This window comes from Zhongshania aliphaticivorans (genome assembly GCF_902705855.1).
Lineage (GTDB): Bacteria > Pseudomonadota > Gammaproteobacteria > Pseudomonadales > Spongiibacteraceae > Spongiibacter > Spongiibacter aliphaticivorans_B.
Genome location: NZ_CACSIJ010000001.1, coordinates 1 through 720,741, shown reverse-complemented (window position 1 = coordinate 720,741; position 720,741 = coordinate 1). Strand labels below are relative to the sequence as shown.

Annotated in this window: 644 protein-coding genes, 15 tRNA genes and 1 pseudogene; 470 read left to right on the top strand and 190 right to left on the bottom strand. The window is 48.5% G+C overall.

All coding sequences use genetic code 11. The features are described 5' to 3' along the window. From GVJ32_RS03285 to GVJ32_RS03260, 6 genes are all read left to right on the top strand, one after another. The coding region (locus tag GVJ32_RS03285) for a transposase (RefSeq protein WP_200841315.1) at window positions 1-253 on the top strand (253 nt) is incomplete at its 5' end. Between the two features lie 20 nt (window positions 254-273). After that, on the top strand, window positions 274-498 hold the full coding sequence (locus tag GVJ32_RS03280; RefSeq protein ID WP_159238587.1) for a hypothetical protein: 225 nt from the start codon (window positions 274-276) through the stop codon (window positions 496-498). A gap of 36 nt (window positions 499-534) precedes the next feature. Beyond that, on the top strand, window positions 535-1,839 hold the full coding sequence (locus GVJ32_RS03275) for a spinster family MFS transporter (protein WP_159238586.1): 1,305 nt from the start codon (window positions 535-537) through the stop codon (window positions 1,837-1,839). 143 nt (window positions 1,840-1,982) lie between these two features. After that, window positions 1,983-3,740 (top strand): vWA domain-containing protein, encoded by a 1,758-nt coding sequence (locus GVJ32_RS03270; RefSeq protein ID WP_159238585.1) that lies wholly within the window; start codon window positions 1,983-1,985, stop codon window positions 3,738-3,740. Next, window positions 3,740-4,540, top strand: coding sequence for a hypothetical protein (locus GVJ32_RS03265; RefSeq protein ID WP_159238584.1), 801 nt, complete (start codon window positions 3,740-3,742; stop codon window positions 4,538-4,540). Before GVJ32_RS03270 ends, GVJ32_RS03265 begins: the two co-directional genes overlap by 1 nt. Beyond that, window positions 4,533-5,093, top strand: a complete 561-nt coding sequence (locus GVJ32_RS03260; protein ID WP_159238583.1) for an RNA polymerase sigma factor — start codon at window positions 4,533-4,535, stop codon at window positions 5,091-5,093. The genes GVJ32_RS03265 and GVJ32_RS03260 overlap by 8 nt, the downstream gene beginning before the upstream one ends. A 120-nt stretch (window positions 5,094-5,213) precedes the next feature. On the opposite strand, the gene GVJ32_RS03255 is transcribed toward GVJ32_RS03260, so the two are convergent. Next, window positions 5,214-6,182 carry an NAD(P)H-dependent flavin oxidoreductase gene (locus tag GVJ32_RS03255; RefSeq protein ID WP_159238582.1) on the bottom strand — a complete coding sequence of 323 codons (969 nt, stop codon included), beginning with the start codon at window positions 6,180-6,182 and terminating at the stop codon, window positions 5,214-5,216. Window positions 6,183-6,214: 32 nt separating this feature from the next. Continuing rightward, window positions 6,215-7,351, bottom strand: a complete 1,137-nt coding sequence (locus tag GVJ32_RS03250; protein ID WP_159238581.1) for an acyl-CoA dehydrogenase family protein — start codon at window positions 7,349-7,351, stop codon at window positions 6,215-6,217. A gap of 148 nt (window positions 7,352-7,499) precedes the next feature. Here GVJ32_RS03250 and GVJ32_RS03245 point away from each other — a divergent pair, with 148 nt between their 5' ends. Further along, the gene (locus tag GVJ32_RS03245) at window positions 7,500-8,414 is read left to right on the top strand and encodes a LysR family transcriptional regulator (protein ID WP_159238580.1); all 915 of its coding nucleotides are present in this window, start codon (window positions 7,500-7,502) and stop codon (window positions 8,412-8,414) included. Here GVJ32_RS03245 and GVJ32_RS03240 read toward each other — a convergent pair. The 8 genes from GVJ32_RS03240 to GVJ32_RS03205 form a co-directional block, all read right to left on the bottom strand. Further along, window positions 8,411-8,779, bottom strand: a complete 369-nt coding sequence (locus GVJ32_RS03240) for a DUF2834 domain-containing protein (RefSeq protein ID WP_159238579.1) — start codon at window positions 8,777-8,779, stop codon at window positions 8,411-8,413. The two genes, GVJ32_RS03245 and GVJ32_RS03240, sit on opposite strands and share 4 nt — an antisense overlap. 45 nt (window positions 8,780-8,824) lie before the next feature. Continuing rightward, a complete protein-coding gene (locus tag GVJ32_RS03235; protein WP_159238578.1) occupies window positions 8,825-9,679 on the bottom strand; it encodes a MaoC/PaaZ C-terminal domain-containing protein in 855 nt (284 codons plus the stop codon). Between the two features lie 14 nt (window positions 9,680-9,693). Beyond that, the gene (locus tag GVJ32_RS03230; protein ID WP_235035020.1) at window positions 9,694-10,605 is read right to left on the bottom strand and encodes an SDR family NAD(P)-dependent oxidoreductase; all 912 of its coding nucleotides are present in this window, start codon (window positions 10,603-10,605) and stop codon (window positions 9,694-9,696) included. A gap of 2 nt (window positions 10,606-10,607) precedes the next feature. After that, complete coding sequence (locus GVJ32_RS03225; RefSeq protein WP_159238577.1) at window positions 10,608-11,774, bottom strand: acyl-CoA dehydrogenase family protein; 1,167 nt, start codon at window positions 11,772-11,774, stop codon at window positions 10,608-10,610. Window positions 11,775-11,835: 61 nt separating this feature from the next. Continuing rightward, window positions 11,836-12,723, bottom strand: coding sequence for an HpcH/HpaI aldolase/citrate lyase family protein (locus tag GVJ32_RS03220; RefSeq protein ID WP_159238576.1), 888 nt, complete (start codon window positions 12,721-12,723; stop codon window positions 11,836-11,838). 14 nt (window positions 12,724-12,737) lie between these two features. Beyond that, complete coding sequence (locus GVJ32_RS03215) at window positions 12,738-13,193, bottom strand: MaoC family dehydratase (protein ID WP_159238575.1); 456 nt, start codon at window positions 13,191-13,193, stop codon at window positions 12,738-12,740. 32 nt (window positions 13,194-13,225) lie between these two features. Beyond that, window positions 13,226-14,425: an acetyl-CoA acetyltransferase gene (locus GVJ32_RS03210; RefSeq protein ID WP_159238574.1), complete on the bottom strand. Its 1,200-nt coding sequence runs from the start codon at window positions 14,423-14,425 to the stop codon at window positions 13,226-13,228. After that, window positions 14,425-15,858, bottom strand: coding sequence for a 3-oxoacyl-[acyl-carrier-protein] synthase III C-terminal domain-containing protein (locus GVJ32_RS03205; RefSeq protein WP_159238573.1), 1,434 nt, complete (start codon window positions 15,856-15,858; stop codon window positions 14,425-14,427). Before GVJ32_RS03205 ends, GVJ32_RS03210 begins: the two co-directional genes overlap by 1 nt. Before the next feature lie 199 nt (window positions 15,859-16,057). Here GVJ32_RS03205 and GVJ32_RS03200 point away from each other — a divergent pair, with 199 nt between their 5' ends. From GVJ32_RS03200 to GVJ32_RS03190, 3 genes are all read left to right on the top strand, one after another. Then, on the top strand, window positions 16,058-17,788 hold the full coding sequence (locus GVJ32_RS03200; RefSeq protein WP_159238572.1) for an enoyl-CoA hydratase-related protein: 1,731 nt from the start codon (window positions 16,058-16,060) through the stop codon (window positions 17,786-17,788). A gap of 96 nt (window positions 17,789-17,884) precedes the next feature. Next, window positions 17,885-19,042 (top strand): acyl-CoA dehydrogenase family protein, encoded by a 1,158-nt coding sequence (locus GVJ32_RS03195; protein ID WP_159238571.1) that lies wholly within the window; start codon window positions 17,885-17,887, stop codon window positions 19,040-19,042. 270 nt (window positions 19,043-19,312) lie between these two features. Next, window positions 19,313-20,458: a phosphotransferase gene (locus GVJ32_RS03190; protein WP_159238570.1), complete on the top strand. Its 1,146-nt coding sequence runs from the start codon at window positions 19,313-19,315 to the stop codon at window positions 20,456-20,458. 103 nt (window positions 20,459-20,561) lie between these two features. On the opposite strand, the gene GVJ32_RS03185 is transcribed toward GVJ32_RS03190, so the two are convergent. The 5 genes from GVJ32_RS03185 to GVJ32_RS03165 all read right to left on the bottom strand — a co-directional run bounded on the left by GVJ32_RS03185 (window position 20,562) and on the right by GVJ32_RS03165 (window position 26,434). After that, window positions 20,562-21,341: a helix-turn-helix transcriptional regulator gene (locus tag GVJ32_RS03185; protein WP_159238569.1), complete on the bottom strand. Its 780-nt coding sequence runs from the start codon at window positions 21,339-21,341 to the stop codon at window positions 20,562-20,564. A gap of 125 nt (window positions 21,342-21,466) precedes the next feature. Next, window positions 21,467-22,255 carry an enoyl-CoA hydratase-related protein gene (locus tag GVJ32_RS03180; RefSeq protein ID WP_159238568.1) on the bottom strand — a complete coding sequence of 263 codons (789 nt, stop codon included), beginning with the start codon at window positions 22,253-22,255 and terminating at the stop codon, window positions 21,467-21,469. A 38-nt stretch (window positions 22,256-22,293) separates the two neighbouring features. Further along, the gene (locus GVJ32_RS03175) at window positions 22,294-23,058 is read right to left on the bottom strand and encodes an SDR family oxidoreductase (protein WP_159238567.1); all 765 of its coding nucleotides are present in this window, start codon (window positions 23,056-23,058) and stop codon (window positions 22,294-22,296) included. A gap of 161 nt (window positions 23,059-23,219) precedes the next feature. Continuing rightward, window positions 23,220-24,461, bottom strand: coding sequence for an acetyl-CoA hydrolase/transferase family protein (locus GVJ32_RS03170; protein WP_159238566.1), 1,242 nt, complete (start codon window positions 24,459-24,461; stop codon window positions 23,220-23,222). Between the two features lie 17 nt (window positions 24,462-24,478). Continuing rightward, a complete protein-coding gene (locus GVJ32_RS03165) occupies window positions 24,479-26,434 on the bottom strand; it encodes an acetoacetate--CoA ligase (RefSeq protein ID WP_159238565.1) in 1,956 nt (651 codons plus the stop codon). A 489-nt stretch (window positions 26,435-26,923) separates the two neighbouring features. Here GVJ32_RS03165 and GVJ32_RS03160 point away from each other — a divergent pair, with 489 nt between their 5' ends. Then, complete coding sequence (locus GVJ32_RS03160; RefSeq protein ID WP_159238564.1) at window positions 26,924-27,430, top strand: MarR family winged helix-turn-helix transcriptional regulator; 507 nt, start codon at window positions 26,924-26,926, stop codon at window positions 27,428-27,430. A gap of 77 nt (window positions 27,431-27,507) precedes the next feature. On the opposite strand, the gene GVJ32_RS03155 is transcribed toward GVJ32_RS03160, so the two are convergent. The 4 genes from GVJ32_RS03155 to GVJ32_RS03140 are packed head-to-tail and all read right to left on the bottom strand — an operon-like array spanning window position 27,508 to window position 31,840. Then, on the bottom strand, window positions 27,508-29,076 hold the full coding sequence (locus GVJ32_RS03155; protein WP_159238563.1) for a long-chain-fatty-acid--CoA ligase: 1,569 nt from the start codon (window positions 29,074-29,076) through the stop codon (window positions 27,508-27,510). Between the two features lie 20 nt (window positions 29,077-29,096). Continuing rightward, window positions 29,097-29,885 carry an enoyl-CoA hydratase/isomerase family protein gene (locus GVJ32_RS03150; protein WP_159238562.1) on the bottom strand — a complete coding sequence of 263 codons (789 nt, stop codon included), beginning with the start codon at window positions 29,883-29,885 and terminating at the stop codon, window positions 29,097-29,099. A 30-nt stretch (window positions 29,886-29,915) separates the two neighbouring features. Beyond that, window positions 29,916-30,797, bottom strand: a complete 882-nt coding sequence (locus GVJ32_RS03145; protein ID WP_159238561.1) for an SDR family oxidoreductase — start codon at window positions 30,795-30,797, stop codon at window positions 29,916-29,918. 29 nt (window positions 30,798-30,826) lie between these two features. Beyond that, a complete protein-coding gene (locus GVJ32_RS03140) occupies window positions 30,827-31,840 on the bottom strand; it encodes an NADP-dependent oxidoreductase (protein ID WP_159238560.1) in 1,014 nt (337 codons plus the stop codon). Between the two features lie 355 nt (window positions 31,841-32,195). Here GVJ32_RS03140 and GVJ32_RS03135 point away from each other — a divergent pair, with 355 nt between their 5' ends. The 6 genes from GVJ32_RS03135 (at window position 32,196) to GVJ32_RS03110 (ending at window position 41,369) form a co-directional block, all read left to right on the top strand. After that, the gene (locus tag GVJ32_RS03135; protein WP_159238559.1) at window positions 32,196-33,263 is read left to right on the top strand and encodes a 2Fe-2S iron-sulfur cluster-binding protein; all 1,068 of its coding nucleotides are present in this window, start codon (window positions 32,196-32,198) and stop codon (window positions 33,261-33,263) included. A gap of 100 nt (window positions 33,264-33,363) precedes the next feature. Beyond that, entirely contained in the window at window positions 33,364-34,833 is a 1,470-nt protein-coding gene (locus GVJ32_RS03130) for an aldehyde dehydrogenase family protein (RefSeq protein WP_200841314.1), read from the top strand. Window positions 34,834-34,947: 114 nt separating this feature from the next. After that, a complete protein-coding gene (locus GVJ32_RS03125; RefSeq protein WP_159238558.1) occupies window positions 34,948-36,051 on the top strand; it encodes an NAD(P)-dependent alcohol dehydrogenase in 1,104 nt (367 codons plus the stop codon). A 188-nt stretch (window positions 36,052-36,239) separates the two neighbouring features. Beyond that, window positions 36,240-36,992: a helix-turn-helix transcriptional regulator gene (locus tag GVJ32_RS03120; RefSeq protein WP_159238557.1), complete on the top strand. Its 753-nt coding sequence runs from the start codon at window positions 36,240-36,242 to the stop codon at window positions 36,990-36,992. A 524-nt stretch (window positions 36,993-37,516) separates the two neighbouring features. After that, the gene (gene secD / locus GVJ32_RS03115) at window positions 37,517-40,033 is read left to right on the top strand and encodes a protein translocase subunit SecD (protein WP_159238556.1); all 2,517 of its coding nucleotides are present in this window, start codon (window positions 37,517-37,519) and stop codon (window positions 40,031-40,033) included. A gap of 364 nt (window positions 40,034-40,397) precedes the next feature. Continuing rightward, complete coding sequence (locus GVJ32_RS03110) at window positions 40,398-41,369, top strand: calcium/sodium antiporter (RefSeq protein ID WP_159238555.1); 972 nt, start codon at window positions 40,398-40,400, stop codon at window positions 41,367-41,369. Window positions 41,370-42,577: 1,208 nt separating this feature from the next. On the opposite strand, the gene GVJ32_RS18385 is transcribed toward GVJ32_RS03110, so the two are convergent. After that, window positions 42,578-42,706 carry a hypothetical protein gene (locus GVJ32_RS18385; protein WP_286187507.1) on the bottom strand — a complete coding sequence of 43 codons (129 nt, stop codon included), beginning with the start codon at window positions 42,704-42,706 and terminating at the stop codon, window positions 42,578-42,580. A gap of 52 nt (window positions 42,707-42,758) precedes the next feature. Between GVJ32_RS18385 and GVJ32_RS03105 the strand changes: the two genes are divergently transcribed. From GVJ32_RS03105 to GVJ32_RS02985, 26 genes are all read left to right on the top strand, one after another. Further along, a complete protein-coding gene (locus GVJ32_RS03105) occupies window positions 42,759-43,223 on the top strand; it encodes a hypothetical protein (protein ID WP_062383255.1) in 465 nt (154 codons plus the stop codon). A gap of 89 nt (window positions 43,224-43,312) precedes the next feature. Then, window positions 43,313-43,906 carry a class I SAM-dependent methyltransferase gene (locus GVJ32_RS03100; protein WP_159238554.1) on the top strand — a complete coding sequence of 198 codons (594 nt, stop codon included), beginning with the start codon at window positions 43,313-43,315 and terminating at the stop codon, window positions 43,904-43,906. A gap of 201 nt (window positions 43,907-44,107) precedes the next feature. Beyond that, the gene (locus GVJ32_RS03095; RefSeq protein WP_159238553.1) at window positions 44,108-44,761 is read left to right on the top strand and encodes a cold-shock protein; all 654 of its coding nucleotides are present in this window, start codon (window positions 44,108-44,110) and stop codon (window positions 44,759-44,761) included. A gap of 223 nt (window positions 44,762-44,984) precedes the next feature. Further along, window positions 44,985-45,191, top strand: coding sequence for an AbrB/MazE/SpoVT family DNA-binding domain-containing protein (locus GVJ32_RS03090; protein WP_103685330.1), 207 nt, complete (start codon window positions 44,985-44,987; stop codon window positions 45,189-45,191). Beyond that, entirely contained in the window at window positions 45,188-45,568 is a 381-nt protein-coding gene (locus tag GVJ32_RS03085; RefSeq protein WP_159238552.1) for a type II toxin-antitoxin system VapC family toxin, read from the top strand. The genes GVJ32_RS03090 and GVJ32_RS03085 overlap by 4 nt, the downstream gene beginning before the upstream one ends. Before the next feature lie 182 nt (window positions 45,569-45,750). Then, entirely contained in the window at window positions 45,751-46,194 is a 444-nt protein-coding gene (locus tag GVJ32_RS03080) for a thiamine biosynthesis protein ThiC (protein ID WP_235035019.1), read from the top strand. Continuing rightward, window positions 46,182-46,373 carry a hypothetical protein gene (locus GVJ32_RS18280; protein WP_235035018.1) on the top strand — a complete coding sequence of 64 codons (192 nt, stop codon included), beginning with the start codon at window positions 46,182-46,184 and terminating at the stop codon, window positions 46,371-46,373. Before GVJ32_RS03080 ends, GVJ32_RS18280 begins: the two co-directional genes overlap by 13 nt. A gap of 224 nt (window positions 46,374-46,597) precedes the next feature. Beyond that, a complete protein-coding gene (locus GVJ32_RS03075; protein ID WP_159238551.1) occupies window positions 46,598-47,527 on the top strand; it encodes a DUF7064 domain-containing protein in 930 nt (309 codons plus the stop codon). 12 nt (window positions 47,528-47,539) lie between these two features. Next, on the top strand, window positions 47,540-48,691 hold the full coding sequence (locus GVJ32_RS03070) for a phosphotransferase family protein (RefSeq protein WP_159238550.1): 1,152 nt from the start codon (window positions 47,540-47,542) through the stop codon (window positions 48,689-48,691). A 1-nt stretch (window position 48,692) separates the two neighbouring features. Next, window positions 48,693-49,178, top strand: coding sequence for a hypothetical protein (locus tag GVJ32_RS03065; RefSeq protein WP_159238549.1), 486 nt, complete (start codon window positions 48,693-48,695; stop codon window positions 49,176-49,178). 308 nt (window positions 49,179-49,486) lie between these two features. Next, window positions 49,487-50,413, top strand: a complete 927-nt coding sequence (locus GVJ32_RS03060) for a VOC family protein (RefSeq protein WP_159238548.1) — start codon at window positions 49,487-49,489, stop codon at window positions 50,411-50,413. Continuing rightward, a complete protein-coding gene (locus GVJ32_RS03055) occupies window positions 50,406-51,173 on the top strand; it encodes an SDR family oxidoreductase (RefSeq protein WP_235035017.1) in 768 nt (255 codons plus the stop codon). The genes GVJ32_RS03060 and GVJ32_RS03055 overlap by 8 nt, the downstream gene beginning before the upstream one ends. A gap of 23 nt (window positions 51,174-51,196) precedes the next feature. After that, window positions 51,197-51,559, top strand: coding sequence for a non-heme iron oxygenase ferredoxin subunit (locus GVJ32_RS03050; protein ID WP_159238547.1), 363 nt, complete (start codon window positions 51,197-51,199; stop codon window positions 51,557-51,559). Window positions 51,560-51,601: 42 nt separating this feature from the next. After that, complete coding sequence (locus tag GVJ32_RS03045) at window positions 51,602-52,435, top strand: alpha/beta fold hydrolase (protein WP_159238546.1); 834 nt, start codon at window positions 51,602-51,604, stop codon at window positions 52,433-52,435. A 42-nt stretch (window positions 52,436-52,477) separates the two neighbouring features. Further along, on the top strand, window positions 52,478-53,380 hold the full coding sequence (locus GVJ32_RS03040) for an acetaldehyde dehydrogenase (acetylating) (RefSeq protein WP_159238545.1): 903 nt from the start codon (window positions 52,478-52,480) through the stop codon (window positions 53,378-53,380). Window positions 53,381-53,429: 49 nt separating this feature from the next. Next, on the top strand, window positions 53,430-54,473 hold the full coding sequence (gene dmpG / locus GVJ32_RS03035; RefSeq protein ID WP_159238544.1) for a 4-hydroxy-2-oxovalerate aldolase: 1,044 nt from the start codon (window positions 53,430-53,432) through the stop codon (window positions 54,471-54,473). 81 nt (window positions 54,474-54,554) lie between these two features. Then, window positions 54,555-55,286 (top strand): class II aldolase/adducin family protein, encoded by a 732-nt coding sequence (locus GVJ32_RS03030; RefSeq protein WP_200841313.1) that lies wholly within the window; start codon window positions 54,555-54,557, stop codon window positions 55,284-55,286. An 88-nt stretch (window positions 55,287-55,374) separates the two neighbouring features. Continuing rightward, complete coding sequence (locus tag GVJ32_RS03025) at window positions 55,375-56,634, top strand: aromatic ring-hydroxylating oxygenase subunit alpha (protein WP_159238543.1); 1,260 nt, start codon at window positions 55,375-55,377, stop codon at window positions 56,632-56,634. Window positions 56,635-56,637: 3 nt separating this feature from the next. Beyond that, on the top strand, window positions 56,638-57,150 hold the full coding sequence (locus GVJ32_RS03020; RefSeq protein ID WP_159238542.1) for an aromatic-ring-hydroxylating dioxygenase subunit beta: 513 nt from the start codon (window positions 56,638-56,640) through the stop codon (window positions 57,148-57,150). 47 nt (window positions 57,151-57,197) lie between these two features. After that, the gene (locus GVJ32_RS03015) at window positions 57,198-57,977 is read left to right on the top strand and encodes a fumarylacetoacetate hydrolase family protein (protein WP_159238541.1); all 780 of its coding nucleotides are present in this window, start codon (window positions 57,198-57,200) and stop codon (window positions 57,975-57,977) included. A gap of 36 nt (window positions 57,978-58,013) precedes the next feature. Further along, the gene (locus GVJ32_RS03010; protein ID WP_159238540.1) at window positions 58,014-59,867 is read left to right on the top strand and encodes a propionyl-CoA synthetase; all 1,854 of its coding nucleotides are present in this window, start codon (window positions 58,014-58,016) and stop codon (window positions 59,865-59,867) included. A 109-nt stretch (window positions 59,868-59,976) separates the two neighbouring features. Further along, a complete protein-coding gene (locus GVJ32_RS03005; RefSeq protein WP_435808059.1) occupies window positions 59,977-62,505 on the top strand; it encodes a TonB-dependent receptor in 2,529 nt (842 codons plus the stop codon). A 116-nt stretch (window positions 62,506-62,621) separates the two neighbouring features. Continuing rightward, window positions 62,622-62,984 carry a hypothetical protein gene (locus GVJ32_RS03000; protein WP_159238538.1) on the top strand — a complete coding sequence of 121 codons (363 nt, stop codon included), beginning with the start codon at window positions 62,622-62,624 and terminating at the stop codon, window positions 62,982-62,984. A 9-nt stretch (window positions 62,985-62,993) separates the two neighbouring features. Next, window positions 62,994-64,064 (top strand): 2Fe-2S iron-sulfur cluster-binding protein, encoded by a 1,071-nt coding sequence (locus tag GVJ32_RS02995; RefSeq protein WP_159238537.1) that lies wholly within the window; start codon window positions 62,994-62,996, stop codon window positions 64,062-64,064. A gap of 84 nt (window positions 64,065-64,148) precedes the next feature. Further along, the gene (locus tag GVJ32_RS02990; protein WP_200841312.1) at window positions 64,149-65,621 is read left to right on the top strand and encodes an aldehyde dehydrogenase family protein; all 1,473 of its coding nucleotides are present in this window, start codon (window positions 64,149-64,151) and stop codon (window positions 65,619-65,621) included. Between the two features lie 82 nt (window positions 65,622-65,703). Further along, the gene (locus tag GVJ32_RS02985; protein WP_159238536.1) at window positions 65,704-66,813 is read left to right on the top strand and encodes an NAD(P)-dependent alcohol dehydrogenase; all 1,110 of its coding nucleotides are present in this window, start codon (window positions 65,704-65,706) and stop codon (window positions 66,811-66,813) included. A 384-nt stretch (window positions 66,814-67,197) separates the two neighbouring features. Here the strand turns inward: GVJ32_RS02985 and GVJ32_RS02980 are convergent, their stop codons facing one another. Next, window positions 67,198-67,815: a TetR/AcrR family transcriptional regulator gene (locus GVJ32_RS02980; protein WP_159238535.1), complete on the bottom strand. Its 618-nt coding sequence runs from the start codon at window positions 67,813-67,815 to the stop codon at window positions 67,198-67,200. A gap of 545 nt (window positions 67,816-68,360) precedes the next feature. On the opposite strand from GVJ32_RS02980, the gene GVJ32_RS02975 reads away from it, so the two are divergent. After that, a complete protein-coding gene (locus GVJ32_RS02975) occupies window positions 68,361-70,547 on the top strand; it encodes an FdhF/YdeP family oxidoreductase (protein ID WP_159238534.1) in 2,187 nt (728 codons plus the stop codon). Between the two features lie 549 nt (window positions 70,548-71,096). On the opposite strand, the gene GVJ32_RS18425 is transcribed toward GVJ32_RS02975, so the two are convergent. The 17 genes and pseudogenes from GVJ32_RS18425 to map all read right to left on the bottom strand — a co-directional run bounded on the left by GVJ32_RS18425 (window position 71,097) and on the right by map (window position 85,382). Continuing rightward, window positions 71,097-71,285, bottom strand: a complete 189-nt coding sequence (locus GVJ32_RS18425; RefSeq protein ID WP_200841311.1) for an SDR family NAD(P)-dependent oxidoreductase — start codon at window positions 71,283-71,285, stop codon at window positions 71,097-71,099. Beyond that, window positions 71,267-71,398, bottom strand: a pseudogene (locus tag GVJ32_RS18275) (IS6 family transposase); the annotation flags it as partial. The pseudogene GVJ32_RS18275 and the gene GVJ32_RS18425, both read right to left, overlap by 19 nt. 352 nt (window positions 71,399-71,750) lie before the next feature. Next, window positions 71,751-72,710 (bottom strand): PstS family phosphate ABC transporter substrate-binding protein, encoded by a 960-nt coding sequence (locus tag GVJ32_RS02965; RefSeq protein WP_159238533.1) that lies wholly within the window; start codon window positions 72,708-72,710, stop codon window positions 71,751-71,753. Then, window positions 72,707-72,925, bottom strand: a complete 219-nt coding sequence (locus GVJ32_RS02960; protein ID WP_159238532.1) for a hypothetical protein — start codon at window positions 72,923-72,925, stop codon at window positions 72,707-72,709. Before GVJ32_RS02960 ends, GVJ32_RS02965 begins: the two co-directional genes overlap by 4 nt. 11 nt (window positions 72,926-72,936) lie before the next feature. After that, window positions 72,937-74,097, bottom strand: coding sequence for a Na/Pi symporter (locus GVJ32_RS02955; protein ID WP_159238531.1), 1,161 nt, complete (start codon window positions 74,095-74,097; stop codon window positions 72,937-72,939). A gap of 139 nt (window positions 74,098-74,236) precedes the next feature. Next, window positions 74,237-74,773 (bottom strand): YaeQ family protein, encoded by a 537-nt coding sequence (locus GVJ32_RS02950; protein WP_159238530.1) that lies wholly within the window; start codon window positions 74,771-74,773, stop codon window positions 74,237-74,239. A gap of 56 nt (window positions 74,774-74,829) precedes the next feature. After that, a complete protein-coding gene (locus GVJ32_RS02945; RefSeq protein ID WP_159238529.1) occupies window positions 74,830-75,255 on the bottom strand; it encodes a YqaA family protein in 426 nt (141 codons plus the stop codon). Next, complete coding sequence (locus GVJ32_RS02940) at window positions 75,252-75,917, bottom strand: gamma-glutamyl-gamma-aminobutyrate hydrolase family protein (protein ID WP_200841310.1); 666 nt, start codon at window positions 75,915-75,917, stop codon at window positions 75,252-75,254. The genes GVJ32_RS02945 and GVJ32_RS02940 overlap by 4 nt, the downstream gene beginning before the upstream one ends. Continuing rightward, a complete protein-coding gene (locus GVJ32_RS02935; RefSeq protein WP_159238528.1) occupies window positions 75,914-76,930 on the bottom strand; it encodes an amidoligase family protein in 1,017 nt (338 codons plus the stop codon). Before GVJ32_RS02935 ends, GVJ32_RS02940 begins: the two co-directional genes overlap by 4 nt. Beyond that, entirely contained in the window at window positions 76,923-77,996 is a 1,074-nt protein-coding gene (locus GVJ32_RS02930) for an AI-2E family transporter (protein WP_159238527.1), read from the bottom strand. The genes GVJ32_RS02935 and GVJ32_RS02930 overlap by 8 nt, the downstream gene beginning before the upstream one ends. A gap of 214 nt (window positions 77,997-78,210) precedes the next feature. Then, window positions 78,211-78,396: a PLDc N-terminal domain-containing protein gene (locus GVJ32_RS02925; protein WP_159238526.1), complete on the bottom strand. Its 186-nt coding sequence runs from the start codon at window positions 78,394-78,396 to the stop codon at window positions 78,211-78,213. A 150-nt stretch (window positions 78,397-78,546) separates the two neighbouring features. Continuing rightward, complete coding sequence (gene dapD, locus GVJ32_RS02920; protein WP_159238525.1) at window positions 78,547-79,581, bottom strand: 2,3,4,5-tetrahydropyridine-2,6-dicarboxylate N-succinyltransferase; 1,035 nt, start codon at window positions 79,579-79,581, stop codon at window positions 78,547-78,549. A 21-nt stretch (window positions 79,582-79,602) separates the two neighbouring features. Beyond that, window positions 79,603-79,962: an ArsC family reductase gene (locus GVJ32_RS02915; RefSeq protein WP_159238524.1), complete on the bottom strand. Its 360-nt coding sequence runs from the start codon at window positions 79,960-79,962 to the stop codon at window positions 79,603-79,605. 102 nt (window positions 79,963-80,064) lie between these two features. After that, entirely contained in the window at window positions 80,065-80,718 is a 654-nt protein-coding gene (gene nth, locus GVJ32_RS02910; RefSeq protein WP_159238523.1) for an endonuclease III, read from the bottom strand. After that, window positions 80,719-81,936 (bottom strand): succinyldiaminopimelate transaminase, encoded by a 1,218-nt coding sequence (dapC, locus tag GVJ32_RS02905; protein WP_159238522.1) that lies wholly within the window; start codon window positions 81,934-81,936, stop codon window positions 80,719-80,721. Then, window positions 81,933-84,587 (bottom strand): [protein-PII] uridylyltransferase, encoded by a 2,655-nt coding sequence (gene glnD, locus GVJ32_RS02900; protein WP_159238521.1) that lies wholly within the window; start codon window positions 84,585-84,587, stop codon window positions 81,933-81,935. Before glnD ends, dapC begins: the two co-directional genes overlap by 4 nt. Next, complete coding sequence (gene map / locus GVJ32_RS02895; protein WP_159238520.1) at window positions 84,588-85,382, bottom strand: type I methionyl aminopeptidase; 795 nt, start codon at window positions 85,380-85,382, stop codon at window positions 84,588-84,590. It abuts the gene before it with no gap. Between the two features lie 286 nt (window positions 85,383-85,668). Here map and rpsB point away from each other — a divergent pair, with 286 nt between their 5' ends. From rpsB to GVJ32_RS02690, 41 genes are all read left to right on the top strand, one after another. Next, complete coding sequence (gene rpsB, locus GVJ32_RS02890) at window positions 85,669-86,415, top strand: 30S ribosomal protein S2 (protein ID WP_159238519.1); 747 nt, start codon at window positions 85,669-85,671, stop codon at window positions 86,413-86,415. A gap of 271 nt (window positions 86,416-86,686) precedes the next feature. Continuing rightward, on the top strand, window positions 86,687-87,550 hold the full coding sequence (gene tsf, locus GVJ32_RS02885; RefSeq protein ID WP_159238518.1) for a translation elongation factor Ts: 864 nt from the start codon (window positions 86,687-86,689) through the stop codon (window positions 87,548-87,550). Window positions 87,551-87,642: 92 nt separating this feature from the next. After that, window positions 87,643-88,404 carry a UMP kinase gene (gene pyrH / locus GVJ32_RS02880; protein ID WP_159238517.1) on the top strand — a complete coding sequence of 254 codons (762 nt, stop codon included), beginning with the start codon at window positions 87,643-87,645 and terminating at the stop codon, window positions 88,402-88,404. Beyond that, window positions 88,394-88,951 (top strand): ribosome recycling factor, encoded by a 558-nt coding sequence (gene frr, locus GVJ32_RS02875; RefSeq protein WP_159238516.1) that lies wholly within the window; start codon window positions 88,394-88,396, stop codon window positions 88,949-88,951. Before pyrH ends, frr begins: the two co-directional genes overlap by 11 nt. Before the next feature lie 20 nt (window positions 88,952-88,971). Beyond that, window positions 88,972-89,730, top strand: a complete 759-nt coding sequence (gene uppS / locus GVJ32_RS02870; RefSeq protein ID WP_159238515.1) for a polyprenyl diphosphate synthase — start codon at window positions 88,972-88,974, stop codon at window positions 89,728-89,730. A gap of 12 nt (window positions 89,731-89,742) precedes the next feature. Then, on the top strand, window positions 89,743-90,591 hold the full coding sequence (locus GVJ32_RS02865; protein ID WP_159238514.1) for a phosphatidate cytidylyltransferase: 849 nt from the start codon (window positions 89,743-89,745) through the stop codon (window positions 90,589-90,591). Continuing rightward, window positions 90,591-91,784 carry a 1-deoxy-D-xylulose-5-phosphate reductoisomerase gene (ispC, locus tag GVJ32_RS02860; RefSeq protein ID WP_435808058.1) on the top strand — a complete coding sequence of 398 codons (1,194 nt, stop codon included), beginning with the start codon at window positions 90,591-90,593 and terminating at the stop codon, window positions 91,782-91,784. The genes GVJ32_RS02865 and ispC overlap by 1 nt, the downstream gene beginning before the upstream one ends. 76 nt (window positions 91,785-91,860) lie before the next feature. Then, entirely contained in the window at window positions 91,861-93,210 is a 1,350-nt protein-coding gene (rseP, locus tag GVJ32_RS02855; protein WP_200841309.1) for an RIP metalloprotease RseP, read from the top strand. A gap of 90 nt (window positions 93,211-93,300) precedes the next feature. Further along, complete coding sequence (gene bamA, locus GVJ32_RS02850) at window positions 93,301-95,889, top strand: outer membrane protein assembly factor BamA (protein WP_159238511.1); 2,589 nt, start codon at window positions 93,301-93,303, stop codon at window positions 95,887-95,889. 44 nt (window positions 95,890-95,933) lie between these two features. Beyond that, a complete protein-coding gene (locus GVJ32_RS02845) occupies window positions 95,934-96,443 on the top strand; it encodes an OmpH family outer membrane protein (protein ID WP_159238510.1) in 510 nt (169 codons plus the stop codon). Next, window positions 96,443-97,486, top strand: a complete 1,044-nt coding sequence (gene lpxD, locus GVJ32_RS02840; protein ID WP_159238509.1) for a UDP-3-O-(3-hydroxymyristoyl)glucosamine N-acyltransferase — start codon at window positions 96,443-96,445, stop codon at window positions 97,484-97,486. The genes GVJ32_RS02845 and lpxD overlap by 1 nt, the downstream gene beginning before the upstream one ends. Window positions 97,487-97,492: 6 nt before the next feature. Beyond that, window positions 97,493-97,930 carry a 3-hydroxyacyl-ACP dehydratase FabZ gene (gene fabZ / locus GVJ32_RS02835; RefSeq protein WP_159238631.1) on the top strand — a complete coding sequence of 146 codons (438 nt, stop codon included), beginning with the start codon at window positions 97,493-97,495 and terminating at the stop codon, window positions 97,928-97,930. A gap of 29 nt (window positions 97,931-97,959) precedes the next feature. Next, window positions 97,960-98,730 (top strand): acyl-ACP--UDP-N-acetylglucosamine O-acyltransferase, encoded by a 771-nt coding sequence (lpxA, locus tag GVJ32_RS02830; RefSeq protein WP_159238630.1) that lies wholly within the window; start codon window positions 97,960-97,962, stop codon window positions 98,728-98,730. 34 nt (window positions 98,731-98,764) lie between these two features. Beyond that, window positions 98,765-99,916, top strand: a complete 1,152-nt coding sequence (lpxB, locus tag GVJ32_RS02825; RefSeq protein WP_159238508.1) for a lipid-A-disaccharide synthase — start codon at window positions 98,765-98,767, stop codon at window positions 99,914-99,916. Further along, window positions 99,909-100,520, top strand: coding sequence for a ribonuclease HII (gene rnhB / locus GVJ32_RS02820; RefSeq protein WP_159238507.1), 612 nt, complete (start codon window positions 99,909-99,911; stop codon window positions 100,518-100,520). Before lpxB ends, rnhB begins: the two co-directional genes overlap by 8 nt. Further along, a complete protein-coding gene (dnaE, locus tag GVJ32_RS02815) occupies window positions 100,517-103,999 on the top strand; it encodes a DNA polymerase III subunit alpha (RefSeq protein WP_200841308.1) in 3,483 nt (1,160 codons plus the stop codon). Before rnhB ends, dnaE begins: the two co-directional genes overlap by 4 nt. Before the next feature lie 85 nt (window positions 104,000-104,084). Beyond that, complete coding sequence (locus tag GVJ32_RS02810) at window positions 104,085-105,035, top strand: acetyl-CoA carboxylase carboxyltransferase subunit alpha (protein ID WP_159238506.1); 951 nt, start codon at window positions 104,085-104,087, stop codon at window positions 105,033-105,035. Window positions 105,036-105,086: 51 nt separating this feature from the next. Next, entirely contained in the window at window positions 105,087-106,415 is a 1,329-nt protein-coding gene (gene tilS / locus GVJ32_RS02805; protein WP_159238505.1) for a tRNA lysidine(34) synthetase TilS, read from the top strand. Between the two features lie 52 nt (window positions 106,416-106,467). After that, entirely contained in the window at window positions 106,468-107,280 is an 813-nt protein-coding gene (gene trmJ / locus GVJ32_RS02800) for a tRNA (cytosine(32)/uridine(32)-2'-O)-methyltransferase TrmJ (RefSeq protein WP_159238504.1), read from the top strand. 106 nt (window positions 107,281-107,386) lie between these two features. Beyond that, complete coding sequence (gene iscR / locus GVJ32_RS02795) at window positions 107,387-107,863, top strand: Fe-S cluster assembly transcriptional regulator IscR (RefSeq protein WP_159238503.1); 477 nt, start codon at window positions 107,387-107,389, stop codon at window positions 107,861-107,863. A 40-nt stretch (window positions 107,864-107,903) separates the two neighbouring features. Beyond that, window positions 107,904-109,118: an IscS subfamily cysteine desulfurase gene (locus GVJ32_RS02790; protein ID WP_159238502.1), complete on the top strand. Its 1,215-nt coding sequence runs from the start codon at window positions 107,904-107,906 to the stop codon at window positions 109,116-109,118. 26 nt (window positions 109,119-109,144) lie between these two features. After that, window positions 109,145-109,531 carry a Fe-S cluster assembly scaffold IscU gene (gene iscU, locus GVJ32_RS02785; protein ID WP_103685448.1) on the top strand — a complete coding sequence of 129 codons (387 nt, stop codon included), beginning with the start codon at window positions 109,145-109,147 and terminating at the stop codon, window positions 109,529-109,531. Window positions 109,532-109,552: 21 nt separating this feature from the next. Further along, window positions 109,553-109,876, top strand: a complete 324-nt coding sequence (gene iscA / locus GVJ32_RS02780; RefSeq protein WP_159238501.1) for an iron-sulfur cluster assembly protein IscA — start codon at window positions 109,553-109,555, stop codon at window positions 109,874-109,876. Window positions 109,877-109,902: 26 nt separating this feature from the next. Further along, the gene (hscB, locus tag GVJ32_RS02775) at window positions 109,903-110,442 is read left to right on the top strand and encodes a Fe-S protein assembly co-chaperone HscB (protein ID WP_159238500.1); all 540 of its coding nucleotides are present in this window, start codon (window positions 109,903-109,905) and stop codon (window positions 110,440-110,442) included. Between the two features lie 38 nt (window positions 110,443-110,480). After that, complete coding sequence (hscA, locus tag GVJ32_RS02770; RefSeq protein WP_159238499.1) at window positions 110,481-112,337, top strand: Fe-S protein assembly chaperone HscA; 1,857 nt, start codon at window positions 110,481-110,483, stop codon at window positions 112,335-112,337. A gap of 10 nt (window positions 112,338-112,347) precedes the next feature. Further along, window positions 112,348-112,686, top strand: a complete 339-nt coding sequence (gene fdx / locus GVJ32_RS02765) for an ISC system 2Fe-2S type ferredoxin (protein WP_159238498.1) — start codon at window positions 112,348-112,350, stop codon at window positions 112,684-112,686. Window positions 112,687-112,719: 33 nt separating this feature from the next. Beyond that, a complete protein-coding gene (gene iscX, locus GVJ32_RS02760; RefSeq protein WP_159238497.1) occupies window positions 112,720-112,920 on the top strand; it encodes a Fe-S cluster assembly protein IscX in 201 nt (66 codons plus the stop codon). A gap of 209 nt (window positions 112,921-113,129) precedes the next feature. Further along, the gene (gene ndk / locus GVJ32_RS02755; RefSeq protein ID WP_159238496.1) at window positions 113,130-113,558 is read left to right on the top strand and encodes a nucleoside-diphosphate kinase; all 429 of its coding nucleotides are present in this window, start codon (window positions 113,130-113,132) and stop codon (window positions 113,556-113,558) included. 30 nt (window positions 113,559-113,588) lie between these two features. Next, the gene (rlmN, locus tag GVJ32_RS02750) at window positions 113,589-114,734 is read left to right on the top strand and encodes a 23S rRNA (adenine(2503)-C(2))-methyltransferase RlmN (RefSeq protein WP_159238495.1); all 1,146 of its coding nucleotides are present in this window, start codon (window positions 113,589-113,591) and stop codon (window positions 114,732-114,734) included. 19 nt (window positions 114,735-114,753) lie between these two features. Next, complete coding sequence (gene pilW, locus GVJ32_RS02745; RefSeq protein WP_159238494.1) at window positions 114,754-115,557, top strand: type IV pilus biogenesis/stability protein PilW; 804 nt, start codon at window positions 114,754-114,756, stop codon at window positions 115,555-115,557. A gap of 9 nt (window positions 115,558-115,566) precedes the next feature. Next, window positions 115,567-116,349 carry a helix-turn-helix domain-containing protein gene (locus tag GVJ32_RS02740; protein ID WP_159238493.1) on the top strand — a complete coding sequence of 261 codons (783 nt, stop codon included), beginning with the start codon at window positions 115,567-115,569 and terminating at the stop codon, window positions 116,347-116,349. Then, window positions 116,346-117,458: a flavodoxin-dependent (E)-4-hydroxy-3-methylbut-2-enyl-diphosphate synthase gene (ispG, locus tag GVJ32_RS02735; protein WP_159238492.1), complete on the top strand. Its 1,113-nt coding sequence runs from the start codon at window positions 116,346-116,348 to the stop codon at window positions 117,456-117,458. The genes GVJ32_RS02740 and ispG overlap by 4 nt, the downstream gene beginning before the upstream one ends. Before the next feature lie 46 nt (window positions 117,459-117,504). After that, a complete protein-coding gene (hisS, locus tag GVJ32_RS02730) occupies window positions 117,505-118,782 on the top strand; it encodes a histidine--tRNA ligase (protein WP_159238491.1) in 1,278 nt (425 codons plus the stop codon). Between the two features lie 31 nt (window positions 118,783-118,813). Next, window positions 118,814-119,491, top strand: coding sequence for a YfgM family protein (locus GVJ32_RS02725; RefSeq protein ID WP_159238490.1), 678 nt, complete (start codon window positions 118,814-118,816; stop codon window positions 119,489-119,491). Further along, entirely contained in the window at window positions 119,491-120,642 is a 1,152-nt protein-coding gene (bamB, locus tag GVJ32_RS02720; RefSeq protein ID WP_159238489.1) for an outer membrane protein assembly factor BamB, read from the top strand. The genes GVJ32_RS02725 and bamB overlap by 1 nt, the downstream gene beginning before the upstream one ends. 52 nt (window positions 120,643-120,694) lie before the next feature. Further along, window positions 120,695-122,104: a ribosome biogenesis GTPase Der gene (gene der / locus GVJ32_RS02715; protein WP_159238488.1), complete on the top strand. Its 1,410-nt coding sequence runs from the start codon at window positions 120,695-120,697 to the stop codon at window positions 122,102-122,104. 69 nt (window positions 122,105-122,173) lie between these two features. Continuing rightward, the gene (locus GVJ32_RS02710) at window positions 122,174-122,569 is read left to right on the top strand and encodes a group III truncated hemoglobin (protein ID WP_159238487.1); all 396 of its coding nucleotides are present in this window, start codon (window positions 122,174-122,176) and stop codon (window positions 122,567-122,569) included. A gap of 302 nt (window positions 122,570-122,871) precedes the next feature. Continuing rightward, the gene (locus GVJ32_RS02705) at window positions 122,872-125,028 is read left to right on the top strand and encodes a TonB-dependent receptor (RefSeq protein ID WP_159238486.1); all 2,157 of its coding nucleotides are present in this window, start codon (window positions 122,872-122,874) and stop codon (window positions 125,026-125,028) included. Window positions 125,029-125,540: 512 nt separating this feature from the next. Further along, window positions 125,541-127,673 carry a TonB-dependent receptor gene (locus GVJ32_RS02700; protein ID WP_159238485.1) on the top strand — a complete coding sequence of 711 codons (2,133 nt, stop codon included), beginning with the start codon at window positions 125,541-125,543 and terminating at the stop codon, window positions 127,671-127,673. After that, window positions 127,673-128,341, top strand: a complete 669-nt coding sequence (locus GVJ32_RS02695) for an START domain-containing protein (RefSeq protein ID WP_159238484.1) — start codon at window positions 127,673-127,675, stop codon at window positions 128,339-128,341. The genes GVJ32_RS02700 and GVJ32_RS02695 overlap by 1 nt, the downstream gene beginning before the upstream one ends. A 126-nt stretch (window positions 128,342-128,467) precedes the next feature. Beyond that, window positions 128,468-129,256 carry an SDR family oxidoreductase gene (locus GVJ32_RS02690; RefSeq protein WP_159238483.1) on the top strand — a complete coding sequence of 263 codons (789 nt, stop codon included), beginning with the start codon at window positions 128,468-128,470 and terminating at the stop codon, window positions 129,254-129,256. Between the two features lie 226 nt (window positions 129,257-129,482). Here the strand turns inward: GVJ32_RS02690 and GVJ32_RS18180 are convergent, their stop codons facing one another. After that, window positions 129,483-130,091: a hypothetical protein gene (locus tag GVJ32_RS18180; RefSeq protein WP_200841307.1), complete on the bottom strand. Its 609-nt coding sequence runs from the start codon at window positions 130,089-130,091 to the stop codon at window positions 129,483-129,485. A gap of 57 nt (window positions 130,092-130,148) precedes the next feature. Here GVJ32_RS18180 and GVJ32_RS02680 point away from each other — a divergent pair, with 57 nt between their 5' ends. Beyond that, window positions 130,149-130,445: a DUF1244 domain-containing protein gene (locus GVJ32_RS02680; protein ID WP_159238482.1), complete on the top strand. Its 297-nt coding sequence runs from the start codon at window positions 130,149-130,151 to the stop codon at window positions 130,443-130,445. Window positions 130,446-130,473: 28 nt separating this feature from the next. Here GVJ32_RS02680 and GVJ32_RS02675 read toward each other — a convergent pair whose 3' ends face one another. Further along, entirely contained in the window at window positions 130,474-130,875 is a 402-nt protein-coding gene (locus GVJ32_RS02675; RefSeq protein ID WP_159238481.1) for a hypothetical protein, read from the bottom strand. 72 nt (window positions 130,876-130,947) lie between these two features. On the opposite strand from GVJ32_RS02675, the gene dinB reads away from it, so the two are divergent. After that, window positions 130,948-132,096 (top strand): DNA polymerase IV, encoded by a 1,149-nt coding sequence (gene dinB, locus GVJ32_RS02670; RefSeq protein WP_435808057.1) that lies wholly within the window; start codon window positions 130,948-130,950, stop codon window positions 132,094-132,096. Between the two features lie 74 nt (window positions 132,097-132,170). Here dinB and GVJ32_RS02665 read toward each other — a convergent pair whose 3' ends face one another. The 3 genes from GVJ32_RS02665 to gcvP form a co-directional block, all read right to left on the bottom strand. Beyond that, window positions 132,171-133,484 carry an OmpA family protein gene (locus GVJ32_RS02665; protein WP_159238479.1) on the bottom strand — a complete coding sequence of 438 codons (1,314 nt, stop codon included), beginning with the start codon at window positions 133,482-133,484 and terminating at the stop codon, window positions 132,171-132,173. Window positions 133,485-133,550: 66 nt separating this feature from the next. Further along, window positions 133,551-136,307: a hypothetical protein gene (locus GVJ32_RS02660; RefSeq protein ID WP_159238478.1), complete on the bottom strand. Its 2,757-nt coding sequence runs from the start codon at window positions 136,305-136,307 to the stop codon at window positions 133,551-133,553. A gap of 239 nt (window positions 136,308-136,546) precedes the next feature. Beyond that, window positions 136,547-139,423: an aminomethyl-transferring glycine dehydrogenase gene (gene gcvP / locus GVJ32_RS02655; RefSeq protein WP_159238477.1), complete on the bottom strand. Its 2,877-nt coding sequence runs from the start codon at window positions 139,421-139,423 to the stop codon at window positions 136,547-136,549. A 390-nt stretch (window positions 139,424-139,813) separates the two neighbouring features. Here gcvP and GVJ32_RS02650 point away from each other — a divergent pair, with 390 nt between their 5' ends. The 4 genes from GVJ32_RS02650 to GVJ32_RS02635 are packed head-to-tail and all read left to right on the top strand — an operon-like array spanning window position 139,814 to window position 142,787. Then, a complete protein-coding gene (locus GVJ32_RS02650) occupies window positions 139,814-140,878 on the top strand; it encodes a peptidoglycan-binding domain-containing protein (protein ID WP_159238476.1) in 1,065 nt (354 codons plus the stop codon). Between the two features lie 54 nt (window positions 140,879-140,932). Next, on the top strand, window positions 140,933-141,535 hold the full coding sequence (locus tag GVJ32_RS02645; protein WP_353652892.1) for a uracil-DNA glycosylase family protein: 603 nt from the start codon (window positions 140,933-140,935) through the stop codon (window positions 141,533-141,535). Continuing rightward, complete coding sequence (locus GVJ32_RS02640) at window positions 141,532-142,131, top strand: NUDIX domain-containing protein (protein ID WP_159238475.1); 600 nt, start codon at window positions 141,532-141,534, stop codon at window positions 142,129-142,131. Before GVJ32_RS02645 ends, GVJ32_RS02640 begins: the two co-directional genes overlap by 4 nt. A gap of 59 nt (window positions 142,132-142,190) precedes the next feature. Then, on the top strand, window positions 142,191-142,787 hold the full coding sequence (locus GVJ32_RS02635) for a DUF1134 domain-containing protein (protein ID WP_200841306.1): 597 nt from the start codon (window positions 142,191-142,193) through the stop codon (window positions 142,785-142,787). Window positions 142,788-142,849: 62 nt separating this feature from the next. On the opposite strand, the gene GVJ32_RS02630 is transcribed toward GVJ32_RS02635, so the two are convergent. Both GVJ32_RS02630 and greB read right to left on the bottom strand, forming a co-directional pair. Continuing rightward, a complete protein-coding gene (locus GVJ32_RS02630) occupies window positions 142,850-143,857 on the bottom strand; it encodes an alpha/beta hydrolase fold domain-containing protein (protein WP_435808062.1) in 1,008 nt (335 codons plus the stop codon). A 386-nt stretch (window positions 143,858-144,243) separates the two neighbouring features. After that, window positions 144,244-144,744 carry a transcription elongation factor GreB gene (gene greB, locus GVJ32_RS02625; RefSeq protein ID WP_159238473.1) on the bottom strand — a complete coding sequence of 167 codons (501 nt, stop codon included), beginning with the start codon at window positions 144,742-144,744 and terminating at the stop codon, window positions 144,244-144,246. Between the two features lie 220 nt (window positions 144,745-144,964). On the opposite strand from greB, the gene GVJ32_RS02620 reads away from it, so the two are divergent. The 12 genes from GVJ32_RS02620 (at window position 144,965) to GVJ32_RS02565 (ending at window position 158,476) form a co-directional block, all read left to right on the top strand. After that, window positions 144,965-145,783, top strand: a complete 819-nt coding sequence (locus GVJ32_RS02620; RefSeq protein WP_200841305.1) for a M23 family metallopeptidase — start codon at window positions 144,965-144,967, stop codon at window positions 145,781-145,783. 79 nt (window positions 145,784-145,862) lie between these two features. Next, entirely contained in the window at window positions 145,863-146,048 is a 186-nt protein-coding gene (locus GVJ32_RS02615; RefSeq protein ID WP_159238472.1) for a Trm112 family protein, read from the top strand. 182 nt (window positions 146,049-146,230) lie between these two features. Then, the gene (alaS, locus tag GVJ32_RS02610) at window positions 146,231-148,852 is read left to right on the top strand and encodes an alanine--tRNA ligase (RefSeq protein ID WP_159238471.1); all 2,622 of its coding nucleotides are present in this window, start codon (window positions 146,231-146,233) and stop codon (window positions 148,850-148,852) included. A 112-nt stretch (window positions 148,853-148,964) separates the two neighbouring features. Beyond that, window positions 148,965-150,194, top strand: a complete 1,230-nt coding sequence (locus GVJ32_RS02605; RefSeq protein WP_159238470.1) for an aspartate kinase — start codon at window positions 148,965-148,967, stop codon at window positions 150,192-150,194. A gap of 76 nt (window positions 150,195-150,270) precedes the next feature. Beyond that, window positions 150,271-150,450: a carbon storage regulator CsrA gene (csrA, locus tag GVJ32_RS02600; RefSeq protein ID WP_103685796.1), complete on the top strand. Its 180-nt coding sequence runs from the start codon at window positions 150,271-150,273 to the stop codon at window positions 150,448-150,450. A 147-nt stretch (window positions 150,451-150,597) separates the two neighbouring features. Further along, window positions 150,598-150,689, top strand: a tRNA-Ser gene (locus tag GVJ32_RS02595). A 258-nt stretch (window positions 150,690-150,947) separates the two neighbouring features. Continuing rightward, window positions 150,948-151,772, top strand: a complete 825-nt coding sequence (locus GVJ32_RS02590; RefSeq protein WP_159238469.1) for a hypothetical protein — start codon at window positions 150,948-150,950, stop codon at window positions 151,770-151,772. 79 nt (window positions 151,773-151,851) lie between these two features. Next, the gene (locus GVJ32_RS02585) at window positions 151,852-152,154 is read left to right on the top strand and encodes a hypothetical protein (RefSeq protein ID WP_159238468.1); all 303 of its coding nucleotides are present in this window, start codon (window positions 151,852-151,854) and stop codon (window positions 152,152-152,154) included. Between the two features lie 489 nt (window positions 152,155-152,643). Continuing rightward, the gene (locus GVJ32_RS02580) at window positions 152,644-153,804 is read left to right on the top strand and encodes an efflux RND transporter periplasmic adaptor subunit (protein ID WP_235035016.1); all 1,161 of its coding nucleotides are present in this window, start codon (window positions 152,644-152,646) and stop codon (window positions 153,802-153,804) included. Between the two features lie 80 nt (window positions 153,805-153,884). Continuing rightward, window positions 153,885-156,992 (top strand): efflux RND transporter permease subunit, encoded by a 3,108-nt coding sequence (locus GVJ32_RS02575; RefSeq protein WP_159238467.1) that lies wholly within the window; start codon window positions 153,885-153,887, stop codon window positions 156,990-156,992. Between the two features lie 81 nt (window positions 156,993-157,073). Continuing rightward, window positions 157,074-157,355, top strand: coding sequence for a pyrimidine/purine nucleoside phosphorylase (locus tag GVJ32_RS02570; protein WP_159238466.1), 282 nt, complete (start codon window positions 157,074-157,076; stop codon window positions 157,353-157,355). A gap of 275 nt (window positions 157,356-157,630) precedes the next feature. After that, window positions 157,631-158,476: an OmpA family protein gene (locus tag GVJ32_RS02565; RefSeq protein WP_159238465.1), complete on the top strand. Its 846-nt coding sequence runs from the start codon at window positions 157,631-157,633 to the stop codon at window positions 158,474-158,476. A gap of 134 nt (window positions 158,477-158,610) precedes the next feature. On the opposite strand, the gene GVJ32_RS02560 is transcribed toward GVJ32_RS02565, so the two are convergent. Together GVJ32_RS02560 and GVJ32_RS02555 are read right to left on the bottom strand one after the other, a co-directional pair. Next, on the bottom strand, window positions 158,611-159,921 hold the full coding sequence (locus tag GVJ32_RS02560; protein ID WP_159238464.1) for a flavohemoglobin expression-modulating QEGLA motif protein: 1,311 nt from the start codon (window positions 159,919-159,921) through the stop codon (window positions 158,611-158,613). A gap of 10 nt (window positions 159,922-159,931) precedes the next feature. Further along, complete coding sequence (locus tag GVJ32_RS02555; RefSeq protein WP_159238463.1) at window positions 159,932-161,041, bottom strand: GNAT family N-acetyltransferase/peptidase C39 family protein; 1,110 nt, start codon at window positions 161,039-161,041, stop codon at window positions 159,932-159,934. 233 nt (window positions 161,042-161,274) lie between these two features. Between GVJ32_RS02555 and GVJ32_RS02550 the strand changes: the two genes are divergently transcribed. After that, window positions 161,275-162,741 carry a RimK family protein gene (locus tag GVJ32_RS02550; RefSeq protein WP_159238462.1) on the top strand — a complete coding sequence of 489 codons (1,467 nt, stop codon included), beginning with the start codon at window positions 161,275-161,277 and terminating at the stop codon, window positions 162,739-162,741. Window positions 162,742-162,756: 15 nt separating this feature from the next. Here GVJ32_RS02550 and GVJ32_RS02545 read toward each other — a convergent pair whose 3' ends face one another. Together GVJ32_RS02545 and GVJ32_RS02540 are read right to left on the bottom strand one after the other, a co-directional pair. Beyond that, on the bottom strand, window positions 162,757-163,854 hold the full coding sequence (locus tag GVJ32_RS02545; protein ID WP_159238461.1) for a DUF3080 family protein: 1,098 nt from the start codon (window positions 163,852-163,854) through the stop codon (window positions 162,757-162,759). Window positions 163,855-163,857: 3 nt separating this feature from the next. Beyond that, window positions 163,858-164,421 carry a glutathione peroxidase gene (locus GVJ32_RS02540; protein ID WP_159238460.1) on the bottom strand — a complete coding sequence of 188 codons (564 nt, stop codon included), beginning with the start codon at window positions 164,419-164,421 and terminating at the stop codon, window positions 163,858-163,860. Between the two features lie 242 nt (window positions 164,422-164,663). On the opposite strand from GVJ32_RS02540, the gene GVJ32_RS02535 reads away from it, so the two are divergent. From GVJ32_RS02535 to GVJ32_RS02525, 3 genes are all read left to right on the top strand, one after another. After that, window positions 164,664-166,139: an exonuclease domain-containing protein gene (locus tag GVJ32_RS02535; protein ID WP_159238459.1), complete on the top strand. Its 1,476-nt coding sequence runs from the start codon at window positions 164,664-164,666 to the stop codon at window positions 166,137-166,139. A 138-nt stretch (window positions 166,140-166,277) separates the two neighbouring features. Continuing rightward, window positions 166,278-167,456, top strand: coding sequence for a pyridoxal-phosphate-dependent aminotransferase family protein (locus GVJ32_RS02530; RefSeq protein WP_159238458.1), 1,179 nt, complete (start codon window positions 166,278-166,280; stop codon window positions 167,454-167,456). A gap of 121 nt (window positions 167,457-167,577) precedes the next feature. After that, window positions 167,578-168,444 (top strand): HDOD domain-containing protein, encoded by an 867-nt coding sequence (locus tag GVJ32_RS02525; RefSeq protein ID WP_235035015.1) that lies wholly within the window; start codon window positions 167,578-167,580, stop codon window positions 168,442-168,444. A 131-nt stretch (window positions 168,445-168,575) separates the two neighbouring features. Here the strand turns inward: GVJ32_RS02525 and GVJ32_RS02520 are convergent, their stop codons facing one another. The 4 genes from GVJ32_RS02520 to GVJ32_RS02505 are packed head-to-tail and all read right to left on the bottom strand — an operon-like array spanning window position 168,576 to window position 172,079. Further along, window positions 168,576-169,337, bottom strand: a complete 762-nt coding sequence (locus GVJ32_RS02520; protein WP_159238457.1) for a YciK family oxidoreductase — start codon at window positions 169,335-169,337, stop codon at window positions 168,576-168,578. Between the two features lie 15 nt (window positions 169,338-169,352). Next, entirely contained in the window at window positions 169,353-170,018 is a 666-nt protein-coding gene (locus tag GVJ32_RS02515; protein WP_159238456.1) for an HAD-IA family hydrolase, read from the bottom strand. Continuing rightward, entirely contained in the window at window positions 170,018-170,749 is a 732-nt protein-coding gene (gene ubiG / locus GVJ32_RS02510) for a bifunctional 2-polyprenyl-6-hydroxyphenol methylase/3-demethylubiquinol 3-O-methyltransferase UbiG (protein ID WP_159238455.1), read from the bottom strand. Before ubiG ends, GVJ32_RS02515 begins: the two co-directional genes overlap by 1 nt. Window position 170,750: 1 nt before the next feature. Continuing rightward, window positions 170,751-172,079, bottom strand: coding sequence for a TRZ/ATZ family hydrolase (locus GVJ32_RS02505; protein ID WP_159238454.1), 1,329 nt, complete (start codon window positions 172,077-172,079; stop codon window positions 170,751-170,753). Window positions 172,080-172,352: 273 nt separating this feature from the next. On the opposite strand from GVJ32_RS02505, the gene gyrA reads away from it, so the two are divergent. The 14 genes from gyrA to GVJ32_RS02440 all read left to right on the top strand — a co-directional run bounded on the left by gyrA (window position 172,353) and on the right by GVJ32_RS02440 (window position 188,877). After that, window positions 172,353-175,004 carry a DNA gyrase subunit A gene (gene gyrA, locus GVJ32_RS02500; protein ID WP_159238453.1) on the top strand — a complete coding sequence of 884 codons (2,652 nt, stop codon included), beginning with the start codon at window positions 172,353-172,355 and terminating at the stop codon, window positions 175,002-175,004. A gap of 109 nt (window positions 175,005-175,113) precedes the next feature. Further along, the gene (gene serC / locus GVJ32_RS02495; protein ID WP_159238452.1) at window positions 175,114-176,193 is read left to right on the top strand and encodes a 3-phosphoserine/phosphohydroxythreonine transaminase; all 1,080 of its coding nucleotides are present in this window, start codon (window positions 175,114-175,116) and stop codon (window positions 176,191-176,193) included. Between the two features lie 4 nt (window positions 176,194-176,197). Beyond that, complete coding sequence (pheA, locus tag GVJ32_RS02490; RefSeq protein ID WP_159238451.1) at window positions 176,198-177,343, top strand: prephenate dehydratase; 1,146 nt, start codon at window positions 176,198-176,200, stop codon at window positions 177,341-177,343. A gap of 36 nt (window positions 177,344-177,379) precedes the next feature. Further along, complete coding sequence (gene hisC / locus GVJ32_RS02485; RefSeq protein WP_159238450.1) at window positions 177,380-178,498, top strand: histidinol-phosphate transaminase; 1,119 nt, start codon at window positions 177,380-177,382, stop codon at window positions 178,496-178,498. Continuing rightward, the gene (locus GVJ32_RS18270; RefSeq protein ID WP_435808056.1) at window positions 178,488-179,384 is read left to right on the top strand and encodes a prephenate dehydrogenase/arogenate dehydrogenase family protein; all 897 of its coding nucleotides are present in this window, start codon (window positions 178,488-178,490) and stop codon (window positions 179,382-179,384) included. Before hisC ends, GVJ32_RS18270 begins: the two co-directional genes overlap by 11 nt. A 39-nt stretch (window positions 179,385-179,423) precedes the next feature. After that, a complete protein-coding gene (gene aroA, locus GVJ32_RS18265) occupies window positions 179,424-180,725 on the top strand; it encodes a 3-phosphoshikimate 1-carboxyvinyltransferase (RefSeq protein ID WP_235035013.1) in 1,302 nt (433 codons plus the stop codon). Window positions 180,726-180,727: 2 nt separating this feature from the next. Next, the gene (cmk, locus tag GVJ32_RS02475) at window positions 180,728-181,426 is read left to right on the top strand and encodes a (d)CMP kinase (protein WP_159238449.1); all 699 of its coding nucleotides are present in this window, start codon (window positions 180,728-180,730) and stop codon (window positions 181,424-181,426) included. A 279-nt stretch (window positions 181,427-181,705) separates the two neighbouring features. After that, window positions 181,706-183,385, top strand: a complete 1,680-nt coding sequence (rpsA, locus tag GVJ32_RS02470) for a 30S ribosomal protein S1 (protein WP_159238448.1) — start codon at window positions 181,706-181,708, stop codon at window positions 183,383-183,385. A 121-nt stretch (window positions 183,386-183,506) separates the two neighbouring features. Beyond that, complete coding sequence (gene ihfB, locus GVJ32_RS02465; protein ID WP_103685775.1) at window positions 183,507-183,803, top strand: integration host factor subunit beta; 297 nt, start codon at window positions 183,507-183,509, stop codon at window positions 183,801-183,803. A gap of 77 nt (window positions 183,804-183,880) precedes the next feature. Continuing rightward, on the top strand, window positions 183,881-184,174 hold the full coding sequence (locus GVJ32_RS02460; protein ID WP_159238447.1) for a lipopolysaccharide assembly protein LapA domain-containing protein: 294 nt from the start codon (window positions 183,881-183,883) through the stop codon (window positions 184,172-184,174). Between the two features lie 6 nt (window positions 184,175-184,180). Continuing rightward, entirely contained in the window at window positions 184,181-185,383 is a 1,203-nt protein-coding gene (locus GVJ32_RS02455; protein WP_159238446.1) for a lipopolysaccharide assembly protein LapB, read from the top strand. A gap of 8 nt (window positions 185,384-185,391) precedes the next feature. Continuing rightward, window positions 185,392-186,093 carry an orotidine-5'-phosphate decarboxylase gene (pyrF, locus tag GVJ32_RS02450; RefSeq protein ID WP_159238445.1) on the top strand — a complete coding sequence of 234 codons (702 nt, stop codon included), beginning with the start codon at window positions 185,392-185,394 and terminating at the stop codon, window positions 186,091-186,093. Window positions 186,094-186,131: 38 nt separating this feature from the next. After that, entirely contained in the window at window positions 186,132-187,103 is a 972-nt protein-coding gene (locus GVJ32_RS02445) for a DHHA1 domain-containing protein (protein WP_159238444.1), read from the top strand. 1 nt (window position 187,104) lies between these two features. Beyond that, on the top strand, window positions 187,105-188,877 hold the full coding sequence (locus tag GVJ32_RS02440) for an SLC13 family permease (protein ID WP_159238443.1): 1,773 nt from the start codon (window positions 187,105-187,107) through the stop codon (window positions 188,875-188,877). Between the two features lies 1 nt (window position 188,878). Here GVJ32_RS02440 and GVJ32_RS02435 read toward each other — a convergent pair whose 3' ends face one another. Both GVJ32_RS02435 and GVJ32_RS02430 read right to left on the bottom strand, forming a co-directional pair. Next, window positions 188,879-189,223: a hypothetical protein gene (locus GVJ32_RS02435; protein WP_159238442.1), complete on the bottom strand. Its 345-nt coding sequence runs from the start codon at window positions 189,221-189,223 to the stop codon at window positions 188,879-188,881. A gap of 149 nt (window positions 189,224-189,372) precedes the next feature. Further along, window positions 189,373-189,448, bottom strand: a tRNA-Asn gene (locus tag GVJ32_RS02430). Between the two features lie 190 nt (window positions 189,449-189,638). Between GVJ32_RS02430 and uvrB the strand changes: the two genes are divergently transcribed. The 16 genes from uvrB to GVJ32_RS02350 all read left to right on the top strand — a co-directional run bounded on the left by uvrB (window position 189,639) and on the right by GVJ32_RS02350 (window position 204,449). Beyond that, window positions 189,639-191,663 carry an excinuclease ABC subunit UvrB gene (gene uvrB, locus GVJ32_RS02425; RefSeq protein ID WP_159238623.1) on the top strand — a complete coding sequence of 675 codons (2,025 nt, stop codon included), beginning with the start codon at window positions 189,639-189,641 and terminating at the stop codon, window positions 191,661-191,663. Between the two features lie 163 nt (window positions 191,664-191,826). Beyond that, window positions 191,827-191,903 (top strand) — tRNA-Val (locus GVJ32_RS02420). Window positions 191,904-192,207: 304 nt separating this feature from the next. Next, entirely contained in the window at window positions 192,208-192,591 is a 384-nt protein-coding gene (locus tag GVJ32_RS02415) for a thermonuclease family protein (RefSeq protein ID WP_159238441.1), read from the top strand. Between the two features lie 46 nt (window positions 192,592-192,637). Further along, window positions 192,638-192,916 carry a DUF1488 family protein gene (locus tag GVJ32_RS02410; RefSeq protein ID WP_159238440.1) on the top strand — a complete coding sequence of 93 codons (279 nt, stop codon included), beginning with the start codon at window positions 192,638-192,640 and terminating at the stop codon, window positions 192,914-192,916. Window positions 192,917-193,054: 138 nt separating this feature from the next. Further along, a complete protein-coding gene (thrS, locus tag GVJ32_RS02405) occupies window positions 193,055-194,980 on the top strand; it encodes a threonine--tRNA ligase (protein ID WP_159238439.1) in 1,926 nt (641 codons plus the stop codon). 2 nt (window positions 194,981-194,982) lie between these two features. Then, window positions 194,983-195,519 carry a translation initiation factor IF-3 gene (gene infC / locus GVJ32_RS02400; RefSeq protein WP_159238622.1) on the top strand — a complete coding sequence of 179 codons (537 nt, stop codon included), beginning with the start codon at window positions 194,983-194,985 and terminating at the stop codon, window positions 195,517-195,519. Between the two features lie 56 nt (window positions 195,520-195,575). Next, window positions 195,576-195,770 carry a 50S ribosomal protein L35 gene (rpmI, locus tag GVJ32_RS02395; protein ID WP_008247190.1) on the top strand — a complete coding sequence of 65 codons (195 nt, stop codon included), beginning with the start codon at window positions 195,576-195,578 and terminating at the stop codon, window positions 195,768-195,770. A gap of 31 nt (window positions 195,771-195,801) precedes the next feature. Next, window positions 195,802-196,158 (top strand): 50S ribosomal protein L20, encoded by a 357-nt coding sequence (gene rplT / locus GVJ32_RS02390; RefSeq protein ID WP_159238438.1) that lies wholly within the window; start codon window positions 195,802-195,804, stop codon window positions 196,156-196,158. 165 nt (window positions 196,159-196,323) lie between these two features. After that, on the top strand, window positions 196,324-197,340 hold the full coding sequence (pheS, locus tag GVJ32_RS02385; RefSeq protein ID WP_159238437.1) for a phenylalanine--tRNA ligase subunit alpha: 1,017 nt from the start codon (window positions 196,324-196,326) through the stop codon (window positions 197,338-197,340). 65 nt (window positions 197,341-197,405) lie between these two features. Continuing rightward, window positions 197,406-199,769 (top strand): phenylalanine--tRNA ligase subunit beta, encoded by a 2,364-nt coding sequence (gene pheT, locus GVJ32_RS02380; RefSeq protein WP_159238436.1) that lies wholly within the window; start codon window positions 197,406-197,408, stop codon window positions 199,767-199,769. Between the two features lie 4 nt (window positions 199,770-199,773). Further along, window positions 199,774-200,076, top strand: coding sequence for an integration host factor subunit alpha (gene ihfA / locus GVJ32_RS02375; protein ID WP_103685879.1), 303 nt, complete (start codon window positions 199,774-199,776; stop codon window positions 200,074-200,076). After that, window positions 200,057-200,413 (top strand): MerR family transcriptional regulator, encoded by a 357-nt coding sequence (locus tag GVJ32_RS02370; protein WP_159238435.1) that lies wholly within the window; start codon window positions 200,057-200,059, stop codon window positions 200,411-200,413. Before ihfA ends, GVJ32_RS02370 begins: the two co-directional genes overlap by 20 nt. Window positions 200,414-200,456: 43 nt before the next feature. Next, window positions 200,457-200,533: transfer RNA gene (locus GVJ32_RS02365), tRNA-Pro, on the top strand. 381 nt (window positions 200,534-200,914) lie between these two features. Further along, window positions 200,915-202,663 (top strand): ATP-binding protein, encoded by a 1,749-nt coding sequence (locus GVJ32_RS02360; protein WP_159238434.1) that lies wholly within the window; start codon window positions 200,915-200,917, stop codon window positions 202,661-202,663. Between the two features lie 3 nt (window positions 202,664-202,666). Then, window positions 202,667-203,626: a response regulator gene (locus GVJ32_RS02355; RefSeq protein WP_159238433.1), complete on the top strand. Its 960-nt coding sequence runs from the start codon at window positions 202,667-202,669 to the stop codon at window positions 203,624-203,626. Window positions 203,627-203,651: 25 nt separating this feature from the next. After that, the gene (locus GVJ32_RS02350; protein ID WP_159238432.1) at window positions 203,652-204,449 is read left to right on the top strand and encodes an energy transducer TonB; all 798 of its coding nucleotides are present in this window, start codon (window positions 203,652-203,654) and stop codon (window positions 204,447-204,449) included. A gap of 22 nt (window positions 204,450-204,471) precedes the next feature. Here GVJ32_RS02350 and GVJ32_RS02345 read toward each other — a convergent pair whose 3' ends face one another. Together GVJ32_RS02345 and GVJ32_RS02340 are read right to left on the bottom strand one after the other, a co-directional pair. Then, window positions 204,472-204,744: an EscU/YscU/HrcU family type III secretion system export apparatus switch protein gene (locus tag GVJ32_RS02345; RefSeq protein WP_159238431.1), complete on the bottom strand. Its 273-nt coding sequence runs from the start codon at window positions 204,742-204,744 to the stop codon at window positions 204,472-204,474. After that, window positions 204,741-206,057 (bottom strand): flagellar hook-length control protein FliK, encoded by a 1,317-nt coding sequence (locus tag GVJ32_RS02340; RefSeq protein ID WP_159238430.1) that lies wholly within the window; start codon window positions 206,055-206,057, stop codon window positions 204,741-204,743. The genes GVJ32_RS02345 and GVJ32_RS02340 overlap by 4 nt, the downstream gene beginning before the upstream one ends. Before the next feature lie 180 nt (window positions 206,058-206,237). On the opposite strand from GVJ32_RS02340, the gene GVJ32_RS02335 reads away from it, so the two are divergent. Then, window positions 206,238-206,720: a glutathione peroxidase gene (locus GVJ32_RS02335; RefSeq protein WP_159238429.1), complete on the top strand. Its 483-nt coding sequence runs from the start codon at window positions 206,238-206,240 to the stop codon at window positions 206,718-206,720. Beyond that, complete coding sequence (locus GVJ32_RS02330; protein WP_200841304.1) at window positions 206,717-207,184, top strand: MarR family winged helix-turn-helix transcriptional regulator; 468 nt, start codon at window positions 206,717-206,719, stop codon at window positions 207,182-207,184. The genes GVJ32_RS02335 and GVJ32_RS02330 overlap by 4 nt, the downstream gene beginning before the upstream one ends. Before the next feature lie 64 nt (window positions 207,185-207,248). Here GVJ32_RS02330 and GVJ32_RS02325 read toward each other — a convergent pair whose 3' ends face one another. Genes GVJ32_RS02325 through GVJ32_RS02315 form a run of 3 tightly spaced genes read right to left on the bottom strand, consistent with a single transcriptional unit; the run spans window position 207,249 to window position 210,058 of the window. After that, entirely contained in the window at window positions 207,249-208,625 is a 1,377-nt protein-coding gene (locus GVJ32_RS02325) for an NAD(P)(+) transhydrogenase (Re/Si-specific) subunit beta (protein ID WP_159238428.1), read from the bottom strand. Continuing rightward, entirely contained in the window at window positions 208,625-208,915 is a 291-nt protein-coding gene (locus GVJ32_RS02320; protein ID WP_159238427.1) for an NAD(P) transhydrogenase subunit alpha, read from the bottom strand. The genes GVJ32_RS02325 and GVJ32_RS02320 overlap by 1 nt, the downstream gene beginning before the upstream one ends. A 9-nt stretch (window positions 208,916-208,924) precedes the next feature. Next, window positions 208,925-210,058: an NAD(P) transhydrogenase subunit alpha gene (locus GVJ32_RS02315; RefSeq protein ID WP_159238426.1), complete on the bottom strand. Its 1,134-nt coding sequence runs from the start codon at window positions 210,056-210,058 to the stop codon at window positions 208,925-208,927. A gap of 340 nt (window positions 210,059-210,398) precedes the next feature. Between GVJ32_RS02315 and GVJ32_RS02310 the strand changes: the two genes are divergently transcribed. After that, a complete protein-coding gene (locus GVJ32_RS02310; RefSeq protein ID WP_159238425.1) occupies window positions 210,399-212,786 on the top strand; it encodes a CHASE domain-containing protein in 2,388 nt (795 codons plus the stop codon). An 11-nt stretch (window positions 212,787-212,797) separates the two neighbouring features. Here the strand turns inward: GVJ32_RS02310 and GVJ32_RS02305 are convergent, their stop codons facing one another. After that, on the bottom strand, window positions 212,798-213,427 hold the full coding sequence (locus tag GVJ32_RS02305) for a TetR family transcriptional regulator (protein ID WP_159238424.1): 630 nt from the start codon (window positions 213,425-213,427) through the stop codon (window positions 212,798-212,800). A gap of 117 nt (window positions 213,428-213,544) precedes the next feature. Here GVJ32_RS02305 and GVJ32_RS02300 point away from each other — a divergent pair, with 117 nt between their 5' ends. Both GVJ32_RS02300 and GVJ32_RS02295 read left to right on the top strand, forming a co-directional pair. After that, a complete protein-coding gene (locus GVJ32_RS02300; protein WP_159238423.1) occupies window positions 213,545-214,771 on the top strand; it encodes an efflux RND transporter periplasmic adaptor subunit in 1,227 nt (408 codons plus the stop codon). Next, window positions 214,768-217,884: an efflux RND transporter permease subunit gene (locus tag GVJ32_RS02295; RefSeq protein WP_159238422.1), complete on the top strand. Its 3,117-nt coding sequence runs from the start codon at window positions 214,768-214,770 to the stop codon at window positions 217,882-217,884. The genes GVJ32_RS02300 and GVJ32_RS02295 overlap by 4 nt, the downstream gene beginning before the upstream one ends. 28 nt (window positions 217,885-217,912) lie before the next feature. Here GVJ32_RS02295 and GVJ32_RS02290 read toward each other — a convergent pair whose 3' ends face one another. The 4 genes from GVJ32_RS02290 to GVJ32_RS02275 form a co-directional block, all read right to left on the bottom strand. Next, window positions 217,913-218,329 carry a pyridoxamine 5'-phosphate oxidase family protein gene (locus GVJ32_RS02290; RefSeq protein ID WP_159238421.1) on the bottom strand — a complete coding sequence of 139 codons (417 nt, stop codon included), beginning with the start codon at window positions 218,327-218,329 and terminating at the stop codon, window positions 217,913-217,915. A gap of 47 nt (window positions 218,330-218,376) precedes the next feature. Next, a complete protein-coding gene (locus GVJ32_RS02285; RefSeq protein WP_159238420.1) occupies window positions 218,377-219,210 on the bottom strand; it encodes a CvfB family protein in 834 nt (277 codons plus the stop codon). A 138-nt stretch (window positions 219,211-219,348) separates the two neighbouring features. Next, a complete protein-coding gene (locus tag GVJ32_RS02280; RefSeq protein ID WP_159238419.1) occupies window positions 219,349-220,527 on the bottom strand; it encodes a thiolase family protein in 1,179 nt (392 codons plus the stop codon). A 154-nt stretch (window positions 220,528-220,681) separates the two neighbouring features. Next, a complete protein-coding gene (locus GVJ32_RS02275; RefSeq protein ID WP_159238418.1) occupies window positions 220,682-221,671 on the bottom strand; it encodes a GlxA family transcriptional regulator in 990 nt (329 codons plus the stop codon). Between the two features lie 106 nt (window positions 221,672-221,777). Between GVJ32_RS02275 and GVJ32_RS02270 the strand changes: the two genes are divergently transcribed. The 7 genes from GVJ32_RS02270 (at window position 221,778) to GVJ32_RS02240 (ending at window position 229,160) form a co-directional block, all read left to right on the top strand. After that, window positions 221,778-223,655: a beta-ketoacyl synthase gene (locus tag GVJ32_RS02270; RefSeq protein ID WP_159238417.1), complete on the top strand. Its 1,878-nt coding sequence runs from the start codon at window positions 221,778-221,780 to the stop codon at window positions 223,653-223,655. A 126-nt stretch (window positions 223,656-223,781) separates the two neighbouring features. Further along, window positions 223,782-224,198, top strand: coding sequence for a PilZ domain-containing protein (locus tag GVJ32_RS02265; protein WP_159238416.1), 417 nt, complete (start codon window positions 223,782-223,784; stop codon window positions 224,196-224,198). Window positions 224,199-224,318: 120 nt separating this feature from the next. Then, the gene (locus tag GVJ32_RS02260) at window positions 224,319-224,837 is read left to right on the top strand and encodes an SRPBCC family protein (RefSeq protein WP_159238415.1); all 519 of its coding nucleotides are present in this window, start codon (window positions 224,319-224,321) and stop codon (window positions 224,835-224,837) included. Further along, complete coding sequence (locus GVJ32_RS02255; protein WP_159238620.1) at window positions 224,837-225,394, top strand: nitroreductase family protein; 558 nt, start codon at window positions 224,837-224,839, stop codon at window positions 225,392-225,394. Before GVJ32_RS02260 ends, GVJ32_RS02255 begins: the two co-directional genes overlap by 1 nt. Before the next feature lie 2 nt (window positions 225,395-225,396). Next, a complete protein-coding gene (locus GVJ32_RS02250) occupies window positions 225,397-226,227 on the top strand; it encodes a crotonase/enoyl-CoA hydratase family protein (protein ID WP_159238414.1) in 831 nt (276 codons plus the stop codon). A gap of 129 nt (window positions 226,228-226,356) precedes the next feature. Continuing rightward, window positions 226,357-226,938, top strand: coding sequence for a lysophospholipid acyltransferase family protein (locus GVJ32_RS02245; RefSeq protein ID WP_159238413.1), 582 nt, complete (start codon window positions 226,357-226,359; stop codon window positions 226,936-226,938). Window positions 226,939-226,988: 50 nt separating this feature from the next. After that, a complete protein-coding gene (locus tag GVJ32_RS02240) occupies window positions 226,989-229,160 on the top strand; it encodes a PQQ-dependent dehydrogenase, methanol/ethanol family (RefSeq protein WP_235035011.1) in 2,172 nt (723 codons plus the stop codon). On the opposite strand, the gene GVJ32_RS02235 is transcribed toward GVJ32_RS02240, so the two are convergent. Then, on the bottom strand, window positions 229,157-230,098 hold the full coding sequence (locus GVJ32_RS02235) for a hydrogen peroxide-inducible genes activator (RefSeq protein ID WP_235035009.1): 942 nt from the start codon (window positions 230,096-230,098) through the stop codon (window positions 229,157-229,159). The genes GVJ32_RS02240 and GVJ32_RS02235 overlap by 4 nt on opposite strands. Before the next feature lie 120 nt (window positions 230,099-230,218). Here GVJ32_RS02235 and GVJ32_RS02230 point away from each other — a divergent pair, with 120 nt between their 5' ends. Both GVJ32_RS02230 and GVJ32_RS02225 read left to right on the top strand, forming a co-directional pair. Then, complete coding sequence (locus GVJ32_RS02230; protein WP_159238412.1) at window positions 230,219-230,872, top strand: carbonic anhydrase; 654 nt, start codon at window positions 230,219-230,221, stop codon at window positions 230,870-230,872. Further along, window positions 230,869-232,512 (top strand): SulP family inorganic anion transporter, encoded by a 1,644-nt coding sequence (locus GVJ32_RS02225; protein WP_159238411.1) that lies wholly within the window; start codon window positions 230,869-230,871, stop codon window positions 232,510-232,512. The genes GVJ32_RS02230 and GVJ32_RS02225 overlap by 4 nt, the downstream gene beginning before the upstream one ends. A 98-nt stretch (window positions 232,513-232,610) precedes the next feature. Here the strand turns inward: GVJ32_RS02225 and GVJ32_RS02220 are convergent, their stop codons facing one another. Beyond that, complete coding sequence (locus GVJ32_RS02220; protein WP_159238410.1) at window positions 232,611-234,065, bottom strand: OprO/OprP family phosphate-selective porin; 1,455 nt, start codon at window positions 234,063-234,065, stop codon at window positions 232,611-232,613. Window positions 234,066-234,654: 589 nt separating this feature from the next. Next, window positions 234,655-235,011, bottom strand: coding sequence for a 6-carboxytetrahydropterin synthase QueD (gene queD / locus GVJ32_RS02215; RefSeq protein ID WP_159238409.1), 357 nt, complete (start codon window positions 235,009-235,011; stop codon window positions 234,655-234,657). Between the two features lie 261 nt (window positions 235,012-235,272). Here queD and GVJ32_RS02210 point away from each other — a divergent pair. From GVJ32_RS02210 to GVJ32_RS02190, 5 genes are all read left to right on the top strand, one after another. Continuing rightward, a tRNA-Val gene (locus GVJ32_RS02210) sits at window positions 235,273-235,348 on the top strand. 19 nt (window positions 235,349-235,367) lie between these two features. After that, window positions 235,368-235,444 (top strand) — tRNA-Asp (locus GVJ32_RS02205). Between the two features lie 78 nt (window positions 235,445-235,522). Then, window positions 235,523-235,599: transfer RNA gene (locus GVJ32_RS02200), tRNA-Asp, on the top strand. Window positions 235,600-235,779: 180 nt separating this feature from the next. Further along, entirely contained in the window at window positions 235,780-237,117 is a 1,338-nt protein-coding gene (locus GVJ32_RS02195) for a hypothetical protein (protein ID WP_159238408.1), read from the top strand. A gap of 27 nt (window positions 237,118-237,144) precedes the next feature. Then, a complete protein-coding gene (locus tag GVJ32_RS02190) occupies window positions 237,145-238,014 on the top strand; it encodes a 1-aminocyclopropane-1-carboxylate deaminase/D-cysteine desulfhydrase (RefSeq protein ID WP_159238407.1) in 870 nt (289 codons plus the stop codon). A gap of 6 nt (window positions 238,015-238,020) precedes the next feature. Here GVJ32_RS02190 and GVJ32_RS02185 read toward each other — a convergent pair whose 3' ends face one another. Beyond that, on the bottom strand, window positions 238,021-238,923 hold the full coding sequence (locus tag GVJ32_RS02185) for a DUF1853 family protein (RefSeq protein ID WP_159238406.1): 903 nt from the start codon (window positions 238,921-238,923) through the stop codon (window positions 238,021-238,023). A gap of 129 nt (window positions 238,924-239,052) precedes the next feature. On the opposite strand from GVJ32_RS02185, the gene GVJ32_RS02180 reads away from it, so the two are divergent. The 8 genes from GVJ32_RS02180 (at window position 239,053) to GVJ32_RS02145 (ending at window position 247,311) form a co-directional block, all read left to right on the top strand. Next, window positions 239,053-239,946 (top strand): NAD(+) kinase, encoded by an 894-nt coding sequence (locus GVJ32_RS02180; protein ID WP_159238405.1) that lies wholly within the window; start codon window positions 239,053-239,055, stop codon window positions 239,944-239,946. Continuing rightward, entirely contained in the window at window positions 239,939-240,790 is an 852-nt protein-coding gene (locus GVJ32_RS02175; RefSeq protein ID WP_159238404.1) for a rhomboid family intramembrane serine protease, read from the top strand. Before GVJ32_RS02180 ends, GVJ32_RS02175 begins: the two co-directional genes overlap by 8 nt. 63 nt (window positions 240,791-240,853) lie before the next feature. Then, entirely contained in the window at window positions 240,854-241,132 is a 279-nt protein-coding gene (locus tag GVJ32_RS02170) for a YeaC family protein (RefSeq protein ID WP_159238403.1), read from the top strand. 3 nt (window positions 241,133-241,135) lie between these two features. Continuing rightward, a complete protein-coding gene (locus GVJ32_RS02165; RefSeq protein ID WP_200841303.1) occupies window positions 241,136-241,978 on the top strand; it encodes a DUF2797 domain-containing protein in 843 nt (280 codons plus the stop codon). 15 nt (window positions 241,979-241,993) lie between these two features. Next, the gene (gene pepN, locus GVJ32_RS02160) at window positions 241,994-244,657 is read left to right on the top strand and encodes an aminopeptidase N (RefSeq protein WP_159238402.1); all 2,664 of its coding nucleotides are present in this window, start codon (window positions 241,994-241,996) and stop codon (window positions 244,655-244,657) included. Window positions 244,658-244,901: 244 nt separating this feature from the next. After that, window positions 244,902-245,534, top strand: a complete 633-nt coding sequence (locus GVJ32_RS02155; RefSeq protein WP_159238401.1) for a phosphoadenosine phosphosulfate reductase family protein — start codon at window positions 244,902-244,904, stop codon at window positions 245,532-245,534. Between the two features lie 89 nt (window positions 245,535-245,623). Then, entirely contained in the window at window positions 245,624-246,649 is a 1,026-nt protein-coding gene (locus GVJ32_RS02150; protein WP_159238400.1) for a quinone-dependent dihydroorotate dehydrogenase, read from the top strand. Further along, window positions 246,649-247,311: a MarC family protein gene (locus GVJ32_RS02145; RefSeq protein WP_159238399.1), complete on the top strand. Its 663-nt coding sequence runs from the start codon at window positions 246,649-246,651 to the stop codon at window positions 247,309-247,311. The genes GVJ32_RS02150 and GVJ32_RS02145 overlap by 1 nt, the downstream gene beginning before the upstream one ends. A 14-nt stretch (window positions 247,312-247,325) precedes the next feature. Here GVJ32_RS02145 and GVJ32_RS02140 read toward each other — a convergent pair whose 3' ends face one another. After that, a complete protein-coding gene (locus tag GVJ32_RS02140; RefSeq protein ID WP_159238398.1) occupies window positions 247,326-248,168 on the bottom strand; it encodes an acetoacetate decarboxylase family protein in 843 nt (280 codons plus the stop codon). A gap of 229 nt (window positions 248,169-248,397) precedes the next feature. Between GVJ32_RS02140 and GVJ32_RS02135 the strand changes: the two genes are divergently transcribed. From GVJ32_RS02135 to GVJ32_RS02115, 5 genes are all read left to right on the top strand, one after another. Further along, window positions 248,398-249,765: an ABC1 kinase family protein gene (locus GVJ32_RS02135; RefSeq protein WP_159238397.1), complete on the top strand. Its 1,368-nt coding sequence runs from the start codon at window positions 248,398-248,400 to the stop codon at window positions 249,763-249,765. 342 nt (window positions 249,766-250,107) lie between these two features. Then, on the top strand, window positions 250,108-251,523 hold the full coding sequence (locus GVJ32_RS02130) for a sensor histidine kinase (RefSeq protein WP_435808061.1): 1,416 nt from the start codon (window positions 250,108-250,110) through the stop codon (window positions 251,521-251,523). After that, window positions 251,516-252,499: a DUF3369 domain-containing protein gene (locus GVJ32_RS02125; RefSeq protein WP_159238395.1), complete on the top strand. Its 984-nt coding sequence runs from the start codon at window positions 251,516-251,518 to the stop codon at window positions 252,497-252,499. Before GVJ32_RS02130 ends, GVJ32_RS02125 begins: the two co-directional genes overlap by 8 nt. Continuing rightward, window positions 252,499-253,722 (top strand): sensor histidine kinase, encoded by a 1,224-nt coding sequence (locus GVJ32_RS02120; protein ID WP_435808055.1) that lies wholly within the window; start codon window positions 252,499-252,501, stop codon window positions 253,720-253,722. The genes GVJ32_RS02125 and GVJ32_RS02120 overlap by 1 nt, the downstream gene beginning before the upstream one ends. 8 nt (window positions 253,723-253,730) lie before the next feature. Next, on the top strand, window positions 253,731-255,404 hold the full coding sequence (locus GVJ32_RS02115) for a sensor domain-containing protein (RefSeq protein WP_159238393.1): 1,674 nt from the start codon (window positions 253,731-253,733) through the stop codon (window positions 255,402-255,404). A 119-nt stretch (window positions 255,405-255,523) separates the two neighbouring features. Here the strand turns inward: GVJ32_RS02115 and GVJ32_RS02110 are convergent, their stop codons facing one another. Continuing rightward, window positions 255,524-258,127 carry an ATP-binding protein gene (locus GVJ32_RS02110; RefSeq protein ID WP_159238392.1) on the bottom strand — a complete coding sequence of 868 codons (2,604 nt, stop codon included), beginning with the start codon at window positions 258,125-258,127 and terminating at the stop codon, window positions 255,524-255,526. A gap of 213 nt (window positions 258,128-258,340) precedes the next feature. On the opposite strand from GVJ32_RS02110, the gene cysM reads away from it, so the two are divergent. Genes cysM through mazG form a run of 3 tightly spaced genes read left to right on the top strand, consistent with a single transcriptional unit; the run spans window position 258,341 to window position 262,337 of the window. Beyond that, complete coding sequence (gene cysM / locus GVJ32_RS02105) at window positions 258,341-259,234, top strand: cysteine synthase CysM (protein WP_159238391.1); 894 nt, start codon at window positions 258,341-258,343, stop codon at window positions 259,232-259,234. Between the two features lie 56 nt (window positions 259,235-259,290). Further along, on the top strand, window positions 259,291-261,525 hold the full coding sequence (relA, locus tag GVJ32_RS02100) for a GTP diphosphokinase (RefSeq protein WP_159238390.1): 2,235 nt from the start codon (window positions 259,291-259,293) through the stop codon (window positions 261,523-261,525). Window positions 261,526-261,527: 2 nt separating this feature from the next. After that, on the top strand, window positions 261,528-262,337 hold the full coding sequence (gene mazG / locus GVJ32_RS02095; RefSeq protein WP_159238389.1) for a nucleoside triphosphate pyrophosphohydrolase: 810 nt from the start codon (window positions 261,528-261,530) through the stop codon (window positions 262,335-262,337). 36 nt (window positions 262,338-262,373) lie between these two features. Here mazG and GVJ32_RS02090 read toward each other — a convergent pair whose 3' ends face one another. Continuing rightward, complete coding sequence (locus tag GVJ32_RS02090) at window positions 262,374-262,709, bottom strand: type 1 pili tip component (protein ID WP_159238388.1); 336 nt, start codon at window positions 262,707-262,709, stop codon at window positions 262,374-262,376. Window positions 262,710-263,115: 406 nt separating this feature from the next. On the opposite strand from GVJ32_RS02090, the gene adk reads away from it, so the two are divergent. The 3 genes from adk (at window position 263,116) to GVJ32_RS18175 (ending at window position 265,845) form a co-directional block, all read left to right on the top strand. Further along, window positions 263,116-263,763 carry an adenylate kinase gene (gene adk / locus GVJ32_RS02085; RefSeq protein WP_159238387.1) on the top strand — a complete coding sequence of 216 codons (648 nt, stop codon included), beginning with the start codon at window positions 263,116-263,118 and terminating at the stop codon, window positions 263,761-263,763. Between the two features lie 104 nt (window positions 263,764-263,867). Continuing rightward, window positions 263,868-264,866: a ferrochelatase gene (gene hemH, locus GVJ32_RS02080; protein ID WP_159238386.1), complete on the top strand. Its 999-nt coding sequence runs from the start codon at window positions 263,868-263,870 to the stop codon at window positions 264,864-264,866. A gap of 376 nt (window positions 264,867-265,242) precedes the next feature. Beyond that, a complete protein-coding gene (locus tag GVJ32_RS18175) occupies window positions 265,243-265,845 on the top strand; it encodes a hypothetical protein (protein WP_200841302.1) in 603 nt (200 codons plus the stop codon). Between the two features lie 57 nt (window positions 265,846-265,902). Here the strand turns inward: GVJ32_RS18175 and mobA are convergent, their stop codons facing one another. Next, window positions 265,903-266,493 (bottom strand): molybdenum cofactor guanylyltransferase MobA, encoded by a 591-nt coding sequence (mobA, locus tag GVJ32_RS02070; RefSeq protein ID WP_159238385.1) that lies wholly within the window; start codon window positions 266,491-266,493, stop codon window positions 265,903-265,905. Between the two features lie 113 nt (window positions 266,494-266,606). Here mobA and tsaB point away from each other — a divergent pair, with 113 nt between their 5' ends. Genes tsaB through GVJ32_RS02050 form a run of 4 tightly spaced genes read left to right on the top strand, consistent with a single transcriptional unit; the run spans window position 266,607 to window position 270,330 of the window. Continuing rightward, window positions 266,607-267,290 (top strand): tRNA (adenosine(37)-N6)-threonylcarbamoyltransferase complex dimerization subunit type 1 TsaB, encoded by a 684-nt coding sequence (tsaB, locus tag GVJ32_RS02065; RefSeq protein ID WP_159238384.1) that lies wholly within the window; start codon window positions 266,607-266,609, stop codon window positions 267,288-267,290. Window positions 267,291-267,314: 24 nt separating this feature from the next. Beyond that, window positions 267,315-268,115, top strand: coding sequence for an undecaprenyl-diphosphate phosphatase (locus tag GVJ32_RS02060; protein ID WP_159238383.1), 801 nt, complete (start codon window positions 267,315-267,317; stop codon window positions 268,113-268,115). Window positions 268,116-268,127: 12 nt separating this feature from the next. Then, on the top strand, window positions 268,128-269,030 hold the full coding sequence (locus tag GVJ32_RS02055) for an NAD(P)-dependent oxidoreductase (protein ID WP_159238382.1): 903 nt from the start codon (window positions 268,128-268,130) through the stop codon (window positions 269,028-269,030). Next, entirely contained in the window at window positions 269,023-270,330 is a 1,308-nt protein-coding gene (locus GVJ32_RS02050) for a M18 family aminopeptidase (protein ID WP_159238381.1), read from the top strand. The genes GVJ32_RS02055 and GVJ32_RS02050 overlap by 8 nt, the downstream gene beginning before the upstream one ends. 36 nt (window positions 270,331-270,366) lie before the next feature. Here the strand turns inward: GVJ32_RS02050 and GVJ32_RS02045 are convergent, their stop codons facing one another. Next, entirely contained in the window at window positions 270,367-271,161 is a 795-nt protein-coding gene (locus tag GVJ32_RS02045; RefSeq protein ID WP_159238380.1) for an enoyl-CoA hydratase/isomerase family protein, read from the bottom strand. A gap of 104 nt (window positions 271,162-271,265) precedes the next feature. Here GVJ32_RS02045 and GVJ32_RS02040 point away from each other — a divergent pair, with 104 nt between their 5' ends. Further along, window positions 271,266-272,360 carry a tRNA-queuosine alpha-mannosyltransferase domain-containing protein gene (locus tag GVJ32_RS02040; RefSeq protein WP_159238617.1) on the top strand — a complete coding sequence of 365 codons (1,095 nt, stop codon included), beginning with the start codon at window positions 271,266-271,268 and terminating at the stop codon, window positions 272,358-272,360. A gap of 115 nt (window positions 272,361-272,475) precedes the next feature. Next, on the top strand, window positions 272,476-273,480 hold the full coding sequence (locus tag GVJ32_RS02035) for a tryptophan--tRNA ligase (RefSeq protein ID WP_159238379.1): 1,005 nt from the start codon (window positions 272,476-272,478) through the stop codon (window positions 273,478-273,480). Window positions 273,481-273,485: 5 nt separating this feature from the next. Here GVJ32_RS02035 and GVJ32_RS02030 read toward each other — a convergent pair whose 3' ends face one another. The 4 genes from GVJ32_RS02030 to GVJ32_RS02015 form a co-directional block, all read right to left on the bottom strand. After that, window positions 273,486-273,770, bottom strand: coding sequence for a hypothetical protein (locus GVJ32_RS02030; protein ID WP_159238378.1), 285 nt, complete (start codon window positions 273,768-273,770; stop codon window positions 273,486-273,488). A 136-nt stretch (window positions 273,771-273,906) separates the two neighbouring features. Further along, the gene (locus GVJ32_RS02025; protein WP_159238377.1) at window positions 273,907-275,952 is read right to left on the bottom strand and encodes a TonB-dependent receptor; all 2,046 of its coding nucleotides are present in this window, start codon (window positions 275,950-275,952) and stop codon (window positions 273,907-273,909) included. 14 nt (window positions 275,953-275,966) lie between these two features. Next, a complete protein-coding gene (locus GVJ32_RS02020) occupies window positions 275,967-276,575 on the bottom strand; it encodes a PaaI family thioesterase (protein ID WP_159238376.1) in 609 nt (202 codons plus the stop codon). A gap of 180 nt (window positions 276,576-276,755) precedes the next feature. Next, a tRNA-Leu gene (locus tag GVJ32_RS02015) sits at window positions 276,756-276,840 on the bottom strand. A gap of 162 nt (window positions 276,841-277,002) precedes the next feature. On the opposite strand from GVJ32_RS02015, the gene queA reads away from it, so the two are divergent. From queA to GVJ32_RS01990, 5 genes are read left to right on the top strand one after another with little or no spacing between them, the layout of a single operon-like run. After that, window positions 277,003-278,049, top strand: a complete 1,047-nt coding sequence (queA, locus tag GVJ32_RS02010) for a tRNA preQ1(34) S-adenosylmethionine ribosyltransferase-isomerase QueA (protein WP_159238375.1) — start codon at window positions 277,003-277,005, stop codon at window positions 278,047-278,049. A 33-nt stretch (window positions 278,050-278,082) separates the two neighbouring features. Next, the gene (gene tgt / locus GVJ32_RS02005; protein WP_435808060.1) at window positions 278,083-279,192 is read left to right on the top strand and encodes a tRNA guanosine(34) transglycosylase Tgt; all 1,110 of its coding nucleotides are present in this window, start codon (window positions 278,083-278,085) and stop codon (window positions 279,190-279,192) included. Next, entirely contained in the window at window positions 279,185-279,496 is a 312-nt protein-coding gene (locus GVJ32_RS02000; RefSeq protein WP_159238373.1) for an NGG1p interacting factor NIF3, read from the top strand. The genes tgt and GVJ32_RS02000 overlap by 8 nt, the downstream gene beginning before the upstream one ends. Before the next feature lie 39 nt (window positions 279,497-279,535). After that, window positions 279,536-280,066 carry a gamma carbonic anhydrase family protein gene (locus GVJ32_RS01995; protein WP_159238372.1) on the top strand — a complete coding sequence of 177 codons (531 nt, stop codon included), beginning with the start codon at window positions 279,536-279,538 and terminating at the stop codon, window positions 280,064-280,066. Then, entirely contained in the window at window positions 280,063-280,260 is a 198-nt protein-coding gene (locus GVJ32_RS01990; protein ID WP_159238371.1) for a DUF1289 domain-containing protein, read from the top strand. Before GVJ32_RS01995 ends, GVJ32_RS01990 begins: the two co-directional genes overlap by 4 nt. Window positions 280,261-280,278: 18 nt before the next feature. Here the strand turns inward: GVJ32_RS01990 and GVJ32_RS01985 are convergent, their stop codons facing one another. Together GVJ32_RS01985 and GVJ32_RS01980 are read right to left on the bottom strand one after the other, a co-directional pair. Beyond that, the gene (locus GVJ32_RS01985) at window positions 280,279-281,547 is read right to left on the bottom strand and encodes an HlyC/CorC family transporter (protein WP_159238370.1); all 1,269 of its coding nucleotides are present in this window, start codon (window positions 281,545-281,547) and stop codon (window positions 280,279-280,281) included. A gap of 74 nt (window positions 281,548-281,621) precedes the next feature. Next, window positions 281,622-282,419: a cytochrome C assembly family protein gene (locus tag GVJ32_RS01980; protein WP_159238369.1), complete on the bottom strand. Its 798-nt coding sequence runs from the start codon at window positions 282,417-282,419 to the stop codon at window positions 281,622-281,624. Between the two features lie 202 nt (window positions 282,420-282,621). On the opposite strand from GVJ32_RS01980, the gene ffh reads away from it, so the two are divergent. The 18 genes from ffh (at window position 282,622) to GVJ32_RS01890 (ending at window position 302,088) form a co-directional block, all read left to right on the top strand. Next, entirely contained in the window at window positions 282,622-283,995 is a 1,374-nt protein-coding gene (gene ffh, locus GVJ32_RS01975) for a signal recognition particle protein (RefSeq protein WP_159238368.1), read from the top strand. Between the two features lie 307 nt (window positions 283,996-284,302). Beyond that, window positions 284,303-284,554 carry a 30S ribosomal protein S16 gene (gene rpsP / locus GVJ32_RS01970; RefSeq protein ID WP_159238367.1) on the top strand — a complete coding sequence of 84 codons (252 nt, stop codon included), beginning with the start codon at window positions 284,303-284,305 and terminating at the stop codon, window positions 284,552-284,554. Then, window positions 284,555-285,100 carry a ribosome maturation factor RimM gene (gene rimM, locus GVJ32_RS01965; protein ID WP_159238366.1) on the top strand — a complete coding sequence of 182 codons (546 nt, stop codon included), beginning with the start codon at window positions 284,555-284,557 and terminating at the stop codon, window positions 285,098-285,100. Window positions 285,101-285,125: 25 nt separating this feature from the next. Then, a complete protein-coding gene (trmD, locus tag GVJ32_RS01960) occupies window positions 285,126-285,866 on the top strand; it encodes a tRNA (guanosine(37)-N1)-methyltransferase TrmD (RefSeq protein ID WP_159238365.1) in 741 nt (246 codons plus the stop codon). A 48-nt stretch (window positions 285,867-285,914) separates the two neighbouring features. After that, window positions 285,915-286,277: a 50S ribosomal protein L19 gene (gene rplS, locus GVJ32_RS01955; RefSeq protein ID WP_159238364.1), complete on the top strand. Its 363-nt coding sequence runs from the start codon at window positions 285,915-285,917 to the stop codon at window positions 286,275-286,277. A 313-nt stretch (window positions 286,278-286,590) separates the two neighbouring features. Continuing rightward, on the top strand, window positions 286,591-287,355 hold the full coding sequence (locus GVJ32_RS01950) for a DsbC family protein (RefSeq protein WP_159238363.1): 765 nt from the start codon (window positions 286,591-286,593) through the stop codon (window positions 287,353-287,355). A 267-nt stretch (window positions 287,356-287,622) separates the two neighbouring features. Further along, window positions 287,623-288,768, top strand: coding sequence for an acyl-CoA dehydrogenase family protein (locus GVJ32_RS01945; protein WP_159238362.1), 1,146 nt, complete (start codon window positions 287,623-287,625; stop codon window positions 288,766-288,768). Between the two features lie 41 nt (window positions 288,769-288,809). Further along, window positions 288,810-289,583 (top strand): SDR family NAD(P)-dependent oxidoreductase, encoded by a 774-nt coding sequence (locus GVJ32_RS01940; protein ID WP_159238361.1) that lies wholly within the window; start codon window positions 288,810-288,812, stop codon window positions 289,581-289,583. A gap of 69 nt (window positions 289,584-289,652) precedes the next feature. Then, a complete protein-coding gene (locus GVJ32_RS01935) occupies window positions 289,653-290,435 on the top strand; it encodes an enoyl-CoA hydratase/isomerase family protein (protein WP_159238360.1) in 783 nt (260 codons plus the stop codon). A 57-nt stretch (window positions 290,436-290,492) separates the two neighbouring features. Further along, complete coding sequence (locus GVJ32_RS01930) at window positions 290,493-291,257, top strand: crotonase/enoyl-CoA hydratase family protein (RefSeq protein WP_159238359.1); 765 nt, start codon at window positions 290,493-290,495, stop codon at window positions 291,255-291,257. Window positions 291,258-291,288: 31 nt separating this feature from the next. Then, entirely contained in the window at window positions 291,289-292,524 is a 1,236-nt protein-coding gene (locus tag GVJ32_RS01925; protein WP_159238358.1) for an acetyl-CoA C-acetyltransferase, read from the top strand. Window positions 292,525-292,551: 27 nt separating this feature from the next. After that, window positions 292,552-293,535 (top strand): NAD(P)H-dependent flavin oxidoreductase, encoded by a 984-nt coding sequence (locus tag GVJ32_RS01920; RefSeq protein ID WP_159238357.1) that lies wholly within the window; start codon window positions 292,552-292,554, stop codon window positions 293,533-293,535. Between the two features lie 265 nt (window positions 293,536-293,800). Beyond that, window positions 293,801-295,108, top strand: coding sequence for a homoserine dehydrogenase (locus tag GVJ32_RS01915; protein ID WP_159238356.1), 1,308 nt, complete (start codon window positions 293,801-293,803; stop codon window positions 295,106-295,108). 143 nt (window positions 295,109-295,251) lie between these two features. Beyond that, complete coding sequence (gene thrC / locus GVJ32_RS01910; protein WP_159238355.1) at window positions 295,252-296,649, top strand: threonine synthase; 1,398 nt, start codon at window positions 295,252-295,254, stop codon at window positions 296,647-296,649. A 3-nt stretch (window positions 296,650-296,652) separates the two neighbouring features. Then, window positions 296,653-298,398, top strand: coding sequence for a single-stranded-DNA-specific exonuclease RecJ (gene recJ / locus GVJ32_RS01905; RefSeq protein WP_200841300.1), 1,746 nt, complete (start codon window positions 296,653-296,655; stop codon window positions 298,396-298,398). A 120-nt stretch (window positions 298,399-298,518) separates the two neighbouring features. Continuing rightward, window positions 298,519-299,617, top strand: a protein-coding gene (gene prfB / locus GVJ32_RS01900; protein WP_159238354.1) for a peptide chain release factor 2 whose coding sequence is annotated in 2 segments (ribosomal slippage) — window positions 298,519-298,593 and window positions 298,595-299,617 — 1,098 coding nt in all. Because the reading frame shifts where the segments join, the coding sequence is not laid out codon by codon here. A 163-nt stretch (window positions 299,618-299,780) separates the two neighbouring features. Further along, window positions 299,781-301,277: a lysine--tRNA ligase gene (lysS, locus tag GVJ32_RS01895; protein ID WP_159238353.1), complete on the top strand. Its 1,497-nt coding sequence runs from the start codon at window positions 299,781-299,783 to the stop codon at window positions 301,275-301,277. Between the two features lie 157 nt (window positions 301,278-301,434). Beyond that, entirely contained in the window at window positions 301,435-302,088 is a 654-nt protein-coding gene (locus GVJ32_RS01890) for a Crp/Fnr family transcriptional regulator (protein WP_159238352.1), read from the top strand. A 90-nt stretch (window positions 302,089-302,178) separates the two neighbouring features. On the opposite strand, the gene GVJ32_RS01885 is transcribed toward GVJ32_RS01890, so the two are convergent. Further along, on the bottom strand, window positions 302,179-303,477 hold the full coding sequence (locus GVJ32_RS01885; protein ID WP_159238351.1) for an OmpP1/FadL family transporter: 1,299 nt from the start codon (window positions 303,475-303,477) through the stop codon (window positions 302,179-302,181). A 437-nt stretch (window positions 303,478-303,914) separates the two neighbouring features. Further along, on the bottom strand, window positions 303,915-305,258 hold the full coding sequence (gene xseA / locus GVJ32_RS01880; RefSeq protein WP_159238350.1) for an exodeoxyribonuclease VII large subunit: 1,344 nt from the start codon (window positions 305,256-305,258) through the stop codon (window positions 303,915-303,917). A 109-nt stretch (window positions 305,259-305,367) separates the two neighbouring features. On the opposite strand from xseA, the gene guaB reads away from it, so the two are divergent. The 3 genes from guaB to GVJ32_RS01865 all read left to right on the top strand — a co-directional run bounded on the left by guaB (window position 305,368) and on the right by GVJ32_RS01865 (window position 309,634). Continuing rightward, entirely contained in the window at window positions 305,368-306,834 is a 1,467-nt protein-coding gene (guaB, locus tag GVJ32_RS01875; protein WP_159238349.1) for an IMP dehydrogenase, read from the top strand. Window positions 306,835-306,939: 105 nt separating this feature from the next. Next, window positions 306,940-308,523, top strand: coding sequence for a glutamine-hydrolyzing GMP synthase (gene guaA / locus GVJ32_RS01870; RefSeq protein ID WP_200841299.1), 1,584 nt, complete (start codon window positions 306,940-306,942; stop codon window positions 308,521-308,523). 382 nt (window positions 308,524-308,905) lie between these two features. Next, on the top strand, window positions 308,906-309,634 hold the full coding sequence (locus tag GVJ32_RS01865) for a methyltransferase domain-containing protein (RefSeq protein WP_159238347.1): 729 nt from the start codon (window positions 308,906-308,908) through the stop codon (window positions 309,632-309,634). Between the two features lie 305 nt (window positions 309,635-309,939). Here GVJ32_RS01865 and GVJ32_RS01860 read toward each other — a convergent pair whose 3' ends face one another. Beyond that, the gene (locus GVJ32_RS01860) at window positions 309,940-310,587 is read right to left on the bottom strand and encodes a response regulator (protein ID WP_159238346.1); all 648 of its coding nucleotides are present in this window, start codon (window positions 310,585-310,587) and stop codon (window positions 309,940-309,942) included. Window positions 310,588-310,601: 14 nt separating this feature from the next. Continuing rightward, entirely contained in the window at window positions 310,602-312,785 is a 2,184-nt protein-coding gene (locus GVJ32_RS01855; RefSeq protein ID WP_235035007.1) for an ATP-binding protein, read from the bottom strand. 353 nt (window positions 312,786-313,138) lie between these two features. On the opposite strand from GVJ32_RS01855, the gene GVJ32_RS01850 reads away from it, so the two are divergent. The 3 genes from GVJ32_RS01850 to GVJ32_RS01840 all read left to right on the top strand — a co-directional run bounded on the left by GVJ32_RS01850 (window position 313,139) and on the right by GVJ32_RS01840 (window position 315,974). After that, window positions 313,139-313,504 carry a hypothetical protein gene (locus GVJ32_RS01850; RefSeq protein WP_159238344.1) on the top strand — a complete coding sequence of 122 codons (366 nt, stop codon included), beginning with the start codon at window positions 313,139-313,141 and terminating at the stop codon, window positions 313,502-313,504. A gap of 286 nt (window positions 313,505-313,790) precedes the next feature. Then, window positions 313,791-314,129: a hypothetical protein gene (locus tag GVJ32_RS01845; protein WP_159238343.1), complete on the top strand. Its 339-nt coding sequence runs from the start codon at window positions 313,791-313,793 to the stop codon at window positions 314,127-314,129. 315 nt (window positions 314,130-314,444) lie between these two features. Next, window positions 314,445-315,974: an acetyl-CoA acetyltransferase gene (locus tag GVJ32_RS01840; RefSeq protein WP_159238342.1), complete on the top strand. Its 1,530-nt coding sequence runs from the start codon at window positions 314,445-314,447 to the stop codon at window positions 315,972-315,974. Between the two features lie 35 nt (window positions 315,975-316,009). Here the strand turns inward: GVJ32_RS01840 and GVJ32_RS01835 are convergent, their stop codons facing one another. From GVJ32_RS01835 to gpt, 3 genes are all read right to left on the bottom strand, one after another. Continuing rightward, complete coding sequence (locus GVJ32_RS01835) at window positions 316,010-317,029, bottom strand: AraC family transcriptional regulator (RefSeq protein ID WP_235035006.1); 1,020 nt, start codon at window positions 317,027-317,029, stop codon at window positions 316,010-316,012. 78 nt (window positions 317,030-317,107) lie between these two features. After that, window positions 317,108-317,184, bottom strand: a tRNA-Arg gene (locus GVJ32_RS01830). 71 nt (window positions 317,185-317,255) lie between these two features. Beyond that, window positions 317,256-317,720: a xanthine phosphoribosyltransferase gene (gene gpt / locus GVJ32_RS01825; protein ID WP_159238341.1), complete on the bottom strand. Its 465-nt coding sequence runs from the start codon at window positions 317,718-317,720 to the stop codon at window positions 317,256-317,258. Between the two features lie 267 nt (window positions 317,721-317,987). On the opposite strand from gpt, the gene GVJ32_RS01820 reads away from it, so the two are divergent. Next, a complete protein-coding gene (locus GVJ32_RS01820) occupies window positions 317,988-319,271 on the top strand; it encodes a sigma-54 interaction domain-containing protein (RefSeq protein WP_286187489.1) in 1,284 nt (427 codons plus the stop codon). A gap of 8 nt (window positions 319,272-319,279) precedes the next feature. Here the strand turns inward: GVJ32_RS01820 and GVJ32_RS01815 are convergent, their stop codons facing one another. Then, window positions 319,280-319,681 carry a VOC family protein gene (locus tag GVJ32_RS01815; protein ID WP_159238340.1) on the bottom strand — a complete coding sequence of 134 codons (402 nt, stop codon included), beginning with the start codon at window positions 319,679-319,681 and terminating at the stop codon, window positions 319,280-319,282. Window positions 319,682-319,794: 113 nt separating this feature from the next. Further along, window positions 319,795-320,142, bottom strand: coding sequence for a stress response translation initiation inhibitor YciH (locus tag GVJ32_RS01810; protein WP_159238339.1), 348 nt, complete (start codon window positions 320,140-320,142; stop codon window positions 319,795-319,797). An 87-nt stretch (window positions 320,143-320,229) separates the two neighbouring features. Between GVJ32_RS01810 and GVJ32_RS01805 the strand changes: the two genes are divergently transcribed. Next, window positions 320,230-320,448, top strand: a complete 219-nt coding sequence (locus tag GVJ32_RS01805) for a SlyX family protein (RefSeq protein WP_159238338.1) — start codon at window positions 320,230-320,232, stop codon at window positions 320,446-320,448. 84 nt (window positions 320,449-320,532) lie between these two features. Here GVJ32_RS01805 and GVJ32_RS01800 read toward each other — a convergent pair whose 3' ends face one another. Beyond that, window positions 320,533-320,793, bottom strand: coding sequence for a cold-shock protein (locus GVJ32_RS01800; RefSeq protein WP_159238613.1), 261 nt, complete (start codon window positions 320,791-320,793; stop codon window positions 320,533-320,535). Window positions 320,794-321,220: 427 nt separating this feature from the next. Between GVJ32_RS01800 and GVJ32_RS01795 the strand changes: the two genes are divergently transcribed. After that, window positions 321,221-323,830 carry a PAS domain-containing hybrid sensor histidine kinase/response regulator gene (locus tag GVJ32_RS01795; RefSeq protein WP_159238337.1) on the top strand — a complete coding sequence of 870 codons (2,610 nt, stop codon included), beginning with the start codon at window positions 321,221-321,223 and terminating at the stop codon, window positions 323,828-323,830. Window positions 323,831-323,862: 32 nt separating this feature from the next. On the opposite strand, the gene GVJ32_RS01790 is transcribed toward GVJ32_RS01795, so the two are convergent. The 5 genes from GVJ32_RS01790 to GVJ32_RS01770 form a co-directional block, all read right to left on the bottom strand. Next, window positions 323,863-324,072, bottom strand: coding sequence for a cold-shock protein (locus tag GVJ32_RS01790; protein WP_159238336.1), 210 nt, complete (start codon window positions 324,070-324,072; stop codon window positions 323,863-323,865). Between the two features lie 293 nt (window positions 324,073-324,365). Then, the gene (locus tag GVJ32_RS01785) at window positions 324,366-327,233 is read right to left on the bottom strand and encodes a valine--tRNA ligase (RefSeq protein ID WP_159238335.1); all 2,868 of its coding nucleotides are present in this window, start codon (window positions 327,231-327,233) and stop codon (window positions 324,366-324,368) included. A gap of 170 nt (window positions 327,234-327,403) precedes the next feature. After that, window positions 327,404-327,829: a hypothetical protein gene (locus GVJ32_RS01780; RefSeq protein ID WP_159238334.1), complete on the bottom strand. Its 426-nt coding sequence runs from the start codon at window positions 327,827-327,829 to the stop codon at window positions 327,404-327,406. Between the two features lie 6 nt (window positions 327,830-327,835). Then, on the bottom strand, window positions 327,836-328,258 hold the full coding sequence (locus GVJ32_RS01775; RefSeq protein WP_159238333.1) for a DNA polymerase III subunit chi: 423 nt from the start codon (window positions 328,256-328,258) through the stop codon (window positions 327,836-327,838). Window positions 328,259-328,262: 4 nt separating this feature from the next. Continuing rightward, the gene (locus GVJ32_RS01770; protein WP_159238332.1) at window positions 328,263-329,744 is read right to left on the bottom strand and encodes a leucyl aminopeptidase; all 1,482 of its coding nucleotides are present in this window, start codon (window positions 329,742-329,744) and stop codon (window positions 328,263-328,265) included. A gap of 362 nt (window positions 329,745-330,106) precedes the next feature. Between GVJ32_RS01770 and lptF the strand changes: the two genes are divergently transcribed. Both lptF and lptG read left to right on the top strand, forming a co-directional pair. Continuing rightward, entirely contained in the window at window positions 330,107-331,219 is a 1,113-nt protein-coding gene (gene lptF, locus GVJ32_RS01765; RefSeq protein WP_159238331.1) for an LPS export ABC transporter permease LptF, read from the top strand. Beyond that, window positions 331,212-332,273: an LPS export ABC transporter permease LptG gene (gene lptG / locus GVJ32_RS01760; protein WP_159238330.1), complete on the top strand. Its 1,062-nt coding sequence runs from the start codon at window positions 331,212-331,214 to the stop codon at window positions 332,271-332,273. Before lptF ends, lptG begins: the two co-directional genes overlap by 8 nt. Before the next feature lie 8 nt (window positions 332,274-332,281). Here lptG and GVJ32_RS01755 read toward each other — a convergent pair whose 3' ends face one another. Both GVJ32_RS01755 and GVJ32_RS01750 read right to left on the bottom strand, forming a co-directional pair. Further along, a complete protein-coding gene (locus tag GVJ32_RS01755; RefSeq protein WP_159238329.1) occupies window positions 332,282-332,821 on the bottom strand; it encodes an RDD family protein in 540 nt (179 codons plus the stop codon). 76 nt (window positions 332,822-332,897) lie between these two features. Beyond that, window positions 332,898-333,386, bottom strand: a complete 489-nt coding sequence (locus GVJ32_RS01750; RefSeq protein ID WP_159238328.1) for a hypothetical protein — start codon at window positions 333,384-333,386, stop codon at window positions 332,898-332,900. 175 nt (window positions 333,387-333,561) lie between these two features. Here GVJ32_RS01750 and GVJ32_RS01745 point away from each other — a divergent pair, with 175 nt between their 5' ends. Both GVJ32_RS01745 and GVJ32_RS01740 read left to right on the top strand, forming a co-directional pair. Continuing rightward, window positions 333,562-334,239 carry a response regulator transcription factor gene (locus tag GVJ32_RS01745; RefSeq protein ID WP_159238327.1) on the top strand — a complete coding sequence of 226 codons (678 nt, stop codon included), beginning with the start codon at window positions 333,562-333,564 and terminating at the stop codon, window positions 334,237-334,239. Continuing rightward, on the top strand, window positions 334,226-335,605 hold the full coding sequence (locus tag GVJ32_RS01740; protein WP_159238326.1) for a sensor histidine kinase: 1,380 nt from the start codon (window positions 334,226-334,228) through the stop codon (window positions 335,603-335,605). Before GVJ32_RS01745 ends, GVJ32_RS01740 begins: the two co-directional genes overlap by 14 nt. 3 nt (window positions 335,606-335,608) lie before the next feature. Here the strand turns inward: GVJ32_RS01740 and GVJ32_RS01735 are convergent, their stop codons facing one another. Further along, window positions 335,609-336,244 (bottom strand): hypothetical protein, encoded by a 636-nt coding sequence (locus GVJ32_RS01735; protein WP_159238325.1) that lies wholly within the window; start codon window positions 336,242-336,244, stop codon window positions 335,609-335,611. A gap of 125 nt (window positions 336,245-336,369) precedes the next feature. On the opposite strand from GVJ32_RS01735, the gene GVJ32_RS01730 reads away from it, so the two are divergent. From GVJ32_RS01730 to GVJ32_RS01705, 6 genes are all read left to right on the top strand, one after another. After that, window positions 336,370-337,410, top strand: coding sequence for an AraC family transcriptional regulator (locus tag GVJ32_RS01730; RefSeq protein ID WP_235035005.1), 1,041 nt, complete (start codon window positions 336,370-336,372; stop codon window positions 337,408-337,410). 315 nt (window positions 337,411-337,725) lie between these two features. Beyond that, window positions 337,726-338,112 carry a tautomerase family protein gene (locus GVJ32_RS01725; protein WP_159238324.1) on the top strand — a complete coding sequence of 129 codons (387 nt, stop codon included), beginning with the start codon at window positions 337,726-337,728 and terminating at the stop codon, window positions 338,110-338,112. A gap of 336 nt (window positions 338,113-338,448) precedes the next feature. Continuing rightward, window positions 338,449-339,648 (top strand): acetyl-CoA C-acetyltransferase, encoded by a 1,200-nt coding sequence (locus GVJ32_RS01720; RefSeq protein ID WP_159238323.1) that lies wholly within the window; start codon window positions 338,449-338,451, stop codon window positions 339,646-339,648. A 118-nt stretch (window positions 339,649-339,766) separates the two neighbouring features. Beyond that, the gene (locus GVJ32_RS01715; protein WP_159238322.1) at window positions 339,767-341,929 is read left to right on the top strand and encodes a 3-hydroxyacyl-CoA dehydrogenase NAD-binding domain-containing protein; all 2,163 of its coding nucleotides are present in this window, start codon (window positions 339,767-339,769) and stop codon (window positions 341,927-341,929) included. A gap of 157 nt (window positions 341,930-342,086) precedes the next feature. Then, the gene (locus GVJ32_RS01710; protein ID WP_159238321.1) at window positions 342,087-343,289 is read left to right on the top strand and encodes an EAL domain-containing protein; all 1,203 of its coding nucleotides are present in this window, start codon (window positions 342,087-342,089) and stop codon (window positions 343,287-343,289) included. Then, entirely contained in the window at window positions 343,264-343,677 is a 414-nt protein-coding gene (locus GVJ32_RS01705) for a gamma-glutamylcyclotransferase family protein (RefSeq protein ID WP_159238320.1), read from the top strand. Before GVJ32_RS01710 ends, GVJ32_RS01705 begins: the two co-directional genes overlap by 26 nt. Here GVJ32_RS01705 and GVJ32_RS01700 read toward each other — a convergent pair. Both GVJ32_RS01700 and rlmC read right to left on the bottom strand, forming a co-directional pair. Continuing rightward, the gene (locus GVJ32_RS01700; RefSeq protein ID WP_159238319.1) at window positions 343,669-344,610 is read right to left on the bottom strand and encodes a 2Fe-2S iron-sulfur cluster-binding protein; all 942 of its coding nucleotides are present in this window, start codon (window positions 344,608-344,610) and stop codon (window positions 343,669-343,671) included. The genes GVJ32_RS01705 and GVJ32_RS01700 overlap by 9 nt on opposite strands. A gap of 39 nt (window positions 344,611-344,649) precedes the next feature. Then, the gene (gene rlmC, locus GVJ32_RS01695; protein WP_159238611.1) at window positions 344,650-345,795 is read right to left on the bottom strand and encodes a 23S rRNA (uracil(747)-C(5))-methyltransferase RlmC; all 1,146 of its coding nucleotides are present in this window, start codon (window positions 345,793-345,795) and stop codon (window positions 344,650-344,652) included. 119 nt (window positions 345,796-345,914) lie between these two features. On the opposite strand from rlmC, the gene GVJ32_RS01690 reads away from it, so the two are divergent. Next, complete coding sequence (locus tag GVJ32_RS01690) at window positions 345,915-346,628, top strand: class I SAM-dependent methyltransferase (protein ID WP_159238318.1); 714 nt, start codon at window positions 345,915-345,917, stop codon at window positions 346,626-346,628. 77 nt (window positions 346,629-346,705) lie between these two features. Next, window positions 346,706-347,101: a TM2 domain-containing protein gene (locus GVJ32_RS01685; protein WP_159238317.1), complete on the top strand. Its 396-nt coding sequence runs from the start codon at window positions 346,706-346,708 to the stop codon at window positions 347,099-347,101. Between the two features lie 310 nt (window positions 347,102-347,411). Here GVJ32_RS01685 and bcsG (GVJ32_RS01680) read toward each other — a convergent pair whose 3' ends face one another. The 3 genes from bcsG (GVJ32_RS01680) to GVJ32_RS01670 form a co-directional block, all read right to left on the bottom strand. Further along, window positions 347,412-349,004, bottom strand: coding sequence for a cellulose biosynthesis protein BcsG (gene bcsG / locus GVJ32_RS01680; RefSeq protein WP_159238316.1), 1,593 nt, complete (start codon window positions 349,002-349,004; stop codon window positions 347,412-347,414). Between the two features lie 42 nt (window positions 349,005-349,046). Next, window positions 349,047-350,651: a cellulose biosynthesis protein BcsG gene (gene bcsG / locus GVJ32_RS01675; RefSeq protein ID WP_159238315.1), complete on the bottom strand. Its 1,605-nt coding sequence runs from the start codon at window positions 350,649-350,651 to the stop codon at window positions 349,047-349,049. 247 nt (window positions 350,652-350,898) lie between these two features. Then, the gene (locus tag GVJ32_RS01670) at window positions 350,899-352,503 is read right to left on the bottom strand and encodes a BcsE family c-di-GMP-binding protein (RefSeq protein WP_159238314.1); all 1,605 of its coding nucleotides are present in this window, start codon (window positions 352,501-352,503) and stop codon (window positions 350,899-350,901) included. A 211-nt stretch (window positions 352,504-352,714) separates the two neighbouring features. Between GVJ32_RS01670 and bcsR the strand changes: the two genes are divergently transcribed. From bcsR to GVJ32_RS01605, 13 genes are all read left to right on the top strand, one after another. Then, the gene (gene bcsR / locus GVJ32_RS18420) at window positions 352,715-352,927 is read left to right on the top strand and encodes a BcsR/BcsP family cellulose biosynthesis protein (RefSeq protein WP_353652891.1); all 213 of its coding nucleotides are present in this window, start codon (window positions 352,715-352,717) and stop codon (window positions 352,925-352,927) included. Next, window positions 352,928-353,689, top strand: a complete 762-nt coding sequence (gene bcsQ, locus GVJ32_RS01660) for a cellulose biosynthesis protein BcsQ (protein WP_159238312.1) — start codon at window positions 352,928-352,930, stop codon at window positions 353,687-353,689. Between the two features lie 8 nt (window positions 353,690-353,697). Beyond that, complete coding sequence (bcsA, locus tag GVJ32_RS01655; protein ID WP_200841298.1) at window positions 353,698-356,355, top strand: UDP-forming cellulose synthase catalytic subunit; 2,658 nt, start codon at window positions 353,698-353,700, stop codon at window positions 356,353-356,355. Window positions 356,356-356,491: 136 nt separating this feature from the next. Beyond that, complete coding sequence (gene bcsB, locus GVJ32_RS01650; protein ID WP_159238311.1) at window positions 356,492-358,618, top strand: cellulose biosynthesis cyclic di-GMP-binding regulatory protein BcsB; 2,127 nt, start codon at window positions 356,492-356,494, stop codon at window positions 358,616-358,618. Beyond that, window positions 358,615-359,757, top strand: a complete 1,143-nt coding sequence (gene bcsZ, locus GVJ32_RS01645; protein ID WP_159238310.1) for a cellulose synthase complex periplasmic endoglucanase BcsZ — start codon at window positions 358,615-358,617, stop codon at window positions 359,755-359,757. Before bcsB ends, bcsZ begins: the two co-directional genes overlap by 4 nt. Next, window positions 359,748-363,485, top strand: a complete 3,738-nt coding sequence (locus tag GVJ32_RS01640; RefSeq protein WP_159238309.1) for a cellulose synthase subunit BcsC-related outer membrane protein — start codon at window positions 359,748-359,750, stop codon at window positions 363,483-363,485. Before bcsZ ends, GVJ32_RS01640 begins: the two co-directional genes overlap by 10 nt. Window positions 363,486-363,598: 113 nt before the next feature. Beyond that, the gene (locus GVJ32_RS01635; protein ID WP_200841297.1) at window positions 363,599-364,873 is read left to right on the top strand and encodes a glycosyltransferase family 4 protein; all 1,275 of its coding nucleotides are present in this window, start codon (window positions 363,599-363,601) and stop codon (window positions 364,871-364,873) included. Between the two features lie 119 nt (window positions 364,874-364,992). Continuing rightward, window positions 364,993-365,748, top strand: a complete 756-nt coding sequence (locus GVJ32_RS01630) for an amidohydrolase family protein (RefSeq protein WP_159238307.1) — start codon at window positions 364,993-364,995, stop codon at window positions 365,746-365,748. A 245-nt stretch (window positions 365,749-365,993) separates the two neighbouring features. Further along, the gene (cbiB, locus tag GVJ32_RS01625; protein ID WP_200841296.1) at window positions 365,994-366,932 is read left to right on the top strand and encodes an adenosylcobinamide-phosphate synthase CbiB; all 939 of its coding nucleotides are present in this window, start codon (window positions 365,994-365,996) and stop codon (window positions 366,930-366,932) included. Then, on the top strand, window positions 366,929-367,972 hold the full coding sequence (locus GVJ32_RS01620) for an aminotransferase class I/II-fold pyridoxal phosphate-dependent enzyme (protein ID WP_159238306.1): 1,044 nt from the start codon (window positions 366,929-366,931) through the stop codon (window positions 367,970-367,972). Before cbiB ends, GVJ32_RS01620 begins: the two co-directional genes overlap by 4 nt. Before the next feature lie 11 nt (window positions 367,973-367,983). Beyond that, entirely contained in the window at window positions 367,984-368,346 is a 363-nt protein-coding gene (locus GVJ32_RS01615; protein WP_159238305.1) for a TfoX/Sxy family protein, read from the top strand. 33 nt (window positions 368,347-368,379) lie between these two features. Next, on the top strand, window positions 368,380-368,706 hold the full coding sequence (locus GVJ32_RS01610; RefSeq protein WP_159238304.1) for a BolA family protein: 327 nt from the start codon (window positions 368,380-368,382) through the stop codon (window positions 368,704-368,706). 5 nt (window positions 368,707-368,711) lie between these two features. Further along, a complete protein-coding gene (locus GVJ32_RS01605; RefSeq protein WP_159238303.1) occupies window positions 368,712-369,665 on the top strand; it encodes a rhodanese-related sulfurtransferase in 954 nt (317 codons plus the stop codon). Window positions 369,666-369,822: 157 nt separating this feature from the next. Here GVJ32_RS01605 and GVJ32_RS01600 read toward each other — a convergent pair whose 3' ends face one another. Continuing rightward, on the bottom strand, window positions 369,823-370,953 hold the full coding sequence (locus tag GVJ32_RS01600) for a hypothetical protein (RefSeq protein ID WP_159238302.1): 1,131 nt from the start codon (window positions 370,951-370,953) through the stop codon (window positions 369,823-369,825). 168 nt (window positions 370,954-371,121) lie between these two features. On the opposite strand from GVJ32_RS01600, the gene GVJ32_RS01595 reads away from it, so the two are divergent. From GVJ32_RS01595 to GVJ32_RS01585, 3 genes are all read left to right on the top strand, one after another. Next, window positions 371,122-372,873 carry a WS/DGAT/MGAT family O-acyltransferase gene (locus GVJ32_RS01595; RefSeq protein ID WP_435808054.1) on the top strand — a complete coding sequence of 584 codons (1,752 nt, stop codon included), beginning with the start codon at window positions 371,122-371,124 and terminating at the stop codon, window positions 372,871-372,873. Between the two features lie 502 nt (window positions 372,874-373,375). Next, window positions 373,376-374,422, top strand: a complete 1,047-nt coding sequence (locus tag GVJ32_RS01590) for a DUF4917 family protein (RefSeq protein WP_159238300.1) — start codon at window positions 373,376-373,378, stop codon at window positions 374,420-374,422. 72 nt (window positions 374,423-374,494) lie between these two features. Beyond that, the gene (locus GVJ32_RS01585; protein WP_159238299.1) at window positions 374,495-374,695 is read left to right on the top strand and encodes a transposase; all 201 of its coding nucleotides are present in this window, start codon (window positions 374,495-374,497) and stop codon (window positions 374,693-374,695) included. A gap of 169 nt (window positions 374,696-374,864) precedes the next feature. Here GVJ32_RS01585 and GVJ32_RS01580 read toward each other — a convergent pair whose 3' ends face one another. From GVJ32_RS01580 to GVJ32_RS01560, 5 genes are read right to left on the bottom strand one after another with little or no spacing between them, the layout of a single operon-like run. Beyond that, window positions 374,865-376,253: a multicopper oxidase family protein gene (locus tag GVJ32_RS01580; RefSeq protein ID WP_159238298.1), complete on the bottom strand. Its 1,389-nt coding sequence runs from the start codon at window positions 376,251-376,253 to the stop codon at window positions 374,865-374,867. A gap of 26 nt (window positions 376,254-376,279) precedes the next feature. Next, on the bottom strand, window positions 376,280-377,389 hold the full coding sequence (locus tag GVJ32_RS01575) for a DUF1513 domain-containing protein (RefSeq protein ID WP_159238297.1): 1,110 nt from the start codon (window positions 377,387-377,389) through the stop codon (window positions 376,280-376,282). Window positions 377,390-377,408: 19 nt separating this feature from the next. Beyond that, a complete protein-coding gene (locus GVJ32_RS01570) occupies window positions 377,409-378,569 on the bottom strand; it encodes an imelysin family protein (RefSeq protein ID WP_159238296.1) in 1,161 nt (386 codons plus the stop codon). Beyond that, window positions 378,569-379,975 carry a di-heme oxidoredictase family protein gene (locus tag GVJ32_RS01565; RefSeq protein WP_235035026.1) on the bottom strand — a complete coding sequence of 469 codons (1,407 nt, stop codon included), beginning with the start codon at window positions 379,973-379,975 and terminating at the stop codon, window positions 378,569-378,571. The genes GVJ32_RS01570 and GVJ32_RS01565 overlap by 1 nt, the downstream gene beginning before the upstream one ends. A 12-nt stretch (window positions 379,976-379,987) precedes the next feature. Beyond that, window positions 379,988-381,253, bottom strand: coding sequence for an imelysin family protein (locus tag GVJ32_RS01560; protein ID WP_159238294.1), 1,266 nt, complete (start codon window positions 381,251-381,253; stop codon window positions 379,988-379,990). A gap of 180 nt (window positions 381,254-381,433) precedes the next feature. Between GVJ32_RS01560 and GVJ32_RS01555 the strand changes: the two genes are divergently transcribed. Then, window positions 381,434-382,306 carry an HpcH/HpaI aldolase/citrate lyase family protein gene (locus tag GVJ32_RS01555; protein WP_159238293.1) on the top strand — a complete coding sequence of 291 codons (873 nt, stop codon included), beginning with the start codon at window positions 381,434-381,436 and terminating at the stop codon, window positions 382,304-382,306. A 238-nt stretch (window positions 382,307-382,544) separates the two neighbouring features. Here GVJ32_RS01555 and GVJ32_RS01550 read toward each other — a convergent pair whose 3' ends face one another. Continuing rightward, on the bottom strand, window positions 382,545-383,558 hold the full coding sequence (locus GVJ32_RS01550) for a YheT family hydrolase (protein WP_159238292.1): 1,014 nt from the start codon (window positions 383,556-383,558) through the stop codon (window positions 382,545-382,547). A gap of 220 nt (window positions 383,559-383,778) precedes the next feature. On the opposite strand from GVJ32_RS01550, the gene GVJ32_RS01545 reads away from it, so the two are divergent. From GVJ32_RS01545 to GVJ32_RS01530, 4 genes are all read left to right on the top strand, one after another. After that, window positions 383,779-385,929 carry a TonB-dependent receptor gene (locus GVJ32_RS01545; RefSeq protein ID WP_159238291.1) on the top strand — a complete coding sequence of 717 codons (2,151 nt, stop codon included), beginning with the start codon at window positions 383,779-383,781 and terminating at the stop codon, window positions 385,927-385,929. Between the two features lie 115 nt (window positions 385,930-386,044). Next, on the top strand, window positions 386,045-386,449 hold the full coding sequence (locus tag GVJ32_RS01540; protein ID WP_159238290.1) for a nuclear transport factor 2 family protein: 405 nt from the start codon (window positions 386,045-386,047) through the stop codon (window positions 386,447-386,449). A gap of 334 nt (window positions 386,450-386,783) precedes the next feature. Next, window positions 386,784-387,752, top strand: a complete 969-nt coding sequence (locus GVJ32_RS01535) for an OmpA family protein (RefSeq protein ID WP_235035002.1) — start codon at window positions 386,784-386,786, stop codon at window positions 387,750-387,752. Window positions 387,753-387,788: 36 nt separating this feature from the next. Then, a complete protein-coding gene (locus GVJ32_RS01530) occupies window positions 387,789-389,510 on the top strand; it encodes a hypothetical protein (protein WP_159238288.1) in 1,722 nt (573 codons plus the stop codon). Window positions 389,511-389,671: 161 nt separating this feature from the next. Here the strand turns inward: GVJ32_RS01530 and GVJ32_RS01525 are convergent, their stop codons facing one another. Next, entirely contained in the window at window positions 389,672-390,820 is a 1,149-nt protein-coding gene (locus tag GVJ32_RS01525; protein WP_159238287.1) for an acyl-CoA dehydrogenase family protein, read from the bottom strand. 154 nt (window positions 390,821-390,974) lie between these two features. Between GVJ32_RS01525 and GVJ32_RS01520 the strand changes: the two genes are divergently transcribed. From GVJ32_RS01520 to GVJ32_RS01500, 5 genes are all read left to right on the top strand, one after another. Then, complete coding sequence (locus GVJ32_RS01520; protein ID WP_159238286.1) at window positions 390,975-391,397, top strand: hotdog fold thioesterase; 423 nt, start codon at window positions 390,975-390,977, stop codon at window positions 391,395-391,397. A gap of 76 nt (window positions 391,398-391,473) precedes the next feature. Beyond that, entirely contained in the window at window positions 391,474-392,175 is a 702-nt protein-coding gene (gene trmH, locus GVJ32_RS01515) for a tRNA (guanosine(18)-2'-O)-methyltransferase TrmH (RefSeq protein WP_159238285.1), read from the top strand. Between the two features lie 103 nt (window positions 392,176-392,278). After that, complete coding sequence (locus GVJ32_RS01510; protein WP_159238284.1) at window positions 392,279-393,400, top strand: DUF1214 domain-containing protein; 1,122 nt, start codon at window positions 392,279-392,281, stop codon at window positions 393,398-393,400. 15 nt (window positions 393,401-393,415) lie between these two features. Continuing rightward, window positions 393,416-394,609 (top strand): sulfotransferase family protein, encoded by a 1,194-nt coding sequence (locus tag GVJ32_RS01505; RefSeq protein ID WP_159238283.1) that lies wholly within the window; start codon window positions 393,416-393,418, stop codon window positions 394,607-394,609. Between the two features lie 59 nt (window positions 394,610-394,668). Then, window positions 394,669-395,649, top strand: a complete 981-nt coding sequence (locus tag GVJ32_RS01500; protein ID WP_159238282.1) for a DNA-3-methyladenine glycosylase family protein — start codon at window positions 394,669-394,671, stop codon at window positions 395,647-395,649. 86 nt (window positions 395,650-395,735) lie between these two features. On the opposite strand, the gene GVJ32_RS01495 is transcribed toward GVJ32_RS01500, so the two are convergent. Continuing rightward, on the bottom strand, window positions 395,736-397,097 hold the full coding sequence (locus GVJ32_RS01495; RefSeq protein WP_159238281.1) for a cytochrome P450: 1,362 nt from the start codon (window positions 397,095-397,097) through the stop codon (window positions 395,736-395,738). A 15-nt stretch (window positions 397,098-397,112) separates the two neighbouring features. Continuing rightward, entirely contained in the window at window positions 397,113-397,766 is a 654-nt protein-coding gene (locus tag GVJ32_RS01490; RefSeq protein ID WP_159238280.1) for a TetR/AcrR family transcriptional regulator, read from the bottom strand. Between the two features lie 272 nt (window positions 397,767-398,038). On the opposite strand from GVJ32_RS01490, the gene GVJ32_RS01485 reads away from it, so the two are divergent. The 5 genes from GVJ32_RS01485 to GVJ32_RS01465 all read left to right on the top strand — a co-directional run bounded on the left by GVJ32_RS01485 (window position 398,039) and on the right by GVJ32_RS01465 (window position 402,636). Continuing rightward, window positions 398,039-399,334: a serine hydrolase domain-containing protein gene (locus tag GVJ32_RS01485; RefSeq protein WP_159238279.1), complete on the top strand. Its 1,296-nt coding sequence runs from the start codon at window positions 398,039-398,041 to the stop codon at window positions 399,332-399,334. A gap of 143 nt (window positions 399,335-399,477) precedes the next feature. Next, window positions 399,478-400,968 (top strand): DUF3336 domain-containing protein, encoded by a 1,491-nt coding sequence (locus GVJ32_RS01480; protein WP_159238278.1) that lies wholly within the window; start codon window positions 399,478-399,480, stop codon window positions 400,966-400,968. Window positions 400,969-401,209: 241 nt separating this feature from the next. Then, window positions 401,210-401,650, top strand: coding sequence for a YeeE/YedE family protein (locus tag GVJ32_RS01475; protein ID WP_159238277.1), 441 nt, complete (start codon window positions 401,210-401,212; stop codon window positions 401,648-401,650). Beyond that, the gene (locus GVJ32_RS01470; protein WP_159238276.1) at window positions 401,647-402,057 is read left to right on the top strand and encodes a DUF6691 family protein; all 411 of its coding nucleotides are present in this window, start codon (window positions 401,647-401,649) and stop codon (window positions 402,055-402,057) included. The genes GVJ32_RS01475 and GVJ32_RS01470 overlap by 4 nt, the downstream gene beginning before the upstream one ends. A 105-nt stretch (window positions 402,058-402,162) precedes the next feature. After that, window positions 402,163-402,636 (top strand): DUF2505 domain-containing protein, encoded by a 474-nt coding sequence (locus tag GVJ32_RS01465; RefSeq protein ID WP_159238275.1) that lies wholly within the window; start codon window positions 402,163-402,165, stop codon window positions 402,634-402,636. Window positions 402,637-402,660: 24 nt separating this feature from the next. Here GVJ32_RS01465 and GVJ32_RS01460 read toward each other — a convergent pair whose 3' ends face one another. Next, window positions 402,661-403,632 carry a tRNA-dihydrouridine synthase gene (locus tag GVJ32_RS01460; RefSeq protein WP_159238274.1) on the bottom strand — a complete coding sequence of 324 codons (972 nt, stop codon included), beginning with the start codon at window positions 403,630-403,632 and terminating at the stop codon, window positions 402,661-402,663. A gap of 148 nt (window positions 403,633-403,780) precedes the next feature. Between GVJ32_RS01460 and GVJ32_RS01455 the strand changes: the two genes are divergently transcribed. The 15 genes from GVJ32_RS01455 to gspN all read left to right on the top strand — a co-directional run bounded on the left by GVJ32_RS01455 (window position 403,781) and on the right by gspN (window position 416,307). Then, the gene (locus GVJ32_RS01455) at window positions 403,781-404,536 is read left to right on the top strand and encodes a hypothetical protein (RefSeq protein WP_159238273.1); all 756 of its coding nucleotides are present in this window, start codon (window positions 403,781-403,783) and stop codon (window positions 404,534-404,536) included. Between the two features lie 128 nt (window positions 404,537-404,664). After that, window positions 404,665-404,838: a rubredoxin gene (locus GVJ32_RS01450; RefSeq protein ID WP_103684774.1), complete on the top strand. Its 174-nt coding sequence runs from the start codon at window positions 404,665-404,667 to the stop codon at window positions 404,836-404,838. Window positions 404,839-404,962: 124 nt separating this feature from the next. Further along, a complete protein-coding gene (locus tag GVJ32_RS01445) occupies window positions 404,963-405,133 on the top strand; it encodes a DUF3012 domain-containing protein (RefSeq protein ID WP_235035000.1) in 171 nt (56 codons plus the stop codon). A 169-nt stretch (window positions 405,134-405,302) separates the two neighbouring features. Then, complete coding sequence (locus GVJ32_RS01440) at window positions 405,303-406,193, top strand: type II secretion system protein N (RefSeq protein WP_159238272.1); 891 nt, start codon at window positions 405,303-405,305, stop codon at window positions 406,191-406,193. After that, a complete protein-coding gene (gspD, locus tag GVJ32_RS01435; protein WP_159238271.1) occupies window positions 406,190-408,235 on the top strand; it encodes a type II secretion system secretin GspD in 2,046 nt (681 codons plus the stop codon). The genes GVJ32_RS01440 and gspD overlap by 4 nt, the downstream gene beginning before the upstream one ends. 1 nt (window position 408,236) lies before the next feature. Further along, entirely contained in the window at window positions 408,237-409,721 is a 1,485-nt protein-coding gene (gene gspE / locus GVJ32_RS01430; RefSeq protein ID WP_159238270.1) for a type II secretion system ATPase GspE, read from the top strand. Further along, on the top strand, window positions 409,708-410,928 hold the full coding sequence (gene gspF, locus GVJ32_RS01425; RefSeq protein ID WP_159238269.1) for a type II secretion system inner membrane protein GspF: 1,221 nt from the start codon (window positions 409,708-409,710) through the stop codon (window positions 410,926-410,928). Before gspE ends, gspF begins: the two co-directional genes overlap by 14 nt. Before the next feature lie 14 nt (window positions 410,929-410,942). Beyond that, window positions 410,943-411,425, top strand: a complete 483-nt coding sequence (gspG, locus tag GVJ32_RS01420; protein ID WP_159238268.1) for a type II secretion system major pseudopilin GspG — start codon at window positions 410,943-410,945, stop codon at window positions 411,423-411,425. Next, on the top strand, window positions 411,385-411,924 hold the full coding sequence (gene gspH, locus GVJ32_RS01415; protein WP_159238267.1) for a type II secretion system minor pseudopilin GspH: 540 nt from the start codon (window positions 411,385-411,387) through the stop codon (window positions 411,922-411,924). Before gspG ends, gspH begins: the two co-directional genes overlap by 41 nt. Before the next feature lie 2 nt (window positions 411,925-411,926). After that, on the top strand, window positions 411,927-412,313 hold the full coding sequence (gene gspI / locus GVJ32_RS01410) for a type II secretion system minor pseudopilin GspI (RefSeq protein WP_159238266.1): 387 nt from the start codon (window positions 411,927-411,929) through the stop codon (window positions 412,311-412,313). Further along, window positions 412,310-412,936 (top strand): type II secretion system minor pseudopilin GspJ, encoded by a 627-nt coding sequence (gene gspJ / locus GVJ32_RS01405; protein WP_159238265.1) that lies wholly within the window; start codon window positions 412,310-412,312, stop codon window positions 412,934-412,936. Before gspI ends, gspJ begins: the two co-directional genes overlap by 4 nt. Continuing rightward, window positions 412,933-413,916 (top strand): type II secretion system minor pseudopilin GspK, encoded by a 984-nt coding sequence (gspK, locus tag GVJ32_RS01400; RefSeq protein ID WP_159238264.1) that lies wholly within the window; start codon window positions 412,933-412,935, stop codon window positions 413,914-413,916. The genes gspJ and gspK overlap by 4 nt, the downstream gene beginning before the upstream one ends. Next, window positions 413,913-415,109 carry a type II secretion system protein GspL gene (gene gspL, locus GVJ32_RS01395; protein ID WP_159238263.1) on the top strand — a complete coding sequence of 399 codons (1,197 nt, stop codon included), beginning with the start codon at window positions 413,913-413,915 and terminating at the stop codon, window positions 415,107-415,109. Before gspK ends, gspL begins: the two co-directional genes overlap by 4 nt. Then, window positions 415,106-415,588 carry a type II secretion system protein GspM gene (gspM, locus tag GVJ32_RS01390; RefSeq protein ID WP_159238262.1) on the top strand — a complete coding sequence of 161 codons (483 nt, stop codon included), beginning with the start codon at window positions 415,106-415,108 and terminating at the stop codon, window positions 415,586-415,588. Before gspL ends, gspM begins: the two co-directional genes overlap by 4 nt. Further along, window positions 415,585-416,307, top strand: a complete 723-nt coding sequence (gene gspN / locus GVJ32_RS01385) for a type II secretion system protein N (RefSeq protein WP_159238261.1) — start codon at window positions 415,585-415,587, stop codon at window positions 416,305-416,307. The genes gspM and gspN overlap by 4 nt, the downstream gene beginning before the upstream one ends. An 81-nt stretch (window positions 416,308-416,388) precedes the next feature. Here the strand turns inward: gspN and GVJ32_RS01380 are convergent, their stop codons facing one another. After that, entirely contained in the window at window positions 416,389-417,510 is a 1,122-nt protein-coding gene (locus GVJ32_RS01380; protein WP_159238260.1) for an acyl-CoA dehydrogenase family protein, read from the bottom strand. A gap of 44 nt (window positions 417,511-417,554) precedes the next feature. Further along, on the bottom strand, window positions 417,555-418,745 hold the full coding sequence (locus tag GVJ32_RS01375; RefSeq protein ID WP_159238259.1) for an acyl-CoA dehydrogenase family protein: 1,191 nt from the start codon (window positions 418,743-418,745) through the stop codon (window positions 417,555-417,557). A 295-nt stretch (window positions 418,746-419,040) separates the two neighbouring features. Here GVJ32_RS01375 and GVJ32_RS01370 point away from each other — a divergent pair, with 295 nt between their 5' ends. Together GVJ32_RS01370 and glpK are read left to right on the top strand one after the other, a co-directional pair. After that, on the top strand, window positions 419,041-419,790 hold the full coding sequence (locus GVJ32_RS01370; protein ID WP_159238258.1) for an SDR family NAD(P)-dependent oxidoreductase: 750 nt from the start codon (window positions 419,041-419,043) through the stop codon (window positions 419,788-419,790). A gap of 99 nt (window positions 419,791-419,889) precedes the next feature. After that, the gene (gene glpK, locus GVJ32_RS01365; RefSeq protein ID WP_159238257.1) at window positions 419,890-421,380 is read left to right on the top strand and encodes a glycerol kinase GlpK; all 1,491 of its coding nucleotides are present in this window, start codon (window positions 419,890-419,892) and stop codon (window positions 421,378-421,380) included. 42 nt (window positions 421,381-421,422) lie between these two features. Here glpK and GVJ32_RS01360 read toward each other — a convergent pair whose 3' ends face one another. Together GVJ32_RS01360 and GVJ32_RS01355 are read right to left on the bottom strand one after the other, a co-directional pair. Further along, window positions 421,423-424,209, bottom strand: coding sequence for a putative bifunctional diguanylate cyclase/phosphodiesterase (locus GVJ32_RS01360; RefSeq protein ID WP_159238256.1), 2,787 nt, complete (start codon window positions 424,207-424,209; stop codon window positions 421,423-421,425). A gap of 240 nt (window positions 424,210-424,449) precedes the next feature. Next, window positions 424,450-425,148, bottom strand: a complete 699-nt coding sequence (locus tag GVJ32_RS01355) for a DUF1499 domain-containing protein (protein WP_159238255.1) — start codon at window positions 425,146-425,148, stop codon at window positions 424,450-424,452. A 169-nt stretch (window positions 425,149-425,317) separates the two neighbouring features. On the opposite strand from GVJ32_RS01355, the gene GVJ32_RS01350 reads away from it, so the two are divergent. From GVJ32_RS01350 to ung, 3 genes are all read left to right on the top strand, one after another. After that, window positions 425,318-426,094, top strand: a complete 777-nt coding sequence (locus GVJ32_RS01350; RefSeq protein WP_159238254.1) for a glucose 1-dehydrogenase — start codon at window positions 425,318-425,320, stop codon at window positions 426,092-426,094. Between the two features lie 21 nt (window positions 426,095-426,115). Further along, on the top strand, window positions 426,116-426,808 hold the full coding sequence (locus GVJ32_RS01345; protein WP_159238253.1) for an EthD domain-containing protein: 693 nt from the start codon (window positions 426,116-426,118) through the stop codon (window positions 426,806-426,808). 68 nt (window positions 426,809-426,876) lie between these two features. After that, window positions 426,877-427,548, top strand: a complete 672-nt coding sequence (gene ung / locus GVJ32_RS01340; RefSeq protein ID WP_159238252.1) for a uracil-DNA glycosylase — start codon at window positions 426,877-426,879, stop codon at window positions 427,546-427,548. Between the two features lie 11 nt (window positions 427,549-427,559). Here the strand turns inward: ung and GVJ32_RS01335 are convergent, their stop codons facing one another. Further along, the gene (locus GVJ32_RS01335) at window positions 427,560-428,405 is read right to left on the bottom strand and encodes a MerR family transcriptional regulator (protein ID WP_235035025.1); all 846 of its coding nucleotides are present in this window, start codon (window positions 428,403-428,405) and stop codon (window positions 427,560-427,562) included. Between the two features lie 257 nt (window positions 428,406-428,662). On the opposite strand from GVJ32_RS01335, the gene GVJ32_RS01330 reads away from it, so the two are divergent. From GVJ32_RS01330 to GVJ32_RS01305, 6 genes are all read left to right on the top strand, one after another. Next, window positions 428,663-431,137, top strand: coding sequence for a TonB-dependent receptor (locus tag GVJ32_RS01330; protein WP_159238250.1), 2,475 nt, complete (start codon window positions 428,663-428,665; stop codon window positions 431,135-431,137). A 100-nt stretch (window positions 431,138-431,237) separates the two neighbouring features. Then, window positions 431,238-431,903 carry a hypothetical protein gene (locus GVJ32_RS01325; RefSeq protein ID WP_159238249.1) on the top strand — a complete coding sequence of 222 codons (666 nt, stop codon included), beginning with the start codon at window positions 431,238-431,240 and terminating at the stop codon, window positions 431,901-431,903. A gap of 200 nt (window positions 431,904-432,103) precedes the next feature. Beyond that, entirely contained in the window at window positions 432,104-432,961 is an 858-nt protein-coding gene (locus GVJ32_RS01320; protein WP_159238248.1) for a metal-dependent hydrolase, read from the top strand. Next, window positions 432,958-433,959: an alpha/beta fold hydrolase gene (locus GVJ32_RS01315; protein WP_159238247.1), complete on the top strand. Its 1,002-nt coding sequence runs from the start codon at window positions 432,958-432,960 to the stop codon at window positions 433,957-433,959. The genes GVJ32_RS01320 and GVJ32_RS01315 overlap by 4 nt, the downstream gene beginning before the upstream one ends. A 3-nt stretch (window positions 433,960-433,962) precedes the next feature. Next, window positions 433,963-435,498, top strand: a complete 1,536-nt coding sequence (locus GVJ32_RS01310; RefSeq protein ID WP_159238246.1) for a flavin-containing monooxygenase — start codon at window positions 433,963-433,965, stop codon at window positions 435,496-435,498. Between the two features lie 14 nt (window positions 435,499-435,512). Next, the gene (locus tag GVJ32_RS01305) at window positions 435,513-436,352 is read left to right on the top strand and encodes an SDR family NAD(P)-dependent oxidoreductase (protein WP_159238245.1); all 840 of its coding nucleotides are present in this window, start codon (window positions 435,513-435,515) and stop codon (window positions 436,350-436,352) included. 52 nt (window positions 436,353-436,404) lie between these two features. Here GVJ32_RS01305 and ygfZ read toward each other — a convergent pair whose 3' ends face one another. After that, window positions 436,405-437,448: a CAF17-like 4Fe-4S cluster assembly/insertion protein YgfZ gene (ygfZ, locus tag GVJ32_RS01300; protein WP_159238244.1), complete on the bottom strand. Its 1,044-nt coding sequence runs from the start codon at window positions 437,446-437,448 to the stop codon at window positions 436,405-436,407. Window positions 437,449-437,569: 121 nt separating this feature from the next. On the opposite strand from ygfZ, the gene GVJ32_RS01295 reads away from it, so the two are divergent. Together GVJ32_RS01295 and GVJ32_RS01290 are read left to right on the top strand one after the other, a co-directional pair. Next, on the top strand, window positions 437,570-437,845 hold the full coding sequence (locus GVJ32_RS01295) for a succinate dehydrogenase assembly factor 2 (RefSeq protein WP_235034999.1): 276 nt from the start codon (window positions 437,570-437,572) through the stop codon (window positions 437,843-437,845). Beyond that, window positions 437,817-438,260 (top strand): protein YgfX, encoded by a 444-nt coding sequence (locus tag GVJ32_RS01290; protein WP_235034998.1) that lies wholly within the window; start codon window positions 437,817-437,819, stop codon window positions 438,258-438,260. The genes GVJ32_RS01295 and GVJ32_RS01290 overlap by 29 nt, the downstream gene beginning before the upstream one ends. Here GVJ32_RS01290 and nadB read toward each other — a convergent pair. Continuing rightward, complete coding sequence (nadB, locus tag GVJ32_RS01285) at window positions 438,257-439,852, bottom strand: L-aspartate oxidase (RefSeq protein ID WP_159238242.1); 1,596 nt, start codon at window positions 439,850-439,852, stop codon at window positions 438,257-438,259. The two genes, GVJ32_RS01290 and nadB, sit on opposite strands and share 4 nt — an antisense overlap. Window positions 439,853-440,068: 216 nt before the next feature. Here nadB and rpoE point away from each other — a divergent pair, with 216 nt between their 5' ends. The 10 genes from rpoE (at window position 440,069) to recO (ending at window position 448,342) form a co-directional block, all read left to right on the top strand. After that, window positions 440,069-440,665: an RNA polymerase sigma factor RpoE gene (gene rpoE / locus GVJ32_RS01280; RefSeq protein ID WP_159238241.1), complete on the top strand. Its 597-nt coding sequence runs from the start codon at window positions 440,069-440,071 to the stop codon at window positions 440,663-440,665. Next, window positions 440,662-441,243 (top strand): sigma-E factor negative regulatory protein, encoded by a 582-nt coding sequence (locus tag GVJ32_RS01275; RefSeq protein WP_159238240.1) that lies wholly within the window; start codon window positions 440,662-440,664, stop codon window positions 441,241-441,243. Before rpoE ends, GVJ32_RS01275 begins: the two co-directional genes overlap by 4 nt. Window position 441,244: 1 nt before the next feature. Next, window positions 441,245-442,162 carry a MucB/RseB C-terminal domain-containing protein gene (locus tag GVJ32_RS01270; protein ID WP_159238239.1) on the top strand — a complete coding sequence of 306 codons (918 nt, stop codon included), beginning with the start codon at window positions 441,245-441,247 and terminating at the stop codon, window positions 442,160-442,162. Beyond that, on the top strand, window positions 442,159-442,650 hold the full coding sequence (locus tag GVJ32_RS01265; RefSeq protein ID WP_159238238.1) for a SoxR reducing system RseC family protein: 492 nt from the start codon (window positions 442,159-442,161) through the stop codon (window positions 442,648-442,650). Before GVJ32_RS01270 ends, GVJ32_RS01265 begins: the two co-directional genes overlap by 4 nt. Before the next feature lie 88 nt (window positions 442,651-442,738). After that, the gene (gene lepA, locus GVJ32_RS01260) at window positions 442,739-444,538 is read left to right on the top strand and encodes a translation elongation factor 4 (protein ID WP_159238237.1); all 1,800 of its coding nucleotides are present in this window, start codon (window positions 442,739-442,741) and stop codon (window positions 444,536-444,538) included. 15 nt (window positions 444,539-444,553) lie between these two features. Continuing rightward, complete coding sequence (lepB, locus tag GVJ32_RS01255) at window positions 444,554-445,609, top strand: signal peptidase I (RefSeq protein WP_159238236.1); 1,056 nt, start codon at window positions 444,554-444,556, stop codon at window positions 445,607-445,609. A gap of 15 nt (window positions 445,610-445,624) precedes the next feature. Next, window positions 445,625-445,996, top strand: coding sequence for a DUF4845 domain-containing protein (locus tag GVJ32_RS01250; RefSeq protein ID WP_159238235.1), 372 nt, complete (start codon window positions 445,625-445,627; stop codon window positions 445,994-445,996). A gap of 2 nt (window positions 445,997-445,998) precedes the next feature. After that, on the top strand, window positions 445,999-446,676 hold the full coding sequence (gene rnc, locus GVJ32_RS01245; protein WP_159238234.1) for a ribonuclease III: 678 nt from the start codon (window positions 445,999-446,001) through the stop codon (window positions 446,674-446,676). Next, entirely contained in the window at window positions 446,673-447,593 is a 921-nt protein-coding gene (gene era / locus GVJ32_RS01240) for a GTPase Era (RefSeq protein WP_235034997.1), read from the top strand. Before rnc ends, era begins: the two co-directional genes overlap by 4 nt. Before the next feature lie 2 nt (window positions 447,594-447,595). Further along, window positions 447,596-448,342, top strand: a complete 747-nt coding sequence (recO, locus tag GVJ32_RS01235) for a DNA repair protein RecO (protein WP_159238233.1) — start codon at window positions 447,596-447,598, stop codon at window positions 448,340-448,342. A 103-nt stretch (window positions 448,343-448,445) separates the two neighbouring features. Here recO and GVJ32_RS01230 read toward each other — a convergent pair whose 3' ends face one another. Next, the gene (locus tag GVJ32_RS01230) at window positions 448,446-448,577 is read right to left on the bottom strand and encodes a DUF2986 domain-containing protein (RefSeq protein ID WP_159238232.1); all 132 of its coding nucleotides are present in this window, start codon (window positions 448,575-448,577) and stop codon (window positions 448,446-448,448) included. A 191-nt stretch (window positions 448,578-448,768) separates the two neighbouring features. Here GVJ32_RS01230 and GVJ32_RS01225 point away from each other — a divergent pair, with 191 nt between their 5' ends. The 3 genes from GVJ32_RS01225 to GVJ32_RS01215 all read left to right on the top strand — a co-directional run bounded on the left by GVJ32_RS01225 (window position 448,769) and on the right by GVJ32_RS01215 (window position 450,392). Continuing rightward, window positions 448,769-449,305 (top strand): YdeI/OmpD-associated family protein, encoded by a 537-nt coding sequence (locus GVJ32_RS01225; RefSeq protein ID WP_159238231.1) that lies wholly within the window; start codon window positions 448,769-448,771, stop codon window positions 449,303-449,305. A 98-nt stretch (window positions 449,306-449,403) separates the two neighbouring features. Next, window positions 449,404-449,751: a DUF2200 domain-containing protein gene (locus GVJ32_RS01220; protein ID WP_159238230.1), complete on the top strand. Its 348-nt coding sequence runs from the start codon at window positions 449,404-449,406 to the stop codon at window positions 449,749-449,751. Window positions 449,752-449,933: 182 nt separating this feature from the next. Next, window positions 449,934-450,392 carry an SRPBCC family protein gene (locus GVJ32_RS01215; protein WP_159238229.1) on the top strand — a complete coding sequence of 153 codons (459 nt, stop codon included), beginning with the start codon at window positions 449,934-449,936 and terminating at the stop codon, window positions 450,390-450,392. A gap of 50 nt (window positions 450,393-450,442) precedes the next feature. On the opposite strand, the gene GVJ32_RS01210 is transcribed toward GVJ32_RS01215, so the two are convergent. Next, window positions 450,443-452,815 (bottom strand): TonB-dependent receptor, encoded by a 2,373-nt coding sequence (locus tag GVJ32_RS01210; protein WP_159238228.1) that lies wholly within the window; start codon window positions 452,813-452,815, stop codon window positions 450,443-450,445. Window positions 452,816-453,082: 267 nt separating this feature from the next. Between GVJ32_RS01210 and GVJ32_RS01205 the strand changes: the two genes are divergently transcribed. Further along, window positions 453,083-453,709, top strand: coding sequence for a TetR/AcrR family transcriptional regulator (locus tag GVJ32_RS01205; protein WP_159238227.1), 627 nt, complete (start codon window positions 453,083-453,085; stop codon window positions 453,707-453,709). A 40-nt stretch (window positions 453,710-453,749) separates the two neighbouring features. On the opposite strand, the gene GVJ32_RS01200 is transcribed toward GVJ32_RS01205, so the two are convergent. After that, complete coding sequence (locus GVJ32_RS01200) at window positions 453,750-454,202, bottom strand: YbaN family protein (protein WP_159238226.1); 453 nt, start codon at window positions 454,200-454,202, stop codon at window positions 453,750-453,752. 411 nt (window positions 454,203-454,613) lie between these two features. On the opposite strand from GVJ32_RS01200, the gene GVJ32_RS18260 reads away from it, so the two are divergent. The 8 genes from GVJ32_RS18260 (at window position 454,614) to GVJ32_RS01160 (ending at window position 463,228) form a co-directional block, all read left to right on the top strand. Then, window positions 454,614-455,591 (top strand): Zn-ribbon domain-containing OB-fold protein, encoded by a 978-nt coding sequence (locus GVJ32_RS18260; RefSeq protein ID WP_159238225.1) that lies wholly within the window; start codon window positions 454,614-454,616, stop codon window positions 455,589-455,591. After that, window positions 455,578-456,651, top strand: coding sequence for a thiolase domain-containing protein (locus GVJ32_RS01190; protein ID WP_235034996.1), 1,074 nt, complete (start codon window positions 455,578-455,580; stop codon window positions 456,649-456,651). Before GVJ32_RS18260 ends, GVJ32_RS01190 begins: the two co-directional genes overlap by 14 nt. Beyond that, entirely contained in the window at window positions 456,651-457,814 is a 1,164-nt protein-coding gene (locus tag GVJ32_RS01185; protein ID WP_159238224.1) for a thiolase domain-containing protein, read from the top strand. Before GVJ32_RS01190 ends, GVJ32_RS01185 begins: the two co-directional genes overlap by 1 nt. 189 nt (window positions 457,815-458,003) lie before the next feature. Further along, window positions 458,004-459,635, top strand: coding sequence for an acyl-CoA synthetase (locus GVJ32_RS01180; protein ID WP_235034995.1), 1,632 nt, complete (start codon window positions 458,004-458,006; stop codon window positions 459,633-459,635). Between the two features lie 24 nt (window positions 459,636-459,659). Continuing rightward, window positions 459,660-460,481, top strand: coding sequence for a crotonase/enoyl-CoA hydratase family protein (locus GVJ32_RS01175; protein WP_159238223.1), 822 nt, complete (start codon window positions 459,660-459,662; stop codon window positions 460,479-460,481). Window positions 460,482-460,574: 93 nt separating this feature from the next. Next, a complete protein-coding gene (locus GVJ32_RS01170; RefSeq protein WP_159238222.1) occupies window positions 460,575-461,738 on the top strand; it encodes a CaiB/BaiF CoA transferase family protein in 1,164 nt (387 codons plus the stop codon). After that, window positions 461,731-462,405 carry a nitroreductase gene (locus tag GVJ32_RS01165; protein ID WP_159238221.1) on the top strand — a complete coding sequence of 225 codons (675 nt, stop codon included), beginning with the start codon at window positions 461,731-461,733 and terminating at the stop codon, window positions 462,403-462,405. The genes GVJ32_RS01170 and GVJ32_RS01165 overlap by 8 nt, the downstream gene beginning before the upstream one ends. A gap of 55 nt (window positions 462,406-462,460) precedes the next feature. After that, window positions 462,461-463,228, top strand: a complete 768-nt coding sequence (locus GVJ32_RS01160) for an enoyl-CoA hydratase-related protein (protein WP_159238220.1) — start codon at window positions 462,461-462,463, stop codon at window positions 463,226-463,228. Window positions 463,229-463,315: 87 nt separating this feature from the next. On the opposite strand, the gene GVJ32_RS01155 is transcribed toward GVJ32_RS01160, so the two are convergent. The 3 genes from GVJ32_RS01155 to GVJ32_RS01145 are packed head-to-tail and all read right to left on the bottom strand — an operon-like array spanning window position 463,316 to window position 465,802. Beyond that, window positions 463,316-464,182, bottom strand: coding sequence for an acyl-CoA thioesterase (locus tag GVJ32_RS01155; RefSeq protein WP_159238219.1), 867 nt, complete (start codon window positions 464,180-464,182; stop codon window positions 463,316-463,318). Between the two features lie 28 nt (window positions 464,183-464,210). Continuing rightward, complete coding sequence (locus GVJ32_RS01150) at window positions 464,211-464,654, bottom strand: acyl-CoA thioesterase (RefSeq protein ID WP_159238218.1); 444 nt, start codon at window positions 464,652-464,654, stop codon at window positions 464,211-464,213. Then, a complete protein-coding gene (locus GVJ32_RS01145) occupies window positions 464,651-465,802 on the bottom strand; it encodes an iron-containing alcohol dehydrogenase (RefSeq protein WP_159238217.1) in 1,152 nt (383 codons plus the stop codon). Before GVJ32_RS01145 ends, GVJ32_RS01150 begins: the two co-directional genes overlap by 4 nt. Before the next feature lie 190 nt (window positions 465,803-465,992). Between GVJ32_RS01145 and GVJ32_RS01140 the strand changes: the two genes are divergently transcribed. From GVJ32_RS01140 to GVJ32_RS01120, 5 genes are all read left to right on the top strand, one after another. Further along, window positions 465,993-467,045 carry an AraC family transcriptional regulator gene (locus GVJ32_RS01140; protein WP_159238216.1) on the top strand — a complete coding sequence of 351 codons (1,053 nt, stop codon included), beginning with the start codon at window positions 465,993-465,995 and terminating at the stop codon, window positions 467,043-467,045. Window positions 467,046-467,153: 108 nt separating this feature from the next. Further along, window positions 467,154-468,329 carry an acyl-CoA dehydrogenase family protein gene (locus GVJ32_RS01135; protein WP_159238215.1) on the top strand — a complete coding sequence of 392 codons (1,176 nt, stop codon included), beginning with the start codon at window positions 467,154-467,156 and terminating at the stop codon, window positions 468,327-468,329. 11 nt (window positions 468,330-468,340) lie between these two features. Beyond that, window positions 468,341-469,021: a glutathione S-transferase family protein gene (locus GVJ32_RS01130; protein WP_159238214.1), complete on the top strand. Its 681-nt coding sequence runs from the start codon at window positions 468,341-468,343 to the stop codon at window positions 469,019-469,021. 36 nt (window positions 469,022-469,057) lie between these two features. Beyond that, a complete protein-coding gene (locus GVJ32_RS01125) occupies window positions 469,058-470,215 on the top strand; it encodes an acyl-CoA dehydrogenase family protein (RefSeq protein WP_159238213.1) in 1,158 nt (385 codons plus the stop codon). 52 nt (window positions 470,216-470,267) lie between these two features. Then, entirely contained in the window at window positions 470,268-471,062 is a 795-nt protein-coding gene (locus GVJ32_RS01120; protein ID WP_159238212.1) for an SDR family oxidoreductase, read from the top strand. 89 nt (window positions 471,063-471,151) lie between these two features. Here the strand turns inward: GVJ32_RS01120 and GVJ32_RS01115 are convergent, their stop codons facing one another. Genes GVJ32_RS01115 through GVJ32_RS01105 form a run of 3 tightly spaced genes read right to left on the bottom strand, consistent with a single transcriptional unit; the run spans window position 471,152 to window position 474,545 of the window. Beyond that, window positions 471,152-472,522, bottom strand: coding sequence for a sigma 54-interacting transcriptional regulator (locus tag GVJ32_RS01115; RefSeq protein ID WP_159238211.1), 1,371 nt, complete (start codon window positions 472,520-472,522; stop codon window positions 471,152-471,154). Further along, window positions 472,519-473,052: a hypothetical protein gene (locus tag GVJ32_RS01110; protein WP_159238210.1), complete on the bottom strand. Its 534-nt coding sequence runs from the start codon at window positions 473,050-473,052 to the stop codon at window positions 472,519-472,521. Before GVJ32_RS01110 ends, GVJ32_RS01115 begins: the two co-directional genes overlap by 4 nt. A gap of 8 nt (window positions 473,053-473,060) precedes the next feature. Beyond that, window positions 473,061-474,545: a sensor histidine kinase gene (locus tag GVJ32_RS01105; RefSeq protein WP_159238209.1), complete on the bottom strand. Its 1,485-nt coding sequence runs from the start codon at window positions 474,543-474,545 to the stop codon at window positions 473,061-473,063. 329 nt (window positions 474,546-474,874) lie between these two features. Between GVJ32_RS01105 and GVJ32_RS01100 the strand changes: the two genes are divergently transcribed. Together GVJ32_RS01100 and GVJ32_RS01095 are read left to right on the top strand one after the other, a co-directional pair. After that, window positions 474,875-475,276: an EF-hand domain-containing protein gene (locus GVJ32_RS01100; RefSeq protein WP_159238603.1), complete on the top strand. Its 402-nt coding sequence runs from the start codon at window positions 474,875-474,877 to the stop codon at window positions 475,274-475,276. Window positions 475,277-475,350: 74 nt separating this feature from the next. Next, on the top strand, window positions 475,351-475,926 hold the full coding sequence (locus GVJ32_RS01095) for an outer membrane beta-barrel protein (protein ID WP_159238208.1): 576 nt from the start codon (window positions 475,351-475,353) through the stop codon (window positions 475,924-475,926). A gap of 162 nt (window positions 475,927-476,088) precedes the next feature. Here GVJ32_RS01095 and GVJ32_RS01090 read toward each other — a convergent pair whose 3' ends face one another. Next, window positions 476,089-476,910, bottom strand: a complete 822-nt coding sequence (locus GVJ32_RS01090) for an ion transporter (RefSeq protein ID WP_159238207.1) — start codon at window positions 476,908-476,910, stop codon at window positions 476,089-476,091. Between the two features lie 6 nt (window positions 476,911-476,916). After that, window positions 476,917-478,218, bottom strand: a complete 1,302-nt coding sequence (gene bioA, locus GVJ32_RS01085) for an adenosylmethionine--8-amino-7-oxononanoate transaminase (RefSeq protein ID WP_159238206.1) — start codon at window positions 478,216-478,218, stop codon at window positions 476,917-476,919. A gap of 202 nt (window positions 478,219-478,420) precedes the next feature. Here bioA and GVJ32_RS01080 point away from each other — a divergent pair, with 202 nt between their 5' ends. Continuing rightward, the gene (locus GVJ32_RS01080; protein WP_159238205.1) at window positions 478,421-479,785 is read left to right on the top strand and encodes a class II fumarate hydratase; all 1,365 of its coding nucleotides are present in this window, start codon (window positions 478,421-478,423) and stop codon (window positions 479,783-479,785) included. A 17-nt stretch (window positions 479,786-479,802) separates the two neighbouring features. On the opposite strand, the gene GVJ32_RS01075 is transcribed toward GVJ32_RS01080, so the two are convergent. Continuing rightward, the gene (locus tag GVJ32_RS01075) at window positions 479,803-480,261 is read right to left on the bottom strand and encodes a thiol-disulfide oxidoreductase DCC family protein (RefSeq protein ID WP_159238204.1); all 459 of its coding nucleotides are present in this window, start codon (window positions 480,259-480,261) and stop codon (window positions 479,803-479,805) included. 34 nt (window positions 480,262-480,295) lie between these two features. Next, entirely contained in the window at window positions 480,296-480,946 is a 651-nt protein-coding gene (locus tag GVJ32_RS01070; protein WP_159238203.1) for an arylesterase, read from the bottom strand. 1 nt (window position 480,947) lies between these two features. Here GVJ32_RS01070 and GVJ32_RS01065 point away from each other — a divergent pair, with 1 nt between their 5' ends. Beyond that, window positions 480,948-481,634, top strand: a complete 687-nt coding sequence (locus GVJ32_RS01065; RefSeq protein WP_159238202.1) for an ABC transporter ATP-binding protein — start codon at window positions 480,948-480,950, stop codon at window positions 481,632-481,634. After that, a complete protein-coding gene (locus GVJ32_RS01060) occupies window positions 481,631-484,126 on the top strand; it encodes an ABC transporter permease (protein ID WP_159238201.1) in 2,496 nt (831 codons plus the stop codon). The genes GVJ32_RS01065 and GVJ32_RS01060 overlap by 4 nt, the downstream gene beginning before the upstream one ends. Here the strand turns inward: GVJ32_RS01060 and GVJ32_RS01055 are convergent. Beyond that, window positions 484,123-484,794 (bottom strand): TetR/AcrR family transcriptional regulator, encoded by a 672-nt coding sequence (locus GVJ32_RS01055; RefSeq protein WP_159238200.1) that lies wholly within the window; start codon window positions 484,792-484,794, stop codon window positions 484,123-484,125. The genes GVJ32_RS01060 and GVJ32_RS01055 overlap by 4 nt on opposite strands. A 295-nt stretch (window positions 484,795-485,089) precedes the next feature. Here GVJ32_RS01055 and GVJ32_RS01050 point away from each other — a divergent pair, with 295 nt between their 5' ends. Next, window positions 485,090-485,881 (top strand): SDR family oxidoreductase, encoded by a 792-nt coding sequence (locus GVJ32_RS01050; RefSeq protein ID WP_159238199.1) that lies wholly within the window; start codon window positions 485,090-485,092, stop codon window positions 485,879-485,881. Window positions 485,882-485,916: 35 nt separating this feature from the next. Here GVJ32_RS01050 and GVJ32_RS01045 read toward each other — a convergent pair whose 3' ends face one another. Both GVJ32_RS01045 and GVJ32_RS01040 read right to left on the bottom strand, forming a co-directional pair. Beyond that, complete coding sequence (locus tag GVJ32_RS01045; protein WP_159238198.1) at window positions 485,917-489,564, bottom strand: translocation/assembly module TamB domain-containing protein; 3,648 nt, start codon at window positions 489,562-489,564, stop codon at window positions 485,917-485,919. After that, on the bottom strand, window positions 489,561-491,363 hold the full coding sequence (locus tag GVJ32_RS01040; RefSeq protein WP_159238197.1) for an autotransporter assembly complex protein TamA: 1,803 nt from the start codon (window positions 491,361-491,363) through the stop codon (window positions 489,561-489,563). The genes GVJ32_RS01045 and GVJ32_RS01040 overlap by 4 nt, the downstream gene beginning before the upstream one ends. A gap of 212 nt (window positions 491,364-491,575) precedes the next feature. Between GVJ32_RS01040 and GVJ32_RS01035 the strand changes: the two genes are divergently transcribed. Further along, the gene (locus GVJ32_RS01035; protein WP_159238196.1) at window positions 491,576-492,892 is read left to right on the top strand and encodes an MFS transporter; all 1,317 of its coding nucleotides are present in this window, start codon (window positions 491,576-491,578) and stop codon (window positions 492,890-492,892) included. Between the two features lie 226 nt (window positions 492,893-493,118). Here GVJ32_RS01035 and GVJ32_RS01030 read toward each other — a convergent pair whose 3' ends face one another. Then, window positions 493,119-493,784: a nitroreductase gene (locus tag GVJ32_RS01030; RefSeq protein WP_159238195.1), complete on the bottom strand. Its 666-nt coding sequence runs from the start codon at window positions 493,782-493,784 to the stop codon at window positions 493,119-493,121. A gap of 161 nt (window positions 493,785-493,945) precedes the next feature. Next, window positions 493,946-494,926 (bottom strand): malate dehydrogenase, encoded by a 981-nt coding sequence (locus GVJ32_RS01025; RefSeq protein ID WP_159238194.1) that lies wholly within the window; start codon window positions 494,924-494,926, stop codon window positions 493,946-493,948. 286 nt (window positions 494,927-495,212) lie between these two features. Between GVJ32_RS01025 and ttcA the strand changes: the two genes are divergently transcribed. The 23 genes from ttcA to GVJ32_RS00910 all read left to right on the top strand — a co-directional run bounded on the left by ttcA (window position 495,213) and on the right by GVJ32_RS00910 (window position 517,857). Next, window positions 495,213-496,115 carry a tRNA 2-thiocytidine(32) synthetase TtcA gene (gene ttcA, locus GVJ32_RS01020; protein WP_159238193.1) on the top strand — a complete coding sequence of 301 codons (903 nt, stop codon included), beginning with the start codon at window positions 495,213-495,215 and terminating at the stop codon, window positions 496,113-496,115. A gap of 280 nt (window positions 496,116-496,395) precedes the next feature. Continuing rightward, on the top strand, window positions 496,396-497,094 hold the full coding sequence (locus tag GVJ32_RS01015) for a hypothetical protein (protein ID WP_159238192.1): 699 nt from the start codon (window positions 496,396-496,398) through the stop codon (window positions 497,092-497,094). Then, window positions 497,094-498,089 carry a flagellar motor switch protein FliG gene (locus GVJ32_RS01010; protein ID WP_159238191.1) on the top strand — a complete coding sequence of 332 codons (996 nt, stop codon included), beginning with the start codon at window positions 497,094-497,096 and terminating at the stop codon, window positions 498,087-498,089. The genes GVJ32_RS01015 and GVJ32_RS01010 overlap by 1 nt, the downstream gene beginning before the upstream one ends. Before the next feature lie 121 nt (window positions 498,090-498,210). Then, window positions 498,211-498,555: an Hpt domain-containing protein gene (locus GVJ32_RS01005; protein WP_159238190.1), complete on the top strand. Its 345-nt coding sequence runs from the start codon at window positions 498,211-498,213 to the stop codon at window positions 498,553-498,555. Window positions 498,556-498,671: 116 nt separating this feature from the next. Further along, a complete protein-coding gene (gene fliM, locus GVJ32_RS01000; RefSeq protein ID WP_159238189.1) occupies window positions 498,672-499,625 on the top strand; it encodes a flagellar motor switch protein FliM in 954 nt (317 codons plus the stop codon). Window positions 499,626-499,711: 86 nt separating this feature from the next. Further along, window positions 499,712-500,131 carry a flagellar motor switch protein FliN gene (fliN, locus tag GVJ32_RS00995; RefSeq protein ID WP_159238188.1) on the top strand — a complete coding sequence of 140 codons (420 nt, stop codon included), beginning with the start codon at window positions 499,712-499,714 and terminating at the stop codon, window positions 500,129-500,131. Window positions 500,132-500,171: 40 nt separating this feature from the next. Beyond that, window positions 500,172-500,738, top strand: a complete 567-nt coding sequence (locus GVJ32_RS00990; protein WP_159238187.1) for a hypothetical protein — start codon at window positions 500,172-500,174, stop codon at window positions 500,736-500,738. Further along, a complete protein-coding gene (locus GVJ32_RS00985) occupies window positions 500,735-501,580 on the top strand; it encodes a MinD/ParA family protein (RefSeq protein WP_159238186.1) in 846 nt (281 codons plus the stop codon). Before GVJ32_RS00990 ends, GVJ32_RS00985 begins: the two co-directional genes overlap by 4 nt. 98 nt (window positions 501,581-501,678) lie before the next feature. Beyond that, on the top strand, window positions 501,679-502,050 hold the full coding sequence (locus tag GVJ32_RS00980) for a response regulator (protein ID WP_159238602.1): 372 nt from the start codon (window positions 501,679-501,681) through the stop codon (window positions 502,048-502,050). 217 nt (window positions 502,051-502,267) lie between these two features. Next, on the top strand, window positions 502,268-503,143 hold the full coding sequence (locus GVJ32_RS00975) for an Hpt domain-containing protein (RefSeq protein WP_159238185.1): 876 nt from the start codon (window positions 502,268-502,270) through the stop codon (window positions 503,141-503,143). 129 nt (window positions 503,144-503,272) lie between these two features. Continuing rightward, window positions 503,273-503,941 (top strand): cytochrome c biogenesis heme-transporting ATPase CcmA, encoded by a 669-nt coding sequence (gene ccmA / locus GVJ32_RS00970; protein ID WP_235034994.1) that lies wholly within the window; start codon window positions 503,273-503,275, stop codon window positions 503,939-503,941. Further along, window positions 503,934-504,620 carry a heme exporter protein CcmB gene (gene ccmB / locus GVJ32_RS00965; RefSeq protein ID WP_159238184.1) on the top strand — a complete coding sequence of 229 codons (687 nt, stop codon included), beginning with the start codon at window positions 503,934-503,936 and terminating at the stop codon, window positions 504,618-504,620. The genes ccmA and ccmB overlap by 8 nt, the downstream gene beginning before the upstream one ends. A 149-nt stretch (window positions 504,621-504,769) precedes the next feature. Then, complete coding sequence (locus GVJ32_RS00960; protein ID WP_235034993.1) at window positions 504,770-505,546, top strand: heme ABC transporter permease; 777 nt, start codon at window positions 504,770-504,772, stop codon at window positions 505,544-505,546. Next, the gene (ccmD, locus tag GVJ32_RS00955; RefSeq protein ID WP_159238183.1) at window positions 505,546-505,743 is read left to right on the top strand and encodes a heme exporter protein CcmD; all 198 of its coding nucleotides are present in this window, start codon (window positions 505,546-505,548) and stop codon (window positions 505,741-505,743) included. Before GVJ32_RS00960 ends, ccmD begins: the two co-directional genes overlap by 1 nt. Before the next feature lie 15 nt (window positions 505,744-505,758). Then, window positions 505,759-506,220 (top strand): cytochrome c maturation protein CcmE, encoded by a 462-nt coding sequence (ccmE, locus tag GVJ32_RS00950; RefSeq protein WP_159238599.1) that lies wholly within the window; start codon window positions 505,759-505,761, stop codon window positions 506,218-506,220. Then, complete coding sequence (locus GVJ32_RS00945) at window positions 506,217-508,199, top strand: heme lyase CcmF/NrfE family subunit (protein WP_159238182.1); 1,983 nt, start codon at window positions 506,217-506,219, stop codon at window positions 508,197-508,199. The genes ccmE and GVJ32_RS00945 overlap by 4 nt, the downstream gene beginning before the upstream one ends. Beyond that, on the top strand, window positions 508,186-508,743 hold the full coding sequence (locus GVJ32_RS00940) for a DsbE family thiol:disulfide interchange protein (protein ID WP_159238181.1): 558 nt from the start codon (window positions 508,186-508,188) through the stop codon (window positions 508,741-508,743). The genes GVJ32_RS00945 and GVJ32_RS00940 overlap by 14 nt, the downstream gene beginning before the upstream one ends. Next, entirely contained in the window at window positions 508,740-509,231 is a 492-nt protein-coding gene (locus GVJ32_RS00935) for a cytochrome c-type biogenesis protein (protein ID WP_159238180.1), read from the top strand. The genes GVJ32_RS00940 and GVJ32_RS00935 overlap by 4 nt, the downstream gene beginning before the upstream one ends. Further along, window positions 509,228-510,436 (top strand): c-type cytochrome biogenesis protein CcmI, encoded by a 1,209-nt coding sequence (ccmI, locus tag GVJ32_RS00930; protein ID WP_159238179.1) that lies wholly within the window; start codon window positions 509,228-509,230, stop codon window positions 510,434-510,436. The genes GVJ32_RS00935 and ccmI overlap by 4 nt, the downstream gene beginning before the upstream one ends. 154 nt (window positions 510,437-510,590) lie before the next feature. After that, entirely contained in the window at window positions 510,591-514,088 is a 3,498-nt protein-coding gene (gene smc, locus GVJ32_RS00925; RefSeq protein ID WP_159238178.1) for a chromosome segregation protein SMC, read from the top strand. A gap of 125 nt (window positions 514,089-514,213) precedes the next feature. After that, entirely contained in the window at window positions 514,214-515,197 is a 984-nt protein-coding gene (zipA, locus tag GVJ32_RS00920; RefSeq protein ID WP_159238177.1) for a cell division protein ZipA, read from the top strand. Window positions 515,198-515,227: 30 nt separating this feature from the next. Continuing rightward, window positions 515,228-517,255 (top strand): NAD-dependent DNA ligase LigA, encoded by a 2,028-nt coding sequence (gene ligA, locus GVJ32_RS00915; RefSeq protein ID WP_159238176.1) that lies wholly within the window; start codon window positions 515,228-515,230, stop codon window positions 517,253-517,255. Next, window positions 517,252-517,857 carry a transglycosylase SLT domain-containing protein gene (locus GVJ32_RS00910; protein WP_159238175.1) on the top strand — a complete coding sequence of 202 codons (606 nt, stop codon included), beginning with the start codon at window positions 517,252-517,254 and terminating at the stop codon, window positions 517,855-517,857. Before ligA ends, GVJ32_RS00910 begins: the two co-directional genes overlap by 4 nt. A 1,968-nt stretch (window positions 517,858-519,825) precedes the next feature. On the opposite strand, the gene gloA is transcribed toward GVJ32_RS00910, so the two are convergent. Beyond that, window positions 519,826-520,266, bottom strand: coding sequence for a lactoylglutathione lyase (gene gloA / locus GVJ32_RS00900; protein ID WP_159238173.1), 441 nt, complete (start codon window positions 520,264-520,266; stop codon window positions 519,826-519,828). Between the two features lie 111 nt (window positions 520,267-520,377). Between gloA and GVJ32_RS00895 the strand changes: the two genes are divergently transcribed. From GVJ32_RS00895 to GVJ32_RS00875, 5 genes are all read left to right on the top strand, one after another. Then, window positions 520,378-520,851 (top strand): flavodoxin family protein, encoded by a 474-nt coding sequence (locus GVJ32_RS00895; RefSeq protein ID WP_159238172.1) that lies wholly within the window; start codon window positions 520,378-520,380, stop codon window positions 520,849-520,851. Between the two features lie 232 nt (window positions 520,852-521,083). Then, on the top strand, window positions 521,084-523,498 hold the full coding sequence (locus GVJ32_RS00890; protein WP_159238171.1) for a TonB-dependent receptor: 2,415 nt from the start codon (window positions 521,084-521,086) through the stop codon (window positions 523,496-523,498). A 274-nt stretch (window positions 523,499-523,772) separates the two neighbouring features. Next, complete coding sequence (locus GVJ32_RS00885; protein WP_159238170.1) at window positions 523,773-526,262, top strand: TonB-dependent receptor; 2,490 nt, start codon at window positions 523,773-523,775, stop codon at window positions 526,260-526,262. Between the two features lie 80 nt (window positions 526,263-526,342). Then, window positions 526,343-527,320, top strand: a complete 978-nt coding sequence (locus GVJ32_RS00880) for an XdhC family protein (RefSeq protein ID WP_235034991.1) — start codon at window positions 526,343-526,345, stop codon at window positions 527,318-527,320. Window positions 527,321-527,324: 4 nt separating this feature from the next. Then, window positions 527,325-527,921, top strand: coding sequence for a nucleotidyltransferase family protein (locus GVJ32_RS00875; RefSeq protein ID WP_159238169.1), 597 nt, complete (start codon window positions 527,325-527,327; stop codon window positions 527,919-527,921). Here GVJ32_RS00875 and GVJ32_RS00870 read toward each other — a convergent pair. Next, window positions 527,918-528,802 carry a LysR family transcriptional regulator gene (locus GVJ32_RS00870; protein WP_159238598.1) on the bottom strand — a complete coding sequence of 295 codons (885 nt, stop codon included), beginning with the start codon at window positions 528,800-528,802 and terminating at the stop codon, window positions 527,918-527,920. The two genes, GVJ32_RS00875 and GVJ32_RS00870, sit on opposite strands and share 4 nt — an antisense overlap. Before the next feature lie 178 nt (window positions 528,803-528,980). Here GVJ32_RS00870 and leuC point away from each other — a divergent pair, with 178 nt between their 5' ends. The 20 genes from leuC to GVJ32_RS00770 all read left to right on the top strand — a co-directional run bounded on the left by leuC (window position 528,981) and on the right by GVJ32_RS00770 (window position 552,317). Next, window positions 528,981-530,402, top strand: coding sequence for a 3-isopropylmalate dehydratase large subunit (leuC, locus tag GVJ32_RS00865; RefSeq protein ID WP_159238168.1), 1,422 nt, complete (start codon window positions 528,981-528,983; stop codon window positions 530,400-530,402). A gap of 10 nt (window positions 530,403-530,412) precedes the next feature. Then, window positions 530,413-531,063, top strand: coding sequence for a 3-isopropylmalate dehydratase small subunit (gene leuD / locus GVJ32_RS00860; RefSeq protein ID WP_159238167.1), 651 nt, complete (start codon window positions 530,413-530,415; stop codon window positions 531,061-531,063). A 49-nt stretch (window positions 531,064-531,112) separates the two neighbouring features. Beyond that, window positions 531,113-532,210 carry a 3-isopropylmalate dehydrogenase gene (gene leuB / locus GVJ32_RS00855; RefSeq protein WP_286187463.1) on the top strand — a complete coding sequence of 366 codons (1,098 nt, stop codon included), beginning with the start codon at window positions 531,113-531,115 and terminating at the stop codon, window positions 532,208-532,210. A 29-nt stretch (window positions 532,211-532,239) separates the two neighbouring features. Next, entirely contained in the window at window positions 532,240-533,358 is a 1,119-nt protein-coding gene (gene asd, locus GVJ32_RS00850) for an aspartate-semialdehyde dehydrogenase (RefSeq protein ID WP_159238166.1), read from the top strand. Beyond that, complete coding sequence (locus GVJ32_RS00845; protein ID WP_159238165.1) at window positions 533,358-534,332, top strand: Asd/ArgC dimerization domain-containing protein; 975 nt, start codon at window positions 533,358-533,360, stop codon at window positions 534,330-534,332. Before asd ends, GVJ32_RS00845 begins: the two co-directional genes overlap by 1 nt. Window positions 534,333-534,469: 137 nt before the next feature. Next, the gene (locus GVJ32_RS00840; RefSeq protein ID WP_159238164.1) at window positions 534,470-537,883 is read left to right on the top strand and encodes a FimV/HubP family polar landmark protein; all 3,414 of its coding nucleotides are present in this window, start codon (window positions 534,470-534,472) and stop codon (window positions 537,881-537,883) included. Window positions 537,884-537,900: 17 nt separating this feature from the next. After that, window positions 537,901-538,749, top strand: coding sequence for a tRNA pseudouridine(38-40) synthase TruA (truA, locus tag GVJ32_RS00835; RefSeq protein WP_353652890.1), 849 nt, complete (start codon window positions 537,901-537,903; stop codon window positions 538,747-538,749). 75 nt (window positions 538,750-538,824) lie between these two features. Then, on the top strand, window positions 538,825-539,460 hold the full coding sequence (locus GVJ32_RS00830; protein WP_159238163.1) for a phosphoribosylanthranilate isomerase: 636 nt from the start codon (window positions 538,825-538,827) through the stop codon (window positions 539,458-539,460). After that, window positions 539,461-540,684, top strand: coding sequence for a tryptophan synthase subunit beta (gene trpB / locus GVJ32_RS00825; protein ID WP_159238162.1), 1,224 nt, complete (start codon window positions 539,461-539,463; stop codon window positions 540,682-540,684). Between the two features lie 12 nt (window positions 540,685-540,696). Continuing rightward, the gene (gene trpA / locus GVJ32_RS00820; protein WP_159238161.1) at window positions 540,697-541,506 is read left to right on the top strand and encodes a tryptophan synthase subunit alpha; all 810 of its coding nucleotides are present in this window, start codon (window positions 540,697-540,699) and stop codon (window positions 541,504-541,506) included. Window positions 541,507-541,635: 129 nt separating this feature from the next. Further along, entirely contained in the window at window positions 541,636-542,508 is an 873-nt protein-coding gene (gene accD / locus GVJ32_RS00815; protein WP_159238160.1) for an acetyl-CoA carboxylase, carboxyltransferase subunit beta, read from the top strand. Between the two features lie 9 nt (window positions 542,509-542,517). Beyond that, entirely contained in the window at window positions 542,518-543,780 is a 1,263-nt protein-coding gene (gene folC / locus GVJ32_RS00810; protein ID WP_159238159.1) for a bifunctional tetrahydrofolate synthase/dihydrofolate synthase, read from the top strand. A 36-nt stretch (window positions 543,781-543,816) separates the two neighbouring features. Next, window positions 543,817-544,461 carry an SPOR domain-containing protein gene (locus tag GVJ32_RS00805; RefSeq protein WP_159238158.1) on the top strand — a complete coding sequence of 215 codons (645 nt, stop codon included), beginning with the start codon at window positions 543,817-543,819 and terminating at the stop codon, window positions 544,459-544,461. 86 nt (window positions 544,462-544,547) lie between these two features. Next, window positions 544,548-545,072, top strand: coding sequence for a CvpA family protein (locus GVJ32_RS00800; RefSeq protein ID WP_159238157.1), 525 nt, complete (start codon window positions 544,548-544,550; stop codon window positions 545,070-545,072). A 36-nt stretch (window positions 545,073-545,108) separates the two neighbouring features. Continuing rightward, window positions 545,109-546,629, top strand: coding sequence for an amidophosphoribosyltransferase (gene purF, locus GVJ32_RS00795; protein ID WP_159238156.1), 1,521 nt, complete (start codon window positions 545,109-545,111; stop codon window positions 546,627-546,629). Window positions 546,630-546,674: 45 nt separating this feature from the next. Next, complete coding sequence (locus GVJ32_RS00790) at window positions 546,675-547,886, top strand: O-succinylhomoserine sulfhydrylase (RefSeq protein ID WP_159238155.1); 1,212 nt, start codon at window positions 546,675-546,677, stop codon at window positions 547,884-547,886. Window positions 547,887-547,889: 3 nt separating this feature from the next. Next, window positions 547,890-548,804, top strand: a complete 915-nt coding sequence (locus GVJ32_RS00785; RefSeq protein WP_159238154.1) for an AAA family ATPase — start codon at window positions 547,890-547,892, stop codon at window positions 548,802-548,804. Between the two features lie 2 nt (window positions 548,805-548,806). After that, window positions 548,807-549,763 (top strand): DUF58 domain-containing protein, encoded by a 957-nt coding sequence (locus GVJ32_RS00780; protein ID WP_159238153.1) that lies wholly within the window; start codon window positions 548,807-548,809, stop codon window positions 549,761-549,763. Further along, window positions 549,760-551,748: a transglutaminaseTgpA domain-containing protein gene (locus GVJ32_RS00775; protein WP_159238152.1), complete on the top strand. Its 1,989-nt coding sequence runs from the start codon at window positions 549,760-549,762 to the stop codon at window positions 551,746-551,748. The genes GVJ32_RS00780 and GVJ32_RS00775 overlap by 4 nt, the downstream gene beginning before the upstream one ends. Beyond that, window positions 551,745-552,317: a mechanosensitive ion channel family protein gene (locus GVJ32_RS00770; protein ID WP_235034990.1), complete on the top strand. Its 573-nt coding sequence runs from the start codon at window positions 551,745-551,747 to the stop codon at window positions 552,315-552,317. Before GVJ32_RS00775 ends, GVJ32_RS00770 begins: the two co-directional genes overlap by 4 nt. 4 nt (window positions 552,318-552,321) lie before the next feature. Here the strand turns inward: GVJ32_RS00770 and GVJ32_RS00765 are convergent, their stop codons facing one another. Further along, window positions 552,322-552,996 (bottom strand): TetR/AcrR family transcriptional regulator, encoded by a 675-nt coding sequence (locus GVJ32_RS00765; protein ID WP_159238151.1) that lies wholly within the window; start codon window positions 552,994-552,996, stop codon window positions 552,322-552,324. Between the two features lie 73 nt (window positions 552,997-553,069). Here GVJ32_RS00765 and GVJ32_RS00760 point away from each other — a divergent pair, with 73 nt between their 5' ends. From GVJ32_RS00760 to GVJ32_RS00745, 4 genes are all read left to right on the top strand, one after another. Further along, window positions 553,070-554,134, top strand: a complete 1,065-nt coding sequence (locus GVJ32_RS00760; protein WP_159238150.1) for an efflux RND transporter periplasmic adaptor subunit — start codon at window positions 553,070-553,072, stop codon at window positions 554,132-554,134. Window positions 554,135-554,152: 18 nt separating this feature from the next. After that, window positions 554,153-557,212, top strand: a complete 3,060-nt coding sequence (locus GVJ32_RS00755) for an efflux RND transporter permease subunit (RefSeq protein ID WP_235034989.1) — start codon at window positions 554,153-554,155, stop codon at window positions 557,210-557,212. A 193-nt stretch (window positions 557,213-557,405) separates the two neighbouring features. Next, the gene (locus tag GVJ32_RS00750) at window positions 557,406-557,762 is read left to right on the top strand and encodes a YibL family ribosome-associated protein (protein WP_159238148.1); all 357 of its coding nucleotides are present in this window, start codon (window positions 557,406-557,408) and stop codon (window positions 557,760-557,762) included. A gap of 90 nt (window positions 557,763-557,852) precedes the next feature. Further along, on the top strand, window positions 557,853-558,806 hold the full coding sequence (locus GVJ32_RS00745; RefSeq protein ID WP_159238147.1) for a pirin family protein: 954 nt from the start codon (window positions 557,853-557,855) through the stop codon (window positions 558,804-558,806). 132 nt (window positions 558,807-558,938) lie between these two features. Here the strand turns inward: GVJ32_RS00745 and acnB are convergent, their stop codons facing one another. Then, window positions 558,939-561,566 carry a bifunctional aconitate hydratase 2/2-methylisocitrate dehydratase gene (acnB, locus tag GVJ32_RS00740; protein ID WP_159238146.1) on the bottom strand — a complete coding sequence of 876 codons (2,628 nt, stop codon included), beginning with the start codon at window positions 561,564-561,566 and terminating at the stop codon, window positions 558,939-558,941. 216 nt (window positions 561,567-561,782) lie between these two features. Here acnB and GVJ32_RS00735 point away from each other — a divergent pair, with 216 nt between their 5' ends. Further along, window positions 561,783-562,241 carry a DUF1289 domain-containing protein gene (locus GVJ32_RS00735; protein ID WP_235035023.1) on the top strand — a complete coding sequence of 153 codons (459 nt, stop codon included), beginning with the start codon at window positions 561,783-561,785 and terminating at the stop codon, window positions 562,239-562,241. A gap of 101 nt (window positions 562,242-562,342) precedes the next feature. Continuing rightward, window positions 562,343-562,951, top strand: coding sequence for a tRNA-(ms[2]io[6]A)-hydroxylase (locus tag GVJ32_RS00730; protein WP_159238144.1), 609 nt, complete (start codon window positions 562,343-562,345; stop codon window positions 562,949-562,951). Window positions 562,952-562,968: 17 nt separating this feature from the next. Here the strand turns inward: GVJ32_RS00730 and GVJ32_RS00725 are convergent, their stop codons facing one another. From GVJ32_RS00725 to GVJ32_RS00710, 4 genes are all read right to left on the bottom strand, one after another. Next, window positions 562,969-563,538, bottom strand: a complete 570-nt coding sequence (locus tag GVJ32_RS00725) for an ANTAR domain-containing response regulator (RefSeq protein ID WP_159238143.1) — start codon at window positions 563,536-563,538, stop codon at window positions 562,969-562,971. A gap of 8 nt (window positions 563,539-563,546) precedes the next feature. Further along, on the bottom strand, window positions 563,547-564,845 hold the full coding sequence (locus tag GVJ32_RS00720) for a CmpA/NrtA family ABC transporter substrate-binding protein (RefSeq protein WP_159238142.1): 1,299 nt from the start codon (window positions 564,843-564,845) through the stop codon (window positions 563,547-563,549). A gap of 735 nt (window positions 564,846-565,580) precedes the next feature. Further along, window positions 565,581-566,303, bottom strand: a complete 723-nt coding sequence (locus tag GVJ32_RS00715; RefSeq protein WP_159238141.1) for a UDP-2,3-diacylglucosamine diphosphatase — start codon at window positions 566,301-566,303, stop codon at window positions 565,581-565,583. 7 nt (window positions 566,304-566,310) lie between these two features. After that, a complete protein-coding gene (locus tag GVJ32_RS00710) occupies window positions 566,311-566,805 on the bottom strand; it encodes a peptidylprolyl isomerase (protein WP_159238140.1) in 495 nt (164 codons plus the stop codon). Window positions 566,806-566,965: 160 nt separating this feature from the next. On the opposite strand from GVJ32_RS00710, the gene GVJ32_RS00705 reads away from it, so the two are divergent. Together GVJ32_RS00705 and cysS are read left to right on the top strand one after the other, a co-directional pair. Beyond that, entirely contained in the window at window positions 566,966-568,645 is a 1,680-nt protein-coding gene (locus tag GVJ32_RS00705; RefSeq protein ID WP_159238139.1) for a glutamine--tRNA ligase/YqeY domain fusion protein, read from the top strand. Window positions 568,646-568,829: 184 nt separating this feature from the next. Beyond that, window positions 568,830-570,233: a cysteine--tRNA ligase gene (gene cysS, locus GVJ32_RS00700; RefSeq protein ID WP_159238138.1), complete on the top strand. Its 1,404-nt coding sequence runs from the start codon at window positions 568,830-568,832 to the stop codon at window positions 570,231-570,233. A gap of 13 nt (window positions 570,234-570,246) precedes the next feature. Here the strand turns inward: cysS and GVJ32_RS00695 are convergent, their stop codons facing one another. The 3 genes from GVJ32_RS00695 to folD are packed head-to-tail and all read right to left on the bottom strand — an operon-like array spanning window position 570,247 to window position 572,137. Beyond that, window positions 570,247-570,627, bottom strand: a complete 381-nt coding sequence (locus tag GVJ32_RS00695) for a VanZ family protein (RefSeq protein ID WP_159238137.1) — start codon at window positions 570,625-570,627, stop codon at window positions 570,247-570,249. Continuing rightward, a complete protein-coding gene (locus GVJ32_RS00690) occupies window positions 570,624-571,277 on the bottom strand; it encodes a lysophospholipid acyltransferase family protein (RefSeq protein ID WP_159238136.1) in 654 nt (217 codons plus the stop codon). Before GVJ32_RS00690 ends, GVJ32_RS00695 begins: the two co-directional genes overlap by 4 nt. A gap of 14 nt (window positions 571,278-571,291) precedes the next feature. Continuing rightward, window positions 571,292-572,137 (bottom strand): bifunctional methylenetetrahydrofolate dehydrogenase/methenyltetrahydrofolate cyclohydrolase FolD, encoded by an 846-nt coding sequence (gene folD, locus GVJ32_RS00685; RefSeq protein WP_159238135.1) that lies wholly within the window; start codon window positions 572,135-572,137, stop codon window positions 571,292-571,294. A 170-nt stretch (window positions 572,138-572,307) separates the two neighbouring features. Between folD and GVJ32_RS00680 the strand changes: the two genes are divergently transcribed. From GVJ32_RS00680 to GVJ32_RS00660, 5 genes are all read left to right on the top strand, one after another. After that, window positions 572,308-572,384: transfer RNA gene (locus GVJ32_RS00680), tRNA-Pro, on the top strand. A 28-nt stretch (window positions 572,385-572,412) separates the two neighbouring features. Then, window positions 572,413-572,489 (top strand) — tRNA-Arg (locus GVJ32_RS00675). A 25-nt stretch (window positions 572,490-572,514) separates the two neighbouring features. Continuing rightward, a tRNA-His gene (locus GVJ32_RS00670) sits at window positions 572,515-572,590 on the top strand. Between the two features lie 642 nt (window positions 572,591-573,232). Next, window positions 573,233-574,867, top strand: coding sequence for an OmpA family protein (locus GVJ32_RS00665; RefSeq protein WP_159238134.1), 1,635 nt, complete (start codon window positions 573,233-573,235; stop codon window positions 574,865-574,867). A 93-nt stretch (window positions 574,868-574,960) separates the two neighbouring features. After that, window positions 574,961-576,640 (top strand): ShlB/FhaC/HecB family hemolysin secretion/activation protein, encoded by a 1,680-nt coding sequence (locus GVJ32_RS00660; protein WP_159238133.1) that lies wholly within the window; start codon window positions 574,961-574,963, stop codon window positions 576,638-576,640. A 99-nt stretch (window positions 576,641-576,739) separates the two neighbouring features. Here the strand turns inward: GVJ32_RS00660 and GVJ32_RS00655 are convergent, their stop codons facing one another. The 5 genes from GVJ32_RS00655 to GVJ32_RS00635 form a co-directional block, all read right to left on the bottom strand. Next, window positions 576,740-577,498, bottom strand: a complete 759-nt coding sequence (locus tag GVJ32_RS00655) for a pyridoxine 5'-phosphate synthase (protein WP_159238132.1) — start codon at window positions 577,496-577,498, stop codon at window positions 576,740-576,742. 31 nt (window positions 577,499-577,529) lie between these two features. Next, the gene (locus tag GVJ32_RS00650; protein WP_159238131.1) at window positions 577,530-578,099 is read right to left on the bottom strand and encodes a peptidylprolyl isomerase; all 570 of its coding nucleotides are present in this window, start codon (window positions 578,097-578,099) and stop codon (window positions 577,530-577,532) included. Window positions 578,100-578,101: 2 nt separating this feature from the next. Then, the gene (locus tag GVJ32_RS00645) at window positions 578,102-578,773 is read right to left on the bottom strand and encodes a TIGR04211 family SH3 domain-containing protein (RefSeq protein WP_159238130.1); all 672 of its coding nucleotides are present in this window, start codon (window positions 578,771-578,773) and stop codon (window positions 578,102-578,104) included. A gap of 84 nt (window positions 578,774-578,857) precedes the next feature. After that, window positions 578,858-579,157: a YciI family protein gene (locus GVJ32_RS00640; RefSeq protein ID WP_159238129.1), complete on the bottom strand. Its 300-nt coding sequence runs from the start codon at window positions 579,155-579,157 to the stop codon at window positions 578,858-578,860. An 8-nt stretch (window positions 579,158-579,165) separates the two neighbouring features. Then, window positions 579,166-579,867 (bottom strand): VC0807 family protein, encoded by a 702-nt coding sequence (locus tag GVJ32_RS00635; RefSeq protein ID WP_159238128.1) that lies wholly within the window; start codon window positions 579,865-579,867, stop codon window positions 579,166-579,168. 90 nt (window positions 579,868-579,957) lie between these two features. Here GVJ32_RS00635 and GVJ32_RS00630 point away from each other — a divergent pair, with 90 nt between their 5' ends. The 5 genes from GVJ32_RS00630 (at window position 579,958) to rluB (ending at window position 583,969) form a co-directional block, all read left to right on the top strand. Beyond that, window positions 579,958-580,797, top strand: coding sequence for a PHP domain-containing protein (locus GVJ32_RS00630; protein WP_159238127.1), 840 nt, complete (start codon window positions 579,958-579,960; stop codon window positions 580,795-580,797). An 18-nt stretch (window positions 580,798-580,815) separates the two neighbouring features. Further along, a complete protein-coding gene (locus tag GVJ32_RS00625) occupies window positions 580,816-581,445 on the top strand; it encodes an L-threonylcarbamoyladenylate synthase (RefSeq protein ID WP_159238126.1) in 630 nt (209 codons plus the stop codon). A gap of 132 nt (window positions 581,446-581,577) precedes the next feature. Then, window positions 581,578-582,462 carry a segregation and condensation protein A gene (locus tag GVJ32_RS00620; protein WP_159238125.1) on the top strand — a complete coding sequence of 295 codons (885 nt, stop codon included), beginning with the start codon at window positions 581,578-581,580 and terminating at the stop codon, window positions 582,460-582,462. Then, entirely contained in the window at window positions 582,459-583,178 is a 720-nt protein-coding gene (scpB, locus tag GVJ32_RS00615) for an SMC-Scp complex subunit ScpB (RefSeq protein WP_159238124.1), read from the top strand. Before GVJ32_RS00620 ends, scpB begins: the two co-directional genes overlap by 4 nt. Further along, a complete protein-coding gene (rluB, locus tag GVJ32_RS00610) occupies window positions 583,178-583,969 on the top strand; it encodes a 23S rRNA pseudouridine(2605) synthase RluB (RefSeq protein ID WP_159238123.1) in 792 nt (263 codons plus the stop codon). The genes scpB and rluB overlap by 1 nt, the downstream gene beginning before the upstream one ends. A 75-nt stretch (window positions 583,970-584,044) precedes the next feature. On the opposite strand, the gene rmf is transcribed toward rluB, so the two are convergent. Continuing rightward, entirely contained in the window at window positions 584,045-584,248 is a 204-nt protein-coding gene (gene rmf / locus GVJ32_RS00605) for a ribosome modulation factor (RefSeq protein ID WP_159238122.1), read from the bottom strand. Window positions 584,249-584,498: 250 nt separating this feature from the next. Between rmf and rlmKL the strand changes: the two genes are divergently transcribed. Beyond that, the gene (rlmKL, locus tag GVJ32_RS00600) at window positions 584,499-586,676 is read left to right on the top strand and encodes a bifunctional 23S rRNA (guanine(2069)-N(7))-methyltransferase RlmK/23S rRNA (guanine(2445)-N(2))-methyltransferase RlmL (RefSeq protein ID WP_159238121.1); all 2,178 of its coding nucleotides are present in this window, start codon (window positions 584,499-584,501) and stop codon (window positions 586,674-586,676) included. A 67-nt stretch (window positions 586,677-586,743) separates the two neighbouring features. Here rlmKL and GVJ32_RS00595 read toward each other — a convergent pair whose 3' ends face one another. Beyond that, window positions 586,744-586,950: a cold-shock protein gene (locus GVJ32_RS00595; RefSeq protein ID WP_103684599.1), complete on the bottom strand. Its 207-nt coding sequence runs from the start codon at window positions 586,948-586,950 to the stop codon at window positions 586,744-586,746. A gap of 201 nt (window positions 586,951-587,151) precedes the next feature. Continuing rightward, on the bottom strand, window positions 587,152-589,299 hold the full coding sequence (locus GVJ32_RS00590) for a YgiQ family radical SAM protein (protein ID WP_159238594.1): 2,148 nt from the start codon (window positions 589,297-589,299) through the stop codon (window positions 587,152-587,154). A 173-nt stretch (window positions 589,300-589,472) separates the two neighbouring features. Between GVJ32_RS00590 and GVJ32_RS00585 the strand changes: the two genes are divergently transcribed. From GVJ32_RS00585 to phoU, 10 genes are all read left to right on the top strand, one after another. Beyond that, on the top strand, window positions 589,473-589,946 hold the full coding sequence (locus GVJ32_RS00585) for an NfeD family protein (protein ID WP_159238120.1): 474 nt from the start codon (window positions 589,473-589,475) through the stop codon (window positions 589,944-589,946). 43 nt (window positions 589,947-589,989) lie between these two features. After that, a complete protein-coding gene (locus GVJ32_RS00580; protein WP_159238119.1) occupies window positions 589,990-590,835 on the top strand; it encodes an SPFH domain-containing protein in 846 nt (281 codons plus the stop codon). A gap of 51 nt (window positions 590,836-590,886) precedes the next feature. Continuing rightward, window positions 590,887-591,741: a formyltetrahydrofolate deformylase gene (gene purU, locus GVJ32_RS00575; RefSeq protein WP_159238118.1), complete on the top strand. Its 855-nt coding sequence runs from the start codon at window positions 590,887-590,889 to the stop codon at window positions 591,739-591,741. Window positions 591,742-591,826: 85 nt separating this feature from the next. Next, on the top strand, window positions 591,827-592,534 hold the full coding sequence (phoB, locus tag GVJ32_RS00570) for a phosphate regulon transcriptional regulator PhoB (RefSeq protein WP_159238117.1): 708 nt from the start codon (window positions 591,827-591,829) through the stop codon (window positions 592,532-592,534). Window positions 592,535-592,547: 13 nt separating this feature from the next. Then, complete coding sequence (gene phoR / locus GVJ32_RS00565; RefSeq protein ID WP_159238116.1) at window positions 592,548-593,849, top strand: phosphate regulon sensor histidine kinase PhoR; 1,302 nt, start codon at window positions 592,548-592,550, stop codon at window positions 593,847-593,849. A gap of 94 nt (window positions 593,850-593,943) precedes the next feature. Then, window positions 593,944-594,912, top strand: a complete 969-nt coding sequence (locus GVJ32_RS00560; RefSeq protein ID WP_159238115.1) for a PstS family phosphate ABC transporter substrate-binding protein — start codon at window positions 593,944-593,946, stop codon at window positions 594,910-594,912. 128 nt (window positions 594,913-595,040) lie between these two features. Beyond that, window positions 595,041-597,272 carry an ABC transporter permease subunit gene (locus tag GVJ32_RS00555; RefSeq protein WP_159238114.1) on the top strand — a complete coding sequence of 744 codons (2,232 nt, stop codon included), beginning with the start codon at window positions 595,041-595,043 and terminating at the stop codon, window positions 597,270-597,272. A 56-nt stretch (window positions 597,273-597,328) separates the two neighbouring features. Then, the gene (pstA, locus tag GVJ32_RS00550) at window positions 597,329-599,029 is read left to right on the top strand and encodes a phosphate ABC transporter permease PstA (protein ID WP_159238113.1); all 1,701 of its coding nucleotides are present in this window, start codon (window positions 597,329-597,331) and stop codon (window positions 599,027-599,029) included. A 77-nt stretch (window positions 599,030-599,106) separates the two neighbouring features. Then, entirely contained in the window at window positions 599,107-599,907 is an 801-nt protein-coding gene (pstB, locus tag GVJ32_RS00545) for a phosphate ABC transporter ATP-binding protein PstB (protein WP_235035022.1), read from the top strand. A gap of 69 nt (window positions 599,908-599,976) precedes the next feature. Continuing rightward, on the top strand, window positions 599,977-600,693 hold the full coding sequence (gene phoU / locus GVJ32_RS00540) for a phosphate signaling complex protein PhoU (protein ID WP_159238111.1): 717 nt from the start codon (window positions 599,977-599,979) through the stop codon (window positions 600,691-600,693). A gap of 21 nt (window positions 600,694-600,714) precedes the next feature. On the opposite strand, the gene GVJ32_RS00535 is transcribed toward phoU, so the two are convergent. Further along, on the bottom strand, window positions 600,715-602,229 hold the full coding sequence (locus tag GVJ32_RS00535; RefSeq protein ID WP_159238110.1) for an AbgT family transporter: 1,515 nt from the start codon (window positions 602,227-602,229) through the stop codon (window positions 600,715-600,717). Window positions 602,230-602,315: 86 nt separating this feature from the next. After that, window positions 602,316-603,353 (bottom strand): AraC family transcriptional regulator, encoded by a 1,038-nt coding sequence (locus GVJ32_RS00530; protein WP_159238109.1) that lies wholly within the window; start codon window positions 603,351-603,353, stop codon window positions 602,316-602,318. Between the two features lie 178 nt (window positions 603,354-603,531). Between GVJ32_RS00530 and GVJ32_RS00525 the strand changes: the two genes are divergently transcribed. From GVJ32_RS00525 to GVJ32_RS00495, 7 genes are all read left to right on the top strand, one after another. Further along, on the top strand, window positions 603,532-604,638 hold the full coding sequence (locus GVJ32_RS00525) for an alkane 1-monooxygenase (RefSeq protein WP_159238108.1): 1,107 nt from the start codon (window positions 603,532-603,534) through the stop codon (window positions 604,636-604,638). Window positions 604,639-604,977: 339 nt separating this feature from the next. Then, window positions 604,978-606,237, top strand: a complete 1,260-nt coding sequence (locus GVJ32_RS00520) for an MFS transporter (protein WP_159238107.1) — start codon at window positions 604,978-604,980, stop codon at window positions 606,235-606,237. 554 nt (window positions 606,238-606,791) lie between these two features. After that, entirely contained in the window at window positions 606,792-607,496 is a 705-nt protein-coding gene (locus tag GVJ32_RS00515) for a pseudouridine synthase (RefSeq protein ID WP_159238106.1), read from the top strand. 56 nt (window positions 607,497-607,552) lie between these two features. After that, on the top strand, window positions 607,553-607,864 hold the full coding sequence (locus GVJ32_RS00510; protein ID WP_235034988.1) for a DUF2288 domain-containing protein: 312 nt from the start codon (window positions 607,553-607,555) through the stop codon (window positions 607,862-607,864). Further along, complete coding sequence (locus GVJ32_RS00505; protein ID WP_159238105.1) at window positions 607,861-608,160, top strand: hypothetical protein; 300 nt, start codon at window positions 607,861-607,863, stop codon at window positions 608,158-608,160. The genes GVJ32_RS00510 and GVJ32_RS00505 overlap by 4 nt, the downstream gene beginning before the upstream one ends. A 25-nt stretch (window positions 608,161-608,185) precedes the next feature. Next, window positions 608,186-610,264, top strand: a complete 2,079-nt coding sequence (locus GVJ32_RS00500; RefSeq protein ID WP_159238104.1) for a GNAT family N-acetyltransferase — start codon at window positions 608,186-608,188, stop codon at window positions 610,262-610,264. Further along, on the top strand, window positions 610,264-610,656 hold the full coding sequence (locus tag GVJ32_RS00495) for an HIT family protein (RefSeq protein ID WP_159238103.1): 393 nt from the start codon (window positions 610,264-610,266) through the stop codon (window positions 610,654-610,656). Before GVJ32_RS00500 ends, GVJ32_RS00495 begins: the two co-directional genes overlap by 1 nt. 12 nt (window positions 610,657-610,668) lie before the next feature. Here GVJ32_RS00495 and GVJ32_RS00490 read toward each other — a convergent pair whose 3' ends face one another. After that, window positions 610,669-612,594 (bottom strand): B12-binding domain-containing radical SAM protein, encoded by a 1,926-nt coding sequence (locus GVJ32_RS00490; RefSeq protein WP_159238102.1) that lies wholly within the window; start codon window positions 612,592-612,594, stop codon window positions 610,669-610,671. 308 nt (window positions 612,595-612,902) lie between these two features. On the opposite strand from GVJ32_RS00490, the gene GVJ32_RS00485 reads away from it, so the two are divergent. Next, window positions 612,903-613,331 carry an SRPBCC family protein gene (locus tag GVJ32_RS00485; protein WP_159238101.1) on the top strand — a complete coding sequence of 143 codons (429 nt, stop codon included), beginning with the start codon at window positions 612,903-612,905 and terminating at the stop codon, window positions 613,329-613,331. Window positions 613,332-613,350: 19 nt separating this feature from the next. Here the strand turns inward: GVJ32_RS00485 and GVJ32_RS00480 are convergent, their stop codons facing one another. After that, window positions 613,351-614,619, bottom strand: a complete 1,269-nt coding sequence (locus GVJ32_RS00480) for a CinA family nicotinamide mononucleotide deamidase-related protein (protein ID WP_159238100.1) — start codon at window positions 614,617-614,619, stop codon at window positions 613,351-613,353. 148 nt (window positions 614,620-614,767) lie between these two features. On the opposite strand from GVJ32_RS00480, the gene GVJ32_RS00475 reads away from it, so the two are divergent. After that, window positions 614,768-615,136, top strand: coding sequence for a hypothetical protein (locus tag GVJ32_RS00475; RefSeq protein WP_159238099.1), 369 nt, complete (start codon window positions 614,768-614,770; stop codon window positions 615,134-615,136). A 15-nt stretch (window positions 615,137-615,151) separates the two neighbouring features. Then, entirely contained in the window at window positions 615,152-615,361 is a 210-nt protein-coding gene (locus GVJ32_RS00470; RefSeq protein WP_159238098.1) for a type II citrate synthase, read from the top strand. A 28-nt stretch (window positions 615,362-615,389) separates the two neighbouring features. Here the strand turns inward: GVJ32_RS00470 and GVJ32_RS00465 are convergent, their stop codons facing one another. After that, a complete protein-coding gene (locus tag GVJ32_RS00465) occupies window positions 615,390-615,623 on the bottom strand; it encodes a DUF2789 domain-containing protein (RefSeq protein WP_159238097.1) in 234 nt (77 codons plus the stop codon). Window positions 615,624-615,722: 99 nt separating this feature from the next. Further along, complete coding sequence (locus GVJ32_RS00460) at window positions 615,723-616,496, bottom strand: glucose 1-dehydrogenase (RefSeq protein ID WP_159238096.1); 774 nt, start codon at window positions 616,494-616,496, stop codon at window positions 615,723-615,725. A gap of 123 nt (window positions 616,497-616,619) precedes the next feature. Here GVJ32_RS00460 and GVJ32_RS00455 point away from each other — a divergent pair, with 123 nt between their 5' ends. Then, window positions 616,620-617,057: a hypothetical protein gene (locus GVJ32_RS00455; RefSeq protein ID WP_159238095.1), complete on the top strand. Its 438-nt coding sequence runs from the start codon at window positions 616,620-616,622 to the stop codon at window positions 617,055-617,057. 74 nt (window positions 617,058-617,131) lie between these two features. On the opposite strand, the gene gltA is transcribed toward GVJ32_RS00455, so the two are convergent. After that, complete coding sequence (gltA, locus tag GVJ32_RS00450; protein ID WP_159238094.1) at window positions 617,132-618,415, bottom strand: citrate synthase; 1,284 nt, start codon at window positions 618,413-618,415, stop codon at window positions 617,132-617,134. A 528-nt stretch (window positions 618,416-618,943) separates the two neighbouring features. Between gltA and sdhC the strand changes: the two genes are divergently transcribed. The 15 genes from sdhC (at window position 618,944) to GVJ32_RS00375 (ending at window position 637,170) form a co-directional block, all read left to right on the top strand. Beyond that, window positions 618,944-619,318 carry a succinate dehydrogenase, cytochrome b556 subunit gene (sdhC, locus tag GVJ32_RS00445; RefSeq protein WP_159238093.1) on the top strand — a complete coding sequence of 125 codons (375 nt, stop codon included), beginning with the start codon at window positions 618,944-618,946 and terminating at the stop codon, window positions 619,316-619,318. Next, complete coding sequence (sdhD, locus tag GVJ32_RS00440) at window positions 619,312-619,680, top strand: succinate dehydrogenase, hydrophobic membrane anchor protein (RefSeq protein ID WP_159238092.1); 369 nt, start codon at window positions 619,312-619,314, stop codon at window positions 619,678-619,680. Before sdhC ends, sdhD begins: the two co-directional genes overlap by 7 nt. 3 nt (window positions 619,681-619,683) lie before the next feature. Then, window positions 619,684-621,456 (top strand): succinate dehydrogenase flavoprotein subunit, encoded by a 1,773-nt coding sequence (gene sdhA, locus GVJ32_RS00435; RefSeq protein ID WP_159238091.1) that lies wholly within the window; start codon window positions 619,684-619,686, stop codon window positions 621,454-621,456. Window positions 621,457-621,473: 17 nt separating this feature from the next. Next, the gene (locus GVJ32_RS00430) at window positions 621,474-622,190 is read left to right on the top strand and encodes a succinate dehydrogenase iron-sulfur subunit (RefSeq protein ID WP_103684628.1); all 717 of its coding nucleotides are present in this window, start codon (window positions 621,474-621,476) and stop codon (window positions 622,188-622,190) included. A 266-nt stretch (window positions 622,191-622,456) separates the two neighbouring features. Then, complete coding sequence (locus GVJ32_RS00425) at window positions 622,457-625,291, top strand: 2-oxoglutarate dehydrogenase E1 component (RefSeq protein ID WP_159238090.1); 2,835 nt, start codon at window positions 622,457-622,459, stop codon at window positions 625,289-625,291. 59 nt (window positions 625,292-625,350) lie between these two features. After that, on the top strand, window positions 625,351-626,541 hold the full coding sequence (gene odhB / locus GVJ32_RS00420; protein WP_159238089.1) for a 2-oxoglutarate dehydrogenase complex dihydrolipoyllysine-residue succinyltransferase: 1,191 nt from the start codon (window positions 625,351-625,353) through the stop codon (window positions 626,539-626,541). A gap of 107 nt (window positions 626,542-626,648) precedes the next feature. Beyond that, the gene (lpdA, locus tag GVJ32_RS00415; protein ID WP_159238088.1) at window positions 626,649-628,085 is read left to right on the top strand and encodes a dihydrolipoyl dehydrogenase; all 1,437 of its coding nucleotides are present in this window, start codon (window positions 626,649-626,651) and stop codon (window positions 628,083-628,085) included. A gap of 140 nt (window positions 628,086-628,225) precedes the next feature. Next, complete coding sequence (gene sucC / locus GVJ32_RS00410) at window positions 628,226-629,392, top strand: ADP-forming succinate--CoA ligase subunit beta (protein WP_159238087.1); 1,167 nt, start codon at window positions 628,226-628,228, stop codon at window positions 629,390-629,392. Then, entirely contained in the window at window positions 629,392-630,264 is an 873-nt protein-coding gene (gene sucD, locus GVJ32_RS00405; protein ID WP_159238086.1) for a succinate--CoA ligase subunit alpha, read from the top strand. The genes sucC and sucD overlap by 1 nt, the downstream gene beginning before the upstream one ends. A gap of 133 nt (window positions 630,265-630,397) precedes the next feature. Further along, window positions 630,398-631,003, top strand: a complete 606-nt coding sequence (locus GVJ32_RS00400) for a TetR/AcrR family transcriptional regulator (RefSeq protein ID WP_159238085.1) — start codon at window positions 630,398-630,400, stop codon at window positions 631,001-631,003. Between the two features lie 24 nt (window positions 631,004-631,027). Further along, window positions 631,028-632,701, top strand: a complete 1,674-nt coding sequence (locus tag GVJ32_RS00395) for an acyl-CoA dehydrogenase family protein (protein WP_159238084.1) — start codon at window positions 631,028-631,030, stop codon at window positions 632,699-632,701. 96 nt (window positions 632,702-632,797) lie between these two features. Continuing rightward, on the top strand, window positions 632,798-634,702 hold the full coding sequence (gene htpG, locus GVJ32_RS00390; RefSeq protein ID WP_159238083.1) for a molecular chaperone HtpG: 1,905 nt from the start codon (window positions 632,798-632,800) through the stop codon (window positions 634,700-634,702). Between the two features lie 95 nt (window positions 634,703-634,797). After that, the gene (locus GVJ32_RS00385) at window positions 634,798-635,814 is read left to right on the top strand and encodes an NAD(P)H-dependent glycerol-3-phosphate dehydrogenase (RefSeq protein ID WP_159238082.1); all 1,017 of its coding nucleotides are present in this window, start codon (window positions 634,798-634,800) and stop codon (window positions 635,812-635,814) included. Between the two features lie 13 nt (window positions 635,815-635,827). Beyond that, complete coding sequence (locus tag GVJ32_RS00380) at window positions 635,828-636,307, top strand: SixA phosphatase family protein (protein WP_159238081.1); 480 nt, start codon at window positions 635,828-635,830, stop codon at window positions 636,305-636,307. Beyond that, on the top strand, window positions 636,304-637,170 hold the full coding sequence (locus GVJ32_RS00375; RefSeq protein WP_159238080.1) for an alpha/beta fold hydrolase: 867 nt from the start codon (window positions 636,304-636,306) through the stop codon (window positions 637,168-637,170). Before GVJ32_RS00380 ends, GVJ32_RS00375 begins: the two co-directional genes overlap by 4 nt. A gap of 48 nt (window positions 637,171-637,218) precedes the next feature. Here GVJ32_RS00375 and folE read toward each other — a convergent pair whose 3' ends face one another. Then, the gene (folE, locus tag GVJ32_RS00370) at window positions 637,219-637,761 is read right to left on the bottom strand and encodes a GTP cyclohydrolase I FolE (RefSeq protein ID WP_159238079.1); all 543 of its coding nucleotides are present in this window, start codon (window positions 637,759-637,761) and stop codon (window positions 637,219-637,221) included. A gap of 177 nt (window positions 637,762-637,938) precedes the next feature. Between folE and prmB the strand changes: the two genes are divergently transcribed. The 5 genes from prmB (at window position 637,939) to GVJ32_RS00345 (ending at window position 641,969) form a co-directional block, all read left to right on the top strand. Further along, window positions 637,939-638,856 (top strand): 50S ribosomal protein L3 N(5)-glutamine methyltransferase, encoded by a 918-nt coding sequence (prmB, locus tag GVJ32_RS00365; RefSeq protein WP_159238078.1) that lies wholly within the window; start codon window positions 637,939-637,941, stop codon window positions 638,854-638,856. 77 nt (window positions 638,857-638,933) lie between these two features. After that, a complete protein-coding gene (aroC, locus tag GVJ32_RS00360; RefSeq protein WP_159238077.1) occupies window positions 638,934-640,034 on the top strand; it encodes a chorismate synthase in 1,101 nt (366 codons plus the stop codon). A 6-nt stretch (window positions 640,035-640,040) separates the two neighbouring features. After that, entirely contained in the window at window positions 640,041-641,201 is a 1,161-nt protein-coding gene (locus tag GVJ32_RS00355) for an MFS transporter (protein ID WP_159238076.1), read from the top strand. A 79-nt stretch (window positions 641,202-641,280) separates the two neighbouring features. Then, on the top strand, window positions 641,281-641,712 hold the full coding sequence (locus GVJ32_RS00350; protein ID WP_159238075.1) for a hypothetical protein: 432 nt from the start codon (window positions 641,281-641,283) through the stop codon (window positions 641,710-641,712). 44 nt (window positions 641,713-641,756) lie between these two features. After that, window positions 641,757-641,969: a hypothetical protein gene (locus GVJ32_RS00345; RefSeq protein WP_159238074.1), complete on the top strand. Its 213-nt coding sequence runs from the start codon at window positions 641,757-641,759 to the stop codon at window positions 641,967-641,969. Between the two features lie 11 nt (window positions 641,970-641,980). Here the strand turns inward: GVJ32_RS00345 and GVJ32_RS00340 are convergent, their stop codons facing one another. Then, window positions 641,981-642,496, bottom strand: a complete 516-nt coding sequence (locus GVJ32_RS00340) for a glycine cleavage system protein R (RefSeq protein ID WP_159238073.1) — start codon at window positions 642,494-642,496, stop codon at window positions 641,981-641,983. Between the two features lie 89 nt (window positions 642,497-642,585). Here GVJ32_RS00340 and GVJ32_RS00335 point away from each other — a divergent pair, with 89 nt between their 5' ends. Genes GVJ32_RS00335 through tusA form a run of 4 tightly spaced genes read left to right on the top strand, consistent with a single transcriptional unit; the run spans window position 642,586 to window position 644,255 of the window. Further along, window positions 642,586-642,897: an MTH1187 family thiamine-binding protein gene (locus GVJ32_RS00335; RefSeq protein ID WP_159238072.1), complete on the top strand. Its 312-nt coding sequence runs from the start codon at window positions 642,586-642,588 to the stop codon at window positions 642,895-642,897. Window positions 642,898-642,926: 29 nt separating this feature from the next. Next, a complete protein-coding gene (locus tag GVJ32_RS00330; protein ID WP_159238071.1) occupies window positions 642,927-643,751 on the top strand; it encodes a class I SAM-dependent methyltransferase in 825 nt (274 codons plus the stop codon). Then, window positions 643,744-643,962: a YheU family protein gene (locus tag GVJ32_RS00325; RefSeq protein WP_103684648.1), complete on the top strand. Its 219-nt coding sequence runs from the start codon at window positions 643,744-643,746 to the stop codon at window positions 643,960-643,962. The genes GVJ32_RS00330 and GVJ32_RS00325 overlap by 8 nt, the downstream gene beginning before the upstream one ends. 59 nt (window positions 643,963-644,021) lie before the next feature. After that, a complete protein-coding gene (gene tusA / locus GVJ32_RS00320; protein ID WP_233208802.1) occupies window positions 644,022-644,255 on the top strand; it encodes a sulfurtransferase TusA in 234 nt (77 codons plus the stop codon). A 13-nt stretch (window positions 644,256-644,268) separates the two neighbouring features. On the opposite strand, the gene GVJ32_RS00315 is transcribed toward tusA, so the two are convergent. Further along, a complete protein-coding gene (locus tag GVJ32_RS00315) occupies window positions 644,269-644,946 on the bottom strand; it encodes a hypothetical protein (RefSeq protein ID WP_148042101.1) in 678 nt (225 codons plus the stop codon). 176 nt (window positions 644,947-645,122) lie between these two features. On the opposite strand from GVJ32_RS00315, the gene GVJ32_RS00310 reads away from it, so the two are divergent. From GVJ32_RS00310 to GVJ32_RS00290, 5 genes are all read left to right on the top strand, one after another. After that, the gene (locus tag GVJ32_RS00310; protein WP_159238070.1) at window positions 645,123-645,617 is read left to right on the top strand and encodes a gamma-glutamylcyclotransferase family protein; all 495 of its coding nucleotides are present in this window, start codon (window positions 645,123-645,125) and stop codon (window positions 645,615-645,617) included. Further along, window positions 645,610-646,185: an elongation factor P hydroxylase gene (locus tag GVJ32_RS00305; protein ID WP_159238069.1), complete on the top strand. Its 576-nt coding sequence runs from the start codon at window positions 645,610-645,612 to the stop codon at window positions 646,183-646,185. Before GVJ32_RS00310 ends, GVJ32_RS00305 begins: the two co-directional genes overlap by 8 nt. A 64-nt stretch (window positions 646,186-646,249) precedes the next feature. Beyond that, entirely contained in the window at window positions 646,250-647,365 is a 1,116-nt protein-coding gene (locus GVJ32_RS00300; protein ID WP_159238067.1) for a 4-phosphoerythronate dehydrogenase, read from the top strand. Window positions 647,366-647,418: 53 nt separating this feature from the next. After that, a complete protein-coding gene (locus tag GVJ32_RS00295) occupies window positions 647,419-648,558 on the top strand; it encodes an ATP-NAD kinase family protein (RefSeq protein WP_159238065.1) in 1,140 nt (379 codons plus the stop codon). Next, on the top strand, window positions 648,551-649,471 hold the full coding sequence (locus tag GVJ32_RS00290) for a class I SAM-dependent methyltransferase (RefSeq protein WP_159238063.1): 921 nt from the start codon (window positions 648,551-648,553) through the stop codon (window positions 649,469-649,471). The genes GVJ32_RS00295 and GVJ32_RS00290 overlap by 8 nt, the downstream gene beginning before the upstream one ends. 47 nt (window positions 649,472-649,518) lie before the next feature. Here the strand turns inward: GVJ32_RS00290 and GVJ32_RS00285 are convergent, their stop codons facing one another. Continuing rightward, window positions 649,519-650,757 (bottom strand): pyridoxal phosphate-dependent aminotransferase, encoded by a 1,239-nt coding sequence (locus tag GVJ32_RS00285; protein WP_159238061.1) that lies wholly within the window; start codon window positions 650,755-650,757, stop codon window positions 649,519-649,521. 183 nt (window positions 650,758-650,940) lie between these two features. Here GVJ32_RS00285 and msrB point away from each other — a divergent pair, with 183 nt between their 5' ends. The 4 genes from msrB (at window position 650,941) to GVJ32_RS00265 (ending at window position 652,068) form a co-directional block, all read left to right on the top strand. Then, complete coding sequence (msrB, locus tag GVJ32_RS00280; RefSeq protein ID WP_159238059.1) at window positions 650,941-651,339, top strand: peptide-methionine (R)-S-oxide reductase MsrB; 399 nt, start codon at window positions 650,941-650,943, stop codon at window positions 651,337-651,339. A gap of 156 nt (window positions 651,340-651,495) precedes the next feature. Further along, window positions 651,496-651,571 (top strand) — tRNA-Glu (locus GVJ32_RS00275). Between the two features lie 175 nt (window positions 651,572-651,746). Continuing rightward, window positions 651,747-651,822: transfer RNA gene (locus tag GVJ32_RS00270), tRNA-Glu, on the top strand. A gap of 170 nt (window positions 651,823-651,992) precedes the next feature. Next, window positions 651,993-652,068: transfer RNA gene (locus GVJ32_RS00265), tRNA-Gly, on the top strand. Window positions 652,069-652,158: 90 nt separating this feature from the next. On the opposite strand, the gene GVJ32_RS00260 is transcribed toward GVJ32_RS00265, so the two are convergent. Further along, entirely contained in the window at window positions 652,159-652,551 is a 393-nt protein-coding gene (locus GVJ32_RS00260; protein ID WP_159238057.1) for a PA2817 family protein, read from the bottom strand. Window positions 652,552-652,805: 254 nt separating this feature from the next. Here GVJ32_RS00260 and GVJ32_RS00255 point away from each other — a divergent pair, with 254 nt between their 5' ends. The 6 genes from GVJ32_RS00255 to GVJ32_RS00230 all read left to right on the top strand — a co-directional run bounded on the left by GVJ32_RS00255 (window position 652,806) and on the right by GVJ32_RS00230 (window position 656,720). Then, entirely contained in the window at window positions 652,806-653,720 is a 915-nt protein-coding gene (locus GVJ32_RS00255) for an ABC transporter ATP-binding protein (RefSeq protein WP_159238055.1), read from the top strand. A gap of 61 nt (window positions 653,721-653,781) precedes the next feature. Continuing rightward, window positions 653,782-654,555 (top strand): ABC transporter permease, encoded by a 774-nt coding sequence (locus GVJ32_RS00250; protein WP_159238053.1) that lies wholly within the window; start codon window positions 653,782-653,784, stop codon window positions 654,553-654,555. Window positions 654,556-654,570: 15 nt separating this feature from the next. Continuing rightward, window positions 654,571-655,407 carry an NADPH-dependent 7-cyano-7-deazaguanine reductase QueF gene (gene queF, locus GVJ32_RS00245; RefSeq protein WP_159238051.1) on the top strand — a complete coding sequence of 279 codons (837 nt, stop codon included), beginning with the start codon at window positions 654,571-654,573 and terminating at the stop codon, window positions 655,405-655,407. 85 nt (window positions 655,408-655,492) lie between these two features. Next, window positions 655,493-655,840, top strand: coding sequence for a hypothetical protein (locus GVJ32_RS00240; protein ID WP_159238049.1), 348 nt, complete (start codon window positions 655,493-655,495; stop codon window positions 655,838-655,840). Next, a complete protein-coding gene (locus tag GVJ32_RS00235; protein WP_159238047.1) occupies window positions 655,840-656,073 on the top strand; it encodes a hypothetical protein in 234 nt (77 codons plus the stop codon). Before GVJ32_RS00240 ends, GVJ32_RS00235 begins: the two co-directional genes overlap by 1 nt. 107 nt (window positions 656,074-656,180) lie before the next feature. Further along, complete coding sequence (locus GVJ32_RS00230; RefSeq protein ID WP_235034987.1) at window positions 656,181-656,720, top strand: dUTP diphosphatase; 540 nt, start codon at window positions 656,181-656,183, stop codon at window positions 656,718-656,720. A gap of 308 nt (window positions 656,721-657,028) precedes the next feature. Here GVJ32_RS00230 and GVJ32_RS00225 read toward each other — a convergent pair whose 3' ends face one another. Beyond that, window positions 657,029-658,453 (bottom strand): DEAD/DEAH box helicase, encoded by a 1,425-nt coding sequence (locus GVJ32_RS00225; protein ID WP_200841294.1) that lies wholly within the window; start codon window positions 658,451-658,453, stop codon window positions 657,029-657,031. A gap of 4 nt (window positions 658,454-658,457) precedes the next feature. Continuing rightward, window positions 658,458-658,997 carry a hypothetical protein gene (locus GVJ32_RS00220; protein WP_159238043.1) on the bottom strand — a complete coding sequence of 180 codons (540 nt, stop codon included), beginning with the start codon at window positions 658,995-658,997 and terminating at the stop codon, window positions 658,458-658,460. Between GVJ32_RS00220 and GVJ32_RS00215 the strand changes: the two genes are divergently transcribed. After that, window positions 658,996-659,322: a helix-turn-helix domain-containing protein gene (locus tag GVJ32_RS00215; protein WP_159238041.1), complete on the top strand. Its 327-nt coding sequence runs from the start codon at window positions 658,996-658,998 to the stop codon at window positions 659,320-659,322. The two genes, GVJ32_RS00220 and GVJ32_RS00215, sit on opposite strands and share 2 nt — an antisense overlap. 20 nt (window positions 659,323-659,342) lie before the next feature. On the opposite strand, the gene GVJ32_RS00210 is transcribed toward GVJ32_RS00215, so the two are convergent. Then, window positions 659,343-660,290, bottom strand: coding sequence for a site-specific integrase (locus GVJ32_RS00210; RefSeq protein WP_159238039.1), 948 nt, complete (start codon window positions 660,288-660,290; stop codon window positions 659,343-659,345). A gap of 263 nt (window positions 660,291-660,553) precedes the next feature. Between GVJ32_RS00210 and GVJ32_RS00205 the strand changes: the two genes are divergently transcribed. Further along, window positions 660,554-661,588, top strand: a complete 1,035-nt coding sequence (locus tag GVJ32_RS00205; protein ID WP_159238037.1) for a DNA-binding protein — start codon at window positions 660,554-660,556, stop codon at window positions 661,586-661,588. A gap of 106 nt (window positions 661,589-661,694) precedes the next feature. Here the strand turns inward: GVJ32_RS00205 and GVJ32_RS00200 are convergent, their stop codons facing one another. From GVJ32_RS00200 to GVJ32_RS00175, 6 genes are all read right to left on the bottom strand, one after another. Continuing rightward, window positions 661,695-662,015 carry a P-II family nitrogen regulator gene (locus tag GVJ32_RS00200; RefSeq protein ID WP_008250279.1) on the bottom strand — a complete coding sequence of 107 codons (321 nt, stop codon included), beginning with the start codon at window positions 662,013-662,015 and terminating at the stop codon, window positions 661,695-661,697. Window positions 662,016-662,108: 93 nt separating this feature from the next. Further along, entirely contained in the window at window positions 662,109-665,252 is a 3,144-nt protein-coding gene (locus GVJ32_RS00195) for an efflux RND transporter permease subunit (RefSeq protein WP_159238034.1), read from the bottom strand. 89 nt (window positions 665,253-665,341) lie between these two features. Beyond that, window positions 665,342-666,277 carry an efflux RND transporter periplasmic adaptor subunit gene (locus GVJ32_RS00190; RefSeq protein WP_159238032.1) on the bottom strand — a complete coding sequence of 312 codons (936 nt, stop codon included), beginning with the start codon at window positions 666,275-666,277 and terminating at the stop codon, window positions 665,342-665,344. Next, window positions 666,274-667,614: a TolC family protein gene (locus GVJ32_RS00185; protein ID WP_159238030.1), complete on the bottom strand. Its 1,341-nt coding sequence runs from the start codon at window positions 667,612-667,614 to the stop codon at window positions 666,274-666,276. Before GVJ32_RS00185 ends, GVJ32_RS00190 begins: the two co-directional genes overlap by 4 nt. Window positions 667,615-667,697: 83 nt before the next feature. Next, the gene (locus GVJ32_RS00180) at window positions 667,698-668,036 is read right to left on the bottom strand and encodes a hypothetical protein (protein ID WP_159238028.1); all 339 of its coding nucleotides are present in this window, start codon (window positions 668,034-668,036) and stop codon (window positions 667,698-667,700) included. Between the two features lie 59 nt (window positions 668,037-668,095). After that, on the bottom strand, window positions 668,096-668,986 hold the full coding sequence (locus GVJ32_RS00175; protein ID WP_159238026.1) for a cation transporter: 891 nt from the start codon (window positions 668,984-668,986) through the stop codon (window positions 668,096-668,098). Window positions 668,987-669,065: 79 nt separating this feature from the next. Here GVJ32_RS00175 and cadR point away from each other — a divergent pair, with 79 nt between their 5' ends. The 9 genes from cadR (at window position 669,066) to GVJ32_RS00130 (ending at window position 678,426) form a co-directional block, all read left to right on the top strand. Next, window positions 669,066-669,464 (top strand): Cd(II)/Pb(II)-responsive transcriptional regulator, encoded by a 399-nt coding sequence (cadR, locus tag GVJ32_RS00170; protein WP_159238024.1) that lies wholly within the window; start codon window positions 669,066-669,068, stop codon window positions 669,462-669,464. 349 nt (window positions 669,465-669,813) lie between these two features. Continuing rightward, window positions 669,814-670,194, top strand: a complete 381-nt coding sequence (locus GVJ32_RS00165; RefSeq protein WP_159238022.1) for a BlaI/MecI/CopY family transcriptional regulator — start codon at window positions 669,814-669,816, stop codon at window positions 670,192-670,194. Window positions 670,195-670,196: 2 nt separating this feature from the next. Beyond that, the gene (locus GVJ32_RS00160; RefSeq protein WP_159238020.1) at window positions 670,197-671,150 is read left to right on the top strand and encodes a M56 family metallopeptidase; all 954 of its coding nucleotides are present in this window, start codon (window positions 670,197-670,199) and stop codon (window positions 671,148-671,150) included. Between the two features lie 9 nt (window positions 671,151-671,159). Next, window positions 671,160-672,467 (top strand): TolC family protein, encoded by a 1,308-nt coding sequence (locus GVJ32_RS00155; RefSeq protein WP_235034986.1) that lies wholly within the window; start codon window positions 671,160-671,162, stop codon window positions 672,465-672,467. After that, on the top strand, window positions 672,464-673,696 hold the full coding sequence (locus tag GVJ32_RS00150; protein ID WP_159238016.1) for an efflux RND transporter periplasmic adaptor subunit: 1,233 nt from the start codon (window positions 672,464-672,466) through the stop codon (window positions 673,694-673,696). Before GVJ32_RS00155 ends, GVJ32_RS00150 begins: the two co-directional genes overlap by 4 nt. 10 nt (window positions 673,697-673,706) lie before the next feature. Next, window positions 673,707-676,814 carry an efflux RND transporter permease subunit gene (locus tag GVJ32_RS00145; protein ID WP_159238014.1) on the top strand — a complete coding sequence of 1,036 codons (3,108 nt, stop codon included), beginning with the start codon at window positions 673,707-673,709 and terminating at the stop codon, window positions 676,812-676,814. Between the two features lies 1 nt (window position 676,815). After that, window positions 676,816-677,706: a HupE/UreJ family protein gene (locus GVJ32_RS00140; protein ID WP_235034984.1), complete on the top strand. Its 891-nt coding sequence runs from the start codon at window positions 676,816-676,818 to the stop codon at window positions 677,704-677,706. Between the two features lie 14 nt (window positions 677,707-677,720). Continuing rightward, the gene (locus GVJ32_RS00135) at window positions 677,721-678,068 is read left to right on the top strand and encodes a DUF6488 family protein (RefSeq protein WP_159238012.1); all 348 of its coding nucleotides are present in this window, start codon (window positions 677,721-677,723) and stop codon (window positions 678,066-678,068) included. A 10-nt stretch (window positions 678,069-678,078) separates the two neighbouring features. Continuing rightward, on the top strand, window positions 678,079-678,426 hold the full coding sequence (locus tag GVJ32_RS00130) for a hypothetical protein (RefSeq protein ID WP_159238010.1): 348 nt from the start codon (window positions 678,079-678,081) through the stop codon (window positions 678,424-678,426). A 26-nt stretch (window positions 678,427-678,452) separates the two neighbouring features. Here GVJ32_RS00130 and GVJ32_RS00125 read toward each other — a convergent pair whose 3' ends face one another. From GVJ32_RS00125 to GVJ32_RS00110, 4 genes are all read right to left on the bottom strand, one after another. Then, window positions 678,453-679,034: a c-type cytochrome gene (locus GVJ32_RS00125; RefSeq protein ID WP_200841293.1), complete on the bottom strand. Its 582-nt coding sequence runs from the start codon at window positions 679,032-679,034 to the stop codon at window positions 678,453-678,455. Between the two features lie 61 nt (window positions 679,035-679,095). Then, on the bottom strand, window positions 679,096-679,398 hold the full coding sequence (locus GVJ32_RS00120) for a hypothetical protein (protein ID WP_200841292.1): 303 nt from the start codon (window positions 679,396-679,398) through the stop codon (window positions 679,096-679,098). A gap of 51 nt (window positions 679,399-679,449) precedes the next feature. After that, the gene (locus GVJ32_RS00115; protein WP_159238009.1) at window positions 679,450-680,289 is read right to left on the bottom strand and encodes a copper resistance protein B; all 840 of its coding nucleotides are present in this window, start codon (window positions 680,287-680,289) and stop codon (window positions 679,450-679,452) included. Then, window positions 680,286-682,136 (bottom strand): copper resistance system multicopper oxidase, encoded by a 1,851-nt coding sequence (locus GVJ32_RS00110; protein ID WP_159238007.1) that lies wholly within the window; start codon window positions 682,134-682,136, stop codon window positions 680,286-680,288. Before GVJ32_RS00110 ends, GVJ32_RS00115 begins: the two co-directional genes overlap by 4 nt. Window positions 682,137-682,311: 175 nt before the next feature. Here GVJ32_RS00110 and GVJ32_RS00105 point away from each other — a divergent pair, with 175 nt between their 5' ends. The 3 genes from GVJ32_RS00105 to GVJ32_RS00095 all read left to right on the top strand — a co-directional run bounded on the left by GVJ32_RS00105 (window position 682,312) and on the right by GVJ32_RS00095 (window position 687,054). Continuing rightward, window positions 682,312-683,004 carry a heavy metal response regulator transcription factor gene (locus tag GVJ32_RS00105; protein WP_008250303.1) on the top strand — a complete coding sequence of 231 codons (693 nt, stop codon included), beginning with the start codon at window positions 682,312-682,314 and terminating at the stop codon, window positions 683,002-683,004. Further along, on the top strand, window positions 682,991-684,412 hold the full coding sequence (locus GVJ32_RS00100; protein ID WP_159238004.1) for a heavy metal sensor histidine kinase: 1,422 nt from the start codon (window positions 682,991-682,993) through the stop codon (window positions 684,410-684,412). Before GVJ32_RS00105 ends, GVJ32_RS00100 begins: the two co-directional genes overlap by 14 nt. Before the next feature lie 467 nt (window positions 684,413-684,879). Continuing rightward, window positions 684,880-687,054 carry a TonB-dependent receptor family protein gene (locus GVJ32_RS00095; RefSeq protein ID WP_235034982.1) on the top strand — a complete coding sequence of 725 codons (2,175 nt, stop codon included), beginning with the start codon at window positions 684,880-684,882 and terminating at the stop codon, window positions 687,052-687,054. A 130-nt stretch (window positions 687,055-687,184) separates the two neighbouring features. Here the strand turns inward: GVJ32_RS00095 and GVJ32_RS00090 are convergent, their stop codons facing one another. The 6 genes from GVJ32_RS00090 to GVJ32_RS00065 form a co-directional block, all read right to left on the bottom strand. After that, window positions 687,185-688,042, bottom strand: a complete 858-nt coding sequence (locus GVJ32_RS00090; protein ID WP_159238002.1) for a sterol desaturase family protein — start codon at window positions 688,040-688,042, stop codon at window positions 687,185-687,187. A 71-nt stretch (window positions 688,043-688,113) separates the two neighbouring features. Next, window positions 688,114-688,869 carry a helix-turn-helix domain-containing protein gene (locus GVJ32_RS00085; RefSeq protein WP_159238000.1) on the bottom strand — a complete coding sequence of 252 codons (756 nt, stop codon included), beginning with the start codon at window positions 688,867-688,869 and terminating at the stop codon, window positions 688,114-688,116. Between the two features lie 306 nt (window positions 688,870-689,175). Next, on the bottom strand, window positions 689,176-692,361 hold the full coding sequence (locus GVJ32_RS00080) for an efflux RND transporter permease subunit (RefSeq protein WP_159237998.1): 3,186 nt from the start codon (window positions 692,359-692,361) through the stop codon (window positions 689,176-689,178). Next, complete coding sequence (locus GVJ32_RS00075; protein ID WP_159237996.1) at window positions 692,355-694,370, bottom strand: efflux RND transporter periplasmic adaptor subunit; 2,016 nt, start codon at window positions 694,368-694,370, stop codon at window positions 692,355-692,357. The genes GVJ32_RS00080 and GVJ32_RS00075 overlap by 7 nt, the downstream gene beginning before the upstream one ends. Beyond that, complete coding sequence (locus GVJ32_RS00070; protein WP_159237994.1) at window positions 694,367-695,788, bottom strand: TolC family protein; 1,422 nt, start codon at window positions 695,786-695,788, stop codon at window positions 694,367-694,369. Before GVJ32_RS00070 ends, GVJ32_RS00075 begins: the two co-directional genes overlap by 4 nt. An 81-nt stretch (window positions 695,789-695,869) precedes the next feature. After that, window positions 695,870-696,238 carry a hypothetical protein gene (locus GVJ32_RS00065; protein ID WP_159237992.1) on the bottom strand — a complete coding sequence of 123 codons (369 nt, stop codon included), beginning with the start codon at window positions 696,236-696,238 and terminating at the stop codon, window positions 695,870-695,872. 508 nt (window positions 696,239-696,746) lie between these two features. Between GVJ32_RS00065 and GVJ32_RS00060 the strand changes: the two genes are divergently transcribed. From GVJ32_RS00060 to GVJ32_RS00010, 11 genes are all read left to right on the top strand, one after another. After that, window positions 696,747-697,613 (top strand): WYL domain-containing protein, encoded by an 867-nt coding sequence (locus GVJ32_RS00060; protein ID WP_235034980.1) that lies wholly within the window; start codon window positions 696,747-696,749, stop codon window positions 697,611-697,613. 16 nt (window positions 697,614-697,629) lie between these two features. Further along, window positions 697,630-702,939 (top strand): DEAD/DEAH box helicase, encoded by a 5,310-nt coding sequence (locus GVJ32_RS00055; protein WP_159237990.1) that lies wholly within the window; start codon window positions 697,630-697,632, stop codon window positions 702,937-702,939. Continuing rightward, window positions 702,936-705,707 carry a helicase-related protein gene (locus GVJ32_RS00050; protein ID WP_159237988.1) on the top strand — a complete coding sequence of 924 codons (2,772 nt, stop codon included), beginning with the start codon at window positions 702,936-702,938 and terminating at the stop codon, window positions 705,705-705,707. Before GVJ32_RS00055 ends, GVJ32_RS00050 begins: the two co-directional genes overlap by 4 nt. Before the next feature lie 9 nt (window positions 705,708-705,716). Continuing rightward, window positions 705,717-710,297 carry an Eco57I restriction-modification methylase domain-containing protein gene (locus GVJ32_RS00045; protein WP_159237986.1) on the top strand — a complete coding sequence of 1,527 codons (4,581 nt, stop codon included), beginning with the start codon at window positions 705,717-705,719 and terminating at the stop codon, window positions 710,295-710,297. A gap of 4 nt (window positions 710,298-710,301) precedes the next feature. Beyond that, window positions 710,302-712,239, top strand: coding sequence for a chromosome partitioning protein ParA (locus tag GVJ32_RS00040; RefSeq protein ID WP_159237984.1), 1,938 nt, complete (start codon window positions 710,302-710,304; stop codon window positions 712,237-712,239). A gap of 35 nt (window positions 712,240-712,274) precedes the next feature. Next, window positions 712,275-712,454 (top strand): hypothetical protein, encoded by a 180-nt coding sequence (locus GVJ32_RS00035; RefSeq protein WP_159237982.1) that lies wholly within the window; start codon window positions 712,275-712,277, stop codon window positions 712,452-712,454. Window positions 712,455-712,509: 55 nt separating this feature from the next. Continuing rightward, complete coding sequence (locus tag GVJ32_RS00030) at window positions 712,510-713,694, top strand: hypothetical protein (RefSeq protein ID WP_159237980.1); 1,185 nt, start codon at window positions 712,510-712,512, stop codon at window positions 713,692-713,694. Then, the gene (locus tag GVJ32_RS00025; RefSeq protein WP_159237978.1) at window positions 713,691-715,868 is read left to right on the top strand and encodes a hypothetical protein; all 2,178 of its coding nucleotides are present in this window, start codon (window positions 713,691-713,693) and stop codon (window positions 715,866-715,868) included. The genes GVJ32_RS00030 and GVJ32_RS00025 overlap by 4 nt, the downstream gene beginning before the upstream one ends. A 56-nt stretch (window positions 715,869-715,924) precedes the next feature. Beyond that, window positions 715,925-718,597, top strand: coding sequence for an ATP-binding domain-containing protein (locus tag GVJ32_RS00020; protein WP_159237976.1), 2,673 nt, complete (start codon window positions 715,925-715,927; stop codon window positions 718,595-718,597). Next, window positions 718,533-719,360: an HNH endonuclease gene (locus tag GVJ32_RS00015; protein WP_200841291.1), complete on the top strand. Its 828-nt coding sequence runs from the start codon at window positions 718,533-718,535 to the stop codon at window positions 719,358-719,360. The genes GVJ32_RS00020 and GVJ32_RS00015 overlap by 65 nt, the downstream gene beginning before the upstream one ends. A gap of 252 nt (window positions 719,361-719,612) precedes the next feature. Then, window positions 719,613-720,299: a dUTP diphosphatase gene (locus GVJ32_RS00010; protein WP_159237974.1), complete on the top strand. Its 687-nt coding sequence runs from the start codon at window positions 719,613-719,615 to the stop codon at window positions 720,297-720,299. Window positions 720,300-720,401: 102 nt separating this feature from the next. Here the strand turns inward: GVJ32_RS00010 and GVJ32_RS00005 are convergent, their stop codons facing one another. Further along, window positions 720,402-720,680 carry a hypothetical protein gene (locus tag GVJ32_RS00005; RefSeq protein WP_159237972.1) on the bottom strand — a complete coding sequence of 93 codons (279 nt, stop codon included), beginning with the start codon at window positions 720,678-720,680 and terminating at the stop codon, window positions 720,402-720,404. Between the last annotated feature and the right edge of the window lie 61 nt (window positions 720,681-720,741).

Sequence of the window (720,741 nt, the reverse complement as noted above, 5' to 3'; positions counted from 1 at the left end):
AAAGGTAATGGCGCATATTGATTCTTTGGAGGGAATGATCGAAATCGTTTTTCTTCCTGCCTATGCGCCTGATTTAAACCCAGATGAACTGGTTTGGAACCAGATGAGAAATATGGGTACATCGAAAAAGCCTCTTAAGAAAGGCGAGTCGCTTAAAAATCGAGCGATAGTGGATTTAGAGAAAATTCGACGAAACAAGAAGCTCGTAAAATCCTTTTTTAAAGAAGCGACTGTATCCTTTGCTGCCGCCTAGGTAGTACTTATCTTGCCGATATGCAGTTAGTGCCGCTGGAAGATCAAATTAGTAGTAATAATTTCCATTTTCCCACTAAAAATCTTGATATTGATTTTATTGCGCCGGTGCCCAAGGGCGCCTGGATAGAAATTGAGGCAGATTTAGTTAGGGAAACCAAGGGTACCTTGTATTCCCACGCCGTAATGAAAGTGGATGGCCGTATCGTGGTTCGCACCACGGCCTGTTATCACATTGCGAAATAATTAAAGCAGAAAATAAAGATAATTTGTGGAGTTGTGATGAGCCTAGAAAGCGCTAATGTAAGATCTGATGGCTATAGTAATAGTCGCTACCGTTATTACGCCTTAGCGCTGCTGACGACTTCCTATATGTTTAATTTCGTAGATCGGCAAATACTGTCGATCTTGCAAGAACCGATCAAGGCCGATTTGGGCTTGTCAGATACCCAGCTCGGCTTATTGACGGGCTTTGCCTTTGCGGTTTTTTATATTGTGATGGGCCTGCCTATTGCGCGCTGGGCAGATAGAGGAAATCGCAGAAACATCGTCGCTTATTCCGTTGGGCTGTGGAGCATGATGACCGCCGCTTGCGGCTTGGCGCAAAATTATTGGCAATTGCTGCTGGCGAGAATTGGTGTAGGCGTGGGCGAGGCAGGTTGCAGTCCGCCAAGCCACTCAATGATCTCAGATATCTTCCCCATGAAAGAGCGGGCAACCGCCATTGCTACCTACAATAGTGGCGTCAATATCGGCATGCTAGTCGGCTTTTTAATGGGCGGCTGGATTCAGGAATATTTCGGCTGGCGCATAGCCTTAATGGCGGTGGGTATTCCCGGTATTCTACTGGCCTTGGTCATTAAATTTACGGTTAAAGAACCCCAGCGGCAGGTGGCTAAAGCACTTGAAAATCAAGCCGCAGAAGCTCACCCGACACTGCTGGAAACCATCACACTATTGTGGTCAAAGAAAACGTTTCGCTACATGGTCTTTGCTGGCGCACTCGCTTCATTTAGCGCTTACAGCTTGTATAGCTGGACGCCATCATTCCTGATTCGCAGCTTTGGTATGAGCACCGGTACCGTCGGTAATTGGCTGGCGCTAACCATTGGCGTGGGCGGCGCTCTTGGCACATTTTCCATGGGCTATGTGGCCGACCGCTTGGGCTTAAAAGATCGCCGCTGGTATCCCGGCACTATCGCACTGGCCTATGGCTTACCGCTGCCGCTAGTGGCGGCAATGTTACTGAGTAGCGACGGAACGACATCGTTGTTATTTTTTATTATTCCCGCGGCCTTGCAGGCGACTTACCTTGCGCCATTGATTACAGTCACCCACAGCTTGGTTAAACCGAGTATGCGCGCGGTGTCCTCGGCGGTGGTGTTATTAATGGTCAATTTAATCGGTTTGGGTTTTGGCCCAGTATTGGTTGGTGGTTTAAGTGATTATTTAGAGCCGACTTACGGCAATGAAAGTCTACGCTATTCGCTGCTGTTTTGGGTGAGTGCTGCAACGATAGCGTGCTTAGTTTTGTGTGCACTGACGGCAAAGCATATTCGTAAAGATATGCCGGAGCAGACTAATTAAATAGATGGTCGTCGAGGTTTTATGTATGCACAATTAAGTGGCTTAACAATATGGATGAAAAAATAGTTTACAAGCTACCCTGACAATCCCTTCTCCGTTGCGTTTATACAAATGACAGCAGCATAAATCAACGGAGAACGACCATGCGCTATATCATCACACTGTGTTTGTTTTTAGTCGTCGCAGGCACATTCTTTGTGTTTCAGACGTCAAATGATCCTATTTTGTCAGATGTTCCTAAATCCACATTGCCGCTAAGGCATAGCATTAATGAGATTGACGATTCGCAACATCCTGCGGTGGTCTACCAAGAGCAAGTTGACCAGCAAATTATTGCGGTGAAACCGGCGCCGGCACATCTAGCCAATAATATGAGTTCTGCGGTAGAGGCTGAGCCACGCCGGGCCCATGAATACTCAAAACTCGCGGCAGATATGGCGTCGCCAATGCTAATTACCCGTAGTCCGGTGGGGCAAGTATTGCCGCTGGATCGCGAAAATTATGCCGCTAGGAACGAGAATCGATTTTTATCAGTAGCTCTTTCGCCTTTATCCACCTTTGGTTTAGACGTCGATTCTGCGAGCTATTCCAATGTGCGCCGGCAAATCAATCAAGGCTCGGTGCCGATTCCATCTAGTGTGCGTTTAGAAGAGATGGTGAATTATTTTGACTATCACTTTCCTGCACCGACTGATGGGCATCCGCTAGCGATTATGTCTGATTACGCCGTAGCGCCGTGGAATCCCAATCATCGATTGGCGATGATCGGTGTTAAAGCGATAGATCAGAGCAGCACGAGTGATAAGGGCGCTCGCATTACCTTTTTGCTAGATACCTCTGGCTCGATGAACAGTACAGATAAACTGCCGTTACTGATTCGTAGTTTTCAAACTTTGTTGTCCAATTTAAAACCACAAGATCAAGTTGCTATTGTGACCTACGCGGGGAGTGCGGGTTTGGTGCTAGCACCGACGCCAGTTACCGAAAGCGATCGTATTTATCAGGCATTGTCTAATCTTACTGCGGGTGGCTCTACTGCCGGTGGTGCTGGTATTCAGCTTGCTTACGATGTTGCGCGTAAACAGTATGATGAAAACGCTACTAATTTGGTGATATTGGCGACTGACGGTGATTTTAATGTTGGTGTGAGCGGAGATGGTGAGCTGAAATCGATGATTGAAAAACAACGTGAAAGTGGCGTTTTTCTGTCGATAATTGGTATGGGTACTGGGAACTACCAAGATGCCAAGATGCAGATTCTCGCGGAAGCTGGTAATGGTGTCGCGCATTATTTAGACTCTGACTCAGAAACACAGCGTCTTTTTGGTTCTGAACTCATGCGTACGCTTCATATAGCCGCTAAAGATGTAAAAATTCAGGTCGAATTTAATCCCGCTGCGGTTGCTCAGTACCGCCTTCTTGGATACGAGTCACGGGTAATGAATACTGAAGATTTCCGCGACGATAAGAAGGACTCCGGTGAAATCGGCGTAGGCCATTCCGTTGTCGCGCTCTATGAAATTATTCCTAGCGGCATTGGCGCCACACCTGATATCGAGCGGCGTTACCAGAGCACTCGCACGGCAGGTAGCGAGGCTATGGAGCTGGCTTATGTGAAAGTGCGTTACAAACAGCCTAGTGGCGACAAGGGTATTGAGTTCGCTCACGCCATGACCACTAAAGCCAAGTCTATCGAGACTGCTACAGCTGATTTGCAGTGGGCATCTGCGGTGGCAGAATTGAGCCTGCTATTGTCAGAATCCGATCACGCTGGGTCTGCCAGCCTTCACGCCGTTTTAGCTCGCGCCAAAGGGATAAGTGCCAAGGTAAATGATGCTAAACGTAGCGAATTTGTTAAGCTGCTTGAACAAATCAGCCCAAGGCTATTAGCGCAAGAGTAATGACTGAACATATCGATGATTGGCTTAAGCGGCTGGCTGACCCCGCCGCATGCGAAACCGAGAAGGAACGGGCTGTCATGAATGCAGTTCGTTCTGGCTTGCGTGCCGCAGAGCCTGCTACACAAATAGATCAACTTGCTTTGCAACGGTTGCATAAGCGTCTTGCTAGCGAGGGAGTGTACGACGCTGCCATTGCGCGATCTCGACGTTTTCACGTGTTTGGCTACGCTGCTGTGCTGTTATTAGGCGTGAGTATTATTTTGAATTATGCCGTTACGGATAAGCCGCTTCACGAAGCGGCTCTGCAGCTCTCTGAAGAAAGCGCGACTAAACGTGAGTCCTATTCAAAGCAAATACAGGCAGCGAATGATGAGTTGGCAGTTGACGAGCGGGAAATGACTCAATTTTCTGACTCTAGTATTGTCGATGAAGCGGTCGCGCAAATGGCCTCCCGTGCGAAGCAGGAAATGTCAGTATCTGCATCGCCAGAGCAATATGGGCGCGCCGATAGCGGTAGCGAATTCGACGCTGATAGTGTTGCCTCGAAGCCAAGAACGCTTAAATATTTAAATTCGCCAATAGAATTGCGCCTTACCGCGACGCAGTGGCAGGCCTTATCTGAACTAAATCACGAAGGAATTTCTCTTTCTGAATCCGAAGCAGAGGGAGTATGGGTACTTATTCTTAATAGCGAGTCCAGTAAGGCGCGTTGGATAAATGCCCTTCCAAAACCCTATAAAATGGAGAGCTGGCCTCTCAATACAGAAATTGAAATACAGCTTGTTAGCGCCGATGACTAGTCTTAGCAACACAGATGTTGATCGTCTAATTACCGAGCTACAGCTCGGTGGAGAATGTCGTAAACTCGCGGTTACTCAGCTATACATGGCGTTTGCTGAAAAAATAATTCGATTTTTAAAAATTCGCGGTATTGCTGACGTCGAAGCGGAAGACGTTCTGCATGATATTTTTATCGCCTTTATTGATCGTGCGACTAGTTTTACGCCAATAGGGCAGGGGCGGGGCTGGGTTTGGACGGTTGTGAGATCAAAGCTCGCTGATCGCTATCGCAGCACAGAGAAAGCCACGTCATACGTGGATGGGGATGACTGGCTTTTTGATGAAGAAAGTTATGATGAAGATCGTTTAAAAGCCTGCATAGAGGGGCAGATGTCGGTATTCACTCGCGACAATCCCGAAGGAGCGCAAGCATTGTCTTGGGTGATGGATGATGAGTTGGATCTGCGCACAGTAGCCGATTTGCTAGGCAGGAGTTATGGCGCCACGCGAGAATTTATGAGCCAGATTAAACATAAATTAAGGACATATATTGATATTTGTCTTGCGAGTTAAGCTCCGCTGAGTTGGTTGTGTTGTTTAATCATTGGATGAAAAACAGCTAAGTTATATTTTAATTACGTGGTTTTGTATTGCGGGCGCGACCAGCCAATAGGGCGTGATCGCGCGCTAGAACTATGACATGCGTTTGATAAAATCCGCTTTTGCGGCCTTATATTCGAGTGTCATACGCTCTACCAACTCGGCGGTGGGGACGATTTTCTTTACGGCTGAAATGCCTTGTCCGCAGCCCCAAATGTCTTTCCAGGTATTAAAGCTCTGGCTGCTTTCGCTTACGTCTATGGCTTTCTCGGGGTCGCGTTTTAGTTTTTCTGGGTCTAGGCCTGCACGTTTGATTGAGCCAACTAAAAAGTTAGCCGGTACGCCGCTAAACGCATCTGAGGTCAGAATGTCTTGAGCGGTGCTTTCAACGATCATGTTTTTGTAATCTTCCACCGCGTTGGCTTCGGTGGTCGCAATAAATGGCGAGCCGATGTAGGCCAAGTCAGCGCCCGTTGCCAGTGCCGCTAATACATTTTGGCCAGTGGCGATGCAGCCAGACAGTGCGAGGGGGCCGTCCCACCATTCACGGATTTCTGAAATTAGCGCAAAGGGAGAGGTGCTGCCGGTGTGGCCGCCCGCGCCGGCTGCGACTGCGATAAGACCGTCGACACCGCCCTCGACTGATTTTTTGGCTTGGCGATTAGAAATAATATCGTTGAAAACAATACCGCCATAAGAGTGCACAACCTCACAAATTTTCGGTGCAACATAGAGGCTGACAATAACGATAGGCACTTTGTATTTTGCGATAATGTCTAGGTCGCCCATCAGTCTGTCATTGCTCGGATGAGAAATCTGATTAATCGCAAAGGGGGCCGAAGGCTTGTCTGGGTTCGCCGCATCGTACTCGGCCAGTGCGGTTTGGATTTGTACTATCCAATCTTCTAGCTGGCTTTGGGGTCTAGCGTTCAGTGCCGGCAGTGAGCCGATCATACCGGCTTTGCATTGTTCGATAACTAGTTCGGGGGTAGACGCAATAAACATCGGCGCGGCCATGGCGGGCAGGCGCAGATTTTTTGTCATAAATTCGGGTAGTGACATGGTTATTTCCTCGTCGGAATTTTTTTCGCTATTTAAATAGAGCGGCTAATTAAATCTTTCATGATTTCAGAGGTGCCGCCGTAAATGCGCATGACTCGCGCGTCGCGCCACAATCTTGCAATTTCGTATTCTTCAATGTAGCCGTAGCCACCAAACATCTGCAGACAGTTGTCGACGATTTCACAGCGTAACTCGCTATGCCAAAGTTTGGCCGCAGCGGCTTCGGTGGTGGTAAGTTCTTTGTCTACTAGTGCTTGTATACAGGCGTCTAAGTGCGCCCAGCCTACCTGGAGCTTAGCTTTCATGTCGGCTAAAACAAAGCGAGTATTTTGGAAGTCGATGACCGCTTTGCCAAAGGCTTTGCGTTCTTTGACGTAATCTACTGCGAGATCATAGGCATGCTGGGCAGCGGCTTGGCAGGATATGGCGATGGAGAGTCGTTCCTGAGGAAGCTCTTTCATCATATAGATAAAGCCAGCGCCTTGTTCGCCCAGCATATTTTCTACAGGTATGAATAAGTCTTCGAAAAATATTTCGGCGGTATCAGAGGATCTATTCCCGACCTTGTTAAGTTTATTGCCTTTAATAAAGCCTTTTTGATCACAGCCAATTACAAATAATGAAATGGCCTTGGCGCCACTGTCGTCGCCGACGCGTGCCGCTATAACCGCAACATCGGCGTTAATGCCGTTGGTGATAAAGGTTTTTGAGCCGTTGAGAATAAAACCGCCCTCGACCGGCATGGCTTTGCTGCGCACGGCTTTTAAATCGCTGCCGGTGCTAGGCTCGCTCATACAGATGGCGCCAATCGCCTCGCCAGTTGCCATTTTTGGCAGCCAGTGTTTCTTAACAGACTCACTGCCGTAGTTATGAATGTAATGGGCGACGATGTCGTTGTGTACGCCAAAGGCGGGGCCAGTGGTGCCCGCTAATGCCGTCTCTTCAAGCAGAATGGCGTTAAATTTAAAGTCTAATCCGCCACCGCCGTATTCCTCTGGGATATCTGGTAAGAGCATGCCGTTGTCACCACAGGCTGTCCAAAACGCTCTGCTGACTAGGCCTTTGGTTTCCCATTCCTCTACAAAGGGCACCAACTCCTTGGCATACATTTTTTTAACACTTTCTCGAAAGAGTTGGTGGTCTTCGTTGTATAGCGTGCGCTTAGGCATGGGGTTTCCTCGTTATTTCATGTGGGCTTAGCACTGAATTACTTCTGTAGTGCTTTGGCTTGGTAAATCTATGAGATAGAGATTCGCAAAAGACAGACATTCCGTCTAATGATATTATTTCTACATTATTCATTTTTGGAATACCTCTGTGAATCCGACAAAATTAAAGCACGTGGTGGCGGTGGATCGCTGTGGCTCTTTTACTGCGGCTGCGAAAGCGGTGCATATTACCCAGTCAGCCTTAACCAAGAGCGTGGCTGAAATAGAGGGTGAGGCGGGTTTTGCCTTGTTTGAGCGCCATGCCAAGGGGGTGTATGCCACAGCGCAGGGCAGGGCGTTTATAGACCGCGCTGCGCGTATTGTTGCTGACTTAGAGCAGCTGAGCGCAGACACCAAGGCTGGGCGGCAATTAAGTGGCTCTCGGCTTAGGGTAGGGGTGTGTCCTCCGTCGCTAGTGTCCTTGCTAAATACTGCCTTGCCTAAAATGTTAAGCCAATACCCCGATGTTCGGATTGAGCAGACGGCGGGTTGGATTGAGCAGAGTATTCAGCATTTAAAGAACAGGGATATCGACTTGCTGGTGGGGCCGGCACCGGCGATACGCCAGCAAAGCCAATTTACAGTACATACGCTGGAGCCGTTTGGCATATGTTTCTTTGTGCGTAAAGGGCATCCGTTATGCGATCAATCAGTGGCAAAAATTGCTGATCTTAATCGCTACCCCATGGCGCTTGCCGATAAAAGTGTGGCCACCCCAGAGTTGATGCAAGAGCTATTTGGGCAACCGGAAATTCCAGCAAGCCAGCAATTACATATCATTGGTCACTTTGCGTCTGCCTGTAAAATTGTTCAGGCAACGAATACGATTGGTACAGTTGGGGCTAACTATAGAAAGAACACGCTGTTCTTAGAGAATTTTACTATTTTAGATGTGGCAACCGCGCCAATACCACTCGCCATTGCCTATCATTCTAAATGGCTACCAAGCCCGCCGATGACTGCCTTGGTGGATATATTAGAGTCTGAGCCGCATTGGGCTGATACGGCTCAGGAATGGCATTAAGCTGCGTTGTTTGGCTCAGTGCGATGCTTGTCTATATAGCGCTCGCGAACAATCAAGTACACGGGGAAGGTGAACGACACACCGATGTAAGAGAGTGCGACAAAAAACCAGCCCCACTTCATGCCCATGCCAATGCGGTGGGTATCAAACACTACCCATATCATGAACACCGCCCAGGCAATCATCATATCGATGCTTAGGAAGGCTGCGGTTCCACCTGCGGCGATAGCGTCGCCGAAAAAGGCGACGGGGTTGAGAATGTTGCCGCCGTTAGCCATCCAATCGAAGGCGTGTGGCCAAGTTAGCAGCATGGCGACAATACCGAGTAATAAAAATACTGCGTGTTTAATATTTTGTGCTGTCATGGTTACGTCCATTTTTGATTATTGTTACGTTGAATTTTAAAACAATTAACTACTAAACCGCGCCTTACATTTATTCAGAACAAGTCGACCGTTAGAGCTGGCTCGGAATAGCCAATCATTGTCGTCTTGTTGCCAGAATTCAAATTCAATTTTGTCACCTGGAATAACCGGAAAGGTGAACTGAGCGCTTAGCTCTTTTAGCGCAGGCGCCGGTTTGCCTAACGCTTGGCATACCGCCCAGCCAGCAATGGCGTAGCTGCAGTAGCCGTGCAATATAGGTTTTGAAAAGCCAGCTTGGGTCGCCACGTCGGGATCGACATGCAAAGGGTTCCAGTCACCAGATAAGCGATAAAGGATAGCTTGTCCTGGCGTGGTTTCTTGCACAGATGTCAAATCTGCAGCGCGCTCAGGAATGACCGATTGATTACCTTTGGGCATTGCTGGGCCGTCAAAACCGCCGTCGGCGCGGAGCATTAAAGTCTGTTCCAGCGTGCAGTAGCAGACCTCGGTTTCCGCGTCATAGATAGATCGTTTTACAACAATCACGGCACCTTTTTCAGCGCCGCGATCGTAAACTTCACTGATCTCCGCTTTGCCGATGACCTTGCCCGCCGGAGGTAAAGCTTGGTGGAAAACCGCATTTTGGCCGCTGTGAACAAGTTTGTTCCAAGTAATGCCGGTAGCGGGGTTTTTCACCCACATACCCAACGTTGCCATGGTGACGGCCATGGTGGGTAAGGTTTTTAAGTCTTGCTCATAAACATAGTTAAGCTCGTCGCGATTTAAGGGATCGCGACCAAGACCAACACCTAGCGCGTAGAGAATGCTGTCGCGTTCATTATAACTATGCTCAACATCGTCAAAGTGCCAATTGCGCAGGGTGTTGTAATCTATTGCCATGTTATATGTAGCTCTTAAACTGGATCCCAAGTGAAGACATCACCGGATTTATGCAATGGATAGAAATCGTTTTCAAACATCGGTAATACCCGATCGATAACGGTTTCTGGTGTCCAGCCGTCGCCGCTGTGTGCGGTGCGGATAGGGCGGCTTTGCGAGAACAAATAAATTTCATTGTTACGCACGCCAAATACTTGTCCGCTTACGTGTTTGGCTTGGTCAGAACACATGGCCACGGCAAAAGGGGCCAAGCGCTCAGGTACTAATTTCATTAGGCCTTCGACACGTTTTTTCTGTTCAGGTGTTTCGTTGGGAATAGAGCTTACCATCCGCGTCCACGCGAACGGTGCAACGGCATTAGAGCGTACACCAAAACGCTGCATATCTAGTGCAATGGCTTTAGACATACCAACAATACCGAGCTTGGCGGCGCAGTAGTTTGCCTGTCCAAAGTTACCCACTAAACCTGAGGTCGAGGTCATATGTAAAAAGGCGCCGCCAGCCTGTTCTTTAAAGTAGGGTGCTGCGGCACGGCTCATATTGAACGTGCCCTTAAGGTGCACATTAATAACGGCGTCGAAATCATCTTCTGTCATTTTATGAAAAATAACATCGCGTAAATTGCCCGCGTTGTTAATGACTGCGTCGATGCTGCCGAAGGTTTTCACTGTGGTTTCGATCATGCTGTGGGCAGCATCCCAATTACCGACGCTGTCGGTAAGCGCGATTGCTTTGCCGCCCATAGCTTCAATTTCTTTTACTACTTCATGGGCTGGGCTATCGCCGGTGCTGTCACCCTGTAGCGATACGCCTAAATCGTTAACGGCAACATTGGCGCCAGCTTCTGCTGCGGCAAGTGCGATGGCGCGGCCAACACCACGACCACCACCCGTTACTAAAACGGTTTTTCCGGAAAGCATGCTCATAATTAATAACTCTTTGGCAGGCCGAGAACTTTCTCAGCAATAAAGCAGCTAATAAGCTGTTCGGTGATAGGTGCGATGCGGGTTACGGTAACTTCACGCAGCAAGCGCTCTACATGGTATTCCTTGGCGTAACCCATGCCACCGTGAGTTAGCACGGCTTGCAAACATGCGTCGTAGCCTGCGCGTGCGCCGAGGAATTTCGCGGAGTTTGCTTCAGCACCGCAGGGCTGGTTGTTGTCATATAACCACGCCGCTTTCATGGCGGTGTTAAACGCGGCTTCTAAGTACATCCAGTTTTCAGCCAAAGGATGCTGAATACTTTGGTTTTTACCAATTGGACGACCAAATACTTCACGCTCTTTTGCATATTGGGTGGCGCGACGCAGGGCGTCTTGACCAATACCAATCGCTTCAACGGCAATTAGAATACGCTCTGGGTTTAGGCTGTGGAGTATGTAAGAAAAGCCTTTGCCTTCTTCGCCGATGAGATCTTCGTCAGGTACAAATAGGCCGTCGATAAACGTCGAATTTGAATCAACACATTTGCGGCCCATTTTAGGGATGCGTGTGACTTCAATTTTGCTGCGATCCATATCGGTATAGAAAATAGAGATACCGTCGGTAGGTTTTTTGCAGTCTTCAATTTTGGTGGTGCGCGCTAGCAACATAATTTTGTTGGCGACTTGACCGGTAGAGGTCCACACCTTTTGGCCGTTAACGATATAACCGCCTTCAACCTTTTGTGCAAAGGTGGTGATCTGGGTAGTGTTTAAACCGGCATTGGGTTCGGTGAAGCCAAAGCAGCACTGGTCTTCGCCAGAGACTAGGCGTGGAATCCAGCGTTGTTTTTGCTCGTGGGTCGCTTTAACAACGATAGGGTGTGGTCCAAATAAATTGATATGCACAGCAGATGTTGCTGCCATACCACCGCCGTGGCTGGCGATTTCGTGCATCATGATTGCCGCTTCAGTTACACCTAGGCCTGAGCCGCCGTATTCTTCTGGCATGGTAATGCCAAGCCAGCCAGCGTCTGCCATGGCGCGGTGGTAATCCCGTGGGAATTCACCATCTTCGTCGCGCTCTAGCCAGTAGTCGGCATCGAATTTTTTCATTACCGACGCAACGCCTTCGCGTAAGGCTTGGTGGTCTTCTGACATTGAAAAATCCATGTGTATTACCTCTGCTTTGACTGCTCGGTGCGCATCTTGTGTGCACCGAATATTTTGATGATTACTGAATATTAAATGCTTCTGCCAGTGACAAAACTCGCTCAGCTTGAACCTGATGTGGACGGTCTAGCATTTTACCGTTTAGACCAACTGTGCCTTTGCCGGGGTTTTCTGCAAACGCAGCAATAACTGCTTTGGCATGGGCAATATCGTCAGGCGACGGACTAAAGCATTCGTTAATAATGTCGACTTGATTGGGGTGAATCGCGATCTTGCCAAGAAAGCCTTCCCGACGTGCGGCGAGTGAATTAGCGCGCAGGCCGTCAGGGTTTTTAAAGTCGGTGTAGACAGTGTCTATGGCTTGAATCTCACCGGCACTAGCAGCCGCTAAACACAATGACCTTGCCATTTGATAGGTGAATGACAGCGCGCCATCTTCGTCGGTATTGGCAGAGGCGCCCAGTGCTGCAGACAAATCTTCTGCGCCCCACAATACGCCACTTAAGCGTGGGCGGTCAGCGTTGCCGTAGCTAGCGGCGTTAAGGAAGCCTTTACCGGTTTCGGTCATAACAGACAGTATTTTTATACTGCCCGCAGTCAAACCTTCACGGCGTTCTAGGGCGGCAAGATAATAACTAACTGTGTCGATGTCAGCTGCGCTATCGGGTTTTGGCACCATCACGCCAGCTAAGCCATCGCAGGTAATGGCGGCAAGATCAGACAGACAGTCGTCGGTGCATACTGGGTTGATGCGTACCCATAAGCGGCCGGGCATAGTAGGGCCCGTCGCTTGTAATACATCACGCACTTGGGTGCGTGCCATGGGTCTGTTTTCAGCAACAACGGCGTCTTCTAAATCTAGAATGATGGCGTCGGCATTACTCGCAATCGCTTTTTCAATCTTGCGATCAGAGTCGCCCGGTGCAAATAAAAATGAACGGTAAATCATCTGTAGGTCCAGTCTTAGTTAACAGGCTTTTTCATCATAAGCGCTTTGCGAATAGCAACGCACACCGCTACGCCGTCCTGATTAATACCCTTATGTTCAAAGGCGACAATCCCTTGGGTGGGGCGGGATTTACTTTCGCGTATTTCTAAAACCGTGGTTTCGCAGCGAATGGTATCGCCAGCAAATACCGGCGCAGGGTAGGTGACTTCGCCAAAACCCAGATTGCCGATGGTAGTTCCCACCGTAGTGTCTTGTACGCTCAGGCCAATAATTAAACCTAAGGTGAATACACTGTTCATCAGCGGTTTGCCGAATTCAGTTTTCGACGCGTAGTCGTGATCAATATGAATGGGCGCCGAGTTATAGGTTAGCGACGAAAACAGCATATTGTCGGACTCTAAAACAGTGCGACGAATTTCGTGCTTAAACACTTGCCCAATTGAAAACTCTTCTAAATATAAACCAGCCATTGCTGCCTCATTACCTTGTTGTAGATGAAAAATTAATCGAGTAAACCAAACAGACCTACTGCAGACACGCTATTGCTGGGTGAGCCACCTAAATTGTGAGTCAAGCCTAGTCTTACATTGTCACGTTGGCGATCGCCGGCACGGCCCTGAAGCTGTAGATACATTTCGTACACCATGCGTAAGCCAGTGGCGCCAACCGGGTGGCCAAAGCACTTTAAGCCGCCATCGATTTGAACTGGGATTTTGCCGTCTGCATCAAACTTGCCGTCGAGAATGTCGGTAATTGCACAGCCGTCTTTCGATAAACCCAAGTCTTCCATGGTGACTAATTCGGTCACAGAGAAGCAGTCGTGTACTTCGGCAAGGCTGATTTCTTGCTCGGGGTTTTTAACCCCAGCTTCAGCGTAAGCGCGCTTCGCGGCTTCGCGGGTGTTGACGACATAGCTGCCGTCCCAACCGTCGGCGCTGCTTTCCCAGCCATTGCTGGCGGAGATTTGAATGGATTTCACGACAACCGGATTATTTTTACCCAGTGTTGCTGCAATTTCGGGGGTGGTCACAATGGCGCAGGCGGCACCGTCACTCACGCCACAGCAGTCGAACAGGCCTAGCGGGTCAGAGATCATCGGCGCATTCAAAATAGTGTCGATGTCTACCGCTTTGCGCAAATGCGCTTTTTCATTGCGGGCACCATTTTGATGGCTTTTCCACGACACATGGGCCATGGCGCGTTTTAGGTCGTCTTTGCTAACGCCATAGCGTGCGCGATAGGCGCCGGCTAATTGGGCAAAGCCGCCCGGTGCGGAACCGTAGGGCATCCACAAGTCGTTGAATGTGCCTTTGGTACGTAACGGCAGGCCACCGTAACCAGTGTCTTTTAGTTTCTCAACGCCGACAGCAACGGCGATGTCAACGGCACCAGAGGCAACAGCGTAAGTAGCGGCGCGGAGTGCTTCTGTACCGGTGGCGCACATATTTTCTACCCGTGAAACGGGAATGCGTGGCAGGCGAAGGCCAAAGGCCAACGGTAGTGCAGAGTTACCGATATTGACGTCGTCTAGGGCGCTACCTAACCACGCGGCGCCAAGATCTTCTTTGGTGATGCCGGCATCGCTAAGTGCTTCGCTAAATGCTTCGGTCATTAATTCTTCGGCGCCTACATTCCAGCGTTCGCCAAATGTACTGCAGCCCATGCCAATGATGGCGACCTTATCTTTAATTCCGCTAGCCATCAGTTTTGCTCTCCGGTGGTGGTGTTTATGGGAGCAGCTTTCCAGAAGTAATGCCTGTATCCCCGTTCGCGGTCAATATGTTTAATTCTGAAGCGCATTTCTAATTCATCGCCAACATCTAAGCCCTCGCTGGGCACATCGACATATTCCATTGCCACGCGAGCACCGTTACCAAACTGAACCAAGCCGAAGCAGAACGGCGGTTGTGGCGTATACGTTAAATAGTCGGCGGTGTAAGACACTACGCTTGCGCGCTCGCTAGCAAGACAAACATCGATATATTGCGCGGGTGTTGTCGCCGCTTGATCCAGTGCAACGGGGCTTTTCGGAAACTGGACCGCGCCGCCGCCAGTAATTTTTCCGCCGGTAAAGCTAGTGATGTCGCGCTGATAGCGTGCATGTACGCTGAATGAGGTTTTATCTATGCGCTCGGCGCGTGGGCCGCAGTCGATGTCGAATAAGCCGCGTGAATTAATAAACGGCATATAGCTGCCTGCGCTACCACCTTGTAATTGTGCGTCTGTACTAGATGATTTTGTGGCCAAGGATTCAACCTTAAAGACCAAGGCATCGCAGCCATTGCCAAAGCTGGCAATCAAAATGGTGTCACCGACTTTGGCGCGCTCTAGCGCAAGTGCTAAACCAAAAATCGGGTGAGCACTACCTAGGTCGCCAGCATTGGCGACAATTTCTTGGGTGAGCAGGGTGGCGCTTAAACCCAGCTCTTTGGCTAAGGTTTTTTCACAGGCCGGTGAAGGGTCTGGTAATACCGCCCAGGTAATGTCGGCAGCTTTCAGGCCCGCTTTGTCGATTGCAGCACGAATCGTTGGTGCGGCAATACCACTAACTAGTTGTTCCTTTATCCAGCGTTCTTCGCCTTGATAAGGGTGGAAGCCAGTAGCGGTATAAAAATCTGGACTGTCTTCGTTACGGCTCTGCCAACCAATGCAGGTGGCCTGCGGTGCTGCATCTGAAACTAATACGGCGGCGCCCGCGTCGCCCCAAACAATTTCTGCCCAGCTACCCGGTCTGGCAATACGTTTTTCGCCGCTGAGGAGTAGGGTATTGCCGTTGCAGCGCAATGCTTGAATGAGTGCGCTGGTGGCGGCGCGACGGCTGGTGGCGGCGTCCGTGGTAATGACATCATTTGGCAGGCCTAAGGCCGCCGCGGCGATGGTGGCGGAGCTGCGATCAACAAAAGGGTGTGATGTAGAGGCAAACACACATTGATCTATTTGCACGCCGCTATTTAATAGGCCGCGTGAAGATTCCACCGCCATAGTAATCGCGTCTTCATCCCATGCTGCAGCACTGCGCTGGCCCTTGGATTTACCTTTTAAGGCGCTGATTGCCCAAGCGTGTGCTTTGGCGATTTCTGAGCGCGCTATACGGGCTTGGGGAAGATATGTACCAGCTACCGTTATTCCGTTCATATATGTACGTATTTTGCCTAGTGATTTTGATAAAAGGATAGCATGCGTACTTTACTGTTGCAAACATGTATGTATACTTACGTTCTAATTGATAGGCCTTTTTTGTAGCTGTATAAAACTTGTTCGAAATGCAGGTGGGCAGGTAAAAAATAGGATTTATACGAATTTTTTATTTTGATATATAGGTAGCTTTGATCGGATGGAAAACATACAGCTTGAGATCGACAGTCGCGGTATCGCCTTGGCAACATTGGATATGCCGGGGCGGCCCTTTAACGTTTTCTCTGAAGCGATGATGGCAGATCTGAGTAGCTTGATTGATACGGTTGACGCAAGCGATGGCAAGATCAAAGGGTTGGTGATCACCTCTGGAAAAAGTGCCTTCGTTGCCGGTGCAGATTTGGCGATGATTCAGGATTTCGGCACCATGCGTTTCAGTGCAACGAAAACCGAAATGCGTGAGCGTTATAGCTATTTGGGTTCTTTGTTTCGGCGTTTAGAGCGTTTACCGGTGCCGGTTGTTGCAGCTGTTAATGGCTTGGCGCTAGGCGGCGGGCTTGAAATTGCCATGGCCTGCCATGCGCGAGTGTGTGTTGAGTCCACTGCGCCTATCTTAGGCTTGCCAGAAATTTTACTAGGCTTGTTGCCGGGTGCCGGTGGCACCCAGCGGTTACCAAGATATATCGGGATTAAAGAATCGATAAAAATGTTACTGGACGGCGGCGCGATTAGCCCCGTTAAAGCATTCGAATTGGGATTGGTTGATGAGCTGAGTGAAGCGGATTCTCTGGTGGCTCGCGCACAAGACCTCGCTGCTAATATGGCCGCGGGTGCGAAGTGGGATAAGCCCAAGTTTGCGGTATCGGCAGAAGACCGTGCTTTTGTAGAGGCGCTAGGTGCTGAGCATGAAATGTTGGCGTTAACAGCTTGGAATAAGCAGCGCGCAGATTTATATCCAGCGGTTGGCGCGATAGTAAGTTGCGTTAAAGAAGGGTTCTTGCTGGATATTGATGCAGGTAGCGATGTTGAGTGGGACATCTTTGTTGATCTGATGAGTGATCCCATCGCTTCGAATATGGTGACCAGCTGCTTCTTGAATAAAACAGCCGCATCAAAACACGCTAAGCGTAGATTGGGCGTGGCAGGTGAATTGCCAGCATCAGTTGCTTGGCAGTCGGCGGTATCTGCGCCTACTCGTCTTCAAAAGCGCGTTGCCTTAGTCGATGAGGCAGCGGCAGACTTAGTCGTTTCTGATCAGATAACAGGGTTTGCAGATAAAACCGTCATTTTGCGGGATGTAGCCAAGGACGAATTTACTGTTGGCGGTGGTGCAGAAATTCATTTTTGCGGCGAGCTATCAGAATTTGTTGAGCTAGTCGGCCCTGCTGCTGATAAGACTAAGGCGGCAGCTGTTAGCCTATTGGCGACGCTGGGCATCTCTGCGGTAGTTGTTGATGGTGAGAGCGGTTCTTTGCGAACCATGGCGTCTGCATTGTCTGCTTATGTTAGCGAGACTGGCTTAAATGCAGAACAGCTTAGTCGGGCGGCGAGCTCGGTGGAGTTGGGTGCTGCCTTAACGGCGATGGGAATTGACGTTGATAGCCACACCAGTAGCACTGGCGTGGAAGATCGCAGCCACGGTTTGAATATGTTGGTAGTCGTTGCCTTGGCGGCATTGAATTCTTTAGAGGCGAGGTTCGCTGGCTCGCTAGCAAGCAATGTTGATGCTATCGAAGGTGTGGATTTACTCGCGATTTATGCGCTGAACTATCCGAAGTGGACCGGTGGGCCGCTGTCGTTACTTGCGATGTTGCAGCGAAAAGAGATAGATCCCGAATTATTAAATGACGAGTTGCAAACTGCCGTTGCGGCAGTGCAGTGGCGTTTAAAGGATGAGCGCGGTTATTGCGCAGTCGCTATAACTAAATAGTTAGGCGGCATTAGGTTTACAAGGGCTGGCGCAATGGGTTTTATGAATATTGTGACCAAGCGTATTTTGTGTTTAAGTAATAAATGGTGGTGCCTAATGATTGAAAGAACGCTTTTTAGCGAAGAACATGAGATTTTCCGTGAGTCGGTAAAGAAGTTTATCGAGAAGGAAATAGCTCCCTATCATGAACAGTGGGAAAAGGACGGTATTGTTCCGCGTGAGCTGTGGCTTAAGGCCGGTGAAGCGGGCATTTTGTGCTGTACTATTCCTGAAGAATACGGCGGTTATGGCGCTGACTACCTCTACGACGCTATCGTGTTCGAAGAGCTGTTCCGCTCAGGTTATTCCGGCCCCGGTTTCTTAATTCACGCGGATCTTGTCGCGACGTATATCCACAAGTTCGGCACCGAAGAACAAAAGAAACGTATTCTTCCCAAGATGGTATCTGGCGAATGGATAGGCTCATTGGGTATGACCGAGCCCCATGCGGGCAGCGATCTTAAAAATATTCGTACCAAAGCGGTTAAAGACGGTGACGACTACGTTATCAATGGCCAAAAAGTATTTATCTCAAATGGTCAGATGTGTGACATCTTGGTTTTGGCCACGAAAACGGACCAAGAAGCGGGCGCTAATGGCGTAACGCTGTTTATTGTTGAAGGTGATAGAGACGGCTTTATACGTGGTCAAAACCTCGATAAATTGGGCATGAAGGCACAGGATACCTCTGAGTTATTCTTCCAAGATGTTCGTATTCCAGCAACCAATATGTTGGGCGAAGAGGGTAAGGGCTTCAAGATCATGATGCACCAATTGGCCCAAGAGCGATTGGCGCAAACTATCCGTAGTGCAACAGTAACCGAAACGGTTATTGAGTGGACCGCTGAATACGTATCTCAGCGCGAAGCCTTTGGTCAAACCATTGCAGATTTCCAAAACACCCAATTTAAACTGGCTGAGCTTAAAGCTGAGGCTGTTGTGGGTCGTGTATTTACCGATAAATGCATCGAGTTGTTTATGGAAGGTAAATTGGACTCCGTAACGGCGGCGATCGCTAAAATGCAGCTGAGCAATCTTCACTGCAAAGCAGTTGATGAATGTCTACAGCTATTTGGTGGTTGGGGCTATATGTGGGAATACCCAATATGCCGAGCTTATGCCGATGCGCGTATTGTGAAAATAGCGGGCGGATCTATAGAGGTTATGAAGACCATCATCGCTAAAGATATTTTCAAAAAATACAAGAAAATATAATGCGGTAAGCCACAAACTCAGCGGGTATATCTACTCGCTGAGTTTGTGCTCTAAGAAATATACCTACCCACTAATAAAGTGTACTCCGTTGTTTGAATGGCGGGGATTGCTTTATGTCGCTATGCTTTTATTTCCATTCCACGTTATATCGTCTTTTTGACTTGATGTTGCCGAATAGACGGGAATCCGTCTATCGAGTGTATGGTCAATGCTTGTTAGTATCTCTGTAACGCTTATCGACTAAATATAATTACGCAGGTGTTCAGTGCAATGAAATTATCATTTGAAGAAATAAAATCCCGTTTTGATGCAGAGAGTGCAGCGCGCAGCGTTGTGACCAGCGCGGACCAAATTCCGATGGCCTACGAATTACTCAGTAATGAGTGGTTCACAGATGTGCTCTGCAAGAAGCAGCCAGGTACAAAGGTAAGCAATTGGCGTTTAGGCGATGAAGACGAGGGTACCTCGAGCCGCCGCAGAATATTTCTCGAATACAATAAGGCCGATTCTGGCCTACCAGAGAGTGTGTTTTGTAAATCCACATTTACCCTGGCAAGCCGCTGTTTGCTGGGTATGAATGGCGCGATTGAGGGCGAGGTGAATTTTTATAACATCATTCGTTCACAGTTAGATTTAGAGGCACCAAAGGGCTTGTTCTCAAACTTTAATCCAGAAACATTGAACTCCATTGTTATGCTGGAAGATATGAGTAATGACGTTACCTTCTGTGATCACCGTACCGTGGTCACAGAGAAAATGGCGCTTGAGCAGGTTTCCTTACTCGCAAAATTGCATGGCAAATATTACGAAAGTGACGCCTTTAAAGGTGAGTTGTCCTACCTGAATACCTGGGAAGATTTCTTCACTATTACTGCTAATGAAGCAGGGTTTGGGCCACAGGCAGATATCGGGTTTAAAGAGGCGAGGGAGGTGATTCCAGAGCGCCTCTTTAAGCAGGCAGAGAAAGTATGGCCCGCAACCCTGCAAAGCGTAGCGCGTCATGCGCAGCTTCCGCACACTCTTGTTCACTCAGATGTACATTTAAAAAACTGGTATATCACCGCCGATAATCATATGGGCTTGAGTGATTGGCAGTGTATGTGTGTTGGGCATTGGAGTCGTGATATTGCCTATGCACTTTCTACTGGCTTAGCGACTGCTGACCGCCGAGCATGGGAAAAAGATTTAATTATCCATTACTTGGCAGAGCTAAAAGCCAATGGCGGCCCAGAGACGCCGTTTGACGAGGCATGGACCCAGTATCGCCAGCAGCTGTTTGGTGCCTTGGCGTGGTGGACACCAGTATTAAGCCCAAATCCTGATGTGCCAGACATGCAGCCTAGAGATACCTCTTTAGAATTTATTAGTCGGATGACTCATGCGATTGACGACTTGGATTCTTTGAATAGTTTTTAAGGTCGAGCAATGAGTTCGCCCATGCTGAAAAAAGCATTGGCGATTCATGTTCCTTAAGTCGCTGGCAGCGTGATGTTCCCCCTAGCTGTCGGCACTTACGGGTTTATCTGGCGGTATGCGCCAATACCGCGATTAACTCTGTGCGACTATGGACATTAAATTTTTTGTAAATCTTTCGTAAATAATTTTCAACCGTGTATTCAGACAACGTTAAAGCGGCGCTGATCTGCTTATTGCTCTTGCCTTTGATTAGCTCGCCAACCACATCGGCCTCGCGCTGACTTAAGCCAAAATCACCTCGGTTTATTGCCGTTTCATTGAACCCATTTTGGGGCTGTGGAAGCTTAGTGCTGTTGTGATAAAGGTGGTGGCGAATGGATGAATCAATGAGATTGTCTGCGCAAACGCTGAGCCATTCTTCGGTAAGTTGGCTGGCGGCATCTAGCTGCAAATGGCGGCCATTACGAGCTTTGTTAGAGAGTAATAAGCCGACCACTAAATGTAAGTTGCTGCTAACGCGGTGGCTAAATGCCGCTGTTTCCCTATAGCCGGCATGGGCGAGAACGTCTTGATATAAAGTGTCGGAGTACGTGGTATCTGTGAGTTGAACCGATTTTTTTCTAGTCGTAATTTCGGTGCGACGTATGGCATCGCTGTTCGATGTACCTGCGTGAGGGAGTAGCGGATCATGCTGGCAAACACGTTTTGTATAGTTGTCTGCTAGCAGCTCAGAGATGCCATCATTAAATAAAAAACTAATAGGTTGCTGCGGGGTGTTGCGGTCGTAAAGGAGTAGCGCGATATGGCTGGCTTGGCTTAGCCGCATTATATCGTGGGAAAATTGCTTGTCTGTGCTGTTAAATTGGGTGTTATAGCTATTCATTTACTACCCCATTTATAGTTTTATCTGGAGTGTTTTAGCTTTTCTGGCACTTTGCCGAGTGACCTTCTTAATATTTAATTTTGATGAGGTAGCAGCCGTGCACTGTTGTACGGCTGCTTGGTCAATCAGAATTGACGGAAGTTAGGCTTACGTTTTTCGTTAAACGCATTTACGCCTTCTTGCGACTCTTCAGTATCGTAGTACATTTTAACGGCGTTTAGGCCCATCATGCTGATACCGCGAATAGATTCTGAATCGCAGTTGAATGAACGCTTAGCCAGCGCCATTGCAGTCGGGCTATGCTCCATAATGGTGTCACACCAGCTAGTCACTTCAGCTACTAGCTCGGCAGCGGGAACAACTTTGTTTACCAAGCCCATATCCATCATTTCTTGTGCAGTGTAACGCTTACACATATACCAAATTTCGCGTGCTTTCTTCTCGCCCACGATACGAGCCAAATATGCAGTGCCCCAGCCAGCGTCAACCGAACCCACTTTAGGTCCTACTTGGCCCATTTTTGCGGTGTCGGCAGCAATCGTCATGTCGCAGATAGTGGCAAGTACGTGTCCGCCACCAATCGCAAAACCATTTACAGCGGCAATGACTGGTTTTGGAATATCGCGAATTGCAGATTGCAATTCGTCAATGGGCAGGCCCACAACGCCACGACCATCGTAGTCGCCGTCGTGATTAGATTGATCACCACCAGTACAGAACGCTTTGTCGCCTGAGCCAGTTAATACCACTACACCTACGCTTTTGTCGCTAGCAGCGGTCAAAAATGCATGAATAAGCTCTTCAATTGTTTTGCCGCGAAATGCGTTGTAAACCTTGGGGCGGTTAATGGTGATCCACGCTGCGCCATTGCGGTTTTCGTAAGTGATGTCTTCATAAGGTGTGGTTGCAAACATAATAATTAACCTCTTTAAAACGGTATTTGAACGGGGGATTAGCCGTGCATTGTTAGTCCGCCGGAAACAGAAATTGTCTGTCCGGTGATGTAGTCAGCGTCGTCGCTGCCGAGAAACGCAATAATGCCTGCGTAGTCATCTGCTTGGCCCATGCGACGCAATGGAATGCCTCTAGCCATAGACTCTTTCCATTTTTGCGCTTCTTCACCTGTACCTGCCACGGCTGCCATTGCAGGGGTGTCAGTGGGGCCGGGGCAAACAGAGTTAACTAAAACATTGTTGCGGGCTAATTCGCGGGCAATAGATTTACCGAAAGCGATAGTGCCGCCTTTACAGGCTGAGTATACGGCTTCATGGCTTGTGCCAACGCGACCAGCATCAGAGGCAACATTGATAACACGACCAGCGTTGCGGGCAGCCATACGTTTACATACTGCCGCATGCATATGAATTGGGCCGTAAAGGTTTAGGTTGATAATTTTTTGCCACAATTCCGGCGTGGTTTTAAGGAAAGGAAGCACTTGATCCCAGCCCGCGTTGTTAACCAGCATCCAGACTGGACCTAGTGTTTCTTCAACTTGCGCCACTGCAGCTTCGACGGCATCCATATTGGTGATGTCGGCAATGAAGGGAGTGACGCTGCCCGCAGAGCTGGCTTTGGCGGCAACTTGCTCTGCCGCTGCGCCATTGATGTCGAATAATGCGACTTTGCAGCCTTCTTCGGCTAGGCGTAAAACTATTGCTTCACCAATACCGCTGCCACCACCGGTGACAATTGCAACTTTCCCATTTAAGCCTTTCATGTGTTGATAAACTCCTACTCTTTGAACGATTAAGAGGGCAAGACCTGTTTAAGGAAGACGCGCCCAGACTGTAAACTGTAATGATATCTATACTACATTAACTGTTCGCATGATTACAATATGCAAACACTTATCTTGACTTGTGCCGGCGTTTACATAGTTCATCCAGCGGCGTTTGTTTTTAGTTGCTCGCGGTGATCTGGGTGAGCGATGGCAATGATGCGTTCATGCCGTTCGCTTGGCGTGGCGCCGCGTAAATACGCCGCGCCGAACTCCGTTACCACGTAGTCAACATCAAACTGCGGAACACTAACCGGCGTGCCACTGCGGAATTTGGCAGTAATACGTGAGTGTTTACCGCTGGGGTCGGTCGAGGGTAGGGCAACAATCGACAGACCGTCTTGCTGGCGGCTTGCTGCCGCTGCAAAGTCGGGTAATCCACCTGGCGCGCTAACATATTTGTTGTTTAGCGTTTCAGCATTTACTTGGCCCAATATATCGACTTCTAATGCGGAATTAATGGAGTGCAACTTAGGTATATTGACCAAGACTGCGGGATCGTGGGTGAATTCCGCGCCGGCAATATTGAGTGAATTTAGGGTGGGTAATTGCTGGTATAAATTTTCGGAGCCGACAAATACTGCGGTTGTTAATGCATTTTCTTTGCGCAATGAACCGTTGCTTGCCATTGGCAATACTGAATCAGAGAGCATGCCGGTGTGAAAGCCAAGCTCGCGGTGTTCGCTCAAAGCGGCTAGCAACTGCGAGGGTATTTTACCTAGACCGATTTGCAGCGTAGCGCCGTTGGGGATAAGTGCGGCGATATGTTTGGCGATGGCTTCGGAAATTTCATTACTGCTACCAGCGTCATAGCTTTCTAAAGCGGCGCTGGATGTCGCGGTTGCAGTGAAACGCTCAAGAGGAATACTGGGTGCACTCGGAACGTTTGGTGTATTGGCGTTAATAACCCCGAGAACTTTACAGTCTCGTGCGAGTAGGCTCGGTAGAAACTCGGCATGTGGTCCAAGTGAGCATTGGCCGTCGATAGGCGCGGCTACTTGCGCAACAATCCAGTCGATGCGGGTGTTGTCCGCAGTTAAATACTGCTGTATTTGTTTAAAGCTTATGGGGCGAAATTTTATGGCACCTTTTTCGTAATCACTACGAAATTGGCCTTGCATAAAAAACACCGCCATTTTTCGATCAGTCTCAGCATTGCAGAGATTGCGCGTATTAATGCCCGGTACAAAGCTAGTAATAAATGTGACGCCAGGTGCTAGCTCAGCTTGGTTTACTAGTATTTCCGTTAGCTCGCTGGGTTCGCCAGCGCTGCCTGGAATAAAAACGGTGTCGCCAGGTTTAAAGTGGGCAATAAGTTGTTCAATTCCAGATACAGTGCTCATTTTTTTTACGCCTTAAATTATTTGGCTAGCTCAGGTCTATTGCGGAAGTTATCTAGAGACTCTGGGTTTGCTAGTGCATGTACCTGCGATGGCTCGCGGCCATTGATAAGTGCAGATACGGCGGTTTCAGCATTTTTGCCGCTGCGTGTTTTGGGTATATCGTTTACGGCAATGATAAATTTCGGCACGTGACGCGGTGAGGCATTTTCGCGAAGTAGCTGGCGTATTTCAGCGCATAATTCGTCGCTCAGGTTTTGACCTTCGGCTAAGACCACGAATAATACAACGCGCACGTCATTGTCGTATTGCTGCCCTGCGACCACGCAATTTTCAATACTCTCAATTTTTTGAACTTGGCGATAAATTTCTGCGGTGCCAATGCGGACGCCGCCGGGGTTAAGAACTGAATCTGAGCGGCCATGAATAACAAAGCCGCCATTAATAGTTTCTTCTGCAAAGTCGCCGTGGGTCCATACATCTGGGAAGCCGTCAAAGTAAGACTTGGTAAAGCGCTTATTGCCAGGGTCGTTGGCGAAGCGTACTGGCATGCTGGGAGCAGGCGCGCAGCAGACCAGTTCGCCGCGTTCACCAATAACCTGCTTACCGTCTTCATTAAAAATTTGCACATCCATACCTAGGGCTGGGCCTTGCATTTCGCCAGCGTAAACCGATTGCCATTTATTGCCCAGCATAAAACACGAGACGATATCTGTACCACCAGAGCCGGTAGTGAGGTGTACTTTTGGTGAAATGTGCTCGTATACGTATTCAAAGCCTTCAGGGGAGAGCACCGAACCACCAGCAAAAATTAATTTTAAATCTTTGAGTGGTACCTGAGCTTTCACATCTATTTGCTTTTGTCCGCAGCGTTCAATAAACGCGCTGGGTAAACCTAGGGTGTTGACGCGTAGCTGCTCGGATAGACGGAAAATAGACAGCTCATCCGGCGCGATGACTGAGCCATCATAAAGAATAACGGTAGCACCACTTGCCAATGCGGTAATGCTCCAGTTCCACATCATCCAGCCAAGCGTCGACGGGAAGATAACCCGCTGCTGGGCGCTGATGTCACAGTGCAGTTGGTGCTCTTTGGTAAGTTGGATCAGTGTGCCGCCATGACCGTGCACAATGCACTTGGGTGCGCCGGTGGTGCCGGATGTGAACAGTACAAATAGCGGGTGGTGAAAGGGCAGTCTAACAAAGTCAGGTTGCTGGGTGTTGTCGGCTGGCAGGGCATCTTCTAGAGTTATGCCAGCACTGTCTTCGGGCCAGCCACCGCCGATTTTTACGAAACGTTTTAGGCTTGGTAAGTCAGCGGCTATTTTGCTGATGTTGTTTGCAACATTGTAAGTTTTGCCGTTAAAGCGATATTCCGCGACTGAGTATAAAACACTGGGCTGAACCTGCCCGAGGCGGTCTAAGGCGGCGGCAATACCAAAATCAGGAGAGACTGACGCCCAGCTGGCGCCAATGCTGGCAGCGGCGAGCATGATGGCAACGGCTTCGCCAATATTGGGTAAAACGCCGGCGACGCAATCGCCGGCACTGACGCCTAGTTCGCGCAGCGCGCGTTGGTGTTGGGACACTCGGCAGCGCAATTCTGAAAAGCTCCAGTGGCGGCCTTCGCCTTCTTCGCCGGCTTCAATCAATGCGGTCCAGTGGCCGGGCCAACGCAACATGTTTTCTGCATAGTTGAGATTTAACTGAGGGAACCAGCGGGCAAATGGCGCTTGATCGGTAGTGATTCGGGCTGGATTGATATCGCCGTCATACACTAGGCCAAATGCAGTGAGGCATTCGGTCCAGAAGGCGTCTGGATTTTGAATAGACCATTGGTGTAGTGCGCGGAAGTCTGATTTAAAGCTAATGTTATGTGTAGATTCTAAGCCTTTGGCAAAGGTGCTCAAGTTCGCGAGTTCAATGTCTTCTTTGGATGGTGACCAAAGTGCTTGGGCGGAGGCGGCAGTCGTCATAAATTGGATCCTAATATGGTCTTGCTATGCTTAGATATTAAGCATATTGTAAGCTAGCTATCTAAGTTCGTCCATAGGCAGGCCCTCGCCGGTGTTAATGGCGCTAATCAAAGCTTAGATTTCCAAACGTTATATGACCTAGCGTATCGTTTGCTTTATTACTAATATTGTGCAAGCATAAGCTAATACTGATGCTTCCGGGTTGCGGCTATTGAATATAAAATTTTACTTAATTGTGGTTGCTTCTCTAAAATTACTTACTTCCAGGTGAGTGTATCTTTGGCCGCTTTATAGCGGCCTTTTTTTTAATTTCGATAGGTGTCTCTGCGTTAGTAGGTGGCTTCTAGCGCGGCAGGTAGTGGCGATAATGGTTGCCTGCCGTATTGTAATATTACAGATTCATTAATCTTATTTGTGCTATGTCTATATAGTGTATGATTAGCATAGTTATAGTTAATATTTTGATATATACACGATATGAGGTCGGTGATGGCTGCAAAAGGGAAGTCGCTAGGGTATGACGCTGCACTATCAAATGACTTTCTCGAGTCTGAGGAAGATTTGGTTTTGCGTTTGGGATTTATTATTCATGACGCCGCTCGGCTTCGTCGTATCGTCATTGACGATTTATTTAAACCCTTAAAGGTTACTCGGTCACAGGCGTGGGCAATGGCTTATCTGTCGCGTCGTGATGGTGTGCCCCAGTCTGATCTGGCTGATGAGATGGGTTTGGGTAAGGTTACTTTGGGTGGCTTGATTGACCGCTTACAAGATGTGGGTATGGTTGAGCGTCGTGCAGATGCAAATGATCGCCGGATTAAGCGCATACATCTTACGCCAGAAGGGCGCCGTGTTATTAAAGAAATGCGTGTGCTAACGGTTCAGGCGAACGAAGATATGCTACAAGGTATATCGGTAGATGAAGTTCGTGGCTGCGTTGAGATGTTAAGAAAGTTGAATAAAAATTTAGACAAGATGAAGGGTAAGATTGGTTAGCCTTTCTGTTCTAAGTAGTAAGAAAAATGCCCGCAACTCTTAGAGTTGGCGGGCATTTTTTTTGCCTACATGTTTACTTACACGGAACGTTCTTGGCCTTCCCAGTAGGGTGCGCGAAGATCTTTTTTAGAGACTTTGCCGGCACCAGTGCGAGGGAAGTCGCTGACAAACTCAATACTCTTTGGACATTTGTAGCCGGCTAGGCTGGCTTTACAATGTGCAATTAGTTCTGCATCAGTGGTGGATTGCCCAGGCTTTAACATGATGAATGCTTTTACTTCCTCACCCCATTTTTCGCTGGGTACACCAATGATGGCTGCAGCAGCAACGGCGCCGTGCAGCGATAAGCAGTTTTCGACTTCCGAGCAATAGATATTTTCGCCACCGCTGACGATCATGTCTTTAGCTCGGTCGATCAAATAAAAATAGCCGTTATCATCGTAGTAGCCAACGTCGCCGGTTTTATACCAGCCATTTTCGTACACGTCCTTCCATGCTTCGGGCTTATTCCAATAGCCTTTAGTGATGGATGGCGCGCGAATCACCATTTCTCCAGGAGCATTGGCGGGCAGTGAATTACCTTCGGCATCGATAATTTTCATATCAATTAACGGAAGCGGCTTACCGCAGGACGTTAAAATACTATCATTGTCTAAATCGTGGTCGTCTGGTCGTAGCAGGGTGATGGCACCGCCAGACTCGGTCGCGCCGTAAAACTGCATGAATTTGCAGGGAATGGCTTCGATTGCACGCTTGAGTAGCCCTTTGGAAATGGGGGAACCTGCATACAGAATCTCGCGTATTCCACTGAAGTCAGTGGTCGCGGCACTAGGGTGGTCCAGCAGGAACTGGATCATTACCGGCGCCAAGCCCATTAGTGTTGGTTTGTGGGTATTTATAAGTGTCAGAACTTTTTCGGGGTCAAATTGCGGCGCTATTAAGACGCAGGCGCCGTTGTACATGGCCTGCATGGACAGCCCGAGTCCGAGAAGGTGAAAGCTGGGGACGCAAAATAGGTAGCGATCAGTTTCTCCCCAAGTGTAGGCAGGCTCAAAATGCTCACACAGGCGCATATTCATTATGCCGGCGTGAGTTAGTTCTACGCCTTTGGGTGCACCGGTGGTGCCGGAAGTGTAAATCTGCCACGCCGTGCTGTCACCTTCACAAACATAGTTTGGATCAGTGCTTTCAAAATTTGATGCCCATTGCCAAAATGGATTATTGGCCTTTTTGGCAGGATCAATGTAAATCGTTTTGATAGCTTGCGGGAGCTTGCTTTGAACTTCGTCCCAGGTGTCTTTGTAAATTAGGTCTACTAGGGCTATTTTGGGCGCGCTATCTTCAACGATGGCGGCAATTTCTGCTACGCATAAACGCCAGTTAAGCGGAATAAAAGCTGCGCCAATTTTTGCAGATGCGTAGATTGTTAAAAAGTAATCGTCTGCATTGCCTGCAAAATAAAGCACACGATCCTTTGCGTCGACGTTCTCTGCACGGAAGCCATTAGCCATGCGGTTTGAGAGTTCGTCAATGTCTGCCCAGCTCAGCGTGTGATCGCAAAATATGGTGCCGGGTTTGTCGCTATAATTCTTAGCGTTGTAACGAACGATATCCGCAACGTTTTTAATCTCGGGATAGGGCCACATGATATTTGGTCTCTTGTTATTTAGTTGTAATTAAAAATGGGTTTTTGCTTTTTCGCAACAGAGTTGACGGCATTCCAAGTATCGTCGCGTCGGGTGCAGTCAGCGAGGGCGCGGGCTTCCTGCTCGAGCTGTGCCTCTAGAGTGTTTTCTTGGCTGGAGTGGAATAAGTTTTTAATTTTCCCATATGTATAGGTTGGGCCTTGTGCCAGTTCTTCTGCCAGTGCAAGTGCTTGTTCGGCGAGTTGCGCGCTTGGAATGATCTCGCTAGCTAGGCCGTATTCTAGGCATTGTTCCGCAGACCATTTTTGATTTCTAAGATAAAAATCGAAGGCTTTGCGTTGGCCCACGCGGCGCGGCATAAAATATGAGGAGCCGCTGTCGCAAGAAAAGCCGATACCGCTAAATGCGGCGTAAACGCTCGCCTTTTCGCTTAGCAGAGCATAATCTGCTGCGGCAACGAGTGCGACTGCACCGCCAGCAGCAAGCGTGTCGCATGCCAGTATTACCGGTGCATCACCACGAGCTAGGCGCGATACACCCGAGTGGAGGTCGCTGGTGGCAGACTTAATAAATCTTGGTAATCCATCGCGATTACCAAGAAAGGTTTTGAGATCGCCGCCAACACTGAAATACGGTCCATTTGAGTTAATGAGTACGGCGCGAACTTCGGGGTTCTCGTCGCACTCGTTAGCAATTTCTTTAAACTCTCGGCAGAACCTTGCGTCAAACGGATTGCCGCGGTCTGGCTGATTTAAGGTGATGTGCCCGACGTTATTGCGAATCTCAAATAAAAAGGATTCCAGTTCCATTATTTTTTTCTCCAAATAAAGGTGTGTAGCTTAACCAACGCTACGCTGAGATTTTTCTTTTTCAGCGGAGGACTTAATTGAATCGCGAACAGACGACCAATCTTCGTCGGACCAGCTGCCTAAGCTTGCGAAGGTGCTCGGTGCGGCAAGATGGTGGCCGCCGTCGATACCAATGGTTTGACCGGTGATGTAGTCACAGCCGTCAGCTTGTAAGAAGGTCATCAGGTTGGCGAGTTCTTGCATTTCGCCGTAGCGGCCCATCGGTACAGTGCTTGCGTCAGTGGCGCCGGTTGATGTGCCGGTGGGGTTGAGTTTGTCCCATGCGCCTTCGGTTGGGAATGGGCCGGGTGCAACGGCGTTAACGCGAATGCCGTAGCGTCCCCATTCAACAGCGAGTGATTTAGTCATTGAGTCTATGGCGGTTTTGGCCATGGCTGACGGTACGACATAGGCTGAGCCGGTCCACACCCAGGTTACCAAGTTGCTAACGATAGAGCCTTTAATGCCTTCTTTTATCCAGCGCTTACCGATAGCGAGCACGGTGTAAAACGCGCCGTCCATAACGGTAGAGCGAATGGCTTGATAACCGCGTGGCGATAGATCTTTAGTGGGGGAAATAAAGTTAGCGGCGGCATTATTGATCAGGCCGGTTAGGGGGCCTTCTTCCCAAATAGAGGCAACCATTGCTTCAATCGCGTCGGGGTCGCGAATGTCAGTTACGCGGTATTGAATTTTGCCTGAGCCAATTTTTGAAAGCTCAGCGACGGTCTCTTGTAATACAGATTCTCGGCGACCACAGATATAGACTTCTGCGCCGTAGCTTAAAAGGCCTTTCGCGATTTCTTTGCCGAGGCCGGTGCCGCCGCCAGTGATGAGTACGCGTTTGCTAGCTAGTGTTGAGTCTTTAAACATGATGTTATCTCTCTGTGTTGACGATGATATTAGTCAGCTAATTTAATCAGGCGTTTGCCAAGGTTGTCGCCACGATACAGCGCGGCAATTGAATCTGGGGCTTCTTCGATGCCGTGTTTAATTTCTTCTCTGTAGTGTAGTCGACCTTCGAGTATCCACTCGCTAAGTTGACTGACACCTTCGTGATAGCGGTCGGCGTAATCAAAAATAACGAAACCTTCCATGCGCGCACGCTTGACGAGCATGTGGCGTTCGACGCGTGGGCCGTGTGGGATCGGGTCCCATTGAGATATAGATGCGGTGCCGCAAATAACGACACGTGCGCGTTGATTGAGCAGTGTTAATGCGGCATCGCTAATGCGGCCGGAGGTGTTGTCAAAATACACGTCTACGCCGTCAGTGCAGGCGCTGGCGAGATCTTCGGCAAAGCTAGGCGAGTTGTAATTGACGGCCTTGTCGTAGCCAAACTCATTAATGCAAAGCTCAACCTTTTCGGGGCTACTGGTAATGCCAATGGTTTTGCAGCCCTTAATTTTGGCAATTTGCGCAACACAGGAGCCTACCGAGCCGGCTGCGGTGGACACCAGTACGGTGTCGCCAGCCTTGGGTAGGCCAACCTCAAGTAATGCAAAGTAAGCCGCCAAACCGTTAATGCCCAAAATGCCGAGTGCGGTAGACATGGGTAATTTGCTGGTGTCGATAACGCGGTCTATACCGGATGCAGGTATGGTGGCATAGTCTTGCCAACCAAACATACCCAACACATGCTGGCCGACTTTATAGGCAGGGTCTTTAGATTCGACGATTTCGCCAACCGCAAGCGAGCGCATGACAGTATTGATGCCGACGGGCTCTGAATAGTTGCCGGCGTCACAGATCCAGCCCCGCATGGCTGGCTCTACTGAAAGGTAGCGATTGCGTATAAGCACTTCGCCATCTTGCGGCGCAACGACAGGACTGGTGGCTATGGTGAAATTCTCAGCCTGAGGTATACCCTTAGGGCGTGAGTTTAATAAAACCTGCGAGTTGATCAGTTGGCTCATACTGGGTCCTAGGTTGCGCGTATTACAAGGGCTTAGCATTGATAAGGAATGCTGTGGCGCTGAATTGTAATGCCCGAATTGTCTTGGTTTGAATTTTATACGCTAGCTTATAGTATGCATAAATATATGTTGGCTGGCAACTCGCCAAAGTGCATTTTGACGGGGCGTTACGACATACCGCTACTTTATTAAGAAGGGTAATTTCGCTGCAGGGTGGCTGTGTTGGACTATATTGAATTTACGTCAGTTCGTGTTGACATAAAAAGTACGCTTACTTATATTAACCCTATAAACCTAATTATTAATGAGCAGATCAGTAGTGGCTTATTTTTGCGCTGATGGTCAGGAGTAAGGTGTGGCACTTTTTGATTTTCTAAAACCCTCCCCTAGGACGGTCACAATATTACCGGCAGGCGTGAGCTTCGAGGTAAAGCCTGGCCAATCAGTGCTAGAAGCGGGGCTTTCCCATGGCTATGCCATGCCGCACAGCTGCACGGTTGGGACCTGCGGTAGCTGCAAGTGCAAGTTGGCCGAAGGTAAAATCAAAGAATTAACTGATTTTGCGTATGTTTTGGAAGCCGATGAATTGCAGAGCGGCATTATATTAACGTGTCAAAGTGCACTGAAAAGCGATGTCACCCTCAATATTCCAAATTTCGAGTTAAAGCAGCTGCACCCGCCGGAAGATTATGACGGCAAGATCATTAAGACTGAAAATCTCACCCACGACACTAAGAAAGTGACCATTTTGCTGGATAGGCCAATTTGGTTTGATGCGGGTCAATATGTGCAATTAGAGGTCGATGAAGGCCTTGCCGCACGCTCTTATTCTTTCGCCTTGCCACCAGCTGAAGACGGTTGCCGAGAAATTGAGCTATTTATTCGACAAGTGCCAGGCGGTGAGTTTACGGGCATGTTGTTTGACGGGAAGCTCGACAGTAAGAACGTGAAAGTCCATGGGCCCTCGGGTAACTTCTGGTTGCGCGATGGCAAGGCCCCCATTATTTGTGTGGGTGGTGGTAGTGGTTTGGCGCCTATTGTAAGTTTACTCGAACAGGCGGCTAAATCGCCCTTGGGTCGCCCGTGCATTATGCTGTTTGGGGCTCGTACCCAAGAAGACTTGTACTGTTTAGAGCGTATTGAGGAAATTGCCGCTAAATGGGACGGCGCGTTTACGTTTGTGCCGGTACTGTCAAATGAGCCAGAGGACAGCGGCTGGACCGGCCACACTGGGTTTGTGAACATGGCTATCGAGCAAGTTGCCGCTCAGTATTTGTCTAATGAAACGCAAGTTTACTTGTGTGGGCCGCCGCCAATGATCGATGCCGTGACAGACACGGTATTAAAGCTGGGTATTACCCCAGAGAATATTCATGCTGATAAGTTTTTGGATGCAAGCCACGGTCTTTCGCGACAAAACTAAAGTTGGGTGCGGCTTGGCGCTGATCGCTTAATACTGGTAAGCACTCAGCCTAAGCTATTTACAGTTTTAATAACTCATTAAATAAGAACAGGAACGGATTATGAATACTATTGAAGATGCAGTGATTCCTTCAGGCAAAATGCTGATTGGTTCAGACTGGAAGTTTGCGCAAAGTGGTCAAACCCTAGAAGTAATTAACCCAGCGACGGGGCGTTCCTTTACTAATATTGCTGCCGGTGGTGCAGAAGAAGTTGATGCTGCTGTCAAAGCGGCACGCGCGGCCTTTGAATCTCCGGGCTGGGCCAAAATGCGTCCTATTGATCGCAGCAAATTATTAGAACGCGTTGCTCAAACCATCGAAGATCACGCTGAAGAGCTGGCGCTATTAGAGAGCTTAGACAACGGCAAGCCCAAGCATTTAGCAATGATGGTAGATATTCCTTCTTCTGTTGAAGTGTTCCGTTACATGGCAGGCTGGTGTACTAAAATTTACGGTAAAACCCTGCCGGTATCTGGCGATGGTCGCCAATATCATGCCTACACATTGCGTCAGCCCATTGGTGTCGTCGGCGCGATTGTGCCGTGGAACTACCCTTTAGCAATGGCATCTTGGAAAATCGCCTCTGCATTGGCAGCGGGTTGCACCATGGTGTTAAAGCCATCTGAAGTGACCTCCTTGACCGCATTGCGTCTGGGCGAACTGATGTTAGAAGCCGGTGTACCACCGGGCGTGCTCAACATCGTTACCGGTAATGGCCAAGAAGCGGGCGAGGCGCTGATTACTCATCCCGGTGTCGACAAAATTGCCTTCACTGGCTCTACGCCGGTTGGTAAACACATTATGCGCACTGCGGCGAATGATATGCGTCGAGTAAGTTTAGAGCTCGGCGGTAAGTCACCAACCATCATCATGCCAGATGCCGATCTAGAGCGTGCTATTCCCGATGCGGCAATGGCGATCTTCTTTAACTCTGGGCAAACCTGCTTTGCTGGTTCACGTCTACTGTGCCATGAATCTATTTATGACACGGTCATTGCAGGGATTGCAGAAGTTGCTAAGGCGCTGCCTATCGGTCACGGCCAAGATCCAACTACCATGATTGGCCCCGTTATCAATCAAAAGCAGCAAGAGCGTATCCAAAGCTACATCGATATCGGCCAACAAGAGGGCGCAGAGGCAATCTCAGCTGGCAGAACCTTGCCTAGCGAAGGTTACTTTATCGAGCCAACTATTTTGTCGAATGCGACGTCTGAATCGCGCGTATTCAATGAAGAGATTTTTGGACCCGTATTGGCAGCGACTAAATTTAAAGACATGGACGAAGCTATTTCATTGGCGAATAAAACGCGTTTTGGTCTGGGGGCTAATATCTACAGCAAAGACATGAATACCTGCCATAAAATGGCAGCGGGCATTCATGCTGGCACTATCTGGTTGAATACCTACTTTGTTGTCGACGCTGCTATGCCGTTTGGTGGCTTTAAAGAATCAGGTGTTGGTCGCGAAGTGGGTGACGAAGGTGTATTGATGTACACCGAATCAAAATCTGTTTGCGCATTGTTAGACTAGGTTTTAAAACCCCTCTAAGTGTTACTTCCTGCGGCGCAAGCTCTGCAGGAAGTAAATAATAAAATCCTGCGCGGAATGCCGAGCATTTAACGCAAATATTATCAGGACAAAAATATGAAAATTACTGCTGCCGTGACCCGTGAATCTGGCGCTGATTTTGCAATTGAAGAGATTGAATTAGAAGATCCCCGTGATAACGAAGTCTTAGTTCGCATTGTCGGCGTAGGTGTATGTCATACCGATATTGCTGCGCGAGACCAAGAGCTGCCAACGCAGTTGCCCGCCGTACTTGGCCATGAAGGCTCTGGTGTGGTCGAAAAAGTCGGCAGCAAAGTGACGTCGGTAAAGCCGGGTGACCACGTTGTATTGTCCTACACGTATTGTGAGCAGTGTAAGCCCTGCGGTCATCAACACATCAATTATTGCCAAAGCTTTGCACCGCTGAATATGGTCGGGATGCGTGCTGACGGCAGTAGTGCATTAAGCAAAGATGGTGAGCGGGTTTCTGGTCACTTTTTTGGGCAGTCTTCTTTTGCAAACTACGCGATTGCTTACGAAAATAATGTCGTTAAAGTTCGCAACGACGCGCCGCTTGAGCTGCTTGGGCCCTTGGGCTGCGGTATTCAAACCGGTGCGGGCACCATGATGCGCTCATTTGCCTGCGAAGCGGGTTCCGCTGTGGCTGTTATTGGTGGCGGTGCAGTGGGTTTGAGTGCCGTACTTGGTGCGGTAGTACAAGGTTGTAATCCGATTGTAGTCATTGAGCCACACGCGAATCGTCGTGAATTAGCGCTGTCGCTAGGTGCAACTCACGTTATCGATCCAATGAATGGCGAAGACGTAACGGAAAAGCTGCGTGAAATAAGCCCGAATGGCATTGATTACGCCTTGGATACCACTGCGCTGCAGTCTGCGATCACCGCCGTATATAATGCGATGGCGGCGGCGGGCACTATTGGTCTGGTCGGCGTACCAAAACCAGATAAACCAAATTTAGAGTTTGGTGTTTTGAATATGCTGCTGTGTGGTGTACAAATTAAAGGAATTTGTGAAGGTGATGCGATCCCGTCTGAATTCATTCCGGTCATGGTTGATCTGTTTATGGAAGGTAAATTCCCCTTCGATAAACTATGCCAAACCTTCGATTTTAACGACATCAATGCGGCCGTATCAGCACAGCACAGCGGTAGCTGCATTAAGGCGGTATTGAAGATTTAATAGTCTTGTAGAGTCGCGACAAGGAATTCGCGATTGGGCGCTATGGAGTGTTTACTGCATAGCGCCTTTTTTGTTTAAGTACATATAAATATAAGAAGGTTTTCAGATTCATTCTCGCGATTATTCACCAGCACAATAAATAAAGTATGTGCGTGTATTACCGGTGGTGAGTGCGTTCAGGAGGTGACATGGAGCTAGGTTCAGAGGTTAGTGGATTAGCATCAGAGGTCTTAGCACGGTCAAAGGTGAGTAATCTTTGTGTATTTTTGTATGACACCAATCCCGCTCAGCGTGCGGTTAGTTTTTTGTATAACCACGGTATGTCAAAGCGCGTGCACAGCGAGTACAGCAGTCATTTGTGGTCTTATGATCCTTTTCTGCGCAACATCAATGATTGTGACGATGAGAACTCTGGCTCAAGGGCGAGAATCTTGGAGCGTCGGGAGTTAGAGGTCTCTGACCAGCAGCGACGCTGTGAGCCTTACTGGCAGTATATGGATTTAATTGGCTATCAAGAGATTGTTGCAGCCACCCATTGTATTGCGCCTGGCCTGCATATGATTGCCGGAGTAATGCGCCAGAGCTGTGTTCGCGGGGTACATATCACGGCAAATCAAGTATCTGCAGACCTCGAAGATTTACTCCAGCAGTCTTCAAATGATTACATTGGCCAGTTAGTGCGACGTCAAATGCATATTGATCAGGCCGTCGTCGCAGTGCAGTCAAAAGCACATGATCCAGCATTTTCAGATGGCATGCTTACCGCCAGAGAGCGTCAGGTTGTGGATGGAGTTCGTAGTGGGCACGGTAATAAACAAATAGCGGCGGCGCTGGAGCTGTCTGAATACACCATAGAAAATCACTTAAAGCGTATTTATCGTAAGTTTCGTGTTCACAGCCGCACCTCATTGTTAGCTATTCTTGACTCACCGCGAATGTAAAATTTAAGACTCGGTAATTTATCGCTAGAAACTGCGCTTGATTAAAGAATGATTCGCCCCAATAATCCGCTAACTCTAGATACTGTATTTAGGCATCATGTTTAGCCCACCTATTAAGATAAAATTGCACAAGCACTCGGCTTCTTCCCTGCGTGCTTGGCTATTTGCATTTATCGGTATGTTAGCCGCAGGGGTTAATTTACAGGCAGGTGAGTTAGATACAGACAAGAGTTTTAATAGGGCCGATTCGGCTCAAGTCTTCGTTTTTTCAAGTGTTAGTGGTTCGGCTCTGGTACTTGAACGTGATGAGAGTGATCAGCGCCTCTATACCCCATTATCGAACGGCTTCCTCAATCTCAAACTTAATTGGCGCTTTGTTGGCCTAGTAAAATCAGCAGGTAGTTGGGCTCCCGCACTACAAACGCTAGTTCATCTGCGACCACGGCTGCGCGCACCCCCGTTTAAATAATCCTCCTCAATTTTTGTACTTCGATTTTTATTTCATTAATTTGAAAGGATTATTTATGCAGTTCTTTAATACACGGGTGGTGGTTTATCTACTGCTCATACTGCTTGGTTTGGGCAGCGCGGCCCCAAACTTTTTAAATACCAAGGCGCAGCAAAACTTACCGGCGTGGTTTACGCACAACACCTTAAAACTGGGTTTAGATTTGCAGGGCGGCTCACACCTGCTTATGAGCGCTGATACCACCCCACTCATTAACGGCGCGGTAGAGCGCGCTGCCGAGCAGCTATTGGCCCAGCTGCGAGAGAACAAGATCGCCTATGCAAAGCCACAGACCGACGGCACACATTGGCAGCTAAGCTTGCGCAATGCTGCAAACTTAGAAAAAGCCAAGGCACTGGCCACTGAGCATAATAGGACCCCTGCCGGCGTGCGAATGTTTAAAGTCGCGGGGCAAGAAAGCACCCTGAGCATCACGCTGACGGAAGAATATATTGCGCAAATCAGAAAAGACGCCCTAGACCGCAGCCTAGAAGTGGTTCGACGGCGGCTCAATGAAACCGGTTTGGTTGAACCTAGTATTAGCCGGCAAGGAGATGATGGCGTACTGATTCAAATGCCCGGTGTTAGTGACCCTAGCTATATTCGGCAACTGCTGGGCACGACGGCACAAATGTCATTTCACTGGGTAGCGCGCCCGCAAAGCACAGTGCCAACAATGACCGTGCTAAGCAGTCAAGACCAGCAAGCCTATACCTTAGAAAAACAAGTTGCCATGAAAGGCGAGCATATTAGTGACGCGAGTTTAGGCTTTCATCAAAACACCGGCGAGCCAATAGTCACCTTTGCACTCGACCATGTCGGCGCCAAGCTCTTTGGCGAAATGACCCGCAAAAACATCGGTAGGCCGCTGGCAATTGTTCTCGATAACAAGGTGATTACAGCACCGGTAATACAAGGCGTTATTGGTGGCGGTCGCGGTGAAATAACCGGTAATTTTACATCCAGTGAAGCGAGTGATCTTGCTCTGCTGCTTCGCGCAGGCGCTTTGCCAGCACCCTTGTCAGTTATTGAAGAGCGCACTGTTGGCCCAGACCTTGGCAGCGATGCCATTCAAATGGGTTTGTTTACCGGCGTATTCGGTGCTGCTTTGGTCTTACTATTTATGACAGTCATCTACCGAGGCTGGGGCTTAATTGCCTGCTCGAGCCTGACCATTAATATTGGCCTAATCTTCGGCATATTAAGCCTGCTAAACGCCACGCTTACCCTGCCAGGCATCGCCGGTATTATTCTAACCATCGGCATGGCCGTTGACGCCAATATTCTAATTAACGAGCGCATCCGCGAGGAATCGGCACGTGGCAAGCGCGCAATGGCGGCCGTCAACGCCGGTTTTGATAAAGCCTATGCAACGATTATCGATGCCAACGTCACCACCCTTATCGCGGTGAGCCTGCTATTTATGTTTGGCAATGGCCCTGTTCGTGGTTTTGCGGTGACAATTGCCATTGGCTTAGTCACATCGATGTTTACCTCTATCGCGGTGACACGCCTATTAATTAAATGGTATATCCGCAAGCGGCAAGGAGATGTGCTGTCTTTCTCTGGCTTTGCCATGCTGGACCGGCTTAGCAAGCGCAATACTAACTTCCTAGGCGGGCGATTTATGGGCTTGGCCTTGTCCGCAATATTGTCGCTGGGCTCGGTGGCGCTATTTTTTGGCGCAGGCCTAAATTATGGCGTCGACTTCACCGGCGGAACCTTAGTGAATGTGAAAGCCGAGCATCTCTCTGTGCAGGGTTTACGCAGCAATCTGCTAAGTAATGACCTTGAGCGCGCAACGATTCAAGAATTTGGCGATGCAGGCGAGTTTCTGGTGCGGCTACCCGCTAACAATAGCGATAAGCAGTCAAACGCCAACGAGATAGATGCGCTAAAAGCAGCCATCCTCAGCGAAGATCCTGCGGCGACGTTTCCGCGCGTGGATATGGTTGGCCCTAAAATCAGTGGCGGCTTTGCCGACGCCTCCATACTTGCCGTGCTATTGGCCGCCGCTGGAATGCTAGTGTATTTGTGGATTAGATACGAATCGCATTTCGCCACCGCGGCCATCGCTACCATTGGTTTAGACATCACCAAAACCATTGGCTTTTTTGCCTTAACTGGGCTGGAGTTCAACTTAACCGCCGTCGCGGCGCTACTCGCGCTTATTGGCTATTCCATAAACGACAAAGTGGTTGTATTTGACCGCGTGCGTGAAGGGTTGCGCGCCGATCCTGAGGCGCCGCTGATTCGCGTTCTAAACGACAGTATTTCCTCGACACTAACGCGAACGCTATTTACATCGGCAACCACCTTATTGGCGATATTACCGATGGCCGTGGCAGGCGGCGATGCAGTGTCGAGCTTTGCCAAGCCTATGCTATTCGGCATTATTGTTGGCACCAGCTCGTCAATCTTTATTGCCTCGCCAATCCTATATTTTCTTGGTGTATGGCGAGAGCAAAAAGGCCTTAAACAACTCAGGCCAAGCGCCGCAGAAGTGAGGGAATCCTTAGCGCATATTCCTTAATTACTTTGCATGCCGCGTTGGTAAATTCCGCGCGGCATATTCGCGCTAATTAAAATTTTGAAGCGATAATCGGGCTTGAATAAAGAGACCTTTGCACGATAGTTATTTTGACCTCTGCCGGCGTCAAAATCGTACTCAATCGGTCATTTATGAGTATAAACTCCCTCATTCCGTGCGATTTTTCCTTGCCAAAGAACAAAATTCCGGCTCGTGCAAAGGTCTCATAAAGTTTTTAATTTAGATGGATTTCAACTCAATCTGCATGAGATGCTGCCGGCGCGTCTAAGCAGGCATACTTTAGCTTCCCGCCTGCACAGCCACGCCAATTAACTTAACCGTATTCATTCATAGGTAGTACAAAGACATGACACTTGCACTAATGGCCATTCTTGGTGGATTCGTGCTGTTAATTTGGAGCGCGGACCGCTTTGTTGAAGGCGCCGCCGCGACGGCGAAACATTTGGGCATGCCGAGCTTATTGATTGGCATGGTGGTTGTCGGCTTTGGTACTTCGGCTCCCGAGATGGTGGTTTCGGCAATGGCGTCGTTCGACGGCAACCCAGACCTCGCGCTGGGCAATGCGATTGGGTCAAACATAGTTAATATTGGCCTGATTCTCGGTATTACCGCATTAATATCGCCGATCAGCGTTCACTCAAATATCGTGCGCAAAGAACTGCCACTACTGACACTCATTGGTGGCTTAGTCGGCTTTATATTGTGGGATGGCGCACTCACTCGCTTTGAATCATTTTTGTTGCTAGCGGGGTTTATTGGGCTTGTTAGCTGGACAATATTTGTGGCGCTGCGCACCCGAGGCGACAACTTAGAAACTGAAACGGATGAGTTGCTAATCGCGCAAGCGATGCCGATAAAAAAAGCGCTGTTTTGGCTGGTGATGGGCTTAGTCGCACTGATCATCAGTTCACGTATTTTAGTATGGGGTGCAGTTACCGTAGCTCACGCACTTGGAGTAAGTGATTTAATTATTGGCCTGACCATTGTGGCCTTTGGCACCTCACTCCCCGAGCTAGCGGCGTCGATCATTGCCGTTCGTCGCGGTGAGCACGATATCGCCATTGGCAATGTGGTGGGTTCCAATATGTTCAATCTGCTGGCTGTCATCGGCATTGCTGGTGTAATAAACCCAATGAGTTCATTTCCTGCCGACATTATCAGCCGCGACTGGGCAGCAATGATGCTGATGACGGTTGGCTTATTAGTGATGACCTTCGGTTTACGCGAAGCGACGCAGCTTAATCGACTTAAAGGCGGCATTCTGTTGATTTCATTTGTGATATACAACGCGTGGTTACTAGTCACGGTCATGAGCTAGCTAAGGTTGAGTCACTCATAAATTGGTCAAGCATTTGAATCATATATTGGTCAAAATGATGACTATAGGTCTTGTGTTGTCGTTTCCGGCGAGCGCATTACCTTGAGCTTGACCACCTTTTCATTATTGATATGCGTGAGTGGTCAGGTTAGTGGTCAGTCGCTGAAGTTCTGATCACAATTTAAACCATTCAAGTAAATCGCTTATCCCCATCATCAATACGGCTATCTTGGTGCAAAAGTCAGTGCATAAATATCTCGTATATTCGCTGGCTTCACGCGATAAATCTTCGTGAACAGTAGAGCCATTCCCACTATCTACCTGACGAATTAGTTAACTCATTGAATTTTATAAAAAACGCGATATGATCAAGGGAAAGGAATGTTTGGCAGAAATAAAGGGAAGTAGTCTTAGTTTGACCGGCGCTCGTTAATGGCGATGCCGCCAACTAATTGAATTCCCTATAAATTTTCAATCAACGTTAAAGCCCGTTCCGTGATAAGGGGGCCAAAGTGATATATGGCCTGGTTCGTTATAACAACTGTTAAAGGTCTTTCATGTTTCAGTGTCCACACTGTAAGGCAAAAGGAATAGGAGTTTGGGCCAAGTTTTGGTGCGGCTCTGATATGCCCGCCAGATGTAGTAACTGTGGTGAACTAAGCTATGTTCATTCTAAGTACCGTTTTGGCTTCCAGTCAGCGTGGCCATTCTTAGTTTCGTGGCTGGCCATCGCGCTGTGCGTTTATATATTCTTTGTCAGTAACAATATTTATGTACTGCTGTTGGCGCCAATTTTGTGGCTCTCAGGTCGTTTTGGAGAACTTGCTTCTCTCCCAATGCAGCCAATCACTGAGCAGGAGTCAGTTGTTAACCGTAAGTTTGGAAACTGGTTTATTTTAGGTTTAGCAATTTTAGTGATAGTAGGTATTACAGTTGGCAACCTTTAACAAGCGGCGGTTGTTGCCCCTGCGGGGCTGGGACAGCCAAAAACGCTGCGCTTATTTTGCCTGCCCCAACGCCGAGCGTTATTGGGAATCTAAATGAAGTTCGGTCTAATACTGTTGCTGGCGTGGCCTCTGATAGCACTAGGTAAGCGTTTTGGTATTACTCATTTGCCATGTGGATTAGTTTCTGGATTGCTTGCCAGTTTAATTGTAAATGCAGTTTTCTATTCTCTAGGTGAGCCGGGAACGAGTGTTGTTCTGGCATTAGTATTCTTTACGCCAATCAGCATTTTGGCGGGATTTTTCGTAAGTCGGAGAGTTTATGGCTTGGGCCCCATATTCAAAGACTCCCAATAACAAGGCGGTGTTATCGCCTTCGGCTGGGACTGCCATTCCGCTGGCGCTCCATGTCAGCCCCAAACCGCGGCGTTAGAAGTATTGAGATATGAGTGAAATTGAATTTTTGTGTTTTAATCAAGTGAATCCAGAAGACTTCATGGCAGTCGTCAATGAGGATTCTCTGAGAACACATTTAATCGATCATCCATATTTTGATGCAGCCAGCCTTCAAGAGTGGATGGGAGATAAAATTAAAGTGGATGCGATAGAGGGTTGTCGTATTCGGGCAGTTTATATAGGTGGGGTTTTAGCTGGTTGGTGTGGAATTCAGCCAGATGATAATGGTTTTGAATTAGCTGTTGTTATCTCACAAAAATTCTGGGGTTTTGGCATTCCAATTTTTAAAGTGCTCATGTGTTGGGCTAATGAGTTAGGGCATAAAGAAATACTATTTCATTTACTCGAAAGTAGGCCTGAGTACAAGGCACTAAATAAAATGGCCACTAAAGTTCATAAAACAGAACAATTAGGTCGGTATTTTACAACTTACCATATTCCAGTAGGTAAATAATGAGCGAAAAAACTTCTAACAAGTGCGTGCACGGGATGTCAAAAAGCTGCGCTTTTCGCCACCCGTGACGCAGGCGTTAAGGCTCTCGTATGAAACCTCTCGAACTAGGAAAGAAGTATGACAAGATAGCCCGATGGTGGCATGAACAACATCGAGAATCGTCATATGGAGTAAAGCAACTCGAACGGGCTTTATGCTTTCTTTCCTCAGGCAAAAAAGCTCTAGATGTTGGATGTGGCTCGGGTGGTAGGTTCATCCGAATACTGGAGAGCAAGGGGTTTTTAGTCACTGGCCTTGATGCATCGGAAGAGATGGTTGCCTTGGCAAAAGGCAATCACCCCAAGCATAATTTTCTACATCAAGATATATGTTCATGGGAGCCAGGCGATAAGTACGATTTCGTGTTTGCTTGGGATAGTATTTTTCATTTGCCTCTAGCCATGCACAAGCCCATCGTGGCCAGGTTGTGCGAAGTCTTGGAAAAAGGCGGAGTTCTCATGTACACATTTGGCAATGAATGTGGCGAGCACACGAGCCACTGGCACAATGACACTTTTTACTATAGCTCCGTTGGTATTAACGAAAATTTGCAGTTGCTCATAAACAATGGCTTGTCCGTTCTTCATCTAGAACTAGACCAATATCCGGAAAAGCATGTATACGTCATCGCAACCAAGCCTTAACAAGCGCAGGCAATCGGATCGCCAAAAGCCTGTGGCTTTTGTCTCCCGTTGCTACGGGCGTCAAAGCTAGACCTGTACTAAAGGTAGGAAATTAGTGTGAAAGCATTTCGGGTAACAGCAGAGATTACTGACGAAGGTGCCAAGAAGAATTTTAAAAATATTGAAAGAAAATTATAATTTCTCAATAGGGGAGCGAGTGTTATGCCAAGGGGGCAAGTCAAATCCTTTAGTGCCCAGAAGGGCTATGGTTTTATTGCCGACGGTAACGAATCTTATTTTTTTCATGTCAAAGGTTTACCTAAAGACCTCAATCCTAACGAGGTAAAGCGGGGCGTTATGTTCGGGTTCGATGACGTTCCCGGCCCGAAAGGTATGCAAGCTAAAAAGCTTGTCAAAATTGAACAAGAGACCGTGCTTCAGCCGTGCAATGGCCATATAGTGAGGCGGGAGTCCACCCCTAAGCATGGTGAAATTATCTTAAAGATTTCCGCCAAGAGTCCTTTCTACAAAGATCCACAGGAATGCCGTGATGCGTTAATTAATGGCGCAAAGAAGGCCGGATGCAACGCAGTACTCTCGCTGACGGTTAAGCGGCAAACTTGGTCGAGAGGCAACTACCGACATACTATGCACTGGGCGGATGGTGATCTCTGTTTGGTGGCAGAACCCCAGCCCTGCAAGGCAAGTGACAAGGCGATGTTGACTGCTAAGTTGGAGCAATCAGTTGCTGAAATTGAGAAATCTACAAAAGCCTTAGTTGATAAGTACAACTCCAAACGATTTTGGCAAAAATTCCCGTGGGGATTGATCATTTTCATGTTCATCGTAGTTGGGTTTGTGGTCGTTTCTAGTTGATGAATAAGTTCTTAATTGTGGCTGAATGCATTTCAGGCTTAATCGAAGAGCATGCAGAATTGACGCCCAACAAAACATTGCAGGGACGTTTGACCCGCGCCCATTTTTGCTTTCGCAAAGACAGGTGCCGCCTCAAGCGCCACTGAATTAAGGCGCTATGCATCTTGACCACCCTGATCGATAACGGTATCGTAATACCAAACCCTTATCGATAGGTGCCGCCATGACCTCAGTAACTGTTTCTCCCAAGTATCAGATTGTTATTCCTAAAGAAATTCGTGAATCCATGGGGATTGTGTCTGGGCAAAAGGTCCAAATTACATCGTACCAGGGGCGAATTGAGGTGATTCCTCTCAAGCCGATGAAGGAGATGAGAGGCTTTCTGGAAGGAATTGATACTACGGTTCTTCGGGAAGAAGACCGGGCATGAATGTCGTAGATTCGTCAGCTTGGTTGTCGTATTTTGCCGGCGATGGTAATTCTGCGGTTTTCGCGGAACCCATTGAAAAGCTATCAGAGCTGCTGGTGCCAAGCATCACAATCACTGAGGTTTTTAAGAACGTATTGCGCCAACGAGGAGAAGAAGCTGCGCTGATTGTCACTGCTCATATGGAGCAGGGTAAGGTAGTTCCGCTGGGTTCGGAGCTTGCCAAGGATGCAGCTAAATTTGGCGTTCTCCATAAGTTACCGCTAGCTGATAGTATTATTTTTGCCACTGCTCACAAGTTCTCCGCGGAAATCTGGACTCAAGATGGCGATTTCGAAGGGCTGGCGAATGTCAAATATATTTCCAAGAAACGCACATAACTATCACGGGTATGCGACGCCAAAAAGGCGGCGCGCCAGCTATAGGCGTGACGCGCAATTTGACGAGTTGTACCACCTTCCGTCTGCTAATAAGCTCAAGCGCACTGTGTTGTAGTTGAGTTCAGTTATCACAGCTGCGTTATGAGCAAGTGTCATAAATAGAAATACCAAAGGGTGCAAGCATGGAATTTACTAATAAGCGAACTGTTCAAATCACATCATATTTGCTGTTGGCGTTGGCAGCTACGCAGGTATTTTATACCGTTCTTCACCTCGCTCAGCTTAGCGTTCCACGGCAATTATTATGGGGGCTGGAGGGTTTTCTTTTCACCATTCTAACGGCGTTTGCCGGCGCCGCGATGGTGCAGGCCAAAAACTATCAGGTGGGATGGTCTGCCATTGCGTTCAGTGCGGTACTCAACGTTGTGCAAGTTAGTATTGGTCTTACTATGTTCGGGCCATTTCGTGAAGCGGCGAGTCAACTCGAGGCACTTGGTCCTTTGGCTGGGGGAGTCGTAGCCTTGTCCTTTATGATCTATTACGCAGCAAAGCTCTTGCTAGGCTTTGCTGCACTCATTTTTGGTCTTGCAAAGATGGCTGGGGGGCCAAGGCCTTGGGAGGCTTGACTGCGCTGGTTGGCGTTGTTGCTATGTTCGCCAATGCGATTTTGATTGTGTTTGGGCGCGATGCGTTTCTACCCTCTGGCGTCGCTGGGGGATCGGGGGTTTTCGCGACCTTGCTTTTGGCGGTCTGCTTGATCAGTGTTGTTCGCGAAGATCCAGAGGCGCTCAAGAAGAGTTCGTGACACAAGCGCACACCTTGTTTGAGCAAGGTGTTGAGTTTGGTGACTAGTCATGGTCGCAAGACCACATTAGGCCTATGTGTAAGCTCATTCCTTTGAGCGGGCTGTGCATGCCGCTGTTGCTTAGCTGAAATCAGTCCATTGTTGTTAATTCTCCTGTTGGTATTCTGGACCTAAGTCATCGTCGTCGACGATGTGATCAGAATAATTGATTTAGGGAAAGGCTAATGACAAGAACGCTAACCACCGATATTCGCGCTTTAGACCCCATACACGATAATCGCCATAAACTCGGAACAGGGCCGCTGGCCCGTGAGTCGATGGCGTATATGATTCAAATCCCCGAAGAGCAAATTGGCGGGTTTATTTATACTTGGATTAATGGCGAAGGCCTTGCGGGTAGCGCGGTCACGCTTTATGGCCCCGGTATTGGGCCAGAGCCGTTACTGGAAAAATTTGACGGCATTGCGATGTCGCCGGATGCCGACTTCTTTGATTGGCGGGTTAAGAATCTGCATTTCCGTCTGGGTGAGTTATTAGAAACCGCCTCGATCAGCTACAAATCTGAGCTATTCGATATTGAATATAATTTCACTGCCACTCAGCCTGCTTACGCTTACAGCAGCCATAAAGACGGTTGCCCGCAGTGGATAGCGCATGACCGCTTTGAGCAGCATGGTCTGGTGTCTGGCTACGTTAAAGTGGGCGGTCGTGAAATAACCTTGCAAGGCTATGCGCAGCGCGACCACTCTTGGGGTGTTCGTGACTGGGGTTTGAATCAGCATTGGAAGTGGGTTCACGCTCAAGCTGGGCCAGAGCTGGGTGTCCATTTTTGGAAGTTAGAGTCGATGGGTAAAACCCTGATTCGCGGCTTTGTCGACAAAGACCAACACATTGCACAAGTGGTTGATGTCGATATTGATTTAGAAATAAATGACGATTTAAAAACTCGCACCGTGCACGCCACTATTTACGACTCTGCAGGCCGAACCACTACCTTTCAAGGCGTTGCCTACGCAACCTTCCCGCTTTGCCCAGACCCGATGATTACCTTGTTTGAATCACCCATTGTTGCGCATATCGATGGCGTGAAAGGCGGTGGTTGTTGCGAAGTGCTGTGGATGAACAGCCTTATCGAATACGTAAATAATAAATAGGTGGTGACGAAAATGAAGTTAAGTGTAGCGACGGCGCTAGCATCGGGGGTGGATATTGAACCCAGTATCCAAGCCATGTTGCAGAATAATTTTAGCGCGAGAGAAAAGGGTGTATACGAGCCACGAAGCCCGGAGCAAATGGCGCCAATCCTGCTGGGATTTTTAGCGGAAGAGGGCGTTGTTGCCCCCCGACTTGAGGGCTTTAAGCGGATGGGTGGCGGGGCCTCGAAGGAGCAGTTTGTCTTCGATCTCTATTCCGACGATACCTTCGTTAGAAAATGCGTGCTCCGTATGGACCCATTGGAAAGTGCGGTGGTAACCGATCGCGCTAAAGAGTTTGGCGTGATGCGTGCGGTGGCAGACAAATTACCTGTGCCACCGGTGCTGTGGGCAGATTTAACGGGGGAGCGTTTGGGGCGGCCCGCCTTGATCACTGGCTTCATCGGTGGTGTGACGAAGCCCAGCGATAACGCGGGTAATGTCTCGGGCTTGGGCACGCTAATCAGTGAGCCCTTTCGCGAAGGTTTGGCGAAGGAGTTTTTGAAATACCTGCAGATAATGCACGAAATAAGTCCCGACTTTGATGATGGTCAGGTATTTCAGACCCCGGATCAGGACAGGTTTCAGGCGGCGAGATGGCAGCTGAATTGGTGGGCCAGCGCATGGCAAGACGACGCTATTGAAGGTGTGCCGATTATGGGGTTGGCGGAGCGCTGGATGCGCGACAATCTGCCAGAGACCTCGGAGCTAGTGATTGTGCATGCGGATTATCGAACCGGTAATTACCTGTTCGATGAACAAAGCCAAAAGATCACCACCATTCTCGACTGGGAGCTTGCCCATATTGGCGACTATCACGAAGACCTTGGCTGGATTGCATGTCATCAAGGCAAAACCAGCAGTGGTGAGGTGCTTGCCTCTGGCTTAATGCCGCTAAGTGAATTGTGCGCGCGGTATACCGAGATGACGGGGCGTGCGGTGGATCAAAAAGCACTGCATTTTTATCAAGTACTAAGCGTTTATAAATGCGTAGTGATCTGTTTGGCGACATCGGCGCGCACCGCCGGCAATAAACATAGCCACCAAGATATATTGTTGAGCTGGTTAACGGCGGCGGGCTATGCCTTTGTGGATCAACTTATCTGCTTACTTGAGGAGGCATAATATGAATCCATCATCCCAGTTGCGCTTAAGTACCATGATGCGTGCGATGACAGATATTATTTTACCGGCGATTCCCGCTAGCGAGTCTATGGCGCAGGAGCAAAGCCAGTTATTGATTGGTCATATTGCGGCCCTGATGGCGCAGGATGGTCGTGAGCGTGAGCTTGTCGATTATAACGCTCGCCATTTAATAGCATGCGCTACGCGCTTGCTTGACTTGGCTGAGTCGGAGTCGCTAAATGATGGAAAGCTAATAGACCTTCGCGCTGCGATGGCAGCAAATGACACTGCTAAGGTGGCCTTTGCATTAGAGCGCTTGATGGCGCAATGCGATGTGAGTGACGGCTTTAAACGTGAATCCTCGGTATTGCTAATACAATATGCTCGTCAACACAGCGTGACGGGGCGTAGCTGGTTTAGCCCCATGGGTTTTGATAGCAAGCCAAGTGAGTTGATTGACGTGGCGAATTTATTAGCTGCAGGCTAAGCGCTAGATTTTTTTACTGTGTGACTTCAGTTCCAAGCTTGTCTAAGAGAGCCTTTCTCGATTATGTAGTATGCGTAAAGTGTGCTACATTCTTAACCGTAAATACGTCTAAAACTACACGATAATTCGGGCCTATTTAAAGTGACATAATATTTGTTGGTTAATGTTGACCTTATCCTTTATTTAACTTACGATGCGTTTACACGGTTTGTTTGTTGGTCGAAATATACAGGCGCGATGGTGCACCACATATTGCTATCGAAACGCTTCTCGGACCTTAACGATAAGAAAATGAGCAGGGCAGAATTATGAGCATCCCATTACAAAGCCTTCCCTTTATGTATAAGCGCCTTGCGTATGTGGCGTTAAATGTAAGGGATATAACAAAATCAATTGGCTTTTATAGCGGATTACTCGGCTTAAATGTGCATGTTGAACAACAGGGTGAGAAGGTCGGTTTGCGCTGTGATCAGTACGCGATGAGTCTGGTGCTTTATCAGAGCGAAACGGCGGGGCTGCGTAGAGTCTGTTTTCAGGTCGCGTCCTCGGCGGACTTAGATTTGGCGAAAGCGCACTTTCAGTCGCGGGCTTATGAGTGCTGGGATATTCCTGCTACAGAAACTGGATTCTTGAATATTGCTCGGGGCTTCCGAGTATTCGAGCCAGTCACAGGTGTTACATTCGAGTACATCGACAACATGATTGAGCCGCCGCAAGCGCTAGATCAATCATTGGCAAAAATTCAACGTTTGGGTCATGTCGTTATCCGTACTGACAAGCTAGATGAGGCTTGGGCGGTAATGAACAAGGATTTCGGTTTGCTGCCGTCAGACTTTGTTGTTGATAAAGCAGTATGGGCACGTTGCTACCCCAATCCCTTTCATCATAGCTTTGCGATGGTGAAAAGCGACACCCCAGGTTTGCACCACGTTAACTTTATGGTCAGTGAAATTGATGATGTGGGCCGTGCTAGAAATAGACTAACTAATGCGGGGGTGGATATTGTTTTCGGCCCCGGTCGTCACATGCCATCTGGCAGTGTGTTTCTTTATTTCTTAGATCCAGATGGTATGACTGCCGAATTCAGTTTTGGCATGGAAGAGTTCCCAGAAGAAGATCCCCGTGAGGCACGTATGTTAGAAAACAGCGCGCAAACCATGGATTTGTGGGGCGGCATGCCAAAGCCCGAATTTTGTAAGCGCGGTGAAATAGCGGGGCCAGATGTTAATGAGTGATATGAAAGACATTACGGCCAGCAAGGTCGCCATTGTAACTGGTGCTTGCAGTGATATCGGTAAGGCCATTGCCATCGCACTTGCGGATACCGGTGTGGCGCTAGTGCTCAGCGATTTATCGCAGGAGAAATTATCAGACCTAAGTGCTGAAATGAGCGCGCTTAACTATACGGTATCGGCTTATGCCACCGATTTGTCGGCGCAGGCCGGTGCAGAAGCGCTGTTAGATTTTGCCCTGACGACATACCAACGGGTAGATATTCTGGTGAATAACGCGGGCGGCGGAATTATTCGTCCCTTTCTTGAACACACGCCAGAAACCCTGATGCAAACGGTAGACAGGAACCTGTGGACTGCCCTTTGGTGTAGTTGGTGTGTGCTACCCAAAATGAAAGAACAGGGTTTTGGTCGGGTCATCAATATTGGTGCAGATTCTGTGCGCAATGGCTTGTGGGCGCATGCAGCCTATAACGCCGCCAAAGGCGGTGTTCACGGCATGACTACTGGTTTGGCAAGAGAATTTGCCGCTGACAATATTACTGTTAACACGGTAGCACCTTGTGCGGTACAAACTGCTGTGCTTGCTAATTTTGTAGAAAATGATCCGCAGGCAGCAGAAGAATTTCTTCGTGTGATTCCTGTCGGCCGAGCTGCAAAAGTGGAAGAAGTTGCGTCTATGGTGGCGTATTTAGCAAGCGATGCAGCCGCATTTGTAACCGGTCAGGTTATTAGTGTTAACGGCGGCAGTACGATGCTGTAAATAATAAGAGTGTGGAAGGAATAATGAACGACGTAATTGCAAGTAGCGATGACTGGGCCTTTCTCTGCAAAGCAGACGAAGTGCCGGTTGGCGAAATAGGCACCGCAAAGCATCCCGGTGGGATGGATCTCGCTATTTTTAATGTCGAGGGCGAATTTTTTGTTGCGGTAGATCGCTGCACCCATGGCGCGGCATCGTTTTATGACGAAGGCGAATTGAGCGGCCATATTCTTGAATGCGCTTGGCATAACGGCACATTTGATGTGCGCACAGGGGCAGCATTGACTATGCCGTGTCGGGTGCCACTAAGAAGCTTTGAAACACAGCTGATCGACGGAGACCTCTACATTAATCCGCGTGTTAAGCGGTTTCAAAAACCAGATTAATAGAAAATTAAATTTAGCTAATTCATAACAGTGGGGTGATATGTGAGTACGCAGAATCCGGAAATGGGCAAACGAGTTGAATTGGCAGACGGCTACGAAGCGAACTATTTAGAGTCGGGTGACCGCAGTAATCCCACCGTAATTTTATTACATGGTTCAGGCCCAGGCGTAACGGCTTACGCTAATTGGCGTTTGCTTATTCCAGCTTTAGAAAATGATTTTCACGTGATTGCACCGGACGTCATTGGCTTTGGGTACACCGACAACCCAGACGGCTTTGAATACAATTTAGATAACTGGTTGCGGTTTATGTGCCAGTTCATGGACGCGATAAAGGTTGATGAAGCGCATTTTGTGGGTAACTCCTTTGGTGGTGCAATTAGTCTTGCCATGGCCGCACGCCACGGCGAGCGTGTTGACCGATTCGTAATGATGGGCGCTGCGGGTATTCATTTCAATATCACCGATGGTTTGCGTGAAATTTGGGGTTACAAACCCTCGGTCGATGCAATGCGCAGCCTGATGTCAATCTTCGCTTATCGCCAAGATTTGGTCAGTGAAGACATTATTAAATCGCGCTACGAGGCCAGCATTCGCCCTGGCTATCAAGAGGCTTACGAAAAATTATTCCCTGAGCCAATGCAAGAAAAATTAAATGGGCTGTGTATTCCAGAATCTGAAATAGCACAGATTCAACATAAAGCCCTGATGGTCCACGGTCGTGAAGACATTATTGTGCCTATGGAAAATTCCATCAAAGCACACCGCTTAATGAAAAATTCGCAACTGCATATTTTTGGTGAGTGCGGACATTGGACGCAGGTAGAAAAGCCTATTGAGTTCGCAACGCTAGTGAAAAATTTTTTAATTCTTTAAATATCAACTAGACAGCATTTAAGAATTGACAGCAGGTGAGTTATGAGTAAGAAATTGAGGGCCGTCATTATTGGGCCGGGCAATATCGGCACTGATTTATTGATGAAAATGCTACGTTCAGAGTGGGTTGAGCCGGTGTGGATGGTAGGTATAGATCCTGAGTCTGACGGTTTGAAGCGCGCTGCGGAAATGGGTATTAAAGTCTGTGCAGAGGGTGTCGATGGTGTGCTGCCATTTATTAAAGCGGACGATATTACTATCGCCTTTGATGCGACCTCGGCCTATGTTCATGCTGAAAACAGCCGCAAATTGAATGAGCTTGGGGTGACGATGATCGATCTCACACCTGCAGCCATTGGCCCTTATTGTATTCCTCCCGTTAATTTGGATGCCTTAAGTCAAAGCGATATTCAAAACGTCAATATGGTGACCTGCGGTGGTCAGGCGACTATTCCGATGGTGGCGGCGGTGTCGCGGGTGCAAGCGGTTAGTTACGGCGAGATTATAGCCACGGTATCTTCGCGCTCAATTGGCCCAGGTACTCGCGCCAATATTGATGAATTTACCCGTACTACCGCTAGCGCGGTGGAGAAGGTAGGCGGCGCGAAACAGGGTAAGGCGATCATCGTGATTAACCCTGCTGAGCCACCACTCATTATGCGCGACACCATTCACTGCTTGGTTGAAGGCGAGGCGGATCAAGCCGCCATTACCGCATCGGTGCATGACATGGTAGGTGAAGTTCAGCGCTATGTGCCGGGCTATCGCTTGGTGAACGGGCCGGTGTTTGATGGCCAGCGTGTCTCTATGTATATGGAAGTTGAGGGCCTCGGTGATTATTTGCCCAAATATGCGGGTAACCTCGATATCATGACGGCGGCAGCATTGCGCACAGCAGAAATGATTGCCCAAAAGCTCGCGGAAGCGAGTGCTATTACGGCGTAATAATTTACGCCGCTAACTTGTAATAGCCGACCAGTGAAAGGTGCAGAGTATGAAAAATAAATTTGTAAAATTGCATGATATGAGCCTGCGTGATGGCATGCATTCAAAACGCCATCAGATTTCCATTGAGGAAATGGTTGCGGTATCAACGGCATTAGACGCTGCGGGTATGCCGCTAATAGAAGTCACTCACGGTGACGGCTTGGGTGGCGCGTCGGTTAACTATGGTTTTCCGGCGCACAGCGACGAAGAATACCTCAATGCGGTTATCCCCAAAATGACACAGGCAAAAGTGTCGGCCCTGCTATTGCCGGGAATTGGTACGGTTGACCACATTCGCATGGCGCAGGCCTGTGGCGTAAGTACCTTAAGAGTCGCAACTCATTGCACAGAAGCTGATGTATCTCAGCAACATATCGCCTACTCAGCAAAGCTGGGTTTAGACACTGTTGGCTTTTTGATGATGGCGCATATGATTTCTGCAGACGCCTTATTAGAACAAGCAAAGCTAATGGTGAGCTACGGCGCTAACTGTCTTTACTGCACAGACTCGGCGGGCTTTATGTTGCCAGAAGAAGTCACCGAGAAGATATCCACATTGAGAAACGGCTTGCCAGACAATGTAGAGATTGGTTTTCACGGTCATCACAATCTCGCAATGGGCGTGGCTAATTCGGTTGCCGCCATTAACGCGGGCGCGGCGCGCATTGATGGTTCAGTAGCTGGGCTTGGCGCTGGGGCCGGCAACACCCCGCTAGAGGTTTTGGTAGCGGTATTGAATCGTATGGGCATGAAGACCGGCATAGATCTCTACAAGATTATGGATGTGGCGGAAGACCTCATCGTACCCATGATGGATAGTCCAATACGTATTGATCGCGACGCGCTAACCCTCGGTTATGCCGGTGTTTATAGTTCCTTCTTACTATTTGCTAAGCGCGCGGAACAGCGTTACGGCGTGTCAGCAAGAGATATTTTGGTTGAGCTGGGGCGTCGCGGTACCGTGGGTGGTCAAGAGGACATGATTGAAGACCTGGCCTTAACAATGGCAAAGGAAAATGCGACGGCCGAGACTGTGAGTGCGACGGGTTAATAACACGTTTCGCAGCTTAGCTTAAGGCTACGATTAGGCAATTCCCGCGAGTAAATAATAAATAACTGACACGTGGAAAACATGACGCAAACAGCAATAAACACGCAACACATCAAGCTGCGTATGGGGGCCAGAGCATTGGGTCGCGCTGGCTTGGTACACGCCTTTGGTCACTGCAGTGTAAGAGTGGATGACGAGCAGTTTTTGGTGTGCGCTCCCCAGCCGATGGGCACCATTGCCGCGGGAGAAGCGAATACCCCGGTTTCGGTAAGGGGGCCTTTGCCCGATGGCGTGCTGGGCGAGGTGAGAATTCATCAAGCGATTTACCAGCGTCGCCCAGAAATTAAAGCCGTGTGCCGCATTATGTCGCCAGCGGTAATGGCGCTATCTACGCAGGGTTTAACACCAACTTGCCGGCATGGTTTGAGCGCGTACTTTGCCAACAATATTCCCCTGTGGGCTGATCCGCGATTGTTGCGTGACGATGAACGCGCGCAATCCCTCGCCGATATGATGGGGTCGGCAACGGCCTTGGTTATGCGGGGCAATGGCGCAGTAGTGGTTGGTGAATCAATAGAAGAGGCGGTGTCTTACGCTTGGTTTTTAGAGGACTCTGCGCGGCTAGAGTTAAGTGTACGCAGTGCCAATTTTAAGCCTGAAGAGGGTGTACTGTCGCTTGATGAGATTCGAGACAGACAAGTTAAAGTCGGCGTGTTTGAACGCATGTGGCGGTATTTAACCTACGACGATATAGAAAGTGATATTGCTCATTCTGTACAGGTAGTTGTAAAGGATGGCGGTAGTAAATTTTGACTATGATAGTACTGAGATAGAGTCCTATTATTATTTAGTACGACAATAAAAATTAATTCCTTAAATCCAAAAGCGTGAGGTGGTTGACGTGGAAACTCCTTATATTATCGATGATCGGGACGGCGGGCGCTTTAAAGTAGCGCGCGAAACGTTTACCAGTCAGGAAGTGTTCGAGAAAGAACGCGATTTAATATTTAAAAATTGCTGGCTGTACTTGGGGCATGAATCTGAGCTGAAGGAAGCCAGTGCGTTTGTGGCGCGCACGGTGGCAGATCAGAATATTTTATTTGTTCGCGGCCGCGACAATGTGATTCGCGCCTTGTTTAACGTCTGTCCGCATCGCGGCTCTACTGTGTGTAGAGAGAAACGCGGCAAGGCCAAAACCTTTCAGTGTATGTATCACGGCTGGGTGTTTAAAAATACCGGTGAATTAGCGCATCTCTCCGGTGAGAATGCTTATAGCAAAGACTTTAAAGAAGGCGACGAATCAAATTTGCGGCCTGTGCCAAGATTGGAACAGTACGCCGGATTTTACTTCATTTGCTTTAATAAAGACGTGGAGCCTCTTGAGGATTATTTGGCGGGTTCTAAAGAATATTTGGATGTGATTGCCGCTCAGTCTGCGCAAGGTATGGAAATTATCGGTGGCACCCAAGAATACTCCATTCAGGCCAATTGGAAGCTATTGGTCGAAAACAGTGTTGACGGTTATCACGCAGAATCCACCCACGCTACTTACTTAGATTATTTAATGAATACCAATGGGAGCTTAACGGCAACTCGCCTTGCTGGCAAAGGTTATGATCTAGGGAATGGGCACGCTGTTATTGAGTACAGCGCGCCGTGGGGGCGTCCGGTAGCGCAGTGGATACCTATGTGGGGAGAAGACGGAAAGAAAGAAATCGATCAGGTTTACGATGAGTTGGTGGGGCGTGTCGGCGCAGAAACCGCTGAAAAGATTGCAACTAAAAACCGCAATATGATTATTTTTCCCAACTTGGTCGTTAATGACATCATGGCGATTACGGTGCGTACCTTCTACCCAACATCACCAAACTCAATGATGGTGAATGGATTTGCAATGGGCGTGGTGGGTGAAAGTGATTGGCGCCGTGAATATCGCCTATCTAACTTCCTAGAATTTATTGGCCCTGGCGGTTTTGCAACGCCTGATGATGTCGAGGCTTTAGAACAGTGCCAGAACGGATTTAAGTCTGCTGCTAATGCGCCGTGGAATGATATTTCTAAGGGAATGAAGGCGGCAGTTCCCTCATTTGATGACGAGTTACAAATGCGCGCATTTTGGCGTGAATGGAATCGTCGTGTCAGCGAATTTGAGGAGAAGTAGGCGATGGCTAGCGAGTCTGATTTGCAAGAAATGTTTCAATATTTTCGTATCCAAAAATTGCTGAATGAAGAAGCTAAATGTTTGGACGACTGGCGCTTGCAAGACTGGTTGTCTTTATATACCGAGGATGCAAGTTATTATGTGCCACCGACGGACATAGCTGCTGCGGAGGCAGACCCTACAAAGCATCTTTACTATATTGCAGATAATCGTGGTCGTATGGAGGAGCGGGTAACTCGACTTGAGAAAAAGACCTGCCATGCCGAGTTTCCGCGTTCAAAGGTTCAGCATGTAGTTAGTAATATTGTGGTGAATGATAGTCTTGAAAATGGCCGACTTTCTGTGAGTGCGTCGTTTGTAATTTACCGTTCAAAAAATGGTAGCACAGACATGTTTATGGGTAGCTATTTGTATGAGTTGGCCGACATAGAAGGTCAATTGCGAATTTGTAAAAAAGCGTGCTCTTTGGCGCTTGATGGTTTGCGGCCACAGGCAAAGATCAGCATTATTTTGTAAGTTATTTTTTTACATACATTTCATAACGAGTAATTGGAATAGCAAGTATGAATCAGCAGCAATTGCAGGATATTAGTACCGAGTTATATCGCTCTTTGCGCGAGGCCAAGGCGGTGTCGCCTCTAACTACGCGCTATCCTGATATCAGTATTGATGACGCCTATCGCGTATCGTTGAATATGTTGGCGATGCGCGAGGCTGATGGTGAGAAACTGATCGGCAAAAAAATTGGTGTTACCAGCAATGCTGTGCAGTCTATGCTCAATGTGCGACAGCCGGATTTTGGTTTTTTGACCGATAAAATGATCTGCGACGGTGAGCTGTCTCTAAGTAATATGATTGCACCGCGCGCCGAAGGTGAAATTGCCTTTCTATTGAATAGTGACCTCAAGGGGCCGGGCGTTACCGAGGCGGACGTATTAGCGGCAACAGAGGCGGTAATGCCGTGCTTTGAAATTGTTGATTCTCGTATCGCTGACTGGAAAATTAAAATCCAAGACACCGTGGCCGACAATGCCTCCTGCGGTTATTTTGCGATTAACTCTGCCGCCGCGATAGACCCCAAACAAGTAGATTTAATTAATTGCGAAATGCAGGTGTGGAAAAACGGTGAAAAGCTCAGTTTTGGCACCGGCGCAGAGGCCTTGGGTAATCCACTCACCTGTGTGGCGTGGTTGGCTAATACCCTTGGTGAATATGGTATCAGCTTAAGCAAAGGCGATATCATTTTATCCGGCTCTCTCGTGCCACTAGAGTATGTAAAACCCGGAGACAAAATGTCCTTAGACATATCTGGAATTGGTAGCTTGGCGCTCGATTTCATATAGTGTTTTGACTGCTACGTATTTGGCTGGGAGATAATAATGAATCACGATGAGAATATTGGCCTGTGGGCAAAGGCTGCCGAGGGTATAGACTGGTTTAGCAAGCCCGAGCTTACCTTAGATGATAGCAAAGTTCCTTTGTATAGATGGTTCAGCGATGGTGTGTGCAACACCTGCTTTAATAGTTTGGATCGCCACGTGGCCGCTGGCCGAGGCGAACAGAGTGCGATTATTTATGATAGTCCCGTTACTGACACGGTAGAGCACTGGTCTTACCAAGCCTTGCTTGATCGAGTGTCGCGCTTTGCCGGAGCCCTGCGTTCTATGGGCGTTGAGAAGGGCGATAGGGTTGTAATATATATGCCCATGGTGCCGGAAGCTGCTATCGCGATGCAGGCTTGTGCGCGCATTGGCGCCGTTCACTCGGTGGTGTTCGGTGGTTTTGCAGCGGCAGAATTAGCGTCACGTATTGATGACTGCAAACCCAAGGTCGTGATTTCTGCTTCCTGCGGCATAGAGCCCGGCCGCTTGGTGGCCTATAAGCCTTTGCTCGATGAGGCCATTGAGCGGGCACAGAACAAACCGCTTAAATGTGTAATCTTACAGCGCCCGCAATTGCTTGCCGCGATGCAGGAAGGTCGGGATTTAGATTGGGTGGAAACTGAGGCGGGTGGCGAAGCCGTTGACTGTGTTCCCTTAGCGGCAACTGATCCGCTATATATTATTTACACCTCTGGCACCACGGGGAATCCTAAAGGCGTCATTCGCGACAACGGCGGCCACATGGTGGCAATGAATTGGAGCCTAGAAAATATCTACGGCATCAATCCCGGTGATGTGTTTTGGGCCGCCTCAGATATTGGTTGGGTGGTAGGGCATTCCTATATTGTTTACGGCCCCCTTATTCGCGGCGCGACGGCAATTATGTTTGAGGGCAAGCCCGTCGGCACACCGGATGCCCTATCGTACTGGCGTTTAATTGAGCGCCATAAAGTAAAGGCCATGTTCACCGCCCCGACTGCAATTAGGGCTATTAAACAGCAAGATCCTAATGGACTTGGCCCTAGGGATTTTGATCTCTCCAGCTTGCAGCAATTATTTTTGGCTGGCGAGCGGGCAGATCCCGATACTATTCAGTGGGCTGAGCGCCAATTAAATATTCCGGTGATAGATCACTGGTGGCAAACAGAATTGGGTTGGCCTGCGGTGGCAAACTGCGCAGGTTTAGGTTTGTTTCCGGTTAAATATGGTTCCTCTGGCAAGGCCGTGCCGGGCTTCGATGTGGTCGTGCTAGATGAAGCGGGACATACGGTAGAAGCTGGCACAATGGGCGCTTTGGCGGTTCGTTTACCGCTGCCGCCGGGCACATTGCCAAGTTTGTGGAATAACGATCAGGGCTTTATTGATAAATATCTTTCTGAGTACCCCGGTTACTACAATGCCGGCGATGCGGGTTTTATCGACAGTGAAGACTATGTCCACATCATGAGCCGCACCGATGACGTGATAAACGTGGCGGGGCATCGTTTATCTACAGGGCAGATGGAAGAGGTGCTTAGCGCGCACAAAGACGTAGCTGAATGCGCGGTGTTTGGTATTAACGATGAGATGAAAGGGCAGATTCCGATTGGCTTATTGGTGCTGAATGCCGGTGTGGAACGCAGCGAAGAAATCATCGTTCAAGAAGTGATTGCCTTAGTTCGCGAGCAAATTGGGCCGGTGGCATTTTTTAAACAGGCGCGGGTGGTTAAGCGTTTACCTAAAACGCGATCCGGTAAAATTTTGCGCGCTACGCTTCAGAAAATCGCTAATGGTGATGAGTATAAGGTCCCAGCTACCATAGATGACCCTGCAATCTTGGAAGAAATTAGCTCAATTCTAACAATGGAATAGAGCGGCTACATTTATTATGAGAAGAGAAACTTGTTAATTCTCTTCTCATTTTGATGAGAGTTCTTGACTAAAAAATTTCCATAACTTACGATGCGTTTACACGGTTTGTATGATGGTTGTTTTTTTGAGCCATACAAAGCGCATTAAAGTAACAATAATTAGCTTTAACAAATTTGAAGAGATAATTATGAAACGACAAATTCTTTCGGCGGCCGTTGCTGTCGCCTTCTCTAATACCGCTTTAGCAGATCAGTTGCAAGAAGATGCGAAGTCGCGTGCGTCGAACCGCTTGCTTGAAGAGGTTACGGTTACTGCGCAAAAGCGTGAGGAGAATGCACAAGATATTCCCATTACGATTCAAGCTTTCTCCAGTGAAAAGCTGGACGCGTTCAATATTGAAGATACCGCTGATCTTCAAAAAATCACGCCCGGACTGACCTTTACTTATACTTATGGATACACATTGATCTACCTCCGGGGTGTAGGTAGTGAAGGTTTTTTGCCGAATGCGGATCCAAGTGTGGCGACCTATATCGACGGAATTAATATCCCTGCCAGTCAGGGTAAGCAAGATTCCCTAGGCCCAGTAAAGCGCGTAGAGGTGTTGAAGGGGCCGCAAGGCACGCTTTTTGGTCGTAACGCGACTGCGGGTGCGATCAATATTACAACCGAAGATCCGCCGATTGATGAGTTTGTGGGGAATCTAAAATATGTACAAGGCAACTACGATACTGCGGAATACCAGGCGTTTATCGGCGTAGATGTGCCCGGTGTTGAGGGTTTGGGATTTACGCTTTCTGGGTTTAAAGATACTCACGAAAATTATGGTCAAAACTTTAGTAACGGCGAGAAGCGAACCTGGCGAGAAGATTTCTCTGAAGGTGGGCGTGCTAAAATTAAGTGGGACTTCCTAGAAGATTTTAGCGTGACGTTGATTGGTTCTTATGTGAATCAGTTCAATGGTAATTCGTTGGTACAGGAAAATACCCGTCCTTCTCTTGTGTTTGGTGCGGGCGCTGAAGTTGACGAGCCTGATCGCGATACCCATACCAACTATGAAGGTGGTAACGCCACAATTAACACCATGTATGGCGCGGTCTTTGAGTGGCGTCCCGGTCCTGTAGATATCAAATTTATCTACTCTGATCAGTTGGCAGACGTTGACTGGGGGCAGTTTGACTACGATTCAACTGATGAGGATCGTTCCGCTTTCTTCGTCTATGACCAGTATAATGATCAGGAGACCATTGAACTTCAGATCCTCTCGAATTCAGAGACGCCAATGTCTGACAAGCTGGAATGGGTGGCGGGGTACTATGGTCTTAAGGCCGAAGGCGGGTTTGGACGATTGGCCTTTATACTGAATAATGGGCTTGCTACTGGGTTACTGCCCACTGGCGTACTGGGGTCGCTTACTGAGCCGTTACTGGGTTTGAATCTCGGTAATACCTTGTCGGATGCTGCTCGTATCACTTTAGAGTCAGCTGGTATTTTNAGCACCGACTCTGATGCTTTGTACGCCCAAGGAACGTGGCGTTTTAATGAGGCGTGGGCTTTGACACTTGGTGCTCGTTATCAGGAAGAAACGCGCTCAATCGGTAGTACCTACCTCGATTTTGTCGATACCTTTACACCGGGTTTCGACGAGGAGGCCTACTTCGGCAGCAGTGATTATTCCCGTAATATACGGATATCAACATTCACCGCACCACCGTTAGAAGAATCTACTTTCTCTCCAAAAATTTCTCTGCAGTGGTTCCCCTCAGATGTTATGCAGGTGTATGCCTCTCTTCAGCGTGGCTATAAGAGTCCAACTTATAACATCGTAAATTTCTTCGGTAACCCCGATGCTGTTTTAGGTGAGGAAACAACAGCTGCTGAATTAGGTATTAAATCCGAGTGGCTGGATGGTGCATTGAAATTGAATGGTGCGCTGTTCGCTTCGCAAACCAAAAATCAGTTGACTGGATTGGTATCTTTTACTTCTGGTGCCATTGTTCGTTATGGCAATGCCGACGAAGCAGAAGTTGAAGGCGCCGAGATCGATTTCCAGTGGCAGCCGATGCCGAGCTGGAACCCAGGGCTGGTAATAACGGGGGGAGCAACATATGTTGAATCCATCTTTACCAAGTTCGAAGATGGCGAAGGCTTTGATGACACGACTGGTTTGTATTTTGGGCCGGGTGCACTAGAAGACCTTGCCTTAGAACTAATAGGTCTTGGCGGAGTATTGCCTGTTAGTTCGACAGCGCTGGTAAATGGTCCGCGTGACTTCAGTGGTAATAGTGTTCCCAGATCACCAGAATTAACCTCAGTGGTTTCACTGAACCAATATCTGGACTTCGATAAGTTTGGCGCGGTGGAGTTCGGTGTCGATTACTCGTACAAGAGTGAGTATTTTACGACGGCGCAGAATTCTCCACACTATGTGCAGGATCAGTATGAGCTATGGTCTGCTCGGGCAAGTTGGTTCTACTATCCTTGGGGACTCCAGTTGACGGCGTTTGTCGATAACGCCAAGGACAAAGACTACTTCTCTTCAATTCTGCAGTCAGACTTTGGTCGTACGGTAACGTTGGCGCCGCCGAGACTGTACGGCTTTAAAGTGAAGTGGGACTTTGATGCTTTTGTAAACTGACCTCGAAAGGGGGGAACCTAAATGTCCCTTGTCCTCCCCCCGCCCCTTGATGCCGCCGATACAGGCGGCTTTTTTGACGAATCCTTCGAAGCGTTATCAAACTAAATGGAGTTTTTATGAAAATCTATAATAAAGTTGCTTGTTCGTTAATCTTCTCCTTTATGGCAGCGGTCGCCAATGCTCAGATGATGGTGGTATCGGAGTTGTTAGCGGTTACCACTCCGGTGCTGGGGACGGTAGTTCCGCCATTAACTGCCCCCCTTGCAGGGAATGACGCGTTTCAGCAGGGTTGGCTGCAAGTGGCGGGTGGTCTTAACCCTGTCATCAACAGCTTGTTGGTGCAGGGAGGGAGTTTTGCTACTCAGCTACTTGGTTCTGTGACTGCCCTTGATACGCTGACCTTACCGGGTCTGGAATCATTAGATGCGTCACTTCTCGATCTTGAGCCGGTGATCGCGATTCTGCCTTTGACGCACTGAGGTGGGGTTGTGTCTATATTTTCCTTTCTAAAGCCCTCGCCGAAGACGGTGACGATAGAGCCTGCGGGTATCAGCTTTGAGGTGAAGCCTGGGCAGTCGATACTGGAAGCGGGACTGGCTCATGGCTATGCCATGCCGCACAGTTGTACGGTGGGGACGTGTGGCAGCTGTAAATGTAAGTTAACCTCTGGCGGTAAGGTCCGGGAGTTGACGGACTTTGCCTACGTGCTGGAAGCGGAAGAGCTCCAGGATAATATGATTCTGACCTGCCAGAGTGCACTGAAGTTGGATGTGACGGTTCATATTCCGAACTTTGAACTCAAGCAGCTGCACCCGCCGGAAGATTATGATGGCGAGATTATCGCTACAGAGGATTTAACCCACGATGTTAAAAAAGTCACCCTGCGCCTAGATCGGCCAATGTGGTTCGATGCTGGCCAGTATGTGCAGTTACACATCGATGAGTTTTTTGGCGGTCGCTCCTACTCTTTTGCTTTGCCCCCCTCGGAAGAAGGCCTGCGGGAGGTTGACTTGTTTATCCGCCATGTCCCAGGCGGAGAGTTCACCGGTTTGTTGTTTGAGGGCAAACTGGATCAAACGAAGCTTAAGGTGCACGGCCCCTCAGGTAACTTCTGGCTGCGTGACGGTCGCGGCCCGATTATTTGTGTGGGAGGCGGCAGTGGTCTTGCGCCGATTGTCAGTCTGTTGGAGCAGGCCGCGAAGGCCCCCCACGGCCGCCCCTGTGTGATGTTCTTCGGCGCTCGGACCCAGGCTGACCTGTACTGTCTGGATCGCATCGCCAAAATCGGCGAAGCCTGGGACGGTGCCTTCCAGTTTGTGCCGGTGCTTTCAGATGAACCTGAAAACAGCGACTGGACCGGGCTGCGGGGCTTTGTAAACACCGCGATTGAAAGTGCGGCGGGACAATACCTGTCTGCAGATACGCAGGTCTACCTGTGTGGTCCCCCACCCATGATCGATGCGGTGACCGAGACGGTACTGTCTTTGGGGGTTGATGAAAAGAATGTCCATGCGGACAAGTTTCTCGATGCTAGTCATGGCATCTCACGGCAAAACTGATGAAATAAAGCGCTTGGCCTGAGGTGTACCTTGGGTCGATTAAATTTAATTGCGTTGATATAAATCGATAAAGGGATCCGTACCATGAACAGTTTGAATGACCTTGTCCTCCCCTCGGGAAAAATGCTGGTCGGTGGCGATTGGCGCGACGCGCTAAGCGGCGAAACCATTCCAGTGGAAAACCCTGCCAATGGCGAGATCTTTGCGCAGCTAGCCGCCGGTGGTGCGGAAGATATCGATTTGGCGGTTAAGGCAGCTCGAGCTGCGTTTGAATCGCCCGGTTGGTCGAAAATGCGTCCAATCGATCGCAGCCGTTTGCTGGAGCAGGTGGCTCTGAAGCTCGAAGCCCACGCCGAAGAGTTGGCCTTGATTGACAGCTTTGATAATGGCAAGCCTAAACACCTTGCGATGATGGTAGATGTGCCCTCTGCAGTAGAGGTTTTCCGCTATATGGCGGGCTGGTGTACTAAGATTTATGGCAAGACCCTGTCGGTCTCAGGTGACGGCCGTCAATATCATGCCTACACCCTACGCCAGCCTGTGGGTGTTGTCGGGCAGATTGTGCCTTGGAACTATCCGCTACCGATGGCGGCTTGGAAAGTGGCTTCGGCTTTGGCGGCCGGTTGTACTGTCGTGCTCAAGCCTTCGGAAGTGGCCTCGCTTAGCACCTTGCGCATGGCTGAGTTAATCCTCGAAGCTGGTGTTCCACCAGGTGTGGTAAATGTCGTTACAGGTTATGGCGAGACGGTAGGGGAAGCGCTGATCACCCACCCAGATATCGACAAAATCGCCTTTACCGGTTCCACCAATGTGGGTAAGCATATTCTGCGCAGCTCTGCCAACGACCTGCGCCGGGTTAGCTTGGAGCTAGGAGGGAAGTCCCCCACCATTATTATGCCGGATGCGGATTTGGAAAAAGCCATTCCCGATGCCGCCATGGCGATCTTCTTCAATTCTGGGCAAACCTGCTTTGCCGGTTCGCGGCTGCTGTGTCATGAATCTATCTATGACACCGTAATCGCTGGGATCAATGAGGTCGCCAAAAACTTGCCTATTGGCCCAGGCCAGGATCCGGCGACCATGATTGGTCCGGTGGTCAACAAGAAACAACGTGACCGTATCCAGAGTTATATCGAAATCGGCCGGCAAGAAGGGGCTGAGGTGATCTCTCCCAATGTTCCCTTGCCAGAGCAGGGCTACTATGTGCGTCCCACCATCCTCTCCGGCGTCACTGCCGAGAGCCGGGTGTTTAACGAAGAAATCTTCGGTCCGGTGCTGGCCGCCACCAAATTCAGTACCGAGGAAGAAGCTATCAAGCTGGCTAACAGCAGTTGCTATGGTTTGGGGGCCAATCTTTACTGTAAGGACATGAAAACCAGCCACCGTATGGCGGCGGCTCTGCAGGCGGGTACAGTGTGGATCAACACTTACTTCGTGGTGGATGCGGCCATGCCCTTTGGTGGCTTTAAAGAATCCGGTATTGGTCGGGAAGTGGGCGATGAAGGTGTACTGATGTACACCGAATCCAAGTCTGTTTGTGCCCTGCTGGATGACTGAAGTCGCCATTAAACATACACGGGGACTGGAGTACAGAATCAGTCTTTGAAAGAGAATAGCCAATAATTATAGGGGATTTACTATGCAAGTTACAGCCGCAGTCAGCCGTAGCGCTGGAGCCGATTTTCAGCTGGAACAACTGGAGCTCGAGGCTCCTCGGGAAAAAGAAGTGTTGGTTAAAATTGTCGGTGTAGGTATTTGTCATACCGATATCGCCGCTCGAGATCAGGCGTTGCCGACCCAGCTTCCTGCGGTATTGGGTCATGAAGGCTCTGGTATTGTTGAGAAGGTGGGTGAGGGTGTCACCTCGGTTAAGCCGGGAGATCACGTGGTATTATCGTACACCTCGTGTGATACCTGTTCTCCCTGTGGCCACAACCATCGTAATTACTGTAATAGCTTCCTGCCGCTGAATTTCGCTGGCCTGCGTGCCGATGGCTCCAAGGCCTTTAACAAAGATGGGGAGAGCATCTCCAGTCACTTCTTTGGTCAGTCCTCTTTCTCAAGCTATGCGCTAGCGAGCGAAAACTGTGTAGTAAAGGTGCGCGACGATGCGCCGTTGGAGCTATTAGGTCCCCTAGGTTGTGGCATCCAGACTGGCGCCGGAACCTTTATGCGCGGCTTTGCCTGTGAACCGAGCTCGGTCGTCGGCATTAGTGGTGGTGGGGCTGTGGGGCTGTCTGCAGTGATGGGGGCAGTGGCTCAGCAGTGTGGCACCATTATTGTGGTAGAGCCTCATGAAAGCCGCAGAAAGTTGGCCTTAGAACTTGGCGCTACCCACGTGATCGACCCGATGGCAGGTGATATGGCTGAGCAGATTCGGGCCATTGCTCCAAGTGGTTTAGAATATGCGTTGGACACTACTGGCAAGAAAGTGGTGATTAAAGGCCTGATTGGTGCGATGGCGGCAGCTGGCACGCTGGGCTTTTTAGGTGTGCCGGGAACGCCAGAAGATGCAGTATTAGACATAGATGTGATTACCATGCTGGCTACGGGTATTAAACTGAAGGGGATCTGTGAGGGTGATGCTGATCCAGCTGAGTTTGTACCAGTGATGGTTGATCTTTATATGGAAGGGAAATTCCCTTTCGATAAGCTGTGCCAGTTTTACGACTTCGAGAGCATTAATGAAGCTGTTGAGGCTCAACATCGGGGAGAATGTGTGAAGGCAATTCTCCGTCTGGAGGCGTAATGCAGTACGTTATGAGGTAATTTGGCTAAGTCTGCAATTTTCTAAATTTATTCTTGAAGGGTTAGTCTTTTTTGGGGCTGATAGTAAATTGTTTGGTGCTTGTATTGAGTTCGACTTGCTGCTGTCTCATCAGGGTCTAAATGCAACCGTTGGCAGTTTTATGGGTGGCGTCGGTTCTAATGGTCGGCATAGGTGTACACAGGAGCCGTGTTTGCAAAAAACGGCCAATGGCGAAGAGCTTAAAAGCCTGCGACAATTGATGATCCGACTATTTTAGAAGAAATACGGCCTTTGCTAACAGACGTTAGCGTCTAAACAAAATCGCCCCTGCTGATTGCATCAGCAGGGGCGACTTGGATTGAATAAAAAAAGCAGAAATATTATTTAGCGGTTCGCCTTAAGCAGTGCGACCATACTTTTCCATTGTGTCATCATCGGCGATAAATCACTGAGGCTGTGGCTAATCAGCAGTTTGATGGCGAAGCCCCTAACTAGACAAAAAGTCATGCTGAGAATCATTTCAGCGTCGTCTTTTTGCCAGCCCAGTTCAATTAGTTTTTTTACCCAGCTTTCTTCAACAGATGCGCGGCTTGCCACAGCAAGTCGGACTTGCTCATCTCTGAGTTCGGTGTTCTTACCGCCGGCCATTAATATATCTAATGCGACCATAAAATGGTCTGACATAAAAAAATCTTCGGCGTCTTGAATTACCGCATCTAAAGGATCGTCGCTAGCAGAAAACCCACTGATATTTTTTAAAAAATTGCCATGGGCACGCTCGTAGGCGTATTCCATTGCGGCGGTGGTGAGCGAGTCTTTGGTCGGGAAGTGATGGAGCTGCGCACCCTGAGAAACACCGGCGGCTTTAGAAACCGCAGATGTACGGAAGTTGGCGTAGCCGACTTCTTTAATCACTTCAAATGCAGCCTCAGAGAGTCGCTGGCGCATAGTGGCGGTGCGCTCTGCCTGTGGCGTTCGCGTTTTTACCGATTTCTGAGTCAAACTTAGAACCTCAAAACAATTAGATAGAATCGTAACGGACTCTATTTTAGCAGCATCGGAGCGGTAAGTGCCTAATCATCTTGGCGAATATTTATTGGTATGCGCAGTTGTGAAATATTACAGTCGCATTGGGGGTTGCCAGATTAATATGCCAATTCTGATATATGAGGCGGCCAGTTATATTACTCGCTTGTTTTTACCTAGAGACCTTTGCAAAATAGTTATTATGCCCTCTGTCGACATAGCTTAAAGGCGCTTACTTTTGGCGAAATCGTACCCAAAGAACTAGCTCCGCTCGCGCACCCACAGGGCATAAAGGGCAAGCTCTACTCAATCGGTCATTTCTGTTTATAGACTTCCTCATTTATCCTTCCCGCTGATCACTCGCACAAAGTGCGTGATATCCGCTGCGCTGCGGTTTTTCATTGCCAGAGAACAATATTCCGGCTCGTGCAAAGATCCCGCCTAGTTATTATTTTAAGTCCGAAGAAAGGCGTAGTATGGTTGGCGGTGTATATTTGTAAATAACGAGCGCGAGCGCATATATGAAAGTGATTGGCGGTGGGCCTAAAAAAGTTCTTTATACCCTTAATACCGCACGTAAAATTGGCTTGCTTAATTCAGCCAAAGCGTTGAACGCAAAAAATGCCTGTAAAGCCTGTGGATTGGGCATGGGTGGGCAGCGTGGTGGTATGACCAATGAGCTGGATGAATTTCCGTCGGTTTGCAATAAGAGTATTCAGGCGCAATCAACAGATATTCAAGCGCCCATTCCTGCCGCCGTATTTTCTCATACCTTAGAGGAATTCCGTTCGCTTTCTGCGCGAGAGCTAGAAACCCTTGGACGGCTTGGTCAGCCAGTATACAAAGCTGCGGGTGAAAACCGTTATGCAGTGGTTGATTGGGATTGGGCAATTAATCATGCCGCCGAGGGTTTGGCTAAGGTAAGTCCAGATCGCAGTTTTTTTTATAGCTCCGGGCGCTCTTCCAACGAAGCGGGTTTTCTTTTGCAGTTAATGGCCCGTCTTTATGGCACCAACAATATCAGCAACTGCTCCTATTATTGCCACCAGGCTACTGGTGAGGCCTTGGGTAATACCGTAGGCACTGGCACAGCCACTGTTGAATTAGATGATATCGCGCACTGCGATCTGTTCTTTTTAATTGGTGCAAATCCTGCTTCAAACCATCCGCGATTGCTGCATAAACTCATTGGCTTACGCCGTAGAGGTGGAACTGTAGTGGTGATAAATCCGCTGCGGGAGGCGGGCTTGGTTCAGTTTGCTGCACCGAAGATGATTAGCTCCATCATGAAAGGCGGTGACGAAGTCGCGAGTATTTATTTACAACCTAAAATCGGCAGTGATATTGCGCTGTTTACAGCGATTGCTAAAGCGGTGATCGAGAAGGAGGGGACGGCACAGCAATTTATTCTTGAACATGCCAGCGGCTATACTGAATTTGAATGCTATGTGCAGGCGCAGTCTTGGCAAGATTTACTCGACAGTTGCGGTATTGAAAAGGACGATGTACAGCGTGTTGCTGATGTTTATATCCAATCACAAAATACTATTTTTGCTTGGGGCATGGGCATGACCCATCATCAGCACGGTGTCGATAATATTGAATGGATTAGCAATCTGGCATTAATGCGCGGCATGGTGGGTAAAGTTAATGCTGGATTATTGCCACTGCGGGGCCATAGCAATGTGCAGGGTATTGGTACTATTGGTGTTAAGCCCGTACTACCTAGCGAAGTGTTTAGCCGCATTGAGCAAACTTTTGGTGTGAAGCTACCAAAAGGCAAGGGTATGCATACCTTAGAGTCTTTAGAGTGGGCTTACGACGGTGGTATCGACGCGGCCTTAATCATGGGCGGAAATCTTTATGAAGCCAGTCCAGACAGTAAGTGGGCGGCTAAAGCCTTGGATAATATTGGCCTTAAAATATTTTTAACCACCACTCTGAATCGTGGTCATGTCACCGGTGTTGATGTTGGCGAGTCTTTGATTTTTCCGGTGTGCGCGCGTGACGAAGAACCAGAGCCGACCACACAGGAATCTATGTTTAACTACGTTCGTTTAAGTGACGGTGGTATTGAGCGTATTGCCTCGGTGCGTTCGGAAGTGGCTATTCTGGCGGATATTGCCAGTAAATTAGTGCTCGATTGCCCCATTAATTTCACTGAGTTTAAACGCCATCAAAAAGTGCGACAGGCAATTGCCAAGGTCGTGCCGGGAATGGAAGAGTTAGCGGATATTGACGTAGCAAAGCAGGAGTTTTACGTTAGTGGTCGCCTTAAGCACCAGCCAGAATTTAATACTCCAGATGGTCGGGCACGGTTTGTTATTCCACTCAGTGCGGGTACTGTTGGCGAATCGATGCGGCCATATACCATGATGACTATTCGCAGCGAAGGTCAATTTAATTCTATTATTTATGAAGAGAGCGATAGCTATCGTGGCGTGAATAATCGCTGGACGGTATTGCTGAATCAGCAAGATGCTTTAGAGCTCGGCGTGAGTGAAGGTGCTACCGTCGACATCTGCTCTGACTATGGAGAGATGCGCGGCGTTGAGGTGAAACTATTTAATTTACCTAAGGGCTGTGTGGCGGCGTATTACCCAGAGGCGAATGTGCTTAGCTCAAGACGAACTGATCCACGCTCGCATACGCCGCAGTTTAAGTCGATAGCCGTTTCGCTGTCATCGGTTAATGTTGCGCGGCATTAAAAATGTCGATCTCTAGTTTTACTCAGATATTCATCTAACTACGTGATCAATGCGCTCTACCAGCATCGACGACGGCATGCTTGTCATGAATGGGTTTGGTGCTCCAAATAGCAAAGATCAACACCAGGAATATCATGGATAAAAAGATGTCGTTGGCGCCCAATGTGCTAGCTTGTACCGATAGTGTCCACTCGAACAAAAGATTGGCTTGATCACTATTAAGACCCAATTGCTGATGTTTTCCATGTTATCGGTATAGATGGGGTTGTAAGCGTTGGCATGCTCCATTAATTGGCTGTGATGAAAGGCCGAGCGGTTATCCCAAAAGGTGGTGGCAGCGGATGATCCGAAGCTACCACAAAGTACTCTGACAAAATTACTTAAGCCACTGGCTGTAGATATTTGTTCTGGCTTTAAGGTCGACAATATCAATGCCTTCAAAGTCAGTAAAGTTTAGCTTAAGCCTCTCAGTGGCAATAACGCACCATAAATGGCTGAGGCGTCATCTGAGGCTAAAAAAATTATTTTGGCTAATTTTTCAGGTAATACTCAATTACTTGGGGTGGCATCAGGCATGCCGACCTGATTTACTGGGGTGTCAATTACTGCGTTTACATTAATACCATTGAACTTTAATTCGTTAGAAAGGCTTTCGGTTAGACGTATGACGGTGTTTTTGGAGGCGCAATATGTGCTTAGACTGCATTGGCCAATTTTGATGCATAGTAAACAACCCATCGATTCAATGTCCTATGGTCAACTTCAATGCCGCGCTCCGCTATCATTTCCTCAATGTTACGGTAACTTAGTGAATAGGCATAGTACCGTCGGACGGATTGGCGGATAATGGATTAGGGAGTGTACCGATCTTTGAAAGTGATCATACATAGCTCATATGGATAATTTAGAATTCCAATTCTAGAAAATATGACGCGGATTTTGATTTATGCGACAGAACCTTTAAATCTAGAGTGCCGATGCCTCGGTCTATATATAATTTCATGACAGACGAAAATAATAAAAGTACTCGCTGCGTTTATTTAATAACCCGATTTGGGCCGCCACGTCTTGTTATTCTCAATTTAATTGAGGTGCGTATACCTTGGTTTATGGCAAGTCCTACATGTAAGTGATACAGGTGTACTCTAAAATACCCGACGTTTATCGGGTGTTTTAGAGACGAGCTAAACCGGATGCCAATCGTTATTTGTTTAGCAGGTTTAGGTTTTTCTGATACTGGGTATCTTCTAAAGGCATATAGCCGGTGAAGTGAATCCAGTTTGGCAGTCGTTCAATATAATCTTTTAAAAATGGATGTAGATCTTTCTTTTCAGTCAAGGCCTTGGTATTTACATAAAGATAGAGTGGTCGCGTTAGCGGGGTATAGCTGCCGCCTTTAACGGTTTCTAAACTAGGGTAAACAGCATCGCCGTTACTATTTTTAATGGCGAGCAATTTCAGTTCGTCCCAGTGGCGGTGGTAGGCGCCGATGCCGAAAAATCCTATCGCATTTACATCGCTAGCGATGCCCTTGGCGAGAAATTCCTCGTCTTCACTGGCGGTGTAATCGCTGCGGCTGCTGCGAGTGGCACCGACAATTTCTTGGGTGAAATAGTCGTAGGTGCCGGAGTCTTTACCTCGGCCGAATAGGGCGATGTTTTGGTCTGGCCAGTTAGGGCGAAGGTCTTTCCAAGTTTTAATATTGGATTCAGCTGCAGGGCGCCATAAGGTTTTAAGCTCTGTAAGGCTTATGTCTTTGGCCCAGTTGTTTTTGGGATTCACAACCAGCGCGATGGCGTCCATTGCGATAGGAATTTCGATATAGCTTATTTGCTTGCCCTTACAGGCGGCTATTTCTTCTGCGTTTATTGGCCGCGAGGCATTATTGATCTCACTTTTTCCTGCGCAAAACATTTTGAAGCCAGCCGTGGTGCCAGAAAAACTAACGCGAATATCTACGTTATTTTGTTTTTGTGTGTAGCGCCGTGCGGCTTCTTTGCTTAAGGGAAAGACGGTGCTGGAGCCGTCGGCAATAATACTTTCTGATGTGAGTTCCGCCGTGACGTGCTGCTGCCCGTCGCAGGCGGCAATACTCGTTGCACAGACTATGATCGCTAATGCGCGGGAGCCGGGAAATACACGGCGCGGATGTGTTGTGTTCATAGTGATGCCCACTCTCGCTTAAGTTCGCTCCAGAACAATTTAAGGCTGCTGACCTTGGTGTCGACGGCGTTGATATATTCGTCGAGGTGGTCCAAGGTTTCGTGCTGGGCATTTTCTGCTTTTCTGGTGTCCAGTAGCTGTTGTTCCAATTCGTCTATGGACTGACGCAATTCACGGATACGATTTTCGGTTTCACGATGTTTGTTTACGGGCATGGTCAGTTTCCTTATAGCTGTGTTATGCCAATCATAAGTAGCGGCAAGGCAAAAAATACGCCTCCCATATACGCTACCACGTAGAGCTTATTACGCTGTGCGAGTTCGGCTAGTTTGGTGGCAATGGCAGGCGGTATGCCACGTAAAAATGGCAGGATATAAATAATGGCAATACCGAAAATATTAAAGAATAAATGTACCAGGGCGATCTGCATGGCGAGAATCGCAGTAGGGCCACTTATCGCGGTTGCCGCTAATAATGCCGTGATACAAGTGCCGATATTGGTGCCAAGAGTAAAGGGGTAGACCTGCTTTAAACTAAACACGCCAGTGCCTGCCAGCGGCACAATCAATGAGGTGGTGGTAGACGACGATTGTACTAATACAGTAATGGCCGCACCTGATGCCATACCCGATATGGGGCCGCGACCAATGCTGCGATGCATGATGTCTTTGGCTTTACCCACCATAACGGTACGCAATACTTTACCGATGGCAGATACCACAAATAAAATCATCGCAATGCCAATAATAATCAGCGCAACGCCCATCCATATTTTCCCCGGCATCCAGCTCACCGCACCGTTTAGTACGTCTGATGCGGGAGACAGCACCATTTTCATGATGTTTATGCTCTTCATGTCTACGCCGGTATCGCTAGCGACAAAGCCTGCTAAGGCTTCTGCGGTGTGTCGCAGTGGGCTGAAGGCAAGTTCTAACGGTAGTAATATGGCGACGGCGACAATGTTAAATGCATCGTGGACGGTGGCAGCCGAAAATGCGCGGCGAAATTCTTCACCATTTCTGACGTGGCCGAGGCTGACAATCGTGCTGGTTAGCGAGGTGCCGATATTCGCGCCCATGATTAAAGGAATGGCGATGGTGATGGGTAAACCACCGGCGACCATACCGACAATGATTGAGGTGACGGTGCTAGAGCTTTGAATGAGTGCGGTGGCGGCTAAGCCGATCATTAAGCCAACAAAGGGGTTGGTGGCAAAGGCAAAGAGTTCTTTGGCGTTATTGCCGGTAGCCATTTTAAAGCCATCACCAATAGCGCCTACTGCAGCAAGTAATAGATAAATGAGTGTAATGACCAGCGCCCAAGATAACCATGGGGAGGTGGCGGGCTTTTCTGCATCGGCCGGTAAGCTGGTAGCGTGGGAACTCATGCCTGTTATCCTCTAGAGAATTGAGGATTAAATACTATGGCGTTATTGTGACAGCGGTATGTCAGTACCGCTGATTGGCATTTGTGTTACGCAAGAAATATCGCTGTGTAGCGATGTATATTGCTAAAGGGAGTAGGCTTTAGCAGTGTTCGGTTAACGTGATTTCAATATTGTTTTCACTGTCTGAAATCCACACCGAGTCTTCATCAATGGTGCATTGTATTCGCATGGTACGTTGGGCGATATCCGCGAGAGCGGTGGAGAGCTCGCTGCTGATTTCGAAGATTTTGACGTTACCGTGTTGTTTGATTTTATTGCGGTTCTCTTCCCACCACATTTGCGCGGTGCGACCACCGTAAATGAAAATAATCACTTGCTTGGCGATGGCGCGGGCTTTGCGAATACGTTTTTCACTGGGTAGGCCCATTTCGAGCCAGAGATCGATTTCGCCAGTGAGGGATTTTTGCCATAAATCTGGCTCGTCGTCGGTACTTAGACCTTTGGTGAACTCTAGGTGTTCGTCAGCGTAGAGCGCAAAGGCGAGAATGCGCAGCATCATCCTTTCATCAGTTTCTGACGGGTGCCGAGCGACAGTGAACTGATGGCGTTGATAGTAGTGGCGACGCAGATCACTGATGTCGAGAGTGGTTTTAAAAAGCGTTGCGTTTAATGCCATGTTCAAATTCGCTTGCGGTCAGGGAGCGTCATTGTACGCGCAAATGGTCTTTGAATTCATAATGCATTAACGCCGGCAATAACGAGGGCGTAGCGAATACCTTTACCGATGGCAACGAGGATAAAAAACGAGCTGGCGGGAATGCGCATAATGCCGCCAACGACGGTGAGTGCGTCGCCGCCTATGGGCATCCACGACATCAGCAGCGTCCATTTTCCGTAGCGTTTAAACCAGTTTTGAGCACGTATCAGATCGGCCTTGCGAGCGGGGAACCAGCGCCGATCTGAATATTGGCTGAGCTTCATGCCCATCCACCAATTTATACCTGCGCCTAAGGTGTTACCGGTGGTGGCGGCGAACCATAGCCAGCCCGGATGCAAGCCTTCTCTGAGTTGCGCGACTAATAATATCTCGGAATAAAATGGTAATAGGGTAGCCGCGCCAAAAGCGGCGCCAAACATCAGTAGATATTGGCTGATCATTGTGCGGCGCTCGCGACGAGGTGTTTAAAAATATGTAGCTGACGCGCTTGAAAGGGTAGGTATTCTGGGTGCCATTGCACGCCGATTCGGCAGCGATGATTGGGGGTTTCAACTGCTTGAATAATATTGTCGGCGTCTCGTCCAGAAATGTGTAAACCGTCGCCCAATTTGTGAATGGCCTGGTGATGCAGGCTGTTGATATGGCAGTGTTCGCTGCCGAGTATTTTGTACAAGGAACTTTGGGTCTCGACCGTTAGGGTTTTACGCGGTATGAGCATACGCTTGTTGGAGGTAAGGCGACGGTGCTCTCGTAAATCAGTATAAAGCGTGCCGCCAAGGACAATATTAAACAGCTGCGCACCGCGGCAAATACCAAGAATAGGGAGGTCTTTGGCGAGGCTATGTTCCAGCGCCATCATTTCGAAACGGTCGCGCTCACGATTGATGGGCGCGGTATCGGGGGCGTCGGGCATATATAAGCGCTGATCGATATCGTCGCCGCCGCTGATAATAATGCCGTCGAGTTGGTCTGGGATCTCACAGCGCTGCGGCGTAAGTCGATAGGCTACCGCGCCGCAGCGCCAAAGCGCCCAGTGAATAAACCACCACGCCAGTGGTAGATTGGTGTCGTCGCCGGTAACGCCAATTAAGGGTTTGTTCACAACAGCTCCGGAATCAACCAGCGGCTTACGCTGTTTGCCCAGTTGGTGAAGAGATTGGCGGTGGGGTTGTCGAGGTATTTGCGATAGCCTCGGCACACCATGTCTAGGCGGCGTTTATCCATCGCTAAATTGTCGACTTGTAGCCAGTCGCGATAGGGATGAACAAGTCCCCACTGGGGATCGTCAATAAGACTATTCGGCAGCCGATAATGGAGGGTGGGTCGCGGCTTTACGCGGTCGTCTTGCACTGTGTGACGCAGCCTCTCGTCGTCGATGTGTGAGAACAGCGGCAGCATATCAAGGGCGCGATTTCGAGTCGGATTGTATTCAAGGTAGTCGTCGATCAATTGATTGATGTCGGGTTCGTAGTCGCTTCGCAATAAGAGTCGAACATAGTCTTTGCCAAAGGGATCAACATAAGACGTTAGGCGACGACTGAAGTCGACATCGCAGCGCATTTTTAACCAGTCGTATAGGCATAAGAAGGCGCGGAGGTAGTCGCGAATGGTGTCTGCACTACAGTCGGGCATCTCAGGATTTAGCTGTAAGCCAAAGGCGTTTTTGGCCGAGGCGTGGGTGCCTTGTGCATCTGAATCACGCAGTTTTTGAAATAGGGTTTCTAGCTGCCACAACTCGTCCATCGCAATTGGTGGCGCCACCACTTCAAAGGGCACTAGTTGCTTGGCAATGGCGCCAACAATGGCTTCGGCCAGTTCTTCTAAATCATTATTGTCTGCAGATTCGTGACGTTCGCGGCTGATACGTTTGATGTAAGAAAAATCGAGTTCTACGCCGAAGGTACCAAGAGACGAGTCGACCACATTAATTTCGTAATCCGAAACGGGCTCCGCTTTGCCGCCATACAGCGAGATAATGATGTCGACGATGGCGTTGATTTCCATGCCCGTAAATTCTATTTCCACGCCTAGGCGTCGCATATTGCCGTCGCTGGTTTGGAGTTGCTGCGGCAGTGGCCATATAGATTTGCGATACGCGTCTAAGGATTTATTCATTGCTATCTCCGATGATGTGAGCAACAGGTAATAGGCGCTCGGTGTGTTGGCAAACCACTTGAAACAGTGTCAGCAAAGGCACGGCAAGTAGCACGCCTGGTGCGCCCCATAACCAACCCCAGAAAAATATCCATAAAAATACCACGATAGGATTCAGGCTAAATCGCATACCGTGGACGAAAGGATCAATAAACTGGCCGGTAAAGGCGGTGAATAGACCGTATGAAAGCGGCGTGGCAATAATGGCGACTGGGTTGTTATACGTTACGGCGCTGACAATAGTAAATAGAATAAGAGTGATACTCACACCAAGATAGGGAATGTAGCGCAGCAATGCCGCGACGGCGCCCCACAGTGCGGGATCAGGAAAGTCCGCTAGCCAAAGTCCGACGGCGGTTACTGCGCCCACTGAAATATTGACTGCGGTAATAGTCAGTAGGTAGCGGGACATTTGTGTTTGCGCCAGCTCGGCAATACGTGTCACTACCGCCTTGTCGCGCTGGGTGGGCAGGCTGTGGATGAAGCGCTTCATTAGCGCCTCGCCAGAGGTTAATAAGAAAAATAGCAGAATAATGCTGAGCGTACCGTACACGCCAAAGTTCTTGGCAATTTCTCCTAATTCCGAGCGCCAGCCAGCGTCGGCAATGACTACCTGCGTTAATTGTGGATCACTGGGGCTGGCACTGAATTCTCTAGCAAGGGAATCGATACTGCGGCTGGCTGCGTCGACATTATCGTTGTCGGGGTTGACGTCGCTCATCTGGTCTCGCAACACGTCAACCGCCTCGGGCACCCGTTGCAGCCATTCGCTGGCGGGTGAGGCCAATGCGTACACGCCGCCAGTGATGACGCTTAAGCCTACTGTCATAATGAAGATCGCGCCGACGCTGCGGGGTAGGCCGATGCGTTGTAAGCGGCTAACTGCGGGTGCGAGTAGCAGTGCGAATATGAGCGCCAGCGTAATAGGGAGCATCACGTCTCGTGCAACTTGCAGAGTGTAAAGCACGGCAAGTATGGCAATAATTTTAATGGCCCAGTCGGACTTGTTAGGTAGATTTGTATCCATTGTATTGTCTTTTTTTTGAGCGTGAGCACCGTGTTTTGTGTGAAATCAAACCGACGGCTGAGTGTGTTAAGTGTAGCGGCAGTTTATTGCTTATTGCTTACGTCTATCTCGCGGATTTGGTTTTGTGTGCTCGCGGGTGATGTTATTCAAGCCGTATTCACATTAACAACGCCGGCTTATGAATTAGTGTGCTGGCGTGCAAATAAGAAGGGGCTTAAGGCCGTTCGCGGGGGCCGGTAAACCACCAAATGACTAGACCAATAAAGGGGAGGAATAAAATGAGTACTATCCAAAGTAGCTTGGAAGTTGAGGTTTCGCGACTTTGCACAATATTGAGAATGGCCCAAATATCGGCAATAAAAATTAAAAAACCTAAGACGCCGCTAATGTGAAACTCCATATCACGCTCCTGAATAATTTGTTTCTTAGTCGTAAAAACAAGCTAAGGCGAGTTAATTGATTCAGTTTATAGAGTAGTAGAGGCGCGAGGAGTTCACCAGAAATGGCATTCCGCCCCGCGAAAACAGGGCAGAATCCGAGCAACAATGGCTTAGTTGTGGGCGTGTAGCATCTCGTTTAGCGCGATAGCGGATTTATTGGTTAATACCTCAATTGCACCGTTTTTAGAGTTGCGACGGAATAATAAATCAGATTGACCGGATAGTTCGCGGGCCTTGGTGGTGCCTGCCACGGCGCCATCAGCGTCGATCATACTTAGTACTGAGCCCGCGGTAATATACAAGCCCGCTTCGATGGTGCAGCGATCACCCAGCGGAATACCAACACCGGCGTTGGCGCCGATTAGGCACTCCTTGCCGACTGAAATAATAATGTTGTTGCCGCCAGACAGTGTGCCCATGGTAGAACAGCCACCACCAAGGTCAGAGCCGGAGCCAACCATGACGCCCGCAGAAATACGGCCTTCGATCATGCCAGGGCCTTCGGTGCCGGCGTTAAAGTTCACAAAACCCTCATGCATAATCGTGGTGCCTTCGCCGAGGTAAGCGCCTAGGCGTACCCGCGCGGTGTGAGCAATACGAACACCAGTAGGAACCACGTAGTTAGTCATTTTTGGGAATTTATCTACCGACATCACTTCTAGCATTTCGCCTTTTAGGCGGGCTTGTAGCTGGCGTTCAGCGAGCTCGCTGATATCAACAGCGCCTTGGTTTGTCCACGCGACGTTTGGCAGCGCGCCGAACAAGCCGCTTAAGTTGATACTGTGGGGTTTAACTAGGCGGTGAGAGAGCAGGTGAAGTTTTAAATATCCTTCAGGCACCGAGCCGGGTGCGTCGTCGCTGCTTAATAGGGTGACGACTAGGGCTTGGTTGCCGCTGGCGAGTTGCGCTGCAACTGTGGCTTGCGCGGTGTCAGTAGCCGAGATTGCGTCGGCAATTTGAGCCATTTGCTCATTGCTTACGGCAACGGCGGTATTCCCTTGTAGTGGGGCGATTACTGCTTGTACGGCGCTAAGCAGCTCGGCTGTTGGGTTTAGCAGCGGGCTTGGGTAGAAGGTGTCTAGCCATTCGCCTTTGCTGTTTTGAGTGCCAAGACCAAGACCGAATGCGAAAGATGTGTGAGTCATTGTTACGTCTCTTTAGATGATTTAAAGGGTGTGATGCGCGAATAGCGCTTGATAGTCGGCAGCTTTAAACCCGAGGTGCAGGGTGCTGCCAGTGTCGAGTAGGGGGCGCTTCATTAGCGTTGGGTGTTCTAGAAGTAGCGCGATAGCGCTTTCTGCGTTTAATGAATTGCGTTGTTCTATAGATAGTTGTTTCCACGTGGTACTGCGCTTATTGACTACGGCGTCGAGGCCGAGTTGATCCAGCCAATTTGTTAGCTGCTGGGCGCTGAGTGGGGTGTCGCGGACATCGTGGAATGCAAAATCAATGGTATGTTCTTCCAGCCAGCGTCTGGCGGCGCGAACGGTGTCGCAATTTTTAATGCCGTAGAGTGTTGTGCTCATGGGATTTCTCTTATTGCTAAAAATACTGCTGCTGGTACGGGCGAAAATTTAGCCGCTAAGGATAACAAATTCTCTGGCGTGGATCACGGCGTGGGGTAATGCTTAAGGTTTGAGAACCAATTTAGGCTTTCTTCTGCGGGGGTAGCAGGTGGTACAGATTTCACAAACCCGGCCATCGCAGCCTCTGGCGCTGCAGTACTCACGGCCATAAAAAATGATTTGCAGGTGCAGTGCGTTCCAATTTTCCTTGGGAAAAAGAGACTTTAGGTCTTTTTCGGTTTGCACCACATTCTTGCCGTTGGTTAATCCCCAGCGCTGGGCTAAGCGATGGATGTGGGTGTCTACTGGAAAAGCCGGCACGCCAAAGGCCTGCGCCATAACCACGCTGGCAGTTTTATGGCCAACGCCTGGAAGAGTTTCCAGTGCGGCCATATTTTGTGGAACGACGCCCTGATATTTTTCTACCAAAATTTCTGAAAGGCGTTTAATCGCGCTGGATTTTTGCGGCGACAAGCCGCAGGGCCGAATGATGGCGCGGATAATTTCGACGTTCTGCTTGGCCATGTCAAAGGGATTGTCGGCCAGTTCAAATAGCGCGGGGGTAATTTGATTAACCCGTACATCGGTGCATTGGGCGGAAAGTAATACCGCCACTAGTAAGGTGTAAGGATCTTTGTGATCCAGTGGTATCAGTTGTTCTGGGTATAGCTCCTGCAGGCGCTGAGCAATGTAGGCCGCACGTTCTTTCTTTAGCATTTAATGGCCTTGCTTGTTTGTTGAATGTGCGTTCAGGCTTTTTACATAGGCTTTAATGCGCCGTGCGCCTTCTGCGCACTGCTCGGGTTCTGCAACCAGTGCCATGCGCACATAATTTGCACCGGGGTTAAAGCCGTCGACTTCGCGGGATAAATAGCTGCCGGGTAGCACGGTGACGTGTTGCTGGGCAAATAAGCCGCGTGCAAATTCAGTGTCGGCAATTGGGGTTTTTGCCCATAAATAAAATGACGCATCCGGTTGGCTAACGTCGAGGCAGCCGTCGAGAATGCTTAGCACCTCGCTGAATTTTTCCCTGTAAAGGTCTCTATTCGCAATTACGTGGGCTTCGTCACTCCACGCCGCAATGCTGGCTAATTGATGCTGTATTGGCATGGCGCAGCCGTGGTAAGTGCGGTAGAGCAGAAAGTCTTTGAGAATTGCTGCATCGCCGGCGACAAAGCCAGAGCGTAAACCAGGAAGATTTGAGCGTTTCGATAAACTATGAAACACCACGCAGCGGTGGTAGTCATTGCGGCCGATTTCGGCGCAGGCCTGCAGCAATCCGAGCGGTGGATTGCTTTCGTCAAAATAAAGTTCTGAATAGCACTCGTCACTGGCAATGACAAAATCATACTGGTCGGCGAGGGTGATTAATTTCTGCAGTTGCGAGCGGGTTATGACTGCGCCGCTGGGGTTGCCCGGCGTACAAATGAACAGCAACTGACAGCGCTGCCATATCTCGCTACTCACGGTGTCAAAGTCGGGAATAAACCCATTTTCAGAACGACACGCTAAGAATTCGGGCTGCGCGCCAGCGAGCAGGGCGGCCCCTTCGTAAATTTGGTAAAACGGATTGGGGCTGCAGACTAGCGCGTTGGGGCTGGCGTTGATCACGGTTTGTGCAAAGGCAAATAAGGCTTCCCGTGTGCCGTTGACGGGGAGAACTTGAGTTTCGGCATCTAGCCCATTTAGCTGAAAACGTCGGCAAGCCCACTCTGAAATTGCCTGCCGCAGTTGGGGGATTCCCTTGGTGGTGGGGTAGTTGCTTAATTTGTCTAAGTTTTGCGTAATTGCGGCGCTCACAAACTCGGGGGATTGGTGTTTGGGTTCGCCGATGGATAGCGCAATGGGTGCAAGTGCCGGTGCAGTAATGCCTTTAAATAAAGCGTTTAACTTTTCGAAGGGGTAGGCTTGCAGTGAATTTAAGTGTTGATTCATAGGGCTATACTATTTGCTTTTTCATCGAGTTCGCGGCAGATCGCCTGTTGTATTTCTTCGCAAAGCTTGGCGTCGTCTATCGGGCGTTGATTTTCGTCAGTAATGAAAAACACATCCTCTACCCGTTCGCCGAGGGTGGCGATTTTGGCGTTCTGAAGTTGTATATGGTACTGGTTGAAAATACGCGCTAAACGCGCCAACAAGCCTGGGCGGTCTGGGGTGATTACTTCGAGTACGGTTTGCGCCTTGTTTAAATCTGTGGTCATGCTGGTTCGGGTTGGCGTTGAGAATAAACGCATTTGACGGGGAGTGCGGCGACTGACCGCTGAGAAGCGTTCAGGATGCTCAAGATGCTCGCGCATAAACTCGATAATATGGGCAATGCGGCTGGGGTTGTCGCCAATGGATTCACCGTCGGCACCTAATACGTAGAATGTGTCTAGGGTGTAGCCAGTGCCGCTATTGTAAATACGGGCGTCTTGAATACTCAGGTCGAGTTGCTCCATTGCCTCTGCGAGCAAGGCAAACAAGCCCACGCGAGCGCGGGTGTGCACGAAGATTTGGCTTACGCCTGCGTGGTCAAGCAGGCCGCCTTCTTTTACCAGTACAACGGTGGCATTGGCCTTGACGCGATTGGCGATGGCACGGGTGTGCCAAACGATGTCGTCAATTTGCTCGCGGATAAAATAGTCTTCGCCAGTGTCGGCCCAGAGCGCGCGAATTTCTGTCTCGGTGAAGCCGTAGTCTTCTAGCTTTTCTATGGCGCCGAGTTGGGTTTCGGCAATCCATTCTTGCTTGTCGATGGGGTTTTCTAAGCCACGGCGAAGAGCTCGGCGAGTTTCTGCGTAGAGTTGGCGCATTAAGGATGCGCGCCATGACGTCCACAGGGTGGGGTTGGTGGCGTTGATGTCTGCAACCGTAAGGCAGAATAGGTAGTCGAGGTGTTGGATGTCGCCCATGGTGAGGGCAAAGTCTCGAATAACCTCAGGGTCTTGGATGTCTTTGCGCTGGGATACCGATGACATTTCAAGGTGTTTTTCAACCAGCCATGCAACCAGATTGCCGTCGCGCTTGTTCAGACCTAGTTGTTCGCAAAACTCCCGCGCGTCTACGGCGCCCAAGCTTGAATGGTCGCCTCCGCGGCCCTTGGCAATGTCGTGGAATAAACCGGCCAAGTACAATAACTCTGGTTTGGGTAGGCGCTGCATAATTCTGCACGCCATAGGGTATTTTTCAACCATACTTGGATAGCGGAAGCGACTGATGTTTTTAATGAGTTCTAGGGTGTGTGCGTCGACCGAATAAATATGGAATAAGTCGTGCTGCATTTGGCCGACAATTCCCGCAAAGGCTGGAATGAATTTGTCGAGGATGCCAAAGCGTTTCATGCGCCGAAGATTAAGCGCTACCCGCTGTGGCGAGCGCAGAAGCTCCATAAAGTAACGCTTATTTTTAGGGTCAGCTCGGAAGCGGTTGTCAATTAAATGGTGAGATTTGCGGATGAGTCGAATCGTACTGGCGCGGACGCCATCAATGGCGTTATTGCTCGCCATTAGTACAAAAATCTCCATCAGCGCCGACGGTGTTTTATCGAACACTTTGGCGTTGCACACTTCTATATGGCCGTTGCGTACTCGGAAGCGGTTGTTAATTTCGAAGACGGTTTCTGCCTCGCAGGCGCGCAGAATAGTTTCGTCAAAATGCTGCATTAACACGTCGTTAAGTTCGCCAAGGTGCATAACCCAGCGGTAGTACTGCTGCATAAATTGCTCAACGGCGAGCTTGCCGTCGCCGTCGGTAAAGCCAAACTGCTCTGCTAGCGTGCGCTGATGGTCAAAGAGCAGGCGGTCTTCCTCGCGGCCTGCTAATAAGTGCAGTGCGAAACGCATTTTCCATAAAAAATCTTGGCCTTCTTTTAATGTGTCCAGTTCTTCTTTGCTAAGGAATTGGCGTTCGGCTAACTCGTCAATAGATTGGGCGCCAAAATGGCGCTTAACCACCCAGCCAATCATTTGAATGTCGCGCAGGCCGCCGGGCGAGCTCTTAACATTGGGCTCTAGATTGTATTCAGAGTTGGCGAATTTGCGGTGGCGAGATATTTGCTCGTCCCACTTTGCACGGAAAAAGTCGCTGCTTGGCCAAATGTTCTCAGGGCCAACCTTGGTCATTAACTCGCTGTGTAAGGTGGGGTTGCCCGCCAAGGTGCGGGATTCCATTAAATTGGTGGCAACGGTAATGTCGTCTGCGGCGGTTTGAGTGCACTCGCTAAGGCTGCGAACACTGTGACCGATTTCTAAATTGATATCCCAGAGCAGGGTAATTAGGTTTTCGATATTTTCCCGGTAGTCGTGGCCGTTATCGCTGGTCAAAATTAGTAGGTCGATATCTGAGTAGGGGTGTAATTCCCCTCGGCCGTAGCCACCAACGGCGATTAAGGCGATATCGTCGCCCCATTGATAGCTTTGCCAAATGCCCTGTAATAATTCGTCGATGCGTTTTGAGCGCAATGTGACCAAGGTGTGAATATCTTCGTCGGCTTCAAAGCGCGCCTTTAGATCAGACGCCAGCGTTTTGAGGTAGTTTTTGTAGGTCTTTATCGACTGCCCGGGCTGGGGCAGCGCATGGATATCCGGTAATGCAGCTTGACTCATTTATAGCTCTCGGTAAAAAGGTTCGTCTGGGCGAGCAGTGAGAACTTCGACGCCGTCTGCGGTTACCGCCATGGTGTGTTCCCATTGTGCGGACAGGCGGCGGTCGCGGGTGGTGACCGTCCAGCCATCTTTGGTGTTGAGCTTGGTTTGCTTTTTACCGGCGTTGATCATGGGTTCTATTGTGAAGGTCATGCCTTCTTTTAATACCAAATCGTTACGACGGTTATAACCTTCTCCATAGTGAAGAACCTGAGGGTCTTCGTGGAAAACTAGGCCGATGCCATGACCACAGTATTCTTCTACGACACTGTAGTGTTTGCCTCGAGCGTGTTTGGCGATTACTGTGCCAATTTCGCTTAGCGTACAACCCGGTTTAACCAGTGCGATGGCCTGATATAAGCATTCTTGGGTAACTTCACATAGGCGTTTGGCGTGCTCAGGGACATTGCCAACGTAATACATGCGGTTGGTGTCGCCGTGCCAGCCATCTTTTATGACGGTCACATCGATATTTAGAATGTCGCCATCTTTCAGTATCTTCTTGTCAGACGGAATGCCGTGGCAAATTACCTCATTAACGGAGGTGCAAACCGACTTTGGGAAGCCGTTGTAGTTTAGCGGCGCGGGGATGGCGTTTTGCACGTCTACTATATAGTCATGACAAATCTTATCTAGCTCGCCTGTGCTGATGCCTGGCTTTACATACGGGGTGATCATCTCAAGAACGTCGGCGGCGAGTCGGCCGGCGATGCGCATGGCGGCAATTTGTTCTGGTGTTTTAATACTTACATTCATAGGGCTATACCGGTGTGCGGCTTCGTCTGGCGATTCAAAGCCGACTATTGTAAACCATCGCTTTATGGGTAGCGAAGGCATCGCAGAATTTTAGCGTCAAAAGTCGTTTCTACTTTATGTGATTAGGGCACTGTGGTATAAATACGCGCCCCAATAATGGCTCGAGCTATTATTGGATTAATGACGCGCAGGAATCGGCACGTAATCCCGGGTGCTTCAACGAGAGTTGGGGTTGGGTTATGGGGTCTCTGCAAGTTTGTAACCCGATGTTTATTAAGGAAATATCATGTCTCATATCAGTATGCGTGAAATGCTGCAAGCCGGCGTTCACTTTGGTCACCAGACTCGTTACTGGAATCCAAAAATGGCTCCTTTCATTTTTGGTGCGCGTAACAAGATCCACATTATTAACCTCGAGCACACTGTTCCAGCAATGAACAATGCGCTTGACGCCATTGCTAAAATGGCAGCAAACAAGAACAAAATCTTGTTTGTTGGCACTAAGCGTGCTGCAAGCAAGATTATTGGCGAGCAAGCTGCCCGTGCCGGTATGCCTTTTGTAAGCCATCGTTGGTTGGGCGGCATGCTCACTAACTACAAAACTATTCGTCAATCAGTGCGTCGTCTGCGTGAACTTGAAGCGCAAAGCCTAGACGGTACATTTGATAAGTTAACTAAAAAAGAAGCGCTGATGCGTCGTCGCGATATGGAGAAGCTAGAGCGCTCTATTGGCGGTATTAAAGACATGTCTGGCCTGCCTGATGCGTTGTTTGTTATCGACGTAGATCATGAGCGTATTGCTATTCAAGAAGCCAATAAACTGGGTATTCCAGTATTCGGTATTGTTGATACCAACAGCAACCCAGATGGCGTAGATTTTGTTATTCCAGGTAACGATGATGCGATTCGTGCAATTAAATTGTATGTAACTGCCGTTGCCGATGTTGCTATTAACGCTGCGGCAAACGATGTTGTTGCTAAAGATGAGTTTGTTGAAGTAGCTGCACCAGAAGGCGAAAGCGCCGCCGAGTAATTTGGCCGCCAAGCAGTCTGCGAAAGGGGGCACGGCCCCCTTTTTTTGGATATTGACTGAGCAGATGCATTATTTTCGTGTCTGATCTCAAACTTGAATTAACACACTTAAGGAGGCTATGGATAAGTAGGGTATTTCTACTCTGATCACATGGTGTCGCGCAAGAATTGCAGTTAACGTTTAGTAGCTAGGGTTCGCGCACGAAGCTGTGGTAAAAGGGGAAATAGACACTTGTGCAGAAGCGCCTTGATGTAATTAAGAGGATTTTAGGATGGCTGTAACAGCATCAATGGTTAAAGAACTACGTGATCGTACTGGCCTTGGCATGATGGAGTGCAAAAAAGCACTGAACGATGCAAACGGCGACATCGATTTGGCAATTGAAGAAATGCGTAAGTCTAGCGGCATGAAGGCGGCTAAAAAAGCAGGCCGTACTGCTGCTGATGGCGTTGTTAGCACTAAAGTTGCCGAAGACGGTAGCTACGGTGTGGTTGTTGAGGTGAATAGCGAGACTGACTTCGCTGCGCGCGAGCCTGGTTTCCTTGCCTTTGCGGCATTGGTAACTGACAAAGTTTTTGCCAGCAAAGAAACTGATATTGCTGTGTTAATGGCTGGCGAGTTGGAAGCTGCGCGTGAGGCGCTGGTTCAGAAAATTGGCGAGAACATCGGTGTACGTCGTGCGCTGGTAGTCACGGCTGAAGGCGGCGTGATTGATAGCTATGTGCATTCTAATAACCGCATTGCGGTATTGGTTGCGCTAAAAGGCGGTGACGCTGAGTTGGCTCGTGATGTTGCGATGCACGTTGCGGCAACTAATCCACGTGTTGCTAAATCTGCAGATATGCCTGAAGAAGAGATCGTAAAAGAGCGTGAAATCTTCACTGCCCAAGCGGCAGAAAGCGGCAAACCAGCTGAAATCATCGAGAAAATGATTGATGGTCGGATTCGCAAGTTCCTGTCAGAGAACTCGCTGGTTGATCAGGCGTTTGTTAAAGACCCTGAGCTGACTGTGGGTAAATTGCTGAAAAACGGCAATGCCGATATTCAAGAGTTTATCCGCTTTGAAGTGGGTGAAGGTATCGAGAAAGAAGAAGTAGACTTTGCCGCCGAGGTGGCTGCTCAGCTGAAAGGCTAAGCCACTAAGTTAGCGGGGCCTGAGGGCCCCGCTTTACTTTAGGCGATATGCAGGTGTCTTTAAAATATCGTGTAATGTGGTGAGGTAAGAGAATGTCTAGCCAAAGTCGGGATAAGAAATACAAGCGTATACTGCTTAAGTTAAGTGGTGAGGCTTTGATGGGAAGCCTAGGATTTGGTATAGATCCTAAGGTGCTGGACCGCATGGCGCTTGAGGTCGGTCAGTTGGTTGGCATTGGCGTGCAGGTTGGTTTGGTTGTTGGCGGCGGTAATTTATTCCGTGGCGCAGCATTGCAAACAGCAGGCTTAGATCGCGTTACTGGCGATCATATGGGCATGTTGGCGACTGTGATGAATGCCTTGGCGCTTCGTGATGCGCTAGAGCGTAGTAATATAAAATCTTCAGTGATGTCTGCAATTCCCATGAGTGGCGTTGTTGATCACTATGATCGCCGGAAGGCGATTCGTTTGTTGTCACGTGGTGAGGTCGTTATTTTTGCTGCGGGCACAGGCAATCCGTTTTTTACAACCGACTCTGCGGCGTGTTTACGCGGTATTGAGGTTGACGCGGACTTGGTATTAAAAGCAACGAAGGTAGATGGTGTTTACAGTGCAGATCCGATGCGCGATCCCGGTGCCGTTAAGTACGATTATCTCAGCTATGATGAAGTACTAGATAAAAAGCTCGAAGTTATGGATTTGACGGCGATCTGTTTGTGCCGCGATCACAATATGCCGCTGCGGGTGTTTGCAATGGAGCAGCAGGGCGCTTTGTTAAATATTGTAGTGGGTGGCGAAGAGGGCACTTTAATTGGCGCCGCTGCCGCACGTGAGGAGAAGCACCGTGATAAATGATTTAAAGGAAGACGCTAAGCAGCGTATGGCTAAGACCATTGAGGCTTTAGGCACTAATTTCAATAAAATTCGTACCGGTCGTGCTCACCCTAGCTTGCTAGATGGCTTGCGGGTGTCTTATTACGGTACTGACACGCCGTTGTCGCAATTGGCGAATATTGGTGTTGAAGATGCAAGAACGCTGACGGTAACGCCTTGGGAAAAGAATATTGTTCCCGATGTGGAAAAAGCCATCATGAAGTCTGATTTGGGTCTTAATCCTAGCTCTGCAGGCAGCGTAATTCGCATTCCGATGCCTATGCTGACGGAAGAAACACGCAAGGGCTATATCAAACAAGCTCGGCAAGAAGCGGAAAGTGCGCGGGTATCAATTCGTAATGCACGTCGTGATGTACTGTCTGATTTGAAAGATTTGTTGAAAGAGAAAGAGATCAGCGAAGACGAAGAGCGGCGCGCGCAGGACGAGGTGCAAAAGATCACCGATCAGTATATTGCTGAAGTTGATAAATCGCTGGTGACGAAAGAAGCCGACCTGATGGAAATTTGACGGCGAGCTGACGAGCTTCAATGGCAGTAACAACGCGGGAGTCCGCGCCTAATAGTGTTCCTCGGCATGTTGCCATCATTATGGATGGCAACAATCGCTGGGCTAGGCAGCAAGGTTTAAAATCCTCCGCTGGCCACCGTGCTGGCGTTGAAGTTATACGTCCTCTGTTAAAGCAAACTCGAGAGCGTGGCGTTGAAATTGTCACCCTATTCGCGTTTTCCAGCGAAAATTGGCAGCGCCCGACACTCGAAGTTCAAGCCCTCATGCGGTTATTTTCGAGCTATCTTGATAGTGAAACCAAGCAATTGCACGCTGATGGTGTGCGTATGCGCTTTATTGGTGAGCGTAGCCAGTTTTCGTCTGCCCTGCGTAAGCAAATGGACTATAGCGAGCAATTGACACGATTTAACCGCGATACCCAGTTAGTTATTGCGGTTGATTATGGCGGGCAGTGGGATATTGTTAGTGCAGCGAGGGTGCTCGCAGAAAAAGTTAAGGCGGGGGAGCTAAGCAGCGACGAGTTCACGGTGGAGTTGTTTGATAGTCACCTTGCCCTTGCTGATGTCCCTAAGCCTGATCTTTGTATACGTACAGCAGGGGAGCAGCGGATTAGTAATTTCTTGTTGTGGCAACTCGCCTATAGTGAATTGTATTTTACAGATTGTTTCTGGCCGGATTTTAATGGCCAAGAGTTAGATAAGGCGCTCGACGCCTATGCGCATCGAGATCGCCGGTTTGGCGGCAGAGAAAATGATAATAATGGCGAAGCGCCAGATTAGGGGAGTCAGTTTATGTTGAAGCAGCGAATCATCACTGCGGTGGTGATTGTTTTGGCCCTATTGGCTGCGCTTGCCTACCTATCTATGCCTGTTTTGTCGGTGGTATTTGGTTTTATTGTCTTACTAGGCGCCTGGGAGTGGTCAGACCTTAGTGGCTTTTCTAGCAAAGTCTCACGCTTTACCTATGTGCTGGTGTGCGCAGCATTAATGGTGGCAGCGGCCTGGAAAACAAATCTGTTTGTCGATGTTGATCAGTCTGAAGTGAAAGAAATTGTGATAGCGGCGAGTCTCTGGTGGGCTATTGCCTTGCTGTGGGTTAAGTCCTATCCCCTGAGTGCTGGGCTTTGGGGGTCGCTGTGGATGCGGGGATTAATCGGTTTGTTGGTGTTGGTGCCAGCGTGGTTGGCGCTATGTTATTTGCGCAGCTTGGACGGTGGTGTTTGGTTTATTTTGTCGGTTATTGCCCTTGTTGCTTCGGCAGACATCGGTGCATATTTTGTTGGCCGTGCTTTTGGTAAGGCCAAGCTTGCTCCAGCGGTAAGTCCTGGAAAGTCGTGGGCCGGATTTTGGGGTGGTTTGACGACGACGGTTTTGCTGTCGGCGTTGTTGTGGGTTTTATTAGCAAAGATGTCGCCTGACGCGATTCCGACCGGTTTAGTGCCATTACTTTGTCTTGTCACGGTTACGGTGTTGGCCTCGGTGCTGGGAGATTTATTGGAAAGCATGGTTAAGCGTCATCGCGGTATTAAAGACAGTGGGCAACTTCTACCTGGGCATGGCGGTATTATGGATCGTATAGATAGCATTACTGCTGCGGCGCCGGTATTTGCGTTAGGTTTGATGGCAACAGGATGGGTGTAATGCAGTCGGTAACTGTGTTGGGCTCTACTGGCTCGGTTGGCGCTAGTACCTTGGATGTATTGGCTCGTCACCCTGACCGATATAGTGTTTATGCCTTGACTGCAAATCACAGTGTGGATGTTTTATTTGCGCAAGTTGAAATGTTTTCACCACGGTACGCGGTATTAGCAGACGCCACACTTACGCAAGCGTTCGCTGCTCGGCTCGCTGGCGCCGGCCTTAGCACTGAGGTCTTGAGTGGCGAAGCAGGCTTGTGTGCGGTTGCGCGCGAGGCAGATGTCACTATGGCGGCGATTGTTGGTGCTGCTGGTTTGGTGCCGACAATGGCGGCGGTTGAGGCAGGTAAAAAAGTCCTGTTAGCCAATAAAGAAGCCTTGGTTATGGCGGGGCCACTATTTATGGATGCTGTCGAGCGTCATGGCGCGACGTTATTGCCGATAGACAGCGAGCATAATGCGATATTTCAATGCCTGCCAAGCCGAAGTCAGACTGATGGGCGAGCGGAAAATCCATTTTCTAATGGTGTTCAGCGTATTTTGTTAACCGGCTCGGGTGGGCCTTTTCGAACAACGCCACTGGAAGATTTACGCAGTGTGAGTCCTGATCAGGCTTGCGCGCACCCCAATTGGTCTATGGGGCGTAAAATTTCGGTCGATTCAGCGACCATGATGAACAAGGGTTTGGAGCTAATTGAAGCTTGCTGGCTTTTTCATACCGACGCATCAAAAATTGATATTATTGTTCATCCGCAGAGTGTTATTCACTCTATGGTTGAGTATATTGACGGCTCAGTATTGGCGCAGCTTGGTAATCCCGACATGCGTACGCCTATCGCCCATGCTTTGGCTTGGCCGGAGCGTATAGCCTCAGGTGTTGGTGGTTTGGATATTATTACTCAGGCGCGCTTGGATTTTGAGGCGCCAGACGAGCAGCGTTTCCCCTGTTTACGGCTTGCGCGCGAGGCGGCGATCAGAGGTGGGACAGCGCCAGCGGTATTGAACGCCGCAAATGAGTTGGCGGTAGAGGCATTTTTAGACGGTCGCTTGAGCTTTATCCATATAGCGGTGGTGATCGAAGAAGTAATGCTCAAGGTGGCGATAGTTGAACCGCAATCGTTAGCGGATGTCCAACATGCGGATAATAAATCTCGACGTTGCGCGATGGAAATAATTTCCCATAAAACATCGACTTAATGAATTTTAAAAGGCTTTTGAGTGGTCGCTATTTACTAGACTGCTTGGCGCGATAGGGCAAACAAACGTGCTAGATATGTTGCAAACAATTGTGGTGACACTGCTAACCCTCGCTATTTTGGTGGCGGTGCATGAATTCGGCCATTTTTGGGTTGCGAGGCGTTGTGGCGTCAAGGTTTTGCGTTTTTCGATTGGCTTCGGCAAGCCCTTGCTGTCGTGGTCTGATCGCAGTGGAACTGAGTACGTCGTAGCCGGAATCCCCTTGGGTGGCTACGTTAAAATGCTAGACGAGCGTGAAGGCCCTGTTCCTGATGAGTTAGTTGAGCAGACATTTAACCGCGCATCACCTCGTTCGCGCATTGCCATTGCGGCGGCTGGGCCGTTGGCAAATATCGTTTTGGCGGTGTTTGTTTATTGGTTGGTTTTTCTGAATGGCGTCAGCGGTGTTGCTCCTGTTGTTTCGAAGGTTGAGGTTGGGTCTTTGGCCGAGCAGGCTGGTATCAGCGCCGGGCAAGAGTTTCTCTCGGTCGATGGTGAGCCTACACCAACGTGGGAAGCCTTACAGATGCAGCTTTTAGAGCGTATAGGCGAAAATGGTGAAGTCCATTTCGCGATGCGTTCCGCGGATTCTGACATTGTTACAGAAAATATCGTGACCTTGAGCGATTGGATGCATGATATTGAGGAGCCGAATCCGGTTCGTGAGCTAGGTGTTACCTTGTTTGTGCCTGAAGTGGTGCCAAAAATAGAAACAGTGGTAGTCGACAGTCCTGCGGAACACGGTGGTATGCGGGCCGGAGACTTAGTCGTAGCGGCCGATGGTCAGTCTATGATCACGTGGCAGGGGTGGGTGGAATATGTTCGCCAGCGGCCGGAAGAATCGGTGTCAGTGACGGTCGAACGCGATAATCGGCAGCTTATTTTAAACATTACTCCTGAGCGTAAGTTAGACGATGAATCGCATGCTTATGGCTATGTTGGAGTGGGTGTTGCTATGCCGGCATGGCCTGAGGCAATGCAGCGAACCATGCAATATGGTGTGGTTGGTGCAGCCGTCGCCGCAGTTGACAAAACGTGGAAAATGAGCGCCTTCACCTTATCCTCAATTAAAAAGATGTTGATGGGCTTGTTATCACCGAAAAACTTGAGTGGGCCGATAACCATTGCTAAAGTGGCGAGCTCTTCGGTGCAGTACGGATTTTTTGCTTGGCTGACGTTTTTGGCATTGTTGAGTATCAGCTTAGCGGTTTTGAACTTATTACCGATTCCAGTATTAGACGGCGGGCATATTGTCTACGCTCTGGTAGAGTGGGTGACCGGTAAGCCTGTGGCAGAACAGGTGCAAGTCTGGGCTAATCAGCTGGGCTTGGTGTTAGTAGTATTTGTGATGATTTTTGCTTTATATAACGATGTGTTGCGCCTTTAGTCTTTAAGATAATGCAATGCTTTTAATCTTACACAGTGGCAACGTCGGTTTAATTTGGCGTCGGCCCAGAGCCTTGGTTTTTAGCTGTTGATGAAACGCTTTTTAGCTCTTAGTTTTTTTCTGTTGTCGTTGAGCATGCACGCTCTCGGCCAAAATTCACTGCCGATCTCAGATGTTCGCGTAGAAGGTTTGCAGCGTATATCGTCTGAAACGGTGTTTTCTGCACTGCCGATAAGTATTGGTGACCCCGTGAGTAGTCGCTCTGTGGCCAATGCATCTAAGGCTTTGTTTGGCACAGGCAACTTTGACGACATTCAAATTGGTATGGATGGCGACGTTCTTGTCGTACGTGTGGTTGAGCGACCCGCAATTAGTGCTATCAATCTGGAAGGCAATAAGGCCTTGGCGACAGAAGCACTGCTTGATGGTTTGAAAAATGCCGGCTTGGCCGAAGGGCAGGTGTTTAAGCGCTCGACCCTTGATGGCATGAAGATGGAGCTGACTCGACAATACGTGTCGCAGGGCCGTTATGACGCGAGTATTGAAACAGATGTTGTGGCAGAGCCTCGCAACCGCGTGTCAATTAGCATCAATATTGACGAAGGCAGTAACGCGACGATTGAGCACATCAATATTGTAGGTAATACCGTCTACGACGACGACACACTGCTGGATTTGTTCGAGCTAAAAACCGGCGGATTCTTTTCTTTCTTTAGCAGCAGTAATAAATATTCGCGAGAAAAGCTAAAGGGCGATCTCGAAAAACTAAATTCCTACTACCTTGATCGCGGTTATCTTCTGTTTAACGCCGACTCTGTTCAGGTTGCGATTAGTCCAAATCGCCAATCGGTTTACATTACGGTGAACGTCATTGAAGGTGATAAATACACCGTGAGTAATGCTGAGTTGTCAGGCGATTTAGTATTGCCAGAAGATGACTTAAAGCGCTTTGTATTGGTACAGAAAGGGCAGGTGTTTTCTCAGGCATTGGTAACCAGCACGGAAGAGTTTCTTACTAAGCGATTAGGCAACGAAGGTTACAACTTCGCGAAAGTCCGTGGAATTCCAGAGCGTAATGAAGAAGATAAAACAGTAGACCTAAAATTCTTTATTGATCCGGGCAAGCGTACTTACGTGCGTCGTATAGACTTTGAAGGCAATGCACGGACGTCGGACGAAGTGCTACGTCGTGAAATGCGCCAGATTGAAAGTGCGCCAGCGTCTGCGGATAAAATTGAATTATCTCGAATTCGTTTAGAGCGCCTAGGCTTTTTTAAAGAGGCTAAGGTCGATACCTTAGAGGTGCCCGGCACTGACGACCTTATTGACTTACGCTACTCAGTTGAAGAACAAAGCTCAGGTAGTTTAGGCGCCAGCGTAGGTTTCTCGCAGGATAGCGGTTTATTATTAAGCGCTAATATTCAGCAGAACAACTTTTTTGGTACGGGTAAGCAGGTTGGCTTTGGTGTGTCGCGCAGCGATTTTGCAACCAGTGCTAATTTCAGTTACCTAGATCCTTATTTTACTGAAGATGGTGTAAGCAGAGGCTTTTCTGTTTTTTATCGCACCACTGACTACGAAGAAATTAACGTCGCTAGTTATACTTCTGATACCTATGGTACAAGTGTCAACTTTGGGTACCCAATATCAGAAACAGAGCGATTGGGTTTCGATCTTGGTTTTAACAGAACGACCATCGACGCTGGCGTTAGTGCGGTAAAAGAAATCAAAAGTAGCCCGCGGATATTAGATGCCATTGATAACTATTTTATTAGTCGCATTGACCCAGCAACGGGTGCTTATACTGCGGCAGAAGTGCTAGAAGATATCAGCAATTTACCCACAACGGCTTTGGTGGATAGTGGCGAAGAAGGCTTTTTAGATAAATACGGCGAAGAGTTTAATAACTTTACAGCGGGTATTTCGTGGCGCCAATCTACGTTAAACAGAGGTTTATTGGCTACGCGTGGTGCTTCTCAGTCGCTATCGTTAGAGGTTGCTGTTCCTGGCTCAGACCTTGAGTACTATAAATTAGGTTATGAAGGGCAGGTTTATATTCCCATCAGCAATAGCTTTACGCTAAGAGTTAGAACAGAGCTTGGGTATGGCGACGGTTATGGTGAGCTTGAAAACTTACCCTTCTACGAAAACTTTTATGCTGGTGGTTTTGGGTCGGTGCGGGGGTATAAGAGTAATACCTTAGGTCCGCGCAGTTCTAATGCAGATATTTATCGGATTAGTCAGGCTGCGACTGCAATAGATGCATCGGGTAATGCCTTGGCATTATCAGCACAAGGAGCTTACGTTTTAGATCCAGTGACTGGTCAGCTGGTGGTTGATAGCGCCAATTCCTTTAGTCGTGATCCTGATCCATTTGGCGGCAACGTATTAGTCGAAGGAAGTATAGAATTATTATTCCCATTACCCTTTGTTAAAGATCAGCGCTCAGTGCGTAGTGGTTTCTTTTTTGATGCAGGTAATGTGTTCAGCACGGAGTGTGGCGCTACGCAGATTAACTGCTCTACTCCAGAGTTTTCTAATTTACGCCTATCCGTTGGCGTTGGTGCGACATGGATTACTGGTTTTGGGCCGTTAACGTTTAGCCTCGGTCGAGCGTTGAATGATGAAAAGGTGGATGAAACCGAGATTTTCCAATTCTCATTAGGACGTAGTTTCTAATTTAATATTTAATTTAGTGGCACAATAATCAGCAGGAGTTGTATATGAAGTTTTCCAAGTTAGTCGCGGCAACAGTAATGGTGTTTTGGGCTTGCGGCGCTATGGCCGAAGGTCGTATAGCAGTGTTCGATGTAGAAGCCGCGGTGTTGAATACGGATGTAGCAAAAAAGCGTTTGACTACTATGCGTAATCAATCTGAGTACAAAAAGAATGTTGCTGAGCTTGAAACATTAAAGAAAAATTACGACAAGCAAGTTGAGCAGTTTCAGCGCGATTTTGACATTTTGAGTGCGGAGCAGCGCCAGGCAACGAAAAATAAAATTGATTCTGCTCGTGAAGACGGTGAGCATTTGGCACGTAAAATTGAAGCGGCTAATCAGCAAGAAGCACAATCAATCCTTCAAGAGCTTGGTCCAAAATTACAAAAGATTTTACCTGACCTAATTAAGGCAGAAAACATTGGTTTACTGTTGCCACGTAAACAGGTTCTTCACGCCGATGCCAATTTTGATATTACTGCAAAAGTGGCAGATAAGTTGAATCAAGCGAAGTAATGTCTGGGCAGAAAACTTTCAGCCTTGCTGAAGTTGCGGCCGCTCTAGGACTGGAGTTCAAAGGGCGGCCCGATACGTTTTTAGCTGGGATGGCTCCTCTCAGCTCAGCAGGGCCGGAGCATTTAAGTTTTTTGTCTACGGTAAAGCTCAAATCTACTCTCCAAAGTACTTTAGCTGGGGCAGTAATTCTTCACCATGACATGGCGGCGGATTATGGTGGGAACTGTTTATTAACAGATCAGCCGTATTTAATGTACGCCCGAGCTAGTGCTTTGTTTGACCCCTTTGTTAAACCTCGTGTGGGTGTGCACCCAAGTGCCGTTGTGGTGGCTGAAAATATTCATAGCTCTGTATCGATCGGTGCGAATTGTGTTATTGAGGAAGGTGTAGAAATAGCTGAGGGAACGGTTGTCGCACCTGGTGTCGTAATTGGCCGTGACAGTCGTATTGGTAAAGATTGTTATATCCACGCGAACGTAACGATTTACCACGGTGTGAGCATTGGGAACGAGTGTATCGTACATTCTGGTGTGGTAGTTGGTGGGGATGGCTTTGGGTTCGCGCAGGGGCCTAGCGGTTGGGAGAAAATTCACCAGCTAGGTGGTGTGCAAATTGGAAACAAGGTCGAGATCGGTGCCAATTCCTGTATTGATCGCGGGGCATTAAATAATACCGTCATTGGGAATGATGTGATTCTCGATGATCAAACGATGATCGCCCACAATGTCATTATAGGTGATGGCACCGCAATGGCGGGTTGTTGCCAAGTTGCTGGAAGTACGGTTATTGGTAAAAATTGTACTCTGGCGGGTAACGTCGGGGTGGTAGGGCATATTACAATCACCGACAATGTGCATATTACAGCGCGATGCTTGGTAAGTAAGTCAATTTTGCAGCCGGGATCATACTCTGGCACGTTTGGAGTCGCTGAATCTACTGAATGGCGAAAAAACGCTGCGCGATTTAGCAAGCTCGATGAGCTTTACCGACGTGTGGCATTCTTAGAAAAGCAATTAAAGATTAAAAATGAGGGTGAAGGCTGAGACATGCTGATGGACATAAATGAAATAAAGGAATACCTGCCGCAACGCTATCCATTTTTATTAGTTGATCGCGTATTAGAATTGACGCTCGGTGAATCGATTGTCGCGGTGAAAAATGTCACAGGAAATGAAAATCATTTTAATGGTCATTTCCCTGGCTTACCGATAATGCCAGGCGTGTTAATTATTGAGGCGATGGCGCAAGCGGCGGGTATTTTGGGTTTCAAAACCCTAGATAAAAAGCCCTCTGAAGGTTCGATTTATATGTTTGCAGGTGTCGATAGAGCCCGCTTTAAGCGTCAAGTTGTGCCCGGTGATCAGTTGATCTTAAAGGCGCAGTACGTGTCAGACAAAAAAGGTTTGTGGAAATTTGATTGCCAAGCCTTTGTTGAAGATAAGTTGGCATGCTCGGCAACAATTTTGTGTATTGATCGGCAGCGTTGATAGTGACAGATAATATTCATCCTTCGGCAATGATAGATCCGCGTGCGATTATAGATCCCAGCGCGGTAATTGGCGCTGATGTAAAAGTTGGTCCTTGGACTATGGTTGGCGCGAATGTCGAAATCGGAGACGGTTCTGATATTCGCTCCCATGTAGTGATAATGGGGCCAACAAAAATTGGTAAAAATAATCGTATTTATCAGTTTTCGACAGTTGGTGATGATACCCCTGATCTAAAATACAAGGGTGAACCGACAGAGCTCATTATTGGCGATGACAATGTTATTCGCGAAGGTGTAACAATACATCGCGGCACCGTTCAAGATCGTGGTAAAACAGTTATTGGTGATAAGAATTTATTGATGGCCTATGTTCATGTCGGTCATGACTCGGTCATTGGTAGCAATTGTATACTGGTGAATAACGCGTCGTTGGCTGGACATGTTATTGTCGGTGACTGGGCTATTTTGAGCGGTTTCACTTTGGTACATCAGTTTTGCCATATTGGTGCTCATAGTTTCGCTGGTTTTGGCTGCGGTATTAGTAAAGATGTTCCCGCTTATGTCACTGTGAGTGGTATGCCGGCTGAAGCAAAAACCATTAATGTTGAAGGTCTTAAACGCCGTGGTTTTAGTGCAGAAAGCATCGCCGCTATTCGCCGCGGCTATAAAATTATTTATCGTCAGAATAATACGGTAGAAGAGGCCTTGGTGGCTTTGGCGCCAATCGCGACTGAATTTCCTGCGGTACAGTTATTAGTGGATTCATTGACACAATCTCAACGCGGTATTGTGCGTTAATTCGCGCCTTTCGGCCGCGACAAATGGCAATTTTATGACTGCAATGCGAATCGGTATTATCGCCGGAGAAGCCTCCGGTGATATTTTGGGCGCTGATTTAATTCGCGCCATTAAGCAACGTTATCCTGATGCCGTATTCGAAGGTGTTGGTGGCCCCTTGATGATAGAGCAGGGCTGTCGAAGCCTATGTGATATGGACCGCTTATCGGTTATGGGGATTGTTGAACCCCTGAAGCGTCTGCCAGAGTTATTGCGTTTGCGACGCCTATTAAAATCCCATTTTTTAAGTTGGCAGCCCGCTATTGTTATCGGTATCGACTCGCCGGATTTCAATTTAAATATTGAGCTGTATTTGCGTGAGCGTGGAATTAAAACCCTTCATTATGTGAGCCCCTCCGTGTGGGCGTGGCGACAGGGACGAGTGAAAAAGATCGCAAAAGCGGTTGATCACATGCTGACTTTATTTCCCTTTGAAGAACATTTTTATCAAGAACACGGTGTTCCCGTTACCTGCGTCGGCCACCCCTTGGCCGATCAGATTTCACTGGTGGACCAACGTGCGACGGCTAGGGCAGAGCTTGATGTTGAGGACGGCCACCCGGTGTTGGCAATCTTGCCCGGTAGTCGGGGCGGCGAAGTTGCCCAACTTATTGAGCCTTTTTTAAATACCGCGCAGTGGTTGCGGCGTGCACAACCCAACATCGAATTTTTAATTCCTGCGGCTAATACTGAACGCAAGCAACAAATTTTGCAGGCTGTAGCGGCATTATCACGGGATTTGCCGGTAAGAGTGGTGCTCGGCAAGTCGCGCACTGTGATGGCGGCATCGGATGTTGTTTTAATGGCTTCCGGAACCACCAGTTTAGAAGCGCTGTTACTTCAGCGGCCGATGGTCGTTGCGTATCGCTTTGGTAAATGGTCGTACAAGTTATTTTCCCGTCTAGTGAAAACGCCGTTCTTCTCGTTACCTAATTTGTTGGCGCAACGGGCATTGGTGCCAGAGTTACTACAAGACGAAGTGTGTGCAGAGGTTATTGGGCCACTGTTATTAGAGCAGTTAAATAACGCTAATCACCGCGAAACCTTAATCGCCGAATTCCAGATTATTCATCGTCAGCTCGCCCGTGGAGCTAGCGAACGAGCTGCCGACGTTGTATTACAGTGTGCCGGAGTGCCGAATGTCTAAGATCGACGACCTATTTGCCGAGTTTGATGTTCCCGTTTTAACGGCCGGTGTTGATGAGGTGGGGCGTGGCCCCCTATGTGGGGATGTGGTAACAGCGGCGGTTATTCTTGATCCGGATAAGCCCATTGTTGGTTTAAACGATTCTAAAAAGCTGAGCGAAAAGCGCCGCGAAGCACTGTATATTGAAATTAAAGAAAAGGCCTTGAGTTTTTGTATTGCAAGAGCATCGGTTGAAGAAATTGACGAAATAAATATCTTACAGGCAAGTTTGTTAGCGATGCATCGTGCTGTGGCTGGCTTAGGGGTGCAGCCTGAGTTTGTGTTGGTGGACGGTAATAAAGTGCCGAACTGGCCTTATCGTGCGCAAGCTGTCGTTAAAGGCGATAGCCGAGTGCCGGCGATCGCTGCGGCATCGATTTTAGCCAAGGTTACTCGTGATCGTGAAATGGCCGAAATGGACGCGACCTATCCCGGCTACGGTATGGCCGGTCATAAAGGTTACCCAACCAAGGTGCATCTAGAGGCTTTAAAGGTGCTGGGTGTTACGCCAATTCATCGGCGTAGTTATGCTCCCGTTCGGGCGATTCTAGAGGCGGAGCAATGATTTCAGATCAATTTGTTCATTTGCGTGTGCACTCCGAGTATTCGATTGTCGATGGCTTGGTGCGTGTAAAGGCATTAGCAAAGCGCGTTGCCGGCCTGAATATGCCAGCGGTAGCACTAACGGATCTTAATAATTTTTACGCCTTAATTAAATTTCAAAAAGCGGCAACGGGCGCCGGCATTAAGCCGATTTTTGGTAGTGATTTATTGGTTCGCGATGACGACGATCCTGATCAAACCAGTGTTCTATGTTTGTTGGCGCAAAACCAAACTGGTTATCGCAATCTTACCGAGTTGATGTCCCGCGCCTATTTGGAAGGTCAGTATTTGGGCCGAGCCTATGTTAAACGCAGCTGGGTGGAAGAGGCCAGCGAGGGGCTTATTGCGCTGTCTGGTGGGCGTGAAGGTGACGTGGGTCAATTGCTTTTGGGTGGTAAAGCCGATGTCGCTGCGACAAGTCTCGCCCGTTGGCTTAGTGTTTTTCCTGATCGATTTTATATTGAGTTGCAACGTACCGGTCGCCAATACGAAGATGAATACTTGCATGCTGCTGTTGCATTAGCGGAGCAAGCGGATTGCCCGGTTGTGGCAACTAATGATGTCCGGTTTTTAGATTCTGATGAGTTTGATGCCCACGAAGCGCGGGTTTGTATTCGCGACGGTCGCGTGCTCGATGATCCGCGGCGGCCGCGAAATTATAGCGAGCAACAGTATCTGCGCAGCGCAGAAGAAATGCAGGCGCTGTTTGCCGATATTCCTGAAGCGTTACAGAATAGTGTTGAAATCGCCAAGCGTTGTAATTTAACGATACAGCTCGGCACCTATTATCTTCCCGAATATCCAATTCCAGAGGGTTTAACCCAAGAGAACTTTTTTCGTGAGCTCTGCCACACAGGCTTGGATGAACGTTTAGATTTTCTTTTTGATAGTAATGCGCCGGAATTTGCAGATCACCAAAAAGAATATCGAGACCGCTTAGATTTTGAGCTAAACGTTATTTTGCAAATGGGGTTTCCCGGTTACTTCTTGATCGTGATGGACTTCATTCAGTGGGCCAAAGATCATGATATTCCCGTTGGTCCCGGGCGGGGTTCGGGTGCGGGATCGCTAGTTGCCTACGCGTTAAAAATTACCGATCTTGATCCTATTCAATACGACTTGCTGTTCGAGCGATTTTTGAACCCAGAGCGGGTGTCGATGCCCGATTTCGATGTCGACTTTTGTATGGATGGTCGTGACCGCGTTATTAACTACGTCGCCGACAATTACGGTCGCGACGCGGTGAGCCAAATTATTACCTTTGGCACCATGGCGGCTAAAGCGGTGGTTCGGGATGTTGCCCGCGTACAGGGCAAGGCCTACGGTCTTGCCGATAAACTTTCAAAAATGATTCCCTTTGAAGTGGGGATGACGCTAGCCAAGGCCCATGAGCAAGAAGAAGTGCTGCGTGAATTTTTGGTGAATGACGAAGCTGCCCAAGAAATTTGGGACATGGCCGTACAGTTAGAAGGCGTGGTGCGCGGTGTAGGTAAGCACGCGGGGGGTGTGGTTATCGCGCCTTCAAAATTAACAGATTTTGCGCCGCTTTATTGTGATGACACTGGCGGTGGACTGGTAACCCAGTTTGATAAGAGTGATGTCGAAGACGCGGGCCTTGTTAAATTCGACTTTTTGGGGCTGCGCACCTTAACGATCATTGATTGGGCGCTTAAAATTGTCAATGCACAGCGCGCCAAAATAGGCGAAGACCCCCTAGATATCATGGCTATTCCTCTGCAGGATCGGCCGACCTTTGATTTACTTCAACGAGCTGAGACAACGGCGGTGTTCCAGTTGGAATCCCGCGGCATGAAGGACCTTATCAAGCGCCTTGAGCCGGACTGTTTTGAAGATATTATTGCTTTGGTGGCCTTGTTTCGACCCGGCCCGCTGCAGTCGGGCATGGTTGATGATTTTATTAACCGTAAACATGGTCGCGCAGAGCTGGCCTATCCGCATCCTCAGTATCAAGCCGATTGCTTAAAGCCTGTTCTAAGGCCGACCTACGGTATTATTTTGTACCAAGAACAGGTAATGCAGATCGCGCAGGAAATGGGCGGTTACACTCTTGGCGGCGCTGATTTATTACGTCGCGCCATGGGTAAGAAAAAGCCCGAAGAAATGGAGAAGCAGCGGGTCTTATTTCAAGCCGGTGCGGTAGAAAAGGGTTTTACCGAAGTTCTCGCCTCCAATATTTTTGACTTGATGGAAAAATTTGCGGGTTACGGGTTTAACAAATCTCACTCAGCGGCTTACGCATTAGTTTCCTACCAAACAGCTTGGCTAAAAACCCATTATCCGGCGCCTTTTATGGCGGCGGTAATGAGTTCGGAATTGGATAATACCGACAAAATCGTTATCTTCATTGAAGAATGTCGGGACATGAAGCTGGACTATAAATTGCCTTCGGTAAACGAAGGGGAGTATATGTTCACTGTAAATGATCGCGGTCAGATCGTTTACGGCTTGGGCGCCATAAAAGGGTTGGGCGAAGGCCCTGTAGAGAATATTATTGCTGCGCGTAACGCGGGTGGCCCATTTGTAAACTTATTTGAATTTTGCGAACGTACCGACCCGCGAAAAGTGAATAAGCGCGCGATAGAGGCGCTCATTCGCTCTGGCGCCTTCGATGACTTAGGTGAAGATCGCGCTATTTTAATGGCGGCAATGCCGGAGGCGGTAAAGGCGGCGGAGCAATCGGCCAAGAATACTGAAAGCGGAATGACAGACTTGTTCGGTGAGACCTTGGCGGTTGTCAGTCGCGATGTGTACGCGCCGTTTCAAAATGTACGCCGCTGGACGAGTAAGGAGCGCTTGCTTGGCGAGAAGGAAACCTTAGGCTTATATGTTACTGGACATCCCATCGATGATTACGAAGCGGAACTGCGCCGCTTTGTGCCTAAAAAGATTGTTGATCTGAACCCAGAAAAACACCCGCAAACCATTGCTGGTCTAGTAATGAGTATGCGCACTATGAAGAATAAGCGCGGCGATACTATGGCCTTTGTGTTGCTGGACGACCGCAGTGCTCGCATTGAAGTTGCCTTGTTTAGTGATGCCTATGACGAGTGCCGCGAGAAGCTGATTAAAGATACTGTGATTGTTGTTGAAGGCATTTGCAGCAATGATGAGTATAGCGGCGGCAAAAAAATGCGGGTTAAATCGGTGCGAAGTATTGCTGAGGCGCGGGACCAGAGTGCAAAAGAATTACAGATTACAGTGACGGCTAACATCCTCGAAAATGATGGCTTAGATCGTCTGAAAGGCGCACTACACGTGGCTAAAGGTGGGCGTTGTCCGGTGGTGATTGACTACCAGAGGCCCGAAGGTAAAGGCAGAATCCGTTTGGGTGAAAATTGGCGAATCCTGCCAAACGATGAGGTATTACTGCGATTGCGTGACGAGTGTGGCGCAAATAACGTGGTGATCAATTACGATTAACGTATAATCAACATCATGAATGGGCCCATTTATTTGCGTAAAAAGTGGGTGTTTCCGGAATTTAACGAGCGAATAATACAGAGCAATGAATCCGAATTATCTTGATTTTGAACAACCTATTGCCGAGCTGGAAGCCAAAATCGAAGAGCTGCAGCTAGTCGGGAGTGACAACGACCTCAATATAAATGAGGAAATCACCAAGCTGCGCGAGAAAAGCAGCAAGCTGACAGAGAAGATATTTTCTAATTTAACGCCATGGAATGTCGTGAAAATAGCTCGGCATCCAATGCGGCCTTATACATTGGATTATATTCGCCGTATTTTCACTGACTTTGATGAATTACACGGTGACCGTCATTTTGGTGATGATGCAGCGATTGTGGCGGGTATCGGAAAACTAAATGGCATGCCAGTAATGGTTATTGGCCAAGAGAAAGGCCGTGGTGTTACTGAAAAGGTAAAGCGTAATTTTGGTATGCCCAAACCTGAAGGCTATCGTAAAGCACTGCGTTTGATGGAAATGGCAGAGCGCTACAATCTGCCAATCGTTACCTTGATCGATACCCCTGGTGCTTATCCAGGGATTGATAGTGAGGAGCGCGGTATCAGTGAGGCCATAGCACAAAATCTTGCGGTTATGTCACGCTTAAAAACCCCCATTGTCTGTGTTGTGATTGGCGAGGGTAGCTCTGGTGGCGCGTTGGGTATTGGTGTTGGTGACCATATTGCGATGCTGCAATACTCGACTTACTTTGTTATTTCTCCTGAAGGCTGCGCCAATATTATTTGGAAAAGCTCCGAGTTCGCACCAGACGCAGCTGAGGCGATGGGCTTGACCTCAACAGTGCTAGAAGAGTTAGGGATAGTCGATGCGACTATTCCGGAGCCGCAAGGCGGCGCTCATCGCGATATCGACTTAAGCGCGGCACGGGTTCGTGATCATATTGCAGCGCAAATTACACGCTTGCAGGGCTTGTCGGAGCAGGAGCTGCTTGACACACGCTACGACCGTTTAATGTCTTACGGTGTTAGTTAGCCCTGTTGGTTTAAGTCCCGCCATTTAGCTATTTGGGGCGCGGAGCTTTCTATGACCGAACTGCTGTCCCATATTTCAGACGCGCTGGCCCCTTACTTAGGGCGCCGGCGCTGGTATGTCGCCTATAGCGGCGGCCTTGATTCTCACGTTTTACTTCATCTTGTTTGGCGTATGCGTCAGTGTGCTTTTGATGCTGGCGAGCCATTCCCCGACTTGTGTGCCCTTCATGTAAACCATCAGTTACAAGCCGACTCGGATGCTTGGGCAGTTCGGTGTCAGGCCGTCTGCAGTGATTATGAAATACCCATTCAACGTTATGCGGTGAGCGTGCAAGGCAGTCGGCAGGGGGTTGAAAGTCTCGCTAGGAACGCGAGGTATGAGGTATTTGAAACAGTTGTTGATCAGGATAGTGTGATGTTGCTGGCGCACCATCAAGATGATCAGGCTGAAACATTTTTCCTGCGCTTGATGCGTGGGGCGGGGGTTGCTGGCTTAGCTGCCATGCCGGTGAAGCGTGCATTGGGGCGGGGTGAATTATTCCGGCCAATGCTGAGTCAAACTCGCGTGCAGCTTGAGGCTTACGCTGCGGAGCATGATCTTGAGTGGATAGAAGACCCTAGTAATCGCAATTCTCGGTATAGCCGCAATTTTCTTCGTCACCAAGTGATGCCGATGTTGGCGGAAAAGTGGCCAAATTATCGAAATAGTATTGCCGGCGCAGCTGAGCTACAGGCTGAGGCCGCGAGCTTGCTTGATTCATACCTCAGTGCTGAGATCAGAAATATGACTGACGATGACGGCACTCTTGATCTCAATGCCTTGATGGGCTTGGAGCCTGTTCGCCAGCGCGCGGTGTTTCGTCATTATATATTTACACGGTTTGGACGGCGCTTAGATAAGGCGCAAACCCGGGAGCTTGTTGAGCAATTCTTGTCTTCTAATAGTGATCGTCAGCCGATGTTTTCTTTGGGTGGGGGTGTAACTTTACGAGAATTTAGGGGCCGTTTATACGCTGACGAAAGTCTTGTGCAGAGCGAATTTGATTCTCAATTGGTCCTATATTGGGACGGTCAACGAGAATGCGCTGTCGATGGCGTTGGGCGGCTTAGTGTGCAGGCTGGTGGTAGCTTTGCTCCGCGTGGAAAAATGTCTGTGCGCTTTCGACGCGGGGGGGAACGGTGTCGGCTGGCAGGGCATGCGCACAGCAAATCGCTAAAAAAATTGTTGCAGGAGTGGGGGGTGCCGCAGTGGAAGCGTGATCGTCTCCCATTGGTTTATTGTGACGAAGAGATCGCTGCGATTGCAGATATTGCCATTTGTGAAGGATTTCAAGTGCCAGAGGAAAGCGGTTTGCAATTGCGGTGGGTTTGGAGCCGCTGACCTAGCCCAAGGCTTCTGTTAGAATGCGCGGCTCCTAAAAAGAGCCGTGACTATGAGTTCGCAGAATTTGAACCCGCAAGATACTCCCGCTAATCCCTTAGGCAATGTTCGTATTGTGTTGGTAAATACTTCGCACCCCGGAAATATCGGTGCGGTGGCGCGGGCCATGAAGAATATGTGTCTGTCGCAGTTGTATTTGGTGGAGCCTAAAAAATATCCCCATGACGAAGCCACATGGCGCGCCGCGAGTGCTGGCGACGTTTTAGATTCGGCTATTGTATGTGGAACACTCGCTGATGCCATAGCGGGGTGCCAATTGGTAATTGGTACAAGTGCCCGTGAGCGGACGGTACCGTGGCCTTTACTAGATCCACGTCATTGCATGGAGCGAGCGTACAAAGAAGCTGAAGCAAATCACACAGTGGCTTTGGTGTTTGGCCGCGAGGATCGCGGCTTAACCAATGAAGAGTTGCAGCGCTGTAATTTGCACGTGCATATTCCGGCTAATCCTGACTACAGCTCTTTGAATATTGCGATGGCGGTACAGGTATTAAGTTACGAGCTGCGAATGGCTCACTTGAGCGATGAACTGAGCAGTAATGACATGGCAGATTGGGATGTGCCAGTCGCGGGCGCCGACGATCTAGAGCGTTATTTGGTACACCTTGAAGAAACCTTACGAGACATTAATTTTTTGCGGCCAGAGGCGCCGAAAAAGCTGATGACTCGCTTACGTCGCCTTTACCAGCGGACACGCTTGGACGAAATGGAGGTGAATATTTTGCGTGGAATTCTTACCTCTACCCAGTATTGGGTGCGTAAAGCTAAGTTGAAGGATGGCGATAGTGGCGGCGAGTCTCTATAATTCGTCGCCGCTGCTAGCTTAAATCCTACTAAAAGCGTCGGGTATAAAGTTGACTGTTTTGCTAGGTTATTGCATAATTGAACCGTAGAAAAACGTAGGTGAGCTTATGCGACTAACGACAAAAGGCCGTTACGCAGTGACAGCCATGTTGGATTTGGCGCTGTACGGCGACCGTGGGCCCATCAGTTTAGCCGATGTGTCTGGGCGGCAAGATATTTCGCTGTCTTATTTAGAGCAGCTGTTTGCTAAGCTACGGCGCAAAGATTTGGTGTGCAGTATTCGTGGTCCAGGTGGTGGTTATCGTCTTAGTAGGCCGGTCGAAACTATTTTTGTGGCAGAAATTATTGACGCAGTTGATGAGCGGGTAGATGCCACCGGCTGCGCAGGTAAAAGCGACTGTCAGGACGGCCAAACCTGTCTGACTCATAATTTATGGTCTGATCTGAGTGATCAGATTCACCATTTTTTAAGTGATATCAGTTTGGCTAGCTTGGTTGAACGGCGCGATGTTCAGAATGTATCTGCGCGTCAGTTACAGCGGGCGCGCAATACGCAGTCGATTATTTTGACTGCGGTAGATTAGTGTATTTCTCAGCTGCGGCTGGGAACTTGGAGATCAGTTTATGCAATTGCCAATTTATTTGGATTACTCCGCAACGACGCCGGTTGATCCGCGTGTTGCAGAGAAAATGATGGCCTGTCTGACCACCGAAGGTGTGTTTGGTAATCCGGCATCGCGCTCTCATTTGTTTGGTTGGAAAGCTGAAGAGGCGGTAGAAAATGCCCGTCGTCAAGTCGCTGACTTACTGAACGCTGATCCTCGCGAAATTGTGTGGACGTCTGGTGCTACAGAGTCGAACAACCTTGCTATCAAGGGTGCTGCGCACTTTTATAGTAAAAAAGGTAAGCACGTTATTACCTCGAAGATTGAACATAAAGCGGTGTTAGATACCTGTCGTCAGCTTGAGCGCGAAGGCTTTGAAGTAACGTATCTTGATCCGACCGAGAAGGGGCTTATTACTCCTGAAGCGATAGCCACTGCTCTGCGTGAAGACACTGTTGTAGTGAGCATCATGCACGCCAATAACGAGATCGGTACCATTAACGATATCGCCGGTATTGGGGAAGTGTGTCGTGCTAACGGCGTTGTTTTTCATGTTGATGCTGCGCAAACTGCCGGTAAAGTAACGATAGACATGGAGGCAATGAAAGTTGACTTGCTATCTATGTCAGCGCACAAAATGTATGGCCCAAAAGGGGTTGGTGCTTTATATGTGCGCCGTAAACCGCGTATCCGCTTAGAGGCGCAAATGCACGGTGGTGGTCATGAGCGCGGTATGCGCTCAGGTACATTACCAACTCACCAGATTGTGGGCATGGGGGCGGCTTGTGAAATTGCGCGTGAAGAAATGGCAAAGGATGCAGCGCATTCATTGGCTTTGCGCAATCAGTTTTGGGATGGTTTAAAAGACATCGAACAGGTTCACGTGAATGGCGATTTTGAACAGCGTTTGCCAGGCAACCTAAATGTAAGTTTGGCCTATGTTGAAGGCGAATCGTTGATTATGTCTTTAAAGGATTTGGCTGTGTCGTCTGGCTCTGCTTGTACGTCGGCCAGCTTAGAGCCGTCTTACGTACTGCGTGCCCTTGGTCTTAATGATGAGTTAGCACATAGCTCGCTGCGTTTTTCTTTTGGGCGCTTTACAACCCCTGAAGAAGTGGATTATGCGATTAAGCAAGTTCGTGGCGCAGTGGATAAATTACGAGAATTGTCACCGTTGTGGGATATGTACAAAGACGGTGTAGATTTAGACAGTATTGAATGGGCTGCTCATTAAGTAGCTCAGCGCGAGAGGACGATATCATGGCATATAGCGAAAAAGTACTTGATCACTACGAGAATCCGCGCAACGTCGGTAAGTTTGACGACAGCGCAGATGAAATCGGCACGGGTATGGTTGGTGCGCCGGCTTGCGGCGACGTCATGCGCCTACAAATCAAGGTGAATGAACAGGGCATTATTGAAGATGCCAAGTTCAAAACCTATGGCTGCGGTTCTGCTATTGCCTCTAGCTCGCTATTAACTGAGTGGGTTAAAGGCAAGACGCTGGAAGAAGCTGAGCACATTAAAAACACCGAGATTGCGCAAGAATTGGCTCTGCCACCAGTGAAAATTCACTGCTCTGTATTGGCTGAAGACGCGATCAAAGCGGCGGTATCCGATTACCGCAAGAAAAAAGCTGCGTCCTGAATCGCAGCGGGAGAGGAATAGATGCCAATTTCAGTTAGCAGTGCAGCGGCAGGCCATATTAAGCGGCAGATGGAAGGTCGTGGTCGTGGCTTGGGCATTCGTATTGGGGTGCGTACATCAGGCTGTTCCGGAATGGCTTATGTGCTGGAGTTTGTCGACGAGCCGCAAGCTGAAGATCAGGTTTTTGAGCGTGATGGCGCATCGGTCTATATCGATCCTAAGAGCATGGTGTACCTAGACGGTACTGAGCTAGACTTCGTTAAAGAAGGTTTAAACGAAGGTCTAAAATTCAATAATCCCAATGTGTCGGCTGAATGTGGCTGCGGTGAGAGTTTTACCGTCTAGCGGCCCTGCCGGCCGGCCAGAATGCTATGTCAGAATTTAATCCTCGGGAAAACTACTTCGCTCTGCTGGCTGTACCGCAGAGCTATGAAGTAAGCCAATCTGATTTAACCCGCCGTTACCGAGAGCTGCAACAAGGCGCTCATCCAGATCGTTTTGCTGGTGGCAGCGAGCGTGAGCGTTTAAATGCAGTTCAATATTCGTCGCAAATCAACGAAGCCTATGAAACTCTTGTTTCACCGACGCGTCGCGCGGCGTATTTATTGAAATTAGCTGGCGTAGACAGCGACATGTCGTCTACGACATTCCAAGATCCTGAGTTTTTGATGCAGCAGATGCAGCTTCGTGAGGAGCTTTCTGAGTTGCAGGATGCTAGCGATCCTGAGTCGGCATTAGATAGCTTTTATCAGGATCTAAATGCAGCAGCGAATCAGCAGAAATCGATATTTTCCAATGCCTACGCGCAGCAACAATTTGACGAGGCATTGGCGAGTTACGCTAAGTTGCAGTTTTTGGAAAAACTGCGTAGCGAAGCTGAATTAAAAGAAAGTGAATTACTCGATTATTAAAAAGACGATTGCTATCGTCGGGAGCCCGAACACCGCTTATGTTGATGCAAATTTCAGAGCCAGGACAAACCCCCGAGCCGCACCAGCGCAAACTGGCGGTAGGAATTGACCTGGGCACCACCAACTCACTGGTTGCAACTGTCCGTAACGGCAGTGCGCAAACTTTGGCGGATATTGACGGTAATCATCTTTTACCGTCGGTGGTGTATTACGGTGAAAATGCGCGTATTGACGTCGGCGAGCAGGCCTTGACGCAGGCAAGTGGCGATCCTCGTAATACCCTGCTATCCGTTAAGCGTTTGATGGGGCGATCCTATACTGACGTTGCTGGGGAAGAAAGTGTCATCAAATCGCCTTATGAACTGCTTGATTTAGGGCAGGATATGGTCAAAGTTCGTACCCGAGCGGGCGATCTTTCTCCGGTGCAGGTGTCGTCTGAGATATTAAAATCTCTTGGCCAGCGCGCAGAGGAAAGCCTCGGTGGTGAATTGACCGGTGTGGTGATTACTGTTCCGGCTTACTTTGATGATGCTCAGCGGCAGGCGACAAAAGACGCTGCGAAAATTGCGGGTTTAAATGTGCTGCGTTTGTTAAATGAGCCTACTGCCGCAGCCGTTGCCTACGGACTTGATCAGCAGGATGAGGTCGCGATTGCAGTTTTTGACTTGGGCGGCGGTACGTTTGATGTTTCTGTACTTCAGCTTACCAAGGGTGTGTTCGAGGTGCTTTCTACCGGTGGTGATTCTGCCTTAGGTGGTGATGATTTTGATCATGCTCTCGCGCAGTGGTTCGTCGCAGAAAACAAGATTGTCAGCTTGGATATGTTTCAGCAGCGCAACTTGCTAACAGCGGCTCGTCAGGCTAAGGAGGCGCTGTCGAGTGAGGCTGAGGTCCAGATTGGTTTAGGTGATGTGAGCTTAACCCTGAGTAGGCACCAGTTTAATGACTTAGTGGATCCCTTGATTGATAAGGCAATTAGAGCCTGTAAACGGGCTTTGCGCGACGCAAAATTACGTAATGATGATATTCATAATGTCGTTATGGTTGGCGGTTCAACCCGAGTGCCTCGTGTTCGTGAGCGGGTGGCAGAGTGGTTTGGTCGTGAACCTTTGGTGGATTTAGACCCTGATAAAGTTGTTGCACTAGGTGCGGCCCTGCAGGCAGATCAGTTAGTGGGAAATCGCAGCGGCGACGAAATGCTGTTGTTGGATGTGATCCCCTTGTCGCTGGGCCTTGAAACCATGGGCGGTTTGACGGAAAAGGTTATACATCGCAACACCACTATTCCTGTGGCAATGGCGCAGGAATTTACTACCTTTAAAGACGGTCAAACTGGCATGACGATACATGTTGTGCAGGGCGAGCGTGAGTTAGTTGAAGATTGCCGTTCCTTGGCGCGTTTTGAGTTACAAGGTATTCCGCCAATGGTTGCGGGAGCTGCACGGATTAAAGTGACATTTCAAGTCGATGCCGATGGTCTTTTACGGGTTAGGGCCCGTGAAGAGAGTACTGGATCAGAGAGTCGTATTGAGGTTAAACCAGCCTACGGCCTGAGCGATACCGATATCGCCGATATGCTTCAACAGTCATGGGCCTCAGCGCTTGATGATAAAGAGGCGAGAGCTCTGCGTGAACAACAAGTAGAGGCTGAAGCCTTGCTGCAGGCCTTGTCGGCGGCGATGCTTAAAGATGGTGAAGCAATGCTCAGCGAAAGTGAACAGGCTGAATTGCTGGCGAAAATGGAGGCCCTTCATCATGAGCGGGAGCAGGGCACCGCGGCAAGCATTGCTAGACATATAGAAATCGTGGGTAAAGGCAGTGAAGTCTTTGCCGAGCGTCGGATGGACGCCAGTATTAATCAAGCACTCGCCGGCCGGCGAGTTGATGAAATTTAAGGAAGCCGGAATGCCACGCATTGTAGTATTACCCCATGAAGCGCTTTGCCCAGAGGGCGAGGTGTTAGACGCAGCGTCAGGTGAAACGGTATGTGATGTCATGCTGGCAAATGGCATTGACATAGAGCATGCCTGCGAGAAATCCTGTGCCTGCACCACCTGTCATATCATCGTTCGCGAAGGCTTCTTGTCTTTGGAAGAGGCCGATGAGTTAGAAGAAGATATGCTGGATAAGGCGTGGGGACTTGAGCCCGATTCGCGTTTGAGCTGCCAAGCCGTTGTTGGTGATGCGGACTTGGTTGTGGAAGTGCCACGTTACACTATTAATATGGTATCTGAGCGTCATTAATCGCTAGGTTTTGAACGAATAAGGTGTTTTGAGATGGGGCTGAAATGGACAGATGTATTGGATATCGGCATTGAACTTGCTGATAAATTTCCTGAAGTAGATCCAATACATATTAATTTTGTGGATTTGCGCGACAAGGTCATGGGTTTAGATGATTTTGACGACGATCCAAAGCGCTGCGGTGAAAAGATCCTCGAGGCAATACAGGCTGCGTGGATAGAAGAGCAGGATTAAATTAGTAACAAGTGGTGTTTTCATTCTATAGAATCTCTGTTCTTGCAATGAAAAGTGTAGATTTACCGAAACACCGGCTATAACTCGCTGTCATANACTGTCTCGCGTACCTATTTGCTGGTAATGCGCGTATAATTCGACGATTTTTCGTGACGGGCAGATTCGTTTGCTCGGATTGTTCTTGTTTTACTTTTTTTGGAGAAAAACCGATGGGCGTTCAACGCACCCTTTCTATTGCCAAACCAGACGCTGTTAGTAAAAACGTTGTTGGTGAAATTTACAGTCGTTTTGAAAAGGCCGGTCTGCGCATTATTGCTGCAAAAATGCTGCGCTTGAGCCGTGAACAAGCAGAAGGATTTTATGCTGAGCATAAAGGCCGTCCGTTTTTTCCCGCGTTGGTTGACTTCATGACTTCTGGCCCCGTTACTGTACAAGTACTGGAAGGCGAAGGCGCTGTATTGCAAAACCGCGAGCTGATGGGCGCAACTAACCCAAAAGAAGCGGCTGCCGGTACTATTCGTGCAGACTTTGCTGAATCAATCGACGCTAATGCGGTTCATGGTTCAGACTCAGAAGAATCAGCGGCGCGTGAAATTGCGTTCTTCTTCTCTACCAGTGAGCTGTGTGAACGCGTTTAATCACGTTTACGCTCATTGCGGGGCATAAAAATGGAAACACCAACAGCGGTAGTTCAGCAAATGAAAGTGAATTTGCTCGGCATGTCGCGCAAAAAAATGGAAGAATACCTCACTTCTATTGGTGAAAAGCCTTTTCGTGCCCAACAGATCCTCAAGTGGATTCACCACTCGGGGATCGATAATTTTGATGAGATGACCAATCTCGGCAAGCCCTTGCGCGCTAAGCTTCAGGAACTTGCCGAGATTCGTCCTCCAAATGTGGTTAAGCAGCTAGATTCCATCGACGGAACCCGTAAATGGGCGGTAGAAGTGGGTGGCAATAATCTAGTCGAAACCGTATTAATTCCAGACGGTCAGCGTGGTACTTTGTGTGTGTCATCGCAGGTTGGTTGCAGCTTAGATTGCAGCTTTTGCGCGACGGGAAAACAAGGTTTTATGCGTGATTTGACCGCGTCTGAAATCATCGGTCAGGTTTGGTTAGCCATTAAGTCGTACGATGGTTTTAATTCAGGCAACAAACGTATCGTTACCAACGTCGTCATGATGGGCATGGGTGAGCCACTGCTTAATTTTGATAATGTCGTTGAAGCGATGAGCTTGATGTTGGATGACTTTGGCTATGGTTTGTCAAAGCGGCGAGTGACTTTGAGTACCTCCGGTGTTGTGCCGATGCTGGACAAGCTAGGTGATGTTTCTACGGTGTCGCTGGCCATCTCGCTACACGCGCCGAATGATGCGTTGCGAAGCGAATTGGTGCCTATCAATAAGAAATACCCCATCGCTGAGCTGCTTGCAGCCTGCCAGCGTTATTTGGACAAGCAAGAAGACACCCATCGCGTAGTGACTATTGAATACACGTTGATCGCCGGCGTGAATGATAGTCTTGAGCATGCGAAGGAATTAGCGGAAGTCCTGCGTAATTTACCCTGCAAAATTAATTTGATTCCATTCAATCCTTTTTCATTATCAAATTATGCACGGCCTAGTAAAAATGCTATCAATCGGTTTTGGCTAGCGCTGACTGAAGCTGGCTATGTCACTACTGTGCGAACGCCGCGCGGTGATGACATTGATGCGGCCTGCGGACAGTTGGCTGGACAAGTACAAGACCGGACCAAGCGTAGTGAGCGCCATCGACAACGGGCAGAGTTAGAGCAGCCTATTCGTTTGGTATAGATTTTCGGGAGCATACTGCATGTCGTGGTTAAGAATAAAAGGCATCAAGGTATTACCCCTTATTTTGGTAATGCTGTTTTCTACTCTCATATTGTCTGGGTGTGTGACGACAAAAAGTGGCGGTTTTGCATCGAAAGCAGATGACAAAAAGGCGTTTGAAACCTCTTTGCAATTGGCCCGCAGTTATATTGCGCAGGGTAATTGGGATCAAGCAAAACGGCATTTGCAATATGTTGAGGCAGAAGACAAAAACAACCCAGAAACATTAGAGGCCTTGGCGTTGGTGTTTCAAAATACCGGTGAGCTTGAATTAGCTGAGCGGTATTATTTGCGTTCAATTAGTTTGGCTCCTAATGCCTCACGGGTGCGGAATAATTACGCAGCTTTTTTATATGCCCGTGGCCGCTATGAAGAAGCGGCAACGCAATTAGAAGTGGTCGTTCAAGAGTTATTGTACGAGCGTCGTGTTGAGGCATTTGTAAATCTCGGACGTTGCTATCTGCAATTAAACCAATTAACAAAAGCGGAGGATGCGTTTAAACGCGCCTTCCTTATGCAAGGCGATGACGCTGCGGTATTAATGTCGTTGGCAGAAGTGTATTTTCGCATGGCGCGTTTTGCGGATTCACAGCGTTTTTATGATGCCTACCTCAGCAAGGATCCATCGCAAAATGCGGCGGCTTTATGGCTGGGTATACGTTTAGCAGATAAGTTTGATGATAAAAACTCCCATGCTAGTTTTGCGTTGGCCTTGAAAAACTTATATCCAAAATCGGAAGAATACCTGCTTTACAAAGCGTATATGCAGCAGGGTGATCGTTAGGAAATCATTATGCCGGGAACGAAACAGCTTTACCCCGGACCGCCGGGATCTGTATTGCACGACGCGCGTATCAGCGCGGGTAAAACAGTGCTGGAAACTGCCGAAGCGCTGAATTTGTTAAATAGTTATGTAGAAGCGCTTGAAGAAAACGACTACTCCCGTTTTAACTCACCGCTATTTGCACGCGGTTATATTAAAAGTTATGCCCGTTTTTTAGGGCTAGACGAAGTGCCCTTACTCAACGATTGTGATCGTATTTGCAAGCGTGAAGAGCAAGGCACTCAGCGGCGTCAGGCCCACATTCGGGGTAAAGTGCAAGCCCCAGGTCACGCTGGCTTTATATTGGCATTGTTTACTGCCTTAGTTGTGTGGTCGTTGTCTTGTTGGGTGTTTGGCGGCAGTGAACCCAAAGAATTATCGGTCGTTGTATTAAATGAGCAATTCCCTGAATTGGCTACGCTCAAAAAGGCGCCGTCCTTAGGCGAGAGTTTGCTGTCAGGTGGTCTTGTAAAGGTTCAGTCTGAAGACTTGTCTGAGCAGGTGCTGGAGTCCGCCGAACTTGAATTTATTGTAAGCGAAGATGTCTGGCTGGAAGTCCGTGATGGCCACAATAATGTGGCTGTAAGCGGTGTGCAAAGTAAGGGGGAAGCACTGAATTTAAGTGTGGATGGGCCTGTTACGGTGAGCACATCTTACTGGCCCGTGCTTGCCATATATTACAATGGTCGGCTGGTTGAGATTAAAGAATTGGCAAGTAGCAATGTAGTGCGTGTACAAGTAGGTGAATTATGAAAATGGCATCTCCGATAAAACGTCGTGTATCTCGGCAAATTCATATCGGTAATGTTGCTGTTGGTGGTGATGCACCAATATCAGTTCAAAGTATGACCAATACTGAAACCTGTGATGTAGCAGCGACGGTGGCGCAGATTAAACGTTTGGAAGCTGCGTGCGCGGACATCGTTCGGGTTTCTGTGCCGAGCATGGAAGCTGCAGAAGCGTTTAGAGAAATCCGCAAACAGGTGTCGGTTCCCTTGGTTGCAGATATTCATTTTGATCACAAAATTGCTTTAAAAGTAGCTGAATACGGTGTTGATTGCCTACGCATTAACCCAGGTAATATTGGCCGAGAAGATCGCGTTCGCGCAGTAATTGATGCGGCTAAATATCATAATATTCCGATCCGCATTGGTGTTAACGCGGGTTCGTTAGAGAAAGAGCTACAGCGTAAATACGGTGAGCCAACACCCGAGGCGTTGGTTGAGTCAGCCATGCGTCACATCGATATTCTCGATAAGTTGGATTTTCAGGATTTTAAGTTAAGTGTTAAAGCGTCTGACGTGTTTATGGCCGTGGCGGCATATCGCCAAATTGCCAGTCAGATAGATCAGCCTCTGCATCTTGGTATTACCGAAGCCGGCGGCTTGCGCGGTGGTACGGTAAAATCGGCAGTGGGATTGGGGCTGCTATTGATGGATGGTATTGGTGATACCATTCGCGTTTCTTTGGCGGCAGACCCCGTTGAAGAAGTGAAGGTCGGCTACGAGATTTTGAAGAGCCTTAAGCTGCGCACCAAAGGCATAAACTTCATTGCCTGCCCAAGCTGTTCTCGACAGAATTTTGACGTGATCAGTACCATGAATGAGCTAGAGGCGCGCCTTGATGACGTGACCACTCCGCTCGATGTTGCAGTTATCGGTTGTATCGTTAACGGCCCCGGCGAAGCAAAAGAAGCTGAGATTGGGTTAACGGGCGGTACGCCAAATAATTTAGTGTATGTGGCTGGTAAACCAGATCACAAAGTGAAGAACGAAGGCTTAGTCGATCATCTCGAAAAATTAATTCGTGAAAAGATCGCTCTTAAACAAGAACAAGATAAAGACCTTATTGCACGTAACTGAGTCGTTTTGCTCGGTTAGTACAAAGCTTGGTCGATAGGAATTAGTTTTGGCACGTATTCAATCAATTCGCGGCATGAATGATATTCTGCCATCAGAGACGCCGGTGTGGCAGTATCTTGAAGGCCGCGTGCGCGATGTACTTAGTCGTTATGGTTACAGTGAGATCCGCTTTCCCATCGTTGAACATACAGAACTTTTTAAACGCTCTATTGGTGAAGTTACCGATATTGTTGAAAAAGAAATGTATACCTTCGAGGATCGCAACGGTGACAGCCTAACGCTGCGCCCAGAAGGTACGGCAAGCTGTGTTCGCGCCTGTGATCAAAATGGCTTATTGCATAACCAGATACAGCGTCTGTGGTATACCGGCCCTATGTTTCGCCATGAGCGGCCACAAAAAGGTCGCCTGCGCCAGTTTCATCAAATTGGTGTAGAAACCTTTGGCATGGTCGGCCCAGACATTGATGCGGAGTTAATCTTATTAACCGCGCGACTTTGGCGGGAGCTGGGTATTAGCGACGCATTAACTCTTGAGTTAAACAGCATTGGCAATGCCGAGTCTCGCGCGAATTATCGCCAGGCTCTTGTTGAGTATTTGACGGGTTTTAAAGATCAGTTAGATGAGGACAGCAAACGCCGCTTAGAAACTAACCCATTACGGGTTCTAGACAGTAAAGACCCTAAAACGAGAGAGCTATTAGTAGCGGCGCCGGTATTAAGTGACTACCTTGATGAGGTTTCACGCAAGCATTTTGAAGGTTTGTGTGCCAGATTAGATGCAGTTGGCGTTGCTTATAAATTGAACCCGCAATTGGTGCGAGGCCTGGATTACTACGGTCTAACAGTGTTTGAATGGACGACCGATAAGCTGGGCGCTCAAGGTACTGTTTGTGCTGGTGGTCGCTACGACGGATTGGTTGAGCAGTTAGGCGGTAAGGCCACGCCAGCTGTTGGTTTTGCAATGGGTATTGAGCGTTTAGTGTTGATGTTGGAAACACTGGGCGTTACACCGCAAGAGCACACGCAAGCTGATATATTTATTGTGTCGGTTGGTGAGCAGGCTGATATTGAGGCCTTAAGTATCGCTGAGAAATTACGCGAGGCGATGCCTTCTGTGAAGGTGCTAATAAATTGTGGCGGTGGTAGTTTTAAAAGCCAATTTAAAAAGGCTGACAAGTCAGGCGCGTCGCTGGCAATTGTTTTAGGTGAAGACGAATTACAGCGGGCCGAGGCCGCGCTGAAACCGCTGCGCGCTGGTCAGGGCGAACAGCAGATGGTCGCCTTAGCTGATTTGGTAAATACTATTTCTAAGAATTATTTTTAAACGCGACGAGACAAGTCGGAGAGGAAGTTTAGTGGAAACGTATCGCACAGAAGAAGAACAAATCGAAGCTATCAAAAGATGGTGGCAAGAAAATGGCAAATCCACCGTATTTGGTATCGCACTTGCGTTGGCCATTGTATTCGGCTGGAGGGGGTGGCAGGGACATCAGCAAAATCAGGCCGCCGAAGCCTCGGCGATTTTTGATAATTTATTAGTTGCAGACGCGGCGGTACAGCGCGACGGCAGCAGTCTCAGCACGGCTAAGCATTTGGCCGACACTCTTAAAGACCAATTTGCTGGCTTGAGTTACGGCCAGTTCGCTGCGTTATACAAAGCAAAATATGCTGTTAAAACTGGTGATTACGCTGCGGCAAGAGCAGAGCTTGAATGGGTTTTAGATCAGCGTCCTAGTGTGCAAATTAAAGCACAGGCTGAAATGCGCTTGGCGCAGATTTTGTATTCAGAACAAGAGTATGACCAAGCTGTGAAATATTTGGCAGGGCTTGCGGAAACCGGCTATGCAGTTGAAGTTGCTGAATTGCAAGGCGACATCGCCTTTGCTCAAGATGATAAAGCAGCTGCCTTGGCAGCATATCAGCGCGCTCGTTCATTAGCGCGGGAGCAGGAGGCACCGGTGAACAATACGATGCTGGAAATGAAAATTAATGACTTATCTGCGGCAGCTACTGCTGTAGAAGGGGCTAAGTAATGAAGTTGATTTCTGCGGTTACTGTGCTGCTAGCAAGCGCAATGATGGTGGCCTGTGCCTCTGATCCAACCAGTCGCGATCCCGCGAAGTTGACAGATTTTCAGGCAGAGAAAAAGCTAAAAGAAGCGTGGTCATATTCTTTAGGTGATGGCCAGGCAGAAGCCTACCATCGCATTGTGCCAGTTATCGATGGCGATGAAATTTTTATCGCGTCATCTAACGGCAAAGTGGCAGCGTTGAAAAAAAGTAATGGTAAAAAGATTTGGAAAGAATCTTATGATTTACGGATTTCTGGCGGTGTAGGTGTTTCGGGTACATTGCTATTTGTTGGCACCTCTGACGGTGAAATTGTCGCCATTGATCGCCTATCTGGCGATATCGTTTGGAGAACGCCCGTGAGCAGTGAGGTGCTATCTGCACCGCAAAGCAATGGCTCTGTTGTCGTTGCACAGACCTATAGCGGTGATGTGCAGGGCTTTAATTTTGAAGACGGAAAATTGCTGTGGACATACTCGTCACAAGTGCCGCGTTTGACCTTACGTGGCACTAGTACGCCAAAAGTAGTTGGCAGCATAGTGATGATTGGCTTCGCTAACGGCCGCGTGATGGCTTTTGATATTGATAACGGCACCCAGCTTTGGGAACAGCGTATTTCTGTGCCTCAAGGGAGTACTGAAATTGAGCGCTTGGTTGATGTTGATGGTCGTTTGCTAGTGATGGAAGACGGCCAGACTGTGGTAGCAACAGGGTATCAAGGTCAGGTAATGGCTATTGATATTCGCAGTGGTCGCCCGCTTTGGGTAAAAGAGACCTCTAGCTACGTTGGTGCGGCAGATAATTTTGGTAATGTGTTTGTGGTTGCCGCTGATGGTAGTGTGAATGCAATTGCTGACAATGGTCAGGGCGCACTTTGGACGCAAACTGTATTGGCGCGCAGAGAGCTAACTGAACCCGCTGTATTTGACGGGGCGGTAGCCGTGGGTGACTTCGAAGGCTATTTACACATGTTGGCTAAAGACGATGGGCGCTTGCTTGCCCGTACCCGAGCGGACAGTGACGGCTTGAGAGCGCCGATGATTGCCGATGGTAAATTATTGTATGTTTATGGCAATAGCGGTGAATTGATAGCGTATAAGTTACAAGACCGTTAAGTTTTAATACCTTGTTTTTTTTGCCGTGCGTTGATCAGAGTTAAATAGAATTATGGTTCCTGTTATTGCCTTGGTAGGCCGACCTAATGTCGGTAAATCAACTCTGTTCAATCGGCTTACTAAAAGTCGCGATGCGCTAGTTGCTAATTTTCCGGGTTTAACCCGTGATCGTAAATACGGTGAAGCCAGCCACAGTAATCGTCGTTATATCGTTATAGATACTGGCGGTGTTAATGGTGACGAGGTGGGGATAGACGGCCCAATGGCGCAGCAATCTATGCAGGCCATTGACGAAGCGGATGCCGTATTGCTGATGCTAGACGCGCGAGCGGGTCTAATGCCTGCCGACGAGGGTTTAATTAAGCATCTTCGCAGTTGTTCTAAACCAGTATTTTTTGTCGCTAATAAAGTAGATGGCACTGATGCCGAAGTGGCAAAAGCTNAATTCTATAGAACAGGCGCGGCAAAAATTTATCCATTAACCGCAACCCAGGGTAAAGGTGTGCGGGTGTTGATGGACGACGTGTTAGCAGAGTTTCCCCAAGAGGCGGAAGATAAACAAGCCTCGCTGGCAACCGGGAAAAAAATTGCAGTTGTAGGGCGGCCTAATGTGGGTAAATCTACCCTTGTTAACCGTATGCTTGGTGAAGATCGTGTGGTGGTTTACGACGAACCAGGCACAACCCGAGATAGTGTCTATATAAATTATGAACGTGAAGGTGAAGCCTACACCTTGATTGACACTGCCGGTATTCGCAAGCGCAAACACATTTCTGAAGCGGTAGAAAAATTCTCAATTGTTAAAACTCTGAAAGCAATTGAAGACGCTAATGTTGTTATTCTGGTCATGGATGGTCGGGAGAGCATAGTAGACCAGGATTTGCATTTGCTGGGTCAAGTTGTTGACTCAGGTCGCGCAGTGGTTGTAGCCATAAATAAGTGGGATGGCCTGACGGCCGAGCAGAAAGATCATATTAAAAAGGAACTCGATAGGCGCTTACAGTTTATCGATTTTGCTGAAATACATTTTATCTCTGCCTTACATGGCACTGGTGTAGGTCATCTCTACGAATCCGTTGAAAAGGCTTATGAGTCGGCGACCCGTCAACTTCAAACCCGAATGTTGACGACTATTCTTGAGGGCGCAGTGCACGACCATTCTCCGCCGATGATTAATGGGCGGCGCATAAAACTTCGTTACGCCCATCCTGGCGGTCAGAACCCTCCGATTATTGTTATTCACGGTAATCAAACGGAGAAAGTTCCTAGCAGTTACACCCGCTACTTAGAGAAAGTATTTAGACGTGAATTAAAGATGATGGGCACGCCCATAAAAATTGAATTCAAAACCTCTGAAAACCCCTTTGAAGGTAAGAAGAACGAACTTACCAAACGTCAAGTTGAACGCAAGCAAAGAGTAATGCGTTTTGCCAAAGCAAAGTCTGCCAGACGGAAAAAATGACAACATTCTGTGGGCAATAGTAATTTTATGACTATTGCCCCATTCTTAATGACATACCTTATTTAATCTATGTCTTCTGTTCTTAAAAATAAGCCGGATCTAGATAGCTCAGAACATATTGCCGAGTTCGTCGCGGCTTTTTATGCCTGTCTTTTAAATGATCATCGATTGGCGCCGATCTTTACCGAGGTTGCGGGCATCGATATTCATGAGCATTTCCCCCGAATTCAAGCCTACTGGGAAAAGCTTTTACTGGGACAGAATAACTACCATCGCCATACTATGAATATCCATCGCCAATTGGACGCTAAGCAACGCTTGCTCCCCGGTGATTTTGATCAATGGTTAATGTATTTTATTCAAACGGCAGATCAAGGCTTTAAAGGCGATAAAACCGAGCGAGCTAAGCGCATTGCCGCTACTATCGCGGTCAATATGCGTACAGCTTTAGCTGCGCATGACTAGATTTTGTCTATGTGCTTTGTTTATTCCCCCAATTAGATAGCATTCCAATTCTCTACTCCTGCCAGTAGTCTCAATATAGCCATGGTTAAATACTTTACATTCGTAAAGCTTCGCGAGGACTCATACCGATTTCAAGGCGCATTGATTAGCTGACATAGCCTGATCAAGATAACTAATACGATTATTTTTATTTTGAATATCATACGTTTGCGAAAAATATGCTTATGGTATAAATTTGAGGCGTCACAGAAGTCATTTCTGATGTCGTAATAGATTTATTGCCTGCAATGCGGAGAATAATAATGAATAAAAATTTAAATAGACGTTCAAGATTTAGTTCAATCGGGGCGACAATTCTCGGCGGTTCAATTTTGCTGCCAATGGCTGCGTATGCGCAGCTAGAGGAGGTCGTTGTAACCGCTCAGAAGCGTGAGGAGAGTGTGCAGACGGTTCCTATCGCGATGACTGCGGTATCGGCGAATGGCTTGGAAAAGGCTGGTATTTCTGGAACAGATGAATTGTCGATGGTTATTCCTAATCTTCAGTACAGTCGTCAAATTTCATCTGCAACCCCGTTTATTCGTGGTGTTGGGACCAAGAACTCGTCGGCTGGCGAAGAAAGTAGTGTGTCGACATATGTAGACGGTGTTTACTATTCGTCGATGGTAGCTTCCGTTATGGAGTTTAATAATATAGAGCGTGTTGAAGTTTTACGTGGCCCACAGGGCACGTTGTTTGGTCGCAACGCGACCGGTGGCTTAATCCATGTCATTACTAAAAACCCTGCGTTTGAGCCTTCTGCAAAAATATCTGTTGGGGCAGGTAGTTATGACTCATTTAATACTGGATTTTATGGAACCGTAGGTTTGTCGGAGCGAATTGCTGCGGACGTCTCGTTATTAGTTAAGAAGCGCGACGAAGGTTACGGTACTAATCGCTTTAATGGTCGTGATCGTGTCGGAGAAGAAGACCGCTCGCTACGGAGTAAATTGTTGTTCGATGTTGACGACAAAACATCGATTGTCATGTCGGCACTCTATGCAGATCGTGAAAGCGATGTCGGGATTGCCCGCCAGCCAGCTAAGGGTACCGTCGCTACTGGCGGTGGCGTATATACCGGTGATTTTCAGGATATTAATTCCGACTGGGAGCCCATTGTTGACAGTGCGCAGCGGGTAGCAACCTTTCAGCTTACCCACGCTTTTGAGTCCGTCGAGCTAATTGCAACCAGCGCATATTCGGAACTGGATGCGTTTACCTTACTTGATCAAGACTCTGGGCCAAGTCATGTCGTTAACTTTGTGGTTAACGAGCGGAGTAAGCAGCTGTCTCAGGAATTTCAGTTCAATTCAACTGGTGACGGCGCATTAAAATGGACAGCGGGCTTATTTTTTATGTCGGCTGAGTCGAAAAATGCACCGACCCAAACTACGTCGGCGAATCCAGCGTTTAATATCAACATGGATACTGCGCAGGAGACGACTTCTTACGCTGCGTATGCTCAGGGCACTTACGACCTTAGCGACGCAACAGCGCTAACTTTAGGCCTCCGTTGGACGATGGATGAGCGCGAGTTTAGCGGTAAAACTACCAGTATCGCGAGTGGCGCGCCGATTAACCCTGCGCTCCCCGTGTTAAAAGATGATGAGTCGTGGGAAGAGCCAACGTGGCGTTTGGCAATAGATCATCAGCTCAATGAAGAAATGTTAGTTTTTGCGTCATATAGTCGTGGATTTAAGAGCGGGGTTTATAACACTTTACCAGTATTTGGTGCGTTGCCAGAACCTGTGGATCCTGAAATTCTAGACTCCTACGAAGTCGGTTTTAAAGGCGACTTTTTGGATAACAGCTTACGGGTTAATGGGTCGGTATTTTATTATGAGTTCGACAATTTACAAATGCAGCAGATTTTGGGAGGTGCTATTTTTCTCTTTAATGTCGGTGATTCAGAAATGCAAGGCGCTGAGATCGAAAGCACTTATTTTGTGACAAGCAATTTGGATGTCAATGTGTCGGCATCTTATTTAGACACGGAATACACAGATTTTCAAAATGGTCCGGTAATCTCGCCAGATACCTCGGATAATATTGGGAATATGGTAACTACTAATAGCGACTTGTCCGGCTATGAACTCACCCGGGCACCTAAGTACACTTATAGTGTAAGCACTAATTACCGTCACGATGTAGGCATAGGAGAGTTGAGTTTAAATTTAGCGTATTACTATAATGATGGCTTTTTTTGGGAGCCAGATAATCGTACTAAGCAAGATTCTTACGACGTGTTAAATGCAGAAGTTGCATTAACTGAGCATGAGGATAAATGGAAGGTTCGAGTATTTGCCCGCAATCTACTAGATACGGAATATTCCTACTATTCTCAGCAAAGTAGCTTCGGAGATTTTGTTTCTGCGGCGCCCCCTAAGACGTTTGGTATTTCTGCGGAGTATTCATTCTAATAAACATTAAAGTACTTTCACTAGAATCGGTGAGTGATGTAGATGTTGTCTTGATATAAGTTAATCTTAGTTAGTAAATCATGTTTGAAACTTGGGAGCGTAAGCTCCCTTTTTTTTATTATGTATGGAGGGGTAATTAATCTAAAGAAATTAGAAATGATCGTTTGATCATATTGTGCTTGCGAAGCAGAGATCCTGAGTCTAGTCTCTAATTGTTGATTGCCGAGTACTCATGTTATGCAGCGTGAGAAATATGAGTAACATTGGCCATTAATTGCGCTCATCTTATTAAGAGCGAATTTTTGAGATTCGAGCAGTGGAACACTCATAATAAAAATATTGATTTACTTCCCAAGGAGATGGGTATGGCCAGGCTTACATGGTTTTCGTCGAGAATAATTTTTGTTATATGTGTGTGTTGTCCGCTTCAATCTTTTGCAGTAGAGCCAGTTAGTGGTGAGACCGTGAAAAGCGGAAAATCGGTGCTACGCTCACGCGTTTTGGAGGAGGTCGTGGTTACAGCCACGAAGCGAGAAGCGGATTTGCGAGACGTACCTCTGAGTATCGATGCTTTTAGTGGTGAGGCCCTGCGAGAAATTGGTGTTGAAAATGTCGAAGGCATCGCGCGATTTTCTCCCGGCGTATCGGTAAGCCCAGGCTTGGATCCTGAAGCTGCGCAGATCATTATTCGCGGTGTATCCACTGACACATTCTTTACGTTCTTTACCCGAACTTTCGGGATGTTTTACGAAGATATTTCACTTGTTAATCCTTCTATATTGGGTCCGCAGCCAAATATAGATCCTTTTGACCTACAGTCAGTTGAAATTCTTAAAGGTCCGCAGGGCACCTTATTTGGCGGCTCAGCTTTGTCTGGTGCGGTGCGCTATGTTCCTAATCGTCCCGATTATGAGGGCGCCTACGGTAAGATCGCTGCGAATATTGGTACATTAGATAAGAGTTCTGGAAATTCGCACCGCTATGATGTGATGTGGAATCAACCCTTTGGTGAGAATTTAGCTGCGCGGGTTGTTGCCAGCAAAGGTGACCGCCCTGGATATGTGAAAGATATTCGTTCTGGTCGGGACGATATAAATTCCACAGATTCAGAGCAGTTTCGGGCGCTGCTAAGTTGGCGGGCGACTGAGAAGTTAGAGTTTCGCTTGAACGCGTTGCGACGGGAAACCCATCAAGACGATGGCTCTTTTGCTGATAACGATCAAGATCCGACCCACTCCAATCGATTTTTTGCTGATGTCTTAGACTCGCGTACTGACATTGTTATTTTAACAACAGAGTACGGTTTCGAATCAGCAGACCTGAGCTTGGTAGTGAGTAAATTAGATAAGGACTATCCGCAGCGTTTAGACTATTCGCAGTTTTTTGGCACGTCACCGCTAGGGGTGGGGCTGTATGGTGATACTACAATTTATTCCTCGCAACCGAGTGCAGAGTTGCGATTGGTGTCGGCAAGTCCAACCGAGTCGAATTGGTGGGTGTTCAGAGATTGGGATTATGTAGTCGGCTTGTTTTATATAGAGAGTGAGCAGTTCTTAAGCCTGGAGTTGGGTACTGAGTTAACGGGTAATATTCTGCAATTAAAAGGTGACGTTTATGCCGAGGAGTTAGCGCTGTTCTTTGATGTAAAGCGCAAATTTGGCGATCGCTGGGAGTTTGGTTTCGGCGGACGTTATTTTGAACAGTCTACTGTTGCAGATATTTCTACTATCGCTGATCCCGTGAGTGGCTTAAGCGCCACAAATCCCTTGCTGGGTTTACTTACACCAATTATAGATGCCTTGCCCCTCGATAGCACCGGTGTGAATTTGGGGCGTGATCAAGGAACGATTAGTGAAACAGTTTTTAATCCAAAGTTTACCCTGCAATGGAGCTATAGCGATGAGCTCTCTGTGTTTACCTCCGCAGTAAAAGGCTTCCGCTATGCGGGGGCGAACCAGAATCCAAGCCGTGACCCTAATGTGCCTTTATTTTTTGAGTCCGATGAAATTTGGAACTATGAGTTGGGTATTCGTACAGAGTGGTTTGATGGCGCGTTGCAGGTCGATGCGACGGTTTTCCAATTGGAATGGACTGATATGCAAGTGCAGCAGCGTGATTACACCGGTGCATTTGCGTATTCTGACAATGTTGGTGGCGCGCGCAACAGGGGATTCGAGGTCGGTGTAAATATGTTATTGCCGGCAGGTTTTTATTTAAAGCTAAATGGTTCTTATGTGGATGCGCAAACCACCGAATTTTTTGACGATTTCCAAGGGCCGGCCCCGGCGGGTACTGAATTACCCGGTTCTTCACCGGTTTCGGGTTCGGCATTATTACTCTGGGCTTACCCGCTGGCAGACGGTCAATTTAGTGCTACTTTGTCGTACACCTATCAGAACCGTAATTATAATAATCTGGCGCATACGTATGAGCATCCGCCGCTTGAGTTGTTCGGTGCGTCCGCAAATTTGAGTATGCCGAATTGGCCTGGTGCACCAGTATTTAGTTTAATTGGTACTAACCTGACTAATGAGTTTAAGCCAGCCGTTGTATTCGATACGCCAAATACCGGCGGTATACTCACTATTTTTAATCCGCCGCGCTCTTTTCGCTTAGGTGTTGAGTTCACAATTGGAGATATTTGATGTCTAGTCGGTGTGAAGCATGGCGCGCTACCTTAACGCGTTTTACGGGTTTTTATGTGATTCCTTTGGGCGTGGTTGTGCTTTTACTCCAAGTGCCAGCGAGTTATGGCCTTAGCGATGATTGGCGCTTAGAAAAAGTTGATCACGGAGTCAAGGTTTACAGTCGCGCCGTCTCACACTCACCGATTCGGGCTGTGAAGGGCGAGGTTATTATTAATACAGATATTGAAAGCGCAGTAGATTTTTTGGCAAACGTTGAGCTTCGTCCGAGTTGGGACGAGATGTGTGTTGAGGCCTATTTAGTGGCTAGCCCAGCAGCTGATGTGGAACAGATTTACGTTCACCATGACCTTCCGTGGCCAGTAAAAGATCGCGATATGATAATGGAAGTCAAATGGCATCGAGATACCGACACCGGAGTCGCTACCATGCATGGTAAAGCAATTGCGAGTGGGGTACCGGAGTACGGTGATCGAGTAAGGGTGCGTGACTCAGTAAATAGCTGGGTGATTACGCCATTGGCACAGGGCGGGATTAGCTTGGAAGCAGAGATGCACGCTGATCCAGCCGGGCCGATTCCCGCGTGGTTACTTAATTGGCTATCAGTGGAGGCACCTATTACAACTTTGCAGAAAATAAAGGCTATTTTAGAGGCGCAAACGTCGTAGGAAATCTAGTCGTACAACGTCCCCATTTTGCAGATCAACCCCGTCCGAATGGGTGGTGTTGAATTTCTCTGGCTCCGTTAAGCTGGTTACTGTCATTACAATAATTTTTAATAACAGGATCAGATTATGCTTTTACAAGGCAAGGTAGTCATTGTGTCTGGAATTGGCCCTGGGCTTGGGCAGGAATTAGCTGTCGAAGCAGCGAAGCAGGGCGCCTCGGTTGCAATGTGCGCTCGTACACACAGCAAACTCGATGACGCTGAAGCTGAGATCGCCGCGCTAGGTTTAGGCACTCAAGTATTGAAAATTGCGACCGACATTCGCGATCGAGGGCAATGTGCGAACCTGGTCGCGCAAACTATTTCCCACTTTGGCCGTATCGATGTGCTTTTTAATAGTGCTTATAATCCGGGTGAGTTTGGCCCGATAGAGAGTGCGAATCTCGATAGTTGGCGCGCTGCTATGGACGTGAACTTGTTTGGCACGATGGCGCTAACATTAGAAACCATACCGCAAATGAAAAAGCAGGGCGGTGGTGCTATTGTTATGATTAACACGATGGTTACCCGCAAGCCTCTTCATACCCAAGGTGGATATGGTGCATCTAAAGCCGCACTGGCGAGTGCAACCTCGCATTTAGCGTTGGAGTTAGGTGCATATAATATTCGGGTTAATTCTGCGTATATGGGATGGATGTGGGGGCCGGCGGTGGAAGGTTATCTGCAAATGAATGCTGACGCAGGTGGCCCGACTGTTGAGCAGCAGGTTGCTGCGGTATCGAAAAATATTCCCCTTGGCCATATTCCTGACGATGCCGATTGTGCAAAAGCTGCGATATTTTTGGGTTCTGACTACGCTTGCGCAGTTACCGGCGCCGCGCTTGACGTGAATGGTGGAGAATATCTACCCCACTGATGGTACTTCTATTGTTGGGTGACGAAGGATTAACTTATATTATTGTTAATAAATAAACGTAGGTTTGTCGTGGTTAACTCCTCAATACGCAGTTTTCGCTTATTAGGAGTATTAATAAATACTGACTGGCTCAGAAATCTTGGTAGGTAGCGGTGAGAATAGGGTTGTAAAGCGTGTGTTGGCTGCTTTACAACCCTTGTTGCTAGCGATGTTTCTGGGGTCGTAGCTACTTTTTAGGGGCCGCTTTTTTGGCGACAGCCTTTTTCGGAGCGGCTTTCTTCGCCGGTGCTTTTTTAACCGCAGCCTTTTTCGCCGGTGCTTTTTTGGCTACAGCTTTCTTTGCCGCTGCTTTTTGGGGTGCAGCTTTGGTTTTGCTGTCAAAGCTTTTCGCGGCATCTTGGGCGGCTTTGGCTAGTGCCTTAGCCCGTTGATAATCACCTTTAAGTTCGGCCAGTTGGTTTTTTGCCATAATCATAACGGCTCTAGCATCAAGCTCTAACTCTTTGGCGCTCTCGACAGCAGAGTGGGCGCGATCGACTTGTGTTTGAATCCGGCTGTCCATTTTAGCTTTGGCTTTTTTCTGTAATTCGCCAAGCTTAGCTTGTTCTGTTTTTAATTTTTCACGGGCGCGTTCTGCTTGTGCTTTTGCTTTATCAATTGCCTTATTGGCATCAGTCATTAAGCGATCACGCAGTTGTTCAACTTTTGCTTCAAGTGATTCAATTTCTTTGCGGATCAGTGCAACGGGATCCATTTTCTTATTTGTCATATCAGCGAGCCTCGGTAAACGTTTATTTTGTATTAATCGACGAACTTCACTACTTGCAACAGCCATAACATAGCAAACTTTGCGATAATGCACAGTGAAACTTTAATTTATTAGGACGAAACAATGGATAAAACGCAAATTGATGCTATTGAGGCGGCGGTATTTCGTCGCTTATTAGCCCATTTAGACGAACGTAAAGATGTTCAGAATATCGACTTAATGAATTTGGCGGGGTTTTGTCGTAACTGCTTGTCTAAATGGTATATGGCGGCAGCGGAGAATGAGAATTTGAGCGTCGATTACGATGCGGCGCGAGAGCGCGTTTATGGTATGCCGTATTCACAATGGAAGGCAGAATTTCAACGTGAAGCCAGTGCCGAACAATTGGCTGGCTTCGACAAAAATAATCCAAAAAAGTGAGATATTTATTGGTGTGGCACTAAATATGTTAAAGGCCACCGTTTGGAATGAAACGGTTGTCGGTGTTATTGCGAATCCATAAAAGCATTTCGCGATCCAGTTTTTCGCCGCGTTTACGCAGTGCTTTATTAAGCCATATAGCGGGAGATTCTTTGCCAGCGTCCCAGCCGCTAATGAGTTTTTCCGCACGGGTGAAAAAGCGGATTAAGGCAATAATGTCGTCGTTGCTGAGTTCCTCGGCAGCGGTTTGCCAGTGCTCTTGTGATACGCGCATAAAGACGCTGTAGTTTTGTTGTTCATCACTCGTAAATGGTGCTGGCAGCTCTTCTAACTGATCGTCGTTGCTAATTGCAATACAGCGTTGCAGCCACCGCGAATCTATTGAGAGCGCGTCTTTTTCTTTTTCAGGGGTCCAGCTACCAATTGCCATTTCTTAATTGCTCGCATTACTTACAATGTCACTAGTATAGCGCACATTCATTAGTGACTTGCGGGATGGTATTTGTTATTTTGCTGGCTATTTATACAGTTGTTTGGGCGGGTTGGTGAGTGGTGCTTTTTGCGTAAGATAATTCACTGCGACTGCGATTGCTTTTATGCCTCAGTGGAGCTGCGGGATGACCCAAGTTTAAAGGGGCGTCCCGTCGCCGTGGGGGGGGCTGCGGATCGTAGGGGGGTTGTCGCAACCTGTAATTACGAGGCCCGTGCATTTGGCATACATTCGGCTATGCCTACAGCGAGTGCTATGCGGCGTTGTCCAGAGCTTATTGTTTTAACTCCCCGTATGGATAAATATCGCGATGCTGCTTTGTTGATACGAGATATTTTCAGTCGCTATACCACGGAAATAGAGCCTCTGTCCTTGGATGAGGCTTATCTAGATGTAACTAACTGCACTGAGTTTCAAGGTAGTGCTACGCGTATTGCGCAGGCGATACGTCAACAGGTGAAAGATGAGGTTGGGATCACTATTTCTGCTGGTGTGGCGCCGAATAAGTTCTTGGCAAAAGTGGCAAGTGATTGGGATAAGCCTGACGGCTTAACGGTGATTACGCCCGCTAAAGTTGATGAGTTTGTGTTAGACCTACCGGTAAAGAAGATTCATGGCGTGGGTAAAGTGATGGCGGCGCGAATGGCTGAACACGGAATTTTTTCCTGTGCAGATTTGCGAGTACGCTCATTGGATGAGTTACTAATTCTGTTTGGCAAGTTTGGCCATCAATTGTACGACTATGCTAGGGGTATTGATGGGCGCCTAGTTAAGCCACATCGAGAGCGGAAATCATTGAGTGTAGAGACGACCTTTGCGCAGGACCTTGTCGGTGTTGATATCGCTAAATCTGCGGTGTCNGGTTTGTTCACTGAGCTTGAAAAGCGCTTGCTTGGTGTTGGTGAAAAGCGGTTTTCTGGTGCTTTTGTAAAATTGAAGTCTGCAGATTTTAGACAAACTACGATTGACCGACGCTATGACGGTGAGCTGAACTTGGCGCTTTTCGAAGGCTTGCTGGAGGAGGCCTGGCCACGAATGGCTTCAGCACTGCGTTTGATTGGTATTGGTGTGCGTTTTTCTGTAAAAGAAGAACAAAATAAAAAGAGCATATTGCCGCATTTGCATGAGGAGCAACTGGATCTGTTTTCTGATCTTGATTGATTTTAGTCGTAGTCACAAAACGCTGGGCAATAAAAAAGGGCGGTAAAACCGCCCTTATTCAGTATTAACCAACCTTATCTGTTCGGGCTGATAACCTGTAATTCAACACGGCGATTGCGCTCACGGCCTTCGTCAGTGTTGTTGTCTGCGACTGGTTTGCTTTCGCCGTAACCTTTCGCTTGTTGGCGTGAACGGCTAATGCCTTTGGTTGTTAAGTAATTAACTACCGACTGCGCACGTGACTGAGACAGCGTTTGGTTATAAGAGTCACTGCCGACAGAGTCGGTGTGGCCCATAATGATGATGCTAACGTCAGGCTCGTTTGACAGCGACTCGGCCACTTTATCTAGAATGGTTTGTGAGTCGAGCATTAAGCGCGATTTATTGAACTCAAAGTGTACGCCTGTGAGCTCAACGGTTTGTGAGATAACACAGCCGCGTGAGTTAACTTTCAAGCCGGGTAGAGTGCCAGGACATTGGTCAATCTTGTCAGGTACGCCGTCGCCGTCGCTATCAAGTGGGCAGCCTTGCGCATTCACAGGTACGCCGCGTGGTGTATTTGGACATTGGTCAATGTCATTTGGTACGCCATCGCCGTCGTCATCAATTGAGCAACCGTGTACGTTAACCCGTGCACCTGGGGGTGTGTTGGGACACTGATCACGGAAGTTTGGAATGCCGTCATTGTCGCTATCCAATGGGCAGCCAGTAGAATCAACTGGTGTACCGCGAGGGGTGTTTGGGCATTTATCTAAGCGGTCTGGTACACCGTCACCGTCTGAGTCGTAGTTATATGGCAGTGGCTTTTCACCGAAGGGAACAGAAATACCAATTAAGACAGCATAAGTGTAGAAGTTTTCATCGCTTGGAAATAATGGTGTTTGACGTTTGATGCTATCAATTTGATAGCGGACTTCGCCACGTATCGCGACAGTATCAAGTTCATAGGTAAAACCGCCGATAAGATCGCTACCATAGTCAGATTGAGTGGCAGTGATTGTACCTGCATCATATTCTACTTCGTGGTAAGTCAGGCCTACACCGATGTATGGTTGAACTGGGTCGGCATCTAGCATGAATGCGCCGCGTGGGAAGTATAAAAAGTCTAAGCCACCCGCAGTACGGCTGTAGGTGTCATCTTTAGAGTTTTTGAATTCACCATAATTAAGGTGGGTATCGACCATAACGTAGGCGCTAATTGGCTTACCTAGGCCGATTTTGCCTTCATTGCCTGAATCAAAATCGCTTTTATCGGCAATCGTGGTGCCGATTATGCCGTGCATGCGCCAGCGATTATCAATTACTGTTTCTTCATCGTCTGCCGCAAAAGCAGAAAAAGCGCTGCACCCTACAGCTAGAGCAAGCGTTATATTACGCATTTGACTCATTAACATATTCTCCATGTTCAAGCACATATTAAAACGCGACCTTGCGGCCGCGCTTATTCGTTATTACTAAGGTGTTGGCAGGCCAGGAATGCTTGGCAAGCCCGGTGCGCCGCCTGGGAGCGTGGGAATAGAGAAGTTCCCAAATACGTCTTGGCAATCATCAAAACTGATGCCAGTTAATTCGCTAAATGCACCTGGATTGAGGCCCAGTAAGGCATCTAGCAAAGTGCCTACTACTGTTGTTAGCGGATCTACGACACATGCATCAAGCGCAGTAATGACTGGGCTTAATGGAGAGCCGTCTCCAAGTAATCCATTAGTTACTTGGCCTAGGCCGCCAATCGGACTATCAGGTAAATTCTCATTAATTGTAGAGAAATTACCGGTGATCAGTGCGTTAACAATTTCTTCGCCGGGAATTGCGCCGCCGTCATCGTTGGTGGCAAGGGCTGTGAGAATCGGATCTGCAATTGTACTGATGGTGTACACCAGTGGAAGTACAATGCCTGGACCTTCTAAGCCTGGGAAGTTTCCGCCCAAGGTCAATACCGGCTCAAGTGTTTCACATAGCTCGTTAGAGAAGATCAGTAAGTCATCGTCAGCGGCAGGTAAAATCAGAACCGTAGAGCCTTCTTGAGTGACAATATCACCCTCGGTAAAGCCATCGTCATCGCTGTCGATAAAGGCCTGCACACATACTGTGCTTAGGCGCAGTAGGCCGCGTGATTCAAGTGAGCCTTTAGTTTGACCGCTAAAGCTTGCAGCAGGTGTGCTAGATGTTTCTGGCAGACCAGGAATTTGATCTAGGCCAGGAAGTTGGTCAAAACCAGGTAGTTGATCTAGGCCGGGAAGTGAGTCCGTACCAGGAAGGCTCGGTGCAGCACTTGATACACAGCTCGGTGAAGCACTTGCGTTGCCTGACCAGTATCCTGAGAGGGCTGAGAATATAAGGCGCTCGCGGTCAGTTACATCGACCAGTGGAGAGTCGTCTGCTTTTGGATTGGCTAAAAATGCGTCGCTCATGTCATCTGCGCCGCTTTCAAATAGTGCGAAAGCGTAGAAGCGCTGGTTACCGCGAAGGTAGTTTTCACCATCAGCTACAGTGCCCACTAGGTCTGTACGGCCAACGCAGGAGAACTCGTCAATAGAAACATCGTCAGGCGAGTTGGCGTTTGATGCTTGGTAAAGATGAAGTTCAACAACCTCATCATCAATAGCATTTATCGTACGGGTTGCTTCTACGTCAGAAATCCCATCGGTATATCTAGCTCGCAACAATACGATGCTGTCACCGGCAACCGCATCATCTTTAGGGTTAACGGTAGTTGTGTTGCTATTTTCTTTGGGGTTAACGCTAAGGCGGTCAGTGTTGTTAAGCTCCCAGTCCACAAACGCCTCTGGGCAGGCAATGGTATCGGTACTGTCAAAGTCTTTGAAGGTACACATCGCAATGTAATCAATGCCGTCGTTAAATACGTTTAGGAAAATAGTGTCGGCATTGTTTGGAGGTGTTTCACCGTCAGCGCGAACAATGGTAATTGCAGTTACTTCAGCGTCAACCAGTTGTAGGTCTAGAGAATCGGAAATAATCGACCCTGTGTTACTGTTGGTATAGGTTCCCTTGACTGTGTTGACGCGGTCTTCTATAGCAAGCGCATCGTATTCGTTTTGACCAATTAATGACGCATCGCCATCGTCTTCATCTGGACCTTCTGCGAAAATCGTAGTTGGCACAGGGGAGGCAGACCAGGCCAGTATGTCTGGGCTAGAGCATTGGTATGCTGTAATGGGGGCTTGATTTGGGTTTTGTGGATTGGTGTAAGTGAGTTCAGCCACTAACTGCAGGCGCTGTGCCGCAGGTACTTTTATGGTGGTTTCGTTCAAACCTTTGCAATCATTTAAGTAATTTGTTGCGTTGAAGAATATTTGACTTGAATCGCAAGCATCTGCCGCTGGATTGGTGACTGCACAAATGGCCACTTTACTTACGACTGCTGGGACTAGCTCTATTATCAGAGAAGCGATTTCGACCTCACTCGGGTCGTTGCAGGGAACTCCTTTCTCTATAGCTTTAATCCTGACGGAGACTTGTGATTGGTTGCTAGGAGTAAAGGGATTGCTAATTGTGGCAGGTGCAAATGCTTCACCGCTGGCATCGGTGCTGGTAGTGCCAAATGTAAAGATAGTGTTTTTGTCGGAGCAGAATGTTGCATTTGCTGTTGAATTTTCAGTTACACCGGGTAAACCTTGTAATTTTTGTAAAAGTTTGTAGCTGGCGTTTACTTTGGCCGCAGGGTTAGACGGGTTAAAAGCAATAACCGTTTGGCCGCTAATGTACTTCGGCCCACTAACCAGTGGTGGAACTACTGTGAATGGTTCAGTAATGGTGTAGGTGGTGCCTTTAAGCGGATATTTGCCGGTAATTGTAAGGTTTTTCAAGGTGTCTGTGCTGGCAAGTCTAACGGTACTAATAATATCTAATACGTCGCGAAGTTGCCCCGCGTCTCTCACCGCATCCGCAAGCTTGGCTATGGCAGGGCTGCCAATGCTTCCACCTAAAGTCCATTGGGTTCCAGCTGTAACGTTAAGCTCGGGCCCTAGGTTATTCTCTACGCCATCAGTTTGTAGCGCTAACATTCTCGCTTGAATGCTGTTGGTGCCGGTTCCAGCAAGTTGATTTCCATTAGGGAAATCAATACGGAGGGAGCTTGGGTCTAAGCCAGGGCTTGGACGGTCAGGGCTGCGGGCATCACCGCCACCACCACAGGCAACAAGCAAGCTCGCCGCCAATGTTAACGATAAGGCTAAGGTATTCGTTTTCATTTATTCCCCTCCGGGAGAGACTAGCTGAAACAGATTCATGCGGATATTAAAATTTTAAGTATACGTAGTTTCACGGATGTTATATGTAAAAACAACACTCCGTGCGTCTAAGTTCCCATGTTAGAGCTAAAAATGTGAAAATTTCTGTGAAGTAGTCTTAAAAAACGACTTTTGCCCTAAAAAAATGCAGTGATATTCGACGCTTAGGCGAATTTATGCCCTCGTTAGAGGGCATGATTTTAGTCTTGGAGATACATTTCAATGGGGGGGCAAGAGCATATTAAATTTCTGTCTCCAAAAACATTGTCAATTCTGTTGACGGTTGGCCAATATTTGCTGTCGCGTAGTTGTGCCACAGGGAAGCTCGCCTCTTCGCGGGAATAAGGGCGATCCCAGTCGGCGACGATATCGGCAAGGGTGTGGGGCGCATTGACGAGGGGGTTGTTGTCAGCGGGCAATTGCCCACTTTCTACGCGTCCTGCTTCGCGACGAATATGAATCATGGCTTCACAGAAGCGGTCTAATTCGATCTTCGATTCGCTTTCGGTCGGCTCTATCATCAAAGTGCCGGGCACGGGGAAGGACATAGTCGGTGCGTGGAAGCCATAATCCATTAAGCGTTTGGCGATGTCTTCTTCACTGATTCCGGTGCTCTCTTTGAGTGGGCGTAAGTCAATAATACATTCATGGGCAACGCGGTCATTGCGGCCGGTATATAGCACGGGGTAATGTTCTTTAAGCCTTGTGGCAATGTAGTTGGCGTTGAGAATGGCGACTTGGGTTGCTTTCTTTAAGCCGGCGGCACCCATTAATGAAATATACGTCCAAGAGATGGGCAGTATGCCTGCGCTGCCGTAGCTTGCCGCAGACACCGTGTCGTTGTGTGCTTCAAGTCCTTCCACGGGGAATACGGGGTGGTTGGGTAAGAATGGGGCTAGGTGCGCTTTAACACCGATTGGGCCCATGCCTGGTCCACCGCCACCGTGGGGTATGCAGAATGTTTTGTGCAAATTGAGGTGGGATACATCGGCACCGAATTCGCCTGGGGCAGCTAAGCCAACAAGGGCATTCATATTGGCGCCATCGACGTAAACCTGTCCGCCGTGTTGATGGGTGATGTTACAGATTTCGCGGATACCCTCTTCAAATACTCCGTGGGTAGAGGGGTAGGTAACCATCAGCGTAGAGAGTTGTTCTGCGTGGCGTTCGGCTTTGTTGCGAAGATCGTCAATATCGACATTGCCAAGTTCGTCGCAGGCTACGATAACAACTCGCATGCCGGCCATTGCTGCAGAGGCGGGGTTGGTGCCGTGGGCTGAGCTTGGTATTAGGCAGATGTCGCGAGCAAAATCACCACGGCTTTCGTGGTAGCGTTTTATTGCAAGTAAGCCGGCGTATTCACCCTGCGATCCGGCGTTCGGTTGCATTGAGAATTTGTCGTAGCCGGTGCAGGCGATTAACTGCTGCTCTAATTCGTCTATTAATTGAAGATAGCCAGCGACTTGGCTGCGCGGCGCGAATGGGTGCATATTGCCGAATTCTGGCCACGTAATTGGAATCATCTCAGTGGTGGCGTTGAGCTTCATGGTGCAGGAGCCCAATGCAATCATTGAATGATTTAGGGCGATGTCTTTGCGCTCTAGTCGATTCATATAGCGCAGCATTTCTGTTTCTGAGCGATGCTGATGGAATACAGGGTGGCTAAGAAAACTGCTTTGGCGGCGCAGATTTGCTGGAATACCGGGTAATTCGGCAAGGCTTTCATCTAGTGTTTGTATAGACGGAAGTGCTTTGTCGCCGGCGAAAATCTGCCATAGCTTCTCGATATCGTCGGTGCTTGTTGTTTCATCAAAGCTGATACTGACGCTGTTGTCGCCGCGTCGGATATTAAGTAACTCGGCTTCGGCCTTGTCGGCTAGCGGCGTGCTGGCGCTTCCCGTGTTAACCGTAATGGTGTCGAAAAACGCATTGTTGGTGCTATAACCAAGTTGCGCCAGGCCGGCAGCAAAAATCCCTGTCATGCGATTGATGCGCTGCGCGATGGTTTTTAAACCGTCGGGGCCGTGATATATCGCATAGAACACTGCCATGATCGCTAGTAGCGCCTGAGAGGTGCATATATTCGAGGTCGCTTTTTCGCGGCGAATATGCTGCTCGCGGGTTTGCATCGCCATCCGCAGCGCTTTATTGCCACGGCTGTCGATAGATACCCCAATTATGCGGCCAGGGATTGAGCGTTTAAAGCTGTCGCGGGTTGCAAAGAAGGCGGCGTGGGGGCCGCCAAACCCCATGGGTACGCCGAAGCGTTGTGCGCTTCCAACTACGATGTCTGCTCCTTGCTCACCAGGTGGTGTTAGGAGGATTAAGCTCATGATATCGGCGGCGACAACAGTCATTGCGTCTTGGGCTTTGGCCTGACTGGCAATGCTCGACAGTTCAGAGATGCTGCCATCAGTAGCCGGGTACTGCAGTAGTACGCCAAAGCAGGGAGTGGTGGCGAGTTCGGTTTCGGCATCGCCAACAACAATCTCTAAGCCTAAAGGCAACGCGCGGGTTTTTAGAACCGCAATAGTTTGCGGGTGACAGCGGTGATCGACAAAAAATACATCGCTTTTGTTTTTACGTGCAGAACGTTTACACATGGCCATCGCTTCGGCGGCGGCGGTGGCCTCGTCGAGTAGCGAGGCATTGGCAAGCTCTAGGCCTGTTAGATCTATCACCATTTGTTGGAAGTTTAGTAGTGCTTCCAAGCGACCTTGGGCAATTTCTGGCTGGTAGGGGGTGTAGGCGGTATACCAGCCGGGATTTTCTAAGACGTTGCGCAAAATAACCGGTGGCGTAATCGTGCCGTAGTAACCCGTGCCGATAAACGAGCGAGCAACTTGGTTTTTTGCGGCAATAGTGCGTAGACGAGCGAGGGTTGCAGATTCACTTTGTGGTGCTGGTAGTGGCATGTCGCCACGCAAGATTGATGCGGGCACGGTTTGTTGTATTAACTCGTCTAGCGAGTTTGCGCCAACGGTTTGGAGCATGGCTGCAGTTTGATCTTCGTTTGGGCCAATGTGGCGGCTCAAAAAATCGTCACTTTGTGAAAGGGAGGTAAGAGTATAGGTCATTCTGCGAGTTGCCTGCGTCGTCGGATTTGCGGCGCTCATTAAATCATATTTGAGCGTCTTTTTCTTTGGCAATTTTCCGCGACGGGCATGTCTATTGATCGTTGATATCAAGGTATTCACCGTGCAAATTTGCGCATTCAATGGGCTTATGAGTAGCGCTGATTTCGCGAGCTAATACACATTATGTTTTTGCGGCTACTAGCGTAAGGCACACGTGGTCTGAATGTGTATTAGTTGTTGAAAATACTGGTTTTTTATCGCTTTTGAGCTCGATATACGAGCTGCAGACGTTATAAGATATTGCTATCTAACATCTTGATTAAGAGGTTTGCCTTGGTTTTGGCTACACTGAAGAATACTTGTCGAAAATGGTGTGAGCTAGGTCCGCGAATGTCTGGGATGTTTGGCTTGCTGGTTTTTGCCGCCTGCGCGCCGCTTCCATCATCCACAAGCACACAACTTGCCTTGGAGCCGAGTCCCAAAGAAGAGCGTATTTCGACGCTGGAGGTTGCACTCGCCGACGCATTGATCGAAATCGAAAAAATGAAGGCGAGGGAACCTATGGCCTCTGGTGCGGATGCGCTCCCAGCAATTCCGCCCAATGCCGAGACAGGGCGTTGCTATGCCAAATTGCTAGCGCCGCCAAATTATATAGATCGTATAGAGCGCCGGATTGTTAAGGAGGCTAGTGAACGCCGCGAAACGCTTCCGGCGCGTCTTGAGTGGTTTGATGAGCAAGTGCTGGTTAGCGAAGCACACGTTCGCCTTACGGTCGTGCCTGCTACTTATAAATGGCAGGAAGAGAGAACGCAGGTTGTGCCATCAAAGAGTCGCCAGATGTTGGTGACGCCAGCACGCTATAACACCGTGGTAGAGGAAGTCACTGAGTCGCCGGAGGAGTGGGTGTGGCGACCAGGGCGAGGAGATATTGAGAAAATCGACGAGGAGAGTGGCGAAATTGTACATCAAGTGTATATTCCCACCCGCTATCGACAAATTAAAAAGCAGATCTTAGTCGAGCCTGCCAAATACAGAAAAGTAGTCGAGCCAGCGGTGTATGAAACGGTGCGCAAGAAAGTGGTTGACGTTCCGGAGCACACTATAGAAGAGCGAATTCCCGCAAAGTACAAATCTGTTAAAGCGCAGCGTGTAATAGAGCCTGAGCGTGAAGTGACTCACTATATTGCGCCGGTATATAAAGAGTTCAGCTATCGCGAAAAAGTGACCGATGCCAAATTAGCTTGGCGCATGGTGCCCTGTGAGCGAGATCTAAATAAGGAGCTGGTTTACAAGATCCAGCGCGCTTTGCGTAAGCTCGGTTACGATACTGGAGGAGTTGATGGGGTCTTGGGAAAATATACCCTCATAGCCATTCATGACTTTCAAAAGCAGAAGGGCTTGGCAACTGGACGTTTGTCTTCTGAGTCGATTCAAGCGCTCGGCCTAGAGTTTTAGTAGTTTTCGCTTGTTGCGCTATTTTTAATACCTAGGTGCTTGCCGCCAGTAAATGTGGCAGCGCACAATGACGGTATGGAAACTTTAGCCACCTTGTTAACCGCCGTTCATGATTGCAATTTATGTGCGGCGAATTTACCGCTTGGCCCACGGCCAGTAGTGCATGTAGATGCATCTGCGCGAATACTCATTATTGGGCAAGCCCCAGGGACACGTGTTCACGAGAGTGGTATTCCGTGGAATGACCCTTCTGGCGATCGCCTGCGACAGTGGTTGAATATTGACCGAGCCCAGTTTTATTCTGATGAGCGTTTAGCCATTATGCCGATGGGGTTTTGCTATCCTGGCAAGGGGCGTTCGGGGGATTTGCCTCCTCGTAAAGAGTGTGCGCCGCATTGGCATGAGCGACTGCTAGCGCAGATGCCGTCGATAGACTTGGTGTTGCTGATTGGCCAGTACGCGCAGAACTATTATTTAAACGATGAATTTAAGACCCTAACCGAGCGGGTCGAAAACCACCCTGCCGACTCTTATTTTTTCCCTTTACCGCATCCTTCTCCTCGAAATCAGCTTTGGTTGAAGCGTAACCCTTGGTTCGAAACTAGGGTATTGCCTCGGCTCCGCCGGCGAGTGAGTTCAATTTTGGAGATGTCATGAGCAAAGTGTTTGGCCCTTGGCGGCAGCTTAGTGTTCAGAAAGTATACGAGAACCCCTGGCTACGTCTTGAGCATCACGAAGTTAAAACCCCAGCAGGCACCGATGGAATTTATGGCAAAATTTGTTTTCAGAATATAGCGGTTGGCATTATTCCAATTGATGAAGAGGGTTATACCTATTTGGTGAAGCAATACCGCTACACCTTGGAAGCGGAGAGTTGGGAAATTCCAGAGGGCGGCTGTCCATTAGGAAGTTCACCACTAGCGACAGCGCAGCGTGAACTGCTAGAAGAGACTGGCTTGAGGGCCGCTCAATGGGTCAAGCTGATGGATTTGCGCACCTCAAATTCGGTGTCGGATGAACGTGGTGAAGTGTTTTTAGCGAAAAACTTACTTCAGGGCGAGGCGGATTTAGAGGCGACCGAAGATATTGTCGTTCGTCGTTTGCCTTTGGAAGAGGCGATAGAAATGGCGATGGATGGTCGAATTACTGACGCGATCAGTGTTGCCGCTTTATTTAAAGTAAAGATACTGTTGCTGAGTTTAAATGGGGATGTACAGCAGATGTTTTTTGCATTGCCCGACGCAATGCTGTAAAGGTTTATATCAGTAATGATAAAAATGACTAGTAAAATAAATGGTGATTGGAGAAGTATATGAGAAATGTAAATAGACAATTTCAATACCTAATGAGTACCCTGTTAATTCTGATGTTGGGGGCGGCGATTCCCGCCTTTGCAGAGAATGTGGCTGAGAAACCCAAGGTATCTGAGGGGTTTACTAAGGAGCAAGTATTAGAAAAAGCAGATTCTTTTTTTGGTGAAACCACTGCTGGTTTGGCGAAGGCAATAGAGAAAGTTTTTGCCGAGCAGGGCAGCCCAAATGCAATCATTGCGGGTGAAGAAGTTTCTGCCGCATTAGGTGTTGGTGTGCGCTACGGACAGGGTGAGGTGCAGCGCTATAGTGGCGAAGTGCTGCCAATATTTTGGCAGGGGCCATCAGTTGGTTTTGACATGGGGGCAAATGCATCAAAAGTATTTACCTTAGTTTATCATCTTGATGATATGGACCAACTAATGCAGCGTATTCCCGGCGTTGACGGTAGCTTTTACGTTGTGGCTGGTGTGGGTGTGAATTACCAGCAGAATGGTGATTTAATTTTAGCGCCGATTAGAACGGGTGTTGGCTTGCGTGCTGGCGCGAGTGTCGGTTATGTTCATTACAGCGATAAAAAATCGTGGATACCGTTTTGATTTGTTTTTTATAAAACTAGGGGGAGCAATGCTCCCCCTAGTTTTATAATCTAAGAATACTTTCAGTCTTCAATTTGCTCCGCTTCGGGTAATTCTTCTAGGACTTCTTTAGCAAGATCAGACGCTAAATGACGGCGGTAAAGTTCGTTTAAATACACTGTTAAATGATTCACTACAATTTGAGTGCGTAGCGAAATTGCGATTTCAAAGGCGTGCTGTGCGTCTGGTAACTCGGCGTAACTAACAGCCTGATTAGACACCTCTTTTAGCGCATCATAAAGTACCCTCGACTCTTGAACGGGCACCAAGGTGTCGGCTTCGCCGTNAATAATTAAAAATGGCGGAGCATCTTTATGTACCCAGTATAGCGGTGATGCCTGACGCCATAATTCGGGTGATTCGGCGCGGGTTTTTTTAAGTACTTTGGCAGATACCCACTGACTCAGGGATTCGCTGTTGCGCTGGCCTTGGCTGTTAAGAAAATCGTAAACGCCGTAGAAAGGTATACAGGCCTGAACAGTGGTATCTGCAGCTTCAAAGCCGGGCTGGAATTCTGGCGCGTTAGCACTTAGGGCTAATAAACAGGATAAATGCCCGCCTGCCGAACCACCTGTCGCCGCGATAAAGTCAGGGTTGCCGCCATATTTGCCGATATTTTCTTTGATCCAGTGCAGGGCGCGTTTGCAGTCGATGATATGGTCTGGAAACGTAGAGCTGGGGCTTAGCCGATATTCTACTGCAACGCAGACCCAGCCGTTTGCCGCCATTTGGTACATGAGGGGCAGCGCCTGTTCATTTTTACTACCAAGGTTTTCTAACCATGCGCCGCCGTGCATTTGGAACAAGACGGGCGCGTTTTGGGGTAGATCATCGCGATGATAAATATCTACCCGCAATGAGCGGCCATCGACGCGGGAGTATTCGATGTTTTTAACACGGCGCACATTGGGTAGTTTGTAAGCAAAAGGCTTTGCTAGCCGCTTTGCGTCGGGCTCAATCAATGTGGCGTTTTCGGTGTTTAGCACTTGCTCAGGCGTCAATTGCAGAGCGTAGCGAACAGCTTGCGCCATGATGGGGTCGGCGCGTTGTGCTCTAAAGTAGAAAATTGCGATGGCGATCCAGCTACAAAGTGCTATCGCGAGTCCTAGCGCATCGCCAAGGCCACTTAACTCACCAAATATTATGATGAGCAGCGTAAGGCCAAACTCCACCGCGATGACGTGCAGCGCCAGCTCGCCAGTGATAAAACCAAAAATAAAGCTGAATACCCCCAGTATTTCTGGTGCAGATTTATGAGGCCGATAGACGTTCCATGCCGTCCAAGCCCAGATCAGTGATAGCAGCAGCATAGTGCATTCTCTCGTTAGTGGCGTAATCGTGTTTGGCGCCAATGATAGGCTATGTGTATGACGATCTCTACCGGCCCTCAGATCGCTATACGGGGTTTGATCGATGATCAGTTACCGTAGCGGATACCGATAATGTAGTAGCTTTGCGTGCCTTTGGGGGTTGCCACAATGACTTCGTCGTCCAATCGCTTGCCAAGCATGGCCTTGGCGAGGGGGGAGTCCATTGAAAGTTTATATTGGCTTAGATCAAATTCATCGGGGCCGACGATACGGTATTCACATTGCTCTTCGTCATCATTTTCGACTGTGACCCAAGCGCCGAAGTAGACTTTGCTTTGCTCTTTGGGTGTTTCTGCCACTACGATAAGTTCGTCTAGACGCTTGGTCAGAAACCGAACTCGGCTATCTATTTCTCTCAGTCGGCGTTTGCCATAGATATAATCGCCGTTCTCTGAGCGATCGCCGTTTTTTGCGGCTTCATGCACGGTGGCGGTAACCTGTGGACGTTCAATTTTCCAAAGTTGACGGAGTTCCTCTCGGAGGGCTTTTTCTCCCTCTGGAGTAATGTAGCAAGAGCCTTTGGGGCGAGGTGGGCGGTAGCGAGTCATGGTATGGGTGTCAGATTGTATTTATAGAGTTCAGCATAAAGGTAGCGCCTTGCCAACACAGCGCTAAGAAGATGCGTAAAATGCGTGCTAATTACGGCAAACGCAGCAGCTGCCACCGCCACTGCTTTGCCTTGGTGTTACTCGCGTCGTTCTCTTAATTTCACTGTTTGGAACGACAGCCGGGTATGGTAGCGTAGCGTTTGTAATTAGAGGATAGCAAATGATGAAAAAATGGTTTGTAAGCTGTGTTGCTACGCTGGGGTTTACTGCAGGGGTTTATGCTGATATTGAATTGCAGGGCAGCTTACAACAAGGCGGTTTGATCTGGGCGACGGTAGCGCCAAGTAGTACCGTCAGCTTGGATGGCAAATCGATACACATTGCCGACAATGGCTTATTTGTGGCCGGCTTTGATCGCGATGCAGGGCCAGTGTCGGCCTTAAAAATTTGCAGTTCGACAGGTGAGTGTGTCGGGCAGCGGCTCGATATCACACAGCGCAGCTATGACGTTCAGCGTGTAAACGGTGTGCCACAAAAGACCGTTACTCCCCCCGCCAGCGTGCTTGAGCGCATTCGTCGGGAGGGCGCATTAGTTAGCAAGGCGCGCAGTGAGTTTTCCGCTAGGCAAGATTTTATCAAAGAGTTTAAATGGCCTTTGCTGGGGCCGATCACGGGTGTATTCGGCAGCCAGCGTGTCTATAATGGCAGCCCTGGTCGGCCACATTACGGTTTGGATATTGCCGCACCTACCGGCACACTGGTTGCTGCGCCCATTGATGGGGTGGTGACCTTAGCCTACCCCGATATGTTTTATTCCGGTGGCACCCTGATTATTGATCATGGTCTAGGTGTGTCCTCGACCTTTATTCATCTTAGTCGGATATTGGTGGAAGAGGGGCAGCTTGTTAGGCAGGGTGACCCCATAGCCGAGGTTGGGGCGACGGGACGCGCGACAGGGCCGCATTTGGACTGGCGTATTAATTGGGCTGATCGACGTCTTGACCCTGCCTTAATAATTGGGCCGATGCCTGAGCATTAAGTATTAGTGCATTGGCAAGAGTGGGCCGCAGTGGCGCCTAAGGCGTTAAAAACAATGATTTTTGAGTGCATAAAAACTAATGATAGATAAAAAACTACTAGAAATACTGGTTTGCCCTGTTAGCAAGGCACCATTAGATTATGATGAGCAGCGCAGTGAATTAGTGTGCCGCGCCAGCGGTCTTGCCTACCCAATTCGCGATGGTATTCCGGTGATGCTGGAGTCAGAAGCACGTGTTCTGACGACGGATGAAAAACTTGGTTAGAGCCAACTTCCTGTTGGCGTAGATTTCTTGCGTCGCATAGCGTCGTAAACAGTTCAAGTCAGATACAAGTTCCCGCAATTTCGATATACTTGGCGTTTTTTCGCCACGGCTTAGGCTGTGGCGAGTGGCTGTTTAGCATCTTATCAGCCACCGACAAGAGCCCACGGAGTGAGAGAGTTTCAATGAAAAGCGCCGCCATTCGCGAAGCCTTTATTCAGTATTTTGAAGGTAAAGGACATACCCATGTAGCTAGCAGTTCGCTGGTGCCGGGTAATGACCCCACTTTGTTGTTTACGAACGCGGGAATGGTGCAATTTAAAGACGCCTTCCTGGGTCGAGAAAAACGTAACTATGTTCGTGCGGTTAGCTCGCAGCGCTGTGTGCGTGCCGGCGGGAAGCATAACGATTTAGAAAATGTGGGTTATACCGCCCGCCACCATACTTTTTTTGAAATGCTGGGTAATTTCAGTTTTGGCGATTACTTCAAGCGTGACGCAATCACATTTGCATGGGAGTTTTTGACCTCTCCTGAATGGATGGGCATTCCCGCCGAAAAGTTGTGGGTGACGGTGTATGCCGACGACGACGAGGCGTATCAGATTTGGAACGAGGAAGTGGGTGTTCCTGCTGAGCGCATGGTGCGCATTGGCGACAATAAAGGCGGTAAATACGCTTCAGATAATTTTTGGTCTATGGGCGATACTGGCCCGTGCGGCCCTTGCACTGAAATTTTTTACGACCACGGCGAAGACGTGTTTGGTGGTCCGCCAGGTAGCCCAGATGAAGATGGCGACCGCTATATTGAAATTTGGAACAACGTGTTCATGCAGTTTAACCGTGATGCCGACGGCACCATGGCGCCGCTTCCTGCACCGTCAGTAGATACCGGTATGGGGCTGGAACGCATATCTGCGGTAATGCAGCATGTGCATAGCAATTATGAAATTGATTTGTTTCAAAACCTGATTGCCGCAACCGCCGGCGTATTGAATGTCAGCGATCTGGAACACACCTCCTTACGGGTTATTGCTGACCATATTCGCTCTTGTGCATTTTTGGTGTCAGATGGGGTTATGCCATCTAATGAAGGTCGAGGCTATGTGCTGCGTCGGATCATTCGCCGCGCGGCTAGACATGGTAATAAACTCGGCGCAAATGCCGCGTTTTTCCATAAACTAGTAGCGCCGCTTGCTACAGAAATGGGTGAGGCTTACCCAGAGCTACTGGCTCGGCAGGCGCAAATCGAGAAAGTCTTGCTGCAAGAGGAAGAGCAGTTCGCCAAGACCCTTGAGCAGGGCATGAAAATTCTCGAGCAAGATTTAGAAAATTTAAGTGCGAGCCAGATTCCAGGTGATACCGTTTTTCGGCTTTATGATACCTATGGCTTTCCGGTTGACCTCACCGCAGATATTGCCAGAGAAAAGGGCCTGAGTTTAGATCTGGACGGCTTTGAATCAGCAATGGAAGCGCAGCGTACTCGTGCTCGTTCAGCCTCTAATTTCAAAGTTGATTTAAGCGATGAGCTGGCTTTAGACGGTGAAACCAGCTTTTCTGGATATCAAAGTCTGACTGAGTTGGCCTCGGTGAAGGCAATTTTACGAGATGGTCAGCGGGTTAGCTCTCTAAAAGAAGGTGATGCCGGCATTATCATCTTAGGTAGCACGCCATTTTATGGCGAGTCCGGCGGCCAAGCAGGAGACAGCGGCTACCTAAGCGCGGAAGGTGTGCGCTTCGAAGTCCGTGAGACCCAAAAGTCAGGCGGTCATCACTTGCACCATGGTGTGCTACTAAGCGGCGTTGTTGCGGAGGGTGAAACCCTATTTGCAGAAGTGGATAATACCGTTCGCCAAGCAACGGCTTTAAATCACTCCGCTACCCATTTGTTGCATGCTGCCCTGCGTCAGGTGTTGGGGGAGCATGTTGGTCAGAAGGGTTCCTTGGTTGATTCCCAGCGCCTTCGATTCGATTTCTCGCATTTTGAAGCGCTTAGTAAGCAAGAGCTCTCGGCAATAGAAGCCTTGGTAAACCAACAAATCCGCTTAAATACGCCTGTTCAAACCGAAATTATGGATATGGACGGTGCTGCCAAGCGTGGCGCAATGATGTTGTTTGGTGAGAAATACGGCGATAGTGTTCGGGTTTTAAGCATGGGTGGTGACTTTTCCATAGAGCTTTGTGGTGGTACCCACGTACAGCGTACAGGTGACATTGGTTTAATGCGTATTACCGCTGAATCTGGTATTGCTGCTGGCGTTCGTCGTATAGAGGCCGTTACCGGCGCAGCCGCACTGACGGCGTTTGACAATGCAGAGAATGAGTTAAGTAATTTGGCCGGTTTGCTTAAAACGGGCCGAGAAAAAATCGGTGATAAAGTACAGCAACTCCTTATTCAGCAAAAGCAGTTAGAAAAAGAACTGAGTGCGTTGAAGGGTAAATTGGCAAGTTCAGCGGGTAATGACTTGATGTCTCAAGTTGAAGAAATTAACGGTGTAAAGGTGTTGGTGACCAAGCTGGATGGTGCCGACGCGAAATCACTGCGTGACACCGCCGACCAACTCAAAAATAAACTGGGTTCGGGCGTGCTGTTACTTGCTGCCGATGAGGGTGAGAAAGTGTCGTTAGTTGCCGGCGTTACCAAGGATCTCATCGATCGCTTTAAAGCGGGCGATATTATGAAATTGGCCGCTGAAGCGGTCGGCGGCAAGGGTGGCGGGCGTCCCGATATGGCCCAAGGTGGTGGGACGGATAGTGCCGCTATTCCAGCCGCTCTGCAGGCTGCTCGGGATTACTGTCGTTCAAAATAAGTGCGATATTAGGTAAATCACGTATAGCGTGCATTGAGTCATTTCCTTTAAATTTGATCTGGTGTTTAATGAGCGCCCTCTGCGATGGGCGTTTATTAAGTAGAAGCGAATCATGAGTCTTATAGTTCAAAAATTTGGTGGTACCTCGGTAGGGACTGTCGAGCGAATCAAGGCCGTAGCCAAGAAGGTAGCTGGCTTTCGTGAGCAGGGACACGACATTATTGTTGTTGTGTCGGCAATGAGCGGCGAGACTAATCGTTTAATCGATTTGGCTAAAGCCATGCAAGCTGTGCCAACCCCGCGCGAGATGGATGTGCTGGTGTCTACTGGCGAGCAGGTCACTATATCGCTGCTGTGTATGGCATTGCATGATCTAGGGCAAGGGGCTAAGTCGTATACTGGAACGCAGGTACGGATATTAACTGATGAGGCGCATACTAAAGCGCGGATCAGAGATATCGACGATGCAAAGATCCGAGAAGATTTAGCTGCTGGCAATGTGGTTGTGGTTGCAGGTTTTCAGGGAGTGGATGAAAACGGCAATATTACTACCTTAGGCCGCGGTGGTTCAGATACTACCGGCGTAGCACTAGCCGCTGCTTTAAAGGCAGATGAGTGTCAAATTTACACCGATGTGGATGGCGTATATACCACGGATCCACGGGTTGTGAGTAAGGCGCGCAGGTTGGATCGTATTACCTTTGAAGAAATGCTGGAAATGGCCAGCTTGGGGTCAAAGGTTTTACAAATTCGCTCGGTGGAGTTTGCTGGAAAGTACAATGTACCTTTAAGGGTACTACACGCCTTTCAAGACGGCCCAGGCACATTGATTAGCTTAGAGGAACAATCGGATATGGAAAACCCGGCGATTTCGGGTATTGCTTTCACCCGTGATGAAGCAAAGATAACAGTTTTAGGCGTACCTGATACCCCAGGTTTGGCTTACCAAATTCTTGGGCCGGTGAGCGACGCCAATATAGAAGTTGACGTGATTGTTCAAAACGTCGCAGAAGACAACACCACTGATCTTACTTTTACGGTGAGTCGTGGCGATATGGCAAAGACTGAAGCCATTGTGCGTAATCTGGTGAAACAAACGGGCGCGCGAGAAGTCAAAACTGATGACAAAATTGCCAAAGTATCTTTGGTCGGCGTAGGAATGCGCTCCCATGCTGGTATTGCCAGCAAAATGTTTAAAACTCTGGCGGAGGAGTCGATCAACATTCAATTGATTACGACATCGGAAATTAAAATTTCGGTGGTAATTGATGAGAAATATTTGGAGCTAGCCGTTCGTTCGCTGCACACAGCGTTTGATTTGGATTCGGAGCCTAGTATTTAATTTATACGCTATTTGCGCTGCTGCACATGGATTGGCACTGGGGTATGGCGGTGGGCTCTTACAAGGAGATGCCATAATGTTAATTTTAACTCGTCGTATTGGTGAGACTTTGATGGTCGGTGATGAAGTGACTGTTACCGTGCTTGGAGTGAAGGGCAATCAAGTTCGTTTGGGTGTTAATGCACCGAAAGATATCGCCGTTCACCGAGAGGAAATATACGATCGTATCCAAACAGAGAAGGACGGCAACAAGTAATACACTGAAAAAGACGCTCTAGGTCTTTGCTTATTTTCTCAGTGTGTTATCATGCCGCCCGATTCGTTAAACAGCGCTATGTGTTGATTAACGCTCTACTTTTTGTGTATTCCCGTACAGGGAAAACCTAAATAGAAGAGACATCCCGGAGAGGTGGCCGAGTGGCTGAAGGCGCTCCCCTGCTAAGGGAGTATGCGGTTAATCCTGCATCGAGGGTTCGAATCCCTCCTTCTCCGCCATATATAAAAATAACCCGCTGATTTAGCGGGTTTTTTTTCGTCTGGATTTTGTGTGCGTACAAAACTGTGCACAAAAATTAATCAAATCTATGAATAATGACGTTGATGGTTGTTACGGTTAAAAACATCTTCCAGTTGTTCGTCGGGGATGCTGTGTGCTTCAATCGGCACCTATTGTTGAAGTTTTGAGTAAAAAATTTCTTAAATAAATGGGCGAAGAAGGAAATAGTTCGCCAGTATAAAAGAAAGGAGGGTGCCATGAGAAAAGTACATGTCTGGGCTGTAATTATTTTGTCGACGTTCCTTGTAGCATGTGGAGGTGGTGGCGGTAATAATGGCGGTAACTTGTCAGACGAAGTCGATGTGATAGACACATTTATTTTAGCTCAGGAAAATCTTGAAGGGGTTTATTCTGTTTATGGTGCAGGTAGTCAGTCGGCATCAAATGACTATCGAATCAATGGTTGTTACGAATACGGGGTGGTCGATAGAGCAGAAATTCTTGATGTGCTTTATGAGCAACAAGATACCTACTTCTGTTATGACTTTGATCAAGAGCCGTATTGCATATATCCAACGGCACGCTCTTATAGAGATTCTTATCAGGGCGAATCACCTAATTACGATAACGTTGCTATTGATATTGGAAGTCATGGTGTAGTGGAGTTTGAGGCGATTTCTAATAGCAGCGCTTATGATTACAGTTTGGTCGTCGGGCAAATGGATAGCTGTGACCCAAATAGTGATGAAGCCTATGCTGAGCCGCAGTTTTCTCCTGAAGATATAAATAATAACTGGGTCACGAAGGTATATCGAGTTAATAGTACTGGGGTTCCAGTATTGGAAAAATCTGGGGGGCTGAGCTGCTTAGATGATGTGTGCTTCGGTATTGTCGATGTTACAAATGGTTCTTATGATGACTTAACTCAGTCGTGGTCTGGGTTGTTAGAATATCAAGGTAATCAGTTTGAAGCCTTGGCTGTCCTTTCTCCAGCTAAGAATTATGGTGCTATCGTAGGCTGTCCTTTTGGAATAGATGTTGAAAATTTCGTGGTAAGCTGCTTAATGATTACTCTTGAATAAAAAGATGCTGGATGTAAGGGAGTGTATTTTTGCTTATTTTATGTCAGTGCTTTATTTGGATTTTACTCAAGGGATATATATGGACAAGGCCAAATTCATCTCCGTAGTTGAGAAGCGATTAACGCTCATCTTTAAATCAGCCAAAAGTGGCCACAAACCTTCGTCAACTGAAAAGCATCGGCTTGAGGGTTTTATTCAGGCAGGAGTGTTTATGGGGCTAGTTAGTCAGAGCGAAATGGTTGAGTTGATGGAGCAAACTCACTTGCTTGTTTTCAACAAGACTATTGCTGAGCGTAAGGCCGATAAATTAAGTACTTGGCAAAGTGGTGAGCTGGACTACAGCCAGTTTGATAGTCCGACGTTTGAGAGAAGCCCCGGTTGATTTCTTTCACACATTTTCTCTAGTAGAAATATATCAACTGTAAGGCTCTATGTTAGCGTTTCGGGTATTTGGGGTTCAGCGTTTCGGCATTTCTAGAAGATTTAGTGATCACGCGCGCAGGTGTGTGACCCTTACCATCATTTTTTTAGATATCAGTCACCTTGTTGCGATGGGGTTTTAACTCGTCGATTCATATTTGTTGGGTGCTAATTTTTAGGGCGAAATTAATGTTTTAAAAAGAGTGCGCAGATCGTGTTAAGCGCAAGGACGCGGCTGTAAGTTACTGTGTATTAACGATTACGCTAACGTAATATTAGCCAGCAATGCTCGACCTTTGCGTGGGACAATGCTACTTTTTCGGCCAGTTATAGGATGCCGAGTTGGGCGTTTTAAGTGGTTAATTATTTGATGAATTATGCTGACATACTGCGATTTTTGTGTGCAGCAGCGATGGCATATTTCAATACTTGGATTGCATAGGGACGTATTATGAGCAGGCGGATGGTTATTATGCTGCTGCTAAGCGCAGTGTTGTTTGGCGGCGTATTTGGCATGAAGTGGTTCGGCTCCAAGAAAATGAACGAGTTCCTTAATGCGATGCCTGCTCCTGCGGTAACGGTTTCTAGTGCGATAGCCGAGGAAATGTCGTGGGAGAGTCGCTTAGAATCGGTTGGTAGCTTAGTGGCCGTCAACGGCGCTGATCTTACCGCTGAGGTAGACGGTGTTGTTACCAATATTTACTTTGAGTCAGGCGATACAGTTAAACGTGGCGATTTGCTACTAAGTATGGCGTCGGCTAGCGAGCAGGGCGAATTAAAGCGCTTACAGGCACAGGCCGAGTTAACTGAATTGAATCGTAAGCGTAGCGAGCAGTTATATGAGCGCAAGACGATCTCTAAATCTGAATACGACACGGCGGTTGCGGAAACTAATGTGGCACTGGCTGCAGTGCAGGCGCAAAAAGGTCGTCTAGAGCAAAAGTCGGTTAAAGCACCCTTCGACGGTCAGTTGGGTATACGTCGGGTCAATGTTGGTCAGTACTTAGGTGTTGGCGTTGCCATTGCGACTTTGCAAAAGCTAGATCCCATAAACGTCGATTTTTCAATGCCAGAGCGCTATCTGTCTATTTTGGCACCTGGGCTTAAAGTATCTGTGACGGTTGATGCGTACGGCGATAAAAATTATGAAGGCCAAGTACTGGCGATTGAGCCGAAAGTAAATCCGCAGACACGTAATGTGGATGTGCGTGCGCGGCTATCTAACCCTGACGGGCTGCTTAAGCCTGGTTTGTTTGCAACAGTGGTAGTCAGCTTGCCAAATAGTGATGAGGTGACTGTCATTCCGCGCTCTGCGGTGAATTATACCTCCTACGGCGATTCGGTATTTGTCATACAAAAAAATCCCGATGCGCCCCCGCCACCAGACGAGCCCAATCCCATGATGGGGCCCTATACCGATCTTGAAGTCATTCAGCGCTTTGTAACCTTAGGCGATGCTCGGGGGGACTATATTGTGGTTAGCAAAGGGCTTGCGGTGGGTGATGAGTTGGCTAGCAGTGGTCTGCTTAAATTGCGAAATAAGCAACCTGTCATTGTTGATAATAGTAATGCGTTAGCGCCAGAGCTAGATCCACATCCTCCTGAGGGTTGATGTTAGTTCGTTATTCCGGAACGTGGTAAGTACACGATGAAATTCCAGACGTTAGATGCGCAAGTAAGCTGAGAGAATAGATGAATTTCACTGATATTTTTGTAAAACGTCCAGTGCTGGCTGTTGTCGTGAGTCTGGTTATTTTGTTCCTGGGTTTACGTGCGGGTATGGATTTGACCGTGCGCGAATATCCAGAACTGCAAAATGCCCAGCTTACTGTATCGGTCGCTTATCCTGGTGCTGACCCGCAGTTGGTCGAAGGTTTTATAACGACGCCACTTGAGCGGGAAATTGCGTCTGCGGACGGCATCGATTTCTTAACGTCGCAGTCTGGACAGGGTATTTCAACGATCACCGCCAATTTGCGTTTGGATAAAAATGCCAATGAAGCCTTGACCGAAATATCTGCGAAAGTGGGTAAGCTTCGCAATCAATTACCGGAAGGCTCTGAAGATCCGATTATACAATTGGCGGACGGCAGTGGCACTGCTGCCATGTACATTTCATTTTTCTCAGACATTCTTAATGAGAGTCAGATTACTGATTATCTGGTTCGGGTAGTAGAGCCTGAAATTGCGGCAATTGCAGGTATTGAGCAAGTACAGATTCTTGGTGCACAGAACTACGCGATGCGAGTGTGGCTGAAGCCGGAAAAATTAGTGGCGTACAATTTAACTGCCAGTGAAGTCTTTGCTGAGATCCGTAAACAAAATGTGTTGTCAGCGGTAGGTTCTACCAATGGTAATTACGTGAAGGTGGGCTTGTCGGCGGCAACAGATTTAAGGAATGTCGACGAGTTTCGACAAATGGTGGTGAGTTCGAATAACGATACCTTGGTGCGCTTGCAGGATGTGGCAGAGATTGCATTAGGCTCGGAAACCTACGATAGCAGCGCTAAATGGGATGGTCGTCCCAGCTTATTTATTGCTTTAACCGTTCGCCCTAACGCTAATTTACTTGATGTCATGGCCGAGGTGAAAACGGTCCTTCCGGCCGTGTTTAAAGCATTGCCAGAAGGGCTTGAAGGAGAGATAGGCTTTGACAGTACCGTCTACGTTAGCAACGCGATAAGTGATGTTAGAACCACTTTGGTCGAAGCCGTTGTTATTGTTATCGTGGTTATTTTTCTATTCCTTGGTTCAATTCGCAGCTCATTAATTCCCGCTGTTACGGTGCCTTTATCTTTGGTTGGCGCCTTGTTTTTGATGTATAGCATGGGCTTTTCGATAAACCTACTTACGCTACTGGCGATGGTCTTGGCCATTGGCATGGTCGTCGACGACGCCATCATTGTTTTAGAGAACATTCATCGGCATATTGAAGAGGGCTTGGAGCCGGAGAAGGCTGCCCTGATAGGTGCGAGAGAATTAGTGGGGCCGGTCATTTCGATGACCATTACTCTCGTTGCAGTTTATGCTCCTATTGGTTTTTTAACCGGTATAACGGGTACCTTATTCACCGAATTCGCGTTTACTTTAGCGGGTGCCGTTTTAATATCCGGTGTGATTGCGCTTACCTTAACACCCATGATGTGTGCGAAGATTTTGAAGCCATCTACGGGCAATACCTCAGGCGGCCGCCTAGTTCATTTCCTCGATGAAAAATTTGAACACTGGCGACAAGTGTATCGCCAGAATCTGCATGGCGCCTTAGATCAGCGACACGTTATTGGCATATTTGGTTTAATTGTTTTGATCTCGTGTTATTTCCTCTTTACTTCTACTCAAGCTGAATTAGCACCTGCAGAGGATTTTGGTTTTGCTGGATCTTTGCACGAGACCGACGGCTATTCATCGCAGCAGTACTTGGAACATTATTTTGAACAAAGCCAAGAGATCGCGCTTGGGAATGAGTATGTAGACCACATATTCGCCTTTACCATCAATATGGGGGGCGGCACTAATACTGCGTTCTTGGGAATGATCGCCCAAGAATGGGATAAGCGTGATAAAACCATGGGCCAAATTACCGACCAAGTGAATGCGGAATTCCAAAAGATTCCTGGCGTTCGTGCGGCAATATTTCAGCCGCCGCCGCTGCCAACGCCAGGTCAAGGCTACCCTGTTGAATTTGTGCTTAAATCTACCGCGGATGCGCAAACCATGGCGGATGTCGGAAATAAAATTGTCGAGCGCGCCATCGCTAGTAATCGCTTTTTCTTCGCCGCACCTGGTTTGAATATCGATCGACCAGAAGCGGTTATTGATATTAATCGCGATAAAGCGGCACTGCTCGGCATTGATATGAACACCTTGAGTGCCGATTTGGCTTCGATGATGGCGGGTGCCGAAGCGAATCGTTTTGCATTGCAAGGGCGGTCTTACAAGGTTATTACCCAGGTCACTCGTGACGCCAGATTAAATCCAACGCAATTGGGTGAGTTTTATGTGCGCACAGGCAGTGGGGATTTAGTGCCGTTATCCACCATCGCGACGTTTAGCGAACAGGTCAAACCGCGATTCCTGTCTCATGCGCAGCAGCTGCGTTCGAATACTATTGTCGCGGTGCCTCGCCCTGATGTTTCGCAGGGACAGGCATTGGCGCTGCTGGAAGACATTGCTCGCGAAGAAATGCCTGCAGGGTTTCAAATCGATTATGCAGGGAGTTCACGACAGTTTAAGCAGGAGGGGACGGCGCTGGTCGCTACGTTTGGATTCGCATTAGTTATTATCTATTTAGTATTAGCTGCGCAGTTTGAGTCTTATCGTGACCCGTTGATTATTCTGGTTACAGTGCCGATGTCGATCTGTGGGGCCCTGTTAATGCTGAATATATTTGCGATGACCAACGGCATGCAGTTAACAAACTTCTCGGGTATGACCTTAAATATCTACACTCAGGTCGGCCTGGTAACCTTGATCGGTGTTATTTCTAAGCACGGAATATTGATTGTTGATTTTGCCAATCGTTTGCAAGAACAGGGCTTGTCTAAGCGCGATGCAATTGAAGAAGCCGCATCGATTCGTTTACGCCCCATTTTAATGACAACGGCTGCACTGGTAGTGGCAATGATTCCGTTGTTAATGGCTAGCGGCCCAGGTGCCGCCTCGCGCTTCTCCCTCGGGATGGTTATTGCCTCAGGGATGAGCATTGGCACCTTATTTACCTTATTTGTGGTGCCGGCAATGTACATCTATCTTGGTCGAGACCATCACGGCTTGCCGGCGGTCGCCGTCACGGCAGAGTAGTCAGCGCTAATTACTGGTGCACAACAGCTAGGCCGCGTATGATTACGCGGTTTTTTTGTACCTTTTGGGGACGTTAATTTAATGATTAAGCACAATAGCTATTTTGACAACAATGTTCAGTCGCTTGGTTTTGCTACTGCAGACAAGCCCGCCTCGGTTGGTGTAATGGCGGCAGGCGAATACCGCTTTGGCACCGAAGCAGCAGAACGGATGGAAGTGATTAGCGGCGCGTTGACCGTTTTATTACCAGGTCAAACTGAGTGGCAAACCTTTGCTGCGGGCGAGGGCTTTGATGTGCCGGCGAACAGTCACTTTGATTTACAGGTAGCTGTAAATACCGCCTATCTTTGTATTTACGGATAAAATATCCGACATATGTGTCGCAAGCGCGTTTAAGAGACGCGCTTTAAATCCTCGTTTCAACCTCTTTTATCTACTGATATTTCCCTCTTTGTCATCGCTCGTACAACACGTAATACAAAATTTGTGAAATCGGCGCGTATTTTGCTATCTCATCTGTGTTACCCAAATTGGGTCGCAATTTTATTTATTGTCTATTGAGATATTTAAACGCGTTAAGCCTAGTAAGTAGATGGTCGTTTAGTCTATTTCGGGCTGCGCCACATGACGGGGGTCATATGAAAAAGGTAAAATCTGGTTTAGTTATAGCAGCTGCAATGTTGGCTATGCTGCCGTTTAGTTATACTTGGGCGGGTGTGTGTCAGGCACCAACAGCGAATTCTGCACTGGAACTTGATGGATGTACGTCTGGTGATACATTAATTCTGCGCGAGGTACATTTTGATACTGATTCAGCAAAAATTAAGGAAATTTCCTTCGATTTTCTGGATCAAGTGAGTAAAGAGTTAAAAGAAAACCCGACAATAAAGGTGGCAGTTCAAGGCCATACTGATTCAATTGGCGCTGCCGATTACAATATGAATCTGTCGCAAAATCGCGCAGAATCGGTGCGCTATTATCTGGTGTCTGCGGGGGTGAATCCGCAGCAACTAGTGGCGCAAGGCTTTGGTTTAACTGAACCTTTAGCTGATAACGCGAGTTCTCAGGGGCGTGCAACAAACCGTCGAGTCGAGTTGAAAATGGTTGGTACGTTAGTGCTCTCTGAGCCACAAGCGACTAATGTGTATATCTCTACTTTTCACGCCAAACCGATGGAGCTAGTCGTGCCAGTTGGGACGCAGGTTACGTGGACAAACTACGATGAGATTTCTCACGATATTACGTTTGACGGTGTGCAAGGCTCGCGTATTTGGACTAAAGGTTGGAAGGGTGATACCTATAGTTTGCAGTTCGATAATCCAGGTACCTATACTTATCATTGCGATGTACATAAAGATGTAAATGGTCGAATTGTGGTGAAGTCTGTTGTTGACGAATACGTGACTACCGAGTCGCCAATTTATCCCGGTCAAACTACAAGTTCCTACGAGGCAAAACAAACAGTCCGGCGAGTAGGTGGTTAAGACACTGCTTTTATGAGGCAAATTGGTGCATGTAAGCGCAGCGCGAAGTTATGTTTTTGCACTGAAATATGAATATATGCCCCAGTTTGGTGGTGAGAATGGCGGTTTAGACCGCCATTTTTTATGTCTGCGTATTAGCCTGCAGAGATGTTTTGATCGAATAGATTTTTAAAGTGGGCCTGTACACGCTCCAGATCCAACAGTGACATTCCGCTGGAAAATCCAAACCACACATATAAGCCGTTCAGGTCCCGAAACATTGGCGGCAGATAGCGGGGGGCTTGTATTAAACCGGCTTGCTGGTACTGATGGAGCACAGGAATATCGTCTAGCGCGACTTTGCCAACAAAAAGCATGGGCAGAAGTTCGGGCTTGTCTGACAGAATCGCGCTGCGAATAAAATTCACGGTTTCTACAAAACCCTTCACGTAGGAAAGATCCTTCGTAAAACAGCTTCCACCTTCGACCATGCCGCCGCGAAAAACCCGCTGTGCAATTTTATAGCTGTCGTGATTACTTAAGCCCTGAGCGACAAAATGACGGTATACCTCTAAAAAATCTGCGCCATTTTCCGCCATGTCTATCGCCACGACGCGGTCGCTAATACGCCTAGCGCGATCCGGAAAGGAGCTGAAGGTCAGTGTTTCAATAAGTACCGCCAATCCCTCTTGAAGTGCCGTGATCCTCGGCGAACCAACGCTCAGCCACGTTGCCCAAGCTTGGTTGCGGCCATTTAGTGTGGTGCCAACGTGTACCCAGCCTTCGTGTACTTCCAGCACCTGTAAGTCGAGGCTTGAAAACGATGAGTGGGTATTGACCTTAATACAGTCGCCGCCCGCTGAGGCGTCAGAGACAATGCCATCGGTTTCTTTAACCGTAAACACACTGTCAGAAAAATACGGTGCTAGCCGCTGCTGCAACTGCTCTACGGCGGTTTCGGCGCTAATATTCTTGGGGTAGGCGGCGGCCAGATGCTTCGCTGCTGGTAGCGAAAAAATATGGCAAAGGCGCTGCCCCATTTCAATTAAGGTGAGTTTGTCGCCCCGTAAGTGATCCCGCGCAGACCCATAAAGCTCTCTGCTTGCGCGCAAAAACTCCGTATTCCCACGGTTCTCAACTAATCGAATTACCGTTAGATACTGCTCAATGGTTTCTGCCAAGATATTGCCTAGCGGGTCGTCGTGGCCAAGCCGCTGCTGCACTTGTTTGTGCAGGGCGGTGAGTTCGGCGGCTTTTGTTACAGGGTCAAAATTGAGTGGATTACGCAGATAATAGTCGCGGTCAACGGCAGGCAGCTTCTCTGCCTTGTCTTTAAAAAATTGTTGTTCAATTGTTTGTGGCCATTTGATGGCATCCAAAATCAGTATGGGTTTTTGAATGGCGATGAGGGATTCAGAAAGCTGCTTGAGCGATTCTTGGTATTGACGATCCAGATGATGACTCATGCGCAGTGGTTTACTCCGATACCTGAGGGTGGATGGCAAGAAGGCAGCGCAGCCGGTCGCGGCCGAAGCTCGCCATATTCGTGAAGGCATTGATGCTTATTGGCACATGCATAAAATCAGTTTCGCTCTGCCAGCGGCTGTCGTTGGTGTCGGGGTCGCTGATATAGACAAAGTGTTCGTCAGATTTACTCACATACACCCAATGCGGCGCGCGGTTGCGGTTTAATGCCCATGTGCTAATGAGCGCAATAACATGGCTGTGTCGTTCGAGAATCTCACGAAACTGGCTAGGCCCCAAAGGATTAATCTCAACACTGTTTGGGTGGTTTAAAAGCTGCTCGCTAAAGTCTTGGTGTACTAATTCAATAACCTGCCGCTTTTCCTCGCTGCGTACACTGTCGATAAATGGCGTGCCGCTGCGGTTGATATAAAGCCGCGCGCCAAAGCCGCGCTTCAGCGCCGCTAAGGCCAAGCCGTGGGGCGAGCTGCCGCCGTGGCCGGTGGTCATAAAAATAGTCGTGGCCTCGCGCCATAGTTGCAATTCTTCGCGACGGCTAATGGGGTAATTAGGGTCGATGTTGCGCATCGCCATCATCAGCGCCGCTGGGCCGCAGGTAAATTCTGTGGTCTGCCGGTAGTAGGTGGGGGCTTCGGTAATGGCCGATCCGGTTTCTGCCTGTAGGCGTTTTTCAAAGCGCAGCGCGGTACAGCCATCTTCGTAATAGTCGTCGATACTGTCGAAGGTGGCATAACCTAATTTTTCATAAAGCGCGATGGCGGCGGGGTTGTCTATTCGCACTTCCAGACGCATAAATAGGCAGTCCCGTTCACGGGCTTGCATTTCGGCATGGGCCAATAATTGTTGGGCAAAGCCTTGCCCGCGATAAGCGGGGTCTAAAGCGATAGAGTAGAGCCTTGCGAGGCTGGTGCCGGTGCGGAACAGCACAATGCTGTAGCCACATGGAGTGCTGTCACTCAAAAGAATAGACGTTGAGTGAGCGCCGGCTTTAATTAGGCTTTTAAAACTTCGACGCGAGAGTTTGTCGCCACTAAAACAGCGTTGTTCTATGGCCTCTAAGCTATCTAAATCATCTTGAACTGCAGCGCGGATGTGGTTCACGGGTTCAGCCTGCAATTTGGCTTATTCGCACTGGCAGTAGCTGCGAATTGCGCTATGGTATTGATATCGCGGTAGCGTCTGATCGTTGCAAAATTCATAGGGCGAATAAGCCTTGCTAAAGAACGGATCATACTGCGCAATATTTACTAGATACAATCATCTTCGGCATATTGTTAATGGTAAAAATTGGTCGCAGAATGCCGGTCATTGTATCGCCTACTAGGAACTGGTTGATGTCACGGTTTTTTGTTGTTGTTGACGACCTAAAAGATTGGTCGCCGTATTATCCGAGTCAGGATGTAATTACCTTCGACGACTATCTTGAGCGTGTCACTCAGAGCAGTGGCGAGCGGGTACGAGTAATAAACCTGTGCAGAAGTTATCGCTATTTAGGAACAGGCTATTATTGCTCCTTACTTGCTGAGGCGCGCAGCCACAATGTCTTGCCGTCGGTAAATACCCTTAGCGAGTTGGCGCGTAAATCACTTTCCGATATTTTGCTAGAAGGGGTTGAGCCTTTGCTTGCAAAATTGGCAGCGGGAAAAACGGGAGAAAGCTTTAGCGTTAGAAGTTGGTTTGGCGAGTGTTTGGCACCGGAATATGCCGCCATTGCCAAGGCGGTGTTTGAACGCTTTCCGTCGCCACTCCTCGAAATTACCTTTGAGTACAAACAGCGCTGGCAAATTAAAAAACTGCAAATGATGGCGCTTAAATCCCTTAAACAGGGTGGCGAGCAGGAGGCATTTGCATCTACGTTTGAGCGCTTTAGTAACAAAATGTGGCGTAAGCCAAAGGCGAGAAAGTCGTTTCGTTACGACTTGGCTATACTGGTTGATCCAGAAGAGAAACTCCCGCCCAGTGATAAAGCCGCACTGCGCAAATTTACCAAGGCCGCGGCGCATTTGGGTATTTCAGCCGAGCTAATTACTAAAAAAGACTATTTGCGGCTTCCGGAATACGACGGCTTATTTATTCGCGAAACGACCTCGGTAGATCATCACACCTATCGTTTTGCCAAAAAGGCTGCCGCAGACGGTTTGGTGGTGATGGATGACCCGACCTCTATTTTGCGTTGCACGAATAAAATTTACTTAGCGGATTTGTTGAGTAGCCATAAAGTACCTACGCCGCGCACGGAGTTTTTACGTCGAGATAATCCGGAAGAGCTACAGCGTATTGCCGATACTTTAAATTATCCGATAGTGCTTAAAGTACCAGATGGCGCTTTTTCCCGAGGCGTGGTTAAGGTTGAAGATTGGGATAGCCTAGTAGCTGAAAGCCAGCGCTTGCTTGATAAATCCGCTTTGTTGCTAGCGCAGGAATTTATGTACACCGATTACGACTGGCGAATTGGTGTGCTAGACGGCAAACCGCTGTTTGCCTGTCGTTACTATATGGTGCGCAATCACTGGCAAATTTATAAACACAGCAGCAGTAAAAGCCAGTCTGGCGGCTTCGACACCATGCCAACCTACGAGGCGCCTAAGAAGGTGCTAGATGTTGCGGTAAAGGCCTGTAAATTGATTGGCGATGGCTTTTACGGGGTAGACGTTAAGCAGTCAGAAAACCGCGTGGTAGTCATTGAAGTGAATGATAATCCCAGTATAGATTCGGGCGTAGAAGATCTGTTTCTCGGTGATGGGCTTTACGACTCCGTCATGGAGGTATTTTTACGCCGCATGGAACAGCGCCGCCGTTAATTTGGTCTGCATTATTTAGTGCTGCCCGCTTCCGCCAGGTGACAGCCCGCATTGTGCTAATAGCTCAGCGGCAACTTTAACGTGTTGTCGCTGTGCCTGCGTTGCTTTTTCTAAGAGTTCATCGCGCTGCTTTACCCACGTTAAATATGCCGCCGGTACCGCAATCTTCTCGGTAGTCATGGCTGAAAATAGCGTATTTTCAATAGCGAGAATCTGTTCCAGCAGTGCGTATTGATGCTGATTAATGAGGCTGGCTTGCGTTTGTATTCGACTAATAAAACGGCTGCTAAGCACATTGCGAAATTGTTCTGCCGCTGCTGTTGGCGAAGGCTTCAGGCACAAAGGTCGGCCGTTAAGTCTTTGCTTAATAATTTCACTAGCGCGTGCAAGTTCATGAGTATTCAATTGCTGGGCGCGTAGTAATGCGCCGCCACCACCTAAGCGAATTTCTCCTAATGTTAGTAAGACGTCATCAGCATTATGTTGCCAATTTCCACTTAGCCATTGTTGTTGCCAGTATTGCCAACGGGCGAGCGCCGCAATGCTTGGGTCTTTGCCATCATTAGGGTAAGCACGTAAGTCTGGTGGTGCTTGCCAAAATTCCCGAAACTCAGCACCTGCGATACTTGCCAAAAATATACGGCTAGGTAGTTCGCGTCTTTTTAAATTGACGGCTTCACGTAGTTGAGTCGCGAGGCTGTTCTTGCCATCGCTATTTAATATCTGGATACAGTCTTCTGCTTCATTTAAAAAGCGCAGATCAAAAATAAGTTTTGCACTGGCATCACCGTGGCGACCGAGAATACTGTTACGCTGGGCTATGGTTTCTCGCAGGGCGCAGCGGCGCAGGCGCAAAAAATCGAGTAAATCGATATTGCTGGTTTCAAAAGTTAAAGCCAGATCGCGCGGCCGTGGGAAGTGTAAGCTGGAGTCGAAACCGGCAGTACCCGCATCCCTGTCAAGCACACGACTTAATCTAGAAATATAGTCCTGCCAGTTAGATTCTAGCTCGCCTCGGTCTGTGCAGCCGGCAAGTAACAGAGCAAAAATTAGCGTGAACGCAACTTGGAGTAGTGTGGCATGTCGGCCACGTTGAAACATCATTGGCGGCATAAATTATTCTAGTTCAAGCCGCTTAGTAATGGCATTGCGCAACGGTGCTGAATCTGGTTTGGTCATCGAACTGAAACTATCCGATTCGCCAGTCGCGGGATCGAAAACATATTTATAAAAATTCCACTTAGGTGTGGTGTCGCTGGCATCCGCAACTAATTTGAGTAAGGGGTCAGGGCTGTCGCAACGAATGCATGATTTATGAAACACCGGAAAACTAACACCATAATTTGCATGACAAACTTTTGACGTTTTCTCAGCGTCCTCGTATTCCTGCCCACCAAAGTCAGCGGTGGGCACGCCTAGTACCAGCAAGCCTTTATCTTTAAATTCTTGGTACAGGGCTTCTAATCCTTCGAACTGCGGTGTAAATCCGCACATGCTGGCGGTGTTTACCACCAGCAGTACTTTGGCGCTTTTTACTGTGTCGCAGAGATTGAGTTCGCCAGCTTCTAGCGTCGGGCGGGATTGTTTTAAGCTTTCGGGGCAATCCCAAGCAAGGGTGTTGTAACTAAGCAGCAGGCCAGCCAAGCATAGTGCAGATTTAAGCCGAAGTAGAATGGACATATATCACCACGCTTTAATTTGTAAAATGGATGTGTAAGCTTATACTCAAACTATACCGGAAACACACTATATACTAGTTCAATAAAAGTTCGGATCACTCGCTAAGGGCTTTGCGAGTTACGTGGATGGAGTTTGCTTCTAGGATTTGGTCCGTTGTCTTTAGTTTTCCCCACCTAGATTTACATATTTCTCGGTTTTATAAATAACTTATAACGGTTGTTAATTCATGATTTCTAAATTTTATGCTTGATCAATATCGCTTTGCCTTAGTCGATCTTGAAACTACTGGCGGTCAGCCGCGTGAAGATCAGATTATGGAGGTTGCGATACGTCTTGAAGATAGTCGTGGGCATACCCTTGGGCAATGGCAGTCGCTTGTTGATCCTCAATGTTCAATTCCCTTTTTTATTCAAAATCTCACGGGCATTAGTGCTGCAACGGTGCGTGGTCAGCCAAGGTTCGCTGAGGTGGTCGATACGGTGTGGGGGTATTTAGAGGGCGCGATATTGGTCGCGCATAATGCAAAATTTGATGCGGGTTTTTTGCGGCATCATTTACGGTGTTTAGGGTACGAGTATGAGCCCAAGGTCTTGTGCACATTGAAGCTGGCGCGAACTTTGTATCCCGATTGGCCTAAGCACGGCTTAGAGGCAATTTGTAATCGGATTGGGTTTTATTCTGAAGTGCATCACCGCGCGATGGCAGACGTAGATGCAATGAAGGCATTTTTAGATTACGCGAGGGGGGACAAGGGGGAGGCGGTTTTTAATTTTGAGCTGGGTTTGCAACTGGGGCTGCCGGTGTTGCCGCCGTCGATTAATCAGGGTGATATTGATGCAATTCCCTGTCAGCCCGGTGTTTACCGCTTATTGGGTGAGGCGGGGGAGTTATTGTATTTAGGTGGTGCGGCGTCGCTTCAAACTCAGGTGCTTAGCCATTTCACAAATTGTTCTGGGGACAGTAAGGCGACTAAGCTCGCACGCCGAGTTTGTGGGGTTCAGTGGCATGTGTTGGCGGGTGAGTTGTCGGTGGGGTTTTATTTGAGTGCGTCTTTGCGTTTTGAGAAGCCACAAATGCAGCGTCGCGCTAAGGCTATTGGCAAGCCTTGCTGTGTGCGTTTTGTTTTGAATGACAACGGTGTTACCCAATTACGGTTTCGCTCTGGTTTGCCGGCGAGTGTCGTTCATTCTGGGGAGTGTGTTGCGATATTTCGTGATAGAAAACAGGCGAAAATGCGTGTAGTTGAGTTGGCAGAGGAGTCAGCTTTGTGTCTGCGATTATTGGGTATTCTTGCAGAGGGGGAGAGTTGTGGTTGTGCTGATTGCACCTTGGTTAGCGATGTATTAAACGAAAATCTAGGGGTGGTTGCGCAGCAAGAGGTCAATCAAAAGTTAGCGGAAGCGCTAGCAAGCTATTTGTATACACCGTGGCCTTTCGACGAGCCGGTATTCATCTATGAGCAGAATGCGTCTGGCTTTGGTGAGTGGCATTTGATCAATGCCTGGCGATACTATGGGAGTTTTGTTTGGGATGCCGATACTAAGCTAATGCGCGAGCGCATTGTGACTGGTGAAGATACTACGGCGTCGATAAATCTAGAGGGTGCCAAGCGTCGGTGTGAGCAGGCCAAAGATTTTCAGTACGAGCACTATCGACTGATCAAGGCATTTATTAATGACCTGCCCTGCCAGACCGTGTCTGATTTTTTCGTGGTGTAGGGGCTTTTCGGCCGCCTTGTAAAAGCGGTTTCTAACAGGGCGGGGTATTCAGGTATAATCACTGTCAACTTTCTATTGGCCACAATCAGGTTGTCCCCATTGATTGTTGGCGTTGTGTCAGATTAGCGAGATTTTATTATGACAATTTCTTCATTCCATCCTCCTCGTCGTACGTTGATGGGTCCCGGTCCTTCTGATGTGCATCCTCGTATTTTAGAGGCCCTTGGCCGGCCAACGCTGGGGCATTTAGACCCTTTATTTGTGGGTATGATGGATGAAACCAAAGCGCTGCTTAAGTATGCGTTTCAGACCAGTAATGAGCTGACTTTGCCAATTTCTGCGCCAGGTTCTGCTGGCATGGAAGCCTGTTTTGTTAATCTTGTCGAGCCGGGTGACAAGGTGTTGGTGTGCGTGAACGGTGTGTTTGGCAATCGTATGATTGAAAATGTGACACGTTGTGGCGCCACTGCAGTGCGACTCGATTTTGCATGGGGAACGGCGGTGGAGCCGGCGGCGGTTGAGGCGGCTTTAAAAGAACATGGAGATATTAAAATTCTGGCATTTGTTCATGCCGAGACCTCAACGGGCGCACTGAGCGATGCGAAAATATTGTGTGGATTGGCGAAGCAGTACAAGGCGTTGAGTATTGTTGATGCGGTGACGTCAATGGGTGGCGTGCCGCTGATGGTAGATGAATGGCAGGCTGACGCGGTGTATTCCGGTAGTCAGAAATGCTTGTCATGCACGCCAGGTTTGTCGCCTGTCACGTTCAGTGACGCTGCTGTTGCAGCGATTAAAGGGCGTAAGCACCCGGTACAAAGTTGGTTTTTGGATATGAACCTGATTTTAGGTTATTGGGGCGAGGGTGGTAAGCGGGCTTATCACCATACGGCACCTGTTAATGCGCTTTACGGTTTGCACGAATCGTTGGTGATGCTGCAGGAAGAGGGTTTAGAAAATGCGTGGCAGCGTCATGCGTCAATGCATAAGGCGCTGGCGGCGGGGCTAGAAACCCTCGGAATTCGTTTTGTGGTTGATGCGGATCACCGCTTGCCGCAGTTAAATAGTGTTTATATCCCAGAGGGCATAGACGATGCGACTACTCGCCAATACCTGCTTGCGAAGTATGATTTGGAAATTGGCGCAGGCTTGGGTGATCTTGCGGGCAAGGTATGGCGAATTGGTTTGATGGGCTATAGCGCTAGAATAGAAAATATTAGTTTACTATTGAAGGCACTGGCTGCAGCAATGGGCGAACAAGGTATTGCTTGCGATGCGGCGAAGGCCGTCGCGGCTGCCGAAGCAACTTTGGTTTAAATTTAAAATAAGTAAGCAAAAATGTCGAGGTGATGACGTCTGTTACCTCGGCATTTTTGTATCTGCACTATAGGTATTTTTAGCACTGATAGTGTGCCTAGGCTTTTGTTAGTCTCCTTTTATGTCTAGCAGTGAGCTATTGAATGTGTCATTAAGCAATCCCTTGGTCGAACAGGTTCGGCTTGACCTATTAGAAGCTATCGAAAACGATTCGATAGTCTTGCCGACCCTGCCAGAAGTTGCGCTTGAGATTCGTGCGGCAGCTAGCGATCCCGACGTGAATGTAGGTATGTTGGCAACGATCATTGAAAATGATAGTTCAATAGCAACCCGCATTTTGCGTATTGCCAATAGTTCTTTGTTACGGGGCTTTCAACCTATTCACGATGTAAAGTCGGCCATTGGAAGAATCGGCCTTACTTACACCAGTACGCTGGTGACGACCTTGGCGATGCAGCAAATATTTTTGTCTACCAAAGAGGCGCTTAATCAGCGTATGCGCGCTATTTGGATGCACAGTACTGACGTGGCGGCGATTTGTCATACCCTCGCTAAATCACAGCAACATTTAAAGCCCGAGATGGCGACACTTGCGGGTATTGTTCATCAAGTTGGAACATTGCCGGTGTTGTCATATGCAGTGGGACGTGGCTTTTTACGTGACCACCCCAATTTGCTTGATCAAATATTAATTAGCCTCAGCCCAGAGGTTGGCAGTCGTATTCTTGAAGCATGGGGTTTTGCAGATGAGTTGGTTGCGGTGCCTATGCAGCATATGGATTTTGCACGCGAAGTACCTGAGGGCGACTATGTGGATTTAGTTACGGTTGCAAATTTGCACAGTTATGTGGGTACCGAGCATCCCTTGGCAAGTGTTGATTGGTCGACGGTAGGTGCTTTTGCGCGTTTGGGTTTATCTGTAACGCCAGATATGAGCGAAGGCTATCAACAGCAGATTGAGGCGATGCAGGGCGCGTTGCGTGATTGATTTTACCGCTATTGCGCCCGAGCTAGGGCGCACAAGGAGTGGGCGCCGACCGCGATTGCCAATACTTAAGCGTAATTCCATCGGCCTCAGTGCGGCCTCCTACAAAGCCAATCATGCCTGTAGATACTCTGTTATTTGCTTTGAGCGTCAAACTGTTGGCCGTTAACGGCCTTGCTGGCGTCGCTCATTAAGTAAATATAAAGTGGCATAATCACTTCTGGCAGGGGATTGTCCTGCGGGTTTTCGCCGGGGTAGGCGGTGCGTCGCATTACTGTTTGGGTGGCGCCAGGGTTAATGCTGTTCACACGGGTGTTGTTAAGCTCAAATTCTTCGTCAGCCAATATTTGCATCATGCCTTCGGTACCAAACTTTGACACTGCATAGGCTCCCCAAAATGCGCGCCCTTTGCGGCCAACACTTGAGGACGTCAGAATAATCGACGCGTTTTCTGCTGCGGCCAGCATGGGTAGCAGTGCTTGGGTCATCATAAATGGCGCGGTTAAATTAACGTGTAAGACCTCGTCCCAACTGTCCACTGTGGTTTGGGCTAGGGTGCGGCGCTGGCCGAGCACACCGGCATTGTGTAGCACGCCGTCGAGGTGACCGAACTCCCGTTCAATCGTGTTTGCCAGTTCTTCGTAATCCTTCATCGCTGCGCCGCGTAAATGTACGGGGTAAATGGCAGCTTGCGGATAGCCAGCGGCTTCAATTTCATCGTAAACCGCTTCGAGTTTGTCGACGGTACGGCCTAGCAAAATTACGGTGGCGCCGTGCTGGGCATAGCTCAGCGCAGCGGCGCGGCCAATGCCGTCACCGGCACCGGTCACCAAAATGATTTTACCCAGTAGGCATTGTGGCTCGGCGATATAGTCTGGTGGAAGCGTTAAAGGCACGTAAAATCCTCGGGTTTATGGCTGCTGTAAATTAGTGATTAAGGGGATGAGGTCGGCGGCAGTGTCGACGACATAGGTGGCGCCCCAGTTGTCGGCGCTGTCGTCGTCGGAAATATAGCCGTAGCGGCAAGCAATAGTGCGCATATTGGCATTGTGGCCGGCGTCGATATCGCGTTTGTGATCGCCCACATAAATAGTGTGTGCTGGCAGGCAGTCTATTTCTTTGCAGGCTAAATAAATTGGTTCGGGATGGGGTTTGCGATGCGTGACATGGTCGGGGCAAATGGCGGTGCCACAGCGGGTCGCGAGTTGCATTGCTGCAAGCAGTGGTTCGGTATAGCGCGCCGGCTTATTAGTGACAACGCCCCACTTTAATCCCAATGATTCAATGTGTGTTAGTACCTCGGCCATACCGGGGAAAAGTGTGGTACTTACTGAAAGCTGGGCTAAATAGCGGTCGAGAAATTCATTGAGTAAATCAGCAAAGCCATCACTGCCTTCGGTTTGCTCAAAGCCTAAGCTGACCACGGCGCGGGCGCCGTCGGAAACCCGTTGACGCACCGCGTCGTAGCTCTGTGCGGGCCGATTGTGCTCAGCGAGCATGCCGTTAAGCACGGCGGTGAAGTCGGCAGCGGTGTCGAGCAGAGTGCCATCTAGGTCAAAAAGTACAGCGCGCAGCATCAGGCAGGTTTCTTCAGGTGAATCATATAATTTACATCGACGTCTTTCTCGTTCAGCCGATACGTGCGCAGCAGCGGATTATAGGTGAGTCCGGTCATGTGCTGCATTTGCAGGCCGGCGTCGCGAACCCAGTTAGCTAGTTCCGCAGGGCGAATAAAGCGGCTGAAGTCGTGGGTGCCTTTGGGTAGCATTTTTAGTAAATACTCGGCGCCGACAATCGCAAACATAAACGCCTTGGGATTGCGGTTAATGGTAGAGAAGTAAATGTCGCCGCCTGGTTTGCACAGGGCCGCGCAGGCGCGAATAACTGACGATGGATCGGGGACATGCTCTAGCATTTCTAGGCAGGTCACGATGTCGTAGCTGCCGGGCTCATCTGCGGCGAGCTCCTCAGCTGTGGTTTGAAAATACTCAACCTTGGCACCGGACTCTAGTTGGTGCAGGCGCGCCACACTGAGTGGGGTTTCGCCCATGTCGATGCCTTTAACGCGGGCGCCACGCTGAAACATGGCTTCAGATAAAATGCCGCCGCCGCAACCCACATCCACTACTCGACGTTCCGCGAGTGGTGAGCGCTCGTCGATGTAATTCACGCGCAGCGGGTTGATGTCGTGCAGGGGTTTGAATTCGCTATTGCGGTCCCACCAGCGATGGGCCAATTCTTCGAACTTGGCTATTTCTGCCGGGTCAACATTATTTCTATGTGGTTTCTGCGATGCCGCGTCTTGCATTTTATTCTCCGCTAATTCTTGAGCGCCAGAGTTCTGCGCGAGCAATAATGTCTCGGCGGTCTAGCGTGGTCAGTTCGCCATTATCCAGTACCTTGCGGCCCATGATCCAGCTATAGCGAACATGATGACTGATATTGGTGTAAACCAGTTGCGATACGGGGTTGTAAATCGGCTGTTGTTCGAGCGCTGATAAGTCGATGGCGATCACGTCGGCTTGTTTGCCGACTTCTAGGCTACCGACGAGATGGTCTATGCCAAGCGCCTTGGCGCCGTTTAACGTCGCCATGGTTAGCGCGTAGTGGTCGGGCAGGGCGCTGGCATCGCCGGCAATGACTTTGCCTAACAAGGCGGCGCTGCGCATCTCGCTGAATAGGTCGAGGTCGTTATTGCTGGCCGCGCCATCGGTGCCGAGTGCCACATTAATACCGGCGGCGCGCATTTTCTCGACGGGAGAAAAGCCACTGGCCAGTTTCATATTTGATTCTGGGCAGTGAATAGCGTGGCAGCCGAAGTTGGCGAGAGTGGCAATGTCGTCGTCATTCAGGGCCGCAAGGTGGACGCATTGGGTTTTTGGTCCTAGTAAACCTAGGTCGGCAAGCCGCGTGATGGGGCGTTTGCCGGTTTGGGTGACGGCGTCGTCGATCTCTTGCTGAGTTTCGTGTAGATGAATTTGAATGGCGGCATCTGCCTCTGCGGCGAGGGTGGCGACCCGTTGCATGGCGTCATCGCCAACCGTGTAGGGCGCGTGCGGCCCAAAGGCGACGGTAATCAATTTGCTGTGCTTTAGTTCGTCCCGCAGTGCGAGGCCTTTGCGAAAATACTCATCAGGGCCGCTGCCCCAGGCGCTGGGGAAGTCAAATATAGGAAAGCTGAGCTGGGCGCGAATACCGGCTTTGCGAATGACGGTGGCGGCGGCTTCGGGGAAAAAGTACATATCGCTAAAGGTGGTGGTGCCGCTGCGGAGCATTTCAGCTATGGCCAGTTCGCAGCCATCGCTAACAAAGGCCTCGTCTACCCAGCGGCCTTCTGCCGGCCAAATGTGGTCGTTAAGCCAAGTGTGTAGCGGTTTGTCGTCGGCCATGCCACGAAATAAACTCATTGCGGCGTGGCCGTGAGCATTAATGAGTCCTGGCATTAGCACGTGATTATCTAGTCGCAGTACGTCGGTGGCGTCGATGGATTCGGCTTCCTCGGCGGCTAATATGGCGCAAATCTCGCCATTGCGAATAGCTAGCGCATGGTCAATTAGCGGCGTGCAATTAGGTGTCACGGGAATAATCCAGCGTGCAAATATAAGTGTGTCGACGGGGTGTTGGCTTTGGGCAGGCATGGGGCTGTCCGTATCTGTTTACGCAAAGGCGCAAGTATACCCGTTAACGTGAGCGCTGTGGGCGCCTTTTGTTGCGGTAGTACATTGATTTGCGGCGATTTTGAACTGTCTACGGGCTTGAGATTTATGCTATGATTGCCGCTTTATTTTCCGCTTAGACTAGCTGCGCCGTCGGCGGAGACGGTGACAGTGGTGAGTTAAATACCGGATAAGGCCGATTTCGAGGCGACACTGCCACGTGACGACTATCCATAATAAGGAATTACCCGATTCATGGCTGATTTAGCTAAAGAGATTCTGCCGGTAAATATCGAGGACGAGCTTAAGCAGTCCTACCTTGATTATGCAATGAGCGTTATCGTTGGTCGGGCACTGCCCGATGTGCGCGACGGTCTAAAACCTGTTCATCGCCGTGTGCTGTTCGCCATGAGCGAGCTAGGTAATGACTGGAATAAAGGCTATAAGAAATCCGCCCGTGTGGTGGGTGACGTTATCGGTAAATACCATCCCCACGGCGACTCTGCGGTATACGACACCATAGTTCGCATGGCGCAGCCGTTTTCTTTGCGCTATATGCTGGTCGATGGTCAGGGTAACTTCGGTTCTATTGACGGTGATAACGCGGCAGCCATGCGTTATACCGAAATTCGTATGCGCAAAATTGCCCACGAAATTCTTGCCGATCTAGACAAAGAAACCGTCGATTGGGTGCCTAACTACGACGGTACCGAGCAAATTCCGGCGGTTATGCCTACCAAAATCCCTGCGCTATTGATCAATGGCTCGTCGGGTATTGCGGTTGGTATGGCGACAAATATTCCGCCACATAACTTAACTGAAGTCATTAACGGCTGTTTGGCCCTGCTGGATGATCCAGATATTACCGTCGATCAGTTGATGGAACATATTCCTGGCCCAGATTTCCCGACTGCGGCGATTATCAACGGCCGTGCCGGTATTGTGGAAGCGTATAGAACTGGCCGTGGCCGTATTTATGTTCGCGCCCGCGCTGAGGTCATCGTCGATGAAAAAACTCATCGCGAGACTATTCTTATTCACGAGCTGCCTTACCAAGTTAACAAGGCGCGCCTGATTGAGAAAATTGCCGAGCTGGTTAAAGAGAAGAAAATAGAAGGTATTTCTGAGCTGCGCGATGAGTCTGACAAAGACGGTATGCGTGTTGTTATAGAAATGAAGCGCGGGGAAAGCGGCGAAGTCATTCTGAATAATCTTTACGCCCAGACCCAGCTGCAAAACGTATTTGGTATCAATATTGTGGCCTTGGTAGATAACCAGCCGCGTATCTTGAACTTGAAACAGTTGCTCGAGTACTTTATTCGCCATCGTCGCGAAGTGGTTACTCGCCGTACCGTTTATTTACTGCGCAAAGCACGTGAACGCGGTCATGTGTTGGAAGGCTTGGCGGTCGCGATTTCAAATATTGATGAAATTATCGCCACTATTAAAGCATCTGCAACGACCCAAGAAGCAAAAGATAGCTTGATCTCTCGCCCTTGGAAATTGGGCGATGTAGCTGGCATGTTAGAGCGCGCTGGCGAAAATGCCTGTCGTCCTGATGATCTTGAAGATCAATATGGCATGCGTGATGGGCAGTACTATCTGTCACCGGTACAGGTTCAGGCGATTCTTGATTTACGTTTGCAAAAACTGACCGGTCTCGAGCATGAAAAACTATTGGGCGAGTACCAAGAGCGCCTACTGGAAATTGCTGAATACTTAAATATTCTCGCTAACCCCGATGTGTTAATTGCGGTTATTCGTGGTGAATTAGAGCAAGTGGTTGCTGATTACGGCGATGAGCGTCGCAGTGAAATTGTGGCTTCACAGCTTGATCTTAATCATGAAGATTTGATTCCAGAAGAAGATCGCGTAGTGACTATCTCCAATGGCGGTTACGCCAAGTCACAGCCCTTAGATACTTATCAAGCCCAGCGTCGCGGCGGTATGGGTAAGTCGGCGACCTCGGTAAAAGACGAAGATTTTGTTGAGCATTTATTGGTGGTCAACACTCATACCACTATTTTGTGTTTCAGCAATATCGGTAAAGTATATTGGCTGCGTGCTTATCAAATTCCCGTTGCGGGTCGTAACTCTCGCGGTCGACCAATGGTGAATTTATTGCCGCTGGACGCCAATGAGCGCATCACTTCAATTTTACCGGTGAATGAATATACCGAAGGCTATTTCATCTTTATGGCTACCGGTTTTGGTACGGTTAAAAAGACACCGCTTGAGGCATTTTCTCGTCAGCGCAGTGTTGGTTTGCGCGCCATTGAGTTGGATGAAGGCGATGTTCTAATAGGTACTTCAATTACCAATGGCGAAAACGATATTTTGCTATTAACTAGCGCCGGTAAAGCAGCTCGCTTCCCTGAAACCGCTGTCCGCGCAATGGGCCGTACGGCTCGAGGTGTGCGCGGTATTCGCATGGATGAAGGCCAATCTGCTATCGCAATGATTATTCCACAAGAGGGTGGTCGAGTATTGACTGTCTCTGAGAATGGTTATGGCAAACGTACTTTGGTGGAAGATTTCCCAGCAAAAGGCCGTGGTAATCGCGGTGTTATCGCCATGGCAATGAGTGAGCGTAACGGGCCTTTGGTTGGGGCGGTTCAGGTCTTTGAAGGCGATGACCTGATGCTGATCAGTGATCAGGGCACCTTGGTGCGCACTCGCACTGATGAAGTATCAATTCTCAGCCGTAATACCCAAGGTGTTCGTGTTATTCGTTTGAAAGAAGACGAGCATTTGGTTGGTGTTCAGCGCGTTGACGAAGAAGACGAGAAGTTGCTAGAAGACGACGAAAACGCTGAAACAGCGTCGACCGACGATGTGATTGCCGGCGAAGCGGCAAGCACCGATGGTGATGCGGCACCGTCAGCGGACGATAGCGGCGAGGAGTAATCCTCGCACCGGATATTCGCTGAGATTTACAGCTAAGTAATATGAGTAGCGGCGCCGCTGGCGCCGTTTGTTTTTTTATTTTTTTAATCTTTCGGAGTGGCGATTCAAGATGGCGCGTCGTTATAATTTTTGTGCAGGTCCGGCTTCAATTCCTGAATCAGTGTTAGCAGAGGCTAGCGAGCAGTTAATGGATTGGCAGGGTCGTGGTTTGTCGGTCATGGAAATGAGTCACCGCTCTGATGAAATGGTTGGTATCGCCAATGAGGCCGAGGCTGATTTGCGCGAGCTGATGGGTATTTCCGACGATTACGCAGTCCTGTTTTTACAGGGCGGTGCAAGCAGCCAGTTCTCAGCTGTGCCTTTGAATTTGATGGGTGAGGGCAAGGTTGTTGATTACGTCAACACCGGGGAATGGTCTAAGAAAGCCATTAAGGAAGCGAAGCGCTACGCCAAGGTTAATGTGGTGGCATCGTCTGAAGATACTAACTTCACCACTATCCCAGCATTTGATAGCTGGAAGTTAAGCGACGACGCGGCGTATTTACACTACACGCCAAATGAAACGATTGGCGGTGTGGAGTTTTTCTGGACGCCAGAATCTAAAGTGCCTTTAGTTGCTGATATGTCATCGACTATTTTGTCGCGTCCTATCGACGTGAATAAATTTGCCTTGATTTACGCAGGCGCTCAAAAGAATATCGGCCCCGCTGGTTTGACTATTGTGATTGTTCGCAAAGATTTGCTGGGCAAAGCCAGCCCAGTCACGCCAACCATGATGGATTATAAAACCGCTGCTGATAACGATTCTATGTACAACACGCCGCCAACTTTGGCGTGGTATTTGGCCGGCTTGGTATTTAAATGGCTTAAAGCGCAGGGCGGCCTAGAGGCGATGGAAGTCATTAATCGTCGCAAGGCAGAAAAGCTATATAGCTATATTGATGCTAGCGGTTTTTATAGCAACCCTGTTGAAGTGGCCAGTCGTTCATTAATGAATATTCCCTTTGTGTTGGCTGATGCAAATTTGGATAAGGCGTTTCTTGCTGGTGCAGAAGAAGCGGGTTTGCTGAATTTGAAAGGTCATCGCTCGGTGGGTGGTATGCGTGCCAGCGTGTATAACGCGGTGCCAGAAGAAGCCGTAGATGCGCTGATTACCTATATGAAAGATTTTGCACAACAAAACGGCTGAGATTATGAGCGATTCCAACACGCCGCCAGTGAGTCTTGATGATTTACGCCAAAGCATCGATAGCATCGACACTCAGATTCACGATTTGCTGAATCGTCGTGCCAGCTGCGCCCAGCAGGTGGCCGAGGTTAAGTTGCGGGAATTTGCCGCCGCACAACAGTTTGAGTCGAATGCGGATAGCAGCAGCTCGCAGCAGTTGTTGTTCTATCGGCCCGAGCGCGAGGCGCAAGTCTTGGCGCGGGTGAAGGCGGCAAATAAAGGCCCCTTGGCTGATGACACTGTGGCGTTTATTTTTCGCGAAATTATGTCGGCGTGTCTGGCCCTAGAAAAGCCTATGGAAGTGGCGTATTTGGGGCCGATGGGCACGTTCAGCCAAGCGGCGGCGCTCAAACATTTTGGCCATGCTGTGGTCAGCGTTCCGCAAGCGTCTATCGATGAGGTGTTCGCTAAGGTCGTTAATGGTCAATGCCATTACGGCGTGGTGCCGGTAGAAAATTCTACTGAAGGCATGGTGTCGCATACCTTGGATGCGTTTATCAATTCGCCCTTAAAAATATGTGGCGAATTGGAACTGCGTATTCGCCTGCATTTATTGGTGGGTAAAGACGGTAAAGATAAGCCGATCACACGTATCTGTGCGCATCAGCAAGCCTTGGCGCAGAGTCGTCGCTGGCTGGACGCCCATTTCCCCGGCGTTGAACGCGCTGCGGTAAGTAGCAACGGCGAAGCCGCGCGAATGGCGGCGGAAGAAGAAGGTGTCGCGGCGGTTGCCGGCGATATGGCTGAGCAGCAGTACGGTTTGGTGCAGTTGGCGGCAAATATTGAAGATCAGCCTGATAACACCACGCGGTTCTTAATTATTGGTCGCGAAGATGTGGCGGCTAGTGGTCGCGATAAAACGTCTTTGGTGGTGTCTGCCCGAAATCGACCTGGCGCACTGTTTAAATTGCTCGAGCCGTTTCAAAAAGCAGATGTGATGCTCACGCGTATCGACACGCGGCCATCGCGTACTGAGCCCTGGACCTACGTCTTTTTTATTGAATTTGAAGGGCATCGTGACGATGCCATCATTGTTGATATTCTCAATGATATTGAACAACATTCCATTATGTTTAAAGTGTTGGGTTCCTATCCCAAGGCTGCAATTTAAAGATGGTGTTTGGCTTACTTTGTGAGGGTGTAGCAAGTGGCGTGTGATGTATTTGCGCTGGCAAATGCCGGCGTGCAAGGTCTGCATCCTTATCAAGCGGGTAAACCGATTGAAGAGTTACAGCGCGAGCTGGGCTTAGCTAGCGTTGTTAAGCTGGCGAGTAATGAAAACCCGCTTGGGCCGTCGCCGATCGCGATGGCGGCTGCGCAAGCCTCGCTTAAGCAATCGCATCTTTATCCTGATGCCAATGGCTTTGAATTAAAGAAAAAGCTTGCGGTTAAACTGGGTGTGGGCGAAAACCAATTTACCCTCGGCAATGGCTCGAATGATGTTTTGGATTTAATTGCACGCACTTTTTTGAGTGCGGGTAGTTCGGCGGTATTTTCTCAATATGCGTTTATTGTTTACCCAATTGCGGTACAGGCAGTGGGTGCTCGTGCCATCGTTACGCCGGCCAAAGATTGGGGGCATGATTTAGATGCTATGGCGGCGGCCATTGAGCCAGATACTAAAGTTGTTTTTATTGCCAACCCTAATAATCCCACTGGAAATTATCTTGACCGAGCAGCCCTGAGCACGTTTTTGGCGAAGGTGCCCGAACACGTTATTGTCGTGCTCGACGAAGCTTACATAGAGTTTGCGGGTGTTGACGATTTTCCAGACGGGCTGACTTTTCTTGGTAAGCATCCCAATATTATTGTTACGCGGACGTTTTCTAAAGCCTATGGTTTGGCGGGGCTGCGTATTGGTTATGGCGTGAGCAGCCCGCAGATAGCGGATTTATTAAACCGCGTACGTGCGCCGTTCAATGTCAGTATTCCTGCCATGTCGGCAGCGTTAGCGGTATTAGATGACCATGATTATTTACGTCGCAGCCAGCAGATTAATAGTGCTGGAATGCGGCAGTTGTGTGCTGGTTTTGGTGAGCTAGGGTTGAACTATATTCCATCGGTAGGTAATTTTGTTGCCGTTGAGCTGCCCTGCGATGCCATGCCGATTTACCAGGCCTTACTGACGGAAGGTGTAATTGTTAGGCCGGTGGCTGTGTATCAAATGCCTAAGCATCTGCGAATTTCAATCGGCTTAGAGCATGAAAATGCGCGTTGCCTCAGTGCGCTGAATAAATTAAAAAGAGAGGGTGTTCTTGATCAATAAGCTCACCATTATCGGTTTGGGGCTAATGGGGGGATCCCTCGCAAAAGCCTTAAAAGCACAGGGTGCGGTTGGCGAGGTAGTTGCTACCGGGCGTCGTGCAGAATCACTCGAACGTGGATTACAGCTTGGGGTGATAGATTCTTATACCCTAGATATGGCCGAAGCAGTCGCCGGCGCCGACGTGGTGGTGATTGCAACACCAACGCTAGTTGCTGAAAAAGTGATGGCAGAATTGGCGCCATTGATGACGCCCGACATGGTTGTCACCGATGTGGCCAGTGTCAAAGGCAATATTCAACGCGCTGCAGAACGAATTTTTGGTGAGGTGCCCGCTAACTTTGTGTTGGGTCATCCCATTGCAGGGTCTGAGCAGAGTGGGGTTGAGGCTTCTTCAGTAGATTTGTTTCTCGACCACCGAGTTATTTTAACGCCCTTAGACAATACGGCTAGCTCAGCGGTAGTATTGATTCGCGAGATGTGGGAATCCTGTGGTGCCGAAGTGGTGTGCATGGATGTTGCCGAGCACGATTCGGTGCTTGCCGCGACCAGTCATCTCCCTCATGTGCTGGCTTATACCTTGGTTGACGCGTTGGCGCAGAATGGCGCGGCTGCGGATATTTTTAAATTTGCAGCCGGTGGCTTTCGTGATTTTACGCGAATTGCGTCTAGCGACCCGACCATGTGGCACGACATTGCCTTGGCGAATCGAGATGCCATTCTGCAAGGTATAGATACTTTTAGCTCTCATCTTGAACTTGTTCGTAAAGCGATTGAAGAAGGCGACGGTGAAGCTATTTTTACGAGTTTTGATCGCGCTAAACGCGCCCGTGATGAACATTTTTTGGGGCAGTATCTAAGCCGTCAAAAAAAATCCCCTTCATCGTAATTTCATATTTTCCTGATTACATTAAAAGAGAATTTTATCGTGGATTTCCTGTTACAGCCTGGTGGTCAAATACGTGGTACGGCCCGAGTTCCGGGAGATAAGTCAATTTCGCACCGCTCTATTATGTTGGGGGCGATTGCCGATGGCGTCACTACCGTGGATGGGTTTCTAGAGGGCGAAGATGCGCTGTCGACTCTGAATGCATTTAGGGCGATGGGGGTAGAAATCGAAGGCCCAGAAAATGGTCGGGTGCTTATTCACGGCGTTGGCCGTGATGGTCTTAAGGCACCTGCAGGTGATGTATATGTCGGTAATTCCGGCACCTCAATGCGTTTGTTGGCGGGCTTATTAGCGGGGCAAAAGTTTGACGTTACCATGACCGGCGACGAGTCCTTGAGTAAGCGTCCTATGGAACGTGTTGCCAAGCCCTTACGAGAAATGGGTGCGGTGGTTGAAACGGCCGAAGGCGGGCGTCCACCGCTAACGCTACGTGGTGGTCAATCATTAAAGGCTATCGACTATGTACTGCCAATGGCGAGTGCGCAGGTGAAGTCTTGCGTATTGCTGGCGGGTTTGTATGCCGAGGGTGAGACTCGTACAACTGAGCCTGCACCCACGCGTGATCATAGCGAGCGTATGTTGCGCGGATTTGGTTATTCGGTAGACGTTGCTGGGCCGGTGGCTAAATTACAGGGCGGCGGACGCTTAACTGCCGTGCATATAGATGTACCGGCGGACATTTCTTCGGCGGCGTTTTTTATGGTGGCGGCAAGTATTACTCCGAATGCTGATTTGACGTTGGAGCATGTTGGTATTAACCCAACGCGAGTCGGGGTGATCAATATTTTACGTGCGATGGGCGGCGATATTACGGTATTTAATGAACGCGAAGTGGGTGGCGAACCCGTTGCGGATATTCGTATTCGTCACGCTCAACTTAAAGGTATTAACATTCCTGAAGATCAGGTGCCTTTAGCTATCGATGAGTTTCCGGTGTTGTTTGTTGCTGCGGCCTGCGCCGAAGGGCAAACCGTGCTGACTGGTGCGGAAGAGCTGCGGGTGAAGGAAAGTGACCGTATTCAAGTGATGGCCGATGGCTTGCAGGCCATGGGAATTAGCGCGGTGCCGACCGAAGATGGCATTGTTATTCAGGGTGGACAAATAACTGGCGCGACGGTGGCAAGCCATCACGATCATCGCATTGCCATGTCATTCGCCGTTGCCTCTTTGCGCGCCACTGATCCTATTCGGGTGACCGGCTGCGATAACGTCGCGACCTCGTTTCCTAATTTTGTGAGCTTGGCGGCGAGTCTGGGTATGAATATAGAGGTGCAGGCTTGAGTATGAGTGAGTCGACACTATCTGCTCCGGTTATTGCGATTGACGGCCCCAGCGGTTCTGGAAAGGGCACTTTATGCCAAACCTTGGCGCGGCATTTGGGCTGGCATTTACTGGATAGTGGTGCGCTGTACCGTTTGGTTGGTATGGCGGCCGATAAACACGGTTGTGCCTTTGATGACGAAGCCGCAATAGCTAAATTAGCGGCAAATCTAGATGTTGAATTTGTCGCTGGTGAACCGGGTGAGCCAACCCGTGTCTTGCTTGAGGGGGAGGACGTCAGCGGTGATTTACGTACCGAAGTCACCGGTATGTTGGCTTCTAAAGTGGCGGTATTGCCTGCAGTGCGCAGTGCCTTATTAGGTCGGCAGCGCGATTTTGCCAAAGCGCCGGGTTTGGTGGCCGACGGGCGCGACATGGGGACCGTCGTTTTCACGACCGCTCCAGTTAAGATATTCCTCACCGCAAGCGCCGAGGAGCGTGCCGAACGGCGCTACAATCAGTTGAAATCGCAGGGCGATGATGTTAACCTCGCGACCCTTTTAGGGGAGATACGCGCTCGCGATAAGCGAGATTCTGAGCGTGAACTAGCCCCTTTAAAGCCCGCAGACGACGCTGTGCAGATAGATAGCAGTGGTTTGGGCATAGAAGAAGTGTTTAACCGAGTGTTGGCGGAAGTCAACGCTCGTCTTGTTAGTTTGTAAATTGAGACGTTTGCCACGAGCCGAGGTTTTGTTTTCTGGCAAGGCGAAAGCGCACGGAATGAGGGAATTTATACTTATAAATGACCGATTGAGTACGTTTTCAACGCCGCCAGAGAATAAAACAGCAATCGTGCAATGTCTCAAAGACTAACTAAAAACCGTCGCATGCAGCGCAAATACCAGCTGGCGTTGTATTGAGGCAATATGAATTGACCCGTGTAAGCTGGATACACGGCGATACGGTGGCGTTGCCACTATTTAATACTCAGGTAATGACTAATGAGCGAGAGCTTTGCTGATCTATTTGAAGAAAGTTTAAAAACCATTGATATGAAACCCGGTTCAATCGTGACCGGCGTTGTTATTGATATCGACAGTGATTGGGTTACCGTTCACGCTGGACTGAAATCTGAGGGTGTTATTCCTCGCGAGCAGTTCTTGAGCGAAAGCGGTGAGTTCATTCTGGCGATTGGTGATGAAGTTCAAGTTGCACTAGAGTCGGTTGAAGATGGCTTTGGTGAAACTAAATTATCACGTGAAAAAGCCAAGCGCGCTGAGGCGTGGACTACTCTTGAAGCAGCATATGAAGCTGAAGAGACTGTTGTTGGTATTATCAATGGCAAGGTTAAAGGTGGTTTCACAGTCGATATCAACAGCATCCGTGCGTTCCTGCCCGGTTCTTTGGTAGATGTTCGTCCAGTTCGCGATACAGCGCACTTGGAAGGCAAAGAGCTTGAATTCAAAGTCATTAAGCTGGACCAAAAGCGTAACAACGTTGTTGTTTCGCGTCGTGCCGTTCTTGAGAGCGTAAACAGCGAAGAGCGCGAAGCGCTGCTGGAATCTCTGCAAGAAGGTATGGTTGTTAAAGGTATTGTTAAGAACTTGACCGACTACGGTGCTTTCGTAGATTTGGGCGGTATTGACGGCCTATTGCACATCACCGATATGGCTTGGAAGCGTATTAAGCACCCAAGTGAAATCGTTGAAGTGGGTCATGAAATTGACGTACGTATTCTTAAGTTTGACCGTGAGCGCAACCGCGTATCATTGGGTCTGAAGCAACTTGGCGAAGATCCATGGGTAGCTATCAAGGCACGTTACCCAGAGAACTCACGCGTTAAAGCTAAGGTCACTAACCTGACTGATTACGGCTGTTTCGCTGAGATCGAAGAAGGCGTTGAAGGTTTGGTTCACGTTTCAGAAATGGATTGGACCAACAAAAACATTCACCCATCTAAAGTGGTTAATGTTGGCGACGAAGTAGAAGTGATGATTCTGGATATCGACGAAGAACGCCGTCGTATTTCTTTGGGTATCAAGCAGTGCCAACAAAACCCATGGGATGCATTTGGTGGTCAGTTCACCAAAGGCGACAAGATCAAGGGCGCTATCAAGTCTATTACTGACTTCGGTATCTTCATCGGTCTAGATGGCAACATCGACGGTCTGGTTCACTTGTCTGATATTTCTTGGAATGAAACTGGCGAAGAAGCCGTGCGTAAGTTCAAGAAAGGCGACGAGATCGAGACGGTAATCCTGTCTATTGATCCTGAGCGCGAGCGTATTTCTTTAGGCATTAAACAGCTTGAAGACGACCCGTTCTCTAACTACGTTGCTGAAAACGACAAAGGCGCCATTGTTAATGGTGTTGTTAAAGAAGTCGACGCTAAAGCAGCTATCATCGTGTTAAGCGAAGAAGTTGAAGGCGTATTGAAAGCGTCTGAAATCAGCCGCGATAAAGTTGAAGATGCACGTAACGTCTTAAAAGTGGGCGAGACTGTTGAAGTTAAAATCATCAGTGTAGATCGCAAAAACCGCGCAATGACCTTGTCTATTAAAGCCAAGGACGTTGATGACGAGAAAGAGGCTGTTAAGTCACTGCGTGAGAAAGAAGTCGAAACTGCTGCTCCTGCAACAATCGGCGACTTGATCAAAGCTCAGATGGAAAACAAAGACTAAGGTCTTTGGTCTGAGTCGCAAGTTACGGGCATTTACTTGAGCTAAATGCTCGTAACTATCTGGCTTATATGCAAAAAAATGCTAAGCTAGGCTTGAGTGTTGGAAACAACGGGAACAAGCTATGACCAAATCTGAATTAATAGAGTTGATTACCGAGCGTCAGCCGCAGTTGTCCCACAAGGACGTTGAGTTGGCAGTTAAAACTATGATCGAACATATGTCGACGGTTTTAGCCACGGGTGATCGTATAGAGATTCGGGGTTTTGGTAGTTTTTCTCTGCATTACCGAGAGCCTCGTATGGGGCGCAACCCTAAAACAGGTGAAACTGTGGAGTTGCCCGGTAAATATGTGCCGCATTTTAAGCCCGGCAAAGAGTTGCGCGAGCGTGTAAATTTGAGCCTACAGTCAGGCACTTAGCTTTGCACTACTAGCGTTATGATTAAAGAAACGGTATGGTCATTGACCATGCCGTTTTTTTTTTGGAAAAAGGTTAGATGCGTCTGATCCGTTCAATTTTAGTGTTATTACTCTTGCTCCTCGTCTTGGCGGTGGGGCTGTTATTTACCATTCAGAATGACGTACTAGTGCCTCTTAATGTACTGGTTGCGGAGCTTCCTGCACAGCGTTTGTCGACGTGGATTATTTTGTCTTTTTTTCTTGGTGGTCTTGCTGGTTTAGTTGCGAGTACCGTCGTTATTTTACGATTGCAGGCTTCGCGTCTTCGTTTGCGCCGCTTATTAAATAGTGAAAAAACCAAGCTTGAGCGAACTCAGCTTGTAAGTAGCTAATTTGGTATGAACACTGAGCTAATCCAATTTCTTTGTATTCTGGCGGCGGTCGCGAGTGGCTGGCTGATTGGCTACTTCTATCGCCCAAAGTGGCGACATTCCAATAAGAATGACGATAACGCAAGCTCCTACTACAAGGGCTTGAATTACTTACTGAGTGAGCAGGCCGGCGCGGCGGTCATGACGGTAATTAATGAGCTGCCAGTAAATATTGAAACTCTGCCTACGCATTTGGCCTTAGGAAATTTAATGCGTAGTAAGGGTGAGGTCGATGGCGCAATTCGTATTCATCAAAACTTATTGTCACGACCGAGTTTACCTAGAGATAAGCTCTATCAAGTCCATCTAGAATTGGCGAGAGATTATATATCCGCAGGCTTGTTAGATCGTGCTGAGCGTTTGCTGCGAGATGTCGTAGATGAATCGGTGATTTACCGCATGGATGCCTTGGAGCATTTGCAAAATATTTATCAGAGTGAGAAAGAGTGGGATCAGGCGATTGCGGTTGCGCGCTTGCGTCTGCCACAACGGAGCTGGCTTAAAAAGCAGGTTGCGGTCACCGCGGCGGAGCGGGTAGTCGAGTGTGCTTTAAGCCATTATCACTGCGAAAAAGCTAAGCCGTTGTTGCTTGCAAATGATGTTAAGGCGGCTTCTAAAGAACTGCAGTTGGCGCGTAATTATGACAGCAATAATGTGAGGGCGTATTTACTGTCTGCAGACTTGGCTATAAGCCAAAAAAAGCCGCAGCAGGCTTTAGACCTCTTGCATTCGGTAATTGAGCGGCAACCGGCATTTGCAAGTGAGGTTGTTCCCATATTTCGTAAGGCTTTTTTAGGTTTTGGTGATCAGGCTGCTTATCTGGACGCGCTCCAGCGCGTAGCGCAAAGTACCTCGAGCACAGCGTTTAATATAGAGTGTGCGCAGGTAATAGCGGAATGCAATGGGCAGGATTTGGCTTTAAATTATTTACATGATGTGGCGGCGCAACGCCCCACATTCGGTTTGTTGTCAGAAGTGCTGAGTCGACCTGAGGGCGAGCGTAGGCAGAGTGGGGCACTGGTCCGGCAGTTGTTAGATCAGCTTAAAGCTGAACGTCCTGTGTACCGATGCCGGCATTGCGGATTTTCTGGGCAAAAGCTGCACTGGTTGTGTCCCAGTTGTGAGCAGTGGGGTACCATTGCGCCAATCCGTGGAATACTAGGTGATTGAATTACATTATGACTGAAAAATCTCCGCTAATTGTCGCGCTGGATTTTGCCGCGCGCGCTGAGCTTGATGCTTTACTTGAAAAGCTGGATCCTTCGCTGTGCCGTGTAAAAGTCGGTAAAGAATTATTTACCTTATATGGTCCTGACGTTGTACGCGACTTGCACCGACGCGGTTTTGAGGTCTTTTTGGATTTAAAATTCCACGACATCCCTAATACCACTGCTGCCGCTGTGGCTGCTGCCGCGGATATGGGGGTGTGGATGGTGAATGTGCATGCATCGGGTGGCATGAGAATGATGTCGGCGGCAAAGACCGCTTTGCAGTCATATGGCAAAGATGCGCCACTGTTAATTGGTGTGACGGTGTTAACGTCAATGCAAAGCGAGGAATTAGCTACAGTCGGTGTGAATGAGAACGCTTTGGCGCAAGTCAGTCGCTTGGCTACATTAACGGCAGAGAGCGGGCTTGATGGCGTAGTCTGTTCAGCTCAAGAAGTTTCGGTGTTGCGAGGCGTTATTCCAAAAGATTTTTTACTTGTGACACCGGGAATCCGGCCAGCGGGAAGCGAACTTGGCGATCAGCAGCGGGTTGCGACGCCCAGTGATGCCATTGCGATGGGTAGCAATTATTTGGTAGTTGGACGACCGATTACAAGAAGTGCTGACCCTTTGGCGAGCTTGAGAAAGATTAACGCGTCGCTCGGTTATTAAAGACAATAAATTTACGTATAAAAATTGGGGAACAGGGAATGGCAGTAATAGATGTATTTAATGGAGACGCGGACGGCTTGTGTGCCTTGGTACAGTTGCGAAATGCGAGCCCGCAGGATAGTACCTTAGTCACTGGTGTTAAGCGTGACATTAATTTACTAGGCAGAGTGTCGGCAGGTTCGGGCGATCAAATCACGGTGCTGGACGTATCCTTAGATAAAAATCGCGACGGTTTGAATAGTGTGCTGGAGGCTGGTGCCGAAGTTGTTTACGTGGACCACCATTTTGCAGGCGACATTCCAGAGCATGCGAATCTAAGGGTTAATATCAATCCAGCCGCAGATGTTTGCACTAGCTTATTGGTAAACGGGATGTTGAAAGGCCAATTTGCGGAGTGGGCTGTCGTTGGTGCATTTGGTGACAATCTTCGCAATAGCGCGATGGCGGTAGCAAAGCCACTAGGCTTAACTGCCGATGAATTGCAGCAGCTGGAGAATCTAGGTATATACCTTAATTACAATGGTTATGGCGCGAGCATAGAGGATTTGCATTTTGATCCCGCGGAGCTTTATCGCCGCATCGCCCCCTTTGCCAGTCCACGTCAGTTTATGAAAGAGGCGGCAGATACCTTCGCGCAATTGGAAGAGGGGTATACAAATGATATGCGCGCGGCAAGCCAGCTACCTGCTGTGCATGCGGATAACGTGAGCGCCGTTTTTATTCTACCGGATGAACGTTGGGCCCGACGTGTTAGTGGTGTGTACAGTAACGATCTGGCAAATGATTTCCCTGATCGTGCTCACGCAGTGCTGACAGAAAAAAAAGATGGTAACTATCTAGTAAGTATTCGGGCGCCGCTAAATAATAAGCAGGGCGCAGATGAGTTTTGCCGGCAATTTCCTACCGGCGGTGGGCGAGCTGCTGCAGCGGGAATAAATGATTTACCTGTAACAAGTCTTAATGATTTTGTAGAGAAATTTCAAGCGTTCTACCGGAGCTTATCGAGCTAATATGTTCACCCTTGATGCATGGGTTGCCCTTAGTGTTATTGCGGGTTGTTTGCTGGCTTTAATTTTTACTCGACGGCCGCCGGATATGATCTTGTGTGGCGGTGTTGTGGTGCTTTTACTTGCCGGTGTTTTGTCGCCCAAGGAGGCCTTAGCGGGTATGGCCAATGAGGGGATGGTCACCGTCGGGGTCTTGTTCATTGTTGCTCAGGCATTGTCTGAAACCGGCGTTGTAAATTGGATATCACTGAACGTGTTAGGCCGGCCTAAATCGGTTCGTTTGGCGCAGTTTCGACTGATGGCGCCGGTGGCGATATTCAGCTCTATATTAAATAACACGCCTGTTGTAGCGATGATGATTCCCGCTGTGCGGGATTGGGCAAAGCGCAATAATTTGCCAGTCTCGCAGTTGATGATTCCTTTGAGTTATGCCGCTATTGTAGGTGGCACATGTACCTTGGTGGGTACCAGTACCAACTTGGTTGTAAATGGCATGATGATTGATGCATTGCCGGGGCAGGCGCTTGGTATGTTTGATATCGCTTGGGTTGGTTTGCCGTGTGTTGTCTTGGTTGCCGCATTTACAATTATTACTAGTCGATATTTGTTGCCAACCAGTAACGGTAAGGCTGAGCGTTTCGGTGATACACGGCAATATATTGTGGAAATGTTGGTTGAGCCTCATAGCCCGATGATTGGCCAATCGATAGAACAAGCTGGGTTGCGACAATTGCCGGCGATGTTCTTGATTGAAATTGTTCGCGATGAACGCCTTATGACGGTGGTGTCGCCAAAAGAAATTTTGATGGATGGTGATAGGCTTATTTTTGCCGGCGATGTGCGTTCGGTTGTTGACCTTAAAAACTTCCATGGCCTTAGATTGGCAGAGGACCAGGCGTTTAAGTTAGGTGATAATAATTTATCGCGTTGCTTGGTCGAAGTGGTGATATCGCCTAATTTCCCCCATTTAGGCCGAGTTATTCGCGAAATGCGTTTTCGTAATAATTACGGCGCGGCAATTATTGCCATTTCTCGTAACGGCGAGCATTTGAAGGGCCGAATTGGCGACTTAGAGTTAGAGCCAGGTGATACCTTATTACTTGAAGCGTACGAGGATTTTGTTCCCAATCAGCGTTACTCCCGTGATTTCTTGCTGGTAAGTGCCATTGAAAATTCGCGTCCTGTGCGGCATGAGCATCGTGGTCGTGCCGGTATTATTATGATCGCTATGGTGCTGGTCGTTGCTATTGGTTGGTTGTCAATGTTGAAAGCGGCGTTTTTGGCTGCGGGGCTCATGGTCGCAACACGCTGTATTCGAGCCGCTGATGCGCGCCGGAGTGTTGATTGGCAGATATTGTTGGTAATAGCGGCTTCTATTGCCCTTGGCGGCTCTTTGGAATCTACGGGCGCGGCTTCAGTCATTGCCAAGCAAATAATTGGATTGGCTGCGGGTTCGCCCATGGCAACCTTGGCTGCAATTTTCATTGTAACGGCGCTGTTTTCTGCGGTGATTTCAAATTTGGCGGCGGCGGTGATTGTATTTCCGATAGCCTTGGCTGCGAGCCAGCAGCTTGACGTAAGTATGCTGCCGTTTGCGGTTACTTTAATGATGGCGGCGTCAGCCAGTTTTGCGACGCCGATTGGTTATCAAACTAATTTAATGGTGTATGGGCCAGGGGATTACCGATTTAGTGATTTCTTTAAAATCGGCATACCGCTCACGGTGATCGTTGGGGTTGCAACGGTACTTATCGCGCCAATGGTTTGGCCATTTTAATTTATTTGCATTGACGTTCGGCGAGCTGCGACCACTGGTTGTGGCTTCGCAGTTCATCTTGGTCGACGATAATGAGTTCTACTTTTTGGCTGCCGAAGCCGTTAGAGTTGAGAAAATCGCACACTCGCTTGGCATACTTTTTTTCATTTATCGTGTTTTTGGCAACCGCGATTAGCAGTGTGTTGTGCTTTACCCAAATTGCATCACTGCCAGGGAATCCTGCAGATCCTTCTAGAGCGCGTTCAATTTTTTTATGAGCGGAGCTAAAGTCTCGCGTTTGGCCGTGGCAAACCCCGCTTAAAAGCAGTGTAATAATAATCGCACTGAAGCTTAGCTTGGCCTTCATAACGTAATTCCAAATTAATTTCGACGTTGTTTGTACGTGTAAGGTGTTTATGGCGTGGAGGCAGTATAGCTTGAGTGGAAATGTAAAGCGGCACTTTATGTAGGGCATAAAAAAGGGCCTATGTTTTCACATAAGCCCTTCTCTATATATGGCTCCACCTGCTGGGCTCGAACCAGCGACCCAATGATTAACAGTCATTTGCTCTACCAACTGAGCTAAGGCGGAACAGCTTTAACAGCTGAGGCCGCGCATATTAAGGATGTTTCTTAGGGTCGTCAACCCCTGATGAAAAAAATTCTTGTTTTGGTGATTTTATGAGCAATTTCCAAGGTTTAGCATCTTTGTAATGAGCGGGCTTGTTTTGCTGCGAGCTACTGGGCGCGTTAATATGGGGATTTTTGTGGCGGGCAGTTTTATGAGTAAGCCATTTCAGGTGGTGTCGAAGTTTGCTCCTGCGGGAGATCAGCCTGCAGCAATTGCCGGCCTGATAGAGGGTGTAAATGCGGGCTTACATGCCCAGACCTTATTGGGCGTCACGGGTTCAGGTAAGACCTTTACTATTGCTAATGTGGTGGAAGCGTTGCAGCGCCCGACTATTGTGATGGCGCCAAATAAAACCTTGGCAGCGCAGCTTTATGGTGAGTTTAAGGAGTTTTTTCCGAATAATGCCGTCGAGTATTTTGTTTCTTATTACGATTACTATCAGCCTGAGGCGTATGTTCCCGCCTCAGATACGTTTATAGAGAAAGACGCATCTATTAATGATCATATCGAGCAAATGCGTTTGTCGGCAACTAAGGCGCTCATGGAGCGCTCAGATGCCATTGTTGTCGCGTCGGTGTCAGCCATATACGGTTTGGGTGATCCTGAACAGTATTTTAAAATGATTCTTCACTTAGTGCGTGGCGAGCGTATTGATCAGCGAAAACTTTTGCGTCGTTTAGCTGAGTTGCAATATACCCGCAACGATATCGCCTTTCAGCGCGGAACGTATCGTGTTCGTGGCGACGTGATTGATATTTTTCCTGCGGAGAGTGATAAAAATGCGGTCCGCGTAGAGTTGTTTGACGACGAGATTGATTCAATCACTGGCTTTGACCCGCTCACAGGGGAGTCTTACGGCAAGTATCCACGTATTACGATTTACCCGAAAAGCCATTACGTAACACCTCGAGAAACGCTATTGAAGGCGGTTGATTTTATTGAGGCGGAGTTGCTTGAGCGTTTAGAGCAATTGCGGAGTAACGAGCTACTGGTCGAGGCGCAGCGCTTAGAGCAACGTACTCGTTATGATATCGAGATGATTCGCGAGCTGGGCTATTGCAATGGAATTGAAAATTACTCGCGCTATTTGTCCGGTCGTGATCCTGGTGAAGCACCCCCTACGCTTTTTGATTATTTGCCTGAAGATGCCTTGGTTGTTATCGATGAATCACATGTCACCATCCCGCAAATAGGCGCTATGTATAAGGGCGATCGGTCGCGGAAGGAAACCTTGGTGCAATACGGTTTTCGTTTGCCGTCTGCTCTGGATAATCGGCCGATGCGCTTTGAGGAATGGGAGCGTTTGGTGCCACAAATTATTTTGGTGTCGGCAACCCCAGGAAATTACGAGGCAGAAACTTCTGCTCGTGTGGTGGAGCAGGTAGTTAGACCAACGGGCTTGATCGATCCGGAAATAGAAGTGCGTCCAGCCAGTGCGCAGGTAGATGACTTGCTGTCGGAAATTGGTTTGCGCACTGCGGTGGGGGAGCGGGTCCTTGTTACCACTTTGACTAAGCGTATGGCAGAAGATCTCTCGGAGTATTTAGATGAGCATGGTGTGCGAGTTCGATACTTACATTCGGATATAGATACCGTCGAACGGGTTGAAATTATCCGTGATCTCAGGTTGGGCAAATTTGATGTATTGGTGGGAATTAACCTGTTGCGCGAAGGTTTGGATATGCCGGAGGTGTCCTTAGTTGCGATATTGGATGCAGATAAAGAGGGATTTTTGAGGTCTGAGCGCTCGCTAATTCAAACCATTGGTCGTGCTGCACGAAACCTAAACGGCAAGGCGATTCTCTATGGTGATCGAATTACAGGCTCAATGCAGCGTGCTATTGATGAAACCGAGCGGCGTAGGAATAAGCAAATTGCCCATAATCTGAAAAACAATATTACGCCTGTCGGTGTTTTGAAGTCGGTAGCTGACATTCTTGATGCTGGTGCAATACCGGGTTCTAAGAAAAAGCAGCGTGGCGATACGCGAAAAGTAGCTGAGCCATCGGGGGACTATTTGCTGGACGCGGAAACTATGTCGAACGCCGAGCTAGCAAAACTTCTGAAAAAGCTAGAGCAGGATATGCAGCGGCATGCCAAAAATCTCGAGTTTGAGGCGGCGGCAAACGTAAGAGATAAATTGTCGGAGATTAAACAGCGATTCTTTACTAGTTAGGTGTGGGCCTTATAAAACTCGGCGAAGTCCTTGTGCTACTCAAAAGGCATGATTATAATGCGCGTCCTCTTTAGGTACGCGGCTCCGCTAATTGGTGTTAGTAGCTATAGGGGCTGTAAAGCAGGTTGTCCATCAATTTGCAAAACTGCCAGCACGTCTTAGTACGACCGTAGCTCAGTTGGTTAGAGCACCACCTTGACATGGTGGGGGTCGGTGGTTCGAATCCACTCGGTCGTACCAATTTCTTTTAAGTTCAAGTTTAGGTTAGGGTTGCTAAATACCCAGTCTAAATATTGATCTTTGCATAGTTTGTTGTCTTTGAAAAAGTCTATTTTCGCTGCTGGGGCTTGCGATTCACCGAGGCGCTTCTTTTCAGCTAGCTGCTATACTCGTACCTAATTATCTATTACTCAGCCGGCTTCGGAAAAGGGATTCCCGACTTGCTTTTTAGTTCGTTAAAGTCGGGGTTACCTAAATTAAATTTGCTCAAGTTAGTTCGAGTTGTATTCGTAAATTCACTGGTTTCTTAGTTGCTTTCTTTTTAATGGCAGGCCTTGGTGCGGCTGAGTTTGGTGACGCGCGGGTGGCTGTTGTGCGCACAATTTACGATGGAGATACCTTTCGAGTAAATATTGCTGGCTGGCCTGCTGTGGTCGGTGACAGCATGCCGGTACGTATTAAGGGCATTGATACACCGGAGTTACGTGGCAAGTGCCAGCTTGAAAAAGATGCAGCCCGTGCGGCTAAGCAGTTTTCGGTGAGGCGGCTTCGAGAAGGGCGCGTAATAGAGCTTAGATCTATTGAGCGTGATAAATATTTTAGATTATTAGCTGAGGTATGGATTGACGGGGTAAGCCTAGGTGATCAATTGATTAATAATGGGTTTGCTGTGTCATACGATGGCGGCACCAAAGTGGTTTGGTGCTGAGCGTGTGGCCCGCATAAAAACTTAATCGGTGAATTTGGAGCGGTCTGTGGAATTTGAAAGTACGGCGATCTGGGATGACAAGTTTAGCGGTGTGAAGTTTGCCGGCTCTATTGGTGGTAAGCGCTATATGTTTGCTATATCTAGGGCGGCGCTCATAGATTTTTTCCAAACGGCAGATACCAAGGAGCAGGCCTTGCTGAATTTTGAGGAAAATCGATCGCGTTTTGAGCGTTTGGCTACACGGCGAGTCGTTGAAGAAAAATTGCCCCATGATGATGGCCCGGTTGTCATTACCTATTTAATCTGTATTGAATACCAGCTTTAGTTAATTATTACGTATTGCCTTTGCTTGCAGCTCTGCTTTGTAAACCTCATAATGGGCGGCTTAAATCTCTATAGTTTTCAACACGCTATAATCACTCACGTGACCTTTCGTAGGGGTCACCACTGAAAGGAAAATACCATGCCGGTAATTACCCTTCCCGACGCGAGTCAGCGCGTATTTGATCATCCAGTTTCTGTGGCCGATGTTGCCATGGATATCGGTCCAGGTTTAGCTAAGGCCGCCTTGGCTGGCCGTGTTAATGGCAGGCTAGTTGATACCAGCTATGTTATTAACGATGATGCTGAGCTTGGTATTATCACAGAGCGTGATGATGACGGTGTTGAGGTTATTCGCCATTCCACCGCGCATTTATTGGCAATGGCGGTTCAGGATTTATTCCCTGGTGCACAAGTGACTATTGGTCCGGTAATAGAAGACGGTTTCTATTATGACTTCGCTTATGAGCGCGCGTTTACGCCAGAAGATCTAGAAAAGATCGAGGCCCGCATGACCGAGTTGTCGGCGGAGGATTTATCTGTGTCACGCGTGGTAATGAGCCGTGAAGATGCGGTGAAAGCATTTAGTGATTTGGGCGAAGAGTACAAAGTCGAAATTATTAAGGACTTGCCTGGCGATGAAGATATTTCAGTTTACAAGCAGGGCGATTGGATGGACTTGTGTCGCGGTCCTCATGTGCCAAGCACCGGCAAATTAAATGCATTTAAGCTGACTAAAGTTGCAGGCGCCTACTGGCGGGGCGATCAAGCCAACGCTATGTTGCAGCGTATATACGGCACCGCGTGGGGTAATAAAAAGGCCTTAAAAGCGTATTTGAATCGCATTGCAGAAGCTGAAAAGCGCGATCACCGTAAAGTCGCTAAAAAGCTTAACCTGTTCCATATGCAAGAAGAGGCCCCGGGCATGGTGTTTTGGCACCCTAAGGGCTGGAGTATTTATCAGGCTATTGAGCAATATATGCGCGATAAGCAGCGCAAGCATGATTATCAGGAAATTCGTACGCCGCAGGTGGTAGATATTTCTCTGTGGGAAAAATCTGGTCACGCAGACAAGTTCAGTGATGGCATGTTTACACTCACCGCCGATGAGCGTGACTTTGCTGTTAAACCTATGAACTGCCCCTGCCATGTACAGGTGTTTAACCAAGGTTTACGCAGCTACCGCGATCTGCCTTTGCGTTTAGCGGAATTTGGCTCTTGTCATCGCAACGAGCCGTCTGGGTCGCTGCATGGCATCATGCGAGTTCGTGGCTTTACTCAAGATGATGCACATATTTTCTGTACCGAAAATCAGATCCAGCCAGAAGTTGCGTCGTTTATTGATTTTCTACACGAGGTCTATGAAGACTTCGGCTTTACTGAAGTGATTTATCGCCTTTCTACTCGCCCAGAGCAGCGGGTGGGTAGTGAGGAGGATTGGGATCGTGCTGAGCAGGCCTTGGCGTTGGCGCTCGATAGTAAAGGTTTGCCTTGGGAGATGTTGCCGGGTGAGGGTGCGTTCTACGGTCCTAAGATCGAATTTTCATTAAAAGATTGTATTGGTCGAGTATGGCAGCTGGGTACGATTCAAGTCGATTTCTCAATGCCTGGTCGTCTTGGTGCGCAGTATGTGGATGAATCTGGTCAGCGCCAAACGCCGGTCATGTTACATCGTGCAATATTGGGTTCCTTCGAGCGCTTTATCGGTATTTTGATCGAGCATTACGAAGGGGCATTTCCAGTGTGGTTGGCACCAGTTCAGGCTGTGGTTTGTAATATTACGGACAAACAGGCGGAATATGTCACTAAAGTGCAAGATTTATTGCGAGATAGTGGCTTTAGAGTCGATGCGGACTTGAGAAATGAGAAGATCGGCTTTAAAATCCGCGAGCACACAATTCAGAAGGTGCCGTTCTTGTTTGTTGTAGGTGACAACGAGGTCGAAACCCAGACTGTTTCGGTACGTGCACGTAGTGGCGAAGATTTGGGCTCAGTATCAATTAGTGAGCTCAGTAAACTCCTCGCAGACAGCGTAGCTAAACGCAGCCGCGCAAATTCGGAGAACTAGCAATTAAACGCGATAACGCAAAAGGGCGCAGCAAAAGAGCGCCGATAAACGAAGAAATTGAAGCTAATGAAGTTCGCTTGATCGATGCAGAGGGCAACCAAGTTGGCGTTGTTCCGCTTGCAGATGCGCTCAAGGCTGCGCAAGAAGCGACATTAGACTTAGTTCAGATCACAGATTCAGATCCAATCGTCTGTAAAGTGATGGACTACGGAAAACATGTTTTCGAGGCCAAAAAGCAGCAAGCTGCGGCCCGAAAAAACCAGGTTCGAACTCAGGTTAAGGAAGTAAAATTCCGCCCGGGTACGGAAGATGGGGACTATCAGGTAAAACTACGCAACCTGACACGTTTCCTTGAACACGGAGATAAAGCCAAGGTAACTCTGCGTTACCGCGGTCGTGAGATGGCCCACCAGGAATTGGGTATGCAGCTGTTGAAGCGGGTTGAAGAAGACCTTGCTGAATTCGGTTCTGTAGAACAATTTCCGAAAATGGAAGGTCGTCAATTGACTATGGTCATTGCTCCGAAAAAGAAAAAGTAGCGAGCTCTTAGGGCCTACTTGATTTAATTTACATTGAGAATGCGGAGTATCTAACGATGCCAAAACAAAAAGTACACAGCGGGGCGGCAAAACGCTTCAAAAAAACCGGTAGCGGATATAAGCGTAAAAGCGCTCATAAAAGCCACATCTTGACCAAGATGACCACCAAACGTAAGCGTCAATTACGTGGTACTAGTGCTGTCCATAAGTCGGACAAGGTTCTAGTAGACCGCATGTTGCGCGCCATCTGATAAACGTCATCGAGATTAAGAGGAATATACTATGCCCCGCGTAAAACGTGGTGTGACCGCACACCGTCGTCATAAAAAGATTCTAAAGCAAGCCAAAGGTTACTACGGCGCTCGTTCACGTATTTATCGTGTTGCGAAACAAGCGGTAATTAAAGCAGGTCAATATGCTTACCGTGACCGTCGTGCCAAGAAGCGTGTATTCCGCGCATTGTGGATTACTCGTATCAATGCAGGATCACGTGCTAATGGCTTGAGCTATAGCCGTTTGATTGCTGGCTTGAAAAAGGCTGAAATCGGTTTAGACCGTCGCGTATTGGCTGATCTAGCTGTGCATGACAAAGAAGCATTTGCTGTTATCGTAGAACGCGCGAAATCAGCCTTAGCTTAAAAAGCGAATGACTGTCGCGTGGCGGTCATTATGCTTGGCTTTACTATAGGGAAAGGGCTAGCGCCCTTTCCCTATTTTGTTTTTAAGACACTAATTTAAGTCACTGCTGTTTAGATTTTTTGAGCTAAATAGCTGTGGCAGCGGCGCAGAGATTGGGAGCGCGGAATGGAAAATCTTGAAGGCTTGGCGGCTGAGGCTGCGGCAAAAATCAGTGCCGCAATAGACGCACAGACGCTGGATCAAGTACGAGTAGAGTACCTTGGTAAAAAAGGTCATATCACGGCGCTATTAAAAGGGCTTGGTTCTTTATCGGCAGATGAGCGGCCGGCGGCCGGCGCTGAGATTAACCGCGTTAAAGAAGCGCTGTCAGATCAAATATCAGAATCTAAGCAGCGCTTAGATCAAGCGGCTGTTGATGCGCGTCTTGAAGCTGAAAAAATTGATGTTACGCTATCGGGTCGAGGTCAACATGCCGGTGGGCTGCACCCGGTTACTCGTACGATCGAGCGGATCAGTGCATTTTTTGAAAGCATTGGTTTTGAAGTTGTTGAAGGCCCCGAGATTGAAGATGACTATCATAATTTTGAAGCCCTAAATATTCCCGCGCACCACCCCGCACGAGCAATGCACGATACATTTTACGTTGATGAATCAACGGTGTTGCGCACGCATACCTCGCCGGTACAAGTTCGCGTTATGGAGAGCAGTGAGCCTCCTATGAAACTGATTTGTCCTGGTCGGGTTTATCGCTGTGATTCAGATTTAACGCACACCCCGATGTTTCATCAGGTAGAGGGTTTGTTAATCAGCGAAAACAGCAGTTTCGCTGATTTGAAAGGCATGCTTGAGTCGTTTTTACGTAGCTTTTTTGAAAAAGAGCTGAGTGTTCGATTCCGGCCGTCCTATTTCCCGTTTACTGAGCCCTCGGCCGAGGTGGATATACAATGCGTGATGTGTGGCGGAGAAGGTTGTCGAGTATGTAGTCACACCGGCTGGATCGAAATTCTAGGCTGCGGCATGGTTCATCCAAGCGTGTTTGAAGCGTCTAATATCGACGCTGAGCGGTTTACTGGCTTTGCCTTTGGTCTTGGGGTGGAGCGTCTTGCGATGCTGCGCTATGGCGTGAATGACCTGCGATTATTTTTTGAAAACGATCTGCGTTTTCTCGGTCAATTTAAGTAAGCGAGTTTCGGTACGGATGATTTACTGAAGCGTGTGTTGCCCAAAAGTTTTTAGACGGAAAGAATATGAAATTCAGTGAGCAGTGGTTGCGAGAGTGGGTAAGCCCAGACGTGGATACCGAGCAATTAGCCGCGCGGTTGACCATGGCCGGCTTGGAAGTAGATGCGATTGATCCGGTTGCGGGTGTTTTTAGCGGTGTAGTAGTGGCCGAAATAATTGCTGCGGAACCTCACCCAGACGCTGAAAAGCTACAGGTCTGCAGGGTCAGTAATGGCGCTGAAGAGGTTCAGATTGTGTGTGGCGCAGCGAATGCGCGTCCTGGGATAAAAATCCCTTTGGCGACACTGGGTGCGGTATTGCCTGGCGATTTCAAAATTAAAAAAGCTAAGCTTCGTGGTGTGGAATCTTTTGGCATGCTGTGTGCCGAGCAGGAGTTGGGGCTGGCAGAAAAATCAGATGGTTTGATGGAGTTGCCCGCGGATGCGCCGCTGGGCGAGGATATTCGTAGCTATTTGAATTTAGACGACGCGGTTATCGAGCTGGGTTTAACGCCCAACCGTGCAGATTGTTTAAGTGTTCGCGGTATTGCTCGCGAAGCGGCGGTGTTAAGCGAGCTACCTTTTGTTGAGGCGCCGCTAGCAGAGTTCGCCTCAACCATTACGGATGTGCTGCCTATCACGGTATCTGCGACTGAAGACTGCCCTCGCTATATTGGGCGGGTTATTCGTAACGTGGATGTGTCGAAGCCTAGCCCGCTGTGGTTGCAAGAAAAGCTTCGTCGCTGCGGGCTGCGTAGTATTGACGCCGTGGTTGATGTGACCAATTTCATATTGTTGGAATTGGGCCAGCCCATGCATGCCTTTGATTTAGATAAAATTCAGAGTGGTATTGTGGTGCGTCATGCACAGGCAAATGAAGTGCTTACCTTACTTGATGGCCAAACTATTGAGATTCGCGAAGGCTCGTTACTGATTGCTGATGAGACGAAGCCTTTGGCGTTAGCCGGTATTATGGGTGGTGAACCGTCCTCAGTAACCAATGCCAGTCAGCACCTATTCTTAGAGGCAGCATTTTTTGCGCCAGATAAAATTGCCGGTCGTGCGCGATCTTATGGTTTGCATACGGACTCCTCTCATCGCTTCGAGCGTGGGGTTGATTTCGAATTACCTCAGCGTGCCATTGAGCGCGCGACAGCACTGATTATTGAAATATGTGGCGGTGAGGCTGGGCCAATTAGTTGCATAGATGGCCTGATGCCAGCGCGTGAACCTATAACTCTTCGCGAAAAACGTATTGAGAAATTGCTTGGGATGGCAATAGCCGCCGACGTAGTGGAATCAATTTTACGTGGATTGGGTATGGCGGTAAGTGTTGTAGAGGGGGGCTGGAGCGTCACTGCGCCCAGCTGGCGTTTTGATATCAGTATTGAAGTGGATTTGCTTGAAGAGCTGGCAAGAGTCTATGGCTATAACCGTTTGCCGGTGACGCCAATCCACGATTCGCTGACCATTCAAGCGGCGCCAGAAAGTCTTCGTGGTATGCCTCAGCTTCGTCAGCAATTGGTAGCTCGGGGCTATCAAGAGGCGATTACTTACAGTTTTATAGATCCAGCAATGCATCAGGCGATGGCCGAGGGCGAAGAGGGGGTTGAATTGCTCAACCCAATATCTGCTGATATGTCGATTATGCGGACGAGCTTACTGCCGGGTCTGATCAAAACGGCAATGCATAATGCTAAACGTCAGCAAGCACGCATACGCTTATTTGAATCGGGGCTTAGATTTTTGAAATCCGATACCGGATTAAAGCAAGTGCCGACCTTGGCAGCCCTGCTAACCGGCCGTCGCGAGCCAGAAAGTTGGAGTGAGAGTGGCGAATTAGTCGATTTTTATGATCTGAAGGCTGATTTAGAGAGCCTGCTTTCAGTGTCAGCCAGCACGATTTCTTTTGCAGCCGCTAAAAATGTTGCGCTGCACCCCGGGCAGACTGCCGATGTCTATTGTGATGGGCAGCGTATCGGGCGTATCGGCGCGCTTCACCCCAGCCTTCAAGCAAAGTGGGACTTTGTTAACCCGGTATACTTGTTTGAAGTGGATCAGCAGCCCTTACTTGAGCGCAAAGTGCCAGTTTTCTCGGAGTTGTCTCGCTATCCTGAGGTGCGAAGAGACTTGGCCTTATTGGTCGATCGTCAGTTGGCGGCAGAGGATGTCTTACAGACGGTTAGAAAATCAGCTGGTGAATATCTGAGTGACTTGAAGCTATTTGATATTTATCAGGGTAAAGGCATTGATCCTGAACGAAAAAGTTTGGCGCTGGGCTTGACCTTCCGTCATTCATCGCGCACCCTAAACGAAGAAGAGGTGAGTCAATCGGTGGAAGCCGTAGTACAAGCCTTGCAGGAGGCATTTGGCGCAAGTTTAAGGAACTAGTGTGATGACGTCCCTCACCAAAGCAGAAATGGCTGAACGACTATATGAAGAGCTTGGCTTTAATAAGCGTGAGGCTAAAGAGCTCGTTGAACTGTTTTTTGAGCAAATTCGCCACTGTTTGGAAAATAACGAACAGGTAAAAATCTCCGGCTTCGGAAATTTTGATCTTAGGGATAAAAGTCAGCGTCCCGGACGTAACCCCAAAACCGGTGAGGAGATCCCTATTTCTGCTCGCCGCGTTGTTACGTTTCGGCCCGGACAAAAACTAAAATCCAGGGTAGAGGACTATGCTGGAACCAAGTCATAACGATGAATTACCCCCCATACCGGGAAAGCGTTACTTCACTATCGGTGAAGTAAGCGAGTTATGCTGTGTTAAACCTCATGTTCTGCGTTATTGGGAGCAGGAATTTCCGCAACTAACGCCAGTTAAGCGCCGTGGAAATCGACGTTATTATCAGCATCAGGATGTGCTGATGATTCGGCAGATCCGAAGCCTGCTTTATGAGCAAGGTTACACCATTGGCGGCGCTCGACAACGTATGTCTGGCGATACTGCTAAAGATGAATCGTCGCAAACTCGCCAAGTTATCCGGCAAATGCTGAGTGAGCTTGAAGAAGTCGCGAAACTCCTGAAAAGATAGTTCACTCAAACAATTTCTTGGGGTATGATGCAGCCCCTTAAATCGGGGCGTAGCGCAGCCTGGTAGCGCACCACACTGGGGGTGTGGGGGTCGCAGGTTCGAATCCTGCCGTTCCGACCAAAAATTAAGAGGGAGTTCAGCCGTTCGCTGATTCCCTTTTTTTTCGCCAGATACTCCTCAATTCCATATTCAGTTTATGTCTTATTTCGCGGCCTACTTGTGACGATAGGCTAGCCGGCTTAACTGTATACGCAATGGACGATTAAGTCTTTCGGCTAAGTGACTGTATTATCAATCATATTGTGATATTTCGTTTTTGTTAAATACTAGACATTTCCACTGGCAGCTTTTATTCTTCGCCTGATATAAAAAAACATAAAAAGATATTCTGGGTGTTTACTTCGGTACGTTACTTGTCGTTTGAGCAGCTTTACTAGGTGGTCGAGAAAACGTCAACGTAGCATATAAAATAATAAGAAGACTTTTATGGTTCGAGTGGGTGTGTCTCTCCGCGTTTCGCGGGGCTTTTCAATTCAGCGATTTGTCGCTTTGCTTGCGGTTCTATTGGCCTTGAGCTTGATCTCCTTTTTGCTGTGGAAAACGCTGCGAAACCCTTTAGAAACGGGCCTACATATAATTCGTTTAGAGCAATTTGATGCGGCAGCTAAGGCTGATGCCGAGCTTAATCTTCAAATCGCTCGTGGCCGCTTATCACTTGATTCCGGTGCTCAGCAGTTGGAGTTGGCGCGGGATCGCTTTACAGTGGCTCAAAGCGCGCTCAGCAGTGGTCAGGCGAGTTTAGCTGGCCTGTCGCCTGTTATTGACTCGTCGCTTGAGCAATATAATGCGCAGGCCTCGGCGAAACTCAGTGTATTAAATGACTATTCGGCAAAATTAGCCCGTTTGTCGCAGCATTTTTCGGTCTTGCGTGTTGCTGGGATTTCACTTTTGAATGCTCCCTCCGTGAATGCATCGGAAGAGTTGCGTGAAAATGTGATGTCGATTTTGCGTGAGTCGACTGCCTACGGAATTCAATCTGAAGCCACCAACGGTGGTTATATTGATGAGTTAGGTCGAAAGATTGTGGCAGCTGAAGAGCAGTTAGAGAGCGACGCAGAAAGAGGGGCGCTCCGGCATTTGCTAGCCACCGTTGATTCCTTGCGTGAGTCGGCAGACCAGCTTCAGGTGTTCGTCGCAAAGTTTGATAGCTTGCCTACTGGGGCTGCCCTTTACGATTTGCGTAGTTCTTACGAAAATCACTACCACGGTTTGCAAACAACAGCGCGAAATTACCGGCAAACATTGGCGGTGTACGCGGTAGCCTTGTTGCTGGCATTTGGGGTGATTGCGGTGCGTTTGCGTTCTAGTTTCTCGGCGCTGGATAGCTTGAACAGTGAGTTACAAGATTCAAACGTGAACTTGGAAAAGATAGTTGATAAGCGTACCCAAGCGCTTAGTAAGGCCTTAGATGATTTAAAAATGCAGCAGGGGCAGTTGATCCAGTCAGAAAAAATGGCTTCCCTCGGGCAAATGGTTGCGGGGGTCGCGCACGAAATTAATACACCTTTAGGCTATGCCTCCAGCAATGTCGAAATTGTTCGAGAATCTATGCAGGCCATGGATGGTGCGGTGGACGCAGAAAGTATGGCAGAGTTTGACATGTTGCTGGCAGACACTGAATACGGTTTAACGCAGATTGCTGAATTGGTGATGAGTCTTAAGGATTTTAGCCGTGTAGATCGGTCTCAATCGCAGCTCTTCGATTTGAATGAAGGCATTGAAACCGCGCTTAAAATTTGTAATAGCCAGCTTAAAGATGGCGTGAAAGTGACACGTATGTTTGCTGATCTGCCTCAGATTAGCTGTGCGCCATCACAATTAAACCAAGTGTTTCTTAATTTGATTACCAATGCTGCTCAAGCGATGGATGGTAAAGGGCAAATTTGTATTCGTACTAGCCTTAAAGAAAACGATGTTGAAGTCGCTATTAGCGATACCGGCAGCGGTATGGACGAGGAAACCCGCGCCCATATTTTTGAACCTTTTTTCACCACTAAGCCGGTAGGGAAGGGTACTGGGCTCGGTTTGTCTATTGTGTTCCGGATTATTGAGGATCACGGCGGGACGATTCGAGTTGAATCAGAGTTAGGTAAAGGAACAGAGTTTTTCATTCGATTGCCGGTGGCTGGTATCAATAAGGGGCCGGATAGTCTAGCGGAGCAAGATGTGGTCTTGCTGGGAGATGCGTAAAGTATGGAAACGAACGTAAGTAGCCCGTCTGAAGAATCTCGTGCGCGGATTTTATTTGTAGATGATGAGCCGCGAATTCTTATCGCATTGAAAGCGCTCTTCAGGCGAGATTACGACGTGGTGACGGCGGCGTCTGGCGAGGCCGCGCTGGAAATTCTTCGCCAAGGTGATGTCGACGTTGTGGTGAGCGACCAGCGCATGCCTGAAATGACGGGGGTGGAAGTGTTGCGCAAGGCTAAGGATTTGCGCCCGCGCGCGATTCGCGTGCTATTGACCGGTTATTCAGATTTGAGCGCAATATTGTCTGCCATTAATGATGGGGAGATTTTCCGTTTTATTAATAAACCTTGGTCTAATGTTGATTTGCGCTCAACGATTGCGGCGGCTGTAAAGGCGTCTGCAGTAGATTTTGTTAGTGAGGCGGCGGCGCCTGAAGAAGATTTAACGGCCCGTGTTCACGTTCCAGGTGTTGATGATGTTGGCACTTTGATTCTGGATGATGACGAGGCAACGCGTACCACCTTGCAGCGTGTATTGGGGCGTGAGCGCGCGGTGTATACCGCAGCTAATTTAGACGAAGGCTTGGATTTGTTAGAACGCCATAAAATTGGCGTCATTATTACTGAGATCGCTGTGGGAGGCGAGGTCGTTACCGACCTATTGAGTGCCTTACGTCAGCACCATCCAAGTTTGGTGGCAATAGTGCTCACGGGAAAATCTGATGCAGAGCAGGGCATTGACCTTATTAATCGAGGGCAAATATATCGTTTTCTTAGCAAGCCAGTGAGCGAGGGTTTGTTGCGGGGGAGTGTCAATTTGGCGATGCGTCGTTTTGAAATATTACAAAAGCATCCGGCCCAAACTCTGCGAATTGCTGCCGAGGCTACATCGCCACCGCCACCAGAGTCTGATCGCCGGGGGATGTTCCAGCGTATTGGACGATTATTTGGTTTGACGGCGTGAGGAATCTTTTAAAGGGAGTTGCCGAATGAATAATGCGATAGGCGCGGTAGATCGCAAGCAGGGCATGGCCCAGTCTGCGGAGTCAGTGATTGCGATTGCCTTGTTGTGTGTATGTGCGGCGGCTGGCTTGGCTGCGTGGTTGCTGTCTGGGGATGACTTACCGACAATTGCTGCGGACAAAAGTGATATTGCCAAGGTGGCATTCGTTCAGGGCGATGAGCGCCTTCAATCAGAAGAGCAGGCGGTGCTTGCGGAATGGCAGCGCCGACTAGATGGTGAATTTAGCCAGCGCGAGCAAAATTTACGTCAGCAGGCGCAGTTAGCAACTATGCAGCAGCAGTCTGAAGCTTTGGCAATGGCGCAAGCCTCGGCGGAGGCGGCGGCCCGTGCGGCAGAAGTGGCTGAGGCACGAGCCTTAAATGCCGAAAAAGAGCGCCAGCTGGCTTTGGCTAAGGTTCGTGAGCGTGAGGCACCAGCTCAGGTTGTTGATAAGCCGGCTTCGGTGGCTAATAAGACAGCTAACGACGGGGTGGCGGCAATTGCTACCGTGCCTGCAAGTATCGATTGGAATAGCTGTGCTAGACCTGAATACCCTGAAGAATCTGTACGATTTGGGCAGCAGGGTACGGTGACGATGTCGTTTACTGTTGATGCTGAGGGCAAAGCCAGTGATGGCAAGGTGGTTGAGACTAGCGGTACACGTCGTCTTGATTACCGTGCTCTTTCGGCGCTGTCACGCTGTGATTTTGAGCCTGAGCGGGTGAATGGTAAGCCCGTATCGTCGCTTGCGCAGGTGCGGTTTACCTGGAAGCTGACGAGATAAGCAATTAGAACTCGATTTTTAATCACCAATCTACTGGCGTTTTGTCTTTTAAGCGATAGGCGAATGCGATGACCTCGGCAACGGCAATATACAGCTCTCTTGGTATTTCGTTGTCGAGTTCGACTCGTGATAGTAGCTCGGTAAGTTGGCTATTCTGGTAAATCGGAACATCGTATTGAGTGGCAATTTCGAGTATTTGGTGCGCAATATCCCCTTCACCTTTAGCGCTTACCAAAGGTGCATTATAGCCGTCATAGTGTAATGAAACGGCAATTTCCCCCGGTTTGCGACTCATGCCTGCGTGTCCAAGAGCGTTTGTGGATAAAGCGATGGTGTATTCTCTGATATTGGCTCGGCACTGCACTGAATACTTTGGGTAGGAACGCCTTGTGCGGATAAGCGCTCTTCAAGGTCGTGACGTTGCGCGTTTATTAGTGCCATTGTTTCTGGTTTATCCGTGCTGAAACGAATATCTAGGTTTGGTGCTTGGCTAATGCGTGCTTTTAGCGGGCCGAGTCCAGGTAGATCGAAACTTAAATTTATTATCCAGTTGTGTTGGGGCTTGTCGCTACAGGAAGCTGCCTTCTCTTGGTTTTTATGTTCATCTTCCGTTTGAGTGGGTTTATAAAACTGAAGCTGCCAAAGGTCAGTGCCATCGTCACTACGTACCGGTAGTTCGATCATAAACTGGGTTTGATGCTTGTCGTTTTGCTGCAAAAACTGTAGTTGATGTGATTCTTGTCGTGCCAAGGAACCTCGCACGTCACGGAGTAACTGCTGCAATACTTCGGTATTAGAATCGCTATCAATGATGCTTATGGGTTGCCGGCCTTGAGCGTGCAGCTGTCCCGGCAATTCCTGCATTTTCGTGTTGTTTACCGAGTTGTCGACGTAGCTATTGGTTGCAATCGATTTGTTTGCTATTGGGGTGGGTGGTACTGATGCTGCGCGTGTGAGGGGGGCGTACTCGCGGGGCAGCTGAAGGGGTTTGTCGTCGACCTTAGGGCCGCTACGATTGGATGATTCTGAAAGCGGTTCATTGCCTAGTTGTTGGCTAAGTTGCTGATTAAGTCGTAATAGGGCGCGTTTAATATCTCGAGATGGTGCTTCGCCTTTGTTCAACTGACTTTCAAGGAATAGCCCGCTTTGTAATATTGCTTGGCGTAACTCATTTGGGTTACTAGCTTGGGCCTTGCTGGGTAATGTACTTAAAAATTCGTCGATTAATGTTGTTAGGGCTGGTGATGTTGCGCGTGCATTTACGGCGCTAAGAGCGCTTAGTAGCTGGGTTGTGCTTTGTTGTTGCGGTAGTGTTGTGCGTAACTGCTTGCTAATGAAATTGGCGTCAGCTTTAAGGATCAGAAGCTGTGGTCGTTGTTTGTGATCTTTACCAGTGACCTGGAGTAGGAGTTTTTCTCCGTGACGAAGTGCGGTTTGGCTTTCTGCCATCATTCTTAAGTTTCCAGAGGCGAGTTCATAGAGGTGGTCTGCGCGCTGACCGACAACAACCGCGCTTAGCACGCGATCAATCGCTAATACCGGTGCGGGACCTGATGGCCGGTTAAGTGCCGCTGGCTGGGTGGCGAAGCTGGGGTTAATAATGACCATATAGGCTCTGGTGTTAACGGTTAGGTTTCTTCCTCTTATACCTTATCGGCATTAAGCTGCCTTCCTTTAATTGAAATTTATATCGTACAAGATATAGTTGTGTGAGATGTAAATTATTGTTTTAATGTCGCAAGGCAAGTTATTTGCTGTATCCAGCTAAATTTACGTATGGGGATTAACATGACAACACTTTATGATTTTGAGATATCAAGCCTGCAAGGCAAGCCTTTAGATTTATCTGCCTATAAAGACAAGGTTGTATTAGTCGTCAATACGGCGAGTAAGTGCGGTCTAACGCCACAGTACGAGGGTTTGCAGGCTCTATATGAAAAATATCAAGACAAGGGCTTGGTGATACTGGGTGCACCTTGTAATCAGTTTGCGAACCAAGAACCTGGTGATGCGAATACCATTGAAGGAAGCTGTTTGATGAATTACGGGGTGAGCTTTCCGATTACAGAGAAAATTGATGTGAATGGGAAGAGCGCCCATCCCTTATTTGCATATTTAAAAAAGGCGGCGCCAGGCACATTAAGTAATGCCGTAAAGTGGAATTTCACTAAATTTCTTATTGGCAAAGATGGTGTGGCAATTAAGCGATTTGCGCCAACGACTAAACCAGAGAATATGGTTGCGGACATCGAGGCTGCGTTAGCGGTATGAGTGCCAAGCTTAGCAACTTGATGCCGCCGCAGCTGCAATTAGATAATCAGCTGTGTTTTCCTTTGTATGCGGCATCTAGAATGATCACTCGACTGTATCAAGATAAATTGGCGCCACTTGGATTAACCTATCCTCAGTACATTGTGATGATGATTCTGTGGGAAAGTGCGCCATGTGCGGTGAAAACGGTTGGTGAGCGAGCATTGCTCAATACCAATACCCTCACGCCATTGCTGAAGCGCTTGGAGCAGCAGGGGTTAATTATGCGGCGCAGAGATACCGTAGATGAGCGTGTTGTAGTGCTGTACCTTACTGAGCTAGGTCGTGATTTACGTGATGACTGCGAGTGTGTTCCAGAGGCTTTGCTGAATAAGTTGGCGGTTGATGAGAGTGACTTACAGCAACTTAAGGAGGTCTTGAATCGCTTGCTGCCGGTTTTGAGTGCGGGAGTGGAAGAGGCTTAACATTGTACCTGTCAAAAAAACGGGCTCCCTAGGGAGCCCGTTTTCGTTTTCAGCTAAGCGGGGCTTAGCTGAACGCTTTAATGATGTTACCTAGCATTTCTTTTGCGTCGCCAAACAACATCCGAGTGTTCTCTTTAAAGAACAGCGGGTTGTCGATACCAGCAAAACCAGACGCCATAGAGCGCTTCATAACGAATACGTTGCGAGCCATGTCCACGTTAATGACGGGCATGCCGTAAATTGGGCTGCCTTCCATTTCACGTGCTGCAGGGTTAACCACGTCGTTGGCGCCGATAACAATCGCCACATCGAAGGTTTCCATGCGTGGGTTAACCGCGTCCATTTCCAGCAGTAAGTCATAGGAGACGTCGGCTTCTGCAAGCAGCACGTTCATATGGCCAGGCATACGGCCTGCAACGGGGTGAATGGCGTAAACCACTTCTGCGCCATTCTTTTCTAGTAGCTCTTGCAGTTCTTTTACCACGTGCTGTGCTTGTGCAACCGCCATACCGTAACCGGGTACGATAACGACGCTAGCGGCAGCTTCAAGTACGTAGTAGGCATCTTCTGCGGTCATGGCCTTGGCTTCGCCTTCGATCTTAGCCGCTGTGCCGCTAGCCGAAACGGCGCTGAAACCGCTGAACAATACGTTGCTCAATGAACGGTTCATGGCCTTACACATAATCTGGGTCAGGATGATACCGCTGGCACCAACCAGTGCGCCGGCTACGATTAAGATAATGTTGTTGATCGCAATACCTGCCGCACAAGCCGCTAGACCTGAGTAGCTGTTCAGTAAGGAAATAACCACGGGCATATCGGCGCCGCCGATAGGAATAACCAACATAATACCCAGCAGCAGAGACAGGCCAATAACCAAATACAAGTAGATGGAGGTGGCTGGGCCAGTGCTAAGAGTAAACATTACCGCAGATACGATGATCGCGATGATCAGAAGAATGTTGAATACGCGTTGCCCGCCAAACACTATGGCTTTGCCAGAGATACGCTCGCTGAGCTTGCCCCATGCCACCATGCTGCCAGAGAACGTGACACCACCAATCAATATCGATAGCACGATAGTGATGAGTACAAAGGTGTGGGCATCATGCATATCATACAGTGCAGCCCAGCCCACGAATAAGCTGGCAACGCCACCAAAGCCGTTGAACAGCGCAACCATTTCCGGCATGCCGGTCATTTCGACGCGGCGCGCAACTAATGCACCGATAGCGCCGCCGACCACAACACCGGCGAGAATCCACTTGAAGTCAATAATGCTTTGGTCGAGTAGGGTCACGATCACCGCAATAAACATACCCAGTGCAGACACTAGGTTACCTTTACGGGCGGTTGCTGGTGAGCCCAGCATTTTTAGGCCAAAAATAAACAGGACGGCCGCTACCACATAGGCCATATTAACCAGTAATTCGATACCCATTACTTAGCGCCCCCTTTCTTCTTGAACATGGCCAGCATGCGGTCGGTAACCATATAGCCGCCGATCACATTGATGGTTGCCATCGCAACAGCGACGGTGCCAAGAATTGTGGCAAGGGTAGAGTGCTCAGCGCCGGCTGAGGTCAGGGCGCCGACCAAGGTAATACCCGAGATCGCGTTAGACCCTGACATTAGTGGCGTGTGCAGGGTTGCAGGGACTTTATTGATCAGCTCAAAGCCTAAAAATATAGACAGCATTAAGATGAAAGCCAAAAAGACAGCATTTTCCATCATCTTCTCCTAGTTAATCAGGTTTTTAATGGTTTCGTTAACGATCTCGCCGCCGTGGGTAATAACACAGCCTTGTAGAATATCGTTTTCCATGTCGATAACCATTTTCTTGTCATCGCCGTTCCAGCCTTCATCAACAAGATTGAAGAGGTTGGATGAGTACATTTGGCTGGCATCGCGGCTAACAAAGTTAGACCAGTTGCCGTCGCCGATAATGGTTACACCGTCTACAACGACGGTTTTACCGGCGACTGAGCCTTCAACATTGCCGCCACTCTCGGCAGCCATGTCGACAATAACAGAGCCAGGTTTCATGCCCTTGATCATGTCGCTGGTCACTAGCACCGGTGGTTTGCGACCAAACAGCTGGGCTGTGGTGATCACGATGTCGGATTCTGCAATTTGCTTTTTTTGACCTTCAAGCTGCAGCTTCATTTGCTCTTCGGTCAGGGCAAGGGCGTAACCGTCTTTGGTTTGGCCGGTTTCACCTAGATCGATATCTAGGAATTTACCGCCCAGTGAGCGTACTTGCTCGGCAACAACCGAGCGGGTGTCAAAGGCAACCACTTTAGCGCCAAGGCGTTTGGCGGTCGCAATCGCTTGCAGGCCAGCGACACCGGCACCGATGATGAAGGCAGTAGACGGCTTCAAGGTGCCGGCAGGTGTCATCATCATGGGTAGGATGCGGGGCAGTCTGGTGGTGGCAAGCAATACCATCACGTAACCAGCCAAGCTCGCTTGCGAACTCAGTGCATCCATCTTTTGCGAGCGGGTAGAGCGTGGAATCATTTCCATGCTGATTGCGCTAACACCGCGATCACGGAATGCCTTGATCAAGCTGTGTTCGTTAAATGGATCCAGGTAGCTAATGTGAATGCAGCCGGATTTCATCTGTCCAATTTCGTCCAGTGTCGGCTTGCTGATACGTAAAATAATATCGGCATTGGCCAGTACGGCGTTGCGGTCAGCAATAACAGTGGCGCCAGCGTCGGTGTATTCCGCGTCGCTAAAACCGCTGCCTAAGCCCAAGCCTGCTTCGATTTGAATCGTTGCGCCGGCCCTGATTAGCTTTTTGGCATCTGTCGGAATAATCGCTACGCGGTTTTCACCACTCGCGAGTTCTTTTGGGATTCCTATGAGCATCTTTGTAGATCCATTGTGGTTAACAATTTGGTTTTGGGTAAAACGGCCTAGGATATTACAACTAGCCTTAAGAAGCGATAAAAGTGTGGATTAACTGAGTTATCAGTAAGGATAAAACTCTCTATAAATTAGTATGATAGCGTCATATTTTTGCATGATAGTGCTGGCAGTTATCAGGATTTTAGGCAGTTGTACTTATAGAGTCATACAAGTTTTGCAGTCTAAACTGACGTGGTTGCACTAAGTTTCGCGTATCTAAACGATGGCGGGAATTGAGGAGAGGGTGTGGATAGTCGACTAGATTGCCAAAATGCCGCGTTCATAGTTAAGTCGGTATGCAATGCCTGAGCGCAGATCTTTAGTGATACTCGTCGTTGCTTTGGCTTATTTTCTATTAGGTAAGCTCGCACTTCTGCTCGCTATTCCACCGGGGTATGCCACTGCAATTTGGCCGGCGGCCGGAGTTGCCTTAGCGGCTGTAATGGTGGCGGGTTATCGTGTCTGGCCCGGTATTTTACTGGGTTCGTTTCTCGTTAATATCAACGCAGCGCCAGACTTAGGTCAGCCAATAGCACCACTATTTTTAAGCTTTATTGTGCCTTTTGTTATTGCCGTAGGTGCGACCCTGCAGGCATTTGTCGGTGCATGGTTGATCCGCAGGTATATTGGTTTTCAGGTTTCACTCGATAACGTTGGTGAGGTTTTGAGATTCATCTTGCTAGCTTGTGGGCTTAGTTGTGTTGTAAGCGCAGGTGTTGGCACAACGACGTTGTTAGTAGCAGGTCTACTCCCTGCAGAAAATTTCGTTTTTAACTGGCTGACTTGGTGGGTTGGTGACGGTTTAGGGGTGATGATTTTTACCATTTTGACCTTCGTTTATCTGGGTAAGCCTGTTCCGGTGTGGCGCAGTCGACGACGCATTTTGCCCTTGGTGTTGCTTGGCGTTTCGATAGTTGCGGTTACGCTTTATGTCTTCGGCAGTCGCTGGGAGTTGTCGAGACAGCAGAGTGAATTTAGTCGTTATACCTCACAGGTATTTAATCGAGCACAGACTGTTATCGACGCGCATATGGAAAATTTATATGCAACGCGTGCATTATTTGAAGTTTCAAATAAGGTAACAGTAGTAGAGTTCGAAAATTTTGTTGATGGGTTTTTAGAGCGAAACACTGGCTTTCAAGCAATTGTGTGGGTGCAGCACGTGGGTGGCGGTGAGCGATTGCCGATGGAGGCACAGATGAGTGCGGAACGCGGCGCAAACGTCAAGATTACACGCCGTGACGATAGGCAGCATGCAGTGCCACAAATTAATAAAGATGACTATTTTGTCATTCGCTATATTGAACCTTTGGTCAGTAATTTAGATGCATTAGGTTACGACATAAGTTCAAACGGCATTGTGCGCAGTGCGCTTGCACGCGCCGCAGCGGCAAATCGGCCGGCGACAACGGGGCCTATTCGCTTAGTGCAAGAGCGTGAAGATCAGCTAGGCTTGGTTGTATATTTGCCCGTTGATTTCATTCACGAGACGACAGGCCGGCAGGGCTTGGCGGGTTATGTGGGCGCTGTCTTTCGTGTTCCAGATTTAATGGAGCTGCTGCTTGCCTCTGATTACTTGATGAATGTTTCTGCGTCTGTTTCGGCGCTGGACAGTGGCGACCTAATCTACGGCGGTAGGTCACCATCTGCCCAGGAGTCACTATTCTCAGATAGCGCAGTCTTGCGTTTTGCTGATGCTGAGTGGGTTTTTCGCTTGGACGCCGATCAGCGTTTCTTGGTTGGTAGTCGCTCAATGGTGCCGTGGGGGATGTTGGTTGCCGGGCTATTGTTTACCGGTTTGTTAGGTATGACGCTTTTGGTTTTAACTGGACAAAAATATAGCTCCGAAGTAACTGGCGAAAAACTAAAGGAAATGCTGCACCAGCTTCAAGAGGCGCAAGAGCATCTGGTCGAGGCCGAAAAAATGGCCTCGCTTGGTGGCTTGGTGGCGGGCTTTGCGCATGAGCTGAATACGCCTCTTGGCATTGCGATAACGGCGGAGTCCACTCTGCAAAGCGATCTTGGTAAATTGGATGCGGCATTGCGAGAGCGTGGGGCGGTGACGACAGAGATAAATGTATTGCGGCGTATGCAGGAGGCATCTCGTATTGTATTGGCCAATGTACAGCGTGCAGGCGCGCTTATTATGAGCTTTAAACAGGTGTCGGTTGACCAAGCCACGACTGAAACGCGAACGATTAATTTACATGAGTATTTGACGGACGTGCTAATGCACTTATCGCCAAATTATCGCCGCAGCGGGCATGAAGTGATACTTGACTGTCCGCCGGATATTAGTATTCGAACGGTGCCGGGTGGTATTGCTCAAGTTGTTATTAATTTATTAAGTAATAGTCTTATTCATGCTTTTCCTAATGAACGCAAGGGCAATATTAGGCTCAGTGTTAGCCCGGGTTTCAACGAGCTTGTAATTCAATTCAGTGATGATGGAATCGGGATTCCATTGGCTGATCAGAAAAAGATATTTGAACCTTTCTACACGACTCGTCGCAGTAGTGGTGGTACTGGTTTGGGTTTGCACGTTGTTTATAACACTGTTAGGCGTCAATTGAAGGGGCGTATTTCGGTAAGCAGTCAGCCTGATCAGGGAGCAGTTTTTGAGGTAGTGCTACCCCTTATGATTAATGAATTTGTTGAGGAGGGAGCAGATTTAAGCACGCTGAGTTAAATGGCTGTGATTTATGGCTTACACGGCTTTACTTTGATCCCGTCGAATAATAAGTCCAGCGAGGTGGCGACGTACTCGGCAGAAAGGCCGGGGAAGGGGGAGCTTAGATGGTGGTGGAATAAACCAATGATATGAGTGTGGGTATGAATGGCAAGGCATTCTGGGCTCAGATCTGCTCTTATTAACTCGGCCTTTTGTGCGTTGCTAATAAAGCGCTGTAGTCTAGTGATAGCTAATTTTCGGTCGCTGTTGATGCGATTGGTGAGTGATTCACTTTCATTGCATAATGAATACCTAAAAACAAACCGTGTTATTTGCTCTAGGGCGGGTTGTTGATTGCTTCGTTTAAAGGCGTCAACAATAACGTCTCTTAGCATATTCAACGACAAAATCTCATCTTTTCTCGCGTTGCTAAGCGCTTCCAATGCGGCATCGGTAGGTGCGCCGACGCTGTCCATCATGGCTTCGATTAATGCTTCTTTATCCTTAAAGTGCCAATAAATCGCGCCACGGGTCACACCTGCTTCAGCCGCGACATCAGTTAGTCTAGTGCGGGTAATACCTTGTATGGCAAAGAGTTTGCCTGCGGAGTCAAGAATACGCGCACGTGTTATTTCCGCATCGGCCTTGGATCGTCTCATGGTAACTAACCTAGCTATTATTTGTTGTGCTGCATTTTACAGAAACTTTACTTTACATACATGTATGCATGTATGTAAAGTAAAGTTCATATCTTGCTTAGTTAGAGGCGTTCGCTAGTGCTATCTTTTTCGTCCCGCTTTGGTTTCATCCTGCTTTGTGTTTTTATCCTATTTGCTCTCGGTGCCTGCGGTGAAGAGAGTCCGACGGAGCAGGCTCATTCGCCTATTGAGGTGAATGTGCTTCGCGCGATGGAGCACTCAGTGCCGATTGGCGGATTGTACCCAGGGCGGACAGTCGGTTCTAAGGAAGTACAAATTCGAGCGCGTGTTGAAGGCATTTTATTACGCCGCGCTTATACCGAGGGGCAAGCCGTTACAGCGGGTCAGCTGTTATTTGAAATTGATGCGGCGCCGTTTGAGGTGGCGTTAAATCGTGTAAAAGCCCAGTTAGCGCAAGCCAACGCCACCTTGTCTGCCGCGCAACGCCGCTGGCAGCGTGCGCAGGAATTGATTAAAACCAATGCTATTAGTCGCCGCGAACGTGACGATACCGAGTCAGATTTGGATTTTGCCAAGGCGGCAGTAAAGCTGGCGGAAGCCGAGGTGCAGGCGGCAAAGATTAATCTTGATTACACTCAGGTGAAGGCGCCAATAGCAGGAATCACCAGTCGTGAAGCGGTTTCTGAAGGCAGTTTGGTCGGCCCTGAGAACAGCTTGTTAACTACCATCACCCAGCTTGACCCACTGTGGGTTAACGTGTCGCTGCCAGACAAATTAGTGTTGGGCGTCAGGCGCATGATCGACCGGGGAGAGGCCGCGTTTGAAGGGAAGCGAGAAGTAGAAATTCTTGTTGGTCAAGGCGAACCATACCCACATTTCGGTCAAGTAAATTTTACAGAGAGTGCCATTGATCGTAGAACGGGAACCGTTCAGCTGCGCGCTATTATTCCTAATCCTGATAACACGCTGCTGCCCGGTCAGTTTTTGCGGGTTAAGTTGCATGGTTTGATGAGCCTGAACTCGATAGTGTTACCCGCGCGGGCGGTATTGCAGGGTGCGCAAGGCACTTACGTTTATAAAGTGGGTAAAGATAATCTAGCAGAAATATTAAACGTCACCTTAGGTATGGATGCTGACGACGGCGTAATCATTGAGTCTGGTGTTGAAAGTGGTGACCTGATTGTTGTTGATGGTGTGTCCCGCGTTCAGCCAGGCGCAGTACTTGCTCCACGTGAATTGACGCCAGAAGGTGATCCAGTTTCGAGCAAGCCTGAAGAACAAGATTCTGCTGAGTCTGATTCTGCACCGGTGGATTCGGCTGCCACGGAGGGTGACGCTGAGTGAACGCACGTTTCTTTATTGATCGCCCAGTTCTATCAATAGTTATATCCCTCATGATTTTACTTGGCGGCGCTACGGCGATGGGGCGTTTGCCCATCGCTTTATACCCTGAGTTTTTACCGCCAGAGATTGTCGTTTCTGCAACCTATCCTGGTGCCAATGCAGAGACCATTGCTGAAACCGTAGCTGCGCCATTGGAGCAGCAGATAAACGGCGTTGATGGCATGTTGTATATGTCGACTCAGGCATCTGCCTCCGGCACGGTGAGTATCAGCGTGGTATTCGCTACTGGGACGGATCCGGATCAAGCCGCGATTAATGTGAGCAACCGCGTTGCAGTCGCAGAAAATCGTTTGCCGGAGGCGGTAAAACGATTGGGAATCCAAGTCAGCAAACGTTCAACCAGCATTCTCATGATTTATGCGCTGACCTCAGATTATCCGCAGTACGATGCCATTTATTTAAGTAATTACGCGTTGCTGAATATCGTTGATGAGTTGCGGCGTTTACCGGGTATTGGTGATGCTAGTTTGTTAGGTGCAAAAGATTATTCGATGCGAATTTGGCTGCAGCCAGATCGCCTTGCAGAATTTGCATTAACACCAGCAGACGTGGCACAAGCGGTGCGTGAGCAAAATGCGAATTTTGCCGCAGGTAAATTTGCTGCCGAGCCCTTGGTTCACGATGCGCCATTTACCTACACGGTGACAACACAGGGGCGCTTAGCCACTGTCGCGGAATTTGAAGATATTATTTTACGCACAGACAATTCTGGGGCCACCTTGCACTTAGGGGATGTTGCGCGCGTTGAATTGGGTGCGAAGGATTATGCCTTCCAAGGCGCATTTAATGGCCAAGCTGCGGTGCCGGTGGCAATGTATTTACAGCCTGGTGCAAACGCCATAGAAACCGCCAAACATGCGCAGGAGGTACTTGCTCGTGTGCGCGAAAAGTTACCGCAGGGCGTTAACTTAAGTTTGGCCTTTGATACCACGGTGTTTGTAGAACATTCGATAAAAGAAGTCATTATCACCTTCTTTGAGGCCTTAGTACTCGTTGTGCTGGTCATGTTTATTTTCTTGCAAAACGTACGGGCAACTATTATTCCCCTACTGGCGATTCCGGTGTCGATCATCGGCACCTTTGCAGGGCTTTATATTGTTGGTTTCTCTATTAATTTATTGACGCTGTTTGGATTAATTCTCGCCATTGGCATTGTTGTAGATGACGCGATTATTGTGATCGAGAACGTTGAGCGAATAATGGAAGAACAACACGTTGACGCAGACACTGCAGTAAAACGTGCTATGGAAGAAGTGTCTGGGCCTTTGGTCGCTATTGTTCTGGTGTTGTGCGCGGTGTTCTTGCCGGTTATTTTTATGGATGGTTTAACCGGCGAAATGTATCGACAGTTTGCTGTCGCAATTTCAGTTTCTGTTATTTTGTCGGGGATCGTGGCGTTAACACTGACACCTGCACTGTGTTCAATGCTGCTAAAAAGCAAGGTTCATGCACCACGTGAAACCGGTTTCCTCGGTGGCTTTAATCGCTGGTTTGGTGTGCTTCGCGATGGCTATGTGAGGGTTACAAAATCGATTATAGACCATTGGCTTATTGGTCTAAGTGTATTTGCTGGATTGATGCTGGGCCTTTGGTATTTGTTCAGCATTGTTCCTAGTAGTTTGGTGCCGAGTGAAGATCAAGGTTATATCATCATGGCATATAAAACGCCGCCGGCTGCGTCGTTGTCGCGGACTATGGCGGTGACGGATGTGATGAACAAGCGCATTTTAGAACAGGATGAAGTGCGTAGTTTGATGACGTTTTCTGGTTTTGATTTATTGGCTTCGGCGCAAAAGACCAATGCGGGTGTGTCGTTTATCATGCTCAAGGATTGGGATGAACGGCAGGAGTTGCGCCAGAGCTCAGAGGAAATGGCACATAGTTTGCCTTTGCTAGGTAGCGATCTTTTAGATGGTCAAATGTTTGCATTTAACCCGCCGCCGATTATCGGTTTGAGTAGTACGGGTGGCTTTGAGTTTTTTGTGCAGAATCGCGGTAGCAGCGATTTTATTGAAATGGAAAAACAGCTACATGCGTTTTTGGATTTAGCTAATAAACAACCGGAATTGACCGGCGTTAACACCACCTTCGATATTAATACGCCGCAATATCGCTTGACCTTAGATCGTGAGAAAGCCCTGAGTTTGGGTGTTCCTGTGGCGGATGTGTTCAGTACAATGCAGGCGACTTTTGGTAGCTTGTACGTTAACGATTTCACCTTGTATGGACGAAGCTTTCAGGTAAACCTGCAGTCGGAAGAAGACTTTAGAACCTCGCCAGATGATTTAGGCAAAGTCTTTGTTCGGGCTGATTCCGGCAGCTTGGTACCGCTACGTTCACTGTTGCAAGTAGAGCGTATTGTAGGGCCAGATACCGTGAGCCGGTTTAATGGTTTTGCGGCTGCAAAGGTATTGGGTAATCCGGCCGAAGGCTATAGTTCTGGTGATGCAATAGCTGCCTTAGAGCGCGTTGCCGCCGAGGCGCTGAGCTCTGATTTTGATTTGGGTTGGGTGGGTAGTTCGTATCAAGAAAAAGCGTCTAGCGGTTCTGGTAGTCAGGCATTTATATTGGCAGTGTTAATGGTGTTTTTGATTTTGGCTGCCCAGTATGAGCGCTGGATTATTCCCGCCGCTGTTATTTTAGCGGTGCCTTTTGCATTGTTGGGCGCCATCTTGGCGACATGGATGCGGGGTTTGGAAAACGATATTTATTTCCAAATCGGCCTTGTTTGTTTGATTGGCTTGGCCAGTAAGAACGCGATATTAATCGTGGAATTTGCAATGCAAAAGCAGCGGCAGGGAATGTCTATTGCCGACTCGGCAGTTGAGGCTATCAGGTTACGTTTCCGTCCCATTGTCATGACCTCGCTCGCATTCACCTTGGGTTGTTTGCCGCTGGCATTGTCGAGCGGTGCAGGGGCTGCCAGTCGTACATCATTGGGTACCGGCGTGATTGGCGGAATGCTGTTGGCGACATTTTTGGCTACAGTATTTGTACCACTGTTTTATGTCTTGCTCGCGACTCTTGGTGAGAAGGTAAAACGTAGTAAATAATTTGTAAATTTATTAGAGACGGGGCAGTTTAACTGCCCTGCATTCGATTGCCGTAATCCCAATCTGATAAGGTCTTAGGCTCTAGCCGGATGACATATTCATCTGCGCTTCGGCTCAGCAACCATTTCTTTAGGCTGGGTTGAGAATCCCCAACATAGCGATCAATCAGTTTGGTAAGCACAAGCCCGTCACTGTCTTTTTCGAGTGTGGCAACGGCCTTGCCTCTCACGCCTCGATAGGGCAGATCATTGACGGATACGTCGAAGGCGCAATGTGGATTTTTCTTTAATACGCGAATTATTTTGGCAGAGGCATGGCTCGCACAAAGTATGTGATCGCCGTCGACGATGTACCAAAGCGAGCACGCGATTGGAAAGCCATCGTTGTCTATCACGGCTAATCTGAGCGGGCTGCATTGCGCGCTAAGAAATGTCATTGCATCCATTTATGTTTCCTTATTCTGACTATGGTGTATCAGCAGGAAAAGGATATTTACGACTTCACTAATCGAATTCCGCCGTCTTCAAACGTTATACGTTGTTGCTTGTAAAGGCGACCAGTAGTTTGTTTGAAAATTTTCTTACTGACACCAAATTGTGCGTAGATTTTCTCTGGCGGGCTTTTGTCGCCAACGTCGAGAAAACCATCGTTTGCTTCTAATTGACTGATGATATTGCTTGCTATGTCAGTGCTGCTCACTGTAAGAACGGGCTGTATACTTAAGTCGATACGGCCGTCGTCACGGATTTTTTTTACGTAGGCAGTGAGTGTTTCGCCCTTGCGAATAGGGCGCACAAGATCGCTGTCGTAAAGTAATCCCCAATATTGATTTTCTATCACCGCTTTGTAGCCGAGTTCGGTTTTATTGGCGACAGTGACAGTGAAGGACTGTCCGCGGGTGAGGTGTGGTGCGGTGTCTTCAATAAATTCGTCTAGCTTCATTGACGCGACGATGCGGTAGCCTTTATCGAGATAAATTTTAACCAGTACGGTTTTTCCAGCGGTAATTTCACCCATATGCTCGGCATAAGGGAGTAGCAACTCTTTGTCCAAACCCCAGTCTAGAAACGCGCCGGTATCGTTAATTTGTGAGACTTTTAATGGCAGCACATCACCAACTTGTCCAAGTGGTGTTTTAGTGGTGGCAATTAGACTACCGTCACTGTGGTGGAGAACAAACACCTCTAATTCGTCGCCAAGTTCGCAGTTTTCTGGTGAGTTTTTACGGCTTAAAAATATATCTCCCAATTTGCCGCCGTCTAAATAATATCCCGCCTGAGTGTGGCGGCTAATTTTAAGGCGGCTAGTACGACCGATTGCGGTCATGGGGTGGTCCTCGTTATAGGATAAAAGAATAATACGAGATTATACGCCAGACGGCGGAGTTAAAAACGAAAAATGAAGGCTTGGGTGTAGCGGGAGAAGAGCGGCCAGAATATTCTCTGGCCGCGAACAGCTAGTAAATTAGACTAGCTCAATTGCCACGGCAAGGGCTTCACCGCCGCCGATGCACAGCGAGGCGATACCGCGCTTTTTGCCATATTGCTGAAGGGCATACATCAGACTGATGATGATTCGTGCACCAGTAGAACCTACTGGGTGGCCTTGGGCGCAAGCACCGCCATGCACATTCACTTTTGCGTGGTCTAGCTCTAGATCGCGAATAGCCAGCATGGTGACCATGGCAAAGGCTTCATTGATTTCCCAAAGATCAACGTCATCTTTGCTCCAACCCGTTTTTGCCAGCAGTTGCTGCATTGCGCCAACAGGTGCTGTAGTGAAAAGTGCAGGCTCCAAAGATTGGCGGCTATGAGCAACGATGCGGGCCATGGGCTTTGCGCCGGTTTCTTTCAGGGCTTTTTCACTCATTAATACCATTGCCGATGCGCCGTCAGAAATCGAGCTGGCGTTTGCCGCAGTAATGGTGCCGTCCTTGGAGAAAGCTGGACGAAGTGTTGGAATTTTTTCGAGTGAGGCTTTGAGTGGTTGCTCGTCGTCAGTGACGATGGTTTCACCGCTTCGTGACGTGACTGTTACTGGCGCAGTTTCTGCTTTCAGTGAGCCGTTTTTAATGGCGGTGCAGGCGCGGTTAAGCGATTCAATTGCATAGGCATCCATCGCTTCACGGGTAAAGCCGTTATCGTCAGCAGTTTGTTGCGCAAAGCTACCCATCATTCGGCCAGTATAAGCATCTTGCAGGCCGTCGAAGAACATATGATCTTCAAAGCCCTTGCCGCCGGTGCCCACGCCTTTACGCGCGTTTAAAACAAGGTGGGGTGCATTGGTCATGCTTTCCATGCCGCCTGCAACAATAATGTCGCAGCTGCCCGCTTTAATCTGGTCGTGGGCGTATATGGTGGTTTGCATACCAGAACCGCAGAGCTTGTTGACGGTAACGGCGCCGGTAGATTTAGGAATACCTGCCGCAATAGCGGCTTGGCGAGCGGGACCCTGCTTTAAGCCAGCGGGCAATACGCAGCCCATAATAACGTCTTCAATTTTACCTGCGTCGATATTGGCGCGCTTAACTGCTTCTGCGATGGCGGTGGTGCCGAGCTCCACAGCGGTGAGTGAGCTTAATGAGCCGAGCATGCCGCCCATAGGCGTACGAGCGCCAGAAACAATATATACGGAGTCAGACATAGGATGATTTCCCTGTGGTTTGCCGTCTAGACGCAAAATAACGCGGCCTTTAGACGCTAAATTAAAAAGAAGGAATTTTTAGAGGCGGCACATTTAGCCACGCCAAGCCCCGATTTTCAAGGCTTGAGGGCATTTTGCTGAGTAATAGCGGCTATCACGATTTGTTCACTTCAAAGAGTTTTCGGCGCACGGCGCGACGGTATTCCCCAGGGCTGGCACTGCTATGTTGCTTAAATAGGCGACAAAAATAGCTGGCGTCGCTATAGCCACATTGCTGACCGATTTCGACAATACTTAAGTTGCTGTGTTGCAATAAATCTTGGGCGAGCTCGATGCGTAACTTTTGCAAATATTGCAGGGGTGGCATGCCGGTGACTTGCCGAAAGCGGCGGTGAAAGCTGCGTTCGCTGAGTCCACTTTGTTTCGCTAATTCTGGAATGTTTAAGGGGTTGGCAATATAACGCGCCAGCCAATTTTGGGCCAAGGCGATGGTTTCGTCGCGGTGTAAGTCATTGCGATTGACGCGATAGCTATTGCGGGAGAAGGGCCGTCGGCTTTCAGGTGAAAATTGCTGGGCAACGCGGCTAGCGATGGAGGGCCCCCAGTTACGGTCTATAAGATGAATGACGAGATCGGCGGCGGAGTTAACGCTGCCGGTGCAGAATATATTGTCGGCTTGGGTGATGAGATAGTCGCGATGTAAGGCGACAGTTGGATAGCGGGCCGCAAAGTCATCGAAATAATGCCAATGGGTGGTAGCGACGCGGCCATCTAATAACCCCGCCTCGGCAAGGAAATAACTGCCGTTACCCACTGCGCAGATTTCCGCGCCACGAGCTTCGTGACTGCGCAGCCATTGTTGCACATCTGGGCGAGTGGGGGCGCCTCGGTGGGGGTGGCGCCAGCGGCTGGGGATAATGATTAGGTCATATTCTTTGCCGTTGCTGATGTCGGTGCTAGGGTGCACTTCCATCCCGCCAGAAACACTAATTGGCGAGCGGTCTAGGCCTACAAATTCTGAGCTAATGATGGCTTGGCGGCTGTCTCGCCGCGACACACTATTGGCGGCGGTCAGCAGTTCGCTAGGCAGGCTAATGCTAGTGGCGAGGGCATCGTTAAAGGCAAGCAGAGCAACTTGTTTCATGTTGGCGTAATCATCTTATTTATTGGCAGTTATATTCTATTTCAATCTACCTAATACCGATAGACTAAGCCCCTGATTTATATTGTGTTGTGGGTAAGGAATTAGTGTGAGCAAGTTACCAGTTATTGTGGGTTTTGGCGGTGTAAACGCTGCCGGTCGTAGTTCATTTCATCATGGTTATCGCCGTTTAGTGATTGATGCTTTACCGCAGGATAAAGCCAGTCGTACCTACCGCAGCTTGGCGGCGGTGATGGGAATTCCTGCGGAGCAGGCTGGGGAAGAAGTACAGCGCCAGCACATGCGTGATCACACCCTAATTCGTAAAATTGAGGGCAATATTTTTGATACTGAGCAGGTTGCTTGGAATAAGCGCATGGCATTGAGCGGCACCGAAGGTGTCTTGCAATTTGTGACTCGCGCTCGCGATTTACCCGACGTTCTACCCAGTGGCTGGGAAGTGAAAGAACTCGATGGCGGCAAGGTGTCGGTCAGTGTCAATGAGAGTTGTAATGTTTTGCTGCCAACTACACGCAAAATAGAAGTGTCGTCGGCGGGACAGTTGCCCTCCGGCTTTGATCCGGCAAGTTTATATTCCTCGCGCAATCACCCGCGCGGTTTACAAATGGCGATTTGCGGGGCATCAGATGCGCTGAAATCGATGGGTATTGAATGGCAAACCGTCATGGACAGCATTCGCCCAGATCAAATGGGTGTTTACGCTAGTTCAGCAATGGCGCAGTTGGATGACAACGGATTTGGCGGATTGCTTGGTGCGCGGGCCAATGGTGGACGTGTGAGCTCTAAGCAGCTGGCCTTGGGTTTGGCAGATATGCCCGCTGACTTTGTTAGCGCCTATGTCTTGGGGAATGTGGGCACTAGTGGTCCTAGCCTTGGGGCTTGTGCAACCTTCTTTTACAATCTGCGCCAAGCTGTGAATGATATTCGCAACGGTTTGACAAAGGTTGCAGTAGTGGGGGTGGCAGAGTCGGGTGTTGATCCGCGTATTATCGATGGCTACTACACCATGGGGGCCTTGGCCTCAGATGCCGAACTCCTGAAATTGGACGCTGAAAAAGGCCTTACGGAACCCGATTACCGTCGCGCTAGTCGGCCCTTTAGCAGTAACTGCGGCTTTACTATTTCGGAGTCGACCCAGTTTATTGTGTTGTTTGACGACGAGCTTGCTTTGCAGTTGGGTGCACAAATTCATGGTTCGGTACCTGATGTGTTTATTAATGCTGACGGCTATAAAAAATCAATTTCATCACCCGGTATTGGTAATTATTTAACCGTGGCGAAGGCTGTTGCCGCAGGCGCGGGGATTATTGGTGACAAGGCCATTAAAACTCGCAGTTTTGTACAGTCACACGGCACCAGCACGCCACAGAATCGTGTTACGGAGTCGCATATCTTGAATGAGACCGCCAAGACTTTCGGTATCGAAAATTGGCCGGTAGCGGCGATAAAGGCCTATATCGGTCATAGTATTGGTGCGGCATCTGGCGATCAGCTTATAGCTAGCCTTGGTGTGTGGAATGACAATATCCTGCCTGGTATTGCCACCATTGATCATATTGCCGACGATGTTCATCAGAGTAATTTACGTCTGCAAAAAGAGCATATGGAATTTGAGCCAGACAGTCTTGATGTGGCTATCCTTAATGCCAAGGGTTTTGGTGGGAACAACGCTAGCGTCACTTTGTTGTCTCCTTTGTTGAGCGAAAAAATGCTTAAAGGCCGCCATGGCGAGAAAGCGTGGCATGCGTATTTAGCTCGCCGCGAGCAGGTGCAGGCTGCGGCCGCAGCCTACGATGATTCAGCATGTGAAACGGGTTTTAGTGTTCATTATCAATTTGGTGAAAACGTGTTGGATGGTGGCGATCTTGAATTAAGTCGCGATGGCATCGGTATAAAAGGCTGGGCGTCTAAGGTGGCTTTAGATTTTGACTCACCTTATGCCTCTTGGTTGCCGAAGCAGGATTGATTCTGAGTGCGCCTTTTCCAGCGTGCTTGAATTTTCGAAACACGGGTAAATACGGATAGATAAATTTCTGCCTAAGGTTCACGTTGGTAGACCTCACGATAAAATTGAGGCGGAGGCGCGTGCTCTATGCGGGAATTTATCCGGCACGTCAATGAGATTCCTGTCGCAGTAAAAGTTACTGGTGAGACAGGTTCGCGGTGCGGGCATCTTCGGGATGTGAGTGTTGCGGGCTTGGCGTTTGATGTGGCGCGCAGAATTAAGGTCGGCAGCAAACTTAATTTCTATGTGCCGGCTTTGTCTGACGAGTCAGTCGGGCGAGGCAGGGTTGTGTGGTGCCGTCCCTTACAGGCGAGTTTTCGCTTAGGGCTGGAGTTTGATCAAGGCTGTGATGCTTACCGCGCTCGAGTGGTTGAGCAGCTTTGTTTGATTGAGCATTATCGTCAAGAAGTAAAGCTGAACGAAGGTCGTGACATAGACGCTGAACAGGCCGCAGCCGAATGGATTGAGGTCTATGCTGCAGATTTTGATCGCAGATATTCATGATTGTTAAACCACTTCTCCGTATGACCTGAGGTTTCTTAATCCGAGACAGCCTTGCTAAATCATGGTTGAATAGATCCCCCCACCAAGTTGGGGGATTTTTTTGCCCAGAGGAAATGGCCAATGAAACATGAGGCGACTGCGAGGGTCGTTATAAATATGCCGAGGGAGCAGGCTTGGGATTTGTTGAAAAACTTATCGCTTGCCCATCATTATGTGCCCAATATTATCGGTACGGAGATAACAACAGCGAAGACCGAAGGCGTCGGCGCGAGCAGGAGAGTGTTTCAAACCTCTGGCAAAGGTATGGATGAAACCGTGGCTGAGTGGAATGAAGGACACGGATTTTTACTGCGGCTCCACAATAAAGACAAGGGCGCGCCACCACCGTTTGCAAAAGCAGCGTTTCGCTACCGCCTAGACGACGCCGGCCACAATTCAACTGCGCTCACAACCAGCTTGATGTTTGATATGCGCTGGGGTGTGCTTGGCAGATTTCTGTATAAACGCGTACTCCATAAAGTATTTCGTGGTGTTATTCGTGACGTTGCCGTAAGCATGAAACAATATTATGAAACTGGAGAGCCTGTGAGTCCTGAGCAATTGAAACAACTTCGTATTGATGCAAGGCAAGCCGCGTGATGGATGCTTTGACCTTGCTTAAAAGTCGCAACTCTGCGGCAAAGTTATGTGCTCCCGCTCCGGGTGATACTGAGTTACAAGACATTTTTGCCGCGGCGAGCCGTGCTCCTGATCACGGACGTTTGCGGCCGTGGCGTTTTTTATTGATTCGCGGAGAAGCCTTGTCGGCATTGGGGGATGTGTTTGCCAATGCGGCAACACAGCGCGACCCCGCTGTGACAGAGGCCGATTGCCAGCGTTTTCGGTTGCAGCCATTGCGTGCACCGCTGATTATTGTTGTGATAGCGCGTATTGAAAATCACCCTAAAATTCCGGTAATTGAGCAGCAATTGTCAGCGGCTTGTGCCGCTCATGGCGCCTTGTTGGCTACAGAGGCTTTGGGTTATGCGGGTATTTGGCGCACAGGTGTAAATGCTTTTGACCCCATTGTGCACAAGGGGCTAGGTTTAGAAAGCAGCGAGGAAATTTCTGGTTTTTTGTACATAGGCAGTCGCGACGGGCACGCCAAACCGCTTCCGGTATTGGATATGTCTGATTTTGTGAAAGAGTGGAGATAATAATGAATACGGTAGTTCCCCCAAATTACAGTACCTTAAAAGTAAGAATGGAAGAGCACGTTGCGTGGGTGGCTTTAAACCGGCCTGACAAGGCGAATGCCATGAACGAAGCCATGTGGGACGAGATTCAAAGCTGCTTTGAATGGTTGGACCAAGAGCCGATGGTCCGTGCCGTGGTGTTGTGCGGCGAGGGACGCCACTTCTGTGCGGGGATTGATTTGGCCATGTTTGCTGGCTTGGCGCAATCTGCCGAGGGTATGGAAAAATCACGTTTTGTAGAGTGGTTTAGAGCCGTTATTTTGCGCCTGCAGGGTAATTTGACGGCCATAGAGCGCTGCCGTAAGCCAGTGTTAGCAGCAATCCAAGGTAGTTGCGTAGGCGGCGGTGTCGATATTGTTAGCGCCTGTGATATGCGCTACTGCGCAGACGGCGTTAAATTCTCAATCAAAGAAATTGATATCGGTATGGTGGCTGATGTTGGCACCCTGCAAAGGCTGCCACATATCATTCCAGCGGGTGTGATGCGCGAGTTGGCGTACACGGGGCGCAATGTCGACGCTGTTGAGGCTGAGCGTATTGGCTTAGTGAATCGCCGTTTTGACAATTACGAAGAAATGATTGAAGCGGTATCGGCACTGGCGCAGGATATTGCCCGCAAATCACCGTTGGCGGTTCGTGGTAGCAAGCAAATGTTGCTTTATTCTCGTGATCACAGTGTCTCTGATGCCCTCGATTATCAGGCGACATGGAATGGCGGCATGCTCAGTTTTGAAGATGTTATGCAAGCTATTACCGCTGCCAGCGAAGGCAAGGCCGCAGATTTTAAAGATTAAGAATCGTTTAATTTCCTCTCACTGAATAACAGGGCGCTTGTGCTGGCCCTGCTAGTTGGTAAACTCCCTGTAACCAAAATAAATACAGCGGCGGATTGATTTCTGTCAGTTGTTGAGTGACCGCACTTCATGCAAACCCGTACTATTTTTAGCACGCCTTTAGTGAGCGGCTTTTTCCGTGTGATATTTAAAATCATAACGTGCTTGATTGGGTGGCGAATCGTAGGCGAAAAACCTATCGATAAAAAATACATGCTGATTGCGGCGCCGCATACCAGTAATTGGGATTTCCCAACCATGATGGTGGTGGCCTTTGTGTTAGGTTTAGATCCGCACTGGGTAGGTAAGCACAGTTTATTTCCGAAGGGGGGGGGCGGTGCACTTATGCGTTGGCTTGGCGGTATCGGTATAGATCGCCGCAAGGCCCATAACACCGTTGACCAGATGGTTGCGCAGTACGCTGCGCGAGATGAGCTGATGGTGTTAATTGCCCCCGAGGGTACCCGCAGCAAGGTTGAGCATTGGAAGGCGGGCTTTTATCACATTGCAGTTGGTGCCGGAGTGCCAATTTATTTGGGTTTTCTTGATACTAAGACGCGAACGACCGGTATTGGTAAGGTCTTTTACCCAACGGGTGATTACGAAAAAGATATCGTGGAAATAATGGCGTTTTATAAGGATAAAGTCGGGTTTAATCCAGAGCTTGTTTGAGCTGGCAGTATTTGAATGAAAGATAAATAAAATAAACGTGGGAAATTATCATGTTAAAACTGAGTAGAAATATTGTGCCGTCAATACTTGTTGTTGCCGCAATATTCCATTCAATGTTCACCTTGGCTAATGCTTCAGTCACGGTTAATACTGAAAGTATTATCGCTAATTCGGCAGACAATTGGCTTTCATATGGCAAGGATTATAAAGAGCAGCGTTATAGCGAACTCGATAGCATTAATGTTGGCAATGTCGCAGATTTAAGTTTGGCATGGTCTTTTGACACTGATTATAACCGTGGTCTCGAGGCTACCCCCATTGTCATTGACGGCGTGCTGTATTTGACGGGCAACTGGAGCGTGGTGTACGCACTTGATGCGCGAAGCGGAAAACTGCTGTGGAAATATGATCCGCAGGTTCCGAAAGAGTGGGCGAAAATGGCCTGCTGTGATGTGGTGAATCGCGGTGTCGCTGCGTATGAAGGGAAGATAATATTCGGTACGCTTGATGCGCGTTTGATAGCCTTAGATGCGGCTAGCGGTGAGAAAGTGTGGGAAGTAGAAACCGCTGATTTAAAATCATACCCCTACACAATCACCGGCGCACCTCGGGTTGCCAACGGAAAGGTGTTTATTGGTAACGGCGGCGCAGAATACGGTGTGCGTGGTTATGTGAGCGCTTACGATGTGAATACCGGGGAGCAACTTTGGCGTTTTTATACGGTGCCGGCTAATCCCGCTGATGGTTTTGAAAATGACGCTATGAAAGCTGCAGCCGAAACGTGGACGGGTAAATGGTGGGAATACGGTGGCGGCGGCACAGTATGGGATTCTATTGTTTACGATAACGAATTAGATCAGTTGTATATTGGTGTCGGCAATGGCTCTCCTTGGAATGCGAAAATTCGCAGTCCTGAAGGTGGCGATAATTTATATTTATCGTCTATTGTTGCTTTGAATCCCGATACTGGTGAATACATTTGGCACTATCAAGAAACGCCTGCGGAGTCTTGGGATTACACCGCGAGTCAACATATCATGTTGGCGGATATGGATGTTAAAGGTGAGCAGCGCAAAGTTATTTGGCACGCGCCTAAAAATGGTTTCTTTTTTATTCTCGATCGGGAAAATGGGAAATTACTTTCTGCTGAACCTTATTCTGATGTGAATTGGGCGACGCACTATGATTTAGAGACAGGGCGTCCTGTTGAAACTAAAAATGCGCGCTATTTAGATGATCCACAGATGATCCGCCCGTCTTCCATGGGGGCCCACAACTGGCAAGCGATGGCGTACAGCCCGCAAACAGGTTTGGTTTATATTCCTGTTATTAATAGCTTGTTTGAATATAAAGCTATTGATGATTATCTGTATCAATGGGGGCAGTGGAACTTAGGGATTTACATGCAGCAGCAGTCGGTTGCCGATCCTATTTTAGCTCAGCTACTCACCAGTAAAATTACCCAGGGTGCATTATTAGCCTGGGACCCCGCAACGCAAAAGGCGGTTTGGGAAGTTCCACATAAATTAACTTGGAATGGTGGCTTGTTGGCAACTGCAGGAGGCTTAGTATTTCAGGGTTCAGCTGAAGGCGAAGTGTTGGCATTTCGTGCGGATAATGGTGAAAAGCTGTGGTCGTTTAACGCGAATACAGGCGTAATGGCACCGCCAGTAACGTACACAGTTGATGGCGAGCAGTATGTGACAATTCTGGCAGGTTGGGGCGGTGCATTCGGTTTGATTGCGGGCCTTGAGCAAGAGGTCGCGCCACCGCCAAGTCGTGTGCTTACCTTTAAGTTAGGTGGAACTGCACCAGCGCTACCAGATAATCCGCTTAAGCAAATGCATGAGCCGCCGGCGCGCTTGACTGATGATAAGCGCATTTTAGAAAAAGGCCGAACACTCTACTATAGCTATTGCAGTGCGTGTCATGGCACAGAAGTTATTTCAAATGGTGCGATACCTGATTTACGTCATTTACCGACGGCATTTCACGATAATTTTAACGCCATTGTCTTGGATGGTGTGATGAAAAAGGCGGGGATGGTTGGCTTCTCTGAGGTACTAAGTGAAGAGGACGCATTCGCCTTGCACGCTTATATTTTAGAACAGGCCAATGTCGATAAAGAAAGTCGCGAGCAGTCAGATTGGTGGCGGGCGCTAAAAACCTGGTTTTATGGCGTGGTGGCTTATTTTCTCGGTATTGCGATGAGTTTTAGCTAGCGGGTAGTGACGACAACATCGCGCAATCGCTTATTGATGATTGCGCGTATGTCGGCGGCTAGCTCTCGATAAAACGCTCTATTCGGAGCGTTAGGGCGCCAGACCAGCGCGTGTTTCCGCAGGATGGGAATATTGCGTAATTCACAAACGTAAAGCGCTTCTGGGTTGTGCATTTCTGAGTGCACGTAGAGCCCCGGTAAAAATGCAACCCCCATTCCCATTACCACCATTTGCCGTAAGGTGTCCAAGCTGGTGCCTTCATAGTCCCGTTGCAGATCGGCGCCCCAACGTTCGCATATTTCCTGCACCTGTAAATGAAAGTGATGTTTTTCTTCCAAGGTTAATATTTTTTCGCCGCGTAATTTGCTCGGCGTAATATTTTTTTGCCCGGCAAGTGGGTGGTTTGAGGGCACCACAAATTTTAAGGGCTCAATAAATAACGGTGTCATGGCAAGTTGGGGAATGGTCAGTGGCAGCGGAACGATGGCTAAATCGTAAATACCATCGAGTAAATCTTTTTGTAATTCTCGGTGAGCAGCTTCGCGTACATATAACTTCAAATTGACGTGAAGATCGTGCAGGTCCGGTAATATATGAGGTAGTAAATAGGGACCGACAGTAGGGGGTACCCCTAGCCGATATGTTGTTTGGTGACCGTCACTTTTGGCGGCGGCCATGTCCTCAAATTCTTTCATACTCAGTAAAACTTGGCGCGCGCCATCAAGTAAATCCCTGCCGCTGGGTGAAAGCAGTGTGCCGGCGCGGGAGCGTTCGAATAGCGGTGTATTAAGTGTGGACTCAAGAATCGCAATTTGATTGGTCAGAGCGGGTTGACTCATTCCCAATTCTTCTGCAGCACGTCGGTAACTGGCGTGTTTGGCTACCGCTACAAAATAATTTAATTGCTTTATGCTTGGGGATTTTATTTTTGATGCCACAATCGCGCCTTTTTTCTTATAGCTAAAAGATATCAGTAAATACTATACCTTGTTATTAAACTATCAAAGGATAATCAGTTCTATATCGACTCTAGTTTGTTTATTAACGAGGAAGTGGTTGTGGAAGAGCTTATTCAAGGTGTTGCTAGATTTCAAAACGAGGTGTATCCAGCAAAGGAGGCTGCATTTCGCAAATTGGCGAATGGGCAAAATCCGGACGTATTATTTATCACTTGCGCCGATTCACGTATCGACCCTGGGATGCTAACCCAAACTCAGCCGGGGGATTTATTTATCTGTCGTAATGCCGGCAATGTTGTGCCGCCGCACAGCAATCAGACTGGTGGCATGACGGCATCCATCGAGTTTGCTGTGGCAGCCCTTGGGGTGTCGCACATTGTGGTGTGTGGCCACAGTGACTGCGGTGCAATGAAGGGGGCGATTGATCCGAGCGCCTTAGAGGATTTGCCGCACGTTAAAGAGTGGCTTGGCCACTGCCGTGCAGCGCGAGAGGTCGTAAAGGAGCGCCACGGTCATATCGATAAGTGTCATTTAGACGAAGTCTCTAAAGAGAATGTGCTTCTACAGTTGCAGCATCTGCGTACTCACGCGGCGGTGGCAGCCAAGCTGTCAAGTGGAAAGGTGCGTTTGCACGGTTGGATTTACAATATCGCCAGTGGTGACGTTGAATGCTACAACGAGGAGCGCCAACAGTTTGAGTTGATGGACTCGGCCTACAGTCATTTGTTTGCCGAGCATGGAGTGGCGGTATGAAGTTAGATCGCGACACGATCACCGGCGACATTACCGGCGGTATCACCGCCGGGGTTGTCGCGCTGCCATTAGCCTTGGCGCTAGGGGTGGCATCTGGCTTGGGGCCAATGGCCGGTATCTACGGCGCCATTGCTGTTGGCTTTTTTGCGGCCTTGTTTGGCGGCACCGCTTCGCAAATTTCTGGCCCAACCGGTCCAATGGTGGTGGTGCTGGCGGGTTTGTTTGCCAGCTTATCTGGTGACGCCGCATTGATTTTCACCACGGTCATGTTGGCGGGGGTTCTTCAAATTGCCTTTGGCTTTCTTGGGGTCGGCCAATATATTCGTCTTGTTCCCTATCCTGTCATCTCGGGGTTCATGACGGGGATCGGCGCCATTATTATTATCCTGCAAATGGGGCCGCTGTTGGGGCACGATTCTCCTGGCGATCCGCTAGGTGCGATGGCGAAACTACCAAACGCAGTGATGGACATTAATTTTGCTAACTTAGCCCTCGGCTTGGGTACCTTGGCATTGGTGTTTTTCTGGCCGGCTAGGGTCGGTAAATATTTGCCTGGACCGCTTGCAGCCTTGATTGTGGGTACCTTGCTCGCTTTCTTCTTACTAGACGTTCCGGTACTTGGAGAGATCCCATCAGGCTTGCCAGGTTTGCATTGGCCTGTTTTCGAGCAAAGCAAAGCGCTGTTGGTCGTTGAAGCTGCGTTTATTTTAGCGGTGCTGGGTTCAATAGACAGTTTGTTGACATCCTTGGTGGCAGACAATATGACCCGCCAGCGTCACGACAGTAACCGAGAACTGATTGGTCAGGGCATTGGTAATACCGTCGCTGGCCTTATAGGTGGTATCGCCGGTGCTGGTGCAACGATGCGTACGGTAGTGAATATCCGCTCCGGGGGGCGTACTCGTTTCTCGGGTATGGTTCACGCGCTATTACTGTTAACTATTGTGCTGGGCTTGGGGCCGCTAGCCTCGAATATCCCCTTAGCGGTATTGGCGGGTATTTTGGTCAAGGTTGGTTTAGATATTATCGACTGGAACTACATTAAGCGTGCAAATCACGGCCCGCGTTGGGATCTTGCCCTAATGGTCTTGGTGCTATCGCTGACGGTATTTGTCGACTTGATTACCGCAGTGGCTGCGGGTGTGGTATTGGCTGCATTGGCTTTTGTGAAGCAGGTGGGTCAATTGCAGATCGCCAGCTTGAAAAACACGCCTGAGCATTTAGATTCAGATGTAGAGAAAGCCTGTTTGGCCGAGTGCGGAGATCGCGTTGCGCTATTCGAGTTTAGTGGCCCATTAAGCTTTGGCGCCGCTGCTGATCTTGGTCACCATGTGCGAGAGCACAGTGAATTTGGTACCAAAGTGCTTATACTCGATTTCTCTCGCGTGCCATTTCTCGATGTGTCTGCGGTTTTGGCTGTCGAAACCATTGCGAGTGATGCTGCCAGCAGCGATAAGCTGTTGTACTTGGCGGGTATGAATGCCGATGTGCAAAAGGTACTCGAGGGTATGAACAGTGGTGTGCCTGGAGACGGCGTTTACGCAACGCGTTTGCAGGCTCTAAAAGCCGCCGCAGCGGTAGTGAAATCTAGCGATGCGAACAATATGGATACCGTGACGGGTATACCTGTTATGGAATGAAGAGCGTAGCAGCGGGGCGGTTTATATATCCGTCCGCTGCTTTTACGCTGCTTGATTAAAGTGTAAATCGTAAAGAGGCGGCCGCAGAGCCGCCTTTTTTATAGCGCAAATTGAGTGCGGAGAGAGAAAATATCGACATTATCTGCTTCGCCACCGCTATGTTGAATCAGAGGGCCGGACTCGACATCGTAGGCTCGACTGTAACCGAACAGAATGCGCAGATTAGCGTTTAGATACCAATTTAAATTGAGGCTGAATCGCTGCTGACTGCCACCCTCAATGTCCGCATCGCTTAAATCTAACTCATCTAGTCGCAAGGCCAATTCCCAAGCGCCCCAATGGTTTTGAGAGAGATCAAAATTATTGCGGGGCTTCAGCATCTTAAACTCGCCATCTGAGCCTCGGTAGTTGCGCGCTTCTCCGGTTAGCGTCCAACCTAGCTGGAGGTAGTGGGCATTAAAGCGCAAGTCTGATCCGCCATCGCGCTTGATGTCGGCTTGGCCTAATTCGGCTTGGGCTGAGAAGCGGCCACGCATGGCGGCGAACTCAAGTCCTGACAGTTGAATTTCCTCAAATCCAGCAATACTGCCGGTATCGCTGAGGTATAAGTCAGACATATTGGTGGTTTCATAGCGCAGGCGCGGTGTTTTACCGTTACTCAGGCTGTTATTGTCATTGGCCTTACGCAGGCCGAAGCTGGCGCCGAGGTGTACTAGTTTGCCCGACTCGTTGATAGGTGCGAAGCTTCCCCGAACCCCGAGGCCGCCGCCTTCATCAGCGCCGTCGCCGCTCGAGGAGACGGCGTCACCGTAGATACCCCCTTTTAGCGACCAGTTTTCACCCATTGTTTTAACGTTGATACCCATCGCGCGGTCAAAATGCGGGAGGGTGAGTGCAGATAACAGGGAGCGCTCGTTAAACATAATGTCGTTTGAGCTTTCATCGATTTCCATACTTACAGAGTGTTTTTGATTGCCAATGGTAATTTCTAATTGGGGGGTGGCGTGGTATGTCACTAAGACGTCTTTTAGAGAAACGCTGTTGCCGCCCCAGTCCGCTTCAATATTATAAGAAAAATCGCGATTGAAACTGCCCCGCAGTGCCAGTCGCGCGCGACGCAACTCGGTGCCAGAGACCGCTTCGGCGGGGTCGCCGCTGCTGCGTTTTTGCAGATCGTCATTAAGGTGGGTGGTGCTGTCCGCGTGAATGCGTCCGCCGATATTCATAGAGAAATCATTGTTGGCAGATGTGACTATTAAGCCTTTTTTTTCCATACCGATTTTGGGCGCTGTAGAGACCTTAAGCTTGTCCTCATCTAGCGCTGAATTATTTTCGGAGGCCGGTTCGAAGGTGCCAAGCTTGATTCGATTGGGGCCTGGTTCTGTGAAGACTTGCTTAGTCTCGCGATCAACATAGAGGTTGAGCTGATCTTGGCTGGCGGCATTGGCGGTGACGCCTGCTGATAATAAGCCCAGTGTCACAAGTGCGGTCGCAAGAGAGTGTTTGAATGTGCGCGGAAAAATTGGGTGTGATGGGGGCGTAAGTGTTGTCATTGCATCCTCGTTCAGCAGTGTCTGTGGTGGCAGAAGTTTTGTACGGCATGGTGCGCACTTATTGTTGCCGCAATTCTGCGACATTTATATTACAGATATATGACAGAAATTCTTTTATTGTGACGAAATGATGACACAGCCCCCGTATAGCCACTAGCTTCATCTCAACACCTTTGGCAAATCTTGAATATTGTGCAGTAGAGAAATGCTCGGAGGTTGCAGATAAAGCCAAAATAGCGCTTGTAGTAACGCTTCGGTGCTGTTATTGGCGAGAAATCTTGTCCACAGTATCTGTGGATAACTTGGTGGGTAAGTTGTAGGTTATGGCAGGAGAAGGAGGCTTAATCGGGAGTTTAACAAATTGTTCAAAAAATAGTCATTTTTATAAACTCTATTAAAAACAATAAGTTGTGTGATTTTTTGAATCTATTGTGTGATCTTTTGGCGCTAAGCGATGAGTTTTTGAATTTTAGCCTCTATCTGTGAATAAGTGTTACGTCAAGAGCTATATGTTGTTACCTGTTACGTATTTTCACTTATTGATTGAGATTTGCATCGGCTTGCTCGTAAATGGTGCGTAACGTAAATATTACTCACCCTTGTAAATGCACCCGCTGGTGCACGTTTCTCTGATTTCGATCTGGCTTAGTGCGTTTAAACGTGGCTTTAATTGTTTCCAAATCCAGATGGCGAGATTTTCGCTGGTGGGATTTTCGAGACCCGCTATATCATTTAAATAATGGTGGTCTAGTTGCTCATAAATGGGGGCGAATATCGTCTTCACCTCAGAGAAGTCCATCAGCCATCCGGTGTGTGGGTCGATATCCCCGGCGATAAATATTCTGACAAGGAAACTGTGACCGTGAAGGCGGGCGCATTTGTGTCCTTCCGGTACGTTCGGAAGTCGGTGGGCGGCTTCAAAGGTGNACTCTTTATATATTTCCACGGCTCAATCTCGGTTTGGTTAAGCAAGAGTGCCTTGCTTGAAGTAGCTTACTTGAATTGGCGCCAATGGTAATCAGCTCTGGCGGCACTGTACAGCGCGCTTTAGCCAACTATTTGTGGATGGTTTATGGTGGATTGGGAATTGGATAAAAAATGAACAAAATCAGTGTTATAGCCTTTTTTTAAAGAAAATGTAAAAAAACTGCGCCGAGTGTTTGACACCGAAAGCGATTACTGTAGAATGCGCCTCACTCGATTGAGAGGGTGATTAGCTCAGCTGGGAGAGCATCTGCCTTACAAGCAGAGGGTCGGCGGTTCGATCCCGTCATCACCCACCATAATCGTGTAAAAGTATGCGGACCGGTAGTTCAGTTGGTTAGAATGCCGGCCTGTCACGCCGGAGGTCGCGGGTTCGAGTCCCGTCCGGTCCGCCAACTTTAAGTTTTAGACCTCCCCTGTTTTCCCCGTAGCTTGCATGGCTTGTCTGAAGTCTGTTTTCTATGCGCATATCTGGACCGGTAGTTCAGTTGGTTAGAATGCCGGCCTGTCACGCCGGAGGTCGCGGGTTCGAGTCCCGTCCGGTCCGCCAACACTTCTTTACATATTTATTTCCACTCTAATATTTACGTCGTTTTTCGCGGTATTTATTTCGTGCACCTTGTAATTTCTCTCCTATAATGCGGAGCGGGTCAGCTTTTGCTTTCATTCCGTGAAACCACGTTTGATGGGTATACCCTGACGACACAACCGTACGCAGGTGGAGGTCTATTTGGGAGGGTTAAGAGAGGCGATTGTTTTTTTCAGCGACGTGGCGGTGGCGAAGGAAATGTTCTTCGTCGAGTTTGAGGCGGTGCTAGATGACGTGGTTGGCATTCCAGATTTTGCCAATTCCGAACTTCGTGCGGCGTTCGTTCAAATAGATGACAAGCTTAGCGTCCTTGGCCTTGTTCTTTTCAGTATCAGCTTTGACAGTCGCGGCAGGGTCGCCGGTCACTGGAATATTCCACTTCGACATTTGCTAGACCATGCCAGTTTTGGGCCGGATTTAGGTGCAGGGCCGATCCGCGTTGCTTGCCGCAGCGCCTGCCCAGTTGCTTGGTATAGACGGCAGCTTTGGGACCCCGATGCCGGCACATTTAATCAAATAAGTACGGCGGTGATGCGAAATCGATTGGGGATCATCGTCGAAGAACGTGGCAAGCAGAGGACTGGCGCTGGGAGTGTTGCCAGTTTTTTTAAAACTGCCGACAAGAAGCTGTCGACGCAAGACGTATCGTCTCCTGCAAGTTTGCCGTCAGCGCCCGTATTTCATCGCCGTTATCGACAGAAATTACGCGCCGCTCGTCATGCCGAGAAACTCACCTTGGCGGCGCAAGCAGAATCATTTAATAGTGCTTTAGAGGCTCAGGCGGAAGGTTTTGCTCGTCAGCTTCGAGAGCGAGAAGCACTTATACAACAGCAAAAAGCCAAATTGGATGAGTTGCTAAAAACCGAGCAGGAGCTTCAAGGGCATTTAGATCGCCAGCAGCGCTTGATGCAGGAAAAAACGCAGGAGCTGGAGGCCTTAGTCATTAAAGGTGGTCAGGATTCTGAGCGCCAAATGTTAGAGCTTCGTAAATCATACGCTGAGGACTTGGAGCGTCGTTTACATACCCAGTCGATCTCCTTAGAGGAGGCCTTGCATAAACGGGAGCGGGAGTTATACCAGCGGGCCACAGAGATTGTTGAGCTGCGCGGCGAGCTCAGTAGCCTGCGGGAGAAAAATCGCGCTCTGATGATAGGTAGTGACGATAAACTCTTAAAAACAATGGTCGAAAAAGGGGTTGTCTTTGTTGCCTACCATCCTGGGGTTGAGCATTTGGTGATTGCGCAAGATGAAATGCCTAGGTATCTCCGCGATCCAGTAGCATATGTCGCGTCACGGTGTGAGGTGTCTAGTGCTGAGTATCGCGATTGGTTGGCGCATTACCGTTTGCCAATATGTCGCGCGACCGATGACGATATGCAATATTGTGGTCTGCCTATAAAGAAAGTTATGCGGCCAATGTTATTTCGGCCCGGTGAGAGCGACCGCTGCCAACATCATAGCGACTCAGGTCTATCGTGACCGATTGTATACTCTAGAAGAAATTCAATGATCCAGCATTTGTACACCTCTACTCAGAATGTCGCTGTCGATTTACTGAGATTAGATCTTCATCACGAGCTTGCCTCCGGTAATAAATGGTTTAAATTATTGCCGAATTTAAGCGCCGCCCGTCGGCAGGGAAAGACTCGTGTCATTAGCTTTGGCGGCGCCTATTCTAATCATCTCCACGCTTTAGCTGCAGTTGGTCGCGCCGAAGGTATTGAGACCATAGCTTGTGTGCGGGCTGATGCAGATGCTGATCTTTCGCCCACTTTGCTCGATGCGGTGGGCTGGGGTATGGCGCTGCATTTTTTAAGTCGAAGTGAGTACCGTCGCCGCCATGACGCGGAGTTTATTGCCGAGCTTGCAGCAGAGTACCCTAATTCCTATGTCATTCCGGAGGGCGGTGCCAATGTGTTGGGGGCAGGCGGCTGTGGCGACATTGTGGATTTACTTCCTGATTCTGGGAGAGCTTATACCGCCGTGGTGCTGGCCTGTGGTACGGGTACGACCTTGGCGGGGGTGGCGTCGAAGATTGCCAGTGGGGTAACGGTTATTGGTATGCCCGTTTTAAAGGCCGAGAAATTTATGGCCGACGATATACGTACCGTATTGTCAGGTCTCGGCGGCGACCGAAATAATTGGCGCTTGGATCACCGCTTTCATGGCGGTGCTTACGCGCGCTTACCGCCGCATATGGCGGAATATATGCAGCTATTTGAGCAGCAGTATGGTGTGTTGCTCGATCCGGTTTATACCGCAAAAGCCAGTTATGCGCTTCAGTATATGGTCGATAATAGTGAGTTCGATGAAGGTAGTCGGGTGTTGCTTATTCACACTGGCGGTTTGCAGGGGCGGCGCGGTTTTGGTTTGTAGAGAGGCTTAGTCTGCCCAGTCGTCGGCTACCAGAAAGCGCCGCTGCTGTTTGTTATTGATTAACATAATGGGTTTATGCGCGGCCATCTGTAAGTGTTTGTTCTCCAGCGGCGTTGCGGTTTGGTATTCGGCGCCGAGCCAGCTTGGTTTTTCTATATAGCGCCAACTCTCTTGTTCTTGTGCTGTTTGAAATGCGTTTAGCGAGAGCCAATCGCCGCGCTGGTGTTCGATATTCAGTGAGGGGTAGGGGGCATTGTCGGTATTGGCATGGAACAATATACCGTTTACCTGCAATTCTTGGGCGACGTGATCAATGCCTAGCTGGGCAATAACCGCTTGGCCGGCGTTGGTGTGGGCAAGGGGTAATTGGTGCTGGGTGAGACGGGCGAGCTTTCGGTCTAATCGGTCTGCGCGATTAGGGCCATACCATTGATCTAGCCCCAGTGGCGCATGCTTATTTGGTATGCCAAGAAAGAACTTTACTGCGAGTTCAAGGTGAATATAGCGCTGTGAAATTCGGCAATAATAAATAAGGTCAAATTCCCCTAGGGTTACTTTGCCGTCGCGCACTGGAATGTTGTGTGCAATAAGCTCAGTGTTTGGGTCTTCTAGCAGAAAGAAATGCCATAGGCTTTCAAATACCAAACCCAATCTCGTGCTGTTGCAGTGCTCCTCCATGTAGGTCTTGAGGGGGATGTCGTCCTTGTCTAAGGCGTTTAGCCAATTCAATCTTTGGGCTGTAAGAGTAATGCGAGGCTTGTGGATCACCGCAGTTGCCGTAGTGATTTCATTGATCAAGGTTTCGCTAAAGCAACTCCATGCTAATGCGCGAACGAGCGGTGAGCGAAATGCTGGCAATGTGGTGGCAGTGATTGGACTGGCTCCTAGAATCAATTTGGTAGTTAACATGGCCGATCATGCCAGAAAACTACGGAGTTTTGCTTGCGACTTGGCGTTGTTATGTTCCAAACTCCCGCGTGGCATCCAAACGGCCACGCTTTTAGTATAATAACCGCCTGAGAATCGGCAGTAGGTATTATGGAACAGTTTCGCAATATAGGTGTGATAGGGCGGGAAGGCAACGGTGTTGCGGAAACCCTGAAGCGTCTCCTCGATTTTTTACTGGCGCGTGAACTTGGCGTAGTGCTCGACGAAGCTGTGTCTGAATTACTGCCTGAGCACAGTTTGCGGGTGAGTTCGCGTCGTATGATTGGCGAAGTCTGTGATCTGATTATTGTAGTCGGTGGCGACGGTAGTTTGCTCGGTGCAGCAAGAACCTTGGCCAGACACAATGCTCCTGTGCTGGGGGTAAACCGAGGGCGCCTTGGTTTTTTAACCGATATATCGCCAGATGAAATTGAAACCCAGGTTGGCGCGGTATTAGATGGCCACTATCGATTAGAAAAACGTTTCTTACTCGATGTGGAGGTGCTTAGAGATGGCACGCCTGTTGGTCGTGGTGACGCGTTAAATGACGTTGTACTCAACTCCGGTACATCTGGTCATATGATGGAGTTTGAGTTATTTATTGATGGTGAATTTGTCTATCGCCAACGTTCCGACGGTTTGATTATCGCTACGCCAACGGGTTCTACAGCATATTCTTTATCAGCCGGTGGGCCGATTATGCATCCGCGCTTGGATGCAATAGCTATTGTGCCCATGTTTCCCCACACTCTCAGCAGTCGACCGATTGTAATCGACGGCAAGAGCGAGATTAAAATGGTGGTTGGCCGCAATAATGTGGTTAAACCGCCGGTTACCTGCGACGGCCAAGTTAAAATCACCTCCCAGCCTGGCGACGTAATTTATGTACGCAAAAAGCCCCACCAACTGCGCTTAGTGCATCCCTTAGATCATAGTTTTTACGCAAGCTGCCGCGACAAATTAGGTTGGGGCGCGCATATTGGCAAAGAGGATTCAGATGGCTGAAGTAGTGGGTTTACGCCTGCCATTAAGCGCAAATTTAGAACAATTTTCGCTGTTGCTTTGGCAAAGTTCGGTGCCGCATCGTATTGCAGAAGAGCGCGGGATGCAGGTGGTTTGGGTGGCGTCAGAGCATCATGCTGAGCAGGTTAAGGCTCTTTATGAGCGCTTGCAGGCAGGTGATCCAGAGCTTGTCGTAGCCGCAGTTGAGCCTCGCGAGGCGCCACCGCAAACCGTTTGGTATAAGCGATTCTTCAGTGTGCCGGTCGTTGCCGCATTACTTGTGTTGAGCTTTCTGGGTGCTTTACTCCCGGTACTTGATCGCAATTACCAATACCTGCCGTATTTAAGTTTTTATCAGCTTTACGTCGTTGATGGCACGCTGCGCGGTGACTGGCCGGTGGGGCAGTTGTGGCGAGTGATTACGCCGGCTTTTTTACACTTTGGCGTGATGCATATTGTGTTCAATAGTCTCTGGCTCTGGGAGTTGGGTGGCATGATTGAGCGGCGGCAAGGCGCAGTGCGAGTATTTGGTATTTTTGTGTTGGTAGCGGCCGGTTCTAATATCGCGCAGGCCATGAGTAGTGTGTCACTGTTTGGTGGGATGTCGGGTGTGATCTACGGTTTGCTTGGCTATATCGTCGTCTGGAATAGATTGCGACCTGATCAGGTCTTTCCTTTAGCTAAGGGGGTCGCTGTAGTGATGTTGGTGTGGCTGCTGCTGTGTATTGCTGGCTTTACAGAGTTGTTGGGTGTTGGTGCGGTGGCGAACACTGCTCACGTGAGCGGCCTTGTATTGGGCCTCGTTCTAGGTGTGGCGGCAGCATTTCTTGACCGCAAGCCGGTATAAGTTTGGTATATAATCGCCGGCCGTATAGCAACTGTGGCTGGCGGATGGATAGTGAGAGTAGTGATGGATTTTGAACAGTTAGTCGACAATATAACCCCGACAATATACGAAGGTCTTAAGCGCGCGGTAGAAATTGGCAAGTGGCCTGATGGGCGGGTGTTAACGGTAGAGCAGCGCGAACATTGTATGGCGGGTGTTATTGCCTATGATTTAAAAGCTAATGTTGAGCAAGAGCGCGTTGGTTATATTGATCGCGGCAGCAAGGCCGAAGGTGAAGTCTGTGGTGATGACCACAGTCATGACGATGCAGATCAAGATCAAGTTCTTAAGTGGGCGGAATAGTTAATGAGTCTGTCTAGTTTGGTCGGCCCTGTCGCAAAAATGAAAACCCGCTTGGTCGATGAGCTTGCTATGTACAGCATGCCCATCGGTGATGAGCTGGTGGATATGAACGCCTTAATTGGCAGTTCGCTGCGTATGGAGTTTCGTCAGCAAATTAATTGCGTGCACTGTGGGCGCTTGACTAAAAAGAGTTTTAATCAGGGCTATTGCTATCCTTGTTTTCAGCGTTTAGCGCAGTGCGATAGCTGCATTGTTAGTCCTGAAAAATGCCACTATTTCGAAGGCACCTGTCGGGAGCCAGAGTGGGGCGAAACCCACTGCTTGATCGACCATATTGTCTATTTGGCAAACTCCTCTGGTGTAAAAGTCGGGATTACCCGTGGTACTCAAGTACCTACCCGTTGGATTGATCAAGGCGCTGTAGCGGCGTTGCCGATTTTTCGGGTGAGTAATCGCCTGCAGTCCGGTTTAGTGGAAACCTTATTTAAGGCCCATGTCGCCGATAAAACCAGTTGGCAAGCAATGTTAAAGGGCGAGCCAGTTGAGGCAGATTTGGCCGCACGTCGCGACGAGCTTGCCGCGCTTTGCCAGTCAGGAATTACAGAGTTACAAGAGCGTCATGGCATACAGGCGATTCAGCCGATTAGCGATATCGCTGTGCAGCATATCCGCTTTCCCGTTGAGACTTACCCATTAAAAGTTAAGTCCTTCAATCTTGATAAAGATCCCTTAATTGAAGGTACTTTGCTAGGCATTAAAGCCCAGTATCTAATTTTTGACACTGGCGTAATTAATATTCGCAAATACGCCGGATACCATATTGAATTAAGCAGTGAATCATTGTGATTCAGGAGTTGTTTCATGCGCGACGCGCAGCCTAGCACCATATTTTTAAGTGATTACCGTGTTCCCGAATTCTTAATTGACAGCACTACGCTGAGCTTCGAGTTAGGTGAAGCTAGCAGCATTGTGCGTTCGGTTCTTGAATTGCGACGCAATCCTGAGTCTGACATTCAAGATGCGTCTTTGCAGTTACACGGTACTGAGCTTGAGTTAATTTCTTTGTCAATTGATGGTCGCCAGTTAAGTGACGGCGAGTGGTCGCAAAGCGGCGAGCAATTAACGATTGCCAATGTGCCAGCGTCGTTCAGCTTGCATTGTGAAACCCGAATTCGCCCGCAAGACAACACTTCGCTCGAAGGGCTTTATAAGTCTAGCGGTATGTTTTGCACCCAGTGCGAGGCCGAGGGTTTTAGAAAAATCACCTATTATTTAGACCGCCCCGATGTAATGTCGGTATTTACAGTGGAGATTATTGCCGAGCAGTCGCGCTATCCGGTGCTGCTGTCAAACGGTAACCTCGTCGCGACAGAACAATTGCCCGATGGCTTTCATAAAACTGTATGGCAAGATCCCTTTCCTAAACCGGCCTACTTGTTTGCTTTAGTTGCGGGCAAGCTGTCGGTGGTGGAAGATCAATTTGTCACCCTTAGCGGTCGCAGCGTCGATCTTAAAATTTATGTTGAGGAAAAAGACCTCGATAAATGTGATCACGCGATGCAGTCGTTAAAGAATGCCATGCGTTGGGACGAAGAGGTTTATGGTCGGGAATACGATTTAGATATTTTTAATATCGTTGCCGTTGATGACTTCAATATGGGGGCAATGGAAAACAAAAGCCTCAATATTTTTAATACCTCCTGTGTGTTGGCAAAACCAGAAACCACTACCGATGCTGGCTTTCAGCGTGTGGAGGGGGTTGTTGCCCATGAATACTTCCATAACTGGTCGGGCAACCGCGTTACCTGTAGAGACTGGTTTCAACTAAGTTTGAAAGAGGGGTTTACGGTATTTCGCGACGCCGAGTTTTCTTCCGATATGGGCTCGCCTACGGTGAAGCGGGTTGAAGATGTAACCCTATTGCGCACCGCCCAATTTGCCGAAGACGCCGGCCCAATGGCGCATCCGATTCGCCCAGATTCCTTCATTGAAATCTCAAATTTCTACACCGTAACGGTCTATGAAAAAGGCGCGGAAGTGGTGCGTATGATCCACACCCTGTTAGGGTCGGAGTTGTTCCGCAAGGGCAGCGATTTGTATTTTGAACGTCACGACGGTCAGGCTGTGACCTGTGAAGACTTTGTATTGGCGATGGAAGATGCCAGCGGTATCGACCTTAAACAGTTCCGCAACTGGTATTCGCAAGCTGGAACACCGCGTCTAGCTATTAATGGGAGTTACGACGAGCAAGCGCAAACCTACATGCTGACTGTTAAGCAATCTTGCCCACCTACCCCTGGGCAAACAGAAAAAGCGCCGTTTCATATTCCCCTCGCCGTTGCCTTAATTGGTGAGGCAGGGCAGATGCCTTTGCAGCTAGTAGATGCCGAGCTAAATACCGAGTCTGTAGATAATACTGAATTAGTGTTGAGCGTAAGGCAGCCGGAGCAGAGTTTTGTATTTAGCAATATTCAAGAAGAGCCGGTACCCAGTTTATTGCGCGGATTTTCTGCGCCGGTGAAGCTGGACTTTGATTATAGTCGTGATCAATTATTGCGCCTGATGCGCAGTGACAGCGACGGCTTCTGTCGCTGGGATGCGAGTCAGCAATTGGGGTTGGCAGAAATAAAGCGCGCAATCATTGCCATCGCAGCGGGGCAGGAGGTGTGCCCCGATGTTGAGTACATCAATGCTTGCCGCGAGCTCTTGGCAGATATTTCCCTAGATGCGGCGATGGTTGCACTCATGTTGCAGCTGCCGTCTGAGGCTTACTTGGCAGAGATTATTCATCCAGTCGATGTGCACGGTATTCATCAAGCCCGTGAGGCGCTGCGCAAAGTTCTGGCCACCGCATTGCGTGAGGACTTGAGTGCTTGTTATTCGCGCTGTGAGAGTGATGAGGAATATGCCGCCAATGCCGAACAAATTGCGCGCCGTAGCTTAAAGAACACCGTGCTCTCGTTTTTGATGTTGCTGAATGAGGAGCAATTTACTGCTCTGGCGATTAAGCAGTTTGAAAACAGCGGCAATATGACCGATCGTTTGGCGGCACTTACCTATATTGTTAACAGCGAATCGGATTACAAGGCCAAAGCACTTCAGCTGTTCTACCAGCAGTGGCAGCACGAGCCCTTGGTCATCAATCAGTGGTTCCAAGTGCAGGCAATGTGTCGTTTGGCGGGCACTTTGGAAACCGTGCAGGGACTTATGTCTCACCCAGCCTTTGATATTCGAAACCCCAATAAGGTGCGCGCCTTGATCGGCGCCTTCTGTGGTCAAAACGGGGTTAACTTCCATCGTGAAGATGGCGCCGGTTATCGATTCTTGGCCGACCAAGTGCTGGTGCTCAATCGCAGTAACCCCCAAATTGCGTCGCGCTTGCTGGTGCCTCTAACCAAATGGCGGAAATACTTGCCGGCGGCTCAGCAGCTGATGCGTGCTGAATTGCAGCGCGTCTTGGCGGAGCCTGAGTTATCCAGTGATGTGTATGAGGTGGTGTCAAAAAGTCTTCAAGACTATTCCTAGTTGAATAGTGTGCTCCTAGCGCCTTGGACTGTTCAGGGCGCTAGGTGAAAATGCTTGCGGACGTTTGGTTTTGCACCTCAGCTATAGCCGAAGTACTCACCAAAGCTTAGCTTTTGTAATAGATGTTCAATTTGTTATAACAATATGCGCTTAAGTTATAAGCGTATGATTTTAAAGAATTTATTCCTGTTTTTGGCAGTGTTGTGGTACAGTTGCCGCCCTGATTAGTACTGAACCGAAGAAAATGAAAGATTTAGACCTAAATGCATTAAACGCAGAGCTTCGCCATAAGTCGGCTGCCGATATTATTCGGTGGGCGATGTCGCAGGGCGTGCCAATGATGGGGTCTACTAGTTTTGCGCCGAATGCGGCGGTCATGTTGAAGCTAATTACTGATGTGGCGCCAGATATGCCGGTGGTTTGGGCTGACAGCGGTTATAACGTGCCTGATACCTATCGGGTGGCGGAGCAGTTAATTAAGCTACTCAAACCAAATTTAAAATTATATATTCCAGAAATTACCGCTGAGCATCGTAATGCCATCATGGGGGGGATTCCACACCCAGATGACAATCCCGAATTGCATAAGGAATTTACTCGGCAGGTAAAGCTGGAGCCCTTTAATCGCGCCTTTGCTGATTTGGCTCCTCAAATTTGGGTGACGGGTATTCGCAAAGAAGAAACGGCATTCCGCCAGAATTTAGATATTTTGTCGTGGGATGGTCGCGGTATATTAAAGGTCGCACCAATCTTTTACTGGAACGAGGCTGATGTTGCGGCATTTATGGCTGAGCACAAACTGCCATCTGCCAAGCATTATTTTGACCCGACCAAGGTGGCAGAAAACCGCGAGTGCGGTTTGCACACTTCCGCGTAAATGATGTGGCCGGTTTTGGTCGGCCAACACACCTTTCTCGTCTCCCTTGTTTTCGGTATCCTGCCGCTTCTGAGTTAAGGTCTTCCGCCATGTATTCTGTATTACGCCGTATATTATTTTGTTTCCCTACAGAAACCTCTCATCACCTGTCTTTGGCATCGGTGTCGCTGCTACAAAAATGCGGTTTGAGCGGACTGTTTGCTAAGCCAGTGGTGTCTGCACCGCGTACAGTGATGGGGATTGAATTTCCTAATCCGGTAGGTTTGGCGGCGGGCTTAGATAAAGACGCCAAGCATATCAATGGGTTGTCAGCTCTAGGCTTTGGTTTTATAGAAGTGGGCACGGTGACCCCAAAGGCACAGCCGGGTAATCCACAGCCGCGTTTATTTCGCCTGCCTGAGGCAGAGGCGATTATTAATCGTATGGGGTTTAATAACTTAGGTTTAGATCATTTACTTGAACAGGTGAAGGCCAGCAAGTTCAAGGGTGTCTTAGGGATCAATATTGGCAAGAACAAAGACACGCCAGCTGAGAACGCGGTAGATGATTACCTTCTTGGTTTGCGTGCGGTTTATCCTCACGCTAGTTATGTGACGGTGAATTTGTCGTCACCTAATACGCCGGGATTGCGGGATTTACAATTCGGTCAGCCTTTAATTGATTTGCTTGCTGCTTTAAAAGCGGCGCAATTAGCCTTGGCTGAGCAATATGGTCGCTATGTACCGATGGCGGTAAAAATCGCGCCCGATATGGCGGAGGATGATATTCGCCGTGTTGCCGAGGTGTTTGTAGAGCAGGGTATCGATGGCGTGATAGCCACCAACACCACCATTGCTCGCGATGCTGTCGCGGGCTTGCCTCACGGTGATGAGGCCGGCGGTTTAAGTGGACTTCCAGTGCGGGACAGCTCAACGAGGGTGATTCGTATTTTGGCAGATGCCCTACAGGGCCGTTTACCCATTATTGGCGTTGGCGGTATTAGCGATGGCGAATCTGCCGCTGAAAAAATCGCGGCTGGCGCATCATTGGTACAAATTTATACTGGCTTTATTTATCGTGGACCGGCATTGATTGCAGAGGCTGCCTCAGCCATTGCCAAACAAGAGGCGGCCTAATGACTCTCGATAGCGCTCTTATAGAAGCGTTTAGCGTTTCGCTTGCGACCTTTTTTGCCACCATCGGTCCCATTGATGTGGCAGCGATGTTTGCAGCTTTGACCAGTGGCGTGTCGGCAAAAAAACGTCGTCGCACCGCAGTGCGCGGGGTGTTGATAGCAGGTGCGATCTTACTGGCTTTCGCCTTGCTCGGTGAGTTTATTCTCAATGTTATGGGGATTTCACTGGCGGCACTGCGGGCAGCGGGTGGCGTGTTACTGCTGCTAATTGGTATCGACCTAGTGACCGTGAAGGGCAGTGGTGCCACTACCACCACAAGCGACGAAGACCTAGAAGCAGAAGAGCGTAGCGATATTGCGGTGTTCCCCTTGGCGACACCACTCATTGCTGGGCCTGGTGCTATAGGTGCGGTGATATTATTAATGGCCCATGCCGACGGAGATTTTTTGGAGCAGGGGGCGGTTATTATTTCTCTGTTATTAGTACTGGTGATGACTTTATTGTCGCTACTCTTGGCTAGCCGACTACAAAACTGGCTGGGAGTGACGGGCATGCATATGATCAGTCGCGTTTTTGGTGTGTTGTTGTGCGCCCTGGCAATGCAATTCTTGTTTGATGGCATTGCGCAGAGCGGCTTGATACCCAGCGGCGTCGTAGGCTAAATATACCGCGAGTATTAGGAGCTAAAGGGCTGACCTATTGGGACGGACTCTGGCCCTGCAAATTGCATTACGGCCTTGCGTATCGAAATTGTGCACAGCGGTTTTTTAGGCAGGCCTAAGTCCCGTAACGTGACCGCCAAGGGGTGTGTTTCGCCAATCTCTGGTATACGGCCACCGAGTTTAAATGTGAGCCCTTCGCCTTCGGTGGTGCCGATCGTTTTCCATGCTTGACCATTTCGGATCGCTAAAGACGGTGCAGCTTGCGGTTTGGCGCGAGATTTAGCCCCCGTTGGAGCGTGGATGGCAAATACCAGCTCACCATCGTCATTGAATGTGGCTGCGGCGGTCTTGGGGCCGAACTGAATATCGACCTCAGTAACCCATTTTGGAAATCCCCAAATAAAGCGACCGGCGTGGGTGGTAAAGCCTTGGTTTACCGGCATACGGTACACGTAACTGCTCAGTGAACCTTTGGCCATTCGCAAAGCCGAACCTATGACAGGAAGCGGTTTACTTTCACCTGGGGTGGTAACAGGGAATACAATTGCGGCCTCGTTGTAATCGCCCAAATCATTCTGCTGATAATCAACACCCAGTAATTGCATGAGTGCTTTGCCTGGCCATATTTCAACAACCTTGAAGCCGCTGTCCGCAATAAGCTGCTGTGCTTTTTTAGCATCGACGACAAAGATATTCATCAACATGGCGGCGGCGCCAACATTGACCGGAAGAGTAATGTCTTTGCCGGCTATTTTGTAAGAATTGGGGCTGACTTTTGTGCAGTGATCATCGGTAATTTCTTTACCGGCGTCACCGGGAACGGGCTCTTCCTGACATATAATGGCGGTATTCTGCATTCGAGTTGCCTCCTTTTTATTATGTGCGGCTCGATGGTAATGATAGTGTAACCCAATGTTGATTGAAGGCTGATTACAATGGCGTAACTCGGCGGATGCAAATTAAGGTCTAAGTATTGCATCGGCTAATTCAGATCTCAGTATTACTACTGTTGTGATCTTGTACTGAGATCTCTACTTGTTGGTGAATTTTGTTGCGAATTTGCGTCGCAACCTAGGGAATAGTGAAATGGCGAATATTATATCTGCCCGCGTAAAAGACAGGATTCTGCTTGCCGCCTCCAAGAGTCGGGGGCTAAGCGCCGCCAGTGATACTTCTGGTCGTAGAATAAGCATGGCGGAGTTTGGTGTAAGGGGTTCTTGGCGAGTTCTGCAAACGACGTTGGCGCTTTATCCCCGCGCGATAAAATGGTTGTTGCAGCGGCGCCAGCCCACACCTAAAGAGTTGCGGGAATTATTTGAGTCCTTAGGCGCGACGTACATTAAATTCGGGCAGTTTATTGCCAGCTCACCATCTATATTCCCCAAAGAATATGTCGATGAGTTTCAGCATTGTTTAGATCAAACCCCCTCGTTGCCGTTCGCAAAAATTCGCCAAATTATTGAGCAAGATTTGGGGCAGCCCATATCGGCGATCTTTGCTTCCATCGATGAGTCTGCATTGGCATCCGCGTCTATTGCGCAGGTTCACGCCGCAAAACTACTAAGTGGCGAAGATGTGGTTGTTAAGGTTCAAAAGCCTGGCGTACAGGCAATTCTTACCACCGATATGAACGCGGTATACCTGCTGATTCGTTTATTTGAATTAATCTTACCCAACACAGATAAAGACGCGGTGGCGGGTTTGGTTGAGGAAATGTACCAGTCGATGATTGACGAATGTGACTTCTTTAAAGAAGCTGACAATCTTCGTGAGTTCCGCAAGTTTCTTAGTGAAAGCGGCAATGAGGTAGTGGTCGCGCCCAAGCCTTACACTAATGCTTCCGGTGCGAAGGTGCTCACTATGGAGCGCTTTTATGGTGTGGCCCTCACCAATGAAATGGCGATGAGTAAGGGTGAATTCGATCCCGCGAGTAGTTTGTTTAATGCACTAAATACATGGTTTGCGAGTCTGACTAAATGCCCATTTTTTCACGCCGACTTACACAGTGGAAACTTAATGATTATGCCCGATGGCAAAGTCGGTTTTATTGATTTTGGTATGGTCGGTCGCATTCAGCCGGAGGCGTGGCAAGCCATTTTTAGCCTATTTATGGCCATCAGTGAGCAGAATTACCGTCTAATGGCGGAGTCTATGGTGAGTGTTGGTATTACCCGTGACAAGGTCGATGTTGATTCCTTAATGCGCGACATACAAAGCCTGTTTGAAGGACTAAATTCCTTGGACCCGCAACGGGTATTAGAGAATCGTCAGGGTGATGGGATCAACGCATTGTTAAGTGAGTTGGGGGATATTGCTAGAAAATACGGTATTCGTTTTCCCCGTGCATTTACGATGTTGCTGAAACAGTTCTTATACTTCGATCGTTACATGGAATTATTGGCGCCGGGCGCTGATATTTTTCAAGATGAGCGCGTTGATTTCTATCTAAATTGAGGCCTTAAACTCTCTGTGTATGCACACGCCATTTTGCCTTCTTGTAAAGCAAAAGCCGGTGTTCCTGTGGTGATAGCGGACGATACCGTTATCGCCACCATATAAGTATTCTCAACTTGTCTGCAATCCCGCTGTTAAACCCCCAATTTCTGCTCTAGCTCAGTAGGTAGATCACACTATTCATTGTCTATGCCAATTAGCGCTAAAGTCTGTTAATAGATTTTCCGCGTATACACGGAAGGTAAACAGGTATTAACGGTGCAAATGTGGATGCCGTGTTGTCGGGGGTAGGGAATATGAAGAATTGGAAGCCTGCTTGTGCTTGCGCAAGTCACTAGCACAATGCCCGTTGCCAAGAAGTTAATGATTCTTTTTGCGGGCAATACACTGCTGTGTTTTGTATTGGTATTTCTTATGGGCGCCTATTTTAAAAATACGAGTCATAGTGCGGATTCTCTCTGCATATACACCATGGGCACATCGCTAGCCCAGAATTTAGCGTTAAATTCTGATGTGGAATGCCCAGTACTTAAAGACAGCGCAGAATTATCCGCCAATAAAGCTATTTATTGGCAATCCGAGCAGGGTGAATTGCAATCAATCCCTCTGATCGTCAAATCGCAGCAACTGAGCAGCACGACGCATTTTGTGATAAGTGCATGGCTGTTGTTATTAGGGGGCTGCCTAAGCCTTGCTTGGTGCTTCGCAAATACAGCAACACAGCGTGTTATGACACCAGTGTATCACTTACTAGAAGTGATTAAGTCGATGACAGAAACCAGAGATTATTCGATTCGCTCTAAGGTGAACTCCAATGATGCGCTAGAGAAATTGTCTAAGACCTTCAACGATATGATTTCTGATATAGAAGTTCGCAATCAAGATCTTGTTAGGGCGCGCAGTGAACTGGAGGTGAGAGTCCGAGAGGTCGATATCAGTAATCGCGAATTAAGCACAACCTTGCAGCGCCTTAAGGCGACGCAGCAGCAATTAATTAACAATGAAAAAATGGCCTCCCTTGGCGGTTTAGTTGCGGGGGTGGCTCACGAAATTAATACCCCAGTTGGAGTTGGTGTAACCGCAGCGTCAACCTTAAGTGAAAGTACGCGCAGTGTTNGTGCTAAGTATGATCGTGGTGAACTGACTAATTCAGCCTTAAAGCAATATCTTAGTCACGCAACATCGGCAGCTGAAATCATCCTTGGTAATTTAGAGCGCGCTGCAAATTTAATACAGAGCTTTAAGCAAATTGCTGTTGATCAAAGCAATAGCGAAGTCCGAACTATAAATTTGAATGATTATTTGAGTCAGGTTTTGGTGAGCTTGAATCCGCAGCTTCGGAAAACCAAATTGCGCAGTGAGCTGATCTGTCCTGCGGATATTGAAATTAGCTCCTATCCGGGGGCGCTCTCGCAGATTGTGGCTAATTTTGTTATGAACTCAATAATGCACGCCTACGACGAAGATGAAACTGGTTGCTTGTCGTTAGAGGTGAACGAAAATACAGAAGGTGAAATTTGTATTCGGTATAGCGACGACGGCAAAGGTATTTTGCCAGAAAATATTAGTCGAGTATGGGACCCATTCTATACGACCAACCGCACAGGTGGCGGAAGTGGCCTAGGTTTGCACATTGTGTATAACTTAGTTACTCAGCAGTTATGCGGAAATGTAGAAATTGAAAGTAGGCAGGATTACGGTACGACAATTAGTTTATTTCTACCGAAAGATGTCGGCAAGGTGATTTCGAATGAATGATATACAGGCTCGGACGAGAAATGGCGAAAGCGATAGTTTGCAGCTCGCCCCAGAGTCGCCCAGGAGGAGTTTTGGCGGTGGTAGCGTTGAGCCGTGGAAACTGTTGATTGTTGACGATGAAGAAATTGTGCACACCGTGACACACCTCGCCCTCGACAGTTTTGATCTAGGCGGTCGTGGTTTGGAATTTCTAAGTGCCTATTCGGGGGGCGAAGCTCGTGATGTTCTGCGGGAACATAATGACATCGCTGTGATTCTATTAGACGTTGTAATGGAAACAGATCGGGCAGGTTTGGATCTCGTGCACTATATTCGTCATGAGTTAAAGAACAAGTTTGTACGCATTATTATGCGTACCGGACAGCCCGGTGATTTCCTAGAACAGGAAGTCATTACTAAATATGACATTAATGACTATAAAGAAAAAACAGAGCTAACTAGGCAGCGGCTATTCTCGGTGGTGTATACCAGTCTCCGCTCTTATAGTGATTTGATTGCCTTAGAAATTAATAGAAAAGGGCTGGTAAAGGTTATTGAGTCGTCTGCGAAAATTTTTGAAAGTAGAGATATCTCTGCTTTCTCAGAGGGGGTATTAGAGCAGCTAACCGGGCTGCTGTATTTAGGTGATGACGCGGTGCTTATTAATGCCTCGGGTCTATTAGCACGTTCCGGAATAGAAAGGCTTCGTATATTGGCAGGGATAGGTAAGTTCAAACAATGTCAGGGCGAGGTTGATATTACTAATTTTGACAGCGAGATGGCAGAACGAATTAAGTATGTACTACAACATAAAAAGAGCAATTATGGTGACAACTATTGGGTAAGTTACTACATCACTAAATCGGGTTTAGAGCAGATACTATATGTGTCAGCAAGAGATGTGTTTTCGGTTCCCGATATTATGATGATCGAGTTATTTGTAAAAAATGTGGCTATCGCGCACGAAACAATTGTACTGCTAGAGGCTGGCCAATAATGACGGACTCACACAATAAGGTGCCACATAAAATGGCTGAAAATGACGAGTTAATGCTAGCTAGTGAACAAGCTGTGATGCTTACTCAAAACACAGCGGCAGAGAATAAAACCTGGAAAATCCTCATTGTTGACGATGAAGAAGAAATACATGTGGTTACTCGTTTAGCGCTGCACGACTTCAATTTTGGCGGGCGTCACCTAGAATTTGTTAGCGCTTATTCTGGGCAGCAGGCGCGCACCCTAATTAAAGAAAATCCAGACACGGCGATCATATTACTCGATGTGGTGATGGAGACAGACGACGCTGGTTTAGACGTGGCGAGATATATTAGACAAGAACTCGGCAATCACTTTGTTAGAATTATTCTGCGAACAGGGCAGCCANGGTTAGCGCCGGAGCGCCGAGTATTAAAAGTCTACGATATTAATGATTACAGGGCGAAAACGGAACTGACTCAAGATCGTCTGTTCTCTGTTATTTATACGGCGTTGTCGTCCTATCGCGATCTAATCGCCTTGGCGCGTAGTCGCCATCAGCTTATTGGATTGGTGAATGAGATAGAGCAACTCTCGCATTTAGCGGCAAGAGATCTGCAAATGCCATTAAATGATGTGGTATCCGCTGTTCGACGAATCGGTGGCCAAGCGCAAAGTATGTCGCCACCTAGTTTGGCTGAGGACTTCATGGAGGTTCGTGATAATGTTTATTTAATGCAGTCGGCATTAAATAAACTGGTCGCGCTAACCTCCGTCGGTCGTTTTAATGAAAGTAGGGAGCTGGTTGACTGCAATTCGATAATTAGCGATGTGTTGGTCGATTTAGATAATGCGTTTCAAACCAGTCACGCCAAGCTTCATTGCGAAACGCTGCCGACGGTTTTTGCTTGTCGTCGTCAATTAATGCAACTGTTTAAAAACCTTATTAGCAATGCCATTCGCTTTACTGATGGTCACGATCCCGAAATTTATATAAATGCGATGACCCATGAAAGAAATTGGCTTTTCTCGGTGAGTGACACAGGCGTCGGCATTAGCCCAGAGAACCACAGCGGCCTGTTTAATTTATTCCATCGTGATCAAAACGACGATGCTACAGGTGATTCGGGTGTGGGCCTGGCGATTTGTGAAAAAATTGTCCGTTGGCACGGCGGAAAAATATGGCTTGAATCTGAGCTGGGCAAAGGCTCTACGTTTTACTTCACTATTCCTTTGTCTGAGTAATTGACCCAATGCCAGATATTACTGAAACGACTGCCATTGATTCTGAATGGATATTAAATAGCCTAGGGCAGCCCCTTGTTTGCGTCGACTCTAGTGGGCGTCTTAGCTACGCCAATCCTGCAGCAATAGAACTAGGCGATTGCGAGTATAAGGTGGGTATTAGCTTAGGTAAATTTTTGCCATTTATTGTTGAATCAAGTGAACGTCTATTTTCAGATTTACTTGCTCAGAGCAACGAGACGGCTTCGATTTTTGATCTTATCCTTCCCTGTAATAATGACAATCGCTATCTGATTTCGGTATCAAATATTTACGATAATAAGGACGCGATAGTCGGTCGTAGCTTATCCATTGCCGAAAAGAGTAGCGTCGCCAATCCTCATGCTGGTGCGAAAAATTATTTAGATCCGCTGACGGAATTGATGGGGCGACAGGAGTTTGAGCGACGCTTAGAAAACCTCGTGAATGACGCGTCGGCGAGTTCTAGAACACATGCCTTGTTATATATCGATATTGATCAATTCAAATTGATAAACGACACAAGTGGTCATGGCGCCGGTGATAACTTGATAAAAAGCATCGCTGAGTGTCTTCATGGCGAGCTTTTTGTTGGTGATATGCTGTGTCGTCTCGGCGGCGATGAATTTGGCGTACTGCTGAGTAATATAGACAGCTTTGAAGCGCGCTCCGTTGCCAATCGCCTAATTAAGGCGGTAAAGCGTATGCCGTTTTCGTGGAGTGGAATTTCCCATAAGGCATCGATAAGTATTGGTGTGGTGCTGATCGATGAGAATACCCAAGATCGTGAGCGGGTTATGAGTCAAGCCGATGTGGCCATGTATTCTGCAAAAGAGGAAGGTCGTGGCAGGGTGCATATGTATGACACCAATAATAAAAAACTTAGTCGTTTACACGACGATATGGATTGGGTGCATCGGATCAACAAAGCCTTGGCAGAGGATGATTTTTGCCTAGTCACAGAGCGTATATTGCCCTTAGTCGATGAGGATAATCGCACCACGATTTATAACGAAATTCTTGTCCGTATGCGCTACAACGGCGAGATGTTGAGGCCTGGGCAGTTTATGCCGGCCGCAGAGCGATTTGGTTTAATGCCGCAAATAGATCGCTGGGTAATAAAGAGCTTCTTTAATTACGTGCAGAGAAACTCTGATCTCAACTCCAGTAATGTCATGTACTCTATTAATATTTCTGGCCAGTCTTTGTGCCAAGAAGCTTTTCTTGAGTTTGTGTACCGCTGCCTGCGCAGGGGTAATGTGAATCCAGAAATTATCTGTTTTGAAATTACAGAAACAGTAGCTATTACCAATTTTGCTGTGGTGACTCGCTTTATACATCGAGTACATGAGCTAGGCGGAAAGTTTGCACTAGATGATTTTGGAACGGGCATGTCATCCTTTGGTTACTTACAAGAATTGCCTGTTGATTTTGTAAAGATTGACGGCTTGTTTGTACATGATATGGATAAAAACCCCGTTCACGAAGCAATGGTGCGGTCTATCAACGACATTAGTCATGTGCTAGGTAAGCGCACGATAGCCGAGTTTGTAGAGCGCCAGGAAGTGTTTGATCAATTACAAAGTTTGGGTGTCGATTATGCGCAAGGGTATTTGCACGGTAGGCCTAAAGATCTAGTAGACTTCCCGGTTGTCGGCGTTTAGCCCGTTTTCTGATGAAGTTGTGGGGGGCTACAACTGGTCTGATGAACGTATGCAAAATGCCAACTACAAGATGGATTTGAAGTTGGCAAGATTGAAACGAGGGCTATGAATCACACCACTTATAAGTCAAATACTACATTGAGATCATGTTCGTCCCGCCACGCGATTAGGTCGTCAATCGCATAAACTACGGCTGAAAATTGCTTCTCACAGGATTCTACTTGTTCTAATTGTTGTTCAAGTTCAAGTACACACTTTTTTAGTAGAGGTGTGCCGGTATAGCAGCACGCCCCCTTCAATAAGTGGTTAAGCGCAGCAATTTCCACTAAATCATTATTTTGAAATGCGTCCACTAAATTTTTTTTCTGTAGTGGCAAGTCATCTAGCAGCATATTAAGCATATCTGCAGCTAGTTGGGAGCGGCCTTTTGTTAATTGGAGGCACTCGTTGATATCGACCGGTCGCGGACATTCGATACTAGTTGCTATTGGTGCAAACTTTAAATATTCGCTGAGTAAACTTGAAAGTTGTGCTTCAGATATGGGTTTACTGAAATAGTCGTTGATACCCGCGTCACGCAGTTGAGCTGGATTGTCTGGTGATAAGTATGCAGATAATGCGATGATCGGTGTGCTGATATTTAAACCATCTTTTCTAATCCGCCTGCTAGTTTCTATGCCGTCCATGTGTGGCATTTGTATATCCATAAAAATTAAATCAAAGCGTTTTTCACGGCATTGTTGTAGTGCTTCGGCGCCGTTTTGAGCGAAGTGGGCATGAACTGCCATATCGGCTAAAAAATTCCCCAAAATATGTAAATTGGAGGGGTTATCATCAACAGCTAAAATATTGGCATTAGAAAAGTTGATTAACTGTGGCGACGGACTGCACTGTAAGCCCTTGGAAAGGGCGTCGAATAATTTAATGTGCGAGAAGGGTTTACTAAGGTAAATTCGTTCTTCGCTGTCGCATTGTTGCTTGTTGTAAGGAGTGATAATAACGGCTGAGCGATTTAGTGTCTCAAGTAAAGAGGGTAATTCGGCCGTATTGTCACAGCAAATAATATAATAGTCTGCAGGCTTTATATCGCTAATATGGGTGCAATGTTGTACTTCTATTCCCCATGATAAGAGTAGTGATGTGATAGCTTGGCTGTGGATTTCACTGCGATCGTATAAGGAGAGTGATTTATTTTTTAGTTGGCTGAAGTCCCTAAGTTTTATGGCATTGCTATTTATGGGTAGCTTTAAAGTAAACCAGAATGTAGCGCCGCGGCCGGGTTCGCTTACAATCCCAATTTCCCCTCCCATTTGTTCTATTATTCCTTTGACGATAACTAAGCCGAGGCCGGTTCCGCCGTACTGACGGGTAATTGAGGCATCGGCTTGACTAAAGTCTTTGAATATTCCTTGCTGCTGCTCTTTTGATAAGCCGATCCCCGTATCACTTACTTGAATGGTTATATTGGCTTCATTCCCTTTTACATCACCACTTAAAATAGTGATTTTAATATGGCCAGCAGGCGTAAACTTAATGGCGTTATTGACGAGATTGGTAAGGATTTGTTTAAGGCGTAGACCGTCAGTTAGCACTGTTTCGGGGGTGCCCGCTTGAATGAGTAAGACGAGTTCAAGTTCCTTTTCATTTGCGCTGGGGGCGAGAAGTTGCATTGTGTCTTCAACAACTTCGCGAAGGTTAACGGGGGCGTTATCTAGTACCAGTTTTCCAGCTTCTAATTTAGAAAAATCGAGTATGTCATTGATGATGGTCAATAGGCTGTTGGCGGAATTATGAATGGTTTCGATGGCCTCGCGCTGGCGTTGCTCCAGCTCAGACTTTAATAATATTTTACTAAATCCGATAATCCCACTTAGTGGGGTGCGGATTTCGTGACTGGTATTGGCTAAGAATTCCGATTTGATACGGCTGGCATTTAGCGCTTCTCGACGGGCTAGGTCGAGTTCGATATTTTGAACCTCGACGGTTTCTAGTGTTTCGCGAAGATCAATATTAGTCTGTTCAATGCTACGTTGAAGTTCTTGTAACTCTAATTGATGGGCATTGTTCAGTTGGTTAAGTTCTTCAGCTATTTCGTTAAATTCATCATTTTCTGGAATGTGCGCGTGAAAATTACGCGTGCGTGACGCCATTTTTTGTATGGTTTGGCGCAGCGTGGCAAGGTCTGTTGCAAGTGATTGGTTGATATAGCTGGTGAGGCTTACGCACATAATAAATGCGATAACTAAAAACACCGTTCCAACAAAAAGGGTTTGATATTGATGGATTTTAAGATGGCGCCAATCGAATTGCATTGCGACCCAGCCGATAACGGGTGAGGCCGTTTGCGGGCTAAGCGAGTGCGAAATGATTGGCTGTAGTATTAGCAATCCGTCATTTAAGATTTGGTGGCGCGTATTTTGCTCACCAGGTCTTATTGGTATGAGGGATAAGCTGGATTTTGGGCCGGCTTGAGTAATTAGCTGCATATCTGCGGAATAGATAGCAATTGCTTTAACGGCAGTTTCTTCTAGTGCGGTAGTGGTAATGCGGTCAAGAATGTCTGCGTGCCCGTCGCTAATCACATGTTCAGCTAAGATGGCGAGTTGTTCGCTGGAGGTTTTGGCGCGCTCTGTCATCAGATTCCGTAGTTCGTGAATCTGACTAAACATCAGATACGCGCTGAGAGCCAGCGACAGGGCGAGAATGGGTATTAGGCCCATCATCAAAATCAATTTTCTTATTCCCGGTCGCGCGCGCATTGCTTGGTGGAGCCTTGTAGTGTTGCGATGGTATTATCATGACCGAAAATCACCGCCGCTGCCATGCCATTGCCACAAGACATGCGGGGCAGCGGGTGGGTTTGAAAGTCTATTTCGTAGCCGATGCAGTGTTAAAATGTCTTGGTGACAGATAAATAAAAGGTTCAGGCTGTACTTATGAATGAGTTTCCAACGATTGATCAATTTATTGGTAATACCCCATTGGTGCGCTTGCAGCGATTAGGGGGGGATACTAGCAATATTATTTTGCTCAAGTTGGAGGGGAATAATCCCGCTGGCTCAGTTAAAGATCGTCCCGCCATGAGCATGATTCTGCGTGCGGAGCAGCGTGGCGATATTGTTCCCGGCGATACGCTGATAGAAGCAACGAGTGGCAATACGGGTATTGCATTGGCCATGGCGGCGGCAATAAAGGGTTATAAAATGATATTGATTATGCCCAGCCATATGAGCGCTGAGCGTAAATTGGCAATGTCTGCTTATGGCGCTGAGCTCGTCGAGGTCTCGCAGGAGTCTGGTATGGAGGGGGCAAGAGACCTCGCCTTAAAAATGCAGGCCGAGGGGAGGGGCAAGGTGCTGGATCAATTTTCGAACGCGGATAACCCCCAAGCGCATTACGAGGGAACGGGACCAGAAATTTGGCGTCAAAGCGACGGTCGTATTACCCACTTTGTAAGCTCAATGGGTACGACAGGCACCATTATGGGGGTGTCTAAATATTTGAAAGAGCAAAACGCGGCAATCGAAATAATTGGCCTGCAGCCGGACGGTTGCTCAAGTATTCCTGGTATTCGGCGCTGGCCGGAGGCGTACTTACCTAGTATCTATGAAGCAATTCACGTTGACCGTGTTATTGATATGGATCAGCACAGTGCAGAGACCACAATGCGGGCTTTGGCTGCTCAGGAAGGTATTTTTTGTGGCGTATCCTCAGGTGGTGCAGTCGCTGGCGCGCTTCGTATTAGCAAAGAAGTTGAGAACGCCGTAATAGTTGCCATTATTTGCGATCGCGGTGACCGCTACTTATCAACGGGCGTTTTTGACGCTTAAGGCGGGTAACGTTGATATGACATTTTTAAGATGTATTTGCTAGTGAGAAAGTAGCGATGGTTAAGGTAAGGGAAGACTTTCCGAGATTAGAAAGCGGAAACGTTGATATTGCTGCTTGGATAGCGCGGCTACCAATAGATACACAGGTCATTCGCACTGCTGAGTTGCAGCGGGCGTTTGAAGTTGCTGAAAAGAGCGCGGCGGTTGCGAGTGATAGTTATACCAATGATGAGAATTTCGATAGTTTTTACACGGCACTGGAAATGGTTGAGATCCTGGCAGATCTCCAACTCGATCAAGATAGCCTTATTGCCGCCACGCTCTTCCGTGTAGTTCGCGAAAACAGATTTTCCATTACAGACCTAGAGGCGCAGTTTGGTAAGTCGGTAGCGAAGCTGGTTGATGGCGTGTTGCGCATGGCCGCCATTTCTAAGGTCAATGCAGAGCTTGACGCACCCGTGCTCGGGCAATCTGAGGCGCAAAGCGAAACCATTAGAAAAATGTTGGTGGCCTTGGTTGACGACGTTCGAGTGGCGCTGATTAAACTTGCAGAGCGAACCTCAGCAATTCGCGCTATTAAAGACAAACCTGATAAACGTTATCGCGTTGCCCGTGAAGTTGCCGATATCTATGCGCCGCTCGCGCATAGACTAGGTATTGGTCATATTAAGTGGGAGCTTGAGGATCTATCTTTTCGTTACCTGCAACCTTTGGCCTACAAAAAGATAGCTAAGCTGCTAGATGAAAAGCGCCTTGATCGTCAGCACTACATTGAAGACGCTATCGATATTCTTGATAAAGCACTTAAAGCTGACGATATTCAGGCAGATATCGCTGGGCGCGCCAAACATATTTACAGTATTTGGCGGAAAATGCAGCGTAAGGGCATCGGCTTTTCTCAGGTTTACGATATCCGCGCACTGCGGGTTTTGGTACCAGATACCAAATCTTGTTATGCCGCTTTAGGCTTGGTTCACGGTCTGTGGCGCAATATTCCCAATGAGTTTGATGACTACATTGCCAATCCTAAAGATAATGGTTACAGATCACTGCATACCGCTGTAATTGGCCCAGAAGGGAAAGTATTAGAGATTCAAATTCGTACAAGTACAATGCATGAAGAGGCCGAGTTCGGGGTTTGTTCACACTGGATGTATAAAGGTACCGATCGCAGCGCGAAAAGCACGAATAGTTACGACGAAAAAATTGCGTGGTTGCGTCAGGTCCTAGACTGGCATGAAGAAAGTGGCAGCAGCAGTGACGTTGCAGAGCAATTTACCAGTGCCCAGGATCGTGTATACGTATTCACGCCAGATGGTCATGTGGTGAATTTGCAGAATGGCGCAACGCCGCTAGATTTTGCTTACCATATTCACACCGAAGTCGGGAATTGCTGTCGTGGCGCCAAGGTTAACGGTCGAATTGTGCCGTTAACCTATACCTTGAAAACCGGCGAGCGGGTAGAAATTTTAACTGGTAAAGAAAGTGAGCCACGCCGCGATTGGTTGCAAAGTAATCTCGGCTATTTAAAAACCTCGCGTGCGCGAACCAAGGTCCAGCATTGGTTTCGTTTACAGGCAAAAGAAGACAACATTATTGCTGGCCGCGCGTTACTCGATAAGGAATTTAAACGTCTCGCTTTAAATAGTATTGATTACAAATATCTTGCCGATCAGATGAATTGCGCCAGTGTTGATGATATGTATGCGTCAGTAGGCGCGGGTGAAATTAGCATGTCGCAGCTTATTCGTGCGGCACATAATATCGCCGGGCGAGATGATGACAGCGGCCAGTCAATATTGCGCTTACGGCCAGCAAGTACTAAGAGCAATGATGGTAGTCAGATCCGCATAAGTGGTGTCGGTAATTTAATGACGTACTTTGCGCGCTGCTGTAAGCCTCTGCCGGGTGAGGCCATAGCGGGCTATATCACTGTAGGTCGTGGTGTGAGTGTGCATCGCCAAGATTGTAGTAAATTACTACAACTTCAGAGTGTCGAGCCGCAGCGAATTATTACCGTGGATTGGGCAGACGCGAAGATAGATACCTACCCCGTTGATATTGAGCTAGAGGCCTACGACCGCCAAGGTTTGCTTCGTGATATTACTCAGCAACTCGCCACCGAGAAGGTTAACGTAATATCGCTAAATACGATTACAGATACCGCAAATCATATGGCGACAATGAAGATCAAGTTGGAAATTCGCGATTTGGCGACACTGTCTGATGTGCTTAGTCGGCTCAATGGTTTGCCGAATGTGGTTGCTGTAAAGCGAATTCGGGAGGCATAAGGGTGAGCTACACCATCGCAGACTTACAATATTTAATGGCGCGTTTACGAGACCCAGAAACGGGTTGCCCTTGGGATCTGAAGCAAACGTCGCTCAGCGTTATTCCTCATACCCTAGAGGAAGTGTATGAGCTGGTGGATGCGATTGAGCAGGGCGATAGTTCTCAGATTCAGCAAGAGCTTGGCGACGTGCTATTTCAAGTGATTTTTTACAGCCAGTTGGCGTCTGAACAGGGCCAATTTGATTTTTCAAATGTAGTAAATGACATTGTTGAGAAGCTATTGCGTCGCCACCCTCATGTATTTCCCGCCGGAACCCTTGAGTCTCGTAGAGAGTTTGCAGCGCCGGACGACGCTGCTATTAAAACGCGCTGGGAGGACATTAAGCAGGGCGAGCGCCTGCAAAAGTCTCAGCCTAGCGTTTTAGATGACGTGCCACAGGCCCTGCCAGCACTGACCCGCGCAAGCAAGTTGCAAAAGCGCGCTGCTCAGATTGGTTTTGATTGGCGTGAGTTGTCGCAGGTTGTTATTGCATTGCGGGATGAGCTGGAGGAATTGGAAGAAGCCATCGCCATCGGGGAGTCAGCGGCGATTGCAGATGAGATGGGGGATGTTCTATTTTCTGCGGTTAACCTCAGTCGACATCTTGGTCTTGATGCAGAAGCGGTGACTCGACATGCGTGTCGAAAGTTTGAAGGTCGTTTTAGGTTTGTTGAAAGCCGTTGTAAAGAGTTAGGTATCTCAGGGGAAAGCGAACCTGCAGACCAACAATTAGATCTGTTTTGGAATGAAGCAAAGGCGGCAGGGCTTTAATTTGCGTTGCACCCCCAGCGCCGCCGTCTGCCGTATTTAGTGCTTATCTAATCGCTTGTAGCGGTTTAAATGTTTTTCTGTCAACGACAGATAGCGTGGCGTAGGGCCTATATCTTCGTAGAGTGGGTCGCCTAGCTCATCAAATGCCACTACCTTTGAGCCTTGGCGGTAGGGCATAACGCTTTCCATCTCGTCGAGTGCTGCGGTCATGAGATCAGTGATAAGCTCTTCGACGTTGCGGCGTGGATAAAGCTCGGCAAGCGCGTTAAGTCTGGCAGCGTCCTTAATAGAGAGGCGAACCTCGTAACTGTCTTCTGTCAGTGTGCCACTAGCAGTTTGTTCCCAGAGTGATAACAATTCTCGAACTTTCATAATTTAAGGTTCCTGTCATCTTGAGGCGAAAAGAAAAAGCCGCCCACAACGAAATAATACCTACCCAAAAGCCTCATGTGCCAGCGTTATCGACGTAAATAATATTTACAATTCGTATGGAACTCTTTGGTTTTGCGGCGGGCTTTCTTATATGTGGCTTTAAGTTTTAGCAATGTTGTGCGTGTGTTTGTATTTTGCCGGCGCATAATCAGATCTTGGCATGGTGATTGCGATTATCATTGCAATAAATAGTGCTGATTTATCTGATTTGACGGCGACTTGTGGTGGTTAGAGGGGCTCTAAGTCTTGTGTGGCGGGCGATTGCTGTGTATCGTTGTGCGCTTTTGCTGCGGCGGCCCCTACGCTGCAGGCTATTATTTCGTAACCTTTTGGGGAGTTTCCCGCTATGCGCGTTATATTATTAGGGCCACCTGGGGCAGGTAAAGGCACTCAGGCTCAGTTTATCTCTGAAAAATTCGCTATTCCGCAAATCTCTACTGGGGATATGTTGCGGGCGGCTGTTAAAGCAGGTTCGCCGTTAGGACTGCAGGTAAAAGAAGTAATGGCTTCCGGTGGCTTGGTTTCAGATGAAACGATCATTGGTCTCGTCAAAGAACGAATTACTCAAGAAGATTGTAAGAATGGTTTCTTGTTTGACGGCTTTCCTCGCACTATTCCTCAGGCTGAAGCCCTGATTAGTGCCGGCGTTGTTATCGACAAAGTGATAGAAATTGCCGTTGCAGACGAAGAAATCGTAACCCGCATGAGTGGTCGCCGCAGTCATGAAGGTTCAGGACGCACCTACCACATTGTATATAACCCACCTAAGCAAGAGGGTGTTGACGACGTTACCGGTGAGAAACTGATACAGCGTGAAGATGATCACGAAGATACAGTTCGCAATCGTCTCAATGTTTACCATGAGCAAACTAAGCCTTTGGTTTCTTTTTACGGAAGTTTAGAGGGCGAGAACGCACCACAATATTCCCGTATTGAGGGAGTGGGGAGCGTTGCCGAGATTACTCGTCGGGTACTTGACGCTCTTGATTCTTAAAAACTGCGCAAATATTAAAAAGGCACCTTCGGGTGCCTTTTTTGTTTAAATTAGTCGAATATTGCGCATAATTCGTAGACAGATAAAACGGTAGCGGATTTGAGATGAAGTCAGTAGGCATTGTGTTTATTAATTTGGGCACCCCCGAATCGCCAACAAGCGGTGCGGTGAGAAAGTTTTTACGCGAATTTTTGTCAGATCGTAGAGTGGTTGAGGTGCCAAGAGCAATTTGGGTCTTGATACTTTATTTAATTATATTGCCCTTCCGGTCTCCAAGGGTAGCGCGTAACTACAAGCAGGTGTGGATGAATGATATTTCGCCACTACGTTTTTTCTCCGAGCGCTTAATCGACGGCGTTGCAAAGAAATTAGCTGGAAACTATCCCGATTCTAAGATTCATACCCGTTTGGCAATGAGCTATGGCGAAGTTAGTATTTCTGCAGCTATAGATGAACTTCTTTTGGCAGGGTGCGAACGTTTGTTTTTCTTACCCCTATATCCTCAGTATTCCGCAACGACGACAGCAGCAGCACACGATCAAATCTGCAAAGTGTTTGCTAAGCGCAGAAATATTCCCCAGTGGGGGTGGCTGAAAAGCTATTACGATCACCCTGAATACATTGCAAGCTTGGCGAACAGCGTTCGACAGCATTGGTCTGAGAATGGTCGTGGCGAATTATTACTTATGTCTTTTCACGGTATTCCAAAACGCAATGTCGACTTAGGTGATCCATATCAACACCACTGTGAGAAAACAGCGGAGGCTTTAGCGTTAAAACTTGGTTTGAATAAATCAGAATGGATTTTATCTTACCAGTCGCGTTTAGGTAAGGCCGAATGGTTGCAGCCTTATACAGATAAAACAGTAATTGGCCTCGCCGAAACAGGCACTAAAACCTTGGATGTTATCTGCCCAGCTTTTGCTGTCGAGTGTTTAGAAACGCTTGAAGAAATTGACGGTGAAGCCCACGAATTTTTCTTAGAAAAGGGGGGCGAAGCCTTCCGTTATATTCCCTGTTTAAATGACGGAGAAAATCATCAAAACCTCATGATTTCTCTTTGCAGGCCTTTTTTAGAAGAAAAAAACGTAAATTTTGGATAAATATTAAGAAAAAGGCGTTAATTAAAAGACTTTTTTTTGCGTTGGTTATTTTATGTGCTATTTTTACCATCGTAAATATCAGCATCGTCATCGTCTAGGAGAATAAATGATGCCAGCCAGCAAAACGAGTGTAAAAAAAGTGCCCGCTAAGCGTAAGCCGCGAGCTAAAAATGTAATCTTAACAAACCCGATTGTGACTAAAGCAGAAGAAGGTTTGAAAAAGGTTGAGGCGATGGTGGCGAATGAGCGTAAAGCACTTGCCGCTGCAAAATCGAAAGTTGACGAAGCGCGTGCAAAAGCTAAAAAGACTGCCCGCGTTGCCGACAAAAATGCGGTTAAGCGTGCGGCTGCTGCTGCCGAAAAGTTAAACGCTAAATTGAAAGTAAGCCGCGCTAAAGTTGCTGATACTAAAGCAGCTGTTGCCAATGCAAAGGCCTTGGCGCGTATTAAGGCTTCTGAAATTGCGGTTAAGCAAAAAATTGAAGAGCGTTCTACTGCGCTGGCCAGCAAAGCAGACGCTGATCTAGCAAAAGCAGTGAAATTGTTCGAACAGCGCTTTAAGAAAAAGCGTTTAGCAGCTAATAAACTCAAGCTTGCAACAATTGAGAAAAAGCTAGTTGCTAAGCACAAGCAGGCTGTTAAACAGTTGGGCGCAAAAATTAGCGATCCAAAGGTTGCAGCAGTAGCTAAAGTTAGTGCAAAAGCACCTGTTAAGAAGGCAGCGGCCAAGAAAGCGGTAGCTAAAAAAGCACCAGCTAAGAAAGTAGCAGCTAAAAAGGCTGTTGCTAAAAAGGCAGTCGCCAAAAAAGCACCAGCTAAGACGGCGCCTGCTAAGAAAGCAGTTGCTAAGAAAGCCGTAGCTAAAAAAGCACCTGCAAAAAAAGTAGCAGCTAAGAAGGCTCCGGCCAAAAAAGCCGCTGCAAAAGCTAAGGCGGCTCCTGCGGCAGCGCCAGCTGAGGCAGCAAAGTCAGAATCATAATTGAATAATTATGATTTGAGCTGAAGAGGAGGCGAAAGCCTCCTTTTTTTATGTTTGCTAATTCAGATCGGCAAGATCTTCGCTGCGATTCACGTTCCTAAAAGCGCTCTGCTGCTTGCTCAGGTTTGCTTCAACAAAATGGTGCTGTTTGTACCAGCGATGTACCTGCCGGTTTCCCGCAGCTAAATATTTTTTTAATGACGTTTCAAGCTTAGTGTGTATCAGCGCAAATAAATATTGTTTTTGTATCCCGTCGTCTGCATAACAAATATCGGCGTGGTTAGTATTTAATGTTGTGGCAAGTTGCTGGTAAAGGTCTTTAGGTGCAAGTGGGCTGTCGCAGGGTAGAACCAATATATAAGGCGTAGAGATGAGTTGCATAGCGGCATAGATCCCAGCAAGCGGGCCTTCATATTTAGCATCGTCGTCTTGAACCGTTTTACCGTACTTTTGGTATTGATCAATATTTCGATTACAGCTAATGAGCGTGTGCGTAATATCGGCGGGTATGGAGTCTAATATATATTCGATAAACGGTTTTTTCTGCCAAGTGATTAGCCCCTTATCTTGACCACCCATGCGGCGGCCTTCGCCACCAGCAAGGATCAGCGCGGTAACATCGTGTGGGTTAATATTATTGTTTGCCATCATTATTCCTAAAATGCTGTCTCGCTGTAAGTCTGCAGCGCTCAAGCCTGTGCGATATGCTATTATTCTGCGGCATTAGAATCTCTAACAGTAACTGTTCTACGGCTGAATTAATGACAAGTTTACTCGCGATTGAGGCTTCAACAGAAGCATGTTCCGTTGCTTTGCTCCACAAAGGCAGGCAAAGAGAAGATTTCCGCCTTTTGCCCCGCGCCCACACCCGTTATTTGTTGCCAATGGTTGATCAGATCCTGTCTGAGGGAGGTATTCGCCTTGGCGATTTAGATGCGATTGCTTTTTCAGCCGGCCCGGGGTCATTTACGGGGCTGCGGGTGTGCGCGGGTGTTGTGCAAGGCCTCGCGTTTTCTGTGGATAAACCGGTGGTTGCGGTGTCTACATTACAGGCAATTGCTCAGGGTCAGGCGGACAAGTTGCAACTGAATGAGGGTGATGTGCTATTGCCGGCCTTAGATGCACGCATGGATGAGGTCTATTGGGGAGAATATTGTTATCGGAATGGTTTTGCCGATCCCTTAGCTGCGGATAGTTTGCGGGCGCCCGAATCTATAGAAGTGCCAGCAAGCAATAGTGCGGCATTTGGTTTTGCTAGCGGCTGGATATATGCCCCGAGGTTTCGTCTCGGATTGCCACTCAATAATATAAATACGGATGTCTATCCACGAGCACAGGCGGTGTTGAAGCTCGCTGTACGCGCGTATGAGCGCGGCGACTATACGAGTGCCGAGCACGCTCAACCCGTTTACCTGCGTGAAAGTGTTGCTTGGCAAAAATCTTAATTTATTGTTCAGGACTTTATGATAATGGATTCATTACGCGCCGTAATTCTTGCCGCGATTCAAGGTTTGACGGAATTTCTTCCGGTATCGAGCTCTGGTCATTTGGTGTTGCCGCAAACGCTTTTGGGTTGGGAAGATCAAGGTCTTGCGTTCGATGTGGCCGTGCATGTTGGATCTTTGCTTGCGGTGTTGTGGTATTTCCGTAGTGAAGTCATGGCGATTTTAGGTGATTGGTTTGGCAGTCTTGCATCACGCCAACAGACGGAAAATAGTCGCTTAGGTTGGATGGTCATCGTCGCGACCATTCCGGCTGTGTTAGCAGGACTTATATTTAACGATTTTATTGAAGAGCATCTGCGCTCAGGCTATGTCTTGGCCACGACGACACTCGTATTTGGTGTGTTACTGGGGGTGGTTGATCGCTACGCTAAGCACGGTAAGCAATTAGCAGATATTGGCTTACGCATTGCAATTATTGTTGGTATTGCACAGGCGATAGCACTTATTCCTGGTACTTCCCGTTCTGGTATTACCATTACTGCAGCATTGATGCTGGGGTTAAATCGCAGTGATTCAGCGCGTTTTTCATTTTTACTCTCTATGCCCATCATTGCGGCTGCCGGTTCTTATAAATTATTAGAATTGATTGAAAGTAGTGATCCGGTAGCATGGAATTACTTGGCAATTGGTGCGGGGGTGTCAGCGATAACGGCTTATGCTTGTATTCATTTGTTTATGAGTTGGGTTGAGCGTATGGGGATGATGCCCTTCGCGATATACCGTGTATTGCTGGCGGGTTTATTATTTGCTGTACTCGCATCCTAAACGGAGAGCCACATGGAAGTCGCGTTTATTGGGTTAGGCACGATGGGATATCCGATGGCGGGGCATTTGTGCCGCGCCGGATTTTCAGTTTCGGTATTTAATCGCAGCGCCGTGAAAGCTGAGAAATGGTCAACCGAATACGGTGTCGCAGCGAGCAACTCCATCGCTGCGGCGGTTGCTGACGCAGCAGTGGTTATGGTGTGTCTCGGCGCAGACAAAGATGTGCGCGCAGTATTGTGTGGAGATGACGGGGTGTTTGCGCATATGCCCGCGAATGGCATCGTCGTCGATCATTCGACTACATCCGCAGAGTTGGCCCGAGATATGGCTAGAATCGCACATGACTGCGGCCAACAGTTTATTGATGCCCCTGTTTCCGGTGGTCAGGCAGGCGCAGAAGGTGGCCGCCTAACGGTAATGGCCGGCGGTGACGCAGATGCCTTTGCTTTGGTGGCACCACTATTTTCGGCATACGCTGCGCAATATCAGCTCTTGGGGCCGGTAGGCTCGGGGCAATTGGCCAAGATGGTGAACCAGATTTGTATTGCTGGCTTGCTGCAGGGCCTAGCCGAAGGGATTCATTTTGGCGAGCAGGCTGGGCTAGATATGTCGGCGGTGATCGATGTTATTAGCGGTGGCGCGGCGCAATCTTGGCAAATGGATAATCGCGCCAAAACGATGCTGGCAAAGGAATTTGATTTTGGCTTTGCAGTAGACTGGATGCGAAAGGATCTTGGCTATGTGTTAGACGAGGCTCGCAAGCGCAAACTGAGTTTGCCGGTCACAGCCTTGGTTGACCAGTTTTATACTCAAGTCCAAAATCTTGGCGGCGGGCGTAGCGATACCTCTAGTTTATTATTAGCACTACAACATTCGATGTCGGATGCGCATCGAGGGAAACGCGGTAATGAGTGATTTACAAGAATTTAACAAAGGTCTGCGTGATTTTCTAGATGCGAGTCCAACGCCATTCCATGCGGTAGAGGAAATGCGTTTACGGCTTCAGGCGTCGGGGTTTAATGCCTTAGACGAACGTGGCGAATGGCAGCTTGAGCAGGGCAAGGGCTATTACCTTATTCGCAACGGCTCATCTATTGTCGCTTTCCGCTGTGGCAAAGATCCGGTTCATGAGCGGGGTTGGCGCATGGTCGGCGCGCATACCGACAGCCCTAATCTGAAGGTTAAGCCGACGCCAGAGTTACATCGGCAGGGTTATTTTCAGCTGGGCGTTGAAGTGTATGGCGGTGCTTTACTCAATCCGTGGTTTGATCGCGATCTAGGTTTAGCGGGGCGGGTAAATTACGAAAACGCGCAAGGTCAGTTGCGTAGTGCTTTAATTAATTTGAATCGCCCCGTGGGCGTTATTCCCAGCTTGGCGATTCATCTTGATCGCGAAGCCAACAATAACCACTCAATAAATCCGCAGCGTGACCTTCCGGTCGTTATTTTACAGAGTGAAGAATCTAGCGATTTTCGCGCATTGCTTGCTGACACTCTGGGGCAGCAAGGCTGCAAGGATGTTGCAGCAGTACTGGACTACGAGCTGAGCTTTTTCGATTGTCAGCCTGCGGCAATGGTGGGCTGGAATGAAGACTTTATCGCCAGTGCGCGCCTCGATAACCTCCTGTCATGTTATATAGGCCTAGAATCCTTGTTAGCGGCAGATACCAGTGAGCACACGGTCTTAGTGTGCAATGACCACGAAGAAGTGGGTAGTCAGTCTGCTGTTGGCGCTCAAGGGCCCATGCTAGAGTCGGTATTGCGGCGTATTGCGGGGGATGAGGTTACGTGGCAGCGGGCTATCGCTAATTCAATGATGATTTCTGCAGACAATGCCCACGGTATCCACCCCAATTTCAGCGATAAACACGACGGCAATCACGGCCCCTTGCTAAACGCCGGTCCAGTGATTAAAAACAATGTGAATCAACGATACGCGACCAATAGCGAGACAAGCTCTCTATTTAGGCGCCTGTGCGCGAATAGCGGCGTGGCGGTGCAAAGTTTTGTAGTACGTAGTGATATGGCCTGTGGCAGCACAATAGGGCCGCTAACGGCGTCGGCGATTGGGGTGAAAACCTTGGATATCGGTGTGCCGACCTTTGCTATGCATTCTATTCGGGAGCTGGCTGGCAGCAAAGATGCGTATAACTTAACGAAGGTATTGACCAAGTATTATCAGCTAGACTCGGTTGTCGATGCTGGCGAGCACTAAAAGCCAGGGCTGACTTTCAGTGCTAAATCAGGGGCTTTAGCTTACCGATTTAAAATCTGGCTTACGCTTTTCAGAAAATGCCTGTAGGCCTTCGCGGCCTTCTGGGCTGCTAACACATTTGGCTATACCGCGACTTTCAATTTCTAACTGGGTTTCTAGTGAGTTTGCGTAACTGCCCAGCAGTAGCTGCTTGATTTGGCCGTGGGCCATTTTAGGCCCGCTGGCGAGTTTATTGGCAAGGGCTTCGGCTTCAGTCATGAGGTTTTCTGATGAGACCACTTTGGTGAGCAATCCCCAATCCAGCGCTTCTTGAGCAGACAGTACGCGGTTAGTAAACATGAGTTCTTGGGTGCGTCGTAAACCAATAAGACGCGGCAAATACACGCTGGCACCGCCATCAGGGCTGGCGCCAATGCCGGTATAAGCCATAGTAAATTTTGCTGTTTCGGCGGCAAGGACGATATCGCCTGAAACCGCTAGACTAAAACCTGCACCAGCGGCGGTTCCGTTAATAGCAATGATGAGTGGAGCCGTCATGCGGGCGAAGCGGGCATTAGCAGAGTGCAAACAAGCGGTTACATCCTTCAGTAATAAACCGACATCATCGCCCGCTGCTTTAAAGCTCGGCACGTCGCCGCCTGCACAAAACATATTGCCAGTGGCGGTTAGGATCACGGCGCGAACGCTGCTATCTTCGTCGCAAACCATTGCCGCGTGCATGAGTTCCTGCGCCATTTCAAGATTGACGCTGTTGGCCGCATCGGGACGATTCAAAGTGATTTTGGCAATGCCGTTGGTGTTGTCCCACTGTAGGGTAGTGTATTGGCGCATATCAGTCGCTGAGTCCAAGTAGTTGTAATAGGCGAAGAGGGTAATGGAGCAGTTATCATGCGTCAATTTACGATTCAGTCATTGAACGGAACGGTTTGAATAATATGAGAGTGTTGGTCTTATCGGCTTACCACGCTGACAGCCATCGTCATTGGCTAGATGGCCTAATGCGACATTTGCCGAATATTGAATGGACGGTATTAAGTTTGCCGGCGCGCTACTTTAGTTGGCGTATTCGCGGCAACAGCTTGAGCTGGGCAATGCAACAGCGGGCGCTGCTAACGGCGCCCTATGATGTCGTACTGGCGACATCGATGACCGACCTGTCTGCGCTGCGTGGTTTGGTGCCGGAATTAGGTCGGATTCCCACCGTGGTTTATTTTCATGAGAACCAGTTTAGTTATCCTCAAAATGTCCAGCAGCGTAGTGGGGTGGAGCCGCAAATACTTAATATTTATACTGCCTTGGCGGCGGATAAGGTGCTTTTTAATAGCGACTATAATCGCCGCACCTTATTAGACGGTGCCGATAGTCTGTTGGCAAAGCTGCCTGATTTTGCACCCCGTGCCGAGGTGGCGGCCCAGCTCGCACATTCGCAAGTGTTGCCGGTTGGAATCGAACTTCACGACTATACCCCTCGCCCCGCCGGCGCGCGATTAAGTGTACTGTGGAATCACCGCTGGGAGTACGACAAGGGGCCAGATCGCTTATTGGCTTTAGTGAAGGAGTGCGCAGAGCACGCGCTGCCACTCGATTTTTATATTGCAGGTCAACAGTTTAGGCATCATCCGGAAGAATTTGCAGAAATTAAGGCGGTAATTGAGCACAGTGATGTGTTGACGCTGTGTCAGTGGGGTTATGTTGCCGACGCTCGCCGTTACGAGGAGATGTTGTCGCGCTGTGATGTGGTTTTGTCTACCGCTATACATGATTTTCAGGGGTTAGCGATATTAGAGGCGGTCGCGCAGGGCTGTACGCCACTCATTCCCGATCGTCTGTGTTACTCAGAGTGGTTTGGTGAGGCGTATCGCTATACCGCGAGTGATGATCTGCAATTAGAGGCTGGCGCTTGCAGAATACAATTGCAAAATCTACTGCTCCAAAAAGTGCGAGGTAATTCAGTGCCTGTAGATGTTAGTGCTTTAAGTTGGCGGCAATTGGCGCCGCGCTATAAGCAAATCTTTGAAGATCTTTTGTAATATCTATGGGGTGTACGGATTACTGACACCGCAGTGTCGAGCCAGTATCATAAGCGCCTTTATTCAAAGCAGCGGCTGATTGCAACACCGCCTCAAAATCGAACAGGAAAAAATTATGGCTAAGCAGCGGGTACTTACCGGCATTACGACTACCGGAACGCCGCATTTAGGAAACTACGTTGGCGCAATTCGTCCTGCCATTGCAGAAAGTCAGCGTGGTGAGTTGGATGCATTTTTCTTTCTTGCCGATTATCACGCGCTGATTAAAAGTTCTGAGCCTGCCATGGTGCATCAGTCTAGTCGTGAAATTGCCGCAACCTGGTTGGCACTAGGTTTAGATACTGACTCGACGACCTTTTATCGACAGTCAGACGTTCCTGAGATTACCGAGCTGAGCTGGATTCTTACCTGTGTGTGCGCAAAGGGTTTAATGAACCGTTCCCACGCCTACAAAGCCGCGGTGCAAGCCAATGAGGAAAACGGCGATGACTCTGATTTTGGCGTTACGATGGGATTGTTCAGCTATCCGATTTTAATGGCAGCAGATATTTTAATGTTTAACGCCAGTAAGGTGCCGGTGGGCCGAGACCAGATTCAGCACATCGAAATGGCCCGCGATATGGCACAGCGTTTTAATCATTTGTACGGTGACACCTTTGTTCTTCCAGAAGCGGTTGTTGACAATGTTGCGGTCTTGAGTGGTTTAGACGGGCGTAAGATGAGTAAAAGCTACGGCAATACTATTCCCTTGTTTTTGCCAGAAAAGAAGCTGCAAAAACACATTAATAAGATCAAAACCAATTTGCTAGAACCTGGTGAGCCCAAAGATCCAGACAGCTCAACGGTATTCGAAATATGGCAGGCCTTTGCTACACCCGCAGAGACAGCGGAAATGCGTCAGAAGTTTGCCGACGGTATCGCCTGGGGCCAAGCGAAAAAAGACTTGTTTGAGTTAATTAATACTCAGCTTGCTCCCGCGCGCGAGCGTTACGAGGCGATTTTAGCCGACGGTGAATTCCTTGAGGCAGAACTTAAAAAAGGTGCAGAAAAAGCGAGGGCGCAGGCCGCGCCGATGTTGGCAAAAGTGCGCAAAGCTGTTGGTTTAGCTGCTTTTCAATAGTAGGTCTAAAAACGTGAGCTCAGCGACATACCTACAGGACTAATGGTGAGAACCATTTTATCGCCCTTGCGTAGCTTAAATTGGCTTGCTTGGGTTTCAATATGAAAGCGCGTGCTGATTTTTGGTAGTTCTGGCCACGCGCTGCTCTCGGTTTTGGGTTTGAGATCTTTAATCCAAGAGGACCACATCGCTATAATTGAGTGGCTCTTGGGTTCTTGCTTGGGATCGGCAAGGGCGCTGTGGGTGATAATCAACGCTGAGACAACAGTTAGTATTTTGATGAAGCCCATTGCAGTGACCTAATATCATTGAATGTGTTTCAAATATAACGATATTGCTCAGCGGTAACATAGATGTTTGGCGTAGCTGTGAACATCGTCACACAAACACTGCTAATTAGGCGTGATTTTTGAAATTCCACCTCGCTTAAAAGTCCACCCCTAGCTCAAGATAGATCGCGCGTGGTTCGCCGATAAAATAGCGGTAGTCGCCGAAGGCATAATCAGCGCGTTCGGCATAATCAATGTCGGTGAGGTTGTTGATTCTAAGCACGGAGTATAGCTGCTCACTGTATTGCTGGCGCCAGCGTAAGTTACTGAGGGTGTGGTCTGGGTAGCGGTGTAGATTATCTTCTTCAAGGAAGTATTCACCTTGGTGTTGAATCTCCAGCTCAATACGGGTGCTGGCAAAAGGTGACCAGCGAACCAGTGTGCCTGCTAGCTGGCGTGGCGCCGTGTCGATTTCATTTCCCTTTGTTGTTAGCGCATCATTGTCGTATTGATGTTTGCTATAGCTGGCTTGCAGTTGCCACATCAAATTTGGCGTAATGTGCCAGCTGAAGTTGGCTTCTACGCCGCGGTCGATCGTCTTGCCACCGTTAACATTACTGCGATTACTGTCTTGAATGATGACGTCGTTTTTGTGCATCCAGTAGGTGGATATACGATATTGGAATGTGTCCCAGCTGCCACGTAAACCAATTTCGAAACTGTTCAGTGATTCCTCTTCAAGATCAGCATTAAGTTGCTGAGCTTGCAGGCGATATAGCTCGGCAGCCTGTGGCGCTCGAAAGCCGTGCGCGGCATTGGCAACTATATCGGTGTGTTTGCTTAAATTTTGAATCACGCCGAGATTAAAGGAGCTGTTACGGAAGCGCTCTTTATCGTCGACTGGTCGCGCGTAGCGACAGGTGCCAGAAGGGCAGGCACTGCCGTCGGCGGCGGAGTTACCGTCGAGTATTAGATTGTCATAGTCATAAAATTGAATATCGTAGCGGCCGCCAAAATTGACTTTGGTAGTGCTGGTCGCCTGCCAGTCACCACCGACAAACCACGCGCCGTATAAGGCGTCGACTTCATAGTCGTAGTGTTGACCCGTTGGGAACGCCGCAAAACTCGCTTGATTCTGTGACTGCTTTAAATAGGCTTTGGTTACTTCCATATCGAAGCCGTTATAAAGCGTGACGTTCTCGCTGTAGTTTTGGTAAAAGGCGCTTTGCAGGCCAGCGGTACGCTCACCGTTTTCTTCAAGCGGGGTGCCAGGTAAAAAATGTTGCAGAAACTCCATCTCGGTGTAGCGCAAATATGGTGTGACGATAAAACGGCTGTCCCGCTCACCTTCACGCTCAAAGCGGCTGTAATAACGGACGCTACTGCTGTTTCTAAAAGCCTCGGGGTTGGGGTTTTCTCGCTTGCGGCTTGCGTCTTTGTAGGCGTCTTTACCTAAAATATAACCGGCGGTTTCTTGGTTAAGATTACTCGCCGCTAACATGGATTGAATATTCCATGTCTCGCCGTGATAGTCGTGGCGCAAATTCATTTTTTGCTGGTCAAAGCCAGATTCGTCTTTATAGCCGTCATCGTGATTGCCCTGCAGGCTAATGCGGTAACCATGCTTGCCATTGGTGTCGCTGTGACTGGCTTTTATGCGGCCATATTTGTCTGGGCCAGCTTCAATAGATAGATGAGATTCCGCTTCGGTTGCGGGGGCTTGGCTAATCACATTGATTACGCCGTTTAGTGCATTGGTGCCGTGTACCGCCGTTCCTGGGCCGCGAATGACTTCTATGCGAGCGGCTTGCTCGGCGTTGACATCAAAGAGCTCATTTACATTGCAAAAGCCGGGTGCGCGCAAAGGTATGCCGTCTTCGGCAAAATAAAAGGCGCCACAGCTGCCGGTGCCAGTGAGAACGCCAGAACGCATTGCGGTAAGACTTTCTTGGCCGTTGCCGCGGCTAATCGTTACGCCGGGTACTTGGTTTAATACTTGGCTAATATGGGTGTGACCTATGCTTTCAATATCTTCTTGGCTGATGATCGTGAGTGCTAGGCTTTGTTCATTAACTTGTTTTTCAATTCGGTCTGCCGTCACCGCAACGGTTTCCGGTGCGGTAGGTGTATCCTCTGTAGCGAGAGTTAATCCAGATGCTAAGCTGATGCTTATTGCCAGCGGGGTAGCGTATTTTGTCATCATGTTTGTGCTATTCCTTAATTTCCCGTGCTGTTTTTCTTATACATAATAAAAAGGCCTTCTGCGCTGCTTAATAGCATATCACCGCTGTGGCATTCACCCTTAATGATGATGTGGCGATCTTTACGTTTTTCTAGCCATGTGGAAAAGCGGATTGGCTTAAGCAGTGGCGTAGGTTTGCGATATTTCACCGTCAAGCTGGCAGTCATGCTGGGTAGTTCATTGGCTAGGGCTGCAAACGCAAGAACTTGATCATAAACCGCGCTGATAATACCACCGTGCACACAGTCTGGTGGCCCTTCGTGAATTTTCCCAAAGGAGCCCTCAGCGTATACGCGGTCTTGCTCTTGCCAGATGCGTAAATCTGGTGCAATGGGGTTGAAGTATCCGCTGATGGGGCTGCAGGGAAGAATATTGCGAAAGTCACCAGCAAAGTCGGGGTTGTAAAACTCGAGCAATTTGCGATCGCGCAGCGTCGCCATTTTGGTGCTTAACGCAGACAGTGCAGCTTCTATCTCTGCAAGTTGGTCATCGCTGCCGCCTAAGGTTTGGCTGCTATCAAGTATTTCACTGAGTTGCGCACTGATGTGACGCAATTGTTGACGCTGTTGATCACTGGCCGCCATCGGCTAAGTGCCTCATCGCTTTATTGAATTGCGCAAGAGTGTAAAGGGAGCCCGCTCTTATGGAAAGCAAAGTGATGTAAAGCCAGATTAGCAATTTGTAATTTAGAGTTGGTGGTATTTCTTGCGAGTAAATCGAATTGCTCATAGGCAGAGCAACTTAATTTATTTGATGAGCTTACATGGTACCAGTGGGCGGACTCGAACCGCCACTCCCGAAAGAACCAGATTTTGAATCTAGCGTGTCTACCAATTTCACCACACTGGCATGTAAGTGGGGCGGGATTATAACAAGCTTTTTCGTGGGGTCAATCGACGGAGGAGTTTTATTTAATAAAGTGTCTAAAGCTGGTTATAGAATGATCTACTTCGGTGGAGTCCGCTGGGATTTTCCGCTAATCTTGCGCCCTTCCGGTTGAAAGCAGACATTATGCGGCGCAGCGATTTTAGTTTTGAGCTTCCCGATAGCTTAATAGCGTATTACCCCATGCCTGAGCGCGACGGCAGCCGCTTGTTGGTGCTGGGTGAAAATCAGCGCTGTGAGCATCGTCAATTCAAGAATTTACCCTCTTATTTACGAGCGGGGGATTTGCTGGTTTTTAATAATACCCGCGTTATTCCTGCGCGCTTATTTGCGGTTAAGGGCACCGGCGGTCGCATCGAGATTTTGATTGAACGTCTGCTTGATGATCATAAAGTTTTGGCTCATGTGCGTTCCAGTAAATCGCCTAAGGCGGGTGCGGAGCTGCGGCTTTGCAGTAGCACTGAGGCGGAGCCGGGTGATGATGTTGCGACGGTGTTAGGTCGTCATGATGCCTTGTTTGAATTGCGCTTTGCCTCGCCGGTGTTAGAGGTGCTTGATCGTATTGGTCATATGCCACTGCCGCCTTATATAGAACGCGAAGATGCGTTGGATGATCGCGAGCGCTACCAAACTGTGTATGCCAGCCGCGATGGCGCAGTGGCAGCTCCAACCGCAGGTTTACATTTTACTGATGCGTTAATGCAGGAGTGCCGTGATCTCGGCGTTGAGATCGCGTTTGTTACGCTTCACGTTGGCGCAGGGACGTTTCAGCCGGTTCGCGCTGACGATATCCGCGATCATCAGATGCATGCCGAATACATCGAGGTGAGCGAAGCAGTGTGTGAGCAAGTGCGCGCAACGCGAGCGCGTGGCGGTCGCGTGGTGGCGGTGGGCACAACCAGTGTGCGCAGTCTGGAGTCTGCTTCGCAGTCAGGTGAGATTGCCGCGTTTTCTGGTGACAGTCGTATATTTATTTATCCCGGTTATCAGTTCCGCAGTGTGGATGTGATTGTGACCAACTTCCATTTACCCGAGTCCACGCTAATTATGTTGATCAGCGCCTTTGCCGGCCGCGATGCAGTGTTAGCGGCATACGGCGAAGCGGTCGCTGAGCAATACCGATTTTTTAGTTACGGCGATGCCATGTTGGTATTTCCGTCTAGCAATACTTAGAGAGATAGGATCCGTTTTATGAGCGAATGTCGAATGCGTTTTGATGTGAAAGCCAGTGATGGCTTAGCGCGTCGCGGAACCTTGGATTTTCCCCGTGGTAAGGTCGAAACCCCCGCGTTTATGCCAGTGGGTACCTACGGTACGGTGAAGGGTATGCTGCCGCGTGACATCAAGGAGATTGGTGCGCAGATTATACTTGGCAATACCTTCCATTTAAGTCTTAGGCCGGGTACCGAGGTGGTGAAGGCCCATGGTGACCTACATGACTTTACCGGTTGGCAGGGGCCGATACTAACTGACTCTGGCGGCTTTCAGGTGTGGAGCTTAGGTAAGCTACGCAAAATTAGTGAAGCGGGCGTGTCTTTTAAATCACCGGTCAACGGCAGTGATGTGTATTTAGATCCTGAAACCTCTATGCAAATTCAGCGTGATTTAGGTGCAGACATCGTTATGATCTTTGACGAATGCACACCGTACCCCGCGACTGAGGCCGAAGCTAGAACCTCTATGGAACTGTCTTTGCGTTGGGCGGCGCGGAGCAAAACGGCGCATGAAGGTAATGACGCGGCGCTATTTGGTATCGTGCAAGGTGGTATGTATCCAGAGCTGCGACGGGAATCCCTGCAGGGCTTAAAGGATATCGATTTTGATGGTTTTGCGATTGGTGGTTTATCGGTCGGTGAGCCTAAAGATGAAATGCTGATGGTGCTTGATTCGCTTGCCGAATATATGCCAGAAGATAAGCCGCGCTATTTGATGGGAGTGGGTAAGCCTTCAGATATTCTAGAGGCCGTTATGCGTGGCGTAGATATGTTTGACTGCGTGATGCCAACGCGAAATGCCCGCAACGGTCATTTGTTTACCTCAACCGGTGTTATTAAAATTCGCAATGCGAGTCATCGCTATAATAATGCGCCCTTGGACGAGAAGTGTGATTGTTACACCTGCCAAAATTTTTCCCGCGCTTATTTGCATCATCTCGACAAATGTAAGGAAATCCTAGGCGCCCAGCTTAATACCATCCATAACCTTCGCTATTATCAGAATCATATGACGGCCATTCGTCAGGCGATAGAAGAGGGGAGGCTGGCGCAATTTGCCGAAGAATTTTATCGCGAGCAAGATGGTAGGGCTGATGTATAAATTAGTATTCTTTGTGCCTGCAACACATTGCGAGCAGGTGAAGAGTGCGGTGTTTGCTACTGGTGCGGGTGGACAAGGGCATTATGGTCATTGCAGCTGGCAGGTACTTGGCCAGGGGCAATTTTTGCCGTTGGAGGGTAGTCGGCCTTTTATTGGTGGGCAGGGACAGCTAGAAGTCGTAGACGAATATAGAGTGGAAACCTTGTGTGCTGAAGAATGTATTCACGACGTGGTTACTGCCCTGAAGAAGGCTCATCCTTATGAAGAGCCAGCTTACGAAATATATCAGCTCGCTTCAATTTGAGCGGAAGCCTGTAATGGGCGCGTGTTTATGGGGGTTAATATGTTGTATCAACTAGGTGAGCGTCGCGTTCAACTTGAAGGGAGCGGCCACTTCGTCGCTGATAATGCCACGGTGATTGGCTCTGTGGTGTTAAAAGAGAATGCCAGTATTTGGTTTAATGTGGTGATTCGCGGTGACGTTGATGACATTGTGATTGGTGCGCGCAGTAATATTCAAGACGGCTCGGTGCTGCATACTGATGCCGGATTCCCGATGCATATTGGCGATGACGTCACCGTGGGTCATAAGGTCATGCTGCACGGCTGTACGATTGGGCAGGGCAGCCTGATTGGCATTAATGCGGTGGTGCTCAATGGCGCAAAGATCGGCAAGGGCTGTTTGATTGGCGCTAATGCTTTGGTCACCGAGGGCATGGTCATACCCGATGGTTCAATGGTGTTGGGTTCGCCAGCTAAAATCCGTCGTAGTCTAAGTGCTGAAGAGCAAGAGGCTTTGATGCTGTCTGCGGCGCATTATGTTGAGAACGGTCATCGCTTTGCCACTGAACTAAAACCACAGAGCATGGCATGAGTGAAGCGAAAGAAAAGCCAGTCGCCTCACCATGCGTGTCTGTTTGTGCCTTGGATAACGACGATATTTGCACCGGATGTTACCGGAGCTTGAAGGAGATCGGTGACTGGTCGGGCATGGATAATGCCCGCAAGCGGGAGGTGATTGTTCTGGCTAATCAGCGCTGCCGTAGCCGCTATGGCGATTTTGGCTAGCCATTGAGAGCCGACGAATTAGCGTCGGCTTTTTGATTTGGCGTAGGCTCTTACCGACTGAATTAGATTGCCTTTCATCTCAATAATTTCAAAATAATAGCGGTCTATCGTTAGGCCGACAGCCCCTTCAGGAAATGACTCCAGCTTTTCTAGCAGTAGGCCATTTAGGGTTTTTGGCCCATCAGTGGGTAAATCCCATTTCATGCTTTTATTGATGTCGCGAATCGTGGTGGTGCCGTCGACTAGATAGGTGCCGTCAGCTTGGTGAACGATGTCGTCGGTGTCGGTGCTCAGGTTGGATGTGAATTCGCCAACAATCTCTTCGAGCAAATCTTCCAGCGTTACAATCCCCTGCATGACGCCGTACTCGTCAACAACTATCCCAAGTCGGCGTTTTTGCTTTTGAAAATTGAAAAGCTGGGTGTTTAGCGGGGTGCCTTCGGGTATGAAGTAGGGGTCTCTAATCGCCTGTAGAAGTGCATCGCGTTGAACGCGGCCTTGTTCATCCACGCTATTGATGATGTCACGCTGATGCAGAATGCCGACGATATTGTCGATGTCATTTTGATACACCGGGATGCGGGTGAATTCGGCGTCACGTAGTTTGCGGATAATGGTGTCGGTGTCGGCATCTGCATCAATACCAAAGACCTCGTTGCGGGGGATCATAATGTCGTCCACCGTAATTTGTTCGAGGTCGAGGATGTTCATTAGCATCCCCTTGTGGTGCTTGGGAATTAAATGGCCAGCTTCACCAACGATGGTGCGCAGCTCGTCTAGGCCGATATGCTCCGAACCGTCATTTTTTTCAATGCGGGTTAGGCGAAGCACAAATTGAGTAACGTGGCTGACCAGCCAAATTATCGGAAACATTAGCTTTTTTAGGGGGAGCAGAATATGACTGACGGCGTAGGCTACGGTTTCAGATTTATAAGCGGCAATGGTTTTTGGGATGATTTCAGCGAAGATCAGGAAAACAAGTGTTAGTAATATGGACGCGGGCACCACGGCGTTGTCGCCATACAGGCGAATCGCCACAATGGTTGCGATAGATGCGGCTAAATTATTGACTAGATTGTTGCCGATCAGGATGGTGCTGATCAAGCTGTCTGGCTCTTCCAGTAGTTTTGAGGCGCGTTTGGCGCCGCGATGGCCGGATTTGGCGCGGTGGCGCAGGCGATATCGATTGAGAGACATCATTCCAGTTTCTGAGCCGGAAAAGAAACCGGACAGGACGATTAATGCAGCTAAAATGCCAAATAGAAGACCCAGCGGTGCCTCGTTCAAAAAGCCAAAAACTCCCTAGTTACCAAAATAAGCGCCAATCTTGACCAAAAAAGGCAGGCGCGACAAGCGTAATATCAAATAGCGGTGATATGAATGATGATAGACAGCGCAATTTTGGTGCCGAGATAACCGAGTAATAGGCAGGCAAACGCCCACAGTGTCCAGCGAATGGCGACTTTACCGCGCCAGCCAAGAGCAATGCGGCCGCATAATAAAATGGCTAATAATATCCATGACAGCACCGAGAACACCGTTTTATGTAATAAGTGCTGAGCCAGCATGTCATCAACATAGATGCCGCCGGTAACAATGGCCATCGTTAATAGAATGAATCCCGCCCAGATTAATTCGAAGAGCATGGCTTCCATGGTTTGCAGGGGGGGGAGAATGCTCGGCAGGCCTTTTAGGTGGTGGTCACGTAACATGCGGTCTTGCAGGGCAAGTACCATTGCTTGTGTGGCGGCAATGGTGAGTACGCTGTAGGCGAGGATGGATAGCAATATATGACACAGCACGCCAAGTGGTTGGTGTTGTAATAGCTGTTGGCGTTCGGGTATCAATAATTCTGCGATAAGGCTGATAGCGGCCAGCGGGTATAAAGGAATAAGTAAATTGTGCAGGGGGCGGCGCAAGCTGGCGCTGACTGTAATAAGGCAGATTAGCCATGTGATAAGCGACAGCACCTGAATGACCCCAAGGTCCATTCCGTCGGCGGTGTGGATCGCCGTGATAGCCGCCAGGGCGTGGCACAAGACGGCAGCTAAGCCAATAATCAAGCTGCTCTGGTTTAAAGTGCGATTCAATGCACGATATTGCATACCCGTGGCGATGGCATAAAAAATGATGGCGGCAATGCTGCTGTATAAATTCATCGGTAAGTGTGGCCGTTATATCCGTATTGTGTGTACTGAGCGTTGGGTCTGCCTGATGACTCGGTTATACTGCGGCATAATTTTTGTTTGGCATAGTAATGTAGTGCTGCACAGCGACCAGATTGTAAGCGGGTTCACGACAGTATGTCGACTTGAACCGTGCTTTCAAGATAATCACCTTTAGATTTTAGAGAGTTTAAGCATGTTTGAGAATTTAACCGAACGCCTATCGCAGACCTTGCGCCATGTCACTGGTCAGGCGCGGTTGAGTGAAGACAATATTGCCGACGCTATGCGCGACGTGCGTATGGCTCTGCTTGAAGCAGACGTTGCCCTGCCTGTTGTTAAAGATTTTGTCGACGCGGTAAAAGCGCGTGCGGTGGGGCAGGAGGTCAGTAAAAGCCTGAGTCCGGGGCAGATGTTTATCAAGATCGTCCAGCAGGAGCTGGAGCGGATCATGGGTAGTCAAAATGAGACCTTGAACTTAGCCACCCAGCCCCCTGCGGTCATGTTGATGGCGGGTTTGCAGGGTGCAGGTAAAACCACGTCGGTGGCCAAGCTAGCTAAATTTTTGCAAGAAAAACACAAAAAGAAAGTGCTGGTGGTGAGTGCGGATATTTACCGTCCGGCGGCGATCAAGCAGCTAGAAACCTTGGCAAACGACATCGGTGCTGGCTTCTTTCCCAGTAATATCGATCAAAAACCGGTAGATATCGCAAATGCCGCTATTGCCGAGGCTAAACTGCGTTTTTATGACGTCGTTATTGTAGATACCGCCGGTCGCCTGCATATCGATACCGATATGATGACCGAGATTAAAGATCTTCATGCCGCGATCAAGCCGATAGAAACCTTATTCGTTGTCGATGCCATGACCGGCCAAGACGCCGCGAATACCGCGAAGGCTTTTGGTGAAGCGCTACCATTAACAGGCGTGATATTGACTAAGGCAGACGCGGATAGTCGCGGTGGTGCCGCATTGTCGGTGCGACATATTACAGGCAAACCTATTAAATTTATTGGCGTAGGTGAAAAGACCGACGCGCTAGATCCTTTTTATCCAGACCGGATTGCCTCACGTATTCTTGGTATGGGCGATATTTTGTCGCTTATCGATGAGGCGGAGTCCAAGCTCGATAAGGACAAGGCCGAAAAACTGGCCAAAAAGCTTAAAAAGGGCAAGAAATTTGACTTGGAAGATCTGCGTGATCAGCTCCAGCAAATGCAGAACATGGGCGGCATGAAAGGCTTACTCGATAAATTGCCGGGCATGGGCAATATGGCGCAAATGGCTCAGAGTCAAATGGACAATAAAATGTTCACTCGCATGGAAGCCATCATTAATTCCATGACGCCGGCGGAGCGCCGGAATCCGGATCTGCTAAATGGCTCGCGTAAGCGTCGTATTACCGTGGGGTCAGGTACCGATATTCAGGATTTGAACCGCTTGCTAAAACAGCATAAGCAAATGGCGAAGATGATGAAGAAGATGGGACAGAAGGGCGGTATGACGAATATGATGCGCGGTATGGGTGGAATGATGCCGCCTGGTGGTGGTCGTTTTCCAGGTATGTGATCCTTCTTAAGGCTGTTCCGGCTCTGCGTTAAGTGTGTCGCCGAGATAGAAGTTTTAGCATTAACTGCATCCTATAGGTTGTTGATTTAAAATAAAATATATAGATCACTAGGGTGCTGTCTTTGCTGTGTAAATCGTGGCTTGTATAGGCGCTAGCGAGGCGCAAAGAAAAACTGCGCTAAGTGTTTCATATATCATCGTTTTCCCTTATAATTCCGCGCCTTTATGGCTTCGGTCATATAATCGCTTCGAATTTTTCGATAAGCAGGTGTGAAAACCTGCCCAAATGCTAGGAAATGAAACAAGAATGGTCACTATTCGTTTGGCACGTGGCGGCTCTAAAAAGCGCCCATTTTATCATCTGACAGTTACTGACAGCCGCACTTCACGTGATGGTCGTTTTATTGAGCGCGTTGGTTTTTTTAACCCAGTTGCTCGTGGCAATGAAGAGCGTTTACGCGTTGATAACGCACGCGTTGATCATTGGGTTGCTCAAGGCGCTCAAATGTCTGATCGCGTTGCAAAGTTGCTTAAAGACTCAGCAGCAGCTGCCGCTTAAATGACGGCATTTACCCCGGAAAATCGGGTCGTAATCGCTAAGATTTCAGCGGTGTACGGGGTAAAGGGATGGGTGAAGATACATTCTTTTACCGATCCCGTTAGTAATTTTTTTGATTACAGCGATGTTTACTTTTGCAAGTCTGGAAAGTGGCAGCGCGCAGAGTTTGATGAGTGCCAAACACATGGCAAAGGTATTGTCGGTCACCTGAAAGGTGTTGATGATCGCGATGTGGCGGCGGGCTACTGCGGCTTAGAGCTATCTGTCGCAGAGGCGCAGTTACCTAAATTAGAAAGCGATGAGTTTTATTGGCATCAGCTGACTGGTTTAAAGGTAGCAACTCTGTACTCATCGGCTGAGCCGGTTCTGCTTGGCGAGGTGAGTCACCTCCTAGAAACTGGTGCAAACGATGTTCTCGTTGTGCGACAGTGCGAGGGCAGCTTGGATGATAAGGAACGTTTGATTCCTTATGTGCCAGAGCAGTTTATAAAAGATATCAACCTGGAAACTGGAGTGATATTGGTGGACTGGGATCCTGAGTTCTAGTTAAAAGGGCAAAGGAGGCAGCGTTTTGGACATATCGGTGGTAAGTCTGTTTCCCGAGATGTTCGCTGCAGTTAGCGACTATGGTGTAACTGGTCGCGCAGTTCAAAATGGTTTGCTGAATATACAGTGTTGTAATCCGCGTGATTACACCACAGATCGCCATCAAACAGTGGATGACCGGCCTTATGGCGGCGGCCCTGGCATGGTGATGAAAACAGCTCCGCTGGAGCAGGCGATTCATGCCGCGAAGGCGTCGGTGGCACCCGGGGCGACGGTTATTTATTTGTCGCCGCAGGGTCGGCCGTTAGACCAAGAGGGCTTGGTAGAATTAGCACAAAAGCCGTCGCTAGTGTTGTTGGCGGGGCGGTACGAAGGAGTAGATGAGCGCCTAATCGAGGCTGAAGTCGACGAAGAATGGTCGATAGGCGATTACGTGCTTAGTGGTGGTGAGTTGGCTGCTATGGTGATGATTGACGGATTAAGTCGCTTATTACCGGGGGTGCTGGGGCATCATTTGTCGGCAGAGCAAGACTCATTTGCCGAAGGATTGTTAGATTGCCCGCATTACACGCGGCCTGAGCATTACCGAGGTAGAACGGTGCCAGACGTGTTGTTAAGTGGTAATCACGAAGCGATACGGCGTTGGCGACTTAAGCAGTCGTTAGGCCGAACTTGGTTGCGACGCAGAGATTTACTGCAAAAAGTAGAACTGAGCGACGAACAAAATACATTGTTGGCGGAATTTATCCGCGAGCATAACGATTAACTGACATCTAGCTGTGAAGCTATAAACTTTCGAATTTAGGAGCATGCCATGAGCACCAACAAAATTATTGCCGAACTGGAAGCAGAGCAGGCCACCAAAGAGCTGCCGGAATTCAGCCCCGGTGACACCGTTGTCGTTCAGGTAAAAGTTAAAGAAGGTGCTCGTGAGCGTCTTCAGGCTTTTGAAGGTGTTGTAATTGGCATTCGTAACCGTGCCCTGAACTCTGCCTTTACCGTACGTAAAATTTCTCACGGCGTAGGTGTAGAGCGTACTTTCCAAACCTACAGCCCGCTGATCGATAGCATTCAAGTTAAGCGTCGCGGCGATGTGCGCCAAGCTAAACTTTACTATTTGCGCGAACTGAGTGGTCGTGCGGCACGTATCAAAGAAAAATTGGGCATTAAAGCTTAATTTTTTTGATGTGTTTAAAAAGGCAGCCATTGGCTGCCTTTTTTGTTTGTGTGCTGGTAAAAGCATAGGTAGATAGTGAGTGTTAAAACATGTTGCGTTGGATAACTACTTGCTTATCGTTAAAGTTTTGCCGTAAAAAGCGAGGGCTATGCGGGAATTTTCATTGCATGCTTGGTGATTGGTTGTGACAGTGTTTATATGATGGTCTTGCTTGTGTTTATAAATTGCGAAGAAGGCTGGAGTCGATGAAACTTGTTGTGACAAAATCACTCCTATGATGATCGATGTTGTTAGCGGAATTTGGAGAAGTTGTTTGAATAATTACATGAGAGTTGTATTGCGTCGGGCGCTCGTAATATTGGCCTTTAGCGCTGTGTTGCTTCCATCCGGCCAAGTAATGGCATCGCTTGTTGTTGATAAAGCAGCGGATAGTGCAATTCGTGGGGCTTTTAAGGCGACACGGCCTGATATCGTTATTACCCAAATTGAGCCAAGCGGCGTGGCGGGTTTGTATTTGGTCACCATGCAAAATGGCCCGACCGTGTACGCCAGTGCCGATGGCCGTTACTTTATCGCCGGTGATATGTTTGAGATCAGTGCGGCGGGTATTGAAAGCGTTGCTGAGAAAAAGCTCAAGCCGGTGCGTAAAGAGCTACTTGCGGATATTAAGCGTGAAGATATGATTATTTTCAGCCCCAAAGGTGAAACCAAGGGCGCCATTTATGTCTTTACAGATGTTGATTGTGGTTATTGCCGCAAGCTGCACGAAGAGGTTCCTCAGCTAAATGCGATGGGTATCGAAGTACGCTATTTAGGTTATCCTCGCGCCGGCTTGGGCACGCCAACTTACGATAAAATGGTGTCGGCTTGGTGCGCAGATGATCCTAAAGCGGCAATGAATTCTTTAAAGGGCGGATCAACAGTAGAGCCTAAAAAGTGCACGAACCCAATCGCTGCCGAATACCAATTGGGCGCGCAAATGGGGGTGACCGGGACGCCGGCCATTGTTTTGGAAGATGGCAGCATGATTCCGGGTTTTAAGACCGCAGCCCAGCTAGGGGTTATGGTGCTGAACTAAATTTGCGGCTGCTAGGGTGAAAGCAAGTTGTGACGACGGGGCGGAAAGCCCCTTTTTTTCGTCTGTACTTTGTTGCATGCAAGTTGCTATTCATCGAATAGGCTGGTGACTTCATCGCTGCGGTGTAACCAAATGTCATTTTTTTTGTTGTCTATCGGCATGGCTCCACCTGCGTACTCTGTTTCAGAATGGCCCCCGAATATTAATGTAGGCGATACAAAAAGGTATTGGCTATGTTGAGCGCGGTTTTGTCGAATGGGTGTTTGTATGCAAAGAGAGTGTTTTACTGAAGATCAACAACAGTTCCGCGATGCCTATCGCCGATTTTTGGAACAGGAAGTTTTGCCGCATCGAGAAGCGTGGCGCAAAGCGGGTATCGTCCCCCGCGAAATATTCCTCAAAATGGGTGAGCAGGGATACTTGCTGACCTGGGCACCGGAAGAGCTAGGTGGCTTAGATCTTGAAGATTTCCGCTATCAGCAAATTATGATTGAAGAAGATGGCCGCTACGGTGAGGTGGGCTTGTTCCATACCTTGCATAGCCGCTTGGTCGCGCCCTATCTAAAACACTTTGGTAATCCTGAGCAGCAGCAGCGCTTTATTCCTAAATGTGTAACTGGCGAATGTATTCTTGCCGTTGCGATGACAGAGCCAGACGCGGGTTCGGACTTGGCTGGCATGAAAAGTCGCGCCGAGGACAAAGGCGATCACTGGTTGCTGAATGGTTCTAAGGTCTATATTTCTAACGGCATTCTCGCTAATGCGGTGATTGTGGCGGCGAAATCCAATCCAGAAAAGCCACGCGAAATGACGCTATTTATTGTCGAAGCGGGTATGGAAGGTTTCGAGCGTGGCCGTAATCTAGATAAATTGGGCTTAAAGGCTCAAGACACCGCTGAGTTATTTTTTAATGACGTAAAAATTCCTAAGGCAAACGTGCTGGGTGAAGTCGGGCGCGGTATGCATCACCTTATGCAGGGCTTGGCGGAAGAGCGTCTGATCACAGCGTGTATCTCTTTGGCGGCGGCGCAGTGTGCCTTCGACTTAACTAAGGAGTATGTTGAAGATCGCAAAGCTTTCGGTAAGGCGCTGTCTGAACAGCAAAACACCCGCTTTAAAATGGCGAATATGCGCACCGAAATCGATGTGGCGCAGGCTTTTATTGATCAGTGTGTTGCTCAACATAATAAAGGTAAATTAACGGCAACGTCCGCATCCCAAGCTAAACTATACTGCTCTGAGGTCGAGGGCCGCATGGTCGATGAAGGTGTGCAGCTCCATGGCGGTGCCGGTTATATGCAGGAATATGAAATTTGTAATCTGTATGCCAATGCGCGTATCAGCCGGATTCTGGCCGGAACCTCAGAAATTATGAAGGAAATTATCGCGCGTTCAATTTTTGAAGAACGCTAATTACACTCTCAACCCAAACTAAACTAATTAGGAGAAAACGTATGGATATTAACGGTAAAGTTGCAGTTGTTACTGGTGGTGCTTCAGGCCTAGGTGAAGGCACAGTGCGTGCCTATGTCGCTAAAGGTGGCAAAGTCGCTATTTTCGATATGAACGCTGATCGCGGCAACGCCATTGTTGCTGAGCTGGGCGCTGACAAGGTTAGTTTCCACAATGTAAACGTTGCGGATGAAGAATCAGTGGCAACAGCGATTGCTGAAGTTATCGCTAAATTTGGCGCTATCCATATTTGCAATAACTACGCTGGTATTGGTAATGCTGTTAAAACCTTGAGCAAAAACGGCGCATTCCCATTAGATGCGTACAAAACTGTTATCAATGTAAATTTGATCGGTACCTTCAATGTTGCTCGTCTTGTTGCTGAGCAAATGGCGAAGAACGAACCTTACGACGGTGCTAATGCCCGTGGCGTTATTATTAACACGGCTTCTGTTGCTGCCTACGAAGGTCAGGTTGGTCAGGTTGCTTACAGTGCCTCGAAAGGCGGCGTTGTTGGTATGACTTTGCCAATGGCACGTGATTTGGCGTCTTACGGTATTCGTGTAAACACCATCGTACCCGGTCTGATTCACACGCCATTGTTTGAAACCCTGCCTGAAGCGGCATACAAATCACTGGAAAACAGCGTTGTTAACCCACAGCGTCTTGGTCGTCCAGAAGAGATTGCTCACCTGTCAGTTATGATCGCTGAGAACGAATATATGAACGGTGAATCTATCCGTTTGGATGGCGCTATTCGTATGCAGCCTCGTTAATAAGGCATTTAGTCTAAAGCGTGGCCGCGCAGTGCGTGCGGCCACAGTAGATTTTTGGCTGGAGCTTTTATGACGTCTTACCAAACACTCGAATACAGCAAGACCGGCGCAGTTGCCCTTATACGGCTTAATCGCCCTGAATCACTGAACTCATTCAATCGTGAAATGCGTACTGAATTACTTGGTGTGCTGCAGGATGCTAATGTAGATACGGGTATTCGGGCGGTGGTCTTGGGTGCAAATGGTCGAGGCTTTTCATCAGGCGCGGATTTGGCTGAAGGCTTTTTACCGGGGCAAACCGTTGAAGAGCAAATTATAGACGAGTACGGCCCTATCCTTAGTCTACTTGGCGCTATGGATAAAACCGTGATCGCCGCGTCACCGGGCATCATGGCCGGTGTTGGCGCCGCAATCGCAATGCGCTGTGATCTAGTTGTCATGGCTGATTCCGGTAGTTTAATAATGGCCTTCAGCAATGTGGGTCTGGTGCCAGATGGCGGTGCGAGCTGGCTCTTACTTCGCCATTTAGGTTATCAGCGCTGCTATGAGTTGATGGCAGAAGGCGGCCGTTTAGACGCTACTGTGTGTCTCGCTGCGGGCATTGTGAATAAAGTTGTCCCGGCGGATCAAGTAATGACAACGGCGCAAACCTGGGCAGAGGCTCTTGCACTTCGCGCTCCTGTCGCGCTGCGAGAAATGAAAAAAATACTGCGCCAAGTGGCAACAACTAGCTACGACGAAGCCGTTGCAATTGAAGCAAAAGCGCAAAAGGTCTGTGTAGATACTGCTGATGCAAAAGAGGCGATGCAGGCATTTTTTGAAAAACGTCCGCCAGTATTTCGCGGCGAGTAGTTCGTACTTTCAAATTATAGTGATAACGGCATTGAGCGCCGAACAGAGGATAAATCTATGAGCGATGAAGTATTAGTCAGTGTTGAAGACGGCGTGATGATTGTCACCATAAACCGTCCTAAAGCCAAAAACTCGGTGAACCTCGCGGTAGCGAAGGGCATTGCGGCGGCGATGGAAGAGCTGGACAGCAATAACGACATTCGTGCGGCTATTTTAACCGGCGCAGATAATACGTTTTGCGCAGGTATGGATTTAAAAGCATTTGTTTCTGGCGAAATGCCGGTGGTGAAAGGCCGTGGCTTTGCGGGCTTGTGCGAACAGCCACCGAAGAAGCCATTAATTGCTGCGGTTGAGGGCTTTGCCTTGGCTGGCGGTTTTGAATTAGCCATTTGCTGTGACCTGATTGTGGTTGCAGACAATGCCAAGTTTGGTATTCCCGAAGCTAAGCGCGGCTTGGCGGCGGCAGCGGGTGGCCTGATGCGTTTGCCGCGTCAGATCCCGTCTCGTATTGCGATGGAAATGGCGTTGACCGGCGACTTTATCAGCGCGCAGCGCGCCTATGATTTGGGTTTGGTAAACAAAGTTGTGGAAGCGGGCGGTGCACTTGAGGGTGCAAAAGCCTTTGCTCGCAGTATCGCTGCAAACGGTCCTATGGCCGTTATTGCCAGTAAACAAGTTGTGATCAACTCGCAAGATTGGCAGCAAAACGAAATGTTCCCAGAGCAAGCCAAATTAGTTGATCCGGTATTTAGTAGTAAAGATGCCATTGAAGGTGCGACGGCATTTGCAGAAAAACGCGCACCAAACTGGAAAGGTTGTTAATCGCCCGAAGGGCTAAAACGAGGATTACATTATGAAAGAAGCATGGATTATCGACGCTTGCCGCACACCCCGTGGCATTGGTAAGGCAGGAAAAGGCGCATTAGCTGGTATTCACCCTCATCAATTGGGTGCAACAGTATTAAAAGCATTAGCTGAGCGTACCAATTTAAACACGGCCGACGTTGACGATATTATTTGGGGCACTAGCTCACAGCGTGGTGAACAGTCTGCAGATTTGGGTCGTATGGCTGCATTGACTGCTGGCTATGACGTTAAAAGCAGTGCAGTAACGTTAGATCGTTTCTGTGGTTCTGGTATTACTGTCGTAAACCTTGCAGCGGCATCGATTATGTCAGGCATGGAAGACGTGGTTATAGCCGGCGGCACCGAGATGATGTCGAACTACGGACAAAACGGTAATGATCCGTCAATGTTCCTAGATAACGGCAATATGGTGTTGCGTGAAGCGCATCCTCAGCCACATCAAGGTGTGTGCGGTGACGCGATTGCAACGCTAGAAGGTATCACTCGCGAAGACCTTGATAAGCTTGCCTTAACCAGCCAGCAACGCGCTGCGCATGCAATCGAAAACGGTCACTTTGATAAAAGCTTGGTTCCGGTTTACCGCGAAGATGGCACCTTGGCTTTGGATAAAGAAGAGTTCCCACGTCCAAGCACTACTTTAGAAGGCTTGTCACAGCTTAAACCTGCGTTTGCAGAGTTGGCTTATTACCCGTTGGACGATGCTGGTACTACCTATGCTGGTCTAGTAAACAAAGTCTACCCTGACCTAAAAATCAGTCACGTTCACCACGGCGGTAACTCGTCAGGTGTGGTTGACGGCGCCGCTGCAATTTTGCTGACTTCGCCAGAGTATGCACAAGCAAATGGCCTCAAGCCGCGCGCTAAAATTGTTGCTATGGCCAATATGGGTGACTCACCAACCCTGATGCTAAATGCACCTGTTCCAGCAACATTGAAAGTGCTTAAAAAAGCCGGCTTAACCGTTGACGATATTGACCTGTTCGAAATCAACGAAGCCTTTGCGGTCGTTGCTGAAAAGTATATCCGTGACCTGAAATTGGATCGTGACAAGGTGAACGTCAACGGCGGCTCAATGGCGCTCGGTCATCCTATCGGCGCTACTGGTGCAATCTTGATTGGCACTGTATTAGACGAGCTAGAACGTCGTGGCCTTAAGCGTGGCTTAGTAACTATGTGTGCCGCTGGTGGCATGGCTCCCGCCATTATCATTGAGCGTATCTAAGTTATTTCGTATTAAAGGACGTTCCCAATGAAGACTCGTATTACCGAAATGCTGGGAATTAAATATCCCATTATCCAAGGTGGTATGCAGTGGGTAGGACGCGCCGAGCTAGCCTCGGCGGTGTCTAATGCCGGTGGTTTAGGAATACTGACAGCGTTAACGCAGCCAACACCTGAAGACCTGTATAAAGAGATACTACGCTGTAAAGAAATGACAGATTTACCCTTTGGCGTGAATCTCACTATTTTGCCGACCATAAATCCGGTTCCGTATATGGAGTACGCCGAAGCGATTATTCGCGGTGGCGTTAAAATAGTGGAAACCGCTGGGCGTAGCCCAGAGGATTTTATGCCACTATTTAAAGCCAATGGTGTGCGGGTTATTCATAAATGCACCTCAGTTCGCCATGCCTTAAAGGCAGAGCGCATCGGTTGTGACGCCGTCAGTGTTGACGGCTTTGAATGCGCCGGTCACCCCGGTGAAGACGACGTGACCAATATGATTTTGCTGCCTGCGGCGGCGGCCAAGCTAAGTATTCCCATGATTGCCTCTGGCGGAATTGGTGATGCGCAAGGCCTTGTTGCTGCACTGGCGCTGGGTGCCGAAGGCATTAATATGGGTACGCGTTTTGTGGCCACCAAAGAAGCGCCGGTACATGAAAATGTGAAACGTGCGATGGTCGAGGCCGATGAACGTCAAACCTCACTCATTTTCCGTAGCCTGAACAACACCGCAAGAGTATTTCGCAATGCTATTGCTGAGCAGGTTGTAGAGATTGAAGGACGAGACGGCAAAACCGAATTCTCCGATATTCAACCCTTAGTGGCGGGCGCACGCGGTCGCGAAAATGTGTTGGAAGGCGGAGACGTCGACGGCGGTATTTGGACCGCAGGCATGGTTATTGGCTTGATTAATGATATTCCAAGTTGCCAAGTGCTTTTGGACCGTATGGTGAGCGAGGCTGAGGAAATTATTAGTCAGCGTCTAATGAGCTTATGTGGCGAGGATTGATGCTTTATCTTTGATAGAAACCCGTTCTCTAGCAAAAACAGCTGCATTTTATGCGGCTGTTTTGCTGTCTAGGGCGGATTTTTGCCGTCTAGTTGCGATGATACTGAATAAACTGCGTTGAATTGCCACAGCCCATAGCCTTAATGCCCCAGCTTGACTAAAATGCACTCCTTTCGGCTTGGAATAATCAGTTTCCGTGCCAGTCCCAGTATTGTCGGGTTGCGCTGAGCGCCTGAGATATTGCCTGATGTATAAAGGAGCAATGGTGGATTCGGTCAAAGTAGGAATATGTGGTTTAGGCACCGTGGGTAGCGGTACGTTTGCGGTATTGGCGCGTAATGCGGCAGAAATTTCTGCGCGTGTCGGTGCGGATATTGTGGTGACACAGGTCGGCATGCGTCGCGACAACCCAAATTGCGATATTGGTAGCGTGGCGGTTGAACGCGATGTGTTTGCTGTGGCTGAGAATCCCGAAATTGATATTCTTGTCGAGCTGATTGGCGGCACAACAGTTGCCAAAGAGCTTGTGCTGCGCGCTATTGCCAATGGTAAGCACGTTGTTACCGCCAACAAGGCGCTAATTGCTGAGCATGGCAATGAGATTTTTGCAGCGGCCGCTGAGAAGGGCGTAACGGTTGCGTTTGAGGCAGCGGTAGCCGGCGGTATCCCAATTATTAAAGCCCTGCGCGAAGGTTTGGCGGGTAATAAAATTCAGTGGTTGGCAGGTATCATCAACGGTACTGGCAATTTCATCCTGTCTGAAATGCGCGAAAAAGGCCGTGACTTTGCCGACGTACTGGCAGAGGCGCAGGCGCTAGGCTACGCAGAGGCCGACCCGACGTTTGACGTTGAGGGTATCGATGCTGCTCACAAATTAGTGATTCTGGCGTCATTGGCGTTTGGTATTCCGCTGCAGTTCGACAAAGTCTTCACCGAAGGTATTAGTCGTATCGCCCAAGAAGACGTGATTTACGCCGAAGAGCTTGGTTATCGCATCAAACATTTGGGTATTGCCCGCGATACCAGCGAAGGCATTGAGCTACGGGTTCATCCAACCTTAATTCCAGAGCGACGCTTGATTGCCAATGTAAATGGTGTGATGAATGCGGTGCTAGTGCAGTCCGACGCGGTTGGGCCAACGCTGTATTACGGCGCGGGTGCGGGCGGCGAGCCGACGGCATCTGCTGTCGTTGCCGATATTATTGATGTGGCGCGTACCTTGAGCGCGCAACCGAGTAATCGGGTGCCGTATTTGTCTTTCCAAACGGCATCTTTGAGCGCGCATCCGGTATTGCCCATCGAGGCAGTTGAAACCGCGTACTACCTGCGTATGGCCGCGGTCGACAAGCCGGGCGTACTGTCTAAAGTCGCACAGATTTTGAGCGATGGCGGTATTAGTATTGAAGCGCTGATTCAGAAAGAGCCTGCCGACGGCGCCAACCTTGTGCCGATGATCATTTTGACCAACCGCACCGTTGAAGCAAAATTGTCGGCGGCAGTAATGCAGATCGAAGGACTGGAAAGCATTGTCGGTGAAGTGACGCGAATTCGTGTTGAGTCATTGGCGGGCTAAGACCGCTTTACGCTGAATGGGAGACGGGAGATGCTAAGTCAATTTGCGTCTCCCGTCTCCCATCAAGCATTTTGCAAACTGAGCTACCACATATAATGTAAGGCTCGGTGATATTTCTAACGAACATTGAGAGCTAATCGCACGTGAAATACATAAGCACCCGTGGCAAAGCGCCCGCCCTGAACTTTGAAGATGTTTTGCTCACTGGCTTGGCGCCGGACGGTGGTTTATATGTGCCGGAGAGTTTGCCCGAATACAGCAAAGAGCAAATTGCTGCGTGGTCGTCGCTGTCGTATACCGATTTGGCGTTTCAGATTATTCAGCCATTCGTCGGCGGTTGTATTCCCGATGATGATTTAAAAGCGATTATCGATGATACCTATGTGGATTTTCGTCACCCTGCGATTGCACCACTCGTGCAGCTTGATCGCAATGAATGGGTGTTGGAGTTATTCCAAGGGCCGACGTTGGCGTTTAAAGATTTTGCTCTGCAAATGCTGGGTCGTTTGCTGGACTACGTGTTAGAACGTCGTCAGCAAAAAGTGGTCATTATGGGCGCAACCTCGGGTGATACTGGCTCTGCGGCTATTCAGGGTTGTAAGCGTTGTACTAATATCGATATTTTTATTTTGCATCCCTATCAGCGTGTGTCTGAGGTGCAGCGTCGCCAGATGACTACTGTTGAGGGCGACAATATTTACAATATCGCTGTGCGCGGTCATTTCGATCACTGCCAAGCAATGGTGAAAGCCAGCTTTGGTGATCAGAGCTTCTTGCCAGAAGGGCGTCGCTTGGTTGCGGTAAACTCGATTAACTGGGCGCGGATTATGGCCCAAATCGTTTACTATTTTTATGCGGCTTATGCCGTTGGCGCGCCGAATCGCTCAGTTAGTTTCTCGGTGCCGACCGGCAACTTTGGCGATATTTACGCGGGTTATTTGGCTAAGCGTATGGGCTTGCCAATTGATCAGTTGGTGGTGGCGACTAACCAAAATGATATTTTGCACCGCTTTATTAGCGGTAATAAATTCGAAAAGCACGAGTTACAACACACCCTGTCGCCAAGTATGGATATTGTGGTGTCTAGCAATTTTGAACGTATGTTATTCGATTGTTACGACCGCGACGGTGCGGCGATTGCTGATTTAATGGAAAAGATGAACACCGAGACGGTGTCTATTCCCGATTCCGCTTTTGCTAAGGTTCGTGGTTTATTCGACAGCTACGGTGTTGATGATGCGGCAACGGTTGAGACTATTGCATCGGTATACGACGCCAGTGAATACCTGCTAGACCCTCACTCCGCGATTGGTGTGAAAGCTGCGCGTGAATGTCGCCGCGATATGAACACGCCAATGATTACCTTGGCAACGGCACATCCAGCCAAATTCCCAGAAGCGGTAATGAAGGCGGGTTACCCAACTGCGCCGCCATTGCCACACCATATGAGCGACTTATTCGACTTAGAAGAGCGCTACGAGGTTGTCGATAACAAGATTGGGGATGTTCACGCGTTTATCGCTGCCAATATCCGCGCATAGTCGGTGGCAGACTTTCCTAAAATAATTCTGCGTACTCCCGCCGCCACAGCATTTTCTGCGGCGGTTCCTCCCTTGCTGCAAAAGCTGTACGGCGCTCGTGGCGTGCTCAGTGACAGCGAAATAGAAACCGGTCTAGAGCAGCTCCCCAAGCCTACTATGAAAGGCTTGCCGGAGGCCTGTGCTTTGCTCGCCGATGCCATTCAACACCAACAACGCATATTAATTGTTGGTGATTTTGATTGTGATGGCGCAACCAGCACCTGCGTTGGTCTACTAGGTCTACGAGCCCTGGGGGCGGGGCATGTCGATTATTTGGTGCCTAACCGCTTTGAATTCGGTTACGGCTTAACGCCAGAGATTGTCGCGGTGGCTGCCGAGCGCCAACCCGATTTAATAGTTACCGTCGATAATGGAATTTCTAGTATCGACGGAGTCGCTGCTGCGGCGAAGCTTGGTATTCCTGTCTTAGTGACAGATCACCATTTACCCGGCGATGCTTTGCCTGACGCTGCCGCGATTGTTAATCCTAATCAGCATGGTTGCCCGTTTCCCGCCAAGTCATTGGCGGGGGTGGGGGTAATGTTTTATGTGTTGCTGGCACTGCGTACTGAATTGCGTGAGAGGGCGTGGTTTTCTGATACGCGACCCGAACCCAATTTGGCCGAGTTATTGGATCTAGTTGCTCTAGGCACCGTGGCCGACGTAGTGCCACTTGAGCAAACCAATAGAGTGCTGGTGACGCAGGGTTTAAGGCGGATACGCGCTGGCCGGTGTCGCCCCGGTATTAATGCCTTGCTCCGAGTTGCCGGTAAAGAGGCGAGCCGCTTAGTGGCGGCAGATATGGGCTTTGCCCTTGGTCCGCGTTTAAATGCGGCGGGGCGTTTGGATGATATTAGTCTCGGTATTCGTTGCTTACTGACGGATGACGAGGACGTGGCGCTGAGCTTGGCGGCGGAGCTAGATGATTTAAATCGCGAACGCCGCGCCATCGAGCAAAGCATGAAAGATGACGCCATGCGGGTGTTGGCGCATTTACAGCTTGATGCCAGCAATATCCCCAATGGGATTTGTTTATACGATCCGACCTGGCACCAAGGGGTGGTCGGTATTTTGGCCTCGCGGATTAAAGACCGTTATCACCGCCCGGTCATTGCCTTTGCTGATGCCGATGATGTCGAAATGAAGGGCTCGGCCAGATCGATTCCGGGCCTGCATTTACGCGATGCCTTAGATCTGCTTGCTAAACGAAACCCCGGTTTGCTGAATAAATTTGGCGGTCACGCCATGGCGGCAGGCCTAAGTTTGGCTAAGGCCGATTATCCACGATTTGAAGCCGCTTTTGACGCGATTGTGGCAGAATTAACTAATGAAGAGCAGCTCACTGCAGCGGTACACAGCGACGGTGAGTTGCAGCCAGACGATTTCTCCATCGAGCACGCCGAGCTGCTACGTAGCGCGGGGCCGTGGGGACAGAACTTTCCAGAGCCGAAATTCCATGGTCGTTTTCGATTGGTTCAGCAACGTATTGTTGGCGAACGTCATTTAAAAATGGTGCTGGCACCGTTAACCACGAGTGGCGAAGCCAGTCAGCAAATTATCGACGCCATCGCTTTCAATATAGATACTGCGGTGTGGCCAAATCCACAGATAGACCACGTGAATGTGGTGTATAAGCTGGATAGCAATTTGTTTAGAGAGCGTCTGTCAGTACAGCTACTAGTTGACCACATACAAGCTGTGACTGAGTAAGCAATTTTGTTGGCCGCGTAGTTGCTAGCAGTTACGGTCTCAATTCTTGACTACGCTTTGCTCAGTGCCTCGCATCAGGTAAAATGCCCGCCTTTTCCACGTCTGACCGGATATTGCTCAATGTTAGAAGTTAACGCCATACGCCAATCCCTTAAAAGCATGGGCGACAGAACCGACGTGCTTCGGGGGTACCTTTGACTACGCCAACAAGAAAGAGCGTTTAACCGAAGTCGAGCTGGAACTGGGCGATCCAAAAGTCTGGGATGACCCCAAGCGCGCACAGGATCTGGGGCGTGAGCGGGCCTCATTAGAGGCCGTTGTTGCCACGATTGACGAGTTAGATGGTGGCGTTGCAGATTGCAGCGAATTGCTGGATATGGCGGTAGAAGAGGGTGATGACGACACTATTAGCGGTATGCAGGCTGATGTTGATCGTTTAGAAGCGTCTTTGGCAAGCTTAGAATTTCGCCGTATGTTTTCGGGCGAAATGGACCCGAACAATTGCTATCTTGATATTCAATCTGGCTCGGGCGGCACCGAGGCGCAGGATTGGGCCAATATGGTGTTGCGTATGTATTTGCGCTGGTGCGAGAGCCGAGGTTTTAAAGCCGAGTTGGTTGAGGTGTCGGACGGTGAAGTAGCAGGTATTAAAAGTGCGACGATTCACGTGCAGGGCGAATACGCCTTTGGCTGGCTACGCACGGAAACTGGCGTTCATCGCTTAGTACGTAAGTCTCCTTTTGACTCCGGAAATCGTCGTCACACGTCTTTTTGCTCGGTATTTATTTCCCCAGAAATTGATGATGATATTGAAATAGATATTAATCCATCAGATGTGCGCACCGACACGTATCGCGCCAGCGGCGCCGGCGGACAGCACATTAACAAAACCGATTCAGCCGTGCGCTTAACCCACGTTCCCACTAATATTGTAGTGCAGTGCCAAAACCAGCGTTCGCAGCATCAGAACCGCGACAGCGCGTGGAAAATGCTAAAAGCAAAACTCTACGAATTGGAAATGCAAAAGCGCAATAGCGCGGCGCAGGAGCTGGAAGACAGTAAGTCTGATATCGGCTGGGGCAGTCAAATTCGCTCTTATGTTTTAGATGACCAGCGCATAAAAGATTTGCGTACCAATGTGCAAACCAGCAACTGCGGTGCGGTATTGGATGGTGATTTAGATTTGTTTATTGAAGCGAGTCTTAAATTTGGCCTTTAGCAGGCCAAGTCGGGTGTTGGAAGTCTGACGTCTGACGAGAAATTCGTACAAGTGTTAAGTACGGCACTGAGATCGGTGTCTTAGTTTTCAAATACAAATAAGCAGCGCGCTGCTTTTAATACGTCCGACGTCAGACCTCCGACGCCCGACCCAGGAACTTAAAATGTCTGAGAATCACAACGAAGCTGAACACGTTCAGGAAGAGAATCGCCTTATTGCCGAGCGCCGTGCCAAATTGTCGGCCATCCGCGAGAAGCGCAATGCCTTCCCAAATCATTTTCGTCGTGAAGATTACGCCGATCGTCTGCAAGCGGAATTGGGCGAAAAGGACAAGGAAGAGCTAGAGACTTTAGATCGTCACGCAAGTATTGCCGGACGCATTATGGCCAAGCGTGGGCCGTTCATGGTGCTGCAAGACATGACCGGACGCATTCAGGTTTATGTCGATAAAAAGCAATTCCCAGAAGAATTAGCAGACGAAATTAAAACCTGGGATATCGGCGACATTATTTCTGCCACCGGTCCGGTGCATAAATCTGGCAAGGGTGATCTCTACGTTTATATGAAAGAGACTTCGCTGCTTACTAAGTCTTTGCGTCCGCTGCCAGATAAGTTTCACGGCCTCCAAGACCAAGAGATTCGTTACCGTCAGCGCTATGTCGATCTGATTATGAATGAATCGTCACGTCGTACTTTTTCAATTCGCTCAAAGATGATTAGCTCTATACGTAATTTTTTGCAGCAGCGTGACTTTGTCGAAGTTGAAACACCGATGATGCAAGTTATTCCCGGTGGTGCCAGTGCGCGTCCTTTCGTGACACATCACAATGCATTGAATATGGATATGTATTTGCGTATCGCGCCAGAGCTGTATTTAAAGCGTTTGGTTGTCGGTGGTATTGAGCGGGTGTTTGAAATTAACCGTAACTTCCGCAACGAAGGTTTATCTACCCGTCATAATCCAGAATTCACCATGATCGAATTCTATCAAGCTTATGCCGATTACAAAGACATGATGGATTTGACCGAAGCCATGCTGCGCAACACCGCGCAGGAAGTGCTGGGCACCACCACTATTAATTATCAAGGCAGCGAATACGACTTTGCTAAGCCGTTTACCCGTTTGTCGGTATTTGATTCTGTGCTGCAATACAACGCGGACATCACCGCTGAGCAATTGGCTGATATGACGCAAGCCACTGCGATTGCGAAAAAGCTGGGCGTTGATGTGAAAGGCAGCTGGGGTTTGGGCAAGATTCAGATCGAAATTTTTGAAGAGACGGTTGAGCATAAACTAGATCAGCCGACTTTTATTACCGAATACCCAACCGAAGTATCACCGCTGGCGCGTCGCAACGACGATAACCCCTTTGTAACCGACCGCTTCGAGTTTTTTGTTGGTGGACGCGAGCTTGCTAATGGCTTCTCAGAGTTGAATGACTCTGAAGATCAGGCCGAACGCTTTATGGCGCAGGTTGCTGAAAAAGACGGCGGCGATGACGAGGCCATGCATTACGACGCCGACTTTATTGCAGCACTTGAATACGGCTTGCCGCCAACAGCGGGTGAGGGTATTGGTATCGATCGCTTGGTAATGTTGTTCACTGATGCGCCGTCGATTCGTGATGTGTTGTTATTCCCGCATATGCGGCCTGAATAGCTAGGAGACGCTGGACGGGAGACGGGAAGACGCGAGGCGCAGCGGAAAAGCGTCTCCCGTCTTCCGTCGAGCATTAAGCACCTTTCCTTCCTAGACAGCTAGTTACGCAACTATGCTATAGTCACTCCACGTTTTATCGCCCATGGGGAATGTGGAAATGAGTATCGAAAACGTCGATTTATTTGACGGTCTGATGCCGGAAGAAATTCAGATTTTACGTGACACCAGTGTGGTGCGTGAATTTGCCAAAAACACCGTACTAATTCACGAAGGCGATGTGGCGGATTCGCTCTATGTAGTCGAATCCGGTCGCGTTAAAGTGTATTGCAGCGACAAAGGCGGCAAAGACTTTGTGCTGAATATTCTAGAATATGGCGACTATTTTGGTGAACTTGCCTTGCTGGACGACGATAAACGTTCCGCGTCAGTACGGGCAATGGAAGCCAGTAAAGTTCGCATTATTTATAAAGAAGATTTTAAAGCGATTTTAGATCTGCATCCCAATATTACTCGCATATTGAATAAAAACCTTACCCGTCGAATTCGCAAGCTGACTAACGATGTTAAGAGTCTAGCGCTGCAAGACGTTTATGGTCGTGTGGTAAAAGTGCTGACTAGCTTGGCGCAGCCTGCTGAAGAAGATGGCAGTATGCGTATAGATGAAAAGCTTACGCAGCAAGAAATTGCTGACCGGGTAGGTTCATCACGGGAAATGGTTGCACGTATATTGAAAGACTTAACCATTGGCGAATACATCGATGTGGATGGCCGTCATATTGTTATCAAGCGTAAGCTGCCAGAAAGTTATTAATCTTTACTATCGGTATGCCTAGGGCTTGGTGTACTGAAACTAAAGTGTGGCGCGCAATATAAGTTTGCGCGCCACACTTTATAAAACCCCCTACCAGTTATACGTAATCCCAAGGGCGATAGAATAAGCGCCGAAAGTCTCTTCTGCTTCGCGGCCTAATGGAAGTTGGGTGTTGGTGTATTCGCGCTTTATTTTTGGCACGTAAATATATGCTAGCGATGCGTTCCAGTGTTGGTCAACTTGATGGCTTACCCCTGCGGTGAGGTGCCACTTCGCAATTAGGTTATTGAGTGGCGATTCGTTGCCATGCTTTATGACGTTGCCGGCGTGGTTAATGCCGCCAGAAATTTGAGTTTGATCATTTAGTTTGAACTGCGCCGCGATTGAGCTTGAGAACTGATCTTGCCCACCAAAATCGTTTGTTAATTTTATGCTCTCTGGTGCGCCGCTTGTTTGTACGCCGGATAGCTGTGTTGTCACCTCGCCCAAGGCTTTGCTCCAGCGATACCAATTTAGATCGCTGCCTAGTGTAAGTCGTGGCGTAACGCGCCACGCGAACCCAATACCAAATTCGCTGGGTAATGATAAGCCGTCGATCTTAGCGGAGTTGTATTTAACGCGACCAAGCCCCATTGCCTCAAAGTTTGCGGTGGCGCTGCCATTTTTTAAAACCAGCTCTGTGTCGGAGCCGTAAGCCATTCCAAAGGTGACTTGCTCACTAATGTCGTACTGCAAACCGGCTCGCCATGCGTAACTTATTCCGCTCAGATTTTTGATTTCTAGGCCGGGAAAGCCGCTGTTTGCATCTGATGTGTTTGGAAACAGCTCTTGTTCAGCCTGAGAGTAATTTATAGATCCACTAAATCCAATCCGCAATTTGCTATTCACGTTCCACGCGATTGCCGGTGCAAGCCGGAACACGCCAAACATAGCAGTCAGATCGTCTTTATTTCCGAAGGCGGTATTTAGCTTTGTATATTCGTAACCAACGCCGCCTTGAGCAAAAAATCCTAATCCGACAGTAATATCGGAATGATTTTCTAGTGGTGACGACCAAGCACTGCTGATGAGTAATGCACGATCATTGCCTGAACGCTGGTCATTGCCTAATGAGTCAGCGTGGCGAATATTCATCATAACAAAGGGTTCAAGCGCGGCGCTGAATTGGGCTTGCTTTGATTTTGCGATGCCAGCGGTGTTGTTATTGATGCTGAGCGGGTCGCTAGAGAAGCCCATATCAGTACCTGCCATTGAAACTGAATCCGCGCCAAAACCTAATGGTGTGACACCAATCCCTGCCCAGCTTTGGCTTGCTAGTGTCGTTGCGAAGACGAGTGCATAGCGACGTTTTCTCTCAAGGTTGGAGCGATATTTCAGTGGCGCGTGCATGGGAATTCCTTGAGTAAAATTAATATACTAGTTGGTATTTTTTTGTTTAATATACCGTCCGGTATGTTAAAAGGCAATGATTTACCTACGCTATAACTTGGATGTTAGTGGCGGTGTAGAGAGGTGGGGCGGTTTGATGACGCTGAAGGTTGTAGCTAGTAAGCGTGAACGAATGCGCGAGTTGATATTATTGTGGGTGCCTCACAGTTTTTGATGTGCAGTAAGCATGGACTTACTGGCGAAGGCCTCAATGCGGATGAAGGGCGCAGTGTATGATTATTTCAATGGTAAATATTGACGTGCAGAGTATTCGGTTTATTGCAGTGCGCTACTGCGGGATGACTTGAAAAGCACTATGGGGTGTTAAGCCCTGAACGTCAGGGACTTTCAAATTCAGATGCCTTACTTACACATATCCGCAAAATCTTGGTGTAATCCTATTTTTTGACAAGAAGCGCTACTTTTCCACGGCTAAACGTCGCGTTAACTTGTTCGCCATTCGTTAGCATATTTGCGTCGCGGACGATGGCGCCGCTGTCATTGCTGATAATGGCGTAGCCGCGATTCAGCGTTTGTTCTGGCCCAAGAGTCTTTAGTTGTTGCGCCATATTTTTTAGCGCGATTCGCGGCCGCTGTAACTGCTGCTTTATCGCGTGTTGCATACGTCCGCGAAGGGCGTTGAGTTCTTTGTGTTTGGTTTTTAACTGGCGCTCTGGGTTGAGTAGGGCAAGTTGCTGATTTGCCGCAGCAAGGCGTTGCTGACGCTGGCGCTGGACCTGCTGCCATTGGCGTTGAAGTCGAATTTCTAAATCGTCTAGACGCTGACTTTGTTCGCGTAACTGACTGCGTGGATCACGTACACGACGAGTTAGTGATAGCAGCTGGTCTTGCCAGAGTTTAATTCTGCGCCTTTGGCTATTGGCAAGTCGGCCTTTGAGTAGATGCAGGCGAGAAACCAACTCGCTTTGATCGGGGCTAAGTAGCTCTGCGGCAGCAGACGGTGTGGCGGCACGAATATCAGCCACAAAGTCGCTGATGCTAAAATCCACTTCGTGGCCTACTGCGCTCACAACTGGTAGGGCAGAGTTGTAGATTGCCTCAGCCACTATGCGTTCATTAAATGGCCATAAGTCTTCGAGTGAACCGCCGCCGCGAGACACCAAAATAACATCAAAATCTTTGCGTCCCTGGCTATACCAAATATTGGCCTGCAATAAGGCATTAGCGATTTGTTGGGCGGCGTGTTCGCCCTGTACCAGCACAGGCAGCACGCTGATTTGCATATTTGGCCACCGGCGCTGTAGTACTGATAAAATGTCGTGAATTGCCGCACCAGTGGGTGATGTGATCACCGCGATGTGGCTAATAGTAGCGGGGAGTGGCTTTTTATTGGCGGCGTCGAACCAGCCCGCTGCCATCAGTTCCTGTTTGAGTTGCTCAAAGGCTAGGGCCAACGCACCGGCGCCAGCCGGTTGCATGCTGTCGACGATTAATTGGTAGTCGCCGCGGCCTTCGTAAAGGCTAACCTTGCCACGAACATTCACTTGTTGGCCGGGTTCGGGCGAGAAATTTACCCGTGCATTACGACCTTTAAAAAACGCACAACGAATTTGGGCGCGGTCATCTTTTAGAGTGAAATACCAATGGCCGGAACTTGGGCGCGACAGGGTCGACAGTTCGCCAGTGACGTTAACTTGCGCGAAGCAGTCTTCTAGTAATTGTTTAGCCAGACCATTTAATTGGCTGACACTCAGGGTTTGTGGCGGTTCTTGTGTAGTCATTGGCGCATTATACCCAGATATGGGATTTTGGCGCTAAGAATCGGTTTACTCGGGGGCGCCCATCAATTAAAATTGCGAGGATTCTAGCCACAGGCACCGGAATCAAAATATGTTACGCATTGCCCAAGAAGCTCTCACCTTTGATGATGTACTTCTACTCCCCGGTTACTCCGAGGTCACCGCGAAAGACGTTAGTTTAAAAACGCAACTGACTCGCAATATCTCCCTGAATATTCCGCTGGTTTCCGCCGCGATGGATACTGTCACTGAAAGTGGGCTTGCTATTGCACTGGCCCAAGAGGGCGGTATCGGTATTATTCATAAAAGCATGACGATTGAGCAGCAAGCTCAAGAAGTGCGCGCCGTTAAAAAGCATGAAAGCGGTATTGTTAAGGATCCCATCACTATTGAAGCTAGCGCGCCCCTAAGCGAGCTGTTTGAACTTCGTCGTCGGCATAAGATTTCTGGTGTGCCGGTGTTAGACAAAGGTGAGCTTGTCGGTATTGTCACCAGTCGAGACGTCCGTTTCCAAGAAGAGTTGAATGTTCCGGTATCAAGCATGATGACGCCTAAGGACAAGCTGGTCACGGTAAAAGAAGGCGTTGATATGAGCGTGGCACGTGAGCTGCTACACCGTCATCGTATCGAGAAGGTGCTCGTCGTTAACGATGCCTTTGAGCTTACGGGCATGATCACCGTAAAAGACATGAATAATGCGCAAACTTATCCCTTTGCGTGTAAAGACAGTGCCGGCCAGCTTCGCGTAGGCGCTTCAGTTGGTACCAGTGCAGACACCGATGACCGTGTTGCAGCCTTGGTTGCTGCGGGTGTTGATGTGCTAGTGGTAGACACGGCTCACGGCCATTCGATGAATGTGTTAAACCGCGTGCGCTGGATTAAAGAAAAATACCCACAAGTTGATGTGATTGGCGGCAATATCGCTACTGGCGCGGCGGCCTTAGCATTGGTTGACGCTGGGGCTGACGCGGTTAAAGTCGGCATTGGCCCTGGTTCTATTTGCACCACGCGAATTGTAACCGGCGTGGGTGTTCCGCAAATTAGCGCCATTGCTAATGTGGCGGAAGCGTTAAAAGGCACAGGTGTTCCACTGATCGCCGATGGTGGCATACGCTTCTCTGGCGATTTGTCGAAGGCCGTCGTTGCTGGCGCGAGTTCGATCATGATGGGGTCGATGTTTGCCGGCACAGAAGAAGCGCCTGGCGAAGTCGAGCTATTTCAAGGCCGTACTTACAAGTCTTATCGCGGTATGGGCTCGCTTGGTGCAATGACTAAAACCCAAGGCTCTAGTGACCGTTATTTCCAGAGCGCAGACGACGGCGCTGAAAAATTAGTACCAGAAGGTATCGAAGGCCGCGTGGCGTATAAAGGGCCACTGTCTGCCATTGTGCATCAATTAATGGGCGGTCTACGTTCAGCAATGGGCTATACCGGCAGTATTAATATGGAAATAATGCGCACTGCTCCTGAGTTTGTGCGGGTGACGTCGGCCGGTATGAACGAGAGCCATGTTCACGATGTCAGCATTACTAAAGAAGCGCCTAACTACCCGACCTAATAGACAGTGCTCGTAGGCTAACTTAATTAACAGACCCGCTATCGCAGCGGGTTTGCTGTTTTATTTATGTTCACATTTGCTGTGAACCTTGTTGAGAGAATCGCCGTGTCAATCCCAGATATCCATGCCCACCGAATTTTGATCCTTGATTTTGGTTCGCAATACACGCAACTGATCGCCCGTCGTATTCGTGAAATTGGGGTGTATTGTGAAATTCGCGCTTACGATATTGATGATGCCGACATTGAAGAATTTAAACCCTCAGGTTTTATTTTGGCTGGTGGCCCTGAGTCGGTAACAGAAGCGGGTTCACCTCGCGCGCCACAAAAAGTGTTCGAGCTTGGCGTGCCGGTATTGGGCATTTGCTATGGCATGCAAACCATGGCCGAGCAAATGGGCGGCAAGGTAGAGGGCTCGCCCGTTCATGAGTTTGGCTATGCGCAAATTAAGCTGGAAACCACCGGCGCCCTAACTGCTGATATTGCTGATCATATTGATAATAAAGATGGCAAAGCCTTGCTCGACGTGTGGATGAGTCATGGCGATAAAGTTATTCGCCTGCCGGAAGGCTTTGAGGTGTTGGCATCTACACCATCTTGCCCGATTGCGGCAATGCAATGTGAAGCCAAGAAATTCTACGGCGTGCAGTTTCACCCCGAAGTGACTCACACTCTGCAAGGCCAGCGTATATTCGAACATTTTGTATTGAAATTGTGTGGTTGCGAAGCACTGTGGACACCGGCGAATATTGTTGAAGACGCCATTGCCAAAGTGCGCGCCCAAGTCGGCGATCAAAAAGTATTGCTGGGTCTTTCCGGCGGCGTAGACAGTTCAGTAGTGGCAGCCTTATTGCACAAGGCTATTGGCGATCAATTAACCTGTGTGTTTGTTGATAATGGCCTGCTTCGCAAAAACGAAGGCGATCAGGTCATGGAAATGTTCGCAAAGAACATGGGTGTAAAAGTCATTCGCGTCGATGCCGAAGAAGCGTTTCTAAGCAAGCTGGCCGGCGAAGCCGACCCAGAGAAAAAACGCAAATCTATCGGTAATACCTTTATAGAGATTTTTGATCAAGAAGCGACCAAATTAAAAGACGTAAACTTTCTTGCGCAGGGCACTATATACCCCGATGTGATTGAGTCGGCTGCGTCTAAAACTGGCAAAGCACATGTGATTAAATCTCATCACAATGTGGGCGGACTGCCAGATGATATGGCAATGGACTTAGTTGAGCCACTGCGCGAATTGTTTAAAGACGAAGTGCGCCGCATCGGTTTAGAACTGGGTTTGCCCTACGATATGGTCTATCGCCATCCTTTCCCTGGCCCAGGTTTAGGCGTGCGAATTTTGGGTGAAGTTAAAAAAGAATACGCGAATATTTTACGTGAAGCCGACGCCATCTTTTTGGAAGAACTTCACCGCGCCGATTGGTACCACAAGACCAGTCAGGCCTTTGCCGTCTTTCTGCCGGTGAAATCTGTTGGTGTAGTAGGGGATGCCCGCCGCTACGAATACGTGATCGCGCTGCGCGCAGTAGAAACCATCGACTTCATGACCGCCCGTTGGGCGCATTTGCCTTACGAGCTGCTAGAAACGGTTTCAAACCGCATCATCAATGAGATTAAACAAGTCTCACGCGTTGCCTATGACGTCAGCAGCAAACCGCCAGCGACGATTGAATGGGAGTAGTTGCAAGGCGCTTGATGTTGGAGGCTGCGTGCTCGCGTGTAGCCTCCGTATATGGCTTCTTTGAGTTTTCTTTTTGTGGTGATAAGGATCGCTCGGCCGGCATGAACTACTGAAATTGTGGGTAGACTCATAGTTAGGCTACGCTAAGATAATAACGATTTTGAGGCTGCTAGCGAGAACATAGTTGTGAAGGGGTAATATGCCTTGTGCTTGGTGAGTCGCGTAATCTTATAGTCGTTTAAAAGTGGTTTCTCTACATCTAAGGCTTAAATGATTTTTTTGCAATAGTCGCTTGTGTACAGGCTGGGGCGTTAAAAATGTCTTTGTGCTTGGCCAAGAGATTGATCCCCTGCGGGGGTATTAGATAGGGTAGAAGACAGAAATGAAAAAATGGTTACGAGGTCTGCTTGGTATTCGAGTTCAGCCTAATAAAACCATCGCGAAGCTGTGTAAGGGGGAGTGCATAGAGGTTGGTGCACTGTCGGCGCCAGCGTTTTTTCCAAAGGCGACGTCGATTAGATATGCAGATGTGGGAACAAAAGAGCAGACCAAAAGTGCGTTGGAAAAAATAGGCTATTTCGGCTACCACAAGCGCAAGGAAGGATTTGTCGATGTTGATATTGTGTTCGGCGCGAACGAACCACCATTGGCTAGCCTAGCATCCGCTAGTGTAGATACCGTCTTTTCATCTCATTCGCTGGAGCATTCCTCCAATCCAATTGCGGCTCTAATGGATTATTTAAGGGTGTTAAGGCCTGGTGGCATTGTGTACACGATTATTCCGAATAAGAAATATACCTACGACAGGAAAAGGGCGCTTACCCCGTCAGAAGTATTAATTGATAAGTATGTGAATGACCGCTGGGCTTATACCTTGGATGAGTACCGCGATGTATACCTCAATACTGAAAACCATGAGGTTTACGATAATCACACGGAGGCAGACATCCTCCAAGCTTTTGAAGACGCTGACGGCCATCACCATATCTACGTCTATGACGAAACAAACGTGATGGCGGTGATTGCCTTTGTGGTAGCGCGTAGCGGTGGTGAATTGATTTATTTCGACTCTACGAATAACAGCGAATTACACTTTGCGATAAGAAAGTAGCCGTGTTCGGTTTTTGGGTCAGCCGGACGAAATATTAATTCTTAATTGTCGTAGTAATGTGGTGGTCGGGGATTGTTGGTCGTTTCTAATTGTATCATTCATAAGATTTAGATGGTGCGCTGCAATAATTTCATGTTTTATACAGCTAGTGAGCCTAATGCTTGTATTAATACGTTTACAATTATAATACTTACCCAAATGCCAGTTTATTTGTCATCCGTAGCACGATGTATGTAAATTATTGAGTATTAGTGTTGAGTTGTATTGTCTATTACTGTTGTGAAGTCTAAATGCGCTTAGCAGGGCTAGCTTAGGCCAAGGTCGAAAGCTTTGGCTGCGACTTCTGCGCGATTGCTAACCCCTAATTTTTCATATATGCCGCGAACGTGGGAGGCGGCAGTGTGATAGCTGATATTCAATTTATTGGCGACATTTTGAATACTATCTCCCTGTACGATCATTCTGAGCACTTCGAGTTGGCGAGGAGTTAAAGATTCATCTAAAGTGAGTGTTGTTTCTCTGGCAAAAGACCCTATTATTTTTTTCGCGATCATTGGTGACAAGGGTGGTTGGTTCTGTCGTATTCGCTGTATTTCATCTGCGAGTAATTGCTGGTCTTGGTCCTTTAATAAATAGCCGTCGGCGCCGGCTGCAAGGGCAGGGAATAGGTGCTTGTCATCATCATATATGGTTGTTATTACACAGCGGGCGCTACGGCGACGCTGTTTTATATCCCGCAATATTTCCAAGCCGCTGCCATCCGGCAGTTTTAGATCGATCAGATTAATGTCGGCGATCTTCGTGTTTGTAAGCACTTTTTTGGCAGATTGAATGCTGTCGGCAAGCTCGATCGTGATACCAGGAAATGCTATTTCAAGTGCACCAACTAACCATTGCTGAGCCTCGATAAAATCTTCCAAAATGAAGGCAGTGCTTATTCGCTCATCAGTCATAAGTGAACCTATTGTTATGTATGTTGAGAATCATTGCGACCTACCTCTATCCCAAGTGGTACTTCCAATATAAGCTCGGTTCCCACGAGCTGGTTTGCTACTGACCATTTCGCACAGCCGCCTAATTCCTCTAGGCGGTTTGAGATATTGCGAATACCTCGGCCATTGTTTGAAGTTTCATCCATGCCAATGCCGTTGTCCTTGATGACGATCATTAGCAGATTTGTGGAATAATTTTTAATCCGACGTATAGATATGTTCATCTCGCTGGCTTGGCTGTGCTTTATCACATTGCTAATAGCCTCTCGAAAAGCTCTGCGTAAATTCACAATTCGGCGCGATGGCAAGTGGAGATCCATTTCCTCAGCTTGTTGCCAATGCAAGGTAATATTTGCCGCGCGACATCGCTCCTCGGTGTCGATGTACCAGCCTTGGATATTTGAGAGTAGGGGCAAGTGGTCACTTTCCATTCCTTGGATAATGACCCTTAGATCTTGAAATGCATTTTGCGCCCGCTGTCGAGATTCATTATCTGGCGCTGAATATATTAGCCCGAGAAGATCACTTGCGATGTCGTCATGCAGATCGCGGGCAACGCGCTCGCGCTCCCTTGCAACGCCTCGCTCAAATGCTTGGCGAAACACCTGCGCGCCGTTGTGAAGCTGCCAAAGTGAGGCGATAAACTGCTCGTCTTCCGGCCCCATTAATCTGCCGCCGCGATTGGCTCCAGATAGCTTGAGTGGCGGTGCGCCTGGAAAAGCAGGTATCAGTATACTTAAGCCGTATTCGGTTCTTTGGATTTCTGGAGGGTCTTCTGCTAATTCGGTGATTGAAAGCGGGTGATACAAATCCTTTAGTAGTGAGCGCCAGCGCGATCCTATGCCTTCTTGGCTCTCTACGTTGAGCACAGACTTCAGAAGGTTTGGAAATACGGTTTGGAAATTGATTTTTAAAGGGTTCCACCCCATTCGGTGCCACAAAAATTGTCGCAGTGGAAAATACAGCCATCCGACGCATACTAAGGCAAAGGTTAAGGATATTGAGGCGTTAATATTCAGCCAATAGACTAATATGGCGTCCATTAAAATTACTAGCGAACCGCCGAGAAACCAGAGCCAAATGCGCATTGCCCAGCGGTCTAGGTCGAAGAGTCGATAGCGCAAAATACCGAGTGCGATACCAATTTGTAACAAGGGTAATAAGCCGGTGGCACTTACATAATCGATTCCCCAGTCGGTTTTAAATGTGATAGGTATTAACACAAAAAATAGGAAGGCGCCGGTGCCGCTAAACCACGATAGAAAAAACCAGCGCATCGCGGCGCGAGCTATAGGGTCACTTGATTGACGATGCCATTGAATCCCAGCAAGTATCAAGGCAGCGGTAAAGCCTAGATAGAGCGGAATGCGTTGGCCGATCTCTAAGCTCGTGGGAATTTCTAGCCAGTCCCACAGCAGGCAGCTTGTAAACATTACACTCATTGCCGGCCCAAGCGGAAACTTGGCTAGGCGCCGAGGGTAGTACCAGAGTGTGCAGATCAAGCCCCAGCCTAAGGTGCAAACACCCAACCAGTTAATTTTGGATAAGATATAAAAAGTAGTGCTAGGGAAGGACAGTTCGCGGGCGGAAAAATAACAATTTGTATAGATAACTATCGCGATGCCGATACCGGTAAAGCCATAATAAAACGCGGCGGGATTTTTGCGTTGAAATGCACTGACTATGGCGCAGGCGAGGAGGGCGATCGCGGCGCAAATTAGTTGGTACCAAAGTGTCCAAGGTAAAGAGCTGATAGGACGGAATGACGGCGTTTGGACGACGACTTGATCTCCGTTCGCTAAGGTGAATACCAGCTCACCGCCCGCCTGAATCTCTTGCAGCTTAGCTTGCCGTTCAAAGAAATGCCGGTATTGCTTATAGGTCGCTAATAAACCTGGATCTACCACAGTATCGCTAGTTAAAAATGTGTAGGGGCTGCCGCTTGCAGACTCTACCGCGATAATGTGGTCATTTATGGCGAGATTGGCGGCAAATGCTGGGCCATTTTCATGAATCGTGGCGACAAATATTCCGTCAATATCGTCGTAACTTTTAAAGCTAGCGCCCAACCAGTAATTATTGCAAAGCAAGGTGATGATCGCGATAGAGGTCAGTAATGTGATTATGCCGTAGCGCAGCAGGGTGGTTTGGGGGGGCATCCATGCTGGTTTGGGTATTTTGGCGTGATTCATCCCTTGGTTTAATGACTCATTACTCCTGTAGTGCGCCGGTGGTGCTAGGCAAGCCCATTCTATATTGAATTAATTTTGTATTACTCAACAGAACTGGTGATGTGTACTAGCGCGGTTTTCTTTATGTTGCCTCCAAAGCTGTTACTGCAATTGCGCAAAGGTGAAATTAGCAGCTTTGTTTGTTTGGGGTGACTGTAGCCTTTTTTAAAACAGGTAAAGTTTAGTCACTAATTATGCCTTGAATGGCGGCAATTGTTAGCGGCAAACGTATTTATTAAGCCGAAGTAGTGTTCAGCAGTGCCAAGGAGTGGAGAAATATTATGAAAAACCTAGTCTTAGCTTGTGTTTGGGGGGCGGCAATGACGCTTTCCCCGTTGGCATATAGTGGCGCATCGGTAGATGAATCGGCTTTAGCTATATGTGCAAAAATTATTACCAATAAGCTGGGTGTGGCTCACTACACTACCTTTGATAAAGAGGTGGGTGTTATTAGGCAAGAAGACGGTAGTAAGCATTACCTAATGAATGTCACCTATAAATCACCTGATATGGAAGAGCCGAAGGCCTTTCGTTCAATGTGTGATGGCAATGGTTTTAAAGCTACAGTAGCCACTGTGGTCGAGGGTGCGTGGTCATTTAACACTTCTTATTCACTATCTCAACAAGTGGCTGATAGCGGATTTTAAATTCAAATAGCGCTGATGTTGAACGGCTAAGTAAGGGATGACTCCATTTACGGTATTTAGCAGTGGTGCGATTTAGCAATAACTTTGACTGGCGATGTTGTCGCCACCCTCCTTGGAATTGATACCAGCCATTCCCGCCAAGATTTTTCATGGTGATTAATTTTGCACAATAAATGTGATTTTTTTGGTATTTATGTGCATTTATGTCGAGGGTAGACTTGCTTCCGTAGTCAAGTAATTCAATTCAAGCGATGCGGTATTTGGAAACTTAGGGAAGGAGAAAGTCATGAAGAATCGTCATATCAGCATATTGTCAGCGGTGTTGTTTGCTGCGCTGTCAATCAGCGCCGGGCAAGCCTCTGCAGATTATGTGAGTCGTGCTTCGGAATTATGTAAATCTGAAATTCAGCACAAGTATGGAAGTGCAGACCAAACCTTGCGAGTTAAATTTAAAGCGGCGATGGGAAATCAGGTTAGTCCACGTCTTTTGATGCAGGTGCTGCCGCGCAACGCAGACTCGTTTAAGGTAAGCTGTGATGTTGATGGTCGTGCGTGGGAAGTTGTGTCACTTCAAGCCAAGACACAAGGGGATGAATTGCGAGTTGCGAAGGTGCAACAACCGTAAATATGGTTCCCGCAGTATCTATATTTAATAGCAGCTCGCTAATGTGGGCGTTCCAAATTCAGGTTTTGCAATAACTCAGGCATATCCCAAGTTACTGTAAAACCTGCTTCTGTTTTACAGTGCGTGCGGTGCATGACTTTTCTACTTGCTTTATTTTGTTGCGATAATAAGGCGTCCTAATTTTTTCTGAAACTAAATAAGTAACTGACGAGTTCGGGGCGACCGAGAATTCCGGCGTTTCCGTCATTGCTGTCAATTCAATTTGGCTTCTGCCGAGTTATACTACATAAAAATATCAGTAAATAAGGAAAGTTTGTGGCTAATAGAACTCCCATCCTAGTTGCGTCTGGGCAATACGTTTTTCGTGATGAAGTAACAGCAGAAACGGCAATGTCGCCTCTCGATATTGCTGCTAAGGCGACTAAGGTCGCGATTGATTCAGCGGCTGCACAAACGAACCTCGTTCCCCATATCGATACCATTGCGTTTGTTCGCGGCTTTGTTGATTCGGTACCTGGTGGTAAGGGGCCTTTTGGAGGCAGTAATAATGTTCCGCGTTCGCTAGCTAAGCGCATCGGTGCCAATCCGCAGCGTGCTATATATGGGCGTGAAGGCGGCCATTCGCCACAGCGCTTTGTTAATGAGTTTGCGGAGAAAATTGCTGCAGGCGAAATGAATTTAGGTTTGATAGCTGGTGCAGAAGCGACCGGCATTATGAAGCAGGCCGGGCGAGCGGGCTTGGTGTTAGATTGGAGCGAAACCGTTGACGGCGATTTGGATGATCGCGGTTGTCATTGGCTATTTACACAGCACGAAGTGGCACATGGTATTACCTTCCCGACACAGGTTTATCCCTTGCTTGAGCACGCTTGGCGGGCGCGGCACAAGCTAAGTGTTGCGGAGCATCGTGAGTTGGCTTCACGTTTATTTTCTAAATTTTCTGATATTGCAGCGAACAATCCGTATTCGCAGTTTCCGCAAGCTCGAAGCGCTGAGTTTTTGAATACTGTTTCTGACGATAATTACTGGGTTGCGCACCCGCATACCAAGTGGATGGTAGCCCAAGATGCGGTGAATCAAGGCGCGGCGCTATTGATGTGTTCCGTCGACAAGGCGCAAGAATTGGGTATTCCCGAGTCGCAGTGGATTTATTTGCACAGCTATGCGGATGTTGATGATGGTTTTGTTTCTTCGCGTCCGGATTTGGCTGTCTCCGAATCGATGAAATTGACCTTAAACAGCGTATTAAGCGCTGCGGGAAAATCGATTGCAGATATTGATGTAATGGATATTTATAGTTGTTTCCCTATTGCAGTTTTGGCGGCGTGTGAGGCAATGGGCCTAGATTGGAATACCGATGAGGCTTTAACCGTAACTGGTGGTTTGCCCTTTTTCGGCGGTGCAGGAAATAACTACAGCACCCATGCTATTGCAAGTTTGACTGACCAGCTTAGAGAGGCGTCGTCGAGCTATGGTTTGGTAACGGCGAATGGCGGTTTTCTGTCAAAACAATCGGTGGGCTTATATTCTGCACAGGCGCCAGAAACACCCTGTAAAAATGCTGATTCTAGTTTGCAGGCGAAATTCGACTGTCTGCCAGTGGCCGAGTTAGCAGAAGAAGCCAGTGGGGTGGGTGTTGTTGAAACCTATACGCTGGTTTATAAGCGCGGCAAGCCGAGTTTGGGTATTGTGATTGGTCGCTTAGATGATGGTCGTCGTTTCTTAGCAAATACCGCTGCGGATGACGAAGTTGCGTTTGCAGTTTTGCAGGGTGATGACGAGGTGATAGGGAAGCGTGTTGAGGTGACTCACAAGGCGCCACAGAATATCGTGCGCTTTGTTTAATGCATGTGACGCGCTTTAATTTTGAATAAGGCGCGTCACATACGGCGGCGGTAATCTTGTGGCGTCATCCCGGTCCAGCTTTTAAATGCGCGGGTGAATGCGCTAGATTCTGAAAACCCCGTGCGCTGCGAAATACTTTCAATCGAGAGATTGGAGCGACCAAGATGGTATAGCGCGGTGTCGTGGCGGCACTGGGTTTTTACCTCGTTAAAGGTAGTGCCTTCCTGCGCAAGTCGCCGGCGCAATGTTTGCGGATGCAAGTGCAGCAGCTCGGCAATTTCATTTATTCCAGGTGTGTCAATCAAGTGCTTGTTGACGATCATACGCACTTGGTCTGTCCAGCTTTTCTCTTTGTATTGCTGAATCAACATCACCAAGGCGGGATGTTGTAAAAAGCGGTGCAGCGATTGTTCGGTTTGCTCTAAAGGCAGCTCAGTTAAGCTGCGATGAAAAATAATTTCAGTTCTGGGTTTGTTAAAAAACACTGCCTGCCCCAGAAATAGATGGCGGTATTCTTGGGCGTGAGCGGGGGCTGGGTACTCCAAATTAACGGCAATAAGCGGCAGATGGCGCCGGACCATCCAGCTACTAAATCGATGTAAATTAAACATAATGAGCTCAAAGCCATACTCACCGATAGGGTGGTCAGTGTTGCCGTGCTCAATAACGAATTTTGCTTCGTCGCCGTTGATTTCAAATCGCGGCTGCAGGCCCCACTCAAACATTTGGTAAAAACGACAATACCTTGCCATTGCGTGGCCAAGGGTGGTGCAGTGGATGACCGAATAACACATATTTGTCCATGTGCCGATCACATAGCGTGAAGAACCGTAGCCAAGAAACTCGTCTTTCATCTCTCGCATAACAATAGATTGCAGGCGGCCAAAGTTCACCGCAGATACACGGGCATTGTGTTGGCTTAATAGTTCTGGCGAAATTCCTGCAGCGTGCAGCAACGTGTTTTTATTCAGTCCGTGGGCCTCTGCATTGCGCAGCACAGCGTGAATAAAATAGTTTCCAACTGAAATGTTGCGCATCGATGAAATGCTGCTCATAGCGCGGAGTCTCTAGTGTGCCGTTATTTTAATTGTAAGTGGGTTAGCCGGCGAAGTGTGTGCCGTATTAGATGAAAATGGTGTCCCCGACAGGATTCGAACCTGTGACCTGCCCCTTAGGAGGGGGCCGCGCTATCCAGCTGTGCCACGGGGACATGAATTGCAGAACGGGCTGCACAAAACGTGACGGATTCTATAGTGAATGCCGCCGCGAATCAAAAAAGGCTTATTGTACAAGCGGTTGACTATAAGTGGGCTCAATATCCCAGGGGAAGTGAATCCAGGTATTTTGGGCAAACTCTCTGACAAAATGCTCTGCTAATGCCATTGCTTTAGGCTTGGCGTAAATCGTGACAAAGCAGGCCTTGGGAAGCAATTCTTTAGCAATTTTTGCGGTGCCGCCGGTGTCGACTAAATCGTCAACAAGTAGATAGCCGTCGCCATCGCCTTCCACGGTTTTAAGGATGTTAATTTTTCCTTGTTGGTCGTGGTCGTAGCTGGCGATACACAGGGTATCAACCACCCGCAAATTCAACTCTCTGGCTAGGATTGCACCAGGCACTAAGCCGCCACGGGCAATGCTGATAATGCCTTTCCACGATTGGGTGGTGAGTTTACGGGCTAAATCGCGGGTGTCACGGTGCAGCTCATCCCAAGATAAATAGTAAACGGGGCAATTGCCGTCTGACATGCTGAAAGCCTTCCTGTTGGGGTGAAAGGTGGCAGATTGTGCCGTATGGGTGGCTTCATCGCAAGGTTTAAGGTGGGAGTTCGGATCGCGAAGGCATCCACTTTATTAGATGATACAGTCAAAATTTTGACTTAATTTTCAGTTTTGCTAAGGATTATTAATTCGTAGCTGCTATAGTCAATAAAATGACAGTCTGCGTGATGATGAAGTGTGAACAAGCATAATTTAGCCCCCCGTTTTCTTATAGTAGCCCCATACGAGCAAAGTTTGCGCTTGCAACATGTTCTGCTTTCGCTGGGGGCGTGCCGTGTATACACCGATCTTGCTGATTTACAGCCTAAAGATTGCGACGCTATTTTTGACAGCGGGCAAAGCCTTGCGCTGAAAACATGGCTGGGCGACGCAACGCCGCCGATGGTGGTTTTGCAGGATACCTCGGCGCCGCAAGTCATGGGGGGGCATGGTTTAGTTTTGAGTACAGATTTTTACTATCAAGATGTATTAGAAGTTCTGTATCGCTTGCAACTGGGCCGCGAGCGTGGCGCCGTAGTGGCAAATGAACCGTTGGTTGGGGTGAGTTCAGCGGTTGCCGAGCTGCGGCGACTGTCGGCTCAAGTTGCTGATAAAGCGGTGACGGTATTGATTACGGGGCCATCGGGTGCGGGTAAGGAGGTGGTTGCGCGTTCTTTGCACGACTTATCATCTCGCCGCGACGCGCCATTTGTACCAATTAACTGTGGTGCTATTCCCCGAGAATTATTAGAAAGTGAATTATTTGGCCATGAGCGCGGCGCATTTACCGGTGCTATTTCTAGCCGAGCAGGTCGTTTTGAGCTGGCGGAAGGAGGGACACTATTCCTTGATGAGATCGGCGATATGCCGTTGGAAATGCAGGTGAAAATTCTGCGAGTTATTCAAGAGCGTCAGTTTGAACGGGTTGGTTCTGATAAAACCCGTACGGCAGATGTGCGTATTATTGCGGCGACTCATCGCAATTTAGAAGCCATGATTAGCGCGGGGCAGTTTCGTGAAGATTTGTATTACCGGATTAATGTATTTCCTTTAAATGTACCCGCGCTGGCGGAGCGGCGTGAGGATATTCCTCATCTTGTTCGCGTATTATCTAAACAGCTCGAGGCTGAGGGGCTGGGGCGCTTGCGTTTGGCTGATTCTGCACTCAGGTCATTATCCGCACATGGCTGGTCAGGGAATATCCGCGAGCTTGCAAACTTACTGGAACGCTTGGCCATTATGTATCCTGACACGGTGGTGGGTTTTACGGATTTGCCAGAGAACTACCGTTACGGCGAGGACAGCTGGCGACCTGAACTGCAGCCTTTGACTGAGAAAGCGCAGGGCGGGTTTGGTGGTGACGGTGAACCTAGCTTACCTGCTGCTGGTATCGATATGAAGGCGTATTTTCAGAGATTGGAGCGCGAGTGGATTGCGCAGGCTTTAGATGCTCACGCTGGCGTGATAAGCAAAGCCGCGAGTCACCTAGGACTGCGGCGGACTACCTTGATTGAAAAAATGCGGAAGTTGAAAATTTAAGTGTGGTTTTATAAAACGCCAAACACTTCTATCCAGTTACCATCGGGGTCGGTAATAAATCCAAACCCGATACCGTCGGCAAACGGCGTGACGTCCACAGGAATCTCTATTCCGTGTGCTTTTAGGTCTTTAAACCACGCTGAAAGACCGTTTACCCCCATTGAAATGTAGCGGTAGCCTTTGGCGCTGAAGCCACCGCCGGTAATGACGTCATGTTCGGGATCTTTATCATAAGTTACAAGTTTAATAATGGCCCCGCCAAGGTGATAGCGATGCATGAGCCCACCGGGAAATAGCAATTCTGATTCGTATTTTAGCCCTAAGGTTTCGCCATAGAATCGACGCATATTGTCCATATTAGTGGTGACGATACCTATTTCAACGGCGTCGCTAAGAAGTGGTGGATGCATTTTGAGGCCTTTTTGTTATTTGTGTGTAAATGTAAATCCAAGTGGCGCTAGTCCCCGTCTTAAAAATTAACACTAGCTTTTATGTGTTGTTAGACAGCGTACTGTACGCGTTACTAAGCACCGGCTAGTTTGACGGTGTAGCCCTTGCTTTCCAATAGTGTTTTAAGTGCTTGGCGATGGTCGCCTTGAAACTCCATTTCATGATCTTTTATTGCGCCACCGGTGCTTAGCTTTTGGCGCAGCTCTTTGCCTAGGTTTTTAAGCTCGTTGGCATCGATGAGAACACCGCTAACAATACTAACGCCTTTGCCTTTGCGGCCCTTGGTTTCTCGCCTAATACGGACAATACCGTCGCCGGCTGGCGCCGCGTTATTTGCACTTTTGCATACACATTCTGTACTGGCTTGGCCGCAATCTGGGCAGCGACGACCCACGTCGCTAGAGTAAACAAGTCTGGACACGATTTTCTCCTATTTCATGCTACGGCGATTATAATGGCTTCGCTCGCTTATGGGTGAATTGCAAACCAGTTTTTACGGGAGTCGATAATGGTCGTTGATGTGTCCAGCCAGCTTGTGGAGATCCAAACTCAATTGGCGTTTCAAGAAGATATGCTCAATGCATTGAATGATCGCGTTGTTGCTCAAGACTTAGAAATACGAAATTTGCGCCGTACGCTTGAGTTATTGCATGAGCAGATGAAACAGAAAAATGCTGCTGCCGACGATGGCCAATTGCACGATATGGAACGACCGCCGCACTATTGATAGCTAATTGATTGGATAAGGGTTGTGCGGATGAGGCCTACCGCAAAGTTTGCAGGCATTGCTGTAGGCCTTGTATGGCTGGTCTTACTTAATAATAGAAACTTCTTCGGCCTGCGGGCCTTTTTCACCCTCTGTGAGAATAAACTCAACGGCTTGCCCTTCGTTTAGGCTGCGGCGGCCTCGACCTTGGCCGCGAATCGAACGGAAATGTACAAAAACATCACCACCGGCATCGCGGGTAATAAATCCGTAGCCTTTGCTAACGTTAAACCATTTAACCGTACCGCGTTCACGTTGGCTTTTGAACTTGTCCGCAAATGCTGGAAGGTTGGGTGAAAGTAGCATGCCGAGTAATATAGCCACGGTGATGATGGCGGCCGAAAGTGGGTTGCTTGCGTCTACGCCTGTGAATTGGAGTGCCGCAATGCTTAAAAAGCTTAGAATGGCTAAAAATATAATTTTAATTATCAGTAACATAAAGATCCAAAAATAGCTGAAAGTGGAAAGAAATTGCTCTTATTTAACGGACGTGCTCTTTTGTCCGCGCGCAATTATAGCATTGGTATACGATGACGTCGCGGTAGCTGGATTTAGCGGCTCTAGTAAGGCTTCAGGACGGCTATTGTTGTGAATCTCGTGCTTTTTAGGCTCCATGAGATCCATTCTTAGGTGGAATTACGAATAGTTCGCCACAGTCATAGACCGCACTATGTATAGATGTAGGAAAGTGGGGCATTCCGGCTCACACATCAGTTTGGCATGGGGCAAATGAATGCATGACTGGATAGAATCCAGAGAAAGTAAGCGAAGTGCTGTGACGCACCGTGCCGTACTTAATACAGTATTGGCAGGGCTTTGCGTATTGTTACTAGCTTTAGCTTCGTCTCAGATTTTCTTACTCAATCGCGTTGATTCCGTAAATACCTTATCTGAGGTCAATCTAGCCCAGTTTCAAGCGCGAGAATCGGCTTTATATGACTTAGATGAGGCTCTCGCTCGCGGCTCCATCATTCATGAGTTTGCGTCTGCGTATCTGGTTAACGATCTAGCTCAAGTCGATATTATTCGTTCACGTTTGATGGCGGCGCGAGCGGTGTTAATGGGTGACGTTTCACGCTTATTTCCGCAAACGACGATCCAAGATTTGGTGAGATTACTTAGCTTGTATTTGTCTTATCAGCCGAACTCCATCGAGCACCTAGTTGAAGTTCCCGTGCCACTTAATCCTAAAGCAGATAGCCAAGAGCTAATTCACGGTTTGAATGTATTAAATGCTTATCAGCGTGAGCAGGGGTTGAGTCTAGCTATCTCGGCGGTAGATCAGCAAACAGGGCTGCACCATCAGAATTTGTTTGTATTGATATTGTCGCTTATATGTTTAATACCACTGTTGGTAGGTGTCTCTGTGTCGCGCAAATTAGCGAGTGAGCATAGAGATAAACTGACTACTCGGGACTATATTAATAGGCTCATAAACAGTCTGCCGGGTGTTGTGTTGCTAACCGATAGCGGCGGGAAAATTATTTCTGCTAGTCAATCGACGGCGGAATTCTTGCAGTATTCCCGCGATCAATTATCTGGCATGGATATGTCATCCTTGTTGCCAAAGCGCTTTCGTCAGCAGTACCAGTTGTTTAGTAAAAACTATCTTGATTCAGATCGAGGACGTGGCGAGCATCAGGTGAAAGGCCGTGAGTTATTAGTCTTGAATGCAGAGGGCGTCGAAGTCCCGGTTGAATTGTATTTTGGTGATTTTGAAACTCATGATGGCGACGTCTTGGTGGTATGTTTACATGACGTTACTGAGCGCCGCTATTTATATCAGCAATACCAGCATTCCCAGCGTCGTTTTGAAATGGCCATGATGGCCTCGCGGGACGGTTTGTGGGACTGGGATATGACGACCGATTCTGTATTCTTCAGTCCCGCTTGGTTGCAAATGATAGGTATACAGGGAGGGCAACCCTTAGACGGGCGCGTGGTGTTTAACGACAGTATTCATCCTGATGACCGCGAGCGGGTTAAAGCCGCGATTGATATATTTATAAAAAGTGATGAATTGGTTTTTCGTGATGAGCATCGTTTACGTCGGCGCAATGGTAGCGTCTGCGATGCGGTATGCCGCGCATGTGCGCAACGAGATTCTACAGGGCAGGTGGTTAGAATCGTGGGTATGCATTCGGATGTTACCCACTTTAAAGAAGCTGAGCGCGAAGTGCGGCGTTTAAATAGAAATCTTGAAGACCGTGTTCGTTTACGTACCCAACAGCTTGAAACAGCTCTTTTGCAAGCAGAGGGGGCGAATCGCGCTAAGGCGACTTTCTTAGCCGTTATGGGGCATGAAATTCGGACGCCGATGAACGGGGTTATTGGCATGACTGATTTGCTAAGTAAAACCGAATTAAGTCGCGAGCAATGGATGATGGTAGACACCGTGCGTCGATCATCGATGAGTCTGCTAGGGACACTTGATAATATTTTGGATTATTCTGCATTAGATGCCGCAGACCTTGAATTGCAGGCCGAAAGTATTCAGCTAGCTGAATTTGTAGAGGGTGTTGCTGACGAATTTGCTGAGCGCGCGGCTAAAAATAAACTTCAATTTATTTTACATATTGCCCCTAACTTACCGGCCGTGGTATTTGCTGATGCCACGCGCTTGCGTAAAATTTTGTTTAATTTACTCGATAACGCCATGAAATTTTCCCATTCCGTGGCGGGTGACGGCGTAGTTCAACTGCGGGTCGGGGCGGAAGAAAAAGCGGCGGAACCGCGTCAGCGTATTGTGTTTGAGGTGATTGATAACGGCATTGGCGTGTCGGGAGAAATGCGCAAGCAATTATTTAAACCCTTTATGCTGGAAGAGAATAGCCGGGCGCGGCGTTTCGGTGGTACGGGTTTAGGTTTGGCAATCACCACTCGCTTGCTGGGTTTAATGGGCGGGGAAATCGTCTTAGACGAAGAATACAATCAAGGTAGTCGTTTTGTTTGCACAATTCCTTTCACAGTTGATTCTACATCAAAGCGTATTAGTGCTGGCGCCGACGTGACGGTGCTGGCATACGCAGCGGAGGGCTTATTAAAAGAGTCTCTACAGGCAGCGCTGGCCTTGAATGGTCAGGTAGCCCATTGGATAGCAACAGAGAACGATTTGTCTGCGGTGTTATCAACAAGTAATACAAAAAAGGCAGTGCTTATATTGGCGGGTAATGCTGACAAAGGCGTGCTTAATTACTGCAAGAAACATAACGTGCGGGTGATTGCCATTACCCCAAGGCCAATTCGTATTTCATCCGAAGATTCGAACAAAGTGTATAGTAATCCGCTGCTCCCCTCGGCCCTGTACAGAGCAGTGGAGTATCAGCAGCGGTTAAGCCTCTAGCTAGCCTACGATGTGGCGTTGCGCCGAGAGGTTTATATTTTTGTTACGTCCTCTGCCTGTAAACCTTTTGGCCCATCTACTAGGGTGAACTCAACGGCTTGCCCTTCGTCCAGTGTGCGATACCCCTCGCCGCGAATTGAGCGGAAATGCACAAACACATCACTGCCTTCATTATGGGTGATAAACCCAAAACCCTTGGCATTGTTAAACCACTTAACGGTACCCGAAATTCGGTCACTCATCGCTCGTCCTCATTGAGTTGTCAAACAGATTAGCTGAACAGGGAAGAAATACGTTATTGCTGAATATATCGTGGTCAATGGCGATAAGGCGTGCCTTTGACGGTAAAACGGGGGAGGGATTGACACTATGGCAGTGACTACTGCTGGGCGCGGGCGCTGTATAAGTCAGCGCGTTGTATCTGCATGCAACCATCACATTACGGCGGATATCGGGCTTGTTGTGGGTTCTACTATAACGGCTTTAGCGATTTTGTCTACGTCTTAGCGCGTTATAGTAGAATTTGCTGCTTAGCTTACAAGGTCTGAATTGTTTGGATCTGTTCACTTAGTTTTGCCAGCGCAGCTTGTTGGCCGGCGAGCTTTTCTTGCTCTTTAGCGACTACATCCGCGGGAGCTTTATCCAAAAATCCCGCATTGCCGAGCTTGCCTTGAAGACGCTGAATTTCCTTATCTAGTTTTTGGATTTCTTTTTCTAGGCGAGCAATTTCTGCAGCTTTATCAATCAAGCCTGACATGGGAACTAGCACTTCCATGGCGCCCACTAATTGGGTGGCAGACATGGGCGCATCGTCGGTGGCGGCAAGCCACTGAATGTCGTCGAGCTTGGCGAGTTTACTTAGTGATTGGCGGTTGCTGTCGAGCCGGCGCAGATCTTCATCACTGCCATTCTTTAATAATAGGGTGAGCGCTTTTGATGGCGGCACATTCATTTCACCGCGAATATTACGGATGGCGAGAATGACTTGTTTTAGCCACTCGACATCGGCTATAGCATCGGCATCGACTTTTTCATTCGCGGCTATGGGGTAGCTTTGCAACATGATGGTGTCGTCGCCGGCCTTAAACTCTACTCCGGCAATGGGCGCGACCTGTTGCCAAATCTCTTCGGTGATGAAAGGCATAAATGGGTGGGCCATGCGCAACGTGGCCTCCAGTACACGAATCAGCGTACGGCGGGTGCCACGCTTTACTTCAGCACTGGCGTTGTCGTCCCACAGTACAGGTTTAGACAGTTCTAAATACCAGTCGCAGTAATCGTTCCAGATAAACTCGTAAATGGCCTGCGATGCATGATCCAGACGGTAGGCCGCCATGGCGTCGGCAACGGCCTGCTCGGTCTGTTGCAGACGTGAAATAATCCAGCGGTCAGCCAAACTCAGCTCTACCGCGTCACCATTTATACCGCAATCCTGCTCTTCGGTATTCATGAGCACGTAGCGGGCGGCATTCCAAATTTTATTGCAGAAATTGCGATAGCCTTCTAGGCGGCGCATATCCCAGTTGATGTCACGGCCTGTCGAGGCCAATGAGAACAGGGTGAAGCGCAGTGCGTCGGTGCCGTGGGCGCCGATGCCGTCGGGGAAGGTGTTGCGGGTCGCCTTGGCTATTTTCTCTGCTAGCTGTGGCTGCATCATATTTCCACAGCGTTTTTCTAACAGCGTGTCTAGTTCAATACCGTCGATCATATCTAAGGGGTCTAAGACATTCCCCTTAGATTTAGACATTTTCTGGCCCTGTTCATCGCGAATCAGGCCGGTGACGTAAACGGTTTTGAAAGGCACTTGGGCCTCGCCGTTTTCGTCTTTATTAAAATGCATGGTCATCATAATCATTCTGGCGACCCAGAAGAAAATGATGTCAAAACCAGTCACCAATACATCGGTGGGGTGAAAAGTTTTAAGGCGCTCAGTTTGCTCGGGCCAGCCAAGGGTGCCAAATGTCCACAGCGCAGAACTAAACCAAGTGTCGAGTACGTCGTCATCTTGGTTTAGTGCTAGATCTGCCGGTAGTTGGTATTTCTCGCGGGCTTCGGCCTCGTTACGGGCAACGTAGATATTGCCTTCAGCGTCGTACCACGCAGGAATGCGGTGGCCCCACCACAGCTGACGAGAGATACACCAGTCTTGAATGTCACGCATCCAGCTGAAATACATATTCTCGTATTGCTTGGGCACAAATTCGATACGGCCATCTTCAACGGCTTCAATGGCGGGTTTGGCCAGCGCGGCGGTAGCTACAAACCATTGGTCTGTGAGCATGGGCTCAATGACTAGGCCGGAGCGGTCACCGCGTGGGACTTTTAAGGCGTGGTCGTCAATTTTTTCGAGCAAACCAGCTTTTTCAAGATCTGCGACTATGGCTTTACGGGCGGCGTAGCGATCTAGTTTGACGTAGCTTGCGGGTAACGTTTTATCGATGTCGGTGTTTTCTGAGCTGTCGCTATTAAAGATTTCGGCTTCGTCGCGAATCGCCGCGTCTTTGTCGAGGACGTTGATCATCGGCAATTTATGGCGTTGGCCTACCGCGTAATCGTTAAAGTCGTGGGCAGGGGTGATTTTGACGCAACCAGTGCCGAACTCACGGTCAACGTAGTCGTCGGCCACAATCGGAATACGGCGACCTACTAACGGCAGATCCACAAATTTGCCGATCAGCGATGCGTAGCGCTCGTCTTTAGGGTTAACCGCAACAGCGGTGTCACCAAGCATAGTTTCTGGGCGGGTGGTGGCGACAATTAAATAGTTTTTACCATCTGCGGTGGCTTCTCCATCTGCTAAGGGATAGCGCAGATGCCACATAAAGCCTTTTTCGTCGGTGTTTTCGACTTCTAAATCAGAAATGGCGGTGTGCAGTTTAGGGTCCCAGTTAACTAGGCGCTTGCCGCGGTAAATGAGTTTGTCGTCGTAGAGGCGAACAAAGACTTCTTGCACGGCTTTGTAAAAACCGTCATCCATGGTGAAGCGTTCGTGGTTCCAATCTACCGATGCACCTAGGCGGCGCAGCTGGCGGGTGATGGTGCCGCCGGATTCTTCTTTCCATTCCCAGACTTTGTCTAGAAAGGCATCGCGGCCGAGATCGTGGCGCGTCTGTCCCGTCTCTGCGGCGAGCTTGCGCTCAACCAGCATTTGGGTGGCGATACCGGCGTGGTCGGTACCGACCTGCCACAGTGTGTTGTTGCCCTGCATGCGGTGGTAGCGGGTGAGGGCGTCCATGATGGAGTCTTGGAAGGCGTGGCCCATGTGTAAACTGCCGGTAACATTCGGCGGTGGGATCATGATGCTGTAGGAGTCGCCCTTGCCCTGGGGCGAAAAATAGCCTTTTTCTTCCCAGTTTTGGTACCACTTGGTTTCGATGTCTGCGGGCTGAAATGTCTTATCCATTGTGTCTCTGTGGCGTGTTGGCCTGATTTTTCAGGTCGTGTTAATGGCGCCGCGCAGGCTGAGGCAATTGGTGATCAGCGTGGAGGCTCGGCGATTAAAAAGTGCTCAAGTATACTGAGTTTTAGGCGGGCTGGCTAAAAAGAAGACCGATTTTTCATCATCTTAGTGTCTTATTTGTTGGTGTGAAGTTGGGCGTGCCAGCGCGCTAAAATAGATTCGTCTAAACCTAATAGACGGCTGCGTAGTTTTGCTTCTATTTCTGGCATCATCGAGTCGATGACTTCTTGCATAAAAATTTCGCGTTCGTAGTTGCCGTCGTCGGAATAATGCGTGGTGAAATTATCCGCAGGCGCCTCGCTATCATCGTTATCTATATGGCTGCCGTCGAGTATTGGTTCATCTGCAATGCCAATATGTTCGTCGTCAAAGGCTGTGTCGGTGTTTGCCAAGTTGGTGTCGGCAAATTCAGGGCTCGCTTCGTTTTCAATAATATCGTCAAGGAGGGGGATGGCGGCTAAGTCTACGCCACGCTGCTCTCGCAGTACCGCTTTTAGCTCTTCGAGTTCTCCCAGTAATGGGCCTTTGTCCTCTGCCATTAGAAATTAGCCTTTAATGGTATGGGTTTTTAATGGGTAGCCGCGGTTTTTGTAGAAGCCGTATCGCTCTCGCGATGAGCTTAGGCTATCGCTTTGTTGGTTGACTATTTCTGCCAAGCGTTTAAAGCGGCTGAAAAATGCGGGAACGTCTTTGGCGAGATTAACTAATACATCGCAATGTTCGCCAGCATGCTCACCGCAGCCTACTAATACCGGGTTGTTGTCGGCAGGGTGGCGACTGTGGGGAATGAAGCTTTCGTCGCGATATAGCCAGAGCATCGCGTCAAGCGCTTCAGTCGCATCGACATCTTCGCAGTGTAAATATACTTGATGACCAGCGCGCCATGCTTTTTCAGTCAGGCGGCAAGCGTAATGCATTGCCGCGCAGCTATCACTGTGGTCGAGAATGTGGAAATCAATCAGTGTCATTAATCTAGTTGCCAGCCTTGCTAGAAAGATATTGGCAAAGTAGACCTACGGGGCGACCAGTCGCTCCTTTATTGGCACCGCCGTTCCACGCTGCACCGGCGATATCAAGGTGAGCCCAGCGGTAGTCTTTTGTGAATCGTGACAAGAAGCAGGCTGCGGTAACGCTACCAGCCTCGGGGCCGCCAATATTGGCGATATCGGCAAAGTTGCTGTCTAGCTGTGCTTGGTAGTCATCCCATAGAGGCATATGCCAAGCGCGGTCTTGGGCTAGCTGGCCGCTTTTTAGCAGCTCGTCGGCAAGGTCATCGTTATTACTGAATAAGCCGGCGGCATGTTTACCCAATGCGACAACGCAGGCGCCGGTCAGCGTGGCTATATCGATTACCGAGGCAGGTTTAAATTTACCTGCATAGGTGAGTGCATCGCACAGTACCAATCTACCTTCCGCGTCGGTGTTAAGAATTTCGATAGTCTGCCCAGACATACTGGTAACCACATCGCCAGGTTTGGTAGCGCTGCCACTGGGCATATTTTCGGCGGCGGCGATAATACCAACAACATTGAGTTTTAATCCGATGTCGGCAACGGCGTTCATTGTGCCGACAACACTAGCGGCGCCGCACATGTCGTACTTCATTTCATCCATTTTCGCGCCAGGCTTTAGGCTGATGCCGCCAGTGTCAAATGTTACGCCTTTGCCAACTAGCACATGGGGCTTATCGGTTTTTTTGCCCCCCTTGTGTTCAATAACGATAAGTCGCGCAGGCTGGTCGCTGCCCGCAGATACAGACAGTAGGGAGTGCATACCCAGCTGCGCCATTTTTTTTTCGTCGAGCACACTAACGGTAATTGATTCGAATTTACGAGCCAATGCACGGGCCTCGCTGGCAAGATAGTTTGGTGTGCAGATATTGCCTGGTAAATCCCCTAAATTACGGGCGACGTTTATACCTTTGCCGATACTGGTGCCGGCGTGAATCGCGCTACGGTTTGCGTCGGTGTTGGCACCCTGCAGGGTCACTCGGCGAATTGATAGTGCCGGTTTTGGTTTGCTGACGGTGGCGGTATAGCGGTAGCTAGCGGTGCTTATCAGTTGCGCGACGCGTTGATACTGCCAAGGAGCTTTGCGATCAGCGACGCTAATATTGTCGAGCATGATGCTAATGTCTTTGCAGTCGGCATTGCCAGCTGCATTAATTGCGGCGTTAATGATTTTATCAAATTCGCTGTCTTTCAATTCGCTGTTTTCGCCCTTGCCGATGATGAGCAAGCGCTGGGCTTTTAGGCCGCTAATGGATGGTAAGTAAAGTGTTTCCGCTGTTTTAGCGCTAAAGTCGCCTCGGCTAATGATATGGCTGATGGCACCACCAGTGGCGGAATCTGCGGCTTTAGCGATGTCTGCACTCAGTGTGCGATCAACAATGAGAATGAGGCAGTCGGTGTTAACGGTAGAGACATCTTTAAAGGGCTTTAGACTAATTTGCATGGATTTACTCGCAGACGATGGGCGGATTAGTGTTAATGCACGCCGTTATATTATGACTTTCTAGCTTGGGCATTAAGCCCTTGCGCTATCAATATATTATAAGGCTGTATTCTGGCCGTAGTGTAAAGGGTATCATCTGCGCGTGAAATAGTAAGAAGCCTCGGCATAACTACTGCGCTCGTCAATACAGCGTTAAAAACTAGCTTAAAATGCTCATTTACTCTAGTAAACGTTGCTTTTGCGCTGATTTTTGCCTCGTCTTGGCGCCGCTCGTTACGTTATGCTGAGGTTTCAGTAAGGCGTAAATACTTGGTGCTCGTATTGTGATTGGGTGCCGATAGGGGCGGTGGAGATATGGTTGTTTGATTTTATTTAGGTACCTCGCTAGCGAAATGCTAAAGACAGTGTTCGCTGTCACGCTGACATTGCTCGTTATTATTATGAGCGGGCGATTTGTGAAATATCTGGGGCAGGTTGCGTCTGGAGATTTTGCGCCAGAAGTCTTGTTTTGGGTAATGATGTATCGCCTGCCTAATTTTCTTGAGGTTGTACTCCCGCTCGGTTTATTTATCGGCATCCTCCTTTCCTACGGACGCCTGTACGTTGACAGCGAAATGACGGTGATGAGTGCCTGTGGTATGAGTCGGCGGCGCTTATTGAGTTATACCTTGATCCCCGCCTTTTTCACTGCTGGTGTCGTTGCTTATATCAGTTTGGTAGTGACCCCTTCGGGAATTCAAGCGTATGTTGAATTACTGGCAGAGAGCCGTTCGGAAATTGGTGTAAAGGCGGCGGTAGAAGGCCGTTTCCGCTTAGATAGAGGCAGTGGTCGAGTAACCTATATTGAAAGGGCTGATCGCGATGACCAGACGATGCAGGGCGTGTTTATTGCCCAGCCGGAGCCAGTTGTCGATGGCGGTCGGCCATTAATATCGGTAGTGACCGCTGAACAAGGCCGCTTTGAAATCGACAGAAAATCGGGGCAGCGTTATTTGGTATTAGATGACGGTGTGCGTTATGTCGGTGAATCTGGATTTATGGATTATCAAGTAACCAGCTTCGCCAGGCTTGATCAATTGATTAGAGATTCAGAAGTAAAAACCTATCGGCAGGAATTAGACGGCAAAGATACCGCAGATCTTTGGGGCTCTACCGCATTGGAAGATATTGCGGCTATTCAGTGGCGTATTTCTTTGGGCTTACTTGTGCCTATTGCGGCGATTATTGCGGTGTCCTTGAGCAAAACTGATCATCGTCGTGGCCGCTACGGTAAAATGTTTCCTGCGTTTATGATTTATATGGTGTATCTGGTGTGTCTAAACGCGATTCGCGATGCGATTGCGAAAGGCGAGTGGCCAGTGTTTCCCGGTATGTGGGTTGTTCATGCTGCGTTTTTATTGCTGGGCTTAATACTGCTTTACCGAGACAGCATGTTGCGGCACTGGTGGCTTAACTGGAGGCGCCGCCGTGACTAAACTAAATCGCTATATTGGTCGTACTGTTGCAGGCTCCATCATATTGGTGTTGTTGGTGATAGTGGGTATAGATCTTTTGTCGGCCTTAATTGATGGCTTAAAAGATGTGCGGGGCAACTATACTTTTTGGTCGGTATTGCAATACGTTGGTTTAACCGCGCCAGGTAGCTTTTACGACTATCTGCCCTTTGCGGCCTTGGTTGGGTGTCTAGCGGGTTTGGGTACCTTGGCGAGCAGCAGTGAATTAATAGTGATGCGCGCAGCCGGTGTTTCTACAAGTAAATTAGTGTTTGCGGTGATTAAGCCGACCTTGGCAATTACCTTATTAGGTTTGCTGGTTGCGGAGTATGTGGCACCGGCGTCGCAGCAGATCGCGGAAAGTCAGCGTGCGGTAGCCCTTCAAAAAACCTCAGCCATTCATTCGCAACACGGTATGTGGCACCGCGAGGGACAGCAGTTTATGCACTTTAACGCGGTGCAGCCGAACGGGGTTTTGTTTGGCGTGAGTATCTTTAGTTTTGATCAGGATCGGCAGCTAGAGCAAAATATTTTTGCTGAGCGCGCCTATTACACCGAGGGGAAGTGGACCTTAGAGGCTGCAAAAGTGGTCACGCTTACGCCTAAAGGCGCGCAGTTTGAGTTTATTCCTCAACAGCCATGGAGCACGGGGTTGTCGCCAGAATTGTTGAACATACTGGTGCTAGATCCTAAAGATTTATCAATAAGTGGTTTGTGGCGATATGCGCAATACCTGAATAAGCAGGGTTTGAATGCTGGCGACTATGAGTTGGCGTTTTGGAATAAATTACTGCAGCCCCTCACTATTATGGGGATGGTACTGGTCGCCATCTCATTTATATTTGGCCCGCTACGCAACGTCACGATGGGTTTTAGGGTGTTTGTTGGGGTGATGGTCGGCATTGTGTTTAGAACACTGCAGGACATTCTTGGGCCGTCGAGTATGGTCTATGGTTTTGACCCGATATACGCCAGTCTGCTGCCAATATGTGTTTGCTTTATTGCGGGCACGTATATGCTAATGAAAAAAGCCTGATCAATGATCTAGGCTTTTTTCTTCTCTTTTGGAATAGAGCGTAATACGGTATTTGATGCGCGGTCATGCCAAGCGCGGCGGTCTCGGTCAATCCATATCCACCAGTAGCCTAAGCCACCTGCCGCAAGTGATACCCCCGCCACGAGCACCCGAATAATACATTGCCTCCAGCTTGGTTTACCGCCGTTTGTGCTTTCTAGCTTAATGCGCCAAGCCTGCATTCCCAGTGTTTGGCCGCTTTTTCGCCAGAACCAGCTATAAAATATGATGATCAAAACCAGCAAGTAGCTGCGGTAAATCCATCCCTGCAAGGGAATGTCTAATTCGTGCACCACACTATTGGTGGCGGGGTTTGCAACAAAAGATTCCGGACTAAGAAAGTAGGCAGGAATTAATGTTGCGACAAAGAGGACTGCAAATAGTAAGAATGCGTCGTAGACGATAACGGCAATGCGCTTAAATACCCCTGGCGGCCCTTCGTACGCAGCGATGGTCGTAGATGTATCGGCAGAAGGTGTTTTGCTCGCAGTTTTGGGCTTTGAAGGCATTGGCGATGAATCCGCATATTATAAACGGCGGGTATTGTAACAGGGGTGGCTTCAATGGGTGTAGCTTGGCTTGGAATCAAAAGGCGATAGCAAGCCCAAAGGTGAGCGAATCACGGCTAAGGTGAACGCTGTAGTCGGTTTTGTAATCACTATAATTCGATACCGCAACCCGACCCTCTTCATCGGGAAGAAAGCGTTTGGCGCCGGCACTGCGTTTATAAAAAGATTTATATAGCGCCTTAAAACCCATTTTGATCAGCTCCTTGGTCGCTAGGCTGCCATGTTTGGCAGAGTTTTGTTCCATCCAAACGCGGTTAAAGCGAGCTTGATCGGTATTGAAAGCATGGAATTTACCCGTGGTTTCATCGCGCTCTATACAAAAACTAATGGTAGGGCGGTAGTTCAGCTTCTGGGATTTAGCTACTGTTACATCGTTCATAGTATTTGTGCCCCAGTCGCTACTAAATGCGGAGCATGGCAATAGGCCGCAGGCCACTATGACCAAATAGTGTATTTTACTTAAACAGTGTTTAAGGCAGGCGTAAGCATTTTTTATATTATTCATTGCTGCTAGTCTCCCTTGCTGGAGCTGAAGCTGTTGGAAAAAAGTGTACGCGCCCCCATACTATGGGTGAATAAGTAGATGTACCTCACCAACTTAGGTCTTTCATCGATGGGGGTTTCGCTTTGGAAGGCAAAAAGTGGCGAAACTATAATAAAAGCGGAAGGGATTAGTGTAGATGCGGGTCTTATTGATAGAAGATGATGCGAGCGTAGCGGAATATATCGTAAAGGGCCTGCGTGAAAGCGGCTACCAAGTAGAGCACGCTGCTGATGGCAAAACGGGCTTGGTTAAAGCAACCACCGAACAATACGATGCGTTAATTGTTGATCGTATGCTGCCACATGTGGATGGTTTGACTATTATCCAAACCTTACGTGCCTCAAATGACACTACACCAGCGCTGATCTTGAGTGCGCTGGGCGAAGTGGATGACAGGGTTAAAGGTTTAAAGGCGGGTGGCGACGATTATCTTGTTAAGCCCTTTGCTTTTGCCGAGTTGCTTGCGCGTATTGAGGTTATATTGCGGCGCCAAGAAGCTGGCTCAGCGGTTACTCGCTTGAAGGTTGCCGATCTTGAAATGGATTTGCTTGCCCACAAGGTTACCCGCGCGGGGCAGCCGTTTAATTTACAGCCCAGAGAATATAAATTGCTAGAGTACCTGATGCGCCACGCCGGTCAGGTTGTTACTCGCACGATGTTGCTCGAGAACGTGTGGGACTATCATTTTGATCCTCAAACCAACGTCATTGATGTGCACATCAGTCGTTTGCGTCAGAAGATTGACAAGGGCTTTGATAAACCTCTGTTGAACACCGTTCGCGGCGCTGGATATATGTTGGATGATTCTCAGTAAAATTTTCACCAGCTTTACCTTCCGATTCTTGGTCAGTTACGTTGCATGGCTTAGTGTGGCCGTGTTTTTGGTGTTGGCGCTTATCTATGCTTTTATCGCCTACGACTTTTTTGCTGAGGTACATCACTCAGTTAAAAGTGAATTATCTGATTTAAGCGAGGCTTATGAGAGCGGTGGCGAGGCGGCGGTTGATGAATTTGTAAAGATTCATAGCGGTCCAGATCGATTGATTCGCTTCTTTTATTTTGTGGGTGATGAAAATCTAAACAAAATTGCCGGTAATCTCGATGAGTGGCCCGACAGCGAAGAGTATCGTGACGGCTGGCTGGGCTTTAGTTTTGAATCCTTAACCAACGTACCAGACTCAATTGGCACCGAGTTTGTGGCGCGCTCGCGTCAATTGGCCGGCGGCGAACACGTGCTAGTCGCCCGTCACTATGCCGATGTTTTAAATAGCACTAAATTAGTGGGCGGCGCCTTAACACGTAGTATGGTGGCCACCATACTACTCGGCACCATTGGCGGCGCCATAGTTGCCGCGCTGACCCTGCGACGAGTTGAGCATATTAACGTTACCCTGCGCCGTATTATGACCGGCGACTTGTCTGAGCGCATTGAAACCCATTCCAGTAGTGGTGACTTTTTGCGCTTATCTGAAAGCGTGAACCAAATGCTGGACCGCATAGAGGCCTTAATGACGGGCGTCAGGCAGGTGTCAGACAATATCGCTCACGACCTGCGTACTCCGCTAACCCGGCTTAGAAATAAGCTGAGCGATTTGCACGACAATTGCGAAGACACCACTAATCGCGAGCAATTGGAGCAGTTAATCGATGAGGCTGATGGCTTATTGGGAACCTTTAGTGCATTGCTGCGTATTGCTCAAGTAGAGACTGGGCATCGTCGCTCCGGCTTTGCTGAAGTGGATTTATGCACCTTAGTGTCTGATGTGATCGAACTCTATGAACCACTTGCCGCCGAAAAAGAGCAGAGCTTTCATACCGGTTTGGCAAAGGTTGGTAGCTTTTATGGCGATCGCAATTTGTTGTTTCAAGCTGTCGCAAATTTGGTAGATAACGCCATTAAGTACACGCCAGAAGGTGGTCGCGTGCAGGTCAATTTAGCCGTTGAAAGTGGTGTCGTACGTATAGAAGTGGCTGATAGCGGTATTGGTGTACCAGAGGAAGATCGCGAACGGGTTTTTCAGCGTTTTTTCCGCGTAGAGCACAGTCGCAGCCGGCACCCTGGGAATGGCTTGGGCTTGAGTTTAGTGCAAGCGGTTGTGCGCCTGCATGATGGTTATATTGAATTAAAAGATAATAATCCTGGTCTGCGAATGATATTGAGATTTCCGAGGGGAAGCTGAATGTCACTGTAGTTCTAAGTGGTCAGTTTTAGGCGGCCGATACTTAATTTCTGGCTTTGAATCTAATAGCGGTGTTCCTACACCGCAAAGACTTAAATGAGCGATCTGCGGTTTTATTACAGGCCCTGACGTGGGTGACGATAATAAATCCTCTCCGGCAGGAGCAAGGCTAATGTGGCCGATGTCTGGTGTTGGCAGCGGTGGTGCAGAATGTTCATCGTTTAAAGATTCGCCGACATTTGCAACACTTATATGATCCGTGTCAGGTGCCGCGACAGGAGGGTGCTGGCGCTCGTCGTCACTTAGCACCAGCGTTCCGTTAGGACACAGTGATAAAACGCTGGAGTGAGCGGTTACGTTTTCAGTGGTCGTGACAGTAGACGACGGTAAGGCTTTGGTGATCACGCCAATTTTGTTAAACGCATCTCGATAGCGCTGTAACTCCGCTTGACTGAGATTTTTGCGAATACGGCTGGCCTTACCGCTAAGCAAATTTCCGACCTGTTCTGGCGGGCGTTTGAATAGCGTAGCAAGTTTACTGATGGCGACCTCCCGCGATACACCAGATGCGAGATTGCCAGTCATAATGAGATCAAAGCGAATGTCAGTCATAGTGCTGATTATGGCTAGCTTACTCATTCTATTCAACTTGTTAAAAGGCCATCTTTAGAGGCTCTACCGCAGGCTGAAAAGCAGGTGCTAAGATATGAATGTAAAATTGACAGGTTTGGAGAATTACACTGAGTAATATCGATTTAGAATCCGTGCCGACCAAATTTGCGCGCTCGCTGCTCAATTTGGCTGCGGAGCGAGGCTATGACCACGGCGGAATATTAAGCGTCGCTGGAATTGCCTTTAATCCATTGAATAGTCGATCGGCTGGATATCAGACCAGTATTTCTGCTATGCAATACACTAAGCTGTATCAGCAGGTCATGAGTCTATTGCAGGACGAAGCCTTTGGTTTAATGCTTGGCAAAAGCGTGACCCCTGGCGCGTTTCGTATGATGTGTTACTGCATCATCGGCTGTGAAAACTTGGATAAGGCTATTAAGCGAGCCTGTGAATTCTTTCGTACTTTTTACGATGCTGACGCGCAAATTTATTTAGACACTCGTAAAGACAACGCCATCGTCGGCTACGGTAGTATTAAAAAAGGCTTTGCCGGTGATAAAGTTGATATGGCCGACCTGTACGGCCTATCGATTTGGCACCGATTTTTTTGTTGGTTGGTCGGTAGTAATATCGAACTTAAGGAAGTCAGGTTTGCAGGCCAAGCGCCATCAGGTAAAGGCCGTGTCGAAAAATATCAGCAGCTGTTTTCCTGCCCCGTGTATTACGGTCAGTTGCGGGATGAGTTTGTATTTGATACCCGCTATTTATCCTATCCCTTGGTACACAATGAACGAACTTTAAAGGAATTTTTGCGTGCAGCGCCGTACCCGTTGATGGTAATGAGCGGTAGTCGTGATGACGGTAGTCTAGTTGCGCGGGTTAGGGCGATGATCGGCCACGATTTCTCTCAGGGATTTCCGAGCTTTGAGCGTATAACCGAAGCCCTAAATATGTCTGCCCCCACATTGCGTCGCCGTTTAAAAAAGGAAGGTACGACATTCCAACAGCTTAAAGATGAGTGTCGCCGCGACGCTGCAATGGCGTATTTAGGTAACTCCGAATTGTCTATTAATGCTGTGGCGGCATTAATGGGATTTACAGACCCTTCTGCATTTCACCGCTGTTTCAAGAAATGGACTGGCATCACCCCTGGTGAATATCGGCAGCAGGAGCGTGAAAGTCATCGTTAGGAATGTGAGCGTAAGTAAATCACTATAATGGTATTGCAGGGAGACAATGACATAGTATTTTCTGCTTGAATTTACACCACGCTGTGAACAGTTGGCTGAAAAAAATGTTCTGTTGAGAGTGTTCCGGCATTCGTACTCTCTAGAATTTCCTGTTCAGTAGCCTTTGACTCTTTAACGGTTAAATCGAAGTCTCGGCTGATGATTTGCATATGAACGGGTTAAGGTTAAGGGAAATGAAAATTTGATAAATAAGCGAAAATTATAGAGAGCATAAACCTCAATAATAAAACGCTTATATGTAAGTAAGGAATCAAGATGATCGTAATTTATGGAATAAGGGAAAAGTTAAACCCAATAAAGGCTAGGCTGTCTGATGTTATTCACGGCTGTATGCAATCAGTTCTTGGTATGCCAGAAGACAAGAGAGCGCATCGGTTTATCCCAATGGAAAATGAAGACTTCTATTATCCTGGTGGTCGCAGTGACGCGTATACGGTCATCGAGATCAACATGATGTCTGGGAGGCAAGTGGAAACCCAGAAAAGGTTAATTAAATCACTTTTTAAAGAAATAGAAAATCAGTTATCTATACCGCCAGTAGATATTGAAATTGTCATAAAAGAGCAATCTCCACATCAATGGGGTTTTCGTGGTATGACAGGCGATGAAGCAAATGACCTAAAGTATAAGGTTAAGGTGTAACTAGGCCGACATTTCATTTAGCCGCGAATACACTAGCTGCGATCTACTTCGGCGGCTGTTTATGGCACCGCTGAAACTGAGGTCTAAAAGGCGCTCATGTACGTCAGCCGTAGCACTCGGTTACTGGCAAGGAATTAATGGCCTCCTTTCAATAAATCTCCGTGCTAACGGCATTTCCCGCTGTTTGTAAGCCTTTGTTTTATCAGCCCCTTATGAATTTCTGTCAGTGTGTTGACCCGAATTGCCATTGTCTTGAATAGCCGCGACAGTCCATTGTGCCTGCCGTGGTCAACGTGCTGACCCGCTGAATTCATCCCTAGTTTGGCAGGATATATCATGGCAGAAGCATTTATTTACGATGCGATTCGTACTCCGCGTGGCAAAGGTAAGCGCGGCGGTTCGCTTTATGAAGTTAAGCCAATTGATTTGGTGACTAATCTTTTAGAAGCGCTAAAAGACCGCAATGATTTAGACACGACAAAAGTAGAAGATTTAATTTTGGCCTGCGGCGAACCGGTGAAGGAGCAGGGGCAAAATATCGCCAAGGCGGCACTGGTGTATTCGAGCTGGGATGACGTGACGACGGGGGCGCAATTACACCGTTTTTGCGCTGGCGGTTTAGACGCGGTAAATATGGCTGCAGCGAAGGTTGCCGCGGGTTACGAGGATTTGGTGGCCGCCGGTGGGGTGGAATCCATGTCGCGTTTAGGAATTGGTGCCAGCGGTGGTGCAACCGGCGACCCTTGGGTGGCAATGAAAAGTTATTTCATTTCCCAGGGCTTGGGCGCGGATATGATCGCGACAATGGATGGCTTTAGTCGGGAAGATGTTGACCGCTATGCGGTGATGTCTCAGCAGCGCGCAGCGCAGGCGCGGGATAAGGGCTATTTTAAATCAATCGTGCCGGTAAGGGACTTTAACGGCGTAACTATTCTTGATCACGATGAGTTTATTCGTGGTGATACCTCCTTAGAAGGCTTGGCGAAACTCAAGCCGGCCTTTCAAATGTTTAACGATTTCGGTCACGGCGGCGTGGCTAAATTGAAATACCCAGAGTTAGAAAATATCCACTGCGTGCATACGCCCGGTAATTCCTCCGGCATCGTCGATGGCGCTGGCTTGGTTCTTGTTGGTAGTGAGCGTGCGGGCAAGGAGCAAAATCTAACGCCACGGGCGCGTATTTTAAGTTGTGCGCTTGTCGGTACTGAGCCAACCATTATGTTGACCGGGCCGGCACCAGCTACCGAAAAAGCGCTGAAGAAGGCAGGTTTAAGCGTTGATGATATTGATTTGTTTGAGCTAAACGAAGCCTTTGCCTCTGTTGTGCTGCGCTACCAGCGCACGCTGAATATTCCCGATGAAAAAATAAATGTAAACGGCGGCGCAATTGCTATGGGGCATCCCATTGGCGCTACCGGCGCGATGATTCTTGGCACCTTGTTGGATGAACTAGAACGCCGAAATTTAAAGCGTGGTGTGGTCACACTGTGCGCAGGTGGCGGTATTGGTATTGCGACGGTAATTGAGCGCGTTTAATTACGGTTTTTAAAAATATGGTGAGCCGACATTGGGCTTACGTAAATTTGCGATAGAAATAACGGTGATGAATGGGTTTGTTTGAAAGCCTCCACCGGCATAGCAGAGAGAAAATATCATGGCATATATTCGCTTGGAAAAAGATAGCGACGGTATTGTAGAACTGATTTTCGACCAGCCCGGTAAAGCAGTAAATACTATGGGGCGTGAGTACGACGAGGCTATGCGCGCAGCGCTTACCGAATTACAGACCATGGTTGTGCAGGGTGGTGTAAGCGGAGTTTACGTGCGCAGTGGCAAACCTCAGCAGTTTTTTGCCGGTGGCGATATCAACGAAATGCTGGATATGGATTTAAACCCCAGCGCAGAAGAGAAGACAAAAATGTACGAGGGGGTGATGGCGACAAAAGCACCGCTTCGTCAGCTTGAAACCCTCGGAGTACCAGTAGCGGTGGGTTTGAACGGGCCGGCACTTGGCGGCGGCTTTGAAATTGCCTTAGCCTGTCATTACCGCGTAGCCATAAAGGGCGTTCAAGTTGGTTTGCCAGAGGCGATGATAGGCCTTATGCCCGGCGCTGGTGGCGTGGTGAGAATGACGTATTTGCTTGGTATGCAGGAGGCGATCGGCCTTATAAGCCAAGGCCGTCGTTTAAAAGCGGCTCAGGCATTAGAGAAAGGCTTGCTGCATGAGTTGGCCGAGGATGAAGCCGACATGCACGCTAGGGCAAAGGCGTGGATAAAAGCGAATGGCGATGCCAAACAGCCTTGGGATCAAGAGGGTTACGCGATTCCAGCTGGCGGCCCAGACGAGGCGGCGAACCAAGGCCTAACGTTTTTTGGGCCGGCGAATGTGATGGTGCAAACTAAAAATCTTATGCCGGCGCAAAATGCCATCTTTGCCTGTGTTGTAGATTGCGCACGGGTGGATTTTGACACCGCTCAAAAAATAGAAGGGCGCTATTTTTTAAGTTTGTTATTAGATCAAACCGCCAGAAATATGATGACGGCTTTTTTTGTGCAGATGGAGGCTTTAAACAAAGGGGCGAGCCGTCCCAATGTCAGCGAGCGTTTTAAATGTAAAAAGCTCGGTATTTTAGGGGCTGGGCAAATGGGCGCGGGTATCGCGACGGTTGCTGCGCAGAAGGGTATGCAAGTTGTACTTAAAGATATTAGCCAAGAAAATGCGGATCGCGGCCGGGCGTATGCAGAAGCCTTTTTCAATAAAGGTTTGGCGAAAGGTAAATTAACGGAAGAGGTAAAAAATGCCTGTATGGCCTTGATTCAAGCGACGGCCGACTACAGCGATTTAGCAGATTGCGATATCGTGATCGAAGCCGTATTTGAAGATCGAGGCATTAAGGCAGCGGTCACCGCTGAGTGCGAAGCGATAATCCCTAGCGACAGCGTGTTTGCTTCCAATACCTCAGCACTACCTATTTCTGAATTGGCGCAGGCCAGTGTGCGGGCGCAAAACTTTATTGGTATGCATTTCTTTTCGCCCGCCGAGAAAATGCCTTTGGTAGAGATTATTCGCGGCCAGCAAACCTCGGATGAGACTTTGGCGAAAGCCTTTGACTTGGCTCAGCAGTTAGGTAAAACACCGATTGTGGTAAATGACGCAGCAGGTTTTTTTACGACCCGTGTGATCAGTAAAACGATCACCCAAGGTGCGATTATGCTGGAGGAAGGTGTGAATCCGGTGTTAATCGAATCGGCTGCTCGTGATAATGGTTCGCCGGTTGGGCCTTTGGCTGCCATTGATGAAATTAGCCAGGAAACGGCCTATAAGAATGGTCAGCAAGCTAAGGCAGATACCCTTACCCAAGGGCGGGACTGGCAGGACAATGCTGCGTCGCGAATTCTGGATCGCATGGTTAATGAGTTTGGACGTAGGGGTAAGGTTCATGGCGGAGGCTACTATGAGTATCCCGAGGGCGGTAAAAAGCACATCTGGTCAGGTTTGAAGGACGCCTTTGCTCCTCAGGGGTATACCGATATTCCCTACCAAGATATTAAAGACCGCCTGACCTTTTGTCAGTGCCTGGAAGCCGTGCGGACGATGGAGGAAGGTGTTGTGAATGTGGTGGGCGATGGCAATATCGGTTCGATTATGGGAATTGGCTTCCCCGCGCAAACCGGCGGTGTATTTCAGGCCATCAATGCCTATGGGTTAAGCGCCTTTGTTACCCGCGCAAGAGAATTAGAAGCCCGGTACGGTAGCGATTTCGAGGTGCCGTCTTTGTTGTTGGAGCGGGCCGAGAGCGGGGAATTGTTTCGCTAACTTCGCACTAGCGCCATCTACCGTAAGGCCAGCTTAAAACGCTGGCCTTTTTTATGGGGTATTACTGGAAATAACTTTATCGCCTGACCTCGCTTGTAAAATTTACTCGGCTTGGTTACTTTGTTAGCTCACTACATCGTTGTATGGCGGAGTACAAGTGCAGTATTTTCCGTGTTATCAGCCGATTATCGATATCAATAGAATGTCGATTGCAGGTTACGAAGCGCTAGCTAGAACGCGAATAAATAATGGTCGCGTGGTATCTATTGGCGCCCTGTTTAGCGACCCCAACTTTAATCGCCGAGACTTGCTCGCCATCGATCGCAGTGTGCGTGAGCAGGCCTTGGCGTATTTTTCTCAACATCAGCACGACGCGTTCTTGTCATTGAATTTATCTCCAGAATGGATGGATCATGTTGCTGATCATAGCCCTGTCCCAACCATTGTTATGGCGGAAAAAAATGGAGTTGATCCTCATCGCGTGGTGATTGAATTTGTCGAGGGCGCTGGTGATAACAGTAATATGCAAAAATTGTTGCGGCGTTATCGCAAGGCAGGAATGCGAATTGCTATTGACGACTTTGGCGCTGGGCATTCCCATTTAGATCGCCTTATTGCACTGGAACCCGATATTATTAAGCTTGATATGGGCCTGTTTAAGAGTGCTATGGCAGGTGGCATGCCAGAGGAAGTTGTGCAAAGTATTGCTAATTTGGCGCGCCGTACTGGTAGTAAATTACTTTGTGAAGGAGTTGAGACGGAACAGGAATTTTATTTTGCGCTGGAATGCGGTGCACGTTATGTACAAGGCTATTTTTTCTGGCCAGCGTTGCCAGAATTTATAGACCCAGACTCGCCTAAGGAGATGGTGAGTCGATTACTTGATGGCTTCGTTGCTAGAAATATTAGTCGAGAAAAGCAGCTAATGCTTTATATGGATAAGATGGAAAAGTATTTTTCTGATGTGCAGGCAGCGACTAAAGACAATAGCTTAGATTTTGCTAACTTGCCGGCGCCACCTGCTGGTTTTTTGAGGGTGTTTATTTGTAGTGAAAATGGTGAGCAAATCTCACCAAATTACGAATTAACTAACGGGGAAGATGGTCGCAGTTGGTTTGTCGATAATGAGAACTGCGGTTCTAACTGGTCAATGCGGCCGTATTTTTATCAAACATTAGCCGCAAAGCAGTTACGCAAGATAGAGCATGTTGCGTCCCAGCCTTATTGCGATGTTCGCAGCGGACGTTTATGCCAAACCATTGGACAGGTATTGCCCAGTGGTAGAGTTCTATTTGCAGATATTGCCTGTTTTGGTGAGGATGATAAGGACGCTTATGGCAATCATTTTTACCTACGGTAGTTTGATGTGCGAAGACATTATGACGGCGGTAACGGGACAGAAATTGGCTTTCGATGAAGCTCGTCTAATTGGTTATGAGCGCTATGCAGTTCGCGGCGAGGCTTATCCGGCGATCATTCCCAAGACCGCCTCCAGTGTGCAAGGGCGCGTTTATTACGGCGTGAATGAACAGGGTTTAGCGCGTTTAGATAGCTTTGAAGGTGATTACTACCAGCGAATTTTGCTAAAAGTAAATGTGTTAGATAGACCGCTTGACGCGCATAGCTATGTATTTAGAGATGAATACCGGGGCTTGCTTGCCGATTGGCGCTGGGATTTTGAGTATTTTTTACAGTACGGTAAGCAAAAATTTACCTCTCAATATTTAGGATACCGGCGCTTAGTTTGAATCCTGTGAGCCGAAATTAATAAATTCTTCCGTAATGATATGTCTTGGTGATGCACCGAGCATAAAACACTTTTTTCTAATTCTTTGTACAAAGTTTTGCCCGCCACAAATGTAGACTCGCTGCCCACGTAAACTTGAAAATTGCTTGCTGATTATCACCTCAGTATTATCAGTTACGTCTGTTTGAAAAGAGAATTGTGATGCGCTATTTTTTAATGTCTCTAATTGCTGCATGGCATAATTTTCTGCGGTGCGATCAAGGGCAATAAGATGAATATTTGCATTATGTTTACAATCGATCGCATCCCGCGCAATCCCAATGAGTGGTGCGATACCGGTTCCAGAGCCAATTAATAGCAGTGGCTGGGAAGCATGTTCCTGCTCGTAAACAAAACCTCCCAAGGGGCCTTGTAGCTCTAAGGTCTCGTCGACTTCTGTGTTTGCAAATAATTGTTGGCTAATTATTCCGCGCGGGTGCACGCGTATATGTAGCTCAATATAGGGCTCGAGGCGAGCGACGCTGGCAATGGAATAACAACGCGCCACGTCCTTCATCCAGAGTGTGATGTATTGGCCTGCCCGCCAGCGTAAGCGGCAACTCAAACGAAGGCGTAAGGTATTTTCGTCGAGTAGTGTTTTGTCGATAATGGTTGCGGGTATTTTTGTGGCTGTTGTATTTACGGTGTTGACGTCTATATCGTGATTTGGCGTGCACTGGCATGCCAGGAAGTAGCCTTGACGGACTTGGTGCTCGCTTAATCCTTGCTGGCAATCGTCTGGAATTTGGCTGGGTGTTGCTTGCAATGTGCAGGCCTGACAGGCACCCGCACGGCAGCCATAAGGTATTGCGATGTGATGGCGGAGCAGAGTGTCTAGTACTGACTCGTCGTCTGCGCTGCTATAGCTAAGTTCTTTAAAGCGAATAGTTGGCATGTGGTGTTTGTTGCCGCGTGTAGATAAGACATGGTGACGCTATAGTCTGGCTAAGAGTATCAAGACTTCATAGTGGGCGGTATTGGGGAACATATCAAATAATTGGACCTTTTGCAGGCTGTATTGGGGCAATTGCAGCAGGTCTTTAGCTAGCGTCTGCGCGTTGCAGCTAGAGTACAAAATATAGGGCGGATTGATAATGCATAGGTCGTCGCAAAGTTGCTGCCCCAAGCCCCGCCGCGGGGGATTAACGATGATGACATCTGGCGCAGCTATCGCATCACTATTGTTTGCTTTGTTGTCGGTGAAATTACCAGAGTCCAGCGCTCTAAAACTGACCTGCGATTGAACGCCGAGTTCTTCTGCGCTGCGTTTTGCACAGGCGATGGCTTCCTCTTCAATTTCGATACCGACGAGTGTCCTGTCTGGAGTTAAACAATGCAGGCCAAAGCCGCCGGAGCCGCAGAAGAGATCCNAGACTTCTTTGATTGGGAGGTCCTTCAGCCACTGGGCTGCAGTGGCATAGAGGCTTTCTGCCATGATTGAATTTGTTTGAAAAAAGCCTTTTGGTCGTTGATACAGGGGGATATCGTTTAGGGTTTGGCGCAACCACGGATTTCCTTGCAAAACCTGTTCTTCAGGCCCTTCGATAATGGCCGCGTGCAGAGGCTGAATATTGACTGATACTGTCTGGATTTGTGGCTGTGATGCGAGGAGCTTAGGCAGCGCATCGCGAATTGCGCTTATGGTCGCGCTGCTGCGCAGCACGAATCTGAGCATGAATATTCCCTGCTCATTTCTGTTTAACAAACAATACTTGAGTTCACCACGTCGGCCTCTGACGTCGTAGGGTGGGATCGCAAGGGTGCTTAACCAATTTTCTACGGTCTGTAGTACTTCCTGCATATCTGCTGGGTACAGCGGGCAGGCACAAAGACTAATGGGCTTACCTTTTGGGCCTAAAATGCCTAATTTTGTTTGCGTAGTCGTGCCGAGTGCTACCATTTTGGCCTTGTTGCGAAAGCCTGACTGCGCAGAAGCGACACTAGCTAAAAGCGGTGGCGCTGAAAGCGGATGAAGAAAATGGGCTAGCTCGGCTTCTTTCTGTGTGAGCTGCAGAGCGTAGGGCGTGTCTAGCCATTGGCAGGAGCGACATTGACGAGATTCAAAGAAATGACAGTGCACGGCATTAATCACGACGAAATTAAACCGACGTTATAAGCTGGCGCAGTAAACGCTGCAAGAAAATTCAATACTTTATGCTAAAAATTATCGCTTAGATTCGATTGCTTAGGAGGCAGGGCATGGACGATAGTCATTTTGAGGATGCGATTGTTCAATCGTGGCATAAGAATGTAAATGCGTGGACAAGTGCTGTGCGTGGCGCCGAGATTCGGAGTCGCGTAAAGGTTACTGATGCCGCTATTGTGAACGCAGTGGTGGCAAAGGCACCAAAGCAGGTTTTGGATTTAGGGTGTGGCGAGGGCTGGTTGGTTCGCGCATTGACAGATTTGGGTTTGTCTGCTGTGGGTGTCGATGTTGTTCCAGCGCTGATTGACAAGGCCGCCGCAAGCGGGGGGGATTTTAAGGTAATGTCATACCAGGCATTTGCAGGGGGTGGCTGGTCGCAAACGCTTGATTGCGTGGTGTGTAATTTTTCCCTTTTGGGCAAGGATATTGTGGCTGATGTTTTAGCTGCTGTACCTCCAATTTTAAGTCGGCAAGGACATTGCATAATTCAAACACTGCACCCTGCATTTAGTGGTGAAACTTACTGTGACGGGTGGCGAGAGGGCAGTTGGGCTGGGTTTGGCGATGAATTTATCGAGCCGGCTCCTTGGTACTTTCGGACCTTGTCATCGTGGATGGCCTTGTTTTCTGACTGCGGCTTGCAGCTAAAGGAAATGCTTGAACCCCTCAATACAGAGACGGGTAAACCTGCTTCGGTGATTTTTGTGCTTAGCCCAGCACCGAATGTTGAAAGGCAGCATCAGAATGTGGCGAAGGGTGGGCTTTAGCTATGACACATAATCGCCTACACTTCGTGACTTTGTTAGGTTAATTAGGCAGACATGGTGTGCGGGAGTCAAAGGGAATGAACAATACCCATAGTAAAGTAGTAGGCTATATCTTGTGGATATTTGGCTTCTTTGGAGCTCACCGTTTTTATTATGGTCGACCGATTAGCGCGACAATCTATTTTTTTACATTGGGTTTGTTTTTAATCGGTTGGATCGTGGATCTGTTTTTAATTCCTAGTATGGATCGAGAGGCGGATTCAAGTTTTAGCTCTGGCAGTAGCAGTTATACCGTGGCGTGGGTGTTACTCACATTTTTGGGTTTTTTCGGCTTGCACCGTTTTTATCTTGGGAAATGGCTGACGGGTATTTTGTACCTGTTAACCGGTGGGGTATTTCTGCTGGGTATCATTTACGACTACTGGACACTAAATCAACAGGTTAGTGAAAAGAATGCGTCGCTATTCTCTTAACGCATATTTTTATAATTTTTGTTTAATTGTGCCCCTTAGCGGTGACCCCGTTAGCTGAGGGGCCGGTTTTTGGCTATTTTTTAGTGAGACCTTTGCGCGAGCCGGAATTTTGTTCTCTGGCAAGGAAAAATCGCACGGAATGAGGGAGTTTATACTCATAAATGACCGATTGAGTAGAGCCTGCCCCGCGAGCGGAGCGAGTGCTTTGGGTACGATTTTGCCAACAGTAGGCGCCTTTAAGCGACGCCGGCAGAGGGCAAGATAGTTATCGTGCAAAGGTCTCTTAGTTATAAATTAGTCTGAACGGGCACTAATACGCCGACCATTGCCTGCCATCTACAGTGACATAATTCTTTTCATCTAGGCGTATCACGGTACTGCCCTCATTTTGTGAAACGATGGAGGTGGTAGGCAGTTCCTCGCTAAGTGATTGGGGCGAAAATGAGTTCTCTGAAAAGATGTTTTGTTGTATGGCCTTAGCGATTAATGCAGATAGTGATAAAAAAGAACTGTCGGCTGTAACTCTTGCTGTTGGGCCAACACGTTTTAACTGCGGCCCAATAAATTTAGCGGCAACAGGAATATGGGTAATGCTGGGTGACGGTATTTCGCGAATTCCCGATAGCTGCATCTTATCTCCGCGCAATGCCGCACCATGCTCAGGGATAAGTATCAGTAGTGTATTTTGCTGACTTTGTTCTAGTCGGGCGATGAAGTTTTGCAAATCGTCGAAGAGAATACTCAGGCGCTGTTTGTAGCCTGCGACGCCAGACTTCGCCTGCCGGCCAATAACCCGATTACCATCATGCAGTGATACCGAGTTAAATAGCATAGTTTGTTTAACGGTATTAGATGCATTTCTTGTTTGTAGCCAGCGCTCTAGTACTGCCTTGTCACACAACACAGGGCTGCCATCAAAGGCTTTTTGACAAACGGGAATGCCAGCTTGAGATTCAAGGGGCGAATCGATGCCTCCGTAAACATTCAGCTGTTTCAGAAAGCCATCAAAGCGGCCATCGTGATTCATAGTCAGCGCTTGTTCGTAACCGTTATTTTTTAATTGTTGAAAAATTAGACAGCGATTGACGCCGTCATTACTTGAAAGCATGTCGTGCGGTGTCTGCCCGCAGCTGGCGCGAAGCAGCCTCGTAACCGCAGGGCCACTGTATGAAGTGGCTGAATTAAAGTTGTCAAAGACAATATCGAAACTAGTTAGCAAGGGGTGTTCGCTCATGCCCGCTAGTTTTATATCGTCCCATGCCAATGAGCAGATGCTGATAAAAATGATGTCGAAGGGCGCCGTGTTTGCGGCGGGTTTAGCTAACGTGATATGTCGACTTTGTTCTTTTTGAAAGAATTGTTGCAGGTAGCTGTTAAGTGCTTGGTCAGAATTAAGCTGTGGTTTTGTGTTGCTGGACTTGTTAGCGACGCTACTTGCTGTGATCACTTTGTTTGGTGGGAAGATTGTAGCGATAACCCCACTTTGAGCAATGGCTACGCTCAGCAGACCAGCAAATGCAATGGTGCTAAGCTCCAAGTAGCGAGAAATATAATAGCTCGCCATACAGAGAAGGGCGACGATGAATAAGGTTTTTAGCGTGAGATATCGTAGTAGCAATTCCAATGTGTACCACCACTCGTATTCTGGTAAGTGGGCGAGTGTCGTTGCCGCTGCGTTCAGCGGAATTTGCATGTCGTGATATAGCAAGAAGATGGCTATCGCCAAGGCGAAAGATTGGCGGAGAATACGGCCTGCTCGCCCCTTAACTTGAAGCAATAAAAATAGTGCGAACGCAAGATTGCCAAGGATGTGGAATTGAATTTTCCCCAGAAAAAATAGCGCAGCTTTAATTAAAAAGTAATGACTCCAGTTCCCTAGTTCATTCAGTTTGCCAAAATTCATAGTGCACCGAAATTTCCATTTTCATTGCTTATATTAAAAGAACTAATTAGAAGGGTAGATACTCCAGTGTTGGCCGTCGAGACTAATATAGTGCTCATTGCCAACTTTGATAACAGTGCTACCTTCATTTTGCGATACTGCCTCGGTCTCTGGCAGATTGGCGCTAAGGCTGGCCGCTGAATACGGGCCGCCGTTATAAACTCCGGTATTGATCACATTTGCAATAAGTTGTGATAACGCCATGTGGCCACTTGGTTTATCTATATGAACGACGCTATCGCTGCGCTCTATATTTGGCCCAACGAGTTTTACCGCCACGGGAATATCTGTGATTGATGGTGACGCAATCTCACGCATCCCTGGGATTTGCATTTTGTCTCCCCGCAAGCCGCCACCATGCTCTGGAATTAATATCACCATAACATTGCGGCCTGAGCCCTTTAATTGTTCCATGAATTGGTTTAAGTCGTCGAACAGTCTGCGAATACGCAAGGTATAGCTTTCGGTACCAAAGACGCGCTCACTGTTCATAATACGGTTGCCGTCGTGAAGGCTTGCCGAGTTATAGAGTGCGAATACCGGCTGAGTACTATCTTGCCGTCCTGCCCACCAGCGTTGAAGTAATTCTAGGTCACGGGTAACAGGTGAGCCGGCGAATGCTTTTTGACTGATTGTTAAGCCTTCCTGTGAGACTAATGGAGCATCAATGCCGCCATATAGACGGGTACGTTGGAGCAAACTACCAAATACGCCATCGTGGTTCATCATCAGTTCTTCGCCGTAACCCAGCGCTTTTAAATTATCAAACAATTTGCATTGTGGATCTGCGGGCTGATACAGCGCGTCATGAGAGGGTTGGCCACAACTGGCGCGTGTCAGGCGAAGCAGGGCTGGGCCACTGTACGAAGTCGCAGAGTTAAATTGCTCGAATATCATGTCAAATTGCGACATAAATGGATGGCTGGTGACGCCCGCGATGCTCATATCGTCCCAGGCAAGTGAGCAAATGCTGATCATTAGAATGTCAAAGGGGGCGGTGTTGCCAGCGGTATCTGGGAAGTCGACAACCCGTTGACGTTCCTCGTTAAAAAATTGATTTAGGTATTGATTCAAACTGTCGTCATCGCGGGTGGCGGAGGCGCTGTTATTACTTTTTGCCTCTACTACTGCAGGTGAGTCGGAGGAGCTATTGTCGCTATCGCTCCCCATTGGAATAATGACCGCAAAACACGCAAGTACTACCATCACCGAAACTCGGAAGAACTTCGCAAGGTAGTAGTAGCCAGCGACCAGTAAAAATACCCCGAGCAGTGCGCTTGGTGGCACAAAGCGCATTACTAGTTCGAGTAGATATGACCATTCAAAGGCCATCAGCTGATCCATCTGTGCGACCAGTCTTTCCAATGGTGGTAAAAAAGAGTCGTAATGAAATAACCACAACGCAAAAGGAAGGGCGATGAGGTGACGGGCCACATTGATGATCTTATTGCCAATGGGTAGCAGCAGAAGCGCCAATAAGCTGAGGTTTTCTAATGGGTGGAATTCAATAACGCCACGAACGAACAGAATGATTTTGACGATAAAATAGAGGTTCCACCAACCTAGGCCGGTCGGTGTTATGGGGCGATCTACTGAGGTCTCTGTCATTGCGGCGGCTCGTTATTATAAGCTGAGCTAGGGCTTTTCTTTATATTACTGGCGTTAAATGGCTGTAAGAAACGCGGTTTGGCGTAGACGCGAAAAATGATTGCTCGTAGCGTCGAAAATACCTCGCGGGCAAAATAGCCGACAAGGCTGCCTGCAAAAAAGCCGATTAATATCGTACTTATAAAACTGTCTATATTCATACTAACTAGCTACCGCGTTCGTATCGCTTATTTGCATACTTTGATGATTAAGATTTGTACTGGGATAATAAAGTTACTGGTTTTGCCGATGTTCGCAGCTCAGTTGGCACGGTAAAGGCATCTTGGCTACGACTTGGCTGATTTGGCGCTAGGCTGAGTAGCTGCTGGCCTTTTTCGGCGCTTAGATAATCACGAGCTGGCAGTATACTAGCTATAGCCTCTTCTATGTCTGCAACTTCGCTAAATTGAAGCGTTTCAGCGAAAATTTCTTGGGGTGGGAGTGCAAAGCTATTACGTAGTGCTGTATCTGCATCGGCAGCACGACAGGCCCCGAATAGTATAAAAAGCTCACCGTCACTAACGGTAACTAAGTCGCCGTTGCGGGTCATATTACAGAGGCTTAAGCAATGTTCTATGGCAATGGTCTTAGAGGGTTTTAGTAGTAGTAAGACAAGGTCGAGATCGTCCTGCCGCGAGGTATCTAGTGCTAATTGTGCGTGCTGAACGAACTCTTTTGGTTCAAAGTAACCTCGCTGATTTATGCCGTTCCATGACTCCAGCATATCACTCAATGACGCGGGTAGACTGCGAATCATCACTTGCCCTTGTAGGGCGTCAATCTGATCCAGAAAGTCGGAAAAACCCACAGTGTGAGGCGCAATTAAGTTCGCACCGCTTCGTAATAGGAAGCGAGTATCGGAATAGCGAAGGCAAGGTTTAAGCTCGCGGATGATCAGTTTTGGACGGCCGCCATACTTAGTGCGTAATTCGTAGCACATAACTGCTATATCTCGGGCATCATTGGGCGCGGCGCAGCTAAATACTACGGTTGCTGCGTCTAGATGCTTGATTGATTCAAGAAGTCTACGATTGTCGCTGGCAGAGTGCGTCATGATCGTGCGGTTACTTGCTACTTGATCTGCGTCGGTGAGTGCCGGCGCTGCAATATGAATGTGGTCTTCATCAATCGCTGTTGTTGAATCAGTGGTGCCGTGATTAATTTGGTGTTCAATTGCCGATAAGCAATTAGTGTCGGCGGTGTTAAGGAAATATTCTTGGTCAGCGATGATATCTACGCTGCTATACCAGTAGTGCAGATGAACGTTGAGTTTATGCCGGCTAATGGGTTGTAGGCTTAGCATGCCGGCAATTTGAGCGCTATCTTTAATCAAGGCAGGGCGCAGAGACTGATAGTCACCATAGAAATGGAATAAAACACTCAGTTTTTTTTGTCTAGCCCAGTTTGCCCATTGCGATATTTGACGGTTACGCTGCTTTGGCGTGTCATTAGCTATACGATCTGCGTGTATTGCTATAATGAGCAAGGTATTGTTTCGCGGGTGGAGTCGCTGGCTGTCGGCTAAAAATGTGCTCAGGTTTCGTTTTTTTGATTCTTCAGCACTTGAATGCCAAAAGAATGCTGGGTGCTGGGGGGATGAAAAGGTTTTGCAAAAATTGTCTTGGGTTTGCGCGTCCAGTCCTGAAAATAGTTCGTATTCAGAGCAATCTATGACAAAGTGGCTCCGTTTACTGCTGTTGACTAGCCTCAAGAGCAGCGGTGCGGCGTCTCGTAATGCGGGGCTAAAGTAGCAATACAAGGCGCCTTCGCGAAATGTGAAGGCGTTGGCTGGAAGCTCAGGAATGCCTAGCATAGTGTGTTTGTTGATCCTTTACAGCAAACCGCTATATCGATACATAGCTAGTTATTAATGAGTATTTTCGAATTACTTTGATAATTAGCCGGCAAAACCGGAAAAGGAACTCGGTTGCGCCAGTCTGATCTGTATAATGCCTTATACGTGTTTGGAAAAGAAGTAAAGCGCGTGGCTATCTAGTCGTAATGGCAATAAGGGAATCGGGATAGTGGTGGATGGACAAAGGAAACTGAGTGAGGACGTGCGAGCTATATATAGAGCGTATGCCCTAAAGGATAGGCAGTATGTTGAAGTGGTTGAGTTGCACCGCTATCAGCAGATTATCCGGCGCTGGCCATTGTTGACAGAATTACATAGCAAGGCGAAGGGCACCAGTTGGTTCATTGGGTCAAACGCTAATATCGGCGCGGGTGGTGAGTAATTGAAAATTATTTTGCTTCATTCAATCGGCGGTGGCAACGGGGTCACAACGGTCACCGCCAATTTGGCTGCAGCGTTACAGGGCCTTGGCCACCGGTGTCTCGCTATCGATTGCTCGCCAGAGAATCTATTAGCCCTGCATTTTGGCGTGGCCAGTGATGCCGTAGATGGCTGGGCACGCAGCGCCTCTCTCTCCCAAAGTTGGGTGGAGTGTGGGTTTGAGGCTATGGATGGCGGGCGCGTATTACCCTTTGGGGTGCTCGATGTCGATTCTTTAAGCGCTTTGCGTCGCAATCTAGCTGATAAGCCCAAACATATCGCGGATATTTGCCAAGCTCTGAGCGCTGAGCCTCTTGATTATTTGCTACTGGATTTTTCGGCACCACTGACGGGCTATTGTTCCGAACAATTTTCAGCCCTAAAGGACTTGGCTGATTATTCCTTGCTGATAGCAAGAGCGGATCTGCAGTCTTATCGATTACTGGTATCCCATCCATTAGGCCAGCAATTACTGACAGATTGCGAAATATTGTTAAACGCTGTGAAAACAGAAAATGAACTGCAGCGAGACCTGCTGCTGGTGATGCGGCGAGAGTTAGAGCATCACCTTATATCTAATATTATTCACCATGACGCTGCGGTACCTGAGGCGCTCGCGCATTTACAAACGCTTAACAGCTATGCACCTAATAGTGCTGCAGCCTTAGATTTCTATTTGCTTGCAGTATGGTGCGTCAATAAATTAGCCAGGGTACCTTCGTGAGAGAGGGCTTGCGAAAGAGACGCGGTATCGATCAAGAGACTAGCTGGCCTCTGCTTGGTTTATTTAAACCTTGGCTGCAAAATGAATTGCGGCACCAATTTCTTTGTTTAAAGGGCGCGCGCGGATATTCGATTGCTGGGCGGGTGCTTGTCACGATCTGGTTGCTGTTTGCCTTTGTGTTTTTAAAACCCCGAATAGCCGGTGTTGAAAGTTGGCGTTTGCCGCAGCACTTCTTTCCGCAAATTGATTTTAGTAGGCCTCGTATCGATGACCCTATAAGGGCTTTGGTACAACTTTTTTGGCTGATGTTTATTCGGCCGCACTCGGCGCGTCGATCTGTTAAAAAGACCGTCGGTACTGCCCGCCATTTCGCTAAATACTATCAAAAATTGCTGGCTGTTTTACTAGGCTGGTTTCGGCTGGTGTTGGAGTGGGGAAATCAACGTACTGAAAGTCACGTCGATGGAACGGTTTCTGCCAATTTGAAAAAACGTTCTGCGCCGGGGCTTTGGGAAAGGCTATCCTGGCGCGACGGACTTTTAATAGCAGCAGTTTTGGTCTTGAGCTTGCTGTGTATTACCGTGCCTTTTAGTTTAGAGGCACAGGCGGCCTTTGTGTGTGCGCTGCTATTTATGGCTTGGATTTTACAGCGTATGCCTGGGCGTTTTTCAAGTATGCTGTTAATTGTGCTGTCATTGCTGGTATCGACGCGCTATATCTGGTGGCGCAGTACTAATACTCTAAATTGGGATAGCCCGGTTGGGCTTACTCTTGGTATGGTGCTTTTGGCGGCAGAGATTTATGCATGGGTTGTTTTGGTGTTGGGGTATTTTCAAAATATTTGGCCTTTAAAAAGAACACCTCAAGCCCTTCCTGAAGACGTAAATACTTGGCCGACAATTGACCTGTTTATTCCCACCTATAATGAGGAGCTGGATGTTGTTAAGGCAACGGTCTATGCCAGTTTAGGCTTGGACTGGCCGCAAGATAAACTGAACATTCATATTCTTGACGACGGCAAGCGCGATAGTTTTCGGGATTTTGCGGCGCAGGTGGGCGTGAATTACATTCGCAGGCCGGTGAATAACCATGCCAAAGCCGGCAATATTAATTACGCGCTTACTAAGACCAATGCAGAATACGTCGCTATTTTTGATTGCGACCATATACCGACTCGCGCATTTTTTCAGATGACCATGGGGTGGCTCATAAAAGACCCCAATTTAGCACTGGTACAAACCCCTCATCATTTTTATTCGCCTGACCCATTTGAAAGGAATTTGGCAACCTTCCGAAAAATTCCAAATGAGGGCAATCTTTTCTACGGACTAATTCAAGATGGCAACGACCTCTGGGGCGGCACGTTTTTTTGCGGTTCTTGTGCAATCTTGCGTCGTAAGCCACTTGAAGAAGTGGGTGGGATAGCGGTAGAAACGGTCACAGAAGATGCTCATACCTCTCTGCGCATGCATAGAAAGGGGTACGGCTCAGCCTATTTGAGCGCACCGATATCCGCTGGTTTGGCAACGGAAACCTTGTCTGCGCATATTGGTCAGCGTATTCGTTGGGCGCGGGGGATGGCGCAAATCTTACGCTTAGATAATCCCTTAACTGGCCCCGGACTGCGCTGGCAGCAAAGGCTTTGTTATTTTAACGCCATGCTGCACTTTTTATCTGGTGTTCCTCGCTTGATATTTTTGACGGCGCCGCTCGCGTTTTTACTTCTGCATACCTACATTATTTATGCACCGGCCTTGGTGTTGTTGATGTATGTCATTCCACATATGGTTCATACCGCCTCGGTCAACTCTATGTTGCAGGGAAAATACCGCTATTCCTTCTGGGGCGAAGTATATGAGTCAGTGCTGGCTTGGTATGTGGCTAGGCCAACTACAGTGGCCCTATTTGCGCCTCATAAAGGTACTTTCAACGTCACCGCTAAGGGTGGCACTATTGAGCGGGATTACTACGACTGGGTAATATCCAAACCTTATATTGCTTTGGTGGTACTTAATGTTGCTGGGGTTATATGGGGAATTGTTAGAATAATTTCTGGGCCTAGTGAGGAAATCTCGGCAGTTGTAGTGAACCTAATGTGGACTTTCTACAATATGCTTATTCTTGGGGCCGCTGCTGCGGTAGGGTCGGAGGCAAAGCAGGTGAGGACGGCGCCTAGGGTCGATGTGGGAATTCCGGCAAGTTTGATATTACCTACGGGCCATCGAATTCAAGCAACGGTACGTGATTTTTCTTTTGGTGGTTTGCGCTTTGAAGTAGCTGACAGCAGTTTACTTCGTAATTCTACGGAATTGGACGTTGTTTTGCGTAGAGGCAATGAAGAGTTTACCTTTCCGCTGCATGTGGTATATGCAAAGGACGGAGTGCTTGGTACGCGCTTGCCTAAATTGTCTGTTCGGCAAACAATCGATTATGTTCAGTGCACATTTGCAAAAGCGGATACCTGGGTGGATTGGAAAGAGTCTTACTCTGAAGATGTACCCTCAATAAGTATGGGGCAAGTGGTTAGCTCTGCAGTGCAGGGCTATAACCGCTTGCTGCGGAATTCGCCAAAACCCATACCACAAATTTATGCTGCGGTGATCTGGATGGTGGAGGGATTAGCCACATTCCGTCCTCGTAATGTAGCACTGGCGGTGAGGAATTAAACATGAGGGACAGGTCTTGCTAAACGCAAAGGTTTTATCACTGCTGGTATGGTTAGTTATGTTCCCAGTCTTCAGTTTCGCTGAGGAAAAGAGCGGGAGCGGCGAGCCTGACCCAAGAAGTCTTGTTAGTGAGACCATGACATTTACCAGTTTGGGGTTCGCAGATTCATTGGACGTGCAGGGCAGCGAGACCAGTGTTTATTTGGGTTTTGGCTCTCGTTTGGATCGCATTGTTAAAGATGCCGAGCTGAAATTAGACTTCATCAGTTCGCCCGCCTTAATTGAAGTTTTGTCGCACCTTAAAATATACCTAAACGGTGAACTCCAGCATGCGGTGCCGGTAACGGAGTTAAATAAAGGTCAGCGCGATAGCGTTCGTTTGCCACTAGACTCCCGTTATTTTAGCGATTACAACCAACTTCGTATTGAGTTGGTGGGCCACTTGGATCAAGAGTGCTGGAATCCCAGCGACCCTGCTATTTGGGCAGAAATAAGCCAGGCGAGCGAGGTGGTGTTGAATAGCCGTCGCGTTCGTTTAAGCAATGACCTCAGCATATTACCAGCGCCGTTTTTTGATCGTCGCGATTTTAGCAAGCTGACTTTGCCTGTCGTATTTGGTCCTGATTATGAAATTGATACGGTATACGCCGCGACATTGGCGGCCTCATATTTTGGTTCGCAGGCTAAGTGGCGGGGAGTGAATTTTCCAGTCTTAATTGATAAGGCGCCTGAACAGCATGCGGTAGTGATGCTGACAAATACTAATCGACCCGCTTTTTTGGTGGACTTCCCCGAGGTAGATGAACCTACTCTGCAAATTATTACCCACCCCGACAACCCCTACGTGAAACTCTTGTTGATTCAAGGCCGAGATAGCGAGCAACTCTTGACGGCGGTTCGCGGTCTAGCACTGGGTTCAGAGTTATTGAGTGGCCCGGTGGCAACAATATCGAAGGCGCAGCAGATACAGCCCCGCGTGCCCTATGATTCCCCCAGTTGGATTAGAACCGATCGCCCGGTAAAGCTGGGTGAGTTGGTCGACGACCCAATGGTCTTGCAGGTAGAGGGGCGTAAACCCAGCGATATATCAGTGTCGCTTCGTGTTCCGCCGGATCTGTTTACTTGGCAAAGCCGTGGTATCCCATTGGATCTACGTTATCGCTATTCACCGCCGGAAAATGACAGTGATGACTCCAGCTTGAGTATGTCTATCAATGGTCAGTTTGTTGAAGCGTTTAGCTTAACTACTAAAGGTATAAATGGTGAGGCAAAGCGGGTGCGGGTTCCCCTGCTGGATGATGGCTTCATGGGTGGCGGCGACAGAATTCGCATTCCTGCTTTTCAGGTAGGCAGTTTAAATAGAATGAGTTTTCGCTTTGCCTTCGCCGCAGTGAATAGCGGCGCATGCCGGACCATCCCTGCGGGTAGTCCCCGTGCGATTCTTGAAGCTGATTCGACAATAGATTTCACCGGTTATCCCCACTATATCGAAATGCCAAATCTTCAGGTATTTGCAACGGCGGGTTACCCCTTTACGCGAATGGCTGATTTATCAGATACCGCGGTGGTGATTCCGCCATCGCCGAGCCCAATACTGATTGAGTCATTATTAGAAACGGTGGGTTATCTCTCTGCCAGCGTGGCCTACCCAGGTATGGGCTTAACGCTGCTAGATAGCTGGGACCAAAAAGTGCTAGCAGATAAGGATATATTGGCGATTGGCGTAGACCCTTCTATGGCAGACTCGGCGCTTGAAGAAAATCAACCAGCTTTATTATTAAGAAAGAGCCAGCGGTCAATTAATCGTCCCCAAGATCTTGGCAATTTACGCTATTTTCCTTGGAGCGAAGATAGCGCGTGGACAACTGCAGAACAAGTTAGCCTCAATGCCAACGGTGCTTTTGGCGCCTTGATTGGTATGCAATCGCCCTTTGACGATGAGCGCAGTGTGGTTGCGATGCTGGGTACCCGCGATCAGGATCTTTTAGATGTCACTCGCTCTTTAAATACACCCGGACGACTACCATATATTTTCGGCTCGGTGGCGATGTTTAGGGGCGATTCTGTTGCGAGTTATATTGTTGGTAAACCCTATTTCGTGGGGCACCTGCCACTCCAGACCTTGATTTGGTATCACTTCTCGAAGTATCCCTTTATCTTGGCAGCGTGTGCGCTACTGTTAGTTGTGCTGTTAACAATCATTCTTTGGCGTCTGCTGGCGGTAGTAGCCGCTCGTCGCTTGCAAGTGGACGATGATGAATGAGGTATCTGCTGATTACCTTGTTTTTCACGTTGCTTGCGGCTGAAGCCCATGCAACGGAAAACCATTGTAGCTGGCCTGAATGGTTGGCGTTTAAGCAGCATTATATAGAGGATGGAAGGGTACTTGATCGCAGTAGCGAGCAGCCGATTACCACCTCGGAAGGGCAGGCATACGGCTTGTTTTTTGCCTTGCTTGCCGATGATCAAAAAAGCTTTGATCAACTGCTGGCGTGGACAATAGATAATCTCGCCGCTGGCGACCTCGGTTCACAATTACCCGCTTGGCTTTGGGGCGTGAACGAGAATGGCAAGAGCGGGGTGTTAGATAGCAATGCGGCCTCCGACGCCGATTTGTGGATAGCCTACACCTTGAGTGAAGCTGGAAGACTGTGGAACTCCCATTATTACGCCAGTCTCAGTTATTTGTTGGCGCGCCAAATCATACAAAAAGAGACGGCGATAATACCGACTATAGGCCGCGTGTTATTGCCTGCACCGCTTGGCTTTGTATCGGCCGGAACAAGCAAAAGCGAAAAAGTATATCGTTTAAATCCTAGCTATAGTCCACTGCAATTGCTTGATCGGCTCGCGACGGTGTTTCCTAGTCAACATTGGGATGAGCTGTCAAAGAGTAGCGCGCTAATTATTGAAAAGGCTTCTCCAAAAGGCTTTGTGCCCGACTGGGTGCTGGTTTCAGAATCCGGGGTACGAGCAGATGCTAAAACTTCAGGTAAAGGTAGCTACGATGCGATCCGCAATTATTTGTGGCTAGGGATGTTGGCCGATAAACATGCACACAAAGCGCCATTGCTAAATACTGTGAAGCCCATGTTAGAGAAAACCGCCGCACAGAATACACCACCAGAAACCGTAGATAGCCGTAGCGGTCAAACTATTGGCAGTGGGCCGGTTGGTTTTTTAGCAGCGGTATTACCCGCGCTTCAATCATCCGCCGAGCAGCAAAGCAAGACTCCAGAATTACTGAGCCAAGTCGCGAATGCGAAAGCTAAAATTGCGCCGGGGCAGCGTTATTACGATAGCGTACTTAGCTTGTTTGGCATTGGCTGGATGGAAAAGCGGTATCGCTTTGCCCTAAACGGACAACTTCTACCCGCTTGGGAGGCAGGCTCTTGCAAATAAGCTGGATGTCTCTGCTGCGGGCGCTGCCGTTTTTGGTGGTGGCCTACCTCGTGTGGTTTTTCTTTGTCCGTAATGATGCGGTGGACACAGCACCTGACTATGACAGTGTAGGGGTAGTACTACAGCCGGTTAAAGGCACGCAGACTTCGCCCGCAAGCGGTGAAGACATAGAGGCTGCATCTACCTTAAATAAGCAATTACAGCTTGCTGAGGCAATGAATCGGCGAGACTTAATTGATAATGCCCTAGCACGTTTAAGGGCGATTACGCCGAATTCTCCCGTTGTTCAATTTTATTCTGCCTACCAAATTATTGCCGACGAGAATGTCGACGAGGCCCGCGCAATATTGCAGGACATGCAAAAAAATTACTCGGGCCACAAACAAACTCTGCACCTTCAACAGTATTTACAGGCGATGACTGAGGGTAAGGATCAGTTGTCCCGCGCCCAGTTGTTGGCTACGGCGGGCCGGCATCAAGATGCCTTAGATATGTTTAATGAGCTGTTTCCGGATGGTATGCCTACGCTAGGTTTGCAGCTGCGCAAATTGGAGATTAGAGGGCGTATCAGTGAGAATTGGACTGAGGTTAGAAATAGTCTGGAAGCGCTTAATCATCAGTACGAGCGTTTTCCCTTAATTGAAGTCATGCTGGCTGAGCACCTTACTCGGCGTAATTCACAAGACCCGCGGGCTGCTGAAATTTTTGAACGATTAGCCAATGGTCCAGGCATCGGACGGCGAGCTGCGGCGTCGTGGTTGTTGATGTTAGGAGCGCGGCCTATTAATAATACGGTCGTTGCGGATTACGCAGAACTTGCATCGCGCTATCCCTCAGATATTAGTATTCAAGACAGCTATCGTCACGCCATTGAGCGTTTAGACATTGAGCAAGAGCAGCTAAAAAATCCTTATTATCGAGCTCGTAAGCAGGGCTTGGCAGCACTGGATGCTAATCGCAATAGCGAAGCCAAATCACGGTTACTTTTCGCTGTTAAAGGTCGGCCAGATGACGAGCAGGTGTTGGGTGGCCTAGGTGTAGCATATTTACGCACAGGCAATGCAGCTGCGGCGGAACGCTATTTCAAACAGGCCTTACAGTACAATGAGAATCCTGATTTGAGAGGTAAGTGGACACGTCTAATTGACACTGCACATTACTGGAGTTTGCTGCAAAAAAGTGATCAGTTTTTGTCCCAAGGAAAATACGATGGCGCCGAGGGCGCGCTTGCTGAGGCGCAGGCGCTCCGCCCTAATTCTATTCATGTGTACATTGCAATTGCCGAATTGGCCGAAGTTCAAAAGCAATATGCGCGGGCTGAAACTGCATATCAACGTGCTTTAAGATTGTCTCCGCAAAATGGACAGGCTCTGCGCGGTCTATTATCACTGCGCGAACAGCGTCATGGTCGTCGTGCTGCGCTGCAATTTGCAGGGCAGCTTAGTGCGGCTCAGCAGCAGGTGCTTCGCCAGCAGATAAATACCCTCAAACAGGAGCTAGCCGCCGCCCAAGTTGAATTGGCGATGCAAAGCGGCGATCCAGATCGGGCATTGGCTGCAGTTGAGCAGGCGCTGCTCCTGCAACCTACGTCCCCTTGGCAGCGCAGTGATTTGGCAAAAATGCTTGTTAAATTGGGACAGGCACAGCGGGCTGATCAGCTAATGGCCGATTGGCGGCGTACCTCGCCGACGGCGGAGATGATTTTTTCTTACGCCTTGTATTTGTCTTCGCGTGAGCAGGAGCGCGCCGCATTGTCGCAGCTGCAAGGTATTCCCGCCTCGCAACGCAGCGATGCAATGCAGCAAAACTTATTGCGCTTGGAGCTGAATCAGGCCTTTGCGGGACTTGATATAGATAGCCCAAACGCACAGGCAAATTTGAATGCGCTCAGCCGTCGTTATCAGGGCGATCTTGACGCGCAGATTCGACTGGCAAAGGCTTGGATAGAGCTAGAGCAGATGCCTCGCGCGATTAAAATTGCGCAGGATTTAAAACCGACACGAGATTGGCCGGTGAATCGCCAGCTTAGTTACGGTAATTTGTTGTTGAGTCTGGATCAGATTAGGGATTTTTCTACCTGGTATGCCGGTTTAAACCTGTCTGATTTAGCCGCTGCCGAGCAGAGAGAGTTCTCCGAATTAAACACCCGTTTTCAGCTAAAAAAAGCGGCGCAAGCCGAGGAAGAGGGTAAGCATATATTGGCTTATTCTCTGTATCACCGCGCTGCGCAGTCATTGGGACCTTATCAAAACGAGGCAAGCCTAGGCATTTTACGAAGCAGCGCGGCAATTAACGAAGATGATGTTTATCAGCAGCAAGCCGCTAGTTTACTTAGCAACTCTGCCATGTTGTCGCCCAAGGAATTGATGCAGCTGTTATCGGTGTTTAGCGACAAACGAGACCGTAAAGCTGAGCGCCAGTTAATTGCAAAAATACGTCAGCGCGATGACATTAGCGCCATGCAGATGCGTGAGATAATGCTGTTAAGTGCAGAACAGGGCCAGTCTGCATTAACCGAGGAACTGGCCTATGACGTTTTATTGCGCGCCAATGGCAAGCCGACAAACACGCCATTGCGAAAGCAGTGGCAGAAAAGAAAGTTGTATCAATCTGGCGTTGATAATTGGCTGACCCGTAGCGCGCGCCAACAAATTGATAAACTTCGCGCGCGCAATGACGGTCACGTTATCGTCGGCGTGGATTTTAAAAAGCGCGAAGGCCGAGATCAGACCAGCCAAGTGCCTATTGAGGTGAAATGGCCGGTACCAAGCCTTGATGGCCATATTATTGCGCGGGCTGATTTTGTCAGTGTCGACTCTGGGAATATTAATTATCTTGATCCAGTTGCTGGCGGTATTAACCGTATTCCATTTAAGGGCAGTGCGGAGGGCGTGGCTTTAGGCATAGGCTGGCTAAGCGAGCGTTGGTGGGCGGATATTGGCACTACTCCAGTAGGGTTTCAGAATTCTAGTGTGGTTGGCGGTATTGGTATGAATGGCAAGCTGTCCCAAGTGGGGTGGAGTTTGGCGCTGTCACGTCGGCCAGAAATTGGAACAACATTGTCCTATGCCGGCTTAGAGGTTCCGGCGGGCGCTAGCAATGCGGGTACAGAGTGGGGCGGTGTTATTCGCAGCGGCGCTAAGTTGGGTTTAAGTTATGACCGGGGTGGAGCAAACGGCTATTGGGCGAGTATTCAATACCACGGTATGAGCGGCGAACGAGTCGCCGATAACACCCGATTTGGTCTACTTGGCGGGGTTTATCACCGCCTGCTTGATCAGGACGACCGACAGTTTCGAATTGGTTTAAACGTCTTACATTTTCAATACGATAAAAACTTGAGTGAATTTACCCTGCAGCACGGGGCTTATTTTAGCCCGCAGAATTATCTGTCGCTCTCTATTCCCCTGCGGTATTACGGCCGTAGCGAGAATGAGTGGTCTTATCTTATTGGTGCCTCAATTTCCAATTCTTGGTCTAGCGAAGATGCGCCTTACCAATTGGGCGGGCGTAGCTCGTCTGGTGGTGGATTTGGGTATGCACTTGAAGCGGCGGTGGAAAAACGAGTGAGTGATCGTTGGTATTTAGGTGTCGCAGCAGACGTTCAACGCGCTGACTTCTATGAACCGAACCACATCATTATGTACGCAAAATATACGTTTAGTGATCGCTGGCAGCCGATTTGGACGCCGCCGGAGCCACCGATTCCCTACAGTAGTTTTGATTAGGCGACGTATTCTTTGTTGCCTTCTGTTTCTTTACTGCGAGCAATGTTCGCTAGACCTAGTTTGATGTCTTTATACTGGCAGCTTTTTCTTGGATGCCATTTCAGAGTAAGACTATGCAGGTTCTAATTATTGGCTATGTCTGGCCGGAACCAAATTCATCCGCTGCAGGGCGGCGCATGATGGATTTGATCAATGTTTTTCAGCGCGGTGGTGCAGCAGTGACATTTGCTAGCGCTGCACAACGTGGCGAGCACAGTGTAGATCTGGAGGCGCAGGGGGTCGCTAGCAAAGATATAGCATTAAACTGTTCTAGCTTTGATCGTTTTGTCAGTGATTTAAATCCGAGTGTTGTTGTTTTTGATCGTTTTTTTACCGAGGAGCAGTTTGCTTGGCGGGTAGAGCGCAGTTGTGAATCGGCGTTGCGTATTCTCGATACCGAAGACTTGCACTGCTTGCGTCACGCTCGTCATCAGGCCTTAAAACAAGGTCGAGAAGTGCAGCGCAGCGATTTATTTAGTGACATCGCGCAGCGGGAGATCGCGGCTATTTGGCGCTGCGATATTAGCCTGATTATTTCTGAGTACGAAATAAATCTTTTGCAAGAGTGCTATGGCGTGGCGCCCGATATATTGCATTATCTGCCGCTACTTTCGAGTCTGCGAGACGAAGATTCGCAGCAATGGTCTGGTTTTGCAGAGCGTGAACACTGTGTTGTTATTGGTAATTTTCGCCATGCTCCAAACTGGGACGCAGTACAGTATTTGCGCGCTTATATTTGGCCAAAAATTCGCAAAACGCTTCCTAATGTTGAATGCCATGTTTACGGTGCCTATCCGCCGCCAAAGGCTCTGCAGCTTCACAATGAAAAACTGGGTTTTTTAATTCAAGGTTGGGCAAAAAGCGCCGTTGATGTGGTGAGTTCGGCGCGTCTGTGTTTGGCGCCGCTGCGGTTTGGCGCTGGACAAAAAGGTAAGTTATTAGAAGCGATGGAATGTGGTACGCCGTCTGTGACTAGCGATATTGGCGCTGAGGCAATGTGCGGCAACATGCCGTGGAGTGGCGCGGTGATAAATGGCGCTCCCTTGTTTTCTGAGCAGTTCGCGGATGAGTTTGCTTCGGCGGCGCTGCGACTTTATCAAAATGAAAATGACTGGCAGTTAGCCCAGGCGAAAGGTAAAAATTTAATTTCTTCACGTTATAGTCGCGATGTGTATTTGCCTAGGTTTATGTCTCGCGTAGACACCTTACTTGAGGATTTAAGTGCCCATCGGCAAAGCCATTTTAATAGTATTATGCTGCGTCACCAGACGCTAAAAAGTCATCAATATATGTCACAGTGGATAGAGGTTAAGGCTCGCCTATCGGCGCTCGACGGCGATGTTTCTTGAGCATTGCTTTTAACGCTTAAATCTGCGAATGTTGATAGGCTTCGCAAAATCCCTAGATCTTAATAATAAACGTTGCTGATACGCAGGCAGTAAATATAGCTGGCGGAGGTGAGAGCGGTATGCAGCACATGATTTTTGATGCCCATTTACACATAATTGACCCCGCATTTCCCTTGGTCAGCAATGACGGCTTTTTGCCTGATGCATTTACGGTTGACGATTATGTTGGCCAAACTGCGTCTTTAGGTGTGGGTGGCGGCGCTGTTGTTTCAGGCTCGTTTCAGAGCTTTGATCAAAGTTATTTAATTACCGCCTTGGAAGCCTTGGGCCCAACTTTTGTGGGTGTAACCCAATTACCATTTTCTGTAAGTGATGAAGATTTACTGATGCTAGGCAGCCACGGCGTGCGTGCGGTGCGATTTAATTTGCGTCGCGGTGGCTCGGAAACCAGCGAGTATCTTTGTGAATTCGCCCATCGAGTTTATGATTTACTTGGTTGGCATATTGAGATTTATGCCGATTGTAATACCCTGGCAGATCTTGCCGATAAGTTGTGTCGCCTTCCCGCTATTAGTATTGATCACCTAGGATTGTCAAAAGCAGGTTTGCNACTGTTGTATCAATTGGCAGAAAGCGGTGCCAGAGTGAAAGCAACAGGGTTTGGTCGAGTTGATTTTGCGGTCAGTCAGGCGATAAAGCGTTTGTTTGAAATTAATCCCGACGCCTTAATGTTTGGCACAGACCTGCCTTCAACCCGTTCACCGCGAGCCTTTAATCCGGTAGATATAGAAATTATAGGCAATGCCCTCGGTGATGCCGCCACTAAAAAAGTACTGTGGGATAACGCTGCTGCATTTTATAGGCTAGGGGTGTAAAGGTGCTTCGNTAAGCGAGTTGACCGTTCTTCTCGAGTTCTTTACAGTCCGCAACACAAAATTCCCGTAAATACCTACGCGCGTCATCTGCAGATTTCTGGCCTTGTATTGCCAGTGTGGTGTATGCCTTTTATTGTTGAGTCAGCTATGTGTTTTCCTGCCATATATATCGTTAATCTCGCATTGCCTGCGAATACGCTGGCGCTTGAAATGTCGAGTGAGCTCAACAAGGCTGCAGTTGAGTAATGATGACTGGCGCGATGTATGTCGCCGTAGTTTGGATTTGCGTTGTGCTGCTAGATCGCATTTTTGGAGAACCCACTCGTTGGCATCCCTTGGTGGGTTTTGGAAATGTCGCCAAACGGATTGAACACGGTTTTAATAACGCAGACCCTAGCTTGCTTCGTCTGCGTGGAGTTCTTGCGTGGAGTGTGGTGGTGTTGCCATGCGTCATTCTAGTGTGGGCTCTCAGTCATTATTTGTCGTTTTTTTATGCGCCAATAGGCTTGGTTTTCGATTGCGCGGTGCTGTACTGGGCTATTGGCTGGCGTAGTTTGTGTGAACATATTCGGCCTATTGGATCAGCTTTAGCTGAGGGAAATATAGAGCAGGCAAGATTGAAAGTCAGTTATATCGTGAGTCGCGATACCACCGCGCTAGACGCAGATCAGGTACTCGCTGCCGGGCTGGAAACCACATTGGAAAACAGCAGTGACGCCTTATTTGCTTCGCTGATTTGGTTTGCCCTAGCTGGCCCTGCGGGGGTGGTATTGCACCGTTTAGCAAATACCTTGGACGCTATGTGGGGATATAAAAACCGCCGTTATCGCTATTTTGGTTGGTGGGCCGCCCGCAGCGACGATGTGCTCAATTTTATTCCCGCTCAGCTCACGGCCTTGGGTTTTAGTGTGTTCGGCCTATCTACACGGGGCTTCCGCTGCTGGTTTGGGCAGGGCTGGCGCTGGAAAAGTATCAATGCTGGTTCAGTTATGGCCAGTGGTGCGGGGGCTTTAAATATTACCTTGGGAGGAGCCGCAAGTTATCATGGCGAAACGGTATTGCGCGCGCCATTGGGTGACGGCGCAAAACCTGTGGCTGAGGATTTGGAACGGAGTATTACCTTGATTAACCGTCTATTGATGGTGTGGATTGTCATCGCTGTAATGATTGGGGGCTTGCATTGAGTGATAGCAACTATCGGCCGCCAATCCACGGCGGTGATCCCCGTCAGTTACCGGCAGCGAACTCAACGCTGCCGATGCTGGATTTGGCCACAGGGATAAACCCTTGGCCGTGGCCGCTAGTAAGCCCGCCGAACGACTGCTACACCACGCTGCCGTATTTTAATGCCGAGTTACAATCCGCAGCAGCGTCGTATTACGGCGTGGCACCGGAGTTGATTTTAGCGACGGCAGGAAGTCAGCCAGTTATTCAGCAACTACCGTATATAGCACCGAAAGGGCGGGTATTACTGCCGGCGGTGGGCTACGAGGAACATCGCTATCGCTGGCAGCGCGCGGGTCACGACATAGTGCTGTTTGAAGGCTATGACCGCGAGGAAATCGCGCGCCAAATTGCCACCGAAAATATTTTGCACATGGTGCTGATTAGCCCCAATAATCCAAGTGCTGATCAATTGGCGATTGAGGATCTTCGCTACTGGCGAAGCGTGTTACCGGCACAGGGGCTCTTAGTGGTTGATCAGGCTTTTGCCGATGCAAACCCTGAAAGTGATGTGTCGGCCTTGGCGGGGGAGCCGGGGATTGTCTTGTTGCGCTCGGTGGGTAAGTTTTTTGGCCTGCCAGGTCTGCGTTTGGGTTTTGTTTTGGCGGAACCATCGCTATTGGCTGAGCTAGATTGTTGCCTTGGGCCGTGGACGGTAAGTGGCGCTGCTCAATGGATAGGTTGTCAGGCGTTGGCAGACAAAACGTGGCAGCGGCAGATACGTGCAAAATTACAGTCCGCATCGACGGCACAGACCGCTTTACTCACAAAGGTTTTCGCCGGCGAGAGAATCCGCTGCGTGAATTCCGCCTTGTTTGTCACGCTAATTATGCCCTTGGCGCAGGCCGAGGCCTTGCAGTCAGCCTGCTATCAGGTCGGTTTGTCGGTACGGGTTTACCGCTGTGGCGATGTTGGCTATATGCGTTGGGGGTTGGCAGTAGATATCACCGTTCTGGCTAAACGACTAAGCCAACTAGATATACGCGCCTTGGCAGCGTAGCGGAGCGCTAAATGGCATCTGATTCGGCATTTATCAATTATTTAATGGATCAGCTGCAATGGCTTGGGCCGGTGACGGGCCGAAGAATGTTTGGTGGTTACGGTGTGTTTTTAGAGGGCTTGATGTTTGGCGTGGTTTTTGAAAATACCTTGTACTTAAAGGTAGATAAAGACAGCCAAGGTGATTTTGAAGCCCTAGGTTTGCCACCATTTACCTACGCGCGTGGCAGTAAAGAGATTGCCCTGTCTTATTACCAAACCCCAGACGAAGCCTTGGATGATAGTGAGATGCTGGTAACGTGGGCAAATCGCGCCTATGCAGCGGCAATACGTTGTGCGGCAGAAAAGTCAAAGAAGCCTGCGAGCCGTGTATAATGTACGCCGATTTGCGGTTGCGGAGTTCATATAATGTCAGTCATACAAGAGAGTATTACCAACAAGCTGGCGGCGGCTTTAAACCCCCTGCATCTTGAGGTGGTTAACGAAAGTCATATGCACAGCGTACCGGCGAATTCTGAAACTCATTTTAAGCTTGTTATTGTTGCCGAAGCCTTCAGCACTAAACGTAAGGTGGCACGCCAGCAGAGTGTGTATCAATTGTTGGCTGAGGAATTGGCCGGCCCCGTTCATGCTCTTGCCATGCACACCTATACCCCAGAAGAATGGCAAAACAGAGCCGCCCCCGCACCGGCGTCGCCAAACTGCTTAGGCGGTAGCAAAAAGGAGCAGGGTTAAAGAAAATGGATCAGTTTGTCGTTGCGGCCTTGTATAAATTTGTCAGCCTTCCTGATTATCACGAATTGCGCGAGCCCTTATTAGAGGTTTGTCTTGCTGCCAGCGTAAAAGGCACCTTGTTACTGGCGGCTGAAGGGGTGAATGGCACTATTGCCGGTTCTCGCGAAGGCGTTGACACCGTGCTTAATTATTTGAGGGCAGACAAGCGCTTAGCGGATTTGAGCCACAAAGAATCCTTTGATAAAGAGCAGCCCTTTTACCGTATGAAGGTAAAGCTCAAAAAAGAAATAGTCACCATGGGGGTCGATGGTATCGATCCCAATGAAGTGGTTGGCAGCTATGTGAAACCTGCAGATTGGAATGCGTTAATTTCTGATCCAGAGGTGCTATTGATTGATACCCGCAATGACTATGAGGTTGAAATTGGCAGTTTCCGCGGCGCAATCGATCCCAAAACTACTAGTTTTAGAGAGTTTCCTGAATACGTTCGCGAGCATTACGATCCTCAGAAACACAAAAAAGTGGCGATGTTTTGCACTGGTGGTATTCGCTGTGAAAAAGCCTCTGCGTTTATGAAGCGCGAAGGCTTCGACGAGGTTTATCACCTAGAAGGCGGCATCTTAAAGTATTTAGAGGAAGTCCCTGAGCAAGAGAGTTTATGGCAGGGTGAGTGCTTTGTGTTTGATAACCGCGTCTCGGTAACGCACGGCTTGGTGACGGGGCAACACGATTTGTGCCACGGCTGTCGGCGGCCTATCAATGCCCTAGACAAACAGAGCGAATTCTACGAGGAGGGGGTGACCTGCCCAGCCTGCTTTGACGTAGTGACTGAAGATCAAAAAAAGCGTTTTCGTGACCGCCAAAAGCAAGTTGAACTTGCGCGCCTGCGCAATGAAGAACATGTTGGCGCGCCGCCGCCAGCTCGCCAGCGTAAATCCCGCACAGAAAATCCCCAATAGTTAGTATTGCGTCACAAGAGGTTCTGGCGCACAGAATCTCTTTGCCGCGTCTATTACATTTGAATTATCTTTTTGTTTTGATTTAAGATTCGACATCATTATCAAAATGAATAACGCTCTATTTTTCAAGAAGATATATCAGATCAGATCGAGACTTTTACATCTGGTGCAGTCTGAGGTAATCGCCATCTAGCCGAATTTTGTTACCTTGCATAATTATGTACTCGCTTTTATTAGTAGGGTACTTGTTAAGAAACTTTATAGCATCGTCGTTTCTAACTACTTTTGCGAAGGTTAGCAGAGATACTCTCCCACCTTGTGAATTTCCGTATAGATCTAAGCTGTATTTTTTTCCATTTTTAAAGTCAGAATATTCCTGCTCAGTTACGCCACTCACTTCAATGCCGTATGTCGAAAGAACATATTCATAGAATTCAGTGTAAGTTTTAGAAGATTTTGCCGCGTCCTCGATCGAAGATGATTTCATTATAGCGTTCTGCCATATGATTCCTAAATTCTTAACATAAGGCGCCTCAGGGTCGAAAAGAGTGTCAGCTTTAAGTGCTCCCTTCTGTTCAAGAAAGGCTAAAATAGGAGTTATTTGATCCATGTTATTCTGAATTGCATCCATAAGAATTGACGGCGTGACGGGCATTAGCTTTTTATGGATGTTATTCAATGAATGACCGGATGCATCCCATTGCTCTAGGTATTTTACATCACCAATCTTCGCCGCCTCTGAAAGATTGTATAGCGACAAATCTAAATTTGAGACGGCATCTTTTATTTCCACTAATTGAGTGACACCTTCACGTTGAGAGAAAAGTTGTTGTTCGTTTACTCCCTTTATCTCACCAAGTTTCACTACTCCTTGACGTTGAACCTCCAGTTGATCTTGTTGTACTTTCAGAATTTTCTCTGAAATTCCTAATTGTTCTTGCAGCGCATCAATTAAAGCGATTTTGTTAGAAAGATAGCCGTTTTGGAATTCCGGGTTTTGATAGGTTCCAAATTGGTATGCGGTAATAGCGGTGGCTAAGAAAAAGCAGATGGCTAATGGAAAATTGAGTAACTCGGCAAAAAAATGGGAGCTATCACGCCATAATGATGGGTATATGAAAGCTTTTATAACAAGAAGAATGCCCGTAATAAAGAAGCTGACTGCGACCCATATGCCTAACATGGATATGGGGGCAAGGACATCCGTGATAATTGCTGAGATAACGGTTAGTGCGGAGCCAAATTGAAATGCGGGCTTAAGTGAACTGTATAATTTAATTATCTGCATTTTAACACTTCCTTGTGAGATTGTTTTCGGCAGTATTTTTGCCAGGTGAAACGGAAAGCGGATTTTGAAATTTAGCGATTACTCGATTTAGATAAAGATTGATCTGAATGTTAGTATCGTGGATATTTGTCCTACATGCTACTTTGATCCCTCGCGAATTGATGTACTATGCTTAATGTGCCCGTCCGCTGGGCCGTTCGGCCTGAACGGCGTAGGGGTGATGATAATAAGAGGAATTATTGCATGAAGCAGCTAGGCGTTCTGGATACCGCATTTATTAACCTAGAGCATCCGAATACTCCCCAACATGTTGGCGGTTTAGGTATTTATGATCCGTCGACAGCACCCGGAGGCTTTGTGCGCTTCAAGGGCGTGATTGCCAATTTTGAACGCCGCTTGCTAAAGCACACTATATTTAGATCAAGATTGCTCAGAGTTCCCGGTAATGTGGACAGACCCTACTGGGTAGAAGACGCCAATTTCGATGTTGAATTTCATATTCGGCATATTGCACTGCCGCAGCCAGGTGACTGGCGTCAGCTTTGTATATTGGTTGCCCGTCTTCACGCGCGACCTTTAGATATGAATCGCCCTTTGTGGGAGGCCTATATCATTGAGGGCTTAGACAATATCCCCGGCGTGCCCAAAGGTGGTTTTGCGATCTACACCAAAATGCACCATTCCCTTGTGGATGGGGCCGGCGGCTCTTCGATTATGTCGGTTATTCATGATTTAGAANCAGACCCTGCCGCGGTGCCGCAGGCGCCAGATGTGGTTACCGTGGATGTAGCCCCCGGGACGATGTATTTAGCCGGTTCTGCGGCGGTAAACAACATTAAAAACAGCGTTAAAATGTTGACCGGCGGTGTTAGCGTGCTGCGTGATTTAGGCAAAATGGCGGTGGGAATGGCGCAGAAGAAAATCCCCATTCCGTCTATTAAATCGCCTCGAACCCGTTTTAACACCCCAGTCGGCCCTTACCGCGTTTTTGAAGCTGCTGAATTTGAGCTGGCCGATGTTAAGTTTTTAAAAGATGCCGCCAAGGTTAAAATTAATGACGTGGTGCTAAGTGTGATCGCCGGTGGTTTGCGGCGCTACTTGGCACATCACAATGAATTGCCCGACGAAAGCCTGTCAGTTTCTATTCCGCTGGATATGCGTACCCGCCGTGGTATGACCGACGAAAACAATCAGGTGGGCTCCGTTTTTGTCGAATTGCATACCAATATTGCCGATCCTTTAGAGCGCCTTGCCGCCGTGTATAAAAGCTCTCAAGAAGCCAAAATATACGGCGAGAACTCGCCGCTGGTGGACGTGCTGCGTTTGGCGGGGGTGATGTCGCCAGCCATTACTACCTCATTAGTTAGTAGCTATGTGAACAATGGTTTAACTCGTCATTTACCGCTGGGTATCAGTTCTGTTGTATCAAATGTCGCGGGACCAAACTTCCCGCTGTATTCCGCTGGCGCGCAAATGGTGCGTTACTACGGTTTGGGCTTGCTTACGCCAGGCGTGGGTTTATTCCATCTGATATTCAGTTCCAACGGTATTATGACCATGTCGATTCTTGGTGATCGTAACGCCATGCCTGATCCCGCGTTTTACCGTGAATGCATAGAACAGTCTTTTGATGAATTACTTGCCGCGGCAAAAAATAGCGCTAATACAGGCAGCGCCGCCAAGCCGGCTTCGGCTCCTGCCAAACGTAGTGCTGCTAAAGCTAGCACCGCAAAAAAAGCCGCCTCGTCATCGGCTCGCTCGGCAAGTGCAAAAAAACCGGCGGTGACCCAAGCCGTTAAAAAGCCGGTTGCCAGAAAAGCCAAAAGCGCCTCATCGGCAAAGGCCTCAGCAAGCGCTAAGGTAAATGGCGCAGTAGCGGATGACGCCAAGGTTGTACCGATAAAAAATACCGTTTCGTAAAGCGATATGTTTCCGCGCTAATCGACATTGAGTAATACAAATAGCCTCGCCATCGCGGGGCTTTTTTATGGGTGAGTTGTTTTTTTCAGCGGTATAGACTCGACTTCCCCGCGCATAACATGGCCACGAATTCACTTATACCATGGCTGAAGCGCCATAATTGCTCAGTCACTGTTTTTGCGTCGTAGAGATAAGTGAACAAGATAGTAGCTCCCATAAATACAATGGTGACTCACCGAACTCGTTGTAATTTCAAAATTACGCGATATGATCAGGGGAAGGAATGCTTGGCAGAAATAAAGGGAATTAGTCTTCGTTTGACCGGCGCTCGTCAATAGCGAGATGGCTACCTCATTAAACTCCCTAGAAATTTCTAAACAAGCTAAAAGCCCGTTCCGTGATAAGGGGCCAAAGTGATATGTGGCCTGGGTCTTTTGAATAAAGCTGTTATATGGTTCATCAGCATTGCGCTTATCGATCACCATCACAAGGAATGTAACTAGTGACACAACTTAGAACCTTTGAAGACTGTATGGCTCAAGCAGGAACAGCCAAAAAGCACTTGATGCTGGGAAATGGTTTTAGCGTTTCACTATTTCCTTCAATATTTAACTACAAGCGACTCGCTGAAAATATTGAATCAGAACGCATCAATATGCTTTTCGATGCTATAGATACTCATGACTTTGAATTTGTTATGAGGCGCCTGCTAGAGGCTGTTGATATAGTGCAGCATTATGACTCATCCGAGGGAATAACAGAGTATATACACGAGGATATCGAGGAACTTAAGAGAACCTTGATACATGTAATCTCAAAATCCCACCCTCCTAAACCCTCAGAAATCACCGACCATCAATATGAAAGTTGCCGCAAGTTTCTCCTAAATTTCGAAAAAGGCAAAACCTACACATTCAATTACGATCTAATTCTATATTGGGTCTTAATGCATTTTAACGACGATAAAGAGCTGAAGCTGCCATGTGATGATGGCTTTCGTTACCCGCACTCCGATGAGTACGTTCCAGACGAAGAAAGGGATACCTCCCTACACTGGGAAATCGGACGAGAAAGTGGTCAAAGCACATATTATATTCATGGAGCAATGCATATATTTAGTGATGGATCAGATATAGAAAAACTGTCTTATGCGAATCTAGGTGTGCCCTTAGCTGAGCAAGTAAAGCAGGCAATTGATCAAGACAGATTTCCTGTATTTATCTCGGAAGGCTCGACTGATCACAAGTTGGCCAGAATAAAGAAGAATGGATATTTATCGCGAACGTTCTCTTCGCTGAAAAGTATTACGGGATACTTATTTATATTCGGTCACTCTATCCGAGATGAAGATGATCATGTCTTTGATTTTATAAATCAGAATAATAGAAATCTAAAAATGTTTATCGGTTTATTTGGGTCTCCATTAGAGCCGCACAATCAGGTTATAATTAATAAAGTTGAAAGGTGGCGTAAATCCCACCCCTTTAAAACATTTGAATTTTATGATTCGTCATCAGTTGATGTGTGGGGAGCCTCATCAAATGCCTAGCGCCTGTGTTCTGCTTGAATGAACCGGATGCTTTAATAAGAGACAATATCCGTCAATTATTGGAGTGTCATCATGGGGCAGAAACGCATTTACAAGCAGTACTATAAAGAATTTAAAGAAGAAGCCGTTGCTTTGATTCGTGATCAGGGCTACTCGGTGGCTGAAGCGTCTATATTATTAGGTGTAGCCAGCAACATACTGTATTGCTGGAAAAATCAACAAGAGCAATTGTCGGCAGGTACTGCGCTTGCTGAAGATGAGAACTCTGCCTGATTTGAGATTTCTAAGCGTGGGCTTACTGCTAGAAGCGTATTAAGTTGAGCTGCGGTAATAGCGGTTTTTTAAGCGTAAGCTGGCATAGCAATCGTGTTTTAGATGACAGCTTACAGCATCAAATTTCTAGCAAAGATGGGCGCCAATACCGGCGCCGTGCCATGAAAATTTAAGCGATGGTGATATAGCCCATTAGGCCGGTTTTCATGTGTTCGATGACGTGGCAGTGAAACATCCACTTGCCAGGGTTGTCGGCGACGAAGGCTATTTTTGCGCGCTCATTTTTCTCCAGCAAAATTGTGTCGGTGTGGAAGGGGGTAATGGTCTTTTTGTCTGACTCCAATACGGTGAAGATCAATCCGTGCAAGTGGATGGGGTGGTGATGCGGTGTGGCGTTGTGGAGTTCGAAAATATACGTTTTGCCAAGGCTCAAGACCGCCAGCGGTTCAGGTAAATGTTGGTGGCTGTGGTCACTCCATGCGCGGCGGTTTATCAACCAGAAGTTGTGGTCTACTTGGCCTTGAGCATCGCTGGGTGATAATGCACCGGCCCACTCAAAAACAAAGCTTAGAGATTCCGCCGAGGCTAATTGGGGGGCAGGGATAGGGTTGACTGGCAGGGCGGGAATACCGGTCTTATTGCTGATTTTTTTCGCTGGTGCGACGGTTTTTAGTCGGCAAATTTCAACACCAAAGCGTCCCTTCATATCGTAAATCGGAATTTCTTTTGCGATTTCGCTTGGGCATATAAAGCCTACATCAAGACGCATACCAGCCCCAGTGGGGTGAACATCTAGTGGCACGGGTTTATCAATCGGGCTGCCGTCTATGGCAATAATTTGGGCGGCGCTGTCTCGCATGCTCAGGTTAAATACCCGAGTGTTGTCCATGTTTAAAAAGCGCAGACGCAGGCGCTCGCCAGCGGGTACTTCTATCGTAGGCTTTTGTAGGCCGTTGACGGTGGCTATGGTGCCGAGGGTTCCATCGCGAAAGGCTTCGCGGGGAATGGATAGGGGTAGATAGCTGCCATCATTTTTGAGGCGCCAATCTTTTAACCCTATTACAACGTCGTGATAGTCCTGCGGTGTTTCTTCTTCAACAATCAGTGCGCCGACCAGTCCTTTGCCGAGCTGCTCCACGCTATTCATGTGGGGGTGATACCAGAAGGTCCCCGCGTCGGGGCAGGTAAATTCATAGAGGAAGCTTTCGCCAGCTTCTACAGGCGGCTGAGTTAGATGGGGTACGCCGTCCATGCTGTTTTTGATGCGGATGCCATGCCAGTGAACAGTGGTGGCTTCATCCAGTTTATTAATGAATAAAACACGCAGTAGTTTCCCCTGTTTGGCGCGAATAACGGGTGCCGGAAACTGGCCGTTAAAACCGAGAATGTCGCTGTCGCCGCCCTTGGCGATACGCGCTTTTGCCGGTTCTGCGGTAAGAATGTAGTCGTACTCTGCCTTGCTTGCTTCGTCTGCAGAGCCCATCGCTAAGCTCAGCGTAGGAAAGCAGGCGCCGGCAAAACCTGCGGCACCCGTTTTTAACAGTGTTCTGCGTTTCATATATTCTCCAGCTACCTTGTCGGGGCTTAAACGAGCAGGCTTAGATGGTTGTCCCATTGGGTGCCGGCACTATAGGCAAGCAGCTTTAATTTGCTGTTGCCGGGTTTTAGCGCAAGCAGTTGACCGTCGCCATTACTTAAAATGAACTGCTGATAGGCGGCATCATAAATAGCGCCAGCACAGTCACGGAGCGACCATACCTGTGACAGTGATTGGTTTTGCATATTCCATAGACAGACTAAATTGTCGCGGGGGCAGCTTGTTACCGCCCATGTATTGTGGTCATCAATACAGACACTGGCAATATAGTCGTGTTTAAAGCGCAAAGGCAGTTCATCGGTGCTCATTGCCTTTAATGTTTCGCCCCGGCGGTGGAAATAGACCAGCGCTTGCTCGGAAGGTAGGCGGCCTTGAAACTGGGCGCCAATCAAAACACTGCCGTCACTACCAACGTCTAAATGGCGCAGGCTGAGCTGGAAGTGGGGAGCAGCTACTTTTTCTACAATCCGCTGCGATTCTAAGTCGAGGTAGTGCAGGCCCGGTGCCAAGGTGTCGGGGTTTAATGTTTTACGTCCGCTGGCTGGCAGCGTTTTTATACCGCCGATGGCGATGGCTAGGGTTTTGCCGTCGGGCATTAAGGCCAGTTCGTGGGGGCCGATTCCCTCGCAATCCATATGTCCAAGGCAGCGGTAATTGTCTTCGCAGTCGTAGATCCCAATGCAGCCCGCGCCATCATTATCAACATGATTTTCCGTGGTATAAAGATAGCGGCCGTCCACGCTTAGGCAGCCGTGACCGTAATAGTGGTAGCCGTTTTCACTGATTTTTGTGTGCTGTAATTCGCCGGTTTCGGTGCTGATAATGTAGAGTTCGCGACCGGGGCGTCGGGAGAAAAAGAGTAATTCTTTCCGCCGGCGATGATAGAGGCTGTCGTGGCCGCGATGGGAAATCGGCTGGGAATATTGCCAGCCGGAATCTCGCCAAACACCAATACGGTTGCCACTTGGTTCGGTTGCCGCAGACAGCACAGGGCTAAACTCGGCACTTGCTTGCTCATTCGCTGGGGAGCTTGCAAATAGAGAACTCGGCGCGCAGAGCAGGGCGCCGGAGCTTATTAAAAATTGACGTCTTTGCATACCAATACCGCCGTTGCTGCTAGTCGCCGTCTTTGGAATTAAAGCCTAAGCTGACACCTAGCGCTGTGGGTAAATCATTTCTTAATAGGGCGAGTAGCTGGCTGAGTTCGCGGTGAAAATCGAGAATTACTTGGCGATGCTCGGGCTTGTTTGCAATATCAAACAAGCTGCCATCAATGGCCGATGCCGCCACGATGCAGCGTTTAAATCCCTCATTAATTTTGTCGCTGAGGGCGGCTTGCTGTTTGTCTTCCCGCAAATAATCGTCCAGACCGTAGCCTGTATTGGCATTGAATATATCTTCGAGGGCACTCAAGTTTGCAATGATCGCTTCTTTTGAATATTGGCTGCGCCACCATTCAAGTTGGTATACCTGCGTTTGTGGCGCGCTGCCTTGGGCCTCGTTATTTGCGCTACTGCTTATTGCGAGGGGCCGTTCTAATTTGTCCCGTTTGATTAATTCAATGCCGGAGACAAGCGTGTCTAATAGATAACCGATGGCGAGATTATCGTCTGAAAACTCGGGGTTGTTTTCGCCGGTTTCACTAAAGGTTGCAAGGTAGTTGCCGCCATCTTTACGCCAGCTGTTATACAAGCCCTCAGCGACGTTTTGCAGATGAGTGCTAACCGCTGTTAATAACTCGCAGCGACGTACGCCCGCTTCGCCGGTGTAGCGTTGTTGAGATCCCGCTTTGCTGTCAAATAATTGATACTCCAGCGACGACAATCCCTGTACTACGACGCTGGCCTCGTCTACGCGTTGCAAGGTGATGGGCTTGCCGTCTTTAAGTAAGGTTTCGACTTTGCGGGCAATGAGGTTTTTCTTGTCTGGCCAGAATTGAATTTTCCACGCTTGGTTGTCGACCATTAGCGGGCCAAACTGAATATTTTGAATGGCGGCCCAATCAATGGTGGCCTGTTTCCATTTGGTATGCAGGGTATCAAATTTCGCCGCTTGATCTGGTGTTTGGCAAAAGTCTGCGCTGGCGTCTGCGAGTTGTTGGCTACTCACGCTGAAGTCTTGATAGTTGCTGATAAAACTTAGCTCGCCGGTTTCTTTAAGTAGTTTGGCACTGGGTGGCGGTGGGCTACATGCGGTGACTGCCGCGAAGCTGCAGGCCAATATTAATGTGCGGCTAGTGTGACCGCGGCGGATTAAATTCATCACTGCAGAAATCATTAAAGTGCCTTTAAAAAATATAGGAGCGTAGTGCGCTCTTGATGTGAAAGTTGAGTAAAGCGGATTTTGCTGTGTTCGGCTTCGCCACCGTGCCAAAGAATTGCTTCGGTGATCGACCGTGCCCGACCGTCGTGAAGTAGCCGAGTATTGTCGGGATTTCTAGCGCGAATGCCAAGCCCCCAAAGTGGCGCGGTACGCCATTCATTGGCGGGGGTTTCATCTGTCGGGTTTTGGTCTGCCAAGGCCGCGCCCATATCGTGTAAAAGTAGATCGCTAAAGGGGAAAATGGTTTCGGTATACCGTGTTGCCGCATTTGATTTTTTTGCGCTGTCGGTGCTAACTAATTGAATAGACGGCAGCCTTGTTTGAAACCTTGGGGTATGGCAAGCCGCGCAAGCGAGTTGTTCAAAAATCTTAAAACCCTGCTGACTTTGTGCATCGTGTGCTGCGGCAGGCACGGCTAAATTGGCAATGTAATTTGTTACTGCGTTAAGTAATTTGTCGCTAATTTCTAAATCAGTATTTGCCGTGGAATAAGCTTGGCAATTGTCACCAGCGCAATTTTGTGGCGAGTGAAGGCTGGAGCTTATGCCCATGTCTTGATGAAAGGCGAGGGCAATTTGTTCGTGCAAGCTGCTCTGACTCGCCTTCCAGCCAAAGCGGCCAATGCGCATTGTGCCGTCTTGCGTCGCGCTGCGGATATTGGCGCGACCAGAGATGCCGTCGCGATTTTTATCGTCGGGATCACTGTTCGCAAGAATGTCTGCGTCACTGATATTGTCTAGCAAGCCCATACCGATCAAGGCGGGCGCCAGCCTTGCCGACACAGAGGCTGCGGTGTTGTCGACGCTAAATTGGCGGCGTTGCAGTTGGTGTTGGTTTCCCTGTGCATCTGTGTGGCTGCTGTTAATTGTCTGCCACGTAATTTGTCCCTCAGGTTTAAAACCTGGAACGGCCATGTCTTGCAATTGCTCGCCATAAAGTGGGGAGGGGGCTGGGAGTCGCAATATGGTGCCGAGGCCTTTTTCAGGTAGTTCACCTTGCCCGTTGCGAACATGGCAGCCCGTGCAGCTATTAGCATTGAATAAGGGGCCGAGGCCGTCTCTGGCGGTGGTGCTGGAGGGGGACGTTACCCAAGCCTGTGTGGCAAAGCTTTTTCCTACCGCCCAAGCCAATTGCTGTTCGCCGCTAAGTTTTGGCTGGGGCGCTTGCAAGCTCCCTTGGCTGCGATTTGAAATAGTGAACGCGCCGCCGGATTGATTGCTAAGAATTAGCGGTGGTGAATCACTTGTCTGACGAAGGCTGATGCTGTCGATTTGTTTGGCTTCACATGCGCTGAGCAAGACCGCTAGCGCGGCGAGTAGCGGGCTCAGCAAGCGCAGGGGGTTGCCATGCTGAGTGCCCACTAAATACAAGGTTTATAGGCCAGTTGCGGTTGGGTCGATATTGAGCGCGGCGGCGGCCTGTTCAATACTGCGGGTTTGCACAACCAGTGCGCTCAAGATGTTACTCAGAATCGCTTCGCCACGCTTATTGCCTTCGGCAATCATCATGTCGAATTTCATGGGCTTGTCTTTTGTTTCAGCGGCTTTGGTTAATACTGTTAGCGCGGTCATGGTTTTGTCTAGTGACTGACGGGTTTGTTTGTCTGTGTCGGCATTGGCTTTGGCGACGAGGGCGCTAAGCGATGGGCCGGAGAGCACGCTACCGTCAAGGCGGCGATATTTGCCTAAGTAAATATTTTGGATACCGAGGCCATTGTAGTAATGAGACCAGTGGGTGTTGTCGCTAAAGCAGTCGTGTTCGTCTTCTGTTGAATTCGCCTCAAGCGCGACCTTGATGCGCTCGCCGCCGAGTTCCCCCAGTGAAAGAGAACCAATGCCGTAGAACATGCGGGCTAAAATGACATCGTCGTTTAATGCGAGTAGTTCGGCACGGTAGTTGTCGTCGATGTTAGGCGCCCACTGCTTCGTCATATATTGCAGGTCTTGGACTAAGACCTCGGTGGCGGCGCGCAGATAGTCGGCCCGTCGATCGCAGTTTTCATGGGTGCATTTATCGTTTGTTAAATAATCTGTGTAGGGGCGTTCGCCTGCGCCAAGCTGCTGGCCGTTGAGGTCTTGTCCCCATAGCAAAAATTCAATGGCGTGGTAGCCGGTGGTGACGTTGGCGGCGGAGCCTCCGAGCTCGTGTAAGCTGCGAAGTAGCTCGGCGTTAATCGTACTGGTGTCGACCACTTCGGTGCCGAGGTTGATACTGGGATTGGCAATAATATTAATATCGCCGCCAATATTGCCAAGGGCGAAGAAGTAATCGTCGGAGACGTAGTCGATCAAACCTTCGTCTAGTGGCCAGTTGTTAAGCTGTCCTTCCCAGTCGTCCACAATCGAATTACCAAAGCGGAAAACTTCACTTTGCTGGTAGGCTTTGCGCGCAGTTTTCCATGCTTCTTGTGCCGCGATGAGTCCTTCTGCACTTGGAGCATTTAAAAAATCATTTATCTTTGCCTGCAAGGCGAGTGCGCTTTTTTCTGCGTCGCCGAAAATAGCGTGAGCCATGTCGGTATAGTGAACGGCTACTGCGTGTTTGTCGTTGCTGCTTGATGTTTGCGGTGCGGCAAAACTAGTAAATGCCAAAGCGAGCAGGCTCAAGGCGAGTAGGAACTGGCGTGACAGAACTGACATGAAAAATCTCCGCAGATCGATAGCGTTGCGGGCATAAAGCCGGGGTCGGTATTCTACCCGTTATTGATAATGATTCGCAATTAATCGCGAGCGAAAAACGCAATATAAGATGTTCCAGTGGGCGCCGCTAGTCGCGATCTGCTGTGTTAGACTTTCGCTTTTATCTAGGAGAAGCCATAGATGGCCGTAAATCCTCGCCGCTCAGTTCTGTATATGCCTGGTTCCAATGCCCGTGCTTTGGAAAAAGCGCGGAGTTTAGATGCCGACGTGCTGATTCTTGATTTGGAAGACGCCGTAGCCCCAGCCCAAAAACAACTTGCCCGTGAGCAGGTGTTGGCGGCAGTGAATGCCGGTGGCTATGGACGCCGCGAATTAGTGGTGCGGGTAAATGGCTTTGACACAGAATGGGGTCGAAAAGATATCGAGGCCTTTGCTAATGCGCCAATATCAGCGCTTTGTTTGCCAAAGGTGGAGTCGGCGGCGGAAATTCATGCGGTTGTGCAGGTGTTACAACAGGCCGGTGCAAGTGCCGATTTAAAACTTTGGGCGATGGCGGAAACGCCACGTGGTATTTTAGCCGTTAATGAGATTGCCGGTGCGCATCCGCGAATGGATGGCATTGTGCTGGGTACGTCAGATTTGGCCAAGGATCTGCGAGTACCGCATACACCACAGCGTTTAGGTATGCTGATCTCGCTGGGTATGTGTGTATTGGCTGCACGGGCCCACGGTATAGATGTGTTTGACGGTGTCCATTTAGATTTAGATGACGAGGCGGGACTGTTATTGGCCTGCGAGCAGGGCGTCGAACTCGGCTTTGACGGCAAAACCCTTATCCATCCCAAGCAAATTGCAGCAACCAATACTGCCTTTTCACCCTCTAGCGAAGCCTTGGCCCGCGCCGAAAAAATTCAAGCGGCATGGCAGGAAGCAGAGGCCGAGGGGAAGGGCGTGGTATTGGTCGACGGCCGCTTAGTAGAAGCGCTGCACGTAGAAGAAGCAGTAAGACTATTGGCTATTGCACAGCAAATCGCTGCTAAAGATGCTGGGTAGTGCGCTTGGCGTAAGAAGTCTGGAAATAGCGGGTAGCACTTCGCATCGCAGGAATGCCGGGTTAGCGTTCCTGACTTAGTTTGGGCGTGAAATGAAAATCGCTGTTTCCCCTAGTTCTAAAGCACCTAGTGAGGCTGTAGAAATACATAAAGACCCCCATAAAGTTCAGCATTTTCGACTATCCGCTTTTTACCAAAAAAAGCGGATACCTTATCGATTAAAAGGCGAGCGCCTCCACCTATTGCGAATGCGCTCCTTTTGCTGGATCACCGCTGGGGTAGCGGTTTAGATTGATAAGTTCTGTAAGGCGCTCGTCCAACCAACTTTCTAGCTGATAGTTTTTCACAAAGCCGCAGTGGCCGCCGTATTGTTTGGTTTCAATGTGCAGGTGTTCATTTGTGGCTAGCCGCGAGAAATCTTCAGCAAGAATAATCGGGTCATCTTGAGTGGCAATGATGTGGGTAGGGGAGCTTAGGGTTTCTAAGGCCGCGCCCGCGATATTGTAAGCCTTAAAATAGTCCTCAACGCTCGTAAACGGGGTGTGGTTTGGAATGAAGTAGCTGTTCATTTCCCGCAGCGTTTTGAGTTTGAGGAGATTGTCTTTGTAGCCTAATTCAGGATACAGGCGGATTTTTTTCTGCAAAGATTTTTGCCATTTCCGCACAAAGTATTTTTCGTAAACCCACCAGCCACTTTCAAGCGCCATCATTGTTTTTGCCGGATCGACTACGGGGCATATGCCTACGGTTTTACTTATCGACAAGCCCGCCTCGTCAGCCTTGGCTGCAACCCGTAGAGCGAAATTACCGCCCAGTGAAAAGCCTGCAAGAAACTGCCATTCGTGGGGGTAGGTTTGGTGGATGGTTTTTATTGCGCCTATGACTTCATCGAGTCGCGCGGAATTAAAGAGTTCGCGGTTTAAGTGGTGGCTGGGGCCATGGTCGCGAAGGTTCAGACGGAATACATCGTAACCGGCTTGGAAGAGTGTTCCCCCCGCAGACAGCATATAGCTAGATTGAGAGCTGCCTTCCCAGCCGTGAATTAAGGTGATTAGCCCTTTGCTGCGTTTGTTTTGAGCGGCGTATTCCCCGAGCAGTTGGTGGCCATCACCACAGTCGAGGATGACGGTTTTGCTGGCATTGATCATCGCCCGAGCTTTGGGATAAATGCGCAGGCGTCGCAGGCCGGTAGAGGCGAGAATGGATTGCGCGTGGGGATTCTGTAAAAGCCCAGTGGGGGCAAAGTCACTCATGTGGATAGTGATGTCCTGTACGTAGAATGAGGCTCTACTTATAGCCTTTGTTTACTGGCTTATGACCTACGTCGTATGGGTGATGTTCCCTAGGCCCGCTTCGCTGCGATTATCTACTGAGCGGTTTCGAACTTCAAATCGTAGATTCGCTGTTCAAATATAAGGTCTGTCATAGGCCCAAAATAACAATAATCGCGTCAGTATGACACGGGAGATAAAAATGACCAATTTAGGAAAAACCGCCTTGGCGCTGGCCATAGCGGCGTCATGTTCAGCATCTATCACGTATGCGCAGGGTGTAGAGGGCAAGGCGCTGAGTCTTGAGGAGGTGCTGGTCACGGCTGAAAAACGTGAAGAATCTTTGCAAGAAACACCTATTTCCATTTTGGCATTTTCTGCAGAAAAATTGGCGCGGTTTGGGGTGACGGATTTAGGTGATATCAGTGGCTTGGCGCCAAACGTAGAGATCACCCCATTCCCAATTAGCCGTAGTTCACTCATCGTATTTATGCGCGGGGTTGGGAATAACGACAGTCAATCGACACAGGATCCTGCGGTCGGTGTGTACCTCGACGGAATCTACATGGCGCGCAGTATTGGTCTTACTAGCGACGTTGCCGACCTTGAGCGCATTGAAGTCTTGCGCGGACCACAGGGTACGCTTTACGGCCGCAATACAACTGGTGGTGCGATCAATTTGATTACTGCTAAGCCCTCTGACGAGGCCGGTATTAGCCAGACGGTGAGTCGCGGTAATCGCGGCTATTGGAAATCCCTCACTAAACTCGAATCCGGTAAAATTGGCGATGTGGCGGCAAAACTGACCTTTATGCGCTCAGCCCACGACGGCTGGGTTAAGAATACTGGTTCGGGTAGAAACTTTGGTGAAGAAGATAAAACTGCGGGTCGCTTTGCCTTGCGCTGGGATGTAAACGATGCGGTGTCGGTGGATTACGCCTACGATTTTTCGGAGATAGATGGCCCACAACATTTTTATCAGCCAATTTCCGGAACCTCGCCTAATCCGGCTGTACCGGCGAACAGTGGTCGCAATGGCAGCGGACAGTGGTTTGGCGGGGTAGAGCCAAGCGAAACCGAAATTAGCGGACACAGTTTAATTATCAGCGCTGAAACCTCGCTGGGTGTGCTGAAGTCAATTACCGCTTATCGCGAATTAAACGAAGTCACAGTGCAGGATTACGATGCCGGTACCCCAGGTTTCCGTGTCAATGTTGATGTAGACCAAGAGCAGATTTCTCAGGAGTTCCAGTTGGTTGGCGATTACGGCTCCGACATCAATTATGTTGCTGGGCTGTATTACTTTAGAGAAACCGGTAATGAGATGGAAAGTGACAACTATGGTGGCTTTCCATTAGAAAACAGACAGATTATCTCTGAGAGTGAAGCGCAGGCGATTTATGGTCAAATAACGTGGTCGCCAGAGTCGCTGGATCACCGCCTAGACCTGACTCTTGGCGGTCGTTATACCGCTGACGACCGTTCGGCTGACAAAAGCAGTATTACCTTTGTTGGTGGGCCGCAGTCGGCAAGTGAAAGTTGGAGTCACTTTAATCCGAGTATTACCCTTGATTACGCGTGGACGGATTCCATAAGCACTTACGGAAAAATTGTTAGTGCCTATAAATCTGGCGGTTTTAATGTGCGCAGCACCGAGGCCGGTTTTCAGCCGCCGTTTGATGAAGAAAATATTATGTCCTACGAGCTGGGGCTAAAATCTACGTGGCTGGATCGCCGGATTAGCTTTAATGCCGCTGCCTTCCATGCCGAATACAAAGACATGCAGTTACAGCAGATTACCAACAACGCCACTATCTTCTTAACCGATGTATTCAATGTGGGTGAGGCGGAGATCGACGGCTTTGAGTTTGACCTGATGGCAGTGCTGGTAGAAGGCTTAACCTTGCAGGCATCCTACGGTTATACCGATGCCGATTTCGTTGAGTATATAGATCAGCGCCCTAGTCAGCCTACCTTCGGTCAAGACGTTTCCGATGGGGCGGTCATGCCTTATGCGCCTGAGCAGTCTTTTACCCTTGGTTTGGATTACGAGAAATCATTAAGCATTGGTGTATTGCAAGCCTCGGTTGATTATAGCTGGCGAGATGAGCGTTACGGAACGGCGTTTAACGACGATTTAGAAGGCTTCTTCTTGGATGATAACGGCATTGTGAATGCGCGCTTGGCACTGAGTGAAATTGACTTGGGCGGTGTTAATCTTGAAGTGGCGGCATGGGGTAGAAACCTAGATAGCGAAGAGTATAAGGTGCATTCGATTAGCTTGGGCACATATCGAAGCGCCTATTTTGGTGAACCGAAAAGTTACGGTATAGATCTTACTTTACGGTTTTAATATCGACGGGCGCGGGCCGCGCTGGCTAAAAGCGAGCGCAGGCTTTAAACGCCATAACGCCGGTGCTTGCACCGGCGTTTTTATGTGTTTGGTACTAAGGTGAGCAGGTATAAATATGGGATATTCGCAGTTGGCTTTCGCCGCCAGTAAATTGTCCGGACAGTATGTGGAGCAGGGGAATAAAGAGGCCTGGTTAGACTTGTTTGCCGAGGATGCCTGCGTCCAAGATCCCGTCGGTGAGTCGCCCTTAGATCCCACTGGTAAGGGACATGTCGGCAAAGCAGCCATTGCTGGCTTTTGGGATATGGTGATAGCAGCAGGGAAAATCGATTTCACCATTGTCTCCTCACATCCAGCCGGTAATGAGTGCGCCAATGTGGTGAAAATGGTTAATACCTTGCCCGGAGACGTGACAATGGCGCTTGATATGGTAGTGGTTTACACCGCAAATGCGGCGGGCAAAATCACCTCATTAAAAGCCTATTGGGATTTTGACGCGGTTCAGAAGCAGCTGCAGTGATGGGCTGTATATAGGTAGAGTTTCAATATTGATTGGAATACGCTGAATTTGGCGATTAAGCGGGCATTGTGTCAACAAATTCGGCAATTTGAGATAACTACTTGTGTAAAATAGCAAAAAGCCAGCCATTTTCGGCTGGCTTTTTGCTATTTGCTAAAGCCCCGCGCCTGTCACACTGCTACTATACGGAGTAATAGTGGCGTACTTAGGTTGGCTGCAAATTGCGTTTGCATAGGATCTTTAGAAAGGCCGATTTTTGAAGCCCTAACGAATGGGCTTTGTTACGGTCTATAATAGTCTGATAGTGGATTTATGAGTATTTAGCTTGGTGTTTTTGGCGCGCTTAATAAGTATTACTCTTACGGTCACCGCATTTGCGGTGTCGCCGGTCTTACGCGCGCAACTACTTAATATTGAGCTACTGGGTGCCTCGCTTACTGCGCCGGTAAATGACGTGTTGGCTGATATTAATTTGCTCAGCGGTGGCAGCGAATTGCTAGGGGTTGAGGTGTTGGGCTCCAATAGTTTGCTGGGTGTGAGTGTCAGTGGCCAAGACATATTGCTATTAGGTGCGCCGGTGGCCGGCAACGGCGGTGGGCTTGGTGACCTTTCTAATTTAACCTCGACTCTAGGTAACTCTCAGGGCGCGGTGCTTGAATTCTTGCAAGATACCGCAATGGGCGACATCAATCCTACCGTGCTGACGCTTTCTTTACCTGGTTCTGGCGGGCAGCAGAACCGAGCAGAATTCGATAACACCAAAGATAAAAAGCCAGTATCGTCCTCTGACCCTCTATCAACGACCTTATATGGAAAATCGGGAAGCTGCGTTGATGATGATCGAGACAGCGTTTGCGACAGCCATGATCAATGTCTTAATTCTCCGGCCGGTGCGATGGTGCTGCCATCGGGCTGCCATTTTGATAGCGCTCAGGGGCTTGCCCTGCAGGGCGTAACGTTTGCGATCGGAACTGCTGTGCTTGCAGAGTCCTCAGCCGCGACACTGCAAAAAGCAGCGCAAATGCTTAAATTTGTACCTAGTGTCTATGTTGAGGTGGCAGGGTATACCGATGACGTGGGTGGTGTTTCGGATAACCAATTGCTTTCAGAGCAGCGGGCATTGGCAGTAAAACAATATTTAGTTACAGCTGGCGTACCTGAAAAGCAATTGGTGGCCAAAGGTTATGGCGAGTCACAGCCTTTGATGTCAATTGATGGCTTGTCAGATAAAGCGCTGAGTGATGCCCGATCCCGCAATCGGCGGGTGGAGTTGCGTGTGCTTGGTGAGCGTCCGCCGTTTTGAGGCTGGGGCTAGGTGAATTGAAATTTTGGAGCAAATATGGCTATTGATCTACCCCCCATTATTCCGCCGCAGGCGTCTAGCGCTGAGCGTATTGAGCAATATGCCGCTGCACAATCGGATTCGATTGTTGACGTAAAAATTGGCGAATACAATCTGCGAATCTCCGGGAATCGCTATCTTAGCCAAGAGCAAATTGACCTGATAATGGGGCTTGCTAAAACACCAGCACAAGCCGTTAACGCGCTAAATCAAGCCTACTACCAGCTTGGACATTTACTGGTTACCGTGTATTTTGCCCATCGTGATAAGACCATTTTTGCCCATGTCATTAATGGCTATTTGTCGGATATAAAAGCGCCAGAGAGCATGTATCCGTATTTCTCGGACCTAATTGGCGATCAAGACTTAAATCGTTCGGAGTTTGAAACCAAGCGGGTGCTGGCAAACCTCAAAAGTGAGCGCGCGGGTCTAAATTACGCAGTGACCTATCAGCTGTTAGAAGATCCTACGGCGTACACCATCGTTCTTACTGAAACAGAAAAAGCAGACCATGACTCTACTGATTTAAGTCTCAGTGTGAATAATTTTGGTAATCGGTTTTTAGGGCGTTATTTTGCTAATGCGACACTCAAACATGATTTTAGTACCGGCGTAGAAGCTTCTTTCTCTTATGATCGTGCCTTAACAGAACTTGGAGAGGTAAACGGTGGGGATTACTTCGATGGTTATAGCTTCCGTCTAAATTATCCAAGTAGTTTTGGCTTATACGGTTTAGAGGCGCGTTATACCGAATATGAGCGTCATGCCGATGGCGTGGTCGCCGTCGCCGGTAGTGCTGGGGGCAGTACAAATAACAGTGTTTTGTGTTCAGTGCCTTTGGTCTGTGAGCTTACCGGTGCGTTAGGCTTAAATCTTGGAGGTGCTGAAGCGGTAGCGCCAGAGCCGACAATGCAGACGATACGTCTGAGCTTGTTGTCTGAAACGAGCAGCCTTGCCCTCACCGGGGAACAGGTTATTAGCAGTGATTCTTTACACCGTTTTACTATCTCAGAACGACTAGAAAAAGTGGACAGCGTTATTGATGTCCAAGGTTTCGGTAAGGCACTCGATGAACCTCAAACGACCCTTGAATTAGGTTTGAAATATAATAAATTAATGCGTTTGTTTGGTGTTGGCACTCAATTGACGGCTCAGGGTTTTGTTGAGGCTGGGTTGGAGTCAGATGCTGGAACACTGGGAACCGATTCCCGAGAAGGTGAGGTCGCAACGGGACGGCGGACCGCTGAATTTTTATTGTTGAAGCCTCGTCTTGGTTTGAAAATGGCAGTCAGTGATTGGGCTACTTTCAAAACAGACGTGATTGCGCAATTTTCGAATGACAAGCAATTGCCGCTTCAGCAGCAATTTTTCCTCGGTGGTGCCTCTGGGTTAAATGCCTATTTGCCGGGTGTGTTGGTAGGGGATTCGGGTAGTTATTCAAAAGTGGCGCTAGAGAGTAACGGCGTGCCTTTGTTTGGTTTAATGTTTAAGCCGGCTATTTTTGTTGAGCATGGCCAAGCTTGGCATGAGGATGCAGCAGGTGAGGCGGGTGACGTTCGCACTCTAGCGGATGCGGGCCTTAGTCTAAGGGCGGAGTATGGAAAACACTTTGTTACCGAGCTGTTAGCCGCGACGCCAGTTTACGATGATAATATTGATAAAGATGTGTTAGAGCAGGTAGAAGTGGATTTCTTTTGGCGGTTATCTTTAACGTTCTAGACTAATATTTAATATTGCAAGCCGGTCTCGGTTCGCTAATTTATTGCCACGGTTTTGAGTTTTTGTTTGGTTCAAAAGCGATCTTTGTCCTTTGATTTTTTTTGCTGAAGTAGGGGTGTCGGGACTGCACGCTGACAGCCCCGTAGATTAATATGGCTTGTTTATTTAAGTAAATCTCGGCCAATGATCAGTTTCATCACCTCATTAGTTCCCGCATAAATACGCTGTACGCGTGAGTCTGCAAACGCACGCGCAACTGGGTATTCCCACATAAAGCCGTAGCCGCCATGTAATTGCAGGCATTCGTCGATCACTTTGCACTGCAGGTCGGTGGTCATTAATTTGGCTTTGGCGGCCATCACCGAATCAAATTTATGTTCTACATGCAGCTCTAAACAGCGATCTAAAAAGACGCGTGCCACGCTCACTTGGGTTTCCAGCTCAGCCAATTTAAATTGGGTGTTTTGGAAGGTGGCGATGGCTTTACCAAAGGCGTTGCGTTCTTTTACATAGGCAACGGTTTGCTCAAGAATGGATTCAGCGTTGGCAATGGCAATAATGGAGACATTTAAGCGCTCTTGGGGGAGGTCTTGCATCATGTAGATGAAGCCCATGCCTTCTTCGCCCAGCAGCTGGTCTTTGGAAAGACGAACATCTTGGAAGAATAGCTCAGAAGTGTCTTGGGCTTTTAAGCCTATTTTTTCAAGGTTTTTGCCTTTGTCGAAACCGGGGGTGCCAGCTTCCATCAAAAACAGGCTGATACCTTTTGCACCAGCAGCGGGGTCGGTTTTGGCGACCACAATCACTAAGTCGGCGTGTTGGCCATTGGTGATAAAGGTTTTGGAGCCGTTAATAATATAGTCGTCGCCATCTTTAACAGCGGTGGTTTTGATGCCCTGCAGATCTGAGCCGGCGGCGGGTTCAGTCATGGCAATGGCCATCACGATTTCGCCAGACACGCACTTGGGTAAATACTTTTGCTTTTGCTCTTCGCTGCCGTAGCGTTCTATATAAGGCACCGCGATGTCTGAATGCAAACCCCAGCCAATGCCGGTAAAGCCAGAGCGGCCACATTCTTCGTCAACAATCGCGTTATAGCGAAAATCTACCCCGACGCCGCCGTATTCTTCTTTAACGCTGGGGGACAGAAATCCTTGTTCGCCCGCTTTTAACCATAAAGCGCGATCCACCTGACCGTCTTTTTCCCACTGAGCGTGGTAGGGCGCGGCTTCGGTTTCTAGAAATTTTCTTACCGAGCTGCGAAACAGCTCATGTTCTTCTTCGTAGACGGTTCTTGGGATCGCAGACATGGGGGATTTCCTCTGATGTTATAAGTAGCTATTATCCCTCCATGTTAGCAGAGTAAACTTTAATTTCCAGTGGATCTTTTCACTGAGCTAGGTAAGCTTCAGCGCTGGTCTATTTAACACTATGTCACACACTCTACATGCGAGAAATTGCGCTATGACAATCTGGAAACAAAGCTTCGATTTAAGCCAAGCAAATGCCATGATGAAAAATACCATCGGCGATACCTTGGGCTTGTTGATTACTGACATTGGCCCGGATTATGTGGTTGGCACCATGCCGGTAGATAAGCGTACCCATCAACCTATGGGAATTTTGCATGGTGGCGCTTCGGTGGTGCTGGCTGAGAGCTTAGGTAGCTTTGCGGCAAATTTGGCCTGCGATGTTGGCATGGCCTGCGTAGGTTTAGATATCAATGCCAACCATATTCGCTCTGTTCGCTCAGGTTTGGTAACGGGGGTGGCGCGGGCGGTTCATGTGGGGCGTCGCACCCAGGTATGGGAAATTCGTATCGCTGACGAGGCTGATAAAACGGTATGTGTATCGCGTCTGACCATGGCGGTAATCGACGCTGTTTAAGGCCGTGGTCTAGGTTTTGTCTGAGCGCATGTCTGCAGTAAACTAGACGGCTTTTTTATTTGTAGAGGCCACTTGCATGACAGCAGCACGCTTTCAACGCCTGCGTCAGGTACTTGAGTACCGCCAGCCAGATCTAACTATTGTGACCGACAATGTTCACAAAGTGCGAAATCTTTCGGCGATTGTTCGCACCGCTGATGCGGCGGGTATTGGCACGATGTACTGCGCGATGCCGGATAAGGATTACAAGGCATTTAAAGGTACCGCGATGGGATCGCACAGCTGGGTGTCGGTGCAACGTCAGCCCGATGTAAGCGCAGCGCTAAGGCCATTGAAGGCTACGGGCTATCAAATACTGGCTACTCATTTGGCGGATGATTCCGTCGACTTTCGGGAGGCAGACTACACTCGTCCTACGGTTATTTTACTGGGTGCAGAAAAGCTGGGTGTGAGCGCTGCGGGCTGTGAATTGGCCGATATGCACATCACTATTCCCATGCGCGGTATGGTGCAGTCGTTTAATGTGTCGGTGGCCGCGGGCATTATTTTGGCTGAAGTCGAGCGTCAACGGCAGTTGGCGGGCTTGTACTCTGAGCGTCGCCTCGACGATCAGGCTTACCATCGAACATTGTTTGAATGGGCGCAGCCAAGGCTCAGTGAATACTGCCGTGAAAACGGCCTAGCTTATCCGGCCCTTAATGAGGACGGTGAGCTGGTTGATGGCCTAGCATGGCAACACGCGGTGCGTGAGGGTAGTGCAACGACCTTTGATTGGTAGGTATGTAAGGACTTTCTCCTAAGAACTGGCGTCATCTATCTGGGTGATGCTGGCTCGTTTCTATTACTGTCAGAATAGCGATGATAATAATAGGAGGATCACAATGGCAGCAGACCCCCAGACCCCCGTCGTTGATATTGACGCTTGGGAGGCATTTTGTGATGAGCTTAAGGCCGCCGGTCAGCAAATTATTCGTCCAGAGGCGCCCTCTGACGACTTGAGTCGCGCTGAGGGCTGGCGCTACCTCACTCGTTTAACGCGCATTGCACTCGATATGTTTATGGAGTGCAGTGATCGCGATTTCCCCAGCTTTTATCGCCCCTCACATGAAACCGCAAAAATCGGTGCAGATAACCCCGATAATTATTATTTGCGTGCCGAAATCAACGGTAAGCATAGCTATCGTATTAGCGGTACTCGCGGCACCGTTGCTTACCTAGGGTTTATCGCGATTGCCGGTGGTTACGAAGAAGAAGACGGCAATATGCGTTCGGTGGGGGCGCTGGATACTCATAGCGGTTTAGAGGTGAATCCAGACGGCACTATTGATGTGATTCTGTCGCAGACACCACGCTCAGGAAACTGGCTAAAAATTACCGATGACACCATCGCCGTTTTAGTTCGTGAGACTTACTTAGATAGAAATACCGAAATATTTGCAGACTTAAAAATTACCCGCCTAGATGCCGGTAATGTAAAACCTGCAGCTTTAAGGGGCGACAAGTTAAAAGCTGATTTAGCTAATACCGCCGCCTTTGTTAAAGGTACGGCGACCTTGTTTGCTGATTGGGCGAAAGGCTTTAAAGAACACCCCAATACCTTGCCACCGGCTGATCAGGAATATTGTCAAAAGCTGGGTGGTGATCCCAATATTTATTATTACCACAGCTACTTTAACTTAGCCGATGACGAAGCGCTGTTGATTGAAGTAGACGATATACCGCACTGTGATAACTGGAATTTCCAGCTAAATAATTACTGGATGGAGTCCTTGGAATATCGCTATGTGCAGGTTCACGTAAACAAGCACACAGCGCATTATCGCGCAGATGGTGGTGTAAGCATTGTCGTTTCCGCGCAGGATCCAGCCTGTAAAAATTGGCTTGATACTACCGGCCACAAAGAAGGCACTATGGCATTTCGTTGGATCGGCGCTGACCGTATTGTGCATCCGCGCTGCAAGGTCGTGAAGTTGGCTGATGTAGCCAAAGCGTTAACAGAATAATAAGGAGATTGAATTTTGAGCACAGAAGAGCAGAGCCAAGAGTTTGCCATTCCTGAGGTTGATCTAAGCGTTGAAACGCTATTGGCGGCGGCGATGGATGCCACGGGTTTACAGGACTTTGGTGACGCGTCTTTTCGTGAGCCGCTAAATGTCCTTGTTCAGTCACTTAATGAGGAAGCTGATTTAAACCCCGGCGGGCGTTTTGGCCAGTACCAGCGGATTTTAAATATTCTTATTAATCGTTTGCGGGTAGAGGCGTGGATAGACAAACACCCAGAAATTTTGGACGAAGAGATAAACTCGCCAGTAGTAATAATTGGATTGCAGCGCACAGGTTCCACTTTTTTCCACCGTATACTCGCCGCAGATACCCGTTTTTATGCGCCGCTCTGGTATGAAGTGCGCAACCCTGCGCCAGAATTAGATTGGGATTTTAGCGGTAAGGACGCTCGTATTACGTCGGCGGAGGCGGAGGTGGCTGGCATGCTAGCGGCTAATCCAGAATTAGCCGCAATTCATCCCATGGACCCGGTCGCTGCAGACGAAGATATATTGCTCCTCGAGCACAGCTTTTACAGCACCGTGCCAGATGCCTTCTGCAATGTGCCTAGTTACGGTAAGTGGAATGATGAGAATGACAATGCACCGGCCTATCATTATCTGAAGCGTTTGTTACAGTGTTTGCAGTGGCAGAAAAAACGCAGCGGCCAAGTCGCGGAGCGCTGGTTATTAAAAACACCGCATCATATTCATCATATTAAAACTTTATTAAACGTGTTTCCTGATGCCAAAATTGTGCAGACTCACCGCGATCCACTACAAACCATTCCCTCTGCGGCGAGCATGAATTACAACTTGTGGATTATGTGCAGCGATAATGTCGACGGCAAAGTGGTGGGCGAACAATGGGCGGCCAAATACGCACGCGGCACCTTGCATACCCTAAAAACCAGAGACGAGCAGCCGCAGGCATTTTTAGATGTATGGTACAAAGATACCGTTGCAGATCCGTTGTCGTCGGTTAAAAAAGTGTATGATTTTATCGGCATGGACCTGACTGATACCGCCCGCGCTGCGATGGAAAAGCACCAAGAAGAGAACCGTAGAGATAGCCGCCCTAGTCATGAATATACACTGGAGCAGTTTGGCTTAACGGAAGAGGGGCTGAAGCAGCAATTTTCCGAATATCGCAAACGCTTTGTTGAATAGGTTTTAGTCAGAGATATTGTTACGATCGCTTTTCTGCCCCGCTGAAGACTGATTGAACAATGGCCGAGAATCCAAAAGGCGTCGTCCTTGAAATAGATGTGCCGCTTCCGACGGGCTTTCGATTTAGGGATGTACTCGCCTTTCATGGTCGCGATAAAGAGCAGGTTTCCGAACGTGTATATACGCATGCCGAATTTTCATCGTCTCCTCAATTAGTAAATAGCTTGGATAAGGCCATGCTGTGGGATGGCCTCGCCGCGTGTTTGTGCATTCATTTTTCTGCTGATGTCGCTAAGGTACATTTACATATCGACGCGGAGACGCTTCGTATTAGTGCAGCAACTCGTGAGCGCTGGTGTCTACGCCTTGAGGGGCTGAGTCGCCGTATGCTGGGTTTGGATCAAGACGTAGAGAGTTTTGAAGAAGCGATTGCTGGCCATCGAGTTTTGGCTGATCTAGTTAGACGCCGCAGTGGCTTGCGGGTGCCGCAATCCGCGAGCCCATTTGAGTCCTTATGTTGGGCAGTTACTGGCCAACAAATTAGCGTCAACGCGGCGATATCTATTCGGCGCCGTTTTATTCAAAGCCTCGGTGTTGCGCATTCGCAGGGCTTATTGTGCCACCCCGATCCCGCTAGTCTTGCCGCGAGTAACGTTGAACAATTGCGCAGCCTAGGCCTTTCTATTGGCAAGGCGAATACCCTGCTGGCACTGGCAGCAGCGATAGAGAGCAAGGACCTAGCGATACTGGATAACAAGGAAAAATTAGGGGATGAATCAGCAGATGCTATTCGTGCAGAATTATTGGCAATTCGTGGCATTGGTCCATGGACGGTTAATTATGTGTTGTTGCGGGGCTTTGGCTATTTGGGTGGGTCATTACATGGCGATGTTGCGGTAAGGCGAAACTTGCAGCTCTTACTGGGTCGTGATGAAAAAATCACTGCGGAAGAAACGCAGGTCTGGCTCGCGCAATTTTCACCCTGGCGGGCTTTAGTCGCCGCACACTTATGGGCGATGCAGTCAGATGATGGATTTTAGATTGTTGGTATGTGCTTGAAAATGGCAGAGCCTTAGGCCAAGCTTAGTAAGAAAATAGTGACTAAGCTTGGCCTAATTCATGCGATTTATTTTCGGGCTGTGATGGTAACTGGCAGTCCATCTGTTGGGAATGAAATAGGCACCGCGTTGTACTTCATTTCGTAGCCTGGTTTCACGCTGATGGTGTAGTTGCGCAGTAGGTGGAACATAAACAGTTTTACCTGCATTTCGGCAAAGTTTAGGCCGATGCATTTATGGCCACCGCCGCCAAAGGGCACCCATTGATACAGGTGTCGCTTGTGTTCGGCGCGTTCGGCGGAGAAACGCTCGGGATCGAATTTATTGGGTTCAGTCCACCATTCTTCCATATAGTGGGTGAATAGGGGGGAGATGCCGATGCCGGTATTGGCCGGTAGGCGGTAGCCCATAATCTCGGTTTCTTTTATTAAACGGCGGGGAATAGCGGGTACAGGTGGAAACATGCGCAGCGCTTCTTTCATCACCAAGGCCGATTTATCAAGTTTTGGTAAGTCGTCGTAATTGAGGTGGTCACCGTCGATCAGTTTGCACTCCTCGTACAAAATGTCCTGCCACTCTGGGTTTTTTGCTAGCGCATAAATAATCGAGCAAAGCGTGCTGGTGGTGGTGTCATGGGCGGCAAATAATAAAAATATGGTGTGATCGCGCACCGCTTCATTGCTTAGTTCATTGCCGTCTTCGTCTTTAGCGTGGCAAAACTGGGAGAAGAAATCGCTGCTTTCGGTAGCGCGCTTTGCCTCGATATGTTTTTCAATAAATGTCTTCAGGGTTTTGCGGCCGTTTAAGCCTTTTTGCCAGGTTGTACCCGGTATCGGCAATTTCACAACGGCCATTGAGGCTTCCATCGCGTGCAAAAATCCCCTGTTGATCGCGTCGGCTTCGTCACCCATTTTCACGCCCATAAAAATTTGGGCGGCAACATCTAAAAGTAGCGATTTAATACTGTCTTTGAATCCGAACTCTACATTTTTTGGGAAGTCTGCTACGCCTTCACGCATGCGGGGGTTCATGTCGTCGAGATAGCCTTGCAGGGCATCTTTTTTAAATGCGGCTTGCAGAATACGGCGGTGAAAGCGGTGTTCGTCAAAATCTCGCAGCATGAGCCCATCTGGGAAGAGTTTGTCCAGTATTGGGTCCCAAGCCATTTTGTTCGAAAATATTTTGTCGCTGTCTTTGAGGACTAGCTCATTCGCTTCTGGCCCAAGTAGCGCCACGGATTTTTGGAGTAATGCATTATTGCGAAAGATAGGGCCGTAGAGCTTATGCTTCCGAGATACTAGGCCTAAATAATCCGTTAAAAATTCGACGGTATCGCCAAGAACCGGTAGGGCGCCGTTGTCACCCGGCAGATGTTGGAGTTTGCCGGTAGATTTACGTGGTAGGTTTAAGTATTCAGTTGATGTCTTCATGTGGGCTCCCGTTTTTTATTTGTGCCAGCCGTGAAACAGCAGGTCTATGGATTGTTGAATATGGGTTTCTACAAACGCTGGATCTAGTTCTGCTTTGCCGGTAAGGCGTTGGTAAAAAGGCAGTTGAACTACTGGTGCAGTCGCGGACTGAACTACAAAAAATAGGGTTTCTGTCGGGATGTTTTTGATTATGCCGAGGCTGTCTACCCTTGTGACCATACTGCCAATGAGCTGCCAAGCGGGTTCAAAATAATGTTTGTGAATGTAACTTAGGCGCGGCCCTTCGCGTAGCGATTCTTGCTGGCATATATGGTAAAGCGCTGGATGCTCAAAGGCGCTGCGAATATATACCGCGATACCTGCTTTGAGGGCATCTAGCTCGTTGTGATCGTCATCAATATGCTGCAGTGCTGCTAATACTTTGGCAGTAGTAGCGCCACATAGGCGGTCAACCACCGCCTGCCAGAGTTGCTCTTTGGAGCTGAAGTAGTGGTGAAAAAAAGTGTAGCTGACGTTCAGCTCATCTTGCAGTTTGCGTAGAGAAACACCGTCATAGCCGTCTCTGGCAAATATTACCGCAGAGGCATCTAACAACTGTTCGATGGAGAGGGCGGGGGCTTCACTCTTTTTAGGGCGGCCTCGCTTGCGCGGGCTTGTTGTTGGATTCACGACGCTAACTCAATATTAAACACGTGTTTAATATTGAGTTAGCTATCGTCCGACGTCAAGTTAAATTCATTGCCGTGCTTATGAAATGGCGAATTTTGCTCCTTATTGCATGGCTGGTTTGGCGCTGCGACTATGATTAAACATGAGGGGTTTTAGAGGTTTGCACGCTGGATGTGACCGATATTGCTAGCGCCTAATGTCATTTGCGTCATAGAGTAGGGCTGTTAGTCATGCTATAAACTTCGGCTGATTTTTCTATGAAGAGCAATAATATGTGGTTATCAGACCAGTATCGCAGCTACCGTAATTTAGTGTTTCGCGGTATTTCAGTTCCGAATGACGTGTCTGGCTTAGTTGATGTCGATTCTAATGAGGTTGCCGGCGTTGAGCACGGTATCGCTCAGGAAGATATTGAGGCACTTTGGGGGCATGCAGAGTCTCTTTTTCAGTCGGGAATGCACCCGATGGTCAGTCTATGCCTACGCCGTGGCGGGGACGTACTTTTAAACCGCTCTATTGGATATGCGGATGGCGCTAATCATACTCAGCCTCGTGTTGCTTCATTGCAGACGCCGGTATGCTTGTTCTCTGCCTCAAAAGCGGTGTCTGCGATGTTGATACACAAGTTGGCAGAAGATGGTCTGATCGATTTATTAAATCCCGTTAGCCACTATATCCCCGCGTTTGCAGCGGAGGGTAAGGCGCAGATTACCGTGTATCAACTCCTTGCGCACCGCGCTGGTGTGCCGGGAATACCGGATGATGTAGACATTGAATTATTGTTTGATCAAGCCGCAGCCGTGGCGCAGATTTGCAAGCAGCCAGCCTTGCATAATGATGGCCGCGTGTTGGCGTATCACGCTATAACTGGCGGTTTTATACAGGCTGAATTGATTCGTGTGGTCACCGGTAAAACGCTAAATGAATATCTGGACGAGGTTGTGCGTAAGCCGATGGGAATGAAGTATTTCCGATTTGGTTTGGAGTCAAAGGATCAAGCCTTAGTTGCTCGAAATTACGCTACCGGTTTGCCAAATTTGGGCGTGGTAGAGCGGCAGTTAGCGAAAATTCTGGGGGTTGGCGTATCTGATGTGGTTGATATTTCTAATAGCGAGGCATTTTTAAACGCAGAAATTGCCTCGGCTAATTTATACGCCACGGCGGAGGAGGCGAGCCGCTTCTTTCAAATGCTATTGCAGGGAGGGGAGTGGGAGGGCAAACGCATATTTACGCCATTGACGGTGAATCGCGCGACGCGTGAAATGGGTAAGCCGCAGTTTGATCACTCTCTAATTGTTTTGCCGATGCGCTATAGCGCCGGCATGATGCTAGGTATGAGCCCGATTGGCCTGTACGGGCCAAAGACCCATTATGCCTACGGGCATTTAGGGTTTTCGAATGTTCTTTGTTGGGCTGATCCTGAGCGCGATATTGCGGTTTCACTGGTTTCTTCTGGTAAGCCTGTGATCGGAAATCACCTTCTAAGTTTGCTTAAATTACTTAATGGAATTAGCAAAACGTGTAAACCTTGTGTCGATATGGATTATCTTTATACCCAAGTTCTGTGAACTTTCAGTAAGTTGGTCGCCATTGCCGGCTTTCGAAGAATTAATGATAAATGCCTATAGTCAGCGTCATGGCTATTCGTTAGAGTGGTGTAAAGCTTTAGAAACAAGCGCAAATATTGTCGACATGACGAGTAGGTTGAATTGTGAAAAAACTGGAAAATAAACTGCGGCTTGCGAGTAGCTACGAAGAGTGGAAGGCTCTGGCGAAAGAGCACGACCGTTGTTCTGGTCGAGAGCACTGGAAAAAAATCGATAAAACAAGTCTTTATGATTATGCCTCGATACGTTCACGCTTGGAGCGCCTGCGATATTTTCGCGAAAATAACGACAATATTGGCCTGTTATTTACCTTGAACGAAGGTATTCACGGCAATATGGGCGGTATGGGTAAGCCAGTGCTTTATGCGCGGGCAAAGCATGGTACCAAGCAGCTTATTCATGACTACGTCGACGCAATTCGCGATGCGCTTGAACATCTGGCGCAGCTCGATTCTGAATCCCCCAATTTTATTGAACGCTTAGACTTTTTTCGCCGTGCCAATAAGTGCTACGGCAAATCTGCTTTAATGCTAAGCGGCGGTGCGGTGCTGGGTAATTTTCATATTGGGGTGGTGAAAGCGCTTGTTGAGCAGCGTTTATTGCCGGATGTAATTTCTGGTTCGAGTGCCGGTTCACTGATAGCAGCGGTGTTGGGAACGCGCACCGATGAGGAGTTACAGGCCTTTCTAGAGACTGAGAATCTTGGGAAATTGCTGCTCGCAGAAGTCGAGCTTGCCAATGGCCGGATGTCCAAATCGTCGCCCCGTATTAATCACCAAGTGTTAAAAGAAAAGATCGCGAAGCTAATTCCTGATATTACTTTTCAAGAAGCATTTGAGCGCACTGGGCGGCATATTAATATTTCAATTTCACCGTCTGATGTTCATCAAACCTCACGGCTATTGAATGCTATTGCCTCGCCCAATGTTTACATTCGCAAGGCCGTTTTAGCGTCTTGCGCGGTGCCTGGTATTTACCCGCCGGTCATGTTGGAAGCTAAAAATGTTCACGGTCATCCGCAGCCGTATTTGGCTACTCGGCGCTGGATCGATGGTTCGGTGAGTGATGATCTTCCCGCAAAACGATTAAGCCGGCTCTACGGTGTGAATCACTTTATTGTTAGCCAGACTAATCCCATTGTGCTGTGGGCTGTGCGTGACACTCAGATTGAAAACAGCGGTTTGTTTAATGCCCTGCGCCAGCTTGGTGGGCGGAGTATTAAGGAGTTTTCTAAGGTTGGCAGCAGTGTGGCACGCAAGTATTTTAAGAATTCTCCCCGTGTGCGCCGCGTGACGAATATCGTGTATTCAGTGATCAATCAAGAATANACCGGCGATATTAATATTATTCCTCGGTATCGGTTTTTTGATCCTCGTAAATTACTTACTGAATTAACACCCGATGAACTGCAGTTTTTTATTGCCGAGGGAGAGCGGGCGACATGGCCGAAAATTGAGATGATTCGGGCCAGTACGACCATTAGCCGCAAGCTAGCTGAAGTTTTGGCAGTGTATGAGGCCGAAGAGCTGAATCGTCTGTCGAAAAGTCATCACCACCTCGGGGCAGAAATGCCTAGAAATTCACTTCGAGCTTAAGTGTTTCTTGATGGGGCACTAACTCGCTAGCAGATTTTTCAAGTGGTGGGGTAATATCGCAGCATTTTCTGTTGCGACTTTGCTCTCTTTAATTGTATGGGTGCTCATTTTGAGTGCTCAATTTTTTTACTTGAACAAAGTATACCCGTGGGGGTATATTTTGTGTGGGTATAGGGTTATTCTTGCTGCAAAATGTGTTTAGAAAAGCTAGTACGAATTATCAATTAGAGGTGTCACAGCAATGGTGATAGAAACGGCTTTTACGCCTATTTCAGCGATAGTAGGCGGTGCGCTCATTGGGCTCGCTGCGGTATTGCTTATGTGGTCGGTCGGCAGAATCGCAGGGATTTCGGGAATTGTTGCGGGTGCCATGCTTGAACATGGTGACGAGAGAAATTGGCGTCTTATTTTTCTGGGAGGCTTGTTCCTTGGTGCGCTGGTAGCGGCGTTAATTAGTGGTGCCTTAGAGTCTGTTGCCAGTGTTGCGAGCACGCCGATGCTGGTGCTTGCAGGTTTGCTAGTGGGTGTAGGAACGAGGATGGGCGGCGGTTGTACTTCGGGGCACGGGGTGTGCGGAATTTCACGTTTTTCGATGCGTTCCGTGGTTGCCACGCTGGTTTTTATGGCTAGTGGCGCGGTGACGGTATTTGTTATTCGTCATCTGCTGGGAGAGGGCGTATGAATCGCTGGTTTATCGTTCTGGCCGGCGTTTTATTTGGTGCGGGCATCACTGTATCTGGGATGGCAAATCCTGCTAAGGTCCAAAATTTTTTGGACCTTGCCGGCGTGTGGGATCCGAGCTTGGCATTGGTCATGGGAACGGCGCTGCTGATTGCGACGCCAGGGTTTTTCTTTGTATTTAAAATGGCGTCGCCAAAATACGCTGAAAAATTTTCGCTGCCTACCCGTAAAGATATTGACGCTAAATTGATATTGGGTGCTTTGCTATTCGGCATCGGTTGGGCATTGAGTGGCTTGTGTCCGGCACCGGCTTTAGTAGCGATTTTGAGCGGCGTGCCAAGTTTCTTTATATTCCTTATGGCAATGTTTGCGGGCATGTTTTTACATCGTTTTGTATTTGAGCCCTAAATTTGTATCTCTGCGGACATAGAGCGACAGCATTTTATGGGCTAATATTTGCCGAGCGTCTGCGTAAGAGTGCATTCGCCATAACAATAATGATGAGGCGACAAAATGACGGTCACTTGTAAGTTTGCGAATAGCCTTGATGAAGTCTGGGCGGTATTGTGCGACCCCGACTTTCGCGTTGAGCGCAGCATTGCGCTTGGTGAGTTAAGTGCGGAATGCGATGTTCAGGAAGACGAGGATACTGCCAAAGTTCATATGGTCAGAGAGGTAGTGCGCGAGCTGCCTTCAGTATTGGCAAAAATCTTTAACTCAAAGCAAACCTTGGAATTTGAAGAAACTTGGCAACGTAGTGAAAATGGTTGGGAAGGCGCGCTGGTCATTGATGTTAGGAATCAGCCTGTAGAGCTGACTGCTAAAATTTCCCTGCTAGAAACTGCCGATGGTTGTGAGTACAGCGTATCGCATCGCTGTAAGGCCAAGATTCCCTTGGTGGGCGGAAAGGTTGAGAAATTCATTCTCTCCCAGACCGATTCCGGTGCCTTGGATGAATTGGACTATCTAAAGAAAAAATTCAGCTAGTTGTAATCTTGGCGCAGACAGGAATCAGGCTGCGACTATTGTTTGATAGCCGCGATGCTCGTCAAGTGCAGCACAAATATCGGCAGGTGTATTTAAACGTTTAATTTGCTCGAATAGTTGTTGTGCTTGAGGGTATTCCCTGCGCAAATAGCCTAGCCATTGTTTTATCGGCCCACCGACATGGCGTGGCGCGCAGTTTGCCACGCTATCCGCAAATAATGCCTCAAGTAAAATAAGAATATGCGACCATTGCTGGCGGTCATAAATGTTACCTTGCGCAAGCGACTTTATCTCTAAGGCGAGATCGGGGCGGGCAAGTAGACCGCGGCCTAGCATAACGTCGCTGCAGCCACTTTGTTGCTGGCACGCCAGAAAGTCCGCAGGGCTCCACACTTCGCCGTTGGCAATCACGGGTACGTCGATATAAGAATGTACTTTTGCCAGCTGGTGCCAGTGCGCCGGCGGTTTATAACCGTCGGTTTTTGTTCTGGCGTGGATAGTAAGGCCATCTGCCCCCGCTTCGCTGATTGCGCTAACTATATCGATGAGTTTGCTGTCGTCGTTGAATCCAAGTCTAATTTTAGCCGTAACAGGTATCGATGATGGAACGGCGCTGCGCATAGATTTAATGATCTGGTAGAGTAGCTCCGGTTCATCCAGTAGCACCGAGCCGCCGCGATGGCGATTGACGCATTTTGCGGGGCAGCCGAAGTTCGTGTCGATACCAATCGCGCCTAAGCTCGCTGCTCTGGCCGCATTTTCGGCCATGGGGTTGGGTTCGCCGCCTAAAAGTTGGATGTAGACGGGTGTGCCGGAGGGCGTTTTACAGTCGTGTTCTAGCTCGGGGCACAGACGATGGAATACTCTGGCGGGTAGGAGCTGGTCAGTTATTCGTACAAACTCGGTAATACAGCGGTCTATGCCGCCGATGGCGGTCAGCATGGCCCGCATACGAGCGTTTACAACGCCTTCCATCGGCGCGAGATGTAATTGCATAAATTAGATCAATGGAATAAAAGCGCTATTGTAGCGCAGCTCTCGCTGCGTGATTAGCTAATCTATTAGCTGGGTCAGAATAGACGACTAAATGTATTAGATAGGGGGTGGGGTGGTTTTTACGGTTTTGCGGGCTACGGTGTGCGCTATGTTGACGGGGGTAGTGCTATTAGCGCTGGCGGAGCGATTTCCCGTGATGCGTGCGGCGACCGAAGAGGCACGTATTTTTAATGCCGAGAACGCCGATTCCTTTGGGGAAGATCCCTATGTGTATACCCAGCTTAGCCTACAGAAAATAGTTGCAGCGAGCGCAGGTGAATACGCGCTTATTAATATTGATGGTGAAGTGCGGCAATTACAGGCCGGTGAATTACTGGCGGAGCCTTGCCTAGCGGTCAGTCGAATTTTAGCTGATGCCGTATTGTTGGATCACTGCGGAAGTTATATCTTGCTGTGGCAGCGGAGGGGCTTGGATCAACCAGCAACTATGAGTTTGCGCCTAGATATTAGTCAAAAAGGGCAGTCTCAAGAAATTAAACCGCGTGTTGTTGATTTAAGGGCGGATGTTGATGTGCGGCACATGGTGTCTGATTATCGCCGCAGATTGTATGATCGACCGCTTTCTTTGCTTGGGGCAATAGATGTAAAAGTCGTCGATGGTGTAAGTGGTCGTGAATATATTATCTCTGAGGGAAGAGATAAGCAGATTTTTGCCGCACTTGGCCTTAAATCGGGTGATCGGGTTCTTGCTTTTAATGGTGTTGACCTGTCGCGCTATGAAGCACCTACCCAAATCTACGAAGATTTAGATGATGTAAATTATTTGGCAATAAGTTTGGCCCGTGGTCAGGAGCGTAGAGTTGTGTTGCTCGACCTTGAGCCGCTGGCAGCGGCTTTAGATTAAAAGCCATATCATTGAATTTACTTAATATTTCCGTAGCGGATTCGGTAGTATACTTGGACCTTTAAACGGGGCGCCATCTTGAGGTGGGTACCCAATACGATTGATGTGCATGGAAATGGGGGCAGTTTGTGAGCGAGTTTAATAAGTGGGAATGCGTTATTTGTGGTTTTATTTACGACGAAGCCGAAGGTTTGCCGGACGATGGAATTCCAGCTGGCACCTTGTGGGCCGATGTGCCTGAGGATTGGGAGTGCCCTGATTGCGGTATAAGCAAGTTTGATTTTGACATGGTTCCCGCCTGATCGAGTGTAAAGCATGGGGCAGGTGCTGGGTAAATCGCTTTTTTAGAGAAAAGTGTAGCGACACTGTGCCTCATTATGCGGCCCTCTGTTACACTTCGGAGATTGATTAATTGCTGGGGTTAACATGATGAAAACAATAAAATTGTTTGGGCTGCTAAGTTTGGTTTTCTTAGTCTCGGCATGCGCGCCGGAAGTGGGTAGTGAAGCGTGGTGCGCAGGCTTGGATAAAAAAGATATGGGTGATTGGTCTGCCAACGAATCAATGGATTATGCAAAGCACTGTGTATTTAAGTAAAACGCTTGCGATTCGGGCGCTGAAATGGGCCAGTACGGGTAATTCGATACGACAAAATTGTGACCACAAAAGTGGATTTTGGCCTCTGGGCACGATTTTGGTAAGAAAAATGTCATACTGTTCGTCTACCATTCGGCGCTTCGCGGTATTTTTGGGGTAAATCTAAGACGTGGATCGCTCTGTCATCTGGATAAAGTTTTTCCCTCCTCGCGTAGTGAGTCTCGCGAACGTTCTACTGTGGGCACTGCTATTAGCGTGTTTGGCGGGTTTATGCTGGCAAATATCAGCATGGCTTCGCGATCCGGCCTTACCTGCCGCAGTAGTGAATGATGATCCCCAGAGTGCTGGTTCGGCGGGAGCTAGTAGTTCATCTTACGATGTTCAAAGTTTACTTGGGGTGCCTTTATTTGGGGTGCCACCAGTGGGCGAGGTGGCGGCAACAGAATCTGAAAAGGATGTTCGCCGTAGCACCCTAAAAATTACCGTTATTGGTTTAGTTGCCGGTAATGATGAAAAAGGTGTGGCAGTACTGCGTCATGCCAATAAAACCAAGGCCTATAGTGTTGGTGAGAAAATCGAAGTACCTGGTTCGGTGCGTTTGCTTGCAGTACTTCCCGAATACATCATTATTGAAAATAACCGCAAAAGAGAAAAAATAGAGCTCGATAAAAAGGTCGGGCTCGCAGGTATTAGTAGCGCAGCCTCACCGAGTGCTGGTGACAACAGTACCGTCGATTTGAATACGCCAGAAATTCGCTCATTGATTGGTGATGCCAGAGACACCGTACAAAACAGCCCACTTATGTTGGCTCGGTTTTTCTCGGCTAACCCCGTTAACGAGGGCGGACGCTTACTAGGGTATGAGATTAAACCGGGACGCGATAAACGTCTGTTCGACCAGCTTTCTCTTGAACCCGGTGATGTTGTTTTGTCTGTAAATGGTCAGTCAGTCGCCGATTTACAGCCACAAGAATTATTTAAACTAATGCAAAATACCACCTCGTTTGAACTGCTGGTTCAACGTGCCGACACCATACTCACCAAAAGATTTGATATATGAAATTCTTATTGCGTAAATCCTGTCTTGCCCTTGGGCTTTTCGTCGTTTTTTCTGGCAGCGTATTCGCGGAACGTTTCGACCTCGACATGCAGAATGTCGACATTGGTGAGTTTATAAACACCGTCGCTAAATTGACGGGTAAGACCATCGTGGTAGACAGCCGTGTTAAGGGGAAAATTAGCGTCGAAAGTCATCGGAAGTTAGACGCTGAAGAGCTGTACCAAATATTCCTGCTTCAATTAGGGGTTGAAGGTTATTCTGCGATTGAAGTAGGCGATGGCATTTTAAAAGTCATCCCCAATCAAGCCGCCAAAATTGAAGGTATTAGCGTTCAGTCAGATCGCTCCTCAATGGGGCGTAGTGAATCAATCATCACGCGTATTGCACAGTTGCAAAATGCTGATGCCGACGAGCTGGTTAAGTCACTAAGGCCCTTAGTCGATAATAAAGTTGGCGTGATCACTAGTTATGCTGACTCAAATATTATTTTGATTACCGATCGCGAGTCGAATGTGCGGCGGCTTATGTCTATCGTGAACGCTGTGAATGCGGTAGATACCCAGTTGATGGAAACCGTTGTGCTCGAGCATTCCTCTGCAGAAGAAGTAGAACGCATACTCACTAAGGTCTTGTCTCAGCAAACCCGTAAACGTGGTGCTGCTAAGCCTGTGGTAGCAGCAGACCCGCGTACCAATACCTTGATCTTGTTTGGTGACGACGATGCGCGCTCCTATTTGCGGCGCTTAGTAAAAGATTTAGATAGCGAAGTGAGTAATCAATCGAATATCCGCGTGCGGTATTTAAAATACGCTAAGGCCGCAGATATTGCGCCGGTACTTAAAAGCATTAGCGATACCTTGGTAAAAGGCGAAGAGGCCGGAAAAGCGGTAAGTAACTCAGCTAGTTCTTCACTGATTAATATTGAGGCACACGATCAAACTAATTCAATCGTAATGTCTGGTAGCCCGCATATTATCGACAATTTAGAGTCAGTTATTGCCGACCTAGATATACGCCGCGCGCAGGTCTTGGTTGAAGCGATCATTATTGAAGTGTCGGACAACCGCGCAAAAGAACTCGGTGTTCAGTGGTTGTTTAAGGGCGACTCTTCAGGGAATACGCCTGCCGGTGGTATTAATTTTGGTGGCGGAGCATCGGGTAGCGGTAGTGCGCCTGGTATTGTGAGCCTACTTGCTGGAGAAGAAGCGGCTGCAGCGGCATTGAGCGGGGTTCGCGGTGCAGCTTTTGGCCTTGGTAAGCTAAAAGACGGTGCCTTTAGTTTTGCGGCTTTGTTAACGGCGTTATCGAGTGACACTGAATCTAATATTCTTTCTACACCAAGTCTTTTAACCCTCGACAATGAAGAGGCATCGATCTTGGTGGGGCAGGAAATACCCGTGGTGACCGGCTCTACGGCCAGCTCAACGAATGCCAATCCTTTCCAAACGATTAGCCGTCAAGAGGTGGGTATCAAACTGCTATTCACGCCGCAAATTAATGAGGGTGACGCAGTACAGTTGAATATTGAGCAAGAAGTGTCATCGTTAAGCCCATCTACCGATGCAGCGGATGTCATCACGAATAAGCGAACGATTAAAACCGCTGTACTGGTGAACGATGGTGCGACTATTGTGCTGGGTGGTCTGATTGATGATCAGGTGACGGAGCAATCTGCAAAAGTACCCTTATTAGGTGATATTCCGATACTGGGCCGTTTGTTCCGCTCAGACAGCACGAGCAAAGTTAAACGTAATTTGATGGTGTTTATCCGCCCAACGATTGTTCGAGATCAGAATACCTTGTCTGAGCTGAGCGCGCGTAAATACAATTATATTCGCGCTGAGCAGCTGGTTAAGGCTGAGCAGGGCATAAATTTATTCCCCTTCACGGACATGGCGGTGCTGCCTGAATGGGCCGGTATGGACCCATCGCCACCGGGGATTTTACCGAATAAGCCTGTGCCGCCGCCGATGACGCCGGCAGAAGAGGCAGTGGAAAAGAAATTACTTAAAGCTCCAGCATCGGCACCGGCCGCACCATAATATGAGTCAGCCGCTAAGTTATGCATTTGCGCGCAGTAATCGCGTTTTAGTCGAAGACCGCAGCGATGGGTCTTTCGATGTCTTGTGTTGTAAAGAAACTCCCGCCTCTGCCGTCGCAGAGGTTCAGCGGGTGCTTGCTGGGCAGGTGAACTTAACGCTCTGCGATGAGAAAACGCTGCAAGACAAAATTAATGAGACCTTCCAACGCCAGCAGGGCGACGCTATGTCGGCAATGGGTGATATTTCTAGTGAGGTTGACCTTGATCGTCTTGCGGAAGAAATTCCTGAGTCGCAGGATTTACTCGATGCTCAGGACGACGCGCCGGTTATTCGCTTAATCAACGCCTTATTCGGTGAAGCGCTGAAGCGTGATGCTTCTGATATCCATATAGAAACTTACGAGAAAACTATGTCGGTGCGTCTGCGTGTCGACGGTATCTTGCAAGAAGTGCTAACCCCCAGCCGACGTTTAGCGCCGTTGCTGGTGTCGCGCATTAAGGTAATGTCGCGACTAGATATTGCAGAGAAGCGGGTGCCGCAAGATGGTCGAGTGTCGCTGCGTATTGCCGGTCGGTCTGTCGACGTGCGGGTGTCTACCATCCCGTCGAATTACGGCGAGCGTGTCGTTATGCGTTTGCTCGACAAACAAGCTGCTCGCATAGATATTAATCAACTCGGTATGCCAGAGAAAACCCTCGCTGCGCTGAAAGATTTATTGCAACAACCCAATGGAATTTTACTGGTAACTGGGCCGACGGGCTCGGGTAAAACCACGACGCTTTATGCAGGATTAATGTCGTTGAATGACCGGCGCCGTAATATTCTTACCGTTGAAGATCCGGTGGAATACGATATTGACGGTATTGGTCAAACTCAGGTTCATGCCAAGGTGGGAATGACCTTTGCGCGTGGTTTGCGTGCCATCCTTCGTCAAGATCCAGACGTGGTGATGCTTGGTGAAGTGCGAGATAAAGAGACTGCGGAGATCGCGGTTCAAGCATCGTTAACTGGGCACATGGTGCTCTCGACATTGCACACCAATACTGCTGTTGGTGCCGTGACACGCTTGGTCGACATCGGTGTGGAGCCGTATTTGATCGCATCGAGCTTGAAAGGCGTAGTCGCCCAACGTTTGGTTCGTAAATTATGCCAGCATTGCCGTCATGAAATTATATTAGATAAAACCGAAGCGCGTTTACTTGGCGATCTGAGCTTAGAAGGCCACAAAGCCTATAATGCGGCGGGCTGCGACGAGTGCCAACATACTGGCTATAAGGGGCGCCAAGGGGTTTATGAATTATTGGTTGTTGATCGCGAAGTAGCAGAGCTTATTCATAATCGCGCCAGCGAACAGGATATTCTACGTAAGGTCGGCAATGATATGCCGTCCTTAATGGGCGAGGGTCGGCGCTTGGTCTTAGCCGGTCAAACAAGTCTTGATGAACTACTGAGAAGTGTACGAGAGGGCGGTGATGCCGGCCTTTGAATATCGCGCACTCGATGCCAGCGGCGCCAATAAGAAAGGTATTGTTGAGGCTGATTCTGGGCGCCAAGCGCGGCAATTATTGCGTGATCAGCAACTATTTCCTTTAGACGTAAAACAAACTCGCGAAAAAACCAAGGCTGAAAACGCCCGTCGCAGTTTTGGCCGTTCCCGCGTTAGTATCGCTGATCTGGCTTTATTTGTTCGGCACTTGGCAACGCTTATCCAATCTGGTATTCCCTTAGAAGAGGCTCTTGCCGCGACTGCTAAACACACCCGCAAAGCGTATTTAAAGCGGGTGGTATTAGACCTGCGCGCTAGGGTTTTAGAAGGGCATTCCTTAGCCGATGGTTTGAATGAGCACCCTCAGGTATTTAATCCAGTGTTTAGGGCGTTGGTAAGTTCCGGTGAGAAATCAGGAGATCTCGGTCTCATTCTCGATCAGCTTGCCGATTACACCGAAGACAGCCAGAAATTACGCGGTGTTATTGTGCAGGCGGCGATGTATCCCATAGTACTGTGTTTTGTAGCGCTGTCTGTTATCGCCGCATTAATGACGTATGTTGTGCCTAAGGTCACTGCACAGTTCGCCCATTATGATCAGGCCTTGCCACTATTAACCCGTATTCTCATTACCTTGAGTGATGGTCTTGCGGCGAATTGGTATTACATGGTGGTGATTATTGTCGCGCTAGCACTTACTGTTAAGTGGTGGCTACGTTCGCCTGAGCGGCGCTTGAGGGCCGACAAAGCAATTTTAAAAATCCCATTATGGGGTCTGTTAATGTTGGAACTAGATTCGGCGCGGATGCTCAGAACATTGTCAATTCTAATGTCTTCTGGCGTCCCATTTTTAGAAACATTGAAGGTCGCCTGCGATACCTTGGCCAACCAGCATTTGAAAAAAAGTATGGCGACGGTGCGTGAGCAAGTGCGCGAGGGTAAGAGTTTTAGTCGCTGTCTGCAAGACGAAGCTGAGCTACCGCCCTTGGCGATTTACATGATCGCCAGCGGCGAAGCCAGTGGTGAAATGGAAGCGATGACCCAGCGTGCGGCGAGTAATTTAGAGCGCGAGTTACAAGCGCGAGTACAAATGTTTGTTAGTTTGTTTGAGCCCTTGTTGATTGTGGTACTGGGGGGTGTTGTGTTGTCTATTGTATTGGCGATCATGCTGCCGATACTGCAGTTGAATAATCTCACACAGTTTTAGGAGGTTTTGTCAGTATGTTACTTAATAGATTAAATGATAAATCGCATCAGCGTGCCGGTGCTCCCATTAACCGCGCTAAAAAGCAGAGCGGTTTTAGCTTGCTAGAAATCATGGTGGTGATTGTCATCATGGGTTTACTGGTAGCGGTAGTTGCACCAAATGTATTGCAAAACCAAGACCGAGCCATGGTTGAAAAGGCGCGTGCAGACATATCCGTTTTAGAACAAGCCTTAGACATGTACAAACTAGACAACCATGTATATCCAACAACAGATCAAGGATTGCAGGCACTGGCAAAACGTCCTGAAACTGGGCCAACGCCAAAAAGCTATCGCACCAATGGCTATATAAAGCGTTTGCCGGAAGACCCGTGGGGTAATCCTTACGTGTTTATTCAGCCAGGTGAGCATGGCGCTTTTGACTTGTATTCAACCGGTGCAGACGGGGAAGAAGGTGGTGAAGAGCTTGCCAGCGACATCGTTAACTGGCAGGAATAGTCGGGGGTTTTCGTTACTTGAGTTGATGGTCGTTATTTTTATTATCGGCCTGCTCAGTGGCGCTGCTGCGCTAACACTGCCATCGAAAGATGGTGGTGCTTTGTTGCAGGAGCAGCGTTATAAATTAATCGGGAATCTTCGCAGTGCACGGGCTGAGGCAGTATTTAGCGGACGTAGCCTTGGTCTAGCGTGGGAGCAGCAGCGCGGACGTTTTTATGTACTTACCGCGCAGGGTTGGCAGGTGATTCAGCAAGGAGTATTAGCCAAAGAAGTTGTTTTGGATGAGCGCGTTAGGTCGTTGATTACCGTGGGCGGCGAACCAATTAAAAGCGCGTCTGAAGACAGTGATGCTAGGGACGAAGGTGGTGAAGATCAAGAAACAACACCGCAACTGATGTTCCTTGGTGACGGGCAGATTTCTCCCTTTGAATGGCGTTTGTCGTCTGATGGGGCGGAGTCTTTGGTGCTTGACGAACAATTAACAGTCGAACGGCAATGACTATGTTGTCTATCCGTACACGTTGCGGTCAAACCCAGGCCTGTCGCAGCAAGGGCTTTACCTTGTTAGAAATCATGGTGGCCTTAGTTATTTTCGCTACGGCGGCGGTGGCGCTAAGCAAAAGTTTGACGGGAAGCGCAAGTAATGTCGGTGCGATTGAGCAGCGCCAGTTTGCCGACGTAGTCGCTCACAACGTTTTGGTTGAAATTCTGCGTGACGGTTATGGAAATGATAATAGTGGCAAAGTGAGTTTGGCGGGCTTTGATTATCGTTGGCAGCGCACGGTTGAACAAACTCCGCATCCTGATATTCGTCGGGTCGACATACAGGTGTTTTTGAGCTCAAGTAACGACTCGCTTGCCACTCGTTCGGCGTTTCTTGGGAAATGAGGAAACTAATGCAGGGCGGGCATCATCGAGGTTTTACACTAGTCGAATTACTGATTGCCGTCGGTATTATGGCTTTATTGGGAACCGTTGGCGCGCTGTTGTTAAATACCTCGCTGGAAAACCAAGCGGCGATAGAAAAGCGGCAGCAGGCACTAGAGCGGGTCGCTTTGGCCTTAACCGTATTTAGACGCGATGTGGAGCAAGTCACCCCCCGCATTCCTCGTGATGAGCAAGGCGATCCCATGCCGGCAAATATTGTTGCGGAGCAAGTGGGCGAAGATAGCGAATTGGAATTTGTACACGGCGGTAGACGGGTATTACCAGGCCGCAGCTTGGGAAGCACACTTGAGCGAGTGCGGTATGTACGCGAAGAAAAAGAGCTCATTCGCTATAGCGCAGCGGTCGCGGATCCGGCGGGGAATACCACGTGGCAGCGGCAGGTAGTATTAAACGACGTCAGCGAGTTTGTTGTGGAGCTATATGACGGTAATCGCTGGTCTGTGTTTTGGCCACCCAGTACGCAGGTCAATGCGACGCAACCGCGCTCATTGCGGATGACGGTCTCGACCGGCGTATGGCCAGATATTCAGTTAAATGTGCTGCTGCCAGAGTTATTGCAATGAAGGGGCAGTATACACAGCGCGGCGCCGCCTTAATGATGGTATTGCTCATAGTCGCTATTATGGTGGTATTGGCGGTGGGTTTAACCGACGGCGTGCGTTACAGCAGTCAACGGCTGTTAAATCAACGGCTGATGGATCAGGGCTATTGGTATGCCCTCGGCGGTGAGCGTATAGCGGTATTTGCTCTTGAGGATACAGCGGGCGATCCCGTTAGCGCCTTAAATCAGGATTGGGCTAGAAAAGATATTGTGTTTCCCATTGACGGCGGTTCAATTGCGGGACTCATCACTGACGAGCAGGCATGTTTTAATTTGAATTCGCTGTATCGGGCGGAGCCTGCAACGGGGGCAGCTGACGATGTGACTGCGGCGGAGCAAGTGTTTACGGCACTGCTAGAAAATTTGGAGATTTCTCCACAGCGGGCCGAATTTATTATTGGCCGCACTCAGGATTGGATCGATGAAGATTTTTCGCCTGAGGGCATTTACGGTGCAGAAGATTTAACTTACACCGCGCTGGATTATCCGTATTTGCCGCCGAACGGTTTACTAGATTCCATCAGTGAAATGGGTTTGTACGCAGAGTTTGAAGAAGATGAACAAAAGCGTATTGCACCTTATGTGTGTGCCTTACCAGAAGTAAACACAGCCATAAATGTGAACACGTTGGCGTTAGATAAACCGGCATTACTCGCTGCGACGGTTGGCAATATAATCTCGATAGAGCAGGCCGCTGCAGTTTTAGAGAGTCGTCCAGAAACTGGTTGGGCTGATGTGCCAAGTTTTGTAACGGCCTTAAACTTGGCATCTGAAGATACCCTGCCAACCAATCTTTTACAGGGCGTTGGGGTGAAGTCACATTATTTTAGAGGCTTGGCAGACGTGTTTTACGAACAGCGTCAAATGCGTTTGTTCAGCCGCTTGGTTGTGAAAAACGGTAAAGCAATTGTGTATGCCCGCGAGTATGGAGAAGTTTTTTGACTGCGTTGTTGCTAATAGATTTACCTTTGACACCCGATACGCCGGTCGCTTGGTTGCACTGGGACAAAGAGCGCGCCAGCGTCATTGCTGAGGGCGTGTTGGCCAATGCGAGTGAACTACCAAAGTTGGCTGACAGAGCTGAAGGTGTACCTTGCTATGTGTTGATCTCTGGCGAAGTGGTTAGTGCCCATCGCGTGGTGCTGCCCAAGGGCGGTCGCGTGGGTTTGTCGGCATTGCCTTTCCAGCTCGAAGATAAACTTTGTAGCGACTTAGACAGCGTTCATATTGCCACGGGCACCATCAAAGCCAATCAAGCCGCAGATGTGCTTATTCTTAGCCGAGATTTGGCAGCGTATTGTTTGGATGTGCTGCGCAGTAGTGGACTGCGCATTAAAGCCTTATTACCTGACTATGCCGTATTGCCAGAAAATGCGGTAGTGGTAGCAGAGCATCAGGTAGCGGCGAATTTTCACGCCAAGATAGCCGGTATGAACACCGCAAATTTTTCGGTTTGGCAGCAATTGGCGACGGCGGGTGAACAGGCAGATCAAGATATTCAGTGGTATTTTGGCGGTGATTGTCAGGAGGAGCTCATCGAGCAAGCTCCTGCAAATGCTATTCGCTGTAAAACCCGCTTACAGGCCCTAGCGCGTAACTTTACGCCTTGGTCGCTGTCTTTACTGAGCGGTGATTATTTATTGAAGGATGAGAGTGGTGAAGCATTTTCTCGTCTGCGCTGGCCGCTAATATTGCTGGCTAGTTTGTTACTTGTGCATTGGTTCGGTTTGGCGGTACAAACTCGCACCATGAGCCGCGAAACTGAACTTCTCGACAAGGGTATGGTTGATATTTATCAGCAGGCTTTTCCTGGGGCTAGGGTGGTGAATGCCCGCAGCCAGATGCGCAGCCAGTTGAATGCATTAGAAAGTGTAGGTACGAGCGGCGCTATGATGCCGTGGTTAGATAAAGTCGCGGCAGCAACTCGTGGCCGTAACGATATTAGCCTTAGCCAACTTAATTATGAAAATGATCCCCCGGTAATGAAACTATTGGTGAAGGCGACGTCTTATGCGCAAATCGATCAGTGGTTAGCAGCCTTAAAGGCGCAGGGTTTGGATGTGGATCGAGGCGCTTTTGGTCAAGAAGGCAGCGGTATTGCCGGTCAGATAAGTATTCGGGGGGCGGCACAATGAAATTAATTAACCGGCTTCTTGAGGGCCGTAATGAGCGTGAGCGTCAGATTCTCATTATTGGCGGCGTTTTAGCGATTCCACTTATTATTTGGATGCTGATTTGGCAGCCTTTGCTAAAAGCTAATTCTGTTGCGGAGAACAAACTTGAGCAACGCCGCAACGCCTACGCATGGATGCAGCAGGCCGCGTCGCAAATTCAATCTATGAGGGGTTCAGTTCCGCAATCGGCGGCGCTATCTGGCTCACCTCAGCAGCAAATAACCGGCGCAGCTGCTGCTTTGTCGGTAAATATTAATCGTATAGAACCCCAATCGTCGGGGCGATATAGCGTGTGGGTGGCCAAGACCGATTACAGCAGTGCCGTGCAATTTATCGAGACATTATCAGTGGCAGGTATGACCTTATATTCAGCAAATATTACTTTATTAGACAGCCCAGGCACCGTGTCGCTTAGAGCATCTTTAGGTGTTGCCGAATGAAACGCAGTGTATGGATTATTTTAGGAATAGTATTTTTTCTGATTTGTTTAGTAGTCGCTACCCCAGCTTGGATTGTGCGTGACATTATTATTAAGCAGCAACCGGCGATGGCGGTAGGTAATATCAGTGGGCGAATTTGGCGCGGTGAATTAGATGTGGTTCAGTATCAAGGAATTACCCTTAGTGGAATTCGCTGGACCTTAAATCCATTCGGTCTTATTAGCGGTGTGCCATTGGCTATCGCCGTGAGTGAGCCGGTGCAAGGCGAGGGTGATGTTGGCATCGGCAGCGAGCAGACCTTGCAACTTCGCAATGTGAATGTAGAAGGTCAACTTGCAAGATTATTAAATGCCATGAATTTCCCTAGCATGGGATTTGATGGCGGTATTTCGCTGGCTTTGCAAGAAGCAAAAATCAATGCAGTGGGCTGTATTTCTATTGATGGCACGATGACCCTAAATGCCTTGTCTGGTGATATTGAGGGGGTCGATAGCATTGCCCCGGTCACTGCAAGTTTGAGCTGTGAAAATAAACGAATCGTATTGGCAATTGACGAAAACAATTCTGCCAAAGTGCGTGGCACAGTGAGAATTTCGGTTAATGGGCAAATGAACGGACAGCTGATGTTGTCGCCTGCAGTAGGTACGCCCTTATTTAATAGTTTGACCCAGTTTATGGGGCGCCCAGCAAACGGCAAAGATTTTATACTGCGTTTGTAAATTTGTGTGAACAGGTTCGAAAATTAAAAAAGCCCCGCAAGAATTTGCGGGGCTTTTTTGTTTTGATTATTCAGAAGTGCCTTAATAACCGCACAAGCTAGCGTAGCGGTCACGATGAAAATGGCTGCTGCCGAGAATTTGCGTAGCAACCCGAGAGCGTTTTAGAAAAAAGCCAATATCTAATTCATCGGTGACGCCAATACCACCATGCATTTGCACGGCTTCGTTGGTGATTAATTCAAATACGTCGTTTAATCTGGCTTTGGCGAGGCTTGCTAATTGCGGTAAGTCTGCGCGCTTTTCGTCTATTGCAGATAGCGCATCTAAGACCACAGACTTAGATAATTCTAGCTCGATAAACATTTTGGCGGCGCGATGCTGCAATGCCTGAAAACTGCCAATTTTAACGCCAAATTGATCTCGCTCTTTTAAGTACGCAACGGTGCGCTCGAAACATTCGCTGGCAGCGCCGAGCATTTCAGCGGCGAGACAAATGCGTCCGTAGTCCAGTCCGGTGTTGAGAATATCTTGTCCCTGTTCGGCATTGCCAATGAGGGTAGATGCTTTAACACGCACTTGATTAAAGCGCACCGTGGCCGCATTGCGACTGTCGATGAGGTGGTGGCGACGGCGTTCGATGCCATCAGTATTGGCATCGACGATGAACAAGCCCGTGCCAGCTTGCAGGCGAGTAGCAATAATTAGATAGTCGGCACTGTGGCCATCTAGTACAAATAATTTTTCACCATTAATAATATAGTCATCGCCGTCTGCAACTGCGGTGGCCGCAAAGTCAGATGGCTGATGGTGAGGTTTTTCTTCTAATGCTAGAGCTAGGCTCAGAGCGCCCGCAGCAATTTGCGGTAGGAAAGTAGATTTTTGTTCTTCGCTACCACCTTCAATAATAATGGTTGATCCAAGTACCACGGTTGAGAATAAGGGCGAGGCGGCGAGGGTGCGGCCGGATTCTTCAATGACCGCACCAAGGCCCATATAGCCAAAGTCTAAGCCATCGTAGGCTTCAGGTAACACCATGCTGGCCCAGCCAAGTTCAACCATTTGCTGCCAGTGATTTGGATTAAAGCCAAGCTCATCTTTTTGATCGCGCAATTTTCGTAATGCGGTTACCGGCATTACGCGTGTTAAAAAATCTTTGGCGGTATCTTTGAGCAAACGCTGCTCTTCGTTTAATACCAGTGTCATGTCCGTTCTCCGGTTTATTCACGGTCTATATATTGTGTGGGGTCTTATTCGGGAAGACCCAATACCCGCTTGGCGATAATATTAAGCTGTACTTCTGATGTGCCGCCGGCGATGGATAAGGCTTTTGAAAACAGCCAGCCGCGGTTTGTCAGCAGTTCATCGTCGTTAAATTCAGCGTCATTCCAGCCTAGTGCACGGTGGCCTAGTATCGCCATTAATACTTCTTCTTTGCGTTTACTTTCTTCGGTGCCAACATATTTCATAATGAGCGGTACATTGTTGTCAGCAACACCGTTCATGCGTTCTTCAAAGCTGCGGAAATGCGTGAGGCCAATCGCGCGGAATGCCATTTCGTGGTTGACTAGCTGCTCGCGCAGGCCGCGGTCTTTTAATTTTCCGCTGCTATCCAATCCCACGTACTCAAGTGCCGCCTGCACCGGGCCAAAACTTGGCCCAGGGGTGTCGCCACCAATTTCGGCCATCAGTTTGCGCTCATGCTTTAATAGCGATTTGGCAACCGACCAGCCCTTATTAAGCTCGCCGATAAGATTGCCCTTGGGCACTTTTACATTGTCGAAAAAGGTCTGGCAAAACTCTGACTCACCGCTGATCAGCTCAATGGGTGTGGTAGATACGCCGGGGTCATCCATGTCTATTAACAGAAAACTAATACCTTCCTGCTTCTTGGCGCTGGGATCGGTGCGAACTAAACAAAATATCCAATCAGCTTTGTCGGCATTGGTCGTCCAAATTTTCGCGCCGTTGACTAAAAAATGGTCGCCTTTGTCTTCTGCTCGGGTTTGTAGACTGGCAAGGTCGGAGCCTGCGCCAGGTTCTGAGTAGCCTTGACACCAGCGCACTTCGCCGCGTGCAATATTAGGGATATGTTGTCGACGCTGCGCCTCGGTTCCGTATTCAAGCACTGCTGGCCCGAGCATCCATATGCCCAAATCGAACAGCGGAGTTCTGCAGCCTAAGCGTTTCATTTCTTCTTTTAGAATTTTGGCTTGACGTTCATCTAGGCCACCACCACCTAATTCGATGGGCCATTCCGGCACGGTCCAACCTTTGTCACGCATGCGCTCAAACCAAAGTTTGGCGTCGTTGCTGGGAAATACTTTATTTTTTCCAGCCCACACTTGTTCATCACGGGTGATAGGGCGTCGTTGTGACGGTGGACAGTTCTCTTCTAACCACGCGTGGACAGTTTGTCGAAATTGATCGAGATCGCTCACGTCGGTCTCCTTAAAAGGTTTGGCTTTGACACAAAAATTAGTGTTCGCATATAGCCCCATATGAGGGTGTATGGGGTGGCGATTATGGTGACTTCAGCTTAGCCGACGCGGTTTTAAAGACAAGGACGAAACACGTCATACGGACTATCAAAAGCGGTCATCGCGTAGTCACGTTAGTTAGTTCTCTGCCATTTAACTGATGTCATCCGTTGGGGGGATAGACTCACTTGGCCAATATCTGCGATGTTAGATTATCGTTGTAACTGCTTGCCAGAAAATAATAAAAGGAAAAAATATGAAGCGATTTGAAAATAAAGTAGTGCTGCTTACTGGTGCGGGTTCTGGTATTGGTCGTGCCAGCGCGCTCCGCTTGGCCGCTGAGGGTGGCAAGGTCTGGTGTACTGATATCAACGAAGCTGACATTAATACCCTTGTCGATGAAATAACGACAGTGGGTGGCGTGGCAGTCGCTTATCGATTTGATATCAGCGAGCTCGGTGCAGCGGAGCGCTGTGTTGAAGCCTGTGTGGCTGAGTTTGGCGGAGTGGATGCCGTGGTCAATATGGCGGGTATTTTGCGATTCTCAAACTGCCATGAGCTTGATCAAAATATATGGGATCAAATCCTCGCCATTAATCTTACTGGCACTTTTATGCTGTGTAAGGCGGTGTTGCCTGAGTTGCTAAAGACCAAGGGTAATATTGTGAATGCGGCATCTACTGCGTCATTACAGGGTTTACCTTGGGGAGTTGCTTATGCGGCAAGCAAGGGCGGCGTGTTGGCGATGACTCGCAGTATTGCCGTTGAATATGCAAAACGGGGAGTACGGGCAAATTGCGTTTGCCCAGGCGATATTAATACCAATATGGCTCAGGGGGTTACATTTCCGGCGGATGCAGATTTCGATTTATTGAGCAGAATTACTTCCTTGACCGGCGCGAAGGGGCCTGAGGTGGTTGCTGGTGTGATTGCGATGCTGGCTTCTGAAGATGGTTGCCATATCACTGGTGAACATATTCGGGTCGATGGCGGCATACTGGCGTAAATACTGATACATATCGTTATAAAGCTAGCTAAATTCTGGTCGTCTTCTTTAGTCTCTGCCATCATAGCGTGGTAACGAGTTAAAGGAGACGATTTCCCAATGGATACTTTTATTCTGGCGGTTGACCAAGGTACTACCAGTTCGCGTGCAATTGTTTTTAATGCCGGCGGCGAAATTTGTGGTGTTGGTCAGCAGGAATTCGCACAGCATTATCCGCAGGATGCATGGGTTGAGCATGATCCAGAAGAAATTTGGGAAACAACTTTAAGCAGCTGTCGAAAGGCAATAGAGAATGCGGGGGTATCATCAAGCGATATCGCCGGAATTGGTATTACAAATCAGCGTGAAACCACTATTGTGTGGGATCGCAAAACCGGCGAAGCCGTTTATCCTGCGATTGTTTGGCAGGATCGGCGCACCGCGGCACGCTGTGCTGAGCTAAAGGCGCAGGGAGTTGAAGATATTGTCTCTCGACGCAGTGGCTTGCTGCTCGATCCGTATTTTTCTGGCAGTAAAGTTGGCTGGATACTCGATAATGTTGCTGGCGCAAGAGCACGTGCAGAAGCCGGCGAACTTGCTTTTGGTACGGTAGATAGCTTTTTACTTTGGCGTTTAACTGGCGGCTTGCAACATGCCACCGACGCGACAAATGCGTCGCGAACTCTGTTATTTAATATCCATACCCAACAGTGGGATCCAGACCTACTAGCGCTGTTTAATATACCTGAATCAATGCTGCCGGAAGTTAAAGATAGTTGCGATGATTACGGTTGCTGCGACAAACAATGGTTTGGGACTGAGATTCCGGTCTGTGCACTAATTGGCGATCAGCAAGCCGCGACGGTTGGGCAGGCATGTTTCGAACCCGGTATGGTAAAGAGTACCTATGGTACGGGTTGTTTTGTGGTGCTTAATACCGGGTCGACGGCGCTGCGTTCGGAGAATCGTTTATTAACCACGGTTGCGTATCGAATTCGCGGCGAAGTTTGCTATGCGCTTGAGGGCAGCATATTTGTAGCGGGGGCCGCCGTGCAATGGCTGCGTGACGGTCTGCATTTAATTGGTTCAGCCTCAGAAACTCAACCCTTGGCAGAAAGCGTAGAAAGTTCCAACGGTGTTTATATGGTGCCTGCATTTACAGGCTTGGGCGCGCCGTACTGGGATCCTGATGCACGGGGCGCGATCTTTGGTTTAACCCGCGACACGGGCATTGCACATATCGCGCGGGCGACCTTGGAGTCTGTGTGTTATCAAACTCGGGATTTACTTGAGGCAATGCGTGGTGACGGCGCTGACTTTGAAACTTTGCGGGTGGATGGTGGTATGGTGGCTAATAACTGGGTTGTGCAGCGTTTGGCAGACATGTTGGATTGTCGGTGCGAGCGCCCGCAGGTGACGGAAACAACAGCATTGGGGGCCGCTTATCTGACTGGTCTTCAGTTAGGAATCTATAGCTCTTTAGAAGAAATAGCAGGGTTGTGGCGCTGTGAAAGTGGTTTTGATCCAGCTATGAACGAAGTCGATAGGGCGCGGCGCTATACCGGTTGGAAGAATGCAGTATCTCGAGTGCGTAGCAGCGGATCACAATAAGGCTATAAGCGGGGGCCTTTAGCCCCCGAAATAACGACGCTGTTATTTGCGAAGATGCAGCGACAGATCAAGTGCACTTATCGGCATCGGCCGACAGATATAGTAACCCTGAACATATTCAACGCCGATGTCTCGTACTATATCTAAGGCCGCGCGATTTTCTACACCTTCCACAATGACTTTCTTGCCTAGGCTATGGCTCATTTCAACCATCGATTTCACTAGTACGCGGTCTTGTTCGCGCTCGTGAATAAAGCGAATAAATGACTGGTCTATTTTAATATAATCAACCGGAAGTTCACGTACGTATTCAAAGGATGTGAAGCCTATACCGAAGTCGTCAAAGGCGATTTTGGCGCCGATGGCTTTAAAGTGGTGGAGTAAATCATGGGTGACGCCCAGATTTGAAATCGCGTCGGTTTCAACAATTTCAAAAATTAATCGATGCGGATTCGCGCCGGTTAAATGGATTAATTCTTCAATACGTTGTTTGAAATCCGCCTGCTCTAGGGTGGGAGCGGTTACGTTTATACTTAAACTCGTGGTGATTCCAGATTCTTCCCAGAGGCTTTGCTGGCGCATTGCTTTTTCGATCACAGAGTAATCGAGTTTGGGTAGCAAGCCGGATTCAGATGCAATTCCAAGAAATTTTGCCGGGGCGATAAACTGCCCCTCATCGTCGAGCATTCTCACCAAGCATTCGCAGTGGCTAATGCGGTTGCTGCTGAGATTAAGTATGGGTTGATAGAACAATACCAAGCGGTTTTCATTAAGCGCAGATAGCAGTTGCTCTTTCATTTGATATTTTTGGTGGCGAGATGAGCGGCTGCTCTCGGCATCGTCATCGCTTGCGTAAAATAAATGCCCCCGCAGCTTATTCTTTACTCGCAGCATGGTAGAGGTGGTGTTCGATATGAGTTCGTCGATTCCGCTTAAACCTTCGTGGTAAGAGTCAACAACGCCAGATAGACAGACTTCCTCTTCGTCGTCGCCAAGCCGGAAGGCAAATCGTGTTAAGTGGTCGAGACAAAGATCTTTGGTGCTCGATTGGGATGTCTTGTCATGGTGAATTAATGCGCAAAACTCGCCAGAGCCAGTGCGAGAGATGAGCGTATCTGGCGGTAAGGATTTGTATAAATGGGCCGCAAAATCATTGAGTAGTTTATCGCCAGTGTCAAAGCCGCGCCGATCATTAAAGGTAGCGAAATCGTCAATATCTAGCATCAGTAATTCGATCAATGAACGGGTTTGATTTTTACTGATGTAATTATTTGCGTCCTCGGTAAAGCTACTGCGGTTTAATAAACCTGTTACACGGTCATGTTGTCCTAGCCAGCGTAAACTCTCCGTGGCTTCGCGGCGCTCGGTGACATCAATACCTAAAGAAAGTATCTTAAGTTCGCCACCGACCAGCAAGCTGCTGTGAGTCCACAGAAAATCTAGCTTGCGCCCGTCTGCGGTGTAAAAAGTGGTTTCGCCCTGGGTTTTATTCCCTTCACGGTTTAGCAGTGGTCTCAGTGAGGTGCTCAGGCTTATATTTTGGCGCCCATCTTTAATCCAAGTATTGATATTTGCCGACGGCGGAGATTGTTCGGTTAATCCGGTTAATTGGCGTCCTAGCTTATTTATATTACTAATCTTACCGTCGATGTCGTGAATAAGAATCGCCAGCGGAGAGCTGTCGAGCAAGGTTTCGTTAAAAACCTTGGCCTCGGTAAGCGCCTCAATTTTTTGGGCTAGTTCGTTTTTATGGTCATTTACAATTTGATCCATGCTGTCGAGTGAATCAATCATCTTGCCAAGAGTGGTGACAAGTACGTCGATTTCGTCATTCCAGCGAGGGTTGGAATCTAGTTTTTTGAGTGACTGCCTTGCATCATCAAATTGTCCATGCGGGAGCAAGGGGAGAACCTTCGTTAATTCAGATAGCCGGTTGAGCGATGGTTTTAGTATGAGGGTGATTAGGCCCATTATAATCGAAAGAGTAATAAGCCAAGTGAGGAATATGTCTTTTACTGATTGAAAATCTTGTTCGTAGATCATGGCGTGATCTATAACAATGGCTACGTAATGATGGTTTTCGACGTTCGAATTCAATGGAAATATGCGCGTGCTATAGGCCTTACTTTTGTCAAAAAAACTTTTTCTTATGTTGGCGCTAGAATCAATATTCACAGCTAAGTGTTGGATTTTATCGCTGTCGCTCGAGAGCAGGATAAGCGGTGCGGTCTCAGGGCTTGCTAACGATATTATCGCTATGTCCACGCCGGCAATTTCTGAAAATCCCTCGATTAAATATTCTGCTGAGCGATTGAGATTAACAATGTAAGTCTGCTGATGACTATTTTGTACAGGTATATACGCCCGTTGGTAGCAGGTGCTATCACAATTTAATACTGCAATCGGTGCCGAATTGCTAATGCCTTCCAGCGGGGGGGGAAGGGTTGAGGCCGAATTAGTTTTGCCGGCGAGAGCTAGCTGATGGCCATCGCGGGAAAAATACGCCACTGAATCAATATTGGGTAGTGCCGGCGACAGGCTTTTGGGCGAGATTTGATTAGAATCTAAGTCATTTAAAATTGTGGGACTATTAGCTAATCGAAATAATTCATTGTTTGAATGATTAATAAACGAGTGAAAGGTCTGTTCTAGGTGCAAAAGATATTTATCGACAGCTTCGTGGTTATGCGAGCTTATTTGGGTGTAGGTGTAGTAGCCGCGTGCGCCCATAACTAATGCGATTGCTAAAAAAAGCACACCGCTGAGTTTGCGTTGCAGCCCAAGGTATTTGCCTTTGTTGGCTATCAGGCTTGATTTTGGCTGTGGCACATTTTTATTCAGAATGATAATCCACCCGAGATCGTTGTTATTTGAGTTCTACTGCTAGCGGATACAGGTGTTCAGTAGCGATTGGCATGAGCTGCCAAGTTTGTTTCTGACCACGTTTCATAATGCTGTTTTGGAACGTTACGGTACATGGTAAAGCTTTTACTGTCGTGGGGTAAGTGTGTATTTTGATAGAAAATGCAAAGGTGATTAAACACAGTGAAATCACCCTAGCGGTCGATATTAGTGTAGATATTCTTCGATAAAGAGTTTGACTCGCTTGGCATTTTCGCCTAAATCTCCTTTGCCAACCCGTGATGCAGAGCGGAGGTCGATAATTGACCCACTTGGGGTTTGAGTAATGCGAATCACTATGTCGTCGGTAAAGCCAAACCAAAAGCTTTTGACTGACGCTTCGATATGACCTTGTTCTTGGTAATAAATAGTCCACCCGAGTTGCTCGGCTATTCTTATCGCCTTGGCTTGCGCCTTTTCCTGCGTGTAAACAGACGGAATGCTGTGAATGTTTGGATAGGCTTGTTGCTGCAGTGCGTGATTTTCAGGTGAGTCTTCGAGGCTATTGTCGCTGGGCTCCCGCTGCTCTAAGGCCATGATAAATTGCGGAGGGTTTTGTGTGCTGGTAGTGATGTCATGAATCAGGGGGGTACCTGCGCCGCTAAAAAGGCTGAGGCTAAAAAAAATAATAGCCGGCAGCGCGATTATGGACGCCAAACTGAGTTGGCGCCGGCCTGCCGCACTGGCCGTGCGTCTGGTGAGCAGGGCGGCGGCAAAAATGCTACTAAAACTCAGCATGCCGGCAAGGCTGAACATAAGGAGCCCAATTTGAAAGTGGAACCAATGGAATCGAACCCCTGCGGCGCCAAGTATTAATAATACTAGCGAACAAATGGCGACTTTATAGCTTATAGACGGGATATTCATAGTGGCTCCAAGTGGGCGTCTAGCTAATCTTACCAAAGGGTAATTAGTCTGCGCTTTTTTTTTACACAAATGCGTGATTTACTTGTAGTTAACAACCTGTAACTAGTCGGCATTTGAGCGGCTATGTTGCGGCTATCATCCAGAATCCAATAACAATTAAGAGGTAATTATGGGCCGTGTTGAAGGTAAGGTTTGTATTGTAACGGGTGCCGCTAGCGGTATGGGTAAGGCCGATGCTATTTTGCTGGCGGCTCAGGGTGCCTCAGTGGTACTTACTGATTTAAATGAAAAAGATGGTAAGGCGGTTGCCAATCAAATTGGTGAACGCGCTATTTTTCTGAAGCATAACGTGACTAGCGAAGAAGATTGGCAACGGGTGGTGAATACTGCAGTAGAGCGTTTTGGGCGGCTCGATGTTTTAGTGAATAACGCAGGTATGATGACCCTTGGCAATGTCGTTGATTGCAGCTTGGAAGATTATCGTCGCGTTAATGCAGTAAATAGCGAGGGTGTGTTTTTAGGTTGTAAAACTGCCATTCCGGCGATGGAAGCTTCTGGCAATGGCGGTTCTATTATCAATATGTCATCAGTTGCGGCGATGCACGGTATGTCATTTGTTGCAGCTTATAGTGCGAGTAAGGGCGCGGTGATGGCCTTGACGAAATCAGTAGCCTTGTATTGTCGCGAAAAGCGTAACGGTATTCGCTGTAATTCGATCCATCCAGACGGTGTAAAGACGCCAATGGTCTTTAAAGTGGCTACTGGCCAAGAAAGCGCGACCCGCGAAGAGATTGAGTCCTTGTCTACCGAAGCAAACCCCATGTGTGAACCTGAGGATATCGCGGCATTAGTGCTTTACCTTGCGTCGGATGAGTCGCGCTTTGTAAATGCTGCTGAGATGTTAATTGATAATGCCTCGACTGCGACGCCACCGATTGGCATTTAACTCGCTAGGGGCGGCTGTGCAATGCGAAAAATTATTTATTTAATGTGGTCTGACTCTAGTGATGAGCATTTTATGCGTGCACTTCATCAGGAGTTAATTCCACGCCTTGGCGACATCGCTGGCATAGTCCGGAGGCAATTAAATATTCCAGATCATGATGTTGATGCCGCGTCGGCATTGCGAATGGAAAATAGCGCAGCGGCCTTCGACGCTATGTGCAGTGTTTGGTGCACGAATGAGGTGGCCGCAGCATTATTAGATAATATTGTTCGCAACTTCTGTGTGCAGTTTAGTCGCTATCATGTCGAAGAAATTGAACGCTTGCCAAATACTCTGCATTCTTCAGAGTGTGGTGTGCGCACGTTCGGTTTTAGTCAGGTAGCGCTGCTGCGCTGCCCGCAGCGTATGGAATACGATGCGTGGTTGGCGTATTGGCAAAATACCCACACCACAATTGCTTTAGAAACCCAATCAACATTTCGTTATGTTCAAAATATTGTTTCTGAGGTGGCTGGCGAAGATGTTAGCTGTTATCACGCCATTGTTGAGGAGTGTTTTCCGGCACTGGCGATGACGGACTCTGCAGTATTTTACAATGCGGCGGGCGATAGCAAAAAGCAGCAAGATAATATGAAGCGTATGATCGATAGCTGCGTGAATTTTATCGATTTTGATGAAATTGACGTCGTGCCTACTAGCGAGTATGTCTATTAATTTTTTGCTATGCTGGCCGCCAATATTATTTTGATTGAATGGCGGGATATTGGTGGCAGAGCAATAATATGGCAATAATTATTGAGCCTACTTGGCAGCGTGCGCTTGCGGAGCAATTTCAAGAACGCTATTTTCAAAATTTATTGGGCTTTATTCAAAGCCGCAAGGCTGCGGGCGTCAACGTGTATCCTCCAGAGAAACAGTGGTTTTCGGCCTTAGAAAATACGCCTTTTGATAAAGTTAAAGTCGTTATATTAGGTCAAGATCCTTACCATGCCGCTGGTCAAGCACATGGCCTGAGCTTTTCTGTGCAGCCAGCTATGAAGATCCCCCCATCGTTATGCAATATTTATAAAGAACTTTATACCGATTTAGGTATGGCAATACCGTCGCATGGTTACTTGTTGCCGTGGGCAGAGCAGGGTGTATTGCTATTGAATAATGTCTTAACGGTAGAGGATGGTGCTGCCGGCTCACATCAGGGCAAGGGTTGGGAGTTATTCACCGACGCGATAATTCAACAGTTAGATCAACGTCGCGAGGCCTTGGTGTTTTTGTTGTGGGGTAGCCATGCGCAAAAGAAAGGTGCGTCAATTGATCGGCAGCGGCACTTAGTTTTAGAGGCTCCGCACCCTTCGCCATTATCGGCCTATCGTGGTTTTTTTGGCTGCCAACATTTTTCAAAAACAAATGCATATCTGCAAGCACACCATCACTACGCCATTGATTGGCAGTTGTGAAGTGAGCTAGGTTAATCTTTGTTTGTCGTATCTTTTGGCAGATCATCCATGATGGATTCTAAGGTGTCTGCTAGGAATTCACTGGCGGCGATTTCCATCGCACGACCCAGTTCGGCATCGACTACTTTTTCAGCGAGTGGCCGTAATCGCCAGATTAATTCAGCAATTTTGGGTAGCTCTTCTGGCGGTGGTAGCTTTTGTTCTGCATAGGGCTCAAGTACGTGGTGAGATATTAATTTTACAAACTCATTTGCAACACGCTGCACATTGCCTCGCATCATTCGCAAAATATCTAATAACTCATCTAAAGGAATACCGGTAGCACAAAGTTCTTCGGCAACTTTTAGTGTGTTCATGCTCGAGACCCGAAGGTGGGTGCCCGAAATAGAGAATAAGCCAAGATCGTGTGCAGTTTTTACCGCAGAGGGGGTCAATTTGGTGCCAAACATTTTGACTAGCTCGGTCATGGCGATATTTGTTGGTGACTCATTTGTCCATGGTGAGTTAAGTGCCGATTCTATGCCAAGTACTTCGCTCAGACCAATGCCTTCCTCAAGCGCCGAGATTAGCTCGCGAATACTAGAGAGGGTGTAGCCCCGATCGAGTAAATTGGCGATAAGCCGAAGACGAGATAAGTGGACGTTACTATACACGCCTTTTCGGCCCTGTAGCGCTGGCGGGGGGAGTACGCCCCGGTCTTGGTAAGCGCGGATGTTACGAACTGTGGTGTTGGCTGCTAAAGCGAGTTCTTCAACGGAGTAGTCACGCTGGTGGTCGGCGTTTTGAACATCGGCAGTAAACCCAGTTTGCGGTAGTAGCTGGGCCATACTGCTTATGGTGTCTTCGGGAAATTTCATGCTTTTCACTGTGCTTGGCACCCTCGAAGTTAAGTAGACCTGTCTTGTAACGGTTTGATTTTATTTGGCAATTCTTACTAAAGCATTCGCTTAATACAATGTGCTTGGGCTAGCTTGAATTTTATGTTGGTATTATTCCAATGGTGTCGATGTCAACATTTTCTTGACATAGGCTTGGTCGCGAATTAATGTCCCATCAAACGCTGTTACATAGTGGCGTGTAGTATAACAATAAAATTGATAGCAGGTCTTGAATTATGGGTAGTCGCAATACGTCCGTTTCATTTTGTTTGTTGGCCATGAGTTTGGCACCGGCAGGGGCTTTTGCCGCCGTTTTAGAGGAGGTGGTGGTCACGGCCCAGCATCGAACTCAAAGTCTCCAAGATGTTCCGGTTTCGGTTAGCGCAATCGGTGGCGAAAAAATGATGGAGGCGGGTATAAACCGTATGGAGGACCTCCAAGCTTATGTTCCTAATCTAACCGTAACGGAAAGTGGTATCAGCACCGATATTTTTATTCGTGGTATCGGTACGGGGATGAACCAAGGTTTTGAACAATCCGTGGGTATGTATGTAGACGGAATTTATTATGGGCGTGCTCAGCTTGCGCGGGCGCCATTTCTAGATTTAGCACGGGTAGAGGTGTTGCGCGGCCCGCAAAATATTTTGCACGGTAAAAATAGTATTGCTGGCGCGGTAAATCTGATTACGGCGAATCCCTCAGATTATTTCGAAGCCCTGTTTTCTACTTTATATGAGCCGAAGTACGACGAAAAGGTGGCCGATATCATGTTGTCTGGCCCAGTGACTGACACTCTAGGTTTACGGTTCTCAGCCCGTCTTCGTGAATACGGTGGCTTTGTAGAAAACCTTTTTTTAGATCGCGATGAGCCCCAATACGACCAAGCGACCTTCCGTTTAAAAGCGGCTTGGGAAATTGATGACAAGACAACGCTTTTAGCGAAGATTGAAACAGGTACCTTCGATAGTGTGGGGCGTCAGGCTGAAGTTATTAATGATGAGCCTTCAACATCAGACGTATTTTTATTCACCGGTAAGACCGAGGCTGAGATTCTAAATAACACCCAATTTCCTGGTGTTGTTGACGTCAATATCGACGACTCAGTATTGAATAATTATCAAGATTTTAAGCGCACTTCCAATGGTGATTTCAGTAACAACGAAACCTTGAATTTAACCACTAATTTAACAAGAGTTACCGATAGCGGGCATGAATTTACCGCGATCACGGGTTATTTACACTATAGTTATAGCGACCTTTGCGACTGTGATGCTACCGCTGCGGAATTATTTAAATTAGCGCTGGGCGAAGATTACACCCAGTACAGTCAGGAATTTCGTTGGGTGTCGCCGGGTGGTGAAGATGTTGAGTATATTGGCGGTGTGTATATGCAGCGCAACGAGCTCGATTTCCGCGATAAGTTAATTCAAGACTCGGCGACGGTTGTGCAGTTGCTTAATGCCGCCGATTTATTGGAAGCGGGCGGGCGCGGCGACATTGATCCGCTTCAACTAAGTGGTGCGCCAGAGGAAGTTCTCGGCGTTGGTGATGCGGGTAATGCAGTGGCGAATATTACGGCGCCGCGTAAATTTTTAAGTACATCTAATATATTCTCTGCGTTTTTACAGACGACCTTTCATTTTGGTGACAACCTTCGCTTGACCTTAGGTGGGCGTGGAACTCTTGAGCAAAAAACCGGTAGCCGTAAGCTTGAGTTTGCCGACCTTGATGGCAATGTTTTACCGATAGGTGAGGTAGATACGGTTTCCGCGATCACATTTTCTGCTGAGCGCCATGATCTTAAAGGTAAGAGAACAGAGACATCCTTTTCGCCGCTATTAAATATACAGTGGGACTATTCAGACGAGGGGATGGCTTACTTTACGGCGACCAAGGGTGTTAAAGCGGGTGGCTTTGACGCGCGCTCCAATATGTCGCCAAGTTCTGACCCTACTCCGCGTAACCCTAATGCATTGGTTGCGAACCAGCAGGTTTTGGTCGGAACCTTTGAGTACGAAGAGGAAGAGGCGACAAGTCTTGAGTTAGGTCTGAAAACAGGGCTTCTGGATGGTGCAGCCGAATTCAATATTGCCGCTTTTTATACCCAGTATAACGATCTTCAAATTAGCCTTTTCGACGGTACGCTCGGCTTTAATGTTGGTAATGCTCAAGAGGCTGTCACGATGGGGATTGAGATGGATGGTCGCTGGCAAATCACGGATTACTTAAGTTTGGGCGGTGCTTTAGCAATATTAGACTTTGAGTTCACTGATTTTAAAAATGGGCAGTGTCAGCAAGACCAAGCGGCTACCTCGGATGACGGCTTATTTTGTGATTACACTGGACAGAGTAACCAATATGTTGCCGATTGGTCGGGCACCTTTCTTATAGGCTATATTCGTCCGATTAGCCCTACGATGGGCATCGGTATGGGCTTAGATTTTGTGTTTACCGATAACTACAATCCCTCATCTAACCTTGACCCACGGGTTGAGCAAGATGGTTTTATTAAAGTGAATGGCCGTATTGGTATTGGCCCAATTGATAAACAGTGGGAGTTGGCGTTGGTGGGTAAAAACTTAACCGACAAAGTGGTTGTGGTATATGCAGCTGATACACCGCTGTCAAAAACTATCTTTGGTGCTACGAGCCATACGGGCTTTATTGAACCTCCACGCTCGATTGCGATGCAGTTTACATATCGTATGTGATTTGGCCATTTCATTAATGCTTACTGCCGCTGGGGGAGTATTTCGCTAGCGGTAGCGCGATGAAATTTAAAAGCGACTGAGATTAAAGGCTGAGGGAAATATGAAGAAGCTACAAGGTCAGTGTTTGCAAGTTCTCGCGTTAATGTTGCTTAGTTTTTCATTAGTAGCCGCTGAATGGAGGCTAGAGAAAGATGAGGGCGGTATTCAGGTTTTTACACGAATTGTAGATGGCTCTGACTATCGAGCATTTCGTGGTGAAACCATTATAAATGCGGAGCTTAATCAATTGATGGCGGTGCTAGACGACACCGAGGGTTTTGTACATTGGATGTTTAAATGCAAAAGCCCAAAGTTGCTTTATAAGGCAAGTTTGTTGGATCGCTATCAGTATTTGATTAATGATTTCCCGTGGCCGGCGGCTGATCGGGAATTGATTTTACGTAATGAAATTTCCCAAGACCCGATCAGTCGTATTACTACCGTAAAACTCACCGGTGTTGGTGTCGATGCGTTACCTGTCAAAGCTAAAGAAGCGATGCCACCAAACACCGATGCGGTGAGGGTAGAAGAAGTTCAAGGCTTTTTTGAGTTAAGTCCTCTTAGCGACACGCAAACTAAAGTGGTATTTCAATTACATCTGAATCCGGTGGGTTCGCTGCCTTCTGGGTTAGTAAATGCGATGATTGTTGATAATCCATTTGAAACTTTAAAAGCATTACGTAAGCGAGCCGCTTTGGCTGAGTACGCTAATTTCAACCCCTTCTGATAAGACGCGTGAGCGTTATTCCTTTCTTCGAGAGCACGAGGCCAGATTTCTTTCATAGAAATTTGGCCTCGTGCTGAACGTTAAAGTGCAAAATATACCAACAGCAGATTTATTCGAATCTACTTGACATTGGGTGATGTCATGATTAATGTGACATTAAATGGTGTTACATAATAAGATGATTCATAAGAGGATGATTTGTGAAAACTATAATCCAGCCAGTACGCCGTAATCTAGAATTCCACCTGCCAAAAGACCGTATAGGCGATTGGCACGCAGGTGGTGCCCATGTCTCCCATTTCTTCAATGCCTTGTCGATATTCTTTCCAGACGGTGAGCGCTTCTTTATTGATAGCGTGCGTCATTACCGAGATCGTATTCACGATCCGGAATTAGGGGAATCGGTGAGAGGATTTATTGGGCAAGAAGCGATGCACGGTAGAGAGCATGAAGAGTACAACGATGCCTTGGTGGCAAAGGGTCTGCCTGCGGACCGCTATGGTCGGATTGTGATTCGCTTATTGAAATTTCTTACCCGATTCACTCCAAAGTCTATGCAGCTCGCCACCACAATTGCGTTAGAGCATTTGACAGCAATTCTAGCCAATATGGTGTTAAGTGAACCCCGCAGTTTAGAAGGGGCTGAGCCACGTTACGCTGCGATATGGAAGTGGCACGCACTAGAAGAAACGGAGCACAAGGCTGTTGCCTACGACGTGTATCAGCAGGTGTTGGGTGGTGGTTTGTCAGGGTATTTGCATCGTTGTTTGGCACTACTTACTGCGACATTTATCTTTTGGATGATGGTTATTCCTTTTCATATCGGTTTAGTGCGCCGTGAAGGTCAGCTCTTCAATATTCGGGGCTGGATTAAAGTGACTAACTTTTTGTGGGGTTCGCCGGGGGCATTGCGCCGAATAATTCCTGATTGGCTGGATTACTTTAAACCGGGCTTTCATCCTTGGGATCATGACAACGCACATTACCTAGCTGATATAGATTCACTTGTTGGCGAAGTGGCTGCCTACGACAATGCGGTAACAGGTGCTACGGCATGATCGCGGTGAGCGGAATTGCAGAGAAGAATACTGCCATTTTGGCCGAGTTAGATGTCATGCGTGATCGCTATTTGGCTACGCCGCTGGCCAATGTTGATCGCGCAGCGCTTGCTAACTGGCGGCCTAAAGCGACCTTATGGAAGCGCCTACAGCCGGTAATGGGTTTGCAGGCAGGATTGAAGCGTAGAGTAACGCAGGTAGATGATCACAATATTTGTTATTGGGCCGGTGGGAATAGCGCTGGCCCAGTTGTTGTCTTGCTTCATGGCTTTGGATCGAGCAAAGAAAATTGGAGTTATTTAACCGCAAAATTACGTAGTGACTACTATCTATTGGTGCCCGACTTAGCGGGGTTTGGCGACAGTGACTTTCATGTCGACGCCGATTATCGAATGGCACCTCAGGCAGATCGAATTGCGGCATGGCTGAAACTGTTGGGGGTCGAAAAAGCACACTTTGCCGGTAGTTCTATGGGCGGCGCTATTGCGGCGCAGCTTGCCTCGCGTCACCCCCAATTAGTCGACACCTTATGTTTAATGAATGCGGCGGGTGTGCCAGGTCGGCATCTTAGCCAATTAGAAAGTGGTTTGGCAGCGGGTGTGAATTATTTGGCGCCAGGCAAGCGGGGCGATACATGGCAGGTTTTTGCCATTGCCTTACATAGGCGGCAACGTGCATTTGGCATGGTTTTAAGTTGTTTTATGGCGGGCGCGATGAGCCATCGAAAATGCGTTAATGACTATATTTTTTCGCATTTGGTGGACTCCCTCAAAGATACGTATCAAAGCTTGAATAAAATTACGGCGCCGACGTTGGTGTTGTGGGGCGATTCGGATCAGGTTTTGGACGTAACGTGCGCTGATCAATTTTGTGAGCAAATCGCCGGTGCTAAGGCGATGATTTTACCCGGAGTGGGCCACTTACCCATGCTTGAAGATCCGCGCCTGACGGCAAGAGTTGTTGGTGACTTCTGGCGAGCACAAACACGAGTGATATAGACAATGACCAACGATAAAAATAATTCTCAAAGTAATAGGCGTGTCGACGAAGTTGCCATAATTGGTGCTGGTTTTGGTGGCTTGGGCGTGGCCATTCGCATGCAGCAGCAAGGGCTTAATGACTTTGTGATTTATGAGCGTGCGAGCGATGTAGGTGGGGTGTGGCGAGACAATGTATACCCGGGTGCGGCCTGTGATGTGCCTTCACATTTATATTCGTTTTCCTTCGAGCCAAATCCTGACTGGGGTAGAACTTTTGGCCCGCAGCAAGAGATTCATCGCTATCTGCGCCATTGCACAGAAAAATATAAGTTGCGTGACAAAATTGAATTCAATACGTCATTAACGGCAATGGATTTTTGTGAAGTCACAGGTCTGTGGCGACTGACATTTTCAGATGGCGGCCAGCGTCAAGCGCGTGCTGTCGTTATGGCAATTGGTGCTTTAAATATCCCTCAATATCCTGAAATAACGGGTGTTGATGATTTTGCTGGCAAAGTAATGCATACAGCGGAATGGGATGAAAGTTATGACCTTTCAGGTAAGCGTGTTGCTGTTATTGGTACTGGCGCGAGTGCGATCCAAGTTGTTCCGTCCATTCAATCTCAAGTAGCGGAGCTTAGCGTTTTCCAGCGCACGCCACCGTGGGTAATGCCCAAGTTTGATAAACCGCTTAGCCCTGAGCGCCAAGACCTATACAGGCGCTGGCCGATGGTGCAAACAACTGTGCGTCGCCTGCAATATTTGATGGCTGAAAGTGTGGTGCCTGCTTTTATGTGGGACAGTTTTCTTACAAGGTTCGGCGAAACCATCGCGCGGCGTTATTTACGTAAAGTGGTGAGTGATCCTGCTTTGCAGAATAAATTGTCGCCTAAATATGCGATGGGCTGTAAGCGGGTTTTGTTGTCGGATGAATATTATCCTGCTTTGACTAAGAGTAACGTCAATGTCTGTGTAGAGGGTATTGACAAGATTGATGAGACGGCCATATGCACCAGTGATGGCCAGCGCCATGAGGTGGATGCGATTGTTTATGCTACCGGTTTTAAAGTGCCTGTTTCTGGTGCGCCGATCCCTATTCGCGGAGTGGGTGGCCGCTTGCTTGCAAAGGATTGGGCGATAGGTTGTGAGGCTTATAAGGGTATAGCGGTGTCAGGTTATCCCAACATGATGTACGTCATGGGACCAAACACAGGGCCGGGTAACACCTCAGTGATTTTCTATATCGAATCACAAATTAATTATATTTTGAAATATTTAAAAACGCTGCGAAAAAGTCAGAATAAATATCTTGATTTAAAGCCGATGGTTCAGCGCGAGTTTAATGCCGATATACAAGAGCGCTTTAAGGGCACCACGTGGACGTCGGGTTGTAATAGTTGGTACCTAACCAAAGACGGTAAAAACACCACCTTGTGGCCGAGTTTCTCTTGGCAGTATCGATTAACAACACGGCATTTTTCTGCGGCGGAGTATGAGTTTGTGAACGCGTCTAATGCGGTGGCAGAATTAGAGTCTTCTGTGGCGACGGCAAGTTAATTTAGAGGCTTAGGGTGAAAAATTTTAATAATAAAGTTATCGCCGTGACCGGTGCCGGATCAGGTATTGGTAGAGCGTTGGTTATTGGTTTAAGAGCTGCTGGGGCCCGGGTTGCGGCTTCAGATATTGTCGAGGCAAACTTACAAGTTCTTCGTGAGTATGGCGATGAGTCTGAGCTATTTTTGGCTAAATTAGATGTTAGCGATAATGCGGCCATGAAAGCGTGGGCAAAGTCAGTAAAGGCGCACTTTGGAGTGGTAGATGGAATTATTAATAATGCAGGCGTGGCGCTGAGTTGCCACGCCGCTGAGCAGCCGCGTGAACAAATGGAGTGGGTGTTCGGTATTAATTACTGGGGTGTGATTAACGGGGTAGAGGCTTTCTTGCCTGAGTTGCTGGAGCGCCCAGAAGCCTGCGTGGTCAATATTTCGTCTTTATTTGGTTTGATGTCGGTACCGTCGCAATCGTCGTATAACGCCGCTAAATTTGCGGTAAGAGGTTATTCAGAATCCTTGCGTCAAGATTTACGTGACACCAAGGTAAAGGTGGTTACGGTGCATCCCGGTGGTATAAAAACCAATATAGCCAATAATGGCAGGCACCTAAATTCGATTACGGGTAACGCGGCTGATATTGGGAAAACGGCGGATCTTTTTAATAGCATTGCTGCCACCACGCCAGAAAAAGCCGCTGCGGTTATTATACGTGGAATGCGTAAATCCAAGACGCGGGTACTTATCGGGGGTGATGCTAAGTTGCTGGATGTGGTTCAGCGATTATTGCCTAGCTGCTACGATCGTTTATTGGTGCCGCTTATGAATGCCGGTACCCGAATGGTGCTGAAGCGTATTTAATAATCGCATTTGTTTTGCCGAAGTATGTGGCGCAGATACTGCGCCACAGTGTTTATTCGGCAGAAGGAAGGGCGTAAGGCAGGTCTAATATTGTTAAGCAGATGGATTCATCTGCAAAATGAATATTGTTTGCTGCTACTGAGTCTTCCGTTAGTACCGCTAATAATTCAACCTTGTCCTTGTTTTCAACCGCCGATACCAGGTTGCCAATACTTTGTGTTTGATCACCGCTATATAAATCTGTACCGGGGGCGTGGCTAAATGTACCGTCAGATTGAGCCATTGTGGCGCGATACAAACGACGCTTGAGCTTGCCGCGGTATTGCATTCTGGCAACCACTTCCTGACCGGTATAACAGCCTTTATTAAAGCTAACGCCGCCAATAAGTTGGTAATTTAGCATTTGGGGAATGAAAGTGTCTTGGGTGGCGGCGCAAATTTCACCAAGACCTGCTGCAATGTTTTGGGCCTCCCAGTGGGTCGAGTCTATCGCGGTGGCGTTGGTGCTTAGCTTCGCCCATAGCTCAATAGCGGACTCTGCCAGTGTCCAGCATTCAAATCGCTCACCTTCATCGTCTAGCTGTACTAAAACGGTTTGGCCGTCGGTGACTTGCTTCATTAGTGCAGTGGGGGCCATGCCTATGTGCTGTATTAACTGGCTTCTGGCGCTTTTGCCGGAGATGCCAATCGCTACGTATTCGGATGTCGCGTCACGAATTTTCGCTTTTGAGAATACAATGTACTTTGCCAGTGTGGCACAGGCTGACTCGGCGGTATCGGCATGGAGCCTGAGTAGTACGTTGTCACTGCTGCGCATACCCGCGATAAAACTTATCACCATGCGGCCTTTAATATTGCAATAGCTTCCCAGCGCGGCGTTTTCGGTGTCTATTTTGCGCCAATCGCAGGTGGTTTGGCCTTGTAGAAATTTACTGCTGTCAGGCCCCTCAATGGCAAGAAAGCCGTATTGACTAAGCGCGCTGATATTGCAGTCACTAAGCTCCGCGCTTGGTGAACTAGCAACCTTCCAGTAATGCCCTGCCGATAGGGTGCTCTTAGGATATTGATCTGTTAAACATTCCCAAAATGTATTCATAGTGTCTCAGAGGTGTTGCTGCTAGGTGCCGAGGTGTAAGTATAAAGTTAGCTGCGGTGTGATTGCCGCCGATTGCCGCTATAATACGCGTTTTTGTAGCCGCTTAATGCAGGCTACCGTGATGAAGTGGAAAATAATGGTTTCAGAAAACGAGTTCAAGCGAATTCGCTGGGCCTGCCGTCGCGGCATGCTGGAGTTGGATTTGGTTATGGTGCCGTACGTGGAGCATCGCTTTAGAGATTTGGATGCTGATAATCAGCAACGCTTTATTAATTTACTTGAGAGTGAGGACACGGATTTATTTATGTGGTTTCTGGGTCGAAATCTTCCGGAAGACCCTGATTTGGCGATGATCGTCGATGACATTAATGCGTTCACCAAAACCCCTAGATCTTAAGTTTCGTCCCTCACGGCTGTTATATGGTTATTTTGTGGGGGTGCATGGCCTCGCGGTGATGGGTTTATACTTGCTTGTGCCACCCTTTGTCGCGGTGGTGTTGATGGTGTTATTGCTGTTCAGCGCGGGTTTTTACATATATCGCGATGTTTATTTTTTGCATTATCACTCGCTGGGTCATATTGCTTTTGCAGATAATCGTTGGCGTATTTTCCGCGGTGATGTCAGATATTCCTCAACGCTAGGCGCTCAGCAAGTCGATTGGCTAGATGCGGTGGTATTGCCTTTTGCTGTGGTATTGCGTTTTCGGCTTCTCAGTGGTCGAGTGCAATCGGTGCTGGTGTTGCCGGATCACCTTGATGCACATCAGTATCGAAAACTTCGTCAAATCGCTAATTTCGCGCGTATTCCTTAAGTCTCGCTACTCTTGTGGAAGTTGTCCGGTGTAAGGATGGTGTCTTCGGCGATATCGGATTGCTGAGGGTAATCTAAGGTGTAATGTAAGCCTCGGCTCTCGGTGCGCTGCAAGGCCGAGCGAATAATCAGTTCTGCGACCATGGCAAGATTTCGTAATTCCAATAAGTCATTGCTGACTTTGTAATTGGAGTAGTATTCATCTATCTCCTGCTGGAGTAGGGCTGCTCTATTTAGTGCGCGCTGTAGGCGTTTATTGGTGCGAACAATACCAACGTAATCCCACATAAAACGCCGTAATTCATCCCAGTTGTGGGATATAACCACGTCTTCGTCAGAGTCGGTAACTTGCGACTCATCCCACGGTAGTGCAATCTTTGGTGAGGGTAGATCTGCCAGTCGTTGGCGGATATCTGCTGCTGCGGAAGTGCCGTAAACGAAGCACTCTAGCAAAGAGTTGCTCGCGAGGCGGTTCGCGCCGTGCAGCCCTGTAAATGACGTTTCGCCAATGGCGTATAGCCCTGGAATATCGGTTTGGCCGTATTGATCTACCATCACTCCGCCGCAGGTGTAGTGCGCGGCAGGTACAACGGGGATGGCTTCGCGGGTTATGTCGATCCCGAGTTCAAGGCAGCGGGCCTTTATGGTGGGGAAGTGCTCGAGTAAAAACTCGGGTGATTTGTGGCTAATGTCGAGATAGACGCAGTCGCTGCCGAGTCGCTTCATTTCATGGTCAATGGCGCGAGCAACCACGTCGCGGGGGGCTAGCTCACCACGCTCGTCGTAGCGGAACATAAAACGTTCGCCGTTGGCGGAAATCAGCCGGCCACCTTCACCACGAATGGCCTCAGTAATAAGGAACGATTTAGCTTTAGGGTGGTAAAGGCAGGTCGGATGGAATTGGTTAAATTCCATATTTGCCACGCGGCATCCTGCCCGCCAAGCCATGGCGATACCGTCACCACTAGCGCCATCGGGATTACTGGTATACAAATACGCTTTATTAGCGCCGCCGGTCGCTAACACAATGGCTTTTGCGTGGAACAATTCGACGTGCCCGCTGTCTCTGTTCAGCACGTAAGCGCCGTGACAGTGATCTTGTGCGATAATTAAGTCTACGGCGACGTGCCTTGTAAAGATTTCAATGTTGGCGTTTTCTTTCGCGCGATTAGTGAGTGTTTCTGATACTTCTCGTCCGGTTGCGTCCGCTGCGTGAATAATACGACGCTGGCTATGGCCTCCTTCGCGCGTTAGGTGAAAGGCGTCGCTGCTTTGTTCGTAGCGACTAAATTGCACGCCCTGTGATAGCAGCCATTTAATGCTGTCACTGCTATTTTTAACGGTGAAGCGCACGCTGTCTTCGTGGCAGAGTTGGGCGCCAGCGGCCAGAGTATCGGCGACGTGAGCATCGATGGTGTCACCGTCGTGGAGCACTGCGGCAATGCCGCCTTGTGCCCAATACGTGGATCCGGCGTTAAGCTCGCCTTTGCTGATAACCGCGATGCGTGCACTATCCGCGAGTTGCAGCGCTAAAGTGAGACCTGCGGCGCCGCTGCCTATCACCAGAACATCGTGTGAATGGTAGTGGGTCATGTTGTTATTTGCTCCTGCCACAGTGCAGCTATAATATGCTGCTCGGGATCTAAATTGGCGCAAAGTATACTGATAGAAAGTCGCCTTACCAATATTTGCCTGCGTAACCATCGCATTAAGCGGTGGATATGCTGAAAAGGGATACGATGAGAGAACTTCTTTTAGCCATGGTGGTCTATTCAACAGATGCTGCCGAATGGCTTGCGGTGAGGCAATATGGCCGAGCCTAAACAGACGGATCAGCAGCTGGTTGAGCGGGTACAAAAGGGCGATAAACGCGCATTTGATATGCTCGTGCTCAAGTATCAGCACAAAATATTCGGCTTGATTTCACGTTATGTGAAAGATAATGACGAAATTCAGGATGTGGCGCAGGAGGCATTTATAAAAGCCTATCGCGCGCTACCTAAATTTCGGGGTGACAGTGCGTTTTATACATGGCTTTACCGGATTGCGATTAATACCGCAAAAAATTATCTGGTAGCGCGTAATCGCCGTCCACCTGGTGTTGATGTTGATGTTGCTGACGCGGAGTATTTCGAGGGCCCCTCTGGCCTGAAGGATATAGAAACGCCGGAAAACCAACTTTACGGCGCAGAGCTGAAGAAAGTGGTACAGGACGCTATAAAGGCCCTGCCAGAAGATTTGCGGTCGGCACTTAGCCTGCGCGAGTTTGATGGTTTGAGTTATGAAGATATTGCATCGGTAATGGATTGTCCGGTCGGTACGGTTCGGTCGCGTATTTTTCGCGCCCGAGAGGCAGTCGATCTGCGAGTTAAAGCCCAGATAAGTGGCGAAGAGGTGGAAGTATGAACGATACCGTCAGAGAATCTCTATCAGCATTGATGGATGGCGAGGCTAGCGAGCTTGAGCTTCGGCGTATTCTCACTGCCGACGAGCAAGCAATCCGTACCGAATGGGCTGATTTGCACCGCTCACAGCAGTTGCTCAAAAACGAAAGTAATCCATTCATGGGATGGGATATTTCGTCGCGAGTTATGGCTGAGATTGCCGACGAAGAGCTAATGAGTGGCGGCGGAACGGGCTGGAAGCAGGCTATGTCTGGGTTAGCTATTGCTGCAAGTGTTGCTGCAGTGGTGGTTATTGGCTCAATGGGCAGCAATATGTTTGGCGGCTCAACGCAAATGGTGGCGGATAACAATGGCGTGAGTGGCCGCGTTTATCCTGCACAAGCTTCATCAGCCGCTGTTGGTGGCGTGGCGGTGAGTGCTCAGGCGCAGGCATCTCCTGCTGGGCCGTTGCTGAATAATGACGTTGAAGCGCGTAAACGCTTTGAGGCGTATTTGCGCAAGCACACAGATCGGGCTGCGTTTAATAACGGTCAAGGCATGGTGTCTTACGCACGTGTAGTGTCTCAGGAGTCCGAATAGCGTGATCGTTCGGCTTGCCTTTACGGCGCTAGCTGCAATATTAGTTAGCGCCCCAGTATTCAGTCTTGAATCCGGTAGCGAACTGCTCAATAAGATGACGCACAGTCATCGTGAGCTGAACTATCGCGCTATTGTTACTTATCAGTTAGGTGAGCAGCTTAGCAGTTACCGCATTACTCACACCGTTCACGATGGTAAAGAGTTTGAGGCCTTAGAGTCGCTGGACGGCAACCATCAAGATTTGGTTCATCACGGACACGATGTGAATTGTGTTCATCCCGGCCCCCAGTTAATTCGTCTTTTTAACGCAGATGATGAGCAGGGCTTTTATCGCTATTACGATGTCGATGTCGAGGGTGAAGGCCGAGTGGCTGGCCGCGATGCCGTTATATTGTCAATAAAACCACGTGATGTGTACCGCCTAGGTTATAAATTGTCGCTGGACAGCGAAACCGGCTTATTGCTGCGTTCAGATATTGTAAATCAGCAGGGCAAAGTGCTTGAGCGCTTTCAGTATGTGATGCTGGATTTAAATATTCCTGACAATGAACTGATTGTGGACGGTGCTATTGAAGTGCAGCATAAAGACGTTGCTGTAAATGATCCGGCCGCGATGCATATACGAGTGTGGCGGCCAGACTGGATTCCCGCTGGCTTTACGCCACTAAAAGAAGCTGGTGACGGCAATGCCGCAATGACCTACACCGATGGTCTTGCGGTAATGTCAGTATTTGTTGAGCCGCTGTTAACGACGGATTCCGGTGCAGTGGCTGTTACTGAGGGCGGTATGCGGCGCGGTGCGTCGGTTAGTTATACTGTTGCCTTTCCCGAAAGTGGAATGTTTGCGACCGTGGTGGGCGAGGTCCCTATGCTAACTGCCAAACAGGTAGCAAAATCTTTGAGCTGGGATCAGCGGTGATAACTGAAACGGGGCGTGTTGTCGGCATTGAAGACAAGGCACTGTGGGTTGAAACTATTCGCCGCAGTACTTGCGGCAGCTGTGCGGCGCAAAAAGGTTGCGGCCAAGGTTTAATGAATAAAGCAACTGACGGGCGTCGTAATCAGTTACGAGTACTACTCGGTTCCCAGTCTGCTGATGCTTTTCATTTAGATGATGAAGTCGAAATCAGTATTCCAGAGCGTGCCTTGATTACTGGCGCGATGATGGTGTATTTGCTCCCTCTGCTCAGCATGATTGCCGGTATGGCATTGGCTTCACAGTATGCCTCTAGTGATGGGGTCGCTGCGGTGGGTGCCTTACTGGGTTTTGTGCTGGGCATGGTGTTTGTTCGCTTACACGCCATGTATATTCAGAATAAACCCGCTTTTCAGGCCTCGGTAGTGGCTAAATACACCCCAACTACGGTTGATTCGCTTGCTATTAGCGCTACGCTCTATTCCGAGTGAGTCATTCATAGCCTAGAGCCGTGGCTTTGCGATACAATCGCGCCTCTGAAATTTCATCATTTTTGTTTCTCTGAGGTATAAGCCGAGCGTGTCCAGTCTCGATTTAATTCGCAATTTCTCAATAATTGCCCATATTGATCATGGTAAATCTACCCTTGCTGATCGTTTCATCCAAACCTGTGGTGGTTTGACAGAGCGTGAAATGTCAGCCCAAGTATTAGATTCAATGGATATCGAGCGCGAGCGCGGTATTACCATTAAAGCCCAATCTGTCACGCTGAACTACACCGCGCTTGACGGTAAAACCTATCAGCTAAACTTTATTGACACGCCTGGTCACGTTGACTTTTCCTACGAAGTATCTCGCTCCTTAGCGGCCTGTGAAGGCGCTTTGCTGGTGGTCGATGCGGCGCAGGGTGTAGAGGCCCAATCAGTTGCGAACTGTTACACGGCGATAGAGCAGGGCTTGGAAGTACTGCCTATTCTGAACAAAATGGATTTGCCACAGGCAGATCCAGACAAGGTAAAGCATGAAATTGAAGAGATCATAGGTGTTGATGCCAGTGAGGCAGTTGCCGTGTCGGCTAAGTCTGGCATGGGCATTGTTGATGCGCTAGAGCATTTAGTGGCTAAGATTCCGCCGCCGGTGGGTGATCCAGATGCACCATTGCAAGCCTTGATTATTGATTCATGGTTTGATAACTACCAAGGTGTCGTCTCCTTGGTGCGCGTTAAGCACGGCACGCTGAAACGTGGCGATAAAATAATTACTAAATCACTTGGTAAATCGCAAGTGGTGGACTCAGTCGGTATTTTTACGCCCAAACAAACTGCGACGGGTATATTGCGCGCCGGTGAAGTTGGATTTGTTATCGCGGGTATTAAAGATATTCACGGTGCGCCAGTTGGCGATACGTTTACTCATGCATCTACGCCAACAGTCGCATCTTTACCGGGCTTTAAAAAAGTGAAGCCGCAGGTTTATGCGGGATTGTTTACGGTATCGACCGAGGACTATGAAGATTTTCGCGTTGCGTTGAGCAAACTAACTTTGAATGATGCGTCTTTGTTCTATGAGCCAGAAAGTTCAGACGCCTTAGGTTTTGGTTTCCGCTGTGGTTTCCTTGGCACTTTGCATATGGAGATCATTCAGGAGCGTTTAGAGCGTGAGTACGATCTCGATTTAATCACAACCGCGCCAACAGTTATCTACGAAGTTCTTAAAAAGAACGGCCAAGTTGTGATGGTCGATAACCCCTCATCGATGCCCGACCCTGGTGAGCTAGAAGAAACCCGCGAGCCAATCGCCAGAGTAAATATCCTCGTGCCGCAAGAGCATTTAGGCAATGTTATTAGCCTGTGTGCTGAGAAACGTGGTATTCAAAAAGATATGCAATTTCTTGGGCAACAGGTGTCGCTGAATTGGGAGATTCCAATGAGCGAGGTTGTGTTAGACTTTTTTGATAGGCTAAAGTCTGTCAGCCGTGGCTTTGCATCCCTAGACTATAGTTTTGACCGTTTTGAAGCGGCCAATTTAGTGAAACTGGACGTATTAATAAACGGTGATAGAGTTGATGCCTTGGCGTTGATTGTACATCGCGATATTGCGCAAAATCGTGGACGCCAATTAGTTGATAAAATGCAGGAATTAATTCCTCGGCAGATGTTTGATGTTGCGATCCAAGCTGCAATTGGTGGCCATGTTATAGCACGGCAAACCGTTAAAGCTTTGCGGAAAAATGTGACAGCCAAGTGTTATGGTGGCGACGTGTCACGTAAGCGCAAGCTATTAGAAAAGCAAAAGGCCGGTAAAAAGCGGATGAAACAAGTGGGTAATGTCGAAATTCCACAAACAGCATTTTTGGCTGTACTTAAAATTGATAGTTAAAGGATAAATAGCCGCATGGTGAATTTAATTCTGATGGTGGTTGCGGCTGTTTCATTGGTCGTTTGGTTGGTTCAAGAGGTTAAAGGCCGCCGCCAAATGCAGCAGGCCTTGCAATGGTGTGCCGAAAAGCGCACTGCCAGCGATGCAATAACACTTCGTCAACAAGTTGTGCCGAGATGGTTGGAGTGGACTTACCGCTTGGTCGTATTTACTTGGTTTATATGGATTGCTAGCGTTGTCCTGATTAAAGACGGAGATTTTGCACTTGCTTTAGTCGTTCTTACTATCGTCGCGNGTATTATTGGTGGGCTTGATCGATTTGTATTCGAAAAAGCGCGACAAGCATATGTTAGTGCAGGCAATGTAGCGGTTTATATCACCTACTTTGTAAAACAGGATCAAGACACACTTAAAAACGAATTCGGAGGCATGCTGCCAATTGCAGAGAATGCCCGGTCTTTTTTTCCTGTTTTATTAGTAGTTTTAGTTCTGCGCTCATTTATTATTGAGCCATTCCAAATTCCGTCAGCGTCAATGGTGCCGAGCTTAGAGGTCGGTGACTATATACTAGTAAATAAATTCAAGTATGGGCTGCGTTTACCCGTTGTCGGCACCAAAATACTTGAAGTCGGTGAGCCTGAGCGGGGCGACGTGATGGTGTTTTTCCCACCTAACGATAGCCGCTATTTTATAAAGCGGGTGATCGGGCTGCCTGGGGACGAGATCCGCTACATCAATAAACAGCTCTACGTAAACGGTGAAATCGTTCAGCAATCTTTGATTGCAGAGGTGCCGCCTCTGCAGCCGGTTACGCAGGTATTAAGCGAACAGTTGGGCGCGGTTAATCATTTGGTACATCACGATAAGCGTATTTATCGCGGCGATTTTGTCACCAAGGTTGAAGCGGGGCACTATTTTATGATGGGTGATAATCGCGATAACAGTAGTGATAGTCGAGTGTGGGGGCAGGTTCCACAAGAGAATATTGTAGGTCAGGCATTTGCTATTTGGATGCATTGGCATTCATTTAGCGATTTACCAAATTTTAATAGAGTGGGCCGTATTCGCTAGCGATAGGACATTAAAATGAAAACAACACAGACTGGCATGGGAATGATTTCTACACTCGTGGTATTAGTTGTAGTCATCGTATTTGCGACCATCGCCGTGAAATTAATGCCTATATATGTTGATTATTGGACGCTGACACGAATCATAACTGACGTGGTTGACGAAGAACGCAGCGATGAGCCAACGCCAGCGGGTATTCGTAGTGATTTGTCCAATCGCTTTATCACTAATCGCATTGAAGCGATTTCATTGCGAGATATTAAAATCAGCAATGATAAAAAAGGTGTCGTTATTGATGCGCGCTACGAAAAGAGAACCCCGATAATGTTTAATGTTGATGCCGTGGTTCGCTTTGACGAAGCTGTATTTGTGGTACCTCGGAGTTGAAATTGAGAACCCCTGACGAGCTATGTCAGAAGATTGGCTACCAATTTAAGGATGAGTCATTGTTAGCAATGGCCATTACCCACCGTAGTTTCAGTGCAAACAATAATGAGCGTATTGAGTTTTTAGGCGATTCGCTGCTCAATATGATCATTGCTGAAGTATTGTATAAGCGCTTTCCTGATTTGCGTGAAGGTGAGCTAAGCCGTATTCGCGCGTTAATGGTGAGTGGCAAAACTTTGGCCGAGTTAGCAACAGAGTTTGAGTTGGGAGGGTTTTTACGACTGGGTGCGGGTGAAAAAAATACCGGTGGTCATCGTCGTAACTCTACCCTTGCTGATGCGGTAGAAGCATTGATTGGGGCCATTTATATTGAGTCTGGTTTTGATATTTGCCGCGAGCGCGTTTTGTCGTGGTTTGAATCTCGACTTGCGGTACTTAACCCCGAATCTAGTCATAAAGATGCCAAAACCCGCCTTCAAGAATTTTTACAGGCGCGTAAGTTGCCTTTACCTGATTATCAATTGCTAGATACTGAAGGCGCTGATCATCAACAAACATTTATAGTGAGTTGTTCGGTATTGTTGTTAAAGTCAGCGATATCGGCTTCGGGTAGCAGCCGTCGCAAGGCCGAACAAGCCGCCGCAGAAAAGGTGCTGGCTGCCTTAAAGGATACTGAATGAGTAATGACGAGTCGAAAGATATGAGTAAGCAGCGCTGTGGTTTTGTCGCCATTGTAGGCCGCCCCAATGTGGGAAAATCTACTTTGCTAAATCATATTCTTGGCCAGAAAATAAGTATTACCTCGCGTAAACCCCAGACTACCCGGCACCAGGTGCTGGGTATAAAAACCGAGGGTGAGAATCAGTTTATTTATGTAGATACACCGGGTTTACATGTGAAAGAAGAGAGGGCCTTGAATCGCTATATGAACCGTGCGGCAAGCTCAGCGATGAAAGATGTCGATTTAGTCTTATTTGTGGTGGATAGAGATCGCTGGACCGATGATGATGAGTTGGTGCTACGCAATATTAAAAATGCGCGTTGCCCCGTTGTTCTGGTTATCAATAAAGTCGATAGATTGGATGATAAGGGGCAAATTCTGCCGCTTATTGAAACCTTGCAAGCAAAGCATAGCTTTGACCATGTTGTGCCTATATCAGCATTGCGCGGCCATAATCGGGAAGAGTTGGAAGCGGTTATTGCGCGGTTTTTGCCTGAAAATGCGCACATGTATCCAGAAGATCAAATTACCGATCGCAGCGAACGTTTTCTTGCGGCTGAATTGGTGCGTGAAAAAATCATGCGTCAGCTAGGTGAAGAAATTCCTTATTCAATGACCGTAGAAATTGAAGAATTTAAGGCGTCGCCTCGTTTATTAGAAATTAGCGCCCTAATTTTGGTTGAACGCGACGGGCAAAAGAAAATTATTATTGGTGAGGGCGGTAGTCGTTTACGCCAGATCGGCACCGAAGCGCGCAAGGATATGGAAATCGCCTTTGATAATAAAGTCATGCTGCGTTTATGGGTCAAGGTTAAGTCTGGCTGGGCCGACGACGAACGAGCGCTGCGTAGTCTCGGTTACAACGACTTTAAGTAAAAATGAATAGAGTAGATGGGGCGCCGTGTTTTGTTTTGCATTTGCGGCCCTATCGCGATACTAGCGCCTTAGTAGATTTATTTAGTTTAGAACATGGCAGATTTACCTGCGTAGCGAAGGGGCTACGAGGATCGGGGCGATCTCGTCAGCATTGGCGAGCGGCACTGCAAGTGTTCAATTTAGTATCGGCAAGCTGGCAGGGAAGGAATGAACTCAAGTCTTTACTTGATGTGCAGCAGCAGCAAAGCTACTCACTAAAAGGCCGTGCTTTATTTTGCGGTTTTTATATTAATGAATTATTAGAACGCCTGCTGTACCCCCTCGATCCCCATTCAGAAGTGTTTCTTAATTACACTCACTGCATTAGTCAACTTGCAATAGGGGCTGATCTAGAGCCAACACTGCGACGTTTCGAATTTGGCTTATTAGAGTCACTCGGTTACGGCATCAACTTTACCTATTGCACACAAAGCCAAGAGCCCGTAGAGAGTAATCGGTTTTATCAATTTGAAGTGGGCGAAGGCTTGAGACCAGCGTCGGAGAACGCCGTTGGCATGGTGTTTTCTGGTGCAGATTTATTGCAATTAGCAGCTGATGATTTTGGCGAAGATACGGCATTGCGGGCCGCTAAACAGTTGAACCGCGCAGCGTTAAGTGTGTTGTTGGGGGATAAACCCTTGAGAAGTAGAACCTTGTTTACGTCCAGTGCAGTGCCAATTAATGGTAAGTTGCCAGCAGGTAATGGGTAAGCGGATGGCAAATTACTGCTGTTGTTATAGAGGGTATATTTGCGTTTGTTACGGTATCCATAGTGGATAATGAGCGGACTACACGGAAGAGTTCAGTCTTTGTTTATTCAGCTTCTGAGTTTGTCGGTCTATCTGCTTTGGCAATATAGCGGGGCTTGTTCTTTGTTTGTACTTTTGCGTTCGTCTTTTTGATCTTGGTATTTAGCAGCTTATTCATTTTCTTTTTTCTGTTCATAACTGCTCCAAGAGTGAGTGGTGGCGTAGGTGCGGATTTGTATATATGCGCAGCACAGATGGTCCACATCATACCACTGTTATCGCTAAACCAAAGCTGTCTGCCGTACTTTGAAGGCTGGGTGACCATTATTTCCCTATTTGATATATTTCCAAGCAAAGTTTTAAGTGGAAAGCATTGGGTGGGGCGAAATGAAACAGCATTTTAAAGAAACATTACGCCGTCCCGTGCTGGCTGATAATGAAGAATCCTGGGCCTTTATTATTTTGCCTAAGGCGCTCAGTGGCACTCTTTCTCGTCGTGGGCGAATAACGGTAGAGGCCAGCGTTAATGATAGTAGCTTCATCGTCACCCTCGAGCCCGACGGTTACTTGAGTCACTGGCTGCGAATTAGCGCCGAGGTATTGAAATCGGCAGAGGTGAATTTTGGCGATCTTGTCTCAATTGCAATCACGCCGCTAGATCAGGAGCCAGAACCGGAAGTGCCTGCAGATTTTAAATTAGCCTTAGGAAAGGCTCCAGATGCCGGTGCAGTTTGGGCGCAGACGACAGTCATAGCGAGGCTGGATTGGATACATTGGATTGAATCTGCCAAGCAATCTAAAACCCGCGCTAAGCGCATAGCTAATGCCTGCGATATGCTTTCCTCGGGTAAGGGACGGGTTTGCTGTTTTGATCAATCTGGATTTTACAGCAAAGCCTTACGCGCCCCAAAGGAGGCGAGCTAATTCTGCTTGCTGTTTGGTCATTTCATTTTACGTAAATACGATATTAAGCATGTGGTGAAAGGTGTACTTCTTATACGAGTATTTACTGAGGAGTTATCGTGGCGGGACATAAAATTTTTACGACGAGTTTCTCTAAAGTGTATCCCCTATATGTCCAAAAGGCGGAGCGCAAAAGTCGTACAAAAGCAGAGGTGGATGAAATTATTTCTTGGTTGACCGGATATAATAAGGTGGAACTAGAGTCTCAGCTTGAGAAGCAAATTGATTTTTATGGTTTCTTCGCGCAGGCCCCCGCTATACATCCAAATGTGTCGCAGATTAAAGGCTTGGTGTGCGGTGTTCGTGTGGAGGATGTCGAAGATCCGCTCATGCAGAAAATACGTTTTTTAGATAAATTGATCGATGAACTTGCCAAGGGCAGGTCGATGGAAAAAATTCTGCGTTAGATGAAGGATGCATGCCTCTGGGTTGTGACTGTAAATTTTTTTGCGTGGGTGTCGATCTTCCAAGCCGCCATTCGACTATATTGAGAGGAGCTTAATTCGGCTGCATTTTTGGTTTACCGCACGGCGCTCCTAGCAAAGCAAACACATGACTAACAAGCCCAGCTTTAAGGCGAGGAGAGACTATGGCTAATGAAGAATCAACAGTGCGCCTGCATCGGGTACTACGAGCGCCGCCGGCGCGGGTCTATAAAGCTTTCACGAATAAAGGCGCGATTGAGCGCTGGCTACCGCCATACGGATTTGTTGGCACTATCCACGAGATCGATGTTTGTATTGGCGGCGGCTATCGGATGTCGTTTGAAAATTTCAGTACTGGCGGAAGTCATTCTTTTAGCGCTACTTATACGGAATTGCAGCTAAATCAACGGATTGTGCATCGCGATCGCTTTGATGACGAAAATCTACCTGGTGAAATGCAGGTGGTGATCGATCTTAAGGAGGTTTCCTGTGGCACGGATATAAGTATCGTTCAGTCGGGCATTCCCGCCCTAATTCCAACGGAAAATTGTTATTTAGGTTGGCAGGAATCGCTTGAGCAACTTGCCAAATTAGTAGAGCCAGAAATTCCTGACGGCGGGTAGCTTGGGAGAAAGAGTGGCAGCAAATGACATGCTGCCACTTATTTTGCATTTTAGAATGCGTAGCTTACCGAAAGATTGTAACTGCGTGGCTGTCCGGTGTAGCGGGCTACGGAATCGCCAATTTGGAACACGCCGATGGTTGAGTATTCGTTTGTTAAGTTGCGACCGGCTGCAACAATACTCCATGTTTCATCAACACTAACAAGGCGTAGCCGCGCACCAAGTAGGCCAAATTCATCGTGGGCGTAATTTGGATCTTCCTCAATTGTCGAGTTGGTTTCGCTGGTATAGCTGTAGTCGACGGCTAGGCCCATATCCCAGTTAGTGCTTATGGGGAAGCTATAATCAACAAGTGCGGTACCTTGCCAGTTGGGTGAGAAATTGAAGGGTCGTCCGGCAAAGTTTTCTGCCTCGCCATTGATGTTGAAGCTTTCAAATTCCTCGATTTTACTGTCGATATACGATGCTGCAAGTGAGATGAAAAGACCTGCGGTGGGGTGGAATTGCAAATCAACTTCAGCCCCGCTGATATTGGATTTTGGCGCATTTTGCAGTATGGGCAGCGGACCAAATACGGCGTCGTTAATGCGGGTCAGTAATTGCTTGTCGCTGTAGTCGTAGTAGAAGGCGGCAAGATTTAACTGCAATGTATCGTCAAATAGTCCGGTCTTGCTACCAATCTCATAAGCCAGCAGCTTTTCTTGGGTAACCGGCACTAATTGCTTTTGGTCACTGCCGTTGAGGACAGGGTAGCCGCCTGATTTGTAGCCTTGTACAAAGGAGGCGTAAAGTAGTGCGGTATCACTAGGCGTCCAGGTTAGCACCGCACGTACGGCAACATTGTCTTCGTCCAATGTGTCGGTGAATATCTCGGTGCTGCCATCTTCTGCCAAGGTAAAGCATTCCCCTTTTAGAACGATATCTGGGGTAGTTAGCGCCAGCAGAGCGCGCTGGGCTGACAAGGCGGTAAATAACTGAGAGGTGCCTACGCCGCTGGCTTCATCGGGTTCGTAGGAGCAGCCACTGTAGTCACGGGACTCATCTGAATAGCGTGCGCCGAGGGTTGCTGACCACGCCTCACTAAACATCCAGTCTGCGCTAAAAAATACCGAAGCCGCAGTAGCTTGGGTGTCGCCCTTAGCGCCTGCGCGGTTTGACACTGTGGCCTGCCCAGTAATGGGGTCCTGGAAAAGCAGACTGATGGTGTCGACATAGGTCAAGTGATCTTCTTGGCCGTCGTCGTAGCTATAGTTGGCACCTAATACCCAGTTCACATCAGCGCCTTCTGAATGTAGGCGGAATTCCTGGGATGCGGTAGTAACGCTGGCGTTTATTATTTGCTCAGAGTTTAAAACTGACAGGCCCGAACCCGGTATTTGAGAGCCATCCGATTCCACCTCGCCATAAGCACTCAGGGACACAAAGCGCAGCGTATCGTTGAGGTACCAGTCAGCGCGCAGCGATGCGTTGTAGAAGCTGTCATTTACCTTCCAGTCGTAGCCGGGAACCCAATCCGCTTCACTTGGATCGTCGCTGTTAGGCACAACAGGATGGCTGCGAACCTGTGGTGCAAGTGCAAGGTCACCTACAAAGGGATTGCCCGCTTTGATCGCGACTGGCTGTGCAGCTTGGGCGTCGCTGCGGTCACGCCAGCCACTGGCATTGACACTAAGCTCAAGATCTTCGGTGACGGACCATTCCACAATACCGCGAAATGATTGTTTATCTATTTCGCCTAAGGTGTCATTTGGCCGCGTAATACTGTGTTGCCAACCTTCATTCGCGCGGATGTTCTTGATCGCTAATCGCGCAGCTAGTGTTTCGCTCAGTGGCCCGCTGATGACCGCTTCTACTTCACTTTGTTGGAATTTGCCGTAGCTTGCGCTGACTGAGCCGGATAGCTCTTGGGTCGGTTTGTTCGCAATATAGTTAATGGCGCCGCCGGTTGTGTTCCGACCAAACAAAGTACCTTGGGGGCCTTTTAAGACTTCTACACGCTCAAGGTCTAGGTTGGCGCCCTTGGTCATAATTGAATAGGGCAGGCTCACCTCATCAACATAAACCCCAACGGTAGAGGTGGCGGTGTAGGTTGTGTCGTTAAAGCCCACTCCGCGAAGAGTGTAAACCGGCGTGTTGTAGCCGTTTTCAGAGGCGTTAAAACCGGGTACCAGCTTGCCAAGGTCGCGGGTATCAACAACGCCTAGCGCCTTTAAGGAATCGCCGGTAAAGGCAGATATAGCGATGGGTACATCGTTTACCGACTCTTCCCGTTTTTGGGCTGTTACCGTTACCTCCTCGATTACCGATTTAACTTGACGCTTTTGCTCCTGACCGTGCGACAGCGGTGACAGCAGAAAGAGCGGGATGGCAGTGGCGACAAATGCAAGTGGTGTTGTGTTTCGTAGACGTGAGTGAAGTTTCATGTATTAGCCTCAGCAGCTTATTCTAATGTTATTAATAGAGTTTAACGACGTTATTGATATATAGTTGTGACGTATATTCACTATATGTCACAAGTTACATGAAAGCTGAACAAGTGTTCAGCCGGTATAGCCAAGGCGTGCAGTAATATCGAGTGAGCTTAGCGTTAGCGCGGTAGGGTAGATACCCTAGGATTTTTATAACTGTTTGATTTTATTTAAAATGTATCCGGTGCGGTAACGCTCGTGGCGGGTGTTTTGAGAGAAGTGATGGCTACAAAAGAGATAAAAAATGCAGGTGCAGGTAAGCAGCTAAACGACAGCCGCCTCAGTGCGGTGAATGATCTCGAATTGCAAAAACGGATACTTAATGTTGCGGCAAAGTGTTTTAAGCGCTTTGGCGTTCGTCGAACAAGATTAGAAGACATCGCGAAGGAGGCGGGTGTAAGCAGGCCATTGTTGTATAAAATTTACGGTAGTCGCCAGGCCTTAATGGAGATTCTTATCGCCAAAGAGGTTGAAGACATCATTAATGATCAGGCGACCTATATTGCGAGCTACAGCAGTTTTGCAGAGGCTATTGTCGAGGGCTCCGTCAGGGGGATCGAGCGATCGCGCAAGGCGAAATTACTTAGTGATCTTATGGCGAATAATACGGCATTGCAGATGCCTGATTTGGTATTAGACGACAGCAAACCGTTTAAGGCTATTGCCATGCGAATTTGGCAGCCAGTATTTGAAATGGGGAGAGCATCGGGAGAGGTGAGTGCGGCCCTGACTAACGATGACTTATTTGAGTGGTTGATGAGCGTTCATTACATGTTTCTATTACGTAATGAGCTCAGCGCAGATCGTATCCGCCGCCTACTGGGTCTGTTTTTATCCCTGCGAGCGTAGCGATTAAGTTGATGTGCAAGTGCGCAAATAAAGTTTAATGCTACTGATTTTCTTTAGGGCTTATTGTCGTCTTCTCTGCGTCAGTTGTTATAGGCTCGTCGGCAGATGGCTCAGGCTGTCGCATAATATAAAAACTCATTATTGCCGCAACTGAAATCATCATCACGCTCAGCCAGTGGATTTTTACGATAAGAAGCGAGCTGGTCAGAATGGTGATCCATAGCATTGCAATAATAAGAATTTTTATCCGTCGCGGAATCCCTTGGCCGTTCAGATAGTAGCGAATGTACTTCCCCCACCAGCGGTGTTCTGTCAGCCATACATAAAAGCGCGGCGAGCTGCGTAAAAAGCAGGCTGCGCTGAGTAATAAAAATGGGGTTGTTGGCACCACTGGCAATAACAAACCGATCATCCCTAAGACAAAGGAAATCCAGCCGATAACAAACAGGGTGTAGCGAATGGCGGGGTTGGGATGCTGATATGGTGTTTTCATTATTACTCTAATTTGATGCTTGCCGCTTACCTTAGCAAATAAGCACGAAGGGGCGAAGCGGATTTTTTGGGCGGACGTCGAAGGCTTTACGCTGGACGGGAGGCGGTTGACGCAAGCCCCGAGGGGTTATTCCGCACGAAATACTAGCTCGAAGGGGGGCTTTGCGTTTCCCGTCTCCCATCAAGCATCCTACGCGAAGCTCTCAGCCTACCACCTAAGCTCCTATCGTCCGACGCAAGACTTCCGACATCCGACCATTCCTTAAAAATCCCTGATCGTTTTTGTCATCTACTTGATCAGCAGCGACATTGTTCGATTTCTGGCCCACAGAGATACTTCTTGGCAAGCGGGTTAGTAGTGCGGGCTTGTTGCGCGTATTGCCACCGAATTTAAACACGAAGGAGAGACCTGATGTCGTCATCGGCTGAAATTCTTAGCCAAGCCTTTACGCTGGGCTATACCTATACGCGGTCTACGGGGCCTATTGTGGGGCAGTTTTTGACCTCGCTGCGGGCACGTAAAATGGTTGGCATTAAAGCCAGCGATGGCAAGGTGCTGATGCCGCCGGTGGAATTCGATCCGGTCAGTGCTGCGGCATTGAGCGAGTTTGTCGATGTAGCCGACTGCGGCGTCGTAAAGACGTGGTGCTGGGTTAAGCAGCCCCGCAAAGCTCATCCAAGCGATAAGCCGTTTGCGTGGGCGATGATACTACTCGACGGCGCAGACACTCCCATGCTGCATTGGATCGACGCGGGTGACGAGGCGGCCATGAGTACAGGCATGCGCGTCAAAGTGCGTTGGGCTGAAGAGACCAAGGGCTTGATGAGCGACATTAATGGCTTTGTGCCAGAGGCTGCCGCGCTGCTGGGCGAGCTAAAGCCTGCGGCGTCTGATGAGCAGATTACTGGCATGGAAGCGCCAATCTACCTGACCTATAACTTCACCGCTGGTAAAGCGACAGCGCGCTATTTACAGTCAATGAAAAAAGGCAAGTTGGTTGGTCAGCGCTGCCCTAATTGCCGCAATGTCTATATTCCACCACGCGGTTCTTGCGCGGCCTGCGGTGTGCCAACCGAAGAAGAAGTGACCTTGGGTAATAAGGCCACAGTTGAATCTTTCACTATCGTTTACATCCCCATTCCAGGTAACCCGATTAAGCCGCCTTACGTTATCGCCAACTTGGTATTAGATGGCGCGAACCTGAGTTTCTTACATTTGCTCAGCGAATGTAAGAACGAGGATGTGCGCATCGGTATGCGCGTAGAAGCACTGTGGAAGCCCGAAGAAGAGTGGGGCTACGCCATGGAAAATATTCAGTACTTTAAGCCCATAGATGAGCCGGATGTACCGGTGGATCAAATTGGCAAATTAATAGATGAGGGCCGATAAAATGCGTGATGTTGCGATAGTTGCCTTTGCGCAATCGAATTGCCAGCGGGATGCTGGTGCGCAAAATGAAGTCGAATTGATTATGCCGGTGTTAACCGAAGTGTTTAAACAAACCGGAATCAAAAGCGCGCAGGACGTTGATTTTACCTGTTCTGGTAGCTGTGACTACCAGCAAGGTGCGGCCTTTGCTTTTGTTGCCGGTGTGGATGCTCTAGGCGCTGTGCCGCCGATTAAAGAATCACATGTAGAAATGGATGCAGCGTGGGCGCTTTACGAAGCGTGGCTGAAAATCCAAATGGGGCATGCTGAGTCAGCATTGTTGTACGGTTTCGGCAAATCTTCTCCGGGTGAGCTACCGATAGTGCTGTCTCAGCAACTTGATCCGTATTACCTCGCGCCGCTGTGGGTAGACACCATCGCTTTTGCGGCGATGCAGGCGAGAACAATGCTGGATTCAGGTGAAATCACTGAAGCCGATATGGCCGAGGTGGTGGCGCGCTCAAGAAATAATGCGTTGGCTAATCCCCATGCGCAGTTAAAAGGTGATCAGACCGCCGCTGATTTATTAAAAGAAGCGACCTATGTTTCTCCCTTGCGTCTACATGACTGCTGCCCCATTTCAGATGGTGCTTGCGCCATGATTATTTGCACCATTGAAAAAGCAGAGGAGTGGGGCAAGCCCTACGCCATTATTAAAGGCATTGATCACCGTATCGAAACCCATCACATCGGCTCGCGTGATTTAAGCCGCTCAGTATCGACTGAAATTGCCGGTGAAGCCGTTGGCGTAAAAAATGGCAAGGTTGATGTTGCTGAGCTGTACGCGCCCTTTAGTCATCAAGAAATTATTCTTAAAAAGGCTCTGGGTTTGGGCGATGACACCGTCATTAATCCCTCTGGTGGCGTGTTGGCGGGTAACGTCATGATGGCATCGGGCTTGTCGCGTATTGGAGAAGTCGCCATGCGAATTATTCGCGGCGAAATAACACGCGGGGTTGCCCACGCGACATCAGGTCCGTGCTTGCAACAAAATCTAGTTACCGTACTGGAGGCGAAATAATGGCTCAGTTAGCTGCGGTTGTTGGCGTAGGCCAAACAAAATATAAAACCAAGCGCAAAGACGTTTCTATTGCGGGAATGGTACGGGAAGCGGCGGTAAACGCCCTTGAAGATGCAGGCTTAACGTGGAATGACATAGACGCGGTCATTATCGGCAAGGCGCCGGATATGTTTGAGGGCGTGATTATGCCCGAGCTATATTTGACTGATGCCTTAGGCTGTAATGGCAAGCCAATGTTGCGTGTACACACGGCGGGATCGGTGGGTGGTTCTACCGCCATCGTGGCGGCAAGTTACGTGCAAAGCGGCGTGTTTAAACGTATTTTGACGGTGTCTTATGAGAAGCAGTCAGAGTCTAACGCAATGTGGGCCTTGTCTAATCCACAGCCGTTTTCGCCGCATTTGAATGCCGGTGCCGGTGGTTATTTTGCACCGATTATTCGCGAATATATGCGTCGCTCAAATGCGCCTTACGATGCAGGTATTAAAGTTGCGGTGAAAGATCGTTTGCACGGTGCAAAGAATCCCTTAGCGCATTTGCAGCTGCCAGAAATTACCATGAAAGAAGTGGAAGATAGTCCCATGCTGTGGGAGCCGCTGCGTTTCTTGGAAGCCTGCCCTTCTTCAGATGGTGCGTGTGCGATGATTATTGCCAATGAGGAGTTGGCAACAAAGTCACCACGTAAACCGGCATGGATTCGTGGTACTGCCATGCGCTCAGAGCCGACCATGTACGCGGGTCGTGAGCAAGTTAGCCCACAGGCCGGTATCGACTGCGCCAAAGATGTGTATGCGCAAGCGGGTATTCATAATCCGCGTAAAGATTTGGACTGTGCCGAAGTCTATGTGCCGTTCTCGTGGTATGAGCCAATGTGGTTAGAAAATCTTGGCTTTGCCGAAAAAGGTAAGGGCTGGGAGTTAACCATGGACGGCTCTACCTCATTAATTGAGGGTGGAGATATACCGTGGAATTGCTCCGGTGGTGTATTGTCGTCTAACCCGATAGGTGCATCCGGCATGATTCGCTTTGCCGAAGCCGCCCAGCAGGTGCGTGGTGAAGCGGGCGGACATCAAGTGGATGGGGCTAAAACGGCCTTAGGCCATGCCTACGGTGGCGGCGCGCAGTTCTTCTCGATGTGGGTAGTGAGTTCAGAGAAAGCGTAATTCGCTAAACCGCTACCTTGTTGCCGCCGTGCTGCTCTCGTCTTTTGGGAGGATGGTGGCGCTCGGTGGCGGTTGCTATATTTATGAGTCATTTATACTCTTGCTGCCGGTGCTATTGGGGCGAGAGGCTTGAATGTTTCTCAGAATAATTTGCGAACATCGCACAGAAAATAATAAGGGATTGAGAATATGGCTATGCATTTTAACCTCGCTGATTTGTTTGAAGCCGTTGCTGACAAAGTGCCGGAGCGCGAGGCACTGGTTTGTGGAGCAAGCCGCTGTAGCTATGCTGAGTTGGACGCTGGCGCGAATCAAATGGCACATTATCTTGCGGCTAATGGTGTCAAAGCCGGCGATCACGTCGGCCTGTATATGTATAACTGCAACGAATATCTGGAAGCGATGCTCGCGTGCTTCAAAATTCGCGCGGTGCCCATCAATGTTAACTACCGCTATGTGAAAGATGAGTTGCTCTATATTTTTGATAATGCGGATATGGTTGCCTGTATTCATCATCGCGAATTTATACCCGCGATTGCCGAGGTTCGCAGTGCCGCTAAAACCCTGAAACTGTGTGTTTCAGTTGCTGACGACAGTGATTACGCCTTGTCTACAATCGACGCGGTGGACTATCACACCGTGCAGCAAACCCAGAATAAAGCCCGCGATTTTGGCGAGCGCTCAGGGGACGATTACTTCATTCTTTACACTGGCGGCACCACAGGTATGCCCAAAGGCGTGATGTGGCCGCATAAAAATGTGTTTTTTGCCGCAATGGGCGGCGGCGGGCATTTCTCGCCCCTTGGCGCCTGCGAAAAGCCAGAAGACATGGCAAGCCGAGTAACTGAACATCCTTTGCGCGGTATTGCGCTGGCGCCGCTGATGCACGGTGCGTCGTGGTGGTATGCCTGTATTCAATTGTTGGCGGGCAATGCCTTAATCCTAAATCACAAACGTTCTTTCGATGGCGAAGCCGTTTGGCAGATTGTTGCCGATGAGAAAGTGAATGCGGTACAGATTGTTGGCGACGCCATGGCGATTCCTTTGCTAGATGCCTTGGCAGAAAACCCTGATCGCTGGGATTTAACGCCCGTTTTTAACGTCGGTTCCGGCGGCGCTATTTTCTCAGACGCAAAACAAGAAGCCTTTAAAAAGCACTTCCCCAATGTGTTTATCACCAATAGCTTTGGCTCGTCGGAAGGCGGCCAAATGGGGATGGATAACGGCAGTAAAAAAACGGCGTCTGGCCTTGGTAATGTGAGTCGCACAGATTATATGGACGTGATTATCGACGTTGAGGGCGAGCCACGTCGTCATGCTGAGCTTGGCGAAACGGGTATTTTTGCTCGTGCCGGTTATATCCCCAATGGTTACTACAACGATCCGGTGAAAACTGATAAAACCTTTATTAAAGTCGATGGTAAAACGTGGTTGCTTACCGGCGACGCGGCCAAAATTGAAGATGACGGGTCGATCACGGTATTTGGGCGCGGCTCAAATTGTATAAACAGTGGCGGCGAAAAAATCTTCCCAGAAGAAGTGGAAGATGCTCTTAAAGCCCACGACGGTATATTTGATGCGCTGGTGGTTGGTGTTGCAGATGAGCGCTGGGGTAGTCGTGTCAGTGCAATTATCCAAGCCCGCAAAGGTATTCAATTAAGTTTAGAGAATATTCAAGAGCATTGCCGAAAGCATATTGCCGGCTACAAAGTGCCACGGGAAATTCATTTAATAGACGAGCTGCCTCGCGCCCCAAGCGGCAAACCAGACTACAAAACCGCTAAAGCGTTTGCAGAGAGTGGCAAGGGCGCAGTCGCTTAATAATAAATTAATGGAGTTAATATCATGGCAACCGAGTTAGCCATCAGTACCAAAACCTGCATCGTTGAGCAGGAAGGTCATGTATTGATCGTCACCCTTAATAGGCCTGAAGCTAAGAACGCGTTTAATCCCGAAATGTTGTTGGGCTTGTATAAAGCATGGCGTTTATTGGATGAAGACGACAATCTTTATTGTGCGATTCTCACCGCCAATGGCGATACCTTTTGCGCCGGTATGGATTTAAAAGTCGGCCCCGATGGGGACCAAGGTACCACCCAAGAATTTATGGATTTAATGGGTACGGTTCCCAATATTCACTGGCAGGCCTTGCTACGTGAAAATCGTCCCTGCAAGCCTTTGCTGCTTGCTGTTGAAGGTTACGCGCTAGCAGGTGGTACTGAAATTCTACAGGGCACGGATATTCGTGTTGCCGCAGAAGACGCCATCTTTGGTGTAACCGAAGTGGCGCGTGGTTTGTATCCCATGTCGGGTTCTACTATTCGTTTACGTAAGCAAATTCCTTACTGCTTGGCTGCCGAGATTTTATTGTTGGGTGAGCATGTGTCTGCCCAGCAGGCATTGGAATTTGGTCTTATTAACCGAGTTGTGCCAAAAGGTGAAACCTTAAACGAAGCTAAGAAATTGGCCGAGAAAATTTGTGCCAATGGCCCGATTGCGATTAAAGCCGTGGTGCGTTCGCTACGTGAGCATACCGAGCATTTGGCCGAAGATGAGGCAATGCAAAAGTCAGATGAATTAGCTGGCCCAGTGTTTGGCTCTAAAGATGCCAAAGAAGGCATGCGTGCCTTTAAAGAAAAACGTCCTGCGGTATTTACCGGCGAATAGCTTATTCCCCCATATAGCGGTGGCTCAAAATATTGAGTCACTGCTGCGTCGCATATCTTCCTGCAAATCTCCGTCTATAAAGCGAGAACATCAATGTCTGGCCCATTAACTGGTTTGCGTATTATAGAAATGGCGGGCATTGGCCCCGCGCCGTATGCCTGTATGCTGCTGTCAGACCTTGGCGCAGAAGTTATTCGCATTGATCGCACCTCTGGCGGCGGCTTAGGCGGGCACCCCGGTGACATTACCGCCCGTGGTCGCAAATCCATTGCTGTCGACTTAAAACAGCCCGACGGCGTTAAGCTTGTTTTACAGTTATTGGAATCCGCTGACGTATTGATTGAATGCTTTCGCCCCGGTGTAATGGAAAAGTTAGGCTTGGGGCCAGACGACTGCGCTAAGCGTAATCCGGCATTGGTTTACGGGCGAATGACGGGCTGGGGACAAGATGGCCCGATGGCCAAGCGTGCAGGGCACGATCTTAATTACATTGCTATTACCGGCTTATTAGGCAGCTTTGGCACTGCAGGCGAAGCACCGCCAACGCCCTTGAATGTAATTGGCGATTTGGGCGGCGGTTCCATGTTTTTATTGTTGGGGGTCTTGGCGGCGTTGTTAGAGCGCAAACATTCGGGTGTTGGGCAGGTAGTCGATGCCGCGATTTGCGATGGCACTACCTCACTACTCAGTACCATTCACGGCCTGAGGGGCATCCAATTCTGGGACCTTGAACGCGAGCAAAATATGCTAGATGGCGGTGCGCCATTTTATAGAAGCTATTTATGCAAAGATGGTCGTTCAATGTCGGTTGGCGCAATAGAACCCCAGTTTTATGCGCAACTACTCGCAATTTTAGAAATAGACCTTGGCGGCAGCGATTATTTCTCGCAGATGGATAAGGCTCAATGGCCTTCACGTCGTGCACAAATGGCGGCGCGGTTTTTAGAAAAAAGCCGGGACGAATGGGCTGTGTTGTTTGAGGGTAGTGATGCCTGCGCAGCTCCGGTGCTGGATATGGAGGAGGCTGCCGATTATCCGCATAACGCCTTTAGGAAAAACCTTGTTCGCCGCGATAATGTTTTACAATCTGCACCTGCGCCGCGTTTCTCACGCACGCCCGGTGAGATTCAGCACTCCCCGGTAGCCGAAGGTGCAAATACAATAGCTATACTGAACCAGTTAGGCTTAGGTGCTGATCATATAGACCGGCTGTTAAGCGCCGGCGTTGTTAAACAAGTGGATGGCGTTAATGAGTGAATCTTTAAAGGTATTTAGTGACATTGTGAACACGCGACGTTCAGTCCGTGCATTTCTGGCCGAGCCTGTTGCTCAGGCTGAATTAGAGTCTATTTTTGCACTTGCGCAACGCGCGCCCTCAAACTGCAATACCCAGCCTTGGCAAGTGGCGGTGGCGAGCGGCGCAAGTATTGAAAATCTTCGCAGTAAAATTCCACCTGCATTTAGTGCCGGTGAATGGACAATGGATTTTCCTTACGACGGAAAATATGCCGGTGTGTATAAAGAGCGTCAATACAAGGCCGCTGCCGATTTATACGATGCCATGGGTATTACCCGCGACAATAAAGCCGCCCGCAACGAACAATTCATGAAGAACTACGAATTTTTCGGTGCACCCCATGTGGCGTTTTTATTCTTACCAGAACCCTTTGGGCTTCGTGAAGCGGCTGATCTTGGTATGTACGCGCAAACATTGATGCTGAGTATTAGCGCACATGGCCTGGCGAGTTGCCCGCAAACGGCACTTGGCTTCAATTGTGATTTGGTCAGACAGGAGCTAAATATTAATCCGGCGAATAAATTATTATTTGGCATTTCCTTCGGTCGGGAAGATACCTCAAGCGCGGTGAATACTTGCCGTACCGATCGCGCGGACCTTGCAGACACAGTCAGGTTTTATAGTTAAAGAATTTATTAGGGCAGGCCTGCTCCCCATAAAATGAATAAAAAATGAGAAGAATATGAGCGACACGGTATTACAGCAACTTGATGATGACGGCGTATTATTGCTAACGCTAAATAGGCCGCATAAAAAAAATGCCTTTAGTAATGAACAATGGTTGGCGTTTAAAGATGCCCTTGTTGCCGCAAGTGATAATCCACTGGTTGCCTGCGTGGTCATTACCGGTGCGGGTTTCGATTTTTCATCCGGCGTTGATCTTAACGACTTCTCTGAGACCGAAGGTGAGCATCCCTTTGCTGTGTCGGCCAAGGCCTTGGTAGATTTTGATAAGCCGGTGGTTAGTGCAGCACGGGGTGTCGCCGTTGGCGGTGGTGCGACCTTATTGCTTCATACAGATGTTGTTTACGTTGGCGATAGCCTGCGTTTACGCTTTCCTTTTACTGCACTGGGTTTGGTGCCGGAGTGGGGCAGTAGCTACCAGTTACAAGTAATCATCGGTGCACGTAAAGCCGCAGAGCTGATGTATACCTCGGAATGGATCAATGCAGATAAGGCTGTTGAACTAGGGATTGCGACTGCCAGTTTTGACGATGATGTGCTTTTAGATAAGGCAATGGAAAAGGCGCGGGAGATTGCCCAATGGCCAATTCCTTCCTTGGTCGAAACTAAAAAATTAATGCGTAATGTCCATCGCGCGGCAATTCACTCTGCAATGGGCGGCGAAACCGAAGGCATGTCTCGCCTAGCGGGAACGCCAGAAAATATTGAAGCCGTGGTTGCGATTATGGAAAAACGTAAGCCTGATTTTAAGCAGTTTAGAGGTTAGTGATATTGTTAAGTACGAAGGCGGTCAAAAGGCCTGCCATTATCTATATGAGAATGGCAGTCTAACCTAGCCGCTAACTTCGCGAAGCTAGCTTCCTCGTTTTTTCCTCATAATGCCTTCTTGGGCGCTGCTGGCTACCAGTCGGCCAGCGCGGTCGTATATTTTTCCGCGTACAAAACCACGGCCATTGGAGGCGCTCGGGCTGTCCATGTCGTAGAGCAGCCAGTCATTGAAGTCGAAGGGGCGATGGAACCACATGCTGTGGTCAATGGTGGCCATGCGCATGTCTTCGGTTAAAAACGAGACCTCATGAGGCTGGCTAGCAGTCGCTAAAAAGAAAAAGTCTGAGGCGTAGGCGAGCATGTAGTTATGAATGCAGGGATTGTCTGGCAAGCCACCAAAGGGCCGCATCCAAATTTGTTTGGTGGCCGGGCCTTTGTAGGGTTTTTTTAGGTCGTAGTAATTTACCGCACGAAAATCAATGGCGCGCACGGCGTTAAACTTTGGCAGCCATTCTTCTGGTGCAAAACGTAGATCCTCTTCGCGTAATTCCAATTCTTGGGGTAGATCATCTGGCGGCGGTACCACAGGCATTGCGCTCTGGTGGTCGTAGCTGTCGATATTCAGTTGGAATGAACTGGTCATGAAGAAAATGGTTTGCCCGCGCTGCACGGCTTTCACTCGGCGATTTGAAATAGTACCGGCGTCGAGATTACTTTCTACCTCAAAAATAATAGGGTAATCCGGGTTGCCTGGTCTTAAAAAATAGCTGTGAAATGAGTGGATATGGCGTTCGGGATCGACCTGTTGCGCCGCCGCAGATAATGCTTGAGCGATCACTTGGCCGCCGTAAACTCGGCCCCAATCGGTTGCTTCGGATTGGCCGCGATATATGTTTTCATCAATTTTTTCGAGGGTGAGGAGTTCAATTAAGCTCTTTAATCCGTCTGACATAGTTACTCCTATTTAGCTTTAGTCACGGTTACTCTTGAGACATAAGCGGACTTAATACGGCTCTTACATTGTCAGGAATGCTGACTGGCCGGTTGGTTTTGCGATCGACGTATACATGCACAAAATTGCCCACCGCTGATGCTGTTTGCTCATCGTTACGAAACAGCGCGGTCTGGTAGCGAACACTACTATTACCGAGATGCTCTACTCTAATACCGACGGTGACTAGGTCGGGAAAACTGACGGCGGAAAAATAGCGGCACTGGGTTTCTATTACTAAACCGATGGCAGGGCTGTTGGCAATATCGAGTACGCCGCTGTTAATCAAATGCTGGTTTACTGCGGTATCAAAGAAGGAATAATACACCACGTTGTTTACGTGTTGATACACGTCGTTGTCGTGCCAGCGGGTTTGAATATTTGAAAAGTGCTTGAATTCTGCCCGAGTAGGAATCGGTGTGTTTTCGCTCACAGAGCCTCCTTATAGAGTGCAATGGCATCGCTTAAGTGAATTTCTCTTGGATTATTTATGAGCAGGCGGGTCTGCTTCATAGCGTCTTCGGCAAGCAATGGAATGTCATGCTCGCTAATGCCGACTTCACGCAGTGATTCGGCAATACCCAATTCTTTGGGTAAATCTTTTAGATAGTTGAGTAGCGAGGCGGCGCGGGTTTGCGGTGTACCTACGGCGGCGGGGAATACCACGTCGGCTAATTCTGCATAAAGATGCTCAGCGTCGCGCAGGTTAAAACGCAGTACGGCATCTAACATCAAGGAGTTTGATAAGCCGTGGGGGACGTGAAAGCGTGCACCAACAGGGTAGGCCAGTGCATGAACACCGCCAACAGGCGCGTTGGCGAAGGCCATACCCGCTAGACAGGAGCCGAGTAGCATGTTCTCTCTAGCCTGAATGTTTTCGCCATGCTGGCAGGCGGTATGAATATTGGCCGCCAGTAAGCGCAGGGCATCTTTGGCAAGGCTGTCGGATATTGGGTTTTTTAAGCGCTTACTGGTGAAGGCTTCAATAGCGTGCACCATCGCGTCTATACCGGTTGCTGCGGTGACATGACTTGGTAGGCCCAAAGTTAGCTCTGCATCAAGCAGAGCTAGGTCGGGGAGTAGCAGCGGCGATACCACGCCTTTTTTCTCATTTTCGCCGGTGGTGACAATGGCGATAGCGGTAACTTCTGAGCCGGTTCCCGCCGTAGTGGGAATAAGTACCAAGGGGAGGCGCTGTCCCGTTGCCGCATTGACACCGTAGACATTGCTGAGCTTTTGCTCGCTGCGGCACAATAGAGCGATTAGCTTGGCGGCATCCATTGAGCTACCGCCTCCAAAGCCAATAATACAATCAACTTGTTGCTGCTGTGCTGCGTAAATACCCTGTTGGATTACCACCTCTGGCGGGTCTGCGACGACATCGGAAAAGACCGATACGGCAATGCCGAGTTCAGCAAAGTTGCTTAAGGTCGGCTGTAATAGACCTGTTTCAAGTACGCCGGAATCGGTAACAATCATGACTGATTTGTAGTCCAAACCGCTAAGGCGCTCAGCCAAATGAGCGGCGGCGCCACGTTCAACGGTAATGGATTTCGTAGTATGGAACTCAAAGGCTTTCATGCATTTATGCCCTAGTCTTGTTATTTTACGAGTCTAATGCTGCGCAATAGCGAGCGCGGCAAGCGTCTGCGATGTTAGCATGCTTAACATTACAGTGGCGCGCAAGGCTTGATTCCTATGAATTTGATAGATGAGCGCAGTGGCGTATTTAGCCCCACCTTTAACGTGTAGACGGTGATTAATAAAAATAATGTTGTTAGATAAGTCATCACATAAGCCAATGTCTGCAGGGACTGCCGAGCTGGCATTGCGCTCTGTAAATAGCTCGGCGATGAGTACGTTATTACAGGCTGCAGAAACCTTGGGTGCCGATATTTCGCGTCTGATGTGTGATATGGGGGTTGAGCCCGCAGACGTCATTGACGGCGACAGGCGCTATCCCGTCGCGACGTTGTTGGATCTTTATGAGCGTGTGGCGCAGTACACTAAAACACCCGATATTGGCCTGTATGTTGGGCGCATAGACTATATCAGTCGCCTGAATCTACAGCTTTACGCCTGTTCGGCGTGTCGTACCTTCCGAGAATATCTTAATGTGATGCCAAGTGTACTTAGGATTGTGGGCGATATTGGCGAAGTGAAAGTGCGTCGTGAGGCGCAGTTTTTGTGTCTGGACTGGCAGCCCTTGGCACCGGAAAGCGCAGCGCAGCGCTATTTGTCGGACTCGTCCCTCGGTGTCGCGGCAGCCATTGTGAATTCAGTTTGTGTAAGGCCAATACCCGTGCGAGCAGCACATTTTACTTACGCAAAGCCGCAGGATATAAGCCTGCTAACCCAGCAGTTTGGCGAAAATTTGTTGTTCGATCAGCCGGTGAGTAGCTTGTATTTTGATCTTGCCTGTCTGGATTATTTACTCATCGGTTTAGACGCTGATTGGGGGCAGGTATTGGCGCAGCCCATTCGTCATTTATTTGTAGAAAATAGTGACAGTAGCGAATTCATTATGGCCCTGCGCAAAACGCTATTACGCTTGCTACCTAGCGGCGAAATGGGCGTAGATAAAGCCGCTGCCGCTTTAAATATTTCCCGTCGTACCTTGCAGCGCCGCTTGTCTGAGCAGGGCACGCAATTCTTGCAGGTGCTTCAAGAGCTGCGCGCCGAGCTTGCCCAGCAATACTTGGGTGACGAGCGTTTGAGTATCACTGACATTGCGTTTTTATTGGGGTATATGGATCAAAGCTCGTTTTCCGCCGCATTTCGTGGCTGGTATGGCTTGTCACCTCGAGATTTTCGTAAAAAGTAATTCCTCCCTTGGCACCAATTCCCTAATTGCTGGCACCAATGCCCAAGCCATAATTATTTGTAGCTTTAGACTAAGCTGATAGTAATTACTTGAAAGTAGGTATCGGCAATGTCTCTTAACTTCGATAGTGCGCGTCTGTTCAATCCCCACTTGCGGCCAGAGCATGAAGAATGGCGGACGCAGCTTCGCAAATGGCTAGAGAAAGAAGTGGTGCCATTTCTGGATGATTGGGAAGAGGCAGGCAAAATACCCGAGGAATTGTGGCGTAAAGCCGCGGATATCGGCGTGATGCAAATGGGCTATCCAGAGGCCTATGGCGGTATATCAGAGGGCATTGATCAGTGGCATATCAATATCACCAATGAGGAGTTCACCCGCGCTGGTTCGGCGGGGGGCTTAATAAGCAATTTACTCATACACGGGATTGGTCTGCCGCCAGTGATCAACTATGGCAGCGAGGCATTAAAGCAAATGGTGGCGCCGTCGGTATTGGCCGGCGAGAAACGTATATCGCTGGGTATTACAGAGCCTTCTGGTGGTTCAGATGTGGCTAATATTACAACCACCGCTGTGCGCGACGGCGACTACTATATTGTGAGCGGGAGCAAAACCTTTATCTCTGGGGTGATGAACGCTGATTGGGTGTCTACCGCCGTGCGTACCGGCGGAGAGGGTGGCCGTGGTGTGTCGATGCTATTGATTCCGACTGATTTAGCCGGCGTTGCCAGAACGCCGCTAGACCGTAAACAGGGTTGGTGGTGTGCGGATACCGGCACCATTTACTTTGATAATGTGCGGGTGCCAGCCGAGAATTTACTTGGTGAAGAAGGGCAAGGTTTTTGGGTGATTATGACTAACTTTAACCCAGAACGTCTAAGCTTGGCGGTAACAATGGAAGCCGCAGCGCGAGCCTGTTTAGAAGACGCTGTTGAGTGGGCACAGCAACGTAAAACCTTTGGTAAACGCTTGGCCGATCACCAAGTCATTCGCCATAAAATTGCCACCATGAAACAGAAAATAAACGCGACCCAAACCTATCTTCAGTATTTAACGCAGGCCTATATCGACGGCCGCTGCGACCCCGGTGATTTAGCTATGGCGAAAGTACAGGCCAGCGAAACCATGGAATATTGCGCCCGCGAGGCCAGCCAAATTTTAGGTGGCGCGAGCTATCTGCGAGGCAATCGAGTTGAGCGTTTTTATCGTGAAGTTCGGGTTAATGCCATCGGTGGTGGCTCAGAAGAAATCATGCGCGATCTTGCCGCGCGCCAATATCAGTTGTAATAGGACTTAATATGACTTCGCCTAAACTTTGGCATTGCTATACCGCGCGTTCCCTCCGTGCTCTGTGGGCACTTGAAGAAATGGGCGTAGATTATGAGCTTGAAGTGCTGGCATTTCCGCCTCGCATGTTTCAACGTGAATTTTTAGACGTAAACCCGCTCGGCACCGTGCCATACTTTGTTGATGGCGACACTCACATGACAGAGTCTTCGGCCATCGGTTTGTATTTGGTTGAACGCTACCAGCGCTATGACTTTGGTTTAAAGGCGGATCATCCAGAATACGGTGACTATCTGAATTGGCTATTCCATAGCGATGCCACGCTGACGTTTCCGCAAACACTGGTCCTGCGCTACTCCCAATTAGAGCCAATGGAGCGTCGTCAACCACAGGTCGTTGAAGACTACTACAAATGGTTCTTGGCGCGTCTAAAACGTTTGAATGCGCACATAGCAGATCGAGAGTTCTTATGTGATGACCGCTTTACGGTTGCAGATATTGCCATTGCCTACGCGTTGTATCTTGGTGATGGCTTAGGTCTGTCTCAGTTTTATGAGCCGCAGGTGCTGGATTACTTTAAGCGTATGACGGCGCGGGCTGCCTTTCAAAAAGTAGAGCCAATAGGTAAAGAAAATTCCTTGTTTTCGCCAACACCTTATCCTTTCGAAAATATTCCAGATCTATTCGCATAAGGTCTTACATAATAAATACACTTTACGGAGTAATACATGATTCTTACGGAAGAACACGAGGCCATTCGGCTAACCACTGCAAAATTCATTGATAGCGAAATTAACCCCTACGCAGACAAGTGGGAGGCGGACGGCATTTTTCCCGCCCATGAGCTGTTTAAAAAAATGGGCGACCTCGGCCTGCTCGGTATCTGTAAACCGATTGAATATGGTGGCATGGGTTTAGATTACAGCTACCAGATTGTGTTTTCTGAGGAGCTGGGCCGCATCGCAACAGGCGGTGTATCAATGGGCATTGGTGTACAAACCGATATGGCCACGCCGGCCTTGGCGCGTTTTGGCAGTGACGAATTACGCAAGGAATTTTTGGTGCCGGCAATTACCGGCGAAGCGGTATTTTCTATCGCGGTAAGCGAACCGCATGCGGGTTCAGATGTGGCCGCAATCAAAACAACAGCCAAAAAAGATGGTGACGACTATGTGATCAACGGTTCTAAAATGTGGATCACCAACTCTACCCAGGCAGATTATTTATGCCTGCTGGCGAATACCAGTGATGACAAGCCACACCTGAATAAATCCCTGATTGTTGTCCCAACCAATACCCCCGGTATTTCCTTCTCAGAGAAGCTAGATAAATTAGGGATGCGATCATCAGACACCGCGCAGGTATTTTTCGACAATGTTCGCGTACCTCAGCGCAACCTCATCGGCGAAGAAGGTCATGGCTTTATCTATCAAATGCTGCAGTTTCAAGAAGAGCGCTTATTCGCGGCGGCGGGTAGCTTAAAGGCGATGGAAGACTGTATTAACAAGACCATTGACTACACGCGTGAACGGAAGATATTCGGCCAATCAGTATTAGATAATCAAGTAGTGCATTTTCGTTTAGCAGAGTTGCAAACCGAAGTGGAAGCCTTGCGCGCGCTTACCTTCGACGCTGTAGAAGGCTATATCAAAGGCACGGATGTTACTCGCAAGGCGTCGATGGCTAAGCTAAAAGCAGGGCGCTTGCTCCGCGAAGTCACCGACAGCTGTATGCAATACTGGGGCGGTATGGGTTATATGTGGGATAACCCCATCGCCCGAGCCTATCGGGATACTCGAATAACCTCGATTGGCGGTGGTGCCGATGAAGTGATGCTCAGTATTATTTGTAAAACGATGGGTACGTTGCCGAGCCGCAAAAAGTAATTTCCATGATGCGATGATGGCCTTGTAAACCGAATGACTGGGATGGTGAAACATGTATAAAGATAAAGTGATTTGGATTACCGGCGCCAGTTCGGGGATTGGCTTAGAGCTTACTCGCCAACTAGCCGATTTGGGCGCTCGTATTGTGCTATCTGCAAGGCGACGTGATGTCTTGGACGAGATTGTTAGCCAATTACCCGGTGGTGCCTCTCGGCATTGGGTGGCACCGTTGGACTTGGCTGATATTGATAAACTCATTCCCGCTGCCGAGGCATATTTGAAAGAAATTGGCTCAGTTGATGTGCTTATTAACAACGGGGGGATATCCCAGCGATCTTTATTTCTTGATACAGATTTTGATGTATATCGCCGTTTAATGGATGTTAATTATTTGGGTACGGTAGCGCTAACAAAGGCAGTGGTGCCGGCTATGGTGGCTCGTCGTTCTGGTCTTGTCGTTAGTGTTAGCAGCGTGGCAGGCAAAATAGGATCAAAATTACGTACCGGCTATTCTGGTTCGAAATACGCAGTGGTTGGTTTTATGGATTGTTTGCGGGCTGAACTGGCGGAATATGATGTTGCTTGCCTTACCGTGTGTCCAGGGTCAATTCAAACCAATATCGCCATCAATGCCTTAAATGCTGAGGGAGAGGCACAGCAAACAAATGATGATTCTATCATCAATGGTATGTCGGTGGACGAGTGTGTGCGACAGATCATTAAGGCTATGAGCAAGGGAAAGGACGAGGTCGTGATTGGGCAAGGAATTAGCGGCATGGCACCGACAATAAAACGCTTTTTCCCAAGCTTATATACCAAGTTGGCGGCTAAGATGGAATATCGATAGCCGTTAAGTGCATTCGAATAGCTTACCCATAATAATTTCCGTTGGCAGTAATTGCTGCTTTTACGATACCCAAAAGTGCGCGCAGTTCTTTATAGCTTGCTGGCCTTTTTAGCATGTCGAAGTATGTCTGGATTGAGCTGGTGTTTTTTAATCAGCTTATGAAAGTCTGAACGGTTTCTACCAGCTTGTCGTGCAGCGTCCGTTACGTTGCCCTGAGTTTGCAGCAAAATTTGTTCTAGATATTCGCGTTCAAAATTCTTGCGGGCCTCAGCTAGGGGTGGCATTTCCTGTGTCTGAAGCGTTGATTGAGGGAGGGCGGCAATGACTTGCGCTTCGCCAATGATCGCTGCCGGAGCTAGTGCTGCAAGTTGCTCAACTATGTTGCTGAGCTGCCGGATATTGCCGGGCCAGTCGTAAGACATGAGTGCATGTAGCGCCGCCGGCGAAAACTTTTTGGTTGAGCCGTTGTTGCGCTGAGCAATATTGTCTAAAAAATACTTGGCTAATAATGGAATGTCAGCACGGCGCTCGCGTAGTGCAGGTAGGCTTAATGAGGCAACGTTTAGCCGGTAGTATAAGTCTTCGCGGAAGCGTCCTTCGCTAATGGCATCTTCTAAGTGCTGATGAGTGGCGGAAAGCACTCGAACATTTATATTAATATCCTCGTTACTTCCCACTGGTCGTATTTTTTGTTCCTGCAAAACTCGGAGCAATTTGACCTGTAAAGGCGCGGGCATATCACCGATTTCATCAAGAAAAACAGTGCCGCCGTCAGCGCTGGAAAATAGGCCTTGTTTGTCGCGATTCGCCCCTGTAAAAGAACCCTTAACATGGCCAAATAATTCAGACTCTAATAATTCTGCAGGAATGGCGCTGCAATTTATGGCGATATGAGGCTGCTCGGCGCGGGTGCTTAAACTTTGTAGCGCACTTGCTAGCAGTTCCTTACCGGTGCCGCTTTCGCCACGAATCATGATGTTGATATCGCTTTTAGCGAGTAGTTTGGTTTGCTCTAGTAGCTGTTGCATATTCGCACTGCAGGTAATGATGTTATCGCTACTAGACTGGTCCTTGAGGCTATGAGAGCTTAGATTTAATGCTTGCTGGATACTGCTGAGCAATTCATCTTTATCTACGGGTTTGGTTAAAAAGCTAAACACACCTTTCTGGGTGGCGCTGACGGCTTCTTTTATGGAACCGTGCGCAGTAAGCACAATAACTGGAATACTAGGATAACGATGCTGAATTTTTTCAAACAGTTCAATGCCGTCCATACCGTCCATGCGTAAATCTGAAATGACAATATTGGCGCTTTCAGTTTGTAGTTTTGTGAGGGCGGCCTCACCACCGTCAGCACATATCACGTCGAAGTTTAATGCTTCTAAACGCATTGAAAGTAGTTGTAAAACCCCAGGGTCGTCGTCTACGAGTAATATTCTAATTCGGCTCGGTGTATTCATTGCTTGCCTTCCGTTTGCGGTGTAGCGTCGCCATTAATTTGCGTTTCAATATCACTGATACCGTCTATCGTGTGGCGAAGTTTTGAGTGGATATTGTCGCGCTCTTGCTGGCTGTGGAGTATGTCTCGATTATTGGCATCAATAAGCATGAGTAAAGATCGCTCAGCTTCGCTTAATAGGGAGGTGTCAACCGACTTAATTAGCCTTTGGCTTTGCTTGGTATATTGCGCTGGTGCACAGCTCGTTAACATTAAGCGTTGGAGAATACTGGCGTTACCAAGTTGATTGCGTAATACAGCATCGATTTGCAAACGCTCTGCCTCAGGTAACAGACACCAGGCTTGCCGTTTAGTTAGCAAAGCAATTATTGGATCGCTTGTTGGGCTGATCAGCTTACTGATACTCGTATCGCTAGTTGAGTTAAGTGATGCTTGTTCAACGCCCTGTAGGGGTGAGCTTTCTGTGACATTGCTCATTGCCGAACAAGCGCTTAATGCGGGAATAATAATTAGTAGGAATGCTAGTTTCATATTGCTCATCATTGTTTTGGAAAGCACAGAGTAAATTCAGTGCCTTCACCTTCTCTAGAGTTTAAGATTAAAGAGGCCTTTGCCTGTTTGGCGCAGGCCTTTACGATAGCAAGCCCTATACCGCTACCTTTTAAGGAGCCGTGGCGCTTATTTTTTCCTTGATAGAAGGGGCGGAATATTGCCTCTTGCTCTTCTACTGCTATTCCTGGGCCATCGTCGCCAACCTGTAGCCACCAATGACTGCAAGCGCTTGATGCCACATCATCAGATATATTGATTGCTCGTCCGTGCTTGTCGATATTGCAATAGCCCCAGTGCACCCTCACATTGCCTCCGCTGTGACTGAAGTGGATGGCGTTTGACAATAGGTTGCTCAAAATCATTTCGACGAGTTGATTGTTTCCTACTACGGTATCGGCCTTGTCTTTATAGCTAATTTGAATGGCGGCTTCGGGTAAGAAACTTCGGTAGCGAGTAATTAATTTCTGACATAAAAAGTGCAGATCAATTTGATCCTTATGAGCATCTACACCGTGAGAGATAGTGTTGAAATTGAGTAACTGCTGAATTAATTCTTGTAGGTTCTCTGCCTGTGTTCGCAGAATGCTTAGTACCGCTTTTTGCTGATCATTGATACTGCCGGGGATTTGATCGGCAAGTAGCGCCTGTGCGTCCATTATGGCCGCCAGCGGGCTTTTAAGTTCATGGGTGATGTGTTGGGTAAATTGTGATTTTTGCTGCTCGGCTGTGAGTAACTGGTGGCGCATCCACTCAAGCCGATGACCGAGTTCAATTAAATCTGAGGGGCCGTCAATGCTTATTTCCTTGTCCCAGCGCCGTTCTCCAAGGTGGTGGATGGCGAGCGATAGTCTGCGTATAGACTTGCTAACAATGAGTGAACTCGCACCGAGCAGAAATAGGCTTGCTGGTAGGGCAAGCAAACCGGTGATAAGCACTCGCCATAAAACATTATTTAATTCCTGTTCAGCATGTGCCAGCGAGGTCTGAATAGAATCGGTTAATTTGGCGCTAAGATCACTGTTGTTCTTTTTTAATTTTGTATAAAGCAATTCTAAGTCTTGCGCTTGTGTTGCTTCATTGGCGCGGGATGTGTCGTGAATACTATTACTAATGGCCGCTATGGTGCTCACGACTTCGTCATTCTCAAACTCGGGCAATCGAGTTTTTATTTTACTGAGACCTTCTAAGAGCTGATGTTGTTTTATTTGTAAAATTTCTAGCAGGCTAGGATCTTTTAAGAGCTGGTACTGGCGCGCTGCGCGTTCAATTTCCTTGCTTAATTCTTGACTCGAAACACTTAGATGTGAAATTTGAGCTTGGTCCATGACCAAGCGTTGCTGGGCGCGAGCTTGCGAACTCATCTCCCACACGGCATACGTTATCGCGATAATTAGCGGCAGCATAGATAGTAGTGTTGTGCCTATCCATTGCTGAGTTAGGCTAAGTTTCTTGCTAATAAGGATGGGATTCACCGTGTTTTGTCATTGTTAATGTACCTGTGTTGCCAAATTACAACTAGCTAAGTTGTTGAAATAATTATTTAAAATATTAATTTTTCTGATTCTGTTGCCAAATGCCAACGGTTTGACCTCGGTAATAGTCAATAAGTTCTGGTGAATAACATAAGTTGTTGTATTTAAAGGGTAAATAATTTTGGCACGGCAGTTGCTGGTACTAAGATGACACGACGTCAAAGAGCTTGTGCGAAAGGCGCGCAATTTGCGGTGTCAATTTAGCGTTTATTCAATCAGCAATTATTTCAATTCTTATTTTGGGATTGGCAATAATTAAGGAGAACACAATGAAAAAGATAGCAGCAGTTTTTGCAGGTGTAGCTTTGAGTTCATTTTGTTTTGCAGCACCTATGTCTGGTGCGGTTCAGGACACTGGCGTGGGTTCATCACAAGGGGGCGTAAATACAAACGTCCAGCAAGACACTCAACAGGGAAGTGGTATGGGTAGTACCGGCTTAGGCACTCAAACCCAAGGCGGCATGCAAGGTACAAATGATGCCAGTAGCGCGATCTTTACCGCACTAGATCAAAACGGAGACGGAGCATTAGATGAAAAAGAAGCGAAGTCTGAAAAGGCGCTTAGTCAATATTTTACAACAATAGATGCTAATTCCGATGGTGCGGTTAGCCGTGACGAGTATATGGTTCGTCATCAGTCAATTCAAAATCATGAAGAAGAAGCTGAATAGTATTTGGGTGTTGCGGGCCTATGGCCCGCGTATCTTAGATTTTATTTAGCTCAAAATTTATAGAGGAAATTATTATGCGAAGAATTAACTCAACAGGTTTAGCGCTGGCGGCGGTGTTGTTTGGTACAGCAACTGGAGCGTCAACGGTATTTGCAAATCCCACCGAGGGCCCACATGCCTATATTGGTGCGAACTACGGTGGCTATAAGGATCGTGGTGGTGATTTTGATGAAGATGATGACTTTAAAGAAGCAATAATCGGCGCACAGGTAAATCAGTATTTAGGTTTTGAGGCGAGCTATATTGACTTCGGGTCGTTTGGCGGTGATGTCGGAAAAGCTGACATAGATGGCTACGGCCTTGCGGTGATTGGTCGTATACCTTTGACGGAGCAGTTAGGGATATACGCAAAAGCAGGACAGCTATTTTGGGATGCCGACGTGAATGTGGCAGGCTTGAAACGGAGTTATGATGGCGACGAACCTTTTGTTGGTGTAGGTGCCGATATCAAGGTAAGCGAGCATTTTGTTGTCGCGCTGGAATATGATCGCTATAAAGTGGATCTAGAAGACTCCAATTTGCCTGCACCTGCCACAAATTGGGAAGGCGATATGGATACCGTGAAGTTAGGTGCTAGATTTGTGTTTTAGCGAGCAAGCCTGACTTATTAAGCAGGGTGCTTAATAAGTCAGATTTTTCGTGTTTACTTTTAGATTTAAAGCTTTGCGCTAAGGTGATTAGCTGCGAGCTGTAGTTTCCCTCAGCCAGTCGTGACATTCCCCTCATATTCGCGGCTGGCCTTTTTATGGTTTCTATAAAAGCGGCGGCGGAAGCTTTTCTCCGCAGTGGCGACAATACTTTGATTCTTTTTCATGTCCGAATTTTTTGCAGCTGTCACATTGTTTGTTGTTGATGCTACGTTGGCTCTCTTGAATTAGTTCTGCGCTGAGTATGCCTGTGGGTATTGCGATAATGGCGTAGCTGGTAATCATTGCCATTGCGGCAATAAATTGTCCTAGAGGGGTGCGTGGGGTGATGTCGCCATAGCCGACTGTGGTGACCGTTACAATGGCCCAGTACATGCTGCGGGGCAGGCTTGTGAAGCCGTTTTGAGGGCCTTCAATTAGGTACATTAATGCCCCAAAGACTACGATCAGAGTAAGTACTGAAACCAAAAATACGGATATTTTTCTTCGCGAAGAAACTAATGAGCGAATGAGGACATTCGCTTCGCTCATATAATGAAATAATTTAAATACCCTGAATACGCGCAGTACCCTAAATATACGTATTACTAATAGATGTTGAGCGCCGGGTATAAATATAGACAGATAGGTTGGAATGGTGGCGAGCAGGTCGACCAGTCCATAAAAGCTAAAAATATAGGCGCGGCGATTGGGGGAACAATAAATCCGGGCGATATACTCCAGCGTGAATAACACGGTAAATAGTACTTCCGCCGCAAAGAGATAGTCGCCATATCGCTGGTGTACGGTGGCGACTGAATCGATAAACAGGGCCGCGACACTGCTCAGAATAATGACGATAAGAAAAATATCAAAATTTCTGCCGGCACCAGCTTCGGTGCCGAATATGATTTTGTGGAGCGTTGCTTTCAAGCTTGTTTGTGCCATGTAAGGCTATTCCTCTTCTGCAACCGCCGCCACAATCTGTTGGCAGAGATACACGAGATCGTCGTCGCTAATAATGTAAGGAGGCATGGTGTAAACCAGTTTGCCAAAGGGGCGCATCCAAATGCCCTTGGCAATAAAGCGCGCTTGTATACTGGCCATGTCGACATTATCTTTTAGTTCAATTACCCCGATTGCGCCAAGGCAGCGAACCTCAATAACGGATTGTAGTGACGTCGCTGCCGCGAGTTCCTTCTTCAGTATGCGCTCAATTCTTTGAATATTGCTTTGCCAATCATCTGCTAGTAGCAAGTCGATGCTGGCATTGGCGATGCTACAGGCAAGGGGGTTTCCCATAAACGTAGGGCCGTGCATAAATACCCCAGCTTCGCCATTACAAATGCCATCGGCAATGCGGTCACTGCACAGGGTTGCCGCTAAAGACAGATAGCCGCCAGTGAGGGCTTTGCCAACACACATGATGTCGGGGCTGATATCGGCATGTTCGCAGGCGAATAATTTTCCGGTGCGACCAAAGCCGGTTGCGATTTCGTCGTGGATCAACAATACATCGAATTTGTCGCAGAGCGCGCGCAGTTTGCGAAGGTAGTCGCCGCTGTAAAAGCGCATGCCGCCAGCGCCTTGCACTATCGGTTCGACGATGACTGCAGCTAGCTCACTGTGGTGCTGTTCAAGGAGCCGAGTGATTTGCGCCAAGTCATCATCGCTCGCTGATTCGCCAAACACGGTGCGAGGGGCGTCGGCGAATAAATGCGAGGGTAATACTTTAGTAAATAAATGATGCATGCCGGTGACGGGGTCGCAGGTGGCCATCGCACCAAAGGTGTCGCCGTGATAGCCGTTGCGCAGGGCCAGCAGGCGGGTTTTGTTTTGATTGCCGATGGAATACCAATATTGCAGGGCCATCTTTATGGCGACTTCTACGGCAACCGAACCAGAATCTGAGATAAATACTTTTGTTAATTCCGCAGGCGTAAGGTCTACCAGACGTTTACCCAGTGCGGCGGCGGCGGGGTGGGTAATGCCGCCAAACATGACATGGGACATGTCGCCTAGCTGCGCATTGGCTGCGGCATTGAGCTTGGGGTGGTTGTAGCCGTGGATGGCAGACCACCAAGATGACATCCCGTCAATGAGCTCCTTGCCATCTGCCAGTGTGAGTCTGACACCTTTTGCGGAGACTACCGGTACCATTTTTGCGGGCTTTAGCATTGATGAGTAGGGATGCCAGATATGATCCTTGTCCCATTGAAGCCATTGTTCGGTGCTGGCATTGTGGTAGTCAGTCATTGGTATCTCCCTGTGAATATGCGCCATTTTAAGCATTTAGGGGCGATAACACGAGGGCGCATATAGGCTTGTAGTAGACAAGCGAGTGAGATGGCAAATTCGATAACTACAAAGTGGGCCAGTTATGCGAACAGAGCGCATGGAAAAGTGTCACTATTGAAGAGCAAAATACCCCACATGGCGTGATAGCGGAGGAACTGTGATGACTGACTACCGAGTAGAGCGCGACAGTATGGGCGAGGTGCATGTGCCCACGACGGCCAAATACGGCGCGCAAACCCAGCGCGCAAAAGATAATTTTGCGATTAGTGATCTGCGATTTCCCGAGCAGTTTATAGACGCCATCGTCAGGATTAAGCGCTGCGTGGCAATGGTGAATCGTGAGGAAGAGCTATTATCTGAACCGCTGTTTCACGCCATCACCAGTGCGGCAGATCAGTTGCTGGCAGGGGAATGCCGAGATCAGTTTCCCCTCGATGTTTTTCAAACCGGCTCTGGTACTAGCACCAATATGAATGTTAACGAGGTGTTGGCACATTTGGCGGCGGAGCAATCCGGTTTAGAGGTGAGCGCCAACGACCATATTAATATGAGTCAGAGCAGCAACGACGTTATTCCCACCGCTATACATATTAGTGCGGCATTGGCGATTCATACGGATTTGCTGCCAGCCATTGCGCATTTGGAGTCGACCATTCGTCTTAAAGCACGCAACCTCGATAGTATTATTAAAACGGGTCGTACTCATTTGATGGACGCCATGCCACTTACGCTGGGGCAGGAGCTGTCGGCGTGGGCCGAGCAGATGCACAAAGCGGGCCGGCGATTAATTGACTCTCAAAAATACCTATGTCAACTCGCGCAGGGTGGAACCGCAGTTGGTACAGGGGTGAATGCGCCGGATCTGTTCGCCGAAAAGTTTTGTGCGGCGATTAGCATCGACACCGGCCTGAGTTTTAAACCAAATTACTCATTATTTGAAGCGCTGTCGTCCCAAGATACGGCGGTCGCTGTGTCGGGACAGCTAAAGGCGCTTGCTGTTGCCTTAATGAAAATCAGCAATGATTTGCGCTGGATGAATAGTGGACCACTGGCAGGCTTGGGTGAAATTAGCCTCCAAGCCCTGCAGCCAGGCAGCAGTATCATGCCGGGAAAAGTGAATCCGGTTATTCCTGAGGCGGTTGCCATGGCCTGTGCCCAAGTGATTGGCAACGACGCCTGTATTACGGTGGCGGGGCAGTCCGGTAATTTTCAGCTCAACGTTATGTTGCCGGTTATCGCTTACAATTTATTGCAGAGTATTAGCTTGATGAGCAATGCCTGCCGAGCTTTGGCTGATCAGGCTATCGCTAATTTCGACGTCAATGAGGTGGTGTTGGCGGCGAGCGTTGCCAAAAATCCAATTCTGGTCACGGCCTTAAACCCCGTTATCGGCTATTTGGCGGCGGCAGAGATTGCTAAAAAAGCCTATCTTGAACAACGCGCTGTTATTGATGTGGCTGAAGAAATGACGGACTTAAGTCGCGAGGAATTGAGTGCTTTGTTAGATCCATCAAAATTAGTGTGAATGCTAATGTTTAAGCGCTAGTCTTTTTCAAAGGATAAAAAGCGCTGTTCGTGATCGGGGTTTGGCATTACACACTGCGGGTACTTGCCGAAAATTTTGTAGCGATTAGATGCGATAAAATCATAAACACCGTCGCGAATGAGCGTGGGAATAATCTTGAATATACTCGCCAGCCGCCAAGGGTAGGGCATAGCGGCCATGATTTGAAGAAAGGCGCTACTTTTCTCGTACACGTGGCCGTCCTGAATATAATACATGGTGTCGAATATCTCTCTTGCTGTGTCGCTAGCCTGCAATTGGTAGTGATCCATAATGGCCGCACCCACCGCAGACTGCACCGTGGCTAGTTTAAACTGCTTGGCTTTATCAAAACGAATAATAAAACGACTCCAGCCGTGGCAGAGTTTGCAGACGCCGTCGAACAAAATCACTTTATCTGTAGCTTCTACGAAGGCTGATGGGGCAAGGGCTGGCATTGAATAACTCGCTTGTGAATTAGCTTACAAAAACTTAATCCAGCATTTCTCGCAGTGCGGGTAATACGTTCTGTACTATCAATGGTTGTGCATCTGCAGTGGGGTGAATGCCGTCGCTTTGCATTAGCGCGGGTACGCCCGCCACTGAGCTTAGCAAGAACGGGACTAAAGGCACGGCATTCTGCTTGGCAAGGTGGGTGTAATTTTGCTCGAAGGCGTCGGTATAGCGTTTGCCGTAGTTGGGCGGTATTTTCATACCAAGTAAGAGTACTTCGGCGCCGGCATTGATACTGAGGGTGATCAGCTCCTGCAGGTTTTTACGTATGCTGAGTATCGGGTAGCCGCGCAGGCCATCATTGCCGCCAAGTTCAATGATGACGATATTGGGATGATGCTCTTTAAGTAGCGCAGGTAATCGCTGAAGTCCTCCGGCCGTAGTTTCACCACTGACGCTGGCATTGATGAAGTCGCTCTCATCGCGCAATTCAGTTTGCAATAAATACACCCAGCCTTGTTGCTGCTCTATTCCGTAGGCCGCACTAATACTGTCGCCAAGAACTAGAACTTTGGTGCCAGCAGCGTTGGCAAGATTAGCGCTAAAAATTAGGCTAATAAGGCCACTAAACACTATTGCTAGGTAGCTGGATTTAAAACCGCTAAGCCGAAATTGGGGAATAAATTTCATCATGATTCGTGTAAATAATCTCTGTAAAACAGTTGTTACTGGTGGCCAGCAATTAGACATACTGCGAGGGATTAGTTTTGAAATCAAGGCGGGAGAGAGTGTCGCTATCGTAGGCGCCTCCGGTGCGGGTAAATCAACACTGCTAGGTTTGCTGGCGGGATTGGATAATGCCAGCAGTGGTGACATATTTTTACACGAACAAAATATTAGCCGAATGAATGAAGATGAGCGCGCAGCAGTGCGTGCCCGCTACGTTGGCTTTGTATTTCAATCGTTTCAATTACTGCCGGGTATGACCGCGCTCGAAAACGTTATGTTACCCCTAGAGTTGGCGGGTCATCGCTCACCAGCGGCTGCGGCGCAAACATACTTAGACAAGGTTGGGCTCAGTGATCGCGGTGGGCATTATCCACGGGTGCTGTCTGGCGGCGAGCAGCAGCGGGTAGCATTGGCCAGAGCCTTCGCTGTTAACCCCAATATTTTATTTGCTGACGAGCCGACGGGAAATTTAGATGAACACACTGGTCAGCGCATAGTCGATTTACTATTTGAATTAAATAGTCAGAGCCAAACGACATTGGTACTGGTCACCCACGAGGCGAGCCTAGCCGCCTGCTGCGAGCGGGTGTTGACCATCCATGACGGTCAATTACATGAACACAGCAGCGTTGAGAGCGCGGCACTATGATTACGCGGGGGCTCCGTTATTTAGTCCGCGCTTGGCGGGGCGGTGAGTTAAAACTATTGGGCTTTTCCCTAGCTTTGGCGGTGGCCATTGTCAGTGGTATAGCGGGCTTTTCAGATCGCTTAAGCCGCAGCATGGAACAGCAAAGCCACCATTTTTTAGCGGCGGATCGGGTTTTAAAAACGGCTCGGACAATCCCCGACGGGTGGCTCGACGAGGCTACTGCGCTGGGTTTGCACACGGCGACGATCGCGAGCTTTAGGTCGATGATCTACGCCGGCGACGGCATGCAACTGGCATCCATTAGAGCTGTGTCAGACAGCTACCCTTTGATCGGCGAATTGGGCATCAGTGAGACCTTGTTTGGGCCGCCGATGATGCGGAGCGCTGGGCCAAAACGCGGTGAAATATGGATGGATTCTCGACTGTTTGCCCTGTTGAATATAGAGGTTGGCGGTGAAGCGAGTGTCGGTGAAAGTGATTTTACGGCCAACCAAGCCTTAATTAGCGAGCCGGATCAGGGCGGCATGAATGAAATGTTAGCGCCGCGAGGCATGATTAATTTTGCGGACTTAGCCGCAACCGGCGTGGTGCAGCCGGGTAGTCTTGTCCGCTACCGCTATCTATTTGCTGGTAGCGCCGAGCAGCTCGCCGCTTACGAACAGTGGTTAAGCCCTAAGCTGGATGACGGGCAGCGTTGGCAGGATGTGCGCGACGGGCAACCGGCGATGGCGGCAACACTGCAGCGGGCAGAAGGGTATTTGCTATTGGCTGCGAGTTTGGGTGTGGCGCTTGCTGGCGCTGCCATTGCTTTGGCTGCACGTCGATACGGCGAGCGCAATACCGACAGTGTCGCCATTATGAAGGCGCTGGGGGCGAGTCGACGGCAGGTGCTTGTGCACTATGGCGGCCAGCTTTGTTTACTAAGCGCGGCGGCAATAATACTTGGTGGCCTTGGCGGTCACGGTTTGCAGTGGGTATTGTTTGCTAGTCTGGGGGCGCTTATTTCAGTAGATATCCCCCCCGCGAGCTGGCGCCCATTGGCGGTGGGTGCGGTGACCGCATTGGGTTGCACGGCGGTGTTTGCCATGCCGCCGGTATGGGCTTTAAGTAAAGTATCGCCGATGCGGGTGTTGCGGCGTGGGAATGATGAAGCAGGTGCTGCCTTGCTAATAAGTGCATTAATCGGAATTAGCGGCATTGGCGTACTGATGTGGTGGTATAGCGGCGATGCATTGCTCACCGCAGCTGTGTTAATCGCCGCATTGGTGACTGGGGGATTGGCTAGCGCATTGGTCTTGTTGTTAATTTCGGCGGCCCGCCGTGCACTTATCCGCGGTGCCAGTGGCGCACTGCGCATCGCGCTGGCGGCAATCTATAGACGGCGTGTAAGCAATGCATTTCAAGTTGCCAGCTTCGCCTTATCGCTGATGGTACTCGCTAGCCTTGGCGTGCTGCGAACGAGTTTATTAGATGACTGGCGGTTGCAGTTGCCCGCCGACGCACCCAATCATTTTTTAATTAATATTCAAGCCTCAGAAATTACAGCGTTGAATAGCTTCTTCGAGCAGCATCAATTAAAAGATGCTGGACTATTTCCCATGGTCCGAGGCCGCTTGAGCCATATTGATCAGCAGAAGATCTCAGATATAGAAGGTATCGATGCCCAAGATGGCAGTATTAATAGAGAGATAAATTTAAGTTGGGCGGCGGACTTACCTGAAGATAATCGCCTGCAGAGTGGCCGTTGGTGGTTGGATGCAAATACAGAAGTTGGCGATGTTATTCCGGTTTCGGTAGAAGCTGAATTGGCGGAAAGTCTGCAGCTTAAAGTTGGCAGTGAACTCCGTTTTAATATTGGCGGGCAGCTGCTTAATGCGCGGGTGAGCAGTACCCGTAGTTTAGATTGGACCAGTATGCGACCCAATTTCTATTTTATGTTTCCGCCCAATAGCTTAGAAAATTATGCGGGTAGCTATATCACCAGCTTTTATTTGCCGACGGAACAAAAGCGCCTCCTTGCAGATTTGTTGCGACAGTTTCCAACTTTAACCTTAATTGAAGTCGACACGCTTATTCAGCAAATGGAAGTAATAGTTGGGCAGGTTAGTACTGCCATTGGTTTGGTGCTGATACTGGTGGTTGCCTGCGCGTTATTAGTAGCCGTCGCCAATGTGCAGGCCAGTCTTGATAGTCGCTTGCATGAAAATGCGATCTTGCGAACGCTGGGGGCCAGTAAAAAATTAATTATTCGCGGATTACTAATTGAGTTTGCGGCGATTGGCTTGTTGTCGGGCTTATTGGCAGCGGTGGGGAGTAATATTGCGCTAATGGGAGTGCAGTATTGGGTACTAGAAATGGAGGTGGTTTGGCACGGCACGGTATTTGTTATTGCGCCGCTAGTCGGGGTGCTGACCATGTGTATCCTGGCGGCGCTTTCCTGCCGCCAGCTTGTTACTCAGCCGCCTCTGGTGGTGTTACGCCAAGCCTTTTAGTTGCTTTCCGGCGGATAGGGGGTGAGCACGTTTGGCAGTCGCGAGATATCGCTGGGATCTGTGCACAGTCCTGCAATCATCATGCGTAGCGATTTTTCTGCCTGTAAATCTAGGTCGCGGTGATAGCCATAGGTGTCGCCGTGATCGAGCATCAGGGTGGCGACGCCGTGAACCGCCGCCCAAACGGTGTGGGCCATTGAGGCGACATCGTCGAGTTCGCGCAAGACACCGGTTTTATAACCGCGCTCCACACCCGCTCTTACTTTGTAGATTGCCTCACGTCCCGCTGCGAACAGTTCGGGGTAGTCGTTACGTGGCTGCAACACTGGGCCAAACATCAAATGAAACATTTCAGTATGGGTTTTAGCGAATTGCACATAGCCAAGCCCGAAATATAGCAGGCTAAGGTCTGCGCGGAGCTCATTTTCACTCGGTATGCAAAATTCAAAAAACCGACGAAATCCTTCGGTCGCCAGTGCCGCCAGCAATGCGTTTTTGTCTTTGAAGTGGCGGTAGGGAGCGGTTTGCGACACGCCTATTTCTCTCGCCAGCGCGCGCAGGCTTAATTCGCCTATGCCTTCATTGATTAAATGTTGTTCGGCCAAATTCATCAATTCTTGACGTAAATTGCCGTGGTGGTAGCTAGTGTTGGTGGTATTCATAGTCATGTTTTCTGCCTGTCATCCTGAGGCAATGTTGACAGCGATTATATCCAATGTCATGTGTTTTTTCAGGTTTATGCCGCTATGTTCTGCGAAGCTGCGTCATTCTAGCGAATTTATACCTGCGCGTCGCCCTATTGATCGCCGCTCAGTATGAGGAGATTCACAAACAATGTACTTGGCGACGACCTAGGGCCGGCGACTTGTAGTAAGGTTCCTTGGCTATTCTCTGCGATAATAGCGGTTTTGCTGATCGCGCTAGCTGTGAATGTCAGTATTAACCTAAATCTTAGGAGTTTGAATGGAACTGAATGTAAAAGATAAGGTGTTTCTTGTTGCCGGCGCGAGCAAAGGCCTCGGCTATGCCATTGCGGAACAATTGGCAATAAACGGCGCGGCGGTGGCAATTGCTAGTCGTAATCAGGCAGCCATTGAGTCTGCTGCGAACGCTTTGGTGTTGGGCACTGGAGCGAGTGTGCGCGGCTACGCTATGGACGCCAGCAATGCCGATAGCATCATCAATTGGGTAGGCCAAGCGAGTAAGGACTTCGGCCGTATAGATGGCTTGGTTGTGAATGCGGGTGGGCCGCCACCAGGACAGTTTGATGTGTTTAGTGACGACGACTGGCAGGCGGCGTTTCAGCTCACGCTTATGAGTGCAGTGCGTATGGTTCGCGAAGCTCTGCCACATCTGCGAGCTGCAGGTGGCGGTGCAATTTTGACGCTGACGTCTTCATCAGTAAAAGAACCCATCGATTTTCTATTGCTGTCTAATGTCATGCGCTCTGGGGTGACTAGTTTGGCAAAGAGTTTGTCCAAGCAATTAGCAAGCGAGAATATCCGTGTAAACAATTTGGTGCCGGGCTTAATCGGCACTGATCGCATGGTGAATTTAGACACTGCACAGGCAAATGCCAAGGGCATAAGTTTTGACGAGCAGCGCGCTGCCAGTCAGGCGCTGATTCCCCTTGGCCGCTACGGTGATCCGGCGGAGTTTGGTAAGGCGGGGGCATTTTTACTGTCTGATGCCGCTAGCTATATTACCGGCGCGACCCTCGTCGTTGACGGCGGTACGATGAAAACGGTCTGGTAAATCATCTTCTGTCCAGAGTTGAACGGCGAAGGAGATCAGTGTTCGCCGTGCTCAATCTTATAAAGTAAGTCAATGCTCTGGGCTTTGCCGGACTGGGCTTTTAGGCCTAAGTTTTTGCTTAGGCTGTAATCCAACTGAACACTGCCGGTGGGTGTAAAAAGATTCTGCACATAGCTGATAAATAAATCCGGTGTCAGGTATTTCCCCACCACCAAGGCACTGTCTTCGTAGCTGTCGCCGCCCTGTAGGCTAATCACATCCACACCAAAGGTATTTTGCAGGGTATTGGTAATGCCTCGGCTTTGCGATATACCGAGTGCAGTGGCGGCGTTCATCACCTGGTTAGCGTCTGATTTATTCAGGTCTGAGGGTGCTTTGCCGGTAATTAAAATCGCCATTACATCTGTGGGTGGCAGTGCCGGTTCAGAGAAGAGTTCGCTGCGAATGTCCTGCGCGAAACCGCCGATATTCACGCCGACGGTGACGGTTTTGGTTTCTCTAACAGCGGTAATGTTTAGGCCGGGGTTGTCCAGCGGCCCCTGAAAAATAAGCAGCCCGCGCTCAACATTTAATTTTTGGCCGTAGGCTTGGTAGATACCGTCGTAAAGTGACAGGGAGCCAAAGGCTTGCAATAAACCCTCTGGTTTTTGGCTTACTTTTAATTTCCCGTCTAGCCGAGTACTGAGTCCGTAGCCCTTAAATTCAAAGCTGTCGTTCAAGGTGATATCAATTCGGCTGTCTATGGCGCGCGCTTGTGTTTTGCTCTTATCGCTTTGCGAATTGACGATGCGTTCATCAACTGAGACCCCAGCAGCTTGGTCGGGCAGGGCCTTTAGCGTGTAGTTGCCTTTTGGTATGTCGAGGCTACCGCGTATTTTAATAAGCTCCGGCGTGATACTGGTGCTGATGTTTGGTGAAATCACCAACATTCCTTCGCTGCGGTCTAGGGCGGTGATATTTTCGCCGCTAATTTGAATTTGCCCAGTCGGCCCGCCAAGCTCGCCGAGTTTACCTTGGCCGCTAATATTAAGTGATCCGTCACCAGAGGGAATAGTGCTGTCCAATTGCCAAGGGCCACGACTATCAAACGTGAGTTTGGCGTCTGCATCGCGCAAGCTAAGTCCAAGCTCTGGTAAGTCCATTTTGACTTTGCTTAGGCTTATTACTCCGTCGGCCACTGGTGTTGCGAGTTGGCCGCTAGCGGAGATATTGCTTGTCAGCACGCCATCGAGCTTTTCGAGTTGGGGGAATAGGCCTCCCAGCCACCGGAGGTTGTTGAATCCGCCTTCAATGCTTCCCTGAATGTCACTGCTCGCCGATAGCTCTTGAGTCGCGATATTTGCGGCGATACTGCCAATATCGTCGATGCTAAATAGGGCATTGCCGCGCAGACGGTTGTGCTCAAGCTCGGCCTTGGTCGTGAAGCTTGCGCGGTATTCGGCGGCGCTTTGATCTGCAGAGCTTTGGTAGCGAATCAGAATATCTTCGCTATTGATTGTGATATTGCCGCTGAGGTCGTCGCTTTTACCCGCAACAGAAAATTGGCTGTTTATTTGCCCTGTTATGGCGGAGCCGGAGGGCAGGCCCGCAGCGAAGCGTTCTAGCGGCAGGGCGTCAATGAGCCCACTCGCTTTAATGGCGCCATCTTTTAATACTAGCTCGCTGCACACTCGCGTGCTGTCCTGGCCTAAACATAGACGAGATAGCGACACGGCATTGGCCGCTAGCGCCAAGTCACTGTTGCCAATTAACTGCCACGGCCCGCTAGCGCGGCTATTAAGCGACAAACGCTGAATGTTAGTTTGCCACTGGTATTGCGATTTAATTTGCTGCAGTGCGCCGCGTAGGTCGAGATCAATATGTTTGTCGCCATCACGTAATTGCAGGTCGAATTGGTGTTGGGGAAGGGTGCCGCTGCCATTGAGATCAAGTGCGGCATTGTTTAAAACCGAGGCCGAAATTCCCTCGCCGTGTAAACGTAAGTCGATTGCCGCATTGCTCTGGGTGTTTAGGTTTAGCGTGGCATTGGCGACACTGTATTGCTGATAACGAAGGGCTTTTGCATTTAGCGTGGCGCTAATTTTCGGCGACTTTCCTTTGTCAAAAAGTTGTGTGATGGCACCGCCGTGCAGGCTGCCAGTTGAACTGATCGCGCCGCTTAGATCAGGTAAAATTTGACTTAAATCGGTGGCGGAAAGCTCCCAATATAATTCGCTTTTATCGGCCAATTTGCCATTTGCTTTAAGGCGATTGTCACCTAGTTGCAGTGCTAGCTTCTTGAAAGTCTGTCCTGTGTTACTAATATCGAAACTGCCATTGCCGGCAATGGCTTTTCCTGCTAATTCGCCATCAAGGGAGTTTATGGTCAGCGCTGTTTGGTAAAACTCATCCTGCCATGAGCCGCTGCTATCAATATCAGCGGCTAACTTGAATGGCCATTGGGGGAGGAGGTTTTGGGTGTCAATATCATCTGCAATCAGCTTTAGCTGCCACTTAATACTGGGGCTGGTTTTGGTTTGATTTACGTCGACGTTGCCTTGAACGGCCAACGCGCCAGCGCTGGTTTTTAGCGAAAGCGTGTTTACTAGCAAGGCGAGTTTTTTGCCGCTGATGTCGAGTGTTATATTTGCGGGTTTTACGAGCAGCTCATCAATAAGAGTTGCTTGGCTTGAGTTGGCAGCTTGAGCGTCGATACTCGTTTTGGCTTCAAGCTGACTTTGAAATGTGAGGCTATAGCCCTCCCAGCCACCCTTAATGAAAAGCTGCCCATTGGTGCTGCTAACTAATGGCTCAGCGCTTTGCCCATTGTCTTGGTGTGGTGGCAGCGCAAGTGTCACCCAGTTTAGGTTGGCCTCAAGCTGCATTTTTTTAATATCGATCAACGCCTGCGAGGGCTCATACCATTCGCTAAGCATTAACTCGCTGCGTATGATTGCTGGTTCGCTGAGTTGATGACTAAGGCGCAGATTTTCTAAGTTACCAGACAAGCTACCCTTGCCGCTGTACTGGCCTTGTTCCGCGAGCCGTAATCGCCAGTCGAGATTTAAGCGCATTTTATAGGGCGGGCGATTATTCACTGCGCCGCTAAGATTGGCGCTATATTCCTTGCTTTCAATATGTAGTTTAGAAATATTGCTACTAATAAGCCCGCTGTGTGCTTGCAGGGACACTTCATCGATGTATTGCTGTGTGTCACCTTGTTGAATGTTTATGGCTTGAGCGCGCACGTCCTTTAATGCGACGGGAAACGGCAGCGTTAAATTTGGCCAGGGCGGCGGTGATGTCGTTTCCGCTTCCGCTTTTTCTGTGTTAAGAATTTTGATGTCTAGTTGCGTGATATGCAGCTTATGTATCGGCAGTTCACCACTTAAAATTCCCCATAAATTCCAACTGCTGTCGATGTCGGCAATGCGGATATCTGCGCTAGGAAGGGGGAGGTGTAAATCTTGAAGTTGAATCCCACTTGCCAGCGTACCGCTATATGAGGTGAAGCTCGCTTCTGGTGAGATAAACGACAGACTCTTGACAAGCAGCCAATCGCTACCCCGTTGGGTATCTAAAATTGAATACAAGGCCGCAAGACAAGTGACGACGATCAGAGTGCAAACCAGCACGCCGCGCAATATCCATTTGCCAATTTCAGCAGGCCAGCTTTTGGCTGTGTTTGGGTGATACTGCGTCATAAATCTGGTCCCATTGAGAGATGGAAGCGGAAGCCGCCATCTTTTAAGGGAAAGCCAAAGTCGACGCGAATAGGCCCGATAGGTGAAAACCAGCGCAGGCCGATACCTGCGCTGCTATAAAAAGTAAAGTCGCTAGTGTCGAAGGCATTGCCGGCGTCATAGAAGGTGGCCAGCGCAAAATCGCCCCGCACGCGGTGGTCGTATTCCACGCTGCCGGTGAGTCTATGTTTGCCGCCGACCACGTCGCCGTCGCTATTTTCTGGTCCCAGTGACTCGTAGGCAAAACCGCGCACACTATTGTCGCCACCGGCAAAGAAGCGCAGCGACGCGGGTAATTCTGAAAAGTCATCTAGCGCGGTAAAGCCGATACCGCCGCGGCCGATGAGGCGGCCGCCGAGCAGTGGGAATATCATCTTTCCGTCCAGTTCAAGCTGGGCCAAGCTAACATCAGACACTACGCCATCTAGGGCGCCCCGCGCGGCAGTGGTGATGCGCCAGCCCTGTGTTGGGTAGCGGCGATCATTGGCTTTGCTGTGTGCAAAGGCAATGCCGGGCATGAGTAGTGTTGAGGTGTTGTCTACGTCGGCAATGTCAAAATTCTCATGCAGAAATTTTAAACTCAGGGTCTGAACCCAGCCGCCACTGCGCAGAGAAATAAGGGCAACTTCGGCACGGTAGCTGGTGCTTTCTGAGGTGTCGGTGTCCTTTTTTTGCACGCCGGTTGACCATACCGTTTTATCGCTCAGGGGGTTGTCGCCGGGTTGCGAATATTGCAAGCCGAGGTTAGATAGTACCGGCGAGTATTGGCTGGAAAGCTGATAGGTGTCGCCGTCATCGTTGACTCGTCGATTGTGCAGGCCGTAACTCACCCGGGGGCCAGTATCCGTTGAGGCGCCGATACCTGCGGTGGTTTCATACTGTTTTTTAGGCGCGGTGCTGATGCGGGTCGCCACGGTTTTGCTGTCACCATCGGGGTTGTCTTGATCAACACTTACCGAAGCAAAGTAATTGCTGCTCACCAAATTATTTTGCAATGTAATCAGCTGATCGGCCTCAAAGGGGGCGCCGCTTGTGAAGGGTAAATAGCGTTTCAGTAGGGCGTCATTTAGCAAAGACGGGCCGAACTCTATCGCGCCAAAGCGGTAGCGAGGCCCACTTTCATAGCTAATTAGCATAGCCGCAGTGTTCGAGTCAGTATTGATTTCTAGGTTATGTTGAGTGAATTTGCCTTCAAAATAACCGGCATTGCGGGCGCGTTGGCTGATCTGCTTTTTAATATCTTCGTAATCGCTGTGCCGTAATTTGTCGCCCACTTCAATGGGGAGCGCCGACAGATATTTTGTGAATACCTCGTCGTGTTCGCCTTCTCCCTCAACGCGAACGTCTAGCTTTGTAATGCGGGTAACTGGGCCGACCGTGAGGTCAAGATCGAGTTGCCAGCAGCTATCTTCGCTGTCTTTTTTGAGCAGTTTTAAAGGATTGGCGGTATCTAGTAGCGAGCCTTTTTCACCCTTGCTTTGGCGCTGCCCTATATTTGTCGTCAAGGTCCATTTGCCTTGGTAGTACCCTAGAGCGCGCAATGCAATTGAGATTTTCTCATCACTGCCACGCAGACGGCGGCGGAGCTTGGTTTCTGATAAGGCGCAGTTGACGTCGTTTAGCGCCAGATGGGCACGTATATTTTCTTCCAGTTTGGAGTTTGTGCCCTTTATCGATAGCGTAGCGAATTCATTGTCTGCGGCTTGGGCGCAAGCGCAATACAAAAGCACGACAATTAGCGGGATGGCCCGTTTTAGCATAAATCCTGAGTGTGCATGGTGGTGATAGTGAGTGAGGGACAGATTATGCCTTGGCAGAATTTTGCTAGCTACTTTAAGCTGAGAATATTTACCCGTGGCGAATTTCGTCCCGCGTCTACGTTTGGACTGCTGTTAGAATGTTTAGTTTGCGGCATTGCGGTGAGAGCTTACGTAATGAACAGAGTCACCGATTTCACAGGGCATAAAAATTTATGAGGCGTTTGCTATTACCCCTAGCGGCTCTCTTGCTGTCGGACGCGCTTTTGCTAGTTGGTCATGGCTTGATGCTGACCCTCTTGCCACTGCGGGCGGAGATTGAGCAATTTTCCGCGACTGAGACCGGTTTGACGGCGTCGACCTATTTTGTCGGCTTTGTACTAAGTTGCCTTGTTACACCGCATATAGTGCGTCGCGTTGGGCATATTCGAACTTTTGCCGTACTAGGAAGTATTTTTTCCTCGGTAGTCTTGGTCTTTCATGCTCTGCCTATTTTCGTCGCATGGTTGGTACTGAGATTTATTGTCGGCTTTTGTATTTCCGGTTTGTACATGGTGATAGAGAGCTGGTTAAACGACCGTGCGACCAGAGAAACACGGGGCACAATACTGTCGCTCTACACCGTAATAAATCTAAGTATGATTATTGTCGGTCAGCAGATGTTGAATTTTGCTGATCCCTCGGGCCCCGTGCTATTTGGCCTAGCGGCGATTTTGTTGTCACTCGCGATTGTACCAGTTTCACTCACGGCCACAGTCGCACCAGCACCTATGCAGGCGGTAAAACTCGACTTCCGGCGCTTGTGGCGCATGTCTCATGTGGGGATGGAAGGGGCAATTACCAGCGGTTTAGTCACCGGCGCATTTTGGGCGCTGGGACCGGTCTATGCCCGTGGCTTAGGCTTAGATACCTCGCAGCTCACATTGTTTATGAGTGGCGCGGTGCTGGGCGGTGCGCTATTTCAACTGCCGCTGGGACGCTTGTCCGATCGCTACGACCGGCGCTTGGTCTTGTATTTTTCGAGTCTTGCGGGGGCGGGTGTCTCCTTGCTTCTGGTCTTTGTGCCAGCGGCAGGTAACTTACTATTGTTGCTGGCGGTATTGTGGGGTGGGGCGGTTATGACCATGTACTCCATTTGCCTAGCCCACACCTCCGACAATGCCGAGGCTGCCGATTTTGTATTGGTTGGCAGCGGCATCTTGTTTTTATTTGGCTGTAGCTCCGCGCTGGGTGCGCCACTTGCGTCACTGTTCATGCTGTTACTTGGTCCATCGGGACTATTTGTCTTTTCGGCGGTGTGTTTGCTCGGTTTTACACTCGGCATTTCGATTCGACGTAAATCTCATGTACTGCCTGTCGTCGACGAAACCGAGCCATTTGTGCCGGTGTCGGTAACCTCGCCAGTAATTTTTGAACTAGATCCCCGTACCGAAGAGACTGAAATTGCACCAGACTTGGAGCCAAGTGCCAGCGCTGAGAATGAGCCTAGACTGCAAGAGGAAGAGGGGGCTGATGTGAATAATGAGCGATAGCGTATTAGCTCATCGCATTTTATTACAAGCGCAAGATGATCAAGGGATGGAATGGGCTTGCTAAGACCCAAACCCAAGAGTTTTATATAAGGAGCCTAAAAGTCTACTTTTATGCAATTGCAGTGATCTAATCCACAACCTCAGCGCCGCTATATCATAAAGTGGCCAGCGTAGGTTTCTACCACAAGCCGGCCACAGCAATCTCATATCGGTAAATCGACTGTCCTTAGCTAATAAACTGCACCAAATCCGCCAGTGGATCACGATCCATAATCACGTCATTAATGCGCGCACCAACATCTTCATACCCGAAAGACAGTCCGCAGATGATGGCGTTGCCGTCGGGAATATTGGCAATTTTAAAGACCGGGTCGGGGTAGAGGGCTAGGGCACCCTGCGGGCAGCTTGCCAAGCCATTTTCGACCAGTAACAGCATGAGGGTTTGTAGATAAATGCCAATATCAACTGCATTTACTGCGCCCATGCTAGCGGGCATTGAAATAAAGGCAACGTGGGGAGCATCGAAAAACTCCCAGTTTTTCATGGCGAGTTGTTGGCGCTTTTCTTTTTCGTGGCGCTCGATTTCCATAATGCCGTAATAGGTGAAGGCACATTGGTATTGGCGGTCTTTGTACACGCCGGTGAGGCCTGCGTCGCCGGGGGTGAATACGGGGCTAGGGGCTTTGCCAGACATAATTTCTTCAAATATGGCTGCTTGTAAATCTTTGCGAGCTTGCCCAGATACGACCACGGTATGCCAAGGTTGGGTATTGCAGTTGGAGGGCGCAAAGCGGGCTTTATCAAAAATCTGTTCCAGTAATTCTGGGGCGACCGGGTCGGTTTTGTATCCGCGAATAGAGCGACGGACTTTTACGGCATCGGAGACATTCATGAGGCTATTTTCCAGATCATTTTATAAAGTGCTAAACGGTAAATGATTTTTCTTGAATAGTCATTGGCGTTAGCAGTCTTTAATAGTGATTCGCGTGCGTATTATTTATGTTGCCCAATAAAAAGGCGGCCGAAGCCGCCTTTCTAAGAACAATCTTGCGATTATGGCAGAAGGTGTTTTACACCGTCACGCTCTTCGGCAAGTTCTTGCTCAGTGGCTTGCATTTTGCCACGGCTGAAATCATTGATTTCAAGGCCTTGAACAATTTCCCACTCGCCATTTTTGCAGCGGCAAGGGAAAGAGTAGATCAGGCCTTCTTGGATGCCATAGCTACCGTCGCTGTAAACACCCATAGAAACCCAATCGTCACCAGTTGTGCCTAGTGCCCAGCTGCGCATATGACCGCTAGCGGCGTTTGCTGCAGAGGCGGCAGAAGATGCGCCACGCGCTTTAATAATGGCTGCGCCGCGTTGCTGTACAGTTGGGATGAAGTCGCCTTCAAGCCATGCTTGGTCAACGAGGTCGCTGGCGGTTTGGCCAGAAACTTTTGCATTGAACAGGTCTGGGTACTGAGTTGCTGAGTGGTTGCCCCAGATCGTCATATTGGTCACGTCATTAACTGTTTTGCCAGTTTTGATAGCAATTTGAGTCATGGCGCGGTTGTGATCCAAGCGGGTCATCGCAGTAAAGTTGCGTGCTGGAATGGACGGCGCATTACGCTGAGTGATCAGTGCGTTGGTGTTTGCTGGGTTGCCAACAACCAATACCTTGATGTTTTTGCTGGCATTCTGATCAATAGCTTTACCTTGAACAGAGAAAATAGCAGCGTTAGCTTCGAGCAGGTCTTTACGCTCCATGCCAGGACCACGTGGGCGTGCGCCAACAAGTAGTGCGTAGTCAGCATCTTTAAAGCCAACATTTGGATCGTCGGTGCAAACAACACCGGCTAGCAATGGGAATGCACAGTCTTCTAGCTCCATACGCACGCCTTGTAGGGCGTCCATCGCTGGAGTGATGTCGAGTAAGTGCAGAATAACGGGCTGATCGTCGCCCAGCATAGCGCCGGAAGCGATACGGAAAAGAAGTGCGTAGCCAATTTGGCCGGCTGCACCGGTAACGGTGACGCGAACTGGTTGTTTCATTGGGCGATTCCCTTTCTGGTGGTGGTGTGATTTTTGAGCGGGTGCGATCGGACGTGGATTACACGATCCGACATGCACCCGTGCCGGGGTCTGGCCGTGTACGAGACACCTCATGCCAGCAGATTTTGGCGGGCTAATGATAGTCATCTCCGCCAAGGATTGCCAGCGCTAGGGCGCGTTAAGGGTAAATACGAGGCTTGATGCCACCCGGATGGGCTGATTGGTGGCCGCTGCGGCGACGTTTCTATATAATGCGCGCCCCAGTCCTCCATTTGATTTGCGTACCATGTCTAGTTTGCCGAAACTCGAATTCAACAAGCTTCAAAAGCGTTTGCGTCGCCACACCGGGCAGGCGATTGAAGATTATAAGATGATCGAAGAGGGCGATCGGGTGATGGTTTGTCTGTCTGGAGGAAAAGACAGTTACACCATGCTCGACATACTCATGAACCTGCAAAAGAGTGCACCGGTTAAGTTTGAGTTGGTCGCGGTTAATATGGACCAAAAGCAACCGGGCTACCCAGAACATGTACTGCCAGAATATTTAGATGTTTTGGGTATCGAATATTACATCGTTAATAAAGACACTTATTCGATTGTTAAGCAAAAAATTCCCGAAGGTAAAACGACCTGCGGTCTATGTTCGCGCCTGCGTCGCGGTACCCTGTACGCATTTGCGGAAGAAATTGGCGCGACTAAAATTGCCCTTGGCCACCATAAAGACGACATCGTACAAACCCTGTTTTTGAATATGTTTTACGGCTCGCGGATTTCTGGGATGCCGCCAAAGCTGCTATCTGACGATAAACGCAATATTATTATTCGACCTTTGGCGTATTGCCGTGAAAGCGATATTGAGGCTTTTGCCGCGCATAAGGCGTTTCCGATTATTCCCTGTAATCTTTGCGGTTCGCAGGAAAACTTACAGCGCCAGAATATTCGTAAGATGCTAATGGATTGGGAAAAAGCCGACGGTAGCCGCATCGAGAAAATTTTCTCGTCTATGCAAAATATCACGCCCTCGCAAATGGCCGACACAAATTTGTTTGATTTTGCTTCGCTGACTATCGACCGCAGCGGTGAGCGCAAAGAGTACGAATTTGGTGATTCTAGCCAAACGATTGATGCGGGTGGGGTGCCTTCGCCCTTATCCTCACGCAGTGACGTGATTGAGTTGGTTCATCTTTAATATCTTGTCTCAAAGCTGTCTAGGCCCAAGTGACTCCGGCAGCTTTTCTTCTCTCTAGATAAATATTTCCTCCTTAAATGGCATTCACGAATGCTGGCCTGATTTCTGCTATAGCTAGGAATATTAATTAGTTCGTAGCGGAAGTGGCGTTTGTTTATGCGTATTTTCCAGTGTTTTGTCAAAATAATGACAGTAATTGAGGTGTTAGAGCTTTGATGTTTAGGGTTGTCATTTTATTGACAGCACCTATCGATAGGGTGTTAGTTCTTGAGGATATAGCGTGACGAAGTCTGTAGTGACTGAAAATAGCCCCCATTCTACGCCCAGCGTCATTGCGATAATCATCCTGTTGCTTCTGGTGTTGGCGGCGATAGCCGTGACCACCGAAGCGGCTTGGCAGCAATGGCGCTTTGCTGATTTCTCTGTTTCGGACAAGGGCGTGACCGATCAGCGCAGCCAGCGCGAGTTATATCTTGAGCGCAAAGTTAAGAATCTGGCGGCGTCAGTGCTTGATACGAAGGATATTAAGGTGAGCGTGCAGGTAGGCACGGGCGGAAGTAGCTTTGATTCAGATGCGGTTGAGAGTAAAGCGGTGTTGGTACTTGTGAATAACCGCCGCCAAAACACGAGTGTTGAACAAACGCTTTCTACGTTGCTAAAAGCAGGTTTGGCGATAGACGAGGCGCAGGGCGATAGCTTTACGATGCAATTTCTTGTCTTTCCTAGCTTGAGCGATAGCACAAGGTCTGTGCTTGGTTTTACCGTGCTCCAGCGAATGTATATTGGTTTAGCTCTACTGTTAGTGGGCATTGTGGGCTTGATTTGGGCGCTTCATCGCTACCGCCAATCTTCTGTTCAGTCGCAGGAATTACTTGATGATTACAGTGATCAATTAAGGCGCTTTAAAGATATCGCGCAGGACGAACCCACGCGAGTGGCGAGCGTCTTGAGTGAGTGGTTAAACGGGGTTCCCAAGTGATGGCGACGGCGATTCACTTATCAGACGCGGAGCAGGCGGCGGCCCTAATTATGTCATTAGATAAGGCCCAAGCGGCGGCGATAATGCGAGCTTTGCCGCCGGCCGACGTACACCGGCTGGCCGCAGTGATGAGTGGCATGGACGCACCGAGTAGTGCTGAATTTCATCAGGTATTGACGCGTTTCCATAGTGATGTAAAAACCTTCTCGGGGGTCAAGCCCAGCGCAGGTGACGCGGTATTAAGTCTGCTGGAGGAGGCGCTTGGCTCGGAGCGTGCTAATTTATTGAGTGACCGGCTTGCGCTGCACGGTCAGTCTCGGCATATCAGTAAATTGAAGTGGTTAGAGAGCAATACTATTGTTGATATTATTCAGCGCGAACACCCTCAAATACAGGCGGTAGTCATTGCCTGTCTTGATGCGCGTCAAGGCAGCGAGGTCTTGCTGGCGTTTGAGGGGTCGCGGCGATTAGATTTGCTTGCTCGTTTGGCGGGTTTAAAGAGCCTTACTCCAGCGGCGCTTGAGGAGCTGGACTGGTTGTTGGAACAATATTTTAGTCAGGTTGGACGGCCACTTGGTCGTACCATGACCGGCGATTCATTGGCAGCGGCCCTGCTAAATGAAATGGATGTGGGGTCAGAAAGTAATTTGCTTAATGGCTTGCGTGCTACTCAGCCAGAGCATGCGGCGCGGGTTGAAGAGCTGATGTTTGGTTTTGCTCAAATTGGCAATATGGCTGAGCAAGATGCGGCCTTGCTTGTTAAACAGCTCTCGCCAGAGATACTTGCGCCTGCCCTGGCCGAGTCCGGTGCGCAGCTCCGGCGGAAGTTTTTAAATGTATTAAGCGCAGAGCAAAAGCAGGCTGTGACAGCGTTGTCGCGACGATATACGCAGGCCGAATCCGTAGCGGCGCAAGTTGAAATTGTGAAAATTGCGAAGCAAATGGCGGCGGTTGGCGAAATTATTCTCGATGCGCGCAAAATTGATGTGTTTTAATGGGCTCAGAAAGCGGTACTGATTAAATTGCAGGAAATTCCGCAGTAATTTTTTAATTAATGCCTGAAAATTAGCCTATCTTTGGGCTGGAATCTTTTGTTAAACAAGGACGTTTAAGTACATGCCTGCGTTGAATTTGGTGTTATTAGAAGAGTTGCGTGGATTCATGGAGGAGGATGTCTTTACCCTCATTGATGAATTTGAAGTAGACACCCAGGAACGTTTGGCAACGATAGGGCGGGCAATAGAAAATCAAGACGCCGAGACCCTGAGGACTGTTGCTCACACCGTGAAAGGGGGGGCGGCTTCATTAGGTGCGGATAATCTCTCCCAGCATTTTCGCGGTTTAGAGCTGCGCGGTCGCGATGCCAGTTTTCAAAATATCCAGCAAGATTTTAGTAATACCCAGCGCTGCTTTGTTGAGGCAATGGGTTTGATTCGCAAGTGGTTGGCCGAAGGAAAATAGCCTGTTGTCAATTTTTTGACAACAAGTCTATTGTTTAAGCTGTTGATTTTTATAATAATAATGTTGGCTCAAGTCTTGCTCTAATCTTGGTATTCCACCTTTAGAGCGGTACAGGCGTGACGGCGAAAGATTTACTCTCCCAAGCAGAAATAGACGCATTACTGGCCAATGTGCAGGCGCAGGCCTCGCAGCCAGATTCTGCTGGGGCTAGTGCTGCCCGCTCTTTCGATTTGGCAAGCCGCCGTCGTTTAAAGAAGCGTCGTCTGCCAGGTTTGGAACAAATTAATAAGCGTTTTGCAGAATACTTTAGAGACAGCATTTCTGAGGTTTTAGGCCAAAGTGTTGACGTTGCCGCAATCGATTTACAGTTCCAACCCTATAGTGAATACCTGCACTCCCTATACGTTCCCACCTCACTAAATCTCATGCGTTTACACCCACTTAAGGGCGTTGGGATGGTCGTGTTTGACGCCCGTTTAGTGTTTCGATTGGTAGATATGTTCTTTGGTGGCAACGGTACCCAGGGGCATGCAGATGGACGCGACTTTAGTAAAGTCGAGCGCCGTGTGATAGGTCGTTTAATAGATCGTGCCCACAGCGATTATGATCGTGCTTGGCGATTAGTGAGTGATGTGCGCTGCGAGTCATTGGCGATGGAGGTGAATCCGGCGATGGCGTCGATTGCCGGTCAGGCCGAAAGCGTAGTGGTATGCCGTTTCCAAATAGAGTTGGATAGTGGCGGCGGTGGTGAGTTTCATATTGCTTTACCGTTGGCAATGTTGGAGCCAGTTATGGCGCTGCTTAGTAAAACCGAATCTGCTGAACAACTTAGCAATAACGTCTACTGGCAGAGTCAGGTAAGTCATTCACTGTTAGATATGAATGTGGCAACTCGTTGTACTTTGGCGGAGCCGGTAATGAGCTTGGGGCAGGTGGCAGCCTTGCAGGTTGGAGATGTTATTCCATTTAATAGTCGCGAGCCTTCCGTGTTAAAAGCGTCTGGGGTGCCCTTGGCGCGAGCGCAGCTAGGTTTGGTAAATGGCTATTTAGCATTGAAAATTGTGGATTAACACGGTGGCTGGAATAGGCTATTTATGTATTGTGGTGCGAGCTAACGATAAACACGTTAGCTTGAAATAAGCGATGAGAATTAAATATGGATAATCAAGACGAGCTTCGCCGTCAGCGTCAGGCATTAAAAGACGAAATGGAGGCCGCAGATCGAGGCGACTTCCAACGTATGTCCGGCGGTAGCTTTGCTGAGCCAAAGCCGACGGATGGCGTGGGTGCGCGGCTTCGCGATCGCAGTCCTGAGGGCCCTGATTTATCAATGGTGATGGATATTCCGGTGCGCCTTACGCTAGAAGTGGGCGGTAGCGATATGCCTATTCGCGACTTGCTACAATTACATCAAGGTGCAATCGTTGAGCTGGATCGCCAAGCCGGTGAACCTTTGGATGTATTGGTTAATGGCACATTGATTGCGCGGGGCGAAGTGGTTGTCATAGAAGACAAGCTTGGAATCCGGCTGACCGAAGTCGTCAGTCAGGCTGAACGTTTACAATCGCTGCGCTAATTTTGCTCAGCTAGTGATCTAGCCCGGAGATAAATAAAATATGAAACGTCGGCTGGTATTTTTAACTCGCCATCAAGAGGCATTAAGTGAAATTGCTGAGATGCTAAGGCAGCCGCATTTGCAGGGTTGGCGCTGGCAAATATTCACCAGCGCTGACGCCGAAGTTCAGCGTTTGAATTTGCCCTTAGCGTCACCATTACTTGTTAGTAATATGCTTGGCGGTGCATGGCGCGGCGGATTTTGGGGTTTGTTTTTTAGTTGGTTGCTACTGTTGTTTGGCATGTCGCTGTTCACGGTTGATTCCGAGCTGGCGCGGAATATTATTTTTTATTCACTGCCTTTATGCATGGTGTTCTTCGGCGGATGGGAGGGTGGATTACTTGGTCTGATGCAACATAACCCTGCTTTGGAGGAATACCGCGTTCACGCTGAAGCGGGATCATTTGTTTTGCTTGTCGATGTTCAGATGGTTGATCAGCGTTTATTGAAGAAGATAATGGCGATGTGTAATGCCGAGCAAATCGGTGAACATACCCAGCGTATGTGGGGCTTCCCTTGGCGGGAAAATATTTATAGCCCGGTAACGTCAGCGGTGCCGCTGTCATGACTCGGCCTATCCAAGTGATCGCCGTAAGTGGTGGTAAGGGCGGTGTAGGGAAAACCAATGTCGCGATTAATATTAGTGTAGGTCTAGCCGAAGCGGGTTCTCGGGTTGTTTTGCTCGATGCGGATTTTGGCTTGGCCAATGTGGATGTGCTACTAGGTTTAAAGGCTAGCAATACCATCGAACAGGTGTTGGATGGCAGTTGTTCGCTGCAAGACATTATGCTTACAGGCCCGGCGGGAATTAAGATTATTCCCGCTTCATCCGGCACGCGGCATTTAAGCATGCTCGGTTCAATGGAGCACGCCGGTTTAATTCGCGCCTTTAGTGACATCGCTAATCAATTAGATGTGCTTGTGGTAGACACGGCGGCGGGGATATCTGATTCCGTGGTGAATTTTCTTAGCGCCGCGCAGGAAGTGCTTATGGTGGTGTGCAATGAGCCCAGCTCGATTACTGATGCCTACGCCTTAATAAAATTAATGAATCGGGATTTCGGCCGTAGCCGCTTTCGTATTGTCGCGAATATGGTGGCGGATGAACGGGAAGGGCGTCAGCTGTTTGAAAGTTTAAACCAGGTATGCGGTCAGTTTTTAGACGTAGGTTTGATTTACGCCGGCACTGTGCCCTTCGACACCAAATTGCGCGACGCTGTTCGTCAGCAAACGCCGGTTATTTTGGCAGCACCTAGCAGCGAGTCTGCAAGGGCGCTTCGAGGCTTGGCGGCGCAGGTAAAAGAATGGCCTCTGCCTGCGAGGGCGCAGGGGCATCTGGTGTTTTTTGTAGAGCAGTTACTCACAGTAAAAGACCGAACCGACGGCGCGGATAGTGCGGTGCGCTTTTAATGAAGGACGAGGATCGCAAAGAGCTGTCTCCCAATCCTTTTGGCGAAGCCTACGACGAGGCCGACCCCGTCGCATCGACCTCGTGCTCGCCCGATGATATGCGGATCTTGGTGGTGGAGGGTTTTTCTACCATGCGCCGCATTATTCGCAATCTGCTTTTGGATTTAGGGTATCGCTATATCAGCGAGGCCGAAGATGGCTTATCGGCTTTGCCAATGCTGCACAATCAACGCTTCGATCTGGTGGTTACCGATTTACTCATGCCGAGAATGTCTGGGCTGGCGCTGTTACGGGCGATACGGGCAGACAGTACCTTGGCGCATATTCCGGTGTTGATGATTACGGCTGACGCAAAGCGAGAGCAGATAGTTGCGGCGGCGGAGGCCGGTGTGAACGGTTATATGGTAAAACCGTTTACGGCGGCAACTTTGGAAGGGAAGATTCTAGCGATTATTCAGCGGGGGACTTGAGGACAATTTATCGCTTTATGTACTGTTTTACTGGCTTGATTGAGATCGTAAAAATATTGCTGGAATGTGATCGAGCTTACAGCTAAGGACTCGTCGATTAGCGATAATAGTGATTGTCATCGCGCGCGTATTTATTGTCGCTGATGCTGACGATAAGGCACGGTGTTAGCAGAATTGCTAAGACCGTGCGATAAAACAGATATAACTCGGGTGTGCTGTGAACGAAATTGAACACGAAGGTATTTTGGCGATTTTCCTCGCGGAAGCGGAGGAGATTGTTCAACGCCTGTCGGAACAGCTGGCTGAGTTACGTTATGGCTATGATGGTCAGCGCATCTTGGATGACATTCACCGTGGTTTTCACACCTTATATGGTGGGGCGACGGTCTTAAAGCTGGATGAGTTGGCGGAGTGCACGCAACTGGCTGAGCGGGTTATGGAGCGCGTTCGCACTCGTCGCGTATCAATGACGCCGAGTTTAGTGTCTTTGTTTGTTGCCACTCTTGGTGCGACTGAGCTGATGTTGGCGCGCCGGATTAATCACCAAGAGCCTAGTGGCATCGATAGTGAATTAAAATCGCGTTTGCTGCGCGCGGCGGATCGCAATAACAGCCCCTCGGCGGCCAATAATCCTGCGGTGCTTTCTGGTGATCCTATGAGCGTCTTTTTTGATGGTCGCTTGCAACCTAGAGACAAGCAGCTCAGTGATTTGGCGCCGTCGGTTTTGCAATACGAAAGCGCGAGTTTTGCCCCCTTGGCGCGCCCAACGTCCAGCGAGTCGCCAGGGGGAGTGGTGTTAGAAAACGCAGGGCGCGATACCTTTCAGAGCTATTCAAAGTCTAATTTTGAAACGCTTGACGCTGTTATTTCAGCACCGCTTAGGCAGTCGCAGGCTGAAATAATGCCAACTTCTGTCGCTGATACGGCTAGTGGTTTAGATAATCTAGTGGGCGAGTTGAGTTGGGTCAGGCAGCGCTTGATGAAATTTCGTGGCAAAGGCCATTCGGCAGAGCTCGACAAAGCCCTCGTATATTTAGACTTAGTCACTCAGGATTTTGAGCGTTTGCGCCGGCAAGACGGCAAGAATAACTAGCTGTTGCGTGATGCCGCATTGTTGTGTGATCCACTGAACTTGTCTCCTAACACTTCTGTAATTCGTTTTCAGCACTAAACCCCCTTTTGTTCGTATATACTTGGCGGCGATTTTGCGCATGTCGTCGACATGTCTGTGCGTAGACAAGCGGGAGTGGTTTTGGCAAATACGGGGCTGGAAGTTAAGCGGTTATACAGCGATCGAGATGATCGAGTGCTGTTTGCAGATTTGTGCTTTCAGCTCGATGCCGGACAGCTTGTGCAAATTGCAGGTCCTAATGGCAGCGGTAAAACCAGCTTGCTGCGGATTTTGGCGGGCCTTTCCAGCCGCTATGAGGGCGAGGTGCTGTGGCAGGGTAAGTCTCTGCTCAAACAGCGTCATGAATACCTACAGCAGCTTCTTTACATTGGTCACGGCGCCGGTATTAAGGCGGTGCTAAGCCCGTTGGAAAATTTACGCTGGTCCTGCGCCTTGCGAGGATTGAATAATAATGACGATAAGATTTTATCCGCATTAGAAAAGGTTGGCTTAAGTGGATTTGAAGAGCAGGCCTGCCACTCCTTATCGGCGGGTCAACAACGCCGTGTAAATCTGGCCCGATTATTTTGTATTCCCGCCAGCCTTTGGGTTCTCGACGAACCCTTTACCGCCATAGATCAGCGCGGTGTGACCGAAATAGAACGCTGGTTAAGTGAGTTTGTCAGCGAGGGTGGTGCCGTATTGCTAACTACCCATCATCGCCTTAGCTTCGCCCACGAATTTAAGATTGTGACTCTGGGAGAGGCAGCCAATGTCTGATTCTGGATTAGCTAAATTAGTCGTAGCAGTATTGCGACGCGACGTAATGGCGTCGCTGCGACGGGGCAGTGAGTGGTCAAATCCCTTAGTTTTTTTTGTGATGGTCTGTGCCTTGTTTCCTCTTGGTATCGGCCCGCAGCCAGACCGCTTAGCAGAGCTGGCCCCCGGCATTTTATGGGTGGTTGCCTTACTGGCGTCGCTATTGGCCACCGATAGCTTGTTCAGGGGCGATTTTGATGATGCTACCCTCGAACAAATGCTGCTGAGCCATCAGCCCCTTTATCCACAAGTACTCGCTAAGACCTTAGCACATTGGCTGATGACGGGATTACCCCTTAGTATTTTATCGCCGGTCTTGGGGGTGCTTTTACAGTTACCGGCGAAGGGAATGCTGGCGCTGATGGTGAGTTTGCTGCTGGGCACGACGGTGTTGAGTTTTATCGGTGCGATAGGAGCAGCATTAACGGTAGGGCTGCGGAAAGGGGGCTTGTTGTTGTCGCTTATCGTATTGCCTTTGTATATCCCCGTGCTTATTTTTGGTAGTAGCGCAGTGAAGTCCGCGGTCGAGGGTGGGGAGTATTTTCCACAGTTGGCAATGTTGGGTGTGTTTTATCTAGTGGCCTTGGCATTATCGCCACTCGCTATCTGCGGCGCGCTGCGGATTAGTGTTGATCAGTAATGGCTTGGCGGTGCGTTGTTTACTGGCGTTAGCGTGTTGTGCGCGGTTTTCAATTTTATAGCGAGGCTAAGGTATAATGCCCGACCTTTATGGCGGCCCTTATAATCACCGATCCTGACGTCGACAATTAGCGATTGTTTGGGTCGGATTTGAATTTTAAAAAAGAGAATAGTGCTTTGTCGATTAGCTCAACCTTCCATAAATGGGGATCACCCCGTTGGTTTTATCAGTTTAGCGGTAAGCTATTACCGTGGCTGGCGGGCCTGTCTCTGCTGCTATTGGTGGGTGGCGTTATATGGGGCTTGGCGTTTGTGCCGGCGGATTACAAGCAGGGTAATAGCTTTCGGATTATCTATATTCACGTTCCCGCCTCTGCGGTGGCGATGGGCGCGTATATGACGATGGCGATTGCTGGCGCCATTCATTTGATTTGGCGAATGAAGTTGGCGGCGATGGTAATGAAGGCCATTGCACCGATTGGCGCTTCACTCACTTTTCTCGCTCTGCTTACCGGTGCTGTATGGGGTAAACCAACTTGGGGTACGTGGTGGGTGTGGGATGCACGTATTACCTCAGTTCTGATTTTGTTCTTTTTGTATTTGGGCATTATTGCCTTGCATCAAGCCTTTGAAAATCGCGACGCGGCGGCCAAGGCCTGCGCGGTATTGGCCATAGTTGGCGCGGTGAATATTCCAATTATTTATTGGTCGGTAGAGTGGTGGTACAGCCTACACCAGCCGGCAAGTATCAGCTTTACGGGCCAGTCTACAATTCATCCCACCATGCTGCGGCCACTGATGGCGACCTTAAGTGGCATGTATTTGTTTTTTACTTGGGTATTGCTGTTGTTTGTTCGTGTTGAAATTTTGGATCGAGAAAGAAACACACGCTGGGTACAAGACCAGATTTGTGGAGAATCGCGCTAATGTATTTTGACACTGTAGGCGATTTTCTCAGTATGGGTGGCCACGGACCTTATGTCTGGTTCTGCTACGGCGTAAGTGCCTTGGTACTCAGTATTTTAGTGGGCGTGGCACGAAGCCGCCGCAAGCAGGCGGAACAGCAGATACGCGCTATAGTGCGACGCAAAAAGGCGTCGTCATCGAGCACAACACAGCATTAAGAGATTTGTATGGCTATGCATCCTCAGCGCAAACAGCGCCTTTTGATTATTTTATTCATTTTAGTGGTAACCGGCTTGGCGGCGGGATTGCTGGGCTATGCGCTAAAAGAAAATATTAATTTATTTTATCCGCCTGCCGACATTGCTGCTGGCAAGGCGCCGACGGGTAAATCTATTCGCGCGGGTGGTATGGTGCAAGAAGGCAGTGTTCAACGCGCCAGCGATAGTTTGGTAACGCGATTTGTCGTAACGGATTTTAGTGCAACAGTAACGGTAGAGTACGAAGGTATTCTTCCGGATTTGTTTGCCGAAGGCGAAGGCGTAGTAGCCTCGGGTAAATTAGGTGAGGATGGAATTTTTTACGCCACCGAAGTGCTCGCAAAACACGACGAAACCTATATGCCGCCAGAAGTGAGTGACGCCCTAGAGAAATCTGCGGCCAGCCGCGCTGCACAGCAAGAGAAGGGCAGCTTGTGATAGTTGAATTTGGTCACCTCGCATTAATACTTGGTTTTTGTTTTGCTTTGGCGCTGGCAATTTTGCCGCTGTGGGGGGTATTCCGCGGTGATCATCTGGCAATGCGTGCGGGCCGATATTTAAGTTTTGCACAATGTCTGTTTACTACCATTGCCATTGCTAGCCTGTTTTATGCGTTTTTAACTGACGATTTCTCGGTTGATATCGTTGCCGCGCAATCAAACTCGCTATTACCTGCGGCGTATAAATTTAGCGCGCTGTGGGGCGGGCATGAAGGTTCGCTACTGCTGTGGTTGCAGATTCTGGCTCTATGGACGGTCGCGGTAGCTGTTTTCTCGCGGCAATTACCGCTAGATATTCTTGCTCGTGTGCTGTCGGTTATGGGGATGATCGCAGTTGGTTTTTTCGGATTTTCTCTGTTTACGTCTAATCCCTTTGCCCGTCACTTACTGAATGTGCCCGCAGACGGGCAGGACTTAAACCCACTGTTACAAGACCCCGGTATGGTGATTCATCCACCGATGCTTTATGTGGGTTATGTCGGATTTTCAGTCGCCTTTGCCTTTGCAATTGCTGCACTAATGAGTGGCCGAATGGATGCGAGTTGGGCGCGTTGGTCGCGGCCATGGACAAACATCGCGTGGCTGTTCTTAACTGTTGGTATCGCACTGGGCAGCTGGTGGGCCTACTACGAATTGGGGTGGGGTGGCTGGTGGTTTTGGGACCCGGTAGAGAACGCGTCGTTTATGCCCTGGTTGGTCGGTACCGCGCTAATACATTCATTAGCGGTTACCGAAAAGCGTGGGGTGTTTAAGAGCTGGACGCTGTTATTAGCAATATTTGCCTTCTCCTTAAGTTTATTGGGCACCTTTTTGGTTCGCTCTGGGGTGCTTACCTCGGTACACGCGTTTGCTGCTGATCCTACTCGCGGTATGTTTATTCTCGGGTTTTTAGTGATTGTGGTTGGCGGCTCCCTAACGCTCTATGCCTTTCGTGCACCGAGTAATCAGCAAACTGCCACTTTTACGTGGTTGTCCCGCGAGGCCTTGTTGCTCGTCAACAATATACTGTTATTGGTTGCGGCAATGACCGTGCTACTCGGCACTTTATTTCCGCTAATTATGGACTTTGCCGGACTAGGTAAATATTCGGTAGGGCCACCGTATTTCAACGCTATTTTTGTGCCGCTAATGTGTTTGATGGCCCTGGTGATTGGTATCGGGCCGTCGTCACAATGGAAGAGAAGTAACCCCTCGTCGTGGATCAAGCCATTATTGGCTGCATTCGTGAGCAGCGTAGTATTGGGCTTTGTAATTCCTCAATGGTTTGGCGACGGTATACACATTGGGGCAACTATTGGCGTACTGCTGTCGGCGTGGATTGTCCTCAGTAGTGTGGTGAATCTGCGCAGTAAAGTTCGTAATGCGCCGACCTTGGTGAAGGGCTTAAGCCGGCTTACACCCTCGTATTACGGTATGCTAATTGCGCACATTGGCTTTGCGGCGAGTGTGCTTGGCGTCGCGATGGTGACCAGCTTTAACGACGAGCAGGACATTCGCATGTTGGTCGGGGAGCGCACCGAAAGTGCGTTTTCATATGAAGTGAGTTTTGATGCGATACAGGCGATTACTGGGCCAAATTATCAGGGTCAGCGTGGCACATTTTCGCTGTGGCAGGGCGATAAACTCATCGCTGAGTTGCACCCTGAAAAGCGTCGCTACCATGCCCGTAGCAGCCAGGTGATGACTGAAGCGGCTATTGATGCGGGTTTAATGCGCGATGTGTATATCGCCTTGGGTGAGCCTGTGGGCAAAGACGCATGGGCGGTGCGTATTCATGTAAAACCATTTATACGTTGGATATGGCTAGGCGCAATACTCATGGCTATCGGCGCCTTATTGGCAATTTGTGACAAGCGTTATCGGCCTAGTGCAAAAACGGTGATAAAAGCGGACGGAGAACACAGTGCAACGACTTAAGTTATTTTTACCGCTACTGGTTTTTGCACTGTTGGCGGCGGTTTTTTTTGGTGTCGAGCGCCGCGTACAAACCGGCGATTACGCGCCAACGGATTTACCGTCGGCCCTGATTGATAAGCCATTGCCAGATTTCGTGGAGCCAGCCCTAAGTGATGGTCGGCCCATTAATAAATCGCAGATTGTCGGCGAAATCTTCTTGCTGAATGTGTGGGCAACATGGTGCCCAACCTGCCATTTCGAGCACCCGTTTTTGCTGAAGCTGGCGGCGGAAGGTGTGAAAATTGTCAGTATTGATTACAAAGATGACGCAGATGCAGCCAAACGCTGGTTAGCTGAAAAAGGTGACCCATATTTCCTTACTTTGTTTGATGAAGACGGTTCTCTGGGCTTAGATCTTGGTGTGACCGGTGCGCCTGAAACGTATTTGGTCGATGCCGCAGGGGTGGTGCGGTTTCGTTATCAGGGTGCCTTAGAGAAAAAGGTGTGGGATAAAGAGTTTGCACCACGAATCGCGGGTTTAAACGCAAAGGATTCGGATCAATGAAGGCCTTATTATTAAGCTGTATTCTAGCTTTATTCAGTATTGCCGCAGCGGCGGTTATCGAAACCTATCAGTTTGATACTCCACTGCAGCAACAGCGCTATCATGCCTTTATTGAGGAGCTGCGCTGCCCTAAATGCCAAAATCAAAACTTATCTGGCTCAGATTCCGCCATCTCTAAAGATTTACGCCGTCAACTACACAGTATGATTATGGACGGCAAATCGGATATCGAAATCACCCAATACATGGTTGCGCGCTATGGCGATTTTATTCTGTATCGTCCACGTTTTAGTAGCCAAACCGCGGTGTTATGGTTGATGCCGATTGGCTTGTTGCTGCTCGGTTCGTTGGTTTGGTGGCGAATGGCATCCAGCCGCAAGCGAGTGCAATTACCTGTCGATGAGGCCTTGTCGCAAAGTGATCAGGAGCGGCTGCGGGCATTATTAGATGATGATGACAATGCCGAGCGAGTGGAGGAACGCTCATGATGAGTTTGTATATTGGCATCGGCATCTTGCTGTTATTGGCGGCTATACTCGTCCTGCTGTCTTTACGCAGCCGGGAGGCAAGCCAAAGTGACGTCCAGTTACATCGTCGTGCGCAACGGGAGTTCTATCGCCAGCGTCAGCGTGAATTGCGCAGTGATTTGGATTCGGGACTGATTGACCAAACTCAATTTGCTGAACTTGAGCGGGAGTTGGATAGGCAGCTGGTTACTGAGTCTGCCAGTGAGGGCGCACCCTCAGAAACCCGATCCAAGCGTACCTATTTATTACTTGTATTGGTGTTAATCCCTGTTGTTGCCCTACTTATTTATGACCGTTTAGGCTATCGGCAAGACTTGGCCCTGCGTGAATTGCAGGCAGAGATTGTTCGTGATGGCATTGATGATGCGAGCTGGCAGAGCTACCAAGCCCTTGTTGAAGATATTTTGGTGCAAAGGCCAGATAGCGGCNAGCATTTGGTGATGATGGCGATGTTGTATCGTCAGCAGGGTGATTTTGCCGGTGCTTTGCCTTATTACCAACGTCTTGAAGTTTTATTCCCGCAAGATCCAGATGTGCTGGCTCAATTGGCGCAGGCGCGGTATTTGGTGGGCGACAGAAACGTTGATGCGCAAACTCGCAGCCTGCTAGATCGTGCTTTGGCAATTAACCCAAATCAGGGTACTGCTTTGGGGGTGCTGGGCATCGACGCATTTGCCGGTGGGCGCTATCTTGAGGCCTTAGCTCATTGGCAGAAACTGCTAATACAGCTACCCTCTGGTTCGCCTGAAGTTGGGGTGATTAGCGGTGGTATCGCTGAGGCTAAGCGTCGCGCAACAGAAGTGGGAGATTTGCAGGGGCTGGAAGTCAGTGTCACCTTGGCCCCGGAATTAGGCGCTGCGCCACTCGGGGTGTTGTTTGTGGTGGCTAAAAGCAGCGATGGCAACCCTATGCCAGTAGCCGCATTACGCATCCCCTTGTTGACCACACAGGAATGGCCTATTAGGCTTCTGCTCACGGATGCGGATGTGATTCGACAAGGTATGGGCTTGGATGATTTTACCGAACTTAGCCTGTCAGCACATATTAGCCGTGCAGGGACAGCTATTCGTCGCAATGGTGATTGGGTCGGTAAACCTATTCAAGTTGAACTGAAAAAGGTCAATGAGCCACTAAGTTTGTCGATTACCGAGGTGCAGGGAAACTAAGCTAAAACCGTTTCCCTAAGCACAAAGTCACAAATACTGCTGTCAGTCCCTGCAGCTATCGCTATAATCGCGCTTTGCGCAAATTTATCTGTTGTTGCCTCGAGAATATAATAAAACTCAGCGTGGCAGCAGCTACAGTGTTGGTTATTGGTTTATGCGTCTTAAAAGTATCAAATTAGCGGGTTTTAAATCGTTTGTAGACCCGACGACTGCTCATTTTCCGACGAATCTGTCGGCGGTGGTCGGCCCGAATGGTTGTGGTAAATCAAATATTATCGACGCCGTGCGTTGGGTAATGGGGGAGAGCTCGGCTAAAAATCTACGTGGCGAGTCGATGACAGATGTTATTTTTAATGGCTCTGTTAATCGCAAACCTGTTGGGCAGGCCAGTATTGAATTGGTTTTTGACAATACGGATAAAAAGCTCGGCGGTGAATACGCTGCCTACGACGAAATAGCCATTCGCCGTAAAGTCACCCGCGAAGCCGTTTCAGAATACTATCTAAACGGCACTAAATGTCGACGCCGTGATATTACCGACATATTCCTCGGCACCGGGTTAGGGCCTCGTAGTTACGCGATTATCGAGCAGGGCATGATTTCTCGGCTGATTGAGTCTAAGCCGGAAGAGTTGCGGGTATTTATTGAAGAAGCGGCGGGTATCTCAAAATACAAAGAGCGCCGCCGCGAAACCGAAAACCGCATGCGTCGGACCCAAGAAAACCTTGAGCGCCTGACCGATCTTCGCGATGAATTAGAGCGCCAGCTTCAGCATTTACAACGCCAAGCAGCAGCGGCAGAAAAGTACACCGAATACAAAAAAGAAGAGCGCTTATTAAAGGCCCAATTGCAGGTTTTACAATGGAAGGCCTTAGATGATCAGGCGGGTATAAAAGAAAAAGAAATCAATCGTTTAGAGCTAGAACGTGAAGCGATTGTTACCGAGCAGGTCGGCTTAAATACCGGCATAGAGCAGGCTAGAGATCAGCATAGCCAGCTGAATGATTCGTTCAACGAAGTTCAGGGCCGTTTCTATAGTATTGGCGCTGAAATAGCACGGGCCGAACAGGGCATACAGCATCAGCAGCAACGTCGTCAGCAGCTAGATGCAGACTTGCAACAGCTAAGTGTGAATGTGCAAGAAACCACGCGCCATCTAGAAAATGATCGTGAAAAGATCGCTATGTGGGAAGAGGAAATTGGCGAGATTGAACCTGAGCTAGAAATCACTGATGCCGCTGAAGAAGGTGCAGCGGAGGCTTTAGCAAACGCAGAAGATGCCATGCAGTCTTGGCAGCAACGCTGGGATGAGTTCAACCAATTAGCGGCGGGGCCGCGTCAACGCGCAGAAGTAGAGCAGTCTCGTATTCAGCATTTGGAATTGAGTCTACAGCGCCTGCAAGATCGTATCGAAAAGTTGGATCAAGAACGCCGTGGTTTGAGTGTTGACGATACTGACGATGATATTGAAATACTTCAGCAAGAAGTGGCTGAGGTAGAACTAGAAGCATCTTCTGCCCAAGAGCGCCACGAGCAGCTTATTCCACAAATTAGCGAATGCCGTGAACGAATTAAGCAAGCCAGCGACGAGCTGGACACTTGCCGCAGTGAACTGCAGCGTATGCGTGGCCGTATGGCATCGCTAGAGGCTTTACAACAGGCGGCACTCGGGCAGGGTGATAAGGCCGCCGCGACATGGCTAGAGGAACAAGGCTTATCAAACACGCCGCGCTTGGCTGAGCAGTTGCAGGTTAGTGAAGGGTGGCAGCAGGCGGTAGAAACCGTCTTGGGCGATCAGTTGCAAGCATTGTGTATAGACTCGCTGGACGGTGTTGGCAGTATTTTAGATGGCCTGAAAGAAGGCAGTGTGTGTTTTGTTGAGGGTGCGGCTAAATCGACATCTTCCGGCGTATCACTTGCAGATAAAGTCAGCGGCAATGCGGCCTTGTTGGGCGTATTGGGCAGTGTTCGGGTGGCTGACGATTTGATCGCAGCGTTGGCTATGCGCTCAAGCTTGGCGCCTCATGAATCTGTTATTACGCCAGAAGGTTTATGGCTTGGTAGCAACTGGCTGCGTGTTAGCCGAGGTAATACCGAGCAAGGCGGCGTATTGCAGCGCCAGCAAGACTTGCAGGAATTACGCGAGGCAATAGACGGGGCAGAAATTCGTATTCAGGCTATTGTCGATGGTTTAGATACCGACCGAAACTTGCTTAAAACACAGGAGCTAGACCGAGAAACACTAAGCCGTGAAGTACAACAGTTTAATCGCCAGCATAGCGAACTAAAGGCCAAGCTTAGCGCCCAGCAGGCGCGGATAGAACAGGTTTTGGCGCGTCGTCAGCAATTAGATGGTGACGGTAGAGAGTTTCGTAATCAATTCCAGCTGGAGCAGGAGTCAGTTGCGGAAGCGCGAATGACCTTGCAGGAAGCGATTGAGTCTATGGAGCAAGACTCCGGCAAGCGCGAAGCACTGCTAAGCGAGCGTGACAATAATCGCACGATATTAGACGCTGCGCGGCAAACAGCTCGGCAAAGTAAAGATCACGCGCATCAGCTTGCCATGCGTCATCAATCCTTAAGTACGCAGCGCGATTCAGTATTGCAAAATATTGGCCGAACGGAAGAGCAGTTGGCGCAATTGCAGGAGCGTCGCGAGCAGTTGGCCGCGAGTTTGGACGAAAACGACGCACCAGTTGATGATTTAAAGATGGAATTAGAAGCGCGTCTTGAGCAGCGTTTGGCGGTGGAAGAAGAGCTGGCGGAGTCTCGCCGTGCTCTTGAGGTCGTTGATCATCAGCTACGTGAAAATGAGCAAAAACGTAATGGTATCGAGCTGCGTTTGCAGACCGTCCGCAATAGCTTAGAACATGCGCGAGTCGAAAATCAGGGCTTGCAAGTAAGACGCAAGGGTTTGCAGGATCAGCTGCAGGAAGCACAATTCGATTTGCAGTCGGTACTAGAATCATTACCTGAAAACGCCAATGAGGCTGAGTGGTTGGAGTCATTGGAGCAGGCGGGCCGGCGCATTGCTCGACTTGGGCCAATTAACCTCGCGGCAATTGAAGAGTATAAGCAGCAATCTGAGCGTAAAAATTATTTGGACGCACAGAATAATGATTTGGTTGAAGCGCTGGAAACCCTAGAGGGCGCGATTCGTCGTATCGACAAGGAAACCCGCAATCGCTTCAAAGAAACCTTCGACAAGGTCAATGGCGGTCTGCAGGATTTATTCCCGAAAGTGTTTGGCGGTGGCAGTGCGTCGCTAGAAATGACAGGCGATGATTTACTCAATACCGGTATTTCGATCATGGCGCGGCCGCCAGGTAAGCGCAATAGTACGATTCATTTGCTTTCTGGTGGTGAGAAGGCTTTGACCGCGATTGCCTTGGTGTTTTCTATATTCCGCCTTAATCCGGCACCGTTCTGTATGCTTGATGAGGTTGATGCGCCACTGGATGACGCCAACGTTGGCCGCTATGCGCGTTTGGTAAAAGAAATGTCATCTGAAGTGCAGTTTATCTATATCAGCCACAACAAAATTGCGATGGAAATGGCGCACCAGCTTATGGGCGTTACCATGCATGAGCCGGGTGTTTCGCGCTTGGTGTCGGTGGATCTAGAAAAAGCGGCAGAAATGGCCGCAATGTAAGACAGCGCAATGTGGCTAAAATCTGGATATTTACTAAATCGCGTGGAACAATGGCGACTTAATTTCATCCAAAGCACAGCAAATTTTTGAGGATACAGCCACTACGGCTAATTAAGGGCTTGGTAATGGATCTCAATGTTAGAGATTGGTTGATTATTATTGGCACTTTGCTGGCGACGGCGGTGTTGTTGGACGGTTATCGGCGAGTGCGTAAAGATCGCCGTGATACGCTGCGTTTGAGTTCTAAACCGCGTTATGAAGACGATGATCTTACTAACCCTGAGCTACCCTCTGGTACGGCTCGGGTGGTGGCAGTAAGAGAGACGCCCAGCCTCTATGTGAAACGCGCACCGGCGCCACCTTCGCGTCCGCGTCCGGAGCCTGAATTAGAAGCTCCTGAAACTGATGATTATGATGGAGAGCCGTTCGTTGGTAATTACGATGACGGGGATGACGATATTTTATTTACCGATCCGGCAGATGAATACAGCTCAAAATCTAAGGTACAAGTTGTAGATGACGATGACGAAGATGAGGTCGTTGCTGGTTGGTCCTCGTCTAACATCGAAGACGACGAATATGAACAGCCACTAAGGGTAAGTTCAGAAGATGTCCCCGATCATGTTAGCGCTACCGTAGAAAAGTCGCCGCTTAAGCAAGATGAAAAGGCGCAGTCAGATCATCATGAATTGCTGGTGATTAACGCCATGGCGCCTGAGGGAAATCCGTTTAAGGGCAATGATTTGCTCCAGATTTTAATGGCCTGTGATGTCCGCTATGGAAAAATGAATATTTTCCATCGCTATGAAAATTCTGATGGCACTGGAGAAATTCAATTTAGCGTTGCTAACTTGGTGGAACCGGGTAATTTCGATCTTGATGAGATAGATGAGTTTACGACTCCTGGCGTGGTTTTCTTTATGCATTTGCCGGGACCAAAAGAAAGTATTAAAGCTTACGAGGCAATGGTCGAAACTGCGCGCTGCCTAGTAAAAAATCTTGAGGGCGAACTGCGCGATCAGACCCACAGCGTGGCAACAAAGCAAACCCTTGAACATTATAAACAGCGTATCCGCGATTTCGAGCGTCGTCAGCTAACCCTGATGTAGTCGATCTGGATCAAAAAAACGGCGTTTTGAATGTCTGATAGTTCTCTGCGTGAGCGCCTACGGGCGTTGCGCGACCAGCTCCACCATCACAGTTATCAATACTATGTACTCGATGCGCCGGAGATTCCCGATGCTGAGTACGATCGTTTGTTTCGCGAACTACAAGAGATTGAAGTCCAGCATCCAGAGTGGCTGAGTCTAGACTCACCCTCGCAGCGAGTGGGTGCAGAGCCGCTGCCAGCCTTTAGCCAAGTTCGGCATGAGACGCCGATGTTATCGCTTGATAACGTTTTCTCTGAACAAGAGTTATTAGACTTTGATCGCCGCGTAAAATCGCGCCTAGACGATGCTGCTGCGCCAACTTATGCCTGTGAGCCGAAGTTAGACGGTATTGCCGTCAGCTTGCTATATGTCGATGGCGTGTTGGTTCGTGGTGCGACCCGCGGCGATGGCCGAGTCGGCGAAGATATTACCCAAAACGTCAGAACCATAGCCTCGATACCACTTCGCTTACGGGGTGAGGGCTGGCCGGAGGAGTTAGAAGTACGCGGCGAAATTTATATGCCCCGTGCTGGCTTCGAGCGGATAAACGCCTTAGGTCGCGAGACTGACGGCAAAGTATTTGTAAACCCACGCAATGCGGCGGCGGGAAGCTTGCGCCAACTTGATAGTCGTATTACCGCCAAGCGGCCTCTGGAAATGAGTTGCTACGGTATTGCTCTGCAAGAGGGTGAGGCGCTGTTTGATACTCATAGCGAGGGTTTGCAGCGTTTGCGCGAATGGGGTTTTTTGGTTAGTCCTGAACTGCGGGTGGTCGATTCTATTGAGGGCTGCCTTGCATACTATGAAGATCTTTTAGCGCGTCGTGATAATCTAGCCTACGATATTGACGGCATTGTGTTTAAAGTCGATTCGCTTGCTCTGCAGGCCCAATTGGGTTTTGTGTCCCGTGCGCCGCGCTGGGCGATTGCTCATAAGTTTCCGGCCCAAGAAGAAATCACCTTGCTGCGTGATGTTGAGTTTCAGGTTGGTCGCACTGGTGCGGTTACTCCCGTTGCTAAACTGGAACCCGTTTTTGTCGGCGGTGTTACTGTCAGTAATGCGTCCTTGCATAATTTTGATGAAATAGCGCGTTTAGGTGTCATGGTCGGTGACTGTGTTGTCGTGCGTCGCGCAGGTGATGTGATCCCGCAAATCGTTCAGGTAGTGCTTGAGCGACGGTCAGAAAACGCGGTAAGTATTATGGCGCCAACACGTTGCCCTGTTTGTGAAAGCGCCTTAGAGCGCGCGCCTGGCGAAGCGGTATTACGCTGCAGCGGCGGCCTAGTGTGTGGCGCACAGCGCAAAGAGGCGATAAAGCATTTTGCGAGTCGCAAGGCGATGGATATTGATGGCCTAGGCGATAAATTGGTTGAGCAGTTTGTTGACGCGGGTTTGATTGAAACCGTCGCTGATTTGTATTTGTTGACGGTAGATCAAATCGCCAACTTAGAGCGCATGGGGCAAAAGTCGGCGGAAAATTTAATTGCTGCTTTAGATAAATCCCGTGCGACGACGCTGCCACGATTTTTATACTCGCTGGGAATTCGTGAAGTGGGAGAGGCAACAGCATTGAATCTGGCGCGGCACTTTGGCGGTTTGCCTGAGTTAATGACGGCCACAGAGGAAATGCTAATAGAGGTAGAGGATGTCGGTCCGATTGTCGCCAGCCATCTCCATGCATTTTTCGCCACAGAGTTTAATCGTGATGTTGTGCGGCAATTATGCGAACGTGGTGTGAATTGGCCTGCGGCTCAAAAGCAGGGCGGTGAACAGCCCCTGGCGGGGCAAACTTGGGTGCTCACAGGTAACCTTGAATCGATGACCCGTAGCGAAGCGAAAGAGAAATTACAGGCCCTTGGTGCGAAAGTGGCAGGCAGTGTTTCTGCAAAAACAGACTGTGTTGCTGCAGGTACAAGTGCGGGTTCAAAATTAGCGAAAGCGGAGGCCTTAGGTGTGAAGGTGGTTGACGAGCAAGGATTACTTGATGTGTTTGCTCGTAATGGGCATTCAGAATGAGGATTGTCGGCTTGGTGTTTCTTGTGCTGATGATGTCGGCGTGCACGACATCACCGCCGCGTAACCCGGGTGATATATGCGCTATCTTTCGTGAAAAAGACGGCTGGTATGACGACGCCAAGGATGCGTCTAAAAAATGGAACTCGCCCATTCCGATTATGATGGCGATTATGTATCAAGAGTCGCGCTTTGTTGCTAAGGCAAAGCCTCCTAAAAAATACTGGCTGGGCTTTATTCCTGCTGGGCGCATGTCTGACGCCTATGGTTATGCGCAGGCGAAGGACGGCACTTGGAAGTGGTATGTTGATAAGTCGGGAAACTGGGGCGCGGACCGAGACGACTTTACTGACGCCATTGATTTTGTTGCTTGGTATAACAATACCAGCAATAAAATAAATGGCATTAGCAATACCGATACCTACAGTCTGTATATGGCTTACCACGAAGGTCACGGTGGGTTTAAAAAACGAAGTTTTGATAAAAAGGCGTGGTTAAAGCGTGTTGCCAGCAATGTCACTTCAAGGGCGGCAACTTACGGCACGCAACTTAGTCGTTGCGAAAAAGACCTGAAAAGCGGCGGCTGGTTTTTTGGGATTTTTTGATATTATTTTACATACCCACGCTAAACGGATTTAGTTCTCTATGAAAATAATAAGTGGCACGCAGCTATTAATTTTAAGCATTTTGATAGCGTTCTTATGTGGTTGCGGTGGTGGAGGCGGTAAAGGGGCGGCTCGAGCTAAGAATGTAGAGGAAATTATTGTAGTTTCACCTAGCTCCTCATCTAATTTGATATCTCTTTGGAATGGTGCACCGCGTGAGTGCGATATTTTGCAGTCCCCCGCCCACGGCCAACTAGAAACTATAGATTCTTGTAGCTTTTACTACAATCCTGATCAATCTTATACAGGTCTCGACCAGGTCGTGGTGCGTTTACGTGAACTCGATATAGAAAATAAGAAAAAAATCCGAGAAGAGACGATCTTTCATTATCAATTAAAAGTTTATTTCTACTCTTCTAGTTTTATGGATGCAATTGAAAGCAAATCCTTAAAACACACAAAATTTATTTTAACTGGAAATGATGGGTATATTCCCTTTGATCCTGTACCTGCAGCACTGGGACTCGGTGATTTTAACGGCGACGGGGCAGATGATTTTGCTATTCAACGAAACCCTGATTACACCTCACCTCTAGATGTTGCAATTGTATATGGGCAGACCTCGCTGCCAGCATTAGTCACTCTTTCTGAAGGCGATGCTCCTTTTGTTAACCCCTATGGTTTTGCATTTCGATGGCTGCCAAGTGATGACTATGCGGATCAATCTTTTCGGTCATTACGAGCTATTGGAAAAGCAGATGATTTTAATAATGATGGCTTCAATGATCTTCTGCTAAGTGGTAGCGGAACCGTTATNGTATTTGGAGGGCAAGAGGTAAGCGATATTCAGGCGCAAATCTTGGCAGGCAATTCTTCGATCGGTTTAGCGCAAAACACATTTCAGAGCGATTTTTATTACGATCACGTCGTCGGATCTACAAGTGTGGGTGATATTAATGGTGACTTGATTCCCGACTTTAATTTTGCCATTGGCCGATCGTTAATGATTATTCCGGGGGCGCAGAATCCAAGCAGACTGCCGACCTCCGATGATATTGCCGATTACTATAGGTTTTATCCCTCCGAAGATTATTTCAGCAGTGCTTGGGCTAGCCATCTTCAGAATTCGTCTGGAGATGTTAATGGTGACGGATTTAGTGACTTTATTGTTTCTGATTTTGCATTTGAGAGGGGGACGGTATCGAAAGGGAAGGCCGTTCTATTTTATGGTGGGGCGTCATTGGCAAAAGACAATGAGATTAATCTTGAGTCAGATCAAATTCCTCGGGCCACAACAATAAGCTGGGGCGGCGAAGAGGAGGTGGGGTTTGGCGAATACTCAACGGTCATACCTGACATTAACGGAGATGGCTATGACGACATTGCTGTTGGCTGCGAAAATTATACTTACTTAGGTGAGGAATTTGTTGTCATTGTTTATGGCGGCCCAAATCTTGGTCAACACCTTTCTGCTGATACTGCACGGCATTTGCGCATCGAAGGTGAGTTTATTAAAAGGGTGACCACCCTTGGCGATATTAATGGTGATGGTTTCAACGATATTGCTGTGTACCGGTCTTACAGCAATAGAGCGCACAATGATTTTTATATTATTTATGGCGCAGCAGATCTGCCGGAAAAAATAGTATTGCCGGAAAAAATATTTAAAGGCGAAGATAAGATTTCAAACCATGTTTCTTGGTTTAGGTACGATCGATTTAAGTCGATATCGCCTGCAGGGGATATTAATGTCGATGGCTTTGACGACTTCCTAGTGACGACCTATGCAGAAGGAAACCCAGTCTATTTAATCTACGGCGGTGCGATGTTTAAACAGCCTAGGTTAGCTGAATTTGAATGAGGTATAAGGTCGTCAATTTATACCTGTAAATGAACGTCATGCACGGGGCTTCGGCGGACGTGGTTGTTATGCTGAAGTCCTGTATTAGCAGTGTTAGGTTTTTGACCTTACCATTCGCCAGTATTCGGCATCGATAACCACGGTTCTTGCGATGCAAGTGCGTCGCCGCGTTGCAGCAGTTCTATCGAGATTTGATCGGGCGAGCGCACAAAGGCCATATGGCCATCTCTGGGTGGACGGTTGATGGTAACGCCGGCGTCCATGAGTTTTTGGCAGCTAGCGTAAATGTTGTCAACGGCAAATGCCAGATGACCAAAATTTCGACCGCCTTGATAGTCTTCGCTATCCCAGTTGTAGGTTAATTCTATAGTGGGTGTGTTACTTATTTTTGCTGCTTCGGCGTCATCTGATGCGGCGAGATAAATGAGGCTAAAGCGACCTTTTTCGCTGTCATAACGCTTCACTTCTTTTAAGCCGAGTACTTCGCAGTAAAAATGCATTGATGCGTCGAGGTCTTTTACTCGAATCATGGTGTGGAGATATTTCATAAGAATCCAGTGGTTCGTGTTTGTGAGTTGCCAGTGCGGCCTTGTATATAGATCTGGCGCCGTGCTTTCATAGGTTTATCAGATGCTAAATAAAACGGTGAGAGCGTAATTGTGGCTAAAGCAGAAACAAAGCATTTGCTGATTGTATACCACAGTCAATCGGGCAGAAACGAAAGTTTGGCCCATGTCACAAGCAGGGCTGCTTGCGATGCTGAGCCTGATGTAGATGTTCGCTTACTGCGTGCAGCCGAGGCAGGAACCCGTGATTTAATTTGGTGTGATGGCGTTTTACTATTCTTTCCAGAAAATTTTGGCGCGATTGCGGGGGGGATGAAGGACTTTTTTGATCGTACTTTTTACCCCGTGATTGAACGACAAATAGTCCTGCCCTATGGCGTGTTTATTTGTACGGGCAACGACGGCGCTAATGCGCTACAGCACTTCGAGCGTATTGCACGGGGCTATTCGTGGCGTTCAGTCTGCGAGCCGGTGATTAGCAAGGGTAGTCCTGATGCCAGCGCTGTTACTAAGGCCGAAGAGTTGGGCGCCGCCTTTGCCGCGGGCTTGAATCTCGGTATTTTCTGATTTTGTCGACAGGGCACCCTATTGGGGCTTTGTTAACGGTTAGCTGATCTGAACCGACCTACTATTCGTAGCATTTGTTGTGCCATTCAGGTGCGAGCATAGCGGTAATCCGCATTTTACTTCTGTGAAATACCGACTAAACTCACTATCAACCCTTACTATTGGGTACTTAATTAGTGCTTAATAGGTAGCGGTTGAATAATTAAAATAAATATCATCGGGAGAGTCTTAAATGACAAAACAGCGTGTGGTTAATTTTCGCGTAGCACCTTTGGTGCTAGCTATTGGCCTGTGTGCAAATTCCTCAGTTTATGCTGCACCAGCCTTAGAGGAGGTGCTGGTCACGGCTACACTTAGAACCGAAAGCCTGCAGGACGTGCCGGTATCGGTAAATGCGATGGCTGGCGAGAAAATGCAGGAGGCAGGCATCGATAAAATCGAAGACCTCCAAGCCTATGTGCCTAATTTGTCTATGTCAGAGACGGGCATAGGCACCAATATTTATATTCGCGGGATTGGTTCAGGCGTTAACCCAGGTTTTGAGCAGTCCGTCGGTATGTACTTTGACGGAGTGTCTTATAGCCGTGCGCAATTAACTCGCGCGCCATTTTTAGATTTAGCCCGAGTTGAAGTTCTACGTGGTCCGCAAAATATCCTATATGGTAAAAACAGTATTGCAGGGGCTTTAAGCTTAGTGTCTGCGCGGCCTGGACAAGAGCAGGAGGGCATGATTACGGGTTTATACGAACCTGATCATGGCGAAAAGATAGTCGATTTTGTGGTGTCTGGACCTATTACCGATACGTTGGGTGGTCGTATTGCCATACGTAAACGTGAGTTTGATGGCTATATCGAAAATTTGACCTTAAACCGTGACGAACCGCAGCGAGATGAATCGACGATCCGAGCTATTTTAGATTGGGATGCAACACCTGACCTCACAGCGATGCTTAAATTGGAATTAGGTAAGTTCGATGTGTTGGGGAGGCAGGTAGAAATTGTAAACGATCAGCCGTCGGCGGCGCTGGGTGGCGCGACGTATTCACAAGCGTTGGCGGGAAGTTTTGGTGCCGACCCTTCGGTTCTAAATACAACACAGGATTACAAACGCTCTTCTAACGGGGATTACAGTAATAACCGTACTAAAAACATTACGTTGAATGTTGATTACGCTTTGGGTGAAAGCACGCTAACGTTTATCACTGGCTTATTACAGTACGAGTTTGACGAGCTGTGTGATTGTGACTTTACCGGCGCGCCAGTGTTCAGCGTACCGTTTGAAGAAGATTACGACCAATATAGCCAAGAAGTGCGCTGGGTTTCCGCAGCAGGCGGTACTTTTGAACATATTGGCGGCGTGTATTATCAAAAAAGCAATTTGGATTTTTACGATAGCATCGTGATTGATTCTGGAATTCTTCCGGCAGCCGTGTTTTCTAGGGTTCGTGGGCAGGCAATAGCTGCTGGGGCGTCACCTGCAGATGCTGATGCGTCAGCTGGCGCGGCAAGTGCGGCAATTGCTAACACGACAACACCGCGTTATTTTACTAGTGACGCTGAGTTATGGTCGGTATTTTGGCAAACAACATGGAATGCTACTGATCGCCTAAGAGCGACGCTAGGCCTGCGGTATTCCGATGAAACTAAAGATGGCTCTCGCAGCTTAACGGTTGCCGATCTTGCGGGTACTGAACGCCCAATTGGTACGGTTGATGGTGTGTTGGCGAGCTTGTTTAAAATCGAACGACACGATCTAAAGGGCAGTCAAAGCGGTGGTAAGTTGGCGCCATCTTTAAACGTGCAGTTTGATGTAAACGACGATGTAATGGCCTACGCAACAGCAAGTCGCGGCCATAAATCGGGCGGCTTCGATGCGCGTTCTAATGCGTCCCCAAGTGCGGCACCCAACCCAGTTGGTGCATCGATATCGGGGTCATTTGAATATGATGAAGAGCAGGCGACTAGCTTTGAAATTGGTGCAAAAACCAGCTTTATGGATGGTCGAGGCGAGTTGAACATCGCCGCCTTCTTTACTAAGTATGATGACCTTCAAGTCAGTATTTTTGATGGCACCCTCGGTTTTAATGTTGGCAATGCAGGGGCGGCAGAAACCAAGGGTATCGAACTTGATGGCCGTTTTGCGCTAACAGATAACTTGTTACTAACCGGGGCTTTGGCCTTCCTTGATTTTGAGTTTACTGATTTTGAAAATGGTCAGTGCTATCAGGGGCAAACGCCGGACTCTACGGTTAGTGGTGTTAACTATTGTGACTACAAAGGTAAGACTAATCAGTACGTAGCAGATTATTCAGGTAATGTCGGCCTTGTTTACACCAAGGCATTTGGCGATGCCATGGAGTTTCGTGCAGGAACTGATTTCACCTTTACCGATGATTACAATTCTTCGCAAAACTTGGATCCTAGTCAGGAGCAAGATGGCTATGTTGAAGTGAATATGCGCTTAGCGATTGCCGATGTGAAGTCCGGTTGGGAAGTCGCGCTTATCGGTAAAAACCTAACTGACGAAGACGTGGTTTCTTACTCAAACGATGTTCCGTTAGCAAATAGCAGCTTTGGTAGCATCGGTCATTATGCGTTTATTGAGCGGCCACGCAGCGTTGCTGTGCAGGTGGCTTATCGTTGGTAAGTACCTAAGTTAAAGGGAAAAACGTAGTAAATATAAAGAGCGCGATGTGAATCGCGCTCTTTTTTTATGCTTGGTTCATATCGGTATCGTTAATAGAGTTTAATTATTTAAAAGATGCTAAGTCATTGAACTATTCCACATAATGCGTTATGTTTTCAATGCACACATTTTGGTTTGTATCTAACATATGAATCATTTTGAGATTAGGTCGCTATTAGCATTCGCTGCTATTGGTTGACCCCATAAATATAAAACTATCGCACCTGGAGGTCTCATGACCTTAAAAAGTCCTGATTTTGGTTTTCGCCGTTCCGCAATAGCAACTGCTATTGTGTTGTGCTCCTCATACTCTGTCGCCGCTCCTGTACTTGAGGAGGTGATTGTTACAGCCACGATAAGGGCGGAAAGTTTACAAGATGTTCCCGTTTCCGTTAACGCCGTGTCTGGCGAGAAAATGATGGAGGCAGGTATTGGTAAGGTTGAGGATTTGCAAGCCTATGTACCTAACCTAACAATGTCTGAAACCGGCATTGGTACCAATATTTATATTCGCGGTATTGGTTCTGGTATTAACCCAGGCTTTGAACAGTCTGTGGGTATGTATTTTGACGGCGTTAGCTACGGACGTGCGCAACTGTCACGTGCTCCATTTCTCGACTTGGCGCGTGTAGAGGTTTTACGTGGCCCACAGAATATTCTATTTGGTAAAAACAGTATTGCAGGCGCCTTGAGTTTAGTATCTGCGCGTCCAAGCCAAGAATTTGAAGGTATGGTTTCTGGTACTTATGAAGTCGAAACCAATGAGCGAGTGCTTGATCTCGTAATGTCGGGAGCGATGACGGATACCGTTGGTGCTCGTTTGGCAATTCGTAAGCGTCAAACTGATGGTTATATGGAAAACCTCACTCTTAACCGCGATGAGCCAGAGCGAGATGAGCAAACTATTCGTGCTATTTTTGAATGGGATGCGACGGCAAATCTAACCGCGGCGTTGAAGCTGGAAGTTGGTCAGTTTGATGTCAATGGTCGCCAGATTGAGATTATCAATGATAATCCTTCTACGGACTCGACATTCGAAGGTAGGACCTATGCTCAAATCCTTGATAATTTTGAGGTTGGCCCGGGTGGTCTTTTAGGCACGGTTGACGCGGATTCTTCGGTACTTAACAACAAACAGGATTACAAGCGTTCTTCAAACGGAGATTATAGTTATAACGACACTCATAACGTGACGTTAAATGTTGACTACGCATGGGGCGATCATACCTTTACGTTTATCACCGGTATTCTGGGTTATGAAACATCTGAGCTATGCGACTGTGACTTTACTGGTGCGGAAGTGTTTAGCGTTGCTGCCGAAGAGGAGTATTCACAGTTTAGCCAGGAAGTTCGCTGGGTATCTCCAGTAGGCGAGGATTTTGAATTTATAGCGGGCGCGTTCTATCAGCAAAGTTCTTTGGATTTTTTCGATAGTATTAGGGTTGGAAGTGACATATTGCCCACATTGTTAAATGGTGCTGATGCATTAGAGGGCGGTGGACGTGGTGAGTCGCCGCTTGATGGTGACATCATTGGTGGTCCATTAGGTTTGCCCGTGTCTGGGATAGGTGATGCCGGTACTGAGATAATTAATTTGGGCACGCCGCGTAATTTTTCGTCAGATACCAAGCTACTTTCTGGCTTTATTCAGGCGACATGGAACGTAACCGACTTGACTCGCGCAACACTGGGTTTACGCTATTCATATGAAGAGAAGGAAGGTAGCCGTAGCCTTGATTTAACTGATATTACTACAGGGCAAAGTCGTGACATCGGGGAGGTTGATACTGTTGTCGCAAAAAACTTCTCTGCTGAGCGTCATGATTTGAGCGGCGATCGTTCGGGTGGCAATTTGGCGCCATCGCTGAACCTTCAGCATGACTGGAGTGACGATGTTATGTTGTATGCCACGGCAAGTATTGGCTATAAGTCTGGCGGATTTGATGCTCGGTCAAATGCATCGCCAGGTGGTGGTAAAAATCGTCCGGCGGCTCCTGAAATTGACGGTAGCTTTGAGTATGACGATGAAAAGGCGACCAGTTTTGAACTCGGCGCTAAAACCACATTGCTAGATGGTGCTGCAGAACTTAACGTCGCTGCGTTCTACACTAAATATGATGATCTTCAGGTAAGTATTTTTGATGGAACACTGGGTTTCAACGTGGGTAACGCTGGGGCAGCGACCACAATGGGCTTAGAATTAGATGGTCGTATGGCGTTGACCGAGAACCTCATGATGACGGGCGCATTAGCCTTCTTGGACTTTGAGTTTACAGAGTTTGCTAATGGCCAGTGTTACCAAGGGCAGTCAGTCGATTATGTGGTTGATGGTAATCCTTATTGTGACTACAAAGGTAAAACCAACCAATATGTTGCCGATTATTCGGGTAACCTGACATTTGTTTACACCACGATGGTATCTAAGGATCTTGAGTTCCGTGGTGGTGCAGACTTTGTTTTTACAGGCGCTTACAACTCGTCACAAAATTTAGACCCAAGTCAGAAGCAGGACGCGTATATAAAAGCGAATTTGCGTTTCTCTTTGGCTGACGTTGCGGCTGGTTGGGATGCTGCGATTTTGGTTAAGAATGTGACAGATGAAACTACTATTTCTTACTCAAATGACACGCCGCTATCTAGTAGCACTTTCGGTTCGATAGGCCATTACGGCTTTATTGATGCACCGCGCACTATTGCTTTACAGGCGACTTACCGCTGGTACTAGGGTGTCTCTTTAGGGTAATTTATTAACGCCGCGCAAGCGGCGTTTTTTTTGCCTATTGAATTTCTTGGATGCAGTGATTAGTGAAAAGTATTGAACAGATTGTACTTGGTGCAGCGCTTGAGTTTCTTAGTAAAGGGGAGTCGGGCTGGCTGTGCACCATCGTAAAAACCTTTGGTGCGTCGCCGCGGCCATTGGGATCAATGCTGGTTATGAATAGCGATGCAGTGGTCTTTGGGTCCTTGTCGGGTGGCTGCATTGAGGATGAGCTGCTTGATAAATTGCAGCGAGGAGCCTTGGCGACGTCGCAGCCGGAGATTCTTGAGTACGGTGTGAGTGCGGAAGAAAATGAGCGTTTTGGTTTGCCGTGCGGTGGCAGAATGCAGATATTAATTGAGCCGCTAATGGCGTCTGCAGAACGTTGTACTATGCTGGCCGCTCTGTGCGAGGCTTTTGAAAAACGGCAGGCGAAACGTCGCCGCGTTGATCTTTATAGTGGTGAGTGGGTACTAGAAGACATAAGTAAGTGTGAACCGCTAACCATTACCGATAACGCCTTGATTCAGGATTTTGGCCCCAGATATCGTTTGCTGTTAATTGGCGCTAATGAGCTGGCTCGATGCATTTCTGAAATTGCCTTGGCAATGGACTACCGAGTGATTGTGTGCGATCCCCGTGAGGATCGGCGAGAGCAGTGGGCAGTCAGTGGTGCTGAATTGAGTGGCGCGATGCCAGACGATGCGGTAAGTGAGTTTGCCGATCCGTATACAGCTGTTATCACCTTAACCCACGATCCCAGAATTGATGATATGGCATTGATGCAAGCACTCACTGAATCACTATTTTACGTTGGTGCGCTTGGGTCTGTGCGAACCTCTGAAAAGCGTCGGCTGCGTCTTAAGCAATTAGATATTAGTGATGAACAAATTGACCGTTTATACGCGCCAGTCGGGCTGGATATAGGCAGTAAATCTGCGATGGAAATTGCGCTAGCGATTATGGCGCAGCTTACCCAGCTAAGGGCTTCCGTGTCTAAAGTAAACGCTGTAACAGGCAGGTGAGTCTATGACCTCAGCACTTATTATTATGGCTGCGGGTAAAAGCCGTCGGTTTGGTGAGGCGGATAAACGGTTTACGGTGTTACCACATGGCGGCGTGCTAATTAATGCCTTGGTTCGTCGCGGCCGAAAAGCCGGTCTTGATGTGAGTGTCGTGCTTGACTCTGCTGACGACGTTTCCGCCCAGATTGATGCACCCTGTATTTTTACTCCAAATGCAGAGCAGGGCATGGGAGCAAGTATTGCTGATGCAGTCAGTACACTGATGCAGCAATCAAAGTCTGAATCACTTTTGATTATGCCGGCGGACTTACCGTTGCTCCGAGTCGAGTCCATACGTCGTGTTGCAGCCCGAGCTGCATCAAACCGTATTGTGATTCCACAATGTGCAGGGCGGCGAGGTCACCCCGTTGCCTTTGGTCGTCAATTTTGGCCTGCATTAAGCTGCTTAGGAGGCGACGAAGGCGCGCGATCTGTGATCTCTGCGGCGAGTAGTGAAGATGTTGATATAGTCGCGCTCGATGATGAAGGGATTTACCTCGATGCGGATACCTCTGAACAAATGTTCAATTTATTAGAAAAATTGCGACCAGTTTTGCGTTAGCCAAAACTCTCTTTACTTGCCGTTCGCAGCAACTCTATAAAGGCTTCGGCGGCGTTAGACAGGCTGCGATTGCGGTGATGAACACAGCCCAAGGTTCTACTCAGTGCCTGTCCTTCCCATTCAAGTGCTATCACGCTGTCGTCTAATAGGGTTAGCGGCAATATGCTCCAGCCGAGGCCAATACTGACCATCACCTTGATGGTTTCGAGGTAGTTGGTAGACATGCCGATATTCATGCTTAAACCGCGTTGATCAAACAAATCCTTAATGATTTGCCCTGTATAGGTGTTAAGACCAGGTGGCAGAGCGGTGTGCTGGCTGAGCATTTCAGCGTTAACGCTGCGGTATTGCGCGAGCGGATGGTTATGAGCAACGGTGACGGTAAGTGGATCTTCCCACACCGGCATAGACTGCAATTGCTGCTCGCCGGTGGGAGAAAGGGTGATTACCGCTAAATCCATTTCCCCGTGCAAGATAAGCTGGTGAGCTTGCTCCGAATCCATAAAATCGATGTCGAGCTTAACGTCAGGGTATTGTTGGCTGTATTGGCGCAAAATGGGTGGCAGGCGATGCAGGCCAATATGATGGCTGATTCCCATCGATAAACGGCCACTGACATTGCCGCGTAAATCCTGAATGCTGCGAACAGCTTCTTTAATATCTTGAAGAATGCGACGACTTTGCGGGAGCAGGGCTTGTCCTGCTTCGGTAAGGTGGACATTGCGACCAATGCGGTCAAACAATTTGCAGTTCAGTTGGTTTTCCAACGCTGCGATCCGCTTACTCACCGCCGGTTGAGTGATGTATAGCTGTTCGGCGGCCAGCGAAAAAGACTGCTGATCGGCAACGGCAAGAAAGGCTTTTAACGAGTCGGTATCCATGGGCGTCAGCATATTATCATTCCATATTGGAATGCAAATAATGAAAAATATGAATTTGTGTTATTTGATTGTGCTGCGTAGTATTGCGGTTCTGATAACTCACTGCTTGCAGCGCTGATATCACCGACTTAGTAAATACCCTGAATAGGCTCAGGGTAGAACGACATGGGGCAGAATTATGGCTGGACAAACGCTTTACGACAAACTGTGGAATGCGCATCTGGTAAAAGAGCGTGATGACGGTACGGCACTGCTGTATATCGATCGCCACTTGGTACATGAAGTGACTTCGCCGCAGGCCTTTGAAGGGCTCCGTATGGCTGGTCGCTTGCCGTGGCGAGTTGGGGCGAATATCGCGACCCCAGATCACAATGTGCCGACCGAGCTTGTTGAGCGTAGCGGCGGCGTAGAGGCAATTGCCGATGAAGTGTCGCGGATACAGGTGCGAACCCTAGATGAAAATTGTGATGAATTTGGAATTACCGAATTCTCAATCAATGACGTGCGCCAAGGCATTGTGCACGTAGTTGGTCCTGAACAGGGTGCAACTCTGCCGGGCATGACGGTGGTGTGCGGTGATTCACATACCGCAACTCACGGCGCGTTGGGCGCATTGGCCCACGGTATCGGTACTTCTGAGGTAGAGCACGTACTTGCCACCCAGTGCCTGATTCAAAAGAAAAGTAAAAATATGTTGGTGCGAGTGGACGGTGAACTCGGTGCTGGCGTAACAGCGAAAGATGTTGTGCTGGCCATTATCGGTAAAATCGGCACTGCAGGCGGCACCGGTTACGCGATTGAGTTTGGCGGCGATGTTATTCGGAAGCTGTCTATGGAAGGCCGCATGACCATTTGTAATATGGCCATTGAGGGCGGTGCTCGTGTGGGTATGGTGGCTGTTGATGAAATCACTATCGATTACGTTAAAGGTCGCCCTTTTGCGCCAAATGACAGTGAATGGCAACTGGCGCTGGAGTATTGGAATACCCTGCATAGTGATGACGATGCAATATTCGATAAAACCGTGGTACTTAACGGCGCTGAAATTTTGCCGCAGGTGACCTGGGGTACTAGCCCAGAAATGGTATTACCGGTGAGTGGTATGGTGCCAAGCCCAAATGATTATACCGACCCAGCTCAGCGAAGTGGTTGTGAGCGCGCTCTGCATTATATGGGACTAACTGCTGGGCAGGCGATTACTGATATCAAGCTCGACCGTGTGTTTATCGGTTCTTGCACCAATTCGCGGATTGAAGATTTGCGTGAAGCTGCGGCGGTGGTTCGCGGTAAGACCGTGGCGGCCAATGTTAAAGAAGCAATGGTTGTACCTGGTTCTGGCCTGGTTAAGAAACAGGCTGAAGCGGAAGGCCTAGATAAAATATTCCTCGATGCAGGCTTGCTGTGGCGTGAGCCTGGTTGCTCTATGTGTTTGGCTATGAATGCCGATAAGCTCGGCGCCGGCGAACACTGCGCATCAACATCGAACCGCAACTTTGAAGGCCGTCAAGGCTTTGGTGGACGCACGCATTTGGTTAGTCCAGCTATGGCAGCAGCGGCAGCCATTGCTGGTCATTTTGTCGACGTGCGGGATTGGATCTAAGGAGTTAATGATGAAAGCATTTACAGTTCTTGACGGTATTGTGGCGCCGATGGATCGCGCCAATGTCGATACCGATATGATTATTCCTAAGCAGTTTCTAAAGTCGATAAAGCGCAGCGGTTTTGGTCCCAACTTATTTGATGAGCTGCGGTATTTAGATGAAGGGCAGCCGGGGCAAGATAGCTCCGCACGTCCGCTGAATCCAGAGTTCCCGCTCAATTTTCCGCGTTATAAAAACGCGTCTATTCTTGTTGCACGTGAGAATTTTGGTTGTGGCTCAAGCCGCGAGCACGCACCGTGGGCGCTGGAAGATTATGGTTTTAGTTGTGTGATTGCCCCAAGTTTTGCCGATATATTCTTTAACAATTGCTTTAAGAATGGCGTTTTGCCTATTGTATTACCAGCAAAAAAAGTCGATGAACTGTTTGCCGCCATGTACGCCGAAGAAGGGTTTACCTTAAAAGTAGATTTAGCCGCGCAGCATGTTATTACGCCAGCAGGCGAGACCATCGGCTTTGAAGTAGATAGCTTCCGTAAACATTGTTTGCTGAACGGTCTTGATGATATTGGTTTGACCTTGCAGGACGCGGACGATATTCGCGTCTTTGAATCTAAGTGGCAGCAAAAATCGCCATGGCTGTTTCGGGAGCACGGCATTTAACTGAAAAGCGCAGCTATAAAAAATTTATATATTTAGAAAGGAAATTAACGTGACTGAACGTCAGCAAAGAAACATTGCGGTATTACCGGGTGATGGTATTGGCCATGAAATCATGGCCGAAGCCGCCAAAGTGTTGGAATGGGTTAATAAGGCTCAAGATTTAGGTTTATTATTGCAGCATGCTTTAGTAGGCGGTTCGGCAATTGACGCTCACGGTAGCGCCTTGCCGGCAGAGACCTTCGCAATTTGTGAAAAAGCAGATGCGATATTGCTTGGTGCGGTAGGTGGCCCCAAGTGGGATAAATTGCCGCCGGCAGAGCGTCCTGAGAAAGCAGGTTTGCTTGAAATTCGCAAACGCTTGGATCTGTTTGGTAATTTGCGTCCCGCAATTTTATACCCGCAGCTTGCCGGTGCCTCGTCCTTAAAAGCGGAGCTTGTAGCTGGTTTAGATATTCTTATTGTTCGCGAGCTGACGGGCGGTATTTACTTTGGCCAGCCGCGCGGTATTCGTGAATTAGAGAACGGCGAGCGTGAAGGCTACAACACCTACGTTTATAACGAATCGCAAATTCGTCGTATTGGTAAAGTGGCGTTTGAGCTGGCACAAAAGCGCGGTGGGCGTTTGTGTTCTGTCGATAAAGCCAACGTTTTAGAAGTGACCATGTTGTGGCGCGAAGTCATGGACGAGATGGCCAAAGACTATCCCGACGTTGAGCTGAGTCACATGTATGTTGATAACGCGGCAATGCAGCTTATCCGCGCGCCAAAACAATTTGACGTGATGGTGACGGGTAATATGTTTGGCGATATCTTGTCTGACGCCGCTGCAATGTTAACGGGCTCGATCGGCATGTTGCCGTCTGCGTCATTGGACGTAAATGGCCGAGGCATGTATGAACCATGTCATGGTTCCGCGCCTGATATTGCAGGTCAAAACAAAGCAAATCCGCTGGCGACAATTCTGTCGGTAGCGATGATGTTGCGCTATTCGCTTAACGAACCAGTGGCAGCGCAGCGTATTGAAGATGCTGTAAGCACGGTATTGGATCAAGGCTTCCGCACCGCAGATATTTATTCGGAAGGTAGCACCCTGGTCGGCACCGTTGAAATGGGCGACGCCGTTATTGCGGCCTTGGCTGCAGCATAAATTCAGCACAACAGAATTCAGGAGATATTATGAAAAAAGTAGGATTTGTAGGTTGGCGCGGTATGGTTGGCTCGGTATTAATGGGGCGCATGCTGGAAGAAAAAGACTTTGATGGTATTGAGCCGGTATTTTTTACCACCTCAAATGTAGGTGGTCAGGGGCCGGAAATTGGTCGTGATATCGATGCATTGAAAGACGCCAGCGATATCGCTGCGCTGGCCGCAATGGATATTATTATTTCCTGTCAGGGTGGCGATTACACCAAGTCAGTTTTCCCTGCCTTGCGTAGCGGTGGTTGGGACGGCTACTGGATAGATGCTGCGTCTTCACTGCGTATGGACGACGACGCGATCATTATTCTTGATCCGGTCAATCTTGATGTAATTAAAGACGGTCTAAGCCGCGGTGTTAAAAACTTTATTGGTGGTAACTGTACCGTCAGCTTGATGCTGATGGCGATTGGCGGATTATTTCGCGAAGGTTTGGTGGAATGGGTTAGCGCTCAAACTTATCAGGCTGCTAGTGGTGCCGGAGCGCAAAATATGCGCGAGCTGATTAATCAAATGGGCACGGTGCGGGACAGTGTCGCTAGTGAACTTGCCGACCCACGTTCCAATATTTTAGATATCGATCGCAAAGTCGCTGAAGCCATGCGCAGCGATAGCTTCCCGAAAGATAATTTTGGCCATGCATTGGCGGGAAGCTTGCTGCCGTGGATTGATACCCAGTTAGAAAATGGCCAAAGCCGCGAAGAGTGGAAAGGCCAAGCCGAGACCAATAAAATTCTTGGTCGCGCCGATTCACCTATCGCTATCGACGGCAACTGTGTACGTATTGGTGCAATGCGCTGCCATAGCCAAGCGCTGACTATTAAACTAAATAAAAATGTATCGATCACCGAGGTCGAAAGTATTCTTGCCTCTGCCAACGATTGGGTACAAGTGGTGCCGAATGACCGCGCAGAAACCTTGGCAAAACTAACGCCAACTGCCGTGACAGGAAAATTGCACGTACCAGTAGGTCGCTTGCGTAAGCTCAATATGGGTGATCAATACCTGTCTGCATTTACGGTAGGCGATCAATTATTATGGGGTGCGGCAGAGCCGTTGCGCCGTATGTTGCGTATTCTTTTGGGTGATATTAAGTAATGGCATTTACCTGTGTTGCGGTTTTTGGTGCTTGCGGTCTTGAGGGCGAGTTGCTGTTAACCGCACTGGCGGATGCGGAATTTGGTATTCAGCGTATTAAAGCGTTTGCCGATGAGGGCGACGGTGAAACTGTGATGTATCGCGGTCGCCCCGTTGCTGTATATGAGCCGAGCGCGGCTGATTTTAGCGGCGTCGATGCCGCTATTTTCCTGAACGAAGGCTTTAGTGACTTTGCAATAATTGATGCGGCAGAAGATGCCGGTGTTGTGATTCTTGACTGCACCGATACGCTCGCTCAGCGTGGCGATGTTGCGGTGTTCTGCGACGGTGTTGAGCTTGACGGTGAGTCGCGATTATTCGCCATAGCCGACGGGGTCAGCAGTCATGCTGCCGCGTTACTTCGCTTGTTGCCAGAGGCTAGTGTTAGGGCTGTAAATTTAGCCATTGCTCAGCCGGTGTCAGTCTGCGGGCGGCTTGGTGTTGAAACCTTAGCCGCAGAAACCGCTCGCTTATTAAATGGGCAGCCTCCCGAGACGTCACCTTTTGGACAGCAGCTAGCCTTTAACGTACTGTCGCGACAGGCGAATAGCGGCGCTGCGCTGGAGCATAGCCTTTCAAGTCTACTGAGTTCAGGGGGCGGGACAGTTGCAGTTTCAGCGAGCGAAATGCTCGTGCCGGTTTTTTACGGCCATACGGCGATGCTGCGTGTGAGCTGTAATTGTCCTGTTGACGTATCCGCTTTGAAACAAAAACTGGCAGATAGCGAGCAATTTCGCCTATTCCCTCAGGACGATATTACCGAAGCGTCTCCCGTTAGCTTGCAAGATAACGAAACCATCGATATTTCAGCATTCATTGCCGACAGGCAGGATGAAACGGTCTTTCGCTGCACGGTTGTCGGTGATAATCTTCGTAAAGGAGCCGTGCATAACATTATTGTGCTGCTTAAAATCTTGATAAAAATCAATATCTAGCTTATATCTACGCATGTTGTTTAGAGAAGTGGCGAGAGATTGCCGTGGGCGGTATCTGCCCTATGGATATTCTTAGATAGTAGAGCAAGTCATTTGGCGGCGGCTGAGTGGCACGTTAATACACAAACGGTGACATTATGATGCGAAATAAGCTGGCAAAAGTGGTACTGACGGTTGGTGCCTTGCACAGCGGATTAGTCAGCGCACTTGGTCTGGGTGAATTAGCGTTAGACTCGACACTGAATCAGCCATTTCGCGCTGAAATTCCGCTTCGGGATATTGGCGGCCTCAGTGTAGATCAAATTAAAGTACAGCTTGCAGATGCCAGCGCCTTTGAGAATGCCGGCGTAGATCGCAGCCAGTTTTTATCTACTTTGCAGTTTAAAGTCGAGCTGTTAAACGGCGAAAATGGTCGTATCATCGTGACCACTACTGGCGCGGTGGTTGAGCCTTATCTCGATTTTATAGTTGAGGCGCGCTGGCCCAACGGTAAAATGATTCGTGAATATACGGTATTACTAGATTTACCTGTATACGCTGATGAGGCTCCGCTTAAAAGCGTCGATGTTAGTACTGCTACAGTCGCGCCGGTAAGCCGACCACCCGAACCTGCACCAGCCGCGCCTTCGGTCACTGAGTCTCCGCGAGAACTCGGCGGCGCAATTGGCGCTGCTGATCGCGCAGCACCGGTTCCGCGTAGTATCGAGCAACGACAGGGTTTGCCGGCGGCCGAAAATAGCAACGAATACCGCGTTCAGCACCGAGACACGATGTGGCGTATAGCCAGTCAGCATCGTCCAAGTTCATATGTCACCACTCAACAAACCATGTTGGCTTTGGTAAAAAAAAATCCACAGGCCTTTGTGAATGGTAATGTAAACCAGCTCAAGTCGGGTTACGTTTTGAGTTTGCCGACCGAGGCTGAAGTAAAGGCGATAAACCACAAGTCTGCTGTGGAGGAAATTCGAATCCAGGCAAAGGAGTGGCGTGGCGAGAGAGTCGTCAGATCATCAAATACTAATTCAGATACTGTTTCTACAAATACCCAATCAGGCGCTACCCCCATGGCGCCACAGCTAGATGCTACCGAGAAAAAGCAAACAGCAAAAGTTGAATCAGCAGAACAAGATGTTAAATTCTCTATTGGTAGCGGCGGCGACACGGCAGAGGCTGATGGCGAAGTGGCTGCCTTGCGCGCACAGGTACGTGAAGAGCAAGAAAGCTTAGAAAAGTCCAAACTTGAAAATGGTGCGATGCAAAGTCGTGTCGTCGAGATGGAAGCACAAATTAAGACCCTGCAAAGCCTTATTGCCCTTAAAAACAGTCAGCTTGCTGCCATGCAAAGTGGTGCGCAGCCGCCGAATTCTGAGTTGAGTACAGAAAATCTCGCGAAGCTTGAAGAGGCTGCTTTGGCGGCACTACCAAAGAGTGCTGAGCTCGGGTCAGACGCCGCTGCGGTAGCATCGGAAATGGGCGGGTCAGAAAGCGATGCGACCGACGAAAAATCTGCACAAGTTAAGTCTACAAATCTTGCTGAGCCTGAATCTGCCGGCGTTATAGCGACTGCAAAGAACTGGATAAACCAAAATGTGGCTCTGTTTGCAGGTCTTGTATTAGCACTTTTGGCATTGCTGGTGCTGGTGATTAGACGTCGTCAGGCCGACGATGACGACTCTGATTTAGCAGATTTTGACGATGAGCTGACGGTGGCCGAGAGTGAATCTCCGGTGCTGTTCGCCAGTGGTGGCGAATTTGACGACGGCACTGAGAAGGTGCTTTCACCTTTTGCGGAAGAGCACGCCGACGATGTATTCAGCGCCGAAGACTTCGACTTTGATAAATTGGAAGATGATTCGGTGTCGGAAGACGCGGCATCAGACGGCGTTGTATTTGCAGATGGCGCCGTATTTGATGAGCAGGGTTCAGTGGCTGAAGACGGCGATGGCGTTGAGATATCGCCAGCAGTTGTTCCGCAAACCGGGGACGTTGTTGCTGAGGCTGAGATTTACGTGGCATATGGTCGTTACGATCAGGCCGCAAGTTTACTAAAAACTGCCATTGCGCAGGACCCTGAGAATATTGAATTACGCTTAAAACTTATCGATATCTATTTAGATACTCGCGACCAAGAAAATTTTGAGGCTGCCTACGGTGAGCTACGTGCTCTGAATGACGACGCGGCTATTTCCCGCGTCAAAGAGTCGATGTCGGCGATTGAGGGTGTTAGTCATTGGCTCGGTGATGATGTTTCGTCACTTGGCGCCGACAACACCGTCAATGTGGGACTTCAAAATACAGCTGTTGCAGATGAAATCGCAGATCTGGATTTTGATATTGGCGATGACGCTGAAACGCGCGAGTTAGATGAGGGCGATATCGACTTTGAATTAGATGACATGCTCGATGGCGCTGGTGTAGCAGCTTCTACGATATCGTCTGTTGATGCTTTTGGAATTGGTGAGGCGGACGCTTCAGATACTGACACCTTAGAGTCCTTAGATGTCGATTTGGCAGATTTGGATTTCGACTTTGAAGGTGATTTTGGCGCGGCCTCCAGTGAGGCCACAGCCCCAGTAGCGGATACCTCTGAACCTAGTGAAGCCCCTGCAGCCATTATCGAAGCCGATGACGAAGAGTTAGAGATTAGTTTTGAAACTGAGGATGTCGATTTAGGCGATTTAGGAACCCCAGCGCCTAGCGAACAGTCTAGTGTGGTTTCGGGATCAGATGACGACATTTTGTCCTTTGAGGATGAGGATGTTGTCGGTTTTGATCTGGATGAGCCAGAGTCTGAGGATATAGCGTTTGGTAGTGTTGCTTTGGATGGCGGCGAATTAAGTGCGTCTAGCACTGAGGCACTAGAGCCTGAAAGTGCCGAGCTTGGTAGCACTGGTTTGGGCGACACGGATATTACCGAGATTGATGCGCCGGCCCTAGATGTAAATACTGCGGCAGATAGCGCTGCTCTAAGTACTGAATCAGTAAGCGATGATGAGTTGGATCTCGACCTCTCTGAGTTTGATATGGAGCTGGATGAGCCAAGCGAAGAAGGTGGTGTTGCTGAGCCGGCGTCTGAATTAAGTGATGATGACTTGGATCTGGACTTATCAGATTTTGATATGCCGAGCGCCGTGGTTAGCGGTGACGCAAATGGCGGCGATGTCGATGTCGATGACCTTGAGATTGATGAGAGCTTTTTCTTAGATGATGATTCTGAGGACGAGCCAGAGGAGCTGCAGTCTCCCCTTAGTGGTGAAGCCGCAACGGTAGAGCCTTCTGCTTCAAGTATCGAATTAATCAAGGATGAGGATGGCGGTGCCATATCGGTAGAGGATTTGGTATTTGACGAGTTTGATGCAGGTGATGACGAGGCAGAAGGGTTTGAGTCTTTGGTCGACTCTGAATCTGTCGCGACAAAACTTGATCTTGCTAGAGCCTATATTGATATGGGCGACAGCGAAGGAGCGCGGGAAATGCTCGAGGAAGTCCTTCAAGAAGGGGATATTCAGCAACAAACTGATGCTCAAGGTTTGCTAGACAATATTCGGTGAGCATTGGCAGAATTTGTGTGATTGATGATATGAGTTGTTTTGATCGGTTTGCGGATGAGCCGCTGCCGGTCGGGTGCCGGATTGCCATGGCCCTTGAGTATCAGGGTAGCGCTTACCGTGGCTGGCAAAGTCAAGATAAGCCTCGTGTTGCGACGGTGCAAGATGTACTACAATCTGCTATTTCCTCTATTGCAGCCACGCCGGTTACCGTCATTTGTGCAGGTCGCACCGATGCAGGCGTGCATGCTACCCACCAATTAGCTCATTTCGACGCCCCAGTCGCGAGGTCGCTGAAGGCTTGGGTTGCGGGTGTAAACGCCAAGCTGCCGAAGGATGTCGCGGTGCGCTGGGCGAAGCGTGTTCCCGAGGATTTCCATGCGCGTTTTTCTGCGACGGCGCGGCGCTATCGCTACATCATTCTCAATCAAGCACGTCGTTCCGCTCATTTAGCTGACGGGCTCACCTTAGTAGATCAACCCCTCGATGCAGACCTTATGCATCGCGAAGCCCAAGTCTTGCTTGGCGAGCAAGATTTTAGTGCATTTAGAGCGGCGTCTTGCCAGTCTAAAACCGCAATGCGGAACATTCATTTTGCGAATGTCAGCCGGCGAGGTCGCTATGTTGTACTCGATATTGGTGGCAATGCATTCTTGCACCACATGGTTAGAAATATCGCTGGTGTACTTATTGCCGTTGGTAGTGGACAAATGCCGCAGGGTTGGACGCAGCAGGTCTTAGCTAGCCGAGATCGCAATCAGGGGGGGGTTACCGCAAAGCCAAGTGGCTTGTATTTGGTCGATGTGACCTATCCCGCGCACTTTGATTTACCGGAATCACCCATAGGCCCTGATTTTCTTCCCTGTTAACGACGCCATCTACAGACAAATTGTGCTGTTATTTGTTAGTATTCGATCCGGTTAATTGTCTGGCTGTACATCCAAGTGTTCCGTACCCGCGTAAAAATTTGTGGTATCACCCGAGCTGAAGATGCGCTTGCGGCTATTGATGCCGGTGCGGATGCGCTGGGTTTTGTGTTTTACGCAAAAAGTCCACGTGCGGTTAGTTCCGCACAAGCTGCCGCAATCATCGCGAAGTTGCCACCTTTTGTGAGCAAGGTCGGCTTATTTGTTAACGCCGATGCTACAGAAGTGCGTGAAGTACTCAAATCGTGCTCGCTTGATGTACTTCAGTTCCATGGAGATGAGTCGCCGGAATTCTGCGCCTCTTTGGCTATGCCGTACATGAAAGCATTGCGTATGCGTGACGGTTTGGATTTAGTGGCTGCCGCAAATTCGTATGCAAGAGCTAGCGCATTATTACTAGATAGCTACAAGCCCGGGGTGCCGGGCGGAACGGGTGAGTCATTTGATTGGCACCGTATTCCATGTGATTTAAAACATCATATTGTATTGGCGGGTGGTTTGACGCCAGATAATGCAGCCGCCGCAGTTTCAAGTTGCCATCCTTACGGGCTGGATGTGAGCGGAGGGGTAGAGCAGACCTCAGGAATAAAGTGCGCTCAAAAAATGTCAGAATTTATTAAAGCGGTTAGCCATGCTGACCGACGGGAGGATTGAGTGGGTAGTAAGCTTGGTAAAGCAGATTTCAGCCAGTTTCCGGATGCGACCGGACATTTTGGCATTTATGGTGGTCGGTTCGTCTCTGAAACGCTGATATTTGCGTTAGATGAGCTAGAGGCAGCTTATCAGCGTCTTCGCAATGACCCAGATTTTCAGGCCGAGTTTGATCATGATTTAGCGCATTACGTGGGACGACCATCTCCTCTTTATCACGCAAAACGTTGGTCAAACGAAGTGGGTGGTGCACAAATTTATCTAAAGCGTGAAGACCTTAATCATACCGGTGCCCACAAGGTAAACAATACCGTTGGTCAAGCGCTGCTTGCTAAATACATGGGCAAAAAGCACGTCATTGCGGAAACCGGCGCCGGTCAACATGGTGTTGCCTCTGCAACCGTTGCTGCACGCTTGGGTATGACTTGCCAAGTGTTTATGGGTGAAGACGATATTCACCGTCAGGCCCTGAATGTGTATCGCATGAAGTTACTAGGTGCAGAGGTTGTGTCGGTTAAGTCGGGGTCTAAAACGTTAAAGGACGCCATGAATGAGGCGATGCGTCATTGGGTAACCCACGTTGACGACACCTTTTACATCATTGGTACCGCTGCGGGCCCGCATCCTTACCCGATGTTAGTAAGAGATTTTCAATCCGTAATTGGCCGTGAAGCGCGTGAGCAGTGTTTGGTACAAAATGGACGCCTGCCTGACGCACTTGTTGCCTGTGTTGGTGGTGGTTCAAATGCAATCGGTCTTTTCCATCCCTTCCTGAATGACGAATCTGTCGCAATGTACGGCGTTGAAGCTGGCGGCCATGGTCTTGCAACAGGGCAGCATGCCGCACCTTTGAATGACGGTATACCCGGTATTTTACATGGCAACCGCACTTACTTAATGCAAGATGACGACGGTCAGATTGTTGAAACGCATTCAGTGTCTGCTGGCTTAGATTATCCTGGCGTGGGCCCTGAACACTCTTGGTTGAAGGACATGGGGCGGGTTAATTACGTCACCATTAATGACGACGAGGCGCTCACGGCATTTCGTAAGTTAACATTGGTTGAAGGAATAATGCCTGCTTTGGAATCTGCCCATGCTGTGGCTTATGCCGAGAAATTGGCAAAAACCATGAGCCCAGAACAAAGCATAGTGGTCAATTTATCTGGCCGTGGCGATAAAGATATTCATACCGTCGCAACAATTGACGGCATTGGGATTGAATAGCGGGGAAGTACTTTGAGTCGTTTAGCTGCTGTATTTGCAAAATTAGAAAAAGACGGTCGCAAGGCACTTGTGCCGTATATTGTTGCAGGTGATCCAATGCCTGCGTTAACTGTGCCGTTAATGCATGAGTTAGTGAATAAAGGCGCGGATATTATTGAAATCGGCGTGCCATTTTCTGACCCTATGGCTGAAGGCCCGGTCATTCAGCTTGCTCATGAGCGCGCCTTGGCGCACAAGGTCACGCTCACTATGGTGCTTGAGTTGGTTGCCGAATTTCGCAATACCGATGCCGCAACGCCAGTGGTGTTGATGGGCTATGCAAACCCAATCGAGCGGATGGGCTATCAAAATTTTGCCGATAGAGCGTCGTCTGCTGGTGTTGATGGTTTGCTCACGGTCGATATGCCACCGGAAGAGGCGGAGCAAGCAACCCAAATACTTCGCGCTGCGGGTATAGATAATATCTTTTTGCTGGCACCAACAACGAGCGATGAAAGAATTCAGAAGGTCGCGTCATTGGCGAGCGGGTATTTGTACTGCGTATCTTTAAATGGGGTAACGGGTGCTGGGCACTTAAATATAGCGGCGGTCACTGAGAAACTAGCCAGTATTAAGCGCCATACAAATCTGCCCATTACGGTTGGTTTTGGCATTAAAGATGGCGTATCTGCCGCCGCATTGGCGCCGTTGTGCGAAGGGGTCGTGGTCGGCAGTGCGTTGATTGAACGTATTGTGGCAACTGATCCAGCGCTCAAAAATACAGAGCGTGCGGCGAATGCCGCCATGCTAATTGCCGAAATTCGGGCAGCTATTGACGCTTGATTGACATAGTTGAAGTGCGGTTGCCCTACGCGGGCGCTGCTGCTCATTTGTTGGTATATAAGGTAAAGTAATGCAGCTGCTTGCAGCGTGCATTTTATAATAGATTAAAAATGACTACAGGAAAGAATTATGAGCTGGGTAGATAAGATTCTTCCCTCGGGAGTGCGACGGGTTGATCCAGAAGAGCGTCGTGGTGCAAAAGGTGTTGTGCCAGAAGGTCTTTGGAAAAAATGCGTTAAGTGTGAAGCGGTGCTTTACCGTCCTGAGTTGGAAAGTAACCAGGATGTATGTCCAAAATGTGATCATCACATGCGCATTGGCGCGCGTCGCCGCATTGCTTTATTTTTGGACGAAGTCGGTAGAGAAGAGATCCTTACTCACATAGAGCCCGTAGACAGACTCAAATTTAAAGACAAAAAGAAATATCGTGATCGTCTGACGGCAGCGCAGAAATCGACCGGTGAAAAAGATGCCCTTATCGCCTTCAAGGGGAATGTAAAAGAGCAGCCCGTTGTCGTTGTTGCGTTTGAGTTTAATTTTCACGGTGGCTCAATGGGGTCGGCAGTTGGAGAGAAATTCACCCAAGCTGCAAATATCGCTTTAAAGGAGCGATGCCCGCTAATCTGTTTTTCGGCATCTGGTGGTGCGCGTATGCAAGAAGCGCTCATATCGCTGATGCAAATGGCAAAAACCAGTGCAGTGCTAGAGCGCCTTAAGCAAAACAGCGTGCCCTATGTGTCGGTAATGACCGACCCAATTTATGGTGGAGTGTCTGCGAGTTTGGCCCTGCTGGGTGACATTAATGTTGCCGAGCCAGGTGCGCGTGCTGGTTTTGCCGGTCCGGCTATTATTGAGCAGACTATTCGCCAAAAATTGCCGCCTGGATTCCAGCGCAGTGAGTTTTTGCTGGCGCATGGTGCCATTGATATGATCGTGCGTCGTGCAGATATGCGCGACACCCTGGCTAGAGTGCTAGGCAGCTTAATGCACTATCAGCGTTAAGTTTCGTTTATGCGGTATACACAGCTCAACGATTGGTTGCGGTGGATGGAAACTCAACATCCCCGCAATATTGATCTTGGTCTTGAGCGTATTGCGCTAGTCGCTAAGCAGCTGGATATCGCGCTTGATATGCCTGTGGTCACAGTTGCAGGCACCAATGGCAAAGGGTCTTGTGTGGCCCTTTTGTCTGCCATACTAGGGGCCCAAGGGTATCGAGTTGGTGCTTATACTTCCCCCCATTTACATCAGTATCATGAACGTATCGCTATTGGCGGTAACTATGTTGATGACGCGTCGCTGTGCCGAGCGTTTGCTGCCGTTGACGATGCGCGTGGTGAAACGTCGCTCACGTATTTTGAGTTTGGTACTTTGGCGGCTCTGCTTATTTTTAAGCAAGACGCTGTAGATGTCGCGGTGTTGGAGGTCGGGCTTGGTGGGCGTTTAGATGCGGTGAATATTATTGATGCCGATGTTGCGATAGTGAGCTCAATCGCAATCGATCACGAGGCGTGGTTAGGGAATGATCGCGAAGTAATAGGCCGAGAAAAAGCTGGCATATTCAGGCCGAATCGCCCTGCGATTATTGGTGATCTCAACCCACCTAAATCGCTTTTGGATTATGCTGTGCAAATTGGCGCAGTACCTGTGTGCCGAGAAAAGCAATTCCAGTTCAGCGAAGCCGAGCTGGGGTGGCAATGGCGGGGGCAGGCCATAAGTGGCGAGCGACTGTCCTACGAGAATCTTCCCTATCCTGCGGTGTTAATTGATAACGCGGCAACGGTGTTGCAGGCTGTGCAATATATAAATTTGCCGGTTTCTGAATCGGCAATACGTCAGGGTTTGACCTCAGTTAGCGTCGCGGGACGCTGCCAGCATATTCAGTATCGTGGCATAGAAGTGGTGCTCGATGTGGCCCACAATCCGGCATCGGTATATGCCTTGCGGGATCACTTAAGTGCAGTACCGGCGGTAGGCGTGACCGATTGTGTGTTTGCGGTGATGGCAGATAAGGCCGTAGCGGAAATTATTAGTATTGTGAAACCGTGCTTTGGGCATTGGAGTTTACCGCCTTTACTTGGTAATGAACGCGCGGCGCAGCCCGACGCAGTGCAGGCTTTATTGTTAGCGCAAGGTATTAGCAATACGTCGCTAGCGGTATCGTTTCCAGAAAGTTTAAATAAAGCGATGTCGCGTTTATCCGCTGGCGACCGTTTGGTGGTTTTTGGATCATTTTTCACCGTGGCTGCGGCCATGACAGAAATAGCTGATTAAGTCAGCCTAGAATAAAACCGTAGGGGAGTCCGGATTATGATGAGGCAGCGCTTAGTTGGTGCATTGGTATTGCTGTGTGGTGGCGTAATTCTTTGGTCCCTGCTGTTTACTGGGCCGGCAGCTTATAAATTAGACAGAGAAACTCAAATTCCAGATGCACCCTTGATCGATCCGGTAATCGATACTCCGCCGCGGAAACCAGAAGGTATTATGTCGGCGGACACCTTATTAGTGCCAGAACAGCCGAATTTACCGCTAGCAGATGAAGGCGAAGACGCGAAAGGTGCGGCGGTAAGGGCAGAAGCGGCTAATATTCCAGATCCTGCCGATAAATCTACGAAGACCGTCACAGTCGTGAAGCCAAAACCTGCTGACGTGAAAAAGAAAGTGGTAGTTCAAGCGAAACCAGTGGTAAGTAAAAAATTAGACAGCAATGGTTTACCGGCAGCGTGGGTTGTTCAAGTAGGTGTTTTTGGTAGTAAAAGTAACGCAGAGGGATTAAAGAAATCACTCCAAAGTGCCGGATACAAGACCTTTGTTGACCAAGTAAGCCGAGACGGTAAAGCTCTTTATCGTGTGTTGGTTGGGCCGGTGATTAGTAACGACACGGCGGTGTCTCAACAGGCTGCCATCAACAAACGCTTTAATGTGAAGTCAATTGTTAATCGATTTGAGCCTTAGTTGGTGCTCAAAGTGAAATCTTACTTGGGCTGCAGCGCTGGGCTTGTTAGAATTCGCGTCTCGAATTTCTGCGGGAGCCGCTTACAGTGCTAAGCACGTTTAACTGGGCTGATTGGGCCATTCTAGCCGTTATATCGGCATCTGCGCTTATCAGTCTAATTCGCGGCTTTGTAAAAGAAGCCCTTTCCCTATTGAGCTGGGCTGTTGCCTTTTTTATAGCTGTTGCTTTCCATCCTCAAGCTGTCGCGTTACTAGAGCCGTTAGTTGATAAAGTGTATCTGCGCGAGATTCTCGCCTACGTTCTTGTCTTTATTACCACCTTGGTGCTGGGTAGCTTAGTTACCCACATTATTGCCGTTATGGTGAAGCGTACAGGGTTGAGTGGTACTGACCGTTTGCTCGGAATGATTTTTGGTACCGCGCGTGGCTTGATTGTGGTGCTAGCGGTTTTAGTGTTACTTCCGTCTATGTTAACGGGAGTGGAAAATGATCAGTGGTGGAAGGAGTCCCAGCTGATACCCGAGTTTCTGTTGATGAAGGACTGGTCAGAACAGAGCTTTAACGATGTGGTTAGCTGGGGTTCGTCATTACTGTCGAGCCAAAGTAGTTAACGTAGTTTGATCTTCGTCCTAATGAGGTAGTACTGCATGTGTGGCATCGCAGGTATAGTCGCAAAGACTAATGTAAACCAAGATTTGTACGATGCATTAACGGTGCTACAGCACCGTGGGCAGGATGCTGCAGGCATCGTGACCTTTGAGCACGGCAAAATAAATCAGCGCAAAGGCAATGGTTTAGTAAAAGACGTATTTCATACCAGACATATGCAAAGGTTGTTGGGGCATATTGGTATTGGTCATGTACGTTACCCAACCGCAGGCAGCTCTAGTCCGGCTTTAGCGCAACCGTTTTATGTGAACTCCCCCTACGGTATTAGCCTTGCGCATAATGGTAATTTGACCAATGCGGCGGAATTGTCCAAAGAGCTATTTCAGTCAGATTTACGGCATTTGAATACCGAGTCAGACTCAGAAGTGCTACTGAATGTGTTTGCTCATGAGCTGCAAAAATTAGGCAAGTTAGTGCCTGCAGCTGAAGACATATTTGCCGGCGTAAGCGGTGTGCACCATCGTTGTAAAGGTGGCTACGCGGTAGTGGCGATGATTGCAAATTACGGCATTATCGGTTTCCGTGACCCTAATGGTATTCGCCCACTGGTCTACGGTGTACGTGAGTCGGCACAGGGCAAGGAATATATGCTGGCGTCTGAGAGCGTTGCGCTTGACGCGTTAGGCTATAAATTGATTGGCGATGTGGCACCGGGTGAAGCGGTGTATATCGAAACCACTGGTGAAATTCATGTTCGCCAATGCACCGAAGTTGGCGATTACCGCCCCTGTATTTTCGAGCATGTTTATTTCGCTCGTCCTGATTCAATTATGGATGGTATCTCTGTTTATAAATCGCGCTTGCGTCAAGGTGAGCGCTTGGCAGAGAAAATTCTGCGTGAACATCCAGACCATGATATCGACGTTATCGTTCCTATCCCTGATTCAAGCCGTATTGCTGCGCAGTCGATGGCAGCAAAACTGGGTGTTAAATTCCGCGAAGGCTTGGTGAAGAACCGTTATATTGGCCGTACCTTTATTATGCCTGGTCAAAGTGCGCGCAAAAAATCGGTGAAACAAAAACTGAATGCGATTGGTTTAGAATTTAAAGACAAGAACGTCATGTTAGTCGATGACTCGATCGTGCGCGGCACAACCTGTCAGCAAATTATTGAAATGGCCCGCGATGCCGGTGCCCGTAAAGTGTATTTTGCCTCTGCTGCGCCGCCAGTGCGCTACCCGAATGTGTATGGTATTGATATGCCGTCGGCGACGGAGTTAATTGCACATGGTCGCAACCTAGAAGAAGTGCGAATAGAAATTGGGGCAGATTGGTTGCTGTATCAAGATCTAGATGATTTGGTTAGCTGTTCGTCGGAAGGTAATCCGAAAATCACCAATTTTGAATGTTCAGTATTTGATGGCAAATACGTCACGGGCGATGTCGATCAAGCGTATCTTGATAAACTAGAAGCAGACCGCAATGACGACTCTCAAAATGAGCGTAATGCTGTTGTCGGCGAAGGGGCATTGATCGGTCTGCATAACGACGTATCATAGAGATGAATAGGGTTCCGCGCTGAGCGACGGGAGAGAACTGCAATAATGACCGAACAAGAATATTTAGCTCAGCGCCAAGCCGTACTGGCAGAAGCTGAACTTGACACTAGAGCTGTACGTGCAGGACAAGTGCGTACCGCCGAAGGCGAGCATGCCGAGCCGATTTTTATGACCTCGAGCTATGTGTTTGCCTCGGCAGAAGAGGCGGCGGCGCGTTTTTCTGGTGAGCAACCAGGTAATGTTTATTCTCGCTATACCAATCCAACGGTAAGAACCTTCGAAGATCGTATCGCCGCACTTGAAGGTGCGGAAATGGGTGTCGCAACAGCCTCAGGTATGGCCGCGATTTTAAGTACCTGTATCGCTTTGCTTCAGTCTGGCGACCATATTGTGTGTTCACGCAGTGTGTTTGGTACGACCACGGTTTTGTTAAATAAATATTTGGCCAAACTCGGGATAAGTACAAGCTTCGTTTCATTAACCGACGAGCAGCAATGGCGGGACGCAATAACGCCTCAAACTAAAATGCTGTTTTTGGAAACACCGTCTAATCCGCTGTCTGAAATTGCCGATATTCGATTGTTGGCGGATATCGCCCATGAACATGATTGCCTGTTGGTGGTAGATAACTGTTTTTGTACGCCGGCATTGCAATTGCCTCTAGCCTTGGGCGCAGATATTGTAGTGCACTCTGCGACCAAATATCTTGATGGCCAAGGCCGGAGTGTGGGCGGGGCGGTAGTAGGCCGCCGTGAGCAAATGAACGAAGTGCTTGGATTTATACGCACTGCTGGCCCAAGTATGAGCCCGTTTAATGCATGGGTATTTTTAAAAGGCTTAGAAACCCTGCGTCTGCGAATGATGGCCCACAGTAGCAATGCGCTAGAGCTCGCTACATGGTTGCAAGCTCAGGTTGGTGTACAAAAAGTGCATTACTCTGGTTTACCTGATCATCCTCAACATGCCTTGGCTGCGTCTCAGCAAAAAGCATTTGGCGGTGTGTTGTCCTTCGAGGTTGGCCGCGATAAAGCGGCCGCGTGGCGCTTTATTGATGCCACACGTTTGGTGTCAATAACCGCAAATTTGGGTGATGCAAAAACGACGATTGTGCATCCAGCGACGACTACCCATGGTCGCTTAAGTGATGAGCAGCGTCAGCAAGCTGGAATCGCCGACAATCTAATTAGAGTCTCGGTGGGTTTGGAAGATATTGAAGATTTGCGCAAAGATATGCAGCGCGGATTGGACGCACTCTAAGGTATGGATGTTTTTACTCAGCTGACTGCTGAAATTTCTCGGGTCGTACTGGGCAAAGATGAACAAGTTCGCCAAGCTCTGTGCTGTTTATTGGCGCGTGGGCATTTGCTAATTGAAGATGTGCCGGGTGTCGGCAAAACCACCTTGTCGCAAGCTTTTGCTAAGGTGACGGGGCTGGCCTATCAGCGTATGCAATTCACCAGTGATTTGTTGCCATCAGATATACTTGGCGTGTCGATTTTTGATCGCAATAGCAGCGCTTTTCATTTTCACGCAGGGCCGGTTTTTACCCAATTCTTGCTGGTAGATGAAATCAACCGCGCCAGTCCTAAAACTCAAAGTGCACTGCTTGAAGCGATGGCCGAAAAGCAGGTAACCGTTGAGGGTGAAACACGTATCTTGCCTGTACCATTCTTTGTGATGGCCACCCAAAACCCCTGGTTTCAATCTGGCACTTTCCCCTTGCCTGAGTCTCAATTGGATCGCTTTTTGATGCGTATTTCATTGGGTTATCCAGACGAACATTCAGAGCGACGTCTACTTGCAGGCGGTGACCCTCGGTTACTCATTGATGAGTTACGTCCCTTATTAAATGCAGAAAAAATCATTACTCTGCAGGGGATGGTAGATAAAATTGAAATTCGCGACAGCGTTTTGTCTTATGTGCAAAGACTAATCGCGTTTACCCGCCAAGATTCACACTATGCCTTTGGTCTTTCTACCCGCGCTGCCTTGGCATTGATTCAAGCTGCCAAAGCGTGGGCAATGCTCGACGGAAGGGAGTATGTGCTACCGGACGACATCCAGTTGCTACTTGGGCCCGTGGCGNCCCACCGTTTAAAGCCCGCCGCTGATAGTCATGATGATAGCCCAGACTTAATTAAGCGGCTGCTGTCACAGGTGCCGGTAGTGGTGTAATTATGCTGGGCCAACTTAAAGCGTTTATTCGGCGTCGTTTCGACGCATGGTTAGAAAAACGCAGCCCAGCTTGCTCGCAACTTGTCCTTAATCAACGTCGTATTTTTATTATTCCCTCTCGCGCTGGTGGTGGCTATTTATTGATGCTACTCGGCTTATTGCTGTTAGCGATTAATTATCAAAATAATTTAATTTTTGCGATCACCTTTTGGCTGTTTAGTATCTTTCTGATTGCGATTCTCCATACTTACGCAAATTTATCGGGTATCAAATTACGTGCTGGTGCAGCGGAGCCGGTCTTTGCCGGCCAGCCGGCGGCTTTTCATTTGCATTTAGAGGCGGGAGCGCGTGATCGGCATCGTTTGTATTTGGCATTTGCCGATCAACAGGAAACCTTATGCTCCTTAACTGCGGCGGGTGATAGCGCCACGGTTGTTTTGAAATTCCCAAGTGCCAAGCGGGGTGCAATGCGTCCAGGCAGAATGACGATAACAACGCGTTACCCATTGGGTATTTTACGTTGCTGGGGGGCGCCTAAATTAGACTGGCACTGCTTGGTTTACCCGCAGGCAAAAAGCTTGCGGCCGTTGGTGAATAGCGCTGCTGATGGTGAGGGGCGTATTCCTGATATTGCCCGCGACAGTGATGAGTTTAGCGGCTTTCAACGCTATCAAGCTGGCCAGTCACCTAAGCGTATTTTTTGGAAGTCTTACGCAAAAGGGCAGCCATTGCAAAGTAAGCAATTCGAGCAATCGCAGGCTGACGAGCTAATATTAAATTGGGACGAGCTGGAAGGCTTAGGTGTGGAGGATAGATTAAGCACGCTTTGTGCATGGGCCTTGGAGTGCAATACTCGCGGGCTAGCATTTGGATTAAAAACGCCAAGGGTAAATATTGCCGCGGCAAGTGGAGGTGATCAATTGACCCGTATACTGCGCGCGCTGGCCCTTTACCAATGAAAATATCTGAGAGTCGGCATTCTATACTGTGGCTTTTACTTGCGCAGCTATCAGCAATACTCCCCTTAATTGCGGTGCTGCCGGTTTGGATTGTGGTGGTATGGGTGGCATCGGCGTGGTGGTATTGGCGCATAATATCCGCGGGCTATCAGTTTCCAGTGGCAGCGATAAAGGCGTTATTGGCTATCGCTGCAGTGCTAGGCGTTTACCTGTCTTTTTCATCTCTGCTTGCCCTAGAGGCAATGGTCGCGATTCTAATTCTTGCGCTTATTTTAAAACTCTTGGAATTGAAAACTGAGCGGGATCAGTGGCTGGTATTGATGCTGAGTTATTTCGTGGTGGCCTGTGGTTTACTGTTTTCTCAGCAAATTGTTGATGTCGTTTTTGCGCTGTTGCAAATTATGATTTTGTTGCTGGCTCAACAATCGATGAATCGCGACAAGGCAAGCCCCGCTACTATGTCTCGTTCGGTGGGCGTCATGGCGCTGCAATCACTGCCTTTAATGCTCTTGCTGTTTGTTATCTTTCCACGTATTGGCCCACTATGGACGATGCCGCTACCTGGTGGGCAAGGCATAACCGGTATGTCAGATTCCCTTGAGTTTGGCGACATAGCAAAGCTTAGCCAGTCAGGTGCGCTCGCGTTTAGAGTGCGTTTTGACGCTGAGCCGCCAAGTACCGAGTCACTTTATTGGCGAGGGTTGGTACTTGATCAATTTGACGGACGCCGGTGGACGCGGAATGCCTGGCCGGCGCGGAATAAAATTCCCGCGCCAGAGCTTGCTACGGCGACAGTTAAGTACACGGTTACCCTTGAGTCAGCGTTACATGAATGGCTATATGTATTGCCGATAGGAAGTGTCGATAGGCGCGACGTGTACTATACGGCTCAGCATCAGTGGCTAAGTAAACGGCCTATTAATGGTCGAGTAGAGTATGTTGTAGGTAGTCAATTCGTTGGAGGTTTGCCAGATCATAATGGCGCTGAGCGCCAAAATTTACAGTTGGCTGGCCGTACCCAAAACCCGCAAGCTCGCGCTTTGGCTGCCGAGTGGCAAAAGAACATAGCTAAGGCAAGTGATCGGGTGGCTGCGGCTATTCAGTTTTTTGAAACGACGCCCTTTGAATACACATTAACGCCGAGTGTTTTAGGTACTAATAATGTTGATGAGTTTTTATTTACAACTCGACAAGGTTATTGTGAACATTTTGCGGGTAGTTTTGTGTTTTTGATGCGAGCCGCCGGTGTGCCTGCGCGGATAGTGGTTGGCTATCAGGGCGGTGAATTTAATAAGCGGGACAACTATTTGCTGGTTCATCAGTCAGACGCACACGCGTGGGCAGAGGTTTGGTTAGCTGATGAGGGTTGGGTTCGGGTTGACCCAACGGCAACGGTAGCTCCTTCGCGTATTCGCTTGGGGGCGGAGGCAACGCTAAAAAGCCAAAGTGGATATTTAAAAGATTCGTTTATGTCACTCCGTCGCTTTGAGTGGGCAACGCGTTTACGTTTTTTTGTGGATAATATGAATTATGCGTGGGCGCGTTGGGTTTTGAATTTTGACAGCGACACTCAAAATAACTTTTTGCGTGGTTTATTAGGTGAGATTAACCCTCAACGGATGTTAATAGCGGTCATGTTTGCGGGTGGTATCCCCATGGTCTTAGTAGCATTTTTTAGTTTGCGGATACCGTACCGAAAGGGAGAAGATTTGGCTGCAAAGTATTATCTAACGAGCTGTAGAGCATTGGCGCGACGGGGTGTGTGTCGTGAGGTAGGGGAGACACCAGAAAATTACCTAGCCAGAGTTAAGAGAGACATGCCATGTTGGTTTGGGTGGTTAGAAATGCAAACCCTGTTATTTGGCGAGTGCAATTACTGTTCGCAGCAAAGTGCGAACTATCAGAAAAATTTGCGACAATTAAAACGTTTCCAGCGTCCACAAAAATGGCTGGAGCGAACAAGCAGTAGGGGATTAGAGAGTTGATTACAAAAATAGCTGTTGTCGTTTTTTCTGTGGCATTGATGTTCTATTTGAATCGAATAGTCATGGGGGTGCTCAATAAATTTGCTGATAAAAACCGCATGTCTGAATTGCGGCTAGGCTATGTAAAAAAGGCCATTAATATTGGGTTTTTATTGCTCGGATTTATTTTGATTTGCTTTTTATTTGGTTTAGGTTATCAGCAAGTTTTTATATTTCTGTCGTCGTTTTTGGCTGTGTTGGGTATTGCCTTGGTTGCACAATGGTCAATACTGAGCAATATTACCGCGGGAGTGATTATCTTTTTTGCCTTCCCTTATCGCATTGGCGATCGTATAAAAGTTGTTGATAAAGACGATGATATCAGCGGCAGAATTATGGAAATTGCCTTATTTCATGTGCTTATCCGTCGTGAAGACGGCAGTACCGTAACGTACCCCAATAGCATTATTCTACAGAAGGCGGTGATTAAATTGACGGGGGCGCCTAAGGCAGTGGGTGAGTATAAGTTAACGCAGCCTGCAGATCACGATATGACTGTTCAGCAAAAAAAAGATGATCCCCAATGCTAATTTGCTAAGCGCGATACCCTTTGTAAAATAGGCGTGCGCATTGAGTTGCATATTCTTTTAACTCGGTTTCATTTTTGTTTTTTTGCAGGCCGAGCACGCTGCGAAATTGAGACTCGCATACAATCATGGCAATAAGCTGGCCGGCAGCGGTGTCGATATCCTTAATGACAAGGGTTCCTGATTTGTGCTGATCGGTGAGGTAGCTGGCAAGTTGGGCGCGGATTTTTCCAGGGCCGGCCTGCCAAAATAAATCGCCAACTTCTGATCGTCCGGCCTCAGCTACACATACCCTGAATACACCAATTGCATCGTCACTGGTAAGTAGGGCGCAGAGGTGCGTGGCGAAAAAAATCAGATATTCTTCACAGTGCATTGCCTGTTGTGTTTTGTTAGGCGCGAGGTCGTATTCATCGCATTTACAGTCGATAGCGGCGGTGAATAACTGCTGCTTATTTCCAAAATGGCTATATACGGTTTGTTTGGAAACGCCGGCGGACTTGGCAATTTCTTCCATGCTGACTTTTTCAAAACCGTTTACAACGAACAAAACACCGGCCGCATCAATGATCTGGCTACGTTTCTCTTCGCTTTTTAGTCTGACGCGTTTTTCTTGCACGGTGTTGTCTACCTTTTCTATATTTCTGCGCGGTGATATTGCCGAACTGTAATGATAACTCATATAAAATAGACTGGACAGTCTAGTATAGTTTATCTATATTCGAGCCATTCTAGAATATCTCGAGTATATGCCTATGCAGCGGTTCATTGTCTTAGCGAGTTTATTAGTGGCGGTTTTTACTCCACTATCTGCGCAGGCGGAGGTGATACTCCAGCGAGTGAATAGTATCTCGATCGAGCGTTTACCCGCGTACGAAGCGCAACGGCTATTTGCGGGCCGGGTAATTGGTAGCCAGCGGGCTGATATTGGTTTTGAACTGGCTGGGCAGGTGGCAGAAGTCACGGTTGAAGACGGGCAGCAGGTAAAGGCGGGGGACGTCCTTGCACGGTTGGATACCCGCTCGCTCGCTATCGAAAAATCAGAGCTGACAGCGGCGCAGCATGAGGTGAGTGCACGCCTTGGCCAGCTAGATAAAGATATTATTCGGTTTCGAAATTTACGTGAGAGTGGTTACGTTTCTGCAGGCCAGCTCGATGAGTTAACGTCTCGGCGTAGCGAAACTGCTGCGCAATTGTCGCAAGTGGATGCACGCTTAAAAGGCGTAGCATTGCGAATGAAAAAATCCCGTATGACGGCGCCGTTTAACGGGGAAATATCTACCCAACAGTTGGAAGAAGGTGTTCTTGTCAGTGCAGGGCAGCCGCTAATGCAATTAGTTGTCACGGGTAATACCGAAGCTGTGTTTGGTATCTCTGACCGTTTAGGTCGAAACCTCATTTACGGCCAATCACTAGTCGTTTCCGGCGATTTTGGCCAGTGGCCGGCATCGATTATTTCTGTGGCTCAAAATTTAGATTGGCGAACTCAAACTCGCACGGTGCGAGTTCAGCTGCCAACGAATGCGCCCGCAGTAGATGGTAATACCGCTTATCTGCACTTACCTGAGAAGCGTGAAGTGGCTGGCTTTTGGGTGCCATTAACTGCGTTATTAGAAGATGTAAGGGGAACATGGGCGGTGTATTCACTTGCTGCTGTTAAAGACGGAAGCTATCAATTGCGCAAGCGCTCAGTGCAGCCCGTTTATCAATATCAAGGGCGAGTGTATGTTGATGGTGAGCTACGGACGGGTGAGCGCGTGGTAACTGCCGGCTTGCATCGCGTGTCGCCTGGCTTACACGTCAGTCTAGCGTCAGAGTAATTCGATATGCTTTCTAATATGCTTACAAATCCCCGTATGGTGGCGCTGCTCAGCGCGCTTATTTTGGTGGCGGGTCTTGCGGCGGTAGCGAGTTTACCTCGACTTGAAGATCCGCATATCGTTAATCGACATGCAATATTGGTGACCCCGTTTCCCGGTGCCAGTGCGGAGCGTGTTGAGAGCCTAATTGCTGAGCCTCTTGAAAACTCCCTTCGCACGGTGCCAGAAGTCCTTCATATTACTTCGCACTCTAGTGGTGGGGTGTCGGTGATCGTTGTGCAGTTAGACGATGCCGTGCAGCAGGACGCTAGTGATCAGTTATGGGCTGAATTACGAGACAAAATTCAACAAACTGCGCAGCAGCTTCCTGCTGGTGCAGGGGAGCCGTATTTAGATACTGACAGAAATTATGCCTTTACTTGGATTGGTGCTTTAACGTGGGAGGGTGGCGGGCCAGCAGATCTACTCCGCATGGGGCGCTATTCTGAAGAGCTTGCTAGTAGATTACGGAATTTGGCAGGCACCGACATTGTTAAAGTTGTTGGCGCGCCTAGCGAAGAAGTTCAGGTTAAGGTCGATGCGGTAAAAGCGGCTGCAGTTGGCCTCGATGTGCCTAAGATTGCAGGCTTACTGGCAAATAGCGATACAAAAACTGCAGCTGGCGAATTAAGTAATGACACACAGCGCATCGCCCTTGAGTTAATTGGCGGCTTTGATGCAGTAGAGCGGATACGACGCACGCCGTTGCTAACCTTGGCAGAAGGTGGCTCTCTCCAGTTACAAGATATCGCCAGTGTATATCGGGGCGAACCAGATGCGCCTCACGATATGGCCATTGTGAGTGGTGAGCGTGCGGTTGCCATTGGCTCCCGTATGTTGCCAGATATGCGGGGAGACCAGTGGACGAGAGTCTTGCAAACAGAGGTCGCAGATTTTATTCAAACATTGCCTGACGAGATTAAGCTCAAGGAGCTTTTTGTTCAGGAGGGGTATAACGATGTACGGCTTGGCGATTTAATTAATAATATTTTGCTGGGTTTTGCTTTTATTTTTATCATTCTGCTTTTCACCTTGGGCTGGCGTTCTGCGGTGATTGTTGCGGTATCACTGCCGTTAACAATGCTGTTCTCGTTAGCGTGTATGCGAATGACCGATATGCCAATTCATCAAATGTCGGTGACTGGGCTAATCGTCGCTTTGGGGATTATGGTCGATAACGCGATTGTCGTTGCCGACACGGTAATGCGTAATCGGCGTGATGGTTTTTCGGCGTCAGCGGCGGCAACCAAGGCCTTGCGTCATCTTTGGGTGCCCTTGCTTGGCTCGACATTAACCACAATATTAACATTTATGCCGGTGGTGCTGATGCCAGGGCCAGCAGGTGAGTTTATTGGGCCTCTAGCGCGCGCGGTAATATTTTCTTTAATTGGCTCGTGGGTGATTTCACTGTTTATTATCGCGCCGGTGGCGGGTAAATGGTTGGCTAATAACCAAGCCAGTGGTATTTCCGCTCCTCGTTTGAATGGTTGGTTTCGTCGACAATTGGCGTGGGTTTTACTTCGGCCACGGCGCATGATGTTGGCAGCATGTGTGTTACCCGTCTTGGGCTTTATTGCCAGTCAAACATTGCCAGAGCAATTTTTTCCTCCCTCAGATCGCGACATGATCAACCTCGAATTATATCTGCCGGCAGGTAGTAGTATTGAGCAGACTCGGCGGGCCACCGAGCAACTTACTGAGGTAATCAATAGCCATCCAGAGATTGCGTCTTTACATTGGTTTATTGGTCGCAATGCTTTGTCCTTCTATTACAACTTAACGGACAGCAAAGATGGAGCCTCGTATTACGCGCAGACAATGATGAGGATGGTCGATTTTAGTCAGGCTAACCGCCTAATTGATGTATTGCAGCGGGAGTTAGACGAGAAATTTCCTAATTACCAAATTATTGTTCAGCGTCTCGCTCAGGGCCCACCATCGAATGCACCCGTAGAGCTGCGCCTGTACGGCAGTAGCTTGCCTCGATTGAAAGCCATGGGTGATGAGTTGCGTAGAATCGCGCAGGAAACCAATGGCGTGGTTCATGTCCGCGATTCTCTTGGTCAAGTTGTGCCTAAAATGTGGATCGATATTGATGAAAGTGAAGCACAGCGCAGTCAGGTTGGGCTAAAAGATATCTCGTCTTTGTTGGCCGCGAGTATCGACGGTGTCGTTAGCAGTAGTATGCTAGACGGCACCCAACAACTTCCCGTTCGGGTTTCGGGCGCAGGGGTGAAATCGTCCAGTATCGATACATTGATGTCATTCCCATTGGCTTTACCCACGGGAGCTAGGCCTTTATCTGCATTGGCCAGCGTGGAGCTGCTTCCCGCACAGGCAAAAATTTCTCGCCGTGATGGCCGCCGCGTCAATATGGTCGAGATCTTTATCCGGGATGATGTTCTTCCCGCCGAAGTGTTGGATCGCATCAAGGCGCGACTCGCAGAGGAGGGGTTTGAGGTACCTGTTGGCTATAGCCTTGAGATTGGCGGTGAGTCCGAAAGCCGAAATCAGGCGGTTGGTAATCTCATGGGCAGCGTAGGGATTATTTTAGTGCTGCTTATTGTGACGGTGGTTATGGCATTCGATTCCTTTCGTTTGTCTGCCTTGGTGTTTGCCGTTGCGATCCAGTCTGCTGGCATGGGTATGCTGAGCTTGTGGCTTGGTCAATATCCCTTTGGCTTCACCGCAATCATTGGCTTAATGGGCCTAATGGGTTTGGCGGTAAACGCTGCGATAGTAATCTTGACGGAGTTAAAGGCTTCGCCGTTGGCGATGACTGGCGATAAGGCCGAGATCGTCAATATTGTGTCGGTATGTACCAAACATATTAGCTCAACAACCATAACCACGGTTGCCGGCTTAATTCCGCTGATATTGTCCGGCGGCGGATTTTGGCCACCATTTGCAGTGGTACTGGCGGGGGGGACGGTATTAACCACAATTTTGTCTTTGTTCTTTGTTCCCGCTGCTTTTTTGGTGCTGAGAAAGCCGCATGTACTCAAATACTTGCCGCAAAGGCCTGCAGCTAGCAATTGAGCCCTCATAAAGCGCTGGCTAGGCTCTGGCAGCGCTCTCCTTAGGCATAAATGCATTTAACTTGGCGCTCTTGCGTGACACGTGGTTAAACACAGAGAGTGCTTTATCGCTTTATATTCATTACTTATTGTTATACTGCTGCCATGATTTATGTGTGCCGAATAGCCGCGCCGAATATGAGAAGAGAGCAGTTATGAATTTAAACAAAGACATTCAGCAGTTGAATAATAAATTAGATCTTTTGCGACGCAAGCTAGATGACGCGAAGGCTCGCGATAATCAAGGTTTGATTCTCCAATTTAAGCGTGAGTTAGGCGTAGTGAACAAAAAGATTGCCAGTATTAAGGGCATGCAAACCCGTAAGAATTCCGCACAAAGTGAGGAGTTAAAGGCTTTGGCATTTAATCGTGCTTTAAGCAAAGTTGAACAAGCAGATATGGGCAAATTTAAAAAGTCGGTACGCGGCTTGGTTGTGGTTCACCCTTTGACTGCCTTGGGTAAGGAAATGGGAATTACTGAGGTGACTGGGTACGCGCCGAAGGCGTTTTAGTCGAGAGATTGTCAGGTGTACTAATACCGGCTAATCGCTAAAGGTCGAATATTTACGACAAGTCCATGCAAGGTAAAGGATGAGGTGAGTATGAGTGTGTCAGATAAAACCATTGAAGCATCTAATTCCAGCACCTGCCCCATTCGGGTAGAGCGGCCACTTAGTCGGCGATTGAGTGGAAGTCAGAAGACGCTTGGCACTGGCATGACCATTGAGCGTTTTTTGCCGACTAAGCAGCTTCGCATGATTGGGGCCTGGACCTTCCTCGACCATGTTGGCCCTGCAGATATTAGCGGGAGTGATGGTGTTCAAGTTGGCCCACATCCCCATACCGGTTTGCAAACATTCACGTGGATGATCGAAGGTGAATTGTTGCACCGTGATTCGCTAGGCTATACCCAATTGATTCAGCCGGGCCAGGTCAACTTAATGACGGCAGGAAAGGGGATTAGTCATTCAGAAGAAACCCCCGCAAATAGTCCTGCAGAATTTCATGGCGCCCAATTATGGATTGCGCTTCCGGAGCAATACCGGTTTATAGAGCCTGCCTTTGAACATTTCCCTGAATTGCCAAAGACTGAAATTTCAGGGTTAGATATTACTGTTATCGCGGGTGATGCGTTTGGGCTTACTGCACCGGCAAAATTTTATTCGCCACTTATGGCGGCAGATGTTTTTGCCCTAGATAGCCAGTTGGCCGTTTTAAAACTTAACCCTAATTTTGAATACGGTGTTTTAGTTTTGAACGGTGATATTAGTGTTGCTGGCGAAAATTTGGATACTACTGAGCTGTTGTATCTTTCTTGCGGCCGCGAAAATATTGAAATTAAAGCGAATAAAGGTAGTCGATTTTTATTGATTGGTGGTACGCCTTTTGAAGAAGATGTTTTGATGTGGTGGAATTTTCTTGGCCGCAGCAAAGAAGAAATTAGTGGCTTTGTTGCTGATTGGAATAGTGGTGAGTCTAAAGTTTTTGGCAAAGTTGAAGGTTATCTGGGTGAGACTTTGATGGCGCCAGTGGCACCCCGTGGGGCTAGTGTTTAAATTTACTGTTTCGGTTACCCCTCTCTGTTTCGCTATCGACAAAGAAATTCAAATTAGTACATAGTCTCAGACATAAAAAAGCCGCCCGAAGGCGGCTTTCGCAACAAGGTAAGTCTAAGGCTTACATCGTTTTCACATGCTTACTTCAGTAATTTCTACTGACGCTATACGCTTACCTTCTTCCGCACCTTTCTGGAAAGACGCGATCTGGTCGAAGTTCATGTAGCGATAAATCTCGCCAGACATGGCATCCAGATCTTTGCAGTATTCCATATATTCAGCCGGCGTAGGCAGGCGGCCCAAGATCGCGCCAACCGATGCTAGTTCAGCAGAGGTCAGGTAGACATTGGCGCCATTGCCAAGACGGTTAGGGAAGTTACGGGTTGAGGTAGACAGCACAGTAGCGCCATCGGCAACACGTGCTTGGTTACCCATGCACAGTGAACAGCCTGGCATTTCGGTGCGTGCACCAGAAGCGCCGAAGATGTTGTAGTAGCCTTCTTCCATCAGGGTGTGCTGATCCATTTTAGTCGGTGGCGAGATCCACAGACGGGTATTCAGCGTGCCTTTGTTGGCGTCTAGCAGCTTACCAGCGGCGCGGAAGTGACCGATGTTGGTCATGCAGCTACCAATGAAGACTTCGTCTACTTTGTCGCCAGCAACTTCAGACAACAACTTAGCATCGTCTGGATCGTTAGGGCAGCAAACAACAGGCTCTTTCAGTTGGTCTAGGTCAATTTCGATAACCGCGGCGTACTCGGCATCGGCGTCGCCTTCAAGCAGGCTTGGGTTAGCCAGCCATGCTTCCATATTGGCGGCGCGGCGCTCTAGGGTGCGTGGGTCGCCATAGCCTTCGCTTACCATCCAGCGTAGCAGGGTGATGTTAGAGCGCAGGTATTCAGAGATTTCTGGAATGCCTTGCTTGATGGTACAGCCAGCGGCTGAACGCTCTGCTGAGGCGTCAGACAATTCAAATGCCTGCTCAACAGTCAGACCAGCCAAGCCTTCGATTTCAAGAATACGGCCAGAGAAGATGTTCTTCTTGCCTTTTTTCTCAACGGTCAGGTGACCTTCTTTAATGGCTTGGTAAGGAATGGCGTGAACCAAGTCGCGCAGGGTAATGCCAGGCTGCATTTTGCCTTTAAAGCGAACCAATACTGATTCGGGCATATCCAGTGGCATAACGCCGGTGGCAGCTGCGAAGGCAACCAGACCAGAACCCGCTGGGAAAGAGATACCCATCGGGAAGCGGGTGTGGGAGTCACCACCAGTGCCGACAGTGTCAGGCAACAACATGCGGTTCAACCAGCTGTGGATGATACCGTCGCCGGGACGCAGTGAAACACCGCCACGGGTCATGATGAAGTCTGGCAGATTGTGCTGGGTGTCGATGTCGATTGGCTTGGGGTAAGCCGCAGTGTGACAGAAGGACTGCATGGTCAGGTCGGCAGAGAAACCGAGGCAGGCCAAATCTTTCAGCTCGTCGCGGGTCATCGGGCCGGTGGTGTCCTGTGAACCAACGGTGGTCATTTTGGGTTCACAGTAAGTGCCGGGACGAATACCAGTACCCTCGGGTAGACCACAGGCGCGACCAACCATTTTTTGCGCCAAGGTGTAGCCTTTGCCAGTGTCGGCGGGCTGCTCGGGCAGGCGGAATAGGGTAGAGGTGGGCAGGCCCAGTGATTCGCGGGCTTTAGAAGTAAGGCCACGACCAATGATCAGGTTAATGCGGCCGCCAGCGCGTACTTCGTCAAGCAATACCGGTGACTTCAGTTCGAAGGTGCTCAGGGTAGCGCCAGTTTCAACATTTTTGATGATGCCGTCGTAGGGGCGGATTTCAATCACGTCGCCCATGCTTAGGTCGTCAACGGGGGCTTCAAATACCAGTGCGCCAGCATCTTCCATGGTGTTGTAGAAGATGGGTGCTACTTTGCTGCCGATACAAATGCCGCCAGAGCGCTTATTAGGCACGCCAGGCATATCGTCGCCAAAGAACCACAGTACCGAGTTGGTTGCTGATTTACGTGAAGAGCCTGTACCAACAACATCGCCAACGAAGGCAATGGGGTGGCCTTTTTCTTTCAGGGTGTCGATCAATTTAAGTGGGCCAACACTGCCTTGGACGTCGGGCTTAATGCCATCGCGTTCCATTTTGAACATTGCCAGTGCGTGCAGTGGGATGTCTGGGCGCGACCATGCGTCTGGTGCAGGTGACAGGTCATCGGTATTGGTTTCGCCGGTGACTTTAAATACGGTGTTAACAATGCTTTCGGCAACTTCAGGGCGGTTGGTGAACCACTCTGCGTCTGCCCAGCTTTGAATCACTTCTTTAGCCAGTGCATTACCGGCTTTAGATTTTTCTTCTACGTCGTGGAAGGCATCAAACATCAGCAGGGTGTGCTTAAGCTCTTCTGCGGCGAGTTTGGCAAGATCTGCGTGGTCGAGGAGGTCAACCAGAGTCACAATATTGTAGCCGCCGTGCATATTGCCCAGCAGTTTAACTGCTTCTTCTTTGCTCAGAAGAGGGCTGTTGGCTTCACCTTTTACGATGGCAGACAGAAAGCCGGCTTTAACGTAAGCCGCTTCGTCAACACCTGGTGGTACACGGTTGGAGATCAGGTCAACAAGGGTTGCTTCTTCGCCTGCAGGCGGATTTTTGAGCAACTCGATTAGGCCCGCGACTTGTTCAGCGTTGAGTGGCTGGGGAACAATGCCTTGCGCGGCGCGTTCGTCGACGTGTTTCCGATATGCTTCAAGCACAGTGTAACTCCTCTTTTCAGTTTCGGTACCCGCATCCGCCGGGATCGCCGGGGCCGGGGCTATCGATGCCCATCATCGATGCGAAATAGGGGGCTGCAAGTATACTGAAAAACCCTACATAGGTTAAGTGAATTACTGCACTTGCCAGTGTCAGTTGGGGTAGATTACTCTTGATTCCTCGATTTTATGTGTGCTGTGGAGTGTGGTTTGTCTGTTGTGATCCCCAGAGTGGTTACCCCCTGTATTGGCGTCTGTTCTACAGCGCTGGGCGACGATGTGTGTCGAGGTTGCAAGCGTTACAGTCACGAGGTGATTGACTGGAATAGTTATACCGATAAGCAAAAACAGATTATTGATGAGCGTTTGGACGGGTTTTTGATTCAGGTTATGTCGCATAAACTGAGCATTTGCGATGCGGCGGTATTGCAGTGGCAGTGCCAGACTCAGCGGGTTCGCTATCCTGCCCATAAAAGTCCTTTTATTTGGTTGTTTCAGTTGCTTCGTGCTGGTGCAGGTCAAATTTCAGAGACTGTTCAGTTCGGGTTTGTTGTCGATGCGGCGTATCGAACTACTCCCTTGTTACAGTTGCGAGACATGATTGACCGGGAGTTTTATCTGCTCTCTGAAGCGCACTATCAACGTTATATTGGTATGTATATCCACTCTGATAAGTGATGCGTGACTGTTAGATTCCCCCTAATCTTAGCGCTACAGCTCAGATAGATTGCTAGAGTTTGCTATACTGCCGCCGGTTTTTATTATCTGGGTGCAAGTTCATGTCAGTCGATATTAGTGAGATTTTAGCGTTTCTACCTTGTGAAACCCCTCAAGGATGGGTCGATGCGGCTTTGGACCACCCAGAAGAAATGCTAATAGACCACGCTAATTGCGAGAAAAAAGCAGCAGGGACAGCGTTGAATTTAATGTTTCGCTACGTTGATAAGCCTGATTTATTAAATCGCATGTCAAAGCTTGCTCGTGAAGAGCTGCGCCATTTTGAGCAGGTGATGGCGATTATGAAAAAACGCGGGATTGCGTATCGGCATTTATCGTCGGCGCGTTATGCCAATGGTTTGCGCGCTGAGGCGCGCACCAGTGAACCGCATAAGCTGATTGATATTCTGATTATCGGCGCTCTAATTGAAGCGCGTTCCTGTGAGCGGTTTTCTCGTATTGCTCCCATGCTTGATGCGGAATTGGGCGCCTTTTATAACTCGTTATTGAAATCTGAATCTCGCCATTTTAAAGATTACCTAACGCTGGCTGAGCGTTATGCGACGGAAGATATTCAGCCGAGAATTGATTTATTTAAGCGTAAAGAGCAACTTTTAATTGAAACAGAAGACGAGATATTTCGTTTTCATAGCGGGCCATTAGCAGCCTAATTACGGCCACGTATTTTTTATATAAATGATCCTGTGTCTACTAGTTGGCGAGCAACATCGGTGATGGTGCGGCCTTGTCTATTAGCATTTTTGCTTAGTAAATCGGTGGCTTGCTCTTCTGTAAGTCCGTAGGTTTCGGTAATAAATTTCTTGGCATTATTTAAAATTTGACGCGCGTCTATTTCTGGCTTTAGAGATTGAATTTCTGAACGTAAGTGCTCAATGCTGTAGAAATAACTCAAGGTGATATCAATCAGCGACTGCAGCAATTTTGCCGGAATGTTGTCGATGGCGTAAATGCTAATTCCTGCGTCGGCGGCAAGTCTATTGATACTTTCTGAGCGACTATTGCCCAACTTTATAATCGTGCGTGGGCTCGTTTTGTTGAGCTGTGCCAAATGTTCTAAGGTGTCGCGGTTGGGAGAGTTGGTGTCAATTAATATTATTTCAGGGTGCATTTCCCCGACAAGCTGGTAGAGATCAGTGTTGTGATTGTTGAGCTTAATTAGCTCGATGCCGGTCCATACCAAAATAGGCTCAAGTTTAGTGGCGCGGGTATCGTCGATATCTATCAGCAATACTTTCATGTGAATGATTATGCCTCTTTTTGAATATTGATAAGTCGCAGCGCCGGAATATCTGCCTTGGATAGGCTCTGTTGTTCCAAGTATTTAATGATGCCGCCGACGCTAATAACTTGCCCGTCTAAGAATTGATTGGGGCCTATGTGTTGCGACTTCATTAACATATTTTTCTCGTGCAAATTACCTTCGGTTTTTCGGTCTATGCTTGGGCTTTCAAGTCCGATCGCGGCAGCGGCGATACGAAAAAGTGCAGGTTTATATACGGCGGCAACGGTCTCTTCGATGTTAATGGGCGTGGTAAGTTGGCCCCAACGGTACATTTGCGAAATAAACCACTCTGCATGATTGAGCCAAGGAAAGTTGGCGGAGTAGCGGTGAAAGACGTGGAAGTCGTCAACTTTTTCTGGAGGTTGACCGTGGTGTTTGAGAGACAGTCCCTGTAGCGACAGGGCGACGGTTTCTTCGGGAAGGGCGATGTACGGTGCTTGGCTGATCATTTTTGCGGCGGTTTTACGGTTTTCTTTTCTGTCTAACCAAATGCAGGCCTTGATTAATGCTCTTAAAATAGCCTGGTGAGTTACTGGATTTTCGTTGCTCCAACTTTCGCTTACGGCAAACACTTTTTCTGGGCTGTTATTCCAAAGCTGGTATTTGGTGGCGACAACATGGCCTAGCTGTTGCTGCACCGCGAGGGTGTTCCAAGGCTCCCCAACGCAAAAACCGTGGATGTCGCCGTCGGTCATGGCGGTAACCATTTTTGGTGGTGGGATAACAACAATTTCGATATCGCGGTCGGGGTCGATGCCGGCGCTTGCAAGCCAGTAACGTAATTCGTAGCTTTGGGTTGAGCAGGGGTATACCACGCCAAAACGTAACTTTGGTCGCTTGCTGCGTTTATTTTCTTCTATAACGCATTGCAGGGCCTGCGCAGCAATCAATGGGCTGAATTCGCTGCGGGGGTCTATCGCGTAGAGATGCTCATAAAGGTCGTTGTTTACCGTAATAGCATTGCCGTTTAAATCCAGCACCATGGCACTGATCATATCGATTTTTGGGCCACCGATACCTAGGCGAGAGGCAACTGGAATTGAGGCTAGCATTTGTGCGCCATCGAGTATGCCGAGCCCCACTTTGTCACGTATGCCTGCCCATGAGGCCTCTCTAGAGAGTGTGACATTTAAGCCCTCGTTCCGGAAATAGCCTTTTTCTTGGGCGATAACCAGTGGCGCGCAATCTGTTAGTGGGATAAAGCCAAGGGTAATATCTGCTTTTTCTATTCGCAGTCCGTTTTTATTATTGATAACAGCCATCGCTAAACTCCAGTTGATTTCTTAAGCGGTAATTCTTCTGAGTGGTTTGTTCCTTTAGCTCGTAATTCGTGCAGGCGTCTCTTGCTTGTTACGGTGCTCATTGCTTGTTTTTGGTGCGGGAAGCTCAGATCCGTAGCGGAATGCCGCTGGTTATTTGAGTGATGTCCTATGAATTCTATCTGATTGAGTTTGGGATAGTTTAGGTTTGGCAATGGCCCTGATTTGTTCGTAGGTATATTCGTTCGCAATGGAGATTTCACGACGTTACCAGCCCAGGTGGTGCCTTTGTTTAGTCTACTCCATGCTTTCGTTGCGCCACCATCGGGAGCTTTGGTCTTCGCCATTATCATAACGACGTTTATGTCGCCGGATGTATGGCATGGGAGTTGTGGCATGTTTGGCAAGATGTGAGCCTCTTTTTGTAATGTATCCCGATCGTAGTGCTAGTGTCTTCGGCTGTTATTGGATCGGCAATGTGATAATTCTGTGCGGTATAAGCTTTGCGTGATGGCAAAGTATTGCGCTGCTATTGCACGAACAAGCACAATTTGGGCCAGAATTCATGTGGTTAATGGCTTTCCTGAGCTGCGTTCTAGCGATGGCTGTATTGAATGGGGGGTTGTGTTAAGGATTTATTCGAATGTTTGCGTCACTGAGGGTAGGAGGGGCACTTTATTGATGCAATCTTTCAATAAGCGCGTGCCATATCTTTACCCCCGCGCTTATGTTGAGGATCTATAAGGGGGAGGAGTGTAGTGAAAGTGAGCCGTTTTCGTCTGTTAGGTACCAGACGTTACTATCCCAGTCGCCAAGCACGATACGTTCTGCTTTTGTGCCATCGATAGCTAATGGGTGTCGGTTTGGTCTGTGGGTGTGGCCGTGAATCATTCGCGTGCAGTCGTGTTCTTTCAGTGCGGCAATAACTGCGTCGGCATTAACGTCCATGATGTCTTCGGCTTTATTGCTATTTGCTTCGTTACTGGCCATGCGCAAGTGTTTGGCAATGGCGCGGCGCTCTTCAATCGGTTTGCTAAGGGCGTCTTGCTGCCAAGCCGGTGAACGCAGCATTTTTCTGAATTGCATATATTGCTGATCGTCGGTACATAGGCTGTCGCCGTGCACTAATAAGGTTTGTTCGCCAGCTAGGGTAATGACCGTTGGGTCAGTGATGAGTTGGGCGCCGATCTCTGTGCAAAAGGTGTCGCCAATCAGGAAGTCGCGATTGCCGTGCATCATGTAAACCGCCGTGCCTTGTTTGCTAACGGTGCTTAGTGCGTGCTTTACAGATTCTATTAATGCAGAGTTATCGTCGTCACCAATCCAGCTTTCGAAAAAATCACCGAGTATATATAAGGCCTTTGCTTTACTGGCATGGCTCTGTAGGAAATCAAAAAACGCCCGGGTGATGTCCGGGCGCGTTTCATCCAGATGTAGGTCTGAGATAAAGAGTGTTGTCATTGGGGAATTAGTCTACCCAAACTGCTTTTTCAATGATGACGTCTTCCATTGGTACGTCTTGGTGTCCTGCTGCACTCCCGGTTTTTACGCCTTTGATTTTGTTAACCACGTCCATGCCATCGGTGACTTTAGCAAACACGGCGTATCCCCAGCCTTGCATGGTTTTACTGCTGTGGTTTAGGAAGTCGTTGTTCTTTACGTTAATGAAGAATTGCGAGCTGGCTGAATGCGGGTCTGATGTACGGGCCATAGACAGAGTGCCTACGTCGTTTTTCAGGCCGTTATCTGCTTCGTTTTCGATATTGGCACGGGTTACCTTTTGCTTCATGCCGGGCTCAAAGCCGCCGCCTTGTAGCATAAATCCATCTATAACGCGGTGAAAAATGGTGCCGTCATAGTAGCCGTCAACCACATACTGTTTGAAGTTTTCAGAGGTTTTAGGAGCGTTTTCGAAGTCCAGCTCAATTTTAATGTCGCCGAAATTTGTAGTGAAGATAATCATTTACGCTGATCTCGCTTATAACCGGAAATTAAAGCCGCTATAATAAGGCTTTTGGCTGCGGGGCGAAACCGTCGATAGACCATGGTGTTTATTGAGTACGTATTTTGTGGCCTCGGCGGTTTATATTAAATCGCTGACTTTGAGTATTTGGAACCTATAAATGACTGACAATGCAGTATCTGGCAATAATTTTCTACGCACTATCGTAAAGGAAGACATCGCGGCTGGGCGCTTGAGCGGCGAGCTTGTCACGCGGTTTCCGCCAGAGCCCAACGGCTTTTTGCATATTGGCCACGCAAAATCTATCTGCTTGAACTTTGGGCTTGCTAAACAGTTTGACGGGCATTGTCATTTACGCTTTGACGATACTAATCCTGCCAAAGAGGAGCAGGCGTATATAGATGCGATCCAAGAAGATATTCGTTGGTTGGGTTTCGAGTGGTCGGGGCCGATTCGCTACGCCTCTGATTATTTCGATACTTTGTATGAATATGCTGTGTATTTAATTGGTCAAGGTAATGCTTATGTTTGCGATCTCAGTGCAGATGAAGCTCGCGAGTATCGCGGCACATTAACGGAGCCGGGTAAAAATAGTCCTCATCGGGATCGTAGTGTTGAAGAGAATTTGGCCTTGTTCGCGGCTATGCGAAACGGCGATTTCGATGAAGGTAGCAAGGTGCTTCGCGCAAAAATTGATATGGCGGCGCCGAACATTAATCTGCGCGACCCCATCATCTACCGAATTCGCAAAGTGAGCCATCACCAAACAGCCGACAAGTGGTGTATTTACCCAACATACGACTTTACCCACGGTCAGTCCGATGCATTAGAAGGGATTACCCATTCTATTTGTACCTTGGAATTTGAAGATCATCGCCCCTTGTATGAGTGGTTTATTGCCAATTTGCCGGTGCCTGCACAGCCTAAACAGTATGAGTTCGCGCGTTTGAATGTGAACTACACCGTGACCAGTAAGCGTAAATTGAAAATGCTAGTTGATGAAAAGGTTGTCGATGGTTGGGACGACCCCCGTATGCCGACAATTGCGGGCATGCGCCGTCGTGGCTTTACACCGGCTTCACTGCGGCATTTTTGCGATATGGTTGGTGTTGCTCGCAGCGAGGGTATTGTTGATGTGGCGATGCTTGAACACGCTATTCGCGACGATCTCGACAAAAATGCGCCGCGGGCCATGTGTGTTATGGATCCGTTGAAAATTGTCATCACCAATTATCCTGAAGATAAAGTGGAGTGGCTTACTGCGCCTGGGCATCCAAATCGGGATGACCTTGGTGAGAGAAGTCTGCCCTTTAGTCGCGAGGTTTTTATTGAGCGCGAGGACTTTCGCGAAGAAGCCAATAAAAAGTTTAAGCGTTTGGTATTGGGAAAAAAGGTGCGTTTACGTAGTGCCTATGTACTGTTAGCCGAGTCAGTTGTCAAAGACGAGCTTGGTAATATTGTCGAAGTTCACTGCAGTTATGACGCTGGGACTCACGGTGCTGACCCTGAAGACGGTATTAAGCCGAAAGGGGTTATTCACTGGGTATCGGCGAGTCATGGCAAGCAGGCAACAGTTCGCCTCTACGACCGGCTGTTTACCCATGAGGCGCCAGATCGGGGTGGAGAAGAGTTTCTCGACCATGTTAATCCAGAGTCTTTGCAGGTTATTGAGAATTGCTGGATTGAGCCGAGCCTTGCTGACGCAGCGCCGGAGGCGAGTTTTCAATTTGAGCGCACTGGGTATTTTGTCGCCGACAAAGTAGAGCACAGCAATGTGGCGCCAGTGTTTAATCGCACGATTGCGTTGCGTGATACATGGGGTAAAGAGTCGGACGTCTGAGGTCGGATGTCTGTCGAAAGCGATGGCGCTAGATGCTAGACGGGAGAGGGGCGACGCAAAAGCTGTTTTCCCACTTCGAGTCTGAAGCCTAGCTGCTGATGGATATAATCAAATTTTTATAACGGGCTTGGGTTGATTTTGACGTTGCATCTCCCGTCTCCCGTCCAGCATAAAGCGATAATCTATGACGATTCAAATCTACAACACCCTAAGCCGTAGCAAGCAAGATTTAGTACCTCTGCAGGACGGCAAGATAAATATGTATGTCTGCGGCATGACGGTGTACGACTACTGTCATCTTGGGCATGCGCGGGTGCTAGTGGCATTTGATGTGGTTACGCGTTATTTGCGGGCGAAGGGCTTTGATGTCAATTATGTGCGTAATATCACCGATATTGACGATAAGATTTTGCGTCGAGCAGAAGAGAATAATGAGCCCTTTGAGGCCTTAACTGAGCGCTTTATTAAGGCAATGCATGAGGATGCTGCGCGGCTAGATATTATGCCACCGGATCAAGAGCCGCGGGCAACTGCGCATATTGGCGATATCCTCAATATGATTGCACGGCTTATTGAGAAAGGTTTTGCTTATACCGCATCAAATGGCGATGTGTATTATCGTGTAACTTCTTTCAAAGACTACGGCAAATTGTCGGGCAAAAAGCCCGATGAGCTTTTGTCTGGTGCGCGTATCGCCGTTGATGAAGCCAAAGACGATCCCCGCGATTTTGCGTTATGGAAGTCTGTGAAAGACGGTACGACCAGCTGGCCATCACCTTGGGGTGACGGGCGGCCTGGCTGGCATATAGAATGTTCCGCAATGTCCACCTGCTGCTTGGGTGAAACTTTTGATATTCACGGCGGCGGACCGGACCTCGTGTTCCCCCATCATGAAAACGAGATTGCTCAATCTGAGGCGGCCACAGGTAAAACCTATGCGCAAACATGGATGCATGCTGGTGCGGTTAGGGTCGACAACGAAAAAATGTCTAAATCTTTGGGCAATTTTTTTACGATCCGTGAAATCCTTGATCGCTATCATCCAGAGGTAGTGCGTTACTTTTTAATCTCCAGCCACTATCGCAGTGCGATTAATTACTCTGAAGACAATCTGCAAATTGCTAAGCAAAATTTAGAGCGTTTCTATCATGCCTTTAAAGGTTTAGAGGTTGCGGAGCCGCTACCATACGCTCAGTTAGATAAAAGTAATGAGTATGTGCAGCGTTTTGATGCGGCAATGGCTGACGATTTTAATGCGCCAGTTGCATTAGCGGTTCTTTATGACATGGTGCGAGAGCTGAATAGTGCGAAAGAGGCCGGTGATGCAGTGCGGGTTGAGGAGCTAGCGATAAACTTGAAGTCGCTAGCTGCATTGCTTGGAGTTTTACAATTGTCTGCTGATGCCTTTTTACAGGCGGGTAGTGGTGATCAGTTGGCGGCTGCTGAAATTGAGGGTTTAATCGCAGAGCGGGTGCAGGCCAAAAAGGATAGGCAATTTGCACGGGCGGATGAAATCCGCGACTCCCTTAAAGCACAGGGGGTTATTTTGGAGGACAGTCGGGAGGGGACGACTTGGCGGCGTGAGTAAGTGCGTTCGGATATTAAATTGACGGCGCGGCTTTGTTGCCGCGGCTTTGATAAATTTTTGCCAGCCACCCCGAAAATACATACCCGCTAATTACCCCAAGGCTATTTGCAATAGCATCTTCAATTGATGTGTCCCGCCCAGGTGAAAATTGCTGGGCGTATTCAATAAAAATACTAAATAAAAGAATACCAAAAGCGGTACATAAATGGGCTTTTCGGCTTTTTCCTATGGGGAAGGCCAATGTCATAAATACTGCGTAAGCGGCGAAGTGTTGGGCTTTATCCCAAATGTTAAAAGTTATTGCATCGTCGGAAGGGAGTAGTGACAGCGTAGCAATGCAAGCGCCGTATATAAAAACTAAAATGTGATGCAGTGTGCGTTGATTTACCGTCATTTTGGCGCTTGGTAATCGTCTGGCTGTAAACCGCTGAGCTCATTTTGTGCGGCCAGTAGGGCAGCGTCCAAGTCTGATTCATCAGCATAATCTTCTAAAGCAAAACGCTTGTAATTAAAGCTAACCTCGGCAAACGGCTTGGGAAATTTAGATTTATCCCAAGACTTCTCTATGCGCCAACCATCGTAGCTCGCTCGGATTAGATAAAGAGGGAGTTTGGTTCGTTTGGCAAGCACCATCGCGCCTTGTTTCATTTCATGGCGTGGGCCGCGTGAGCCATCTACGGCAAAGGCAATGGACTTGCCTTTACGGGCTGCCTTTAAGAGTTGAAGGAAGGCGTCTTTGCCGCCTCTGCTAGGCGAGCCTAATGCGACCTCGTAATCGTAACGCTCCATTACTTTAGCAATGGAATACCCAAAGTGATTTCGTGAGGCAATCGCCGTTATGCCTTGATTGCGGAAGTAATGAACCAGCGGCATTAACTCGTCGTGGTACACCGCCATAATGCAGGGGTGTTCAATTTCAAGCTGGTTTTTAAAGCGTAAGGTTTTCATTATCCAAAAGAAGACTTGAAGAATGCCACTAAGTAGCACTCGCGCTACTTTTTGCGCGGGGCCTATTTTCTTTGGTCGTTTGTTTACCCTTGCCATGATGTAATTCCGTGTCAGGCGATGGCTTTTTCGCCGGAGTCCACGCTTTGGAAAATAAGGGTGTTGATCGTCATGGGGCCTACGCCGCCGGGTACGGGGGTGTAGGCACTGACGCGCTCTACTAGGGGGGCAAGTTCAATGTCGCCGACACCGCCGGGGTGGTAGCCTGCGTCGACAACAACTGCACCGTCTTTAATCCAATCTGCTTTGATGAATTCGGGTTTACCTACCGCGCCAACTAAAATGTCGGCTTGTTTGATTAATTCGGGCAGGTTTCGCGTGCGAGAGTGGCAGATGGTGACGGTAGCATTGGCTTCTAACAGCATCATGGCCATGGGCTTGCCGAGTATGGCGCTACGTCCCACTACCACGGCGTGCTTGCCTTCGATGTCAATTTTGTAGTGTTCTAGAATACGCATAATGCCTTTTGGTGTGGCGCAGCCATAGGCATCTTCGCCCATTGCCATGCGGCCAAAGCCAAGGCAGGTTACTCCGTCTACATCTTTATGTAGGGCGATGGCGTCAAAGCATGCGCGCTCATCGATCTGCTCGGGTACTGGGTGCTGTAGCAAAATGCCATGAACATTGGGGTCGTTATTTAATTCGTCTATTTTGGCGAGTAGCTGCTCGGTGCTTGTGGAGCCGGGCATTTCTACTGCAAGAGAATCCATGCCTACGCGTCGACATGCATTGCCTTTCATCTTAACGTACGTAGCAGAGGCGGGATCGTCACCGACCAGAATTGTGGCTAAGATGGGGGTGCGGCCATTTGAACGGTTTTTTAGCGCAGCAACCCTCTCTGTTAATTGTTCTTCCCAGCTTGCCGCCAGTGTTTTGCCGTCTAGAATCAAAGCTGTCATTCAGGTAGGTCTCGCAAAAAAGATGATTCAAATTAGAGTGTTATTGTCGCATGGGTATAAACAGCAGGCCAACAAATCAAACGAATAATTTTTCCCAAAACCGTTGACGAGATAAAAAGGTCTGCGTATCATGCGCAGCTCCTGTAGCGGGGCATACGGGAAACGAAAAACGGGGTATAGCGCAGTCTGGTAGCGCGCCTGCTTTGGGAGCAGGATGTCGGGAGTTCGAATCTCTCTACCCCGACCATTTTTCGTATCTCAGTTCGGACGGTTTTGCGCCCGTAGCTCAGCTGGATAGAGCAACGGCCTTCTAAGCCGTCGGTCACAGGTTCGAATCCTGTCGGGCGCGCCATTTACAGGAAGATTTCCCCTCAGTGGTGGCCGTAGCTCAGTTGGTAGAGTCCAGGATTGTGATTCCTGTTGTCGCGGGTTCAAGCCCCGTCGGCCACCCCATATTTTTAGATATTCCCCCCTTAAAATTACAAACTCCGCCAATGCAATTTCTTGTGTTGTTCAGGAGATTTTCCTGTGTTTATTCTCTTTGCATTTGAATTAATGTCGATCTTTTGTAGCTCGTCATGTCGCGGCGAGGTGGCGCGTCAAGCGGGCAAAACTTCCGGCGTGTGTTGTAGTGCTCAAACTAGTGTTTTAGTCATGTGATTGCCATCACAAAATCGCATTAATGTCGGTATGTACTCATTGCTTTGCTATTTAAGCGTCTCGCCTTTCATTAAGATTGCGCGGATAAAGTACGTTTTTTGTTAAGCCCTCTTCACATTAAAAGTGGCGTGTATCGTTTTTATTAATACGATGCGCCTTATGCGAAAGGGAGTTCGATAAAAAAATTGATTATTGTACATATAAAGAGCGCGTACGGTCGTCTTGAACGTATCTCGCGTCCATTCGTGCGATTACAGGAAGTAGAGGCATTGAAATGGTGGTGTAGCTCGGGCTGGTAGTCGTTGTATAAAGTTTTTGTTTTGTGTCGTTCCGATTGATTTTTACATTTTTTTTTTTGTAAAAAGTATATATGTCGGTTTTAGTTTTCTACCTATAGCGTTGAGTTGTAGGTAGGTTTGTCTTGGGGGCGTTCAAATGGGGTGTTTTCGCAAGTTGCTGTCGGTGTATACCGTGGTGACGGCATTGTTATTTTCTAGTGCTGCTTCAGCAGATGTTATTACGGATCTTCTCAATACGCTGGGGATAACTCAGCTATTGTCAGAAGTTGCTGGCACGGTGGGAACAGTTGGTGCATCGGTGCTGGATCCTGTTGGTACTGGGGATAATGATTTTCTAGGTGCAGATGCGCTTAATCCCGAAAACGATCTCGGCCTAACCTTAGCGTCGGGTGAGTTGCTTGGGTTTGGTAATAAAACGGGCTCAGGTACGTCGATTCCTCTCGATGCGCTTGGTCTGTCGCAATTGATAGGCGCGCTGGGTTTGAATTATGAAAGCGGTATTGTCAGCCAGCTGCGTGGCTTAATTGGCCCCGAGGGGGCGATTGTAGTGCCTATTGTGGGTGCTCTAGAGGGGTTGACGGATCAGCTAACGGCGGGCGGCCTTCAGTTGGCTCAAACCTTGGCTTTGCCTGGCCTAGATGATCAACCTATTGGCTTAGCCTTGCTTGGTGCTGCCGATTCAGGTAATGCAACCGCCGATGGCTTGGCAGGTATCGCGCTACTAACACCGGGCTCGTCAGGTAATGGCGGTTTGATTGGCTTGGCCGTATTGTCTGGAGATAATTCAGGTAATGGCAGCTTGATTGGTATTTCTGTACTGAGTGGTAATAGTAGTGGTAACGGTGGTTTAGCCGGCATTGCTGCTATTTCTGGTAGTAACTCTGGTAATAGTGATGGCGTCGGTGCCGCAGTTTTATCTGGTGATAACGTGGGTAATGGCGGTAGTGCCGGCTTGGCAGTGCTAAACGGTGATAACGCGGGTAATTCAGATTTTGGCGCCTTTGCGGTACTCAATGGTGCTAACTCAGGCAATTCGGATACGATCGCTGTTGGTGCTATCAACGGTGCAAATTCTGCAAATGGCGGCGTGGTTGGTGCGGGCGTGTTGAACGGACCGGGTTCGGGAACGGGCGGTTTAGTAACGGTTGCGGTGGCGAATGAGCCCGGTAATGGCACTAATAATGATGACGGTGATGCCAGCAATTGCGTGGTAACGGGTGGTATAGGCTGCTCTGATCGTGATCAGTTGGCGTTGTTAGATACCTGCAAAGACCTTGATGCAGACGGCGTATGCGATGATCGCGATGAGTGTTTAGATACACCTGCGGACATGCCGGTGTTTTTAACCGGCTGCCATCTAACCGAGGATGCGCCGCTGGTGTTAAGGGGTGTGAACTTTGAATTTGATCGCGCTGATTTAACACCGGAATCCCTGCCTATACTTGAGCACGCCGTAAAAGTCCTTGAGGCGCAGCCAGAAGCTTTGGTGGCAGTAGACGGGCACACCGATGCTAAGGGTAGTGACGAGTACAATATTCGGCTTTCTTATGCGCGTGCGGCTACGGTTTACAACTACCTAGTTGCTGCAGGCATTGCTGAAAACCGGCTAGCCTATCGCGGTTATGGTGAGTCAGTTCCTGTTGCTAGCAATGAAAACGAAGACGGTAGCGATAACCCGATCGGGCGCGCTGAAAATCGCCGTGTGGAATTGAATATTCTCGATGGCGAACAGTTTTTATCTGTGAAAGAACAGAATCAATCTGACAATTAATTTCGAAGATGGGCGTGCGCGCCCATCAATTTTTGCTTAATTCAATACGCCTTAGATGGCGGATATTGAGTCTTTACCAAGGGATTTGTGTTTATGGCAATCGACTTTCCACCCGCGCTACCGCCGCAGTTAGCGACTGTACAGTATATGGAATCAGTAGCTGGTGCAGGAGCACCGTATACCGGTTTGGTTAACGGTTATGAGTTGCGGGTATCGGGTACGCATTATTTAAGTAATGACGAGTTAGATGCGATTTTCAAAGCGGCTAAAACGCCGTCACAAGCTATTTTCTTAATGAATTCACTCGTGCTTCGTAAAGGGCATTTGCTGGTAACAATGCAGTACGCGCCTGATAGCAATGTGGTTTATGTTCACGCATTGCAAGGTAAGGTCGCTGGTGTTCAAGGTGATGGCGTGCGCGAGTTTTTTGAAGAGCTTAGCGGTGATGAAGATTTAACACGAGCGGAGTTCGAGCGTGCGCGTGTTATGGCGAATGTGAAAAGCCAGCGAACGGGTATAGATTATTCGGTATCTTATAATACCGATAAACAAAACCCTGAAGATGTAATTTTAATTTTTGAAGAGATGCCGGTTGAGGATCATGATGCAACAGATGTGTTCTTCCAAATAGGCAACCAAGGTAGTCGTTACGTTGGTCGTTATTTTGGTGATGCCGGTATTAGTCATAATTTTGAAAATGGTACGCGTGCCACGTTTGGTTATGAAACCGCATTTACTGATTTAGGTGAATCTCGAAATGGTGAAGACTACCACCGTTTTCAGTTGGCGGCAGATCGTGCATTTAGTTCAGGATTGTATGGTATTACAGCGAGCCACACTGAATACGCGCAGAATTTTGGTCCCGTTCCAATTACGACAAGTACTGGCGGCGGAACACCACTTTGCGACTTGCTGGGGCCTTTGGGTGGCTTGCTTGGCTGCGGCACATCGGCAACGACGACTACAACGACTCAAAATTTATCTTTAGACGCAGACATCAACACCATCGCGTTGACAGGCGAGCAGGTTTTATCGGCAGATTTGACTCACCGCTTTAACCTGTTTGAGCGAGTTGAATATATTGATTCGCAAATTGATGCGGGTGCATTTGGCAGTCTACAAGATGAAAAGTACGGCACTGTAGAATTTGGCGCTAAATATTTTGCTGCTACGTTAGTTGATGGAAAAACATTCCGCTGGTCGGCGCAGCTGTCTCTTAAAGCAGGCGTAACAGGTGATAGCGGTACACTTGGTACTGCTGTTGCGACATCGCCGGAAGTAGGGCCGGCTACACGTACAGCAGAGTTCGTGACTATTCTGCCTAGGCTTGCTGCAAAGCTACCGATGTCGGATACGTCAGAATTCAATTTGAATTTTTTAGGGCAGATTGCTGATGAACAGTTACCTCAGCAGCAGCAGTGGGTATTGGGTGGTATGAGTGCCTTAAGCGCCTATTTGCCTGGTGTTATGTCTGGGGACTCAGGATATTTCTTAACGGCTGATTTCACTCATAAATTTACTGCGGCGGGCCTTGATTTAAGCGCGGCGGTTTTTGCTGAGTATGGCGCGGCACAGTTTGAAAATGCCTCTGGTAGTTTAGGTGATGAGCGTTCGCTTGCAGATATGGGCGTGCGTGTAAGTGCGCAGCTGGGCTGGGGTGTTACGGTTGACGCGGTAGCCGCTAGACCGCTGATGGACGATGGCTTTGATTCATCGCAAGAGCTCGATAAGCTTGAGGCAGATTTTTACGTAGTACTTAAAAAGGTATTTTAATCTGTCATTCGAGCGGCGCTTTCCATGTTTGCAAAAATATGGAAGCGCCGTTTTTTATTGAAGCAGTGGTGGGTGTCGGAGTTTTGCTGTGGTCTTAGCTTAGCGCAGGCAGCTTAAATAAGACTTAATGCAGTTATCTAGGCCCAGCTCAATCGCGTCGACGGTGAAAGCGTGGCCGATAGAGACTTCAAGTAGTTTGTGCACACTGTTCTTAAATAAAAATAAATTATGAAGGTTTAAATCGTGCCCTGCGTTTAGTCCTAGGCCTATTTCGGCGGCTGTTTCGCTTGCTTTAACAAATGGGTCTAATACCTCATCTTGCCTTTGTGATCCGAAGTGGTCTGCATAGGGTCCAGTATAGAGTTCGATGCGATCAGCGCCGACTGCTTTTGCAAGACGTATTTGGGCGGGGTCTGGATCCATGAATAAGCTAACGCGTACGCCTAAAGATTTTAGCTCCGCAATAATTGGAGCTAGGCGGTCACCGTCTTGCTGTAAATCAAAGCCGTGATCAGAGGTGAGTTGGCTGTTGGTGTCGGGCACGAGTGTGCATTGTGCTGGCTTCGTTAGGCGGACTATTTCTATAAATCCTGGGTAATCACTAACGCCGCGTCGATCACTTTTTGCTGCTGCTGCAAATGGATTGCCTTCAATGTTTAATTCTACGTCGAGCATATTTGCCAGTTCGTAGCAGTCGTCTGCGCGAATGTGTCGTTGGTCAGGTCTTGGATGGACGGTAATGCCGTGGGCGCCGGCTGCTATGCAGCGTGCGGCGTGGAGTACAACGCTGGGGTATTCGGTATCTCGTGAATTGCGAATTAAAGCAATTTTATTCAGGTTGATACTTAGCGCAGTCAAAATGACCCCTCGCGCTTGCGCGCATGTTCTCTTACTTGAGTGTTGTACTAATAATCAGAATAGGTTCGACTGGGACGTCTTTCATGCCACCAGCGGTATGGGTGTCGCTGATGGCAATATCGCGGACAATGTTTTGGCCGTCAATAACTTTACCGAATACGGCATAGCCGTCGCGGCCCATGCGAGAGTCCAAATCAAGATTCATGCGCATATTGATAAAAAATTGCGAGCGAGCACTATTTGGGTCATCGGTGCGAGCCATTGCCACCGTCCAGCGATCATTTCTCAAACCACTGCTCTTTGATTCGTTAATAATACTTTCGCCATTCGGTTTTTCGGTAAGGTCGGGGGTGAAGCCGCCGCCTTGAACCGCAAATCGGCGAATAACACGGTGGAAGATAGTGCCGTTATAAAAACCGCTTTTTACATAAGCTAAAAAATTATCAACGGTAATGGGTGCTTTGTCAGGGAGGAGTTCAATGGTGATATCTCCTTTCGACGTTTCCAGCACAACAATAGGGTTTTCAGTGCCGTCGGCGCTGAGAGCCTGTGTTGAGAGCGTACAGGTAAATACCAAGATGAGTGCGGAAATAATACGCATAATCAACCCCAGTCAGAGCGTCGTTTTGGCAGCATGCGCGGGACGACTAGTGCAACCATAACGCCAATAAGCACGGCAAATGCGCCATTTAAAAAGAACTCGTTTTCTTTGTTTTCGCGTAGCCGAGCATTGTCAGTTTTTAATACGTCGACTTCACTGCTAAGCATTTGATTGGATTCGAGCAGGCGACGGTTGTCATCGTCTAACTTGATGCTATTGGCTGAGATGCGTTTAATCTCTTCTAGCTCTTCTCCTAGGGATTTGTTTTCCAGTTTAAGCTCTTCAACAACGCTATTGGTTTCTTGGCTATTCTGCGTGGTGTTTTCTAGCTGGGCGCGTAACTCTTTGCTGGAGGCGGTTAGTTCATCAATACGTTTTTTGCTGGCTTCTAGCTGGCTGCGGGCAGCGGGTGATGATGTTAAGTAGTGGCTTGGCAGCCATCCCTCTACGCCTTTTTCGGTTCGAACTTGCGAGTAGCCGCTGTCTTCGTTACTAGTAATCAGCTCTAGTTTCTCGCCGCTAGGAAGGCCGCGATGAATGATTCGATACTTTGAACCGTCACCAACGCGCAGTGGCACGTAAATTTTGTCACTGATATAACGGGTTTCGGCGATGGACGCGCTTGCCAGGCTAAATAAGACGGCTGATAAGCCGAATATAATTGATTTTTTCACTGGATTTTCCACGTTAATAAACGGTGCTAAATATTTAACAATGAAGGATAAAGCACTTATCAGAGTAGTTCAATTTCCACTTTGTTATGGCAGCACTTTTTTGTAAGGTTTGACGGTCACTTTGGCGTAAACACCTGCCTCAATATACGGGTCTGAATCCGCCCATTGTTGGGCGTCTTGCAAGGACGGGAATTCCGCAATGATTAAGCTGCCGGTAAATCCGGCTTCACCGGGGTCTTCGCTGTCTATGGCAGGATGTGGTCCGGCCAGAATGAGGCGGCCTTGACTCTTTAGTTCTTCAAGGCGCGCTAGGTGGCCCGCGCGAGCACCTAAGCGCTTACTGAGGCTGTCTGCAACGTCTTCACTGATTACGGCATATAACATATTAATTCCTACTGTATTCTGAAAATATCTTCAAAGCTAAGAGAGGTTAGTTTCTCAATTCGTTTCACCAAGTAAAACAAGGCTCCCAGCATGACTATCGTGCAGGGTAATGCAATGACCGGAAAGCTAAGCCCCGTCATTTTTCCTAGCTCGGCGCTGTATTCTGGGGTGCCTGGTGGGCTGATTAGCAAAATTTTAGCGAGTAGATAGTTGAGTGTGGCAGACAGGAAAAACGAGAACGCGACTAAGTAAGTCGCGTTGCGTAGCGCGGAATCGAACATGCTAGTGTTACCCTGCTCATTTAGGGCGTGATTTATTTTGTCGGTGTAGATGACCTCATCATTGAACAAAAAAGTTTTGATCAGCGGGTACGGTGTATACAGTGATATAAGGGTTGCAATGCCAATGATGGCGGGAATACTGGCCTCCTTGATGGCGATATACTCCGCATCCAGTTCAAGTAGGCTAATGCCGCCAGTTAATAGTACGCTGATAAAACCAAGAATGGCGAAGGCGTTGGCACGGCGTGTTTTTACAAAGTCATAAATGCCAAAACCTAATGGGAAGGCGAGGGCAATCACGATACTATAGCTAGGCCCTAAGTACGTATCGCCGCTAAGTTTGGTGAGTATCAGGGTTGGAATGATAATATTGAACAATAGATTGACGACAATACTGTGTCGTTGAGGTGTATTTGCCTGCTCCGGCATGGTGTTTCCTGTCGGTAAGGGGTGGATGACGGTGATCCACCCACTATACCCATTTTAATTTTTCACCACTAGCCTCGAAGGGGATTTGGCGTGATTGTCGACTTACATACCCACACCACTGCCTCAGATGGCGGGTTAAGTCCCCATGAGCTGGTGCTACGTGCTCAGCAGTGTGGGGTGCAATTACTGGCGGTGACTGATCACGACACTATTGATGGCTATCGGGCGCTTGCCGAAATCGAGAGGGGTGAGCTAGAAATCATTGCCGGCATTGAACTGTCGTGCACGTGGTCTGGTGTGAACATCCACGTTCTTGGTTTGGGAATCGATGTGACTTGCCCGTATTTGCAATCGGAGTTGGCGGATCAGCGCAATGCGCGCGGTGAGCGGGCGCGAATCATTGGAGAGAGACTCGAAAAGCTGGGTTTTGATGGCAGTTACGAAGGTGCGGCGAATTTAGCCGAAGGGCGTGCCATCGGTCGCCCTGACTTTGCTCGGTTTATGGTTGCGGCGGGTTATGTCGATTCTATGGCAACTGCGTTTGATAAGTATTTGGGTGCGGGTAAGGTTGGCGATGTTAAAGCAATGTGGCCCTCTCTTGAGAGCGTAGTGGCATGGATAAAATCTGCGGGAGGTGTAGCTGTAATGGCGCACCCGCTACATTACAAACTGACGAACGCAAAATTGCGGCGTATGCTGGCAGAGTTTAAAGAGGCCGGCGGAGAAGGCATTGAAGTTTGTAACGGCCGGCCATCTGCGTCCGATCTGAATTATTTGAAGCAGCTGTGTAAAGATTTTGAGTTTGAGGCGTCGGCGGGGAGTGATTTTCACCAGCCGAGCAACTGGCTAGAGCTAGGCTGCGACGCCAAAGTTGTCGAGCCGTGTCGGCCAGTTTGGGCGCGTTGGCAGCGTGCGGAATCGTCTGTATAAGTTATTGGAGTAGTTGCATTGAGTCAGTTCTTTCAAATTCATCCAGAGAATCCTCAGGCCCGTCTGATTAAGCAGGCCGCAGATATTATTCGCGCTGGTGGAGTCGTCGCTTTTCCGACGGATTCCGCCTACGCACTAGGCTGTCATTTGGGTGATAAATCGGCCTTAGAGCGTGTGCGGATGATACGTCGGCTCGATGAAAAACATAATTTTACTTTAATGTGCAGCGACCTGTCTGAGCTTGGCACCTACGCCAAAGTAGATAACAGTGCCTTTCGATTACTTAAAGCTCATATTCCAGGGCCGTATACGTTTATTTTGCGTGCGACACCCGAGGTGCCTAAGCGTTTGCTGCATCCAAAACGCAAGAGTGTTGGCTTGCGAGTGCCGGCGAATCAGATCTGTTTAGACTTGATGGCCGAGCTTGGTGAGCCCTTAATGAGCGTGAGTTTAATCCTCCCGGGTGAAGAGCTGCCGATGACTGATCCCTACGATATTCGCGATACCATAGGGAATTTGGTAGATCTTGTGATTGACGGGGGTTATTGCGGTATGGAAGCGACGTCGATTGTGGATTTGGTGGATGATGTTCCCGTTGTGATACGTCGGGGCTTAGGCGATGTCAGTCAATTTGAGGATTCGCTGTGACCGGCGACAAGATCAACGTATAATCTCGCCCTTGGTAAATGATATCGTGAGATCTCAGTAACAGTGCAAGATGAAACGTCAGAAAAGCCCACTGCAGAGCAAGCTGGGGCAGCGTCGCTCGCGGAGCCGGATATGGCTTCGTCTGAAATAATGACGGGTCGTCTTGAGCCTGTGCCGGAAGGTGCCCTGGAAGCCATAGAGATCGTAAGTCTGAAGGCAATTCGGCAGCAGCCACAGCAAGGCGAAATGCCGTTTGCTGTTGTTCAGGGCAAGCCACTCACAGAAATTCCCAAAGACTTGTATATTCCACCAGAAGCACTTGAGGTATTTCTTGAGGCGTTTGAGGGGCCTCTCGACCTGCTTTTATACCTCATTAAGCGTCAAAACTTAGACATTCTTGAGATCAACGTTGCGCAGATTACTGAGCAGTATATGCAATACGTGAATATGATGAGTGCAATGCAGTTTGAGTTGGCGTCGGAATACCTGCTCATGGCGGCAATGCTGGCAGAGATTAAATCGCGGATGTTATTGCCGCGCTCCGCAGATGTGCTTGATGACGAAGAGGACCCGCGTGCCCAGCTTATTCGTCGCCTGCAGGAATACGAGCGATTTAAACAAGCAGCGGAGAATATCGACCAGTTGCCGCGGATGGGGCGAGATAACTACGCGGTGATTATCGAGCCGCCGCCAATGACTAAATTGCGTGCAGAACCCGATGTTGATTTAAAAGAATTACTTCTTGTGCTTGGAGAGGTGCTACGCCGCGCTGATCTATTCGAAAGCCATCAAATTCAGCGTGAAAAGCTTTCTACTCGCGAGCGTATGTCGCAGGTGTTGGCGGTATTGCGCTCAGATAGCTTTGTGCCATTTGTAACCTTGTTTAAGGCTGAGGAAGGACGTTTAGGCGTCGTAGTGACCTTTTTGGCTATTATGGAACTGATTAAAGAGTCATTGGTTGAAATTGTACAGTCAGAGGCCTTCGCGCCAATTCACGTAAAAGCGAAAGTTATATGATGCCGGATTTACAGCAATTAAAACGGATTATTGAAGCGGTCTTGATGGCAGTGGGGCGGCCTCTATCGCTGCAGCACATTGCAGAACTTTTTGACGCAGAAGAGCGGCCTACGACCGGCGATATTCAAGACGCGCTAAATGCCATCGGCCAAGACTGTGAAGGCAGAGGCTACGAGCTAAAAGTGGTTGCCAGTGGCTATCGTTTGCAGGTATCCGAAGACCTTGCCCCGTGGGTTGGGCGTTTGTGGGAAGAAAAGCCGCAACGGTACTCTCGAGCAATGTTGGAAACCCTAGCACTGATAGCCTACCGTCAGCCGATTACTCGCGGTGATATTGAAGACATTCGTGGTGTTGCGGTTAGCTCGCAAATTATTAAAACCATGTTAGAGCGTGAATGGGTTCGCGTAGTTGGTCATAAAGACGTACCAGGTCGGCCGGCCATGTACGCGACAACACGCAAGTTTTTAGATTATTTCAATTTACGTAATTTAGACGAGCTGCCAAGTCTGGCGGAAATCACTGATCTGGATACCCTAAATGGGGAGCTTGAGCTACATACCGGCGAATTTACTGCAGAAGACACTGTTGCTGAAGCTGATCAAACCCAAATTGACGCTGATGCGGACGTTGCGACTGACGCCGATGCAGATACCGAAATCGAATCAAATGGCGGCGACGTCTACGATCAAGACTACCCACCCGAGACCCACTTTTAATGATACAAACCGACGAAAAATTGCAAAAAGTACTGGCTCGCGCAGGATTGGGTTCTCGTAGAGAAATGGAAAAGGTCATTAGCGAAGGGCGCGTTCTTGTCGATGGCAGGGTGGCGACGCTGGGTGACCGTGTAGCTAGCGGTGTAAAAATACAGGTTGACGGTAAGCCTCTGCGACTCGATACCGCGGCTGCTAAACCTCGTATCTTGCTATACAACAAACCCGAAGGCGAAATTTGCAGCCGTAAAGATCCAGAAGGACGTCGCTCCGTCTTTGATCGGCTGCCGCGCTTGCAGGGCGAACGCTGGATTTCGGTTGGGCGTTTAGATTTTAATACCACAGGCTTATTGTTATTCACAACTGACGGCGATCTCGCCAATAAATTAATGCACCCATCAACCACCATTGAACGCGAATATTTGTGTCGCGTGATGGGGAATGCCAATGAAGACACGTTGAAGCGCTTAAAAGAAGGTGTGCAGCTTGAAGATGGTCTTGCACGTTTCACTGATATTGTTGATGGCGGTGGTGAGGGCATTAACCACTGGTATTACGTTGTTATCATGGAAGGTCGTAATCGTGAAGTACGCCGTTTATGGGAGTCTCAGGAGCTGCAGGTTAACCGGCTGAAGCGCGTACGCTACGGCACCGTGTTTATACCCTCTAAAGTAAAAGTAGGGCAGTGGACCGAGCTAGACGATAAAGAGATCGCAGGTGTGTATGGCATGGCAGAATTACAAGTGCCAACAACGGACACGCCGGCTGGTGGTCGAGGTCGCAGAACGCGTTAATTAAGTAATAGTATTAGCAAGATGAAAAAAGGCCCTAAGGGCCTTTTGTAGATAGTGTAATGTGCGATTACTTGGTCAATGAAACGCCTGTTTTTGAAGAGCCGTGGCGGTATTTATACCATCCCAGTGATCGGTGCGTCCTTCTCGCCAGCCTGACATCCACTCCTGCTTAAGTTGCTCTTGATTATGGGGACAATTGTCTTTTTGCCTACCGGAAATACCGGCTTGATAACCACGTTGAAATGCTCTTTCTGTCATGTCGCGTTTCTGTCTTCTCATAGGGCATTAGCCTCCACGTATTTAGTCAACATGTCGCTACGGTATCGCTTGGTCGCGCAACAACCGATTTTCTGTCACCATCGCGATGCGTCGTACCGCGACAGGAACCTCATGTAATCAAACTTTCATATACTTCGTCGAAGACCTATTACTTATAAGCATGCCCTGTTTTAGAAGTAAGCTGTCTAAGTGCGTAACTGTTTGTTAACTATATTAAAATTTTTTCTTACTAGTACTCGATAGAGGATTTATGAGTCAAACCTACCCTTATATTGCCACATGCCCTAAGGGCTTAGAGCAGCTCTTGGCTTCAGAAATCGCTACTTTGGGTGCCGAAGTGGGGCGTGAGAGCGTTGGGTCTATCAGTTTTGTTGCTAATGTCGCCACGGCGTATCGAATATGTTTGTGGTCGCGTTTAGCAAACCGCGTGCTGTTGGTGCTAACTGAGTATCGTGGTGAGAGTGCTGACGCGCTGTACGATGGCTTAAAAGGCATCGAATGGAGCGAACACTTATCAGCAACAAGTAAAATTACGGTTGATTTTAATGGCCAGTCTAACGATATTCGTAACACCCATTTTGGCGCGTTAAAAAGTAAAGACGCCATAGTCGATTATTTCCTCGCGAAGGGTTCGCAGCGGCCAAGTGTCGACAAGGATAATCCGGATGTGCGAGTTAATGTCCGTCTTCGCAAGGGCTATATTACCGTTGCGGTCGATTTGTCTGGCGAGAGTCTCCATCGTCGGGCCTATCGCAGTAGTGGCGCAATGGCTCCTTTAAAAGAAAATTTAGCCGCAGCACTATTGCTTCGGGCAGATTGGCCGGGAATGGCGAGTCGTGGTGGCGGGCTTATTGATCCGATGTGTGGATCTGGCACGCTGCTGATTGAAGCCGCCATGATGGCTATGCAAATTGCGCCAGGCTTACTTCGTCGTCGTTGGGGTTTTTTGGGGTGGCAAGGCCATGACCAAATAGCATGGGATAATCTTCTTGAAGAAGCACAGACTTTACGTACTAAATCGATGGCGCGAGATTGGCCAGAAATTCGTGGCTACGATGCCAATGGCAAAGTCGTGGCTCAGGCTGAGGAGAATATTGAGAATGCTGGTTTAGGGCGTTTTGTAAAAGTGTCGCGTCGCGAGCTGGCACAGTTGGCAATGCCAACCCACAGAACGCTACCGGAAGGGCTGTTAATTACAAATCCTCCCTACGGTGAGCGCTTGGGTGAGCAGGCGGAATTACTGCATTTATATCGCCACCTTGGTCAGGCCATGAAAGCCCACTTTGTGGGTTGGCAGGGCGCGATTTTTACGGGTAATGCAGATCTGGGCAAGCGTATGGGGGTGCGGAGCTATAAGCAATATCAGCTCCTGAACGGTACCATTCCCGCAAAATTACTGTTGTTCAATATTAATTCAGATGCTTTTGTTGTTGATAGAGATCAGGCTGCGGATCAGGGCAAGACTGCCGTGTCAGATGTGCCCTTAACTGCCGGTGGGCAGATGTTCGCCAACCGTCTACGTAAAAATATAAAACGCTTGAGTAAATGGAAAAATAAAAACGACATTGAATGTTACCGAGTCTACGACGCTGATATGCCTGAGTATTCGGTCGCTGTCGATTGCTATGGCGGCGCAGTACACATAGCGGAATATATGGCACCGGTAACGATTTCGGAAGAAGACGCCGAGCGCAGATTGCGAGAAGTGATTGAGGCGGTGAGTCAAGTGTTCTCAGTTTCTGCCGGTAATATTGCGATTAAAGAGCGCCGCCGCCAGCGCGGAAAAGATCAGTACCAGCGGCAGGCACCGCGTAATTCTTTTATGGAGCTAAAAGAAGGGCAGGCCAAAGTCTTGGTCAATCTTTTCGATTATCTTGATACCGGCTTGTTTTTAGATCATCGCCCAGTGCGTTTAGATATTGCGGCGCGGGCAAGGGGCAAGCGGTTTTTAAATTTGTTTAGTTATACCGGTGTTGCGTCAGTGCAGGCCGGTGTTGGCGGCGCACGTTTTACAACCTCTGTGGATATGTCCAAGACCTATTTGCAGTGGGCGCGACGGAATTTGTCTTTGAACGGACTCAGTGAATCTCGCCATAGAACCGAGCATGCAGATTGTCGCCGATGGCTAAAGGAATGCGAAGACCAATACGATCTAATTTTATTAGACCCGCCAACATTCTCTAACTCAAAACGCATGGATGACGTGTTGGATACTCAGCGTGATCATAGTGAATTAATTAATGACGCCATGCGCTGTTTGGCGCCGGATGGTGTCTTAATTTTCTCTACCAATAAACGTGATTTTATTCTCGATGAAAGTGTAGCGCAGAACTACAAAATTGAAGATAAAACTCGTTGGTCACTGGATGAAGATTTTTCTCGCGGTGGCAAGCCAATCCATTATTGCTGGTATCTTGAGCATAAATAGAAACTTGCGGGGGAGTCTTGCTGGAGGGATAAAAGCGGCGGCCACAGAGTGGGTCGCCGCTAGAAAATCATAGTACTGTAACGTTGGCGGCTTGTGGGCCTTTTTGACCAGTGGTTACATCAAATTCAACAGCTTGGCCTTCGGCCAGGGTTTTAAAACCAGAACCGCCGATGGCGCTGAAGTGAACAAAAACGTCTGGGCCAGAGTCTTGCTCAATAAAACCAAAGCCTTTAGTTTCGTTAAACCATTTTACTTTTCCAGTGCTTCTGGACATGTCTTGTACCTCGTTGCGTATTTGCCTTTTTTTGGTGCTTGAGCTGAGATAGGCAGGGACTTATGAAACAGAACGAGGTACTAAAATCGACGTCGTGGTGCTATATACATAAAACCAAGCTGCATCCGTAGCCAGCAAAACCATTATATACATAATCAAAAGCACGTTTGGAAGACTTTTGCACCCTAAAAGATGAATTTTTTATTTCGTTTTACGTGGTGGTAATCCGGTGTGTTGGGTAAGGATTCGCCGCCCTTTGCCGTGCTTTGGGGTCCAATTTACAGGTTGGCGTGGTGGCACCAAATGTTTTTTGCCATAACCAATGAGGTCTTTGCGGCCCATGCTAAGTAGTGAATCCCTGATGGAAGGCCAGCCTTCGGGGTCGTGATAACGCAAATAAGCTTTGTGTAAACGTCTTTGTTTCAAACCTTTGGCGCTAACAACATCTTCGCTAGTTCTGGACACTTTCTTAAGCGGGTTCTTCCCTGAGTAATACATGGCGGTGGCGTTGGCCATCGGCGAGGGATAAAAGGCCTGTACTTGATCGGCGCGGAAACCATTGCCTTTTAACCACATCGCCAGGTTCATCATGTCTTTGTCGCTGGTGCCAGGGTGCGCGGCAATAAAATAGGGGATTAAGTATTGCTCTTTACCCGCCAGCTTTGAGTACTTGTCGAACATCGCTTTGAACTTGTCATAGCTGCCCATACCCGGTTTCATCATTTTTGAAAGCGGGCCATCTTCGGAGTGTTCCGGCGCGATTTTTAAGTAGCCGCCAACATGGTGCGTAACCAGTTCTTTGACATACTCAGGTGTTTCAATCGCAAGGTCGTAGCGCAAGCCCGAGGCGATAAGGACTTTCTTAACGCCGTTTAAGGAGCGCACATCGCGATATAAATCAATGAGCGGTGTTTGATCTGTGTTGAGGCTTTTGCAGATGCCAGGGTAGACACAAGACAGCCTGCGACAGCGTTGTTCGATCTCGGTGCTTTTACAATTTAATCGCCACATATTAGCGGTAGGCCCGCCAAGATCCGAAATGACACCGGTAAATTCTGGGGTTTTGTCGCGGATTTTTTCAACTTCTTTCACGATGGATTCGTGTGAACGGCTTTGAATAATTCGGCCTTCATGTTCGGTAATTGAGCAAAAGCTACAGCCGCCGAAACAGCCGCGCATGATGTTCACTGAGAAGCGAATCATGTCGTAGGCGGGGATTTTGGCCTTGCCGTAAATAGGGTGAGGTTTGCGCTGGTAAGGTAGCTCAAACACCCAGTCTAGCTCTTCTGTGGTCAGCGGTATCGGCGGTGGGTTTAACCACACTTCTTGGTCGCCATGGCGCTGAACTAGCGCCCGGGCATTGCCGGGATTTGTTTCTAAGTGAAGAACGCGTGCGGCGTGCGCATAGTTTACAGGGTCGTTTTTAACGACCTCGTAATCAGGTAGGCGTATGACGGTTTTTGCCGCATCGGTGCCGGTTTTACGGGCTTGTAATGGATCGATAATTCTAACGGTTTGGATATCATCTGCGGGTTTCAGCTCCGCTTCATCCTCATTTTTCTTACAGCTTTCTGTTGCGCTGGTATCGACATAGGGGCTTGTAATTGGGTCGACCTTGCCAATTTGATCAACACTGGCAGAGTCGATGACAGTCCAGCCGGCGGGAATATCTCGGCGTACATAGGCTGTGCCACGTAAATCGGTAATCGTGTCGATTTGGTCACCGCGCCCCAGTCGGTGAGCGACGTCGATGATTGCTCGCTCGGCATTGCCGTATAGCAATAAGTCTGCGCGGGAGTCGAGTAGTACTGAGCGGCGCACTTTGTCGCTCCAGTAGTCGTAGTGAGCAATACGGCGAAGGCTGGCTTCGATAGAGCCAATAATAATCGGCGTGTCTTTATATGCTTCGCGACAGCGTTGGGAATAAACGATAACGGCGCGATCAGGCCGTTTACCACCTTCATTGTCAGGTGAATAAGCGTCGTCATGTCTCAGGCGTCGGTCTGCGGTATAGCGGTTGATCATGGAGTCCATATTGCCGGACGCCACCCCGAAAAACAGGTTGGGCTGCCCGAGCTTTTTGAATGGCTCCGCTGACTGCCAGTCTGGCTGCGAGATGATCCCCACCCGAAAGCCTTGTGCTTCTAAAACACGACCTATAACCGCCATGCCAAAGCTGGGGTGATCTACATAGGCGTCACCGGTCACAATAATGATGTCGCAGCTGTCCCAGCCCAGCGCATCCATCTCTTCTCGAGAGGTGGGAAGGTAGCCGGCGGTGCCGAAACATTCGGCCCAGTAGGGGCGATGACTAAATATGACCTTGGGTGTTTGCATAACTGATGACATGGGACTGACGCAGAATTCTGAATGAGCGAGCATTATACGTGATAATGTGGCTTCTTGCTGGTCAGAAAGGACTTCCATGAAAATATAAAATCTCATAGTAAGTGCTTGAATATTTTGATAAATAATTAGTAAATAGATGTCTTGTCGGCGGGCATTTTGTAAAGGGGCTCAAAATGGAGTGGTTAAACACCAATATAGCGTATTGGCACTGGATGGTTTTTGGCATGTTGCTGGTCGCTAGTGAGATTTTTATCCCCAGCTTTGTGATGATCTGGTTTGGCGCCAGTGGCATTGCGGTGGGCTTGATATTGGCCGCGATTGATATGCCGTTTAGTGTTCAATTGCTGGTATGGCTGATTATGTCGGTGATTGATTTGGCCATTTGGTTTAAGTTTGTTCACCCTAAAATGAAGAATAAAACTTTGTCTGGAATGTCCCGTGAGCAGGTCGTCGGGCAGGAGGCGATGGTGATTAAATTAGGGTCGGAGTTCGGGCACGGAACCCTTCGATTTTCAATACCGGTGTTGGGAAGTGATGAGTGGGAGTTTATTTGCCGCGATCCGGTATCGGTCGGCGACCGTGTTGCGGTCGAAGATATTTCAGGTAATTCGCTTATAGTAAAACACGCTATGGGACAGACACACTGATCCGTAATTAGCTTTAAAGACAACTCATTGAAGGAGATAGGCGATGGACGGCTTAGCAGTAGTGGCAGCATTAGCGATTTTGGTCGTGGTGACCTTGGCGAAAGGGGTGCGTACTGTGCCGCAGGGTTACAAGCATATTGTTCAGCGCTTGGGTAAGTATCACGTGACTTTAAACCCAGGTTTAAATTTTATTATTCCTTACATTGACGATGTTGCTTATAAACTTACCACCAAAGATATTGTGCTCGATATACCTTCACAAGAGGTCATCACCGAAGACAATGCCGTTATTATCGCTAACGCGGTTGCCTACATAAATATTGTGTCGCCAGAGAAGGCGGTTTACGGTGTCGAAGATTACATTTTCGCTATTCAGAATTTGGTCCAGACTGCCCTGCGTTCCATTGTCGGTGAAATGGCTTTGGACTCTGCACTTTCGTCACGGGATCAAATAAAGGCCAAATTGAAAGCAGCGATTTCTGATGATATTGCTGATTGGGGGATCACCCTCAAGACAGTAGAAATTCAAGACATTAATCCATCAATGACCATGCAGCAGGCGATGGAAGAGCAGGCCGCGGCTGAGCGGCAGCGCCGAGCGGCAGTAACTAAAGCAGAGGGTGAAAAGCAGGCTGCTATCCTCGAGGCCGATGGCCGTTTGGAGGCGTCGCGCCGCGACGCACAGGCGCAGGTAGTGCTCGCTAAAGCGAGTGGTGCGGCTATCACCTTGGTGTCTGAAGCCGTTGGCGATCAAGACTTGCCGGTACTGTATTTGTTGGGTGAAAAGTACGCAGATGCCTTGGTTAAACTGTCAACGTCAAACAACGCAAAAACAGTGGTATTACCGGCGGATTTGCCGCAGGCGCTGCGCGGTATTTTAAATAAGTGATCGTGCTGACAGGTGTTCGCACGTTTAAGATTTTAAGGTAGTAGAGAGTCCATGGATCATACATATCGTTTGGTAATCAGTTGTCCCGATCGGGTGGGTATTGTGGCCCGGGTTAGCCAATTTGTCGCCGACCAGGGCGGATGGCTGACTGAGGCCAATTATCATGCAGACGCAGAAAATAATTGGTTCTTTATGCGTAATGAAATTCGAGCTGATTCCCTACGCATGGGGGCTGAAGCTTGCCGAGCTGCCTTTGCGCCGATTGCCGAAGAATATGGGATGCAGTGGGAGTTGGTCGATTCGTCGGTGAAGCGCAAGGTGGTGATTCTTGCCAGTCATGCATCGCATTGTATTGCAGACATTTTACATCGCTGGCATAGCGGCGAGCTGGATTGTGATATTCCCTGTGTTATTTCTAACCACGAAAATCTGCGCAGTATGGTGGAATGGCACGGTATTCCCTTTGAATACGTAGCGATAGACCCAGCAAATAAGGCGCCTTCACACGCTCGTATCATGGATCTGACGGGGGAATATCAGGCTGATTGCGTGGTGCTAGCGCGTTATATGCAAATTATTCAACCAGAATTTTGCCGCGCATATACGGGTAAAATGATAAATATTCATCACAGTTTCTTACCCTCATTTATTGGCGCCAATCCTTACCAAAAGGCCTTCGATCGCGGCGTAAAGCTAATTGGTGCAACTAGCCACTATGTGACAGAGCAGCTTGATGAAGGGCCGATTATCGAACAGGATGTCATCAGAGTGTCACACCGGCATAGCAAAGATGACTTAGTTCGTTTGGGTAAAGATGTTGAAAAATCAGTGCTGGCACGGGCATTGCGAAATCACTTAGAAGATCGTGTTCTGGTTCTCGGAAATAAGACGGTAGTGTTTGATTAAGTTACAAAAATTCGTTTTGTCATAAAATTGTCACCAAATGTCGTTTTAATGCTGCTTACGAAACTTGTTTAAAAAGGGTAGAGGGATGACTGCAACGACCATACTGATTGTCGACGACGAGGCCGCAATACGGGAAATGATCCGTGTTGGCTTGGAGCTTGCCGGCTACGAGTGTCTGGAGGCGAGTAATGCACAAGATGCTCACGGTATTATCGTGGATCAGCGCCCAGATCTAGTGTTGCTGGATTGGATGATGCCCGTCACCAGCGGCATAGAATTATTACGCCGTCTGCGCAGAGATGAGGTCACCCGCGATCTGCTCGTGATCATGCTCACCGCAAAAGACGATGAAGATAACCGTGTTCAAGGTTTAGATGTGGGTGCAGACGACTACATTACCAAGCCGTTTTCGTCGCGTGAATTAATGGCTCGCATTAAAGCCATCATGCGTCGCTCAAGCAATCGTGAACAAGAAGAAAGTATTGAGGTTGGCGGTTTAAAATTAGACCCTGCTAGCCACCGCGTATTTGTCGACACCCAGCCGCTAGACATGGGGCCGACTGAGTTTAAATTACTAAAATTTTTCATGACCCATCAAGAGCGAGCCTACAGTCGTGGTCAGTTACTAGATCAGGTTTGGGGCAGCAATGTCTATGTTGAAGAACGCACCGTAGACGTGCATATTCGCCGCCTTCGCAAAGCCCTGCAAACCGATCAGCGTGACTGCGGTTTACTCATTCAAACCGTTCGCGGTACTGGCTATCGCTTTTCCACTACAGGTGTCTGCGCCTAGCGCAAAATAATTAATGCGCTACTACAGCTGGAAAACGGAATTATTGCGCATCAGCTTACCGCTTACCTTGGTGGCAGGTGCTTGCGCAATTTTTGATTTGGGAATTTGGCCTTTATTTGCCGCGTCACTATTGGCATGTGCATGGTTATTGAGAAACCTGCAGCATTTGTCAGATTGGTTATACAGTGGTGTAGATAATGAGCCGCCAGAGGCATTGGGTATGTGGGGGCAGGTTTTTGATGTCATTTATGACATGCAGCGTGACACGACACAGAATACAAAAAAATTGCAGGCAATGATCGATTACCTTCACTCTTCATTTGCCTCAATGTCAGATGCGGTGGTGATGTTAGACCCGCTAGGTAATATTGAATGGTGTAATGCCTCTGCGCATGATTTGTTAGGTCTACGCGAATCTGATGACACCGGTCGACAACTGATTAACCTGATCCGTAGTCCCGCGTTTGTACGCTATTTTGATGCAGAGCATTACCAAGCGCCGTTGGAAATGCCTTCGCCGGTGAATAGCGGCTTAAGTCTAAGTATTAGTGTGAGCTTCTTCGGTCAGCGTAACCGCTTGCTGTTTGCTCGAGATGTAACCAGAACTCACCGTTTAGAGAAAATGCGTAAGGATTTTGTTGCCAATGTATCCCACGAATTGCGCACCCCATTGACGGTGATTAACGGTTACCTAGAAACATTTTCAGAGCACGGCGGTGAAAATCCTCGCTGGGATCGGGCGGTTAGCCAGATGCTGCAACAGTCGCGTCGCATGCATATGTTGATTCAAGATTTAATGCTGTTGTCTCGCCTAGAAGCGGTACCGAAGGCGAGTGAAGATACGGTTATTCGGCTGCGTCCGCTGATGGAAATGATTCGAGAGGAGTGCGGTTCGGCAGCAAAGGGCACACGGCACATCGTTATTGAATGTGACGATAAGATTGCCGTTAGTGGAAATGCAAACGAATTGCGTAGTGCCTTTTCCAATCTTGCCATCAATGCTGCGCGTTATACTGCCGATGATGACACCATCACCCTGCGTTGGTATCACGATGACGTCCACGCTTATTTTGAAGTTGAAGATACGGGTATTGGTATTGAACCCCAATATATCCCGCGTTTAACTGAGCGTTTTTACCGAGTTGATCAAAGTCGTTCTCTAGATACCGGAGGGACAGGGCTTGGTTTGGCCATTGTTAAACACGTTTTAATCAGGCATCGCGCAGAATTGCGTATTCGTAGTGTGCCGAATAAGGGCAGTGTATTTGCCTGTGTATTCCCCCGTTCAGCGGCCGTTGTTGTTACACCAGCTTAGCGGCTGAATTATTCTTATCATCTGTCACAAAGTTGTCATAATTGCTCTATAAAGTGGCTGCGTTGGTGTTATTAATTGGCTTGGGAGTAGGTTTGTGAACATTAAACACTATGTAGCGGGAACCGTTGTTGCTTTGTCTTCTATGGTTTCTTTTGCGGTAACCGAAGTTGACGCTGATTTGCCGGAGTACGCGAGTGCGTCAGGTGTTTCAGGTAATTTGTCTAGCGTTGGTTCAGATACATTGGCAAACCTGATGACATTGTGGAGTGAGGATTTCAAACGAATCTATCCTAATGTCAATATTCAGATTCAAGCAGCGGGTTCATCTACTGCGCCACCAGCTTTAACCGAAGGGACATCAAACATCGGGCCAATGAGCCGGAAGATGAAAGACAAAGAAATAGAAGCCTTTGAAACAAAATACGGCTACAAACCAACCGCGGTTCCGGTGGCTATCGATGCGCTGGCGGTATTTGTCCACAAAGACAACCCCATTAGCGGTATGACCATCGGCCAGGTAGACGCGGTGTTTTCTAGTACTCATAAATGCGGCCACGCCGATAGCGCAGAAACATGGGGCGCCTTAGGTATGGATGGTGCGTGGGCAGCTCGCGACATTCAGATGTTTGGTCGTAATTCAGTATCAGGCACATACGGCTACTTCAAAGAAGAGGCTTTGTGCAAAGGCGACTTTAAAAATGGTGTGAATGAGCAGCCTGGCTCGGCGTCTGTTGTACAGTCGGTTTCGACCTCTATTAATGGCATTGGCTACTCGGGTATTGGTTATAAAACCTCTAGTGTAAGGGCGGTTCCGTTGGCTAAAGATGGTAAGAGTGGTTTTGTAGAAGCGACGGCTGAAAACGCCACTGCTGGTACTTACCCGCTATCACGCTTTTTGTATGTTTACGTGAATAAAGCGCCTAATAAGCCTTTGGCACCACTAGAGCGTGAATTTATAAAGTTAGTTCTTTCCAAGCAAGGCCAAGAGGTTGTTGTTAAAGATGGCTATATTCCCTTACCTGCAAATGTTGTTGAGAAAATTAGAGCAAAACTAGCGCTTTGATCGGTGTCTTAGATAATTGAATTAAATGCCGCAGCAGTGATGCGGCATTTTTTTTGACTTATAAGCCTGTCATTAAATTGTAATAAAAATGTCATATCGTGTTTGTGAGTTTTTAGAGAGCAGAAGAAATGAGTCAATCTGAGGTACGAGCTACCGCTTCCGCCTATCGTAAATGGCGTCAAATCAAAGACGGCATAGCAACAGCGACGATTACCGCCGGCGGTATCAGCGTATTGTTTGCGATCCTGTTGATATTTTTCTATTTGCTATACGAAATCATGCCATTGTTTCAGTCTGCGTCCATTAAGGCTGATTCGCAATTTAAAACGACAACTCCCGCCGCGGCGCTATACCTCGCGATGGAGGAGCAGGCGGAAGTTGGTTTTAGGTTGGCGCGCGACGGCGAGGCGGCATTTTTTCAGCTTAGCGATGGCACTTTGCTGACGGAAACACAATTACCTTTAGATGGCGCAGATATTCTCAGCTTCGCACTTGAATCAGAAGAAAGTCGATTATTTGCGCTGGGTCTCACCGATGGCAAAGTGCTGATTGCCAAACATGATTACCGCAGCAGCTATCCAAATGATAAGCGGGTAATTACACCAGAATTACGCTTCCCCTATGGTGATAAGGCATTTTTGCTTTCGGAAGGGCGAGCACTACAGCAGGTGGCCATTAGCGACAGCGATGACGCCTTGCTGATTATTGCGGTGAGCGACGGAAATTTACTGGGGCGCCGCTGGGTTAAAGAAGAGGATTTTCTCAGCGAAGAAGTGACCTTAAGTGAAGAAGATGTATTGCTACCGAGTTTGGATATCGTTCCGAATCGAGTGCTAATAGGCCCAGGCCAGCAGTGGTTGTATGTGCTAGCCGCTGACGGTGGCTTTCGTTTAATTGACCTGAAAGAGCAAACAATTGCGGATCGTGGTTATTTGTTTGATAACGGCAAATTGAGCCAAGCCAGATTTTTATTAGGCGGTATCTCTTTGTTGGTCGCGAGCGATCACGGTTCAGTTGGACAGTGGTTTGTGGTTAGGGATAAAGAGCGAGATTCGGGTTATAAACTTCAAGCGATTCGGGATTTCGATATTCCAAGTGGGGGTAGTGCGGGGATAGTTACTGAACACCGTCGCAAAGGTTTCGCCAGTATAAATAGCGAAGGCCAATTAGATTTATTTTATACCACCTCTCATCGACGCTTATTGCGTAAAGACCTGAACGTTGGTCAGGTCAGTATGATGGCAATATCGCCCCGTGCAGACAAGCTGCTCGTCGAAAATGCCGATGGCGGTTTGGCGAGTTTTACACTGCATAACGAGCATCCAGAATTGTCGTGGTCTGCCCTGTGGAGCAAGGTTTGGTATGAAAGCTATCCCGAGCCCGACTATGTTTGGCAGTCTTCGGCATCTAGCAATGACTTTGAAGCAAAATATAGTTTTGCACCGCTAGCCTTTGGTACGTTGAAGGCGGCGTTTTATGCCATGCTCATTGCCGCACCACTGGCAATTTGCGGTGCTATTTATACCGCCTATTTTATGGCGCCGGCACTGCGCAGAAAAACCAAGCCTCTTATTGAATTAATGGAAGCCCTGCCGACGGTTATTCTCGGGTTTTTGGCCGGTCTTTGGTTGGCGCCGTTTATTGAAAAGAACCTGCCCGCAATATTTTCGCTCTTCGTATTATTGCCGGTAGGTATTTTATTGTTTGCATGGCTGTGGTCTCAACTGCCATCGACAGTCCGTCGTTTTATCCCTGACGGCTGGCATCCCGTATTGCTGGTTCCTGTTGTTCTTACTGTTGTCATTGGCTGCGTCGAAATGAGCGCACCGATAGAGCGTTTATTTTTTGACGGCGATATGCGTGCATGGTTAACGAATGATATCGGCGTGTCCTTCGATCAACGCAATGCCTTGGTGGTCGGTATTGCTATGGGCTTTGCCGTTATACCGACGATTTTCTCCATCGCCGAAGATGCTATTTTCTCAGTGCCCAAGCACCTTAGTTATGGTTCTTTGGCCTTGGGAGCAACGCCGTGGCAAAGTCTTGTTGGTGTGGTGATGCCTACCGCTAGCCCCGGTATTTTCTCTGCGTTGATGATTGGTATGGGGCGAGCAGTCGGTGAAACCATGATTGTATTAATGGCGACAGGAAATACACCGATTATGGACGCCAATATTTTTGAAGGTATGCGTACCTTAGCGGCGAATATCGCCGTTGAAATCGGAGAAACTGAAGTCGATAGTTCGCATTACAGAGTATTGTTCTTGGCGGCTTTTGTATTATTCATGTTCACATTTGTGGTCAATACCATTGCGGAAACAGTGCGCCAACGTCTGCGTATGCGTTACGGAAATCTTTGATTTGTTATTGCAAAATTTGCTGGTGAGCCAGAGCAAGAGATACGGGAAATTAAGTCATGTCATTGCACGATGATAACAAGCAAGGCTTTATAGAGTGGTGTAAGCGCGGCGAGCCAATGATTTGGATGAATGCCGCTGCAGTAACAGTAAGCACATTGGCAGTTATCGGCTTGCTGATATTGTTGGCTGTTCGCGGCTTTGGGCATTTTTGGCCCGCTGCCGTAATGGAAGCCCAGTATGCTTTACCCAGTGAAGAAAGCGTTACTGTACTTGCGGAGCGTGTCGAATCTGAGGCTGTGCCCATTGAGCAACTGCTGAGTGCGGGATTTAAAATTGATACCGATGATGCCTTTGTTGATCGCGAGCTGGTTAAGCTCGGTAACCGAGATGTTGGTGGCGCTGACTTTAAGTGGGTGATCAGTCGCTACTTGAATGACGTAAATTATCCTAAAGACGCGGTAGTTATTGAGCGTCGCGAATGGGGCAATTTTTACGGTTACCTACAATCGGTAAAAGAACAGGGTAATGTCGTTGCTAGCATTGAGGACGGGCGAGCTTGGGATGAGTTTCAGTCTCGAGTGCTTCGTGCCAATGAGATCCATGAAAAAATTAAGAAAATTGAGAAAAAAGATATCGGTGCGATAAATTATCGCCTTGAAAAATTGCGTCTAAAATCCCGTGGTTTGGAAATAAACACCTCAATGGCTGAGGCGAGACGTGAACAGGTACTAGCCGACTTGGCGGCCGAGCGCGCTGAGTTAGATGCGAAATATAAAGTTTTGCAAAGTGAACTTGCAGATTTGTATCAGCAATGGCACCGCGATAGCTTTACTATGAAAACGGCCTCTGGTCAGATCAAAGACCAGCGAATTGCCACCGTTGTCCAAGCCTATCGACCAAACGGTATGAGCCTAGTACAGAAAATAGGTTTTTATTTTGTGAAGTTCGGTGAGTTTTTGACCGATGAACCTCGTGAAGCTAATACAGAAGGCGGCATCTTCCCCGCGATTTTTGGTACCGTCATTATGGTGCTAATCATGTCGGTATTGGTAACCCCGTTTGGTGTGGTGGCGGCAGTGTATTTGCGTGAATACGCCAAGCAGGGTGTGATGACCCGTATTGTGCGTATTGCGGTGAACAATTTGGCGGGGGTTCCTTCAATTGTTTACGGTGTGTTTGGTTTAGGTTTTTTCATCTATTTCCTTGGTTCAGAAATGGATAAGGCATTTTTCCCTGAGGCATTGCCGGCACCAACTTTTGGTACGCCTGGATTGCTATGGGCATCGGTGACGCTGGCCTTATTAACCTTGCCGGTTGTTATTGTGGCAACCGAGGAAGGTTTGGCGCGTATTCCGCGTAATTTACGTGAAGGTAGTTTGGCCTTAGGTGCAACTAAGGCCGAGACCCTGTGGCGTGTGGTAATACCGATGGCGAGTCCCGCAATGATGACAGGCCTGATACTCGCCGTTGCGCGAGCGGCGGGTGAAGTTGCGCCATTGATGTTGGTTGGTGTTGTTAAGTTAGCGCCATCCTTACCGGTTGATGGTAATTTCCCTTACTTTCATTTAGATCAGAAATTTATGCATTTGGGTTTTCATATTTATGATGTTGGTTTCCAAAGTCCAAATGTTGAAGCGGCAAGGCCCTTGGTATATGCCACGGCTTTGTTATTAGTCGTTATCATCGCCTTACTGAATTTAAGTGCGGTGGCCTTGCGCAATCATTTGCGTGAGAAATATAAATCACTGGAAATGTAAGCGTGAATGACGTGAACGAGAAGGCGGCGAATTTTATGACAAGTGACAAATCTACGGTAAAGGCGCACGCTATTAATATGGAGTCGCTGGGGCGGAATCGAGTGGAGCAATCTATTCACGATGAAGACATTACATTAACGGTCGATAACCTTGATTTGTATTACGGGGAAAAGCAGGCACTGTTCGATGTGAATATGGTTATTCCTCGTAAAAAAGTGACCGCGTTTATTGGGCCTAGCGGCTGTGGTAAATCGACTTTACTGCGCTGTTTTAATCGCATGAATGATCTGGTCGATAGCTGCCGCGTTGACGGTGGTATTTCTTTAGATGGTTCTAATATTTACGACAAACGGGTTGATGTGGCAACGCTCCGCAGACGGGTTGGTATGGTTTTTCAAAAGCCGAACCCGTTCCCGAAATCTATTTATGAAAATGTTGCCTATGGTTTGCGTATTCAAGGCATCAATAAAAAACGTGTGTTAGATGAAGTAGTAGAGCGCTCTTTGCGCGGCGCCGCATTGTGGGACGAAGTAAAAGATCGTTTGCATGATAATGCTTTGGGCATGTCGGGTGGCCAGCAGCAGCGTCTTGTTATTGCACGCACCATCGCGGTAGAGCCTGAAGTGTTGTTATTGGACGAGCCTGCGTCAGCGCTAGATCCTATTTCAACATTAAAAATTGAAGAACTTATTTACGAACTAAAAGACAAATACACTATTGTTATCGTTACCCACAACATGCAACAGGCTGCGCGTGTGTCTGACTACACTGCTTTTATGTATATGGGTAAGTTAATCGAGTTCGATAATACAGATATTCTTTTTACCAACCCCAGTAACAAGCAAACCGAAGATTATATTACCGGTCGCTATGGGTAAGCCTGAGGGGGGCATCGGATTCATCAGAGGTGTCTTAAGGTTTGCTAACAGATTTTTGGGAGATTGATTATGAAAGATAAAAATTCGCACACTCATCATATATCTCAGCAGTTTAATACTGAGTTAGATGATATTAAAACACGTATGTTAGAGATGGGTGGCTTGGTTGAGAAGCAGGTTGCCGATGCTACTAATGCGTTTATGAATTTGGATACGGGCTTGGCGACTGACGTAAAGTTAGGTGACAAAGCGGTTAATAGCTTAGAAGTGTCAATTGACGAAGAGTGCACCATTATATTGGCGCGCCGTCAGCCAGCGGCAAGTGATCTGCGCTTGGTATTGTCGATCAGCAAGATTTTAAGTGATCTTGAGCGTATGGGTGACGAGGCCAGCAAGGTCGCAGACAGTGCGATTAAACTGACCGAGCTAGGCGGTTTGTCACGCAGTGTTCTTGAAATTCGTCATATTGGTGACCATGTGTCTGGCATGGTACGTAATGCATTGGATTCTTTTGCACGCCTTGATATTGATTTAGCACTCGCCGTTGCAGAAGAAGATAAAGCGGTTGATTTGGAATACGGCACTGCAATGCGCAGTTTGGTCACGTATATGATCGAAGACCCGCGCACCATTTCATCTGTCTTACAGGTAATGTGGGCATTGCGATCTTTAGAGCGCGTTGGTGATCACGCCAGAAATATTGCCGAGCATGTTATCTACCTAGTAAAGGGTGCGAACGTCAGGCACGTTGATATTGATGAAATGGCGGCGACGGTACAGGAGTAGGGCGGCCTTCAATTGCCTGTTTTACCCTGGCCCCAAAGGTAAACCTGCTGCTAACCACAGGCTGAGTAGCAGCGACCAAGCGACAAGAAATATTACCGAGTAAGGCAGCATCAGTGCCATTAAGGTGCCCATGCCCGCAGATTCGTCGTGGCGCTGCATAAAGGCGACTACCACACCAAAATACGGCATTAACGGCGTAATGATATTGGTGCTGGAATCGCCTATGCGATACGCCATCTGCGCTGACTCAGGATCTATGCCCAATAAAAATAACATCGGTATAAATATGGGGGCCATTAAGGCCCATTTCGCCGAGGCGCTGCCGATTAATAGATTGATGCTGGCGCTGATTAGAATGAATCCCACCAGTAAACTTGTTTTCGAGAGTTCAAGCCCTGCTAGCCAGTTTGCGCCATTGATCGCAGAAATGGCGCCTAATCCAGTCCAGTTAAAATAATTGACAAATTGAGCGGCAAAAAACATCAGAACAATGTAGCCAGATAAGCTGCCAATGCCGTTTTCCATTCCAGCAATCCAGTCGTGATGGCGTTTATATTTACCTGTGCTATAGCCAAAAATAAGGCCGCTGAGGGTGGCGTATAGCGCGATAAAAACCACAATGCCATTTAGTAAAGGCAGTGCGGCTAAACCCTTGGGATCGGGATTGCGCATTAATCCATCGGCAGGGATAACTAACCACAATAAGAGAAGTAAGAAGGCAACGCTGAAAATGGCGACTTTCCGTATGGCAGCTTTTAAAATTGGTGTGTTTATGCGCTGCTGTGACTCGTCATTAAATTCCCCCAGATTAGGTTTAGCTAGGCGTGGCTCTACAACTTTTTCGTTTACCCATGCGCCGGTTACAGTAATAAACGCCGTTGATACAAGGGTGAAGTAATAATTGCCACTGGTTAATACGCCGTGCTCCGGCGCGACTAAAGCCATCGCTTCGCTGCTGATACCAGACAAAATGGCATCTACCGGACCTAGTAGTAGGTTGGCACTGTAGCCACCAGAGACACCGGCAAAGGCGGCTGCAATACCGGCCAATGGCGATCTTCCTGCTGCGCGAAATATTAGCGCCGCCAGCGGAATGAGTACGACGTAGCCAGAGTCAAAACCGATGCTCGACATAACACCGGCAAAAACTACAAAGCTGCTCAATAAGCGAGGCGGAGCGCTTGCAGCTAGGCGCTGTAATACGTGACTTAATAGGCCGGAATCTTCTGCAACTGCGATGCCTAAAATTGCGACTAACACCGAGCCTACCGGCGCGAAATGAATAAAATTGCCGACGGCATTGCCGACCATCCACTTTATGCCTTCCGCACTCAATAAGGATTTTGCAGTGATGACGTCATTTGTAAGTGGATGTTGTGCAGAAAACCCGATGAACTCCGCCAAGACTGAAAAGGTAACGATGGCGATACAAAAATAAATAAACAACAAGACCGGATTAGGTAGACGGTTGCCGGCGAGCTCAAGACTGTTCAGCCAGCGCTGAATGAATGGCGGGGCAGGTTTTGCATTGTTCATGGGCTGAAGCCTGTTTTTGCGTGGTTATTCTGCGCTAAGTATACCGATAGTCTAATGATTTTTACGCTGTAGGTGTCGGACTTGTATTATCGATTACTGTTTTTATTGCGGAATTGCTCAGGAGGAATGCCATGCCAGCGTTTAAATGCGCGCCGAAAGTTAGAGCTATCGTGATAGTTGAGCAAGCCTGCAACCGCATCCACCGACAGCTGCGTATCGAGTAAATAGCCTGTTGCAAGGGACGAAAGCACATCGTCACGTACTTCCCGAAAACCGGTGCTTTCGGCATTTAAGCGCCGTGCCAAGGTTCGCTTACTAATGAACATGGTGGCGGCGACGGCGTCTTCTGAAAGTTGATGATTGGGGTGAGATAATAGAAGTTTACGTACCTTGGTCTTGGTGTCCAAATGACCTACGTGTAGTTGATCGAGCAGGCTTTTACACTGGTTTAGCGCGTATTCGTAGTTATTATGTTCTGCGGACGCATTTGGTGTGTTGATGAGTCCAATGGGGATTCGGAGTGAATTGCTGTCTGCCGAGAAATTCACTTCGCAGGGATAGAACTGTTGGTACTTTGCTTGGTAATTTGGTGCAGAGTAAATAAATTGTAGGTGCCCCTCGGTAAGTGGACGGCCTAGGATGAACTCGGTGATTGCAAATACTCCCAGACTTAGCGCTTCAATAACGAGTCGATAAATTTTGTCATCGACCTGTGGGTTTGCGTGGAAATGACATTCCAGCCATTCTGGGCTGGTGCTGATGTCCATTTGCGTGAGGTTCATCCGCAAGGGGAGGAAGTTTGTAAAAGCTTCCATTGCGTCAATTAAATTAGAGCTGCTATGCACTAAAAAGCCTAAGGGGCCATGAGTTGGTGGAATGAGATTTTGACCAAAGTACAAGCCAAAAGCCTCATCGCCAGATACATCGAGTGCATTGCTAAGAATGCGGATCTGTTGAGCCCCAGTAATGTAGGTGTCATCACGCAACAGGTCGCTGGTGTTAAGCTGAGTATTGGCTAATAGTAGATGGAGGTTTTTTTCGACGAGGCCTAAGGTGCGTGCAACGAGGCGTGAATAACCAATCGGAATTGAGGGCGTGGATAGGCTAAGTTCAGAAAAATCCATCTCGTTCTCCTATTAAAGGCTTGATTGTCTTTAAATGACCCTGTGTTGTCAATAAATGACCTGTTTCGTCTTCTGGGAAAGTTCATACTTAGTACCGTCAAGAGAAGGTGGTTGCGATTGTTCGGAACTACTTGTCTTTGCTAAGTTTACGAAATAATAAGTATGGGCGGACGTTGTTATGTTTGATTATCTACGATATTACTTTTCTCCTGCATTGCAGATTATGACTGCAGTAGGTATTTACCTTGGTGGGCCTTATGTGTGGTTTGGACTTGCAACCCTTCCAGGCCTCGCGATTCTAGATACCGTGCTACCGCGCGACACTAAAGAGCGTAACATTAACAACCGCGCCTTAGCAGATATCCCGATCTGGATAGGTGCGCTATTCTCAGTTGGGCTTTACCTCTTTTTGGCTTGGCGTATTGGTCAGGGCAATATGAGTACGGTAGAAATGATTGGCGGTACGCTGTCTGTTTCTTGGTTGGGCGTCATTATTGGCGTGCCTAGCCTCCATGAGCTTTACCACCAGCAAGGTACTTTGCAGAAGTTTATAGGCACCTATTTACAGGTTGTTTACCTAGATGCATCACGTGACATCGGTCACCGTGTAGGCCACCATCTGGATGTTGGTACACCAGAAGATTGTGATACCGCACCGCGTGGTGCCAATCTTTATGGGTTTGCTGTTAGAGCTGTGTATGAAAGTACTATCACTGGATGGCGCTTAGAAAGTGAAGCGATGATGAAACGTGGCAGATCGCGTTGGTCTATTCATCACCGTGTATGGAAAGCGATACTTGCCTTTGTTGTATTTGAGCTTGCTATGTTTGCAATCGGTGGTGCTAACGCCGCACTTTGTGGCTTAGGTGGCGCGTGTCTCGCCCGTCTGTGGGTTGAAACGTTTAACTACTTCCAGCATTACGGCCAAGTTCGTATTCCAGGTAAACCGATTGGTCGCCGCCATGTTTGGAATCATTTGCAACCCATTAGCCGCATTGTTGCCTTCGAAATCACCAATCATGCGGATCATCATTTGGATGCGTATACGCCTTACTATCGTTTAAAGCCAGACGCTACTGCGGTTAGAGTTCCAAGTGTGTTTGTTTGCTTTTTGTCTGCTTTGATTCCGCCGATTTGGAATAATGTCGTGATTAAGCCTGCTTTAAAAGAATGGGATCTTAATCATGCAAGCACTGAGGAGCGAGAATTAGCGCGTCAACAAAACCTTCGTGCTGGATGGCCTGATTGGTTTGAAACCGAAACGGAACTGTCTTCGGCTGCTTAATAACTACTAAAGCTCCTCAAAGAATACGTAAGCGCGTTTCTTTGGGGGGGCTGCCCCTCGCTTTACATCCCCACTTATCGCACCCCGTATTAGTTTTACTCATCTTGGCCTGATTTAGATAAGGTTCATTGCAAGCAAATTGTGTTCACTTGTTAGACTATTTCTTGTCGCTGTACAGTTATACTGAAAATGCGCTGGGAGCACTTTGCGTCTGTTTTTAGTTCTAGCCCACGAGACTGAGGCTATTTAGTCTTCGGAAATGACCTTAAAGTAGTGTGATCAGTTTCTAGTAGCTCTACCATATATAATATAAAGGCTTGAGTGAGGGGGTTAGCGTACGTGAGTGATTCGGTGCCAACGACTGGTAAATCCAGCTTTAAGGCGATGTTTACCCTTTACTTAGCCATGATGAGTGTTGGTATGGGGCAGACAGTGGTGTTTGCGATTTTGCCGATGCTGGGTCGAGAGCTTCATCTTGATTTATTGGTATTCAATCTGCCATTTTCTGACATTGTCATTGAGCCTAGAGAGCTGGCAATCACGTCTTTATCTGCCTTGACGGCGTTTGTATTTTTTGTTGTCGCACCTAAATGGGGGCGACTTAGCGACCGTTGGGGGAGAAAGCCACTTATTATATTAGGCCTATTTGGCTATGTTGTTGGTACCTTGGCGTTTAATGGCGTTGCCTATTTAGGCCTGTCAGGCGCGCTTGTAGGTACCGCCTTGTTCACCTGTTTAATTCTTAGTCGTGTGTTCCACGCTGTGATTATGTCGGCCACTCATCCCGCGTCGGCCGCTTATATGGTTGATGTGACATCGGTATACGAACGTACCAAGGGTATGGGTAAATTACAGGCCTGCAATCAACTGGGGGTGATGGTCGGGCCAGCACTAGCATGGTTTGTCAGTATCAATTACCTTGCCCCACTTTATATTCAGGCAGCAGTTGCGTTTATTGTCGGTGTTTTAGTTTGGCGCTATTTACCTGCTATTCCACCCGCGAATACGAGCGGTCGCAAACAGCCTAAACTCGCTTACTTTGATCCTCGATACCGTATATTCCTCGTATTGGGATTTATCATCTACAGTTTGCTGGGTATGGTTCAGCAAACCTTGGGTTTCTACTTTCAGGACACCTTAGACATAAATGGAATTCGTGCTGCTCAGCTATTTTCAAGTGCGATGGTGGTGTCGTCGGTCGCGATTTTAATTGCCCAGTTTTTGGTGGTGCGCAGCTACAGTGGCTTGCCTATGCGCTTATTACGGGTTGGCTTACCGTTTATGCTGATGTCATATTTATTACTAGCAAACGCCAGCGCATTGTGGATGTTGTTTCTTGCTATGGGGCTGTTTGGGTTTGGTATGGGGTTAACCGGTCCCTCGTTTACCGCAAGTGCAACGATGGCGGTAGAATCTCATGAGCAGGGTGGTTTGGCGGGATTGCTTGGTGCTATCGCTGGTTTAGGATTTATGTTTGGGCCACTGATTGGCGGCGCTTTATATAGACTCTCGCCGACTTATCCATATTGGTGTTCGGCGCTTGTGATGGCCGTCGTTATTTTAGCATTGTCAATGCTAGAAAAGTCATGGCGCCAGTAAAATCACAGCTATATTACAGTCTGGTTAAAAATCATGCTGATCTCTCCGTGCACCGTGAGCCCTGTCTCACGTAGGTAATCTACAAGCTTATCCACAAGCTTATTCACCTATATTGGGGACAACTTAAATTTTTCACCATTGTGTTGATGACTTATATACAAGCGATTTATTAAGGCCCTGACTCATTTTTCATAAACATGGTACGAGTTTGTGATTGTCTTCACGTATTTGCAGGGGTTTAATGGAGCGATAGTTAGCTCTTCTCGTGCCTGTGAACAATCAGTTTGGCGGTGCTTATGGTGAGCAATGCGACCGTTCGACTTAGGGGAGAGCTTTAGCGAGTAGGAGAGTCCATCGGCATAATGATGCTGTTGAGATGAAAGTGCCGTTGCTTGACATATATACCGATGTCGCCGCAACCCTGAATTTGGTGATTGAATAGTTAATGCAGCGTACATCGCCAAGCACGGGGTGTCGCTAGAAATTGATGTGTTACGAGTACGGCTGGCTAAAAGCCGTAAGTGTTTTGCTGGGGATCGGACTGATTAACAGATATGCCTGAAGATCGTGAATTGAATTATCGTTTGTTGGAAAACAACGACGAGTATCTGGTCATAGATAAGGCGCCGGGAGTTAATCTGCACCGTAATCAACATGCACAGAGCTTGGTTGATGTATTGCATAGAGATTTTCCTGGTGAATTCTTTCACTTGGTACACAGACTGGATGATGCGACATCGGGTTTAATGGTACTTGCTAAAAATCCAAGTGTTGCGGCAGAATTCGGTGATTTGTTTGCAAACCGCGAGGTTGAAAAATTTTATTTTGCCCTCGCGAAGGGTAAACCAATGAAAAAGCAGGGTATGGTTATTGGTGATATTAAAAAAAGTCGCGGCGGCAGTTATTTACTCAGTCGCACGCGGAGTAATCCCTCGGTAACCCAATTTTTTAGTTATGTCTTAGAAAACGGTCGACGCGCTTACTTGCTGAAACCCCATACAGGAAAAACCCATCAGCTGCGGGTTGTGATGAAAAGTCTCGGTGTGCCAATTACTGGAGATCAGCGTTATGGGCCGAGTGTTCAAGAGGCCGACCGAATGTATTTGCATGCCATGGCGCTGCGCTTCACGTTTCGGGGTGTTGAGCGTAATTATATGTGTGCTCCCCAGATAGGTAAGGACTTTCTTGATGGAGCACTGCAAACAGTGTTGCTAAACTGCACCCCACCGTGGGACATCAAGTGGCCTGAGTTAAGCTAGCCGCAGTAGAATGAGCTTCCCGTTAATTTGATATAGTCGAACTGTAAGGTGTGAGCGTGGTTTTAGACGAATCTTCTGAGTTAATGACGAAATTAAATCGAGAAACTTCTCGAATTTATTGGACGGAATTGCAGCGATTTTACGCGCAAGGTGCGGTTTTAGTCGTTGCGCCTGAACTAGATCTAGTTGCTACTGCAGTCGCGATTGCAAATGATGATGCCGAGACGATATCTACATTGATGAAAAGTGGGCAGCTTCAGAAGGCGACCGAAGAGCTTGCAGTAAATTGGTTGGCCGATAATTGTGAAGTCTGGGCGGTCGTTGTTGCGCCGTGGGTTCTTGTTCAAAAGGATCGATCTCTTTCGTGAGTGAATATGATGTGGTGGGCTACCTTGCTGAGTTAGACGCGAAATTGCTCGCTTTTTTTAAAGATCAGGCAGAAGGCTTAGATATTCCCCCCGCACTACTGTATCGCATAGAAGGGTTTATTGAAGCGGGCCTTGCCGCAAAGTTAATTAGTCCACAAGAGATTAGGGGCCGACTTTGTGAGCTGGCAGAACGTTATGCGCATGAGGAAGTGGCAGCGCTGTATCACGGTGATGAACGTTTTATCCTTCATATGCATATGCCGGAGGCACCGGTGTACCCATCTAGTAAATCATGACTGTATTCAGCGTGCGGAAATGACAGTGCTGAATGATTTTATTCAGCAGCTCTGTGCTGTGGGCGAAAATAACGGCCATCGCTACCTTGTGTTTTTAAGTGGGCCGCAAGCGTGGGGCCGAACTCAGCTTGCTAACTGCGATATCCTAAATCAAAAATCATTGTTACTGGCAACAACCCCTATTCGAAATATTACGCCGAGTATTGCTAAATCTAGCCTAGGTCAGGAGTTTAGTGCAGTTCTTATCGATGCCTATTCTGCGCAGGCAGTGGATGATTGGCTTGCTGCTGCAGGAACCCTAGTTGCGGGTGGTGTTTTGATTATATTGTGCCCAGTATTTGATGAATGGCCAGCCTACTTTCAAGCAAACTCTGATGCCGTAGCTGACAATACTACATCGCTTTTCTTGCAGCGGTTTTTAACAAAGGTGGCCAGTTTTACTGGGGTATATCGTTTCGAACACCAGCAGCACTTTGAGACTCATTTTGTAGAGCCGCTTCCGTTTTTAAAACCTGTTCCTTGGAAGCGAGTTTTGCCAAGTATTGATCAGCAGGCGACGGTCGATGCGATTGTGCGCGTTGTGAGTGGTAGATCAAGACGTCCTTTAGTTATCAGATCAGATCGCGGCCGTGGGAAGACATCTGCACTGGGAATCGCGGCAGCAAGCTTGTTGCGTGAAGGTAAATGTAAACGTATAGCGATTACCGCCACAAATATACATTCCGTTGATGCTGCCTTTAGACAAATTCAACAATTGCTGCCTGACGGAGAGATGCTAGCGTCTAGCTTTCGTTTCAAGGATTGCGAATTTACCTTCTTAGCTGCGTTCGAACTTATTGCAGATTATAGCTGGGATTTAATATTAGTCGATGAAGCGGCGAGTATCGCCGTCGGTCTCTTATATGAGCTATTACAGCACCCTAGAATTGTGTTTGCGACGACAGTACATGGTTACGAGGGAAGTGGGCGAGGCTTTGATATTCGATTTAAAGAAATATTAAATCGTGAGCGTCCGCAGTGGCGTCGGATCGCGTTGCGAGAGCCGCTGCGGTGGGCGGGAGATGACCCACTTGAGCAATGTCTAAATGAGGCTTTTTTATTAAGCGCAGAGCCATTGGTGCCTGACGGAATTGTCGATCCTAAAGTTAGAGTGCTACAGAGAGATGATTTGGCACAGGATGACATTCTTGCGCAGGTATTTGGTTTACTGGTGCAAGCGCATTATCAAACCTCGCCCCGCGATTTGCAGTATATGCTTGATTCGTCGAGCGTCATTATTGTGGCCGAGTGCGGGCACTGTGTAGTGGGCGTTTGCCAGTTGATTCCGGAAGGTGGTTTGAGCACAGATTTAACTACAGCCATTATTGCGGGGCAGCGTAGGCCTAAAGGGCATTTAGTCGCTCAACGACTTGCACATATCAATGCCGATGGGCGTTATGGGCAAAATAGTAGTTATAGAGTAAATCGTATAGCTGTGGTGTCGGAGTCCCGGCGTCAAGGAATAGGGCGGCGCCTGTTGCAAGCGGCAGAACAATTTGCTGACGAAAATCACTGTGCGTATTTATCATCTAGTTTTGCTGCTTCATCAGATGTTATTCCGTTTTGGTTGCAGAATGGATTTGAAGCCTTATGGCTAGGTAGTAAGCGAGATACATCTAGCGGTGCTTATTCTTTAATTGTTGCCAAAGCGCTTTCTGACGAAATGGAATTAAGTTTTAAAACTATGCAACAAGCGCTGTTGCAAAATGTAACGTTGACGGTTCGTCATACTCATAAACAAATCAGTGCTGATGTGCTCGTTGCTTTATCTGCCCTTAAGCCTGTTTGCATCTCTGGCTTGGATGCAGATTTTATTGTGGTGCAGCGTTATTGTCGTCGTGAATTGTTTTTTGAACAGGCTGCGGCAAGTTTAACGCGTATGTGTCATGGTCTGAATTTGCAGGCTTATGCCGATGCGGAGTTGGCGGTTCGTGCGCTGGTGCTAGGAGAGGGGTGGGGGTATTTGTCAGCGCGTTATCAGTTAGATGGGCGTCTTGCAGTAGAAAATCGATTGCGAAATTTATTCCAACAAATAATTGAAAATCATATAGACGAGGGGAAATGATGAGCAGTATTTTTACAAAAATTATTCAAGGCGAGCTTCCTGGGCATTTAGTTTGGGAAGACGAGCACGCGGTTGCTATTTTAACAATAGAGCCAATACAGGAAGGCCATCTTTTACTGATTCCGCGTTCAGAGATCGATCATTGGGATGATCTGCCTACGGAATTGGCGGCGCATTTAATGGCGGTGTCGCAGCTGTTGGCCAAAGCTTTAAAGAAAGCATTTTCCTGTCGTCGGGTGAGTATGATGATCATTGGCTTAGAAGTGCCGCACACGCACATTCATCTTTCACCTATAAGCGATATGGCAGATGCCAATATCAGCAATGCAAAGCGCGCTGACAGTGAGGCACTCGCCGTAACTGCAGATAAAATTCGCGCTGCGTTAGCATAGTGTTTTTGTTCGCTATTGCATTGCCTGTGTGGGTTTAACATTAGGGTGAATGATTTTTACAGTTTGGATGTCAGACTGTTGATGTTGGATCTCACCTCTAAGCCATGCGCCGCCATCAGGATCTTTTAATATTGTGCCGACACCGCCTGGGGTTTTAATGCTGAGCACTTGATGTGTGCCAGTGATGAGGTCAGCGGTATCTGGAAGGCTGAGGCAGTCGAGCGCGGCTTTACTGCTTATGGCATTAAAATTAAATTCGCAATTGATTTCTGTTGCTTCGCCGCAGCGAGGTGATAGTGCGTAATCGAGTGCAAGAATATTTCGAGTTGCATCACTTAGATGGTTATTTTGTGTTTCTTCTAAGTAATTGATAATTTCTAATTCAAATAGGGCGTATAAGCGTAGGGGGTTTTTTAATATGCTTGTAAAAATAGTCGCTCTGTTTTCATAGACCATCATTCTGTCTTGAAGGTCTAAATTAGGCAGATCATCTTGATATTCGACGCAAACCGCACGTAGCAATGCGCGTAATAGCGGTGCAGTGGTGATGCCGTTTTGTAGCGCCAAATAACGAATGGCTAAAGGAATAAGATGGCCGTGTGCAAATAGGATGTGCGCGGTGATAAGGAAGTAGCCTTCAATGCCTTCGTTGCGATCAAAAGTATGGCAGGCGACAACGTATTCGCCTTTGGCTTTTCCATAACCCGCCACGGGAATAGTTTCAATTTTATAATCTAGACGCTTTTCGTAAAATTCCGTGCCTGGCAGCAATGTGTAGGCAAAAATGTTGAGATTGGGAAAGGTTTTTAAGAGTTGGTCTAAGTTACTTTCAAACTCTGCGAGATTGTCGCCCGGTAGGCCCCAAATCAGTTCCGCCGCAATAGGTACACCTTCTGCGGCCATTTGACGTGCGATGGGTTCATATTTGTTGGCCGCCATGTTTTGCCGATTGCTCAGTTCGAGTGCCAGTGGTGTGAGTGTTTGCAGTGCAAGCTGGTAGTGGGGCAGCAAGCCATTTTTATGGAGTAAAAGAACAATTTCCTGTACGCGGGGGCTGTGCTTCTTTGACCAAGAAGTGGCAAAGCTGCTGGGTAATCCGGTTTTTTCTTTTAATTCGCAAATAAGTTGCGCTTTTTCTAAGTCTTCTTTTAGTGCACCAAAATTTGAGTCTGCGAGCCAGATGTCTTTAATTCCGGCATTGACGATTTTATGCCAGTCGCTACGCACTCTATCCATAGAGAATTGGTACATTTTTGTGCCGATGGCGCCGGTGCCCCATTCGCAAAACGCACACTTGAACGGGCAGCCTCGACTGGTCTCATATGAGATGGAGTCATATAGAGGTTTGCCCTCAGCATCGCATAAATCCATGACGTCTAAGGCGGAGGGGAGTTCATCAAGGTGCTTTCTACGTTGGCGCTCAGGGGTTTTATGAATCTTGCCATTTTCTAAATAAGCGATTCCATTTATTGCAGGCCAGTTGCTGCGCTGAGGATGATCTAAAATTTCTTGGAAACTGGTTTCTCCCTCACCGAGAATAATGATGTCGATGGGGTCGTCTCCGAGGTAATCTTCCGCCTGTTGCACGTGCGGGCCACCCGCAATGCAAAGCACCTCTGGGCACTCCGTTTTAATTTGATGAATAAGGTCGAGGAATTCTGCGGCATTCCACGTGTACATACTAAAACCAATGACCGCTTGTTGACCTGCGTGTCTTGCGGACTTTATGGCCGGCAAGTACGTTTCTTGCCAACACTGCTGCCAGCGAGTGATGGCGTCTTCGTCTTTAAAGTGGATTAGGTCAATCTGATAGTTATCTGTTTGGCTGCCGTACTGCTGGTAGTAGGCCTTCAGCCCACCTGTAGTGGTAGGTGCGGCCCAAAATTGGTCGGAATCCATGCTGAATAGCAATACGGGTGTTTGAGATGAACTATTCATGGCGCTGTTCCGAATGTTGAATGCTTATTATGTTATGAGATTTCAGCATAAGGTCACGAGCGAAACCAATACGAGGCAAAAAACGGCGTAAAAGCGGAGTTTTAATGCTGTATTGGCTAGCGAGTAGTTATGCGGAAGTCTCGTTATAGCTTTGTTACTTACTTAAAGAGTACCAGTGTTTAGAGGGGGCGCCAATTAAGGCTTGTTCATATTACCAAGGGTTTATATAGCTAGGCCGTTCGGGTGAGGTGGGAATCTCAGTGATGAGGCATTATGCCGAATAATTAATATGAGCAAGGGTGATTGGAATGGTTGAAACGCATTTGGCGCGTGAGTTTAATGTCTCGGCACATACGGTGTGGGAGTTGTTAGAGAATTTTGGTGATATTAGCTGGGCCCCCGGTATTGACAAAATTGAGCTTATTGGGAGCGGTATCGGGATGACTCGTCGCTTACATATTTCAGGTTTACCGGAGCCTATAGATGAGGTGCTCACAGCGCAGGACCCATCTACCATGAGTTTTTCTTACGATATTCCGCGCGGAGTGCCCATGCCAGTTACGAATTATTCGGCAAATGCCAAGGTTACAGCGCTTGATAACGAACGTTGCCGTATTGATTGGTATGGGCGTGCAGAGCCTAAAGGCGTGAGTGAGAAAGATACCATTGCAATGATCAATGGCGCGTATGAGATGTTACTACAATGGATTGCTGATCGACTTTTAGTGGCGGTATAACACCGACGTGCCGCCACGCTTAGGCGCGGCGGCGGGTCATGAGCTCGGGTAAACCGGGGATGCTTAGTATATGGCGTCTTATAAGGTCTAAGCCTAGGGCGGTGACTAAGGTCTGAAATAAATGCCGGTCTACCGGGAGGAAGAATTTTTCTACTTTCAGGTTTTCTCGACTTCCCCATGCTAGCCATACGGTGCCGACAGGCTTGTCTTCGCTGCCGCCGTCAGGTCCAGCTATGCCGGTGACGGCGATAACTAGGTCGGCGCCAATAGTGTTTAAAGCGCCTTCAGCCATTTGTTTAACAACGCTTTGACTGACAGCGCCTTCCGTATTTAAGCTGTTTTCTGAAACACCTAGCAGTTGATGTTTTAGTGCATTTGAGTAACTAACAATCCCGCCAGGAAATACCTCTGATGCGCCGGCGACACCGGTAAGCTCCGCAGCTATTCGCCCACCGGTGCAGGATTCAGCGGTACAAATGCTGAGCTTGTGTTGCTTTGCGGCGGCGATGACTGATTGCGCTAGATTTAAGGGCATGTCGCCGAGCAGGTGATCATCGATTAGGTCAATTATTTTGCCGCGCCATTCGTCAATCTTTTTGCTGGCATTTTGGCCACGGGTTGTTAGTTTTACTTCGAGTACAGGCATCGACGCGCGAAAGCCGAGTTCAACATCATTGGGCCAGTCGGGGTAATGCTTGTTGACTCTTTCTTGTATTGACGATTCGCCAAGACCAAATACTGCTAAGCGCTGAGTTTGAATATAGTCAGAACTAAATTGCGCGGCTAATAAGGGGATGATTTCGTTTGTCATCATTACCTTTAGTTCGCTCGGTACCCCCGGTGTAGCTAGAACTAAGCAATTACCGATTTTTATCTGAATCCCAACAGCGCTTCCTCGTGAGTTCGCGATAATGCCACTGCCCGCTGGCAGCAATGTTTGTTTGAGGTTTGATGCATTTAGGCGAAAACCCTTTTGTTCGCACCACTGGCTTAAGTGGGCTAGGGCGTCAGGGTGCTCAGTGATTGGCTTGCCAGTGGTGTTGGCTAGCGCGAGCGAGGTCATGTCGTCAACAGTGGGGCCGAGGCCGCCGTTAATAATCAATACATCGCAGTCAGCAGCCAAATCGTGAATTTGCATTTCTAGCAATTTAAGGTCATCACCGACGGTGACTTTTTTATCAATCCGCCAGCCATAATCGGTGATTAGTTCGGCAATCATTGAGGAGTTTGAGTCGATCGTATCGCCAGCCATGAGTTCATTGCCGGTAAGGAGTAACTGCAGTTTCATATTATTTAGCGTTTCCTTGTGCTGAAATCATTGTTGCTTTTGGACTTTGCGGTGTAAATTTGAGGCTTATGTTTACTTGTCTTAGCATAGTAATGTCTTTACCGACTAAGCTCTAATTTTTTGTATGTGTTCTGCTGGGAGTTACAAAATGAAATCATCACTTGGTGTTTTGCTGGCGGCAGTGATTGTTGTTGCGTTACTGGTCTTTGAGTATTGGCAATATCGAGACGAACAGGCCTACCGCGAAACTCTGAATACACAATTGATTCAGTTATCAGAGCGTGTAAGTAGCATTGATCAGAGGGTGCAGCTTGCTAAAAGTGAAATGGACAAAATCCAGCAAAATTCTTTGGGTGGCTTAATTGAGACTGCTAACGATGCCTTGATTCAGGGGTGGTCGGCGATGATTAATTCGGTAGAAAAAGAGTTGGAGCGTGCCAAGCAGGGGATTGCAGCGCAGCCTAATGGTTCATCATCTGCGGATCCTGCGCCCAATAATGGTGCGGGCTCGCGATAACACGGAATATAAATAATGCCTGAAATTAAACGCTTAGTTCAACCTGTAGAAGTGAATTACGTCTGCGATAAGTGCGGGCATGGAATGATGGTTAGTGCCGGTGAGATGAATCCAGCAACGGGTGAGATCCCCCATAAATGCATGATATGCAGTTATCGGCAGGTTTTTAAGTGGGTGTCTTACCCGAAAATTAGTTATGTTGGCCTAGACGAGGGAAATAGCTAATGCCTTGCTGGGCTAGGCAACGCCTGCGCTAATAGCGCAGGCGTGCATCTAACTCATCGACTAATTCCGCCCATTCCGCGTCAATATCTAAAGATTCCTTCAGAAAATTGGCCTGTGCTGGTTTCCAAAAACTTGCTTCGTGAATCTGCAAGCCTCGGGGTAAGGGGCGGTGTCGAACAATGAAACGCTCAATCTCTTTGTCTTCACTTGGAAGGCCAAGCTGGTCAAAGAGAAGGTTCATTGTATGTAATTCGGTGTCCATTGGGTCCTCCGCAGACAAAATCAGTATTACATGCCCAATATAGAAGACCCTTTAACGGCTTTCCAGTGTTTGTTTTACCAGTGTGTTTGTGAATATCTCCTAAGAGCTGGGCAGCATGCTCAATCGCATACCGGCTTGCCAACCACCGTCTACTAGAAATTCCGCCCCCGTGGAGTAGCTACTTTCATCGGAAGCCAAGAAAAGTGACATATTGGCGACCTCTAGGGGTAGCCCAACACGGGGTAGAGCATGGTTAACATAAAATGCATTGTCTTGATCGCTGGGTTCCGTTTTGCCTTCTGCACCGTGCATAGCCGTAAAAATTCCGCCGGGGTGAACCGTATTGACACGAATATTGTAGGGGCCTAGTTCAATTGCTGCCGATTTACTAAGGCCTCTCACCGCCCATTTACTAGAAACATAAGCAGATAAACCGTTTTTGGCTTGTAAGCCATCAATTGAGGAAATGTTAATAATTGAGCCTCCCCCTGCTTTTTTCATAGGTTCAATCGCGGCTCGAATGCCAAGGTAAGTACCAAGCTGGTTGATATTGATGACCCGCATGTAATCTTCGGCGTCTGAATCCGCAATAGCGGCCACGTGTAGGATGGCGGCGTTGTTTATCAGCACATTTAGAGGTCCAAGCGATTCGGCTTTGTTTATGAGGTTTTGCCAGTCAGACTCTTTTGATATGTCGGCATGGATATAATGAGCGCGGTCGCCAAGTGAGGCGGCCAGGGCCTCTCCTGCGTCGTCAATGATATCTGCGATAACGACGCTGGCGCCGTGCTCCACAAATAATTTGGCGGTCACTGCGCCCATGCCGCGTGCGGCGCCTGTGATAATAGCAACTTTTCCAGTGAGTCTGCTCATGTGGTCTCCGGTGATTGGTGTCGTGTAAAATGCAGTTAATGTATACGTGACGTTTTGACACCGCTATTGTCCAATCGGACGAGGTATGTGTGGTGTCGCACTTGATTTAAGTGGTATTTAAGAATGATTAATCGTTGTTGTGTGTGTTTTTTGTTGTCAATTGTATTGGTGTCTTGTGGGGAAAAGCCTAAAGTGGCGCAGGCAGTAGAAAAAACTGAGTCTGAGCGTCACGACAATTTTCCACTTGTCGATGAAAATGCTATAGAAAACACCTCGCCAGAAGCTCGGACTGTGGAAGAGTCCGTGCAAAATCAGCCTGTGCTTGATTTGAGTTTACCTAGTGATTTACAGGATGATGTGCAAAATTGGGGAGAGGAAAAAAGTCGCTACGGTGTGGAGGCTTGGTTTGAGCAATCTGGCCAAAGTGAAGAACAGCGTTTGAAAATAAAAACAAAGCTGCGAATGAAGGAGGGCGCTGAGTTCGATAGAAATAGCAATTTTAGTAGCTACGGTGATTCTGTAGATGGTGCCGAAATGGGGTTTGAGTATAAAACACGCTAGTTTTGATGTTTGATCTGAGATATAGAATTAACAGTGGAATTAAAAAAGGCCGCATAAGCGGCCTTTTTTACGTCTTAACGCTTGTCCAGTGGAACGAAGTCGCGTTGCGCTGGGCCAGTATAAAGCTGGCGAGGGCGCCCGATGCGGTAGCTGCCGCTGATCATTTCATTCCAGTGAGCAATCCAGCCTGGGGTGCGGCCCAAGGCGAAGATAACGGTAAACATGCTAGTTGGAATACCAATCGCTTTAAGAATAATACCTGAATAGAAATCGACGTTTGGATAGAGCTTGCGGTCGATAAAGTATTCGTCTTCCAGTGCAATTTGCTCTAGGCGCTTAGCAATTTTCAGCAGTGGGTCGTTCTCAAGGCCTAACTCCGCAAGTACTTCATCTGCCGCTAGCTTCATTACTTTAGCGCGCGGATCAAAATTCTTATAAACACGGTGACCAAAGCCCATTAGGCGGAATGGATCATCTTTATCTTTTGCTCGCGCTACAAACTCGTCGATACGTGATGCATCGCCGATTTCATTAAGCATATCCAGTACGGCTTCGTTTGCGCCGCCGTGCGATGGCCCCCAAAGTGCTGCAATACCTGCAGAGATACAGGCGAAAGGATTGGCACCTGTTGAGCCGGCAAGACGCACGGTTGACGTTGATGCATTTTGCTCGTGGTCAGCATGCAATAGGAATATTTTGTCCATTGCTTTTGCGAGTACGGGGTTTACATTGCTTGGTTCGCAGGGATTACCGAACATCATGTGCAAAAAGTTTTCTGAGTAGCTCAGATGATTTTGCGGGTACATAAAGGGCTGGCCAATGGTGTATTTGTAAGTCATTGCCGCCAAGGTTGGCATTTTCGCAATTAGGCGAATTGCTGAGATTTCGCGGTGTTTCTCGTCTGTAATGTCTAGTGAGTCGTGGTAAAACGCAGAGAGGGCACCAACTACGCCGCACATGATTGCCATTGGATGAGCGTCGCGGCGGAAGCCTTTGAAGAAGGTGCTCATTTGGTCGTTGACCATGGTGTGCATGCGGACTTTATTAACGAAGGTTTCTTTTTGTGCTGCGTTTGGCAGTGCGCCGTATAGTAATAAATAGCAGGTTTCTAGGTAGTCGGATTGTTCGGCCAGTTGTTCTATGGGGTAGCCACCGTGGAGTAGCACACCTTTATCACCGTCAATATATGTGATTTTTGATTCGCAGGCTGCGGTTGAAACAAAGCCGGGATCGTAGGTGAAATATCCGTTACCCGTCAGGGCGCTGACTTCGATGACGTCGGGACCGATGGTGCCAGAGTGGACTTTAAGGTCTAGCGTTTTTCCATCGATACTCAGACTTGCTTTCTTATCGCTCATGTGGGACGGGCTCCTGTAACTTTTTAGCATAGCTTGTGGCGTTGACTCCCCGAGTCTAGCATCCGGTAAGGTATTACCTGAACGTAACCCGGGGAGATCCGCATTTCGCGGGAGTGACAAATATAGAGAGCTGAAATGTTTTGTCAACGGTGAGAACATTTTAACGTGGTATTGGTGCGGATGGAATTCTAAATATTCAGTCCTGCAAGGTTTTTATCGTTTGTATGTAAATGTTCGCTAATTATTGCGCACGAAATTAGTGAGGTCATGTTTTTGCTATGGCGCCATAATGGTGCGAAATGGTCTCTTAAGCCTTTGATATTCGAGTTTTTTGCTGCCCTTTTGTGGGTGTTTAAGGGTTTGTAATTGCCCTTCGATGGCCCTATAATGCGCGGCGTTTCTTCGGGAGTTTAGCTACTCCTGTTTCTAAGAAGCGATGCTGGGTTGGAGAGCTCAGTATCTGATTGATCCACTCCCTTTAAACCGCTCGTAATATATGGGCCAGAAATTAAAAGTGTGGCAAAAACCGTGAACGATAAACGACCTGTAAATCTGGATATCGGAACAATCGCGCTGCCGATTACCGCATATACCTCTATTTTACACCGCGTTAGTGGTGTGTTTCTTGTGGCGGGCGTAGCCCTGCTGTTTTGGTTGCTTGGTACAAGTCTTGATGGCCCAGAGGGCTTTGAACAGGCGAAGGCGTGTCTAGCATCGTTCTGGGGTAAGTTGAGTATTTGGGCCGTGTTGATCGGTTTGAGTTATCACTCAGCAGCCGGTGTGAAGCATTTGGTTATGGATGCAGGCATTGGTGAGACTATGAAGGGCGGCGAGACTGGGGCGAAATTGGTCTTGGCGGTGACGGCGGTATTGGTTCTGCTGACGGGGTTGTGGATATGGTAAGTTCAGTAACGAATTTGGGACGCAGCGGTTTATCTGACTGGCTAATACAGCGAGTTTCCGGTGTGGTGCTACTAGCATATATGTTAGTGGTTGGTTTTTATCTGGTCTGCAGTGGCTCAGAAATTACTTATGCACAATGGAGTGCATATTTTGATAGCACCTTTATGCGTGTGTTTAGTACTGCAGCGGTGTTGTCCATTGTAGGACATGCTTGGATCGGTTTGTGGTCTGTATCTACCGATTATTTAACCGAGCGAATGATGGGTGGCCGAGGCACGTTGTTGCGTTTGGCATTTCAGGCGGCGTCAGCTGTTGTGTTATTCACCTACCTCGTTTGGGGCATCCAGATTCTTTGGAGTTAAACAATGGCTAATATTCGTACAATTTCTTTTGATGGTGTAATTGTTGGTGGCGGTGGCGCAGGTATGCGTGCTGCATTGCAGTTGGCACAGTCTGGTTACAAAACAGCAGTAATTTCTAAAGTATTTCCTACTCGCTCGCACACCGTGTCGGCGCAGGGTGGTATTACCTGTGCAATCGCCAGTTCTGATCCGCAAGATCAGTGGCAGTGGCATATGTATGACACGGTTAAAGGTTCTGATTACATCGGTGATCAAGAAGCTATTGAATATATGTGTCAGGTTGGCCCAGAGGCAGTTTACGAGCTAGATCATATGGGTATGCCTTTTTCGCGTACCGAAGAAGGTCGTATTTATCAGCGTCCTTTTGGTGGTCAGTCTAAAAACTTCGGTGAGGGCGGTCAGGCTGCTCGTACCTGTGCTGCTGCCGACCGTACTGGTCACGCGCTGCTACACACGCTTTACCAAGGCAACCTAAAAAACAATACCGTATTCTTTAACGAATGGTATGCCACAGACCTCGTTAAAAACGAAGACGGCGAAGTGGTTGGTGTTATTGCTATTTGTATCGAAACCGGTGAAGTGGTTTACGTTAAATCGAAAGCGACTGTATTCGCAACCGGTGGTGCAGGCCGTATTTATGCCTCTACTACTAATGCTCACATTAATACTGGTGACGGTGTTGGTATGGCATTGCGAGCTGGTTTCCCAGTGCAAGATATTGAAATGTGGCAGTTCCACCCAACCGGTATAGCCGGCGCGGGTGTGCTTGTTACTGAAGGTTGTCGCGGTGAGGGTGGTTACCTCGTCAATAAAGACGGCGAGCGCTTCATGGAGCGTTATGCGCCGAATGCTAAAGATTTGGCGGGCCGTGACGTTGTTGCTCGTTCAATGACGCTAGAAATTCTTGAAGGCCGGGGTTGTGGTCCAAACGGTGATCACGTTTACCTAAAGCTGGATCACCTTGGTGAAGAAGTTCTCGAGAGCCGTCTGCCAGGTATCTGTGAATTGTCTCGTACCTTTGCCCACGCTGACCCAGTAAAAGAACCTGTGCCAGTTGTACCGACCTGTCACTACATGATGGGTGGTATTCCCACCAACGTTAACGGTCAGGCATTGACTGTTGATGCAGAAGGCAACGATACGGTTATTCCTGGTTTGTTTGCCTGTGGTGAGGTCGCTTGTGTATCAGTTCATGGTGCTAACCGTTTAGGTGGTAACTCACTGCTAGATTTGGTGGTGTTTGGTCGTTCAGCTGGTCTGTATATCGAGAAGAGTCTTCGCGAAGGCATTGAGATGCGTGACGCTTCTGAGGCAGATATCGAACGTGCAATGAGCCGCTTGAACAAGATTAACAATACTACTGGCGGTGAGAGTGTTTCGGCACTGCGTACAGAGTTGCAAACCATTATGCAAAATCACTTTGGCGTATTCCGTCGCGGTGACTTTATGCAGGAAGGTATTAAGAAATTGGCAGAACTGCGTGTGCGTATCGACAATGCGCACTTGGAAGACAAGAGCAATGCCTACAATACTGCACGTATTGAAGCACTTGAATTGCACAACTTGTTTGAAGTAGCCGAAGCAACTGCAATCGCTGCAGAAGCGCGCACCGAAAGCCGCGGCGCTCACGCTCGTGAAGATTTCACTGATCGCGACGACGAAAATTGGTTGTGCCATTCTGTGTACTTCCCTAGCGAAAAACGTGTCGGTAAGCGGGCGGTAAACTTCACGCCTAAAACACGTGAAGCGTTTGCACCAAAAATTCGTACGTACTGATTCAGGAGAAAACGAATATGTTGAAAGTTAGTCTCTATCGTTACAATCCTGAAACTGATCAGGAGCCGTACATGCAAGAAGTTGAACTCGATACCGGTGGCAAAGACCTGATGGTATTGGATGTTCTCGAGTTGTTAAAAGGCAGTGATCCATCGCTAGCTTACCGTCGTTCTTGTCGTGAGGGTGTATGTGGCTCTGATGGTATGAACATTAACGGTAAAAATGGTCTGGCGTGTATTACACCCATTTCGGAAGCACTTAAAAATGGCAAAGGCGGCAATAAATTAGTATTGCGCCCGCTGCCAGGCTTGCCAGTTATTCGTGATCTTGTTATCGACATGAGTCTTTTCTACAAGCAGTATGAAAAGATTAAGCCGTTCTTGCAAAACGACACGCCTGCGCCCGCTATTGAGCGTTTGCAGTCTCCCGAAGAGCGTGAGAAGTTGGATGGTTTGTACGAGTGTATTCTTTGTGCGTGCTGCTCAACGGCTTGTCCTTCGTTTTGGTGGAACCCTGATCGCTTTATTGGTCCAAGTGGCTTGTTGCAGGCTTATCGCTTTTTGGCGGATAGCCGTGACACCGCAACTGAAGAGCGTTTAAGTGATCTTGATGATCCGTTTAGTGTTTTCCGTTGCCACGGTATTCAAAACTGCGTCAATGTTTGCCCTAAGGGTTTAAACCCAACAAAGGCAATTGGTCATATCCGGAATATGTTGCTAAGCAGAGCAACTTAAGTATTCCCTCAGCTCAGGCTGGGTAATAAAACTCTGCGTAAAGTTAGTCCTCTGGTGCCGCTTACGAGCGGCGCCAAATAAAATACACTCGGTGCTTACCGGCACTATATGGGCGTGAAAGCGTATACGAGGGAAGGGACGTTCCCTGTGGTGCGAGTCGGTTCTGCGGCGTACACTGAATGCTGCTGGGCTACACAGGATGAGAAGAGCCTTATCGGGCATTAATCATTCAGACTGCCACTTCCCTTATTTTTAGGTGGACAGGAATGCAGAAAAATTCGATGGAGCTTCTATGGAAAAGCTCACATATATCTGGCGGCAATGCAACTTACGTAGAAGAGTTGTATGAGGCCTACCTCACAGATCCAAACGCTGTTTCTGACGAATGGCGGGACTATTTTCAGCAATTACCCCGCGTCAGTGAAAATGCGACGCATGATATCCCTCACTCTCCGGTTCGCGAACATTTTGCGCAATTAGCAAAAACGCCGATTCGCTACAGTGGCCCTGTCAATAACGACATTAGTGTTCACGAGCGCAAGCAGGTCAGAGTTATTCAACTGGTCAGTGCCTATCGTCAACGTGGTCATCAAGAAGCAGAACTAGACCCTTTAGGTTTGTGGCAGCGGTCACGCGTTCCTGATCTTGAATTGCAATACCACCAGTTGAGCGAAGCGGATTTTGATACAACTTTCCAAACTGGCAGCTTGTATATTGGCAAAGATCAAGCTTCCTTGCGCGATATTTATGATGCATTGCGTTCAACTTATTGCCGCTCAGTCGGTGCTGAGTTCATGCACATTGTCGATACGCGTGAACGCACATGGATTCAGCAGCGAATGGAAAGTGTTCGTTCGCAACCTCAGTATGGTCTTGATATTCGTACACATTTGCTTGAGCGCTTAACGGCTGCCGAAGGTTTGGAAAAATCGCTGGGTTCAAAATATCCCGGTACCAAACGTTTTGGCCTTGAAGGCGGCGAAAGCTTAATTCCAATGATGGATGCCATCATTCAGCGTGCGGGCTCATACGGTGCCAAAGAAATGGTCATTGGTATGGCTCACCGTGGACGCCTCAATTTATTAGTCAATATTTTAGGCAAAAACCCTGCTGAGTTGTTTGATGAGTTTGAAGGCAAGGTTAAGTACCAAGGTTCTGCTGACGTTAAGTACCACCAAGGTTTTTCTTCAAATGTGATGACGCCAGGCGGTGAAGTGCATTTGGCTTTGGCCTTTAACCCATCGCATTTGGAAATTGTGTCTCCTGTGGTTGAAGGCTCAGTTCGCGCAAGACAGGATCGTCGTAACGACCCTATCGGTGACAAGGTTGTTCCTATTGTATTGCACGGCGACGCGGCATTTGCAGGTCAGGGTGTAGTTATGGAGACATTTCAAATGTCTCAAACCCGCGCCTATAAAACCGGCGGTACCGTTCATATCGTTATCAATAACCAAGTGGGCTTTACAACAAGCTTGCAGGAAGATGCACGTTCAACAGAGTACTGTACCGACGTTGCTAAAATGGTTCAGGCGCCCATTTTTCATGTTAATGGTGACGACCCTGAGGCGGTGTTGTTTGTTAGTCAGTTGGCTGCCGATTTCCGTCAAGAATTTAAGAAAGATGTGGTTGTCGATTTAATCTGCTATCGCCGTCGTGGTCACAATGAAGCTGATGAGCCCTCAGGCACTCAGCCATTGATGTACAACAAAATCAGTAAGCAAAAGACGACTCGCGAACTCTATGTTAATAAGCTGCTTGAAGAAGGCGTTGTAAGCAAAGAGCTGGCTGACAAGATGGCTGACGATTACCGTCAGGCGCTCGATAACGGTGAGCACGTAGCAAAAAGTTTGGTCATGGAGCCAAACAAAGAGCTATTTGTTGATTGGGCACCGTATCTTGGCCACGCTTGGGATGTGGCGGGCGACACGACCATCGATCCAAAATTGCTAAAAGAAACCGCAGAGCTAGTTAATGCCATTCCAGAAGGCATTGTGGTACAGCGTCAAGTCGCCAAAATTTACGAAGATCGTCGTAAAATGGCCGCAGGCGCAATGCCAATTAACTGGGGTTTTGCCGAGGTTCTGGCGTATGGTTCACTGCTTAAGCAGGGACATAAAGTACGTTTAACGGGGCAGGATGTTGGTCGCGGTACGTTCTCGCATCGCCATGCGGTTTTGCACAGCCAGTCAGACGCGCGCCGTTATATCCCATTACAGAACATGTCTGCAGATCAGCCAGCATTTGCTATTTTCGACTCTCTTCTGTCAGAAGAAGCGGTGCTCGCCTTTGAGTACGGTTATTCAACCACTCAGCCAGATTCACTGGTTATTTGGGAAGCGCAGTTCGGTGACTTTGCCAACGGTGCGCAGGTTGTTATCGACCAGTTCATTAGTAGTGGTGAATTAAAGTGGGGTCGTCTGTGTGGTTTAACCATGCTGCTGCCACACGGTTATGAAGGGCAGGGGCCAGAGCATTCGTCGGCGAAACTAGAACGTTTCTTGCAGTTGTGTGCTGAGCACAATATTCAAGTGTGCGTTCCGTCTACGCCCGCGCAGGTTTATCACATGTTGCGCCGTCAGGCGATTCGTCCTTTACGTCGCCCCTTGATAGTGATGTCTCCAAAGAGCTTGCTGCGTCATAAAGAGGCGGTATCGACCCTAGAAGAATTAACCGAAGGTCAATTCCAGAATGTGATTGATGAGACTGATGACATCGATAAGTCAAAAGTCACGCGCATGATTCTGTGTAGCGGTAAAGTGTATTACGACCTGCGCGCAGCTCGACGTGAACATGGTAAAGACTCAGTCGCGATCGTTCGCCTTGAGCAGGTCTATCCTTTTCCCTATGAGGATTTACGGAACGCTATTGCTGGTTATCCTAACCTTAAGAAAGTGGTTTGGTGTCAGGAAGAGCCTCGTAACCAAGGGGCTTGGTATAATAGCCGCCATCGTATGACCCGCGTAATACGCAGCTTTAAACCTGAAAAGAATCTATTGCTCGGTTATGTAGGGCGTGAGCCTTCCGCATCACCTGCGGCTGGTTACATGGCGTTACACCTTGAGCAGCAAGAGAAGTTTATTAAACAGGCATTAAAACTGTAAGGTTTTAATCAACTTATAAAGACTGTCTCGTACAGCGATATTAATTGACAGGAAGAGTGATGAGCACTGAAATTAAAGCACCAACATTTCCGGAATCAGTCGCGGACGGTTCTATTGCTACATGGCATAAAAAAGTCGGCGAAGCGGTTTCCCGCGATGAGCCATTGGTAGACATCGAAACGGATAAGGTGGTGTTAGAGGTTGTTGCACCAGCTGACGGCGTATTAAAAGAAATCATTAAAGGTGAGGGCGATACGGTTCTTAGCGATGAGCTTATCGCCACGTTTGAAGAGGGCGCGGCGGCCAGTGCTCCTGCTGAGTCTGCTCAGCCAGCAGCGGCAGCGCCTGCTGCTACCGCAGACCTAAAAATTAGCCCAGCAGCACGCAAAATGCTAGATGAAAAAGGCATTGATGCGGCTGCTGTTACTGGTACGGGCAAGGGCGGCGTTATTACCAAAGAAGACGTTGCAAGCTATAAGCCTGTAGCTGCACCAGCTGCAAAACCAGCAGCAGCCCCCGCGCCAGCGGTTGATGTTCCCGCCGGTGAGCGAGTTGAAAAACGCGTACCAATGACACGTTTACGCAAGCGTATCGCCGAGCGTCTTCTTGAGGCAACTCACACTACTGCAATGTTGACGACCTTCAACGAAGTCAACATGAAACCAGTGATGGATTTACGCAATCAATATAAAGATTTGTTTGAAAAATCACACAATGGCACGCGCTTAGGTTTTATGGGCTTTTTCGTGAAAGCCGCCTGCGAATCATTGAAGCGCTTCCCGGCAGTAAACGCGTCTATTGATGGCGATGACGTCGTGTATCACGGTTTTCAAGATGTGGGTGTAGCGGTATCAACCGAGAAAGGCTTGGTTGTGCCAGTGCTCCGTGATGCTGAAAATATGAGCATGGCGAAAATTGAAGAGAAGATCCGTGAATACGGTTTGCGTGCTAAAGACGGCAAACTAAGCATGGAAGATATGACCGGCGGCACCTTTACTATTACCAATGGTGGTGTGTTTGGCTCATTGCTGTCTACGCCTATTCTCAACCCACCACAAACTGCTATTTTGGGTATGCACAAAATCCAAGATCGTCCTATGGCGGTTAATGGTGAAGTCGTTATTTTACCAATGATGTACTTGGCGCTGTCCTACGATCACCGCCTAGTTGACGGTAAAGACGCAGTTCAATTTTTGGTCGCAATTAAAGACTTGATTGAAGATCCTGCGCGGATATTGCTCGAAATCTAAAACTTAGTTGACGAAAATGACTGGTGCCGAACCTTGCGGCATCAGCGTCATTTAGCTGTGGCGGATTGCTTGGCAGCTAAGCCCAAACTAAAGAACGGGAAGTGAATATGTCGAAATTTGATGTGGTAGTAATTGGTTCTGGCCCAGCGGGTTATGTTGCAGCAATTCGTGCTGCGCAACTTGGTTTGAAAACTGCCTGCGTAGAAAAAGCCCGCAACAAAAGCGACAAATTGGCCTTGGGTGGCACATGTTTGAATGTTGGTTGTATTCCCTCTAAAGCCTTGTTGGATAGCAGCTATAAATACCATGAAGCGAAAGATAATTTCGCAGTGCACGGTATTGGTACTGGTGATGTAACAATGGATGTACCTGCAATGATCAAGCGTAAAGACGCGGTTGTTGCCCAAATGATTGGCGGCATCGGCGGCTTGTTTCAAGCAAACGGGGTCACCTCAGTAGAGGGTGCAGGTAAAGTTCTGGCGGGTAAAAAAGTTGAAGTTACTGCGGCTGATGGCAGTACTAGCATACTTGAAGCCGAGAATATTATTATTGCAGCGGGTTCCGTTCCGGTCGCTATCCCACCCGCGCCTGTTGACCAAGATATAATCGTGGATTCAACCGGTGCCCTAGAGTTTCAAAGTGTTCCTGGCAAATTAGGTGTTATCGGTGCAGGTGTTATCGGTTTAGAGCTTGGCAGTGTTTGGTCGCGCTTAGGTAGTGATGTTGTTGTGCTAGAAGCACTAGATACTTTTTTGCCGGCGGTTGACGGACAAATAGCCAAAGAAGCGGCGAAAGTGTTTAAGAAGCAAGGCCTAGATATCCGCTTGGGTGCCCGTGTGACTGGCACTAAAACCGCTAAAGGCAAGGTTGAGGTCAGTTACTCGCATAACGATGAAGAGAAAACCGAAACCTTTGATAAGTTAATTGTTTGCGTTGGTCGCAAGCCAATGAGCAGCGGATTGCTTGCGCCAGATTGCGGCGTGAATCTTGATGAGCGCGGATTTATCTTTGTTAACGATTACTGTGAAACTGACGCCGCAGGTATTTTTGCGGTCGGTGATATTGTTCGCGGCCCGATGCTAGCCCATAAGGGTTCAGAAGAGGGTGTGATGGTAGCTGAGCGCATTGCCGGCCACAAAATTACGATGAATTATGACTGTATTCCCTCTGTTATTTACACCCATCCAGAAATTGCTGGTGTGGGTAAAACAGAAGAGCAGCTTAAAGCAGACGGTATTCCATACAAAGTGGGTACTTTTCCGTTTGCGGCAATCGGCCGTGCGGTAGCTGCTAATGATTCAGTCGGCATGGTTAAAATGATCGCCCATGAAGACACAGACCGTATTCTTGGCTGCCACATTATTGGCGCCAGTGCGGCGGATCTAGTGCAACAAGTTGTTATCGCTATGGAATTTGGTTCGTCGGCGGAAGACATTGGTTTGACTGTATTTGGTCACCCAACGCTTTCCGAGGCTGTGCATGAGGCCGCATTAGCGGTGAATGGACAGGCTATCCACATGCCAAATCGCAAGAAGCGTAAATAGATTTGCGGTAGTGCGCGAAATTCGGGAAAATACGCATCCCGATTTCGCGTTGTTACTGCAATGTGCAGAGGGAGCGGGCCAAGTCACTGACAGGATCTAACTCGCTTAACACTTCCACAGACCGAGATGGTAATTCCAACATGAACCTTCACGAGTACCAGGGCAAGCAGTTGTTTGCCGAATACGGGCTACCTGTTTCTACAGGATATGCCTGTGATACCCCGGAAGAAGCTGCAGCTGCAGCTGATAAAATTGGCGGCGACAAATGGGTTGTTAAAGCCCAAGTTCACGCTGGTGGCCGAGGCAAAGCTGGCGGCGTTAAGCTGGTTAGCAGCAAAGATGAGATCAAAGCATTTGCTGAAAAGTGGCTAGGTAAAAACCTAGTGACCTATCAGACTGATGAAAATGGTCAGCCGGTTTCGAAGATCTTGGTTGAATCGTGTACTGATATCGATCAAGAGCTGTATTTAGGTGCAGTTGTCGACCGTTCTTCACGTCGCATCGTTTTCATGGCGTCTACCGAAGGTGGCGTAGAGATTGAGAAAGTTGCAGAAGAGACTCCAGAGAAGATTCTCAAGGCAATTATCGATCCGATGACTGGCGCACAGCCATACCAAGGCCGCGAGTTGGCTTTCCAGTTGGGTTTAAACCCTACTCAGGTAAAACAATTCGTTAAGATTTTCTTGGGTTTGGCGCAATTGTTCCAAGACAAAGATTTAGCCCTGATGGAAATCAACCCATTGGTTATTACCAGCGAAGGCAATCTTCACTGCTTAGATGCCAAGTTAGTTGTTGATGCTAACGCGATGTATCGTCACCCTGAATTGAAGGCAATGCATGATCCTTCTCAGGAAGATGAGCGCGAAGCGCGTGCGGCAGAATGGGATCTTAACTATGTTGCTCTAACCGGTAACATTGGTTGCATGGTAAACGGCGCTGGTTTGGCCATGGGTACCATGGACATTGTTTCTCTGCACGGCGGTTTCCCTGCTAACTTCCTCGACGTAGGTGGTGGTGCAACTAAAGAGCGTGTTACTGAAGCCTTCAAAATTATCCTTGAAGACACTAATGTTAAAGCGGTATTGGTTAACATCTTCGGTGGTATCGTACGTTGTGACCTGATTGCCGAAGGTATTATCGGTGCAGTCAAAGAAGTGGGCGTAACCGTACCGGTTGTGGTTCGTTTAGAAGGTAACAATGCAGAGCTGGGTTCTAAACTGCTGTCTGATTCTGGCCTCGATATCATCGCGGCAACCAGTCTAACTGACGCGGCTGAGCAAGCTGTTAAAGCAGCAGGGGGCAAATAATGTCTATTCTTATCGACAAAAACACCAAGGTAATCTGTCAAGGTTTCACTGGTGGTCAGGGTACTTTCCACTCTGAGCAAGCGATTGCTTACGGTACGCAAATGGTTGGCGGTGTAACGCCAGGTAAAGGCGGCACTGAGCACCTTGGTCTTCCAGTATTTAATACTGTTAAAGAAGCTGTTGAGGCAACTGGCGCAGACGCATCAGTTATTTATGTACCGGCAGCGTTCTGTAAGGATTCTATCCTTGAAGCAGCTACTTCTGGTATTAAGCTGATCGTATGCATCACTGAGCACATTCCAGTAATGGATATGCTTGAGTGTAAAGTTAAGTGTGACGAGATGGGCGTTCGCCTAATCGGACCTAACTGCCCAGGTGTTATCACCCCAGGTGAATGCAAGATCGGCATTATGCCTGGCCACATTCATTTGCCAGGTAAAGTCGGCATCGTGTCGCGTTCAGGTACCCTGACGTATGAAGCGGTTAAGCAGACTACTGACTACGGTTTTGGCCAGTCTACCTGTGTTGGTATCGGTGGTGATCCGATCCCAGGCTCTAACTTCATCGATATTCTCGCTTTGTTCGAGAAAGATCCAGCGACCGAAGCGATTGTTATGATCGGTGAGATCGGCGGTTCTGCTGAAGAAGAAGCAGCTGCTTATATCAAAGCAAACGTAACTAAGCCTGTTGTATCTTACATTGCTGGTGTAACTGCACCTGCTGGTAAGCGTATGGGTCACGCTGGCGCAATCATCTCTGGCGGTAAAGGTACTGCTGATGAGAAGTTTGCCGCCCTGCAAGACGCAGGCGTTAAAACAGTTCGCTCATTGGCGGATATTGGCAAAGCTTTGAAAGAAATTACCGGCTGGTAAGTTCGCATAGCGTTGTTAAAAAAGGCGGCTTCGGCCGCCTTTTTGCGTTTTGGTGGCGGTTGTTTTGAACCATTTTAAATCTTGATCAAACAAGTGAATCATGATTCACTTGTTTGATCAAGACGGAGTCCCTATGGCATATCGCGAAACCCCGATGGTTACCCAGCGTAAGCTTGCACAAAAGTCGGGCCTGCTTCACGCAGCGGAATCATTGGTGAGAGAGGGTGGCTTTGCAGCACTCACGATACAGGCGGTTGCGTCCGCAGCTGGGGTCGGCGTCGGGACGGTGTATCGCTATTTTAGTAATAAAGATGAATTGAGTACCGAGGTGTTTCGTCGTGCAACCATTCGGGAGGTTGAGGCGGTTAAGGCCGCGTTATCGCTTGATGATTCGGTTGCGGCGCGCTTAGCGGCGGCGGCAGAAACTTTTGCGCAGCGGGCATTCGCAGCCCCTAAGCTGGCATGGGCACTCATAGCCGAGCCGGTTGATCCGGCGGTTGATGTCGCGCGCTTACAATACCGAAGAACCTATTCTGCGTTGTTTGAGGCCTTGATTGTTGAAGGCGTAGAAAGTGGCGTATTGCAGGAGCAAATACCGTCGCTGTCTGCCGCGGCACTGGTGGGTGCAATGGCAGAAAGCTTATTGGGGCCGCTAGATCACCTGGGCTGTAATGAAATAACAACGGCTGCTTTACGCGATTTTTGTTTGAGAGCAATTGGTGTGACCGTTAAACCGTAGTCGAAACATATTAAGGTGGGCTTTATGTCTGTTGATCAAGCTAGTTCCGAGTTGCATTTTAGTGCAGAAACCCATCAGGTATTTAATCAATCCTCTGCCTTGGAAAATTACAATGTGTACGCTAGTGACTACGTACTACAAGAAGTGCTTAGCCACTATGATGTGAATGATACCGCGCAACTCATTGCCTACGGTGAGCGCTGCGGCCGCGCCGACGTAATTCAATGGGGTTTTGACGCCAATGAACACAAACCCCAGTTTGAGAGTCACGACCGCTTTGGCCACCGTGTAGACCTAGTTAAATTTCATCCCGCCTATCATCAATTAATGAATATGGCGCTGACCGAAGGTATCCATTCAGGGCCGTGGCAGCCAAATGTGAAGAATGCCCATCTTAAGCGAGCTGCGCTGAGTTATATGCAGTCTCAAATTGATGCTGGTCATGGTTGCCCGCTAACAATGACGTTTGCCTCGGTGCCGACGATCAAATTGAGCCCACGTTTGGCGGAAATCTGGCTACCTAAAATTTTAAACACGGCGTATCAGCCAGAGAATGTGCCTTATTTTGAGAAGGCTGCGGTCACCATCGGAATGGGGATGACGGAAAAGCAGGGTGGCTCAGATGTGCGCGCAAATACCACCGTCGCAGAGCCGCTGAATGACTCTGGTAATGGCGCGCTTTACACAATTAATGGCCATAAATGGTTTTTGTCGGCACCAATGTGTGATGCCTTTTTAATGCTGGCGCAGGCCCCTGGTGGTTTGAGTTGCTTTTTGGTACCGCGTTGGCGAGAGGATGGGCAAAAGAATGGTCTGTACGTGCAACGGCTAAAAAATAAAATGGGTAATGTGTCCAATGCATCCTCAGAGCTAGAGTTGCGTCAAGCTCAAGGCTGGATGGTAGGTGAAGAAGGGCGTGGTGTGGCCGCTATTATCGAGATGGTGGCATTAACGCGTTTCGACTGTATGGTCGGTTCAACAGCGGGGCAACGCCAAGCTGTTGTGCAGGCGGTCAATCATGCGCGCCAGCGCTCGTCCTTCGGCGCACGATTAATCGACCAAGCACTAATGCAAAATGTACTGGCAGATTTGCAGCTTGAGGTAGAAGGCTCGCTTGCGCTGACTATGCGCATGGCGAAGGCTTTAGATAATGACGACGACCCCGCTGAGCAATTGTTGATGCGCCTAGGCACCGCTGTCGGTAAGTTTTGGATTTGCAAGCGCACCCCCGCACACGCCTATGAGGCAATGGAGTGTTTGGGCGGAAACGGCGTCATTGAAAATTGTATTATGCCAAGGCTCTATCGCGAAGCACCGATCAATGCGATTTGGGAAGGCTCGGGCAATATTCAGGCCCTAGACGTATTGCGGGCATTGCAGAAAGCGCCGGCGGTATTAGATCGTTGGTTTGTGGAGCTGGTTAAAACTGCTGGGCGCAATGTATTGCTAGATAATGCGGTGAATAGTCTTAAGGAGACTTTTGCAAAAACCAGTAACCTTGAGTTTCGTGCCCGTTATTTAATTGAGCAGCTGGCTTTAACGATGCAAGCCTCGCTGCTGATTGAGTCGGCGCCAAGCGCTATTGCAGAAGCATTTATTCGCTCACGCTTGAGTGGGGGGCAGGCGATATACGGTTGTTTGCCCGAGTGCGCGGATGTTCAAGCCATATTGGCGCGGGTGTTACCAGATAATCCCTAATGCTGGCCTTGAAAAATTACGTGGTGACCCCATCTTCTAAGCACTGACCGCAGTGCGCTGTGGCCACACTTAATTTTTTGAAGGAAGGTAGCAACAATGTCGACAGCAGAAAAAGAAACTCTGGGTTTTCAAACTGAAGCGAAGCAAATGCTGCAGTTAATGATTCACTCAATGTATAGCAATAAAGAAATTTTTCTTAGAGAGCTGGTTTCAAACGCCTCGGATGCCGCTGATAAACTTCGTTACGAAGCACTAGCGGATGGATCACTTTACGAAAATGATCCTGATTTACACATTCGCATCACCCTCGATAAAGATGCCAATACCTTGACTCTTAGCGACAATGGTATTGGTATGTCACGCGAGGAAGTGGTTAATAATCTGGGCACCATAGCTCGCTCTGGTACCGCAGAGTTTTTGAAAAATCTCAGTGGTGATGGTAAAAAAGATTCACAGTTGATTGGTCAATTTGGTGTTGGTTTCTACTCGGCCTTTATTGTGGCTGAGCGGGTTGAGGTATTCACTCGCCGCGCTGGCTTAACGGCGACAGATGCTGTGCATTGGGAGTCCACCGGCGAAGCCGATTTCTCTATTGAGTCTTGTGAGAAGGTCGATCGTGGTACAACTGTTGTCCTCCATCTGCGCCCAGACGACACTGAGTTTGCTGATGACTGGCGTGTTCGCTCCATTATCAAAAAATACTCTGATCACATCAGTATTCCCGTTCAAATGCTAAATACCCCGCCGGCTCCGAAAGAGGGCGAAGAGCAAGCTGAGCCAACATTTGAAGCGGTTAACAGTGCGACCGCTCTGTGGACACGCTCGCGTAGCGAAGTGACGGATGAGGAATATCAGACATTCTACAAGCACGTTAGCCATGACTTCAGCCCAGCTTTGCATTGGAGCCACAATAAAGTCGAAGGGAAGCTAGAGTACACCAGTCTTTTGTACTTGCCTGGCCAAGCGCCGATGGATTTATGGAATCGCGATGCGGCACGTGGCCTTAAATTATATGTTCAGCGTACCTTTATTATGGACGATGCTGAGCAATTCCTACCGTTGTACCTGCGTTTCGTTAAGGGTGTTATCGATTCAAACGATTTGTCGTTAAACGTCTCACGCGAAATTTTGCAGCAAGACCCCGCCGTTGATGCCATGAAGAGTGCATTGACAAAGCGTGTGTTAGATATGCTGAGCAAGCTTGCGAAAAGCGATGTTGAAAAGTATCAGCAGTTCTGGAAAGCCTTCGGTCAGGTGATGAAAGAAGGGCCCGCTGAAGATTTCAGCAATAAAGAAAAAATCGCTAAGCTGCTTCGGTTTGCAACTACCCATGACAATAAGGCTGAGCAGACTCATTCGCTAGAAGATTACGTGGCGCGGATGAAAGAAGGGCAGAATAAAATTTATTATGTGGCTGGCGAAAGCCATAAAACGGCTTCTAATAGTCCTCATCTTGAAGTGTTCCGCAAGAAAGGTATCGAAGTGCTGCTGCTGTCTGAGCGCGTTGACGATTGGTTGATGAACCACCTTGCTGACTTTGATGGCAAGTCTTTCTTGGATGTGGGTCGTGGAGACTTGGATCTTGGTGATCTTGAAGATGAAGCTGAGAAAAAAGCCCAAGAAGTATTGGCTGAAGAACATAAAGACCTAGTTGAGCGAGTAAACACCGTATTAGCTGAAAAAGTCGAAAAAGTGCGGGTAACTGGCCGTTTGACTGAGTCGCCAGCCTGTTTAGTTGTTACTGAAGACGATATGGGGGCGCAAATGCGCCGGATGATGGAGGCAGCAGGGCAGGCGTTGCCACCTAGCAAGCCTATTTTTGAGCTGAATCCGCAGCACCCATTAGTTCTTAAGCTAGATAAGGAAGCCGATGAGGATCGCTTTGCTGATCTGGTCGATGTTCTTTTTGATCAAGCCCATTTAGCTGAGGGGGCACAACTTGAAGATCCAGCAAGTTATGTTCACAAGTTGAATAAGCTGCTTTTGGAATTAAGCGCATAAAATTGAAGTAAAAGGCGGCGAAAGCCGCCTTTTTTGTTTTAGTCCTGTGCAGCAGTGATAAACTCACGATAAATAAGATAGGGGTTAGGCTGAATATGGGAAAACGATATAAGGTTGCGATTATAGGTGGTGGCAGCTTTGGTACTGCGATCGCAAATATTATGGCTGACAACGGGCATGATACCTGCCAATGGATGAGAACCGCAGAGCGTGTTCAAGAGGTAAATGAATTACATACTAACGAAGTATATCTCCCCGGCATAAAACTCAATCCTTCGCTGCGGGCTAGCAGTAATTTGCAAGAAACGGTCGCTAATTGCGATGCGGTGTTTTTTTCTATACCGAGCAAATCAAGCCGTGAGGTGGCGCGGCAATTAGCGGATCACTTAGCGTCCGGCACCATATTGGTCAGTACCACTAAAGGTATTGAGTTTGAAAGCAATAAGTTAATGAGCGAGGTTCTGCGAGAGGAGCTTCCTCAAGTTCGCCTAGGTGTCATGAGTGGCCCAAATTTGGCCAAAGAATTAGCGGCTAGAATGATCACCGGCACAGTCATCGCCAGCGAAGATCCTGAGGTCAATGCGACAATCCAAGAAGTACTGCAGTGCTCGTATTTTAGAGTATACGCGGGTAATGATATGTACGGCGTTGAGTTAGCGGGCGCATTAAAAAACGTCTACGCCATCACGGCGGGTATGGCGGCAGCAATGGGTTGCGGCCACAATACCATCAGTATGCTGGTAACGCGTAGTTTGGCAGAGATGAGTCGCTACGCGGTGATAAAAGGCGCAGATCCACTTACTTTTATGGGTTTGGCCGGCGTGGGTGATTTGTTCGTTACCTGCACATCACCATTGAGCCGCAATTATCGTGTTGGTTACGAATTAGGGCAGGGGCGGGACTTAAACGAGGTGGTTGCCAGTCTTGGCCAAGTTGCTGAAGGTGTAAATACCTTGCGACTGATGAAGGAGCAGTCTGAAGCCTTAGATATTTACATGCCCTTGGTAAATGGCCTTTACGATATTATTTATAATGGTCGTCAGGTGAGTGAAGTTATCGGCACAATGATGTGTGCCGAGCAGAATCGCGATGTAGAGTTCATCATTAAGTAATGTAATAGGTGTTATGGAAATTTTGTTAATACGGCACGGCTCTGCATCTTGGGATACCAAAACAGATATCGAGCGAGAGCTAACCGAAGTAGGTCAACAAGAGGTAAACGTAGCCGCGGACTGGATCAGCGCAAGCGGATGGAAGCCTGATGAATTATGGGTTAGCCCCTATCGGCGTGCGGTGCAGACCGCTGCGATTTTAAACCGAGACTGGCAGCTGCGGCCGCGCCTGAAATCGTCCTTAACTCCCGACACACCACAGTCTGAATTAGAAACTATGCTCGCCACATTTCGGGGTGAGCGACTGCTGCTGGTGTCCCATAATCCCTTGCTCAGCAACGTCATTGCACACTGGCATGATGGCGACAACAAGAGCTATTGGGGAATGCAGCCCGCTAGCATGGCTTTAGTCAGTGCCGAAGTATTTTCCCAAGGTTGCGGGACGTTAGAGTGGCTTCGTCATTACCCCAATTACGATCATAACGGTCGATGAGTACGCACCTAGCCACCGTAAAAACTTTTGTTGTTGACGGTTTACGCCTCGCAGCAAAGCTTTGGGGTGATGATTCAGGACTTCCTGTTATTGCGCTGCACGGTTGGCTAGACAATGCCGCGAGCTTTGATCGTATCGCAGCGCAACTTCCCAATTTGCAGATATTAGCGATGGATCTGCCCGGGCACGGTTTAAGTGATCATAAGCCTGTATCTGGAAACTACGCGATTTGGGATGATTTACGCAGCATTGTTTCTGTGGCTGATCAAATGGGTTGGCAGGAATTTGCCTTATTAGGTCATTCCCGTGGCGCCAATATCGCCACCTTACTCAGCGGTGCGCTTCCCCAGCGAGTAAGCCATTTGGTGTGTTTAGATGGCTTAATTCCGCAACCCGAAATTTCAGAGAACTTCCCTGTTCAAATGGGGCAATATCTTAGGGATTTTACGAGTACCCCCACTATTGGTGGTGATAAAGGTCACGCCACATTTGATGCTGCCGTCGCGGCTCGCTGCAAAGCGACCCCCATGCTTGCCGAAGCGGCGGCGTTAATTGTGGAACGGGGTTTATATCAGGCCGAAGATGGTCGTTTTTACTGGCGCAGTGACAAACGATTGAAATTGGCATCGCCGGTAAAGTTGAGCCTTCAGCAACTACAGGCGACAGTCGATGCAATTACTGCCCCTGCGATGCTGGTTTCCGCGAAGCAGGGCTTGGGGCAGTGGCTGCCCACATTAGATATTAATATAAGCAATAGTTTTGAGATTAGAGAAATCGAGGGTCAGCATCACTGCCATATGGAAACGCAAGCTACACAAATTGCTGAATGGATTAATGGATTTTTAAGCCGGACTGACGGGTAAACAGGGGTTTGGATTCGCTCCCATAAAGTGTTTTATGGGAGCAAGAGATTACATACTAATAAGTGACAAAAACTCGGTTCGGGTTGCTTGGTTATCTTTGAAAGCACCGAGCATTGCGCTGGTACGCATAACTGAGTTTTGCTTTTCAACACCGCGCATCATCATGCACATATGTCTTGCTTCAATAATAACGCCCACGCCCTCTGCGCCGGTTACTTCCATCATGGTGTTTGCGATTTGCGTGGTGAGACCTTCTTGAATCTGAAGGCGACGCGCATATAAATCTACAATGCGAGCGACTTTGGAGAGTCCAAGCACTTTTCCTTGAGGGATATAAGCGACGTGGCATTTACCAATAAAGGGGAGCAGGTGGTGTTCGCACAGCGAGTATAGTTCGATGTCGGATACCACAACCATTTCGTTGCAATCGGAGTCAAACAGCGCGTCGTTAACAACATCTTTAACATTGCGGCGATAGCCTTCTGTTAAAAACTCAAACGCTTTTGCTGCGCGGGCTGGGGTGTCTAATAGGCCGTCTCTGGTCGGATCTTCGCCGATTTTTTTAATAATGTCTGCAAACGCCTTTTCCACTGTTTATCCTTCGTGCGCTATTTGGGTGGGGAATGGTAGCAAACCCAAGGTTACATTCCAAACGATCTTCTACCCGATGAATATTAAGAAATTGCAATTTCATCTGTGCATACGTTGAGGGTGAGATTAATGGATCAAGTCGTGTAAAATTGCGTCTTTGAAAATGTGGATGACACTGTGAGCCAAACTCAAGATATCAGTAACGAGCTTTTTAGCCTTCGCGATTACCTGCGCTGGGGGATAAGCGAATTTGGCCGCGCTGGCTTGTTCTTCGGCCACGGCACAGATAACGCCTATGACGAAGCGCGGGTGTTGATTAGCCATGTTCTTAATTTGCCCTTCGATTTTGCCGATGATTTACTCGACGCCCGATTAACCAAGGCGGAGCGCGAGTCGATATTATCGCTTTTGGAGCGTCGCATTAATGAGCGCCTGCCGGCTGCTTATTTAACCCGCGAGGCGTGGTTTGCAGGTCTGTCTTTTTATGTGGACGAGCGGGTATTGGTGCCACGCTCACCAATCGCGGAGTTAATAGGCCAAGGCTTTGAACCCTGGCTGGGTGGTAGCTATCCCCAGCGAATTCTCGATCTGTGTACGGGTAGCGGCTGTATCGGCATTGCCTGCGCCTATCAATTTGAGGACGCCGCGGTAGATTTAGCTGATATTTCGCTGGATGCTATCAATGTTGCTGACATTAATATTGCCCGCCACGATCTGTCTGAGCGTGTTAGGGCCGTACAATCTGATGTGTTTGAGTGGTTGGCGGGGGAGCGTTACGACCTTATTGTTAGTAATCCACCCTATGTTGACGCGGAAGATTTGGCCGATATGCCCGAAGAATACCATCGTGAACCCGCGCTTGGTTTGGCCTCAGGGCCCGATGGTTTAGATATTACCCGCCAAATTTTACGGCATGCGGCTGACTACTTAAATCCCAATGGCATATTGGTGGTGGAAGTTGGGAATAGCTGCGTCGCTTTAGACGAGGCCTTCCCGATGGTTCCCTTTATGTGGTTAGAGTTTGAGCGGGGTGGTCACGGCGTGTTTGTGATGACCCGCGAGCAATTGCTTGAGTATGTAGACAGTTTTTTGTGAGTGTCTGACTGTATTCCACGTTTGCCGTATAATCCGCCGTCAGATCGGCCTTAATTAAAGTAGATTCAGGAAACCTCATGTCAGGTAATAGCATCGGTAAATTGTTTACAGTCACTACTTTCGGTGAGAGTCACGGACTCGCCCTAGGTGCCATTATTGATGGTTGCCCACCGGGAATAGACATTTGTGAGGAAGATTTACAGATTGATTTAGATCGCCGCAAACCTGGCACCTCGCGTTACACCACCCAGCGCCGCGAGGACGACGTGGTTAAAATCATGTCAGGCGTATTTGAGGGGAAAACCACCGGCACCTCTATAGGCCTGATAATTGAGAATACTGATCAACGTTCAAAAGATTACGGCAAAATCAAAGACCGTTTTCGTCCTATGCATGCCGATTATACCTATCAGCAAAAATACGGTTCACGCGACTATCGTGGTGGTGGGCGTTCTTCGGCGCGAGAGACTGCAATGCGGGTTGCTGCCGGTGCGGTTGCGAAGAAATATTTGCGGGCACACTGCGGTATTGAGGTGCGCGGATATTTGTCTCAGCTCGGTCCCATTGCGATTGAAAATGTGGATTGGGCGGTGGTTGAAACCAATCCATTCTTTTGCCCAGACGCCAGCAAAATTCCAAGCATGGAAGAGTATATGCAAAAGCTGCGTAAATCGGGTGACTCTGTCGGTGCTAAATTAACTGTTGTGGCCAGCGGTATGCCCGTGGGTTTGGGGGAGCCGGTTTTTGACCGTTTAGATGCCGACATCGCCCATGCCCTAATGGGAATAAATGCAGTAAAGGGTGTCGAAATTGGTGCAGGATTTGATTGTGTTGATGCGCTTGGCAGTACCCATCGCGATGAATTAACCCCTGAGGGTTTTACCTCGAATAATGCCGGCGGTATTCTTGGTGGTATTTCTAGCGGCCAAGATTTGGTTGCGCACCTTGCCTTAAAGCCAACCTCGAGTATTTTGGTGCCTGGTAAAACCGTCGACCTTGACGGTAATCCTGTTGAGGTGATTACCACTGGTCGCCATGATCCCTGTGTAGGGATTCGCGCTGTTCCGATTGCTGAGGCGATGGTTGCCATTGTATTAATGGATCACTTGCTGAGGAATCGCGGGCAAAATGCCAATGTGCGTTCCAGCACCCCAGTCATTCCCGCCGCCACGTCTTAATTCAATATGGCGGCTGCGGTGCCGTATTGGCGCTTATCAGGTTTCTATTTTTGCTATTTTGCGCTACTAGGAACCTGGGTACCTTATTGGGCCCTGTATTTAAAATCCCTAAATTTCAGTTCTGAAGAAATTGGTATTCTGTCGGCCCTCGTTATGGCGACGAAGATTGTTGCGCCAAACTTGTGGGGCTGGTTGGCAGACACCTACGGCTATCGCAGTCGCATTATTCGCTATGGGGCTTTTTCTGCGGTGGTCGCCTTCTGTGGCGTATATTTGCGCTCAGATTTCTGGTGGCTTGCGGCGGTTGTTGTCACGTATAGCTTCTTTTGGAATGCGGTGTTAGCCCAATTTGACGTGTTGACCTTGTCGCATTTGGCAGGTCGTTACGGGCGTTATAGTCGTATTCGGGTGTGGGGCTCAATAGGGTTTATTGCAGCAGTGCTCGGCGTGGGTTGGTGGCTAGATCATCATCCTATAGTGCATTTGCTTTACTTAATAACTGCGTTGCTTACGGGAATATGGCTGGCGAGCTTGCTAGTGGCAGAAAAGGACGGTGCTGTGACGAATAAACAGAATCGCCAATCCTTAGGTTCAATTCTGCGGCATCCTGCGGTAATCGCTTTTTTTGCGGTCAGTTTTTTTTTACAACTATCACATGGCCCGTACTACACTTTTTTCAGTATTTATCTTGAGGCGCAGTCTTATTCCAAGTCTGCCATCGGTGTGTACTGGTCGTTGGGCGTTATTGCGGAAGTGCTGCTGTTTATTGGCATGCACCGTGTTTTAGCAGCTTACAGTCTAAGAAATATTGTGTTGTGGAGCCTAGCGCTATCTTGCCTACGCTGGTTGCTTATTGCGTATTTCGTTGAATACCCTTGGGTGCTTTTTATCGCACAGTGTTTACATGCGGCAAGTTTTGGGAGTTATCACGCTGCTGGAATAGAATTTATTAGGCAATATTTTACCGGTCACCATGGCCAGGGCATGGCTTTGTATAGCGGCTTAAGTTTTGGCTTGGGTGGCGCAGTAGGGGCTGTCTTAAGTGGCTGGGCTTGGGATTTTAGCGGTGTGTTATGTTTTGTCGCAGCGGCTGTTGCAGCGGCCGCCGCGTTTTTGATTGCATGGCGATATCTCCATTTACCATCAGATAGTGCTAGCAAGGCCTAGTTGAGCGTGGGAAATAATGACTGGCTGATAACAGACAGCTTTTGTAGACTCCCGTAGACATAATAATTTAGGGCTGGCTATGGCACAGGAATCGGTAGTTTATGGTTGTATTACAGATATGTTGTTTGCGCGTAGTAAGGCAGATGTTGCGGAGCGACGCGACAATAATCAACTCGTAACGGCATCACTACCCGCGTCGGAAGATTGGCCTTTGCTGTGTCGCGAAATGTTTTCGGCACCGCGTCCCGCAATAGATTTCGGCGATTGCCAAACCGACGTGATCCACTTTGGTAGTTCCTACAAGGCCATTGAGCATGAGTGGGATGAATGGATTAAACACTTTGAAAATATGCTACATAAAATGTATTGGGTAACGGCAACCGTGCATTTACAAACTGCTTATAACGGCACCCATACATTTGTGTGGCAGGCGGAGGATGAATGCCATGTGCCGGGGCAGGGTGGCGGGCGTCTGCGCTGTGAGTGGGTGCGGGAAGATACCTTAGGGTGAATACAGTAAACGTATATTAATGCAGGATTAGGCGGTAAAGCTACGTGGTAAATCAGTATATAAAGGCATATAAGCACTATCGAACACCGGTATTAGCGGTGTTAGCAACAGTGATGTTGGTATGCTCTGCGGTGTGGAGCTTTGACGTACCCTGGCGGGAGATTGCTGAGTATTTTTTACTTTGCGTATTGGGCGTGGGCTTTTTGGCGCTGCTCGCGGCAGCGCTGGTCTTTACTATTCATAAAATCCGCGGATAAACAATTAAGGTTTAACTCAAAACAATATCGATGCTGAGTTGCTCTGCGATGGTGTCTAAACTGTCCTCAAGTTCGTCAACATCGCAGCCAAGAGGTATTTCCGCGCTAACATGCGCCTCAAATAAGGCATCGCCACTCATCGCTGCACTGGTAATATTGGAGCTCATCTCTACGACATTGATTTGCTGCTGTTTTAGGGCTCGGCTGACCTCGCGAACGATACCTGGGCGGTCGTTACCAAGAATATGTAATTTACAGATTTTGGGCTTGCTGGCCACTGATGTGGCCTGCCCAGCCTGGATATTTATAGTTAAGCCTTCAATATTGAGGCTCAAGAGGGCATGGCTGAGTTCATCGACTTTACTTTCAGGAACGGTGACCCGAGCAATTCCGGCAAACTGGCCTGCTAGCTGGGTCATGCGGCTTTCTAGCCAGTTTCCTTGATGGTCTGCGACTACGTCAGCCAACCGTTCAACTAGCCCGGGACGATCCAGCCCCAAAAAGGTAAAGACAAGAGAGTTGTTCACGGTGTCGTCCTTATTCTACGTTGGTAGTGTTAGATTATGGTATTAGCATACTACGACTGTATGGCGGCAGACAGACTTAGGAGCACAACATGAAAGTGATTGTGGATTTTTGTATTACGCCCTTGAATGTTGGCGCCTCTTTGACGCCCTATATAGCGGAGTGCCAATTGATCATTGCGGATATGGGCTTGGCGCATCAATTACATGCTTACGGTACTAATATTGAGGGGGAGTGGGAGATCGTCATGGAGTCGATTAAGCGCTGTCATGCACGCTTACACGAAATGGGTGTGCCAAGGCTGTCTACTCAGCTGAAAATTGGCACTCGCACTGACCGAGAACAAACTATGTTGGAAAAAGTCGAACATGTACGCACTTTTTTGACGGAACAATCCGTATGATCAGTGGCAAAAGCCAAAAGGGGATAAAAATGAAGTTAGCTACTGTACCGGTTTTGATTTTCTTTCTGTTTTGCGGGGCCGCGAATTCTGCTCCCGCAGTAACAGATTTGAAGTGGGCCGAAGTGTTGGATGCAGAACATCGCAGTGAACAAAACCGCAGCCGCGATCAATATAGAAACCCACTGCAAACCTTAATTTTCTTTGGCGTTCAGCCCTGCGACACTGTCGTTGAGTTATGGCCTGGCGGTGGCGGTTGGTACACCGAAGTGCTGGCGCCTATTGTGAGTGATTGTGGCAAGTTATATACCGCGCAATTTGCTAATGACAGCGATGTGGCATTTTACAGCAAGGCTCGTGCGAGCTTTGAAGCTAAGCTCGCTGCAGCCCCCGCTGTTTATGGCAAGGTCGAGCTGACGACACTGCAGCCACCCAAATATTCAGAGATCGCGCCGGCGGGCACGGCGGATAAGGTGCTAACGTTTCGCAATGTCCATAATTGGTTAAAAGCCGGCGTGGCTGAAGATGTGTTTGCTGCGGCGTTTAAAGCCTTAAAACCTGGCGGTATTTTGGGGGTGGTTGAGCACCGTGCTGACGCGGACGCCTCCTTGGAAGTGATGGTTAGCAGCGGATATGTCTCAGAAAAACAGGTAATCGCTCTTGCTGAATCCGCTGGATTTTTATTGCTCGACAGTAGTGAAATCAATGCCAATAGCAAAGATAATCACCACCACCCGAAAGGGGTGTGGACCTTACCGCCAAGTTTGCGTTTGGGTGATAAGGATCGGGAGAAGTATCTGGCTATTGGTGAAAGTGACCGTATGACCCTTAAGTTTGGTAAGCCCGTACATGAGTGAATATGTAGAAATTCCTTGGCAAAAATTAAGCCCAGAAGCCTTTCAGGGTATGTTAGAAGAGTTAGTCACCCGTGATGGCACTGACTATGGTGAAAGTGAGGTGAGCCTTGAGGTAAAAATCAGTCAGCTTCGCCGCGCCCTAGAAAGTAAAAAAGCGAGCATTGTGTTTAGTCCAGATACTGAGAGCTGGACGGTTGTAGCAAAAGACTAATACGGTGGTAGATGCTCGGGCCAGACTCGGGCATACGTGTACAAATTTGGAGTTTAAGTTTGGCAATTGAGGCTGATCACATTCTAGATACCTGCGGGCTGTTTTGTCCCGAACCGGTAATGATGTTGCACAATAAAATACGGGATATTTCATCGGGCGACGTTCTTAAGGTTGTGGCTACCGATCCTGCGACGACCCGTGATATTCCCAAGTTTTGCGCTTTTCTAGGCCATGAATTAATGGCTCAGGAGGAAGCTTCTGGGGAATATCACTACTATCTTAAGAAGGCCTGATTAAATCGGGCCTTCATGTTAAGAGCTGACTTAGGGCCCGCGTTGCAATTTGGCCGCCGGCTTTGATTTGGTTGGCAATATGATATTGAAAGAAATACCGGAAATTGGCTTCCTGTTGAACTGGGTATAGGCACTCATCGCCGGCGAGAATGGGTGAATGCTGGGCAAGACTTAAATCTGCAACCTGCGCCTCAAGCCTGCCGTCCTTGTGCAGTCGCCAGCTAATTACGGGTTCTAATAAAAACTGCTGATTGTCTCCCAAGAGGGCCGCATGACTGCCGATAAGGTCGGGGATTTCCTGAATTACTGCGGTGGTGCTCGAATAGTGGCTCATCGCATCTAGTGCGGCGAGATGGTGCGGCGGTGTTTCACTAAAATGGCTACCGCTGCGGGGATCGTAATACCCCTGGCTTTGCCCCGACTCGGGGTCGTTTAAGTCTATGCAACGCGAGATCGCGTTTAACCAGGGCAATATCGCAACCGTTTGTCCGTTGGCGAGTCGCGCCCAGCCCAGTATTTTTACCGCATACAATTTATCGCGGCTTAGCGCGTGGTGAGCGTATAGCAAACAAAGACCATCGTATTCTGGCGACACTCTAAGAATTCGATGTTGCTCTGTGCGTGTGGAACGCAGAGGAAAGGGGATTATCTTCGCGGACGAAGGCTTATTACCGTTGTTACGTGGAGCCATAGATCATTCCTCACGTAGCGGGCGGCACATGCCAGCGGATTTTGCAAGCTTGTGGCTAGGACAAAATCTTTCAGGGAAAATCTTATTTGAAACCCGAGCCACTATAAACTCGGTCGCGGCGATGTCCCTTTCTGTTAAAATTACTCTCTGTTTAGCAATTTGCCAAGTGTTTGATAATGACTTCCTGCTATTTTGCCTATGGCTCCAATATGAATCCAGCTCGGATGCGAGCCCGGGGCTTAGAATTTGTTAGCGCCGAGGCGGCGACGCTGCCTAGCTTTCGGCTGGTATTTAATAAGCAGTCGCACTGCAAGCCGACGGTTGCGTATGCCAATATTCAACCCTGCTGCAAAAGTCATGTTGAAGGGGTTCTTTACACACTAAAGAATGTAAATGATTTGAGTTTGATGGATCATTTTGAAGGCACACCGGTTCGCTATAGTCGCGAACGATTTATTGTTCAGGCGCAATCGGGGCCACGCACAACGTGGATTTATATCGCTAATCCGGCGTTTATTAATAGCAACTTATTACCTGAAAGCACTTATTTAGATCATTTACTCGCGGGGCGTGATTTTCTCTCTGCTCAATACCTCAGCATGCTGGCGACTCAGGAGAGTGTGTTAGCTGAGCCCTTATTGGGTGAGCGCGGGCTGTTGCGTAATGCATGAGGCTCTACAGTGTAAAAAGCCAGTGCCAGCGGAGGCTGACATTCTGTGTTCGATATTTGAGTCCTGTTTTGCTGAGTCGATGCGAACCCGATTGGTGGGTGGGGGCGAGGAGTCGCTTTACCTGCCGGCGGAGTCCTCTGCGGACTACCATCAGATAATTTTCCGTTCGGATTACGCAGCAAGCGCTTTGCACGAGGTATCCCACTGGTGCATCGCTGGTGAGCGTCGACGGCAACAACTTGATTATGGCTATTGGTACGAACCTGACGGGCGCAGCATGGCTCAGCAGCGTGTTTTTGAATCTGTCGAGGCGCGGCCACAGGCCCTAGAGTGGCTCTTTAGCGTGGCGGCGGGACGTCAATTTCAAGTTAGTATAGATAATTTGAATGGCGATCCCATTGATCCGTTTCCATTTCAACTTGTGGTATGGCAGGTTGCTCAATGCTATCTGGCGAACGGCTTACCGCCTAGGGCAGCAATCTTCTGGCGGGCCTTGCAAAGTTACTACGTTTTGCCAGAGGCAGAAGATCCAATGCGCTACACTCTTGATCATTTAATTTATTTTTAAATCAATATGCTAGCTATAATAGTTAATCTAGATTGTTAGATTTTTAGCGAGGGGTCACGTAGTATTGAGAATTTTAGTGGACGAGAATATTCCGGCTGCAGTTGCTTGTTTTTCACAATTTGGCGATGTTCAACAAATCAGCGGCAGGCAATTAAGCAGGGCTGATATTGGGGGGGCAGAAGTACTTATTGTACGTTCGGTCACCAAGGTCAATGCGGCATTGCTGGCTGGAACCGCTGTTCGTTTTGTTGGTTCAACTACCATTGGCACGGATCATCTTGACCTCAAATATTTAGCCGCAAATGAAATAAAGACCTGCAATGCACCAGGCTCCAATACGGAGTCGGTGGTTGATTATGTGATCAGCGCTATTTGCAGTTGCGACAATTTGCTTGAGCGTTTATTAGGCGGTGAGCGTGTTGGCATTATTGGCTATGGTAATGTCGGGCGGCGATTGGGACAGCGTTTAAGTGCCTTAGGCATCAATTGGAAGGCCTATGACCCTTTGCTTGACCAAGCAATAGAAGGCTTATCTACCTTAGATACGGTGATGAGCAGCAGTTTAGTGTGCTTGCATACACCGCTGACCCGAGACGGAGAATATCCTAGTTATCATATGCTTGGGCTTGATCGCTTAAGGGGCATGCCTGCTAATGCTGTATTTTTAAATGCGGGGAGGGGCGAGGCTGTTGCCACGGAGGTGTTGCTGTCCTTGTGTGAGCAGCGCCCAGATATCAAATTAGTACTTGATGTTTGGGAGAGCGAGCCTAGTTTTTCAGTTAATCTCGCATCGCGTTGTCACATCGCTACCCCCCATATCGCGGGATATAGTGCCGACGGGAAATTAACGGGTTTGAAGATGGTTGCATCGGAATTGGCTGAATTCCTCGGTGTCAATTTATTACCTTTTGCTGTTCTTTCCTCGATGGCTGATAGCGCGGAAATACTGTGTGATGGCGCTAATGAGGCTCATTTTGTCAGGAGTGTCGTTGCATCCGTATACGATGTGATGGAGGACGACAAGCGTTTTCGTGGAATTATAGACTGCAATGCAAGGGGGCAAGAGTTTGATTTGTTGCGTAAGAACTATCCTGTTCGCCGCGAGCTGGCCTATAGTTCATTAACAAGCACAAAGCCTAAATTTTCGGCGATTCTTAAGGCGCTGCAAAGTGGTCGTTAAGCGATTTGAGTGTCAGAGTCAGGGTGTTGCCTTTAATTTAAGTAAGGGTGCTTATGTTTAAACTAGGATTAATTGTTAATCCAGTTGCGGGGCTAGGTGGCCCCTTGGCCATGAAGGGTAGCGATGGCCTTGATGTAAGCGTGGTTCGTGATAGCGATCGCGGCCGAGCCGGCACCCGCGCCCTGCGGTGTTTGGCGAAAATATCTGAAAAAGTAGCGACCAAGGTCACTGTGTTTGGATTTGAAGGCGATATGTCCGCGCAAAATGCAGGGGCTAGAGAGGTGGTGGGGCTGCCCTTTGTGTCGGTCGGTTGCCCTGATTCTGCGTGTCAAACTACAAGTAGCGATACCCAAAGCGCGGCATTGGCCTTGTCAGCAGCCGGTGTTGATTTGCTACTGTTTGTTGGGGGTGATGGCACAGCGCGGGATATATGCAGTGCCATCGGGGTAAGTGTTCCCTGTTTAGGTGTGCCCGCAGGTGTGAAAATGCATTCGGGAGTGTATGCGGTAAGCCCTGAAAGCGCAGCCGATATAGTGTTAGCACTGATTTCCGGTGGCTTGGTTGAGCTTGGCGAAGGCGAAGTCCGCGATATTGATGAAGAGGCATTCAGAGCGGGCGTGGTGCGATCAAAATATTTTGGTGAGCTGTTGGTGCCAAGCATTGGCGGCTTTCTGCAGCATGTTAAATCGGGCGGCCGTGAGCAAGAGGAGCTGGTTCTGGCGGATATTGCGGATCATATTATCGAGGGTATGGAGCCGGAAACCCTATACATCGTTGGTCCAGGGAGTACAACGGCCGCCATTATGATTCAGCTCGGTGTAGGGAATACCTTGTTGGGTTTTGATGCAGTTTTGAATAATAAGCTGATAGCGAGTGATTTAAGCGCAGATCAACTGGCAACTTTAGTTACCGATCACGCCGGCCCCGTAAAAGCAGTTATCACCGCCATTGGTGGCCAGGGGCATATTCTTGGAAGAGGAAATCAGCAATTAACGCCAGCATTGATTCGCGCTATTGGGCGCGAAAATTTCATTGTTATTGCGACCAAAACCAAAATTAGTGGCCTCGATGGGCGACCACTGCTAGTAGACAGTAATGACCTTGCGCTCGATGTGGAGTGGCAGGGCTATATCTCCCTTGTTACCGGTTACCGCGATGTCATTATGTATCGAGTGAGTGCGTCCGGTGATTGATTTTAGCGAGTTCGATAAAGTAACGCATTTTTCTGATTGGCAGTTGTCGGTGGATAGGGGCGCACAACGTCTGTTTCATGGTCGTGGGCAATGTTATCCAGACTTCGAATTTTTCACCGTAGATTATTTTGAACCGCTGTTGTGGATCGTGCTTTACCGAGAGCCAGAGCCGAATTTTTGGGCGCAGTTTTGTGTTGAGCTTCAGGCTCGATTTGCTAATGAGTGTACGTCTGCCATAGTTCAGAAACGATATGAGAATACCCCCTCAACATATTGTTTGTGGGGAGATATTCCTCTTATGCATTACGCGAATGAGGGTGCTTATAGATTTAAGCTAGATTTAAGCCATAAACAAAATATTGGTTACTTCATGGATATGCAGCCGGCGCGGGCATGGCTTGCTCAGCGTGCAGAAGGTCAGCGTGTATTGAATTTGTTCTCTTATACTTGTGCGTTTTCAGTTGCTGCGGAGCAGGCTGGCGCGGCGTCAATTCTTAATATCGACATGAGTAAGCCAGCCCTGTCTGAGGGGCGAGAGAATCACAGGCTTAATCCCGTTGTGAGGGCATCTGAGCTGCGCTTTCTTAGTCACAATATTCTTAAATCGTGGGGGCGACTCAAGAAGCTCGGCCCCTTTGATATTCTTATCTGTGATCCTCCATCGCGGCAGCTTGGCAGCTTCGACGCGATAAATGATTATAAAAAGCTGGTTCGGCAATTTCCCGATTTGCTTCCAGAGGGTGGCGATATTCTCGTGTGCTTAAATGCGCCATATCTAGGTCAGAGGTTCTTAGAAGAGGTGATGGGTGAGTATTGCCCAAACGCTACGTTTGTATCGAGGATTGCGGGACGAGAGGATTTTCCTGAGGCAAGCTCAGATGCTGCATTGAAGGTGCTGCATTATCGGCTTTGACGGGGCGAGAGGCTTGCAGTCGGTGCGGCTGCGAGCCTCTAGAAGGTTTAGGCAGGTTTTTTAAGGGCAAGCTGCTTGCGGTAAGAGGCTAAGAATCTCGCAAAGCGCTCTATTGCATCAGCGAGGTCGATTTTGTTCGGCAAAAATACGATTCTAAGATGATCGGGTTCATGCCAGTTAAAACCGCTGCCTTGCACCAGCAGAATTTTCTCCTGATTCAGCAGGTCTAGTACCAGTTGTTCGTCATCTTTTACTGGGTATATTTCCGGATCTAAGCGCGGAAACATGTATATAGCACCTGCCGGCTTGGTACAGCTTACGCCGGGGATTTCATTCAACATCTTATGAGCCAGATCGCGCTGCTCTAATAGTCGCCCGCCAGGCAAAATAAGTTCGTTTATGCTTTGGTAACCGCCCAGTGCCGTTTGAATGGCGTGCTGAGCAGGTACGTTGGCGCAGAGTCGCATAGACGAAAGAATGTTTAGGCCTTCGATATAGTCTGTTGCCCGATCTTTTGCACCAGAAACAATAAGCCAGCCGCTACGGAAGCCTGCAAGTCGGTAGGCCTTAGATAAGCCATTAAAGGTTAAGCACAGAATATCAGCCTTTAGGCTACCGATAGGGATATGAACGGCGTCATCAAATAGGATTTTGCTGTAAATTTCGTCGGCGAACACCACAAGGTTGTGTGCTTCCGCAATGGCAACAAGCTGCTCTAACATTTCTCGGCTGTATACCGCGCCGGTAGGGTTGTTTGGGTTGATGATGACAATGGCTTTGGTGTTTGGCGTGATTTTGTTCACAATGTCGTCGATAGACGGCTGCCAGCCATTATCTTCGTCACAGAGATAATGAACGGGGGTCGCGCCTGATAATGATACTACTGCAGTCCACAGAGGGTAATCGGGGGCAGGGATAAGTACCTCGTCACCTTGATTAAGCAGTGCTTGGGTTGCCATGCTAATTAGTTCACTGGCACCGTTGCCGAGATAAATATCATTGACGCCGACACCTGGAATGCCGATCTTTTGGCATTCTTGCATGATCGCTTTGCGCGCACTGTAAAGTCCCTTCGAATCGCTATAGCCTTCGCTATCGGGAAGCATGCGAATGACATCTTGGATGATTTCGTCAGGGGCGTTAAAACCGAAAGGTGCAGGGTTACCAATATTCAGTTTAAGAATACGGTGGCCTTCTTCTTCTAATTCATTCGCGCGTTGCAGCACGGGCCCACGTATTTCGTAGCAGACGTTGTTTAATTTTTTCGATTTTAAATGGTGGCTCATTTCCCGCCTTCTTAGCCGGTAAGTACCGGATTTTTAGTGATCAGGTGACCAGCGTAGGCTGACTCCCTGCGTAATTCGTCTTGTGTGCTATTTAATGCGGTATAAACTACTGTGGTATATAGCGCGTAAATAGCCTAGCAGCTAAGTATACGGCTTTGAAGGTAAACAGGTGGAGAGTTATTCGTGGAAAAAGTAGTGAAATCTGAACAAGAATGGCGGGAACTGCTAAGTGATGAGGAGTTTTATGTGTGTCGCCAGAAGGGCACTGAGCGGGCATTTACCGGTGAGTACTATGACGAAAAAACGAGCGGTAGTTATGTTTGCCGCTGTTGTGGGCTCGCATTATTTGCTTCTGATACTAAATATGACTCTGGGTCGGGCTGGCCAAGTTTTTATCAGCCGGTTGCTGACGAGGTTGTCGGGGTTAATCGTGATTCGAGCCATGGCATGATTCGTGAAGAAGTTGTGTGCGCGCGCTGCGAAGCGCATCTGGGTCATGTATTCCCAGATGGGCCAGAGCCGACGGGATTGCGTTACTGTATTAACTCGTTATCTTTACGGCTTGATGATCAGGCTGATTGAAATGTGGCCAATTTGATTGCTAAGTAGTCGATTTCTGAGGTTTTTTTGTTTTTTTAGCGCAAATTGTAAAAAGCGACTTGACGGCGGGCGCTAAGGTTTCTAGAATTCGCGCCACTTTCAGACGTCAAGTGACTCGGAGTCTGGAAGGTTTGCGGCGTCCCCTTCGTCTAGTGGCCTAGGACACTGCCCTTTCACGGCAGTAACAGGGGTTCGAGTCCCCTAGGGGACGCCATTATTTCGCGCTGGTGATGATATCGGCAGCGTTAAAAGAGAAGCAGAGATGCTTCTCTTTTTTTTTGTTATTTATCCTTGATTTAGTGTTAAATTGGCCTTGACGGGGTGGGGGAGTCACACTAGAATTGCGCCCTCTTTCAGGGACAGCAATATTGCCCTGAAAGGCTCGCGGCGTCCCCTTCGTCTAGTGGCCTAGGACACTGCCCTTTCACGGCAGTAACAGGGGTTCGAGTCCCCTAGGGGACGCCAATTTCTACGCTACAGCGCGTAGAATGCTGTCAGATAAATTGCCTGCCACGGCGGTGTTGACAGTTTGAAGAAAACTTTTTATCATGCGCCCCGTCTTGAAGGTGGAAGCAGAAAAGTGTTTTTTATCAAGGCTGTGCGGATATTTTGTGATTAACAAAATTTCGGAATTTGCGGGAATAGCTCAGTTGGTAGAGCGCAACCTTGCCAAGGTTGAGGTCGGGAGTTCGAGCCTCCTTTCCCGCTCCAAATTCTAAAAAGCGAAGCGTCTGCTTCGCTTTTTTTTCGCCGGTAATTTAATCGTTGGTGTTCATTATGTTTTAAGCGACACAAGGTCGCTCAATGCATATTAAAGACTTGTGCGCGTAGATTGCGGTAACTGACGTTTTCGTCCGCCTTATTTAATTCGTAGTAGCGCTCCTCTAACTCTTGGTACTTTTGTATTTCTTCGTCTCCTAAAAAGTGTAGACAATCTCCACCAAAAAACCACAGTAAGTCGCGGTGTACCTGCGGAGTGATGTCAGGGTAGTGGCTGACTATACGATTAATGATCTGCTGTCCAAAGAGTGCGTAATCGTCATTACTGACGAAGCAATCGTCTAGCTGGGCGAATAACTCAAGCAATTCATTGTTACTTTCTTCGCTGTGATTCGGGTGCTGGGTAACTACCTTCGTACATAGCTCGCTGAGTGCGTCATTTAGGTGGCGGTAGTATTCTAGGCGTGTCGTCACTGTAACTCCATTTCTTGTAGATTTAAGACTTTAGTGTATTCCACTGCGTGGGCGTGGCAAAATGAGCGGCTAACAGCAGTTGTTCTCGTCAGTCGATTAGCAAATTCAGTTAATTATATTCTACACGGACGAGCCTTGTTTACGTTTGTGGGCGGCGCTTCACCGTGATTGTTAGGTTAGCCTCATAAATCTATGTGGGTTAAGCGACCAAATTGGTTTCATACACTTAAGCAGCTAAAATTTAGGCAGATACTATGGCAATTGCCCTGCAGATTAAAGGATTGCGTAAAGTCTACGATAATGGCTTTGAGGCTTTAAAAGGCATTGATCTTGAGGTAACTGAGGGTGATTTTTTTGCCCTGCTCGGACCAAATGGTGCGGGTAAGTCGACGACTATCGGTATTGTTTCGTCATTGGTTAAAAAGACTGCGGGTGATGTTCATGTGTTTGGTCATTCCATCCAAACAGATTTAGCCGCAGCAAAGCGTGAAATTGGCGTTGTTCCTCAAGAATTCAACTTCTCTAATTTTGAGACTGTTTGGGATATCGTTGTGAATCAAGCTGGTTATTACGGCTTGAATAGGGCAGTCGCCGGCGAGCGGGCCGAAAAATATCTTAAAAAGTTGGGGCTTTGGGATAAGCGCGATGTAGCCTCGCGGATGTTGTCCGGTGGTATGAAACGACGCTTGATGATTGCTCGTGCCCTTATTCACGAACCCCGGCTCTTGATTCTGGATGAGCCAACGGCGGGCGTCGATATTGAATTGCGGCGATCTATGTGGGAGTTCCTGACAGAGATTAATCGAAGCGGAACTACCATTATTCTAACTACCCATTATCTAGAAGAGGCGGAGAGCTTATGCCGCCATATCGCTATTATAGATGGCGGTAATATCGTAGAAAACACTAGCATGAAGGCTTTGCTGCGACAGCTTCAAAAAGAGGTGTTTATTTTAGATACCCCAGAGGTGATCACTCCGGATTTGGTGGTGGAAGGTTTTGATACGCGTTATATCGACGAGCATATGTTTGAGCTAGTGCTTAAAAAAGGCAGTTCGCTGAACGAGGTTTTCGCTGCATTAAACAAGCAAGGCTTAGTGATTAGTAGTATGCGTAATAAAGCGAATCGCTTGGAAGAGCTGTTTGTGGGTTTGCTGAACGCAAAGTAAATCTGGCGTTGTGGTTTTGATTCCGCCGACGATAACTGGCGCTGAATAGATGGAGTTTCGAATGACATTAGCTGAACAGTGGGTGGCCTTTTACACCATTGTCCGCAAAGAGATCCGCCGGTTTTTGCGGATTTGGATGCAAACCTTACTGCCTCCCGCAATCACCATGTCACTGTATTTTGTGATATTCGGCGCGTTGATTGGGTCACGTATTGGCCAGATGGGTGGCTTCACTTATATGGAGTTTGTTGTGCCGGGTTTGATTATGATGTCGGTCATTACAAACGCTTATTCTAATGTGGTGTCGTCATTCTTCGGCGCCAAGTTTCAGCGTTTTGTTGAAGAGATATTAGTGTCGCCGATGTCGAACAATACGGTTTTGTGGGGCTTTGTTATCGGCGGAGTTGCGCGGGGCTTGCTCGTCGGTTTAATTGTTACTTTGTTGTCGCTGTTTTTTACCAGTCTCCATATTCAGCATGTCGGCGTTACCATTGCGATTGTGTTAATGACTTCAATTATGTTTTCACTAGCGGGCTTTATTAACGCCGTCTTTGCGAATAATTTTGACGATGTATCGATTGTACCGGTGTTTGTTTTAACGCCTTTAACCTATCTCGGCGGCGTATTTTACTCGATAGATTTATTGCCAGATTTTTGGGCTGGCGTGTCACGTTTAAATCCTATGCTTTATATCGTCAATGCCTTTCGCTATGGCGTACTGGGTGTGTCTGATGTAAACGTAACGACGGCGTTTCTAATGGTTGGCGGGTTCACTATTGCGGCCTATGCATACTGTATGTATTTGCTGTCTAGCGGTACGCGCCTTCGTCAATGAGGCGCGAGAATCATTATGGTTGATCATCAAGGCCACGGCCCCTTAGGCGAAAAAGTTACTTATCCCGATCAGTATGACCCTTCCTGTTTGCATGCGATTCCAAGACAACAGGGTCGGCAGGAGTTAGGGATTGATACAGCGAAACAGCTACCGTTTGCCGGTGTAGATATTTGGAATGCTTATGAGTTGTCGTGGCTGAATGAATCAGGGAAACCGGTGGTTGCGTGTGCCGAGTTTCGGTTTGCTGCTGATAGTCCAAATATTATCGAATCTAAGTCTTTTAAGTTGTATTTAAACTCCTTTAATCAAACGCGGATTACAGATCTAGCGTTCTTAAGGCGAACGCTTGAACGTGATTTGAGCTCGGTGAGTGGCGCGGGTGTTGAGTTGACGCTTTATACTGCAAATTGTTGGGCAGATACTTACGCAATATCGGAGCCTATAGGTGAATGTTTGGATGGGCTTGATATTACCCCGACATCCTATACGCCAAATTCTGAGCTACTTACGCTGGATGGTGACGTCGTATGTAGTGAGCATCTATACAGCAACTTATTGCGATCTCGTTGCCCGGTGACTTCGCAGCCAGATTGGGCTAGCGTAGAGATTCGCTATACTGGCGCCAGGATTAATCATGAGAATTTATTGGCCTATATAGTATCGTTTCGTGAGCATGATGAGTTTCATGAGCACTGTGTTGAGCGAATATTTAGTGATATCAGTAGGTGTTGTCAGCCGGAATCCTTAAGCATTTATGCGCGCTACACCCGTCGGGGCGGCTTGGATATTAATCCTTGGCGAAGTAGCGATAATACACTCATTCCCATCAACAGCCGTGGTGTTCGCCAATAGTTGGTAGGGGAGTGAGTCTTTGGAATTGATAGGTAAATTACCGGATAGTTTGATGCCCACTTAAGCGCATAATGGCTTTCATTCAATGATAGAAATGAGAGTCGCGATGCTACTTGCTAGCTATTTACTAGGTTTTGACAATAAAGACACTGTGAAGCATCTTGCAGTTGATAGTGTCTTGCCTGAGCAGCTGCAAAGTGTTGATATACGCTTATGTTCGAGGGGCCATGGTGTAGATGGCACTTCAGATATAGTTGATCTCGTTCTGTTATTTCCGAACACGGACTCACCTAATAATATTGTATGTTTACCCGCAATTCCCTCCAATACGGTGGGTCATTTGTTAGCGGGCAAGCCTTTGCAGATTATTGATTTTGCCCATGGGCGTAAGCTTTCACTGGTTTACGCCACCGAACAGCAGTGGTGTGCTTGATGGGCTATATGCAAAAAAGCAGGCCTTTAGAGTCGAAGCATTATTCTGTTCACGGCCCGCAGTCGACAATCAGTCTTTGTTTAGATAGTCGTCGAGTGAGTTACGGTGCAAATTTCCTAGCGCAGATTCCGGATAGTATCGGTGATCGTCTAGGGGAAGATTGCCGCGAAATTGTCAGTGCAGATTTATTGCACTACTTCATCGAATTGGGTGAGAACCTGTCTCAGCAATAGCTTTTGCTAGAATTCCCTTCAAATATATAAAGCGGTAAATAGTCGCTGCTTAATACCTCCTCCTTGTTTATCATGTGCACTCAGATTTTAGATGGGTGGGTTAAATAGTGTCTGATTCAACGCGTCGTCCGGCTTTTATTACTATGCTGGATTTGCAGAACCGCATGAACAGCAAGGTAAATAGCGATTGGATGAGCCAAGGGAATGCGTGGTATCGCGCAGCTTGGATCGAATGTGGTGAGCTCATGGATCACTACGGCTATAAATGGTGGAAAAAGCAGCAAGCTGATTTGGGGCAAGTCCAGCTCGAAGTGGTCGATATTTGGCACTTTGGTATGAGTGCGCTGTTTCGCGACGGTGTTGCTATTGATGCGCTGGCGGATGAAATTATTGAGGCCCTAGCGGTGCACTCTCCGACAGGTTTGGGGGTTTTGGAGGCGACAGAGGCGTTAGCTGAACATTGCCTGCGAACGAAAGGATTTTCCGTGCCTTTGTTTTGGGATCTGATGACGGCTGCAGAGCTTGGCTTTGACGATCTTTATAAGCAGTATGTCGGTAAAAACGTGGTATGCCTAGAATTCTTGTCAAAAGGAGAGCAGGGTGGGCGAGTGAAAGGTCTATTTTATCATGGTTTCTTGGCTGCATAAGTGATGTGTAAATCTTTACTATAGAGGAGGGTGTAAAGATAGTGAGCCAGTTTGGCCAAACTGGCCATATTTTCTTTACACATCTGCGCTGTGCGCGCCGATAGTTAGCGGACCAAATTCTAGATGTAAATTGCTCAGTACCAAGACTTTCATACTTCCATAATGCGTCACGTTAATAGAGCGTACATCGACATACCCGGAAGGCTCTTCTAAACTAAGATTGCGTATCACCGATAAGGATTCAATTCTGAGGCTTAAGCGACCGCTTTAAGTTCGTGTTCGGTGGCGCCGTATTGGTGCCCACTTTCTTAACGATTAAAGGCGATGTCTTGTATCGCAAAATTTATTATTTCCTGCTTAAATCGTCCAAATAGGCCAACCGACGTGTCGTAAGTTTCAGCAAGCGTCGGTGTAGTTAATGCTGAAAGATCAACCCCTTTATCGTCTGGAAATAGCTCGGTAGAAAAATTGACGTTTACAATTGGCTTAGGATCGTTCTCTATCTCCGGTAGCGTCAGTACTTGAATTGAGTTATCGCTTGTAGTGATACTTCCGGTCATCTGTTCGATGGCAATGGTGTTAGCGTCGGGTATGTTTTCAACAACTCGTTCTGCGTATTCTACTAAATTTGGTTCGGCCGGAATGAATAAAAATCCTTCATCTTTCTCAACACCCGTTGACCGCAATATACGTCCTAAAACTTGCCTGAAATACAATTCTGTCTTCACCCTCGTAAGGTGGCAGCATACTTTTAGACGAGGGATGTCGGTACCTTCGCTAATCATGCCTACAGAAACGATCCACTTATCATTCGCTTCTCGAAAATCTCGAATGGTATCTTGTGCGCCATCGTGTAAATACGTCACTACACGGGCCGAATCTCCGGTATCACGCTTTATAATCTCGGCGATTTTAATCGCATGATCGACTGTTGCCGCGACGACCAAGGCTCCTGAGTTAGGTTGCCTTTTTCTAACCTCGTTAATTTTCTTTGCAGTGATCTTGATCATATAGGTAATCAAGTCAGAACTATCTAAAAGTTGCTGGTAGGTGCATTTAGATTGCTTAAGGAGTTCTGCAAATGAACTATAGCGCTCCCTCTCGTCACCTGATAATAATGTGATCTCGTCATTGTCTACGGCGATGATCTTAGGTATCCGACATACACCATCTTGAATTGCTCGCTCTAATCCGTAGCTATAATCACACTGTATAACTCCACCTACACAATAGCTTGAGAGCGCGATGGGGACTTTATCTGAGCGCCAAGGCGTACCTGATAGAGCGAGCGTATAATCTGCCTCCCCTTGAATATGTTGGATGATTTTTTGACCCCAGACATTTGCGTTGTCCAAATTGTCGCCAGCGCAGTGATGTATTTCATCAAAAATAACCAATGTTTTGTATTGAGACAGGAGAGACCAAAAAGAGAGGTCTTGGCTGGGCATTGACTGATACGTAAGGGATCGACCCTTTGACCCAAGTAATCCATCCAATTTACATTTTAATTGTGACTCAATTGACGCTTGGAATGATGTCGCGACATTGACTGAGGGTGAAAAACAAAAAACTAAATCAATTTTCCCTGAATCCATCAATTCTTTGGCGATTCTCGATGCCATGAATGTTTTCCCGGCACCTGGTGTCGCTAAGCAGAGAAAGTGAGGGTGCTCCGTTTCATACTTCGTTAGAGCAGCTTCGACTGCTTCGTATTGCCATCGTCTAAGTTGCATGATGCTACCCTGCATACTGGGAAAGCATATTTTCAAGCGCTTTCATTTTGCCAAGCAGCGTGGCGCTGCGTTCACGAGCCTGGTTATACAAGTCTTGTGCGCTCTCACGTAGATCAGGGTGTTCATTGCAAAGCGCGCTGTATTCTTCAGATTCGCCAATAGCGCAAAGCATTTCAGTTCTATAACGGCTGAGCTTTTCTTTTAGCGAAGAAACATGTCGATGGGCAGACACGGCGGGTTGTCGATTGGTTTTAACGTCGTCCTTTATTTTTACATTAGCAAGATGATCCACTGAAACATCTAGAAATTCAGATGTTAACTGGTAACGTGGCCAGCCATTAACGTCCGGCAACTTGATCAATTGGTCATTTTCAATCAAGCATTTCATTTTGCGATAGACATATTGCCGCGCAGCCTTTTTTGAGCTGTGTTGGGTCTCTTGATGCTTGAGATACTTTTGTGTCAACTGAGCAACGGTGAATGGTGTGTCTGACATGTTTTTCAAAACATGAAGAAGTGCATCTTTGATTTGTATGTTTTTCATGAAGCAGTATATCGTCTTTCTTGTCTCGAATTTCGCGACATTCTACATTGTCTCTATCATCGAGACAATGAAGCCATCTCCCTATACAGTTCACTACGAAAACCTGCGCATCTGGTTGAAGCAGCAGCGGGAGGAGAGCGGGTTATCGTTACGTGCGGCTTCAGAATTACTGGGCCGGCACCACTCTGTTTTGGGGAAGATGGAGCAGGATCGCAGAAAAATAGAGCTGTCAGAGTTTATTGAGTATTGCCAGCTCATTGGTGCAGACCCCCATGAAGGGCTAGATATAATGATCAACTCTATGAAGGCATCAAAACTGGTTTAGTGGAATCTGCCCTGAAGACCTTACATTTGGTTATCGGGCAAGTTTAGGCTTTTGTTGTATTGACTTAAAAAAGGATCATCAGCTTCGATATATTTTAACGCTGTCTTAATATCCTTCCAGCCTACATATTCCATTAACGCCTTGATGTCCCACTGTTGAGTATTGCTCCATGTAGCAAATCCACGCCTCAATGAATGACTGCTGTAGTCATTTGAATCAGAAATACCTGCACCTGAGCAGCTTTTCTTAATGATCGAAATGACACTGGCAGGATGAAGAGCATTTTCGCGGAGATGCCCCCATCGGTTGATACCTTGGAAGAGGGGGCCATCTCGTAACTGCGCTTCGTTGACCCAGTCTAGGTAGGCCGAAACGGGGCAAGGCTGCTGCAGTGCGGGTACGCGAACGCGTCGTCCTAGCGAGCGACGATCCGTTTTGCTTCGCGGAAGAAATATCTCAAGTCCTTTTCCTGGCATCACAGTCACGTTCTCGATGCTAATGCGAGTTAGCTCATCGCTACGAAATGCACGCCAGAAACCAATGAGGAACAGAGCCTTGTTACGTACAAATTTAAGACGGTGAGCCCGTGAACATGCTTCGGATTCCAAATTACTATCGAACCACATAACAACAGTACGGAGCTCTTTAAGTTGCAGAGGCTTGGCCTGTGCCTCACTGTGTGGATGAAGTTCTGCTATTCCTTTGAGCACTTTTTTGACGTGAGGTGCTTTTGTTGGATCAGGAAAGCCTTGGTCATTATGCCACGCAGCAAGTCCAGACAAGCGCAGTTTTAGGGTGTTGATAGCTAAAGTCGGTGCGTAGTGTGCGAGGTAGAGCGCGACGCTATCAGCCGTCGCTGGCAGATAGCCACCCCATACAGATTCATAGTGTTCTATTGCTGCGCGGTAGCTCTTTCGGGTGTTTTCGCGTGTCGCGGCATGGATGTATCTGTCGGTGGGGTTAGTCATTAGGTGTCTTATATAGTGGCAGTTTATCCAGAGAAATGTCGTGCGTGTGGCAGCCTACTCGTGCATGTCTTCACCGCGATTACCTGAGCCAACGCCGATTCTGTACTGAAAAGAGCCTCAAGATTACGCTTTTTTGCCATGACATTAAATAAGTCTCCCTTATTTAATGTCATCAAAGCACTATCATGCGAATAGCACTAGCTATAATATGGTATGTATATACATGATACGTAATATGGTACGAAATATACTGGAGATGATTTATGGCTAGGGGTGGAATCAACAAAGCATTGGTCTTAAAAGCGCGGGAAGAAGTTCTTAAAAAAGGGCAAAACCCCTCCATAGATACGATACGGATCGCACTTGGCAACACCGGTTCTAAGTCCACTATTCATCGATACCTCAAAGAATTAGAAGAAGAGTCCGCCACCAGAATGGACGATGTTGAGCTACTCAGTAAGCCTATTAAGGAGCTTATTACACGTTTGGCCGCAGGATTAAGGGAGGAGGCGAACGTTATCGTTGAGCAGCAAGCAGATAAATTTGAACAACAATTACAGGACCTTCTCTCAAAAAATAGTGCGTCAGAGCAGGCTTTAGACGTACTGAGCAAACAAAATGCTTCGCAATTACAAATGTTAGAGTGCTTAGAAACTGATTTAAAAGGTAGGGATATCGCACTGACTCATTCTGCAGAAAATGCGGCCGAAGCAAAACAAACCGAATCAAAACTGACAGCATTACTCAAGGAAAAACAGACCCAAATTGAGTCGCTGGAGGAAAAGCATCTTCACAATCGTGAGGCCCTTGAACACTATCGGCAATCAGTTCAGGAGCAGCGCGACCAAGATCAACGCAGGCACGAGCAGCAAGTCCAACAGTTACACGCAGAAAATCGCGTTTTAAATCAAACTTTGTCGCTTAAGCAATCCGATATCACGCAGCTAAACAAGGATAATTCACGCTTTATCTCGGAGCTTGGCGCCGCTCAAAAAGCACTAAGTCTCCTGACATCCGAGAAAAATGAACTTGAGAGCAGAGTAAAGGCATTAGCATTGTCTGAGCAGTCACTAAATATCGAGTTACGCAACTCCCGAGAACAAATTGAATCCTACTCTGTAGAAAACGGTAAATTGAGGCAAGAATATGGAGGTCTGCAGTCCAAACAACAGGCTTCAATCGTTAAAATAGCTATGTTGGAGGCTGGGGTTAGTGCTAAAAATGACGTAATTAATCAACTTATCGCTGGGGCCACAGGGGTAATCACTGATAACGTCCCGGACAATCACATCAAATAATTTCCCGCTCGAATAATTCCGTAAGCAGTTTTCAGGGCTTTGATTGAAAAGCCTATGATTGCCTACGGAGTTAAAATTTAGTTGATTTTGGGTGCGAATCTCGCTGTTAGCTACCCGGCCCGCCTATAGGCAGTGCTTGCTCTATGGGGCTAACATAAACCCAGCCGGAGATATGTGGGCCAATTCTTCCAGCCGTACGAATAATGCCAGTGACATCATCAACTTGAGAATCCTCACAGACTAGTGAGATTCGAACCTCAGAAATAACAACACCAGCATCTGTTGAATACGATTGTTCGGATTCGCTAAGTGGTTTTAGCGTCCCCTTTACATCTAGCAGGGTTAGATTTTTATAGCCGGCATCGCGTAATGCTTCAACTACAATGGCGGATCTGACATGGTGTATAAATGCTTTGATTTGTTTCATAACGGTACTCCATGAATTAGTAGAGCGATATTTATGGTTGTGGATTTGTCTGGCCATAAGTAATGCACAGCCTTATGGCCAGACGGTAAAGCATTAAGATGCCATTTGACTCTCATCACTCTCAGGGATGTTTTTTGGTTTGCGGTAAGCCATACGGTATAAACCGGGCAAAACCAGTAGGGTTAATAGGGTAGAGGAGATGATTCCCCCGATAACCACCGTCGCGAGTGGCCGCTGCACTTCCGCACCCGTGCTGGTGTTGAGGGCCATCGGCAGAAATCCGAGCGCGGCTACCAACGCGACCATTAGTATCGGCCGTAGACGTAACATCGCGCCTTCTTTGATCGATAGATCGATATCATTACCCTGCACCAGCTGATCTCTAAACGCCGAGACCATCATTACGCCGGTGAGTACCGAAACACCGCATAGCGTAATGAAGCCAACGCCTGCGGTGATAGACAAGGGGATGTCACGCAGCCAAAGCGCAATGACACCGCCAGTTAGCGCCAGTGGCACACCGCTGAATACGAGTGCCGCATCTTTCGCAGAACCAAAGGTCATCATGAGTAGGGCAAAAATCATGACAAGTGTCACGGGTACTAAGAGGCTTAACCGCTCCGTTGCGGATTGGAGTTGCTCAAACGTACCACCGTATTCCAGCCAATATCCGGGCGGCAAGGTCACCTCTCGTTCAATTTGAGTTTGCACATCGGCAACAAAACCACCTAAATCCCGGCCCCGTACGTTGGCACTAACAACGAGGCGACGCTTACCATTTTCGCGGGAAATTTGATTCGGCCCCGGTGCCAGCGTGAGCGTGGCGACTTCATTGAGTGGTACGTAGCCTCCTTGCGGGAGTGGTATCGGCAACCGTTCTAGCGCTCGCAAGTCGTTGCGGATTTCCTCCGCCACCCGTACGACGATAGTAAACCGTTGGTCACCCTCAAAGATTAATCCGGCTTCTTCGCCACCTGTCGCAGCGGCTAATACCTCTTGGACATCAGCGACGTTCAGACCGTAGCGGTATAGTGCCGGCCGATTGGCTTCAACCGACAATATAGGTAAACCAGAAACCTGCTCTACTTTGACGCCTTCGGCACCCTCAACGCCGTTAAGCGCCGTTGCAATCTCAGAACCTGATTTCAATAACTGATCTAGATCGTCGCCGTAAATCTTAATGCCTAGGTCTGAGCGAACACCGGAAATCAGTTCATTAAAGCGAAGCTGTATCGGTTGGCTAATCTCGAACGCGTTACCGGGGATGAGCGTTAGTTTTTGCCGGATATCTTCTAGCAGTTGGGCTTTAGACTTGTCGGGGTCGGGCCAGTCTGCACGATCTTTCAGCATCACATAGCCATCAGAGATGTTTGGCCCCATGGGATCACTGGCAACCTCTGCGGTACCGACGCGTGAGAAGTAGGTTTTTACTTCCGGTATTTCCAGTACAGCGCGTTCAAGCCGAAACTGCATGTCGAGGGATTGAGTAAGGCTGGTGCCGGGAATACGCAAAGCCTGAATGGCAATATCACCTTCATCCAGGTTTGGAATAAACTCAGTGCCCATTTTTATGGTCAATCCACCAACAGCGATGATTAGCAGTACCGCGCCGGCTAATACGCTGAAACGGAATTTGAGTACCCACGCCAGAACTGGGGTATACACCCGTTTTGATTGACGAACAATGATGTTGTCTTTTTCTTCAATATGACCACTGAGCAACAGTGCGACTGCAGCGGGCACAAAGGTTAATGACAGCACCAAGGCCGACAATAAGGCGATGATCACGGCCATGGCCATGGGCGTAAACATTTTCCCCTCCACGCCGGTGAGAGCGAGGATCGGCAAGTTTACTAAAATCACCACCAGAACGCTGATCAAGCTTGGCGTGAAAACTTCCCGTGTCGCGGCGAAAACGGTTTGGAAGCGTTCATCCAGTTTGAGTATGCGGCCGAGTTGATGCTGCCTACCAGCCAGTCTTAGTATGCAGTTCTCAACAATAATCACTGCGCCGTCGACAATAAGACCAAAATCGAGCGCTCCCAAGCTCATCAAGTTAGCACTGACTTTGGCTTGTACCATACCGGTCATGAGCATTAGCATTGACAGCGGAATGACCATCGCAGTGAGCAAAGCGGCGCGGACGTTGCCGAGCATGACTAGTAAAACAACGACAACCAGTACGGCACCTTCAAGTAGGTTCTTCTGTACGGTTGCAATGGTTTTATCGACGAGTACCGTTCGGTTATAGACGGGCTCGGCGGTGATCCCTTTGGGCAGTGTTTTATTGATTTCCACCAGCTTTGCGGAAACCGCTTCCGAAACACTGCGACTATTACCGCCCAACAGCATCACGGCGGTGCCGAGTACGGTTTCTTCCCCATCGCGGGTTGCCGCGCCGGTACGGAGCTGTTTGCCAAAACTGATGTCGGCGATATCTCCTACTGTTATCGGGATACCGTCTTTGTGAGTGACGATGATCTTCTCCAGTTCAGCAATGTCGGCAACTTGCCCAGGTGCGCGAATAAGATATTGCTCACCATTTTTTTCAATGTAACCCGCACCAACATTAGCGTTGTTTTTTTCTATTGCCTCAACCAAGTCATCAAAGCTTAAGCCGAAGGTTAATAGTCGCGCAGGGGTCGGAGTGATGTGAAACTCTTTTTCAAAACCTCCGATCGTGTTGATTTCCGTCACACCATTGACCAGACGCAACTGGGGACGAATGACCCAATCTTGCAAGGTGCGCAAGGCAGTCGCATCATATTTCTCGCCGTTTGGCTGTCGGGCATCGTCGTCTGCGTGCACCGCGTAGTGAAAAATCTCCCCGAGGCCGGTCGCTACTGGCCCCATCACGGGTTCAATGCCCGAGGGCATATCACTTTTGGCCTGCTGCAAACGTTCATTGATCAAGTTGCGGGCAAAGTAAATGTCCGTCCCTTTTTCAAACACAACGGTGACCTGAGAGAGCGCATATCTCGACAAAGAGCGGGTACTCTCTACGTAAGGTAATCCGGTGATTGCCAGCTCGACCAAGTAGGTAATCCGCTGCTCTACTTCCAGCGGTGAGTAACCGGGTGCACCCGTATTAATTTGTACCTGTACATTGGTGATATCGGGTACAGCATCGATGGGCAGGTTTTGATAATTCCACACACCGAGTGCACTAATGGCGAGCGTAAAAAACATGATCAGCCAACGGCGTGCAATTGAAAAATGAATAAGTTTATCGATCATAGCGAGGCCCTACTACGGTCTCGCACCACGAAATAACGTAGTGCTGGTGGCAATAGCTGCGGTTGGAGTTCGCAGTGCGGTGGATGTGATTAATGTCCATGCTCAGCATCCTCCTTGCCCATTTCAGATTTCAAAACAAAGCTATTTTTGATTACGTATGTTTCGCCAACTTTTAGTCCACGCAGTACTTCGCTGGCTTCGCCATCTGTGCGACCTAAGGTGATATTACGAGGTTCAAAACCCTCGTCTCCTTTCACGAAAATAACGGTTTCACCTTCGATCAGTTGCACAGCTTCATTGTTGATAACAGTGGCAGCAGAAGTTTCAGTTTGGGTAATTTCGGCATTAACAAAAAGTCCAGGTTTCCATAGATTGTCGACATTGTTCAGCAGGACGCGCGCTGTGGTGGCTTGATTAGAAGGGTTACCCTGAGTGGCAATAAAGAAAATTCTCCCTTCGCCAGTGCTGGCGTGGTTAGTGCTTTTTATCCTTACCGTTTGCCCCAATGAGAGCTTGGCGATGTCTTTGGGGAACACGGAAAGATCTACCCAAACGCTAGAGTAATCTTCAACAACAAACAGTGTTTTATCGTTTGTCTGTTCGCCAATATTGGCGTTGCGCTGACTAATGACACCATTAAGTGCAGAATAAATAGGATAGGTTTTTAAGCTTTCATTCGCCTCAACAGTGACAAGCACATCACCTTTGCGGACGTTATCGCCAATGGTTTTATTGACGGCGCGGATGACGCCGTCATAGCGGGCTGTGACGGCTTGGGTTTGTTCCGCATTGCTCGTAATAACCCCGTAAACGGCTAATGTCTCGCGAATTGCGCCAGGCCCAACTTGGGCTAGGCCGATACCCGCGTGCTTCATTTGCTCTTGAGAGAGTTCAATGTGGCCCTCGTCATGATCTTCTTCATCGCCATGTCCACTTTCGGCATGGGCGACTAATACTGAAAAACAAATTGTGGCGTAGAAAATGGCATTAATAATGGGTGTTTTAATCGTATCGTATATATTCATTGTGCTGTTCCTGAGAAATCGCTTGATACGCTATAGAGCGTCGAGGACAAGGGCTCTGCTGTTAGCTGTTCAATTTCGGCGCCATAAGTGAGTGCAGACGCAGCCGCTTCGATCAGTGTGCGCTGAGCATTCAGTAACTCCTGCCGTGCAGACACGTAATCCAAATAGCCATAGCGCCCACGTTCATAGGCAATTTGCGTTTCTTTGAGTGCATCTCGCAGCGCAGGGATGATGGTGCTTTGTAGTGTTTTGGCCGCGAGAATTGCTTGCTTTCTATTGTGGAATGCACGGAACAATTGTGTGTGCATACTCAGTAAAGCCACTTCTTTTTGTACATAGATTTCATTGCGCTGGGCACGCGCGGCAGAGACCGCCCCTGTGTTTCTTCTGCCGGAAAACAGCGGCATGCTGAAGCCGGCCACTAGTGCAGAATCATCGTTTGCTTGAAATCGACGCACGCCTAGCGACCAACTGACATCCGCTTTCGACTGTGTTGTGGCAACGCGCAGTTCGGCATCCTTGAGGCGCTCTTCAGCCGCAAAAATGAGGATTGCTGGATTCTTCTCCATTTTTGCGAAGAGCGAGTCAAACTCAATATCGGTGCCAAAGTGATATAAATCACCTTCAAGTGTCACAAAATTAGGCGTTTTTTCACCCCAGAGCGCAGCGAGGGAAACTTTTAAGTAGTTAAGCTGCTGTTGGGTGGACTGTAGCGTTAGGCCAGCCTGTGACGCAGCCGCGAGTGCCCGTTTCACCTCTGCTTCAGGCGCTGCCCCAGCTTCGGCGCGCCGTCTCACGATATTAAGCGTTTCATTGGCAAGCCTATTGGCTTCTCTCGCAAGGGTAACCTGCTCCTGTGCAGCAAGCGCATCCACATAACGTCGGGTCACTTCGCCTAATAATTCCAATGATTCCACTTGTCGCTGTGCATCGATCACTGAGCGACTACTTGAAACAATACCCCGCCTCGCTGAGCGCTTATCACCCATTTCCAAAACAGAGGAGAGCGAAACGGTAAGTTCTGCGCCATCAAACCCACTGAGCTCATCAGCGCCAGAAAAGTTTTCTGCGTCAATTCCTAGCTCATAGGCAGGTTTTAGCGCCGCAATTTGCATCTGCCCACTTAGCGCAGAATTGCGAAACTCAAAAACCTTTAATGACGGGTTTAGCTCGATAGCACGCTTAAGTGCGGCATTGAGCGTAAGGGAGTTATTTGTAGCTTCAGCGTGCGCAAAAGATACTTGCCAGCCGAAAAACAAACATAAAAGCACCAGCTTTTTAAAGCTGTGTTGCGTGCGCCATACGAATCTCGTAGGCATAAAAAAGCGAATAGCCATGTAAAAATCCACGTTTAATAGACGGAACCATGCCGAACATTACGGAAATAACCGAAATGTCGTTAGATTAGTAAAACGTAGGCTTAAACTTTGGGAGGGCGGTAGAAGGAGAATAGCGGGTCGTTAGGAATCGCCATATTATATTGGGTTTTGAGTAATACAGTGCTCGGAGCAGATGAAAATGACAGGAGTGCCGGAACTAGCTGGCCATGATGACAAAAACCGCAGTGGTCGCAGTTGTCTAGATGTGTCGAATCTTTGGTATTAAGCTGCTTAACAATTAATTCGTTTTGAGTGATGTCACTTTGATCAAATACAGCCAATGGACTTGCGTCTTGAACGTCATGGTTATCCGCAAAAGCAAATACTGACTGGCAAGCAATCAGTATTATCAGCAGATAAGATGTCCAATGTTTAGTCACAATTAACCTTTTTAATGAATTCGGTTTGGTATCATTTTGCGTGTGAAAAGCGAAACTGTTTACGATTTCAATTTCAGAATTCGGTGCGCGCCATGGAGCACTAGTCCGGAAATAAGCAAGCCAATTACTAGATCAGGGTAGCGTGATCCTGTCATCGCAACAAGTACACCGGCCAAAATAACACCCACATTGGCAATCACATCGTTCGATGAGAATATCCAGCTTGCCTTCATGTGTGCGCCATCATCCTTGCTTTTAAATATCAAAATCAGGCATGTTGCGTTGGCGATCAAAGCGATAACACCAAAGCACATCATCAGAGTGGAAGCTGGTTCACTGCCAAACATAAATCGTCGTATCACTTCACTTAGCACACCTAAAGCTAACGCCAGTTGCAACCAGCCTGAAAGGTGAGCAGCTTGTAGCTTTCTTTTGGCGCTGCGACCCACTGCGTAGAGTGCCACGCCATAAATCGAAGCATCAGCCAACATATCTAGCGAGTCTGCAATAAGTCCCGCAGATTGTGCCCACCAACCAACCAATAATTCAACGACAAACATGCTTGCGTTAATCACAAGTAACCATTTTAGGATGGTACCTTCTTTGAAACTTGCCTCTTTTGCTGACGCTATCGCTTGCGACAGTTCATCGTGGTCTAAATTGTGAGTAGCTTTAATTTTCGCGCCGAGGCTAAGCGAATCCAAACGAGACTGTATGGCGACAAGGTTGCCACTGTGAAATACCTTCAGCATGCGGTTGGGCGTGTCAAATTCTAGAACCACATCCGGTTCCATGCCCTCTAGAGCCATCTGAATTATGCGTTCCTCAGAAGGACAGTCCATCTTGGAAACCACAAACTGGCTAACGTAGATTTTATCGGGCTGCAGGGTGCTTATAGTACCTTTATCATCGGTATTCTCTGCAGGTTGGCCGTTGCCAGTCAGTGTCATTGCGCCGCTCCTTTTACTTTAAATCATGCTTAGCCTAAACTCTATGGTAACTATAGAGTCAAGCATTGAGGTGAGATTGGTGAAAATTGGAGAGCTAGCCAAGTTAACTGGGTGTTCTGTGCAGTCCATACGGCACTATGAAAAAGAAAAGCTGTTGGCCTCGCTGCGGCGCAGTGACGGTAACTTTCGCTTGTATGATTCCGCGACGGTAGACCAGCTAAAGTTCATCAAGCATTGTCGAAGCCTTGATCTTTCGCTTGCCGAAATTCGGCAACTTATCGCGCTAAATCAGCAGCCGGGAATGGGGTGCGAGGATGTGAACAGAATGGTTGATTGCCATATAGAGCAAGTTGCACTTCGAATAAATGAGTTACAAGACCTCCAAAACAAATTGATGACGCTTCGAAATAGCTGTTCCAGTGAAAGCACTGTTAAAGAGTGCGGGATTCTTCAAACTTTATCGGTGACTCGAAAATAGCTTGAGAGTTAATTCACTCACTATTAAAAGCTTGCCTATGCAGCGTGATAAGGAAGGGTGGACTCCCCCAGAGTTTACTAGACAGTTAATAATTAAAAACACAGCGACTGACCGCTAATGCGACGCTAGAGCCAGACACCTCAGTATCTAATGGCGTACTTCCTGAGCTGGTAAAAAACGGACGAATTACCACTCCATAGATTTCCTTGATCCTTCGCTAAATATCGGTCGTTTACCAAAGCGAAGGCTTTTACTATGCGGCACCGCATACCAAAACATAAAACCGATTGACGATCGGTTTTATCGCAGGCACTATAGCAATCTTCTACAAATTTAGGTCGAATGTGTCATGCAATTGGGAAATTTGGAAAAGTCGGTTCTTCAGTATTTTTGGGATACTGACGAAGCAGACGCCAAGCGGGTACATCGCGAGCTATCGGATGATACAGTAAGGACGTTGAACACGATCCAAAGTACTCTCGACCGCCTATACAAGAAGAAGCTTTTGTTTCGTAATAAGTCAGGCCATGCCTTTATTTATCGCGCAGCTATGGCCAGAGATACTTTTTTGGCTCGGTTGGTGCGCGAGGTAGCTGCCGATTACACTGATAATGAAGACACGCTACTAGCTGCGTTTAGTTCACTATCAGCAGAAATGACCGAAACCCAATTGCAGGCATTAGAATCGCTTATTGATCAGCGCCGCGCCAGCGATAAATCAGGGAAATAACGATGCTCGTCGGCGGCTATGCAATTATCCTAAATAGCGTGTTTATTGCCGCATCGGTGTTTTTCTATTGCGCACTAATTCTTGCTTTAGTTTTTCGAACTACTGAGCAGTGGCGGGTCAAATTATCCGCAGGCGCTCGCCAATGGGTGTTGTGGTCATTTGTTTTGATTCCTTGGCTTGTTGCTCTAAGCGTTACAATCGTTGTACTAATGCCTGATTCAGCCGCTGCTATGCCCTCGTGGTTCTTGGCGCTTACCCATTGGCACCATATTAATGTTTTCAACTTTTATAGCTGGCATAGCGTGCTGGTACTTCTATTTGCCGCGACGTCTTTCCTAGCGATAGTTCGTCATACTCACCAATTGCTTAAGCATCGGTCTGCCCTTGGTGCGCTGCTTAGCCTTGATGGTTTTACTAAAAATAGTAGTTTGGGCTCTACGGTGATTTATGCGTTCACCGCTGGTCTTTTCCGGCCTAAAGTTTTTATCAGTCCTGCCTTGCAGGCACAATTATCTGCAGCTGAAAATGACATTGTTTCTCGCCATGAACTCGCCCATCAGCAGCGGTTTGACCCTTTACGGAAGTGGTCTTTTTCCTTTCTTGCCGCGTTTTATCTGCCAGTCATTAGCCACCGGTTACGCCGCGAATTTTCTTTATGCCTGGAGCTGATTGCAGACGATTATGCGGCTGGAGGCGGATCGGGGGGCACCACAGTTGCTAGTACCGTGATAAAACTATGCCGTTTGTCGCGTAATCAACAGCAATTTGCCAGTCCCTTGTCTTGTCATTTCTATGCGTCTGAAATCGAAGCGCGTGTTCATTATCAGCTGAGGTCTGAGCCAGGCCGCGCTTTCCCCTTATCCTTGTTTGTTGTATTTCTGTGCGTACTTTCGGCGTCCTGCCTTTTGAGCGTAGACAGTTATCATCATGCGTTTGAAGCAATTTTTAGTCATTGAGGCGTATTTATGCATGCTTTTAGTCCGTTTCGAATGCCAAAAAAACCGATCCATAATCGGTTTTTTTGGCATAAAACGCTTATTCTAATTCCGTTATTGCTGGCTATGTCGACGGCCTCTGTGGCCGAGAAATCCTTAACATTAAACCAGGCCATTCAGCGAAGCTTTGCTAAACACCCAGAGCTGCAAGCCTTTAGCTACCGTCGCGCTGCTGCCGCTGGAATGGCGCAGCAGGCACGGGTCGGCAGTCGCCCACAGCTTGGTTTAAGTGTTGAAGATGGATTTGGGTCAGGTGACTACAGTGGCGCCGACAACCTTCAGTCGACGCTCAGTATTAGTTGGGTTTTAGAGGGTGACTTACTGCAGCAGCGCGGACATAGCGCTGACGTGCAAAAGCAGGTGATTAGCGATGATCAAGCAATAAAGAAACTGGATGTGGCCGCCGAGACTGCCCGTCAATTTCTCACCGTAGTCGTTTATCAGCAGCGTAAGGAACTCGCTGAAGCCGCAAGAGCGCAAGCGGACTTAGTGGTTAAAGAACTATCGAAACGCATGGATGCAGGCAAATCGCTGCTTGCTGACAAACTTCGTGCCGAGGCTGAGCTAGCGCGGGCAGATATCGCGCTAGAAGATCTCGATCATGAAATTCGCGGCGCTAAGCGGATGTTGGCGACCCAGTGGAATGCCCGCGAACCCGATTTTGAAACTGCTTCCGGCTCCCTTGCCATTGCCACCGAAAAACTGAACTACGAGGCGCTAGCGCAGCGTTTAAGCAATCATCCCCGCGTACAAAAACTACTCAGCCAAGAGCGCGTAGCGCAATCCGAAATAGCCTTAGCGAAAACGGAAGCACAATCAAGATGGCAGTTTTCAACCGGCGTACGGCGTTTTGAAAATACCGACGACTACGCCTTAGTGGCTGGCTTTACCGTCCCCTTAGGGGGCGAACAGCGTAATCGTGGACGTGTAGCCGCTTTAGCTGCGGAGCGTGATGCTTATCGTGCTGATGCTGAAGCGGTGCAAATAGTACTGGAAGCGCGCTTGTACGTTTTGCTGCAAGAGTTTCAGCACGCGCAGCATGTGGTTGGTGCACTGCTTGAGCACATTATCCCAACGCTTGAACAAGCCCAGAAAGAAGCTCGAAACGCATACCAGCTTGGCCGGTACAGCTACCAAGATTGGCACGGAGTGCAGCAGGAGTTGCTCGCGACACGAAGTCATTTATTAGATAGCCAGTTTAAAGCACAGCTCACACGCGTCGAAATTGAACGTCTAACCGGTTTGCCTCTGTTAGGCAACGATGAGGTAAATCCATGAGTAATTCAGTAAAACGATCGTTAATCGTCAGTATGCTTGTCGCGCTATTAATGAGTTTAAGTAGCGCTGCACTCGCCGTTGGCGCCGAAGTGCAGGAAATTGAACCTGAAAAAGGCCCGCACCGGGGGCGCATGTTGCGCGAGGATGACTTCGCGATTGAATTGGCAATCTTCGAGACCGGCGTACCGCCAGAGTTTCGTGTTTGGGCAAGTCAAGGTGGCGAGGCCTTGCCTCCAGAGAACGTCAAGGTAAGCGTTACTTTGGGGCGCCTCGGTGACGGCGACGACCAAATCAATTTCAAGCCGCAAGAAGATTTTTTGCGCGGTGATATGGAAATAGTCGAACCTCATTCCTTTCTAGTTACGCTTAACGCTTCTTATGGTGGTAAGCACTATCAGTGGCAGTACGATAATTTTGAAGGGCGAACTCGGATTAATGCCGACGTTGCTGAAGCGATGGGTATTAGCACTGACGCTGCGGGTTCGCAACTGCTCGTCGAACGCTTGCCGCTGTTCGGTCGACTGGTAGCCGATACCAATGCTTTAACGCAGCTAAGCGCCCGTTTCGACGGTGTGATTAAAGCCATTCACGTAAGCTTGGGTCAGCAGGTGAAAGCGGGCACTCCGTTGATGAGCATCGAGAGTAACGAAAGCCTGAAATCCTATGTGTTGCGCGCTGATATTGCAGGTGAAATTGCGGCGCTGCCGGTCAATATCGGCGAAGCGACTGCTGGCCGTACGCTGGTGAGTATTGTCGATCGCTCCCGCCAAGTGGTTCTACTTAAAGCCTACCCTGACGACCTGCGTCGAATTGCGCTAAACAACAGCGTGCAGCTGCTCAACGATGCGATGGAAGAAATTGGCGAAGGTGTCGTGCAGTGGATTTCACCGCTGCTCAATGCGGATCAATCTGCTGATATACGCGTTAGCGTTGACACCAGTAATCTTGCGCTGCCAGTGGGGAGCTTTGTACGCGGCAATGTGGAAGTGGCTCGCTATGAAGTACCCCTCGCGGTAAAGCGCCAAGCACTGCAAGGCTTTCGGGATTTCACCGTGGTCTACGCCAAAGTCGGCGATCAATACGAAGTGCGCATGTTGGAACTCGGTCGCGAGGCGGGCGACTGGATTGAAGTCCTAGGTGGACTAAAGCTGGGAACCGAATACGTTACCGAGAATAGCTACATCATCAAGGCCGATATCGAAAAATCCGGCGCTTCACACGACCACTAAAGGACGTCCCATGCTTGATGCAATTATACAATTTTCCCTAGCGCGGCGCGGTGTGGTGATGGCCGCTGTGCTTGCGCTTTGCGGTTTGGGTTTATGGAATTTCAACCGACTGCCGATTGATGCCGTTCCCGATATCACCAATGTTCAGGTCATAATCAATACTGAAGCACCGGGCTACACGCCACTGGAGGTAGAGCAACGCGTCACCTATGCCATAGAAACCGCGATGGCAGGCCTGCCCGAGCTGCAGTACACCCGATCTGTTTCTCGCTACGGGCTTTCCCAAGTCACGGTCATCTTTGGCGATGACACCGATATTTACTTCGCACGTCAGCTGGTGAACGAACGGCTCGGCAACGTGCGGGCCAAATTGCCAATCGGGCTGGAGCCTGAACTTGGGCCGATAGCGACGGGTCTGGGGGAAATTTTCATGTTCACCGTGGACGCTGAGCCCGGTGCGACTGATGCTGATGGCAAGCTAATTACGCCAACGGATTTACGCTCAGCGCACGACTGGATTATTCGCCCCCAGCTATTGCGCGTGCCCGGTGTGGTTGAGGTTAACCCCATTGGCGGCTACAAGCGGGAAGTGTTAATTGGCCTGCAAGCCGAAAAAATGCTCGCCTATGGTGTCTCTCAACAAGAACTGATCGATGCGGTTGCCGACAATAATCAAAACCGTGGTGCAGGCTTTGTTGAGCAAAAAGGCGCGCAATGGCTGCTACGTATTCCAGGACAAGCCGAAACGCTTGCCGATATTAGCAAGATCGTCATTAAAACGGTGGATGGTCAGCCTCTGCGTGTTGCTGATGTGGCGACCGTGGGCGATGGCAAGGAGCTGCGTACCGGTGCCGCCACCCAGAATGGCCGCGAGGTCGTTATGAGCACGGTATTTATGCTCGTTGGCGAAAACAGCCGTACCGTTGCCAAAGCTGTGGGTGAACGACTTGAAGAAATTAAGTCGAGCCTGCCAGAAGGCATTACCGCGACGGCGGTATACGACCGCACCGGCCTCGTGGATAAAACCCTGAAGACCGTAACGACCAATCTGCTCGAAGGTGCTTTGCTGGTTATTGTTATTCTGTTCTTACTACTGGGTAATGTGCGCGCGGCGATACTGACGGCGGCGGTTATTCCTGTCGCGATGTTAATGACCATTACCGGCATGGTACGTAGCGGTGTTAGTGCTAACTTAATGAGCTTGGGTGCATTGGATTTCGGTTTACTCGTAGACGGCGCCATTATCATTGTGGAGAACTGTTTACGCCGTTTAGGCCTTGCCAGCGACAAGCAGACCTTGTCGTTGAATGAGCGCTTAGATGTAGTGTATAGCGCCACCAAAGAGGTGATACGACCCGCACTGTTTGGGGTGTTTATCATTACGGCGGTATATTTGCCGATCTTCTCCTTAACTGGTGTAGAAGGCAAAATGTTCCACCCCATGGCCATGACGGTAGTCATAGCCCTGAGTGCCGCAATGCTACTGTCCATCACCTTTGTCCCAGCGGCAATTGCCATGCTGTTTAAGGGGCCGGTAGTCGAAAAAGAGAATCGCGCATTTGATGCAACAAAGGATCTTTACGGTCGACTGTTGCGCAAAGCCATCGCTATGCGTGGCGCTGTGGTTGTAGCTGCGCTGGTATTACTGGTTGTATGTGCTGGCTTGGCAAGTCGTTTGGGCAGCGAGTTTGTGCCAAATCTTGATGAGGGCGATATCGCTATGCACGCGCTCAGGATTCCGGGCACCTCGCTAAGTCAGGCGGTGGCATTACAGGAAACCTTGGAAGCCACTATCCAGACCATGCCTGAAGTAGAGCGCGTATTTGCCAAGATCGGCACCGCCGATGTCGCAACTGATGCGGTTCCCCCGAGTGTGGCAGACAACTTCATCATTCTAAAACCGCGCGATCAGTGGCCAGATCCGAGCAAGACTAAGAACCAAGTTGTGGAAGAACTCGCAGCTTTGGTCGAACCCGTGCCGGGCAATCGCTATGAATTTCTTCAGCCGATCCAGATGCGCTTTAACGAGCTCTTGTCGGGCGTGCGCGCCGAGCTAGCGATTAAAATCTTCGGTGATGATTTATCACAGCTCGAAACACTTGGTGGAGAAATTCAAAATGTCATCGGCGCAGTGGATGACATTGTCGATGTCCAGATGGAGCAGACCACGGGTTTATCCATGTTGACGCTTAAGCCTAAACAGTCTTCCCTAGGCCAATATGGTGTTGAGCTGAATACCCTGCAAGAACAAGTTGCCACGGCAATGGGCGGCCAGGGCGCGGGGTTTTTCTACGAGGGTGATCGCCGCGCCGAGATTGTTGTGCGGCTGCCGGAAGACCGACGCAATGATATTGAACAGTTGGGCTCACTTCCCATTCAAATATCTGGTGGAGGCTATGTGCCGCTGAAAGAGTTGGTGGATATTGGGCTGACGACGGGGCTGAACCAGGTCAACCGCGAGAATGGTAAACGCCGAGTGGTGGTGACGGCGAACGTTCGTGGCCGCGATCTTGGTAGCTTCGTTAGCGACGTAAAGGCAACGATCGAATCGCAAGTAACACTGCCAGCAGGCTATTGGGTGGAATACGGTGGTACCTATCAGACTTTGCAATCCGCATCGCAGCGACTGGCCGTCGTTGTACCTGTGACACTACTCATGATTATCGGTCTCTTATTACTGGCTCTTGGCTCATTAAAAGACGCGATGATTATATTTAGCGGTGTGCCGCTTGCACTGACCGGTGGCATTTTGGCACTGGTATTCAGAGATATACCCTTTTCCATCTCTGCGGCTGTGGGGTTTATTGCTTTGTCCGGTATCGCAATACTGAACGGCTTAGTGATGGTGTCATTTATTCGCGAGCTGCGTCGCGATGGCCTGGGGTTAGAGCCGGCGATTATCGAAGGCGCGCTGACACGCTTAAGGCCGGTCATTACCACGGCGCTGGTCGCGTCCTTGGGCTTTGTACCCATGGCTTTAAACACGGGGATAGGCTCAGAAGTACAGCGTCCCCTTGCTACCGTGGTGATTGGCGGTATTTTGTCGTCAACACTGCTTACCTTATTTGTGCTGCCGTCCTTGTACCGGATGCTGCACCGCGCCGATAAAGGAGCATAATGTGAAAAAACATAAAGTTAAAAAAATAGTGTTTACAACTCGTTTTTACGCGCTGATTACTGCCGTAGCGGTATTGATGTTCAGCAGTTTAAATGTGCTCGCCCATGGCATGTCTGAGGCAGATAAGCAGCGCGCAATTGAAGCGGGTTTGCCAGACTATATATTGTTGGGTGCAGGCCATATGCTTACCGGCTATGACCACTTACTCTTCTTGTTTGGTGTCATCTTCTTTCTCAGCCGCTTTGCCGATATTGTAAAGTTCATCACGGCGTTTACCTTGGGTCACTCGATAACGCTCGTGTTTGCCACGCTTTACTCAGTACAGGCAAATTACTTTTTGATTGATGCGGTGATTGCACTCACCGTTTGCTACAAGGGCTTCGAGAATCTCGACGGCTTCAAACGTTATCTGGGCGTAGCGTCGCCTAATCTAATGTGGATGGTGTTTGGCTTTGGCCTGATTCACGGTTTTGGTCTGTCGACTCGGTTGCAGGAATTGCCGATGGGGGACGGCAGTATCGTGATGAAAATACTGGCTTTCAATGTCGGTGTCGAATTAGGTCAAATCGCAGCGCTTACCGCAATGTTATTGTTGCTGGCAGGGTGGCGCAAAACAGCCTCATTCAAGCGCTTTAATGTAATGGCAAATACATTATTGGTCATCGTTGGTGGCTTGCTGTTCCTGCATCAATTGCATGGCTACCAGCACACAGTGCTTGCCGATAATTTCCCGATCAATACCGATGACCACTCGCATATCCATGAAGACATGGCTGTGGAAGCGAAATCAAATATCCTGGAGCACTATCCCCGGCGTATGATTACTCCTCAGCCTTCGCTGCAGAACGAAGCACCCCATGAGCACGGTGATGGTGCTTATCACAGCCACTAAAGAAAGGTGAAAATATGAAACTCCGAATTGCTTTATGTTTGTTAGCAAGTTTGTTTTTAAGCTCAAATCTATTGGCGCATGGCGGTGGCCATGCGCCAATTACTGAACAAAAGGCTTTAGTGATAGCAACGGAAATCACCCAAGGCTTTGCCGGCGTCGACCCTCAGCTTGGCTTTGGCAAGGTTCCTGAGAGTTGGTCGAAAGTAGACGCTGAATCAGCGTCGGTTTACCAGAGTGGGCCCGGCTACTTTATCGTAAAGGTTGTTAACCCTAGCGATGAGCGGGCACTTTATGTCCTGATGTCCGCCGAAGGCGAAGTATTTGATGCGAACATCAGCGGTAAGTTCGAAGGTGTGAACTAAAGGTGAGCTTATGACAGCCTATATATTTGCCGCTAAGCTGATTCTTGCAGCAGCGGTTATTGGTTATGCGTCGTGGCTATCGGATAAGAAACCGGTGTTGGCTGGCTTTATTGTCGCGCTACCACTGGTTTCTATTTTGGCTTTGTTATTTTCGTACATAGAACACAAAGACCCGCAGGCCAGCATCACCTTTGCCAAAAGTATTCTTTTTGGCGTGCCGATTTCATATTTATTCTTCCTACCGTTTTTACTGGCTGATCGGCTTCATCTTGGCTTTTGGCAAAGTTATATATCGGGTTTGCTTTTGCTGGTTGTGGGTTACTTTGTACACCGCGCAATAATGATAGTAATTTCTTGAATCGACAATGATGGTGCAGGTATGAGTCAATGCACTCGCTCTTTAGTACTGTCACTACGTGCGGTGAGAACTTGGTACTGTCTAGTACTTAGTTCAGGTAATCGTTGTAAAAATGACACCATATTCCATATTCGTTCATCGTCATGCCCAGGTGCCCACGATGGCATGCCCGATGCTTTGATACCGTGTTTAATAATCCAGAATTGGCGTTGTAAAGCATAGGTGTTGTCATCGTGGCCGCCATCATGGCCATGATCATCACCCTTCTGTGCGAGATTGGGTGGGGCAGGGTAGAGGCCCAAAGTAAAGTCGCTTTGGTTTTTACCAGGTTTCAGGTGGCAGCTCGCGCACATCGCATTGTAGTCAGCAGCACCTTTTAGCAGTCGCTCTGATGAGGCTAGATCATTGGGAACCTCAATCGTACTTGCCGCTCGGGAAATGGAGCGTTCCCGCATCGTTTCGAGCCCCCAATATGTTAGGCCATTGTGCGGCACATCAGCTCCCATCGGGTAGAGACCAGAGTAAAGAAATGCTAGACCGCCCAACATCGCGACAACGGCGGTAATCATCAAACATTTACCACAGCGTAGAAATTTGTTTGCGGCCATAATATTTCCAAATCGTCTAAAGAGTTAATGAAGTCTTGCTGGGTGACTCGAAATAGTTATATCAGTGATTATCGCCAGTCTGTTCCGTGCTACTTTCATTTCCGTGTTGCGCCGGTTTATCGCCTTGAGGCGCTTCACTACCACTCATACCTTCCATGCCTTCCATGTCGCCCATGCACTGTTTCATCATGGCTTGCATAACAGGGTCGTTCATATCCATTTTGCTGTGATCCATATTTTCCATGGCCGCGCAATCTGGCTTTTCTGCGTTTTTCATGTGTTCTTTGGGATCATGAGCCTGGGCTGATAAAGTAAAAGCCAGCGTAGAGATTGCAATTGACATTGTTATAAATTTTGAGCGCATTGGAATAATCCTTAATCTTTGAGTTGGGAATATGAGCAATCGATAATTTAATTAAAACCAGAACCGCAGGCCTGCTACTAATTGCGTATCGTTAATGTCCTGTCCTGCAGCTTGTCGATAATCAGCGGTACCGCCATATGCGTCCGACCACTCCACGCCGACATAGGGGGCGAATTGACGGCTGATTTCATAGCGCAGTCGCAAGCCTATAGATAGATCTGATAGACCGCTGCCAAGGCCATTACTCGGGTCATCTTTACCGTAAAGGTTAAGCTCGGCTCGAGGCTGTAATACTAACTTTTGGGTTAGTAATAGCTCGTATTCCGCTTCGAAGGTAAGCGCCGTACGTCCATCGTCACCGAGATAAGCGGTAGCGTCTAGCTCAAACCAATACGGCGCTAAACCTTGGATGCCCGCAGCGAGCCATTGGCGATCGCTACCTTCTTTGTACTGATCCAGCCGCACACCCAGCTGAGTATCAAAGAAGACGCTGATAGCGTGACTCCAGAGTAGATCTGTCTGACTTTCTTCCAATTGACTACCCTTAGTATCACCTTCAGCTTTTACAACGAGACTATCGTAAGTAGTACCATACCGAGCTAAAAGGTCGAAGGTCGTATCGCCACTATCCTCGCTGTATTCAAGGCGGTCGCCTAATACAGAAAGGAACGCATGTTCATCAGCCAGCTTTAGTTGCCTCGGGCCTTGTTGGGCATATGGGCCGTCTGTAAGCGTGTAGCCATCTGAATAGGTATGTGGATCGCGAGCGTTATCTGGTGCACTACCACCTTGCATTTGCATTTCGCCATGATCCATTTGCGCCCATGAGGTCGAGGCATTAAACGCTGCGCTAATCACCGCGAAGCCGACGATATGTTTCATATTGCTCATGACACCACCACTTCGCGGAACATCCCCGCATCCATATGAAATAATAGGTGGCAATGCCACGCCCAGCGACCAAGGTCATTGGGGGTTGTTAAAAAGCTGATGCGTTGCGATGGCTGAACGGGAATGGTGTGGCGCCGAACTCGCAACTCTCCCTGGTCGGTTTCGAGTTCACTCCACATGCCGTGTAAATGCATTGGATGCGTCATCATGGTGTCATTTTGCAGAATAACTCTAACGCGCTCACCGTGTTTCAACGACACCGGTGTGCTTTTACCAAACTCCAAACCGTCGAATGACCAGCTGTAGCGCTCCATATTGCCAGTGAGGTGTAGTTCAAGTTCCTTGGTTGGTGTGCGACGATCATCCAGCAGCCCGTTAATTGATTTCAGGTCGGCTAGGGTCAATACTCGTCGGCCGTTGTTACGTAAACCGATACCTGGATCATCAAGATTGGTGCGCGGTGTATCCACTCGCATATCGACAGACGCGCCGTATTCACTACTGGCGTGGTTGACAGTGCTAGAGGGCTTGGCCAAAGGATTCTTTGGCTGGTGATTCATGGCGGAATGATCCATACCCTTCATTCCTGCCATGCCCTTCATACCGTCCATGCTGCCCATTCCCTGCATGCCCTTCATCGAGCCATGATTCATTCCTTCCATACCTTTCATGGAATCATGATTCATGCCGGCCATGCTGCCCATTGCACCCATCATATCTGACATCGTCAGCCACTCTGCCGGATCAAGCGCAGGGACTGGCGCAGATAGACCTTGCTGCAATGCTAATGTGCCTCGGGTATAACCGGTGCGATCCATACTCTGGGCAAAGATGGTGTACGCATCGTCTGCAGGTTCAACCAATACATCGTAGGTTTCGCCGGGGCCAAAGCGAAATTCATCGACGGAAACCGGTTCGACATCTTGGCCGTCGGCCTGAATGACCGTCAATTTTAAGCCGGGAATACGCACATCATAAAAGCTATTGCTTGCCGCATTAATAAAGCGCAGGCGTATGCGTTGCCCTCTTTGGAACAGTCCCGTCCAATTACCATTAGGCGCTGTACCGTTCATGAGGAAGGTCAGCGTGGCCGCCGATAGATCGTTTAAGTCGGTGGGATTCATGCGCATCTGGTTCCACATCTGACGCTTTTCCAGTGCGCCCTGTAAACCGACCTTTGAAACATCTTCGCTAAAGTCAAAGAAGGTGGGCTGATTGAAATTGTAGACATCGCTCTGCATTTTCAATTTACTGAAAGCGCGCATAGGATCTTCGTCAGTCCAATCTGAAAGTTGCACCACATAATCCTGGTCAGAACGGTGTCTTTCGCCTGCTCTAGGCTCAATGATTAGTGCGCCATACATCCCCGTCATTTCTTGAAAACCGGAATGGCTGTGATACCAGTAGGTACCGCTTTGCTGTAGGGTAAATCGATACGTAAAGGTCTCGCCCGGCGCTATGCCTTTGAAACTGATGCCAGGCACGCCATCCATTTGGTAGGGTAGAAGAATGCCATGCCAGTGGATGGAGGTGGCAACTGCTAGGTGATTGGTGACGCGAATCGTCACTTCATCGCCTTCGCGCAGACGCAAAGGAGCGGGTATGGAACCGTTGATCGTTGTTGCCATACGTGTCACGCCGGTAAAGTTGACGGGACTTTCGGCTATAACAAGATTGATTTCACGCCCACTTAGAACAGGCGTTTGCCCCTGTGCCACTTTGCTGCTCATTGCTGCCTGTAACCAAGTGGGTGTTGCCGCCAGTACGCCGCCAGCCGCAAGGCCTTGCACAAAGCGACGGCGGTTTGGTTGCAAAGATCTTTTTTGTTGGGGAAGCCATTGGCTCACGGGCAACTACCTCATACATTCAGTGATTTGTGTTCGTAATACTAGAGACCTACACCTGTCACTCGCATGACTTAAAGATTACAAATCTGTAATCTTTAAGTCATCTTTGTGTTGGAAGGCCTCATCCATAATGTTTATCAAACTGACTTAAGCCAAACGACGGAGCGACGCAATTTTGCGGATATTGGTAGTGGAAGATGAACTCAAGACCGGCGATTACTTGCGCCAGGGGCTTTCTGAGGCAGGATTTATGGTCACGCTGGCGCGTAACGGCCTCGATGGCCACCATCTTGCAATGACGGAAGTTTTTGACCTGATGGTGTTAGATGTCATGTTACCCGATGTTGATGGCTGGCGAATTATGCAGTCCCTTCGGGAAGCTGGTCGGCAAACTCCAGTACTTTTTCTTACCGCCCGAGATAGCGTAGAAGACCGGGTTAAAGGGCTTGAGCTTGGCGCAGATGATTATTTGGTTAAGCCATTTGCCTTTGCTGAGCTACTAGCTAGAGTTCGTACCTTGCTGCGCAGAAGTGTAGCGCCTGTGCTTTCAGATCAAATTACTGTTGCAGACCTCACCTTAGATCTTCCGCGCCGCCGCGCTAGCCGTGGAGGTAAAAAAATTAGTCTTAGCCACAAGGAATTCTGCCTGTTGGAGCTTTTAGCGCGTAGAGAGGGCGAGGTATTACCACGATCCCTGATAGCCTCCCAAGTTTGGGATATGAATTTTGATTCCGATACAAACGTTATTGACGTTGCGATTCGCCGTCTGCGTGCCAAAATCGACGACGATTTCCCAGCAAAGTTGATTCACACTGTGCGTGGCATGGGCTACAAACTGGAGATCGAAGACGATAATGAAGTGGCTTAGTCGAGTTAAGCGTCGCCCGTTATCGCTAACAACAAGAGTGATGGTCTTCGTTGCCCTTGCCATCGGCCTAAGCCTACTGATGACTGCACACCTTGTTCAACAAGCCGTAAAACGTCACTTTGCTGAGCAGGATGCCGATGAGCTCATTGTTATTACTCAGGCCGTGGAACGGGCGTTACGGGCAGGCGCAGACGACATCCCGCGGCTACCTGAAGTGCTATCCCACGCGGTTTCAGGACATCATGGCGTATATTTCCAAGTTTGGAGCCCAGACGGACAACTCATCTACGGGCCGAGTGATGACGAACTGCTCACGCCAGTGACTCTCTATACGCCCGTCTCCCGTATTTTAGCAGCTAATTTACATAGCTGGGGCGCAGGGGGAAATGCTTACCGAGGTGCCATTACCCAAACTCTAATTAGTGGACGTAATTATCGTATTGTCGCGGCCATGGATATGAACTTCCATATCCTCTTTCTCGATAATTTTAGGCGCAGCCTGTGGCTTATTATGACTTTAGCTGGCGTCGTCACGTTGTTGGCCGCTTGGTTTGGCGTACATCAGGGGCATGCGCCGCTGCGCGGCTTAAGCGACACTATGCGCGATGTCCAAGCCGATAGCCTGCATGTGCGAATAGACCCAAATATTGTACCGGGTGAGCTGCGAGGGCTTGTTGACTCATTCAATTACATGATCGGTCGTTTGGAAGACAGCTTTACTCGACTTTCGCACTTTTCTGCTGATATCGCCCACGAACTGCGCACACCCTTAACAAATTCTATTACCCAAACTCAAGTGGCGCTTAATCGGGCCAGAAGCTTGGAGGAATACCAAGAGTTACTATACTCAAATTTAGAAGAGCAGGAACGCTTAGCGAAAATGGTCAACGACATGCTGTGGTTGGCTCAAAGCGAACATGGCTTACGTAAGCCAGTATGGGAGCAACTGGATCTAGGGCATGAAGTGCGGGAGCTATTTGACTTTTTTGAGGCTTTGGCAGAGGAGAAACAGATTGTTCTGGCTTTAGACGGAAGCACACCCATGCTAAGTGGCGATCGGGCTATGTTGAGGCGCGCCATATCTAATCTGCTATCAAATGCACTGCGATATACACCGGCCGGGCAAACAATTAACGTGAAACTTAAGAAAACAGATGATGCATGGGTAGAACTCAGTGTTGAAAACCCCGGTTTAGAGATCCCCGCAGAGCATCTACCAAAAATATTTGATCGATTCTATCGCGTTGATCCTTCGCGTCAGCGTCTTAGTGAGGGAACTGGTTTAGGGTTAGCTATTACCAAATCGATTATTGAAGCGCATTGCGGTTACATCGAGGCATTTTCCGATGACGTTGCGACTTGCTTCTCAATTCGATTGCCCCTAGTTACTGCAGGCATTGGCGCCTAAGTGTGTCGATTATCCGTGTGTGGAAGCTCCTAAAAAAACAATGGGTAGCTTCCCATAACTCTTCTTTACTGTTCATATTACAGATGCACATAATACAGATAAGTACTGCGGGTCGGCGTTTCAGCGAATGTCATGCCCTAACCATTCGCATAGTCAGTGGCACCGTTAATGATCCGCACGACTGAAGTTTGAGGTGGTGGAATATGCCCCCTGGCTGTTCCAGAGTGCTCGGCATATAGCTACAGGCCGCCACTAAAAACGCGCAAGCCGAGGCATTAGTGCTACAAAATTCATTTTAGGGCCGTAGCGGCGCCATTCTCGTTTACCTCCCTAAAATCGCTTAATCCTCAATTGCGATCAAATTCATCATACGTGCCTGTTTCGCTGTATTCGCCGAGATAAAGATGCACAAGCTCGCGCCCCTTATTGATCTGAATTATGATAATCATTATCATTACGATTCGTAAATGAATAACATTAACAGAATGGGGTTGGGTGTGAAGAAGTCGCTATTGTATACGTGTATCGTGTTGTCGCCCGTAGTTCCGGCATTCGCAGATATCGCTAGTATAGAAAAAATGCTTGTCATTGGCAGTGTTGAAGGAGCACGAAGTCTACCTGGCTCAGGTGCTGTTATAAGCTCAGAACAGCTGCGAACAGAAGTCACCACAGATATTAACCAAGCACTTAAAACTGTTCCCGGTATTTATATCCTTGAAGAAGACGGCTTAGGTCTTCGTCCAAATATTGGCATTCGCGGTGCGACCAGTGAGCGCAGTGGTAAAATTACCTTGATGGAAGACGGTGTGCTGATAGCGCCTGCGCCGTATTCAAACCCAGAAGCCTATTATTTCCCAACGGCGCTTCGTATGTCGCTGTTTGAAGTACTGAAGGGCGCCCCCTTGTTACGTCACGGGCCCCAAACAACTGGGGGCATTGTAAATATGTTATCTACACCGATCCCTGAGGAAATGAGTGGATCAGTGTTAGTCACCGTCGATCAACGCGGTTCTTCAGATATACATGCCTATTTTGGTGGCCAGACAGGCGATTGGCGCTTTTTGCTCGAAACCGTTCAGCGTAATGGAGAGGGCTTTAAGGATATCGACCGCAGTAGTCAGAACCCAGGATATGATATTTCTGATTATGTGTTTAAGCTCGGTTGGAGCGGTGAGCGTCAGAGTGTCTTGTTGAAATTACAATCTTCGGATGAAATTTCCAACGAGACCTATCTTGGACTAAGTGATAAGGACTTCAATGAAGATCCTAATCGACGGTATGGCTTAAGCAGTATTGATGAAATGGATAATGATCATCAAGCGCTCAACCTAAGCCACGTTTTTAAGTGGTCTGATACCGTGACGTCCACCGCAACGGTATATAGAAATGACTTTGCTAGGAATTGGTTTAAGTTAAGTGGCGGCGGAGATATCGTTCGAGCTGCTAATGAGGGCGGAGCGCTTGAGCAAGCCATATTAGATGGTAGCGCAGAAAAAGATGGTCTGAACTATACGAACAACAATCGGAAGTATATTTCGGAAGGTGTTCAGCTTAATTTTGATATCGAAGCGGGCGCTCATCAGTTCGCTGTAGGGTTAAGGCGTCACCACGACGAAATGGATCGTTTTCAAGTAGTAGACACCTACAAGCAAGAATCAAACGGTGACTTAGTATTCCAATCTCGCAGCAGTGATACTGGACACGTTTCGGGTAGTAACAACCGAGAGGAAGAAGCCGACGCCCTTAGTTTTTGGTTAACCGATTCCTGGCAAGTAAGCGACGCGTTAAATATTAATTTGGCCCTGCGATACGAAGATATTGAAAGTAGCAGGCTAGAATATTCTGATACCGCTCGCACCACGTTTGCCACTGATAAAAATCGCCAAAACGACACGGCTATTTGGTTGCCCGGGGTATCATTTAGCTTCGACGTGAACGACCAAATACAATTGCTAGCCGGTGTTCACAAGGGTTTTTCGCCGCTAGGTGGTGGTGCCAAAGTATCACAAGATCCGGAGGAAAGTAAAAACTGGGAGGCGGGTGTTCGCTTTAATAACGACCATATATTTGTCGAAACAATAGCATTTTACAGTGACATTACCGATACCACTGAAAACTGCTCAGTGGCTGCGCCATGCAGCAATGGTGATACTTCTGGTTCTTTCGCCCTTGGCGAGTCGGCGGTGTCAGGTCTTGAACTACAAGTAAGCGCAGAAGCTGCAATCGGTGCTTTTCAGATTCCACTGGACGCTGCATTCACCTACACCAAGGCCGAAATCACCAAAGACAACGCCGTTTCTGGCTTTGAATCAGGTGACAAGCGAAAAGATGTTCCTGGCCGGGTTTTTAGTTTGCGTGCGGGCTTCGAGCACCAAAGCGGTTGGAATAATTACATCGTAGCCAAATACATTGATGAAATGTGTTCTGTTGCTGGCTGTAATCGGACTGGTGACTCTTATGAAGAGACTGAAGAACTATTCGTGATGGACTTCATCAGTCGTTACCAACTCTCGCAGGATGTTGAAGTATTTCTGAAAACTGAAAACATCTTTGACCAGCAGCGAATAGTCTCACGTAATCCTGACGGCGCCCGTCCAAATCGACCGCGCACCACACTAGTTGGCATCCAGTACGATTTTTAATATCAGCCTCCGATAATAACTCCCGAGTAATAACCTGCATCTGAAAAGTCCGCAGATGCTTGGTACTGTAATAAGGGTTAGTAGCTATATATTTAGCAATGCCGTGAGATAATTACTGCGGGACGGCGGTTCAGTGAAGGCGCTTGAACGGTGCTAGCATTTGTGGAATATAAGCTACGGGATAATCCGGCGCGGTTCCGATGCCCAGATCTTCTGAACGGATAACTCTCTCTTTGTCATAGTACGCAGTGCCTAAGAGATGATCCGTTAACGTTGTGAATAGACCGAAGTTGACATCGCCTTCTTTTGCCGTATTCAGGTGGTGGAAGCGATGAACTTGATTGATAGCTAGAACAGATCTGAGCGGCCCTGCGAAATAGGCAACATTGGAATGTTGCAGTAACAGCTGAATAACCACCGCAACAACCAGCAGCAGTAAGACTTCTTGTGGAGCGCCCATCAAGAGTAGTGGGGCAGTACCTGCAAGGGTTTCAATGGTTTGATGGAAGGGGTGTTTCATAAGACCGTTAAACCCATACATACGTTTCACACTATGATGTACTGCATGTAGCTGCCACAGCGCGCTGTACCTATGACTGGCGTAATGTGCCAGTGTAATGCCTATATCGGCGATGATCACCGCCAACAACACTTGCAACCACAGCGGTGCGTAGGAGGGCCAAATTGAATTAAATGGGATAAAACTAGCAATGATTGGGATACTTAGTACGCCGACAATACTCAGTGATTCATTGACTAAAGCATGAATAACATCACGCCCCGAGTCTGCTTGAGGCTTGTTGAATTCGGGACTGAATGGCATCCATTGTTCAATTAAGAACGACACCGCGATGAGTAAGCCGACCCATGCCGCCAAGGCTAATTTTGAATAATCTTGTTCTGCCATATAAATAGCGATGCCATTTCCTACGATCAGAAAGAAAGGCAAGTACAGGACTTTGACAAACATTTCCAATGTGCTTTTCATATGCAAAAACTTCCAAGGCTACAGAGTGCTTAGTTTGTCATTTTTTAATGGAGGCACATTGAACGAAAAAGCTATTTTTGTAGCAGCAGTTGCTTAATGGTTGTAGCGCTAACGCCGAAGGCCTGTGTTACCGCACGGCAGAAGTGGGCCTGATCAGAAAAACCAGATAAAAGTGCTGCATCGATGAGAGGCATTCGCCGCGATAGTTCAAATCCGACCAGCAGTTTAAGCCACTTCCTGTAACTGCGTAATGGCATGCCTGTTTGCTCTGTAAACCAATGAGAGAACCTGCTGGGTGAGAGATGTACCAAACTCGATAAGGTTTTCTGCGTAGTATTGTTGCCGCTACTAATATCATCTTTAAGTGCTGCCAAAATGACATCCAATCGCTCGTCTGGAGTGTCACTGAATTGACAGCGACATTGTTTGTCGAAGCTAATCAACGCTCTGTGGAGGTTTTTTACTTTGGCAAAGCACGTTACATACGCGGATGAAATTTCTTCATTCAGCAAGGATATAGACCATTCCTCTACGGCTATCTGCGGTAGCAGTGTTTTACAAAAATCATGTGTTGGGTCGATATAGATGCATAATACATGTGCGATTTCTAGTTGATGAGCGGTACCTGCAGGTATCCATAGCCCGCGTTCGAAATATCGTGTTTTGTCAGATAGCAGCGCTACTGGTCCTTCTAGACCAATAGCGATTTGATGAGCCCAATGCCGGTGAGGTTTGTTATCGCCCGAGGCGCCAAGAAATACCCCCATGCCTGCAGTTATGGCCGCCGACCCTAGCCAAGGCTGTGATAATAATTGATTTTGATGCATTTTCTCGAGTCCTCAGGGACTATCTTGGATCAACTATTTCGCTTTGCCATCTAATATAAAGTCGTTAAGGAGATGTGAGCCTTAATATATCTAAACGCTAGCATGCGCCTTTTCCAGAAAAATTCTAATGGATCAGCAAACCTGAAAATTTGAAACTCCCCCCAATTCAATTACGCTCGCCGACTGTAAATTGAGATTCACCTAGGCTCCATTGTAATACGACGCGATATTTCGGAGGGAGACTTGCTGCGAATTTATAATAATGCCGGGTAGCCTTAGCTACCCGGCCATCGCTAAGCAGTAGTTTTATGAGGATTTGATTGCCGGTGCTACATTTTTAGAGCGTTGCTTCCAGATCACGAACAATGCCGGAAACACCACTAAAACCATAATGAGCGAGGTCGCAACCCCGCCCAGCATCGGTGCGGCGACCCGTTTCATTAGATCAGCGCCACTACCATTACTGAGCATGATCGGTACTAAGCCCATGAGTAATGCGAGCCCGGTCATTAGTTTGGGGCGTAGCCGCTTGGCTGCACCGTCGACTACTGCCTCAGTAAGGTCATTAAAGGAGTTGAGTTGACCGTCATCGCGACGTTGTCGCCAAGATATGTCTAAGTAAAGCATCATCAGTAGACCAAGCTCGACCGCTAAACCGGCCACGGCAATCATGCCCACGGCCACGGCTACTGATATCTTGTACTCGAGCATCCACAAAAACCACAAGCTACCAACCAGAGAAAAGGGCAGTGCAAGCATGACAATCAGTGTTTCGATTAGCGATTTCCGGTGAAAGTACAGCATCATAAAAATCAGCCCTAGGGTCACCGGCACTAAAATTTCTAAGCGCGATTTTGCACGCTCATAATTTTCGAACTGCCCAGCCCAGGCGAGACGATAACCAGAGGGAATGTCGACTTTTTCAGCAACAACTTTTTTGGCTAGCGCGACGTAGTCCGGAATACCGATATTGTCGGCAACGTCGACAAAAACAAAGCCAACTAACTGGCCGTCTTCGTTGCGGATCATTGGTGGACCCTTGAGATATTGTAGCGTCGCAACTTGGCTTATCGGGATTTGGCTGCCATGGCTGGTAGTGATGTAAGTACGCTCTAAGGCAGTTATCGAGTCGCGATAGTCACGGTTATAACGCATTAAAATATTGTATCGCTCACGTCCTTCAACTGTCTGGGAGACTACCGTACCGCCGATGGCCATCTCAATAACATCTTGAATATCAGCAACATTTAATCCGTACCTCGACGCAGCGTCTCGGTCAATATCAAAGTCTAAGAAGTAGCCGCCTGTGGTGCGCTCGGCAAATGCGCTGCGCGTAAGGTCGGTGGTGCGGCTATCACTTTGAAGTGCACGCTCGATCGCGGTTGCGGTGCTTTCAATTGTCGCTAGATCCGGTCCAAACACTTTTATGCCCAATGCCGAGCGAATCCCGGTAGCGAGCATTTGTGTGCGTGTCTGAATGGGCATCCACCAAATATTGGGCATGCCGGGGAAGCGTAGCTTTTGATCCATCTCGGCGATTAAGCTATCCCAATCCATTCCTTCGCGCCATTCGCTTTTCGGCTTGAGGGTGATATTGGTTTCAATCATCGATAGTGGTGCGGAGTCAGTAGCACTCGTTGAACGCCCCACTTTTCCAAACACCGTTTTTACTTCCGGGAAGGTCATTAGTTCCCGGTTCATTGTGTGGAGCGTCTTTTGAGCTTCACTGATCGACATTCCGGGTAGGGCTGTGGGCATATACAAAATACTACCCTCATTCAATGGCGGCATAAATTCACTGCCAAGTCCACGGAAGGGGATGATCGCGGACAGCAGCACAAGAACACTGACACCCACTACCAGCCAGCGCCTATCTACCACCCAGCGTACCACGGGCGCATATAGCGCAATCAAACTGCGATTTAACCAACTGTGTTCGCCGCGAATACGCCCGCGAATAAGTAAAACTGCTAGAGCGGGTATCAGAGTAACGGACAGCAGGGCTGCAAAAAACATGGAGTAGGTTTTGGTGTAAGCCAAGGGTTTAAAAAGCCGTCCTTCACTGCCTTCAAGGGCAAACACCGGCAAAAATGACACGGCAATAATTAATAATGCGAAGAAAATGGATGGCCCCACTTCTTGCATCGCGGCAATAATGACGTCTGTGCGGTTCTGCGAGCTATCAGTTTGCTCTCGCCACAGCGCGAGACGGCGGTGTATGTTTTCTACAATGGCGATCGCCGCATCGACCATCGCGCCAATGGCAACCGCAATTCCGCCGAGTGACATGATATTGGCAGTTAATCCTTGGTAATACATAGGAATAAACGCTAATAATATGGCGATAGGCAGGGTGATGATAGCGACTAGCGCCGAACGCAGATGCAGCAAAAATACAATAATAACGAGCGAGACTATGAGGATCTCTTCACTCAGGGTTCGGCTTAAGGTATCGATAGACCGTTCAATCAGGCCGGAGCGGTCATACACGGGGATAATTTCAACTCCATCAGGCAAAGATGTCTTAACCTCATCCAAGCGAGCTTTAACTCGATTTATGACGTCTAAGGCATTTTCGCCAAAGCGCATGACCACGATGCCGCCGACGGCTAAGCCTTCGCCATTAAGCTCGGCACTGCCGCGCTGCATTGCGGGTCCTAGTGACACGGTCGCAATGTCAGACACCTTTACAGGAATACCATCGCCGGTAGTGCTAAGAACGACGCCTTCTAGATCTGCCGTTGAGGTGATGTAGCCTCTACCGCGAATAAAATGTTCGTGGCCTGAAATCTCCAGAACCCTGCCACCCACATCATTATTTGAGCGTCGTAGTGCAGCGGCGACGTTTTGTAGCGGAATGTTATAGGCGGCCAAACGGTCAGGGTCGATATTAACCTGATATTCTTTTTCATATCCGCCAACGGATGCCACTTCCGCAACACCTTGTACTGCCTCCAACGCATAGCGTAAATTGAAGTCTTGCAGACTGCGCAATTCCGAGAGGCTAGTGTTCCCCGTTTTGTCACTAAGGGCATATTGATAGACCCAGCCAACCCCAGTCGCATCCGGCCCTAAGGTCGGGGTAACGCCGTCTGGCAAATCGGCACTGGCACTATTGAGGTACTCCAATACGCGCGAACGCGCCCAATAAATATCGGTGCCATCTTCAAAGATGACGTAGACAAACGACAGCCCCATAAAGCTTTGGCCACGCACAAATTTCACTTCAGGTGCTGCGAGTAGGGTAGTGCTTAACGGGTAGGTGATTTGATCTTCCATTAAATCGGGACTGCGCCCCGGCCAGTCGGTAAAAACAATGACTTGGGTGTCTGACATATCGGGAATGGCGTCGAGCGGCGCGGCCATGAGAGAGCGCCAACCCCAGAGTGATGCTCCCACACACAGCAGTATTGTGAGTAGCCAGTTACGGGCACAAAAGCTAATTAGCGACGCAAGAAAACCCTGCGGATGCTTACTTTGGGGGTTTACCATTGCGCAATCCCCGTTTTCAGTTTCGCTTCGGCGGCAATTAAGAAATTACCAGACGTGATTACCTGTTCACCGCCGGATAAGCCCTCTGTAATTTCTATCCAGCCTTTTGTTCTTTGGCCAGTGTTGACTAAAACGGGTTTTATTTTCCCCTCGCTACCTAAATCCACAAAGACAACACGAGTTTCTCCCGCAATCATGACTCCCTCTTCGGGTACCCAAAGGCGTTTACCTAATTCCTTGTTGAAGTGAACCTGAGCGTACATATCCGGCCTGAGCTCGCCATCGCTGTTGTCGAGAACTAAACGAATGCGAGTGGTGCGGGTGAGGGGGTTGACGCTTGGGTAAATGTAATCGATTTTTGCGGGGTACTCTCGCTCACTGAGGTTTCGCATGTTAACAGTCGCAGACATCCCCTTTTCCAGTAACGACAAATCCGCTTCATAGACCTCCGCCTCAACCCAAACAGTCGAGAGATCAGCCAATTGCAGCAGCGTACTGCCCGCTTTTGCATAACTGCCACTCACGATGGATTTATTCACCACGACGCCATTTTTCTCGGCGTAAATTGGCAGAAACTCGATTGGCCTACCGCGCTGTTCTAGTGCGCGTATGTCAGCACTTGAAATATTCCATAGACTTAAGCGGGAGCGGGCGGCCTTTAGCAAGCTGTCGTCTGATCCACGACTTGCTAATCGACCTCGAGTTTCTAAATATTCTTGTTGTGCTGATAGCAGTTCTGGACTGTAAACCGTAAACAGTACTTGGCCACGCTCGACACGGGCACCAATAAAATCCGCTTTTAACTCACCAATCCAGGTATCGAATTTCAAATTTATTTCGCTAGCACTGTGTTGGTCGTAGGCAATACGTCCCACAGCCGTGATCGATTTACTGAGCTCTCGATATTCTGCTGTCGCCGTTTTTACGCCGATTAATTGTCGTCTGCGAGCATCAATACTAATGACTCCAGACTGCGTTTGTTGTTTGCTGACCGGCACTAAATCCATGCCGCAGATAGGGCAAGATCCCGGGGCGGCCGCGCGAACTGAGGTGTGCATTGAACAGGTGTAATGCGAAATTCCCGCAGGTGTTGCTGTTGCAGCATGTAACTCACTGCTGCCAGTTTGACCGGTCAGAATTAAATCACCGTGGCCCAGTAATTCACTGGATACGTCGATAGCAAAGTCGTAATCCCCTGCTTGTGGCAGGACAATAGTGCCGCGGTAACGGCCATCCGTACTTGGCAGTAACGTCACAAGGGCGGCATTGTCTTGCGCTGGAGTGTCCTCGGCACCGGGGTTTGTCATCGACTGCGTGACTAGCAGGCGAATATCAATATTGTTCAGCGCATTATTCTGGCTGTCCTGCACAGTAATGATCAGCGGATTATCACCTTGGCGGAGTTTGGCATTTTCTAATAACGCCACTTTGATAAGGTATTTGCCAACGGTATAGAAACCTTGCTTATTTGAACTAAGGTCGACACCTGGCGTAGAGGGAAATGTGGCTTGGTTGTCGTTGACGGGCATTTCACTAGCCATTGATACTCCGCCGCCACTGATTGTGAGGCTTGAGCGTCCAGTCGCCATATCAAAACTGAGATCGGCTGACGTATTGTCTTTGCTGATCTGTAATTTTAATGGCCATTCACCGCGCATAGCGAGGTCGAATTCGGCAGTGTAAAAGCCTGGGGAAATCTCATTAAATATCACGGGAGCCCGCATTGATGGCATGCTGCCCATTGCGGCCATCTCTGCCTGCCCGCGAATTTTAGCCTCCGAAACAGCATTTCCCTTGGCGTCTCGCAATTGCAAAATGGCCGTGTTGTTACCCACTGCGGGAACGCCATCTTCGAATGCAATGGCGATGCGATAATCGTCCGTGCGATATTCCTTTGCATCACTCATTTGCTGAGTGAAGGCATTGGTAGATGAACGATAGACATAGCTAAAATAGCTTAAAATCACGGCTAAAATAATAATGATACTGACAAGCAATCGCTGTTTCATTGGGCGTGCTCCGAGGTGGTATTTGGTTTGATTTTTGCGGTAGCGCTATTTTGACTCGTCGCCATGTTGGCGTGATGCTGGCTAGTTTTGGGTAAGGCCAACGGTCCGCCGAGCGCGTTCTCAAGTGCGGCTTTTGCAATTAGGTAATCAGCGCGAGCACGCTCTAAGCTCAATTCGGCATCAAGATGAACTTGCTCGGCGCTTATCAATTCACTAAAACGGCCGCCGCCTGCGCCATAGGCAGCCCGCGTCGCGCTAAGATTCTCGGCTGTTCTCGGTAATAAATCGTGCTCATAGAGGGCTATGGTATGCAGTGCTTCGTTGACGAGGACACGGGCTTCTTCTAAATCTCCCAGCACCTGCGAGCGCAGCTCATCTAATTCAGATTGCCGGCCAACGGTGTTCGCCCGGGACTCATCCCTAGCCGCGCGATATTTATCCCGCCCTAGTGGTAAGTTAATACCAATACCGACTACCCAGCGTTTGGCCGTTTCATCCCAAAGGCTGTTATAGCCAGTGAATAATTTAAAATCTGGATAGAAATCTTTATCGGCCAGTTTTTCCCTGTCGCGACTTGCTGCTATTTGTTGCTTGGCAGCTGCTAGACCTGGGTGCTGACTCAGGGCGATAAGCCGAAGCGTATCGAAATCAGGGATTGCCGTTGGCGGGGGGAGAGCGTTTGAAAGCGCAATGTCGGCGGTTGTACTGCGATTGAGCAAGGTGTTTATTTGCGCACGCAGGGTCGCCATTTGCCGTCGCAATTGAACACTTCGGTGACGAATATGCTGAAGCTCTACCTCTGCGAGCAGCACGTCTGGTTGATTGGTTATCCCCGCGGCGTAACGCGCTTCTGCCACGCGACGAAGTTCATCAACTAAGGTGCTATTGCGCTCATTAATGGTAATGGCCTGATGAATGTAGTTCCACTGCGCATAGTAGCTGAGCGCCACTGTACGTAGCTCTAGCCGCCGCAGCGCGAGATTACCACGCTCCGCCTCCGCTGTTTTAGTCGCAGCGTCGCCGCGCAAACGAAGCTTTCCCGGCCATGGGAGCGTTTGCGTTAATTCCATTCGAACATTGCTACCGCGCCCGTTCGGCGAGTTGTAACCGCCAATGGTGTCGGGGGCAACCGCAGTAAAGAGTTGTGGATCGGGCAAGGCAGTAGACTGAACAATTCGTGCTTCAGCCCCCTGAATCGCAGCTTCAAGGGCAGTTATTCCAGGGTTGGCACGCAGCGCTTCGTCAACGAGCGCTTGGGCAGACATTACTGACCCCCATGACGATGAAAGCGTTACCGAGTGGGTGTATTCCTCAGCTGCATACAGTGCTTGGGCAAAAATCAGGGACAACACGGCGCCGACCGCAACAACAAAACGTCGGGACAGGGCGGCGATACACCACCAATATTGGGCGAACATAATCAATCCTCATAAAATACCTTTTGCTTGGCGCTATAAATAGGCCAAGCCACGCACCGTTATCCGGTGCCTACTAGTAAATTATGAAAATTTTGGGGGTCTGAGCAGTACGCGCTGAAACGCTGGATTGGGTGGCGGCGGGAGGGTGATTGTCTGCATCGTTGGTTTTTTTTCAAGTGCAGCGATAGGGAGGGGTGGTAGAAAACTTGCCGTTAGTCCGCCAATGCCACAATCGATGTTTTCACAGCTATTATTGCTATCCACACAACAACAGTTTGCTGGCGAATCGCAATCAGCCTGCATATCGCTGGCTTGCATGTTCGGCGCCATGTGTTCAGCCGTAACGGACGTTGTTGGATCACAATAGGCGGCCTGTAATACGCTGCCCCAGCCCGATGTAGTAAACAACATCAGCGAAAGGATAAGTATGTAGGTGAGGCGCTTTTTCATTCGATGATTTTATTCTTTCCCTGCTTGAGCTGCAAGACGTTCATTTCAGATGGCTTTTTAGAATTACCATGAGGAGGTCATAGCTATAATATATCCGATACGGTGACGTGTTGGAAATAGGGCGCGTTGGGCGCTAGAACACTGACCTGAGGGTTAATCTGTAGAAGTCATCAAAACTCGTTTAGTCGATTTCATTGATAGGTGGCGGCAGCCCATTTTCCTTCTCTTGACTTATAAACGGGTCATCTGCATCAATGTACCGTAACGCCGTCTTGGGATCCTTCCAGTCGACATACTCCATCCGTTACTTGGCCCTCACGTAACTACTCTCTACATACACCAGTCAGGCTAACCGTTCTAGCGCCTGTGCTCGGAAGGCTCAAATGGAATAATATACAGATTAAAGTGATGAGGTTGTCATATCAAAGTTGACGTGGGATAAAGTATTACCATGCGGATTCAAATTGGTGCAAAATGGTTTTTGACTTGATTGTTGGGGCGGAGCAGTGTGGAGTTATCGGACATCAGTCAGGCGCAAAAAGAGCGCTTGTCGCATATTGACTTTCGCACCTACTTTTTAGGTGGGGTTGGACGAGGTGATTTGGTTGCTCGCTTTGGAATCGGTGAGGCCGCTGCCACGCGCGGCATCACTTTATACAAGGAGCTCGCGCCAACCAATCTGGACTACGACACAAAAATAAAGACGTACGTCAAATCACGGTTTTTTATACCTCTATTTGAATACTCACCACAGCAAGTGCTTGCGGCACTGTCACAATGTTTTGGCGAGGATTTCATCGGTAGCCATAAACCTATGGTTCGCTGTGAAACACCGGCAGAGCTCAATCGTTCATTATTATCTGTCCTCGTAGTCCTCACCAGAGCCATTTACCATAAAAAAGTGGTGAAGGTTCAATATCGGTCTGTTCAGTCCGGTTTAAGCGACCGTGAAATTGTCCCCTTTGTTTTGGTTGATAATGGTCTGCGCTGGCATGTAGGCGGCTTCGATCGCAGCAGGCAGGCTTTCATCGATTATGTGGTCACGCGAATACCAGATCCTGTCATCGTCCCTGATTGCCCTAAAGAGCATGAATCAAGTGAGGCCGACATCCAGTGGAACCGTATCGTTGAAATTAGTTTGGTGGCGCATCCAACTCTCCTTCATCCTGAAACCATTGAGATGGATTACGCGATGCAAGATGGGGTGCTAAAGATGAATGTGCGTGCGGCTACTGCAGGCTATGTGCTAAGACAGTGGAATGTGGATTGCACAGAAAATCACTACTTGAAGGGCGCCGAATACCACTTATGGCTGAAGAATTGGCAGGCGCTTTACGGCGTAAAAACCTGGTCATTGCGCCAGGGTATAATATGAACAGGGGTTTGAAATAATGGAAAATGTGTTTAACTTTAGGGATGAGTTGATCGCTGATTACAGTTCGTTTTCTAGGAGTTTTGTGTCTATTGCCGCTAGCGATATAAAGGCTGTCGTTGAGCAAGAGTACTCTGGAGGTCGTTATTGGCCACAACCTCTCATACAGATAAACCCCAACTATCAGCGCAAAGGCACTGTGCAGGAATTAGCCAAAGATGGTGTTTTGCATCCTCTTTGTGCTGATATATTTCGTACAGGTAAAACTGAGGGGAGGTCCGATCCTTTATTCTTGTACAAACATCAAATTGAAGCTCTGGCAAAAGGGCAAGAAAAGCAGAGCTATGTAGTTACAACCGGTACCGGTTCAGGTAAATCGCTGGCGTTTTTTATACCTGTCGTTGATAGCATCCTCAGAGGCAAAGATCGGGATTCTACAGCTCGCACCAAGGCAATTGTCATCTACCCAATGAATGCGCTGGCGAACAGTCAGCTTGAAGAGCTTGATAAATTCCTAGTTGATTTTCCAACAGAAGAGCGGCCATTCACTGTGGCTCGCTATACCGGTCAAGAAAGCGCCTCTCAGCGCGAGCAGATTGCTAATAATCCACCTGATATATTGCTAACTAATTTCATGATGCTGGAACTGATTCTAACGCGTTATGAAGACGTTGATAGAAGGGTGGTTGAGAATTGTAAAGGCTTGGACTTTTTGATTCTCGATGAACTGCATACCTATAGAGGACGTCAAGGCGCAGATGTTGCGGTGCTGGTTCGAAGGCTGAGGGAGCGCCTAAATGCTGAGGACATGACGTGTATTGGCACTTCTGCAACCATGTCTAGCACTGGCAAACAGATGGATCGAAATCGTGTGGTTGCAGATGTTGCCGGTAAGTTGTTTGGCGCAGAAATATCCGAGCACGATGTCATTGGGGAGACTCTCGAAAGAGTAACGACACCCTCAAAAGATGTAGCTGCGATTAAATTATTTTTGAAATCGGAAATTCAAAAGGCGAGTTTCTCTTGGGAGGGCTTCGAAGAATTTAAGGATTCGCCATTGGCTATATGGGTGGAGTTAAACCTAGGTATCGAAATTCCAAATGATGAACCACCAAAGCGTGCGAAGCCGAAAACACTGGATTCAGCCGCTGAATTGCTTGCGGATGACGCCGGTGTAACTAAGCGAGATGCTTCTATTGCGCTACAAAAGTTTTTAGTCGCCGCGCATGATGTTAAAACCCCTCAGGGGCGAGCGCCCTTTGCTTTCAAGTTACACCAGTTTATTAGTGGTCCAGGCAAGGTTTTAGCAACTTTAGAGCCGGTAGGCTCTAGAGTAATTACGCTTGATGCGCAGCGATTTGCCCCCGGCAAGCAGGATCAAGCGATTCAACTATATCCAACTCACTTTTGCAGAGATTGTGGGCAAGAATACCACCCCGTTTGGAAAACTACGCATGGTCAAGTCAGATTTGACCCAAGAGATATAGGTGAAATCACAACTGCGGATAATGAAGAGCTTAATTTTGGATTCCTCTGTCCGACAGGAGCTCACATAAGCTTCAAAGGTCAACTTGAAGATCTACCGGAAGCTTGGATAGATTTTTCAAGGGCTGAGCCTAAGTTAAAGTACAACTACAAGAATGCTCGTCCCATTGAATTTACTATCGATCCTCAGGGGATTGAAGGGCGTGGGGAGCGGTATTGGTATATTCCTGGAAAATTCCGTTTTTGTCTGAGTTGTAGCCAGTTGCATGAAGCTCACGGCAAAGACATTAACCGCCTTGCAAGCTTGTCCGGGGAGGGTCGTTCATCTGCCACAACGGTACTAACGCTCTCTGCATTGCGCCAGCTTTTTTCCCTTCAGACTTTGCCGGACGGTGTGCCTGACCCAAGAAAGCTTTTGGGGTTTTCTGACAACCGACAGGACGCGGCGCTTCAGGCGGGACATTTTAATGATTTTATTTTTCTCTTAACACTGCGTTCCGGGTTGATCGGAGCGTTGCAAGCCAACCAACTTATGTTGGACGAAGAGAAACTGTCTGAAGAAGTTTTCAATGCATTAGGTTTTAGTGGCGTCGATGAAAGCACTCTAGCGGAGTATCTAAAAACGCCAAAGCTAATGGGGCTTGCCAGGCAAGAAGCGCAAAGAACTCTGCGATATATCATTGGCTATCGACTAATGCGAGATTTGCGTAGAGGTTGGCGTTTCAATAATCCAAATTTGGACCAACTTGCATTATTGCAGATCGGCTATAGGGGACTGGATGCGTTCTGTGCGGAAGACGACCTATTTAAAAGCAGTAAGAACTCTGTGCTAGTAAAACTCAATGCATTTAATAGGGCCAATCTGTGCGGGGTGCTCTTCGATGAAATGCGAAGAGCGTTGTGCCTTGAAAGCCGCTACCTAGACTCTGTCGAACAGGATAAGGCTAGAAATAGCGCCTTTAGCTATTTGAATGAGCGCTGGGCATTCGCCTCTGATGAAAAGTTGGAGACCTCCAAGTTCTTAATTCTGGCAAAGCGGCCTGAATACAAAGGCAAACCTAGGAATGATTTAGTCTCTGCCGCGGAAAGGTCTCGTGTTATAAAAATAGTAAAGAATGCAGAGTTTTGGAAAGACACCTCTTTCGCAGATCAGGTAAGTACATGGAAAGATACTGAATGGGTTGAGATAGTTGCCGCGCTCCTAGAAATAGCGATTCTTTATGGGTACGTACAAAAGCACAGCGTTGAAAAAGGTTTAGCAGGTTTCCGCCTCAATGCGTCAGCGCTAGAGTGGATTCTCACTGATAAACCTACTGAAGGCAGCGATGCTACCAATCAATACTTTCGCCAACTTTACCTTAACCTAGCGGAATTGCTCAAGCAGCCCAGCCATCCACTATTCTATTTTGAAGCTCAAGAGCATACCGCCCAAGTTGATGCTGGGCGGCGTCAATTGTTGGAACAACGCTTCCGCTATACCGAAAAAGATCAAAAGGAGTGGTTAGAGGAGCCTGGGCACGAAACGCCGCTGGAGCGTCTGCCGGTGATGTTTTGCTCTCCAACCATGGAGCTGGGTGTCGATATTTCGGCATTAAACACTGTTTACTTGCGTAACGTCCCACCGACTCCTGCAAACTATGCGCAGCGGAGTGGCCGTGCGGGCCGCTCAGGCCAACAGGCCCTTGTCATTACGTATTGTGCATCACTTAGCCCACACGATCAGTGGTTTTTTCATAATGCCAATGAGATGGTTCATGGCGTGGTGAAAGCACCAACGCTGGATTTGGGCAACAGGGAGCTTATTGAAAGCCACTTGCATGCCGTGTGGTTGGCGGCTGCCGAAATCCAGTTAGATAACAGCATAAAACCGTTGATTAATCTTGAAGAAGTGGCTAAACCCTTGCAAACAGCATTAATGCAAAAGCTGTCAGACCCTGCAGTGATAGAAAAGGCAAGATCAGCTGCGCAAGGCGTTATTAATCAGCTGACGAATGAATTAAATACCAGTCACTGGTTTACTGCAGACTATATTGATTCCGTTATAAACCAAGCCCCACAAAATTTTTCCCGGGCTCTGGATCGCTGGCGCGCCCTATTTGATGCTACCCGTACGCAGATGGATATGGCCGAAGCCGTTGCGAAAAGCCACACTGCGACTGATTTGGAAAGAACTAACGCAAAGCGTAGGTGGGGCGATGCTGCTAATCAGTACGGAGTATTGTTAAAAACTGGTAACACCCAGAATTCAGATTTTTACACCTATCGCTATCTGGCAAGCCAAGGCTTCTTGCCAGGTTACAATTTCCCGCGTCTGCCATTAATGGCTTGGATACCGGCTCGAGGTGGACAAACTTCAGGTAAAGAAGAGGATGGCAGTATGGTGAGTCGTCCGCGCTTTTTGGCCTTATCTGAATTTGGTCCGCGTAGTCTTATCTATCATCAGGGCAGAATGTATCGCGTTGTGCGTGCCAAACTGAATGTTGGTAACAGTGACCACATCTCTGGTAACAGCACTCTCTCAACTATTACTTCCAGGGTATGTGGTGAATGTGGCTATGGCCATCTTGGCCAACCCGGTGGCGATGAACCTCTTGTGGAGCGTTGTGAAAACTGCGATGCCCTGTTAACAGAGGAAAATTGGGTTAAAGAGCTTTATCGCATTGAAACCGTCGAAACAGTGCCCGTCGAGCGAATTTCAATCAACGACGAAGATCGCCAACGCCAAGGCTTCGAACTCCAAACTACCTACCGGTTCCTGCCAGGTCCAGACGGCAAAATCCAGCAGCAAAAAGCCATAGTAAATGCCGAAGAAGAAGCGCTCGCCGAATTGACCTACGCACCTGCGGCACGCATATGGAGAATTAACCGCGGATGGCGGCGCAGAAAAGACAAAAATCAGCTCGGTTTCTACATTAATCCGATAACTGGAACTTGGAGTAAACAGGACGACCCCAATAGCGAAGATGACATAAGTAAAGAAGAAGGTGCTATCGATAAGGTCTCTAACCAGCGTATTGTGCCTTTCGTAGAGGATCACCGAAACCTGCTGATTCTTCAGCCGCTCAAACCACTGTCTATCGAGGCTATGGCTACCGTGCAGGCCGCGCTAAAACGTGGTATAGAAATGATGTTTCAGATTGAAGAGTCCGAACTGGTTGCCGAGCCATTACCGAAGCTGGATGATAGAAAATCCCTGTTGTTTTACGAAGCTGCCGAAGGTGGCGCCGGCGTCCTTACTCGGTTGGCCTCAGAGGCTGAAAGTCTGCCACTGGTCGCCAGCAAAGCTCTAGAGATCATGCATTTTCAAAAGCCGGATGGTGACTGGAGTACAAGCCAGCTGACCTCATTAGAAAAGAAAAATGAGCTGAACAATGCTCTGTGCGAAGCTGGCTGTTATCAGTGCCTGCTTTCCTATTTCAACCAACCTGATCATGAGTACATCAATCGTCGCAATACTGATGCTCTGAAGCTATTGGTCGCGCTTGCCAACGCAAACGTAGATGCCACACAGCTCAGTCAACTCTCAACACCAGAGGCGACAAATAGTGGTGATATTTTTCCACAAGACGGGTTGGGCGAGGTGTTACTGGCCAAAATAAGTCAGCAAGGGCTTAATCAACCGGATACAACATTTGTCAGTGTGTCAGGGGGAGCTGCCACGGCTACGGCACAATATAAAAACGTTAGAGCCTTGGTGTTTACCGAAACGCTCACGGAAGAAATTCTGCAGCAGTTGACCGACAAAGGTTGGATTTGTATTGATGCCACCGACCCAACAACATGGAACAACTTGTTTAGCCATCACGCCGACGTCTTTGGCGTGAGAGAGGACGCAGCGCAATGACGCAGGATTACAATTATCAACCTGGCAATTTGGTGCATGCCCGCGGTCGTGAATGGGTGGTACAAAATGAATCCGGCCCTGAGTGGCTTCGCCTTCGCCCGTTGGGTGGTACCGACGACGATATTATTGCGCTGATTCCAGATTTGGAGCTTGAACCCGTCAAGTCAGCGACTTTCCCCTGGCCCAATGCAGAAAAACCCGGCAACCATTCCGGCGCTTTGTTATTACGTGATGCCCTGCGGCTGAAGCTGCGCACCGGCGGTGGACCGTTCCGCTCGTTTGGCAATATCGCCGTTGAGCCACGCGCTTATCAGCTCGTGCCCCTACTGATGGCATTGCGCTTGAGTACGGTACGTCTGTTGATTGCCGATGACGTGGGTATTGGTAAAACCATTGAAGCAGGTCTTATCGTTCGTGAGCTAATGGATCGCGGCGAAATCGCCAAGTTCGCCGTGCTGTGCCCGCCTCACTTGGTAGAACAGTGGCAATCGGAACTCGAGAACCGTTTCAACTTGCAGGCCGTGGCCCTCACCTCCGCTACCGCCAGTCGCGTCGAACGGGAAGTCCCCCATGGCATCAGCCTGATGGATCACTTTTCCATCATCGTGGTGAGCCTCGATTACATCAAAAGCGAACGCCACCGCGAGCACTTTCTCTCGATTGCGCCTGAATGTATTGTTGTGGACGAAGCACATACTTGTGCCGCTTCCGGCCAGGGTAAGCAGCTGCGTTTTGAGTTACTGCAACGTCTCGCCGCCAATGAAGAGCGCCACCTGATCATGCTCACCGCGACACCACATTCCGGTGACGAAACCGCCTTTTACAACCTTATTTCTCTGCTTAACCCTAAATTCGCAGAACTACAAAACCGCACCTCCGCCAATGACCCGTTGCGTCAGGAGCTGGCGCGTCATTTTGTCCAGCGCCGCCGTAAAGACATCACCGAATGGCAAGCTGAAACCAACGAAGGCACCGGCTTTCCGCGCCGGATGAAAACCGAAGTCACCTACCAGCTCAGCGGAGATTGGGGTGGCTTTTTCGATGCCGTCCAAAACTATTGCCTTGAATTGGCAGAAAGCGTTGAACAGCGTGGTGAGCAAGACGCGCGATTAATCTGGTACGCCACCCTTGCCTTGCTTCGTTGTGTCGCCTCCTCCCCGGCAGCGGCCGTCAAGGCGCTCAGCAATCGTCTTGAAGGATTGCAAACGCCAGATGAGTTACTCGCCGATGAACGCATTCACGACGGTGAAGCCGATGATCTATCGGCATCCGATAGCGAGCCGCCGGCTCAAATCGGCAATCACGCACTGCAACAGTTGATTGATGAAGCCGGGCGCCTAAGCGGCAAGCAGGGCGATCCCAAACTGGCGTCGCTGATAAAACACCTCGAAGGGCTCATTCAGGAAGGCTTTCATCCGGTCGTTTTCTGTCGCTACGTAGCAACAGCGCATTATGTTGCCGAACACCTGCAAAAACACTTCCCGAAACTGATGGTGGATGCGGTGACGGGCGAACTGACTCCCGAAGAGCGCCGTTTAAAAGTCGAAGAAATGGAAGAGGGTGCGCAGCGTATTCTGGTCGCCACCGATTGTCTGTCCGAAGGCATCAACCTGCAACATCTGTTCACTGCCGTCGTCCATTACGACCTGGCCTGGAACCCCACTCGCCACGAACAGCGCGAAGGCCGGGTCGACCGCTTTGGGCAGCAGGCTAGCGAAGTGCGCTGCACTATGCTCTATGGTCAGGACAACCCCGTCGATGGTTTTGTCCTGAATGTTATTCTGCGTAAAGGCGAAGCCATTCAGAAGGAGCTGGGTGTGTTAGTGCCCATGCCGGAAGATGATACCCGCATCAATCAGGCCCTGGTCAAAGCCGCGCTGATGAAGCGTTCCAAAATGTCCACGCCGTATACCCCAGACCTGTTCGCTGATGCCGTAGAAACCCTGGCACCGCTTGAAACAAAATGGCAGGACGCGCTTGCCAAAGCCAAGGCCAACCGCACCGTATTTGCTCAGCGCCGTATCCAGCCGGATGAAGTTATGCCTGAATGGCAAAAGCAACAAGAGTCATTGGGCACTCACGAAGACGTGCAGCGATTTATCAAAACTGCTGCTGCTCGTCTCAACGCACCGTTGGAAACCGCCAAGGGCAATCGCTACCGCTTTTTGCCGCAATACACACCTGATAACTTACGCCAGCGCCTGGCGGACGAGGGTATTGATCAACCCTTGCTGATTGATTTCAACGAACTGCACCGCAGTCACCCGCTGGTGAGTACATTGGCAGATCATTTGTTGGAAGAAAGTCTGCAGGGCGATAGCAACCTGGCTGCCCGCTGCGCCGCCGCCGAAACCGACAGTATCGAGGTCGTCACCACTATTTATTTGCTGCGCCTGCGCCACCAACTGGAATATGTGCGTCGCCGTGAGCCCTTCCAACTAATGGCAGAAGAAACTATAGCCCTGGCCGTCAAAGGTCGCACCAATCCCGAATGGCTGATGGGGCCGGAAGTAAATCGCCTGCTCGAATGCGTGCCAACGGGCAATCTGCCCCTCGAAGCCATGACGCGGGAGATCAACTACGCCAGCGACTTTCTGATACAGAATCAGCAAAAACTGGAGGCACTGGCCACCGAGCGCGCACAAGCCCTATTGGAAGACCATAAACGTGTGCGCGAAGCTGCTCGCGATGTGGGCCAATACAGCGTGTCAGCCTGCTTGCCAGTGGATGTTATTGGTGTCTATGTACTGCTGCCCGATGCGTTGTAAGGAACAATAATGAGAAAAGTGAAACGCACCGCCAAAAGCGCATTGAATCTACCGAGCCTAACCTTAGAGGGCGCGCTGTTTCTGCCTGATCACCTCGAAAAGGCCGCCCTCGGCCAGGCCAGGCTGCAAACCGAAGCCGACTACCAAACCCCTAAGGGCCTGAAACTGAAAGACGACTACAGCCGCGCCTTTCAGATTGCCTGCGCTCAGTGGAAACACTTTGCACCCGCGCTGGAGCGGGAAGATGTCGATGCCCTGACCATCACCCAAACCTTTGTTGAAGAACTGCTGCGCGATGTCTTCGCCTACAGCACATTGCAACGGCCGGGGGCTATCCAGATTCTCGATCGCGCTTACCCCATTACCTTTCTTGCGGGCCATGTGCCGGTGGTGGTCGCGCCCTTCAATACCAAACTGGACGACAGCCTGCCAATCTTTGCCATCGACGGCAGCGGCAGTCGCAAGAAATCCGCGTTTCAGTTAGCGCAGGAATTATTAAACGCCAGCGATGCCCACCTGTGGGCCATCGTTAGCAACGGCAAACAACTGCGTTTACTGCGCGATGCGGCCAGTCTAACGCGGCCAAGCTTTCTGGAAATCGATTTACAGGATGTGCTCGAAGGCCAGCGCTTCAGTGAATTTGCCACCGTCTGGCGCCTGTTGCATGCCAGCCGAGCCGCGCTTAACCACAAACCCGAACACAGTATCTGGGAAGCCTGGCGTGAAACGGGCAAGGCCGAAGGCACCCGCGTGCGCGACGGTTTGCGCAACGGTGTCGAGCAAGCTCTGCTGGTATTGGGTGAAGGCTTTATTCAGCACCCGGCCAACCAGCAGCTGCGTAACCAGCTCGATAGTGGTGAACTCAGCAAAGATGCCTGCTTCCAGCAGTTACTGCGCCTGGTGTATCGGTTGATCTTTATATTCACCGTGGAAGAACGTGGCGTATTGCATCCATCCCCCAAAGCAGGTGAAAAGGACAGCAAGCAAACCCAACTTGCGCGCCGCGCCTACGCCCAGGGCTATGCCCTTGGTCGCCTGCGCGATGCCTGCTTAAAGCGCCGCAACCTCAACCGCTTTGATGACCACTGGCAATCCCTGCGTATTGTGTTTGGCGGCTTGGCCGAAGGCGAACCTCGTCTGGCTCTGCCTGCATTGGGCGGTTTGTTTAACTCTGCACAATGCCCGGCGCTGGACAGTGCTAGCCTGAGCAACAGTCATCTGCTTACCGCCATTCGAAATTTGCGTTGGGCCCCTGTCGTTGCCAACAAAAGTGACGGCTCACTGGCACCGGTGGATTACCGCAATATGGGGCCGGAGGAGCTGGGCAGTGTCTATGAAAGCCTGCTGGAGCTGGTACCGGAAATTAACCTGCAGGCCAAAACCTTTGGCTTTGTCGGTATCACCTCCGAAGGCTCCACCGCCGGCAATGCCCGCAAAACCAGTGGCAGCTATTACACGCCCGACTCTCTGGTGCAGGAGCTGATTAAATCCGCACTGGAACCGGTCATTCAACAGCGATTAGCCGATAGCAAAGCCAACCCCACAGAAGCGCTGCTCAGCATCCGCGTGATTGACCCGGCTTGTGGCAGTGGTCACTTTCTATTAGCAGCGGCTCGTCGCCTGGCACAGGAGCTGGCACTGCTGCGCAGTGAAGATGGCGCAGTAAAGCCCGCCGATTATCGTCATGCGCTGCGAGAAGTTGTCAGCCACTGCATCTTCGGGGTCGACCGCAACCCCATGGCGCTGGAGCTGGCCCGCACCGCTTTGTGGTTGGAGAGTTTTGAAGAAGGCCAGCCGCTGTCCTTCATCGATCACCACCTGCAGTGCGGCGACGCCCTGCTGGGCCTGACCGACTTGAAGGCACTGGAATACGGCATACCCAAAGCGGCGTTTAAGCCACTTTCGGGTGATGAAAAACCAGTGTGTACGGCACTTAATAAAATCAATACCGCTGCGCTGAAAGATCTGGAGAAAAAGCGTAACGCCGCGCAGTTCCAACAAGTGGATGAATTTCTGACTACCGATTCTGGCCTGAAAGAACTCACCACCATCGAGGCCATGCCGCAAACCACTACCAATCAAATTGCCAAGCAGGAGGCTGCCTACAAAGGCTTTTTGGATAAATCTCAAAATAGTCACCTGCGCCACGCCGCCGATATGCTGTTGGGGGCATTTCTGTTGCCGAAAACCGTAGCTAGCCAAGCGCAGATTCCCACCACCGCGAGTGTGTATCTGGAATTGGTCAGTGAAAGTCACAATGCCCAACACAACATCCAGCGCGAAGTGGCCACCAACGTCTGCGGCGAAGCCAAAGTATTTCACTGGCCACTGGCATTTCCGCAAGTGTTTGCTCAGGGAGGTTTCGATTGTGTGCTCGGAAATCCGCCTTGGGAGCGCATAAAATTACAGGAAGAAGAATTCTTTGCCACCCGCAATACCGATGTGGCCAAGGCAAAAAACAAGGCCGAACGTAGCCAGCGTATTCAGTGGCTCAGTGAGGGTATGCTGGCCAAACACCTGCTGCCGGAACTGCATCACCCCGATCACGAATGCGCCGCTGAAGTACGTTTATTTAATGAATTTGTTATCGCAAAACGCACTGCTGAAGCGGCCAGTGCCTTTATGCATGTGAATGGCGATGAGGGCGGGCGTTATGCATTAACCGGCGTGGGTGATGTAAATACCTATGCACTGTTCAGCGAAACCATATATCAAATTGTTGCGCCACTGGGGCGGGCAGGTTTTATCGTGCCGTCTGGTTTGGCTACCGACAACTCAACCAAGGACTTTTTTGGAGAGCTGATATCGAAGAAGTCTCTGGATAGCTTTTTTGAGTTTGAAAATGAAGGATTCTTCGCCGGTGCCGGCCAAGGACATATGTTGCGTTTTGCTTTGACAACAATTGTTGGCTCAGCGCAGAAAATCTCAGAAACACGTTTTCTCTTCCAGGGCAAAAAGATAGAACATCTGCATGATCCTGAGCGGGTCTTCACTTTAAGTCCTGAAGATATATTCCGGGTTAACCCGAATACGTTGACCTGCCCGATTTTTCAATCACGCTACGATGCCGAGATTACCAAGAAAATCTATCAGCGAGTGCCGGTTCTAATACGTGAGGCTAGCGGTGACCAGCCTGAGGTCAATCCATGGGGCATTCGCTTCATGGCAATGTTCCATATGTCCAACGACAGCCACCTGTTCAAAGCCTATGAAGATTTGGCGGGTGAAGGTTATGAGCTGGATGGGAATCACTTTATTAAAGGTGATTCCGAGTATGTGCCGCTTTATGAAGCGAAGATGGTGTATCACTATAATCATAGATACAGCGACTTTAGACAGACTCAGGGAGAGCGAGCTCATATACTTCCAAAAACGCCTTTAGATATATTGAAAGATATGTCCTATGAGCCGATGCCTTTTTATTGGGTTCCAAAACAGGAAATGGAAAGCCGATACAAAGACAAGAATTGGAATAGAAAATGGGCTCTTGGATTCAGAGATGTTACCGACTCTCGCGCTAGTGCTCGATCATTTGTTGGGACAATAATTCCTCGAGTTGCTGTTGGTAATAAATATCCGCTATTGCTATCCGATCAAGATACAAAAATGGTTTCTTTGTTGCAGGCAAACCTAACATCGATTTGCTTTGATTATTTTGCTCGACAAAAAATCGGTGGCTTGACTATGAATTTTTTTATAGTCAAGCAGTTACCTGTTTTGCCTCCGGAAATGTACAGCCCGAATGACATTGAATTCATAGTAAAAAGAGTGCTTAAACTTACTTACACCTCATTTGACATGGCGGAATGGGCTACAGATTTGGGGTATGACAATCCTCCGTTTGAGTTTAAGGAAGAGGAGCGCGCAATGATTCAAGCGGAGCTGGATGCCTATTATGGGAAGCTATATGGAATCGACAGGGAAGAACTTCAATTTATTCTCGACCCTGAATCAATCAAGCCAGGCTACCCATCAGAGACCTTTGCGGTATTAAAGCGAAGTGATGAGCGGCTATATAACAAATACCGCACCCAACGCCTAGTGCTAGAAGCGTGGGAAAAATTGGAATCGGGAGAGCTAAATTCCGTTCAAGATCCCTATCGCATTGCTGCAGGTCAGCACTACGTGCGGCCCACCCAGAAGCAGAAAATTGAACGCCGCTCAACGCCCTACTTAGAGTATTTGTCAGACACAGTACCTTGCTGCGAAGATGAGGATTGGCTCGCCGGCCTTGTCTGCGATTTGGTGATTCAAGGTGGGCCTACGTCCGAGCAGGATTTACGCCTGGTATTGTTAACGCAAGCTGAGACAGGTGAGTACGGCGAGGCATTGGAACGGTGGTGCTCACAAGAGCGACTGGAACGCCTGCCCGCGGTTATGCGATGGCTGGGGGACTTGCTCGGGGAGTTCTTGGATGTAACCAACAGCAATGAGCTGAGCAATGTTCTCGGTGACGGGCGTACCTTAACTCTGGCCAGTCTGTTGTTAAAAGGTTACAAAGATCAGCAATCGATACTCGATAATTCTAAAATGGGTGACAAAGAAGACTCCGATGTGACTGCCTCTACAAAAGCCAATAAACAGGCATAAGGTAATGGACACAACGATTGGAGAAACCCACAAAACCAGTCTTACCCAACCTAGGGTGTGGGTGGAAACTCTGTGGTTGCTCGAATCCCTGGAATCGGAATCCCCGCTGCGGGAAATTCCTCTGCAACTCGGTTTGAACCTGATACTGTCGGAGCCCATGGAGGGTAGCCTGGGCCATGGTGTAGGCAAGACAGCTTTCTGCCAGTTACTGCGTTTTGTATTGGAAGATCCTCAGTGGGCCGCTGGCACACCCCTGCGTGAGGAGTTGTGTAATGCTATGCCAAGTGGTGCGGTTGCCGCCCGCGTGCACATAGAAGGTGAAGCTTGGACGGTTCTGAAGCCATGGCAACACCAGAAACGCTATCGTGCTGTCAGAGGGGCAAGCTGGCAGCAGATCGCCAGAAATGAAGTGATCAACGAACATGACGCCTACGTGCAGGCACTCGATGAAAAGCTGGTTAAGGTCTTGCCGGTTCAAAATTTGCCTGGATCAGATCAGCCTATCCAATGGCAACATCTTCTGGCTTGGTGTTCCCGCGATCAGGGCAGCCGCTACCAGAGCTATTACCACTGGCGCATTGAAGGAACTGGCTTTACCTTGCCCGCGCAGTCACCCGCGCTGGTGGTCAAAATTGTTCTCGGTTTCCTCAAGGATGCATCTCTTCACAATAAACTAAAGAACAAAGAATCCGATCTTGGCCAGTTGCGTTCGAGCATAACCAACCTTGAGCGCCGCCCGGCGGACCTGCTTGCCCACGTAAAGCACCAATTGGCAACGGCTCTGGGCGTGGATGAATCCTCTCCTTTCCGCGCGGCCTCGTTGTTTGATGAATCCTCATTGCGTGCGTTGGCGGAGCAGCAGATTGAAAAATGTGTTGACGAACTCCAACTGCTTCGAGAGCAACGCAATAGCGTTGAGCAGGAAAGGCTAACTGTACTTGAGCAATTCACACCCCTGCTAACCCAGAAAAAAGCTGTGGCAAATCGTATCGCGCAATTACAAGCGGCTATCAGTGGTAATTATGCGGAAGTCGAACGTCTGAAAAAAGAGTCGGATGTCTTGCAGGAAAAATTGCCCCGGTTCTGTGAGCCAGGCAACCGATTGTTTCGTGAGTGCAACTATGTCCGAGAGCGGATTGATGTCGTACAGCTCAGCTCCATCCGTGACACCAAGGAACGCCAGCGAAGGAACGAGGAGTACCAATCAGAATTGGCGCAGCAGCAACAATTCCTGAATGAGCTGGAGCAGTCGCTTTTCCCTTTCGATAGCAATATCGCATCTATCACAGCATCATTGGGCGACATCAGCAGCCAGGAAATAGATATCCTTAACAGAAAGAAACAGTTGGAAAATGCGATTGCTGAATACGAACACTATGAAAATATTATTGCCAACCCGTTGGGGTGGCAGGAATTGACCAACCTGAAGCAACAGGAGACAGCGTTGGATAATGAGATTGGCCAGATCAAACTGGCCATCCATGAACAGCAAGCTTTGTATGCCGATCGCAAGCGAACTCTGAGAGATGCGGCAGATTTAATTGCTAGGAGCATCCCCGGTTTTACCTGGGGAGATTTCGACTGTGACAAGACGCCTCCTTTCCACATGGGACCAATGCATTCGACCACCTATGGCGTTTTGGAAACGCTAGCCGGTGATCTGGTTTGCCTGTTGGACAGCGGACATCCTGAAAGCTGCCATCCAGGATTTTTGTTGCACGATTCTCCAAGAGAGGCAGAGATGAGTGAATCGCTGTTTTGGGCGCTATTACGGGTGGCAAAGAGCAATCATTCTGCTTCCGGCCAGTATATTGTCACCACGTCAACGAAAGCCTCCTCAGAGTTCGAGGGCTTGGTGAGAGTGAGACTTCATAGTCGGGAGGAGGATGGCTTTCTGTTCAGGAAGAGAATCGGCATGGAAGCCAAGCCGCTGGACATATAACCCTTTGACATATTCAATGAGTGCCGAATTTACCTATGACTGACTTTTCTCGCGTCCCCTACACCTCCCGCCTCTCTTGGCTAGGCGGCGAGGATATTCCGTGCGGCGATGAAGCCTTGACTCGTCCACCAGAAACCTTGGTTAAAAAACTGTGGTCGATAATGACATCATTTGGTTCACCAGCCAGTGAACGCTTATTGAGGCGGGATTTGTGATGGCTTCCAGTTTAGAAAATTTTGTCGATGGATTCATATCGAGGGGATCATATTAATGAATTTTCCCAAAACAATTACTATCGAAGCATGTGAACAATTTATCGCTCAATTGCGGAATGATCCAGATCAACAGCTGCAATTGCCGGTAGACACATCCGCTCCAGCATTTGGCGGCCTCGCAAGTGCCATTCAGGCTGCCAATACCTGGGTGAGAAATTCCGCGCTAAGGGAAGTATTGCTGCGACCGAGTGCTTCGCGCGATGTGTTGGCCGACATCAATGAAAGGCCACATAAATTCGCGGCTGCAATGTGTGCTACTTCGATTGCCATGACTGAAAAACCCGATAAAGATTTGCGGCGCGATGTAAATCTGCGAGCAAAACATGTAATAGAGCAGCAAGGAAAAAGTTCTTATGGCCAACAACGTGGTGGCCTTTGTTGGTTGGCTTTTGTAGATCACAGCTCTAAAGCTTTCGATCGTAATTTTTATATTGAAAGGCCAGGCAGCAATGCTGAGCCCAGACAGCCAGACCAGATCAAGGCCATTATTAAAGCCATGGTTGATAAATCGATGGGGGTTTCCGGGGGCGCAAAGCCACTTTCTGGAGATGCGTTAGAATGGGTTGGACGCATTTTTTTCGAACTGTTCCTAAATACCCACGAGCACGGCAGTAGAGGTGTATCGCGCACCGATTGGCTGCGACCAGGAGTTCGTATTCTCTATACGCAGGGCGTTAATCTAAGCCAGGAAGGCAGCGCCAACGTCACCGCAAAGCAGCCAGCATTGCACCAGTATCTGAAGTCAGCAGAAGCCCACGGCATGCAGGGTAACAAACGCTTTGTTGAGCTGGGCATTGTGGATTCCGGGCTTGGTTTTTGTGGGCGCTGGCAGGCAGACCACCGAGAACAGAATTTATCCTCCGGCCTGACTGTTGATGAAGAATATCAAATATTCAAGAAGTGCTTCCGGTTTCGCCAAACATCCACTCAGCTTGATAACAAAGGTAACGGCCTGCCGGTAGTTATGGACAGGCTCACTAAGCTAGGCGGCTTTATCAGAATTCGAAGTGGTCGGCTGGCACTGTACAGAAACTTTATGGACTCCCCGTATCAATCGAATGATGAGTGCGGGTTTTACGATTGGCTTAGCGGAAACCCTGCTGAAGGTGGCATTACGGAAATGGCTCCCTGCGCTGGCGTATCAATTACGGTGCTGATACCACTGGAGGCAAAGTCGTGAGTCATTGTTTTGCCTTCCGATTTGTCGAACCGGATGATCAACAGCGAAAGAGCCTGGCTATTTTCACTGAAACCAAAGTTAGTCTTGATGCAATTTCAAGGACTTTGAAGCATGATGTGACAGAGAATTTGGTACCTAAGAATGTCTATCTCATTACCACCTCTCAAGATGGATATACGAGGCAGGGCTGCCGTGATGATGCAGCCTTCATCTCGGAGTTCGGGTCTTATGTGGGTGAGATAGATGAACGATTGCGTTGCTTAGTCAGTAGTTCGTCGGGATTTTTCAACTACTGTGATGGACAAGTTGTTAAGGACGAGCTTTCAGCGAGCATTCTCCAGAGTGGAATGCTAGCGCTGTTCAAAAAGCATAACGGGCTGATTGTTTCTAATACTGCCTATCATTTTGTAAAACCTTCGGGGGCCCATTGCGATAAGTTTATACGCGCTTCCAATCTTCTGGTTTCCAGTGGCGAGGTGGCCTTCCTTGCCATTTCACTGCTTCCCTATTTCAAGTCAGAATTAAAGCGCATATACGTTGACACCTCATCGATCGCCTTTCTGGTCAGCATCGCTATCCGGCTGTATTCTGATTTTACTTTTGGTCCTCCAGCCATTGAGAGTTTTGAGTCTTACGCAGCGCTAAATCATCCCTATGATTTTGTAGAGGATAGCTCCAGCTTGGTATTGATTTCAGCGACCACCAGTGGGTCACTGACAGCCAGCCTGCTAGGTGAAACTAATCTTCCAAACAACCAGATTGTCACTCTCTTTCATATTAATCTTCCTCCAGAGCAAATAGGTGTTTTTGATGTTTCTAACGCCATTGAAGAGGGGCTGATCTCCACCAAATCCTCGCATTGTGAGTTCTGTAAGCGTGGATCCAAGCCAATTCGTATTGCGGGCGACCAGTTTCTACCAGAAAACCCGAAACATGAGTTGCTGGTTATCAAGAAGCGAGATTTTTCTAGCAGGCGGGAGAACTTCTTCGGGCAATTTGCTGCTTTGCGAGTGTTGCAGTGGAACCGGCTTGGTTCCACCGGAGATGGAGCAAAAGAGCATTTTTATATAGACGTTGAAGCAGTTATTGCGAGTAAATCAGTAACCTTCGTAGAAAACTTGGACAAAGTGGCCAAGCGATATATTTCCCGAGATTTGAAAACCGTCATTACACTTGATGACACTGGATCGCAAGCTTTGTGCGATGCCATCAAGCCGTATATTGGAAGTGAGCCAGAAGGCCCTACGTTCATAGCAGCGTCTAGCCTGAGTCAAACTGACTTAACTGATACAGGCTCCGTCATGGTAATTGCTGGCGCCATTACCTCTGGCAGAAGTTTGCTGGCTGTTGCTAGGAAGCTGCGTTGTATTCACTCTTCTTCGACGATTATTTATTTTGTTGGTTTTTCCAAGTTGCCGAGTCACGAAGCAAAGGTACAGTTAGAGAAGGATTTGAGCCAGGGTGGGCATGAGTTAGTCATCCTGAATACATGCTCCGTTCCACGTATTAAGGAACACAGTGAAACGGCATGGGACAGGGAACGTAAGATACTGACATCTGCCAGTGAGGATGATCCGTTGGGTGATACATATGCTTCCTTGCCGGCCTCGCTTGAGTCGCGACGGAAAGGTGTTATCGCGGATTCTCTTGATTCAGATGAGCTTTTTCTGCGTGACGCTCAAGGCGATCCGTTAAAGTTGCGTCGTACTTTTGCCTTTTGGTCAGATCTTGGTTTTGATGATGCGCGTCTAAGTCAGACAACGCAGGCAGATGTATATTGGACAATTCAGTGTGTTCTACATGACTTGCGCACCAAGAGTGAAAATGGCGGTCTCGCCACGGCCTATCATACGACGCTGATTAGCCCTGCCAATTTCGACCGTTACAATGACGGTGTTATTCAAGCATCTCTTTTGCGGGCTGCACATCCTGTGGAACTGGATTACCGAGTAGACCCTGTCTTCAGTCGCCAAATGGCGGATGTCTGCATGTCTGTGATTCGCAACTGGGATGACGAACAAGGCGAAGCCGCTCTGGAGTTCTTGATGGCGCTATGGTCAGGGCGATTGCAGTTACTGGATGAGCACATAAACGAGCTCTCGCAGTGCCGCACTGATGATATGGCTGAAGACATTAAGTTTTTTCTGGATCGACTGTCGGTAAAAATTGCATGAGGCTCCATTCGGTAAGTCAGTGATAGGCGCAGGGTGGACATTGGGGGACGATTTTGATGCAAGATATAGACTTTTCATCGCTGGCCGAAGAAACGCTGGATACCTTTGCTGAAATTGCTAGCACTGCCAGTAGCAAACTCAGTGAGGGTCAAGCGGCAGCCACTGACAGTTTTGCCACTGGCAATACCCTGACCGGAAGCAAATCCTACCAAAATTTAGACGTCATCCAACGCGGTCAGCGTGATGTGTTAGAGAAATTGTGCCAAGAGCCGGCTATCGTCCGACTGGTACTAGAAGATGATGATCAAAATCAGCGTACCCTCTACATCGCTCGCACCGGCAATCTGCCGTTGTCTTCCGGCAAGGAGTTTGCCAGCTACCGCTCCCCATTAGGGCGCTTCGCTGAACTACCACCCGGTGAAGAATCCAGCCTTGAAATAGCAGGCAAGAAAAAATGCTATTGGGTTATCGAGAAAACCAATTTTCAACCCGACAAAGATGCCGAGGGTTGGGATTCAAATCAAACCCAGTATCGTCACTATGATCGTGGCACCTGGTCTATTGAATCGTTGCGCGCCCTGTTACAGGCAGAAGGGATCGACGAGGCAGATGAGCTGGATCGCCTGCTGGAGCAGGCTGAAGCACAAAGCGGTGTTGTGGCAGGTATCAGTCATGAGGTGCGTACAGCCATGGGTTTGCGCGACCAGCCGATTCTCGATCAGTTTCAAGGTGAAATATTCCGGTTGCCGCTGGATAGCCAATTGATGATTCTCGGGCCGCCCGGTACCGGTAAAACTACCACGCTGATTAAGCGCCTGGGGCAAAAACTGGATGTGGATAGCCTTGATGTCGATGAGCGTCGCCTAGTCGGAGCGTCGAACGCTCAGCGCCCGCACCAGACAAACTGGCTCATGTTTACCCCTTCAGAGCTCCTGAAGCATTATCTGAAGGAAGCCTTTAATCGAGAACAGGTGCCCGCATCCGATACGCACATACGCACCTGGGTTAGCTTCCGCAATGATATTGCCCGTAATACGCTGGGGATTTTACGCAGCGCTAACGGTGGCCGGTTCACACTGAAAAGCGACCAACTGTTCGTCAGCTCGGCAGTGGTACAAGATGCCAGTACCTGGTATGAGACCTTTCAAGAGTTTCATGAAGCTCGGCTGCGCCAGCAGTTGCAGGATGGCCTCGCTATTGTTTCAGCTGCGGCACCTACTGGCGGGCAGGGTGTTTTGCAGTCTCTTCAAGCCATGTCCGATACGTTGAAATACAGTCCTCTGATCGAAGTTTATCGTGCCTTGGACGGCGCAGAAAACGTAGTAAAACAAGCGTTGGTTGATACCAAGGCGATTGCAGACGATTTGTTGAAAAAAGAGCGCAATCGCCTGTACAACAGTGATAAAGAGGTATTCCAACAACTGGCGAAGCTCTTGGAGACTCTACAGCAGGACAATGAGCCGGATGACGAAGAGCAATTCGATAGCGATGAACAGGAAGAATCAACCTCACCGAGCCACAGCGCAATACTGGTAGGTAGGGACGCCTATTTATCGGCGATCAAAGCTCTGGCGAGAACCCGATATTTAAAGCGCAGCCTGTCAAAAACGTCGCGCTCTGCAGCTGTTGTACAGTTTCTGGGGGAAGCGATACCAAGTAATGAAGTGTTGATTGAAATTGGTCGGCATATCAGCTTCCAGAACGGCTTGCGGCGCTTTATCAATAGTCAAAGACGCCTGGTAACGGATATTCCGACCAGCTACCAGAAGTTTCGTAAAGATAAATCACAGGTTGCTGACTTTTATGCAAGTGAGGCAACTAATACTACTCAGCTAACGGGTACTGAACTGGATTTAATTGTTCTGTCGATGCTGAAAAATACGCGACAGTTGTTATCTCAAAGCTTCGTGGCCAAATCATCTGAGGAAGCCCGGTTCAACTATCTGGTTAACATTGCTGAGCTGTTTCGAAATCAGGTCATGGTCGACGAAGCCACTGATTTTTCGATGTTGGAACTTGCCTGTATGGCGAGCCTGACAAGTTTGGAGAGCCAGTCATTCTTTGCTTGCGGGGATTTTAATCAGCGTATTACGACAACGGGCATTCGACAAAGGGATCAGCTGAAATGGATTTTGCCTTCTATCTCAATCAGAACAGTGCAGCTTGTTTACCGCCAGAGTCGAAAGCTGAATGCATTTGCGGCAGAACTGCTGCGGTTACAGGGTGGAGATTTGAGTGCTCTTGGCCAAGTACCAGATGAAAGTACCCACGAGGGTGTTAACCCTGTTTTGTTTGAAGGCGCAAGCGACGATAGTGGCATCCGTTGGATTGCTGAGCGCATCAAAGAGGTAGAGCGCTCTGTGCAACAGTTGCCAACTATTGCAGTACTGGTGAACTCTGAGAGTGAGGTTAAGCCAACTGCCGAGCGGCTTTCACGCTACCTGGAGGACATAAGCCTCAGCGCAGTTGCCTGCGAAGAGGGTAAAGCCCTGGGTGAGGGTACTGACGTGCGGGTGTTTGATATTCAGCATATTAAAGGTCTTGAATTCGAAGCGGTTTTTTTTTCCGGAATCGACAGCTTAGCTAAGGAACAGCCAGAGCTATTTGATCGCTACCTTTATGTAGGTGCGACGCGCGCCGCGACTTATTTGGGGTTGGTATGTCATGAAAGTCTACCGGGAAAGCTCGAATCGACTCGGCGGCTTTTCGATTCAGTATGGGGCGAATAACTCCATGGACGCTTTGACGCGAACGCTGATTGAAAAGTCCGGACATGATTTCGGTTTCGAATACACCGTGGCTGAAACCAGCACTGCTTTGACGCTGGGTTCTGCGAGGCATCCGCTGCAAGCTCAAGTGATGGTGGTGCATTCGAAGTACCAGACTCAGTTCGTCAACGCAAAACCCGATTTGATCAGTGAATTACGCCGGGATTTCGCAATGACAGATCAAATGATTGTCTGCAGCGCTATTGACCAGCTCTCTGTCGTTTTCAGTCGTGCCGCTGCATTGGCGCACTCATTACCGAGGCAGGCCGAGAATGATTTTGAGTTTGCGCTCTTGACAGAACTGAAGAAGTTTCCTGATGAAATTAAGAACACCGAAGTAGAGCGCTTAGTTCGGCAGCGTGTTGGGCAGGATATTTATCGTAAAGCTATGCTCGATTATTGGGGGGAGGCTTGTGCAGTTACGGGCGTTGCAATGCCAGATATTTTGCGCGCAAGTCACTCGCTACCCTGGGCGGAATGTCAATCAGACGCGCAGCGCCTTGATGTCTTCAATGGAGTACTGCTTACTGCGAATCTAGATGTATTATTTGATCGCTTTCTGATCAGCTTTGATCGCGCGGGAGTTATTGTCATTTCTAGTGTGATCTCGGAACTCGATCGGGAGAGTTTGGGCTTAAACGATAAACTACAATTACGCTGGATTACTGAACGACACGAAATCTACTTACAATCGCACCGTGCTCGTTTACGGCATATAGAATAGTAGGGATGCCGAGGTGTAGATTTGTATTTAAAATTTCTCCAAGGTCAATCGTTATATTTATTAGTGAATCAATATCTTATAGCATTTTGCTTATCGTATTAACTTATGGGAATATATTACATGAAAAGTTAATACGCAGATGAATGACGAAAGCAGCTAGATAAACGACCCCTCATAGTAACGCAGTGTGTCGAATTGACTAGCTCTCTGCGACCACCAATTTCAAACAACCGGAGTCAGAGAAAATTGAACTTGAATAGCACTGAACCTGTGAAAAGCACTCTCATCCAGCTCGTGCTAGATTGCATGGAGTCTCAGGATGCCATAAATAAAGTTATTGACCTAGATTGGGTGAAAAAAAAGCGCGACTGGGAGCTCGCGATAACGGTCGAAATGGCAGAATTCTGTGAGCATGTTTCATTCAAGTGGTGGAAGAAACAATCTCCCGACTGGAGTCAGGCTTTTATCGAGCTGACTGACATTTATCATTTTTTGCTATCTAGAGTCATTGAAAGCGAAATTCCTGCTACCTATCTCGCCAAGGCGGTTGAACGCCACCAAACCAGTCCAATACAAAACCAAGACGTCAGAATAGCGAAAACCCACGTCTACGCCAAGGAAATTATCCACAAGTCTACTGGTAAAGACAGCCTCAATGCTCAACAGTGTGAAGAAATTATGGGGCTACTGATCGCTCTTGCTGAATTCTGTGGAAGAACGACTGATGAGTTCTTTCAATTCTTTCTGTCGAAGCTTCAACTTAATATTTTTAGACAACGACATGGCTATAAGGACGGAACATACATCAAGATATGGGACGGTAGAGAGGATAACGAAGTAATGCATGATCTAATCCAAGCTAATCCTGAATTAGGTCTAAATGCCAATATGCTATACTCGGCATTGGAGGCTGCCTACCCAGAGGCCGCGCGCGCTTAGTTAGATTGAGAGGCGCTTTCCAAAGAGTAGCATCTACAATTGAGAATTCCGCCGATCCTGATTAGTCGCCCGCAGCGGTTGATTAGGTTAGGTTGGTTGCCACTATTGAGAGTGCTCTGAAAGCGCTAGTTTCTCGTCAATACGTTCCTCAACTTCTCTCATCGCAGTGGGGAATTTTTCTGAGACGAGCTGAAATAAAAATGTATAAAGTGTTAGGATTCTGTCGTTTTCTTTTCTCGCTTTTTCTAAGTCAGTTTTAGCTTTTTTTAGCTGCTTAGCGAGATGAGTTTTGGTATGTAATTTGTACCTGTTTTCAAGTGCAGTATCCGCATCTGGAGCCTGTGCACGATCATACGCCTTCTTTATTTCGTAAGCGCTCAATAAACCCCATCTAATAATCTTCCCGCTGCGGCTTTACTCTTCGGCTTTAACCTGAGGAGCC

What these genes read in the sequence shown, in the direction of transcription:
- GVJ32_RS03280 (WP_159238587.1), top strand. Translation starts at nt 274, where the DNA reads ATGCAGTTAGTGCCGCTGGAAGATCAAATTAGTAGTAATAATTTCCAT.
- GVJ32_RS03275 (WP_159238586.1), top strand. Translation starts at nt 535, where the DNA reads ATGAGCCTAGAAAGCGCTAATGTAAGATCTGATGGCTATAGTAATAGT.
- GVJ32_RS03270 (WP_159238585.1), top strand. Translation starts at nt 1,983, where the DNA reads ATGCGCTATATCATCACACTGTGTTTGTTTTTAGTCGTCGCAGGCACA.
- GVJ32_RS03265 (WP_159238584.1), top strand. Translation starts at nt 3,740, where the DNA reads ATGACTGAACATATCGATGATTGGCTTAAGCGGCTGGCTGACCCCGCC.
- GVJ32_RS03260 (WP_159238583.1), top strand. Translation starts at nt 4,533, where the DNA reads ATGACTAGTCTTAGCAACACAGATGTTGATCGTCTAATTACCGAGCTA.
- GVJ32_RS03255 (WP_159238582.1), bottom strand. Translation starts at nt 6,182, where the DNA reads ATGTCACTACCCGAATTTATGACAAAAAATCTGCGCCTGCCCGCCATG.
- GVJ32_RS03250 (WP_159238581.1), bottom strand. Translation starts at nt 7,351, where the DNA reads ATGCCTAAGCGCACGCTATACAACGAAGACCACCAACTCTTTCGAGAA.
- GVJ32_RS03240 (WP_159238579.1), bottom strand. Translation starts at nt 8,779, where the DNA reads ATGACAGCACAAAATATTAAACACGCAGTATTTTTATTACTCGGTATT.
- GVJ32_RS03235 (WP_159238578.1), bottom strand. Translation starts at nt 9,679, where the DNA reads ATGGCAATAGATTACAACACCCTGCGCAATTGGCACTTTGACGATGTT.
- GVJ32_RS03230 (WP_235035020.1), bottom strand. Translation starts at nt 10,605, where the DNA reads ATGAGCATGCTTTCCGGAAAAACCGTTTTAGTAACGGGTGGTGGTCGT.
- GVJ32_RS03225 (WP_159238577.1), bottom strand. Translation starts at nt 11,774, where the DNA reads ATGGATTTTTCAATGTCAGAAGACCACCAAGCCTTACGCGAAGGCGTT.
- GVJ32_RS03220 (WP_159238576.1), bottom strand. Translation starts at nt 12,723, where the DNA reads ATGATTTACCGTTCATTTTTATTTGCACCGGGCGACTCTGATCGCAAG.
- GVJ32_RS03215 (WP_159238575.1), bottom strand. Translation starts at nt 13,193, where the DNA reads ATGGCTGGTTTATATTTAGAAGAGTTTTCAATTGGGCAAGTGTTTAAG.
- GVJ32_RS03210 (WP_159238574.1), bottom strand. Translation starts at nt 14,425, where the DNA reads ATGGCTAGCGGAATTAAAGATAAGGTCGCCATCATTGGCATGGGCTGC.
- GVJ32_RS03205 (WP_159238573.1), bottom strand. Translation starts at nt 15,858, where the DNA reads ATGAACGGAATAACGGTAGCTGGTACATATCTTCCCCAAGCCCGTATA.
- GVJ32_RS03200 (WP_159238572.1), top strand. Translation starts at nt 16,058, where the DNA reads ATGGAAAACATACAGCTTGAGATCGACAGTCGCGGTATCGCCTTGGCA.
- GVJ32_RS03195 (WP_159238571.1), top strand. Translation starts at nt 17,885, where the DNA reads ATGATTGAAAGAACGCTTTTTAGCGAAGAACATGAGATTTTCCGTGAG.
- GVJ32_RS03190 (WP_159238570.1), top strand. Translation starts at nt 19,313, where the DNA reads ATGAAATTATCATTTGAAGAAATAAAATCCCGTTTTGATGCAGAGAGT.
- GVJ32_RS03185 (WP_159238569.1), bottom strand. Translation starts at nt 21,341, where the DNA reads ATGAATAGCTATAACACCCAATTTAACAGCACAGACAAGCAATTTTCC.
- GVJ32_RS03180 (WP_159238568.1), bottom strand. Translation starts at nt 22,255, where the DNA reads ATGTTTGCAACCACACCTTATGAAGACATCACTTACGAAAACCGCAAT.
- GVJ32_RS03175 (WP_159238567.1), bottom strand. Translation starts at nt 23,058, where the DNA reads ATGAAAGGCTTAAATGGGAAAGTTGCAATTGTCACCGGTGGTGGCAGC.
- GVJ32_RS03170 (WP_159238566.1), bottom strand. Translation starts at nt 24,461, where the DNA reads ATGAGCACTGTATCTGGAATTGAACAACTTATTGCCCACTTTAAACCT.
- GVJ32_RS03165 (WP_159238565.1), bottom strand. Translation starts at nt 26,434, where the DNA reads ATGACGACTGCCGCCTCCGCCCAAGCACTTTGGTCACCATCCAAAGAA.
- GVJ32_RS03160 (WP_159238564.1), top strand. Translation starts at nt 26,924, where the DNA reads ATGGCTGCAAAAGGGAAGTCGCTAGGGTATGACGCTGCACTATCAAAT.
- GVJ32_RS03155 (WP_159238563.1), bottom strand. Translation starts at nt 29,076, where the DNA reads ATGTGGCCCTATCCCGAGATTAAAAACGTTGCGGATATCGTTCGTTAC.
- GVJ32_RS03150 (WP_159238562.1), bottom strand. Translation starts at nt 29,885, where the DNA reads ATGGAACTGGAATCCTTTTTATTTGAGATTCGCAATAACGTCGGGCAC.
- GVJ32_RS03145 (WP_159238561.1), bottom strand. Translation starts at nt 30,797, where the DNA reads ATGTTTAAAGACTCAACACTAGCTAGCAAACGCGTACTCATCACTGGC.
- GVJ32_RS03140 (WP_159238560.1), bottom strand. Translation starts at nt 31,840, where the DNA reads ATGAGCCAACTGATCAACTCGCAGGTTTTATTAAACTCACGCCCTAAG.
- GVJ32_RS03130 (WP_200841314.1), top strand. Translation starts at nt 33,364, where the DNA reads ATGAATACTATTGAAGATGCAGTGATTCCTTCAGGCAAAATGCTGATT.
- GVJ32_RS03125 (WP_159238558.1), top strand. Translation starts at nt 34,948, where the DNA reads ATGAAAATTACTGCTGCCGTGACCCGTGAATCTGGCGCTGATTTTGCA.
- GVJ32_RS03120 (WP_159238557.1), top strand. Translation starts at nt 36,240, where the DNA reads ATGGAGCTAGGTTCAGAGGTTAGTGGATTAGCATCAGAGGTCTTAGCA.
- secD (WP_159238556.1), top strand. Translation starts at nt 37,517, where the DNA reads ATGCAGTTCTTTAATACACGGGTGGTGGTTTATCTACTGCTCATACTG.
- GVJ32_RS03110 (WP_159238555.1), top strand. Translation starts at nt 40,398, where the DNA reads ATGACACTTGCACTAATGGCCATTCTTGGTGGATTCGTGCTGTTAATT.
- GVJ32_RS18385 (WP_286187507.1), bottom strand. Translation starts at nt 42,706, where the DNA reads ATGGCAGTCCCAGCCGAAGGCGATAACACCGCCTTGTTATTGGGAGTC.
- GVJ32_RS03105 (WP_062383255.1), top strand. Translation starts at nt 42,759, where the DNA reads ATGAGTGAAATTGAATTTTTGTGTTTTAATCAAGTGAATCCAGAAGAC.
- GVJ32_RS03100 (WP_159238554.1), top strand. Translation starts at nt 43,313, where the DNA reads ATGAAACCTCTCGAACTAGGAAAGAAGTATGACAAGATAGCCCGATGG.
- GVJ32_RS03095 (WP_159238553.1), top strand. Translation starts at nt 44,108, where the DNA reads ATGCCAAGGGGGCAAGTCAAATCCTTTAGTGCCCAGAAGGGCTATGGT.
- GVJ32_RS03090 (WP_103685330.1), top strand. Translation starts at nt 44,985, where the DNA reads ATGACCTCAGTAACTGTTTCTCCCAAGTATCAGATTGTTATTCCTAAA.
- GVJ32_RS03085 (WP_159238552.1), top strand. Translation starts at nt 45,188, where the DNA reads ATGAATGTCGTAGATTCGTCAGCTTGGTTGTCGTATTTTGCCGGCGAT.
- GVJ32_RS03080 (WP_235035019.1), top strand. Translation starts at nt 45,751, where the DNA reads ATGGAATTTACTAATAAGCGAACTGTTCAAATCACATCATATTTGCTG.
- GVJ32_RS03075 (WP_159238551.1), top strand. Translation starts at nt 46,598, where the DNA reads ATGACAAGAACGCTAACCACCGATATTCGCGCTTTAGACCCCATACAC.
- GVJ32_RS03070 (WP_159238550.1), top strand. Translation starts at nt 47,540, where the DNA reads ATGAAGTTAAGTGTAGCGACGGCGCTAGCATCGGGGGTGGATATTGAA.
- GVJ32_RS03065 (WP_159238549.1), top strand. Translation starts at nt 48,693, where the DNA reads ATGAATCCATCATCCCAGTTGCGCTTAAGTACCATGATGCGTGCGATG.
- GVJ32_RS03060 (WP_159238548.1), top strand. Translation starts at nt 49,487, where the DNA reads ATGAGCATCCCATTACAAAGCCTTCCCTTTATGTATAAGCGCCTTGCG.
- GVJ32_RS03055 (WP_235035017.1), top strand. Translation starts at nt 50,406, where the DNA reads ATGAGTGATATGAAAGACATTACGGCCAGCAAGGTCGCCATTGTAACT.
- GVJ32_RS03050 (WP_159238547.1), top strand. Translation starts at nt 51,197, where the DNA reads ATGAACGACGTAATTGCAAGTAGCGATGACTGGGCCTTTCTCTGCAAA.
- GVJ32_RS03040 (WP_159238545.1), top strand. Translation starts at nt 52,478, where the DNA reads ATGAGTAAGAAATTGAGGGCCGTCATTATTGGGCCGGGCAATATCGGC.
- dmpG (WP_159238544.1), top strand. Translation starts at nt 53,430, where the DNA reads ATGAAAAATAAATTTGTAAAATTGCATGATATGAGCCTGCGTGATGGC.
- GVJ32_RS03030 (WP_200841313.1), top strand. Translation starts at nt 54,555, where the DNA reads ATGACGCAAACAGCAATAAACACGCAACACATCAAGCTGCGTATGGGG.
- GVJ32_RS03020 (WP_159238542.1), top strand. Translation starts at nt 56,638, where the DNA reads ATGGCTAGCGAGTCTGATTTGCAAGAAATGTTTCAATATTTTCGTATC.
- GVJ32_RS03015 (WP_159238541.1), top strand. Translation starts at nt 57,198, where the DNA reads ATGAATCAGCAGCAATTGCAGGATATTAGTACCGAGTTATATCGCTCT.
- GVJ32_RS03010 (WP_159238540.1), top strand. Translation starts at nt 58,014, where the DNA reads ATGAATCACGATGAGAATATTGGCCTGTGGGCAAAGGCTGCCGAGGGT.
- GVJ32_RS03000 (WP_159238538.1), top strand. Translation starts at nt 62,622, where the DNA reads ATGAAAATCTATAATAAAGTTGCTTGTTCGTTAATCTTCTCCTTTATG.
- GVJ32_RS02990 (WP_200841312.1), top strand. Translation starts at nt 64,149, where the DNA reads ATGAACAGTTTGAATGACCTTGTCCTCCCCTCGGGAAAAATGCTGGTC.
- GVJ32_RS02985 (WP_159238536.1), top strand. Translation starts at nt 65,704, where the DNA reads ATGCAAGTTACAGCCGCAGTCAGCCGTAGCGCTGGAGCCGATTTTCAG.
- GVJ32_RS02975 (WP_159238534.1), top strand. Translation starts at nt 68,361, where the DNA reads ATGAAAGTGATTGGCGGTGGGCCTAAAAAAGTTCTTTATACCCTTAAT.
- GVJ32_RS18425 (WP_200841311.1), bottom strand. Translation starts at nt 71,285, where the DNA reads ATGGGTTGTTTACTATGCATCAAAATTGGCCAATGCAGTCTAAGCACA.
- GVJ32_RS02965 (WP_159238533.1), bottom strand. Translation starts at nt 72,710, where the DNA reads ATGAACACAACACATCCGCGCCGTGTATTTCCCGGCTCCCGCGCATTA.
- GVJ32_RS02960 (WP_159238532.1), bottom strand. Translation starts at nt 72,925, where the DNA reads ATGCCCGTAAACAAACATCGTGAAACCGAAAATCGTATCCGTGAATTG.
- GVJ32_RS02955 (WP_159238531.1), bottom strand. Translation starts at nt 74,097, where the DNA reads ATGAGTTCCCACGCTACCAGCTTACCGGCCGATGCAGAAAAGCCCGCC.
- GVJ32_RS02950 (WP_159238530.1), bottom strand. Translation starts at nt 74,773, where the DNA reads ATGGCATTAAACGCAACGCTTTTTAAAACCACTCTCGACATCAGTGAT.
- GVJ32_RS02945 (WP_159238529.1), bottom strand. Translation starts at nt 75,255, where the DNA reads ATGATCAGCCAATATCTACTGATGTTTGGCGCCGCTTTTGGCGCGGCT.
- GVJ32_RS02935 (WP_159238528.1), bottom strand. Translation starts at nt 76,930, where the DNA reads ATGAATAAATCCTTAGACGCGTATCGCAAATCTATATGGCCACTGCCG.
- GVJ32_RS02930 (WP_159238527.1), bottom strand. Translation starts at nt 77,996, where the DNA reads ATGGATACAAATCTACCTAACAAGTCCGACTGGGCCATTAAAATTATT.
- GVJ32_RS02925 (WP_159238526.1), bottom strand. Translation starts at nt 78,396, where the DNA reads ATGGAGTTTCACATTAGCGGCGTCTTAGGTTTTTTAATTTTTATTGCC.
- dapD (WP_159238525.1), bottom strand. Translation starts at nt 79,581, where the DNA reads ATGACTCACACATCTTTCGCATTCGGTCTTGGTCTTGGCACTCAAAAC.
- GVJ32_RS02915 (WP_159238524.1), bottom strand. Translation starts at nt 79,962, where the DNA reads ATGAGCACAACACTCTACGGCATTAAAAATTGCGACACCGTTCGCGCC.
- nth (WP_159238523.1), bottom strand. Translation starts at nt 80,718, where the DNA reads ATGCTAAAGAAAGAACGTGCGGCCTACATTGCTCAGCGCCTGCAGGAG.
- dapC (WP_159238522.1), bottom strand. Translation starts at nt 81,936, where the DNA reads ATGAATCAACACTTAAATTCACTGCAAGCCTACCCCTTCGAAAAGTTA.
- glnD (WP_159238521.1), bottom strand. Translation starts at nt 84,587, where the DNA reads ATGAGTCAAGCTGCATTACCGGATATCCATGCGCTGCCCCAGCCCGGG.
- map (WP_159238520.1), bottom strand. Translation starts at nt 85,382, where the DNA reads ATGAATGTAAGTATTAAAACACCAGAACAAATTGCCGCCATGCGCATC.
- rpsB (WP_159238519.1), top strand. Translation starts at nt 85,669, where the DNA reads ATGTCTCATATCAGTATGCGTGAAATGCTGCAAGCCGGCGTTCACTTT.
- tsf (WP_159238518.1), top strand. Translation starts at nt 86,687, where the DNA reads ATGGCTGTAACAGCATCAATGGTTAAAGAACTACGTGATCGTACTGGC.
- pyrH (WP_159238517.1), top strand. Translation starts at nt 87,643, where the DNA reads ATGTCTAGCCAAAGTCGGGATAAGAAATACAAGCGTATACTGCTTAAG.
- uppS (WP_159238515.1), top strand. Translation starts at nt 88,972, where the DNA reads ATGGCAGTAACAACGCGGGAGTCCGCGCCTAATAGTGTTCCTCGGCAT.
- GVJ32_RS02865 (WP_159238514.1), top strand. Translation starts at nt 89,743, where the DNA reads ATGTTGAAGCAGCGAATCATCACTGCGGTGGTGATTGTTTTGGCCCTA.
- ispC (WP_435808058.1), top strand. Translation starts at nt 90,591, where the DNA reads ATGCAGTCGGTAACTGTGTTGGGCTCTACTGGCTCGGTTGGCGCTAGT.
- rseP (WP_200841309.1), top strand. Translation starts at nt 91,861, where the DNA reads ATGTTGCAAACAATTGTGGTGACACTGCTAACCCTCGCTATTTTGGTG.
- bamA (WP_159238511.1), top strand. Translation starts at nt 93,301, where the DNA reads ATGAAACGCTTTTTAGCTCTTAGTTTTTTTCTGTTGTCGTTGAGCATG.
- GVJ32_RS02845 (WP_159238510.1), top strand. Translation starts at nt 95,934, where the DNA reads ATGAAGTTTTCCAAGTTAGTCGCGGCAACAGTAATGGTGTTTTGGGCT.
- lpxD (WP_159238509.1), top strand. Translation starts at nt 96,443, where the DNA reads ATGTCTGGGCAGAAAACTTTCAGCCTTGCTGAAGTTGCGGCCGCTCTA.
- lpxA (WP_159238630.1), top strand. Translation starts at nt 97,960, where the DNA reads ATGATAGATCCGCGTGCGATTATAGATCCCAGCGCGGTAATTGGCGCT.
- lpxB (WP_159238508.1), top strand. Translation starts at nt 98,765, where the DNA reads ATGACTGCAATGCGAATCGGTATTATCGCCGGAGAAGCCTCCGGTGAT.
- rnhB (WP_159238507.1), top strand. Translation starts at nt 99,909, where the DNA reads ATGTCTAAGATCGACGACCTATTTGCCGAGTTTGATGTTCCCGTTTTA.
- dnaE (WP_200841308.1), top strand. Translation starts at nt 100,517, where the DNA reads ATGATTTCAGATCAATTTGTTCATTTGCGTGTGCACTCCGAGTATTCG.
- GVJ32_RS02810 (WP_159238506.1), top strand. Translation starts at nt 104,085, where the DNA reads ATGAATCCGAATTATCTTGATTTTGAACAACCTATTGCCGAGCTGGAA.
- tilS (WP_159238505.1), top strand. Translation starts at nt 105,087, where the DNA reads ATGACCGAACTGCTGTCCCATATTTCAGACGCGCTGGCCCCTTACTTA.
- trmJ (WP_159238504.1), top strand. Translation starts at nt 106,468, where the DNA reads ATGAGTTCGCAGAATTTGAACCCGCAAGATACTCCCGCTAATCCCTTA.
- iscR (WP_159238503.1), top strand. Translation starts at nt 107,387, where the DNA reads ATGCGACTAACGACAAAAGGCCGTTACGCAGTGACAGCCATGTTGGAT.
- GVJ32_RS02790 (WP_159238502.1), top strand. Translation starts at nt 107,904, where the DNA reads ATGCAATTGCCAATTTATTTGGATTACTCCGCAACGACGCCGGTTGAT.
- iscU (WP_103685448.1), top strand. Translation starts at nt 109,145, where the DNA reads ATGGCATATAGCGAAAAAGTACTTGATCACTACGAGAATCCGCGCAAC.
- iscA (WP_159238501.1), top strand. Translation starts at nt 109,553, where the DNA reads ATGCCAATTTCAGTTAGCAGTGCAGCGGCAGGCCATATTAAGCGGCAG.
- hscB (WP_159238500.1), top strand. Translation starts at nt 109,903, where the DNA reads ATGTCAGAATTTAATCCTCGGGAAAACTACTTCGCTCTGCTGGCTGTA.
- hscA (WP_159238499.1), top strand. Translation starts at nt 110,481, where the DNA reads ATGTTGATGCAAATTTCAGAGCCAGGACAAACCCCCGAGCCGCACCAG.
- fdx (WP_159238498.1), top strand. Translation starts at nt 112,348, where the DNA reads ATGCCACGCATTGTAGTATTACCCCATGAAGCGCTTTGCCCAGAGGGC.
- iscX (WP_159238497.1), top strand. Translation starts at nt 112,720, where the DNA reads ATGGGGCTGAAATGGACAGATGTATTGGATATCGGCATTGAACTTGCT.
- ndk (WP_159238496.1), top strand. Translation starts at nt 113,130, where the DNA reads ATGGGCGTTCAACGCACCCTTTCTATTGCCAAACCAGACGCTGTTAGT.
- rlmN (WP_159238495.1), top strand. Translation starts at nt 113,589, where the DNA reads ATGGAAACACCAACAGCGGTAGTTCAGCAAATGAAAGTGAATTTGCTC.
- pilW (WP_159238494.1), top strand. Translation starts at nt 114,754, where the DNA reads ATGTCGTGGTTAAGAATAAAAGGCATCAAGGTATTACCCCTTATTTTG.
- GVJ32_RS02740 (WP_159238493.1), top strand. Translation starts at nt 115,567, where the DNA reads ATGCCGGGAACGAAACAGCTTTACCCCGGACCGCCGGGATCTGTATTG.
- ispG (WP_159238492.1), top strand. Translation starts at nt 116,346, where the DNA reads ATGAAAATGGCATCTCCGATAAAACGTCGTGTATCTCGGCAAATTCAT.
- bamB (WP_159238489.1), top strand. Translation starts at nt 119,491, where the DNA reads ATGAAGTTGATTTCTGCGGTTACTGTGCTGCTAGCAAGCGCAATGATG.
- GVJ32_RS02710 (WP_159238487.1), top strand. Translation starts at nt 122,174, where the DNA reads ATGTCTTCTGTTCTTAAAAATAAGCCGGATCTAGATAGCTCAGAACAT.
- GVJ32_RS02705 (WP_159238486.1), top strand. Translation starts at nt 122,872, where the DNA reads ATGAATAAAAATTTAAATAGACGTTCAAGATTTAGTTCAATCGGGGCG.
- GVJ32_RS02695 (WP_159238484.1), top strand. Translation starts at nt 127,673, where the DNA reads ATGTCTAGTCGGTGTGAAGCATGGCGCGCTACCTTAACGCGTTTTACG.
- GVJ32_RS02690 (WP_159238483.1), top strand. Translation starts at nt 128,468, where the DNA reads ATGCTTTTACAAGGCAAGGTAGTCATTGTGTCTGGAATTGGCCCTGGG.
- GVJ32_RS18180 (WP_200841307.1), bottom strand. Translation starts at nt 130,091, where the DNA reads ATGGCTGTTGCAAGTAGTGAAGTTCGTCGATTAATACAAAATAAACGT.
- GVJ32_RS02680 (WP_159238482.1), top strand. Translation starts at nt 130,149, where the DNA reads ATGGATAAAACGCAAATTGATGCTATTGAGGCGGCGGTATTTCGTCGC.
- GVJ32_RS02675 (WP_159238481.1), bottom strand. Translation starts at nt 130,875, where the DNA reads ATGGCAATTGGTAGCTGGACCCCTGAAAAAGAAAAAGACGCGCTCTCA.
- GVJ32_RS02665 (WP_159238479.1), bottom strand. Translation starts at nt 133,484, where the DNA reads ATGAGTCAAATGCGTAATATAACGCTTGCTCTAGCTGTAGGGTGCAGC.
- GVJ32_RS02660 (WP_159238478.1), bottom strand. Translation starts at nt 136,307, where the DNA reads ATGAAAACGAATACCTTAGCCTTATCGTTAACATTGGCGGCGAGCTTG.
- gcvP (WP_159238477.1), bottom strand. Translation starts at nt 139,423, where the DNA reads ATGACCTATACTCTTACCTCCCTTTCACAAAGTGACGATTTTTTGAGC.
- GVJ32_RS02650 (WP_159238476.1), top strand. Translation starts at nt 139,814, where the DNA reads ATGTCTGGGATGTTTGGCTTGCTGGTTTTTGCCGCCTGCGCGCCGCTT.
- GVJ32_RS02640 (WP_159238475.1), top strand. Translation starts at nt 141,532, where the DNA reads ATGAGCAAAGTGTTTGGCCCTTGGCGGCAGCTTAGTGTTCAGAAAGTA.
- GVJ32_RS02635 (WP_200841306.1), top strand. Translation starts at nt 142,191, where the DNA reads ATGAGAAATGTAAATAGACAATTTCAATACCTAATGAGTACCCTGTTA.
- greB (WP_159238473.1), bottom strand. Translation starts at nt 144,744, where the DNA reads ATGACTCGCTACCGCCCACCTCGCCCCAAAGGCTCTTGCTACATTACT.
- GVJ32_RS02620 (WP_200841305.1), top strand. Translation starts at nt 144,965, where the DNA reads ATGATGAAAAAATGGTTTGTAAGCTGTGTTGCTACGCTGGGGTTTACT.
- GVJ32_RS02615 (WP_159238472.1), top strand. Translation starts at nt 145,863, where the DNA reads ATGATAGATAAAAAACTACTAGAAATACTGGTTTGCCCTGTTAGCAAG.
- alaS (WP_159238471.1), top strand. Translation starts at nt 146,231, where the DNA reads ATGAAAAGCGCCGCCATTCGCGAAGCCTTTATTCAGTATTTTGAAGGT.
- GVJ32_RS02605 (WP_159238470.1), top strand. Translation starts at nt 148,965, where the DNA reads ATGAGTCTTATAGTTCAAAAATTTGGTGGTACCTCGGTAGGGACTGTC.
- csrA (WP_103685796.1), top strand. Translation starts at nt 150,271, where the DNA reads ATGTTAATTTTAACTCGTCGTATTGGTGAGACTTTGATGGTCGGTGAT.
- GVJ32_RS02590 (WP_159238469.1), top strand. Translation starts at nt 150,948, where the DNA reads ATGAGAAAAGTACATGTCTGGGCTGTAATTATTTTGTCGACGTTCCTT.
- GVJ32_RS02585 (WP_159238468.1), top strand. Translation starts at nt 151,852, where the DNA reads ATGGACAAGGCCAAATTCATCTCCGTAGTTGAGAAGCGATTAACGCTC.
- GVJ32_RS02580 (WP_235035016.1), top strand. Translation starts at nt 152,644, where the DNA reads ATGAGCAGGCGGATGGTTATTATGCTGCTGCTAAGCGCAGTGTTGTTT.
- GVJ32_RS02575 (WP_159238467.1), top strand. Translation starts at nt 153,885, where the DNA reads ATGAATTTCACTGATATTTTTGTAAAACGTCCAGTGCTGGCTGTTGTC.
- GVJ32_RS02570 (WP_159238466.1), top strand. Translation starts at nt 157,074, where the DNA reads ATGATTAAGCACAATAGCTATTTTGACAACAATGTTCAGTCGCTTGGT.
- GVJ32_RS02565 (WP_159238465.1), top strand. Translation starts at nt 157,631, where the DNA reads ATGAAAAAGGTAAAATCTGGTTTAGTTATAGCAGCTGCAATGTTGGCT.
- GVJ32_RS02560 (WP_159238464.1), bottom strand. Translation starts at nt 159,921, where the DNA reads ATGAGTCATCATCTGGATCGTCAATACCAAGAATCGCTCAAGCAGCTT.
- GVJ32_RS02550 (WP_159238462.1), top strand. Translation starts at nt 161,275, where the DNA reads ATGTCACGGTTTTTTGTTGTTGTTGACGACCTAAAAGATTGGTCGCCG.
- GVJ32_RS02545 (WP_159238461.1), bottom strand. Translation starts at nt 163,854, where the DNA reads ATGCCGCCAATGATGTTTCAACGTGGCCGACATGCCACACTACTCCAA.
- GVJ32_RS02540 (WP_159238460.1), bottom strand. Translation starts at nt 164,421, where the DNA reads ATGTCCATTCTACTTCGGCTTAAATCTGCACTATGCTTGGCTGGCCTG.
- GVJ32_RS02535 (WP_159238459.1), top strand. Translation starts at nt 164,664, where the DNA reads ATGCTTGATCAATATCGCTTTGCCTTAGTCGATCTTGAAACTACTGGC.
- GVJ32_RS02530 (WP_159238458.1), top strand. Translation starts at nt 166,278, where the DNA reads ATGACAATTTCTTCATTCCATCCTCCTCGTCGTACGTTGATGGGTCCC.
- GVJ32_RS02525 (WP_235035015.1), top strand. Translation starts at nt 167,578, where the DNA reads ATGTCTAGCAGTGAGCTATTGAATGTGTCATTAAGCAATCCCTTGGTC.
- GVJ32_RS02515 (WP_159238456.1), bottom strand. Translation starts at nt 170,018, where the DNA reads ATGCTGCGCGCTGTACTTTTTGACCTAGATGGCACTCTGCTCGACACC.
- ubiG (WP_159238455.1), bottom strand. Translation starts at nt 170,749, where the DNA reads ATGCAAGACGCGGCATCGCAGAAACCACATAGAAATAATGTTGACCCG.
- GVJ32_RS02505 (WP_159238454.1), bottom strand. Translation starts at nt 172,079, where the DNA reads ATGCCTGCCCAAAGCCAACACCCCGTCGACACACTTATATTTGCACGC.
- gyrA (WP_159238453.1), top strand. Translation starts at nt 172,353, where the DNA reads ATGGCTGATTTAGCTAAAGAGATTCTGCCGGTAAATATCGAGGACGAG.
- serC (WP_159238452.1), top strand. Translation starts at nt 175,114, where the DNA reads ATGGCGCGTCGTTATAATTTTTGTGCAGGTCCGGCTTCAATTCCTGAA.
- pheA (WP_159238451.1), top strand. Translation starts at nt 176,198, where the DNA reads ATGAGCGATTCCAACACGCCGCCAGTGAGTCTTGATGATTTACGCCAA.
- cmk (WP_159238449.1), top strand. Translation starts at nt 180,728, where the DNA reads ATGAGTGAGTCGACACTATCTGCTCCGGTTATTGCGATTGACGGCCCC.
- rpsA (WP_159238448.1), top strand. Translation starts at nt 181,706, where the DNA reads ATGAGCGAGAGCTTTGCTGATCTATTTGAAGAAAGTTTAAAAACCATT.
- ihfB (WP_103685775.1), top strand. Translation starts at nt 183,507, where the DNA reads ATGACCAAATCTGAATTAATAGAGTTGATTACCGAGCGTCAGCCGCAG.
- GVJ32_RS02460 (WP_159238447.1), top strand. Translation starts at nt 183,881, where the DNA reads ATGCGTCTGATCCGTTCAATTTTAGTGTTATTACTCTTGCTCCTCGTC.
- GVJ32_RS02455 (WP_159238446.1), top strand. Translation starts at nt 184,181, where the DNA reads ATGAACACTGAGCTAATCCAATTTCTTTGTATTCTGGCGGCGGTCGCG.
- pyrF (WP_159238445.1), top strand. Translation starts at nt 185,392, where the DNA reads ATGACTGAAAAATCTCCGCTAATTGTCGCGCTGGATTTTGCCGCGCGC.
- GVJ32_RS02445 (WP_159238444.1), top strand. Translation starts at nt 186,132, where the DNA reads ATGGCAGTAATAGATGTATTTAATGGAGACGCGGACGGCTTGTGTGCC.
- GVJ32_RS02440 (WP_159238443.1), top strand. Translation starts at nt 187,105, where the DNA reads ATGTTCACCCTTGATGCATGGGTTGCCCTTAGTGTTATTGCGGGTTGT.
- GVJ32_RS02435 (WP_159238442.1), bottom strand. Translation starts at nt 189,223, where the DNA reads ATGAAGGCCAAGCTAAGCTTCAGTGCGATTATTATTACACTGCTTTTA.
- uvrB (WP_159238623.1), top strand. Translation starts at nt 189,639, where the DNA reads ATGAGTAAGCCATTTCAGGTGGTGTCGAAGTTTGCTCCTGCGGGAGAT.
- GVJ32_RS02415 (WP_159238441.1), top strand. Translation starts at nt 192,208, where the DNA reads ATGGCAGGCCTTGGTGCGGCTGAGTTTGGTGACGCGCGGGTGGCTGTT.
- thrS (WP_159238439.1), top strand. Translation starts at nt 193,055, where the DNA reads ATGCCGGTAATTACCCTTCCCGACGCGAGTCAGCGCGTATTTGATCAT.
- rpmI (WP_008247190.1), top strand. Translation starts at nt 195,576, where the DNA reads ATGCCAAAACAAAAAGTACACAGCGGGGCGGCAAAACGCTTCAAAAAA.
- rplT (WP_159238438.1), top strand. Translation starts at nt 195,802, where the DNA reads ATGCCCCGCGTAAAACGTGGTGTGACCGCACACCGTCGTCATAAAAAG.
- pheS (WP_159238437.1), top strand. Translation starts at nt 196,324, where the DNA reads ATGGAAAATCTTGAAGGCTTGGCGGCTGAGGCTGCGGCAAAAATCAGT.
- pheT (WP_159238436.1), top strand. Translation starts at nt 197,406, where the DNA reads ATGAAATTCAGTGAGCAGTGGTTGCGAGAGTGGGTAAGCCCAGACGTG.
- ihfA (WP_103685879.1), top strand. Translation starts at nt 199,774, where the DNA reads ATGACGTCCCTCACCAAAGCAGAAATGGCTGAACGACTATATGAAGAG.
- GVJ32_RS02370 (WP_159238435.1), top strand. Translation starts at nt 200,057, where the DNA reads ATGCTGGAACCAAGTCATAACGATGAATTACCCCCCATACCGGGAAAG.
- GVJ32_RS02355 (WP_159238433.1), top strand. Translation starts at nt 202,667, where the DNA reads ATGGAAACGAACGTAAGTAGCCCGTCTGAAGAATCTCGTGCGCGGATT.
- GVJ32_RS02350 (WP_159238432.1), top strand. Translation starts at nt 203,652, where the DNA reads ATGAATAATGCGATAGGCGCGGTAGATCGCAAGCAGGGCATGGCCCAG.
- GVJ32_RS02345 (WP_159238431.1), bottom strand. Translation starts at nt 204,744, where the DNA reads ATGAGTCGCAAACCGGGGGAAATTGCCGTTTCATTACACTATGACGGC.
- GVJ32_RS02340 (WP_159238430.1), bottom strand. Translation starts at nt 206,057, where the DNA reads ATGGTCATTATTAACCCCAGCTTCGCCACCCAGCCAGCGGCACTTAAC.
- GVJ32_RS02335 (WP_159238429.1), top strand. Translation starts at nt 206,238, where the DNA reads ATGACAACACTTTATGATTTTGAGATATCAAGCCTGCAAGGCAAGCCT.
- GVJ32_RS02330 (WP_200841304.1), top strand. Translation starts at nt 206,717, where the DNA reads ATGAGTGCCAAGCTTAGCAACTTGATGCCGCCGCAGCTGCAATTAGAT.
- GVJ32_RS02325 (WP_159238428.1), bottom strand. Translation starts at nt 208,625, where the DNA reads ATGGGTATCGAATTACTGGTTAATATGGCCTATGTGGTAGCGGCCGTC.
- GVJ32_RS02320 (WP_159238427.1), bottom strand. Translation starts at nt 208,915, where the DNA reads ATGGAAAATGCTGTCTTTTTGGCTTTCATCTTAATGCTGTCTATATTT.
- GVJ32_RS02315 (WP_159238426.1), bottom strand. Translation starts at nt 210,058, where the DNA reads ATGCTCATAGGAATCCCAAAAGAACTCGCGAGTGGTGAAAACCGCGTA.
- GVJ32_RS02310 (WP_159238425.1), top strand. Translation starts at nt 210,399, where the DNA reads ATGCCTGAGCGCAGATCTTTAGTGATACTCGTCGTTGCTTTGGCTTAT.
- GVJ32_RS02305 (WP_159238424.1), bottom strand. Translation starts at nt 213,427, where the DNA reads ATGAGACGATCCAAGGCCGATGCGGAAATAACACGTGCGCGTATTCTT.
- GVJ32_RS02290 (WP_159238421.1), bottom strand. Translation starts at nt 218,329, where the DNA reads ATGGATGCAATGACATTTCTTAGCGCGCAATGCAGCCCGCTCAGATTA.
- GVJ32_RS02285 (WP_159238420.1), bottom strand. Translation starts at nt 219,210, where the DNA reads ATGACCGCAATCGGTCGTACTAGCCGCCTTAAAATTAGCCGCCACACT.
- GVJ32_RS02280 (WP_159238419.1), bottom strand. Translation starts at nt 220,527, where the DNA reads ATGTCTGACTCCGTATATATTGTTTCTGGCGCTCGTACGCCTATGGGC.
- GVJ32_RS02275 (WP_159238418.1), bottom strand. Translation starts at nt 221,671, where the DNA reads ATGAAACAAGTTGCTCTGCTTGCCTTTAACGATGCCCTCGCCACTAGC.
- GVJ32_RS02265 (WP_159238416.1), top strand. Translation starts at nt 223,782, where the DNA reads ATGCGGGAATTTATCCGGCACGTCAATGAGATTCCTGTCGCAGTAAAA.
- GVJ32_RS02260 (WP_159238415.1), top strand. Translation starts at nt 224,319, where the DNA reads ATGAAACATGAGGCGACTGCGAGGGTCGTTATAAATATGCCGAGGGAG.
- GVJ32_RS02255 (WP_159238620.1), top strand. Translation starts at nt 224,837, where the DNA reads ATGGATGCTTTGACCTTGCTTAAAAGTCGCAACTCTGCGGCAAAGTTA.
- GVJ32_RS02250 (WP_159238414.1), top strand. Translation starts at nt 225,397, where the DNA reads ATGAATACGGTAGTTCCCCCAAATTACAGTACCTTAAAAGTAAGAATG.
- GVJ32_RS02245 (WP_159238413.1), top strand. Translation starts at nt 226,357, where the DNA reads ATGCAAACCCGTACTATTTTTAGCACGCCTTTAGTGAGCGGCTTTTTC.
- GVJ32_RS02240 (WP_235035011.1), top strand. Translation starts at nt 226,989, where the DNA reads ATGTTAAAACTGAGTAGAAATATTGTGCCGTCAATACTTGTTGTTGCC.
- GVJ32_RS02225 (WP_159238411.1), top strand. Translation starts at nt 230,869, where the DNA reads ATGAAGTTAGATCGCGACACGATCACCGGCGACATTACCGGCGGTATC.
- GVJ32_RS02220 (WP_159238410.1), bottom strand. Translation starts at nt 234,065, where the DNA reads ATGACAACACTTACGCCCCCATCACACCCAATTTTTCCGCGCACATTC.
- GVJ32_RS02190 (WP_159238407.1), top strand. Translation starts at nt 237,145, where the DNA reads ATGATCCAGCATTTGTACACCTCTACTCAGAATGTCGCTGTCGATTTA.
- GVJ32_RS02185 (WP_159238406.1), bottom strand. Translation starts at nt 238,923, where the DNA reads ATGTTAACTACCAAATTGATTCTAGGAGCCAGTCCAATCACTGCCACC.
- GVJ32_RS02180 (WP_159238405.1), top strand. Translation starts at nt 239,053, where the DNA reads ATGGAACAGTTTCGCAATATAGGTGTGATAGGGCGGGAAGGCAACGGT.
- GVJ32_RS02175 (WP_159238404.1), top strand. Translation starts at nt 239,939, where the DNA reads ATGGCTGAAGTAGTGGGTTTACGCCTGCCATTAAGCGCAAATTTAGAA.
- GVJ32_RS02170 (WP_159238403.1), top strand. Translation starts at nt 240,854, where the DNA reads ATGGATTTTGAACAGTTAGTCGACAATATAACCCCGACAATATACGAA.
- GVJ32_RS02165 (WP_200841303.1), top strand. Translation starts at nt 241,136, where the DNA reads ATGAGTCTGTCTAGTTTGGTCGGCCCTGTCGCAAAAATGAAAACCCGC.
- pepN (WP_159238402.1), top strand. Translation starts at nt 241,994, where the DNA reads ATGCGCGACGCGCAGCCTAGCACCATATTTTTAAGTGATTACCGTGTT.
- GVJ32_RS02155 (WP_159238401.1), top strand. Translation starts at nt 244,902, where the DNA reads ATGAAAGATTTAGACCTAAATGCATTAAACGCAGAGCTTCGCCATAAG.
- GVJ32_RS02150 (WP_159238400.1), top strand. Translation starts at nt 245,624, where the DNA reads ATGTATTCTGTATTACGCCGTATATTATTTTGTTTCCCTACAGAAACC.
- GVJ32_RS02145 (WP_159238399.1), top strand. Translation starts at nt 246,649, where the DNA reads ATGACTCTCGATAGCGCTCTTATAGAAGCGTTTAGCGTTTCGCTTGCG.
- GVJ32_RS02140 (WP_159238398.1), bottom strand. Translation starts at nt 248,168, where the DNA reads ATGCAGAATACCGCCATTATATGTCAGGAAGAGCCCGTTCCCGGTGAC.
- GVJ32_RS02135 (WP_159238397.1), top strand. Translation starts at nt 248,398, where the DNA reads ATGGCGAATATTATATCTGCCCGCGTAAAAGACAGGATTCTGCTTGCC.
- GVJ32_RS02125 (WP_159238395.1), top strand. Translation starts at nt 251,516, where the DNA reads ATGAATGATATACAGGCTCGGACGAGAAATGGCGAAAGCGATAGTTTG.
- GVJ32_RS02115 (WP_159238393.1), top strand. Translation starts at nt 253,731, where the DNA reads ATGCCAGATATTACTGAAACGACTGCCATTGATTCTGAATGGATATTA.
- GVJ32_RS02110 (WP_159238392.1), bottom strand. Translation starts at nt 258,127, where the DNA reads ATGATGGGCCTAATACCCATTCTCGCCCTGTCGCTGGCTCTCAGCGCG.
- cysM (WP_159238391.1), top strand. Translation starts at nt 258,341, where the DNA reads ATGAATGAGTTTCCAACGATTGATCAATTTATTGGTAATACCCCATTG.
- relA (WP_159238390.1), top strand. Translation starts at nt 259,291, where the DNA reads ATGGTTAAGGTAAGGGAAGACTTTCCGAGATTAGAAAGCGGAAACGTT.
- GVJ32_RS02090 (WP_159238388.1), bottom strand. Translation starts at nt 262,709, where the DNA reads ATGAAAGTTCGAGAATTGTTATCACTCTGGGAACAAACTGCTAGTGGC.
- adk (WP_159238387.1), top strand. Translation starts at nt 263,116, where the DNA reads ATGCGCGTTATATTATTAGGGCCACCTGGGGCAGGTAAAGGCACTCAG.
- hemH (WP_159238386.1), top strand. Translation starts at nt 263,868, where the DNA reads ATGAAGTCAGTAGGCATTGTGTTTATTAATTTGGGCACCCCCGAATCG.
- mobA (WP_159238385.1), bottom strand. Translation starts at nt 266,493, where the DNA reads ATGGCAAACAATAATATTAACCCACACGATGTTACCGCGCTGATCCTT.
- tsaB (WP_159238384.1), top strand. Translation starts at nt 266,607, where the DNA reads ATGACAAGTTTACTCGCGATTGAGGCTTCAACAGAAGCATGTTCCGTT.
- GVJ32_RS02060 (WP_159238383.1), top strand. Translation starts at nt 267,315, where the DNA reads ATGGATTCATTACGCGCCGTAATTCTTGCCGCGATTCAAGGTTTGACG.
- GVJ32_RS02055 (WP_159238382.1), top strand. Translation starts at nt 268,128, where the DNA reads ATGGAAGTCGCGTTTATTGGGTTAGGCACGATGGGATATCCGATGGCG.
- GVJ32_RS02050 (WP_159238381.1), top strand. Translation starts at nt 269,023, where the DNA reads ATGAGTGATTTACAAGAATTTAACAAAGGTCTGCGTGATTTTCTAGAT.
- GVJ32_RS02045 (WP_159238380.1), bottom strand. Translation starts at nt 271,161, where the DNA reads ATGCGCCAATACACTACCCTACAGTGGGACAACACCAACGGCATTGCC.
- GVJ32_RS02040 (WP_159238617.1), top strand. Translation starts at nt 271,266, where the DNA reads ATGAGAGTGTTGGTCTTATCGGCTTACCACGCTGACAGCCATCGTCAT.
- GVJ32_RS02035 (WP_159238379.1), top strand. Translation starts at nt 272,476, where the DNA reads ATGGCTAAGCAGCGGGTACTTACCGGCATTACGACTACCGGAACGCCG.
- GVJ32_RS02030 (WP_159238378.1), bottom strand. Translation starts at nt 273,770, where the DNA reads ATGGGCTTCATCAAAATACTAACTGTTGTCTCAGCGTTGATTATCACC.
- GVJ32_RS02025 (WP_159238377.1), bottom strand. Translation starts at nt 275,952, where the DNA reads ATGATGACAAAATACGCTACCCCGCTGGCAATAAGCATCAGCTTAGCA.
- GVJ32_RS02020 (WP_159238376.1), bottom strand. Translation starts at nt 276,575, where the DNA reads ATGGCGGCCAGTGATCAACAGCGTCAACAATTGCGTCACATCAGTGCG.
- queA (WP_159238375.1), top strand. Translation starts at nt 277,003, where the DNA reads ATGCGGCGCAGCGATTTTAGTTTTGAGCTTCCCGATAGCTTAATAGCG.
- tgt (WP_435808060.1), top strand. Translation starts at nt 278,083, where the DNA reads ATGCGTTTTGATGTGAAAGCCAGTGATGGCTTAGCGCGTCGCGGAACC.
- GVJ32_RS02000 (WP_159238373.1), top strand. Translation starts at nt 279,185, where the DNA reads ATGTATAAATTAGTATTCTTTGTGCCTGCAACACATTGCGAGCAGGTG.
- GVJ32_RS01995 (WP_159238372.1), top strand. Translation starts at nt 279,536, where the DNA reads ATGTTGTATCAACTAGGTGAGCGTCGCGTTCAACTTGAAGGGAGCGGC.
- GVJ32_RS01990 (WP_159238371.1), top strand. Translation starts at nt 280,063, where the DNA reads ATGAGTGAAGCGAAAGAAAAGCCAGTCGCCTCACCATGCGTGTCTGTT.
- GVJ32_RS01980 (WP_159238369.1), bottom strand. Translation starts at nt 282,419, where the DNA reads ATGAATTTATACAGCAGCATTGCCGCCATCATTTTTTATGCCATCGCC.
- ffh (WP_159238368.1), top strand. Translation starts at nt 282,622, where the DNA reads ATGTTTGAGAATTTAACCGAACGCCTATCGCAGACCTTGCGCCATGTC.
- rpsP (WP_159238367.1), top strand. Translation starts at nt 284,303, where the DNA reads ATGGTCACTATTCGTTTGGCACGTGGCGGCTCTAAAAAGCGCCCATTT.
- rimM (WP_159238366.1), top strand. Translation starts at nt 284,555, where the DNA reads ATGACGGCATTTACCCCGGAAAATCGGGTCGTAATCGCTAAGATTTCA.
- rplS (WP_159238364.1), top strand. Translation starts at nt 285,915, where the DNA reads ATGAGCACCAACAAAATTATTGCCGAACTGGAAGCAGAGCAGGCCACC.
- GVJ32_RS01945 (WP_159238362.1), top strand. Translation starts at nt 287,623, where the DNA reads ATGCAAAGAGAGTGTTTTACTGAAGATCAACAACAGTTCCGCGATGCC.
- GVJ32_RS01940 (WP_159238361.1), top strand. Translation starts at nt 288,810, where the DNA reads ATGGATATTAACGGTAAAGTTGCAGTTGTTACTGGTGGTGCTTCAGGC.
- GVJ32_RS01935 (WP_159238360.1), top strand. Translation starts at nt 289,653, where the DNA reads ATGACGTCTTACCAAACACTCGAATACAGCAAGACCGGCGCAGTTGCC.
- GVJ32_RS01930 (WP_159238359.1), top strand. Translation starts at nt 290,493, where the DNA reads ATGAGCGATGAAGTATTAGTCAGTGTTGAAGACGGCGTGATGATTGTC.
- GVJ32_RS01925 (WP_159238358.1), top strand. Translation starts at nt 291,289, where the DNA reads ATGAAAGAAGCATGGATTATCGACGCTTGCCGCACACCCCGTGGCATT.
- GVJ32_RS01920 (WP_159238357.1), top strand. Translation starts at nt 292,552, where the DNA reads ATGAAGACTCGTATTACCGAAATGCTGGGAATTAAATATCCCATTATC.
- lysS (WP_159238353.1), top strand. Translation starts at nt 299,781, where the DNA reads ATGTCTGAGAATCACAACGAAGCTGAACACGTTCAGGAAGAGAATCGC.
- GVJ32_RS01890 (WP_159238352.1), top strand. Translation starts at nt 301,435, where the DNA reads ATGAGTATCGAAAACGTCGATTTATTTGACGGTCTGATGCCGGAAGAA.
- GVJ32_RS01885 (WP_159238351.1), bottom strand. Translation starts at nt 303,477, where the DNA reads ATGCACGCGCCACTGAAATATCGCTCCAACCTTGAGAGAAAACGTCGC.
- xseA (WP_159238350.1), bottom strand. Translation starts at nt 305,258, where the DNA reads ATGACTACACAAGAACCGCCACAAACCCTGAGTGTCAGCCAATTAAAT.
- guaB (WP_159238349.1), top strand. Translation starts at nt 305,368, where the DNA reads ATGTTACGCATTGCCCAAGAAGCTCTCACCTTTGATGATGTACTTCTA.
- GVJ32_RS01865 (WP_159238347.1), top strand. Translation starts at nt 308,906, where the DNA reads ATGAAAAAATGGTTACGAGGTCTGCTTGGTATTCGAGTTCAGCCTAAT.
- GVJ32_RS01860 (WP_159238346.1), bottom strand. Translation starts at nt 310,587, where the DNA reads ATGACTGATGAGCGAATAAGCACTGCCTTCATTTTGGAAGATTTTATC.
- GVJ32_RS01855 (WP_235035007.1), bottom strand. Translation starts at nt 312,785, where the DNA reads ATGCCCCCCCAAACCACCCTGCTGCGCTACGGCATAATCACATTACTG.
- GVJ32_RS01850 (WP_159238344.1), top strand. Translation starts at nt 313,139, where the DNA reads ATGAAAAACCTAGTCTTAGCTTGTGTTTGGGGGGCGGCAATGACGCTT.
- GVJ32_RS01845 (WP_159238343.1), top strand. Translation starts at nt 313,791, where the DNA reads ATGAAGAATCGTCATATCAGCATATTGTCAGCGGTGTTGTTTGCTGCG.
- GVJ32_RS01835 (WP_235035006.1), bottom strand. Translation starts at nt 317,029, where the DNA reads ATGAGCAGCATTTCATCGATGCGCAACATTTCAGTTGGAAACTATTTT.
- gpt (WP_159238341.1), bottom strand. Translation starts at nt 317,720, where the DNA reads ATGTCAGACGGCAATTGCCCCGTTTACTATTTATCTTGGGATGAGCTG.
- GVJ32_RS01815 (WP_159238340.1), bottom strand. Translation starts at nt 319,681, where the DNA reads ATGCATCCACCACTTCTTAGCGACGCCGTTGAAATAGGTATCGTCACC.
- GVJ32_RS01805 (WP_159238338.1), top strand. Translation starts at nt 320,230, where the DNA reads ATGGTCGTTGATGTGTCCAGCCAGCTTGTGGAGATCCAAACTCAATTG.
- GVJ32_RS01800 (WP_159238613.1), bottom strand. Translation starts at nt 320,793, where the DNA reads ATGCTACTTTCACCCAACCTTCCAGCATTTGCGGACAAGTTCAAAAGC.
- GVJ32_RS01795 (WP_159238337.1), top strand. Translation starts at nt 321,221, where the DNA reads ATGCATGACTGGATAGAATCCAGAGAAAGTAAGCGAAGTGCTGTGACG.
- GVJ32_RS01790 (WP_159238336.1), bottom strand. Translation starts at nt 324,072, where the DNA reads ATGAGTGACCGAATTTCGGGTACCGTTAAGTGGTTTAACAATGCCAAG.
- GVJ32_RS01785 (WP_159238335.1), bottom strand. Translation starts at nt 327,233, where the DNA reads ATGGATAAGACATTTCAGCCCGCAGACATCGAAACCAAGTGGTACCAA.
- GVJ32_RS01780 (WP_159238334.1), bottom strand. Translation starts at nt 327,829, where the DNA reads ATGGCAGAGGACAAAGGCCCATTACTGGGAGAACTCGAAGAGCTAAAA.
- GVJ32_RS01775 (WP_159238333.1), bottom strand. Translation starts at nt 328,258, where the DNA reads ATGACACTGATTGATTTCCACATTCTCGACCACAGTGATAGCTGCGCG.
- GVJ32_RS01770 (WP_159238332.1), bottom strand. Translation starts at nt 329,744, where the DNA reads ATGCAAATTAGTCTAAAGCCCTTTAAAGATGTCTCTACCGTTAACACC.
- GVJ32_RS01755 (WP_159238329.1), bottom strand. Translation starts at nt 332,821, where the DNA reads ATGCCTTCAAAGCCCAAAACTGCGAGCAAAACACCTTCTGCCGATACA.
- GVJ32_RS01750 (WP_159238328.1), bottom strand. Translation starts at nt 333,386, where the DNA reads ATGAATAATATAAAAAATGCTTACGCCTGCCTTAAACACTGTTTAAGT.
- GVJ32_RS01745 (WP_159238327.1), top strand. Translation starts at nt 333,562, where the DNA reads ATGCGGGTCTTATTGATAGAAGATGATGCGAGCGTAGCGGAATATATC.
- GVJ32_RS01740 (WP_159238326.1), top strand. Translation starts at nt 334,226, where the DNA reads ATGATTCTCAGTAAAATTTTCACCAGCTTTACCTTCCGATTCTTGGTC.
- GVJ32_RS01735 (WP_159238325.1), bottom strand. Translation starts at nt 336,244, where the DNA reads ATGAGTAAGCTAGCCATAATCAGCACTATGACTGACATTCGCTTTGAT.
- GVJ32_RS01725 (WP_159238324.1), top strand. Translation starts at nt 337,726, where the DNA reads ATGATCGTAATTTATGGAATAAGGGAAAAGTTAAACCCAATAAAGGCT.
- GVJ32_RS01720 (WP_159238323.1), top strand. Translation starts at nt 338,449, where the DNA reads ATGGCAGAAGCATTTATTTACGATGCGATTCGTACTCCGCGTGGCAAA.
- GVJ32_RS01715 (WP_159238322.1), top strand. Translation starts at nt 339,767, where the DNA reads ATGGCATATATTCGCTTGGAAAAAGATAGCGACGGTATTGTAGAACTG.
- GVJ32_RS01705 (WP_159238320.1), top strand. Translation starts at nt 343,264, where the DNA reads ATGGCAATCATTTTTACCTACGGTAGTTTGATGTGCGAAGACATTATG.
- GVJ32_RS01700 (WP_159238319.1), bottom strand. Translation starts at nt 344,610, where the DNA reads ATGCCAACTATTCGCTTTAAAGAACTTAGCTATAGCAGCGCAGACGAC.
- GVJ32_RS01690 (WP_159238318.1), top strand. Translation starts at nt 345,915, where the DNA reads ATGGACGATAGTCATTTTGAGGATGCGATTGTTCAATCGTGGCATAAG.
- GVJ32_RS01685 (WP_159238317.1), top strand. Translation starts at nt 346,706, where the DNA reads ATGAACAATACCCATAGTAAAGTAGTAGGCTATATCTTGTGGATATTT.
- bcsG (WP_159238316.1), bottom strand. Translation starts at nt 349,004, where the DNA reads ATGAATTTTGGCAAACTGAATGAACTAGGGAACTGGAGTCATTACTTT.
- bcsG (WP_159238315.1), bottom strand. Translation starts at nt 350,651, where the DNA reads ATGACAGAGACCTCAGTAGATCGCCCCATAACACCGACCGGCCTAGGT.
- GVJ32_RS01670 (WP_159238314.1), bottom strand. Translation starts at nt 352,503, where the DNA reads ATGCTAGGCATTCCTGAGCTTCCAGCCAACGCCTTCACATTTCGCGAA.
- bcsB (WP_159238311.1), top strand. Translation starts at nt 356,492, where the DNA reads ATGACATTTACCAGTTTGGGGTTCGCAGATTCATTGGACGTGCAGGGC.
- bcsZ (WP_159238310.1), top strand. Translation starts at nt 358,615, where the DNA reads ATGAGGTATCTGCTGATTACCTTGTTTTTCACGTTGCTTGCGGCTGAA.
- GVJ32_RS01635 (WP_200841297.1), top strand. Translation starts at nt 363,599, where the DNA reads ATGCAGGTTCTAATTATTGGCTATGTCTGGCCGGAACCAAATTCATCC.
- cbiB (WP_200841296.1), top strand. Translation starts at nt 365,994, where the DNA reads ATGATGACTGGCGCGATGTATGTCGCCGTAGTTTGGATTTGCGTTGTG.
- GVJ32_RS01615 (WP_159238305.1), top strand. Translation starts at nt 367,984, where the DNA reads ATGGCATCTGATTCGGCATTTATCAATTATTTAATGGATCAGCTGCAA.
- GVJ32_RS01610 (WP_159238304.1), top strand. Translation starts at nt 368,380, where the DNA reads ATGTCAGTCATACAAGAGAGTATTACCAACAAGCTGGCGGCGGCTTTA.
- GVJ32_RS01605 (WP_159238303.1), top strand. Translation starts at nt 368,712, where the DNA reads ATGGATCAGTTTGTCGTTGCGGCCTTGTATAAATTTGTCAGCCTTCCT.
- GVJ32_RS01600 (WP_159238302.1), bottom strand. Translation starts at nt 370,953, where the DNA reads ATGCAGATAATTAAATTATACAGTTCACTTAAGCCCGCATTTCAATTT.
- GVJ32_RS01585 (WP_159238299.1), top strand. Translation starts at nt 374,495, where the DNA reads ATGGGGCAGAAACGCATTTACAAGCAGTACTATAAAGAATTTAAAGAA.
- GVJ32_RS01580 (WP_159238298.1), bottom strand. Translation starts at nt 376,253, where the DNA reads ATGAAACGCAGAACACTGTTAAAAACGGGTGCCGCAGGTTTTGCCGGC.
- GVJ32_RS01575 (WP_159238297.1), bottom strand. Translation starts at nt 377,389, where the DNA reads ATGCAAAGACGTCAATTTTTAATAAGCTCCGGCGCCCTGCTCTGCGCG.
- GVJ32_RS01570 (WP_159238296.1), bottom strand. Translation starts at nt 378,569, where the DNA reads ATGATTTCTGCAGTGATGAATTTAATCCGCCGCGGTCACACTAGCCGC.
- GVJ32_RS01560 (WP_159238294.1), bottom strand. Translation starts at nt 381,253, where the DNA reads ATGTCAGTTCTGTCACGCCAGTTCCTACTCGCCTTGAGCCTGCTCGCT.
- GVJ32_RS01555 (WP_159238293.1), top strand. Translation starts at nt 381,434, where the DNA reads ATGGCCGTAAATCCTCGCCGCTCAGTTCTGTATATGCCTGGTTCCAAT.
- GVJ32_RS01550 (WP_159238292.1), bottom strand. Translation starts at nt 383,558, where the DNA reads ATGAGTGACTTTGCCCCCACTGGGCTTTTACAGAATCCCCACGCGCAA.
- GVJ32_RS01545 (WP_159238291.1), top strand. Translation starts at nt 383,779, where the DNA reads ATGACCAATTTAGGAAAAACCGCCTTGGCGCTGGCCATAGCGGCGTCA.
- GVJ32_RS01540 (WP_159238290.1), top strand. Translation starts at nt 386,045, where the DNA reads ATGGGATATTCGCAGTTGGCTTTCGCCGCCAGTAAATTGTCCGGACAG.
- GVJ32_RS01530 (WP_159238288.1), top strand. Translation starts at nt 387,789, where the DNA reads ATGGCTATTGATCTACCCCCCATTATTCCGCCGCAGGCGTCTAGCGCT.
- GVJ32_RS01525 (WP_159238287.1), bottom strand. Translation starts at nt 390,820, where the DNA reads ATGTCTGCGATCCCAAGAACCGTCTACGAAGAAGAACATGAGCTGTTT.
- GVJ32_RS01520 (WP_159238286.1), top strand. Translation starts at nt 390,975, where the DNA reads ATGACAATCTGGAAACAAAGCTTCGATTTAAGCCAAGCAAATGCCATG.
- trmH (WP_159238285.1), top strand. Translation starts at nt 391,474, where the DNA reads ATGACAGCAGCACGCTTTCAACGCCTGCGTCAGGTACTTGAGTACCGC.
- GVJ32_RS01510 (WP_159238284.1), top strand. Translation starts at nt 392,279, where the DNA reads ATGGCAGCAGACCCCCAGACCCCCGTCGTTGATATTGACGCTTGGGAG.
- GVJ32_RS01500 (WP_159238282.1), top strand. Translation starts at nt 394,669, where the DNA reads ATGGCCGAGAATCCAAAAGGCGTCGTCCTTGAAATAGATGTGCCGCTT.
- GVJ32_RS01495 (WP_159238281.1), bottom strand. Translation starts at nt 397,097, where the DNA reads ATGAAGACATCAACTGAATACTTAAACCTACCACGTAAATCTACCGGC.
- GVJ32_RS01485 (WP_159238279.1), top strand. Translation starts at nt 398,039, where the DNA reads ATGTGGTTATCAGACCAGTATCGCAGCTACCGTAATTTAGTGTTTCGC.
- GVJ32_RS01475 (WP_159238277.1), top strand. Translation starts at nt 401,210, where the DNA reads ATGGTGATAGAAACGGCTTTTACGCCTATTTCAGCGATAGTAGGCGGT.
- GVJ32_RS01470 (WP_159238276.1), top strand. Translation starts at nt 401,647, where the DNA reads ATGAATCGCTGGTTTATCGTTCTGGCCGGCGTTTTATTTGGTGCGGGC.
- GVJ32_RS01465 (WP_159238275.1), top strand. Translation starts at nt 402,163, where the DNA reads ATGACGGTCACTTGTAAGTTTGCGAATAGCCTTGATGAAGTCTGGGCG.
- GVJ32_RS01460 (WP_159238274.1), bottom strand. Translation starts at nt 403,632, where the DNA reads ATGCAATTACATCTCGCGCCGATGGAAGGCGTTGTAAACGCTCGTATG.
- GVJ32_RS01455 (WP_159238273.1), top strand. Translation starts at nt 403,781, where the DNA reads ATGTTGACGGGGGTAGTGCTATTAGCGCTGGCGGAGCGATTTCCCGTG.
- GVJ32_RS01445 (WP_235035000.1), top strand. Translation starts at nt 404,963, where the DNA reads ATGATGAAAACAATAAAATTGTTTGGGCTGCTAAGTTTGGTTTTCTTA.
- gspD (WP_159238271.1), top strand. Translation starts at nt 406,190, where the DNA reads ATGAAATTCTTATTGCGTAAATCCTGTCTTGCCCTTGGGCTTTTCGTC.
- gspE (WP_159238270.1), top strand. Translation starts at nt 408,237, where the DNA reads ATGAGTCAGCCGCTAAGTTATGCATTTGCGCGCAGTAATCGCGTTTTA.
- gspF (WP_159238269.1), top strand. Translation starts at nt 409,708, where the DNA reads ATGCCGGCCTTTGAATATCGCGCACTCGATGCCAGCGGCGCCAATAAG.
- gspG (WP_159238268.1), top strand. Translation starts at nt 410,943, where the DNA reads ATGTTACTTAATAGATTAAATGATAAATCGCATCAGCGTGCCGGTGCT.
- gspI (WP_159238266.1), top strand. Translation starts at nt 411,927, where the DNA reads ATGTTGTCTATCCGTACACGTTGCGGTCAAACCCAGGCCTGTCGCAGC.
- gspJ (WP_159238265.1), top strand. Translation starts at nt 412,310, where the DNA reads ATGAGGAAACTAATGCAGGGCGGGCATCATCGAGGTTTTACACTAGTC.
- gspK (WP_159238264.1), top strand. Translation starts at nt 412,933, where the DNA reads ATGAAGGGGCAGTATACACAGCGCGGCGCCGCCTTAATGATGGTATTG.
- gspM (WP_159238262.1), top strand. Translation starts at nt 415,106, where the DNA reads ATGAAATTAATTAACCGGCTTCTTGAGGGCCGTAATGAGCGTGAGCGT.
- gspN (WP_159238261.1), top strand. Translation starts at nt 415,585, where the DNA reads ATGAAACGCAGTGTATGGATTATTTTAGGAATAGTATTTTTTCTGATT.
- GVJ32_RS01380 (WP_159238260.1), bottom strand. Translation starts at nt 417,510, where the DNA reads ATGACACTGGTATTAAACGAAGAGCAGCGTTTGCTCAAAGATACCGCC.
- GVJ32_RS01370 (WP_159238258.1), top strand. Translation starts at nt 419,041, where the DNA reads ATGAAGCGATTTGAAAATAAAGTAGTGCTGCTTACTGGTGCGGGTTCT.
- glpK (WP_159238257.1), top strand. Translation starts at nt 419,890, where the DNA reads ATGGATACTTTTATTCTGGCGGTTGACCAAGGTACTACCAGTTCGCGT.
- GVJ32_RS01355 (WP_159238255.1), bottom strand. Translation starts at nt 425,148, where the DNA reads ATGAATATCCCGTCTATAAGCTATAAAGTCGCCATTTGTTCGCTAGTA.
- GVJ32_RS01350 (WP_159238254.1), top strand. Translation starts at nt 425,318, where the DNA reads ATGGGCCGTGTTGAAGGTAAGGTTTGTATTGTAACGGGTGCCGCTAGC.
- GVJ32_RS01345 (WP_159238253.1), top strand. Translation starts at nt 426,116, where the DNA reads ATGCGAAAAATTATTTATTTAATGTGGTCTGACTCTAGTGATGAGCAT.
- ung (WP_159238252.1), top strand. Translation starts at nt 426,877, where the DNA reads ATGGCAATAATTATTGAGCCTACTTGGCAGCGTGCGCTTGCGGAGCAA.
- GVJ32_RS01335 (WP_235035025.1), bottom strand. Translation starts at nt 428,405, where the DNA reads ATGAAATTTCCCGAAGACACCATAAGCAGTATGGCCCAGCTACTACCG.
- GVJ32_RS01330 (WP_159238250.1), top strand. Translation starts at nt 428,663, where the DNA reads ATGGGTAGTCGCAATACGTCCGTTTCATTTTGTTTGTTGGCCATGAGT.
- GVJ32_RS01325 (WP_159238249.1), top strand. Translation starts at nt 431,238, where the DNA reads ATGAAGAAGCTACAAGGTCAGTGTTTGCAAGTTCTCGCGTTAATGTTG.
- GVJ32_RS01315 (WP_159238247.1), top strand. Translation starts at nt 432,958, where the DNA reads ATGATCGCGGTGAGCGGAATTGCAGAGAAGAATACTGCCATTTTGGCC.
- GVJ32_RS01310 (WP_159238246.1), top strand. Translation starts at nt 433,963, where the DNA reads ATGACCAACGATAAAAATAATTCTCAAAGTAATAGGCGTGTCGACGAA.
- ygfZ (WP_159238244.1), bottom strand. Translation starts at nt 437,448, where the DNA reads ATGAATACATTTTGGGAATGTTTAACAGATCAATATCCTAAGAGCACC.
- GVJ32_RS01295 (WP_235034999.1), top strand. Translation starts at nt 437,570, where the DNA reads ATGAAGTGGAAAATAATGGTTTCAGAAAACGAGTTCAAGCGAATTCGC.
- GVJ32_RS01290 (WP_235034998.1), top strand. Translation starts at nt 437,817, where the DNA reads ATGCGTTCACCAAAACCCCTAGATCTTAAGTTTCGTCCCTCACGGCTG.
- nadB (WP_159238242.1), bottom strand. Translation starts at nt 439,852, where the DNA reads ATGACCCACTACCATTCACACGATGTTCTGGTGATAGGCAGCGGCGCC.
- rpoE (WP_159238241.1), top strand. Translation starts at nt 440,069, where the DNA reads ATGGCCGAGCCTAAACAGACGGATCAGCAGCTGGTTGAGCGGGTACAA.
- GVJ32_RS01275 (WP_159238240.1), top strand. Translation starts at nt 440,662, where the DNA reads ATGAACGATACCGTCAGAGAATCTCTATCAGCATTGATGGATGGCGAG.
- GVJ32_RS01250 (WP_159238235.1), top strand. Translation starts at nt 445,625, where the DNA reads ATGAAAACAACACAGACTGGCATGGGAATGATTTCTACACTCGTGGTA.
- era (WP_235034997.1), top strand. Translation starts at nt 446,673, where the DNA reads ATGAGTAATGACGAGTCGAAAGATATGAGTAAGCAGCGCTGTGGTTTT.
- recO (WP_159238233.1), top strand. Translation starts at nt 447,596, where the DNA reads ATGAATAGAGTAGATGGGGCGCCGTGTTTTGTTTTGCATTTGCGGCCC.
- GVJ32_RS01230 (WP_159238232.1), bottom strand. Translation starts at nt 448,577, where the DNA reads ATGAACAGAAAAAAGAAAATGAATAAGCTGCTAAATACCAAGATCAAA.
- GVJ32_RS01225 (WP_159238231.1), top strand. Translation starts at nt 448,769, where the DNA reads ATGAAACAGCATTTTAAAGAAACATTACGCCGTCCCGTGCTGGCTGAT.
- GVJ32_RS01215 (WP_159238229.1), top strand. Translation starts at nt 449,934, where the DNA reads ATGGCTAATGAAGAATCAACAGTGCGCCTGCATCGGGTACTACGAGCG.
- GVJ32_RS01210 (WP_159238228.1), bottom strand. Translation starts at nt 452,815, where the DNA reads ATGAAACTTCACTCACGTCTACGAAACACAACACCACTTGCATTTGTC.
- GVJ32_RS01205 (WP_159238227.1), top strand. Translation starts at nt 453,083, where the DNA reads ATGGCTACAAAAGAGATAAAAAATGCAGGTGCAGGTAAGCAGCTAAAC.
- GVJ32_RS01200 (WP_159238226.1), bottom strand. Translation starts at nt 454,202, where the DNA reads ATGAAAACACCATATCAGCATCCCAACCCCGCCATTCGCTACACCCTG.
- GVJ32_RS18260 (WP_159238225.1), top strand. Translation starts at nt 454,614, where the DNA reads ATGTCGTCATCGGCTGAAATTCTTAGCCAAGCCTTTACGCTGGGCTAT.
- GVJ32_RS01190 (WP_235034996.1), top strand. Translation starts at nt 455,578, where the DNA reads ATGAGGGCCGATAAAATGCGTGATGTTGCGATAGTTGCCTTTGCGCAA.
- GVJ32_RS01185 (WP_159238224.1), top strand. Translation starts at nt 456,651, where the DNA reads ATGGCTCAGTTAGCTGCGGTTGTTGGCGTAGGCCAAACAAAATATAAA.
- GVJ32_RS01180 (WP_235034995.1), top strand. Translation starts at nt 458,004, where the DNA reads ATGGCTATGCATTTTAACCTCGCTGATTTGTTTGAAGCCGTTGCTGAC.
- GVJ32_RS01175 (WP_159238223.1), top strand. Translation starts at nt 459,660, where the DNA reads ATGGCAACCGAGTTAGCCATCAGTACCAAAACCTGCATCGTTGAGCAG.
- GVJ32_RS01170 (WP_159238222.1), top strand. Translation starts at nt 460,575, where the DNA reads ATGTCTGGCCCATTAACTGGTTTGCGTATTATAGAAATGGCGGGCATT.
- GVJ32_RS01165 (WP_159238221.1), top strand. Translation starts at nt 461,731, where the DNA reads ATGAGTGAATCTTTAAAGGTATTTAGTGACATTGTGAACACGCGACGT.
- GVJ32_RS01160 (WP_159238220.1), top strand. Translation starts at nt 462,461, where the DNA reads ATGAGCGACACGGTATTACAGCAACTTGATGATGACGGCGTATTATTG.
- GVJ32_RS01155 (WP_159238219.1), bottom strand. Translation starts at nt 464,182, where the DNA reads ATGTCAGACGGATTAAAGAGCTTAATTGAACTCCTCACCCTCGAAAAA.
- GVJ32_RS01145 (WP_159238217.1), bottom strand. Translation starts at nt 465,802, where the DNA reads ATGAAAGCCTTTGAGTTCCATACTACGAAATCCATTACCGTTGAACGT.
- GVJ32_RS01140 (WP_159238216.1), top strand. Translation starts at nt 465,993, where the DNA reads ATGTTGTTAGATAAGTCATCACATAAGCCAATGTCTGCAGGGACTGCC.
- GVJ32_RS01135 (WP_159238215.1), top strand. Translation starts at nt 467,154, where the DNA reads ATGTCTCTTAACTTCGATAGTGCGCGTCTGTTCAATCCCCACTTGCGG.
- GVJ32_RS01130 (WP_159238214.1), top strand. Translation starts at nt 468,341, where the DNA reads ATGACTTCGCCTAAACTTTGGCATTGCTATACCGCGCGTTCCCTCCGT.
- GVJ32_RS01125 (WP_159238213.1), top strand. Translation starts at nt 469,058, where the DNA reads ATGATTCTTACGGAAGAACACGAGGCCATTCGGCTAACCACTGCAAAA.
- GVJ32_RS01120 (WP_159238212.1), top strand. Translation starts at nt 470,268, where the DNA reads ATGTATAAAGATAAAGTGATTTGGATTACCGGCGCCAGTTCGGGGATT.
- GVJ32_RS01115 (WP_159238211.1), bottom strand. Translation starts at nt 472,522, where the DNA reads ATGAATACACCGAGCCGAATTAGAATATTACTCGTAGACGACGACCCT.
- GVJ32_RS01110 (WP_159238210.1), bottom strand. Translation starts at nt 473,052, where the DNA reads ATGAAACTAGCATTCCTACTAATTATTATTCCCGCATTAAGCGCTTGT.
- GVJ32_RS01100 (WP_159238603.1), top strand. Translation starts at nt 474,875, where the DNA reads ATGAAAAAGATAGCAGCAGTTTTTGCAGGTGTAGCTTTGAGTTCATTT.
- GVJ32_RS01095 (WP_159238208.1), top strand. Translation starts at nt 475,351, where the DNA reads ATGCGAAGAATTAACTCAACAGGTTTAGCGCTGGCGGCGGTGTTGTTT.
- GVJ32_RS01090 (WP_159238207.1), bottom strand. Translation starts at nt 476,910, where the DNA reads ATGGCACAAACAAGCTTGAAAGCAACGCTCCACAAAATCATATTCGGC.
- bioA (WP_159238206.1), bottom strand. Translation starts at nt 478,218, where the DNA reads ATGACTGACTACCACAATGCCAGCACCGAACAATGGCTTCAATGGGAC.
- GVJ32_RS01080 (WP_159238205.1), top strand. Translation starts at nt 478,421, where the DNA reads ATGACTGACTACCGAGTAGAGCGCGACAGTATGGGCGAGGTGCATGTG.
- GVJ32_RS01075 (WP_159238204.1), bottom strand. Translation starts at nt 480,261, where the DNA reads ATGCCAGCCCTTGCCCCATCAGCCTTCGTAGAAGCTACAGATAAAGTG.
- GVJ32_RS01070 (WP_159238203.1), bottom strand. Translation starts at nt 480,946, where the DNA reads ATGAAATTTATTCCCCAATTTCGGCTTAGCGGTTTTAAATCCAGCTAC.
- GVJ32_RS01065 (WP_159238202.1), top strand. Translation starts at nt 480,948, where the DNA reads ATGATTCGTGTAAATAATCTCTGTAAAACAGTTGTTACTGGTGGCCAG.
- GVJ32_RS01060 (WP_159238201.1), top strand. Translation starts at nt 481,631, where the DNA reads ATGATTACGCGGGGGCTCCGTTATTTAGTCCGCGCTTGGCGGGGCGGT.
- GVJ32_RS01055 (WP_159238200.1), bottom strand. Translation starts at nt 484,794, where the DNA reads ATGACTATGAATACCACCAACACTAGCTACCACCACGGCAATTTACGT.
- GVJ32_RS01050 (WP_159238199.1), top strand. Translation starts at nt 485,090, where the DNA reads ATGGAACTGAATGTAAAAGATAAGGTGTTTCTTGTTGCCGGCGCGAGC.
- GVJ32_RS01045 (WP_159238198.1), bottom strand. Translation starts at nt 489,564, where the DNA reads ATGACGCAGTATCACCCAAACACAGCCAAAAGCTGGCCTGCTGAAATT.
- GVJ32_RS01040 (WP_159238197.1), bottom strand. Translation starts at nt 491,363, where the DNA reads ATGCTAAAACGGGCCATCCCGCTAATTGTCGTGCTTTTGTATTGCGCT.
- GVJ32_RS01035 (WP_159238196.1), top strand. Translation starts at nt 491,576, where the DNA reads ATGAGGCGTTTGCTATTACCCCTAGCGGCTCTCTTGCTGTCGGACGCG.
- GVJ32_RS01030 (WP_159238195.1), bottom strand. Translation starts at nt 493,784, where the DNA reads ATGAATGTCTCCGATGCCGTAAAAGTCCGTCGCTCTATTCGCGGATAC.
- GVJ32_RS01025 (WP_159238194.1), bottom strand. Translation starts at nt 494,926, where the DNA reads ATGAAACAACCAGTTCGCGTCACCGTTACCGGTGCAGCCGGCCAAATT.
- ttcA (WP_159238193.1), top strand. Translation starts at nt 495,213, where the DNA reads ATGTCTAGTTTGCCGAAACTCGAATTCAACAAGCTTCAAAAGCGTTTG.
- GVJ32_RS01010 (WP_159238191.1), top strand. Translation starts at nt 497,094, where the DNA reads ATGGCGACGGCGATTCACTTATCAGACGCGGAGCAGGCGGCGGCCCTA.
- GVJ32_RS01005 (WP_159238190.1), top strand. Translation starts at nt 498,211, where the DNA reads ATGCCTGCGTTGAATTTGGTGTTATTAGAAGAGTTGCGTGGATTCATG.
- fliN (WP_159238188.1), top strand. Translation starts at nt 499,712, where the DNA reads ATGGATAATCAAGACGAGCTTCGCCGTCAGCGTCAGGCATTAAAAGAC.
- GVJ32_RS00990 (WP_159238187.1), top strand. Translation starts at nt 500,172, where the DNA reads ATGAAACGTCGGCTGGTATTTTTAACTCGCCATCAAGAGGCATTAAGT.
- GVJ32_RS00985 (WP_159238186.1), top strand. Translation starts at nt 500,735, where the DNA reads ATGACTCGGCCTATCCAAGTGATCGCCGTAAGTGGTGGTAAGGGCGGT.
- GVJ32_RS00980 (WP_159238602.1), top strand. Translation starts at nt 501,679, where the DNA reads ATGCGGATCTTGGTGGTGGAGGGTTTTTCTACCATGCGCCGCATTATT.
- ccmA (WP_235034994.1), top strand. Translation starts at nt 503,273, where the DNA reads ATGTCTGTGCGTAGACAAGCGGGAGTGGTTTTGGCAAATACGGGGCTG.
- ccmB (WP_159238184.1), top strand. Translation starts at nt 503,934, where the DNA reads ATGTCTGATTCTGGATTAGCTAAATTAGTCGTAGCAGTATTGCGACGC.
- ccmD (WP_159238183.1), top strand. Translation starts at nt 505,546, where the DNA reads ATGTATTTTGACACTGTAGGCGATTTTCTCAGTATGGGTGGCCACGGA.
- ccmE (WP_159238599.1), top strand. Translation starts at nt 505,759, where the DNA reads ATGCATCCTCAGCGCAAACAGCGCCTTTTGATTATTTTATTCATTTTA.
- GVJ32_RS00935 (WP_159238180.1), top strand. Translation starts at nt 508,740, where the DNA reads ATGAAGGCCTTATTATTAAGCTGTATTCTAGCTTTATTCAGTATTGCC.
- smc (WP_159238178.1), top strand. Translation starts at nt 510,591, where the DNA reads ATGCGTCTTAAAAGTATCAAATTAGCGGGTTTTAAATCGTTTGTAGAC.
- zipA (WP_159238177.1), top strand. Translation starts at nt 514,214, where the DNA reads ATGGATCTCAATGTTAGAGATTGGTTGATTATTATTGGCACTTTGCTG.
- ligA (WP_159238176.1), top strand. Translation starts at nt 515,228, where the DNA reads ATGTCTGATAGTTCTCTGCGTGAGCGCCTACGGGCGTTGCGCGACCAG.
- GVJ32_RS00910 (WP_159238175.1), top strand. Translation starts at nt 517,252, where the DNA reads ATGAGGATTGTCGGCTTGGTGTTTCTTGTGCTGATGATGTCGGCGTGC.
- gloA (WP_159238173.1), bottom strand. Translation starts at nt 520,266, where the DNA reads ATGAAATATCTCCACACCATGATTCGAGTAAAAGACCTCGACGCATCA.
- GVJ32_RS00890 (WP_159238171.1), top strand. Translation starts at nt 521,084, where the DNA reads ATGACAAAACAGCGTGTGGTTAATTTTCGCGTAGCACCTTTGGTGCTA.
- GVJ32_RS00885 (WP_159238170.1), top strand. Translation starts at nt 523,773, where the DNA reads ATGACCTTAAAAAGTCCTGATTTTGGTTTTCGCCGTTCCGCAATAGCA.
- GVJ32_RS00875 (WP_159238169.1), top strand. Translation starts at nt 527,325, where the DNA reads ATGACCTCAGCACTTATTATTATGGCTGCGGGTAAAAGCCGTCGGTTT.
- GVJ32_RS00870 (WP_159238598.1), bottom strand. Translation starts at nt 528,802, where the DNA reads ATGGATACCGACTCGTTAAAAGCCTTTCTTGCCGTTGCCGATCAGCAG.
- leuC (WP_159238168.1), top strand. Translation starts at nt 528,981, where the DNA reads ATGGCTGGACAAACGCTTTACGACAAACTGTGGAATGCGCATCTGGTA.
- leuD (WP_159238167.1), top strand. Translation starts at nt 530,413, where the DNA reads ATGAAAGCATTTACAGTTCTTGACGGTATTGTGGCGCCGATGGATCGC.
- asd (WP_159238166.1), top strand. Translation starts at nt 532,240, where the DNA reads ATGAAAAAAGTAGGATTTGTAGGTTGGCGCGGTATGGTTGGCTCGGTA.
- GVJ32_RS00845 (WP_159238165.1), top strand. Translation starts at nt 533,358, where the DNA reads ATGGCATTTACCTGTGTTGCGGTTTTTGGTGCTTGCGGTCTTGAGGGC.
- GVJ32_RS00840 (WP_159238164.1), top strand. Translation starts at nt 534,470, where the DNA reads ATGATGCGAAATAAGCTGGCAAAAGTGGTACTGACGGTTGGTGCCTTG.
- accD (WP_159238160.1), top strand. Translation starts at nt 541,636, where the DNA reads ATGAGCTGGGTAGATAAGATTCTTCCCTCGGGAGTGCGACGGGTTGAT.
- folC (WP_159238159.1), top strand. Translation starts at nt 542,518, where the DNA reads ATGCGGTATACACAGCTCAACGATTGGTTGCGGTGGATGGAAACTCAA.
- GVJ32_RS00805 (WP_159238158.1), top strand. Translation starts at nt 543,817, where the DNA reads ATGATGAGGCAGCGCTTAGTTGGTGCATTGGTATTGCTGTGTGGTGGC.
- purF (WP_159238156.1), top strand. Translation starts at nt 545,109, where the DNA reads ATGTGTGGCATCGCAGGTATAGTCGCAAAGACTAATGTAAACCAAGAT.
- GVJ32_RS00790 (WP_159238155.1), top strand. Translation starts at nt 546,675, where the DNA reads ATGACCGAACAAGAATATTTAGCTCAGCGCCAAGCCGTACTGGCAGAA.
- GVJ32_RS00780 (WP_159238153.1), top strand. Translation starts at nt 548,807, where the DNA reads ATGCTGGGCCAACTTAAAGCGTTTATTCGGCGTCGTTTCGACGCATGG.
- GVJ32_RS00775 (WP_159238152.1), top strand. Translation starts at nt 549,760, where the DNA reads ATGAAAATATCTGAGAGTCGGCATTCTATACTGTGGCTTTTACTTGCG.
- GVJ32_RS00765 (WP_159238151.1), bottom strand. Translation starts at nt 552,996, where the DNA reads ATGAGTTATCATTACAGTTCGGCAATATCACCGCGCAGAAATATAGAA.
- GVJ32_RS00760 (WP_159238150.1), top strand. Translation starts at nt 553,070, where the DNA reads ATGCAGCGGTTCATTGTCTTAGCGAGTTTATTAGTGGCGGTTTTTACT.
- GVJ32_RS00755 (WP_235034989.1), top strand. Translation starts at nt 554,153, where the DNA reads ATGCTTACAAATCCCCGTATGGTGGCGCTGCTCAGCGCGCTTATTTTG.
- GVJ32_RS00750 (WP_159238148.1), top strand. Translation starts at nt 557,406, where the DNA reads ATGAATTTAAACAAAGACATTCAGCAGTTGAATAATAAATTAGATCTT.
- GVJ32_RS00745 (WP_159238147.1), top strand. Translation starts at nt 557,853, where the DNA reads ATGAGTGTGTCAGATAAAACCATTGAAGCATCTAATTCCAGCACCTGC.
- GVJ32_RS00730 (WP_159238144.1), top strand. Translation starts at nt 562,343, where the DNA reads ATGTCAGTCGATATTAGTGAGATTTTAGCGTTTCTACCTTGTGAAACC.
- GVJ32_RS00725 (WP_159238143.1), bottom strand. Translation starts at nt 563,538, where the DNA reads ATGAAAGTATTGCTGATAGATATCGACGATACCCGCGCCACTAAACTT.
- GVJ32_RS00720 (WP_159238142.1), bottom strand. Translation starts at nt 564,845, where the DNA reads ATGGCTGTTATCAATAATAAAAACGGACTGCGAATAGAAAAAGCAGAT.
- GVJ32_RS00715 (WP_159238141.1), bottom strand. Translation starts at nt 566,303, where the DNA reads ATGACAACACTCTTTATCTCAGACCTACATCTGGATGAAACGCGCCCG.
- GVJ32_RS00710 (WP_159238140.1), bottom strand. Translation starts at nt 566,805, where the DNA reads ATGATTATCTTCACTACAAATTTCGGCGACATTAAAATTGAGCTGGAC.
- GVJ32_RS00705 (WP_159238139.1), top strand. Translation starts at nt 566,966, where the DNA reads ATGACTGACAATGCAGTATCTGGCAATAATTTTCTACGCACTATCGTA.
- cysS (WP_159238138.1), top strand. Translation starts at nt 568,830, where the DNA reads ATGACGATTCAAATCTACAACACCCTAAGCCGTAGCAAGCAAGATTTA.
- GVJ32_RS00695 (WP_159238137.1), bottom strand. Translation starts at nt 570,627, where the DNA reads ATGACGGTAAATCAACGCACACTGCATCACATTTTAGTTTTTATATAC.
- GVJ32_RS00690 (WP_159238136.1), bottom strand. Translation starts at nt 571,277, where the DNA reads ATGGCAAGGGTAAACAAACGACCAAAGAAAATAGGCCCCGCGCAAAAA.
- folD (WP_159238135.1), bottom strand. Translation starts at nt 572,137, where the DNA reads ATGACAGCTTTGATTCTAGACGGCAAAACACTGGCGGCAAGCTGGGAA.
- GVJ32_RS00665 (WP_159238134.1), top strand. Translation starts at nt 573,233, where the DNA reads ATGGGGTGTTTTCGCAAGTTGCTGTCGGTGTATACCGTGGTGACGGCA.
- GVJ32_RS00660 (WP_159238133.1), top strand. Translation starts at nt 574,961, where the DNA reads ATGGCAATCGACTTTCCACCCGCGCTACCGCCGCAGTTAGCGACTGTA.
- GVJ32_RS00650 (WP_159238131.1), bottom strand. Translation starts at nt 578,099, where the DNA reads ATGCGTATTATTTCCGCACTCATCTTGGTATTTACCTGTACGCTCTCA.
- GVJ32_RS00640 (WP_159238129.1), bottom strand. Translation starts at nt 579,157, where the DNA reads ATGTTATATGCCGTAATCAGTGAAGACGTTGCAGACAGCCTCAGTAAG.
- GVJ32_RS00635 (WP_159238128.1), bottom strand. Translation starts at nt 579,867, where the DNA reads ATGCCGGAGCAGGCAAATACACCTCAACGACACAGTATTGTCGTCAAT.
- GVJ32_RS00620 (WP_159238125.1), top strand. Translation starts at nt 581,578, where the DNA reads ATGGCTTCGTCTGAAATAATGACGGGTCGTCTTGAGCCTGTGCCGGAA.
- scpB (WP_159238124.1), top strand. Translation starts at nt 582,459, where the DNA reads ATGATGCCGGATTTACAGCAATTAAAACGGATTATTGAAGCGGTCTTG.
- rluB (WP_159238123.1), top strand. Translation starts at nt 583,178, where the DNA reads ATGATACAAACCGACGAAAAATTGCAAAAAGTACTGGCTCGCGCAGGA.
- rmf (WP_159238122.1), bottom strand. Translation starts at nt 584,248, where the DNA reads ATGAGAAGACAGAAACGCGACATGACAGAAAGAGCATTTCAACGTGGT.
- rlmKL (WP_159238121.1), top strand. Translation starts at nt 584,499, where the DNA reads ATGAGTCAAACCTACCCTTATATTGCCACATGCCCTAAGGGCTTAGAG.
- GVJ32_RS00595 (WP_103684599.1), bottom strand. Translation starts at nt 586,950, where the DNA reads ATGTCCAGAAGCACTGGAAAAGTAAAATGGTTTAACGAAACTAAAGGC.
- GVJ32_RS00590 (WP_159238594.1), bottom strand. Translation starts at nt 589,299, where the DNA reads ATGTCATCAGTTATGCAAACACCCAAGGTCATATTTAGTCATCGCCCC.
- GVJ32_RS00585 (WP_159238120.1), top strand. Translation starts at nt 589,473, where the DNA reads ATGGAGTGGTTAAACACCAATATAGCGTATTGGCACTGGATGGTTTTT.
- GVJ32_RS00580 (WP_159238119.1), top strand. Translation starts at nt 589,990, where the DNA reads ATGGACGGCTTAGCAGTAGTGGCAGCATTAGCGATTTTGGTCGTGGTG.
- purU (WP_159238118.1), top strand. Translation starts at nt 590,887, where the DNA reads ATGGATCATACATATCGTTTGGTAATCAGTTGTCCCGATCGGGTGGGT.
- phoB (WP_159238117.1), top strand. Translation starts at nt 591,827, where the DNA reads ATGACTGCAACGACCATACTGATTGTCGACGACGAGGCCGCAATACGG.
- phoR (WP_159238116.1), top strand. Translation starts at nt 592,548, where the DNA reads ATGCGCTACTACAGCTGGAAAACGGAATTATTGCGCATCAGCTTACCG.
- GVJ32_RS00555 (WP_159238114.1), top strand. Translation starts at nt 595,041, where the DNA reads ATGAGTCAATCTGAGGTACGAGCTACCGCTTCCGCCTATCGTAAATGG.
- pstA (WP_159238113.1), top strand. Translation starts at nt 597,329, where the DNA reads ATGTCATTGCACGATGATAACAAGCAAGGCTTTATAGAGTGGTGTAAG.
- pstB (WP_235035022.1), top strand. Translation starts at nt 599,107, where the DNA reads ATGGAGTCGCTGGGGCGGAATCGAGTGGAGCAATCTATTCACGATGAA.
- phoU (WP_159238111.1), top strand. Translation starts at nt 599,977, where the DNA reads ATGAAAGATAAAAATTCGCACACTCATCATATATCTCAGCAGTTTAAT.
- GVJ32_RS00535 (WP_159238110.1), bottom strand. Translation starts at nt 602,229, where the DNA reads ATGAACAATGCAAAACCTGCCCCGCCATTCATTCAGCGCTGGCTGAAC.
- GVJ32_RS00530 (WP_159238109.1), bottom strand. Translation starts at nt 603,353, where the DNA reads ATGGATTTTTCTGAACTTAGCCTATCCACGCCCTCAATTCCGATTGGT.
- GVJ32_RS00525 (WP_159238108.1), top strand. Translation starts at nt 603,532, where the DNA reads ATGTTTGATTATCTACGATATTACTTTTCTCCTGCATTGCAGATTATG.
- GVJ32_RS00515 (WP_159238106.1), top strand. Translation starts at nt 606,792, where the DNA reads ATGCCTGAAGATCGTGAATTGAATTATCGTTTGTTGGAAAACAACGAC.
- GVJ32_RS00495 (WP_159238103.1), top strand. Translation starts at nt 610,264, where the DNA reads ATGAGCAGTATTTTTACAAAAATTATTCAAGGCGAGCTTCCTGGGCAT.
- GVJ32_RS00490 (WP_159238102.1), bottom strand. Translation starts at nt 612,594, where the DNA reads ATGAATAGTTCATCTCAAACACCCGTATTGCTATTCAGCATGGATTCC.
- GVJ32_RS00485 (WP_159238101.1), top strand. Translation starts at nt 612,903, where the DNA reads ATGGTTGAAACGCATTTGGCGCGTGAGTTTAATGTCTCGGCACATACG.
- GVJ32_RS00480 (WP_159238100.1), bottom strand. Translation starts at nt 614,619, where the DNA reads ATGAAACTGCAGTTACTCCTTACCGGCAATGAACTCATGGCTGGCGAT.
- GVJ32_RS00475 (WP_159238099.1), top strand. Translation starts at nt 614,768, where the DNA reads ATGAAATCATCACTTGGTGTTTTGCTGGCGGCAGTGATTGTTGTTGCG.
- GVJ32_RS00470 (WP_159238098.1), top strand. Translation starts at nt 615,152, where the DNA reads ATGCCTGAAATTAAACGCTTAGTTCAACCTGTAGAAGTGAATTACGTC.
- GVJ32_RS00465 (WP_159238097.1), bottom strand. Translation starts at nt 615,623, where the DNA reads ATGGACACCGAATTACATACAATGAACCTTCTCTTTGACCAGCTTGGC.
- GVJ32_RS00460 (WP_159238096.1), bottom strand. Translation starts at nt 616,496, where the DNA reads ATGAGCAGACTCACTGGAAAAGTTGCTATTATCACAGGCGCCGCACGC.
- GVJ32_RS00455 (WP_159238095.1), top strand. Translation starts at nt 616,620, where the DNA reads ATGATTAATCGTTGTTGTGTGTGTTTTTTGTTGTCAATTGTATTGGTG.
- gltA (WP_159238094.1), bottom strand. Translation starts at nt 618,415, where the DNA reads ATGAGCGATAAGAAAGCAAGTCTGAGTATCGATGGAAAAACGCTAGAC.
- sdhD (WP_159238092.1), top strand. Translation starts at nt 619,312, where the DNA reads ATGGTAAGTTCAGTAACGAATTTGGGACGCAGCGGTTTATCTGACTGG.
- sdhA (WP_159238091.1), top strand. Translation starts at nt 619,684, where the DNA reads ATGGCTAATATTCGTACAATTTCTTTTGATGGTGTAATTGTTGGTGGC.
- GVJ32_RS00430 (WP_103684628.1), top strand. Translation starts at nt 621,474, where the DNA reads ATGTTGAAAGTTAGTCTCTATCGTTACAATCCTGAAACTGATCAGGAG.
- GVJ32_RS00425 (WP_159238090.1), top strand. Translation starts at nt 622,457, where the DNA reads ATGCAGAAAAATTCGATGGAGCTTCTATGGAAAAGCTCACATATATCT.
- odhB (WP_159238089.1), top strand. Translation starts at nt 625,351, where the DNA reads ATGAGCACTGAAATTAAAGCACCAACATTTCCGGAATCAGTCGCGGAC.
- lpdA (WP_159238088.1), top strand. Translation starts at nt 626,649, where the DNA reads ATGTCGAAATTTGATGTGGTAGTAATTGGTTCTGGCCCAGCGGGTTAT.
- sucC (WP_159238087.1), top strand. Translation starts at nt 628,226, where the DNA reads ATGAACCTTCACGAGTACCAGGGCAAGCAGTTGTTTGCCGAATACGGG.
- sucD (WP_159238086.1), top strand. Translation starts at nt 629,392, where the DNA reads ATGTCTATTCTTATCGACAAAAACACCAAGGTAATCTGTCAAGGTTTC.
- GVJ32_RS00400 (WP_159238085.1), top strand. Translation starts at nt 630,398, where the DNA reads ATGGCATATCGCGAAACCCCGATGGTTACCCAGCGTAAGCTTGCACAA.
- GVJ32_RS00395 (WP_159238084.1), top strand. Translation starts at nt 631,028, where the DNA reads ATGTCTGTTGATCAAGCTAGTTCCGAGTTGCATTTTAGTGCAGAAACC.
- htpG (WP_159238083.1), top strand. Translation starts at nt 632,798, where the DNA reads ATGTCGACAGCAGAAAAAGAAACTCTGGGTTTTCAAACTGAAGCGAAG.
- GVJ32_RS00385 (WP_159238082.1), top strand. Translation starts at nt 634,798, where the DNA reads ATGGGAAAACGATATAAGGTTGCGATTATAGGTGGTGGCAGCTTTGGT.
- GVJ32_RS00380 (WP_159238081.1), top strand. Translation starts at nt 635,828, where the DNA reads ATGGAAATTTTGTTAATACGGCACGGCTCTGCATCTTGGGATACCAAA.
- GVJ32_RS00375 (WP_159238080.1), top strand. Translation starts at nt 636,304, where the DNA reads ATGAGTACGCACCTAGCCACCGTAAAAACTTTTGTTGTTGACGGTTTA.
- aroC (WP_159238077.1), top strand. Translation starts at nt 638,934, where the DNA reads ATGTCAGGTAATAGCATCGGTAAATTGTTTACAGTCACTACTTTCGGT.
- GVJ32_RS00355 (WP_159238076.1), top strand. Translation starts at nt 640,041, where the DNA reads ATGGCGGCTGCGGTGCCGTATTGGCGCTTATCAGGTTTCTATTTTTGC.
- GVJ32_RS00350 (WP_159238075.1), top strand. Translation starts at nt 641,281, where the DNA reads ATGGCACAGGAATCGGTAGTTTATGGTTGTATTACAGATATGTTGTTT.
- GVJ32_RS00335 (WP_159238072.1), top strand. Translation starts at nt 642,586, where the DNA reads ATGAAAGTGATTGTGGATTTTTGTATTACGCCCTTGAATGTTGGCGCC.
- GVJ32_RS00330 (WP_159238071.1), top strand. Translation starts at nt 642,927, where the DNA reads ATGAAGTTAGCTACTGTACCGGTTTTGATTTTCTTTCTGTTTTGCGGG.
- GVJ32_RS00325 (WP_103684648.1), top strand. Translation starts at nt 643,744, where the DNA reads ATGAGTGAATATGTAGAAATTCCTTGGCAAAAATTAAGCCCAGAAGCC.
- GVJ32_RS00315 (WP_148042101.1), bottom strand. Translation starts at nt 644,946, where the DNA reads ATGGCTCCACGTAACAACGGTAATAAGCCTTCGTCCGCGAAGATAATC.
- GVJ32_RS00310 (WP_159238070.1), top strand. Translation starts at nt 645,123, where the DNA reads ATGACTTCCTGCTATTTTGCCTATGGCTCCAATATGAATCCAGCTCGG.
- GVJ32_RS00305 (WP_159238069.1), top strand. Translation starts at nt 645,610, where the DNA reads ATGCATGAGGCTCTACAGTGTAAAAAGCCAGTGCCAGCGGAGGCTGAC.
- GVJ32_RS00295 (WP_159238065.1), top strand. Translation starts at nt 647,419, where the DNA reads ATGTTTAAACTAGGATTAATTGTTAATCCAGTTGCGGGGCTAGGTGGC.
- GVJ32_RS00285 (WP_159238061.1), bottom strand. Translation starts at nt 650,757, where the DNA reads ATGAGCCACCATTTAAAATCGAAAAAATTAAACAACGTCTGCTACGAA.
- GVJ32_RS00255 (WP_159238055.1), top strand. Translation starts at nt 652,806, where the DNA reads ATGGCAATTGCCCTGCAGATTAAAGGATTGCGTAAAGTCTACGATAAT.
- GVJ32_RS00250 (WP_159238053.1), top strand. Translation starts at nt 653,782, where the DNA reads ATGACATTAGCTGAACAGTGGGTGGCCTTTTACACCATTGTCCGCAAA.
- queF (WP_159238051.1), top strand. Translation starts at nt 654,571, where the DNA reads ATGGTTGATCATCAAGGCCACGGCCCCTTAGGCGAAAAAGTTACTTAT.
- GVJ32_RS00240 (WP_159238049.1), top strand. Translation starts at nt 655,493, where the DNA reads ATGATAGAAATGAGAGTCGCGATGCTACTTGCTAGCTATTTACTAGGT.
- GVJ32_RS00235 (WP_159238047.1), top strand. Translation starts at nt 655,840, where the DNA reads ATGGGCTATATGCAAAAAAGCAGGCCTTTAGAGTCGAAGCATTATTCT.
- GVJ32_RS00225 (WP_200841294.1), bottom strand. Translation starts at nt 658,453, where the DNA reads ATGCAACTTAGACGATGGCAATACGAAGCAGTCGAAGCTGCTCTAACG.
- GVJ32_RS00215 (WP_159238041.1), top strand. Translation starts at nt 658,996, where the DNA reads ATGAAGCAGTATATCGTCTTTCTTGTCTCGAATTTCGCGACATTCTAC.
- GVJ32_RS00220 (WP_159238043.1), bottom strand. Translation starts at nt 658,997, where the DNA reads ATGAAAAACATACAAATCAAAGATGCACTTCTTCATGTTTTGAAAAAC.
- GVJ32_RS00210 (WP_159238039.1), bottom strand. Translation starts at nt 660,290, where the DNA reads ATGACTAACCCCACCGACAGATACATCCATGCCGCGACACGCGAAAAC.
- GVJ32_RS00205 (WP_159238037.1), top strand. Translation starts at nt 660,554, where the DNA reads ATGGCTAGGGGTGGAATCAACAAAGCATTGGTCTTAAAAGCGCGGGAA.
- GVJ32_RS00200 (WP_008250279.1), bottom strand. Translation starts at nt 662,015, where the DNA reads ATGAAACAAATCAAAGCATTTATACACCATGTCAGATCCGCCATTGTA.
- GVJ32_RS00195 (WP_159238034.1), bottom strand. Translation starts at nt 665,252, where the DNA reads ATGATCGATAAACTTATTCATTTTTCAATTGCACGCCGTTGGCTGATC.
- GVJ32_RS00190 (WP_159238032.1), bottom strand. Translation starts at nt 666,277, where the DNA reads ATGAATATATACGATACGATTAAAACACCCATTATTAATGCCATTTTC.
- GVJ32_RS00185 (WP_159238030.1), bottom strand. Translation starts at nt 667,614, where the DNA reads ATGGCTATTCGCTTTTTTATGCCTACGAGATTCGTATGGCGCACGCAA.
- GVJ32_RS00175 (WP_159238026.1), bottom strand. Translation starts at nt 668,986, where the DNA reads ATGACACTGACTGGCAACGGCCAACCTGCAGAGAATACCGATGATAAA.
- GVJ32_RS00165 (WP_159238022.1), top strand. Translation starts at nt 669,814, where the DNA reads ATGCAATTGGGAAATTTGGAAAAGTCGGTTCTTCAGTATTTTTGGGAT.
- GVJ32_RS00160 (WP_159238020.1), top strand. Translation starts at nt 670,197, where the DNA reads ATGCTCGTCGGCGGCTATGCAATTATCCTAAATAGCGTGTTTATTGCC.
- GVJ32_RS00155 (WP_235034986.1), top strand. Translation starts at nt 671,160, where the DNA reads ATGCATGCTTTTAGTCCGTTTCGAATGCCAAAAAAACCGATCCATAAT.
- GVJ32_RS00150 (WP_159238016.1), top strand. Translation starts at nt 672,464, where the DNA reads ATGAGTAATTCAGTAAAACGATCGTTAATCGTCAGTATGCTTGTCGCG.
- GVJ32_RS00145 (WP_159238014.1), top strand. Translation starts at nt 673,707, where the DNA reads ATGCTTGATGCAATTATACAATTTTCCCTAGCGCGGCGCGGTGTGGTG.
- GVJ32_RS00135 (WP_159238012.1), top strand. Translation starts at nt 677,721, where the DNA reads ATGAAACTCCGAATTGCTTTATGTTTGTTAGCAAGTTTGTTTTTAAGC.
- GVJ32_RS00130 (WP_159238010.1), top strand. Translation starts at nt 678,079, where the DNA reads ATGACAGCCTATATATTTGCCGCTAAGCTGATTCTTGCAGCAGCGGTT.
- GVJ32_RS00125 (WP_200841293.1), bottom strand. Translation starts at nt 679,034, where the DNA reads ATGGCCGCAAACAAATTTCTACGCTGTGGTAAATGTTTGATGATTACC.
- GVJ32_RS00120 (WP_200841292.1), bottom strand. Translation starts at nt 679,398, where the DNA reads ATGCGCTCAAAATTTATAACAATGTCAATTGCAATCTCTACGCTGGCT.
- GVJ32_RS00115 (WP_159238009.1), bottom strand. Translation starts at nt 680,289, where the DNA reads ATGAGCAATATGAAACATATCGTCGGCTTCGCGGTGATTAGCGCAGCG.
- GVJ32_RS00100 (WP_159238004.1), top strand. Translation starts at nt 682,991, where the DNA reads ATGAAGTGGCTTAGTCGAGTTAAGCGTCGCCCGTTATCGCTAACAACA.
- GVJ32_RS00095 (WP_235034982.1), top strand. Translation starts at nt 684,880, where the DNA reads ATGAATAACATTAACAGAATGGGGTTGGGTGTGAAGAAGTCGCTATTG.
- GVJ32_RS00090 (WP_159238002.1), bottom strand. Translation starts at nt 688,042, where the DNA reads ATGAAAAGCACATTGGAAATGTTTGTCAAAGTCCTGTACTTGCCTTTC.
- GVJ32_RS00085 (WP_159238000.1), bottom strand. Translation starts at nt 688,869, where the DNA reads ATGCATCAAAATCAATTATTATCACAGCCTTGGCTAGGGTCGGCGGCC.
- GVJ32_RS00080 (WP_159237998.1), bottom strand. Translation starts at nt 692,361, where the DNA reads ATGGTAAACCCCCAAAGTAAGCATCCGCAGGGTTTTCTTGCGTCGCTA.
- GVJ32_RS00075 (WP_159237996.1), bottom strand. Translation starts at nt 694,370, where the DNA reads ATGAAACAGCGATTGCTTGTCAGTATCATTATTATTTTAGCCGTGATT.
- GVJ32_RS00070 (WP_159237994.1), bottom strand. Translation starts at nt 695,788, where the DNA reads ATGTTCGCCCAATATTGGTGGTGTATCGCCGCCCTGTCCCGACGTTTT.
- GVJ32_RS00065 (WP_159237992.1), bottom strand. Translation starts at nt 696,238, where the DNA reads ATGAAAAAGCGCCTCACCTACATACTTATCCTTTCGCTGATGTTGTTT.
- GVJ32_RS00055 (WP_159237990.1), top strand. Translation starts at nt 697,630, where the DNA reads ATGGAAAATGTGTTTAACTTTAGGGATGAGTTGATCGCTGATTACAGT.
- GVJ32_RS00050 (WP_159237988.1), top strand. Translation starts at nt 702,936, where the DNA reads ATGACGCAGGATTACAATTATCAACCTGGCAATTTGGTGCATGCCCGC.
- GVJ32_RS00045 (WP_159237986.1), top strand. Translation starts at nt 705,717, where the DNA reads ATGAGAAAAGTGAAACGCACCGCCAAAAGCGCATTGAATCTACCGAGC.
- GVJ32_RS00040 (WP_159237984.1), top strand. Translation starts at nt 710,302, where the DNA reads ATGGACACAACGATTGGAGAAACCCACAAAACCAGTCTTACCCAACCT.
- GVJ32_RS00035 (WP_159237982.1), top strand. Translation starts at nt 712,275, where the DNA reads ATGACTGACTTTTCTCGCGTCCCCTACACCTCCCGCCTCTCTTGGCTA.
- GVJ32_RS00030 (WP_159237980.1), top strand. Translation starts at nt 712,510, where the DNA reads ATGAATTTTCCCAAAACAATTACTATCGAAGCATGTGAACAATTTATC.
- GVJ32_RS00020 (WP_159237976.1), top strand. Translation starts at nt 715,925, where the DNA reads ATGCAAGATATAGACTTTTCATCGCTGGCCGAAGAAACGCTGGATACC.
- GVJ32_RS00015 (WP_200841291.1), top strand. Translation starts at nt 718,533, where the DNA reads ATGAAAGTCTACCGGGAAAGCTCGAATCGACTCGGCGGCTTTTCGATT.